The sequence below is a fragment of the Citrobacter sp. C13 genome (assembly GCF_014596815.2).
Taxonomy (GTDB): Bacteria; Pseudomonadota; Gammaproteobacteria; order Enterobacterales; family Enterobacteriaceae; genus Citrobacter; species Citrobacter portucalensis.
Window position 1 is genome coordinate 3,336,658 of the sequence record NZ_CP115024.1, and the last position, 922,746, is coordinate 4,259,403.

The window sequence follows — 922,746 nt, forward strand, 5'->3', positions numbered from 1 at the left end:
TACCACCCGTCAGATCTTCGACCGTCAACTTGCCGTCGCGACCTTTAACTGCCAGTTCTTTAATATTCTTCTCAATGTCAGCCATACCCAGCAGATCCACATCACGCAGGACCGGCGTGACCAGGCCACGCGGCGTGGAGACCGCCATGCTGACATCAAAGTAGTTGTGGTAAACCACGTCATCGCCGTCGATGGACGCGTTCACTTCCGGATAGCGTTTCAGCGCTTCAACAACCGCTTTCACGTAGAAAGACATAAAGCCCAGACGGATACCGTGGCGTTTCTCGAACGCATCACCGTATTGCTTACGCAGGTCCATGATTGGCTTCATGTTGACTTCGTTGAACGTGGTCAGCATGGCGGTAGAATTTTTCGCTTCCAGCAGACGCTCGGCTACGCGTTTGCGCAGACGAGTCATCGGAACACGTTTTTCGCCACGCGCGCCCAGTTGAGCCTGCGGTGCAGGTGCTGCAGCCGGGGCTTTTGCTTCGGCTTTCGCAGCCGGAGCTTTCGCCAGATGTTTTTCAACATCTTCACGGGTGATACGACCGCCGACACCGGTGCCGTTGATAGCGCTGGCTTCGAGGTTATGCTCACCCAGCAGGCGACGGATCGCCGGGCTCAGGGCATCGTTGTTCTGCTCAGCAAGAGACGCCTGCTGGCGCTGTGCCGGAGTAGAATCTTTCTCTTCAGACTTAGCACTGGTTTCTTTACCGGTGCTATTGCCTTCACGCAGGCGACCGAGGATCTGGCGAGAAGTGACGGTTGTCCCTTCATCTTCCAGAACCGCATCAAGAATACCGTCCGCTGATGCCGGTACTTCCAGTACCACTTTGTCAGTTTCGATTTCTACCAGTACTTCATCACGACGTACTGCATCGCCCGGTTTTTTGTGCCAGGTTGCAACCGTTGCATCCGCTACGGATTCAGGCAGGTCGGGAACAAGAATATCTACGCTACTCATTATTTATCCTTTATTTAATCGACGTTCAGCGCGTCATTTACCAGATCTTGTTGCTGCTTCTGGTGAACGGACATATACCCTACTGCCGGAGAGGCAGAGGCCGGGCGACCTGCATAACGCAGAGCTGACCCAAATGGAATTACTTCACGGAAATGATGCTGGCTGCAGTACCATGCGCCCTGGTTGAGCGGCTCTTCCTGGCACCAGACAAAATCATGTACGTGAGCAAATGGTTTCAGCGCTTCCTGCACCGCTTTATGCGGGAACGGATAGAGCTGTTCGATGCGCACAATGGCGACATCTTTTTGGTCGTTCTTGCGGCGTTGCTCCAGCAGGTCGTAATAAACCTTACCAGAACACATCACGACACGCTTCACGCCTTTAGGATCAAGTTCATCTACTTCGCCAATGGCTGGCAGGAAAGTACCATTTGCCAGTTCGTCCAGCGTAGACACCGCCAGCGGATGACGCAGCAGCGACTTCGGTGACATCACCACCAGCGGACGACGCATACCTCGCAGCGCCTGACGACGCAGCATGTGGTAAACCTGCGCCGGGGTAGACGGGACGCAAACCTGCATGTTTTGCTCAGCGCAAAGTTGCAGATAACGTTCCAGACGCGCGGAGGAGTGCTCCGGACCCTGACCTTCATAGCCGTGCGGCAGCAGCATAACCAGACCGCACATACGGCCCCATTTCTGCTCACCGGAAGAGATGAACTGGTCGATAACGACCTGCGCACCGTTGGCGAAGTCGCCGAACTGTGCTTCCCAGATGGTTAGCGTGCGCGGTTCTGCTGTGGCATAACCGTACTCGAACGCCAGCACGGCTTCTTCAGACAGTACGGAGTCCCATACGCGGAAGGTGCCTTGTCCGTTATGCACATGCTGCAGCGGAGTGTAGGTTGAACCGTTGGCCTGGTTATGAATTACCGCGTGACGGTGGAAGAAGGTTCCGCGACCGGAATCTTCACCAGACAGACGGACCGGAATGCCTTCGTCAACCAGCGTGGCGTAAGCCAGATTCTCTGCACCACCCCAGTCAAACAGCTTCTCGCCTGCGGCCATGGCCTGACGGTCGCCGTAAATCTTGGCAACACGCGACTGCATTTCAACCGCTTCAGGTACAGTGCTGATGCGTTTTGCCAGCTCCTGCAGACGCTTCATCTCAACTTTGTTCGGGTAGTTTTCATCCCACTCGTGGTTGAGGTACGGCGACCAGGTGAAGGAGTGCATGTTCATTGGACGCCACTCTTTCACTACGCATTCGCCAGCATCCAGCGCGTCACGGTACAGATTGACCATTTCAGTCGCATCTTCCAGCGTGGCGACCTTGTCCGCTTCCAGCTTATCAGCGTAGATTTTGCGCGGGGTCGGATGCTTTTTGATTTTCTGATACATCAGCGGCTGGGTTGCGCTCGGCTCGTCGGCTTCGTTGTGGCCGTGACGGCGGTAGCACACCAGATCGATGAAGACATCGCGTTTAAAGGTATTACGGAAATCCAGCGCCAGGCGGGTCACGAAAGCGACCGCTTCCGGGTCATCCGCGTTCACGTGGAAAATCGGCGCCTGAACCATCTTACCGATGTCGGTACAGTACGGTGTAGAACGCGCATCCAGCGGGTTAGACGTAGTGAAGCCCACCTGGTTGTTGATAACGATGCGAACGGTACCGCCCACTTCGTAACCACGCGCTTTCGACATGTTCAGGGTTTCCTGAACCACGCCCTGCCCGGTAACTGCCGCATCACCGTGAATGGTGATTGGCAGGACTTTATTGCTGCTCGGCTCGTCCAGACGATCCAGACGTGCACGTACGGAACCGATAACTACCGGGCTAACGATTTCCAGGTGCGACGGGTTAAACGCCAGCGCCAGGTGTACCAGGCCGCCTTCGGTTTCGATATCAGACGAGAAGCCCATATGGTACTTCACGTCACCGGTGCCGAGGTGTTCTTTATGTTTGCCCGCAAATTCGTCGAACAGTTCCTGCGGGCGTTTGCCCAGTACGTTAACCAGAACGTTCAGACGACCACGGTGCGCCATGCCCAGTACCACTTCACGGGTACCGCTGTTACCGGCGTGGCGGATCATCTCTTTGAGCATTGGGATTAACGCATCACCGCCTTCCAGCGAGAAGCGTTTTGCACCCGGGAACTTAGCGCCCAGGTAGCGTTCCAGACCTTCCGCTGCGGTCAGTTCGCTGAGGAAGCGTTTCTTCTCTTCACTACTGAACGCGGCACGTCCAGACTCGATACGCTGTTGAAGCCAGCGTTTTTCTTCGGTGCTGGTGATGTGCATATACTCGGCGCCAATTGGGCCGCAGTAGGTTTGTTTCAGCGCGACAACCAGGTCGCTCAGCTTCATGGTGTCTTTGCCGCCGGCAAAAGAACCTACGTTAAAGCTTTCCTGGAAATCCGCATCGGTCAGATCGTGGAAAGACGGGTCCAGATCGGCCACATTTTCTTGTTGCCACAGTCCCAGCGGATCGAGATTCGCATGCTGATGACCGCGGAAACGATAGGCGTTAATGAGCTGCAGGACTTTAACCTGCTTCACATTGGCATCAGGGTCGGAAATAGAAGAAGAGTAACGTGGGGTAATCAACGCCTGTCGACGGAAATAATCACGTGTTTTTGAGTGGAGTTGATCCGGTTTGACTCCGGTACCAGGTAACTGCTGGAACGTCGAACGCCAGTTAGCATCTACCGAGTCAGGGTCGGTTAAGAAGTCTTCATAGAGCTGTTCTATCCAGCTCTGGTTTGAACCAGAGAGGTAAGAAGAGTCCAACCAGGCTTTCAAAGCGCTGTTCTGCATCGTGATCCCTTAAGCATTTGTATGCTTACTTCGCCGTGGATACTACCACGCACACCGATGTGCGTGCCGGGGTTCACTTGTTGCGGACTGTCGTGTTTTCTGCGTCCGCTAAGGAACCTTTAAAAACTGTCTAATAATGTGGCAGTTTTTAGAGGTTTCCTGCACTTATATTGCCTGATGGCGCTTCACTTATCAGGCCTACAAGGTACATAACCCGTAGGCCGGATAAGACGCTACGTCGCCATCCGGCAACCACTACAACAACTTACGCACTACGTTTGAGCAGCATCGACTTAATATGGCCGATGGCACGCGTCGGGTTCAGTCCTTTCGGACATACGCTGACGCAGTTCATGATGCTATGGCAGCGGAATACGCTGAAAGCGTCACTTAAACCTTCCAGGCGGCTGTCGGTCTCGGTATCGCGGCTATCAATTAAGAAGCGATACGCTGCCAGCAGGCCTGCCGGGCCAATAAACTTGTCCGGGTTCCACCAGAATGATGGGCAGGACGTTGAGCAGCATGCACACAAAATACATTCATACAGCCCATCGAGCTTCTCACGCTGCTCTGGCATTTGTAAATGCTCACGAGCTGGCGGATTTTTCCCATTATTCAACAAGTAAGGCTTAATCTTCTCATACTGTGCGTAGAATTGCCCCATGTCTACCACCAAATCGCGCACAACCGGTAAGCCCGGCAGCGGGCGAATGACAATTTTTTTGCCCGGCTGATTCAGCGCAGAAATAGGAGTGATACAGGCCAGTCCATTTTTGCCGTTCATATTCAGACCGTCGGAGCCACAAACCCCTTCACGGCAGGAGCGACGAAACGACAGCGACGGATCTTTTTCTTTCAGCTGCATCAAGGCATCCAGCAGCATCATGTCACGCCCTTCTTCCGCCTCCAGGGTGTAATCCTGCATGCGCGGAGCGTCGTCAACATCCGGGTTATAGCGATAAACTGAAAACTCGAGTTTCATTGTCCTGTCTCCGCATTAATAAGTACGAATCTTCGGCGGGAATGCCGGGCGCAGCTTCGGTTCCATATTGACTTGACGTCGCGTCATGGATTCCGATTCTGGCAGGTACAGGGAATGGCACAGCCAGTTTTCATCATCACGTTCCGGGAAGTCGAAGCGGCTATGCGCGCCACGGCTTTCGGTACGGAAGTTTGCAGATACTGCAGTGGCGTACGCGGTCTCCATCAGGTTATCCAACTCCAGACACTCAACGCGCTGGGTGTTGAACTCGCTGGAGGTATCGTCCAGACGGGCATTTTTCAGGCGTTCGCGGATCGCTTTCAGCTCTTCCAGACCTTTCGCCATCGCATCGCCTTCGCGGAATACCGAGAAGTTATGCTGCATACATTCTTGCAGCGCTTTGCGAATCGCCACCGGGTCTTCACCGTTACGGTTACCGTTCCAGCGGTTCAGACGCGCCAGAGAAGCGTCGATTTCATCTTCGGTCGCATCCAGCAGGTCACCCTGCTCAGCGATAGATTCCTGCAGGTGCAGACCAACCGCACGACCAAATACGACCAGGTCCAGCAGCGAGTTGCCGCCAAGACGGTTGGCGCCGTGAACCGATACGCAGGCGATTTCGCCGACGGCAAACAGCCCAGGGATCACCACATCTTCACCCTGCTCATTCACGGTCAGCGCCTGGCCAGTGACTTTGGTCGGAATACCGCCCATCATATAGTGGCAGGTTGGGATAACCGGAATCGGCTCTTTGACCGGGTCAACGTGAGCAAAGGTACGGGACAGTTCGAGAATGCCCGGCAGACGGGATTCCAGCACTTCTTTACCCAGGTGGTCGAGTTTCAGTTTGGCGTGTGGACCCCACGGGCCGTCGCAGCCGCGACCTTCGCGAATTTCGATCATGATGGAACGCGCCACCACGTCACGACCCGCCAGGTCTTTCGCATTCGGGGCATAACGCTCCATGAAGCGCTCACCGTGTTTGTTCAGCAGGTAGCCACCTTCACCACGGCAGCCTTCTGTTACCAGAACGCCAGCACCGGCGATACCGGTTGGGTGAAACTGCCACATCTCCATATCCTGCACCGGCACGCCAGCGCGGATAGCCATACCAACACCGTCACCGGTATTGATGTGGGCATTAGTAGTGGACTGATAAATACGGCCAGCACCGCCGGTGGCCAGCACGGTCGCACGGGCTTTGAAGTAAACCACTTCACCGGTTTCGATACACAGCGCGGTACAACCGACAACTGCGCCATCGGCGTTTTTTACCAGGTCCAGCGCATACCACTCGGAGAAGATGGTGGTATGGTTTTTCAGGTTCTGCTGATACAGCGTGTGCAATAGTGCATGACCGGTACGGTCGGCCGCTGCCGCTGTACGAGCCGCCTGCTCGCCGCCGAAGTTCTTCGACTGGCCGCCAAACGGACGTTGATAAATTGTGCCATTGTCGAGGCGAGAGAACGGCAGCCCCATGTGGTCCAGCTCCAGAATCGCTTCCGGACCGGTTTTACACATATATTCAATAGCGTCCTGGTCACCAATGTAGTCCGACCCTTTAACGGTGTCGTACATGTGCCATTCCCAGTTATCTTCATGGGTATTACCGAGCGCAACGGTGATGCCACCCTGCGCGGATACGGTATGGGAACGGGTTGGGAACACTTTGGAGAGCAGCGCACAGGTCTGACCGCTCTGGGAAATTTGCAGCGCCGCGCGCATACCTGCGCCGCCGGCACCAATCACAACAGCATCAAATTCTCTGACTGGCAGTTTCATTACACACCCCACACCACAACAAATCCATAAATGACGTAAACCACCAGCGCAACGACGATAGCCAGTTGCAGAATCAGGCGCACAGCCAGAGGTTTAACGTAGTCGGTCAACACCTGCCACATGCCGATCCAGGCATGAATCAAGATGGAGAAAAGTGCCAGCAGGGTGAAGACTTTGGTGAATGCCGATGAGAAGAAACCGGTCCAGACTTCATACGTCAGCTCGCCGCTGGTGGCGAAGAAACCGACCATATAGATGATGTATAACGTCAGAACGATAGCGGTAGCACGGACCAGAATGAAGTCATGTACGCCGTTGCGTCCTAATGCGGAGGCGTTGCTTACCATACGAGGACTCCTGCGAGAAGTGAAAGCACGACAATGATAACGAAACAAATTTTGGCGGAGCGTGTCCCTGCTTCGAGGGTTTCTTCGATATAGCCAAAATCCATCAACAGATGGCGAATGCCCATTACGACGTGATATGCCAGCGCAATCAGGATCCCCCACAGAATTAACTCTACAAAGAAGTTATTCATAATGGATGACGCGGTGAGGAAACCTTCAGGGGAGGAAAGGCTGGTACCCAATAACCACAACAGAATCCCGACCGCCACGAAGGTGATCACTCCGGATACGCGATGGAGAATGGACGCTATCGCCGTGATTGGGAACCGGATCGTTTGCAGATCCAGATTGACAGGTCTTTGTTTTTTCACATTTCTTATCATGAATAACGCCCACATGCTGTTCTTATTATTCCCTTTAGACTTCGGGTACAGAAGATGAAGACACCTGTAGCCTGAAAGACGACGGGATTTCCTTCCTCCGGTCTGCGTGCGGGTCAGACAGCGTCCTTACTATAACTACGCGTCATATAAAACACTGCTTCCAGATGCTAAAACGACACGTTACAACGCTGGTTGGCTCGGGATTGCAGGGTATTCCGGAGACCTGGCGGCAGTATAGGACGTTCACAAAATCATTACAATTAACCTACATATAGTTTGTCGGGTTTTATCCCGAACAGTGACATAGGTCACGATAACAACATTATTTTAATTTTTAATCATCTGATTTGACAATCATTAAACAAAGTTGTTACAAACGACACCAGAAAAAGCATATAATGCGTAAAAGTTATGGGGTCACTCTTTCACCGGAGATTTAGTTATGTAACAGTGTGGAAGTATTGACCAATACCTTCAGGACAGTTATTAGTGATAGACAGGTTAAATAATTCGGATTGCTAAGTTCTTGATTTGCAGTTTATTCGCCATGAAAAGACCGTTTTACCTGCAAGCGCCCATAGCTCTGTACCCAGGTCATCCCCTCTTTCGCAGAGCGGCGAGCCAAATAACAAACTGGTAACGGTTTATTGATGCACGAAGGCAAATTTAAGTTCCGGCAGTCTTAAGCAATAAGGCGCTAAGGAGACCGTAAATGGCTGATACTAAAGCAAAACTCACTCTAAATGGTGACGCTGCTATTGAACTGGATGTGCTGAAAGGTACGCTCGGTCAAGATGTTATTGATATTCGTAGCCTTGGCTCAAAAGGGATGTTTACTTTTGACCCAGGTTTCACCTCTACCGCATCCTGCGAATCCAAAATTACTTTCATCGACGGTGACGAAGGTGTTTTGCTGCATCGCGGCTTCCCGATTGACCAGTTGGCGACCGAGTCCAACTATCTGGAAGTGTGTTATATCCTGCTGTACGGCGAAAAACCGACGCAGGAAGAGTACGACGAGTTCAAAACCACAGTCACTCGCCATACCATGATCCACGAGCAGATCACCCGTCTGTTCCACGGTTTCCGCCGCGACTCTCACCCGATGGCCGTTATGTGCGGTGTAACCGGAGCGCTGGCAGCGTTCTATCATGACTCGCTGGATGTAAACAACGCGCGTCACCGTGAAATCGCCGCCTTCCGCCTGCTGTCCAAAATGCCAACCATGGCAGCGATGTGCTACAAATATTCCATCGGGCAGCCGTTCGTGTACCCACGTAACGATCTCTCCTACGCCGGTAACTTCCTGAACATGATGTTCTCTACGCCGTGCGAAAAATACGAAGTGAATCCTATCCTGGAACGCGCAATGGACCGTATCTTAATCCTGCACGCTGACCACGAACAGAACGCCTCAACCTCTACCGTACGTACCGCGGGCTCTTCTGGCGCTAACCCGTTTGCCTGCATCGCAGCCGGTATTGCTTCCCTGTGGGGACCGGCTCACGGTGGCGCAAACGAAGCTGCGCTGAAAATGCTGGAAGAAATCAGCTCTGTTAAACACATTCCGGAATTTGTTCGCCGCGCGAAAGACAAGAATGATTCCTTCCGCCTGATGGGCTTTGGTCACCGTGTTTATAAAAACTATGACCCGCGCGCTACCGTCATGCGTGAAACCTGCCACGAAGTGCTGAAAGAACTGGGTACCAAAGATGATCTGCTGGAAGTGGCGATGGAACTTGAGCACATTGCGCTCAATGACCCGTACTTCATCGAGAAGAAACTCTACCCGAACGTAGACTTCTACTCCGGCATCATCCTGAAAGCGATGGGTATTCCGTCCTCCATGTTCACCGTGATCTTCGCCATGGCACGTACCGTTGGCTGGATTGCACACTGGAACGAAATGCACACCGACGGCATGAAAATCGCGCGTCCGCGTCAGCTGTACACCGGCTACGACAAGCGCGATTTTAAGTCTGATATTAAGCGTTAATTGTCTGCCGGATGGCGCTAGCGCTTGTCCGGCTTAAAGTTATAAACGCTCCCAGGCCGGATAAAGCAGTGATGCCTATGTCCGGCCTGTTTTTATTTGATCCACATTATTTTATTCTTATCGTGCTTTCTCTATGATTTACTGAGATTTCTCACATTTTACTCAGGAGCATGGGATGCCTGTTTTGCAGTGGAGCCTGTTGTTTGTGCTATCGCTCCTTCTTTCCCTGCTCTTTCTGTTTATCCATCTTCCAGGACCACTGCTGCTCGGTTCGATGATCGTCGGCATCATTTTCAGTATGCGCGGCATTTCGCTGCATCCTCCCCGCTGCACATTTCTTGGCGCGCAGGCGATTCTCGGCTGCATGATTGCCCAAAATTTGACCGGTTCAATCTTCACAACCCTTGCGGCCCACTGGGCGATGGTGATTGCTATCCTGCTGGCAACCCTTATCAGCAGCGCGGTAATCGGCTGGCTGCTGGTTCGCTACAGTAATCTACCGGGGAATACCGGTGCGTGGGGCTCGTCACCTGGCGGCGCAGCGGCAATGGTCGCGATGGCCCAGGATTATGGCGCCGACATCCGGCTGGTGGCGTTTATGCAGTATCTGCGCGTACTGTTGGTAGTCGGCGCGGCAGCGCTGGTCACCCGGCTGGTGATGGGCGACCAGGCCCAAACGGTCAGTGAACAAATCATCTGGTTTCCGCCGCTAAGCGGCAATCTTTTCAGCACTCTGATGCTGGCCGCCGTTGCCGGCACGGCTGGACGCCTACTGCGTATTCCCTCTGGCGTCATGCTATTGCCAATGCTGGTGGGTGCCTTACTGAATGCAAGCGGAGTAATGGTAATTGAACTGCCGGAATGGCTACTGGCGATAGCCTACATGTCAATTGGCTGGCAAATCGGCCTTGGCTTTGACAAGCAGATCTTTCTAATGGCATTACGACCACTGCCACAGATCCTGTTGTCCATTTTTTCACTGATGGCGATCTGCGCCGCCATGGCCTGGGGACTGGCGCATTACATGCAGATCGACTTTCTCACTGCCTATCTGGCAACCAGTCCTGGAGGAGTGGATTCTGTTGCGGTAATCGCAGCAGGAAGCCACGCTGATATGGCGCTCATCATGGCGATGCAAACCCTGCGACTGTTCAGCATTTTGTTAACTGGCCCCGCAGTCGCGCGCTTTATTTCAGTGCACGCTCCAAAACAGCCCGCTTAGTGCTGACATCCCGGACACCAGTAAAAGGGGCGCGAAGAGAGCATCGTTTTTTCGATGATTCCACCACAGCGCTCACAGGCTTCACCGTCCCGATGAAAGACCTTGAAGCGAAACAACGCACCGTGATGTTTGTTTTCATCGACCAGGCCGCGGGTAGTATAAGACAGCCGCGGAATATCAAGCAGCGCATGTGCCAGTTGATCCAGTTGCTCATCACTAAGCTGCGACGCTTTATGCTGCCCGGTCAACCCAACCTGCCAAAGGATCTCTACCCGCAGGTAGTTACCTAATCCCGCCAGAAACGCCTGGTCCAGTAGCAGACCAGAAAACTGGCGATTGCGAAAACGCGGAGATAACAGACGCGCTTTAACCTCATCGGGCGTTAAACGTAAATCCAGTACATCCGGCCCTACCCGTTGCAGGAACGGATGGGTGGCGAGCTGTTCTGGCGTCAGCATTTCGATATCAGATGCGCTATAGAGCAGAATTGTTTTGTCGTGTGTTTGCAGACTGACGCGCAGTACCCGCGAAGTTTGCGGGATTTTGCCGGTATCCACCACTCGCCACACACCATAGAGCTGATTGTGACTGTACAGCGTCAGGTTATTAGAAAAATGGGTCAGTAATGCTTTCCCCCGCGTTTCAAGCTGGGTAACACGTTGCCCAATTAGTTGAGATTGATACGGTTTTAACTGCTCAAAGGCAAACCAGACATCCGTCAGGGGTTTGCCTTTGACTGCCGCCTCCAGGTTATCCGCCGCGCGGCGGATCTCCGGGCCTTCAGGCATAATACTTTCCTTTGTTAATGTGTTGCGCCGCCCGTCACTGCGATATCGCTTTCCACCTGCAAGGCGGTGGCAATCGCAATCTCCAGCGCACGGCGCACCGTTTCTGTCGCCATACTTGGCGCTCCGGGATGCTGTGCAGCCTGTTGCGGCAAATAAGGGATATGAATAAAGCCGCCCTTCACCGCCGGTACGTCGCGTAGTTTATGCAGCAGGCCATACATCACGTGGTTACACACGAAAGTACCCGCAGTCTGGGAAACCGAGGCCGGTATTCCCGCGTTGCGCATGGCGACAACCATCGCTTTAATCGGCAACGTACTAAACCATGCCGCCGGGCCATCGACTACAATCGGCACATCGACCGGCTGTTGCCCCTGGTTATCCGCAATACGCGCATCGTCAACGTTAATCGCCACGCGTTCCACGGTGATATCCGTGCGACCACCCGCCTGCCCCACCGCCAGCACCAGTGATGGCGACAACGCGTCAATCGCGGCATTGAGTACAGCGAGAGACTCGCCAAAGACACACGGTAGTTGGTGGGCAATAACGCGGCATCCGCCGATAATAGCATTGTCGAGGCTCGAGACCACTTCCCAGGAAGGGTTAACTGACTCGCCGCCAAAGGGTTCAAATCCCGTGATGAGTACTGTTTTCATCCTTCCTCCTTACAGGAACATCAGGAAATACATCAGGAACACGTTGACCAGTAGCAGCAGTACGCCTGTTGGCACCTGCGCTTTAATCACCGCATTTTTGTCCGGTAGTTCCAGCAACGCTGCAGGAACAATATTAAAGTTCGCCGCCATTGGCGTCATCAGCGTCCCGCAATAGCCGGAGAACATACCAATCGCCGCCATTACCGCTGGGTTGCCGCCGTGTTGCAGTACGAGGATTGGGATACCAATCCCAGCGGTCACGATCGGGAAAGCAGCAAACGCATTACCCATAACCATGGTCAGCAATGCCATGCCGATGGTGTACACCGCCACCGCGATAAAGCGACTATCCACCGCCAGATATTCCTGCGTCAGGTATGAAATGCCGCTACCCACACCCGCCGCTGTAAACAGCAGCCCAAGCGTAGCCAGAATCTGCGGCAGAATGAACGCCCAGCCAATGGAGTCCAGCAGACGTCGTGCCTCCTGAATCGGTTGATGCACCCGCTCATGGGTCATTTTTATCGCCATCGCCAGACCAATCAACGAGCCCGCTGTCATTGAAAAGAGCGTTACCAGCGTGGCGTGATTACCCGGCCCGAACAGCGCATCCTGTAAGCCCGGAATATGGTTGAACATCAGTACGCCAATGACCGTTACCACCGGGATCGCTAATGCCGGGAAAAACAGGCGGTTGCCCAGGCGGCTGGCGCTTTCTTCGCGCTGTTGCTGCGTGCGTTGATGGTAGCTTCCCAGCTTCACACCGCCAAAACCCGCGATCAGGGCCAGCACGACCACCGCAACGCCGACGGCAATATGCACTGCGCGTTTATCGCCAAACAGCGAGTATGTCCAGTCACCAAGCAGAAACAGTACGCCATAGATGCCCCAAAACAGGCCTGTGGTGAAACGGCGCGGGTTTGCTTTGTCCTGCCATGACATCAGCGCCACAATCAGTAATACCGCACCTGCCAGCCAGTAGAGATAGCTTTGTTGAAAATTCATTTCGCTTCCCCTTTCGCTGCGGCATTCGCTTTCGCCACCTCACGTTGCAAATAGCTATCCAGACGCCACAAACGCGTGCCGTGTATCAGGAAAGCACAAATTGCCGTTGGGATCCCCCACAAGGCGATATGCAGCGGTTCGGTCTGGATCCCACCAGACTCCAGCATAAAGTTGTGCATGAATATGATCGCGCCGAAGGCAACAAAGATATCTTCACCGAAAAACAGCCCGACGTTATCGGTCGCCGCTGACATTGCGCGCAGGCGATAGCGAACCGCGCCGGGTATCTCGCCGTGATTTTTCTCGGCGGCCCCTTCCGCCATTGGCGCCAGCAGCGGGCGCACCATCTGCGGATGCCCCCCCAGACTGGTCAACCCTAACGCAGCAGTCGCTTCGCGAATGAACAGATAGACAATAAGCAGACGGCCACTGGTGGCACTGCGGATTTTAGCAATCCACGCCTGAGCACGCTCTTTGAGTCCGTGGCGTTCCAGCAGGCCAATAACCGCCAGCGGGATCAGCAGGATAAACGGCAGGTTGCGGGTGTTAAGAAAACCTTCACCCAGCTTCTCGAGGATGGTGGCGATCGGCATATGCGCCGCCAGTCCCGTGACGATCCCGGCAATAATAACCACCAATACCGGATTAAAACGTAAAAGAAATCCGACCACGATGACGGCGATCCCCGTCAATGGCCAGAGAGATATCACCTCTCCCATAATTCATTCCCGTATATGTTGTTGTGTAATATATTGTTGTTTTGTATGGTAAATCTTATGCACCAATTTCAATATTGCATGCATTAAAGGCGCTACGCAAGCGACGGGCAAAAGCGAGTGCGTGCTCGCCATCCCCATGAATGCATACCGTCTGGGCGGTCACGCTTGCCCATGTTCCACTTTGGCTTTTTACTCTGCCGGATTGCACCATTTCTAACGTTTGCGCCAGCGCCTGCTCTTCATCCTCAATCAGTGCGCCCGGCTGGTTACGTGGCACCAGACTGCCATCGGCCTGATAACCCCGATCGGCAAAAACCTCCTGACGCGTTATCAAGCCATAGTGTTCTCCAGCGCGAATCAGTTCGCTTCCCGCCAGCCCGACCAGAACCAGCGACGGATCGCAGGCATGAACCGCTTTCGCAATCGCATCGGCCAATTGAGGATCTTTCGCCGCCTGGTTATAGAGCATGCCATGCGGTTTGACATGGCGCATCACACCACCTTCTGCCCTCGTGATGGCAGCCAGCGCGCCAATTTGATACAGCGTCTGTGCATACACCGTTTGTGCAGGCAGAGTCATGGCGCTACGACCAAAATTTTCCCGATCCGGAAAACTGGGGTGCGCGCCTATCGCCACACCATTTTTTAGCGCTTCGCGCACGCTTGAGAGCATAGTTTGCGCATCGCCTGCGTGATACCCACAGGCGATGTTGGCCGATGACACCAATTGCAGCAACGCTGCATCGTTCGCACATCCCTCACCGAGGTCTGCATTGAGATCAATTTTCATTGTTAAGTCGCCATGCTAACTGTTCCAGATAACGCTGCTGGTCGTACCGCGCCTTCAGCGCTTCCTCCAGCGAACACTGCACAAAATGAATCGGCTGACCGAGCGGGATCTGCGCCAGATGATACATATCTGCCTCGATGATACAGGCGATGCGCGGATAGCCACCCGTCGTCTGAGCATCGTTCATCAGCACGATTGGCTGGCCATTATGCGGAACCTGCACCACGCCGGGGAGCAAACCATGCGACAGCAGCTCGCGATCGGTCGTGCGCGTCAGCGGCTGCCCCTGAAGACGATACCCCATACGGTTACTTTGCGGGCTAAGCTGCCACGGCGAGCGCCAGAAAGAGGCCTGCGATACCTCATCAAACTCCTGATACTCAGGGCCGGGCAGTGCGCGAATGAGATTACCCCACATCAGTTGTTTTACACCTTGTGGCCCGCTGAATTGCCGGGTCGATACGCCAATCGCCAGTCGATCGCCATCACGCAGCAGACGCCCTTCAAACCCACCAATGCCCACTTTCAGATCGGTACTACGCGAGCCCATCACTTCGGGAACATCAATACCGCCCGCTACCGCCAGATAACTGCGCATGCCATGAAGCGGGCGTTTTAGCGTCAGGCGCTGCCCGGCTTTTACCGGTAACCGCCATCCGCTCCATACGGGAGTTCGATCCAGATGCGCTTCGCATCCGGCACCGGTCAGGGCAAACCAGCCATCGGCTTCAAACTCCACCACCAGTTGCCCCAGCGTGATTTCCAGCGCTGCGGCATTCGCATCATTACCCACCAGCAGGTTGGCGACGTTCAGCGCCGGTTTATCCAGCGCGCCACAGTGACTGATTCCGGATTGACGAAAACTATGGCGTCCCCCGTCCTGTACTGAGGTGTACATGCCAGCGCGGATGATGTTTAACATATCCCCTCCTTCTGCGGGACAAAACGCACGGTATCGCCAGCCCGTAACAGAATCGGCTCCTCCCGTTTTGGATCAAATAACGAAACGGAGGTACGCCCAATCAATTGCCATCCACCGGGAGTGGAAAGCGGGTAGATCCCCGTTTGAGATCCACCGATACCGACAGAACCTGCCGGAACAAGCAAACGCGGTTCCGCACGTCTGGGAGTATGCAGCTGTTCAGGTAAGCTCCCGAGATAGGGAAATCCCGGCTGAAAACCGATAAACCACACCACATAGTCAACTGACGCATGAAGTTCGACGACCTGCTTGTCGCTTAATCCACTGTGTCGGGCGACCTCTGCCAGATCGGGGCCAAACTCACCACCATAGGTCACAGGTATTTCAATAAAGCGTGAATCCGGCTCCAGTGCTTCACTCTCTTCCCACCAGCGCTGCAGGCGTTCAATCGCATCCAGCGCCAGTGTTTGCGGGTCGCGCAGGGTAACCGTGATATTGTTCATTCCCGGAATAGCTTCAAGCACATTCGGGGCGTCAACTAAACGCTGAGCCAGACGCCAGATGCGTTTCTGAGTCGCCAGCGTGATGGGGGGCTCCAGTTCAAGAACCACCGCCGTTTCACCTAACAGATAACAACGCGCTCGCTGCACTTTCATCCCTCTTTTATTACGCTGGATTAGGAATATCGATAAAGGTTACGTCCAGATCGGTATTTTCATTCAGCCATTCGCTTAATGCGCGAATGCCGCCGCGTTCGGTCGCATGGTGACCGGCAGCATAAAAATGCAGCCCCTGCTCGCGGGCTGAGTGAATGGTTTGCTCAGAGACTTCACCGGTAATAAAGGCGTCGACACCAAATCGGGCTGCGCTATCAATAAAACTTTGACCGCCCCCGGTACACCAGGCAACGCGCTGAACTTTCTCCGGCCCGGTATCACCGCACCATAACGGTTTACGACCTAAACGCGCTTCAATCCACGATGCCAGCTCCAGCCCCGGAACCGGCATGGAGAGTTCGCCCCATGGCACCAGCGGTTCAATTTCACCCATCACGGTGATTCCTAACAGCGCGGCCAACTGCGCGTTATTCCCCAATTCCGGGTGTGCATCCAGCGGCAAGTGCCAGCCATACAGGTTGATATCATTTTCTAACAGCGTTTTCAGACGATTGCGCTTCATGCCGCGAATAACCGGAGATTCGCCTTTCCAGAAATAACCGTGGTGAACGATAACCGCATCCACTTGCTGGCGTACCGCCTCGTCCAGCAATGCCTGGCTTGCAGTCACACCGGTCACGATTTTATGCACCGTCTCTTTGCCCTCAACCTGCAAACCATTCGGCGCATAATCGCTAATGGCGGCGCTGTTTAGTTTGTCGTTGATCAGTTGTTCCAGTTCGGTGTTTTTCATCATCGTCCTCGTAGTCATCATTTCTGCCTGCCCAATCAGCAACACAGCTTAGGTTAAAATAGCGTCCCCGCCTGCGTTCGTCGATAGCCATTTCACTGACACATAAAGAAACAATCACACCCGCTTTGAACGTGATTTGCTTACCACTACGCGATCTAATTCATGTATATTTATGCAATCAGACAGCATATTGCAAAAATAATCAGATCTGTATCAAAGTTACAACTTTAAGGAAACACACTCGCGCAGCACGTTCAGCCAGTCGCGAGGCATTTACTTCGAGAAAATAATGAATAAACAAGCATCTCAACCACGGGCGATATACTACGTTGTCGCGCTACAAATCTGGGAATACTTCAGTTTTTACGGCATGCGTGCGCTGCTGATCCTGTATCTCACTAACCAGCTTAAGTACGACGATAATCACGCATATGAACTGTTCAGCGCCTACTGCTCGCTGGTCTATGTCACCCCTATTCTCGGGGGATACCTGGCCGATAAAGTGCTCGGCAATCGAATGGCGGTGATGATCGGCGCATTTTTAATGGCGGTGGGACATCTGGTTTTGGGTGCCAGTGAAATGGCCCCGGCGTTCCTCTATTTGTCGCTGGCGATAATTGTCTGCGGTTACGGTCTGTTTAAATCAAATATCAGTTGCCTGCTTGGCGAGTTATATCAACCTGAAGACCCACGTCGCGATGGTGGATTCTCTCTGCTCTACGCCGCCGGTAACATCGGTTCGATCATCGCACCAATTGCCTGCGGATACGTGCAGGAAGAGTACAGTTGGGCGATGGGCTTTGCGCTGGCTGCCATCGGCATGCTGGCAGGGCTGGTGATATTCTTATGTGGTAATCGCCATTTCGCCCACACCACCGGCGTCAACAAGGCCGTTCTGTGTGCTAAAACCTTTATTCTGCCAAACTGGGCCTGGCTGTTAGTTTTGTTGGTTGCCGCACCGCTGCTGATTACCGTGCTGTTCTGGAAAGAGTGGTCCGTTTACGCACTGATTGTTGCCACCATTATTGGTCTGGCAGTTCTGGCGAAGATTTATCGCCAGGCACAGACGCAGAAACAACGCAAAGAGCTGGGGCTTATCGTCACGCTGACCTTCTTCAGCCTGTTGTTTTGGGCCTTTGCTCAACAGGGCGGCAGTTCGATCAGCCTGTATATCGACCGCTTCGTTAACCGCGATATTCTGGGGTATTCCGTCCCTACCGCGATGTTCCAGTCGGTTAACGCTTTTGCCGTTATGCTGTGCGGTATCGTACTGGCGTGGGTAGTCAAAGAAAGCGTGAGTGGCAATCGTACCGTACGTATCTGGGGTAAATTTGCCCTTGGCCTCGGCTTAATGAGCGCTGGGTTCTGTATTCTAACCTTGAGCGCTCGCTGGTCCGCTGCTTACGGCCACTCTTCGATGCCGCTGATGGTACTTGGGTTGGCGGTCATGGGCTTTGCCGAACTGTTTATCGATCCGGTGGCAATGTCACAAATTACGCGTATTGAGATCCCTAGTGTTACCGGCGTATTAACCGGCATTTATATGCTGCTTTCCGGTGCTATCGCCAATTACCTGGCAGGCGTTATCGCCGATCAGACCTCACAAGGCTCGTTTGATGCTGAGGGCGCTATCAACTACTCCATCAATGCCTATATTGATGTCTTTAGTGAAATTACCTGGGGCGCGCTGGCCTGTGTGGTGCTGGTGCTGATGATTTGGCTGTACCAGTCGCTTAAGTTCAGAAACCGTTCACTGGCGGTAGAATCCTGAGTGTAGGGGCCCGATGATGTAATCTGATTCGGGCTTTTTTCAGGAATTACGCATGACTGGCAGTCAACTTCTCTTCAGAAAGACCTGTAACCAGAAGCACCATGTTGCGATCTATTCCCTGCTCCAACATAGTTTGCGCTATACGTAATGCTGCTTCTCGTTTGCTTTGCTACAAACCTTCCTGTAATCCATCTAAGCGTAACCGCTCCGCAATCGTCATCAGCTTTTCCTTGTGTTGGGGGATCCGTTGCGCCATATCTTGTATAAATTCATTAAAGCGAGATTCATCGCCGGATTGCAGGATGTAATTAAACATCGCCTGTAGTTGTGTGTCCTTAGCGCACCCTGTAAGTAACAGCGTGGCAAGCTGATCTACCAGTCCCAACAAATCCCGCTGACGGATATGTTTTTGCAGATCTGCTGGAAGGTATTACGCAGAAATCCGCTGCGCGCTTATCCCTTACGCGCCGCCTCATATGCCGCCAGCGTCGCCAGCCTCGCCTGTTTATGATCCACAATCGGGCGAGGATAACTTAGTGTCACCTGCGCTTTTTCAGCCCACGACCACGGTTCATGAATGGCTTTACCCGGCACGTCGCGCAGTTCCGGCACCCACTGGCGGATAAACTCACCGTCACGGTCGAATTTTTTGCCCTGCGTCGTGGGGTTAAAGATACGGAAATACGGTGCGGCGTCGGTTCCGGTTGAGGCTGCCCATTGCCAGCCGCCGTTATTGGCCGCCAGGTCGCCATCGATCAGTTGCGACATAAAATACTGTTCGCCTTTACGCCAGTCGATCAGCAGGTCTTTCACTAAAAAACTGGCGGTAATCATGCGTAAACGATTATGCATCCAGCCCGTTGCGTTAAGCTGACGCATGGCCGCATCCACAATGGGGTAGCCCGTATTCCCTGTTTTCCAGGCCTGCAAATGCGTCGGATTATTCTGCCATTGCACGCGATCGGTCCAGCGAATAAAAGGTTGATACCGACACAGCGACGGATGGTAAGTCATTAGATGACGATAAAATTCACGCCAGATAAGCTCATTCAACCAAACGCTACCTGCCCCATCCTCAAGCGCCTGCGGCTGCTCCACGAGCAGTCGATTCAGGCACTGGCGCGGTGATAGTCCTCCTGTCGCCAGGCTTGCGGATAATCGACTGGTTCCGTCAATCGCCGGAAAGTCACGCAGTTGTTCATATTCTCCGGCGGCCTGCTGGCAAAAATGGCGTAACTGCGCGATGGCCAATTTTTCTTCTGCCGGAAATTGCTGCGTATCAAAATCCTGCTGCGGGTAGCTCAGCGAGATGGATGTTAATGGAGAGTCAAGAGCACCGCTTTCTCTCACCTTCGGCGCACTGACACATTCTGGGATCCCGTCTTTTATCCGCTTCAGCCAGGCATTTTTAAACGGCGTAAAGACTTTATACATCTCGTGATTACCGGTCATGACCGCCCCCGGAGGCAGGATCACGCTGTCGTCAAACCCTTCGCACACCACCTGAGGTAATGACTTTTCGACGGCAGCATCACGCTGGCGTTCGTTTATTTCATATTGATAGTTATAAAATATTCGACTGACGCCATGCTGTACGCAGACGTTTTTGACGGTTTCCACACTGGTCGCAAAATCAGCAACTTCATGAAACAGAAGCGGGATGCCCTTTTCTGCCAGCGCCGTTTGCAACGCGTTCAGTTGCGCATTAACCAATGCCGCCTGACGTGGGGCCATATCATGCGCCTTCCACTGTTCAGGCGTGGAAATATAGAGCGCGAGTACATGTGCAGAACGATCCCGACAAGCCGCCGCCAGCGCGAGATTGTCGTGCAGACGCAAATCACGCCGAAACCAGACCAGATGCGTGGTCATAACACTCCCTGATAAAAATTAATCATTGCCCTGTAAACGCCAAATCGCAGGCCAGAGTTCAAAATAACGTTGCCCGGACAACCAGGTGTTCGGGTGCTCAGCCATATAGTGTTTGAGGAGCATTAAGGGTGCAAGTAGCGGCTGCGCCTCGCGTCGATAGTTATCGATTATCGAGGTCAATTCCTGACGTTGACGCAGATCGAGCTGATTACGGAAATAGCCCTGTACGTGCATCAATACATTGGTATGGTTACGCCGGGTAGCAGGATTTAATAACAGATGGGTCAATCGTAGGCGATACTCGGTAAAAAAAGCATCGAGATCTTGCCATTCATGGATTGCGGCAACGAAGGGGCCAAGCTCCCGATACTCTGGCTGGGAATGCGCCAGTAGTACCAGTTTGTAGCGAGTATGATAGTCAATTAATGCGCCCCGCGTTAATTTTCGCTGACGCAGGCGGTGCAATTCATGCAAAGCGTAAACACGTATTAATGTATTTTCGTCGAACTGAGGTGCCTCACTCGCTTCTGTGGTCAGACAGGTGCGGATACCAACAGGAATTCTCGTGCTCATCGCCACTCCTTATCCGTTACTCAGATAAGTGTAGACGTCGGCGTATAAAAAAACCGCCACATTGCTGTTAGCGGTTTTCTTGAACAATAACGACAACTTAATAGAAGTCGCAGGTGGCTTTTTCAGCCTGCTCCATCCACACCGGTTTATCACTGGTTTTGGACCAGACGCGGTGCAGATAGCTGTAAAAACGGGCGCGGTCTTTCCAGAACAACATGACCGGCAGCGCCAGAACGCCCGCCACAACGGCAAAGGTACGGCGCAAGAAAACAATGTGTGCTGGATATTCTTTATAAAAGTCCATAATCCTCTCCCATATATCTGTTCGGTGAATCGCACCGGAAAAATAAACTTGGTTAACTGATGAAAATAATACCGCCTTGTGTGTAATTTTGCTACTCATCCGACCACTTATTTTTATCTATTGATGCTCCGTTTAGCTAAAAACCGTAATTAAGTTACATAAAAGTTAAATTAATACTAATCATTAGTTAAATAATGGTCTTTGCCATTTTTATACTTTTTTTACACCTCTCTAACTGATTTTTGCGAAATCTTTGCAAGCAAAATTCTACGCTCTGGTTATCACATTTATGCCACTGGAGGTGCACCGTGAGTGCAGGCGTGATAACCGGCATTGTGCTGGTCTTTTTATTATTAGGTTATCTGGTGTATGCCCTGATTAATGCGGAGGCGTTCTGATGGCGGCCCAAGGATTTTTACTCATTGCCAGTTTCTTGCTGGTACTGTTTATCATCGCCAGACCGCTGGGTTTTGGCTTGGCTCGGCTGATCAATAATACGTCCCTGCCGGGCCTGGCTGGCGTGGAACATCTGCTCTGGCGTGGAACATCTGCTCTGGCGCGGTCTGGGCATCTCGCAGCAGGAGATGAACTGGCGGCAGTATCTGTTGGCGATCCTCGCGCTCAATGTGCTGGGGTTGCTGGTCCTGTTTTCAATGCTGATGGCGCAAAACCTGCTGCCGCTAAATCCGCAACAGCTACCTGGGCTTTCGTGGGATTTGGCGCTCAACACGGCGGTAAGTTTTGTCACCAACACCAACTGGCAATCCTATGCTGGCGAAACCACCTTAAGCTACTTCAGCCAGATGGTCGGGCTGACCGTGCAGAACTTCCTGTCAGCGGCAACCGGGATTGCGGTGATTTTTGCCCTGGCCCGTGCCTTTACTCGCCAGAGTATGAACACGCTGGGCAACGCCTGGGTCGATCTGGTTCGCATTACGCTGTGGATCCTGCTCCCCATTGCATTGCTCATTGCGTTGTTCTTCATTCAGCAAGGTGTGCTGCAAAACGTGTTGCCCTATCAGCCCATTACTACCCTTGAAGGGGTGAAACAGGTGCTGCCGATGGGGCCCGTCGCCTCACAGGAAGCGATTAAGATGCTTGGCACTAACGGGGGCGGGTTCTTTAACGCTAACTCATCACATCCGTTTGAAAACCCTACCGCGTTGACCAATCTGGTACAGATGTTGGCCATTTTCTTAATTCCTACCGCGCTGTGTTTTGCCTTTGGTGATGTGGTTGGCGATCGTCGCCAGGGGCGGACCCTGCTGTGGGCCATGTCGCTGATATTTGTGGTCTGCGTAGCCGTGGTGATGTGGGCCGAAGTTCAAGGTAACCCGCACCTGATGGCATTCGGTGCAGACAGTAATATCAACATGGAAGGCAAAGAAAGCCGCTTTGGCGTGCTGGCTACGAGTCTTTTTTCCGTCGTGACGACAGCGGCATCTTGCGGCGCTGTCGATGCGATGCATGACTCCTTCACCGCGCTGGGTGGGATGGTGCCGATGTGGCTAATGCAGATTGGCGAAGTGGTCTTCGGTGGTGTCGGTTCAGGTCTGTACGGCATGCTGCTGTTCGTGTTGTTGGCGGTGTTTATCGCGGGCCTGATGATTGGTCGCACGCCGGAATATCTGGGTAAGAAAATAGACGTGCGTGAAATGAAAATGACTGCACTGGCGATTCTGGTCACCCCTGCGCTGGTACTGCTCGGTACGGCGATAGCGATGATGAGCGATGCCGGGCGCAGCGCCATGCTCAATCCTGGTCCACATGGCTTTAGCGAAGTGTTGTACGCCGTATCGTCTGCCGCGAACAACAACGGTAGCGCCTTCGCCGGATTAAGCGCCAACAGCCCGTTCTGGAACTGTCTGCTGGCCCTGTGCATGTTCTTCGGCCGTTTCGGCGTGATCATTCCCGTGATGGCAATTGCCGGATCGCTGGTCAGTAAAAAGATCCAGCCAGCAAGCCCTGGCACGCTGCCTACTCACGGTGCACTGTTTGTCGGGTTGTTAATCGGTACGGTGTTACTGGTTGGCGCCCTCACCTTTGTTCCTGCCCTGGCACTTGGCCCGGTCGCAGAATACCTGTCATTACACTGAGTGATGCGGAGCACATGACTATGAGTCGCAAGCAACTGGCGCTGTTCGAACCCTCTCTGGTCGCACAGGCGCTGATGGACGCCGTGAAAAAATTAAGCCCACATACCCAGTGGCGCAATCCGGTGATGTTTATCGTCTGGCTGGGCAGTCTGCTGACAACCCTGTTAACGCTGGCAATGGCCACAGGCCATATGCAAGGCAATCCGTGGTTTACCGGCGCGATAAGTCTGTGGCTGTGGATTACCGTTCTGTTCGCCAACTTTGCCGAAGCGCTGGCGGAAGGACGCAGTAAGGCTCAGGCTAACAGTCTGAAAGGAGTTAAAAAAACCGCTTTTGCTCGCAAACTCCGCGAACCGAAATACGGTGCCGCCATGGATCACGTTCCGGCGGAGGATTTGCGCAAAGGAGATATCGTGTTAGTAGAAGCGGGCGATATTATCCCGTGTGACGGCGAGGTCATCGAAGGTGGCGCATCGGTGGATGAAAGCGCCATTACCGGCGAATCCGCGCCGGTCATTCGTGAATCCGGTGGTGATTTCGCCTCCGTCACCGGCGGGACCCGCATCCTCTCCGACTGGCTGGTGATCGAATGTAGCGTGAACCCTGGTGAAACGTTCCTCGACCGGATGATCGCCATGGTTGAAGGCGCGAAGCGGCGTAAAACGCCGAATGAAATCGCCCTGACGATCCTGTTGATAGCCCTGACCATCGTTTTTCTGCTGGCGACCGCCACGCTGTGGCCATTTTCCGCCTGGGGCGGTAGCGCGGTCAGCGTCACGGTATTGGTTGCCCTGTTGGTGTGTCTGATCCCCACCACCATCGGTGGGTTGCTCTCTGCTATTGGCGTCGCCGGGATGAGCCGCATGTTGGGCGCGAACGTCATCGCCACCAGCGGACGTGCAGTAGAAGCGGCAGGTGACGTGGACGTACTGCTGCTGGACAAAACCGGCACCATTACGCTGGGTAACCGCCAGGCTTCGGATTTTCTGCCCGCCCTGGGCGTGGACGAAAAAACGCTGGCCGACGCCGCGCAGCTTTCATCACTGGCCGATGAAACCCCTGAAGGCCGCAGTATCGTGATTCTGGCAAAACAGCGCTTTAATCTGCGTATTCGCGACGTGCAATCGCTGCACGCCACCTTTGTACCGTTTACCGCCCAAAGCCGAATGAGCGGGATCAACATCGACAACCGCATGATCCGCAAAGGGTCGGTCGATGCTATTCGTCGTCACGTCGAAGCCAACGGCGGCCACTTCCCTGCCGACATGGAGCAGAAGGTCGAAAACGTCGCACGCCTTGGCGCTACGCCGCTGGTGGTTGCCGAAGGCTCCCACGTGCTGGGCGTGATTGCTCTGAAAGATATCGTAAAAGGCGGAATCAAAGAACGTTTTGCCCAACTACGCAAAATGGGCATCAAAACGGTGATGATCACCGGCGATAACCGCCTGACCGCCGCCGCGATTGCGGCAGAAGCCGGGGTAGATGACTTCTTAGCTGAAGCCACGCCGGAAGCCAAGCTGGCGCTGATTCGTCAGTATCAGGCGGAAGGTCGTCTGGTGGCGATGACCGGCGACGGAACCAATGACGCCCCGGCGCTGGCGCAAGCCGACGTGGCGGTCGCCATGAACTCCGGGACCCAGGCGGCGAAAGAAGCAGGCAACATGGTGGATCTCGACTCTAACCCCACCAAGCTGATTGAAGTGGTGCACATTGGTAAACAGATGCTGATGACGCGTGGTTCGCTGACCACCTTCAGTATCGCCAACGACGTGGCGAAGTATTTCGCCATTATCCCGGCCGCGTTCGCCGCCACCTACCCGCAGCTCAATGCGCTTAACGTGATGGGCTTGCATTCGCCGGACTCGGCGATCCTCAGCGCGGTTATCTTTAATGCGCTGGTTATCGTCTTACTGATCCCGCTGGCGCTTAAAGGCGTGAGCTACAAACCGTTATCCGCATCCGCAATGCTGCGCCGTAATTTGTGGATCTATGGTCTGGGTGGTCTGGTTGTGCCGTTTATCGGTATCAAAGCAATTGATTTACTGCTGACCCTACTGGGTCTGGTGTGAGGTTTCAGATGAGTGGATTACGTCCTGCATTATCAACATTGATTTTCCTGATGCTTATCACCGGCGGAGCTTACCCGTTGTTGACCACCGCGTTGGGGCAGTGGTGGTTTCCCCACCAGGCTAACGGCTCGCTTCTACGCGAAGATCAAGTCGTTCGCGGCTCTGCGCTCATTGGGCAACATTTTACCGCGGCCGGTTATTTTCAGGGACGTCCGTCAGCTACAGCAGAAATGCCCTATAATCCAATGGCTTCAGGCGGCAGTAACCTGGCAGCCAGCAATCCGGAACTGGATAAACAGCTGCAAAGCCGGATAGCCGCACTGCGTGCTGCTAACCCGCAGGCAAATCCTGTCGTTCCGGTAGAGCTGGTAACGGCTTCTGCCAGCGGGTTGGATAACAATCTGACGCCAGCCGCGGTGGCCTGGCAAATCCCCCGCGTGGCGCAGGCTCGCAACCTCAGCGTTGAAGAGATCACGCGCCTGGTTGCACAATACACGCAAAAGCCGTTGGTCAGTTTTATCGGCCAGCCGGTGGTGAACCTGGTAGAACTTAATTTAGCGCTGGATAAGCACTGAGAAAAAGGACATGCATAACGAACCCTTACGCCCCGACCCCGATCGCCTGCTGGAGCAGACCGCTGCCCCGCACCGCGGAAAACTGAAAATTTTCTTCGGCGCGTGTGCAGGCGTCGGTAAAACCTGGGCCATGCTGGCAGAGGCCCAACGGTTGCGGGCGCAGGGGTTAGATGTGCTGATTGGGGTGGTGGAAACCCACGGACGCAAAGAGACCGCCGCGTTGCTGGACGGTCTCAGCATCCTGCCGCTAAAGAGACAGGCGCGCCATGGTCGTCATATTAGCGAGTTCGATCTCGACGCGGCGCTGGCCCGCCGTCCGGCGCTCATTTTGATGGATGAACTGGCGCACAGTAATGCGCCTGGCTCACGCCACCCTAAGCGTTGGCAAGACATTGAAGAGCTGCTCGAAGCCGGTATTGACGTTTTTACTACCGTCAACGTGCAGCATCTGGAAAGCCTCAATGATGTGGTCAGCGGCGTCACCGGCATTCAGGTTCGCGAAACCGTCCCCGATCCTTTTTTCGATGCCGCCGACGATGTGGTGCTCGTCGATCTTCCCCCCGACGATTTGCGCCAACGCCTGAACGAAGGCAAGGTCTATATCGCCGGTCAGGCGGAAAGAGCCATCGAGCATTTCTTTCGCAAAGGGAACTTGATCGCGCTACGTGAGCTGGCCCTGCGCCGCACGGCCGATCGGGTTGACGATCAGATGCGTGCCTGGCGAGGGCGTCCGGGGGAAGAAAAAGTCTGGCATACCCGTGACGCCATTTTACTGTGCATTGGACACAATACCGGCAGCGAAAAGCTGGTGCGTGCTGCCGCGCGTCTGGCAGCGCGCCTCGGCAGCGTCTGGCATGCAGTGTATGTCGAAACGCCAGCGCTGCACCGACTGCCCGAAAAACAGCGCCGCGCAATTTTAAGCGCTCTGCGGTTAGCCCAGGAGCTGGGTGCAGAAACCGCCACCCTTTCCGATCCCGCTGAAGACAAGGCTGTAATCCGCTACGCCCGTGAGCATAATCTGGGAAAAATTGTCCTCGGACGTCCGGCTACACGACGCTGGTGGCGCAGTGATTCTTTTGCTGACAAACTGGCCCATCGCGCACCGGATCTCGACCTGATGATTGTTGCGCTCGATGAGCCACCTTCGCGCCCTGTGCTACAAACTGCAGATAACCGCACCTTTAAGGATAAATGGCGGGTACAAATTCAGGGTTGTGTGGTTGCCGTCGCGCTGTGCGCCATCATTACGTTGATTGCCATGCAGTGGTTGATGGCCTTTGACGCCGCCAACCTGGTGATGATCTATTTATTGGGCGTGGTGGTTATCGCCCTCTTTTACGGACGCTGGCCGTCAGTGCTGGCAACTTTTATTAACGTCGCCAGCTTCGATCTCTTCTTTATTGCTCCACGCGGCACGCTGGCCGTTTCCGACGTCCAGTACCTGCTCACCTTCGCCGTGATGCTAACGGTAGGGCTGGTAATCGGTAATCTTACCGCCGGAGTGCGTTATCAGGCGCGGGTAGCCCGTTATCGCGAACAACGTACGCGCCATTTGTATGAGATGTCGAAAGCGCTGGCCGTCGGACGGAGTCAGCAAGATATCGCCGCCACCAGCGAACAGTTTATTGCCTCAACGTTCCAGGCCCGCAGCCAGGTTTTACTGCCCGGTGAGAACGGTAAGCTGGCCCCTCTCACCCATCAACAGGGCATGACGCCGTGGGATGATGCCATTGCCCAATGGAGCTTTGATAAAGGGCAACCGGCTGGCGCAGGTACTGACACGTTGCCAGGAGTGCCGTATCAAATTTTACCGTTAAAAAGTGCCGACAAAACGCATGGGCTGCTGGTTGTGGAACCGGGAAATTTACGCCAGCTGATGATCCCCGAACAGCAACGCCTGCTGGAAACTTTCACTTTACTGGTCGCCAGTGCGCTGGAGCGTCTGACGCTAACCGCCAGCGAAGAGCAGGCCCGGTTTGCCAGCGAGCGCGAAAGCATTCGTAACGCGCTGCTCGCCGCCCTTTCCCACGATTTACGTACGCCGCTAACGGTGCTGTTTGGTCAGGCAGAGATCTTAACGTTGGATCTGGCAAGCGAAGGATCGCCGCACGCGCGCCAGGCCAGTGAGATTCGCCAGCACGTCCTGAATACCACCCGACTGGTTAATAACCTGCTGGATATGGCGCGAATTCAGTCTGGCGGCTTTAATCTTAAGAAGGAGTGGTTAACACTGGAAGAGGTGGTCGGCAGCGCCCTGCAGATGCTGGAGCCAGGACTCTCTGCTCCTATTAATTTGTCGCTACCAGCACCGTTGACGCTGATCCACGTCGATGGCCCACTCTTTGAACGGGTGCTGATTAATCTGCTGGAAAACGCCGTTAAATACGCAGGTCCAGCGGCGCAAATCGGTATTGATGCCTGCGTCGATGGCGAGCACCTGCAACTGGACGTCTGGGATAATGGCCCCGGCATTCCATCGGGTATGGAGCAGCGAGTTTTTGACAAGTTTTCCCGGGGAAACAAAGAGTCATCGGTACCGGGCGTTGGGCTGGGGCTGGCAATCTGTCAGGCCATTGTGGACGTGCACGGCGGTACGATTTCCGTCCACAATCGCGCACAGGGAGGAGCATGTTTCCGTGTTACACTGCCCCAGGAAATCCCCCCTGAACTTGAAGATTTTCATGAGGATATGTGACGAACGTACTGATTGTTGAAGATGAACAGGCTATCCGTCGCTTTCTGCGTACCGCGCTGGAAGCCGATGGTCTGCGTGTATATGAAGCAGAAACGCTGCAACGTGGTCTGCTGGAAGCCGCCACGCGAAAACCCGATCTCATCATTCTCGATCTCGGTCTGCCGGACGGTGACGGCATTGATTTTATTCGTGACCTGCGACAATGGAGCGCGATACCGGTAATTGTGCTCTCAGCTCGCAGCGAAGAAAGCGATAAAATCGCCGCTCTGGATGCCGGTGCCGATGACTATCTCAGTAAACCCTTTGGTATTGGCGAGCTACAGGCGCGATTACGCGTGGCATTGCGCCGCCACGCCAGCGGCGCGTCTCCCGAGCCGGTGGTGCATTTTTCCAACGTAAAAGTAGATATCGCCGCCCGGCTCGTACATCGTGGTGATGAAGAGATTCATCTGACGCCGATTGAGTTTCGCCTGTTAGCGGTACTGCTGAATAATGCCGGAAAGGTACTAACGCAACGCCAGTTGCTAAATCAGGTTTGGGGACCGAACGCCGTCGAACACAGTCACTATCTGCGAATTTACATGGGACACCTGCGCCAGAAGCTGGAACAGGACCCGGCGCGTCCGCGTCATTTTCTGACCGAAACCGGGATTGGTTATCGGTTTATGCCGTGAATCTAAGCCGAATAAAAAAAGCCGGATCAGCACAAAGCTATCCGGCTTTTTTATTCATACCGGATAGCGACGCTAGCGTCTTATCCGGCCTACGGTTTACGCGTTCTTCAGCACTTCGCTGACGATCTCAACCGCTTCTTTTTCGATCTGCTTGCGGTGTTCTTCACCGAGGAAGCTCTCGCAGTAGATTTTATAAGCGTCTTCGGTGCCGGACGGACGAGCGGCAAACCAGCCGTTGTCAGTCATCACTTTCAGACCGCCGATAGAAGCACCGTTGCCCGGTGCCGCCGTCAGACGAGCGGTGATCGGGTCGCCCGCCAGCGTGCTGGCACTCACCATTTCCGGAGACAGCTTAGACAGCGCCGCTTTCTGTGCGGAGGTCGCACTTGCCTGCAGGCGGTTGTAGCTCGGCGCACCAAAGCGGGCAGCCAGTTCGTTGTAGTGCTCCTGCGGATTCTTACCGGTCACTGCGGTAATTTCTGCCGCCAACAGGCACATGATGATGCCGTCTTTGTCGGTCGACCACGGTGTACCGTCGAAACGCAGGAAAGATGCCCCCGCGCTCTCTTCACCACCAAAGCCAAAGCTGCCGTCGAACAGACCGTCAACAAACCATTTAAAGCCAACCGGCACTTCGACCAGTTTACGCCCTAAATCATTCACCACGCGGTCAATCATTGCCGAGGACACCAGCGTCTTACCAACGGCAACATCTTTGCCCCACTGCGGACGATGCTGGAACAGGTAGTTGATCGCCACCGCCAGATAGTGGTTCGGGTTCATCAGCCCTGCCGGGGTGACGATACCGTGACGGTCGTAGTCTGGGTCGTTGGCAAAGGCCAGATCGAACTTGTCGCGCAGCGCCAGCAGGCCCGCCATCGCGCACTCGGAGGAGCAGTCCATGCGGATTGCGCCATCTTTGTCGAGATGCATGAAACGGAAAGTCTGATCAACGTGATCGTTAACGATAGTCAGGTTCAGGTTGTAGTGCTTAGCAATACGCTTCCAGTATTCGATACCGGAACCGCCCAGCGGATCGACACCCAGCGTCAGACCCGCTTTTTGGATCGCCGCCATGTCGACGATGTCAGCCAGTCCTTCAACAAACGGCTGAACCAGATCCTGCTCTGTTACATGGCCAGATACCAGCGCAGCGTCCAGCGACATGCGCTTCACGCCTTGCAAACCGTCAGCCAGCAGCGCGTTGGCTCTGTCTTCCACCACTTTGGTGACGTTGGTATCTGCCGGACCACCGTTTGGCGGGTTATATTTAATGCCGCCATCTTCCGGCGGATTGTGGGACGGCGTGATCACAATGCCGTCAGCCAGCGAGCCGCCTTTTTTGTTGTGGACCAGGATAGCATTCGACACAGCAGGGGTCGGCGTAAAACCGTTACTTTCCTGCACGATGACGTCAACGCCGTTCGCCGCCAGCACTTCCAGTACAGAGATAAAAGCCGGTTCAGACAGCGCGTGGGTATCCTTGCCCACATAGCACGGGCCAGTAATCCCGTTTTTCGCACGTTCTTCAGCAATCGCCTGAGCGATAGCCAGAATATGCGGCTCGTTAAAACTATGACGACCTGCACTGCCGCGATGTCCGGACGTACCGAACTTAACGGCGTGCTCAGCGTTCCCTGCTGTTGGTTTCAATACATAATACTGTGCCGTCAGTTGGGCGACGTTAATCAAATCACTCTGTTGCGCAGGTTGACCTGCACGGTTGTGGATTGCCATTGCCTGGTCCTTCTAATGCAAGGATTAAATTGTTCCGCAAACCTTTTCAATCAATTCCGCGGGGAATTGCATTGACTGCATGATGTGTTCAACCATGCTGCATTTACGGCCGGTATTGGTGTTGGTGATCACCCAGTACGGCGTGCCTGGCACGTGTTTCGGTTTGGTTTGATTACCATTTTTCAGCAGCGTCTGTTCATCTGCTGCAAAATAAACGCGCGTACGGCCATGCAACGATTCCGTTGCTTCGGCGAACGCGTTTTGATCCAGTGAATAGAGTGTAGACAGCACCAGCATAAAGCGATTTACTGCTTTCTTCTGTTCCGCGTATTCGTCGGACAGCAGCAGTTCACGCATCGCGCGCACTTTATCTTTTACGGGGTTAACCGGCTTAGCTTCCACGACAGGTTGCACAGCGCGGACTTCTTTGACTATCGGAGTGACAGGCTGTGATGCGGCGGAAAATTTCAACATACGCCGTAAAATGTCGGATGCGCTCTCGCCAATATGCTTGGTGTGGCTGGCAATATAGCTATAGAGTTCATCATCAACTTCAATCGTTTTCATCTTAATCCAGTGCAGTGTTTAGCTGAATACAAGTTGTCGGGGTAAACACACGTAGTGTAAAGGCAAATCCCAACAGCGGATAGCGTCAAGCCTGGTGGCCAGCAAAACTCAGAGTAACCGTAGTTGTTGCAGCCATGTGGCAGAATGGTCAACATGATACCCTAACCCGTGAGTGTGAAAAAAAGAACTTTGCCATGAAATTGAATATCCGAGCGCAATCTGCGCAAAACCTGCACAATAATTCTCCCATCGTCCTGGTTCACGGCCTGTTTGGCAGTCTGGATAACCTGGGGATCCTGGCGCGCGATCTGGTGGTCGATCACGATATCATCCAGGTCGATATGCGAAATCATGGCCTCTCCCCTCGTTCCCCTGAGATGAATTATCCGGCCATGGCGCAAGATTTGCTGGATACGCTGGACGCTCAGCAAATAGAAAAGGCGACCTTTGTTGGTCACTCGATGGGGGGAAAAGCCGTCATGGCATTAACCGCGCTGGCTCCTGATCGTATCGATCGACTGGTGGCCATTGATATTGCACCGGTCGACTATCATGTTCGCCGTCACGATGCGATCTTTACCGCTATTAATGCCGTAACCGATGCCCAGGTCACTTCGCGTCAGCAGGCGGCCAGCGTCATGCGTCAGCATCTGCATGAGGAAGGCGTAATCCAGTTTCTGCTGAAATCTTTCGTCGACGGCGAATGGCGTTTTAACGTTCCCGTGCTGTGGGATCAGTATCCTCATATCGTCGGTTGGGAAACCATTCCTGCGTGGGAGCACCCGGCGCTGTTTATCCCTGGCGGCAACTCACCGTATGTTACCGAAGCGTATCGCGAACAGCTGCTGGCGCAATTTCCGCAGGCTCGGGCGCATGTTATTGCTGGAGCCGGTCATTGGGTGCATGCGGAAAAACCGGAGGCGGTGCTGCGCGCCATCCGTCGTTATCTGAACGAACACGCTAACTGATTAAAAACTCAGCGTCTGCGCGCGATTACGCGCGTGGGCGTTGGCGTGTCACCCCTGCTGATGTATTATGGCGCGCTATCCATCCGGGCAGACGCCTGGCTGATTGTTTCCCCGAAGTCACCAAGATCATGGCCAAAGAACAAACGGACCGTACGACATTAGATCTGTTCGCGCAGGAGCGTCGCCCGGGACGACCCAAAACTAATCCGCTCTCGCGTGATGAACAGTTACGTATTAATAAACGTAATCAGCTTAAGCGTGACAAAGTTCGCGGGCTTAAGCGTGTCGAACTGAAACTGAACGCTGATGCCGTTGACGCTCTGAACGAGCTGGCGGAGGCGCGCAACATGAGTCGCAGTGAACTCATCGAAGAGATGCTGATGACCCAACTCAGCACATTGCGCGGTCAGGCATAGTCTGAATTTCTGCTCTAAACCCAAATAATTCGAGTTACAGGAAGGCGGCAAATGAACGAATCCCGGTGAGCTTACTGTAGTAAGTGATTCGGGTGAGTGAGCGCAGCCAACGCACCTGAAACTTGAAGTATGACGGGTATAAATCATAAATCGTGTAGCACAGAGTGCAGTCCTGCGTGTTTGCTGTTTCCGCATGCCTGACTGTTCTGCTATGATTGCCCTTATCCGTGGGCAATGCGCCACCACCATTTCAATAAGTTTCAAGAGGTTATTTAACTCATGGCAATCACTGGCATCTTTTTCGGCAGCGACACCGGTAATACCGAAAACATCGCAAAAATGATTCAAAAACAGCTTGGTAAAGACGTTGCCGATGTTCATGACATTGCAAAAAGCAGCAAAGAAGACCTCGAAGGTTATGACATTCTGCTGCTCGGCATCCCAACCTGGTACTACGGTGAAGCTCAGTGTGACTGGGACGACTTCTTCCCTACCCTCGAAGACATTGATTTTAATGGAAAACTGGTTGCATTATTCGGCTGTGGCGACCAGGAAGATTACGCAGAATATTTCTGCGATGCGTTAGGGACCATTCGCGACATCATCGAACCGCGCGGTGCAACCATCGTTGGTCACTGGCCGACGGCGGGTTATCACTTTGAAGCGTCTAAAGGCCTGGCTGACGACGACCACTTTGTCGGTCTGGCTATCGATGAAGATCGCCAGCCAGAACTGACAGCAGAACGCGTAGAAAAATGGGTTAAGCAGATCTCTGAAGAGCTGCACCTCGACGAAATCATTAATGCCTGATTTCGTGCGGCGCAGATTTCCATCTGCGCCGCATCAATAGATAAAACCAATCAAAATAATTGCTACAAATTTGTAACTTTTTCGTCTGACCCTGTACAATGGCTGGATGCCAATCGGGTGTTGCACAGTGTGTTTGTCGGCGATACCACGTTTTGATTAACAATATATGCCAGAGACTTGCAGTTTTCATTTAGCCATGGCAGTTCTATAATGATACGCATTATCTCAAGTGCAATTTCTGTCACTTCTGTTAATGAAGTGAATCGTTTAGCTACAGGACAGATTCCGCATGACTGACAACAATACCGCATTAAAGAAGGCTGGCCTGAAAGTAACGCTTCCTCGTTTAAAAATTCTGGAAGTTCTTCAGGAACCGGATAACCATCACGTCAGTGCGGAAGATTTATACAAACGCCTGATCGATATGGGTGAAGAAATTGGTCTGGCGACCGTGTATCGTGTGCTGAACCAGTTTGATGATGCCGGTATCGTGACCCGCCATAATTTTGAAGGTGGTAAATCCGTCTTCGAACTGACTCAACAGCATCATCACGATCACCTCATCTGCCTTGACTGCGGCAAAGTGGTCGAGTTCAGCGATGATTCCATCGAAGCCCGCCAACGTGAGATTGCGGCTAAACATGGTATTCGTTTAACCAACCACAGTCTCTATCTTTACGGTCACTGCGCCGAAGGCGATTGCCGCGAAGATGAGCACGCCCACGACGGCAAATAATGTAATGCTTTCTGAAAAGCCAACCCTCCGGTTGGCTTTTTTTATGGGCGTTACCTGCCCTTTTCTCCTTCCCTCTGTTCCTGTGTTGCTTTAATGTAAAAATCAATTGCCCCTTCCGGAGAATCGAAATGGAACTTCGCCAACTACGCTATTTTGTGCGCATTGTAGAAACCGGCAGCATGGGTAGCGCGGCGCTCGATCTCAATATCGGGGTTTCGGCACTCAGCCAGCAAATGTCGCGTCTGGAAAACGAACTCGCTATTCGCCTGCTGCAACGCACCTCACGAGGCGTGACACCCACCAGCGCCGGGCTGGCTTTTTACTCCCAGGCGCAGCTGGCGCTTCGTCACGCAGACGACGCGATCCTCGCCGCACGCGAGTCCCGACTTTCCGGGCACGTCAGCGTCGGCATGGCTCCCAGTACCGCTTCCGTTCTCGGAATGCCGTTTATCAACGCCATGCAGGAAAGCTACAGTGATGTCCGTCTGCATGTGGTGGAAAGCCTCTCTGGCAATCTGGAGCGGATGATTAATACCCGCCAGATTGATCTGGCTGTCGTGTTTCAGAAAGAAAAGATCCTGCGCTGGAGCGCCATACCGATTCTCGAAGAGCGGCTGTTTTTGATTGGGACTCATGCCTTACTGGCTGATATTGCCGATGACAATATTGCTCCAGCCCAGCTGGCAAGTATCCCATTGATAATGCCAAGCCCGGGCCACGGTCTGCGCGGCAGGCTGGAAGCGATTTGTCAGGAACACGCGCTGAACATTGAGATCGCCACGGAAATTGATGGTCTGGCGCTACTCATGCGTGCCGTGCGCAGTGGCATTGGTGTCACTCTCCAGCCCGGCGCGGCAATTTCCCATCTCGATAAAGAGACGCTAAGAGTGATCGGTGTCCACAATCCAATACTTAGCCGCCCCAACTTTCTGGTGAGTCTCTCAGACGATGAACTCACCCCGGCAGGCCTCGCGGCCCGCGTGGTGCTGACGAAAGTGATGCATCAACTGGTGGAAGCAGGAAGCTGGCCTGGCGCCATCCTTTACAATAACTAAAGTACCATTTAGCACTACGTCATAGCGCCCGCACAAGCTGCGCGTATACATTTCAATTACAAATTTAACAATTAGTTAAATGGTAATGGAGTATACGATGGTTGATGTTCTGGTGATTGGCGGTGGCAATGCTGCCTTATGCGCTGCCCTTACCGCCCGGGAGCAAGGCGCTTCCGTTTTACTACTCGAAGCGGCTCCCCGGGAATGGCGCGGGGGAAATTCCCAACACACGCGTAATCTGCGCTGTATGCATGATGCGCCGCAGGATGTGCTGGTAGAAAGCTATCCGGAAGAGGAGTTCTGGCAGGATCTGCGCCGCGTCACGGAAGGAAATACCAACGAAGCCCTGGCGCGTCTGGTGATCCGTACCTCATCACAGTGTCGCGACTGGATGCGCCAGCACGGCGTCAATTTTCAGCCCCCACTCTCTGGCGCTCTACACGTGGCGCGAACCAACGCTTTTTTTATGGGGGGCGGTAAAGCTCTCGTGAATGCCTATTATCGCAGCGCAGAAAAGCTGGGCGTGCAAATCCGCTATAACACACCGGTGCAGGCGCTTGAACTGCACAACGGCGAGTTCGTGGCGGCGCTGGCAGGCAAAGAGCGTATCACAGCGAAATCCTGCGTGCTTGCAGCTGGCGGATTCGAATCTAACCGGGAGTGGTTGCGCGAAGCCTGGGGGGAAAATGCCCGCGGCGAGTGGCCTGCGGATAACTTTCTAATTCGCGGCACGCGTTTTAATCAGGGCGTACTGCTCAAATTTATGATGGATGCTGGCGCAGACATTATCGGCGATCCCTCCCAGTCACACTGTGTGGCAATTGATGCCAGAGCGCCATTATATGACGGCGGGATTTGCACCCGCGTGGACTGCGTTTCGCTCGGTATTGTGGTGAACCGGGACGCTGAGCGTTTTTATGATGAAGGTGAAGATTTCTGGCCCAAACGCTACGCCATCTGGGGACGTCTGGTCGCTCAACAGCCAGGACAGATTGGCTACTCCATCATCGACAGTAAAGCTATCGGACACTTCATGCCTCCGGTCTTTCCTGGCACGCAGGCCAATACGCTGGCTGAACTGGCCTTTCAGTTAGGACTGGATGCCGAACGCTTTACCCACACCGTGACAGAGTACAACAACGCCTGCCAGCCAGGTCAGTTCGACCATACCGTTCTGGATAACTGCGCCACTAAAGATTTGCTACCCGCGAAAACGCATTGGGCGCGACCGCTGGATCAACCGCCTTACTACGGCTACGCCCTGCGGCCAGGAATCACCTTCACTTATCTTGGGTTAAAAGTGAACGAACGCGCCGCTGTGCATTTTGCAGGGCTTCCAAGCCGTAACCTGTTCGTCGCCGGAGAGATGATGGCGGGCAACGTGCTGGGCAAGGGTTACACCGCAGGCGTGGGGATGTCGATCGGCACGACCTTTGGCCGCATTGCCGGAAAAGAAGCCGCGCTGGCCGCACGTAAGGAGACACGTCATGAAGCAGCTTGAGAAACTGATCATCGAAGCGCAAATTATCACCGAACCGGAAGCGGAAGTTGAACGCGTGATGCAGGTGTGTAACGCCTGCCGCTATTGCGAAGGCTTTTGCGCCGTGTTCCCGGCCATGACTCAGCGTCTGGAATTCGGTAAAGCGGATATCAATTATCTGGCAAATTTGTGCCATAACTGCGGCGCTTGCCTGCACGCGTGTCAGTATGCCCCGCCTCATGAATTTGCCATCAACGTGCCGAAGGCGATGGCGGAAGTCCGGCTCGAAACCTATCAGCATTACGCGCAGCCCGCCGCTTTTGGAGCGCTATATCGTCGCGCAGGCGTAACCGTGACGCTGGCGCTGGTATTCGGTCTGATCCTGTTTTTACTCCTCGCTATAGGTTTGAAAGGTTCACTATTACATCCACCGCTGGCCGGGGATTTCTATCAAATTTTCCCGCATAACCTGCTGGCCTGGATGTTTGGTTCGGTCTTTGTTCTGGCGATCGGTTTACTGATGGCAGGCGTGATCCGCTTCTGGCGCGAGATTTCTCCGGGCATGCCGCGTTCCGTCGAGATTGCTGAAGCCTCACACAATGCGCTGACGCTGAAGTATCTCGATGGAGGCCATGGCAAAGGTTGTAACGAAGCGGATGATGCTTTCACCCTGATGCGTCGCCGTTTCCACCACTTCACCTTCTACGGTTTTCTGCTCTGCTTTGCCGCCACCGTGGTGGCAACAGGCTATCACTACTTTGCCGGCATAGAAGCACCCTACCCGTTCTTCAGCGTTCCGGTCATGCTGGGCACGTTGGGTGGCATTGGCCTGGTTGTCGGCCCGGCTGGCTTGCTATGGCTTAATCTCAGGCGCTCACCGCTACACGGCGACGCCCGGCAAAAACCGATGGATCGCGGTTTTATTTTGCTGCTGCTGCTGACCAGTCTGACCGGTCTGGCGCTGCTGGCAGGAAGAGATACCGCATGGATGGCTATTTTACTGGCCATTCATCTCGGCGTGGTCATGGCGCTTTTTCTGACCATTCCTTACGGAAAATTTGCCCACGGATTTTACCGCTGCGCAGCCTTACTCAAGTGGGCGATTGAGAAACGGCGCGGCAAACAGGCGGGAGTCTCAGGCGACTAACCCGCAAACTCTTACCTCTATAAATATTATGATAAGACAGTGGAGCAAACCCAATGACACAACAACCATCGCGCACCGGAACTTTCGGCGCAATACTGCGGGTAACCAGCGGTAATTTTCTCGAACAGTTCGACTTTTTTCTGTTCGGGTTTTACGCCACCTATATCGCAAAGACTTTCTTCCCCGCGGAGAGTGAGTTTGCCGGGCTCATGTTGACCTTTGCGGTTTTCGGTTCGGGTTTTTTAATGCGGCCCGTTGGCGCAATCGTGCTGGGTGCTTATATCGACAGAATTGGTCGCCGCAAAGGACTGATGGTGACGCTGGCGATCATGGGCTGTGGGACCCTGCTGATTGCCCTGGTTCCCGGTTATCAAAGTATTGGCCTGCTGGCTCCTGTGCTGGTATTAGTCGGTCGATTATTGCAGGGCTTCTCTGCGGGCGTAGAGTTGGGCGGCGTTTCGGTTTATCTTTCTGAAATCGCCACGCCTGGCAATAAAGGTTTCTACACCAGCTGGCAGTCCGCCAGCCAACAGGTTGCCATTGTGGTGGCAGCGCTGATTGGCTACGGCCTGAATGCCACGCTGGGGCACGATGAAATCTCTGAATGGGGCTGGCGCATTCCGTTCTTTATTGGTTGTATGATTATTCCGTTGATCTTCGTCCTGCGCCGCTCGCTTCAGGAAACGGACGCATTTTTACAACGTACACACCGTCCCGACACCAGGGAAATTTTCACCACTATCATCAAAAACTGGCGTCTGATCTCAGCGGGTACGCTGCTGGTGGCGATGACCACAACGACGTTTTACTTTATTACCGTCTATACCCCGACCTATGGCAGGGCTGTACTCCATCTGAGCGCTCGCGACAGCCTGGTTGTCACCATGCTGGTCGGTATTTCTAACTTTATCTGGCTGCCGATTGGCGGAGCGATTTCTGACCGAATTGGTCGCCGCCCGGTGTTGATGGGAATTACCGTACTCGCTCTGATCACTACCTGGCCGGTCATGCACTGGCTCACCGCCGCGCCAGATTTTATGCGCATGACGTTGGTCCTGCTTTGGTTCTCGTTCTTTTTTGGTATGTACAATGGGGCAATGGTCGCGGCACTCACCGAGGTGATGCCTGTCTATGTCCGTACGGTGGGTTTTTCACTGGCCTTCAGTCTGGCTACGGCAATTTTTGGCGGTCTGACACCCGTCATATCCACGGCACTGGTTCAGCTAACCGGAGATAAAAGCTCACCGGGATGGTGGCTGATGTGCGCGGCACTTTGCGGACTCGCCGCCACGGCAATGCTGTTTGTCCGGCTGAGTCGGGGTTATCATCCAGTGGAAAATAAGCTCTGAAATGCAAACGGGCGGAAAATTCTCCGCCCGTTGTCTTTTTCATTTTTTGAATTACTGTGCGGCATTCTTGCTGCGAATTTCCTGCCAGACCTTGTCACAATCAGCATTAACGGACTGACCGTTACCCGTGCGCGTGGCCTGAATACACTGCTGATAATCCAGCACACGTACGCTTTCTTCATTGGCAAACTGCTGGTGCTGTTTTTCTTTCTTCAGTACATTCAACACGCTTTGGCAGGCTTCTATTTTTTCCGGCGATCCTTGAGCGGTATTAATACACGCGCTGTAGGCTTCTTTCAGACGGCTGTCCTCTTTCGGCGCAGGAGATTGCGCACACGCCACCAGCCCTGATGCCATAACGGCAATGAGTATCAGTTTTTTCATAGCACTTTCCTCAACGAAGCGGCAGGCCCCCGGCCTGCCGCTGTTGGCATTAGAAGATGGTGAACGGAGCAATAACGATGAACTTCACGTCGCGCTCATCCTGGAACATGTTGCCGTAGCCACCGCCCCAGCTCGGAATGTCTGAATGGTTGTCGTACTGAGTGAAGTGCAGCTTAAACATGGTGCCCTTCGCACGACCATCCTGCAGGGTGTAGACCGCATCCAGGCTGTAAGAAGATTCTTCGATAGTCCGGTTTTTGTCGTAGTACGCATCCGGGTTAAGCTGCCAGGTTGATGGCTTAGCATCCCATGCGTAAACGTAGGACGCGCCTACCGCCCAGCCCGGCAGATTCCAGTTCTTCAGGTCATACATTGCGCCGAAGAAGACTGCCTTTTCACCGTTGGCGTTGAAGTCAGAACGGTTATCCCACCAGACATCCAGACGACCGTTTGAAGAGGCATAGGTTGGGGTCATACGCTGCAGGAAGTAACCCTGCTGGCCGTCCGCTTTAACCCAGGTCCCTTCCAGACGAAGGTCAACGACTTCTGCCACTTTGTAGCCAAAGGTCAACGCCTGCAACCAGGCAGTGCCATCATAAATATCGTTCACGGTACGATCATCAACCTTGTCGCGTGCACCGTAGAACTGGTAGCTGGTGGTAAATGGGTTACCGCCTAAATCGAATTTGTAGCTGGCTTTTGCGAAGTACTGATCGACGTAACCTTCAGACTGACCAAATGCCGCTTCCAGCAAGAGGTTATTTTTGAAGTCATATTTCGCGCCAATTGAGTGCAGGTAATCAACGCTGGTCTTTTTATCAGCCTGATAGAATTTATCGACTTCGGTGTGCCACGGTGCTTTATATTCGTTAGCCCACATATAGGAGAAGCTCAGCGCGCCAGCATCACCATAGTCGAAGTTGGCACCAGCTTCAGCACCCTGATAGGTACCTGGCATAAAACTCCAGTGCGGTGCCAGCAGAGTCTGCCCGGTTGGTTGAATGTAACCGGCACGCGCCCAGGTTGGGCCGTATTTAAATTTAGCTGCTGCTTTATAAAGGCTAATCCCGCTCTTATCGCCGGAATAATCCTCGTCATAGCCTTTATTTTTGGAAGAGAATGCGATTTCGTTTGGATGGCCGCTTTCGCTACTTTCGTTCATTTCAATAGCGGTAAATGCTGCGATATCAATACCAAACATATCGGCCGCATAACCGGACTGGAAGTCGAGGTTAGCGTTCCAGGTGGAGTGAGAAAGGTTGGTTTTGTATTTGTCATGATCGGTCACATCTTTACGGTCACGCTCACGCTGCCAGTAATAGATGCCGCCGGTTAAGGTTGAGTCATCAATAAATCCTTCGGCGTGTACCTGGGGAGCAACAACAAAACCCGACATTGCTGTGATACCGGCGATAGCCAGCGCCAGCGTACTACGTTTGCCACTAAACGTACGCATATGTTAATCCTCTTTGACGTATAACCCTTCGTCTTTCAAGCCGCATCTGCGTTAGCTTTCCTCGCTCATCCCAGTCACGTACTGATGTACGCTCCTGGGAATTCGCTGCGTCGCCGCCTTGATGCAACTCGAAATCCATTGGGTATAAAATGCTGCCGATAAAAGCGGTCAGCGAAAAAACAAAAAATAAAAAAGTAGCGCTAAGAAAACCTCAGTGACTACAATGAATAGACTATTTTTCGCGACGCGAATTATCAATCTCTTTCTGTAACGAGTATGTAATAGTATGAGCAACCGCACATATTTCATTGCTTTCTGTTACATTTTCACTGGGAGATAAAAAAGCGTTGAAAAAATGAATAAAGCGCTTGTTTTCCATGGAGATGAAATCGGTTTCAGCCCATTTCACATTGAGATAAGTTATTTAAACGCAAAAACATTCAGCCAAACCATTATTACAAGCATGTAATTAATTCGCTCCGCAAATGGAGCCTGTTACACGTTTTTTTTGCGAAAAAAAACGCCGCATGAAGCGGCGTTTAGACAGGATGTGTTGCGGCTTATTCGCCCGCTTTAGCCCACGTATCACGCAGACCAACGGTACGGTTAAACACCAGCTTTTCAGCCGTTGCATAACGGCTGTCCAGGCAGAAGTAACCTTCACGCTCGAACTGGAACGCTTTACCTGCAACCGCTGCCTGCAGCGACGGCTCACCGTAACCCTGCTTAATGACCAGCGATTCAGGGTTAATAACAGACAAGAAGTCTTCCGCCGCACCTGGATTTGGCACGCTAAACAGACGGTCGTACAGACGGATTTCAATCGGTAGCGCATGGGACGCGCTCACCCAGTGAATAACGCCTTTGACTTTACGACCATCGGCCGGGTCTTTGCTCAGGGTGTCGGCATCGTAGGTGCAGAAAATGGTGGTGATATTTCCTTCCGCATCTTTCTCAACACGTTCGGCTTTGATCACATAAGCATTACGCAGGCGTACTTCTTTGCCCATCACCAGACGCTTGTACTGCTTGTTCGCTTCTTCACGGAAGTCTGCGCGATCGATCCAAATTTCACCGCTAAATGGCACTTCGCGGCTGCCCATTTCCGGTTTGTTCGGATGGTTAGGCATGGTGACCAATTCGCTTTCGCCCTGCGGATAGTTTTCGATAACCAGTTTAACCGGATCGATAACCGCCATCGCGCGCGGGGCGTTTTCGTTCAGATCTTCGCGGATACAGGATTCCAGAGAAGCGATCTCAATGGTGTTGTCTTGCTTGGTCACGCCAATGCGTTTGCAGAACTCACGGATCGCGGCAGCGGTGTAACCGCGACGACGCAGGCCAGAAATCGTCGGCATACGCGGATCGTCCCAGCCTTCAACGTGCTTGTCGGTCACCAGCAGGTTCAGCTTGCGCTTGGACATCACGGTATATTCCAGATTCAGGCGCGAGAATTCGTACTGACGCGGATGAACCGGAATGGTGATGTTGTCCAGCACCCAGTCGTACAGACGACGGTTATCCTGGAACTCAAGCGTACACAGGGAATGCGTAATGCCTTCCAGCGCATCGCTGATGCAGTGGGTAAAGTCGTACATCGGGTAGATGCACCACTTGTTGCCGGTCTGGTGGTGTTCGGCGAACTTAATGCGGTACAGCACCGGATCGCGCATCACGATAAACGGCGACGCCATGTCGATTTTCGCACGCAGGCACGCTTTACCTTCTTCAAAACCACCGGCACGCATTTTTTCGAACAGCGCCAGGTTCTCTTCGACGCTACGATCGCGGTACGGGCTGTTTTTGCCTGGCTGAGTCAGTGTGCCGCGGTATTCGCGGATTTCGTCCGCTGACAGTTCGTCAACGTACGCCAGTCCTTTATTAATAAGCTCTACCGCATAGGCGTGAAGCTGATCGAAGTAATCCGAAGAGTAGCGAATATCGCCAGTCCAGTGGAAACCTAACCATTCAACGTCGTTTTTAATCGACTCAACGTACTCGATATCTTCTTTAACCGGGTTCGTATCATCAAAACGCAGGTTGCACTGGCCCTGGTAATCTTGCGCAATGCCAAAGTTCAGACAAATGGATTTCGCGTGGCCAATGTGCAGATAGCCATTTGGCTCCGGCGGAAAACGGGTATGGATAGTGGTGTGCTTACCACTGGCCAGATCTTCATCGATGATCTGACGAATAAAGTTACTCGGGCGGGCTTCAGCCTCACTCATCGTGGATTCCTCAAAGCGTAAACAACGTATAACGGAGTATGATCTTATAAGCGACGTCAGGAGACAACTATTAGTTGCACAAAAAAGGTGTTTCAACAGGATATATGAGGGCATTTGCTGCAAAAAAAAGCGGCGGAGGAATATCCCCCGCCGCTTAAGGCACTTAACTCACTTTACTCAGGAGCAGTTATTTACCTTTAATCTCATATAGTGGTGTTTGACCGGCAACCACATGACCTTCGGCTTTAATAACCAGAGCGCCGAAATCATCGCTGTTGCTGCACACAACCGGGCTTATCATGGAACGTGCGTTAGCGTTCAGGAACTCCAGATCCATTTCCAGAATCGGTTGCCCTGCAGTCACTTCCGCGCCTTCTTCAACCAGACGCTTGAAGCCTTTACCTTCCAGCGCGACGGTATCGATGCCCATATGGACCACGATTTCCGCGCCTTTAACCGTTTCCAGGCAGAACGCATGGTTAGTGTTGAAGATTTTCACGATGGTGCCCGCAGCCGGAGCAACCACGATTTTATCCGTTGGTTTCACTGCCACGCCGTCGCCTACAGCTTTACTGGCGAAGGCTTCATCAGGAACCTGTTCCAGCGCAACTACGTCACCAGTAATCGGAGAAACCAGCGCTTCAACGGTGACTGCATTCGCTACAGCCTGCGGTTTTGCTACCGGGGCCGCTGCTGCTGGCGCACTTTCACCAGATGCTGCTGCCACCGGGCCACGCGCGACAACTTTCTTCATTTCGTCGCCGATGGATTCGGCTTTCGCACCCACGATGACCTGGATAGTTTGCTTGTTCAGCTTAACTACTCCAGATGCACCTAAACGCTTACACATCGCATCGTTTACGCGACCGGAGTCGGCAACAGTCAGACGCAGACGAGTGATACAGGCATCAATCGCTTTCAGGTTATCAGTACCGCCAACCGCTGCAATGTAGTTGGTTGCCAGTTGAGCCAAACCTTCTTCAGTGTTGCTGTTGGCTTCTTCAGTAACGATATCGTCTTCTTTATCTTCGCGGCCCGGCGTTTTCAGGTTAAACATACGAATAACCGCGCTGAACAGCACAAAGTAGATAACGAAGAACACCAGCCCCATCACCACCAGCATCCAGACGTTCTGGCTTGCTGCCGGCAGGTTGTACATCAACACGTAGTCGATAGCACCTGCGGAGAAGGAGAAGCCTGCGTGGATCCCCAGCAGTGTTGCAACGAACAGGCTGATACCCGTTAACAGTGCGTGCAGGAGGTACAGCAGTGGAGCCAGGAACATGAACAGGAATTCCAGCGGCTCGGTAACACCGGTCAGGAATGCGGTGATCGCAACGGACAGCAGCATACCGCCAACCATCGGACGACGTGCTTTAGGAGCCGCGAAGTACATCGCCAGCGCCGCACCCGGCAGACCAAACATCATGATTGGGAAGAAGCCAGACATGAACATACCCGCAGTGCCGTCACCCGCGTAGAAGCGGTTGATGTCACCGTGGAATACGGTACCTGCAGCGTTAGTAAATTCGCCAATCTGGAACCATGCGATGGTGTTCAGCACCTGATGCAGACCGGTTGGGATCAGCAGACGGTTGATGAAACCAAAGATACCGGAACCCAGCGCACCAGCGCCCACGATCCACTCACCACCCGCATGGATGGCATTCTGTACCGGCGGCCATACGTAACCGAAGATAGCAGCCAGCACCAGACAGAAGAAGCCAGTGGCGATCGGCACGAAGCGTTTGCCGCCAAAGAAGCTCAGGAAGTCAGGCAGTTTGATACCAGACCAGCGGTTATACACGGCACCGCCGACCAGACCAGTGATGATACCAGCCAGCACGCCCATATTGATGGCAGGGTTAATGGTAACCATTGCTTTGGTCAATATGAAATAACCGACCGCACCTGCCAGCGCTGCCGCACCTGCGCTGTCTTTTGACCAGCTGGAAGCAACACCGATCGCAAAAATTAACGCGAGGTTATCAAAGATGGCCCCACCCGCTTGCGCGATGAAGGGTACGTTAAGTAAATCTGGTTGGCCGAATCGCAGCAGCAGTGCCGCGACTGGCAGCACAGCGATGGGGAGCTGTAACGCCCTACCCAGCCGCTGGAAAAAACCTAAAATATTCATTTTATTCCCCCTACGAGACCCCGATTAGGCTTCTTTGAAGCCATATTTTTATTGTGCGACCATTCCTGACAGCAAGATTCTGGAACAACGATATTAACCATTCATCTACATTCAGAGTGTGTGAAAAATTAATTCGTATCGCAAATTAAACGCGTGTTTTTTGTGATTCCAGTCACCAAATATCGTTATTAACCCTCCCTTTCACTGGCTAACTACGAAAACTTATTTTATCATTCAAAAAATCGAAACGGATTGATCCTTACCGATGCAAAACCAGGTTACGCTTATTACTGCACAGAGACTCAATCCGCCAATTGCTTACATTTACTTTTGAGGTGAAGAATGAGACTGATCCCCCTGAATACCGCTGAACAAGTCGGCAAATGGGCTGCTCGCCATATCGTTAACCGTATTAACGCGTTCAAACCAACGGCAGATCGTCCGTTCGTTCTGGGCCTGCCGACTGGCGGTACTCCGCTGACAGCTTATAAAGCATTGGTTGAAATGCACAAAGCGGGCCAGGTGAGCTTCAAGCATGTTGTTACTTTCAACATGGACGAATATGTTGGCCTGCCGAAAGAGCATCCGGAAAGCTACCACAGCTTTATGCACCGCAATTTCTTTGATCACGTTGATATTCCAGCAGAAAATATCAACCTCCTCAATGGTAACGCGCCGGATATTGATGCAGAATGCCGTCAGTATGAAGAAAAAATCCGTTCTTACGGTAAAATCCACCTGTTTATGGGCGGTGTAGGTAACGATGGTCACATCGCGTTCAACGAACCAGCTTCCTCTTTGGCTTCCCGTACCCGCATCAAAACGCTGACTCACGACACACGTGTTGCTAACTCACGCTTCTTTGACGGCGACGTAAGCCAGGTGCCTAAATATGCGCTGACCGTTGGCGTGGGTACCCTGCTGGATGCTGAAGAAGTGATGATCCTGGTTCTGGGCCACCAGAAAGCACAGGCGCTGCAAGCCGCCGTTGAAGGCAACGTTAACCACATGTGGACCATCAGCTGCCTGCAGTTGCATCCAAAAGCCGTTGTGGTCTGCGATGAGCCTTCCACCATGGAACTGAAAGTGAAGACGCTGAAATACTTCAACGAGTTAGAAGCGGAAAATATTAAAGGTCTGTAATTGATGTCTCCGCCCTGTCGATAAGTTGCAGGGCGGCATTTTTTTGAAATCGGGGGTCGGAATGTATGCTTTAACCCAGGGCCGGATCTTTACCGGTCACGAAATTCTTGATGACCATGCGATTGTTGTCGCCAATGGCCTGATCGACAGCGTTTGCCCACTGGCTGAATTACCGTCAGGGATTGAACAGCGCTCACTGAATGGGGCCATTGTTTCCCCCGGTTTTATTGATGTACAGCTGAACGGCTGCGGCGGCGTACAGTTTAACGATACGGCAGAAGCCGTGACCGTTGAAACGCTGGAAATCATGCAGAAAGCCAATGAAAAATCTGGCTGCACCAACTATCTGCCAACGCTTATCACCACCAGCGATGACCTGATGAAACAGGGTGTTCGCGTGATGCGTGAATACCTGGCGAAACACCCGAATCAGGCATTAGGACTTCATCTTGAAGGACCGTGGCTGAACCTGGTGAAAAAAGGTACCCATAATCCGGGATTTGTCCGTCAGCCGGACGCTGCACTGGTTGATTTCCTGTGCGATAATGCGGATGTGATCACCAAAGTCACACTGGCACCAGAAATGGTCCCGGTAGAGGTCATCACCAAACTGGTGAATGCGGGTATCGTGGTTTCTGCGGGTCACTCCAATGCAACGGTAAAAGAAGCAAAAATCGGATTCCGTGCAGGTATTACCTTTGCAACGCACCTGTTCAACGCGATGCCGTACATTACCGGCCGCGAACCCGGTCTGGCGGGCGCTATTTTGGATGAAGCCGATATCTACTGCGGTATCATCGCCGATGGCCTGCACGTTGACTACGTTAACATCCGTAATGCTAAGCGCCTGAAAGGCGACAAGCTGTGCCTGGTCACTGACGCAACCGCGCCAGCAGGTGCAAACATTGAACAGTTCATTTTCGCTGGTAAAACAATATACTACCGCAATGGACTGTGTGTTGATGAGAACGGCACGTTGAGCGGTTCATCATTAACCATGATTGAAGGCGTACGCAATCTGGTCGAGCATGCAAATATCGCCCTCGACGAAGTCTTACGCATGGCAACGCTCTACCCTGCTCGCGCCATCGGCGTCGACAAACAACTCGGCAGCATCGCGCCAGGCAAAGTAGCCAACCTGACTGCGTTCACGCACGACTTTAAAATCATCAAGACCATCGTTAATGGCAACGAGGTCGTTACTGAGTAAGAGAAAGAATGACACCAGGCGGACAAGCTCAAATAGGTAATGTTGATCTCGTAAAACAGCTTAACAGCGCGGCGGTTTATCGCCTGATTGACCAGCATGGGCCAATCTCGCGAATTCAAATTGCCGAGCAAAGCCAGCTTGCCCCCGCCAGCGTAACCAAAATTACGCGTCAGTTGATCGAACGCGGGCTGATCAAAGAAGTCGATCAGCAGGCCTCCACCGGGGGCCGCCGCGCTATCTCTATCGTCACAGAAACCCGCAATTTCCACGCCATCGGCGTACGCCTGGGTCGCCACGACACAACGCTCACGCTCTATGATATGAGCAGTAAAGTGGTTGCTGAAGAGCATTACCCTCTCCCGGAGCGCACCCAGGAAACGCTGGAATATGCTCTGCTCAACACCATTGCCATCTTTATTGAGAACTGCCAGCGGAAAATCCGTGAGCTGATCGCAATTTCTGTCATCTTGCCAGGCCTTGTCGATCCTGAAAGCGGCGTCATCCGCTATATGCCACACATTCAGGTCGAAAACTGGGGACTGGTCGAAGCGCTCGAAAAACGCTTCAAGGTTACCTGCTTTGTCGGTCACGATATCCGCAGTCTGGCGCTGGCTGAGCACTATTTCGGGGCTAGTCAGGATTGCGAAGACTCCATTTTGGTGCGAGTGCACCGCGGAACCGGCGCGGGTATCATCTCCAATGGCCGAATTTTCATCGGTCGCAATGGCAACGTCGGCGAGATTGGTCATATTCAGGTAGAGCCGCTGGGTGAGCGCTGTCACTGCGGTAACTTCGGCTGTCTGGAAACCATTGCCGCCAATGCCTCTATCGAACACCGCGTGCAGAACTTATTGAAACAGGGTTATCCAAGCCGGCTCACGCTGGATGATTGCAGCATCAAAGCTATCTGTAAGGCGGCAAATAAAGGCGATAACCTGGCAGCAGAAGTCATTGAGCACGTTGGTCGCCACCTGGGTAAAACCATCGCCATCGCCATCAACCTGTTTAACCCACAAAAAATCGTCATTGCGGGCGAAATTACCGAGGCTGATAAAGTGCTGCTGCCTGCAATAGAAAGCTGTATCAACACGCAGGCGTTGAAAGCGTTTCGCCACAATTTACCGGTGGTTCGTTCCACGCTGGATCACCGCTCTGCCATTGGCGCCTTTGCGTTGGTGAAGCGTGCGATGCTCAACGGTACACTGCTGCAACGTTTGCTGGAAAACTAATACACGTCATCCTTCGAGCTGCCTCTGCGTTAGCTGCATCTGCTCACCCCGGTCACTTACTTCAGTAAGCTCCAGGGGTTCGCAGACTTGCCGCCTTGATGCAACTCGAATGATGTAGTGTATTTTGTGTATAGTAATGCCTTCTTTTTTTAATGTCGGATTGTCCATGGCCATTAAGAATGTAATTTGTGATATCGACGGCGTGCTGATGCACGACAATGTTGCCGTACCAGGTGCGGCAGAATTTCTGACTGGGATCCTGGAAAAAGGCCTGCCGTTAGTCCTGCTGACTAACTACCCTTCGCAGACCGGGCAAGATCTGGCAAACCGCTTCGCCACCGCGGGTGTGAATGTCCCTGATAGCGTCTTTTATACTTCCGCGATGGCTACCGCTGATTTCCTTCGTCGCCAGGAAGGAAAAAAGGCCTATGTGGTGGGTGAAGGCGCGTTAATTCACGAACTGTACAAAGCTGGATTTACCATTACCGACGTGAACCCCGATTTTGTGATTGTTGGCGAGACACGTTCCTATAACTGGGACATGATGCATAAAGCAGCATATTTTGTCGCCAACGGCGCGCGTTTTATCGCCACTAACCCGGATACCCACGGTCGCGGCTTTTATCCCGCCTGTGGAGCACTCTGTGCCGGTATTGAGAAGATCTCAGGTCGTAAACCGTTTTATGTCGGCAAACCCAGCCCGTGGATTATTCGCGCGGCTCTCAACAAAATGCAGGCGCACTCGGAAGAAACCGTTATCGTTGGCGACAACCTGCGTACCGATATTCTGGCTGGTTTTCAGGCGGGTCTGGAAACTATCCTGGTACTGTCTGGCGTATCCAAGCTTGATGATATTGACAACATGCCGTTCAGACCAAGCTGGATTTACCCATCCGTTGCTGAAATAGACGTCATTTAATCTCTTTAGCCGGATAACAACATCTGTAAGTTATCCGGCCTGAAAAATACATCCATTCAATAAAATCACCACTTCACTGTTGATTCATCAATAATAGCGCTCATTACATAATCTTTTTTCACCAATCCACAATGACTATTGCGTTTTTTATTTTCTGACCCGTAATTCGCTTGCGCCCTCTCCAGCTTTGCGGCATTTTCTTTATCAAGCAAACATAAAAAGCATCACGCAACAGGTTAACGGAGAAGGTTATGTGTTCTATTTTTGGCGTATTCGATATTAAAACTGACGCAGTTGAACTGCGTAAAAAAGCCCTGGAACTGTCTCGTCTGATGCGCCACCGCGGCCCGGACTGGTCAGGTATTTACGCCTGTGATAACGCCATTCTGGCGCACGAACGTCTGTCCATCGTCGACGTCAATGCCGGTGCTCAGCCGCTGTACAACATGAAGAAGACACATATCCTGGCGGTTAACGGTGAAATTTATAACCACCAGACACTGCGTGCTGAATACGGCGATCGCTACCAGTTCCAGACCGGTTCCGACTGCGAAGTTATCCTCGCGCTGTATCAGGAAAAAGGACCCGCTTTCCTCGATGACCTGCAAGGGATGTTCGCTTTTGCCCTGTACGACAGCGAGCAGGACGCCTACCTGATCGGTCGTGATCATATCGGGATCATCCCGCTGTATATGGGTTACGACGAGCACGGTAACTTCTACGTTGCGTCTGAAATGAAAGCACTGGTTCCTGTCTGCCGCACAATCAAAGAATTCCCGGCCGGTAGCTATTTGTGGAGTAAAGACGGTGAAATTCGTCAGTACTACCAGCGCGACTGGTTTGAATACGATGCCGTCAAAGACAACGTTACCGATAAAAACGAGCTGCGCCAGGCGCTGGAAGATGCGGTGAAAAGTCACCTGATGTCAGATGTTCCTTATGGAGTTCTGTTGTCCGGTGGTCTGGATTCATCCGTCATTTCCGCGATCACTAAAAAATACGCGGCACGCCGTGTTGAAGATCAGGAACGTAGCGAAGCCTGGTGGCCACAGCTGCACTCCTTCGCCGTCGGCCTGGAAGGCGCTCCGGATCTGAAAGCTGCGCAAGAGGTGGCGAACCATCTGGGGACCGTGCACCATGAGATCCACTTCACCGTGCAAGAAGGTCTGGATGCGATCCGCGACGTGATTTACCACATCGAAACTTACGATGTCACGACGATTCGCGCCTCGACGCCAATGTACTTAATGTCGCGTAAAATTAAAGCGATGGGCATTAAAATGGTGTTGTCGGGTGAAGGTTCGGACGAGGTGTTTGGCGGCTACCTCTATTTCCACAAAGCGCCAGATGCAAAAGAACTGCACGAAGAAACTGTACGCAAGCTGCAAGCGCTGCATATGTTCGACTGCGCCCGTGCCAACAAAGCCATGTCGGCCTGGGGTGTAGAAGCTCGCGTGCCCTTCCTGGATAAGAAATTCCTTGATGTGGCGATGCGCATCAACCCGCAGGACAAAATGTGCGGCAACGGCAAAATGGAAAAACACGTTCTGCGCGAATGTTTTGAGTCCTACCTGCCGGCAAGCGTCGCATGGCGTCAGAAAGAACAGTTCTCTGACGGTGTCGGTTACAGCTGGATTGACACCCTGAAAGAGGTGGCTGCAGAACAAGTTTCTGACCAACAACTGGAAACTGCCAGCTTCCGTTTCCCGTACAACACGCCATCGTCAAAAGAAGCGTATTTGTACCGTGAGATTTTCGAAGAGTTGTTCCCGGTAGTAAGCGCTGCCGAATGTGTGCCTGGCGGGCCGTCGGTTGCCTGTTCTTCTGCCAAGGCGATCGAATGGGATGAGGCGTTTAAAACCATGAACGATCCGTCTGGCCGTGCCGTTGGCGTACACCAGTCTGCTTATAAATAAGTTAATCCTTAGATAAGAGCCCTGCGGGGCTCTTTTTTTATGTTTGTTTTCTGTGCAAAAAAACAATTAATAACTAATAATTGCCGAATATTGCGTCATGCTGTTCGCAACCTAACCAAACAGTCACATTCCAGCTATTTTCAATGAAAAAGGGGTTGACGCTTCAAGGCTCAATACGCATAATGCGCCCCGCAACGCCGATAAGGTTACGCGAAAAAAAGATGGCTACGTAGCTCAGCTGGTTAGAGCACATCACTCATAATGATGGGGTCACAGGTTCGAATCCCGTCGTAGCCACCATCTTTTTTGCGGGAGTGGCGAAATTGGTAGACGCACCAGATTTAGGTTCTGGCGCCGCAAGGTGTGCGAGTTCAAGTCTCGCCTCCCGCACCATTCACCCGTAAGCGTTGCACGGATGGGGTATCGCCAAGCGGTAAGGCACCGGTTTTTGATACCGGCATTCCCTGGTTCGAATCCAGGTACCCCAGCCATTTTTTCTTCGATATAGCGGTTCACCGCAACGGTCATTGGGGTATCGCCAAGCGGTAAGGCACCGGTTTTTGATACCGGCATTCCCTGGTTCGAATCCAGGTACCCCAGCCATCGAAGAAAATGTTAGTATTTGGCTACGTAGCTCAGCTGGTTAGAGCACATCACTCATAATGATGGGGTCACAGGTTCGAATCCCGTCGTAGCCACCATATTAAGGACGTATCGACTCGTTCGGTAAATCCAAAAAATTGTTGGGGTATCGCCAAGCGGTAAGGCTCTGGTTTCTGATACCAGCATTCCGAGGTTCGAATCCTCGTACCCCAGCCAATTTCAAAAAGTCGTCCACTCTGTGGGTGCACCCGTTGGGGTATCGCCAAGCGGTAAGGCTCTGGTTTCTGATACCAGCATTCCGAGGTTCGAATCCTCGTACCCCAGCCATATTAAAAAAGCTCGCTTCGGCGAGCTTTTTGCTTTTCTGACGCCGGATGACGGCAAGCTTTACCCGGCCTACATGAGCTGTAGGCCTGATAAACGTAGCGCCATCAGGCACCACTCGAGCTACAACCCTAACGCATACTTCAGTGCCTGACGTTTCAGTACGCCAGCGCGCTCTGCGGCCATGAGCCCGAGATTACGCATGATGCGCAGCGGCTGCAGGTTATTGCTAAATCCAGCATAGAACAGATCCATACCGCTTTGCATGATGAAATTGTCAGTCATACGGCGATTCTGATAGCGCTTGAGCACCGGCTGACTGGCCCAGGATTCACCGTAGCTGCGCGCGTTCACCAGCACATCAATCAACGCATCAACATCACGAAAGCCCAGATTGACGCCCTGCCCCGCCAGCGGATGAATGGTATGCGCGGCATCACCTACCAGCGCCAGCCCTGGTTGCACATATTGCAGCGCATGACGACGCGTAAGCGGGAACGCCCCCGCAGCCACTGGCATCACGTTACCGAGTCGCGATGGAAAATGTTTAGCAATCTCCGTCTGCAATTGCGACATATTCAGCGCTTGCAATTGGCGGATGCGAGCCGGTGAGTCGTACCACACCAGCGAGGCCCAGTTATCGAACAGCGGTAAAAACGCGCGCGGGCCGTCAGGCGTAAATTGCTGCCAGGTGCTGTCTCCCGGTGAGTTTTCGCATTGCACGGTTATCAACATACAGGACTGCGCGTACTGCCAGGCATGGATACCAATCCCGGCCATTTTTCGCACCTGAGAGTTGGCACCATCGGCGCCGATAACCAGCTTCGCGCTGATGGTTTCGCCGCCTGCCAGCTCAAGCTCATGTCGATCGTTATGTTGATGCAAAGAAATCAGGGACGCCGGTACGCGCAGCGTGACTTTAGGGTGAGCTTCCAGAGCCTGCCAGAGCGCCTGTTGCAGGACCGTGTTTTCCACCATATAGCCCAACAGAGGCAGCTTAAGCTCGGCGGCATCAAACATCACATGGGCATTTTCCCACTCCCACGTTTCCAGTCGACGATAAGGATGGCTGCGCATCCCCTGCACCGTATCCCAGACGCCCAGCCCTTTTAGCAACGACACCGATGCGGAACTTATGGCAGAAATTCTGACATCAGGCTGTCCGTCAGCCACAAACGGCGCGGGAACGGCATGCTCAATGACCGTTACCGTAAATCCATGCTGCGCCAGTCCAAGCGCCAGCGCGCCGCCGACCATCCCCCCGCCGACAATGGCAATTTCCGTTGGTTGATTTGTCATGGTCAATTATCCAGTTACATGTATTGTGTAAGTTTACAGGATTTTTTACCCCTTGAGGCTGACATCCGTCATACTGGTCACAACCGCGCCAAAGCAGTACACTATGCGCCCTGCATTTCAGCCACAATTTCGCAAGAGCAAGTCGATGACCAAAAAACTCCATATTAAAACCTGGGGCTGTCAGATGAACGAATACGATTCATCGAAGATGGCCGATCTGCTGGATGCCACTCATGGGTATCAACTGACTGACGTGGCGGAAGAAGCGGATGTGCTGCTGCTGAATACCTGCTCAATCCGTGAGAAGGCTCAGGAAAAAGTGTTCCATCAACTGGGCCGCTGGAAACTGTTAAAAGAGAAAAATCCCAAGCTCATCATTGGGGTCGGTGGCTGTGTTGCGTCTCAGGAAGGCGATCATATTCGCCAGCGCGCGCATTACGTCGATATTATTTTTGGGCCGCAAACGCTGCACCGCCTGCCTGAAATGATCAACAAAGTGCGTGGAAGCACGACCCGTAGCCCGGTGGTTGATATCAGTTTTCCGGAGATCGAAAAGTTCGACCGCCTGCCGGAACCGCGTGCTGAAGGTCCAAGCGCGTTTGTGTCCATCATGGAAGGTTGTAATAAATATTGTACTTACTGCGTGGTGCCCTACACCCGCGGTGAGGAAGTCAGCCGTCCGGCGGATGATATTCTGTTTGAAATCGCCCAGCTTGCAGCCCAAGGCGTGCGTGAAGTGAACCTGCTGGGGCAAAACGTGAACGCCTGGCGTGGTGAGAACTACGACGGCACGATCGGATCTTTTGCCGATCTGTTACGTCTGGTCGCAGCGATCGACGGTATTGACCGTATCCGCTTCACCACCAGCCATCCGATCGAATTCACCGATGATATCGTTGAAGTTTATCGCGATACGCCAGAGCTGGTGAGCTTCCTGCATCTGCCGGTACAGAGCGGTTCAGACCGCGTACTGAACCTGATGGGGCGTACCCATACCGCGCTGGAATACAAAGCGATCATCCGCAAACTGCGCGCTGCGCGTCCGGATATCCAGATTAGCTCCGACTTCATCGTTGGCTTCCCGGGTGAGACCACGCAGGATTTCGAGCAGACCATGAAGCTGATTGCTGACGTCAATTTTGACATGAGCTACAGCTTTATTTTCTCTGCGCGTCCTGGCACCCCTGCCGCCGATATGGTTGACGACGTACCGGAAGAAGAGAAGAAACAGCGTCTGTACATTCTACAGGAGCGTATCAACCAGCAAGCTATGGCCTGGAGCCGTCGTATGGTCGGCACGATCCAGCGCATTCTGGTTGAAGGCACATCGCGTAAGAGCATCATGGAACTGTCAGGCCGTACCGAAAATAACCGTGTGGTGAACTTTGAAGGCAACCCGGAAATGGTCGGTAAGTTCGTAGACGTAGAAATTACCGATGTCTGGACTAACTCCCTGCGCGGTAAAGTAGTGCGTACCGAAGATGAAATGGGTCTGCGTATCGCAGAGTCCCCTGAATCGGTCATTGCGCGTACCCGTAAAGAAAACGATCTGGGCGTCGGTATTTATCAGCCTTAATCCTGCTGAAAAACGTAAACAAGGCCCGATGGCGCTATGCTTATCGGGCCAACACTCCCAGGCTCGCTGCTCCAGCGGGCCTTGTAATCAGCCCTGTCATCCCCATATTTATTGCAATGCTTGCGCCTTTCCCCCATGGCGTGAATAATTTCCTTAGATGCCGGTAAATGTTCAGCGTCCGGCGAGACATGCATAAGAGGAACAGTTTGAACATAGACACTCGCGAAATCACCCTTGAACCCGCAGACAACGCCCGCCTGCTGAGCCTTTGCGGCCCATTTGATGACAACATCAAACAGCTGGAACGTCGCCTCGGCATCGAAATTAACCGCCGTGATAACCACTTTAAACTGACCGGTCGCCCAATTTGCGTCACCGCCGCGGCAGATATTTTACGTAGTCTGTACGTCGATACCGCCCCAATGCGCGGTCAGACGCAGGACATCGAGCCTGAACAAATTCATCTGGCGATCAAAGAAGCGCGTGTGCTTGAGCAAAGCGCAGACAGCGTGCCTGAATTTGGCAAAGCGGTGAACATCAAAACCAAGCGCGGAGTAATAAAGCCGCGTACGCCGAACCAGGCACAGTACATTGCGAATATCCTCGACCACGACATCACCTTTGGCGTTGGCCCTGCGGGTACGGGTAAAACGTATCTCGCGGTTGCCGCTGCGGTCGATGCGCTTGAGCGTCAGGAGATCCGTCGTATTCTGCTGACCCGTCCGGCAGTGGAAGCGGGCGAAAAACTGGGATTCCTGCCGGGAGATCTCAGCCAGAAAGTCGATCCGTATTTACGACCACTGTATGACGCGCTGTTCGAAATGCTCGGCTTTGAAAAGGTTGAAAAGCTGATTGAGCGTAACGTCATTGAAGTTGCGCCGCTGGCCTATATGCGCGGTCGTACATTGAACGATGCGTTCATCATTCTTGATGAAAGCCAGAACACTACCATCGAACAGATGAAAATGTTCCTGACCCGTATCGGCTTTAACTCTAAAGCGGTCATCACTGGCGATATCACGCAGATTGACCTGCCGCGTAGCACCAAATCCGGTCTGCGTCATGCCATTGAAGTACTGGCTGAAGTCGACGAAATTAGTTTTAATTTCTTCCATAGCGAAGACGTGGTTCGCCACCCGGTGGTTGCCCGTATCGTCACGGCGTATGAAGCCTGGGAAGAAGCAGAACAGAAACGCAAAGCCGAGCAGGCTGCAGAACGCAAGCGCGAAGCTCAGGAGCAGGAACAAAAATGAGTCAGGTTATCCTCGATTTACAGCTGGCATGTGAAGACGAATCCGGTCTGCCAACAGAAAGTCAGTTTCAGGGCTGGCTGGATGCGGTGATCCCGCAGTTTCAGGAAGAGTCTGAAGTGACGATTCGTCTGGTCGATGACGCGGAAAGCCACGACCTGAACCTGACCTATCGCGGGAAAGACAAATCCACCAACGTGCTCTCTTTCCCGTTTGAGGCTCCGCCGGGCATCGAGATGCCGCTGCTGGGCGATTTGATCATCTGCCGTCAGGTGGTTGAGAAAGAAGCGCAGGAGCAAGGCAAACCGCTTGAGGCCCACTGGGCGCACATGGTGGTGCACGGTAGCCTACATTTACTCGGCTACGACCATATTGAAGACGATGAAGCGGAAGAGATGGAATCCCTCGAAACAGAGATTATGCTTGCTCTGGGCTATGAGGATCCGTACATTGCCGAGAAGATTGCAGAATAGTAGCTTGCCGGATGGCGGCGCTTGCGCCTTATCCGGCCTACATTCATGCCTTTCGTAGGCCTGATAAGCGTAGCGCCATCAGGCAAAACATGCCGTCAACTGCTGAGTATACGCATGACGCGCTTTGTATTAACTAACATGAGAACCCATACGACGCCATGAGCGACGACAATTCACACAGTAGTGACACCTTAAACAGCAAAAAGGGATTTTTTTCCCTGTTACTGAGCCAACTTTTCCACGGTGAACCGAAAAACCGCGACGAACTGTTGGAGCTGATCCGTGATTCCGGGCAAAACGATCTTATCGATGAAGATACGCGCGATATGCTCGAAGGGGTAATGGATATTGCGGACCAACGTGTTCGCGACATCATGATCCCTCGCTCCCAGATGATTACCCTGAAACGCAACCAAACTCTGGACGAATGCCTCGATGTCATTATCGAGTCTGCCCACTCGCGTTTCCCGGTAATTAGCGAAGACAAGGATCACATTGAAGGGATTCTGATGGCCAAAGATCTGCTGCCGTTTATGCGTAGCGATGCCGAAGCCTTCAGCATGGAGAAAGTGTTACGCCAGGCGGTTGTCGTCCCTGAAAGCAAGCGGGTTGACCGCATGCTGAAAGAGTTCCGCTCCCAGCGTTATCATATGGCTATCGTCATCGACGAGTTTGGCGGTGTCTCAGGTCTGGTGACTATTGAGGACATCCTTGAACTGATTGTCGGTGAAATTGAAGATGAGTACGACGAAGAAGACGATATTGATTTCCGTCAGCTCAGTCGCCACACCTGGACTATTCGCGCGCTGGCGCCAATTGAAGACTTCAACGAAGCTTTCGGCACGCATTTCAGCGATGAAGAAGTGGATACCATTGGCGGGTTGGTCATGCAGGCCTTCGGTCATCTGCCCGCGCGTGGAGAGACCATCGACATTGATGGTTACCAGTTCAAAGTGGCAATGGCCGACAGCCGTCGTATTATTCAGGTTCATGTCAGAATTCCGGACGACTCACCCCAGCCCAAACTGGACGAATAAACCCGAAACTGGATCTAAGACTACATGGCATTTGCCCCTTTAATTGAACGCCAGCGCATTCGCCTGCTGCTGGCGTTATTATTCGGTGCCTGCGGGACACTGGCTTTCTCACCGTATGACATCTGGCCCGCTGCGATTGTTTCGCTGATGGGTCTGCAGGCTCTCACCTTCAACCGTCGTCCGCTCCAGTCTGCCGCTATCGGCTACTTCTGGGGACTGGGACTGTTTGGCTCAGGCATCAACTGGGTTTACGTCAGTATCGCGCAGTTTGGCGGTATGCCGGGCCCCGTTAACGTCTTCCTCGTGGTTCTGCTTGCTGCTTACCTTTCCCTCTACACCGGCCTGTTTGCCGGCGTTTTGGCGCGTCTGTGGCCGAAAACTACCTGGACACGCGTAGCGATTGCCGCGCCGGTAGTCTGGCAAATCACTGAATTTCTACGCGGCTGGGTACTGACCGGTTTTCCGTGGCTGCAGTTCGGCTACAGCCAGATCGACGGTCCGTTAAAAGGGCTGGCGCCGGTAATGGGCGTTGAGGCGATTAACTTCCTGCTGATGATGGTTAGTGGCCTGCTGGCACTTGCGCTGGTAACCCGTAACTGGAAGCCGCTGGCTGCCGCCGCAGTTCTTTTCGCTCTGCCCTTTCCGCTACGTTATATTCAGTGGTACACGCTGGAGCCGGAAAAAACCACCCAGGTCTCGATGGTGCAGGGTGACATCCCGCAGTCGCTCAAATGGGATGAAGGCCAGTTACTCAACACCCTGAAGATTTATCTCGACGCCACCCAGCCTGAGATGGGCAAATCACAGCTCATCATCTGGCCAGAATCCGCTATTCCTGACCTGGAAATTAACCAGCAGCGTTTTCTGAGTATGATGGATGACCTGCTGAAATCGAAAAACAGCACGCTGATTACCGGTATTGTAGACGCGCGTCTGAACAAGCAGAATCGTTACGACACTTACAACACCATCATCACACTGGGTAAAGACAGCCCATACAGCTACGACTCCAGCAACCGCTACAACAAAAACCATCTGGTACCGTTTGGCGAGTTTGTCCCGCTGGAATCTATCCTGCGCCCGCTAGCGCCATTCTTTGACCTGCCAATGTCTTCGTTCAGCCGCGGTCCTTATGTACAGCCACAGCTGCATGCACACGGGTTTAAGCTGACCGCTGCCATCTGCTACGAAATCATTCTTGGCGAACAGGTACGGGATAACTTCCGCCCGGATACGGACTACCTGCTGACTATCTCCAACGATGCATGGTTTGGTAAATCTATTGGCCCGTGGCAGCACTTCCAGATGGCGCGTATGCGTTCCCTGGAGCTGGCGCGACCTCTGCTGCGTAGCACCAACAACGGTATTACGGCGGTGATTGGTCCGCAGGGCGAAGTGCAGGCGATGATCCCGCAGTTTACCCGCCAGGTGCTGACCACCAGCGTGACACCAACGACGGGCTTAACCCCTTATGCCCGTACCGGAAACTGGCCGCTCTGGCTGCTAACCGCGCTGTTTGGCTTTGGCGCAGTGGTAATGAGTCTGCGCCAGCGTCGCAAATAAACCAGTACCCCATCAAATGTAGGCCGGATAAGGCGGTACGCCGCCATCCGGCAGTTGTGCCGCATCGTGCCTGATGGCGCTACGCTTATCAGGCCTACTCCCCCCTTCCTCTCTTCCAATGCCCATTCTGGCACGTCTATTGCTTTGTTCTACAAGGCAAACGCTGTTTTGGCTGAATGTGCAACCTGGTCGCACCAAAGTTGAGCGCCGGTAGCACCTGAAAAGTGCAACAAGATATTTTTGCCCCCAAATGGTGCGGCGCACTTCGCAAAAATAAACAATAACACAGCAAATTCTTTACATTCATCCAAACTAAATGTTAACAAACACACACAAGACTGCACGTTTTAGTAGCAAACAATAACAACATCACAATGGGTATCAATGCGTCCCTGGCGCAGACGATAAAGGAGTTGGATATGCAATTACGTAAGCTCGCCACTGCCATGCTGGTCATGGGAATGTCCGCCGGTCTGGCGCACGCAGAAGACGCAGCACCAGCGGCAGGCAGCACGCTGGATAAGATCGCCAAAAATGGCGTAATCGTTGTCGGCCACCGTGAATCATCAGTACCGTTTTCTTACTACGATAATCAGCAAAAAGTGGTCGGTTATTCACAGGATTACTCCAACGCGATCGTTGACGCCGTGAAGAAAAAGCTGAACAAGCCTGATCTGCAGGTGAAACTGATCCCGATTACTTCTCAAAACCGTATCCCGCTGCTGCAAAACGGCACCTTCGATTTTGAATGTGGATCCACCACCAACAACGTCGAGCGCCAAAAACAAGCGGCTTTCTCTGACACCATTTTCGTTGTCGGCACCCGTCTGCTGGCGAAAAAAGGCGGCGACGTTAAAGATTTCGCCGATCTGAAAGGTAAAGCCGTAGTCGTGACTTCGGGTACCACCTCCGAAGTTCTGCTGCACAAGCTGAATGAAGAACAAAAAATGGATATGCGCATCATCAGCGCGAAAGACCACGGTGACTCTTTCCGTACTCTGGAAAGCGGTCGCGCCGTTGCCTTTATGATGGATGACGCCCTGCTGGCTGGCGAGCGCGCGAAAGCGAAGAAACCAGACAACTGGGAGATCGTCGGCAAGCCACAGTCTCAGGAAGCCTACGGCTGTATGTTGCGCAAAGATGATCCTGAGTTCAAAAAGCTGATGGACGACACTATCGCCAAGGCGCAAACCTCAGGCGAAGCTGAGAAATGGTTTGATAAGTGGTTTAAAAATCCAATTCCACCGAAGAACCTGAACATGAATTTCGAACTGTCAGACGAGATGAAAGCTCTGTTCAAAGAACCAAATGATAAAGCGCTTAACTAACTAAAATAAATGGGAGGCTTCCCCTCCCTCTCGATTGTTACTCGGCACGGACAGACTATAAGCCTGATGGTCGTTCCCCATCAGGCCTGAAAACCGCAAAACGCCGAATAACAATCTTCGAGGGTAGCGCTGCTACCCTTTTTTTTCTGGAGTAGATTTATGTCTATAGACTGGAACTGGGGTATTTTTTTACAACAAGCCCCGTTCGGCAACACCACCTATCTCGGCTGGCTCTGGAGTGGTTTCCAGGTCACTGTCGCGTTATCCATCACCGCCTGGATTATCGCTTTCCTCATAGGCTCTTTATTCGGCATCTTACGTACCGTTCCAAATCGTTTCCTTTCTGGGATCGGCACACTGTACGTTGAGCTGTTTCGTAACGTTCCGCTCATCGTCCAGTTTTTTACCTGGTATCTGGTTATTCCGGAACTGCTGCCGGAAAACATTGGGATGTGGTTCAAGGCTGAGTTGGATCCCAACATCCAGTTCTTCCTCTCATCGATGCTTTGTCTGGGGCTGTTTACCGCCGCGCGCGTCTGCGAACAGGTTCGCGCCGCAATTCAGTCTCTGCCTCGTGGGCAGAAAAACGCCGCACTGGCGATGGGGCTAACGTTGCCGCAGGCCTACCGCTATGTTCTGTTGCCAAACGCCTACCGCGTGATTGTTCCGCCAATGACCTCAGAGATGATGAACCTGGTGAAGAACTCCGCTATCGCCTCCACCATCGGCCTGGTCGATATGGCGGCACAGGCGGGCAAACTGCTGGATTACTCCGCCCACGCATGGGAATCGTTTACCGCTATCACTCTGGCTTACGTCCTGATTAACGCCGTCATCATGCTGGTGATGAATCTCGTTGAACGTAAAATCCGCCTGCCTGGCAATTTGGGAGGCAAATAATGTACGAATTTGACTGGAGTTCTATCATCCCTTCCCTGCCGTATCTGCTGGATGGGTTAATCATCACGCTGAAAATCACCGTTACGGCGGTAGTCATTGGTATTGTCTGGGGAACCATCCTTGCAGTAATGCGTCTGTCCAGCTTCGCGCCGATTGCCTGGTTTGCGAAAGGCTACGTCAACGTATTTCGTTCTATTCCGCTGGTCATGGTGCTGCTGTGGTTCTACCTGATTGTGCCCGGCTTCCTGCAAAACGTACTGGGTCTGTCGCCAAAAACCGATATTCGCCTGATCTCAGCAATGGTCGCGTTTTCGATGTTTGAAGCCGCGTACTATTCCGAGATTATCCGTGCCGGTATCCAGAGTATTTCTCGTGGGCAATCCAGCGCCGCGCTGGCTCTGGGGATGACCCACTGGCAGTCGATGAAGCTCATTATTCTGCCGCAGGCATTCCGCGCGATGGTACCGCTGCTGCTAACCCAGGGCATCGTACTCTTCCAGGATACCTCGCTGGTCTATGTATTAAGTCTGGCAGACTTCTTCCGTACCGCCTCTACCATTGGCGAGCGTGACGGCACACAGGTTGAAATGATCCTGTTTGCTGGCGCCGTTTATTTTGTATTCAGTCTGAGCGCATCGTTGTTGGTCAGCTATTTGAAGAAAAGGACAGTTTAATGATTACCCTGAAAAATGTTTCTAAATGGTATGGTCACTTTCAGGTGCTGACCGACTGCTCCACGGAAGTGAAAAAAGGTGAAGTGGTGGTGGTCTGCGGCCCGTCAGGTTCAGGTAAATCAACGCTTATCAAAACGGTGAACGGGCTGGAGCCGGTACAACAGGGCGTCATCACCGTTGATGGTACCGTGGTGAATGATAAAAAAACCGATCTGGCCAAACTGCGCTCTCGCGTTGGTATGGTGTTCCAGCACTTTGAACTGTTCCCTCACCTGTCGATCATTGAGAACCTGACTCTGGCGCAGGTAAAAGTGCTCAAGCGCGATAAAAAGCCGGCCCGCGACAAAGCGCAAAAGTTACTGGAACGCGTTGGTCTGTCAGCACATGCCGAAAAGTTTCCAGCTCAGCTCTCAGGGGGCCAGCAACAGCGTGTCGCTATCGCCCGGGCGCTGTGCATGGATCCTATCGCCATGCTGTTTGACGAGCCGACGTCGGCGCTTGATCCTGAAATGATCAACGAAGTACTGGACGTTATGGTTGAACTGGCCAATGAAGGGATGACCATGATGGTGGTAACCCACGAAATGGGCTTTGCGCGTAAAGTGGCGAACCGGGTGATCTTCATGGATGAAGGGAAAATTGTTGAAGACTCACCGAAAGAAGAGTTCTTCGCTAATCCGAAATCGGACCGCGCCAAAGACTTCCTCGCGAAAATACTGCACTAATCTTGCTGGCGCGCACCTCCATGTGCGCGCCACCTCACGCTTTATCTCTTCGCCTCTCGAAACACATACAGCCCAGCGTTAACCTTGTCACAAAGTCCCACTTACAAGGAGCAACAATGGCACTCCCTATCCTGTTTGATTGCGATCCGGGTCATGACGACGCTATCGCAATTGTTCTCGCCCTCGCCTCACCAGAACTGGATGTGAAAGCGATAACCTCATCAGCCGGTAACCAGACACCAGACAAAACACTGCGTAACGTGTTGCGCATGTTAACGTTGCTCAACCGTACGGATATACCAGTAGCTGGTGGCGCAGTGAAACCACTAATGCGCGATCTGATTATCGCCGATAACGTTCACGGCGAGAGTGGGCTGGATGGCCCGGCGCTGCCGGAACCCGCTTTTGCGCCACAAGACTGTACCGCCGTGGAACTGATGGCGAAAACCCTGCGTGAAAGCCCGGAACCGATGACGATTGTCTCCACCGGGCCGCAAACTAACGTCGCATTGCTCCTGAATAGCCATCCTGAGCTGCACGCCAAAATCGCCCGTATCGTGATTATGGGTGGTGCGATGGGCCTCGGAAACTGGACGCCCGCCGCCGAGTTCAACATCTTCGTGGATCCCGAAGCCGCCGAAATCGTATTCCAGTCGGGTATTCCGGTGGTAATGGCAGGGCTTGACGTCACGCATAAAGCGCAAATACATCGGGAAGATACCGAACGATTCCGCGCTATCAGCAATCCTATTTCGACGATCGTGGCTGAACTACTCGACTTCTTCTTTGAGTATCACAAAGATGAAAAATGGGGATTCATCGGCGCACCGCTGCATGACCCATGCACCATTGCCTGGCTACTGAAACCTGAACTGTTTACCACCATTGAACGCTGGGTTGGCGTGGAAACTCAGGGTAAATATACCCAAGGAATGACCGTGGTGGATTACTACTTCCTGAGCGGCAATAAGCCAAACGCCACCGTAATGGTAGACGTGGATCGTCAAGGGTTTGTCGATTTGCTGGCAGAACGGCTGAAGTTTTACGCCTAATACACGCCGGATGGCGCTAACGCTTATCCGGCCTACAAAATCGTGCAATTTGTAGGCCGGATAAGACGCTTTGCGTCGCCATCCGGCAATAAGCGATCACGGCTCAAACGGTCGGCGCTGGAACTGATCGTGTCCGCATTTTGGACACAGCGGCAGCACATCCGGGGTGTAAACCGCTAAATGGAAGTGGCACTTCTCGCAGACCAGATTACCTAATCCGACCACCTCACCGCTGTGATAAACCCCGTGATGACTGAGATCCTGGAACACTTCTCGCCATTCGAGCTGCGTTTTATCGGTAATATCGGCCAGTTCCTGCCAGATACTCTCCTTGATAACCCGCATAAAGACGCTGTCTGTCTCCTCATCGAGACTTTCTTCATAGCTCAGAGCAAACTCTTCCAGGTCACGTCTGACGGCCCGGGTGAGCTCTTCCACCTCGGTTCGCGTTAACTCCCCGGTCTGCATAACTCGTTGACGCGCTTGCTCCACCAACGCATCAATATCGCGTTCGCCATTACGCAGACGTTCGCTCAGTGAAGCCACCAGTTCACGGTAATATTGAGCAACCTTGTTCATCGCTTCGCCTCCTGGGTCGTTAACTGTCTATAATAATAGACGTTATTTACGCTACGCTTTGCAAGACTGTCCACAGAGTGTGTAAATTCGTGCAAGAATTATCCTTGCGGGAATTCAACGCTGAATGCGCGAAAGGCTGTTTTGGCGCGGGCGTTTGGGCTATGCTATGCGGATCTGAAACACCACATCTAGAGCTACGTTTGTAGCTGTATTGAAAACAGGACCACTGGCTGCCATGCAAGAGCAATACCGCCCGGAAGAGATAGAATCCAAAGTACAGCTTCACTGGGATGAGAAGCGCACATTTGAAGTTACCGAAGACGAGAGCAAAGAGAAGTATTACTGCCTGTCTATGCTTCCCTATCCTTCTGGTCGACTACACATGGGCCACGTACGTAACTACACCATCGGTGACGTGATCGCCCGCTACCAGCGCATGCTGGGCAAAAACGTACTGCAGCCAATTGGCTGGGATGCGTTCGGTCTGCCTGCAGAAGGCGCTGCGGTTAAAAACAATACCGCGCCAGCACCATGGACGTACGACAACATCGCATACATGAAAAACCAGCTCAAAATGCTGGGTTTCGGTTACGACTGGAGCCGTGAGCTGGCGACCTGCACCCCAGAATACTACCGTTGGGAACAGAAATTTTTCACCGAGCTGTACAAAAAAGGCCTGGTGTATAAGAAAACGTCTGCGGTCAACTGGTGCCCGAACGACCAGACCGTACTGGCGAACGAACAGGTTATCGACGGCTGCTGCTGGCGTTGCGATACCAAAGTCGAGCGTAAAGAGATCCCACAGTGGTTCATCAAAATCACCGCTTACGCTGACGAACTGCTGCGTGACCTGGATAACCTGGATCACTGGCCTGACACCGTGAAAACGATGCAGCGCAACTGGATTGGCCGTTCTGAAGGCGTGGAAATCACCTTCGATGTGAACGGTTACGACAACACGCTAACCGTTTACACCACCCGCCCGGACACCTTTATGGGTGCGACCTATCTGGCCGTTGCCGCAGGTCACCCGCTGGCGCAGAAAGCTGCTGCAAATAATCCAGAACTGGCCGCCTTCATTGACGAATGCCGCAACACCAAGGTTGCTGAAGCCGAAATGGCAACCATGGAGAAGAAAGGCGTCGACACGGGCTTTAAAGCCGTTCACCCGCTGACTGGCGAAGAAATCCCCGTTTGGGCGGCAAACTTCGTCCTGATGGAATACGGTACGGGCGCAGTCATGGCCGTTCCGGGCCACGATCAGCGCGATTACGAGTTTGCGACAAAATATGGCCTGACCATCAAGCCAGTAATTCTGACCGCTGAAGGCGCAGAGCCGGATCTGTCCGAACAAGCTCTGACCGAAAAAGGCGTGCTGTTTAACTCCGGCGAGTTTGACGGCCTCGGCTTCGAAGCTGCCTTCAACGCCATTGCTGACAAGCTGGTAGCGAAAGGCGTGGGTGAACGTAAAGTGAACTACCGTCTGCGTGACTGGGGTGTTTCCCGTCAGCGTTACTGGGGGGCGCCAATTCCGATGGTGACGTTGGAAGACGGTACCGTACTGCCGACGCCAGAAGATCAGTTGCCGGTTATTCTGCCGGAAGACGTGGTTATGGACGGCATAACCAGCCCAATAAAAGCCGATCCGGAGTGGGCAAAAACCACCGTTAACGGCATGCCTGCGCTGCGCGAAACCGACACCTTCGATACCTTTATGGAATCCTCCTGGTACTACGCGCGCTATACCTGCCCGCAGTACAACGAAGGGATGCTGGATCCAGAAGCCGCAAACTACTGGCTGCCAGTTGATATCTACATTGGTGGTATTGAACACGCCATCATGCACCTGCTCTACTTCCGCTTCTTCCACAAGCTGATGCGCGATGCGGGCATGGTCAACTCTGACGAACCGGCCAAACAGCTGCTGTGCCAGGGTATGGTGCTGGCTGATGCGTTCTATTACGTTGGTGCAAACGGCGAGCGTAACTGGGTTTCTCCGGTTGATGCCATCGTTGAGCGCGACGAAAAAGGTCGTATCGTCAAAGCTCAGGACGCAGAAGGCCATGAACTGGTCTATACCGGCATGAGCAAAATGTCCAAGTCGAAAAATAACGGTATCGACCCGCAGGTCATGGTTGAACGTTACGGCGCTGACACGGTACGTCTGTTCATGATGTTCGCTTCTCCGGCTGATATGACGCTGGAATGGCAAGAATCCGGCGTTGAAGGGGCGAACCGCTTCCTGAAACGTGTATGGAAGCTGGTTTACGAACATACTTCCAAAGGCGATGTTGCTGCCCTGAACGTTGATGCGTTGAGCGAAGACCAAAAAGCGCTGCGTCGCGACGTACATAAAACCATTGCTAAAGTTACCGATGATATCGGTCGTCGTCAGACCTTTAACACCGCAATTGCGGCGATTATGGAGCTGATGAACAAGCTGGCGAAAGCACCGCAGGAAGACGAACAAGACAGAGCCCTGATGCAGGAAGCGTTACTGGCCGTCGTTCGCATGCTGAACCCGTTCACCCCACACGTTTGTTTCACGATGTGGGAAGCACTGAAAGGCGAAGGCGATATCGACAACGCACCGTGGCCGGTGGCGGACGAAGCCGCAATGGTTGAAGACTCGACGCTGGTTGTGGTTCAGGTGAACGGTAAGGTCCGTGGCAAAATTACCGTTCCGGTAAATGCGACAGAAGAACAGGTTCGTGAACGTGCTGGCCAGGAGCATCTGGTGGCAAAATATCTTGATGGCGTTACCGTACGTAAAGTGATTTATGTACCGGGTAAACTCCTCAATCTGGTCGTTGGCTAAGCGCGGGAGGAAGCGTGCGACTTCTGACAACATTGTTGTTATCTCTGGCGGTGCTTGTCACCGCCGGATGTGGATGGCATCTGCGTAATACTACGCAGGTCCCACCCTCAATGAAAACCATGATTCTGGACTCTGGGGATCCAAACGGCCCATTAAGCCGCGCGGTTCGTAATCAGCTGCGTCTGAACGACGTTACGCTGCTAGAGGACGGCTCAATGCGTAAAGATGTGACGTCCTTACGTCTGGGCGCGGTCAGCATATCGCAAGATACGGCGTCGGTATTCCAGAACGGTCAAACGGCTGAATACCAGATGGTGATGTTCGTGAGTGCTACTGTGCTGATTCCAGGTCATGATATTTATCCAATCAGTGCCAAAGTTTATCGTTCGTTCTTTGACAACCCACAGGCTGCACTGGCGAAGGATAACGAGCAAGAGATGATCGTTAAAGAGATGTATGACAAAGCGGCTGAACAGTTAATTCGTAAGCTGCCAAGCGTACATCTGGCCGATACTCTGTCATCCAATGCTGATGATGATGCTAAGCCAGCGGCGACAAAAGCCGCAGAGCCTGCGTCATCTCCGGCGCGTGTTTCCACCACGCTGGGTAACTGATGCTCAAGTTGTACCCTGAACAACTCCGCGCACAGCTCAATGAAGGGCTGCGCGCGGCGTATTTGCTCTTAGGTAACGATCCTCTCTTATTGCAGGAAAGCCAGGACGCTATCCGTCAGGCAGCAGCAACGCAAGGATTCGAAGAACACCACGCTTTCACCCTGGACAATAGCACCGACTGGGGAGAGATTTTTTCACTCTGCCAGGCGATGAGCCTGTTTGCCAGCCGTCAAACCCTACTTTTGCAGTTACCTGAAAATGGCCCCAATGCCGCCATTAACGAACAGCTCGCTTCACTCGTCACACTGCTACATGACGACCTGCTGCTGATTGTTCGCGGCAACAAACTGACTAAAGCGCAGGAAAACGCCGCATGGTATACCGGACTTGCCAATAATGCGGTGCAGGTAAGCTGCCAGACGCCGGAGCAAGCACAGCTTCCTCGTTGGGTCGCTGCCAGGGCGAAGCTTAACAATCTACAACTGGATGACGCAGCCAATCAGCTGTTGTGCTATTGCTATGAAGGTAATCTGTTAGCGCTGGCGCAAGCGCTGGAACGGCTAGCGTTGCTTTGGCCTGATGGCAAACTAACGCTGCCTCGCGTGGAGAAAGCCGTTAACGATGCCGCGCACTTTACCCCGTTCCATTGGGTGGATGCGCTGCTGATGGGCAAAAGCAAACGCGCGCTGCACATTCTGCAACAGTTACGTCTGGAAGGCAGTGAGCCGGTTATTTTGCTACGTACGATACAGCGCGAATTACTGCTGTTGGTCAACTTAAAACGGCAGTCAGCCCATACGCCTTTGCGCTCGTTGTTTGATAAACACCGGGTGTGGCAAAATCGCCGGGGTATGATGGGAGACGCGCTAAACCGGCTGAATCCTGCGCAGTTGCGTCAGGCGGTAACGTTGTTAACGCGTACGGAAATTACGCTTAAACAAGACTATGGTCAGTCAGTGTGGGCGGAACTTGAGGGGCTTTCCCTTTTGCTCTGCCATAAATCGCTGGCCGATGTTTTTATTGATGGTTGATATGAAATCATTGCAGGCTCTGTTCGGTGGCACCTTTGATCCGGTGCATTATGGTCATCTTAAACCAGTTGAAATTCTGGCGAATCTGATTGGCCTTTCCCGGGTCATTATCATGCCCAATAACGTGCCGCCGCATCGTGCGCAACCCGAAGCGTCCGGCGAACAACGTCAACGCATGGTTGAACTGGCCATTGCCGATAAGCCGCTGTTCTCCCTTGATGAACGCGAACTGAAACGCGATACCGCCTCCTACACCGCGCAAACGCTCAAAGAGTGGCGCGAGGAGCAAGGACCGGAAGTACCGTTAGCGTTTATTATTGGCCAGGACTCACTGCTTACCTTTCCGTCCTGGCATGACTACGACACGATTCTGGGTAACACCCACCTCATTGTCTGCCGACGTCCGGGCTATCCGCTCGAAATGGCGCAGGAAAAGCACCAGCAGTGGCTGGAGGATCATCTGACCCATTCGCCAGATGACCTGCACAACTTGCCTTGCGGGAAAATTTATCTGGCTGAAACGCCGTGGTTTAACATCTCCGCCACGCTCATCCGTGAGCGTCTGGAAAAAGGCGAGCCGTGCGACGACCTGATGCCAGCTGCAGTGCTTGACTATATCAATCAGCAAGGGTTGTACCGCTAAGCACCTTGCGTAAAGCCGCCAACAGGCGGTTATTCTCTTCCTGGCTGCGAACGGCTACCCGATAATAGCGCGCATCCAGCCCCGGATAATTAGCACAACTGCGAATCAAGACATGTTGCTCCAGCATTGCGCGTTGCAGATCAAAATCCGCCCGCTCGGAGCGCAATAAGCGATAATTTGCCCTGCCAGGATACACCGTCAGGCCGGGCAGTTCTTTCAACTGCCGATCAAACCTCGCACCCTCTTGCTCCAGCCACTTCCACGTTGCCTGCTGATATGCGCTGTCGTGTAAAATAATCTCGCCTGCCAGTGCAGCAAATGCGTTAATTGACCACGGCATTTGTCGACGGCGCATCTGTGCAACAGCCTGTTCATTACTGTTGACCAGATACCCCAACCGGAGCCCCGGTATCGCATAGAACTTGGTGAGAGAGCGCAGCACCCAAATATGCGGGTTATCACGAAGCAGCGGAATAAACCCCGGCTCCCCGGCAATAAAATCGATAAACGCTTCATCAAGGATCAGATTGATCCCAAGCAACTCACAACGCGCGGCTATTTCGCGCAGCAGGCGGTTATCTGGCAGCAAGCCAGTGGGATTGTTGGGCGTACAGAGAAACAGGCAGTCCAGCTCTGAGGTTAACGCATCGATGATTGCATCAGTAAGCTGCCAACCATCGTCTTCGCGTAGCGCAAACTCATGGATCGTACAGTCTTCCCATTGCAGCGCCCGACGATATTCAGCAAACCCGGGCGTCACGATCATCGCATGGCGTGGTTTAAGACCTTGCACCAAAGTGAAAATCGACTCAGTCTCGCCGTTTCCGGCAAGTATCCATGAGGCAGGAATCTGATGATGCTCCGCCAGCGCCGCATGCAGTTTAGCGTAATCAACATCCGGGTAATGCTCCGCGCAGTCCAGGTTGTCGACGATCGCGCGTTTTAAACTTGCCGGCATACCCAGCGGATTAATATTCGCGCTAAAATCCAACAATTGCTCAGGCGAGATGCCCAACAGTTCGGCGGCTTCTCGGGTATTGCCACCATGCGCGCTCTTCAATAAAGACATCGTGCCGCTCCACGCAAAAAAAGGTATTTTAGTGAAAAATCTCTGCGCAATCAGGGCAAACATCATGTTTTGTGCGAATAACCTCAAGAGGAAAAAATGAGACTCTGGTTAGTACGTCATGGAGAAACTGAAGCCAATGTCGCTGGTTTATACAGCGGCCACGCCCCCACACCGCTAACGGGACGGGGTATCGCTCAGGCGCAAACACTGGGTACGCTGTTACGCCATGTGCCTGTCGACAACGTTCTGTGCAGCGAGTTGGAACGTGCCCGCCATACAACGCAGTTGATCTTAGGCGATCGCGAGGTTCCTGTGCGCAACATGCCTGAGCTCAATGAGATGTTTTTTGGTGACTGGGAAATGCGCCATCATCGCGATCTGGCGCGAGAAGACGCCGAAAACTACGCCGTGTGGTGTAACGACTGGCAGAATGCGACGCCAACCAATGGTGAAGGTTTTCAGGCGTTTTCCCAGCGCGTGGAACGCTTTATTGCTCAGCTCGCTGATTACAAAACGAGCCAAAACCTGCTGGTGGTGAGTCATCAGGGTGTTCTGAGCGTGTTGATCGCCCGTCTGCTGTCCATGCCGGCTGCAGCAATGTGGCATTTTCGCGTCGAACAAGGTTGCTGGAGCGCAATTGATTTTTGCGACGATTTTGCGGTTCTTAAAGTGCTCAACAGCCGGGCAGTATGGCACGACGGGGAGTGAACGCACTGTTTTTTCTGCCGAAGGGCTTCTCTCCCATTGACACCCCATGACAGGCTGTTATTCTCCGCAACCTGACTTTTCCCGCCCTTCAGAGCTTTGCAGAAATTGTTTTACAAAAATGGCGATGCATTCTGCGGCGTGGGGTGGGATGATAGCGCACTTCAAAAGCGCTTTCGGAGACATTTGTCCCGATATCGCCTCTGGTTCAGGTATACTAACAGACGTTTTTAACTCTTTTCACCCAGGGGGAACACTTGCAGGGTAAAGCACTTCAGGATTTTGTAATCGACAAAATTGATGACCTGAAAGGTCAAGACATCATCGCCTTAGACGTTCAGGGCAAATCCAGCATCACTGATTGCATGATTATCTGCACCGGCACGTCCAGCCGTCATGTAATGTCTATCGCAGACCACGTTGTTCAGGAGTCCCGCACAGCTGGCCTGCTGCCGCTCGGCGTAGAAGGCGAGAACGTTGCAGACTGGATCGTCGTTGACCTCGGTGATGTGATTGTCCACGTGATGCAGGAAGAAAGCCGTCGCCTGTATGAACTGGAAAAACTCTGGAGTTAATGCGTGAAGCTGCAACTTGTCGCTGTGGGTACGAAAATGCCTGACTGGGTGCAAACCGGGTTTACGGAGTATCTCCGTCGGTTTCCGAAAGATATGCCCTTTGAGCTGATCGAAATCCCGGCAGGAAAACGCGGCAAGAACGCGGATATTAAACGCATTCTCGACAAAGAGGGTGAGCAGATGCTGGCTGCCGCAGGCAAAAACCGCATCGTCACCCTTGATATCCCTGGTAAACCCTGGGACACGCCGCAACTGGCGACTGAACTGGAACGCTGGAAACTGGACGGTCGTGACGTCAGTCTGTTGATTGGCGGGCCGGAAGGTCTCTCTCCTGCCTGTAAGGCGGCAGCGGAACAAAGCTGGTCACTCTCTGCGTTAACCCTTCCTCACCCTCTTGTTCGGGTTCTGGTCGCGGAGAGTCTGTACAGGGCGTGGAGCATCACCACCAACCATCCTTATCACCGTGAGTGATCATTGATTCTTGAGTAGATTAAGCAGCGGATGAAACTACAGAATTCTTTTCGCGACTATTCGGCTGAGTCCGCGCTGTTTGTGCGCCGGGCGCTGGTCGCTTTTTTGGGGATTTTGCTGCTCACCGGCGTGCTGATCGCCAACCTTTATAATCTGCAAATCGTTCGCTTTACTGATTACCAGACCCGCTCGAACGAAAACCGCATCAAACTGGTGCCTATCGCCCCCAGTCGCGGCATCATTTATGACCGTAACGGAATTCCGCTCGCCCTTAACCGCACCATTTATCAGATAGAAATGATGCCGGAAAAGGTCGACAACGTTCAGGATACCCTCGACGCGCTGCGTAACGTCGTAGACCTGACGGACGACGACATTGCCGCCTTTAAAAAAGAGCGCGCCCGTTCACACCGCTTCACCTCCATTCCGGTAAAAACTAACCTGAGTGAAGTGCAGGTGGCACGGTTCGCCGTTAATCAATATCGCTTTCCCGGCGTCGAAGTTAAAGGCTATAAACGCCGCTATTACCCCTACGGCTCTGCGCTGACCCACGTCATTGGCTACGTATCGAAGATCAACGATAAAGACGTGGACCGCCTGGACAAAGACGGCAAGCTGGCCAACTACGCGGCAACGCACGACATCGGTAAGCTGGGTATTGAACGCTATTATGAAGACGTACTTCACGGCCAGACCGGTTATGAAGAAGTTGAAGTGAACAACCGTGGCCGCGTCATTCGCCAGTTGAAAGAAGTGGCGCCGCAGGCCGGGCACGATATCTATCTAACCCTTGACCTGAAACTCCAGCAGTACATTGAAACGCTGCTGGCGGGCAGTCGTGCCGCGGTGGTAGTCACAGACCCGCGTACCGGTGGCGTTCTCGCACTGGTGTCCATGCCGAGCTACGACCCGAACCTGTTTGTCGATGGTATCTCGAGTAAAGATTACTCCGGGTTGCTCAATGACCCGAATACCCCATTGGTTAACCGCGCGACTCAGGGTGTCTACCCTCCTGCTTCGACGGTTAAACCTTACGTCGCGGTTTCTGCATTAAGTGCGGGCGTCATCACCCGCAATACTGGTCTGTTCGATCCGGGTTGGTGGCAATTACCGGGCTCTGAAAAACGTTACCGCGACTGGAAAAAATGGGGGCACGGCCATCTGAACATCACCCGTTCTCTGGAAGAGTCGGCGGATACGTTTTTCTATCAAATCGCCTATGATATGGGGATAGACCGCCTTTCAGAATGGATGAGCAAGTTTGGCTACGGCCAATATACGGGCATCGATCTTGCCGAAGAGCGCGCCGGAAACATGCCAACCCGCGAGTGGAAGCAAAAACGGTTTAAAAAGCCATGGTACCAGGGTGATACCATTCCGGTCGGCATCGGCCAGGGTTACTGGACGGCAACCCCTATCCAGATGAGTAAAGCGCTGATGATCCTTATCAACGACGGTTTGGTAAAAGTCCCGCATCTGCTGATGAGCACAGCAGAAAACGGCAAGCAAGTGCCGTGGATACAGCCACACGAACCACCTGTTGGTGACATTCATTCCGGTTATTGGGAAATCGCAAAAGACGGCATGTACGGTGTAGCCAACCGTCCTAACGGTACTGCACACAAATATTTCGCTGGCGCACCTTACAAAATTGCGGCGAAATCCGGTACTGCACAGGTCTTTGGCCTGAAAGCCAATGAAACCTATAACGCACATAAGATCGCCGAGCGCTTACGTGACCACAAGTTGATGACGGCCTTCGCACCCTATGATAAGCCCCAGGTTGCTGTCGCCATAATCCTTGAAAACGGTGGCGCGGGCCCGGCTGTGGGTACCATTATGCGCCAGATCCTTGACCACATTATGTTGGGCGACAATAACACCAATCTGCCTGCAGAAAACCCCGCGGTTGCAGCAGCGGAGGACCAATAATCGTGACGGATAATCCGAACAAAAAAACATTCTGGGACAAAATCCACATCGATCCCACGATGTTGCTTATTTTGCTGGCGCTGCTGGTTTACAGCTCGCTGGTCATCTGGAGCGCCAGCGGCCAGGATATTGGCATGATGGAGCGCAAGGTCGGTCAGATCGCGATGGGCCTGGTCATCATGGTGGTGATGGCGCAAATCCCGCCCAGGGTTTATGAGGGCTGGGCACCCTATCTCTACATCTTTTGCATCATTCTGTTGGTGGCGGTAGATGCCTTCGGCGCTATCTCCAAAGGCGCGCAGCGCTGGCTGGATTTGGGGATTGTGCGTTTTCAGCCTTCCGAAATCGCCAAGATTGCCGTGCCGCTGATGGTCGCGCGCTTCATCAACCGTGATGTTTGCCCGCCATCGCTAAAAAATACCGCCATTGCGTTAGTGCTGATATTTATGCCCACCCTGCTGGTGGCCGCCCAGCCAGACCTCGGAACTTCAATTCTGGTCGCCCTTTCCGGTCTGTTTGTTCTGTTCCTTTCTGGTTTGAGCTGGCGTTTAATCGGTGTTGCAGTGGTCCTGGTTGCGGCGTTTATCCCGATACTGTGGTTCTTCCTGATGCATGATTATCAACGTCAGCGCGTCATGATGTTACTCGATCCGGAAACTGATCCGCTGGGTGCGGGTTATCACATCATTCAGTCTAAAATTGCTATTGGCTCCGGCGGTCTACGTGGTAAGGGCTGGCTACACGGTACGCAGTCGCAGCTTGAGTTTTTACCCGAACGTCATACAGATTTTATCTTCGCGGTATTAGCGGAAGAACTGGGTCTGGTAGGGATCTTAATTCTGTTGGCGCTGTACATTTTGCTGATTATGCGCGGATTATGGATCGCTGCCCACGCGCAAACCACCTTTGGTCGCGTTATGGCGGGTGGTTTAATGTTGATATTATTCGTTTATGTCTTCGTAAATATTGGTATGGTGAGCGGTATTCTGCCCGTGGTTGGCGTTCCTCTCCCACTGGTCAGTTACGGAGGCTCGGCACTTATCGTGCTGATGGCTGGGTTCGGGATTGTTATGTCGATCCATACCCATAGAAAAATGTTGTCGAAAAGCGTGTAAGGGGTACGCAATGCGTAAGCAGTGGCTTGGTATCTGCATCGCAGCAGGAATGCTCGCGGCGTGTTCGAGTGATGATGGTCAGCAACAGGGTGCTGTCGCGCCGCAGCCTGCGGTGTGTAATGGTCCGATTGTTGAAATCAGCGGGGCCGATCCGCGCTTTGAACCCCTGAACCCAACGGCGAATCAGGACTATCAGCGTGATGGTAAGAGCTACAAAATCGTCCAGGACCCTTCCCGCTTTAGCCAGGCAGGGCTTGCCGCTATCTATGATGCGGAACCCGGAAGCAACTTAACCGCGTCTGGTGAAGCGTTCGACCCGATGCAGTTAACCGCTGCGCATCCGACGCTGCCAGTCCCAAGCTATGCCAGAATAACTAACCTGGCAAATGGCAGGATGATTGTCGTGCGCATTAACGATCGCGGCCCTTATGGCAACGATCGCGTGATTTCACTTTCACGTGCAGCAGCCGACCGTCTGAATACCTCCAACAATACCAAAGTGCGTATCGACCCGATCATCGTCGCCCAGGATGGTTCCTTGTCCGGGCCGGGAATGGCTTGTACCACGGTAGCGAAACAAACCTATGCCCTGCCCGCGCGTCCTGATTTAAGCGGCGGTGGCAATATGGGCAGCATGCCTGCGCCATCGGATGCGGGTCAGCCGCAAGGCGATATTCGTCCGATCAGCAATTCCACGTTGAAAAGCGATGATACAACCGGTGCGCCAGTGAACAGCAGTGGATTCCTCGGTGCGCCGACCACGCTCGCTGCTGGCGTGCTGGAAGGTAGCGAGCCGACTCCGGCTCCGCAACCGACCACCACCGCACCGGTAACACCAACCGCACCAGCAGCAACACCAGCCGCCGTCGCTGCACCTGCGCCAGCGGCAGTCGCCAACGGACGCTACGTGGTTCAGGTTGGCGCAGTCAGCGAGCAGTCGCGTGCGCAGCAGTATCAAAAACGTTTAAGCCAGCAATTTGGCGTCCCAGGTCGGGTGGTACAAAACGGCGCAGTCTGGCGTATCCAGATGGGGCCGTTCGCCAGCAAAGCTGAAGCCTCCACATTGCAGCAGCGTCTTCAAGCCGAGGCGCAATTACAGTCCTTCATCACCGGCGTGTAATAACGTAAATCAGGTATCTGAACTGTCAGTTTCTGTAAATGACATTAACAAAGTCACGCGGAAAGTCAGATGCCTGCCCGTTTTGCATTTGCTATAGTAGGGCACTTTTTTTAATTTCATCACGGACGTCGTAGTTCAGACCATGAAGACCACTTTTTCCGCTCGTTTCGTGCAGCGTATGGCGCTCACCGCGGCTCTCTGCGCAGCTTCTCTCTCTGCTGCCCATGCCGATGACCTGAATATTAAAACCATGATCCCGGGTGTTCCGCAGATCGATGCGGAGTCATATATCCTGATTGATTACAATTCAGGCAAAGTTCTGGCAGAACAGAACGCTGACACTCGCCGCGATCCCGCCAGTCTGACCAAAATGATGACCAGCTACGTCATCGGCCAGGCGATGAAAGCCGGGAAATTCAAAGAAACTGATCTGGTCACCGTCGGCAATGACGCCTGGGCTACAGGTAACCCGGTCTTTAAAGGTTCATCATTGATGTTCCTGAAACCTGGCATGCAGGTTCCTGTTTCTCAGCTTATCCGTGGTATCAACCTGCAATCCGGGAATGACGCGTGCGTGGCAATGGCGGACTTCGCAGCCGGTAGCCAGGATGCTTTCGTCGGTCTGATGAACAGCTATGTGAACGCGCTGGGCCTGAAAAACACCCACTTCCAGACCGTTCATGGTCTCGATGCTGACGGTCAGTACAGCTCGGCTCGCGACATGGCGATGATTGGTCAGGCGCTGATTCGCGACGTCCCTAACGAATACTCTATCTATAAAGAAAAAGAGTTCACCTTTAACGGCATCCGTCAGTTAAACCGTAACGGCCTGCTGTGGGATAACAGCCTGAATGTCGACGGTATCAAAACCGGTCATACCGACAAGGCTGGCTATAACCTCGTTGCATCCGCAACCGAAGGTCAGATGCGTCTGATCTCCGCCGTCATGGGTGGCCGCACCTATAAAGGTCGTGAAACCGAAAGTAAAAAACTGCTGACCTGGGGCTTCCGTTTCTTTGAAACCGTGAACCCACTGAAAGTCGGTAAAGAGTTTGCTTCAGAGCCCGCCTGGTTTGGTAATACCGATCGTGCATCGTTAGGCGTAGATAAAGATGTCTACCTGACTATTCCGCGCGGCCGCATGAAAGATCTGAAAGCAAGCTATGTGCTGAACACCACGGAACTGCACGCACCGCTGCAGAAAAACCAGGTTGTCGGCACCATCAACTTCCAGCTTGATGGCAAAACTATTGAGCAGCGCCCGCTGGTAGTCCTGCAGGAAATCCCTGAAGGCAACTTCTTTGGGAAAATCATTGATTACATTAAATTAATGTTCCATCACTGGTTTGGCTAAAAATCGAACACTTGAAAGTGTGATTTACGTCCCCATATACTAGGTATCCAGATAACTCCCACGCGCTGTGGGAGTTATTATTTATTGATGTAACGCCGGAGCTGACATGAAAACCAAACTTAACGAACTGCTTGAATTCCCTACTCCATTTACTTACAAAGTAATGGGGCAGGCGTTGCCTGAGCTGGTTGATCAGGTGGTTGAAGTGGTACAGCGCCATGCGCCAGGTGATTACTCTCCGACGGTAAAACCGAGCAGCAAAGGCAACTACCACTCGGTCTCAATCACTATTACTGCTACACACATTGAGCAGGTTGAAACGCTGTACGAAGAATTAGGCAATATCGATATCGTTCGCATGGTGCTGTAAAAACCTGTTGGTTACCCGCTGCATCCCCGCTCGGGTAACCCCTCCCTCCTGTGATATACTTTTTCCCCTCTTTTATATTCTCTACTCTATGTGAGTATCTACGGAGATGCCGTTTTGTATCAGGATAAAATTCTTGTCCGCCAGCTCGGTCTTCAACCTTACGAGCCAGTTTCTCTGGCCATGCACGAATTCACCGATACCCGCGATGAAAACAGTTATGACGAAATCTGGCTGGTAGAGCATTATCCTGTCTTTACCCAGGGTCAGGCAGGGAAAGCAGAACACGTACTGATGCCGGGCGATATTCCGGTGATCCAGAGCGATCGTGGCGGCCAGGTGACCTACCACGGACCGGGCCAGCAGGTCATGTATGTGCTGTTGAATCTGAAGCGTCGTAAACTTGGCGTTCGCGAACTGGTTACGCTGCTGGAGCAAACCGTTGTGAATACCCTTGCGGAAATCGGTATTGACGCCCACCCGCGAGCCGATGCGCCAGGTGTTTATGTCGGTGAGAAGAAAATCTGCTCTTTGGGGTTACGTATTCGTAAAGGATGCTCATTTCACGGCTTAGCGCTCAACGTGGATATGGACTTGTCGCCTTTCCTGCGTATCAATCCTTGTGGTTATGCCGGAATGGAGATGGCGAAGGTATCGCAGTGGGATAGCACCGCCACGACCGAGAGCGTTCGCCCCCGTCTGCTGGCTAACATTCTGACGCTGTTAGGTAACCCACCGCACGAGTACATCGCGGACTGAAAATACGCGCATACTTTGCCGCGGCATATGTTGTGGCAAATGGCACAAAACAACAACTATTTTACATTTTGCCAGCCTGTCAGGCTGCTTTCTGGCCCGTTTCAATGATATACTGCGTATCACTAATTCAAAAATAGTTGATAAATGCAACATTCCCTTGAATTGAAACGCTTTCCTTCGTAATTCGCAACTGGAACACGCAAGCTATGAGTAAACCCATTGTGATGGAACGCGGTGTTAAATACCGCGATGCCGATAAGATGGCTCTTATCCCGGTAAAAAATGTGGCAACAGAGCGTGAAGCCCTGCTGCGTAAACCGGAATGGATGAAAATAAAACTGCCAGCGGACTCCACTCGCATCCAGGGCATCAAAGCGGCAATGCGCAAAAATGGCCTGCACTCTGTCTGCGAAGAAGCTTCCTGCCCTAACCTGGCTGAATGTTTCAATCACGGAACTGCAACCTTTATGATCCTCGGCGCAATCTGTACCCGCCGTTGCCCATTCTGTGACGTTGCCCATGGCCGTCCGGTTGCTCCTGATGCTAACGAGCCGTTAAAACTTGCTCAGACGATTGCTGACATGGCGCTGCGCTATGTCGTCATTACCTCCGTTGACCGCGACGATCTGCGTGACGGCGGTGCTCAGCACTTTGCTGACTGCATCACCGCTATTCGTGAGAAAAGCCCGTCGATTAAAATCGAAACGCTGGTGCCTGACTTCCGTGGTCGTATGGATCGTGCGCTGGATATCCTCACGGCCACCCCGCCGGATGTGTTTAACCACAACCTCGAAAACGTACCACGTATTTATCGCAATGTTCGTCCAGGTGCTGACTACAACTGGTCACTGAAGCTTCTGGAACGTTTCAAGGAAGCGCACCCGGAGATTCCGACCAAATCAGGTCTGATGGTCGGTCTGGGCGAAACCAATGCGGAAATCATTGAGGTCATGCGTGACCTGCGCAGTCATGGTGTAACCATGTTGACGCTGGGGCAGTATTTACAGCCAAGCCGCCATCACCTGCCGGTTCAACGCTATGTGAGCCCGGATGAGTTCGATGAGATGAAAGCCGAAGCTATGGCAATGGGCTTTACCCATGCAGCCTGCGGTCCATTCGTTCGCTCTTCATACCATGCTGATATGCAGGCCAAAGGGCTGGAAGTGAAGTGATCGTGTAATACTCACTTACATTTCAGCAATAAAAAAACCGGCAAATTGCCGGTTTTTTTTCATGCAGAGTATGCAGTATGAGCATCATGCTCCTGACATTACTCTTTATGAGAAAGCTTCTCAGCCTGAACGCTACCATCAGCATCTTTCTTAGCATCGGCATTATCGTCGTTCATTGCTTTTTTGAAGCCCTTGATTGCCGTTCCCAGGTCTCCACCCAGTGTACGTAACTTCTTGGTACCAAACAGCAGAACAACCAGTGCGGCAACCACCAGCAGTTTGGTAATACTAATCTCACCCATAGATACCTTCTTGACTTAAACCAGGCTGCATAAAGCGCCATATTAACCTGAGAATATTAACGGCCTTTCGACGCGCGCACACAATAGCAATCTGTAACAAGGTGAATCAAGCCTTGTTTAAAAAAACGTCATAATAATTGCGGTGGCGCAAAGCGTCGGTTACTTAACACCGGGAGTTGTGCCCTAACCTGCCTCACCCGCTCGGCGGAAACCTCGGCCATAATTAGCGCAGGCGTTTCTGCCGCAGCAGCAATGGTCACACCAAAGGGGTCGATGACCCTGCTTTGGCCGATATTCTTGTTACCGCACTCTCCCGCCGCAATCAAGTAACACGTCGCATCTAACGCTCTTGCCGCCAAAAGCGTAGCCCAGTGATGTTCTTTAAGCGATCCCCGAACCCAGGCTGCGGGTAAGACAAGAATTTCCGCTCCCTGCAATGCGTGCGCCAGCGCCAGCTCAGGAAAGCGCAGATCATAACAGGTCATTAACCCTACTTTTAACCCGTCTACGTCCAGCAGCGGCGCTATGGCGTCCCCTGCATCCACATTACGTGACTCCTGAATCGAAAAGGCATCATAGAGATGTAATTTAGCGTAATGGGCCACGACCTGACCTGCCCGTAGCGCCACCAGCATGTTAAACGCCCGGCCTGGCACAGAAGGAACATGAATTGTCAGGATTGTCGTCATCTCGTTTTGCGCGCTTTCTCGCAGCAAGCGCGTCAAAAATCCGCCCTCCAGCAGTTGAGCTGATTTCACTGACAGGTCAGGGTCCAGATCGTCACGGGCCAGAAGCGCCTCCGGTAATACCAGCAGCGACGCCCCCTCTCCTGCAGCCTGTGACATCAATAAGACGCAGGTTTCTGCATTTTTTTCCCATGAAGGTCCCACGGCAAATTGCCCTGCTGCAACGAACATATTTCCTCCAGAAAACGTTGTTAGGCTCGCCAACCACGATTATTCAGCGTTACACTCATCCTATATACAATCAAATAGCAGGATTATGCAGTGTTACAACTCCTTTTAGCGGTTTTTATCGGTGGTGGTACAGGTAGTGTAGCAAGATGGATGTTGAGCATGAGGTTTAACCCGCTCCATCAGGCCATCCCATTCGGTACGCTGGCTGCAAACTTACTTGGCGCATTTATCATTGGTATGGGTCTGGCATGGTTTAATCGCATGACTAACATTGATCCAATGTGGAAGGTACTGATTACCACTGGCTTTTGCGGGGGACTAACAACGTTCTCCACTTTCTCAGCTGAGGTGGTGTTTTTGCTACAGGAAGGACGCTTTGGTTGGGCTATGGTGAATGTACTGGTTAATCTGTTGGGATCATTTGCGATGACCGCCCTGGCATTCTGGCTGGTTTCAGCCTCTCCCGCGCACTGAAGCGAAAAAAAACCCGCAATTAAGCGGGTTTTGAATGCTTGCTGTCGTATGCTTACAGAGCGATTACGTTTGCAGCAGAAGGGCCTTTGGCACCGTTAGTGATTTCGAACTCTACACGCTGACCTTCAGCCAGAGTTTTAAAACCATTGGTCTGGATTGCAGAGAAGTGTACGAACACGTCTTTGCTGCCATCTTCCGGAGTAATGAAACCGAATCCTTTGGACTCATTAAACCACTTAACGTTACCTTTAATCTTAGACATCAAAATTACCTTTACATGAAAAATAGACACAAATGCTGTGTCGGGTATCAGTACAACAATTGTGGTGGACTTTGTCCAGTCGAACTTTATCAAAAAGTGATAAATGTCGCGTTATTTTTCAGTTAAAGTTAATATCACACTGTTTTCAAAAGACTTTTTAATAATCCACCTGACAATACAGGTAGTCCATCAAAACTGGAAACGCATCCATGCAAAGTAGACGTTACCGTTGTTGTACGTTCCCGGAATGTAGGTCATCTGGAACGTTGCCGGACCATACCCTATCGATGCCAGCGGTAACAGCACGGGTACCGGAATGTAGTTCCAGTTATCGCGCGCGGTAAAACCAGCGGTAAAACCGAGACCTGTATGGAAATTTTCATCTGCCAGCGGTCGCCAGGTTTTTTCCCACCCATAACCACCAATGGGTTCCCATTTATTGTAGGAATCCTTAAAGGCCATTATATAAAGCCCGTGCCAGTTACCTTTATCATCCCAACGAGATTGACCAAAGCCCGCCCCCCATGGGCGTTCATTGTAGCGATCCGTTTTTTCTTTATCATAAGCAAAACGCGCATGCCAGGTAATAGCCGGCACGTACAGATCATAATGTTCTGGCTGCTGCCAGGTTTCACTGACATTGTCTTTAAAAGTAGCGAACCAACCTTTATCTTCAGCAGCGCCCTGGGGAATGAAAGCTAACTGAATAAAAAGAAATGAAAAAATGAGAAAATATCGTTTAGCGACAATCACAACTTAATTACCATCCTGGGATTTATTATTAATTGTAGCAAACCCAACCTTAATGTTAGCTTAACAAAAATGCGCAGCTAAAAAATCAGAATAATCCTCAGCCTATAATTTTTAAGATAAATATCCATGAATTTATTGAGTCATCTGATAGGAACTATTTTCTCTTTATTGCCATTAAATTGTTCTTTCCTGCGGGAAAAGTTAAATAACATTACAATAAATTAACAATTAAGAATCAATATCACCACAAAACACACACAGCGGCGCTGCACTTCACAGTTTTTTATTGTGAGATTCTTTTTTTAACCACGATGCTGAAAAATCGGCTTAGCCATCGCTTGAATCCGTATTTTTATTGATTTTAATCAGCAAGAGTTATCGGTTTATTAGGCACATTCTGTCACCACTTTTTACTTTTTTTAGTTTTTTTACTTTCTGGGCAGCAATGCGACAGGGGAAACGATGTTGACATTTATTGAACTCCTTATTGGGGTTGTGGTTATTGTGGGTGTAGCGCGCTACATCATTAAAGGTTATTCCGCGACAGGCGTACTGTTTGTTGGCGGTCTGGTTTTGCTGATTATCAGTGCGCTGATGGGGCATAAAGTTTTGCCGTCCAGCGCGGCATCGACAGGCTATACGGCAACAGACATTGTTGAATATATTAAAATTTTGCTGATGAGCCGTGGTGGCGATCTCGGCATGATGATCATGATGCTGTGTGGTTTTGCCGCTTATATGACCCATATTGGCGCGAACGATATGGTCGTTAAGCTGGCCTCCAAGCCTCTGCAATACATCAACTCTCCTTACCTGCTAATGATTGCCGCCTATTTTGTCGCCTGCCTGATGTCACTGGCGGTTTCGTCAGCAACCGGTCTGGGCGTATTGCTGATGGCAACACTGTTCCCGGTCATGGTTAACGTAGGGATCAGCCGTGGCGCCGCAGCGGCCATTTGCGCCTCCCCTGCTGCAATTATTCTTTCACCAACATCCGGTGATGTGGTGCTGGCGGCAAAAGCGGCGGAAATGCCGCTGATCGATTTCGCCTTTAAAACCACGCTGCCAATTTCCATTGCCGCCATCATTGCTATGGCGATTGCCCACTTTTTCTGGCAGCGTTTTCTGGATAAAAAAGAGAACATTTCTCATGAAATGTTAGATGTAGCTGAAATCACCACGACTGCCCCGTCATTTTACGCCATTCTGCCGTTTACCCCGATTGTTGGCGTCCTGATTTTTGATGGTAAATGGGGCCCGCAGCTGCATATCATTACGATTCTGGTTCTGTGCATGCTCATCGCAGCTATTCTGGAATTCGTACGTGGGTTCAACACCCAAAAGGTTTTCTCTGGTCTGGAAGTCGCTTACCGTGGCATGGCGGATGCCTTTGCTAACGTGGTGATGTTGTTAGTCGCTGCGGGTGTTTTTGCCCAGGGTCTGAGCACAATCGGCTTTATTCAGAGTCTGATTTCTATCGCCACCTCGTTTGGTTCGGCGAGCATTATTCTGATGATGGTGCTGGTGATCCTGACTATGCTGGCGGCAATGACTACGGGTTCCGGTAACGCTCCGTTCTATGCCTTCGTTGAGATGATCCCTAAGCTGGCGCATTCCTCCGGCATTAACCCAGCTTACCTTGTTATCCCGATGCTGCAGGCGTCAAACCTTGGACGCACAATCTCCCCGGTCTCCGGCGTGGTGGTTGCTGTTGCAGGTATGGCGAAGATTTCTCCGTTCGAAGTGGTGAAACGTACTTCGGTTCCGGTTCTGGTTGGGCTGTTGGTTGTGATTATCGCAACTGAAGTGATGGTACCAGGCTCTTCTTCAGCCGTCGTTGGCGGCTGATACTCAGTGAAATGTAGGCCGGATAAGGCATTCACGCCGCATCCGGCATTTCGACTGCAACGTTGCCGGATGTCGATGCTAAAGCATCTTATCCGGCCTACGTCAGAAATTAGCATTTAGCCGCCGTGATAGATACGCTGCGGCCTACCCACCTTACCGTGAATAATCTCCGCAATAATCAAATGACGGCTGGCACAGTACTCCAGGTAGCGTCTGGAAGTCGTTCGGCTGATGGTGAGCGCCTGGGCGATCGTTTCTGCTGTATGGTGTACCGTCGGATCGGCGAATAATTTCAACACTGCATTCAGCGTTAACGCATCAATCCCGGTCGGTAAATCCCCTTTCGGCTCGCCCCGCGCGTAGGCATTAAACATCTCATCTATCTGCTTTTGACTGGCGCTATCATTACCGGCCAACATGCGTCGACGCTGTTGATAACGCGTCAGGGTCTGCCCCAGCCGCTCGTAGGCAATGGGTTTGACCAGGTAATCAAACGCGCCGCTGCGCACAGCTTCGGAGACTGTTTCCATGTCGCTGGCCGCCGTGGTAAACACCACACCGCCCGGATAACGCGCCTGGGTTAGCTCATGCAATAAGGTAATTCCCTTGCCGTCCGGCAAGTAGTTATCGAGCAGAATCAAACCGGGCTTAAAACGCTCAATCATCATCCTCGCCTGCGCAAGATTACCCGCCAGCCAAATCTGGCTGAAGCCGGGTATATGGCGGATATATTCAGCATGCATTTCCGCCAGTAGCGTTTCATCCTCAACGATCAATAGCGTTAATGGTTCCGTCATTGTTTTTTTTCACTTTCGGAAGAAATAAAGAAAATAAGGTGCCGCAGGGGGAGTTATCTTCGAGCGTAATCACCCCGTCACAGCGCCTCACATAACTTGCAATAAGATACAAACCGATGCCATGTTCACCTGGTTCATCGGTACGGGTGCTCACACCCTGTTCAAATATTTTTTCACGCAATGCTTCCGGCACACCGCATCCCTGATCGGCAACTTCGATGATCACGTCATCCCCTTCATCGCTCAAATAAAGCTCTACGACCTTGTTGCCTTGCTGGGTGCGCAAGCTCGCTTCAAATGCATTATCAAGCAGATTGCCAACAATTGCTGCAAACTCTGTGCTATCCAGCCCCTCGGGGAGTTGATGCAGTTGGCTGCCCGGAACAATAGTCATGGTGAGACCCAGTTCCCGCGCGCGCTGCACCTTGCCAAACAACAGACCGGCTACCTGACGATCGGCAAACGCGCCGCGCAGGCTGTCAATCAGTTGCTGTTGCGCCTGGGATTCTCCCTGCACCATGGCCAGAACCTTGTCATACTCTTTCATTTGCAGCAGACCATTGATGGTCGACATCCAGTTCAGGTGCTCATGACGCAGCGTTCTCAGGCTCTCTACATACTGTTTGATCTGCGTTAACTGCGCATTAAGAGTAGCAATTTCATCTTTACTACGAAAACTGATGATTGCCCCAAGCAGTTCGTCACCGGAGCGAATCGCCTCACGGTTGGCGATAACGCTCAGTCCATTAAAGTTGACCATCGCATCCTGTCGTTTTTCCGCAATCTGTTGGGTGAAAAAGTCCGCTGGCTGAACCACCTCACTCACCGGTTTTCCAAGCCACTTTCTCCCAGGTGAAGACAGCCCCAGCATTTTCCTCGCACTGCGATTTATTGCGGTGATATATCCATCAGGATCCACGGCAATCAATCCTTCATATACCGAGCTAAACAACGCTTCCTGCTGACGTACCACCCGCGCAATTTGTTTCGGTTCCATACCCAACATCTGCCGACGAATATGGGCAGCGAAAAACCAGGAGAGCAGCATAAGTACCAGCAACAGCAGGATAAACACGCCGGCCATCGGAAGTAAGAAGTCCGATCGCCAGCTATCGATTTTGCTGATCAGATAACCAATTGAGACTACGCCAATGATTTTGCCATCGTCATCAAAGATGGGCGTTTTAGCGCGCATTGCCATCCCGATGGACCCTTTACCGGTAATAAAGTAGCTCTCCCCTTTTTCCAGCGCGCCGGGTTTGGTGAACTGCATCGGATAGCCAATCTTTTCCGGGTTCGGATGATATAGACGAATGGAGTTGGTATCCCCGATAACCACATAGTCGAAGTCAGTTCCGCTCTGCAGTTTGTCGGCAATCGTCGCCAGCCGCTTGTAATCACGATGCTTAACCGCCGTGATGATACTGTCGTTAGAGGCGATGATTTTGGCCTGATTCATTGCCATATCGCGGACATGCGTTGCCAGATAATCTTCAAAGCTGGCGGTAAAGTATTGTGCCAGGGCGGCAATGATAAAAACAGAAACGACCAGAATAAGCAGAAAGATACGTAAAGGAAACGCCAGACTGCGGAAAAAAGGAAACCGTGTTTTATTTTTCTGTTCTGTCATCACATTTTTCCTCACCGACGTTAACTAAAACTAATTTCTCATTGTAGTTGTAATTAAAATGTTCTATTTACACGTTATGGTATAAAACATGATCGTTGCAGATTCCCCACCTTAAATCAATTAAACAAATTAAAACCACACCTTATTTTAGGGTTAAATTAATTAAAAAACTTAAAACCATAAAACACATTAAAACCTTCTAACTTATTGTGAAATAAATCAAAAATTACCTCCAAAATACCCCTTACGATGTATGCAGCAGGGAAAAAAAGAAATACTCCGTAATAAAAAACCATTCCCTTCAATTGCAAACAAAACGTTATCAGGTTGCTAAACAGAGCAACAAAAACAGAAACCCAGTAACAAATATAGCATCGGGGCTCTATTCACTATGTTCGGTAATAATATATTCACGCAAGTTAAACGCTCAGAAAATAAAAAGATGGCGGCTATCGCGCAATTTCTGAAAGAGAATGATTTGAGCGTAGATACGACCGTCGAAGTATTTATCACCGTCACCCGTGACGACCGTCTGATTGCCTGCGGTGGTATCGCTGGGAATATTATTAAGTGTGTCGCAATCTGTGAATCTGTCCGCGGCGAGGGTTTAGCGCTAACGCTGGCGACCGAGTTAATCAACCTTGCCTATGAACGCCATTGTACGCACCTCTTCATCTATACCAAAACCGAGTACGAATCGCTGTTTAAACAGTGCGGTTTTTCTACGCTCACCAGCGTTCCCGGCATTATGGTATTGATGGAAAACAGCACCACACGTCTGAAACGCTACGCCGAATCACTGGCAAAACAGCGTCATGATGGGAAAAAAATTGGCTGTATCGTCATGAACGCCAACCCCTTCACCAACGGACACCGTTTTCTGATCCAACAGGCAGCCGCGCAATGTGACTGGCTGCATCTGTTTTTGGTGAAAGAAGATACCTCACGTTTTCCGTATGAAGACCGCCTGGATCTGGTGCTTAAAGGAACAAAAGACATTCCACGTTTAACCGTGCATCGCGGTTCGGAGTACATCATTTCCCGCGCCACGTTCCCGTGTTACTTCATCAAAGAGCAGAGCGTTATTAACCACTGCTACACCGAAATAGACCTGAAAATCTTCCGCCAGTATCTGGCTCCGGCTCTCGGCGTCACGCACCGCTTCGTCGGTACTGAGCCGTATTGCACTGTCACCTCCCAGTATAACAACGATATGCGTTACTGGCTGGAGACCCCAACGCTTCCCGCCCCGCCGATTGAACTGGTGGAAATTGAGCGGCTGTGTTTCCAGGAGATGCCGATTTCCGCCTCCTGGGTGCGCAAGCTGCTGGTTAAAAAAGATCTCACGGCTATCGCATCCCTGGTCCCTGACGCCACGCTGCAGTATCTGCAAAGCATGGTTGAACGAGCCTCATCGGGTGCGGCAGTCCGCCAAAATACCCCCGCATTAGCAACAGGTGAAAAATGAAAATAAACCAGGCAGCCGTCGCAGGCACACTCGAGTCCGGTGATGTGATGATTCGCATCGCCCCACTCGATTCGCAGGATATTGACCTGCAGGTTAACAGTAGCGTCGAAAAGCAGTTCGGTGATGCCATACGGGCCACCATTCTGGACGTTCTGTCCCGCTACAACGTACGCGGCGTGCAATTGAATGTTGATGATAAAGGCGCACTGGACTGCATTTTACGTGCGCGACTGGAAGCACTTCTGGCCCGCGCTGGCGGTATTCCGGCACTGCCATGGGAGGATTGCCAGTGATTTCCGAATCTTTGCAGCAACGTAAAACCCGTACTCGCCGCAGCATGTTGTTCGTACCGGGCGCCAATGCCGCCATGGTCAGCAACTCGTTCATCTACCCGGCAGATGCGCTGATGTTCGACCTGGAAGACTCCGTCGCGTTGCGTGAAAAAGATACCGCTCGCCGCATGGTGTACCACGCGCTGCAGCATCCGCTGTATCACGACGTTGAAACCATCGTGCGTGTAAACGCCCTCGACTCCGAATGGGGAATCAACGACCTTGAAGCTGTGGTACGCGGCGGTGCTGACATCGTACGTTTACCGAAGACCGATACCGCGCAGGATGTCATCGACATCGAAAGCGAAATTCTGCGTATCGAAAATGCCTGTGGCCGTGAGCCAGGCAGCACCGGTCTGTTGGCTGCCATCGAATCGCCGTTAGGCATTACCCGCGCGGTAGAAATTGCCCATGCTTCCGAACGTCTGATCGGTATTGCCCTGGGTGCGGAAGACTATGTACGTAACCTGCGCACTGAGCGCTCACCGGAAGGTACTGAACTGCTGTTTGCCCGCTGCTCTATTTTGCAGGCTGCACGTTCTGCCGGTATTCAGGCGTTCGACACCGTGTATTCCGATGCCAACAACGAAGCGGGTTTCCTGCACGAAGCCGCACACATCAAGCAACTGGGTTTTGACGGCAAATCGCTCATCAACCCGCGCCAGATCGAACTCCTGCATAACCTGTACGCCCCAACGCGCAAAGAGCTGGCTCACGCCCGTCTGGTTGTGGAAGCCGCTGAAGCCGCTGCTCGCGAAGGTCGTGGTGTAGTTTCCCTGAACGGCAAAATGGTCGACAGCCCGGTTATCGAGCGCGCCCTTCTGGTTATCTCCCGTGCAGAACTTTCCGGCATTCGCGAAGAATAAGGCAAAAAAATGACGCAGAAAATCGAACAGTCTCAACGCCAGGATCGCGTGGCGACCTGGAGCCGTCATGCAGAAAGTGAGCTTTCCGCTTATCAGAGCACCGCAAAAGTAGAATTGCAGGCGCAAAAACCGCGCGACAAAAAGCTGTGCGCTAACCTGGAAGACGCTATTCGTCGTTCAGGTTTACAGGATGGTATGACCATCTCTTTCCACCACGCTTTTCGTGGTGGCGATCTGACGATTAACCTGGTGATGGACGCCATCGCCAATATGGGCTTTAAAAATCTGACGCTGGCCTCCAGCTCTCTGAGCGACTGTCATGCTCCACTGGTTGAGCACATCCGTCAGGGCGTGGTTAGCCGCATTTATACCTCCGGTCTGCGTGGTCCGCTGGCGGAAGAAATCTCACTTGGCCTGTTGGCCGAACCGGTACAAATTCACTCCCACGGTGGCCGCGTGCACCTGGTGCAAAGTGGCGAACTCAGCATTGATGTGGCGTTCCTCGGCGTGCCGTCCTGCGACCAGTTTGGCAACGCCAACGGTTATACCGGTAAAGCGTGCTGCGGCTCACTGGGCTATGCCCGCGTAGACGCCGAAAACGCGAAACAGGTTGTCCTGCTGACTGAACAGCTGCTGACCTATCCGCATAACCCGGCCAGCATTACGCAGGATCAGGTAGATCTGATCGTGCAGATCGATCAGGTTGGCGATGCTGACAAAATTGGTGCCGATGCGACCCGCATGACCACCAACCCACGTGAACTGTTAATCGCCCGTAGCGCGGCTGAGGTCATTGCTAATTCCGGCTACTTCAACGAAGGCTTCTCACTGCAGACAGGAACCGGCGGCGCCTCTCTGGCCGTTACGCGTTTCCTGGAAGACAAAATGCGCAGCCGCGATATCCGTGCCGACTTCGCGCTGGGCGGCATTACCGCTACCATCGTTGACCTGCACGAAAAAGGCCTGATTCGCAAACTGCTGGACGTTCAGAGCTTTGACCGTAACGCCGCGGAATCGCTGGCCCGCAATCCAAACCATATCGAAATCAGTGCCAACCAGTATGCCAACTGGAGCTCAAAAGGCGCATCCGTCGATCGTCTGGACGTCGTGGTGCTCAGCGCGCTGGAAGTTGATACCAGCTTCAACGTGAACGTACTGACCGGTTCTGACGGCGTACTGCGCGGCGCATCCGGTGGTCACTGTGATACTGCGGTTGCCGCTGCGCTGTCTATCATCGTCGCGCCGCTGGTTCGCGGACGCATCCCGACCCTGGTTGATAACGTGCTGACCTGTGTAACCCCAGGCTCCAGCGTTGACATTCTGGTCACCGACCACGGTATCGCCGTCAACCCTGCACGTCCGGAACTGGCAGAACGTCTGAAAGAAGCCGGTATGAAAGTGGTGTCCATTGAATGGCTGCGCGAACGTGCACAGCAGCTCACCGGTCAGCCACGCGCTATCGAATTCACTGACCGCGTGATTGCCGTTGTGCGTTACCGCGATGGTTCAGTGATTGACGTTGTGCATCAGGTGAAGGAATAAGCCATGCACCTGCTCCCTGAACACGCCACCCGACACGCGGTTTCCATTCCCGAGCTGCTCGCCAGCCGCGATGAGAGACAGGCAAGGCAACAGGAGTGGCTGACACGCCACTCTGCGCCGCTGGTCTCGTTTACCGTCGTCGCACCGGGACCGATTAAAGACAGCGAATTAACCCGTCGTATCTTTAATCACGGCGTAACCGCCTTGCTCGCGTTGGCGGAACAATCCACCTGGATTGTCAGGGAGCAAACAGCGCTGGTTTCTGCCAGCGGTCCAGAAGGTCTTTTGTCTATTGAGGCTCCGGCCCACGACCTCAAGCTCGCCACAATTGAACTTGAGCATTCACACCCGCTGGGACGGCTATGGGACATCGATGTCCTGACCCCTGAAGGGGAAATTCTGTCCCGGCGTCATTTCGCACTCCCTGCCCGCCGCTGTCTGCTGTGCGAGCAAAGTGCTGCCGACTGTGCGCGGGGTAAAACCCACGCGCTTTCCGACTTACTCACTCAGATGGAGGCACTGCTGCATGATGCCGATTCCCGCAACATCAACCAATAACGCAGTCCTCCCTCTGGATCTGCCTGATGCTTACGCAACGCTTGCGTGGCGCGCCATGTTGACTGAAGTCAACCTGTCGCCCAAACCCGGTCTGGTAGATCGTATTAACAACGGCGCGCATAAAGATATGGCGCTGGAAGATTTTCATCGCAGCGCTGAAGCGATTCAGTCATGGCTGCCACGTTTTATTGAATATGGGGCGTTTAGCGCACAGCTGTCGCCTGAGGATGTATTGAAAGGACTGCGCCCGCTGGGCATGGCCTGCGAAGCCGATATGTTCCGCGCCACCGCCGGGGTGAACACCCATAAAGGGAGCATCTTTTCACTGGGACTGCTGTGCGCCGCCATTGGCCGCCTGCACCAGCTCCAACTCACTGTTACCGCTGAAACCATTTGCTCTACGGCAGCAACATTTTGCCGTGGCCTGACCGAGCGCGAACTGCGCCAGAACAATCAACAACTCACGGCTGGCCAACGTCTTTATCAGCAACTGGGATTAACCGGCGCACGGGGCGAAGCCGAAGCGGGATATCCGCTAGTCATCCAGCATGCCCTGCCGCACTACCGCGCACTGCTGACTCAGGGCCGCGACCCTGAACTGGCGTTACTCGACACATTATTGCTGCTGATGTCTATCAACGGCGACACCAACGTGGCTTCACGTGGCGGCGCAGAAGGTCTGCGTTGGCTACAGCAGCAGGCCACCGCCCTGATGCAGCAAGGGGGGATTCGTACCCCTGCCGATCTCGAATATCTACACCAGTTCGACCAACAGTGCATTGAACGCAACCTCAGTCCCGGAGGCTGCGCCGATCTGCTGATCGTCACCTGGTTCTTAGCTCAGATTTCACAAGTTCATCATTATCACAATTAAAGATCCTTTCCGGAGAATCACACACATGTCTTTAGCAAAAGATAAAATATGGAAGTTACTGGCTCCATTGGTCGTAATGGGTGTCATGTTTCTTATCCCCGTCCCTGATGGAATGCCTCCACAGGCCTGGCACTACTTTGCCGTATTCGTGGCAATGATTGTCGGTATGATCCTTGAGCCAATCCCGGCAACAGCGATCAGCTTTATCGCCGTAACGATCTGCGTTATCGGCAGCAACTATCTGCTGTTTGATGCTTCAGAACTGGCCGACCCGGCGTTTAAAGCGGGCAAGCAAGCGCTGAAATGGGGTCTGGCTGGCTTCTCCAGCACCACCGTGTGGTTGGTGTTTGGTGCGTTTATCTTCGCACTGGGTTATGAAGTCACCGGTCTGGGCCGTCGTATCGCGCTGTTCCTGGTGAAATTCATGGGTAAACGTACCCTGACGCTTGGCTATGCGATTGTTATCATCGACATTCTGCTGGCACCGTTTACTCCATCTAACACCGCGCGTACCGGTGGCACCGTATTCCCGGTAATCAAAAACCTGCCGCCGTTGTTTAAATCATTCCCGAACGATCCTTCCGCGCGCCGTATCGGTGGATATTTGATGTGGATGATGGTCATCAGTACCAGCCTGAGCTCCTCGATGTTCGTGACCGGCGCTGCACCTAACGTACTGGGTCTGGAATTCGTCAACAAAATTGCCGGTATTCAAATCAGCTGGTTGCAGTGGTTCCTTAGCTTCCTGCCGGTCGGTATTATTTTGCTGATCGTTGCTCCGTGGCTGTCATACGTTCTGTACAAACCAGAAGTTACTCACAGTGCTGAAGTTGCCGCTTGGGCCGGTGATGAACTGAAAGGCATGGGTAAACTGACCCGTAAAGAGATAACGCTGATCGGTCTGGTATTGCTCAGTCTGGGTCTGTGGGTCTTCGGTGGTAAACTGATTGATGCAACCGCAGTGGGCCTGCTGGCTGTTTCCCTGATGCTGGCGCTGCACGTTGTACCGTGGAAAGACATTACCCGTTATAACAGCGCATGGAACACTCTGGTTAACCTCGCCACGCTGGTCGTTATGGCGAATGGTTTAACCCGTTCAGGCTTCATCGACTGGTTCGCCAACACTATGAGCACGCACCTGGAAGGCTTCTCGCCTAACGCGACCGTGATCGTTCTGGTACTGGTGTTCTACTTTGCTCACTACCTGTTTGCCAGCCTTTCCGCTCACACCGCCACCATGCTGCCGGTTATTCTGGCCGTCGGTAAAGGTATCCCGGGCGTCCCGATGGAACACCTGTGTATCCTGCTGGTACTGTCCATCGGTATCATGGGCTGTCTGACTCCATATGCAACAGGCCCTGGCGTTATCATCTACGGCTGTGGTTATGTGAAGTCCAAAGACTACTGGCGTCTGGGTGCTATCTTCGGCGTTATCTACATCGCTATGCTTCTGCTGGTCGGCTGGCCGATTCTGGCAATGTGGAGCTAATCATCCCGGTTCACGCCTGATGAAAATGATGCCAGTCAGCTAAACCTGACTGGCATTTTTTATGATTAAATAGATGATATTCAGAATTTATATAAGTGTCCGAAATCATCATGACATCAACATGGCGTTATTCTTCGTTGCTGGCAGCACTCCTGCTGCCAGTTTCTGCAGCTCAAGCCGATGAACTTCAGGCAAAACAGTACGCTGATTTTGACAGCTACGTGCTGGCTCTCTCCTGGCAAACCGGATTTTGTCAGAGCCAACACGAGCGTAATCGTCAGGAGCCTGACGAATGTCGTTTGCAAAAAGAGAGCGCAGACAAAGCGGATTTCCTGACCGTTCACGGTTTATGGCCCAGCCTGCCTAAATCCATCGCCGCCCGCGGAGTGGATAACCGCCGCTGGATGCGTTTTGGCTGCGCGACTCGCCCCATTCCCAACCTGCCTGAAGCCCGCGCAAGCCGTAAATGCGCGGCCCCCGAAACCGGACTGTCGCTGGAAAGCGCGGCAAAACTCAGCGCTGTAATGCCCGGTGCTGGAGGGAGATCCTGTCTGGAACGTTACGAATATGCCAAACATGGCGCGTGTTTCGGTTTTGATCCCGACACATACTTCGGCACTATGGTACGGCTGAATAATGAGGTTAAGAACAGCGAGGTGGGCAAATTCCTGGCGGAAAACTACGGCAAAACCGTCAGCCGTAACGCATTTGACGCCGCCGTTGCCAAAAGCTGGGGCAAAGAGAACGTCAAAGCTGTGAAGCTAAGCTGCCACGGTAATCCAGCGTATCTCACTGAGATCCAGTTATCCCTGAAAGCCGACAACATCAACCAGACGTTATCTGCCCAGTCATTCTTACCGCAACCGCATCCGGGTAACTGCGGTAAACAGTTTATTATCGACAAAGTCGGATACTGAAACTTGCGACCGACGCTGCGAGCTGGCGTCGGTCCGTAAACTTAGCGTTTTGCACGGGCGTCCGGGCGAACTAAATCAAAACGGTGTGTTTCACTGATCGAATAATACGCCGTTGGCCCACCTGCACGCAGCACCGGCTTCGCTTTCGCCGTCTGATAGATGCCGTCTTCCAGGAGCGTTTCATCTATGTGAATGCCTACCACTTCCCCCAACACCAGCCAGGTATCAACCGGTGAGCCATCAGCAGTAGTTAGTTGCAGAGTTTGCGATAAACGACACTCAAAATTGACCGGGCTTTGCGCCACGCGCGGCACGTTGACTATCCGGCTATCTGCCTTGCTAAGCCCGGCGGCAAAAAACTCGTCCTCACCGTGCGGCAAGCTGGCTGACGTTTCGTTCATCGCAGTGGCCAGCTCAAGAGTCGTCAGGTTCCAGACAAATTCACCGGTTTCGATAATATTCTGCACGCTGTCTTTCCAGCCGCTGCTGGCGAAACCGATAATCGGCGGGTGATAGTTGAAACAGTTAAAGAAACTGTATGGTGCCAGATTGTGCCGACCGTTGCTGTCACGCGACGCAATCCAGCCAATCGGGCGCGGTCCAATGATGGCATTTAGCGGATCATGCGGTAAGCCGTGTCCCTGTGACGGTTGATAGAAATACATAGCGTTCCCTGTTGAAGTTAACGTCAGCGCAGCACAAATTATGCTTCGCTCATCCCCCTGGAAAAAGAAGATCAGCGTAGAACAATCTGCCAACGATTACGACTGAATAAAGTTGAGCAGGTCACCGTTGATCTGTTGCTTATGGGTGGTGCAAATGCCATGCGAGCCGCCGACATATACCTTCAATTGCGAGTCCGGCAGTATTTCCGCCGCGACCTTTCCGCAGGTTTCAAACGGGACAATCTGATCGTCATCACCGTGGATCACCAGCGTCGGGATGGTCATCTTTTTGAGGTCTTCACGCAGATCTGTTTCCGAAAACGCGTGTATACAGTCGTACAATGCTTTGATGGAACCTTGTAAACCTTGTTCAACAAAGCTTTCGCGAACGGCTTTCGACTCTTTTGCGCCAGGACGATTGTAGCCATAGAATGCAGCGGTCAGCTCATAGAAAAAGGCGGCGCGATCGTTCACAACCCCCTCACGGATGCCATCGAATACCTCTTTCGGCACGCCATTTGGGTTAAAGTCAGTCTTGATCATGATGGGCGTCACTGCGCCAATTAACACCGCTTTTGCCACCCGCTGCGTCCCATGCCGGCCAATATAACGAGCCACTTCCCCACCGCCGGTAGAGTGTCCAACATGTACGGCATCTTTAAGATTGAGATGCGCGGTAAGTTCAGCCAGGTCATCAGCATACTGATCCATATGATGACCATCCCAGGGTTGGGCCGAACGCCCATGTCCACGCCTGTCATGGGCGATCACACGAAATCCTTTCGATCCAAGGAACAGCATCTGATCTTCAAACGCGTCTGCCGTCAGCGGCCAACCGTGACTGAACACAATAGGTTGTCCACTTCCCCAGTCTTTAAAATGCAAATAGCTGCCGTCTTTCAAGGTAAGTTTGTCGTACTGGCTCATGAGATCTCCTGTCGCGGAACACTGAGTTGTTTGACGCGCCCGCAGCGAGCGCTTAAAAAGCATAATGCAAATTGGAGAACGATCACGTTTTTCGGCTAAAATCACACCATATGCGACAATATTGATGATTTACCTGAATGTGAACTAAATCACTTCAAACATGGGGTAAGTCTCAGTATCATCATAAAAGCTAAACCCTTGCCGCCTGACGGTGAGGGTTTTCTTTTGGGATTATTTACCTGCGCACCCGCAGTATCGACGACATGGAGTAATAAATGTCCAGACCAACTATCATCATTAACGACCTCGATGCAGAACGCATTGACCGCCTGTTGGAGCAACCTGCGTTTGCTGGTTTACCGATTGCCGACGCCCTTAACGCCGAGCTGGATCGTGCCCAAATGTGTTCTCCAGAAACCATGCCGCACGACGTCGTGACCATGAACAGCCGCGTGAAATTCCGCAATCTGAGTGATGGCGAAGTCCGTGTGCGTACCCTGGTGTATCCGGCCACTATGACTGACAGCAACACACAGCTTTCGGTAATGGCACCTGTCGGCGCTGCACTTCTGGGGCTGCGCGTTGGTGATACCATTCACTGGGAACTGCCAGGCGGGACCTCAACGCACCTCGAAGTTATCGAGCTTGAGTACCAGCCTGAAGCTGCAGGCGACTACCTGCGCTAACTCTGTCTTATCAAAGCCACTCGCTTTATCTTACAGGGGATGCATCCGCATCCTCTTTCCGGTTAGATCTCCCTGCTCCTCGCTTTCTTTCCTGTTCGCAAAACATAAATCTGTGTCGTGACTGACAGAATCGTTTTTAATACTATGCTGTTATGTGTTCATGTAATGACAAGGAGAATGTTTATGTACAACACAATCATAATGCCTGTTGATGTATTCGAAATGGAACTGAGCGACAAGGCTATTCGCCATGCAGAATTTCTGGCCCAGGATAAAGGGGTTATCCATCTGCTGCATGTGCTGCCAGGCTCAGCGAGCTTAAGCCTGCACCGCTTTGCAGCCGATGTCCGTCGTTTTGAAGAACATCTGCAACACGAAGCGGAAACCCGTCTGCAAACGATGGTCGGTCACTTCAGCATCGATCCTTCCCGTATTAAACAACATGTCCGCTTTGGCAGCGTACGTGACGTGGTCAACGAGTTGGGTGAAGAGTTGAATGCGGATGTCGTTGTCATTGGGTCGCGTAACCCATCAATCAGCACCCATCTGCTCGGCTCAAACGCTTCCAGCGTTGTCCGTCACGCGACTTTGCCAGTGCTGGTTGTTCGTTAACAGCCACTGATTTGATAAAGAAAACCCCTGCCAGGTTAACGCCTGACAGGGGTTTTTATAGTGCAGGTGAGTCTTACTTTTTTTATGCTACTGTCGTGCGAATCAGATAATCAAACGAACTTAACGAGGCCTTCGCACCTTCACCTGTCGCGATGATAATCTGCTTATACGGTACGGTGGTGCAGTCGCCGGCAGCGAAAACGCCTTTCACGCTGGTTTCGCACTTGGCATCGATGATGATTTCACCCATACGGTTACGTTCAACGGCACCTTCCAGCCAGTTGGTGTTCGGCAGCAGACCAATCTGAACAAAGATACCTGCCAGTTCCACATTGTGAACATCGCCGCTCACACGGTCACGATACTCCAGGCCAGTAACTTTGCTGCCATCGCCTTTCACTTCTGTCGTTTGCGCATTCAGAATGATGTCGACGTTTTTCAGACTGCGAAGCTTATTTTGCAGCACCTGGTCGGCCTTCATTTCAGGAGCAAATTCCAGCAGCGTCACATGTTCAACAATACCTGCCAGGTCGATAGCCGCTTCAACGCCGGAGTTACCGCCGCCAATCACCGCAACACGCTTGCCTTTAAACAGCGGACCATCACAGTGCGGGCAGTAGGTTACGCCTTTGGTGCGATACTGATCTTCGCCCGGAACGTTCATGTTGCGCCATTTCGCGCCGGTGGCGATGATAATGCTGCGTGCTTTCAGCACCGCGCCGGAGGCCGTTTCAATCTGATGTAGACCGCCTTCCTGCGCTGCCGGGACCAGTTTGCTTGCGCTCTGGCTGTCGATCACATCAACATCATAATCATCAACGTGTGCTTTCAGCGCGCCTGCCAGTTTCTGACCTTCGGTTTTCGGCACCGAGATGTAGTTTTCAATATCTACAGTATCAAGAACCTGACCGCCAAAACGCTCGCCCATCAGACCGGTGCGAATGCCTTTACGTGCAGAGTACACCGCTGCCGCCGCACCTGCAGGACCAGAGCCGACAATCAACACGTCATAAGCATCGCGCTTATTCAGCTCTTCAGCCGCACGTTTTTCTGCGCCAGTATCCACTTTCGCCACGATCTCAGTCAGCGTCATACGTCCCTGACCGAACTCTTTGCCGTTCATAAATACCGCCGGAACACCCATCACGTTACGATCGGTGATTTCGTTCTGGAATGTACCGCCGTCAATCGCCGTATGCTTGATACGTGGGTTCAGCACCGCCATCAGGTTCAGCGCCTGCACCACATCCGGGCAGTTATGGCAGGAAAGCGAATAATAGGTTTCAAATTCAAAATCACCGTCGAGATCGCGGATCTGCTCCAGCAACGTCTGCGCCTCTTTTGAGGGATGGCCGCCAGTCCACAACAGCGCCAGCACCAGAGAGGTAAACTCATGTCCCAGCGGAGAACCGGCAAAACGCGGTCCCTGCTGAGAACCAGGATTAGTAATCAGGAACGATGGCTTACGCACCGCCAGAGTATTGTCTTCTTTGAAGGTGACTTTGTCTGACAGTTCAGCAATTTCAGTCAGCAGTTCCTTGATTTCTGCCGATTTAGCGCTGTCATCCAGCGTCGCAATCAGCTCAACAGGTTTGGTCAGTTTCTCAAGGTAAGCCCTGAGCTGGGTTTTCATATTTGTGTCGAGCATTCTTCTTCCCTCTCTGAAAACATCATCATGCAAGCCGATTTTGCGGGACTGCATTAATGCAACTTGCGTCATGGTGCTGGAATGAAACAGGCGCAAATTTGCGCCTGTGGAATGCCGGATGCACTACGTTTATCCGGCCTACAAACTACGCGACTTAGATTTTACCAACCAGGTCCAGAGATGGCGCTAAGGTTGCTTCACCTTCTTTCCATTTCGCCGGGCAAACTTCACCTGGGTGGGAAGCGACGTACTGTGCGGCTTTGATTTTACGCAGCAGGTCAGACGCATCACGGCCGATACCTTCAGCAGTAACTTCGATTGCCTGGATGATACCCTGCGGGTCAACAACGAAGGTTGCGCGGTCAGCCAGACCTTCATCTTCACGCATGTTGTCGAAGTTACGGGTCAGGGCGCCAGTCGGGTCGCCGATCATCGCGTATTTGATTTTCGCGATGGTTTCAGAGCTGCTGTGCCATGCTTTGTGGGTGAAGTGGGTGTCGGTAGACACGGAATACACATCTACGCCCAGTTTCTGCAGTTCTTCATAGTGGTCAGCCACATCGCCCAGCTCGGTCGGGCATACGAAAGTAAAGTCAGCCGGGTAGAAGAAGAAGACGCTCCAGCGACCTTCGGTATCTTTCTCGGTTACTTCGATGAACTCACCGTTTTTGAACGCCTGGTTTTTGAAAGGTTTAATTTTGGTATTAATCAAAGACATCTGTACTTCCTCCGTGTTTTCGTTGAGAGATAAGTTAACGAAAATCTCTTCGCAGGGCTAATGCGTTTCCTTTATCAAATCAATAAGCGTTAACTAACAACCCACTCAAACTCATGTTGTGAACCTAAAGATAAAAGTAAAAAAGGCCCCCTTTGCAGGGAGCCTCATTACCCGAGCTACCCGCAGGTAACGTCAGTGCCAGCAGGGCTGGCTATGTGTTGCGCTCTACATTACCTTAACAAAGGTCGTAACAGCGATGGGGATTACATCACCCAACTAAAGAAAGGGCAATCGACAGACCGTCGATCTTACCTATGGCTGTGATAGGTTTTGCAATCAAGCCCCCTTTCCTGCTGATTTTATAAGGAAAATCAATGTTTAAACGCACCTTACTCTTAACTCTTCTCCCCGCTATCGTGCACGCAGAGGAGCTCCCTGCCCCAGTTAAAGCCATTGAGAAACAGGGAATTACCATCCTGAAGCCCTTCGACGCGCCGGGAGGAATGAAAGGCTATCTGGGAAAATACCAGGACATGGGGGTCACTATCTATGTCACACCTGACGGTAAACATGCCATCTCCGGCTACATGTATAATGAAAAAGGCGAAAACCTCAGTAATGCGCTCATAGAAAAAGAGATCTATGCCCCTGCCGGACGTGAGATGTGGCAGCGAATGGAAAAAGCGTCGTGGATTCTGGACGGGGAAAAAGAGGCCCCGGTCATTGTCTACGTGTTTGCCGATCCTTTCTGCCCCTATTGCAAACAGTTCTGGCAGCAGGCGCGTCCGTGGGTAGATTCCGGGAAAGTTCAGCTACGTACACTGCTGGTTGGCGTGATCAAACCCGAAAGTCCAGCAACTGCTGCAGCGATCCTCGCAACTAAAGATCCGGCTAAAACCTGGCATGACTATGAAGCCTCCGGCGGGAAAATGAAGCTGGAAATCCCGACTTCGGTCCATCCTGAACAGATGAAGGTACTGAATATCAACCAAAAACTCATGGATGATTTAGGTGCTAATGTGACGCCTGCTATCTACTACATGAGTAAAGACGATACGTTACAACAGGAAGTGGGATTACCCGATAAAGATAAATTAAATATTATTATGGGAAATAAATAAAGGTAACAGAATGAGTGATTGTTATGGTTCTCATTTCAATCACTCTTTTAAATGTATTTTTATCGTAACCATCACGCAATCTGTGTTATTTTAGTTTAAGTTAATTATTCATTAAGTACACAAGCATAAATTTTAAGAATGATTAGAATTTAAATTATTCAATAATTGAATTATTCAACATATTACCATCACGGGAAGGTATGCATGGCTAACCTCTATGACCTCAAAAAATTCGATCTTAACCTGTTGGTAATTTTTGAATGTATTTATCAACATTTGAGCATCAGTAAAGCTGCGGCCACACTGTATATCACCCCTTCAGCCGTCAGCCAGTCATTACAGCGACTGCGGACACAGTTTAACGACCCCTTGTTTATTCGCTCCGGCAAAGGCATTACGCCCACGGTCACAGGGGTAAATCTTCATCTTCACCTTGAAAAGAATCTTAATAATCTGGAACAAACCATTAATATTATGCACGGTTCCAGCCTGAAAAATAAATTTGTAATCTACAGTCCGCAAATTACAACCAATCTGAATGTGACATCTTTAATTAATAACCTCAGAGAAAACTCAGATATTGAAATTGAGCATCATGATATATTGATGTCAGCAGAATCGGCTGAAAATATCCTTGCCTATCGTAAAGCCGATCTGGTTATTTCAATAACACCGATCCACAATCGGTCTATTGTATGCACTCAGTTCAAGACCATTGAGTGTGTTTTAGTATGCAGCGGCAACCACCCCAGAATAAATGAAGCGAGTACGCTCAAACAAATTCAGCAAGAGCAATTTACATATTTTTCCTCTGAAGATCAGGGGATTAAAGACTATCGTTCCCGTGCCAGTGAATCGATGGCATTCCATAAAGTGGGGTTTAGTAGCGACTCCTTACTCTCAATTGCTAACGTTATCGCCACTACGGATATTATTGGTGTAATCCCCAAACAAATTTATGAACTCTATCAACCAGCATTGAAATTTAAAGAAATTAGAACCGATTTTGAATTGCCAAAAATCAAATTATTCATCATGTATAACCGCGCATCACTGAATAATAAAGCCTTTGCAGATTACATAAACAAACTGTCTTTAGATAGTTAATGATAACGCATTTAAATTCACATGAATTATACAACAGCACAATAGCATACAAATAATTAATACATTTAAATATTGCATGCCGCAAGAAAAAGCCTATTTTATTACGGACATTTATTATGGTTGCAAATAATAAAAATTCGATATAGGTTTTGTATGTCTGTTTATAAAATACCGCTGGATAAAAATGTTCTGCAAGCTGCGCAGGAACGTATCGCATGGACACTTGAAACCTTGCCGCGTGTCTGCGTTTCTTTCTCTGGGGGTAAAGATTCAGGGCTAATGTTGCATCTGACCAGCGCCATTGCCCGTCAGTTACAGAAAAAAATAAACGTCTTATTTATCGACTGGGAGGTTCAGTTTTCCTGCACTATCGATTATGTCCAGGCGCTACGCGAGAGTTATTCCGATGTCATCGAAGAATTTTATTGGGTCGCTTTGCCGCTGACGACGCAAAATTCACTGTCACAGTTTCAGCCTGAATGGCAATGCTGGGAACCGGGCACTCAATGGGTGCGCCAACCGCCTGCAGATGCCATTACCGATCCCGAATATTTCTCTTTCTACCAACCCGGTATGACTTTCGAGCAATTTGTTCGCGAGTTTGCTGAGTGGTTTTCGCAGAAACGACCGGCCGCCATGATGGTCGGGATCCGCGCCGATGAGTCATATAATCGCTTCGTCGCCATTGCGAACTCGAATAAACAGCGTTTTGCCGATGATAAACCCTGGACCACCAGCGCCCCCGGCGGGCATACCTGGTATATTTATCCGATTTATGACTGGAAAACCGCCGACATCTGGACGTGGTTTGCGAAATCAAGACTCCCTTGTAATCCCCTGTACAACCTGATGTATCAGGCGGGTGTTCCCACGCGATACATGCGCATCTGCGAACCCTTTGGGCCAGAGCAACGCCAGGGACTGTGGCTTTACCATGTTATTGAGCCTGAACGCTGGGCAATGATGTGCTCCCGCGTCAGCGGTGTAAAAAGCGGCGGGATATATGCTGGTCAGGACAACCATTTTTACGGTCACCGCAAAATATTAAAACCCGAACATTTAAGCTGGCAGGAATACGCCATGCTGTTATTGAAGAGTATGCCGGAAACGACCGCTGAACATTACCGCAATAAAATCGCCGTCTATTTACAGTGGTATAAGAAAAAAGGCATGGAGAATATCCCACAAACCCAGGAAAGAGATATTGGTTCAGTGGATATTCCGTCGTGGCGGCGTATCTGCAAGGTCCTGCTGAATAACGACTATTGGTGCCGGGCTCTCTCATTTAGTCCAACGAAACCCAAAAACTATCAACGTTACAATGAGCGCATGAAAACAAAACGCCAGGAATGGGGACTCTTATGCAACAACGATTAACTCAGGAACTCCTCGGCTTTCTTTCTGGTTTATCAGAACCAGAGAGAATTGAAGCCATAAATGAATTCAGAAAGGCAATACACAGCGTCAGTCCCTTCCGCGAGGAGCCCGTAGATTGCGTACTTTGGGTTAAAAATGATCATATTTCACCCAATGACTACAACCCCAATAACGTTGCGCCACCGGAGAAAAAGCTGCTGCTGAAGTCCCTCGAGGCTGACGGGTTTACGCAGCCCATTGTAGTGGTTCACTCAACGGCTGAAGAATACGAAATTGTCGACGGTTTCCACCGCCACGAGTTAGGTAAAGCCAAAGCCTCACTGAGGCCCAGGCTGAAAGGATATCTGCCGGTTGCCTGTTTAGAACGCGAACGCCATGAGCGAATGGCGGCAACCATTCGCCACAACCGCGCTCGCGGGCGTCATCAAATCCACGCCATGTCCGAGATTGTCCGCGAGCTATCGCAACTGGGATGGAGTGAAGAAAAAATTGGCAAGGATCTCGGTATGGACAACGACGAGGTGTTACGCCTGAAGCAAATCAACGGCCTGCAAGCGTTGTTTGCCGACCGTCGATTCTCCAAAGCCTGGACCGTGAAATAGCTACAGCGAAACCAGACGCTCGGCTGCCGCTAACAGCGTCGATTCTTGCTTGGCAAAACAGAGGCGAATCAGTTTATGCGGGAAAGGATCGGCGCAGAACACCGACAGCGGGATTGCCGCAACGCCCACTTCAGTGGTCAGCCACTGGCAAAACTCCACGTCGTTAAGCGAGGAAACGGCGCTGTAATCGACCAGTAAAAAGTACGTGCCTTCACACGGCAGAATTTCCAGTCGGCTGTCACGCAACGCGTTCACCAACACGTCGCGTTTTTTCTGATAAAACGCGGGCAGTTCGCGATAGTGTGCCGGATCGTCTCGTAGCATATCCGCCAGTGCGAGCTGAGCCGGCGTGTTAACGGAAAACGTCAGATACTGGTGCACTTTTCGTAGCTCAGCGCTAATGGCGGCTGGCGCAACGCAGTATCCGACCTTCCAGCCGGTCATGTGGTAGGTCTTACCAAACGATGAAACAGCAATAGCGCGTTCCCGCAGCTCTGAATGTGCCAGCACGCTGGCATGCCCCTGTTTGGCGAAACAGATATGCTCATAAACTTCGTCGCTGATGACAAAGATCTCGCGTTCTTTAATCGCCTGCCATAGCGCGTCGAAATCGGCGTGATGCCACACAGTGGCAGAAGGGTTATGCGGCGTGTTCAGGATAACCAGTCGGGTACGGTCGCTGAGTAAGGCACTAAACGCCTGCCAGTCGACGCGAAAAGCCGGCGGTTGCAGCGCGATACGTTTAACCACCCCGCCGGATAATTCTACCGCGGGCGCATAGCTATCGTAGCTCGGGTCGAAACAAATCACCTCATCACCAGGACGCACCAGCGCAGTGATGGCTGCGTACAATGCCTCCGTTGCCCCCGCCGTGACGGTCACTTCACTATTCGCATCGGGTTTATAGCCGTACAGGTCTGCCGTTTTATCCGCGATGGCTTCGCGCAGCGGCTGCACGCCCGTCATCGGCGCATACTGGTTTGCACCTTGCGCGACGTGATACGCCAGACGTTCCTGCAAAAAGAGCGGACCGTCAAAATCAGGAAATCCCTGCGAGAGGTTAATGGCCTGATGCTGCTGCGCCAGCGCACTCATTTGCGTGAAGATAGTAGTGCCCAGATTAGGCAGTTTGCTTTGCGGAATCAGCGGGTTATTACTCATTATTGTTATCCCAGCGTGTGATGTTGTGGTTGAAGCCACTATAACACGATGCTAGTATTTGGCAATCAAGACGTTCAGACGTCTATATAAAAATAACCTGCCTGGACAGGACAGCCAAAGGACAACACAACATGAGTAATACCGAGATTCGCGTCGTTACCGGCCCGGCCAACTATTTTTCCCATCCCGGCAGCCTGGTAAGACTCAACGATTTTTTCACTGCCGACCAACTCGCACATGCCGTCTGGGTTTATGGTGAGCGCGCCATCGATGCGGCCCGCCCTTATCTGCCAGAGGCTTTTCATCTCGCCGAGGCTAAACGTCTGCTGTTTACGGGACATTGCAGCGAAACCGATGTTGCTCAACTGGCAAAAGAGTCGGGAGAGGATCGTAGTGTGGTGATTGGCGTGGGTGGCGGAACATTGCTCGACACCACTAAAGCGCTGGCCCGTCGCCTGGGTTTGCCGTTTGTCGGTATTCCTACGATTGCGGCGACCTGCGCTGCCTGGACGCCGCTCTCCGTCTGGTATAACGATGTGGGCCAGGCGCTGCATTTTGAAATTTTCCCTGACGCCAATTTCCTCGTGCTGGTCGAGCCAGAGATCGTTCTCAATGCGCCAGAAGAATACTTACTGGCGGGGATCGGCGATACGCTGGCGAAATGGTACGAGGCCGTCGTTCTTGCGCCTCAGCCGGAAAACCTGCCATTGACTGTTCGTCTGGGTATCGATGCCGCGCAGGCGATCCGCGACGTCCTGCTGGAAAGCAGCGAGCAGGCGCTGACAGACAAACAACAAGGCACGTTAAGCCGCACGTTTTGCGATGTAGTAGATGCAATTATTGCCGGAGGCGGCATGGTTGGTGGTCTGGGCGAGCGCTACACCCGCGTGGCGGCGGCGCATTCTGTTCACAATGGCCTGACCGTCCTCCCACAAACTGAGAAGTTTTTACACGGCACTAAAGTGGCGTACGGCATCCTGGTGCAGAGTGCGTTGTTGGGACAAGATGACGTGCTGGCGCAGTTAATTACCGCCTATCAGCGCTTCAACCTGCCAACCCGATTAGCTCAACTGGAAGTGGACATCAATAACCGCGCCGAAATCGACAAAGTGATTGCGCACACCCTGCGCCCGGTGGAGTCCATTCACGCCCTGCCGGTAGCGTTAACGCCGGAGACACTGCGCGCAGCATTCGAAAAGGTAGAGTCGTTTACGGTGTGATTAGGGTGCGGGTTGCCTGATGGCGGCCTCGCCTTATCAGGCCTACGGTCAAAGCATTGTTGTAGGCCGGATAAGCGTCTGCACCATCCGGCAAAAAATCAACAGCACTTCGCGCCGCCTTTCCCCCCATAGCGCGCATCCTGGCGCTCGCGGAAAAATTCTTCATAGGTCATTGGCGTCTGATCCGGATGCGTGACGCGCATATGTTCAACATAGTTGTCGTAATCCGGCACACCTATCATTAATCGGGCGGTTTGACCTAAATACTTCCCGGCTTTGGCGAGTGTTTCAAACATAGTGATTCCCTGTCGTACAAACGCCCTCCCCGCTGCGAAGAGGGCTCATTGGTTAAGAGAATATTAGTGCGCACCTTTCGCCTGCGCCACGATCTCTTCGACATTCTCAGGCATCGGCTCGTACGGTGTCTCTTTCGAAGTTGGTTTGTCCTCTTTCAATGCTGCCAGCGCAGTTTTGATGGAGAACAGACCCAACACCACAACGACGACCATGAAGAAGATGGTGAGACCCGCATCCAGACGGTTGTTAAACACCAGCTGCGTCAGCTGCGACTGGGTGTACTGCGCCGGAATGTTACCGCTGTCGATCATCGCCTGGAACTTGTTGGCGATAGCCAGGAAGCCGATTTTCGCATCCGGGCTAAACGCTTTCTGCCAGCCAGCGGTCAGGGTGCAAATCAGCAGCCAGGCCGTTGGCACCAGCGCCACCCATGCGTAGCGCTGACGTTTCATCTTGAACAGCACCACAGCACAGAGCATCAACGCCATACCCGCCAGCATCTGGTTAGCGATACCAAACAGCGGCCACAGGGTATTAATACCCCCCAGAGGATCCACCACGCCCTGGTGTAAGAAGTAACCCCAGGCCAGCACACACAGCGCTGTAGCCAGCAGGTTTGCAGGCAGCGAATCGGTACGTTTCAGGCTCGGTGATACCACGCCCAGCAAGTCCTGCAGCATAAAGCGCGCGGCGCGTGTACCGGCATCTACCGCCGTCAGAATAAACAACGCTTCAAACAGAATGGCGAAGTGATACCAGAACGCCACATCCATCATGCCGCCCAGCGCGCCGTGCAGAATGTACGCCATCCCGACGGCCAGCGTCGGCGCACCACCTGCGCGGGAGATGATGGATTGCTCACCCACTTCATTGGCGATTTGATGCAGGGTGTCTGGCGTAATGGCAAAGCCCCAACTGCTGACTACCTGTGCCGCAGAAGCCACTACGTCCACCGTCCCCGCAGGAGCCAGCACCGCCATCGGGCTGTTCATCGCAAAGTACACGCCCGGATCGATGATGCACGCGGAAACCAGCGCCATAATGGCGACAAAGGATTCCATCAGCATTCCGCCGTAGCCGATAAAGCAGGCCTGCCCTTCATTCGCCAGCATCTTCGGCGTGGTTCCGGAGGAGATCAGCGCATGGAAGCCAGATACCGCACCACAGGCAATGGTAATAAACAGGAACGGGAACAAGTTACCGGTCCAGACCGGGCCAGTACCGTCAACAAACTTGGTCAGCGCAGGCATGGTCAGCGTCGGACGCATGATCAAAATCCCTACTGCCAGACCAACAATGGTGCCGATTTTCAGAAAGGTAGAGAGGTAATCACGCGGGGCCAGCAGCAGCCACACCGGCAGGACGGCGGCAACAAAACCGTAGCCCACCAGCATCCACGTCAGCTGTACGCCGGTAAAGTCAAAGTACGGTGCCCAGGTCGGGCTTTCAGCCACCCAGCCGCCGGAAATAATGGCAAACACCAGGAACACCAGACCGATGACCGACACTTCGCCAATGCGGCCCGGGCGCAGATAGCGCAGATAAATCCCCATGAAGATCGCCAGCGGGATGGTGAACGCCACGGTGTAGGTTCCCCACGGACTGTGGGTCAGCGCTTTCACGACGATCATCGCCAGTACCGCGAGAATAATCACCATGATCATAAAACAGGCCACCAGCGCAATAACGCCCGCCGTTGGGCCCATCTCTTCTTTCACCAGTTCGCCAAGGGAACGACCATCGCGACGGGTAGAAACAAACAGCACCATGAAGTCCTGCACTGCACCCGCCAGTACCACCCCGGCGAGCAGCCAGATCATCCCCGGCAGATAGCCCATTTGCGCCGCCAGCACCGGTCCAACTAACGGACCCGCTCCGGCAATTGCCGCAAAATGGTGACCAAACAGCACTTTTTTATCGGTGGGAACATAATCCAGACCGTCGTTATGGCGCACGGCTGGCGTCATACGCGTCGGGTCAAGCGCCAGTACATTTTTCGCGATGTACAGGCCGTAGAAACGATAAGCGATAAGGTAGACACAGACCGACGCCACGACTATCCACAACGCGTTGATCTGTTCACCACGATTTAATGCGATATAGCCGAGGGCAAATGCTCCCATAACGGAGAGCACTGTCCAGACGAGGTACTTCCCTGATTTGTTCATAGTTGTTATCCGTTGTCCGATCCAGAGAGATGTTACATTTTGTTTCTATAACATCTTTTCTGAATTTAACAACCTGACAACCATGCAAACCCGAAGTATCACTGAGTATTTACATTGCATTGTTAACTAGATCACTTCATTCACCTGTTAACTCTGCAATTTCATTTTACTTTGCCGGGTGACCTCACCCCATCACCGCAGTGCCTAAACGGCAGGTGCAACAGCGTCGTCCCTGCTCATCAAAGATAACAATTTCCCAGCTTTGATTTTGACGCCCAAGGTGCAACGGCTGACAAACGCCGCGCACTTTCCCCTGCGATACCGCCCGATGATGCGTGGCGTTGAGTTCCGTCCCCACCACGCACTGCCCGTCGCGGGTCATCAGATAACCCGCCATCGAACCCAGCGTTTCCGCCAGGGCCGCGGATGCGCCGCCGTGCAGCAGGCCAAATGGCTGATGCGTGCGGCTATCCACCGGCATTTCGGCTTCCAGCACATCATCCCCCAGCCGGGTGTAGACCATGCCTAAATGCGCCACCATCGTGTTCTGACTGGTGGCATTGAGTTCATCCAGCGTTAAATGACGCTTCCAGATCATCGTCATGCCCCCAGCGTGGAACCGCCGTCCACCACGATATCCTGTAACGTAATGTGGCTGGCCAGATCGGAGGCGAGGAATAAAATAGTGTTGGTGATCTCTTGCGGCCGGGCGATTTTCCCCAGCGGAATCCCGAGCTTAAACTGCTCGCCAAATCCACGAATGCGCTGTTGCTCTGCGTCATCGCTGACCCACAGCGTACGCTGCATGTCGGTATCGGTCGAACCCGGAGAAACCACGTTACAACGCACACCGCTGCCTGCCAGTTCAAGTCCGACCGTAAGCGCCAGGCTTTTCAGCGCGGCCTTTGACGCACCGTAAGCGCTCATGCCGATACGCGGCGTGTGCGCAGCATCCGACGCGACGGTCACGATCGCCCCGCCCTGCTGGCGACGAAACTGCGCCATCGTCTGCTGAAACAGATTGAACGCCCCACCAACGTTAACCGCAAACGTCTGCTGCCACTCCTCAACGCTCAACGCATCGGTGGCCCCCATACGCAAAATACCTGCGGCATTGACCAACACATCCAAACGCTCGCGCGCTTTGAGGACGCGCTGGCACACTTCAGCTACCTGTCCGGCATTCGCCACATCCAGCACTTCGGTCGCAAACGGGTAGTTATCCTGAGGAAATTTGCGATCGAATCCTGTCACCTCAGCGCCAGCATTCGCAAACGCCAGCGCCGTGGTGTAGCCAATCCCTTTACCCGCGCCGGTTACCCAGACGGTTTTCCCGGCAAAATCAAATCCAGCCATTACTTCACCTCGCGGGAGAGCAGCGCCCACCATGCGTCAATGGTCGGTTTTTTCGCCAGCATCACGAAATCAATGTCACCATGAACCTTACGCCAGCGCGCCGCCAGCGCCATCATGCGCACGGAATCCAGCCCGTAGTCGATCAGGTTTTCGTCATCCATCGGCTCTTCAGACTCATCCAGCAACGGCAGAATAACGCTGCGCAACGCATCTTTACTGGTCGGGACCGGTGTCGGCAATAATTCCTGGGTCATTACCACACGTCCGGAACGTCCCGCCACGTATTTCAGCGACATCAGGTGTTCGTCACGGCTAAAGTCCGCCAGCGCATCGGCAACCATAAACGGCTTGATGTCACGCATGAAGGCGTCCGTTGCGGTGGTCATACAGCCGATATGCGCATACACCCCAGTAATGATCAGTTGATTACGCCCGGTTTCCTTGAGCATCTGTTCCAGCGGGGAACGATGAAATGCGCTATAACGCCATTTCACCAGAATAGTATCCGCTTCATCCGGCGCCAGCGCCTCAACGATCTTTTGTTGTTCCGGGGAACGCGTCAGGCCCGGTCCCCACATATCATTGAGCAGAGCGCGGTCTTCATCACTCTGTTCTTTCGGCTGAGCGGTGTAATACACCGGAATGTTATGCTCTTTGCAGTACTGGCGCAGCGCGGCGATGTTCGCGACGACCTGCGCCATCATCGGGCAGTTATCGCCCCAAAAGCCGATAAAATAATCCTGCATGTCGTGGATCAGCAGCGCGGCGCGTTCAGGGTCAAATGCCCAGTCGACTTTGTTCACCGGAACATCGAGCGCCGTTGGTAGCGCATAAGCCTGCAGTTTAGGAATTGCCATTTCTATTTCTCCTTCAGGCCAGTGAACGTGATGCCAGCCACTGACGTAATTGTTTTTTATCTACCTTCCCCACTGGAGTCAGCGGTAATGACTCAACGCACTCAACACGATCGGGTAATTTGAATTCCGCTATGCCCTGTTCGCGTAGAAAACGGCGCACCTGCACCGCGCGCAGCGGCTCTTTCACCACCAGCCAGGCACAGCTTTTCTCGCCCATCAGTTCATCATCCATACTGACCAGCGCGGCATGGATCACCATTGGATGGCGCAGTAGCAGGTTTTCAATCTCTTCAGCGGCGATCTTCTCCCCGCCGCGATTGATCTGATCCTTTTCACGCCCCTGAACGGTGATGTAACCATCCGGATCGATAGCGATCAGATCGCCGGAACAGTAAAAGCCGTTGGCGTCAAAGGCGCTGGCATTATGCTCAGGACTTTTGAAATAACCGCGGAAGGTGTACGGACCACGCGTCATCAGGCGTCCGGTCTCTCCCTGGGCTAAGGGGTTGCCGTCAGCGTCTGCTACCCAGACTTCATCATCGGGACACATCGGGCGACCCTGGGTATTGATGATGCGCTCAGGACTGTCGTCCAGACGGGTGTAGTTCACCAGCCCTTCCGCCATGCCGAAGACCTGCTGCAACTGGCAGCCAATCTCGGCTGGAATACGTGCCGCAAGCGTGGCGGAAAGTCTCGCGCCACCGACCTGAAGCAATTTCAGCGAAGCCAGTTGCGCATTGCTGCCCCACTCCGCAATCGCCTGCAACCACAGGCTCACCGCAGGTGGCACCAGCGCCGTGACGTTAACCTGATGCTGTTCAATCAGCGGGAAACACAGAGTGGCACTCGGGTCAGCCGCCAGCACTACAGTGCCACCGGCCAGGAATACGCCCAGCGCGCCTGGCGAACTCATGGCGTAGTTATGCGCCGCCGGGATTGCGCATAAATAACGCGTTTCCCCGGTGAAGCGGCAAATCTCATTGCTGCGACGCACGCTGTAGTAGTAATCGTTATGAGTGCGAGGAATCAGCTTTGGCGTCCCGGTCGTCCCCCCAGAAAGCTGGAAGTACGCCACCTCATCAGCGGGCGAAGGTGTAGCAGTAAAATCAGTCGCAGGCTGGCTTATCGCCGTTTGCAGATTGTGTTCACCTTCATCATTGCGCAGTTGCACCACGCGCACTGAATTGTGTTCAGCCACAAAAGCGTTAAGAAAATCGTCCCCGCTAAACAGCGCATGCTGGCGATCGGCAATCAGCAGCGCCGGCTCAATCTGTTTGGCATAGGCGTTGAGTTCGTTACGCTGATGGCTGAATAACGCCAGTACCGGGGCTACGCCCAGCTTGAGCAGCGCAAAAAAAGTGATATACAGCTCAGCCACATTGCCCAGTTGTACCAGCGCGGTTTCGCCGGGTTTGATCCCCTGGCGACGCAAGCTGCAGGCAAGATTGTCAGCGGCCTGATTCAGTTGGCGATAGCTCAGATGGCGTTCACCATCAATTACCGCCGTATGCTCGCTGTCGGCGTGACGGGTCAGAATGTCGGTCAGCGGCAAATCCTGCCAGTAACCTTTTTCACGATAGCGGCGGGCAAACTCTTCCGGCCAGCGGGTGAAAGGAATACTCATTATTGCTCCTTAAAACCAGTCAACAAGGCTCTTAGTGCAGTCCAAAAACATTCAACATCGTGGAGAGCTTAGCCCCCGTTTCGCGCCATTCCGCAACCGGGGAAGAGGCTGGAACAATTCCTGCTCCGGCAAAGAAACGTACCTGATTGCGCAGCAGCTTCGCACAGCGGATCGTCACTACCCACTCACCGTTACCTTCGGCATCACACCAGCCAACAATGCCACCGAACAATTCGCGATCGAACGGCTCCAGCTCGGCGATAAGCTTGCGCGCAACCTGATGTGGGAAGCCGCTCAGCGCAGGCGTCGGATGCAGCAGGCACGCCAGCGTCAGGGCGTTTTCCTGCGGGTTAGCTTTACCTTCAAACGGCGTGCCGAGGTGCCAGAGCGTCGGCGTGGTAACCAGCTGCGGAGAAGAAGGCAGTTGTAGTTCACGGCTGCGATCGCGCAATACCGTTTTCATCGCTTGCGTCACCAGTTCGTGCTCATGGCGGTCCTTCTCAGATGCCAGCAGGCGGATCCCTGCTTCGCGATCCAGCACATCATCAGGCTGACGACGTGCAGAGCCCGCCAGCGGCAGAGAACTGAAACGATCGCCTTCTTTGCGCAGTAACAGTTCCGGGCTGGCACCAATCAATACGCCGCCGTCTTCAATCGGTACATGGAAGTTGTAGCTCGCCGGGTTTTGCGCCACCAGACGCTCCAGCAGCGCACCACTGTCAATGTTGGCATCGGCGGTGATATCGATCAGGCGTGACAACACCACTTTGTCGACTTCCGGAGTGGACGTCAGCGCAACCGCCCGGGCGACCATATCTTCAAAAAAGTCCTGTTCCGGGATCGATTTACGTTCAACGACGTTCAGCGACTGATGCGCGGTAAAGTAACGTGATGATTGCTGCTTCGACGTACGAGAGAAGCTCTGCCATGATTGGGGAATAAACAGCGATGATGGCTGGCGGGTATCAAAGGGAATCGCCCCGACCATGACAGGGTTCGCGATGCCTTGCAATTTGGCATCAGCAAACAGTGCGTTCATTTTTTGTTGGAAAGGGCTGTCTGGCGAATCGCCATCAATTGCCGGTTCCGCATAGCGGGCGAAGCATCCTGACGTCGTAAAACTACGGTACGGCGACATAAAGAAAAAACTGTCGGGAGCGAGCGTCGGCATAGTCTGCGTTTTTTCCTCGGCCAGTGACGTATCCATATCATCCTCCAAAAATGATAAAGGCTCTAATAATGATTATCATTTATATTTTCGGTCGCTAACCTAAAAGTAAAGCGACGGTATGTCAACTCTTGTGGTAGCACAATGTGCGACTTTGGCTTGCATCCTTGCTCGCTAACAATGAAAATGAGAAGCATTACTTATACTGATAACAGGAAGCCGATTCGTGAGTCTCCCCTCTTTTTGCCGCACCGTGCTCTTACTGGCAGGTTTATCTCTTTCAGGAATTTCTTCAGGTCACGCCGCCGACTGGCCGCGTCAGGTTACTGACAGTCGCGGCACGCATACGCTTGAGCATAAGCCGCAGCGAATTGTCTCCACCAGCGTGACCCTCACCGGCTCGCTGCTGGCGATTGATGCCCCGGTCATTGCCAGCGGTGCCACTACGCCGAACAATCGCATCGGCGATGCGCAGGGCTTTTTACGCCAGTGGAGCGAAGTGGCAAAAGAACGCAAACTGAGCCGCCTGTATATCGGCGAACCGAGCGCCGAGGCTGTCGCAGCTCAAATGCCGGATCTGATTCTCGTAAGCGCCACTGGGGGAGATTCTGCCCTCGCGCTATACGATCAGCTGTCCACCATTGCGCCAACGCTCATCATTAATTACGACGATAAAAGCTGGCAGTCGCTGCTGACCCAGTTAGGTGAAATTACCGGTCAGGAGCAACAGGCAGTTGCGCGAATTGCCGAGTTTGATAAGCAACTTCAGGCGGTTAAGCAACATATTACCCTGCCACCACAGCCGGTCAGCGCGCTGGTATATACCGCAGCGGCGCACAGCGCCAACCTGTGGACGCCTGAGTCAGCGCAAGGCAAGCTGATGGAGCAGTTAGGGTTCACGCTGGCAACGCTGCCTGCCAACTTGCACACCAGCCAGAGTCAGGGCAAACGCCACGATATCATCCAGCTTGGCGGTGAGAACCTGGCGGCAGGCCTGAACGGTGAAGCGCTGTTCCTGTTTGCTGGCGACAGCAAAGATGCCGACGCTATTTACGCCAATCCGCTTCTGGCGCATCTGCCTGCCGTGCAGAATAAACGCGTTTACGCCCTGGGTACGGAAACCTTCCGTCTCGACTACTACAGCGCCACGCTGCTGCTGCAACGTCTGTCAGCTCTCTTTTAATGGTCAGCGCCGGATGCGGCTAACGCCTTATCCGGCCTACAACCTTAGAGCACAACGCGATCAGACATTCACGGGGACCTGCCGGAATCGGCGTACTTCTCCCAACAACAGCAGCAGTAGCAGACCGACAATCACCAGCCCGAATCCACTCACGCTTGCCGAAGCAACCGGCGTCATCATCGCGCCCAGACCACCTAACAACGCCGCGCCAATCGCATCGCCGGTGACGTTTTGCGCCGTCCACAAACCGTTAATTCGTCCGAGCATCGCTTCCGGCGTCTGCGTCTGTAACAGGGTGTACTGCAACAAAGAGCTGACCGCGCTCAACCAGCCAAACAGCGCCAGACAAACCACACCAAGCTGCCAGACGGGCATCAAGCCAAACAGGCCGATAGCCAGAAATGAAGCCACGGTCGATGCCAGCATAATCAGTCCCGGGCGAACGCTGTGCGCCAGTTGTCCGCTAGTCAATGCGCCCACGGCTGCCCCTAGCGGAATAGCCGCATACAACAGGCCAATTTGCGCACTCGACATGTGCCAGTTAATCGCCAACGCCGGATACAGCACACGCACGGCGCTCGCCATGGTTAACAGACCACCGAGCAGCGCAATGCCGCCAATCAGCGGGCTGGCAAGCAGAAAGCGGAATGCCGCCAGCAGCGATTTCAGCGGATGCTCGCGCGGCTGCGGCGGAGGCGGCAACGCAGGAAGGCTCAGCAACGGTAGTAAGGTAATGAAGGTTCCCGCCGCCGCCAGTCCGTAGTTCCAGGCCACGCCGCCAGTCGCGAGCAGCACCCCGCCAAGCATCGGTGAAATTACCGATCCCAGACGCACCGTCAGCATGGTAATCGCCCCAGCCTGCATCAAATTCTCGCGCCCAACCAGCGCTGGCGTCGCAGCCAGCAATGCGGTCACGCCCAGAGAGGCAAAGAAACCGTCCCATAAGCCAAGCAGATAAATCGCCAGCAACGACGGTTCGGGCAGCAGCGCATTCAGACACAGGCCAATAAAGCCAATACCACAGGTTCCACGCGCCAGCAGGATCACTTTTTTACGCTCATAGCGGTCGGCCAGCACTCCGCCCACCATCAGGCCAATAAACATTGCGCTACCGGTCAACGTCACCGACAACCCCACCTGCCAGGTCGACTGGGTCATCATCTGGATCTGTACCAGAACCGCCACGCCGAGTAGCCCCAGAGAGACAATGGAAATAAAACGGGCGAGGAAGACAGCGCGAAATGCTGGGTGGGTCTTTAACAGGCTGAGATTGAGCAGCCAGGATTGTCGATTCATTACAGAGCCTTACCAGGTACTTTTTCAATATCCATTCGATGGCTGCACATGCTAACATATCCAAATAAGATCGATAACGATAATTACTATCATTATCAGGGAAGTTGATATGTCATGCTCTGTTTCCGCGACACGTACCTTCGCCGTGCCCGGACTATTGTTATTACTTGTTCTCACCACGGTATTAAGTCTGGGTATTGGCGCCAAGTCGCTACCTGCCTCCGTGGTGCTGGATGCGCTCACCGGCAGTTGTCAAAGTGCTGATTGCACCATCGTGCTGGACGCGCGCCTGCCGCGCACGCTGGCGGGGCTGCTCGCCGGTGGCGCGCTGGGCCTGGCTGGCGCACTTATGCAAACGCTCACGCGTAACCCTCTCGCCGATCCCGGCATTCTGGGTGTCAACTCCGGCGCCAGCTTCGCTATTGTGCTGGGGGCCGCGCTGTTCGGCTTTTCCTCTGCGCAAGAGCAGCTGCTGATGGCCTTTTGCGGTGCGCTGGCTGCGTCGCTGATCGTAGCTTTTACCGGCAGTCAGGGCGGCGGGCAGTTAAGCCCGGTGCGTCTGACGCTGGCGGGCGTTGCGCTGGGCGCGGTGCTGGAAGGATTATCCACCGGCATCGCCTTGCTCAACCCGGACGTTTACGATCAGCTGCGTTTCTGGCAGGCCGGCTCACTGGATATCCGCAGCCTGCAAACGCTGAAGGTTGTGCTGGTACCGGTACTGATTGCCGCGGCTGTCGCACTGTTCCTCAGTCGCGCCCTGAATAGCCTGAGCCTCGGCAGCGACACCGCTACCGCGCTTGGCAGTAAAGTCGCTCGCACGCAGTTTATTGGCCTACTGGTTATTACCGTACTGTGCGGCAGTGCGACCGCGATTGTCGGTCCTATCGCCTTTATCGGCCTGATGATGCCGCACATGGCACGCTGGCTGGTGGGGGCGGATCACCGCTGGTCACTGCCCGTAACCCTACTGGCAACGCCTTCTCTGTTACTGATTGCCGATATAATCGGTCGCCTGATTGTCCCCGGCGAGCTGCGCGTGTCGGTAGTCAGTGCGTTTATCGGTGCACCGGTGCTTATCTTTCTGGTACGCCGTAAATCGCGCGGAGGTGGCGCATGATGCACCTCTCCCGCCGCCTGATAATCAGCAGCCTGCTGCTGATTGCAGGTTGTCTCGTCATGGGTTTGTGGAGCCTGCGTAGCGGCGTTGTTACGCTGGAAACCCAGCAAATTATTGCCGCCCTGCTCGGCGATGCGCCGCGCAGTATTACGCTGGTGGTGACCGAATGGCGTTTGCCACGCGTGCTCATGGCGCTATTGATTGGCGCAGCGCTCGGCGTGAGCGGCGCAATATTCCAGTCGCTGATGCGCAACCCGCTGGGCAGCCCGGATGTGATGGGTTTCAACACCGGGGCCTGGAGCGGTGTGCTGGTGGCAATGGTGCTGTTCGGACAGCATCTCACCGCTATCGCGCTGGCAGCCATGCTGGGTGGGATCCTGACTTCTCTGGTGGTCTGGGCGCTCGCCTGGCGCAATGGTATCGACACCTTCCGGCTGATTATTATCGGTATCGGCATTCGCGCCATGCTGGTGGCGTTCAACACCTGGCTGCTGCTGAAAGCATCATTAGAAACCGCGCTGACGGCTGGGCTGTGGAACGCCGGATCGCTCAATGGCCTGACCTGGGCCAAAACCTGGCCTTCTGCCCCGCTGATTATCATCATGCTGGTGTGCGCCGCGCTGCTGGTACGCCGGATGCGTTTACTGGAAATGGGTGATGACAGCGCCTGTGCGCTTGGCGTCAGCGTTGAGCGTTCACGTCTGATGATGATGCTGGTTGCGGTGGTACTGACCGCTGCCGCCACCGCGCTGGCCGGTCCTATCTCGTTTATTGCTCTTGTCGCGCCGCATATCGCGCGACGTATAAGCGGTACATCGCGCTGGGGATTAACCCTGTCGGCGCTGTGCGGCGCGTTGCTGTTGCTGATGGCGGATTTATGCGCCCAACAGCTGTTTATGCCTTATCAGCTTCCGGTGGGCGTTGTCACCGTAAGCCTCGGCGGTATTTATCTTATCGTCTTGTTAATTCAGGAGTCCCGCAAAAAATGATCGAATCAGTAGCCCGTTTGCGTGGCGACCAGTTAACGCTGGGTTATGGCAAGTTTACCGTGGCGGAAAACCTCAATGTATCGATTCCCGACGGCCATTTCACCGCGATTATCGGGCCAAACGGCTGCGGGAAATCAACGCTACTGCGCACGCTGAGTCGTCTGATGACGCCCGCGCACGGCAAGGTCTGGCTCGATGGCGAGCATATTCAGCACTATGCCAGCAAAGAAGTCGCCCGCAGAATAGGTTTGCTGGCGCAAAACGCCACCACGCCGGGAGATATTACGGTACAGGAGCTGGTTGCCCGCGGACGCTACCCGCACCAGCCGCTGTTTACCCGCTGGCGGCAAGAGGATGAAACTGCGGTCTCAAACGCCATGCAGGCGACGGGTATCACCCATCTGGCATCACAAAGTGTGGATACCCTTTCCGGCGGACAACGTCAGCGTGCATGGATTGCGATGGTGTTGGCGCAGGAAACGTCGATTATGCTGCTCGATGAACCCACCACCTGGCTGGATATCAGTCATCAGATCGATCTGCTGGAACTGTTGAGTGAGCTAAATCGGGAAAAAGGTTATACGCTGGCCGCCGTTTTGCACGACCTGAATCAGGCCTGTCGCTATGCAACACATCTGATCGCGCTGCGTGACGGAAAAATAATTGCCGAGGGTGCACCGAAGGAGATCGTCACCGCGCAGCTTATTGAAAAAATCTATGGACTGCGCTGTATGATTATCGACGATCCGGTTGCCGGAACGCCGTTAGTGGTGCCGCTTGGACGCAACAAATAACACGCGTTACAGTATGGCGGCCAGCTTGCCGCCATACGACAATTCATCACACCAGTTGCTGATCAATAAACGTCATTTTTTGCTTACGCGACACCATGGCATAGTTCAGCAGAACGCCACCACACGCCACTATTCCCCCCAGTAATGCGGCCAGAATAACGATCATTGATTTAGCCGGACCGTCTTTTTTAACCGGCAGCGAAGGTGAAAGTTGATATTTAAACGGCGTAAATGTTACGTCACCCACATTCATCGCTAACAGTTGCTCAACGTGATACTGGCGATTACGTAATTCACCGTTAATTTCAGCAACATCCGTTACTGATTTTTCTATTTCTAATTTACGTTCGATGCCGTCAGCACCCAGTGAAATAGAAAAATCGGGGTCATCCTTCACGGCCTGGCCATTACTGTAGACCGGCTTTTTAATCCCGGCGGCATTGGCGATCTCCAGCGAGTAGTTCAGTCGCTGGATATTTGCTTCCAGCTGGTTTTTGAGCCTGACGCGATCCATCTCCAGTCTCTCTTTTTCATAACTGGTTTTGATGGACAATTTATTGCGAATATCTTCCAGCGTTTCTTTCACCACAAGGGCAGAAATATACTGGATATATCCCTTCAGCCTGACTGGGCTTCTTCGGCCTGAGGTGCGGTAAAACTCAACGTCCATGCGGTATACAGCGAAGTTTCGTTCTTCTTACCCAGGTTAGTATCAACCGCTTTCATTTTCTCACTGAGCCTGACAATTGCCTGATGCAACTCCATTTCGTCGATATCAGCACCTTTCAATTGATCCATTACGTAAGGCGAAGAGCGCAGATATTCTTCTAACAATGAAGGCGACTGGAATTTTTTGATAAACAGGTTAAACACATCACCACGGCTAACGCTAATATCCATATCCAGCACGCGCAATTTGGTCAGCGTATTCTCTAATCCCTGCCATTGAACCGCTTCCGCCGGCGTCACGATGGCCTGACTGGTCCATTTTTGTGGCAGCAGAAAAGAGACCAGAATACCCACACAAGCAAAGGCGAAAACGGTCGCTATAATTTTCGTTCTTGCACGCCATAAGATTTCGATTAGATTCACTAAATCGATTTCATTTGCGTTTGCCGTTGGCTGAGGATACCCAGTAAATTCCGAAACGTTATCTTGCTTTATATTTAATGATGACATGTTGCGTGACCTGAAAACTTTCCTAAAAGAAAAACATTCCTGTGGGAGAAGTCTACCAGCTAGTCAGAATTATCCGAAACAATCTTTGTGCTTGTCGCCCTACCAAAAATTATATTCGGAATTTATTCACCCCTTTCATCACCTTGCACCGCACAAAAAAGAACAATTCCATAACATATTTTTTACATTATGGAATTGTTCGATCACCGCGATAGCAATATTCGTCTTGTTACACAGATTTATTAATCAGTGTATTTATTACAGGTCCTATCGCCTCAAATGAGGCAGGGGAAATAATATCAACATGCGCGCAATCCTGGCGGTAAACATCCAGACTGGATATCCACGGCGACCAACTGCGCTCAGGACTCACACCCGGTACTAACGTGCGCTCAGCGACGAAAAGCGTGGCGTGACCTGCAAACGGCACGCTGTGCGCCGTGGTAAGCAGGCGAACCGCATCGGCGTAGTTGCCTTCGATTGCGTTAAATAAAGCCTCTGACGCATTCCCCTGCTGCGCCGCCAGAAACGCTTCGCGTTCACGCTCGATCTCCGCCAGTACCGCTGGATCCAACCCATTAGCCTCTTTTTCTTGCCAGTTTTGCGTTTCCGGCGGCCAGGTATCCAACAGCCCGAGGAATGCAACCGTCTCTCCTCTGGCATGTAAGCGCGCGGCGATCCCCTGTGCCAGCGTGCCGCCCAGCGAATAACCTAATAAATAGTAAGGTCCGTGAGGCTGTTGACTGAGCAACGTTGCCAGATGATGTTCGCATACCGCGTCGAGGTTTTCCGCCGTCTGCATAGGCCCATCCGGTCGTGGCGACTGAATACCTATAATCGACCACTGCGGGCTGAGATATCGCGACAGCACGCTAAACTGCCAGGCAAAACCCGACGCCGGATGAAAACAGAACAGCGTTGGGCCGTGACTTTCACGCAGCGGCAGCAGTGCCTCAAATCCCAGACGCTGCGACTGTTCATCATCAGTGCTCTCCAACAGAGCGCTCAGTTGTTCAACGGTAGAGGCCACCATAATCTGCCCCGGCGTCACCTGACGCTCAAAAACCCGGCTCAACTGTGCTGCCAACTTCATCGCCAGCAACGAATGTCCGCCAAGCGCAAAGAAGTCTGCCGCCACGTCATTCACCTCGCAATTCAGCAAAGCCGCAAAAGACTGCGCGATGGTGGTTTCAGTCCCTGCTCGCGGTGCGCGCCCGGAAACACGCGACGTCAACTGTGGCATCGGCAGCGCTTTACGATCCAGTTTACCGTTCGCGCTAAGCGGCAGCTCCGCCAGTTGCAACAATACTGTCGGTACCATATGCGCAGGCAGTTTTTCACGCAGCTTTTCCCGCAACGCGGACGTATCCAGCGGTAAACCCGATTGTGACACCAGATACCCCACCAGTTGACGCGCATCGCCGCCTGTCGCCGCCGCCTGGTTGAATACGCAGGCGTGGGCAACGGCATGCTCGACATCTGGCAATTGCTGCATCACCCGGTCAATCTCGCCGAGCTCAATGCGTTGTCCGCGAATTTTAAGTTGGTCATCGCTGCGCCCAAGGTATTCCACCGCGCCATTTTCCAGCCAGCGAGCCACATCCCCGGTACGGTACATGCGTTCGCCAGCGTTAAACGGATCGGCGATAAAGCGGCTTGCGGTCAGATCCGGACGGCCCAGATAACCTTGCGCCAGTTGGATCCCCGTCAGATATAAGTCACCAGCCACGCCGAAAGGCACCGGGCGCATCATGGCATCCAGAATACGTAAACCGGTATTCCATACCGGATAGCCAATCGGCACGCTGTTGCCGGTTACATCAGCAAGGTCTTCCCCCCAGGCCGGATACCAGCTCACATCAACCGCCGCTTCCGTTGGTCCGTACAAATTGTGCAGTGGCGCATGAGTTAACTGTTCCCACTCACGGCATAAATCTGCAGGCAAGGCTTCGCCGCTGCAAAATACCCGTTTCAGCGAGGCACAACTCTCCCGCGCGGTTTCCGGCGTCAGTGAAGCGACAAAAGCGGCCAACATAGAGGGAACAAAGTGCGTGGTCGTCACCCCATATTGGGCAAAGAACTGCTGCATCGCCAGCGGGTCGCGGTGCGCCTCAGGCTCTGCCATTACCAGCTTTGCCCCGGCAATAAACGGCCAGAAAAACTCCCATACCGAGACGTCAAAACTGCACGGTGTTTTTTGCGCCACCACATCATCCGCGGTCAGCGGATAGTGATTTTGCATCCACAGCAGACGGTTAACGATGGCGGTTTGCCCAACCATCACCCCTTTTGGTCTACCGGTAGAACCGGAAGTAAAAATGATATAGGCAGTATGAATGGGCTGAGATAGTGCCAGCGGAGCAGCATCTTCTGCTGGCAGGGGGGAGTCATAGCACAGACTTTCCAGCCCAGGAATATCGCTAAAGCGCGCCAGTTGCTCATTGGTCGCGATCAACAATTTTGGCTTCGCGTCTTCGAGCATCATCCGCAGGCGATCGTCCGGGTATCCGGTATCCAACGGCAGCCAGGCTGCACCGGCTTCAACAATACCGTGCAGCGCCAGCGTCAGGAACACGGAACGCGGTAATGCCACGGCGACGCTGTCGCCAGGCTTGACGCCGCGTGCACGCAAAAGCCTCGCCAGCGCCACGACCTGCTGGCGCATTTCGCGATAGCTAAACTGATAGCGGGCATCGGCCAACGCCGGGGCATCCGGCGTTTTATCGGCCTGCTGTGCCACCAGCGCGCTTAGCGTAGTGGACGGGATCTCGACGATCGTGTCGTTAATCTTCGTCAGCCGCTCATTTTCTGTTGGCAACAGCATCCCGGCGTCGCCGCAGCATAGCGCCGGATTGTCGGCAAACTGCTCGATAAGCCCGATTAAACGCGAGGCATGCTGCGCCAGCATTTCTGCATCGTAGCGCTGTTTATTGGCCAGAATTTCAATACTCAGCCCACCGTTTTCATCCGGGAATAACGCCAGCTCAAGATCGTTCACCGGCCCTGTCGCCAGCGTGTGGGTTTGTGCCTGAACGCCGGGAATATTCAGCTGATAGTCGAATATTTTCACGTTCAGCACCGGGCCAAACAGCGGCTCGGCACCGGCTGCACGCCCGCTGTCGCGAACGATTTGTTCGGCATCATAACGTTGATGCCGACGCATTTTCTTCAACTGTCCGGCCAGTCGTTGTGCAAGTGCAGACAAGCTTTCTGCCGCATCCAGCCTCACACCAAATGGCAGTACGTTTAAAACCGGTCCAGTGGAGGTCAACGCCGCCGACCCCATACGCCGCATAAAGATAAACCCGGCGGCATAATCCATTCGGCTGCATAAACGTCCCAGCCACAATGCCACCAGCGCGAGGGCCAGATCCGCACGCTGAACGTCAGGCATACGTGCCGCAAGCCGACGAAACGCCCCTTCAGGCGCGGTTAACTTCATACGAATAATATCCGCGCTGGCCGATCGTCCCGGCAACGGATTGTTCGACAGCGAGACAGGAGGCGGGAGTTGCTTTCGCTGCTCGCGCCAGAAAGCGCCGTCGCGTTGCCAGGCATCGCTTTGACGGTACTGTTGATACTCTTCCACCACCTCGGCGAACGGCGTAAAAGGCGAGTCAGGCGTAGGCTCGCCGTGTAGCCATGCGCGATAAATTGCGGCTATCTGGCGGGTAATGGCTGGAAAACTGAAGCCATCGACCAGCAAATGATGGTAACGCTGATACCAATACCAACGCTTTTCTCCCACCTGTATAAGCAGGTGAAAAACCAGCGGCTTATTGCCATCAGCACGTATGTCCTGCTGCAGGTCTGCCTGCATCAACGCACGCGCCGCCTCATGTGGATTGGCTTTTTCGCGCAGGTCGATAATTTCAGGTTGCGCAAAGGCGAGCGCAGAATCCACCCATTGCCAGATCTCACCGTTATCTTCGCTAAACCGCATCCGCAGAGTATCGGCCTGCTCCAGGCCCGCCACAACGGCTTTCGCCAGCAACGACGCGTCCAGTTCGCCAGTTAATTCTACGTAGTGCGCCACGCTCCACGCCGAGGGCAATGTGGAGAGTTTTTCCGCCATCCAGATCCCCGGCTGAGCCGCCACTAACGGTAAACGCTGAGTCATGGAGCCTCCTGCACATCGACGTAGTTCGTTGGCGTCAGCGTGGTCCAGTTTGCATCCAGCCATTGCTGGCAGGCTTCCTGGGATTGAGGTTCGCAAGCAATTTGCCAGCCAGCAGGAAGCGAGCACTGCTGCGGCCAAAGGCTAAACTGACGTTGGGGATTTTGCAGAATGTAAAACTGGCCCTGCGGATTATCGAAGGGGTTACTGAATTCCATACTCAACTCCTGTCGTGGAACATCGTCCGGTTAAATCGTGTCGGTAAGCGGTTGCCAGAGCGTCATTAGCCCTTGCATCAGACCGCCGCGCCAGCAAAGCGCATCGTGTCCGCCATCAACCTGACGCCAGAAAATAGACTGTGGTGCAGAAGGTAACTGGGCATATAACGCCTGATTAGCGCGATAAATAATGGGCTCGCGGATCCCCGCTTCCAGGACAATACGCAGCCCCTGAGCGCTGACGGTCCCGGTCTTCAGTTGCTCGACGATCGCTCCGTCCTGATGACCACCACGATGCGGCCACCAGTAAGAGCCCGACTGGCTGAGCACACAGCCAAAGCGCGCAGGCCAGTTCAGCCCGGCATACAGCGATGACAACCCGCCAAAACTTTGCCCAGCCACCACAGTGCGCTGCGGATCGTCACTAAACGCTGTCGTTGTCTTCACCAGTGGTAATAGCTCCTCCTGCACCGCCAACCAAAAATCCGCATTACACGGTAGCTCATGGCTGCGGTGAGCCGTATCAATGGCATCAATCAGGAGATAAACGGCAGAAGGAAGGTGTCCGCGATGCGTGAGTGAAGTCAACGCAGGCCAGACCGGCATACTCTGTGCCCAAAACTGTCCGTCCAGCAGGATAGCCAACGGACGCGTTTCGGGTTGAGCATCACCGGTGGTAAACACCCATACGCGACGCGTATTGCCGAGCCTGGCGCTATGCCATTGCAAGCAAACTGCGGGTGAATCTGGGTTTTCAGGTCGCTCCCATCCAGGCTGTACGGGTGCCTCCGGCATTTCCAGCGCAGACACCGCGTGGCCACGACCGCCCCGCCAGCTCTGCGGATTAAGGGGATCGGCAATGGCCTGCGGCAGCAATTGCCGCCAGCCTTCACGCAGGATGCTTCGGTCAGGCGCAGCGTCCGCCGCCAGCGAGGAGAAGATATCGTTTCGTGCTGTTGGGATAAAACAGTAGCTGCCACGCCAGTTGGCGCTGAGGGAAACACTCCAGCACCAAACATTTGTTCCATCAATGCGTCGCATCGACTGAGGGATGGCATTTTGATGGTGGTCGGTGACGCCGGTGATATAAACCCAAACGCGATGAATGGCTGACTCTTTTTCCGTTCCCCGTGGGTCACGCCACCAGAAGGTTACCCGATAATTTCCGTTGTCTTCACGCTCCCACTCCGGGCCTTTTTTCGACTGCCACCACGCCTCGCTTCCCATCTTTAACGTCGTCACAGCCATAACCCCATGTTTATTGTGAAATTTTATGATCTAGCGTGAAATATATTGATAATATTATTGATAACTATTTGCATTTGCAATAGCGTATTGTCGCGCTGTGGGAAGCGCGTACAGTTTTTCACCACTTATAAACCGACCTGGCGCTGCGTACTTTTTCTGGAATGGATAGTTTACGCAGATGCGGGCGACATCAGGCCAAATGCCGCACCACGGCACATTGGTACTCGTGGCTAAAAGAACAGCAGGACATACAATGAACAACAAGATTCATTCACTGGCCTTATTGGTCAATTTAGGGATTTACGGGGTAGCCCTGCCAGCAATGGCAGAAGATCAAACCGATAGCGTCGCTGTCTCTCATGAAGACACCATCGTCGTTACCGCCGCCCAGCAGAACCTGCAGGCGCCGGGTGTTTCAACCATTACCGCTGATGAAATTCGTAAGAACCCTCCCGCTCGCGATGTGTCGGAAATCATCCGTACCATGCCTGGCGTTAACCTGACCGGCAACTCAACCAGCGGTCAGCGCGGCAACAACCGCCAGATCGATATTCGCGGCATGGGGCCAGAAAACACCCTGATTTTGATCGACGGTAAACCGGTTACCAGCCGTAACTCCGTACGCCAGGGCTGGCGCGGCGAGCGTGATACCCGCGGCGATACCGCCTGGGTTGCTCCGGAAATGATTGAACGTATTGAAGTGCTGCGCGGTCCTGCCGCAGCACGCTATGGCAATGGCGCAGCTGGCGGTGTGGTGAATATCATCACCAAGAAAGGCGGCGATGAGTGGCATGGTTCCTGGAATACCTATTTCAACACCCCGGAACACAAAGAGGAAGGTTCAACCAAGCGTACCAACTTTAGTCTGAATGGACCGCTGGGCGGAGATTTCAGCTTCCGCCTGAACGGTAACCTCGACAAAACCCAGGCCGATGCCTGGGACATTAACGACGGTCACCAGTCAACACGTACGGGCGATTACGCAGATACGATGCCTGCGGGTCGTGAAGGGGTAAAAAACAAAGATATCAACGGCCTGCTGCGTTGGGATTTTGCCCCAATGCAATCGCTGGAGTTTGAAGCTGGCTACAGCCGTCAGGGCAACCTGTATGCGGGTGACACCCAAAACACCAACAACGATAACAAAACCAACGGACTGGTGAAAAAATACTACGGTAAAGAAACCAACCGTATGTACCGCCAGAACTATGCGCTGACGTGGAACGGCGGCTGGGACAACGGCATTACCACCAGCAACTGGGCGCAATACGAACACACCCGTAACTCCCGTTTGGGTGAAGGTCTGGCAGGTGGCCTTGAAGGGTTATTTAACAGTAATCAATTTACCGACACTGACCTGGCGGATGTCACCCTGCACAGCGAAATTAGCATTCCATTCGACCTGTTAGTTAACCAGAACCTGACGCTCGGTACCGAATGGAACCAGCAGCGTATGAAAGACATGAGTTCCAATACCCAGACCTTTATGGGCGGGAACATACCTGGTGCCAGCAGCACCGATCGTAGCCCGTATTCGCAAGCTGAAATTTTCTCCCTGTTTGCTGAAAATAACATGGAGCTGACCGACAGCACCATGTTGACGCCGGGTCTGCGCTTCGACCACCACAGCGTCGTTGGCGACAACTGGAGCCCGTCCCTGAACCTGTCCCAAGGTCTGGGCGACGACTTTACGCTGAAAATGGGTATCGCACGGGCCTATAAAGCACCTAGCCTGTACCAGACTAACCCGAACTATATTCTGTACAGCAAAGGCCAGGGCTGCTATGCCACCGGATCTGCGACGGGCATTGGTTGCTACATGATGGGCAACGATGACCTGAAGGCCGAAACCAGTATCAACAAAGAGATTGGTCTGGAGTTCAAACGTGACGGTTGGCTGGCCGGCGTCACCTGGTTCCGCAACGATTACCGTAACAAGATCGAAGCGGGGACTGTACCGCTAAGCAGAACGTCAATTACCCAGAAAAACCCGACTACGGGTAAAGAAACAACAACCTACACCGATATCTATCAGTGGGAAAACGTACCTAAAGCGGTGGTGGAAGGCCTGGAAGGGACGTTAAACGTACCGGTTAGCGAAACCGTTACCTGGACCAACAACATCACTTACATGCTGCAAAGTAAGAATAAAGAGACCGGCGAACGCTTGTCGATTATTCCTGAATACACGCTGAACTCAACGCTGAGCTGGCAGGCGCGTGAGGATTTGTCACTGCAATCCACCTTTACCTGGTACGGCAAACAGCAGCCGAAGAAATATGATTACCAGGGTAAACCAGTGACCGGCAGTTCAGCCCAGGAAGTGAGTCCGTACAGCATCGTCGGCCTGAGCGCGACCTGGGATGTGACGAAAAACGTCAGCCTGACCGGCGGCGTGGATAACGTCTTCGACAAACGTCTGTGGCGTGAAGGTAATGCCCAGACCACCAGCGACAACAAGACTGGCTATTATATGGCGGGTGCTGGCGCGTACACCTATAACGAACCGGGTCGGACGTGGTTCATGAGCGTTAACACACACTTCTGATAACGCTTTCCCTCTCCTCGCTGCGGGGAGAGGGAAATCATAACTATGATGCACACCACGCACACACCGCTCACTTTCGCAGACCACACGCTGCACATTGTCGAGTTCGATCCCGACAGCTTCCATGAGCACGACCTGCTCTGGCTCCCCCACCACTCTCAGCTTCAATCCTGTGGACGTAAGCGTAAAGCTGAGCACTTAGCAGGGCGTATTGCCGCAGTACACGCTTTGCGCGAATTTGGCCTTAAAACGGTACCCGGCATCGGTACACAACGCCAACCGGTATGGCCGCAGGGGCTGTTTGGCAGTATCAGCCATAGCGCATCAACTGCGCTGGCGGTGGTATCAAGACAGCCGGTGGGTATTGACATAGAAGCCATTTTTACGCCACAAACGGCAACCGAACTGGCAAGTAGCATTGTCACTCATGCTGAGAAAGAATTGTTGGCAAACAGCGGCTTGTCTATTGAACAGGCGCTCACCCTGGCGTTTTCCGCCAAAGAGAGCGCTTTTAAAGCAACCCGGACATCAAGACAAGCAGACGCCGGGTTTACGCAATATCAAATCGTGGTGTTACAGCGTAACCAGATGATCCTCCGCGCGCACCACCAAACGTATCGTGTGCAATGGCGTTTTTCGGACAACGCTGTAATCACACTGGCAACAGTATAGAATTCAAAGCAGTTCGCGGGCCAGAGCCGCGATGGCTGCGGCGTCAAAGCCATGGTGCTGGCGTAACCAGCCTCGATCCGCCGCCGCCGCGTACTCCCCATCCGGGATGCCTAAACGCTTCAAAATTGCCCCCATTCCGGCCTCTGCCAGCACTTCGGCCACCAGGCTTCCCAACCCGCCATTAATATTATGCTCTTCCACGGTAATCACCGCTTTACAGCCTTGTAACGCAGATAACAGGGCTTTGGTATCGCAGGGGCGAATTGAAGGCACACTGACCACCTTCGCCTGAATTCCCGCGTCAGCTAACAGCGCGGCGGCATCAACAATTTCATGAACTGTCGAGCCCGTTGCCACCAGCGCCACATGCTCCCCCTCACGCAGCGTCAACACCGCCCCCGGAACAAAACGGTAACTCTCGTCATGAACTTCCGGCAGAGCTTTTCCATCAAGACGAATATATACCGGTCCCTGATAGCCAATCGCATAATCGATAATCTGTCGGCACTCTCGTGGCGAAGATGGGGCGAAAATCTGGATATTGCCGAAGCCTCGCATAATGGCAATATCATCGATCGAATGGTGAGTGCTCGCCAGCGGGCCATAGCTGGCACCAGCATTAAGACCGAATAGCTTCACATTGGTATTGTTGTAGCAAACATCAACTTTAATTTGCTCATTGGCACGGGAGATAAGAAATGGCGCAGCGTTACAGGTGACGGCGACCTTACCGCCAAGTGCAAGTCCTGCCGCCGTTCCAACCATGCTTTGTTCAGCAATACCTACGTTGACCAGGCGACCGGGAAACTGCTTTATAAAAGGAGCAATTTTCGCGGTTGATGTCGAGTCCGCTACGACCGGCACCAGGTCAACACCTTGTTCCACTGCATCAATGAACGCCTGAACCATGACGTTCGCGAGGTGTTCTGCATTACTCATCTTTTAATTCCTCCAGAGCCAGTTCGATCTCTTCACCTTTTGGCACCCGATGGTGCCATTCAGGGCGCCCCTGGATAAAAGATATACCCGCGCCTTTCGTGGTATTGGCAATGATGACGTTAGGTTTGCCATCCTGCTTAAGTCCTTCCAGCGTGGCGACAACCGACGCCATATCATTCCCCTGACACTCAGTCACCGTCATACCAAATGCCTGCCATTTTGCGGCAAGCGGATCGGTATTCATGATTTCGCGAGTCGGTCCGGCTAATTGAAGATTGTTCTTGTCATTAATAATGATCAGGTTATCGAGGCCATAATGAGCAGCAGCCAGCGCCGCTTCCCAGTTACTTCCTTCGGCCAGTTCGCCATCGCCTGTGATTAAAAAGATGCGGCGTGAACTGTTACTTTTCTTCGCAGCCAGAGCCAGTCCCACCGCAACAGGTAAACCGTGGCCCAGAGCACCGGTATTCAGCTCAATACCCGGCGTTTTCTGGCGCACCGGGTGTCCGGGAAGATGGGAATTGGCATGTTGATAGGTTTCCAGCCAGTCAACGGGAAAAAAACCCGCCTCCGCCAGAACGCAGTAGTAACAGCCTACCGCGTGACCTTTAGACTGGATGTAGATATCCCGAGCCTCATCAGCGATACGCTCCGGAGCGACATTGAGTATACGAAAATAGAGTGCCGTCAACAGCTCAACTTGAGACAAGTCCGCACCAGTATGCCCACCCGCAGGGCTGTTAGCATTTAATCTAACAATGTGACGGCGAACCGCCCGCGCTTTGCGCTCAAGAGTCTGGATATCATAGTTCCAGGGATTCATTTAGCACCTCTGAATTTATTTTCGATATGGAATATTTATTCCGCATGGGACTAAAAAAACCAGAATTTCCCATACGTCACATCTTCAGGCTTACGCCGTTGTATCATACTCAGGAACATTCTGCCTCCTTACCGCGACCACACTGACGCTGGTAATAATAAGTTGACCTGTAACCACCATGAATATATATTCACAAATGATTCTTTATTCAATTATGCAACCTAATTTTCGTATTTGTCCATAGCTGTTTTGGAGGATTGGTTAAAGTTAGAGCTTTATCACACTTACCTGTCTTCAATTTTCGCGTATGATAAAACGCATTAAGATAATGGCGGTACGTAAATGATTTTCGAGGAAATATATGGCTAAGCAGGACGAACAACGGCTATTGGTTAAAATCGCTACCCTTTACTATCTTGAAGGACGCAAACAGTCCGATATTGCTCAACTTCTCTCGCTTTCTCAGTCGTTTATCTCCCGCGCCATCACCCGCTGTCAGAAAGAAGGGGTGGTGAAAATCAGCGTTGTCCAGCCCTCAAATATCTTCCTGAATCTTGAAAAAGGGATCGAGGAACGTTACGGCATTAAGCAGGCCATTGTGGTTGATACCGAAGAGGATGCCAGCGACCACACCATCAAACGCGCCATTGGTTCTGCCGCAGCCCACTATCTGGAAACCAGGCTGCGCCCCAAAGATCTGGTGGGCGTTTCCTCATGGAGTTCGACTATCCGAGCGATGGTGGATGAAGTCCATACGCAGAACCTGAAGGCCGGCGGCGTAATTCAATTGTTGGGCGGCGTGGGTCCCAACGGCAACGTACAGGCCACAATTCTGACGCAGACGCTGGCACAACATCTGAATTGTGAAGCCTGGCTGCTTCCTTCGCAGAGTATCGAAGGCTCGGTTGAAGAGAAAAACCGTCTCGTTGCCAGCAAAGATGTCGCCGATGTGATTTCACGCTTTGATAATGTAGACATCGCCATTGTTGGCGTCGGGATCCTCGAACCGTCCCAATTGCTGAAAACATCAGGCAACTACTACCACGAAGATATGTTGCAGGTACTGGCAGATCGCGGCGCGGTCGGAGACATTTGCCTGCATTACTACGACAACAAGGGCCAGCCGGTATTGCAAGATGACGAAGATCCAGTGATTGGCATGGCCCTGGACAAGGTAAAAAAATGCCCGAATGTCGTGGCGCTTGCTGGCGGTACAGACAAAGTCGCGGCAATTAAAGGGGCGTTGAACGGAGGTTATATCGACGTGCTCATTACCGACTATCCTACGGCCCGCATGCTGGTCACCTCCTGATCCTCAATTCGCTGATAGCCTTTGCACGAAAGATAAAAAGCAAAGGCTGTGACTAAAATCCATATATTTCAATAGACTGAATGGTTTCACCTCGCCTTAATTTACTCTTTTTTCTGTTATTGTCCCGTCTGTGTAAGTGTGATTCTCAGCACAATTGATGATTTTTTCTGTAGCCCAACGGAAAGATTGTGGCTAAGGTATTAAATAAATAATCACTATCGAATATATATTCAATGATTGAAAAACGATGTCACAGCCAGGCCTGATGTAGTAATGACGCGACAATGAGGGGGCTTTATCCTCCAAACCGGGACGCAATGTGACTCAGGAGATAATCTATGTGTGCAGCGAAGAAAGAGTTCATCATTGCGCTGGATGAAGGCACAACTAACGCCAAAGCGGTTGCGCTTGATGCACAGGGCAATGTGGTGGCAAAGTTTTCTCAGCCACTGGCGATTCAGACCCCTCGGGATGGCTGGGTTGAACAATCTGGCGAGGTGTTGATTGATGCTTCTATTGGTGTCATTGCCAAAGCTGTGAATCATGTTGGTGCTGAAAACGTCGCAGCACTGGCTATCAGTAATCAGCGTGAAACCGCCATAGGCTGGTATCGCCAGACTGGCAGACCGCTAAATTCCGCAATCACCTGGCAATGTACGCGCAGTGCGGCTTACTGCGAGGAACTGCGGCATGAAAATAAAGAACAACTAATAAAATCAACCACTGGTCTGCCAATCGCACCACTTTTCTCCGCATCAAAAATGCGCTGGCTACTGGAATCCGTGACCGATGGCCCACAGCTGGCTGCGCAGGGACAAATTTGCCTGGGAACGATCGACAGTTGGTTGCTATGGAATTTAACCGCTGGTGAAGCCTTCTGCTGTGACTATTCCAATGCCGCCCGCACACAGTTGCTAAACCTGCACTCTGGAGAGTGGGATGAAGCCATGCTGGCACTCTTCCACATTCCGCGCGCCGCCTTACCGGAAATAAAACCCTCCAGTGGATTATTTGGTCATACTCGCGGACTCAATGGCATCCCAGACGGCATTCCTGTGATGTCGATGGTGGGTGACTCACATGCCGCTCTGTTTGGCCATGCTCTTGGCGAAATGGGATGCGTTAAAGCAACTTACGGTACCGGGTCATCGGTGATGGCGCCGGTCAAATCAGCCCAATGCGATATTGACGCACTGGCTACAACCATCGCCTGGCACGATGGAAATAGCATCATATACGGTCTGGAAGGCAATATCCCGCACACGGGTGATGCGGTGGCATGGATGGCGGACAGTACTGGTCTGAGCGAACTTTCGGATGCCGAACTGGCCTACGAACTCAACACCCTTCCCGCCTCCGTTGATTCGACCCTCGGCGTTTATTTTGTGCCAGCACTGACCGGGCTTGGCGCACCGTGGTGGGATGACAGTGCCCGTGGAGTCATCTGCGGACTCAGTCGGGGAGTTAAACGAGCACATCTCATTCGTGCCGCACTTGAGTCGATTACCTATCAAATCGCCGATGTTGTAGTTGCCATGCAGCAGCACGATGATTTCAAGTTAACTGCATTAATGGTTGACGGTGGCCCCACCAAAAACGACTGGCTAATGCAATATCAGGCAGATCTGCTTGGTTATCCGGTTATGCGTAGCGATGTGCCAGAACTTTCCGCCATTGGCGCGGCATTACTGGCGCGTAAAGCGCTTTACCCTGGCTCACTGACTGATTTAAAAGCTTTTTTAACCGTACATAGCACATTTCAACCCGACATGGATCGCCACCATCGGTTGCAAAAAAGATGGCAGGAATGGCGCCATGCGGTAAACAGAACATTATGGAAACCGGCCCCGTCCGCCTGATGCCTCACCTGGGAAAACGCGCGACGTTATTTACCACATATACAGGAGGACACCGGACCATAAGAAATTCAAGCTTTACGTTGTTTCACCGTACCCGACAATAACAACACAGAGAGAACATTGTCATGAAATTACGTTTAACGCTGTTAACTGCTGCAACCCTGACTGCTTTGTCTTTTACTGCTCATGCAGCGGAAAAAGGGACAATCATGATTATGGTGAATTCACTGGATAACCCGTATTACGCCTCAGAAGCAAAAGGTGCCAGTGAAAAAGCCAAGGAACTGGGCTACAAAACCACAATTTTGTCGCACAGTGAAGATGTGAAAAAACAGAATGAATTGATTGATACGGCAATCGGCAAAAAAGTCCAGGGTATCGTTCTGGATAATGCAGATTCAACGGCCAGCGTCGCGGCAATTGAAAAAGCGAAAAAAGCTGGAATTCCCGTCATATTAATCAACCGTGAAATTCCCGTTGATGATGTTGCACTGGTGCAAATTACCCACAATAACTTCCAGGCGGGTTCCGAAGTTGCAAATATTTTCGTCGAGAAGATGGGCGAAAAAGGTAAATATGCTGAACTGACGTGTAACCTTGCGGATAATAATTGTGTTACGCGCTCCAAATCCTTCCACCAGGTTATTGATCAGTTCCCGGATATGGTTAGTGTCGCCAGACAGGATGCCAAAGGTACGCTTATCGACGGTAAACGTATTATGGACAGCATCCTACAGGCCCACCCGGACGTGAAAGGTATCATCTGCGGTAACGGTCCTGTTGCACTGGGCGCTATTGCTGCATTAAAAGCGGCGAACCGCAGCGACGTGGTAGTGGTCGGTATCGACGGCAGCAACGACGAACGTGATGCGGTGAAAGCAGGCACTCTACAGGCAACCGTCATGCTCCAGGCTCAGGCTATCGCAGCACAAGGGGTTACCGATCTGGATAACTACCTGCAAAAAGGCATAAAACCCGAAAAGCAACGCGTCATGTTCCGCGGAATTCTTATCACTAAAGAAAACGCAGATAAAGTGCAGGATTTCAATATCAAGTCCTGATCCCGGGTTGTTGCGCCTCTCAGGAGGCGCAGAGGAGAACATTATGTCTAAAAAAGCCTGGCTTGCGCTGGCCTTGTTGACCGTGGGCGGATGCCGCATCGTCTCGCAGCAGGAACTTGCGGACCTCAAGTCGCCACCGAATCCACACATGGCCAATATTGATCAAACGTGGCAAAACAAAATTGTTCCGCAAATTGTCGGGCAGGCTCGTCCGGTGGCCGATTTATTAATGGCCTTGCATGCTGAAAAAGATTTTGATAGCGCCTGTAAAAATCTCGGCTACCGTTCTCAGGAAGAGAATCCCTGCATCTTTTACGTACAAGTAGAAGGAAAAATTAGCAATCTTGATACCGCCTCTCGTAGTGGAAAAATGACTATCGCCGATAAAAGCGGCAACAGCATTATTGTGCAGATTGGTCCGACGCTGCGCGGCACACAATTACGCGATGCCTTTAAAGGCACAAGTTATAGTGATTTCAATGACCAGGTATTATTTGGTGAATATGGTCGAGGAATTAACGAACAAGCAATAAAGATGATCCAATCTGCGCAGCTTAAAACCGGAGAATCAGTACACGTTTATGGTGTTTTTTCTGAGTGGGAGATACCAAAATCCATCCCGGTTATTACACCAGCGAAAATTGAATCTGTAGGAGGACAATAACATGCAGCAGCAAGATATCGTCACTCCTCATTCCGTCGAATCTGAAGTTATTATCGAAACACACGATTTATCGCGTGTTTACCCTGGGGTAGTGGCATTAGATAGCGTCAACTACCGGGTATATCGGAATAAAGTAAACGTGCTGATCGGAGAAAATGGTGCGGGTAAGTCCACCATGATGAAAATGCTTGCTGGTGTCGAAAGTCCCTCTTCCGGACAAATTATTATGGATGGCATACCCGTCACATTAAATTCGACCCATCAGGCCGAAAAACTGGGTATCAGCATTATTTTTCAGGAGTTGAATTTATTCCCAAACATGAATGTCATGGATAATATTTTCATGGCTAACGAGTTCTTTCAAAAAGGGAAAATCAACGAAAAATACCAATACGCACTAGCAAAATCCTTACTGGAAAGACTCGAGCTGGATGTTGATCCGTATACACCTCTGGAGGAACTAGGGATCGGTCATCAGCAACTGGTCGAAATTGCTCGTGCGCTCTCCAAAGATACCCGCGTTTTAATCATGGATGAACCAACCTCCGCACTCAGCCAGTCTGAGGTGAAAGTGTTGTTTAACGTCATTGAGCAACTTAAACGGCGCGGTGTCACCATCATCTATATATCTCACCGTCTGGAAGAGTTGATGGAAATTGGTGATTACATCACGATTTTCCGCGACGGTCGTTTTATCAGCGAACGCCCAGTCAATGATGCCAGTATTCCGTGGATCATTGAACAAATGGTGGGTGACAAGAAAAAACATTTTGATTATCAACCCGCACCAAAAGGTGAAACGGTTCTATCCGTACAGGGTCTCACAGCCCTTCATCCGAGCGGCGGCTATAAGCTTAATGACGTGACGTTTAGCCTCAGTAAAGGCGAAGTCATCGGAATCTATGGTCTGCTGGGCGCTGGACGCACGGAACTGTTCAAAGGTCTGGTGGGACTTATGCCCTGCCAGAGTGGGAGCGTGCAGCTTAACGGCGAATGCATTGATAAAGCCCATTTTCAGTCACGTCTTAAAAAGGGGCTGGCGTTGGTGCCTGAAGACCGTCAGGGCGAAGGCGTTGTTCAGATGATGTCGATTCAGTCCAACATGACGCTGTCTGACTTCAGCCTGCAAGGCTTTCGCCGTGCCTGGAAATGGCTGAACCCGCACAAAGAGCAGTCCAGTGTGAAGGCAATGATCCAGCAACTGGCTATCAAAGTGAGCGATCCCGAACTGCCTATCACCTCATTAAGCGGCGGTAATCAGCAAAAAGTGGTGCTGGGTAAGGCATTGATGACGCAACCGCAGGTGGTTTTCCTTGATGAGCCCACCCGAGGCATTGATGTGGGTGCGAAAACCGACGTGTATCACCTTATTGGCAAAATGGCGCAGCAAGGGCTGGCGGTGATGTTCTCTTCATCAGAGCTGGACGAAGTGATGGCGCTGGCGGACCGCATTCTGGTGATGGCCGATGGCCGAATCACCGCTGATGTCCCCCGTCATGCGGTTACCCGCGAGACATTAATCGCGGCTTCTACACCTCAAGATTAATCAGGCTGGAATCCATCATGAACCAGAAATATATGATTTATATGTACCTCCTGAAGGCCAGAACGTTTATCGCACTGCTGCTGGTTATCGCATTCTTTAGCGTGATGGTACCTAATTTCCTGACCACCTCTAACCTGTTGATCATGACCCAGCACGTCGCCATCACGGGCTTACTGGCAATTGGTATGACGCTGGTGATACTCACTGGCGGTATCGATCTGTCCGTCGGGGCGGTAGCGGGTATTTGCGGCATGGTTGCAGGCGCCTTGCTTACCAACGGTCTGCCCATCTGGGGTGGCAACATCATCTTCTTCAACGTACCAGAGGTCATAATCTGTGTTGCCCTCTTCGGCGTTGTCGTTGGTTTTGTCAACGGTGCCGTCATCACGCGTTTCGGCGTTGCGCCGTTTATCTGTACGCTCGGCATGATGTACGTTGCCAGAGGATCTGCTCTTCTGTTTAACGACGGCAGCACTTACCCAAATCTTAACGGCATGGACGCGCTGGGCAATACCGGTTTTGCCACGCTGGGTTCAGGTACTTTGTTGGGGATTTATCTCCCTATCTGGCTGATGATTGCCTTCCTGCTGCTGGGCTACTGGGTAACCACCAAAACTCCACTAGGCCGCTATATCTACGCGATTGGAGGGAACGAGTCCGCCGCACGTCTGGCGGGTGTCCCTATCGTAAAAGCGAAGATCTTTGTGTACGCCTTTTCCGGCCTGTGCGCCGCTTTTGTTGGGCTGATTGTGGCTTCACAACTGCAAACAGCACATCCGATGACCGGTAACATGTTTGAGATGGATGCCATTGGCGCAACTGTGCTGGGCGGAACTGCGCTCGCGGGAGGACGCGGACGCGTCTCCGGCTCCATTATCGGTGCCTTCGTAATTGTCTTCCTCGCCGATGGCATGGTGATGATGGGCGTCAGCGACTTCTGGCAGATGGTCATCAAAGGTGTGGTTATCGTCACCGCCGTTGTTGTCGATCAGTTCCAGCAAAAGCTGCAGAACAAAGTCATTCTGATGCGTCGCCATGAAGAAAAGCTGGCGGCAGCACCTTCAGTAAATACCGTATCCAGTTAAGCAGCAACATTCCGCCGGGCATCTTTTGCCCGGCCTATACAGGGGATAAAAATATGCAACGTGATTTTCATGGTAAGACAATTGTCATCACTGGTGCTTGTCGAGGGATTGGCGCAGGTATCGCCGAACGTTTTGCCCGCGACGGCGCAAACCTGGTGATGGTATCTAATGCAGAGCGCGTCCACGAAACAGCGGAACAGCTTCGTCAGCGCTATCAGGCAGATATTTTATCTTTGCAGGTGGATGTCACCAATGAGGCGCAGGTGCAATCTCTGTACGAGCAGGCCGCAGCGCGCTTCGGCACCATTGATGTCTCGATTCAAAACGCGGGTGTTATCACCATCGACTATTTCGACCGCATGCCGAAAGCCGATTTCGAAAAAGTCCTCGCCGTAAATACCACTGGCGTATGGCTCTGCTGTCGGGAAGCAGCAAAATATATGGTTAAGCAAAACCAGGGCTGTCTGATTAATACCTCTTCCGGTCAGGGACGCCAGGGTTTCATCTATACCCCACACTACGCCGCCAGCAAGATGGGCGTAATTGGTATTACGCAAAGCCTGGCGCATGAGTTGGCACCGTGGAATATCACCGTCAACGCCTTTTGCCCAGGGATAATCGAAAGCGAAATGTGGGATTACAACGATCGTGTCTGGGGCGAAATTCTCAGCACAGATGAAAAACGCTATGGCAAAGGTGAACTGATGGCGGAATGGGTTAAAGGCATCCCCATGAAACGCGCGGGCAAACCTGAGGATGTCGCCGGACTGGTCGCTTTTCTCGCCTCTGACGATGCGCGTTATCTCACCGGACAAACCATCAACATCGATGGCGGCCTGATTATGTCTTAATGCCCACCAGGGTATCTGTTAAGAGAGTCATCACTATGATTACAAAAGATTTTGCTCAACAACTGTTTAATCTTGAGGGGCGCGTCGCTTTCGTTACTGGCGCAGGTAGCGGCATCGGTCAGACTATCGCCTGCGCACTTGCCAGCGCGGGCGCGCACGTGATCTGTTTTGATTTGCGCGAAGACGGCGGGCTGAACGCGACCGTTGATGCTATCACCGCTATTGGCGCCCAGGCTGCGCTCTATACGGGCGATGTCCGCCAGCTTAGCGACCTTCGCGCCGCGGTAGCCCTGGCGAAGGAACGCTTTGGTCGTCTGGATATTGCGGTCAATGCCGCAGGCATTGCCAACGCCAACCCTGCGCTGGAAATGGAAAGCGAGCAGTGGCAGCGCGTTATCGACATTAACCTCACTGGCGTGTGGAATTCCTGTAAAGCCGAAGCCGAGCTGATGCTGGAATCCGGTGGTGGCTCGATTATTAACATCGCATCCATGTCCGGGATTATTGTTAACCGAGGCCTTGAACAAGCCCATTACAATAGCGCTAAGGCGGGGGTGATTCATCTGTCGAAAAGCCTGGCGATGGAGTGGATTGGAAAAGGAATACGCGTGAACTCCATCAGCCCGGGATATACCGCCACGCCGATGAATACTCGACCGGAAATGGTTCATCAGACGCGGGAGTTTGAAAGCCAGACGCCAATTCAGCGCATGGCAAAGGTGGAAGAGATGGCGGGCCCGGCACTCTTTCTGGCCAGCGATGCCGCTTCATTTTGCACCGGTGTAGACCTGGTTGTAGATGGCGGATTTATCTGTTGGTAAACAGCAATACGCCCGCAGCCATTGTTAGCTGCGGGCGTTAATTTATTCGCGGCTACAGGCAGCCAGCGTTTTTCGTTGCCGCCCGTGTTCATCAAAGTTCTCTGCGGCCAGCCAGCGCTGTAAAACGGCATCACACTGGGGCCATTCGCTATCAATCATTGATAACCAGTCGCTGTCGCGATTACGCCCCTTGCGCACAATCTTCTGGCGAAAGCGACCTTCGAAGATAAACCCAAGGCGTTCCGCTGCCCGTCGAGAAGCGGTGTTCAGAGAATCGCATTTCCACTCCACGCGACGATAGCCCAACGCAAATGCCTGGCGCAGCAGCAGCCAGATGCTTTCGGTGCCAAGAACCGTATTTTTCATACGCGGTGACCAGGTCACATGACCAATTTCGACCGAACCGTGCTCTCGTTCAATCGCCATAAAGCACACCAGTCCGACAGCTCGTCCTGAACGCTGTTCAATGACGGCATAGGGAACCAGAGATGCATCAGTAACTTTCCCCTGCACCCAGCAAGCTGCGGCCTCAACGCTTGTGGGGCGAGAGCTTGCAAGCCAGGTCCAGTCGCGATCGTCCAGCGCCTGCGCGTAGGCATCAAACAGATCGGCGGCATGGCTGTCGGCATCCAGGGGAACCAGTCGACAATATTGCCCTATCAGCGTTTCCCGTGGCAGTACGGCAGCGCCATTCCAGTCCGGCACGACATCGCCGACGGTCTGCCCATAAAGATTTATTTCCGGCACGATTCAACCCCAGTAGCGAAGTAAAAAATAGTTATAACACCGGCCATTACACCTTCAAAGCGTCGCAAGGGTGATTTTGACGACGAACAGAAAATCAGCAGTCCTTCTATACTGATTAAAAATCAACGCGGAAGAGAGCCTTATGCCACTACCCGATTTTCATGTTTCCGACCCTTTTACGTTAGGCATTGAACTGGAAATGCAGGTGGTCAATCCGCCAGGTTACGACCTGAGTCAGGACTCCTCCCGGCTGATTGATGCCGTCACACCGCAGCTCTCCGCCGGAGAAGTGAAGCACGATATCACCGAAAGTATGCTGGAGATGGCGACCGGAATTTGCCGAAATATCGACCATGCTGATGCTGAATTGTCCGCTATGCAGCAGATAATTATGCGAGTTGCTGCAGAGCATCACCTCGCCATTTGTGGCGGTGGCACACATCCATTTCAAAAATGGCAACGTCAGGAAGTCTGCGATGACGAACGCTATCGGCGCAACCTGGAAAATTTTGGCTATCTTATCCAGCAAGCGACGGTATTCGGCCAACATGTGCATATCGGCTGCGCAAACGGCGATGATGCCATTTACCTGCTACACGGCCTGTCGCGATTTGTTCCCCATTTTATTGCGCTCTCGGCCGCCTCACCTTATATGCAGACCTCCGACACGCGGTTTGCCTGCGCGCGACTGAATATATTCTCCGGATTTCCCGATAATGGCCCGATGCCATGGGTGAATAACTGGCAGGAATTCGAGGGGCTATTCCGTCGACTGGCTTACACCAGCATGATTGATAGCATTAAAGATTTACACTGGGATATCCGCCCCAGCCCGCACTTTGGCACGGTAGAGGTTCGGGTCATGGATACGCCGCTGACCCTTGATCATGCGGTCAATATGGCAGGACTTATTCAGGCTACCGCCCACTGGTTACTCACCAAACGTCCATTCAAGCACCAGGAGCGTGATTACCTGTTGTATAAATTCAATCGTTTTCAGGCCTGTCGCTTTGGTATGGCGGGAATCGTCACCGACGTCAATACCGGCGACGGCTGCCGCCTGTCAGAAGACACATTGCGACTCCTGGAGAATATCGCTACCTCTGCAGATAAAGTAGGCGCAACCAGCGCGATTGAAGCTATACATCTGCAGGTTAAAAATGGTCATGATGAAGCACAAAACATGCGTGACTTTGTCGCCGAAGGCGGGTCACTGAGTGGCCTGGTGAAAAAGCATTGTGAGATTTGGGCGGGGTTGTAAGCGTGGGTATTTGCGTTGCCCGCTGAGATCCCGGACAATAGCTTTTTAACTCAAGTTTAACAATGTCATGAAACACCCGCTTGAATCACTGATGACTGTCGCAGGGATCCTGCTACTGGCTTTTTTGTCTTGCCTGCTGCTGCCCGCCCCCTCGCTTGGCCTGGTGCTGGCGCAAAAACTCGTCGCCATTTTTCATCTGATGGATCTCAATCAGTTTTATACTTTGCTGTTTTGCCTGTGGTTTTTACTGCTAGGCGTGATTGAATATTTGGTGCTGCGCTTCATCTGGCGGCGCTGGTTCTCGCTGGTGGATTAGGCCCGCGAGAACCCCTCTGCTGTTAATGCGTTCGGCTATGATTTTCTTTGCGATAAGCTCCCGGCGGCTGGCTGAACGTACGGGTGAAAATACGCGTAAAGGTCTGCTGCGAATCGAATCCGTATTTCAAACAGATGTCGTACACTTTCTGGTCGGTATCGCGTAGATCGCGCGCCGCCAGCAGCAGCTTGCGCTCGCGGATGTAACGCCCAAGACTTTCGCCTTTGTACTGCATAAAAAGACGCTGCAGGTGCCATTTGGAATATCCCGCATGGCGTGCAATATCATCAATGCGCAATGGCTGATTCAAATTATCATCAATCCATTCAACAATCGTATCAATTACCTGAGCAGAAATCGTCATCATGCTCTCCCCTGTATTCATTGAGTCACCTGTTGCCACCAGGCCGTAAACGGTTGGTCCGGTTCGGACAGTATTACCGGTTCACCCAGCATTGGCGTCAGCAGTCGGTAATCCTGATGACGGCTGGCAAGCGCCAGTCGTTTGTATGGATCATCCCAGGTATGTTTCGCCAGAACGAAACGGCCGGCATGCCCTGGCAACACAGCCTTCGCATGTAGATCTGCCGCAGCCTGCGCCGTCTCTTCCGGCATCATGTGAATAAACTTCCAGTCCTGGTCATACTGACCGTTCTCCATAATCGCCAAATCGACAGAGCCAAACTGCTCGCCGATGGCTTTAAAATGCGGTCCATAGCCGGAATCGCCGCTGTAATAAACGTTCTGCTCCGGCGTTTCGAACATGAAGCTCGCCCATAGCGTTTGGTTGCGTTTGATACCGCGTCCCGAGAAATGACGAGCAGGCAGCACATGAACGATCAGCGAATCCGTCACTCTGACGGACTGATTCCAGTCCCGTTCTTCGATTATCTCGCTGCGCATTCCCCAGTAACGCAGATGCGACCCGACGCCAAGCGGTGTAATCACCCGCTTAATTTTTGGCATTAGCGCCTTGATAGTGGCGAGATCCAGATGGTCATAGTGATCGTGGGAGATGATGAGCAAATCAATCTCCGGCATCGTCTGCGCAGTCCATGGATAATCACCGGCAAAGGCCTTGTTCAGGAACGAGAACGGTGCGGCATAATTGCTGAACACCGGATCAATCAGGATACGTTGACCCGCCAGCTGTAAATACCACGAAGAGTGGCCCAGCCAGACCAGGGTATCCTGCTGCGGCGAAAGCCCGGCGAGATCGGTCGCGACCATAGGTAACGGCTGCGCTGGACGTGCATTTTCACGCTTAGCGACCAGAAACTCCCACCAGGCCGCCAGCATACCTTTGTTGCCGGTATAGCCCGGTGTCGGCACCTGGTTATGAAACTGTCCATCACGATAGTGCGGTGACTGTTCAACCTGACTCAGCTGTGCCCCTTGCGGTGCCTGACCAAACCCGGCATTGAGTACAAACGGTAAACTTGCAGCTGCGGCAATAAGCATAATAACAACCACACAAACTGTGAGACGCTTCATATCCTGACCTTAAACGCGCCCCCTTTCCGCTGGTTTGCGCGACTGACTCTTGATTATGAGTGAGTAAGCACTCATTATAGAAATCGAAAGTTCTCCGTCAAGATGATTTTCAATCTTTGACATTCGCCGTTGCGGCGCAGCAATCGCCGTGATTCAATCATGTTTTTTACAGACTTAAGGGTAAAGTGTAGTGGCTCGTCCGAAGAGTGAAGACAAAAAACTGGCATTACTGGAAGCTGCAACCACAGCATTTGCACAATCAGGTATTGCGGCGTCTACCGCCGTGATAGCCCGCAATGCAGGGGTTGCGGAGGGAACGTTGTTTCGCTATTTCGCAACCAAAGATGATTTGATCAACGAGCTTTACCTCTTTTTAAAGCAAGACCTTTGTCAGTCGATGATGGCAAATCTGGATCGCTCAGTGACCGATGCCAAATCCATGACTCACTACATCTGGAACAGCTACATTAGCTGGGGCCTGAACCACACCTGCGGGCATCGCACGATTCGCCAGTTAGCCGTTAGCGAGAAAATCAGCAAAGAAACAGAACAGCAGGCTGACGATATGTTCCCGGAACTGCGCGATCTTTGTCATCGTTCCGTACGACCCGAGTTTATGTCTGACGAATATCGCGCCTTTGGTGACGCGCTGTTTCTTTCTCTGGCGGAAACCACCATGGAGTTCGCCGCCCGCGATACTGCCCGCGCAAATGACTATATTTCGATGGGATTTGAAGCCATGTGGCGAGCACTGACCCGCGAGGAACAATAATGGACGGCCAGACCCTACCTGCCTGTGCGAAACGCCTTGCGCTTGAACTGCCTTTTACCGAACACTGCTGGCCATTTGGCCCGGAATACGATGTCTTCAAGGTTGGCGGTAAAATTTTTATGCTGGTCACGGAGCTTCGCGGACGGCCGCTTATTAACCTGAAATCCGATCCGCAAAAATCACTGTTAAACCAGCAGATCTACCCCAGCATTAAGCCCGGCTATCACATGAATAAAAAGCACTGGATCTCGGTCTATCCTGGTGACGATATTACCGAGTCATTACTGGCAGAGCTGGTGAATGATTCCTGGCACCGCGTCGTCGACGGCTTGCCGAAGCGGGATCAAAAACGCCTGCGTCCAGGTTGATTTATCGCTAACCCCGATAAGTGTTTTTGCATTTTCCTGTCTTATCTTTTTCCTGCTAACCCTGTACCCTGCTGAAACAAAACGCACCCGCAGGGTATGGAAAATCACCAGGAGTAGTTATGGATATTGTTTCTGTCGCCTTAAAACGTTACTCCACTAAGGCATTCGATCCGAATAAAAAACTGACCGCCGAGCAGGCCGAAAAATTAAAAACGCTGCTGCAGTTTAGCCCGTCCAGCACCAACTCTCAGCCGTGGCACTTTATTGTTGCCAGCACTGACGAAGGTAAGGCGCGTGTGGCCAAATCCGCAGCCGGCGGCTTTGTATTCAACGAACGTAAAATGCTGGATGCTTCCCACGTCGTGGTGTTCTGCGCCAAAACGGCGATGGACGATGCGTGGCTGGAACGTGTAGTGGATCAAGAAGAAGTTGATGGTCGTTTCGCCACACCGGAAGCTAAAGCCGCAAACCACAAAGGCCGCACCTTCTTTGCCGACATGCATCGCAAAGAACTGAAAGATGATAACCACTGGATGGCAAAACAGGTGTACCTGAACGTCGGTAACTTCCTGCTGGGCGTTGCGGCGATGGGACTGGATGCTGTGCCGATCGAAGGCTTTGATTCAGCAGTCATGGATGCAGAATTTGGCCTGAAAGAGAAAGGTTTCACCAGCGTAGTGGTGGTTCCGGTGGGTCATCACAGCGTAGAAGATTTCAACGCCGCGCTGCCGAAATCTCGTCTGCCGCTGGAAACGACGCTGACGGAAGTCTAATCCTCCGCATTTGCATAAGCTCCGCACAGCGGTCATCATAGACCGCTGTTTATTAAGGAGACATTATGCAGGAATTGATATCTCAGGTAGAAGAACTCGGCATTGAAATAAATCACACCACCTCGCTGGTGATGATTTTTGGCATTATTTTTATCACCGCCATTATTGTTCACGTTATTTTGCACTGGGTGGTACTACGCGCATTTGAAAAGCGCGCCAACGCCAGCTCCCGCCTGTGGCTACAAATCATCACGCAGAACAAGTTATTTCACCGGCTGGCATTCACCCTGCAGGGTATCATTGTCAATATACAGGCTGCACTCTGGCTACAGAAAGGCAGCGAAGCCGCAGAAATATTAGTAACCTGCGCACAGCTGTGGATCATGATGTACGCCCTGCTGTCACTGTTTTCTCTGCTGGACGTTATTCTCAATCTGTCACAAAAACTCCCTGCTGCGTCGCAACTGCCGCTAAAAGGCATATTCCAGGGCATCAAGCTAATCAGCGCAATCCTCGTCGGAATATTGATGATTTCCCTGCTGATTGGCCAGTCACCGGCAATACTGATAAGCGGTTTGGGTGCAATGGCCGCCGTGTTAATGCTGGTATTTAAAGATCCAATTCTCGGACTGGTGGCCGGAATACAGCTCTCCGCCAACGATATGTTAAAGCTTGGCGACTGGCTGGAAATGCCGAAATACGGCGCAGACGGTGCTGTTATCGATATTGGCTTAACCACCGTCAAAGTGCGCAACTGGGATAACACCATCACCACGATCCCAACCTGGTCACTGGTATCAGACTCTTTTAAAAACTGGAGCGGAATGTCGGCTTCGGGTGGTCGGCGAATTAAACGCAGCATCAGCATTGATGCCACCAGTATCCATTTTCTTGATGAGGATGAGCGTCAGCGGTTGCATAAAGCCCACCTGCTGAAACCGTATTTAACCACACGTCACCAGGAAATCAGCGAGTGGAATCAGCAATTAGATGCGCCTGAATCGGTATTGAATCACCGCCGGATGACGAACATTGGCACCTTTCGCGCTTATCTGAACGAGTATTTGCGTCATCATCCGCGTATTCGCAAAGATATGACATTAATGGTGCGCCAGCTTGCGCCAGACGATCATGGTTTACCGATTGAAATTTATGCCTTTACCAATACGGTGGTCTGGCTGGAATATGAAAGTATTCAGGCTGATATCTTCGACCATATATTTGCCGTAGTCGAAGAGTTTGGCTTGCGCATTCATCAGTCGCCTACCGGAAACGATATTCGTGCGCTGTCTGGCGCGTTTCTGCGATAAAGCTCAGGTACTGGCGCGTGAAATATAGCGCCAGTCCATCATCACCCTTTCCGTCTGCGCGTCAGGATTTTCTATTTTATTCAGCAACAATCCTACCGCTTTGCGGCCTATATCCCGTGAGGGCTGCTCAATGGTCGAAAGCTGTGGAGAAACCATTTCTGCCAGTTCCGTACCGTCGAAACCAACAACGGCGATATCCTGCGGGATCTGTAATCCGGCATCGAAAATAGCGCGCATCGCACCCGCGGCTAGCGTGTCCGATACGGCAAACACCGCGTCGGGTTTCACCTCTGCGGCAAGTAGTGTTTTCATCGCCGCAATTCCTGCACTGGAACTTAATTCACTGGCATATTCCACAGCCTGATATTCAAGCGACAATGCATGCAGCGCCGCTTTATAGCCGCGTTCGCGCAAACGAGCATATTTATAACTCAGGTCATGATTGATTAAGGCTATTCGTCGGTAGCCCTTATCCACCAGGTGAGATATCACCGACTGTGCGGCGTCAACATCGTTAATCCCCACGCAGGAAACCGCGCCTTTGTCAGCATATTCCGCGCACTGAACCCAGGGCGCATCGCCAATCAGCGTAGTCAGTTCCGGTAATTTTGAGAATGCATCCATGGTGATAATGCCATCGACGATTTTCCCCGACAGGAGCTTCAACGCCGATTTTGAGCGGGCTGTATCCGAGCCGGAATTACACAGCAAAATGCGATAGCCATTCTTCTCCGCCTCCTCTTCAATACCTTTAACAACCTCTGCACAAAAAGGGTTGGCAATGTTGGAAACCATCACCAAAATCATCGAACTACGTGCCGTACGCAGCTGACGCGCCAGCAGGTTGGGCTGATAATTGCTTTCTTTAATAGCCTGTAGCACACGCTCGCGATTTTTGGCTTTGACGGTATCACTGTGATTCAGCACACGCGATACCGTCGCCACCGACACACCGGCAAGCTGGGCGATTTTTTGAATAGACATAACGACGACACATCCTGCGGTTTACGCTTTGCGTTGAGGCTACCATAAAATCGCCGACTGGCGAACCGGATGCGTGTTTAGCGCTGTACTGATATCCAACGCTGCTGCTGATGGCTTTTTATAATTGCATCAATGATATACATCACATCCGCACCATCAGAAAAAGACGCAAATCGACGCTCTGCCGTCGCGGGCATTTTGCCTGCCAACACAGCCTGATAAAACTGCTGCATCATATTCTTGAACGCATCCGGCCAGCCCTCAATATGCCCGCCCGGAAAGTGCGCACTGGCAGCTACATCAGCATTCATCAATCCAGGGTCGTCCGTCAGGATCTGGTTCGCCTGCTGACGGTGCCCGACCCAAAGCTGTTGCGGCGTTTCCTGATCCCAGTGCAGTGAACAGTGGCTACCGTTAATTTCAAAGCTCAGGTGATTCTTGCGCCCTGCACTCACCTGCGAAACGCTAAAGCAGCCTTTGCTGCCATCATCAAAACGTACTAGCACCGATCCACGATCTTCCGTCGTAACCGCTTTATCCTCAAATTGCACATCAGCCGTTTGCTGGCCAAACGTAGCGTTACTGGCAATGCTGGCTTTACGTACCGGCCAGACGATAGCCAAATCGGCCATCACCTCGACAATACGTTTTCCAGTCACGAATTGCACCGTATCACACCAGTGCGAACCGATATCCGCTACCGCCCGCGAATCCCCACCCTGTGCGGCATCGACCCGCCAGTTGTAGTCAGTCTCCAGCAGCATCCAGTCCTGCAAATAGCTCCCCTGAGCGGCAAACAGACGGCCCACGCTGCCGCTTCTGACCATACTGGCCGCCTGCTGCACCATTGCAAACTGGCGATAGACAAAGCTCACGCCGTGCACCACTCCCGCCTGCTGTGCCAGCGTTTCCAGTTCACGAGCCTCATCCGGCGTCATACACAGCGGCTTTTCTGAAAACACGTGCAGGCCCGCGCGTAAAATCTGCCGATTGATGTCGGCATGCAGATGATTCGGCGTACAGTTATGCACTACCCGCAGTCCGGGATGCGCCAGCAGCGCCTCAACGCTGCCGTACGCATGAGGAATATGAAGAGCATCTGCGCGTTCCTGGGCAACCGCCAGCGAGCTATCACAGAGCGCCACCACGTTCACACCGCCGAGTCGACGCAATGCCTCAATATGTGCAGGCCCAATAAATCCGCTGCCAATAATGCCAACCTGTATCATTTGCGTACCTCATCGCCAGCGGCGAAATCATCAAATGCGCGTGCAGAAACCGGAATAATATGGCGGCGTATAAAATCGCTCCCTTCACTCGCCCCGGTTTGCGCGTCTTTCAGGCAACACTCCCATTCCAGCACCGCCCAGCCAGGGAAATCATATTGTGTGAGCTTGCTGAAAATCGTTTTGAAATCAACCTGCCCGTCCCCCAGGGAACGGAAACGCCCGGCGCGATCGAGCCACGGCTGATAACCGCCATAGACACCGCTGCGGCTACTGGCGTGGTACTCAGCGTCCTTGACGTGGAAAGCTTTAATACGCGAGTGGTAGACATCGATAAACCCAAGGTAATCCATCTGCTGCAATAACAGATGGCTCGGGTCATAGAGAATGTTGCAGCGAGGATGATTATCAACCAGTGCCAGAAAACGCTCGAACGTCACGCCATCATGCAGATCTTCGCCGGGATGGATCTCAAAGCAAACATCCACCCCATGATGATCAAAGCGATCGAGAATCGGTCTCCAGCGACGTGCCAGCTCCAGAAAAGCCTCTTCAAAGCGCTGACGATTATGCGGTGGCCACGGGTAAAAGAAAGGCCATGCGAGCGAACCTGAAAACGTGGCATGTGCCGTCAGCCCCAGTCTTTGTGAAGCCGCAGCGGCCTGGTGTAAGGTTTCGATGGCCCACGCCTGTCTGGCCTGCGGATTAGCGCGTACAGACGGCGGAGCAAATCCGTCAAAAGCGTCATCATAAGCCGGATGGACGGCAACCAGTTGACCTTCAAGATGGGTAGATAATTCGCTAATCACTAACCCATGCCCGGCCAGCATTCCGCGAATATCATCACAATAGGCCTGACTTACAGCAGCTTGTTCGACATCAAACAGCGACTTGTGATTACACGGGATTTGTAATGCCTTATAGCCCAGCTCCGCCGCCCATTTTGCCACGCCCTCCAGGGTGTTAAATGGCGAGCGATCCCCGATAAATTGCGCCAGAAAAATGCCAGGTCCCTTGATGGTTTTCATAACCCCTCCTGAAAATTACGCCTGCTCTTTGTCGTCATATTTGAAAGAGAAAAGGAAAATCACGGCAATCACTGCGGCAGCGACTGCCGGGATCCACCAGAATGTAGTCCACGCCTGAGGCACGGTTTGCCCCGCCACCAGCCGGTTGTAAAGTGCGCCTGAAATTTGCGAGCCCAGCAGCATACCGATCCCATAGGTAAACATGACGATCATGCTTTGCGCCTGACCTTTTACTTTTTCCCCGGCGATACGATCGGTGTAAATAAAGCCGACCACGAAGAAGAAGTCGTAGCACACGCCGTGCAGCAGAATGCCGAGATACAGCAGGAATCGGCCCTCTTCGCTGATGCCGAGGGCAAAGAAGGCATAACGCACGAACCAGGCGCACATCCCGATTAACAGCATGTATTTCACGCCCAACCGTCTGAACAGGAACGGGATCACCAGCATGAAGAATATTTCAGACATCTGACCAAACGACATCGCCGTACTGACGTCGCCGACACCCGCATCAGCAAGAAACGACGCGGTATACGCGTAATAGGTTCCCAACGGTACAGAGATAAGCGTCGCGCAGAGCGAGAAGACAAAAAAGTGACGGACCTTGAGTAAGGCAAAAGCATCCGCACAAAACAGATCACGAACTTTCACCGGCAGTCCTTTCGCCGGTGCAGGCGTGTTGGGCAGCGTCAGGCTGTAGAGCGCCAGAATCACAGAGATAATCGCCGCCAGCGTAAAGATGCCGGTGGTGTCCGAAATTCCGGTTACACCGATAAAGATCCCCGCGACAATCCAGCCAATGGTGCCAAACACCCGTACCACAGGGAAGGTTTTGTCCTTATCCGACAGGCTATGAAAAGCAATATTGTTGGTAAGCGCCAGCGTTGGCATGTAGCACAACGTGTAGCCAAACAGCAGACCAATCAACAGTGCACCGTTTTGCGCCATCAATGCCTGCGGAACAAACCACAGGATTGCCGCGCCAGCAAGGTGCATCACCGCCATCACCTTTTGCGAGGCAAAAAAGCGGTCTACCAGCATCCCTAAGACGAATGGCGACAGAATAGAGGCAATGGGCCCGGCTGAAAACGCATCGCCAATCAACAGCGACATGTTGTGCTGGCTCATCACCAGCCCCAGCGTGACGGACCAACTTCCCCAGATAAAGAACTGTAAGAACATCATTAGCGACAGCCGGGGCACCAGCAGCCGGTACTGTACGCTCTGTTTTCCACTACTTTCGGTTGTTGACACCATTTTTTGCCCCATCCTTAAAAAGTAATCGATTACAAAATAGATTCAATAGAAAAGTAATCGATTACAAAATAAAGATCCTGTCAGCAGCAACAAAATTGCGAGAACGGTCACGATAAACGTTGAGTGAGGATCCGATCCCATCCTGACGATGGGATCGGTAATAACAAGATCGGTAGAAACTTAACGGGACTTACGACGCAGCAGTTTGAAGGCAACAAACAGGAACAGGATCCACACTGGCAGCAGGATAGCTGACAGGCGCATCTCATCCATCGTACACATCAGCACCAGAATCATGCCAAGGAAAGCAATACACAGGTAGTTCCCTGCCGGATATAGCAGCGCTTTAAACTGCGTGTCACGTCCCTTACGACGCATCGCCGCCCGGAATCGCAGATGTGCCAGGCAGATCATAATCCAGTTCAGCAGCAGCGTCGCCACCACCAGCGCCATCAGTAGGCTAAAGGCCTTTTGCGGCAGCACATAGTTGATGAGTACCACCAGCGACGTAATAGCACCGGAAAGGATCAGTGAGTTCACCGGTACGCCGCGACGGCTGACGCGGGTTAAGAACTTCGGCGCGTTCCCTTGAACCGAGAGACCAAATAGCATACGGCTGTTAGAGTAGACGCCACTGTTATACACCGACAGCGAAGCCACCAGGATGACAAAGTTCAGCGCAGAAGCCACCACGTTGCTGTCAAGATTATGGAAAATCATCACGAACGGGCTGCTATTGGATTTCACTTCCACCCACGGGTACAGCGCCAACAGCACCACCAGAGAACCGATGTAAAACAGCAGAATACGGTACACCACCTGGTTTACCGCTTTCGGAATGCTTTTTTGCGGATCCTGCGCTTCTGCGGCAGTAATTCCGATAAGCTCCAGCCCGCCAAAGGAGAACATAATCACCGCCAGCGACAGAATTAATCCGTTCCAGCCGGTAGCAAAAAAGCCGTTGTAACGCCACAGGTTATCGATGCTTGCATGTTCCCCGCCGTTACCGGAAAACAGTATCCACACACCAAAACCAATCATGCCGATAATAGCCAGCACTTTAATCAGCGCGAACCAGAATTCCGTTTCGCCATACAGGCGTACGTTGACCAGATTGACGGCGTTGATGATCACGAAGAATGCCGCGGCCCAAATCCAGGTCGGGACATCGGGCAGCCAGTACTGCATATAGATCCCGGCCGCTGTCAGTTCCGCCATGCCGACCAGCACAAACATCACCCAGTAGTTCCAGCCGGAGAGAAAACCCGCGAACGGTCCCCAGTATTTATAGGCAAAATGGGCAAAGGATCCGGAAACGGGTTCTTCCACTACCATTTCGCCCAGTTGACGCATAATCAAAAAAGCGATGATCCCGGCAACACCGTAACCCAGTAACACCGCAGGTCCCGCCATCTGAATCGCCGGGCCAATGCCCAAAAACAGGCCGGTACCAATTGCACCGCCCAGTGCAATTAACTGAATATGGCGGTTTTGCAACCCCCGCTGAAGCGTCGGCTCATTCGTTGACGCGGCATCAGACACGCTGGTGTCAGATGCAGTTGACGCGTTTTTCACGCCCTTCCCCTGTGTCGTTTTTATTGAAGGGGCTTCTTTTAACATTTCAACCTGGTTGTCGCAAGGCGCAATAATCGATTGGATGCGCCGGGCTTCCTTGCCCAACGCACCGAGGCTCGGGAGAAAAATCAGAAGTCGTAACTGACGGAAACCTTCAGCGTGCGCGGCTCACCCTGGAACAGATAAGTCCCGGTATCATCAATACCTGACCAATAATTCTCGTTGGTGACGTTATCAACCCCTGCACGCAAAATCATCTGATTCTGGTTTTGATTGAGTGACATACGGTAACGCACACCTAAATCCAGTGTGGTAAAACTGTCGAGTTTCTTGGTATTTGCCGCGTTGGCATATTGAGCACCAGAATGGTTCAGCCGCGCCGTCGCGGTGAGTCCTTCTACAGGTTTAATATCATATTCAGCACCCAGCACCGCATAGAAGTCCGGTACGCCGATTGCTGTCTTACCGTCGTTGACACCGTTTTGATTTTTACTGAGCGTCGCATCCAGCCACGTTGCACTGGCGTTCAGCCGCAGTCCTAACATCGGCTCACCAAAAACATTCAGCTCCACACCACGGTTACGCTGCTCGCCGTTGATTGCGTAATACCGGGTCTGGCTATCCAACTGGGCGACCGGCATTTTGATTTCAAACAGCGCCAGTGAACCGCCTACACGTCCAAAGTCTGTTTTGACCCCAACCTCATTCTGTTTTGCATGGATGATTCCGGTGCTTTGACCGTAGTTCACTGCACTGCTTGGCGCGGTGCTGCCTGGCTGTAACGATTCGGTATGGTTCGCGTATAGGGAGAGTTCCTGCCACGGCTTGTATACAACACCGTACGTCGGCATCCAGCGGCTGTCGTCAAAACTGTTCTTAACGTTTTCAGCGCCAGTTTCTTTGTTGTAATCACGCACCACGACCTTTTGGTGGCGCGCGCCGACGGTAAACAGAAGCTGATCATCAAGCACACCCAACGTATCGCTGAGTAACCACCCCTGACTACGCGTACGTCCACTGGTTAGTGGATCGCTATAGTTGCCTCCCGTCGCCGTCACCGCCGGTTTTGGTACATTCTGTGTATCGTAGATATTGACGTCCGGGCGCGCGGCACGTGACCCCATGCGCCAGGCGATTTTGTCTTCTTTAGTGACGGCGGAATAACCTACATTAACCTTATGCGACACAAAACCCGTATCAAAATTCCCGCGCAGTCCTGCCATCCCGCTGAACGCATCAATAATACGATTGGTATCAAGGCGTCCGGCTTTCGCATCACCGGCCTGGTTGTATATTTCCGGAGCACTGTACAAGCCAATCTCATGCGCGTGCTGCGCACCTAAACCGGCATAAGCGGTCCAGTTCTCGGTCAGATCATATTCCGTGCGCGCCATCCCGAACTCATTCTCAATATCGCTATAACCCCATCTCTGGCTATAGTTGTGCGTATTTTTCGGCAGATCGGGGACAAATGGCACATAGTAAATATTGATCCCCATGTTGCCACCGTGAAACGTCTTTTTCTGATACCCAACGTCTAATGAACTGCGGAAACGGTCGCCACGGTAATCCAGTCCCAGTGATGCCAGCGTGGTACGACGTTTATCGTCGTCAACCGCCCCCTCCCCTTCACGATGCAACAGATTCACACGAGCACCGAACTGGTTATTGTCACCAAAACGGCGTCCAGCATCGAGCGACGTTCCCACCTGTGAGTCACTGGTGTAATCCATACCGAGGCGAGTGATCGGCGTATCGTCTGCATGCTTGGGTTCAAGATTAATCATTCCGCCAACGCCGCTACCGGCAGCGCCATTGAGTAATCCATTCGCGCCTTTAAAGATTTCAACACGATCGATCATCTGCGTATCCACCACCTGACGCGGCAGCACACCAGATAATCCACCAAAGGTCATATCATCGCCGTCAAGTTTCAGACCGCGAATACGGTATGTCTCTGCATAGTTACCGTAGCCTTGTACCGCCTGCACGCTCGCGTCATTGGCGACAACATCGGCAACGGTCTTAGCTTGCTGATCTTCGACCAGTTTTGAGGTGTAGCTTATAACGTTAAATGGTACATCCATGGCATTTTGCTGACCAAGCATCCCCAGCCTGCCGCCATTAGCAACCTGACCGTCGAGAAAAGCGGGCAGTAACGTATCTCCACCGGGTTTAAAATCACTTCTCTCTGCGGCCTGCACCACAATGGTCTCTTCCGCTTCCGTGGGGGTCTCAGCAGCATTCACCGTGCCGGAAAGCGCGCCAATAGTTGCGGCCAGCACAGTTTTTCTCATTAAGAGTGTGTATGTTTTAGTGTTGTCCATAGCCATGCCATTAAAAGTCTGACGACGTTGCCGGAGAGCCCCCGGCAACATGTTGTTATTATTTATTCAGATCGATACGCACCACGTTATCTGGCGCAGAGGTGGAGTGGTCTTTATTAAATTTCTGTTTCACGGTAACAAACAGGGTTTGCCCATCCGCCGAGAGCAGCAGGCTGTTAGGGTTAGGCGGTAAGTCCCAGCTTTTCTTCACGCTGTAATCGGTCGCATTCAGGCTGAGTAATTTCCCTGAATCACGCTGGGTAATATAGATTTCGTTGCGTTTTGCGTTGAATTTCACCGCCAGCGAATCGCCTACATCCAGTTTTTTCAGCAGCTTACCGGTATGGATATCCAGCACCAAGGTGGTCTTCGCTTTCGAGTTGTCGGTGACAAACAGGCGACCCGTTTGCGCGTCCTCTGCCATATTCAGCAGCAGCGCAGGTTGTTCACCCAGCGGCTGCCAGCGTTTTTCAACACGCTGGTTACGCGGGTTGATGACGAGGATTTCACCGCCGCCGTTAGCTGCATAAATTCGCTGCGTCACGTCGGAATAATGCAGTCCGGTCATCCATTTACCCGTATTTTTAATGCGGGTTTTCAGCTTCAGGGTTTCAGCGTCAACCACCCAAATCACCGCCGGATCCGCCACGGCACCAATATAGAGCAAACCGTTATGCAGCAGCACCTGGCGCGCACCATACGGGAAACCTTCTGGGTTACGTTCCGGGAACAGTACGCGATTTTTCACTTTGCCGTCAGCGGTATTCAGCGCGCTCAGGCCACCATCCAGTGAGTTGGTGACATACACTGTTTTACCGTCCGGCGAGATAGCCATACCAAAGTTTTTCATATCGGTATGACTCAAGCCGAGCGTTTTAAGCGTTTTTGGATCCAGCTTGTAAACCACGCCGCCCTGCACATCTTTAAATCCTTCGGCGCTGGCAACGTACAACGCATCTCCTGCCGGGCTAAGCGCCATTTCATATAACCCATCCGCCAGCGCGCGTTGTTGCACATCACTGACGGCAGGTTGCGCTGTTTTTTCCGTAACGCTGGCGTTGCTGGCTGGCGTGGTATGCGCCGCACAACCGCTTAACGCCGCAGCAATCAGCAATGCCAGCGCGGATGTTGTTTTTTTCATTGTCGGGATCCTTACCAGAAGTAATACAGGGAGTTAATAACAAAAGAGAATGAGAACTATACGCATTATCTTTACTGAATCAAGAATAATTACCCGAGAGTAAAAAACATGAAACAGAGGTTTGAAGATGCAGACAGGTGCGCGCGACTTCCGGTTTTTCATAATTACAGTGAATTATTCTGGACGAAAAGGCATCGCAGGCCACAGAATGCGCTTTACTGTTTTTCTAACATTTTCAAACGGGTGAACCTGTTGTACTTCAGCCACTCGTTTTTTAGCCAGGCCAGGCAACGACTGTCATGAATAAGATCATCAAACGACTGGAAATCGTCAAAAGCGCTATTGAACTGGAAGATGAGGAGATTATTTTCCAGCAGGTGGCGCATCTTAAAAATGAGCCTTTGTCAGTCGTACCTGGCACCATTGTGCAGGCGATCGAAGAACGACGCTTTAGTGATGCCCTGCGTGAAATATCGGCCTGGCTGCAATCTCAACGAGCAGTCTCTACGTGGCAGGATCCAGCCATTGCCGCCAGTAAGCTGGAACTCAAAGCGCTCGAAACACAGCTGCGTGACCTGATCGATAAGCGCAACACGCGCATTCAAATCCTCGATGATTTCAACGATCTGTATCACCTTCGTCTTGGACCGCTGATGAGCCGCATCCTCGAACTGCGTAAACAGCTCGCCGCCAGCGCCCAGCGCAAACAGGAAGCAGAGCGAAAACGCCGGGAAAAAGACTATCAATCCTGTCAGCACTATATTTCCCAGGCTGTTGATCAACTGGCCAGGCTCAAGCAGCACTGGATGAACCAGAATTCAGATTCGCGCGAATCGGTGGAAACACGCCAACGTATTCAGCAGCAAACTGAACTGATTACCGCCCTGCTGGCGGAGATTCGTGAGCTGGAAAACGACTTTTCTCGCCAGGACGACAGCGCAACCCGTCGGGCACAGGAAGAGGCCAGCCATGAATATGATGAATATCAGGAGCAGCAGCAGGATGCACAGCATCGTTTTAGCCGTGACCAGCGGCTTTCCTCTGATGAACGTAATGAGTTAAAACGCCTGTGGCGTCAGGCCAGCCGTCTTTGCCACCCGGACGTGGTAGCCGATGATCTGAAAGAGAAGGCGCATCAGATGATGGTGCAGCTTAACCAGGCGCGCCAAAATGCCGATCTTGCCACCGTCCGGGCGCTACTGACTCAATTGCAAAGCGGCCTCGAACCGATGATGGCGAGTGACCGATTGAACGATTTGCAGCATTTACGCAGCAAAATACAGCAGCTCAGAGAACAAATTAACGCGCTGCTCAAAGAGATTACCGAACTGGAAGCCGAGAACGCCTGGCGGCTTGCCACCTCCGTGACAGATAAAGAAGCCTACTTCTCCGATCAACAACGGGCGCTTACGGAAATCCGCAATACGCTGGAACAGCAGGTGCATCAGGTAGAACAGGAACTGTTGGCGGGCTAAGCCCTATCAGCAATAGCAATCAGAAAAAATAACCTCTTCAAGTGAGCTTTTAAAATTAAGCACAAAAAGACAAAAATAGGATAATTCCCTAAAAAAATCACAACACTAAGAATTATCAACCTGAATACTCGAATTTCAGGTCGATAACTGCAAATATAGCGATACTTCTCTCTTCCCCTCGACGCCCCTTCTCTTTGTCCTGGTCTTGATTAAGAATTCTCCTACTCACCAGTCATCTCATTAAGAAAAACGGGTATCCATCTGAAATATAATGTTTTTCATGTAAATCCCCTCCCAAATGGATAGGAATACCCTGTCTTTATAGTAATCACTCAATCATTATTCACGTGATCCATAAGCGAAATCTATCAATCATTTACGCAGAGCTGAAATAAACGATTTATCTTAAATTTTAACAAAGTGTAATATCTACTTTAAGAATAGTTAATGATTCTAATAAATACAGAGAATATCTGTTTAATCTGGAATTAATAAGGATACGTTCACAGCACAGAACGTTATACGAGATTTAATTAACATTTCACGCGTCGCAAGAAACTCTTTTTTGACCTAAAAAAAAGAGGCGGCCGCTTGCACCAAAATTTCAAGGAGATCGTTATGTCAAAGGCTATTTTTTTGGGTGACTCAATTTACCCTTGGCTAGGCATGTGAGAAATCCTACGTGGCTCATCATTATATATTGATATCGCGTATTACTCCTCCCAGACGCTTTCTGCTGTCAAAATGCTTCCTTATGAAACGGATTGCATCATCATTAATCCTGACAAATCAGATTTTTTAAAATATGCCAGGGTTATCCGCAACATGGCTTTACGACCTGTCACCAAAATTATTGTTTTGGCAGATGAAGCTACTTTTACTCTTTTTCAAACCGTTTGTGGGAAGAACATGCTGTTTCTTGATCAAGATGCCAGTCTTGATCGGCTACACCATACCGTTACACGTATCACAAAGAACAATAACCAACATAATATCAAAGCATTACAAAATAAGATCACAGCAAACGAATTCAACGTAATGATGATGCTTGCCCGAGGATGGTCACTGACACAAATCGCCGGGGCATCACAAAAAAGTGAAAAAACCATCGGGGCGTACAAAAGCAATATTGCCAGAAAACTCGGCAAAAATAACACCCGGCTCAAGTACACCATTTCCCACTATAGCCAGCCGTAACTGACTTATTTAAGGACAATTATCACGGTTATTATTTAAAAAGGTTTTCTTTCGACTCGCTTTTTAATTCCGCATCGCACGGAAGGAAACCCTATTCCCAAAAATCTATTACCGGGTAGCACATCCGCGTGCCAACCATAGCCAACAACTCAATGTATTAACACATGCATAACAGGAATGTAGACGAGGGTTATATATGAACAAAGTTTACAGCATTATTTGGAACGCGGCGCTCGGTATCTGGGTAGTCGTTTCTGAATTAACAAAAGGAAAGAAAAAAAGCAGCTCGCGTAAAACGGTTGCAGTATTGGCAGCAACGGCATTACTCAGCACCTCTCCGCTTGTTATGGCGGATGAAACTGGCGATCATGATATTTCCGTTGATTATAACAATATTGTTATTAAACCGGGCACGAACGACGACATCCACAATGATGGCTTCCTCTACAAGAACGCCACTAACGGTGCAGTGTTAAACGTCACTGGCGCATTGCCGAAAATTGAACAAGGCCAAACCGGGCTGGTCGAATCAGCCACTATTGAGCAGTTGCTAGAGCAAAAGAAGATTACGCTCACGGCGAACATTGGGGGCGTTAGCACCCCGATTACCGAAGTTGAAGATCTGAAAAAGTATTACTTCAACCAGCCATCAACGACACCTTCGCAAGATAAAGAAATTCCTATCATCGATCCTGCATTAGAAACCCCTGCGGCTATGCAGGTCTACAACACCGATGAACTGGTTCGCTATCTGACCGAAACTCCGTTAGATGGCATAACGTTAAATACCTATGACTCAACCCTTTCTAAAATCTACAACAACTTTGGCATTGCGCAGGCCAGCGACGGTTCGACGGCCAATCTGAACATTGGTAACGATCAGAAAAATGCCCGCGATGCAGAAAACACCATCAAACTCCTTGCCAAAAATAGCGCCTTGCTTGAAGCCAGCGGTACAGGCAGCAAGGTTAACTGGATTTCCGATAACTACATCTCTTTTGGCGCCGCCCCCGTCGTCCCGAACGAAACCTTTAACGGTTCTCAGACAATGGACCAGTTCGGCAAAGTATTGACTATCGATACCTACGGATACGATAGCAACGGTGATGCAGTGAAAACCGGCACTCAGGAGTTTGATATCACCAATACTCAGGAACTGGGCGATCTTAACGACTGGCTGCTGGGCGAAAGTGATGCAACGGTTTTAAATTCGCAGGGGCAAAAGGTCAGTCAACTTCAGCTGATGCTGGATGCCAATCGCGGCACGATGTCGCTCAAAGACGTTGAAGATTGGTATGCGGATCTGATTAGCAACGTTTTGCAATCCGATACCGTAACCGGCTCGGTTGATTGGCAATACCAGGTCTGGAAGGATGGTAAAAGCCATACCAATAACGCCACGATCGGTAATACCGAGCTGCACGCCGTATACGCGCATGGCGCGGGTGCGACCGGCACTGTGACCAAAGATTCTGTGCTGGCGGTAGATGGCAGCATTAATGGCGTGATGAAAGGCGCAGATGGGGCTGTCATTACGAACCAGGGTTCCCTCAACGCACTGCGTACTTCCACAGGCCACAGTCTGGCGATTGGTATGCTGGCGGAAAATGCTACGGCAACCAACACCGGCACCATCAACTCCGGTTTGTTCATCGATAAAGATAGACGACAGGCTGTTAATAGCTACGGCGCTATCGGTATGCAGGGCAAAGGGACCAGTACTGTCACCAACGATGGCATCATAAACCAGGCTGTCACAACAGGTAACTATGGTACCGCCTCTGCAGCCAACCCGTGGGATACCAATACCACGGTAACAACGCCAATTACGCTGGCCATTGGGATGCTGTTGTCAGGAGACTCAACCGGGGTTAACAACAAAACGATCAATGTGGTGGACGGTAACGCCAACGGCGCCTCCTTCGGGAAAGGTACCGCTTATGGCGTTGAAGTGGCTGAAAATGCCAATTTCACTAACAGTACTGACGCCACGATTTATCTCGGTCGTGATGGTTCTAACACCGCACAGGATGTCGAATTGACTGGCGGCGCTAACCTCAGCGCAGGTATCCATGTGCGCGGCGCAGGGACTGTGACTAACGAAGGGAAAATTACCCTCGGAACCGGCGTACGTAACGCAGCCGGCTTACTGGTCGCTGGTGCGAGCGGGAATGTTATCAACTCCGGCGAAATCTCAGTTAATGGTGCGACATCCGGACTGTCAAACTACGGGATGTCGGTGCATAACAGCGGCGCAAATGCTGGTCAAACTATTCGTAATGACGGCCAAATTAATGTTAACGGCAAAAGTAATATTGGCATTCATGTTCGTGCAGACAGCTCGGATGCCAAAGTCACCACCAGCCAGGCCGGTCAAATTACAGTGAACGGTGAAGGTAGTACCAACGAGCGTAACTACGCTATTTGGGTTGAAGGCTCCGCTGGAAAGCAGGCGATTGCGGATATCTCTTCCGGTATTACGCTGAAGGGCACCGGGGACATCGGGGTGCACGTTCGTGGTAGTGCGACGGCGAATATCAATAACGACAGTAGCCCTGTATTTAACAGCACCGACCAGATAGGCTACTTTTTATACGGCTCCAATGCGGTCGCTAACATTGGCAAGACGGAGATGAATGATAATGGTCAGGTTAATACCACTATCTTCCGTGTTGCTGAGGGCGCCAAATTTGCCGGTAACAGTAAGGACCCCGTGAGCGGAGCTTACTCCGATCTTAAACTATCACTCAGCGGTAACAACTCTGTTGGTGTACTGGGTACAGGGAAAGGTACTGACGTTGTCACCGGTGAAGCGACATTCAACATTGGGGGGATGGGCGCAACTGCCATTGTGATTGAAGGCGGCGCAAGCGGTAATATTAGCGATAAAACCATCATCAATTTGACCGGTGTAGGAACCACTGCCGGGATTGTTGACGGCAAGGGGCATAATTTAAACGGCTCCGAACAGGGTAAAACGGTGGAGACAACCCTCACCTCTGATGCCAGCATTACCTCTGAAACCAGCGGCAACAAGGTTATCGCCTATGTGGCGAGGAATCTGGGTAACCTGATCCTCAACACCAAATCGATTATCGATCTGGACAGCGTAAACAGCATCGGCGTTGATGTGCAAGAAGGCGGGAGCTTAACTAACAACTCTTCCAGCGCCCTGCATGTCAGCAACGGTATTGGCGTACTGGCTTCAGGTGACAGCGCCCAGATAAAAAGACTGGGCCAGGTAGCCGTTGATGATGGAACCGCAGGGGTTCTGCTGACCAATCGTGCAAGCCTGAGTATTACCGGTGATGCGGGCGATGCCATCACGACCAATGGTACGGCCGATGGTATTCGTCGGGATGCGGGCGCAGGCTCTTTGACCGCCAGAGGAGTTTCCATCAGCGCATTGGGTTCGGGTGCAGGTATTCAGAACGATGCCAACAACACCGATATCACGCTCAACGACGTGACCATCAATGCTAACAATGGTCCGGGGATTCGGACTAGCGTGGCGCTGAACATGAATGACGGGCTGAACAATATCCTCAACGTCAACGGGAAAGGTACCGGCTTTGCCTTTGAACAACGCAATGGCGGTTCGGTGACGGGCGATCTGACCATCGGCAAAGGCTATACCATTGAGGTACTAAGCAGTGAGGGCAGCGGGATTCGCGCTAATACGGATGGTCGAGTTACCACCAATGCCGACATCAACGTGCATGACAGCACAGGCGGTTCGGCGATCATCGCGAAAAACGTCAATGCTGTCACCAACAGCGGCAAGATTATCTCTGCCAGCACCACCTCACCGGTGATTGACGCCAGCGGCGACAGTAATAAAACCATTACCAACACGGGAACCCTGCAGGCCATCAACGACACGGCCGTGGCCATTCAGTCCGGCAAAGGCAATGACACCATTGATATCAGCGGCGGTGTAACCAGCGGCGTAATCAATACCGGCGAAGGTGCGGACATCTTTAACTGGCGTAGCGGCACCTATGCTGGCGAAGTGAATTTCGCCGGTACTGGCGGTAACAATAAAGCCAACATCGGCAATGTGACGCTGGATAAAACACGCCACATCACTACTGAAGCAGGTAGCGGCAACGCCCTCACCTTCACAGATACGAAAGGTGCGAAGATTGGTACGCTGGCAAGCGACAACCTGACCACTGGCACCAACATCGGCACCGGCTGGGATTCGCTGACCATCAGCGGCTCAAACGCAGATGTCCGCGTCGTAGAAAACCTGACGCTGGCAAGCAAAACCATTGCCGTAAACAATGGCGCAACCCTGAGCACCGGCGACCACGTCGAGCCGACCAGTACTGCCGCAAGCATTGGCGATTACAATGTTACGACCCAGGGCGCAGGCAGCCGGGTTATCTTCGATACCCAGGGTGATGCTTCAGCGGCGCAAATTTATCGCGGTATCATCAGCGGCAACGGAAAATTTGAACGTGCAGCGGGCGGCACCACGGTCTTTACCGCCAACAATACCTATACCGGCTCTACCACTATCGCTCAAACCGGTACGCTGCAGTTGGGTGACGGTGGAAATACAGGCGAAGTCAGCGCCGTGTCAGACATTATCGACAACGGCATATTGGCGATTAATCGCGCCAACACCGTGCTGCTCAACGGCGTGATCTCCGGTATTGGCGCGCTGCAGCAAATCGGCGGCGGCATTACCCGTCTGAACGGTAACAACATCTACACCGGCGACACCACCGTTACCAACGGCACGCTGCTGGTGAATGGCGATCAAAGCGCGGCGCGCGGTGCCACCACCGTTAGCGGCACGTCCACACTTGGCGGTAATGGCACTATCGGCGGCAACGTGCTGATGAACGATGCCACGACCCTCAGCGCCGGTGACAGCGGTGCGGGTACGTTATCCATTAACGGTAATCTGCAGCTTGGCAGCAAAACGACCTCCGCTTTCGAACTGGGTCAGGCCTATACGCCAGGCGGCGCGCTAAACGATCTGATTAACGTCGCAGGCGATCTGCAACTGGACGGGACTCTGGATGTCACCACTTCACAGGACGGTAACTTCGGACCGGGTGTGTACCGTATCTATAACTACGGCGGCACGCTGGATAACCAGACGCTGGAATTAGGCGCAATACCGGACAGCCAGGATAAGAGCAATATTTTTGTCCAGACCTCTATCGACAAACAGGTCAACCTGGTGAACGCCAACGGCGTTACCCTGCAGTTCTGGGACGGCGCAACCGTCAATCAGAGCCACGGCGCGTCGGGCATTGAAGGCGACAACAAAATTGACGGTGGCGATGGCAAATGGATGGCAATCGGCAGCCAGGGTGATAACAACTGGACCACCGCAACCGGTGAAGGTAACGCCCCTTGGGCACAGAAGTCCTTCGCCGTCTTCACCACCAAAGGCGGTACCGTTACCGTGGACAACGCCGCGGGAGAAGTTAACTTCTCCGGGGCACAGTTTGATGCCGATGGCTATGTCGTTAAAGGCGATGCGCTTAACGCGTATGCCACCACGGAAAACGCGACCCACGCAGGCCAGACGCCGGGAACTGGCGAACTGCTGCTGCGCGTTGGCGCCGGTGGCGCGGGGCAAAACTATACCGCGACCATTGAGTCTGTTATCCGCGAAGCCAGTACTGCTGACAAGCTGACGCTGGTGAAAACCGACCTTGGCCGTCTGATCCTCAGCGGCGATAACGAGTATCGCGGCGGCACGCGCATTGATGGCGGCACGTTGCAGATCTCCTCCGACAGCAATCTCGGCCAGAGCGGAACTGACCTGGCAATCAATAACGGTTCAACGCTGCAACTGGGCGCGGACCTGACCAGCAATCGCACCATTGAGCTGGGAGCGAATGAGAATGCTGCGGTGTTCGATCTCAATTCGCACCACTTCACGCCAACCGGCGAGATTACCGGCGACGGTAAACTGAAAGTCACCAGCAGCTCTAGCGATGCGGGCAGCACCTTGTCGCTCGACCGCGCAAACAGCTACAAAGGCGATACAGAAATTGCCGGTACCGGAAACGCCAACAATGTGACGGTCAACGTCAGCAAAACCGGAGCCTTTGGCAGTAATGAAAGCAGCACCGTGAACGTCAATAAGGGCGCGACGCTCAATGTCAGCGGGACAGATACCAGCCTGAAATCACTGACCATGAACATCGCCGACAGCCTGTTAACGCTGGCAGATAACGTCACCGCCGCCAGTGCAATGCTGAACCTGACGGGCACGGCGAAAGCGGTGTTAACCAACAACGCCACCGCGGGCAACGCGACGGTTAACGTGTCAAAAGACAGTACTCTGGCGCTGGAAGAAAATGCCAGCGGCGGCAATGCCACCGTGAACAACAGCGGACTGATGACCTTTGCTGACCAGGCGATGGCAGAGAACACCGTCGTTAAAAACCTGGCGGGCGGTAAGGTCGATATCAGCGCAGTCGACAGCGCAACATCGATCGGCTCCTTGTCCGGCGCAGGTAATGTCGAACTGGGCAATAAAGAGCTGTCGCTGGGTAATCTGCATCTTGATGACACCATCAGCGGCATTATCAGCGGCAACGACGGTAGTCTGGTGAAAATCGGTGACGGTACGTTAACGTTGACCGGCGACAATACTTACACCGGCACCACGGACGTCAATGAAGGCATACTGCTGGTCAACGGTAATCAGTCTGCGGCTACCGGCCAGGTGACAGTGAAATCCGGGGCAACGCTCGGCGGTAACGGGATTATTGGCGGCGCGGTTGATGTGCTGGACGACGCTCATATTACCGCAGGTGCGGCCATCAACAGCGTGGGTAAACTGACTACCGGTTCGCTGACGCTCAATGATAACGCACAGCTGGATTATCAGTTTGGTCAGGCTTACACCCCGGGCGGTGCCTTCAACGACTTGATTGACGTAAACGGCGATCTGACGCTTGACGGTAAGCTCAACATTGAAACCTCACCGGGCGGCAGCTTTGATGTCGGCGTCTATCGCGTCATCAACTACACCGGCACATTGACCAACAATGTGATGGATATTGCTAACGCGCCGGAAGCGGCTGACAGCCTGTACGTGCAGACATCGGTGAAAAATCAGGTCAACCTGGTCAACCACGCCGGACTGACGCTGCGCTTCTGGGACGGCACCGGTGATGAGAATGGCGAGCTGAAAAACAACGGCGTCATCAACGGCGGCGACGGTATCTGGCAATCCAGCCAGGGTAACGACAACTGGACTACCGATGAATCAACGCCGGAAGGCGCGCTGAACGCACCGTTTACCGATGCCGCGTTTGCCGTCTTTCAGGGTGAAGCAGGCAACGTGACCGTCGATAACAGCAAAGGCGACGTCATCATTAGCGGCGCGCAGTTCGCCACCGATGGTTATCGCGTGGGCGGCGAAGCCATTACCACCGATACGGCCAACACCCTGATTCGCGTTGGCGATGGCACAGTAGACGGCGCCAACTACACCGCGACTATCGACAGCGTTATCCGTGGTACCGGTGGCCTGAATAAAGGCGATCTCGGTACCCTCATCCTCACGGGCGACAACACCTACAGCGGCGGAACGACCATCACCTCCGGGACGCTGCAGGTAGCGGGCGATACCAACCTGGGTGCGGCAGATACGGGAATTACCTTTAATGGCGGTACGCTGAAGTATGGCGAAGCGTTTGATACTGCCCGTCAGGTGACGCTGGAATCCGGAGGCGGGACATTCGACACCAACGGGCATGACGTTTCTCTGCTGACGGAAGTCGAGGGTAACGGTCAACTGACCAAAACCGGTAAAGGCTCCCTCACCCTGACGCTGGATAACACCTACACCGGTGGCACCACCATCGAACAAGGTGTTTTACAGCTGGGTAACGGCGGTGATATCGGCAGCATTCAGGGGGATGTCGTTGATAACGGCGTACTCAACGTCAATCGTGGCGATACCCTGGCGCTGACCGGCAATATCAGTGGTAAAGGCCAGTTGCATCAGACCGGTAGCGGCATTACCGAGCTGCAAGGTGAAAACAGCTACAGCGGCGCGACGTTGATCGCCAACGGCGTGTTGCAAGCGGGTAATACCAACACCCTGAGTAGCGCATCTCACCACTATGTGGTCGCAGACACCACGTTGAACACTCAGGGTTACAACCAAACGGTAGCAGGCCTGAGCAACGGTGGCGATGTCTCGCTCATCGGTCAGCAGACTGGCACAACCTTAACCGTCAAAGGGGATTACACCGGCGAAAAAGGGACTATCAACATGGCGGCTATCCAGAATGGTAGCGGCGCAGGCATTGCCGACCGTCTGATTATCGATGGCGGTAAAGCCAGCGGTAGCACGCTGCTGGATGTCGATGGTTCTGGTCTCGGCGCGCCGACCATTGGGGATGGTATCGAAGTGGTGACAGCGCTCAATGGCGCAACCACCACCGCACAAACGTCGCGGGATGCCTTCCATCTTGCCGCCGATCGTATGGCTGCAGGTGCGTTTGAGTACCAACTGCATGCGGGTAATGCTCAGGGCCAGGGTGAGAACTGGTATCTGAGAAGTGAATACCGTCCAGAAACCATGCTGTATTCTGGCCTCGCCAGCGTCGTACGTCAGGGTGATATTAGCCTGTTGGGTAACATGCACCAACGTATGGGTGACGAGGTTAAACCGGGCATTGATGAAGACAATCGCGCGTGGGCAAGAATGATTGGCTACTCCGGCAAAACCAAACTGGATGACGCGGCCGGTACGCAAACCAGCTCCCATACCATGGGCATTCAGGTCGGCGTTGATATGTATGCTAACGAAAGCTGGAAAGCCGGGATGTATACCAGCATCCTTGATATCGACAGCAACGTAAAAGGCACGAAGACAGGCAGCGATGGCAAAGGCGGTAACATCGACGACAACGCATTTTACGTCGGCGGCTATGCTACCTGGTTCTCGGGTGACGGTATGTATGTTGATAACGTCCTGCAGTACGGTAACCATAAATCCCGCCTGGAGGCGACCGGTAACAACGGCTCGTATACGGTCAGAGGCAACACGCTGACGGCGTCGACAGAGGTAGGTAAATCGTTCCGTTTAGGTGCCAGCGCATGGAGTCTGGAACCTCAGGCTCAGTTGATCTACCAGTACAGCGACTTTGATAACAGCACGCTGGATGGTGTGACCCCAACGAAAGTGAAAATGGATACCGCGGATTCCTTTACCGCGCGTCTGGGCGTGCGTCTGGTCGCTGACTATGACACCAACCATGGCAAATTCCAGCCGTACGGCAGGGTTAACGTCTGGCAGGGTCTGGGTTCAAAAGACAAAACGCACTTTAGCAATGCGGTAGCCACCACTACGCTGGAATCTTCACAGCAGTACTCCAGCACTGAAGTTGCAGCCGGCCTGTCATGGTCTATCGACAGAAACCTGCAGGTCTACGGTGAGCTGGGTACGCAATTCAGCAACGGCGGCAGTAAGTCGCAGGTAGAAGCCCCGGTCAATGCCTCTATCGGCTTTAAGAAATCGTTCTAAGCAGACATAACTCGCCAGCCCCCTGTTCTGCAGGGGGCTTTTTTTGCCGTTCAGGGCCGCCTGATGCGCTACGCTTATCGGGCCAACAGACTTACCAGCAACGCGGAACAATTAAGGTATTGGGAAACGTAAATAAGGAGGGATTAACGATTATATTGTGCTAAGAGTGAAGGGATCTCTTCTGCCAGCACCGGGGGAGAAATGAAAAAGCCTTGAATTTTGTCACAACCAATCTGCATCAACCGTTCCAGTTGGGACTGGGTTTCCACCCCTTCGGCAAGAACTTCAATACCAAAATTATGCGCCAGGGAAATAATACCCTCAACAATCTTTGTTGATCGGGTGTCGGGCTCAATACCGGTGACAAATTCCTTATCAATTTTTAAGGTATCAAAAGGATATTTCAACAGGTAATTAAGATTAGCATGACCGGTTCCAAAATCATCAAGCGCAAGCTTGACCCCTATCGCCTTTAATTCCGTCATATTTTTAGCCGCAATCTGGCTGTCACACAGCGGTGACGTTTCCGTGACCTCTATTTGGCATCGATGGACCGGCAATCCGGAAGTGGCAAGATTTTGTCTGACGCGTTGGGGTAACAGAGGATCGCAGAATTCAAGCGCGGAAATATTGACGGATAATACAATGGGGTCAGGCCAGGAAGTTGCAACATCCCACGGAGAGTGAGTAACCATATCTTCAATGGAAATAATATTGCCGCTATCTTCCAGTAAGGTAATAAAAACATCGGGAGAGATCATACCCATCTGAGGACTATTCCAACGCATTAATGCTTCAAATCCGCTTATACGCTGAGCATGCAAATTGAAAATAGGCTGATAAACCATATAAAGTTGACTGGTATTCAAAGCCTTTTCAAGCGCAGTTAGCACCTCATTGGAATTAAACATTCCCCTCTCCCTCTACAAATCATAAAATTAAAAACCAGTCAAAATCACTCCCGAATTGTATCTACTATTAGGTGTATTACATCAGAAAAGAATGGTCAGGTTAGGGTAAAAAAGACATACGATGGGTAAATCTGACAATTAACTTATTTAAATCAGAGGTATTGATCAGGCCAAGCTTGGCGACGACTCTCATCTTATGTGCCTGAATCGTTTTATAGTTCAGGCTAACTAACTCAGAAATTTCTTTGGCTGTATAACCACTTACCAGTAAGTTCAGGATCTGCTGTTCTCTTTCGGTTAATCTCTTCTGCGAACGATACAGTCGGGGGTTCCATTTCCCGACTGATAATGTCGCCAATTGACCAAAATCACGCAGTGAAGATTTTTCAGTCAAAACTATTGTTTTTTCGACATATAATAACTCTACGCATAATTTCGCCACCAAACTATCAGCAACAATCACCACGACGTTATTATAAAATTTGAATCGGTTTTTATTCAAAAACTGAACAATGTCTGAACACGCTTGTTCATTATCAATGATATTAAAAACCATGGTTTGATGCTGGCATAATGATGACTGATGCAACATATCCTCAAACTGGAATGTTTGTATCGGTACATGTTTGCTGGTCAGGTAGGCAAACATACCATTGCCCACAAAATTATCACTGCCACACATCAACATCCTGTTCACCGTTCCTTATAAGCTTCTAATCTTGTTACTCATTAAAAATTTAATAATGATTTTCTCGACTTCAGTCTCTTCACGACGATTTTTAAAGTCGAACTCACATGAAATCTGATGACAGGAATACAACTGATTATCCTCATCAAATTCATTGATCGGGACGACATCAATCACTTTTAAGTCCAGTTGTAAACTGCCAAAGGTATCGAAATCCAGAGATGCATTTTTAATCACCGCATCTTTATAAAGAAAACGGGCGTTTACATCTTTAACGATTAACGCACAACCCCCCTGCGAGATATTTTTAATCTTGAGAGAGTAGTTTTCTCCATTTTTGTAACGACCAAAACAGAAAAAGTCATAACCCTTCAGGAATGAAAAACGCTGATTTTGTCTCTGCTGGGCAAAGAAAATCATATCCGGGATGAAGTAGGATAATCCTGCTTCCGCACCTGCTGACGAGGTTTGTTCGAACCTGGCACTAAATTTTACAATCCCGCTTTCGCTGTGCAGGATAAAGTATTGGACCTTTTCAGGAACAATATCTCCGTGTCCGGAGATGACAAACCGTTCGAAATCAACCTTCTCTAACTGCGTGATAACGCTACTGTCTCCACACAGGATTTCCAGTTTCGTTTTCTTATGAAGCTCTTCACGAAGGATAGCGATGATTTCAAACTTGTCTTCCTTTGCTAAGCCAAAGCTCATTCTAAAACCCTTATTTCCATATTTAAGATATGTCCCGCCTTTGGTTACTCACAAAACGCGAGATCAGCATCCACCCCTGGTGCTTAATTACCATAGTGGATTCCATGTCAAACAGTTGGTTAAAAATTAAGTTTTTAACTATCTTTAGTCAGTTATTGATACGTAAAAACATTTAATCAGGATTAATTCTAGCTTAAGACATGCCTAAAACCACGCGAACTTGTTGATTAACTATAACAAAAATGAATAACTAGCTTTTTTGAGATATGATTTTGAGATAACAAATAGCAAGAATTGTACAGAAAAAAATAGAGAAAAATGGAGCTTTCATGGCCGGAAGACTACGCAGTATGCGGGTTGCCGCGCTTTCACAGGAAGGAGGAAAAATGCTTACAGCACTATATCATTAATCAGGGAAATAGAACTGATTAGTTATTCTTATAAACTGAATAATCTTATATTTACAATAAATTTCCCTTAAGGCAGAAAAAAGCCAGCATCCTGCTGGCCCGGTAAGTACCGAATCGAACTATAGTGGCTTACTATCTTACAGAGGGCACAACGTTAAAAATTCAATACTGCTGCTTAATTATTGATCGGGATGAATCTGCGATGATCATCACTGCTCCCGCCAACATTAACGTGTCTTTCAACACCAACCGTCCGGCGCCTGACAAGTACGGAAATCCGTAGTGTAAATCACCCAGTGGCATTACCCATGCCTCTGGTGTGGTTATTAAAAATGATAAGGTAACAATTGGTGTGGCAAATGCCAGAACGCCGCCAATTAATCCCAACCAACGGCTAACAGGATTAGCCAGCACCAGCAAAGCGATAAGAACTTCGACTACGCCCAGGCCATTTGAGAACGTATACGTGTTATTCGCCGTCTGCCATTCACGAGCCTGCGGTTTGAATTCACCTTCGTGGGTTAAATGTTGTTTGTATTCTTCTGGATGCTCATAAAAAAATGACATTACCGGACTATTGGCGACAAACGGCGTAATGCTGTCGGCTTCGTAAGGTACAAATTTTAATAAACCAATCCAGATAAAAACAATCGCGATACTCAAGCGAATCAAGGTTAATCCAACCCTATCGCCTTTGCCCAATATACGAAGATACTTTTCCATCCCGGCTCTCCTCACATGTACAAAATTGCCGTTGCGTGAGTGCTGCTATCAATGCGCATTGAGGTAATTTTCCAGGAAGTCGCATTCTTTTCCTGCGCCAGTTTCGCAATGGCATCTTCCACCACGGAAGGAGAGCCAGACACGGCTGATACGCTAATGTGGGCAACCTCTGTTTGCGCTAACGCGGAAAATGTCACCGGAGAAGTCAGTAACGCAGTCATTAGTAACGTAGATTTAAACATGTTCATTTCTATTTCCATTAACGAGTTATTTCAGTGGGAATATAATAAAACATGTCACTTTATTTTATTCCATCCGTAACGCCAGAATAACTGTCAATTAGTATCAGGAATATAAAAAACAAATAAAAAACAGCCCCACACGGGTGGGGCAAATATGCAGACTACGCTATTATCATTTAATGAGAGAAAAGAGATCGTTTAGTGATTCGCTCATGCTTGGATGGGTAAATATTTGGTCACGCAATGTGGTATAAGGTAATCCTGCATCCATAACCGTCTTGATGATATTAATCATTTCATGAGAATCCACACACAACAGCGATACGCCTAATATTTGTTTCGTTTCACTATCCACCACCGCTTTAAGAACACCACGCGTATCATTCATCACCCGCGCTCGCGGGATAGCCGCTACCGGCAACGTCACGACTTGCACCGCCGCACCGCTGGCGCGAACCTGTTCTTCAGTCATTCCGACGCGGGAAAGCGGCGGCGTCATAAAGACGGAATACGGTACGTTTTGACGATCGCCCGTGTTACGTAACCCCTCGCCTAGCAGGTTGTCACGCACAATACGGAAGTCATCCAGCGAGATATAGGTAAATTGTAATCCACCAGTGACATCGCCCATTGCCCAAATGTTATCTGCCGATGTACGCAAATATTTATTCACAACAATGGCACCACGATCGTTTACATCCACACCCGCTTTCTGCAATTGCAGGTTTTCTGTCGCCGGTTTGCGACCTGATGCTACCAACAGCGCATCCACCGTCTGGGCCCCCTCCGGCATGTGCAGCTGTACTGCACCATCATGAGAGGAGACCGACTGCACGTTGGCATTGAGGATCAGCTCGACGCCTTTGTCGCGTAAAATGTTGGCGATAGCGTCAGCAATATCCCGGTCTTCACGAGGCAAAAACTGCGGAGCTGCTTCATAAATAGTGACTTTGCTACCAAAGTTGGCAAACATTGATGCGAATTCAACGCCGATATATCCACCGCCCAAAATGCCCAGACGCTCTGGACGTTGCGTCAAATTCAACAGCCCGGTGCTGTCAAATACGCCAGGTGTCGTGGTTAATCCCTCAACGTTTGGAATCGTTGACTGGGCGCCAGTATTAATAAAGATTTTCTCGCCGCTCAGCTCAATCTCGCCTGTTGACTGCACGACTCGCACAGTATGGTTATCAACGAATTCAGCACGACCTTCAATCACATCCACGTTTTCCAGATCGGCAAGATTATGGAAATTTTTATCGCGCAGAAAACTGACAACAGAGGCCTTGCGTTGCATTGCTTCGGTAAAGTCATGCTGAAGTTCAGCATCATGTACCAGGGTTTTGGTTGGGATACAGCCGATATTGATGCATGTCCCGCCATACATGGTGTTTGACTGTTCAATAATCGCTACCCGCCAACCCGTTTTGGCCAGTGTTGCCGCCAGCGTTTTACCCGCTTTGCCAAATCCAATAATAATCGCCTGATACTGATTCATGCTGTCTCTCCGCCAAGTCACTGTTCGTTTGATGAACTGAAATATAGCTCTAACTCTGCCTGAACAATGTATCCACAACTCGCCGATAACTGTCAGATCGTCTAAATTAGCCTTAAAGATGACTAACATTTCGAGAATGAATCATTACACTAACACTTTGAAGGTATTAATATAATAATGAAATAAAGAGATAATAGCGTTTCAATAAACGACAACAAAAAAAATGTTCAGGAGTCTCCATGGATGCCCTTAGCCGATTACTGATGCTTAACGACCCACAAGGCTCAATTGACCAAAACTGCCTACTGAGCAGGGACTGGCAACTGCCGCACGCAGCAGGTGAATTGTCCATTATCCGCTGGCATACGGTCACACAAGGTGCAGCCCAACTGGACATGCCCGATGGGACATCTTTTACTCTGCGGCCCGGTACTATCGTGATCCTGCCGCAAAACTCCGCACATCGGCTCTGCCAGTCTGGCGATGAACAAACACACATTGTTTGTGGCAGCCTTCGATTGCACGCTTCCTCACGCTATTTTTTAACTGCGTTACCGGAAGTATTGGTTCTGGCACCTGATGAAAATAGCCCTGTCAGCCATTGGCTCAAGGCCATGATTGCTTTGATGCAACAGGAATCCATGAGTACTCTGCCAGGTTCCAGTGTAGTCTGCAGTCAACAATGCGCCACACTGTTCGCCTTAGCCGTTCGCGAATGGTTAACCAAGGCGACCCCCGTTCAAAACGTGTTGAATCTACTGCTTCATCCCAAACTAGGGGCTGTCGTCTTCATGATGCTGGAGTCCCCGGCGTTTGCCTGGACCGTCGAAGAACTGGCGAAACGTGCGCATATGTCGCGGGCCAGCTTCGCGCAGCTATTTCGTGAAGTCTCAAACTCCACGCCGCTCGCAGTATTAACCACTTTACGCCTGCAATTCGCTGCCCAGATGCTGTCACGTGGGTCGCAGCCATTGGTTGTGGTGGCCGAGTCGGTGGGCTACGCCAGCGAATCGTCATTCCATAAAGTCTTTTTACGAGAATTTGGCTGTACGCCGGGCGAGTACCGCAAACGCGTGAAGGCACTGGAGGTATAACGCAGCGCCTGCTTCGGCGACCAAACCGACGCAGGCGAGCGTTTCAAAGCATTACTTTTGGCTACGGTGTCTGTGCAGCCACATCAGCTTATACGCAGCCGGAATAATGAATAGCGACAGCAATGGCGCGGTGATCATGCCGCCAATCATCGGCGCGGCGATGCGGCTCATGACTTCTGAGCCTGCTCCCGTCCCCCACAAGATAGGTAACAGACCCGCGATAATCACCGCCACGGTCATCGCTTTTGGCCGCACGCGCAGCACGGCACCGTGATATAACGCTTCATCCAGCTTATCCGCCGTAAAGGTTTGCGGATTTTCCAGCGCGGGTTCGGCTTCAATAGCGTGGCGCAAGTACATCAGCATCACCACGCCAAACTCCGCAGCAACACCTGCCAGGGCGATAAATCCGGTCCCTGTTGCGACCGACATATGGAAACCCATCCAGTAAAGGAACCAGATGCCGCCCACCAGCGCAAAAGGCACACTGGTGATAATCAGCAGCGCTTCGCCAAAGCGACGGAAGGCCAGATAAAGCAAGACGAAGATAATCATCAGCGTCATTGGCACCATCAACTTGAGCTTATGGCTGGCGCGCTCAAGCAGCTCGAATTGCCCCGAAAACGCCACGCTGGTCCCCGGCTTTAACTGGACCTTTTCAGCAATAGCTTTTTTCAGATCGTTCACCACTGAGACCATGTCACGATCTCGGGCGTCGATGTAAATCCAACTGGTTGGTCGCGCATCTTCGGTTTTCAGCATCGAAGGCCCCGAAACCACCGTCACATCGGCGACATCCGCCAGCGTAATTTGCTGTTTCATGGGCGTCAGAATCGGCAGATTACGCAATGCTTCCGGGCTATCACGATAGCTCTGCGCATAGCGCAGGTTGATAGGATAGCGTGCAATCCCTTCCACCGTTTCGCCCACCATTGCCCCTCCTACCGCTGAAGTGACAAACAGCTGCACTGCACCTACGGTCATGCCGTACCGGGCCGCTTTTTCACGATTGATATCTACGTTGAGATAGCGTCCGCCCACCAGACGCTCGGCCAGCGCCGAAGAGACACCCGGCACGGTTCTGGCCACCTCTTCAATTTGCTCCGCCGTGGCGTCGATATCTGCCAGAACATTACCCGACACCTTAATGCCAATTGGGCTTTTGATCCCCGTAGAGAGCATGTCGATACGGTTACGAATCGGCGGAACCCACAGATTCGCCAACCCCGGCAAGCGTACGGTTTTGTCCAGCTCGGCGATGATTTTGTCCATCGTCATCCCCGGACGCCACTGGTCCTGCGGCTTCAGTTGGATCGTCGTTTCAACCATTTCCAGCGGCGCGGAGTCTGTTGCGGTTTCTGCCTTACCGGTTTTACCAAACACGCGTGCCACTTCAGGAACGGTCATGATCAGCTTGTCGGTTTTTTGCAGCATGTCCGCTGCCTGCGCCGCTGAGATCCCCGGCAATGTCGAAGGCATATACAGCAGATCACCTTCGTTAATCTGCGGCAGGAATTCACCACCGACTTTATTCAGCGGGTAGACAACCGTCAGTATTGAAAGCACCGCCACCAGAATGGTGGTCTTGGGCCAGTGCAACACCTTCAGCAACAACGGATGGTAAATACGGATCAGAAAACGGTTAAGCGGGTTGCTGCTTTCGGCCGGTATTTTTCCACGGATCCAGAATCCCATCAGGATCGGAATAACCACAATCGCCAGAAATGCCGCGCCTGCCATGGCATACGTTTTGGTGAACGCCAGCGGGCCAAACAGTCGCCCTTCTTGCCCCTCAAGCGTGAAAATGGGGATAAACGACAGGGTGATAATCAGCAGGCTGATGAACAATGCCGGGCCGACTTCTACCGAGGCATCAGTAATAACCTTCCAGCGCGTTGCGTTATCCAGCTTTTCATTCGGATGATGATGCCCCCACTCTTCCAGCCGCTTATGGGCGTTTTCAATCATCACGATTGCGGCATCAACCATCGCCCCGACGGCAATGGCAATTCCCCCAAGCGACATGATATTGGCGTTCAGCCCCTGGAAATGCATCACGATAAACGCGATACACAACCCCAGCGGCAGAGAAATAATCGCCACCAGCGCCGAACGCAAATGCCACAGGAACAGCGCACACACCAGCGCCACAACGATAAACTCTTCCAGCAGCTTATAGCTGAGGTTATCAATGGCGCGATCGATGAGCTGACTGCGATCGTATGTTGTAACTACCTCTACGCCTTCCGGCAGGCTGCTTTTCAGCGTATCGAGTTTGGCTTTAACGGCGGAGATCACCTCACGCGCATTTTTACCGGAACGCAGGATAACCACCCCTCCCGCGACTTCGCCTTCGCCATTCAGTTCGGCGATCCCACGGCGCATTTCCGGCCCAATCTGTACGCGCGCCACATCGCGCAGGTAAACAGGTACACCGTCGGCCCCTGTTTTCAGGACGATGTTATTGAAATCATCAAGCGTTTGCAGATATCCACTGGCACGGACCATATATTCCGCTTCGGCCATCTCAACAGATGAGCCGCCCGCTTCCTGATTCGACGTATCCAGCGCCGATTTCACGTCCGCCAGGCTGATGCCATATTGCGTCAGCTTCATCGGATCGATAACGACCTGATACTGTTTAACCACGCCGCCTACCGAGGCGACTTCCGCCACGTTAGGAATCGTTTTTAACTCATACTTTAAAAACCAGTCCTGAAGAGAACGTAATTCCGCCAGATCATGTTTCCCGCTGCGATCCACCAGCGCATACTCAAATATCCAGCCGACGCCCGTGGCGTCCGGTCCCATTTCCGCGCTAACGCCAGCCGGTAATTTTCCCTGAACCTGGTTGAGATACTCCAGTACGCGCGAGCGCGCCCAGTAAGGATCGGTACCATCTTCGAAAATGACGTACACGTAGGAATCACCAAACTGCGAGAAACCGCGCACGGTTTTCGCGCCGGGTACCGACAGCATGGTGGTGGTCAGCGGGTAGGTCACCTGATTTTCAACAAGTTGCGGCGCCTGACCCGGATAGCTGGTTTTGACGATCACCTGAACATCAGAAAGATCGGGCAGCGCATCAACCGGCGTATTGATGATGGTCCAGGTTCCCCAGACGCTAAGAAACAGCGCCCCCATCATCACCAGAAAACGGTTTGCCACCGAACGACGGATAATCCATTCAATCATTTATCATGTCCTCAGTGTGAATGGGTCGCCTGGGCTGGCATGGCGGCTGCGTCTTGCGTCTTACTGTTCTGGGCGCGCATACGGTCCAGTGCGCCAGAGATATTCGCTTCGGAATCAATCAGGAACAGGCCACTGGACACCACTTTTTCGCCTTCGGTCAGGCCGGAGCGGATAGCCGTCAGCCCCTGAGATTCATGGAATACCGCAACCTGTTTCGGTACAAATCGGCCTTCGTTATCAACGGTGATTACCCGCTGCTCGGTACCCGTATCAATCAGCGCTTTAGACGGGATCAGCAGCATTGGCTCGCTTTGTGTTTTCAGTTGCAGGTAAGCATTCATCCCAGGCTTGAGCGCCTCATCGGGGTTATCAACCTGCAAACGGAGCTGCAACGTCCGCGTGGTCGCATCAACGCTTGGTAAGATACTCCACTTGCTGATGGTAAAAGGCTTATCCGGCCAGGCGGGCACGGTGATGGTAAATTGCGAGGCATCTTTAATCAGCCAGGCGATTGATTCCGGAACCGACGCGCTGACCCATACCGGGTCCATACCCTGAATTTTCGCGACCACATTGTCTTTAGAAATGTTCATACCGGTACGCAAATCGAATGCGGTGATCACCCCATCGATAGGGGCTTTCAGGGTAAAGCGGGTCTGAATTTTACGCGTCGATTTTAAGCGCTGAATATCCGCTTCAGGCATTCCAGCCAGACGTAATCTCTCCAGAATCCCTTCCACCTGCGTCGCGCTACCTCCCGTTTCCCGCAGCAATAAATATTCACTCTGCGCCTCAACCCAATCAGGAATAGTCAGGTCGATCAGCGGCGAACCCTGCTTAATTTTGTCCCCCACTGTCAGCGGGTAAACCTTCTCGATAAAGCCCGCAGAACGTGCCTGAACAATAACAAACTGGTATTCGTTATAACTAACGTTGGCCGGGAAAGTTTGCGCGTAGTGCAGTGGTCCACGACGCACTGGCTCTGTTTTCAGCCCCAGGTTCTGGGTCTGTGTAGGATCGATGCGCACGCCTGGTGATGACGCGTTCGCGGTCTCTTCATCGGCATATTTCGGGATCAGATCCATATCCATAAACGGCGATTTACCCGGTTTATCAAAGCGCGTGTTCGGATACATGGGGTCATACCAGAACAACACTTTTCTGGCTTCTTTTTGCTGAACTGGCCCGGCTACAGACAATATCTTTGCCGATGAATAATAAGTATAAACACCGACAGAAATAATCCCGCCGGCAATCATGCTACCGAGAATAAGCGCGGTATTTTTAATATTTAAAGACGCCATAGTGATTTCCATTGCGCGATAGTCTCGCCCGCGTTCGCAAAAACCCGGGCAAGAATAAAAGAGACCAGCGAGAACGTTATTTACTGATGTGAATATCGCGTAACACAGAGAGATTTCCCTGCTGAACAAACGTAAACGCGACCTTATCGCCAGGCTTAATATCATCAGCCTTCGTATCAGCAACCAGCGTAAAGCGCATCGTCATGGCCGGCCAGTTCACCGCTGGAATAGGGTCATGTTTGATCGTGATTTTTTTACTCTCCATATCAACAGCTTCAATCACCCCGGTAGCACTAATGAGTTGTTCCTGTTGAGCCGCTGGCTGCATATTCATCATCTCGCCATGCTGATTTTCATTGGCCTGGGCGTTAAACATAACCATAGAGAAAAGGCTAAACAGCACGGCTTTGGCGGTAGTATTCATACATCATGCTCCTGAAAAGTTAATATTAAGGATTACTCCACCCAACCGCCGCCTAAGGCAGCAAACAGCTTAATTTCATTAACCTGTTGGGCGTAATTAAGATCGAGCAGCGATTGCTGCGTAGCGAATAAAGAACGTTCTGCATCTAATACTTCGATATAGCTAACTGCACCATTCTGATAAAGCGCTCTGGCGCGCTGTAGTGTGATTTGCAATGAATCCAGGTAACGCTGCTGCCCGCTAATTTGATCGGCAATGCTTTGGCGCAACACCAGTGCATCCGCCACTTCTTTAAACGCGTTCTGAATTTTTTGTTCGTAATTCACTACCGACTGTTGCTGGCGAATTTCTGCCAGGTCGAGATTGGACTGATTACGTCCGGCGTTGAAGATTGGAAGATCTATTTTGGGGACAAAATTCCACATGCCGCTGGAGGCATTAAATAAATTGGAAAGATCGCTACTGCTACTGGACACGGAACTGGTCAACGTTATCGACGGAAAAAATGCCGCCCGCGCAGCACCGATATTGGCATTTGCCGCCAATAATCCGTGCTCAGCTTCCATAATATCCGGGCGCTGCAACAGTATTTGCGACGAAAGCGATGGCGGCAGCGTTACCGGTTTAAGATCCCCACGGCTGCGCGCCTGGTCATCGGGTAATTTCCCGTATGTACCCAGCAACAGTTGCAGCGCGTTATTGGCCTGTGCCAACTCACCTTTACGCTTGGCAATTTCGCTACGCGTACTTTCAATCACACCGCGTGCTTGTTCCAACGCCAGTACGTTGGTGCTACCGGTTATCAGTTGCTTCTCTACAAAAGCGTAAGAGCGCTGATAGTTTTGCAGCGTTTCTTCGGCAACTTGCAACTGCGCGTAAGCCAGGCGCTGGTTGAAATAACTTTGTGACACGTTGGAAATTAATAAGATATGCACCGCCCGACGCGCCTCTTCGCTGGCGAAGAAGTTCTGCCGTTCGGCTTCACTCATATTTTTAAGCCGCCCAAAGAAATCCAGGTCGAAACTGAGATTGAGTCCAGCTTCGAATTCACGATCGGTGCTGCTATCACCTTTTAATTTACCGCTGTAGGTACCACTGGAGCCTGCCGTGATTTGCGGATAACGGTCAGCGTCCGTGACGCCATACTGCGCTCGCGCTTCCTGAACCTTCAGCGTCGCCATGCGTAAATCGCGGTTATTGATCAGCGCCTCACCAATCAACGCCTTCACCTGGTTGTCAACAAAAAAGGTTCGCCACCCCGTGTCCTGGTATTCGCCAGGAGCCGACACCAGGGAATTCTGGCTTAAAGAAAATTGCTGTGGCACCGGCAAAGCCGGGCGCTGATAGTCCGGCGCCAATGAACAACCAGCGAGCACGAATATAGCGCTGAGAGTAAGAAGCTTAAATTTGCTCATAGTTCTTCTCGTCCTGACCGGACTGATGTCCCTAAAATAAGTAGGAATTTATAGTCTTGTACTTTAACGAATTGACTCTGTTTAACCGGTGACAGGAAAATGACAAAACTGTCATTTTCCCAATAACCGATTGCTATCCGATCCCGCTTCCCTAGAATTGAAAGTCCGCACAACCAGTGCGAGAAGGAGAATGCGATGAAGGTTTTGATAGTCGAAGATGAGAAAAAAACCGGTGAATACCTGACAAAAGGCCTGACGGAAGCGGGTTTTGTCGTGGATTTAGCGGATAACGGCCTGAACGGGTATCACCTGGCGATGACCGGCGATTACGACCTGCTCATACTCGACATCATGCTGCCGGATGTAAACGGCTGGGATATCGTGCGGATGCTGCGTTCCGCCAACAAAGGAATGCCCATTCTTCTCCTCACCGCACTGGGTACCATTGAGCATCGGGTTAAAGGTCTGGAATTGGGTGCTGATGATTACCTGGTTAAACCGTTTGCCTTCGCCGAACTGCTGGCTCGGGTCAGAACGCTGCTGCGCCGGGGCGCTGCGGTGATTGTCGAAAGCCAATTTCAGGTCGCGGATTTAATGGTCGATCTGGTCAGCAGGAAAGTCACCCGCAGCGGTACGCGCATCACCCTGACCAGCAAAGAGTTTACGCTGCTTGAGTTTTTCCTGCGCCATCAGGGGGAAGTTTTACCCCGCTCACTGATCGCCTCCCAGGTCTGGGATATGAATTTTGACAGCGATACTAATGCTATCGACGTCGCTGTTAAGCGTCTGCGCGCCAAAATTGATAACGATTTTGAGCCGAAACTGATTCAGACCGTGCGCGGTGTGGGATATATGCTTGAGGTTCCTGATGACCAGTAAACGATGGCGGCGCCCTTTTTCACTGGCGACACGACTGACCTTTTTTATCAGCCTGGCGACAATTGCTTCATTTTTCGCCTTTGCATGGATAATGATCCACTCCGTGAAAGTCCACTTCGCCGAGCAGGACATCAACGATTTACAAGAGATTAGCGCCACGCTGGAGAGGATTATTAACCAACCCAACGAGCCAGAATCACGCCGCCTGGAAACGCTAAAAAATGTGGTGGCGGGTTATTCGAACGTCATTATTTCTCTGGAAGATAGCAACCAGAAGGCCATTTTTCATTCGCCCAATGCGCCGGATCTCCGGCAATTTATCGCCAGCGCAAGGCCGGATAAAAATGCCCATGCCAGTGACGTTTTTATTATCTCAGGCCCCACGCTGCAAACCTCCAAACATATTCACGGACAGAAAACATCGTCTAACTGGCGAATGATTCGCCTGCCGGTAGGACAGCTTGCCGATGGAAAACCAGCGTATACCTTGTATCTGGCATTATCGATCGACTTTCATCTGCACTATATTAACGATCTGAAAAACAAGCTGATTATGACGGCATCGCTGATTAGCATGATGATTGTTTTTATCGTGCTTTTCGCCGTATACAAAGGCCATGAACCGATCCGTAATGTCAGTCGTCGCATCCAAAATATCACCTCGAAAGATCTCGATGTACGCCTCGATCCGCAAGCGGTTCCTATTGAACTGGAACAGCTGGTGAGTTCGTTTAATCACATGATCGAACGCATCGAGGACGTATTTAAACGCCAGTCGAACTTCTCGGCGGATATTGCCCATGAGATCCGCACGCCAATAACTAATCTCGTCACCCAAACGGAAATTGCGCTCAGCCAGACCCGCAGCCAAAAAGAACTCGAAGATGTGCTGTATTCTAATCTCGAAGAGTTTGGCCGTATGTCGAAGATGGTGAGTGATATGCTGTTTCTGGCGCAGGCGGATAACAATCAGCTGATCCCAGAAAAAAAAGCGCTCAATCTGGCTGATGAGGTCGGTAAAGTATTCGACTTTTTCGAAGCCTGGGCTGAAGAGCGTGAGGTTGGTTTACGTTTTGAAGGACGTGCATGCTGGGTTTCTGGCGACCCATTAATGTTACGCCGGGCAATGAGTAATCTGCTGTCAAATGCCATGCGCTATACGCCAAAAGGCGAGTCGGTAACCGTGCGGGTGAAAGAGGCGGATGGCCAGGTGCAGATAGTCGTTGAGAATCCCGGAAACCCCATTCCCCCGCAACATCTTCCGCGACTCTTTGACCGCTTTTATCGAGTGGACCCTTCACGACAACGTAAGGGCGAAGGCAGCGGCATTGGTCTGGCGATTGTGAAATCGATTGTGACTGCCCATCAAGGAAAAGTCTCGGTGACTTCCGACCCTCATGCCACTCGCTTTATTCTGACGCTGCCCAAGCACGCGATGTAATTTATGGTGATGACGCTTATACCCGTCATCACCTGTTGTCTGACACAACCGTCATAATCCTGTCACGCCACTGACAGCCCCTATTAATTATACTTTCTTCCATAAACCCAAACAGGAGAAATATGATGAATAAGATGTCCTCTTTTTTAGCTATCGCGTTTTTTATTTCAGCTGGCGTTAATGCGGCAGAAACACCCAAAATGCATCAGCAGGCCGCAATGGCTCATGAAATGATGAATAACAGCGATGCCCCTGCACATCAACAAATGGCACAAGCACATGCCGCGCAGGCAAATAATTCATCGTCAACATCAACCAATGCGAAATCATTTTCACAAATGAATGAACATGAAAAAGCGATGGTTGTTCACCAATCGGTAAACAACGGCCATTCATTTGCTCATGAGGTGCAGGCCGAGCAGCACCGCGCGCAGATTTCCACTCAGGGGTAAAGACGAACTATATTGACAACGACATCCATAAATACGCGAAGTTTGAATATTGTGGACTATTCTCCCCACGCGGGCCTGTTTATATACAAGCCCGCGACCTACTTCATCGTTAATGTCAATATTAATAATTCATTAAATCCTTCTTCTAAAAGTAAATACATCTTAGTTCTCTACCCGGATTGTATAAAATAAGTAAATAAACAGCTTATTATGTTGCGTATTACAGCATTGATCACCCCACCCTAATTATAAATTAGGATTCCCCCTGGTATGCTTCATTAATATTTAATGGGAGACTGCCGTCGTCGTAAACATGACAGTCAAAAAGTTCGCATTCCTATAAATAAATTTAATGATGATAGTGAGTAAAAAATGAATAAACGTCTGCTAACCCTCCTGGTCCTTGGCCTGACAACTGCCACAACAGCATGTGCAATTACCCCGGCAATGCAGAAAAAGTATGAACGTTCAGGTTGTACGCAGATGAGTGAACTCAATGGCTGCGATGTGAATAAATCCTATCAGTGGAACCGCGATCATGGCTTTATTGAGAACAGCAACGGCCAGCAGAATCGTCATCATCATGGTGAAAAACAGCAAAATACCACTAACACGGATAACCACGATAATGCCGGTATTGATGGCAAATTCAGCGGAAATTACGTAGCCAAATTTGCCAATGGTCAACGCAGCGTTGATATTCACGTGGAAGATTCCGGCGTTTACGTCAATGGTAATGAAGTGCGTGACGTAAATACCTATAAGGATACGATGACCTTCCGTGTCGGCTATGCCACCTATACGATTAAAACAAATGGTCACGGTAGCTGGAATGACAGCGATGCAGGAAACGCAGGCAAAATTGTGCGTGAATGACGGATAACGTTAAAGAGCGCTGAGATCACAGCGCTCTCAAAACCGATGCATTACAATATGCCGTTTTAATACGGGAGTCAGGCATGGCTTTAACCCTCACGGTGCTGCTTGAAAACCGACGCGCTGCTGGCGCTGGAAAATCATTACTGGCCAAGCCTGGATTAAGTCTGTTAGTTCAGGATGAAACAACCACAATATTGTTTGATACCGGGCCGGATGGCAGCTTCATGCACAACGCTACGCAAATGGGCGTAGACCTGACCCAATTAACCGCCGTAGTACTTTCGCACGGTCATTATGATCACTGCGGCGGCGTGCCGTGGCTTGCGGATAACAGCCGTATCATTTGCCATCCTCAACTGGCCTGCGAGCGTTACGCATCGATAACGGTTGCGGGAATACCACGAAAAATTAAAAAACTCTCGCTAGATAACAACTACTCTCGATTCATAATGGAATACACCCGCGAGCCGCTGGCTATCAGCGATCGCTTTTTGTGGTCCGGAGAAATTAGCGTCCCCACGCCACAGTCCTATGGCGTGATTAGCGAGAAAAAACTCCAGCCAGATTACATCAGTGACGAAGGCGTATTGATCTATAAATCTGCACGCGGGTTAGTCATCATTACCGGTTGCGGGCATCGGGGAATAGAAAACATCGTACGCCATTGCCAGAAAATCACCGGGGTTAACAAAATTTATGCCCTCGTCGGTGGGTTTCATTTACGTGCAGCCTCCCCCGCTAAGCTATGGCGGACCCGACAATTTATTCAGCAACAACACCCCGAAAAACTGCTTGGCTGTCATTGCACCGGTTCGTGGGGGCGATTGTGGCTACCGGGAACTGACGCCCCGGCAACGGGAGATGTAATTGTGCTGGCAGAGTAACGACAGTCAACGTTGCCAATACAGCAATAAAAAACGGGAACCTTGCGGCTCCCGTTTATCAGCCTTTATTACATAGTGACAATGGCTGGCTCATCAAAGACGGTGAGTTTTGGCGCTTCACCGGTGTATTTTTCTGCGTATACCAGGCTGGTATTCCCGGCACAACCATTCGCCAGCCGTGAGGTTGGGATATCCGCCGTCAGCACGTTCGCACCGCCATTTTTACAGATACCGTTTTCAATATCCGGCCAGGCGCCTTCATGAATACAGATGATGCCCGGTTTGATGCCGTCGCTGACGTGCGCTCCTACCAAAACCTGTCCGCGAGCATTCCATACGCGGACCAGATCGCCCTCGGCAATCCCTCTGGCTTTTGCGTCATCCGGATGAATCGTCACCGGTTCACGATTGGCAATCGCGTATTCTTTACGCAGCGACGCGTAGTTCAGCTGGCTATGCAGACGATGTGCCGGGTGCGCCGTCAGTAGCTGCAGCTGATCTTTATCCGCAGTTCCTTTCCATTCATCCGGTTCAATCCAGGACGCATGCGGCGGACAGTCTTTATACTGATAGCCTTCAATCGTTTTCGAGTAGATTTCTATCTTGCCGCTCGGCGTTCCGAGTGCGTTCATCACCGGATCGCTGCGGAAATCCGCGTAGCGCACATATTTGTTATTCTTTTCATTCTCACGCATTTCGATCAGTTTATTCTGCTGCCAGAATGCGTTGAATTGCGGCATGGCGACACGCTGGGCGCGGGCGGCTTTTTGGGCGACGTCATAGAACTGCTTCAGCCACGCCATTTCGTCTTTGCCTTCGGTGTAGACAGCTTTCCCCCCCGGCTTGATCATCTCGGCCAGATCGGCAAATACATCAAAGTCACTACGCGCTTCAAACTGCGGCTCAATGACCTGCTTCATCGGCACCAAATGCTGGTTACTGTAATCACCGGTCATGGTCAGATCGTTACGCTCAAACGAGGTGGTGATTGGCAGAACGATATCGGCGTGTTTGGCCGCTGCGGTCCAGTAGCACTCAGAGATGACAACCAGCTCAGGCTTCTGCCAGGCTTTGATTAAGCGGTTGGTATCCTGATGATGGGTAAAGTTAGCGCCGCCCGCCCACCAGATCATTTTGATATCCGGGAAGGTTTGCTCTTTACCGTTATGTTGATATTTGCCGCCTGGGTTTTCCAGCGCCTCGACAATTCGCGCTACCGGCAGGCTGGTCACCGCATCGGAAACCGCCCAGTCATTACCTGCCGATGACCCACCCTCAATTTTGGCGGAGATCGCCGGTAAGACCCCACCGGTGCGCGTTGGGTTACCGCCGTTGGAATAGTGATAAGAGAACCCGAAGCCGCCGCCTTCGGTACCAATTTGCCCCAGCATCGCCGCCAGAGTCACCAGCATCCAGTGTTTTTGCTCACCGTATTGCTGGCGCTGAATCCCCCAACCTGCCATGAGCATGGTTTTGTTGCTGGAGAAAATTTCCGCCAGCTTTTCCAGTTGCTCAGCAGGCACGCCACACACGCCAGATGCCCACTCGGCGGTTTTCTCTACTTTATCGCTCTTGCCGAGCAGGTACTCTTCAAACTGCGGATATCCGGTGGTGTATTTTTCCAGGAAGGCTTTGTCGTGAAGGTTTTTCTTCACCAGCGTATGGGCTATCCCTAACATCATTGCCACATCGGTCCCCATATGTGGCGCAATCCAGGTCGCGTTATCACCAAAGAACTCGATAGTTTCAGAACGCATCGGATCGATGGCGATGACGCTTTTCCCTGATTTCTTCAGCAGATTAAAGTATTCAATCCCTTGTTCATCCGTGCTGCTCCAGGCAATCTTAAGGGTGTTGAGCGGATTCATCCCCCACAGCACCACGACCTGACTGTGCTCAAGCACCATCGGCCAGGTGGTTTGCTGCTCATAAACCTCAACCGATCCCACAACGTATGGCATGATCACCTGCGCGGCACCGGTTGAATAATCTCCGGTATGCCCGGCGTAGCCACCGGCCATGCTCATATAGCGTTGCAGTAAGGTTTGCGCCTTATGCAGAACGCCGCTGGATCGCCAGCCATAAGAACCGGCAAATATCGAAGCGGGACCATAGCTGCTGCGGATCCGGCTGTGCTGTTCATGAATGAGCTTCAGCGCTTGCTCCCAGCTAACCCGCACGAAAGGATCGTTACCGCGTTTGCCATCCGCTTTACCCGGGTTTTCCAGATAGCTTTTGCGCACCATCGGATACTTAACGCGGATATTGGTATGAACCTGATCTGGCGCGGTTTGCTGTAATGAGTTCGGCACCGTTTTCGGCAACGCACCTTTTGAGGAAACCACTTTTCCGTCTTTTACTTCCACGTATACCGCACCCCAACGTGCTGCCGTCAGGATTGCCCCGCCATTCTGGCCTTCGGCCCAGGCTGGCATTGGGATCACCGAAGAAATCGCCATTGTCCCGGTTGCCGCGCCAGCCGTCTTAATAAAGTCACGTCTTGTGAGTTTCATGATTTCTCCTGATTGATCGCTTATTTATTCATGTCTTTAGCGTTGTACTGGAAGTAACGGCTCAGGATATCCAGTTCGGTTTCACTGATATTGGTGCGAGCCCCCATCCCTTTGGCTACTGAAGGCCAGGCGTTGAGCGTGAAATGATTCGCCGGAATTGGCGCATGACAGCCTGCGCAGTACACATTGTCGAGTTTGCGCGCGTAATCCCACATCGGCTCGCGGCTGGCGAGAGCGGAACCGCTCCATTCGCCCTGCAGCACGACATCTCGCCACGTATTGCCGTAATCATCTTTTTTCCAGTCGGAGAGGATCTTCAGCGACTGCTGACCTTTTTCACTCAGGCTGGCAAGAATCAAACGCTGCCCTGCTGCGTAGTAAATAACCTGTTCACTTCCCTGCATCTGGCTACCGCGAATCTCGACCAGTCGCGCGTTGTCCGTTGTTTTCAGAACCTGCATTTTTGTTGCCGGGTAAACGGTTCCCAGATCGCCCAACGCGGTATTGCTTACGGCATAAAGTTCAGTTGCCGAGGCTGGAGTGGAGGCTGACTGCGCTTCAAGCCCTTTGAGCGCGCTGTCATCCATTTTTATTTCAGGTGGGAAATGGGCGACGCCCTTGTGGCAATCAATACAGGTTTGCTTTTCTGCGATGCCCATTTTGTGCATCTTCTGGGCATCCGCGCTTTGTGCGGCAAGATCCATGGCGTCCATACTGTGGCAGCTACGGCAGGTCGCAGAATCATTAGCCTTGAGCTGTGCCCAAACGGTTTGCGCCATCTCCAGACGGTGTTCTTCAAATTTTTCCGGGGTATCGATTTTTTTGGTTATGAACTGATGATAAACATCTTTTGAGGCCCGCAGCTTAGCCACCAGAAAATCCAGACCGCCCTCCGGGATATGACAGTCCGCGCATTCTGCGCGAATGCCTTTCTGATTCTGGAAGTGAACCGAGCCGGTATATTCCTCATAAGGTGCCTGCATCGTATGGCACGACAAACAAAATTCCGTGCTCGAGGTTTTGTGCAATGTCCATTGCCCAGCCAACACAATAATAGCCCCAAGAGCAATGCACAGCAGCATCGTCCATAGGATAGTTTTATTTATTTTTCTCATCTTTTATCTCCATCAGACGAATACCCTTTTAGGGGTAGACAATAAATATACTAAAGCAGCTACTTATTGATATTCATCAAGCGAAGAGAGAAATAAGAATCAGCTAACGGGTAAGTTTGAAGGGGCTCGCATAATTAATGAGAACGAAATGTAAATATCAAATTCCGTTTAAAATCAGAATTTTAATCTCAATCTACGGTTTAATTAACTATTAATTATGGAAATATAAGAATAAAAATCCAATGATTACTGAGGTGCGTTAAAATTCATCCCTTAGCGACACTCGTTATATAATAAAATATACAATGAAAAGACATGAAAATGAATCCTTTTCTATTTCGAGATGACAAGCATTTACGAAGAGACTTCCCTTTTAGTTTTTGCTCAGATATATATTCACGATAAGACTTGCGGCGCACACCTTTCATTGACGTACATTTTATGCATGCAATCTTGATCTGGTCACTTATTATACAGAGACGACTTTCGCTACACTCAGAGTAGAGGTAAACAAACAGGAGGTAGTGAATATGTATCGCTCAATTCTGGTGCCCATTGATATCTCTGAAACCGATTTAACTCGTCATGTTGTTCCGCAGGTCCAGGCGCATGCCAAAACCGCGAAGGTTCACTTTTTAGCCGTTATTCCTACCGTTCCGTTCTATGCCTCGCTGGGGCTGGCCTACTCTACCGAATTTCCGGACAGAAGTGGTTTGCAGGCCAAGGCCAGCGAAAAACTCGAAGAGATTATTAAGCAGTTCAATATTCCTGCGGGCAGGAGTCAGACTCACGTCGTTTACGGCCCACCAAAAGATCAGATCCTCAAGGTGGCGGAAGCGGTGGACGCCGAGCTTATTGTCATTGCCTCACATAAGCCCGGTTTTAGCACGTATTTGCTGGGGTCAACGGCGGCAGCCGTAGTCCGCCACGCGAAATGCCCGGTGCTGGTTGTGCGGTGATAGGGTTAAAACGGGAGCGAATGTGCTCCCGTTTTTCTGTGGCTCAGGCCATCACTCAGTTCTGATGATCCAGCCTGACAAATGCCAGCAGCAGCTGGCTCAACGCGCCGTAGAAACCAAAGTCATCATATCTGCGGCATTTAGTGGTGAACTCCGGTAACCAGCGTAACAGCCCCGCCAGCGTTTCTCTGCGCAACGCATCAATACGCTGACGGCTAACCCCTGGCTCACCAAGAGAAAAATGCAGATGACTCAGCAGTTCGATAAAAATCGCCAGATGATCGGCTGATTCGCTAAACGTATCGCTTACCTGCATGCCCGCATCAGATAACAGTTGTTTAATGACCCCGTAGTTTGGCCCTTCTTCAAGATGAGCCGATGCGTAGGGTAACGCTGCGTGTTTATCCGACATCAGGAACAGGCTGCAAAAATCAGCCGCCAGTTCCAGAGTAGCGTCTTCACGGACCTTGAGCGCGGCAATTTTCGCTTCCAGTTGAAGAACCTGCGCCTCAAGCAGCGGCTCGCCTTTGAGCACCGCGAACCACTCAGCCATTTCGCTGGACTGCAATTGCGCTAATCCTTCACCGTCACGCTCCTGGGAAAACATTTGCGCCAGCCAGGCATAAACGCAGGCCATCTGTTCTGTTGTCAGGGAGGTGTCTTTTATCATGACTTCACCTGCTCAGCCGGGACATATTCACACTGCGCCACCATTTTTATCGGGCCGCTGAACGCCGTCACGTTATCCACTTTGCCGGTATACTTCTCAATTTCCACCAGCGTAGTATGGGCGCTGGTCGCCTGCGCCAGTTGAGATGTGCCGATATCTATCGTTAACACGTTCGGATTGCCGTATTTACACAGCGCTCCGGTTTCGCCACCGTTATCAGGATCGTACCAGGCCCCTTCATGGATGCGCGCCACGCCCGGCGAGTAGAGATCGGAGACAACCGCGCCGGCCAGAACTTGTCCACGCGCGTTAAATACACGAACTATATCGCCGTTGCGGATCCCCCTGGCGCTGGCATCCTGCGGGTTAATAAACACCGGCTCTTTGCCACCTACCGCGTAATGCTTACGCAGCGCTTCGGACTCGCAGAGCTGTGAATGCAGACGGAAATCCGGGTGGACGGATTGCAGATGCAGCGGCCAACGTTGCGATCCAGGCCCACCGTGTGAACGTTCGATTTTCTCAAACCACATTGGATGCCCCTGGCAATCGTCATATTGCATATCGGCAATAGTTTTCGAATAGATCTCGATCAAACCGCTCGGCGTCCCCAGAGGTTCAAGGTCAGGATCTTCGCGGAAGGCCTGATGGCGGACAAACATCTGCGGATGTTCGAATTCAACGTACTCTTGCTGATTCCAGAAAACGTCGAAAGCCGGAAGATGAACACCGCGTCCCTTCCCTTGCTGGCTTCCTTCCTGCCAGATGCGCTTCAACCAGCCCATCTCATCCAGCCCTTCTGTGAACGCTTCTTCACGGTTAAAGCGGCGGCAAAGATCGCGGAAAATATCGAAATCATTACGCGCTTCAAACTGCGGCTGCACCAGCTGCTTCATAGCGATAATGCCGCGGTTGGAGTGGTTGCCATACTGGTCAAGATCGTTACGTTCAAACTGGGTCGTCGCCGGCAATACGATATCGGCGAATCGACAGGTCGACGTCCACTGATTGTCGATGGCGATAACGGTTTCCAGCTTACGCCAGCCCTCAATAATACGGTTGATCTGCTGGTGACGATGGAACGGGTTGGTCCCGGCAAAAACGCACATCTTCAACGGTGGCAGTTTGACGGTTTTACCGTTCCAGTTAATGCTCTTGCCCGGCTCCAGAATCGCATCGATAAAACGCGCGATCGGGATGGTACTGCTGTAGCCCTTATAATCGGTACTGTCATGTACCGGTGGAACGGTGGTGGAACCAGAAAATCCGCTCAGGATAACGCCTTTACGCCCTGGGGTGCCCGCGCCGTTGTAGTGCCAGCCAAAGCCAAATCCCCCCCCGGGTAAGCCAATTTGCCCGAGCATTGAGGCCAGCACCACGATCATCCACGCCCACTGTTCCCCGTGCTGCATACGCTGCACGCACCAGCCGGCAATAATTTGCGTTCTGCCGCCCGCCATCTGCCGTGCCAGTTCACGGATTGTCTCAGCATCAATCCCGCAGATTTTTTCCGCCCACTGGGCATCTTTAGGCTGTCCGTCACTTTCTCCCAGCAGATAAGGCAGAAATTGCTCAAACCCAACGCAGTAGTTCTCGAGGAAATGCTTATCGTAGAGCTTCTCGGTATACAGCGTGTGTGCCAGCGCCAGCTGTAGCGGTACATCAGCCTGCGGATTCACGGCGATGTGCTTAACCTTGTCGCGGCCCAGGTAGTCATGAGTCGAGGTGACGACCGGGTCAACGCTGATGACCGAAATCTCGCCCCGTGCCACTTTTTCCTTCAGTTGCTCGTAGTATTCGTAGACATCATGATCCGGACACCACCAGTTCGCCTGCTGGTTTTTGATGAGATCAGAACCCCACAGCACAATGGTTTTGCTGTTTTCGAGTACCAGTGGCCAGGAGGTTTGCTGCTCATAGACCTCCATTGATCCCACCACACGTGGCAGAATGACCTGAGCGGCACCGGTGGAATAGTCGCCCCCCGTACTCACGCTGTTGCCATGCAGCGCAATGGCACGCGCCAGCATCCCGGAAGCATTGTGGAACATCCCGGTCGATTGCCAGCCGCTGGCCGTTAGCAGCGCGCTCGGACCATAAGTCTTCTGAATGCGCTCCAGTTCCTGATAGAAGAAATCCAGCACTTCATCCCACGAAACGCGCACAAAGCGGTTATCTCCACGTTGCGAGGTATCGCTCTGATGGCGTTTACGCAACCAGTCCACGCGGACCATCGGGTAGCGAATACGCGCTCCACCATGTACGTGATCCGGGAGTCCGGCGATCATTTTTGACGGGTATTTATCGCGCTCGAACGGCCTGGCCTCAATGAAACGACCGTCAACCACGGTGGCACGAATGGCCCCCCAGTGAGAACCGGTCAGAATCCCCTCTTTGACGCCTGCCCCCTGCACCTCTGCGGCATTAGCGCTACGCGGCGTGAGCAGCGAAGGCCCTAACATACCTGCTACGGTCAAGCCGCCCAGTTGCAGCAAAAAACGTCGGCGCGATGCCTGAAAGAGATCGTTATTTTTCATTGCTTTCTCCCTTATCGCCATGCGGCTTATCCGTAGTGTCAGAGGCATTCATTTGCAGATATTTCAGCAAGGTACGTTCTTCACGTTTATCCAGACTGGTAAATCCAATCATGCCGTTCAACGTGCCAATCCAACCGTTAGCATCAAAGTGTTCTTTCTCTGGTGCGCCGTGGCATTGGTTACAGGTTCCGTTATAGAGTGAGTCGGCATAAGCCCAGATCGGTTTGATGTCGTTGACCATATCGCCCTTCTGCATCCAGGCAGTGGCCTGCAATTTACTCCATGGCGTATTCGTTTCCGCAACGGTGGTTTGCTCCAGCGTCTTCACGTGCTGCTGGATATCGCCACGAATGGAAGCCACAAAAATGCGCTTGCCCGGCAGTTGCGCCAACACGCGCTGACGCCCATTACTCTCGGTCCAGCCGACAATTTCAATTTGCAGCCAGTCACCATCACGCTTTAACACTTTCACTTCAGAAGCGGGCAGCAGTGAGCCTGCAGGTTCTTTATCACCTTTGGCGGCATAAATAGGTTTGATGTCCAGAGAGTAGAGCGTCTCGCCATCATCGTTCGCCCTGGCGCGTAACTCATCAAACTGCTTGCGGAAACCGCTGCTCATATCGGGAAGCTGGTGTGCAATACCTTTATGGCAGTCGATACAGGATTGGTTGTCCTTGGCCGCAATCTTCATCTGGCGCGCAGCTTCAGGATGTTGTTTAGCGTGGTCCATCGCATCATAGTCATGACAAGAACGACAGGTCGCGGAATTGTTCTCCTTCATTCGCGCCCATTCGCGTTCCGCCAGCTCAGCGCGTTTGGCTTCGAATTTCTCTGGAGTATCAATAGAGTGGGCAACAAAGGTTTGGTAAATATCGTTGCTGGCCTCCAGCTTACGTTTCACCATGCCTGGAATATCGGATGGAATGTGGCAGTCATGACATTCTGCGCGTACCCCGGAGGCATTCTGAAAATGTGCAGACTGTTTATATTCTTCGTAAACCGGCTGCATACTGTGGCAGCTCACGCAAAACTCGGTAGAACTGGTTAATTTAATACCAACGTGCGGCAAGACGATCAGCGCAATACCGACCACAATCCCGATAACGACCAGCGCCAACACTGACCAACGTGCGCTCGGTCTGAGCAGCGCCCTCCATAGTTTCCGCATAATAGCCCCTGTAATCTTATGGTTTAGTTACAGAGGATCTTATTTCTCAAATGTGAACAGTAACACTGGTCAGGATGAATGGCTTACGGCACAATGTGAACAGATATGAACAGAAAGAGAACGCCATCAGGATGCCGCATCACATTGTCATTGTTGAAGATGAACCGGTCACCCAGGCACGGTTACAGGCTTATTTTGAACAGGAAGGTTATCATGTCTCTGTCACCGCCAGCGGAGCTGGTCTGCGTGAAATCATGTCACAACATCCTGTCGATCTCATTCTGTTGGATATCAACCTCCCGGACGAAAATGGCTTAATGCTGACCCGCGCCCTGCGCGAACGCTCAACGGTGGGGATAATTCTGGTGACAGGTCGTAGCGATCAAATTGACCGGATCGTTGGCCTGGAAATGGGCGCTGATGATTATGTCACCAAGCCGCTGGAGCTACGTGAACTGGTGGTTCGGGTTAAAAATTTGCTCTGGCGTATCGATCTTGCCCGCCAGGCACAGCCGGAGACCAAAGATAACTGCTATCAGTTTGCCGGATACTGTCTGAATGTCTCCCGGCATACCCTGGAGCTGGGCGATGAGACGATCAAACTCACCCGCGCCGAGTATGAAATGCTGGTCGCCTTTGTCACCAATCCGGGGGAAATTCTCAGCCGCGAACGTTTACTGCGTATGCTTTCGGCACGACGGGTAGACAATCCAGACTTACGCACCGTGGATGTATTAATCCGCCGTTTGCGCCACAAGCTACGGGCTGATTTACTGGTGACACAGCACGGCGAAGGTTATTTTTTAGCGGCCGACGTGTACTGATACAGATAAACCGGACGGAACCCGCCGGGAGACAGCGAGCGCTGAACATGCTCGCTGTCGGCATTTTTCGGGGTGAGCACCAGGATAGGCGGGCTGATATTTTCCGGTGCCGGTTGCCCTTGTAATACTCTGATAGCCTGTTGAATCGCCAGTTCACCTTGCCAGACCATTTGATCGCTGGCAGCCATAATGATTCTTTCGCGTTTGAGTCCACGATATACCTGATGCGACAGGTAAAAAGAGACCACGGTTAGCGGCGTCCCCGGATTCCGCTTCTCTCCCATCGCCGCTTCCGCAGCAATTGCCGTACCGGCAACCACATCGACATCCGGGTGACGTTCAAGCATCTCCTGTAACAGGTTGCGCTGAACTTCAATATCATTATCCCCCAACGCCACATCCACGATGTGCACCTGACTACCGGCAATCGCCTGACGGAATCCTGCCACCATTTCGCGGCTGCCTCCGGCGTCATCAGGTCCTGGCAATAGCAGAACCTTTAACGGTTTGCCACTGCTCCACTTGACCAGATAGCGACCCGGCTGATACCCCATCTGGAACCACGGAACGCCGACCCGTGCTTTCACCGTCGGATCGTGTATCGCATTCACTACCTCAATGACCGGCAACGCGCCTACCTGCGCGGAAAGATCCGGGAAGGTCGTCGTGCTACTACCCAGCAATATGGCATCTGCTCCCCATTGCTGGCACTGGGCGATTTGTGTTTTTTGCGTGGAGAACTGACGATACCCTCCCGCCTCTAACACCTTCAGGCTTACTCCATATTTTCTCGCCGCCTCAAGCATGCCGTAATTCACGGAAAGCCAATAGGAGTCTTTCAGGCTGGGATACAGCGCGCACAGTTTCCAGACTTTGTTTGCAGTAACGTCCGTTTGCCGTTCCGGGACTGCCTGCTGCGTATCCTGCCAGCGCAGCAATGCGGACCCGGTCGCGTGACCCAGGCCGGGAATAAGCGTTATAAGCAGGAAAAGCAATACGCGCATGATAGCCTCAACATTGATAAGGCTTTATCCTAGTTGCTTTCCTCTTTTGGACTCAACCTTTTTAATCTGTGGCGACCAGACAGTGAATTTATCTCTGACCAAACGACTGTGGATAGGCTTTGCCCTGATGGCGGCACTGACTCTTATCAGTACGCTGACAGGCTGGTATAACCTGCGTTTTGTCAGCCAGGTTGAGCAGGCCAATACCCAGGCGCTAATTCCAACCATGGATATGGCGCGCCAGCTCAGCGAGGCCAGTGCCTGGGAACTGTTTTCCGCACAAAATCTGACCACCGCAGACAATGAAAACATGTGGCTGGCTCAGGGGAGAATGCTAACTGCCCAGAGTCTGAAAATTACCACATTACTCAAAACCCTTCGTGAACAGGACTTTGATACTTCTGCCATTGAACAGCAGGAGAAAGAAATCGCCCGGTCGTTAAGCCATCAGGGGGAGATGGTTGGCGAACGCCTGAAATTACGCATTCAACAGCAACAACTCAGCCAGCAAATTATTGAGGCCACCGCTGACGTTGCCGAAATGGCACGTGGTCAGGCCAGTAATGCCGCCACGTCGGCGGGTGCGACACAGGCCAGCATTTACGATTTGATTGAGAGCCATCAAGGGCAGGCCGCTGAACACGCGCTGGACAGGCTCATCGATATCGATCTGGAATATTATAACCAGATGAATGAACTGCGCCTGAGTGCGCTACGCGTGCAGCAAATGGTCATGAACCTGGGGAATAACCAGGCGCAAAATAACCTCGCGGCGCTGGAAAGCCAGCTAAACGCCGCCGTCAGAGTACTTCACCGCCGACAAATACGTATCGAAGATCCGGTGGTGTGTACTCAGGTTGCCGACGCCGTCAATACGATTAGCCGTTATATTGAGCTGCTGTCCCTGTATCGCCAGGATAATGACATCACCACCCAATTGCAGATCTTATCGCAGAATAATATCGAGCAATTTACCCGTTTCAGTAGCGAAGTCAGCCAGTTGGTGGAAATCATCGGCCAACGCAATCAAAGCGGACTGGCGCATCTCAAACAGGCCAGCCAGCGTGGGCAACACTTGCTGCTGCTGTTAGGTGGCGTGTCATTATGTTTGCTGATTCTTATACTTTGGCGTGTGGTTTATCGCTCAGTCACTCGACCACTGGCACAGCAAACCCAGGCGTTACAGCGTCTGCTTGAGGGAGATATTGACTCCCCATTCCCGGAAACCGCAGGCGTTCGTGAACTGGATACAATCGGGCGGTTGATGGATGCCTTTCGCGGCAGCGTTCACGCCCTCAATAGCCATCGTGAACATCTGGCCGCACAGGTTAAAGCTCGCACCGCCGAGCTGCGTTCTATGGTATCTGAACACCGACAGGCCCGTGCAGAAGCTGAAAAAGCTAACCAGGCAAAATCGGCGTTTCTTGCCGCCATGAGCCATGAAATACGCACCCCGCTGTATGGTATCCTCGGCACTGCGCAGTTGCTCTCAGACAATCCCATCCTGGCACAGCATCGGGAAAATCTACGCGCAATCACCGACTCGGGCGAGTCTCTGCTGACCATCCTCAACGATATCCTCGACTATTCCGCTATCGAAGCCGGTGGAAAAAATGTTGCGATAGGCGATGAGCCTTTTGAACCCAAACCCTTGCTGGAAAGTACGCTTCAACTCATGAACAGCCGCGTTGCCGGTCGCCCGGTCGTGCTGGTTGCGGATTTTGCCGATGACGTTCCCGCTTCCCTCCGTGGCGATCCGCGCCGCATCCGGCAAATCATTACTAATTTATTAAACAACGCACTACGCTTTACCGATCGGGGACACATCATCCTGCATAGCCGATGTGAGGGCAAAAACTGGTACATCGAGGTTGAAGATACGGGATGTGGAATTGACCCTGCCCGCCAGCACGATATTTTTCAGCCGTTTGTTCAGGTAAGCAGTAAACGAGGTGGAACCGGACTCGGACTAACCATCAGCGCCAGTCTCGCCCAGGCAATGCAGGGAGAGCTGAGCGTCACCAGCACGCCCGGCGTCGGGAGCTGTTTCCAGCTGCGTCTGCCATTGCGGGCAACCACGATGCCCATCATGAAACCCGCACAACGTTCCATATCGTTACAGGGCTTACGCTTATTGCTTATCGAGGATAATCCCCTTACACAACGTATCAGTACTGAAATGCTCATCCTCAATGGCGCACAGGTTACTGCTGCCAGCAGTGCCGCTGAGGCGCTAAAAATATTGCAGGAAAATACACGCTACGATGCTGCTCTGGTTGATTTCGATCTTCCTGATATCGACGGGATCACGCTGGCACAGCAGTTAGCCCACGACTATCCGGCACTTAGCCTGATCGGCTTTAGCGCGCACGTCATCGACGAAACGCTAAGCCAAAGAACCAGCACCCTGTTCCTTGGCATTATTCAAAAACCAGTCCCCCGGGATGAACTCAGTCGACTTATTACGCATTATCTGCACGGTAGTGCGACTCTCCCGCTTGCATCAGAAAATGACAACAAACGGTTAGATTTTCAGCAGTTGTCTGGAGATATCCAGGTTATGGGATGGCAAAAGGTGCACGAATGGTTAGCGCTCTTTAAGCAACACACTCTTCCTGTATTAGATGAGATTGACGCTGCCCGCGCAGCACATGACGATGAGCGGATAAAACGTCTGACGCATCAGCTAAAAAGCAGCTGCGCCAGCATGGGAATGCGCTCAGCCAGCACGATGTGTGCAGCACTTGAACAGCAGCCGTTGGGTGATTTTTCACTCAGAGAGGAGGTACAACTCAGTCTTAAGGAAGTGGAAACGTGGTTGGAAAAGGAAAATTCATCGCAATTCGCTGAAGCTGGACATCTGAAGTGATGTTGAGATGGTACGCCCTGTAGGATTCGAACCTACGACCTACGGCTTAGAAGGCCGTTGCTCTATCCAACTGAGCTAAGGGCGCATTGCGAAGTGATTACTTCATGCAGATGAAACGCGTGAATTATACGGTCAGCGCCTGCTGAGTCAATGCCTTTTGTTTCAGTTGCTGGCGAAGTGTACGAATGTTGATTTTTTCTGCTTGTTCAAGGGTATCCAGGAAATCACCTGGTAACAACTCAGCCCACGAAACGCCAGATTTAGGGATACATGTATTTAGAATATTTATGATTTTGCTTAACATTCCCCTACCCCTCCAGCGGTTCAGGAACTCTTTAATGTTAAGTATCGCCATCAAGGAAGAAAACAGTCACTTCGAACATGGACTAAAAATTATCATCTCCTATTTGGCAAATCAGTGGCATCAGGAGATTTGCTTTTTGCCTGTCGAGGATATCGATCGCGCTGACATCGCGTTTATTTCCCTGGATGAAGATTGGCTCAGCGCCGATTGCTATCAGATTCCGGTCCATACCCGCCGCCAACACCGGGTTGTCATCTGCAACAGAAACGATAAAGATAAGCTGATGTTCCGGCCCTGCCTGTACATGTTGCCACTGATCTATCGGGAAGATGACGTTGAGGAAATGACTAAAAAATTAGTCCTCATCCTGCAAAAACGTGCGCTGCGCAACAACGTGCCCGCAACTATCTGCCATTACTGCACCACTCGCAACTTTTCTATCGAAGAACGTCAGTTCTTAATGTTTCTCGCCAGCGGCTATACCTTAGCCGAAACGGCTCACCTGCTCTCGGTAAGCGAAATTCAGGCCAAAGCCACCCGTCGCAGCATTATGAAAAAGCTGCATGTGAAAAACGATCAGCAATTCTTAAGATACATCCGGGCGCATCTGAACTTTCTACAAAATTAGGTGGCATCTCTCTGCCTGATTTTTTATTGAGAAAAATCTCATCACCAATTAAGTATCGACACCTACTGTACCTGGCTTCAGGCTGCCAGAATAATCCTGGCTTACTATTTCCGGGGTAACAGAAAGACACACCCGGTAATATTTTATCTAATCCCATAGAGAGGTTGAACTGGATAAAACGACTTTTTGGGCATTGAGTAAGACATCAGAAAACTTCCGGCAGATTATTCTGATGGGATACGCAATTGCCAGTCTGATGATTGCTGAAGCATTGAAACCCAACAGCACAAGGAAACTCGCCTTTACGCTGGAGAAAATTTGGGTCAGGGATGTTTATAGTCGGCAATTTATCCAGACCTGCCGCAACAGAAATGGAATGGAAAAGGATGCACAGCGCAAAACGCCGGGATCGACATCGCCGTATACGAAACACTAACTGTACCTGGCAATATCCTCACTACACATCACAGGTATTCGACCAACTTGAGTATCTGACGCAAAAACTCGAATACGCATTACCGAGTGACACTATATCTCAGGCGATTATTACGACAGATTACTATCTGGCCTATGCGCTGGGTCGACATTTATTTTCAGGAGCACGTACCGCGATCTTCCAGACCATTGAATCGGCCAAAGTCAGCCTGCGAGAGTCGGTAATTAGTCAGTTAGTGGTTGATATGGAAGGTTTAACAATCTCTTATTTTGATGTTCTGGAGTATCTGCGCCAGCTAATTAAACCGCGGAATAACATCCAAATCTTCATATTGCTTTCCCGCCACGATGAAGACCTAATCCCTTTTATTTCTCTGTCCGGTCCATTTTATATCTTGTCACGTAGCCTGCGCCTCCCGGAGATGCGCCGCGCTTTCTTGTCGCCAGTCCTTAACTATATTCACTCCAGGCACATAAACCAGCTCGATTGGGAGATGGTGGAATTACTTTTACAAGGTAACTCCTTAAAAGAGATTGCTTTGTTACAAGCTCGCCCCTACCACCGTATCATCTATCGCCTGAACCAGCTGATTGCGCGTCTGGGCTTAGCAAACCGGCAGCGTTTTTTGCACCTGATACATCGCCTCAGCGTTACCTCTGCTCATTTAATTTAACACCCTAACCCTATGTGCCATAAGATTTTTTAGGAAATTACTTATTTTTATATGAGATAAAAGATCTAAATTTCACAACTATTTAATATTTACAACTATTCCTGGTATTATGCTAACTTCCACCACCCCAGTAAACCATACTGATTCTGTGCATATCAGCACAAATAGCGTCATTCCCACCTTAACAAATCCTAAACAATTAGTTTATTGTACTGTTTTTACCATTTAAAAATTTTTTTTCAGTCTGCCATAATTCAAACAGCAGTAAAATAATGCCAATAGTCATTAACACATCTGGATCTTTTAGAACATCCTAACTGACATTAACAACCTGAATGTTGTAAGCCTTTTCCGAAAGAACAGAGCAGGTATAATCCCCATAGTTTTCTGATTAATTGTTAGTTTTCCCAGTGTGAAATGGATTTTCCACAAATTCATTGTTCTGTAGAAGAGCAACCGAATAAACAAGGATGAAATAATATTTATTCGACTCTCCCTCAGAACAACCCTTGGCTATTTGACAATATTATAACGCCTGATGTTTTATAAAATTATCAAGATACGCATACAGTTTGAGGCATACAACAATGAAACCAGCATCCGTTATCATTATGGACGAACACCCTATTGTCAGAATGTCGATAGAAGTACTACTTGAAAAAAACAGTAATATCCAGGTTGTGTTGAAGACCGATGACAGCCGTACGGCAATAGAGCACCTGCGCACTTACCCTGTCGATCTTGTCATTCTGGATATTGAACTACCTGGTTCAGATGGATTTACATTACTCAAGAGAATAAAGTCTCTGCAGGAGAATACTCGGGTGCTGTTTCTCTCCTCCAAATCGGAGTCCTTTTATGCCGGGCGTGCTATCCGGGCCGGTGCAAATGGTTTTGTCAGTAAACGAAAGGATTTGAATGATATCTACAATGCGGTAAAAATGATTTTATCGGGATATTCTTTTTTCCCTTCAGACACCCTAAACTTCATTAACAATATAAATATGAAAAAAGGTGTATTGAATGACATGCCGCTCTCTAATCGCGAAGTTACGGTTTTGCGTTATCTGGCAAATGGCCTCTCTAATAAGGAAATTGCTGAGCAGCTGTTACTCAGCAATAAAACGATTAGTGCTCACAAAGCTAACATCTACGCCAAACTCGGCTTACATACTATCGTTGAGCTGATCGATTACGCAAAAATGCATGAATTAATGTAATAGCACTCCCGGCGAGACTTCGTTCGGGAGCATTTTATCCGCGCATTGATTAGTTATAGTTAATCATAAATGTGGCATCGGCCCTGGCGAGGCCTGGCTGAACCCCGTCTGCTAACGCGATATAGTTGGCGAAAAAGGTCAGCGTGGCATTGCCGTTCTCATCAATCCCCACGGTTTGGCTGGCCTGCTCGAGCGGTAATCGCGTACGGTCGCTGTCATGCAGTTCGATCGCCACCTTTTGCGCCATCACTGCGTCATCAAGCGCCAACAACGTCGTACCGGGGGCCGGAGTACCAGAAAACGTTATTGACGCGGATCCCGGCGGGCAGCCTTCCAGCTTCAGCGTAAACGCGACTGGTTGGGTAGTATCCCCGCTGGTCTGTAACTGCTTTGTTGGCCAGGTGCCCAATTCAACCGACTTATTGCTGTCACTGGCAATCACCGCACAGGTAAAGTCCACCACGTTTCCGCGCAGTTCAATATTGATTTCGCCCAGCGATGAGGCCGCATGGCACAACGAGCTGAATATCAGTATGGGCAGCATCACCAAAAGCGCCCATGAAGTTGGCGTTTGCTTGTTAGTCATAATCTACTCGCAGATAGCCACGGGCAGTAAAAGGCCCTTCGGTAGGTTTATTCCCTGTCACGCTGACCGGCCATGTCCGAATACTCACGTTTGCCACGGCGTTATCATCCAGTTGAAATGGGATCGTGCTGGACAGATTATTGGGCGTCAGCGGTCTACCGGTTTTGTCGGCGACAATGAACCCTAAGTCAGGATTGTCCGATACCATCATTTGCCCGGAGGCTTTCTCGGCCTCTACCCGCATGGTTAAGTAGGCTTGTGCAGCGACGTTGGTGCATTTTATCGCCACCGTTTTGGTCTGCGGATTAATGCCTTCGGGACGGTTTCCTGCCCCCGCCTTGCTGAACAACGATGCGCCAATATCGCCAAAATCAAACTCGACAATCTGCCCTGCATTCACCTCACAGTTTTGTGGAACCTCCACCTTACCGCTGTAGCTGATGGTATAAACCGGCGTGCTTAGCGCATCTCCAGTACTGGTCGTGACATAGACTCTGAACATGGTCTGGCGCGGGATCGGCACCATGTTAATAAACGAGCGAATCACTTTGAGTTTAAACACCAGCTTTGAATCCATTACGCCAAAAGGCTGCTGCTTAGGTACGTTGGGGTGAGTTCCCATACGGATATAATTACGCGGGGGATAAAACAACCCAGCAGAGCTATCGGTGATGCTCATAGCCCCCAGCAGGTAGTCATTGAGTTTCAGGTACTGAAAACCATTTTCTGTACTTTGCACAGGGAGTTCCGTAACGTAGCTTCGATAGGTGTAATTCACCGTCGTCCCGGCCGGACAGGTAGCATTAACGCCAATCCAGCCCGATTTTTCCGGTAACGTCACCACCTGTCCCGGCCGGTTATTGCTGCTGTTAAAGACGTTCGACAGATCGTAAAAAACATCCGTTGGTGTGCCATTCGAGTTTTGGCAGACTGTCGCCCATGACGAATGGGCCATCAGCAGTAAAGCGCATCCCAGTAACAAACCCGTTTGTCGTTTCATCGTATTATTCCTGTCGTGCCGTTGGAGATTCGCACGTCACATTCGTGAGCGTCACCGCCTGTTTCAGACTCTCCTCAGGCAAGGCATAGTGCGCCACGCAGCGAGCGTTAGCGCTTTCCCCCCATTGGATCAGTAATTCACCTTTTAGCGGCAAGCCGCTCAGGTAGATTTGCCCGTCTTCGCCCACCATACTGGTCACGCCGCTGGTGTTTTCACGCACAACGGAGCCAAATGGCACAGGTTTACCTGCATATTTCGCGGTTATCAGCGCCCGCACACCGATACGCGTATCAAACGCCGCTCGCACCAATGCCCCTTGTGTTGGCACGACGCTGCTAACGTTATTTTCCACATCGGTATTGTTGTTCATTGAATTGGTATCTAACGCGACGCGGTTATAGCGATAAACGGTGGCATACGGCATCACCGCGTATCCACGCCAGTCGGTTTGCACGCCGGTCTGGTTTTCTATCCGTACGCCCTGCGCGCCAGGCGCTTTAACCAGCACGTTGGTGTCCCCCAGCGGCTGACTGAGCGTAATACCGTCCGCATGCCCCACCACGCCGCCGGAAAGCTGCCAGTTGTAGTCATGCTGATCGCGATCGTAGTTGTATCCCACGCCCAGCGTGCCATAGGCCGCCTGCCAGTTGGCGCTGGCGTTTCCGCTGTAGCCGTTGGTGCTGCTGTGCCCCTGATTCACGCTGTAGCTCAGGTTGCGCCCATCCAGTAACGTCCCGCCGATCCCGCTCTGCCAGCTGTTTTGTCCGTTGCTGTTGCGGTTGGCATTAAAGGTGGCGTAGGTGCGATCGAGCGCGTTATCACGCGAGTAGCGCCGTCCGCTTAGCAGGCTGAACGGCACTGACATATTGAATGCCAGAATACGGTCGGTGTCGGAGATGCCTACCGATTCATTCCACGACCAGGAGAGTGAATAGCTAATCCCCTGCCAGCCGCTGGCATAGCCCACCTGATACCAGGTATTGGTGTCTGAGGTATTCCAGTACGTTTGCTGACTCCCCGAAACATACAGCGAGCCGTAGTCTCCCAGGTTCTGCGAAATGTTAATCTGAAAGCGGCCCTTTTTGCTGTAACTCAGATTGTGATAGCTCTTCACATCGGGCACGTCGTGGCGATTACCTTCGCTGTCGTATTCATACTCATAGCCTTCCATGCTGCGATACGCGACGTCATCAAGGGTATAGAAGCCGCGCGTTGAGTAGCGATATCCCAACAGCTGGAAGTTTGTGCCAAAGTTGTTCAGCGATTTTGCATACAGAAAACGCAAAGACTGCCCCTGATGCGTACTGTCATCCGCCAGCTGACTGCGCGCATGGGTTAAATCCACAGAAACCGCCCCCCAGTCCCCCAGGTTTCGGCCAGTGCCTAAAACTACCGCGGTGTAACGTGAGGCCAGCTGCGTACCGCCATAAGCGGTGTAGCCTTCTGGTAACCCGGCAATTAATGTTCCCTGGAAAAAGAACGGTGAAGATTGCTGGCTATTGCCGCTGCGAAAATCCCCGGCAACCACGTCGTATTTGAAACGCCCTTCTCGTTGTAACAAGGGAACCGTGGAGTACGGCACCGTATAGCGCTGCTGGCTGCCGTCCTTTTCGTCCACTGTCACCTCAAGGTCACCGCTGGATGACGTCGGGTTGAGATCGGTTATCGAAAAAGCGCCCGGTGAAACATAGCTTTGATAAATCACATAGCCATTCTGACGAATGGTCAGTTTCGCTGCGGTACGCGCAATGCCGCGAACGGTAGGCGCGTAGCCTTGTAAGCTGTCGGGATACATACTGTCTGAGGAATAGAGCCGCGCCCCGCGAAACCCGACGCTGTCAAAAACGTCGTTGCCGGTGTTGCTGTCGCCCATCACCAGTTCACCCTTCAGCGGGATAATCGCGCGCTGAAGCCATGTACCGATATTTTTCCAGCTTTGTGAGTGGTATCCGTCACCTTTGGAATAGCTCCATGCGCCGTTATTTCTCAAGCGCCAGGGGCCATAGTTCAGGCCACTGAGCATACTTAAGAAATAGCTGTCAGTGTCACTGCCGCGGCTGCCGGTAAAGCTGTAGTTGACCAGCGCAGCCGGGATCCCTTCATCCCACTCTTCCGGCGGAATATAGCCACGCGCGCTGTTTAACATTGACGCCTGAGGCAGGCTGACGTTTAAGCGCAGGGTAGAAAAATCAAATGCAATCTCGCTGCCTGGAATCGCCTCAGGTAGATTGATACAGGTATCGTTCGCATCCTTACTGAGTGCCGGAAATGCGGTGATATTGACACCAAGGCGCTTCACCCAGTCGAGTCCAAAACATGGCATCAGCCCACCGGACTTCTCCCCGGCTTTTCCCGCGCTGGTCGTAAAACGTATATCCTGAGTGGCAACAAACTCATCGTTGCGCCAGATATCCACACGATAAACGCCTTCAGGCTGGTGATTGCCTTTTTCAAAACGTGATAAATCCGCCACGGTTGCCGTATCCGCGGATAAAAAGGCCGGATTAAAATAGCTTTCCCCATGGCTTAAAGAGGGAAAGAGCGCCGCCAGCGTGGACAACGCCACCCCCGCCAGCGGTGGCGTAACCCCCGGTAACAGGCCAGGAAAATACGTTGTCTTATTCATCGTTATCTCAACGCACGCTAACCGTTTGGGCCGGAGTCACAGCGCCATAATCATTGACCGTCTGGAACGTGACGTTGCCCTGAACGCCCGTTGGTAGCAGGACCTGCGCATCACTTTTCGGCGCGACCATCACGTTATCAACCTTCGTTTTCCCCACGTTGAGATTGACCAAGGTGACGTAATACGCTGACGGATTGTTGATTTTCAGGTGGTTGCCGGTACGGGAGAATTTCAGCATCCCGGGCGCATCTTCCGGAATTTGCTGCAGATTATTCGGACGGACAAAAAGCTTGATGCGGGACAAAATCGCCAGTTGCAGAACGTTTTTACCCTCGAGGCTGTTTTTATTGACTGACGGAATGGCTTTCACGTTCATCCAGAACAGCGACTCACGATCTTTAGGCAGCGGAACACCTGCATAGATGATACGCAGCGTGTTTTCGCTTTTGGGCTCGCTGACAAACAACGGAGGCGTAACCACAAACGATTTTTCTTTAACACCTGCGCTATTCTCGATCCATGAATTTACCAGGTAACGTTCTTTGGTATCACTATTGCTAATAGACAGGGACGTTTGTTTGGCATCGGCTGGATAAATAACGCGAGTAGCGCCTAATGCAATACCGCCTGCAGCCTGAACACTGGCAGCAGAAAATAAGGCCAGTAAAAGGATAAAACCTGATTTTAGATAATTAAACATAGCTACAAATACCTTTGATGCGATTATCGTTGGAAAATAAATCAGGGATAAACCAACGTAAACCACACGTCTGAACGAAGCGCTCCCGGCGTTATATTTTCCGAGACAGCCCGATAACGAGCAGTGAAATGAAACGTCATCTCTTGCGTTATAATCGGCGCATAATGAAGCGGCAGCGCATTCGGAATAATTTGCCGTTGGCGCTCATCAAATAACGCCAGACCGATCCCTGAAGCCGCAGACGCATCGCCACTGGCAAGAAAAACCTGCGGATCTTCCGCTGGCGTCACACCTGCAAACGCAATCCCAACATGGTCATAAACATCGGAGCTGCATGACGTTAAGCGCAGTGAAAACGGCACGCTGGTAGAGGCAAAGCTTCCCGTCCCGGAGAAAGCATTGGTGCGATACTGCCCCATTTGCACCCGCAAATTTTGGCTGTCGGTAGCGACCGTACAGGCACCATTGACGAGCTGCCCTCGTAAGTGAAGGCGGCCACTTTCCAGTATTACCGTATGTGCAAACACAGGCAGTACGCACAGCATTCCCGCCAGCGCCACGCCTTTCCCTATCATCTGCCGCATCCTTCATCATCCCCGGAAATTGCCTCATCCAGTGAGGCGAACGTCATCCTTGCGCAAATCAGAACGGCTTATTCGTACTTCATGATGAACGTCGCGTCGGCATTTGCCTGACCCGGCGTAGCGCTGGTGGCTGTGGCTTTGTAACGCGCAGCGAAACGCAGGGTGTTGGTCCCTTCTACCAGTGCCTGAGCGGTAGAGAAGGTGGCTCCATCCGGCTTCAGCGCGGTGGACGTATTGTCCAGAATTTCAATCCCGACACCGCTGGCAGTGGTACCGTTGTCTGCAGAAGTGACGGCCAGCAGGTTGTTGTTGGTGATATCGGATTGACCAGAGAAAGCCACAGCTGCGGTTGCGGCAACTTTCGGATCACAGTCGTTCAGCACGATTGAGAACGGAATTTGCGCCGTTGTATCGCCAACTGCGGTAAAACTGGCGGTACGATACTGGCCTAAGGTGACAACCTGATCGGATGACTGAGTACTGACTGCACAGGCTGCATTGACCAGTTCACCTTCAAAATGCACAGTACCGCCGCTAACGCTTACCGGATCGGCTGCAACCGCTGCACCTGCAACTAACATCAGGCTGGCAATAACAGAAGAGGTCATTAATTTACGTTTCATGGATTTCCCTTGAATTACACACATCCGGCTCCGGCGTCCTGCGGGATCCGTTTGAATCATTATCGACATTAAATGTCAGGCTAATTATCTCTGCATCCTGTAAAGATATATATCGCAAGAGAATTAGCTAACCTTTTACCCCAACTCTCCTGAGTATTTGATTCACTAATTAATCTTCGCGAATATGACTATTCGTCACAGGGTTAAATTAAACATTTCAATTAATGAAAAATACCTGCAAATCCTTTTATTGACCCTGGCCAATTCTTATTGGGACCTAAGAAAAATCTGGGTGAATATTACTTAAATCCTTCCATAAAGGTACGTAACAGACTGGTTTATGGCGCATTACCCCTGAAAACACCAGGGTGATGAATTGTTTCATTCACGTTAATTTTAATTCGCATGCTCATTAATTATCCGGGGGACTTCAGCCTCTGAACTGACCCCGTACGCGGACCGCGGTGATCCCTATCGCACGTAAAAACGCAAACGAAAACTGACAGCACGCCCCGCTTCTGACAAAATAGTGGCATCCCCTTCGGTTTAACGTAACAGACGGAATTCTCTCTCTGATGGCAGCAAAGATTATTGACGGTAAAACGATTGCGCAGCAGGTGCGCTCTGAGGTTGCTCAAAAAGTTCAGGCGCGTTTAGCGGCTGGATTACGCGCCCCAGGCCTGGCTGTTGTGCTGGTAGGTAGCAACCCGGCTTCGCAGATTTATGTTGCGAGTAAACGCAAAGCCTGTGACGAAGTGGGGTTTGTCTCCCGCTCCTATGACCTGCCTGAAACCACCAGCGAGGCGGAGCTTCTTGAGCTGATCGATACGCTCAATGCAGATACCACCATCGACGGTATCCTGGTACAGCTGCCGTTGCCGGCGGGTATCGACAACGTGAAAGTGCTGGAACGTATTGCACCAGATAAAGACGTTGACGGTTTCCACCCGTATAACGTCGGTCGTCTGTGCCAGCGCGCGCCGCGCCTGCGCCCATGTACTCCGCGCGGTATTGTTACCCTGCTTGAGCGTTACAACATCGATACCTACGGTCTGAATGCCGTGGTCATTGGCGCCTCGAATATTGTCGGTCGCCCAATGAGTATGGAGCTACTGCTGGCTGGCTGCACCACCACCGTCACCCACCGATTCACCAAAGATCTGCGCCGCCACGTAGAAAATGCTGACCTGCTGATTGTTGCCGTCGGTAAACCGGGCTTTATTCCTGGTGAGTGGATCAAAGAAGGTGCGATTGTGATTGATGTCGGCATCAACCGTCTGGAGAATGGTAAGGTTGTTGGCGATGTGGTCTTTGACGATGCGGCCGCACGAGCGTCATATATCACGCCGGTCCCCGGCGGCGTAGGCCCAATGACGGTCGCCACACTTATCGAAAACACGCTGCAGGCGTGTGTTGAATATCATGATGTAAAGGACGTTTAAGATGGCCACATTTTCACTGGGTAAACACCCACATGTTGAACTCTGCGATTTGCTGAAGCTGGAAGGCTGGAGCGAAAGCGGCGCCCAGGCAAAAATTGCTATTGGCGAAGGGTTAGTGAAGGTCGATGGCGTTGTTGAAACGCGTAAACGCTGCAAAATCGTTGCCGGACAGACAGTCAGCTTTGAAGGCCACAGCATTAACGTCGTGGCGTGACCCTAAGTGCCGGATGAGGTTAACACCGTATCCGGCCACTTCCCCCTCTCGTTTTCAGATAATGACTTCATCCCCACTTCACAGTGAACTGATAGCATGTTGTTTTTCAACACGAAGCGATCATCATGCCCACTATCGTTACCCACGCGGCCGTTCCGCTCTGTTTAGGGTTAGGTCTCGGACTTAAAGTCATCCCCCCACGATTACTGTTTGCTGGCGTCGTTCTGGCCATGCTGCCAGATGCCGACGTGTTGTCATTTAAGTTCGGCGTCGCCTACGGCAATGTGTTTGGCCACCGGGGATTTACCCACTCACTGCTGTTCGCCTTCGTGGTACCGCTGCTCTGCGTCTTGATTGGCCGACGATGGTTTAAGGCGGGATTGATTCGCTGCTGGCTATTCCTGACGGTTTCACTGCTGTCGCACAGTCTGCTGGATTCTGTCACCACCGGCGGTAAAGGCGTCGGCTGGCTGTGGCCGTGGTCGGATGAGCGCTTCTTCGCGCCATGGCAGGTGATTAAAGTCGCCCCGTTTGCGTTATCACGCTACGCCACGCCGTACGGGCACCAGGTGATCATGTCGGAGTTAATGTGGGTATGGCTGCCGGGAATCGTAATGATGGGTGTGCTGTGGTGGTATCGGAAACATTAATCTGCCGGATGCGACGCGATGCGTCTTATCCGGCCTACACGGCCCGGTAAGCGTAAGCGCCACCGGGCATTACAGAGTTACTTACGACGCCAGGTGGTACCCTGCGGGCCGTCTTCCAGCACGATGCCCATCTCGTTGAGACGGTCACGCGCGGCGTCAGCTGCCGCCCAGTCTTTCGCCTTACGTGCATCCAAACGCTGTTGGATTAGCGCTTCAATTTCAGCAACTTCACCGTCATCCGCCTGCGCACCGCTTTGCAGGAACGCTTCTGGATCCTGTTCCAGCAGGCCCAGTACGCTGGAAAGCTTACGCAGATGCGCAGCCATGCCGTTAGCCGCCGCCATATCTTCACCCTTCAGACGGTTAACCTCACGCGCCATATCAAACAGCACGGAGTAGGCTTCCGGGGTGTTGAAGTCATCGTCCATCGCTTCAATAAAGCGCGCTTCAAAGGCTTCGCCACCGGCTGGCGCAACGGATTTGTCGGTGCCACGCAGCGCGGTATACAGACGCTCCAGCGCAGAACGCGCCTGCTTGAGGTTCTCTTCGCTGTAGTTTAATTGACTACGGTAATGACCGGACATCAGGAAGTAACGGATGGTTTCGGCATCGTAGTATTTCAGCACATCGCGAACGGTAAAGAAGTTGCCCAGCGATTTGGACATTTTCTCGCGGTCAACCATCACCATCCCTGAGTGCATCCAGTAATTAACGTACTCACCGTCATGTGCACAGGTGGACTGAGCGATTTCGTTTTCATGGTGCGGGAACATCAGGTCCGAACCGCCGCCGTGAATATCGAAATGGTTGCCCAACTGTTTGCAGTTCATCGCCGAACATTCGATGTGCCAGCCCGGACGGCCCGCTCCCCACGGAGACGGCCAGCTCGGCTCGCCTTCTTTGGACATTTTCCACAGCACGAAGTCCATCGGGTTGCGCTTCACATCTACCACGTCAACGCGCGCGCCTGCCTGCAGCTGATCCAGATCCTGGCGCGACAGCTGGCCGTAGTTCGGGTCAGTCGGCACGTCGAACATCACGTCACCGTTATCAGCAACGTAAGCGTGACCTTTAGCAATCAGCTGCTCAGTGATTTCGATAATTTCAGCAATATGGTGCGTAGCACGCGGCTCCAGATCCGGGCGCAGAATATTCAGCGCATCGAAATCGCTGTGCATTTCCGCGATCATTCTGTCGACCAACGCCACAAAGCTTTCGCCGTTTTCATTCGCGCGCTTGATGATTTTGTCATCGATATCGGTAATGTTGCGCACATACTTCAGCTTATAGCCGAGGAAGCGCAGATAACGCGCAACGACGTCGAAAGAAACGAAGGTACGTCCGTGGCCAATATGACAGAGATCGTAAACGGTAATACCACACACGTACATGCCGACTTCCCCGGCATGAATAGGTTTGAATTCCTCTTTTTGGCGCGTCAGTGTATTAAAGATTTTTAACATCGAAGATTCCGTGTAGACGTGTGTGGATAGTAAAGTCTGTATAATACCCATAATTTAGACCGGAAGCAGCACACTTTGCGAGGTGATCGCAGCTTGCGGTTATGCTATAACACACCCCTAACTCTGACCCTTGACGGGGTCGAAGCACCAATCTATCGGAACAGGATGCAAAAATGGTTACTTTCCACACTAATCACGGCGATATCGTAATCAAAACGTTTGATGATAAAGCGCCTGAAACAGTTAAAAACTTCCTGGACTACTGCCGCGAAGGTTTTTACAACAACACCATTTTCCACCGTGTTATTAACGGTTTCATGATCCAGGGCGGCGGTTTCGAGCCAGGCATGAAGCAAAAAGCCACGAAAGAAGCGATCAAAAACGAAGCGAACAACGGTCTGAAAAACACCCGTGGTACGCTGGCGATGGCGCGTACTCAGGCTCCGCACTCCGCAACCGCACAGTTCTTCATCAACGTTGCAGACAACGACTTCCTGAACTTCTCCGGCGAAAGCATGCAGGGTTGGGGTTACTGCGTGTTCGCTGAAGTTGTTGAAGGCATGGACGTGGTTGATAAAATCAAAGGCGTTTCCACTGGTCGCAGCGGTATGCATCAGGATGTGCCAAAAGAAGACGTTATCATCGAAAACGTGACCGTCAGCGAGTAATCGTGGCGACACTGTTTATTGCAGATCTTCACCTCTGCACAGAAGAACCGGCGATCACCGCCGGTTTTCTGCGTTTTTTAGCCGGTGATGCGCGAAAGGCCGATGCGCTATACATTCTTGGCGACCTGTTTGAAGCCTGGATTGGCGACGACGATCCTAATCCGCTGCATCGTGAAATGGCCGCGGCGATAAAATCACTGACTGATTCCGGCGTTCCCTGCTTTTTTATTCACGGCAACCGTGATTTTCTGCTCGGTAAACGTTTTGCCCGTGCGAGCGGCATGACCTTGCTTCCCGAAGAAAAAGTGCTCGACCTGTATGGCCGCAAGGTGCTGATCATGCATGGCGACACCTTGTGCACCGACGACGCAGGCTATCAGGCATTTCGCGCCAAAGTGCATCAACCCTGGTTACAGAAGCTGTTCCTCGCTCTGCCGCTGTTCGTTCGCCAGCGAATCGCTGCGAAAATGCGTGCCAACAGCAAAGCAGCCAACGACACCAAATCGCTGGAAATCATGGATGTGAATCAGCAGGCCGTGATTAGCGAGATGGAAAAACATCAGGTTCAGTGGTTAATTCACGGCCATACCCACCGCCCTGCCGTCCACGAGCTTACGGCCAATGAGCAACCCGCTTTCCGCGTGGTTTTAGGCGCATGGCACACCGAAGGTTCGATGATCAAAGTCACCCCTGACGACGTTGAACTGATCGCATTTCCGTTTTAATTCTGCAGATACCCAGTTCCTCTTTACACAAAACTATTCGAGTTGCATCGAGGCGGCAAATCTGTGAGTCCCCTGAAGCTTACAAAAGTAAGTGACTGGGGTGAGCAGATGTAGCCAACAAAGAGGCCGCTTGAAGAGTGAAGTGCAAAGCGCGCAATCGTTTTCCTTGGCGGTGAATTATGCTATTCTCTGTGGCCTCAAAAGTCGAGTGTAGTGCACCACAGGAGTTTTCAGACGCATGTCTTCCCGCAATAATCCGGCGCGTGTCGCCATCGTGATGGGGTCCAAAAGCGACTGGGCTACCATGCAGTTCGCCGCCGAAATCTTCGAAATCCTGGACGTTCCGCATCATGTTGAAGTCGTCTCCGCCCACCGCACCCCAGACAAACTGTTTAGCTTCGCCGAAAGCGCTGAAGAGAACGGTTATCAGGTGATTATTGCCGGGGCCGGTGGCGCAGCGCATTTGCCTGGCATGATTGCGGCGAAAACGCTGGTGCCTGTTCTCGGTGTTCCGGTGCAAAGCGCAGCGCTGAGCGGCGTAGATAGCCTCTACTCCATCGTTCAAATGCCGCGCGGTATTCCGGTCGGCACGCTGGCTATCGGCAAAGCGGGCGCGGCAAATGCGGCCCTGCTGGCAGCACAAATTCTGGCTACACACGATAAAGAACTGCATCAGCGTCTGCATGACTGGCGCAAAGCGCAAACCGATGAGGTGCTGGAAAACCCGGACCCGCGAGGTGGCGCATGAAGCAGGTCTGCGTACTCGGCAACGGACAGCTAGGGCGCATGCTGCGTCAGGCCGGTGAGCCGCTGGGCATTGCGGTCTGGCCCGTCGGGCTGGACGCTGAACCGGCTGCGGTCCCTTTTCAGCAAAGCGTGATCACCGCTGAGATTGAGCGTTGGCCGGAAACGGCACTCACCCGCGAACTGGCACGCCACCCGGCGTTTGTTAACCGCGACGTCTTCCCGATTATTGCCGACCGTCTGACGCAAAAGCAGCTTTTTGACAAGCTCGGTCTGGCGACCGCGCCGTGGCAGCTGCTGGCAGATAAAAGCGAATGGTCTGCTGTATTCGACAAACTTGGCGAGCTGGCGATCGTGAAACGTCGCGTCGGCGGCTACGACGGACGTGGACAGTGGCGCTTGCGCGCAAATGAAACCGAGCAACTGCCGGACGACTGCTACGGCGAGTGCATCGTCGAGCGGGGAATCAACTTCTCCGGTGAAGTCTCACTGGTTGGCGCTCGCGCGCACGACGGCAGCACCGTTTTCTATCCACTGACCCATAACCTGCATCAGGACGGCATTCTGCGCACCAGCGTGGTATTCCCGCAGGCTAACGCCAGACAGCAGGAACAGGCTGAAGCAATGCTCTCTGCCATCATGCAGGAGCTGGGCTATGTCGGCGTGATGGCGATGGAGTGTTTCATCACCCCGGAAGGTCTGCTGATTAACGAACTGGCTCCGCGCGTGCACAACAGCGGGCACTGGACACAAAACGGCGCCAGCATCAGCCAGTTTGAGCTGCATCTACGTGCCATTACCGACCTGCCGTTACCGACGCCGGTGGTGAACCACCCTTCGGTGATGGTAAACCTGATTGGTAGCGACCTGAACTACGACTGGCTGAAGCTGCCGCTGGTGCATCTGCACTGGTATGACAAAGAGGTGCGTGAAGGGCGTAAAGTGGGTCACCTGAACCTGAGCGACAGCGATACCGCACGCCTTAGCGCGACGCTGGAAGCGCTTATCCCCCTGCTGCCTCCGGAATATGCCAGCGGTATTATCTGGGCGCAGTCAAAACTGAAATAAGCCAATAATGCCGGGGAGTTGATTTTATCCTTCCCCGGCCCCTCCTCTGGCGCGTAAAATCCCCTCCATTGCCGTTTTGTATTTTCAGGATCAAACATGAACGATGGAACGGACTACCGCGCAATTTTGCTCGCCGGTACGCCTTTAATCGATGTACGCGCCCCCGTGGAATTTCAGCAGGGCGCAATGCCGGGCGCAATCAACCTTCCCTTGATGAACGATGACGAACGTGCCGCCGTTGGGACCTGTTATAAACGTCAGGGACCCGAAGCCGCCCTCGCGCTCGGCCATCAACTGGTCTCGGGTGAAACCCGCCAACAGCGCATGCATGCCTGGCTGGATGCCTGTCGTCAAAATCCTGCGGGCTATTTATGCTGCGCGCGTGGCGGTCAGCGTTCGCATATTGTGCAGCAGTGGCTGCACGAGTCCGGCATTGACTATCCGCTGATTAAAGGCGGTTACAAAGCCCTGCGCCAGGCAGTGATACAGCTGACTGAAGAATTAGTGCAAAAGCCGATCGTCTTAATTGGCGGCTGTACCGGGAACGGCAAAACCCAACTGGTGCAACAGCAGCCAAACGGTGTGGATCTCGAAGGTCTGGCGCACCATCGCGGCTCCTCGTTTGGTCGCACCGTTGAACCTCAATTGAGTCAGGCGAGTTTTGAAAACCTGCTGGCGGTTGAAATGCTCAAAACCGATAGCCGTCAGGATTTACGTCTGTGGGTACTGGAAGATGAAGGCCGCATGATCGGGGCTAATCATCTGCCCGAATGCCTGCGCGAGCGCATGACCCAGGCATCAATTGCGGTGGTGAACGATCCTTTTGAGCGTCGTCTGGAGCGACTGCGCGAAGAGTATTTCGTGAAGATGCACCACGATTTTACCCACGCTTATGGCGAGAGCCAGGGCTGGCAGGAGTACAGCGAGTACCTGCACCACGGCCTGTTTGCTATCCGCCGCCGTCTGGGTTTACAACGTTTTGCCGAGCTGACCACCCTGCTCGACGTCGCTCTGCGCGAACAGCAGGCGACGGGCAGCACCGACGCCCATATGGGCTGGCTGGTGCCGTTGCTCAACGAGTATTACGACCCGATGTATCGTTATCAGCTGGAAAAGAAAGCCGCGAAAATCGTTTTTCGCGGCACATGGCAGGACGTTGCCGAGTGGCTTAACGCACAGTGATCAGTGTCTGTCGCGCTTATCTGCGCGTTTTGCCAGCCAGTCACCCAGCACCTGAACGACCTGCACCAGAATAATCAGCGCCACCACGGTGACGATCATGACCTGGGTTTCGTAGCGGTAATAACCAAAGCGAATCGCCAGGTCGCCGACTCCACCGCCGCCAACGATCCCGGCCATCGCGGAGTAACCGATCAGACTCACCAGCGTTATCGTCAACCCACGCAGCAGACCCGCGCTCGCTTCAGGTAACAGAACGGTGCAGATGATGCGCATCGGGCTGGCACCAAACGCTTCCGCCGCTTCAATAATCCCTTTATCGACTTCACGTAGCGCGCTATCAACCAGACGGGCATAGAAGGCGATTGCCGCTACTGAGAGCGGGACCGACGCCGCAATCGGGCCAATGGTATTCCCGAGCAAAAACTGGGTTAGCGGCAACAGCAGAACCAGCAGGATCACAAACGGTACCGAACGAATGATATTCACCAGCACGGAGCTGAGCAGATACACAAAACGGTTTTGCCAGAATAAATGCCGATCGGTGACGAAAATAAGAAAACCGAGCGGCAGTCCGCCAATAATTGCCAGCACCGTAGAGATGCTCAGCATCTGGAAAGTTTCATTAAACGCCAGCGTCAAATCCGGCAATAAATCATCCACGAATCACCTCCACCTGTGCAGTACGTTGACGAATATGTTCCACGGCGACATCCACCGCAGAAGGGTTATGCGGCGCGGTCAGTTGCACCACCAGAATCCCCAGCGCACGTTCACCGATATACTCAATTTTGCCGTGCAGAATGTTCACCGCCACGCCAAATTTAACCGCCACTTCTGACAACACCGGCTGTTCCGCCGAATCGCCGATGAACAGAATTTTTAGCAACTGGCCAGGCAGATGCTGGCGCAGACGCTCGGGCAGCGTCAAATTGAGGGTATGTGACACCAGCTGCTGTGTGAACGCATGCTGCGGGTGAGCAAAAACGTCAAACACCTCACCGGATTCCACCACCTTGCCGCCGGACATCACCGCCACGCGATCGCAAATCGATTTGATCACGTTCATCTCGTGAGTGATCAGCACGATCGTGATCCCCAACTGTTGGTTGATCTGCTTAAGCAACGCCAGAATCGTGGCTGAGGTTTCGAGGTCCAGCGCCGAGGTAGGTTCATCACACAACAGCACATCCGGGTGATTGGCAATCGCGCGGGCAATACCCACACGCTGCTTTTGTCCGCCGCTGAGCTGAACCGGAAAGCGGTTCGCCTTGTCTGACAGCCCCACCAGCGCCAGGATTTCGCTCACGCGCGGGCCAATTTTACTGCGCTCCCATCCGGCAGCCTTCAGGCTAAAGGCGACATTTTGCGCCACGGTACGGGTATGCATCAGGTTAAAATGTTGAAAAATCATCCCGATACGCTGACGGGCTTTACGGAGATGCGCGCCTTCCAGCGCAGAGATTTCTACGCCGTTCACCTTCACGCTTCCCTGGCTCGGACGCGTTAAGGCGTTCAGGGTACGCAGCAGCGTACTTTTCCCCGCGCCGCTGGTCCCGACAATGCCAAATATCTCACCTGCGCCGATGCGCAAGCTGACGTCATCAACCGCCCGGGTTGATGGTCCACGGCCTGCGCTAAAATCCACGCAAACTTTCTCTATCTCAATCATAGCCACCTCAGAAATGCGAAAAGGGCAGTCGTCGCTGCCCCTGTTAACCCTTGTGCGCAGCGATTATTGGGCTGCCGACATCCATTCCGGTTTCTGGAAGGCGCTGTAGATATTTTGCGGATCGTCGATCACCGCACGATACGCCGGAGATTTCACCGCCTCGACAATATCTTTGGCGAACGGTTTATCCGCATCTTCACTGCGTACCGCGATGATATTTTTCAGATTTTCGTCCAGATGTTCCTGCTTGATGGCGCTGGCGAGATCCAGTTTTGCCGCTACGGCAAAGTTGCCGTTGACCAGCGCACCGGTCACACCGTCCAGCGTACGTGGCAGCTGTGCCGCCTCCAGCGGTTTAAACACCAGCCCTTTCGGGTTGCTGGCGATATCGCGCTCGGAGGCTTTAGTTGGATCAATATTGTCTTTGATGGTGATAAGGCCAATAGACTGCAGGAAACGCAGACCGCGAGCCAGGTTGGTGGGATCGTTGGAGAGCGTGATCACATCTCCTTTTTTCAACTCATCCAGGCTTTTGATTTTATGTGAGTAAAACCCCATCCCTGCCGTCGGGACCACAATCAGCTTGCTCAGCTTCAGGCCTTTATCTGCGGTGAATTTGTCAAAATAGAGCGAATGCTGGAACAGGTTAGCATCAATGCTGCCGTTGGAGAGCGCCATGTTTGGCTGCACGTAATCGCTGAATTCGCGCACCACTACCTTATAGCCTTTCTCTTTCAGCGTGGGGGCAATGGCCTGTTTCACCATATCACCGTATGGCCCAGGCGCGACGCCAAACACGATTGTGTGCGGGTCACTGTTCGCATGAGCAAACTGTAATCCACAGGCCAGTAACAGCGCCCCGGTCGCGACGCGTAAACTCTGACGCAATCCCATATTCTCTCCATTTTAACGTTGTGGTGTCATGTCTCACGCCGTTCTTGCGGCGTTGTTCTTGTTGGCCTGTTAACAGGCTGATTGTTAACATGACACAGATCACAACCTGCTGTCCTTGAAATTATTTCATGATGTTGCAGAGTATGTTTTTAAATGAAAGAAGGTATGAAAAAGCCGGATGTCGGCACAAGTGCCTTATCCGGCCTACAACAGCTTTCTTAGGCCCGATAAGCGCAAGCGCATCGGGCGGCAGGCGTCGATTAGAAATCGTAACGCAGACGCACCAGGTTCATATCGCCCAGATTGTCGGTGCTGGAGGTAAAGACGTGTTCGTAGTCAACACGGAAACCGTAATCCAGCTGGAAGCTGATCCCCACGCCGTTGTCGGTACGCAGGTAGTTACGGCCATTCACGTACTCAATACGGTCGCCCATAAAGTAAGGCTGAACGGATTTCAGCGCATACTGGCCAACCGGGAAGGTGTATCCCGCGAAGTATTCCAGACCCCAGGCATCACCGGCAAAGTAGTCGTTAACAGAGACTTTTTTGGTGGTCATGAAGTTTTGATACCAACCGCCGCCCAGCGAGAAGGTCCAGTTGTCCGGTTTCCAGCTCAGCGCAGTACCGACGATGTTTTGATCGTAGGTTTTGCTGGTGTTACCACGCATTTCCGCGCGGGTGTAGTTCCACGCCGTACCCCAGGTCAGGTCATCGGTGATGTGATAATCCGCACCCAGCGAGCCACCGCCTTTACGCTTGTAGCGCAGGCCGTTGTTCGGGTTGTAATCATCGCTAAACAGGTAAGACGCGTAGAGATCAACATCGCCAACCGTTTTCTTATACTTCAACGATTTACGCGTACGGTAGGAACCGTCATAGTCGCCATTGATACCGTTACCTGGTGCCTGACCGATCATGTCGTAGTCCCAGATATCGGTTTTCGCACCGACTACATCATAGTAAATGCTGTTCTGTTGACCGAAGGTCAGCGTACCCCAGGTTGCGCTCTTCAGACCGGTGTACAACATACGACGCGTGGTATCGTTGGCACCGTCAGCGTAGTGGTTATCCCAGTTGAACATCGCCGGGAAGTTAACGCCCAGCTCGTAGTAGCTCACCCAACTGATGTCATCAAACAGATAATAATCAGCGGCGAAGCGGAAACGTGTACCGCCATCGAAGCCATTACGTTTGTAGCCATTCTTACCATCGTCACCGGTCATATTCTGGAACTGCGGACGAATACTCCCGCCGACGGTGAAGTTAAGACGACTCAGCGGGTTGCCCGCCTGCGGATCTTGTTTCAGGACCGTGATTTCCGCCTGGGAGGCGAAAGTCGTTAATGCCACTGCTGCGCCGATCGATACCGCCAGCGCCGTTTTTTTTATAGTCATTATTTGTACCTTGATAGATAGCCTGCCAATTATTCAGCGTACAAATATTAACGTTTATTAATACACTCGTGTTGTCGGGTTTTTATTGTTCTGTGCTGTTAAATATCAACGAGTTATCAATTTGTGCTGCATAGATAAAAAAACGCACCGATTTAAAAAACCGGTGCGTAATCATCACGGATATGAATTAGCTACTGAACTGACGGAACAGCGCTTTGCCTTTTAGCAAACGTGAACCGAGCCATCCGCCGCATAAAGAGAGCAACAATGCCCCACAAAGCGGCAACACGGCCCACAGTCGCCAGTCTGGCTCCCACGGGAAATCAAACACTTTGGTTTGCAGTACCGCCAATGCGGTTTCCGCGCCGATGGCCGCCACCAGTCCGGCAACCATTCCGAGCATGGCAAACTCGCACCACAGCGTGGTACGCAGCAGCTTCTTACCCGCGCCCAGCGTGCGCCAGACCACCAGTTCCTGATGACGCTGACGCATCCCGACCTGGACCTGCGCCAATAGCAGCAGCATGCCACAGGCGGTGACCAGTACCACCATCACCTCCAGTGCGCGGCTCACCTGATCCAGCACCTGGCTCACCTGTTTGAGGATGGCGCCAATATCCAGCAGGCTGATGGTCGGGAATTCGCGGTTAAGCTGCGTTAGCATGCCGTTGCTGTTCTCCCAGCGAAAGCTGGTTAACCAGCTTTGCGGCTGAGCATCCAGCGCGCCGGAGGGGAAGATAAAGAAGAAGTTGGGCCGCAGGCTTTCCCAGTCCACTTTGCGCAGACTGCTGACCGTGGCGCTGAAATCCTGGGTGTCGCCCATAAAGGTCACTCGATCGCCGAGTTTGACGTTCAGCCGTTTCGCTAACCCCTCTTCCATCGACACTTCGCCCGCTTTTGGCGGCCAGCTTCCGGCGGTTATCGGGTTATGATCCGGTCGGGTATCCTGCCAGGTAAGATTAAGCTCGCGGTTCAGCGCCTCATCCTGATTGCCTTCGGTCGGCTTCTCATTGATCGCCGTCAGACGCGCCCGCACAATCGGATAGAACGATTCCGGGATCACCTGATGCTCGGACAGGAAAGCCTTCAGCGGAACCACCTGCTCGGTGGCAATGTTGATCAGAAAATAGTTCGGACTTTCCGGCGGCATTTGCTGCTGCCAGCGGTCGAGCAGATCGCCGCGCAGCACCAGTAACAACGCCAGCAGCATAAAGGAAAGCGAAAATGCCGATAGCTGGCTGAGCGTTGACCACGGCTGGCGTAACAGTCGACTGACCGCCAAACGCAGCGGCAGTGAGGAGAGCGTCAGACCACGCAGAACGTTGAGCAGCATCCAGCCGAGCACCCCGCACAACAGCGCCAGTACCACCGCACCAGCCAGTACCGCCCACAGCAGCGGACTTCCGCCCATCAGTCCAGCAAGCAGTGCAATCACGACTATCACGACCACCGGCAAATAAAACTTCAGCGGCCAGACGTTTGCCACCACGTCACGGCGTAGCACCCGCAGCGGCTGCGTCGCCAGCAGTAGGCGGTAAGGGCGTAACCCCACCAAGAGCGAAATCACCGTCATGGTGCCTAGTGCCCATAGCCACGGCCAGGGGCTGGCAGGCGGTAGTTCTCCGGGCAGAACCGGCTTGAGCAGCAGCACCAGCACGCGCTCAAATAACAGCCCGAATAGTCCGCCGGTCACGCCAGACAGCGCCAGCACCATCAGCCATTGACCAACAATCAGCCTACGCAGTTGCGCTCTGCCCGCACCGAGCGTTTTCAGAATAGCCACCAGATCGTAACGGCTGCGGCAATAATGGCTCATCGCCACGGCAACCGCGGCGACCGCCAGTAACAGCGTTAACAGCGCCGACAGCAGCAAGAACTGTTGCGAACGCTCAAGTGATTTCCCCAGCGCCCCTTCATCCTGCTCCAGCCCATACCAGCGCTGTTCAGGCTTTAACTGTGGCAGCAGCCACTTTTCATAGGCTTCCAGTTGCGACGGCGTCCCGCCAAATTTATAGCGCCAGGTCACGCGACTTCCCGGCTGGACCGCCGCCGTTTTTTCGACATCCGCCATGTTCATCATCAGACGCGGTGCTATCTGGAACGGATTAAAACCAGAGTCCGGCTCCTGCACCACCTCCCCGGCAATACGCAGCGTGGCATCGCCAACGTCGATGGAATCACCGACTTTTAAGTTGAGCAGCGCCATCAGTCGCGGGGCCAGCAGCACCGAGCCCGGCTGTGGTTTCAGCCCCGGCGGATTGGTCTGCAACGTGCCGTACATCGGATACACATCATCCACCGCTTTGACGTTCGCCAGTTGCGGCGTATCCCGGGCAAAAGTCATGGTGGCAAAGGTGAGTTGTTCACCCACCTTCAGGCCACGCTGTCGCGCCTCGTCAATCCACGCTTTCGGCACAGTACGCGAACTTTGTAGCGACCGATCGCCCGCCATAAACTCCCGGCTTTGCTGGCTCAGCCCTTTTTCCATACGATCGCTGATATTGCCCAGCGCCAGCACACAAGCTACCGCCAGGCTCAGCGCCAGCCAGACAATCAGTAATGAAGGCGAGCGCCATTCGCGCCAGAACCAGCGTGCAATCATGCCTCCTCCTGCAACTGTCCGTTCACCAGGCGTAAACGCCGATCGCAACGCGCCGCCAACTGCGGGTCATGGGTCACCAGAATCAGGGTGGTACCGTGTTCCCGATTCAGAGAAAACAGCAGGTCGGCGATTTTGTCTCCGGTCTGGCGGTCCAGATTGCCCGTTGGTTCATCGGCAAACAGCACGTCAGGGCGACCGTTAAAGGCCCGCGCCAACGCCACGCGCTGCTGCTCCCCGCCGGAAAGCTGGGCCGGAAGATGATCAAGACGTTTTCCCAACCCCAGTTGCTCCAGCAGCGTTTTTGCCCCGTCACGACTTTTTCCGCTGTTTTCGCCGCGTAGCAGCGCGGGTAGTTCGACGTTTTCCAGCGCGTTGAGGGTCGGAATTAACATGAATGACTGGAAGACAAAACCCACGTGCCGCGCCCGCAGCTGCGCCCGGGCTTCTTCGTCCATGGTGTGCAGCGCCTGCCCCACCAGACTGACTTCACCGCTGGTGCCATCGTCCAGCCCGGCGAGAATCGCCAGCAGCGTGGATTTCCCCGATCCCGACTCGCCAATCAACGCAATGGTCTCGGCGCGTTTGACAACCAGTTCAACTCCGGTAAGGATGGATAGCTCATGATCACCCTGACCGACGGATTTCTTAAGATGATGAACTTCAACAATGTTTTCCGCTGGCATTGGCCTTTCCTGTTCCTGGTCCTGTTAACTTTCCGCGCCGCCGCTGCGGACACGTTATTAATTCTGGGTGACAGCCTGAGCGCCGGATACCGTATGTCCGCCAGCGCCGCGTGGCCTGCGCTACTTAATGATAAATGGCAAACCAGAACGCCGGTGGTGAATGCCAGTATTAGCGGCGACACCTCGCAGCAAGGTCTGGCCCGTCTGCCTGCATTGCTCAAGCAGCACCAGCCGCGCTGGGTGCTGGTCGAACTTGGCGGCAACGACGGCCTGCGCGGCTTTGCGCCTGCGCAAACCGAACAAACCCTGCGAACAATTTTGCAGGACGTGAAAGCGGCAAATGCCGAACCACTGCTGATGCAAATTCGTCTGCCGGCAAACTACGGTCGCCGTTATAATGAAACCTTTAGCGCGATTTATCCAAAGCTCGCCAAAGAGTTTGATGTTCCTCTGCTGCCATTTTTCATGGAAGAGGTTTATCTGAAACCCCAGTGGATGCAGGATGACGGTATTCATCCTAACCGTGATGCCCAGCCGTTTATCGCCGACTGGATGGCGCAACATCTCACACCTTTTCTATCCTAAATAATTCGAGTTGTATGAAGGCGGCAAGTGAGAGAGTTCCCAGGAGCATAGATAACTATGTGACTGGGGGGAGCGAGCGTAGCCAACGCACAGACAACTTGAAGTATGACGGATATAGTAAATCACGACTCATAAAACAACGGAGATCCTGACAGGTAAAGTTATGCAAAAATCGGTCTTAATAACAGGATGTTCCAGCGGAATCGGCCTGGAAAGTGCGCTTGAGCTAAAGCGCCAGGGTTTTCAAATTCTGGCAGGCTGTCGCAAACCTGACGATGTCGCGCGTATGAACAGCATGGGATTCACGGGCGTGTTGCTGGATCTGGATTCACCCGAAAGCGTGGATCGTGCCGCCGATGAAGTGATCGCCCTGACCGATAATCGTTTATATGGGATCTTTAACAACGCCGGATACGGTGTCTATGGTCCACTGCCCACCATCAGCCGTGAACAGATGGAACAGCAGTTCTCCGCCAACTTTTTTGGCGCACATCAGCTTACCATGCGCCTGTTACCTGCCATGTTACCCCACGGCGAAGGGCGCATTGTGATGACCTCATCGGTGATGGGATTGATCTCAACGCCGGGACGCGGCGCCTATGCCGCCAGCAAATATGCACTGGAAGCCTGGTCCGACGCACTGCGTATGGAACTGCGCCATAGCGGGATTAAGGTCAGTCTGATTGAACCCGGCCCCATCCGTACCCGCTTTACCGAAAACGTCAACCAGACCCAGAGCGATGCTCCCGTTGAAAATCCCGGCATTGCCGCGCGTTTTACGCTGGGACCAGAAGCGGTTGTCGCCAAAGTGCGTCATGCGTTTGAGAGCGATAAACCAAAGCTACGTTATCCGGTTACGCTGGTGACCTGGGCAGTGATGCTGCTTAAACGCCTGTTACCAGGTCGCATAATGGACAAAATTTTACAGGGTTGAGTTGAAGCACGCGCGTCAGCCCCCATGTAACAAGAAATCGACAAAAGAGAGTAACTCCATGTCCACACAGAATATTGTTAACATTAACGAATCGAACCTACAGCAGACCCTTGAACAGTCGATGACCACGCCGGTCCTGTTCTATTTTTGGTCTGAGCGCAGCCAGCATTGTCTGCAATTAACGCCGGTACTGGAGAGCCTTGCCGCCCAGTATAACGGTCAGTTTATTCTCGCTAAGCTGGACTGCGATGCCGAGCAGATGATCGCCTCCCAGTTTGGTCTGCGCGCGATCCCTACGGTTTATCTGTTCCAGAACGGCCAGCCGGTAGATGGATTCCAGGGCCCGCAGCCGGAAGAGGTTATTCGCGCGCTGCTGGAGAAAGTGCTGCCGAGCGAAGAAGAGCTGAAAGCACGCCAGGCTATCGAATTCATCGAAGCCGGTAATCACGCGGATGCACTGCCGTTGCTGAAAGAAGCCTGGCAGATCTCCAACCAGAGCAGCGAAATTGGTCTGCTACTGGCGGAAACACAAATCGCCCTGAACCGTTCTGATGAAGCCGAAGCGGTACTGAAAACCATTCCGTTGCAGGATCAGGACACCCGCTATCAGGGGCTGATCGCGCAGATTGAACTGCTGAAACAGGCAGCTGATACGCCGGAAATCCAACAGTTGCAGCAGCAGGTCGCCAACAATCCGCAGGATGCGGCACTGGCAACGCAGTTGGCTATTCAGTTACACCAGGTCGGACGTAACGAAGAATCACTGGAATTACTGTTCAGCCACCTGAAGAAAGATCTTACGGCTGCCGATGGTCAGGCACGTAAGACCTTCCAGGAGATCCTTGCCGCACTGGGTACGGGCGATGCGCTGGCCTCGAAGTACCGCCGCCAGCTGTACGCGCTGCTGTACTAATCCATTTGATTTTGCCCGATAGCGCCTGCGCGCTTATCGGGCCTGTAAATTCGACAAATACCGATCCCTCCGGCATCACATCACGTCTTTTTCAAATGCGTTACAACTAATTGGTGGCGCGAATTATAGAATTTTCGATAAGTTAAGTAGCAGGCAATAATGGTCGACAGGCTGGCGGTTGATAGCAGCATAAACGTCACCATAATCTGATACTTAATTGCTTTTACCGGGTCAATACCTGCAAAGATCAATCCTGACATCATCCCCGGTAAACTCACCAGCCCCACGGTTTTCGCTGAATCGATCGTCGGGATCAGCGAGGCGCGAATGCTGTCGCGAATAAGCGGCGCAGAGGCTACTTTCGGCGTTGCGCCGAGGCTGAGTTTTTCCTGAATTTGCTGCTGCTCGCTGTTAAATCGCTGCCCCAAATTGTTGTAACACAGCCCCACGGCCACCATCGCATTGCCTGCAATCATGCCGGAGATCGGGATGACCTGCATCGGCGTGAACTCGATAGAGCCTGAAAGAACCAGCACCGAAAGCGTTAGCCCCGCTCCCACCGTAATAGCAATAAACGACGAGAGAAAAGCGTTATCTATATATTTACTGCGTTTTTGCGCGTTATAGGCCGCGTTAAAGCAGATAAACAGCACCATCAATAAGGTCAGAATGCTATGGTTGACGCCGAAAATATATTTCAGCACGTAGCCTACGATAATAAGCTGAACCACTGCCCGGCACACGCTCCAGAGAATATCTTTTTCCAGCGCCAGCTTTTCTTTGTTGCTAATCAGTATCGCGACCACCACCAGCATCATCGCTAATGCCAGGGATTCATTGGTAATATTATGCTCGTTCATTGCTTACTTCCTGCATTTCACCGGCGTGCGGTTGAAGGGTTATGACGTTATCCGCATGTTCAATTTCATCTTTGTCATGCGTCACCCACAGCACAGCAATATTCTTATCGCGAACATAGTGGTGAATTAATTCGTTCACATTACGCTTGTTGGCTTCATCCAGCGCGCTGGTGATTTCATCAAGCAGCAGAATTTTCGGCAGAAACTGCAAATTACGAATTAACGAGACCCGCTGCTTTTCGCCGCCGGATAGCTCATTGATATTTTTTTTGAGGATCGTCTCGGGTAACTCAAAGCGGGCCAGATCGGCCAGAAACACATCTGGATCCGGACTTTTGTTGCGGATTTGCCAGGGGAAAATGAGATTGTCGTAAACGGTGTCACCAAACAAAGCGGGCGTTTGCGCGCAATAAGAGACCTGCTGGCGATACGTTTCCGGCTTGAGGGTATTTATCTCTTTGCCCTCAAAGAGAATCTCACCACCAGTCGGACTTATTAACGACGCCACAATCTTGAGTAACGTACTTTTACCACAGCCGGACTGGCCGGTAATCAGCTTAAATTCTCCGGCGCGGAGATCAAAACAGATGTTATTAAGAACCTGCGTCGCCCCTGCCTGCCACGCGACATTTTTTAACTGAAGCAGAATGCTGCTTTCTTCCATTACCAATCCCTTTTTACATCTTTCGTGCAGACAGTGTATACCCAAAATAATTCGAGTTGCATGACGGCGGCAAGTGAGTGAACCTCCGGGAGCATAGTTAACTATGTGACTGGGGTGAGCGACAAATCTGCCGGGAGCAAATTTGAGCGCTGCTTACAGCGGCCCCGCAGGGGCGAGGCCCAGGGATGGGCCGAGTAACGCAGCTAACGCACATGCAACTTGAAGTATGACGGGTATATCCCTGTAATTTATTATAGGGGAGCTCACCTTGATAAATCGGGTATAATTTGACTAATGAGGCAGTAAAGGACAGCACAACAGGAGGTTTCATCAATGCTCATTTTTATTCCTATTCTTATTTTTGTCGCGCTGGTGATCGTCGGCGCAGGCGTCAAAATCGTCCCGCAGGGATATCAGTGGACGGTAGAGCGTTTTGGCCGTTACACCAAAACCCTGCAACCGGGTTTAAGCCTTGTTGTACCGTTCATGGACCGCATTGGTCGTAAGATCAATATGATGGAACAGGTGCTTGATATCCCCTCTCAGGAAGTCATCTCCAAAGATAACGCCAACGTCTCGATTGATGCTGTGTGCTTTATTCAGGTGATCGACGCGCCGAAAGCCGCGTATGAAGTCAGCAACCTGGAACTGGCGATCATCAACCTGACCATGACCAACATTCGTACTGTTCTCGGCTCGATGGAGCTCGATGAAATGCTCTCCCAGCGCGACAACATCAACACGCGCCTGCTGCATATCGTTGATGAGGCCACCAATCCCTGGGGAATAAAAATCACCCGTATTGAGATTCGCGACGTGCGTCCTCCTGCAGAACTTATCGACGCCATGAACGCGCAAATGAAAGCCGAACGTACCAAGCGCGCCTACATTCTTGAAGCCGAAGGGATCCGTCAGGCAGAAATCGTTAAGGCCGAAGGTGAGAAGCAATCGAAAATCCTCATTGCGGAAGGTGAACGTCAGTCCGCATTTTTACAGGCTGAAGCGCGTGAACGTTCCGCAGAAGCAGAAGCCCGCGCCACGCAGATGGTGTCTGAGGCCATTGCCGCCGGGGATATTCAGGCCGTGAACTACTTCGTGGCACAGAAATACACCGAAGCGCTGCAGCATATCGGCTCGTCGAATAACAGCAAAGTGGTGATGATGCCACTGGATGCCAGTAGCCTGATGGGCTCCATTGCCGGGATCGCCGAACTGGTTAAGGACAGCGCCAGCGAGCGGAAAAAATCATGATAGCGATGATTCTGGTGCACCCGCACATCTTCTGGCTCAGCCTCGGCGGTTTGCTACTCGCCGCCGAGATGCTGGGCGGCAACGGCTATCTGCTGTGGAGCGGCGTGGCTGCGGTGATTACCGGTCTTGTCGTCTGGCTCGTTCCGCTAGACTGGGCGTGGCAGGGGGCGATGTTCGCCGCCCTCACCCTGCTGGCGGCCTGGCTGTGGTGGAAGTGGCTGGCAAGGCGCGTTCAGGAGCAAAAGCCAGCCGACAGCCATCTTAACCAGCGCGGACAACAGCTGGTTGGCCGTCGATTTATTCTGGAAACCCCCCTGGTCAATGGTCGCGGACATATGCGCGTCGGCGACAGTTCCTGGCCCGTTAGCGCCCGTGACGATTTGAGCGCCGGAACGCAGGTTGAAGTCATTGCCGTTGAGGGAATCACCCTGATTATAAAAGCGGTATCACACTAAAGAGACAGGAAATAAGACTATGGTCAGGAAGACACCCCTTGCCTTTGCCCTTTGCACATTGCTGACCGCCGCCCCGCAGGCATTCGCTTCGTTCGATATGGAAGACTGCAAATGGAGCGACGACAGCTGTCTACTAAAGGGAACGCCGACCTTTAACCCTGAAAACGACAGCCGTGACAACCTGCTGCGGCTGCTGAGCCAGGAAAAATCATTTGCTCTGCCGGTGCAATCAATGCCCGCAGACATCACCCGCTCCCGTGATTTCTATTTTGCCTATCACCCGCAGTGGGATGAGGCTGCCCCGCAGCCAGCCGCTGCTCCGGCATCCGCCGCAGACAGCCCTCTCTCCCAACAGATGGCCGAGCTGAACATTAGCGCCGACGAAATAAACATCAACGACGCTGAGCTTGAGAACCGCCATGTTTCGAATAACACCGAGAGCGTCAGCGCGTTTTTTGCCGCGCTGTTGGCCGATTCCACGTTAACGGCGGAACAGCGTCAGGCCTTAGCCCAGGCGCGTACAGGACTGCTTTCCGGAGCAACCCGCGAGCAAATTGAGTCTTCTCTTGCTACCTTCCCGGCAGATTCTCCTGCTCTGCCCTATAAAAGCTATCTGGCAGCAGCCGCCAGTTTCTATGCCGGTGATTATGCCAGTGCCGAACGGGATTTCGCTCAGCTTGCCAAAAGCGATCGTCCGTGGCTGGCAGAGACCGCGCAATACATGCTGATGCGCACTGCGTTGAACAAGAGCAGTCAGAACAGCGTGGGCGAGTACGGCGATTTTGATATCGCGAAAATTAACCACGAGGACGCTACTCAGGCTCAGACGCTGGCGCAGGCCTATTTGCAGCGTTTTCCTCAAGGACTCTACGCCGACTCAGCGCGCAGCATGTTGCGCCGGATTAACTGGTATTTACAGGCGTGGCCGCAGTTAGCCGGGTTGTATGAACAGACGCTTCAGCAGTCGGCTGACGCACATCAACTGCGCGAAAATGTCATCGAATACGATAATGTCTATGGCATGGCGTTCTACGACCAGTCCGTCGTTGAGGCCTTCCCCGACGCGCCGCGAGTCAGCTATATCGAACTACTACGCGCGTTGCGCCTGGATAACAACAGCAAACCGACGCTGACGCAGGCACAGCTCGATGCCAGCAAACCGGTGTTTGAACAGAGCCAAAAACTGGCGCTGTGGCGCGATCTGCAACTGAATCTGTGGCTGGCGACGGGCAACTACGCCGCGATTATTCAGGCAGTTACGCCAGCGCAGAAGCTTGCCGCTCACGATACTCTCGCCTTCAGCGAACAGGTACTTTACGGCGAAGCACTAATGGGTCAGAAGAAATGGGCCGAGGCGCGCGATTTCTGGCAGCAGTTGCTAAAACTTAGTCAGGACAACGAACAGCAGCAGTATGTACAGGCCAAACTGGCCGCCACGCTGGTGTATAGCGGCGACGTGGAGGCAATTTTTGCCCCAGAAAGCGCTGTGACCAACCTGCGCTTTCGCTCGCAGGTGCTGAAAACACAGGCCACGCCAGAACTGCTGCGCCAGCAGGCCGCCCACGGTCCTAATAACGAAGAGCGTACCATTGCGCTGCATACGCTGCTGGTGCGGGATCTTACTGAAAACCGCTTTAGCGACTGGCTGAATGACAGAAAACTGGCCAGCGCAATTACGCCTCCGGTCATTAGCGAAGCGTTTGCTGACGTTAACCTGAGCATATTCGACTGGAATGGCGACACGGCGCAGGCGGGCTATACGTGTCGCAGCCTCAATGAAACGGTAACGGTATTGAGCAAAAAAGCGGATGATGCTCACGCGCTGAACTGCCTGGGCGAATTCTTCCGCACCACGCAAACACATGTTGATCTGTGGAAAAACAGCGCTGGCAACGACGTGCTTGAATCAGCTATCTCGCGCAAGAAACCGTTGGGCCAGTTCGACAGACAGAGTTACTACCAGCAGGTAATCACCTCGCCCACCGCGGAAGTCGAAGATAGGAGCTTCGCGCTGTATCGCGCCATCATGTGTTATGCGCCGTCAGGCGCTAACGAATGTGGCGGTGAAGACGTGGATAAACTGCAGCGTAAGGGCTGGTTCACCCAACTGAAAACGCAGTATCCGGGAAGTCCGTGGGCGCAAAAACTCAAATATTACTGGTAACCGCACTGCTGCTGGGCCAGGCACAGGCGGCGGATATCGTCGCCGCCCGTGAACATTCAGCCTTCTGGCTGTGGTCCGGAGTGAAGGCCAGTGACGAGCTGAAAAACGCGCAAACGGTCTATCTGCATCAGGGAGAAGTTCTGATTCGTTCCGGTAACGTGGTTTTCCAGCGTCTCGGTTTGCCGGTCAGTCGTCTGTCTTTTCCCTCAATCTGGCTGACCGTACGCTTTACAACCCTCGACGTGCCGGAAGAGATCCCGGCGCGTATCATCCGGTTGATGCAGCGCTGGCAGACCGCCGGGAATCACGTCATCGGCCTGCAGGTTGATTTTGACGCGGCGACCCATCAGCTTGCCGACTACGCCCGCTTTCTGCAGCAACTACGCCAACAGCTCCCGACCGAGTTTGCGCTAGGCGTAACCGGACTACTGGATTGGGCAAAAACGGGCGATGTCGCCACACTGAACGCGTTGGCGGTCGATGAACTGGTGGTGCAAAGCTATCAGGGGCGTCACACGGTGACGAATTATCAGGCGTATTTGCCCGCGCTCAGCCACCTGCGCATTCCATTCAAGCTGGGACTGGTGCAAAACGGTAACCGTGATCCACAGGCTGAAGCGCAGCTTGAGAAATCCCCGTGGTATCGCGGCACGGTGGTGTTTATGCTCAATCCCTCTCGCCGTTAAGCCTTGGCTTTGTGATGGCAGCAGCCTGAGAGATTATCAATGATTGGGCATTCGGCACTGTCATCGCCGGGGCAACTGTCTGCCAGCGCCAGCAAATGCAAGCGCATGGCCTGCAATTCTCTGATATGCCGCTCAATATCCGCCACCTTTTCCAGGGTGCGCTTTTTCACATCCGCGCTATGACGCGCCGGATCGTTAAACAGGTTTACCAGCTCGCCGCACTCTTCCAGGTTAAACCCAACCTGCCGCGCCTGACGCAGCAACGTCAGTTCATTCAGATGCTGTTGGTTGTAAGTGCGATAGCCATTGTCACTACGCAGCGGCGGCGTCACCAGTCCTTTCTCTTCATAAAAGCGAATGGCTTTGCTGGTTAAACCGGTTTTTTTCGCAACATCGCTAATATTCACATTTCCCCCGCGGTGCTTGTTGGTGCTGAGCCACATTATAGCCCAGATTGCCGTAATCATTTACCCGAGAAATCTGCACATTTTAAGTCAATAAAGAGATGAATAAATCCTTTCTATTCACATTGTTATACCCGATACAGATCACATTTCAGTATTTATTGACCGTACAAAATTGACTCAAATCAAAAGATATATTGGTTATACATCTTTCATATTGAACAAAGGGAAACATTTTTATATACAAATGCGAATGATAATGATGATCATTTACATTCAATAAAGGTTCTCTTATGTTGCCACGGATTAACCAAAGGCCATTTATTCTTTCAGCCCTGACATTATGCATGTCCGGCGCTGCTTCTGCAGCTACCTCTACAACACACGCTTCAACGCCCGATGATGATACGGTGATCGTCACGGCTAACCGCTCTGAAAGTAGTCTCTGGGATAGCCCGGCAACTATTCAGGTTATCGATCGCCAGACGCTGCAAAACTCCACCAGCGTTTCTATAGCTGATGATTTACAAGATATTCCCGGCGTCGAAGTCACCGATAACGCCCTCGCTGGCCGGAAACAAATTCGTATCCGTGGCGAAGCCTCTTCGCGGGTGCTGATTTTGATCGACGGCCAGGTCGTCAGCTACCAACGTGCCGGGCAAAACTACGGGGCCGGTTTGCTGATTGACGAATCCGCGCTGGAGCGTATTGAAGTGGTCAAAGGCCCCTACTCTGTCCTCTACGGTTCGCAGGCGATTGGCGGCGTCGTGAATTTTATTACGAAAAAAGGCGGCGATAAGCCTCTCGGCGGCAGCATTAAGGCCGTTTATAACTCCGCAACGGCAGGATGGGAAGAATCAGCGGCAGCCTGGGGCAGCATCGGAAACTTTGACTACCGCATCAATGGCAGCTACTCCGACCAGGGGGACCGCGATACGCCTGACGGAAGATTGCCTGACACCAACTTCCGTAATAACGGCCAGGGCGTGTGGCTGGGCTACAACTTCGATCGCCATAAAATCGGACTCTCGCTCGATCGTTACAAACTGTCTACTCAAACCTGGTTTGACGATCCAGAGGGCCAGTTCGACGACTTTAGCGTCAAAATACCTAAGCTGGAACGAGAGAAAATCGGTCTTTTCTACGACTATGCGGCTGACGGGGATTACCTGAAGAAAATCCATGTTGACGCATACAGCCAGACAATAGAGCGCAAATTTGAAAACCGGGTCAAAACCACCCAGGTAATTCCCAGCCCGGCGATTAAAGCGCTGACGATAAACAATCAAACCAATACCAACGACAAACAGTATACCCAGGGGGTAACGCTGCAGGGCAATTTCTCCCTTCCCGCGAACAACGAGCTGGTGATTGGCACTCAATATCAGCATGACAAAATCAAACAGGACACGGACGGCAGTACACGCCAGACCGCGGCTACCGGCTTCTTCGATACGCAAACCCGCACCCTGTCATACAACGAAGCGGAGCAAAGCAACACCTCATTATTCGCGCAAAACGACTGGCGCTTTGCCGATGACTGGACCTGGACCGTAGGCGCACGCCAGTACTGGCTGTCTTCGAAGCTCAATCGCAACGATACGCAAACCCTGCAAAGCAGCGGCAATACCTGGCAATCCACCGGAGGAAATTCAGTACACGATGATGAACTAGTGACCTCAACCAGCCTGCGTTATTCCGGTTTTAAAGATCTTGAACTCCGGGCAGCGTATGCCCAGGGCTATGTTTTCCCCACGCTGACTCAGTTGTTTATGCAGACGTCCGCAGGCGGAAGCGTGACCTACGGCAACCCAAACCTGAAGGCGGAACACTCGAATAACTATGAGCTGGGCGCACGGTATAAAGGGAATATGTGGCTGATTGACGGCGCCATTTATTACTCCGAAGCCAAAGACTATATCGCCAGCCTGGCCTGTTCAGGCCAACCCGTTTGCAGCGGTAATACCACCTCTTCACGGGGTGGCTATTACTACTACGAAAACATCGATCGGGCCAAAACCTGGGGCATGGAACTCACCGCAGAATACAACGGCTGGGCGGTTTCACCTTACCTGAGCGGTAATCTCATTCGCCGTCAGTACGAAGGCAATACCCTAAAAACCTGGGATACCGGCGAGCCCACGCTGACCGGGCGCGTCGGCCTGAAACATACCTGGTTGATGAATGTCGCTAACGTGACGTCCGATGCCTTTATCCGCGCGGCGTCCAGCGCTAAAGATAATACCGGCTCCACGGAAATCAACTACCCTGGCTGGGCCACACTTAACCTCGCATTCAACACCGAGTTCGGTCCGCAGGACCAGTATCAGGTCAACCTCGCGCTCAACAACCTGACCGATAAGCGTTACAGAACCGCACATGAATCTATTCCAGATGCTGGTTTCAATGCCGCCGTTGGCTTTGCGTGGAATTTCTGACGATGAAAAAACTCATGATTGGCTTACTGAGCCTCGCCTGCGTTTTCAGTGCCCAGTCCGCCGACCGCCTGGTGGTGGCGGGCGGCTCGCTTAGCGAACTGGTATACGCCATGGGCGTCGGCAACCGGGTGGTTGGCGTTGATGAAACCACCTCATATCCGCCCGAAACTGCCGCACTCCCGCATATCGGCTACTGGAAGCAGCTAAGCAGCGAGGGCATTTTGTCGCTCCATCCGGACAGCTTTATCACCTGGCAGGATGCAGGTCCCCAAATCGTGTTGGATCAGTTGCGGGCGCAAAAGGTTAACGTCGTGACGTTGCCGCGCGTACCGGCCACCGTAGAACAGATGTACGCCAACATTCGAGAACTGGCTACAACACTGCACATTCCTGACCAAGGTGAGGCGTTAGTCAATCGCCTACAGCAACGTCTGGAGCGTATTAAGCGCAGCGTGGCGGCGAAAAACGCGCCGGTCAAAGCGATGTTCATTCTCTCTGCTGGCGGCAGCGCACCTCAGATCGCCGGAAAAGGCAGCGTTGCCGATGCCATTATGACCCTCGCAGGCGCACAAAATGTCGCCACCCATGCGCAGTATAAAAGCTACAGCGCGGAGTCACTGATCGCCGCCAACCCGGAGGTGATCGTGGTGACGTCGCAAATGGTCGATGGCGGTCTGGCTCGCCTGAGCGCGATTGCCGGTATTACCCACACTGCGGCCTGGAAAAATCAGCGCATTGTGGCAGTAGACCAGGCGCTGATTCTGGGGATGGGACCTCGCGTCACCGATGCGGTTGAAGCCCTGCACCAGCAATTCTGGCCTCACTAACTGGATTTATTAAGAAGAATGAAAACTGAACACTCGCTGGATCTCACCGCGTATTTTGCGCTCGAGGGAAGTCAGCCATTTAAGGATCGCCGCGCCACGATGCCCTGGCGTGGGGCGATCCCGGTTGCCAAAGAGCTTTTGTCACAAACCTGGCAGGAGGTCATCAGCCAGCCAACCCCGCCACGTAAACGGCTGGTGTACTTGCATATCCCTTTTTGTGCAACACATTGTACTTTCTGCGGTTTTTATCAAAACCGGTTTGAAGAAGACAACTGCGCCCGCTACACCAACGCGCTGTTGCGCGAAATAGAGATGGAAGCTGATAGCGCATTACACCAGTCAGCCCCCATTCACGCCGTCTATTTTGGCGGCGGTACGCCTTCTGCGTTGTCTGCACAGGACCTGGCCAGAATCATCACCGTGCTGCGTGACAAGCTACCGCTGGCGTCGGACTGCGAAATCACCATTGAGGGGCGAGTGCTCAATTTTGACGATGCGCGAATCGATGCCTGCCTTGACGCTGGCGCCAATCGATTTTCGATCGGTATTCAGTCTTTTAACAGCCGGATCCGCAAGAAAATGGCGCGTACTTCGGACGGCCCGACCGCAACGGCCTTTATGCAGGGACTGGTAAAACGGGATCGTGCCGCCGTGGTGTGCGATCTGCTATTTGGTCTGCCAGGACAAGACGCAAAACTGTGGGGCGAGGATCTGGCGATTGCTCGCGACATCGGCCTCGACGGCGTAGATCTTTATGCGCTGAATCTGATCCCTAATACACCGCTTGGCAAAGCAGTTGAAACCGGGCGCACAACCGTTCCCTCTCCCGCCGAACGCCGCGATCTCTATCTTCAGGGCTGCGATTTCATGGACAGCGCGGGCTGGCACTGCATCAGCAACAGCCACTGGGCGCGTACCACACGGGAACGCAATCTGTACAACCTGCTGATTAAACAGGGTGCAGACTGTCTGGCATTCGGCTCTGGCGCAGGAGGGTCAGTCAATGGCTATTCCTGGATGGTCGAGCGCAACCTGAATACATGGCATGAATCTATCGCCGCCGGAAAAAAACCGCTAATGATGATAATGCGCACAGCCGAGCGTGGTTTCCAGTGGCGACACACCCTCCAGGCCGGTATTGAGACGGCCCGCGTTCCGCTGGATGAACTGACGCCTCATGCACAAAAACTGGCCCCGCTACTGACCCAATGGCATCACGCAGGACTGACGCGAGATGCCAGCACCTGTGTACGCCTGACCAATGAAGGGCGTTTTTGGGCGAGCAATATTTTGCAGTCTCTTGATGAACTGATTCAGGCACTTAACGCGCCGCGCATTGCGGTAGAGCAACCATAAAAGGAGTGAATAATGAGCCATGTCTCTTTACAGGATTTTTTGAAAACTGAGCCGGACGGTACGCTGGAAGCTATCGCAGCCCAGTACAACACTACATTGCTGGAGGTGGTGAAAAACCTCCCTTCCCCAACGCTGGTTTCCGGCAGTCAATTTGATACCGTCTGGGAAACCGTCTGCGAATGGGGCAAAGTCACCACCCTGGTCCATACTGCTGATGTCATTCTGGAATTCACCGGTGAATTACCTTCCGGATTCCACCGCCACGGTTACTTCAACCTGCGCGGCAAAAAAGGCATGACCGGGCATATCAAGGCAGAAAACTGCACGCATATTGCTCTGATTGAACGCAAATTTATGGGAATGGACACCGCGTCAATTCTCTTCTTCAACCAGGCGGGTAGCGCTATGTTCAAAATTTTCCTCGGTCGCGATGAGCATCGACAGCTACTGGCCGAACAGGTCAGCGCCTTTCACGCGTTGTCTTCATCTTTAAAGGAACATGCCTGATGGCTCCATGGCTTATTTTTGGTGCAGGTGGAAGCGGCGTCGGCGCGAAAACGCTGGAGCTCGCACTGGCGGAGCATCGTCCGGTGATTGCTGTCGTTCGCAATCCCCAGGTTGCTGCCGGGCTGCAGGAAAAAGGTGTGCAGGTTTTTATTGGCGACGCCTGCGACAGCCAGGTCACCGCCTGCGCCTGTCGCGCAGCGGGTCAGCATGCCACGGTGATCTCCTCCATGGGCGGTGCCCAGGATTATCTGGCGCACAGAACCGTCATTGATGAAGCAGAAAAAGCTGAGATCAAACGCATGATTCTGGTTACCTCTCTGGGCTGTGGCGACAGTTGGCCCTTTTTGTCCCCACGCGCCAGGGCCGCATTTGGCCAGGCCGTACGGGAAAAATCATTGGCTGAAAGCTGGCTACAAACCAGTCAACTGGACTACGCCATTCTCCGCCCCGGCGGTTTGCTGAACGGTGAAGCCACAGGCCTGGCGCAACGCATACAGGCCGAGGAGTGTCATGGCTTTGTGATGCGCGCAGATGTTGCCAGGCACATTCACGAACTGGCCACGGCACCGGCACTCAAAAACCAGATTTACAGTTTGGTTGAGCCGGGACTGAAACCCGCGTAAACCCCTCGCGGCGCGGAAACTTCGCGCCGCAAAGACGTTATGGAGCGTTGCGTGCTTAAGGACTCGCTTTCTTCCGTCAGCATTCTGACGGGCCTTTCTCTCTTGCTGGTCGCTCTGATGCTGTTCGGTGCCAGTCAGGGGGCGTTGAACATTAGCTTCAGCGCCCTGTTCAACGACGAATACCGTGATATCTGGTTGAACATTCGCCTGCCCCGCGTGCTGCTGGCCGTTCTGGTCGGTGCTGCACTGGCTACGGCGGGTGTCATCATGCAGGGACTTTTTCGCAATCCGATGGCCGATCCCGGCCTGCTCGGCGTCAGCAGCGGCTCCGCGCTGATGGTTGGCATCGCGATAGTTATCCCCTTTTCATTCCCCGTAGTGCTGGTGCTGTATGAGCAGATGATTTTTGCCATCGCGGGCAGCATGGTGGTCTGCACGATTATTTTCCTGATAAGCCAGCGTCATAACCACGGTGGAATGATGCAACTGCTGTTAGCAGGTATCGCTATCAATGCTCTGTGCGGTTCGGCTATTGGCGTGCTGAGCTATGTGGGCGACGAACAGCAGCTACGCCAACTTACGCTGTGGATGATGGGGAATCTCGGCCAGGCCCAGTGGCCAACGCTGCTGGTTGCCAGCACGTTTGTTCTTCCAGCCATTGCAGTCACCGTCTGTATGGCGGGAACGCTTAATTTGCTGCAGTTGGGTGATGAAGAGGCGCATTACCTCGGCGTAAACGTCAAACGTAAGCGCCAGCAGTTACTGTTGCTCAGCTCACTCCTGGTTGGCGCAGCCGTTTCCGTCAGCGGCGTGATTGGCTTTATTGGCCTTGTGATCCCGCATCTGATCAGAATGACTACCGGCGCCGATCATCGCTGGTTGATTCCCTGCTCTGCGCTGGCCGGCGCCTGTTTACTGCTGATTGCCGACACGCTGGCCCGCACACTTGTTCAGCCTGCCGAAATGCCCGTTGGCCTGTTAACCAGCCTGATCGGTGGACCGTATTTTCTGTGGTTAATACTGCGTAGCCGGAGGATGTCATGATCGTCGCTGAAAATCTGGTCTACCACATTCAGGGCAGACGACTGACCGATGACGTTTCCCTGACGCTACCTGATGGAGAAATCATCGCGATTCTTGGCCCGAATGGGGCAGGAAAATCGACGCTTCTCCGCCAGCTTACGGGCTATCTGCAACCCCACAGCGGGCGTTGTAGCTTGTTTGGCAAGCCGCTGAACGAGTGGTCAATCACCGAACTGGCAAAAACCCGTGCCGTGATGCGCCAGAACAGTCATATGGCCTTCCCGTTTAGCGTGCAGGAGGTCATCCGCATGGGCAGGCATCCGTATCGTACGCGCAACACGGGCGATGAAACGGAGCACATCATGACGTTGTGTGACTGCCAGGCGCTGGCCGCGCGCGATTACCGGCATCTGTCGGGAGGAGAACAACAGCGGGTACAACTGGCGCGCCTGCTGGTGCAACTTTGGGAGCCAGAACCCCGGCCAAAATGGTTGTTTCTCGATGAGCCTACCTCCGCCCTGGATATTCACCACCAGCAGCATCTTTTTCGTCTGCTGCGTCGTCTGGTGCGTGAACGGCAGTTTAGCGTCTGCTGCGTCCTGCACGATCTCAACCTTGCGGCGCGCTATGCTGACCGCGTGGTATTGATGGAACACGGCAGGATAGTTGATAACGGTCGTCCGCAGGATGTTCTGCAGCAATCGTCGCTAAATGCACTGTACGGCGCCGATCTCACGGTGATGAATGAACCGGAGCATCGAACGCCGCTTATTGTTCTCAATCAATAACAGACCGGGAACGTCCTGACATGGCGTTCCCGTTTTTCTTTCTTTACACCCATTTTGCACCTTTTCTAAAAACTCCCTTGACCTTCCCCTAGATGGAAGGTTTAACCTTTATCACAGTCAGTTAAACCTGCAATAAAGGAGTTGGTTATGTCTCAAACAATTGATCTAACCCTGGACGGCTTGTCCTGTGGTCACTGCGTAAAACGCGTTAAAGAAAGTCTGGAACAACGTCCGGACGTTGAGCAAGCGGATGTCACCGTGACTGAAGCGCACATCACCGGGAGCGCCAGTGCTGAAGCGCTGATTGAAACCATCAAACAAGCCGGTTACGGCGCGGAGTTAAGCCACCCAAAGGCTAAACCGCTGACGGAGTCATCAATCCCGTCGGAAGCACTGGCAGCGGTCCCTTCCGAGCTTCCGGCAGCTACGGCTGATGATGACAGCCAACAGTTGCTGTTAAACGGCATGAGCTGCGCCAGCTGTGTTATCCGCGTACAAGATGCTCTGCAAAGCGTACCGGGTGTCACGCAGGCACGGGTAAACCTGGCGGAACGTACTGCGCTGGTAATGGGCAGTGCGTCCGCCGACCAATTAGTGAAAGCGGTGGAAAAAGCGGGCTACGGCGCAGAAGCCATTGAAGATGATGTTAAGCGCCGCGAGCGTCAGCAAGAAACCGCCGTGGCAACCATGAAACGTTTTCGCTGGCAGGCGGCCGTCGCGCTGCTGTTGGGTATCCCTGTCATGGTATGGGGAATGATTGGCGAAAACATGATGGTCACTGCCGACAACCGTAGCCTGTGGCTGACGATTGGTCTGGCAACGCTTGCCGTGATGGTTTTCGCGGGCGGTCATTTTTACCGCAACGCGTGGAAAAGCCTGATGAACGGCACCGCGACCATGGATACGCTGGTGGCGCTGGGTACGGGGGTGGCATGGCTTTATTCCATGAGCGTCAACCTCTGGCCGCAATGGTTCCCGATGGAAGCACGACACCTCTATTATGAAGCCAGTGCGATGATTATCGGTCTGATTAACCTCGGGCACATGCTGGAAGCGCGGGCTCGTCAGCGCTCGTCCAAAGCACTGGAAAAATTACTCGATCTGACACCGCCGACCGCGCGTGTTGTTACCGACGAAGGTGAAAAGAACGTGCCGCTGGCAGACGTTCAGGCGGGAATGTTACTGCGCCTGACCACCGGTGACCGCGTTCCGGTAGATGGCGAAATCACTCAGGGCGAAGCCTGGCTGGATGAAGCCATGCTGACCGGAGAGCCTATTCCGCAACAAAAAGGCGAAGGTGATAGCGTCCACGCCGGTACGGTCGTACAAGACGGCAGCGTGCTGTTCCGCGCCAGTGCCGTTGGCAGCCACACCACGCTGTCACGTATTATTCGTATGGTGCGCCAGGCGCAAAGCAGTAAACCGGAGATTGGCAAACTGGCTGACCGTATCTCCTCAGTGTTCGTTCCGGTCGTCGTAGTCATTGCGCTGGTAAGTGCAGCAATCTGGTATTTCTTCGGGCCGGCACCACAAATTGTTTATACGCTGGTGATTGCCACTACCGTACTGATTATTGCCTGCCCTTGTGCGCTGGGCCTGGCAACACCAATGTCGATTATTTCCGGTGTGGGTCGTGCCGCTGAGTTTGGGGTTCTGGTACGTGATGCCGATGCGCTGCAGCGCGCCAGTACGCTTGATACCGTCGTATTTGATAAAACCGGGACATTGACTGAAGGTAAACCGCAGGTTGTCGCCATCAAAACGTTTGGCAACACCGATGAAGCACTGGCAATTCGTCTGGCAGCAGCCCTTGAACAGGGGTCCAGCCACCCGCTGGCCAGAGCGATACTGGACAAAGCCGGTGATGTTACGCTGCCACAGGTCAATGGTTTCCGTACGCTGCGCGGTTTAGGCGTCAGTGGTGAAACGGAAGGTCATACGCTGCTGCTGGGCAACCAGGCGCTGCTTAATGAACAGCAGGTAGATACCACTGAAATGGAAGCTGAAATCACTGCTCAGGCATCCCAGGGTTCAACCCCGGTCCTGTTGGCGATTGATGGTAAAGCGGCGGCGCTGTTAGCGGTGCGTGATCCACTGCGTAGCGACAGCGTGGCAGCACTTCAGCGTCTGCACCGCAACGGGTATCGTCTGGTGATGCTTACCGGTGACAACCCGACCACGGCTAACGCTATTGCCAAAGAAGCCGGTATTGATGAGGTGATTGCCGGTGTTCTGCCGGACGGTAAAGCCGAGGCGATTAAACGTCTGCAAAGCCAGGGGCGTCAGGTTGCCATGGTGGGTGACGGTATCAACGATGCACCTGCGCTGGCTCAGGCCGATGTAGGAATTGCCATGGGTGGCGGCAGCGATGTGGCGATTGAAACCGCCGCGATTACGCTGATGCGTCATAGCTTGATGGGCGTTGCGGATGCACTGTCTATCTCCCGGGCAACGTTGCGTAATATGAAGCAGAACCTGGTCGGCGCGTTTATTTATAACAGCATCGGTATTCCCGTTGCCGCGGGGATCCTGTGGCCGTTCACCGGAACACTGCTGAATCCGGTCGTTGCCGGGGCGGCGATGGCGCTCTCCTCCATTACTGTGGTGAGCAACGCTAACCGACTGCTACGCTTCAAACCGAAAGAGTAACCTTCTGCCACATGGCGCTCATGCTTATCCAGCCTACAAATTGCAGGTAGCATTGTAGGCTGGATAAGACGATTTCGCGTCGCCATCCGGCGATTCTCGCATTGCACCTTCCTGGACCACGCGCTAGCATGAAAGTCTACTTAGGGAGGTCGTATGGATCTGTTATACCGGGTAAAAACATTTTTCACCGCGCTACGCGGCAACCACTATACCTGGCCTGCCATCGACATTTCATTGCCCGGCAACCGCCATTTTCATCTGATTGGCAGTATTCACATGGGCAGTCGCGATATGGCACCTCTGCCTGCCAAATTACTCAAAAAACTCAACCATGCCGATGCGCTGATTGTCGAAGCGGATGTTTCCGGTGACGACGCGCCGTTTGCTAACCTTCCTACATTTGCCGCACTCGAAGAACGAATCAGCCCGGAGCAGTTAGAAAACCTGCGTAAAGTCACCAACGAACTGGGCATTTCCCCATCGCTGTTATCTACTCAGCCGTTGTGGCAAATCGCCATGGTATTACAGGCGACACAGGCACAGCAGTTGGGGCTACGGGCAGAATACGGAATTGATTACCAATTGCTGAAAGCGGCAAAGCAAGCGCATAAACCCGTTATCGAGCTGGAAGGCGCATCCAGTCAAATCGAGCTGTTATGTCAGTTGCCTGATAACGGACTGGCCCTGTTGGACGATACTCTGACGCACTGGCATACCAATGCCAGATTGTTGCAACAAATGATGGGCTGGTGGCTTAAAACACCGCCACGCAATAGCGAACTGACGCTTCCCAATACCTTTAGCCAGTCGTTGTATGACGTATTGATGCATCAACGCAACACAGCCTGGCGCGATCGGCTCAGAGCGATGCCTGCTGGTCATTACGTCGTGGCCGTTGGCGCACTGCATCTGTACGGAGAAGGAAATTTGCCGGAGATGTTACGGTAAAAAAATGGCCAATATTTCTATTGGCCCGTCAAAGAGGAATTTCATCATTATTATGATCCCAATGCTTAAAGCATCGGTGTAGTTCGATTGTCGCTCAAAGTCATCATCCTGCCAATACTATTGCGCAAGATGGTACTATTTTTTAGACAGACATCAGGCGTATGCTTGAGTCGTATTTTGTCTGGTCCAGGAAAATTGCTATGACACCCGCCGTTAAATTACTCGAAAAAAACAAAATTTCTTTCCAGATCCACACCTACGATCACGATCCGTCCGAGACGAACTTTGGTGATGAAGTGGTGCGCAAGTTAGGTCTGAATGCGGACCAGGTCTACAAGACACTGCTGGTTGCCGTGAATGGCGACATGAAGCATCTGGCGGTTGCGGTCACGCCTGTAGCCGGTCAACTGGATCTCAAAAAGGTCGCTAAGGCGCTGGGGGCTAAAAAGGTCGATATGGCCGATCCAATGGTTGCGCAACGAACCACCGGTTATCTGGTGGGAGGGATCAGCCCATTAGGACAGAAAAAAAGATTGCCAACGCTCATTGACGCCCCTGCCCAGACGTTTGACACCATTTATGTTTCCGGCGGCAAACGCGGGCTGGATATCGAACTGGCAGCGGGCGATCTGGCGAAAATTCTGGATGCGAAATTCGCCGACATCGCACGCCGTGATTAAGCGATTTTAGAATGAATGCCTGATGGCGCACAGCTTTAAGGCCTACAAATCACACTGACTTGTAGGCCGGATAAGGTGCAAGCACCGCCATCCGGCGCTCCGCCCTGTTACTGCCAGGTAACTTCACCCTTCGGCTCATACATACTGGCATCCAGCGGTGAGTTCTTCTGCACGTACTCTTTCAGCACTTCAGCATCAATAAACCCGGTATTCACATAGCCTGGTTTGTTATCAATTCGCGGATAGCCATCGCCGCCGGTCGCATTGAAGCTCAGGGTAGCCATGCGATAGGTTTTGGCTGAGTCAACGGGTTCGCCTTTGATTTTCAAATCGTTAAGCTTGCCATCTTTCGCCACAAAGCTGACATTAGCAAACTGCGGATAGGCCCCGGAGTCCGGCTTCATTTGTGCTACAGCGGTCAGATAGTCAATCACTTCTTTCCCACTTATGTCAGCGTATACCACGATATTGCCAAACGGCTGTACCTTCAGCACGCTCTTATAGGTGATATCGCCGCCTTCGATGGAATCACGGATGCCGCCGCCGCTCATCACGCCAAAATCAGCGCTGGTTCGCGCCATTTGCGCAGCCAGCAGCAAATGTCCCATGTTGGTCTGTACGAAACGGACTTTGCTTCGGTCGCCTTCGAGGCGCGCATTGACGCTACCGATTTTCACGTCGAGCTGCGCTTTACCTTTATTCTGGAACGGCGTCAGCAGCGAAAGCATTTGCTGATTTTCAGCTATTTCCGGGGTGTAGAGTACGCGCTCACTTTTACCGTTGTCCCAGGTCACTTTTTTCTTCAGGTTGACGGGGATGAGCTGGTAGTTAACCATTTTCATTTCGCCGTTACGGAACTCAAAGTCAGCCCGGCCCACATATTTCCCCCACTCGTGCGCCTGCACAATCCAGATCCCATTTTGCTTGTCTGGCGCACACGGCGTACCCGGTACGTAATCAACCTGCTTCTTGTTCTCTGAAGCCATACACACCGGATCCTGCGAGTGACCACCGACAATCATCGCCAACGATCCCGCCGGCAGGCTACGCGCCATTTCGACATCGCCAGGGGCGTTCGAGCCGTGGTTGCCGTTGTCATAATGTCCCATATGGGTGGTTGCGATAATGATGTCTGGCTTTTCACCCATATTCAGTTCCTGAATAACCAGTTTGGCTTCATCAGCCGGTTTACGGAACTCAATATCGGTAAAGAACTCGGGGTTGCCTATTTTTGCCGTATCGTCAGTGGTTAAACCGAGTACGGCAATTTTTAAATCCTGGCGCTTAAAGATGGCCCACGGTTTAAATAAACGCTCGCCGGTGCTTTTCTGATAGATATTGGCCGAGAGAAACGGGAATTTGGACCATTTTTCCTGCTGGCGCAGTACGGTCATAGGATTATCAAACTCGTGGTTTCCGACCGCCATCGCATCATAGCCAATCAGGTTCATCCCACGAAAATCAGGTTCCGCATCCTGCAGATCGGACTCCGGTACGCCGGTATTAATGTCGCCACCGGAAAGCAACAGTACGCTGCCCCCTTCCTCAGCTACCTCTTTACGAATACCGTCCACCAGCGTTTTTTGTGCCGCCAGTCCGTATTCTCCGTATTCGCTGCGCCAGAAGTGACCGTGATGATCGTTGGTATGCAAAATGGTAATTTTGTAGGTTTTATCTTTTTCGTACGCTTGTGCAGGCTGACCTGCCAGCGTAAATGCGGCTAATAACGCCAGCGCCACGCCCCGTTTTAAAAACTTCATATTTCTCTCCCTGAGCCAAAATCAACGACTGAAATTACAATGATATGAAATAATAGTCGAAAATGTTTTCAGAAATGAGACTTCCTTCAAACACCTTCCGCAGGTATGTTAGTCAGGTAATAATAACAAAATAGATTACCCTCATAATCGCAACCCAAAGAGAAGTGACTTTCTATGGCAATAAGTGAACCAACCCAGCCTGTGGCTGGCGCGTCAGCGTCGGTTGCTAAAGCACGCACCTCATTTGGCATTTTAGGAGCGATCAGCCTCTCCCATTTGCTAAACGATATGATTCAGTCGCTGATTCTGGCGATTTATCCGCTATTGCAGTCAGAGTTCTCGCTAACGTTCATGCAGATCGGGATGATCACCCTAACCTTCCAGCTTGCTTCTTCGCTGCTGCAACCGGTGGTGGGTTACTGGACGGACAAATACCCGATGCCGTGGTCGCTGCCCATTGGGATGTGCTTCACGCTGAGCGGACTTGTTTTGCTAGCCATGGCCGGCAGCTTCCATATGGTGCTGCTCGCCGCGGCACTGGTTGGCACCGGCTCTTCGGTATTTCATCCGGAATCGTCCCGCGTGGCACGCATGGCCTCCGGCGGTCGTCACGGCCTGGCACAGTCAATTTTCCAGGTTGGCGGCAACTTCGGCAGCTCTCTGGGACCCTTGCTGGCAGCTGTCATCATCGCGCCATATGGTAAGGGTAATGTGGCCTGGTTTGTTCTGGCTGCGTTATTAGCGATTGTCGTCCTGGCACAAATCAGCCGTTGGTACGCTGCGCAGCATCGGATGAGTAAAGGAAAACCGAAAGTCGCCATCGTAAATCCGTTACCGCGCAATAAAGTTGTGCTGGCGGTAAGCATCCTGCTGGTGCTGATTTTCTCCAAATACTTCTATATGGCGAGCATCAGCAGCTATTACACCTTTTATCTGATGCAAAAATTCGGATTATCGGTACAAAACGCCCAGTTTCACCTGTTTGCCTTCCTGTTTGCCGTCGCGGCCGGGACGGTGATTGGCGGACCATTGGGCGATAAAATTGGCAGAAAATATGTTATTTGGGGGTCTATCCTCGGCGTTGCGCCATTTACCCTCGTTTTACCCTACGCAACGCTGGAATGGACCGGGATTTTAACCGTGATCATTGGTTTTATCCTCGCATCGGCGTTTTCTGCTATTTTGGTCTACGCACAGGAACTGCTTCCTGGGCGTATCGGCATGGTTTCTGGGCTATTTTTCGGTTTTGCCTTCGGCATGGGCGGCTTGGGAGCCGCGGTGTTAGGGCTGATAGCCGACCATACCAGCATCGATTTGGTCTACAAAATATGTGCTTTCCTGCCACTTCTGGGGATACTGACCATATTCTTACCTGATAACCGACACAAAGCCTGATTTTCTGACGGCCAAAAGTAAATTTTGGCCGTCATTACTTGCAGTAGCCATCAGCCTTTACCTCTCACATATCACCGTACTTTTCCGATCCGTGCTTTTTTGCGCGTAAAATCCCGTTTTCTTCAAAATTCAATAATTATTCATAAACATAAACATTAAAATTGTCATAAACTATTACTCGTAGTTTGGGTTTTCAGGATCACCACAGCAACCAAAGGAGACGGAATGCATCACGCCACCCCGCTTATCACCACCATTGTCGGCGGCCTTGTGCTCGCTTTTATATTAGGCATGATTGCCAATAAACTGCGTATTTCTCCTCTGGTGGGATATCTGTTAGCGGGCGTTCTGGCCGGTCCATTTACACCTGGTTTTGTTGCTGATACTAAGCTCGCGCCTGAGCTGGCCGAGCTTGGCGTTATTCTGCTGATGTTCGGCGTGGGGCTGCACTTTTCGTTGAAGGATTTGATGGCGGTAAAGTCTATTGCCATTCCCGGCGCGATTGCCCAGATAGCAGTGGCAACGCTGCTGGGTATGGCGCTTTCAGCTGTATTAGGCTGGTCGCTGATGGTGGGGATCGTGTTTGGTCTGTGTCTTTCAACCGCCAGTACCGTGGTACTACTGCGCGCGCTTGAAGAACGACAGCTCATTGACAGCCAGCGCGGGCAAATTGCCATTGGCTGGCTGATTGTCGAAGATCTGATGATGGTGCTGACGCTGGTTCTCCTGCCAGCCGTCGCCGGGATGCTGGAAAAAGAAGATGTCGGCTTCGCTTCGCTGGCCGTCGATATGGGCATTACCATCGGTAAGGTGGTGGCGTTTATCGCGATTATGATGCTGGTGGGTCGTCGCCTGGTACCGTGGATTATGGCCCGCAGCGCCGCAACCGGTTCACGCGAACTGTTTACCCTCTCAGTCCTCGCCCTCGCCTTAGGCATTGCCTTTGGCGCAGTAGAGCTGTTCGATGTCTCCTTTGCGCTGGGCGCGTTCTTCGCTGGTATGGTGCTGAATGAATCTGAACTAAGCCACCGTGCGGCGCATGATACTCTGCCGCTGCGCGATGCGTTCGCCGTGCTGTTCTTCGTCTCCGTCGGGATGCTGTTCGATCCGTTAGTTCTGATCCAGCAGCCGTTGGCGGTACTGGGCACGCTGGCGATTATCATCTTTGGTAAATCCCTTGCCGCCTATTTCCTGGTGCGCCTGTTTGGTCACTCCCAACGCACGGCGCTCACTATTGCCACCAGCCTGGCGCAGATTGGTGAATTTGCCTTTATCCTGGCGGGTCTGGGAATGGCGTTAAACCTGCTGCCGCAGGCCGGACAGAATCTGGTACTGGCGGGGGCAATCCTGTCCATCATGCTCAACCCGGTGCTGTTCGCGGTGTTAGAAAAATATCTCGCCAAAACAGAAACGCTGGAAGAGCAGACGCTGGAAGAGGCTATCGAAGAAGAGAAGCAAATTCCGGTGGATATCTGCAATCATGCCTTGCTGGTTGGCTTTGGTCGCGTCGGCAGCCTGCTGGGTGAGAAATTGATGGCTGCAGGGATCCCGCTGGTGGTGATCGAAACCTCACGTACCCGGGTGGATGAACTGCGCGAGCGTGGGATCCGCGCGGTACTGGGAAATGCCGCCAACGAAGAGATTATGAATCTGGCGCATCTGGATTGCGCGCGCTGGCTGCTGCTGACCATTCCCAATGGTTATGAAGCGGGTGAAATTGTCGCTTCCGCGCGTGAGAAATGCCCGTCGATTGAGATTATCGCCCGCGCGCATTATGACGATGAGGTGGAATATATTACCGAACGCGGCGCCAACCAGGTCGTCATGGGTGAGCGTGAAATCGCCCGCACCATGCTGGAGCTGATTGAAACGCCGCCTGCAGGTGAAGTTGCTACGGCCAGTTAATGTCCGTGCCGGATAGCGTTATCGCTTATCCGGCCTATGTAAGATTTAACGGTCCCAGTACGACTCTTCCAGACTGTCTTCACGTTCCGGCAAACCGCGCGTCAGGCGCGGTGAATGCTGGTTCAGCACCTGATAACTCACGCGATTAGCATATTTACACACCTGGGCTAACGACGAATAGGTCAGCCAGGTGAACTTGTGCTTGCTGGAGTTAGGCACGTTGCTGCGGTGATAGCTGTTGGCGGTAATATCATGCAGCAATGCCGCCAGCGCGCCATCACCTGCGCCGTTGGTGTTCATTATCTTTTCAGGTCCGCCCATATACGGTGCGATGTGCGAATACACGCGCAGCGGATTGGTACAGTCTTTATGGCGCATGGCGCGGCTGAATTCGTACTGGTTAAATTCGGCAATAGCACCGGGCAGCAGCGGATGCTGGGTTTTACGTTTGACTTCTTCTTCCGTAAAGCCCGCCATATACAGACCCGCCGGACCCGCCGTGCACAGCACCAGATCCACCCAATCCAGCGCCTTGTCAGATGCCAGCAGCGGATCGTTCTCGCCAGTCAGCGCTTCAGCCTCTTCTTCATTCATCGCCAGAATAGAGACATGCTCTTTCAGGAATGCCTGCCACCACTGCGGGTTATCGGCAATGACGAATTTGGTGCCCAGGGTCAGAACCACCGGCACATTGTGTTTTTTGGCATATTCAATCGCCTTCATGGTCGCTTCCGGCATCGGCTCACCCGGCTCGCAGCGCACCAGATAAGACGTCAGCACCAGCGCGGATGCACCAGCAATCACCGATTCAGGGATGCTCTCCGCCCGTAGTTTATTCATATGCCCAGGGCTGATTGCGAAGGTACGCTCACCTGACTCGCCAATCAGCGTAAAGCAGCGGCCAATCGGTCCGTTAACGCCTTGCAGGTAGTTCAGGTCGGTACGGCTGGAGGTATTGCATAAATAGCGGTACGCATAGCTGCCAATCTCGATATTGCTGCACATCACGCCCAGCAGCACCGAGCGATCATCCGCCAGCACAGAGTAGTTGTGCATCGTGTTACCGATAGTACCGCCCGCAAACTGATGGGTGATCAAATTTTCACGCACCAGTTCCTGGTAGAGCGCTTCTGCGACATCATCGGCAATCACCAGAGAATGCCCGGCGCTTAATCCATAACGTTTTACAAAGTCATCATCCACTTTGGCTTCAATATCCACCAGCGTCTGGTCGATGCCCACCACCCAGGCTGCGCTGGTTTCATTTTCTGGCTGAATTTGTTGCAGCAACGGATCGCGCGCGCTGACGGGAAAATAGTGTTTGGATTTGCGTTTACCGGGAAATTTCATGGTCGATTTTACGGGTGGTTAACTGAGCGATGCATGGTAGCACATTCCCTGCCACGCATGCGATGCGGCGCTAAGTTTCAATATCAGACGGTGAGATCGCAGTTTAAACGGGATTAATTTCTACAATAACTCACCTTCACAAGGAGCGTTTTATGAAGCCGGAAAACAAGATCCCCGTACTCGACAGAATTTCGGATGAAATGAAAAGCGTGGTGAATTTTCATCGCGACGATCTGCCGCCGTGGCCCGCTGCAGATGACTTCGTGGCCCAGCGCCAGCACTACATTCATGAACGGCAGCTGTGGAATGCCGATGCCCCAGAGATGAATACCCGCGAATGCGTTATTTCTACCGCATGCGGCCCCGTGGCCACACGTATTTACTCACCGCAGCCCCATAGCCTGGCAACGTTGTATTATCTGCACGGCGGCGGTTTTATTCTCGGTAATCTGGATACCCACGACCGTATTATGCGCTTGCTGGCGCGCTATACGCAGTGCACGGTAATTGGTATCGACTATTCGCTTGCGCCAGAAGCCCGTTTCCCGCAAGCCATCGAAGAGATTGCCGCCGTCTGCCAGTATTTTCATCAGCACTCTGGCGACTATTCTCTTAATGTGAATCATATCGGTTTTGCGGGCGATTCCGCCGGAGCCATGCTGGCGCTTGCCAGCGCGCTGTGGCTACGGGATAAACGCATTGTCTGCGGCAAGGTGGCTGGGGTGCTGTTGTGGTATGGGCTTTACGGCCTGCAGGATTCACTGAGCCGACGGCTGATGGGCGGAGCGTGGGATGGGTTAACCCGCGAGGACTTGCAGATGTACGAAAACGCGTACCTGCGTAGCGCTGACGATCGCGAGTCACCGTATTATTGCCTGTTTAATAACGATCTGACGCGTGACGTGCCGCCGTGTTTTATCGCCGGCGCTGAGTTTGATCCGCTGATTGACGATAGCCGCTTACTATTCCAGACGTTGCAGGCGCATCAGCAGCCCTGCCAGTACAAAATGTACCCCGGCACGCTACACGCCTTCCTGCACTATTCGCGAATGATGAAAACCGCCGACGATGCGTTGCGGGAAGGCGCTCGTTACTTCAGAGCCCAGCTTTAACGGTAAGCGTCGGTCAGTTTAACCATCATTTCGATATGTTCCGGTGCGGCATTAAGCGCCGGAATATACTCATATTGCTTACCGCCAGCCTCAAGGAAAATTTCCCGGTTTTGTACCGCTATCTCTTCCAGCGTTTCGAGGCAATCTGCCGAGAAGCCCGGACACATAACCTGGATATGTTGTGTCCCTTTCTCCGCCAGCATTTTTAACGTTTCGTCGGTATATGGCGTCAGCCATGGTTCGCGACCAAAGCGAGACTGGAAGGTCATCATTACTTTTTCTGGCGGCAGGCCAAGCGCTGAAACCAACTCTCGGGTGGTATCACGACAGCGCTGCGGGTAGTCATCTCCTTCATCGGCGTACCGCTGCGGAATGCCGTGGTAGGAGAGCAGCAGCAAATCAGGTTCACCGTGTTGAGCAAATGAATCCCGGGCACTCTTCGCCAGCGCATCGATGTAGCTGCTGTCATCGGCGTAATCACGAATAAATGAAACGCCAGGAATACCGCGTTTACGCGCTAAGATACGCGCCAGTTCGTCCCAGACGGCCGCCACCGTCGAACAGGAATATTGCGGGTACAGCGGTAACACCACCATGTGTTCAACCCCGCTTGCCAACAGTTCATCGACCGCGCTTTCAAGCGACGGCGAACCGTAGCTCATTCCCAGCGCGACAGGGGTATTTGGTAGGCGTTCTGCCAGGGCCCGCTGTTGTGCCTTGCTATAAACCATCAGCGGGGAACCGTCTTCCATCCAGATTGACTGGTACAGCTTGGCTACGCGTGGCGCACGCAACGGTAAAATCACCCCACGCAGCAGCGGCCACCACAGTGCAGGTGACGTATCAACTACGCGTGGATCGCTTAAAAACTGGCGCAGGTAGCGCTTAACGGCTTCGGGGGTTGGGGCATCGGGAGTGCCGAGGTTTGCCAGCAGGATACCGGTTTTCGTCTGACGCATTACCGCCTCTTATCGATTCAAATTGTTGATAATTGTAGCGGAAAAGCGATAAAGAAGAACTAATTGCTGTGAGAGGTAAGACGAGAATTTGCCTGATGGCGCTACGCTTATCAGGCCTACGCGATAATGGCAGGCCTGATAAGAGGTTTATTACGCGAAAAATTAGCCGAGGATTTTTTCCAGCGCTGCGCGCACGTCAGCAACGGCCTGAGTACCATCAACTTTCGCGTATTTGGTGTTACCCGCCTGCGCTTCTTTAGAGTAGTAGCCGATCAGCGGAGCGGTCATCTGATGGTATTCCACCAGGCGCTTACGTACGGTCTCTTCCTGATCGTCTTTACGGGTGGTCAGTTCTTCGCCGGTCACGTCGTCTTTACCTTCAACCTTAGGCGGGTTGAATTTGATGTGGTAAACGCGGCCAGAAGCAGCGTGTACGCGACGACCCACGATACGGTCAACGATCAGTTCGTCAGGTACGTCAAACTCCAGAACGTAGTCCACGTTGATGCCCGCTTCTTTCATGGCGTCTGCCTGCGGAATAGTACGCGGGAAGCCATCAAGCAGGAAACCATTACGGCAGTCTTCCTGAGCAATACGCTCTTTTACCAGCGCGATCACCAGTTCATCAGTCACCAGCTTACCGGCGTCCATGATGTCTTTCGCTTGTTTGCCCAGCTCGGAGCCAGATTTCACGGCGGCACGCAGCATATCACCGGTGGAGATTTGCGGAATACCATACTTCTCCATGATGAACTGAGCCTGAGTTCCTTTACCCGCGCCCGGAGCGCCAAGCAGAATGATACGCATTACGAAAATCCCCTTAAAGGTTGTCGATATTTTTTAAAAAGCGCTAAACGATACCACCATCACGCAATTGGCTCAAGAAAGACGCCCGACGCTGAAACGGTTAACGGTGGGAAAATTAAAAATAAGGCGAGAAAATGCCGGATGGCGGTGGAAACACCGTATCCGGCATACTATTACGAGATGCTGTAGGCCGGATAAGCGTTAGCGCCATCCGGCATTACATTACGGGTATCAGGACACCAGCAACTGGTTCATACGACGGATAAACTGGTTAGGGTCTTCCAGCGTGCCGCGCTCAGCAAACAGCGCCTGATCCAGCAGCAGTTCGACCCACTCTTTAAACTGCGCTTCATCCTGGGTATCCGCCGTGCGTTTTACCAGCACGTGGTCCGGGTTGAGTTCAAAGATATATTTCACTTCCGGTACGGCCTGGCCCGCAGCGGCAAACAGTTTCGCCATCTGGGTGCTCATTTCATCCGCATCGGTGGTGACGATGGCTGGCGTGTCGGTCAGACGGTGAGTCAGACGCACTTCTTTCACGCGGTCGCCCAGCAGGGTTTTCACGCGCTCAACGAACGGCGTCAGCGCTTTTTCCGCTTCTTTTGCCGATTCATCAACTTCATCCGCCAGCTTGTCGATGGACTCGTCAGCTTTAGCAACAGACTGGAATGCCTTACCGTCGAACTCGGTCAGGTAGTTCATCATCCACTCATCGATGCGGTCAGAAAGCAGCAGGACTTCAATGCCTTTCTTACGCAGCAGTTCCAGGTGCGGGCTGCTCTTCGCTGCCGCATAGCTGTCTGCGGTGATGTAGTAGATTTTCTCCTGCCCTTCTTTCATACGCGACACGTAGTCTTCCAGCGACACGGTCTGTGCGGAGGAGTCAGTGTGCGTAGACGCGAAGCGCATCAGCTTAGCGATCGTTTCCTGGTTGGCGTGATCTTCCGCCGGGCCTTCTTTCAGTACCAGGCCGAACTGTTTCCAGAAGGTCTGGTATTTTTCCGCGTCGTCTTTCGCCAGTTTTTCCAGCATCTGCAGTACGCGTTTGGTCAGCGCGCTGCGCAGGTTACGGGTGACTGTGCTGTCCTGCAGGATCTCACGGGAAACGTTCAGCGGCAGATCGTTGGAATCTATCAGACCGCGCACAAAGCGCAGGTAGTTCGGCATGAACTGCTCGGCGTCGTCCATGATGAACACACGCTGGACGTACAGTTTCAGGCCATGCTTGTGATCGCGGTTCCACATATCCCACGGAGCCTGGGACGGGATGTACAGCAGGCTGGTGTACTCCTGCTTACCTTCCACACGGTTGTGGCTCCAGGTCAGCGGGTCAGTGAAGTCGTGGGCGATGTGCTTGTAGAATTCGTTGTACTCGTCGTCTTTGATTTCCGACTTGTTACGGGTCCACAGCGCCTGCGCCTTGTTGATCTTTTCCCAGGAAACCACGGTCTCGCCGTCTTTCTCTTCGGATTTTTCGATCTCTACCGGCAACGCGATATGGTCGGAATATTTGCTGATGATGGAACGTACGCGCCAGTCATCAAGGAACTCATCTTCGCCTTCACGCAGATGCAGGGTGATTTCGGTGCCGCGCTCGTCTTTGGTGATGTCGGCAACGGTGTACTCACCTTCGCCCGCAGATTCCCAGAACACGCCGTTTTCCGGCTTATCGCCCGCAGCACGGGTACGCACGGTGACTTTGTCCGCCACGATGAACGCAGAGTAGAAGCCCACCCCGAACTGGCCGATCAACTGGCTGTCTTTCGCCTGATCGGAACCCATGGATTCGAGGAAAGATTTAGTACCGGATTTCGCAATGGTCCCCAGATGATCGATAACGTCATCACGGTTCATCCCCACGCCGTTATCGGCAATGGTCAACGTACGCTTATCTTTATCGAAGGAAACACGTACACGCAGCTCACCGTCGCCTTCATACAGGTCCGGGTTAGACAGGGCGCGGAAACGCAGCTTGTCTGCCGCATCCGAGGCGTTAGAGATAAGCTCACGCAGGAAGATTTCTTTATTGGAATACAGAGAATGGATCATCAGGTGCAGAAGCTGTTTGACTTCTGACTGAAAACCACGAGTTTCTTGTCCTTTCATGTAGATCTACCTCAACAATGCCATTTTCAATGGTAAAAACACGTTGAGGGTGAAATGGGGACAAGCGGGAAGGATTTCAAGCGGAAGCCGCCGTCGCGGCCTCCGTTTGTTCAGAATTTAATCTTGTGTCGTCCTGCCAGAGAGTGCGACAGCGTAGTGCCATCGACCATTTCCAGCTCGCCGCCTACCGGAACGCCATGGGCGATACGGCTGGCTTCAACGCCATATTGCATGCAAAGCTCAGCAATATAGTTGGCGGTCGCCTCTCCTTCGACCGTGGGATTGGTCGCCAGGATCAGTTCGTTGATTTGCTCAGACTCCAGTCGCTGTTCGAGACGATCCAGCCCGATATCATCAGGGCCAATACCGTCCAGCGGCGACAGGTGTCCCATCAGCACGAAGTAACGTCCGGAAAACTGCCCGGTTTGCTCAATGGCGTAGATGTCCGCCGGACTCTCCACCACACAAATCTGACCGTTTTCCTGGCGACGCGGGTTCGAACAAATGTTGCAGACGTCTTGTTCTGTGAAGGTGCGGCAATCGGCACAGTGGCCGATTTCCGACATTGCCTTCGTTAACGCCTGTGCCAGACGCATCCCGCCGCTGCGATCGCGCTGAAGTAGCGTGAACGCCATGCGCTGCGCCGACTTCGGGCCAACGCCGGGCAGACAGCGCAGTGCTTCCATAAGCTGAGTTAACAGCGGGCTGGTTTGCATCAGAACGGCATCTTAAAGCCTGGCGGCAGCTGCATTCCGGAGGAAACAGAGGCCATCTTCTCTTTCTGCGTCTCTTCAATGCGACGCGCCGCGTCGTTGAATGCCGCAGCAACCAGATCTTCCAGCATCTCTTTGTCGTCTTCCAGCAGGCTTGGATCGATCTCCACGCGACGGCAGTTGTGCGCGCCGTTAATGGTCACTTTTACCAGACCCGCGCCAGATTCGCCGGTCACTTCCAGCTTGGCGACTTCTTCCTGCATCTGCTGCATTTTTTCTTGCATCTGCTGGGCCTGTTTCATCAGGTTACCCAGACCGCCTTTACCAAACATAGGTTTCTCTCTCAATCACGTTAAGGGATGACGACCGTCAAACCATTAGGCTGACGATCAAATGGGGCGAATACTCTCTTCGTCCAGCTCCGCATCGAAAAAACGACGCAGCGTCTGGATGTTATTATCCGCAATAATCGACTCACGCGCCTGCGCGAGCTTCTCTTCATAAATGGCCTGACGCCACTCCAGCGGCGTACGCACCGCTGGATTATCATCTTCAACGATGGTCAATTCAACCGTTGACCCCGTTAAGGAACTCAGAGCTTCGGCCAGTTTTTGCTGCGCACCGCTGGAATTTAGGTGTCGCTGCGTGGAACGCAGATGCAGGCAAACTACGTTGCCATTCTCTTCTTTCCAGGCATTAAGCGCCACCTGCTCCACCAGTTTAGGCAGCGAGAGCTGACTCACCTGGGCGGCCCACGGGTCGCGTTCAATGGCTTCAGCCGCAAGCTTTGCCGCCAGTTCCGGCGTTTTTTCATGCTCAAGCGCTTTTTTCAGCGCTTTCGGCGTGGCAACGACTTCTTTAACTTCTGCAACAGGATTGGTCGCTTTCCAGCGATACGCTTCTTTCTTCGCCGGTGCTTTTTCCAGCGCAGAGACCGCCGGACGCGCCTGAACACGTTCCGACACCGAAGCCAGTCTTTCCAGCGCAGCATTATTCACCGGCCGCGCGCGGGAAGCGGCTGCCGGTTCACTCTTTTTTGCTTTGGTTGCTCCCTGAGCGCGTTGCAACTGGCTACGCGCCGCTAACACCTGACTGGTGGCATCGGAGAGCGGCACATTCTGTTGCTGTTGTGCAGGCGCAGGCTGCTGCTGCACCTGCGTCGGGGTCATCACCGCAGTGGGTGCGACCGGGGCAAACGACTGTCGTGGAACTTCAGGTTCCGGGAGCGGCATGCGCGGATGAAAAGCCAGCGCACGCAGCAGCGTCATTTCGACGCCCATTCGCCTGTCCGGCGCATATGGCAGTTCCTTGCGCCCGATTAACAAAGTTTGGTAGTAAAGCTGCACATCGGTTGGCGGAACAATTCGCGCCAGTTCACGCATACGCTGTTCAATGGCGGCCATATCGCTGCCGAGCGCGGCAGGCGAAAGCTGAACCATGGCAATACGATGCAGCAAAGCCGACATCTCAACCAGCAGCGCTTCCCATTCGATACCGCGCGCGGCGGCGTCGTTTACCAGCGCCATCACGCGTTCGCCGTCCGCAGCAACAACCGCTTCAACGAGCGAGAGCGCCTGGTCGTCGTCCAGCGTGCCGAGCATAGTGCTGACCGCTTCGGTCGAGACCTGGCCATCGCCGCTGGCGATCGCCTGATCGGTCAGGCTCAGCGCATCACGCAGGCTGCCGTCCGCGGCGCGAGCCAGCAGTTGCAGTGCACGTGGTTCATGGGCGATATGCTCTTCTTTGAGGATATGCTCAAGCTGATGGCGAATCTGTTCGACATCCAACGCTTTAAGATGGAATTGCAGACAGCGCGACAGGATAGTCACCGGCAGCTTCTGCGGATCGGTAGTCGCCAGCAGGAACTTAACGTGCGCGGGCGGCTCTTCGAGCGTTTTCAGCAAGGCATTAAAACTGTGGCGAGACAGCATGTGCACTTCGTCGATCAAGTAGACCTTAAAGCGACCGCGCGCAGGCGCATACTGGACGTTATCCAGCAGGTCACGGGTGTCTTCGACTTTGGTGCGTGAGGCGGCGTCGATTTCAATCAGATCGACAAAACGCCCCTGCTCGATTTCCCGGCAATTATCGCACACGCCACACGGCGTGGCGGTGATGCCGGTTTCACAGTTTAATCCCTTCGCCAGCAAACGGGCGATAGAGGTTTTCCCGACGCCACGGGTGCCGGAAAACAAATAAGCATGATGAATACGCCCTAACGACAAGCCGTTCGCCAGTGCCGTCAGCACATGTTCCTGGCCGACGACGTCAGCAAAGGTTTGTGGGCGCCATTTTCGGGCTAAGACCTGATAACTCATTGGCAGGCTCTGAAAGGCTGGAGGGTGGATTCACAGGGGGATAATGCTAACACAACCTCGCAGCGACGGCGAGGTTGTGTGTCTCGGTATTCGTCTACCGAGATAAGATAGCCCGACTTAGTGGCCCGGGAATGGAACCAGGCTATAACAGGTCAGCCCCTGTTTTTCCAGACGCTGTTCGCCGCCCAGATCAAACAGGTTAATGATAAAAGCAGCATCGGTAACTTCACCACCCAGACGGCGGATCAGCTTCACAGTCGCTTCAATCGTGCCGCCAGTTGCCAGCAGGTCGTCCACAACCAGCACTTTATCGCCAGGTTTGATGGCATCAACGTGGATTTCCAGCTGATCGGTGCCGTATTCCAGCTCATAGGTCTCAGCAATAACTTCACGCGGAAGCTTACGGGGTTTGCGTACCGGAACAAAGCCGACGCCCAGACCCAACGCTACCGGCGCGCCAAACAGGAAGCCACGCGCTTCGGTGCCAACCACTTTAGTGATACCCGCATTTTTGTAGCGTTCAACCAGCAATTCAATGCTGAGGGCGTAGGATTTCGGGTCTTCCAGTAAACTGGTGACATCACGAAAGAGAATGCCCGGTTTTGGGTAGTCGTGGATGCTTTTGATGCTATTTTTGAGAAACTCAAGCTGCTGTGCTGTCGCGGTCATAAGTTTGTGCCTGATTAATACAGTATTACTTCACGGCGCACTAAACACTTCATCCTCGACGTATCTTGAATGATTTTGTGTCTATATAAGAGCCAAGGTTACACTTGCTTAACCTTTGACCACCTGCGCCTGTGCTCGAAAACGGTCGAATTTACTGGCTGTGAGAGACAATTGCAACAGCGATTATTGCGCTTTACTGCTTTTGTTGTTTTTCATCAATCACCGGGATCCGCCACATAAAAATCAGTAAACAGGCAAGAATAACCAGCAGCAGGCCGCGCACCCACATCATATTGACCAGCCACAGTGAAATACCAAACGTCACCAGGATCAACAAAACAGCGCGCGGTTTTGCTCCCGGCGGCATCGCACGGTGTTTTTGCCAGTGGCGCAAATACCCGCCGAACCACGAACGGTAAAGCAACCAGTCGTGAAAACGCGGCGATGAGCGGGCAAAACACCAGGCTGCCAGCAGTATAAACGGCGTCGTCGGCAACAGAGGCAATACAACGCCCAGCGTACCTAGCACTACCGCTATCCAGCCAATGATGATTAGAATAATGCGTTGCATAATATGAGTACTTAACACAGAGAATCGCTACTTTAGCATAACGGTTCTCATTTTCATCGGAGTGTTGTTGTGAAAACCGCCATGCTGTTACAGACGCTCGAAAACCAGCTTAACCGCCTGCGACAGCGTTGTGCTCCGCTGGCGCATCACACAACGCTTAGCGCCCGCTTTGACAGGCATCTGTTTCACACGCGCAGCACGTTGCTGCAGGCTTGTCTGGATGAGGCTGACGATAATCTTACTGCCCTGCGTCGTGCCGTTGAGCAGCAGCAACTCCCGCAAATCACCTGGCTTGCGGAACACCTTGCCTCACAGTTAGAGGCGATTTCACGTGAAACCGCCAGTTGGTCCCTTCGAATGTGGGACAGCGCTTCTCCAGGTCTGGCGCGCTGGCAGCGCAAGCGGGTCCAACATCAGGAATTTGAACGCCGTCTGGTTGAAATGACGCGTGAACGCAAAGAGCGTCTGGCTCAGGCTACCGGCTTTGAAGAACAGCAAAAACTGCATCGTGAAGTAGAAGCATTCGAGGCGCGACTGGCGCGCTGTCGCCATGCTCTGGCAAGAATAGAAAACGTGCTGGCGCGTTTAACCCGTTAATCCCCGGAGAATTTATGTCATTAGAGAACGCCCCGGACGAGGTCAAACTGGCCGTCGATTTGATTGTTTTACTTGAGGAAAATCAGCTACCAGCACGAACAGTGCTACGCGCGCTGGAGATCGTCATGCGTGATTATGAAAACAAACTTAAAACTGCGGAAGGCACCTCGCAAACTGATTAATTGCCCTCTGGTCTGCCATTGGCTTCGGTGTCAGAGTCGTCGCAACATCACGACGATAACGGACAGATCATGGAACGACTCCCCACCACACCCCACGACGCGGTCTTTCGGCAAATGCTGACGCAAAAGGAGGTTGCCCGAGATTTTTTGCAGATCCGTTTGCCTGAAGCATTTCTCAATATATGCGATATGGATACATTAACACTGGAATCAGGCAGCTTTATTGAGGACGATTTACATACCAGCTATTCAGATATCCTCTATTCCCTGCAAACAACACATGGACCCAGCTACGTTTACGCACTGATTGAACATCAGAGTAAGCCCGATAAATTCATGGCCTTTCGCCTGATGCGCTACGCAATTGCCGCCATGCAACACCATCTTAACGCCGGGCATAAGACATTACCTCTGGTCGTTCCTATCCTGTTTTACCATGGTATGGAAAGTCCGTGGCCTTATACCCTTAACTGGCATCACCTGTTTAGCGAACCAAAGCTTGCGAAAGCGCTTTACGGCAATGAATTTACACTGGTAGACCTGACCGTAATGCCAGATAATCAGATCTTGCAGCATCAACGGGTAGCGATGCTGGAACTCCTGCAAAAACATATTCGTCGACGGGATCTGAGTGAGCTATTGGATCAACTGGTCACACTCTTAACACAAGAGCATCTGACAGAATATCAAATCGACGTTTTGATTAATTACATGCTTAAAGCAGGAAATACCACGGAACCCGGCGTACTTGTCCGCCATCTGGCGCAGAGTGCGCCACAGTACAAGGAACAGCTGATGACGATTGCCGAATGGTTGGAAGAAAAAGGCAGAGTGGAAGGCATACAACAAGGGCTGGAAAAAGGGTTAGAAGAAGGTCGGCAGGTTGAAGCGCGTAATATCGCACAAAAAATGCTCGCCCGCGGCCTGGAACTGGAGCTGATTACGCACCTTACAGGCCTGACGCAGGAAGAACTGGTCGCGCTGGCGCACTAAATGCAATCAGGGCGGCAAATATGCCGCCCTGATTGCAACTTAACCTACCGAAGGCGTCGGATCATCACCTTTAATGATGTCACGCTTAACCTCGGTCACGGTATCACCTTTCGCGTTATGCAGGTGCACTTCGAGCTGGTTAAAGGCGATATCAATGTCGTTTTCACGGCACAAACGATCGACCGCACGGTTCAGTTCATCAACCGTGTGGCTACGATCGCGCAGTTCACGCACGTATAAACGCAGTTCATGATCCAACGTGCTGGCGCCGAAGGCGGTAAAGAACACTGCAGGCTCTGGATCGTGCATCACTTTCGGGTGTTCCATCGCCGCCTGCAGCAGCACTTTCTTCACTTTATCCAGATCCGAACCGTAGGCCACGCCGATGCGGATCACCAGACGCGTGGTGGTATCGGAAAGCGACCAGTTGATCAAACGCTCCGTCACAAATGCTTTGTTCGGGATGATCACCTCTTTGCGATCGAAGTCGGTAATAGTGGTGGCACGGATACGGATCTTGCTGACCGTTCCTGAGAACGTACCGATAGTCACGGTATCGCCGATGCGGACCGGGCGTTCAAACAGAATAATCAGACCCGAAACAAAGTTACCGAAGATTTCCTGCAAGCCAAAACCAAGACCAACCGACAGGGCTGCTGCCAGCCACTGTAGCTTATCCCATGAAACACCGAGCGATCCGAAGACCGTCATCGCACCGATGGCGATGATCGCGTAGTTAAGGATCGTGGTGATCGCATACGAAGCACCCTGACGCATCTTCAGTCGCGACAGCACCAGCACTTCCAGCAGGCCGGGTAAGTTACGGATCAGCGCCCACGCGACCATTGAGGCAATAATCGCAAACAGCAGACTGCCCATGGTGACGTCTTTCACCACCGCAGCTCCCGCTTCGGTGCCGTTGTAATGCCAGAGCGTAATGCTATCGAGATAACTGAACACGGTGATTAGATCGGACCAAATTGCCCAGAACAGAATACCAAACAGGGCAACCATCACCAGCATTGTTATACGCAGCGTTTGCTGGTTAACCTGCTCAAGCGCAATGGTCGGTTCTTCCTGCGGCTCGGCTCCTTCCGCCCCTTCTTTCACCAGGTTCTGACGACGCGCTAAGGCACGGCGCCAGGCGATACGACGTGCCGCCACACTCAATCCACGCAGTACCGTCTGATACAGCAGGTTCCAAAGGATAACCAGATAGACCGTTTCAATCCAACGGCCGGCCAGGCGCAACGTGGTGTAGAAATACCCTGTCGCCGTCAGCACCATTAATGCAATCGGGATAATTGAGAGGACGGTAATAGTGACCAGACGCAGGCCATGTGACTCTTTGTCACGCCAGCTTTCGCGGCACATTGGCCATACCAGGAAGGCGATCAGCAGCAGGTTGAGGAAAATAACTACCTGACCCAGCACATCGTCCATCAAATTAAGCGGCGACAGTTCAGCAATGACCGACCAGAAGTTAAGCGGCAACAGCGCCAGGCTAATACGCACGATCTGGCGGCGCCAGTGGCTGGTCTGCTGTGCTGGCATGCCAAAATGACGTATCGCCACGCCATCTTTTTCCAGCACCTTCCAGCACAGACCAAACACCAGCCAGAAGACTGTCATCTTCTTACTGAACGCCCACAGCAGGTCGCTGATATTCAACTGCATGGTAAGCAGAATCAGGCCCACGGCGAGGATAATCAGGCACGCCGGCAACGCTCTGATCAGATCGATCAGTATCGCTTTTGGCGTATTGAGCTGACTGTCATTACGCAGATTCCCTACTGCGGCGGCTAATTTCGCCTGATACTCTTTCAGCCATTTCAAACGCCAGCGGATTAACCCGGCAATAAGCAGCAGCGGCAGGCCCGCCAGGAACGCAATAAAGACCGCTGGCCAGGCTTTTTCCCAGTTCACTGTGATTTTCATCGACTTAAACTGGTCTTTGAGCGTTTGCGGGAAGGCTTTGATCCAGTCCCAGTCCATCGGACGGTTACTATTAACCCAGAAGATTTGCTGCGTGAGGATCCCTTTCAGGTTCTTCGACACGCTCATTAGCTGCTGTTGATTGATTTGCAGGTTAATCGCCATCATCAACTGGTTGCCCAGCTGCTTGTTCAGCTGATCCAACAGTTCACGGCGCATATCCACAACCTGCAGCAGGGCATCATGGACTTCACCATTCACTTCGTTGCTGTGCCCTTCTTCCAGTTTGGCGACAAACGCATCGTTCTGGAATAGCGCATCGCGCTGCTGGTTAATCTCAAACTGTTCCAGACGCAAATCAGCGATCCGGTTAGTCATATCGGCAAGTTCATCCGCCGACGGCAGTGTTTGTTGTTGCTGATACAGAATACGCGACAGCAGCAGACTGCCTTTCAGGACAGCGATCTGTTCTTTAATATTGCGTTCGGATTGCAGCGCGCGGTCAAGCCAGTTTTTGACTTTGATATTCTGCTGCATTAGGTTGTTGCCGTTTTCGGTCGCGGCAATCAGGCGCTGACTTAGCTGATGGTTAACATCCAGTTCCTGCTTCACTAACGGATTTGACTGAATACGCTCGGCTTCATCCGGCGTTACCGCTTCCTGAGCCGTCTTTTCGGTTAACGTCAGTCGTTTGCTGTTCACCGCTTCTTGCAGGAGCTGGAGCTGATGTTCAAGCCGGTTACTGTTAGCTGTTACGTAGTCACGTTGTTTTTGCAAGGTATCCTGCAAAACAGTATTGCCTTCCAGGCTCTTACGCTGTTGGTCGATCTGCGCATTCAGCAGCGCCTGCTGCGCCTGCAGCAACACCTGCTGGCTGGGGCGTAACGCCGCCTCTCCCACATTGGTGCCATCGAGTCGATTGCGGATTTGCTGCATTTGCTGCGACGCGGTGTACATCGCATTCTGCACACGCTCTGGCTGCGTCTGGAGCGACACCAGTTGGCTGTTGTAAACGGCAAGATCGTTTTGCGCACTTTGCAGGTCATCCAAAACCTGTGCCACGCGCGACTCAAGCTGTCGCAAGGAGAGTGTACTCAGCGTCTTTCGCGTTTCATCGTCGTTATCGACATCGCTGAGCGAATTTAACGCATCCGTCGCCTGACGCATTTTCTCCGGTGCCTGGGCAACTTTCTGGCGAAGCTGTACGGTCTCATCTTTCACGCGATCGATTTTATCCAACGTGGCGATGGTATCGATGAGATCCTGTTGGACCAGCTTATCCTGCGCGGAGAGATCTTTTTGTTTACTCAGCGCGTCCAGTTGGCTCTGAATATCCGCTTTCGTCGGCAGTTCACCACTCTGTTGCGCCCGCGCAAAAGCAGACGACTGGCAAGATAGCAAGAGAATGAAGAAAAGAATGGTAATAGCAATAAGATGCTGTGAACGTTTATAGAGCTGCAACATAGTCATGAGAATGAACGTTTCTGAACCGGAAAAGTGACCGAAAATAGTCAAGCGGCAAGAATATCACGGCTGTGACCGGCAGAATAGCAGCAGGCAAAACGACCAGGAGAATTCCTGGTACAGGCCCAAAACGTTTAGTGGATTTCCGCCACGCCAAGCCGCAGAGTTGGGCACATAAGGCACATCTCCAGCAGCACAGCCACGTATTCCCGAGCTTCTTTTTTCAGATCAAACGATTCGGGGGCAAATAACCAGTTTTCTATGATTCCGGTAATGTAGCTACGCAACAGGACCGCCACGCGACGGGTGTTCAGGTTTTCCGGCAGCATATTGGCATCCATACAGTGCCGCAATGTTTGTTCGATACGATCGTAATTTTCAATACAAAGATGGCGTTGAGCTAACTGAACAGAGGCCATTTCCCCGACAAATTCGCATTTGTGGAATATAATTTCCAGCAACAAACGTCGGCGTTCTTCTGTCACGGTAGCTTCAAGAACGTAAATTAAAATTTCTCTTAATACTGATAGTGGATCGTCGGGGAATTTTGCCTGATACTCAGTCTCTAACTCATCAATGTTAGGTTTTGCTAGCTCCCAGATTTCACTGAATAAATCCGACTTGTTTTTGAAATGCCAATAAATCGCGCCGCGCGTGACACCAGCGGCTTTTGCGATCTCCGCAAGCGAGGTGGATGATACCCCTTGTTGCGAAAACAAATGCAGAGCAACATCGAGAATATGCTGTCGTGTTTCCTGTGCTTGTTGTTTGGTTTTTCGTGCCATATGTCAGTGAATTTACAGGCGTTAGATTTACATACATTTGTGAATGTATGTACCATAGCACGACGATAATATAAACGCAGCAATGGGTTTATGGGCTTTAAGCCATTGATCAATTTGAAATCGGACACTCGAGGTTTACATATGAACAAAAACAGAGGGTTAACGCCTCTGGCAGTCGTTCTGATGCTCTCAGGCAGCTTAGCGCTAACAGGATGTGACGACAAACAGGCCCAACAAGGGGGCCAGCAGATGCCAGAGGTTGGAGTTGTTACACTCAAAACTGAACCTCTACAGATAACAACCGAGCTTCCGGGTCGCACCAGTGCGTTTCGCATCGCAGAAGTTCGCCCTCAGGTTAGCGGTATTATCCTGAAGCGTAATTTCACCGAAGGTGGTGACATCGAAGCGGGTGTATCTCTCTATCAGATTGATCCTGCGACTTACCAGGCCGCTTACGAAAGCGCAAAAGGCGATCTGGCCAAAGCACAAGCCGCAGCAAATATCGCTCAACTGACGGTTAAACGTTATCAGAAACTGTTGGGTACTAAGTACATCAGTCAACAGGATTACGATAGCGCGCTGGCAGACGCACAGCAGGCAAACGCCGCCGTTGTTGCCGCAAAAGCCGCGGTAGAAACAGCACGCATCAATCTGGCCTATACCAAAGTGACGTCGCCGATCAGCGGCCGCATTGGTAAATCATCCGTTACGGAAGGGGCTCTGGTGCAAAACGGTCAAGCGAACGCACTGGCGACAGTTCAACAGCTGGACCCGATCTACGTGGACGTGACGCAGTCAAGCAACGACTTCCTGCGCCTGAAACAAGAGCTGGCCAACGGCACGCTGAAGCAAGAGAACGGCAAAGCGAAAGTCGAACTGGTAACCAATGACGGCATTAAATTCCCGCAGTCCGGTACGCTGGAGTTTTCTGATGTGACGGTTGATCAAACCACCGGGTCGATTACGTTACGCGCAATCTTCCCTAACCCGGATCACACCTTACTGCCGGGTATGTTCGTCCGTGCACGTCTGGAAGAAGGGATTAACCCAACTGCATTACTGGTTCCACAGCAAGGCGTTACCCGTACACCGCGTGGCGATGCCAGTGCATTGGTTATCGGTGCAGACAACAAAGTTGAAACTCGTCAAATTGTCGCCGCACAAGCGATTGGCGACAAATGGTTAGTCACTGATGGACTTAAGCCGGGCGACCGCGTGATTGTTACTGGGCTGCAGAAAGTACGTCCTGGCGCGCAGGTAAAAGCGCAGGAAATCACCGCTGATAACAACCAGCAAGGCCAAAGCGGTAGCCAGCCTGAACAGTCCAAGTCTTAACTTAAACAGGAGCCGTTAAGACATGCCTAATTTCTTTATCGATCGCCCAATATTTGCGTGGGTGATCGCCATTATCATCATGTTGGCAGGGGGGCTCGCGATCCTCAAATTGCCGGTAGCGCAATATCCGACTATTGCACCGCCAGCAGTGACGATCTCCGCGACCTACCCTGGCGCTGATGCCAAAACAGTACAGGATACTGTTACGCAGGTTATCGAACAGAACATGAACGGTATCGATAACCTGATGTACATGTCCTCTAACAGTGACTCCACGGGTACCGTGCAGATCACCCTAACCTTCCAGTCTGGTACTGATGCGGATATCGCGCAGGTTCAGGTGCAGAACAAACTGCAGCTGGCCATGCCGTTGCTGCCGCAGGAAGTACAGCAGCAAGGGGTTAGCGTTGAGAAGTCATCCAGTAGCTTCCTGATGGTTGTCGGTGTTATCAACACCAACGGCACCATGACGCAGGAGGATATTTCCGACTACGTTGGCGCCAACATGAAGGACGCTATTAGCCGTACTTCAGGCGTGGGTGATGTTCAGCTGTTTGGTTCTCAGTACGCGATGCGTATCTGGATGGATCCGAACAAACTGAACAACTTCCAGCTGACGCCGGTTGATGTAATCAGCGCCATCAAGGCGCAGAACGCCCAGGTTGCAGCCGGTCAGTTAGGTGGTACGCCACCGGTTAAAGGCCAGCAGCTTAACGCGTCAATCATCGCGCAAACCCGTCTGACCTCCGCTGATGAGTTCAGCAAAATTCTGCTGAAAGTGAATCAGGATGGTTCCCAGGTTCGTCTGCGTGACGTGGCGAAAGTGGAACTGGGCGGTGAGAACTACGACATCATTGCGAAGTTCAACGGTAAACCGGCATCCGGTCTGGGTATCAAGCTGGCGACAGGTGCTAACGCCCTGGATACAGCAAACGCTATCCGCGAAGAACTGAAGAAGATGGAGCCGTTCTTCCCGTCAGGTCTGAAGATCGTTTACCCATATGACACCACGCCGTTCGTGAAAATCTCTATTCACGAAGTAGTAAAAACGCTGGCGGAAGCAATCATCCTCGTGTTCCTGGTAATGTATCTGTTCCTGCAGAACTTCCGCGCGACGCTGATTCCGACTATCGCCGTGCCGGTGGTGCTCTTGGGTACGTTTGCCGTCCTTGCGATTTTCGGCTTCTCGATAAACACCCTGACGATGTTCGGGATGGTACTCGCCATCGGCCTGCTGGTGGATGACGCCATCGTTGTGGTCGAGAACGTTGAACGTGTAATGGCTGAGGAAGGACTACCGCCGAAGGAAGCAACGCGTAAATCGATGGGCCAGATTCAGGGCGCACTGGTCGGTATCGCGATGGTACTGTCAGCGGTATTTATCCCAATGGCGTTCTTCGGTGGTTCTACCGGTGCAATTTACCGTCAGTTCTCCATCACCATTGTTTCTGCGATGGCGTTGTCTGTACTGGTGGCATTGATTCTGACCCCTGCCCTGTGTGCGACCATGCTCAAACCGATTGCTAAAGGCGATCACGGAGAAGGCAAAAAAGGCTTCTTCGGCTGGTTTAACCGCATGTTCGATAAGAGCACGCATCATTACACCGATAGCGTGGGCGGTATTCTGCGCAGCACCGGTCGTTATCTGGCGCTGTATCTGATCATCGTCGTGGGCATGGCCTATCTGTTCGTTCGTCTGCCAAGTTCGTTCCTGCCAGATGAAGACCAGGGGGTATTCCTGTCTATGGCTCAGCTGCCAGCGGGTGCAACGCAAGAGCGTACCCAGAAGGTGCTGGACGAAATGACGGATTACTACCTGACCAAGGAAAAAGCGAACGTTGAATCGGTGTTTGCCGTTAACGGTTTCGGTTTTGCTGGTCGTGGTCAGAACACCGGTATCGCGTTCGTTTCTCTGAAAGACTGGAGTGAACGTCCAGGTGAAGAGAACAAGGTTGAGGCGATTACTCAACGTGCGATGGGCGCATTCTCACAGATTAAAGACGCGATGGTCTTTGCCTTTAACCTGCCAGCGATTGTGGAGTTAGGGACCGCGACCGGTTTCGACTTCCAGTTGATTGACCAGGCAGGCTTAGGTCATGAGAAGCTGACTCAGGCGCGTAACCAGCTGTTTGGTGAAGTCGCGAAGCATCCTGATCTGTTGGTCGGTGTTCGTCCTAACGGTCTGGAAGATACGCCGCAGTTCAAGATCGATATCGATCAGGAAAAAGCGCAGGCTCTGGGCGTTTCCATAAGTGATATTAATACAACGCTGGGTGCAGCGTGGGGCGGAAGCTACGTGAATGACTTCATCGACCGTGGTCGTGTGAAGAAAGTTTACGTCATGTCTGAAGCGAAATACCGTATGTTGCCGGAAGATATTGGAAACTGGTACGTCCGTGGTAGCGATGGGCAGATGGTACCGTTCTCCGCCTTCTCTACCTCACGTTGGGAATACGGTTCGCCGCGTCTGGAACGCTATAACGGTTTGCCTTCCATGGAAATCTTAGGCCAGGCCGCTCCGGGTAAAAGTACCGGTGAAGCCATGGCAATGATGGAGCAACTGGCCAGCAAACTGCCTTCCGGTATCGGTTATGACTGGACCGGTATGTCCTACCAGGAACGACTGTCCGGCAACCAGGCCCCTGCCCTGTATGCCATTTCACTGATCGTCGTGTTCTTGTGTCTGGCAGCGTTGTACGAGAGCTGGTCAATTCCGTTCTCCGTAATGCTGGTGGTACCGCTGGGTGTTATCGGTGCATTGCTGGCAGCAACGTTCCGCGGCCTGACCAACGACGTTTACTTCCAGGTAGGCCTGCTCACAACCATTGGGTTATCGGCGAAGAACGCGATACTTATCGTCGAATTCGCCAAAGACTTGATGGATAAAGAGGGTAAAGGTCTGATAGAGGCGACGCTGGACGCAGTACGCATGCGTTTACGTCCAATCCTGATGACGTCACTGGCCTTTATTCTGGGCGTAATGCCGCTGGTCATCAGCTCCGGCGCAGGTTCCGGTGCACAGAACGCCGTTGGTACTGGCGTAATGGGCGGGATGGTGACGGCAACCGTGTTGGCGATCTTCTTTGTTCCGGTGTTCTTTGTGGTGGTACGCCGCCGCTTTAGCCGCAAAAATGAAGATATTGAGCATAGCCACTCAGTAGACCATCATTGATACATCTCTAAAGATAAGGCCGCGCAAGCGGCCTTTTTTCTGGAAAAATCATAAAAATCACTTATTGCCATTCCGTTTATTTTCTATCGGGTAAATAAGCGATATAATCCTTGCAGCCTTAAAGGCTATTCTTAAAAAAACAGCGAGAGTTCTTATTTACTTTAATAAATATTAAGATTATTCCTACCCACTGGTTCACATTGTCGGTTGTTGCCTTTCGTTGCTAAACCTAAACAAGATAACCCGATGATTGCCCGAAGAATAAAGAAATTGTCCCATTTCGAATAGCGGCATTTATCTGTTAAAATGTAAAAATGACGTAGCATCATAATTTTACATAATTGTAATTTTTCGTGATATGACGATGAAATCTTTTTTAGAGTAGATTATAGTTAAATCATCAGGAGTCGCGGGCAAGTTCCAGGTAGTTGTTGTATCCATCCCGAAAGGTGTTCGGTTAGTTTAAGCCACTAAGAAGGGGATGCGTTATGGATGAATACTCACCCAAAAGACATGATATCGCGCAGCTTAAATTTCTCTGCGAAACCCTGTATCATGACTGTCTTGCAAACCTTGAACAAAGTAACCATGGCTGGGTTAATGACCCTACCTCTGCCACCAGCTTGCAGCTCAATGAACTGATAGAGCATATTGCAACCTTCGCACTTAATTATAAAATTAAGTACAATGAGGACAATAAGCTGATTGCGCAGATAGATGAATACCTGGATGACACTTTTATGTTGTTCAGCAGTTATGGTATTAATACGCAGGATCTGCAGAAATGGCGGAAGTCAGGTAATCGACTGTTTCGCTGTTTTGTCAATGCCACCAGGGCTAATCCTGTTAGTTTGTCTTGTTAAAAATTATTACAATCATAGGTAAGAGTTATGTCCGATAAACCATTAACTAAAACAGATTATTTGATGCGCCTGCGACGTTGCCAGACAATTGATACGCTAGAGCGCGTTATTGAAAAAAATAAATATGAATTGTCCGACAACGAACTGGCTGTATTTTACTCAGCAGCAGATCATCGCCTTGCTGAATTGACCATGAATAAGCTTTACGACAAGATTCCAACTTCTGTTTGGAAATTCATTCGCTAATTGCACTCAAGGTTAAGTCAGGTATAGCGGTACAGTTGTCTGGCTGACCATTTTCGTATTTACAATGGTTATTTAATTCAAATCACGTGACTATGATCACAGCAAAGAAGCGGGAACGTTCCCCTTTCTTGCATTACGTTTTACTGTGCTGAAATAACCTTCAGTACACAGGGAATTCGTAATGCGTAATGAAAAGCAAAAAATGATCGCCGGCGAATACTATCGCCCGGCAGATGAAACGCTGCGCAGTGACCGCCTACGCGCTCGTCAGTTGATCCATCGCTACAATCTCACCGCTCCCGATGAAAAAAATGAGCGTCAGGCAATCCTGCATGATCTGTTAGGTCAGAGTGAGGGGGCCTATATTGAACCCTCTTTCCGTTGTGATTACGGTTATAACATCTATCTTGGTAAAGACTTTTACGCTAATTTCGACTGCGTTATGCTCGACGTCTGTCCAATTCATATTGGCGACAACTGCATGCTGGCACCTGGCGTTCATATCTATTCCGCGACCCATCCGCTGGATGCTACCGAGCGCAACAGTGGCCTGGAGTTCGGAAAGCCCGTGACAATCGGCAATAACGTCTGGATAGGTGGACGTGCAGTAATAAATCCTGGCGTCACGCTGGGTGATAACGTGGTTGTGGCATCAGGCGCAGTGGTCACCAAAAGCGTTCCGGCCAACACCGTGGTTGGAGGCAATCCCGCAAGGATCATCAAAACGCTGTGATGTTAAATGTAACTGTTATGCTAAATTGTGGTTAATCTGTTACTTTCTTCAGAACGTATCCCCTTTTAAAATAGGGCGATCGCACCTGAATTTTGCAGACACCACGAAGGCAAGAGATGACAGAAATACAGCGCCTGCTTACTGAAACAATCGACGACTTAAATATTCGCGAGAAGCGCGACAACAAACCGCGCTTTAGCATCAGCTTTATTCGCAAACATCCAGGGCTGTTTATCGGCATGTATGTTGCGTGGTTTGCCACGCTGGCGGTGATGCTACAGTCAGAAACGTTAGTCGATTCAGTATGGCTGCTGGTGGTACTGTTCGTTGTACTCAACGGCTTTTTCTTTTTCGACGTTGCGCCACGATACCGCTTTGAAGATATCGACGTTCTGGATTTTAGAGTTTGCTATAACGGAGAATGGTACAACACGCGCTTTGTCCCCTCCTCACTCATAGATACTATCCTGCACTCGCCGTCCGTGGACAGCGAACATAAAGCACAGCTGCAAAAGATGATATCGCGCAAAGGCGAACTCTCGTTTTACGATGTCTTTACGCTTACCCGCGCCCAGACCAGCCAGTAACGGCATCTCAGCACAGATAAAAAAAGTGCGTTGCTGCGAAGGCAACGCACTTTACTCCCTGAAATGCTGGCAAAGAAACTAACGTCTTTTTTTACGACCCTGTACTGCTTTAAAGCGCGGATTCGTTTTGCAGATAACGTACAAACGCCCTTTGCGTTTTACTATCTGGCAGTCAGGATGGCGCTGTTTTGCGCTGCGAAGTGAATTGAGTACCTGCATTTTAACCCCGCTTAACGCCAATAAAATGACCAAAACGTTTTTGGAAACGTGCTGCACTACCTTCATTATCAAAGGTTTTTTGTTTCCCGGTATAGTACGGATGCGATTTGGAAGAGATATCGAGGGTCACGTACGGGTACATTTCCCCCTCAAACTCAATCTCACGCTCAGTCTTGATGGTCGAACCGACCTTAAAGAATTCATTGGCACTGGTATCGTGAAACACCACGGTACGGTAAAAAGGATGAATATCCGGTTTCATGGCAACCTCAATTTGTTACGTTATAACATAACCAACAAAATACACCACTCTTGTACAAATCACAACCTGATTTACGCGACAGGGAGTCAAACGGGATGATAAGTGGCCGTAAATATATGATGCCAATCGAATAGCTTTTTGGGGTTTCGGATATACTTTCCCTACGCTGTGTAAATAAGGATATCACTGTGACAACACGACATCTGATAAGCCTGGTGACTGGGGTACTGTTCCTTTCCATCCTCGCGCCTGTAGGTTTAAGCCTGTGGCTGGCACATCGTCAGGTCGAAACGAAATTTATCGATGAGCTCGACATGTTCTCAACGCGAGTCGCATTACGTACGGAACGCGTAGGCGAGCAGGCGAAAAAAGCATTGCGCCATATTGAAGCATTTCAGGGGGTGCCTTGTAGTGAAGAGCATCTGCTGGAAATGCGTCGTTTGTCATATAGCTATCGCTATATTCAGGAAGTGCTGTACCTCAAAGATAACGTTCCGCAATGCTCATCTCTGGAAAAAAGAAGCCAGGCTGACGCATTTCCACCCGCAATGAAAGTCACGCCTGATGGATATCGCGCATGGCTTACCACGCAAAATGATTTGGGCATCAAGCGTTTTATGGCAGCATTAGGGAGCGAACATTATGTTGTGATGGTCGATCCGGGTTCTTTCATTGACGTCATCCCGTTTGGCTCATGGCCGATTGAAGTGACTATCATTGGCACCGTGCGCAACGTCGTGGTTGCCAGTAGCGCCGATCTGCCATCGGACGTTTTGCAGCATGTACAGCAAGAACGATCGATTACTCATTTTAAAAAAGATGGCAGCATTTATAACGCCCGCCCCTTTCCTGAGTTGGGTATCACGATCGTAACCTGGGCTTCCACCCTGCCATTGCAAAAAACCTGGCACCGGCAAGCACTGATCTGGCTCCCGGCAGGCATTCTTATCGGCTTACTCACCGCCGCCTTTGTTTTGCGTATTTTGCGCCGCTTACAGTCGCCCCATCACCAGTTGCAGGACGCTATCCAGCATCGGGACATCAAAGTCCACTATCAACCAATTATCTCGCTCAAAACGGGGAAAGTGGTTGGGGCAGAGGCGCTGGCTCGCTGGCAGCAGGCCGACGGAAGCTATCTGTCGCCGGAAATCTTCGTCGCGCTGGCGCATGAAACCGGGCTGACAGAGTCCCTCACCCGGTTGATCATTGAAAGCGTATTTGAAGATTTAGGCAAATGGCTGCGTCAGCATCCGGAGCAGCATATATCCATCAACCTAGAGTCAGCCGATCTGTCCTCCGAAACGCTTCCTGCCCTGTTAAGCCAGAAGGTGAACCGCTGGCAGCTTAAGCCTGCGCAAATCGCGCTGGAGCTAACTGAACGCGAATTTGCCGACCCGAAAAACAGCGCGCCGTTTATTGCTAAATACCGTCAGGCAGGCCACTCGATCTATATCGATGATTTTGGCACCGGCTATTCCAGCCTGAGCTATTTACAGGATCTGGATGTCGATATCCTGAAGATAGACAAATCTTTCGTCGATGCATTGGAGTACAATAACGTCACGCCGCATATCATCGAGATAGCAAAAACGCTGAAACTTGAGATGGTGGCGGAAGGTATCGAAACCGAGAATCAGGAAACCTGGCTACGCCAGCACGGCGTGCAGTACGGTCAGGGTTGGCTTTACAGCAAAGCGCTGCCGAAAGCGGAATTTATTCTGTGGGCAGAAAAACGGCTTTAACATGGCTGTTGATGTTGAGATGGCTGGCGGCACGCCGCACAGCCAGTCACATCACTCTTCCATAATGGGCGCAAATCCACCGTAGATCATTCGCTTGCCATCAAATGGCATAGATTCACCGAATTCCTTCATACGGGGATCGGACATCATCTTCTGATTCGCCGCATCGCGGACCTCTTTGGATGGATATTCAATCCAGCTGAATACCACTTCTTCATGATCCTGCGCTTTCACAGCCATGCGAAAATCGGTCAACTTGCCGTCGGGGACATCATCTGCCCAGCACTCCACCACGCGCAATGCACCGAACTCCTTGAAAAGCGGAGCTGCTTTTGCCGCCATCGCAATGTACGCCTCCTTGTTTTCAGCGGGTACGGCAACCACAAAGCCATCAACATACTTCATGAGAAAAACCTCCGAAGTGTACTGCGCGGCAAGCCGATTCCGGCCGCGTCAGTCGAGGTTAAGTTTAGTCGCCAGCAGACGATCGCGCCCCAGGCGTATTCTTGATGCGAATACGTGCCTGCGGCTGATGCCGAAACCACGGCAGGCAAAGCTGAATGAGCGGCCCGATTGCCAAGGCATACAGCACCGTACCAACCCCCACGGTTCCTCCCAGCAACCAGCCGATAAGCAGCACCGACACTTCGATTGCGGTTCGAATTCGTCGTACTGGCCAGCCGGTACGCGCGTGAATACCGGTCATCAGGCCGTCACGCGGACCGGCGCCAAAACCGGCACCAATGTACAGACTGGTTGCTAACGCATTCAGGAAAACTGCTGATACCAACAGCCCGCTGCGCGCCAGCAGGGATTCAAATCCCGGAATCACCAGCAGCACGGCATCTGCCGCCAGTCCGATCATAATCACGTTACTCAACGTGCCAAAGCCAGGACGCTGGCGCAACGGTATCCACGCCAGCAGCACCAACACGCCCACGGCAATAATCACCACGCCGATATTCATTGACAATAAATTGGCTACACCCAGGTGAAACACGTTCCACGGATCGGCCCCTAAATCAGCACGGACAAACATCGCCGTCGACACACCGTACAGCGTCAGCCCGATAAACAGCTGAAGTAAACGACGCAGCATGCTTTTCCCCTCTCACTCTCAGATAACTTTCATCTTCACCGCAATTGGCACTATGATTAATGTCCAGTTTTCAAAAAGTGGACTGCTATGTCATCTCGCCGTTACGGAAGCCAGTCTTTGCAGCGCCTGCTCGGACACTGGCAGGAAAGCCCCTCGCGAACGCCCATCTGGCGACAGCTGGCAGAAGCGTTACGTCTGCTTATTCTCGATGGTCGACTGGCGCTGGATAGCCGTTTACCGGGTGAACGCGAGCTCGCCGTCGTCCTGCAAGTAAGTCGAACTACCGTCGCCAGCGCTATGGCGCAACTGCGTGAAGAGGGATATCTGGAAAGCCGTCATGGTAGCGGATCACGGGTGATCCTGCCGGAACATATTCGCCATGTGCCAACCCGGACCAGTACCGGCACAGCACTTGATTTGTCCACGGCGGCGCTAAGTGCCGGACCCGAAATTCATCAGGCTTACCAACAGGCGCTGTTCGCCATGCCACAGCATCTGTTGAGTTCCGGGTATCTGCCACAGGGACTGTCGGTATTGCGTGAATCCATCGCTCAGCATTATTGCGATCGCGGGCTCCCGACGCAGCCCGATGAAATCATGGTCGTGAATGGTGCTGTCAGCGGCCTGGCGCTGATCCTACGTTTGCTCACCGGCCCCGGCGATCGCGTAGTGGTAGATCACCCTACTTATCCGCTGGCGATTGCCGCGATTCAAGGCGCATCCTGTCGCCCCGTCGGCGTGTCGCTACCCGAGCACGGTTGGGATACCGCGGGTCTGGTCGCCACCCTCGCGCAAACCGCACCGAGAATGGCCTACCTGATGCCGGACTTTCACAACCCGACCGGGCGTTGCATGGACGCTGCAACTCGCCAGGTCGTGGCGGATATTGCCGAACGAACCCGCACTACCCTGGTGGTCGATGAGACGATGGTGAACCTGTGGTATGACGCCCCGCCGCCGCCGCCACTTGCCGCATTCAATCGCGACGCGCCGATCATTCTATTGGGTTCGGCCGGGAAAAGCTTTTGGGGGGGATTACGTCTGGGCTGGATCCGGGCGTCGGCACGAACCATTGCGGCGCTGGTACAAACCCGCGACACCTTCGATTTAGGCTCCCCGGTGCTTGAACAACTCGCCACCAGTTGGCTGCTGGATAACGCCCCTAACTTTCTTCCTGACAGAAGACGCCTGCTCACATCGCGGCGAGATCTGTGCTCGGACCTGATGAACTCACATTTCCCGGAATGGCAGTTTACCCAGCCACAGGGAGGACTCTCTTTCTGGGTTGAACTGCCCGATACGCTGGCGACGCTCTTTGCCACACGCGCCGAAAGTGCAGGCATTCAGCTGGGTACCGGTACGCGGTTTGGCCTTGATGGCGCATTCGATCGCTTTTTGCGTATGCCCTTCACGTTACCGGATGACACAGCGCGTGCTGCTTTCAGAGTGTTGCAACCCATTTGGGATAACCTGCGATTGCAGGCCAGCAGCGGAAAAATGCGTAAAATAATCTAAGCGACGAGTCAAAAGACCCGCCATTGAATACCGTGATGGACAAGGAAGTCCCAGCAATATTACTGTTGAGGAGGAACCGGGAATCCCTTCAGGGAAATTACGAAATTCTCACCGTCTTTCTTAATTTTTGCCCCGGCATCACACCAGTCGGAGGCAATACGGAAGAACTCATCGCTGCCGACATTCCAGCTCAGACGAACATGTTTCACATAACCGGAACGCAGCATTTCACAAGCTTCGCCGTAATTACAGGCGGTTGAGAGCGGTTGTTGTTTCATTTTTTCTTCTTCAGTAGTCTGCGCAACGCTTTGATTTCTTTAGGAGTCAGTGCTTCAACTACGGACTCTTCCGTATGCTGGCTATCGATATCCTCAGCGGAGACTCCCGCCTCTTCAACGGCGGTAAACGCAATCAGCAGCAGTTTTTCCGTCGCAACACTTAAATTTTCGTTATGCACTTCAGCGTAATGGCGAAGCTTTTCTTTTAGCGCCTCATCAATTTTGACATTCAATACAGCGGTCGACATCGTAGAAAATCCTTGTGGTCAGCCAAAACACACCGAATGTAAGACTCTGTCGTTACAGCGCGATGGCGGCGGCAAAAGCATCAAATAACATCCCCGAAACACATTGACAGCATTTGATGACAATAAAATGACAATACGATGACAAAGAAAAGAAGATAAGCAGAAGGGAAATTGCCGGACGGCAGAATTGGGTGGGGGCTCTGCCAGCTACATCCCGGCACACACGTCATCTGCCTTGGCTGCTTCCTTCCGGACCTGACCTGGTAAACAGAGTAGTGTTGCGGGAGAACCAACAGAGCCCCCATTGAGAGCGTTGTTAACCAACGCGCAGGCGCATTATCACTGCTGCACCCTGTAATTGCAACCCATCCAGCATCGGATGCTGTTTTCTTGTGCAATGCAGCTTCACTCCTTCGCCATTCAGCATTATGCTGGAGGATTAGCGCAGGAATAAATAATGGATATACAAGACTCTTTCCCCCAACGCGTCTGGCAAATCGTCGCGTCAATCCCCGAAGGTTTCGTCACCACGTATGGCGATGTTGCCAGGCTTGCCGGTTCGCCGCGTGCTGCGCGCCAGGTAGGCGGCGTGCTTAAGCGTCTCCCCGAAGGCAGCACTCTGCCCTGGCATCGGGTGGTCAATCGCCATGGTACCATTTCGCTGACCGGCCCCGACCTGCAACGGCAGCGTCAGGCGTTACTGGCAGAGGGAATTGTGGTTTCTGGAAGCGGACAGATCGATTTACAGCGTTATCGCTGGGTGTACTAACCCTCTCCAGGCGGAGAGGGTTACGACTACCTTAGTACTGCGTGGGGGCAGGAACGGCAGAAGACGGATTCACCTGGGTTGGTGACGTTGACGGCACCGTGGTGGCAGCCCCACCGCTCGCCTGAACCGGTACTGCCGTTTGCTGTACAGGGACCAGCGTCAGGTCAGCTTTTGTACCACCCTGATTAATGACCGTCTGAACGGTATCAGTAATAAAGACCAGTTTGTCATTAACCGTAATTGCCGCACTCAGCAGAATACGAGCGTTAGGCTGAATATCTGCTGGATTAAACGGTAATACGAAGCTGAATGGCGCCTGCTTGCCTTCAGTACGGACCGCTTTTTGCGACAGCACTTTTGACGGCGCATCGGCCAGCGACGCATCTGACAGCGTGACGGTCAGCACCGCATCGGGTGGCAAGGCCACTTTCTGGCGGATCCATACCGTACCAGAAACATTTGGCTGTTGAATTTTAGACTGTGTGTCAGCAATTGACGTATTAGGGCTTGGCGCAGGTGTCTGAATATCTGCACTTTTATCAGCACAGGCCGCCAGAGCGACCGCAACCGCTAAACCACTTACCATGTGCACGAGTTTCATTAAATTCTCCTTATCATCTATGCACCAGCGAGAACTTTCCTCGCCAGAAGAGTGGTTAACAAAAACATAACGTGACTAAGTGTGGCACAAGACAGCTGTTTTTGCCTGTAATAGGCCTTTAATTCAGACAATTGCACCCATCGGACCACTTTCAAAATTGCGTTATACTCTGCCTACCTCGCTGCGAGAATGATATAACCTGGAGAGCACGTATGAGTCTGGCGCTGAAAAATTTGCTGACATTGTTAAATCTGGAAAAAATTGAAGAAGGACTCTTTCGGGGCCAAAGTGAAGACTTAGGGTTGCGTCAGGTTTTTGGGGGACAGGTTGTCGGTCAGGCGCTGTATGCCGCCAAAGAAACCGTACCGGAAGAGCGTCTGGTCCACTCTTTTCACAGCTATTTTTTACGCCCCGGCGATAGCCAAAAGCCCATCATCTATGATGTTGAAGTCTTGCGTGATGGTAACAGCTTCAGCGCGCGCCGCGTTGCCGCAATTCAGAATGGTAAACCCATTTTTTACATGACCGCCTCTTTCCAGGCACCGGAAGACGGATTTGAACATCAGAAAACCATGCCGGATGCGCCGGGTCCCGATGAGCTGAAATCAGAAACGGAAATTGCCCGTTCAGTGGCGCATTTACTGCCGCCGCTGTTGAAAGAAAAATTTATCAACGATCGTCCGTTGGAAGTGCGCCCGGTTGAGTTTCACAACCCCTTAAAAGGTCACGTCGCACCTCCGGCGCGCCAGGTATGGATCCGCGCAAACGGCGAGCTGCAGGACGATCTACGCGTCCATCAATATCTGCTTGGCTATGCCTCAGACCTGAACTTCCTGCCTGTTGCACTGCAGCCATACGGGATTGGTTTTCTGGAAAAAGGGATTCAGATCGCCACCATTGACCACTCCATGTGGTTCCACCGTCCGTTCAATATTAATGAGTGGCTGTTGTATAACGTCGAGAGCACTTCGGCCTCCGGTGCCCGGGGTTTTGTACGCGGGGAGTTTTATACCCAGGACGGCGTACTGGTCGCCTCTACCGTGCAGGAAGGGGTAATGCGTAATCGCAATTGAGAATTACCGGATGGTGACGCAAAAGCGTTGCCATCCGGCAGATTGAAACATCAAGCGTTGTAGGCGTTTTCGCCGTGACTGTTCACATCCAGACCTTCGCGTTCCTGCTCTTCCGGTACGCGCAGACCCACCGTCATATCTGCCAGCTTATAGCCAATGAAGGCCACCACGCCGGACCAGACGATGGTGATCGCCACGCTTTCCAGTTGCACCAGCAGCTGATGCCCCATGGTCACGCCCTCGGCAAAGCCCACGCCGCCCAGAGAGCTCGCAGCGAAAACGCCGGTCAGGATGCAGCCAACAATACCGCACACGCCGTGCACGCCAAACACATCACACGGATCGTCCACGCGCAGAAAACGCTTCAGCATGGTCACACCCCACAGGCCAGCCAGCCCCGCAACGACACCGATAATCAGCGCTCCTCCGACACCAATGTAGCCACATGCAGGTGTTACGCCCACCAGACCTGCAATAGCACCAGAACAAGCGCCCAGCAGAGACGGTTTGCCACGCAGCGCCCATTCACCGAAGATCCATCCGAGGATGGCGGCAGCGGTGGCGACCACGGTATTGACGAAGGCCAGTGCGGCAATTTCATTCGCCGTTCCCGCTGAACCGGCGTTAAAGCCAAACCAACCAATGTACAGAATAGCGGTACCAGTGAAGACCATCGGCAGGTTATGCGGTTTAAAAGCCTCTTTGCCAAAGCCAACGCGTTTGCCAATCAGATACGCACCAACCAGACCGGCAATCGCTGCGTTGATGTGCACGACCGTCCCGCCGGCAAAATCCAGTGCGCCGTGAGAAGCCAGCAAACCACCGCCCCAGACCATATGAGCAATGGGGATGTACGACAGCGTTAACCATACCACCACAAAAATCAGCACCGCAGAGAAGCGAATACGTTCAGCCAGCGCCCCGACAATCAGCCCAACGGTGATGCAGGCAAAAGAGCCCTGAAAAGCAACGTGAATGTACTGGTAGAAGCTCCCCGTGACCGCCGTCAGCGCGATGTTCTTCAGCAATACCCAGTTGAAGTTACCGAAGAAATTATTCCCTTCGCCAAAGGCCAGTGAGTAGCCATAAACCACCCATAGAATACAAACCAGAGCGAATGTCACCGTCACCTGAGTCAGCATCGACAGCACGTTCTTACCGCGAATCAAACCGCCGTAGAACAGCGCAATGCCAGGGATAGTCATAAACAGCACCAGCGCGGTACAGATCATCATAAAAGCATTATCTGCTTTATCCGCAACCGCCGGTGCCGCCATCGCCAGTCCTGGCAGCAGCGCCAGTGAGGCAATACCCGTTTTCATCGTTGCTATCTTCATTTTTTGGTTTCCTATCACTGTGTGCCAGAAGTTACAGTGCGGCTTCGTCGGCTTCGCCGGTACGAATACGAATCACACGTTGCAGCTCGGCGACGAAGATTTTGCCGTCGCCAATTTTTCCGGTGTATGCCGCCTTACTGATGACATCAATCACGCCATCCAGTTGGTCGTCGGCAATCGCCACATCAATCTTCACCTTTGGCAGAAAATTGACGCTATATTCAGCCCCACGGTACAGCTCAGCATGACCTTTCTGTCGGCCAAACCCCTTCACTTCGGTGACGGTCAGCCCCTGAATACCAATAGACGACAGTGCTTCACGGACGTCTTCCAGTTTGAACGGTTTGATTACCACGGTAACCAGCTTCATAGATCCCCTCCAGTCAGAATTCAGTAGTGGCTGCAGATACACGAGAGGAATATTGCAAGGGATGTGCCAGGAATGAAAAACGCGGAATGATTCAGGTTTGCAGGGTGCTGCCGGGAGAGAAACAGAAAAAACGCACTATTACGGTGCATAGTGCGTTACATTTTTGCACCAGATTGTTGATTACCAGATGGCGGCATAAACGCCTTACCCGGCCTACGATACCGCGTGGCCGGATAAGCGCTGCGCCGTCAGGCGATAACAGAATCCTCTTGCGTGCTGGCGGCTAACTCTTCCCCCGCCAGCTGCAACTGATACATCTGCCAGTAACGGCCTTGCGACGCCAGTAATTGCTGGTGCGTACCACGCTCAACCGCCTGACCGCGATGCAGCACCAGAATGGTATCCGCATCGACAATCGTCGATAACCGATGCGCTATCACCACAAGCGTTGTGTGTTCGCGTACCGCCGCCAGCGCGTGCTGAATAGCTTGTTCAGTCCCGGAGTCAATGCTGGCCGTGGCTTCATCGAGGATCAGTACCTGCGGCGTTTCAACTAATACCCGCGCCAGTGCCAGCAGCTGTTTCTGCCCAACGGAGAGATTATTGCCCTGCTCACCCAGCCGGGTATGAATCCCCTCGCTCAAGCCCCGAGCCAGTTCTGCCAGTTGCACGGTCTCCAGCGCCCGCCATACCCGCTCTTCTGAGATATCGCGGCCCAGCGTGACGTTTGCCAGGAAAGTATCCGCCATCACCACCGGATCCTGCTGCACCATCGCGATGCCCTGACGTAACGCACTGTGGCTCAGTGAAGACAGTGGCCGTCCGTCAAGGCGGATTTCCCCCTGCGTCAACGGGTAGTAACCCATCAGCAGGCTGGCCAGCGTACTTTTGCCGCTGCCGGTATGTCCGACCAAAGCTACAAAGCTGCGCGAAGGCACGGACAGACTGATGTTTTGCAGCACCAGATTGTCATCGCGATAGGCAAATGAAACGTTATCCACCTCAATGTCTCCGCTTTTGAGCGGGCGATCGTCTTCACCATAGCGCTGACGAGGCCCGTCCATCAGTTCGAACACTCGCTCACCGGCGACAACCGCCTGCTGCAGCATTGATTGCTGGGTGGTCAGCTCGATCAGCGGTTCGTTCAAACGGCCGAGGTAGCTGATGAACGCGTACAGCACGCCAACCTCGATGGAGGTGCCAGAGGTAAAACTGAACAGCATCAGCAAACCGCAGAGGATCAGCGCCGAAAAAAGACTCAGCAGCGGACGCAGCAAAAAGCCATCCAGTCGCAGGGTTTGCATACGCGCCATATAGTGCGAGCGGCTGGCCTCCCCCATTCTCTCGCCAAACCTTGCCTGCTGGCGGAACTGCTGGATAACGCTCATGCCGTTGATGACCTCGTTAAAGCCATCGTTAATATCCGCCAGATAAGCGCGCACCCGACGCACAATCGGGGTGCTGTAGCGTTGGTAAATCACCATCACCACCAGCACCGCCGGGAAAATGGCCATCGCCACCAGCGCCATACGCCACTCGAGGCTGAACATCGCGACCAGCATGGCGCCGATTAAGGCCGCGCTGCGCAGAACCGTTGCGACCACCGTCACGTACAGGTCACGAATAACTTCAGTGTCATTGGTCACGCGGGAGATAAGCTGCCCGACGGGCTGAGTATCAAAGGCGCTGAGCGGCTGGCGTAGCGCAGCGTCCATTACGTCGGTACGTAACTGTTGTACTACGCCAACCGCCGCCTGGTTAAACAGTAACGACTGCGCGTAATGCAGCCCTGCCGCCAGCAGTTGCAGACCGACATAGGCGGCAACCAGCCCGGCAACCATCGCCAGCGGCAGATTGTTCTTCGCCACCATGTTATCGATAAAATAGCTAATCAGCAGCGGGCCGCTGACTTCCGCCGCCGCAGCCACCCACAGCATGACGACCGCAATCGCCAGCTGTTTTCGCCATGGTGAACCGTATGCCAGTAACCTTTTCAGAGTTGGCCATAATTGCCCAAAACTACGCATTAGCCACCTCCTCGTTTATCTCTGGCGCATCAGACAGTGCCGCTTCCAGTTGCTGATAGCGGTACATATCACGATACCAGCCGGGCTGCTGCACTAAAGATTCATGCTCACCGCGCTGGGCAATATGCCCATGCTGCATCACGATAATTTCGCTGGCTTCCGTCAGGGCCGATAAACGGTGAGCGCTAATAATTACGGTTCGGCCTTCGCCCCACTGGCGCAGGTTATGCAGGATCTGATGTTCGGTACGACCATCTACCGCCGACAACGCATCATCCAGAATCAGGATTTCAGCGTTCAGCAGAAGCGCTCGAGCGATAGAAATACGCTGTTTTTGCCCACCAGACAGCATCACCCCGCGTTCGCCCACTTCGGTGTCGTAGCCCTGAGGAAGACGTAAAATATCCTCATGAACGCTGGCAAGGCGCGCCACATGCTCGATCTCTTCCTGCGTGGCCTGCGGACGTCCTAAGGCGATGTTATTACCGACGGTATCGGAAAACAGGAATGGCGTCTGGCTGACAACCGCCAGTCGGCTGCGCCAGCTATCCAGCTGTAAGCGCGTTAATGGGATATCATGAAAGCGCACATCGCCCTGGGTGATATCAAAATGACGCTGGATCAGCGACAGCACCGTACTTTTTCCCGAGCCGGTCGGACCACAGATGCCCAGCATCTGTCCAGGTTTGAGCTGGAAATTCACATTTTCCAGCGCCGGGTGGGTGGTTTGCGGGTAACAAAATTCGCGAATCGCCACCGCCAGCTCGCCGCGTCCTTCCGGCACCGGTTCAGTACCGTCATCCACTACCGGCGCTTCTGCCAGCATGGCGCGAATTCGGCTATACGCGGCGCTGCCGCGTTCGACGATGTTAAACATCCAGGCCAGCGCCAGCATCGGCCAAATCATCAGACCGAGATACATCATAAAGCTGGTGAGCTGCCCGAGCGTCAGCGAGCCGTGTACCACCATCCAGCTTCCCCCGGCAATCGCCAGCAGGTTAGCCATACCAATGGCGATATAAATCGTGGGATCAAAGCGGGCGTCAATGCGCGCCACGCGCAGGTTTTTCTTACCGGTATCTTCAGCATCAGCGGCAAATAATGCCGACTGTCGATCCTCCAGACCAAAGGCCTTGATCATACGAATACTGGTCAGGCTTTCCTGAGTACGATCGTTGAGACTGGAAAACGCCGCCTGCGCCAGCTTAAAACGGTTATGGAGTCGATCGCCGTAACGTTTGATCATCAACGCCATCACCGGCATCGGCAGCAGCGCAATCAACGTCAGTTGCCAGCTTATCTGCGTTGACATCACGATCAGCACCGCACACCCCATGACCAGCGAATCCACCAGCGTCAGCACCCCTTCTCCGGCGGCAAATACGACGCGATCGACATCGTTGGTTGCCCGCGCCATCAGATCGCCCGTACGGTGCCGCAGATAAAATTCTGGATGCTGGCGACTCAACTGACGGTAATAATCTTCCCGCAGCTCAACCGCCAGTTGGTAGGATGCGCCAAACAGCAGCACGCGCCAGACATAGCGCAGCAAATAAACCACCACGGCAATCAGGGCAATTGTCCCCACCCACATCAGCAGCCGCTCGGTGGTGAAACGTTGAGTCGTCACGCCATCCACAATGATCCCGACCACTTTCGGCGGAATAAGCTGAAGGATAGCGATGATGATAAGCAAGGCCACTGCCCCGAGGTAGCGACGCCACTCCCGGCGGAAGTACCAGCTTAATTGAGCAAATAATCGCACGCGTTATGTCCTGACAAGATTTCCGGCAATAAGCGCCGGGAGAATTATTCAATAGGTAGAGCAGTTGTGTATTTAATCTGTTCCATGGCAAAGCTGGAGGTGACGTCAGACAGGCCCGGTACGCTATTCACCAGGCGCTTATAGAATTCATCATAGCTTTTCATATCAGCAACCTGCACTCGCATCAGGTAGTCATACTCCCCTGCCATACGCCAGAACCCCAGAACCTCGGGCATTCCGGTCACTTCAGTGACAAAGCGGCAATACCATTCGCTGCTGTGATGCTGAGTTTTGATCAGCACAAACGCGGTGAGTCCCAGCCCCAGTTTTTCTGGATCCAACAGGGCGACTCTGCCCAGCAGGATACCGTCATCCTCAAGTCGTTTGAGACGTTTCCAGCAGGGGGTGGTAGTCAGATTAACGGCATCTGCTAATGCCTGCAAAGAAAGGGTGCAGTCCTGTTGCAGCAAGCCGAGTAGCTTGCGGTCAATTTTGTCTAACATATCCACTCCACAGAGAAGAATTTTCTCCTTACATTCTATTTTAAAGGCTAAATGGCAACAATTTTTTCCGTGCTTTTCGCTATTCTGGGCACAAAATGACAAATGGATATCTATTAATGATGAATAGCTCATGGGTTAAAAACGCCATCAATGAAATCAACGCGGATTATCAGCGTTCTGCGGATACGCATCTCATTCGCCTGTCGCTACCGGCGTTCCCGGGCATTCAGCTCTATTTAAAAGATGAGAGCACGCATCCGACCGGGAGTCTGAAGCATCGTCTGGCGCGCTCACTGTTTCTGTACGGATTGTGCAATGGCTGGATCAAAGAAGGCACCACCATCATTGAATCATCGTCCGGTTCAACGGCGGTCTCTGAGGCTTATTTCGCTCGACTGTTAGGGTTGCCATTTATTGCCGTCATGCCTTCCTGTACGGCAAAACGTAAGGTTGAACAGATTGAATTTTACGGCGGTCGCTGTCATTTCGTGGAAAGCGCCTGCGAAATCTATGCGGCCTCTGAGCAACTGGCGCGTGAGCTGAACGGTCATTACATGGACCAGTTCACTTACGCTGAGCGCGCCACCGACTGGCGCGGCAATAATAATATCGCCGACAGCATCTTTCGTCAGATGCAGTGCGAGCCCAACCCCGTTCCCCGCCATATTGTGATGAGCGCCGGAACCGGTGGCACCTCAGCAACCATTGGCCGCTATATCCGCTGTCAGGGCTACGACACTCAACTGATGGTAGTGGACCCGGAAAACTCGGTCTTTCTGCCCTTCTGGCAGGATCGCGATGCCACGTTACGCAGTCCGGTAGGAAGTAAAATTGAAGGCATTGGCCGCCCGCGTGTCGAACCGTCTTTCATTCCTGACGTGGTCGATGAAATGCTGCGCGTGCCGGATGCCGCAAGCGTGGCCACCGCACACTGGCTGGGAACGCAGTTGGGCCGTAAAGTCGGCGCCTCTACGGGTACCAATATGTGGGGAACGCTGCAACTTGCCGCCCGTATGCGCGATGCCGGAGAAAGCGGCTCACTGGTGACGCTGTTGTGTGACAGCGGCGAACGCTATCTGGAAACCTACTACAACCCACAGTGGGTCGACGCGCACATCGGTGATTTAACGCCGTGGAAAGCGGAGCTCGCCCGACTACTGAACACCCATTAATGGGATAAAAAAAAGCCAGACGCGAAGTCTGGCTTGCTGGAAGGGATCTCTCATTCGGGGGAATAAGGTAGATGTGGATTGTCCAGCCAATGCGTCAAAAAGTGTGACACTGCCTGATTACGGCAATGCCCAATCACCGATAAATGAGGCAGTTCAGCAATCAGTTGCGGCATCGCGTTACCCATAATCAGGCCGCGCCCAACGCTGCCTAACATTTCGCGATCGTTCATGGCATCGCCAAACGCCATACACTCGGCCATTGAATAACCTAAATGGTCGCTCAACACCGCCAATGCCGATCCTTTATTACAGCCCAGCGGCAGCACCTCAAGGCAATCAAACGCGGAAAAACAGAGATTCGCCTGTTCACCCAGCGCTTCATTCAGTTGAATTCGCAATTGGATCAAAGAGTCATGATCGCCGCAGAAACAGACTTTCGTGACCTGATGCGCCGGAATACGTTTCACATCGACGATCTGGTAGCGAAATCCGCTATACACATGCGCCTGCAGCAGCGAGGGGATCTCTTGTCCGGTGAACCAACCGTTGTCATTAAAGACATGCATGCTGGCGGTAGTGTCCCACTTCTGATGCAACACAATATCCGCGACATTCGGATCCAAATCCTGACGGTGTAACACATCGCCCTCAAGAGAGTGAATACGCGTGCCATTACCCGTGATCAAAAAGGCGTCCAGTGAGATCGAGCCTAAAATATGGCGCATCTCAAGCACATGTCGGCCGGTAGCAAATGTCAGAGTAATATCGCGTTCACGCAGGCGCGACAGCGTTGAAAGCGTTTCGTCACCTAAATGGTGATTCGGCATCAAAAGGGTGCCATCCATATCAAATGCAGCCAGACGAGCCATTTCTTTCTCCACACTGTGACGCGGTTAACTTGTGATCCAGTATCACCTGAGATATACGGAAGTAATAGTGAATAGATAAAATGAATTGTTCCGGGTTTCTCTACGCATAAACCATTAACGGACATCCTGAAGGAAAAAGTATCAATGCGTCTGCTTAATCGCCTGAACCAGTACCAACGCCTGTGGCTGCCCTCGAACGGCGAACCGCAGTCAGTGACCGTCGGGGAACTGGCCGAACGCTGTTTTTGTAGCGAACGCCATGTGCGTACCCTGCTAAAGCAAGCGCAGGATGCGGGCTGGCTGGAGTGGCATGCCCAGTCGGGGCGCGGGAAACGCGGGCAACTGCGGTTTTTAGTGACGCCAGATTCACTGCGCAACACCATGATGGAACAGGCGCTGCAAAAGGGAGAGCAGCTTAGCGTACTGGAACTGGCTCAGTTGGCTCCGGGCGAATTAAGAACACTGCTACAACCGTTTATGGGCGGTCAGTGGCAAAACGACACGCCAACCCTACGTATCCCCTATTACCGCCCGCTCGACCCCTTGCACCCCGGTTTTCTCCCTGGTCGCGCGGAGCAACACCTCGCCGGACAAGTTTTCTCTGGCCTGACCCGGTTTGACAGCACTACGCAACGTCCTTGTGGAGACTTAGCCCACCACTGGAATATTTCCGCTGACGGCCTGCGCTGGGATTTCTATATTCGTTCCACCCTGCATTGGCATAACGGTGATACGGTAAACAGCTCACAGCTACATCAGCAGTTGCTGAAGCTGTTAGAACTCCCCGCGCTGAATAAGCTGTTTATCAGCGTAAAGCGCATTGAGGTGACGCATCCCCAGTGTCTGACCTTTATTCTGCATCGTCCCGACTTCTGGCTGGCGCACCGTCTGGCAAGCTACAGCAGTCACCTGGCGCATCCTGAGTACCCGTTTGTGGGTACCGGCCCGTTCCGGTTGACGCTGTTTACTCCTGAGCTGGTGCGTATCGAGAGCCACGATCACTACCATCTGAGTCATCCGCTGCTAAAAGCCATTGAATACTGGATAACCCCACAGCTCTTCTCCCAGGATCTGGGCACCAGTTGTCGCCATCCGGTGCAAATTGCGATTGGTAAACCCGAAGAGTTGCCTATGCTAAGCCAGGTAAGCAGCGGGATCAGTCTTGGTTTTTGCTATCTCACGCTCAGAAAAAGCGCGCACCTGAATACGCAGCAGGCCCGTAGACTGATCAATATCATCCACCGTTCTTCCCTGCTACAAACGCTTGAAGTGGATGAAAATCTGATCACGCCAAGCAATGCACTGCTCCCCGGATGGACTATCCCACAATGGGATGAACTCGATGAGGTGGCATTACCGGAAAAGCTGACGCTGGCTTATCACCTGCCGGTAGAACTTCACGCTATGGCTGAACAGCTTCGCCAGGCGCTGGCGCTGCTCGGCTGTGAATTAACGCTTATTTTTCATAATGCTAAAAACTGGGATGGCGATCATCCCTTAGCCCAGGCCGACCTGATGATGGGCGACAGGCTGATTGGTGAGGCACCTGAATATACTCTCGAACAGTGGTTGCGCTGCGATCAGCTCTGGTCACATGTATTGAATGCGCCAGCATACACACATTTGCAAACGACCCTGGATGCCCTTCAAATCCAGGCCGATGAGGACGATCGCCACGCTGCTTTACAACAAGTTTTCGCCACGCTAATGCATGACGCTACCCTGACCCCACTGTTCAATTATCACTATCGCATCAGCGCGCCACCGGGCGTGAACGGCGTACGCCTGAATCCTCGTGGCTGGTTCGAGTTTACCGAAGCCTGGCTGCCACCTCCTTCAGCGTGAAGAAGCTGGTCGACGGCACGTCCAGGCGCTACCATAAGGGCTTCGTTATTTTGTCAGGAAAAGCCATGAAACGTGCCGTTGTTGTATTCAGTGGAGGTCAGGACTCCACGACTTGTCTGGCGCAAGCGCTGCATCAGTATGATGAAGTGCACTGCGTGACCTTTGATTATGGTCAGCGCCATCGCGCTGAGATTGATGTCGCACGTGACCTGGCCTTAAAACTTGGCGCGCGCGCGCACAAAGTACTTGATGTCACATTGCTCAGTGAACTGGCTGTCAGCAGCCTGACCCGCGATAACATTCCGGTACCCAATTACGAACCGGATGCGAACGGCATTCCCAATACCTTTGTGCCAGGACGCAATATTTTGTTCTTAACGCTGGCAGCAATTTACGCGTACCAGGTGCAGGCAGAGGCAGTCATTACCGGCGTTTGCGAAACGGATTTCTCCGGATACCCAGACTGTCGCGATGAGTTCGTCAAAGCCCTGAACCATGCCGTAAGCCTGGGGATGGCGAAAGATATTCGCTTTGAAACCCCACTGATGTGGATCGATAAAGCCGAAACCTGGGCACTGGCTGATTACTGGGGCAAGCTGGACCTGGTACGCGAAGAAACGCTAACCTGCTATAACGGCATCAAAGGTGACGGTTGCGGTCACTGTGCTGCGTGTAATCTGCGTGCCAACGGCCTGAACCATTATCTGGCGGATAAACCGGCAGTGATGGCGGCAATGAAGCAGAAAACCGGGTTAAAGTGATTGTATTGCCGGATGGCGCTTTGCTTATCCGGCCTACAGGCAGTCGCAGCAACTCATGTAGGCCGGATAAGACGCTTGAGCGTCACCTTCCGGCAGTCGCAGCCACTACTGCACCATCTGCTCCAGTTTTTCGCGCAACTCCCCTTCCAACAGCAACGCTTTTTGCGTTTTCAAATCAATACAGACGAACGTAATCAGCGCGTCTGCCACCACCTGCCCTTCCGGCTCCAGGGTAATGGTCTGGTTTAACACGCCACTTTTGCCATTTAACTGTTGAACCTGACTGGTGATGGTCAGCAGATCGCTCAGCACCGCAGGTCGCCGGTAGTTGATATTAATATTCACGACCACAAAAGCGATGTTGTGTGCGGTCATCCACTGAAAGCTGTCGCTGTTTTCCAGACCATCCCAGCGGGCCTCTTCCAGAAACTCCAGATAGCGGGCATTGTTAACGTGCTGATAGACATCAAGATGAAAACCACGGACTTTGATTTGTGTTTGCATAGCGCAGGAGCCTTACGTTGTTTTTATAGGAACAGACTTTTGAGTAAAGAGGTCATAACTGGTATGACCTCTACAGTCTGGCAAACTTTCAGCGCTCTGCAAGTTATTAAAGTGTTAAAACTGCCAGGTTACGCTCAACCAGTGAACTGCCCATGCCCGGCACCTGTTTTAAATCATCCACCGTTTTAAACGGCCCGTACTCCTCACGATAGCTCACAATCGCCTGCGCTTTCTTTAGACCCACGCCATTCATAACTCGCGCTAAATCCTCCGCAGAAGCGCTGTTGATGCTTACCCTGGTGCCCTCATCGTCGCTTGCTTTAGCGGGCAGTGTGGCTTTGCTTTGTGCCGCCCCTGGGTTTTCCGCTTTGGTTTGAGTCGCCTGGCTTTTGGCGACAGGCTCAGCCGCCAATGCGGTTTGGGCCATACCAGCGCAGGTCAATGAAAGAGTGATAAGCAGAGCTTTGATTCCATGTTTCATACTGTTTTCTCCTTGTTTGTTAACAGTGGAATCACGATAGCGAGGTGCAGAACGGCAGACAAACGGCAAATATCAGAAATGGAAAAGGCCGCGAAAGCGGCCTTTGGTAGATACAACTTTTTGCAATTTTTTGCGAACTGCCTCGGTTATTGCTGCTGTTCCAGCGCATCACCGATTTTAATTTTTGCGGCTTTACGCAGGTTGCTCATCAGCGCTTCGAAGACAATCTGCGCGTTGTTCTGAGTGATCCCCTGAACCATCGCTTTCTTCTGCGCTTCAGGCATAGAACCAGCTTTCACCTCGTCCAACGCCAACAGAACAACGTTACCCTGCATGTCGTTCGCGACGCCGTAGCTCGGTTTGTCTTTCGCCGGCAGGCTCAGACCAAAGGCAGCCTGGCTCAGCGGATCCTGACCCGTACGGCTCAGCGTTTTCGCCTCGCCAAAGCTCAGACCCGCCGCTTTCATCGCTTCATCGCCTTTACCGGCTTTCAGATCCGCCAGCAGTTTATCGGCATCAAGCTTCGCCTGCTGCTCTGCTTTATTGTGCTTAACAAGCGCAGTTACCTGATCTTTCACTTCAGCCAGTGGCTTCACGGCTTCGGCTTTGTGCTCTGCAATACGCAGTACAAACGCGCGATCGCCATCCACGGTGATGATGTCGGAGTTACTGCCAGGCGTACCGTTTTCGCCAACCAGACCACCATTGAAAATAATGTCAGCGACTGGTTTGAAATTCAGTTCTTCCGGCAGGCTGTCACGGCTAAACCAGCCCGTTTCAACCGCTTTCATACCCGCAGCCTGCTCTGCACCCGCCAGAGATTCGTTATCGTTGCTGGCCGCGTCGCTGACTTTCTGCTGCAGCGCATAGTAGGCATCCAGCGCTTTTTCCTGCTTCACTTTTGCCGCAATCTCGTCACGGGCTTCGCTCAGCGGTTTAACTTGCGCAGGCTGTACGTCGTCAAGACGCGCAACGAGGAAACCAACGGAAGACTTAATTACGCCAGACAGTTGGCCTTTTTCTTTCAGACCCGCATTTTTCAGCTCATCCGGGGTAGTGGAATCTTCCAGCCATCCCATATCACCGCCTTTACGAGCAGAGATGATATCGGCAGATTTTTCTTTCGCCAGCGCAGCGAAGTCACCGCCTTTGTTCAGCTCATCCAGTACCGCTTTGGCTTCATCTTCCGTTTTGGTCTGAATGATGCTGTAGCGGTTACGCTGCGGCTGAGTGAACTGATCCTGATGCTGGTCATAGTAAGACTGAATATCAGCATCGCTGGCCGTCTCCTGCATAGCAGCAGCGTCCAGCTTGATGTAGCTCACGCGGAACTGTTCCGGCGTCATAAAGTTGTTTTTATTCTGCTCGTAGTAGCTGGCAACTTCCTGCTCGGTAACAGACTGCTTCGCGGCCAGTGCGTTAACGTCAATCGTCGCCTCGCGCACGATACGCTGCTGTGCGACCAGCGCCGCCAGTTCATCCGTTTCGCCTTTCAGCATGAAGTCCGTACCGGCAACACCGTTAATCAGCTGCTGTGTCGTGAGCTGATTACGTAATGCCTGTGCGTACTGGTCTGCAGTCATTCCCATTTGATTGACAATCGCGTTGTAGCGGTTGTTATCAAACTTGCCGTCCACCTGGAACGCAGGCGTGGCGAAAATGGCCTGTTTAACCTGATCGTCGCTGATGTTGAGCTTAAGCTCGCGGGAATACTGATCCAGCAGCGCTTCGTCAACAAGACGATTCAGCACCTGCTGACGCAGCGTTTTCATATAACCTTCGTTCGCGGCCAGCTCGGAGTATTGATCGCCCAGCTGTTGCTGCATGCGGTTACGTTCGCTGTTGAACGCATTCTCGAACTGCCCGCGGCTGATCTCCTGGCCATTCACTTTGGCGGCGAAGTTATTGCCCCCGCCAATCAGGTAACCACTCACGCCGGTCAAAATGAACGACACGATAATGATACCGAAAATAATCTTGAGCACGAGACTGTTAGCAGCCGTGCGTAAGCTGTCCATCATGGTGTAACCACACTCCGCTGTAGATGACTATACGCGTTATCCTCTCTGCTGCCCCCGCGTTGATGACAACAACGGCAACAAGGATTTTGAGTATATATGCTTCACGCAGCATAGCGTTTCCTGAACGCTGCGCACAAAGGTCTATTGTGACAAGAAACAGGGGCAATTGTCAGCCCACAACGCGTAGAAAGTACCGGAATTACAAATAAAAAAGGCACATCAGTCGATGCGCCCTTGTACTTCGTCACATCCCCAAAGGGGAAATCACTTAGTTTACCGCGTCTTTCAGTGCTTTACCTGCACGGAAGCCCGGTACTTTAGCCGCGGCGATGGTGATCTCTTTACCTGTTTGCGGGTTGCGACCAGTACGGGCAGCACGCTCTTTAACGGCAAAAGTACCAAAACCTACCAGCGCTACGTCATCACCTTCTTTCAGAGATTCGGTAACAGAAGCAATAATTGCATCTAACGCACGTCCAGCCGCAGCTTTAGAGATATCAGCCCCTGCAGCAATTTTGTCGATCAGTTGAGATTTATTCACTCTTCTCTTCCTCTTTATAATTTATATCGCACCTGAATCCTTCAAAGTGCGACCGCGCAGCAGTTATATCAGGCCTGCCATGCCCTTACAACACCCGTTAATGATGGCAAGCCTAATCCGTTATCTAAATTAGCTATACAAAAAAAGGCTGGCAAGCCCGAAATGGCCTGCCAGCCCTGTTTTTATTAATGCTCTTTGCGCGAGGTCACTATTTTGCCGTCACAACCTGCATTCCAGAGGGTTCATTTTGCAACGCAAGAGTCAGAACTTCCTCAATACGTTTCACCGGGTGAATATTAAGATCGGCAATTACGTTGTCCGGAATCTCTTCCAGGTCACGTTTGTTCTCATCGGGAATTAAGACCGTCTTAATGCCGCCACGGTGTGCCGCCAGCAGTTTTTCTTTCAAACCACCGATAGGCAGAACCTGACCACGCAGGGTGATCTCACCCGTCATCGCTACGTCGGCGCGAACTGGGTTACCGGTAAGACAAGACACCAGCGCAGTACACATAGCAATACCCGCACTTGGACCGTCTTTCGGCGTCGCCCCTTCAGGTACGTGAACGTGGATGTCGCGTTTTTCGTAAAAGTCCGGGTTAATACCCAGTTTTTCCGCACGCGCGCGCACCACGGTCAGCGCAGCCTGAATCGACTCCTGCATGACTTCACCCAGAGAACCGGTGTAGGTCAACTTACCTTTACCCGGTACGCAGGCGGTTTCGATAGTCAGCAGATCGCCGCCAACTTCCGTCCACGCCAGACCCGTCACCTGACCAACGCGGTTTTCGTTGTCCGCGCGGCCATAGTCAAAGCGCTGTACACCCAGATAGTCGTGCAGGTTATCGCCATTGATCTCAATATGTTTCAGCGATTTATCCAGCAGCAGCTGTTTCACCGCTTTACGGCACAGTTTAGAGATTTCACGTTCCAGACTACGCACGCCTGCTTCACGAGTGTAGTAACGAATAATGCCCACAATGGCGCTATCGTCGACCGTCAGCTCACCTTTTTTCAGCGCATTACGCTCAATCTGTTTCGGCAACAGGTGACGTTTGGCAATGTTCAGCTTTTCGTCTTCGGTATAACCGGACAGACGGATCACTTCCATACGATCCAGCAACGGTGCCGGAATATTCATGGAGTTAGAGGTCGCAACAAACATCACATCGCTGAGATCGTAGTCCACTTCCAGGTAGTGATCGCTGAACGCCACGTTCTGCTCTGGATCCAGCACTTCGAGCAGTGCGGAAGCCGGATCGCCACGCATGTCGGAAGACATTTTGTCGATCTCATCAAGCAGGAACAGCGGGTTTTTAACGCCCACTTTGGCCATTTTCTGGATCAGTTTACCCGGCATAGAACCGATATAGGTCCGGCGGTGACCGCGAATTTCGGCTTCATCACGCACGCCGCCCAGCGCCATACGGATGTATTTACGCCCAGTTGCCTTAGCGATGGACTGCCCCAGAGAGGTTTTACCTACCCCCGGCGGTCCAACCAGACACAGGATCGGCCCCTTGATTTTATTTACACGGCTTTGAACCGCGAGATACTCAAGAATACGGTCTTTGACGCGCTCCAGACCATAATGGTCGGTATCGAGGATTTCCTGCGCCTGACGTAGGTCTTTTTTGACCTTGCTACGCGCATTCCACGGCACCTGTACCATCCAGTCGATGTAGCCACGCACCACGGTCGCTTCCGCCGACATAGGAGACATCATTTTCAGCTTCTGCAGTTCTGCTTCCGCTTTCTCTTTTGCCTCTTTCGGCATTTTCGCCGCGTCGATTTTACGCTTCAACGCTTCGTTTTCGTCCGGTGCATCGTCCATCTCACCGAGTTCTTTCTGAATAGCTTTCATCTGCTCGTTCAGATAGTACTCGCGCTGAGATTTTTCCATCTGCTTTTTCACGCGGTTGCGAATGCGTTTCTCAACCTGCAGCAGATCGATTTCAGACTCCATCATCGCCATCAGATATTCCAGACGTTCGTTAACGTCGGACATCTCCAGCACGGACTGCTTGTCAGCCAGCTTCAGCGGCATGTGTGCAGCGATGGTATCCGCCAGACGTGCAGGATCGTCAATGCTGTTCAGCGACGTCAGCACTTCTGGTGGAATTTTCTTGTTCAGCTTGATATAGCCTTCGAACTGGCTGATAGCGGTACGCACCAGCACTTCCTGTTCGCGCTCATCAATAGCAGGCGAGTCAAGGTACTCTGCTTTCGCAGAGAAATGCTCGCCGTTGTCAGACAGCGCAGAAATACGCGCACGCTGTAACCCCTCGACCAGCACTTTTACGGTGCCGTCAGGCAGTTTCAGCATCTGCAAAATAGAGGCCACGGTCCCGACGGTGAAAAGATCGTTTACACCCGGCTCATCCGTTGACGCTTCTTTCTGTGCGACCAGCATGATTTTTTTATCATGGTCCATAGCCGCTTCCAGACAACGGATAGATTTTTCCCGCCCTACAAATAAGGGTATGACCATGTGCGGATAAACCACCACATCGCGCAACGGCAATACGGGGATTTCAATGCGTTCAGAACGCTCAGGATTCATAGAGCTCTCTCTTAGTTTAGTTTCCGCCAGGTAATCAGGTGGTACGACTGTGCTTCACACCACCTTTAACATGTATGTCAGTATATGGGGATGTTTCCCACACATTCAACGCCATGTTTACGGAAAAATAAAAGGGGAGATAAAATCCCCCCTTTTTAATTAAATGTCTGTATGAATTGATGAATTATTCGCCAGATGCCTGCTGCGCTTCCGGCTTACCGTAAATCAGCAATGGCTTGCTCTGACCGCCAATCACCGACTCATCGATCACCACTTTTTCGACGTCTTCCATAGAAGGCAGATCGTACATGGTGTCGAGCAGCGCGGCTTCGACGATAGAACGCAGACCACGAGCACCGGTTTTACGCGCCATCGCTTTCTTAGCGATCGCATCCAGCGCTTCCTCACGGAATTCCAGATCGACACCTTCAAGATTGAACAGCGCCTGGTACTGCTTGGTCAGGGCGTTTTTCGGCTCTTTGAGGATCTGGATCAACGCTTCTTCGCTCAGCTCGCTCAGCGTTGCCACAACCGGCAGACGACCGATGAACTCAGGGATCAGACCAAACTTGATCAGATCTTCCGGTTCAACCTGCGACAGCAGTTCACCTTCGCTGGCTTTATCAGACTGTGCTTTTACCGTTGCGCCAAAACCAATGCCGGAGCTGGTTTCAACACGGTTAGCAATTACTTTATCCAGACCGGCAAAGGCACCACCGCAGATAAACAGGATCTTGGAGGTATCAACCTGCAGGAATTCCTGCTGAGGATGTTTACGACCACCCTGCGGCGGAACGGCAGCAACCGTCCCTTCGATCAGTTTCAACAGCGCCTGCTGTACGCCTTCGCCGGAAACGTCACGGGTAATAGATGGGTTATCAGACTTACGAGAAATCTTGTCGATCTCATCGATATAGACGATCCCACGCTGTGCTTTCTGCACGTCGTAATCGCACTTCTGCAACAGCTTCTGAATAATATTTTCAACATCTTCACCCACATAACCGGCTTCGGTCAGCGTGGTGGCATCAGCCATGGTGAACGGAACGTCCAGCAGGCGCGCCAGCGTTTCAGCCAGCAGCGTTTTACCGGAACCCGTCGGGCCAATCAGCAGGATGTTACTTTTGCCCAACTCGACGCCATTGCTGGTGTCGCCGTTGCGCAGACGTTTGTAATGGTTGTATACCGCGACCGCCAGCACTTTCTTCGCCTGCTCCTGACCGATAACGTAATCGTCCAGGTGGTTGCGAATTTCATGTGGCGTCGGCAGCGCACTGCGTTCACGGTGCGGTGCTACTTCCTTAATCTCTTCGCGAATGATGTCGTTGCATAAATCAACACATTCGTCGCAGATATACACGGATGGACCGGCAATCAGCTTACGCACTTCATGCTGGCTTTTGCCGCAAAAAGAGCAGTACAACAATTTGCCCGAGCCATCTTTGCGTTTATCTGTCATGGGTCAAAACCTCTTCTTTGTTCTTTGTGCCGCACACGACGACGCAAATGCCATTCTCAGGCGCAAGACGCTAGTCAGCGTTGTGCCGCTCCAGGTAATTATAGCGGCACACCTGCGCACTGGGCATTAATTACGATGGGTCAAAATCGAGTCGACCAGACCGTACTCTACCGCTTCAGAAGCGGAGAGGAAGCGATCGCGCTCGGTATCACGTTCAATCTGCTCAAGAGATTGACCCGTATGATGCGCCATAAGTTCGTTCATGCGCCCTTTTACCTTCAGGATTTCACGGGCATGAATTTCAATATCCGTTGCCTGGCCCTGGTAACCGCCCAGAGGCTGGTGGATCATGACGCGAGAGTTAGGCAGGCAAAAACGTTTGCCTTTCGCCCCGGCGGTCAGCAGGAACGCACCCATTGAGGCCGCCTGGCCCATACAAATGGTGCTGACGTCCGGCTTAATAAACTGCATGGTGTCATAGATAGACATCCCGGCAGTGATCACTCCACCAGGGGAGTTGATGTACAGGTAGATATCTTTTTCTGGGTTTTCTGCTTCCAGGAACAGCATCTGCGCCACGATCAGGTTAGCCATATGGTCTTCGACCTGGCCGGTCAGAAAAATGACGCGTTCCTTAAGTAGACGAGAATAGATATCAAAAGAGCGCTCACCACGTGAGGTCTGTTCAATGACCATCGGCACCAGCGCCATATGGGGTGCAAAGTTATCTCGTTCGCCGCTGTATGACATTTCCGTCTCCTGGATAAAATTTGAAAAAACCTGCTGTGCTGATTGTAACCTTATGGACGGATTATCAGCTAGTCCCTCAGTAATGGGTACGACATCGCCATAATTCAAGCATAACAATCTTTTGTTGTAACGCTAACACTGAAACGCTGTTTTCGCACTCTTCCCATGCAAAATGCGTGACAAAAAAAAACCCGCCACCAAAAGGTGACGGGCTTGCGTACGAAATTCGAGCTAAAAAAGCGACGAATTACGCCTGCTGGTTCATCAGTTCGTTGAAGGAAGTGGCTTTTTCAGTCACTTTCGCTTTCGCCAGAACGGCTTCAACAGCCTGCTCTTCCAGAGCGACGTTACGCATGTTGTCCATCAGCTCTTTGTTTTTGCTGTAGAACTCAACAACTTCTTTCGGATCTTCGTAAGCAGAAGCCATCTCTTCGATCAGGCCTTTAACGCGATCTTCGTCAGCTTTCAGTTCGTTGGTACGAATCACTTCGCCCAGCAGCAGACCAACAACTACGCGACGCTTAGCCTGTTCTTCGAACAATTCACGCGGCAGTTCCAGAGCTTGTTTCTCGTTGCCACCGAAACGCTGTGCAGCCTGACGACGCAGAACGTCGATTTCGCTGTCGATCAGCGCAGCCGGAACGTCGATGTCGTTAGCTTTTACCAGACCTTCGATCGCCTGAGACTTAACGCGGTTACGCACAGCGCCTTTCAGCTCGCGTTCCATGTTTTTACGGACTTCAGCGCGCAGACCTGCTACGGAACCATCTTCAACGCCGAAACGTTTGATGAATTCTTCAGTCAGTTCCGGCAGTTCGCGTTCTTCAACTTTCTTCAGGTTGATAACGAACTTCGCAGCTTTACCTTTCAGGTTTTCAGCGTGGTACTCTTCCGGGAAGGTCACGTCGATAGTGAACTCTTCGCCAGCTTTGTGGCCTTTAACGCCTTCTTCAAAGCCCGGGATCATACGACCCTGGCCCATCGCCAGTACGAAGTCAGACGCTTTGCCGCCTTCGAACTCTTCGCCGTCTACAGAACCGGTGAAGTCGATGGTTACACGGTCTTCTGCATCAGCAGCGCCGTCTTTGTCTTTCCAGGTAGCCTGCTGCTTGCGCAGGGTGTCCAGCATTACGTCAACGTCAGCGTCGGTAACTTCAACAACCGGTTTTTCAACTTCGATTGCTTCCAGGCCAGTCAGCTCAACTTCCGGGTAAACTTCGAACTCTACCGCGTAAGTAAAATCTTCACCCAGTTTGTATTCGCCCGGAACGTAGTTCGGTGCGCCAGCTGGATTGATTTTTTCTTTGATGATCGCGTCAACGAAGTTGCGGCTCATCAGGTCACCCAGAACGTCCTGGCGAACAGACGCGCCATAACGCTGAGCAACAACATTCATCGGTACTTTTCCTTTGCGGAAACCGTCAATACGCACTTTCTTCGCTACGTTGACCAGCTCGCTTTTCACAGCGGTCTCGATGCTGTCAGCAGCGATAGTAATCGTTACACGGCGGCCAAGGCCTTGAGTGGTTTCAACTGAAACTTGCATCTTGTTACCTCAAAAAATCACAGTGCTCGGTCAACTCTTCTCCGCAAGCACAGGTTGTTGGCTTCGCGGAACTGGGATGTTCTCATAAGCAATCACATTCCCTGTCGTCAGAATCATCCCGAAGACATTCCGAAAAATAAGACGCGCATTATAGCGGCATCACTTTTATGAGTCGAGAACGGTTATCGCGCGTTGCTGCGGCTTTTTTCACAATTCCCGGCTAATTTTTGTCTGAATACTGTACGACTGCCCCAGAATTCAGACAAAACAAAACGGCCCGCAGGCCGTTTTCACATAATCTGTAGCAACATACTGGAAAAGCGTCGGTTGTTGCAAATCCGTTTTTACGCGATGCTTCCCGCTCCACGACACGGAGGCGATGCAAAAATCGTATCCTGCAACGCTTCCCACTCCTTAATAGTGTAGGTATGCAGGGCAAGCGCATGAACGGTTGTGGAAAGTTCCGCCGTTAATGTGCTGTAAATCATCCGATGACGATTAAGAAAACGTTCACCTGTAAAGCGATCGCTAACCAGTACAACCTTAAAGTGGCTTTCAGAACCAGCCGGGACATTGTGACGATAGCTTTCATCCACAACTTCGAGGAACACGGGTTCGAACGCTGCCCTTAATTTTTCTTCTATTTGCTCACGAATCATCATGAAATTTTTCCTCCGACAACGCTGAGATGTCACCCATCCCTTTAAATACTAGCCGCTTTTACCGTTTTCATTACACCTTAGCAACAAAAAATTAGCGCTTGTCTGATTTTCTCATTCAAACGGATGAAGTTCACTGATTCCTCACTCCAATTTATTGCAAAAAGTCCGTTTATAGTCTCTACAAAGTCATAAAACGGACAACACAATGAATTTACATGCGTTACCCACTTCCCCTCATCGTTGGCGATGTTATGATGGCGGGAATTTTCTCTAACCATACAATTTAGATTCGCTGAGAGCCCTGGCATGTTTAAAAAAATCCTCGTCCCGTTTGTCGCACTGTTTATGTTAGCTGGATGCGCAACGCCGCCGACCACTATTGAAGTCTCCCCGAAAATTACCCTGCCACAGCAGGACCCGAGCCTGATGGGCGTGACCGTTAGCATCAACGGTGCCGACCAGCGTCAGGATCAAGCGCTGGCAAAAGTCACCCGTGACAACCAACTGGTTACCCTGACCGCATCCCGCGATCTGCGTTTCCTGCTGCAAGAAGTGCTGGAAAAACAGATGACCGCACGCGGTTATATGATTGGACCGAACGGTGCAGTCAACCTGCAAATCATTGTTAGCCAGCTGTATGCTGACGTGTCTCAGGGTAGCGTGCGCTATAACATCGCTACCAAAGCAGACATCGCCATCATTGCAACTGCCGCCAACGGTAACAAGATGACCAAAAACTACCGTGCAAGCTATTCTGTTGAAGGTGCTCTGCAGGCCTCTAACAAAAATATCGCTAACGCCGTTAACAGCGTACTGACCGACACCATCGCTGATATGTCTCAGGACACCAGCGTTCACGATTTCATCAAGCAGAACGCTCGTTAATTTCTGCCCATATGGCCCGGCGTTCGTCGGGCCTATAGAAGCCCATGTCCAGTCATTACTTACGTATTTTTCAGCAGCCACGCTCAGCTATCCTGCTCATTCTGGGGTTCGCCTCCGGTTTACCGCTCGCGCTCACCTCCGGTACGCTCCAGGCGTGGATGACAGTCGAGAATATCGATCTTAAAACCATCGGTTTCTTTTCCCTGGTCGGTCAGGCCTACGTTTTTAAGTTTCTCTGGTCCCCGTTGATGGACCGTTACACGCCACCGTTTTTAGGTCGACGTCGCGGCTGGCTGCTGGCGACCCAGGTGCTGTTGTTAATTTCTATCGCCGCGATGGGCTTTCTGGAGCCTGGCACACAGTTACGCTGGATGGCTGCACTCGCAGTAGTGATCGCATTTTGCTCTGCATCGCAGGATATTGTCTTTGATGCCTGGAAAACCGACGTATTGCCCGCAGAAGACCGCGGCACCGGCGCGGCTATCAGCGTACTGGGCTATCGATTAGGGATGCTGGTTTCAGGCGGACTGGCCCTGTGGATGGCCGATCGCTGGCTGGGCTGGCAAGGGATGTACTGGCTGATGGCTGCGCTGTTGATTCCTTGTATCATCGCCACCCTGTTAGCACCCGAACCGACTGACACCATTCCGGTGCCTAAAACGCTGGAACAGGCGGTTGCGGCTCCGCTGCGCGACTTCTTTGGTCGTAATAACGCCTGGCTGATCCTGCTGCTTATTGTGCTGTATAAGCTCGGGGATGCCTTCGCCATGAGCCTGACCACCACCTTTTTAATCCGTGGCGTTGGGTTTGATGCGGGTGAAGTTGGCGTGGTGAATAAGACACTGGGGCTACTGGCCACCATTGTTGGCGCGCTGTACGGTGGGATCCTGATGCAGCGCCTTTCTCTGTTCCGCGCATTGCTTATTTTCGGCATCCTGCAAGGGGCGTCGAATGCGGGCTACTGGCTACTGTCCATCACTGACAAACACATGTTCAGCATGGCGGCCGCCGTCTTCTTTGAAAACCTGTGCGGTGGAATGGGCACGGCGGCGTTTGTCGCCTTATTAATGACGCTATGCAATAAGTCCTTCTCAGCGACCCAGTTCGCTCTGCTCTCCGCGCTTTCAGCCGTTGGTCGCGTTTACGTTGGCCCGGTAGCGGGTTGGTTTGTCGAAGCACACGGCTGGCCGACATTTTATCTGTTCTCCGTGTTTGCCGCGATCCCCGGCCTGATACTGCTGCTGGTATGTCGCCAGACCCTGGAACATAGCTGGCAAAATGAAAGCTTTATTCCACGCACGGAATTTCGTGGAGCGTACAGTCTGGCATTAATGACATTGGTAGTGGGCTGCTGCCTGTTGCTGGTTTGGCTGCTGCTGTTAACCATGAACGCGTTGGATTACACCAATTTCTCCTTCCTGCCGGAACTGCTTGAAGTCTCAGTGGTGGTCGCGGTCTGCGGGGTCGTTTTTGGTGGATTGCTGGATTATCTGGCACTGCGTAAAACGCGTCTGGCGTGATGTTGCATATTTATGCTCTAAATAATTCGAGTTACGGGAAGGCGGCGACGCAGCAAATCCCCAGGAGCTTACATAAGTAAGTGACTGGGGTGAGCGAGGAAAGCCAACACACCCGTAGCTTGAAGTATGACGAGCATATTTGGTCGTTGTAATCACCCTGCGTAATTATAACGGCGAAATAAGCAACAACTGCTAAAAATAATATTTGTTATTTTGTGCGCCAAAGAATTTGGAAATTATTGACGCCTTTTATATATACTATTTTCCTTACTCGATTCAGCCAAGAAAGATTTATTTTTTGTTCCTCAATTGTCCGTTTATTGATAATCAATTGTTAAGCAATTGTTTTATTTTCGTATTGGTTATACCAATTGCCCTCAGTACGCCCCCCACCTGCCCGCTTTCGTTATAACGTGATGTTGCAACAGGTTCTTAAAGCTAAAGCGACATATATTGCAACATATGTGACATGCACGGCAGAACCCAGTAACACAGATCTAGAGATGTTTACAGTAATGTAACCTTCCCGTAAAATGCCCTCACACTTTAAACGCCACCCGGTCCCGTGGAATTGAGGTCGTTAAATGAGACTCAGGAAATACAATAAAAGTTTGGGATGGTTGTCATTAATTGCAGGCACTGCATTACTCAGTGGCTGTAATTCTGCGCTGCTTGACCCTAAAGGACAGATTGGACTGGAACAACGGTCATTGATACTGACGGCATTTGGCCTGATGTTGATTGTCGTTATTCCCGCCATCTTGATGGCTGTTGGTTTTGCCTGGAAGTATCGTGCAAGCAATAAAGATGCGAAGTACAGCCCGAACTGGTCACACTCCAATAAAGTGGAAGCTGTGGTCTGGACGGTGCCGATCTTAATCATCATTTTCCTTGCCGTTCTGACCTGGAAAACCACTCACGCTCTTGAGCCAAGCAAACCGCTGGCGCATGACGAGAAGCCCATTACCATCGAAGTGGTTTCCATGGACTGGAAATGGTTCTTCATCTATCCGGAACAGGGTATCGCTACCGTGAATGAAATCGCCTTCCCGGCGAATACTCCGGTTGAATTCAAAGTGACTTCCAACTCCGTGATGAACTCCTTCTTTATCCCGCGTCTGGGTAGCCAGATTTATGCCATGGCCGGTATGCAGACTCGACTGCATCTGATCGCCAACGAAGTCGGTACTTATGATGGTATCTCCGCAAGTTATAGCGGACCAGGCTTCTCCGGTATGAAGTTCAAGGCTATCGCAACAAAGGACCGCGCCGAATTCGACCAATGGGTTGCTAAAGCTAAACAGTCCACGAACACCATGAGCGACATGGCAGCGTTCGAGAAAGTGGCTGCGCCAAGCGAATACAACCAGGTGGAATACTTCTCCAACGTGAAACCGGATTTGTTTAAAGACGTTATTAACAAATTTATGGCTCACGGTAAGAGCATGGACATGTCCCAACCCGAAGGTGAGCACAGCGCACACGAAGGAATGGAAGGCATGGACATGAGCCACGCGGAATCCGCTCACTAAGGGGCCGAGGAAGAATACGATGTTCGGAAAATTGACGCTGGATGCAGTTCCGTTCCATGAACCTATTGTCATGGTTACGATTGCTGCCATTATCATCGGTGGTGCGGCCTTACTGGGCCTTATCACTTACTTCGGTAAGTGGACCTACCTGTGGAAAGAGTGGCTAACCTCGGTTGACCACAAACGCCTTGGCATCATGTATGTCATCGTCGCAATCGTCATGTTGATTCGTGGCTTTGCCGACGCCATCATGATGCGTAGTCAGCAAGCGCTGGCTTCTGCAGGTGAAGCGGGCTTCCTGCCTCCTCACCACTACGACCAGATCTTCACGGCTCACGGCGTGATTATGATCTTCTTCGTGGCAATGCCATTTGTTATCGGTCTGATGAACCTGGTGGTTCCGCTGCAGATCGGCGCACGTGACGTTGCCTTCCCGTTCCTGAACAACCTGAGCTTCTGGTTCACCGTTGTCGGCGTAATCCTGGTTAACTTGTCTCTGGGCGTGGGTGAATTCGCGCAGACCGGTTGGCTGGCGTATCCGCCACTTTCGGGAATAGAGTACAGTCCAAGCGTCGGGGTCGACTATTGGATATGGGCAGTCCAGTTGTCCGGTATTGGTACAACCCTGACCGGTATCAACTTCTTTGTGACCATCATTAAGATGCGTGCACCAGGAATGACCATGTTCAAGATGCCGGTGTTTAGCTGGGCATCTCTGTGCGCGAACATCCTGATTATCGCCTCTTTCCCAATCCTGACGGTTACCGTCGCGTTGCTAACCCTGGATCGCTATCTGGGCACCCATTTCTTTACCAACGATATGGGCGGCAACATGATGATGTACATCAACCTGATTTGGGCCTGGGGCCATCCGGAAGTGTACATTCTGGTTCTGCCAGTCTTCGGTGTGTTCTCCGAAATCGCGGCAACCTTCTCGCGTAAGCGTCTGTTTGGTTACACCTCGCTGGTGTGGGCAACCGTGTGTATCACCGTTCTGTCGTTCGTTGTTTGGCTGCACCACTTCTTCACCATGGGTGCAGGCGCTAACGTAAACGCCTTCTTCGGTATCACCACCATGATTATCGCCATCCCGACCGGGGTGAAGATCTTCAACTGGCTGTTCACCATGTATCAGGGCCGTATCGTATTCCACTCAGCAATGCTGTGGACGATTGGCTTTATCGTCACCTTCTCAGTCGGCGGCATGACCGGTGTACTGCTGGCGGTGCCGGGTGCGGACTTCGTTCTGCACAACAGTCTGTTCCTGATCGCGCACTTCCATAACGTTATCATCGGCGGTGTCGTATTTGGATGCTTCGCTGGTATGACCTACTGGTGGCCAAAAGCGTTTGGCTTCACGCTGAACGAAACCTGGGGTAAACGCGCATTCTGGTTCTGGATCATCGGCTTCTTCGTAGCATTTATGCCACTGTACGTGCTGGGCTTCATGGGTATGACCCGTCGCCTCAGCCAGCAGATTGATCCACAGTTCCATCCGATGCTGGTCGTTGCCGCCTGCGGCGCCGCGCTGATTGCACTGGGTATCCTGTGCCAGCTGATTCAGATCTTCGTTTCTATTCGCGACCGCGAGCAGAACCGTGACCTGACCGGTGACCCATGGGGTGGTCGTACGCTGGAGTGGGCAACCTCTTCCCCGCCTCCGTTCTATAACTTTGCCGTTGTGCCGCACGTTCACGAGCGTGATGCCTTCTGGGAAATGAAAGAAAAAGGTGAAGCGTACAAGCAGCATGCGCACTATGAAGAAATTCATATGCCGAAGAACAGCGGTGCCGGTATCGTCATTACCGCCTTCGCAACACTGTTTGGTTTCGCCATGATCTGGCATATCTGGTGGCTGGCGATTGCAAGCTTCGCAGGCATGATCATCAGCTGGATTGTGAAAAGCTTTGATGAAGACGTGGATTACTACGTGCCGGTCCCGGAAGTCGAAAAACTGGAAAACCAGCATTTCGATGAGATTACTAAGGCAGGGCTGAAAAATGGCAACTGATACTTTAACGCACGCGACTGCCCACGCGCACGAACACGGGCACCACGATGCAGGCCAGACCAAGATCTTCGGATTCTGGGTCTACCTGATGAGCGACTGCATTCTGTTCTCTATTCTGTTTGCAACCTATGCCGTTCTGGTGAACGGCACCGCAGGTGGCCCGACAGGTAAGGACATTTTTGAGCTGCCGTTCGTTCTGGTTGAAACATTCCTGCTGTTATTCAGCTCCATTACTTACGGCATGGCAGCGATTGCCATGTACAAGAACAACAAGAGCCAGGTTATCTCCTGGCTGGCGTTGACCTTCTTGTTCGGTGCCGGATTCATCGGGATGGAACTCTATGAATTCCATCACCTGATTGTTAACGGTATGGGCCCGGATCGCAGTGGCTTCCTGTCTGCGTTCTTCGCGCTGGTCGGCACGCACGGTCTGCACGTCACCTCCGGTCTTATCTGGATGGCAGTGTTGATGGTGCAAGTTGCTCGTCGCGGCCTGACCAGTACTAACCGTACCCGCATCATGTGCCTGAGCCTGTTCTGGCACTTCCTGGATGTGGTGTGGATCTGTGTGTTCACTGTTGTTTATCTGATGGGGGCGATGTAATGAGTCATTCTAACGAGAGCGGCGGCGCATCCCATGGCAGCGTAAAAACCTACATGACAGGTTTTATCCTGTCGATCATCCTGACGGTCATTCCGTTCTGGATGGTGATGACAGGTTCTGCCTCACCGGCCGTCATTCTGGGAACTATTCTGGCAATGGCAGTGGTACAGATTCTGGTGCACCTGGTGTGCTTCCTGCACATGAATAGCAAATCTGATGAAGGTTGGAACATGACGGCCTTTGTCTTTACTGTGCTAATCATCGCCATCCTGGTTGTGGGCTCCATCTGGATTATGTGGAACCTTAACTACAACATGATGATGCACTAAGAGCGGCGATTATGATGTTTAAGCAATACCTGCAAGTAACGAAACCAGGCATCATCTTTGGCAACCTGATCTCGGTGATTGGGGGATTCCTGCTGGCCTCGAAAGGCAGCATTGATTATCCCCTGTTTATCTACACGCTGGTTGGGGTGTCACTGGTTGTGGCGTCGGGTTGTGTATTTAACAACTACATCGACAGGGATATCGACAGGAAGATGGAGAGGACCAAAAACCGCGTGTTGGTTAAAGGTCTGATTTCCCCTGCGGTCTCGCTGGTATACGCCACCCTGCTGGGTATTGCTGGCTTTATGCTGCTGTGGTTTGGCGCGAACCCTCTGGCCTGCTGGCTGGGGGTAATGGGCTTCGTGGTCTATGTGGGCGTTTATAGCCTGTACATGAAGCGCCATTCCGTTTACGGCACGCTGATTGGCTCACTCTCCGGCGCTGCGCCGCCGGTGATTGGCTACTGTGCCGTAACCGGTGAGTTCGATAGCGGTGCGCTGATTCTGCTGGCTATTTTCAGCCTGTGGCAGATGCCGCACTCTTACGCGATTGCGATTTTCCGCTTCAAGGATTATCAGGCTGCCAACATCCCGGTGCTGCCGGTGGTGAAAGGTATTTCGGTCGCGAAGAACCATATCACGCTGTACATCGTGGCGTTTGCTATCGCCACGCTGATGCTAACCCTGGGCGGCTATGCAGGTTATAAATACCTGATTGTTGCCGCGGCGGTGAGCGTCTGGTGGTTGGGCATGGCGCTGCGCGGTTATAAAGTGGAAGATGACAGAGTCTGGGCGCGCAAGCTGTTCGGTTTCTCCATCATCGCCATTACCGCGCTTTCCGTGATGATGTCCGTCGACTTTATGGTGCCAAACTCGCAGAACCTGCTGACTTACGTCTGGTAAGTTAATCGTCACACCTTCTATGCCGGATGGCGGCTGACGCCTTATCCGGCCTACAAAAAAGCACATAGCTTGTAGGCCGGATAAGTTACGTTCAGATCGCTATCCGGCATTTTCGTCTCCAGCCGACGCCCCTCACAACCCCAACATTTGTTAATAAAGCGCATATTTACCCAGCCTGCTTAGCGCTTTACACTAGGCGCGAAATTAATACAGAGGTGGGAATGAACGATTACAAAATGACGCCCGGTGAGTTGCGCGCCACCTGGGGTTTAGGGACCGTATTCTCGTTGCGCATGCTTGGCATGTTTATGGTCCTGCCGGTTCTGACCACATACGGTATGGCGCTACAGGGTGCCAGCGAAGCGCTGATAGGCCTTGCTATCGGCATTTACGGTCTGGCCCAGGCCGTCTTCCAGATCCCCTTTGGCCTGCTCTCTGACCGCATCGGTCGTAAGCCGCTTATTGTCGGCGGGCTGGCGGTATTCGTTCTCGGCAGCATAATTGCTGCTCTCTCCGATTCAATCTGGGGCATTATTCTTGGTCGGGCTTTACAAGGCTCTGGCGCGATTGCTGCTGCCGTAATGGCGCTGCTTTCCGACTTAACCCGTGAGCAAAACCGTACCAAAGCGATGGCGTTTATCGGCGTCAGCTTTGGTATCACCTTCGCCATTGCGATGGTGCTGGGACCAATCGTTACCCATGCGCTGGGGCTACACGCGCTGTTCTGGATGATTGCAGCCCTTGCTACCACGGGTATCGTGCTGACCATTTGGGTCGTTCCCAATAGCACTACCCACGTGCTGAACCGCGAGTCGGGGATGGTAAAAGGCAGCTTCAGTAAAGTGCTGGCAGAGCCCAAACTGCTGAAGCTCAACTTTGGCATCATGTGTCTGCACATATTGCTGATGTCCACCTTCGTTGCCTTACCAGGCCAACTGGCGAAAGCAGGCTTCCCCGCCGCAGAGCACTGGAAAATTTATCTGGTGACGATGTTGCTGTCTTTTGTTTCCGTGGTGCCGTTCATCATTTACGCCGAAGTGAAGCGCCGCATGAAACGCGTGTTCCTCGCCTGCGTGTTACTGATACTTATTGCAGAGATTGTATTGTGGAGCGCTAACGTGCGTTTCTGGGGGTTGATTGCGGGCGTGCAGATATTCTTCCTCGCCTTCAACCTGATGGAAGCCCTCCTCCCCTCACTTATCAGTAAAGAGTCTCCGGCTGGCTATAAAGGCACGGCGATGGGCGTTTACTCCACCAGCCAGTTTCTTGGCGTGGCGATTGGCGGTTCGCTCGGCGGTTGGGTGGTTGAAATGTTTGATGGTCAGGCCGTATTCCTGGCCGGCGCGCTTCTGGCAGCAGTTTGGTTAGTTGTGGCAAGTACAATGAAAGAGCCGCCGTATGTCAGCAGCCTGCGTGTGGAAATTCCACCGGAGATTGCCGCCGATGACACGTTAAAGCAGCGCCTGCTGGCAAAAGAAGGAATAAGCGAAGTGTTAATTGTGGCAAAAGAGCATTCGGCCTACGTGAAAATCGACAGCAAAGTCACCAATCGATTTGAGGTTGAGCAGGCCATCAGCCAGGCGTAAAGATGAGATTTGTCAGATGGCGGCTTACGCCATCTGACATAACGACTTAATCGCGGAAGTTCTTGAACTGGAACGGTTGACCGAGGTCGCCGCCGCGAACCAGCGCCATAACGGATTGCAGGTCGTCACGCGCCTTGCCGGTTACACGGATTTCTTCGCCCTGAATCTGCGCCTGCACCTTCAGTTTGCTGTCTTTGATCAGCTTAACGATTTTCTTTTGTACCGCGCTTTCAATGCCTTGTTTCAGCTTAGCTTCAACAAACCAGGTTTTACCGCTGTGCACGAAGGTTTCTGGTACGTCCAGCGACGTGCCTTCAATGCCGCGTTTCAGCAGCTTGGCACGCAGAATATCCAGCAACTGATTGACCTGAAAATCAGACTCGCTCAGCACCTTAATCGTCTTATTTGACTCATTCAGCTCAAAAGTCGCTTCAACGCCACGAAAATCAAAGCGTGACTCCACTTCGCGGCTGGCGTTATCTACCGCGTTACGGGCTTCCTGAAGATCAACTTCAGAGACAATATCGAAAGATGGCATCTTTTCCTCTCCCTTCATTTTTGATGCGAAGCATAATACCTGCAAAGTTACCCAACAGACAGCGCTATACTAGGCTGTATCCTTTAATTGTACGTGGTACTGATACCTGCGAACAATAATGGGGTACGGCCGATATGGATTAACACCTGGTGCTGTTGCAGGTGAGGAGGAAGAATGAAAATTACCGTACTGGGATGTGGAGCGCTAGGACAGCTTTGGCTTACCGCGCTATGCAAACATGGACATGAGGTGCAAGGGTGGCTACGCGTACCGCAACCCTATTGCAGCGTAAACCTGATCGACACGGATGGGTCAGTTTTTAATGAATCCCTGACGGCAAACGACCCCGACTTTTTGGCAAAAAGCGACCTGCTGCTGGTCACCCTGAAAGCCTGGCAGGTTTCTGATGCGGTAAAAGGCCTGGCCGCAATTCTGCCTGAAACCACCCCGATTCTGCTGATTCACAACGGTATGGGGACGATTGAAGAGCTGCATAGCATTAAGCAACCTCTGCTGATGGGCACCACCACCCACGCGGCACGCCGTGACGGGAACGTCATCATTCATGTCGCTCAGGGAACAACGCGCATTGGTCCGGCGCGTGAACAAGACGGTGATTTCAGTTATCTGGCTGAAGTCCTGCAAGAGGTGCTACCGGACGTCGCCTGGCACGACACTATTCGCGCCGAGCTGTGGCGCAAACTGGCCGTCAACTGTGTCATTAACCCGCTGACCGCATTATGGGATTGCCCAAACGGCGAGTTACGCCATCATCCTGAAAAAATAGCACTCATCTGCGAGGAAGTGGCCGCGGTCATTGAACGCGAAGGCCACCACACATCTGTGGATGATTTACGCTATTATGTCGAGCAAGTGATTGACAGTACGGCGGAAAATATCTCATCGATGCTGCAAGACATACGTGCCCTGCGCCATACTGAGATCGACTACATTACCGGTTATTTGTTAAAACGCGCCCGCGCGCACGGCATCGCCGTTCCGGAAAATGCCCACCTGTTTGAAATGGTTAAGAGAAAGGAAAGTGAGTATGAGCGCTCAAGCACTGGTATGTCTCGCCCCTGGTAGTGAAGAGACCGAAGCGGTCACCACTATCGATCTGCTGGTTCGCGGCGGAATTAAGGTCACAACCGCCAGCGTCGCCAGCGATGGCGGCCTGACTATTGTGTGCTCACGCGGAGTAAAGCTGCTGGCGGATGCACCATTAGTCGAAGTTGCTGACGGCGATTTCGACATTATCGTGCTACCGGGCGGTATTAAAGGCGCCGAGTGTTTTCGCGACAGCCCGCTGCTTATCGAAACCGTGAAACAGTTTCATCGTTCCGGGCGCATTGTCGCGGCAATTTGCGCCGCGGCCGCCACCGTACTCGTCCCACACGATATTTTCCCCATCGGTAACATGACCGGTTTTCCGGCGCTGAAAGACCAAATTCCCGCTGACCAGTGGCAGGACAAGCGCGTCGTATGGGATCCGCGCGTCAATCTGTTAACCAGCCAGGGACCGGGAACCTCAATCGATTTCGGTTTAAAAATCATTGATCTGCTGGTGAGTCGCGAAAAAGCTCACGAGGTGGCGTCACAACTGGTGATGGCCGCGGGAATCTATAACTACTACGAGTAAATCTTCGAGCCACTCCCTTATAAGGAATCATAATGAAAGGATATCTGAGTGGAGTGGCTTTACTGCTCCTTTCCGGTTATGCCACAGCGACGCAACTCGAAATAAAGAGTATTGAGTATCGCTATCCCGGAAGCACTGAAATGCAGTATCGCGTGCCATGGTTTTCCTCGACGGATAACCCCAAAGTTGCAAAACGCATTAACGATTATATTTTCGCAAGCTTTATCAATCAGCTACCGGGCAATACTCCACAGGCCACAGTAAATCAGTTTGCGAAATCAGCCATGAATCCCACCGCAAACCTTGACTACACGGTTGAGTATCGCGACGCAAAAATCCTGACGCTCAACATGTTTATCGAAGGTTGCGGGGCGTATTGCGAGTCGTACAATGTGCCGATCAGCTTCGATTTAGCCGGCGGTGCGGCAATTACCCTTAACGATCTCTTTTCCCGGGCTACAATCGCCGAATTAAACACCCGCATCAGAAAAAAAATCCGCGGCCAAATTGATACCTTTGTTACGGCACATAATTCGCAAACACCAGAACAAATAAAAGAAGAGAAAGGTGAAGATTTTAACTATGCCGAATTCTACGCATCGTGCGCAACCTACACCGACGGTTTGTACTACATCGACAAATTCTCCCTGCAAAAAGACCATCTGGCTTTCCTGAACGGACGCTGTAGCAACCACGCCATCCGTGCGCTCGACGAGTTGGGTGATTTCACAACGAAAATCCCAACCGCGGAACTGCAAAATCGACTCACACCGTACGGCCAATATCTGACTACCGCAAAGAGTACAACACCAGTTTCGCCAGCGCCCGGCATTGACGGCAAAGTCATGTACGGCACGCTGGGAAAAAGCATGCGTATTGTGTTGAAGGTGGACTGCAAATACGGTGATTTTTTTGAAGGGGCTTACTTTTACCAAAAATTTGGCGCACCGATTGAATTGACCGGCAAATGCGACACAGCCGACAATCAACATTATGAACTGAAGACATCTGCGGCTGAACAAACGCAAGAGAAGATAACGCTAGAGTTAAAAGACGGTGTCTATCAGGGGCTCTGGGAGTCGAACGGGAAGACGCTTCCCGTGCGGTTTGAATAATATCGTTATATTGCCGGATGGCGGCGTAACCGCCTTATCCGGCCTACAACACGGTGTTTACTCAATTACGGGCGATACACCTTCACGTTCTCAAAGCCCTGCTCGCGCAGATAAAGCGCCTGCAGACGGCTCATCACTCCGCGTTCACACCACAGCAGCCAGGTTTTACTCTGGTCCAGATCGCCGAATTTAGTGCTCAGCTTGTAGAATGGCAGAGAAACGACGCCCACACCTTCAATCTTCAGCGGTTTATCATCCTGTTCATCCACAGAACGGATATCAAGGATTACGTCATTCGGGCCGAAACCGCTCACGGTTTCCACTTCTACCACGGTCTGCTGCGTCTGCTGGGCGATATCGCGAATATCGATATTGTTCGCTTCTTCAACCACTTTATCGAGGATAGAGAAATCGAAGTTTTCTTCTTCGGCCTCAATCTTCGCTTTGATCGCTTTCACCGTCGGGCTTTTTGAAATCACACCGCAGTATTCCGGCATGGTACGGGCAAAGTCCTCGGTACCAATTTCACGCGCCAGATTGATGATGTGCTCTTTATCATGGGAGATAAGCGGGCGCAGGATCAGGGTGTCGGATACGTTATCGATCAGACGCAGGTTGGTCAGCGTCTGGCTGGACACCTGGCCCAGTGCTTCACCGGTTACCAGCGCCTGTACGCCGTAGCGCTCAGCGACTTTCGACGCCGCGCGAACCATCATACGTTTGAGAACCACGCCCATCTGGCCGTCATCAACTTTCTCCAGGATCTCACCGACCACCGGTTCAAAGTTGATAGCAACAAAACGCACGCGATGCGAACTACCGAAGCGATTCCACAGGTAATGCGCCACCTGGCGAACGCCGATTTCATGCGCTGCGCCGCCAAGGTTAAAGAAGCAATAGTGCACACGGCAGCCGCGACGCATCAGCATATAGCTGGACACACCGGAGTCGAAACCGCCGGAAATCAGCGACAGTACGTCTTCCTGCGTCCCAATCGGGAAACCACCAATACCTTCATAGCGGCCTTTAACCAGCAGCAGACGGTCGTTTTCGATTTCAAGATTAACGGTCACATCCGGCTTCGTCAGCTTCACGCGTGCAGATTCAATATGTTGGTTCAGTCCACCGCCAACATAACGTTCCACCTCAATGGAGCTAAACTCATGCTTCCCGCGACGCTTCACGCGTACACAGAAGGTTTTACCTTCCAGTTGATCGCGATACTGCACCAGTGCCTTCTCAAAAATATCGTGCATATCGGTAAACGGCACGTCTTCTACTTCGAGAATGTGGTGGATACCCGGAATACGGGTCAGCGCGTCGCGAATATCCAGGCGCTGGCTTTCATCTTTAGCGCGAACCTCAACGTGATCCCAGTGACGGACAACGGCAAGGTCTTCATCATAGTGCTTTAAAACGTTACGAATGTTCCCTGTCAGAATTTTTATAAAGCGCAAACGCACAGATTGGCTTTTGATGGTGATTTCTGGGAACAATTTAATGATAAACTTCATGGCGGCAATGGTTCTTAGGCAAGTCTGAATGACTTGTAATGGAAAAAAATACAGCAGCCCATACCCGCGACTGCATCCAGGCGCGCAAGTATATCACCATCACGCGGCTACTGTGCACATTGCGCGTTATTTGCTTATCAGTGCGAGTCCGTTACCATAGTCTTGTGCTGCCAATACAGAGAGTCAGACATTCATTATGCCGAAGAAAAATGAAGCGCCCGCCAGTTTTGAAACCGCGCTGAGCGAGCTGGAACAAATTGTTACCCGTCTGGAAGGCGGCGACCTGCCGTTAGAAGAAGCGTTGAACGAATTCGAACGTGGCGTACAGTTGGCGCGTCAGGGACAGGTCAAATTACAACAGGCTGAACAGCGCGTACAAATCCTGCTGTCAGATACTGAAGACGCCGCCCTTACGCCTTTTACACCGGATAATGAGTAAATGGATTTTACGCAGCAGCTACAGGCTTGCGTTGAGCAGGCAAACCAGGCACTGAGCCGTTTTATCGCGCCACTGCCCTTTCAGAACACTCCCGTGGTAGAAACCATGCAATATGGCGCATTATTAGGCGGTAAACGTCTGCGCCCGTTCCTGGTGTATGCGACCGGTCAGATGTTTGGTGTCAGCCTGAGTACGCTTGATGCTCCCGCTGCCGCCGTCGAATGCATTCATGCCTATTCGCTGATGCACGATGATTTGCCCGCGATGGATGACGATGACCTGCGACGCGGTCTGCCGACTTGCCACGTAAAATTTGGCGAGGCAAATGCGATCCTGGCCGGAGATGCGCTACAAACGCTGGCATTCTCCATTATCAGCGACGCCCCAATGCCGGAAGTCACTGACCGTGACCGCATCGCGATGATCTCTGAACTGGCTCAGGCCAGCGGCATCGCCGGTATGTGCGGCGGCCAGGCACTGGATCTGGAAGCTGAAGGTCATCAGGTTGAGCTGGATGCACTGGAGCGGATTCACCGCCATAAAACCGGAGCATTGATTCGCGCCGCCGTGCGTTTGGGGGCGTTAAGTGCTGGCGATAAAGGGCGAGAATGCCTGCCAATACTCGACAAATACGCAGAAAGCATCGGTCTGGCTTTCCAGGTTCAGGATGACATCCTGGATGTGGTAGGCGATACTGCAACATTGGGTAAACGTCAGGGTGCTGACCAGCAGCTTGGCAAAAGTACCTATCCTGCACTTCTGGGTCTTGAGCAAGCCCAGAATAAAGCCCGGGATTTAATCGAGGACGCCCGCCAGTCGCTAAGTCTGCTGGCCGCACAGTCACTCGATACCTCGGCACTGGAAGCGCTAGCGGACTACATAATCCAGCGTGATAAATAAACCAACATATCCCATGAGCTTGCGATGAGTTTTGATATAGCCAAATACCCGACCCTGGCGCTGGTCGACTCCACCCAGGAGTTACGTCTGCTGCCAAAAGAGAGCCTGCCAAAGCTTTGCGACGAACTGCGCCGCTATTTGCTCGACAGCGTAAGCCGTTCCAGCGGGCACTTCGCCTCTGGTCTGGGCACGGTGGAACTCACCGTCGCGCTGCACTATGTCTACAACACCCCGTTTGACCAGTTAATCTGGGATGTGGGACATCAGGCTTATCCGCACAAAATTCTGACTGGTCGCCGCGATAAAATCGGTACCATTCGTCAGAAAGGCGGCCTGCATCCGTTCCCATGGCGCGGTGAAAGCGAGTATGACGTACTGAGCGTTGGGCACTCTTCAACCTCCATCAGCGCAGGTATCGGTATTGCGGTTGCCGCCGAGAAAGAAGGTAAAGAGCGCCGTACCGTGTGTGTGATTGGTGATGGAGCCATCACCGCAGGGATGGCGTTTGAAGCGATGAACCACGCGGGCGATATTAGGCCCGACATGCTGGTTATCCTCAACGACAACGAAATGTCGATTTCAGAGAACGTTGGCGCGCTGAACAATCATCTGGCACAGCTGCTCTCTGGCAAACTCTACTCCTCGCTGCGCGAAGGCGGGAAGAAAGTCTTCTCCGGCGTGCCGCCGATTAAAGAACTGCTCAAACGTACTGAAGAACACATTAAAGGTATGGTTGTGCCGGGGACTCTGTTTGAAGAACTGGGCTTTAACTATATCGGTCCGGTGGACGGTCACGACGTGCTGGGGCTTATTACTACGCTCAAAAACATGCGCGATCTGAAAGGCCCGCAGTTCCTGCACATCATGACCAAAAAGGGTCGTGGCTACGAGCCTGCGGAAAAAGATCCGATAACCTTCCACGCGGTACCCAAATTCGATCCGTCCAGCGGATGCCTGCCGAAAAGCAGTGGCGGCCTGCCGAGCTATTCAAAAATTTTCGGTGACTGGCTGTGCGAGACCGCAGCGAAAGACAATAAGCTGATGGCAATCACCCCGGCGATGCGCGAAGGTTCCGGAATGGTGGAGTTTTCACGTAAGTTCCCGGACCGCTATTTCGATGTGGCGATTGCCGAGCAGCACGCGGTGACGTTTGCTGCCGGTCTGGCGATTGGCGGCTACAAGCCGGTGGTAGCCATTTACTCGACCTTCCTGCAACGCGCCTACGATCAGGTGCTGCACGATGTAGCCATCCAGAAACTGCCGGTCCTGTTCGCCGTTGACCGGGCAGGGATTGTTGGCGCAGATGGACAAACCCATCAGGGGGCTTTCGATCTCTCCTTCCTGCGCTGCATCCCGGAAATGGTCATCATGACCCCGAGTGATGAAAACGAATGCCGCCAGATGCTGTTCACCGGCTATCACTACAATGACGGTCCAACGGTCGTGCGCTACCCACGCGGCAACGCGGTAGGCGTTGAGCTGACCCCGCTGGAACAACTGCCAATTGGTAAAGGCATCGTGAAACGTCGCGGGGAAAAAGTGGCGATTCTCAACTTCGGCACCCTGATGCCGGAAGCCGCTCAGGTAGCAGAGTCGCTGAACGCCACTCTGGTCGATATGCGTTTTGTGAAACCACTGGATGAAACGTTGATCCTTGAAATGGCTGCCCAACACGAGGTGCTGGTTACCATTGAAGAGAACGCCATTATGGGTGGTGCTGGCAGCGGCGTAAACGAAGTGCTGATGGCCCATCGTAAGCCCGTCCCGGTGCTGAACATTGGCCTGCCTGACTTTTTCATCCCGCAGGGAACTCAGGATGAAGCTCGTGCCGATCTGGGTCTGAATGCCGCCGGAATTGAGGCCAAAATCAAGGCCTGGCTGGCATAATCCCCTCCCCGCTCCTGCTATGCTTAATTCATCACGAGCTAAGCAGGAGTGGATTGATGAAATACAACATCTTAGGAAAAACCGACCTACGGGTCTCCCGCCTTTGCCTGGGTTGCATGACGTTTGGCGAACCCAATCGCGGCAATCACGCCTGGACGCTACCTGAAGAAAGCAGTCGCCCGATAATCAAACACGCCCTTGAGGGCGGCATTAACTTTTTCGATACCGCCAACAGCTACTCCGCTGGCAGTAGCGAAGAGATTGTCGGCCGTGCGCTGCGTAATTTCGCCCGCCGCGAAGATGTCGTGGTCGCTACCAAGGTTTTTCACCAGGTGGATGATTTAGCGGAAGGTTTATCCCGCGCACAAATCCTGCGCTCAATCGACGACAGCCTCAGACGCCTGGGTATGGACTATGTGGACATCCTGCAAATTCACCGCTGGGATTACAACACGCCAATCGAAGAAACGCTGGAGGCTCTAAACGACGTCGTGAAAGCCGGTAAAGCTCGCTATATTGGCGCCTCATCCATGCACGCTTCACAGTTTGCCCAGGCTCTGGCCTTACAGAAGCAACACGGCTGGGCGCAGTTCGTCAGCATGCAGGATCACTACAACCTAATCTACCGCGAAGAAGAACGCGAAATGCTGCCGCTTTGCTATCAGGAAGGCGTGGCCGTCATCCCATGGAGCCCGCTGGCGCGCGGTCGCCTGACGCGTCCCTGGGGAGAAACGACCGCACGTCTGGTTTCCGATGAAGTCGGTAAAAATTTGTACAACGAGAGCGATGAAAATGACGCGCAAATCGCCGCACGACTGACCGGTGTCAGTGAGGAGTTGGGTGTAACGCGGGCACAGGTTGCGCTGGCCTGGCTGCTGAGCAAACCCGGCGTGGCAGCGCCAATTATTGGCTCTTCGCGTGAGGAACAGCTGGATGAGTTGCTCAACGCGGTAGATTTAACGTTGAAGCCGGAGCAAATTGCCGAGCTGGAAACGCCGTACAAACAGCATCCGGTGGTGGGATTTAAATAAGCGCGGTTGAAGATTGTAGGCCGGATAAGCATAGCGCATCCGGCACTGATCGCCCGATGTCTCGGCGTTTATCGGGCCTACAATAGCCCCTGAAAAGGGTTAAATGATACCTACCGGCCAGTGATGACCGATAAAATACAAAATTCCGGCAGAGAGTATTCCAGCCACAATATCGTCGATCATGATTCCCGTCCCGCCATGCACGTTGCGATCGAACCAACGAATCGGCCACGGCTTCCACATATCCAGAATACGGAAAATCACAAATCCGGCGGCAACCCACTGCCAGTCGTTTGTCGGCAGCGCCATCAGGGTAATCCACATCCCGACAAACTCGTCCCAGACAATACTACCGTGATCGTGCACGCCCATATCTTTCGCCGTTTGATGGCACAGATAAACGCCGATACAGATAGATAACATCACCACCAGCGAATACAGCTGCCACGGCAGAAAGGTCATTAAATACCAAAAAGGGATCGCCGCCAGCGATCCCATCGTGCCAGGAACAATTGGGCTCAGCCCGCTGCCAAAACCGGTGGCTAACAGGTGCCACGGATTGCGCATACTCAGGCGGCTTTTGGCGACATCTTTTTTAAGGCGCGGCAAAATGGTCATATCCTTTCCAGTCAAACGTGACGGGTTTTCCATCGCGCGTAAAGTGAATGCCTTCCACGTCCGCGCTCATCTGCCCAATGCAGGTAAACGCTGCGCCGAGATTTCCCAGCGCCACGTCCAGCGCACCACGATTAATTTCCGGTACGGTAAAGCATAACTCATAATCTTCACCGCCCGAGAGCGCCCAGCGCAGGGCCTGTTCCGGCTCAACGTGCTGTGACAATGCCGTGGAGTACGGCAGCACATCAACGTTAACCCGTGCGCCACAGCCGCTGGCATTAACGATGTGCCCCAAATCGGAAATCAAACCGTCGGAAATATCGATAGCCGCACTGGCCAGATCGCGCAGGGCTTGTCCCTGCAAAATACGCGGCGTGGGACGCAGATGGCGTTTCAGCAGATAGTCCGCGTCTGTTGCATCTGCAACCTGCAATCGGTTCTGCAAAATCGCCAGCCCGGCCGCACTGTCACCCGGCGTGCCGGTAACATAAATCCAGTCACCCGGTTTCGCGCCAGAGCGTTTTAAGGCCCGCCCAACGGGGACGTAGCCATGGATACCCAGCGTCATCGACAGCGGCCCACGCGTGGTGTCACCGCCAATCAGCTGCATATCATAGTAATTGAGGAGTTCAAACAGGCCATCGCTGAAGGCTTCCAGCCAGGCTTCATCGACGTCAGGTAACGTGAGCGCCAGCGTCAACCACGCAGGATCTGCCCCCATCGCCGCCAGATCGCTCAAATTCACCGCCAGCGCTTTCCACGCGAGATCGGTCGGATCAATGTCGGGGAGGAAGTGGTTACCTGCCACCAGCGTATCGGTACTGATCGCCAGCGTTTGTTTTTCAGGGATGTTCAGAAGTGCGCAGTCGTCACCAATACCGGTTTCGACATCAAGACGGGACGTTCTTACGCGGTCAAAATAACGGGCAATCAGGGAAAACTCGCCGCATGCCATACGTTATGCCTCAGCAGAAAAAAAAGAAAAAGCCGGGGACAGCGGAAACAGGTTCCACCATCCAGCCGGCCTCGGGATTACTTTTTGTTGGGGCGAATCACAGGTGCTGCTTTATCCAGTACGCCGTTCACGAATTTGTGGCTATCTTCAGCGCCGAAGGTTTTTGCCAGTTCAATCGCTTCGTTGATGGCCACTTTGTACGGCACATCACTACGTTTAGACAATTCAAACAGCGCAATACGCAGTACAGCTTTTTCTACCTGACCCAGCTCTTCCAACAGACGAGACAGATAAGGCTTCATTAATCCATCCAGGTACGCGCTGTTAGTCGCCACCCCGGACAGCAGTTCACGGAAATACAGAACGTCGACATCTTTAACGTCCTGTTCCGCCAGGAACTGGTATTCAACATCAGCGATGTCGTTCTGGGACAACTGCCAGGAGTAGAGCGCCTGGACGGCACACTCACGGGCGCGGCGACGAGCAGCAGGTTTCACGGATTTCCCCTTACAAAAATCAGGCCTTGATGGCTTTCAATACATTAATCATTTCAAGCGCAGTCAGTGCAGCTTCTGCGCCTTTGTTACCGGCTTTAGTGCCAGCACGTTCGATGGCTTGTTCAATACTTTCGGTGGTCAGAACACCGAAGGCTACCGGAATGCCACTGTCCTGAGCGACATGCGCCAGGCCATTGCTTGCACCGCCAGCCACATATTCGAAGTGCGCGGTACCGCCACGGATCACCGTACCGAGCGCAATCACCGCGTCGTATTTACCGGTTTTTGCCAGTGCGTCGGCCGCCAGTGGCAGCTCATATGCACCTGGAACCCAAACAACGGTAATGTTTTCATCTTTAACCTGGCCAATACGTTTCAGGGCGTCGATAGCACCTTCCAGCAGGCTGTCATTGATAAAGTTGTTGAAACGCGCAATGGTGATGGCGACGCGAGCGTCCGGGGTAGCAACGTTAGCTTCAATAATGTTCATATTCTTCCTTCGGGTTCGATTTATGGCCCCGTAAGGGGGGCGGATTTTATCATAATATTCTGTGCGCTGCTTCCTCTAAATCAGAAAGCCTCACGCAGTCGTTAAATGCAGGCAAACGTCCGGGCCCACCTGGCGTATCTCATTGAATTTGAAATGGGGTGCGTCAGCCAGTTTCTCAAGGCCTGGAAGCACACATAATCCTCTCGCATCGCTGCCTAACAGTTTAGGCGCAACATAAACGATTAGCTCATCGACCAAACCGGCCTGTAATAATGCCCCTGCGAGCGTTGGGCCTGCTTCAACCCAAATGCTGTTAATTTGCTGTTTGCCCAGTTGCATCATTAGCACCACCAGATCCAGATGCCCGTTATGTTCCGGCACCTTCAGGCTGCGCACCGTCTCCGGCCAGCTACGAGGGTCGTCTTCAGTCCGGACAATCCAGGTTTCTCCTGGCTGTTGCACAATTTGGTGCTCCGGTGTGACCTGATTCTGGCTATCAAGAACAATGCGGATTGGCTGGCGCAGCTCTTCCTGCGGGTAACTCGCCTGAGTTGACTCCCCTAGCTCCGACCAACGCACGGTTAGCTGAGGGTCGTCTGCCAGCACCGTAGAACTGCTGGTTAAAATGGCATGGCTTTGCGCGCGCAAGCGTTGCACATCGCGGCGCGCCTGTGGCGAGGTAATCCACTGGCTTTCACCGCTGGCCATCGCCGTACGGCCATCAAGCGACGCGCCAAGCTTAAGCTGAAGATACGGGAATCCCGTACGCATGCGCTTGAGGAAGCCTTTATTCAGTTGCTCAACTTCGCTCATCATCAGCCCGTGGCTGACGTCGATGCCCGCCTGCTGTAAACGGTAGAGCCCACGTCCTGCGACCTGCGGATTGGGATCCTGCATCGCCGCAACCACACGCGACACCCCCGCCGCAATCAGCGCATCGCAACACGGCGGCGTGCGACCATGATGACTGCAGGGTTCGAGCGTCACGTAGGCAGTTGCCCCCTGCGCTTTTTCTCCGGCCATCCGCAGAGCATGAACTTCGGCATGCGGTTCGCCCGCACGGTGATGATATCCTTCACCGACGATCTCCCCATCTTTCACAATCACGCAGCCCACGTTGGGGTTGGGGTGAGTGGTAAAACGTCCGCGCGCAGCAAGCTTCAGCGCGCGCGCCATGTACAATTCATCCTGCATGGCTTAGTCCTGTAGGCGAGCAATCTCTTCGCCAAATTCTTTGATATCTTCGAAACTCCGGTAGACAGAGGCAAAGCGGATGTAGGCGACTTTATCGAGCTTTTTCAACTGCTCCATCACCAGGTTGCCAATCATCTTACTCGGCACCTCACGCTCGCCCGTCGCACGCAGCTGTGATTTGATATGGTTTAACGCCATTTCGACGTCATCTGCGCTGACAGGCCGTTTCTCAAGCGCTCTGAGCATGCCGCTGCGCAGCTTTTCTTCATTAAAGGGTTCACGCACATCGTTGCTTTTCACAACGCGCGGCATGACAAGTTCAGCCACTTCAAAAGTGGTGAAACGTTCGTTACAAACCAGACACTGCCGACGGCGGCGTACCGAGGAGCCCTCGCCTACAAGACGAGAGTCAATTACCTTAGTGTCTACGGCGAAACAGAATGGGCAATGCATACGGCGTCCTGTACCTCAGTGGTTAACAGAATCTATTTTACCCTGAACTGCCGTGACAACAAAGGCGCTGCGCTTTTGAGACAAAGGATCGATGCCTTCGTGCTCAGTGCACACTACCATTATGCTATCGCGACAATGAAGGAAGTAATCACAATGACAAGACGTTACCTAAGAATTCTCCTGGTGGGAAGTCTCTTTAGTCTTAGTGCCTGCGCACAGCAAAGCGAAGTACGCCAGATGCATCAAAGCGTTAGCACGTTGAATAAAGAGATGACGCAGCTTAATCAAGAAACGGTAAAAATTACGCAACAAAATATGTTGAATGCAAAATCAACCAGCGGCGTCTATCTGCTACCGGGTTCCAAAACCCCGGCACGACTGGACAGCCAGATTGGCACCTTACGCATGTCGCTGGTGAACATTGCACTGAACGCCGATGGTACGCGCCTGACGCTACGGATTCAGGGTGAATCCAACACGCCTTTACCCGCTTTTAGCGCCACCGTCGAGTACGGGCAAATTCAGGGCACCACGGACAACTATCAGGAAGTGAACGTTCATAACCAGTTGGTCAACGCTCCGGCGAGTATTCTTGCTCCCAGCGACGTAGACATTCCGTTACAGATAAATGGCCTCACTCCAGATCAGTTAGGATTTGTGCGCATCCACGACGTCCAGCCTGTTAGCCAATAAACTTTTTTGCGGAACGTTTTGTGCGTTCCGCAACATCACTCTGCTCCATTTTGTTACTCCCCTGACATAACCGATATTTCTGGTAAAACTTGGCAACATTCATGGGAGCCAGTACAATTCGTCGCCTAAAGTACGCAAACGTGAACGCAATCGATTACGTAAATGATAGAACTGTGAAACAAGACATATTTTTGTGAACAATGATTTTTATAATAGGCTCCGAAGAATTACGAAATATTTAGAAACGCAAATTGCGCATTTTTCACTCCCGAAAGGGATTTCAAACAGTGGCATACATATGAAAAAAACATTACTTGCAGCCGGTGCAGTGCTGGCGCTCTCCTCGTCTTTTACTGCCAACGCAGCAGAAAATGACAAACCGCAATATCTGTCCGACTGGTGGCACCAGAGCGTTAACGTGGTGGGTAGCTATCACACCCGTTTCTCCCCGAAACTGAACAACGACGTGTATCTGGAATACGAAGCGTTTGCTAAAAAAGACTGGTTTGACTTCTATGGCTACATCGATATTCCGAAAACCTTCGACTGGGGTAACGGCAACGATAAAGGTATCTGGTCTGACGGTTCCCCGCTGTTTATGGAAATCGAACCGCGTTTCTCCATCGACAAACTGACCGGTGCTGACCTGAGCTTTGGTCCGTTCAAAGAATGGTATTTCGCCAACAACTACATCTACGATATGGGTGATAACAAAGCCAGCCGCCAGAGCACCTGGTATATGGGTCTGGGTACCGATATCGATACCGGTCTGCCGATGGGTCTGTCTTTGAACGTGTATGCTAAATACCAGTGGCAGAACTATGGCGCATCCAACGAAAACGAGTGGGATGGCTACCGTTTCAAAGTGAAATACTTTGTGCCGATCACCCAGGTTTGGGGCGGCCAGTTGACCTACATCGGCTTCACCAACTTCGACTGGGGCTCAGATTTGGGTGATGATCCGAACCGCACCAGCAACTCTATCGCGTCCAGCCACGTCCTGGCGCTGAACTACGATCACTGGCATTACTCCGTCGTAGCGCGTTACTTCCATAACGGCGGCCAGTGGAAAGGTGGAGATACCCTGAACTGGGGCGAAGGCGATTTCAGCGCGAAATCTACCGGTTGGGGTGGTTACCTGGTCGTAGGTTACAACTTCTAATCCAGACAATGTTTCGCAGACAAGCCAGCTTAACCGCTGGCTTTTTTATGGCTGGTCTTCACAGCGTACTTTACGCAAAAAGTCACTTAGCGAGCGATCTGCCGATTCGCGAAAATGCCTGTCGAGTGGCGTAATCTTCAGACATCGATCAACGCGAAAGCAACGATAATCGTCACGCTTCTCGCACCAGCCAACCAGCAGCCAGTGCTCGCCCCAGAAAAATAATCCCAGCGGCTGAACGTCGCGCCAGGAGAGGTTCCCGGACTCATCGCGATAATGCAGCGCCAGCACCTGCTGTGCTGAAACCGCGCGATGTATGAGATCGAAGGCACTACGTGAATGCGGCTGATTACCAAAATCTGGCGCGAAAATCCGCGTTTGCTCGGCTCTTCGCCGACTCTCTGGCGGCAATATCGCCAACACTTTTTCCTGCGCGGATTCCAACGCCTGTGAGAGTGAATCCCCACCCCATGTTTTCAGCAACCGAATCGCTACCATCAATGCTTCTGATTCGTGATGCGTTAACATCAACGGCGGTAGATCAAACCCGGCCATTAAGCGGTATCCGCTGCCCACTTCGCCTTCAATAGGCACGCCGGATAAAGAGAGATCGCGGATATCGCGATAAATCGTCCGTTCAGAAACCTCAAGACGCTCTGCCAGCAGCGCCGCCGTTGTCACTCGCCTGCCACGCAGGATTTGCACAATCTGAAACAAGCGGTCGGCGCGTCTGCTCATTTTAATCCTCAGTGCTGAAAATATTACGCGGGTTGATGTAAACCAACACGATTGCCTTCGCTGTCAGTAAATAGCGCAATCGTACCAATGTCCTGCCCCAGTTCGAGTGGGCCAAACGCACACTGACCGCCAGCAGTGGCGACGCGTTCAAGCGTTGCAGCCAAATCGTCCGTATGCAGATAAATAATAGCGCCCTGCGCTGAAGGCGTAATACCATCAAATTTAGCCAGCGCCCCGCCGGGAGCGGGATCCTGATGCGGAAATACGGCGAGCTCAGCGCAGTCCATGTTCTCCCTACGCAAAGAAACCTGCATCACTGGCTCATAAAAAGCGATGGCGCGATCCATTTGTGCCACGGGGATTTCAAACCAATTAATTACGTTGCTCATACTTCCTCCTGCCTGTGTGGGTAATCTCAGGAGGACTATAAGACAGGGCTACTGACAGCATACTGTCAGTAGTGTGGCGACAGGAAAAGATAATTACCTGTCGCTAATTCACAGGCAAAAAAAATCCCGACCTTGCGATCGGGATTCCAGTATCTTCACTCCTGGATGGGTTAAGGCAGAATCGACGGTTGATCCGCCCCTTCTTTCTCGACCTTCTGCTGCAGCATGTGCTCACGCTTCATACCCAGCTTCAGCGCCAGCGCCGATGCCACGTAGATAGAAGACGCAGTACCGATAGAAACACCGATCAGCATCGTCAGCGAGAAGCCTTCCAGTACCGGACCACCGAACAGGAACAGCATCAGAATAACCATCAACGTTGTACCGGACGTAATCAACGTACGGTGCAGCGTTTGAGTCAGTGACACGTTAAAGATTTCGTAAGGCGTACCGCGACGAATTTTGCGGAAGTTTTCACGAATACGGTCAGATACAACGATACTGTCGTTCAGCGAGTAACCGATTACCGACATCAGTGATGCGACGATAGTCAGGTCAATCTCGATATGGAACAACGACAGGATCCCAAGTGTGATAATCACGTCGTGCGCCAGCGCGATAACTACCCCTGCCGCCAGTCGCCACTCAAAACGGAAACCGACGTACACCAGGATGGAGATCAACGCCGCCATCAGCGCCATCGCACCGGTTTGCGCCAGGTCTGCACCCACGCTCGGACCCACGAATTCAATTCGCTTCACCGCGGCGTTTTGGTTGGTGGATTCGTTAATCACACTCAACACTTTACTACCCAGCACCTGACCGCCGTCTGCACCTTCAGTTGGCGGCATACGTACCATAATGTCGTGGCTGCTGCCGAAGTTCTGCAGAAGCGGATCAACGAAGCCCGCTTTCTCCAGCGCATCGCGCATCACGTCCATATCGGCCGGTTTTTCCAGCGTGATTTCAATAACCGTACCACCGGTGAAATCGAGACCCCAGTTAAACCCGCGTACGCCCATCACCACGATGGCCGCAATCAGCAGGAAACCTGAAATGCCGAAAGCCCAGTAGTCCCAGCGCATAAAGTCCCAGACTTTACGGCCGTGGTTCAATTGTTCAACAGTATATTCCTGTGCCACTTCGCACTCCTCAGATTGACAGCTTTTTGACGCGCTTGCCGCCATACAGCAGGTTTACGATGGCACGTGTACCGACAATCGCGGTAAACATCGACGTCGCCACACCAATACCGGTAGTAATCGCGAACCCTTTAATTGCCCCGGTGCCCACTGCGTACAGGATGATGACCTTGATCAGCGTCGTAATGTTCGCATCAAAGATGGAGCTAAATGCGCCCGCATAACCTTCATTGATGGCCTGCTGCACCGAACGCCCGTTACTCAACTCTTCTTTGATACGTTCGTTGATCAGTACGTTCGCATCGACCGCGACAGCAAGGGTTAAGACGATCCCCGCAATCCCCGGCATACTCAGCGTAGCACCCGGCAGCAACGACATAATACCGACAATCAGCACCAGGTTAGCAATCAGCGCACTGGTCGCAATCAGACCGAACTTCTTATAGAAGAAGATCATGAACAGGATAGACACCACCAGACCGGCCAGACATGCTTCCAGACCCTGTTTAATGTTCTGCATACCCAGGGTTGGGCCGATGGTACGTTCTTCAACAATCTGAATTGGCGCAATCAACGCACCGGCACGTAACAGCAGGGAAAGCTGGCGTGCTTCGTTCGGGTTGTTGATACCGGTGATACGGAAGCTGTTACCCAGACGAGACTGGATATTGGCGATGTTAATCACCTCTTCCTGTTTCACCAGTACTGCACGACCGTTAGCATCTTTCTTACCGCTGTCTTTGTACTCCACAAACAGGGTCGCCATCGGCTTACCGATGTTGTCCTTGGTGAAGTTGGACATGATGTTACCACCTGCGCTATCCAGCGAGATGTTAACCTGCGGCTGATTGTATTCGTCCTGGCTGGAAGTAGAGTCGGTGATATGGTCACCGGTCAGGATCACGCGCTTGTACAGCACAACCGGCTGACCTTCACGAGACTGTTTCACTTCCGAGTCACCCGGTACACGCCCGGATGCCGCAGCGGACTGGTCAACGTTGGTATTTACCAGACGGAATTCCAGCGTCGCGGTTGCGCCCAGAATTTCTTTCGCACGCGCGGTATCCTGAATACCCGGCAGTTCGACCACAATGCGGTCAGCACCCTGACGTTGTACCACCGGCTCAGCAACACCCAGTTGGTTAACACGATTACGCAGAATGTTGATGTTCTGCTGTACCGCGTATTCACGGGCTTCGCTCAGGCGCGCATCGGTCATTACCGCACGCAGAGCATTGCTGCCCTGGCTGGAAATAACCAGATCCTGGTGACGTTTGCTCAGGTAAGAGATAGCTTCATCACGGGCGCTGCTATCACGGAAAGTGATGCTCAGACCGTAGTTATCTTCTTTGCGAACAGTAGTATAAGGAATGCCTTTTTCACGCAGATCGCTGCGCAGGCTATCGATATTTTGTTCCTGCAACTTACTCAGCGCGGTGTCCATATCCACTTCCATCAGGAAGTGAACGCCGCCACGCAAGTCAAGACCGAGTTTCATCGGTTCTGCGTGAATGGCAGCCAGCCAGCGTGGGGTTGCCGGAGCAAGGTTAAGCGCCACGACGTACTGATCGCCCAGTACGCCCATTAATACTTCACGTGCGCGCAGTTGGGTATCAGTGGAGTCGAAGCGCGCGAGAATAGCACCCTCTTCCAGAGCCACAGACTTAGGTGTGATTTTATCTTCTTGTAACGTTTTCTGGACCTGGATCAGCGTTTGCTCACTGGCGGCGGCACCGCGCACGCCAGTGATTTGAACAGCCGGATCCTCACCATACAGGTTGGGAAGCGCATAGAGCAGACCGACGACAATAACGACGATCAGCATGACATACTTCCACAAAGGATAACGGTTTAACACGGCAGTTCCCTTTGGGAAAACAATAAATTACAGCGCCTTCATGGTGCCTTTCGGCAGAACGGCAGCTACGAAATCACGTTTGATAACCACTTCAGTGGTGTCGTTCAGCGCGATAGCGATGTAGCCAGATTCTGCTACTTTAGTCACGCGACCCACCAGACCACCGTTAGTCAGTACTTCATCGCCTTTCGCAATGGAGTTCATCAGGTTCTTGTGTTCTTTGGTACGCTTTTGCTGTGGGCGCAGGATCATAAAATAGAAAATCAGACCAAACACCACCAGCATCAGAATCAGAGACATCGGGCTGCCCTGCGCCGGAGCACCTGTTGCCGCTACCGCATCAGAAATAAAAAAGCTCATTCAAATTCCCTCATTATTAAAATTAATCAACGTTCACAGGTGGAACTGGTCTACCCTGACGTTGGTAAAAATCGGTCACGAAGCTCTCTAATTTACCCTCTTCAATAGCCTTGCGTAAACCCGCCATCAAACGCTGGTAGTAGCGAAGGTTATGAATCGTGTTGAGTCGCGCGCCCAATATTTCGTTGCAACGGTCGAGATGATGCAAGTAAGCGCGCGAATAATTGCGACAGGTGTAACAATCACACTCAGCATCGAGCGGACTGGTGTCGCTTTTATGTTTCGCGTTACGAATTTTTACCACGCCGTCAGTCACAAACAAATGACCATTACGGGCATTTCGCGTTGGCATCACGCAGTCAAACATATCGATACCGCGACGCACGCCTTCAACCAGATCTTCTGGTTTGCCGACGCCCATCAGGTAACGCGGTTTATCTGCCGGAATCTGCGGGCAAACATGTTCCAGAATGCGGTGCATATCTTCCTTCGGCTCACCGACAGCCAAACCGCCGACAGCGTAGCCATCAAAGCCGATATCTACCAGACCTTTGACGGAGATATCACGTAAATCTTCGTAAACACTGCCCTGAATGATGCCAAAAAGCGCATTTTTGTTGCCGAGACTATCAAAACGGTCACGGCTGCGCTTCGCCCAACGCAAAGACATCTCCATTGAGCGTTTAGCATAGTCCCAGTCGGCCGGATACGGTGTACATTCGTCGAAGATCATCACGACATCGGAACCGAGATCATATTGAATCTCCATCGACTTCTCGGGATCGAGGAAAATCGGATCGCCGTTGATCGGGTTACGGAAATGCACGCCCTGCTCGGTTATCTTACGGATATCGCCCAGGCTGAACACCTGGAAGCCGCCGGAGTCGGTGAGGATCGGCCCTTTCCACTGCATGAAATCGTGCAGATCGCCGTGCAGTTTCATGATTTCCTGACCCGGGCGCAGCCACAGGTGGAAGGTGTTGCCGAGGATGATCTGTGCGCCGGTTGCTTCAACTTCTTCCGGCGTCATGCCTTTCACGGTGCCGTAAGTACCGACCGGCATAAAAGCAGGCGTTTCTACTACGCCACGTTCAAAAACCAGGCGGCCGCGGCGAGCGCGACCGTCTGTGGTATCCAGTTCAAATTTCATTTTTTCTCCTGCATCAGAGAGACAGTCTGATGATTAAACTTTCCCCACGGAATTACTCCACGGAGTAAAAATATATTAACCCACTGGCGAAGGCGCAATCGGCGCAGCCAGTTTGGGGGGCGACCAGCGCACAGCCACCGGAGCGTACACGCAGTACGAGAGGATGGCGAGCACTGCCCGACATCAAAATGGCAAGTGAGATAGCCTTCTCACGGTCGCTCAGAAATAGCCTGCGGATTGTACGTGATAAACATGGCATCCCCGTAACTAAAAAAGCGATATTCCGCTTTTACCGCTTCATGATAGGCGTGCATGGTGTTTTTATAACCAGCAAATGCGGAAACCAGCATAATCAGCGTCGATTCCGGCAGGTGGAAGTTAGTGACCAGAGCATCAATCACCTGATATTTATAGCCTGGATAAATAAAGATTTGTGTATCGCCGAAGAACGGCTCGATGAGATCGTTTTTGGCCGCCTGCGCCGCACTTTCCAGCGAACGCACGGAGGTGGTACCTACCGCAATCACGCGATTACCGCGCGCTTTCGCCGCCAGCACCGCGTCCACCACATCCTGCGGCACTTCCGCATATTCGGAATGCATAATGTGGTCTTCGATGGTGTCTACGCGCACCGGCTGGAAAGTACCCGCGCCAACGTGCAGGGTGACGAACGCCATTTCAATGCCTTTATCGCGCAGTTTAGCCAGCAGCGGATCGTCAAAATGCAGACCCGCGGTCGGTGCAGCGACGGCACCCGGTTTTTCGCTGTATACGGTCTGGTACAGCTCGCGGTCGGCGTCTTCATCCGGACGGTCGATATATGGCGGCAACGGCATATGGCCGATGGCGTTGAGGATATCCAGCACGCTGCGTTCGTCGTTAAACTCAACTTCAAACAGCGCGTCATGGCGGGCAACCATCGTCGCTTTAATACTTTCGTCGTCGCCCAGCAGCAGCTCGGCACCCGGTTTCGGCGCTTTCGAGGCACGAATATGCGCCAGAATATGTTTGTCATCCAGCATACGCTCGACCAACACTTCAATCTTGCCGCCGCTGGCTTTACGACCAAACAGACGCGCAGGAATGACGCGGGTGTTGTTAAAGACCAGCAAATCTCCAGGGTTGAGCTTATCGAGCAAATCGGTGAAAGTACCGTGCGTCAGCGCGCCCGTCGGCCCGTCCAAAGACAGCAAGCGGCAGCTACTGCGCTCAGCTTGCGGATAGTGGGCAATCAGGGATTCGGGTAATTCAAAGGTGAAATCGGTAACGCGCATGACACTGACTCAGACTAAAATAAGAGGCGGGTAGTCTAGTGCCGGGGCGTTCTCCCTGCAACCTTTACCCCTCTGGATAAACGTTTAACTATGAATTTTCTTGCACATTTGCATCTCGCTCACCTTGCCGATAGCTCGCTTTCCGGCAATCTGCTGGCCGATTTTGTCCGGGGTAATCCGGAAACGCACTACTCGCCTGATGTGGTAGCAGGCATCTTTATGCATCGTCGTATCGATGTGATGACCGATAACTTACCGCAGGTGCGTGAAGCCAAAGAGTGGTTTCGTAGCGAAACGCGCCGCGTCGCGCCGATTACGCTGGACGTTATGTGGGATCATTTTCTGTCGCGCCATTGGTCGGAAATCTCACCTGACTTCCCGCTGACGGACTTTGTGCGCTATGCCCGTACCCAGGTAACCACTATTTTGCCGGAATCGCCGCCGCGCTTTATCAATCTGAACAACTATATATGGTCAGAGAAATGGCTTGAGCGCTACCGGGACATGGATTTTATCCAGAACGTCCTGAACGGCATGGCCAGCCGCCGTCCACGGCTCGATGCCCTACGCGACTCATGGTATGACCTCGATACGCATTACGATGCGTTAGAAGAACGATTCTGGCAGTTTTATCCGCAAATGATGGAACAGGCGCGGCGTAAAACCCTTTGATCGCAGCCCGCATTGCCCGCCGGATAAGCTGTAGCCGCCATCCGGCAAAAGATTGATAGACAAAACCTGTCTCATTGATTGCCAGCGCCTCTTTGTCTTATTCCCGAACACTCTCTATACTGGCCCGCGTTGCGTTCCAAAAACCCCTTAACTTTGCAGGAGAATTATATGGTACTGGTAACTCGTCAGGCTCCGGATTTCACAGCAGCTGCGGTACTGGGTAGCGGTGAGATCGTTGAAAACTTCAACTTCAAACAGCATACCAACGGTAAAACTACCGTTCTGTTCTTCTGGCCGATGGACTTCACCTTCGTTTGCCCGTCTGAACTGATCGCATTCGACAAACGTTACGAAGAATTCCAAAAGCGCGGCGTTGAAGTCGTTGGCGTTTCCTTCGACTCTGAATTTGTCCACAACGCATGGCGTAACACCCCTGTCGACAAAGGCGGCATCGGTGCAGTGAAATACGCAATGGTTGCTGACATCAAACGCGAAATCCAGAAAGCCTACGGCATCGAGCACCCGGAAGCGGGCGTTGCTCTGCGCGGTTCTTTCCTGATCGACGCTAACGGCGTTGTTCGCCACCAGGTGGTTAACGATCTGCCGCTGGGTCGTAACATCGACGAAATGCTGCGCATGGTTGACGCGCTGCAGTTCCACGAAGAACACGGCGACGTTTGCCCGGCACAGTGGGAAAAAGGTAAAGAAGGTATGAACGCGTCTCCGGACGGCGTGGCAAAATACCTGACCGAGAACGTTTCCAGCCTGTAATTGGCATGAATCGACGAAAGGCCCGCAAATGCGGGCCTTTTTTATTGTTCGCAGATCAGATAAGCGATTGCGTCACTTTCCGTTAGTATCGCCAGTGACGATACGCTTATCCAAACCACAATTAAAACGCGAAGCAGGAGCAGCCAAGCGCGCCCCAGAAAGCCCGGTCATCTGACACCGGAATCCCCGATTTCCGCGCAATATCATGCTGGTGACCGTGTACACCGCAGCTACCGCAGCACTGGTGCATCTGCACCATTGCGCCAATTTTCGCCGCAGCAGGTGGCGCTGAGCGATAGTGCCCCGGCACCTTCACTACCGGCGACCAGTCCGGCACAACCGGAATGGCTGGCGGTGCCAGCGGAGTGAAATGCCCGGCGGCGTACACCACTTTGCCATCGACAATGGTCATCACCGACTCGATGCCTTTGATCTCTTCTTCCGGCACGCTGAAGTAATCTTTAGACAGCACCACCAGATCGGCCAGTTGATCTTTCTCAATGCGCCCTTTCTTACCCTGTTCGCTGGAGAACCAGGCGCTACCGGCCGTCCACAGTTCCAGTGCCACATCGCGTGGCAGGCGATTGTTATCATCGTACATCGCCATACCACCAACGGTACGGCCCGAAACCAGCCAGTAGAGCGCGGTCCACGGGTTGTAGCTGGCCACGCGTGTGGCGTCAGTCCCCAGTCCGACCGGAACGTCAGCCGCCAGCATTTTCGCCACCGGCGGTGTATGTTTGACCACATCTTTACCGTAGCGATCGACAAAATATTCGCCCTGGAACGCCATGCGGTGCTGAACCGCTATCCCGCCCCCCAGCGCTTTTACACGCTCGATATTCCGTTCGGTAATCGTTTCGGCGTGATCGAAGAACCAGTGCAGACCATTGAACGGGATATCACGATTTACCTTCTCAAACACGTCCAGCATTCGGCTGATGGATTCATCGTAGGTAGCATGCAAGCGGAACGGCCAGCGGTGCTCAACCAGGTGTCGCACCACGCGCTCCAGCTCATCTTCCATACCTTCCGGCAGATCCGGGCGTGGCTGGAGGAAGTCTTCAAAATCCGCGGCCGAGAAAACCAGCATTTCCCCTGCCCCATTGGCACGATAGAAGTCGGTTCCCTGCCCTGGCTTGAGCATATCAGTCCAGCGTTCAAAGTCTTCCAGTTCCTGCTTCGGACGCTGGGTAAACAGGTTGTAGGCAATACGCACCGTCATCTGTTTGTTGGCGTGTAACTGCTCAATGATCTCGTAATCTTCCGGGTAGTTCTGGAACCCGCCGCCCGCATCGATGGCGCTGGTCAGTCCCAGACGGTTCAGCTCGCGCATAAACTGACGGGTCGAGTTAACCTGCATTTCCAGCGGCAGTTTTGGTCCCTTTGCCAGCGTCGAGTAAAGGATCATCGCGTTCGGTTTAGCGATCAGCATTCCGGTCGGGTTGCCGTTGCTATCACGCACAATCTCACCGCCCGCCGGATCCGGCGTCGCTTTGGTATAGCCAACCGCTTTCAGCGCGGCGCGGTTGAGCAAAGCCCGGTCGTAGAGATGCAGAACAAAAACCGGAGTATCAGGAGCGGCTTCATTCAGTTCTTCGAGGGTTGGCATGCGACGTTCGGCAAACTGGAATTCACTCCAGCCGCCCACCACGCGTACCCATTGTGGCGACGGCGTTCTGTCAGCCTGGTCTTTGAGCATGCGTAGCGCGTCCGCCAGTGACGGCACGCCCTCCCAACGCAATTCCAGGTTGTAATTCAGTCCACCACGAATAAGGTGCAGGTGCGAATCGTTCAGGCCAGGGATCACCGTATGCCCTTGCAGATCGACAACCTGCGTCCCTTCAGCGGTAAAGCTCATTACCCGTTCGTGGCTACCGGTCGCCAGAATCTTTCCGTTGGCGATCGCCACCGCCTCGACCTGAGGACTTTGTCTGTCGAGAGTATGAATTTTTCCGTGAGTCAGAATCAGTGTGGCAGTTTGAGACATAACAATCTCCTGAGATACCGGTCAGGCTTTTTTCAGCCATCCGGCAAACAGACGGGTTACGATGGGCATCCAGAACCAGACCACCAGCGCAACCACAAAGGCATCATTGATGAGATGCAGGAGTAACGAGCCCTTCATTGCAGGCAGCACAATGCCGGTCAACCACGGCACCAGATTGGTGCTTGGAAATATCACCAGCAGGGTTATCAGAAACTGTTTCCAGCGTTTGGGCTGTCGTACATGGGGCGCGGGCGGCGTAAACCAGAATGCTGCTTCGGTGCGAATTTCGGTTTTGTCACCTTCAGCCAGCAGTGGAGCAATCTCTTCGACCAACACGCGGCGCGTATCGGACTGGGTCCAGCTATACAGATGCTCAAGCGTGTCGAAGCGGATAATGATGTTCCACAGGTTGTTGCCATCTGCCGGGCGAATCACGTTCGCCCCGAGATGACCGGGAAATTCAGCCGCTACAGGCATGATTTTCCCCAGCCACTGCTCATACCGCTGCGCCTGCTCAGGTAGCAGAGTGTGAGTAATTACCAACGTCACATGTTTGTTCTGCGCCATGAAGGGTTCCTTGTTGACAGGAAACAGGCCGCTTAGGCCCGGAAAGTAATACACAAAATCATTCATGGTGCATCGAGGCGGCAAGGTTGTGGATCCCCGGGAGCTTACATAAGTAAGTGACCGGGGGACGCAAGCGAAGCCAACAAAGATGCAACATGAAGGATGACGTGTATTTAAGCTTTACGTTCCGGCGCGCCATGCACCATGGTATAGGCATAATCCACGCCCATACCGTAGGCACCGCTGTGCTCGCGTACCAGATCCATTACGGCGTCGTAGGTTTCTTTGCGGGACCAGTCGCGCTGGTACTCGAGAAGAACCTGTTGCCAGGTTACGGGTACGGCACCAGCCTGTACCATGCGGTCGATAGAACGCTCATGAGCATCTACGGACGTGCCGCCGGAGGTATCCGTTACCACATAAACTTCATAGCCTGCCTCCAGTGCCATCAGCGCTGGAAAAGTCAGGCATACTTCGGTCCACAGCGCGGAGATAATCAGTTTTTTACGCCCGGTCGCTTCCACCGCTTTCACAAACGCCGTATCTTCCCAGGAGTTCATTGAGGTGCGTTCAATGGGTTTGACATCAGGATGAACCGCTAACAATTCCGGCCAGATATATCCGCTAAAACTTTTAGTTTCTACAGAAGTATAAATCACCGGAACATTGAATATTTTCCCGGCTTTCGCTAATGCTACGGTATTATTTTTTAAAGTCTGGCGATCAATATTCGCCACACCGAATGACATTTGCGGCTGATGATCAATAAAAATAAGCGTAGAGTTTTGAGGGTCAATCAGTTCCCGAATAGACATAGCACACCTTCTTAATCAATAAGTTAAAAGGCAACGGTCTGTATCTGCCGTCAGCAGCAGGATCCTGAATCAGAAAGCTTGTTGAGTATAGCGGGAAATTTCTAACGAGTTATTAAAGAAAACTTACCATCCTGTGAAACTATTAATTTTGTGTTGCGATATATCCTAAACAACATCAAAAAAATGCGCATGACTCATCTAATTTATTCACTGGCATTGTTTTTCTTCATTCGGTACAACAGAAGGGTTTAATTTTCAGGATATTTTCTGCTTATGCGCATTAATCTGGATGTTTTGCTTATTCTCGACGCTCTCGACAAACAGGGTTCATTTGCCGCAGCGGCCGAGTCGCTGTTTAAAACCCCTGCCGCACTCAGCTATATGATTCAGAAGCTGGAAAGCGATTTGAATATCGAGCTGCTTGACCGTTCCGGGCACCGGGCAAAATTTACCGATACCGGACAGATGATGCTGGAAAAAGGGCGTTTGCTGCTGAATGCGGCAAAAGATCTCGAAAAACAGGCGGTACAGCTGAGTTCAGGCTGGGAAAAAGAGCTGGCAATTGCGCTGGACGACTCCTTCCCTTTCGCTGCGCTGTTGCCCATTATCGATGAATTTCATGCGCTGAATAAGCAAACTCGCCTCAGTTTTACCCACCATACGCTGGCGGGCTCCTGGGAGGAACTGACCCATAACGGAGCAGATATCATCCTGGGAGCGATCAATGAACCGCCAACGTCAGCGGCCTGGTCCTACAAAATGCTCGGCACGTTGGACAATGTATTTGTCGTGGCACCTCAGCATCCGCTGGCCGCAGCAGCAGACGGCCTGACCAACGAACAGTTATGCCTGCATCGCGCGATTGTTATCAGCGACAGCGCCCGCTTCTGCCATCCGTTACAAACCAATCTGATGGAGGAACAGGCGCAAATCCGCGTCGATGACTTCCACAGTAAGGTGATGCTACTGCGGGCCGGTATGGGCTGCGGATTTCTCCCCCGCCATATTGCCAGCCCGTGGCTTACCACGGGCGAGCTGGTGGAAAAAACGGTTATCTCATTTCGCCAAAAAGACGTGGCTTATATGGCATGGCGCAATAACCGCGATGGGCTGGCACAGCGCTGGTGGCGGGAAACGCTGCTGGCAAGCCCGGAGATTGCGCGCTTATATCAATGACCTATCCATACCGAGGCAGAAATCGCCGGCAGCGTCAGGATATCGTCGGTAAGCATACCGTTGCCCTCTTTATGCTGCCATTGACTCACGCTCAGTAATGGCGAGGCTGGCAGGACCACTTCACAAGCGTGGCCACGGTTAATCGCCACCAGTACGCGCTGTCGGTTTAGCACGCGAACAAACACCACCACGTTATCCTCGGCGTAAATCACCTGGCAACCACCGTGGCGAAGCGCCTGATTCTGGTGGCGTAATTTTGCCAGCCGCTGATACAACGCCAGCAGAGTAGCGTCCTGCTTTTCAGGTTGCCACGGGAACGGTTTGCGACAAAACGGATCGTTGTTCCCGTCCAGCCCCACTTCGTCACCGTAGTAAATACAGGGCACGCCAGGCCAGGTAAACAGCCACACCACCGCTAGCGGTAACCGTGCGACGTCTTTACCGAGCAGAGATTTAAAGCGGGCAGTATCGTGGCTGTCGAGCTGATTAAACATCCGCAGCTGTTGCTGATGCGACAACCCCGCGCGGTAGTTATCCATCCACGCCATACAGGTCTGGGCATCAATGGATTGCGGGTCGTATGAGATATCGGTATTGGCGAGGAATCCCCAGAGGGGGAAAGTAAAGCCGCGATAGTTCATGGCGGCATCTTCTGCATCAGCCTGCAACCACTGGCGCGCATCGCCAAAATGCTCACCCACCACATACGCCTCTGGCTGGGTTTCTTTTGCCGCCTGCGTAATTCCGGCCACATGTTGTAGGTTGTTACGTGCGCCTCCGGCCTCTCCCAGCATGTGCACCACATCAAGACGCCAGCCGTCCATACTCCACGGCGCTTTCAGCCAGTGGCGGACGATACTGTCTTCACCGCGATAAATTTCATTCACCAGGCTTTCCGAAGAAAAGTCCAGCTTGGGCAGGCTGGAATATCCCAGCCAGTCGAGCGCAACGCCGTCGGCTGAGAAATGATACCAGTCGCGCCAGGGGGATTCTGGATTATGGCACGCCCCGTCCGTCCCCCGATTATGTCGGTCAAACCAGGCGTGCGAATCGCCGCTATGGTTAAAGACGCCGTCGAGAATCAGACGCACGCCCTGCTGTTGGGTGTTGTGCCGCAGACGCAGTAGCGCCCTGTCGCCGCCAAATTGCGGATCAACATGACGGTAATCTTCGGTATCGTATTTATGCACGCTCGGGGCGGTAAATACAGGATTCAGGTACAGCGCCGTGACCCCTAACGTTTTCAGGTACGGTAGCTTTTCGCTGATGCCGTCCAAATCACCGCCATAGAACGTGGAGCCACCGGCCAGAGCCGTAAGCGGTTCGTCCCATTCGCGCCGTAAGATGTCGTGTCCGGCGGCGTGGTGGTAATCGACGTTATCCTGGCCCGCTTCACGCGACTGACTGCGGGCAAAACGGTCCGGGAAAATTTGATAGAAAATCTGATCGGCAACCCACTGCGGACCGTTATCCGGCACATCAACCGCAAACTGCTCCAGACGCGCAGGCGGAAAACGGCCGAATCCCTGCGGGGTGAACCACAGCTGACGATCGGGCCAAAGTAATTTAAAACTATAGCGTCGACGAGACTGCCCGCTGGAGAGATCGATCGCCGCTCGCCACGCGGTCACGCCCGGCTGCGGCTGGCTGCGCTGCTTGTGCATAGCCAGCGAAATCTCTTCGTTATCATTTTCTGCGCGTAGCGTCACCCGCTGGGGTGGATTTTCCCCCGCCAACCATAATGTAATCGTCAGTTGATCTTTGTTTTGCTTAACAAATGGGGCAACCGGAAGGTGCCAGGCGTTCAACATCACGTATCCCCTTTGATGATAATGACGTCACCTTGCCATAGCGAAGTGCAGGATCACTCATCATCTTAACGTTTATTGGGGGAGGAGTTCGGGGGAGGAGAAAATTGCCGGGTAACGCAAAGCTACCCGGCAAAAATATTACTGTGCTTCAGCCAGTTGGCGCTCGCGACGGCGCTTGAATCCCCAGCCGACCAGCAGCAGAACAATCCACGCAAAGCCGACGTACAGCGAAATGCGGGTATCCGGATGATAGCCGATGAGCGCGATGATAAAGACCAGGAAAATCAGGCCAACAACGGTCGTCGTTACCCCACCCGGTACTTTAAATTTCAGCGCTTTGACCTCTTCCGGCGGCAGACGACGACGGAAAGCAATCTGCGACAACAGGATCATAATCCACACCCATACCGTGGCGAAAGTCGCCAAAGAGGCGATCACCAGGAAGACGTTTTCCGGCATGATGTAGTTAAGATACACCGCAAACAGCAGCGCGATAGTCATCACCATTACCGTCACCCACGGCACGCCACGACGCGACGTCTTGGCGAACATTTTCGGGGCACTGCCCTGCTCCGCCATGCCGTGCAGCATACGCCCCACACCGAAGACGTCAGAGTTAATAGCCGACAGCGACGCAGTCAGAACCACAAAGTTGAGGATCCCGGCAGCAAAGGTAATACCCATATGCTGGAACGTCATAACGAACGGGCTACCGTCGGTACCCACCTGGTTCCACGGGTAGATAGACATAATGACGAACAGCGTCCCCACATAAAACACCAGGATACGCATTGGTACGGAATTGATGGCGCGCGGAATAGATTTTTCCGGATCTTTGGCTTCGCCTGCGGTAATCCCGATAATCTCAATCCCGCCATAGGCAAACATCACCATTTGCAGCGACATCACCATGCCGAGCCAGCCGTTGCTGAAGAAGCCACCGTTGCTCCATAAGTTATGGATACCGGTTGGTTGTCCGCCGTTGCCAATCCCCCAAATGATGATACCGAAACCGGCAACAATCATGATGATAATGGTGGCGACTTTGAAGAACGAGAACCAGAACTCCAGCTCACCAAACACCTTCACGCTCATCAGGTTGATGGCGCAGATAATCAGCACCACGCTGAGTACCCAAATCCAGTGCGGTACCGCCGGGAACCAGACGCCCATGTATATGCCGAAGGCTGTCACGTCGGCAATGGCGACAATCAGGATTTCAAAACAGTAGGTCCAGCCGGTAATGTAGCCTGCCAGCGGTCCGAGGTTTTCCTGCGCATAGCGCGAGAAGGAGCTGGCTGCCGGGTTATGAACAGACATTTCGCCCAGCGCACGCATAATAATGTACGCTGCGACACCGCCGATAATATAGGCCAGCAACACGCTTGGCCCCGCCATTTTGATGGCGTCGGCCGAGCCGTAAAACAGCCCGGTACCAATTGCTGAACCTAATGCCATAAAGCGGATGTGCCGGGTGCTCAGCCCACGCTTTAGCTTGTTATTACTTTCCATCGATTCCTAACCTGTTAACACAATAAAAAAACCACGGGGCCATGTTAATAGCCCCGTGGTTAAAACTTATTGTCAGTGATATTAGTGTGCGCTGGAGGTCACTTGTCGACCCGCGGCGCGATCCCAGATAACTGCCAGGACCACCATCACGACTGTTGGCATCAACCACGCCAGCCCCTGCTCCGCCAGCGGTAAACGCTGGGTCCAGGCCGGTAACACGTCGCCAATTGCAGAAGCTTTAATGCCATCAAGGATACCAAAAATCAGGCTGATAAACATCGCAGGTGCAATGACGCGGGAAGAATTATGCCACCATGAGCGGGTAAAACTTAATACAACCAGTGCGATACATGGCGGATAGATAGCCGTCAGCACCGGAATAGAGATCTGAATCAGATGGCTCAGACCCAGGTTAGAAACCACCATCGAGAAGCCGCCGAGGATAAATACCAGCGTACGATAAGACAGTGGAACGTACTGGGCAAAGAACTCTGCGCAGGCGCAGGTCAGGCCAACCGCGGTGACCAGACAGGCGATGAAAATCAGCGCCGCCAGCAGGAAGCTTCCTGCACCGCCAAAGGTGTGCTGAACATACGCATGCAGAATCGCCGCGCCGTTAGCAGACTGATCGACCAGAATCGCGCTATCTGAACCCAGACGGAACAGCGCGAGATACAGCAGCGTTAAGCCCACACCCGCCATTAAACCCGCCCAAACGGTGTAACGGGTCAGCAGACGCGCTTCAGTAACACCACGCGAGCGAGCGGCGTTAACGATAACAATACCAAACACCATCGCGCCCAGCGTATCCATGGTCAGATACCCGTTCACGAAGCCATTAGAAAACGCCGCAGTTTGATAGGCTTCCATCGCATTACTGATCGGGCCTGCAGGCCAGACGATTGCAGCGACAGACAGGACCACCAGCGCCAGGATTTTCAGCGGTGCCAGGAAATTACCCACCGTATCCAGCAGTTTGCCTGGATAAAGCGAAACCAGAATGACAATCGCGAAATAGATAACACTATAGATAAACAGCGGCAGCGCAGAGTCACCAGTCAGCGGTGCAATCCCGACTTCGAAAGAGACCGTCGCGGTACGCGGGGTAGCAAATAACGGCCCAACGGCCAGATAGCAAACGGTCGCCAGCAGCAGACCAGCAACTTTACCGATAGGCGTGCTCAGTCGGTCCACACCACCGCCGACTTTCGCCAGCGCGACAACGGTAAGTACCGGCAGACCAACGGCGGTAATCAAAAAGCCAAAAGCCGCAGTCCAGACGTGTTCACCTGCCTGCAAACCAACCATTGGGGGGAAGATGATGTTACCTGCACCAACGAACAGTGCAAATGTCATAAATCCCAAAGCGATAATATCGCGCGATTTTAACTGATGGGTCATAAAGTCTTACTGCCTGTGGATGTGGTGTTGAAAATAGTAAATTTTTGCCTTTCCCTGGGGGACAATACAGCGGCATTTTTGCTCAATTCCAGCGGGAAACACTCCCGACCTGGCGCGGCGAAGAATAGTTTTTCGATTTACCGCGTAAATGCAGTCGGTATGACAGCACCTGGAGCGCAATTTAAACGCTTATAACGTTTTAAAGCAAGGTGGGATCCAAAAACCAGAACAATATAGCGATATGAAAAATAGGGTTAGCACAAAAAACCATTTCATGGAAAAAGGTATGGGTAATAATTCGAACAAAAAACAATCAAACATCGTAAAATTCAGGAGGCATCTATTGACCACATAAAAAAAACCAGCTTGCGCTGGCTTTTGGAAAGATTATCTTACGAATACGTCTTAGCCGTTACTTTTGGCAATGAAACGTTCCGGGATCACGAAACTAAATCGCGTCCCTTTGCCTGGTTCGCTTTCGATATTCAAACGGCTGTCGTGATGATGCAGCGCATGTTTCACGATAGCCAGACCCAGCCCGCTACCGCCCGTTTGCCGCGATCGCGCCTTATCCACACGATAGAAACGTTCGGTCAGACGTGGAATATGCTCGGGGGCAATGCCCGGACCGTTGTCTTCCACGCAAAACTCCGCCCCCGACGCCACATGCTGCCAGCGTACGGTAATGTGCGTTCCCGCTGGTGTGTGGTTCACCGCGTTGTACACGAGATTCGAGATAGCGCTACGCAACTGCTCCTCGTTGCCTCGCACGTTCAGGCTGTTATCGACATCAAAGGTAAACGTATGTTTATGCTGGCTCAGGGTTTGCGCTTCGTGCTCGATCACACGCAGCATCATGGGCACATCGACTTTCTCATTCAGTTGCAACGTCGGCGCAGCTTCAATTTTTGACAGCGTCAGCAGCTGTTTCACCAGGCCTTCCATACGGTACGTTTGTTCGCGCATGGTATGCAGCGCTTTTTCGCGCGTTGTCCCTTCCAGCGGATGCTCCTGCATCATTTCCAGGTAACCTTGCAGCACCGTCAGCGGTGTGCGCAGCTCATGGCTGGCGTTGGCGAAAAAGTTACGCCGTGAACCTTCCAGTTGGTGCATCTGGGTAACGTCGCGCGCCACCATCAACAATTGCTTATCGGTATAGGGCATCACGCGAATTTCCAGATGCCGTCCGGTATTGAGCACCAGATTGATTGGCCGGCTAAAATCGCGCGTTTTCAGATATTGTGTGAATTCCGGGTAGCGCAGCAGGTTAAGAATATTTTGCCCGCTATCGTCCGGCCAGCGCAGTCCCAGAACCTGCTGAGCCAGTCCGTTACACCAGAAGATACCGCCTTCTTCGGTGGTCAACACCACCGCGTCGGGTAGCGATTCCGCCCCGCTGCGAAAACGTTTAATCAGGTTACCCAGTTCTCGACGGCGCTTTTTGTTGCGAAGCTGCATTTGATGCAGCCCATATAACAGCGGCTCCCAACTGCCTCGCCCCGGCGGCGGCGTCATGCTTCTGTCGACCCATAGCCACCAGGACAAACGTAATAGATTCCAGAAATGCCAGATAAGCAGGCCCGTTACCGACGCCAGTAAAAACCAGGGCAGGTAACCGAAAAAAGCGCTAAGGATAAATGCCGGTATGCAGCACAGGATCAGCTCCAGTACCAACCTTTTCCATGACAATCGTTCTAGCAAACGTCTTACTCCATAAACGGCCTAATCCATCAGGCCCTGATTCTTGTCAGTCAGAAGCGGGTCGAAAAACGATATCCCGTCCCGCGAACCGTCTGCACCATACGATCGTGTCCGCTGTGCTCCAGCGCTTTACGTAAGCGGCGGATATGCACATCCACTGTCCGGTCTTCCACGTAGACATTGGTTCCCCAGACATGATTGAGGAGTTGTTCACGGCTGTAGACACGCTCAGGGTGAGTCATAAAGAAGTGCAACAGTTTGAATTCGGTCGGCCCCATATCCAGCGGATCCTCGCCGGTCATCACGCGATGCGAAGTGGGATCAAGACTCAGCCCCTGCATCTCAATAACCTCTTCCACCGCCATGGGGGAAATTCGACGCAGCACAGCTTTAATACGCGCCACCAGCTCCTTGGGAGAAAACGGCTTGGTAATATAGTCATCCGCACCGGTTTCCAGACCCCGGACGCGATCTTCCTCTTCTCCCCTCGCCGTCAGCATCATCACGGGTATGTCCCGTGTCATGGCTTCGCGCTTGAGATGCTTAATAAACTGTAGACCCGAGCCGCCGGGAAGCATCCAGTCAAGCAGGACGAGATCCGGCCAGGGTTCATTGAGTTGGTTCACAGCACTGTCATAGTCTTCGGCTTCTACGGGTTGAAAACCGTTTTGCTCGAGCACGAAGCAGACCATTTCACGAATTGGAGCTTCATCTTCTACGACCAGAATACGTCTCGCCATGATTTGCCCTGTTTATAATTAAATCGTTTGCCATCAATACGGTGCCATTATGCGTCAGTTTTATGACAGATTTATGAAAAGATAGCCCAGGTTTAACGCAGCCCGACGAATTATGACAGCCCGGAGACAAGATATTACCGTCCTTGAAAGGTTATAATCCCCGCCACTGTTTTATCGTCATGGAACTCTTATGCGCATCCTTCACACGTCTGACTGGCATCTGGGCCAAAATTTCTACAGCAAGAGCCGCGCCGCTGAACATCAGGCCTTTCTCGACTGGCTGCTGGAGACGGCACAATCCCAGCAGGTGGATGCCATTATTGTGGCGGGTGATATTTTTGATACCGGCTCTCCGCCAAGCTACGCCCGTGAGCTGTATAACCGTTTTGTCGTTAATTTACAGCAAACCGGCTGTCATCTGGTGGTGCTGGCAGGCAACCACGACTCCGTCGCCACGCTCAATGAATCCCGCGATATTCTGGCGTTTCTCAACACCACGGTCGTTGCCAGCGCCGGCCATGCGCCGCAGGTACTGCCGCAACGTGATGGCACGCCGGGGGCGATCCTGTGCCCGGTTCCTTTCTTACGACCACGTGACATCATTACCAGCCAAGCCGGGCTAACCGGACAAGAAAAACAGCAGCATTTGCTGGGGGCGATCACCGACTATTACCAGCAGCAGTATCAGGACGCCTGCACGCTGCGTGGCGATCGAAACCTGCCCATCATTGCGACCGGGCATTTGACCACCGTTGGCGCCAGTAAAAGTGACGCCGTACGTGACATTTATATCGGTACGCTGGACGCCTTTCCGGCGCAAAACTTTCCACCGGCGGACTACATCGCGCTGGGTCATATTCACCGGGCGCAGATTATCGGCGGCACGGAACATATTCGCTACTGCGGTTCGCCGATCGCACTCAGTTTTGACGAATGCGGCAAAAGCAAATGTGTACATCTGGTGAGCTTTGAAGCGGGGAAACTCAGCGCCGTTGAAAATCTCACCGTACCGGTCACCCAGCCGCTTGCAGTACTGAAAGGCGATTTAGCTGCCATTACCACCCAGCTTGAACAGTGGCGTAACGTACCACAAGAGCCGCCGATATGGCTGGATATTGAAATCACCACCGACGACTATCTGCATGACATGCAACGTAAGATCCAGGCCTTAACCGAAGATTTACCGGTAGAGGTGTTACTGGTGCGCCGCAGTCGGGAACAACGTGAACGTATTATGGCCAGTGAACGACGCGAAACATTAAGCGAGCTGAGCGTAACGGAAGTTTTTGACCGCCGCCTGGCGCTGGAAGAGCTCGAGGAGCCTCAGCGCGAGCGGTTGAATCAGCTGTTTAGCGCAACCTTACACTCGCTTGCCGGGGAGAGTGAAGCATGAAAATTCTCAGCCTGCGCCTGAAGAACCTCAACTCCCTGAAGGGAGAATGGAAAGTCGATTTCACGGCAGAACCTTTTGCCAGCAACGGGTTATTCGCCATCACCGGGCCAACGGGCGCGGGGAAAACCACCCTGCTGGACGCGATTTGCCTTGCGCTTTACCACGAAACGCCACGCCTGAATACCGTGTCACAGTCACAAAACGACCTGATGACCCGCGACACCGCGGAGTGTCTGGCCGAAGTTGAGTTTGAGGTGCGCGGCGAAGCCTACCGCGCATTCTGGAGCCAGAACCGGGCACGCAACCAGCCTGAGGGCAACCTGCAGGTCCCGCGCGTAGAGCTGGCCCGCTGCGCCGACGGTAAAATCCTCGCCGATAAAGTCAAAGACAAGCTGGAGATGACCGCCGAGCTTACCGGGCTGGATTACGGTCGTTTTACCCGTTCGATGCTGCTCTCTCAGGGCCAGTTTGCCGCCTTTCTTAATGCCAAACCGAAAGAGCGTGCAGAGTTGCTGGAAGAGTTAACCGGTACTGAGATCTACGGCCAAATCTCCGCCATGGTGTTTGAAAAGCACAAGTCAGCGCGTACAGAGCTGGAAAAACTGCAGGCCCAGGCCAGCGGCGTGGCGCTGTTAGCACCAGAGCAGGTGCAATCCCTGACAGAAAGTTTGCAGGTACTTACTGACGAAGAAAAACAATACCTTACCAGCCAACAAACCCAGCAACAGCACCTCAACTGGCTTATTCGGCAAAATGAGCTTCAAACGGACATAAACCGCCACCAGCAGGCATTACAGGCGGCACTTCAGGCGCAAGAAGACGCGCAGCCGCAGCTGGCAGCGCTGAGCCTGGCGCAACCAGCCAGAGCATTACGTCCACACTGGGAGCGAATCCAGGAACAAACGGCTACTATCGCGCGCACGCGCCAGAAGATTCAGGAAGTGAATGCTCGCTTACAAAGCAGCTTAGCGCTGCGCGGGCGTATTCGTCAGCAGGCGTACACGCAGTCAGCCGCTATGCTGGCCGAACAACAGACGTTAACCGACTGGCTGAACGAACATGACCGCTTCCGCTTATGGAGTAGCGAACTGGCGGGATGGAAAGCGCTGCTGGCGCAACAGTCCGACGCCAGCGCCCAGCTACGCCAGTGGCAGCAGCTGCGGGAGAACGACACACGTAAGCTCGATGCACTGGCGCTTCCTGCGCTGACCCTTTCGCCGCAGGAGGTAACGGATGCGTTGGCACAACATGTGCAGCTTCGTCCGCTACGCCAGCGGCTGAGCAATCTGCACGGGCAAATCGCCCCGAAGCAAAAGCAACTGGCACAGTTACGCGCCACGCTTGTACAGCGTCAGCAAGAGCTAACTCAGCGCAACGCGGTGCTTGCCGAAAAACGTCAGCACTATAAAGATAAAAATCAGCAACTTACCGATGTAAAAGTCATTTGCGAGCAGGAAGCCCGCATCAAAGATCTGGAAAGCCAACGGGTATTATTGCAATCCGGCATGCCTTGCCCGCTATGCGGCTCCACCGCACATCCGGCGATTGAACGCTATCAAACGCTCGAACTGAGCGTGAATCAGACGCGGCGTGAAGCGCTGGAAAAAGAGGTCAAAACACTGGCCGATGAAGGTTCCACGTTACGCGGCCAGCTTGAGGCGATCACGCAGCAACTTCAGCGGGATGAACGCGAAGCACAGACGCTTTCTCAGGAGGAGCAAGCACTTACTCAAGAGTGGCTGACCGTCACCGCCAGCCTCAACGTCACGCTACAACCGCAGGATGACATTGCCCCGTGGCTGGCCGCTCAGGAAGAGCACGAACAACAGCTTCACCAGTTGAGCCTGCGTCATACCCTGCAGGCGCAAATCGCAGCCCATACCGAGCAGATTACCCAGCTCCAGCAGCATATTGACCAGCGCCAGGCGATGCTAACCGTCGAGCTGGCCCGTCATGGTCTGGCCCTTCCGCCCGAGGATAACGTTGCCTCATGGCTAAGCGAACGGGCGAACGAAGCGCAAATGTGGCAACAGCGCCAGAATGAACTGACCGAGTTACAGACCCGGATTGCCCAGCTTGCGCCGCTGCTGGAAACGCTGCCAGAAACCGAGGCGCTTTCTGAAGACATTGAGGATTTGTCGCTGGAAAACTGGCGGCAGGTGCACGACGATTGCCTCTCTTTACAGGGACAGTGGCAAACCTTGCAACAGCAGGAGGCGCAGGACGTTCAGCGCGCCGCAGACATTCAGGCGCAGTTTGATTCCGCATTGCAGGCCAGCATCTTTGACAATCGTGACGCCTTTATTGCCGCCCTGCTGGATGAAGAGACTTTCAACCGTCTTGAGCAGTTGAAGCAATCGCTGGAAAGCCAGCAACAACAGGCGCAAACGCTGCTTAATCAGGCCCAGCAGGCGCTGACGACTCATCAACAGCAGCAACCAACCGGGGTAGATCTCTCGCTTACCGCACAACATCTACACGACGCGCTGGCGCAGCTCACCCAGCTGCTACGCGATAACACGACTCGTCAGGGCGAAATTCGCCAGCAGCTTAAGCAAGATGCTGAAAACCGCCAGCAGCAGCAGGCGCTGATGCAGGAGATTGAAAAAGTCACGCAGCAGGTCGAAGACTGGGGGTATCTGAATGCGCTGATCGGCTCGAAAGAGGGAGATAAGTTCCGCAAATTTGCCCAGGGGCTGACGCTGGATAACCTCGTCTGGCTTGCCAACAACCAGTTAACCCGTCTGCACGGTCGCTATTTGTTGCAGCGCAAGGCCAGCGAAGCGTTAGAGCTGGAAGTGGTTGATACCTGGCAGGCCGATGCGGTGCGTGACACGCGTACGCTTTCCGGCGGCGAGAGCTTCCTGGTGAGTCTGGCGCTGGCGCTGGCATTATCCGATCTGGTCAGCCACAAAACACGAATTGACTCCCTGTTCCTCGACGAAGGCTTCGGCACGCTGGACAGTGAAACGCTGGATACCGCTCTGGACGCGCTGGATGCGCTCAACGCTACCGGTAAAACCATTGGCGTCATCAGCCACGTCGAAGCAATGAAAGAACGCATTCCGGTGCAGATCAAGGTGAAAAAAATCAACGGTCTGGGCTACAGCAAACTCGACAAGATGTTTGCGGTGGAGTAATCGACCAGCGGATGTGGTGTCACAGGCCGGATAAGCGCTAGCGCCATCCGGCACTCTATGTAGCACAATATTGCATACTCAGGGACGGATATGAAATGGCATTCCACTTCGCTTATCCGCAAGCTATCGCTATTGGCGGCGAACGTTCGCCGCTATGACGCATATCCTGCGTCTTTCTTGTTGGCAGGTGGTATGAAAAAAGTCATTTTCTCTTTAGCGCTGGGAACATTTGGGCTGGGCATGGCCGAGTTTGGCATCATGGGTGTACTCACCGAACTGGCGCGGGACGTGGGAATTTCTATTCCTGCCGCTGGCCATATGATTTCGTTTTACGCCTTTGGCGTGGTGCTGGGCGCACCCATTATTGCGCTCTTTTCCAGCCGTTTTTCACTCAAGCATATTCTGCTGTTTCTGGTCACACTGTGTGTGATTGGCAACGCCATCTTCACCCTCTCCTCCTCCTATTTTATGCTGGCGGTAGGCAGGCTGGTCTCCGGCTTCCCGCATGGTGCGTTTTTTGGCGTTGGCGCAATAATCCTGTCGAAGCTCGCCCGTCCGGGAAAAGTCACCGCCGCCGTCGCGGGTATGATTTCGGGGATGACCGTTGCCAATCTGGTTGGCATTCCTTTCGGCACCTGGCTGAGTCAGGAATTTAGCTGGCGCTATACGTTCCTGCTGATTGCCGTCTTTAATATCGCCGTGATGGTCTCGGTCGCTTTTTGGGTACCCAACATCAGCGATGAAGCAAAAGGAAAACTGCGCGAACAATTTCACTTTTTGAAAAGCCCCGCCCCGTGGCTCATTTTCTCCGCCACCATGTTCGGTAACGCCGGGGTTTTCGCCTGGTTCAGCTACGTCAAACCGTACATGATGTATATCTCCGGCTTCTCCGAATCGCTGATGACCTTCATCATGATGCTGGTAGGATTAGGAATGGTGTTGGGAAATCTGCTGAGCGGTCGGCTGTCTGGTCGCTATACGCCGCTGCGCATTGCGGTGATAACCGACTTCGTGATTGTGCTGGCTCTGCTGTTGCTCTTTGCCTTTGGCGGGATCAAAGTCGCGTCGCTGACCTTCGCCTTTATTTGCTGCGCGGGCCTGTTTGCCCTGTCGGCGCCGCTGCAAATTTTACTGCTGCAAAATGCTAAAGGAGGGGAGCTGCTGGGTGCGGCTGGCGGGCAAATTGCCTTTAACCTCGGCAGCGCGATTGGCGCTTATTGCGGTGGCATGATGCTGACGCTGGGCTTTGCCTACAACTACGTGACACTGCCGGCGGCACTGCTGTCGTTTTCTGCGATGTCGTCACTGTTGCTGTACGGTCGCCTGAAGCGCGCAGTCCCCCAGATGACACACGCTGCCGGATAGCATCTGCGCTACCCGGCTACGCGAACATTACTCCTGCGGCCACAGCCAGGCCGCACCGCGTACACCGCTGGAATCCCCGTGTAGCGCCTTGCGTAGAGGCGTTTCGCACTCGCCACCAAAGACAAACTGCTTAATCAACGTCGGAACGTTTTGATACAGTCGGTCGACATTGCTCATTCCGCCACCCAGCACAATGACGTCCGGATCGAGAATATTCACCACATGAGCCAGTGATTTCGCCAGACGACGCTCATAGCGGCTCAACGCTTGCTCCGCAAGAGCATCCTGCGCATTAACAAGGCTGATAATTTCATTACCTTTGAGCTTCTTACCGCTCAGACGCTGGTAGTCGGTGGCAAAACCGGTCCCGGAAATGAAGGTTTCAATGCAGCCTTGCTTGCCACAATAACAGGGGACTTCCTGTCGAAAACGCAGCTCATCTTCGTCCATCCACGGCAGCGGATTATGCCCCCACTCCCCTGCGGTACCGTTGCCGCCGGTGTGCGCCCGACCATTCAGTGCCACGCCTGCGCCACATCCAGTGCCGATAATCACCGCAAACACGGTTTGCGCCCCCGCCGCCGCACCATCCACCGCTTCTGAAACCGCCAGGCAGTTGGCATCGTTTGCCAGCCGCACTTCGCGATTCAGGCGCGAACTCAGGTCTTTGTCAAAAGGTTGCCCGTTAAGCCAGGTCGAGTTGGCATTCTTTACCACCCCGGTGTAGGGCGAGATTGAACCTGGAATGCCCATTCCCACGGTTCCCGTCTGCCCGGTGGCGTTTTCCGCCATCTCCACCAGCGTGGCGATGGTTTCTATCGTTTGCCGATAATCATCACGCGGCGTGGGCAGGCGATGGCGAAAAAGCTGCTCGCCCGCATCGCCAAGCGCAATAACTTCCGTTTTCGTACCGCCCAAATCGATACCTATACGCACTGTTTGCTCCTCTTCCCGATTAACAATGCAAGCATAGCGACAATTCGCTATCATGCCCGCTGGATTTAACGACAAGGCCGTGGAAATTATCATGCTGTGGTTCAAAAATTTAATGGTTTACCGTCTTAGCCGCGATGTTTCTTTGCGAGCCGAAGAGATGGAAAAACAGCTGGCATCAATGACGTTCACCCCTTGCGGTAGCCAGGATATGGCAAAAATGGGCTGGGTTCCGCCGATGGGATCGCACAGCGATGCATTAACGCATACCGCCAATGGCCAAATTATTATCTGCGCCCGCAAAGAAGAAAAAATTCTGCCGTCGCCGGTTATCAAACAGGCGCTGGAAGCCAAAATATTCAAACTGGAAGCTGAGCAAGGTCGCAAACTTAAGAAGACCGAAAAAGACTCGCTGAAAGATGAAGTTCTGCACTCATTGCTGCCGCGCGCCTTTAGCCGCTTTAGCCAGACAATGATGTGGATCGATACCGTCAACGATCTGATCATGGTTGATTGTGCGAGCGCGAAAAAAGCCGAAGATACGCTGGCGCTGCTGCGTAAGAGTCTCGGTTCGCTGCCGGTCGTTCCGTTGACGATGGAAAACCCTATTGAGCTGACGCTGACCGAATGGGTTCGCTCCGGCACCACGGCGCAGGGCTTCCAACTGCTGGATGAAGCTGAACTGAAAGCGATCCTTGAAGACGGCGGTGTGATCCGCGCGAAAAAGCAGGATCTGGTCTGCGACGAAATCGCCGTGCATATCGAAGCGGGCAAACTGGTCACCAAGCTGGCCCTCGACTGGCAGCAGCGCATTCAGTTCGTTATGTGTGACGACGGCTCCATTAAGCGCCTGAAGTTCAGCGACGAGCTGCGCGATCAGAATGAAGATATCGACCGCGAAGATTATGCTCAGCGTTTTGATGCCGATTTCATCCTGATGACAGGTGAACTGGCGGCGCTGATTAAAAGTCTGGTGGAAGGATTAGGCGGCGAAGCGCAACGTTAAGCCGTGTTTAGCGAATGGCGACTCAATATCGCCATTCGTCATTTTTACGCTTACAGGTAACGGCAAAGATAGGATGTTGGCTCTGCTACCTGCAGATGAAACTCGCTGTTGCCCGGTACGTTAAACACGTCTCCTGCGGCATACACTTTCCACTCGGTTTCCCCTGGCAGCAGCACGTTCAGTGCGCCACTAACTACCGTCATCTCTTCAGGCGCCGCAGTACCAAAGGTATATTCACCTTCAGCCATCACACCTACACTGGCGCGGCCAGTACTGCTGCTGGTAAAACCGATCGATTTTACTTTGCCGGAAAAGTATTCATTACTTTGAAGCATACAACTGGCCCTATCTCGTGATTAAGTTAGGAACCAATATAGGGGGCTGACGTTCCACCTGTCACGCAAAATTACGCCAGCAATTCCGAAGCCAGTCGAGCAATCAACACATTGGACAACAGAACCGGGACATCCAGCGACTTTTGCAGTAAATCACGATGACGTTGATGAAACCCCAGGCAGTCCAGCATAAGAACATCAGCACCTTGCTCAAGGAGATATTTCCCGGCATCAATCAGCTGTTGTTCGGAACCTTCTACTGGATTCGCCACGGCGTACACTGGCGGAGTTTGTAACACCTGCCACTTTTGTGTCTGGGCTTTGAGCAATTCAGCAACAGGTACAATGACCCCAACCTGATGCCCTTCGACAATTGAAGCCACTAACGGGGGAATAATGCGTATGGGTTCCAACAAGATACTATTGCGGGCGGTCAGACGGGTGATTGAGGCGGTACTCATCAGCAGGATCACATCAAATCCCTGATTATCGAGAACCTCCACAATGCTTTGCAGCGAGCGTTCCACTTTCTGACGTGAGACATGAGCAAGTTGGTGGTCGCTAAGCAGTGTTAATAACAGCTCGTCACCGGGTGAAGCCCCGTACTCGGCCATCACATCTTCTCGCTGCATCTGCCCCAGCAGACTGTGGTGAGTAATGTGCTGTTCATCAATATATTCCGTCAGGAGCGGTAACATCTCACACATCGGCACAACGCCAATCGTGAGGATAGCCAACGACGTACTCATTTGTTGCTCCACCGTCTTCTTACTTTGCTGTGAAATCCCGGACACGTGCCGGGCGCTGACCTGTGCTACAAATGCTCAAAAGCGTAGCAGTAGATCGGCGGTGTATTGTGTAAAGATTCCAGATCATTCCAGTACTGGATTGTTATTGTTTAATTTTCAATTTTTACTGTATACGGCGAAATTTAAAAAAATGTGATGCACGCCCGGACTGGCACTTTTAAGACTCGTGCCAGGTCGGTCTTCATATCAGGTTTTATCGGGGTCTTCGTAGCGTTTTTTCGCATCCATCGCTTCCTGAGCCGAAGGATGCTCACTGATCAACGAATTCGGTTTAGGGTGATCGGCACGAAGTTGATACCAGGTTACCGTCTGGCCTGGCGTCCCTTTTTCAACCGTAACAATGGTCGCTTGACGTGGGTAAGGTGGTTGTGTCGGCATAGTTCTTCCTTTTCACTGGATGAACATTAAGTATAGACACCGCCCTGCAACCGTGGCGCTGCCTGCGCCAGTATCCCAAGAATGTCTTCCACCACCTGCGCAGGCGCATTGGTGGCATCAACGATATAGTGCGCGGCTTCGCGATACAAAACATCGCGCTGGGCGAGCACTTCCTGCACTTCTTCAGTCAACGGCTTGCCGGTTAAGGTCGGTCGTAATCCTTCTTCAGGCGTGGCCTCCAGACGATCAACCAGTACCGATACCGGTGCGCTTAAATAGATAACCACGCCGTGGCTGCGCATGTAGTGGCGATTAAATTCGGTAAGAATGATACCGCCGCCGGTCGCAACAACCGTTGCTGGAGCGGTGACGGCCTGCAGAGCGGTCGTTTCCTGGGCACGAAACCCTTCCCATCCTTCTCTTTCGACGATTTCCGCCACGGTCATTTGCACGTGCGATTGCAACCAGCGATCGGTATCAACGAACTGGAAATCAATAGCCTTTGCCAGCGCCATACCGGTTGTTGTCTTACCACACCCCCGGGGGCCAACAAGAAAAAGAGGTTGCGTCATCACAGAATTTCCCCAGAGAGCCGCCAACAAGCGGGATCTGATGCGGTTAAAAATATAATCATATCATCAAACTAGTACATCGCCAAAACCGTAAAGAAAAAATTACATAAAGAATGGCGTGATGAGTTAACCCTTACTATAACAAGAATTCACAACGAATAAAGTGTAAATAATAAATTACACACTCTATTTTCTACGCTGAACTTCCAGCCACCACTTATCCAGTTCAGCCGCAAAATGCTGTCTGTCGCGGGGCGAAAGGCTGTCCGGCCCTCCGGTCTGAATACCGCTGGCGCGTAGCGTATCCATAAAATCACGCATCATCAGACGCTCGCGGATCGTGGCTTCGGTATAACGTTCGCCACGCGGGTTAAGCGCCGCCGCACCCTTTTCAATCACTTCAGCCGCCAGCGGAATATCTGCCGTTATCACTAAATCACCGGCGCTGCACTGACGCACAATCTCGTTATCAGCCACGTCAAAGCCCGCAGGCACACGTAATGTGCTGATGAAACGCGAAGGCGGGACGCGCAGGCTTTGATTGGCCACTAAAACAAGCGGCATTTGCATGCGCTCAGAGGCGCGGTACAAAATGTCTTTAATCACATTCGGACACGCATCGGCATCCACCCATATTGTCATAACTTCTCCCCACTGGTGTGCTGTCGCACATTGTCGCGTGCTTTTACTTTCAGGCAAAGTGCTGTTTCTCCTTCTGAACATATTCATTCCGCGCTAAGCTTAGCTTTCCCAGATTTACCCTAAATAATTCGAGTTGCAGGCAGGCGGCAAAAGAGTGAGTCGCGATGAGCTTACTCTGGTAAGTGATTCGGGTGAGCGAACGCAGCCAACGCACATGCAACTTGAAGTATGACGGGTATAAAACAATGAATATCATCCATAGGGAGTGACAAGATGGACAAGAAAATTGGTTTTATCGGCTGCGGTAATATGGGCAAAGCCATTCTTGGCGGCATGATCGCCAGCGGTCAGGTTCTCCCCGGACAAATCTGGGTCTACACCCCTTCCCCCGATAAGGTCGCCGCACTACACGACCAGTACGGCATAAATGCGGCGCAGTCTGCACAAGAAGTCGCGCAGATCGCTGATATTGTTTTTGGGGCCGTAAAGCCAGGCATTATGATTAAGGTGCTGAGCGAAATTACCTCCAGCCTGAACAAAGACTCCCTTGTCGTTTCGATTGCCGCGGGCGTCACCCTCGATCAGCTCGCTCGCGCGCTGGGTCATGACCGTAAAATCATTCGCGCGATGCCAAACACGCCATCGCTGGTGAACGCCGGAATGACCTCCGTCACGCCAAACGCCTTAGTCACGCCGGAAGATACGGCCGACGTGCTCAATATCTTCCGCTGCTTTGGCGAAGCTGAAGTCATTGCGGAGGCAATGATTCATCCGGTCGTTGGCGTCAGCGGTTCAGCACCGGCCTATGTATTTATGTTTATCGAAGCGATGGCAGATGCCGCCGTTCAGGGGGGGATGCCCCGCGCGCAGGCTTATAAATTTGCAGCACAAGCGGTAATGGGTTCGGCGAAGATGGTGCTGGAAACGGGTAAACATCCAGGCGAATTAAAGGATATGGTGTGCTCGCCGGGTGGAACCACCATTGAGGCGGTACGCGTCCTGGAAGAACGCGGTTTCCGTTCATCGGTGATTGAAGCGATGATTAAGTGCATGGAGCAGTCGGAAAAACTCAGCCGCTCCTGAGTTAACACCGCCGGACGTCAGGCCGCCGCTTCAGTGCGGTTACGTCCGGAATTCTTTGCTTTGTAGAGAGCCATATCTGCTGATTTTAACCATTCTCGATAGTGTTCAGTTTCAGATGTCAGCGGCGCAACGCCCACGCTAATGCGCAGGTCAACCTGCGGCGCGCAGGATAAACGCAGTTGGGTAAGCCGTTCGTGAACACGTGACATCGCTGCAATCGCGCTGCTCGCTGACGTGCCACACATGATTACCGCAAACTCGTCACCGCCAAAGCGACCAATCACATCGCTACCACGTAAGGTCATCTGTAACTGGCGGGTCAGTGCCACAATAGCCTGATCCCCGACGTCATGACCCCAGGTATCATTGATACTCTTAAAATGGTCGATATCGATGATAAGGAGCGTGGCGTCACGCTGATGGCGGCGGCAATTATCAAATTCATTTCGCAGCAACAGCTCCCAATGACGTCGGTTATACACCCCGGTCATGCCATCTCGCGTACTCATCACCTGTAAGCGACGTTTATGTTCTGCCAGCCTGATAAGCGTCTTATAACTCACCCAGGCAAACAGCAACGGGTAAACCACTAACACCGGCAGCGACAGCAGCACGCCCAGTTGCGTACTGCTAAAAGCTACGGGGATATCCGTTAACTGTAACGTCACCAGGCAGGAAACCACCATCAACACGGCGCCCGCGATGAAGACACGCATCCCCCCTGCGCCCATCAGGTTGATACAGATAATCATCAACAGCGCCGTGGATGGCAGCAAGTTTATCCCCATAATCCCCATCCACATCCCGGCGAGGATGGCATCGGCTTTTAAGTTGGTATATTCGCTATGTAGTGGATCGATAGCTTTACTTGCCAATTGCCATGCCAGATGCGGCCAGACAAACGCCCATCCCACCAGCAAAAGCCACCAGCCTCCGGTTATTGGCTGAGAAACTAATACCGACGCGATAGGGAAAAACATTCCCCCCAGTCCCACCGCTCGCGGCAGCCTGATTCGTCGGGCAAATCGCAGACCGGAACGTTGGTGGTCATTTTGATGAAGCAATATAAATGCTTCATTCGGGACGACCTTCTTTTGATAAAAGTTTTCATCATTCATCGTATTTGGGAATATTCTGAAACAAATTTCCCAAATTATAGGAAGGGGTCTGGTGGCGGAAGTATGATATTTCGGGTGAGCGATTTTACCTGCTCACCCGGAAGTGCTAAGCAGATTTTTTCAGGCAAGCGCTCATAAACTTATTACGATCATCGCCTTTCAGCGACTGTTCCGTCGCCTTGACGTTGCATTCACGCATTTTCTGCTGCTGCGGCGTCAGACTCTTTTCCTCAGGCGCAGATTTACTGTTTTTCAGGCAATCACTCATGTAGGTCTTACGCGCATCCCCTTTTAAGGTCTGCGCCGTTGCCTGCTGATTGCAGGTGGTCATACGCTGTTGTTGCGGGGTTAACGTCTTCTCGGCAGCACCGACTGTAGTTAAAAAAATAAGGCCAAAGAGTAACGTCATTAATAATGTAATTTTCATAGCACCATCCTTTTCTGAACGACACACAGGTAAGTTTGGCTGCTAACGATAAAAATACCACCCAACGGCAAAAGTATTGCCGTCGGGTGTCAGCTTATTTCAGTCCTAACGCCGCTTTCATGGTGTAAAACAGATCGGTTTGATCGGTCAGGCCAACCACATTCGCCGCATGAGGGCCATAGGCTGCAATACGCAGTTGGCTGCCGGTGTGCTCCTGGGACTCTTCTTCAGAGTTGCCATAGCTAATGACCATCACCGCGCCATCTTTGGTGTTCAGCGCTTGCGTTAAACCGGGTGCTTTGGTATCCGGTGCGACGATCTGACTGGCATGCGCGTGGTCAGCGGTTACCACAACCAGGGTGTTGCCATCTTTCTTAGCAAAAGCAAGAGCACGCTGCACCGCTTCATCCAGATCGACCGTTTCACCAATTTGTCCACACGGGTTAGCGGCATGATCTTGTTTGTCGATTGACGCGCCTTCTACTTGCAGGAAGAAACCTTTCTCATTCTTGCTTAACAGCTCAATCGCTTTATCCGTCATCTGCGCCAGCGTTGGCACGCTGTCGTTACGTTTTGGATTTGGCGTACAGGTCACTACCGGCTTATCCAGATTCCCGTGATAAGACGCTTTCGGCCCTTCCCAACGCACTGGCATATTACCGTCTGAGAACAGACCCAACAGCGGTTTATCCTGATTCGCTTCGGTAATCGCCGCCAACGTCGCGGCATCGCTCACCATTTGATAACCGCGAGCCTGTGCTTGCTCACGCAGCGTTTTACCCTGCCACTCACCTGCCGTAGCGGTTTCAGTAAATGTTTTTGCTCCGCCGCCTAACGTAACATCCGCACGGGCATTCAATAATTGTTCGGTAATCGACCCTTTACCGCCTTTTTCCAGCGCGTTCGTCGGGCATTTTTCAGCCGTCACGCTCGGGCCATAGCATTTACGCGAAGTGACATGGGCAACCAGTGCGGCCGGGGTGGCATCCTGCAATTCAGCCGTGGAAACGTTGCCTGTCGCCAGACCTGCCGCTTTGGCCATTTCCAGAATAGTGGCGTGATCTTTTTCACGAATATCAACGCCCAGAGCACCATTGTAAGTTTTAACGCCGGTCGTCCACGCCGTCGCGGATGCTGCTGAATCTGTCACATAATCAGGTTTCCCTGTTTTCTTATCCAACGCATAATGCGTGTATTGCCCGGTCAGCGGTAAAGCATCAATACCTTTAAAAAAGCCGCCCGCGCCTTCAGCATAATTTCGCGCTGCCGTTATTTCGGAATCGCCCATCCCATCGCCAATCAGCAAAATAATATTTTTGGCTGGTTTATCGTTCAGGGATTCGCGCAGAGCCGCCGTTTGATCGGCAGACAATCGGCGAGCGCCACCCGGCGTGGTGATATCACCTTGAGCGGCACGATTATCCATAACCGCTACAGTAGATGTTTCTGCATTAATAACCGGGGTAAACAGCAAAGGTAACAGGGCAATAGCGAGTGCGCTTTGTTTCACTTTATATTCTCCATGTATAAATACGGTAAAATTAAAACAAAGCGACTATAAGTATTTGATATGACACTTTTATGATAATTTGTGGGTGTCCCGCCACAGAGGGTTCAAAACGCTTTTTGTACGCCCTCGCAAGCGCTATGTATGTTCGTCAGAAACGCGGGCATGTGGTTTACATCAGCCAGCGCCCCCTCAATTTGACGAATAAATATTTGCCGATCGTTCCACGCCATATTGCGCAGCATTTCGATGATTACCCGTTCCAACGTTTCGACCTGTGCCGCCAGATCTTGCGACTCTTCTTCTTTTTGCGCGAGCTTAAGTAACAACTCAGTGACGAGGTTTTTCATTTGCCTATTCCCTTAACAAAATATGGGCCACGTTATCATTAAGGCTCACAACTGCCTAGAGGATGAAAGTTGTATTTTTATAAGGAATAAAAAGATTTGCGAAAACAATCACAACACAAAATAAGGGTAAATGCGTCTGGATGCAGAATGATTCAATATAAAAAGGTAAGAAAATTAATAATCACACAAATATATAATACGCAATTATGGATTAACAACGCTGACAAGCAGCGTTGTTAATCAGGAACTCAACGAACCCCGCGCCGACGTCGTAACGCGATAGCCAGTTGCCAGATATTGATAAGCACAATGCTTGCTGTAGCAATGAACACCCAACGGAATCCCGCCATTGCCGAAACCGTCGCCCCCATTAATGGCCCGGCGACATTGCCGAGATACATAAATGACTGGTTATAGCCAAAGATGCGCCCGGTTATCTGGTCGCTGGAGTATTTCACCAGCAGCGTCTGCACCGCCGGCAACATCGCGCCGTCGGCAAAGCCGAGCAGAAAACGCAAAATTCCCAGTTGCAACGGCGTGGTAACCCACGACATGGCGAAAAACAGCACCACCGCGAAGATTAAGGTCGCCATTAAAATCCGCTCGGTCCCAATACGGTCGCCTAATTTACCGAGTCGGGGGGCTGAAATCAGCGCCGAGATGCCCGGAACCGACGCAATCAGTCCGCTGAGAAAGGCAATATTCGAACTGTCTGGGACCATCGATTTAATAAACAGCGCCAGAATTGGCCCAATTGAGCCGTTACACAGTTGGATCACCATCGTCGTAAAAAACAGGCTGATCACCAGCGCCGGATAAGGCAGCGAGGCAAACACGGCCTTTCCGCTCAGACGCTCGCTTTTTTTGATTGTCGGACGCACGCCCTCTTTGATTAAGAACAGCGTGACCAGGAAGCTCACGACCAGCAAGGCTGCGGTAATACAGAATACAGCCCGTAAGCCAACGTGGTCAGCAATAAATCCCCCCATCAGCGGCCCGCCAATGACGCCGCTAATTTGCGCCGTTGAGAGCGTACTCAGCGCCCAGCCGCTGCGCTCGCGTGGAACCTGTGACGCAACCAGCGCCATCGCATTAGGAATATAGCCGGAGGTTAACCCCATCACCCCGCGCAGCAGAAAAAGCTGCCAGACGTTAGTGGCAAATGCCTGGAGCAAAATCGCAATGGCCATACCCAGTGAGGCCCGCAGCAGCATCAGCTTGCGTCCTTTGCGGTCGGCTAGACTGCCCCACATCGGAGAAACAATGGCTGAAATCAGGAAGGTGACGCTGAACGTTAATCCGGACCACATTGATAGCGCTTCATGCGAGGTCACGCCCAGTTGGGAGATATAGAGTGGTAAAAAAGGCAAGATTTGGCTAATCGCCAGTCCGGTAAAAAAGCACCCGAACCAAACGGAAATAAGGTTAACTCTCCAGGATTCCATAAGGACTCATAACGATAAGTAGCTGAAAACTGCGAGCAGCTTAACAAATTACTTAGCCGAATAAGGGTCCACAGGTGCGATAAATCACAGTTTAGGATTTTATCTTCCCGCTCATCATATTTGTGATACAGCTCACATCAAACCCATAATATAAACAGGGGATTGTGCTTCACGTACGAGCCGCATGTTTGTTCTGTTCTATTCCCCTGTCGTCCGCCAAAACAATCTGCCAGAAGCCGAGGAAACCTGCGTTTTGTCGTGGTAATGTATGTGCTTTGCATTCATGGAATGGGTTTTTAAGATGGCAAAGTTGCGGGTAGGAATCGTATTTGGTGGTAAATCAGCGGAACATGAAGTGTCATTGCAATCGGCAAAAAATATTGTCGATGCCATCGACAAGACTCGCTTTGACGTTGTGCTGTTAGGTATTGATAAACAAGGGCAATGGCACGTCAGCGATGCCAGTAGCTATCTGCTCAATTCAGACGATCCGGCGCATATTGCGCTGCGGCCTTCTGAAACCAGCCTGGCGCAGGTACCCGGTAAACAAGAGCACCAGTTGATCGATGCACAAAACGGTCAACCACTGCCGACGGTCGATGTTATTTTCCCAATCGTACACGGTACTTTGGGTGAAGATGGCTCTCTGCAGGGCATGCTGCGCGTGGCGAACCTGCCGTTTGTCGGTTCTGATGTGCTGGGTTCTGCTGCCTGTATGGATAAAGACGTGACCAAACGTCTGCTGCGTGATGCCGGGTTAAACATCGCGCCATTTATTACGCTCACTCGCGCGAATCGCAACAGCATCAGCTTTGCCGAAGTAGAATCCCGCCTGGGTCTGCCGCTGTTTGTAAAACCGGCCAACCAGGGATCGTCCGTTGGCGTCAGTAAAGTAACCAGCGAAGCCCAATACGATCAGGCCGTCGCGCTGGCATTTGAATTCGATCATAAAGTCGTTGTGGAGCAAGGGATCAAAGGCCGCGAGATCGAATGTGCGGTACTGGGCAACGATCATCCGCAGGCCAGTACCTGTGGTGAGATCGTGCTGAACAGCGATTTTTACGCTTACGACACTAAATACATTGACGATAACGGTGCCAAAGTTGTCGTTCCGGCAGCAATTGCGCCAGAGATTAACGATAAGATCCGCGAAATCGCCATTCAGGCATACCAGACTCTGGGCTGTGCCGGCATGGCGCGCGTGGACGTCTTCTTAACTGCTGAAAACGACGTTGTGATCAATGAGATCAACACGCTGCCTGGCTTTACCAACATCAGTATGTATCCGAAACTGTGGCAGGCGAGCGGTTTAGGCTATACCGATTTGATCACTCGCCTGATCGAACTGGCACTGGAACGCCATGCTGCAGATAGCGCGCTGAAAACCAGTATGTAAACCCGTCAGGATGCCTGATAGAGCTATTGGGCATCCTTTGCTTCATCATCTTCAACGCGGCGACGGATGATTAATCCGGCCAGCCAAAAGCTAATCACCCAGGTCACCAGCCCCACCGCATAGGTTTGCCATCCCTGCGCTTCAAAACCTAATAACCCCACCACGCCATTCAGAATAAAGATAAGCCCAATAGCGAAAGCATAGTAGTGCCAGTCTCGGCGGATTTTTACAGGCAGGTTCATAACAGCTCCGGTGAAAATACAACACAGGGAGGCATCCTCGCACATTTCCCCGAGGGCGTCTGTGGTCTGTGCGGAATTTCTTAAATGTAACTCAGTTTCACTTAAGGTTACATAATTGTGACCATCAACAAAAAACCGAAATCCAGGAATAATCTCTACCTGAAATTACCATCATTCTGATATTGACATTGCCGATCACCTGTCAGACTCACTCTCAGTTCCAGGCATTACGTCAAAAAAAGCAGGTTATTTCCGGAGGTCTTTATGGCTGATTTTACGCTCTCAAAATCCCTGTTTAAGGGCAAGCATCGGGATCCCTCCTCCCTGCCCGGCAACATTGCGTATGCCGTATTTGTGCTGTTTTGCTTCTGGGCGGGTGCACAGATTTTAAATCTGTTGGCCCACGCGCCCGGCATCTATGAAGAACTGATGCAGCTGCAAATGCAAGAGACAGGACGCCCGCGGGTCGAAATCGGTTTAGGCGTCGGTACTCTCTTTGGACTGATCCCCTTCCTGGTAGGAAGCCTGATTCTTGGTGCCATCGCGGCGATCATGCACTGGCGTCACCGTCATCATAAAGATGACTGACTCATACACTTCGCCCGACGATCGTCCACGCGTTTAGCAAACCATGCGGTAGTCAGATTACGCGTGATCTTCGGGCTTTCCAGTTGAATGCCCGGCAGCATTTCTCGAGGAAGCGCTTTCCCGGTCTTCGCTTCCGCCAGCTTGTAGACCTTCTCGTACAGTGCGGTCTCTTCAAAGGCCTGGCTGTCACCTTTTTGCAGTTGACGGCGGATCTCACTCTCGCTCATCCCTAGCTTCCCGGCCAGTTTACGTACCGCCAGCTCCGTTTTGCCCGGCTCACTGCTGCCATAGAGAATCAAATCCCCGTCCATCGCCAGCTTCACTCCACTGGCTTTACTGACCGCATTCTGGAAAGCTGCATTGCGGCTCGCATACCATCCGGCATTAAAATCGGCGAAGCGGAAGATTGGCGCACTGTAATTCGCCGGGTAGTTGAGCAGATGATACGTACCGAACCACAACCCACCACGGCGGCTAAACACTTCCTGACGTACCGTCCCCGCCATTTTCCACGGATACCCGCTGGTGTGCTGCTCAGCAAACGCGATACTGACCTGCATTGGACCACCGGTATGTACCGGATTAAGCGATCCAAACAATGTCTGCCCCATCGGCACCATGTTGATGAAATCATCAAAGATAGCGCTAAGCTGTTTTTCCGTCTTCACCGTATCCAGACGCTCGCTGTAGCTTTTCCCCGTTGGCGAGTTAATCTTTAGCGCGGTATGCACGACAAACAGCGGGATATGCATGCGTTCTGCGCGACGATCAATCTCTTTCCAGGCTATTTTGCTTAAACCAGGAACAGCCGGATCGGCCTGGAAGTTTGACTCCTGCTGCGCTACCGCCAGCACCGAACAGATGTTTTCAACCGTCGGTGCCAGCTTCTGGCTTTCAAAGGTCTTTGCCAAATCCTGCGCCCACGCGTCCCGGTCTTTCACGCTGGCGGGCATTTTCTGGCGCACCACGCTCGCCACATCGACGGCTTTCTCCCCCTTTTTTAGCGGCTGCGCGGGTTGGCTACTACATCCCACCAGCACCAGTGCTGCCAGACCAGACAAGGGGTAAAGACGGGAAACCGTCGACATAACATCTCCTTATTATTAACTCAGCGTATGGGTAACTTCCTGAATATCCTGACCATCAAGCTCTCGTTCAAAGCTGCGCAGACGCTTATAAATAGACATCAGTTCCACTAACGTTGTCCAGGAGTTAATCAGATACTGGAACGAGCCGCGCACCTGGCCAAACACGTTGGTGATTTGCGTCATCAAACCGAGCGTAATCGTACCGGCAACAATTGACGGAAACAGCAGGAACAAACCGAAAACGTTATCAACCTGCAGGTAAAGAATACGGGCGATATTGAAGTACATATAGTGAAAATAGAGGCGGAAGTAGTTTTGCCGTACCGCATGGAACAGTTCACGCACCGTCGGTGGCGTCGCACGGTTGCCATCATCTTCGCCATACACCAATTCTTTACGATAGGCCGCTTCCACGCGCTGGTTTTTAAACTCCAGCCCGGGAAGTTTTATCCCGACCACGGCCAGTAAACCGGTTCCCATCAGCGACCAGACAATCGCGGCAATCACCAGGCCATAAGGCACATGTCCAACAATCGGCAGGTCAGGAACATGGGCAGAGAGCGTAACCAGTACAGGCAGGAAGGCAATCAGCGTCATAATCGCGTTGATAAAGCTGACGCCCATATCTTCCAGCGTAGAAGCAAAACGCATGGTGTCTTCCTGCACACGCTGCGCTGCGCCTTCGATGTGACGCAAATGCTGCCAGTGCGCCATATAGTGTTCGTTCATCGCGGTACGCCAGCGGAACACATAGTGGCTGACGAAGAAGTTGTTCATCACGCCAATGACTACGGCTATCAGCGCAATACCGAGAAAAATGCCCACTTCATGATAGAACTGCTCAATCTTCACCTTGTGTGGTGCGCTGAGCGCAGTTTGAATCAGGTCATAAAATGGCGCATACCAGGCGTTGACGGCGACGCCAACTTCAACCAGAAACCAGGTCACAAAAATAATCAGCGATGTGCCCAGAATAGACCAGTACTGCCAGCGGTGTGGGCTGTAGAGAAACCAGAACAGCGCGAACACCCCGACACAAAGAATGTAGTACGCATAAAAAATCAGGTAATCCAACGACCAGAAACGCGCTGCGCTAATAGGTACGTCTCCCGACGCGCCGGTAATATGTGCAACCCAGGCTCCCCCACCTGCTTGCCAGAATACAACGGCGACGAGTGCCCAAATAAATGCCGAAATAAAGAACGGCCCCGGCTTTGGGAAAAAAGACTTAAACATAGTGCTCTCCTGCTAACTTCTTATCGTTATGACGACTGCTGTGCATTTGCCACCGTAGAGTGCGGAGGCCAGACGGCTTACGCCCAAAAACACAAGCTGAAACCGACAATTGTGACCAAAACCGAGGCACTTAGTTCGCACCTCGGTTATGAAGAATTGTTTCTGTGGTTTTCACACTCGACAACGTTCCAGTATGTGCAGATTATCACAGCGTGAGATCACAAAAGCGAACATCCGCAATCCAGGAAACTCCTGTGTTTACTCATCGTTACGTTTTTCCCACTATCATTGGTTGATAAGCGCTTTGCAATACGCCGATGAGTAGTATAAATACGCATACGCACGACATCCTTTTTCACTTTCTCTAACTCATGGACACCACCGTTGAAACGTAGTCTGCTTTTTTCTGCCGCGCTGTGTGCGGCGTCATTGACATCTGTCCAGGCGGCACAGCCTATAACCGATCCGGTCTTCGCCTCTGATATCGTTGATCGTTATGCCGACCATATATTTTACGGCAGTGGTGCTACGGGGATGGCGCTCGTGGTGATTGATGGTAATCAGCGTGTATTTCGCAGTTTTGGTGAAACACGCCCCGGCAATAATGTTCACCCGCAACTGGATTCCGTAATCCGCATTGCCTCAATTACCAAATTAATGACCAGCGAAATGCTGGTGAAATTACTCGATCAAGGCACGGTCAAACTCAACGATCCATTGAGTAAATATGCACCACCTGGCGCACGCGTACCCACTTATCAAGGAACACCAATTACGCTGGTGAATCTGGCGACACATACCAGCGCACTACCGCGCGAACAGCCAGGCGGGGCAGCCAAACGGCCGGTGTTTGTCTGGCCAACCCGCGAGCAGCGCTGGAGCTATCTCTCAACGGCTACGCTTAAAGCCGCGCCAGGATCGCAGGCTTCTTATTCCAACCTGGCGTTTGATCTGCTGGCCGATGCGCTGGGTACCGCGTCAGGTAAGCCTTATCCGCAGCTGTTTGAAGAAAAAATCACCCGCCCGCTGGGGATGAAAGACACCACCTTTACGCCGTCCCCCGATCAGTGTCGACGCCTGATGGTCGCGGAAAAAGGTGCCAGCCCTTGTAACAATACTCTGGCAGCGATGGGTAGCGGCGGCGTTTATTCAACGCCTGGCGATATGATGCGCTGGATGCAGCAGTATCTCTCTTCTGACTTTTATCATCGTAGCCAGCAGGCCGACCGGATGCAGACGCTGATTTACCAGCGTACACAATTAACTAAAGTGGTGGGAATGGACGTTCCAGGCAGAGCCGATGCGCTTGGTTTGGGCTGGGTCTACATGGCGCCGAAGAATGGCAGACCGGGAATTATTCAAAAAACCGGTGGCGGCGGTGGCTTCATTACCTATATGGCGATGATCCCACAGCAAAACGTTGGGGCATTTGTCGTAGTGACGCGCTCTCCGCTGACCCGTTTTACCAATATGAGCGACGGTATCAACGAACTGGTTGCAGAATTGAGCGGGTACAAGCCACAGGTCATTCCTGCATCCTGATTCAATACTCAAAAGGCAAACGGTTAATGCACACCAGTTTGCCTTTATTCATTTCAATGTAACCGCCTTTGCGCAATGCCGCGAGAACCTCAGCGACAACCGAGCGTGAAATTCGTGTGCGTTGGTGAATATAGTTCATAACGCCAATGCGTGAACGAAGGGCTTCATCCCATTTCGTCATAGAGATCAATGTCGCGCGGATCTGATCGTAGGAGTTGTTGCCGATCAACTGCAGATCGCGTAATTCAAGCATGGAGTTTTGCCATGCCAACCAACAAAAAGCTTCACGCCAAAGCTGGCACTCTTCAATTATATTAATTGTTTGCGAGGCAGGTAGATGGTATCCCGTACAATCGCTTTCTGTGATTAATCTGTATTGTATATCTGTTTTTATCACACCATCTGAAAGCCCCATAATAAACGGTGCCTGCGCAATACCGACCAGCACATTCTCCCCTCGCCTCAGGGAAATTACACCATTTAAAATGATAAAGGTATCGTCACTGTTTATATCACTAGAATAAATTATTTCTTTATCGTTATCACACTCAAAGTGTTTGCCATATTTTGACAAACATTTATCAAGCTTACCAAATTCCACAAGCGGTTTATTTGCAGACAACATTTGGGCATTCCTTGCAATAAATGCCCGTCAAATCCGTGACGGGCATTTTTCTGAGTTAGATTATCTTTTCTTTAACAACAAGAGATGTCTTACCAGGTATATTTAACACCAACATTTGCAGACCAGTCTTGATCAACATCGCCACCACCGAGGTAGTTAGCATCGGTGTACGCGCTGAAGTTTTTGGTAAAGCTGAACTGAGTACCCAGTCCAACACGCACCGCAGAACCTTCTACACCGTTGTCGATAGAGTCGCCGTTTACGTCAGAATCGTTATTAGAGTCGTCGTAAACGTAGGCCAGTTTGAAGTACGGGGTCAGCGCCTGGTCGTCGCTGTAGGCGAAGGTATAACCTGCATCTACACCGAGTTCATAGCGCATGCTGTCATAAGACTGACCATCAACTTTCATGTCGTTGCTCAGCTTATAATCATCACCAGACTGGAACAGACCGGATACGCTGCCGTATGGCGTTACGTAACCTGCGTCACCCAGCTTCAGGTCATAACCCAGTTTCAGGCCAAAGCCCCAGGCGTCAGATGAGGTGCTACCATCAACATACTGACCGTTGCTCATGTTAGCAGTCAAATCGTTGTTGAAGTGAGAGTAGCTTAAGTTACCGTCAACAAAGATGTTGTTGGCAAAGTGAGCAGAAGAGTAGATGTAGGCAGTCTGGCTATCCTGATCCACCTGACCGGTACGGTCGCTCATATCACCTTTCGCGAAGCCTGCTGCAGCACCGACAATCCACTTAGCGTTGTTACCATCAATTTTGGAATCAACACCGACCATGATGCCGTTAACATCCTGATCGTAGTTAATGGTGCCATTATCTGCATCGAAGCTACCACCGAAGTAGCTAACCCATGCACCACCGTTATCAACCAGACCATGACGCGCGTTAGTCAGACGAGTACCAACGGTATCTTGTTCCAGGTTCCAGATATTGGTGTTAGCAGACGGAATGCTCAGCGCCATGTTCGCGTAGTCTGTCAGTTCCATCTGCTGCAGAACAACGGTGTTACCCTGCTGCTGTGCCTGATAGGTGTAAGCACCCAGGTCAGCTTTGTTGGCTGCAGAGAAGGTCGCGGTGCTGTTCGCGTCGTTAACGTAGACCAGCTCGTTACCTTTGTAATCCGCAACAGAACCTGCGCCAGTAGCGTTGTCGATGCGGACTTTGTAGTTACCGGTTGCCGCCGCTACATGGTCACCATAGTTATCAACTTCAGACTGATCGCCTGAGGTGTCGGAATCGCCGTTACCGTTGATAGTCAGATGACCATCAGAGTTCATCGCGATCACGCCATAACCGTAGTTAGACTGAGATTCATCGTTAGTGCGATCGTTGGTCAAGTCAGCATCCAGCACATAGTTGTTGCTGTTGATGTCGAAAACACCCGCGTTAACATGGTTATAAGCGTCGGTGTAGCTGGTCAGATTCAGGGTATCAACCTGCAGCGCATTACCGGTACTGTTACCCACATCCAGAACACCGTTGTTGGTGACGTTAATGGTGTTTGCATACAGCGCAGCACTACCTACACTCCAGCCAGCAGATACGTCGTCAGCAATCGTTACAGTACTGTTGTCGATAGACAGAGTATCTGTTGCAACATGACCATCTTCGTTGATGTTCAGTGCAGAACCACCGGTCAGGCCAATAGTGTCGGAGATCAGGATAGAATCACCCACGTTGACAACCGAACCGCTGTTGATGCTCAGGGTATCAATCAGGGAAGTTTTGGTGGTATCCCACTGTGAAGCACCGTTCAGCGTGACGTTGAACAGGCCGCTCTGGTAGACAGCGTTGCCAACTACATGACCATTTTCGTCATAAGAAGTTGTGTCGCTATCGATTCCGTAGGTTGAATCCGGCCACAGGCTGTTAGCGGTGATGTCGATCAGAGTAGCGGTGGCTTCAGTGCCTGCAGCGTAGCTGTCATACACGCCGTCTGGAGTTGTTGCATCCAGAATACCGTCACCATCTGTATCAACTGTTTTTTCGAAAACACCATCGCCATTAGCATCTGTACCAAGATCAACCTGGTGCACAGACATTGCCGCACCGACCCACTTACTGCCATTGTTCAGGGTCAGATCCAGACGGTCAGTACCGTCCCAACCATTGGTATCCAGGTCAGCATCGGTATCACGATAAGTGTCAGCACCGTTCGGGAAGAAGTTCTCATCGAAGTTGCTGGAGAACAGCACGTCACCCATCAGCGTGGAATTATCAAACGTGGCAGTGGTCTGCATCGCGTTATCCGCATCCGGATGTGCAATAACCGCTAATGCAATATCGTCAGCGTTCCAGCCATTACCGTTGTAGTCGCTTGCATTGCTGGTGTTACCAAACCAGCCGGTGGTACCTTCGTCAGACCATGAGCCAGAGGTCACGGTAGAATCGCTGACAGCGATAGTGTTGTTAAATACTTCACTGCTGTTTACGCCAGTGCTGACGGTATTATCGTCAATATCTGCCCACTCGTAACCCTGAGTCAGGGTAATGCCAGCGACGTGAGAGTTGGCGGAGATAGACAGATCAACTTCTTGATCCAGCGTGATAGCCGTACCCAGGTTATAAACGTCGACAACGTGCGTGTCAGCTGCGTCATTATACGTACCGTTGTAGGTATAATGTTCGTAGTTGTCATCGATAGTTGAGTTGATGACGTTCATCGCCAGGCGATCGTAGTAATAGTCAGTACCCGTACGGTTAGTACAATCCGTGGTCATACATTCGGATGTCACCATACCGTGAATGGTGCTGTTTTTAATGGTCAGGCTGTTGTTATTGGTGTTAGTAGACAGCCCATCATCCAGATAATAAGTAGAAATAACGCCGTTGACAGTGGCGTTATTGATTACCGGATAAATATCACCGTTATAAATACTATCGGTATCGTAATTGTTCCAACCGACATATCCATCATAATAGACGTCATCCGCATAAGATGCGTCATTATAATGAGCAAACGTTGTGTAGGTGGTCCCAGAGATATCAGTTGAAGCATTCGCCTGAGAAGTGATTGCCAAAGTGCAGGCTAATGCTAATTGTGATACTACAAGCTTCTTTTTCCAAGTGTGCATTTGTCATCCCTCCTCAGGGACGTAATATAGTTGATCCATCAATTATCAATGCAAAGAAAACATTTTATGTTTCGCGGGAAGGATTATGCGGTTTCACAAAGGAAAGGTTCAATTATTCTTTGGCTTAAGTCCGATTACGGACAATAGATATGCAAATTATTCGAAACAGCAAACAAACGTAAAAATCATTTCTATTTTAGACAGTTACATGCAAAGACACTGGCAAAACAATATATTAAATTTATGATTAACTTAAAAATAAAACGTCAGCAAATAAATACCGTTAAACCCCGCCACTTAATTAAAAATTAAATTAAACTAAATTCACCATAAAACTAATCATTATTTAAAATAGTCATAATTGCAAAAATAGAGATAATACATAATACCAAGCATTGGTAACATCACCATAACCTCGGCATAACGCCAACTTTCGTAAACCCCTCGCCCTCAGGTTCGGGTATACTACGGCCTTCGATTCCACAAACATCAGGCATACCATGACAGACCTAATCCAACGCCCTCGTCGCCTGCGCAAATCCCCTGCGCTGCGCGCTATGTTTGAAGAGACAACACTCAGCTTAAATGACCTGGTGTTGCCGATCTTTGTTGAAGAAGAACTCGACGATTACAAAGCTATCGACGCCATGCCCGGCGTGATGCGCATTCCAGAGAAACACCTGGCGCGCGAAATCGAACGTATTGCTAATGCAGGTATCCGCTCGGTCATGACCTTCGGGATTTCTCATCACACCGATGAGACCGGCAGCGATGCCTGGAAAGAAGACGGTCTGGTGGCGCGCATGTCGCGTATCTGTAAGCAGACCGTACCAGAAATGATCGTCATGTCCGACACCTGTTTCTGTGAATACACCTCGCACGGCCACTGCGGCGTATTATGCGAACACGGCGTTGATAACGACTTAACCCTTGCTAATCTCGGCAAACAGGCAGTCGTTGCCGCAGCAGCGGGCGCAGATTTCATCGCCCCTTCCGCCGCAATGGACGGCCAGGTACAGGCTATTCGCCAGGCGCTGGACGCCGCGGGCTTCACCGATACTGCGATCATGTCCTACTCCACCAAGTTTGCCTCTTCTTTCTACGGCCCGTTCCGTGAAGCCGCAGGCACCGCGCTGAAAGGCGATCGTAAAACCTATCAAATGAACCCGATGAACCGTCGGGAAGCGATCCGCGAATCGCTGCTGGATGAAGCCCAGGGAGCAGACTGCCTGATGGTGAAACCGGCAGGCGCCTACCTCGATATTCTGCGCGATATCCGCGAGCGCACCGAGCTGCCGATTGGCGCTTATCAGGTCAGCGGTGAATACGCGATGATCAAATTCGCGGCGATGGCGGGTGCTATAGATGAAGAGAAAGTGGTGCTGGAAAGCTTAGGCTCGATCAAACGCGCTGGCGCGGATCTGATCTTCAGCTACTTCGCACTGGATCTGGCTGAGAAAAAAATCCTGCGCTAATCACATTGTTGCCGGATGGCGGTTTCGCTTTATCCGGCCTACAGATCGTAGGCCCGGTAAGTCAATCGCCGCCGGCAATCATCCCGCCCGATAAAACGGCTTGTCTCCCAAAATTGTCGCCCGGTGCATAATGCGCCTCTGTGGCAGATAATCCGCATTCGCATAATGCTGCGTCACGCGATTATCCCAAATCGCCACATCGTTGGGCTGCCAACGCCAGCGCACCTGAAACTCCGGTTTAGTGATATGCGCGAATAAAAAACTCAGTAACGCCTCGCTCTCTTTTTCCGTGACATCGACAATTCGCGTGGTAAATCCTTCATTCACGAATAGCGCCTGCTTCCCGCTCACCGGATGCGTACGCACCACCGGATGCAACAGGGGCGGATGCTTCGCCACCGCTTCCAGCCAGCGCTGATGCTCCTCTGGCGTCTTGCGGTATTTATATTCCTGAAATGATTTACGAAAATCATGTTCTGCCCGCAGGCCGCTCAGCAACTGGCGAAACGGCTCAGACAAGGCATCATAAGCGGCAATCCCACTGGTCCACAGGGTGTCTCCCCCGGTCGATGGCAGCTCTTTTGCAGCCAGAATCGCCCCGGCAGGCGGCGTGTCAATAAAGGTGACATCGGTGTGCCAGTTGTCGTTATCCGGCGGATTGTCGTTATGAGTATCCAGTACGATAATTTCCTCTACCCCTTCGGAATGTGGATAGACCGGATGAATATGCAGATCGCCGAAACGCAGCGCCAGCGCCCGCTGCTGTTGCGGCGTAATCACCTGCTCACGCAGAAACACCACCTGGTGACGCAGTACCGCGTGATAAAGCTGTTCAAACTGATTATCGCTCAGCGGACGCGTTAAATCCGCACCAGTGATTTGTGCGCCAATATACGGCCCCAGCGGGGTAATGCTCAAACGTTCACTCATTGTACTTCTCCATGCCAGGGCGTCAGGCGACGCTGAATCGCGCGCAGACCCAGTTCTAAAATAAATGCGATAACGGCAATGACCGCGATCCCTGCCAGCACCACATCCGTTGCCAGAAACTCACCGGCTGACTGCACCATAAATCCTAACCCTCGCGTGGCCGCGATCAGTTCAGCCGCCACCAGCGTCGACCAACCCACGCCAAGCCCAATGCGTAACCCGGTGAGGATCTCCGGTAATGCCCCCGGCAAAATAACAAACCACAGCACCTGCGCACGGCTGGCCCCCAGCGACTGTGCGGCGCGCACTCTCACCTGCTGCGCACTTTTCACCCCCGCCAGCGCCGACATCGCCACAGGGGCGAAAATCGCCAGATAGATCAGCAGGATCTTGGAGGTTTCACCGATGCCAAACCAAATGACCATCAGCGGTAAATAGGCCAGGGGAGGAACCGGACGATACAGTTCAATGATCGGATCGAGAATGCCGCGCATCGTAGGACTCAGCCCCATCGCGATCCCAACCGGAACGCCCAGCAGCACCGCCGCCAGCAGCGCGATAACAATACGCGTCAGACTCGCCGCCAGATGCTGCCACAGCGTGGCATCCATAAACCCTTGCAGCCCGGCAATGACGAGCAGCTTTTGTAAAACCTGTCCCGGTGGCGGCAAAAACAACGGACTGATTAACTGCAGCGCCGCCACCGTCCACCACACCGCCAGAATGACGGCCAGCGTACCGAGGCTTAAGGTAATCTGTCGCGAAAACGGCCAACGCCAGTTCAGCACCCGCTGGCGACGGGGTTTATCATTAATCACCACGCTCATGAGAATGCCTCCCGTTGTTCAAAGACACGACCTAACACGTACTCGCGCATGGCGATAAACTGCGGATCGGACTTAATGCTGCGGCTCGACTCTCCAGCCACAAAGCGACGGGCGAAATTGAGCGGCAGACGTTCCAGTACCCGGCCAGGGCCTGGGGACAGCAATACCAGTTCTGTCGCCATAAACACTGCTTCTTCAATATCGTGGGTAATCAGCAGCACCTGTTTGCCGGTCTCATGCCACAGCTTCAGCAGCAGGGTTTGCATCTGCTCGCGAGTAAAGGCGTCGAGCGCGCCAAAAGGTTCATCCAGCAGCAACAGCTGCGGATTGGCCGCCAGCGCCCGCGCAATGCCGACGCGCTGACGTTGCCCACCGGAAAGTTGCCAGATAAAGCGTTTTCCCGCGCCCTCCAGCCCGACTTTCTGCAACATATCCAGGGCAATACGCTGGCGCAGCTGCTTGTCCACGCCCGCCAGTTGCAGACCAAAAGCCACGTTGTCCTGCACGTTACGCCAGGGCAGCAGACCTTCATTCTGGAAAACGACCCCGCGATCTGCCCCCGGACCGTCAACACTGTTACCCGCCAGCGTGATGCTGCCATGCTGATACGGCACAAATCCGGCAATCAGATTTAACAGCGTGGTTTTCCCGCAACCGGAAGGCCCGAGTACCACCAGCAGTTCACCACTATCGAGCGTCAGGTTGATATCCTCCAGCGCCGGTTTTCCACCGTAGCTGGCGGCAAGATGAGAGATTTGCAGCATCATCGCCTCCTTATTTATTGCACGAAGCGATCGGTAACGTACTGGCTGTAATCTGTCGCGACAGCGGGGACTTTGCCCTGCTCTTTAAGGAACTGCGCGGTGTCGATAATCGCTTTGTTCACCGGGCCGGTTAGCTCAGCGGTTTGCTGTTGCGGTGTCAGGTAAGTGTTACCTTTCACCAGCCCCGGTACATCCGCCTCCGGTACGCCGCTCAAACGCGACAGTTTGCTGATATTCTCCGGCTGCTTCAGCCATTCATCAGGATTAGCGATATAAGGCTGCTGGGCATCGATAGCGCTTTTGGCAAAGGCTTTCACCACCTCAGGATGCTTCTCGGCAAAATCTTTGCGCACCACCCACACGTCAAGCGTCGGTGCTCCCCACTCGCCAACCTGTGAGGAGTCCGTTAACACCTTACCGTCTTTTTCCAGCGCGTTGACCGCAGGCGCCCAGACATACGCACCATCAATATCTCCGCGCTGCCATGCAGCAATAATCGCCGGTGGCTGCAGGTTCACGATCTCCACCTGGCCGGGTTTAATCCCCCAGTGTTTCAACGCCGCCAGCAGGCTGTAATGGGTGGTGGAAATAAACGGCACGGCAATGCGTTTGCCAATCAAATCTTCCGGTTTACTGATGTTTTTCTTCACCACCAGCGCTTCAGAATTGCCGAGCTTTGATGCCAGTAGGAAAACCTCAATAGGCACCTGCTGGCTGGCAGCGACCGCCAGCGGGCTGGAGCCAAGATTACCGATCTGCACATCACCGGATGCCAGCGCACGAACGATGCTCGCGCCGCTGTCGAATTTGCGCCAGTCAACGGTCGCCCCGCTCTCTTTGGCAAAGGTATTGTCCGTCTGCGCCACTTTGGCAGGTTCGGCGGAGGTCTGATAAGCAACGGTGAGGTTCACCGCCTGCGCCTGAAATGCGATGAATGCCAGTGCGGCAAGAAGTGCGTTACGCGATGAAATAGCCATGATTGTCTGCTCCCCTGTCTTGTTATGGAGGCAGTATTTCGTTGCGGCACAATTTGATAAAGGAATTAAAAATTCTGGTTAATAGCGATCTGTTTTTAGAAAAAAAGCGGCAATAGTTAGCTATTTCACTCATTACAGAACGTAGGCCGGATAAGGCGCTTGCGCCGCCATCCGGCAATCAATGCCTGATGCGCTTATCAGGCCTACACTCGCTGTAAATTATTGCGATTTTGTTACATTCGTTACATATCCGCGCCACGGTGATTGCCAGCGCGGTGCTGGCAGGCATCATAGGGGCCATTGTCAGGCAAGAGAGCAATATCATGATTCATGTTGTGCTGGTGGATGACCATGTGGTGGTGCGTTCCGGCTTTGCGCAATTACTCAGTCTTGAAGACGATCTTAACGTTACCGGTCAGTACAGCAGCGCAGCGGAGGCCTGGTCTGCACTTCTGCATGATGACGTCAGCGTCGCGGTAATGGATATCGCCATGCCGGATGAAAATGGTCTGAGCCTGTTAAAACGACTGCGGGCGCTAAAGCCCGGTTTTCGCGCCATCATTCTCAGCATTTATGACTCGCCCACGTTTGTGCAAAGCGCGCTGGACGCTGGTGCCAGCGGTTACCTGACCAAACGCTGCGGCCCGGAAGAGCTGGTGCAGGCAGTACGCTCGGTAGGTATGGGCGGCCATTACCTGTGCGCCGATGCGCTGCGTGCGCTACGCGGCGGCGAACAGCCCGCGCAGGTCCTGGAAGTACTGACCCCACGCGAGCGCGAAGTGTTTGATCTGCTGGTCAAAGGCGACAGCGTGAAAGAGATCGCCTTCAAGCTCGACCTCAGCCACAAGACGGTGCACGTTCATCGGGCGAACGTGCTGGGCAAACTGCAATGCCATAGCACCATCGATCTGGTGCATTTTGCGCTCGACCACCAGCTATTGACGGGGCATTAATGTCGCGTAACCTTCGGCATTGGGTTATTTCTCTGTTTATTCTGCTGGCCTGGGGATCGGGCTGGCTGATGCTGTGGACGCTGGGGTTTTACCTGACCCACAACGGCCAGCAGGCGGCGCTATTTCTGCCGCACGGCGTCTATCTCGCGCTGTTAATTCTGCTTTCTCGCCGTTACTGGCCCGCACTGGTGCTGCCCCCCCTGCTAATGTTGTTCTGGCTGCACAGCGAGCAATTACTGAATGGCTATATCCTGCTGGCTGCGCCGTTAATTAGCCTGATTCCGGCGAGCATCGGCCAGTCATACTGGCACCGCTTTCCCCTTTACTGGCAACGCTTAACGCTGCTGCTGGCCGCCGTAACGCTCACCTCATTGCTCAATACCGCCCTGCTTTCACCGTTTATCCAGAGCCCGGCAACGTTGATTGGCCAGGCGTCGTTTACCGGCGGCGTGTTGCTGACGCCGTTTGTCTATCTGATCTATGAATTTCTGCGCCAACAGCACCGCTATCATCTGCTCGGGCTGGATACCACCAATCCCCCACTGCGCACCTCGCTTATCATCTGGTGTAGCCTGTTTTTTATTATTGGCATCGGTACTCAGATGGTGCTGTCGCCGGAGATCGAGCGCCTGTTGCTGATCGTGGTGTTCTTACCGAACGTGGTGATGGCGTGGAAATTTGGCTGGCAGGGCGGCGTGTTGTCTGGATTGCTCGGCAGTATGATGATCACCATCGCCCGGCAAATCGGCGTCGGGTTCAGTAACTTACTGGAGCTGGAGATTTTCCTCGCCACCCAGGCGCTGCTCGGCATCGGGCTGGGGATCGCCATCAGCCGCCAGCAGCATCTGGCGCAAAATTTGCACCATTATCGCCAGCGTCTGGAAACCGAACTGGCGGCGCGTCGCGCGCTGACCGAACAGCTGATCCGCACCGAAGAAAACACGCGCAAAAGCCTGGCGCGGGAACTGCACGACGAAATTGGTCAGAACATCACCGCCATTCAAATTCAGTCGCAACTGGTCAAACGCGCGCCAGGCCCTGAGCAAACGCTCGAAGCAGCAAATCAGATCAACAACCTGGCCCGGCGTATTCACCATTCGACCCGCCAGCTACTTCGTCAGCTGCGCCCACCCGCGCTCGATGAACTGTCTTTTAAAGATGCACTACATCATCTGGTGAATGAATTTGCTTTTGCTGAGCGGGGTATTCGCTGCCGCTTTGATTATCAGCTAGAGAATACGCCAGAAAACGAAACGGTGCGCTTCACGCTGTATCGCCTGTTGCAGGAGTTACTCAATAACGTATGCAAACATGCCGATGCCAGCGATGTGTCGATTACGCTGCGCCAGCGGGAACATTGCTTGTTTCTGGACGTCGCTGACAACGGCGTTGGTATTCTGCCAGAAAAAATCCCCGGTTTCGGTATCCAGGGGATGCGTGAACGGGTGAGCGCCCTTGGCGGTGAACTGACGCTCGAATCAAACAACGGCACGCGGGTAATTGTTAACCTGCCCACAAATTTGCAACAAACCAGCCGCTAACCAGGAAAAAGTCTTAGTCACTGCGGACTTTCTCTCATCCCCTTTTGCTTTCACTTTCCTATAGTCAGCACAAACGGAGACTGCCATGCATACACGCTCAGCCAGCGAAACAGACCAACAATACCGGGCGCTACGCCCCCGGCTGCTGATGTGTATGGTAATTGGTTACGCCGCGTTTTATCTGACGCGCAAAAGCGTTAACTACGTCCTCCCGGCGCTGCAAACGGATCTGGGTCTGGATAAAGGCGATATCGGCCTGCTTGGGTCACTGTTTTATCTGACCTATGGTTTGTCGAAATTTACCGCTGGGCTGTGGCACGACAGCCACGGACAGCGCGCATTTATGGGAATTGGCCTGTTTGCTACCGGCGTTTTAAACGTGCTGTTCGCCTTTGGGGAATCGCTGACGCTGCTGCTGGTGGTCTGGACGCTGAACGGATTTTTTCAGGGGTGGGGCTGGCCGCCCTGTGCCCGACTACTGACCCACTGGTACTCGCGCAACGAACGTGGCTTCTGGTGGGGCTGCTGGAATATGTCGATCAATATCGGTGGCGCCATTATCCCGCTGATTAGCGCTTTTGCCGCCCATTGGTGGGGCTGGCAGGCAGCCATGCTGGCACCGGGGATAATCAGCATGGCATTGGGAATCTGGCTCACCCTGCAATTGAAAGGCACGCCCCAGGAAGAAGGATTACCCACGGTTGGGGAATGGCGGCATGACCCGCTGGAGCTACGCCAGGAGCAGCAAAGCCCGCCGATGGGGCTGTGGCAAATGTTGCGCACCACCATGCTGAAAAACCCGATGATCTGGTTGCTCGGCGTGTCGTATGTATTGGTCTACTTGATCCGCATTGCGCTCAACGACTGGGGCAATATCTGGCTGACGGAAAGCCACGGCGTGAATCTGCTCAGCGCCAATGCCACGGTGATGCTGTTTGAAGTTGGCGGCTTGCTGGGGGCGCTGTTTGCCGGATGGGGATCGGATCTGCTGTTCAGCGGTCAACGTGCGCCGATGATTTTGCTGTTCACGCTGGGGCTGATGGTTTCCGTCGCCGCACTGTGGCTGGCACCAGTGCACCACTACGCGTTACTGGCAGTGTGTTTCTTTACCGTGGGCTTTTTTGTGTTTGGCCCACAGATGCTAATTGGCCTCGCAGCCGTTGAATGCGGACACAAAGCGGCGGCAGGTTCAATTACCGGTTTTCTCGGGCTTTTCGCCTATCTGGGGGCCGCGCTGGCGGGTTGGCCGCTGTCGTTGGTCATAGAACATTACGGCTGGTCGGGAATGTTCAGTTTGCTCTCGGTTGCCGCTGTCTTTATGGGTTTATTGCTGATGCCGTTGCTCATTGCGGGCATTACCCCTTCTCTCAGTCAAAGGATAAAACAATGAAACTGACGCTTACCTCTACCCTGATTGCTTCCGCTCTGACGCTGGCTGCCTTCAGCAACGCAGCCCAGGCGCAGGGCCGCCTGGTGGTGTATTGCAGCGCCACCAACGAGATGTGCGAAACCGAAACCAAAGCCTTCGGTGAAAAATATGATGTGAAAACCTCATTCATTCGCAACGGCTCGGGCAGTACGCTGGCGAAAGTGGATGCAGAGAAGAAAAACCCGCAGGCGGATGTGTGGTACGGCGGTACGCTGGATCCACAATCTCAGGCCGGTGAAATGGGTCTGCTACAGCCGTATAAATCACCAAACCTCGAACAGATCATGGAGAAATTCCGCGATCCCGCAAAGGTCAAAGGTAACCTCTCTTCGGCGGTTTACGTCGGTATTCTGGGCTTTGGCGTTAATACCCAGCGCCTGAAAGAGAAAAACCTGCCGGTGCCAAAATGCTGGAAGGATCTGACCAAACCGGAATACAAGGGCGAAATCCAGATTGCTGACCCGCAAAGCTCCGGTACCGCCTACACCGCGCTGGCGACCTTTGCTCAACTGTGGGGCGAAGATCAGGCCTTTGATTACCTGAAACAGCTCAACGCCAACGTCTCTCAATACACCAAATCCGGCATTGCCCCGGCGCGTAACGCTGCCCGCGGTGAAACGGCTATCGGCATCGGCTTCCTGCACGACTACTCGCTGGAAAAAGAACAGGGCGCACCGCTGGAACTGATTTCTCCATGCGAAGGCACCGGTTATGAAATCGGCGGCGTCAGCATCCTGAAAGGTGCGCGCAACGTCGACAATGCCAAACTGTTCGTTGACTGGGTGCTGTCAAAAGACGCGCAGGAGCTGGCGTGGAAGAAAGGCAAATCCTATCAGATCCTGACCAACACCACCGCCGAGACCTCCCCTAACTCGCTGAAGCTCGACGACCTGAAGCTTATCAATTACGACATGGATAAGTACGGCTCGACTGACGTACGTAAGGCGTTGATCAATAAGTGGGTTAGCGAAGTTAAGATGGGTAAATAAACCCACGTTGCGTTCATTTGCCGGGTGCGGCGTAAACGCCTTACCCGGCCTACATTACCGGAAACGCTATGTCACACACACTTGCACTCCATCCCGTAAAAAAACGGGATGCGATATTTCTTTGGGTTTTGCTCGGCTGGCTGGCGTTTGCCCTGCTGCCGAGCTGGAGCCTGGACTACGGTCTGCTGGAGTCAACGCGGGAAGAAATACTCGCCGCCTACGGCTGGTCGCAGTTCAATATCAGTTGGCTGTGGTATCTGCTGCCAAGTCTGCTGCTGGTGCGCCCATTCCATGAAGCCAGGCGCGAACAGCGCAGCCGCCATTATCTTGACGCGGGTTGGGCATTTTTCTGTATGGCCTTTATTGTCGCCAGCGCCACCCTTGAGGGTCGCGGCTTAGGCTATGCCACCATCGTGCTGTTTGTGGCGCTTGGCGCAATCATGACCCTGGCGCTCACCCGCCTCGAATGGCTGGGCGGTGACCGTTTCGTCATCGGCTCGCTTACCGCGATTGTCGCGCTGATCGGTATTTTTATCGTCTGGCCAAGCATCGCCATTTTCATTCCGATGTTCACCAACGACGCCGGGGAATTTGCCCCGCTGGCGTTTATGAATGTGCTGTCGCAGGCACATATCATTCAGGTGATCCTCAACTCGATTATGCTGTCGATTGCCGTCGGCGTCGGCTGTACCTTCTTTGGTCTGGTACTGGCTATCTACACCACCCGTATCGCCAGACGCAGCGCCATAATCGGACGTATCTTCTCGATTTTGCCGATCGTCACTCCGCCGTTTGTCGTCGGTTTAGGCGTCACGCTGATGATGGGACGCTCCGGTTACATCACCGAGTTTATGGTCGAATGGTTTGGTTTAACCAACACCAACTGGCTGTATGGCTTTACCGGCATCTGGCTGGCGCAGGTTCTGGCCTTTACGCCGATGGCGTTTATGATCCTCGACGGAGCAATCAAAACCATTCATCCGTCGCTGGAAGAAGCATCATACACCCTGCGTGCCAGCCGCTGGCAGACCTTTAACGGCGTGTTTGTCCCGCTGCTGAAACCCGCACTGGCGAACGCTTTTTTAATCGTAGTGGTGCAGTCACTGGCCGACTTTAGTAACCCGCTGGTGCTCGGCGGTAACTTCGACGTGCTGGCAACGCAAATCTACTTCTACATCACCGGTTCGCAGCTCGACTACCAGGCCGCCAGTACGTTGGGAGCCTTCCTGCTGCTGTTCTCGCTGCTGGTATTCTGCGTGCAGTATATGTGGATTGGTAAACGCTCATACGTCACCGTTTCCGGCAAATCCTACCGGGGCGACGTACAGCCGCTGCCGGTAACGCTGGTATGGAGTGTGGTCGCGCTGCTGGCAGTGTGGATTGCCTTTAACGCCCTGCTCTACGGCAGCATTTTCTACGGTAGCTTCACCGTCAACTGGGGCGTGGACTACACCCTGACGCTGGCGAACTTTACCAAACTGTTCGGTCAGGGGATGAGCGACGGCGCGTGGCCTTCACTGCTCGACACCCTGCTCTACGCCGGGATTGCCGCGCCGATCACCGCGATCTTCGGCCTGCTGATCGCATGGATCGTGGTGCGCCAGCAGTTTAAAGGCAAGAAGACCATCGAGTTCACCACCATGCTGTGCTTTGCCGTTCCGGGCACCGTCGCGGGCGTGTCGTACATTCTGGCCTTTAACAGCGCTCCGGTGTACCTCACCGGCACCGCCGCCATCGTCATTATCTCAATGGTGATGCGTAACGTCCCGGTCGGTATCCGCGCAGGCATCGCGGGCTTAGGCCAAATCGATAAATCGCTCGATGAAGCCTCGCTCAGCCTGCGCGCCGGTTCGCTGCGGACCATTACACATATCCTGCTGCCGCTGCTGCGTCCGGCGATCCTTTCGGCACTGATTTACAGCTTTGTGCGCGCCATTACCACCGTCAGCGCCATTGTGTTCCTCGTCACGCCGGATACCCGCGTAGCGACGGCCTACATCCTGAACCGCGTTGAAGATGGCGAATACGGTGTGGCGATTGCCTACGGTTCCATTCTGATCGTGGTGATGCTGGCGATTATTTTCATCTTTGACTGGCTGATCGGCGAATCACGTACCTCCCGTTCAAAAGCCAAAAACCAGGCGTAATGGAGCGCACTATGACTCAGAAAAATTTCGTTGAACTGCGCAACGTCACTAAACGATTTGGCAGTAATACGGTAATAGACAATATCAACCTCACCATCCCGCAGGGGCAAATGGTAACCCTGCTCGGCCCGTCCGGCTGCGGCAAAACCACCATTTTGCGCCTGGTTGCCGGGCTGGAAAAACCGAGCGAAGGGCAAATTTTCATTGATGGCGAAGACGTCACCCATCGCTCTATTCAGCAGCGCGATATCTGCATGGTGTTTCAGTCCTATGCCCTGTTCCCGCATATGTCGCTGGGAGAGAACGTCGGTTATGGCCTGAAAATGCTCGGCGTACCGCGCGCAGAGCTGAAAGCCCGCGTCAAAGAGGCGCTGGCGATGGTGGATCTGGAAGGATTCGAAGACCGCTTTGTCGACCAGATCTCCGGCGGTCAGCAGCAGCGCGTGGCGCTGGCCCGCGCGCTAATCCTCAAGCCGAAAGTGCTGCTGTTTGATGAGCCGTTGAGTAACCTCGACGCCAACCTGCGTCGCAGCATGCGCGACAAGATCCGCGAGCTGCAAAAGCAGTTTGATATCACCTCGCTGTACGTCACCCACGATCAGAGCGAAGCCTTTGCGGTTTCTGATACAGTGCTGGTGATGAACAAGGGACACATCATGCAGATCGGCTCACCGCAGGATCTTTACCGCCAGCCCGCCTCCCGCTTTATGGCGAGCTTTATGGGCGATGCCAACCTGTTCCCGGCTACCTTCAGCGACAGATACGTTGATATCTACGGCTATCATCTGCCGCGTCCGCTGCACTTTGGTACGCAGGGCGAAGGGATGGTCGGTGTGCGCCCGGAAGCGATCACGCTCAGCGATCGCGGCGAGGAGAGCCAGCGCTGTGTGATCCGCCATGTCGCCTATATGGGGCCGCAGTATGAAGTGACGGTGGAGTGGCACGGGCAGGAGATTTTATTGCAGGTCAACGCTACGCGTTTACAGCCGGACGTCGGCGAGCAGTATTATCTCGAAATCCATCCGTACGGCATGTTTGTTCTGGCGGATGCGGCATAACGTTTTGTGGCTTTGTAAGCCGGATAAGGCGCTTGTGCCGCCATCCGGCAATGCCTGATGCGCTGCGCTTATCAGGCCTACAATGAACGAAGTAGGCCCGATAAACTCTCAGCTTCGCGCTTTTAGCGCGGCGATATCCGCAGGCGTGGTGCGACAGCACCCGCCAATCAACCGGGCGCCAGCGGCCTGCCACTGCGGCAGATAATCCGCCAGTTGCGCGCAATGCTCACCGTGATGATGCCAGGTTTTGCTCACCGCATCGTACTGCTCGCCCGAGTTCGGATACACCACCAGCGGCAGCGCCGTTAAACCGTGTAAATGCTGCAACGCAGCGGTGGTGTTTTCCAGCGCAATGCAGTTAATGCCTAGCGCCACCACCTGCGGATAACCCGCCAGCAACGCAACCACGTCACGCAGCGGCGTACCGTCGCTCAGGTGCTCGCTGTCGCGCAGGGTAAATGAGAACCACGCCCGCGCACGCGGATATGCGGTCAACAGCTCAGCCAACGCCTCAATCTCGGCAAAATTCGGCAGGGTTTCGCAGGCCAGCAGATCGGCCCCGGCATCCAGCAAGGCTTCCACGCGCGGGCGATGAAACGCCTGGAACGCCTCAACGCTACAATGATAATCGCCACGGTATTCAGAGCCATCCGCCAAATACGCGCCGTAAGGCCCAACGGATCCCGCCACCAGCAGCGTTCCTGCCTGCGGGTTCTCTGCCAGATACGCTTCACGGGCTTTACGCGCCAGCTCCACGCTTTTGCCAATCAGCGCTTTCGACTGCGCTTCATCCAGGCCTCGCGCGGCGAAGCCCGCCGGCGTCGCCTGATAGCTGGCAGTGATCGCGCATTGCGCCCCCGCCCGGTAGTAATCAAGATGTACTTCGCGGATAAGCTCCGGGTTTTCTACCAGCACTTTGGCTGACCACAGGCTGTCGGCTAAGTTACACCCTCGCGCTTCCAGCTCCGTCGCCATCGCGCCATCCAGCAGCAGGATATCCTGTTTATCAAGGAGAGCGCGTAACGGATTATTCTGCGACATGTTCTGGCTCCTGTTTTGCGTTTCGGGGTTGAGTAAGGAAATAAGCACCATAGCACAACGCAACAAACGGTAACCCGCACCACAACGCAATTCTCTGCGCTGGATCGAATGCCAGCCCTACACAGGCCACCAGGCACAGCACAAAACCTAATACCGGCACCAGCGGATACCACGGCGCGCGATAATGTAATTCACTCAATGCCTTACCTTGTTGCAGATGACGGCGACGAAAAACAAAATGCGAGGCACAGATGCTCAGCCACACCGCCACCACCGCAAACCCGGAGATTGCCGACAGCGCAACAAATACCGTGTCCGGGGCCACCACGCTGGAAAATAGCGCCAGCACACCACCGAGCATACTGACCGACAGCGCTGTCAGCGGTACACCGTTTTTCGTTACTCGCGCAAAACAGGCAGGTAGCGTACGTTCATTCGACAGCGACCACAGCATGCGCCCAGAAGCATACAAACCGGAGTTAGCTGCAGAAAGAATAGCTGTCAGGATCACGAAGTTAAAAATATCAGCGGCGTACGGGATCCCTACTTTCTCAAATACCAGCACAAACGGGCTTTTCTCCACGCCCGCCTGCTGCATCGGGATCAGCGCCGCCAGCACAAACACGGTGCCAATGAAGAAAATAATCAGCCGCGCGATGGTAGTACGAATCGCTACCGGGATAACTTTGCGCGGGTTTTCCGTTTCACCGGCGGCAATGCCGATAAGCTCGGTACCCGAAAAAGCAAAGTTCACTGCCACCATAGTCATCAGAATCGGTAAGCCACCGTGCGGGAACCAGCCTTCCGCCGTGATATTACTCAGCCCCGGCGCGGGCGAGCCATCCTGCATCGGAATAAAGCCGAAAATCGCCGCCCCGCCGAGGATGATAAAAGCGATGATAGTGACCACCTTGACCAGGGAGAACCAGAACTCCCCTTCGGCAAAAAAGCGTGTGGAGATCACATTCAGGCCAAAAATAATCACGCAGAACACCACGCACCAGACCCATACCGGCACCTGTGGAAACCAGTACTGCATACAGAATCCAGCGGCGGTAAAGCTCGAACCCAGCGCCACGGTCCAGGTCAGCCAGTAGAGCCAGGCCACGGTATACCCAGTAGCCGGACCAAGATAGCGCGCGGCATAAACGTGAAACGCCCCGGTCTCCGGCATCGCGACCGACAGCTCGCCCAGACACTGCATGACCAGCCAGACCACCAGCGCGCCAATCAGATAGGCCAGTAGCGTTCCCGCCGCTCCGGTGGTGGAAATGATGTACCCGGTATTGAAGAATAACCCTGTGCCAATCACGCCGCCCAGGGAAAGCATAATCAGGTGACGCGTTTTCATTGTGCGCTTCAGTGGCGCATTTTGTTGTGTTGTTTGCATATAACCTTCTAAACGTATGGACATCTAAACATCCAAAGAAGGTTTGTTATACCGTGTTTGTTAACAGAATGCAAAGTCAACCCTGCACCAGACGCAGATGACCGCGCCGGGCGCTTAATAGCGGGTGGGGATTAATAATCAGATACAAAAAGGGCCGCCAGCTCATAACGCCTCCGTTGCCATGTTTTATCTAAACTTTGGCAACACAGTTGACTGACGGCGTTCACCCGGAAGTGGGAATCAAATCTCCCCACTCCCACAACCGGATGAGTGCTTAAGCACCGCTGACCGGGAACGGCATCTGCGATTTGCGGCTCATCAGAATAAATACCGCCAGGCCTGCCAGCATAATGCCCGGCGCAGAAGCCGCCATCACCCCTACCGTTCCGGTACCGAGCGCTAACATTTTCCCTGCCAGCAGCGGGCCGCTCATCGCCCCCAGACGCCCGACTGCGACGGCGGTTCCCACGCCTGTGGCGCGGATCTGCGTGCTGTAAAACAGCGGCGCCAGCGCATACAACACGCTTTGCCCGCCGGTGGCGAACATCCCCGCCACAAATCCCGCCATTAGCATGCCGCTCAATGACGACACCGTACCCAGCGCCAGCAGTGAAGCCAACATCCCAGTGTAGATCAGCAGCGACATCACCACCGGGCGCAGTTTATCCATTAACGCCCCGAGAATTAACGTGCCGCTGGCCGCGCCAATTTGCAGAGCAAACATTACGCCTGCCGCCTGCGATGGCCGAAAGCCCTGCTCCACCAGCAGCATTGGCAGCCAGTTGATCAGCATATACACCACCAGCAGGGTGAAGAAATAGCACAACCACAGCAGCAGCGTGGCACTCGCCGTCGCTGGCGCAAACAGGGCCCGCAGCGGTGCGACGGCCACTTGCGTTTGTTGGGTATAAACCTGTGATTCCGGCAGCCAGCGCATCAACAGCGGCACCAGCAGCAGCGGGATCACCCCGCCTACCCAAAACACCGTTTGCCAGGCGGAGGCAAGACCGCTAAACCCGAGCGCTGCCGCCAGCGCCGCACCAATCGGCACACCACAGTACATCAGACTCACCGCCGTACCGCGAAAACGCGGGCCCGCCGCCTCGGAGGTCAGCGCGATCAGGTTCGGCAACGCCGCGCCCAGCCCGACACCGGTCATCAGACGGGCAAATACCAGCGATGAGAAATCCCATGAAATCGCCGTCGCCAGCGAGAACAGGCCGAACAGCGCCACAGAGGCAATGAGAATACGCTTGCGGCCGTAGCGGTCAGCCAGCATGCCACCCACCATCGCGCCGGGCAGCAGCCCGAGAATGCCCGCACTGAAGATCCAGCCCATCTGCATTTTATCCAGCGCAAACGCGTGGGCGATACCGACGGCAGCGATACCAGCGGCCTGTAAATCCAGCCCTTCCATCAGGGCAACTAAAAAGCAAAGCCCAACAGTCAACGTCAGGCGGTAAGATGCGGGGGTACGGGTCGTCATAAGATGTCCCTCTGAGGTCACGATGCAGGTGAATCGCGGCTGATACGTTGCCAGCCGCGTAATCATTTTTTATTTGCGGTTGCGCAGGTCCAGCGCCACGTCGACGATCATATCTTCCTGGCCGCCCACCATCCGACGTTTGCCCAGTTCCACCAGAATATCTACTGCGCTCAGGCCATAGCGTGCTGCCGCCACTTCGCAATGACGCAGGAAGCTGGAGTACACCCCGGCATAGCCCAGCGCCAGCGTTTCACGATCCACCCGCACCGGGCGGTCTTGTAGTGGACGCACTAAATCGTCGGCGGCGTCCATCAGTGCGTAGAGATCGGTTCCATGCTGCCAGCCGAGTTTTTCCGCAGCGGCGATAAACACTTCCAATGGCGCGTTGCCCGCGCCTGCGCCCATCCCGGCCAGGCTAGCGTCGATACGGTCACACCCCTCTTCTACCGCGGCAATGGAGTTCGCCACGCCAAGACTCAGGTTGTGATGCGCATGCATTCCGGTTTCCGTCTCCGGCTTCAGCACCGCTTTCAGTGCGCGGAAGCGGGCGCGAATATCGCTCATGTTCATTGCGCCGCCGGAATCGACCACATAAATACAGGTCGCGCCGTAGTTCTCCATCAGCTTCGCCTGCTGCGCCAGGTTCTCCGGTGTGGTCATATGACTCATCATCAGAAAACCGACGGTATCCATGCCAAGCTCACGCGCATACTGAATATGCTGGGCCGACACGTCTGCTTCAGTGCAGTGGGTCGCCACGCGCACTACCCGTGCGCCGGCCTGATATGCATTTTTCAGGTCATGAATAGTGCCGATACCCGGCAGCAACAGCGTGGCAATTTTGGCATGCTTCACCACGTCCGCCGCCGCTTCAATCCACTCCAGGTCGCTGTGCGCACCAAAGCCGTAGTTAAAGCTGGAACCTTGTAAACCGTCGCCGTGGGCCACTTCAATAGAATCAACCCGTGCGTCGTCCAGCGCTTTGGCTATCTGGCGTACATTCTCCAGCGAATATTGATGACGAATAGCGTGCATACCGTCGCGCAGGGTCACGTCAGAGATATAGAGTTTTTTACCGTTCATGCTGCTTCTCCTGCCTGACGAGCGAGGGACTGTGCCATCTTCTCAGCGGTCGCCAGCGCGCTGGAGGTCATAATGTCGAGGTTGCCCGCGTAGGCTGGTAAATAGTGCGCCGCGCCTTCCACTTCCAAATACACCGCGGTTTTCAGCCCAGAGAACTGGCCGATACCCGGCAGATTCACCGGTTTATCTTCTGGGATGACTTCAAATTGGACACGCTGTTTCAGGCGATAACCCGGCACGTACGCCTGCACCGCCGCCGCCATCTCATTAATCGACGCTTCAACTTCAACCTCAGAGGCCGCTTCGCTCAGCACATACACCGTGTCACGCATCATCAGCGGCGGCTCGGCCGGGTTAAGGACAATAATGGCTTTGCCTTTTGCCGCGCCGCCGACCACTTCAATCGCCTTCGAGGTAGTTTCGGTAAACTCGTCGATATTGGCGCGGGTACCCGGCCCCGCCGATTTACTGGCGATCGAGGCGATAATCTCGGCGTAATGGACTTTTGCCACGCGAGAAACTGCCGCCACCATTGGGATGGTTGCCTGTCCGCCGCAGGTCACCATATTGACGTTCTGCTGATCAACGTTGGCTGCCAGATTCACCACCGGCACGCAGTAAGGACCGATTGCCGCGGGCGTCAGATCGATCAGGCGGATGCCTGGTTTAACGGCACGTAGCGCGGCATCGTTCTTCACATGCGCGCCTGCGCTGGTGGCGTCAAACACGATGTCGATATCGGCGAATTCCGGCATGGCGATAAGCCCTGTCACCCCTTCATGGGTGGTGGCAACGCCCATGCGTCGGGCACGCGCCAGGCCATCAGATTCTGGATCGATACCGACCATCACCGCCATTTCCAGATGCACGCCGTGACGCAGAATTTTTATCATCAAATCGGTACCGATGTTGCCGGAGCCGATAATGGCGACTTTACGCTTACTCATGACTGACTTCCTTTTGTATCCGCCGCTGAAAAGGTGGCGGCGACTGAACCAATACCGTCGATATGGGCTTCAAAACAATCGCCCGCATTCACCGCCACCATCGGGCCTAACGCTCCGGTGAGAATAATGTCTCCGGCACGCAGCGGCTCGCCGAGGCTGGCCATTTTGCGCGCCAGCCAGACGGCGGCGTTGATCGGATGTCCCAGGCATTCGCTGCCGCGCCCGCTGGAGACCTCTTCGTTGTTGCGCGTCATTTTCATCGCGCAGTTTTTCAGATCTAATCCTGCCGGACGCTGGGCCGGACCGCCGACCACATACACGCCACAGGAGGCGTTATCCGCCACGGTATCAACAAATTTGATCGACCAGTCGCGGATACGGCTGCCGACCACTTCCAGCGCGGGAAGTACCCACTCTATGGCGTTGTAAAGCTCGTCAAAAGTGGTGTCGGTATTGGGCAGATCGCGGTTCAGCACCAGCGCAATTTCGGCTTCAATACGCGGTTGCAGCACACGGGAAAACGGGATGGTTTCGTTATCGCCATAACACATATCAGCAAACAGCGTACCGAAGTCCGGTTGATCGACACCCAGCTGCTGCTGCACTTTCGGGTGCGTCAGCCCCACTTTGCGCCCGACCACGCGACGCCCGCGCGCCACGTCGTACTGCACGTTGATGCGCTGAATGGCGTAGGCCGCTTCGGCGTTATCCACACCAATCAATTCACACAGTGGGGCGATGGCTTCCCCTTTTTCTTCAGCCTGACGTAAATCGGCGGCTAGCTGCCCAAGATTACGATTCGTCATGTCCGTTCCTTAAGGGCGTGCGAGGAAGTTCAGCACCAGTTGGTTAAAGGCATCCGCATGCTCCCACTGCGCCCAGTGTCCGCAGTCGCGGTAGATATGCAGCTCAGAACCGGCAATTCCGGAGAGCAGGCGCAGACCGGCATCCATCGGTACAAAGCGGTCATTGCGTCCCCAGACAATCAGAGTCTGAGCTTTGATTTCACCCAGACGCGGGCTGAAATCCGGGAACTGTTTCGGGTTGGCCTCCAGACTCTGGACAAAGTTTTCCAGGTGATCGCGACGCGACAGCATGTTATTCAGGCGCGCTTCGAACAGCGCCTCGGTCAGGTCGCTGGTGTCGAAGACAAAGATCTCCATCATCAGCTTCAGATTCTCGATGGTCGGCTCACGATACAGCTGATTCAGGCGCTTGATACCTTCGGTCGGCATCGGGGTAAACAGGCTCATGCCGCCCGTTCCGCCGCCCATTAATACCAGTTTGCCCACGCGCTCCGGCCAGCTCAAAGTAAACGCCACGGCACTGTGACCGCCCATCGAGTTACCCAGCAGGTGGACTGTTTGAATATCCAACTGATCGACCACGCTTTTCAGGATTCGAGCGTTGAGATCGGATCGCGAACCGCGGTTAACGATCCCATCGCTTTTGCCCCAGCCAGGACAATCCAACAGGATCACCCGGTATCCGGCCTGTACCAGCGGATCGATATTTCGGCTGAAGTTTGCCCAGCCCGTTGCACCCGGACCAGAGCCATGCAGCAGCACGACGGTCTCATCGCCCTGCCCACAGTCATTAAAATGCACGCGTAGGGTTTCGCCTGCTTCCTGCACCTCCAGAAAACGACTGGTTGCGGCTTCGGTTTGCGGTTGGTAAGTCATGATGTTCTCCTGCATATTCAGTTCTGTTTTAGTTCTGTGTAGTGGCGCTCAGGGAGCCGAATCCGGCGATCCACTCCGGGATCGGGCGGTAATAACGGCCTTCGCTGCGCCAGTTGCCAAAGGCAGAAATGGCGGCAAAGGCGGCAACCCAGGTTTTAACTTCGTGCGTTGATTTGCCCGCCATCGCGGACAGCTCTTCGTTACTGACCGCGTCCAGCTCCTGCAAACGCCCCTGCTCAAGCAGCGTCATAAAACGGTTATCCCAGACGGGGTTAAGCGGGTGCAGCGTGTTTTGATCGACCACAAACTTCTCGGCGGCGCTGATCACCCGCTGCTGGCGCAGCTCACGCTCGTTTTCAGGCAACTGTTTGCCGCTACCGAGCAGGCGGTCGCGCATATGGGCATCGGCCTTCGCCAGTTCCGGTACCGGCGGCTGATGCGACAGACCACCGGAGCCTAAAAACAGCACGCGCTTATTCAGCGAGCTGGCGAAACGGCCAATCGCTTCACCAAGCATGCGGGTGCGCTGAAAGCCCGGCAGCGGCGCGGCGACGCCGTTAATAAACACTGGCAGCACCGGCACCTTATCCAGGCCGCCGAGCAAAAACTCCAGCGGCTGCGCGAAGCCATGATCGACCTGCATGTTGTAGGACACGGCGAGATCGATACCGCTTTTCATTACCGCGTGGGCGCATGCTTCAGCCAGATCTGTCGGAACCGGCAATTCCCCCGCCGCACTACCAAAATCGCCGATCGCCGTAGCGCCAACGCCTAAACAGAACGGCGGCATCACGTCGTAGAAAAATCCGTTGTAGTGATCGGGGGCAAACAGCACGACCAGTTCAGGTTCGAACGCCGCAATACGTGCCCGAGCGCTGGCGATCACGCCGTTAACCTCGTCGAGCACAGCCTGTGCCGGGTCGACATAGCCCACCAGCGGCGAATGGGAAAGACAGTGAAGATAAGCGTGCATATCAGGCAACCTTTTCAACAGGAATGTCGGCAGTAGCGCGAGTGAGCGTCATCACCGACGCCAGTTTATTCAGGGTGCTGCCCAGGGTTTGCGGAATGGCGATGGCGGCCACGAAGCGGTCCGGGCGCATGACTACCAGCGCGGCGTTGTGCTGGGCAAACCACGCGCGCAGGCGGTTTTGCGTATCGCCAATGCGGGTAACGCCATCGTGGTTATCCTGATCGGTATGTATCTGCGTCTCCGGCACGACCTGGATAAAACACGTCCCCAGCGCCTGCCACTGTTGGATCTGCGCCTCGCTCATGCCCCATAGCGGGTTACAGCCCCAGCCAATCACCGCGAAATTCGGTCCGATGACGTTGTCGAGCAACGTCACTTCGCCCGATTCCAACGTCACCTTCGGCTGGATAAACATCTTGCCGACCGGTGAAGTTTTCGCGTTGCCTTCACGCACCAGCGCCCCGGCGTGGTACTGCGGCATCGGCTTAAAGCGCATTTCAAGGAAGTAGCGTTTGACCGGCGGAATATAGTTCAGCAGCCAGGAAACCCCATCGCGCACCGCACCATGCCAGCGTTTGGGCGGTGCAAGTACGTTGCCTGCGGTCACAGAGAGGTCGATCATCGCTTTGGCGTGGTCGCGACGTTCCTGCTGGTAGGTATTCAATAGCGCATCGCCGGCTTTACCGTTAATCACCAGCGCCAGTTTCCATGCCAGGTTGAAAGCATCGCGCATGCCGCTGTTGTATCCCTGACCCTGCCAGACCGGCATAATGTGCGCCGCATCGCCCGCCAGCAGCACGCGGTCAATACGAAAACGTTCGGCCAGACGGGCGTTATGGGTATACACGCGCTGGCGGATCAGCTCGACGTTGTCCGGGTTCGGCAGCACTTTGCTCAACAGCTGACGCATATTCTGCGGTTCACTAAGCTGCGCTTCGGTTTCCCCCGGCATCACCATAAATTCAAAACGGCGCACCGCATGCGGCAGAGCGGCGGAGACGTACGGGCGCACCGGATCGCAGCACAGATACACATGCGGCGTGCTGAGCGGATCGTTGGCGATATCCACTACAATCCACTGATTCGGCGCGGTTTTACCTTCAAACGGCACGTTCAGCGAGCGTCTGACGTTGCTGCCGCCGCCATCGCAGGCCACCAGCCACTGGGCCTTCACCGTTTCACGTTGATCGTCCGGCGCTTTCAGATTTAGCGTCACTTCGCCGTTTTGCTGGCTGAAGGCCTCCAGTTCGCGGGAGAACAGGCAGCGCACGTTGGGAAAACGCGACAACCCTTCCAGCATCACCGCGTCCACCTGTGGCTGAATAAACGCATTGCGGCGCGACCAGCCAAATTCGTCGGTCATCGGCTGGATATCAGCAAAGCAGCGGCCTTTCGGGGTGAGAAAACGCATTGCGTGCCACGGCGTGGTGTGCGGCAAAACGCGCTCGACCAACCCCACAGACTGCATGGTGCGCAGCGCCTCATCGTCAATGCCGATGGCACGGGGATAGTCGATCAGCGTGTCGAGCTTCTCCACTACCAACACCTCAATGCCCATCTGGCCAAGATAGTTGGCCATCATCAGCCCTACCGGACCAGCGCCGGCAATCGCTACCTGCGCGGTATGCTGCACAGCGGGTTGGATATCCGGTTTTTTTGTTGTCATTTCAGAACCTCACGACTCGGACAAAACGCAATTGCAGACCCTGGTGAGGCGCAATCCGTTTTGTTAAAAATATGTGAATAATTTTTTTGTTGTGCGGTCAGTATAGAAGCGAGTTTTTGCGCTACAATCAAAACATGCCAGGATGTGCACTAAGTGCACAACGTTGTTTTACCTGTAGATTTGTCAATGAATATGAAAAATGACGAGAGCACTGAGTACAAAACCGTACGCGGATTAACGCGCGGATTAATGTTATTAAATATGTTAAACCGGCTCGATGGTGGGGCCAGTGTTGGCTTACTTGCTGAGTTAAGCGGCCTGCATCGCACCACGGTCAGACGGCTGCTGGAAACCCTGCAGGATGAGGGTTACGTCCGGCGCAGCCTGTCCGATGACAGCTTTCGCTTAACCATTAAAGTCCGCCAGCTCAGCGAGGGGTTTCGTGACGAGCAGTGGATTTCTGCACTCGCCGCCCCGCTGCTGGGGGATTTGCTGCGCGAGGTCATCTGGCCGACCGACGTTTCCACGCTGGATGTGGACGCGATGGTGGTACGTGAAACCACCCACCGTTTCAGCCGCCTGTCGTTTCACCGGGCGATGGTAGGGCGTCGTTTGCCACTGCTGAAAACCGCATCCGGCCTAACCTGGCTGGCATTTTGTCCGGAGAATGAACGGCAGGAACTGATTGAAATGCTGGCCTCCCGACCGGGAGAAGAGTTTCAGCTTGCGCGCGAACCGCTGAAGCTCAATGCCATTTTGTCCCGCGCGCGAAAAGACGGTTTTGGCCAGAACTTTCGCGGTTGGGATCAGGAAGAGAAAATCGCTTCTATCGCCGTCCCCATCCGCAGCGAACAGCGGGTGATCGGCTGCCTGAATCTGGTGTATATGGCCAGCGCCATGACCATCGAACAGGCTGCGGAAAAGCATCTTCCGGCCTTACAAAAGGTGGCGAAACAAATAGAGGACGGCGTCGAGTCGCAGGAGATTTTGGTTGCCGGGAGGTGAGATGGATCACAGTTATGCGGATTATCTGATTGATAGCTGGCATAACTCACTAACCGGCCGATAAAACTCTGTGACCTCTTGCCCAAAAAATATCTTCATTACATAGTGTGCATTCGTTTTCTGCCAGGAGGCTGCATGTTAAAGGTCATTGCTGAGGATTTCATCAAACCTGAGTATATTGAAACCGTTCTCCCGTTGTATCGTGAGCTAATATCGGCAACGAAGAAAGAACCGCACTGCATTTCTTACGACCTCTATATTGATGAAAAAGATCCGGGGCATTTTATTTTTATCGAAGAATGGCCAAACCACGCGGCTCTCGATGAACATTGTGCCAGTGAGCATTTCCAGCGACTTGTACCATTAATCGATCAATACACGCGCCAGGAAGCACGTTACATACTGATGGATGACGTGGTAAATCCGGCAGTCTCGTGATAATGAAGAAAGTAGTTGGAATACTGTTAATTATGTTTTTGGCAGAATGCTCAACACCAGGAAAGACAGTCTTTTACTTCCCTGGTCGCTGAGGGCTTAAAGCCTCTTCAAAAGAGGCTTTAAGCTTTGCAACAATGCATCCCACGGATTACAAAACGGAATCATCACTGTTCCAGATATTAAGCGCATTTTTACGAGGCCATTTTCATCGCGACACCAATAACTGCCATACACATACTGCTCGCAAGTAAAACAATAAACCAATATATATAATTATTAAACTTTGTAAATAACCAGATAAATCTAAGCAATGACAATGCAGCAATAGAAATAGAAGACACAAACATTGTAAATATATAAATACCAGAAATTATCCATCCTGCTTCTTCGTAAATACTCTTCATTGTAAAAATAAGGATAGATAAGTAAAATGCTGATAAAGCAAGCCCGCTCAGAAAATCATAATAATCGATGTATGTGATGTTTTTATCTTTCTGCGGAAGAGCTATAAACTTTTCAAGTTTCTCATTGTCTACTCGTGACAAAAACCGATTAATTAGCGGAGTAAACATCACTAAAATCATCACCAAATGAATGAATAGTAAAGAAAGTTTAATTCTGTCATCAACCGATTCATTCTGTGGCCAGATAGATATTATTTCATAATCCATTTTTGCAAGGAGAAAAAAGCAAATGGCCGATGGTATATATTCAGAAGATATAGCTTTCCATATTTTTTTAAAAATCACTTATATTACCCCATTAGTTATACCGGTGAATCACTATTAGTTAACCGCGCTACTAATCTGCAAATAGTTGGCGATCATATTTATTTAATACGGATAATATATACCTATTCAGAAACGGATTGCTACCTACTAATTTTATCACTACATACCTGAATCACGTAAATTACACATATCAAAAAAAAACCGAAACCCGCTCCTGAAAAGAGCAGCGTTCCGGTTTTTATTCAGTCTGAAGGGTTTCAGACTTTAAGCAGTTTCACCGTCGCGTCGATGTCAATTTCATCTTCCGAGAAGATCAGCGTCGTGCCCTGGAAGGTAGTGATGGCCAGCTTTTTCAGCGTGCGCATTTCACCAGGCTTGACATCTGATTTCGGTCGGATGCTGTTCATCAGCACGCCGACAGACAGCACAGCATTTTCTTTGTCGATACGGGTCTCTACAGGGACTTCTTCGCTGTAGACCAGGAATGACTTGATCGAGGTGAGCTTCAGACGCTCGCCTGCGATATAGATGTACTTGCTGTCTGGTATGACTTTTACCGCGTAGGCAGACAAGCCTTTGTTGTTGGTGGTGGGTTCAAAAGTCACCGCCGCGTCTTTCTTGATCAGCTCAGGATTAGCAACCTTAATCACATGAAAATAGCGGTTGTCGCCGTTTTCATCTTTGATAAATCCAAAGCCTTTATCTTTAAACCACGTTGTGATTGTTCCGTTCATTGCTGTTTCCGCCTGATTAAACCTATTACTCGTAGAGTATACCTACTCAATTTGCGCGCAGTGTAAAACACAGGCCATGTCTTTGGCTACTCGTTACCCCAACGATTGAGGAACTCCGCGATATCATCGATACGCTGAGCGTCGACACCTGCCACGGTTGCCATCTCCTGCTGTGCTTCTTCGCTGATCTCTTCGTTGTTCATCAAACGGGTGATCAACTGCTGGAAGTAGTGCGCCAGCGCGTCACGTTCTGTGTCGCTCACCGGCTTTGCGGCCTCGGTCGCGTACTCGTCGGCGATATCATAATATTTTAGCGGAATGTCGTTGTTCATCAGTTGCTCCGGGGTAAATGCGTGTGCCAGCAGTTGCCTGCCGCGTCTGATGTGAATGATAGCATTCTTATTTCATGGTTCGCGATCTGTTTTATTGGCCACTATGATTTACATATATCAATAATGTTTTCTGGCGCCACTTCGTATTTAATAAATCTTTCCGTATTTAAATAACAGCATTCTTATTCAGTTCGATATAATGGCTGCGAATTAAATAACGAGCCACAAAGGGAATATTAAATTACTTTAATTACATAATTGATATCTGTCATCTGCAGTTGGCCCAATCTCATCGCTAGTCGCCCATTTGCCCACATTCATCTTCTGGACAACACTCTACGATGACACCACTGACCCAACACGTGGAGCAAACACCATGAACATCACGCAAATCCGTAACGCCACGCAGCACATCACCTTTGGTGGCAAAACCTTTCTGATCGACCCTATGCTGGCGGCAAAAGGTACTTATCCGGGCTTTGCCGGTACGGCACGCGCCGAGATCCGCAACCCGACCGTTGATCTGCCTGTCGATATCGACACCCTGCTCAACGTTGATGCGCTGATCGTGACCCATCTGCATGAAGACCACTGGGATGAAGCCGCGGCTCGTGTCGTGCCGAAAGACAAACCGATTTATGTGCAAAACGATCGCGATGCGCAGGTACTGCGGGAACAAGGTTTCACGCAACTGACCGTACTGACGCAAAACACCACGCTCGGTGATATTACCCTGCGTAAAACAGGCGGCCAGCACGGTTCGGATCGCGCTTACGCCATCCCGCAAATGGCAGAGCGTCTGGGTGATGCCTGCGGGGTAATCTTCCAGCATCCGGCGGAAAAAACGCTGTATCTGGTCGGGGACACCATCTGGCGCGACGAGGTGGAAACCAACATGCGGACTTTCCAGCCAGACGTGGTCATTGTGAATGCAGGCTTTGCCCACGTTATCGGGTTTGGCCCAATTATCATGGGCGCGGAAGATGTGCTAAAAACCCACTTCACGCTGCCCGAAGCACAAATTGTGGCGACCCACATGGAGGCGATTAACCACTGTCTGCTGACCCGCGCGGCCTTGAAAGAGTACACCTGCGACAACCAGATTGCGCAATTTGTTAACGTGCCGGAAGATGGCGAAACCCTGACGTTTTAAAATCCACAGAGGACTCGTATGCAACCGCTTAACGTCGCCATTGTTGCCGTGGAAGATTTCAGCCCGTTCCACTTCTCGGTGCCGTGCATTATTTTCAGTGACAAAGTGGCGGCGAAAAAGCGTTTTGAGGTGCAACTGTGCGCCGAACAGCCGGGCATCGTTTCCTCGCAGGATGGCTTCTCCATCAACGCAGCCTACGGCTATGAAGCGGTGGAGGCCGCCGATATTGTGGTGATCCCCTGGTGGGGCACCACAGCACATCGGCCACCACAAAGCCTGCTTGATGCGCTCAATCGTGCGCGACAAAACGGCGCGCAGATTGTTGGATTATGCCTGGGTGCGTTTGTCCTCGGCTACGCCGGTCTGCTGGATGGCAAACGGGCGGCTACGCACTGGGAGTTCGAGCAGGATTTTCAGGCCCGCTTTCCGGCAGCTCATCTGGATATCAACGCGCTGTACGTGGATGACGACGGTATTATTACCTCGGCAGGCACCGCCGCTGCGCTGGATTGCTGCCTATACGTCATCCGCCAGCGTTTTGGCAGCACGGTGGCGAATCAGATTGCCAGACGGATGATTGTGCCGCCACATCGCGAGGGCGGCCAGGCACAGTTTATCGAGCAACCGGTGGCGAAAAATACCAAAGATCAGCGCATCAACGTCCTGCTCGACTATTTGCGCCAGCATCTCCATGAACCGCATAATCTTGACGAGCTGGCGCAACGGGTGATGATGAGCCGTCGCACCCTCACCCGTCATTTTATGAAGGCCACAGGGTCAAGCGTGGCCGAATGGTTGATTGCCGAGCGCCTGCGCCGTAGCCAGACGTTGCTGGAGTCCAGCCAGTTACCCGTTGAACGCATCGCAGAACAGGTTGGTTTTCAGTCGCCCGTCACCTGGCGCCAGCATTTTAAATCCCACTTTGGCGTTAGCCCGGCTGAATGGCGTAAAACCTTTCGCGGCGATTAGCCTCTTTTTTGCGCCAGCCAGATGGTGTGCCCGGTGCAGTGTGGATCTTCCATCACCATCTCGACCACCGCAAAACCGTATGCTGACAGCAGTGCGCGGTATTCATCCGGCGCGAGGCTGGCGTGGAACAGCGGCTCACCTTCAAATTGCCCCATCGCGATGCCGTTGTCCGTACCGCTGGTAAACATCAGCGCGCTGCCGGGATGGCTGAGGCGGTCAAAAATCGGGAACATCTTTTGCTGGTCCTGCTGAGTTAAATGGAAAAAGCTGTCCCAGGCGATCAGACCATCGAAAGTCTCATTGAGTGTCAACTCGCGCATATCCTGTTCCAGCCAGCGCTGTGCGGGAAAAGTGTTTCGGGCCCGCGCCAGCATCGCCGGGGAACCATCAACGCCGGTAAGCTGAAAACCTTGCTGGATAAAATAACCGGCGATCGGCTGACCGTTGCCGCAGCCAATATCCACAATGCTGCCCTGCCCGCCCATCACGGAAATAAATTTATCGAGCCAGCTTTTCTCGAACAAGGTGCGCGAGCGCTGGTTGGCAAAAGCATCCGCATGGCGTCGGTAGATGGACAGAATATTTTTTGCCGCAGAATCGCTCACAATATCCTCACTTTTTTCTTCTGTTAGGTATAACGGCGATAAATCCTTCAGCACGCTATCCTCAAACCCTGGAATGCGCCTCGCAGAACCCATGCGCAAATACCCCAAAACCGTCCCGCTGTGGCATCATAGCGCACAGATAACGTCATGACAGGGGTGATAAACGTGAAACCGGTAACGCTATACGATGTAGCAGACCATGCAGGTGTCTCTTACCAGACCGTCTCTCGCGTCGTGAACCAGGCCAGCCACGTTTCCGCAAAAACCCGACAGAAAGTTGAGGCCGCGATGGCGGAACTCAATTACATTCCTAACCGCGTTGCACAGCAGTTGGCTGGCAAACAGACGCCACTGATTGGCGTTGTGACAGCAAACCTTGCCCTGCATGCCCCCTCACAAATCGTTGCTGCCATAAAATCCCGCGCCGACCAGTCCGGTGCCAGCGTGGTGATCGCCATGGTCGAGCGCAGCGGCGTTGAGTCCTGTAAAGCCGCGGTCCACAATCTGCTTTCTCAACGCGTAACCGGGCTTATCATCAACTATCCGCTGGATGAAGAAGATGCCATTGCCGTGGCCGCTGCCTGCGGTACGGTGCCGGTGCTGTTTCTCGATGTCTCTGACCTGACGCCAATTAACAGCGTGATTTTCTCTCATGACGACGGCGCGCGTCTTGGCGTTGAACATCTGGTGCAGCACGGACATCAACGGATCGCCCTGCTGAGCGGGCCGCACACCTCCGTTTCTGCAAGGCTTCGGCATGCGGGCTGGCACAAGTATCTGGCACATTACCAGCTACAACCCGTAGCGGAGCTGGAAGGCGACTGGAGCGCGATGTCTGGTTTTCAGCAAACGATGCACATGCTGAATAACGGTAACCTCCCTACCGCCATGCTGGTCGCTAACGATCAAATGGCGCTGGGCGCGATGCGGGCAATCAGCGAGTTCGGTCTGCGGGTCGCCGTGGATATATCGGTAATTGGCTACGATGACACCGAAGACAGCGCCTGTTACATCCCACCGTTGACCACCATCAGGCAGGATTTTCCGTTACTGGGTGAAACCAGCGTCGACAGGCTGCTGCAACTCCCACGTGACGAATCAACCGTGGGTAACCAACTGCTGCCTGTCACCCTGGTCAAGCGCAAAACGGTTCTGCCTCCCGATACGCAAACCACCACTCCCCAGGCGCTGGCGGATTCCCTGATCCAGCTGGCACGGCAAGTTTCTCAGCTCACACCCAAATTGTGAACGCATAACAATTGTGTGAGTCAGTTCACTTATTGAACGCCCCATCCTTTACAGAAAGGAGCGCTTGTTCGTATTTTGATTGAAATTGTGAGCGAATAACAAATTCAAACAGGATACCGTTATGAACCTGAACACAGATTCACTCTCCGCTGTTCTGGCCCGCCGCGACTGGGAAAATCCCGGCGTCACGCAGTTCAACCGCCTGGAAGCGCACCCGCCGTTCTGTAGCTGGCGCTCAGCGGATGATGCACGTACCAATCAGCGTTCGAGTCAGTTACGCTCGCTGAATGGCAAATGGCAATTTGCCTGGTTTGCCGCGCCGGAGGCAGTACCGGAAAGCTGGCTGACAAGCGATCTGCCACAAGCAGACATCATCACCGTCCCTTCTAACTGGCAGATGGACGGTTACGATGCGCCAATTTATACCAACGTCACCTACCCAATCCCGGTGAATCCTCCATACGTTCCGGCGCAGAACCCGACGGGATGTTACTCGCTCACATTTAATATCGAAGACGCGTGGTTAGATGAAGGTCAGACGCGCATTGTTTTTGACGGCGTCAATTCCGCATTTCATCTGTGGTGCAACGGCCGCTGGGTCGGCTACGGTCAGGATAGCCGTCTACCGTCTGAGTTTGATCTTAGCGATTATCTGCTGCGCGGCGAAAACCGCCTGGCTGTGATGGTGCTGCGCTGGAGCGATGGCAGCTATCTGGAAGACCAGGACATGTGGCGCATGAGCGGTATTTTTCGCGATGTCTCCCTGCTGCATAAGCCCACTACGCAAATCTGCGACCTGCGCATTAATACCCGATTTAATGATGACTTCAGCCGCGCCACGCTGGAAGCGGAAGTCAGAGTGGCGGGCAGCGAGAGCAAAGATTTACGCGTCACCCTGCAATTGTGGGAAGGTGAAACGCTTACCCACGAAACGACCTCACCGCTCGGCAGCGAGATCATTGATGAACGCGGCGCTTATCATGACCGGGTGACTCTGCGTCTGAACGTCGAAAAACCGGCGCTGTGGAGTGCCGAAACGCCCAATCTGTACCGCGCCGTTGTGCAGTTACACACCGCGGGCGGAGTGCTGATTGAAGCGGAAGCCTGTGACGTTGGTTTTCGTCAGGTTTGTATCGAAAACGGCCTGTTGCTGTTAAACGGCAAGCCGCTGTTGATTCGCGGTACCAACCGTCATGAGCACCATCCGGTCAACGGCCAGGTGATGGACGAGGCGACGATGGTGCAGGATATTCTGCTGATGAAGCAGAATAACTTTAACGCCGTGCGCTGCTCACATTACCCGAACCATCCGTTGTGGTACACCCTGTGCGATCGCTACGGTCTGTATGTGGTCGACGAAGCCAACATTGAAACCCATGGCATGGTGCCGATGAACCGCCTCACCGACGATCCCGCCTGGTTGCCTGCCATGAGCCAGCGCGTCACGCGCATGGTACAACGCGATCGCAACCATCCGAGCATTATCATCTGGTCACTGGGCAATGAATCCGGCCATGGCGTCAATCACGACGCACTCTACCGCTGGATAAAATCAGAAGACCCGTCACGCCCGGTACAATATGAAGGCGGCGGCGCAAATACCGCGGCGACCGACATTATTTGCCCGATGTACGCCCGCGTAGATCAGGATCAGCCCTTCCCCGCAGTCCCCAAATGGTCGATTAAAAAGTGGCTGTCGATGCCCGGCGAGCAGCGTCCGCTGATCCTTTGTGAATACGCCCACGCCATGGGCAACAGTTTTGGCGGCTTCGCCAAATACTGGCAAGCGTTCCGCCAGTATCCGCGCCTGCAGGGCGGGTTTGTCTGGGACTGGGTGGATCAGTCGTTGATTAAATATGATGATAACGGCAAGGCATGGTCAGCCTACGGTGGCGATTTTGGCGACACGCCTAACGATCGTCAGTTTTGCATGAACGGGCTGGTGTTCGCCGATCGCACTCCGCATCCGGCGTTATATGAGGCCAAACATGAACAGCAGTTTTTCCAGTTCACGTTACTTCCGGGCGCTGAACGCCAGATTGAAGTGACCAGCGAATATCTGTTCCGCCGCAGCGATAACGAAGTTCTGCACTGGTCGATTGCTCAGGACGGCAATCCGCTGGCCGCCGGAGAAATCGTTCTGGATATCGCCCCACAGGGCCGCCAGGTGATTACCCTGCCTGATGTCCCGATGCCGGAAACCGCAGGCCAGCTGTGGTTGACAGTGCGCGTAGAACAACCTCAGGCAACCGCATGGTCAGACGCCGGGCATATCAGCGCCTGGCAGCAGTGGAAGCTGGAAGAAAAACTCAGTCTGGCACGGCAGCCAACTCACTGTTTCGCGCCACAGCTTAACGTTAGCGAAAACATCTTTACCGTTGAGAACGATAACAAGCGCTGGCAATTCGACCGTCAGTCTGGCCTGCTGACACAGTACTGGATTGGCGATAAAGCCCAACTGTTAACCCCACTGACCGACCAGTTCACCCGCGCACCGCTGGATAACGATATCGGCGTGAGCGAATCAACCCGCATCGACCCTAATGCCTGGATTGAACGCTGGAAGGCTGCCGGTCATTATCAGGTCGAAGCAACGTTACTGCACTGTGCTGCCGACACGCTGAGCAGTGCGGTACTGATCACCACCGAACATGCGTGGCAGTATCAGGGCGAAACGCTGTTCGTCAGCCGAAAAAGCTATCATATTGACGGCAATGGTGAAATGCAGATAACGGTGGATGTTGACGTTGCCAGCGGTACGCCGCATCCGGCCCGCATCGGCCTGAGCTGCCAGCTGGCGCAGGTTGCGGAGCGAGTGAACTGGTTAGGTCTCGGCCCGCATGAGAACTACCCGGACCGTCTGGGCGCCGCCTGTTTCGATCGCTGGGATCTGTCGCTTGATGAGATGTACACCCCGTATGTTTTCCCGAGCGAAAACGGTCTGCGCTGCGGCACGCGCGAACTGTACTACGGAGCGCACCAGTGGCGCGGAGACTTCCTGTTCAACATCAGCCGCTTTAGCCAGCAGCAACTGATGGAAACCAGCCACCGCCATCTGCTGCAACCTGAGGCGGGCACCTGGCTCAATATTGATGGCTTCCATATGGGCGTCGGCGGCGATGATTCGTGGAGTCCTTCCGTGTCACCGGAATTCCAGCTAAGCGCCGGGCGTTATCACTACCAGGTTATCTGGGGTTAAACATAATAATAATGGGCAGGTTATGACCTGCCCTTATTTTTCCTGAGGAAGTCTGTTATGTATTATTTAAAAAACACTAACTTTTGGATGTTCGGCTTTTTCTTCTTCTTTTACTTTTTTATTATGGGTGCGTATTTCCCCTTCTTCCCTATCTGGTTACACGATGTAAACCATATCAGTAAAGGCGACACCGGCATCATCTTCGCCTGTATCTCACTGTTTTCTTTGTTATTCCAGCCAATTTTCGGACTACTGTCCGATAAGCTTGGTCTGCGTAAACATCTGCTGTGGGTAATTACCGGCATGCTGGTCATGTTTGCCCCGTTTTTTATTTACGTATTTGGCCCATTATTGCAGGTTAATATTTTACTGGGTTCAATTGTCGGCGGGATTTACCTTGGCTTTATTTACAATGCCGGCGCTCCGGCGATTGAAGCCTATATTGAAAAAGCCAGCCGCCGAAGCAACTTTGAATTTGGTCGCGCGCGCATGTTTGGCTGCGTGGGCTGGGCGCTGTGCGCCTCGATTGCCGGAATTATGTTCACCATCAATAACCAGTTTGTCTTCTGGTTAGGTTCTGGCTGTGCGGTCATTCTGGCATTGCTGCTGCTCTTTTCAAAAACAGATGCCCCCTCTTCAGCAAAAGTCGCGGATGCGGTAGGCGCCAACAACTCGGCATTCAGCCTGAAGCTGGCGCTGGAGTTATTCAAACAACCGAAACTCTGGTTCCTCTCCCTGTACGTGGTCGGCGTTTCCTGCACTTATGACGTATTTGACCAGCAGTTCGCCAACTTCTTTACCTCGTTCTTTGCCACCGGCGAACAGGGTACCCGCGTGTTTGGCTACGTCACAACGATGGGGGAATTGCTCAACGCCTCGATCATGTTCTTTGCGCCGCTGATTGTGAACCGCATCGGCGGAAAGAACGCCCTGCTGCTGGCCGGTACGATTATGTCGGTAAGGATTATTGGCTCGTCATTCGCCACCACTGCACTGGAGGTCGTTATTCTCAAAACGCTGCATATGTTTGAGATACCGTTCCTGATCGTCGGTTGCTTCAAATACATCACCAGCCAGTTCGAAGTACGTTTCTCAGCCACGATTTATCTGGTGTGTTTCTGCTTCTTCAAACAGTTAGCCATGATTTTCATGTCAGTTCTGGCCGGAAAAATGTATGAGAGCATTGGTTTCCAGGGAGCTTATCTGGTGCTGGGGATTATTGCGCTGAGCTTCACGCTGATTTCCGTATTTACCCTTAGCGGGCCAGGGCCGTTTTCCCGCGTTTTCACCCCGGCAGGTAAACAAGTCTGAAGACAAATAACAAGAAGGAATATCTTCGATGAGCATGTCTATGAGAGACAGAATGAAAGCAGGCAAGCTGTTTACTGATATGTGCGAGGGGCTGCCGGAAGAGAGACTGCGCGGAAAGGAGTTAATGTATGAGTTTAACCACACGCGTCCATCTGAGATTAAAAAGAGGGAAAAACTGATTCGCGAAATATTTGCCTCCATAGGAGAAAATGCGTGGATTGAACCCCCCATTTATTTCTCTTACGGCAGCAATATTCACATTGGCAAAAACTTCTACGCCAATTTTAACTTTACCATTGTGGATGATTACACGGTCACCATCGGCGATAACGTTTTAATTGCACCAAACGTCACGATCACGGTAACGGGTCACCCTGTGCACCATGAATTAAGGAAATCCGGAGAGATGTTTTCCTTTCCAGTCACCATCGGCAATAACGTATGGATTGGCAGTAACGTAGTGATCAATCCCGGCATAACGATTGGCGATAATTCCGTTATCGGCGCGGGGAGTATAGTCACAAAAGACATTCCGGCAGATGTCGTGGCCGTGGGGGTTCCCTGTCGAGTTCTCAGAACCATTAATGAACGAGATAAAGAGTACTATTACCAAAATTATAAAGTGGATCCGTTACTTTAAGTCGTCATGCCGGATGCACCACTCACGTGGTTTATCCGGCCTACAATACTAAAAGGCCCGGTAAGCATTGCGCCGCCGGGCATCACACGATGTTACTCTTCAATAGCCTGACGGATTTGCTGCAACGACGCGGGATCGTCAATGGTCGTTAGATCGCCAGGATCGCGGCCTTCACAGATCGCCTGGATCGTCCGTCTGAGCATTTTGCCAGAGCGCGTTTTCGGCAACTGCGACACAAACCAGACGTGCGCCGGACGGCCAAAATTACCAATCTGACTGTCCACCAGCGCCATAATCGCCTTCTCTTCCGAATGTGCGATGTCGCGATCTTCAAGGCTGTCGCTCTGTTTCGGAATGACAAACGCGACCGCGACCTGCCCCTTCAGCGCGTCCTTCACGCCGACCACAGCCACTTCGGCAACGTTCGGATAGCTGGAAATACTCTCCTCTATCTCACGCGTCCCCAACCGATGCCCGGCCACGTTGATGACATCATCCGTACGGCCAAGGATGAAGTAATAGCCGTCCGCATCGCGAATACCCCAGTCAAAGGTGGCGTACACCTGGCGAGAAAACAGCGACCAGTAGGTATTCACAAACCGCGCGTCATCACCCCAGATAGTCTGGATACAGCCCGGCGGCAGCGGCCCTTCAATCACCAGCATGCCCTTTTCATTCGCTTCGCAGGGCTCACCGGTCACCTCATTGAGCAACTGCACGTTATATCCGTACATCGGCACGCCTGGGCTACCCAGCCGCGACGGGCGGTCGTCCAGCCCGCGAGCGATCGCCATAATCGGCCAACCGGATTCAGTCTGCCAGTAGTTGTCGATAACCGGGACGCCCAGCGTTTCCGTTACCCAACTGGCGGTCGGTTCATCCAGCGGCTCACCCGCCAGATACAGCACCTCCAGCGAGGAGAGATCGTGATTGCGGATTTGCGCGGTCGGGAATTTCTTCAGCACGCGGATGGCGGTTGGGGCAGAGAACATCCGGCTGACCTGATACTTCTCAACAATTTTCCACCATACGCCACAGTCTGGGTACGTTGGCAACCCTTCGTAAACCACCGTCGCCATCCCCGCCAGCAGTGGGGCATACACGATATACGAATGCCCAACCACCCAGCCGATATCCGATGCGCAGAAGAACACGCCGCCCGCTTTACCGCCGAAAATTGTGTCCATCGAGGTCGCCAGCGCGACCGCGTAGCCGCCAACGTCGCGCTGCACGCCTTTCGGTTTACCGGTTGTCCCGGAGGTGTAGAGAATGCAGGACGTTTCGTTCGACTCCAGCCAGGCAACCGGCACCCGCGCGCCGAGATGCTGTTGGCGCAGCGCGGCAAAGTCGAGGTCTCGCCCCTCTATCCGCACCATTTTCGCCAGACCGCGATCGACCAATACCACATGACGCGGCTGGTGCTGCGCCTGATCGATCGCATCATCGAGCAGCTTTTTATACGGCAGGATTTTGCCGCCGCGCGCCCCGGCATCCGCCGACACGATAACCACCGGTCGGGCGTCGTCGATACGCGCCGCTACGCTGTGCGAGGCGAAACCACCGAACACCACCGAGTGGATCGCCCCAATGCGCGCGCAGGCCAGCAGCGTAATGTGCGCCTCGGCGATCATCGGCATATAAACCAGTACCCGATCGCCGCGCTGTACGCCCAGCGACAACAACATCGCCGCCGCGACGTTCACTTCGTCATACAGCTGACGAAAGGTAAACGTGCGTTCTTCTTCAGTTTCTGATGACACAGCAATCAGCGCTAGCGCGTCAGGCTGTTTCTCCAGCCAGCGGTCGATGGCGTTGTGGCACAGATTGGTCGTGCCGCCGCAAAACCAGCGGGCAAACGGCGGATTACTGTGGTCCAGCACCTGCGTATACGGCTGCTGCCAGTCAATACGTTGGGCCTGCTCGGCCCAAAACGACTCCGGCTGCGTAATAGAACGTTGATAAAACTCGCTATAAGACATAATGCTCTCCTGTTGAACTTACGCCTTGCCGCACGCAGGTTTAGATTACATAAAGGTCCATATACTCATTGACCGGCATCTGTTCCAGGCGAGTTCTGTCCAGGGAGACATCCAGGATGCGCTGCTGCTGACGGGTCGGGAACTGACGCGCCAGGTTAATTTTGAACTTCTCAACCAGCTTCGGCATGCCGTCATTACGACGGCGCGCGTGGCCGATTGGGTATTCCACTACCACTTCTTCAAAGCGTGAGCCGTCGGTGAATTCAAGCGTGATGGCATTCGCGATGGCGCGTTTTTCAGGGTCGTGGTAATCGGCAGTAAAGGCCGGATCTTCGAAGCAGTTGATCTTTTCACGCAGGGCATCAATGCGTTTATCCTGCGCCACGCCGTCTTCGTAATCTGCCGCCGTTAAGCGTCCGAACAGCAGCGGGATAGCCACCATGTACTGGATGCAGTGGTCACGATCCGCCGGGTTATTCAACGGGCCTTTTTTATCGATGATGCGGATACAGGCTTCGTGCGTACGAATGGTCACTTTTTCGATATCGGCAGCGGTCTTACCTGCGGCCTGTAACTGCTCGTACAGCGTCATCGCCGCTTCTACCGCGGTTTGCGAGTGGAACTCTGCCGGGAAGGAAATTTTAAACAACACGTTTTCCATCACGTACGAACCGTACGGGCGCTGGAAGCGGAAAGATTCGCCTTTGAAAGAGACATCATAGAAGCCCCAGGTTTTTGCCGTCAGTGCGGACGGGTATCCCATTTCACCGGTTTTCGCCATCAGCGCCAGACGTACAGCACGTGAGGTGGCATCGCCAGCCGCCCAGGATTTACGCGTGCCGGTATTCGGCGCATGACGATAGGTACGCAGCGACTGACCGTCGACCCACGCCAACGAGACGGCGTTGAGAATTTCATCGCGGTTCAGGCCGAGCATCTCGGCAACCACCGCCGTGGAGGCGACTTTTACCAGCAGGACGTGATCCAGACCGACGCGGTTGAAGGAGTTTTCCAGCGCGATACAGCCCTGAATTTCATGGGCTTTAATCATTCCGGTTAACACTTTTTTCATGGTTAACGGCGCTTTACCCACCGCCACCGCATTGCGCGACAGCCAGTCAGCCGTCGCCAGAATACCGCCGAGGTTATCGGAAGGATGACCCCATTCTGCGGCCAGCCAGGTGTCGTTAAAGTCCAGCCAGCGGATCATCGCACCGATGTTAAACGCCGCCTGCACCGGATCGAGCTGGAACTGGGTACCTGGTACGCGCACACCGTTCGGGACGACGGTACCCGGTACAACCGGCCCCAGCAGTTTTTTACAGGCCGGATATTCCAGCGCTTCCAGGCCACAGCCAAGGGTATCAAGCAGGCAATAATGCGCGGTGTCATACGCCACCTTCGAGGTGATCTCGTAGTTCATGACGTAATCAACGATATCAACGATTTCACGGTCAAATTCAGGGCGGACGTTCGAAATATGTGCAGACATAGGGTACATTTCCTGTTTTTTATCTTTAGAGGTTTTGCATTAGCAACGTTTTTCAATCGGGACAAATACGCGATCTTCCGGGCCGGTATAGTTGGCGGAAGGACGGATAATTTTGTTGTCCTGGCGCTGTTCGATGATGTGCGCCGCCCAGCCAGTGACGCGGGCGATAACGAACAGCGGTGTGAACATTTCAGTGGGGACGCCCATCATGTTGTAAGAGACTGCCGAGAACCAGTCGAGGTTGGGGAACATCTTTTTCGTTTCCCACATCACCTCTTCCAGACGGTCGGCGATGTTGTACATTTTCAGCGAACCGCCTTCCTGAGAAAGCTGTTTCGCCACGCTCTTGATCACCTGGTGGCGCGGGTCGGCGATGGTGTAAACCGGGTGACCAAAGCCAATCACCACTTCTTTATTTTCAACGCGTTTACGGATATCCGCTTCGGCTTCATCCGGCGTTTCATAGCGTTGCTGGATCTCCAGCGATACTTCATTCGCTCCGCCGTGTTTCGGCCCACGCAGTGCGCCAATCGCACCGATAATCGCGGAGTACATATCAGAGCCAGTTCCCGCAATCACACGCCCCGTGAAGGTAGAAGCGTTAAACTCGTGTTCGGCGTACAGCACCAGCGAAATGTGCATCGCCTTTTCCCAGCTTTGTGATGGCTTTTCACCATGCAGCAAATGCAAGAAGTGACCGCCAATAGAATCATCATCGGTCTCCGGCTGAATGCGCTCGCCGTTATGGCTGTAGTGATACCAGTACAGGAGGATAGAACTGAGCGATGCCAGCAGTTTGTCGGCAATATCGCGTGCGCCGGAGACGGTATGTCCTTCTTTTTCTGGCAGAGTACAACCCAGCGCGGAAACACCAGTGCGCATCACGTCCATCGGATGCGAGGCGGCAGGCAGCGCTTCCAGTACGGTGCGCACGTTAGCGGGCAATCCGCGCAGCGCTTTCAGTTTGCTTTTATAGGCGGTGAGCTCATCGCGGGTGGGTAATTTCCCGTGAATCAGCAGATGCGCAACTTCTTCAAATTCGCACTGTTGTGCCAGGTCAAGAATATCGTAGCCACGATAGTGTAGATCGTTACCGCTTTTACCCACGGTACATAAGGCAGTATTTCCGGCAGCGACGCCTGACAGCGCAACCGATTTTTTGGGTTTAATGACATGGGTACTATTTTGCAGGATCGTTGTGTCGCTCATGTTGTCCTCGTCATTATTGTAATATGTAGGGTACTAATTTATTGCCGGATGGCGGCTACGCCTTATCCGGCCTACGACGGTTACTTTTTTGTGTACAACGCGTCGAGTTTCTCTTCGAACTGGTAGTAATTGATGCTTTCATACAGCTCGTTGCGCGTCTGCATAATGTCGATAACGTTCTTTTGCGTACCTTCCTGACGCAGCACGTTGTAAACCTTCTCCGCCGCGCGGTTCATGGCGCGGAAAGCTGACAGCGGGTATAGCGCCATCGCAACATTCGCGCTGCGCAGTTCATCGGTGGTAAACAGCGGTGTGGCGCCAAATTCAGTAATGTTGGCGAGAATTGGTACCTGTACCGCATCGGCAAACTGGCGGTACATCGCAAGTTCGGTAATGGCTTCCGGGAACAGCATGTCAGCGCCCGCTTCGACATACGCCTGGGCACGATCGATGGCTGCCTCTAACCCTTCCACCGCCAGTGCATCGGTTCGCGCCATAATCACAAAGTTGGGATCGGTGCGCGCATCAACGGCTGCACGGATCCTGTCGACCATCTCTTCTTTCGAGACGATCGCCTTGTTCGGGCGATGACCGCAGCGCTTGGCGCCGATCTGATCTTCAATATGCAGCGCAGCAGCACCCGCTTTGGAAATCGACTTGACGGTACGCGCCACGTTGAATGCAGACGATCCAAAACCAATATCCGCATCCACCAGCAATGGCAGCGGGCAAACATCCGTAATGCGACGAATATCAGTCAGCACATCATCAAGGGTAGAAATACCGAGATCCGGCAGCCCCAGCGAGCCCGCAGCGACGCCACCGCCGGAGAGATAAATCGCCTGATACCCGGCGCGTTGAGCCAGCAGAGCGTGGTTGGCATTGATGGTGCCAACGATTTGTAATGGGTTTTCTTTGGTAAGCGCAGCGCGAAACGCCAGCCCTGGGGAGTGTAGAGACATATCCCGTCCTCTTGTTATCAACTTGTTATCGTTCGTTGATATTTCTAAAGCAAGGGGTATGCCAGGGAGCTTATTTTCTCTTCAATTTAATTTTTTATCTTTTAAAACAATATATTAAATCCAATACTTCTATTTTTGTTGCACAAAAGCGTGTCAGCTATCGTTTCATGAAACGTTCCTTCACGTTTCATTGCAACATTTATGAAACACAACTAAACCCTACTACTCGGTTCCTTAATTTTTGGGGTTAGTTATGGCAGATACGCATCTACCGCCGCGAGTGAACGACGATAAACCGGTTATCTGGACAGTCTCGGTCACCCGCCTGTTTGAACTGTTTCGCGACATCAGTCTGGAGTTCGACCACCTGGCGACCATCACCCCCATTCAGCTTGGTTTCGAAAAAGCGGTGGCCTATATCCGTAAGAAGCTGGCTACCGAGCGTTGCGATGCCATCATTGCGGCGGGCTCCAACGGGGCATATCTGAAAAGCCGTTTATCGATTCCGGTGATCCTGATTAAACCCAGCGGATTCGACGTGCTACAGGCGCTGGCAAAAGCGGGAAAACTCACCTCGTCGATTGGCGTCATTACCTATCAGGAAACCATTCCTGCGCTTCTCGCGTTTCAAAAAACCTTCAATTTGCAGCTTGAACAGCGCAGCTATATCACCGAGGAAGATGCCCGTGGGCAAATCAACGAACTGAAGGCCGGCGGTACGCAGGCAGTGGTTGGTGCGGGATTGATTACCGATCTGGCAGAAGAAGCAGGTATGACCGGCATCTTTATCTATTCGGCGGCCACCGTGCGCCAGGCCTTTGTCGATGCGCTGGATATGACTCGCCTGACGCTGCGCAGAAACGGTCAGTACGCTTCTGGCGATACGTTACGCACCCGTTATGCGCTGGGAGATATGCGCGGTCACTCTGCGCAGATGGAACAGGTGCGGCACACCATTATGCTCTACGCCCGCTCGCGTGCGCCGGTCCTCATTCAGGGCGAAACAGGAACGGGTAAAGAGCTGGCCGCACAGGCCATTCACCGTGAGTTTTTCACCCGTCAGGAGAATCGACGCGGTAAACCCTCGCCGCCGTTTGTTGCCGTCAACTGCGGGGCAATCACCGAGTCATTGCTGGAAGCGGAGCTGTTCGGCTATGAGGACGGCGCCTTTACCGGCTCTCGCCGAGGGGGGCGCGCGGGCCTGTTTGAAATCGCCCACGGCGGAACCCTGTTTCTTGATGAGATAGGCGAGATGCCGCTGCCGTTACAAACCCGACTGCTGCGCGTGCTGGAAGAAAAAGAGGTTACCCGGGTCGGTGGACATCAGCCGATTCCGGTCGATGTCCGGGTGATTAGCGCCACACATTGTAATCTGGAGCAGGAGATGAAACAGGGGGAATTTCGTACCGATCTGTTTTATCGCCTGAGCATTTTACGCCTCAAGCTGCCGCCGCTACGCGAGCGGTTGCCCGATATCCTGCCGCTGGCGGAAAGCTTTTTAAAACAATCGCTGGCGGAACTGGACGTGCCGTTTTCTGAGCCAGTACGCAAGGGGCTGGGATTAAGTCAGCCGACGCTGCTGAATTATGGCTGGCCGGGGAATATCCGCGAACTGCGTAATATGATGGAGCGCCTGGCGCTATTTTTAAGCGTCGAGCCGCAGCCGGAGCTGAATATGGATTTTTTACAACAGCTATTACCGGAACTGGCCATTGCTGCTGACTCACCGCAAGCATCTTCATTGCTGACGCCGCAGCAGGTGTTGGCACAATTCAATGGTGATAAAACCGCGGCTGCACGCTATCTCGGAATTAGCAGAACCACGTTCTGGCGCCGATTAAAAGAAAACCCGCCGGTACAATGACCGACGGGTGTTGTATTTTTTACAGCTGCACATTATTTTTTCTTGTAAATATTGGCTGTGCCATGGATTTTGTTATCCGTTTGGCCGGAGGTTAATACCACCACGTCAGCGCCTTTCTCTTCAGCTTTCTTCAGAAGGTCTTCTTTAGCATCCGAAGTAGATACTTCATTACTCGTTGAAATGTCACCGATTTTTGTGTACTGAGACTCAACCTTTTCAAACTCAACCTTCGTCATAAATTCCGCGGCATACGCGTTGGTCACAACAAAAGCTAACGCACCAATAAGTACTTTAATTCCAGTTTTCATATAAAAGCTCCAGATTTTGTTATATATGCCATCATCGCCCCCTGAACATTCGACATGCGAGTCAAGGATGATTAATAAGTAGTTCAGGCTGACAAAAAGATCCAGAGCAGGCGGAAATATAAAGAGATTTTGCGAATCGTTAATTACGCAAAACGCAGTGGCGCTACGTTTTCAACGCGCACTGTGAGTGAATGCGCAGAATGACGTGCGCACTAAAATTATAGTGTTAGCTGTCTTTCCCGTGTTTACTAATGGAAACGTTGTCTATGGAACCTTTGCACGCCGTTGTACTCACCGTCAGCCTGTTTGTTTTAACCTTTTTTAACCCCGGCGCAAATCTGTTCGTGGTGGTACAAACTAGCCTGGCATCCGGACGACGCGCAGGTGTGATGACCGGTCTGGGTGTTGCCTTAGGTGATGCGTTTTACTCCGGCCTTGGGCTCTTTGGTATGGCAACGCTAATCACCCAGTGTGAAGAGATATTTTCATTGATTAAGATTGTCGGCGGCGCCTATCTGCTGTGGTTTGCCTGGAACAGCATCCGCCATCAGGCCACGCCGCAAATGCCCACGCTACAGCAGCCGCTTTCCGCCCCCTGGTATGTATTTTTCCGCCGTGGATTACTAACAGATTTATCGAACCCACAAACTGTACTGTTTTTTATTAGTATCTTCTCGGTCACCTTAAGCGCAGACACACCTACGTGGGCCAGACTGATGGCCTGGGCAGGCATTGTGTTGTCTTCCGTTATCTGGCGTATTTTTCTCAGCCAGGCATTTTCTTTGCCTGCCGTGCGACGGGCGTATGGTCGTATCCAACGGGTTGCCAGCCGGGTAATTGGCGCAATAATAGGTGTCTTCGCGCTAAGACTTATTTATGAAGGTATTAGCCATCGATAAGAGAGTTTAACTTGACCATCGTGAGGTAATTGTCCGTAATACCGCCTGAATTTTTAATCGCAGGTTGAGTGGCAGTGAGATGGAACAGGTTGAACCGGTAAACGACACATTACTCCTTACGGAATGGCAGGCGCTGATACGACAAACATCGCCTGACGTTCACACGCTCCTCACATCGTTAAGCGATGAAGAGATCCGCCATTTAGTGACCGTTTTTTATGACTATATGCTCTCCCATGCCCAGAGCGCATTGTTCCTTAATACGGAACAGGTCAGTACCCGCCTCAGCGGTAGTATGTTTGACTGGTTACGCAGCGTGCTCGGCAGCGCGCACGAAGATCTACCGCAGCTGCTGGCCAAACAGCGCAAAATTGGCGTGGTGCATGCCCGCATCGGTCTGCCCATCGATCTGGTGAATCGCGGCGCGCGTAAGCTCAAGGATGAGCTGTATCGGGTATTGAAAACCAAAGCTGACGACTCGTCTTCCCTGCTGAGCAATGCTATCTGTTTCAGCAGCCTGGCAATGGATACTGCGCTGGAGGCCATGACCGTCTCCTATTCCCCAAGCCACCAAAACTCCCTGCATACGCAGGAGCAGTATCGCCTGCAGACCATTTACGATGACGTTAACGTCGAGCGCGAACGGCAAATTCGCTCATTTACCGACTGGGAAAACCAGTTTATCTATAACATTGCCACCGGAATGCCTTTCGGTGAAATGGTGTTTCTGGCGAACTCTGATTTTGGTATGTGGTTCTCACATAAGGGAAAACATATTCTTGGCAACAGCAATTTGCTCAAAGAAATGGAATCGCTAATTGCAGAGATCGACACCCGTCTGACGACCACCCTGTCACCTCAGCATCAGCCGACAGAACCCGAGCGGATGAGCTTATTACAGGATGTTCGCCAGCTGTCGGCAAAAATCCATTTCCTGCTCGCTTCGATGTTTGAGGCGCTGGTTAAGCAGGAAAATGGTAAAGATTCGCTGACCCAGTTGCTTAATCGCCGCTTTATTCCGACCATCATGCGACGCGAAATCTCGCTGGCGTTACATGCGCGTAAGCCTTTTAGCCTGGCGATGCTGGATATCGACTACTTCAAGCAAATTAACGATAACTTCGGGCATAATACCGGCGATCTGACGCTCAAAAATGTCGCAGCGGTCATTTATGATCATATCCGTAGCAGCGATTACGTGTTCCGCTACGGTGGTGAAGAATTTATGATCTTGCTCGTCGAGTCAGATGAATCGCAGGCCAGTATTATTCTGGAAACGCTGCGTATGAAAATTGCCGGGATGCGCATGGCAGCCTCTGCGACAGAAACGTTTTCTATTACCGTCAGTATCGGTATTGCCGAATATGATTATCATCCCGACTACAAACAGCTGGTTGATAAAGCCGATCGCGCACTTTATCAGGCAAAAAGTAATGGTCGCGACCGCGTTGAGGTTTATCAGGAATAACCATTGCCCTGCAGAGAAATAAATACCCCATTCAGGGTATTTATCTGACTTGCGATAAATATCGAGCTGTTATTTTTATTCAGGCATATTGGCATGATGAAAATAACAGCCACGTAATAAGATGCAAATCAAATACACCAAATCTGAATAGCGCTAGCATATCCCGGTGATGACGCCTTCTGAATGCAGAAGGGGAAATATGAGGGATAGTATAAAATCATGAACGGGAAGAAAAGAACGCGCTGGCAGCGCCGTCCTGGCACGATCGGAGGCAAACTGCCGTGGAATGACTGGCGCAACGCCAGCAGCTGGCGAAAAGCCACCCAGTTTCTCCTGCTGGCTATTAATATTTATATTGGCGTAACGTTCTATTACTGGGTCCGCTATTTCGAAACCGCCGGCACCAGCGTCTATATTCCAAGGCCAGGTGGTATTGAGGGATGGCTACCAATCGCGGGTTTGATGAATATCCGCTATACGCTGGAGACTGGTTTTCTTCCGCCTATCCATGCCGCCTCCATGCTGCTGTTAGTTGCGTTTATCCTGATTAGTCTGTTGTTAAAAAAAGCCTTCTGTTCGTGGTTATGCCCGGTGGGCACGCTGTCCGAACTGCTCGGCAATCTGGGGAAAAAAGTATTTGGTCGCAACTTCACGCTGCCGCGCTGGCTGGATATTCCGCTGCTCAGTCTGAAGTATTTGTTGCTGAGTTTCTTTTTGTATATCGCCCTGTCGATGCCTGCGCAGGGGATTCAGTATTTTCTAATGTCGGCCTATGGCATGATTATCGACGTGAAGATGCTCGATTTCTTTCGCCATATTGGCTCCGCTACGCTCATCTTTGTTATCGTTATCAGCGTCCTGAGCCTGTTTATTCGCAATGCCTGGTGCCGCTATCTGTGCCCTTATGGTGCGCTGCTCGGCCTGTTCTCATTACTCTCACCGTTTAAAATCCGCCGTAACGCTGACAGCTGTATCGACTGCGGAAAATGCGCGAAAAACTGCCCGTCGAATATCCCGGTCGACAGACTGATTCAGGTGCGTACCGTGGAATGCACTGGCTGCATGACCTGCGTTGAATCCTGCCCGGTAGCCTCAACGCTGAGCTTTTCACTGCAGACTCCGCCTGGAGCACAAGGCAACGGTGGTAAATCATTATGGCGCCAGAGGACGCTGTCAGGTGTTGCCATGACGCTACTGGTGCTGGGCATTCTGTTTGCCACTATTGGTTATGCCGTTTATGCCAATGTCTGGGATACGCCAGTGCCCGATCATATGTATTTCCAGCTGATCCCGAAGGCAAAGATGATCGGCCATTAATTTTTTTATCAGTATGTTCAAAACCCTGCCAATTCTGGCAGGGTTTCCCGCGTCTTTTGCCATTTTAAGACAATTGAACTTGTGCCATCGCGCTCTCGTTTATACAACCTTAAATATCATCTGTAATAATTTTTCTATTTTGTTATGGGCGACTGGGATCAAAATAATGAACGGGATAACATCATGACTAAAATAAAACTGGCACTGCTATTACCTCTTTTTCTGGCGGGTTGTACGATGAGCGACGGGGAATTAAGAAACGCTTACGCTCAGCATTATCAGCAACCTACCGCTTATGTAGATGCTTATAAACAGAAAATAGCCAGTATGGATATTCATGCGCTGGCCCAATATGCTGCCGCAGAAGATAAGAAAAAAATGCGTGGGCAGCCAAGACTGAAAATCGACGAATTCATTACCATTGAGAACGTGCAGGCGAAAGGAAATCGGGTAGTCTATGATTACTCACTGTCCGAAAGCTGGCTGGCGCTGTCCGCAGATAAACAGCGCGAGAAGCAGACCAATATGAATAAAGACCTGATCTACCGTACCTGCTCGCTGGAAACGGTACGTCTGGCGCAGGCAAAAGGGCTGGAAGAAGAGCATAACTATTACAGCCAGTACCCAGGCAAAGTTGCCTTTACTCTGAGAACCAGCGCGCAAATTTGTATGCAAAACGGTTTTACACAATAGCCGCAATCACAACGCCTGATGCGCTGCGCTTATCAGGCCTACGATTTGCACGCTACCGTAGGCCGGATAAAGCACCAGCACGCAGATTTGTCTGCAGAACGGTTTTACACAATAACCGCAATCCACTATGCCTGTTGCGCTGCGCTTATCAGGCCTACGATTTACATGCTGCCGTAGGCCGGATAAGGCGCCAGCGCGCAGATTTGTCTGCAGAACGGTTTTACACAATAGCCGCAATCACAACGCCTGATGCGCTGCGCTTATCAGGCCTACGATTTGCACGCTGCCGTAGGCCGGATAAGGCGCCAGCGCGCAGATTTGTCTGCAAAACGGTTTTACACAATAACCGCAATCCACTATGCCTGTTGCGCTGCGCTTATCAGGCCTACGATTTACATGCTGCCGTAGGCCGGATAAGGCGCCAGCGCGCAGATTTGTCTGCAAAACGGTTTTACACAATAACCGCAATCACTATGCCTGATGCGCTGCGCTTATCAGGCCTACGATTTACATGCTGCCGTAGGCCGGATAAGGCGCCAGCGCGCAGATTTGTCTGCAAAACGGTTTTACACAATAACCGCAATCCACTATGCCTGATGCGCTGCGCTTATCAGGCCTACGATTTGCACGCTGCCGTAGGCCGGATAAAGCACCAGCGCGCAGATTTGTCTGCAGAACGGTTTTACACAATAGCCGCAATCCACAATGCCTGATGCGCTGCGCTTATCAGGCCTACGATTTACACGCTGCCGTAGGCCGGATAAGGCGCCAGCGCGCAAATTTGTATGCAAAACGGTTTTACACAATAGCCGCAATCCACAATGCCTGATGCGCTGCGCTTATCAGGCCTACGATTTGCACGCTGCCGTAGGCCGGATAAGGCGCCAGCGCCGCATCCGGCTAAAACATCAGAATTTCCACGAAACGCTGCCGACAATACTGCGCTCGGCGCCGAAGTAGCAGTATGAGAGCGAGTTACAGGCCGCAACGTAGCGCTTGTCGGTCAGGTTGTTAACGTTCAACTGCGCGCTCAACCCTTTAATGCCGATATTCGTTAAGTCGTAACCAATCACCATATCCACCAGCGTGTAGGACGGCAGGGTGTGAGTATTCAGGCGATCGCTGGTAATACCGTTAACGTAGCGCACGCCTGAACCCAACGTCAGACCGTCCAGCGGACCGCTTTTCACATCGTAGCTCAGCCAGGTACTGGCCTGATTACGCGGGGCGTACACTGCGCGCTTGCCCTGCTCTTCCGGGCTGCTTTTCTTATAGCGAATGTCGGTATAGGTATACGCCGCCTGCAAACGGAAGCTATCCGTCAGTTGGCTAATTGCCTCCAGCTCCACCCCTTCAGATTCAATTTCCCCAATCGAGCGGTACGGATCGGTCGGCTCTTCTTTGGTGGCGATATTCGTCTGATTGATACGGAATACCGATGCGCTGAACTGGCTGTTGAGTCCTTCCGGCTCATATTTCAGCCCGGCTTCCCACTGCTTGCCTTTCATCGGATCCAGCAGATTGCCGTTCTCATCGGCAAAGCTGGTTGGCGTAAAGGCAGTAGAATAACTCACGTACGGCGCAAAGCCGTTATCGAATAAATAGAGCAACGCGGCGCGGGTGCTGAAGTTGTTTTTATCCAGATCGCTGCGAGTATTCTTGATCTTATCAATGTTAGAAACGCTGACCTGATCGTAACGACCACCGAGCGTAATACGCCAGCGATCCCATGACATCTGATCCTGCAAATAGTAACCCGTCTGGCGCAGCTTGTGTTTCTCACGCGCATACATGTCGATGTAATCAGGCTTCGCGCCGTACACTGGATTAAAAGCGTCAATCGGCGGGAAAGCGCCGTAGTAACCGGTAGTATTGTTGCTGCGATCCTGATAGTCGATCCCCACCAGCAGACGGTGGTTTACCTGCCAGGTATCAAAGCTGCCGTCGAGCTGGTTATCCAGCGTAATCGCCGACATTTTTTCATCGGAGCCGGAGTAACCGCGATTAAGCTCGGTTTCATTCAGCCAGCCCGCCGCATACACCTGATTCAGCTCAACGTCGGTATGCAGATAGCGCAGCTTTTGCCGCACCGACCAACCGCTATCAAACATATGCTCAATGTTGTAGCCCACCATGTTTTCACGGCGATCGTATTTGTCGTAATCATCCTCGCCTTCGTAAAAGGTGTTGGAGATCTTTTGCCCGTAATGCGGAACCACGGTGCCGTCATACGGCAGACCGGAGTGGCTACCGCCTTCCGGGTCACGGTGCAGATAGGCCATCAGATCCAGACGCGTCTGGTCGGTGATACGCCAAGTCAGGCTGGGCATCAGCGCGTAACGTTCTTCCTTCAATGGACCAAACTGCGAGTCCGCGTAACGCGTCATCCCGCTCAGTCGCGCCGCCACGCGATCGTTATCATCCAGTGCCCCGGTAACGTCAAACGCCGCGCCGCGCTGGTTATTGTTGCCAGCAAACAGCTTCACTTCGCCGCCCGCATCAAACGACGGCTTACGTGAGGTCAGCGCCACAATACCGCCCGGAGAGGAACGACCATACAGTACGGAAGCCGGGCCACGTACGACTTCGATATCTTCGAGGAACCACGGATCGACCACCAGCGAGCTGTGTGAGTTGGTGTCGCCCATCATCTTCAGACCATCGAGATAGACGTTATCCAGGCTACCGTCAGAAAAGCCACGTAGCACGATGTAGTCAAAGCGGTTGGAGGCGCCAATCTGATTGCTGTACACCCCCGGCGTATAGCTGACGGCCTGGCGCACGCTGGTTGCGCCCTGCTCTTCAAACTGCTCACGGGTAACGATCGATACCGACTGCGGCGTTTCAATATCCGGCGTGGCAAGCTTCGTGGCCCCGCTCTGCATCTGCGAGGTGACAACCACCGTATCGTTTTTTGTTGTTTCCTGCGCCAGCAGAGGAAAAGCCACGCTGCCGGTCACCCATCCCACCAGCAGCGCCAAGCGAGTCTTCGCGAACATGAATATCTCCAAAGGCATGTCTAATTGTAAGTGAGAATTATTACCTTTTTGCTGACGGAGATAGCTATGCCGAATGCCAGGTTGCCTATGCGCAGTGCCAAATTGTCAGGAAATCACGTGCGTAAAACGCAAATATGGATTAGCAAAGTTTGAGCAAATCGCCGGGCGAAAAGCCGTAACGGCGACGAAAAGCGGTAGAAAAGTTGGTGGCGTGCTGATAACCCGACATCCAGGCCGCCTGTTGTACGCTATATCCTTCCAGTAGATAGCCGCGCGCACGTTCCAGACGGCAATCGCGCAGGTAGTCGAATACCGAACAGCCATAGGCTGCGCGAAACTTACTGCGCAGGCTGCTGGGACTCATCGCCGCGCGTTGGGCCAGTTCATTAAGGGTGTAGTCATTTTCGGGACTCTGCTCCAGCAGTCGGCGAACGACCTCCAGCCGCTGCTGCTCCCCGCTCGCCGCAAGACGTTTACCGCTCTCGACCTGACACACGCTGAGGCCATGACCGAACAGTTGTAATATCAGCCCTTCCAGCATCAGCTGACGAGAAACATGGCTAATCGTGCTCTGCTGCGCGTACTGCAGTCCGCTGAGTAAAAACCCCGGCACCTGCCAGATAAGCGTTGGCGTCTGGCATCTTTCCCACTCACGCATCAACGATTCGAGCAACCCCGTGCGACACGCACCGTCGGGATACAAACCAAGCGATAATGTCCGCAGTTTACAATCAGCATGATGACGGGCACGCATCGTCTGGTGCTCACTCAAGCGTGAGCTAAACGCCATGCCGGAGCGCACCACGTGCTCCTGTCCGTTAAGCGTCAGGATCACGCAGCCTTCCAGTACCACCAGCATATACAGAGGGCTGTCGTGACGAGAGGTGGTTTCGTAGGGTTGCAATACCTGTACGTCGGAGTGCGTCACGCACATCCCACATGGGAGAGTCATCTCCTCAATTTCACCTTGCAGAACAGGGCTGCCAGACGGTAAATCCGGCCTTTGTGCCAACTGGGGAAAGCGGTAATCGATCCCGTAGCGCTCACCAAAATCCATAAACTCGCTGACGGAGAAAGTGCGAGCGACGCGTCCGGAGGCATTCAGGGCGGTGGTATTGTTCATGCTGTCTTCTGCACAGGAAATGGGATTAACGGTTTATAACTGAAGCAACATTACCATTACCTGCGCATCACGACAATAATAATGAGAACTATTATCAATATGGATAATTAGCAGAATAAACAGATTAATCCAGCCAGTTTAGATCTGTCGATGAGATACACGGCGCAGCCTCTTTTAACCAGCGATACAGCAGCTCAATATTTCTAAGCCGTGTTGAAGTCTTTGGCCAGACAAGGTAGTAGCCCTCGCCAGTCGCTACCGCATCTTTAAACGGTAACGCCAACATCCCTGCCTGAATGGCCGCCTGGCTTAACAGCAGGTCGGCAACGGACACGCCATGACCGCTCATCGCAGCAAGACTGCCCTGCTCCAGGGTGTCGAACACTTTGCCTCGCGCAAGATTCAACGCCGGAAACTTCCCGGTGCGTTGCAGCCACCGACGCCAGTCACGGCGATCCGCTGAGGGATGAATCAGTTCACACGCAGAAAGATCGCACTGCGCCTGCACCAGCAGTGCGGTTGAGCACACCGGGATAAGCCACTCCTGAAACAGCAACCGGCTGTCGGTATCGTCACCAAAATGGCCATTCCCTAACAGGATCGCACAGTCATACGGTTCACGACCGAAGGATACCGAATCGGTATCCATCCAGACGCTGGAAATTTCGACAACCGGGGTCGGATGCGCTTCACGGAAATGACGCAGCACGTCCAGAAGCCAACGCATCGTCAACGTAGACGGCGCTTTCAGCCGTAGCTCATGACTGCTGCTGCGAAAGGCATGACACGCGTGTTCCAGACTCTGAAACCCAGCCGTCAACTGCTGCGCCAGCCCTTGGCCAGAAGGCGTTATCTCGATACGCGGGCCGCTGCGGACAAATAGCTCACAACCAAACCATGCCTCCAGCGTGCGAATATGACGGCTTACCGCGCCCGGCGTCACGTTAAGTTGAATAGCGGCTTTACTGAACGATCCCAGACGGGCTGCGGCTTCAAAAGCCCTCAGGGCATACAACGGAGGTAGCGTCATTCTCAGCTTCTATGTTGAGTTTTACTCACAGTAGAGCGCAGTTTTATTCGTTTTTCAATGCGCCACGCAGGCGGAATACTGATGGAAAATATCATCAGGATAATCAGGTATGAATTTCACTTTACTGGCTGCCTATAGCCTCAGCGTAGTAACCCTGCTGTTAACTCCGGGTCCTGTCGTGGCGCTGATTACCACCACCGCGTCGCAGCACGGCTATCGCCGGGCCTTTCTCACGCTGATTGGCACTAACGGCGCTTCTTTAGTATTGATTGCTCTGGCTGCACTGATGTTAGCTGGTGTGGTTTCAATCTCTGCGATATGGCTTGGCGTACTGGGTCTTGTGGGATCGTTGTATATCGGTGTGATGGCGATTAACGGCCTGCGGGCCAGGGACTCAAACCCCGGACTGTGTGCGCCAAAACGCGATAACAGCGGGCTTATCCATGGATTTCTGACAGGGGTCGCTAACCCAAAGGACATTTTGTTTTTCGTAGCGTTTTTTCCCCAGTTCATTGCCATTACGCAAGATTTCACCACCAGCATTCTGACGCTAACGCTGGTGTGGGTTATTTTTGATGTTACGGTGCTGTCTTTTTACATCATAGTTTTCAAACGCTGGATGCCAGAGCGGTTTGCCAGACGCAGCGTTTTTATCTCCTCCCTGTTTCTACTCGCGGTGGCGGTGTTTGGCATTATTTATAATGTACACGCGCTACAAATGCTCTCACCCGCGATGTGATCCCCAACGAATTGTTCAGCCAGACATCTCATCTTGCACCGGGAGGAATAAAATAAGAACAAATCGACATTAACATTATTAATGGATTTATAAACCAGGATTCAGAAAATATAGACGATAACATTTTCCCGGCGTTCAACTGGCACCCTCACCCATGACAATGCATCAACGGCGACAGGTGCCATTTCATTTTCTAAGCGAAGTAGAGGTGTGTTGCCATCCGGCACAACCGTGCTTTCACCGATCTCAAGAACGCCCCGAAAAGAAATGGACACATTGTCTGGCGTATCCGACAACCTTATCCATTCGGTTGTAATCACTAACTTTCGAGTAAACATTCGCTGTCCTTTGCGTGTGGTATATATCCGATAATTTCACAGGTAGATCAATACACTCTTTGAACAAACAGAAATTTGTCCCCCATATCAGTTAAGCATTACTTAACAGAAAGAAAATTGAAGTAATAAAACTCATTCGAAATATGTTTCACAAATTCAACCGGCAGGTTATGTTTGATGAACGTTAACTTTGCAAACTCAGTATCGCCGTACACTCGAATACAGAAAGGTTTGACTATCTCGCCCTGCACGCCAAAGCACTCCTGAAGCCGGGTGTCATCCATAAAAATAAAGTCACCTTTTCTGACCTTAATACTTTCATGAAGGCCTTGCCACTTCTCCGGAGTGAGCAAAAAGCTCTCCCATCCATTATTTCTCAACACTTCAATCGTGTGAGTAAATTTAAAATAGTCGTTTTGCATTGTCACATCACCACTCGATGTGGCGTACAAATATTCTATTTTAAATTTAAGTTGTGCATTGAGGCTTTTTTTCTTCCCCTCATCAATTAACCACTGAAGCTCACTGACAATGCTCTTCGAAAAGATTTTTCTTTTTTTTGCAATAGCCAGCCAATGCATAATGAATAGATGCTCTGACATTTTAGAGTAGATTTTATGATCCCTTATTGCAATACCAATTGCGACTAACGCACTCCAGGTAAAGGCTTCAAGATCATCCTGATAATGATGTCGTAACGTACTAACTCTTCCAGAATCCCTTACCACTTAAACCTGCCCAAATAAATCATCATTGTTATTCCACGTCATTCTTGTATTACTCTATTAAAAAATTACTACAACTAAAATCGCCAAAATATGATCCAGATTAACTTATCCCTATGTAATAAACGTGCAAATATAATACATCATACTTATTAATCATTAATCCGGGGTAGCTCAACAATGACTAATAAGAATAATGCGATAAAGATAAAGGTTAATAATAATCACCAGTAATCAATATCACCTTCTGTGATGAGACCTGTAAACAGAAAAAGCAAACTACCGGGCATTCAGCAAGCCGGAAGTTTGCTTATTACAGACGAAGTTAATAGAAAATACCGATGATCAGGGTATGCGTTACAAAGCCCACAATCAACGGTACGGCGGTACGTTTAACCACATCAAATGGCGTTATTTTCGCCCCACTGGAAACGGCAATCACCACGCCGGAAACCGGTGAAATTGCCCGCCCCATATGTGATGCCTGCTGCATCGGCAGGATCATGGCAACAGCGTTAGCGCCCATACTTGCCGCGATTTGCGGGATCAGCTCAACGAAAGCAAGGAATGGCGCATTACCCGATCCCATAATAATTGCTGCCGCCAGTGTCACCAGCGCAAATACCACCGCCATAGCAAATGGAGGTAATCCCACGTGCTCCGCCATCAGGATTAATTGATCAATGGCACCAATAACTTTAATCCCGTGAGCAAAAACACCTGCCGCAACCAGTAGCCCAACCACCCCGGTAAAGGCGGTGCCCATGCCTTTAAGGAAATGGCTGAATCCTTCGCATACTGACTTTAAATCACGCACCCGCAGCCACTCAATCAACATGCAGACAGCCATCGAAATGAGCACAATGGTGATAATATTCAAGTTAATACCACTGACGAACATTTCCGATGATCCCACCGCCATCAGTATCGGAAGCATCGGGAGAAGCGCATAAAAAGCCGGGGCTTTTCCTGAATCAGTCACCTCAGCGCTACCGATTTCCCGTGGAAGCGTCCCCGCTTTACGGTCGCAATGCCGCTGCCAGAAGAAATGGCAGACGCCGACGACCAGCACGGTTGCCAGCGCTGCGGGTCCCTGGTGGTAAACAACGTATTCCACCACATCCATATTGACCGCTTTAGATCCCCTGATAGCATCGATGGCCGTCGGGGTATACGCCACACCAAGCGAGGTGGCAATAACCCCAGCAGCCGAGGCCGCAGAAAGCCCTAACCCCAGCATAATGGGGAACATCGTCCCCATCAGCAATACGGCAAGCCCGGTAGCGGATGGGATAGCCAACTGCAGGAGGCTGGCGAGCAGATAGGAGAAAAATAGAAGCACATAGGGCGAACGCAGCGCGCGCAAAGGTTTCGTCACGACCCGCACAACCGCTTCATTTGCCCCGATATGATCCATGTAATGCGCAAATCCCATAAGCGCCATAATCATCAGGCCGAGATCGGCAGCACGCGTACTAAAGAGATCGCGCATCACCTCGAAAGGATCGAGAAATGAAATCCCCGTACTGGCGACGCCCTTCGGTAATACAGAACCCCATCCGGTTAACGCCGTACAAATCATCAACACCAGGCCCGCAATGAACAGCACGGGTTCAGCGCGATAACCTTTCAGTATCAGACGCGCGACCACCACGATAACCAGTAGGGCAATTAACACCTGAATCATGACTGAGCTCTCCTCTGCGCGAACTCAGCAAAGGTTTCCTCAATGACCGCTACCACCACATCGCTGGCGGCTCGCAGTGAACGCACCGGTAGATATTCATAAATTGAATGAAAGTTATGAGCACCGGTAAAAATATTCGGGCAAGGCAGTCCTTTCTGCGATAGCACTGCGCCATCATACCCACCACGCATGGCGACAGGTTGCGGGGTAATGCCACACTTCTGATACGCGCGTAACGCAATATCAATCGGGTAGTGTGCATCGCCCTGCAAGCTATTGAACACATTGGCATAGCGATCGGTTAAATGACAGACCACGCTGTTTTCTCCCCACAGCGCGCAGGTGCTGACGGCAAGCTGGCGGATATATGCCATACGCGCCTTATACCCTTCTTCGGTAAAATCCCGGATATCCAGCTTAAGTACCGTACGGGCGCTGTTACCCTGAAGCTGTTTTACCCAGTAATACCCTTCGCGTCCTTCCGTATACTCAGGCGCCTCTCCTCCGGGCAGCATCGCAATAAACTTATGCGCCATCAGCAGAGAGTTCTTCAGCTTACCTTTGGCCGACATAGGGTGCGCGGACTGGCCGGTAAAGATGATTTCCGCATCACCCGCGTTCCAGTTCTCATAGACAAACTCTCCAATGCCGCAGCAGTCCAGGGTATAGCCAAAATCAGCGCCAAACGCAGCAACATCAAACGCTTTTGCTCCCCGTAATCCCTGCTCTTCATCAGGAACAAAACCGACCTTCACCGGCCCATGCTTAATCTCCGGATGCGCGACAAGGTACTCCAGAGCATTCATAATCGCGGCGATGGCGGCTTTATCATCAGCCCCTAGCAGACTGGTACCATCCGTCACCAGCAGGTCATCGCCGACATAATTTTTCAGTTCCGGAAATTCACTTTCACGCAGATAAATATTCAGCTCTTGATTCAGACACAAATCCCCACCGCTGTAGTGAAGACGTTGCGCATTTGTGTCCGCGGTCTGTTCCGCGCTGGTATCCAGATGACCAAAAAAGGAAACGACAGGGATCGTGTCATCGGTATTTCCAGGTAAGGTCGCGGTCACAATAGCGGTATCCCTGACCTCAATGTTTTCCATTCCTAATGCTTCAAGTTCTACTGCAAGTAGTTTTGCCAGTTCCATTTGACCAGGTGAAGAAGGCATTATCCCATTAGCACCATTTTCCCTTGAGGTCGTGGTATTGATTTTCGTGTAGTTAATAAAGCGTTCAACAATATCCATTCCAGGAGATCCTTTAATGTATCATTTACGAGGTACTGCAAGAGAAGACCTGCATACAGCGTGGGTTGAATAATCTGAGAACAAAATAAAATCAGCGCTCATCCCAGAACGCTGATTTTATGGGTGTTACGACAACGATTTATATAAAGGAAGATAAAAAAGGCCAGTAATTATACCAGTGATTAAAAACTCCATTTGATTGATAAAATCATATTCCCTGTCTGTTTTTACTACATTTTCCATGGTGTTAAGCTAACAGAAGTCATAAACGGCATTCGTATGCCTAAGGGATAATAAAAATCATTTAGATTCTTGCCCCCGACACCGACACAAGACATACCATCGCTATATTTTTTTAATGAACGAATGCTGTAACAGCAACATGCAACCGTTTGCACCTCTCTACAAATAGCCACTTAACGCACTAAAATCCGTGAACAAAATCACAATTACTTCAAAAGCGAGAATTGACATAACGCTTAAAAACAGACAGTTATAAGAAAAACTATATAATACCCCTACAAATAAAGATGAAATCACACTATTCATCATGAAATAGATTCATAGCGATACTATTTCAACATTACCGTATGGTTCACAGAACAAAATCTTTCGTCATCACTAATGCAAAACAACAAGAACAATAATATTAAATTATCTATTTATGACGATTATCAAAATTATACACAGGCAAAAAAAACCTCTCCCCTGAGAAGAGATTCAGGGCAGAGGTAATACGGGTGTTAAGGACATTTTTATAGTTTTGATGATAACAGAAGAGCTTCTTGCTGGATTGAGTATACACACTTCATGACGTTAAGAAAATTCTTAAAAAAAATTAAAAGAAAACACCATTAAAAATCCTTTTTATAATAAAGATATGTTTATCAAATAAAACAAAATTAGGATAGGGGAAAATTAAACATCACTAATCTATAGTATTACGCAACTGGGACTAACAACACATCATTACGGCCAATACCACTACTGACGATGTCTGAATGTTCAATAAATTTAATATATTCATACACCGTTCAGCTAACGAGAGTTAAAAAATTATAAAATAAGCTAAACGCAATTTTTCGTCATAGATCACATTTTCCCGACAGGACGATTCCCCTACTTGCCCATACTGGTATGATTCAGCAGGTAAATACCTATCAACTCAACCCGAGGCTTTGATGCTGGAGAATGTAATCATCAGATAATCAGCTTACCGACCTTTTCAGGCCGGACTGGTTATCAATGCGCCGAAATCGAATGCGGACACCGCTGTGTGTTTGCACGTTTTGCACATGATGATTAAACAGGTTTTCCAGTATGAATTTATCCCGTCAGGAACAACGTACCTTACACGTTCTCGCCAAAGGTGGCCGTATTGCTCACGTCCGCGATGCATCTGGTCGCGTCACTTCCGTCGAATGCTATAGCCGCGAAGGGTTACTGCTCTGCGACTGCACGCTCGACGTATTCAAAAAACTCAGAACGAAAAAACTGATCAAATCCGTTAATGGTCAGCCCTACCGCATCAATACCACCGGGCTGAACAACGTTCGCGCCCAACTGGATAATCGCTAAGGAGAGAGAGATGGATATCCCGAAGATTTTTACGATCAGCGAAAGCGCACATCGCATTCATAATCCGTTCACCGCGCAAAAATATGCGACGTTAGGTCAGGTTTTACGGATGCCCCCAGGAACCCGCATCCTGGATCTCGGCAGCGGCTCGGGCGAGATGTTGTGCACCTGGGCACGCGATCATGGAATTTCCGGCGTTGGTATCGATATGAGCCAGTTATTCAGTGAGCAAGCCACCCTGCGGGCAAGTGAATTGGGCGTCACTGAGCACGTGCGTTTTATTCATGCCGATGCAACAGGTTATATCGCCGAAGAAAAATTCGATATTGCCGCCTGCGTTGGTGCAACCTGGATTGCCGGCGGCGTTGCCGGAACGATCAAACAGCTGGAACAAAGTCTCAAACCAGGCGGGATCCTACTCATCGGCGAACCGTACTGGCGTCAGATGCCCGCAACGGAGGAGATCGCTATGGCTTGCGGCGCGACTTCAGTGGCTGATTTTCTTTCTCTGCCAGAACTTGTTTCGTCTTTCGACCTGCTCGGTTATGACGTGGTTGAAATGGTACTGGCTGACCAGGAGGGTTGGGACAGATACGAAGCGGCAAAATGGTTGACAATGCGCCGGTGGCTGGAGGCAAATCCGGACGATGAGTTTGCCGCCAAAGTCAGAGAGCAACTGAGAAGTTCACCAGTACGCCACGTTGCATTCACCCGGGAATATATCGGGTGGGGCGTGTTCGCACTCATGCAGAGGTAATAAATGCAGTCGGTATAGCCTGGCAGGTTATACCGACTTTTTCATCGCATCATCGCTTACTTCATTAATACTTCAACAAATTTAGCTAACCATTGCGGATGCGCGGGCCATGCTGGTGCCGTCACCAGATTGCCATCAACGTGGGCCTGATCAATGCCAATATCGGCATAATGTCCACCGCTCAGACGAACCTCGGGCGCACAGGCCGGATAAGCGCTACAGGTCCGGTTTTCTAACACCCCCGCCGCCGCTAACAGTTGGGGCCCATGACAAACTGCGGCGATAGGTTTACCGGCAGTGTTGAAATCTTGCACCAGCTTTATGACATCCGGATTCAGTCGAAGATATTCCGGAGCACGCCCGCCGGGGATCAACAGTGCGTCGTAATCCGCAGCCCGCGCCTCGGCAAAATTCGCATTTAACGTAAAACGATGCCCCGGCTTTTCACTGTATGTCTGCGCCCCATCAAAATCGTGAATGGCGGTTTGAACGTAGTCACCCTGACTTTTATCCGGACAGACGGCATCCACACGATGCCCAAGCATTTGCAAAGCCTGAAAAGGCACCATCGTTTCATAATCTTCGACATAATCTCCGACCAGCATCAGTATCTTCTTCATTCACTTCCCCCACTCACGTTTATTAATGATGAGAAATAACGGCCATCTTTACTATAGCCCACACGGTTCATGGCATTAATAAATACAACAGAACAATCGGCCAGATCACAATCCACGGCAAGGCCCGTCAGACGAGGCCTCAGAGCCAACGGCGTGACATATGTTCATGCAGATAAATATAAATTATATATAAATATATAGTTGAGAAATTTTAATAGTAGCCAGTTTCACTCATTATATAAAACTAAGAGATTGCAACGTATATCTCTTATGTTATATTTCGCGTGAAATTTACCCGAGTTCACTTTATTTATTATTCAATATTTAAAATACGTAGAATATTTATTATCTATTATTATTTTAATCACCTGATATCAGGTAAAAATACGCAAAGGTTAATCCTATGATGACAAGACGTTCATTCGTCAGACAAGGCCTGGTGACTTCAACGAGTATGCTACTCGCTGGTATGACGGGCTTCAGCTTTAGCCAATTTGCCCGCGCGACAGAGAACCGCCGCTGGCAAATGCCTGATGAAGGCGCACCGCATGCGGCAACCTGGATGGCGTTTGGTGCCAGTGCGGAGATCTGGGAGCCTCATCTGCTACCGGTGGTGCAGGAAAACCTGGCGTTAGTTGCCAAAACCATCGCCGCATTTGAACCCGTGAATATGTTAGTACGCGAAGAAGACAGCGAGCTCGCCGCGCGTCTGTGCGGGCCGTCAGTCAATCTTCTGGTTCACCCAATAGACGATCTGTGGATCCGCGACACCGGGCCGGTGTTTGTGAAAAGCGCCAGCGGCGCGCTCGGCGGAGTGGAATTTAATTTCAACGGCTGGGGCAATAAGCAAGAGCACGAACGAGATGCCGATGTGGCTGAATTTGTTACTGATTACATTCATGCCGAGTTTATTCGCTCGGCGCTAACACTGGAAGGTGGCGGTATTGAGGTAGATGGTGAAGGCACGGCGATTATTACCGAGAGCTGCGTGCTTAACTCCAACCGTAATCCTGGCGTCAGCAAAGCCAAATGCGAAGAAGAACTTAAGCGACTGCTAGGTCTGGAGAAAATCATCTGGTTGCCAGGTATTGCCGGCAAGGATATTACCGACGGCCATACAGATTTTTATGCCCGATTTACGCATCCGGGTACGGTGGTGGCGGGTCTTGAGCAGGATCCGTCATCCTTTGATTACGCGATCACCCGACGTCATCTGGACATATTACGGGCCGCCACGGATGCCAAAGGCCGACGCCTGGAGCTAGTCACGCTGGAAGGACCTTCTACCATCCGCCAGACTTATGCGAGCGATGATTTCGCCGCGGGGTATATCAATTTTTATCTGTGTAATGATGCGGTCATTGCACCGCAATTTGGCGATAAGCGCACCGATCGTAATACCCATACTATTTTGCAGGATCTGTTTGCCGATCGTGAAATTATTCAGTTGAATATCGACGGTATCGCTGCCGGTGGCGGCGGTATTCACTGCGCGACACAGCAGCAGCCTCGTTAATGATTAACAATTGAGTGTGTTGTGGGAAGGTGGGGAAACTCACTTTCCTGGCAATAAAAAAATGATTCCCTTAGAAAGATGCCTCCGTAGGTTAAATTTTAATAAACAAAGCACCCAATTAACATTTATGAAATAAATACCATTAAAAGATAACACTTTAATAGCTTTCATCGATCTTTCATGGTATTTATGATCTGCTAAACCTATCGATAAAATCTATCAAAAGATTTATATTGATCGTTATTATCGATCGTATATTCTGTCTTAAATAATGACTTCTGACGCAACTTTTATTATCAGTACAGCCACAAAGATTGTTCTCCCCTGCGTTGTGAAACACAGTGAAATTATCGAGGGTTACATTTAAAAAATCCATATAACATATTTTAGAATAGTTTTCAATTAGCGAAAACATCCAAAAATACACATTTCAAACCTCTAGTCTAACCTGTTTTAAGTAGATGACTTAAATCGAGAACGGTGATAACTCACTGAGAATTGCGAATGATGATATTGCTAAGAAAAACGGAAAGTATAAATTTCATTAATACATTTAGAGACTATTTTTGTGTCGGCATCGCGTTTTTTGCATTACAGCTGGTCGCAGGTCATCTCAGTAAGCAAGAGGATGTTGCGGGTATAACACTGCATTTTTACGATCTCACTTTACCTCTCATTTCTGCACTGCTGGTTTTATACCGGCAAAAGGCACTGCCAATTTTGGCTACCTTTTTCTTGTATGCGCTTTACTCTTACTCTTTATCTTCGGTATTCACACTAACGGCTCAGCTACTGGCTGCTCTCATTAGCCAGACACTCTACTTTTTCTCGACAGGCAAACGAGGCGCGGTTAGCTTTGGTCGTAGCCAGCTTACAACCCTGCGTATTGTCTGGCTCGTGTGTTGCAACGCCTTACTATTCATCTCAATTGATCACTGGTTCCAATCGAACACAGCCTCTGCACCGATCGCAAACCTTTTTACACTACAAACATTAATTAACTTACAGTGGCTGATGAACTCTTGCCTGACTGGCATCCCTTTTTGTTATCTGTTGCTTAGAAGCGTTCAAAATCCTGCATGGTGCATTCTATACATTAGACAAGTAAAGGCGCTGATAAAATCCGGCCCTCCTATTCTGTATCAAGTATTATGGCTGGTGCTGTTACTCTGCATTATGTCCGCTTTGATCGTCATCAGAGAAGATATTCTTATATTTACAGACTATTCATTACTGTGGTTACTTCCAGTAATGCTATGGGGAGTGATCTGCATTGGCCATGCTTTGATATCCCCTGTATGGGTAACAATGCTCATCCTGTTGGGATATTATATAAACAGCTATATTCCGCCTGCTAACTATGATAATTATTTACATAGTCTCGTGATTTCCTCCACGATAGTGTTTGTCTTTTCTCTTACGATTGTTGTTACCGGTGTACTTGTGGTTCATAACCGAAAATATCTCCGCCGCCTCAAACAACTTTTTAGATCAGAGCCTAACACTGGACTGCCTAACTTTCAGGCCCTGCAAATGGACATCCGTAAACACGCAACAGGGTGCTTGTGTTACATCCGTTGTACAGAGTTGAATACGCTGGAACAAACTCATGGAATAGAATTCCGTTTTGAATTTGTAAAAGCGCTAAGCGCATATGTACGTAAATTGATTAAGGGTACAGGTGATATTTATTACGCACCAGGTCATGGAATAATTCTTCGCCTTAATGCTGTCCCTGACATTTCTGATCTCTACAAGGACCTAAACTCTTTTCGCTTTATCTGGAAGGACTACCAATTAGGACTATCTTGTGGTGTGGCATATACCACCGAGAAACACCTGATTAAAAATTTATCACAAGCAATTAAGCATCTTAATACCCAAAGCTACATCTCGTTAATGCAGGGGCAACCGTTGTTACTCAGCCCGCAAGTGCCAGGTGATAAAATTGTCAGTCAGGCGGTCATTCGCCATATGTTGCAAAAAGCAATTGATAGAAAGTCGTTTGAGCTTATGGCTCAACCCATAGTATCAACGATGCTGGTTGTTCAGCCGATCGTTTCAACCACGGGACTGACACGTTATCACGAGATACTTATTCGGATAAAAATGGTTGATGGTAAGTTAATCTTTCCAGATACCATCCTCCCGGTTGCTCGCGAGGCAGGATTACTTCCTGCGCTGGATATCACTGTCATAGAGCAAACATTTCGTTTTATACAGTCACGGCAGAAATCTGACCCGAACAGTCATTTCTCCATTAATCTGACACCAGACTCACTTAATAAAATTGATTTTCTTGATAATGTTTTCACATTGTTTAGAAAATACTCAATAGCACCTGAACGTATAATTTTTGAAGTCATTGAGTCAGATATCATTGACAACGCAAATGTCACTGATGTTCTGAGAGCACTACGTAAAGCCGGTTCTAAAATTGCTATTGATGATTTTGGCACAGGAGCATCAAGCTATTCACGACTACGAACGTTAGGCGCAGATATTCTGAAAATTGATGGTTCCTTCATCCGTAACATACTGACCGATGAATTTAGTCGATGCGCTGTCAGATCCTTCTGCGAAGTAGCAAAACTCAAAAACATGGAAGTAGTCGCTGAGTTTGTTGAAAATGAGGAAATTGAAAAGATGCTAATTACGATGGGTATTGGTTGGTTACAGGGATACCATATAGGGAAACCCGTTCCTATTGAGTTGGCTGAATTATAATTCAGTAATTATAATAATAATGATATTCCTACATTGATTCACTTACCGGCTCCCGTGCCGGTTTTTTTATTCCCTTAACGAAAACTGCATATTAATTAAGCAAAACACCATGCAATTTAACGTCATAACATTATGTAGTTGCTACCAATCAGTCTACAGATATTGCCATACAGCCATGAGTTGTAGAGCCTCCCCCCTCCTAAAAATAAGGGTTTTTTTCAGAGATTTTTTGAAATTCATATGGAGATTAACACTCCCCCATATGGAGATATTGTATTGTGCAAAAAAAACGGCGAGAAGGACTTTCCTGCATGATAGGCTGGTTTAGCCTTAAAAACGCGGTATTTCCCCGAAATTAACTCCTGATGAGAAACTAACCAAGAAGCTTCAAATCGGGTGGCAACCTGAAGATTTTGGCTACCTTAGTCATAGAGTTCATAATCAATATTAGTGATCCCTGCGCTAGTCTGCATTTAGCATTACGGCTAATATCATTTGCGTCAATTATCATAGTCATTTGATGATATATCACACAGCAGATTTAACGGTAAAAATGATGGCACAACAAAATAATAATCTCGCACAGAACATTAACGATGATGAATTTTCCCCCATCACACAGGTAGAATTACAAGTTGTAGAGGAGATTAATGCTCCAGAGCAGACCGCATCCATTATTAGCTCTTTTGTAACCTCCTGCCAGGCTCGCGGCGATCAGCCATTAGGGCAATGGTTGGATGATGAATTTCGTAAATATCCACAGATCTGGAAAAACGAAGAAGAGTTACTAAACACTCGTCGGCAGATAATACGGTCTACGGAAGCCTTTAACCAGTCTCGCGGCTCATTACAGCAGCATATGGATAAAGGTCGTAGCCGTGCCTCCTGGTTGGCTGGCGAGATAGAAAAAAATGCAGCAGTTTCCGGTTCGGTACACGTAGGCCAATACGCCAGCCTTATCGATAGCGCCTTGGTAGACGCTAACGAAAATGCGCGCAAAACAATCACCACGCAGGCCGGGAATATCAACCAAAACCCCAATCTAGATGGTCTTGTTGCGGAACAGCATCACGTCGATACATTTAATATTGATGCAACCACCAAAGGCAGTCCGTATCGTGCACGGGTTGTTGGTTCACAGGAGCTAAACTCCGTTGATATTGAGATTGTTGACGGCAACGGCAATGTGGTCTGCAAATATCAGTCGAAATATGGTGCTGACTCAAACGCTACAAATACACAGCTCAATCGGGGCGACTATAACGATCAACAAGCGCTAGTTCCCGAGGGGCAAGGCGCAGATGTGGCCAACAGCACAGAGGTTATTGAAGCTGACGGAGTGTCTTCTAAGCCACTTTCTAAAGAGGAAGCAAAAGAATTACAGAAAAAAGCTCAACAAGATGCCGAAGCACGTCAGTACGACTGGAATGACACTAATCGTATTGATATTGCCAAGCAAATTGGTAAACAGGCTATGCTCGGTGCCTGTATTGCGGTGGGTATGCAGGGAGCCAGAATCCTTGCAAGGCGTGCCTGGAATCGCCTGAACGGTCGTGAAAATCCATCCACCAATGAAGACCTCAACGAGTTTTTCGAAAGCTCGCTGCGTACCGGTACGCAAACAGCTATACAGGTTGCTATTTCCGGAGCGGTCGTAGTCGCTGTCAAGAACGGCTTTCTTGGCGCAGCATTACGCAGTACTCCTGCGGGCCTAATTACCAATATCGTCTGCGTGGGCATACAGAATGCAAAGGTACTTTATAAATTGGGCAAAGGTGAACTGACTGGAGAGGAAGCGCTCGATGCCATCGGTAACACCACTATAACCACGACAATGGCAATTGCTGGTGCAACGGAGGGGGCCACGTTGGGTGCAGCGATTGGTACCGTATTAGGTCCAGTTGGTACCGCCGTTGGAGGGTTTGTTGGCGGTGTCGCAGGTGGTATAGCGGGTGGGCAAATTGGTGAAATCGTCTATAGCGCGGGCAAGGTTGTTGCCAAAACAGCTGCCAAGGTCATTGCCAGTGTTACTGAAAACGCGGGTCGTGCCATTAAGTCCTTTAGCCGGGGTATCAGTAACTTTGCCTCAAACCTTTTCTCATTCTGGTAAATACGGATGAATCTGCTCGAACTTAAGACCAAGATTAAATCCCATATCCTCGCTGGATATCCAGGGCTTTACATCCACTCCGGCGAAGAAAGCCGAGTTGATACTCTATTACAAGAAATAAGTACAGAACTGACACTGTATCCAAAAGAGTGGAATCTTGGATATGGCTGGGTTGATTTCCGTAACAAACAGCCTCGGAACACGCAGAGTCAGGCCACCGAACTTGCAGAAAGTTTACCTTCGCTGCTCGATGACGATTTGGACGGAAAACTCTTCATCATTAAAGATGCCCGCAGTGCACTGGAAAACCAGCCACTCGCCGTTGCACGGTTAAAGCAATTGCTCAACCGCATTCAGCGCCACCACCGGAGCAAAACTGTTGTCGTACTTGTTTCAGAAACTTTGCACATCCCAGTACAAATCGAGTCGCAAATCACCTTGCTCCCCCTGTCACTGCCCCAGGGTGAGGAAATTAACCAGCAGCTCAGCAGTTTTTGCCAGATGCTTGATCTGTTTGTCCCGGAAAATATGCATCAGCGCCTGCATACTGCGTGTTGCGGATTGAACCAGGAAGAGATCCGATCAGTATTAGCACTAGTTCGTCAACAGCATGAACAAATTAATGACGAGGCGTTGGCTCTTATCCAGCATGGGAAAGAGCAGATTATCGCAAAAAGCGGCGTGCTTGAGATGCTGCACGTAATCGAAAATGCAACTGACATCGGCGGTCTTGAGAACCTTAAAACCTGGCTCACTCGCCGCGCCCAGATTTTCCGCCGCCTGAGTGAAGCTCGCGATTCACGCGTACAGGCGCCTAAAGGTGTACTTATCGCCGGTATGCCCGGTTGTGGGAAGTCTCTTGCGGCCAAAGCAGCCTCCGGTTTATTCCAGTTGCCACTCCTACGTCTTGATATCGGCTCATTATTGGGTAAGTACGTCGGAGAAAGTGAACATAATATGCGTCGGGCGCTAACAATGGCAGAATCAATTAGCCCCTGTATTTTGTGGATCGACGAACTGGAAAAAGCCTTTGTCGGCATGAACAGTGGCAGTGGTTCGGAGGTTTCCTCACGACTTTTCGGCTATTTTCTTACCTGGATGCAAGAAAAAACCGGTGCGGTATTTGTCATTGCCACTGCTAACAATATTACCGTGCTCCCTCCAGAGTTGCTGCGTAAAGGGCGATTCGATGAGGTGTTTTACGTCGGATTCCCCAACGGCGTAGAGCGAGCAGCTATTCTGGACATCCATCTGAAAGGTGAGTCGCTTGAACTGACCCAGAATGAACGCAATAAGCTGGTAACACAGTGCCGTGATTATGCAGGTGCAGATATTCAGAATGCTATCAACGAAGCTAGAGAAATAGCATTCCTTGAAAACCGCCAGTTGGAGCTGAAAGATCTGGAAGCAGCTATCCAGCTTACAGTTCCGTTACGTGAGACCCTGCGTGAACAGGTTGCCCAATACGAAGAGCTGTTTGAGAAACTCAAGCTCAAACCAGCTTCCACCAGCGATGGTCTTAGCGTAGCGCAGATGATTCAGATGGCGGATAGTGCAAACTCGTTGCGCCGCGCAGAGGTCGCTAATAGCGAAGATTGTCCGGATGATTTACTGGAAAAACTGGCGGCAGATGCAGACCTGAACGTACGCAAAGCAGTATATCGTAACCCGAACTGTCCTGAGCAGGTACTCACCCAACGTATTAACATTGTTAATGACCAGCCTGAGTTTGAAATCGATCTTTTACATCTGGCCTGTATGCATGCAAATGCACCGCATGATCTGATGGCAACACAATTCGAACGGCTTCAGCTCACTATTCAACATAGACTCCAGCTCGCCAGCAACAGCACAGATAGTACATTGCTTCAACATTGAATCGCCACGGGTTTAACAGACACCTCAGAGTCATTTAAGATGGCTTAAAGAGAGGTGCCCATGAGCGGTAAGCGTTATCCCGAAGAGTTTAAAACTGAAGCAGTCAAACAGGTTGTTGATCGCGGTTATTCTGTTGCCAGCGTGGCAACACGTCTCGATATCACCACCCACAGCCTTTACGCCTGGATAAAGAAGTACGGTCCGGATTCTTCCACTAATAAAGAACAGTCAGATGCTCAGGCCGAGATCCGTCGTCTCCAGAAAGAGCTGAAGCGGGTTACCGACGAACGGGACATATTAAAAAAAGCCGCGGCGTACTTCGCAAAGCTGTCCGACTGAGGTACGCCTTTATCCGTGACAACACCTGTTGCTGGCCTGTTCGCCTGCTCTGTCGGGTGCTGGATGTTCATCCCAGTGGTTTTTACGCCTGGCTTCAGCAGCCGCATTCTCAACGCCATCAGGCAGACCTGAGACTGACAGGACAGATTAAACAGTTCTGGCTGGAATCGGGATGCGTCTATGGTTATCGCAAAATCCATCTGGATCTGCGGGACAGCGGGCAACAGTGCGGAGTGAACAGAGTCTGGCGACTGATGAAACGTGTCGGGATAAAGGCTCAGGTCGGATACCGGAGCCCGCGGGCACGTAAAGGCGAGGCCAGTATCGTGTCGCCCAACAGGCTCCAGCGACAGTTCAATCCGGATGCTCCTGATGAGCGTTGGGTAACAGACATAACCTACATCAGGACCCACGAAGGCTGGCTGTATCTTGCTGTGGTTGTTGATCTGTTCTCACGCAAAATTATCGGCTGGTCCATGCAATCCCGGATGACAAAGGACATTGTCCTGAACGCACTGCTGATGGCTGTATGGCGGCGTAATCCCCAAAAACAGGTGCTGGTTCATTCGGATCAGGGCAGTCAGTACACAAGCCATGAGTGGCAGTCTTTCCTGAAATCACACGGCCTGGAGGGCAGCATGAGCCGTCGCGGTAACTGCCATGATAATGCGGTTGCAGAAAGCTTTTTCCAGTTGTTGAAACGCGAACGGATAAAGAAAAAGATCTACGGAACGCGGGAAGAAGCCCGCAGTGATATTTTTGATTACATCGAAATGTTTTATAACAGTAAGCGTCGGCATGGTTCTAGCGATCAGATGTCACCGACAGAATATGAAAACCAGTATTATCAACGGCTCGGAAGTGTCTAGATTATCTGTGGCGATTCAGACTTCGAAAATGTTCAGAACTATCTAAGATGCAATGCCCACGAACTTTGGGCGTACCGACGCTACCTTTCAGAGGAATCACCTTTTGCCACTCACCATGGTGTAAAAGGCGCACAATTCGAGCGTGTATTGGTTGTTATTGATGATGAAGAGGCTCGCTTCAGCCAATATTCGTATGGGAAATATTTTCAGTACATTCCCATATCCGACAATGATCTAGCCAATCTTGAAGAGGGTAAAGAGTCAGTACTCGACCGCACTCGTCGCCTTTTTTATGTATGTTGCTCTCGTGCACTGAAAGACTTGGCTGTTGTCATCTTTGTTCCCGATGTTGCCGTAGCTCAATCGGCAATCGTTGGGCAAAATTTATTCCCAGCGTCGGTAATTTTAGGAGCGCACGATCTGGATTAGCATAAATTTTATACGGACAGTAATTGACGAAAAGTACTACGCTCATGGTCGGTTTCAGCACTAACTTTGTTAATAAGACACCTGCATTCTAAGATTTTTCAGACATATATCATTTTCCTGAACGCAACATCATTACGGCGAATCCATAAAGGTTCGCCGTTTTTGTTTTCATTATCCCAGGAGATGTCATGAGAAATCAGGAAGGTATGCATTCGTTGCAGAGCTCACTCACAGGCTTACCAGAATGGGTATCAGAACGAGTCATGCAAAAAATTCATCAACTAACAAACTACGAACCAGTGATCGGCATTATGGGCAAAACCGGTGCCGGAAAATCGTCGCTGTGCAATGCCTTGTTCACCGGAGAAGTCTCACCGGTCAGCGACGTAGCGGCCTGCACCCGTAATCCGCTGCGTTTTCGCCTGCAGGTGGGAGAGCACTATATGACATTGGTGGACCTGCCCGGTGTGGGGGAAAGTAGTTCACGCGATGCTGAATACACTGCACTTTACCGTCAGCAACTTCCCCGACTTGACCTGGTATTGTGGCTGATCAAGGCCGATGATCGGGCGCTGGCGGTGGATGAGCATTTTTATCATCAGGTAATTGGTGAATCATACCGGCATAAGGTGCTATTTGTTATTAGCCAGTCGGACAAGGTTGAACCCACCTGCGGTGGTGAAAAGCTGTCTACAGAGCAGAAACAAAATATCGGCCGCAAAATCTGTCTGCTGCATGAGCTGTTCCAACCTGTACATCCGGTATGTGCCATTTCAATTCGGGCTAAGTGGGGACTGCGGGTGATGGCCGAGCGGATGATTAAGTGCCTGCCGCGTGAGGCCAGCAGCCCGGTGGTGTCGCAACTGAAGCCCTCCTTTCGCACACCGACAGTCCAGAAAAAAGCGCGTGACGATTTTGGTGAAACGGTCGGCACGGCGCTGGATGCGGTAAGTGCCCTGCCGTTGATACCGGCTCCGGTGCGGGCAGTCATACGCGCAGTGCGCGATACCGTGGTGTCGGTTGCCCGTACCGTCTGGAACTTCTTCTTCTGAATATTTAATCCTGCCAGTAGTTTTCCGAGCCCTGTCGCCTTCATGCGACAGGGCTCTCTTTTATTTGTTTTCCCGTTATGAGGAGTCTGCTTATGACCCGTCTGGCTTCGCGCTTTGGCGCTGCAAATCTTATCCGTCGTGACCGTCCGTTAACCCGCGAAGAGCTGTTTCGTGTGGTGCCCAGCGTATTCAGCGAGGAAAAACACGAATCCCGCAGTGAACGTTATACCTATATTCCGACTATTTCCCTGCTCGACAGTCTGCAGCGGGAGGGCTTCCAGCCGTTCTTTGCCTGTCAGACCCGTGTCCGTGACCCGGGTCGTCGGGAACACACAAAGCACATGTTGCGTCTGCGGCGTGAGGGGCAGATCACCGGTAAACAGGTCCCGGAAATCATTCTGCTTAATTCACATGACGGCACAAGTTCGTATCAGATGCTTCCGGGATTATTTCGTGCGGTTTGTCAGAACGGCCTTGTCTGCGGTGAATCGTTTGGCGAGGTGCGGGTGCCGCACAAAGGGGATGTGGTGAGTCAGGTAATAGAAGGGGCGTATGAGGTACTGGGGATTTTTGACCGTGTGGAAGAAAAGCGGGATGCCATGCAATCGCTGCTATTACCACCACCTGCGCAGCAGGCACTGGCAAAAGCCGCACTGACGTATCGCTTTGGTGAGGACCACCAGCCTGTTACTGAATCGCAGATACTTTCCCCGCGTCGCTGGCAAGATGAGAGCAATGACCTGTGGACCACTTATCAGCGTGTGCAGGAAAACCTGATTAAAGGCGGGCTTAGTGGCCGTAATGCCAAAGGCGGACGGTCGCATACCCGTGCTGTGCGTGGCATTGACGGGGACGTGAAGCTCAACCGTGCACTGTGGGTGATGGCAGAAATGCTGCTCACGCAGCTGCAGTAGCTACTTTATGTTACCGCGTTGTTAATATCGGACATCACCTGTCCGCATTGCGACGTGCTGGTGGTCTTCACTCCCCCGGGGATGGTCTGTAACCCCCGCCACAACTGACATTTGCAGAAATGAAAAATAGTTACTGTGGTGTCCATACCCTGACCGCCTCCCTCTTTAAAGTAATCACATCATTTTCAGTTAGTTAACTTCCACGGAGAACCTCTCATGACACAGGCAGAACGCCGCCATGATCGGCTGGCTGTCAGGCTGTCACTGATCATCAGTCGCCTGGTGGCGGGGGAAACACTGAGCGTGCGCAAACTGGCCGTTGAATTTGGCGTGTCGGTGCGCACGCTGCGGCGGGATTTTCGTGAGCGTCTGATGTACCTGGACCTTGAGTATCAGTCTGGCTACTGCCGCCTGCGCACTGCTGGCAGTGAGATGCAGATGGTGCCGGATGTACTTATCTTTGCCCACCGCAGCGGGCTGGCCGGGCTTTTTCCGGGTTTTGACCGCCGACTGGTGAATGCATTGTTGATGTGTGATGAAGCACCCTGCGTTATACCGCCTGCCAGTCCGGCGTTCTCACCGTCAGAGCCTCTGTCATTCTGGCGACTGGTTCAGGCAATTACTGACCGCAGAAAAGTCACGCTGCTTGCTGACGGGCAGCGCTGCGAGCGACTGGCTCCGTGCCGGTTACTCATCCACCAGCAGACCTGGTATCTGATTGCCGAGCATAACGGACATATTGCCGTATTCACGCTGGATGAAATTCATCTGGTTCAGCCCCTGCAGGAGTCTTTCCGGCGTAACGACAGTTTATGTCGTCTGGCTGAAGACCCGGTGTTCATTCAGGCCTTACCCCATTTTCGATTTATTCAGCAGTCACTGCTTGCGTTTGTTCCGGCTGATAACAGGCCGGAATAGCGCAGCTTTTTATCCACCTGGTAGCAAAGAGGAGCCCGATGCTGTTATCGCCAGTATCGTCAAAAATTGGGGTATTCAGCCGACTCCTTGCCCTGACACTGCCCACTGATGTACCGGTGGGTATTATCCGGGGCATTATGTATTCACAAAAACTATTCATCTGATTTCAGTAAGGAAAAAAATGAAACTGATTAAATTATTACCTCTGCTGGCAATGATTGCGGGCTCCAGCTTTGCTGCATCACTGGAGGGTACGGTCAAAGCATCAGGTTGTCTGGCGGTAAACGATATGCTTGAGAACCTCAATTCGCGGGAGTCCTGTGTTTCAGTCGATATCACCAGAACCTTATCTGAAGGCCGTTATCTGGCGGTTGCTAACCTGAGTAATGGCAATATCTACCCGGTCCGCATGACCCTCAGTGACGGTGTCATTACGGCACGTCCGGACACGGATGAGATTGATAAGCTCAATCAGCAGCAGGCGCAAAAGCGCCGGGAAGAGCAGTTACAGAAAAAGCTCGATTATTACAAAGCCCACCCACAGAAAGAGAGCGAGTTCGACAAAGCGAAAAAAGCACATCTGAATCTTACTCAATATCACTCAGCCGCCTGCAGGGCCATTGGTCAAAAAGTATGGGATTCCATTCATGAAGATGTGTCGTGCCTGATGATTGAGAATGCACAGCCGGTCAGTGATAACACTCAAACGGGAACAGCCATTCTGCGTGGGCCAGGTGCGGGCAAATTTAAGCTCCCGGTGAAGTTCAGCGTGATTCAGGAGGATTTTATCCGTATTGACGCCGATATAGCACCAGCTGCGCTGGCACAACTAAAGGCACAGATAGAAGCGTATACAGAAAAACTGAACCAGCGCTAATGAACTGAAAAGGATAACAGTATGAAAATTAAACCCTGTTTACCTGTCCTGCTGTCTCTTCTGGCCCCTGCCTTCACTCATGCAACAGTGACCGAACAACAGTGGGGTGAATGGTACGGCAACACGGGCGGTATGGAGTTTGCACTCAGCAGCGACAATCAGGCCGGAGAGAAGCTGACCATCAGTTGCAGCAATAAAAAGATGGTTGTGGCCTGGCAGCTCCCGAAGGAGGATTACCGCGCCACCTCTGATGAAGGAATGAGCGAAGTGTATCTTCTGATAAACGGTGAAAAATACTCGCTTGAGAATGAAACTCTGCTTTCGGGTGAGGCCGTTCCGGCTCAGGTGGCTTTTGAAGCACTGAAGCACACAGGAGCAAAAGACACTCTGGCTTTCACCGCCTTTCAGTCAGGGGAATCGAAACCGTTCAGTGCCCGTGGCTTGCACGATGTGCTGAAAGATATCACCTGGCGGGATTGTCTCGATCAACCCTGACGGCTTTTCACATAAGTCATTCGACCAGCCCTGTAGCCCATATGTAACAGGGCTTTTTGCTTTTTAAGGTGTTCATCATGCCTGAATCCCCGTTACTACCACCTGGTTCTTTTACCCGGCAGCAGGCCGAAACCATTATCTGTTGGTACCATAACGTCACTATCGAAGATTACCAGAACACGCATTTTCGTCTGGTTGTGCGCGACGATGATGGCAGCATGGTCTGGCGGGCCTGGAACTTTGAACCCGATGCCGGTGCAGGACTCAACCCATATATCCGGCGCTATGGCATCCGCAGGACGTCACTCACCGACTGACAATGTCCATTCCTGACGGCCACCTCCCGGATCACCCATTATTACCCCACACGCCAGCCATCACCGCTGGCGTTTTTTATTGACGGAGACATTTACATGACAACAGCGACACAGTGCGACCTCGTACCCGCTAACGAATCCGATTTCAAACTCACAGTAACGCAGGTTCCCGACGAACAGCGTATTCGCTTCTGGCCGCAGCACTTTGGCTTCGTCCCGCAGTGGATAACGCTGGAACCCCGTATTTTTGCCTGGATGGACCGCTTTTGTGATGAGTACAGCTGTGGTATCTGGTCCTTTTACACGCTCAGCAATGGTGGCGCATTTATGGCTCCTGATGCTGACAGTGGTGATAAATGGCATCTGTTCAACAGCATGAACGGCAATGGTGCGCAAATGAGCGCGGAAGCCGCAGGTATCGCTGTCTGCCTGATTGAATACAGCCACCATGTCTGCTGTACAGAGTGTGACGCAATGACCGCGCACTATTACCGTCTGCGGGACTACGCCCTGCAGCATCCAGAAGCCCACGCCATTTTGCGCATCATTGACTGACCAGAGGAACAACGAATGAAACAGCTTTCCTTTTTACCCGGCGAGATAACGCCACAGGACCGGCGTCTCATCCAGCGGGCACTCAGGGTTCTGGACAGACATCTGCATGAGCCCGGGGTGGCGTTCACCTCCACACATGCTGTCCGTGAATGGCTGCGACTGCATATGGCCGCGCTTGAGCGGGAAGAGTTCCGGGTGCTGTATCTGGACAACCAGAATCAGCTTATTACCCATGAGACGCTCTTTAGCGGCACGATTAACCGCACTGAAGTCCATCCCCGGGAGGTGGTTAAGCGCGCCCTGTATTTCAATGCGGCGGCGGTAATACTGGCGCATAACCATCCTTCCGGTGAGACGACGCCCAGCCAGGCTGACAAAGCCCTTACGCAGCGACTGGTTCAGGTGCTTCATCTGGTTGATATCCGCGTCCCTGACCATCTGATTGTCGGTGGCAGGCAAATCTATTCATTCGCTGAACACGGTCTGCTGTGAGGTATTACATGAAAATTATCAGTAAGCGCCGGGCAATGACGATATACCGCCAGCATCCTGAGTCCCGAATCTTTCGCTACTGCAGCGGAAAATATCAGTGGCACGGTAGCGTCTGTCATTACACCGGCAGGGACGTTCCGGATATCACAGGAGTCCTGGCGGTATACGCCGAACGCCGCCAGGACTACAGCGGACCGTATGCCTGCCTGATGAGTATTACCCTGAACTGACAATAAAGGAGGTTATCAATGAGCAACGTCACATGGGGCCTGCAGCGGGATATCACCCCGCGCCTGGATGCACGTCTGGTGCAGGAGGGCAACCGGCTGCACTTCCTGGCTGACCGGGCCAGTATCGCCGGTAAGTTTAGTGACGACGAATGTCTTAAGCTGGATATGGCATTTCCACATTTTATCAGTCAGATGGAATCGATGCTGACCACTGGTGAAATGAATCCCCGCCATGCCCACTGCGTCACCCTGTACCACACCGGTTTTACCTGCGAAGCCGATACCCTTGGCAGTTGCGGCTACGTATACCTCGTCGTTTACCCCACTCTGCGCTAACTAATTTCACGAGAGCAAACATGAAACCTCAACCTGCAGCAACTTCGAGGGCGGTAAAACCCTGCCTGTCACCTGTGGCTGTCTGGCAAATGCTACTGACACGCCTGCTGGAACAACACTATGGTCTTACCCTGAACGATACTCCTTTTAGTGATGAAACCGTTATTCAGAATCACATTAATGCCGGGATCAAGCTGGCTGATGCCGTTAACTTTCTGGTGGATAAGTACGAGCTTGTTCGTATCGACAGGAAGGGATTTAGTTGGCAGGAACAATCACCATATCTTCGGGCCGTTGATATTCTGCGAGCACGGCAGGCAACTGGCTTGTTGCGGCAAAACCGTAACAATGCAGTACGCTGAATATTGCGTACAACCTTCCCGATTTATATTTCTGATCTTTCCCCCTTGTTTACATATTGCATAATGCGCCTGCCATTACCTGGCGGGCGCATTTGCTTTTTACGGACCAAATATCATGCAAACTGAAGCTGAAGTATTAACCGATCAAAGCGAGCTGATTTGCTCGACCAGTATTGAACGCATAGTGACAGGCCGTGATGCCGCACTAAAACAGATCGAGCAACTAATCCAGCAACTTGACAGCATTTCACGGCTAACATCTGAAATTGGTGGTGGTACAGCGCAAGACTGGGCGATGAAATCAGGACACCGCTACGACAGTTGGCTGATTGAAAATACAGATAAAGCGCTACCTGCGATAACGCGTAATATCGACCGTAATATCTGGCGTGATTTGATGTTGAAGTCTGGCATGATGGCATTAATGGATGCGGAGGCTCGTGAGCAGTGGCGCCAGAATCTGGAGGAATGCGACCTTCCCACCATTAGCGAGGCGAATGTCCTCAGTACCTTTGAGCAGTTACATCTGAACAAAATGGATGTTTTTGAGCGTGGAATTATTAACGTTTTCAAAGGATTAAATTGGGACTATAAAACCAATAACCCATGTAGTTTCGGTAAGAAGATTATTATCAGCAATTTAGTTAAATACGATAAATGGGGCTATAACCTGAACTGGGGCTGGCAGCGTGACAGGCTGGCGGATCTTGAACGAATGCTCACGATCCTCGAGGGACAATCCATCCCTGACAGTCGTGCGGATGTTATCCGTCGTCTTGACGATCACATCCATGAGAACAGGCACAGTACTCATTACGAAGATAAGATGTTTTCGATCAAATATTTTCAAAAAGGAACTGCACACATCATCTTTAATCGACCAGACCTGGTCGATAAACTGAATGACATTATCGCCCGACACTATCCCGGAAAGCTGGCTGCAAGATAACGTTGATTTTTGTTGAGTAAATTCACTTACATCAGCAGTTACATTGAAAAAATCAAGGGTGTGAGCTGATGAAATTTTTCATGTAACTTATTGATTAAATTGGTGCCGATAATAGGAGTCGAACCTACGACCTTCGCATTACGAATGCGCTGCTCTACCAACTGAGCTATATCGGCCCTGATAAGGACGTGCCCATGAATGTGAACACGGGGTAGAAGGTTAAAACTAACCGGACTGTGCGTCAATGGCCTTGCGAATCAAACGCCTATTTTTGCATCATCCGCATTCAATTACGCACAAATCGTGTCGTCACAGGCTTCCTGGTACGCGGCAAGGGAATTCTATAACCAGCGGCGAACACGCTGCTCATAGCGTATCCATTCCGGCCCGAAATGTTTTCGTAGTTGTTCCTCTTCAAAATCAATATGTAATCTGGCAACCACCTGCATAAACAGCGGTGCAGCCAATATTCCAATCAAGCTACCGACGTAAAGAGCAAAAGCTAACTGAAGTCCACTCATTCCAAGATAGATTGGATTGCGGCTCAAGGCGTAACATCCGCCAGTAACAAGCGTGGTCGATTTCTCTGCATGCAGTGGGTTTAGCGTCGTACGTTTCTTCCGCATCTGCCACGCGGTATGCAGTATCATCGCCAGACTGACGCTAGCCAACAATGCACTTATCACGATAGTCACCGCGCCAAATGTGAAACGCGGTATCGCCGTCAACGCATCCGCGATGAGGAATAATAACAGGATGAGAGGTGGTGGAAGCCAGACTCTTAATTTTGTCAGGAAAGGACGCATGGCTACGGGCAAACCTCAGTACCTGTTTGATTAACGCTGGTATCACTATAAATACCCCGTTTAAGATACATAAACAAACGGTGCACACCTCACTATAGGACTTTTTACTTAATCAGACAGACAGGCAGCGATGCAAAGACGCCCATACCAGAGGCGTCTGCCCCTGGTGTTCAGGAAAAAATCATGCTGCAGGCTATGTCAGCTCAGAGCACATACTCGTTTAAAGGTTTTACCCTTCATATGTAATAACCGTGTCAAAAAGGAATTACGTAGATAAAGGTGAATCCGACGCTGATTCAAACAAATCTACTGACTGCTGGTAATACCGGATAAAATCATTAAATGTCACTGGCGGTAGAAACTGATACCCCTGCAGATAGTCAACATTATTTTTTCCCAGCCATTGTTGCTGATAGTCATTTTCAACACCCTCTGCCACCGTACGTAACCCCAGAAGTCCTGAAAGGTGAGTAATTGACTCGAGCATAGGGATATATTGATCAACCTCTTTAATTTCCTTAATGAAGCTTTTATCAATTTTGATTACATCCAGGTCTAACTCATTGAGATAGCAGAGATTAGCGTATCCAGTGACTTTGTTGAATAAATCGAACTTTTGCTGAGTTGAAGGATCAGATCACGCATCTTCCCGACAACGCAGACCGTTCCGTGGCAAAGCAAAAGTTCAAAATCACCAACTGGCCCACCTACAATAAAGCCCTCATCAACCGTGGCTCTATAACTTTCTGGCTGGATGATGAAGCTATTCAGGCCTGGTATGAGTCGGCAACGCCTTCATCACGGGGAAGACCTCAGCGCTATTCTGATCTCGCCATCACCACCGTTCTGGTCATTAAACGCGTGTTCAGGTTGACCCTGCGGGCTGCACAGGGTTTTATTGATTCCATTTTTACACTGATGAATGTTCCGTTGCGCTGCCCGGATTACACCAGTGTCAGCAAGCGCGCAAAGTCGGTTAATGTCAGTTTCAAAACGTTCACCCGGGGTGAAATCGCGCATCTGGTGATTGATTCCACCGGGCTGAAGGTCTTTGGTGAAGGCGAATGGAAAGTCAAAAAACACGGCAAAGAACGCCGTCGTATATGGCGAAAGTTGCATCTGGCAGTTGACAGCAAAACACATGAAATCATCTGTGCAGACCTGTCGCTGAACAATGTGACGGACTCAGAAGCCTTCCCGGGTCTTATCCGGCAGACTCACAGAAAAATCAGGGCAGCATCGGCAGACGGCGCTTACGACACCCGGCTCTGTCACGATGAACTGCGGCGTAAGAAAATCAGCGCGCTTATCCCTCCCCGAAAAGGTGCGGGTTACTGGCCCGGTGAATATGCAGACCGTAACCGTGCAGTGGCTAATCAGCGAATGACCGGGAGTAATGCGCGGTGGAAATGGACAACAGATTACAACCGTCGCTCGATAGCGGAAACGGCGATGTACCGGGTAAAACAGCTGTTCGGGGGGTCACTGACGCTGCGTGACTACGATGGTCAGGTTGCGGAGGCTATGGCCCTGGTACGAGCGCTGAACAAAATGACGAAAGCAGGTATGCCTGAAAGCGTGCGTATTGCCTGAAAACACAACCCGCTACGGGGGAGACTTACCCGAAATCTGATTTATTCAACAAAGCCGTATCCAGTACCAAAATCATCCAAAGCGAACAAAACACCTTTATTTCGCAACGAGCGAATAAGTTCTTTGATTGCAGGAGTAATCGTGAACGTCTGGTTCTCTGTTATCTCTACCATCAATTTTATCGGAAGACCTTGCGTTATCTCCATAAAATTAAGGCATTCCCAATAGAATACAGGATTATTTAAACCTGACGGACTGACATTAAAAGAAACGAACAGAGTTTTATTAATACTCGCGCCTCCAGAGACCAGATTGCGCGCAACAGCGGTCATTAAATAGCTAGTTAACTCATTGATTAAACCACTTTTTTCAGCCAATGGAATAAACTCTCGCTGAGAAATAGCATAGTTATGTCCCTGTGGCCAACGAGCCAAGACCTCAACACCACAGACGTCGCCCCTGATATTCACGATGGGCTGAAAATAAGGAATGATCTCCTCATTCCTTATTGCCATACTCAGTCTACTAGTATCCGAAACATCATATGCGTCAGTGTAAACTGCATCCCCATTCACATTATTATTGATTATAGAACCTTCATTTAATAAATTATTTCGGGTTAAAAAGATAACAGTTTCATTAAAATTGGAAAAGCCGAGGCGAGCAGTAATTTTATCCCGATATCGATACACTGACTTAATTGTTAGCGAATTAGCAATACAGAAATCATGCAGTTTTTCTTTTGTGAATGATGAATACAGCATTTCTTCTTCAAATTCAGTTAAGTTAAAAGTAAACATCGGTGAATCTTTATTGACTTCCACAACTTTGTTAGGTGCCAATAAACTCTCTTTTAATTGAGCGATCAACTGCTCCGACAATTCCCCCCCATTGATAAAGGAATATTCTTCATATCCCCGATTAACTGGCAGGGTTTCGCACATCCGCAGAACAATACAGTGTATGTTGATGAACTGTGTACTGTTTCTCTGAAGCCATTTTTTGACCAATAATAATGGCAACCGGTTATCGATCACCAGCAAGCAGGACGGATATTGTGACATAACTGACTGCGTGCCAGAAATAAATGTCCGTGCATCGATCAATACCAGATTTGGTAACCATGCTTTTATTCCTGAAAAAAGGAAAGTATCATAACTGAGAAGAAAAATTTTTTTCGTATTCATAGTTATCACCAACTTGAATTTATGGCATAGCAGGTCCCTCGCTCTATTCACGAGAGAATATACAACACCTTCGACCTCCAATAATCATAAGGCGATTCGTGATAAAACTTTATCCATAAGCCATATCACGTAAACTCAGAATTTATAATCACAGTTATCCATATGAGTATTCTCATCACACCGTAAGTTCCATTTAAAAATTGAAAAAGAAAAAACTCCATTTCTTAATCAGTACAAATCCCTTTACTCACTTTCACTTCATTACAAAACAAAAAGCTATAAATACAAAACTTACAAAACATATAACTACAGTGACCAACAGAATAACATATTACCGTAGTTTATGCTGACCGACAAACTAAGAGAGGATGTCGTAGATCTTGTATTCATAAACATTTCCGGCAATATGCACGACATATTGTTTCATCGACTCTAAACTTAATGCTACGTTTTATAAAGCTAGTGACAGTATAGGTCCAATATATAATCTGGGCATATTGGCTCAGACCCAACACCTCTAATGATTAATTTTTGAGCAACCCTGACCCACGGGTAAATATTTCTGTAACGCTACGATAAATTTCCGGTTTTTTGTTTTCAACTCACTACTATGCCAGGTTTCCCCCGGTAACACATAACGCATGGTGGCTTCATCATCAGTTGAGTGACACCCCTGGTGTACGATAATTTTGAAAAAAGTATTCCCTGTGTTTTTCAACGTCCCGTTTATCTCATCAATGGTGTAGGCCAGGTTCATTTTCCTCGGACGAACGACCAATATGGTATCCATAGCGATCACCGGGAGAGCCTGTCCGCCTTTCCCTAGATTACGTTCGGTAAACAGCGTTATCGGCATTTCACGAAACAGTATTCGGTAATAGCGTTCTTTATCATCCTGCGGGCCACGATAGAAAATCTTAAAAAACTCACTTGCCTGCGGTGCCAGTGAAAAACTGAGCGGAGTAAACAAAAGTTCGCCTTCGGCAATAGCACTTCTGTTTTCACCTCCCGGTCCCGGTTTATCTATTTTAACTGCGCTAATACTGTACACGTTCTGTTTCTGGCTATCGTTATAGATTCGTTTACTGATAAATGATTTATCCGATGGCATCTCATAAATAGTCGACTCCAGGTAGACGGCCTGAGCGGAGAACACCGTTAGCCCGGAAAGCAAGACCAATATCCATCTTAGCGCCAAACGACAGTGGCTCATGGCGTCACTCCCACCCAATTCGCCGTCACTTTTATCTCTCCGCTGGCACTGACAACACCTTCCCAATCCGCACCGGAAACGGTCAACATCGAACGCGAATCATTCATTGGGAAAAGCAATTTTAAATCAGTCGCAAAGTAGCTTCCATCATCTGTATTATTTGCGTCCCAGGGCGTCTGTTGCCATTGCGCATCTCTCATGCTGATCGCCGCTTCACTACAGCTATTTCGTTTCTGTACCACGCCACCCGACTGACTGTTGTACTGAAGAAAGGCGGGAATTGGGACAGCTAACCCACCTTGCGTAGAGGTGAACAGGCAATAAGGCACATTGTTTATCGTCGTACTTTCCCCAATAACTTGTGCGGTAATGCTATCAGCCTGACGAGGCCCCGAAACCGTCACGGTGTAATCCATCTCAATCGGAGCAGTCTCGCCAATTGTGCCGCTGCCGCTTGCCGAGGTGCTGTTATCCGATGAGATAATACTGATCCCATATTCCTTTGGCACAATATTGAGCTGTAGCGAAGGGGTAAACTGGTAGTGTCCTGACTCTGGTGTTAAGCCATTATAAAAACCGAAGGTAAACGGCTGACTGTTGGTAATGCTGATCCCTGAATCAACAAGCTTCTTCAAAAATGCTTTTGACAGAAAAATATAAATGTATTCTCCAGATGTCGTAAAAACGTTGTAATAAGCAGTTGAAGTACCATAGTTATACCAGTTTGAACCATTCCCAGAGTATTTCACAGTGGCCGCTCCGGGCGTAAAACCAAGCATCGCCGTGTCGACAAAAGCGCGAAACGTCAAGGAGGCGGTCAGATTGGCCGTTTGTTGCAAGTTATAGCTCACCATTTTGCAAATAACACCGTCAGTACCGCCCACCACGCCAAGTTCACAATAACCAGAGTCTTTGGTGATGCTCGGCGTACCATCGCTGGCAACCCAAAGCTCCTGAAATGCGTTAGTCGAGACAAGTGACAGATGACCGCGTTTAGTTAACGTGTAATTGACGTAATTCCATGATCCTGTCGATTGATCTTTGCACCGTTGCCCGGAAGAATAATCATAATTTACAGAAGTATAACAGCGGTTGAACACATAGGTTTCGCTGCTACCGGTTGGCACATTGCGGAAGTACTCATAAGCAGTATCGCTCAGGGAAGCGAATCCGTAGGCGCCACCAATAACGCCTGCGACAGAGCCGACCTGCGCATGATAAAAACCGTTTTTGTCAGTGCCCAATCCGGCAATAAACCCGGTTGATGGGCATTGAGTGCCACTATAACAACGGATTCCCCGGAAAGGCCCGTTAATCGGGGAGTTATCAATCCACATGTCCTGATAATAATATCCAGGCGCAGTCCAGCCGACAAAACCTAAATACCCGAGACTGACCTGAGAGGTACCGTATTTTATCCACGTATTTGACCCGCTGAAACGCGGATCAAGTGCCGATGGGGTAATAAAGTATTCACTATCAATGGCATTTTCGATAAACAAATAGTTATTACTGACTGATCCCGAAGAGATTGCATTCAACGCCAACGCAGGCACAGGTGAAAAACTCCCTACGGCACAGATTACAGTAGCTAATTTAATCAATACTTTCATTTTATTACCTCTGTGCCATCGTGGTTTGCGTTGCACATTTCACATCACCAACCCACGCTGCACCGCGTGCTTTTTCCAAATCAAGATCGGCTTCACATACCCTGCCGTTGGCAGAAATTAACGTAATAACCGGATACTTTTTATCGATATCGATAGCAAACTCACCCTTTTCATCCGTACGCGTTTTACCGATGTGGTTATGGATATCGGTATTTGCAGCCAATTGTCCATCGGGATAACGAATGCGACCGAATACGGTGACCATGCTTTTCACTTCAGGGTTGATAACACCCACGTTACCCGGATATAGCGTCAACTCCTGTTTGCGTCCTGAAACAATATCGAAGCTGTCCTCAGAATTTTTATCATTGAGGATTTCCAGCTTGTACTGAGCATAGGGCGGCAGTGCAATGAAATTTGATTTACCGCTGAGAAGATAATTGCGGTTATTAATCTTCGCAGCCAGTTTCCCCTCGCCGGTCAAATCTGTTTTTACGATAACGCCAGAACGCTGCCTCTCTTTACTCAGACCGAAGTCTTTACCAGCCCACGCCAGAGAACCTTGGGAAGAGAAGTTCATATTGGTGGAGTTGTCAGCAGAACGCGTTACCGATACGGTGCCGGCGTTATATTTCGTGTCATAACTCAAATTGCCGTTTACCGAATAATTATTGTCATAATACTGTTCGCCGCTCAGACGCGTTGATGCCGATAATCCGACCGATTTAATCGGCCCTTCAGCATACTGTTTTCGTGCACTGAGATTACCCTGGGTACTACCATAGCGATCTCGGGAGACGCCCATGCTCAACCAGGTCGCCAACGGCAACGATAAGTCCAGGCTGACATAACGTTCCTGTCGCCCATCGTCATTTCGGTTGTTGTAGTAATAACGCTGAATACCTGCACGCAACCCAACCGTGGCATACCTGCCTGAATAAAGGGTCGTGTTGTAATCCAGATTACGGTATTTATTGCCTGAGTAACGATTCTCCGTCTGACTCACGGTGAGCGAGCCGCCATGAGGAATAAACTTTCCAAGGTTAAGAGTTCCGCCAATGGAATAGTTATCACGTTCCTGCATGGGCAAGCGATCGCCAATTTTACTGTCTTCACGAGATGCCCAAAGGGAACCATATCCCTCAGGGACATTGAGATTGATGTTACTGATGTTTCGCCATGATGAATCGTTCGCTACCAACATCTGATTGCCAATACTGACGTATTCATTCACATTCAGCGTGACATCCGTTTCATTAACCGCATTGTTGTCAAAACCGTAGATCGTTGATTTCAGGCCCAGCCCCGACAATATCGCCAGCGTCACCGATGCGGCCCCCCCGACAATCCAGGTCTGCTCATTACCCAAATCCTGATAGTGGTTACGCTTATAGCTCACCCGATCATAATCCAGCGAACCACCAAAAAACTGCCACGAGAGCTGATCAACTCCAGCAGCTTGTTGGCGAGCAAAGATCTTATTAACCCGGCTGACACGACTATTAATTGTCCGCCCATTGACCACGATATCTACCGTGACGTCGTAAACACCATACGGAAAGCGACTGGTATCAATTTCATAGCTGCCCATATTAAAGTTCTGCACGCTGAGTAAACGTCCATCGCGGAAGACATGAACCTCACCAGCGGCTGGCAAAAATACGGTAATCGGCGTGAGTGAAAGCGCGGTATTCTCAACAACCGTACTTCCTTTGTTCCCGTAGCTCACACCGTAAATTTTCCCACCATTCAGCGCATTCAGGCTGGCAATAGACTGGACATTCCATGTATCAAGCATCCCCAGCGCCAGTCGATACCCTTCATAATCGCGCTCATACATCGCACGATAAAGTTTACTGGTACCATTGCTGTCACCGATGCCGTAAAACGAACCGTTAACATTAATGTGGTGCTCCCGCAGCGATGTTGTATTGTCCATCGTCAGATAGCTGCGGGTACTGCTGCCATTTCGGTAATCGTTGTAGTAGGTACCAAAGTTGTAGTTCAGGACGTTAGACAGAGTTTCAACGCTGGAAGGTCCAAGCAAGCTACTGCGCGCGACAATCGCTTCAGTTAACGCATCTTTGCTGACAATCATCTCCAGGTGAAATGATGAGACATTAAGTTGCAGTCGAGCATCATCTGACAGTTCAATATTCGTATTATCGTGAAACTTTACATCACGGATTTTTTCCACTAACGCGCGGGTTTTCTCGGATAACACAGCATTATTGGGCAATTCAGCAAGAGTCAGTGCTTTAACTGTAATATTGCCATCAACAAGCGAAATCACCGCATCGGCAATTTTTTGCTGACTTTTCTCATCAGTCTCGTTGTAACGTATATATACCGGCACCGTCATTCCCTGCTCCAGTGAACGGGCGAAAGCACTGGGAATAACGTAATTACCCACTTTTACTGGGGCTGCATGTGAAGTTCCTGGTGTCAGCGCAAGAAAAAGACAAATGCTACCGCCAACAATATATGTTGTTGTCATATGCATCCTTACAATCCGGTATTTTTATTTATCCCGTACAGATGGCTGCTATTGACCATCACTTCACTGTAATAAACTGCTTACCGTGCCAGATACCGATGCGTGAGCGGCTATTACTAATGTCGGTGAACTGCAGTTTTATTTTTGTCCCTGGCATAATGTAATAACGTTCACGACAGCCCCGTCCCTGATCGCGAGCATTATCTTTGCAAGCTCCATAGGCGATTACTCGAAATGAAACATTGCCAGTATTGCTAATAACATCACCATTACGGTTATATTCAAAACGCTCTTTTCGCGGCGCAACGACCAAAATCGTGCCAATTTCTGCTGACGCTGTCGCAACAGCCAATTTATTGGCCCGGGTTTCCGCGCTCTCGGTGACCGGCTCATCTATCCATTGCAGACGATAATAACGCTCGACATCATCAACTGGCCCTTTATAAAAGAAGCGAAAAACATCCTTTGCCTGACCAGGCAGAATTAGATTGGCAGGCGTAGAGAGTAATTCCCCGGAATTAACGGGTTTTATTTCGACTCCGCCCGCTAAAGGTGATGACAGTTGTTTTACCGATACGCTGACATAACGAGCCGAATCTGTCGTATTAGTGATTTCTTTCGATAATGAACTCTCAGTAGAAGTCATTATCGACGTGATATCACCGACGTTAATTGCCCAGCTGGAAAAAGAGATTACCAACCCTACCAACATTGCTGCCGGTAAATATTTATTCATGACACCATTCCTGATAAATTCGGGAGAATTTCTCCTCCCGAACCTTTATTTATTAGGCGGACGGAGTCGTCCAGGTTGCATTGAACTGTACTTTTACATCACCAGTCCAATAGCCGTCTGGCAGTGCAGAGTAATCCGTTACCGGCGTGCTACCATCAGAAGTCGCAGACGCAATGGTGAATTTGAAGTTAGATTGATCGCTGACGCGATCAGCACCGTTGTAAGCGCCATCAGCCATCAGGCTTTCAAGACCAGAAGTCGAGCTGGAATTTACCAGGACAGTATCTGATGAATTAGTCAACGCGGTGCCATTCCATGCCACCCCTACGTTCAGGGTAGACGCATCGCCACTGGCGTTGGTCAGAGTATTGCTAATAATCTGAGCGGTCAGTTCAAAATCAGTTGCCGTTTCCTGGCCCTGAATAGTCACATCAAACGCGCCATCCTGGGAGTTGAAGCCATTAAGACCTTCCGCATACTGGAAAGTCAAAGAGTTCAGCGGAGTGACGACCAACATGCTGGTGGTATCTTTTGTTGCCGTCGCGTCCCACGAGGCCGTTGCAGAAGCAGTGACATCTGCCATTGCATTTGCCGCAACAAATACAGACGCCAGAGAGGTCACTAATAATAATTTTTTCATTTTTATCTTCTCCTAAGAACATACTCACCACCGAGTCTTATTATTAAGTCACTCCAGCGGTTCCATTAATTGCGAGCCAGAATTGCCGCGCCCAAAAATTATCATTTGAATTAAGTAACATCTCAACAAACCCTGAAACGCAAAAATTACAAAAAGACTAAGAATTTTCCCACTAAAACGATAATCTAAGAAGTTTCCTAAGTTTAATTTACTTAAATAACACCGTGAATCAGAACTATCACCCAAATAAATAAGGCAAATCAAACAATTCATCTTTTTTATGTTTTTGATAAATATCAAAAAGATCATACAAATACCACGAGAGCAAAACCCTTACAAAACATAAAGATAATTAACACCTCCATAGTTTCTCTATAATGCTTATTATTTGTTGCAATTATGCTAAATTTTTAACGCCGCAAGAAAATTCTCATGATATATCCATTTGCGCGGGAATATTCTTATAAAAAAATCATTCATCTACAGAAACTACATTCTAATTGATAATTATTTGACAAAATTAAAACCAGGAATTTTCCATATAAAATGAATATTCCTGGCTTATCAGGAGAGATAATGATTATCGTTAAATAGAAAATTAGATAAAACGTTTTAAACCAAGATAACTATTAATTGTTACGGTACGTACCCTATGTAAGGTAATCAGATTCTGCTGTTCAAGTGATTTTAATGAGCGGCTAACGGTTTCAATTTTAAGATCGAGATAACTGGCAATTTCGTCCCGAGAAAATGGCAAGCGAAGCGTCGTTTCTGGCCTGCCGATGCGCAAATGCATCTCGTAAAATTCCACCAGGAAAGCCGCGATCCTAGCCTCAGCATGTTTATTCGCATAGCGCCGCAGTTTTTCAACAATGAATCCATTGTCCCTGCAGAGAAACTTGATGACTGCGGCAGCAACCGAAGGCTCCTTCTCTGCTACCTTGAACAACCGCGCAATATCAATGTGGCAAACCTCCGCAGCCGTTGCCGCCTTAATCGTTGTCAGGTACTTCCCCCCTTCGACAGCATCCAGCGCCATGATATCTCCCGGAACATAAAAGCGGCTGATAAAAACGTTATCGCCACATTCCACGCTGGACTTGCAGTACCCCTCATGGATAACAAAAAGCATATCCGCGGTTTCATCCTGTCGGGCGAGTATCTCCCCAGCTTTAAACCGCCTTCTTTTGTCTATTAATTTGTATTGATTATTACGATCAATCGCCGCTCCCTTTGGGCACAGCGAACAATGACGGGGAGGAAACGGGTTGCCAAGCGGCACAACAGGAATGCTAAGTTTGTGAATATCCGATTTCACGCAACAACTCCTCATAAAAATGAGATTGATTCTAATAGATCGGGCCATAGGAACAATACGTGAAACGAAGACCAGGAAAATTCATGCAGGCAGGGAAAATTCTGTGATACGCCGCCTTTCTGGCGCCAGAGAATGCATAGGTCAGAACCAGACTGGTGCGGATGATGTTAAAAACGCAGGATAAAAAATACGGCAGCGGGATGAAGGTTAGAATTAACTGGGTGATGCCTTAATAGCCTTTTAAATCAGATGGCTATTATTGCATCACCCAGTTTCAATTATGCACGAACCGTGTCGTCACCGAAGCCAATCCACTTATATGTGGTCAGTGCTTCCAGTCCCATTGGGCCACGTGCGTGCAGTTTTTGCGTGCTCACCGCCACTTCCGCACCCAGTCCGAACTGGCCGCCATCGGTAAAACGAGTAGAGGCGTTTACATACACGGCAGAAGAGTCCACTTCATTCACGAAACGGTTGGCGTTGCTGAGCGTGCGCGTCAGTATGGCGTCCGAGTGCTGGGTGCCGTGTTCGCGAATATGGGCGATAGCGCCATCCATATTTTCGACCACCACAACATTCAGATCCAGAGACAGAAACTCGTTATCCAGCTCTTCCGGTTTCAGTGACACCAGTTTGGCAGGGCCATGCAGTACCTGCATCACGATTTCATCACCGTGCAGCGTAACACCGCTATCCGCCATCTTTTGGCTTAACGCAGGCAGAAAATGCTCAGCAATATCCTGATGCACCAGCAGAGTTTCTACGGTGTTACAGGTGCTTGGACGCTGGGTTTTGGCATTAACGATAATCTTCAGGGCCGGGGCGATCTCCGCGGTATCATCAACATAAATATGGCATACGCCAATACCGCCAGTGATGACCGGGATAGTTGACTGCTCACGGCACAACTTATGCAGACCCGCGCCACCGCGAGGGATCAGCATATCGATGTACTTATCCATTCGCAGCATTTCAGCGACCAACGCGCGGTCCGGGTTATCAATTGACTGTACGGCAGCCGCGGGTAAACCGCAGGCTTCCAGCGCCTTTTGGATAACAGCCACGGTCGCCGCGTTGGTCCGGTAGGTCTCTTTCCCACCGCGCAGAATCACCGCATTGCCGGTTTTCAGGCACAGGGAGGCAACGTCAACGGTGACGTTTGGACGCGCTTCATAAATCACGCCAATCACGCCCAGCGGGACGCGACGACGCTCCAGACGCAGACCGCTATCCAGCAGGCCGCCGTCAATCACCTGCCCTACCGGGTCGGCAAGATTACAGACCTGGCGCACATCGTCAGCAATCGCTTTCAGACGCGCCGGCGTCAGCGCCAGGCGGTCGAGCATTGCTTCGCTCAGGCCGTTGGCTCGCGCCTGCTCAACATCTTGTATGTTCGCGCTGAGGATGCTTTCCGTTTGCGCTTCCAGCTCATCAGCAATGGTTTCCAGTACGCGATTTTTTTCGCGACTGGAGAGCAGCGCCAGCTTGTATGACGCGGCTTTGGCAGCAATGCCCATTTGTTCCAGCATATGCCTGTTCCTTAACGGGTGATCATGTCGTCGCGATGAACAGCAACCGGACCGTATTCGTAGCCCAGGATGGTGTCGATCTGTTGTGAGTGATGTCCGGCAATACGGCGCAGCGCGTCGCTGTTATAGCGGGTGACGCCGTGGGCAATATCGCGCCCTTCGAGATTGCAGATGCGGATCACTTCACCACGAGAAAAGTTACCTGTCACGCTTTTAATGCCTTTTGGCAGTAATGAGCTGCCGCGTTCCAGAATTGCTGCGGTCGCGCCCTCATCGACGGTAATCTCCCCGGCAGGCGGCGCGCCAAAGATCCAGCGTTTACGGTTCTCCAGCGGAGAGGCCTGAGCATGAAAACGCGTCCCAACGGAAACGCCTTCCATCACGTCGCCAATCACGCCCGGCTTGCTGCCTGCGGCAATAATGGTGTCAATCCCGGCGCGGCACGCGACATCGGCGGCCTGCAGTTTTGTGCCCATGCCGCCGGTTCCCAGACCTGAGACGCTATCCCCGGCAATGGCGCGCAACGCATCATCAATGCCGTGTACGTCTTTAATCAGCTCAGCCTGTGGGTTGGTGCGTGGATCGGCGGTGAACAGCCCCTGCTGATCGGTCAACAGCAGCAGCTTATCGGCTCCAGCCAGAATTGCCGCCAGCGCAGAGAGGTTGTCGTTATCGCCGACTTTAATCTCAGCGGTCGCTACGGCGTCATTCTCATTAATGACAGGAACAATGTTGTTATCCAGCAGCGCGCGGAGCGTATCGCGGGCATTGAGGAAGCGCTCTCTGTCTTCCATATCTGCACGCGTCAGCAGCATCTGCCCGATATGAATACCGTAGATCGAGAACAGCTGTTCCCACAGTTGAATCAGTCGGCTCTGCCCGACCGCCGCCAACAGCTGTTTCGAAGCTATCGTTGCCGGGAGCTCCGGGTAACCAAGATGCTCACGTCCGGCGGCAATCGCACCAGAGGTAACGATAACAATACGATGCCCTGCGGCATGGAGCTGCGCGCACTGGCGAACCAGTTCTACGATGTGGGCGCGGTTCAGGCGGCGGGATCCGCCCGTTAACACACTGGTGCCAAGTTTTACCACCAGCGTCTGGCTGTCACTCATGATTCTCTGCCATTCAAAATTGGGGAAAATGATATCAAACGAACGTTTTAGCAGGACTGGCCCCGGTTGCCAACAACCAGCGCACAAAGCATGAAATTTTATTGCGCAGGATCAGCAAGCGTAGCGGCAGATTTTGACGCATTTATTACAGAAACATAAAAACATCCTTTTTTAAAAATATTCTTACTTTGTCATAAAACGTTCATTGCCAGACGTTAAAAACCCTCCTGTCTTTTAACGGGGATCACACCCAGTGAATATTAGCGCGTACTTTTAATCAGGAATGAAAATGAAAAAGAGCACTCTGGCATTAGTGGTGATGGGAATTGTTGCGTCGGCATCCGTACAGGCGGCGGAAGTGTATAACAAGAATGGTAATAAGCTAGACTTGTACGGCAAAGTAAAAGCCATGCATTACATGACGGATTATGACAGCAAAGATGGTGACCAAAGCTATATCCGTTTAGGTTTTAAAGGCGAAACGCAAATTAACGATCAACTAACCGGTTATGGTCGTTGGGAAGCAGAGTTTGCCGGCAATAAAGCTGAAAGCGACTCTAACCAACAAAAAACACGTCTGGCCTTCGCCGGTGTGAAATTAAAAGATTTTGGCTCGTTTGATTATGGTCGTAACCTGGGCGCGCTGTATGACGTGGAAGCCTGGACCGATATGTTCCCGGAATTCGGTGGTGACTCCTCCGCACAGACCGATAACTTTATGACCAAACGCGCCAGCGGTCTGGCAACTTACCGTAACACCGACTTTTTCGGCGTCGTGGATGGCCTGGATCTGACCCTGCAATACCAGGGTAAAAACCAGGATCGTGATGTGAAAAAACAGAACGGCGACGGTTTTGGTACTTCCGTTACCTATGACTTTGGCGGCAGCGATTTCGCGGTGAGCGGCGCTTATACCAACTCCGATCGTACCAACCAGCAGAATCTGCAAACTCGTGGTACGGGTGATAAAGCTGAAGCCTGGGCGACCGGCTTAAAATATGATGCTAACGATATTTATATTGCGACGTTCTATTCTGAAACACGCAATATGACGCCAATTTCCGGCGGCTTCGCCAATAAAACACAGAACTTCGAAGCGGTTGTTCAGTACCAGTTTGACTTTGGTCTGCGTCCGTCACTGGGTTATGTACTTTCTAAAGGGAAAGATATTGAAGGCGTCGGCAATGAAGACCTGGTGAATTATATCGACGTGGGCGCAACATATTATTTCAACAAAAATATGTCCGCGTTTGTTGACTATAAAATCAACCAGCTGGATAGCGATAATAAACTGGGCATCAACGATGATGACATCGTTGCGGTGGGTATGGTCTACCAGTTTTGATATAGCATAAAAAAATGCCGGATGGGGTTGCGCCGCCATCCGGCATTTCACTGTTCATTATGCCGTTAACTTAACCGGTTCATCCTTAAAGCCGTCAGCAGGTTCCAGCGCCAGATTCAGCGTCGTTAACAAGCCACGTAATTTTTCATGGAATTCACGTAAGGTGTATTCCAGTCGTTCTACCACTTCAGTCTCTTTCACCGGCACCGCCGTCCAGTTACCGTCTTTATCAAACAAACCAAACTGATAGCTGTACGTGAAGCGTTTTTCCTGCGCCTCCAGTTCCATCCACCAGCCCCAGAACTCGCGTTTCTCAGGGGCGGGTTTCACGTTGACGCAAACAGCCAGACAATCGAAAAAAAATCGATTATCTTCGCACTGCCCTTCCCGGATATACGGGCCAAGCGCGGTGAATTTCTTGATCAATCTACTTTTCGGATGCCCACTCGGTAACGTCATTACGATCTCCTTAGGTGAAGCACCTGTTTTACCAAATCGATAAAATTTAGCAAACTTTTAACACAATCTGAATCGCCACAGATAATCTAGACACTTCCGAGCCGTTGATAATACTGGTTTTCATATTCTGTCGGTGACATCTGATCGCTAGAACCATGCCGACGCTTACTGTTATAAAACATTTCGATGTAATCAAAAATATCACTGCGGGCTTCTTCCCGCGTTCCGTAGATCTTTTTCTTTATCCGTTCGCGTTTCAACAACTGGAAAAAGCTTTCTGCAACCGCATTATCATGGCAGTTACCGCGACGGCTCATGCTGCCCTCCAGGCCGTGTGATTTCAGGAAAGACTGCCACTCATGGCTTGTGTACTGACTGCCCTGATCCGAATGAACCAGCACCTGTTTTTGGGGATTACGCCGCCATACAGCCATCAGCAGTGCGTTCAGGACAATGTCCTTTGTCATCCGGGATTGCATGGACCAGCCGATAATTTTGCGTGAGAACAGATCAACAACCACAGCAAGATACAGCCAGCCTTCGTGGGTCCTGATGTAGGTTATGTCTGTTACCCAACGCTCATCAGGAGCATCCGGATTGAACTGTCGCTGGAGCCTGTTGGGCGACACGATACTGGCCTCGCCTTTACGTGCCCGCGGGCTCCGGTATCCGACCTGAGCCTTTATCCCGACACGTTTCATCAGTCGCCAGACTCTGTTCACTCCGCACTGTTGCCCGCTGTCCCGCAGATCCAGATGGATTTTGCGATAACCATAGACGCATCCCGATTCCAGCCAGAACTGTTTAATCTGTCCTGTCAGTCTCAGGTCTGCCTGATGGCGTTGAGAATGCGGCTGCTGAAGCCAGGCGTAAAAACCACTGGGATGAACATCCAGCACCCGACAGAGCAGGCGAACAGGCCAGCAACAGGTGTTGTCACGGATAAAGGCGTACCTCAGTCGGACAGCTTTGCGAAGTACGCCGCGGCTTTTTTTAATATGTCCCGTTCGTCGGTAACCCGCTTCAGCTCTTTCTGGAGACGACGGATCTCGGCCTGAGCATCTGACTGTTCTTTATTAGTGGAAGAATCCGGACCGTACTTCTTTATCCAGGCGTAAAGGCTGTGGGTGGTGATATCGAGACGTGTTGCCACGCTGGCAACAGAATAACCGCGATCAACAACCTGTTTGACTGCTTCAGTTTTAAACTCTTCGGGATAACGCTTACCGCTCATGGGCACCTCTCTTTAAGCCATCTTAAATGACTCTGAGGTGTCTGTTAAACCCGTGGCGATTCAATCTCTGATTGATCCAACCGGTTATTTCCTGCAGCCCTTTGTCAAAATTGCGATACACCGGGTTGAACGGGATCTCCAGTAGCTTACCGTCTGAAGATGAAGATGTGATTAAACGTGACTCTTCTTCCGGACTAAACGGATCGTTCTTCCAGAATCCCGAAAGCATTGGCGTTGGGCAGCGTCGCCCCAGCAGGCCCTGCACTTTTAATGAATAGCGATTTAGCTCAACGCGCAGCGCTTCATCGGAGGCGTCATGCATCCCCAGGCGGCTAGCCAGTACATCAAGGTACATTTCCGGGACGCTCGCCTGACGCTGCGGGTCGCTAAGCAGCGCATGAACCACTGGCCCCAGACAGGCCACCGCCTTCAGACGCGATGATTCCAGATACGCCAGACGTACCGCTACGTTAGCGCCAAAGCGGAAACCGAAGGCCGCCACGCGGGTGTGATCCACCCAGGGAACATTAGGCAGCGCTTTTAATACATGCTGATGCAGCAGGCTGGAATCCTGAGTCAGTTTCCATTTTGACGAGAACCCGACCGACGGCATATCCAGCGTCAGCATGGCAATACCGCGCGGGGCAAAGTAGCGCTCATACAGACTGTAATAATCCGTTTGCATGGAATCGAGGCCACCGCACATCAGCACCGTCGGGAACGGACCGTCGCCTTTTGGCATATGTAAGAAGCCGGTGATCGGCGCACCGCCGGTAACAGCAAACTCCATCTCACGCAGCGTGCCCGGCAATCGCTGTGCGGCCTCTTCATAGGCGCGATTGGCTAAAGCCTGTGCCTGCTCTGCCAGCTCATCGCCTTTCAGGTGTGGGTAAGCGGCAATGTTGTACAACGTAGACGCATGCAGCCAGTGACGTCCGCTCACTTGCGGATCCTCTTCCATAGACGCTTTCTGTTGCCAGTCCATCGCCTGCTTCGCCCACTCATAGATCCAGTTCCCACCGCGATAGCCGATAACCGTATCGTAGAGTTCTTTATCTGTACGCTCGGCTTCGCTCATCACGATACGTGCCTGCACCTCAAGGATTTCACGCGGGTCGACGCCGCGCCAGATCCACATCAGGCGATTCACCATGCGATACCAGTGCGGAATGGTTTTGCCATCCAGGGCAGATTGTACGGACGGCTGCGCGCCGTGATTAAAACGACGAACCAGTGTTGACGTTTCAGGGTGTTTGAAGCGGGGTTTAAACAGGACTTCGCTGAGGTTAGCCTGTGACATGATTGCAGCCTCCATGAGTACTCACTGAGGCATAGTGTAACCTGACACAGCACAAAAAGAACAACGCCCGGCAAATGCCAGGCGTTGAAAACTGTTTAGATTAGCGACCTGAGATCGGCGGGACGAACACCACGCCCATATCCCACGGCTGCTCAATCCAGGTATCCTGAGGGATATCAACAACATAATCATTCACCAGCGGGCGACCAGCCGGCTTAGCGAAGATAGTGACGAAATGCGCTTTAGGATACATTTCGCGGATCGCAACGGCGGTCCCACCGGTGTCAACCAGGTCATCAATTACGATGAAACCTTCACCGTCGCCTTCGGCACGCTTCAGCACTTTCAGTTCGCGCTGGTTGTCGTGATCGTAGCTGGAGATGCATACGGTATCGACATGACGAATACCCAATTCACGCGCCAGCAATGCGCCCGGCACCAGACCACCACGGCTAACGGCAATAATGCCTTTCCATTGTTCAGAAGGCATCAGGCGGCTTGCCAGTTTACGTGCATGGATCTGCAACATGTCCCAGGTGACGACGTATTTTTCGCTCATGTGAAGTGTCCCAGCCTGTTTATCTACGGCTTAAAAAGTGTTCGAGGGGGAAATAGGTTGCGCGAGATTATAGAGATCTGACGCACTAAAAACCAGTGTTTCGCGGAATCCGCGCCTCTTTTTGCATGCTTTATGCTAGCCGTCAGCGGAGAAAGTGGTATTCTCAATCGCATCGCGCAAGCCTGACTTGTGGTGTTTTTAATTCTGCTAACCCCGTGGCCTGCAAGCAAGTTTTGTAGGACATCGCCAAGGAGACTCAACGTGTCTGAACTGTCTCAATTATCCCCGCAACCGCTATGGGATATTTTTGCCAAAATCTGTTCTATTCCTCATCCGTCCTATCATGAAGAGCAGCTCGCTGAACACATTCTGAGCTGGGCCCAAGAGAAAGGTTTCCACGTCGAGCGCGATCAAGTCGGTAATATCCTGATTCGCAAACCCGCTACCGCAGGCATGGAAAACCGCAAGCCGGTCGTTCTGCAGGCGCACCTGGATATGGTCCCGCAGAAAAACAACGACACCGTGCACGACTTCACTAAAGATCCTATCCAGCCTTATATTGACGGCGAATGGGTGAAAGCCCGTGGCACCACGCTGGGTGCGGATAACGGCATCGGTATGGCGTCTGCGCTGGCCGTTCTGGCTGATGACAGCGTGGTACACGGTCCGCTGGAAGTGCTGCTGACCATGACCGAAGAAGCGGGTATGGATGGCGCGTTTGGTCTGCAGGCTAACTGGCTGCAGGCAGATATCCTGATCAACACCGACTCAGAAGAAGAAGGTGAGATCTACATGGGTTGCGCAGGCGGTATCGACTTTACCTCTAACCTGCCGCTGTCCCGTGAAGCAATCCCGGCTGGATTCCAGAGCTTTAAGCTGACGTTAAAAGGCCTGAAAGGCGGTCACTCCGGCGGCGAAATCCACGTGGGTCTCGGTAACGCGAACAAACTGCTGGTACGCTTCCTGGCGGGCCACGCTGAAGAGCTGGATCTGCGTCTGGTTGATTTCAACGGCGGTACGCTGCGTAACGCGATTCCGCGTGAAGCCTTTGCCACCCTCGCCGTGGCTGCAGATAAAGTTGATGCGTTAAAAGCGCTGGTCAACACCTATCAGGAAATCCTGAAAAACGAACTGGAAGCCAAAGAGAAGAACCTGGCTCTGCTGCTGGATGCCGTAACTCAAGACAAAGCCGCACTGACCGCTCAGTCTCGCGACAGCTTTGTGCGTCTGCTGAACGCCACCCCGAACGGTGTAATCCGCAACTCTGACGTCGCCAAAGGCGTGGTAGAGACCTCTCTGAACGTCGGTGTTGTCACCATGACTGACGACAACGTTGAAATTCACTGCCTGATCCGTTCCCTGATCGACAGCGGTAAAGACTACGTAGTGAGCATGCTGGATTCACTGGGTAAACTGGCTGGCGCGAAAACCCAGGCAAAAGGCGGATACCCAGGCTGGCAGCCGGATGCTAACTCTCCGGTTATGCACCTGGTTCGTGAAACCTATCAGCGTCTGTTCAATAAAACGCCGAATATCCAGATCATCCACGCTGGTCTGGAATGTGGTCTGTTCAAGAAACCGTATCCAGATATGGACATGGTTTCCATCGGGCCAACTATCACCGGTCCACACTCCCCGGATGAGCAGGTTCATATCGAAAGCGTCGGCCATTACTGGACGCTGCTGACTGAACTGCTGAAGTCTATTCCGGCGAAGTAAGATTCTGCGCTAAATGTCGGATGACGCTACGTTTATCTGGCCTACATGCTGATTTGTAGGCCGGATAAAGTTGTTACGTAGCCATCTGGCCTGTACGCTGGTTTGTAGGCCGGATAAGGCGTTTACGTCGACATCCGGCAATTGTTCTGAGTCACAGCCCCAACAGTAGCTGTCTTTCCATTTGTGGATCCAGCAGCGTGACGTGTAATCCCACCAGCCTGACGCCTCGCCCTCCCCTACGCTCGTCCCAGGTCTTGCGCGCTGTCGTAATTAAGTCATCTTTATTTAAGCGCGGCCAGACGTGCTCCTGCGTAGTCTGCTGAAAATCATTAAACTTGAGTTTTATCCCCTGGCGAGCGATCAGCAGATCCGGTTTAACCTTTGCCAGACGCCGTTCCAGTTCGGGATAGAGCCGTTCTATTATCGCCTCACACTCCGACCACTCGTGAATATCTTCCGCCAGCGTACGCTCCACACCGACGGATTTACGCAGCCTGTCATTGTTAACGTCCCGTTCGTCAATCCCCTGACTGCGCTCCCACAGCACGCGACCAAACTTGCCGAAGCGTTTGAGCAGCATTGCCAGGTCGTATTTTTGAACATCTTCGCAGGTACGTAATCCCATTGATTCCAGCTTAGCGGCGGAGACTTTGCCAACGCCGGGAATTTTGCCTAACGGTAATGTTCTGAGAAATTCAGGAACATCGGCAGGGGTAATCACATATTGCCCATTGGGTTTGTTGAGATCGGAAGCTATTTTTGCCAGAAATTTTACCGGCGCAATTCCGGCAGAGGCGGTTAACTGTAACTCGTTAAAAATTGTCTGGCGGATTTCCTGAGCGATCAGCGTAGCTGAGCCGTGGCAGTAGGTGCTGTCGGTCACATCCAGATAGGCTTCATCCAGCGAAAGTGGTTCTATCAGCGAGGTATAGCGGGAGAAAATAGCCTGAATCTGGCGGGAGGCTTCTTTATAGGCCTCGTAACGACCAGGTAATAAAGTGAGATGCGGACACAGCTTTAATGCCATTCCAGTTGGCATTGCGCTACGCACGCCAAATTTGCGCGCCGGGTAATTGGCCGTGCTGATGACCCCCCGACGTTCTCGACTGCCGCCAATAGCAATGGGAATATCACGCAGGGCGGGGTTGTCGCGCATTTCCACCGCCGCGAAAAAGCAGTCCATATCGACATGTATGATTTTACGCATCGTTTGTCTCCCACATCACTGTTTAAGTATACAGTATTTTTATGTTGTGAGAAGTCTGGTTGTACCTAATGCTGAGCCGTTCCTGACCCATTATCCATCCAGCACGATTAAGACCCAATGAAGCGCAGTAACCAGCAAAATACGCCAGTGTCTGACTGCCTTTAAGCGCAATTTTCCGTATAAAGAAAAACTAAAGTGTAAACGCCGCACGAGAGACTTGCGAAAAACTCTCTTGGTGCTAATGTGAGCGCTCCAGATCCAGATTTATCCGATTTGGGGATTCTTTTTGCCGTCCTGGCGTGTGTGATCGTTTTATCAAGGAATAAGCAGTATGCGTAAAATCGCATTTTTTCTTGCGATGCTTTTATTGCCGTGCGTTTCATTTGCCGGTTTGCTGAGCAGCAGCAGCCCGACTACGCCTGTCAGCAAAGAATATAAGCAGCAATTAATGGGCTCCCCCGTTTATATCCAGATCTTCAAAGAAGAGCGAACCTTGGATCTGTACGTCAAGATGGGCGAACAGTATCAATTGCTCGATAGTTATAAGATCTGTAATTATTCCGGTGGCTTAGGGCCAAAACAGCGTCAGGGTGATTTCAAAAGTCCGGAAGGATTTTACAGCGTTCAGCGTGGACAGCTGAAACCAGATAGCCGCTTCTATAAAGCGATTAACATTGGTTTCCCTAATGCCTACGACCGCGCACACGGTTATGAAGGTAAGTACTTGATGATCCACGGTGCATGCGTTTCCGTCGGCTGCTACGCAATGACCGACAACGGCATTGATGAGATTTTCCAGTTTGTGACCGGTGCTCTGGTGTTCGGGCAGTCCAGCGTACAGGTTAGCATTTACCCGTTCCGCATGACCGATGCCAACATGCAGCGCCATAAGTTCTCGTATTACAAAGATTTCTGGGCCCAGTTAAAGCCGGGATACGATTACTTTGAACAAACACGTAAACCACCGACCGTCTCCGTCGTCGATGGTCGTTACGTCGTCAGCAAGCCGTTGAGTCACGAAGTGGTTCAGCCGCAACTGGCATCAAACTACACGCTCCCCGAGACAAAATAATGCCCACTCGCCTGGCATAATCTTTTGCCAGGTTTCATTGCCGGTTAACGGTTGAGTGGCAATCACGGTGACCACATCATTGGGTGTGGTCTCTGAGCTAAAATCGATTTCCACATCCTGATCCAGCAATGTCGCCACGCCAAACGGCGCACGACGCGTGATCCAAAACAGGTTGGTCGAACAGAAGGCCATCACATAGCGTCCGTCAGACAACAGCATGTTGAAGACGCCCTTCTCCCGCAGTTCTCCTGCCAGCATCGCGATATATTTAAACACTGCCGTCATATTGCCAGGCGTGCGCGGATAACGCTCCGTCAGCTTGTGGAGCAGCCAGCAGAACGCTTTTTCGCTGTCAGTTTCACCGACCGGGCGGAAATTTCCGGTTTCCAGCGATTTATAGCCACTGAGCTGTCCGTTATGAGCATAGGTCCAGTTGCGTCCCCACAGTTCGCGGGTAAAGGGATGGGTATTTTCCAGTGCCACTTCGCCACGGTTCGCCTGACGAATATGGGCAATCACGGAACAGGATTTGATGGGGTAGTCTTGTACCAGCCTGGCGATAGGCGAATTAAAGCTGGGTTGCGGATCTTTAAACGTACGGCAGCCCTTACCTTCATAAAACGTTATACCCCAGCCGTCTTTGTGCGGCCCGGTCCCTCCGCCGCGCTGAACCAGCCCGGTGAAGCTAAAGCAGATATCGGTTGGCACATTGGCGCTCATCCCGAGCAGTTCGCACATACATCACCTACCTTAAAACCGTGAACTGCCTGATGGCGCTGCGCTTATCAGGCCTACGTGGCGCTCATGTAGGCCGGATGAGGCTTCAGCCACCATCCGGCAATCGTCTTCTTATGGTTTAACCATCTCTTTTTCGATCAGCTGGATCAGGATATGGATCACTTTGATATGAATTTCCTGAATACGGTCAGCGTAGCCAAAGTGCGGCACACGAATTTCGATATCCGCGCTGCCCGCCATTTTGCCGCCATCTTTACCGGTCAGGGTGATCACTTTCATCCCTTTCTCACGCGCTGCGGCAATCGCTTTAATTACGTTACCGGAATTACCCGAAGTCGAAATGCCTAACAGGACATCACCTTCACGACCCACGGCTTCTACGTAGCGAGAGAACACATAATCGTAACCAAAATCGTTGCTGACGCAGGAGATATGGCTAACGTCAGAGATTGCGATAGCAGGGTAACCAGGACGGTTTTCACGATAGCGTCCGGTCAGCTCTTCAGCAAAGTGCATCGCGTCGCAATGGGAACCGCCGTTACCGCAAGAAAGCACCTTACCGCCCGCTTTAAAGCTGTCTGCCAACAGAACCGCCGCGCGCTGAATGGCGTGAATATTGGCGTCATCTTTAAGAAAATTAGCCAGCGTTTCCGCCGCTTCGCTCAGTTCGTTACGAATAAGATCCTGGTACATGAGGATATCCTTCAGCATGAATGTAAATGACAAGACGCAGTGTACCGGATAGCGCTACCAGCGAGAAGTACAAGCCACAGGAATGGCTGTCGCTTTTGATTTTTTGTGCCGGTTAAAACAGCAACAATGTGAGCTTTGTTGTAATTATTTTGTAAACACATTGCTAAAAGAATTTACATCCACTACAAACATATCATCACAAGTGGTCAGACCTCCTACAAGCAAGGGAGCTTTTCGTTATGATGATTTTGAGTATTATCGCTACGGTTGTTCTGCTCAGCGTTCTGTTTTATCACCGCGTGAGCTTATTCCTCAGCAGCTTAATTTTGCTCGCCTGGACGGCTGCGCTTGGCGTGGCTGGCCTGTGGTCAGTCTGGCTGCTGGTTCCTCTGGCCATTATCCTCGTACCGTTTAACTTTACGCCGATGCGTAAATCCATGATCTCTGCGCCGGTGTTCCGCGGTTTCCGTAAAGTCATGCCACCGATGTCGCGTACTGAGAAAGAAGCGATTGATGCGGGTACAACCTGGTGGGAAGGTGACCTGTTCCAGGGCAAGCCTGACTGGAAAAAACTGCATAACTATCCTCAACCGCATCTGACCGCTGAAGAACAGGCGTTTATTGATGGTCCAGTGGAAGAAGCGTGCCGCATGGCGAACGACTTCCAGATAACCCATGAACTCGCGGATCTGCCGCCGGAACTGTGGGCATATCTGAAAGAACACCGCTTCTTCGCGATGATCATTAAGAAAGAGTACGGCGGGCTGGAATTCTCAGCATATGCTCAGGCTCGCGTTCTGCAGAAACTCTCCGGTGTTTCCGGGATCCTGGCGATCACCGTTGGCGTACCTAACTCATTAGGCCCAGGCGAACTGCTGCAACATTACGGCACCGAAGAGCAGAAAAATCATTACCTGCCGCGCCTGGCTCGCGGTCAGGAGATCCCATGCTTTGCTCTGACCAGTCCGGAAGCAGGTTCCGACGCAGGGGCGATCCCTGACACCGGTGTGGTCTGTATGGGCGACTGGCAGGGCCAGCAGGTGTTGGGTATGCGCCTGACCTGGAACAAACGTTATATTACGCTGGCGCCTATCGCCACGGTACTGGGTCTGGCATTTAAACTCTCTGACCCGGAAAAACTGCTGGGTGGTGAAGAAGATCTCGGTATTACCTGTGCGCTGATCCCAACCTCAACCCCGGGCGTACAAATTGGGCGTCGTCACTTCCCGCTGAACGTGCCGTTCCAGAACGGTCCGACCCTCGGTAAAGATGTGTTTGTACCGATTGATTACATCATCGGTGGTCCGAAAATGGCCGGTCAGGGCTGGCGCATGCTGGTGGAATGTCTGTCTGTGGGACGTGGTATTACCCTGCCGTCTAACTCGACGGGCGGCGTGAAATCGGTCGCGATGGCCACCGGCGCTTATGCACACATTCGTCGCCAGTTCAAAATCTCCATCGGTAAGATGGAAGGTATTGAAGAACCGTTGGCACGTATTGCCGGTAACGCCTACGTGATGGACGCTGCGGCATCACTGATTACCTACGGCATTATGCTGGGTGAAAAACCGGCGGTGCTGTCGGCTATCGTGAAATATCACTGTACCCACCGCGGGCAGCAGTCAATCATCGATGCGATGGATATCACTGGCGGTAAAGGCATTATGCTTGGCGAAAGCAACTTCCTCGCCCGCGCTTATCAAGGTGCGCCAATCGCCATTACCGTAGAAGGTGCCAACATTCTGACCCGTAGCATGATGATCTTCGGTCAGGGTGCGATTCGCTGCCATCCGTATGTTCTGGAAGAGATGGCTGCGGCACAGAGTAACGATGTGAATGCGTTCGACAAGCTGCTGTTCAAACACATCGGTCACGTTGGCAGTAACAAAGTACGCAGCTTCTGGCTTGGTCTGACACGTGGCTTAACCAGCAGCACGCCAACCGGCGATGCGACCAAACGTTACTACCAGCACCTGAACCGCTTGAGCGCCAACCTGGCATTGCTTTCAGATGTGTCCATGGCCGTACTGGGCGGTAGTCTGAAGCGTCGTGAACGTATCTCCGCGCGTCTGGGCGATGTGTTAAGTCAGCTGTATCTGGCCTCCGCGGTACTGAAGCGCTATGACGATGAAGGCCGTAATGAATCAGACCTGCCGTTGGTTCACTGGGGCGTACAGGATGCGTTGTACAAAGCGGAACAGGCGATGGACGATCTGCTGAAAAACTTCCCGAACCGTCTGGTCGCGGGCTTGCTGAACGTGGTTATCTTCCCGACCGGTCGCCACTACGACGCTCCGTCTGACAAGCTGGACCATAAAGTCGCGAAGATTTTGCAGGTTCCGAGCGCGACTCGTTCTCGTATTGGTCGCGGTCAATATCTGACGCCAAGCGAGCATAACCCGGTTGGTTTGCTGGAAGAGGCGCTGCTGGACGTGATTGCAGCCGACCCTATCCACCAGCGGATCTGTAAAGAGTTGGGTAAAAACCTGCCATTTACCCGTCTCGACGAACTGGCGCACAATGCGCTGGCGAAAGGGCTGATTGATAAAGATGAAGCCGCGATTCTGGTGAAAGCTGAAGCGAGCCGCCTGCGCAGTATCAACGTGGATGACTTTGAACCCGAGGAGCTGGCGACTCAGCCGGTAAAGCTGCCAGAGAAAGTGCGTAAAGTCGAAGCCGCATAACGATATACGCACAACGTTTAGCCCCGCTTAATGCGGGGCTTTTTATTGCCACATTTTCATTAATGCTCATGCTACAGTGTCAAAATGTTGTTCAACGAGGAGCCTCGATCGTGCCTGGTTTGAAAATTACTCTGCTGCAACAACCCTTGATCTGGATGGATGGCCCGGCCAACCTGCGCCATTTTGACCGACAACTGGAAACCGTCGCCGGACGTGATGTCATCGTGTTGCCCGAGATGTTTACCAGCGGATTTGCCATGGAAGCGGCAAATAAATCGTTGCCGCAAAAAGAAGTCGTAAGCTGGATGCGTGCCAAAGCGCAACAGACCAACGCCCTGATCGCGGGCAGCGCTGCTACCCAGTCTGAACACGGCCCGGTAAACCGCTTTTTTCTGGTTGAGCCCGAAGGTAATGTGCATTTCTACGACAAGCGCCATCTGTTCCGCATGGCGGACGAGCATCAGCATTACCATGCGGGTGACGCGCGCGTTATTGTTGAATGGCGCGGCTGGCGCATTCTGCCGTTGGTCTGTTATGACCTGCGTTTTCCGGTATGGTCGCGCAATCGCAACGATTACGACCTGGCGTTGTATGTTGCCAATTGGCCTGCGCCGCGTTCGCTGCACTGGCAGCTTCTGCTTGCCGCACGGGCGATTGAGAACCAGGCTTATGTAGCAGGATGTAACCGCGTGGGCACAGACGGTAACGGGCATCATTATCGCGGTGACAGCCGGGTGATTAATCCGCAGGGTGAGATTATTGCCACCGCCGAGCCGCATCAGGCCACACGCATTGACGCCGAACTGTCACTCTCAGCGCTGCGCGAGTATCGCGAGAAGTTTCCCGCCTGGCAAGACGCCGACCCGTTCACGCTATAACTATCGCCTTCACTCCCGCTGCACAACGTTTTCCGTGGCGGGATTGTTTCACTCCGTAACCAACCGCAAAACAAATTCGCGTGGCGACATGCGGCGGGCATCGTATTCTGCAAAGGATAATCACTCGCAACCAGCGAGTGACTGACAATGTTAATAATTCCCTTATCAGGATCTCGACATGAAGAACTTCTTACGCATGACTTTGCTGGCGGCTACCTTAGCGGGCGCTTCTTTTAGTACGCTTGCAGCAAACGTATCCAATGTTCCTGCTCCAGCTCAGGACCCTGTCGTTCAGCATCTTAAGCTGACCAACGACCAGGTGGCGCAGATTAAAAAACTGCACCAGCAGCTTGAAACCAACGTCAGCCAGATTTCGGTGAAAGATGTTAAAGACGGCGCGTTGATTGACGTCATCAAGTCCGGGAAATGGGATGAAGCTGCCGTTCAGAAACAGCTTTCTGCGTTCAGCAACATCGAACAGCAGGCGCGTTATTATCGCGTAAAATACTATTTTGACCTGAACAAAGTGCTGACCCCAGAACAGCGCCAGCAGGTGCAAAAAGATATCGCACAGACGCTGAGCGAGTAATTTTCAGAGCCTGAGTCAGCAATGATTCAGGCTTTTCGGTAAAATTTCCTGCTCAAACAGAAAGCCCTGTACAGCATCTGCGCCGCTCATACGGCAAATGGCATAATCCTGTGGTGTTTCTACCCCCTCAATGACAACCCGTTCACCCAGCCCACGAAATTGATTGACCAGAACCCTCAACTGCCACTCCGATGTTCTGAACTGATGAAACATTCCACTTTCAATTTTGATGGCATCGAAACGGATGCCCGACAGCCGCCAGACAAAAAATAGCTCAGGCGAAACATCATCCAGCCACACGCGAAATCCGTGACGCACCAGCGTTTTTACGGCAATGCATACGGCCTGCTGCTCTGCCTTATCCAGGCGCATCATGGAGCCCGGATCCTGAATCTCAATAACAATCCTCCCCTGATGCCCCTGCTTTGTGAGACGCGTGATCCATGACAGACTGGTCAGCATCCTGACGGATAAATTCAGCGAATAGCTTCCCGAGAGGGCCAGCACCCGCTGCATTTGCCATAGAAAAAGCTGCTGTTTTGCCGTGATTGAAAGGTGCTTGAAAAACAGATCCAGTGGGAGCGGTGTGCGTACCTGGCTTAACACCTCACAAACATCCAGCGATGCGTCATCAAAAAAATGAATGCGCTGCAAACGGATCCCGGTGATCCGCAGCAATTCGGCGTTGCGGGGAAGTTCTGGCACATAACGGGCCTGTTCACTGAATCTGTTCATATCATTCCATTATTTTATTAAAAGGACGTCGTGCATCCTGCAGCCACGGGATACGGCGATCGTTTGGGTATATCAGGCAAAAGCGCGTCGCCAAACGATGCGCCTCGACCAGGTCGCGCTGGTGCAACGCCAGTAAGATTTGCGTGAAGGAGACATTAGGGTCTGGGTGAACGCGCACATAATCAGGCGCCCAGCGGCGAACCGCTTCCAGCCAACGTGCGTCCCGGGTACGCTGATACCGTTGCAGATACCCCATCTGGACATCAAACCGATAGCGACTGGTAAGAAGCCAGCCTCCGACAGGGAGCGGTTCGGCAAGATGCCACTGCGTTGACTGCCTCTCCGCCAGCGTCAATTGCTGTTGCGTGTGCAGCGTGAGAAGCAGCAATGGCGCGACGGTCAGTAACGAGATAAACCCTGCCGCGCGAATCAGCGACGTTGACGTAAGCACCAGGCGTATTCCCGTTCGCGCACTGTCTGCACATCGAAGCAACAGGATCAACAGCAGCCAGTGTGGCGTTGACTGCCTGACGGGGTATTCCGTCAACATATGAATAACCACCGGCAGTGCCGCCACCAGGCAGGCGCGACGCCAGCAATTACCGTGCAGCCAGAGCCAGAAACCACCCGCTATAAAACAGAGTACCCCCGCAAGCCCAACCAGACCGCCCTCCACCAGCCACAGCACCAGTTCGTTGTGCGGATGCGAAATGCTGCCCAGCCCCAATGGCCCCGCGCGTTCGAGAAACACGGCAGCAAAACTGCCCACGCCCCACCCCATCCACGGGCGTTCGACAAATAATGCCAGCGACGTTTTCAACACCGTCCAGCGCACTTGAGAAGTCGTCAGATGATCGACCGTGACCACAGACAAAAAATGGCGGGCCGTGGCCCCTATCACCACGCCTAACGCCATCGGCAGTAGAAGCAGCAGTAGCGTGCGCCGTTGCGCCGGGAAAACCGCCAGCAGCAGCACTTCACCGACTACCAGAGACAAGTAGCCGGTTTGCGACTGAGATTCATGCAGTACAAATCCCATCATTACCAGGCCTATTCCAATGGCAATTCGATACCCGCGGTGCAGACGTAAAAAGAGCGGCGCTGACAGCAGCACACCGCATGCCGTGAAGCTGGCCATCAGGTTGACCTGCTGAAATATCCCGTAGGGTCGCGTACCGCGCCGCCAGGCAAACTCCCAGTAATCAACGCCCGGCAAATGCCAGTACTGATAGACAAACGCCAGACATTCAATCACGCACGCTCCCCATAGCAGAGCCAGCAGTGCCGTCAGGGTGTTTGCCGTGAGCGGAATTTGTAATGTGACCAGATAGACGCTCACACCGCCCAGTAACGCCCCCGCCACCAGCAGTGCCTCGGCCTGCCAGACATCAGGCGTTAGCAGGCAAAGCAACGTCAGGATGAACACCCCGACTGTAAAACCCGCAGCGGGCACAGTGATGCGCCAGCGTTGACGAGGCACCAGCATCAATACGCTTGCAGCCAGTACAACAGCGTAGATCCAGCTCGTAATATTAAGCGGCAACGACAGACCGCTGCCGCCGTTATTCGGCCAGTAGAGATGCATGGCCCCACACCAAAAAAACAGACTAATACCGAGCAATAATTTCTGCGCAGGCAGCGGCGCAATGCGATTCAGTACGTTCATCATGCTACTGGTAGTTCAACGTCCAGGTCCCGCTGGCGCTGAACGGACCGTATTCGAGAGACTGATTTTTTATCGCCGATGGCTCCGCTGCGACCCACGCCAAGAAATTCAGCGTCATCGAACCTTCTGTTATCTCTTTGACTGACGTGCTCTCATCAAGGCGGATTGCCGTGCCGTCCTCTTCGCTCATCCCAATCCCGATCCCTGACGCGCCGCCTTGTTCACTGCTATCCAGCGCCAGATGATCGGTCAGCTCCGCATCCTCACGACCGCTGAAGGTAACCGAGATCCCACGGAAAACCTCAGGGTTGCAGTCGCGTAACTGGATGCTGAATTTTTCCGGCTTACTGCGCCCCGAGAGATAGAGATCCTGTGTCGCGATTTGCTTGAAATCGACCTCGATTTTGTCGCCTCCCGGTGCAAGGCTGCAGGCCAGCGCTCTGATGGTGCCGTGAAAATACATGTCGCCGCCGACCAGTTTGGTGTCGGCCTGCGCCATGCCACCTAGCAGTAACATACTGGTCGCGAATAACGCCGAGAATCTCATGACATCCCCCTACTGAAACTGCGCGACAACGGTAGCAGAGGCTTCAAATTCACCTTCCTTCACGCTTCCCACGCCCGGCTTTGCCACCGGCGCAGCGGTGAGATTCCAGTCGCCCTGATTCTGGTAAAACCCCTTCACGTTGTAGAATTGATTAGGCACGACGGTGCCACCACTTTCGTCTTTAATCATAATGCCGAGATCGTCGCGCTTTTGTCCGCCGCTCAGCGTGCCAAGGAGATTACCGTTAAACCCCGCCGTACCTGACGCCGTGGTCGTTTGTATACCAAGATTAATGTTCAGCGCACCCTGATCGAAACTCCCGCCTTCACAGACCACATGTATAGGGACTGACTTGCTGTAGTTAGTGCCGTTGAGCCGGGCAGCGGATCCAGGCAAATCGCCAAACTCAATGCTGATTTTGTCTCCCCGGTTGAAGGTGCATTTGTCCGGGACGGTAATCAGCCCGGATTTAATCACCACGCGAGAAATCGCCGTGGTTGGCGTAGGTCCCGCGCTTCCCATGCGCCCGGCCACCTCCACCAGCGACTGGGAAGTGATATTGATGCCATTGATAATGGGTTTAGTGACAATAAACGTCACTTTCCCTTTTGAACCACTTTCAACGTTAGTCGCTCGCGTGTAGCCCTTACGCTTTTTACAGCTGTTGTTGCTGTTGCGGTTTGAAACGTTGGTAAAAGGCGCCTGCACATATTTTTTATAGCCCCCGGCAACCCACACCTGAACTTCCACATCCAGATACTCGTTTAGCCGAAAACGGTTCGCCCCCTGATTTGAAGGCGGCATCGTGGTTGTGGTGGTGTAGTAAATTGGTGCTCGGGAGATGTCAGCCTGTTCGCAATAGAAATTCACCACATACCAGCCACCCAGATTCCATGGGAACGGCTCCGTTCTGCCACCCACGTGGTTTTTGCTGACATCCAGCGAGCTCAGTTCAATATCGTACTGATGCGGCGACCCACCTTCCGGCTCACCTTCTCCCTGTGTAAATGCCTGCCCGGCTATCGGACAGCCTGCCAGCACCACCCACAACAGCGTTTTACGTAATACGCTCATAGATACTCCAGCTTGAGTCTGACCAGACCGTTAAATTCTCCGGCGGTCACCTCTCTCCCAAAAGATTCCAGCGCGGCAAGAAAATGAATGGCGTTATCGCCCGGTTTGAGGATCCACATGCGTTGCGGTTGGTTCAGGTGGATCAACTGGTTGCGTTCGGTCAGTAGCCGAATGCCTGCACCACGCACATCGCCGCGAATGCGCCCCAAATCGCTGTTTTCCGGCGCGCCTTCAGCCATTAGGGTCATCGAAACGCCACGTTCCACCGTGCTATGCGCCAGCTCCGGCATCTCACTGGTCTGCCCGGGGAAATCCCTTAAGGTATGACCGGAGCCCTTTAAACAGCCGTTCAGATACAGCGTGACCAATACCGGATCGCTGCGATCGCCGCCCTGGCGAAAACGGCTGGCGGAAATATCACCAAGATCGATAGTCTGATCGCGGGAGGCCATATCCAGCACGCACGGCGAAACGAACACTCGCCCATGAAAGCGGACGTTGCCATACTCGCCGGACACATTGCTCATATCCTGGCGACCGCTTGTGGCCTGAACCGAGCAGGCCATGCCCGCCATCAGCAGAGCGCAAAGCATCTTTTTCATTTACGAATCCTGTTACCGGGGCTGTTGCTCCATCGGCAATGCTTTACACACATTGCCTGTGCAGCTGAATTTCAATTCGGGATGACCGCCAAAATCGTTCACATACATCATGCTGAACTGGCTAACGCTGCCGTCGGCCACGCTGAAATCGAGAGAGGACTTTGGTGAAACCATAATCCCAGGGAAGTCAGTCAGCCTGTCGCCGCCCTGCGCTTCAGGCTTGCGGCTTAAGCCGATTAAGGTAACGAAGTACGGCGTAGGGTTATCCACACTCCAGCGCTGCCCCTGCTTATGAAAGACCAGTTGGTTTTGCCACACGGCGCCCGGTGTTTCCGGCACGATGGCGGTCGGACGGTAGAACAGTTTGATGCGTGACTGCATCGCCAGTTGCAGCACGTTCGGCTTATCCGGCTTGGGCGGAATTTCACGCACATTCAGGTAGAACAGACTTTCGCGATCCTGCGGCAGAGCGTTAATACCGCTGGTTTTTGTCACACGCGCAATGCCCTTTTGCCCGCCGTTAATCCGCTGCAGCGGCGGTAAAACCATCAACGGCGAGGTAATTTTTGTTCCATTGGCGTCTTCCACCCACGACTGAGCCAGAAACGGAATGCTTGGACTGGTGTTGGTTAAGTTCGCGCTGACAGATCGCGCATCACCGGTGATGATCAGACGGGTACGGTCAAGTGCAATGCCCGCCCATGAGGCGTTGATCTCTGCAATAAAAAGCAGACCGCAGACCACGGGTTTGAGCCAACGCTGCACGGAGTAAAATGCTTGATTTTTCATGACAAAATTCATTCAGGTTATTGATATTATTCACAAGGCAACAGCACGTTACCTTCCGGGTTGATTTGTTGAGGCACCTGTAAGTGACACTGCGCGCGACCGCCCCAGGCAACAGAAAGACGCTCGGCTGGATTCACACCCGCAATCCAGGCCATGCCGTTTTCCATCACCATGGCGACGCTAACACCGTTGGCGTTAAACACTTCGGCACCAAACGGCGGTACCGAACCATCTTTCAGGCGCAGCAGCGCCATCATTTTTTGCCCCTGCGCCACGGCGAAGCGCTGATAACCAATCGCGCCTTCCGTCAGGGTGTTGGTGACAATGGCTTTGGTCGCGGAAATGTCCTCGTCCATTGCGTCCACATCGATACGGGTATCAAAGCTGTGATAGCTGACGACGTCCGGTACGACGGCAATACCGAAGCGGTTTGAGTGCGCCTGTTCGCCGTTCAGCGGTACATTCGCCACACCGTCGGTATCAACCATCACCCTGGCGGTATTCATCGACGCCTGGCTGTTGTGTAGCGCCGCGCCATGACGCGTTGCGGTAAAGCCGCCGCGCATCGTGCCACCAACGGAGAAATAGCGTGATTGCTGCCAGCTGACGTTAGATTCCAGTTCCGCCATCATGCTGCGATGCTTGTAGTAGCCATCAAACGCGGTGTGCCCTTCACCGGAAACCCCTGCGCGCAGTCGCCATGGATTGTTACGGTCGCGGTTATCGGAATACGAAACCATCTGACTGGTCTGGCTGCCGCTGTTTTGCACTTCATAATCCATTGAGCGGCCATCGCTCCATGGCACCGAAATGGACAGCGAAAGGCTGTCGTCCCGTTTGCCCTGATACTCAGAGCGGTAAGCAGCAAGGTTAGCGCTGATCCCCTGAATGCCTGCGAACGAAAAGCTGTGCCCCATCGACACCCCGTAACGATCCTGAGAGCCACGATCCCAGTAATTCTGGTGGGTATAGGTCAGGTACAGCGTGGTCGCTAATTGCGGGTCGTCGGCAAAAAAGGTCTTGTTACCGGTGATGGTGTACATCTCTTTTTCGTTACCGGCGCTGTTGTTATTTTCATACTGCTCGTCGAGAAACTGCGAGAAGGTGCGGAAGTTACGCTGTGAAAAACGGTAACCGGCAAAGGTGATGGCGCTGTTGTATTCATCAAAGGTTTTGGCATAGCTGAGCTTAAAGGACATCCCTTTTTGTTCAGCCTGATGCTTCACCCGGCTCACGGATTGCGTCGCGTCAGCCGACAGCGCGCCCAACCAGCTCAAATCCCGCCCAATCCCCATCGACCAGGCGTTATAGCGATCGCCAGTGAGCAACGCGCCACCGTACAGTGACCACGCATTGCTGACCCCCCATGAAAAATCACCGCTATAAAATGCAGGTCCCTGGACGTCGTGGTTATAACGCGATGGCTTACCGACAGCGGCGTTGTAACGAACATAGCCCGGGCGCGTCAGGTAAGGGATATCGGCCGTATTGACCTGAAAGGTTTGTACGCTGCCATCCTGCTCTTCGACGCGAACATCCAGCGTGCCGCGTACCGAGCCATGTAGATCCTGAATATTAAATGGCCCCGCTGGAACAGTGGTTTGATAGATAACACGCCCCTGCTGACTGACGGTGACCTTCGCATTACTGCGGGCGATGCCGTGCACTTCGGGCGCGTAGCCCTGCAAATTCGGTGGTAGCATGCGCTCGTCGCTGGCGAGGTTAGCCCCCGTAAATCGCACTGAATCAAACACCTGGGAATTCAGATATATTTCACCGACCGTCAGTTTTGCAGCCTGCATCGGTAACGGGCGATAGGCATAGATCTGATCCCAGTCGATACGCCCACGATTTTCATCCGAAGCATAATTGGCCTGATACTGGCCACGAAAGCGCCACGCGCCGAGGTTAAAGCCCGTCTGTCCATAACCAGACAGTGAGCGGTAATGATCGCCACCTTGTTCGTAATGTGTGGCCTGGCCCGAAACGCTGTAGTCGAAAATCAGTCCCGCGACGCCGTTATCCCAGCGCTCCGGCGGCGTCCAGTCTGGATCGGTATATTTCATCCATGCCTGTGGCACGGTAATGTCCAGTACGCCTGCGCTATTATTCAGCACCACACCCGGCAGGCGGGAAATGTCATAGCAGGTCGCGCTAATCGGATGAATATAGGTCAGCGCCTCTTCTTTGAGCGCCAGTAATTCGAGCTGTTGCGGCGTCAGGCACGCCATGGATTTATGCGCGTTGGCAGGATCAACGATATAACGGATCGACTGCTGAGGGATCTCCTGGCTGTTAATACGAACATCCAGTAGATATTCTCCGGGAGTCACAAAGTTGCCTTCGGAAAAACGCTGTAAATCGACATTTTGTCTGTCACTGGCATCCAGGACGTCAGTATTAAATTCAATAGACTCATCCGCTTCAGCCCATGAAGAGGCACAGACCAGAGCAATTAAAAGCGCCAGACGTTTTTTATCTGTTTTCAGCGTGATCATTTTCGTTCGCAAACCTTCAGATACCCGAATTGCTGTGCAGCTCAGAGATAATTCACAACAAAATGCGTGACTGCAGTAAATTCACCAGACGTCATTCTTCCGTCGCGGGAGATCAAATAAGCCGTAAAATTGAGCGTGTTTTTCCCTGGGTTAAGCGCATAATCCGGTGATGGCTCACCCAAATGAATTTGCTTACCTCTGCCGTCATATATTTCTATCGCTAAATTTTCAGTTTCCGATTGCACGCTCAGATAATCAGGATTGTCACTATCCGGTGCGCCGGAAAAGGTAATATTGGCGCGTTGGAACAGATTCCCGGGGTGTTGAGAATCCCCTAATGAACATCCCAGCAAATGAATGCTGAAATCATGCGCAGATACTTTTTCAGGTTTTCCGGAAATATCTCTGGCTGAGAGGTCATCAAATTCAACCAGCAGCGACCGGTCGTGTGGATCGACATAACAGGCAGCCTCAATAATATTTCCCCGCATGCGCATTTTGCCGGGCGTACTGACAAGACGATGGGTGTCAGCCAAAACCCATGCAGGCGATATGAAGATAAAAAGCAGTAAAATACGCCATCCAGGCATCACCGCATTTCCTTTCAGTTATTCGCAGGAAGGGTTAAGCAGGCGCATAATTGCGCCCGCAGCAGATCGTTACTGATAATCGATCTGGAAATTGACGGTAGATTCGAAGTCACCCGGGGTTACTGCTGCGGATGCGTTGTTGGCCTGCAGATAAGCAACGAAATCAATGTCGGTTTCGCCATCAGTAATGTTGACCTGAGATGCGGCTTCGCCCCATTTCACGTCCTGGTTACCACTGTCAATCATACCGATGCCCGCGCCCTTTGCTGTACCCGAGGTAAATGCAGCCAGCGCATTGTTTTCGGTATCAATCGTTGCCGGGGTGTAGGTTACTGTGGCGGTTTTCGCAACAGTTGTATCGCAGCCCTGCAGAACGATTTTGGCATGCTTAACACCAGCACGTTGGTTGTCTTTTAACTGAGAAGTTGGGATCTCACCAAAATTAACCTGCACCGGGCTGGATTCTGGGGCCAGACCGCATGCGGAATTAACCAGAGAACCAGTGAAGTGAATTTTACCGTTAGTCGGTTCAACATTTTTTGCAGCGAAAGCAGAAGATGCAGTAAAAGTCATTCCCGCCATCAGCGCACAAGCCACAGCCACGTTTTTCATTTTCATATTACTACTTAACCTTATATCTGTTTTTTGGTTATTCCGACGATCTATTTCCACAGACAATTTATGCAAGGGAAACCCTGATCTGCAGGTGGCGGAAGTGCATTTCCTTGCAAACAATCCATCTCAAGCCACCCCGTATTTTGAACTTCATTGGTATTCCATCAGAAATACCGTCCACAGTTGTTTACGCTGTTTCGGGGCTTATATTAAGTCGACGAAAAAATGACACAATGCAAAAATCCGGTATTAATCAAACTCAGGGAATCGTGTTGTAACACTGTCTGTAGAGCGATCGTTTACCTAAAAAATAGCCAAAAAACACGCCAATACCAGTGTTAATGTCTATCATTTATGGTTTTTATAGAGTTTTTATCTATCAACTATTTTTTTATTTAGCAAGAAGAACAGGCAAAATGTATTTATGAATGTTTTGTAAAAATGAAATTGGGCATCAAAATCGAGTAATGACAATAAGATAGTGAAAGAGAGGAAGGAGATTGGAGGATTCTATTAGATATATTAAGAGATTGTTATATAAATATTAATAAAGTGATCTATGGTACAATCATTTTTTATAAATGAATTATGTTATGCTATTGCTTCCCCCACTCGAATGCGAGATATCCTGCTTTAAAGGAGACATCAGTGATTTCTCATATACCAATAAACAAAATTAAATCCGTAATTATTGGTGATGGCTTAGTTTTCAGACCACATAAAAATACCCTAAAAGACCTGGCATCTGGTGAAATGGCCACATTGAATAATGTGGCAACACAATTACTGCTCTATCTGTTGCAAAATGGTAAAGAGATATCCTCGCGCGATGAAATTCTGCAAAATGTTTTCCAGCATAATGGCGCCAGAGCGACGGATGCTAATCTCAATCAGCACATTTCATTTCTGCGCAAAGCAATAACGTCTACGGGCCATCCTGCAGAACTGATCGTCACTATTCCGCGAATAGGATTTCGGATGAGCGACGCCAGTATCAATATTCAGCAACTGGAGGAATCGCAAGCGCCCACCAGAATAGTCAATGTTGCATTGACGCCCAGGGAAAAGAAACGAAACCTGTGGCCTGTCACGATAACAACGTTAATTACCGGCATCGCCGTGCTGGCGACAGCGTGGTTAACATGGATACCCAATGAAATCGCGATGACGGACGCGGCGATCCTGCGGACTATCGACTACGAGCAATGCCGTGTGCATATATTAGGAAACGCCCTCACCGACACCATAACCGAAAAAAAAGCGCTGGATATTTTCAAGTCCGTGGGTATTAACCCCAACTGTTCGTACCCAAAAGATCTGTATCTCAATACCTGGGCGAGCAACCATAATCTGGTTGAGTGGTCGTTTGCCGCTGAATGCGGGCTAAACCTCGGCTATTACCATTGCATCAGCCAGTATCGCCATCATGAGGAATGATATGAAGCAGGAAAGCGATCACTCTCCTTTACTATGGTCAGTCGTGATTGCCATTTTTGGGCTAGCGGCTATCGCTTTTTTTATTATCGCCGGGAATGCGAAAAAACAAGAAATCAGTTTTTCCTGCTCCTCGGAATTCACGTCGATACTCGACATCCAGAATACAAAAAAGGAACTCCACGGAATAATGCTGATAACCAGCTACAACTCCGGACACCTTACATTGTCAGTCCAGGGGAAACTCAAAAGTGACGACGGCGAGTTCGCTGTTAACCGAAAACTGTTCTTTCGCTATGTCCGTCCACTCGGCCATACCGCAGGCGTTTTTATGCTCACTCCCGATGGTCGGGAAAAATCCCCCGATGATGATGCAACGGACGCTGTCGACTATCTCTTCTTCGACGCTTACGAACGTGCCGACAAGCTGTATATGCTAAAGCACCTGAATGAGGAAACGGTTCTTATTGGCGATAACTTTTCACCCCGCTTCGCCTGCGTGATGAATCACTTCGCGAGTTAATCGCCTTCTGGATATGCGTCGGGTTAAGGATGACCTGATGTGTTGCCCACCCGAAAGCTCGGGCGCGGTCGATAAAGCGTGATAATGAGATTATTATTTTTTGGCGGGCTAAAACGACGAAAGCCTGAATCATTTCTGATTCAGGCTTTCTGAATAGTGGCGGAATGGACGGGACTCGAACCCGCGACCCCCTGCGTGACAGGCAGGTATTCTAACCAACTGAACTACCACTCCGCGTTGTGTTCCGCTTGGGAACGAAGCGAATATTACGGATTGCCTCGCGCCTCGTCAACGCTTTTTCTCACGTTTTTAATCGTTTGCTGCAAAAATCACCCGAATGGCCATTTTCATACGGTAAACGTACAAACTATGCCCGCCAGAGGCAACTTCCGCCTTTCTTCTGCACCAGGTCAAGGCGTGACTCATGGGCCGCTAACTCTTCATCAGTGGCGAAAACAACGCGTAGTTTACTGGACTGTCGCACAATACGCTGGATCCCCGTGTCATTCTGCTGCTGGCTGTCGCCTTCCATTGAGAACGCCATCGTGGTCTGCCCGCCGGTCATCATCAGATAAACGTCGGCCAGAATCTGGGCATCGAGCAATGCGCCGTGCAGAGTTCGTTTACTGTTGTCTATCTCATAGCGCGAGCATAACGCATCAAGGCTGTTTCGCTTGCCAGGAAACATTTTCCTCGCCAGCACCAGGCTATCGGTTATTTTGCAAAATTCATTCGTCTTTGGAATATCACGCTTGAGCTTCGCGAATTCGTAATCCATAAAGCCGATATCGAACGATGCGTTATGAATGACCAGCTCCGCGCCGCGAATGTAGTCGAGAAACTCGTCGGCTACATCGGCAAACGTAGGTTTATCGAGCAGGAATTCGTCTGCGATTCCATGTACGCCGAACGCTTCCGGGTCCACCAGCCGGTCCGGCTTCAGGTAAACATGGAAGTTATTGCCGGTCAGGCGGCGGTTCACCACTTCAACCGCACCGATCTCAATGATCTTGTGGCCTTCATAGTGGGCGCCAATCTGGTTCATACCGGTAGTTTCGGTATCGAGGACGATCTGTCGTGTAATTCCAGTGCTCATAACGGTCATTTATGTCAGACTTATCGTTTGATTTCGATTTGCTAAAACAGGAAGTCTACCAGAGATGCTTAAACAGGTAGAAATTTTCACCGATGGTTCTTGCCTGGGAAATCCAGGGCCTGGTGGTTATGGGGCGATTTTACGCTATCGTGGGCGCGAAAAAACCTTTAGCGAGGGCTACAACCTCACCACTAATAATCGCATGGAGCTGATGGCGGCAATCGTTGCGCTGGAAGCCCTGAAAGAACAGTGTGAAGTGATACTCAGCACGGACAGCCAATATGTGCGCCAGGGCATTACGCAGTGGATTCACAACTGGAAGAAGCGCGGCTGGAAAACAGCAGATAAAAAACCGGTAAAGAACGTCGATCTGTGGAAACGTCTCGATGCCGCGCTGGGGCCGCATCAAATCAAATGGGAATGGGTTAAAGGCCATGCGGGCCATCCGGAAAACGAACGCTGCGATGAGCTTGCGCGCACCGCGGCCATGAGCCCGACTCAGGATGATATTGGGTATCAGGCTGAGGCTTAAGCGTCCGGTTTACGGTATTGCCGGGTCGCGCCAACGGCATGACGGATAGGCGTTTTGCTTTTATTTTGTTTCATCGGGTTGAGCGTAAGCGGAATGGTTCGCTTGCGCGCAACCACCAGCTGTAAACAGCCCAGCGCGGGGATATGGGCGCTTAACATTTTCCCGCCCTTCTTGTTCCAGGGCAGAACATGAAAACGACTATAGTGCAGCACTTCAAAATTCAGTAATGATAGCCAGTCCAGTTGACGCATGAGGGTAAACATCCGACTGTTATAGGGCGATGTCTTGCGCAATACGGGTATCAGTTTACGCAATCCCATCAAGCTTACCGGGTTAAAGCCGCTCAGAATCAACCAGCCGTCATCAATCAACACGCGATCGGCTTCACGCAGTAGGCGATGCGGATCAGAGCACCACGGTAACGTATGGGCCAATAAACAGACATCCACGGACTTATCGGCAAAGGGAAGATGCAAAGGATCGGCCGTCACCTGCATGGGAGATCCCTGCAAAGAAACATTTACCTGATGAGAAACCGCGCACGCTTCAGAATCGATTTCTGCGCTTAAATTACCAACCTTAAGCAGATGAAAACCGTACATTTTTGCAAACCACGGGTTAAGCTGATGCTCCAGCGCCTCACGATAGTGTTCGCCCCAGGGCAAATCATCCCAGCTAACGGGCGCTACGACAGTTTGAGGGATCCTTGCCGGTTTCATCACAACCTTCCGTTACGCATTGAGAGGTAATATATGAATCTTAACAGTATTCCTGCATTTCAGGACAATTACATCTGGGTCCTGTCAAATAATGACCAGCATTGTCTGATTGTGGACCCGGGTGAGGCGGCTCCTGTTTTGAAAGCCATTGCAGAGCATAACTGGGTGCCGGAAGCCATCCTGCTAACCCACCATCATCAGGATCACGTGGGCGGTGTGAAAGAACTCCTGCAACATTACCCACAAATAGTGGTATACGGACCGGCTGAAACGCAAGATAAGGGAACGACACACATAGTCGAAGATGGCGATATTGCACTCGTTTTGGGGCATGAATTTAAGGTAATTGCTACTCCGGGTCACACTTTAGGACATATCTGTTACTTTAGCCATCCTTACTTATTTTGTGGTGACACGCTCTTTTCTGGCGGTTGTGGTCGACTTTTCGAAGGCACAGCAACTCAAATGTATCAATCACTTAAAAAAATAAACGAACTTCCTGACGATACATTAATTTGTTGTGCACATGAGTACACATTAGCAAACATGAAGTTTGCCTTAAGCATTCTCCCGCACGATTCGTTCATAAATGAATATTATCGTAAAGTTAATGAGTTACGCGTAAAAAAACAAATGACACTACCCGTAATTCTGAAAAATGAGCGGCGAAATAATCTTTTTTTGAGAACGGAAGATATTGATTTAATTAATGAAATAAACAAAGAAACAATATTGCAACAACCTGAAGAGCGTTTTGCCTGGTTAAGGTCAAAGAAAGATACGTTCTGACAATTCCGGGTTGCCTTTTGAAAACTTCGCCGTTATGATCGGTCGTCTTTTAAGCAACTATTGACACACACATGAAGGCAAAAGCGATATTACTCGCCTCTGTCCTGCTTGTTGGGTGCCAGAATACTGGTAACGTCCAACAACACGCACAGAGCCTTTCTGCAGCTGGTCAAGGGGAAGCAGGAAAGTTTACAAGTCAGGCGCGATGGATGGACGACGGAACATCTATCGCTGCTGATCAAGATTTGTGGGCTTTCATTGGTGACGAGCTAAAGATGGGAATTCCGGAAAACAACCGGATTCGCGAACAGAAACAGAAGTATTTACGTAATAAGAGCTATCTCCACGATGTAACTTTACGGGCAGAGCCGTATATGTACTGGATAGCCGGGCAGGTTAAGAAACGTAACATGCCAATGGAACTGGTACTACTACCCATAGTGGAGAGCGCTTTTGATCCTCACGCAACGTCTGGCGCCAATGCCGCAGGTATTTGGCAGATCATTCCGAGCACGGGGCGCAATTATGGTTTAAAACAGACCCGCAATTATGATGCACGTCGCGACGTTGTGGCTTCCACCACCGCCGCACTGGACATGATGCAGCGTCTGAACAAGATGTTTGATGGCGACTGGCTGCTGACCGTTGCTGCTTATAATAGCGGTGAAGGTCGTGTCATGAAGGCAATCAAAACGAACAAAGCACGTGGAAAATCCACTGACTTCTGGTCGTTACCATTGCCTCAGGAAACAAAGCAGTATGTGCCCAAAATGCTGGCATTGAGCGATATACTCAAAAACAGCAAACGCTATGGCGTGCGTCTGCCAACAACAGACGAAAGCCGCGCGTTGGCACGTGTTCGCCTGAGTAGCCCGGTTGAGATGGCTCAGGTTGCCGATATGGCGGGTATTTCCGTCAGCAAGCTGAAGACTTTCAATGCAGGTGTGAAAGGCTCCACGTTGGGTGCCAGCGGCCCGCAATATGTGATGGTGCCAAAGAAGCATGCAGAGAAGCTGCGTGAATCTCTGGCTTCAGGCGAAATTGCAGCCGTGCAGTCAACGCTGGTCGCGGATAACACGCCGCTGAACAGTCGTAGCTACAAAGTTCGCTCTGGCGATACGCTTTCTGGCGTCGCTTCACGTCTTGGCGTGAGCACCAATGACCTTAAGCAGTGGAATAATCTGCGCGGGTCATCCCTGAAAGTGGGTCAAAACCTGACGGTGGGTGCGGGTACCAGCGCGCAGCGTCTGGCGAACAACAGCGATAGCATCACCTATCGTGTGCGTAAAGGCGACTCGTTGTCGAGCATTGCCAAACGTCACGGGGTTAACATCAAAGATGTCATGCGCTGGAACAGCGATACGGACAATCTACAGCCAGGCGATCAGCTCACGTTGTTTGTGAAAAACAACGGCATGCCGGATTCCTGATAGCATTGTAGAAATGAAGGCACTGGATTCCCCCCAGTGCCTTTTTTATTTATCCCGCTTTATGTGCCTCAACCATTATCGTGTCGCTGGTAAACGAGCCATCTTCCTGTAACGCAAAGTAGGCTTTCACGTCTGCAGAAGCACTTTGTTGGTATGCACGAATCGCGTCGCTCAACGCCGCGGGCGTGCGCATCCTCGCGACCCACGAACTGAACTCCAGTGGCAGGCGATCGGTTAACAAAGTATCGGCAATCAAATTGGCATCGTTGATTAACGACAGCCACTCTCCACTGGAATAGTTACGAACGTGCGAGGTATCGCGTAACGCCTCCACGGTTTGCAACCAGATATCACGTACTGGGTGGCCTGGCGACATCACATCCATCACAATCAATACACCACCGGGCTTCAGAACGCGGTTCACTTCCCGCAGCGCGCGTCCGACATCATGCCAGTGGTGCGCAGAATAGCGGCTAATTACCACGTCAAATTCGCTATCTTCAAATGGCAGACTTTCGGCATAACCCTGGCGTGTGGCGACATTCTCCAGGCCTCTGTCTTTTGCCGCCTCAGCGACTACCTCAAGCATCTGCGACGATAAATCATAAGCCACAACCTGCTTTACGTGTTGCGCGGCTACAAAGCTGGCATGCCCCGCTCCACATCCCATATCCAACACACGGGCCTGCGGAAATGCAGACAACCTTTCCCCCAGACGCTGCAAGTCACGGCCAGAGGCGTGCACCGCACTGGTTAAATAGGCATTAGCCTGAGAGCCAAACTGTTTTTCGACGTTGTCATGGTGAGAGCGTGTTGTCATTGTGTTGTCCTTCGGTTGTTGTGAAATAGGAAGGGCAACCATCACAGGCCTGCCCTACGGCAGACCTGACACACCGTTATTGTTCAGGTTTGCCGGGACTGAATTCAACGAGTAGCGGGTTGTGATCGGATGCACGGGTGACCAGCACAGAGGCTTCACTCACGTTCAGACCACGATAGAACACAAAATCGAGAGGGCGACCAAACGCGCGTCGGCGCTGATCGTCAGTAAAACGTACCTGGCGCAGCGACATTTCACGCGCAAAGCGGTATAGCGCATTCATCCGTCGACGGCTCCAGGCATTGAAATCGCCAGCCATAATAACCGGGCCGCTGTGATGAGCAATCTGATCGCCAATGGGAAGTAACTGCTTACTATAAACATCGACGCCGAGGCTAAAGTTAACCGCGTGGATATTCACCACCATTAATAATCGAGAGTCAGGCAGCGGATACACCGTTACCAGAGCCGATTTCGCCAGCCGTAAAATAGGCTCACGCTCGCGCAATGGACAACAGTAAACAGGATGAGCAGCAGAGAGCGTCATGACGCCAGAGGGATGCTGAGGCAGCACAAAGGCAGGAACCTGATCGGCAGCAAGATAGTTAGCGGTCGCAAACTGCACCAGTTCTGGCGTGGTTTGCGCTTCCTGTAATAATACCAGATGCGCATCTTTGCCAAAATTCCTCAGCACCGACTGCCATTCTGCGCGCTGCTGTTTAAAAATATTCCATACCAGCACGCGAATGCGGTCTTCACTGCTTAACGGAACGCCTGCGGGTAATGCCTGGCCAATATGCGCAAACGACCCCGGCGGTAAAATCCGCTCGGCGGGTTGTCCGGCAACATAACGCATGGCATAGGTGTTTTTTCGCACTTTAGACTTTCAAACCTCTGTAACGTCAACCAGTCCGCAGCCGGACTGGTTCTTCTGTTATAGGGATTTTAGCACTCACTTTCAACGAACAATTGCAGTTTGTTTTGTAAGTGGGCGCTTACATCAATGATTTACCCCAGAGCAACACGCACGGGTTTATCAAGACGACCGCTGACCCCCATCAGCAGGAAAGCTACCAGAACAATGAGGGCGCCAATCCACGGCGTCTGCGCTAAACCATAATGCTCGACCGTTTGCCCGCCAATCACTGACCCCAGTGCAATCCCAATGTTAAACGCCGCAATGTTTAACCCTGACGCCACATCTACAGCATTAGGCGTAAATTGCTCAGCTTTCTGTACCACGTAGACCTGCAATCCCGGTACGTTACCAAAGGCAAAGATCCCCATCACCAGAATGGTAGCAAGCGCGGCGTATTGCGTAGAGGCCGTCAGTTGGAAGACCATCAGCAGAACAAACAGCGCGGCGAAAATGAATTTCAACGCAGGAACCGCACCATGTTTATCCGCCAGCTTACCGCCCCAGATATTACCGATAGCCACTGAAACACCGTAACCCAATAAGATCCAGCTTACTGCTGCCGGGGAGAATCCCGCCAGATCCTGCATCATCGGTGCCAGGAAGGTGAATGCCGTGAATACACCGCCGTAGCCCAGTGCCGTAACGGCGTAAATCAGCAGCAGACGGGGATGAGTCAGCACCTTCACCTGGTCGCGAATGCTGGCGGCTGCACGACCGGGAATGTTGGCGGGGATCAACAACTGGCTACTGATCAGTGCAATCACGCCTAACATTGATACCGCGAGGAAAGTCTCACGCCAGCCAAAGTGCTGACCGATAAATGTTCCCAGCGGCACGCCGGTGACCAGCGCCACCGTTAAGCCACCAAACATAATGGCAATGGCGGAAGCCGCTTTCTCTTTTGGCACCAGACTTGTCGCGATGGTAGAACCAATCGAGAAGAATACGCCATGTGCCAGCCCAGTCAGCAGACGAGCAACAATGAGTGTCATATACCCGGGTGCCTGCCATGCGAGCAAATTCCCCGCTGTAAACAGAACCATCAGCGCAACCAGTAACTGTTTACGTGGGAGGCGTCCGGTCAGAGCGGTCAGTACCGGTGCGCCAATTGCCACCCCCAGCGCATAGATTGAAACCAGCATCCCAGCGGAAGGTAACGAGATCGCCAGCTGTTGAGCGATGGTTGGCACCAGGCCAACAATCACAAACTCAGTAGTGCCTATAGCGAAGGCACTTATTGTTAGTGCAAATAAAGCGAGAGGCATAAATAACTCCGTAACATCAGTAATCAGATGACACGCAGTATGCCAGGATGTTTTAATGACAAAAATATTCAAAATCTCAATATAATTTTGCGTCAGGTGCAAAAATGAAAGCAACCTCTGAAGAACTTGCGATTTTTGTGGCGGTAGTGGAAAGCGGCAGCTTTAGCCGGGCGGCAGAACAGCTTGGACAAGCCAATTCCGCGGTCAGCCGGGCAGTAAAAAAGCTGGAGATGAAACTGGGCGTCAGTTTGCTTAATCGCACGACCCGACAGCTAAGCCTGACCGAAGAAGGAGAGCGCTACTTCAGGCGGGTGCAGCAGATACTGCAAGAGATGGCTGCAGCAGAAACGGAAATCATGGAGTCGCGTAATACTCCGCGCGGCCTGCTGCGCATCGACGCAGCAACACCGGTGATGTTGCATTTCCTGATGCCGCTAATCAAGCCGTTCCGGGAGCGGTATCCCGAGATGACGCTGTCTCTCGTCTCCTCAGAAACGTTCATCAATCTTATTGAACGAAAAGTGGATGTTGCTATACGAGCGGGTACACTGACTGACTCGAGTCTACGTGCGCGTCCGTTATTTACCAGCTATCGTAAGATTATTGCCTCACCGGACTACATTGCCCGTTTTGGCAAGCCAGAGAGCGTCGAGGAGTTAAACCAGCACCTGTGTCTGGGGTTTTCCGAACCGGTTTCACTCAATACCTGGCCGATTGCCTGTATCGACGGACAGCTGCATGAGGTCGAGTGCGGAATTTCTTCCAACAGTGGAGAAACGCTAAAACAGCTTTGCCTGAATGGCAACGGCATCGCATGTCTTTCAGATTATATGATAGATAAAGAGATCGCGCGGGGTGAACTGGTGGAGTTATTGGCAGATAAACGTCTGCCGGTAGAGATGCCTTTTAGCGCAGTTTATTACAGCGATCGTGCCGTCAGTACGCGCATTCGGGCATTTATCGACTTTTTAAGTGAATATATAAGAACAGCTCCCGAAGGAGCTGTGAAAGAGGGTTAAAGGGTACAGAGGGTCAGGCAATTAATCCCAATCAGGGGCCAGGCCTTCCGGGCTGACCAGACGATCGTTGCAGTCCAGTGCCGCGATCGCTTTTTTATCTTCGGCATCCAGATGCAGTTCCAACGCCAGCAGGTTGCTTGCCAGGTTTTCACGTTTGGTAGAAGAAGGAATTACGGAGTAACCTTCCCCCATTGCCCATGCCAGAATAACCTGCGCCGGGGTCGCGTTATGTTTAGCGGCAATGTGCGCAATCACTTCATCTTTCAGCGCTTTACCGTAAGCCAGCGTCATGTAAGAGGTGATGTGGATACCGTGTGCTTTCGCCCAGTCAACCACCTTACGGCTCTGCAGATACGGAGACAGCTCAATCTGATTGGTCGCAATGTTCTCTGCACCTACTGCGGCAATGGCTTTTTCCATCAGCGGAATGGTGAAGTTTGAGATACCAATTTCGCGAGTCAGCCCCTGCTGTTTTGCTTCGAGCAGCGCCTGCATGAATTCCTCAACAGATACCGCATCACCTGGAGATGGCCAGTGGATCAGCGTCAGATCGACATAATCTGTACGCAGCTTCTTCAGGCTTTCTTTCAGACTTGGGATCAGTTTTTCTTTGCTGAGATTTTCAATCCAAATCTTGGTGGTGATATACAGCTCGTTACGCGGTACGCCGCTTTCGGCAATCGCCTGACCAACAGCCGCTTCATTATCATAGATTTGCGCAGTGTCGACAGCACGGTAGCCTAGCTCAAGCGCCGTTTTAACAGAAGCGATAACCACGTCGTCTTTCAGGCGGAAAGTACCTAAACCGAATGCAGGGATAGTCATAGAATTCCTCTTTTTAATCACTATGTTCGTTAACTGAGAGGATTATGAGCTTCAGCTCTTTATAGAAAAAGAGTGAAAAATGCAGAGGATTTTTGCGGATTCAGCAATAATTAAATTGCAGACAAAGAAAAAGCCCTGAGCGTTAGCTCAGGGCTCTTAATAAGTGGCGGAACGGACGGGACTCGAACCCGCGACCCCCTGCGTGACAGGCAGGTATTCTAACCAACTGAACTACCGCTCCACCGAATTTCTATGTCACCACCCGGATTCTTCATCCCGGTTTACTGCAATTTGATGCCTGGCAGTTCCCTACTCTCGCATGGGGAGACCCCACACTACCATCGGCGCTACGGCGTTTCACTTCTGAGTTCGGCATGGGGTCAGGTGGGACCACCGCGCTACAGCCGCCAGGCAAATTCTGTTTATCAACACGCTTTTAGCATGTCGATGTCATCTGTAATCAGGCTGAAATCGATGTCTTTCTTTCGCCAAAACATCTTCGGCGTTGTAAGGTTAAGCCTCACGGTTCATTAGTATCGGTTAGCTCAATGTATCGCTACACTTACACACCCGACCTATCAACGTCGTCGTCTTCAACGTTCCTTCAGGACTCTCAAGGAGTCAGGGAGAACTCATCTCGGGGCAAGTTTCGTGCTTAGATGCTTTCAGCACTTATCTCTTCCGCATTTAGCTACCGGGCAATGCCATTGGCATGACAACCCGAACACCAGTGATGCGTCCACTCCGGTCCTCTCGTACTAGGAGCAGCCCCCCTCAATTCTCCAGCGCCCACGGCAGATAGGGACCGAACTGTCTCACGACGTTCTAAACCCAGCTCGCGTACCACTTTAAATGGCGAACAGCCATACCCTTGGGACCTACTTCAGCCCCAGGATGTGATGAGCCGACATCGAGGTGCCAAACACCGCCGTCGATATGAACTCTTGGGCGGTATCAGCCTGTTATCCCCGGAGTACCTTTTATCCGTTGAGCGATGGCCCTTCCATTCAGAACCACCGGATCACTAAGACCTGCTTTCGCACCTGCTCGAGCCGTCACTCTCGCAGTCAAGCTAGCTTATGCCTTTGCACTAACCTCCTGATGTCCGACCAGGATTAGCTAACCTTCGTGCTCCTCCGTTACTCTTTAGGAGGAGACCGCCCCAGTCAAACTACCCACCAGACACTGTCCGCAACCCGGATCACGGGTCTACGTTAGAACACCAGCCATTAAAGGGTGGTATTTCAAGGATGGCTCCATGCAGACTGGCGTCCACACTTCAAAGCCTCCCACCTATCCTACACATCAAGGACCAGTGTTCAGTGTCAAGCTATAGTAAAGGTTCACGGGGTCTTTCCGTCTTGCCGCGGGTACACTGCATCTTCACAGCGAGTTCAATTTCACTGAGTCTCGGGTGGAGACAGCCTGGCCATCATTACGCCATTCGTGCAGGTCGGAACTTACCCGACAAGGAATTTCGCTACCTTAGGACCGTTATAGTTACGGCCGCCGTTTACCGGGGCTTCGATCAAGAGCTTCTCCTTACGGATAACCCCATCAATTAACCTTCCGGCACCGGGCAGGCGTCACACCGTATACGTCCACTTTCGTGTTTGCACAGTGCTGTGTTTTTAATAAACAGTTGCAGCCAGCTGGTATCTTCGACTGATTTCAGCTCCATGGGTAAACCACTTCACCTACATATCAGCGTGCCTTCTCCCGAAGTTACGGCACCATTTTGCCTAGTTCCTTCACCCGAGTTCTCTCAAGCGCCTTGGTATTCTCTACCTGACCACCTGTGTCGGTTTGGGGTACGATTTCGTGTTACCTGATGCTTAGAGGCTTTTCCTGGAAGCAGGGCATTTGTTACTTCAGCACCGTAGTGCCTCGTCATCACACCTCAGCGTTAAAAGAAGTCCGGATTTACCTAAACTTCCCGCCTACATGCTTAAACCGGGACAACCGTCGCCCGGCTAACATAGCCTTCTCCGTCCCCCCTTCGCAGTAACACCAAGTACAGGAATATTAACCTGTTTCCCATCGACTACGCCTTTCGGCCTCGCCTTAGGGGTCGACTCACCCTGCCCCGATTAACGTTGGACAGGAACCCTTGGTCTTCCGGCGTGCGGGTTTTTCACCCGCATTATCGTTACTTATGTCAGCATTCGCACTTCTGATACCTCCAGCATACCTCACAGTACACCTTCAACGGCTTACAGAACGCTCCCCTACCCAACAACACATAGTGTCGCTGCCGCAGCTTCGGTGCATGGTTTAGCCCCGTTACATCTTCCGCGCAGGCCGACTCGACCAGTGAGCTATTACGCTTTCTTTAAATGATGGCTGCTTCTAAGCCAACATCCTGGCTGTCTGTGCCTTCCCACATCGTTTCCCACTTAACCATGACTTTGGGACCTTAGCTGGCGGTCTGGGTTGTTTCCCTCTTCACGACGGACGTTAGCACCCGCCGTGTGTCTCCCGTGATAACATTCTTCGGTATTCGCAGTTTGCATCGGGTTGGTAAGTCGGGATGACCCCCTAGCCGAAACAGTGCTCTACCCCCGAAGATGAATTCACGAGGCGCTACCTAAATAGCTTTCGGGGAGAACCAGCTATCTCCCGGTTTGATTGGCCTTTCACCCCCAGCCACAAGTCATCCGCTAATTTTTCAACATTAGTCGGTTCGGTCCTCCAGTTAGTGTTACCCAACCTTCAACCTGCCCATGGCTAGATCACCGGGTTTCGGGTCTATACCCTGCAACTTAACGCCCAGTTAAGACTCGGTTTCCCTTCGGCTCCCCTATTCGGTTAACCTTGCTACAGAATATAAGTCGCTGACCCATTATACAAAAGGTACGCAGTCACACCCCAAAGGGTGCTCCCACTGCTTGTACGTACACGGTTTCAGGTTCTTTTTCACTCCCCTCGCCGGGGTTCTTTTCGCCTTTCCCTCACGGTACTGGTTCACTATCGGTCAGTCAGGAGTATTTAGCCTTGGAGGATGGTCCCCCCATATTCAGACAGGATACCACGTGTCCCGCCCTACTCTTCGAGTTCACAACACATGCACTTTTGTGTACGGGACTTTCACCCTGTATCGTGCGACTTTCCAGACGCTTCCACTAACACACATGCTGATTCAGACTCTGGGCTGCTCCCCGTTCGCTCGCCGCTACTGGGGGAATCTCGGTTGATTTCTTTTCCTCGGGGTACTTAGATGTTTCAGTTCCCCCGGTTCGCTTCATTACGCTATGTATTCACGTAATGATAGTGTGACGAATCACACTGGGTTTCCCCATTCGGAAATCGCCGGTTATAACGGTTCATATCACCTTACCGACGCTTATCGCAGATTAGCACGTCCTTCATCGCCTCTGACTGCCAGGGCATCCACCGTGTACGCTTAGTCGCTTAACCTCACAACCCGAAGATGTTTCTTTCGATTCATCATCGGTTTGCAAAAATTTGAGAGACTCGAACACACCGCTTTTCATTTCTTATTACGGAGAAATGAAACAGTGTGTCGTTTCAATTTTCAGCTTGATCCAGATTTTTAAAGAGCAAATATCTCAAACGTGACTCGGAAGTCAGTTTTGAGATACTTCGGTCGGCGACTTTCACTCACACATACCAGCAAGTGGCGTCCCCTAGGGGATTCGAACCCCTGTTACCGCCGTGAAAGGGCGGTGTCCTGGGCCTCTAGACGAAGGGGACACTGAAGTCTCAATCGCAAGACGCCTTGCTATTTACTTTTCATCAGACAATCTGTGTGAGCACTACAAAGAACGTTTCTTTAAGGTAAGGAGGTGATCCAACCGCAGGTTCCCCTACGGTTACCTTGTTACGACTTCACCCCAGTCATGAATCACAAAGTGGTAAGCGCCCTCCCGAAGGTTAAGCTACCTACTTCTTTTGCAACCCACTCCCATGGTGTGACGGGCGGTGTGTACAAGGCCCGGGAACGTATTCACCGTGGCATTCTGATCCACGATTACTAGCGATTCCGACTTCATGGAGTCGAGTTGCAGACTCCAATCCGGACTACGACATACTTTATGAGGTCCGCTTGCTCTCGCGAGGTCGCTTCTCTTTGTATATGCCATTGTAGCACGTGTGTAGCCCTACTCGTAAGGGCCATGATGACTTGACGTCATCCCCACCTTCCTCCAGTTTATCACTGGCAGTCTCCTTTGAGTTCCCGGCCGAACCGCTGGCAACAAAGGATAAGGGTTGCGCTCGTTGCGGGACTTAACCCAACATTTCACAACACGAGCTGACGACAGCCATGCAGCACCTGTCTCAGAGTTCCCGAAGGCACCAAAGCATCTCTGCTAAGTTCTCTGGATGTCAAGAGTAGGTAAGGTTCTTCGCGTTGCATCGAATTAAACCACATGCTCCACCGCTTGTGCGGGCCCCCGTCAATTCATTTGAGTTTTAACCTTGCGGCCGTACTCCCCAGGCGGTCGACTTAACGCGTTAGCTCCGGAAGCCACGCCTCAAGGGCACAACCTCCAAGTCGACATCGTTTACGGCGTGGACTACCAGGGTATCTAATCCTGTTTGCTCCCCACGCTTTCGCACCTGAGCGTCAGTCTTTGTCCAGGGGGCCGCCTTCGCCACCGGTATTCCTCCAGATCTCTACGCATTTCACCGCTACACCTGGAATTCTACCCCCCTCTACAAGACTCTAGCCTGCCAGTTTCGGATGCAGTTCCCAGGTTGAGCCCGGGGATTTCACATCCGACTTGACAGACCGCCTGCGTGCGCTTTACGCCCAGTAATTCCGATTAACGCTTGCACCCTCCGTATTACCGCGGCTGCTGGCACGGAGTTAGCCGGTGCTTCTTCTGCGAGTAACGTCAATTGCTGCGGTTATTAACCACAACACCTTCCTCCTCGCTGAAAGTACTTTACAACCCGAAGGCCTTCTTCATACACGCGGCATGGCTGCATCAGGCTTGCGCCCATTGTGCAATATTCCCCACTGCTGCCTCCCGTAGGAGTCTGGACCGTGTCTCAGTTCCAGTGTGGCTGGTCATCCTCTCAGACCAGCTAGGGATCGTCGCCTAGGTGAGCCGTTACCCCACCTACTAGCTAATCCCATCTGGGCACATCCGATGGCAAGAGGCCCGAAGGTCCCCCTCTTTGGTCTTGCGACGTTATGCGGTATTAGCTACCGTTTCCAGTAGTTATCCCCCTCCATCGGGCAGTTTCCCAGACATTACTCACCCGTCCGCCACTCGTCACCCAAGGAGCAAGCTCCTCTGTGCTACCGTTCGACTTGCATGTGTTAGGCCTGCCGCCAGCGTTCAATCTGAGCCATGATCAAACTCTTCAATTTAAAAGTTTGATGCTCAATGAATTAAACTTCGTAATGAATTACGTGTTCACTCGTTGAGACTTGGTATTCATTTTTCGTCTTGCGACGTTAAGAATCCGTATCTTCGAGTGCCCACACAGATTGTCTGATAAATTGTTAAAGAGCAGTTGCGACGCGCTTTAGCGCTCTGTCGCGAGGTGGCGTATATTACGCTTTCCTCTTTCAGAGTCAACCCTCATTTTCAGATTTTTCTCTTCAACCGAACCGGCTGTTTGTGTGAAGTGATTCACATCCGCCGTGTCGATGGAGGCGCATTATAGGGAGTCGACTCAGGAAGACAAGCGGAAAAATGCAATTTTGTTTCAACCGCTCACCTTTTATCCATAACGCTTACTTTTGCTGCTTTTTTATCGCCATTGGCAGGTCTGCCAAACTATTTATGACCAAATCTGCCGCATTTTCTGCTTCCGGCGTGACGGGTTTGCCTGTGCGAACCAATACCTTCGTGCCAACATTCGCAGCTGTCGCCGCCTGCATATCTTCAATTTTGTCGCCTACCATATAAGAAGCGGCCATATCGATGTGCAAGAAGTCCCGGGCGGAGATAAACATACCAGGATGCGGTTTACGACAGTCGCAGACCTGACGATACTCTTCTACCGTACCCTGCGGGTGATGCGGGCAGTAGTAGATGCCATCCAGCTCAACGTCACGATCGGCCAGCGACCAGTCCATCCATTCGGTCAACGTTTCAAACTGCGCCTCAGTAAATTTACCACGCGCAATGCCAGACTGGTTCGTCACGATAATGAGCGCGTAACCCATCTTTTTAAGTTCACGCATGGCATCAATAACGCCGTCGATAAACTCAAACTCGTCGATCTCATGTACATAACCGTGGTCCACATTAATGGTACCGTCACGGTCGAGAAAAATTGCGGGTACAGACTTTGCCACCTTTTATAGCTCCTGAATAAGGCATGTGACTCTAGTATCGCATGTTTCAGCGGGCAAGAAAGTGCTCATCGCGCAAAGCCTGATTGATTTAGACGTCTGGATGCCTTAACATCCATCTTGTTGACGGCTTCGACCGTACCTGACAGACGAAAATGCCACGGCTAACTTAATTACGATAATAAATAACCAATGATTAAACTTTCGAATATCACCAAAGTGTTCCAGCAGGGGACTCGCACCATTCAGGCGCTAAATAATGTCAGCCTGCATGTTCCTGCCGGGCAGATTTATGGCGTTATTGGCGCCTCCGGTGCTGGTAAAAGTACGCTCATCCGCTGCGTTAACCTACTCGAACGCCCTACCGAAGGCAGCGTTCAGGTTGGCGGTCAGGAGCTGACCACGCTTTCTGAGTCGGAGTTGACTAAAGCTCGCCGCCAAATCGGCATGATTTTTCAGCACTTTAACCTGCTCTCTTCCCGTACGGTGTTCGGTAACGTCGCACTACCGCTGGAACTGGATAACACGCCAAAAGAAGAGATCAAACGCCGCGTAACAGAGCTGTTGAAGTTGGTTGGTCTTGGAGACAAGCACGATAGCTACCCGGCCAACCTTTCCGGTGGACAAAAACAGCGTGTGGCGATCGCCCGTGCGCTGGCAAGTAATCCCAAAGTGTTGCTGTGCGATGAAGCTACCAGCGCACTCGATCCGGCAACGACCCGCTCAATTCTGGAATTATTGAAAGATATTAACCGTCGTCTGGGACTCACCATTCTGCTGATTACCCACGAAATGGACGTTGTAAAACGTATTTGTGACTGCGTGGCGGTCATCAGTAATGGTGAACTGATTGAGCAGGACACCGTCAGCGAAGTTTTCTCTCATCCGAAAACGCCGCTGGCACAGAAATTTATCCAGTCCACGCTGCACCTGGATATTCCGGAAGATTATCTGGAACGTTTAAAAGCGGAGCCGGAAGCCGACAGCGTGCCGATGCTGCGTATGGAATTCACCGGCCATTCGGTCGATGCACCGCTACTTTCTGAGACGGCCCGTCGCTTTAATGTGAATAACAACATTATTAGCGCGCAGATGGATTACGCCGGCGGCGTGAAGTTCGGCATCATGCTGACTGAAATGCACGGCACACAGGAAGATACACAAGCAGCCATTAGCTGGTTGCAGGAACACCATGTAAAAGTAGAGGTACTGGGTTATGTCTGAGCCGATGATGTGGCTGCTGGTTCGCGGCGTATGGGAAACGCTGGCAATGACCTTTGTGTCCGGTTTTTTTGGCTTTGTGATTGGTCTGCCGGTCGGCGTGTTGCTGTACGTAACGCGTCCGGGGCAAATTATTGAGAACGCGAAGCTCTACCGTACGCTCTCTGCGCTGGTGAACATTTTCCGTTCCATCCCGTTCATCATCTTACTGGTATGGATGATTCCGTTCACCCGCATGATCGTAGGCACCTCTATCGGACTGCAGGCAGCTATCGTTCCGCTGACCGTCGGTGCCGCGCCGTTTATCGCCCGTATGGTGGAAAACGCGCTGCTCGAAATCCCGACCGGGCTGATAGAAGCCTCTCGTGCGATGGGCGCCACGCCGCTGCAAATTGTACGTAAGGTATTACTGCCAGAAGCGCTGCCAGGACTGGTCAATGCGGCCACCATCACCCTTATCACGCTGGTTGGTTACTCCGCGATGGGCGGTGCCGTCGGTGCCGGTGGTCTTGGACAGATTGGCTATCAGTACGGCTATATTGGTTACAACGCTACCGTAATGAATACAGTACTGGTATTGCTCGTCGTTCTGGTTTATTTAATTCAGTTATCCGGCGATCGCATCGTCCGGGCTGTCACGCACAAATAACGTTGCACACAACACTAAAAACTCATTAAGAAAAGGAAATAAGCATGGCGTTCAAATTCAAAACCTTTGCGGCAGTTGGAGCCCTGATCGGTTCTCTGGCACTTGTGGGTTGCGGTCAGGATGAAAAAGATCCTAATCACATCAAAGTGGGCGTTATTGTTGGCGCAGAGCAGCAGGTTGCAGAAGTCGCGCAGAAAGTGGCAAAAGAAAAATACGGTCTGGACGTTGAGCTGGTCACGTTTAACGATTACGTTCTGCCTAACGAAGCGCTGAGCAAAGGCGATATCGATGCTAACGCCTTCCAGCACAAACCATACCTGGACCAGCAGATCAAAGATCGTGGTTACAAGCTGGTTGCTGTAGGCAATACTTTTGTTTACCCGATTGCGGGCTACTCAAAAAAAATCAAATCACTGGATGAGCTGCAGGACGGTTCCCAGGTCGCGATTCCAAACGACCCGACTAACCTTGGTCGTTCCTTGCTGCTGCTGCAAAAAGTGGGCTTAATCAAACTGAAAGACGGTGTTGGCCTGCTGCCAACCGCGCTGGACGTGATTGAAAACCCGAAAAACCTGAAGCTGGTTGAACTGGAAGCACCGCAGCTGCCACGTTCCCTGGACGATGCACAAATCGCACTGGCGGTCATCAACACCACCTACGCCAGCCAGATCGGCCTGACTCCGGCAAAAGACGGGATCTTTGTTGAAGATAAAGATTCCCCGTACGTAAACCTGATTGTAACTCGTGAAGACAATAAAGATGCTGAGAACGTGAAGAAATTCGTTGAAGCATACCAGTCTGACGAAGTGTACGAAGCAGCAAACAAAGTCTTCAACGGCGGTGCTGTTAAGGGCTGGTAATTTTAGGCTGTTTACAGAATCTGTAATATCATCAGGACGGGCGCTTGCCCGTCTTGTCATTTATGCAAGCACCTGATTCAATATCTGACGTTTAGATCATTCATTGAGGAAATATTATGCGTGCTTTACCGATCTGTTTAGTAGCACTCTTGCTGAGCGGCTGTTCTATGTTAAGCAGATCCCCTGTTGAACCCGTTCAAAGCACCGCAACCCCGCCGAAAGCGGAGCCGGAAAAACCGAAAGCACCGCGCGCTACGCCGGTAAGAATCATTACTAACGCTGAAGATTTAGTAGGCAAACCGTTCCGCGATCTTGGCGAAGTTAGCGGTGAATCCTGCCAGGCTTCAAACCAGGATTCCCCTCCGAGCATTCCAACCGCACGCAAACGCATGCAGATAAACGCATCAAAAATGAAAGCTAATGCGGTATTGCTGCACAGTTGCGAAGTGACCAGCGGAACGCCGGGTTGCTATCGCCAGGCGGTTTGCATCGGTTCTGCACTGAACATTTCGGCGAAATGAGCCATTTTCAGTTCGAGCAAATAGGCGTTATCCGCTCACCTTATAAAGAAAAGTTCGCCGTTCCACGCCAGCCCGGTCTGGTGAAAAGCGCCAGCGGTGAACTGCATTTGCTCGCACCTTATAACCAGGCCGATGCCGTTCGCGGCCTGGAAGCCTTCAGTCATTTGTGGGTGATTTTTGTTTTTCACCAGACAATGGAAGGTGGATGGCGTCCGACCGTGCGCCCTCCCCGCCTTGGCGGCAACGCCAGAATGGGTGTCTTTGCCACGCGTTCAACGTTTCGTCCTAACCCTGTTGGCATGTCGTTGGTTGAGCTACGGGGCATCCGCTGCCATAAAGAGCACGTGATCCTCGAACTCGGTGGGCTGGATCTCGTTGATGGCACGCCAGTCGTAGATATAAAACCGTATCTACCGTTTGCCGAATCGTTACCCGATGCTCGTGCCAGCTATGCTCAGGATGCCCCCCAGGCCAGCGTAGACGTGACGTTCAGTGAAGATCTCGCGGAGCAGCTACCGAAGCTCGAACAACGTTACCCGCATCTTCGTCAGTTTATTGCCGAAGTGCTGGCGCAGGATCCGCGTCCTGCCTACCGTAAAAACGAGGAAGAAGGCAAAACCTACGCCGTCTGGCTGCTGGACTTTAACGTCCGCTGGCGCGTCACGCCGTCAGGATTTGAGGTCTTTGCTCTGGAAGCCCGCTAATTTGCGTCGCGTACTCTTTTGACATCCCTTTCTCGCTGGTAAACTAAACCACTTTTGTTTTGTGCCAGGCTCGTTTTGAGCCTGTTCGATCGTTCAACTGGAACCGTAACAACATGCGTACTAGCCAATATCTGCTCTCCACTCTGAAGGAGACACCTGCCGACGCCGAAGTCATCAGCCACCAGCTGATGCTGCGCGCCGGGATGATCCGCAAGCTGGCCTCCGGGTTATATACCTGGCTGCCGACCGGCGTGCGCGTCCTGAAAAAAGTCGAAAACATCGTGCGTGAAGAGATGAACAACGCCGGTGCGATCGAGGTGTTGATGCCGGTCGTTCAGCCTTCTGAACTGTGGGAAGAGAGCGGCCGTTGGGAACAATACGGCCCGGAACTGCTGCGTATTGCTGACCGTGGCGATCGTTCGTTCGTCCTCGGCCCAACGCATGAAGAAGTGATCACCGACCTGATCCGTAACGAGCTGAGCTCTTACAAACAACTGCCGCTGAACTTCTATCAGATCCAGACCAAATTCCGTGACGAAGTCCGTCCGCGCTTCGGCGTGATGCGCTCCCGCGAATTCCTGATGAAAGATGCATACTCTTTCCACACCTCTCAGGAATCCCTGCAGGAAACCTACGACGCGATGTACGCTGCGTATAGCAAAATCTTCAGCCGTATGGGGCTGGATTTCCGTGCAGTACAAGCGGATACCGGTTCTATTGGCGGCAGCGCCTCTCACGAATTCCAGGTGCTGGCGCAGAGCGGCGAAGACGATGTGATCTTCTCCGACTCCTCTGACTATGCGGCGAACATCGAATTTGCCGAAGCCGTTGCGCCGAAAGAGCCGCGCGCGGCAGCAACCCAGGAAATGACGCTGGTAGATACGCCGAACGCTAAAACCATCGCCGAACTGGTTGAGCAGTTCAACCTGCCTATCGAAAAAACCGTGAAAACCCTGCTGGTGAAAGCGGTTGAAGGCAGCAGCTACCCGCTGGTCGCCCTGCTGGTTCGTGGCGATCACGAGCTGAACGAAGTCAAAGCAGAAAAACTGCCGCAGGTTGCCAGCCCACTGACCTTTGCCACCGAAGAAGAAATTCGTGCGCTGGTAAAAGCAGGTCCTGGCTCGCTCGGTCCGGTGAATATGCCAATTCCGGTGGTTATCGACCGTACCGTTGCAGTAATGAGCGATTTCGCTGCCGGTGCCAACATCGACGGTAAACACTATTTCGGTATCAACTGGGATCGCGATGTGGCCACCCCGGAAGTTGCTGACATCCGTAACGTGGTCGCCGGCGACCCTAGCCCGGACGGCAAAGGTACGCTGATGATCAAACGCGGTATCGAAGTCGGCCACATCTTCCAGTTGGGTACCAAGTACTCTGAAGCGATGAAAGCAGCTGTTCAGGGCGAAGATGGCCGTAACCAGACGCTGACTATGGGCTGTTACGGTATCGGGGTCACTCGCGTGGTTGCCGCGGCTATTGAACAGAACTTTGACGATCGTGGCATCGTATGGCCAGATGCCATTGCCCCGTTCCAGGTCGCTATTCTGCCGATGAACATGCACAAATCCTACCGTGTGCAGGAGCTGGCTGAAAAGCTGTACGCTGAGCTGCGCGCGCAGGGTGTCGAAGTGCTGATGGACGATCGTAAAGAGCGTCCGGGCGTGATGTTTGCCGATATGGAACTGATCGGTATCCCACACACCATCGTACTGGGCGACCGTAACCTTGATAACGACGATATCGAATACAAATACCGTCGTAACGGCGAGAAAGAGCTGATTAAAACCGGCGACATCGTCGACTTCCTGGTCAAAGCCATTAAAGGCTAATACCAACAAAAAGGCCCTGATTATCAGGGCCTTTTTTCTATCGATTAATTACACGCTTTACCAGGGATAAATTTCGCGTCTTTATCCGCCATCAACGTTTTCACTTTCTCACCCGTATCCGGGTTTGACTCCAACGTGAAATGCGCCTCAAGCGTCAGCAGTACGGACTGTCCGTTTTCCGCACGAGCGGCTAAATAGTCGCGTTCAAGCTGAGCGTTATTCGCCACCGGCATCCGTTTACCCGTTGCGCAGTCGGTAAAGATTGCCGCGTCAGCCATATAGAAATACATGCCTCGCATCGGCATTGGCGTCACGGGTAAGCTGGCGGAAACCGGCTGGAGCGTGTAGTTAAACTGTGACTCAATCGGGTTACCTTCACGATCGAGCATTTCCAGCGCCTCGCCTTTAGCCCGGTAGTACGACTTCTCACCTTTGCTGTCGGTCAGCACCAGTTTGTCGGCTGTACGCGCCCATGTGCCATAAGAGGCAAACGAAGACGGTTCATCCCGTACGCCCTGATAGCGTTCGTTCATCACCCATGTACCGTCTTTTTCCAGAAACAGAGAGGTTTCAATCCCTTCGCAGTCCGCACAAGGTAAGATGCCACGCCAGCTTTGCTGCATCGGTTTTAATTCTGCCGCCCGCGTCGGCTGTAGTACTTCAACTTCAGTACGGTTATTACAGCCGATCAAGGAAAAAAGCGTGCAGGCAGCGACTACGGACAATATTGCTGTTTTCACTATCAATTCCTTATAAATTCTCATTCCTGCTCGTCAGTCTTGCGTTCGACGAACTCTCCCACGCAGTGCTTTCACTGTGGACTTTTGCGCCTTCGATGACAACCTGCGCTCTTTCGAGGCGCGCGTAGGGCGAGTTGCCTGTCGGCTTTTTTGCACCGCGGTTAATTCTTTTATCACCGCCACCAGTCGGGAGATTGCCGCTTCCCGATTGAGCTCCTGGCTACGGTATTCCTGCGCCTTAATGATAATAATGCCATCGCCGCTAATCAGATGATGGCTGGCAGCCAGCAGGCGTTCCTTGTAATACTCTGGCAGGCTCGAGGCCCGAATGTCAAAGCGCAAATGGATAGCCGTCGAGGTCTTGTTAACGTGCTGACCACCCGCGCCTTGTGCCCGAATCGCCGTGATTTCCAGCTCATTATCAGGGATAGAGACGTTTCGGGAGAGAACAATCATGAACGCGGCTGCCACGCGGTCAGATGAATTTCCAGATTGTTCTGAGAGTCGGACAGCCAAATAGCGCCGTCCTGAATAGTCGCCTGCAGCGCCATTGTACGACCAGCAAAATCACTCAGTTGCGCCAGCTGTTCATCATCCAGATACCACACGGTGAGATTTTTAAACTGCGCACATTTGTTCTGGTTTTGCTGCCACCAGATCTGAGCCGCACGGCTGTTGTAGGCAAACAGAGCAACCTCACCAGACTGGGTACAGGCTTTCTTGATACGGCGCTCATCCGGCAGACCCAACTCAATCCAAAGATCGATGCCCAGATGGTCGTTACGCAGCCATGCTTCAGGCTCGTCTTCCGCGCTCAGCCCACGCGTGAACTGCAGCCGCTCATCGGCATATTTAATCCAGGCAAGCAGGCGCAGCATCATGCGCTCCTGGGTTTCAGAGGGGTGACGCGCCAGCGTCAAGGCCGCGTCAAGAAACTGGTTGCGGTCAAGATCCGCTACGTTAACGACGGCTTTATAAATTGTCGCTTTAAGCGCCATGGGAGAACTCCTTTCGAATCAGGCGCACATTGTAGCGAAAACTGCGGCAAAAGGCTGCTAACTGCTCATCTATCAAGACGCTGATATTGCTTGAATGAGTATGGTATAGTCACCTTGCTAAACAGAGTTTATCTTCGTAGGCTTAGACTTGCATCCACGGTTAAGTCAGAGTGCTGACAGGAGGGCATGTGGAAAAATATTGTGAGTTAATACGCAAGCGGTACGCGGAAATCGCCAGCGGAGACTTAGGGTATATCCCGGATGCGCTGGGTTGCGTATTGAAGGTGCTTAATGAAGTGGCGGCAGACAGCGCCCTTCCAGAGTCGGTCAGGGAAAAAGCGGCCTATGCTGCCGCGAACTTACTGGTGAGCGATTATGTCAATGAATGAAACGTATCAACCCATCAACTGCGATGATTACGACAATCTTGAACTCGCCTGCCAGCACCATTTGTTACTGACGCTGGCGTTAAAAGATGGCGAAGTTTTGCAGGCGAAAGCGAACGACTTGGTTTCACGCAAAAACGTGGAGTATCTGGTCGCAGATGTCGCAGGTGAAACCCGGGAGCTTCGACTCGACAAAATTGCCAGCTTCAGCCACCCGCAGATCGGTACTGTGGTGGTCAGCGAATCCTGATTATTTTGGTGCCGGATGACGGTGCAAAGCATCTTATCCGGCCTACTTTCCACGCCAAACCAGACTCACGCCTTCTTCATCTTCCGCCGCTCCCTCACGCGTCACGAAAATACCCGCAGCCGCAATCAACGTTTCGCCGTAAAACAGCAGCGGTGTGGTATCTCGTCGCCAGGGCGGGATCCCCTGCTCCTGCCAGATTTTCTTTAATTTCCGTCCACCGTTACGCCCGACAATATGCAATAAGCCTGGTGCTTTGAAACGAATGCTGACGGTTTCATCCTCTTGCGGCATGCGCAATTCACCCGCAGAGATTAACTGAACCGAACCCAATCCGGCAGGCAGCGCCAACGGTGTTTTCCACTCTAACCATGGGATAACGGTTTCGCTTTGCCCATCGACTGACTTCACCCACCACAGCTGTGACTGATAACGACGGACCTCGTACTCCCCAAGGCGAAAACAGGGTGAGGCATCTTCCCGCGCCAGCGCCACTTCCTGCCAGATACGTTTCAGCCCATCACGGGAAGGCATCGGCGCATTTAACCCCGCCAGCCAGCGACGAAGCAGCGCGGCACGACGCACGTCGCTCACCATCATTAACGGTACCAGTAACAATGTGCCGTGGGCTGTGATGCAATCGGCTAAATCGCTGGCCAGCAGTTCATCCAGTAAACTCTCCTGCTCAGCACACAGCGCGGCGCTGCGGGCTACGGCTTGCGCGAAGTGCGGCCAGCGCTGTTGCAGCAATGGGGTAACGCGCAATCTGAGGAAATTGCGATCGTAGGTATCATCCTGATTGCTTTCATCTTCAATCCAGCATAATTCATGCTGCCGCGCCCATGCTTCTAGCGCCTCTCGCGTTTGCGCCAGCAGCGGTCGAATCAGCTGGGTTCCGGCGAACGGTGAGTTTTCGCCCATGGCGGAAAGTCCGGCAGGACCACTACCGCGCTTAAGCGCCAGCAAAAAGGTTTCACACTGGTCATCGAGATGCTGGGCGGTCATCAGCACCTCGCCCGGTAGTAAGGTCTGCGCAAATGCCTGATAGCGCGCGCGTCGTGCCTGAGCTTCGATGCCCAGACCATCATCCTCAAGGTGTACCCGCTCAACCACCAGCGGCACCTGCCACTGCATACATACTGACTCACAGTGCTGCACCCAACTGTCTGCATGTGGGCTTAATCCGTGATGAATATGGATTGCGCGTAAAGCGACCTCAGGATGCTGCGCTCGCCACTGCACCAGCTGATGCAGGAGTACGGTTGAGTCCAGCCCGCCGCTAAAGGCGACCAAAATCGATTGAAAATTCAGCAGTGAAGTGTTCAGCGTGAGTGTCGTCATGATGGTTACTTACAATGGCATTGCCCGGCACGTTACCGGGCTAACACCACAATGACAAGCCTTACATCTCGTACAGTTCGAGGGGCAATCCGTCCGGATCGTTGAAAAACGTAAAGCGTTTACCGGTAAATGGATCGATACGTATGGATTCACACTTCACGTGGTGTGCTTCCAGATGCGCGATCGACTTTTCCACATCCTCCACACTGAACGCCAGATGACGCAAACCGCAGGCTTCCGGTCGGCTCGGACGGCAAGGTGGAAACGGGAAAGAAAAAAGCTCAATCACATACTGGCCGTTCAATGCCAGATCGCCTTTCCACGAGTCTCTCTCTTCCCGATAGGCTTCGCTCATCAGTGTAAAGCCAAGCACATCGCAGTAAAATGCCTTACTCGCCGCGTAGTCCGTCGCAATAATGGCAATATGGTGAACCTGTTTTAATCCCAGCATAGCGTCATCGCCTCTTTCATTTTTCTCTCAGCACGTTACTCGTACATCTTAGGGTCAGGCAAGTCGTTATGCCATTTTTAAGACTCTCACGCGATACACACCATCCTCGCCCAGTTTAGCGCCATGGATATCGGTTTCAAATCCCGGGTAGCGCTGCCCCACTGAACACAGCATCAGAAGAAAATCGAGGACAGCCCGGCTTTTAGCAGTGATCATTTCCCCGGGCATCAAGAGCGGCACGCCGGGAGGATAAGGCAGGATCATATTGGCGGACACGCGTCCTACCAGTTGATCAAGCGCCACGGTTTCCACCTCACCTTTGATCTGCCGCTGCCAGGCCTGGTGCGGTGTCATATTCATTTCCGGCAAGGTATCAAATGCCCGCAGCATCAGTCCGGAGAGATCGTGCTGGCGGATCAGCTTATGGATCCCCTGTGCCAGATCCTGAATACGCATATTGCGATAGAAATCGGGATCTTCAGCATACAGATCCGGCAGCATATTTTTCACGCGTAAATTCAGATCGTACGAGCGCTTAAATTCCGTCAGGCCACGTAGCAGCCCCATCGCCCGGGTTTTATCAATGCCAATACTGAACAGGAACAACAGGTTATACGGTCCCGTTTTTTCGACGACGACGCCGCGTTCATCAAGGAATTTCGCCACCAGCGCCGCGGGGATCCCCTCTTCGCTCATATTTCCCTGTTCATCCATTCCCGGCGTCAGAATCGTGACCTTCACCGGGTCGAGGAACATGTGGTCGGCATCAGCATCAATAAATCCGTGCCAGTCTTCACCTGGCGCTACCGGCCAACATTCTGCTTCATCGACCTTTTCCGGCTGCCAGATATCAAAGAACCAGCCATCCGACTCTTCGCGCAGACGCTGCACTTCTTTACGGAAATGCAACGCCCGTTCCACCGAACGATTGATTAACCGCTTGCCGGAATTGCCACGCAGCATTGCCGCCGCCGTTTCTATCGACGCCACAATCGGATAGCTCGGAGACGTGGAGGTATGCATCATAAAGGCTTCGTTAAACGTGTCTTCATCATAGTCACCCTTAATGTGGATCAGCGAAGCCTGTGACAACGCCGCCAGCATCTTGTGGGTGGACTGGGTTTCAAAAATCAGCTTTCCCGGTACCCGTTCGCCGCTCATCCCGCTTTTTCCCTGATAGATCGGATGAAAATGGGTATACGGCACCCAGGCTGAATCAAAATGGATGGAGGGCACATCCAGGGTTTGCTTGATCCAGTTGGTGTTATAAAGCAGCCCGTCATAGGTGGAGTTGGTGATCACCGCGTGTATCGGCCATTGCGCCTGAGTCGTCTCTTCTACCTTGCGTTCAATACTTGCGCGGGTAAATTCCCGACGGGGTATACCGCCGAGGATCCCCAACGCGTTACGCGTAGGCTTCAGCCAGATTGGCACCACATCGCTCATCATCAGCAAATGCGCCAGCGACTTATGGCAGTTGCGGTCAATCAGTAACGTACTGCCTGCAGGCGCAGCATACATGCCGACAATCTTGTTCGATGTCGAGGTGCCGTTGGTCACCATATAGCTCTGCTCAGCACCAAAGGTGCGAGCGATGTACTCCTCCGCTTCGAGGTGTGGTCCGGTATGATCAAGCAATGAACCCAGTTCGGTTACGGAAATGGACACGTCGGCTTTCAGCGTATTGCCGCCAAAGAAATCATAGAACAGGCAGCCGACCGGGCTTTTCTGGTACGCCGTACCCGCCATGTGCCCGGGCGTACAGAAGGTATACTTTCCTTCCTTCACATAGGTAAACAGCGCCTTGGTGAACGGAGGCGTGATGTTATCGAGGTATTCGCTGGTGTACTGACGGATGCGGGTGGCAATATCTTCAGACTGACCCAGCGCATACTCAAAAAACCACAGCGCCATGCGCAAGTCGTGCGCACTGACATCCATCGTCGAATGGGTATTAATAAAGGCGTAGAGCGGGAGATACTCGTTGAGCTGGTTGATGTCACTGCACAGCTCCAGGCTATATTCATCCCAGTCAAAAATGACGCCGCAAATTCGCGGGTTGTGTTCGATAAACTTCAGCAGGTCAACGCTATTCTGCGGCCAGATAATCTGAAATCCCTGCTGTTGCAGCGCACGTTCAAGTTCCTTGATGGGCTCATCTTTATAAAAGACGCCATGCGGTCCCATGATGGCAATGATATTCATTCGTTCCTCCTGGAAAAACCTTAGTTAATCATAGCCTGGCCAAACCACAGGTAAAAAAAAGGGCCACAACGTTGTGGCCCTTTTCGGAATTAATGCAGTTTACGCGTAACCGTAGCTCATCAGACGCTGGTAACGACGGTTTTTCAGATCGTCTTTGCTTAACACGTCGAGATCGGCGAGATCGGCCAGCAGCTGTGCTTTCAGGGACGCAGCCATCACTTCCGGATTGCGGTGTGCGCCGCCTAACGGTTCCGGAATGATAGAGTCGATAAGCTTCAGCTCTTTCAGACGCGGGGCAACAATTCCCATCGCTTCTGCGGCCAGCGGTGCTTTGTCGGCGCTTTTCCACAGAATTGAAGCACAACCTTCCGGGGAGATAACGGAATAGGTGCTGTATTGCAGCATATTCACTTTATCGCCTACACCGATCGCCAGCGCGCCACCGGAACCACCTTCACCGATAACGGTACAGATTACCGGTACGCTCAGACGCGACATTTCACGCAGGTTGCGTGCGATCGCTTCTGACTGACCACGCTCTTCCGCGCCCACGCCCGGGTAAGCCCCTGGGGTGTCGATGAAGGTAATGATCGGCATGTTGAAACGCTCGGCCATTTCCATCAGACGCAGCGCTTTGCGATAGCCTTCCGGCGCTGGCATGCCGAAATTACGGCGAATCTTTTCTTTGGTCTCACGGCCTTTCTGATGACCAATGATCATCACCGGACGGCCATCAAGACGCGCGATACCGCCGACAATAGCTTTATCATCCGCATAGGCACGATCGCCCGCCAGCTCATCAAATTCATCAAACGCCAGGCGGACATAATCCAGGGTGTACGGACGCTGTGGATGGCGCGCCAGTTGGGCTACCTGCCATGCGCCAAGATCGGCGAAGATTTTACGCGTCAGTTCTACGCTTTTTTCACGCAGACGATGCACTTCTTCATCGATGTTAATATCCAGTTTCTCATCCTGACGGCTAACCGCAGTCAAAGAATCGATTTTTGCTTCCAGCTCTGCAATCGGCTGTTCAAAATCAAGGAAATTCAGACTCATAGTATTCCTGTATTAGTCAAACTCCAGTTCCACCTGCTCCGAACCAATAAGGCCACGGAGATCGTTTAGCAAACGATCGCTCGGAGAGACACGCCACGTCGCGCCAAAACGCAACCGCGCACGTGCATCCGCCCTCTGATAGTAGAGATGTACTGGAATTGTCCCCGAGCGGTGGGGTTCCAGAGACTGACGGAGTCGGTTTAAAAGCTGGTCATCAATTTGCCTGTCCGTCAGCGAGATAGCAAGCCCGCGAGCATATTTTTCCCGGGCTTCGTCAATATCCATGACTTCACGGGCCATCATTTTAAGCCCGCCGCTGAAGTCATCAAAGCTGACCTGTCCGCTGACGATAAGTATGCGGTCTTTTTCCAGCAATTGCTGGTATTTATCCAGAGCATCGGTAAACAACATAACTTCCAGACGTCCGGAACGGTCATCCAGTGTACAGATGCCGATACGATTGCCGCGCTTGGTGACCATTACCCGCGCAGCAATGACGAGCCCCGCAGCCGTGGTGACTTTACCACGTTCTGTCGGATGCATGTCTTTCAGCCTGTAGCCTCCGACATAGCGCTCAATTTCTTTTAAATACTGGTTGATGGGGTGTCCCGTCAGGTAAAGCCCCAACGTTTCACGCTCACCATCTAATACCACCTGCTCCGGCCACGGTTGGCAACTGGCATAGGATTGTTCAATTTGCTCCGGTTCTTCCGCCAGCACGCCAAACATATCGGCCTGACCGATGGCTTCGGCTTTTGCATGCTGATCGGCGGCTTTTAGCGCATCGTTGAGCGAATTCATCAACGCCGCACGATGCGGGCCAAGGCGATCAAACGCCCCAGACATGATTAGCTTTTCCAGCACCCGGCGATTAAGTTTTTTGATATCCGTGCGCGCACAGAGATCAAACAGCTCACGGAAGTAACCGCCTTCGTTACGCGCCTCAATAATAGCTTCAATTGGTCCTTCACCCACGCCTTTTATCGCGCCGATGCCATAAACAATCTCGCCATCATCATTCACGTGAAAATGGTAAAGCCCGGAGTTGATGTCCGGCGGCAGGATTTTGAGCCCCATACGCCAGCATTCATCTACCAGCCCGACCACTTTCTCAGTGTTATCCATATCGGCGGTCATTACCGCCGCCATAAACTCAGCAGGATAATGCGCCTTCAGCCACAGCGTCTGGTAAGAGACGAGCGCATAGGCTGCGGAGTGCGATTTGTTAAATCCGTAACCGGCGAATTTCTCCACCAGGTCAAAGATTTTCATCGCCAGTTCGCCGTCTACGCCGCGCTTTTTCGCCCCTTCTTCAAAGGTGCCGCGCTGCTTAGCCATCTCTTCCGGCTTTTTCTTACCCATCGCACGACGCAGCATATCCGCGCCGCCAAGAGTGTACCCGGACAACTCCTGGGCAATCTGCATAACCTGTTCCTGATACAGGATAATGCCGTAGGTCGGCTCCAGTACCGGTTTCAGACACTCATGCTGCCATTGTACGTCCGGGTAGGAAATCTCTTCGCGACCATGCTTACGGTCGATAAAGTTATCTACCATCCCCGACTGTAGCGGACCAGGGCGGAACAGAGCCACCAGTGCGATCATGTCTTCGAAGCAGTCAGGCTGCAGACGTTTGATCAGGTCTTTCATACCGCGGGATTCAAGCTGGAAGACAGCCGTGGTCTCCGAGCGTTGCAGCATATCGAAGCTTTTCTTGTCATCCAGCGGGATAGCCGCAATATCCAGCGGTGGCTCACCGTTCTTTTCACGGCGCGCGTTGATCATTTCCAGCGCCCAGTTGATGATGGTGAGCGTACGCAGGCCGAGGAAGTCGAACTTCACAAGACCGGCATATTCCACGTCGTTCTTATCAAACTGAGTAACCGGGTGCAGCCCCTGTTCATCGCAGTACAGCGGCGCAAAATCAGTAATTTTTGTCGGTGCGATAACCACACCACCGGCGTGCTTACCGGCGTTACGCGTGACGCCTTCCAGCTTACGCGCCATATCGATCAGCGCTTTAACCTCTTCATCTGCCTCATAGATTTCCGGCAGTTGCGGTTCGGCTTCAAAGGCTTTTGCCAGCGTCATGCCCGGATCGGGCGGCACCAGTTTCGAAATACGGTCAACGAAACCGTACGGATGCCCCAGCACACGGCCCACGTCGCGGATAACTGCTTTTGCAGCCATCGTACCAAAGGTAATAATCTGCGAAACCGCATCACGACCGTACATTTCCGCCACGTGCTCGATAACCTGGTCGCGTTTCTCCATACAGAAGTCAACGTCGAAGTCGGGCATTGAGACACGTTCCGGGTTAAGGAAACGTTCGAACAGCAGGTCAAATTCCAGCGGATCGAGATCGGTAATTTTCAGCGCATAGGCGACAAGTGAGCCAGCGCCGGAACCACGTCCCGGGCCTACCGGTACGCCGTTATCTTTCGACCACTGGATAAATTCCATAACGATCAGGAAGTAGCCAGGGAATCCCATCTGGTTGATAACTTTAAGTTCAACTTCCAGACGTTCATCGTAAGGCGGGCGCTTCTGCGCACGAACTTCAGGGTCAGGGAACAAAAATTCGAGACGTTCTTCCAGACCTTCGCGTGATTTCGCCACGAGGAAATCCTCGGTGGTCATATCGCCGGTCGGGAACTGCGGCAGGAAATATTCGCCCAGACGCACCGTCACGTTGCAGCGTTTGGCTATCTCGACAGTGTTTTGCAGTGCTTCCGGAATATCCGAGAACAGCTCGCACATCTCATCTTCGCTGCGCATGTATTGCTGCGGCGAATAGTTACGCGGGCGTTTCGGGTCATCAAGGGTGAACCCGTCGTGGATCGCTACGCGGATTTCATGTGCGTCGAAATCTCCGGTTTCCAGGAAGCGGACATCGTTAGTCGCCACCACCGGTAGACCACGCGTTTCGGCCAGCGCTACGGCTGCGTGCAGATAATTTTCTTCATCTTGCCTGCCGGTGCGAATCAGTTCGAGGAAATAGCAATTGGGAAAATGTTCTTCGTAAAACGCCACACACTCGTCAACCAGTGCGCTATTGCCGCGCAGCAGGCTGCGTCCGACATCGCCCATGCGACCGCCGGAGAGCAAAATCAAACCTTCTTTTAGCTCGACCAACCAGTCCCGGTCGATAACCGGTCCTTCTGCGCCATAGCCGCGCTGATAGGCTTTCGAAATCAACAACGTCAGGTTCTGATAGCCGGTATTATTTGCGGCCAGCACGGTGAGCTGCGTGAGTTCATCGCCCAACAGCTCACTGCGGACATGAAAATCTGCGCCAACTATCGGCTTGATACCCGCACCGTGGCCCGCTCCGTAAAACTTCACCAGACCACACAGGTTGGTAAAATCGGTGATCGCCAGCGCAGGCATGCCTAACGCGGCCGCCTTTTTTACCAGCGGCCCGGTTTTCGCCAGCCCATCGATCATGGAGTAGTCGCTGTGCACCCGTAGGTGGACGAAACGTGGTTCAGACATCTTCAGATTCCTTCGACACAAGAATCAGGACGAGAGTCCCAGTGCGCGTTTGACGGGGCCAAAGCTGCGGCGATGGTGCTCAGTCGCACCATGCAGTGCCAATTTTTCCAGATGAAATGCGGTTGGATAGCCTTTGTGCTGTGCAAAACCATACTGTGGAAAAACCGTATCCAGCGCCGCCATTTCAGCATCACGAGTGACTTTTGCCAGAATCGATGCGGCGCTAATCTCCGCCACGCGGCTATCGCCTTTGACCACCGCCATCGACGGTACCGGTAATGCCGGGCAACGATTGCCGTCAATCAGCACGTATTCGGGCGCAATATGCAAACCCGCAACCGCACGCTGCATAGCCAGCATGGTGGCATGCAAAATGTTCAGCTCGTCGATTTCATGCGGTTCCGCCCGACCCAGGCTCCAGCTTAACGCTTTTTCTTTAATTTCATCAAACAGCGCCAGGCGACGTTTTTCTGACAGTTTTTTGGAGTCATTAAGACCGATAATAGGGCGAGCCGGATCCAGAATGACGGCAGCAGTGACGACCGCACCGACCAAAGGGCCGCGCCCGACTTCATCCACACCCGCCACTAAATGCGTATGCGGATACACAAATTCAATCATTGCGCTAACTCCAGGACCGCATCCGCCGCCTGCTCATCAGCATTGCAACGGATCTGCTGGTGCAGTTCACGGAATGTGTCGTGCATCGCATGGCTGGTTTTACCATTTGCCAGCAACGGCAACAGCGCTTGCGACAGCGCCTGCGGTTCACACTCTTCCTGCAACAGCTCTTTAACCAGTTCTCTTCCCGCCAGCAGGTTCGGTAGCGAAACGTAATCCGTTTTCACCAGGCGCTTCGCCAGCCAAAAGGTGAAGGGTTTCATACGGTAGCCAACCACCATCGGGCATTTTGCCAGCATACATTCCAGCGCGGCGGTACCAGAAGCCAGCAGTGCGGCATCGCTGGCCACCATTGCTTCACGTCCCATCCCATTGAGCAGATGTACAGAAAGCTCCGGTGCAACTTCCGCTTTAATGCGTTCAAACTGCTCGCGACGTTTGGCATTCACCAACGGCACCACCACTTCGAGATCCGGATAATGCTGGCGTAATAGCTGCGCCGTTTTCAGAAAATCGGCGCTGAGCATTTCCACTTCTGCACCACGGCTTCCTGGCAGTAGCGCCAGGCAGTGAGCGTCATGAGGAATGCCCAGAACATCACGCGCCGCATTTTTATCCGGGTCCAACGGCATGGCATCTGCCATGGTATGACCGATAAAGCGGCACGGGACGTTAAATTTGTCATAAAACGCCTTTTCGAAAGGCAGAAAGGCCAGCACCATGTTGGTGGATCTGCCTATTTTGAAAACGCGTTTCTGTCGCCACGCCCAAACGGACGGACTGACATAATGAATGGTTTTAATGCCCTGTCTTTTCAAATTCCCTTCGAGGGTAATATTGAAATCAGGTGCATCAATGCCGACGAAAACATCCGGCTTTAAGTCGGTGAATCGGCGAGTGAGGTCGGCACGAATATGCAGTAAACGGCGCAGGCGTCCGAGCACTTCAACAATGCCCATGACCGCCAACTCTTCCATTTCGTACCAGGCTTCACAACCTTCGGCCTGCATCAGCGGACCCGCCACGCCAACAAAGCGCGCATTGGGAACGCGAGCCTTGAGTGCACGGATTAACCCTGCACCAAGAATATCGCCGGAGGTTTCTCCGGCGACGAGGGCAATCGTTAAAGGACGCTGTTCAGTCATTAACGAATCAGGCCACGCGTTGAGCGCTCAAAGAAGTCGCTGAAAGCCTGAACTTCGGGGTACTGTTTCGCCAGTTCCGCGATTTCTGGTTTCACTTCTTCCAGCGTTTTACCGCTACGGTACAACGCTTTGTAGGCGTTACGAATCGCGGTAATCGCTTCGCGGGTGAATCCACGACGCTTCAGACCTTCGATATTGACGCCAAACGGCGTCGCGTGGTTGCCCTGGGCGATAACGTACGGAGGCACGTCCTGGGCTACACCAGAACAGCCGCCAACCATCACATGCGCACCGATGATGCAGAACTGATGCACCGCAGTCATGCCGCCGATGATAACAAAATCATCAAGCGAAACATGTCCGGCAAGCGTGGCGTTATTCGCCAGAATACAGCGGTTGCCTACCGTACAATCATGCGCGACGTGCGCATTAATCATCAGTAAGTTATCGCTGCCCACCTTCGTCACTCCACCGCCCTGCACTGTGCCACGATGAATGGTGACGCTTTCGCGAATGCGGTTGCGATCGCCAATTTCCACACGGGTCGGTTCGCCAGCATATTTAAGATCCTGGTTAACTTCACCGATGGAGGCAAACTGATAGATCTCGTTATCGCGACCAATTTTTGTATGGCCATTCACGACAACGTGAGACTTCAGTACGGTACCCTCACCAATTTCAACATGGGGTCCAACAATACAAAATGGGCCAATGTGAGCATTGGCACCGATGCTGGCGCCCTCTTCTACAATGGCGGTCGGGTGAATAAAGGCGGATTTATCAATCACGTATCAGGCCTCCCGGCTACGGGCACACATCATCGTTGCTTCGCACACAACTTTACCGTCGACCAGCGCAACCCCTTTAAAACGGGTCAGGCCACGGCGCGTTTTCTCGAAAGTCACTTCCATGATCATCTGATCGCCAGGCACGACAGGACGCTTAAAGCGTGCTTCATCAATACCCGCGAAATAATACAGTTCGCCTGGTTCCAGTTTTCCTACGCTTTTAAACGCGAGGATACCGGTAGCCTGTGCCATCGCTTCCAGAATCAATACGCCAGGGAAAATAGGTTTACCCGGGAAGTGGCCCTGAAAGAAAGGCTCGTTAACGGATACATTTTTCACTGCGCGCAGAAAACGACCTTCTTCAAAATCCAGCACGCGGTCAACCAGCAGAAACGGAAAACGGTGCGGCAGAAGTTCTAAAATCTCTTCAATATGCAGAGTATGAGTGTTAGTAGTCAAAATACTCTTCCTGTCAAAATATACTAAAAGGCAATAATAACACGGCCTGTCGCAATCGTATGAATGGGACAGGCCGAAAAGTCAGACATGCAAAAACGGTGCTTTAGTCTTGTTGATTAACCTTGCGCTCAATCGCTTTGAGGCGCTTGCTCATATCATCAATATTCATCACCAGTGCAGCTGTTTTACGCCATACCTTGTTGGGTTGTAGCGGAATGCCTGAGGAGTAGACGCCAGGTTCAGTGATAGGACGCATCACCATACCCATGCCAGTTACCGTAACTTTGTCGCATATTTCCATATGCCCATTGATCACGCTGGCACCGCCAATCATGCAATAACGGCCAATCTTCAGGCTACCCGCCATAATGACGCCACCGGCTACCGCCGTATTGTCGCCAATCACAACGTTATGCGCAATCTGGCACTGGTTATCAATGATAACACCATTACCGATCACAGTATCGTCCAGAGCACCACGGTCAATGGTGGTACAAGCGCCGATCTCGACGCGATCGCCGATAATCACGCGACCAAGCTGGGGGATCTTCACCCAGTTACCACGATCGTTCGCGTAACCAAATCCATCAGATCCAACGACGGTGCTGGACTGGATCAGGCAATTTTCACCGATCTGGATGTCGTGGTAAATCGTCACATTCGCCCACAAGCGTGAACCTGCACCGATTTTGGTATTTTTTCCGACGAAACAACCTGCACCGATAACCACGTTATCGCCCAGTTCTACGCCAGACTCAATGACCGCATTTGCGCCCACAGAGACATTATTACCCAGCTTCGCCGTTGCATCGATCACTGCACTGGGTGCAATGTTCTGTGCAGGCTGAGGCGTGGTATCTAAAATTTGCGCCATACGTGCATAGGTCAGGTAGGGATTCTTCACTACCAGCGCCGCACTCTTAGCAAAAGGAAGATCGTCCTGCGTCATCACAACGGCAGACGCCTGGCATACGCCTAAGTGTTCACGGTATTTAGGATTCACCATGAACGTGATATTGCCAGTTTGCGCAGATTGCATGGACGCTACGCCGGTGATGACGATATCGCCATCACCGTGTAATTCTGCATCCAACTGCTCTGCTAAATCAGCCAGTCGAATTGAAGGCATTACTTATTTAACCTGTTTCAGTACGTCAGCGGTGATGTCTTTTACATCGCTGCTGTTGTATGCAACGGTGTTTGCGTCAACGACCAGATCAATGCTCTGGCTGCTGGCAACAGATTTCACAGCTGTCTGGATACGAGTAACCAGTTTGCCACGTTCTTCGTTGGAACGACGTGCACGATCCTGCTCGAAAGCCTGAGCTTTCTGAGAGAAAGTCTGGCGCTGAGCCATAACGTCTTTTTCCAGCTTGGTACGATCGCTACCCGCTTTCATTGATTGCAGACGCTGCATTTTAGATTGCAGATCGGATTCCATACGCTGCAGTTCGCTGGCACGGCCTTTGAACTCGTTTTCCAGCGTAGCAGAAACACCCGTCTTCTGTGCAACCTGTTGGAACAGGCTACCCATATTGACGATTGCAATTTTGTCAGCAGCCTGTGCGGACGTTGCCATCGCTAAACCGAGACCTGCAGCTAATAACCACTTTTTCACAATTAACTCCTTACCATCCCATTTGCACCCGAAGGTGCAGTTCTTTGCGTGGCCAGGCGATCCCATGCAAGATCGCCTAAAGTCATCGCTACACTACCACTACATTCCTTTGCGAAGAACAGTTACCAGGTTTTACCAATGTTAAACTGGAACTGTTCCGCTTTGTCTCCATCGTACTTCTTGAACGGCTGGGCGTAGGAGAAAACCAACGGCCCCAATGGGGACATCCATTGTAACGCGATACCCGCTGACATACGGATATTGCTCGGATCACTATAGTCCGGCACATCCGACGGCGCAGATGACGGATCCCAGTTAGTATCCCAAACGGTACCCATATCCCAGAAGAAGGAAGTACGGACCGAGTTAGCATACTTATCGCTGATAAACGGCGTCGGGGTAATAAATTCCAGGCTGGCGACAGCCATGGCGTTACCACCTACCGCATCATCTGATTTACAGCCTGAATCCTGAGTACATTCTTCGTTATCGCCGTCATTCCAGTCTGTGCTAGCACCCTTTTTATAGACCGCTTTCGGACCAATGGTGTTGGACTGGAAGCCACGCACGGTACTGGAACCACCGGCGTAGAAGTTCTCGTAGAACGGCATCTCTTTGCTGCCAATGCCATCCCCATAACCTACCTTGGTACGACCCAGAACAACCCACTTGTGGTCGTCATCGATCGGCATATAGGTCGCGGTATCCATCGACAGTTTGTAGTATTCGTTGTCAGAACCCGGAATGGTGACTTTACCGTTCAGGTTGACACGCGAACCGTCTGTCGGGAAATAACCACGGTCTAACTTGTTGTATGTCCAACCGTAGTTAAAGGTGAAATCATCAGCGGCAAAACTGCTGGTATCAGCGGATTGTCCCATCGACTCAAGATAACGATCCATTGCGATCTGCGGCTGCATATTGGACAGTTTGTTATGTACATAACCCAGGCCCGCGCGCAACGTGTTGTATTCGTTGACCGGGAAGCCCAGCGTCACGTCTGTACCATAACTTTTGTTGGTATAGTCGGACAGGTCTGCATCATCCGCTTCAAAGTCGTTATAGAAGACGCGGCCACCAAGGCTCACACCATCAACGGTGAAGTACGGGTTAGTGACAGACAACTCAGTATAGGTCTGGTAATCGTTTTTGGTGCCGTTAATCCCGACAGAATAACCGGTACCTAACCAGTTATCCTGCTGAACGCCAGCCTGGAAGCTCACGCCGCTCTCGGTACCGTAACCGACGCCGAAGTTAAAGCTACCGGTGTTACGCTCTTTAACCTTGTAGACTACATCAACCTGATCCGGGCGGCCCGGAACACGCTGAGTATCAGTATCAACGGTTTCAAAGTAACCCAGACGGTTCAGACGCTCTTTACCCTGGTCGACAAGATCGCTGCCCAACCATGCGCCTTCCATCTGACGCATTTCGCGACGCAGAACGGAGTCTTTAGAAGTGTCGTTACCTTCAAAACGGATCTTACGCACATAGAAACGGTTACCCGCATCCACGTTTACACGCAATTTAACGGTTTTGTCAGCGTCGTTGATTTCAGGCTGCGACTGAACGCGCGGATAGGCATAGCCATAGCGACCCAGAAGCTTCTTGATGTCATCTTCCATTTTGGTCACTTTGGTGCCGTTATAGAGTTCACCTGGCTCGATCTTCGTCAGGGTCTCAATTTCGGCGGAGTGCCCGGCCAGGTTACCGCTCACCTGAACCCCAGAAAGCTTGTACTGCTCGCCTTCAGTGATGTTAACGGTGATGTAGATGCCTTTTTTATCCGGCGTCAGGCTGACCTGAGTGGAATCAATATTGAAGCGAGCATAACCGCGATCCAGATAGTAGCTGCGCAGGGTTTCAAGATCGCCCGCCAGCTTCTGTTTCTGGTATTTACGATCGCCCACCACGTTCCACCACGGCACTTCGTCACGCAACTGGAAGTGAGAGATAAGTTCGTCAGTCGAGAAGGCATGGTTGCCGACGATATTGATCTGTTGGATCTTCGCCGAAACACCTTCCTGGAAGACCAGCTTGAGGTCAACACGGTTACGCGGCAACGGCGTCACCACCGCTTTCACACTGGCGCTGTACTTACCGACGCTATAGTAGAAATCTTCCAGGCCCTTTTCGATATCGGCAAGCGTTGTGCGATCCAGAGACTCGCCAACACGCACGCCAGACGCCTCGAGGTTTTGCTTCAGCATGTCATCTTTCACCGATTTGTTACCGGAGAAAGTGATGCTGGCAATCGTCGGACGTTCTTTTACCTGAACCAGAAGGGTATCACCATCGCGCAGGACGCGGACATCCTCAAAGTTACCGGTGGCGAACAGAGCACGAATGGTATTACTGATGTCTTCATCATTAACCGTGTCGCCTGTGCGCACCGGCATACTGAGGAGAGCCGCACCAACGGCGACTCGCTGTAGGCCTTCGAAATGAATGTCCTTCACTACGAACCCTTCAGCACCGTATACGGTGGCGCTGCTAAACAGCAGCGACGCTATGAGCAACTTTTTCATCGCCATCGTTATTATGCGTTCTTCCTAACACTCTCTTACAACCGAGAGAAATCATTGAAAAGTGCAAGCCCCATTAACAACACCAGCAAGATAGAGCCAATGCGATAACTAAAGTCTTGAACCCGCTCGGATACCGGACCGCCCTTCAGCTTTTCAATCGCCAGGAACAGCAGATGCCCCCCGTCAAGAACGGGCAACGGAAACAGGTTGATTATCCCTAAGTTCACGCTGATAAGCGCAAGGAACATCAGGTAATAAATAATCCCGAACTCCGCTGACATCCCAGCCCCCTGGGCGATAGAAATCGGCCCACTGAGGTTGTTCAGTTTTACATCACCGGTAATCAATTTTCCCAGCATACTGACCGTCAGCTTCATCAACTGCCACGTTTTATCCGAGGCTTCGAGGATGGCGCTGAATGGCCCATACTGGCGTACAGTCTTATACTCATCAGGCAGAGGAATAACTTTAGGCACCACGCCCGCAAACCCTTCTGCCTTCCCGTTAACCTGTTTTGAATCTGGGGTTAACGTTAAAGACAAGGAACTTCCTTGTCTTTCAATATCTAGCGCTAACGGCGTATCCGGATTATCGCGCACCAGAGTCACGAACGTCATCCATTGCGTCAGTGACTGACCATTGACTTTAACGATCCTGTCGCCAGCTTGCAAACCTGCCTTACTTGCAGCGGAATTAACCTGCACTTCTGACAGTACCGGTTCAATCTGCGGACCACGCGGACGCATGCCCAAACTAGAGACAGGATCCTCTTTGTCTGGCTCAAATGCCCAATGGCGTAAATCCAGCGTTTTGTCCTGCCGCTGGTTGCTGCCAAACTGCGCCACGCTGAGGGTTGTATGCTCATCGCCGATTTTGGATACCAGTTGCAATCGCACTGCATCCCAATCAGGGGTTTCGATGCCATCAACCGCTTTTAGTTCCGTACCCGGCTGAATTTGCGCCTGTGCAGCAATCGAGTTGGGTGTTATTTCACCAACAACAGGACGAACGCCAGGGACACCAATGATAAACACCAGCCAATAAGCAAAAATAGCAAAAAGGAAGTTTGCAATCGGACCCGCGGCGATAATAGCAGCACGTTGTCCAACCGTTTTATTGTTGAAGGCGTAATGGCGCAATTCCGGTGCGACCGGTTCAGCGCGCTCATCCAGCATTTTGACGTAACCGCCGAGGGGAATCATGGCGATGACGTATTCCGTACCTGATTTATCGGTACGCCGCCAAAGCGCTTTTCCAAAGCCAATGGAAAAGCGTTCGACGCGGACTCCGCAGCGCCGCGCAACCCAGAAATGACCAAATTCATGCACGGTGATAAGCACACCAAGTGCGATGATGAACGCAGCCAAATTCCAGAGAATACTCAGCATAAGACCATCCGTTAGAGCGTCCTGAACACCAGTAACAACAGGCAGGCAAAGACCGGTACCGCAGCCGTCAGGCTATCAATACGATCCAGAATACCACCGTGTCCTGGAATTAAGTGACCACTGTCCTTAATACCTGCTTCACGCTTAAACATACTCTCGGTCAGGTCACCCAGCACGGAGGCCAGGGCTGCAACGATGGAGCAAATGAGCAAGGTGACAGGCGCAACTTCAAGATTCGCCCACATGCCATAACCCCATGAGATCACGGCCGCAGTGGCGAGTCCGCCAATAAAACCCTGCCAGGTTTTACCAGGAGAAACCTTCGGTGCCAGCTTATGTTTGCCAAACAGCTTACCAAACATATACGCACCAGAGTCTGCTCCCCAAACGAGGATCATGACATATAGCAGCCATAGCGCGCCACTATAATGATTCTCATCATAGTGCCATGCACGTAACGCCAGCATTCCCCAAAAGAACGGGACAATGGTTAACACGCCGAAAATTATGCGTAATGTTTTGGAATTACGCCAGACCGACGCAGACCCTGGGTAAAACAATACCAGTAATAGCGCTACGACCCACCAGCCCAGCGACGCCCACAGCGATACTTCAACCAGCGGTTGATGGATATCGCGATGGTATTCTGGCAGCAAAAATAGCATCAGTGCCAGCAATAGCCCGCACAAAACCGCCAGCCAGACTCGCTGCGTACGCGTGGTAAAACCGCTTAACTGTCCCCATTCCCAGGCGGCCAACATACAGACGACCAACGTAACAATGGCGAACCCCACCGGCGGCAGCAAAAACAGCGCCGCGATGACAACGGGTATTAAAACAAAAGCAGAAATCAGGCGATACTTCAGCAAAAGCGACCCCCATCAGGCTTTTTCATCACCGGGTTCGGTGCCGCCGAAACGACGCTCACGATTAGCAAAGGCATGCAGCGCACCTTCAAAGTCTTGTTCATCGAAATCGGGCCAGAGAACATCGGTAAAGTAAAGTTCGGCGTAGGCAATTTGCCACAACAGAAAATTACTAATTCGGTGCTCTCCCCCAGTCCTTATCACTAAATCCACAGGAGCCAGCTCATGCATACAAATTTGCTGCCCAAGCATCTCTTCATCGATTTGCTCAGGATGCAGCACACCGTCCTGCACCTGTTGTGCCAGTTGCCTGACTCCCTGGACAATATCCCACCGTCCACCGTAATTCGCTGCAATATTCAGCGTCAACCCGGTATTCTGGGCGGTAATCGCTTCTGATTTGCGAATCCGTTCTTGCAAACGTGAGTTAAATCGACTGATATCCCCGATAATACGCAGGCGTACGTTATGGCGATGCAGGTTTTTCACTTCGCTATCAAGTGCCCACACAAACAGTTCCATTAACGCGCTCACTTCCTGCGCAGGTCGGTTCCAGTTCTCACTGCTAAAGGCATACAGCGTTAACGCATCAATACCGTTATTTGCAGCAAAAGAGACAGCCCGGCGGACGGATTTTGCTCCAGCCTTATGCCCAAAGGCGCGAATCTTCCCTTGCTTTTTCGCCCAGCGGCCATTGCCATCCATGATAATTGCGACATGGCGACAACCATGTGCTGGCAAATTTTCGCTTAATGGTTTAGTTGCAGACAACATAACGCGTTATTAGTCCCTGAAAGGATTTACGGTACTCAGGAATACTGAAGCCTATCCACAAAAAAGCCGTGTCAAACCACGGCTTACCCGACCGAAAAAAAGCAAATACCCGCGATCGGGTGGCGCAGACTATATCACTGAAGCCCAACGCTAACAAATAGCACGATTCTCCGTAGAGGGATTATCATCAGCTTGAGAGTCGCATCACTTCTTTTCTGGCGACTTCCCGCGCGATGGCATCGACCTTCAACACGTCGTCAACGCTCTGTGGTTCCTGCAAATCCATCTTATCCAGTACGGATAAATTGAGATCGGCAATATCGGTAAATCGGATCTGCTGCGCCAGGAATGCGGCAACGGTAATTTCATTCGCGGCATTGAGTGCGGTCGTCGCCGCCTGACCTTGCTCAAACGCATCCATCGCCAGTTTCAGGCACGGATAACGCTGGTAGTCAGGTGCGGAAAACGTCAACGCACTGAGTTTGCAAAAGTCGACAGGCTTAACACCAGACGTCACACGTTCTGGCCATGCCATCGTATGGGCAATAGGTGTACGCATATCAGGTTCACCCAACTGCGCCAGAACACTACCATCCTGATAACGGACCATCGAATGAATAACCGACTGCGGGTGGATCAGCACTTCCATCTGGCTTGCACTGGCATTAAATAACCAACGCGCTTCAATGTATTCCAGACCTTTGTTCATCATGGTGGCGGAATCGACAGAAATTTTTCGTCCCATCGACCAATTCGGATGACGACATGCCTGATCGGGGGTCATAGAGACCAGATCGCGCAATGGCGTTTCACGGAATGGGCCACCAGACCCGGTAAGCAGAACTGACATGACGCCATTTTGCTCAAGGTCAGCGTATCCCAGATTGTGTTGGATAGGTTGCGGTAAACTCTGAAAAATCGCGTTATGCTCGCTATCTACCGGCAAAAGCTGCGCTTTGTGGCGTTTCACGTCGTCCATAAACAGACGACCGCAGGTCACCAGCGATTCTTTATTCGCCAGCAAAATGCTTTTACTCGCACGAATTGCCGCCAGCGTCGGCAGCAAACCCGCTGCGCCGACAATCGCCGCCATGACCTGATCAACATCATCCAGCGCAGCCATATCACAGGCAGCCTGCTGCCCGCTCATCACCTCGGTACGGCTACCCTGTGCCAAAAGAGCAGCTTTTACCTGTGCCGCGCTTTTTTCATCATCCATTACCGCATAGCGAGGCGCAAACTCCAGGCATTGCTCTACCATACGGGCAACATTTTTACCCGCCACCAACGCAGCAACACGAAATTTTTCCGGGTTATGGCGTACTACATCCAGCGTACTGCAACCAATGGAACCGGTTGATCCCAGGATGGTTAATTGCTTCATCGGACATCCAGAAGAATTTTACTCGTCATACTTCAAGTTGCATGTACGTTGGCTTTACTCGGCCTTTGGCGTCACCGCCTTCCTGCAACTTGAATTATTTAGAGTTATGTAGACAGAAAAAAGCAAAACGCCGCCATCCAGCCTTCTCAGGCCTTCTAAGCGGCGTTTTTAGCGTACAGGCGAATCAGAACTGCATCAGTTCTGCTTCTTTCTCTGCCAGCGCCGCATCAACTTTCTTGATTGCTGCGTCAGTCAGTTTCTGTACGTCGTCCTGAGAACGGCGATCGTCATCTTCGCTGATCTCTTTTTCTTTCAACAACGCTTTCACTTTGTCGTTTGCATCACGGCGTACGTTACGTACCGCAACACGCGCGCCTTCAGCTTCACCACGTACGATCTTGGTCAGATCTTTACGACGTTCTTCGGTCAGCGGCGGCAGCGGAACGCGGATGTCAGAGCCCGCAGAGCTTGGATTCAGACCGAGGTCGGAAGCCATGATTGCTTTCTCAACGGCTGGACCCATAGAACGGTCAAATACGTTGATTTTCAGGGTACGGGAATCTTCAACCGTTACGCTTGCCAGCTGGCGCAGCGGAGTCGGCGTGCCGTAATATTCCACGACAATACCATCCAGCAGGCTAGGAGAAGCACGACCCGTGCGAATTTTGCTGATTTGGTTTTTGAACGCTTCGACGCATTTGTCCATGCGTACTTCAGCATCTTTTCTGATATCGTTGATCACGTTACGAATCCTTGAAAGCTTGTTTCAGTCAGACCATACCCGCCACGCAAGATGTGACAAGTATAGTCTTGATTAATTTTGAGGGACGTATCCCGCGACATTAAAGCGGAATATTACCTGCATTTAGCCGCAACGGGAATTATTCCGTGATTAACGTGCCTTCTTTTTCACCCATAACAACACGGCGCAGTGCACCTGGTTTGTTCATGTTAAAGACACGAATCGGTAATTTGTGGTCACGAGCCAGCGTGAACGCGGCAAGATCCATTACTTTCAGCTCTTTATCCAGTACTTCAGTGTAGGTCAACTGTTCGTACATAGTCGCCGTTGGATCTTTAGCCGGGTCGGCAGTAAATACGCCATCGACTTTGGTGGCTTTCAGAACCACATCCGCTTCAATTTCAATACCGCGCAGGCAGGCTGCAGAATCGGTGGTGAAGAACGGATTGCCGGTACCCGCAGACAAAATAACAACGCGGTTGTTACGCAGCAGGCTGATAGCTTCAGCCCAGCTGTAGTTATCACACACGCCGTTCAGAGGAATTGCGGACATCAAGCGAGCGTTCACATAGGCGCGGTGAAGCGCATCGCGCATCGCCAGACCGTTCATTACGGTGGCTAACATGCCCATGTGGTCGCCCACAACGCGGTTCATCCCCGCTTTCGCCAGACCAGCGCCACGGAACAGGTTACCACCACCAATCACTACGCCAACCTGAATACCCAGCTCAACCAGCTCTTTGATTTCCTGAGCCATGCGGTCGAGGATGCTTGCATCAATACCGAAGCCTTCTGAACCTTGCAGAGCTTCGCCACTTAACTTAAGCAGAATACGTTTGTAGACGGGTTTTGCATTGGTAGCCATGTTTCTTTCCTGAGACTGTCAACGAATGAGATGAGTTAATTCCGGCGACATTGTATGTCGCTTTTCAGCATGACCACTATAGCGGTTCGCTGAATTTACAAGCCAGACACAAAAAGAAGCCGCCCTCAGGCGGCTCCTTTAAAAATTAAGACTGCTTGGACATCGCAGCAACTTCTGCTGCAAAGTCAGTCTCAACTTTCTCGATGCCTTCACCCACTTCAAAGCGGATGAAACCCGTTACGTCAGCGTTATGCTCTTTCAGCAGCTGACCAACAGATTTGCTCGGTTCCATGACGAAAGGCTGACCGGTCAGAGAAACTTCGCCGGTGAATTTCTTCATGCGGCCTTCAACCATTTTCTCTGCGATTTCTTTCGGCTTGCCAGACTGCATAGCGATGTCCAGCTGAACCTGGTATTCTTTTTCTACCACTTCAGCGGAAACGTCTTCCGGCTTAACAAATTCTGGTTTGCTTGCAGCAACGTGCATTGCCAGCTGTTTAACCAGTTCTTCGTCAGCGCCAGTTGCAGCAACCAGAACACCGATACGAGCACCATGCTGGTAGTTACCCAGAACTTCGCCTTCCAGGGAAGCAACGCGACGGATGTTGATGTTCTCACCGATTTTAGCAACCAGAGCAACACGTTCTTCTTCGAACTGTGCTTTCAGAACTTCAACGTCAGTGATTTTGCCAGCAACGGCAGCGTCCAGTACTTTGTCAGCAAATGCCTGGAAACCAGCATCTTTAGCAACGAAGTCAGTCTGGCAGTTAACTTCCAGAATGAAAGCGATGTTGCCGTCGATTTTGGTTTTGATTACGCCGTCAGCAGCAACGTTGCCTGCTTTTTTCGCCGCTTTGATTGCACCGGACTTACGCATGTTTTCGATTGCCAGCTCGATGTCGCCATTAGCTTCAGTCAGTGCTTTTTTGCAATCCATCATGCCTGCGCCAGTACGCTCACGCAGCTCTTTTACCAGGGATGCGGTAATTTCAGCCATTCTAAAATCCTCGGAAGATTTGATCTGCCCGGCATGAAACCGCACAGATTTAAAAGTGAAAAAGGGGGCCATATACAGGCCCCCTAACCAAACGTGATACTACCTGGTCTATAAGGGCTCTAACGAGCGTGCCTTATTATTCAGCTTCTACGAAGCTTTCTTCCGCCTGGGAAGCCAGATCCTGAGAACGGCCTTCACGAACGGTAGTAGCTACAGCGCCCAGGTACAGGGTCACAGCACGGATTGCGTCGTCGTTACCCGGGATAACGAAGTCAACACCGTCCGGATCAGAGTTGGTATCAACGATAGCAAATACTGGGATACCCAGGTTGTTTGCTTCTTTGATAGCAATGTGCTCGTGGTCAGCATCGATTACGAACAGAGCGTCCGGCAGACCGCCCATGTCTTTGATACCGCCCAGGCTGTTTTCCAGTTTCTCAAGCTCACGAGTACGCATCAGCGCTTCTTTCTTGGTCAGCTTTTCGAAAGTACCGTCCTGAGACTGAGTTTCCAGATCTTTCAGACGTTTGATGGACTGACGAACGGTTTTCCAGTTAGTCAGCATACCGCCCAGCCAGCGATGGTTCACGAAGAACTGGTCGCAGCTGTTAGCAGCTTCTTTCACCGCTTCGCTTGCAGCGCGTTTAGTACCAACGAAAAGGATTTTACCTTTACGAGCAGAGATCTTGTTCAGTTCAGCCAGAGCTTCGTTGAACATCGGTACAGTTTTCTCAAGGTTGATGATATGAACTTTGTTACGCGCACCGAAGATGAACGGCTTCATTTTCGGGTTCCAGTAACGGGTCTGGTGACCGAAGTGAACACCAGCCTTGAGCATGTCGCGCATGGAAACAGTTGCCATGATTAAAACCTCTATATATAAAGTTGGGGTTAAGCCTCCACGCATCCCATATTACCGACCCCAAAGGGCACCCCGGAATATGTGCCGATACGTGTGTGTTGTTACACAAAGTGAGATTTGTCGCTCCCGTCCATCGTGTGTAGTCTTCGAATGGATCGGAAGTCCGGCGCGCTTTATACCACAAATACGCCACCGACACCAATAATTGTTGGCGGTCTGTGCTGAATGAACGATGAATTTCGTGTTACAGGAAGGCGGCAAAATTTTGAATCCCCGGGAGCTTACAACCAGTAAGTGACTGGGGTGAAAAAATGTAGCCAACGCATTTGTGGCACGAAAGGCGAAGTTCAGAATGATTCTCAATTTGGCAGGGTACACCCCAGACTGATACCATTGACAGCACTTACACAATTATTGTCGAAATAATCGACACTGATGGACAGAATTTATGGCTATCTCAATCAAGACCCCTGAAGAAATCGAAAAAATGCGCGTCGCTGGCCGCCTGGCCGCTGATGTACTGGAAATGATCGCGCCGTTTGTTAAACCGGGCGTCAGCACCGGCGAGCTGGATCGCCTCTGTAATGACTATATCGTGAATGAGCAGCAGGCCATTTCCGCCTGCCTGGGCTATCACGGCTATCCGAAATCCGTATGTATCTCTATTAATGAAGTGGTGTGCCACGGGATCCCGGACGACGCCAAACTTCTGAAAGACGGCGACATCGTCAACATCGACGTAACCGTGATTAAAGACGAGTACCACGGCGATACCTCGAAAATGTTCATCGTCGGCAAACCTACTATTCTGGGCGAGCGTCTGTGCCGCGTCACACAGGAAAGCCTGTATCTGGCGCTGCGAATGGTAAAACCGGGCATTCGCCTGCGCACGCTGGGCGCTGCTATTCAGAAATACGCGGAAGGCGAAGGTTTCTCTGTCGTTCGTGAATACTGCGGTCACGGTATCGGTCGCGGCTTCCATGAAGAGCCACAGGTTCTGCACTACGATGCAGACGACGGTGGTGTGGTACTGCAACCGGACATGACGTTCACCATAGAACCGATGCTGAATGCCGGTGATTACCGCATCCGCACCATGAAAGACGGCTGGACGGTGAAAACCAAAGACCGGAGCTTGTCTGCACAGTACGAGCATACTATTGTAGTGACGGAAAACGGCTGTGAAATTCTGACGTTACGCAAGGATGACACCATCCCGGCGATCATCACACACGGCGAATAATGTTTTGCCTGATGGCGATGCATTCGCATCTTATCAGGCCTACAAATTGTACTACTTAGTAGGCCGGATAAGGCGTTCACGCCATCATCCGGCTTTTTAATGGGTGGCGCATAATGAATACTCTTCCTGAACAGCACGCAAATACTGCCCTCCCCACCCTGCCTGGCCAACCGCAAAACCCAGGGACATGGCCACAGCAAGATCTCAACTGCTCCGGCATTAAAGCGCATATTGACACCTTCCAGAACTGGTTAGGCGAAGCGTTTGACAGTGGAATTTCCGCAGAACAGCTCATTGAGGCCCGCACCGAATTTATTGACCAACTGCTACAGCGTTTGTGGATAGAAGCTGGGTTCGGGCAAATAGCCGATCTGGCGCTGGTTGCCGTTGGCGGCTACGGGCGAGGCGAATTGCACCCGCTTTCCGATATTGACCTGCTGATCCTGAGTCGTAAAAAGCTGCCTGATGCGCAGGCCGAGAAAGTCGGTGAGCTGTTAACGCTGCTATGGGACGTGAGGCTGGAGGTTGGACATAGCGTGCGTACGCTGGAAGAGTGTCTGCTGGAAGGATTATCAGATTTAACCGTCGCCACCAACCTGATTGAAACTCGCCTGCTGATCGGCGATGTGGCGCTGTTTCTAGAGCTGCAAAAGCATATTTTTAGCGAAGGTTTCTGGCCTTCCGACAAGTTTTACGCCGCCAAAGTGGAAGAGCAGAATCAGCGCCACCAGCGCTATCACGGCACTAGCTACAACCTGGAGCCGGATATCAAAAGCAGTCCCGGCGGCCTGCGCGATATCCATACCCTGCAGTGGGTGGCCCGTCGCCATTTTGGCGCCACCTCACTGGACGAAATGGTCGGTTTCGGCTTTTTGACGCTGGCAGAACGTGCCGAGCTCAATGAATGTTTGCATATCCTGTGGCGGATTCGCTTCGCCCTGCATCTGGTCGTTAGTCGTTACGACAACCGCCTGCTGTTTGACCGCCAGCTCAGCGTGGCGCAACGGCTAAACTACGGCGGCGAAGGCAACGAACCTATCGAGCGGATGATGAAAGACTATTTCCGCGTCACCCGACGGGTCAGCGAACTGAATCACATGCTGTTGCAACTGTTCGACGAGGCGATCCTCGCCATGCCCGCCGATGAAAAACCTCGCCCGATTGATGACGACTTCCAACTGCGCGGCACGTTGATCGATCTGCGCAACGACGATCTGTTTATCCGCAAACCCGAAGCGATACTGCGGATGTTTTACATCATGGTGCGTAACAGCGCGATCAGCGGGATTTACTCCACCACGTTGCGCCATCTGCGTCATGCCCGCCGTCATTTAACCCAACCGCTGTGCTACATCCCGGAAGCACGATCGCTGTTTCTCAGTATGTTACGCCATCCGGGCGCGGTGAGCCGCGGTCTGCTGCCGATGCATCGCCACAGCGTGTTGTGGGCCTATATGCCGCAATGGTCGCATATTGTCGGCCAAATGCAGTTTGACCTGTTTCATGCCTATACGGTGGATGAACACACCATCCGCGTAATGCTCAAGCTGGAAAGTTTTGCCAACGAAGAGACCCGTCAGCGCCATCCGCTGTGTGTGGATCTATGGCCGCGTCTGCGACAGCCGGAGTTGATTCTGATTGCCGCGCTGTTCCACGATATCGCCAAAGGCCGCGGCGGCGATCACTCGGTGCTCGGCGCTCAGGACGTGCTCAAGTTCGCCGAACTGCACGGCCTGAATTCCCGCGAAACGCAGCTGATCGTGTGGCTGGTGCGCCAGCATTTGCTGATGTCGGTGACCGCTCAGCGCCGCGATATTCAGGATCCCGAAGTGATCAAGCAATTCGCCGAAGAGGTACAAACGGAACACCGTCTGCGCTTTTTGGTGTGTCTGACCGTCGCGGATATTTGCGCCACCAACGAAACACTGTGGAATAGCTGGAAGCAAAGCCTGCTACGCGAGCTGTACTTCGCAACGGAAAAACAACTGCGTCGTGGCATGCAAAATACGCCGGATATGCGTGAGCGTGTACGCCATCATCAGCTTCAGGCGCTGGCGCTACTGCGAATGGACAACATTGATGAAGAAGCGTTGCACCACATCTGGTCACGCTGTCGCGCCAACTACTTCGTGCGTCACAGCCCAAATCAGCTGGCCTGGCATGCGCGCCATCTGCTGCAACACGATCTCAGCAAGCCGCTGATCCTGCTCAGCCCACAGGCCACGCGCGGCGGGACAGAAATTTTCATCTGGAGCCCTGACCGTCCTTACCTGTTTGCCGCCGTCTGCGCTGAACTGGACAGGCGTAATCTTAGCGTCCACGATGCGCAGATTTTCACTACCCGCGATGGGATGGCGATGGATACGTTCATCGTACTGGAACCGGACGGCAGCCCGCTGTCTTCAGACCGACATGAAGCGATCCGTTTTGGACTGGAACAGGCCATCACGCAGCGCAGTTGGCAGCCACCGCAACCGCGTCGCCAGCCGGCAAAATTACGCCACTTTACCGTCGATACTGAGGTCACATTTTTGCCGACCCATACCGACCGAAAATCATTCCTGGAGCTTATCGCTCTCGACCAGCCCGGCCTGCTGGCGCGGGTCGGGCAGATTTTTGCCGATCTGGGAATTTCGCTGCATGGCGCCCGAATTACAACCATTGGCGAGCGAGTAGAAGATTTATTCATAATCGCCACCGCCGACCGGCGCGCCCTTAATAATGAGCTGCAGCAGGAAGTGCATCAACGGTTGACAGAGGCCCTCAATCCAAACGATAAAGGGTGATGTTTTTATTTATTATGGAAAGAGTTTAACAATGCAGCAGTTACAGAACGTTATTGAGTCCGCTTTCGAGCGCCGTGCCGACATTACTCCGGCAAATGTAGATACCGTAACCCGCGAAGCGGTGAATCAGGTTATTTCTTTACTGGATTCCGGTGCACTGCGCGTCGCAGAGAAGATTGAGGGTCAGTGGGTCACGCATCAGTGGCTGAAAAAGGCGGTCCTGCTCTCTTTCCGTATTAACGATAATCAGGTCATCGAAGGTGCGGAAAGCCGTTACTTCGATAAAGTACCGATGAAATTCGCCAACTATGACGTAGCGCGCTTCCAGAAGGAAGGTTTCCGTGTGGTTCCGCCTGCGGCCGTGCGTCAGGGTGCGTTTATCGCCCGTAACACCGTGCTGATGCCATCTTACGTAAACATCGGCGCTTATGTTGATGAAGGTACGATGGTTGATACCTGGGCGACAGTCGGTTCCTGCGCGCAAATCGGTAAAAACGTACACCTGTCCGGCGGCGTTGGCATCGGCGGCGTACTGGAGCCGTTACAGGCTAACCCGACCATCATCGAAGACAACTGCTTCATCGGCGCACGTTCTGAAGTGGTTGAAGGCGTAATCGTCGAAGAAGGCTCTGTTATTTCTATGGGCGTGTACATCGGTCAGAGCACCCGTATTTACGATCGTGAAACTGGCGAAGTGCATTATGGTCGCGTTCCGGCAGGCTCCGTGGTCGTCTCCGGCAACCTGCCGTCGAAAGATGGTAAATACAGCCTGTACTGCGCGGTGATTGTGAAGAAAGTCGATGCCAAAACGCGTGGCAAAGTGGGAATCAACGAGCTGTTACGCACCATCGACTAACAGCGATTTGAAAAAGCGGGCTTAGCCCGCTTTTTTTACATCTGCGAGTGGCATAAACAAGGCTTTTCGTTAATTATTCAATGGTTATAGTGAGCTTAAGGGTACCGCTATGTATGACAATCTGAAAAGTCTGGGCATTACTAATCCTGAAGAGATCGATCGTTACAGCCTGCGGCAAGAAGCCAACAACGATATCCTGAAAATCTATTTCCAGAAGGATAAAGGCGAGTTTTTTGCCAAGAGCGTGAAGTTCAAATATCCCCGTCAGCGCAAAACGGTGGTTGCCGATGGCGTCGGCCAGGGTTACAAAGAAGTGCAGGAGATCAGTCCCAACCTGCGCTATGTGATCGACGAACTGGATCAGATCTGCCAGCGCGATCGCAGCGAAGTCGATCTTAAACGCAAGATCCTTGATGATTTACGTCATCTTGAAAGCGTTGTGACCAACAAGATCAGCGAAATTGAAGCCGATCTCGAAAAACTGACGCGTAAATAAGCCGTTTGTTGCCGGATGGCGGCGTCTTACGCCTTATCAGGCCTACAGGTATATCCTCGTAGGCCTGATAAGCTAGCGCCATCAGGCAATTAATCAATGCTGTTCATCCAGTTGTAACGCCACATACAGCAGCAGTCGGTCGTCAAAGTTCCCCAGATCCAGCCCGGTCAGTTCTGAAATACGATTCAGGCGATATTCCAGCGTATTGCGATGAATAAACAGTGCCTTTGAGGTCGCCAGTGGCTGGACGTTATGACGAAACCATGCCGCCAATGTCCGACGCAGCAACCCGTTGTTATCCATCGCCTTCAGCCTCACCAACGGACGCGCCAGCTCATTGGCCTGCCAGCCGCCGCGCAGGCTGTCCAGCAGTACTGGCAGCATCAAATCCTGATAGAAATAGCTACGGCTTTCCGGCATCCGCTGTTTACCGACCATCATGGTAGTGCGCGCCGTACGATACGAACGGGCAATGCTACCGGGCCCGGTAAAATAGTTGCCCAGCGATACGCGAAACCGCAGCTGTCCGTTCTCTTTCATACGGGCAATAAGCTGCTCAACGCGCTTACGATGATCTTCAGCGTCCCAGCGGCCAAACTGATTGAGCGCCGGTTTCAGCACCACCATCTCAGTCAGAGAAACAATCGCAATCAGATTATTACGTTCGGGCGTAGTCAACGCATTCTGCAATTGCTGTAGCTCCGTCATTGCACTGTCGACGCCAAGCTGGCCACTATCGACCTCCAATACCGCCACCACGCGCGGCTGGTTCAAATCAATGCCTAAACGCTGAGCCCATTCCATCAGCGCTGGCGTATTCTCTTCCGCCTGAATCAGGTTCATCACCAGCTCTTCACGCAGACGGCTATCCTGCGCTAACAGATGCATCAAGCGCGACTGTTCCAGCATCATCTCGGCGGTCATACACACTAACTCGCCGTATTTGCGCAGATGTTCCGGCTCGCCGGTAAGGCCGATAACGCCAACGATTTCGCCTTCCAGACGCAGCGGCAGGTTTATCCCCTGTCGTACACCGTGCAAGTGACGTGCAACCGCATCGTCGATATCGACCACCCGCCCTTGCGAAAGCACCAGCAGTGCGCCTTCGTGCAATTCACCAATACGTTCGCGATCGCCGCTGCCGATTATCCGCCCACGGGCATCCATTACGTTGATATTGGTATCAATGATGCGCATGGTACGCGCCACGATATCCTGCGCCATTTTGGTATCAAGATGCCAACCAGCCATAAAACCCTCCTGTGAGCAGAGCTCAAGCATAGGGAAGATAATAAGCGGCGGCATTGTGCAAATGCACAAAGCGAAAGGGAGAAGTATGGAGTTGTGGGAAGTATCACAAAAAGAAACCCCTTCCTGTGCAGGAAGGGGTTCAGGGAGATTACTGCATCAACAGATAGATGGAGCTGTCACCGCGCTGAATGTTCAGCGCCAGCACAGCCGGTTTGCTGTCGAGGATTTTGCGCAGTTCAGCGATGTTTTTCACCGGTTGCTGGTTCGCGCCGATAATCACATCCCCTTTCTTCAGGCCAATCTGTGCAGCCGGAGAATTCGGTTTCACGTCGCTTACCACGACACCTTTGTCCTGGCCTTTGTTGCTCATATCGGCACCTTCGATGCCTTTAAAGATAGAGCTGGAGTCAACCTGAGTCTGGCTGCTCTGCTGCAATTCCAGGTTCACGGTGACCGGCTTACCGTCACGCAGCAGACCCAGGGTGATTTTGCTGCCAACCGGCATCGTACCGACCTGCGCACGCAGGGCGGCGAAGCTGCTGATCGGTTTGCCATTCAGGGAGGTAATCACATCCCCAGCTTTAATCCCCGCTTTCGCTGCGGAAGAGTTCGGCATCACCTGGCTGACGAATGCGCCACGCTGGGCGTCAACTTTCATCGCTTTCGCCAGCTCAGAGCTCAGCTCGGTACCCATAATGCCCAGCTCACCGCGTTTAACCTGGCCAAACTCAACCATCTGCGAGGTCAGGTTTTTCACCATGTTGCTTGGGATCGCAAAACCGATACCGATGTTACCGCCGTCCGGCGCGAGGATCGCGGTGTTAATACCGATCAGCTCACCGTTCAGGTTGACCAGCGCACCACCGGAGTTACCCCGGTTGATCGCAGCATCCGTCTGAATAAAGTTTTCATAGTTCTCCGCATTCAGGCCACTACGTCCCAGCGCAGAAACAATACCGGAAGTCACCGTTTCACCGAGGCCAAACGGGTTACCAATTGCCACGGTGTAATCACCCACGCGCAGCGCATCGGAATCTGCCAGCTTAATCGCCGTCAGGTTTTTCGGATCCTGAATTTGGATCAGCGCGATATCGGAGCGCGGATCTTTACCCACGATCTTCGCGTCAAATTTACGACCATCGCTTAACTGAACTTTAATCACCGTGGCGTTATCTACCACGTGGTTATTGGTCACGACATACCCTTTCGCGGCATCAATAATTACGCCGGAACCGAGTGCCATAAATTTCTGCTGCTGGCCGCCGCCGTTACCAGCGCCCGGTGCGCCGCCCTGGCAGAACGGTGAACTCTGGAACGGAGAACCGTCCTGGCAGAACGGTGAATTATCACCGAAGAACTGCTGGAAATTACGCGGCATGCGCGGCGTATTTACCGTCGTGCTCCCCTCGACGTTAATACTTACCACCGATGGCATCACTTTTTCGAGCATCGGGGCCAGGCTTGGCATCTGTTGGGCGGTCATTGCTGAAGACGACGTCTCAGCCGCTGTAGCAGACAGGGGGGACAACGCCAAACCTAAACTCAGAGCCAGTGCACTCATTGCTAATGTGGTTTTTTTCATGTGTTTCGTTCTCGATTAACAGGTAACGCAAAATTGCTGTATACGTCAGAGTCGTTTTATAACGCTAAGTTCCGGAATTGAGTTTAAGGAAAAAGTAAAATTTTATTGGCCGTCTTTACAAATGAGTATTTATTGTTCTACGGCCATCAAGCGACGATATTCATCCCAGGCATACAAATCTGTCATCCCGCTGATATAATCCTGGATCAACCGGCAGCGATAATAATATTCCAGAACCGAAGACTCGGCGCACCCCGTCGATATTTTACTAACCGCCTCAACATACGCAAGACGATGGCGGGTAGACAACTTCTGAAATAAACGGGACTCGATAGGAAAACGTTTTACTCTTTCATTGTCGACCAGTTCAGAAAAATCTGACTGAGACATTTTCAATAACGGTTGATAGATCTCCAGCAACCCGCTGATCACCCGATAGCCCTGTAATTCCAGTTGCTCAACATCCGGATGGCTAAATACATGTTTTACCGCCACATTTTTATAAACACCCAGTAACTGGCTGAAGCTACTGGCATCTTCTAGCAGCGCATGATTAAAGCTGCCTTCATAAATCTGCGGCAAATTATCAATAAACCGCTGGGCCGCATATGGCACCAGTTTATTCAGCGTATTGACGCGTAAATACATAAAGAACTGATCTTCGGTACTCCGGCTTAATGTATTTGAACGTGACTTCTCCCAGGCGTTCTCAACAACCTGGCTAAACAGGGAACCTTTATCATGCTGCCCCCACGCCTCATGCAGGTGGTGATAAAGTTGCTCGACGCTAAAGATTCTTTTCTCAACGGCATCTTCCAGATCCGCCACGCAATAAGAGATATCATCGGCAGCTTCCATAATCCAGGTTAATGGAAAGCGACTGTAAGGCGCTAATGATAATTCTTTACGCAACCGCTCAATATACGGTTCTTCAGAAAGGTAATAACCCGGTTTCTTCATTAAATAGTTGTGCGTCTCGGGTGCACTGCCGCGCCACCACGCCGGACGGGTATATTTTAAAATACCGCCGACCTGCGCCCAGGTAAGGTTCATACGCATCAACGTATGCACAAGGCGAATACCCTGTGCATTGCCTTCAAAATGGCACAGGTCCTGGCGCACCTTGCGGCGAATATCATTCAGCGACTCCTCGCCTTCACGCAATCGTAATGCCGTCACCTGGCAACGGTCATCACTTAGGGGCTGGCTTTCTGCGTCGGCGGGATACAGTCGCTGGAGAAACCAGTCATTAATTGCCGCCTCCCCGAAATGGCCAAACGGCGGATTGCCAATGTCATGCATCAGGCAGGACATTTCGACAATACTCTCAAATGGCCCTGTCAGTTCATCCAGGCCATACTGCTCCAGCAGCTTTAGTTCTTTCAGTCGGCTGAGGATCTCTTTGGCGATATAGCGCCCAACCTGCTGAACTTCCATCGAGTGCGTCAAGCGCGTGCGTACTGCCGCATTACGCTCCAGCGGAAAGACCTGCGTTTTTTGTTGCAGTCGGCGAATGGCCGGTGAATTGATAATACGTCCGCGATCGCTTTCGAAAATACGCAGGATCTCATGCTCAGTCTTCACGCCCTGCGGCGAACGGTAACGACGATGCCAGTTTATTTTTTTTCGGAAATCGATCTGTGCCATGTCCTCTCCCGCCTGAGAAATGCGCTACCCCTTAAGCGCATGATAGACTATGCCCTCAAATCTGGCTTATCGCGAGTAAATCTATGAAAATCGGCATCATTGGTGCAATGGAAGAAGAAGTTACGCTGCTGCGTGACAAAATCGAAAACCGTCAGACCATCGCGCTCGGCGGTTGTGAAATTTACACCGGCCAACTGAACGGTACAGAGGTTGCGCTGCTGAAATCGGGTATCGGTAAAGTGGCTGCGGCACTGGGCGCTACGCTGCTGCTTGAACGCTGCAAGCCGGACGCCATCATTAATACCGGTTCTGCAGGTGGCCTGGCCTCTACTCTGAAAGTCGGGGATATCGTAGTTTCTGACGAAGCGCGCTATCACGACGCCGACGTCACTGCCTTTGGCTATGAATTTGGTCAGCTACCGGGCTGCCCGGCTGGTTTTAAAGCCGATCCTGCGTTGATTGCTGCCGCAGAGTCTTGTATCGCCGAACTCAATCTGAACGCCGTTCGCGGACTTATCGTCAGCGGCGATGCCTTCATTAATGGTTCCGTGGGACTGGCTAAAATTAAGCATAACTTCCCGCAGGCGATTGCCGTTGAGATGGAAGCGACCGCAATTGCGCACGTTTGCCACAACTTTAACGTGCCATTTGTCGTGGTTCGCGCTATCTCTGACGTTGCCGATCAGCAGTCCCATCTCAGCTTTGACGAATTCCTGGTGGTTGCCGCGAAGCAGTCAAGTCTGATGGTTGAAACGCTGGTACAGAAACTGGCGCATGGCTAAATTACTTTCCAGGGCGCTGGTCGCCCTGCTTTTCACTCTCCCGGCGTTCCTTTACGCCGCGCCGCGTGTTGTGACGCTTTCTCCTGCCAATACTGAACTCGCTTTTGCCGCTGGCATTACCCCCGTTGGCGTCAGCAGCTATTCAAACTACCCGCCAGAAGCCAAAAATATTGAGGAAGTCTCAACCTGGCAAGGGATGAATCTTGAACGTATTGTGGCGCTGAAACCTGATTTGGTTGTCGCCTGGCGCGGGGGAAATGCTGAGCGGCAGGTGAATCAACTGACCTCTCTGGGTATTAAGGTCATCTGGGTGGACGCCGTTACCATTGAGCAGGTTGCCGATGCGCTACGCCAATTAGCGGCATGGAGCCCCAAGCCTGAACAAGCTAAACAGGCGGCACAAACCATGCTTGATGACTATGCTTTACTTAAATCTCAGTATGCCAACAAACCTAAAAAACGCGTGTTTCTCCAGTTTGGCGCCAATCCCCTGTTTACCAGTGGAAAAGGTTCTATTCAGCACGAAGTTCTTGAGGTATGCGGCGGAGAAAACATCTTTGCCGGTAGTCGGGTTCCCTGGCCGCAGGTTAGCCGTGAGCAGGTCCTGGCACGAGCCCCCCAGGCTATTGTTGCCACAGGCGGTCCGGGCGAAACTCTGAAAATTGAGCAATACTGGGGAAACCAGCTAAAAATACCCATTATTACACTTAATAGTGACTGGTTCGAACGCGCGAGCCCGCGTATTATCCTCGCCGCAAAACAACTCTGTAATGCGCTTTCACAGATAAATTAGCGCCTGCCCCACCAGGTCTGTTGTGAGGATTTAAAAATGCTCGTCTATTGGCTTGATATTGTCGGCACCGCGGTATTTGCAATCTCTGGCGTATTACTGGCCGGAAAATTACGTATGGATCCGTTTGGCGTCCTGGTACTCGGCGTGGTTACCGCCGTCGGTGGTGGTACGATCCGCGATATGGCGCTGGATAATGGACCGGTTTTTTGGGTTAAGGATCCGACCGATCTGGTGGTGGCGATGATCACCAGCATGCTGACGATCCTGTTGGTACGTCAACCAAGACGCATACCGAAATGGATCCTTCCGGTGCTGGATGCCGTTGGCCTGGCGGTGTTCGTGGGTATTGGCGTCAACAAGGCATTTCTCGCAGGAACAGGGCCGCTGGTGGCGATTTGTATGGGGGTGATTACCGGCGTTGGTGGTGGGATCATTCGCGATGTGTTAGCTCGTGAAGTCCCGATGATTTTGCGCACCGAGATCTACGCCACAGCCTGTATTATCGGCGGGATCGTGCATGCAACGGCGTTTTATACCTTTGATGTTTCACTGGAAAACGCCAGTATGATGGGGATGATTGTCACCCTGCTGATTCGGCTTGCCGCCATTCGCTGGCATCTGAAATTGCCGACGTTTGCGCTGGATGATAACGGGCGTTGATAGGACGATACAGAACATGTAGGCCGGATAAGGCGTTTACGCCGCCATCCGGCACATTGCCCGGTGGCGCTGCGCTTACCGGGCCTACAACATCAGACCATCAGTATTACAGACAGCAATCAGATGCTGAAAGAAGAACCACACCCGCAGGTGCTTTTCGCATTCGGGTTAGTCACAACGAAGCGGGAACCTTCCAGACCTTCGGTATAGTCAACCGCACCGCCCACCAGATATTGCAGGCTCATCGGATCAACGACCAGACCAACACCTTGTTTCTCAATGGTCATATCACCTTCATTCACCTGGTCATCAAAGGTGAAACCGTACTGGAAACCGCTGCAACCACCGCCAGTGATATACACGCGTAATTTCAGATTCGGGTTTTCTTCGTCAGCGATCAGGCTTTTTACTTTATTGGCTGCTGCTTCAGTAAATTGCAGTGGCAGCGCTACGTCATCACTCATATTTTGCTCCAAACGACATCGGCAATTGGGTAAATTTCAACCCAATATTTTGGGCCATTATCTAATACCCTGGTATTTCGTTCAAGTATTCTCGCCAGCGGCAGTCCCCTGGCTTTTCGCCGCCTGCTCCGCTTCCTGTTTTGCCAGCGTACGAGCAAGGATAGTCGAGTATAGCGGCTTTCCGCCCATAAATTGGGCTAATAGTGTTGCGCCAAGACAGGTAATAATCATTGGCAAAATGAGCTGATAGTTATCGGTCATCTCCAGCACCAGCACAATACCCGTTAGCGGCGCACGTACCGAAGCCGCCAACAATGCCCCCATTCCGGCGATGGCAAAGGTTCCGGCCTCCAGGTGATACTGCGGAAAAGAGGCCGCTGCAGCCATACCGAACGCAGTGCCAAGCAACGTGCCCAACGCCAGCATCGGGGCAAAGATCCCACCGGGCGCGCCGGATGAGAAGCACAGCAGCGTGGTGATCACCCGGGTGATAAATATAAACAGCAACAGACCGACGCTAAAATTGCCTGCTGCGGCAATCGGGATCAGGTTAAAGCCACCGCCTGCCGCTTCAGGTTGAATTAATCCGAGGATCCCGCACAGGCCACCGATCGCGCCGCCCATCAGCACCCATTTTTTAATTTCACCGCCGTGAAAGCGCTGGAACATATCCTGGGTACGCAACACCATAGTGTTGAACAACGGCCCGACACAGCCAAAAATAAGTCCGAGCACCAGATACAGCCACAGTGTATTTACTGGCGCATTAGACAACTTTCCGACTTCAATAATCGGGGCTTCGCCGTTGAAAATACGAAACACAATGCTCGACATTATAACGCCGGTAAACACGGCTTTGATCGACACGAGGTTATAGCGAAACTGCGGGCGCATCTCTTCAATAATGAACAGGATCCCCGCCAGCGGAGCGTTAAACGCCGCCGAAAGACCCGCTGCCGCACCGGTAGCCAATAAGGTATGTCGCGCTTCGGCGCTACGCATGCGGAAAATATCCAGCACCATGCGCCCGAGGTTACCACCAATCTGCACGGTCGGACCTTCCCGCCCAAGCACCATGCCGGCTCCCAGCGTGCCCATGCCGCCAATAAATTTCACCGGCAGAACGCGCCACCAGCGCACCGGTCGCAGCTCTTCAAGCGCGCCTTCAATCTCTGGGATCCCCGAACCACCGGCTTCCGGCGCAAACTTACGCACCAGGAAATAGCCGACCATCGCCAGCAACGCGGAAAGGATAAACGCCAACGGCCACAGCAGAATGGCATGGTCCGCAACCTGAGCCAGCGCGCCAATGCGCTGATTCTGCACCCAGGTCACCGCTTTCTCAAATGCCACGCCAACAAGCCCTGTCACTGTACCCACTACGGCAGCCATCAACAGGATCGCCAACGGCGTTTTGTCTCGTTCCAGGAGACGACGAATTTGATCCCTGCGGCGTAAACGCACAATTTGTTGTGCTTCAAAAGAGGGAGTGTCTGTCTTCATCAGATGATCATTAATTGGTAATACAAATACGGAATCGGCATTCTACTCGCACATTTCACGAAAATCCCCTGCAAATCGTATTGTTTCAAATGCGTAAAACTTTCATAACCTTCTCTGAATAACTAGAATAGCGGGCATTTACTTTTTCTACGAACCAGGACCCCATCCATGAGTAAGTCTGAAAATCTCTACAGCGCAGCACGCGAACTTATCCCAGGCGGCGTTAACTCCCCCGTTCGCGCCTTTACTGGCGTGGGTGGTACTCCGCTGTTTATCGAAAAAGCCGACGGCGCGTATCTGTACGATGTCGATGGTAAAGCCTATGTTGACTACGTCGGTTCCTGGGGACCGATGGTGCTGGGCCATAATCACCCGGCAATCCGTAATGCGGTGATTGAAGCAGCGGAGCGCGGTTTAAGCTTCGGCGCACCGACCGAAATGGAAGTGAAAATGGCGGAGCTGGTCACTGAACTCGTGCCGACCATGGACATGGTGCGTATGGTGAACTCCGGTACGGAAGCGACGATGAGCGCAATCCGTCTGGCGCGCGGTTTCACCGGTCGCGATAAAATCATCAAATTTGAAGGCTGCTACCACGGCCACGCCGATTGCCTGCTGGTTAAAGCCGGTTCCGGCGCGTTAACGCTGGGTCAGCCGAACTCTCCGGGCGTTCCGGCCGATTTCGCGAAACACACCCTGACCTGCACCTACAACGATCTTTCTTCAGTACGTGCGGCATTTGAACAGTATCCGCAGGAGATCGCCTGCATCATCGTTGAACCGGTTGCGGGCAACATGAACTGCATCCCGCCGCTGCCGGAATTCCTGCCGGGTCTGCGTGCCCTGTGCGATGAGTTTGGCGCACTGTTGATCATTGATGAAGTAATGACCGGTTTCCGCGTAGCGCTGGCTGGTGCGCAGGATTATTACGGTGTCGTGCCGGATCTGACCTGCCTCGGTAAAATCATCGGTGGTGGGATGCCCGTTGGCGCATTCGGTGGCCGCCGCGATGTGATGGACGCGCTGGCGCCGACCGGTCCGGTTTACCAGGCGGGTACGCTTTCCGGTAACCCAATCGCAATGGCGGCAGGTTATGCCTGTCTGACCGAAGTCGCTCAACCGGGTATTCATGAAACGCTGAACGAACTGACGACGCGTCTGGCGGAAGGTCTGCTGGAAGCTGCCGAAGAAGCGAATATTCCGCTGGTGGTTAACCATGTGGGCGGGATGTTCGGGATTTTCTTCACCGATGCAGAAACCGTAACCTGCTATCAGGATGTGATGGCATGTGACGTTGAACGCTTCAAGCGTTTCTTCCACATGATGCTGGATGAAGGAATTTATCTGGCGCCGTCCGCGTTCGAAGCAGGCTTTATGTCCGTGGCGCACAGTGAAGACGATATCAATAACACCATCGACGCCGCGCGCCGGGTGTTTGCGAAATTGTAAAAAAGAGAACGTGCAGAAATGTAGGCCGGGTAAGGCGAAGCCGCCACCCGGCTTTTTTATTGCCGGATGTCGACGCAAAACGTCTTATCCGGCCTACATGAAAGGGGTCAGCCTCAGCGGCTCTGCTTTCTCAACAGATAGATAAAGTACGGCGCGCCAATAAACGTCGACAATAACCCCGCCGGGATCTGATACGGAAACAGCACCATCCTGCCGCACCAGTCAGCAAAGACCAGCAACACGCCACCCGCCAGCGCCGAAATCAGCATATGCGGCATCGCCCGACGAAAACCCATCATACGGGCAATATGCGGCGCCATCAGCCCGACAAAGCTCAACGGTCCAATAGTCATGGTGGCTGTCGCCGTCAACCCTGCCGCCAGCAACAGTAACCCTACGCGTGATGGCGTGATAGCCATGCCGACAGCCCGCGCCGTATCGCCGCCGAGCGGTAAAATTGTCAGCCAACGGCGGCACAGCGGCGTCATCGCCAGCAGAATCACCATCACAATCCCGGTACGCAGTACCTGCTCTCCACTCGCGTTATAGGTTGAACCGGAAATCCAGGTCAACACGCCCGCCATGCGCGGATCGCCGCTGGCCTGCAGCATCATCAGCAGCATAGTAAACGCCGTACTGAGCGCCATGCCGGCCAGCAGCATACGGTGCGGTGAAAAACCACCGCGCCCGGCGGCAATCATAATGATAAGCAGAGTAGCCGCGGCCCCGAGGCTTCCGGCAGGCAGCAGCCAGCCAAAAGCATTTCCGGGGACCAAAAACAGCATGAGCACCACGCCAAATGCCGCACCGGAGCTAATGCCCAGCACTTCCGGACTGGCCATCGGATTGCCCGTCAGACGCTGAATAATACAGCCCGCTACCGCCAGCATCACCCCGGCAATCAGGGCCGCCAGAATGCGAGGCCAGCGCCAGGGCATCAGCTCATCCAGCATCGCGCCGCTGGCCCATGTCCAGCCATGTGCGTCGCGGCCAAACGACAGCGCCACCACGAGGGTTAGCAACAAGATTACGCCACCGGCCAGCGCAAACATCAGCACATTCTGACGTTCAGCGGCGATGCGATTACTGGCGTTCATATCCGGGGCGCTCATACTCCTCAAGCGCGGCAACAACCACAGCAGCAACGGTGCGCCAATCAACGCCGTCACTGAACCGGTGGAGACTTCCATCCATACGCGGGTCAACCACAGAATGATTTGGTCGGAGAGCCAGAGGATCAACGCACCAATCAGCGGGGCCAGTACCAGACGCGCCAGCAAACGTCGCGCACCGAGCATTTTCGCCAGCAGCGGTGCAAACAGACCAATAAAGCCGATAATCCCAACCGCGTTAACCAGTAAGGCGCTGATGACAATGGCCAGCGATAACGCCGCCAGACGCGCCAGCGACAACGCCAGACCGAGGTTACGCGCCACGCCGTCATCCAGTCCCATCAACGTCATTGGGCGTAATAACAACAGAGTCAGCATCACGCCGCCCAGCAGCTGCGGCCACAGACGCTGTACGCCACTCCAGTCGGTTTGCGTTAGCGTGCCACTGCTCCATAAAAACATGCTTTGCAGCTGATCGTGATGGAAGATAACCATCAACTGGTTAATCGCCCCGCAGTACAGGCTGACCACCAGCCCGGCAAGGATTAACGTCACCGGAGAAAGACGTTTGCCCCAGGCAACGCCAAACACCAGCGCCCCAACAACACATGCCCCTGCCAGCGCCGCAAATTGCATGGTCAACGCGCCAGGGATTGCCCACAGCGTGGTAACCGTAATGCCCAACTGCGCCCCGGTCGCAACGCCCAGTGTGGTTGGCTCCGCCAGAGGGTTACGCAACACCTGCTGAAACAATACGCCGACCAGCCCCAGCCCGGCGCCGACCAGCAGAGAAATCGCCAGCCTCGGCAGCAGGCTATAGTGAAAAACCATCTGCTCAATGATGTCGATATCCGGTGACCAGATAGCCTGTTGCCACTGACTGCGCGGTAGCGCAACGGAGAAGTTAACCCATGTCAGCCAGCAGGCAGCAACAAACAGCACCAACAACAGCAACGCCGGATGGCGGCTTCGCCTTATCCGGCCTACAAAGCGCCCAAACCGTAGGTCGGATAAGGCGCTTTTTGCGCCGCCATCCGGCATTTCAAGTTTCCTGCTCACGCTTTGCCTCCCAACGCATTATCCAGAATACGGGCAAAATGCATGGCCGATAGCGTTGCGCCATAAAACCAAACGGCAGGCACACGTTGAAAACGTCCGCTACGGACAAACGGCATCGCCTGCCATAATGGCGTAGACATCAGCCCAGCCATCTCTTTATCGTTGCCGTGATCAAAGCACAGCACATCGACATCCTTATAAGCAGCCAGACGGTCAATACTCACGGCAGTGCTACCCCAGAAGTTTGTTTCTCCCTGCCAGGCATTAGGGATCCCATATTCGTCCAGTACGTCCTGGAACAGGCTGTTTGAGCCAAACACCAGCATATGTCGCGAATCAAGCAAGGACGTAAGCAATACGGGGCGCGCGCCACGTTGAATGAAGCGCGGTTTCAGGCTGGCGATAAAACGATCGTACTCGGTCAGATGGCGTTCAGCAGAGGCTTGCAGATTGAACAATTGCGCCATTTCCTGCAGCGATTGTCGCGCAACGGCCAGCGGCTTTTTGCCATCGCTGAAGTTAAATCCCCGGCCAGGTGCAATCCGCGCCAGCTTTTCAGGGGAAGGACCATAGCCTGCCGACCAGAGCAGAAATGAGGGCTTCATTTCGGTCAGCAGTTCGAGATTGGGCTCCGTACGTAGCCCGACGTCAATCACCGAATCAGGCAGAGGAGGTTCACTGACCCACAGCTTGTAGTTAGGGATATCTGCGATGCCGTACGGCGTAATCCCCAGCGCCAGCAGCAGCTCTACCGGCAGCCATTCCAGCGCGACAATGCGCTGTGGATCAACCGCCGCGGCGTGCGCCGTATTCATCCGCCACAGCAGAGGCGACAGCGCCATCGCCGTAAGCAATCGCCGACGGGTAATATGATGTAATCCGATCATTAATAGACAAAACTCACGGGTGCGGCACCGGCCGGATGCGGCAAAATGCCCATCGGGATACCGTAAATTTGTTCCAGAGTTTCACTGCGCATCAGTTCAGCTGGCGTTCCTTGAGAAATCATCTCACCGCCGCGCAGCGCAACGAGGTAATCGCAGTAGCGGGCCGCCATATTGATATCATGCAGCACCGCAACCACCGTCAGCCCTCGCTGCTGGCTTAAGCGGTGCACCAGCGCCAGCACGTCAACCTGATGGGCGATATCCAGCGCGGATGTTGGTTCATCAAGCAGCAGGCAGCGGCTGTCCTGTGCCACCAGCATGGCAATCCACGCACGTTGGCGTTCCCCACCGGACAGGCTATCGACCAGACGGTGCGCCAGCGGTTTTAAACCGACCAGCGAAATCGCTTCTTCTACTTTCTCTCTATCGGCAACGCCAAAACGCCCCAGCGCCCCGTGCCATGGATAACGACCAATCGCCACCAGTTCGCGTACGGTCATCCCTTCTGCCTGCGGCAGCTGTTGCGGCAGGTAGGCGACCTTGCGGGCAAACGCTTTGCTGCTCCAGCTCTCCAGCGGCTGTTCATCGAGCAGGATTTCACCTTCTGACGGCGGCTGATGACGTCCCAGCATTTTCAATAACGTCGATTTACCGGAACCGTTGTGGCCGATAAGACCAGTCACTTTCCCCACAGGAAAAGTTAATGAGAGAGGATGCAAAAGCGTGCGGCCAGGCACACGAAAGGAGACATTACGCAACGCAAAAGTGGTGTCGGGATGGGATCTGTTTTCCTGCATAGCAGCCAACTTGTAAAACGGGCACGCAAAGCGTGCCCAAAGAGAAATTAGAAACGGAAGGTTGCAGTTGCAACGACCTGACGTTCTGCGCCCCAGAAGCAGCCATAGGTATTGAAGCAGCTGGCGACGTATTCACGGTCAAACAGGTTGTTCACATGCAGCGCCACGTTGGAGCCAGCCATACCTACACGCGCCAGATCGTAACGCACTAACGCATCTACCAGCGTGTAGCTTCCCACTTTGAAGGAGTTTGCCGGATCGCCATAACTGGAACTAGTATAACGAACACCCGTACCCAACGTCAGCCCGGAAAGCGCACCATCATAGAGGGTGTAATCCCCCCACAGTGATGCCATATGTTTTGGCACCTGGGCAGGCGTATTGCCTTTGTAGTTGGTGTCAGTGGTGTATTCCGCATCGGTATAGGTATAAGAACCAACCACGTTAACGCTGGCTGACAGCGCCGCTTTCGCTTCAATTTCTACACCACGTGAGCGAATTTCGCCGCCTTCAACTGACCAGATCGATCCATTCGGGTCGGCCATCAGGTTGTTGGTTTTGGTCAACTGGTAAACAGCACCGGTCAACACGATCGGACGATCGCTCGGTACGTACTTCACGCCCGCTTCGTACTGCTTACCTTTAGATGGCGCAAAGATATTACCGCTTTCCCCAACCTGAGAATTTGGTTCAAACGATTCGCTGTAGCTGAAATACGGGGTTACACCGTTATCGAACAGATAGTTAACACCGCCACGCCAGGTGAACTGTCGGTCATCACGGGAGTCCAGCACACCAGAAACTCGGTTCAGAGAGTCCTGCTTAGCCCAGTCGTAACGACCGCCCAGAGTGACTAGCACCTTATCCCACTGCATCTGATCCTGAGCGTACAGGCCCGTTTGTTCCTGTTTATTCAGAACGCGATAAGCTGCGCCAGGTCCAGGGTGCGAGCCAAAGTCAAAATCGCTACGGTCAAGATTATAGATATCAGACGGCGCTACCGAACCAGCCCAACCGAACCAGGAGTTGATATCGTTACGCATACGCATATAGTCAACGCCGGTCAGCAATGTGTGATCCAGGGAACCGGTGGCGAATGTGCTCTGCAACTGGGTATCAACAGAGAAATTCTGCAATTTTTCATTATCGTCAACGTACTGACGAGTCAGCGTGTGATCCCAATCAGACTGAGGGATGCTGGCGCAAGGGCTGTTAGCCGGATCTTTGGTATACAGCGGATCGGAGCACATGCCGTAGCCGTACACGCTTTTCTGCGACACTTTGTTTTGCGCGTAGCGCAGGTTCTGACGTACGGTAAAGGTGTCGTTAAATTCGTGGTCGAAGCTGTAGCCCACCATCTTCTCGTTACGAGAGTAGGTATTGTTTGTCCGCACCTTCGTTGAAATCGGTCGGCAGACGTGAACCATTTGGCAGCTTAGACACGGTCCCCTCTTTCGGCAACCAGCCGTAATAACCGGTTTCCGGCTCGTTCTGGAAGTAGGAGAGGAAGGTGAAATTCGTCTTATCATTCGGACGCCATGTGAAAGATGGCGCGATGGCATAACGTTGTTCTTCTGCGCCCTGCTGCTGCGCATTCGCGGAACGCGCCAGGCCGGTCAGACGGTATGAGTACACACCATCGTCATCCAGCGCATCGCTGAAGTCAAAACCGGTCTGGAACAGACTGTCTGTGCCCATTTTGAACTGAACTTCTTTCAGCGGCTCCGTTGTCGGGCGCTTGCTGACCATGTTCAACAACCCACCCGGGTTGCTCTTTCCGTACAGAACGGAAACCGGACCACGCATCACTTCAGCGCGTTCCAGCATATAGGGGTCGATAACCGCATCGTTGTAGAAGTTGCCCTGCATCTTCAGGCCATTCAGATAGTTATTCTGACTTTGGCCGTCGGCGGCAAATCCGCGAATAATCAGGTAGTCATAGGTATTAGAAGCACCACGCGTGCCCACGGCAACGCCCGGGGTGTAGCTGAGTGCTTCTTTAACCGATTTCGGCTGATGCAACGCCATCTCTTCGGCGGTGACCACTGAAATAGACTGCGGAACTTTCTGAATAGGAGTATCTGTTTTGGTCGCCGTAGCAGACTGTCGTGCAGCGATGGTTGCCGCTGGCCCCCATGCGCTTTCCTGCGGAGCAGGTGCAGCAGTTACGGTGATGGTTTCTTCTTTCGGGTCAACCGCCGCCTGTGCATAGACAGACATGCCGCTAACCGCTGTGGCTACCACTACTGCGATTTTACGCAGCGATGAACTTGGCTGAGCAGTTTTAAGACGCGCCATTGGTATTTCTCTGATGAAAGTGAATGATAACGTAAACGAGAATTATTATTATAACGGCAGCATAATATTCGAAACTCTGGCGAGATAGCAAGCAATACGCGTCCCTACTAAAACTGAGGGGTTAAGAAATAACCAGATGAAAAGAAAGGGTTAATAAATTAGGCTGAAATGTTTTAACGGATAACGTACCGGATGGCTGCCTTAATCCCGTAGGCTTGATAAGTGCAGCGCCGTCAGGTAAGGCAAGCTAAAACCAAATAGCGCAAAAAAGAAAAACCCGCCGAAGCGGGTTTTTAGGCAGGCGTTAGTTACCGCCAAACATCTCTTTAATCCAACCGGCCACGCCATCGCCGTCCTTCTTCTCCTGCTGCGGCGGTTGCTGCTGTTGAGGCTGCTGTTGCTGCGGCTGTTGGGAAGATTGATCGAACGGATTACCCGACTGCTGCAACATCTCACCTTGTTGGCACAGTGAATCCGGATCGGTGGTCCATACCGGAAGCGTACGCATCCCGCCGCTGCAAACGAAGTTACCGTCGTAGTCTACGCCCATATCCACCACATCCTCCGGTGGCGTCAGCACCAGCGGTGTTGGCGTCTGGTTTGCCAGATAACGCTGATAAATCGACATCGCGCCGCTGGCACCGTACAGCTTGGTTGGCTGGTTGTTATCACGGCCTACCCAGGTGATGGTCACCTGGCTGCCGTCGATCCCGGCAAACCAGGTATCCACGTTGTTGTTGGTGGTCCCGGTTTTCCCTGCCAGATGCAAGCCAGGATATTTCGCGCCAAGCTGACGACCCGTACCACGCTGAACCACCTGCTGCATGGTCCACAGCGTCATATACGCCGCCTGCGCCGGAACAGCGCGCTCAGCCTGTGGGAAGCTCTGGTACAGCACGGTACCATCTTCGGCAATCACCGAACGCAGCGCCGACAGCGGCGCACGGTTCCCGCCGCTGGCGATAGTCTGGAACGCCTGAGCCACTTCGATTGGCGTCAGGTTCAACGCCCCCAGCAGCATGGCCGGAACCGGATTAAGCTGATCTTTCGGCGCGCCCAGCTTCAACCAGGTATCGGTTACCGCAGGCAGACCCAGCGCCATCCCCAGATTTACCGTTGGCACGTTCATTGAACGCGTTAACGCATCCACCAGCATCACTTTCCCGCTTTCGCTATAGCGACGGTCATCGTTCTGCGGCGACCACACCTGGCCGTTCGGCTGACGCAGCGCAATCGGGGCGTCGGCAATCCAGGTATTCAGGCGGTACAGCTTCGGCTGGCTGAGCGCGGTCAGATAGGTCGCAGGCTTGGCCAGAGAACCAATCGAACGACGCGCCTGCATCGCACGGTTATAGCCCGCAAACTGCGGTTCGGCTCCACCGACCATAGCGCGAACTTCACCGCTAAAGCGGTCAACCACCACAATTGCCGTTTCCAGATCGCTCAGCTTACGCTGTTTCTTCAGCACCGGAATACCTTCCACCGCCGCTTTTTCTGCAGCATCCTGCGCCACGGAATCAAAGGTGGTGAAAATCTTCACGCCAGAGAGATCTTTAACTTTATCGCCCAGCTTCGCCTGTAGCTCCTGACGCACCATCTGCATAAAGGCAGGCTGCGGGGAGATAACCCCACCACGCGGCTGTACGCCTAACGGACGCGCACTCAGCATGTCGTACAGATCCTGGTCGATAATCTGCTGCTGCTGCAGCAAACGCAGAACCAGGTTACGACGCTCCAGCGCCAGTTTCGGGTTACGCCACGGGTTGTAGATCGATGCCCCTTTAACCATCCCCACCAGCAGCGCCTGCTGGTCGAGGCTCAGCTCTTCTACCGGACGGCCGAAATAATAGAGGCTCGCCAGCGGGAAGCCGCGAATCTCGTTATCACCGCTTTGTCCGAGATAGACTTCGTTCATGTACAGCTCAAGAATGCGGTCTTTGCTGTAACGCGCATCCATGATCAGCGCCATATAGGCTTCGTTGGCCTTACGCCAGTAGGAACGCTCGCTGGACAGGAACAGGTTTTTCACCAGCTGCTGAGTCAGCGTACTGGCCCCCTGAACTGTACGGCCTGCCGTCAGGTTCGCCAGCACCGCACGACCAATGGAATAAAGGCTGATACCGTCATGCTCATAGAAGTGACGGTCTTCGGTCGCCAGCAGCGTGTCCACCAGCAGATCCGGGAAGCCGCTACGCGGAACAAACAGGCGCTGCTCGCCGTTAGGTGAAGAGAGCATGGTGATCAAACGCGGATCGAGACGGAAGAAACCGAACTGGCGGTTGTTATCCATATTCTCGATGGTATCCAGATGATCGCCGTCAAAGGTCAGACGCGCACGCACCTGCCCTTCTTTACTGTCCGGGAAGTCAAACGGACGACGAATCATCTCGATGCTCTTCGCCTGCACGGTAAATTCACCCGGACGCGTCATCTTCGTCACCTGACGGTACTGCGTGGCCTCCAGCAGCTTCACCATCTCGTTCTTGCCGATAGGCATTTCTGGCTCAAGGTTAACCATACGGCCATATACTGCCGCAGGAAGCTGCCAGACTTTGCCATCAATACGGCTACGAATTTTTTGATCCAGATAAACGCCATAAATGGCGATCAGCACCAAAAAGACAATCGACAGTTTTACCAGCAGCCAGAACCAGCCGCGCTTACCACGAGGCTTACGCCCTTTGCCTTTACCCTTACGCGGCATCGGTTCTTCATCCTCATAGTCATCATCATAATCGTCGTCATACTCTTCATCTCTGAGTTGACGACGGCTCACCTTTTGTTTCACCGGACGCGAGGGTTTCCCTTTACGTCCAATTGGCTCGCGGTCATTCCCCGCCATGCTTTTTCTCCGCAACATTCAGGCGCAAGGGCCCGATTCTCTGTTCTTCCGTCCTGCGACAGAAGAAGAAATCTCTCAATTATTACCGCTCTTTCGCCGGATGCGGCATAACGCCTTATTCGGCCTACCGTTACATTACGAATACTTTTTGGTACGCCGCGTTGGCGCGGTATTCGCCGGATCGTCCGGCCAGACATGTTTGGGATAACGCCCTTTCATCTCTTTTTGCACCTCGCGGTACGATCCCTGCCAGAACGCGCTCAGATCGCTCGTCACCTGTAGAGGTCTTTGGGCCGGAGACAGCAGCTCCAGCACCAGCGGCACGCGCCCCTGGGCAATGGTTGGGGTCTTTGCTTCACCAAACATTTCCTGCATCCGAACTGCCAATACTGGAGGATTATCCTCATGATAGCGAATGGCAATCCGGCTTCCCGTCGGCACAGTGTAATGCGCCGGCAGTTCACTATCCAGACGTTGCAGCATTGACCAGTCCAGCAAACCGCGCAACGCCAGCCCCATATTGAGTGCTTTTAATGCACGTAACGAGTGTACACCGCTCATGTGCGGCAGCAGCCAGCTCTCCAGCGTCGCCAGCAGAGACTCCTCATCTACCGCGGGCCAGTCGTATTCTGGCAACCAGTTTGCCGCACATTGCAGACGCAGTCGAAACTGCTCGGCTTCCGGCGTCCAGTTGAGCACACTTAGCCCTTTATCGCGAATGCCGTTCAACATCGCCTGATGCAACTCCTCTTCCGAGGGTTTGGCCAATGGCTGTACTTTTACCGTGAGCTGACCAATGCGCGACCGACGCCATGCCTTTAACGTTCCCTGGGTTTCATCCCATTCGATGGTGTCGGACTGTTGTAGCAGTCCAGGACATGCCTGCATCAGCGACTCGATATCCAGCGGCAGAGCCAGCAAGATACGCGCGTCTGGAGAAGCACTGCCCTGCAACAAAAGCGGCGCTATCAACCATTCATGGCGTCCTGAGGCATCATCGGCATCCAGCATTGCGCCCATGCCATTCGCCAGTTGATAGCGTCCTTCCTGCCCACGTCGACGCGCGATCCGATCGGCAAACGCCCGCGCCAGCAACGGGGAGAGCAGCGTGCTGTCCGGCTGTCCGCTGCTAACATTAAGCCGTTTCAGCAACTGTTGACTGCGCTGCTGCCAGGCGGGCTGGTTTCGCGAAAATGCCACGGTTAGATCGGTACTGCCACCGCGCGGCGGCTCTTCCAGAATCGCAGCCAGTTTTGCCGCCGTAGCCGCTTCGGTATTATTTTTGGCACCGACCAGCATCGCCGCTAAACGAGGATCGTTACCCAACGTCGCCATTTTCTGCCCCGTGGCGCTAAGCCTGTCGCCCTCAAGCGCGCCCAGCATCTGCAACAGCCGTTTTGCCGCCTGCAGGTTGATGGCGGGCGGCGTATCCAGCCAGTTCAGTTGCTCAGGGTCGGTACATCCCCATTGCAGCAACTCCATCAGTAGCCCGGACAGATCGCTCTGCAATATTTCCGCTTCACCCTGCGCTGCCGCTCTTTCTGCCTGCTCTTTGGCAAGCAGATGCAGGCAAATACCGGGCTCCAGACGACCTGCACGTCCCGCGCGCTGAGTCATCGATGCCTGGCTGATGCGCTGGGTAATCAGTCGCGTCAAACCGGTACGCACGTCATAGCGCGCCACGCGCTCCTGGGCGCAGTCCACTACCAGCCGGATGCCTTCAATCGTTAAGCTGGTTTCAGCAATATTAGTCGCCAGCACCACTTTGCGTTTGCCTTGTGGCGCGGGCATAATCGCCTGACGCTGCTCGGCAAGCGTTAACGCGCCATACAGTGGACACAGCACAACATCGCTGCCCACACGCGTAGCCAACTGTTCCTGTACGCGCAGGATTTCGCCCACCCCCGGTAAAAACAGCAGCAGTGACCCGCTTTCATGGCGCAATAACTCCGCCGTCGCTATCGCCACCGCTTCATCAAAACGCAAATGCGCCGCCAACGGCTGATACCGTCGCTCAACGGGAAATGCGCGGCCTTCCGAGACGATCGTCGGCGCATCGGGCAACATCTGCTGCAAACGCCCGTTGTCGAGAGTGGCGGACATGATCAACAGTTTCAGATCGTCACGCAGCCCTTGCTGCACATCCAATAACAGCGCCAGCGCCAGGTCAGCCTGTAAACTCCGTTCGTGAAATTCGTCGAGAATCACTAACCCGACGCCCGCCAACTCAGGATCGCGTTGGATCATCCGCGTCAGGACGCCCTCTGTTACTACCTCCAGCCGGGTCTGCGACCCTACGCAACTTTGTGCGCGCATGCGATAACCCACGGTTTCACCCGGCTTTTCGTTCAGCAATTCCGCTAATCGCTGCGCCACATTACGCGCTGCCAGGCGACGCGGCTCCAGCAAAATAATCCGCCCCTGGATACCGCGATGCTCAAGAAGCCGCAACGGCAACCAGGTCGATTTCCCGGCACCGGTCGGCGCCGTCAGCAGAACCTGCGACGAGGCATCAAGGGCGGTAAGCAGTTCAGGCACTACGGCGGCAACGGGCAACGACGTCACAAATGGCTCCAGAGGGTTAACATTCTTCGCGCTGCATTGTAGCATCGCGTTAATTCATAACCGAGTATCCATCATGTCTGAGCCAAAAAGGCTGTTCTTTGCGATTGAATTGCCAGGCGAGGTTCGGGAGCAGCTAATCCACTGGCGAGCCGCGCAGTTCCCCCCTGAAGCGGGTCGTCCCGTCGCCGCCGATAATCTGCATCTGACACTGGCCTTTTTAGGCGACGTCAGCGACGAGAAGCAACAGGCGCTGTCGCAGCTCGCGGGGCGTATTCGCCAGCCGGGTTTTACGCTCAAATTCGATGATGCCGGGCAATGGCTGCGCTCCAGGGTCGTGTGGCTGGGTATGCGTCAGCCGCCGCGCGGGCTGCTGCAACTGGCGAATATGCTGCGGGCACAGGCCGCGCGCAGTGGATGCTACCAAAGCCCGCAGCCGTTTCATCCGCATATCACGCTGCTACGCGATGCCGGTCACGCGGTGCCAATCCCGCCACCGGGCTTTGGCTGGTCATTTCCGGTCACGGAGTTTGCGCTTTATTCCTCCTCATTTGCACGAGGACGCACGCGTTATACGCCGCTGCAACGCTGGACGCTGACTGAATAATCAAAGGGACTGTTTATGCAATTTTCTCCACCTTTACAACCTGCAACGCTCATTCAGCGCTATAAGCGCTTTTTAGCGGATGTGATCACACCAGCTGGCACAGAGTTAACGCTACACTGCCCAAATACCGGTGCGATGACCGGATGCGCAATGCCAGGTGACACCGTTTGGTATTCGACATCAGAAAATACTAAACGCAAATATCCACATACCTGGGAATTAACGCAAACTCAATCCGGTGAATTTATTTGTGTTAACACGCTGTGGGCCAACAGATTAACGAAAGAGGCGATTCAGCAGGCGTTAATTTCGGAAGTTTCAGGCTACAGCACTTTGAAAAGTGAAGTAAAATACGGCGCCGAAGGGAGCCGCATCGACTTTTTGTTACAGGCAGATTCCCGACCTGACTGCTATATTGAAGTGAAATCAGTCACGTTGGCGGAAAAAGAACAGGGTTATTTTCCCGATGCCATCACTGAACGAGGTCAGAAGCATCTTCGGGAATTGATGAGCGTAGCGGCTGAAGGCAAGCGGGCAGTGATATTTTTCGCCGTGCTACATTCAGCCATTACACGGTTTTCACCCGCGCGCCATATCGATGCGAAATATGCGCAATTATTAGTTGAAGCACAGCTTAAGGGGGTAGAAATTCTGGTTTATAAAGCGGAACTTTCTGCCCACGGTATGACTCTTAAAGAGCCGTTGCCCATTACCTTGTAATGGTGTAAATATCTGGTCAATTAGTATTCCGGGCGCGTGGGCAAATACGCTTTTCCTCACAGGGTTGTCAAGTGTTACGTTTAGATAATTGCTATCCGGAAAAGCATCTGCTATTTATAGCGACCTGATTTTTCCCCCGAACATGGGGATCGATAGTGCGTGTTAAGGAGAAGCAACATGCAAGAAGGGCAAAACCGTAAAACATCGTCCCTGAGTATTCTCGCCATCGCTGGGGTGGAGCCGTACCAGGAGAAACCGGGCGAAGAGTATATGAACGAAGCCCAGCTGTCGCACTTCAGGCGTATTCTTGAGGCATGGCGCAATCAACTTAGGGATGAAGTCGATCGCACCGTAACTCATATGCAAGACGAAGCGGCTAACTTCCCTGATCCGGTGGACCGCGCCGCACAGGAAGAAGAATTCAGCCTTGAGCTGCGTAACCGTGACCGTGAGCGCAAACTGATCAAAAAGATCGAGAAGACGCTGAAGAAAGTAGAAGACGAAGATTTCGGCTACTGCGAATCATGCGGCGTAGAAATTGGTATTCGCCGTCTGGAAGCGCGTCCGACAGCCGATCTGTGCATCGACTGTAAAACGCTGGCAGAAATCCGCGAAAAACAAATGGCAGGTTAATTCCGGTCATTTTTACCACGTTTACTACAGGCGGGAGCTTCTCCCGCCTTATTATTTGTTAGTCCGCAAAATGAGCGATTCACACTATATAGGCCGCTTCGCCCCTTCCCCTTCCGGCGAACTGCATTTCGGTTCACTAATTGCCGCCCTCGGGAGTTACCTGCAGGCCCGCGCACGACGCGGAATCTGGCGAGTGCGCATTGAAGATATTGACCCCCCTCGTGAAGTTCCCGGTGCTGCAGACACGATTCTGCGTCAGCTGGAACATTACGGACTGTACTGGGATGGCGACATTTTATGGCAATCCCAGCGTCATGACGCCTACCGCGAGGCGCTCACCTGGCTGCATCAGCAGGATCTAAGCTATTACTGCACCTGCACGCGGGCGCGTATTCAAAGCGTCGGCGGTATTTACGACGGTCACTGCCGTGAGTTACGCCACGGACCAGAGCAGGCGGCAGTGCGCATCAAGCAACGCCATCCGGTAATGCAGTTTACGGACCAACTGCGCGGTGAGATTCAGGCTGACCCGCAGCTTGCGAGGGAAGATTTTATCATTCACCGTCGCGACGGGCTGTTTGCCTATAACCTCGCCGTGGTGGTTGATGACCACTTTCAGGGCGTAACGGAGATTGTACGCGGTGCCGATCTTATCGAACCCACAGTGCGGCAAATCTCTTTGTATCAGCAGTTTGGCTGGCAAGCGCCTGACTATATTCATCTTCCACTGGCGCTCAACGAACAAGGCGCTAAACTTTCAAAACAAAATCATGCACCTGCGCTGCCACAAGGCGATCCGCGCCCGGTGATTATTGCCGCGCTACGCTTTCTTGGCCAGCGTGCCGATATCCCGTGGCAGGAGATGCGAGTGGACCAGATCCTGACGTTTGCCGTTGAGAACTGGCGTCTGACAACAGTGCCTGAATCGGCGATCTTAAATCCGGCATTCTCAAATGCATCATGCTGAGCTATGATTAGCCGCTATTTTTACACAGCAACACTTGTTCTGATTGAAGTTTGACACTACCGAGGTGCACTATTTTTACCCGAGTCGCTAATTTTTGCCGCAAGGTGCTAAGCCGCGAGGAGCGCGAGGCTGAGCTCGCCGTCGCCCGTCCACATATGACGGTAATTCCGCGTGAGCAGCACTCTATCTCCCGCAAAGATATCAGTGAAAATGCCCTGAAGGTAATGTACAGGCTCAATAAGGCCGGATACGAGGCATGGCTGGTTGGCGGTGGCGTGCGCGATCTTTTGCTGGGCAAAAAGCCGAAAGATTTTGATGTCACCACTAATGCAACGCCAGATCAGGTGCGCAAACTGTTTCGTAACTGCCGCCTGGTCGGTCGCCGTTTCCGTCTGGCCCATGTCATGTTTGGCCCAGAAATTATCGAAGTGGCGACGTTCCGCGGTCATCATGAAGGCAGCGAATCCGATCGCACAACATCGCAGCGCGGGCAAAACGGTATGCTGCTGCGCGACAACATCTTCGGCTCCATCGAAGAAGATGCCCAGCGTCGCGACTTCACGATTAACAGCCTGTATTACAGCGTAGCCGATTTCACCGTACGTGATTACGTCGGGGGAATGCAGGATCTCGAAGAGGGCATCATTCGCCTGATCGGTAATCCGGAAACGCGCTATCGCGAAGATCCCGTGCGCATGCTGCGCGCCGTACGCTTTGCCGCCAAGCTCGACATGCGTATCAGCCCGGAAACCGCGGAGCCTATCCCGCGTCTGGCAACGTTGCTTAACGATATTCCTCCTGCACGCCTGTTTGAAGAAGCACTCAAGCTGTTACAGGCGGGCTATGGGTACGAAACCTATAAAAAGCTGCGTGAGTACAGCCTGTTCCAGCCGCTGTTCCCCACCATTACGCGCTACTTCACCGAAGACGGTGACAGCCCAATGGAACGCATCATTGCCCAGGTATTGAAGAATACCGACAACCGCATTCACAATGATATGCGCGTTAACCCGGCCTTCTTGTTCGCTGCAATGTTCTGGTATCCGCTACTGGAAGCCGCACAGAAAATTGCGCAAGAAAGCGGTCTGGCCTACTACGACGCTTTCGCGCTGGCAATGAACGACGTGCTGGACGAAGCCTGCCGCTCGCTGGCGATCCCGAAACGTCTGACCTCGCTGACCCGCGATATCTGGCAGTTGCAGCTACGGATGTCCCGTCGCCAGGGTAAACGCGCCTGGAAGCTGATGGAACATCCAAAGTTCCGCGCTGCTTACGACCTGTTAGCGCTGCGTGCTGAAGTCGAACACAATGCGGAATTGCAGCGACTGGCGAAATGGTGGGGTGAATTCCAGGTTTCAGCGCCGCCAGAACAAAAAGGCATGCTGAACGAGCTGGATGAAGAGCCAGACGCACGTCGCCGCCATCGTCGCCCGCGTAAACGCGCGCCACGCCGTGAAGGCTCCGCATGACCTATCACGTATACCCAACAAATTTCGAGTCGCATCAAGGTGGTGACACAGATGCAGCGTGAAAAACGGCGGGTATATATCGCCCTCGGCAGTAATTTAGCCTCCCCTCTGGAGCAGGTTAATGCTGCCGTGAAAGCGATCGGTGAAATCCCTGACAGCCGAATCGTGGCTGTCTCCTCATTTTACCGTACGCCACCATTAGGCCCACAGGATCAACCCGATTACCTGAACGCCGCCGTCGCGCTGGAAACCACCCTCGCGCCGGAAGAATTGCTCAATCACACCCAACACATTGAGTTACAACAGGGTCGGGTGCGCAAAGCCGAACGCTGGGGGCCACGAACGCTGGACCTCGACATTATGCTGTTTGGCGATGAAGTGATTAACACCGAACGTCTGACCGTACCGCACTACGACATGAAAAACCGTGGTTTTATGCTGTGGCCGTTATTCGAAATTGCCCCTGAGCTTATCTTTCCGGATGGTATCAGCCTGCATCAGCACCTCACCCATCTTGGTGCTGCAAAACCTGCACACTGGTAAAGTATCTTCTCCCCTTTAGCGTTTACTGCTTTAGCGCCAAACGATTGCTTAAAACAATTGCCCCCCTGAATGTGACTGTTAGAATGCCGATAAATATGACTTTCATCATCAGGAAATGTTATGAAACCCACCACCATTTCACTGCTGCAGAAATGCAAGCAAGAGAAAAAACGCTTCGCGACAATTACCGCCTACGACTACAGCTTCGCTAAGTTATTTGCCGACGAAGGTATCAATGTGATGCTGGTTGGCGACTCGCTGGGCATGACGATTCAGGGGCATGACTCCACTCTGCCCGTGACCGTTGAAGATATCGCTTACCACACTCGTGCCGTGCGTCGTGGCGCGCCTAACTGTCTACTGCTCTCCGACCTGCCGTTTATGGCTTATGCCACTCCGGAGCAGGCGTTTGAAAACGCTGCTGTAGTCATGCGTGCGGGCGCTAATATGGTCAAAATTGAAGGCGGCGCCTGGCTGGTCGATACGGTGAAAATGCTCACTGAACGCGCCGTGCCGGTTTGTGGTCATCTGGGATTAACGCCCCAGTCGGTGAATATCTTCGGCGGCTATAAAATTCAGGGCCGCGGCGATGCCGGACAAGTGCTGCTGGATGACGCGCTGGCCTTAGAAGCCGCTGGCGCTCAGTTGCTGGTGCTGGAGTGCGTACCGGTTGAGCTGGCGAAGCGTGTCACGGAAGCGCTGTCGATTCCGGTGATTGGTATTGGTGCCGGTAACGTCACCGACGGGCAAATTCCCGTTATGCACGACGCGTTTGGCATTACCGGCGGCCACATCCCGAAATTTGCCAAGAATTTCCTCAATGAAGCAGGCGACATGCGCGCCGCCGTGCGGCAGTATATGGCTGAAGTGGAGTCCGGCGTTTATCCGGGCGAAGAACACAGTTTCCATTAAGGAGCCTTGTTGTGTTAATTATTGAAACCCTGCCGCTGCTGCGCCAGCATATTCGTCGTCTGCGTCTGGAAGGCAAACGCATCGCATTGGTTCCCACCATGGGTAATCTGCACGACGGTCATATGAAACTGGTCGATGAGGCAAAAGCCCGGGCTGATGTGGTCATCGTCAGCATTTTCGTCAACCCGATGCAATTCGACAGACCGGAAGATCTGGTACGCTATCCGCGCACGCTGCAGGAAGATTGCGAAAAGCTGAACAAACGCAAAGTCGATTATGTCTTTGCTCCAGCCGTTGAGGAAATCTACCCGCAGGGACTGGAAGGCCAGACGTACGTTGATGTTCCGGGACTCTCTACCATGCTGGAAGGTGCGAGCCGCCCAGGCCACTTCCGCGGCGTTTCCACCATCGTCAGCAAACTTTTTAACCTAATTCAGCCGGATATCGCCTGCTTCGGCGAGAAGGATTTCCAGCAACTGGCGCTGATTCGTAAAATGGTCGCCGATATGGGCTACGACATTGAGATTGTCGGCGTGCCGATTATCCGCGCCAAAGATGGTCTGGCACTCAGCTCGCGTAACGGGTACCTGACGGCAGAGCAGCGTAAAATCGCCCCTGGCTTATACAAAGTAATGAGCCGCATCGGGGAAAAATTACAGGCTGGTGAACGCGACCAGGAGGAAATTATTGCCATTGCCGAGCAGGAGCTAAACGAAAAAGGCTTTCGCGCCGACGATATTCAGATCCGTGATGCCGACACGCTGCTTGAACTCACCGAAAACAGCAAACGCGCGGTCATTCTGGTCGCCGCATGGCTGGGACAGGCTCGTCTGATCGATAATCAAAGCGTTACATTAGCCCAGTAGACAGGGGTTAAAAATCGGGCAATACTGCCTGATAATTTCCAAAGCAGGCCACAATCGCCTGCTTAGCCAAGATAAACGACAGGGTATAGAAGTTATGATTCGCACCATGCTGCAAGGCAAGCTCCACCGCGTAAAAGTCACGCAGGCGGACCTGCACTACGAAGGTTCCTGTGCCATTGACCAAGATTTCCTTGATGCCTCCGGTATTCTGGAAAACGAAGCGATTGATATCTGGAACGTGACCAATGGAAAACGCTTCTCAACCTATGCAATTGCGGCTGAACGCGGCTCTAAAATCATCTCGGTCAACGGTGCCGCGGCGCACTGCGCTGAGGTTGGCGATATTGTGATTATCGCCAGCTTCGTCACCATGTCTGATGCAGAAGCCCGGACATGGCGCCCGAAAGTGGCCTACTTTGAAGGCGACAACGAAATGAAGCGCACCGCGAAAGCCATTCCGGTCCAGGTTGCCTGATATTTTTTTTAAGAATTCACTTGGTAAATACATTTATCAAGTGAATTTCAAAAATACAAAATAAAATTCACCTTTATTTTAAATAGCGCACCCATATAAATATATTATATTTAATGCAACCCAGATACCAATGTAACCTTATGTATACTATACAGTATTAGCGACACTTAATATCTATTTTATTTTTTATAACAACACCAGTCATTTCTTTTCATAACGACATTCGATAAACTCTCTTCGAATTAATTTAATTCAAAATACAACACGATACAATATGTGTCGTTTGTTTTTATTTAGCAAAAATATGGATATTAAAATGTCTTTTAAGAAATATAGTCTGGCAGCAGCAGTCGCATTAGTTATAAGCGCAGGTTCTGCAATGGCGGCAGATGTACCATCGGATACCGGTACTGTTACTTTCCACGGACTGGTGTCTAGCAATACCTGTAAAATTTCCGTCGATAACAAAATCGACCAGAACGGTAACGACTTCGACGTTAACCTGGACACCGTGTTTGTGAAAGACTTTGCTAACGCATTGGGCGCCAAAAGCACCTTAGGTGAAAAGAACTTCACGCTGAACCTGACCGAGTGCGATCCCGCAACTGTCACCAGCGCCTCTGCACAGTTTGACTCCTGGGGCGGTTCCAGCTCCACTTCTGAAGGTATGCTGGTGCCACCGGCAAACCTGCAAGATGCTGCTGCCAACGTAAACCTGGTATTGTCTAACAACGGCAATAGCAACACAGATCAGGTAAAAGTTGACCAGACCAATAACACCCAGATCGCGACTGTCACCAACGGCATTGGCAATTTATTCTACCGCGTAGCCTATACCCAAGGTCAGGGCTGGGATACAACAAACAACCCGGTAACCGCTGGTACCGTACAGGCACAGGTAGCATTTACCGTTATCTATAATTAAGTCCTGTTTTTTTAAGTATATAAAATCAACCCCTTAACATTGTTAGGGGGTTTTTAATAACATTCCAACAGGAAGTGGAAAATGATCAGCACAACATTTTATAAGGGATTAAAAACCACCTGCTTTGCCGCAGCAATTTGCGCCTCTCTCCCGGCCAGCGCCGATATCGTCATTTCCGGGACGCGTATTATCTATCCGCAATCCTCCAAAGACGTGATTGTTAACCTCGATAACCGGGGCAATAAGCCGCTGCTGGTGCAAACCTGGCTGGATGACGGGCGTGACGGAACCAATCCACAAGAACTCAAGCTGCCGTTTGTCATTACCCCGCCGGTTTCTCGTGTTGATCCGCAAAAAGGTCAGTCGGTGCGTATTACCTATATGGGTGGCGCTTTGCCGCAGGATCGTGAATCGCTGTTCTGGTTTAACGTTCTGGAGATTCCGCCAAAATCTAAAGCTAAAGAAGGTGAAAGCCTGAACCAGCTGCAGCTCGCGTTTCGTACTCGCATCAAGCTTTTCTTCCGCCCGGACAGCTTAAAAGGCACGCCAGGCGACGCCGCAGAGCATATCAAATGGTCGCAGAAAAAAGAGGGGAATACCCTTTCTCTGGTTGCCCAAAATGACGCGCCTTACAACGTTTCTATTTCCAGCGTCTCGTTTAAAGTCGGCGGCAAGAATTACGAAGTAGAAAGTAAATCTATACTGCCTTTTAGTAATATCAATATGCCGGTTAAAGGTTTAACAAATAACACCGGCGGAACCGTTATGTATTACACCATTAACGATAACGGCGGTTCTGAGAAACGCGAAGCCAAAATTAACTAATCTGAATAATTATTATTTGCGTCGATGTCGTGGGTAAGGAACTACCCACGCTAACTATGCGGGAATGCCATGCTTTTTAAACGTTCGCTATTATGTCTTGCCGTCAGTGCCGCACTTCCATTTTCTGTTTGCGCTGTGGAATCCGTACCGGAAACAGAAGAGACTGTAGAATTTAACGATCAATTCTTATTCAACAGCGGTACAAACATTGATGTCAGCCGTTTTGCGAATGGCAACCCGGTATTAGCCGGGGTTTATCGGGTTAAAATTAACCTTAATAATAATTTAAAAATCACCTCTGAAGTTACTTTCAAAGAAAATGGTACGTATCGCGCCAGCGCCTGTATTACGCCATTATTATTAGCTCAAGCCGGCGTTGATACAAAAACAATTAGCAGTGATTACGCTGCTGACGATAATGCATCTTGTATAGATATTAAAAAATATTACCCCGGTGCATCTGCAAATTATGACACAGGTAAACAGGCGCTCGATCTGAACTTCCCCCAGATTTATATCCTGAAACGCCCTGCGGGCTATGTCGATCCCTCCCTGTGGGAAGATGGCGTCCCTGCCGCCCTCGTTTCTTATGATATGAACGCCTGGCATAGCGAAGGCAACGGCAGTACATCCGACACAGCATATATGGGCTTGCGTTATGGTCTGAATATGGGGCCGTGGCGTTTACGCTCACGCGGCAACCTGAACTGGGATAAAGACAACGGCAGCAAATACACCAGCCAGGATATCTATTTACAGCGTGATATTACGCCATTAAGCGCGCAAATGGTGCTCGGCGATTCCTACACCCGTGGCGATGCGTTTGACTCCTTCAGCCTGCGTGGCGCACGGATGTATAACGATGACCGTATGTTACCGATCGGCACCAGCAACTATGCGCCGGTCATTCGCGGTGTGGCGAACAGTAACGCCAAAGTTACCGTTACGCAAAGCGGCAATAAAATCTACGAAACTACCGTACCACCGGGTGCCTTTGAGATAAACGACCTCAGCACCACCGGCTACGGTAACGACCTGTTGGTTACCGTTGAAGAATCTGATGGCAGCAAGCGCACGTTTACCGTGCCCTTCTCCTCCGTGACTCAAATGCTGCGCCCCGGCGCTACGCGCTGGGATATCGGCGTCGGTGAGTTGAACAACGATTCTTACGCTGACAAACCGCAGGTCGGTTACGCCCAGTTTTACTACGGTCTGAATAATACCTTTACCGGCTATATCGGCGCGCAGTATACCGACATGGATTTCTATGCCGGGCTACTGGGGCTGGCCATGAACACCCGCATCGGCGCATTTGCTTTCGACATTACCCAATCTCATGCCGAAGTTGACGAGCTGGGGACGTTAAGCGGGCAAAGCTATCGCCTGACCTACAGTAAAATGGTCGAGGCGACGAATACCTCCTTTAACGTGGCGGCTTATCGTTTTTCAACCGAAGATTATCTCAGCCTGAACGACGCCGCTTCCCTTCGGGATAGCGTTAAGCGGCAGAAATATGAAAACCAGGCTTACCAGTCTAGCGCCGAACTCTATTCCGATTACCAGCGCACTAAAAATCAGGTACAGATCAGTATTAACCAGCCGCTACAGTCCAGCGACTCTACTTACGGATCGGTATACGTCAGCGGGACCTGGCAGGATTACTGGAATGGCGACAGCTCTACCTCCAATTACAGCCTCGGCTACAACAACAGTTTTGCTTACGGCAGTTACAGCCTGTCGCTACAACGCTCCTACGATCAAAACGGAGCCAAAGATGACAGCATCTATCTGAGTCTCAGCATCCCGCTGAACGTCTTCTCGAATAGCTACGATCGTTCAGGCGGGTTCAGCAATATCAATATGGGGCTGCACTCAGATATGAAGGGCGGCGCCAGCTTCAACTCAACGGCCAGTGGCAATACGAAAAATAACGATATCAGTTATTCCGTGAGTGCCTCCTCCAGCGGCGGTGGCAACTACGGCAACCTTAATCAGGTGAGCGGTTTTACCTCGCTGAACAGCAGTTATGGTCCACTGGGCGTTTCAGCATCGTATAGCGATGATAATAGTAAACAGTATTCAGCCACCTATAGCGGCGGTATGGTGCTGCACTCTGGCGGGGTAGCGTTCGCACCGGGCAGTATCGGTGATGCCGATGCGCTGGCGCTGGTGAAGGCCAGCGGCGCAGAGGGTGCTGGCATCGGCTACGGCAACAGTGAAATAGGCAAATCCGGCTACGGCATCATGCCGTATATGTCGGCTTACCGTGAGAACCGCGTATCGCTGGATATCAGCACACTGGAAACTGACGTTGAAGTGAAAAACACCAGCGCCGTGACCGTACCGCGCAGCGGTGCTGTGGTACTGGTGAATTTTGAAACCGATGAAGGCCGTTCACTGATTCTGGAATTACAGCGCAGCGATAAAGGTTTTATTCCATTGGGTGCAGATGTACTGAATGAAAAGAACGAGCCTATCGGCACCGTGGGCCAGGCGGGCCAGGCCTATGTGCGCGGCGTTGAGGATCAGGGCGTGCTGCGTGTGGTTTGGGGCAGCGGCAAAGAAAGTACCTGTACCGTTCATTATCAGGTAACAGGAAATACAACGAAAGCAGGGTTAACGCCGGTTCTGAGTGACCAGGTTTGCCAGATGTAACCTTAGGGAAATCAGTGAGAGGGAATATGAAAAAAAATATGCTCAGACTGCCTGTTATCGCTCTCATCGCGATGGCGGCCTCAGGAGCAGCGCTGGCGGAAGGGACTAACCTTGATGTCAACTTTACTGCCACCGTGAACGAAACCACCTGCAATATGAAGTTACAGGGCGGCAATGGCTCGGACACCGACCAGACGCTGCAAATCGGCAACGATATTGGCGTGCGGATTAGCGACTTTGGCACATCAGCCAACCGGGCTGGCAACGCGGCCGCACAGGGTAATTTCAAAATCATGATCGTGGAATGCCCGCCGACGCTGACGTCGTTAAAAACGAAAATAACCGGGAGTCAATCAGGTTATTTAACCACGGGCATTCTTAACGCCATTAAAAAAGAAAATGGCGGAGCCGACTATACCGCCGTGTCTATCGCACGTATGACAACGCCAAACGCACCGTTCGTGATCAACTCAACGGCCGCAGGCGAGAGTCTGATCTGGACAAACGATGAAATTAAAGCTGGCGAAGTGCCCCTGGTTGCCGTGTTACAGGCGACACAGGATGGCAGGGTAACCACTGGCACTTTTGAAGCCACCGCTACCTTTGAATTCAGCTACGAATAAATTGCGCAGAATACGGAGCACTATCATGAAATTGACCCCAGCTTTACTCGCGTTATCCGTTTCTGCCGTTCTCTTTTCGGGAGTAGCCAGCAGCGCCGTTATTTCCGGGACCACTTCGGCGAAGATGAAATTTACCTCGACCGTCGTCACCGGAACCTGCACGGCAAAAGTGGTAGACGGCAGCGGTGCCAGCACTGCCGAAATTAAATATGGCGATATTTATCGTTCGGATATCGGCAAAAGCACCGTCCCGCTTTCAATCCAGTTGAGCAACTGCTCCGGCGTGACCAGCGCGACGGTCGCCGCCAAACCGGGCTCAGGCGGTAAGTGCTCCGGTAAATCGTATGACGGCGGCCTGAAAACGGCGTTTGAAATCTGGAGCGGCGCGGTGGATACCGGCGTGCAGCTTTCCTGCACGACACCGCCAGCAGCGCAGGTGGTGACGATATCCAACGGAAGCGGGCAATACCCGATGCAGTCAAGGATTGTCGCTGCCGAGGGGCAAACTGCGGCGACTGTCGAGATGGGTAACGTTTCTGCCCCTGTCACCTTTGTTGTGACCTACCCGTAATTATCTGCCAAAGCTGGAGTGACGCTGTATTAGCAGCCATTTCATTGTGATTTTATGTTTAGGGAAAAACCATGAGAGTAAACAGAAATAAAAGCTATCTCAGCCTGCCTGTTGCCGCCTTTGTGTTAATAGCGGCCTCTGGAACCGCGTTCGCAGAAGAAAGCACCCTGGATGCCACCCTGACCGCCAACATTAGAGAAACCACCTGTGATATGAAGTTGGTGGGTGGGCTCGGCAGTGACACCAAACAAAATATAACAGTATTAATTCCTGGCCGTTCTAACGTCTTTATCCCGCTTGCTGATGGGCAAGCGGGTAAAGCCTCAGCGACATTTAAACTGGTGATTGTCGAGTGCCCGGAGTCATTGACGTCATTAAAAACCACGATTAACGGAACGGCTGACAGCCGGTTAACCACCGGCCTGGCAAATCAAATTGCGAAAGCCGAGGGTGGCGCAGAATATGCGGCCCTTGAGATTGCCCGCAGCATAGCAATAGATGCCCCTTTCACCATTGGCGATAGCTCGGAAACTGGCGGTCTGGTGTGGACTCGAGACGAAATTGCTCAAAAAGAAGTGTCGCTGACGGCCACCCTGCGAGAGACACAGTCCGGTCTTATGACCATCGGCAAGTTCACGACGATTGCTACCTTCAACTTTAGTTATGAATAAGTTGCGCAGAATACGGAGCGCTTTGATGAAAAATATTAACTTTTTAACCGTCCTGTCTCTTTCTGCCATTTTATTCTCAGCAACGACAACGGCGGCCATTACAGGAACCGATGACGTCGAAATGACGTTTAACGCTACACTTACCAGCACCACCTGTAACGCTCAAATTATTGATATGGCAGGTGCCCCGACCAGCATCATTGACTATGGTGATGTGTTTAAATCAGAGATAGCCAATAAATCGCGGGTGGTACAATTTAAAATTAACTATACCGACTGTTCTGGCGTTTCCGGTCTCGACATAAAAGCGAAGCCCGGTGCTGGCGGGAGCTGTTCCGGGGTTAATGCCGACGGTAATTCCTATGCAGCTGGTAATAATGCCGCCTTCGAACTCTGGTATGGCAACGTTGACAGAGATGTCGAAATGTTATGCTCAGGAAAATATTATATTATGTCCTGGACTCCTCTCGAAGGAGCATCTTCGATGCTCTTCAGCTCCCGTATCGTCGTCGCCAAAGGAGAAGATATTACCAAGGTGGATCCTGGTGCAGTCTCCGCCCCTATCACCTTTGTTATTACCTATAAATAAAACCCAGAGACCACACGAATGCACTCACTACCGTTTTTTCTACGCCGACGAGTCCTGACGCTGCTGGCTGGGTTGTTTTGCCTGGCAGGTTTCAGCCATGCAGGAGAGTTAGATGCGAACCTCAATGCGACAATTGTTGATACCACCTGTAAATTCAGCGTGGAAAACGGCGATGATGTGTATCTGCCAACCGTAATGCGTAACTGGTTTTATAACGCCGACGGCAGCAACCGCTACACCCCCACCGACGAAGCGGGCGGCACGCCGTTTACACTCCACGTTGATGAATGCTATGTCAGTAGCGGCATTAAACAACTGACGTTCAGCTTCAGCCCGCAGTCCGGGTTCTGGAACAACCAGAATCAGGTATTTAAAAACGACGCCACGGCAGGCGCGGCGGAAAATGTCGGCGTGGTGATATTTTCCAGCGACTATAAAACCAACGTACTGAACAGCGATGGCAGTTCAGCGGTGATGTACGATGTCTCGAACAAAAGCAGCGCACAGTATTTAACGGATTATCAGTTCTATGCGCGCTATCAGAATATCGGGGCGGTCACCGCAGGCATCGTCACCAGCAATGTCGTTGTAGACGTCAAATACGAATAAAAGGATTTATGATGAAATTGAGTCGTTTATCACTGGCACTGGTGATCCTGGGCGCATCGGGCGCAGCCCATGCGGCCTTTGAGTGTCGTTTCAATGATAACAATGCGCGACAGATTATGACGCCAGGCGTACAACCAGTGATCACACCGCTGCCGCCGGGAACCATCACTGCGCCTACGCAAATAAGCACCACAATCCTGATGGAGATGCAGCCTCCGTTAACGTCTTACTGTGTTGTCGGCAAGGACGGCGATAACGTTTACCAGAAGACAGATACCTCGCTAGTGTTGGGTTACGTGGAAAATAAAGCCATGTTCAGAACGAACATTCAGGGTATTTATTACGCCATTGCGATCTACCCTGATGATAACCGCATCGCGGCCTGGTTCCCGCCTGGTACAGGGGGATGGACTCTCACCGGTGACATCCATGAAGATGAAGGCATTGTTGACGACCAAATCTGGCGTGCGCGGATGGAGATTTACCAGTATCCCGATTTTAAAGGCGTACCGAGCGGTACGACCATGCTAACCGCCATCGGCGGCCCGCTGGGGGAAATAGCGTTGGGCAATCCGATGACGGGAACAGTCGATGATCACCCCCGCCCGCTGATCAACATCTCGGAAATGTCGTTTAATATTCCCTTAAACGAGCCAACCTGCGCGTTACGCGCGCCCACCACCGTTGACCTGGGAGACTGGTATCGTTCCGATCTGGAAAACGACAGCACCAAAGAGGTGTCGTTTCAGATTACCGGCACCTGCGTTAATACTATGGCGGTATACTCCACCATTAGCTCCTCGCACACCACGGCGGATAAAGGCTATTTTACTAATGCTATCACCAGCAATTCTGCCATTACCGCCGCGGGTGGCGTTGGGGTACAACTCAGTTCGGAAGCAAGCCATCATCTGTACGCCAATGGCTCCAGATTTACCCTGGCGATGGGTGAAATAGCCTATCAGGATCCGGTCAATATCGTCGATTACACCATGAAGGCGAAACTGGTGAAAACCGGCTCTGAACCGGTGACTGCGGGCGTTTTCGGCACCACGGTGACTTTCCAGGTCACCTACGAATAAGCTACCCCTGCGGCTGATTGCTAATCAGCCGCGACATCGTTTCCAGCGAATCCGTGCGTAAAATATACAGCCTTTTGAGCAGCATCGGATTATCTCCCGGCTTCACCTTCCCTCTCACCGTGGTCACCGCCATGTGGAATCCCGCATCGCCCGCCGCTTTTACCGCCGTGGCGTTATACCCACCAAACGGGTAAGAAAGGTACAGAACGTGGGAATTGAACTGGGACAGCGCCCGACGCGAACGGGCAAAATCGAACAGAATATTGTGATAGCTGCGACTCAGCAGGATCGGCCGATGATGAGCGTCCACCCGATGTAAAAAATGGGTATGCGACTGGAAGTCAAACACGTCGCGGATCTCGTTCAGTTCAGAGACGCTCATAAACTGCAGCGATTTCGGATCCCACTTCTGCGGGTGGCGCTTAATGCGTGAGCTAATGATAAACGCCGTGGCTTTAAAGCCATACTGCTTCAGAATCGGGTAAGCATAACGACTCACCGACTTCAGGCCATCGTCGAACGTCAGCACCACCGCCCGCGCCGGGAGGTTCATATTGTTGCGTACATAGCCTTCCAGTTGATACATCGTCAGCGTCGTGTAGCCGCGGTCCTGGAGCCAGGCCATCTGGTTACTGAAGGCACGTACGGAGGTCGTCGTGGAGGTATGGCGAAAGCGGGTATTCTCTTCATCGCGAAGAATATGGTGATACGTTAACACCGGGATGCCGTTGTCTTCCTGCGCATCCAGAGCGCTAACATAGGCCAGTCTGCCGCCAATGCGGATCTGGAACCACGTCTGGTTGAGTCGGTCTTTAAGCTTACTGATAATGGGATAGCGCAGATTATCTGCCAGCACGCCAAACGGCGCGCTACCGACATCTGGGGCATTATAAACCGGTGTATCTTTCCAGGTAATCAGGCTTTGATTGCTGAGCGGTTTATTGAGATCGCCCAGACCATCGTCAACTTTCTGCCTCCCCTGAACCGGCTCCAGATGTCCCTTATCAATAAATCCGGTGCCAAAGCCAAAGGTAAATTCGTAATAGTCTGCCGCGATGGGCTCAACGGCAAGGATCTGCCCGGCGCGAATATTCCCGACCGTCACCATCTTATTGCCAATCTGCGCCCATACGGCGGCCGCTTCGGTGGTTTGCATATAGCGAGCAGGCAAAGCCGCGGCGACGCTGCCAGAGAACAGGAGCACTACAACAAGCAGAACGCGCATAACCATATGAGATAACCGAGGCGAGAAACCTCGGTTATTGTAGCAAAAGCATCATCAATACCAATGATTAATACTCATACAAATCATGCTTCAACACGAAGGGGGGATTTTTTTGTTGTTGATGCCAGAGGCTGGAGACTTCGGGGCCGCCAAGCGCGACGATGCAATCGCGAAACGCAGAACTGCTCAGCGATTCCCGTGACGAAATCATTCGCTCAAGCAATGGATAGCTGATACCTGAAATCACTTCACACTGGGGGTGTTTGTGGCTCATTAACGAGGCCACGCGGTACGGCGCGGCCCCGGCCATATCCGTCAGGAAGATCACGCCCTCGCCTGAGTCGGTGGCATGCAGGGCATGGCACATCATGCGGCTTAACATATTCGAGCTGAGCCCACGCCAGAAACTTACCGCCTGACATTGCTCCAACGGACCGTACTTTTTCTCCAGACGATGCAGCATATCCTGTGCCTTATCGTCATGACAGGTAATTACCCAACCTAACATTGCCTACCTCCTTAGCAGGCGAGTAGTTTATCAGGGTGATAAATCGGTAATGGTGATAAGCATCAAAAGTCTTCCTCTCCCGGCCAGGAAGAGGAAGAAAGAATTAGCTACGCAGGCCGCGTCCGCGCTGAATCAGGTACCAGCACAGCAAGTAAAACGCCGCAATGAACACCACTAGCACGCCAAACGTGGTGACCAGCGGAACATCATGAATACCCAGGAAGCCGTAGCGGAAGCCGCTAATCATGTAGACAATTGGGTTCAGATGCGACAGTCCCTGCCAGAACGGCGGCAGCAGTGTTAACGAATAGAACACGCCACCCAGATAGGTCAGCGGCGTCAACACGAAGGTGGGGATCAGGCTGATATCGTCAAAGGTTTTGGCGAAAACCGCGTTCAGCAGGCCAGCCAGCGAGAACAGTACTGCCGTTAGCACCAGCGTGAGCGCCACAAAGACCCAGGAATGCACCTGGAACGGCACGAAGAACAGTGAAATAGCCGTCACCAGAATGCCTACGCACAGGCCACGCGCCACGCCGCCGCCGACGAAACCGGCAATAATCACGTGCGTCGGCACCGGGGCGACCAGCAGCTCTTCAATATTGCGTTGAAACTTGGCGCTAAAGAACGACGAGGCCACGTTGGCGTACGAGTTGGTGATCACTGCCATCATAATCAGCCCCGGCACAATAAACTGCATGTAGCTAAAGCCATGCATTTCGCCGATACGCGAGCCAATCAAATTACCAAAAATAATAAAATAGAGCGTCATGGTGATGACGGGGGGTACCAGAGTCTGGACCCAGATACGCATAAAGCGGTGGATCTCTTTCGCCCAGATGCTTTTCAGCGCAACCCAGTAAAGCTGCATCATGCGCGATCTCCTTGTTTTTCATGAACCAGAGAAACAAACAGTTCTTCCAGTCGGTTCGCTTTGTTACGCATACTCAATACCTGAATGCCCTGCGCACTCAGCTGAGAAAAGACGCTGTTGACCCCTTGTTCACGCAGAACCTCCACTTCCAGCGTGGAAGTGTCGACCAGCCGGTACTGATAACCTTCCAGTTTCGGCAGCGGGCTTTTCGGCGCCAGATCGAGGATAAAAGTCTCGGATTTCAGTTTGGAGAGCAGGCTCTTCATCGAGGTGTTTTCCACCAACTCACCATGCTGAATAATGCCGATATTGCGACACAGCATTTCCGCTTCTTCGAGATAGTGGGTGGTCAGAATAATAGTGGTGCCTTTATCGTTTAAATCCTTTAAAAAGCCCCACATTGAACGACGTAACTCAATGTCGACGCCCGCCGTTGGTTCATCCAGAATGAGTAATTTCGGCTCGTGCATCAGCGCACGGGCAATCATCAGACGGCGTTTCATTCCGCCGGAAAGCATGCGCGCACGCTCGTTACGTTTTTCCCATAAATCGAGCTGCTTTAAATATAGTTCGCTGCGTTTGACCGCTTCTTTATGCTCAACACCGTAGTAACCCGCCTGATTCACCACGATCTGCTGCACGGTTTCAAACGGGTTAAAGTTAAACTCCTGCGGTACCAGACCAAGCTGGCGTTTAGCGTTAACCGTATCTTTTTCGAGATCGTACCCGAAGACGCTCACCCGCCCGGAGGTTTTATTCACCAGTGAGCTGATAATCCCAATGGTGGTGGACTTTCCTGCGCCATTCGGTCCCAAAAGCGCATAGAAATCACCCGCTTCGACTTGCAAATCTATGCCGCGTAACGCCTGAACGCCACCGGGATAGGTTTTTTTAAGTTGTTGAAGTTCCAGAGCAATGGTCATGGTTTTTTACTTACCTTACGTTCTGACATTTTATATATAGTTTAATTAATGCTGGAGTTACCCTATATTAGCCCATCGAATTTATCTGGCTTCGGGTCGTACAACTCCATGAAAGACATAGATACACTCATCAGCAACAATGCACTATGGTCAAAGATGCTGGTAGAAGAGGATCCCGGATTTTTTGAAACGCTGACGCATGCCCAGAATCCGCGTTTTCTATGGATTGGATGTTCCGATAGCCGCGTTCCCGCTGAACGTTTAACCGGTCTTGAACCGGGTGAACTGTTTGTTCACCGTAATGTTGCTAATCTGGTTATTCACACCGATCTGAACTGTCTCTCAGTCGTTCAGTATGCGGTGGATGTGCTGGAAGTGGAACATATTATTATATGCGGCCACTATGGATGCGGCGGCGTCCAGGCGGCAATTGAAAATAAAGAACAGGGGCTGATTGATAACTGGTTACTGCACATCCGCGATATCTGGTTCAAACACAGCTCACTGCTGGGCGAAATGCCGCAGGAACGTCGCATGGACACCCTGTGCGAACTGAATGTCATGGAACAGGTCTATAACCTGGGCCACTCAACCATTATGCGTTCAGCCTGGAAGCGCGGTCAGAAAGTGACCATTCACGGCTGGGCATACGGCATTCATGACGGTCTGCTGCGCGATCTGGACGTCACCGCCACCAGCCGCGAAACGCTGGAGCAGCGCTATCGCCAGGGCTTATCTAACCTGAGTCAGAAACACAGCAACCATAAATAATGTGACATTGCCGGGAGGCGGCGACGCCTTACCCGGCCTACAAACCTACACCGTAGGTCTGATAAGCGAAGCGCCATCAGGCGCTCCAGCCAGTTACTCGTCCAGCAGCACCACTTTGCCAACATACGGCAGATGGCGATAACGCTGGGCATAGTCAATGCCGTAACCGACCACAAATTCATCTGGAATAGAGAATCCGATAAACTCGACCGGAACATTCACTTCACGGCGAGACGGTTTATCCAGCAGCGTACAGATAGCCAGGGATTTCGGCTCGCGCAGGCTCAGAATTTCACGCACTTTGGACAACGTATTGCCGGAGTCGATGATGTCTTCGACAATCAGCACGTCCTTGCCACGAATGTCTTCATCCAGGTCTTTCAGGATTTTAACATCACGCGTGGTAGACATTCCGCTACCGTAGCTGGATGCCGTCATGAAATCGACTTCGTGAGAGACATGCACTTCACGGCACAGATCCGCCATAAACATAAATGAGCCACGTAACAGACCAACCAGCACCATATCGCTGCCGCTGTCCTTGTAACGTTCGTTAATCTGGCGCCCCAGTTCAGCAATACGCGCTTTGATCTCCGCTTCCGGGATCATCACTTCAACAGTATGTTTCATAAACCCTATAACTCACTGATTTTTATCAGTTGACACATCATGCAGATCGAAAGAAAGCGCTTACGTTGATACACCGACTGACAGACGGCGACCCGCTCTAACCACAAAACTTGCGACAGCATACAAACAATTCAGTTGATGAAGTATACCAGTAAAGAGAGCGGGTTCCTCTGATAGTTCACAGGAGAACCCGTTTGCGTCGTTTTTTGTGCGCTTATTAATCAAAACCAGGTTCGCACGACAGAATGTGGCTAAAACGTTTCCCAGTGCGGGTCTTGTGTCGAACTCCCCACAGAGGTCGCTTGCGGAGCATCCTTAGGCGGTTTTCGATGCTCACTGCTGGAGGTATCGCGAGTGATGCGAAATGCTGCCACGGCCAGGCGTAGCTGTTCAGCTTGTTGTTCCAACGAAGCGGCTGCGGCGGCAGACTCCTCTACCAGCGCGGCGTTTTGTTGTGTGACACTGTCCATCTGCGAGACCGCGAGACTCACCTGCTCAATCCCCCGACTCTGCTCCTCCGAGGCGGAGGCGATTTCCCCCATGATGTCCGTCACGCGGGTAACCGCAGCGACAATCTCTTTCATCGTTTTACCCGCGTCCGACACCTGCTGAGATCCCATCCCCACGCTGTGGGTTGAGTTATCAATCAACGCCTTGATCTCTTTGGCTGCCTGAGCGCTACGGCTTGCCAGGGTACGGACTTCACCCGCCACAACAGCAAATCCGCGTCCCTGCTCTCCTGCTCTGGCTGCCTCAACCGCCGCGTTGAGCGCCAGGATATTGGTCTGGAAAGCAATACTGTCGATGACGCTGGTGATCTGCGCAATTTGCTGTGAGCTACCGGCAATTTCACTCATTGTGTGCACGACTGTATCAACAACCCGTCCACCACGCGCGGCAGTATCAGACGCATTCTTAGCCAGTTGAGTTGCCTGTTTCGCATTGTCCGTATTTTGCTTCACGGTCGCAGTAAGCTGTTCCATGCTGGCGGCAGTCTCTTCAAGTGAAGCGGCCTGCTGCTCGGTACGCGAAGACAGATCGTTGTTACCTGATGAGATTTCCGCTGCACCGCTATGAATCGTTTCTGAGCTGTTACGCACCGACGTGACTGTCGAAATCAGCGACTGTCGCATTTCATCTAAGCCCGTCGCCAAACGCCCCATTTCATTACGTCCCTGGACGTCGAGTTGATGGGTCAAATCACCACGGGTAATAATGCGAATATGCTCCATAATCTGCGCCAGGGGTTTAAGCAGCATATGCTGCAACCCGCTCCAGATCATGCCCAGAACGATGAGCACAGCGACGACAATTGCCCCTAATGTCCATTGCATGCGGGTAAAGCTGTGCTGATTCTCCGCCGCCGCGTGCTGAAGCAGCGCGTTATTTTCGTTACGCCACTGGTCATAGCTGGCTTCCATCTCATCCTGCGCCTTCTGAGCATCAAGATCGCCATAGGCTTGATAGTTATTCGCGCGCAGATACTCTATCGATAACGCCATCACGTCGTGCATCTGCCGATACTGTTTTTCCATTTCAGATGCAATTTGCGGATTCTGCCCCGACACCTGCGGCAATGACTGATAATGCGCGAAGTATCCCTCAGCCTTCTTCATTGACTCACTCGCCGTTTTTAGCAAAGTATCAATTGCCGCCAGTGAGGCCGGATCGCGTTGGTTCTTTAAGAAACGAATTGCTACACGGGTTACCGTTACCCGGGTTTTAATCAGCGTATTGACGCTATCACTCAGATTTTCCTGTTGGGCGTTCAGGGTGCCTGAGTTCTGGAAATTATGGCGATCATTGTTTACCGCAGAATAAAAAAAGCTTCCTGTCACGACCTGTAGCAAACAGAAAATGGCGAGAACCAGAAGAATGCCGGTAATAACGCGCACATTTTTAATCATAGTATTTCATCCATTGAACTCACATTGGGTACCCAATGATTATCGGCTTCAAAGGCGATTACTTTATGTGCAATAGCAGAATTTGCAGGAGGAGGGAGTCGTGCGATGAAACGCTGTAAAGAGACTGTGTTTTATCCGGCCTACGAGAGATTTCTGCAGACCGGATAAGCACAGCGCGATTTTTTTAGACAGTGAAGCCGAGCATCATCCCGGTATCTTCATGCTCTAGCAGATGACAGTGCGCCATATAGGCATGCTCTTTTGGCGCGTCGTGGTCAAACTTCACCAGCACCTCGCTCACGCCGCCTTCTACCCGCACCGTGTCCTTCCATCCCGCGCGGTGTGCGGCTGGCGCTTTGCCGTTCTCAGACAGAATGCGGAACTGCGTGCCGTGAATGTGGAACGGATGCAGCATCATGTCGCCCTGACCGGAAATTACCCAGCGTTCGTGCTGCCCTTTCGCCGCGGCAAACATCGGTTTATTCATATCAAACGCCTGACCATTAATCCGGTTGGCGTTATGGAAATCAAACGATCCGCCATGCTTCATGTTGCCCATATCACCATGCTGCATATTCCCCATCTCACCGTGGTTCATATTGCCATGATTCATATTGCCGTGGCCCATATTGTCATTATTCATATGGCCCATCATCTTCCCATGATCCATACCCGCCATGGCCTGAGCGCCGTATTTCTTCATCAGCATTTGCATGCCCATCATATCGAGCATCGGATCCATCGACAATTGCAGTTTGCGCACCGTCAGCCCTTCCAGTGACGGCAGCGATGGCATGGATATCAGAGAATCTGGCAGCGTGCCGGAAGCGCTAATCAGCAGCGGCTGAACGCGCATCACCGGGTGCGGCTTATCAAATGGCGCAACTGCCATGCCCATCTGGCTGACTGGCAGAGTGACCAGATCAAAAGCTTTGCCGTCACTGACATCCACCAGCACTTCAAAGCGCTCACCCATCAGCATAGGAAGCTCGGTCACTTTTACCGGCTCCGCCAACAGTCCACCGTCGCTGGCAATGACGTACAAAGGACGATTGTCGCTGGCTGCAATGTTCAGCGAGCGCGCGTTACAACCATTCAGCAGACGCAGACGCAGCCAGCCGTGCGGTGCGGCATGCTGAGGATAAATCGCCCCGTTGGTCAGCAGCGTATCGCCAAACCAGCCAACAGCGGCGGTCATGATGTCCAGTTGATAATCAACCTGCCCATCAGCAGAGAACTGTTTGTCCTGAATAATTACCGGCACATCATCAATACCCCACTGCTTAGGCAGCAGCAGTTTGCGAATCTCTTCATCTTCAATCAGCACCAGCCCGGCCAGTCCCATCGCCACCTGACGACCAGTCTTCCCATGCTGATGCGGGTGGAACCAGCAGGTTGCCGCGCGCTGATCCGGCGTGAAGGTCACGGAACGTTTTCCGCCCGCCGGGATTATGCCTTGCGGCCCACCGTCGACTTCACCAGGGATTTCCAGACCGTGCCAGTGCAACGTCGTCTCTTCGGCAAGCTGGTTATGGATATCCACAGTCACCGATTGCCCTTTGTTCAGCTTGACCGCAGGTCCGAGTAAATTGCCGTTATATCCCCAGGTCGTCGCTGTTTTACCAGCAAAGCTCGATTTTCCGGCTTGCACCACCAATTGCATACGGTTTGAGGCATCCGCGGTTAGCAGGTCAGGAATGGGCAATGCAGGGCGGTCTGCGGCAAATACGCTCCGGCTCCACAGAGGTAACGCTGACGCGACGCCCAGCGCCACGGAGTACTTTAAAAAGTCACGACGTTGCATAATCACTTCCTTATATTCAGCAGCTTAAGCAGGCTATCTTTTAAGCATAAGCCTTCCCCTTACGGGAAGGTCAAGTGAACGGCTAATAATAAAGGTCGTCGCTTCGCTCGCAGTATGCTAACGTTTAAATTCCGTGATGCAGTGGTAGAAGCAATGAAGACGTTTTTCAGAACAGTTTTGTTCGGCAGCCTGATGGCCGTATGCGCAAATAGCTACGCGCTCAGCGAGTCCGAAGCCGAAGATATGGCCGATTTAACGGCAGTTTTTGTTTTTCTGAAAAATGACTGTGGATACCAGAATTTGCCTAATGGGCAGATTCGTCGCGCACTGGTCTTTTTTGCCCAGCAAAACCAGTGGGACCTGAGTAATTACGACACCTTCAATATGAAAGCGCTGGGTGAAGACAGCTACCGCGATCTCAGCGGTATCGGCATCCCAACGGCAAAGAAATGCAAAGCGCTGGCACGTGACTCTCTGAGCCTGCTGGCCTACGTTAAATAGATAGTTTTGCGGAGCCCTCAGGCTCCGCATGAATTAACGCTGTTGCACAAATTCGCGGTATGCCGCCACAACCTGAAGAAAGTCCTCTACACCACAGAGCGAAAAACTTTCTTCGTCGTAGTAGCTCATCCCCTCTTCCATCTCATCGCCAGAGAACTCCAGCTGATTAGCGCGGACCATCACTTCTTCGCCATCCAGCCAGAGCGTGTATTCATGCCCTGCTCGCTGCCAGGAGCGCTCACTGCCCTTAACCGCACGCGCTGCCTGTTCCACTTCATCAAGTAAGGCCAGGTTTTCTTTCACTTCCTCATTAAACCAGTGCCCCACCACCTCGTGGCCCATGGACATACGCACTTTTACCACTCCGGTAATATCGCGCAGAAATTCGTAATCCATAATGTCTTCCTCTGCTCCCGGCAATGCGCCAATACCGCATTGCGCCTTGCTGTAATTATCGCAGTAGCGCGGCAGAAAAAAAGCGTAGCGGGTATAAGGAATAGAAATAAAAATGCCCGGAGAAGCAGACTTCTCCGGGCATTGATGTGTTTTTACACAAAACGCGTTAGCGCATTACACCGCGGTCTGGAAAATCACACCATCGGCTTTCTCGGTGTACTGAGACAGCTGGTCGAAGTTCAGATAACGGTAAGTATCTACGGCCGTTTTATCTACCTGCGCCACATAGGTCTGGTACTCTTCCGCCGTCGGCAGTTTGCCGATCAGTGCCGCAACCGCCGCCAGCTCCGCAGAAGCCAGGTAGACGTTCGCCCCGGTACCTAAACGGTTCGGGAAGTTACGGGTAGAGGTCGACACCACCGTTGCGCCGTCGGCCACACGCGCCTGGTTACCCATGCACAGAGAGCAGCCTGGAATTTCGATACGCGCACCGCTCTTACCGAATACGCTGTAGTAGCCTTCTTCAGTCAGCTGAGCGGCGTCCATACGGGTTGGCGGAGCCACCCACAGACGCGTCGGCAGCTGGCCTTTGTGCGCATCCAGAAGCTTACCAGCGGCACGGAAGTGCCCGATGTTAGTCATGCAGGAGCCGATGAACACTTCGTCAATCTTCTCGCCCTGTACGTCAGACAGCAGACGCGCATCGTCCGGATCGTTCGGTGCACACAGGATTGGCTCTTTGATATCCGCCAGATCGATGTCAATCACCGCCGCGTATTCTGCGTCAGCGTCGGCTTCCAGCAACTGCGGATCCGCCAGCCATTTTTCCATGCCCTGCACACGACGTTCCAGCGTACGACGATCGCCATAACCTTCTGCGATCATCCACTTCAGTAGAACGATGTTAGAGTTCAGATACTCAACGATCGGCTCTTTGTTCAGCTTGATGGTACAACCGGCAGCGGAACGCTCAGCGGAGGCATCGGTCAGTTCGAACGCCTGCTCCACTTTGAGATCCGGCAGACCTTCGATTTCAAGGATGCGGCCAGAGAAGATGTTTTTCTTACCTTTCTTCTCAACGGTCAGCAGACCCTGTTTGATCGCATACAGCGGAATGGCGTGAACCAGATCGCGCAGGGTGATGCCCGGCTGCATTTTGCCTTTGAAACGCACCAGAACGGATTCCGGCATATCCAGCGGCATCACGCCGGTCGCCGCAGCAAACGCCACCAGACCAGAACCTGCCGGGAAGGAGATCCCGATAGGGAAACGGGTATGGGAGTCACCACCGGTGCCTACGGTATCCGGCAGCAGCATACGGTTCAGCCAGGAGTGGATAACGCCATCGCCCGGACGCAGGGAGACACCACCACGGTTCATGATGAAGTCTGGCAGCGTATGGTGCGTATTGACGTCCACCGGCTTCGGATAGGCCGCGGTGTGGCAGAAGGACTGCATCACCAGGTCAGCAGAGAAGCCCAGGCATGCCAGGTCTTTCAGTTCGTCACGGGTCATTGGGCCGGTGGTATCCTGAGATCCCACGGAGGTCATCTTCGGTTCGCAGTACGCGCCCGGACGGATACCTTTCACGCCGCAGGCGCGGCCAACCATTTTCTGTGCCAGAGAGAAGCCACGGCTGCTTTCCGCCACGTCTTTCGCCTGACGGAAGACGTCTGAGTGCGGCAGACCCAGCGCTTCGCGCGCCTTGGTAGTCAGGCCGCGACCGATGATCAGCGGAATACGGCCACCGGCGCGTACTTCGTCGATCAGGACTTCGGTTTTCAGCTCAAAGCTTGCCAGCAGTTCGCCGGTTTCGTGGTTGCGTACTTCGCCTTTGAACGGGTAAACGTCAATCACGTCGCCCATATTCATGTTCGACACGTCCACTTCAATCGGCAGTGCGCCCGCATCTTCCATGGTATTGAAGAAAATAGGTGCAATTTTGCCGCCGAGGCACAGGCCACCGCCGCGCTTGTTCGGTACATGAGGAATGTCGTCACCCATGAACCACAGCACGGAGTTGGTCGCGGATTTACGCGAAGAACCGGTACCAACAACATCACCCACATAAGCCAGCGGGTAACCTTTTTTCTGCAATTCTTCGATCTGTTTGATCGGGCCAACAACGCCCGGTTGATCCGGTTCGATACCTTCACGGGCGTTTTTCAGCATCGCCAGCGCGTGCAGAGGGATATCCGGGCGAGACCATGCATCCGGTGCCGGAGAAAGGTCATCGGTGTTGGTTTCACCCGTCACTTTAAAGACGGTAACGGTGATTTTTTCAGCCAGGGCAGGACGGTTCAGGAACCATTCGGCATCAGCCCAGGATTGCATTACCTGCTTCGCATATTCGTTGCCCGCTTTGGCTTTTTCTTCTACGTCGTAGAAGTTATCGAACATCAGCAGTGTTGAAGAGAGCGCTTTAGCGGCAATTGGCGCCAGTTTTGCGTCGTCCAGCGCGTCGATAAGCGGATGAATGTTGTAACCACCCTGCATAGTGCCCAGCAGTTCAATGGCTTTTTCCGGGGTAACCAACGGGGAGGTGGTGTCGCCTTTCGCGACAGCGGCGAGAAAACCAGCTTTAACATAAGCGGCTTCATCTACGCCAGGAGGAACGCGGTTGATCAACAGGTCTAACAGGAATTCTTCTTCGCCCACAGGCGGGGTCTTCAGCAGCTCGACAAGTGCAGCCATTTGGGTTGCGTCTAAAGGTTTTGGCACAATCCCCTGGGCAGCACGCTCAGCTACGTGCTTACGGTATTCTTCTAGCACGACGATATCTCCTCGCTCTCATTGTCATAATGCGGCGCTTTTGTAGATGGGCGATTCTCTTCACGCTCCTGTGAGACAGTAGTTAGTAGGGTAAATGCCCGGTACCGCATAAGGCACAATAACAGGATTTTCACTAAGTGTTAATCCGTTTACAAAAAAGCAACATAAAAAATTGGCTGAATCGTTAAGAATGGTATAGCGACAAGCCGCAACGCAATTTAGGCTGCCTGAAACCTCCCTGAAACGGTTGATTTTTAAGCGCGATCGGCTGAATATTCCAGCGATTTTCCCGCCATCAGATATAATTGTGTAATAAATCTTCACACTCTTTTTCCGGACTTACCGGGCGAATCCCCAATAAAAGTCAAAACTGTCTAACACGGGTGAATAATACTCGCGGCAACAGGAACGCCTCACGGCACAGCGCTTGTCTCGTTGGAGTCATTTTATGAAGTTGCCCCTTAAGCCACATCTGCTTGTCCTTTTGTGCAGTGCCGGGCTGTTTGCCGCCTCTGGCGTGATGTTCGTTAAAAGTCGCACAACGGAACCTGCAGCTCCGGCCCCCGTTGCACAGCAACCGTCAGCACCGGCTCCAGCTCCCGTAGCGGCCCCTGCCCCGGCCGACCAAACAGCGCCCGTTGTGGCACCAACCTACTCGGCAGCACAAATCGATCAGTGGGTTGCACCTATTGCGCTCTATCCAGACTCGCTGCTGTCGCAAATTTTGATGGCCTCAACTTATCCGGCTAACGTCATCCAGGCCGCACAGTGGTCAAAAGACAATCCCAAAATGCAGGGCGATGCCGCCATTCAGGCCGTTGCCAGCCAGCCCTGGGATCCCAGCGTGAAATCGCTGGTCGCCTTTCCTCAGTTGATGTCGCTGATGGGTGAAAATCCGCCGTGGGTACAAAGCCTGGGCGATGCTTTCCTCGCACAACCGAAAGATGTCATGGATTCCGTTCAACGTCTGCGTGCGCTGGCGCAACAGACCGGTGCGTTGCAATCAACACCGCAACAGACTGTCACTACTGTGACCAAAGCAGCGCCAGCTAAAACCGCCACCAGCGAGTCGACGACCAGTTCAGCGACCACAACAGCCACGACCACCTCAACAAGCCCAACGGTTATCAAGATTGAATCCGCCGATCCGCAGGTGGTGTACGTTCCAACCTATAACCCGAATACGGTTTACGGTACCTGGCCGAATACCGCCTATCCGCCAACCTATCTGCCACCAACGCCCGGCGAGCAGTTTGGCAACAGCTTCGTTAACGGTTTAGGCTTCAGCCTCGGTGTTGCCACAACCTATGCCATCTTCAGCAACATCGACTGGGATGACGACGATCACCATCATAATGATGACTGGGATAACCATGGCGGCTATAACCGTAATGGTGATAACAACATCAACATTAACGTTGATAACTTCAATAAAATCAGTGGACAACGACTGACAGACGCCAACCGTACCTGGCAACACAACCCGGCCTATCGTGAGGGTGTGCCATACCCAAATAACCAGCTCAATAACCGCTTCCACTCCACTAACACAGCTACGGGCTTAAGTTCGACCCAGCAAAGACCGGTCAATCGTGATAGCCAGCGCCAGGCTGCGATGAGCCAAATGGAAAAATCAACGGGGAAAACATTCCCACAGACAGCGCGCTCGGGCACGAAAGACGCTCAGCGTCAGGCGTCCAGCCAACAGCTGAAGCAAATTTCACAGCGTAATAACTACCGCGGTTACGATACCAAGCCGCAAACCGCGAAACGGACAAGCACACAGCAACGTGAGAATCGTCAGGCAGTCGCCCAGCGACAGGAGAAAAGGGTCACGCAACCGGCGCAGCAACGCAATGTGCAACAGCGCAATCTTCAACAGCGAACCAGTCAGCCGCGCGCTAATGCGCTGAGCGGTAACGACAGTCGCTCCGCCAACTGGCAGGCACAGCAACAGCGAGGTGCCCAGAGCCGGCAGGTCGCCCGTAATCAGCCATCGCGCCAGCCTTCTGGCGGGCGTGCTGAGCACCGTGAATTCCGTCATCGTTAAGGGAACCAACATGAAAAATAAACTACTCAGTGGAATGGTGTTGTTCATGGTTTCGGCTACCGCGATGGCACAACAATCCTTCAGTACACCAGACCAGGCAACCGATGCGCTGGCAAACGCGATCAGTGAGCAAAATGAAAATGCAATGAGCAATCTGCTCGGGGAAAACTGGCGTGATTTTCTGCCGCCAGAAGGCGTCGATCCTGATGCGGTTGACCGCTTCCTGCGCGACTGGAAGGTTCGCCATAGCACCGTTATCGACGGCAATACGGCGCATCTTGTGGTTGGGGACAGCGACTGGCAACTGCCAATCCCGGTCGTCAAAAACGCTTCAGGCTGGCAATTTGATATCAAGGAAGCGGCCGAAGAGATCCTGACCCGTGAGATTGGACGCAACGAACTTGCTGCCATCGAGGCGTTGCACGCCTATGTGGATGCTCAGCAGAGCTATTTTGCGATGAACCAGAAATACGCGCAAAAGATTGTCAGTTCTGAAGGGAAAAAGGATGGTCTGTACTGGCCTGTTTCGCCCGGCGAAGCGCCAAGCCCGCTTGGCCCAGCCTTCAGTCCACAGGAGCCGGGCATGGGCTATCACGGCTATCGCTTCCGAATCCTTCCCGATAAAACCAGCAGTTTTGCCATGGTAGCCTGGCCCGTTAGCTACGATCACACCGGCGTGATGAGTTTTATGATTAACGGTGAAGACAAAGTCTACCAGGCCGATCTCGGTGTTGAATCGCAGCAGAAAGCACAAGCGTTAACCACATTCCATCCGGATAAAAACTGGCAACCCGTAGCACCGTAAAGCGAGGTTAAGCCGTAGGCCGGGTTAGCACTAGCGCCACCCGGCATGTTGCCCGAAATAACGGGTAGCTTCAGGCAAAAAAAACGCCTCCGAAGAGGCGTTTTCACAAAAGGGAGAAGATTACTTCTTCTTCGCTTTCGGGTTTGGCAGGTCGGTAATGCTGCCTTCAAAGATTTCTGCCGCCAGACCCACTGACTCGTGCAGAGTCGGGTGCGCGTGGATGGTCAGCGCGATATCTTCAGCGTCACAACCCATTTCGATCGCCAGACCGATTTCGCCCAGCAGCTCGCCGCCGTTGGTACCGACAATCGCACCACCGATAACACGGTGAGATTCTTTGTCGAAAATCAGTTTGGTCATACCGTCTGCACAGTCGGAAGCGATAGCACGGCCAGAAGCAGCCCACGGGAAGGTGGCGGTTTCGTAGCTAATGCCTTTTTCTTTCGCTTCTTTCTCGGTCAGACCAACCCATGCAACTTCTGGTTCAGTGTATGCAATGGATGGGATAACTTTCGGATCGAAGTAGTGTTTCTTGCCGGCGATAACTTCAGCGGCAACGTGACCTTCATGAACACCTTTGTGTGCCAGCATCGGCTGACCGACGATATCGCCGATAGCAAAGATGTGCGGCACGTTGGTGCGCAGCTGTTTGTCAACGCGGATGAAGCCACGGTCGTCAACTTCCACGCCAGCTTTGCCCGCGTCGAGGTTTTTACCGTTCGGTACACGACCGATAGCGACCAACACAGCATCGTAACGCTGAGCTTCGGCAGGGGCTTTTTTACCTTCCATGGAAACGTAGATACCGTCTTCTTTCGCTTCAACGGCGGTCACTTTGGTTTCCAGCATCAGGTTGAATTTCTTGCTGATGCGCTTGGTGAAGACTTTAACCACGTCTTTGTCGGCAGCCGGGATAACCTGGTCGAACATTTCAACCACGTCGATCTCTGAACCCAGCGCATGGTACACGGTACCCATTTCCAGACCGATGATACCGCCGCCCATTACCAGCAGGCGCTTAGGAACAGTTTTCAGTTCCAGTGCATCGGTGGAATCCCACACGCGCGGATCTTCATGCGGAATAAACGGCAGTTCGATCGGACGGGAACCCGCCGCGATGATTGCGTTGTCGAAGTTGATCACGGTTTTGCCGTTTTCGCCTTCAACTTCCAGGGTGTTTGCCCCGGTAAATTTACCCAGACCGTTAACCACTTTCACTTTACGGCCTTTGGCCATACCCGCCAGACCGCCGGTCAGCTGAGTGATAACTTTTTCTTTCCAGGTACGAATCTTGTCGATATCGGTTTTCGGCTCGCCAAAAACGATACCGTGTTCAGCCAGTGCTTTGGCTTCTTCGATAACTTTTGCTACGTGCAGCAGCGCTTTAGAAGGGATACAGCCGACGTTCAGACAAACACCGCCAAGGGTGCTGTAACGTTCTACGATGACGGTCTCCAGACCTAAATCTGCGCAACGGAAGGCAGCAGAGTAACCTGCAGGGCCTGCCCCAAGTACCACGACCTGAGTTTTGATTTCAGTGCTCATCATGACCTCTTAATTTATACCCGTCGTCCAGCGGGTCGTTCTATCCGCCCGTATTTTACAAAATTGTTAACAATTTTGAAACAACAAACGGCAACCGATTTGTCTTTCGCACAATAACCTCACTGACTTCATGAGATTACCAGAAAAAAGCCGGCCGTCGGGCCGGCTTTTTCGCTTACATCACCAGGCGGCGAATGTCAGACAGCATGTTGTTGATGATGGTGATAAAGCGCGCACCATCCGCACCGTCAATTACACGGTGGTCGAAGGAGAGCGAAATCGGCATCATCAGACGCGGCATAAACTCTTTACCGTTCCACACTGGCTCCATAGAGGACTTGGAGACACCGAGGATAGCCACTTCCGGCGCGTTCACAATCGGCGCGAAGTGGGTAGTACCCAGGCCACCGATGCTGGAGATGGTGAAGCAACCGCCCTGCATTTCGCCAGCGGTCAGCTTGCCATCACGCGCTTTCTTGGAGATCACGGTCAGTTCACGAGACAGCTCGGTAATGCTCTTCTTGTTCACGTCTTTGAAGACCGGAACAACCAGACCATTCGGAGTATCAACCGCTACACCGATGTTGATGTATTTCTTCAGGGTCAGGCGCTGACCGTCTTCAGACAGGGAGCTGTTGAAGCGCGGCATCTGTTCCAGAGCTGCGGCAACGGCTTTCATGATGAAGACTACTGGGGTGAATTTCACGTCCAGTTTACGTTTTTCAGCTTCGGCGTTCTGCTGTTTACGGAACGCTTCCAGATCGGTGATATCGGTCTTATCGAAGTGAGTAACGTGCGGGATCATCACCCAGTTACGGCTCAGGTTAGCACCAGAGATTTTCTGGATACGGCCCAGTTCCACTTCTTCGATTTCACCAAACTTGCTGAAGTCCACTTTCGGCCAAGGCAGCATGCCCGGGATACCGCCACCTGCTGCTGCAGCCGGAGCCGCTTCAGCACGCTTGATAGCGTCTTTCACGTAAGCCTGAACGTCTTCACGCAGGATACGACCTTTACGGCCAGAACCTTTCACTTTCGCCAGGTTCACACCGAATTCGCGCGCCAGGCGACGAATCAGCGGCGTTGCATGAACATAAGCGTCGTTTTCAGCAAACTCAGATTTGCTTTCCGCTTTTGCGGCCGGAGCTGCGGCTTGCGCAGGCGCTGGTGCAGCGGCCGGAGCCGGAGCAGCTGCTTGTGCAGGAGCGGCTGCAGGTGCTGCGCCTTCGACTTCGAAGACCATAATCAGAGAACCGGTTTTAACTTTGTCGCCGGTGCTGATTTTGATTTCTTTCACGGTACCTGCGAACGGTGCCGGAACTTCCATCGACGCTTTATCGCCTTCAACGGTGATCAGTGACTGCTCAGCGGCAATTTTATCGCCCACTTTAACCATCACTTCAGTGACTTCAACTTCGTCACCACCGATATCCGGTACGTTAACTTCTTTCGAGCCGGAAGCAGCCGGAGCCGCCGCAGCCGCCTGAGCCGGTGCAGCAGCAGGCGCAGCGCCCGCCACTTCGAAGACCATAATCAGGGAACCGGTAGACACTTTGTCACCCGTGTTGATTTTGATCTCTTTAACGGTACCTGCGAACGGCGCCGGAACTTCCATAGAGGCTTTGTCACCTTCAACGGTGATCAGAGACTGTTCAGCCGCAACGGTATCGCCCACTTTAACCATGATCTCGGTAACTTCTACTTCGTCACCGCCGATGTCAGGTACGTGTACGTCTTTCGCCGCAGAGGCAGCAGGTGCTGCTGCCGGAGCTGCTTCTTTCTTCTCTTCTGCCTGAGCAGGTGCAGCTGCTGCTGCACCGTCGGCGGAATCGAAAATCATGATCAGTTTGCCGGTCTCAGTTTTGTCGCCAACAGAGACTTTGATCTCTTTAACGATACCCGCCTGAGGGGACGGAACTTCCATAGAGGCTTTGTCGCCTTCTACGGTGATCAGCGACTGTTCAGCTTCAACTTTGTCGCCTACTTTGACCAGGATCTCGGTGATTTCAACTTCATCAGCCCCGATGTCCGGTACATTGATTTCGATAGCCATTATTCTTTTACCTCTTACGCCAGACGCGGGTTAACTTTATCTGCATCGATGTTGAATTTGATGATTGCATCTGCAACCACTTTCTTATCGATTTCGCCACGTTTAGCCAGTTCGCCCAGGGCCGCTACAACCACGTAGGAAGCATCAACTTCGAAGTGGTGACGCAGGTTTTCACGGCTGTCAGAGCGACCGAAACCGTCAGTACCCAGTACGCGATAATCATCAGCCGGTACATAAGTACGAACCTGTTCGGCAAACAGTTTCATATAGTCAGTAGATGCTACTGCCGGAGCGTCGTTCATCACCTGAGCGATGTACGGAACGCGCGGAGTTTCCATCGGGTGCAGCATGTTCCAGCGCTCACAATCCTGGCCATCACGCGCCAGTTCAGTGAAGGAGGTTACGCTGTAAACGTCAGAACCTACACCGTAGTCGTTCGCCAGGATCTGTGCTGCTTCACGCACGTGACGCAGGATAGAACCGGAGCCCAGCAGCTGAACTTTACCTTTCTTACCTTCGAGGGTTTCGAGTTTGTAGATACCTTTACGGATACCTTCCTCGGCACCTGCTGGCATTGCCGGCATGTGGTAGTTTTCGTTCAGCGTGGTGATGTAGTAGTAAACGTTCTCTTGTTTCTCACCGTACATACGCTCCAGACCATCGTGCATGATGACCGCAACTTCGTACGCGTAAGACGGATCGTAAGAGATACAGTTCGGGATAGTCAGAGACTGAATATGGCTGTGACCATCTTCGTGCTGCAGACCTTCACCGTTCAGCGTAGTACGACCAGAAGTACCACCAATCAGGAAGCCACGAGCCTGTTGGTCGCCTGCCTGCCAGCACAGGTCACCAATACGCTGGAACCCGAACATGGAGTAGTAGATGTAGAACGGGATCATCGGCAGATCGTTGGTGCTGTAAGAAGTCGCAGCAGCCAGCCAGGATGCGCCTGCACCCAGTTCGTTGATACCTTCCTGCAGGATCTGACCTTTCTCGTCTTCTTTATAGTAAGCAACCTGCTCACGGTCCTGCGGGGTGTACTGCTGACCGTTCGGGCTGTAGATACCAATCTGACGGAACAGACCTTCCATACCGAAAGTACGCGCTTCGTCAGCGATGATCGGAACCAGACGATCTTTGATCGACTTGTTCTTCAGCATCACGTTCAGGGCACGAACGAAAGCGATAGTGGTGGAGATTTCTTTGTTCTGCTCTTCCAGCAGCGCACCGAAGTCTTCCAGAGCTGGCAGTTCCAGCTTCTCGGTGAAGTTCGGCTGACGAGCTGGCAGGTAGCCATGCAGTTTCTGACGCTGAGCGTGCAGATAAGTGTGCTCTTCAGAACCTTCCGGGAAGGTGATGTAAGACAGGTTTTCAACCTGCTCATCGGTCACAGGAACGTTGAAACGGTCGCGGATATAACGCACGCCGTCCATGTTCATTTTCTTAACCTGGTGAGCGATGTTTTTACCTTCAGCAGTGTCACCCATGCCGTAACCTTTGATGGTATGGGCCAGGATTACAGTTGCTCTGCCTTTGGTTTCCTGCGCTTTTTTCAGTGCAGCATAGACTTTCTTCGGATCGTGACCACCACGGTTCAGAGCCCAAATCTGCTCGTCAGTCCAGTCAGCAACCAGGGCTGCGGTTTCCGGGTATTTACCGAAGAAGTGCTCACGTACGTATGCGCCATCTTTGGATTTGAAGGTCTGGTAGTCGCCGTCAACGGTTTCGTTCATCAGCTGGATCAGTTTACCGCTGGTGTCTTTACGCAGCAACTCATCCCAACGACCGCCCCACATGACTTTGATAACGTTCCAGCCAGCGCCCGCGAAGATGCCTTCCAGTTCGTTAACAATCTTGCCGTTACCGGTTACCGGGCCGTCAAGACGCTGCAGGTTACAGTTGATAACAAAGACCAGGTTGTCCAGTTTTTCACGGGTCGCGATGGTGATCGCACCTTTAGATTCTGGCTCATCCATCTCGCCGTCGCCCAGGAAGGCGTAAACGGTCTGTTTAGAGGTATCTTTCAGGCCACGGTGTTCCAGATATTTCAGGAATTTAGCCTGGTAGATAGCACCGATTGGGCCCAGACCCATAGATACGGTCGGGAACTGCCAGAATTCTGGCATCAGTTTCGGGTGCGGGTAGGAAGACAGGCCTTTGCCATGTACTTCCTGACGGAAGTTGTTCATCTGCTCTTCAGTCAGACGACCTTCCAGGAATGCGCGTGCATAGATGCCCGGAGAGATGTGACCCTGGAAGTACACCAGATCGCCGCCATCTTGCTCGTTGCGTGCACGGAAGAAGTGGTTGAAGCAAACATCATATACCGTTGCGGAGGACTGGAAGGATGCCATGTGGCCACCCAGCTCGAGGTCCTTTTTAGACGCGCGCAGTACGGTCATGATGGCGTTCCAGCGGATAGCAGAACGAATACGACGTTCCAGCTCCAGATTGCCCGGGTATTCCGGTTCATCTTCAACGGCAATAGTGTTTACATAATTGCTGGCCCCTGCACCTGCCGCTACTTTCACGCCGCCTTTGCGAGCTTCTGAAAGCAGTTGGTCGATCAGATACTGAGCACGCTCAACACCTTCTTCACGGATGACCGATTCGATCGCCTGTAGCCAGTCGCGAGTTTCGATCGGATCCACGTCATTTGGGAAACGTTCTGACATGGGGGTATTCCTTATCTATCTAATACGTTGAGTTATCTGGAACCTGTCCCATTACGTTCTCGCCAGAGAGCGTAATAAGACAGGTTCTGCGTTTAGTTGCCGCGCACTTTATATGGCGCTTGATTTACAACATCTTCTGGTTAACGTTCTACCAGAAAAATCACTAATTCTTTCGTTGCTCCAGACGGCGTAAGGCGCGTTCACGACGGCTTTCCTCACGGCTTCTGTCCAGCAGGATCTCTTCGATAAACGCCAGGTGACGGTGGGACGCTTCACGCGCCTCTTCCGGCTTCCCGGCAATAATTGCTTCAAAAATACGGGTACGGTGACTGCTAACCAGTGGCAGCATTTCACGACGCGCATACAGCAATTCGAAGTTTTGCCGAACGTTCTGGGCCAGCATCGGCTCCATACACCTTAGCAAATGGAGCAGCACCACATTGTGTGCCGCTTCGGTGACAGCAATTTGATACTGGAGTACCGCATCAGATTCGCCGTCAAGATCGCCGGACTGTTGAGCAAGCTCGATCGCATGGTGGAGTTCACGGATACGCGTTTTGTCTTCATCCGTGCTGCGCAGTGCAGCGTAATAAGCCGCAATACCTTCCAGCGCATGGCGCGTCTCAAGCAGGTCAAACTGGGATTCAGGATGGTCGGAGAGCAGCTCTACCAGTGGGTCGCTAAAGCTCTGCCACAGGCTGCTCTGAACAAAAGTGCCACCGCCCTGACGACGAAGCAGTAAGCCCTTCGCTTCAAGGCGTTGGATCGCCTCGCGTAAGGAGGGGCGGGAGACGTCGAACTGTTTTGCCAGCTCGCGTTCCGGTGGGAGTTTTTCTCCGGGGCGAAGTGTCCCCTCAAGAATTAAAAACTCCAGCTGCTGCTCAATCACATCGGAGAGTTTTGGTTGGCGGATTTTGCTGTAGGCCATGATTTCCTGTCTTAAGCCATTTGCCCGGAGTCAATTGGTCTTACCAATTTCATGTTCTTGACGCTAAAGTAACAAAGTATTCACCTTCTGTCCATACAGGTTTTGATTGAAATCAGTAAAGGAGGCATATTTTAACAACATTACAGAAATAACGTTTCAAACATGTAACTATGCACAAATGTTAAATTTACCCACCCCGGGGTAGTTTTAACGGAATTGAAACGAAAGATTATCTCATCTGAACCGATTCACCTGCTTATTTATCGATATATCAACCACTATTATTGAATAGAAATTCAAAATGGAAATTTTGTGGTAGATAAACTCGCATTTACAAATGGTTTCTTTTTATTCAACTCGTCATCTTCCCCGCATAAAGCAGGTGCATTCGCGTTCGCATATCATTATTCTGATCAAGACAAAAGTATTAAGGCAACATTTAATCAAAAGCATCTGTAAACAAATTAATACAACAAACGGAATTGCAAACTTACACACGCATTGCTGCGTAGTTCAAAAAATAAGCACTCGAAATATGAAGAGTAAAACCACACACGAGGTTTCATGATGGAAAGTCAACAGCATGGCGATCAGCTCAAGCGCGGCCTTAAGAACCGCCATATACAGCTAATCGCGCTGGGTGGCGCGATTGGTACCGGGTTATTCCTTGGTAGCGCATCCGTTATCCAGTCTGCAGGACCGGGTATTATTCTGGGTTACGCTATTGCCGGCTTTATCGCCTTTTTGATTATGCGTCAGTTAGGTGAAATGGTGGTTGAAGAGCCCGTTGCAGGCTCATTTAGTCACTTTGCTTATAAATACTGGGGCGGTTTCGCGGGGTTCTCTTCCGGCTGGAACTATTGGGTGCTGTACGTGCTGGTTGCCATGGCTGAGCTAACTGCCGTGGGTAAATACATCCAGTTCTGGTACCCGGAGATCCCAACATGGGTGTCTGCGGCTGCCTTCTTTGTGTTGATCAACGCCATCAACCTGACCAACGTGAAAGTGTTTGGTGAGATGGAGTTCTGGTTCGCCATTATTAAAGTCATTGCCGTCGTAGCGATGATCCTGTTCGGCGGCTGGTTACTGTTTAGCGGTAACGGCGGCCCGCAGGCCAGCGTCAGCAACCTGTGGGACCAGGGAGGCTTCCTGCCGCATGGCTTCACCGGTCTGGTGATGATGATGGCTATTATTATGTTCTCTTTCGGTGGGCTGGAGCTGGTCGGGATCACCGCAGCAGAAGCGGATAACCCGGAGCAAAGCATTCCCAAAGCGACCAACCAGGTTATCTACCGTATCCTGATTTTCTATGTGGGTTCGCTGGCGGTTCTGCTTTCCCTGATGCCGTGGACGCGTGTCACGGCCGATACCAGCCCGTTTGTCCTTATTTTCCACGAGCTGGGCGACACCTTTGTTGCTAATGCCCTGAACATCGTAGTGCTGACTGCCGCCCTTTCTGTCTATAACAGCTGCGTATACTGCAACAGCCGTATGCTGTTCGGTCTGGCACAACAGGGCAATGCGCCGAAAGCGCTGATGAACGTAGATAAACGCGGTGTACCGGTGAACACCATTCTGGTTTCCGCACTGGTGACGGCTCTTTGTGTGCTGATCAACTACCTGGCACCGGAATCCGCCTTTGGCCTGCTGATGGCGCTGGTGGTTTCCGCACTGGTGATCAACTGGGCAATGATTAGCCTGGCGCACATGAAGTTCCGCAAAGCCAAACAGCAGCAGGGTGTTACCACCCGCTTCCCGGCGCTGCTCTATCCGCTGGGTAACTGGGTGTGCCTGATTTTCATGGCTGCAGTACTGGTGATTATGCTGATGACGCCGGGCATGGCGATCTCGGTATACTTAATCCCTGTATGGATTGCCATTCTTGGCATCGGCTACCTGTGTAAACAGAAAACGGCCGGCGCGGTTAAAGCGCATTAATCCCCCCTCCCCCCACCTGCGTCAGGTGGGGGTTGTTACCTGTCTCACACTTTCCCACTCACGACTGTTTAGTCCATATCAGCGGCGTTATCCTGCAACGCAAAAACACCAGTGCCGGACAATAATTCTCTCCATATCTCATTAATGGAGAGCAGTTGATGGAAACCAGTAAGCTCACGGTGAAAGAAAAGATCGGCTATGGAATGGGCGACGCCGGATGCAACATCATCTTTGGCGCCATCATGTTGTTTGTTAACTATTTTTACACAGACATTTTTGGTCTGGCACCTGCACTGGTCGGCGTATTACTGCTCTCAGTACGCGTTATCGACGCCGTTACCGACCCTATAATGGGCGCGATGGCCGACCGCACCCGTAGTAAATATGGTCGATTTCGTCCATGGCTTTTATGGATGGCTTTCCCGTACGCATTATTCAGCGTACTAATGTTTACCACCCCTGAGTGGACCTATAACAGCAAAGTTATCTATGCGTTCGTTACCTACTTCCTGCTATCTATTACTTATACAGCGATCAACATTCCCTACTGCTCGCTCGGTAGCGTCATCACCAACGATCCGAAGGAACGCGTCGCCTGCCAGTCATATCGCTTTGTGTTGGTAGGCATTGCAACCCTGCTTCTGTCTCTCACCTTGCTGCCAATGGCCGACTGGTTCGGCGGGGAAGACAAAGCCAAAGGATATCAGATGGCGATGGCGGTTCTGGCTTTCATCGGCATGTGTATGTTCCTGTTTTGCTTCGCTACGGTCCGTGAACGCGTACGCCCTGCTGTCCAGACCAATGATGATTTAAAAGCCGATCTGAAAGACGTGTGGAAGAACGATCAGTGGGTAAAAATTCTGCTGTTAACACTGTGCAACGTCTGTCCGGGCTTTATTCGCATGGCTGCCACCATGTACTACGTGACCTGGGTTATGCAGCAAAGCACGCAGTTCGCAACGCTGTTTATCAGTCTTGGTGTGGTCGGCATGATGATCGGCAGTATGCTGGCGAAGGTATTAACCGATCGCTGGTGCAAACTGAAAGTCTTCTTCTGGACCAATATTATCCTGGCGATTTTCTCTGCCGCGTTTTACTTCTTCGATCCGAAAGCAACCATGATGATTATGGTGCTCTACTTCCTGCTCAACATCCTGCACCAAATTCCTTCTCCGCTGCACTGGTCGCTGATGGCGGATGTCGATGACTATGGCGAGTGGAAAACCGGTAAACGCATCACCGGAATCAGCTTCTCCGGTAACCTGTTCTTCCTGAAACTGGGCCTGGCGATTGCCGGAGCGATGGTCGGCTTCCTGCTCTCCTGGTACGGCTACGACGCTGGGGCGAAAGCGCAAAGCGACTCTGCCATTAACGGTATTATGCTGCTGTTTACCATCATACCGGGCGTAGGCTACCTGATTACCGCAGGCGTGGTTCGTCTGCTGAAAGTTGACCGCGAGTTTATGCAGCAAATCCAGACAGATTTAGAAAAGCGCCGCGCCAACTACCGTGAACTGAATGAATACCACGATATAAAAACGACTGAAACCGTAAGGAAAGCCTAATGAATCAGTGGCCAAATCCCTTTATTGAACAGCGTGCCGATCCGTTTATCTTACGTGACGGTAGCCACTATTATTTCATTGCTTCAGTACCCGAATATGACCGCCTGGAGATACGCCGGGCCGACTCGCTGGAAGGGTTGCGCACCGCCGCCCAGGTTGTCGTCTGGCGCAAACCAGAAAGCGGCCCCATGAGCCAACTCATCTGGGCACCCGAAATCCATCATCTGGCAGGCAAGTGGTACATCTATTTTGCTGCCACCCATACACAGTCGCTCGACAAGCTGGGGATGTTCCAGCATCGCATGTTTGCGCTCGAATGTGCCGACGCCGATCCGCTGACCGGCCAGTGGACTGAGAAAGGTCAGATTAAAACGCAGTTTGATACCTTTGCGCTTGATGCCACCACCTTTAACCATCAGGGAAAACAGTGGTACCTCTGGGCGCAGAAGTCTCCCGATATCGCCGGAAACTCCAATATCTATCTCGCAGAGCTGGAAAATCCATGGACGATTAAAGGCGAGCCGATCATGCTAAGCCACCCTGAGTATGACTGGGAATGCCGGGGTTTTTGGGTCAACGAAGGTCCTGCCGTCATGGTTCATGGCGATAAGCTGTTTATCAGCTATTCCGCCAGCGCCACCGATGAGAACTACTGTATGGGATTATTGTGGATTGACCTCAACGCCGATCCGCTCAACCCACAGAACTGGCACAAATCACCGCGCCCGGTCTTTACCACCAGTTATGAAAACCGCCAGTTTGGGCCAGGACACAACAGCTTTACACAAACGCCGGAAGGTGAAGATGTGCTGGTGTATCACGCGAGAAACTACACCGAAATCGAGGGCGATCCGCTGTACGACCCAAACCGCCACACTCGTCTGAAGCTCGTGCGTTGGGACGAAAACGGCATGCCAGATTTTGGCGTGCCGCCTGCTGATACGAACTAAACCGTTGCACTGCCCGGTGGCGCTAACGCTTACCGGGCCTACACGTTTTTTCATTGTAGGCCGGATAAGCGTTAGCGCCATCCGGCACAACGCTATACTAATGCCCCATAAATGGTGAGCACCGCAATAACCACCACCACCACAAACGAGGTTTTCTTCGCCAGCGAAACGGCGGCTTTTGGCGTTTCGACTTTATCGGTGTGCGGTTCACGCGCCAGCGAGAACTGCGCCAGACGCGTAAGCACCTGATATTGCGATGTGTGCAGATCCGCAAGCGAGGCAAACCAGGCCGGCAGCGCTTTCTCGCCGTGTCCCAGCAACGCATAGACCACGCCCGCCAGACGCACCGGGATCCAATCCAGCACATGCAGGATCGCATCAATACCTGATTGCAGACGCTGGTGCGGTGTCTGATAGCGCGCCAGCCAGGACTGCCAGGCACGTAAAAAAGCATAACCAACCAGCGTCACAGGTCCCCACGGACCACCGACAATCAGCCAAAATAACGGTGCCAGATAAAAGCGGAAGTTGTTCCATAACAGCGCGTTCTGCAGTTCGCGCAAGAATTCACGCTCATCGCAGTCCGGCGGAACCCCATGGATAAGCGTCAGCTCGCTGGCCATCGCATCACGGGCGTGAGCATCATCGCGAGCAGCCGCGTTCAGGTAAGCGTGATAGTGAAGGCGCGCCTTGCCAGCACCGATGCACAGCAAGCCAATTAAGATCCACGCCACCAGCAACGGAACATTAAACAACAGCCCATGAAGTGCGCGCAGTAGCAGAAATGTCACTCCCATCGCAATAAGAGTCATGCCTACCGTACGCATCATCGAGAAATGCTTAGTCCGGCGGAAAAAAGCTTCAATCCGGTGATCAAGCTGCCAATGCTCACCCAGCTTAAACAGGCGTTCAACAATCAACACCAATAATGTTGTAAACAGCGTCATGTCATCTCCTTGTGCGACGAGGGGGTGACCAGGGCGCGGAACCTTGCCCAGTCAAAGGACGGCCCGGGATCGGTCTTACGCTCGGGCGCAATATTGCAATGTCCTGTCATGTTGTTAGCAATGGCCGGATAACGCGTAATCAGAGTATTCGTCACGGCAGCCAGTTGCTGATACTGCGCATCGGTATAGGCCAGCGTATCCGTCCCTTCCAACTCAATACCAATTGAAAAATCATTACAGCGTTCTCGCCCTTGATAGCTCGACACACCCGCATGCCAGGCGCGTTTATCAAAAGGCACATATTGCACGATTTCACCGTCACGGCGAATCAAACAATGGGCCGAAACACGCAGATGGGCGATCCCGGCAAAATAAGGATGGGCGTTGGGATCAATCGTGCCCGTAAACAGCGCGTCTATCCACGGGCCGCCAAACTCGCCGGGCGGCAGGCTGATATTATGCACCACCAGCAGAGAAGGGTTTTCGTCATCCGGGCGGCAATCGTAATGCGGAGAGGGAACGCGTCGCGCCTCTGCCAGCCAGCCCTCGTCTAACAACATGCAGAATCTCCTTATTGGTGGTGCTCATATCTGGTTCAGGGTAGCATGTTTCCACCTTATGATTCGTTAGCTATTTGGAGTTTTATCATGCCGCCTCGCCGCTATAACCCTGACTACCGACGTGACGCGCTGTTGGAACGCATAAATCTGGATATCCCTGCCGCTGTAGCTCAGGCGCTGCGTGAAGATTTAGGCGGAGAAGTTGATGCCAATAACGATATCACCGCACAGCTTTTACCCGAAGACATGCGCTCCCATGCCACCGTAATCACCCGCGAAGATGGCGTTTTTTGTGGAAAACGTTGGGTGGAAGAGGTCTTTATTCAGTTGGCTGGCGATGATGTCAATATCACCTGGCATGTCGAAGATGGCGACAGCATAAAGGCCAATCAGCCGCTGTTTGAACTGGACGGCCCTTCCCGCGTTTTACTGACCGGTGAACGTACTGCGCTGAATTTTGTGCAGACGCTTTCAGGTGTAGCGAGCGAAGTGCGTAAATACGTCGACCTGTTAGCGGGAACCAAGACCCAACTACTGGATACGCGTAAAACACTGCCGGGACTGCGTACCGCGCTAAAATACGCCGTATTGTGCGGCGGCGGCGCGAATCATCGTTTGGGGCTGTCCGACGCCTTCCTGATAAAAGAAAACCACATTATTGCTTCCGGCTCGGTACGTCAGGCCGTCGAAAAAGCCTTCTGGTTGCACCCGGATGTGCCGGTTGAAGTCGAAGTAGAAAGTCTGGATGAGCTGGACGACGCGCTGAAAGCCGGGGCCGACATCATCATGCTCGATAACTTCGAAACTGACCAAATGCGCGAAGCGGTAAAACGCACCAACGGCCAGGCGCGTCTGGAAGTGTCGGGCAACGTCACCCATGAAACGCTGCGAGAATTTGCCGAAACCGGTGTCGACTTTATCTCCGTTGGCGCACTGACCAAACATGTTCGCGCACTCGATCTCTCCATGCGATTTCGCTAATTGCTGATTGTATTGCCCGATGACGCTTCGCTTATCGGGCCTACTACACAAGTTTATTCTGTAAGCCGGATACGGCATTTACACCACCATCCGGCAGTTTCTTCGAGTCTCTTCGCAAATACATTGTCTGACTCTGTAATTTCGTAAAAATCCTCTGAACCCGCTTTCCCGTTTTGTTTTTTGTCTCTCGTCGTCCTCCCGTCGGTTTGCCAAAGTAGCGCCAGCAAACTCAAGGAGCGAACGATGAACAAGCAACGAGGCTTTACACTTATCGAACTCATGGTGGTAATTGGCATTATTGCCATCCTTAGCGCCATCGGCATTCCGGCATATCAAAACTATCTGCGCAAAGCCGCGCTGACAGACATGCTGCAAACCTTTGTCCCCTATCGCACGGCGGTTGAGCTCTGTGCACTGGAGCATGGCGGAACAGATACCTGCGATGCCGGAACGAATGGTATTCCCTCTCCAACAACTACCCGTTACGTCTCAGCCATGAGCGTTGAAAAGGGAGTTGTCAGTCTTAGTGGGCAGGAAAGCCTGAACGGGCTAAGCATCACCATGACGCCAGGTTGGGACAATGCCAACGGCATTACCGGTTGGAACCGAAACTGCGTCATCCAGAACGACAGCGCATTGCAGCAGGCCTGTAAAGACGTTTTCCGCTTTGATACCCACTAAGGAACAGAGATGAACACCACCCAACTTACGGCGCTATGCCAACGTTATCAGGCAATATTACTGGATGCAGACAATGAAGTAGTGCATATCGCCGTCGTAGACGCCCCATCACACGAGCTGCTGGATGCGCTGCATTTTGCCACCACCCGGCGCATCGACATTATCTGCTGGACACGTCAGCAAATGGAAGGCCACACACATACACCGCAGACAATGCTCCCGGCAGTGGTCACGAAAAGCAGCGCCAGCGCAGCAGACTTGCTGAATCAGACGTTTCATTCCGCTCTGACGCAACGGGCTTCTGATATTCATTTTGAACCCGAGGAAAATCACTATCGAATCAGATTACGCGTAGATGGCGTGCTTCACGCTTTACCGGAAGTCACGACCGAGATGGGCATTGCCATCACCGCAAGGTTAAAAGTATTAGGCAGCCTGGATATCGCCGAGCATCGGCTTCCACAAGACGGACAATTTACCGTTGAGATTTCAGGAGAGCCGGTCTCGTTTCGCATCGCCACCCTGCCCTGTCGCTACGGCGAAAAGGTCGTGTTGCGGCTACTTCATCAGGTCGATCAGTCACTGGAGATCGCCGCGCTGGGAATGCAAGACGCGCAGCTGACCGCATTTTCGCAAGCCTTGCAGCAGCCTCAGGGGCTGATTCTGGTTACCGGGCCTACCGGAAGCGGCAAAACGGTCACGCTGTACAGTGCGCTGCAAACCCGAAACACCCCGGATGTGAATCTTTGTAGCGTGGAAGATCCGGTAGAGATCCCGATCGCAGGTCTCAACCAGACGCAAATTCACCCACGTGCCGGCCTGACTTTTCAGGGAGTCTTACGTGCTCTGCTGCGCCAGGATCCCGACATTATCATGGTGGGTGAAATCCGCGATGGCGAAACGGCCGAAATAGCCCTTAAAGCCGCGCAAACCGGCCATCTGGTTCTTTCTACGCTGCATACCAATTCCACCAGTGAAACGCTGGTGCGCCTGCAACAAATGGGTGTCGCACGCTGGATGATCGCCTCCGCGCTGACGCTCGTTATTGCACAGCGGTTGGTCAGAAAGTTGTGCCCCCATTGCCGACAACGTCAGAGTACGCCTATCACGCTCCCGAAAGCTGTCTGGCCTACACCACTACCGAATTGGCAGGCCCCTGGCTGCAAACATTGTTATCACGGATTTTATGGTCGTGCGGCATTGTTTGAAGTGCTCCCTGTTACTCCGGCATTACGTCAGAGTATTGCCAGTGGCACATCCGTAGACGAAGTGGAATCTGATGCTCAGCAATCAGGAATGAGAACGCTTTTCGAGAATGGCTGTCAGGCCGTCGAGCAAGGATTAACGACATTTGAAGAGCTGATTCGTGTACTGGGCATGCCTCATGTCCGCTAAACAGCTTTGGCGCTGGCAAGGCATTAACAACGAAGGTAAATCGCTGGAAGGAACGCTATGGGCCGATACCCGACCGTCATTGATACTGGCTCTTGAGGAACAACAGATTACGCCACTGCGCATTAAACGTATGCGTGTCAAAACCTCGCACTGGAGCCGCACAAGAAGTGCCGAAACCATACACCAGTTGGCGACATTGCTAAAAGCAGGGTTAACGCTCTCAACAGGGCTGGCTCTGCTTGCTGAACAGCATCCCAGCAGTCAATGGCAGGCGCTACTGCGTACGCTGGCTTACGATATGGAACAGGGCATTACCCTCTCCACCTCGCTATCACAATGGCAACACGTTTTTCCGCCCCTTTACCAGGCAATGATCCGCACCGGAGAGCTTACGGGTAAGCTGGACGACTGCTGTTTTGAACTCGCACACCAGCAAAAGAAACAACAGCAACTTGCTGATAAAGTTAAAAAAGCCCTGCGCTATCCGATTATCATTATCACCATGGCGGTAATGGTCGTATTTGCGATGCTGCAGTTTGTACTCCCTGAGTTTGCCGCTATTTACCAGACGTTCAACACCCCGCTACCGGCGCTCACTCAGTGGATTATTACCATCGCACACTGTAGCAGCCAATGGGGATGGCTGGCGGTAGCACTTGGCCTGGTAGCAGTTGCCACACATCATTTGATAAAGCAGAAACCGTACTGGCTCATTCTGCGCCAGAAATTGCTGCTCAGCCTCCCGGTCATAGGGCCGATGGTGAGAGGGCAAAAACTCACGCAGATATTCACTGTTCTGGCGTTAACGCAAAATGCGGGCATTCCCTTTTTGCAGGGTCTTGAGAGCGTTACCGAAACGCTGGCTAACCCTTTCTGGTCGCAACGTTTAGCACTGGTTCAGCAGGATATCAGCGCTGGAAAACCGATCTGGTTAGCGCTTAAAAATAGTGGTGAATTCAGCCCATTGTGTATACAGCTGGTCAGAACTGGTGAAGCTTCCGGCTCGCTGGATGCAATGCTGCGCAATCTTGCGCATCACCATGGCGAGAAAACCCTGGCTCAGGCTGAGAATTTGGCTGCATTACTTGAGCCTGCGTTGCTGATCATTACGGGGCTTATCATCGGTACCCTAGTCGTCGCGATGTATTTACCGATTTTCCATTTGGGAGATGCGATGAGCGGAGTAGGATAAATTCAAATGCCGGATGGCGGCGTAACGCCATCAGGCATTTCACAGAACTAGCTGTTCTTACAGGCTATTGAAAACACGGTTTTCTTGTTCCTGTACACGAATAAACGTTGTACGTTTGGTCAGCTCTTTCAGACGGGATGCGCCCACATAGGTACAAGCAGAACGCAAACCGCCGAGGATATCGCGAGCGGTATTATCAACCGGGCCGCGCAGTGGCAGCTTGACGGTCTTACCTTCTGCAGCGCGGTACTGTGCAACACCACCTACGTGACGCGTCATTGCAGATTCAGAGCTCATACCGTAGAACAGCATGAATTTCTCACCGTTCTCTTCAACAATTTTGCCGCCACTTTCTTCATGACCAGCCAGCATGCCGCCGAGCATCACGAAGTCTGCGCCGCCACCGAACGCTTTTGCCACGTCACCCGGCATTGTGCAACCGCCGTCGCTGACAATCATGCCTCCCAGACCGTGGGCTGCATCGGCGCATTCAATAACTGCAGAAAGCTGTGGATAGCCAACGCCGGTTTTTACACGTGTGGTACATACTGAACCTGGGCCAATGCCGACTTTGACAATATCAGCACCGGAGAGCACCAGCTCTTCACACATTTCACCGGTGACCACATTGCCCGCACAGATCGTTTTTGTCGGCCATGCTTCACGCGCTTTCGACACGAACTGAACAAAATGCTCTGAGTAGCCATTGGCCACATCAATGCAGATAAAGTTCAGCGCGGGGTTGAGCGCCAGAATCTGTTTAGTTTTTTCGAAATCTGCATCAGACGTACCGGTTGAAACCATTACGTGTTTGAGCACATCGGCAGAGCTCTCTGCGATGAAGGCGGCCCAGTCTTCAACAGAATAGTGTTTGTGCACAGCGGTCAGGATGTCGAAGGATGCCAGTGCCGTTGCCATGGCAAACGTCCCGACAGTGTCCATGTTCGCGGCAATAATAGGTACGCCGGACCAGGTCTGACCTGAATGCTTAAAGGTAAATTGACGTTCCAGCTCAACATCGGAACGGCTTTTGAGAGTAGAACGCTTAGGGCGGATAAGAACGTCTTTGAAACCTAACTTCAGATCTTCTTCGATACGCATGTGCGGATTCCTGGGGTTAATGGCGAAAAATCGAAACTCACAACTCCAGTGACGCTATCATACGCACTAATCAATGCCGCGCAAGACTGCGAAATTCTCTTTTTTTACGCTACAATCCCATAAATTTACCTGGCGAATAGTAGGTTAATCCTGCAGCAGCCTCGCCTTCGCACGCATAACTTTTAACTGTTTGATAATCAAACTTAAACTCCAGGATCGGCATCTATGAGGTATACGGTAGCCTTAACCGGCGGCATTGGCAGTGGTAAAAGCACCGTTGCAAATGCGTTCGCTGACCTCGGAATAAACGTCATTGATGCAGATATTATTGCGCGCCAGGTGGTTGAACCCGGCACACCTGCTCTTAAGGCGATCGAAGAACATTTTGGTTCCGACGTTATAGCCGCAGACGGATCGTTGCAGCGACGCATTTTACGCGAACGCATTTTTTCCAATCCTGAGGAGAAAAGCTGGCTGAATGCCCTGCTCCATCCGCTTATTCAGCAGGAAACGCAGCGTCAGTTTCAGCAAGCAACCTCTCCTTATCTGCTATGGGTTGTCCCTTTGCTGGTGGAAAATTCGCTGTATAAAAAAGCCGACCGCGTACTCGTGGTGGATGTCACCCCCGAAACCCAGCTCAGACGCACCATGCAGCGTGATGACGTCACGCGTGAGCATGTTGAACAAATTCTTGCTGCCCAGGCAACGCGTGAAGCGCGGCTGGCCGTGGCAGACGATGTTATTGATAATAATGGCGCACCGGAAGCCATCGCCTCGGATGTCGCCCGCCTGCACGCGCTCTATTTGCAATGCGCGTCGCAGTTTGTCTCACAGGAAAAACCGTAATGCACACCCAGGTCCTTTTTGAACACCCTCTCAATGAGAAGATGCGCACATGGCTGCGCATTGAGTTTTTAATCCAACAGCTCTCCGTTAATTTGCCCATTGCTGACCATGCCGGCGCTCTGCATTTTTTCCGCAATATCGGAGATTTACTGGATGTATTTGAACGCGGCGAAGTCCGCACCGAACTCCTCAAGGAACTGGAACGACAGCAGCGTAAACTCCAGGCCTGGGTCGAAGTTCCCGGCGTTGATCAAAGCAGAATCGACTCTTTGCGTCAGCAGTTAAAAAGTGCAGGTAGCATTCTGATTTCTGCCCCGCGTATTGGACAGACGCTGCGCGAAGATCGTCTGATTGGTCTCGTCCGTCAGCGTTTAAGTATTCCTGGCGGGTGCTGCAGTTTCGATCTGCCGACCCTGCATATCTGGTTACACCTGGCACAGTCGCATCGTGACGCGCAGGTTGAAACCTGGCTTGCCAGCCTGAATCCGCTCAATCAGGCGCTGTCGCTGGTACTGGATTTAATTCGCAACTCAGCGCCGTTTCGTAAGCAAACCAGCCTGAATGGTTTTTATCAGGACAACGGCGAAGATGCAGATCTGCTACGCTTGCAGCTGCCGCTTGATTCGCTACTTTATCCGCAAATTTCTGGTCATAAGAGCCGTTTTGCCATCCGTTTTATGCCGCTGGATAGCGAGAATGGTCAGGTGCCTGAGCGCCTCGATTTTGAACTGGCGTGCTGTTAAGGAGTCAACATGTCTGAACAAACCATCGTCAACTGCCCAACCTGCGGCAAGCCTGTAGTATGGGCTGAGGTCAGTCCGTTTCGCCCATTCTGCAGCAAGCGCTGCCAGTTAATCGATCTGGGAGAGTGGGCCGCAGAAGAGAAACGCATCCCAAGCTCTGGCGATCTGTCAGAAAGCGACGACTGGAGTGAAGAACAGAAGTAATTCTGCTAAAACGGTGGGTCGGATTAGGCAACGCCGCATCCGGCATTTTATGTTGTTTTGCCTGATGGCGCTGCGCTTATCAGGCCTACGAACTAAAACGTTGGGCGGGCATGCGTAGCGCCCCCGCCATAATTTGCCGGATGCGGCGTTGCCTTATCCGGCCTACAGCACCATTAGCCAGCTATCAGCTTTTCAATGACCGGTGCATTCGCGGGCGGGAAATCCTGCGCATTCAGAGCATCTTGCGCAATCCACTGCGCCGGTTGCCCCTCTTTTCCCCACGGCTCGCCTTCCCAGCTTTCAACCAGCCAGAACCACAGAGTGATATGCCTGTCCGGAAACTGATACTCCAGCTTTTCGAACAATGAGCTTTGAGTCGGCGTGATCCCCACTTCTTCCTGTAGCTCGCGAATCAGCGCCTGCTCCGGTGTTTCGCCCGCTTCAATTTTCCCGCCGGGGAACTCCAGCTTATTGGCCATGTGGGCATCAGCCGCACGCTGGGTGATAAAAATTTCATGTTGATGATTACGAATAATCCCGACGGCGATTTGCAGTATTTTCATCTTTATCGTCCATAAAAAAGGCGCAGAATTCTGCGCCTTTTCAGTAAGTTATTTTCTTAGCTCAGACGGCCGTGGCACTGTTTGTATTTTTTGCCAGAGCCGCAAGGACACGGATCGTTACGACCCACTTTACGATCGCCAGTTTGTGCTGCCAGCTCTTCTGCCGCGGCAGAATCGTCGCCTTTATGGCTCAATTGCTGCATCTGCGCTAAGCGCTCAGCTTCTTCACGACGCTGCTGCTCCATAGCTTCGACTTCTTCAGGCATACGCACCTGAACTTTGCTCAGGGTGCTGATCACTTCGTATTTCAGTGATTCCAGCATTGACGCAAACATAGAGAAAGATTCACGCTTGTATTCCTGCTTCGGATCTTTTTGCGCATAACCACGCAGGTGGATACCCTGGCGCAGATAGTCCATCGCAGCAAGGTGCTCTTTCCACAGGGAGTCGAGAGTTTGCAGCATCACGCCTTTTTCGAAGTGACGCATCATCTCCGCGCCCACAACTTCCTCTTTACGCTGATAAACTTCGATGGCGTTTGCCAGGATACGTTCACGCAGCGTTTCTTCGTGCAGCTCAGGCTCTTTATCCAGCCACTCTGAAATCGGCATCTCAAGATCGAAGTCGTTTTTCAGACGTTCCTGCAGACCGGGGATATCCCACATTTCCTCCAGAGACTGCGGCGGAATATAGGCATCAATAGTTGCTTTGAAGACATCTTCGCGGATGCTGTTGATGGTTTCGCTAACATCAGTTACGTCCAGCAGTTCGTTACGCTGGGTGTAGATAGCACGACGCTGGTCGTTGGCGACATCATCATATTCCAGCAACTGCTTACGAATATCGAAGTTGCGGCTTTCCACTTTACGCTGCGCGTTAGCAATTGCTTTGGTCACCCATGGGTGTTCAATGGCTTCGCCAGGCTTCATACCCAGTTTACGCATCATGCCTGACACGCGGTCAGAGGCAAAAATACGCATCAGCGCATCTTCCATCGACAGATAGAAACGGGAAGAGCCCGCATCACCCTGACGGCCCGAACGACCACGCAGCTGGTTATCGATACGGCGAGATTCGTGACGCTCGGTACCGATAATATGCAAGCCACCGGCTGCTAATACCGCGTCATGGCGAACCTGCCACTCGGCTTTAATCTGCGCGATTTGTTCCGGAGTTGGGTTTTCCAGCTCGGCAACTTCCGCCTGCCAGCTACCGCCCAGCACGATATCGGTACCACGACCTGCCATGTTCGTCGCGATAGTCACGGCTGACGGATAACCCGCCTGGGCGACGATTGCAGCTTCGTTGGCGTGGAACTTGGCGTTCAGAACGTTGTGTTTGATACCCGCTTTGCTCAGCTCGTTAGACACTACTTCCGATTTTTCAATGGAGATAGTACCTACCAGTACCGGCTGGCCATTTGCAGTACGCTCTTTAATATCTTCAATGATCGCCTGAATTTTTTCCGCTTCGGTCATGTACACCAGATCCGGTAAATCCTTACGGATCATCGGACGGTTGGTCGGCACAACCACGGTATCCAGTTTGTAGATGGAGCTAAATTCAAACGCTTCAGTGTCGGCTGTACCGGTCATACCGGCCAGTTTTTCGTACAAACGGAAGTAGTTCTGGAAGGTAATAGATGCCAGCGTCTGGTTCTCGTTCTGGATCTCTACGCCTTCTTTAGCTTCAACAGCCTGGTGCAGACCATCGGACCAGCGACGCCCCTGCATGGTACGACCGGTGTGTTCATCGACGATGATAACTTCGCCGTCTTTCACGATGTAATCTACGTCGCGGGTAAACAGCACGTGTGCACGCAGTGCGGCAGTCACGTGGTGCATCAGCATAATGTTACCAGGAGAGTACAGTGACTCGCCCTCGTCCATAATGCCTTCGTTAACCAGCAGCTCTTCAATCAGTACCAGACCACGCTCGGTCAGGTTAACCTGGCGCGCTTTCTCATCAACAGAGAAGTGGCCTTCGCCCTGGAACGTGTCGGAATCTTCCTTCTCCTGACGGATCAGGTGCGGGATGATTTTATTAACTTTTTTGTACATTTCCGAGCTGTCTTCAGCCGGGCCGGAAATGATCAGCGGCGTACGCGCTTCATCGATCAGGATGGAGTCGACTTCATCGACCAGCGCATAGTGCAGTTTACGTTGAACACGCTCTTCCGGACTAAACGCCATGTTGTCACGCAGGTAGTCAAAGCCGTATTCGTTATTGGTACCGTAAGTAATATCGGCGTTATAGGCTTCACGCTTGGCTGGCGCAGGCAGGCCAGACATGTTGATACCAACGGTCATGCCGAGGAATTCAAACAGCGGGCGGTTATTTTCGGCATCACGCTGAGCCAGATAGTCGTTCACGGTAACCACGTGTACGCCCTTCCCGCTTAATGCGTTCAGGTAGGCTGGCAGCGTCGCGGTCAGGGTTTTACCTTCACCAGTACGCATTTCCGCGATGCAGCGATCGTTAAGCACCATACCGCCCAGCAGCTGAACGTCGAAGTGACGCATACCGAACACGCGCTTACTCGCTTCACGCACTACTGCGAACGCTTCCGGGATCAGGCTCTCAACGCTGGCACCTTTTTCCAGACGAGCGCGGAATTCAGCGGTCTTCGCTTTCAGTTCATCATCGGAGAGTTTTTCCATCTCCGGTTCCATCGCGTTGATGACATTGACCACTTTACGCATACGACGCAGCGTACGCTCGTTACGGCTACCGAATACTTTCGTTAATAATTTGATTAGCATAATAAAATCTCAAACGCCCCGCGGTGCGGAGTCAAAAATTATAAGTTGGAAGGTTCTTTTTTAGCTGAGGCGTTGAGGACCAGCGCGGATACCCTGCAGCTGGCTGATCCAGACCGGAACGCTAAACGCGGCCTGAGAGGTAAAGTGTGCGTATGTCACGCGACTTACTGTCGCGGGCGGAGTGCCTTCTTGCGTCAGCATCGCGCTGAGCGTATTCAGTAACGCAAGATGGTGCGCCTGGATTGGCAATGGCTCTTCGGCAACGGGCAACGCCTGAGGTGCCATGGCAAAAGAAAGATGGCGGATAACCGTACGAATAGCATGTTGATGCCAGTAATCGACGGTAAAATTTGGGCGCCGATTGGTCGCTTCCAGCAAAGCAAGCTGGCTAAAGTTAACTTTAGCACCTTGATCGTGATTGCTGGCGGTCGCCTTCGCGGGAGTATTAGGTTCAGCAGCATTACCGAGCGCGGGCAGGCCAAAACTAGCCGCGACCATCCCCAACAGGAGATGCGGCCAGAAGTACCGTCTGCCTAACTGTCGCCAGCGCGTCAGTATTCCACTCACGTTATTGCCACCTGATATACCCTGCGTTTGGGGTTACAAATGCAAAACCATTTTTTGCGCACAAATCTTACCATTAATGCGTTCGCACCACAGCAGTAATGACAGCAAGTCGCGGGTAAATATGCTTAAGAAAGCAGCGATCGAACGGTATTTTAATCTACCTGTGGGGAAAAAGTCGCTTCAGATAAGGTGGTTTGCACTCGGAAGATAAAAAAACGACTGGCTCACCTGGCCGGAGAGAGTGCCAGATTTACCAGTCGAATTTATGCGACAGCGTATGTCGTTATGCCAGTACGGTCGATGGTGCTTTGAACGCCAACGGCAGTTCTGCATCGTCCTGGAAGGTCACATATTCCCAGGCTTCCTGTTTTGCCAGGACCGCCTGCAGCAGTTTGTTATTCAATGCATGACCGGATTTATACGCGGTAAATGCACCAATAATGTTGTGACCACACATGAACAAGTCACCGATCGCGTCGAGCATTTTGTGACGAACGAATTCATCTTCAAAACGCAGGCCGTCTTCGTTCAATACGCGATAATCGTCAACAACGATGGCACAATCGAAGCTGCCGCCCAGGCACAGGCCGCGGGACTGCAGATATTCGATATCACGCATGAAGCCAAAAGTACGCGCACGGCTGATCTGACGCATGAACGCATCCGCAGAGAAGTTCATCGCGTAGCGCTGCGTGCTGGAGTCGATCGCCGGATGGTTAAAGTCGATGGTGAAATCCAACGTAAAACCATTATACGGCTTAAACTCAGCCCACTTATCGCCATCTTCGACACGAACGGTCTCTTTGATGCGAACAAATTTTTTGGCGCTGCTCAGTTCTTCAATACCTGCATCAAGCAGCAGATAAACGAACGGAGCGGCACTGCCATCCATGATCGGGATTTCCGGTGCGTTAACTTCAATAACGATGTTATCGATACCTAAACCCGCCAGAGCAGCATTAAGGTGCTCTACGGTTGAAATCCGTACATCATGCTCATTGACCAGACACGTACAGAGCATGGTATCACGCACAGATTTGGCATCGGCCGGGAAATCTACCGGAGGATTCAAGTCGGTGCGACGATAGATGACCCCGGTGTTGGCCGGCGCAGGGCGTAATGTCAGGGTGACTTTTTTGCCGGTATGCAAACCGACGCCAGTCGCCTGAACGATACGTTTAAGAGTCCTTTGTTTGATCATCGTATAATCTCGCCAAATTACCTATCCAACCGAAGTGTACTATACATTCGGTGGGCCAGTTTAGCACAAAGAGCCACAATTCCCAAATTCCAGCTAATTCTTAATCAGCTTGCTTACGCAGGAATGCTGGGATATCCAGATAATCCGGCTCTTTGGTGGTTTGCGGCGTATTGTCGTTAACCACTTTCGCTACCGGTTTCTGCTCTTGCGTCAACGGCGCCATGCCGTGCTGCTGGTAACGATCCATTACCGGCTGCTGTACCTGCTTGTTGGTCACCAGAGTGATTTCAGGACGTTTGTCCATACCAATTCCAGTCGCAACAACGGTGACGCGCAGTTCGTCGTTCATATCCGGGTCCAGGGAGGTACCGATAACCACGGTCGCATTATCCGATGCAAAGGCACGAATCGTGTTACCGACGGTTTCGAACTCATCCAGACGCAGGTCGAAGCCCGCAGTAATGTTGACCAGCACGCCGCGCGCGCCAGACAGATCGATGTCTTCCAGCAGCGGAGAAGAGATAGCCATTTCAGCCGCTTCTTCTGCACGGTCTTCACCGCTTGCCACGCCTGAACCCATCATCGCGTAGCCCATTTCGGACATCACGGTGCGCACGTCTGCAAAGTCGACGTTCATCAGGCCCGGACGAGTAATCAGTTCAGCGATACCCTGGACTGCGCCTTTCAGCACGTCGTTCGCTGCGCCAAACGCATCCAGCAGGGAGATTCCGCGACCCAGCACTTTCAGCAGCTTGTCATTCGGAATAGTGATCAGAGAGTCCACATGTTTGGACAGCTCGGTGATACCCTGCTCCGCGAATGCCATACGCTTCTTACCTTCAAAGTTGAAAGGCTTAGTCACGACAGCAACGGTCAGAATACCTAAATCTTTTGCTACTTCAGCAACCACTGGCGCTGCACCGGTACCGGTACCGCCGCCCATGCCAGCTGCGATAAACACCATGTCTGCCCCGTCAAGCGCTGCACGCAGAGCTTCACGATCTTCGTCTGCCGCATTACGGCCGACTTCCGGGTTTGCACCCGCGCCCAGACCTTTGGTGATGCCGCTACCAATCTGAATGGTCTGTCCAACCGCCGTTTTACGCAACGCCTGAGCGTCGGTATTCACCGCGAAGAATTCAACACCTTCGATGCGCTCGCGCACCATGTGTTCAACGGCATTACCGCCGCCGCCGCCGACGCCGATGACTTTAATCACCGCGTCATTGGTTAGTTCCATAGGTTCAAACATAGTTTCTCTCTCCGTTGTGCCTGTCGCCTGAGACCGTTAATGTGCGTTGGTCTCTTTAAAAATTAAAACTCTTTTCGCAGCCAGCTATTGAGTCGTTTGATCCACGAGCCAACTGATGCCGTAACGCGTTTTTCAACTTCAGCCTCACCACTCAAATGGGATTCTTTCCCGTAGTGAAGCAGCCCCACTGCCGTTGAATAATACGGCTCCTGGGCATAATCCGTCAGACCAGTGATATTCAGCGGTGCGCCAATACGTACTTGCGTATGGAACACGCGCTGTGCGCAGGCCGCAAGACCTTCAATTTGCGCAGCGCCACCGGTTAACACAATCCCCGCCGCCAGATGATGTTTCACACCCTGCTGGCGAAGCTGTTCTTGTAATTGCAAAATTTCTTCGTTGACCAGGTTGAGCAGCTCGGTATAACGCGGCTCAATGACCTCTGCCAGGGTCTGACGTTGCAGGCTACGCGGTGGACGACCACCTACGCTTGGCACTTCAACGCTTTCGTCTTTACCCACGATGGAGCCCAGCGCGCAGCCATGGCGCACTTTGATGGCTTCAGCATCGCTCGGCGGCGTACCAAAGGCATACGCGATATCGCTGGTCACTACATTCCCTGCATAAGGGATCACTTTAGTGTGGCGCAACGCCCCGCCAGTATAAACGGCGATGTCCATTGTACCACCACCAATATCCACCACGCAGACACCCAGCTCACGTTCATCTTCCGTCAACACGGAATAACTGGCTGCCAACCCGGCAAAAATCAGTTGGTCAACTTTCAGACCACAACGTTCAACGGCTTTGACAATGTTCTTCGCCATGTCGTTGTGGCAGGTAATAAGATGGACTTTTGCCTGCATACGCACGCCGGAAAGACCGACCGGATTTTTAATGCCTTCCTGGTAGTCGATGGCGTATTCCTGCGGAATAACGTGCAGAACACGATGTTCATCGCGAACGCGTACGGATTTTGCCGTATGTACTACGTTTTCCACATCTTCCTGCGTCACTTCCTCTTCGGAAATGGGCACCATACCAATTTCATTTTGACAGCTAATATGTTTACCGGAAAGTGCCAGATACACCGAGGAAATCTGGCAATCTGCCATCAGTTCAGCCTGGTCAATGGCGCGCTGTACGCACTTCACCACTGACTCAAGGTCATTCACCCCGCCTTTATCCATACCTCGCGATGGGCAACTGCCCACGCCAATGATATTGACCATACCGTCGGGCAGAACTTCCCCTACTAAAGCGGCTACCTTCGCGGTGCCAATCTCCAGTCCAACTACCAGTTTTCTGTCCGTCGCCTTGATCATTGTTGTTCTGCCTGTGCCTGATTCTGTTGCTGATTAGATTCCTCAGGAGGCAAGGGAACCCAGCCTACTGCCGCTCCTGAGTCATAACGCAAATCAACGTAGCTAATCCGTTTGCCATCGGTTTGCGCCTGCTGCTGTAAAACCGGGTAGAGTTCCACAAAGCGAGCCAAACGTTTTATCGTATCGCCCCTGCCCAGATTCAGCTTAATATCGTTATTCAGCGTCAACTGCCAGGAACGACGAGCGGTCATCGCCGCTTCCTTCAGGGTGAATCTATCCTTAGCCAGCACCTGCCCCATATCGCGGAACCCTTGCAACACTTCACTTGCGCTGCCTTCCGGTCCATACAACATGGGTAATACCTGCTTATTGGCCCGACCGGTTGGAACACTGAACGTATTTCCTTCAGCATCCACCATATGTTGGTCATTCCAACGCGCAATGGGCACATATTCAACCAGATGAATCTTCAATTCATCGGGCCATTGCTTTCTGACGCTCGCCTGTTTAATCCAGGGGAGGCGTTCAATTTGACTCTGAATGATGTTCACATCCTGAGTCATAAAGGTTCCCGGTGCGCCCAGTGCCAGAATGGACTGACGAATATCGTCATTGCGCGTGTAATGCCGTTCGCCGGTTAACACCAGTTTCGATAAAGGCAAACGTTGCGCATCTTCCATCCATCCCAACACTACCCAGCCGCTGACAAACACGGTGCACAGCACTGTCAGCAGGAACAATATTCCTGCAAGACGCGTTCCATTATTGCGGCGTGAGGAGTTTACTTCTTCTTCATCACCGTTTCGCGTGTTCAGCGCAGCCTGCGACATATCAGTCCGCCAACTCCAGAATTCTTACCACCAACTGCGAGAAGCTCAGCCCCACCTGACGCGCCGCCATCGGCACCAGACTGTGGCTGGTCATACCCGGAGAGGTATTCGCTTCCAGCAGATAAAACTGGCCATCGCTGTCCAGCATGACGTCAATGCGACCCCAACCTTTACAGCCCAATGTGGTCCACGCTTTCAGGACTATTTCCTGTAAACGGGCCTCTTGTTCGACTTCCAGACCGGCAGGGCAGAAATATTGTGTCTCATCAGAGAGATACTTCGCCTCATAATCATAGAAGGTTCCCGCGGGTTGGATACGTATTGACGGTAAAATTTCTTCACCAAGTATCGCAACTGTAAATTCCGGGCCACTGAGCCATTTTTCGATCAGTACTTCTTCATCATGCTGAAAAGCCAATGCTAATGCACCCTGCAAAGCATTTTCTTCTTCAACTTTTGACATTCCTACGCTTGAGCCTTCACGGCTTGGCTTCACAATCAGCGGAAAACCTAGCGCAGAAATTTTTGTAACTGCTTCATCGCTAAGACCTTTTTCGAACTCAGCGCGGGTCAATGCAACCCAAGGCGCGACGGGTAAACCTGCGCCCTGCCACAGCAGCTTGCTGCGCAGTTTGTCCATCGAAATTGCTGAAGCCATGACGCCGCTGCCGGTATATGGCAGGCCAATTTGCTCCAGCATGCCCTGCAACGTGCCATCTTCACCACCACGACCGTGCAGCGCAATAAACACCTTCTGAAAACCCATAGATTTCAGAAGAGTGACATCAACCTCTTTAGGGTCAACCGGATGGGCATCGACACCACCTTCGCGTAACCCTGCCAGTACGGCCGCGCCGGAATTCAGCGAAACGTCACGCTCTGCGGAGGTTCCCCCTAACAGGACCGCGATTTTATCAGCCATGTTGTTCTTCCTCCGGGTTTTGCGGCTTCAGTTTGATTTCAGCTAAGGAACGCGCGATTTTGCCGATATTTCCAGCGCCCTGCACCAAAATCAGATCGTTGCCGGTTAATACCGGCGCCAACATGTCTGCCACCTGAGCCGGATCGGATACCAGAATCGGGTCGATCTTACCGCGACCACGGATCGTACGGCACAGCGAGCGGCTGTCAGCCCCCGGAATCGCAGCTTCACCCGCGGCGTATACATCCAGCATCAACAGCGCATCGACCTGAGTCAGCACGTTGGCAAAGTCGTCATACAAATCGCGTGTACGCGTAAAGCGGTGCGGCTGGAACAGCATTACCAGATTTTTGTCCGGCCAGCCCGCGCGAGCAGCTTTAATCGTGGCATCCACTTCCGTTGGGTGATGACCATAATCATCCACCAGCATCGCCGTCCCGGCTTTACCGTTTACCGGCTCCAGCGGGAATTCGCCGAGGAAGTCAAAACGGCGTCCGGTGCCCTGGAAACTTTCCAGCGCGCGCAGAATTGCGTCGTCTTCAATGCCTTCTTCTGTTGCCACTGCCACCGCCGCCGCCGCGTTCAGCGCATTGTGACGGCCCGGTGCGTTCAACGTCACGCGTAAATCGGCCATCCCCTGACGCAGAAGCGTGAAGTGTCCTTGTGGACCAATCTGCTGGTAATCTTCGACGCGCACATCAGCATCATCGCTGAAACCATAGGTTGTGGTTTGACGACCAACTCGCGGCAACAACTCGCGGATCACCGGGTCGTCAACGCACATAACCGCACGACCATAAAACGGCAAGTTATGCAGGAAATTAATAAACGTCTGCTTTAAATTTTCGAAGTCGCCATGGTAGGTATCCATATGATCGGCTTCGATATTGGTAACAATCGCTACCATCGGCTGCAAATGCAGGAACGACGCATCGCTCTCATCCGCCTCCGCAATTAAATAACGGCTATGACCCAGACGCGCATGGACGCCTGCGGCCTTCACCAGACCGCCGTTGACAAACGTCGGATCCAGCCCCGCTTCTGCGTAGATACTGGAGACCATCGCTGTTGTCGTGGTTTTACCGTGCGTCCCGGCAATGGCGATACCGTGACGAAAACGCATTAACTCCGCCAGCATTTCAGCACGACGGATCACCGGAATACGCGCTTCATGCGCCGCAACAATTTCCGGGTTATCCGCAGAAATCGCGCTGGATACCACCACCACGCTCGCATCACGCACATTTTCAGGGCGATGGTTGAAGAAAATCGTGGCGCCCAGATTCGTCAACTGCTGCGTCACCGGGTTCGGCGCCAGGTCAGAACCACTGATCTGATAACCTTCGTTGGCCAAAACTTCGGCAATACCGCCCATACCAGCACCACCGATGCCGACAAAGTGAATGTGCCGAACGCGACGCATTTCGGGCACGATGGAACGCAGTTTTGCCAGTTGTTGTGTATTCATTCTTTAGCCATTAACTTCTTAGTTCATGCGATGCAAAAGGCATCACCACAATTACGCCCGGGCAGCCCGGCTCACTTCATTAGCAACACGCTCTGTGGCATCCGGTATGGATGCGGCGCGCGCACGTTCTGCCATGGTTAATAAGGTTTCTCGCGACCACCCGGAAAGGGTGTTCGCGACGGCATCCACAGTAAACTGCGGCTGCTCAAGAATTTTAGCGGCGCCCGCTTTTTCAAGCGGCAGCGCATTCCAGTACTGCTGTCGGTCTTTGTGCTGGAAAGGCACAAACAGCGCAGGCAAACCCGCAGCGGCAATTTCGCTTACCGTCAGCGCGCCGGAGCGACAAACTACGACATCCGCCCACGCGTAGGCGGCTGCCATATCATCAATAAACTCAGTGACCTTGTGCTGCGTTTGTCCCGCGTCGGCATACGCCTGTTCAACGGTTTGCTGCGCGCCTTTGCCGCTCTGATGCCAGAGAGTCACCGCGTCGCCAAGCTTTGCGGCAACCTGCGGCATCGTCTGGTTCAATACGCGTGCGCCCTGAGATCCCCCGACGACCAGCACGCGAACCGGGCCTTCACGCCCCGCCAGACGCGCTTCGGGCAACGGCAGCGCCAGAACGTCGGTGCGTACCGGGTTACCCACCACTTCCGCATTCGGGAAAGCGCCAGGAAAAGCCTGCATCACCTTCGTTGCAATCTTCGCCAGCCACTTGTTGGTTAATCCCGCAATGCCGTTCTGCTCATGCAGGACAACCGGGATGCCTAATGACCAGGCAGCCAGACCACCAGGGCCGGACACATAGCCGCCCATCCCCAGCACCACATCAGGCTTAAACTGCTTCATAATGGCGCGCGCCTGACGCCAGGCATTAAAAATACGCACGGGGGCGGCAAGCAGCGCGTTGACACCTTTGCCACGCAAACCGGAGATGCGAATAAAGTCAATTTCAATGCCATGCTTCGGCACTAAGTCCGCTTCCATACGGTCGGCGGTGCCCAGCCAACGAACCTGCCAGCCCTGGGCCATTAAATGGTGCGCGACCGCCAGCCCCGGGAACACATGCCCACCGGTACCGCCTGCCATCACCATTAACCGCTTCGGTTGACCACTCATCGTGCACCTCGTGTAAACGCCTGGGCTTTTTCCAGACGCGTTTCATAATCAATACGTAACAAAAACATGATGGCCGTCGACATAATCAACAAACTGGAACCACCATAACTGATCAGCGGTAACGTCAGACCTTTTGTTGGCAGCATACCTGCTGCCGCGCCGACGTTTACCAGGGCCTGGAAGCTGAACCAAATCCCGATGGAGCAGGCTAAAAAGCCTGAAAAACGGTGGTCAATTTCCAGTGCTTTGCGACCGATCGACATCGCGCGAAAAGCGACGAAGAATACCATTAAAAGTGCCAATACCACACCGATATAACCCAGCTCTTCCCCAATGATGGCGAAGATGAAGTCGGTGTGCGCTTCCGGTAAATACTCCAGTTTTTGCACTGAATTACCTAACCCCTGACCCCAAACCTCACCGCGACCAAAAGCCATCAGCGATTGCGTTAACTGGTAGCCGCTGCCAAACGGATCTTCCCATGGGTTCCAGAAGGAGGTTACGCGGCGAATACGATACGGTTCGGCAAGGATCAGCAGCACCACCGCCGAAATCCCCATGCCGATAATGGCAATGAACTGCCACAGTTTCGCACCAGCGAGAAACAGCATCGCCAGCGTCGTGACAAACAGCACCACTACCGTACCAAGGTCAGGCTGCGCCAGCAGTAAGACTGCCAGCACCAGAATCACACCCATCGGTTTTAAGAAGCCGCGCAGGTTGTTACGCACTTCATCGACTTTACGCACCAGGTAGTTAGCGAGATAACAGAACAGCGACAGCTTGGTGAATTCCGCAGGCTGAATACGCAGCGGCCCCAGCGCGATCCAGCGCGACGCCCCGTTAACGGAGCTACCCACCACCAGCACGATCAACAACATGATGATCGAGGCGATCAGCATCGTCGTACTGTACTTTTGCCAGAACTCCATCGGCAGACGCAGCGTCACCATCGCCAGACAGAACGCGAGGAAGATGTACAGCGCGTCACGTTTAGCGAACAGGAACGGATCGCCTGCCAGGCGTTGCCCTACGGGCATCGATGCTGATGTCACCATCACAAAACCGATCGCTGCCAGACCAAAAGTCAGCCACAGCAGCATGCGGTCGTACATGATCAGGCTGTCCGCGTCTTTATCACGCGAAGCCATCACCCAGCCTTTAAGTGCCGCGAAGATCCACGCCAGGACACCCAGTCCCGGTACGCGCGGCATTTTCAGACGAGGGAGAGAGAATCGCATCAACCCAACTCCTTCGCTAAACGGGTAAAGACGTCACCGCGTTGCTCAAAGTTCTTGAACTGGTCAAGGCTGGCGCAGGCTGGCGACAGCAGCACCATATCACCCGACTTCACACGCGGTGCGAGCAGACGCATTGCCTGCTCCATGGTTTCAGTGTGTTCCGCAACCTCAGGACGCAGAGCGGCAAGCTGCGCGCCATCGCGACCAAAGCAGTACAGACGAATGTTGTCGCCAGTCAGGTAGCGTTGCAGCGGCGTAAAGTCGGCCGATTTCCCATCGCCGCCCAGCAGCAGGTGCAACGTACCGTCAACGTGCAGACCATTCAGTGCCGCTTCTGTGCTGCCAACGTTGGTCGCTTTTGAATCGTTAATCCAACGCACACCGTTATGATTCAGTACCAACTGGAAACGATGAGCCAGACCGGTAAAGGTAGTCAGCGCTTTCAGGCTGGATGCCCGCGGCAGACCCGCAGCATCCGCCAGCGCCAGCGCAGCCAGTGCGTTGGTATAGTTATGCTGGCCGGTAAGCGTCATCTCTTTCACGTTCAGGACTTTTTCGCCCTTCACCCGCAGCCAGGTTTCACCCTGCTGACGATTGAGATGATAGTCACCCATGTTGATGCCAAAGCTCACGCAGCGCTCATCCGCCCCGCGAATCGGCATGGTCAGCGCATCATCGGCATTAACCACACACACTTTCGCATTCTCATAGACGCGCAGTTTGGCCGCACGGTACTGCTGCAAGCCAAACGGATATCTGTCCATATGATCTTCGGTGACGTTCAAAATGGTGGCGGCTACAGCCTGTAAGCTGGAGGTTGTCTCCAGCTGGAAGCTCGACAGCTCCAGTACATACAGCTCACGTTCGTCATCCAGCAGCATCAGCGCGGGCAGGCCGATATTTCCGCCAACACCCACGTTCACACCAGCCGCTTTCGCCATTTCTCCCACCAACGTGGTGACGGTGCTTTTCCCGTTGGAACCGGTGATCGCGACGATCGGCGCCTGCGCTTCACGACAGAACAGCTCGATGTCACCCACAATTTCGATCCCTGCATCAGCAGCGGCGCTCAGCGAAGGATGCGCCAGGGCAATACCAGGGCTGGCGACGATGAGATCGGCGGCCAGCAGCCAATCATCATTCAGGCTGCCAACATGACGCTCAACCGCTTCCGGCAATTTATCCAGGCCAGGTGGCGTTGCGCGGGTATCCATCACACGCGGCGTCACACCACGCGCCAGAAAGAAATCCACGCAGGACAGCCCGGTCAATCCCAGACCGATAATGACGACTTTTTTACCCTGGTAATCAGCCATGATTAACGTACCTTCAGCGTTGCCAGGCCAATCAGCACCAGCATCAGCGAAATAATCCAGAAGCGCACAATTACGCGCGGTTCCGGCCAGCCTTTCAGTTCATAGTGATGGTGAATCGGCGCCATACGGAAGATGCGCTGTCCGCGCAGCTTAAAGGAGCCAACCTGCAAAATGACCGACAGCGTTTCCACAACAAATACGCCGCCCATGATTACCAGCAGGAACTCCTGACGCAGCAGCACGGCAATAATGCCCAGCGCGCCGCCCAGCGCCAGCGAACCGACGTCGCCCATAAAGACCTGCGCCGGATAGGTGTTAAACCACAGGAAGCCTAACCCCGCGCCGACAATCGCCGTACAGACGATCACCAACTCACCGGCATGGCGTAAATAGGGAATGTGCAGATAGTTGGCAAAGTTCATGTTACCGGTCGCCCATGCCACCAGCGCAAAACCCGCTGCCACGAACACGGTCGGCATAATCGCCAGACCATCCAGGCCATCGGTGAGGTTTACCGCGTTGCCAGTACCCACAATCACGAAGTACGCCAGCAGCACGTAGAACAGCCCCAACTGCGGCATGACATCTTTAAAGAACGGCACCACCAGCTCGGTAGCCGGGGTATCTTTACCGGCGAGGTACAGCGCAAAGGCTACACCCAGCGCAATCACCGACATCCAGAAGTACTTCCAGCGAGCAATCAGGCCCTTGGTATCTTTTCGCACCACTTTGCGGTAGTCATCGACAAAACCGATAATGCCGTAGCCAATCAATACCACCAGCACGCACCATACGTACGGGTTCGACGGATATGCCCACAACAGAACGGAGATAACAATCGCGGTGAGGATCATGATCCCGCCCATGGTTGGCGTACCACGTTTACTAAAGTGCGATTCAGGACCGTCGTTACGTACAACCTGTCCAAAGGACATTTTTTGCAAGCGGGCAATCATGCGCGGGCCCATCCACAAAGAGATGAACAGCGCGGTCAGCAGGCTGACGATGGCGCGAAACGTCAGATAGGAAAAGACGTTAAAGCCGGAATAATATTTGACCAAATGTTCGGCCAGCCAAACTAACATGTCCCATTCTCCTGTAATGCGCGTACTACCTCTTCCATGGCGGCACTACGTGAACCCTTCACTAAAATCGTCATGACCTGATGTTCTGCAATCAATGCTTTAAGATGCGCGGCCAGCGCGCTTTTATCCGCAAAATGTTCGCCAACGCCACTGGCGTCGCTAATTGCCTGACTCAGTTTTCCTGTACTCAGTACACGGTCGATACCTGCTGCTTTCGCAGCAACACCTACCTGTACATGGCATGCTTCACTTTCTGCGCCAAGCTCTGCCATATCGCCAACGACCAGTACGCGATAGCCCGGCATTTCAGACAGCACCTGCACCGCTGCGGTCATCGAACCGACGTTCGCGTTATAGGAGTCGTCCAGCAGCAGCTGATTTTCTGCGAGTTGAATCGGGAACAGACGTCCTGGTACCGCCTGCAGATCTTTCAAACCCGCTTTGATCGCCTCGTGCGTCGCGCCTACCGCCATAGAAAGCGCCGCCGCCGCAAGGGCGTTAGCGATATTGTGGCGACCCGGCAACGGCAGCAGGACATCAATGCTTCCGGTCGGCGTTTGCAGAGAAAATTCCGTGCCATGCGAGGTCACATGAACGTTGGTCGCAGAAAAGTCGCTGTTGGCCGCATTCGGGGAGAAGCGCCAGACTTTGCGATCGCCGATGATGCTTTGCCAGTTCAACCAGTCGTTGTTGTCGGCATTCATAATGGCGATACCGTTCGCAGACAGGCCGGTAAAAATCTCACCTTTTGCCTTCGCAACGCCCGCCAGAGAGCCGAAGCCTTCCAGGTGCGCGGCGGCCAGGTTGTTCACCAGCGCCGCTTCCGGACGCGTCAGGCCGACGGTCCAGGCGATTTCGCCCTGATGGTTGGCGCCGAGCTCAATCACGGCATAGTCGTAATCGTTGTTTAAGCGCAGCAGCGTCATCGGTACGCCGATGTCGTTATTCAGATTGCCCGCGGTATATAGGGTGTTACCACACTGGCTCAGAATGGCAGCCGTCATCTCTTTGACGGACGTTTTACCGGATGAGCCGGTCAACGCGACAACGCGCGCCGGAACCTGAGCGCGAACCCACGCCGCCAGTTCACCAAACGCCAGACGCGTATCTTTAACAATCAGCTGCGGCAGGTTGGTGTCCAACGGGCGGCTGACCAGCAGCGCACCCGCCCCGCTCTCTTGCGCTTTGTCTGCAAAATCATGGGCATCAAAGCGTTCGCCTTTCAGCGCCACAAACAGGCAGCCCGGCGTCACTTTACGCGTATCGGTTGTTACGGCATCAAGGGTCAGATCGGCCCCTTTCAGTTCGCCACGGAGGATCTCCGCCAGTTGGCTGAGCGTTACGCTAATCATGCGATAACCCCCAGCAGACGCGCTGCGGTCACGCGGTCAGAATAGTCGAGACGCTGCGAGCCAACGATCTGGTAATCTTCGTGACCTTTCCCGGCCACCAGCACCACGTCGTTTTCTTTCGCCTGCATAATGGCGTTTGTCACGGCTTCTGCGCGCCCTTCCATCACCTTCGCCTGTCCGGCATCCAGCATACCCGCCAGAATGTCGTTAATAATGGCGCGCGGCTCTTCGGTACGTGGGTTGTCATCAGTCACCACGACAACATCTGCAAACTGCTCGGCGATTGCGCCCATCAACGGACGTTTGCCTTTGTCGCGATCGCCGCCGCAGCCAAAGACGCACCACAGTTTGCCTGTACAGTGCAAACGTGCCGCCTGCAGCGCTTTTTCCAGCGCATCTGGCGTATGGGCGTAATCAACCACCACGGTGGTTTTACCCGGCGCGCTGAACACTTCCATACGTCCGCAAACCGGCTGCAATTGTGTCGCCGTTTTCAGTAAATCAGCTAACGGATAGCCCAGTGCCAACAGCGTTGCCAGCGCCAGCAGAAGATTGCTGACGTTAAACGCCCCCATCAGGCGGCTTTCAATTTCGCCGTCGCCCCATGAGGAGGTAAAACGAATCGTTGCCCCGCTGTCGTGATACTTCACGTCAACCGCTTTTAACCAACGACCATGACAGTTCGGGTTGATGTGGTCTTCCATCGAAACGGCAACCGCATCCGGGAGTTTCGCCAGCCAGCGACGACCGACGTCATCATCCGCATTGACGATGGCCTGACCGCAATGGTGCGTGGAATACAGCAGCCATTTCGCGGCTTCATAATGTTCCATGTCGCCGTGGTAGTCGAGATGGTCACGGCTTAAGTTAGTAAATACTGATGCGGCAAACTTCAGCGCCGCCACGCGATGCTGAACCAGACCGTGTGAAGAGACTTCCATCGCGCCAACCGTTGCGCCCTGCGCTGCCAGCCCCGCCAGCACATGCTGGACATCAACTGCTGAACCGGTGGTATTTTCCGTCGGGATCACTTTGCCCAGCAGGCCATTGCCTACTGTTCCCATTACCGCGCTGGTTTCGCCAAGCAGTTGGCTCCACTGTGCCAGCAATTGGGTGGTGGTAGTTTTACCGTTGGTCCCGGTCACACCGACCAGACGCATTTTCTCAGAAGGCTCATGGTAAAAACGGCCTGCCAGTGCAGATAAACGTTCGTTAAGCTGACTGAGATAGATGACCGGAACGCCGTGCATTTCACGGATTTCACCATCAGTAGCTTCATCTTTTGCTTCTGCAATAATGGCAGCCACACCTTGCGCTATCGCCTGCGGGATATACCGACGCCCGTCCGCCTGATGACCCAATACTGCGACAAAGAGATCGCCCGATGCAGCCACACGGCTGTCAAGCGTCATCTCCCGCAGTGCTCGCTCCGGTGCACCCGGCACCCATGGAGCAAGAAGGTCGCGCAAATTACGATCTGCCACCTGTTGCCTCGCCTTGATTATTCACAAATTCATTTTTATCGCCCGTTGTCAGCGCATCCGGCTCGATGTTCATGGTACGCAGTACGCCGCCCATGATGGCACCAAAGACCGGCGCGGAAACGGCGCCACCGTAGTATTTACCCGCCTGCGGATCGTTGATAACAACAACCAGCGCGAAGCGCGGCTGACTCGCAGGCGCAACACCTGCGGTATAAGCAATGTATTTGTTGATGTAGCGGCCATCTGGCCCTACTTTTTTCGCTGTACCGGTTTTAATGGCGATACGATAGCCTTTAATCGCCGCCTTCACGCCGCCGCCGCCGGGCAGCGCCACGCTTTCCATCATATGCACGACGGTACGCACGGTATCTTCCGGGAAGATACGCTCGCCCGGAACAGGAGGGTCAACTTTGGTAATCGACAGTGGACGATAAACGCCGTAGCTGCCGATCGTTGCATAGACTCGCGCTAACTGTAACGGTGTTACCATTAGCCCGTAGCCGAAAGAGAAGGTGGCCCTCTCTATGTCAGACCACCGTTGTTTTTGAGGATATAAGCCACTGCGTTCTCCGACCAACCCCAAATTGGTCGCTTTTCCCAGCCCAAAACGTGAGTAAGTATCTACTAACGCTGAGGACGGCATCGCTAACGCCAGCTTGGAAACACCGACGTTACTCGACTTCTGCAAAACCCCGGTGAGGGTTAATTCGCTATAACGCGCCACGTCTTTGATTTCGTGACCATTAATTCGGTAAGGGATAGTGTTGAGGACGGTATTTTCGCGTACCGCGCCACGCTGCAGCGCGGTCATCACCACCATCGGTTTAACGGTAGAACCCGGTTCAAACACGTCGGTGATGGTACGGTTACGCATCGCGTCTTTTGGCGTACCGGTGAGATTGTTCGGGTTGTAGGACGGACTGTTGGCCATGGCCAGCACTTCACCGGTGTTTACATCCACCAGTACCGCACTGCCTGACTCCGCCTTGTTGAACGCCACGGCGTTATTCAGTTCGCGGTAAACCAGTGCCTGTAAACGCTCATCAATGCTCAACGCGAGGTTATGCGCCGCCTGGCTGTCGGTAGAGGAGATATCTTCAATGACGCGGCCATAACGGTCTTTACGTACAATACGTTCACCCGGTTGTCCGGTGAGCCACTTATCGAAGCTCTTCTCAACGCCTTCAATCCCCTGGCTGTCAACGTTAGTAAAGCCTATGAGGTGAGCAGTCACTTCTCCGGAAGGATAGTAACGGCGGGATTCTTCGCGCAGGTGGATACCCGGCAGCTTCAGTTTCTTGATGTAGTCGGCCATGTCAGGGTTTACCTGACGCGCCAGATAGATAAAGCGCCCTTTCGGGTTAGCGTTAATGCGGGAAGCCAGTTGATCGAGCGGGAGATTCAGCGCGGTTGACAGCGCTCTCCAGCGTTCGCCAACGCTCACGCCGCCTGCATCATGTACTTCTTTCGGGTCGGCCCATATAGCTTTAACCGGAACGCTCACCGCCAGCGGGCGACCAGAGCGGTCGGTAATCATTCCGCGTGATGTAGACACTTCCTGGACGCGTAGAGAGCGCATATCACCCTGACGCACCAGCATGTCTGGCGCGATGATTTGCAGCCAGGCAACGCGACCCAGCAGAAAACCCAGTGCCAGCAAAATACAGCCGCACAGTAACGCAAAACGCCAACTGATAAAGTTGGCTTGTTCTTCCTGGCGTTTTGGTTTGTGCGTTTTTGCCGCTGCTTTCATGCGTCGCGTTTATCCTTATTTTTGTACTACGATATTTTCTTGTGAGGGATCGACATGCTGCATTTGCAGCTTTTCCGTTGCGATCCGTTCAACACGGCTATGGTCGCCGAGCGCGTTCTCCTCAAGGATCAAGTTACGCCATTCGATATCCAGCGCATCTCGCTCCAGAACCAGCTGCTCACGCTGCGCGGTCAGTAACCGCGTATGGTGGGCTGTTGTCACGACGGTAACCGCCGTCAAAATAATGCAAATGAACAGGCAGAGTGGCAGCTTCCCAAACCGCAAAAGATCGTCACCGATCACGCCAGGCAAGGCATGGCGCTCGTTGCTTCCTATCGATCCTTTAACTTTGCTTAGGGCTTCTGTCACTCTGCTGATCATGCGTTCGTCCTCTCTGCAATACGCAGAACTGAACTACGGGCACGAGGATTCTCAGCTACCTCTTCTTCACCCGGCATCATCTTGCCTAGTGCTCTTAACTCACGGCCGCCCAGCTTTTTGATCTGCGCTTCGGTCATCGGTATTCCAGCCGGTACCTGAGGACCACGGCTTTGTTCACGCATAAAGCGTTTCACAATGCGGTCTTCAAGCGAATGGAAACTGATGATCGAAAGGCGACCACCTGGAGCCAGCACGCTGAGCGAGCTTTTTAGCGCCTGCTCTATCTCCTCCAGTTCACTGTTCACCCAAATGCGCACCGCCTGGAAGGTACGGGTCGCGGGATGTTTGAATTTGTCCTTCACCGGCATTGCCGCCGCAATGACTTCCGCCAGTTCTTTGGTGCGGGTCATCGGTTCGATGCGGTTGCGCTCGACGATGGCGCGCGCAATGCGTTTGCCGAAGCGCTCTTCGCCAAAGGTTTTAATCACCCAGGCAATGTCTGCTTCATCGGCGGTTTGCAGCCATTCGGCCGCTGACTGACCGCGTGTTGGGTCCATACGCATGTCTAACGGACCGTCACGCATAAACGAGAAACCGCGCTCTGCGTCATCGAGCTGCGGTGAAGAAACGCCCAGATCGAGTAGAATCCCGTCGATCTTACCGGTCAGTCCACGCTCGGCGACATAGTCAGCCAGCGCAGAGAAAGGTCCATGTACGATGGAGAAACGGGGATCGGTAATCGTTTTTGCAACGGCAATAGCCTGCGGATCGCGATCGATTGCCAGTAAACGTCCCTCTTCGCCAAGCTGGGAGAGGATCAGACGTGAGTGGCCACCGCGACCAAATGTCCCGTCAATGTAGATGCCGTCTGGACGAATATTCAGGCCGTTTACGGCTTCATCCAGCAACACCGTTGTATGTTTATAATTTTCCGTCATTTTATAGAGACAAATCCTGCAATCGTTCCGACAACGCGCCAGTAACAGACTGCTCAGCGTCGATATCTTCCTTGACCTGTTGATACCAGGTCGTTTCATCCCACAGCTCAAACTTATTGAACTGCCCAACCAGCATCACTTCTTTCGTTAGCCCTGCGTGTTGCCGCAGAATGGGTGCTATCAGTAATCGACCAGCGTTATCCATCTGACATTCGCTGGCATGACCCAACAATAAGCGCTGTACGCGACGCTCAACTGGATTCATGCTCGACAGACGCGATAGCTTCTGCTCGATTATTTCCCATTCAGGCAGGGGGTACAGCAGCAGGCACGGGTGATGGATGTCAATGGTGCAAACCATTTGACCGGTAGCGCTCTCAAGCAGTTGATCCCGATAACGGGTAGGCACGGATAAGCGCCCTTTACTGTCGAGATTAACTAACGTTGCTCCCCGGAACATGCCAGTCTCACCCCCAATTACCACTTTATCCCACAAATTCCCACTTAAAGGAGTTTACGGAGCGGAGGAAAACCTTGTCAAGCAAGTCACGGCGCTTAGCGGAGCAAAAAACCCATTGTTTACGGCTAATATCAGCGTTGAACAAATTCCGTACAGCAAACGAAGCAAATTAACGTCATGAATATTTGTAAGAAAAAAATCCAACAACTCATCATTGTTTAAAACAACTGAATATCATCCAAAGAAAATATAAAGTGTCAGTTTGCGACGCGAGCGGCATTTTAGGACAATATGCAGCGAGTTAACAGTACCAGTTAATCGGTCTGTACGCCGCGCAGAGTCGAGGTAAGCACCAGATGGCCGCAATACGAGAGCAAAGTGTTTGTTAATTCGGCAAATCCATACAAGCATGTAACAAAATAATACAAGCGTAACGCGTCGTTACGTATCAATAACCCAAAAATGGATAGTTGCATTTTTAATTCGGGGTATTTCAAGAATGAATTTCAGATAATTCTAAAGAATATTCTTAAATATAATGCGGTTATTTCTGAGAATAGAAAAATTGATGACGTCAGAGGCTTATCCCGCCGACGTCATCAATTGAGGAAACTTAGTTACGGCTGAGAATACCACGACGGTACAGATTACGCCGTATACGCGTTAAACCTGGTTTTGGTTTACGCGGTTCGTCCAGACTTGCCAGTACAATCTCCAGCACGCGTTCTGCGACATCGCGATGGCGCTGTGCCACTGCCAGTACCGGGCACTGTAGGAAGTCGAGCAGTTCGTGATCGCCAAAAGTCGCAATCGCTAAATCAGACGGCAGTTGCCCATCACGACGCAGGGTCACATCCATCACGCCCTGCAACAGGGCAAACGACGTGGTAAACAACGCCTGAGGCATTGGGTGCGTTTCCAGCCATTTATCAAACAACTGCGCAGCTGCTTCCCGCTCATAGCTGTTGGCGTACAGGAAATGGACTTCACGCGGATCGTCCTTCCACGCGGTACGAAAACCCTGCTCGCGCAGGAAACTGACGGATAATTCAGGAAGCGCGCCCAGATAGAGGACGGTTTCAGCAGGGAATTTGCGTAACTCCTCTGCCAGCATTTCCGCATCATCCTGATCCGCACCCACAACGCTGGTAAAATGTTCGCGGTCCAGTGCACGGTCCAGCGCCACAATCGGGAATGAACTGTTTGCCCAGCGTTGGTAGAACGGATGCTCAGGCGGCAAAGAAGTCGACACAATAATGGCATCGACCTGGCGCTGTAAAAGATGCTCAATACAGCGCATTTCGTTATCCGGCTGATCTTCAGAGCAGGCAATCAACAGCTGATACCCACGCTGACGCGCCTGGCGTTCCAGATAGTTTGCGATCCGGGTATAGCTTGTGTTCTCAAGATCCGGGATCACCAGCCCGATAGAACGTGTGCGTCCAGCACGCAGCCCGGCCGCCACGGCATTCGGGTGGTAATTATGCTCACGCACCACCGCCATGACTTTTTCAACCGTTTTGTCGCTTACGCGATATTGCTTTGCTTTGCCATTAATAACGTAGCTTGCAGTCGTTCGCGAAACGCCGGCCAACCGAGCGATTTCATCCAGTTTCACAATTGCCCCTTGCGTAAAATGTACAAACCATAACCTTTTAGATGGCATGGGTTAAACTTCTTAACATCTAAGCGCAGAATAATGACTGCGGCAACCGCTTTTGTCTCTGGTTACTGCTGATTTCGCAAAAAAAAGCGCAGCAGGTAGCATCAGCGCAAACGGGTACGTTACATGTAGGCCGGATAAGACGTTTATGCCGCTATCCGGCATGACCTCCACGATGAGGTCTGATATCGCTGTGCTTACCAGGCCTACGGTTGACGATTAGCGCATAATTTTATCGCCACGGGAGAGTCCCACCACACCGGAACGAGCAACTTCCACAATTTTGGCGACTTCACGTAGGGTTGCCAGAAACGCATCCAGCTTGTCGCTGGTGCCCGCCAGTTGTACGGTGTAGATAGACGGCGTCACGTCGATGATTTGCCCGCGGAAAATCTCCGTGTTGCGTTTCACCTCCTCCCGGCCATAACCGCTGGCCTGGATTTTCACCAGCATGATTTCTCGTTCAACGTGGGCACCCTGCCCCAGCTCGCTAACGCGCAGAACATCCACCAGTTTGTGGAGCTGCTTTTCGATCTGCTCAAGGACTTTCTCATCCCCTACCGTCTGAATCGTCATCCGCGATAAGGTCGGGTCGTCGGTCGGCGCGACGGTCAGGCTTTCAATGTTGTAACCACGCTGGGCGAAGAGGCCAATCACCCGCGATAATGCACCCGACTCGTTTTCCAGCAATACTGATAATATCCGGCGCATAATCAGGTCCTCTCCGTTTTGCTTAGCCACATTTCATCCATCCCACCCCCACGAATCTGCATCGGGTAGACATGCTCACTGCCGTCGACGGTGACGTCGACAAACACCAGGCGATGGTTACGCACATGCTCCAGCGCTTCACCCAGCTTGCTCTCCAGTTCATCTGGATGATTAATCTGGATACCGATATGCCCATAAGCCTCAGCAAGGCGCACAAAATCGGGCAGCGACTGCATGTAAGACTGAGAGTGACGCCCGGAGTAGATCATATCCTGCCATTGTTTGACCATGCCGAGATAACGGTTGTTAAGGTTGAGCACCAGCACCGGCAGTTCATACTGCAGCGCCGTCGACAGCTCCTGGATATTCATCTGAATGCTGCCATCCCCGGTGACGCACACTACCGTTTCATCCGGCAACGCCATTTTCACCCCTAACGCCGCGGGTAAACCGAATCCCATCGTGCCGAGGCCGCCTGAGTTAATCCAGCGACGCGGTTTATCGAACGGATAATAAAGTGCGGCAAACATCTGATGCTGGCCAACGTCAGAGGTCACATACGCCTCCCCTTTCGTCAGACGCCAGATGGTTTCAATCACCGCCTGCGGCTTAATGCTTTCGCTTTGCGTGTCATATTTCAGACACTGACGGGCGCGCCAGTGCTCAATCTGTTGCCACCAGTCACGGTTATCATCCAGTGGCTGCTGTGATTTCTCCTGCTCCAGCAGTTCGAGCATTTGATCCAGCACCAGACGGGCATCACCCACAATCGGAATATCCGCAGTAACGGTTTTAGAAATAGAGGTCGGATCGATGTCGATATGCAGCACGGTCGCATTCGGACAATATTTTGCCAGGTTATTCGTCGTTCGATCGTCAAAGCGAACGCCGACAGCAAAGATCACATCGGAATGATGCATGGTCATATTCGCTTCGTAGGTACCGTGCATCCCTAACATACCCAGCGCCTGACGATGCGTGGCCGGAAACGCGCCCAACCCCATTAGCGAGGAGACAACCGGCAGATTCAGCGCTTCAGCAATCTGAGCTAACTGCTCATGGCAAGCAGCATTGACCGCTCCACCGCCCACATAGACAACCGGTTTCTTCGCCGCGACCAGCGTCTGTAGCGCCCGTTTGATCTGTCCCTTATGTCCCGTCGTCGTCGGATTATACGAGCGCATACTCACCGAGTCCGGCCAGCTATAAGGCAGTTTCTTCGCCGGATTCAGAATATCCTTCGGCAAATCCACCACCACCGGTCCTGGGCGACCGCTTGCTGCCAGCCAGAAGGCTTTTTTCAGCACCTGTGGGATATCTTCCGTTTGTTTGACCAGGAAGCTGTGTTTTACCACCGGGCGGGATATACCTACCATGTCGCACTCCTGGAAGGCATCGTAGCCAATCAGCGACGTTGCGACCTGTCCGGAGAGGATCACCAGCGGAATGGAATCCATGTAAGCCGTTGCGATTCCGGTAATCGCGTTGGTCGCCCCCGGTCCGGAGGTAACTAATACAACACCCACTTCTCCCGTGGCGCGCGCAAGGCCATCAGCCATATGTACCGCAGCTTGTTCATGGCGAACCAGCACATGATCAATACCGCCGACCGTATGCAGCGCATCATAAATATCGAGAACGGCCCCCCCGGGATAACCGAATACCTGCTTCACACCCTGATCGATGAGCGATCGGACGACCATCTCGGCTCCAGACAACATCTCCATGGCTTGCCTCACTCTTATAATGAATTACTGTTTAACAACACATTAACCGCTGACGATGACGCATGGCAATTGACTCCGAAGGGGTGGCACTGGAGTAAATAAGAATAAAAAGGAGGAAAGACGCGAATAAACGGAGAATTAAACCAGCATAAGCAATCAGTATGATAAAAAATCGCTTAAAAATGGGAGCTTACAGCAATTACTCTATTTTTTGACACTTTTGGACAGACGTAAAAAATAGAGTTCAGCATAAAATTTCAGTTATAAACTTAAAAGCAGAATAAACAGGATGTACCGCCCGGTTTACTCTGCCAAATGCTACTGCTTACAAACGGAGACTAACAGCTCTTCCATCCATTGATGCCCTTTATCCCGGCCTGCGGCTTCATGCCATGAAAGATAGCATGTGCGGCTGTTCAATTTTAACGGTAAAGGCAAGATCTGTAGTTCTAAAGAATCGGCAAATTCTTCTGCTAACCAACGTGGCGCAATAGAGACCAAATGCGTTTGCGACACAATATTAAGAACGCTAATTAATGCCATGCCCTGATAAGCCACGCAGGATTGTTTATCCGGTGTGTCATACCACGGTTGGCTGAATGATGCGAAGCGATCAAGTGACACCACCGCATGCTGTTCATTATAGACATCACTTTCCAGTAAAGGGCCGCTAATGCGCGGATGCTTTTTACTTGCCACTAACACCATTTCGTCATTGAATAACGGAATACTGGTAAATTCAGGACGTCGGAACTCTTCATAGCTAATAACGAATTCAGTTTCCTGGTAACGTAATTGATGCTCTGTATTTTGATTGAGTGAAGATTTAAATACGACATGAATGTTTGGTGCAACTTGCTCAACCCTATTATAAATCAATGACGTCAGGATATTATCCAATGGGCTGCACACGCAAAGATTGAATACGCGTTCGCTGCTGGCTGGTTCAAAGCCCGATCCAGGCAGTTCATTTTGCACTAATTGCAATGCCTGGCGAACAGAACCAAATAGCTGGAAGGCTCTTGCTGTCGGCTGGATACCGCGTCCATAACGAACAAAAAGCTCATCATTAAACATCACTTTCAGACGCGCGACCGCATTACTGACAGCGGGTTGCGACATCCCCAAAGTATGCGCGGCACGGGTAATGTTTTGTTCTTGCATCACCGCATCAAAGACGGTTAATAAATTAAGATCAACCATGCGAAGCTGTGGTTTCCCCATATCTATAATATTTGTTTTATCTATTATTTTTACTTCTGGCATATTTAACTCCACTGTCACTCTAAACTCCCTTTTCCCAGACGGAGTGAAGAAATAATCTCCGTTAATATGATTTACCATACATATAAGATGAGAAAAAGAAAAAACATTAAAATTAGGAAAACATAAAGGCACAAACCTAAATGAACAAAAGACCAATGCGAGCGCAGTGTGGCAGGTGTCACTGCACGGTGATTCATATGTTTAAATTTCAAAAACAATATAACCATAAGCGCGGCGAATACACAATCATACATACAGTGAATGTATATTTAAGTTTTAATTAAATGTTTATATTATTAATACATTAAAAGTTAACATTAGTTTATCAATTATGTGGTATCACACCATTCCAATCCATTCATGATCACTATAAAAACAGATAAATCATAAGGATATAAAATCCCCGAGGCGGCGTTTTCTCCAGTTCGCCGTTACAATAAATGCAAATAATTATGCTCAAATATGTCAAACCATGAAAAACATGTACAACCATCAACTGATTAATTTTATGTACCCCAAAAAATTCAGCACAATTCGCTTAAGTTTTGCCGAAACTTTCCCCCTCAGGTGAGGCATTTGCCAGGGTGAGGGTTGACATCAGTCTTCATATCCAGTACCACTAAAAGCATATCGCATTCGCCTGGAGCTTAATTGATGACTTACATTGCTCGTTTCAACGGTCTACTACTACTAAACGCATCTTCATTGCGCGGTAGACTGGTGGACGACATTCAGCATTAAGTCAGCTCCAGTTAAGACAAAAACCCGCGCCGTTGCGCGGGTTTTTTTATGCTCGAAGCAAGGCGCCCTAAGAAACCAAGGACCTAAACCATGAGCCAGCAAGTCATTATTTTCGATACCACCTTACGCGATGGTGAACAAGCGTTACAGGCAAGCCTGAGTGTGAAAGAAAAACTGCAGATTGCGCTGGCCCTTGAGCGTATGGGCGTTGACGTGATGGAAGTGGGTTTCCCCGTTTCTTCACCGGGCGACTTTGAGTCAGTTCAGACCATCGCTCGTCAGGTTAAAAACAGCCGCGTTTGCGCTTTAGCTCGCTGCGTAGAAAAAGATATCGACGTTGCCGCAGAATCTCTGAAAGTCGCTGAAGCTTTCCGTATTCATACCTTTATCGCCACCTCGCCGATGCACATCGCGACGAAATTACGCAGTACGCTGGATGAGGTCATTGAGCGCGCGGTCTACATGGTTAAGCGTGCGCGTAATTATACCGATGACGTGGAGTTCTCCTGCGAAGATGCAGGCCGTACCCCTATCGCCGATCTGGCTCGCGTTGTTGAAGCTGCTATTAACGCGGGTGCCAAAACCATTAACATCCCCGATACCGTCGGTTACACCATGCCTTTCGAATTTGGGGCAATCATTTCTGGCCTGTATGAACGCGTACCAAATATCGATAAAGCCATCATCTCCGTACACACCCATGATGATTTAGGTTTGGGCGTCGGCAACGCGCTGGCAGCCGTTCACGCCGGAGCGCGTCAGGTGGAAGGCGCGATGAACGGTATCGGCGAACGCGCCGGTAACTGCTCACTGGAAGAAGTGATCATGGCGATCAAGGTGCGTAAAGATATCCTGAATGTACAGACCCGCATCAATCACCAGGAGATCTGGCGTACCAGTCAGTTAGTCAGCCAAATCTGCAACATGCCTATTCCGGCAAACAAAGCCATTGTCGGTAGCGGCGCCTTTGCCCACTCCTCCGGCATCCATCAGGACGGCGTACTGAAAAACCGTGAAAACTACGAAATCATGACGCCTGAATCCATTGGTCTGAACCAGGTACAGCTGAACCTGACCTCCCGTTCCGGACGCGCCGCGGTGAAACACCGTATGGACGAGATGGGATATAAAGAAAATGAATACAGCCTGGACAACCTGTATGACGCATTCCTGAAACTGGCGGATAAAAAAGGTCAGGTATTTGATTACGACCTGGAAGCGCTGGCCTTCATTAATAAACAGCAGGAAGAGCCAGAGCATTTCCGTCTGGATTACTTCAGCGTGCAGTCCGGCTCAAACGACATCGCCACCGCCTCCGTCAAGCTGGCCTGCGGTGAAGAAGTTAAAGCCGAAGCGGCGAACGGTAACGGTCCAGTCGATGCTATTTATCAGGCTATCAACCGTGTAACTGAGTACAACATCGAACTGGTGAAATACAGCCTGACCGCCAAAGGGCACGGTAAAGATGCTCTGGGTCAGGTGGATATCGTTGCCAACTATAACGGTCGTCGTTTCCACGGCGTCGGTCTGGCGACAGATATCGTCGAATCTTCTGCTAAAGCGATGGTGCATGTGCTGAACAACATCTGGCGCGCCGAAGAAGTCGAAAAAGAATTGCAACGCAAAGCTCAGAACAACGAGAACAACAAGGAAACCGTGTGATGTCGAAGAATTATCATATTGCTGTTTTGCCGGGTGACGGTATTGGCCCGGAAGTGATGGCGCAAGCCCTGAAGGTACTGGACGCAATCCGCAACCGTTTTAACATGCGCATTACCACCAGCCACTACGACGTGGGTGGTGCCGCGATCGATAACCACGGTCAGCCGCTGCCACCTGCAACGGTTGAAGGCTGTGAACAAGCTGACGCCATTCTGTTTGGCTCCGTTGGCGGCCCGAAATGGGAAAACCTGCCGCCAAACCAGCAGCCAGAGCGTGGCGCGCTGCTGCCATTGCGTAAGCACTTCAAATTATTCAGCAATCTGCGCCCAGCTAAGCTCTACCAGGGGCTGGAAGCGTTTTGCCCTCTGCGCGCAGATATTGCCGCGAACGGTTTCGACATCCTGTGCGTACGCGAACTGACTGGCGGGATTTACTTCGGTCAACCAAAAGGCCGCGAAGGCAGCGGACAACATGAAAAAGCCTTTGATACCGAGGTTTATCACCGTTTCGAGATCGAACGTATTGCACGTATCGCGTTTGAATCCGCTCGCAAACGTCGCCGTAAAGTTACGTCGATTGATAAAGCTAACGTACTGCAAACGTCTATTCTGTGGCGCGAAATCGTCAATGAAATTGCTAATGAATACCCAGACGTTGAACTGGCGCATATGTACATCGACAACGCGACAATGCAGTTGATTAAAGATCCATCCCAATTCGACGTGTTGCTGTGCTCTAACCTGTTTGGTGACATTCTGTCCGATGAGTGCGCCATGATCACCGGTTCGATGGGCATGTTACCGTCCGCCAGCCTGAATGAGCAGGGTTTTGGTTTGTACGAGCCTGCTGGCGGTTCAGCTCCGGACATCGCCGGGAAAAACATTGCCAACCCTATCGCCCAGATCCTGTCGCTGGCGCTGCTGCTGCGCTACAGCCTGGATGCCAATGATGCGGCAACCGCAATTGAGAGCGCCATCAACCGCGCATTAGAAGAAGGCATTCGCACCGGTGACTTAGCCCGCGGCGCTGCCGCAGTCAGTACCGATGAAATGGGCGACATCATTGCCCGTTACGTCGCAGAAGGGGTGTAATCATGGCCAAAACGTTGTACGAAAAATTGTTTGATGCGCACGTCGTCTTTGAGGCGCAAAACGAAACCCCACTGTTGTACATCGACAGGCATCTGGTGCATGAAGTGACCTCTCCGCAGGCGTTTGATGGACTGCGCGCGCATGGCCGTCAGGTACGCCAGCCAGGTAAAACCTTTGCCACCATGGATCACAACGTCTCTACCCAGACCAAAGACATCAACGCGTCGGGTGAGATGGCGCGCATCCAGATGCAGGAGCTGATTAAGAACTGTAACGAATTTGGCGTCGAGCTGTACGACCTGAACCATCCGTATCAGGGTATCGTTCACGTGATGGGGCCAGAACAAGGCGTGACGTTGCCGGGTATGACCATCGTCTGCGGCGATTCCCACACCGCTACACACGGCGCGTTCGGCGCACTGGCGTTTGGCATTGGCACCTCTGAAGTTGAACACGTTCTGGCGACGCAGACCCTGAAACAGGGGCGCGCCAAAACCATGAAGATTGAAGTCAACGGTAAAGCAGCCCCTGGCATTACCGCCAAAGATATTGTGCTGGCTATTATCGGTAAAACCGGTAGCGCAGGCGGTACCGGACACGTGGTTGAGTTTTGTGGCGAAGCCATCCGTGCATTGAGCATGGAAGGCCGGATGACCCTGTGCAATATGGCCATTGAAATGGGCGCCAAAGCGGGTCTGGTCGCACCGGATGAAACGACATTTAACTATGTTCAGGGTCGTTTACACGCACCGAAGGGCGAGGATTTTGACCACGCGGTTACATACTGGAAAACCCTGAAAACCGACGACAACGCGACGTTTGATACCGTCGTTAACCTGCAGGCAGAAGAGATCGCTCCGCAGGTCACCTGGGGAACAAACCCGGGTCAGGTCATCTCGGTGAACGATAATATTCCCGACCCGGCGTCATTTGCCGATCCCGTTGAGCGTGCATCAGCTGAAAAAGCGCTGGCGTATATGGGGCTGAAACCGGGTATTCCGTTAACGGAAGTGACTATCGATAAAGTGTTCATCGGTTCCTGCACCAACTCGCGTATTGAAGATTTACGCGCCGCGGCAGAAATCGCCAAAGGGCGCAAAGTTGCGCCGGGTGTGCAGGCACTGGTGGTGCCGGGCTCTGGTCCAGTGAAAGCGCAGGCGGAAGCAGAAGGTCTGGATAAGATCTTTATCGAAGCCGGTTTTGAATGGCGTTTACCGGGCTGTTCCATGTGCCTGGCGATGAACAATGACCGCCTGAACCCAGGCGAACGCTGCGCATCCACCAGCAACCGTAATTTTGAAGGTCGTCAGGGCCGCGGTGGTCGCACGCATTTAGTCAGCCCGGCCATGGCCGCCGCTGCCGCCGTAACCGGTCATTTTGCCGACATTCGCAGCATCAAATAAGGAAACTACCATGGCAGAGAAATTTACCCAGCATACCGGCCTGGTTGTCCCACTGGATGCCGCCAACGTTGATACCGACGCAATTATCCCTAAACAGTTTTTGCAGAAGGTTACGCGCACCGGTTTTGGCGCCCATCTGTTTAACGACTGGCGTTTCCTGGACGAAAAGGGCCAACAGCCGAATCCTGAGTTCGTTTTAAACTTCCCGGAATATAAAGGGGCATCAATTCTGCTCGCACGGGAAAACTTTGGCTGCGGCTCTTCACGCGAACATGCGCCGTGGGCACTGACCGATTACGGCTTTAAAGTTGTTATCGCACCAAGCTTCGCCGACATCTTCTACGGCAACAGTTTCAATAACCAACTGTTGCCGGTGACCCTGAGCGACGCGCAGGTAGATGAAATGTTCGCGCTGGTGAAAGCCAATCCGGGCATTAAATTTGAAGTGGATCTGGAAGCGCAGGTGGTGAAAGCAGGCGATAAATCCTACAGTTTTAAAATTGACGACTTCCGCCGTCACTGCATGCTGAACGGTCTGGACAGCATCGGGCTGACGCTGCAGCATGAAGCGGCCATCACCGAGTACGAAGACAAGCAGCCAGCGTTTATGCAGTAATCTCTTCCGCTGGTCACCGCACTGTGGCCAGCCCTTTCTCTTCGCCTAAAGCGTATCGCCGTAATAGATTTGGTAGCCAAGATTGACGCTGCCCGGCGCAGCTTTCCCGTTCAAACGCTTAATCAGAATATCCGCCGCCGTTTTGCCAATCTCAAAGCGTGGCGTAATCACACTGGCGATTTTTTGCAGCCGCGCACGGCCAATTTCCAGCCCGTGGAAACCGGCAATCGCCATTTTTCCCGGCACATCGTACTGCTGTGCCTGACACTCCAGCAGCGCGCCAACCGCCAGGTCATCGTTGGTACAGAAAATAGCGTCAATATCCGGCTTTTCCCCCATCGCCTGCTGGAACATCTTGCGTCCCAGCGCCACCGACGAAATAGTTTTTGGCGCCAGGTGGTACGCTTCCAGTCCCTGCGCCGCCAGCGCTTTCTCGGTGCCGCGAAAACGGCTGAGGTCTCGGGGGTCATCCATCGAGCCAAAGAAAGCAATGCTGCGTTTACCGCTGTCAATAAAAGCCTGCGTCATTTCAAACGCGGCTTTTTCGTTATCAAACCCAACCTGTATATCAAGATACTGGCCGCTAATATCCATCAGTTCCGCCACTGGTACGCCGCTGGCGCGCACGTACTGGATCATCCGCTCGGTATGCAGCTTTCCCGTGAGGATCAGGCCGTCGATATTGTAAGAGAGCAGGTTCAGCACCTCACGTTCTTCACGCTCGGCATCATATTCGTAGTTGGCGATCAGCGTCTGGTACTGGCAGGCCGAGGTGACGGATTCGATCCCCGCCAGCACGTCGGCAAAGATCTGATTACGAAACGAGGGGATCAGCACACCAATGGTTTTGCTGCGTGCGTTGAGCAGAATTTCCGGGGCGCGGTTGGGGATGTAGTTGTTCTCTTCCATCACTTTCGAAATCAATTCGCGGCTGCGTTGCGACACCTGATTCGGGTCACGCAGATAGCGGCTGACCGTCATCTTATTCAGCCCGGCCAGATTAGCGATATCCTGTAATGTCATCCGATTGTTTTTCATGAGGTTCTCTACGACCAACAGCCTATTCTGCTCGCAGAGAACCTTATCACAGCCGGTTAGCGACTGCACCCTCGCTCAACCTTAACGCGTAGCCATCTCAGCCGACGGCGACGTGGTTTCATTTTGTGCACGAACGCAGTACATCAGCACCACCGACGCCAGCAGAGCAATTGCCATAAAGGTGTAGGAGACACCCGGCCCGCCGGTCACGCCGTTGAGGTAACCCACCAGCCACGCGCCGAGGAATGCCCCTAACGCGCCAAAACTGTTGATCATCCCCATCGAGACACCGGAGACGTTGCGCGGTAGCAGTTCGGGGATCAGCGCAAAGAACGGCCCGTAAGGTGCGTACATGCAGGCAGCGGCCACAACCAGCAGCGCGTAAGAGAGCCAGAAAGACTGGTTGCCCAACAGCCATGAGGCAAAGAACGCGATAGCGGCAATCAGCAGCAACGGCCAGATAAACAGCTTACGGTTCTGGAACTTATCGGACAGCCAGGAGACGGTCAGCATCAGGCAGATCGCCGCCAGATACGGCACCGCTGCCAGCCAGCCCACCGCCACGATGTCCATCTGAGCCGCGTTTTTGAGGATTGACGGCATCCACATCATGAAACCATACACCCCGATGCTCCACAGCGCATGCACCGCGCAAAGCATAATGACGCTGCGTGAACGCATCGCTTCACCGTAGTTACGCATCGGTTTGATGTCGCGCTGCTCGCGATCCATCGCCTGCTGTAATGCCTGTTTCTCCTGCTCGCTCAACCAGCCCGCATCCGCCGGTTTGTCGCGTACCAGAATCACCCAGCAGAACGCCCAGATCACCGCCGGGATACCTTCGATAATAAACATTTCGCGCCAGCCCCAGGCTTCAATCAGGTAGCCGGAGACTATCGACATCCACAGCACTGTGACCGGGTTGCCGAGAATTAAAAAGGTGTTGGCGCGCGAGCGTTCAGTTTTGGTAAACCAGTTGCTGATATAAATCAGCATCGCGGGCATCACCGCCGCTTCGACGATGCCGAGAATAAAGCGGATCGCCATCAGCGTTGGGATATTGCTGACAAAGCCGGTCGCCGCGGCACAAAGCCCCCAAAGGATCAGGCTGTAAAAAATCATTTTGCGCACGCTATGCTTAACGGCGTACATCGCGCCCGGCACCTGGAAAAAGAAGTAGCCCAGAAAGAATAACGCGCCAATTAACGATGCAGTTCCCTGAGTAATCCCCAAGTCATGTTCAATACCCGCGGCAGCGGCAAAGCCGTAATTGGCGCGGTCAAGATAAGCTAAGCTGTAGGTAATAAAAATAATCGGCATTAAATACCACCAGCGACGTGCTGGCAGTTTTGCGAGCATATTCATACTCACTCCTTGGATTATTGTTTTCGCTGGCAAGCCACGACTGCGGCCCATTATTTATCAGACCGCGGCGAGCATGCCGCCGTCCACAAACAGAAGATGCCCATTCACAAAGTCAGAAGCGGGCGCGGCAAGATAAACCGCCGCGCCGATCAGCTCCTCCGGGTTACCCCAGCGAGCGGCGGGAGTGCGCTGGAACAGCCAAGCGGAGAATGCTTCATCGTTGACCAGCGCGGTGGTCATGTCGGTGGCGAAATAGCCGGGAGCAATGCCGTTGACCTGAATATTGTATTCCGCCAGTTCCACGCACATGCCACGGGTTAACATTTTGACCGCGCCTTTTGACGCCGCGTATGGAGTAATGGTTTTACGACCTAATTCGCTTTGCATTGAGCAGATATTAATAATCTTCCCGCGGCGGCGTTGCACCATGTAGCGGGAAACCTGCTGCGACACCAGAAAGACCGATTTCTGGTTTACATCAATCACTTTGTCCCATTCAGCCTCAGGGAATTCGGTGAAGGGGTAACGACGCTGAATTCCGGCGTTGTTAATTAAAATATCAATGGCCCCAACTTCCTTTTCGATTTGCGCGATGGCGCGCGCCACCTCTTCCCCGTTGGTGACATCAAATCCATAGCCAACGGCGCGATAGCCTTCGGCCACCAGTTTGTCCGCCGCCGCCTGCGCCCGCTGCTGGGTGATGTCGTTAATCACAATCTCAGCACCGTGCGCCGCCAGACCGCTGGCCAGCAGGTTACCAATGCCCTGAGCGGAACCGGTAATCAACGCGCGTTTGCCGGTAAGGTCGAATAGGTTTTTCATAAAAAACTCCTTTTTTAATAACTGTTACGCGTAACTGTATACGCGTAACAGTAGAAAAAAGAAGATCCAGGAAGAGGAAAATGATCGTTATGTGATCAACATTACATTTACGTGCAAGATGAAAAAAGAGGGATAGACCTGATAAGCGTAACGCGATCAGGCCGTAAGGACAGGTTACCGGATGGCGGCGTAAACGCCTTATCCGGCCTACAATAACGACAAAAGCGAATACGAAATGTCGTCCGGTCGAGCACAGCGACGCCGGGATTGCACCGGACTAAACATCCTTCACCCGCCCGGTCATCCACAGCGTCACCACCGAAATCACCGCAATTACCCAATAGACGGCATAGTGACCGTAGCTTTGCGCAACAGCCCCCTGAATCACCCCAGCCAGAATGACTCCCGTTGAAATACTGTTGGTAAATAATGTGGTCGCTGATCCCGCACGTCCGGGCATCAGATCCTGAAACCACAGCATGCCTATCCCGGCGATAATACCGATAAATACCGCGTTAAACAGTTGCAGCACCAGCAGCGCCGTACGGCTGTGAAAGAAGATCAAACCAAGATAAAACAGCACACCTGCCGCTACGGCCGCGATCATCATTCGCCGTTTGCCAAAGCGCTTCACGTAATAGCCCGCAAGAATCATCGCCGGAATTTCCAGTCCAGCTGCCGTCCCCATTAGAATCCCGGCCAGCTTGTCCGGCAAGCCCAGTTCGAGGCTTATCCACAGCGGCATATCGATGATGTACATGGTGTTGCAGGTCCACATCAGCGTGGAGGCAATAAACAACATACGCACATTTTTGTCCTGCCAACCGCCGGTCTGTTCCAGCGGCACGTCTACAGGCTGCTCCACCCGGGCGACTGACGGCAATATCAGCGCAATCAGCACCAGGCTAATGGCAAAAATCCCTGCGGCAATGGAAAACATCGCCGTAAAGCCGTAATTCAGCGCCAGCATAAAAGCCAGCGGAGGGCCAATTACCCAGGCCAGTGAAAGCTGCGCACGCATCACCGAGCTAAACATCACCACTTCACGCGCGGAGTTATCAGCATATTCCCGCGCCAGCGCAAACAGCTGCGGCATGGCGGTGTTCGCCAGCGAGGCCAGCAGCACACCGCAGGTGATCAGCGTAAGATAGTGACGATTAAAGGCAAACAGCAACGCATTGCCAATTGCCATCAGGCAGCAGAACATGATCAACTTACGTCGATCGCCCTGGCTGTCAGATCGTTTCGCAAGGCCAAGGCTGACGACGATCCCGACAATCGCATTGATGGTGTAAAACAGCCCGACCCAAAATGGCTGCGCCCCGACTTCACGGCTCAGGAACAGACTCAGCGTGGGTGCCTGCAATGCCCCCGCCACGCCCATCATAAAAGCGACCAGCATAAATGCCGCGTAAACGCCGTTGAGGCGCCGTCCCATGGTCATAATCCAGAGCATATCTTTCCTTTTAAGCGCAGCTGAAACGAAAAAAGCCAGCAGATAATACCTGCTGGCGCGGCGATTAACACCAATACTCAGTCACACATGATGTCTGCAATTTCCAATTCAGGAGTCAGATGTCATCTCCCACTGCATCAGCTCTTCGAGCATCTTTAAGCGCTGCGGGGCACTCGGGCAAGCCAACCAGGACGATTTTTCTGTCGCGGTAAAGTACTTCAACCAGAACTGACGCATAGATGACCCCTTCGTTGTCTCATCGCTTCATCGGAATCTATTATTGGCTTAATATAGGGATTATAAAATTGCTGAGTTTTCCGCAGGAGTTCCCCTTTTATGTCTTCTGGTCGTTTGCAACAACAGTTCATCCGTCTGTGGCAATGCTGTGACGGTAAGACGCAAGACACGACGCTCAACGAGCTGGCGGATCTACTGAGCTGCTCGCGTCGCCATATGCGTACGCTGCTTAATACCATGCAGGATCGTGGCTGGTTGACGTGGGAAGCTGAAGTTGGACGAGGTAAACGCTCGCGACTGACATTCCTCTATACCGGGCTGGCGCTCCAGCAGCAGCGCGCGGAAGACCTACTGGAACAGGATCGTATCGATCAACTGGTGCAGCTTGTCGGTGACAAAACGGCCGTCCGGCAAATGCTGGTCTCCCACCTTGGCCGCAGCTTTCGCCAGGGTCGGCATATCATGCGCGTTCTCTATTATCGCCCGATGCACAACCTGCTCCCCGGTACGGCATTACGCCGCTCCGAAACCCATATCGCCCGCCAAATCTTCAGTGCCTTAATTCGGGTAAATGAGGAAAATGGGGAACTGGAAGCGGACATTGCCCATCACTGGCAGCAAATATCACCTTTGCATTGGCGATTCTTCCTGCGCCCGGGGATCCATTTTCATCATGGCCGCGAGCTGGAAATGGAAGATGTTATCGCCTCGCTGAGGCGCATTAACACCCTGCCACTGTACTCACACATCACGCAAATAGTTTCTCCCACGGCCTGGACGCTGGATATCCATCTGGCCCAGCCAGACCGCTGGCTTCCCTGGCTATTGGGGCAGGTCCCGGCCATGATCCTGCCGCGAGAATGGGAAACGCTAAACAACTTTTCCAGCCACCCGATTGGTACCGGTCCGTATGCGGTAATGCGCAATACCAATAACCAACTGAAAATTCATGCATTTGATGATTACTTTGGCTACCGGGCGCTGATCGACGAAGTTAACGTTTGGGTATTACCCGACATCGGAGAAGAGCCTGGCGGCGGGTTGACGCTAAAAGGTCCCACAGAGGATGAAAAGGCGATCGAAAGCCGCCTCGAAGAAGGCTGCTACTACCTGCTGTTTGATGCGCGTAGCCACCGTGGCGCTAATCAAGAGGTTCGCGAGTGGGCAAGCCGCGTTCTCTCGCCAACGAATTTAATCTGCCACGCCGATGAACAGTACCAGCGGTTGTGGTTTCCCGCCTACGGTTTGCTTCCCCGCTGGCACCACGCCAAACCTGGCCATGGTGAAAAACCCGCCGGGCTGGAAACGCTGACGATCACCTACTATCGCGATCATATCGAACACCGGATTATCGCGCAGATCATGAAAACGTTGCTGGCGCAGCATCAGGTACAGTTGAATATTCAGGAGATCGACTACGATCAATGGCATGCAGGTGAAATCGTCAGCGATATCTGGCTCAACAGCGCCAACTTTACCCTCCCGCTGGACTTCTCACTGTTCGCCCATTTGTGCGAAGTCCCTTTGCTGCAAAACTGTATCTCGCGGGACTGGGAAAACGATGCGGCTCGCTGGCGAACGGGCGAAATGAGCCTGGCAGCATGGTGCCAACAGCTGCTCGCCACAAAGGCCATTGTGCCATTAATCCACCACTGGCTGATCATTCAGGGACAGCGCAGTATGCGCGGGCTGCGCATGAATACCCTCGGCTGGTTTGATTTTAAATCGGCGTGGTTTGCGCCGCCGGATCCATAAGAGCCAGCTCTTAATTGCTGCCCGGCAACAAAATCACTACACTAACGCCGTTCTCAACGGGGTGCTATGCAATATGCTGGCTGAGAGATACCCGTCGAACCTGATCCGGATAATGCCGGCGAAGGGATTTGAGGCTTATCTCAAGTCCTTTGCCACCCAACTCTTGAGGTGCAAAGTGTTTAAAAAATGTCTTCCGCTTTTACTGCTGTGCGCAGCGCCTGCCTTCGCTAAACCTGTACTGACCGTCTATACCTACGACTCGTTCGCAGCTGACTGGGGCCCGGGCCCGACAATCAAAAAAGCCTTTGAAGCTGACTGCAACTGCGAGCTAAAACTGGTCGCGTTGGAAGATGGCGTCTCGCTGCTTAACCGCTTGCGCATGGAAGGAAAAAACAGCAAAGCCGACGTCGTGCTGGGTCTGGATAACAACCTTCTGGAAGCCGCCACACAAACCAAACTGTTTGCCAAAAGTGGTGTTGCAAACGACGCCGTTAACGTACCCGGCGGCTGGAAAAACGATACCTTCGTTCCGTTTGACTATGGCTATTTCGCCTTCGTTTATGATAAGAACAAGCTGAAGAATCCGCCCAAAAGCCTGAAAGAACTGGTAGAGAGCGGCCAAAAATGGCGCGTCATTTATCAGGATCCGCGTACCAGCACGCCTGGATTGGGTCTGCTGCTATGGATGCAGAAAGTCTATGGCGATAAAGCGCCAGAGGCGTGGCAGAAACTGGCAGCCAAAACCGTCACCGTCACCAAGGGCTGGAGCGAAGCCTACGGCCTGTTCCTGAAAGGTGAAAGCGATCTGGTGCTCAGCTACACCACCTCTCCGGCCTATCACATCATCGCCGATAAAAAAGACAACTACGCCGCAGCCGACTTTAGCGAAGGCCACTATTTGCAGGTGGAAGTCGCCGCCCGTACTGCGGCCAGCAAGCAGCCGGAACTGGCCGAGAAATTCCTGAAGTTTATGGTGTCCCCGGCATTCCAGAATGCGATTCCGACCGGCAACTGGATGTATCCCGTGACGCAAGTCGCCCTGCCGCCAGGATTCGAGCAACTGAATAAACCGGCCACCGCGCTGGAATTTACGCCGCAGCAGGTTGCGGCTCAACGTCAGGCATGGATTAGCGAATGGCAACGCGCCGTCAGCCGTTAATCCCCGGCTGGTTGGTTCCAGGGCTTACCGCAGCTACGCTGATGGTGGCCGTTGCCCTGGCCGCATTTCTGGCTCTGTGGTTTAACGCCCCGCAGGGAGAGTGGCTCTCGCTGTGGCAAGACAACTACCTGTGGCACGTAGTGCGCTTTTCTTTCTGGCAGGCTTTTTTATCCGCTGTGCTGTCGGTTGTCCCGGCGATTTTCCTTGCCAGAGCGCTCTATCGTCGTCGTTTTCCAGGACGTCTGGCGCTGCTGCGCCTGTGCGCGATGACGTTAATCCTGCCAGTGCTGGTCGCGGTATTCGGTATTCTTAGCGTCTACGGCCGCCAGGGTTGGCTGGCCTCGCTCTGGCATACATTCGGGCTGGAGTGGACGTTTTCGCCATACGGTTTGCAGGGCATTCTGCTGGCGCATGTCTTTTTCAATCTGCCGATGGCCAGCCGCCTGTTGTTACAGTCGCTGGAGAATATTCCCGGCGAACAGCGGCAGTTAGCCGCTCAGTTGGGTATGCGTGGCTGGCATTTCTTCCGTTTTGTTGAATGGCCGTGGCTGCGTCGTCAGATCCTGCCCGTCGCGGCACTCATCTTTATGCTGTGCTTCGCCAGCTTCGCCACCGTTCTGTCGCTTGGCGGCGGGCCACAGGCCACCACCATCGAGCTGGCTATCTATCAGGCGCTGAATTTTGATTACGATCCTGCCCGCGCAGCCATGCTGGCGTTGATCCAGATGGTTTGTTGTTTGGCGCTGGTGCTCCTCAGTCAACGTCTGAGCCGGGCGATTGCTCCCGGTGCTACCCTGGTACAAGGCTGGCGCGATCCCGACGATCGCCTGCACAGCCGACTGGCTGACGCAATCCTGATTATTCTTGCCCTGTTGCTGTTGCTGCCGCCGCTGCTGGCGGTAGTTGTCGATGGCTTAAACCGCCATGTTCTGGATGTACTGATGCAGCCAGTGCTGTGGCAGGCGCTGGGAACCTCGCTGCGCATCGCATTAGCAGCAGGAGCGTTATGCGTCGTACTCACCATGATGCTGTTATGGAGCAGTCGTGAACTTCGTGCCAGACAGCAGCTGCTGGCAGGTCAGATGCTGGAGTTGAGCGGCATGATGATCCTCGCCATGCCGGGCATCGTGTTAGCTACCGGCTTCTTTCTGCTGCTCAATAACACCATTGGGCTTCCCGAATCTGCCGACGGTATTGTTATTTTTACCAATGCGTTGATGGCGATCCCTTATGCACTGAAGGTGCTGGAAAACCCAATGCGTGATGTCACTGCGCGCTACAGTATGTTGTGTCAGTCGTTAGGCATTGAGGGATGGTCGCGCCTGAAAGTGGTTGAACTGCGCGCCCTGAAGCGCCCGCTGGCGCAGGCGATGGCGTTTGCCTGCGTCCTGTCGATTGGCGATTTTGGCGTAGTGGCGTTATTTGGTAATGAGGATTTCCGCACCCTGCCGTTTTATTTATATCAGCAGATTGGCTCTTATCGCAGTCAGGATGGCGCAGTTACGGCGTTATTACTGCTGATCCTGTGCTTTACGCTGTTTACCGTTATTGAGAAATTGCCGGGTCGAAATGTTAAAACTGATTGATATCACATGGCTTTATCACCATCTGCCCATGCGCTTTACGCTGTCAGTCGCGCGCGGCGAGCAGATTGCAGTGCTCGGCCCCAGCGGCGCCGGGAAAAGTACGCTTTTGAATCTGATTGCCGGCTTCCTCACGCCCGCCAGCGGTACCATGATGATTGACGGTGAAGATCACACCACCACGCCGCCCTCACGCCGTCCCGTTTCCATGTTGTTTCAGGAAAATAACCTGTTCAGCCACCTGAGCGTGCAGCAAAACATCGGCCTGGGCCTGAATCCGGGATTGAAGCTGAACGCATCGCAGCGGGAGAAAATGCACCACATCGCCCAACAAATGGGGATCGACTCACTGCTGGAGCGACTCCCCGGCGAGCTTTCCGGCGGGCAGAGACAGCGCGTGGCGCTGGCGCGTTGCCTGGTGCGGGAACAACCTATTTTACTGCTTGATGAACCATTCTCTGCGCTCGATCCTGCGCTGCGCCAGGAGATGCTAACGCTGGTCGCCGAGGTCTGTCGCGAGAAGCAGTTGACGTTACTGATGGTTTCTCACAGCGTAGAAGATGCGGCGCGAATTGCGTCCCGCTCGATTGTTGTCGCCGATGGGCGCATCGCGTGGCAGGGCAAAACGGATGATCTGTTAAGCGGCAACGCCAGCGCCTCGGCGCTATTGGGCATTAAAGCATAATGCGTTGCCGGATGACGGCGTGAACGCCTTATCCGGCCTGCAGGTCGCACATTTTGTAGGCCGGATAAGGCAAGCAAAGGTGTCGTCAGTAACCCACCACTTTGCGCAGAATATCGATATACACCGGCATCAGCGGATGGCGCAGTAACGCCACCAGCGCGACCACGCCGATCCCGAGCGTTAACGGCGCCAGATACAGCAAACGGCTGCGGGGGAAATACGCCGTTAAGCGATCAACAGCCGCTTTGCCACTGCGCCACAGCCGCCAGCAAAACCACCCGCCCACCCAGAGCAACACCGCCGTCGCCAGCAGCAACCATTTAAAATCCCCGCTCTGCATATCAGAAGGGATATCAATTGCCGCTCCCGCCAGGATCCCCGGCAGGAAGTAGAACGGTGGCCACAGCACGCAGCCAATAATATTCGGGACGATAAATTTAGCGACAGGCAGATCCAGCATGCCTGCAACCATCGGCACCAGCGGGCGCGTCGGTCCGACAAAACGCCCCACCAGAATAGTAAACATGCTGTGCTGATGCAGGGCGTGCTCGGTTTTATCCAGCAACGCCTTGTTCTTTTTCATGAACGACCAACGGTGCAATGGCTTTTTAAAGCGCCAGCCCAACCAGAAGGAGATCCAGTCCCCCAACAGACAGCCGACGATGCCCGCAAGCCAGGCATGCCAGAAGTTCAGTTCGCCACTGCCAATCAGCGCGCCCAACCCCGCCATCATCACGGTCCCGGGCAGAATCAGACCAACCAGCGCCAGCGACTCCAAAAAAGCCACCAGAAGTACGGCGATCAGAGAGTACAGGGCGGACTGGAGAATAAAGTGTTCCAGCAATGCTTGCATAATGTGTCCGTCAAATTTACGAAGCAGGGATTTTGATAACCCCTCTCAACTTCGTCAAGCCATCAATTGTCTGAATAGATTGCGAGTTATGACAACTTTCAGGATACATCATTCACTTTTTATTCACATCCAGCACGAAACTCGCTCGGACTGGCCCCGGTACATTTTTTGAAAACACGAGAGAAATAGAGCTGATCGTCAAAGCCAACATTGCGACCTACGGTGGCAATGGGCATACGTGTGGTACTCAGTAATAGCTTCGCCTGGCTGATGCGCTGATCCTCGCGCCAGCTCAAAACGCTGATACCCAGCTGCTGACGGAACAGATGCGACAAACGGGAAGGCGACAGGCAGACGTGCTGCGCGACGCTGGCGATATCAAAATTGCTGTCCGCCAGGTGATCGCTGATGTACTGACAGGCATCGCGGACGCGGTTGTCCATGGGAGGGTGTAGCGATTCATTGATGGCTTCCATACGTCGGAGCAACAACTGTTCCAGTAAATTAATCGCCAGCAGTTCGGAATAGCGGCCTTCTCCCTGCCCGGCGTTAATTATCTGCCCAAACAGCTCGTTAAAATGCGGCTGATGTGCTTCATCCGGGCGGAAAAAACCGGTCTGGCCAAAAATGGCCGGCCAGGTCAGCCACTCCTGCCAGTAGGCGCGCGGGCGAAAGTAAACCCACTGGTGATACCACTCGCTGGCATCAGGATAGCGCCCGTAGTGGTGAATTTCTCCAGGTGGAAACAACAGAATATCGCCAGGCCGGCAGACAAACTGCTTACCCTGATTATTGATAACCCCTTCGCCACGGATGGTGAGATTGAGGATATAACCCTTCATACCCAGCGGCCTGTCGATAAAAAAATCCAGGTATCCGTTCGCCTCGATGGGGGTTAATCCGGCCACCAAATGCGCGTTAAACGAATAACCTGGCAACAGGGGATCGTTTTGCGTTTCAGCCATAATTTCAATACTCCCTACGTCCTGCCAAGAAACAATTTGTCCATATTACGCCAGACATCATCGCTGTCGCCCCTGCGGGCCGCTGTATTTGCGACAATGGACCATCAACCCCGCTTGTGAAAAGCTCTTTGTAAAAAACATGTACTACGCCAACGTCAAAATCGGCTAACAAAAGTGTCTATAACTACGGCAGAAATGTCCACATTGATTATTTGCACAGCGTCACACTTTGTGATGCCACAGCATTTTAGTCCATAAGATTAGCGGATCCTGCCTGACGGTTTTTATCGCTACTCACTACTGTTTATCCATACCCGTATTTTTGGATGGAGTAAGACGATGGCGATTGCAATTGGCCTCGATTTTGGTAGTGATTCAGTACGCGCTTTGGCGGTGGAATGTGCCACCGGCGAAGAGATCGCCACCAGCGTTGAGTGGTACCCACGTTGGCAGGAAGGGCAGTATTGCGATGGCCCAAACAACCAGTTTCGCCATCATCCGCGCGACTACATTGAATCCATGGAAGCGGCGCTGAAAACCGTACTGGCCGAACTGAGTGCTGAGCAGCGCGCGGAAGTGGTCGGTATTGGCGTTGACAGTACCGGCTCAACCCCGGCCCCCATCGATGCAGACGGTAATGTACTGGCGCTGCGTCCGGAGTTCGCGGAAAACCCGAATGCAATGTTTGTCCTGTGGAAAGATCACACCTCAGTAGAAGAAGCCGAAGAAATCACCCGCCTGTGCCATACACCGGGCAAGATCGATTACTCCCGCTATATCGGCGGCATTTATTCCAGCGAATGGTTCTGGGCCAAAATCCTGCATGTAACTCGTCAGGACCACGCAGTTGCCGAAGCTGCGGTTTCGTGGATTGAGCTATGCGACTGGGTTCCGGCCCTGCTCTCCAACACCGTACGCCCACAGGATATTCGTCGCGGTCGCTGCAGCGCCGGGCATAAATCTCTGTGGCATGAAAGCTGGGGTGGTCTGCCGCCAGCCAGTTTCTTTGACGAACTCGACCCCATCCTCAACCGCCATCTGCAATACCCAATGTTTACCGATACCTTCACCGCGGATCTGCCGGTTGGCACCCTGTGCGCCGAGTGGGCACAGCGTCTTGGACTACCGGAAAGTGTGGTGATTGCAGGCGGTGCTTTTGACTGTCATATGGGCGCGGTCGGCGCAGGTGCACAGCCTAACACGCTGGTGAAAGTCATCGGCACGTCAACCTGCGACATTCTGATTGCCGATAAGCAAAGCGTTGGCGAGCGTGCGGTGAAAGGCATTTGCGGCCAGGTTGATGGCAGCGTGGTGCCGAATTTTATTGGCCTCGAAGCTGGTCAGTCTGCATTCGGTGATATCTATGCCTGGTTTAGCCGCGTGCTGAGCTGGCCGCTGGAACAGCTTGCCGTACAGCATCCGGAACTGCAGACCCAGATTAAAGCCAGTCAAAAACAGCTGCTGCCTGCACTCACCGAAGCATGGGCGAAAAATCCATCACTGGAGCATCTGCCGGTCGTGCTCGACTGGTTCAACGGTCGCCGTACGCCCAATGCCAACCAGCGTTTGAAAGGGGTGATTACCGATCTGAACCTGGCAACCGACGCGCCAGCGCTGTTCGGTGGTCTGATTGCCGCCACCGCCTTTGGCGCGCGCGCCATTATGGAATGCTTCACCGAACAAGGCATTGCGGTTAACAACGTGATGGCGCTTGGCGGTATCGCGCGCAAGAACCCGGTCATCATGCAGGCCTGCTGTGACGTGCTGAACCGTCCGCTACAGATTGTCGCTTCAGACCAGTGCTGCGCACTCGGTGCGGCTATCTTCGCCGCCGTTGCCGCGAAAGTACACGCCGATATCCCTGCCGCTCAACAGCAGATGGCAAGCGCCGTGGAAAACACGCTGCAACCTCGCCCAGAGCAGGCTCAACGTTTTGAACAGCTTTACCGCCGCTATCAGCAGTGGGCAGTAAGCGCTGAACAGCAATACCTTCCGACTGCCGCTCCGGCGCAACAAGCCCCGGTAGATCTGGCAACCCTGACACATTAAGGACACGACAATGACGATTTTTGATAACTATGAAGTGTGGTTTGTGATTGGTAGCCAGCATCTGTATGGCCCTGAAACCCTGCGTCAGGTAACCCAACATGCCGAGCACGTCGTTAACGCACTGAATACTGAAGCCAAACTGCCCTGCAAGCTGGTATTAAAACCGCTAGGCACTTCCCCTGATGAGATTACCGCTATCTGTCGTGACGCAAATTACGACGATCGCTGTGCAGGGATGGTGGTCTGGCTGCATACCTTCTCCCCGGCAAAAATGTGGATTAACGGCCTGACTATTCTCAACAAGCCGCTGATGCAGTTCCACACCCAGTTCAACGCCGCCCTGCCGTGGGACAGCATTGATATGGACTTTATGAACCTGAACCAGACTGCGCACGGCGGTCGTGAGTTCGGCTTCATCGGCGCGCGTATGCGTCAGCAGCATGCCGTGGTCACCGGTCACTGGCAGGATAAACAAGCGCACGAACGCATTGGCTCCTGGATGCGCCAGGCCGTGTCCAAACAGGATACCCGCCACCTTAAAGTCTGCCGTTTTGGCGACAACATGCGTGAAGTTGCGGTCACCGATGGCGATAAAGTCGCTGCGCAGATCAAGTTCGGCTTCTCGGTAAACACCTGGGCCGTGGGCGATCTGGTGCAGGTAGTGAACGCAATTAGCGACGGCGAAATCAACGCGCTGATCGATGAGTACGAAAGCACCTACACCATGACTGCGGCGACGCAAGTCCACGGTGAAAAACGTCAGAACGTCCTGGAAGCGGCCCGTATTGAACTGGGGATGAAGCGCTTCCTGGAACAGGGCGGATTCCACGCCTTCACTACCACATTTGAAGATTTACACGGCCTGAAACAGCTCCCTGGTCTGGCCGTACAGCGTCTGATGCAGCAAGGCTACGGTTTTGCGGGCGAAGGCGACTGGAAAACCGCCGCTCTGCTTCGCATCATGAAGGTGATGTCAACCGGTCTGCAGGGCGGCACCTCATTTATGGAGGATTACACCTACCACTTCGAGAAAGGCAACGATCTGGTGCTCGGCTCGCACATGCTGGAAGTGTGCCCGTCCATCGCGGTGGAAGAGAAACCGATCCTCGACGTACAGCACCTCGGCATTGGTGGTAAAGACGATCCTGCCCGTCTGATCTTCAACACCAAAACCGGCCCGGCAGTGGTTGCCAGCCTGATCGATCTCGGCGATCGCTATCGCCTGCTGGTTAACTGCATCGACACAGTGCAAACGCCGCACTCCCTGCCAAAACTGCCTGTCGCTAACGCGCTGTGGAAAGCTCAACCGGATCTGCCAACCGCTTCTGAAGCCTGGATCCTGGCCGGTGGCGCACACCACACCGTGTTCAGCCACGCGCTGGATCTGAACGATATGCGCCAGTTTGCTGAAATGCACGATATCGAGATCGCGGTGATCGATAACGATACCCGCCTGCCGGCCTTTAAGGACGCGCTGCGCTGGAACGAAGTGTATTACGGCTTCAAACGTTAACAACTGCCGGATGACGGCGTAAACACCTCATCCGGCCTACAAGAATGTGCGATTTGTAGGCCGGATAAGCGTAGCGCCATCCGGCAAGATTCATCGGAGAGCATCATGTTAGAAGATCTCAAACATCAGGTACTGGAAGCCAATCTGGCGTTGCCTAAGCACAATCTGGTCACCCTGACCTGGGGGAATGTCAGCGCTGTCGATCGCGAGCGCGGCGTGTTTGTGATTAAACCTTCGGGAGTCGATTACAGCGTAATGACCGCCGACGATATGGTGGTAGTCAGTATCGCCACGGGTGAAGTTGTTGAAGGTACGAAGAAACCTTCCTCAGATACCCCAACACACCGTTTGCTGTATCAGGCATTCCCGACCATTGGCGGTATTGTTCACACCCATTCGCGTCATGCAACCATCTGGGCGCAGGCGGGTCAGTCGATTCCGGCAACGGGGACCACCCATGCGGACTATTTCTACGGTTCGATTCCCTGCACACGGAAAATGATCGACGAAGAAATCAACGGCGAATATGAATGGGAAACCGGCAACGTGATCGTTGAAACCTTTGAGAAACAAGGTATTGACGCCGCGCAGATGCCTGGCGTGCTGGTGCACTCTCACGGTCCGTTTGCCTGGGGAAAAAATGCCGAAGACGCGGTGCATAACGCCATCGTGCTGGAAGAAGTCGCCTATATGGGGATCTTCTGTCGCCAGCTCGCGCCGCAGTTACCGGATATGCAGCAAACCCTGCTAGATAAACACTACCTGCGCAAACACGGTACAAAAGCGTATTACGGGCAGTAACCTCTTTTGAGCATGACAACTGTATAAAATCACAGCTAATTTATCAGAACCAGGCTATAATAATGCCTGGTTTTTTGATGGATACGCAGCGTGGCGCAAGCAGGTTTTATTTTAACCCGGCACTGGCGGGACACCCCACAGGGAACTGAGGTCTCATTCTGGCTGGCTACAGACAATGGGCCGCTGCAGGTCATGCTCGCGCCTCAGGAGTCGGTCGCGTTTATTCCCACCAGTCAGGTTCCTCGCGTAACGTCATTATTACGCACTGAAAACGGCTATCGCCTGACACCGCTGCAGTTGCAAGACTTCCACCGCCAGCCTGTTTCCGGCCTGTATTGCCGCTCACATCGCCAGCTCATGCGGTTGGAAAAACTGCTGCGCGAAAACGCAGTCACCGTCTATGAGGGCGACGTACGCCCACCTGAGCGGTATCTGATGGAGCGCTTTATCACCTCCCCTGTTTGGGTCGAAGGCGACAGACATGGCGACATGCTGGTGAATGCCCGCCTGAAGCCGAACCCTGACTATCGACCACCGCTAAAATGGGTATCGCTGGATATCGAAACAACCCGCCACGGCGAACTCTATTGCATCGGTCTGGAAGGCTGCGGGCAGCGTATTGTCTACATACTCGGCCCGGCAAACGGCGACGCCTCTACGCTGGATTTTGAACTTGAGTACGTTGCAAGCCGCCCGCAGTTGCTGGAAAAACTAAATGACTGGATTGCCCGTCACGATCCTGATGTGATAATCGGCTGGAACGTCGTGCAATTCGATTTACGCGTCCTGCAACAGCACGCCGAACGTTACCGCATTCCCCTGCGTTTTGGTCGTGATAGTAGCGAGCTTGAGTGGCGCGAGCATGGCTTCAAAAACGGCGTATTCTTCGCTCAGGCTAAAGGCCGCCTGATTATCGATGGTATTGAGGCACTCAAATCCGCATTCTGGAATTTCTCGTCATTTTCACTGGAAACAGTGTCACAGGAGCTGCTGGGCGAAGGGAAGTCGATTGATAATCCGTGGGACAGAATGGACGAAATCGACCGTCGATTTGCCCAGGATAAGCCCGCGCTTGCCACCTACAATCTCAAAGACTGTGAGTTGGTCACGCGCATTTTTCATAAAACCGAGATCATGCCATTTCTGCTGGAACGATCGACGGTCAACGGTCTGCCGGTCGACCGGCACGGTGGTTCAGTTGCCGCCTTCGGACATCTCTACCTGCCACGAATGCACCGGGCGGGTTATGTGGCGCCGAATCTGGGTGAAGTCCCCGCGCACGCCAGTCCCGGCGGCTACGTGATGGACTCACGCCCAGGCTTATACGACTCGGTACTGGTGCTGGATTACAAAAGCCTGTATCCCTCAATAATTCGTACTTTTTTAATCGATCCGGTGGGGCTTATCGAAGGGATGGCGCAGCCGAATCCGGAACACAGCACCGAAGGTTTCCTTGACGCCTGGTTTTCACGCGAAAAGCACTGCCTGCCTGAAATCGTTACTCAGATCTGGCACGGGCGCGAAGAAGCAAAACGCCGTGGCAATAAGCCACTCTCACAGGCGTTGAAAATCATCATGAACGCATTTTACGGCGTGCTGGGCACCACTGCCTGTCGCTTTTTCGACCCGAGACTGGCCTCGTCCATTACCATGCGCGGCCATGCGATCATGCGCCAGACCAAAGCGTTAATTGAGGCTCAGGGTTACGATGTCATTTATGGCGATACCGACTCGACCTTTGTCTGGCTGAAAAAGGCGCACTCAGAAGACGATGCAGCCCGAATTGGTCGGGAACTGGTGAGCTATGTCAACACCTGGTGGGTGCAATCGCTGAAGCAACAAAATCTGACCAGCGCGCTGGAACTGGAATTTGAAACCCATTTTTGTCGCTTTCTGATGCCGACCATTCGCGGTGCAGATACCGGCAGTAAAAAACGCTATGCAGGGATGATTCAGGACGGTGCTGAGCAACGTATGGTGTTTAAGGGACTGGAAACGGTACGAACCGACTGGACGCCGCTGGCCCAACAGTTTCAGCAGGAGCTATACCTGCGAATTTTTCGTAACGAACCTTATCAGGAGTTTGTTCGCGAGACTATTGACCGTCTGATGGCCGGTGAAATGGATGAACAACTGGTGTACCGCAAGCGCCTGCGTCGCCCGTTAAGTGAATACCAGCGAAATGTTCCACCACACGTTCGCGCTGCGCGGTTAGCCGATGAGCAGAATGTAAAGCTGGGGCGTCCGCCACAGTATCAGAATCGCGGAACCATAAAATATGTCTGGACGGTCAATGGCCCTGAACCTGTTGATTATCAGCTATCTGTGCTCGATTACGAGCATTATCTGACCCGCCAGATTCAACCCGTTGCCGAGGGAATTCTTCCCTTTATTGACGATAATTTTGCTACACTACTCACAGGACAACTGGGGTTATTTTGACGCGTGACGAAACCGCCGCCATCCAGTACCATAGCGCCCTTTCCATTCCTGGACCCATTTAACACCACTACCACTGATTTATTAGCCTGGTAGCGGGGTCGTATGCTCTCAATAACGGGGACTAGCCCGGAAAATGACGAGTATTGCCTGCAATTAAAGATATAGAGCCGAACATATATGCCTTTTACACTTGGTCAACGCTGGATCAGCGATACAGAAAGCGAATTGGGACTTGGTACTGTTGTCGCCATGGATGCGCGAACCGTCACTTTACTTTTCTCATCGACGGGCGAAAACCGTCTGTATGCGCGCAGTGATTCCCCCGTGACCCGCGTGATGTTCAATCCTGGCGATACGATAACAAGCCATGAAGGCTGGCAACTGCATGTCGATGAAGTAAAAGAAGAAAACGGCCTGCTTGCCTATATCGGAACCCGCCTGGATACCGAAGAAACCGGTGTCACGCTGCGTGAAGTACTGCTCGACAGCAAACTGGTATTCAGTAAACCACAAGATCGCCTGTTTGCCGGCCAGATTGACCGTATGGATCGCTTTGCTCTGCGCTATCGCGCACGTAAATTTCAGAGCGAACAATACCGTATGCCGTGGAGTGGTTTGCGTGGTCAACGTACCAGCCTGATTCCTCACCAGCTGAACATTGCCCATGATGTTGGCCGTCGTCATGCCCCTCGCGTTTTACTGGCAGATGAAGTGGGTTTAGGTAAAACCATTGAAGCCGGGATGATCCTGCATCAACAACTGCTGTCCGGCGCCGCAGAGCGCGTGCTGATCATCGTCCCAGAGACATTACAGCACCAGTGGCTGGTCGAAATGCTGCGCCGCTTCAACCTGCGTTTTGCACTGTTTGATGATGAGCGTTATGCAGAAGCGCAGCACGACGCCTACAACCCGTTTGAAACCGAACAACTGGTCATCTGCTCGCTGGACTTTGCCCGTCGTAATAAACAGCGTCTGGAGCACCTGTGTGACGCCGAGTGGGATCTGCTGATTGTCGATGAAGCCCATCACCTGGTATGGAGCGAAGACGCGCCCAGCCGCGAATATATGGCCATTGAACAACTGGCAGAACGTGTGCCGGGCATCCTGCTGCTAACCGCTACACCGGAACAGCTGGGCATGGAAAGCCACTTCGCGCGCCTGCGCCTGCTGGACCCGAGCCGTTTCCACGATTTCGCCCAGTTTGTTGAAGAGCAAAAAAATTATCGTCCGGTCGCCGACGCCGTCGCGATGCTACTGGCAGGCAACAAGCTGAGTAACAATGAGCTGAACATGTTAGGCGACATGATTGGCGAGCAGGACATTGAGCCGCTATTGCAGGCGGCAAACAGCGACAGCGAAGACGCACAGAGCGCGCGTCAGGAGCTGGTTTCGATGCTGATGGACCGCCACGGCACCAGCCGCGTCCTGTTCCGTAACACCCGTAACGGCGTGAAAGGCTTCCCGAAACGCGAACTGCATACCATCAAGCTGCCGCTGCCGACCCAATACCAGACGGCGATTAAAGTCTCCGGCATTATGGGCGCGCGTAAAAGTGCAGAAGACCGGGCGCGCGACATGCTCTACCCGGAACAGATTTATCAGGAATTCGAAGGCGACACCGGCACCTGGTGGAACTTTGACCCGCGCGTGGAATGGCTGATGGGCTACCTGACCAGCCACCGCTCGCAAAAAGTGCTGGTTATCTGCGCGAAAGCCACTACCGCGCTTCAGCTGGAGCAGGTTCTGCGCGAGCGCGAAGGTATCCGCGCCGCCGTATTCCATGAAGGGATGTCGATCATTGAGCGTGACCGCGCCGCAGCATGGTTTAGCGAAGAAGATAGCGGTGCCCAGGTAATGCTGTGCTCTGAAATCGGCTCCGAAGGGCGTAACTTCCAGTTCGCCAGCAATCTGGTGATGTTTGACCTGCCGTTCAACCCGGATCTGCTGGAACAGCGTATTGGCCGTCTGGACCGTATTGGTCAGGCGCATGATATTCAGATTCACGTTCCGTACCTGGAAAAAACCGCGCAATCTGTGCTGGTGCGCTGGTACCACGAAGGTCTGGATGCGTTCGAACACACCTGCCCGACCGGCCGTACCATCTATGACACGGTCTATAACAATCTGATCGGCTACCTGGCTGAACCAGAAAATACCGAGGGCTTTGACGATCTGATCAAAACCTGCCGCGAACAGCATGACGCGCTGAAAGCACAGCTGGAGCAAGGTCGCGATCGCCTGCTGGAGATCCACTCTAACGGCGGCGAAAAAGCGCTGGCACTGGCTGAGAGTATTGAAGAACAGGACGACGATACCAGCCTGATCGCCTTCGCCATGAACCTGTTTGATATCGTCGGTATTAATCAGGATGACCGTGGCGACAATTTGATCGTGCTGACGCCGTCCGATCATATGCTGGTGCCGGATTTCCCTGGGCTGCCGGAAGATGGCTGCACCATTACGTTCGAGCGCGATGTCGCCCTGTCGCGTGAAGATGCACAATTTATTACCTGGGAGCATCCGCTGATCCGCAATGGTCTGGATCTGATCCTCTCCGGCGACACCGGAAGCAGCACTATTTCGTTGTTGAAAAACAAAGCATTACCTGTTGGTACACTGCTGGTTGAGCTGGTCTATGTTGTTGAAGCGCAAGCACCGAAACAACTGCAGCTAAACCGCTTCCTGCCACCAACGCCGGTACGCATGCTGCTGGATAAAAACGGCAATAACCTTGCTGCACAGGTGGAGTTCGAAACCTTTAACCGTCAGCTCAGCGCCGTTAACCGCCACACCGGCAGCAAACTGGTCAACGCCGTGCAGCAGGATGTTCATGCCATTCTGCAACTCGGTGAAGCGCAGGTGGAAAAATCAGCCCGCGCGCTGATCGACGCAGCGCGTAAAGAAGCTGACGAGAAGCTGACGGCAGAACTTTCCCGTCTCGAAGCGCTGCGTGCCGTTAACCCGAACATCCGTGATGACGAACTTAGCGCAATCGAAAGCAACCGTCAGCAGGTGATGGAAAGCCTGGATCAGGCGGGCTGGCGTCTCGATGCCCTGCGCTTGATCGTCGTGACGCATCAGTAACGGAGCCATACATGGGGATGGAAAACTACAATCCGCCGCAGGAACCCTGGCTGGTCATCCTGTATCAGGATGAACACATTATGGTGGTCAACAAGCCGAGCGGCTTGTTGTCTGTGCCAGGTCGTCTGGATGAGCACAAAGACAGCGTGATGACGCGTATTCAGCGCGATTATCCGCAGGCTGAATCCGTGCATCGTCTGGATATGGCCACCAGCGGCGTGATTGTAGTCGCGCTAACCAAAGCGGCAGAGCGCGAGCTAAAACGCCAGTTTCGCGAGCGCGAACCGAAAAAGCAGTATGTTGCACGCGTCTGGGGGCATCCCGCTCCGGCCGAGGGTCTGGTTGATTTGCCGCTGATTTGTGACTGGCCAAACAGGCCAAAGCAAAAAGTGTGTTATGAGACCGGGAAATCGGCGCAGACAGAGTATGAAGTCGTGGAGTTCGCAGCGGATAACACCGCCCGGGTGGTGCTCAAACCCATTACCGGACGCTCCCACCAGCTGCGTGTGCATATGCTGGCTTTAGGGCATCCGATCCTGGGCGACCGCTTCTATGCTCCGCCGGAAGCTCTGGCGTTAGCGCCGCGCCTGTTGCTGCATGCAGAGATGTTAACCATCACGCATCCCGAATACGGCAACAGTATGACGTTTAAAGTCCCGGCGGATTTTTAAATTCTGAGCCAATTTATGCCGGGGACGCTTCGCTTGCCCGGCCTACATTCATTAACGTAGGCCGGATAAGGCGCTAGCCGCATCCGGCAATTCAATCACTTGAATCCTTTTTGATCCTTAATCAGCTCGTAAGCTTTTTGGATTTCCTGCGCTTTTTGCTTCGCCATTTCCATCATCTCTGGCGGCAGACCTTTCGCAACCAGTTTGTCCGGATGGTGCTCGCTCATCAGCTTACGGTAAGCCCGCTTTATGGTAGTCGCATCGTCGGTCGTTTTCACACCCAGCACATTGCAGGCGTCTTCCAGCGTCGGGCCACGTTGCGCCTGCTGCCAGCCACCGCTGCCAGACTGCTGCTGATATCCGCCGCCAAACTGTGCGCCGCCCTGCATCATGCGCAGGAACTGATCAAATTGGGTGCGTGAGATCCCCAACTCTTCAGCAATCACATACAGCACTTCACGTTCGTTAGGATGCAACGACCCATCGGCAAATGCCGCCTGGATCTGAATCTCCAGAAACATGCGGATCAGATCGAATCGACCAAAACAGACGCTGCGAAACTGACGCATCTTTTCACGTAATGGGTAATTATCCGATTTTCCTACCCGGAAGGCATGTTGTGCTGCCGTTCGCGAGTCACCGTGCAAATTCATCCGATCCATCAACTGGCTGGCGATATGAATATCGGCTTCCGTGACGCGACCTTTGGATTTGGTCAGATGTCCCATCACCTCAAAAGTGGTGGCAAAAAACAGCGCCTGGCGTTCACGTTGGTTGGCAAACCACGCCATTTTGCGCATGCGGGCTTTGTCGAACATGTGGCCAACTAACAGCCCCAGAACCACACCCCAGAAGCCGCCGCCCATCATTAAGGCCACGGCTACACCAATTATCTTTCCCCAATACTGCATAGACTCCCCAAATCTTTCCGCTCTCAGCCAGGCTATGTCCCACAATATAAGGTGCTTTTACCGATTTACGGCTGCGGTCAATTGTGGGACATCGCCTATAATTTGCATTATCATACCTGTCATTCAATGCCGTGCCTAACACCACAAACGCTATACCCGTTGGATTTCGAGTTGCAGCAAGGCGGCAACGTAGTGAGTCCCCTGGAGCTTACCCATGTAAGTGACTGGGGTGAACGAGGAAGACAACGAAGATGCAGCTTGAAAGGTGGCAGGTATAAAATGGGCAGGATTAATACTAGCGAAGTGAAGATGAGATAAGTTAGGCTGTGACCGTTTGTCACGCGCGACGCTACTGATGATGGAACAATAAATACAACGTATGAAAAAACGTATTCCCACTCTTCTGGCCACCATGATTGCCAGCGCCCTCTATAGCCATCAGGGCCTGGCAGCCGATCTCGCCTCACAGTGTATGCTGGGCGTGCCGAGCTATGACCGTCCTCTGGTACAGGGCGAGACTAATGAGTTACCCGTCACCATCAATGCCGACAACGCAAAAGGGAATTATCCCGATGACGCGGTGTTTACCGGCAACGTGGATATCGCACAGGGTAACAGCCGCCTGCAGGCCGACGAAGTGCAGCTTCATCAGAAGCAGGCTGAAGGCCAGCCGGAGCCAATTCGTACCGTCGATGCGCTAGGCAATGTCCATTATGACGACAATCAGGTTATTCTGAAGGGACCGAAGGGCTGGTCTAATCTGAATACCAAAGATACCAACATCTGGGAAGGTGATTACCAGATGGTCGGCCGTCAGGGGCGCGGGAAAGCTGACCTGATGAAACAGCGTGGGGAAAACCGTTATACCATTCTGGAAAACGGTAGCTTTACCTCCTGTCTGCCGGGTTCCGATACCTGGAGCGTCGTCGGTAGCGAAGTTATCCACGACCGTGAAGAACAGGTCGCAGAGATCTGGAACGCCCGTTTCAAACTGGGTCCGGTTCCGGTCTTTTACAGTCCTTATTTACAGTTACCCGTCGGCGATAAGCGCCGTTCCGGTTTCCTGATCCCGAACGCAAAATATTCCACCAATAACTATTTTGAGTTCTACCTCCCGTATTACTGGAACATTGCGCCCAATATGGACGCCACCATCACGCCGCACTATATGCACCGTCGCGGCGGGATCATGTGGGAGAACGAATTCCGCTACCTCACCCAGGCGGGGGCGGGCTTGATGGAGTTCGACTATCTGAATTCCGATAAAGTGTACGAGGACGAACATCCGAATGATGACAATTCACGTCGCTGGCTGTTCTACTGGCAGCACGCTGGTGTACTGGACCAGGTGTGGCGTTTCAACGTCGACTACACCAAGGTCAGCGACACCAGCTACTTTAACGATTTCGATAATAAATACGGTTCCAGTACCGACGGCTACGCCACGCAGAAATTCAGCGTCGGCTACGCGGTACAAAACTTTGACGCCACGGTATCGACCAAGCAGTTCCAGGTCTTCGACGCACAAAATAGTAATAGCTACTCTGCGCAGCCGCAGTTAGACGTCAACTACTACCAAAACGACGTCGGTCCGTTTGATACCCGTATTTATGGCCAGGCGGTCCATTTCGTCAATACCAATGACAACATGCCGGAAGCCACGCGTGTTCACCTTGAACCGACGATCAATCTGCCGTTGTCGAATAACTGGGGCAGTATCAATACCGAAGCGAAGCTGCTGGCGACACACTATCAGCAGACCAATCTGGATTGGTACAACAACAACCCGAGTAACGTTAACAAGCTCGACGAGTCAGCCAACCGCGTCATGCCGCAGTTTAAAGTTGACGGCAAAATGGTATTCGAGCGCGACATGCAAATGCTGGCACCGGGTTATACCCAGACGCTGGAGCCGCGCGCGCAGTACCTGTACGTCCCGTATCGCAACCAAAGTCATATCAATAACTATGACTCCTCCCTGCTGCAATCTGACTACAGCGGCCTGTTCCGTGACCGCACCTATAGTGGTCTGGACCGTATCGCTTCTGCCAACCAGGTAACGACCGGGGTCACATCTCGCGTTTATGATGACGCGGCCGTTGAACGTTTTAATATTTCTGTGGGTCAAATCTACTATTTCACCGAGTCACGCACTGGCGATGACCATACAGAATGGGAGAATGACGACAAAACAGGTTCACTGGTATGGGCGGGCGATACCTACTGGCGCATCTCCGATCGTTGGGGTTTACGCAGTGGAATCCAGTACGACACGCGTCTGGATAGCATCGCAACCAGCAATAGCAGTATCGAATACCGACGCGACGAAAACCGTATGCTGCAGTTGAACTACCGTTATGCCAGCCCAGAGTATATTAAGGCCGCTGTACCTTCACGTGATGTAACTAACGCCCAGTATGAAAACGGGATTTCGCAGGTGGGCGCAGTGGCAAGCTTCCCGATCGCCGATCGTTGGTCGATTGTTGGTGCTTACTACTTCGATACCAACGTGAACAAAGAAGCAGATTCAATGTTGGGCTTACAGTACAACTCCTGCTGTTACGCCATTCGCTTTGGCTACGAGCGTAAGCTGAACGGTTGGGATGACAAAATGCAGCACGCGATTTATGACAACACGATCGGCTTTAATATCGAACTCCGTGGCCTGAGCTCAAACTACGGTCTCGGCACGACTCAAATGTTACGTTCGAACATTTTGCCGTATCAAAGCGCTTTATGATCTGATTGATTTACAACGTAATCCGCATTGCGGTTAATTGAAATGGAAAAAGTATGAAGAACTGGAAAACGCTGCTTCTCGGTATCGCCATGATCGCGAATACCAGTTTCGCTGCCCCACAGGTAGTCGATAAAGTCGCAGCCGTCGTCAATAACGGCGTCGTTCTGGAAAGCGACGTCGATGGCTTAATGCAGTCAGTAAAACTGAATGCAGGTCAGGCAGGTCAGCAATTACCGGATGACGCCACGCTGCGTCATCAGATCCTGGAACGTTTGATCATGGATCAAATCCTCCTGCAAATGGGTCAGAAGATGGGGGTGAAAATCTCTGACGAGCAGTTGGATCAGGCTATTGCCAACATCGCCAAGCAGAACAACATGACGCTGGATCAGATGCGCAGCCGTCTGGCACAGGATGGCTTAAGCTATTCAACCTATCGTAGCCAGATCCGCAAAGAGATGACCATCTCTGAAGTGCGTAACAACGAAGTTCGCCGTCGCGTCACTATCCTGCCTCAGGAAGTGGATGCCCTGGCGCAGCAGGTAGGCAACCAAAACGATGCCAGCACCGAGCTGAACCTGAGCCACATTCTGATCCCATTACCGGAAAACCCAACGTCCGACCAGGTTAACGCAGCTGAAAGCCAGGCGCGCTCTGTTGTTGATGAAGCGCGCAACGGTAGTGATTTCGGAAAACTGGCTATTACTTATTCCGCTGACCAGCAGGCGCTGAAAGGCGGTCAGATGGGTTGGGGACGTATTCAGGAGCTGCCGGGTATCTTTGCCCAGGCGTTAAGCACTGCGAAAAAAGGCGATATCATTGGCCCAATTCGTTCCGGTGTCGGCTTCCACATCCTGAAAGTCAACGATATGCGTGGCCAAAGCCAGAGCATCTCCGTGACTGAAGTTCATGCTCGCCACATTCTGCTTAAGCCGTCGCCGATCATGACCGATCAGCAGGCGCGTCTGAAGCTGGAACAAATCGCGGCAGATATTAAGAGCGGTAAAACTACCTTCGCGGCAGCCGCTAAAGAGTTTTCTCAGGATCCAGGCTCTGCCAACCAGGGCGGCGATCTGGGCTGGGCTGCAGCGGATATTTTCGACCCTGCTTTCCGCGATGCGCTGACCAAACTTAACAAAGGGCAGATGAGCGCCCCGGTGCACTCCTCTTTCGGTTGGCATCTGATCGAACTGCTGGATACGCGTAACGTTGATAAAACTGACGCAGCGCAGAAAGACAGAGCTTACCGTATGCTGATGAACCGTAAATTCTCGGAAGAAGCAGCAACCTGGATGCAGGAACAGCGCGCCAGCGCTTACGTTAAAGTTCTGAGCAACTAATGACTCGTGCTCAACGCGTTGTTATCACTCCCGGCGAACCCGCCGGGATTGGCCCGGACCTGGTGGTTCAACTCGCCCAGCGCGAGTGGCCTGTAGAACTCGTTGTCTGTGCGGATGCAGCACTCCTCAATGACCGGGCAGCGATGCTCGGTTTACCGCTTTCACTCCTCCCATACTCTCCAGATACCCCAGCCAAACCGCAATCAGCAGGCACATTGACGCTGTTACCGATTGCGCTGCGGGCACCTGTTGTCGCGGGTCAGTTGGCGGTAGAAAACGGGCAATATGTGGTGGATACGCTGGCTCGCGCCTGCGATGGTTGTCTGCAAGGTGAGTTTGCGGCGCTGATCACCGGCCCGGTTCACAAGGGCGTTATCAATGACGCTGGCGTCCCGTTTACCGGACATACCGAGTTTTTTGAAGAGCGCTCACAGGCAAAGAAAGTTGTTATGATGCTGGCGACCGAAGAGCTGCGCGTTGCCCTGGCAACCACGCATTTGCCGCTCAGAGCCGTTGCCGACGCCATTACGCCCGCCCTGCTTCAGGAAGTGATCGGCATTTTGCATCATGATTTACGCACCAAGTTCGGCATTGCCGATCCGCATATTCTGGTGTGCGGTCTTAACCCGCATGCTGGTGAAGGCGGTCATATGGGAACGGAAGAGATAGATACCATCATTCCGGTACTCGATGAACTGCGTGCGCAGGGAATGAAATTAAACGGTCCGCTGCCCGCAGATACGCTGTTTCAGCCCAAATATCTCGACCACGCGGATGCCGTGCTGGCAATGTACCACGATCAGGGTCTCCCCGTGCTAAAATACCAGGGATTTGGTCGCGGTGTGAATATCACGCTGGGCCTGCCCTTTATTCGCACATCCGTCGATCACGGCACCGCACTTGAACTCGCGGGCCGTGGACAAGCAGATGTCGGCAGTTTTATTACGGCGCTTAATCTCGCCATCAAAATGATTGTTAATACCAATGAATAATCGAGTCCATCAGGGCCATTTAGCCCGTAAACGTTTCGGGCAGAACTTCCTCAACGATCAGTTTGTGATCGAAAGTATTGTCTCTGCTATCAACCCGCAGAAAGGTCAGGCTATGGTCGAAATCGGCCCGGGTCTGGCGGCATTGACCGAACCAGTAGGCGAACGTCTGGACAAGCTCACGGTCATTGAACTCGACCGCGATCTGGCAGCACGCCTACAGACACACCCGTTTTTAGGGCCTAAGCTGACGATTTATCAGCAAGATGCCATGACCATGAACTTCGGCGAACTGGCACAAACGATGGGACAGCCGCTGCGCGTATTCGGCAACCTGCCGTACAACATCTCCACGCCGCTCATGTTCCATCTTTTTTCCTATACTGATGCCATTGCCGACATGCATTTCATGTTGCAAAAAGAGGTGGTCAATCGTCTGGTTGCAGGGCCAAACAGTAAAGCGTATGGTCGATTAAGCGTCATGGCGCAGTATTACTGCAATGTGATCCCGGTACTTGAAGTACCGCCTTCCGCATTTACGCCAGCGCCTAAAGTTGATTCAGCCGTTGTGCGTCTGGTCCCTCATACGACGATGCCGTACCCGGTTAAAGATGTTCGTGTGCTGAGCCGTATTACCACCGAAGCGTTTAATCAGCGCCGTAAAACGGTACGTAACAGTCTCGGCAACCTGTTTAGCGTTGAAGTACTGACAGAGCTGGGCATTGATCCGGCGATGCGAGCGGAAAATATCTCTGTCGCGCAATACTGCCGGATGGCTAACTATCTGTCAGAAGACGCGCCATCGAAGGAGAGTTAAACATGATCAATTCGCCCCGAGTGTGCATTCAGGTACAAAGCGTCTACATTGAGGCGCAATCCTCACCTGATGATGAACGTTACGTTTTTGCTTACACCGTAACTATCCGCAATTTGGGGCGAGCGCCTGTGCAGCTATTGGGGCGTTATTGGTTGATCACTAATGGTCATGGCCGCGAAACCGAAGTTCAGGGTGAAGGCGTGGTTGGCGTCCAGCCCCACATCGAACCCGGCGAAGAGTACCAGTACACCAGCGGTGCGGTGATTGAAACACCGCTGGGCACCATGCAGGGTCATTACGAAATGATCGATGAACAAGGCATCGCCTTTACCATCGATATTCCCGTATTCCGACTCGCCGTTCCAACACTCATTCATTAAAACAATAACTATGGCGACATACCTTATTGGCGACGTTCACGGTTGTTACGATGAACTGGTAGCCTTGCTGCATCAGGTAGACTTTAATTCCGAAAAAGACACCCTATGGCTCACCGGCGATCTGGTCGCTCGTGGACCGGGCTCGCTGGACGTTTTGCGCTACGTGAAATCACTGGGCGACAGCGTGCGGTTAGTATTGGGTAATCACGATTTACACCTGCTGGCCGTATTCGCCGGTATCAGTCGTAATAAACCTAAAGACAGGGTCACATCGCTGCTCGAAGCACCGGATGCCGACGAATTACTTAACTGGCTCCGCCGTCAACCGCTGTTGCAGGTAGACGAAGAGAAGAAGCTGGTAATGGCGCATGCCGGTATCACCCCACAGTGGGACCTGCAGACGGCAAAAGACTGTGCTCGCGATGTTGAAGCCGTGCTGTCGAGCGACTCGTATCCCTTCTTCCTTGATGCGATGTACGGCGACATGCCCAATAACTGGACCCCGGAACTGACCGGGCTGGCGCGCCTGCGTTTTATTACCAACGCCTTTACCCGCATGCGTTACTGCTTCCCTAACGGTCAGTTGGATATGTACAGCAAAGAGTCACCAGAAGACGCACCTGCCCCGCTGAAGCCGTGGTTTGCCATTCCTGGACCTGTCAGTGAAGCGTACAGCATTGCATTCGGGCACTGGGCATCGCTGGAGGGTAAAGGCACGCCAGAAGGCATTTACGCGCTGGATACGGGGTGTTGCTGGGGAGGCGATCTCACCTGTCTGCGCTGGGAAGACAAACAGTACTTCGTGCAGCCGTCAAATCGCCATCTGAATCTGGATCCTGGCGAAGCGGTCAACGCCTGATAGGTTTATGCCTGATGGCGCTACGCTTATCAGGCCTACATCTGGCACAAAAGTAGGCCGGATAAGGCGTTTCACCGCCATCCGGCACTTACAGTATTAACGACGTTCCAGAATCTCGAAGCAGTAGCTGTGAGAGTTTTGCGCGTCGGCATCGTGGAATTCACTGAACACCGACTCCCAGTCATCCGGTTCGTAGTCCGGGAAATGCGTATCCCCTTCCACTTCCGCATCAATGTGCGTCAGATACAGTTTCTGCGCTTTTGGCAGGAACTGCTCATACACACGCCCACCGCCAATTACCATAATTTCAGGTTCATCGCCGCAGGCCGCAATTGCTTCATCCACAGACTTCACCCACTGCACGCGATCGTCGGTGCCTGGCTTACTGCTGATGACGATATTTTTACGCCCAGGTAACGGTCGCCCGATGGATTCCCAGGTGTGGCGTCCCATGACAACCGGCTTGTTTAAGGTATTACGTTTAAACCAGGCGAGATCGGCAGGGAGGTTCCACGGCATGGCGTTCTCCATACCGATGACGCGATCTACCGCTAACGCCGCAATCAGACTGATCATTGAATATTTCCCGGATACAAAAAAATTGTCGCCACTATACGGAAAGCGCAATCTTTCGTCGACTGGCGGAAAGAGGATGAACAGGAAAATTTTCCGTTCTGCTGGCGAACCGACCTATTTAAGGTGGTACGCCAGCATTACAGTAGTTCAAAAACAGTCAATTAGCAGTAAAGTTTGCAGAACATCACATTTTTTACCCTATGCTGACGGTTTCACTTCCGGCTCATCGGCGACGTCGCCCGTATGCTTACCTTCATCCGTGCCTTGCCAGCCATGGCGTTGAATTAACGATAAGTGCTGACGATCTTCCGCAATAATTTCACTCAGCATTGCGCTGGTGCGTTTATAAACGGCCGCGCGGGAAGTCGCGTCATTTTCCCCTCTCACCATCTCCTCTACCATCATGGTATTGAATCGGCGGAATACGTCAGCCCGCTCACGTGCCTCATAGCGCCCAAGCCCGAGACCTTCCAACGCCAGACGTCCGGTCTTCAATGCACCTTCAAAGGTTTCACGTTCCGGCATATCCACGCCCGCCTGGCGCAGGCGGATGTAATGATCCACGTCGCGCGCACGAGCAATAATTTGCAGATGCGGGAAATGCTCTTTAACCATTTCGGTTAATTGCAGACTGGTTTGCGGATCGTCAATGGCATTAATAATGACTTCAGCTTTCGCCGCCCCGGCAGACTCCAGCAGATCCATCCGGGTCGCGTCGCCATAGAAAACCTTCATCCCGAATTTACGCAGCGTTTCGATATGGTCCGGGTCATGATCAAGAACCACCATTTTGACCCCGCTCGACAACAGCAAACGACCGGTTATCTGGCCAAATCGCCCAAACCCGGCGATGATCACCCTAGGTTGTTCCTCATCGATTTCATCGGCTTCCCGCTCTTCCTCAGTCGCCGATTTTTCCAGACGCGTCAAAATCACCAGCAAAATCGGCGTAGCCGCCATCGACAACGCCACCGCCAGCGTCAGCGATTTCGCCCAGTCAGGATCGAGCACATTTGCCATTTGCGCCGCGCCAAACACCACAAAGGCAAACTCACTGCCCTGTCCTAATAATACGGCAAACCAGCGACGCTGCTTGTTCGGCACCTGCAACGGTTTCGCTATCAACCACAGCATGACGGTTTTGATAACCAGGAAACCGACCAGCAAAATGATAATGCGTAAGGGATTATCAATCAGCGTACCAAAGTCGATAGACATCCCCACACCGATGAAGAATAGTCCCAGCAGCAGTCCTTTAAACGGCTCAATGTCACTTTCCAGCGCGTGGCGATACTCAGAGCTCGCCAGCAGCACCCCGGCCAGGAATGCCCCCATCGCCATCGACAATCCAACCTCTTCCAACAGCAGACCGAAGCCAAACACGAGGAACAGCGCAACGGCACTGAACACTTCCCGCAGGCCCGAACGGGCGACAAAACGCAAGGCCGGACGTGTGACATAACGCCCCAACACCACCACCAACACCAGTGCGCCCGCTACCTTAAGGGCAGACAATGCAAACGCCCCAAGCGTAGTCGATGCACCGCTCGCCGCCAGTAACGGGATCATCGCCACCAGTGGAATGGCCGCGATATCCTGGAACAGCAGCACGGCAAACGCGCTGCGGCCCATTTGCGAAACCATCAGGTTACGTTCATTCATTGCCTGCATAGCGATGGCTGTAGAGGAAAGCGCCAGCGTCATGCCGATCAGTTCCGCTACCTGCCAGCGCAGGCCGAGGAACATACAGAACACACCAATCAAACCGCCGCAGACTACCATCTGTAGCGCACCGCCGCCGAACACCGAGGCTCGCAGTTTCCACAAACGTTGCGGATCCAGCTCCAGACCGATAACAAACAGCATCAGCACCACGCCAATCTCCGCAAAATGCAGGATGGATTCGGCGTCCGTCACCAGCCTCAAACCCCAGGGTCCGATAATGCACCCGGCGATGAGATACCCCAGCACCGACCCAAGCCCCAGCCGTACGGCGATGGGGACAATTAGTGCCGCCGATCCGAGATAAATCAGCGCCTGTATCAGCGTATGGCTATCCATGGTGTGCCTCCTGCCATTCCATCAGACGCTGTTTGTAGTGACGCGCCTGCGCTTGCAGGGTTTCATCATCACAGATAAACGTACAGTGCATCGCAAACGGCGGTAGCCATTTGAGACCACAATAAAGTGCCGTCGCCTGTAAGGGTTGAGAAAGCACATCAAATCCGGGATGGGAGCCAATATCGAAGTGGTTTTCACCGCCGCCGGTCGTCACCGCCCACAGCAGATGTTTACCGTGCAGCGCAGTACCGCCATGGCCATACGCCCAGCCGTGCGAAAGGACTTTATCCATCCACAGCTTGAGTAATGGAGGTGTGCTGTACCACTGCATCGGATGCTGCCAGATGATCAAATCAGCGCGTGCCAGCGCATCCTGTTCAGCGGCAATATCGATATTGAAGTCGGGGTAGAGCTGGTAGAGCGAGCGGATCTCCACGCCCTCCAGCGTCCTTGCCTGTTCAAGCATCCGCTTATTCGCATGCGAGTGCTGCGGATAGGGATGCGCATAAATGATGAGGATCATGATTAGCCTGTTTCACTGCATTATTGTAATAACAGTGAGTTTAGTCAGTTAATCCGCAGGCTAACAGTCAATATTATTGAGTGGCTGAATGGAGAAAACTGAACTAGTTATCAAGTTCACTCATATCCTTAACCTGATCGCGGTTAATCTGTTCCGTCTTACCCGTTTGCGCATTTTTATACGACACCAGGCCAGTATCATCATCGACTTGCGGTTTGCCGTCAGTGACGATTGTTTTGCCATCGGTGGTTTTAACCGCCTGGTTTGAGGAACAACCGGCTACGGTAAATAGTGCTGCTGCGGTAAAAATTGAGGTGATCAGGATATGTTTTTGCATGGTGTTCTCCCTGCTTTTCAGTTGTTTTCAGTGATATACCCAGTTAACTGTAGGCTAACTGACTGAGTTGCAGGGAAAATACAGAACACTCCTAATAACTCGCCCTGGTCACGGGCTTACTGCGAATCGTCATTTGACTGGTTTGCGCCAGCGTCAGACCTCGCGTTTCCGGGGCGAAAGCGATGGACACCAGCAGGCCAATCAGCGAAATTCCTGCGCCCATCAGCATGACATTACTGATCCCATATTTGGTAATGAACACCGGCAGTGCCCAGGTTGAAACAATGGTGCCGATGCGGCTTAAGGACATAATCACTCCGACAGCAGACGCGCGAATATCGGTAGGGAACAGTTCGTTTGGGTATAGCCACTGCAGGTTTCCCGGTCCCCCCGAGAAAAACGCGTACACGGCAAACGCCAGCACCACCAGCCACGCCCCCATATCAGGAATTAACCCCAGCACGGCCAGCGCCAGCGTCATCATAATGAAGCTGCCAATCAACAGCGGTCGGCGGCCCGCACTATTGAGCCAGAACATGGGCGGAATGCACCCCAGCATAAAGCACAGGCTTATCACCACATTGCCCAACGCAGCGCTTTTCCCGGCGCCGAGCCCCAACAGTCCAACAATCTGCGGACCAAAGGTATAAATGGCGAACATCGGGATCACCTGACAGGTCCAGATAGCGGCAACAAACAGGACAAACGGGAAATGACGGCGGTTAAAGAGCTGCAGGAAGCGAGTTTCTTGCGGCGCCTCTTCGTCGAACACCACCGGTTCGCCGAACAGTTTGATCATCATCGCTTCACACTCTTTCACCCGACCTTTACGCAGCAGCCAGCGCGGCGATTCAGGAAGATCAAAGCGCCCAATCAGGATCAAAATACAAGGGATAACCGCGCTGCCCAGCATCCAGCGCCATCCGCCCTCAACATCATACAACCAGTAACCGACCAGATCGGCACAGGTGGCGCCGACATACCACATCGCGGCGATAAAACCGATGGAGAAAGCGCGCTGGCGGGTATTGGAGAACTCGGTAATCATCGAGGTAGCAATCGGATAATCGGCACCAATCACAATGCCGATCAACACGCGCATCACCAACAGCTCAACGGGCGAGGAAACAAACATGGTTGCCGCCGATATCACGCCAATGGCGATAATATCGATGATGAACATTTTGCGCCGCCCGACCTTATCGGAAATGTAGCCAAACAGCGACGTCCCCACAAACAGACCGGCGAGCGTGCCGGCGCCCAACAGACCAATCCACTGTGCGTCCAGTTTCAATGCTGGCGTGAGCTGTTCCAGCGCCACGCCAATCATCACCAGCACATAACCATCCAGAAATGGCCCACCGCTTCCCCACAGCATTATCCGGCGGTGAATAGAGGTAAATTTGATGTCATCAAAGTTCCTGGGCTGCTGCATAGCGACTTCCTGTTTCAACACGGGCAAAGCGTCATCTGTAGGCCGGATAAGGCGTTTACGCCGCCATCCGGCATTGGCGCCACATGATTGCCGGATGGCGACGCTACCGCGTCTTATCCGACCTACGGGTGCACAACCTCGTACTTATTAGCCGTAGCGAAACTCCACGCCAAATGTCCCGCGCGGGTATTCCCATTTTTCCAACGCTGTATCAAGTCCGAGAATGCGGCACGTTCCGCACTCCAGGCATCCGGCGTAATCAAAACGAACGCTGCCGTCGTCCTGCTTTTTATACAGTCCGGCCGGACAGGCCTTAATCAGTACTTCCAGCGCCTGTTTATCAGGATCGGTTTTGAGAATGATGTGCGGGCTGTCTTCATCCACATTAAACTTATTGACGCCCAGTTTGACGTCCACATTGACGGGAGATGTCATAATACGGTCACTCCTTTCAGGCCATCTTTCATCAGGTTGATGAAGCCCACTTTCTTCGCATGACGCAGGATTTTTTTGCGCATTGGCACCGGAGCAGAGCCATCTACGGTGAACAGGTCGCGCGCGATGCTGACCGCCATTTCGGGATAGGCGGTAAACATGCGTGGGTTATCTAGGAAAGCGGGAAGCTTCTGATACATACGCATATCGCGCATTGGACCATCATCGAGATGCTGACGGTATTCGCCCAGCGACTGCTTGCTGAAGTCGTCGCGCTTCATCGCGGAAAGCACCGTTTTCGCGGCCGCTTCGCCTGCGGATATGGCGAGATCCATACCGCGGATGGTAAAGCCGAGGTTCATACACATTCCGGCAGCATCACCGGCAATCAGCACTCCGTCACCCACCAGTTCAGGCTGCATATTCATACCGGCCTCCGGTACGACGTGCGCGGCATATTCCACCAGCTTGCCACCAGCGATCAGTGGGGCAACCGCCGGATGCTGTTTGAAATCTTCCAGCATTTGTGGGACCGATTTTTTAGCATCTTTCAGATGATGAAGACTGCAGACCAGCCCCAGAGAAAGGGTCGTTTCATTAGTATAGAGGAAGCCCCCGCCCATCAACCCATCGGTTGGCGAACCGGCAAACAGGCAGGCTGCGCCTTCGTTCCCCTGTAACTGGAAACGATCTTCAATCACCGATTTTGGCAATTCGATCAGTTCTTTTACGCCAACGGCAACATGCGATGCCTCAACGCGCTTTGCCATGCCCAGTTTTTCTGCCAACAAAGAATTCACCCCGTCAGCGAGGATCACCACTTTGGCTTCCAGAATATCGCCGTCGGCTTCCACACCCACGACTTTGCCTTCGCGCTGCACAACGTTATCCACCCGAATACCGGTGATAAGCTGGGCTCCCGCCTCCTCGGCCTGCTCCATCAGCCAGGCGTCAAATTTGCTGCGTAAGACGGAATAAGAAACCTGCGACGATGCAGCCTCTTCACCATTGCAATAGTCGATGGTCATCGCCCCTTTGTCGGTCATAAAGGCGAGTTTTTCGTGGGTGATGATGCGTTCAATGGGGGCCTGCTCAGCAAAGCCGGGAATGATGCGTTCCAGGCTATGGGCATACATGCGCCCACCGGTGACATTCTTCGCGCCAGCAGAATTGCCGCGCTCGATGACCAGCACCTGTGCACCTTCCCGAGCCAGCACCAGCGCCGCAACCGAACCGGCCAGACCTGCACCCACGATGATGGCATCAAAGATATCTTCGGACATACGTACTCCTGTCAGTGGCAGGATACTTTCGCATCCTGCCCGAATGGTTTAACGCGCCAGAGCCGCCGTCAGCGCAGGCAGGATCTTCAGCGCATCGCCAACGATGCCAAAATCTGCGTACTGGAAGATCGGCGCATTTTTATCTTTGTTGATGGCGAAAATCGTCTGCGCGCCGTTGGCGCCGACCATATGTTGGATCTGCCCGGAGATCCCCACGGCCAGGTACAGTTCTGGTTTGAGCATCAGGTTGGAAATGCCGACGTAGCGTTCGTGCTCCATCCACTTCTCGTTTTCCGCCACTGGACGGGAACAGGCCAGCTCAGCGCCAATCGCCTGGCACAGCGCTTCGGCCAGCGAGATATTTTCTTTGCTACCAATACCGCGTCCCACGCTGACCACCAGACGGGCTTTGTCGAGATCAACGCTATTGCTCTGACGCGCCTGAGTGGCCGTACGGGTCACGGCGATAGCCGGAGCCTGCCACTGGACGGTGTGCACCTCGCAGCTGCGAGCGGTATCCGGTTGCTGCGCGTCAAACGTTCCACTGCTGAGTGTGATCACAGCAAACGGTGAAGCGATTGTTTCTGCTCCCATCGCCAGGCCGCCGTAGACCATATGTTTGACCGCCGCTTTTCCGTCCTGTACTTCGACTGCGCTGGCGTCGTTTGAAACCGCAGCCGACAAGCGAAAGCCCAGCTTTGCTGCTAACAGCTTGCCCCGACGCGTATTCGGCAGCAGCACCGCGCCGCCCTCGCTGTGCTGACGAATGGTTTCGGCCATCGCATCGGCGTAGTCTTCAACCATACGGTCTTCTGGTTTGCCGCTGAGCAGCCAGACATGATCCGCACCTAAATGGCATGCCGCCGCGCTGTCCTCATCGCTGAGCACAAACGTGTTAACGTTTTCACCTAAAGCCTGCGCACCATTCATCAGTTCCGGCAGACGAGAAGGGGTATCGCTGAATACCCAGACACTGGAAAATTTGTTCATAACATCCCCTGATAATTAAATGATTTTGCGAAGATTCTCGACAAACGCGGCAATCTGTTCTTCACCGTCACCTTCAATCACAACGCGCTGACGCTCGCGCTGCTTCGGTGCGGCAACCTGTTGTTCGGAATACGCTTGCGCGCCGTTCAGCCCAATGTCCGCAGACGACCAGACCTGAACCGGTTTTTTCGCCGCGCCAAGAATGGCTTTCATGGAAGGGATTTGAGGGGTGTTGATGTCAGTAGAAACCGCGATAACCGCCGGAAGCAGGATACTCAGGGTTTCAACTTCATCTTCCAGTTCACGCTCTACCGTCAGCGTGCTGTCGGTAAGAGAGAGGATTTTACTCACGCCGTTAATCGCCGGCACGTTCAGCATTTCGCCCACCAGCAGACCAACCTGCTGAGCATAAAGATCGGAAGAACCGTCGCCGCAAATAAGCAGATCAAAACCTGATTTTTGTGCGGCGGCAGCCAGCGCAGTGGCGGTTTGTTGCGGCAGCGCCTGTTCAAATTGATCGTCAATGACAACAATCAGTTCATCAGGGCCACGGGAGAGCACATCTTTGCGCCCTTTTGCATTGGTCAGCGCTTTGCCGCCGACGCTCATAGCCACAACCTGAGCCTCTCCCACCTGCTGTTTTAACTGGCAAGCCGCTTCGATCGCATTCAGATCATATTGGCTGATTTTGCCATCTGCTTTGCTGAAATCGAGTGTTCCATCAGCATTATTAATCGCAATATCCTGCTCATCAGGTACGCATTTGTAGCAAGTAATTATCTTCATTGCATCTCCAGAAATCATGAAGGAAACGTATTTATATCGGCGGTGTTAAATACAGATATCACGCTCTTTAATTCGGAAATAAAACATTAATCACCAATATTGAAAATGTCACACATTGATATTCGTAATTTTCAATAGTGTTATGCACCTCACCAATATTGAAAGAAACATGTCAATTACGAAAATTTTCAATATTGTTTGCTGGTTCAACAATATTGAACGCCAGTCACTTAAAAAAGTTAAAAAATCAACATTAACATTATGATTAATAAAAGAATTATTTGGATTTTCAGACAAAATAACTAGCATAAAAAAGTGTGACACAGATAACAGAATAGCCGGAAGTGAATACCCATTATGAGTTACTCACTGAGGCGCCCCAGAGGTTAAAAAGTTATCAACAAATCATTAATAACAAATAAACAAACAATCACATACGGGCACGCTAAATAAATTTCGTTTTCACACTGGAATTCACTTATGAAAAATGAAAAGAGAAAGTCGGGAATTGAACCGAAGGTTTTTTTTCCGCCATTAATAATTGTTGGGATACTTTGTTGGCTAACAGTAAGAGATCTTGATGCCGCTAACGTCGTTATTAATGCGGTATTCAGTTATGTCACCAACGTCTGGGGTTGGGCATTCGAATGGTATATGGTCGTCATGCTCTTCGGTTGGTTCTGGTTGGTCTTTGGCCCGTATTCGAAAAAGAAATTAGGCGACGAAAAACCTGAGTTTAGTACCGCCAGCTGGATTTTTATGATGTTCGCTTCCTGTACATCCGCCGCGGTGCTGTTCTGGGGTTCCATCGAGATCTACTACTATATCTCTACCCCGCCGTTTGCTCTCGCCCCCAACTCCGTTGGCGCAAAAGAGATAGCTCTGGCGTACAGCTTGTTCCACTGGGGACCGCTGCCGTGGGCGACCTACAGCTTCCTTTCAGTCGCGTTCGCCTACTTCTTCTTTGTACGCAAAATGGACGTTATCCGCCCCAGTTCCACACTGGTGCCGTTAGTTGGCGAGAAGCATGCTAAGGGCTTGTTCGGCACCATCGTCGATAACTTCTATCTGGTGGCGCTGATCTTCGCGATGGGCACCAGCCTCGGTCTCGCTACCCCGCTGGTAACCGAGTGTATGCAATGGCTGTTCGGTATTCCGCATACGCTGCAACTCGACGCCATCATCATTACCTGCTGGATCATATTGAACGCCATTTGCGTGGCCTGCGGCCTGCAAAAAGGGGTCAAGATCGCCAGCGACGTACGTAGTTACCTGAGCTTCCTGATGCTCGGCTGGGTGTTTATCGTCAGCGGCGCCAGCTTCATCATGAACTACTTCACCGACTCGGTCGGCATGCTGCTGATGCATCTGCCACGCATGCTGTTCTATACCGATGCCATCGGCAAAGGCGGCTTCCCGCAGGGCTGGACTGTTTTCTACTGGGCGTGGTGGGTCATTTACGCCATCCAGATGAGTATCTTCCTGGCGCGTATTTCTCGTGGTCGTACCGTACGTGAACTGTGTTTCGGGATGGTACTGGGCCTGACCGCTTCGACCTGGATCCTGTGGACCGTCCTTGGCAGCAACACGCTGCTGCTGATGGATAAAAACATTCTCAACATCCCACAGTTGATTGAACAACACGGCGTGGCGCGCGCCATTATCGAAACCTGGGCTGCTTTACCGCTTAGCACCGCCACCATGTGGGGATTCTTTATCCTCTGCTTTATTGCCACCGTCACGCTAATTAACGCCTGCTCCTACACCCTGGCGATGTCCACCTGTCGCGAAGTTCGTGATGGTGAAGAACCGCCGCTGTTGGTGCGTATCGGTTGGTCCGTTCTGGTCGGCGTCATCGGCATCGTTCTGCTGGCGCTGGGTGGGTTGAAGCCCATTCAGACCGCAATTATCGCCGGGGGATGTCCGCTGTTCTTCGTCAACATCATGGTGACGCTGTCCTTTATTAAAGACGCCAAAGTGCACTGGAAAGACAAGTAATTCTTATTAACCCAATTGATCAAGAGGCTGAAAGATGGATTTCAACTTAAATGACGAGCAGGAACTGTTTGTCGCCGGTATTCGTGAACTGATGGCCAGTGAGAACTGGGAAGCTTATTTTGCCGAGTGCGATCGCGACAGCGTCTACCCTGAGCGTTTTGTAAAAGCGCTGGCGGATATGGGCATCGATAGCCTGTTGATCCCGGAAGAACACGGCGGGCTGGAAGCCGGTTTTGTCACCGTTGCCGCCGTCTGGATGGAACTCGGACGTCTTGGCGCACCGACTTACGTGTTGTACCAATTACCAGGCGGTTTTAACACTTTTCTGCGTGAAGGTACCCAAGAGCAAATTGATAAAATCATGGCGTTCCAGGGGACCGGTAAGCAGATGTGGAACTCGGCGATCACAGAACCGGGAGCGGGATCGGATGTTGGCAGTCTGAAAACCACTTATACACGCAAAAATGGTAAGGTTTATCTTAATGGCAGTAAGTGCTTTATCACCAGTAGCGCCTATACCCCGTACATCGTAGTGATGGCGAGAGATGGTGCATCGCCGGATAAACCTGTTTATACCGAGTGGTTTGTTGACATGAGCAAGGCGGGTATCAAGGTCAACAAACTGGAGAAACTCGGTCTGCGCATGGATAGCTGCTGTGAAATCACCTTTGATGACGTTGAACTGGACGAGAAAGACATGTTCGGTCGGGAAGGTAATGGCTTCAACCGTGTGAAAGAAGAGTTTGACCATGAACGCTTCCTCGTCGCGCTGACCAACTACGGTACGGCAATGTGTGCTTTTGAAGACGCAGCGCGTTATGCCAACCAACGCGTACAGTTTGGCGAAACGATCGGCCGTTTCCAGCTGATCCAGGAGAAGTTCGCGCACATGGCGATCAAACTGAATTCCATGAAAAACATGCTGCTGGAAGCCGCATGGAAAGCGGATAACGGCACCATTACTTCGGGTGACGCGGCAATGTGTAAATACTTCTGCGCCAACGCCGCGTTCGAGGTGGTAGACACCGCCATGCAGGTACTGGGAGGTGTTGGTATCGCGGGCAACCACCGCATCACGCGTTTCTGGCGTGACCTGCGCGTTGACCGTGTTTCTGGTGGTTCTGACGAAATGCAGATCCTGACGTTGGGTCGTGCGGTACTCAAGCAATACCGATAGAACGACGCAACCTGTAGGCCTGATAAGACGCCTTAGCGTCGCCATCAGGCACTCAATGCCGGATGGCGGCGCGAGCGCCTTATCCGGCCTACATGGACACCCATAAATGCCAGGAGAAAAATGATGAATCATTTACCAATGCCAGCCTTCGGCCCGCTTTCCGGGGTACGCGTTGTCTTTTCAGGGATCGAAATTGCCGGTCCTTTCGCCGGACAGATGTTCGCCGAATGGGGCGCCGAGGTTATCTGGATTGAAAACGTCGCATGGGCCGATACCATCCGCGTGCAGCCTAACTACCCGCAGCTCTCACGCCGTAACCTGCACGCCCTGTCGCTGAATATTTTCAAAGATGAAGGCCGGGAAGCGTTTCTGAAGCTGATGGAAACCACCGATATTTTCATTGAAGCCAGTAAAGGCCCAGCCTTTGCCCGCCGCGGTATTACCGATGAAGTGCTGTGGGAACATAACCCGAAACTGGTTATCGCCCACCTTTCCGGCTTCGGCCAGTTTGGAACCGAGGAGTACACCAATCTTCCGGCGTATAACACCATCGCACAGGCGTTCAGCGGCTATCTGATCCAAAACGGCGACGTGGATCAGCCAATGCCCGCCTTCCCATACACCGCCGATTACTTCTCCGGGATGACCGCAACGACAGCAGCGCTGGCAGCCCTGCACAAAGTGCGCGAAACGGGTAAAGGTGAAAGCATCGATATCGCTATGTACGAAGTGATGCTGCGCATGGGTCAGTATTTCATGATGGATTACTTCAACGGCGGCGAAATTTGCCCACGCATGACCAAAGGCAAAGACCCATATTACGCTGGCTGCGGCCTGTATAAATGCGCCGATGGCTATATCGTCATGGAGCTGGTCGGCATCACGCAAATCAACGAATGCTTCAAGGATATTGGCCTCGCCCACATTCTTGGCACACCGGAAGTCCCGGAAGGCACCCAGCTTATCCATCGTGTGGAATGCCCTTACGGCCCGCTTGTGGAAGAGAAACTGGACGCCTGGCTGGCAACGCACACCATCGCCGAAGTCCAGACGCGCTTTGCTGAGCTGAACATCGCCTGCGCGAAGGTGCTGACTATTCCTGAACTGGAAGGCAACCCGCAGTACGTTGCCCGTGAATCTATTACTCAGTGGCAAACAATGGATGGCCGCACCTGCAAAGGGCCAAACATCATGCCGAAATTTAAAAACAACCCGGGGAAAATCTGGCGCGGCATGCCGTCACATGGCATGGATACTGCCGCCATTCTGAAAAATATTGGTTATAGCGAAGCAGACATAAATGAGCTGGTCGGCAAAGGCCTGGCCAGAGTTGAGGAATAAACGCGACGCGCTGACCCCTCGATGGTTAGCGCTCACGCCTGATTTCAGTGGATAAAGCAATATGGATATCGTTGGCGGACAAAACTTACGTCAGATGTGGGACGACCTGGCCGGGGTGTACGGAGATAAAACGGCGTTAATTTTCGAATCCTGCGAAGGAGTCGTTCGGCAGTTTAGCTATGCCTCGCTCAATGAAGAGATTAACCGCACGGCAAACCTGTTCCATTCCTTAGGGATCCGCAAGGGCGATAAGGTCGCATTGCATCTGGATAACTGTCCGGAATTCATTTTTTGCTGGTTTGGGCTGGCAAAAATTGGCGCCATCATGGTACCGATTAATGCCCGCTTGCTGGGTGAAGAAAGTGCCTGGATCCTGCAAAACAGCCAGGTAAGTCTGCTGGTCACCAGCGCCCAGTTTTATCCTATGTACCGCCAGATACGGCTGGAAAATAGCACCCCGCTTAATCATATCTGTCTGATTGGCGAACAGCTTCCGACTGACGACGGTGTGAGTCACTTTACCCAACTGCAATCCCGCCAGTCCACCACGCTGTGCTATACGCCCGCGTTATCCACTGACGATACGGCGGAAATTCTGTTTACCTCAGGCACCACCTCACGGCCTAAAGGGGTGGTAATTACCCACTACAACCTGCGGTTTGCAGGCTACTACTCTGCCTGGCAAATCGCCCTGCGCGATGATGACGTCTACATGACGGTGATGCCCGCGTTTCATATCGACTGTCAGTGTACCGCCGCAATGCCCGCATTCTCCGCTGGCAGCACCTTTGTGCTGCTAGAGAAGTACAGTGCCAGGGCGTTCTGGAATCAGGTGCATAGATATAAGGCGACGGTTACTGAATGCATTCCGATGATGATCAGAACGCTAATGGTGCAGCCCGCTGCACCAACCGACAGACAGCATCACCTGCGCGAAGTGATGTTCTATCTCAATTTATCCGAGCAGGAAAAAGACGATTTTACCGAACGCTTTGGCGTCAGGCTGCTGACCTCCTACGGTATGACTGAAACCATCGTCGGTATTATCGGCGACCGTCCCGGAGACAAACGACGCTGGCCCTCCATTGGCCGCGTGGGATTTAGCTATGAAGCCGAAATCCGTGACGATCACAACCGTCCCCTGCCCGCCGGAGAAATTGGCGAAATCTGTATTAAAGGCGTGCCGGGCAAAACCATCTTCAAAGAGTACTACGCGCAGCCGGAGGCTACCGCCAAAGCGCTGGAGCCCGGGGGCTGGTTACATACCGGTGATTCAGGCTATCAGGATGAGGATGGCTATTTTTATTTCGTCGACAGACGCTGCAACATGATTAAACGCGGCGGGGAAAATGTCTCCTGCGTCGAGCTGGAAAATATTATTTCTGCGCATCCGAAAATTCAGGACATTGTGGTTGTCGGTATTAAAGATTCAATCCGTGATGAAGCCATTAAAGCGTTTATCGTCCTTAATGAAGGTGAAACATTAAGCGAAGCCGAGTTCTTCAGCTTCTGCGAAAACAATATGGCGAAATTCAAGGTTCCCTCTTTTATGGAGATAAGAACCGACCTGCCGCGCAATTGTTCAGGAAAAATAATCAAAAAAAATCTGAAATAACCCTTCCGACAGGAACTCCTCCTGCCGGGAAATCTATTTATCTGGAGATGAACTATGAGTGAATCATTACATCTGACCCGTAACGGCCCGATCCTGGAAATTACCCTCGACCGACCTAAAGCCAATGCCATTGACGCCAAAACCAGCTTTGCCATGGGTGAAGCGTTTCTTAATTTTCGTGACGACCCGGAATTACGCGTAGCGATTATCACCGGCGGCGGTGAGAAATTCTTTTCTGCGGGCTGGGACTTAAAAGCGGCGGCTGAAGGTGAAGCGCCGGATGCCGATTTTGGCCCAGGCGGCTTTGCCGGTTTAACCGAAATCTTCGACCTCGATAAACCGGTCATCGCTGCGGTAAACGGCTATGCGTTTGGCGGTGGTTTTGAATTGGCGCTGGCAGCGGATTTTATCGTCTGCGCGGATAACGCCAGCTTCGCACTACCGGAAGCCAAGCTCGGGATCGTGCCAGACAGCGGTGGCGTACTGCGTCTGCCTAAGCTGCTGCCACCGGCAATCGTCAACGAAATGGTGATGACCGGCAGACGAATGAGCGCCGAAGAAGCGCTGCGCTGGGGCATCGTCAACCGCGTTGTCAGCCAGAGCGAACTGATGGATAGCGCGCGTGAACTGGCGCAGCAGTTGGTGAATAGCGCCCCGCTCGCGATCGCCGCACTGAAAGAGATTTACCGCACCACCAGCGAAATGCCGGTGGAAGAAGGCTACCGCTACATCCGCAGCGGCGTGCTGAAGCACTATCCATCTGTACTGCATTCGGAAGATGCGCTTGAAGGTCCGCAGGCGTTTGCAGAAAAACGCGACCCGGTGTGGAAAGGTCGTTAATGAGCCGATGCCGGATAGCGATTCGCTGATCCGGCAATAAAACCGAGATAAAACGATGAGCTACTACGCCTTTGAGGGCCTGATTCCGGTGGTACATCCGGATGCCTTTGTCCATCCCAGCGCCGTGCTGATTGGCGATGTCATAGTGGGTGCCGGAGTTTATATTGGCCCCCACGCGTCATTGCGCGGTGACTATGGTCGCTTGATCCTGGAGGCTGGTTCTAATTTGCAGGATGGCTGCATCATGCACGGCTACTGTGACACCGATACCATTGTGCATGAGAACGGACACATCGGCCATGGCGCAATCCTGCACGGTTGCGTGGTGGGCAGAGATGCGCTGATCGGCATGAACAGCGTCATTATGGACGGCGCAGTGATTGGCGAAGAGAGCATTGTCGCCGCCATGAGCTTTGTCAAAGCCGGATTTCAGGGAGAGGCAAGGCAGATGCTGGTTGGCTCACCCGCTCGCGTATTGCGTGAAGTCACGGACCAGGAACTGCACTGGAAACGGCTAAACACCAAAGAGTATCAGGATCTTGCAATCCGCTGCCACACAGGTCTACACGAAACACTGCCCTTAACGCGGGTCGAAGAAAACCGGCCACGCCTGAAAGGCACAACGGACGTAAAACCCAAATCAGCACAGTAATTGATGCCGGATGCGCTCACGCTTATCCGGCCTACGCGTCAATCACCGTTTATGCCGCCATCAGGCAAACTGATTATTAGCGACGCATACTCTTGGAGAGCATCATCTGCCATTTCTGCTCACGGTTGAGCTCTGTTGGAGGAACGGCAGACAGGCGTGGCGTTTTCGCCATGCTCACCTTTTTCTCCTGCAAATTGTGATTCAGTCGGCTGTAGAGATGAGAGTCAATACTCACGACTTTCACCAGACGCTGGCACTGACAACCCCGACCGGCAATCTGATTAGGGATCATCTTAACTTCACAAACAATTTCTCCCACTTCCGACAGAATATAAGAGAGCGTATTAATTGCTTTGCAGTGCTCGATATCAAAATGGCGGGAAATTTCCTTTGCGGTGATCCAACGATCCTCGGCCATCATCCAGTCAGCAATTAACAAATAAAGCGGTCTTTCAACATATTTTTCACACATAAGCACACCATTTTCACAAATTAAAAATCTGGCTACGGCCTGTCCAAATTAATAAAAACTAAGCCATATTAAAATTGTGGATATAAAGGATAGTATGCGACTTGAATGTTGATTAGTGTGAGCAATATCGTGCTTATTACATTGAAAATGTGGTTACGGAAACGGACTTGTCCAGGAATGACCTTACGCAAGACAAAAAAAGGGTTTCTTTACAGAAACCCTTTCAAAATTATATTACAGGTCTGGTTAGAGCAATATTCACCGGACCTTTTGTTTATTACTTTTTGATCTGCGCGTGCATTTCCTGCACCGATGTTACCTTCTCGGTGGCATCGGCATTCAACGCCATCGCTGTGGCGAAACCGCCGTTCAGCGTAGTGTCATAATGCACTTTGTACTGCAGCGCGCTGCGGCGAATCAGCTTGGAGTCTTCAATCGCCTGACGACCTTCGGTGGTGTTGATGATATAGGTGTACTCGCCATTCTTGATACGGTCCTGAATGTGCGGACGACCTTCATGCACCTTGTTCACCAGACGTGGATTGATACCCGCTTCACCCAGCACAATCGCGGTCCCGTGCGTCGCATCCAGCTCGAAGCCAAACTTCAGCAGTTTCGCTGCCAGGTCCACCACGCGCTCTTTATCGCCTTCGCGAACGGAGAGCAGCGCACGCCCCTGTTTTTTCATGGTGGAGCTGCTGCCCAACTGTGCCTTGGCGAACGCTTCTGCGAAGGTACGGCCCACGCCCATCACTTCCCCGGTAGAGCGCATTTCTGGCCCTAACAGCGGGTCAACGCCCGGGAATTTGTTGAACGGCAGCACCACTTCTTTTACCGAGTAGTACGGAGGGATTACTTCTTTGGTTACTCCCTGCTGTGCCAGCGTTTTCCCGGCCATCACGCGCGCCGCGACTTTCGCCAGCGGTACACCAGTTGCCTTGGAGACGAACGGAACGGTACGTGCCGCACGCGGGTTCACTTCAATCAGGTAAACTTCGTTATTCTTCACCGCAAACTGGACGTTCATCAGACCGCGAACCTGCAGTTCGAAGGCCAGTTTCTGCACCTGTTGGCGCATCACATCCTGAATTTCCTGGCTCAGGGTGTAAGCAGGCAGAGAACATGCGGAGTCACCGGAGTGTACGCCCGCCTGTTCGATATGCTCCATGATGCCGCCAATCAGCACCATTTCACCGTCGCAGATAGCGTCCACGTCCACTTCAACCGCGTCATCAAGGAAACGATCCAGCAGTACCGGCGCATCGTTAGAAACGCTGACTGCGGTCTGGAAGTAGCGACGCAGGTCGGCTTCGTCGTAGACGATTTCCATCGCGCGACCACCGAGAACATACGACGGACGCACTACCAGCGGGTAGCCAATCTCTTTCGCCTTCTCAACAGCCTGTTCGATAGCCGTTACGGTAGCGTTCGCCGGTTGTTTCAGCTTCAGACGGTCAACCGCCTGCTGGAAACGCTCGCGGTCTTCGGCGCGGTCGATGGCATCCGGGCTGGTACCGATAACCGGCACACCTGCCGCTTCCAGCGCACGCGCCAGCTTCAGCGGGGTCTGTCCGCCGTACTGTACGATGACGCCTTTCGGCTTCTCGATACGCACGATTTCCAGTACGTCTTCCAGCGTGACCGGCTCGAAGTACAGGCGGTCAGAGGTGTCGTAATCAGTTGAAACGGTTTCGGGGTTACAGTTGACCATGATGGTCTCGTAACCGTCTTCGCGCAGCGCCAGCGAGGCGTGTACACAGCAGTAGTCAAACTCAATGCCCTGACCGATACGGTTTGGACCACCGCCCAGCACCATGATTTTATCGCGGTCAACGGACGGGTTCGCTTCGCACTCATCTTCATAGGTGGAGTACATGTAAGCAGTGTCGGTGGCAAATTCTGCCGCACAGGTATCCACGCGTTTGTAGACCGGGTGCAGATTGTACTGGTCGCGCAGTTTGCGGATTTCCGCTTCGCGAACGCCGGCCAGTTTCGCCAGACGCGCATCGGCGAAGCCTTTACGCTTCAGTACGCGCAGGAAGTCAGCGTCGAGGCCGTTGATGCCAAGGTCGGTGACTTTTTCTTCCAGACGTACCAGCTCTTCAATCTGCACCAGGAACCAGCGGTCGATGTTGGTCAGGTTGAACACGCCATCGACGGACAGGCCAGCACGGAAGGCATCGGCGATGTACCAGATACGCTCAGCGCCAGCGTCTTTCAGCTCACGACGGATTTTAGTCAGTGCTTCCGGGTCGTCCAGGCTTACTTTCGGGTCGAAGCCGGTCGCGCCCACTTCCAGACCGCGCAGCGCTTTCTGCAACGATTCCTGCTGGGTACGGCCAATCGCCATCACTTCACCGACAGATTTCATCTGCGTGGTCAGGCGGTCGTTAGCACCAACGAATTTCTCGAAGTTGAAGCGTGGTATTTTCGTCACAACGTAGTCGATGGACGGTTCAAACGAGGCCGGAGTACGGCCACCGGTGATGTCGTTCATCAGTTCATCGAGGGTGTAACCTACGGCCAGCTTGGCGGCAACTTTCGCAATCGGGAAGCCGGTAGCTTTGGACGCCAGCGCCGAGGAGCGGGATACGCGCGGGTTCATCTCGATGACAATCAGGCGACCGTTTTTCGGGTTTACCGCAAACTGGACGTTAGAACCGCCGGTTTCTACGCCGATTTCACGCAGTACCGCCATCGAGGCGTTACGCATGATTTGATATTCTTTGTCGGTCAGCGTCTGGGCAGGTGCTACGGTGATGGAGTCACCGGTATGGATGCCCATCGCATCGAAGTTTTCGATGGAGCAGACGATGATGCAGTTGTCGTTTTTATCACGCACCACTTCCATCTCGTACTCTTTCCAGCCAATCAGTGATTCATCAATCAGCAGCTCGTTGGTTGGGGAAAGATCCAGACCGCGTTCGCAGATTTCTTCGAACTCTTCGCGGTTGTAGGCGATACCGCCACCGGTGCCGCCCATGGTGAAGCTAGGGCGGATAATGCACGGGAAGCCAACGTCAGCGGCAACCGCCAGCGCTTCTTCCATGGTGTGAGCGATGCCTGAACGTGCGGTGTCGAGACCAATCTTCTTCATCGCGATATCGAAGCGACGACGGTCTTCCGCTTTATCAATGGCATCCGCCGTTGCGCCAATCATGGTCACGCCGAACTCAGCCAGTACGCCCTGGCGTTCCAGTTCCAGCGCACAGTTCAGCGCTGTCTGACCGCCCATGGTTGGCAGCACCGCATCCGGGCGTTCTTTCTCAATAATTTTGCGTACCACTTCCCAGTGAATCGGCTCGATGTAGGTGGCATCGGCCATTTCCGGGTCGGTCATGATGGTTGCCGGGTTGGAGTTCACCAGAATAACGCGGTAACCCTCTTCACGCAGGGCTTTACACGCCTGCGCGCCGGAATAGTCAAACTCACACGCCTGACCGATAACAATCGGACCCGCGCCCAGAATCAGGATACTTTTTATGTCTGTACGTTTTGGCATGGCTCTTTTACTCCTGATTATTTCGCGGACTGACGGTATTGCTCAATTAACTCGATAAAGTGGTCGAACAACGGTGCAGCGTCGTGCGGACCCGGACTCGCTTCAGGGTGCCCCTGGAAGCTAAACGCCGGTTTATCGGTACGATGAATCCCCTGCAAGGTGCCGTCGAACAGTGACTTGTGGGTCACGCGCAGGTTGGCAGGCATGGAGGCTTCATCTACAGCAAAACCGTGGTTCTGTGCGGTGATCATCACGGTGTTGTTATCAATATCTTTTACCGGATGGTTGCCGCCGTGGTGGCCAAACTTCATCTTAATGGTCTTCGCACCGCTCGCCAGCGCCAGCAGCTGATGGCCGAGGCAGATGCCAAATACCGGAATATCGGTTTCGAGGAATTTCTGAATCGCGGTAATCGCGTAGTCGCACGGTGCCGGGTCACCAGGGCCGTTGGACAGGAAGATACCGTCCGGATTCATCTTCAGGACTTCTTCTGCAGAGGTTTTTGCCGGCACAACCGTCAGGCGGCAGCCGCGGTCCGCTAACATACGCAGAATGTTACGTTTGGCGCCGAAATCGTAAGCCACAACGTGGAACGGCAGTTCATCGGCGGATTTTGCTTCCGGCAGGTCACCGGCCAGCGTCCAGCTCCCCTGCGTCCAGCTATAAGGCTCCGCGGTGGTCACTTCTTTCGCCAGATCCATACCGTTCAGGCCCGGGAAGGCTTTCGCTTTTTCCAGTGCCAGCGCCGCATCCGGGTTATCGCCCGCGATGATGCAGCCGTTCTGTGCACCCTTTTCACGCAGCAAACGCGTCAGCTTACGGGTATCGATATCAGCAATCGCCACAATGTTATGGCGCTTCAGGTAAGAAGAGAGGTCTTCGGTATCGCGGAAGTTGCTGGCAATCAGCGGCAGGTCGCGGATGACCAGGCCTTGCGCATGTACCTGAGAAGATTCTGCATCGGCTTCATTGGTGCCGACATTACCGATATGAGGATAAGTAAGAGTGACGATTTGGCGGGAATAGGAAGGATCAGTGAGGATTTCTTGATAACCGGTCATTGAAGTATTGAAAACGACTTCCCCAACCGCCGAACCTGTTGCCCCTATGGCCCGACCGTGAAACTGGGTTCCGTCTTCCAGAACCAATAGCGCTGACTTAATCAAAACACCCTCCAGAGAATATTCACTCACTTTATTTGCATATTAATTCATTAACACCTCATGAATCAATGCAAATTTGCTTACCTATGGATTTCTGGCAAACGGCGGCATTCTAGAGATAGCCCACGTAAAAGTCTACCCAAAAGGGCAATTTTTATTATTATTTTGCGCCACTGGGATAAATCACACGATTTAACAGGCAAAAAGATCAGCTAACTCGGGGTGGAAAACGCTTGCGGCAGGCAAAGAGTGTAAAAACAGAATGCGGGAGAGAAAAAAGTGGACCATTTGGTCAAAATTTACATTGAGATAACAGGATCACCCAACAAAATACGGAAAAATAACCAATAAAAAGAAAAAACACATTCAGAAGCTAAAAATAAAAGGGCAATAAAATATTGCCCTATGTAATCAAACAATTATGATTACAATAACCACATCACGAAGGGTAATTAAAGCTATAAACTGCGTAAATCAAGCACATCTTTCATATCAAAAAGACCATTTGACTTTGATTTTAGCCAAATTGCCGAACGCACTGCGCCATTGGCAAAAGTCATGCGGCTGGACGCTTTATGCGTGATCTCAATACGCTCGCCAATATCAGCAAACATCGCGGTGTGCTCACCGACGATATCCCCCGCCCGCACCGTGGCAAAACCGATCGTGCCCGGTACGCGCTCGCCGGTGTAACCCTCACGCGAATAGACGGCACACTCTTTTAAATCTTTATCCAGCGCCCCGGCAATCGCCTCGCCCATCGCCAGCGCAGTGCCTGACGGCGCATCAACTTTATGGCGGTGGTGAGCTTCAATAATCTCAATATCGGTGTAATCGCCCATCACTTTCGCCGCCTTCTCCAGCAGCTTAAGCATAACGTTCACGCCGACGCTAAAGTTCGCGGCGAAAACGATCGCAATCTCCTGCGCGGCATCACGAATAGCCTGTTTACCGGCATCGTCAAAGCCGGTGGTGCCAATCACCATCCCTTTACCGTGCTGACGACAAAACGCCAGATGCGCCAGCGTGCCTTCCGGACGGGTAAAATCGATGAAAACATCGAAATCATCTTTCACCGCGTCAAGGCTGCTTTGCACGGTAACGCCCGTTTTTCCGGCCCCCGCTAATTCTCCGGCATCACTTCCCAGTAAGGACGAGCCTTCGCGCTCTAACGCGGCACCCAATTGAACACCTTCCATCGCCATGGCGGCCTGGATTAACTGCCGTCCCATGCGGCCACCGGCGCCGGCAATTGCGACACGGATTTGTGCTTCATGCATAGCTATTCTCTTTTATAAAAATTGCGTAAACCGTTTTCAGAGTAACCAGCGCGCCCGGAGGCCGCTAGCTGAAAACACCCATAATTAGAATTTAATGATAAACAGAGGGGAATATCAGTAAAAGACATGATTCATCCCGCAGGATGAATCATTGCTGGAGCACAGGAAAGAAGTCAAACTTACTCAGTATGGCGCAAAATGATGGGAAAACGACGGAAATACGAGCACAAACCAGCCAGTCTGCGTAGATATTTTCGCGAGTGTGGTTTTATGGCACGAGCGTGTAGTTGACGATCATTTGCCCTTTTTTCATCTTCACCTGAGTAATCGTCACCGGCCCAATCTCAGAGAGATGCGCAACATGCGTCCCTCCGCAGGGATAAGCAAGGAGATGACCAAATCCAACCTGCCGCAACCCATCGGTGAATGTCACTTGTCTGGAGAGATTGTCTGCCTGCCAGGCGTTGATTTTCTCCTGCAGCGATAGCGTATCCGGTAACGTGCCGTTTTCACCGGCGGCGAAAGTAATGCGCCCCTCATTGGGCCAATGGTGTGCTTTCACCGGGAGCCAGCCGAACGCTGTACCCGCCAGGCCGATAAGATGTCCTGCCGAGTGCAGGCGGGCGTGCAGTTGACGCAGCGCGGCATCCACACGCAGGTTCACGATGCCGGGGAGGAGCGGTTTTGCCACGATGTGCACCACATCGTCACCGCGCGCGAGGACTGTTTCAACCCGCTCATCATCAATCCAGCCCGCATCCGCAGGCTGCCCGCCTCCCTGCGGGTGAAAAAGGGTTCTATCCAGTACCACCGCGTACCGTCCATCCGGCTCAGCCGAGCAACTCAGTAAGTTAGCCTGGCCTTCAGTGTTATCGCTGGTGTAATAAAGACGTTCAGTCATGATTGCTCTCCTTTTGATGGGAAGAGTATATTCACTTTACTGACGGCGATAATCCTGCGCTGGTTCAATGCATCTTTGCCTGGTACGCACAAATGAATCCTAACCTTCTTCCCGACCTTGCCACCTTTGTGTTGATTATCGAGCAAGGGAGCTTCTCCGCCGCCGCCAAAGCCTCGGGTGCTACGCCTTCCGCTATTAGCCGCAGCGCTTCACGTCTCGAGAAGGCGTTGGGCAGTAAGCTGCTGCACCGTACGACGCGCAAGTTGGCGCTCAGCGAAACGGGCAAAATTGTGTATGCACACGCGCAGGAAATGCTGCATGCGGCACAAATGGCTGTCGACTCAGGCAGCAGTCGACAAACCATCGCGCAAGGGCAACTGACCCTCAGCGTGCCGAAAGCGGTGGGGCGATTTGTCATTCATCCGCTGATGGCCGAATTCTTTGCGCGCTACCCGCAAGTGGACGTCTGCCTTCGGCTGGAAGACCGGTATATGGATTTAATCGACGACGGCGTCGACCTTGCACTGCGCATCAGCCAGTCGCCCTCCCCGGGCCTGTACGGGAAACCGCTGATGCCGGTCAGTCATGTGATATGCGCAACCCCCGAATACTTACGCAAGCACGGTACGCCCGAGCATCCGCAGGCACTGCGCGAGCATAGCTGTATCAGTCTTGGCGAGACACCTGCGGATTCACGTTGGAAGTTTCGACGCGGTGAGCGCATGGAGACCATTCAGACTTATGGCCGTTACGCCGCCAACCACACCGGTGTGCGTCTGGACGCGGTAAAAAAGGATCTGGGAATCGGCAGCCTGCCACTGTTCACCGCCAGCGAGGCACTCGCCAATGGCGAGATTGTCCAGGTACTGCCAGAATGGGAATTTATCAGCGACTACAGCGGGGAACTGTGGCTGCTATGGACGCGCAATCAACATATGCCCGCCAGAATGCGGGCGATGATTGATTATCTCAGTGAGAAGGTGCCGTTGCACAACACCTGATTACAGCGCGCGGGCAAATACCTCTGCCACCCACTGCTGGAAACCTTCAACGTTCAGGCCCAGCGCAACCTGCGCATTTGCCGGATGCCCCAGGCGCCCTTCGATGTCCACCACCGTCGTACCCGAGGTATATTCGCCCTGGGTTTCAACCGCCACGAAACACGACTGCAGGGTAAATAGTTCCGGGCGCACCAGCCAGGCAATAGCGCACAGATCGTGCATTCGCAGCCCCGTATTCATACTGCCGCTACGGTAATGGCTAAACAGCGCATGCAGCATTTTCCCCGTCTGGTTAAGCTGGGGGAGCGTCGCCAGATAGTCCGGGGCGAGCATAGCCTGATTAGTGACATCCAGCCCACACATCACAATCTCCAGCCCACTCTGGAAGACTTTCGCGGCGGCCTCGGGATCGATAGCAATATTAAACTCGGCGTTGGGTGTGAAGTTCCCGCGCCCGGCAGAGCCGCCCATAATCACCAGACGCTGAATGTTGAATACGCATTCAGGATAATGAGTCAGCAGCAGCGCAATGTTGGTCAGCGGGCCAATCGCTACAAGCGTCACGGGCTGCGGGGCATGCATCAACGCATCGCGAATCGCCTGGAAAGCGGGTTTTGCCATCGCCTGGCGGTCGTGTTCGACAAATTCATACCCTTCCATACCGGACTCGCCGTGCACGGAAGCGGCATCACGCAGCGGCCGTACCAGCGGCATTGATGCCCCCTGCGCCAGCGGAACATCCGCATTCCAGAAGTGCAGCAACTGCAACGCATTACGGGTGGTTTTTTCCACAGACACATTGCCTGCTACCGTGGTCATCAGTTGCAGATCCAGCTCAGGGGCAAACAGCGCGGCGGCAATGGCGGCGGCATCATCAATGCCGGGATCGGTATCAAGAATGATCGGTAAGCGCATGGTTTCTCCATAAAAAAATGCCAGACGTTAAGTCTGGCATCTTCTCATAATCGTAACCGAAAAGACTTACTCTACTTCACGAACATCCACACGCAGCTCTTTCGGCACTTCGAAAACGATGTTCTCTTCGCGGCCTTCCAGTGGGATCGCTTCCCCACCGCCAAGCTCTTGCAGGCGAGCAATCACATTTTGCACCAGGATATCCGGCGCCGAGGCTCCGGCCGTCACGCCCACACACTTCGCTTCTTTCACCCACGCTTCCTGGATGTCGGTCGCATCGTCAATCAAATACGCAGCTTTCCCCATGCGCTGGGCCAGTTCAGCCAGACGGTTGGAGTTAGAGGAGTTCTTCGAGCCGACCACCAGCACAACATCAGCCTGTTCCGCCAGCGCGCGAACCGCTTCCTGACGGTTGGTGGTGGCATAACAGATATCGTCTTTGCGCGGCCCGACAATTTTCGGGAAGCGTTGACGCAGCGCATCAATAACGTCAGAAGTGTCGTCAACGGAAAGCGTTGTCTGTGTCATGAAGGATAATTTTCCTTCATTTTTCACATTGAGTTTCAGCACATCATCCGGTGATTCAACCAGATACATTCCCCCTTGCGGGTTGCTGTACTGACCCATTGTGCCTTCAACTTCCGGGTGCCCGGCGTGACCAATCAGAATGGATTCTTCGCCACGACGGCTGGCGCGGGCAACTTCCATATGCACTTTCGTTACCAACGGACAGGTTGCATCAAAAACCGTGAGGTCGCGGCCTTTGGCTTCGTTACGCACCGCCTGAGACACGCCGTGAGCGGAAAAAATCAGGATCGCGCCATCCGGCACTTCGCTGATTTGCTCAATAAAAATAGCGCCGCGCTCGCTCAGGCTATCCACCACATAGCGGTTATGCACCACCTCGTGACGGACATAAATCGGCGCGCCATAAATAGCCAGCGCGTTTTCCACAATGCTGATAGCGCGGTCTACGCCAGCGCAAAAACCGCGCGGGTTGGCCAACAGGATCTGCATTTTACGCCTCCAGTGCCGGTTCGATTTCCAGCACTTCAATATCAAAATGAACGGTATGCCCGGCCAGCGGATGGTTGAAATCAACCGTGATCGAGTCACCGTTGATTTCGCGGATCACACCAGGCATCTCACTGCCGTCCATTGCGGTAAAGAGCATGATAGCGCCAATTTCTGGCTCGCCCGCGTCCATAAATTCCCGACGCGAGAAATACTGAATTAAGTCCGGGCTTGACACGCCAAAGGCGGCATCCGGTTCCAGAGCAAAAGTGGTTTTATCACCTTCTTTTAGCCCCAGCAGGTGTTGTTCCAGTCCTTCAGACAGAGAACCGTCACCCAGGCGAAACAGTGCAGGCTTGCCGTTATTGCGGGTTGACTCTGCGGTTGAGCCATCGTCGAGCTTAAGGGTGAAGTGCACCAGCACCGCACTGTTACTCTGTACTGATTTAGACATGCAGGTTGCTCTTTAAAATTGCTGCCGCCTGTTTGCCCGGTGGCGCTACGCTTACCGGGCCAACAAGGATCGCAGTATATTGTAGGCCGGATTAGCATAGCGCCATCCGGCATTTTTTTATGCGGCTTTTTTCTCTTTCGACGGCAGGAAGCCTTCGAGCACAATCAATGCCGCGCCGATACAGATAGCAGTATCGGCCAGATTGAAGGTCGCGAAATGCCAGTCGCCGACGTAAAAGTCAATCATATCAACCACGAAGCCGTGCCACAGGCGGTCGAACAAGTTGCCCAGCGCACCGCCAATGATTAACGCATACGCGATGTTGTTCAGCTTCTGCGTCGCCTTCGAGCGATACATCATCACCATCAGGATGACGCAAATACCGATGGCGATGCCGGCAAAGAACCAACGTTGCCAGCCGCCGCTGTCAGCTAAGAAGCTAAACGCCGCACCGTAGTTACGCGCGTAGTGCAGATTAAGCGACGGAAACAGCGACACCGTATCCCCCAGAGCAAAGTTCTGGAGGATCAGGTATTTGCTGCCTAAATCGATAATCAGCACGACTACCACCAGCCACAGCCAGCGTAGTCCTGTTGAACAAAGAGGCTTACTCATCAGGCAAACTTACGTTGTTCGCCATCACCGGCGATGTTGCTGACACAGCGTCCGCAGATATCTGCATGTTCCGCCACCTGGCCGACGTCGGTAGTGTAATGCCAGCAGCGCGGGCATTTCTCACCTTCGGCTTTGCTCAGTACGATTTTCAGACCTTTGAGCAGTTCGCTCTGCTGAGCATCAGCAGGAGCCGCTGCATAATCCGCAACCGTCGCACCAGAGGTCAGCAGTACAAAACGCAACTCTTCGCCCAGCGCGGTCAGTTTCGCCGCCAGCTCAGGTTCAGCGTACAGGGTCACTGCCGCTTCCAGAGAACCACCGACTTTCTTATCCGCACGTGCCTGTTCGATGACTTTGTTCACTTCGCCACGCACTTTCAGCAGCTCGTCCCAGAAGGCATCGTTCATCGCCTCGGTTTCGCCTAAGCCAAACAGACCTTCGTACCATTCACCGGTAAAGACATACTTCTCACGATCGCCCGGCAGGTAGCCCCAGATTTCATCGGCGGTGAAGGACATGATCGGCGCCATCCAACGAACCAGCGCTTCAGCGATATGGAACAGCGCAGTCTGGCAGCTACGACGCGCCACGCTGTCCGCTTTCGCGGTGTACTGACGGTCTTTGATGATGTCGAGGTAGAACGAACCCATTTCGACGGAGCAGAAGCGCATCAGGCGCTGTACCACTTCGTGGAAGTCATAGGCTTCATAGGCTTTCAGGATTTCGTCCTGCGCCGCTTGCGCACAACCTACCGCCCACCTGTCCAGAACCACCATCTCTTCCGGTTTCACCATGTCTTTAACCGGATCAAACCCATTCAGGTTCGCCAGCAGGAAGCGCGCGGTGTTACGGATACGACGATAGCTGTCGGCAGCACGTTTCAGAATTTCGTCAGAAACGGCCATTTCACCGGTATAATCGGTTGAAGCAACCCACAGACGCAGAATATCCGCGCCCAGTTTGTTCATCACATCCTGCGGAGAAACGGTGTTACCGATAGACTTGGACATCTTACGGCCCTGACCATCAACGGTAAAACCGTGGGTCAGTACCTGGCGATAAGGTGCTTTGCCTTTCATGGCGGTGGAGATCATCAGAGATGACATGAACCAGCCACGGTGCTGGTCAGAGCCTTCCAGATACATATCTGCCGCATGGCCTGCAAACTCAGGACGCACGTCCACGACGGAAGAGTGGGTTGAACCAGAGTCGAACCACACGTCCAGCGTATCCGGGACTTTGACATACTGGTCAGCTTCGTCGCCGAGGATATCTTTCGGATCGAGATCCCACCACGCCTGGATGCCGTCAACCTCAACGCGTTTAGCCACTTCTTCCATCAGTTCGATAGCGCGCGGATGCAGCTCTTCGGTGTCTTTGTGAACAAACAGAGACATCGGCACACCCCACGTACGCTGACGAGAGATACACCAGTCAGGACGGTTAGCAACCATCGATTCAATACGCGCTTGGCCCCAGTCCGGGATCCACTGCACGCCTTTGATCTCTTTCAGCGACTGTGCGCGCAGGCCTTTTTGATCCATGCTGACGAACCACTGTGGGGTCGCGCGGAAGATGATCGGTGACTTGTGACGCCAGCAGCATGGGTAGCTGTGCTGCATCTTCTCAACGTGCAGCAGCGCACCTTTTTCGCTCAGCAGCGCAACGATTTTGTCGTTGGCTTTAAAGACGTTCACGCCGTCCAGATCCGGATAGGTACCCGCCAGGTATGCGCCGTCCGGGCCAACCGGGTTAGCGATTTCCAGACCGTATTTCTGGCTGATGACGTAGTCATCCGGACCGTGACCGCCAGCGGTATGAACCGCACCGGTACCCGCATCCAGCGTAACGTGATCGCCAAGGATAGCCGGTACATCGAAGCCCATAAACGGATGGGTAAAGCGCAGCAGTTCCAGCTCAGCGCCTTTAACGGTGCCGAGAATGGTGTATTCAGCCGCGCCAATACGCTGCATAACGCTTTCAACCAGATCTTTCGCCAGAATCACAGCCTGGCCGTCAATCTGCACCAGCGCATAGTCAAAATCAGGTGCCAGAGAGATTGCGCGGTTCGCCGGTAACGTCCACGGGGTAGTGGTCCAGATAACCAGAGAGATCGGGCCGTTGACGTCAGAAACGCCAAATTTCGCTTTCACCGCATCCTGATCGGCAGCGTGGAACGCTACGTCGATGGACGGGGAGGTTTTGTCATAATACTCAACTTCCGCTTCCGCCAGCGCGGAACGGCAGTCAACGCACCAGTGCACCGGCTTCGCACCTTTGTGCAGGTGACCGTTACCGATGATTTTACCCAGCGCACGAATGATGTTGGCTTCGGTTTTGAAGTCCATGGTCAGGTACGGATGCGACCAGTCGCCCAGTACGCCAAGACGGATAAAGTCTTTACGCTGACCGTCAACCTGGGTCGCTGCGTATTCGCGGCACTTGGCACGGAACTCTGCGGCGGTAAACTTCTCGCCCGGTTTGCCGTATTCCTGCTCTACTTTCAGCTCGATCGGCAGACCGTGGCAGTCCCAGCCCGGAACGTAAGGCGAGTCATAGCCCGTGAGTCCTTTGGACTTCACGATAATGTCTTTCAGAATCTTGTTAACCGAGTGACCAATATGAATGCTGCCATTCGCATAAGGAGGGCCATCATGCAGAATGAAGGTTTTTTTGCCTTTTTTGGCCGCACGAATGATGCCGTACAGGTCATCATCAGTCCAACGCGCCAGCATTCCCGGTTCGCGCTTGGCGAGATCGCCGCGCATCGGGAACCCTGTTTCCGGCAAATTCAGGGTTGATTTATAGTCACTCATCAGATTCTCGGTTCCGTATTTAAAACTCGTATAGGCATTAAGCCGGTTTTGTTAGCCCAAAAAATTCACGGGCAGTCAACTCATCACGCGCAATCTGCGCTTTTAGCTCATCCAGCGAGGCAAATCGCTGTTCGCTGCGTATTTTTTTACGCAGTACTACATCTATATGGCGACCATACAGGTCCATTACAACGTCCAATAGATGCACTTCCAACTGTTGGCGTACGCCTGCTACCGTCGGGCGGGTGCCGATGTTGGCGACGCCGGGTAAAGGTTTGTCACCCAGTCCCATCACTTCAACTGCATAAACCCCTTTTACCGGAGAAACCTGGCGACGCAGCGGTAAGTTTGCCGTCGGAAAACCGATGGTGCGCCCTAATTCATCACCATGAACGACACGTCCTGAGATAGTAAAAGGATGCCCAAGCAGGCTTTCGGCCAGTTGCAGGTTATCTTCTGCCAGCGCCTGACGTACCGCGGTGCTGCTAATGCGCACACCGCCTTCGCAGAAGGTTTGGGTGCTGGTGATATCAAAACCATACTCAGCGCCCGCTTCCTGTAATAACAAGAAATCGCCCGCACGGCTAGCGCCAAAGCGGAAATCATCACCAACGGCAAGAAATTGTACACCAAGGCGCTTAACCAGCAGATCGCTGATGAAGGTCTGCGCCGTTAATGCCGCAAAGCGCCTGTCAAAACGCACGCACAGCACGTAGTCCACGCCGCATTCCGCCAGATAACGCAGTTTTTCGCGCAGGCGAGTGAGGCGCGCAGGTGACTTGTCGGTCGCAAACAGCTCTAGCGGCTGCGGCTCGAAAATCATCACCATCACCGGTAAATTGCGTTTGCGCCCTTCTTCCCGTAAACCCTGCAGCAACGCACGGTGACCACGGTGCACGCCGTCGAAATTACCAATAGTCAGCACACACCCATGCGGGGCCTGACTGAGATTATGTATGCCTCGTATCAGCTTCATGTCTGGCTCAAAACAGTGAAAATCGTGAAAGTATACCCTGTACCGCGGTCAACGTTAACCGGCGATTGTTTCTACGAAACAGAAAGAGGATTGTTTTCATTGTTATGAAACAAATTGCAGACCTTCACGGGCACGCCAATGCAATTTTTCTCGTGGAAAAGCTGTATTCACGCCACGCAAGCTGGTAGAATCCTGCGCCATCACTACGCAACGAGTGCTGCAATTTAAACGGCGCTTATTTGCACAAATCCATTGACAAAAGAAGGCTAAAAGGGCATATTCCTCGGCCTTTGAATTGTCCATATAGAACACATTTGGGAGTTGGACCTTGGCTAATATCAAATCAGCTAAGAAGCGCGCCGTTCAGTCTGAAAAGGCCCGCAAGCACAACGCTAGCCGTCGCTCTATGATGCGTACTTTCATCAAGAAAGTATACGCAGCTATCGAAGCTGGCGACAAAGCTACTGCACTGAAAGCATTTAACGAAATGCAACCAATCGTGGACCGTCAGGCTGCTAAAGGTCTGATCCACAAAAACAAAGCTGCACGTCATAAAGCAAACCTGACTGCACAGATCAACAAACTGGCTTAATCGCCTGCTTGTTGTCGCTTTGTGAAAAAACCCGCGCAAGCGGGTTTTTTTATGTCTGTCATTTGTTCGTTGGCGTAAAGAGCGCCGAGTAGTCCGCATTGCAGATACGCTGCACCGCCGGATGCTGGATCATCCTTTCCGCAAATATGGCGTGATACTCTTCCATCACATTTTCTACGCGTCCAATTTCAACAATAGAATCATCGGCATAGAAATTGTGCGAATACAGCGTAGGCGCAACGAAAATGGCATTATGCGTTGCCCCAAACGCTTTCATCAGCGCAGCGTCATCAAACTCACCGAGGATTTCGACATTCAATCCTTGTGAGTTGATCCAGTTCAGCAGCTTACGTCCGAGCATCGAACGGCGCCCAGGGATCAACAATCGGCGCTCTTCCAGACAGGCCGGGAATGGTTTTTCAGGCAGCGGTTTGGTGCACCAAAAACTCACGCTGCACTCGCCTATCCGCACTGAGAACAACCCTTCCTGCTGCGTAGAATCGATCGGGCAGTCGGAGATGATCATATCCAGCTTATGTTGGCTGAGTTGATCCAACAGCATCTCATGCGTTGATTCAAAACAACGCAGATGGATTTGTTCATCTTCAACCACAGCGGCATCCAGTACGCTACTGACCAACTGCTTCGATAGCGCATCCGCCACGCCGACATCGAACAGCAAATTAGACTCTTTGCGGTAGTTCACGATATCCAGCATTTCCTGGCTTAAGGTGAACATCTTATCCGCGTAACGAAAAACCAATTCGCCTAACTCACTGGGCTCCAGCCCACGCCCCTTCCGCTTAAACAATTTTCCCTGTAAGCGTTCCTCAAGCGCTTTAATCTGCCCGGTAATGGTCTGCGGTGTCAGATAAAGCGCTTCTGCTGCACCAACCACTGACCCTTCTTTATAGACATGCCAAAAGTAGTACAGATGGTTGTAGTTTATATGAGACATACTCTCTCCCTGAAAATTGTCACAAAAGGGTTATCCCGTCAGGCTGACGCGTTCAACCGGGTGCGTAACCAGCTGTAACCAATAACCGCCGACAGTAAGGAGCCAATCAGGATCCCCAGTTTCGCCCAGTTAATCAGCTCAGGATCGACATTGCCAAACGCCAGGCTGGCAATAAAAATCGACATCGTAAAGCCAATGCCGCAAAGAATACCGACCGCCATAATCTGCTGGAAGTTCGTTCCCTCCGGCAATTGCGCCACCTTGAGGCGTAATGCCAGCCAGCAAAACAGGCTGATACCCAGCGGTTTGCCGATCAACAGGCCAGCAATGATACCCAGCGGTAATACCGAGGTCAGTCCATCAATAGTGACGCCCTGCAGTGAAACGCCCGCGTTAGCGAAGGCAAACAGTGGCAGGATCAGGTATGCCACCCATGGATGCAGAACATGCTCCAGTCGCTTCGCCGGTGAACGTCCGTGTTTTTCCTTCAATGGAATGAAGAAGCCCACGATCACGCCCGCCAGGGTTGCATGCACACCGGACTTCAGTACAGCCGTCCACAGCACTACGCCAACCAGAATATAAATACCGGTGCGTCTTACACCGCACAGATTCAATGCCGCCAGAACGAGGATCGCGCATGCGGCAACACCCAGCGACAGCAGCGAGAGATCGCTGGTATAGAACAGCGCGATGATGACGATAGCGCCGAGGTCATCAATAATCGCCAACGCCATCAGGAAGATTTTCAACGCCAGCGGCACACGGCTGCCCAACAGCGCCAGCACACCTAATGCAAAAGCGATATCCGTTGCCGCCGGGATCGCCCACCCTTCACGGGTGATGGGATCGGCATAGTTGAATGCCAGGTACAGCAGCGCCGGGACAATCATGCCCCCGATAGCGGCAATGATCGGAAACGCCGCCTGACGCAGGCTGGCCAGCGAGCCTTGCATTAACTCGCGCTTCACCTCCAGACCAATCAACAGGAAGAACACCGCCATCAACGCGTCGTTGATCCACAGCAGCATATTTTTGTTGATCTCAAGCGCGCCAACCCGCAGTTGAACGGGCGTTTCCAAAAAGGCGTGGTACCATCCACTGGTAACCCCGATATTTGCCATCAGCATAGCGACCACGGCTGCGATGATCAGAATGATGCCCCCCGAGGCGTCGCTACTAAAAAAACGATGCAGATGTTTCACTTTTATTCTCTCTATTGGGTGAATACTTCGTAAATACTATCTTACACCCTCAAAAAGCTCGTTAAAATTAGATTATTCATTATGGATAGATCGGATTTTACGAGTAAAAATTTCAGCAATCATCAAGATGTTCTGCCTGTGCCATTACCGCCAGAGAGAATGATTCCTCCTCTCAGATCTTCAAAAATTCTTGGATCAGAGTATTCTCGTATTCATTGATATATTGGGATAATAATCAAAGAGCTAAGATGGACTCGACACCTCTCCCGCAAGAAATATTGAGAACCTGGCAACGCATAGAATTTTTTCAGCCTTATACGCTTGAAAGAAAAGATAAAAGCCTGCTGATCCCACTAAAAAAACTCATTACATTAGGTGATGCTTCACTTCCGTGGCATTCAGAGAAATTACGCCAGCAATATGACATTCCGCCGAAGGCATCATTTATTGTTCACGTAGGGCTATTTGAGAAAAATATCGTCAGCCGTATTAGTCAGGAGGTTCTTGGAACAAATGAGGAAAATGACGACGAATGCGAACAGCGCTTGGATCAGGAAGGGACAACCTGTTTTGCTAAGATGCAGTTGAACGGAGAAGGTGTACCCACGAGAGATAAACTGTCGGTAAGTTCGCTACCCTGGGCGTTGGGCCATCTTAAAAAACGTCAATTCCACAAACTCGACTCATCAGTCTTCGCGGTCGATTGTATGCATCTTGCCGATACATTCAATGATTTCTGCGTTACGTTAGAGCCCGTAAGGGAAAAAGGCCCGGGAGTATTGCGCGCAAGCAATATTCTCACGCTGCTCGACACTCATTTAACATCATGGGCGGACTTTGCACCTGAATGGCAATATGCAATACAAATTGACTGGTTTAACGGCAACAATGAGAGCCAGGACACGGAACAAGAAGAAGCTAGCGAAACGGAAGACCTCATAAGCGACAATGAAAAGGCATTAGTACTTCCCATCTTAAATAGCTTCTTTTTTGAGGATATTGAAGATGCAATGTCATCATTGGAAGACACTCGATGCCGAACACTCAATACTTACCTCACTCACCTTGTTCACAGAAACCCGGATCTCTATTCTCAGAAAGGACTAACAGCCATTATCGATAAGCTGCATCCGACTAAAATGCCTCTGGGGCGTTGGCCTTCAGAGCCAGAGCACGCGATGTCATTAATGCAGCAGTTTGCAATAAATACGGCGGTAGAAGAGCTTGCTGAAGGTGGATTACTATCAGTAAATGGGCCTCCGGGAACGGGGAAAACGACGTTGCTGCGTGATTTAGTTGCGCATAATGTCGTTGAACGAGCGAGAATCCTTGCGGGCTTCAGCAATGTGGAAGATACGCTTACCCATGAAGGCTTTATCGTCCCGGAACTGACCGGTTTCGAAATGATTGTGGCCTCATCCAATAATGCAGCCGTAGAAAATATCTCTAACGAATTACCGCAAAAGAAATCGCTGGCCGAAGAATTTCGTTCTCTTGACTATTTGTCACCGACCGCAAATCAAGTTGCAGCAAAATCCCTGCCCAAATCTGCGCATAAAAGAGATAAAGATGGAAAAGGAACTGAGCGTAATTACCATCTCTTTCGTCCTCTTGCGACAGAAAAACAGTGTTGGGGATTAATTTCAGTAGCTCTTGGAAGAAAAACAAATCGTACAAAATTCGCCCAAAGATTACTGTTTGATGAGCATTTTTTACGCGACACATCAGTCGAAATGGCTAGACCGGACAACGAAAACTTTCTCAGCCTTTGGCGCTGGAAGTCTTGCCACAATAAACTCTCTTTTACCGCAGCAAAGCAGCATTTCATTCACTGCCTGAAAACAACAGAAGAGCTGCAAAAACAGTTAGCAGAATTAGCCGAACTGCTGGCAAAAAAACCTTACTGTTCATCTGATGTTTTGTCTTCGGACATGGCAAAAGCGGCAGTGCGATGTCAAGAGCGGCTTAGCGCACTTAAGGAATTTGAAGCTGAGCAGGACGTAATTGAAAAACAGATTCAGCATGCCAAGCAACAGCAAAAAATAGAAGAAGCCGATGCACCTGGCCTGCTGACTCGTTTGCTCAATCGTAAAAAGGTACAGACTTACCAGACATCATTACGTAACACACAACAGCATCTTTTAACGCTTAGCGCATCATTAATACACAAAACACAGCTCATTTCTGAACAGCGTAAACAACTGAATGAGGCAGACGCCCAAAAACGCCGCTTACAGCAAGAAATAGACAGGATTGCCCTGCAGCGCGAGGAAATAGAACAAAAATTGCGGGACCTGAAGGATAAGTTTTCAGGAATAGCTCTACCTGATAGCCATAAACCCATCGATAATGCTGGCTTACAGCGCACCGCATTCTGGCAAAACGCTCAGATCAACCGCCAACGCTCACTGTTGTTTATGGCTGCGATGGATCTTCATCAAGCCTGGCTTTACGAGGCAATGGGGAGCGTTGATCGCTTTAGAGAAATGTTCCTGCTCCGCCTGAGGAATTTTTTAAATTCCCCTCATCTTGAGCCCACGCCACTCCCCTGGTGGCAAACGTTATGCATGTTTGTCCCGGTACTCTCTACAACCTTTGCCTCAGTGGGACGTATGCTGCATGGAGTAAAAGGCGGCGAGCTTGGCTGGGTAATGATCGATGAAGCTGGCCAGGCATCACCTCAACAGGCCGTCGGCGCCATATGGCGCGCCAAACGCGTACTCGTTGTGGGCGATCCGTTACAGATTGAGCCTGTATTCACCACCTCTCCATCACTGGTTAGGCACCTTTGTCAGGACCTTCTACACGAGCATGCTGAAAAGTGGAATCCAGAAAAGCTCTCAGTCCAACAGGTTGCCGATCGCGTCAATCATTGGGGCTGCAAATTAGAGATGATGAACAATAACATCTGGATTGGGATCCCATTATGGGTACATCGCCGTTGTATCGAACCCATGTTCAGTATTGCTAATAAACTGGCATACAATAACCGGATGATTCACGGGCTTGATACAGACAAAATCTGTAGCCGTCTTGTCAATGGCGAACTTGAAAACCACTGGTTGGTTTCAAGAGGCGGTTTGGGAGACAAGCAGTACCGAGATAGTCACGGTCAAAGCCTGATTACACTGCTGGACCGTCTACTCACGGAAAATATAGATCTGGGGTCTATTTACGTTATTACTCCATTCAAGGCTGTTAAATATGCTTTGTTGGAACTGATTGAACAAAGAGAGCTGGCCAGCTGGCAACAATACTCACCGCGACTAAAACATAAAGAAATTAAAGAGTGGCAAAAAAGCTGTGTTGGTACAGTCCATACTTTTCAGGGGAAAGAAAACGACATCGTTATTTTTGTTCTTGGATGTGATGTACACAATCGCGGCGGCGCAGAATGGGCTTCGAGCAAACCTAATCTTCTGAACGTGGCCCTTACCCGTGCTAAAAAACACATTTTTGTTATTGGAGACCCATTGGTATGGAAGACATTACCCGGATTTGCAAGTGTCGCACATACCTTGCCGGAGAAAGCAGAGACAAATATCGTTGTTGAACAGGTAAGCCTGGAGTGGAAGTGAGAACAGAACCAAAAATAAAAGCCTGAGATTTTCCAATTTCAGGCTTTTTAGAATATACGGCAGTAAGCTTAGCGCGTCAGATCGTCAAAGAACTTCTTCACACCGTCGAAGAAGCTTTTGGAGCGCGGACTGTTTTGTTCTCCGGTCGGGCCGCCAAAGCTGTCCTGCAGATCTTTGAGCAGTTGCTTCTGCTTGTCGTTCAGGCCCACAGGGGTTTCAACCACCACGCGGCACAGCAGGTCGCCCTGAGCGCCACCGCGTACAGACTTGACGCCCTTTCCACGCATGCGGAAAAGTTTGCCAGTTTGCGTTTCGCCCGGAATTTTTAGCTTCACGCGACCGTCCAGCGTTGGGACTTCAATCTCGCCGCCCAGCGCTGCCATCGCAAAGTTAATCGGTACTTCGCAGTACAGGTTATTGCCTTCACGTTCGAAAATTGGGTGCTGTTTTACCTGCACCTGAACGTACAAATCACCTGCTGGTGCACCATGCTCACCGGCTTCACCTTCGCCCGCTAAACGAATACGGTCGCCGGTATCAACCCCTGCCGGGATCTTAACGGACAGCGTTTTGCTTTTCTCAACACGACCATGACCGTGGCATTTGTTGCACGGATCTTTGATCAGCGTACCGCGACCCTGGCAGTGTGGACAGGTCTGCTGTACGGCAAAAAAGCCCTGACGCATCTGTACCTGACCAGAACCATGACAGGTTGGACAGGTCTGCGGCTGAGTACCTGCCTTCGCACCGCTACCGTGGCAGACGTCACACTCTTCCAGAGTCGGAATACGGATCTCTTTGGTGACGCCACGCACGGCTTCTTCCAGAGTGAGATCCATGTTGTAACGTAAATCAGCACCACGTGAGGCGCGCTGACGACCACGACCGCCGCCAAAAATATCGCCAAACACGTCACCAAAGATATCGCTGAAGTCAGCCCCGCCGCCAAAACCGCCGCCGCCGCCCATGCCGCCTTGCTCAAACGCTGCATGACCGTACTGATCGTAAGCCGCACGTTTTTGCGCATCGGTCAGGATCTCGTACGCTTCTTTGATCTCTTTAAACTTGGCTTCGGCCTCTTTATCACCCTGGTTGCGGTCCGGGTGAAATTTCATGGCCAGGCGCTTGTAGGCCTTTTTGATTTCACGCTCTTCCGCTGATTTGGAAACGCCTAAAATCTCGTAATAGTCTTGCTTAGCCATCTCTTTTTATCTGCCCCTAACATGCGTGCACGGGCGGAGAGGAAACCTCTTCGCCCGTGCCAGTAATTACCCGTTCAAAGGGCGATTATTTTTTGTCTTTCACTTCTTCAAACTCGGCGTCGACAACGTCGTCATCTTTCGCGTTGTTTGCAGAAGCATCAGCGCCTGCTGCGCCAGCCTGCTGCTGTGCGTGCTGCTGCTGAGCGATTTCCATCAGTTTCTGGGAAACCTGTGCCAGCGCCTGCATTTTCGCTTCGATATCCGCTTTGTCTTCGCCTTTCAGAGAAGTTTCCAGCGCGGTCAGTGCAGACTCGATGGCAGTTTTGTCATCAGCTGGCAGTTTGTCGCCTGCTTCTTCAACCTGCTTACGAGTGCTGTGCAGCAGATGGTCACCCTGGTTACGAGTCTGAACCAGCTCTTCAAACTTACGGTCAGATTCTGCGTTCGCTTCTGCTTCGCGAACCATTTTCTGAATTTCTTCTTCGTTCAGACCAGAAGAAGCCTTGATGGTGATCTTCTGCTCTTTACCGCTGTTTTTGTCTTTCGCGGAAACGTGCAGGATACCGTCGGCATCGATGTCAAAAGTAACTTCGATCTGCGGCATACCGCGCGGAGCCGGGCTGATACCATCCAGATTAAACTGACCCAGATCTTTGTTATCAGCGGCGCGTTTACGTTCACCCTGCAGCACGTGGATGGTTACCGCAGACTGGTTGTCTTCAGCGGTAGAGAACACCTGGCTGTGCTTGGTCGGGATAGTGGTGTTTTTCGCGATCAGTGGAGTCATCACGCCACCCATGGTTTCGATACCCAGAGACAGCGGGGTAACGTCCAGCAGCAGCACGTCTTTCACATCACCGGTCAATACACCACCCTGAACGGCAGCACCGATTGCCACTGCTTCGTCCGGGTTAACGTCTTTACGCGGCTCTTTACCGAAGAACTCAGCAACTTTCTTCTGTACCATCGGCATACGAGTCTGACCACCGACCAGGATAACGTCCTGAACGTCGGAAACAGACAGACCAGCATCCTGCAGAGCAACTTTCAGCGGCTCGATAGAACGGTTAACCAGGTCTTCAACCAGGCTTTCCAGTTTCGCACGGGTCACTTTGATGTTCATGTGTTTCGGACCAGTCGCGTCTGCAGTAATGTACGGCAGGTTCACGTCGGTCTGCTGAGCGGAAGACAGTTCGATCTTCGCTTTCTCAGCGGCTTCTTTCAGACGCTGCATCGCCAGCGGATCATTACGCAGATCGATACCCTGATCTTTCTTAAATTCGTCAACCAGGTAGTTGATCATACGGCTGTCGAAGTCTTCACCACCCAGGTGGGTATCACCGTTGGTTGCCAGAACTTCGAAGGTTTTTTCGCCGTCAACTTCGTCGATTTCGATAATAGAGATATCGAAAGTACCACCACCGAGGTCATAAACCGCGATAGTACGGTTGCCAACTTCTTTATCCAGACCGTAAGCCAGTGCCGCTGCGGTCGGTTCGTTGATGATACGTTTTACTTCCAGACCTGCGATACGGCCAGCATCTTTGGTTGCCTGACGCTGAGCATCGTTGAAGTATGCAGGTACGGTGATAACCGCTTCAGTTACCGGTTCGCCCAGGTAATCTTCAGCCGTTTTCTTCATTTTTTTCAGCACTTCAGCAGAAATCTGCGGCGGTGCCATTTTCTGACCTTTTACATCAATCCATGCATCACCGTTGTCAGCACCGATGATTTTGTACGGCATGATGGCTTCATCACGCTGTACTTCTTCGTCCTGGAAGCGGCGGCCAATCAGGCGTTTAATCGCAAACAGGGTGTTTTGCGGGTTTGTCACTGCCTGACGTTTAGCCGGCTGACCAACCAGAGTTTCACCATCCTGGGTATAAGCAATGATAGAAGGCGTGGTGCGATCGCCCTCGGCGTTCTCCAGCACACGTGCAGTAGTGCCATCCATAATCGCTACACAAGAGTTGGTAGTACCCAGGTCGATACCAATAATTTTACCCATCTAAACGTCTCCACTAAAAATTCGGTCATCATGTGGTTGTGAATCTGTAATAAGGGCGAAACGTGCGGTTTCAACTACCCTGAATCGTTTTTTTTCAGACTCACCACTGCGGTTGTCTACAAGATGGGGTCGTAACCCACGTCATCAAGGGGGGCATGAAAATTTTTTTTAGCACAGTGGCGATAAAATTAAGGTAAAAAGGCAGAAAGGCAAAAAAACGAATAGTTTCCAATCAAAATCAATTCACAAAACAAATCAACACCAGCACGATTATTCATGTGAAAATTGTAATAAAAAGAAAAGATTACGACCATGAAACGGTTTCCCGTCGGCGGTAAGATGGTCTGATGTCACACACTTTTACAGCCGTCAAAGAGAAATTCCATGAAATCCGTGTTAACCCTTTCCACCAGCCTGCTTATGGGCCTGCTGCTGAGCAGCGCCGCACACGCTAACGATCATAAAGTTCTGGGTATGGTTGCGATGCCCCGCAACGCAACCAACGACCTCACGCTGAGAATTCCCGTTTGCCGGGTTGTGAAGCGCATTCAGCTCACCGCCGATCGCGGCGATATTAAACTTAACGGCGCATCCGTCTACTTCAAAGCAGTACGCACTTCCAGCCAAAGCCTGAACGTCCCGTCATCCATTAAAGAGGGACAAACGACCAACTGGATCACTATTAATAGCGACAACGACAATAAACGTTGCGTGTCTAAAATCACCTTCTCAGGCCAGTCAGTAAACTCCTCTGACATGGCAACGCTGAAAGTTATTGGCGACGACTAATTCCGCACATTTTGATTCAGAAGCCATAGAAAACATGCGGGGCAGACACGCGGTTGATGCGAAAGCCTTTGAACTGGAATAACCACTGCCGCGCGCATGAAGCAGCGCCATCTGGCTATGGGTATTTCTCACCAGATCGTCCACCAAATCCCTCAGTTCCCGGTGGTACTTCAAATCGTCTGTCTTAGCAAAATGATCAACCATGCGTAAGCGTGATGCCCATCACAGGGAAAATAATTCATTTTCCCTTCGTTAGATCATAGACAGTGCCCTCTCCCCTGATTATCATGCCGCGCCCCGAAGACAGTGATCGTTATTTGGGGAAACTATTTCACCATTCAATCAATGATGATTTTGAGGAATTATGGGCAACACTAAGTTGGCTAATCCGGCACCGCTGGGCCTGATGGGCTTTGGCATGACCACCATTCTGCTTAACCTGCACAACGCGGGTTTCTTCGCCTTTGACGTTATTATTCTGGCGATGGGCATTTTCTACGGCGGTATCGCGCAAATATTTGCCGGTCTGCTGGAATATAAAAAAGGCAACACCTTCGGTTTAACCGCCTTTACCTCCTACGGTTCGTTCTGGCTGACGCTGGTTGCAATCCTGATCATGCCGAAAATGGGCCTGGCGGATGCAACCAATGGTCAGTTCCTGGGCGTGTACCTGGGTCTGTGGGGCGTGTTCACACTGTTCATGTTCTTCGGCACGCTGAAAGCTAACCGCGCGTTGCAGTTTGTCTTCCTGAGCCTGACAGTGCTGTTCGCACTGCTGGCGGTTGGCAACATTGCAGGTAACGAAGCGATCATTCACGTTGCTGGTTGGATTGGCTTAGTGTGTGGCGCAAGCGCCATTTACCTGGCGATGGGTGAAGTGCTGAACGAACAGTTTGGCCGTACCATCCTGCCGATCGGTGAAGCGCACTAAACTGACGCTATCCCCCCGAACGGGGGGATATTCCTTACAAGCGCTGTAACTCTCCCTGTACACTCGTATCGCGATGATAAATATCCTGTCGCAGCCAAATCCCCAGACCTAACCCCACCAGCGATAACGCCAGCACATACCAGGCCGGAGCCATTGGCGACACGCTCATTAACATCGTCACGGCGATTGGTGTCAGACCACCAAAAATGGCGTACGACACGTTGTAAGAAAAGGAAATTCCGGTAAAGCGGACCTCCGCCGGAAACGCCCGCACCATCACATAAGGCACAGCCCCCACCACACCAACGCACAACCCTACCAGCCCGTATAACAAGAACAAGTGCTGAGGATGGCTGCCGGTCAGATGATAGAAAAACCAGCTTGAACAGGCCAGCAACAGGCTGCCGACAATAAAGGTTTTGCTGGCGCCGACCCGGTCGACAATAAACCCGGCCAGCAGACACCCGACGCACAGCATAATGGTGGCGACACTGTTGGCCTGTAACGTTAGCGCGGGTGCAAAACCATACTGCTTCTGCAACCAGACTGGCGACATCAGGATCACCACCACTATCCCGGCCGATAACAGCCAGGTCAGCAGCATGGAAATGACCACCGCTTTTTTATGTTTGCTCACCACCGACTTCACCGGTAGCTCTTGCGCCAGCGCTTTACGCTGCTGCATTTCGAGGAAGATGGGCGTTTCCTGCAACCAGCGACGCAGGTACATCGCCACCAGCCCAAACACGCCCCCCAACAGGAACGGGATACGCCAGCCGTAGTCATGCACCGCCTGCTGCGTCAGGCTGGTATTCACCAGAGTTGCGACCACCGATCCCAGCAGAATCCCCACCGTCAGCCCAGCGGTCAGTGTGCCACAGGCAATGCCGATGCGGCGCTCCGGTACGTGTTCCGCCACGAACACCCACGCGCCCGGCACTTCTCCGCCGATGGCTGCGCCTTGCAAAATGCGCATCAGCAGTAACAGCAGCGGCGCGAGGATCCCCATTGAGGCGTAGGTAGGCAAAAGACCAATCGCCAGCGTCGGTATCGCCATCAGCAAAATGCTCAGGGTGAACATTTTCTTACGCCCGACCAGATCGCCAAAGTGCGCCATGATGATGCCACCCAGCGGACGCGCCAGATATCCGGCGGCAAAAATGCCAAAGGTTTGCACCTGACGAAGCCATTCAGGAATGTCTGCCGGGAAGAAGAGTTCGCCGACAACAGCGGCAAAGAAGACGAAGATAATGAAATCATAAAACTCAAGCGCACCGCCGAGGGCAGCAAGCGTAAGAGTTTTATAATCCTGGCGATTCAGCGGTCGAGTGTGTTGTGACATAGCAAACCATGAGTCAGTGGAGTTATTGAATCTGTCTTTCGATATATGTAAAGCAAAAATTACTATATCGTAAACAATTCAATACTCCACTATCATTGGCACTTATGTCACGATCGAGCTACTTTCAGGCGTTTGTATCGCGAATTGCGCTTTTAGGACGAAAAGATGCTACTACAGCCGGCGCGGTTTCCACATACGGCCCATCCAGCAACTGTATACAATACGGTACACTTGCAAATATACCCGGCACTATAACCTTACCGTCAGCATCTTTCACGCCTTCCAGCGTTTCTTTGATCGATTTTGGCTGGCCAGGCAGATTCAGGATCAGCGCCTGTTTACGAATCACACCAACCTGGCGGGAGAGAATAGCCGTTGGCACAAAGTGCAGGCTTATCTGGCGCATCTGCTCGCCAAAGCCCGGCATCTGGCGGTCGGCTACGGCCAGCGTGGCATCAGGCGTTACATCGCGGCGGGCCGGACCCGTTCCGCCGGTAGTCAGCACCAGATGACAGCTCATTTCATCCACCAGCTCACATAAGGTCTGTTCGATGATCGCCTGTTCATCCGGGATCAGTCGCGTTTGCAGCTCAAAAGGGGTGGTAAGGGCAGATGCCAGCCACTCTTCAAGGGCCGGGATGCCTTTATCCTGGTAAACGCCGCTGGAAGCACGGTCAGAAATGGAAACCAGGCCAATGCGTAAAGTATTCATGATTATTCCGTTTAAACAGTCTCGTTAAACAGAATGATACACTGCGAAGGGAAGGACAGACAGGTTTCAGAAGAGGTAGCGTGACCCATATCCGGGCCACGCGTTAATGATTACAGCAGATCGCCGATCATTTTTTCCAGTTTACCCTGGTCTACAGCAAACTTACGGATACCGTCCGCCAGTTTGTCTACAGCCATCGGATCCTGGTTGTGCTGCCACAGGAACTCAGCTTCGGTGATGCGTGCAGGACGCGCTTTCACTTCGCCAGAGAAGGACAGTTTACGTTCGATAGTGCCTTCGCTTTCCGCCAGCTCTTTCAGCAGTGCTGGTGCAATCGTCAGACGATCGCAGCCTGCCAGCTCAATGATTTCGCCGACGTTACGGAAGCTCGCACCCATCACCACGGTTTCGTAACCGTGCTGTTTGTAGTACTCGTAGATTTCCGTTACGGAAACCACACCCGGATCTTCTGCCGGTGCATACTCTTTCTTGTCGGTGTTGGCTTTGTACCAGTCCAGAATACGACCAACAAACGGAGAAATCAGGTATACGCCAGCTTCTGCACATGCGCGCGCCTGCGCGAAGGAGAACAGCAGAGTCAGGTTACAGTTGATGCCTTCTTTTTCCAGCTGCTCAGCGGCACGGATGCCCTGCCAGGTTGAAGCCAGTTTGATCAGAATGCGATCGTTGCTAATGCCAGCATCGTTGTACATTTTGATCAGACGTTTTGCTTTCGCGATGGACGCGTCGGTGTCGTAGGACAGACGAGCGTCAACTTCAGTAGAAATACGACCCGGGACCAGTTTCAGGATCTCCAGACCGATATTTACTGCCAGTTTGTCGGTCGCGTCGACGATCTGCTGTGCGCGGTCGTTGCTCTGCTGCTTAGCCCAGGCTACAGCATCATCAATCAGCTTGCGGTATTCTGGGATCTGCGCTGCGTTAAGAATGAGAGAAGGGTTAGTTGTGGCATCCTGAGGCTGATACAGCTTCATTGCCGCGATGTCTCCGGTGTCGGCCACTACTGTGGTGAACTGACGAAGGGAGGTCAATTTGTCCGTCATGATAGCGATTCTCTTTAAACAGCTTGTTAGGGGGATGTAACCGATCTTCCCTGATGATAGCACGACGCACTCTCAGCGCAACCGCCTGGATTGTCCGACCCGCTGCTCAGCCCTGATTACGCATCTCACAGCCCGTGATGCGCAATTAAAGATATACCCATTGTTATGGTAAACTCCCGCAATCAATCACCTTATAAGGTATATACTGGTCGATAATTGGTAGCGCTTACACGGGATTATTCGCGCTTACCGGCATCAACAAGAGGGATGTTAATGCCTGATTTTTTCTCATTTATTAATGAAATACTCTGGGGATCGGTGATGATCTACCTCCTGCTTGGCGCAGGATGTTGGTTCACCTGGCGTACAGGGTTCGTGCAGTTCCGCTATATTCGCCAGTTTGGCAAAAGTCTTAAAAACAGCATCAGCCCGCAGCCGGGCGGTTTAACTTCCTTTCAGGCATTGTGCACCAGTCTTGCCGCGCGCGTCGGTAGCGGAAATCTGGCGGGTGTGGCGTTGGCGATCGCCGCCGGCGGCGCGGGAGCCATTTTCTGGATGTGGGTCTCGGCGGTCATTGGTATGGCAACCTCATTCGCTGAGTGCTCACTTGCCCAACTGTATAAAGAGCGCGACAGCAAGGGACAGTTTCGCGGCGGTCCTGCATGGTATATGGCCCGTGGGCTGGGCATGCGCTGGATGGGCGTGCTGTTTGCCATCTTTTTACTCATTGCCTATGGTCTGATTTTTAATAGCGTTCAGGCAAATTCAGTCTCTCGTGCGCTGACCTTTGCTTTTGACATCCCTCCCCTCTTATCCGGTATCGCACTGGCAATCGCGTCATTACTGGTCATCGTCGGCGGCATTAAAGGCGTCGCACGCCTGATGCAATGGTTTGTTCCGATGATGGCGCTGCTGTGGATCGGTTGTAGCCTCGTCATCTGCCTTTGGCATTTCGGACAGCTCCCCGGCATTATCATGACCATCATAAAAAGCGCCTTTGGCTGGCAGGAGGCCGCGGCCGGTGCCGCCGGGTATACGCTGAGCCAGGCCATTGCCAGCGGCTTTCAACGCGGTATGTTCTCTAATGAAGCCGGAATGGGATCAACCCCGAACGCGGCTGCCTCGGCAGCATCCTGGCCGCCACACCCTGCGGCACAAGGCATTGTGCAAATGATCGGGGTATTAGGCGATACGCTAATTCTTTGTACGGCCAGCGCAATGATCATTTTACTGGCGGGTAATGGCACCACTTATGTGCCAATGGAAGGCATCCAGTTGCTGCAAAGAGCCATGGTCTCGCTGACGGGTGAATGGGGAGCCGGATTCGTGGCTTTTATTGTGATTCTGTTTGCCTTTAGCTCTATCGTCGCCAACTACATTTATGCGGAAAACAACCTCGTTTTCCTGAAGCTGGACAACATCCGCGTCATCTGGCTATTACGTATCGCTACCGTGAGTACCGTTGTTGGGGGAACGTTAGTCAGCTTCCCACTCGTCTGGCAGTTGGCCGACATCATTATGGCTTGTATGGCCATCACTAACCTGACGGCGATTCTGCTGCTTTCTCCGGTTGTCCATACCATCGCCAGCGACTATCTGCGCCAGCGTAAACTCGGGGTGCGCCCAGAATTCGATCCGCGCCGTTATCCTGATATCAGACAACAGCTTGCGCCCGATAGCTGGGATGAAACGCCGCGCGAATAGCGCGGCAATCGCAACCATCGATCAATTCAGTCGTTTTTTTTGCTAAAGTCGCAGTAAATTTCCTGCAAGGACTGGATATGCTGATTCTGATTTCACCTGCAAAAACGCTCGACTACCAAAGCCCGCTGGCAACGACACGTCATACGCTGCCCGAGTTGCTGGATCACTCTCAGCAGCTTATTCACGTGGCACGCCAGCTCTCTGCACCGCAGATTGGCAAGCTGATGGGGATTAGCGACAAGCTGGCGGATCTGAACGCCACCCGTTTCCATGACTGGCAGCCTGACTTCACGCCGGACAATGCACGTCAGGCCATCCTGGCGTTTAAAGGCGACGTCTATACAGGGTTGCAGGCTGAAACCTTCAGCGAGGCGGATTTCGACTTCGCTCAACAGCATTTACGGATGCTGTCCGGGCTATACGGCGTTTTACGTCCGTTGGATTTGATGCAGCCTTACCGTCTGGAGATGGGCATTCGTCTGGCCAATGCGAAGGGTAAAGATCTCTACCAGTTCTGGGGAGATACCATCACCGATAAACTTAACGAAGCGCTGGAAGCGCAAGGCGACAGCGTGGTGATTAACCTCGCCTCGGATGAGTATTTTAAATCCGTGAAGCCGAAAAAACTCAACGCTGAGCTTATCAAACCGGTCTTCCTCGACGAGAAAAACGGCAAGTTCAAAGTCATCAGTTTCTATGCCAAAAAAGCGCGCGGCCTGATGAGTCGCTACATTATTGAGAACCGCTTAACGCAGCCGGAACAATTGACCGCATTTAACAGCGAAGGTTATTTCTTTGATGAAGAAGCATCAGGAAACAGCGAACTGGTATTTAAACGCCACGAGCAATAGTAAAAAGGCCGGATGACGGCTAACGCCTTATCCGGCCTACAGGTTTTGTTGGCCCGCTAAGCAAAATGCCAGCGGGCACAACCGTTATCCGCGGGTCATCATCAGCTTACGCAGCGCAGCAAAATCAGCAGGCAGGTGATGAGAAAGCAGCGGCAGATCCGCGCGTTCCGCCAGTTCTTTTGGCAACGCCAGCGTCAGGTCAAGAATCTCTTCAACGCTTTCTTTAAACTTCGCCGGATGCGCAGTACCGAGGAACAAGCCATACTCGCCAGGGTTTAGCTGGTCACGCAGCGCGCGGTAAGCCACCGCCGCATGCGGTTCTGAGGTGTAGCCCATCTCATGTAGTTCACGCATGGTGTCCTGGGTCGTCGCATCGTCGACAGCGGCATAACCCAGTTCATTCAGACGCCAGATTTTACGGCGGAACAGTTCTTCCACGCGCGGCCAGTTGTTCGGCTGGCTGACATCCATCGCATTCGATAACGTCGCCTGAGTCGCTTTCGGCGCCCACTCACCTTCTGCAAGGAAGCGCGGAACCGTATCGTTGACGTTAGTCGCCGCGATAAAACGCTTCACCGGCAAGCCCAGTGATTTCGCCAGCAGCCCGGCAGTCAGATCACCAAAGTTACCGCTGGGAACGGAAATCACCAGTTGATTACGCGCCTCTTGCGGCAGTTGGGCCACAGCCTCAAAGTAGTAACAGATTTGCGCCAGCAGACGGCTAATGTTAATTGAGTTAGCCGAGTTCAGTCCCAGAGCCACCTTCAGCTCTTCGTCATCAAACGCCTGTTTCACCAGCGCCTGGCAGGCATCAAAATCGCCATCAATAGCCACAGTTTCAATGTTACCGCCCAGCGTACAGAACAGTTTTTCCTGTAATGGGCTGATCTTGCCGTTCGGGTAGAGGATCACCACGCGCACATTTTTCAGGCCATAAAAGGCATGCGCAACGGCCGCCCCGGTATCTCCGGAGGTCGCCGTCAGAATCGTTACCGGTTTGTCGCCACTAATGTGCGTCAGCATCTGCGCCATAAAGCGCCCGCCAAAGTCTTTAAATGCAAGCGTTGGGCCGTGGAACAGTTCCAGACAGCCGACATCCGCGGCAACCTGAGCAACCGGTGCCGGAAAGGCAAATGCCGCGCGCACGCGCTCTTCCAGAATTTCCTGAGGGATCTCATCACCAATAAATGCGGACAGGATCTTCGCACTGCGGCTAACGAAGTCCTGCTTCAGCATCTCATCCACTTCTGTCAGATTGAATTCCGGTAGATCGTGCGGAAAAAACAATCCCTGATTCTTGCCCAGTCCTTGCGTAACAGCCTGTGCAAAGCTGACCTGTTCGTTGTGATCTTTCAGATTATACAGTTTCATTGATTATCCCAGTACCCGGGCGCCCGCCGTGTCCAGCCGGCAAATATGAACAAAGCCTTCCTGATTTTGCAGGTAATTTTTACCCAGCCAGTCTGCTACGCGCTGCGCCGTATCCGGCTTATCGCACAAGGCGAACAGCGTCGGCCCTGACCCAGATATACCGCTGGCCAGCGCGCCAATTTCGGCTACCGCCTGACGCGCCTGGCTAAAGCCTGGCAGCAAGCGGGTACGATACGGCTCAGCAATGACATCTTTCATCAGCTTCGCGGCCAGAAGAGGCTGACGGGAATAGCAGGCATGGATGAATCCCGCCAGATGCCGCCCGTGAGCGATACAGTCCTGACGGCGATACTGCGCTGGGAGAATCGCCCGCGCTTCAGCCGTCGACACTTTAATCCCTGGATACGCCAGTACCCACAGCCACTCATCAAAGCCTGGCACCTGCTGGCTAATAATGCCGTTTTCTTCAATCATTAACTGCATACCGCCCAAAAAGCACGGGGCGACGTTATCGTAATGAATACTGCCGGAGATACGTCCTTCAAGTTCGCCCATTATCGCTAACAGGCGCGTATCGTTGAGCGGCTTACCGCAATGTTCGTTCATAGCGACTAACGCCGCCACGACGGAACAGGCGCTGGAGCCTAACCCGGAGCCAATCGGCATATTTTTTTCCAGCGTCATCGCCACCGGAACGCTTTTACCCAGCTCCTGACAGAATCGCTCCCAGCACTGATAGACAATGTTTTCTCGCGGCTCAGGCGGCAGCTTGTTGGCAAAACGTCCGAGGTTGTTCAGGCTGAACTGGTCAGCCGCCTCAACGGACACCACATCGCCCAACAGCGAACCGTCCACCGGAGTTACCGCCGCACCGAGTACATCAAACCCGACGCTCATATTGGCACTGGAAGCCGGGGCATAAACTCTTACCATGTCAGACTCCTAACTTCCATGAAAGGGTGCGTAGCAGGTCGGCAAAGACGCCCGCCGCCGTCACGTCGTTACCCGCGCCATATCCGCGCAGAACCAACGGTAACGGCTGATAGTAGTGGCTATAGAATGCCAGCGCGTTCTCACCGTTTTTCACTTTGAACAGTGGATCGTTGCCGTCTACTGCATCAATTTTCACGCGACAAACGCCGTCCTCTTCGATATTGCCAACATAGCGCAATACCTTCCCCTCATCACGGGCTTTCGCCACGCGCGCGGCAAAGACGTCATCCAGCTGCGACAATTTCGCCATAAACGCGGAAACATCACCGGAGTCATCAAACTCTTTTGGCAGGACCGGCTCAATGACAATGTCAGAAAGCTCCAGCTCACGACCGGTTTCACGGGCCAGGATCAGCAGCTTACGCGCCACGTCCGTACCGGAAAGATCGTCACGCGGATCGGGTTCGGTATAGCCCATTTCACGCGCCAGGGTAGTGGCCTGCGAGAAGCTCATGCCTTCATCCAGCTTGCCGAAAATAAACGACAGTGAGCCAGAAAGGATGCCTGAAAAACGTTGCAGTTCATCACCTGCGCTGAGCAGATTTTGCAGGTTTTCAATAACTGGCAAGCCCGCGCCCACGTTGGTGTCGTACAGGAATTTACGACGTGACTTCGCGGCGGCAAAACGCAGCTGATGGTAGTAATCCATCGACGACGTGTTGGCCTTTTTGTTCGGCGTAACCACATGGAAGCCTTCGCGCAGGAAGTCGGCATACTGGTCTGCTACCGCCTGGCTTGACGTACAGTCGACAATCACCGGATTGAGCAGATGGTATTCTTTCACCAGACGAATTAAGCGCCCAAGGTTGAAAGGCTCTTTCGCACTCTCCAGCTCCGACTGCCAGTTTTCCAGATTCAGACCGTGGACGTTGGTCAGCAGGGCCTTCGAGTTCGCCACGCCGCACACGCGCAGATCGATATGTTTCTTTTTGAGCCAGGTTTGCTGACGTTTAAGCTGCTCCAGCAGCGCACCGCCCACGCCGCCTACGCCAATCACAAACACTTCAATCACCTGGTCGGTGTTGAACAGCATCTGATGGGTAACGCGTACGCCGGTGGTCGCGTCATCGTTATTCACCACCACCGAAATAGAACGCTCAGACGAGCCCTGGGCGATCGCTACAATATTGATATTCGCCCGAGCCAGCGCGGCAAAGAACTTCGCCGAGATGCCGCGCAGGGTGCGCATACCATCGCCAACGACCGAGATGATGGCCAGACGCTCAGTCACCGCCAGCGGCTCCAGCAGGCCTTCTTTCAGTTCGAGATAGAATTCATCCTGCATGGCGCGTTGCGCACGCGCGCAGTCGCCCTGCGGGACGCAGAAGCTGATGCTGTATTCGGAAGAGGATTGGGTGATCAGCACCACCGATATGCCCGCACGCGACATCGCGGCAAAAACGCGTGCCGCCATGCCCACCATACCTTTCATTCCAGGGCCGGAGACGCTAAACATCGCCATGTTATTGAGGTTAGAAATGCCTTTTACCGGCAAATCATCGTCATCACTGCTGGCACCGATCAGCGTACCGGGCGCTTGCGGATTGCCGGTATTTTTAATCAGGCACGGGATCTGGAACTGGGCAATAGGGGTAATGGTGCGCGGGTGCAGCACTTTAGCGCCGAAGTAAGAAAGCTCCATCGCTTCCTGATAAGACATCGACTTCAGCAGTCGGGCGTCGGGTACCTGACGCGGATCGCAAGTATATACGCCGTCGACATCGGTCCAGATTTCACAACAATCGGCACGCAAACAGGCGGCCAGTACGGCGGCAGAGTAGTCAGAGCCGTTACGCCCCAACACCACTAACTCACCTTTTTCATTTCCAGCAGTAAACCCTGCCATCAGAATCATGTGGTCCGCAGGAATACGGCTGGCGGCAATGCGGCGCGTAGATTCGGCGATATCAACGGTAGATTCGAGGTAATGGCCGACTGCCAGCAATTTCTCCACCGGGTCGATGACCGTCACGTTATGCCCGCGAGCTTCCAGCAGGCCGGCCATGATAGCAATCGACATTTTTTCACCACGGCAGATAAGCGCGGCATTGATGCTGTCCGGGCACTGTCCCAGCAGGCTGATGCCGTGCAGGACGTGCTTAATCTGGGCAAACTCTTGTTCAACAAAGGCTTTGAGCTGCGCCAGCGGGAAACCCGGCTGTGCGGCGGCAAGACCCACCAGCAGCTCAGAGAAAATGCGTTCGGCATCGCTGATATTGGCTAAAGCATCCTGACCACCGATGGTCTTCTCAATCATTGCCACCAGATGGTTGGTAATTTTTGCGGGGGCAGAGAGAACGGTCGCGACCTGCCCCTGTCTGGCATTGCTTTCCAGAATATCGGCAACCCGCAGAAAGCGCTCTGCATTTGCCACTGATGTACCGCCGAACTTCAACACTCGCATGGTTTACCTCATTGCCTTTGGTCGAAAAAAAAGCCCGCACTGTTTAGGTGCGGGCTTTTTCTTGTGTTTCCTGTACGCGTCAGCCCGCACCGTTACCTGTGGTAATGGTGATGGTTGTGGTAATAGTGATGCTGATGCGTTTCATGATGTTGTGTGCTCTGTAATTATTATCTGTCTGTCTTGTATTCTTTTAGGGTTAAAGTATCTGCTGACCTAAGTCAATAAATTTTTAAATTGATCACATTCCGAAACTTGTTCATGAGCAACTGCTTGCCCTTTTACTTTCAACCAATACAGCATGTCGAGCCCACTTGAACCAAGAACAAAACACTACACAACAAAAACTGTTCGAAATTTTATTTTGTGATGTTTTTTTCAATATCATGTAAAAAACGATGCAACATTGCCGTGTCTCGCTGCCCCAACAGACCCATTCGCTGTTGCAACCAGTCCGTGAGTTTGATGTCGTCAGAAACGTTCAGCGTGGCTAATAAACGCAAAACGCGTGCGCGCAATGCCTGGAGCTGAAGCTCATCTGTCACCTCAACGTTTTTAGCCGGTTGTTGTATTAAACCTGCTAATTGATAGCAATACACCATCACCGCCTGCCCCAAATTGAGTGAAGGATAGTCAGCGACCATCGGTACACCAGTGAGTACATCTGCCAGCGCTAATTCTTCGTTGGTCAACCCAGAATCTTCACGACCAAATACCAGCGCAGCATGATCCATCCACGTTGATTTCTCCTGTAACAGGGGAACCAGTTCGACCGGGGTGGCGTAATAATGGAACTTCGCTCGGCTACGCGCGGTGGTCGCAATAGTAAAATCAACGTCGTGAAGCGCCTCGGCCAACGTTGGAAAAACGTTAATATTATCAATAATGTCGCCCGATCCATGCGCGACCCATCGCGTGGCGGGTTCCAGATGCGCCTCGCTGTCAACGATACGTAATTGAGTGAATCCCATGGTCTTCATCGCACGGGCAGCCGCGCCAATATTTTCCGCTCTGGCAGGGGCAACCAGAATAATTGTTAAACGCATTTCGATACTCTTTTTGGTCAGTCTGCAAGTAATAATGTGACGCACATCAACATATTACGCAGCGCAAATTTACATTTTTTTAACAGAAGTCACTGAAAAAGGATTTCGCATCCGGTAAAAAATGCTAAACTATTTCCAAACTGTACTATTGCTTTTTATGTTAACAAAAGTTGTATATCCCTCTGTTTATCCATGATAATTTATTTTAAAATGGATCGCATTGGTTGGATTCATTACATTTATTAATTAGCTCGTGCAACTAGTTGTAATATTGCAATTTTGTGATGAAAGCAAACATTTGGATACGTTGATTTCATCAAACTGTTAACGTGCTACAATTGAACTTGATATATGTCAACGAAGCGTAGTTTTATTGGGTGTCCGGCATGTCTTAGCCTGTTATGTTGCTGTTAAAATGGTTAGGATGACAGCCGTTTTTGACACTGTCGGGTCCAGAGGGAAACTACCCACGACCAAGCTAATGATGTTGTTGACGTTGATGGAAAGTGCATCAAGAACGCAATTACGTACTTTAGTCATGTTACGCCGATCATGTTAATTTACGGCATGCATCAGGCAGGTCAGGGACTTTTGTACTTCCTGTTTCGATTTAGTTGGCAATTTAGGTAGCAAACATGCAGACCCCGCACATTCTTATCGTTGAAGACGAGTTAGTAACACGCAACACGTTGAAAAGCATTTTCGAAGCAGAAGGCTATGATGTATTCGAAGCGACAGATGGCGCGGAAATGCATCAGATTCTCTCTGAATATGACATCAACCTTGTGATTATGGATATCAATCTGCCTGGGAAAAATGGCCTCCTGTTAGCGCGCGAACTCCGCGAACAAGCTAACGTTGCGCTGATGTTCCTGACGGGCCGTGATAACGAAGTCGATAAAATTCTCGGCCTCGAAATCGGCGCAGACGATTACATCACCAAGCCGTTTAACCCGCGCGAACTGACTATCCGTGCTCGTAACCTGCTGTCCCGTACCATGAACCTGGGTACTGTCAGCGAAGAACGCCGTAGCGTCGAAAGCTACAAGTTCAACGGCTGGGAGCTGGACATCAACAGCCGCTCTCTGATTGGTCCTGACGGCGAGCAGTATAAACTGCCACGCAGCGAATTCCGTGCAATGCTTCACTTCTGTGAGAATCCGGGCAAAATCCAGTCTCGCGCAGAACTGCTGAAAAAAATGACCGGTCGCGAACTGAAGCCGCATGACCGTACCGTTGACGTGACTATCCGCCGCATTCGTAAACATTTCGAATCTACGCCGGATACGCCAGAAATCATCGCCACCATTCACGGTGAAGGCTACCGTTTCTGCGGCGACCTGCAGGATTAATTCAATCCTTACAGGTAAAAAAACGGCGCATTATGCGCCGTTTTTCATTTCACCACAGCCCTATTTCCATAAGCGAAACTCGTCACTCTGCGCAGGCTGAGGCTTCGGAATTTCTGTCGGCTTTGGTTTTGGCTGTGCCAGCGAGTGCCAGTCAAGATGACGCGTCAGGAACATCACGCCACACAACGCCACCAACAGTACGCCGGTTCCCAGCAGTAAAGAGCTGTCCTGTGAACGTAGCAGCACCCACATCACCCCATCCAGCCCCAGTAGCGCCACGGTGAACAAAATACTGTTCCGCCAACTCTGTAATATCGCCTGCAGATACACCCCGTTCATCAACGCCCCCACCAGGCTTGCCGTAATCCACGCCGCCGTAAAACCAATGTGCTCAGACAATGCCAGTAGCAGCAGATAAAACATCACCAGCGATAGCCCCACCAGCAGATACTGCATCGGGTGCAGACGCAGGCTGGTCATACTTTCAAGCACGAAGAAAGACATAAAGGTCAGTACAATCAGCAGAATGGCATATTTGGTGGCTCTGTCCGTTAACTGATACTGATCCGCTGGCGTGGCGACGGCAACGCTAAATGCAGGCATTCCCTTCCAGCCAATCTTTTCGCCATCAAAGCGTTCGCCGAGGTTATTCGCGAACCAGCTGCTCTGCCACTGGGCCTTAAATCCTGATTCGCTGATTTCGCGCTTCGCCGGGAGGAAATCCCCCAGAAAGTTGGGATGCGGCCAGTTGCTGGTTAAAGTCATTTCACTGTTACGGCCAACCGGAACAACGGAGAAATCTCCTGTTCCGCTCAAATTCAACGACAGCGCCATGCTCAGGTTTTGCTCCGCCCAGCTCGCGTCAGGTAGCGGAATGTGGATCCCTTGAGCCCCTCCATCCAGCCCCGTCCCTGGCTCAACAGCCAGTGATTCCCCATTGATCTGCGGCGCTTGCACCACACCGATCCCGCGCGCATCCCCCACGCCAACCACGATAAACGGTTTGCCGACGCTGACGTTGGGATGGTTTAAATCACGCAAACGTTCAGCGTTAAACTCGGCCTTCACCGAGAGTTCATTGTGCCAGACCTGGCCCTCATAAATGCCGATTTTACGCGCTTCAACGTTCTGATTCCCCTCAACCACCAACGAATCCGGCAGCCAGAAATGGATATAGCTGCGCTTACGCTGGATCTCTTTGCCATCCTCCAGCGAGGTGTAAAGCTCTGTCACCGGAATGGCTATCAACGGCCCGACCATCTTTTGCGGCCCGCTGGTGCTCTGGCGGATAGCATCTTCGACTTCATCACGATAATCCGATCGCTCAACGATTATCTGCCTGACCATCGTCAGTGGTATTAACAGCAGTATTATGGCGCCGCCTAAGGTGACGATTTTCCAAAACAGGGGTGATTTAAACATAGCGTTCTCCTTTGCAATATCAGCAAGGTAGAACAGCTATGTGCGGAGAATTTGAAGTTATGTGAAGTGACGGTGAAGCGTAAACGAGGCCTGTGCGCCGCCCTCTGGTCGGTTAGATAATGTCACCGTACCTTCATGCAGTCGTGCAACTTCACTGACAAACGCCAGCCCCAAACCGCTGCTCTTGTGTCCATTCTCGCGGGGCAGCGAGTAGAAGCGCTCAAAAATACGCGGCAATGCAAAATCAGGGATGCCGCTACCGCTGTCGGTAACCTGCAATGTGACCCGCTCCTCCTGCTGATGCGCGCTCAGCGTAATCGTCCCGTCCTGTGGCGTGAAGTCGATAGCATTGTCGAGTAAATTCCCCAACGCCTGCTCCAGTAACGCAGGATCGGCAGCGACGCTAAGCGATGAAGGCAAAATGGTCAGCGTGATGTTTTTTGCCGCCAGCTGCACGCTACGCGCCTCTTTGAGCTGAGCAAATAGCGTATCTACCTCCACCGCCGTCAACGTAACGTCCTGTCGATTCTCCAGTCGCGCCTGGCGCAGCAAAGTTTCGACCAGCGCCTGCATACGCGCATTTTGCGTCAGAATATTATCGGTAAAACGCGCTACCACGTTTGGCGGCGGGCCTTCTCGCAATATCTCTGCCGCGCCACGAATGGCCGCCAGCGGACTTTTCAGCTCATGCGTTAACGCGTAGACATACTGCTCAATGTAGTTCTTGCCTTCGAGCTTCAGACGCATACTTTCCAGCGCCTGCGCCAGTTTGCGTAACTCGCTGCTGCCTAAATCAGGCAGTGGGACGGGGCGATTCTCGGTAACGGAGTCGGCATAACGCGCCAGCCGGGCAATAGATCGGTTTATCCACCATACCATCCCGAAGCCAATCACCAGGGCAATGCCCAGCAATACGGCGCTGGCCCACAGCATTCGCCGTTCACTGCGTTTAATCACCGGTGCCATCGCCGCATTTGGTTTGCCGACACTGAGCACGCCGATAATACGCCCACCGTCTACGATCGGCGCGGCAACGTACATCACCGAGCTTTCCGGATCGTTCGGGTTTTGCGGCGTACTGCGGGCGCCATACTCACCACGCAGCGTTAACCACACGTCGTTCCAGCGGGAATAGTCCTGACCGACGGCCTGGTTGGCGGAATCAAACAACACCTTGCCCTGCGCGTCGGTCATGTAGACATGGTATTCGTTACGCACTTTGTTAATGCCACTGATGTTGGCGTTAAATGGGCGGTTATGCAGCTGCGCAAATGCCTGCGCCAGCTTGCCGTTAGCCGGTGAGTCAGAGAGCACGTCATCACGCGCCAGTGCAGCCAGCAGCGTGGCGGTATCAATTAAAGTACCTTCGGTCGCCCGACGGACGCCTGGCTTAATTTCCTGCACAAAGATAGACAGAACAAACCAGGCGGCGACCGCGACAATCAGAAAATAGCCGAGCAGCAAACGCATGCCAATGCGCATCAGCAATTCCTCAGGCTGTATCCCATACCGCGATGTGTATTGATGGGGGAAAGCTCCGGATTGATAGCCCGCAGCTTGGCGCGCAGCGTTTTGATGTGAGTATCAACCGTTCTGTCAAAGGTATCCTGCGCGTCTGCCCAGACTAAATCCATCAGTTGCTGGCGAGAGTAAATACGTCCCGGCGACATCAGCAATGTTTTCAGCAGCAGGAATTCATAACGCGTCAGGTTCAACGGCATGCTGAACCAGGTAATCTGCGCGGCCAGCTCATTAAGTTCAAAATCCCCACAGCGTGTCATCGATGAAGGCGTGGAGAATTTTTGCACCCGCCGCAGCAGCGTACGCACACGAGCGCACACCTCGCGCGGTGAGAAAGGCTTGGCAACATAGTCATCTGCGCCAATTTCCAGCCCCAACAGGCGATCCACTTCATCGCTGCGCGCGGTCAGAAAAAGGATCGGCAGCGCCGGGTGGCGTTCCAGTAAACGTCGGCACAGTTCAAAACCGCTGATATCCGGTAGCCCGACATCCAGAATGATGGCATCAGGGCATTGCTGGCGAGATTTCTCCAGCACGGGAAATCCGCGCTCAAACGCCTCTACGCTAAACCCTTCCTGTTGCAGCATGTAGATAAGCGTATCAGCGATTCCCTGCTCATCCTCAACCAACCAGATCAACGGCTGTTGCATTGTGCTTCCTTGTTATTGCCGCCACGGCATGATGGGTACCGCACTGATGGCATTTTTGGGCGATCCATCGACAACTTTATCTGAATAGGCCAGATAGGCCAGCGCATTACGTTTCGCATCGTAAAAACGCACGACCTGTAAAGATTTAAACACCAGCGAGGTACGTTTCTTAAATACCACTTCGCCCTGAGCTTTACCGTTCTTGATTCTGTCGCTCAGTTCTACCGGCCCAACCTGCTGGCAAGAGATGGCGGCATCGGAAGTATCTTCCGCCAGCCCCAGTCCACCTTTGATGCCGCCGGTCTTCGCACGACTCACGTAACAGGTCACATTGGTAACATCCGGATCGTCAAACGCTTCGACCACAATTTTATGATCCGGCCCAAACATTTTGAACACTGTATCGACAGATCCAATCTGCTCCGCATGGGCGACCTGCGCCAACATCAGCAGAATTGAGGAAATGACTAAGCTCTTATATTTCATATTGTTACCATTCTTAAAAGTTGTTCTGCGTGATTATTAAACATTTTAAGATAAAATGTATACAGATCACAGGATTACAATAATCACGCTTTCGTATGTCCGAAAAAAGCACTTATGAGCAAAAAAAACACTGAATGCTAAAACAGCAAAAAATGCTATTATCCTCATACCTGACGTCAGGTACTCGTTGTTGAAAGGATGAGGATATTTTATGGATCAGGCTGGCATTATTCGCGACCTATTAATCTGGCTGGAAGGTCATCTGGATCAGCCTTTGTCGCTTGACAATGTGGCGGCAAAAGCGGGCTATTCCAAGTGGCACCTGCAGAGAATGTTTAAGGACGTGACGGGCCATGCTATTGGCGCCTATATCCGCGCCCGTCGTTTATCGAAATCCGCAGTGGCGCTGCGCCTGACTGCGCGTCCAATTTTGGATATTGCGCTGCAATATCGCTTCGACTCTCAACAAACTTTTACTCGCGCATTCAAGAAACAATTTTCGCAGACACCAGCGCTGTATCGCCGTTCACCGGAATGGAGCGCATTCGGTATTCGCCCACCAATGCGACTGGGTGAATTTACGATGCCTGCGCACGAGTTTGTCACCCTGGAAGATACGCAACTGCTCGGCACCACGCAAAGCTATTCCTGCTCGCTGGAACAGATTTCAGATTTCCGTCATGAAATGCGTATTCAGTTCTGGCGCGACTTCCTTGCTCAGGCTCCGGCGATCCCGCCAGTGCTGTACGGGCTTAACGAAACGCGTCCGAGCATTGAAAAAGATGACGAACAGGAAGTGTTTTACACCACAGCACTGACGCCGGAACAGGCCAATGGCTATGTGCCGTCGGCGCAGCCTATCCTGTTACAGGGTGGCGAGTACGTGATGTTTACCTACGAAGGGCTGGGAACCGGTGTGCAAGAGTTTATCCTGACGGTTTACGGCACATGCATGCCAATGCTGAACCTGACGCGCCGTAAAGGACAGGATATCGAGCGATACTACCCGGCAGAAGATGCCAAAGCGGGAGATCGCCCGATCAACCTGCGCTGCGAATTCCTGATTCCGATTCGCCGCTAGCGCTGCAGTTCATCCAACGCAGGGGCGTCCAGATGTGAGATGTCCCCTGCCGTTTCAACGACCCATCCCGGCGCCAGCCATAAGCTTTCCTGGTAATCAACTCGAGAAATAGAACAGTTGCGCAGACGCAAGCGACGTTCAGCCCATGCCGGTAATCCCAGAATTGTGCTCACCAGGCAACCCAGCGCGATACCGTGACTGACCAGCAGCGGACGACTTCCCGGCGGCAATTCCAGACAGGATGCCAGCGCCGCGTTGACGCGATCGCTCAATTCCTGCATCGATTCCCCTTCCGGGATACGACCATCCACCGTGCCATTCACCAACTGGCGACGCCAGCCCTCTTCCTCTGGCGTCAGCGTATCGATGTGACGTTTTTCCAGCACTCCCATATTTAGCTCGCGCAGACGGGAGTCATAGGTGATATCACAGCCACAGGCCTGGGCGATGATTTCTGCGGTGCGTCGTGTACGACCAAGATCGCTACTGATGACATGCGTAATACCAAACGAGCGGGCGCGTTCACCCACCTGCATGGCTTGTTGTTCACCTTTAGCGGTTAGTGGGCTGTCTGACTGGCCTTGAATACGTCGCTCGGCGTTCCACTGCGTTTCGCCATGGCGAACAAGGTATACCTGTAACATGCTTTTTTTCCGTTATACTGCGATGCGATGAATTTTCAAACTGAGCTTAATTATGCACAAGGTTATCTCTGCGACCACCAATCCTGCCAAAATTCAGGCAATTCTGCGGGCATTTGAAGAGATTTTCGGGGAAGGATCCTGCCATATTGAACCCGTCGCCGTCGAGAGTGGCGTGCCGGAACAACCTTTCGGAAACCAGGAAACGCGCACTGGCGCACGAAATCGCGTTGTTAACGCTCGCCGCCTGCACCCGCAGGCTGATTTCTGGGTCGCCATTGAAGCAGGAATTGACGATGACGCCACCTTCAGTTGGGTGGTGATTGATAACGGCATTCAGCGCGGTGAAGCCCGTTCAGCCACGCTGCCATTGCCGACTGTCATTCTCGACAGAGTCCGCAAAGGTGAAGCACTCGGCCCGGTGATGTCGGACTATACGGGTATTGATGAAATTGGCCGTAAAGAAGGCGCAATCGGCGTTTTTACCGCGGGCAAGCTGACGCGCTCAAGCGTCTATCACCAGGCGGTGATTCTGGCGCTCAGCCCGTTTCATAACGCGATATACGATGAGTCATTGTAATTTGTAGGCCTGATAAGCGTAGCGCCATCAGGCAAGCAGCGCGCACCATTGCCGGATGGCGGCTTCGCCTTATCCGGCCTACGAGAGAATCAGACACTTTTTAGCAGTACCTGCTCCAGCCACTGACGCAAATCCACCGGTGCGGATTTGAGGCTGTTCGACCCCCGCGTAATAGTGGCAATTCCCGCCCCGAGCTCGTTTTTAAGCTCACGCTGGCTCATCTCGCCGCGCAGCAGCTCTTCAATGATACGCACACGCGTGCCCAACGCTTCACGCTCATCCGGCGTTAACATCAAATTGAGCAGTGGCAGGTGTAAATCTTGTTCGTAGGCGTGTTTAAGCAGATCGACAAAACGTAACCACTCCTGGTGACGTTGTTCTGCCATCTCTGCTGAATAGGGTGATTGCTGAGTCATAAGATATCGCCATCGTTGCGGGGGAAGCGTGCTTGCTTCCCCCTTTTGTACTCTTTAACGAGTACGATAGCATAACACAATCGACACGATCAGTAACGACGTTGCCATTCTGCCTCGCTCATCAACTCCGGTTTATCGCCGAGGAAATAGCGATAGTACGCATCATAAGCCAGCACATTCTTCACGTAACCACGCGTCTCTGAGAATGGAATACTTTCGACAAACGCCACAGCATCAATGCGTCCAGCGCTATTGCCAAGCCAGGTGCGAACGCGCCCCGGACCGGCGTTATAGGCTGCCGACGCAAAGATGCGGTTATTGCCGAATTGCTGATATACGTACTGCAAATAGCTGGTACCAATGTTGATGTTGGTATCAGGATCCAGTAGCTGGCCCGGACTGCTGTAACCTGGAATCGAGAACATTTTCACCGTATGCGTCGCCGTGCCCGGCATAATCTGCATCAGCCCGCTGGCGCCGACCGGTGATTTCACTTTCGGGTTCCAGGCGCTTTCCTGACGCGCTATCGCCATCGCATAGCTTGGCTGAATATCCTTGCCGCTGGTGTAACGGGTAAACAGATCTTTATAGGCCAACGGGAAACGCTCTTCCAGATGATCCCACAGCTTACCGGCGATCGTCGCCTGAACGCTAAGATCCCACCAGTGATTGTTGAACGCGTAACGCGCCAACTGAGCCTGCTCGGACTTGGTACGGCTGGTGACCAAATTTGCCCATTCACTGCGCGCGGTATTATCCATGTTCCAGTACATTAGCTCGCGTACGCGTGCCATTTCTGGCCCCTGAGTCAGCGCAGAATCAACGTTCGCTGGCGCTTTATCCACTTTCAGCTCGTACTCTTCGCCCAGAAGCTGTGCCGCCACCATCGGATAGAAACCGCGTTGCTGCATGAGCTGGTGCAGGATCTCTTTGGCTTCCGCATCACGTCCGCGCTCCAGCAGCAGATCCGCCTGCCAGTAGCGCCACTCGTCTTTTTCTTTTGCTTCCATTGGCAGACGCGCCAGCCAGGTATTCAGGCCACGACGATCGCCGGTTCCCAGCGCCATGCGCACCCGGCGCTCCACAAGCGAGGTGGAATTGGAGCGCATAATCGCATCATCACGCCATTTGGCCTGCTCGTCGGTGACATCATTGCCCATCAGACGCCAGGCAACAATATCGCGCAGCTCCTGGGTTTGCTCATCATTAAGCTGTTGCGCCTGCACCAGGGACGGGATCATCAGGCGGGCGTTTTCCACATCCTGACGCGCCACGCTGGCAAAGGCGACCGCCGCCATCTGTCGGGTGAAATCCGTGGCGCCGGTGGTACGTGCAAAAGTCATCACCGAATTCGGATCGTTGGCCAGCGAGATGATCGCAGAGGCAATGGTTTGGTATTGCGCGGGCATCTGTCCGGCTAGCGCCGTCACCAGACCGGTATTCCCGGCTTTCATCGCCAGACGAATACGCTCCAGATACGCCAGCGGATCCTGAGTGCCTGAGGCGCGCCATACGCCAAATAATTTGTCACAGGCGTTCGGCTGACTTTTCCCGGTCAACCACAGCTCTTTCGCGCCCTGCCAGGCTTCTTCGGTTTGCCCAGTACTCCATTTCGCGAAGTAATAGTTACATTGCGCTTCCGTGGTACCCGGTTTTTCCGGGCTGAACGCCAGCAGTCCACGCCAGTCTTCGCGGCGCGCCAGTTCATTCACGAAACGCGATTGCAGCGTACGCGCAGGGGGCAGTGTCGGATTGGCACGCACAAAATTGGTAACGGTAATGGTGGGCTGATTCATCAGATCGTCAGTGATCTGACGATATTCCAGATACGGGTACAGAGGATAGTTCTTCAGGCCGGGCATCATCTGCTCTACGACATCCATCTGTCGGTTGTCCCAGGCTTGCTTGATTTGCGCATAACGATTGCGCTGCTCATCCAGAGAGTCGGCTCGCGCCACCTGACTAACCGTCAGCAGACATACGCTGGCTGCCAGCAGGCGCCAGGTAAATTGATTGGCTTTGTCCACAAGCTCTTCCTCTTCTCATGTTACGTCTGTGCAGCATCATGCCGCTTAATTAATTCATGCTAACCAGACATTGCAGAATGCGCCACGTCACGGACACTTTTTTACTTTTGTTGCGAGTGGGATCTGCTGGCTGGGATTGGGCAATGAAAAAGGCTACACTTCGCCTTTGATAACTATTCATCATCACGATAAACATAGAGGCGAGTCCAACGTGGCCCAATTCGTTTATACCATGCATCGTGTCGGCAAGGTCGTTCCGCCGAAACGTCATATTCTTAAAAACATCTCACTGAGCTTCTTCCCTGGCGCCAAAATCGGTGTTCTCGGTCTGAACGGTGCGGGTAAATCTACCCTGCTGCGTATCATGGCCGGTATTGATACCGATATCGAAGGTGAAGCTCGCCCACAGCCAGGCATTAAAATCGGTTACCTGCCGCAGGAACCAAAACTAAACCCAGAGCATACCGTTCGTGAATCCGTTGAAGAAGCGGTTGCCGAAGTGGTTAGTGCGCTGAAAGGTCTGGATGAAGTGTACGCCAAGTACGCCGAGCCGGACGCCGACTTCGATAAACTGGCCGCACAACAGGGCAAGTTTGAAGAAATTATCCAGGCGCACGACGGCCATAACCTGAACGTGCAGCTTGAGCGTGCCGCTGACGCCCTGCGTCTGCCGGACTGGGACGCTAAAATTGAGAATCTCTCCGGTGGTGAACGCCGCCGCGTTGCGCTGTGCCGCCTGCTGCTGGAAAAACCAGACATGCTGCTGCTCGACGAACCGACCAACCACCTGGATGCGGAATCCGTCGCGTGGCTGGAACGCTTCCTGCACGACTTCGAAGGCACCGTAGTGGCGATTACCCACGACCGTTACTTCCTCGACAACGTTGCGGGCTGGATCCTGGAGCTGGACCGTGGTGAAGGTATTCCGTGGGAAGGTAACTACTCTTCCTGGCTGGAGCAGAAAGATCAGCGTCTGGCCCAGGAAGCCTCTCAGGAAGCGGCTCGCCGTAAATCTATTGAGAAAGAGCTGGAGTGGGTACGTCAGGGCGCTAAAGGCCGTCAGTCTAAGGGTAAAGCCCGTCTGGCACGCTTTGAAGAGCTAAACAACACCGAATACCAGAAACGTAACGAAACCAACGAACTGTTTATTCCACCTGGAGCACGTCTGGGCGATAAAGTTGTTGAAGTCACCAATCTGCGTAAATCCTACGGCGATCGCGTTCTGATCGACGATCTGAGTTTCTCCGTACCGAAAGGTGCAATTGTCGGCATCATCGGTCCGAACGGCGCGGGTAAATCTACCCTGTTCCGTATGATGTCCGGTCAGGAACAGCCTGACAGCGGCACCATCACGCTGGGTGAAACCGTCAAACTGGCCTCCGTTGACCAGTTCCGTGATGCGATGGACAACAGCAAAACCGTGTGGGAAGAAGTTTCCGGCGGGCTGGATATCATGCGTATCGGCAACACCGAGATGCCAAGCCGTGCCTACGTGGGCCGCTTCAACTTCAAAGGTGTGGATCAGGGCAAACGCGTAGGCGAGCTGTCCGGCGGTGAGCGTGGTCGTCTGCACCTGGCGAAGCTGCTGCAGGTTGGCGGCAACATGCTGCTGCTCGATGAACCAACCAACGACCTGGATATCGAAACCCTGCGCGCGCTGGAAAACGCCCTGCTGGAATTCCCGGGTTGCGCGATGGTTATCTCGCACGACCGTTGGTTCCTTGACCGTATCGCGACCCACATTCTGGATTACCAGGACGAAGGTAAGGTTGAGTTCTTCGAAGGTAACTTTACCGAATACGAAGAGTACAAGAAACGTACGCTGGGCGCGGATGCGCTGGAGCCGAAGCGTATTAAGTACAAGCGTATTTCTAAGTAATTAGCGTTAAGCGCCGGATGGCGGCGTTACGCCTTATCCGGCCTACGAGGTTAGTGCGACTTGTAGGCCGGATATGCACCGCGCCATCCTGTCTACGAGGTTAGTGCGACTTGTAGGCCGAATATGCACAGCGCCATCCTGTCTATGAGGTTAGTGCGACTTGTAGGCCGGATAAGCGCAGCGCATCCGGCATTAAAACCTACCTCTAAAACCTACCTCTGCTCACCCATCAACTCTTTCACCAACTCCACGCAGCGCAGGAAGCGGCCGTCGTAGTCAGGCTCCTGAACGTGCACAAAATTGATATTGTTTTCCTGCAGCATCTCGACCAGCAGCGTCTGAAACGCTTTTCTGTCAACTGAGCTTCCAAGGCTGCGTAAGCCATCCGCCACCCACGGGGTATTGTTTTCCAACAGGATCACAAGGTCGAAGCGATACTCGTCAATCAGCGCTTGCACAAACGGGTGTTCACGCCCTTCATACTTTTTACAGAAGGCCTGAGTGGTCACGAAATCGGTGTCGATGAACGCCACTTTATTGGCGTACTTAACAGCAAAATCAATGTATTGCGCTTGTCCCAGGGCGATTTTATCGTAGTCAGAATACTGTAACGCCATCTCATCGCCGCCCAAATGGGAGAAAACATAATCACGCCCGTATTCCCACGCACTGGTGGTGTTAAAGATATTGGCGAGCTTATTCACCAGCGTCGATTTGCCGCTCGACTCCCCGCCGAGAATCGCCACGGTGCGCACGAAAAACGGCTTCACTTCGGTCGGAATATACTCCCAGTAGCGAAACGGGTTCTCACGGATTTGCCCGCCGCTAATGCTCATAAACGTTCGCTTGGGATCCACCAGCACGGTTTCGATCCCCAAGTGCTCCAGATACTGCGGGGCATCTGATTCTTCAGAGGTGTAGATCCAGTTTGGCTGGATCCCTTTCTCCTGCATAAACGTTTTGATCCCGTTGCTCCACACGTCCCAGCCGTGCGGATACGGCTCCATGCCTTCTTCGTTGAAGGCATGAATACGGATATTTTTCTGATACTTAAAGGTTTGCAGCAGCCAGCGTAAACGATCGGGCACCGTAGGCTGTTGCGACATGGCACTGTCTTCAAACAGGCTGCGATCGCGCGTGTCGTCATAGCCCATGATGATATGCAGTTCATCGACCTGGCTACAGGCGCGCTGGATAAGATAGATATGGCCGGTGTGCAGCGGATAAAACTTGCCGAATACCACACCGATATTTTTCTGCTGGCGCGGAAACTCCAGCCCGAGAAAACGGTGCAACGCCTCCAGCTTCTGCGCGCTGGGGCTTTTGATTTTGGCATTCAGCAGTTGGCTTAGGTATCCCTTGGTCATGCCACTGGCATCCGCCACCTGTTGCAGGGTACAGCCCTTTTGCTTTATGGCGGTTTTCAGATATTCAAATGACACAAGAGCCTCCTGCTGGAAAAATCGCGTAACACTGCCTGATGGCGCTTCGCTTATCAGGCCTACAAAATCAGTACGTACGGGTATTTGATTATAGGTCGTCAAACACGCTTAACGCATCCGCAAGCTTCTTAACGCCAAAGACCTGCATCCCTTCCGGTACTTTTTTCGGTACGTTAGCGGCAGGGACAATCGCCCGGCGAAAGCCGTGCTTCGCCGCTTCCGAAATACGCTCCTGGCCGCTGGGTACCGGACGGATTTCGCCCGCCAGCCCCACTTCGCCAAAGACCACTAAATCCTGCGGCAGCGGCCTGTCGCGCAGACTGGAAACCATTGCCAGCAGCAACGCCAGGTCGGCGCTGGTTTCGGTGACTTTTACGCCGCCGACTACGTTAACGAACACGTCCTGATCCGCCATCTGCAAGCCACCGTGACGATGCAGCACCGCCAGCAGAATCGCCAGACGGTTCTGTTCCAGACCGACCGCCACGCGACGCGGGTTCGCCATCATCGAATGATCGACCAGCGCCTGAATCTCTACCAGCAGCGGGCGCGTGCCTTCCCAGACCACCATCACCGAACTGCCGGAGGTGACCTCATCGCCACGGCTTAAGAAGATAGCGGAAGGGTTGCTGACTTCACGCAGGCCCTGTTCGGTCATGGCAAAGACGCCCAGCTCATTCACCGCACCAAAGCGGTTTTTATGGCTACGCAGAGTACGGAAACGGGAATCGGCGTCACCGTCGAGCAGTACCGAACAGTCAATACAGTGCTCCAGCACCTTCGGCCCGGCCAGCGAGCCATCTTTGGTGACGTGGCCGACCATGACAATCGCCACGCCGCGCGTTTTGGCAAAGCGCGTCAGGTAAGCCGCCGTTTCGCGCACCTGCGCCACGCTGCCCGGCGAAGACTGAATATCCGCCATGTGCATTACCTGAATGGAGTCGATCACCATCAGTTTCGGCTGTTCTTCTTCGGCAATCAGGCAAATTTGTTCAATACTGGTTTCCGACAGCATGTTCAGATTCGCCGTCGGCAAGCCAAGCCGGTGCGCGCGCATCGCCACCTGTTGTAGCGACTCTTCGCCAGTAACGTACAGGGTTTTCATCTGCTCAGCGAGTTTACACAGCGTTTGTAGCAGCAGCGTTGATTTCCCCGCGCCGGGATTACCGCCAATCAGGATAGCGCTGCCGGGTACCACCCCGCCGCCCAGCACGCGGTCAAACTCTTTAAATCCAGTGGAAAAACGCGGCAGTTCTTCAAGGCTGATGTCAGACAGCTTCTGCACTTTTGCCACGCCCGCATTCCCGGCATAGCCACTGAGCCGCTCGTTACGCGCCACCGTTGGCGATGCGGCAAGGCGCACCTCGGTAATGGTATTCCAGGCCTGACAGGCGCTGCATTGCCCCTGCCAGCGCGGGTAATCGGCCCCGCATTCATTACAAACAAAGGCGCGTTTAGGAGCTTTTGCCACGTTTTACCTCTTTCGTTAACGCTTTTGCCGGATGGCGTGGGTGCTTATCCGGCCTACGGACACCTTGCCACCGGGCAATTTAATCATTTCTGGTTCATGCTGCCGGAGAGAATGCAGAACACGCCCATCAGGTCAGCGTGGCGGATAGTAATCTCCGTCTTTTCGTTCACTTTCGGTTTAGCATGATACGCAATACCCAGCCCGGCCGTTTTGATCATCGGCAGGTCGTTGGCACCGTCGCCGATCGCCACCGTCTGCGCCATCGGGATCTCATATTCTTGCGCCAGGCGGGTCAGGGTATTGGCTTTGTACTGGGCATCGACGATATCGCCGATCACGTTGCCGGTAAATTTACCGTCCATGATCTCCAGCTCGTTTGCTACCGCCGCCGTCAGACGCAGTTTATTACGCAGGTAATCGGCAAAGAAGGTAAAACCGCCAGAGGCAATAGCCACTTTCCAGCCGAGCGTTTCCAGTTTTAACACCAGTTGAGTCAGGCCGGGCATCAGCGGTAGCGTTTCGCGCACCTGGTGCAGAATATTGGCATCAGCGCCCTTCAGCGTCGCCACGCGGCTACGCAGGCTGGCGGTAAAGTCCAGTTCGCCACGCATCGCGCGTTCCGTGACTTCCGCAACCATCTCACCGGTTCCAGCCAGTTTAGCAATTTCATCAATGCATTCGATCTGGATTGCCGTTGAGTCCATGTCCATCACCAGCAAACCCGGCGTGCGCAGATGCGGAATTTTGCCTAACGGGGCAACATCCAGTTTGGCATCATGAGCCAGTTTTGCCGCGCGCGGCGTTAACGAACCCGCCAGGCGAATCACCTGATAATCCTCAACGCACCAGGCAGCAACAATCACCATCGCCGCGCCCAGTTTGCTCTGGTATTGCGTTAAACGTTGTTTATCCAGACCACGACCGTACAGCAGCCAGCCACTGCGGCCCGCGTGGTAGTCCAGCGGCATGACTTCATCGCCACTTAAAGAGAGAGGCAGACCTGGCCACAGAGAAACATCTTCAGGTAGATCGCACCAGGTTATGTTAGGCATTAAAGCTCCTGTAAAATCGTTCGGGTCGGAATCATCAGGGGAAAATAACGCATGAGGCTACCCTGTAACCAGCGCTTCTGGCAACATTAAGTCTCAAATTTTCAGCAGGTGGAATATGGCTCGCGCAAAACTGAAATTCCGACTTCATCGTGCAGTGATTGTATTGTTCTGTCTTGCGCTGCTCGTCGCCCTGATGCAGGGCGCATCCTGGTTTAGTCAAAGTCACCAGCAGCAGCGTAATCCGCAGCTCGAAGAGCTGGCCCGTACGCTGGCCCGCCAGGTGGCGCTAAATGTTGCTCCGCTAATGCGTACCGAAACGCCGGATGAAAAACGCATCAAAGCGGTACTCACACAGCTGACGGAAAGTAGCCGTATTCTGGACGCTGGCGTGTACGATGAACAGGGAGACCTGATTACGCGTACCGGCGAGAGCGTCAACGTTCGTGACCGACTGGCGCTCGACGGCAAAAAAGCCGGGGGTTATTTTAACCAGCAGATTGTCGAACCCATTCAGGGGAAAAATGGTCCGCTGGGCTATTTGCGCCTGACGCTGGATACCCACACCCTCGCCACCGAGGCGAAGCAGGTAGATAACACCACCAATATCTTACGCCTGATGCTGCTGCTGGCGCTGGCGATTGGCGTCGTGCTCACCCGTACATTATTGCAAGGCAAGCGTACCCGCTGGCAGCAATCCCCTTTCCTGCTGACCGCCAACAAACCGGTGCAGGAAGAAGACAACGAGAAAAAAGAGTAAAAGCAGTAAAAACTGTAAAACAGAAGGGAAATCAACCATGACTACACTACGCCTGCTTATCTCAGACTCTTACGATCCGTGGTTTAATCTCGCGGTCGAAGAGTGCATTTTTCGCCAGATGCCCGCCACGCAGCGCGTCCTGTTCTTGTGGCGTAACGCCGATACGGTGGTGATTGGCCGGGCGCAAAACCCGTGGAAAGAGTGTAATACCCGCCGTATGGAGGAAGACAACGTGCGGCTCGCCCGCCGTAGCAGCGGCGGCGGCGCGGTGTTCCATGACTTAGGCAATACCTGCTTTACCTTTATGGCCGGTAAACCGGAGTACGACAAAACCATTTCCACCGCGATTGTCCTCAACGCATTGAATTCTCTGGGTGTGACGGCGGACGCCTCCGGGCGTAACGACCTGGTTGTGAAAACGCCAGACGGCGATCGCAAAGTTTCAGGCTCTGCTTACCGGGAAACGAAAGATCGCGGATTCCACCACGGCACGCTGCTGCTAAATGCCGATCTCAGCCGCCTGGCAAACTATCTCAATCCCGACAAAAAGAAACTCGCAGCAAAGGGGATTACCTCTGTCCGCTCACGGGTGGCGAATTTGACGGAGCTGTTACCGGGCATCACCCATGAACAGGTCTGTCAGGCCATCACGGAAGCCTTTTTTGCTCATTATGGCGAACGCGTTGAAGCGGAAGTGATCTCACCGGATAAAACGCCGGACCTGCCAAATTTTGCCGAAACCTTTGCCCGCCAGAGCAGTTGGGAATGGAATTTTGGTCAGGCACCTGCTTTCTCGCATCTGCTGGACGAGCGTTTCACCTGGGGCGGTGTTGAGCTGCATTTCGACGTCGAAAAAGGTCATATCACGCGCACACAGGTGTTTACCGACAGTCTCAATCCCGCGCCGTTAGAAGCGCTGGCAGAGCGGCTACAGGGCTGCCAGTATCGCGCCGATGTTTTACAGCAGACTTGCGAAGCGCTGGTTACGGAATATCCGGATCAGGAAAGCGAGCTGCGTGAACTGGCGGCGTGGGTGGCGAAGGCCGTGCGTTAAGCGATTAGTGGCGAATTGCCGGATGGCGGCTGCGCCTTATCCGGCCTACAAGACCGCTCCTGTAGGCCTGATAAGCGAAGCGCCATCAGGCATTAATAGCGGCATTCCCGTAGGCCCGGCCAGCGCAACGCCACCGGGCCACAACAACCCTTACTCTTTATCGCCCAGCAGAACGGATTCCAGCGCGATTTTGATCATGTCGTTGAAGGTCGTCTGACGCTCAGCGGCAGTGGTCTGCTCGTGGGTACGGATATGGTCGGACACGGTGCAGATGGTCAGCGCTTTCGCACCGAACTCAGCCGCAACGCCATAGATACCCGCCGCTTCCATTTCCACGCCCAGCACGCCGTATTTTTCCATCACGTCGAACATTTCACCGTCCGGAGAGTAGAACAGGTCAGCGGAGAACAGGTTGCCCACGCGCGCGTCTACACCCAGTGCTTTTGCCGCATCAACCGCGTTACGCACCATGTCGAAGTCAGCGATAGCAGCGAAGTCATGATCTTTAAAACGGATACGGTTAACTTTGGAGTCGGTGCAAGCGCCCATACCGATAACCACGTCACGCAGTTTAACGTCCATACGCACAGCGCCGCAGGAGCCTACGCGAATGATTTTCTTCACGCCGAAATCGGTGATCAGCTCTTTGGTGTAGATGGAGCAGGACGGGATACCCATACCGTGACCCATAACGGAGATCTTACGGCCTTTGTAAGTACCGGTAAAACCTAACATGCCGCGAACGTTGTTCACTTCACGAACATCTTCGAGGAAAGTTTCAGCAATATGCTTTGCACGCAGCGGGTCGCCCGGCATCAATACGACGTCAGCGAAATCACCCATTTCTGCATTAATATGTGGAGTTGCCATTTTTTGTCCTTATTTCGTTGTTATTGCCTGATGGCGGCTACGCCTTATCAGGCCTACAAAACGTATGCAAAACAGTGAAATACCTTAAGGATTTCGCGTTGTAGGAAGGCGACGAATTCGTGAATCCCCGGGAGCATAGATTAACTATGTGACCGGGGTGAGCGAATGAAGTCAACGCATCTACAGCGCGAAAGACAACGGGTATTACAGCATGTTTTTACCGTAGTCCATCGGTGACGTACCAAAGTAGCTCGCCAGCGTCTGACCGATATCCGCGAAGGTTTCACGGTGGCCCAAAGAACCAGGTTTCACTTTCGGGCCGTAAACCAGTACCGGAATGTGCTCACGGGTGTGATCAGTGCCGGTCCAGCTCGGGTCACAGCCGTGGTCGGCGGTCAGGATCAGAATGTCATCTTCACCCACCAGCTCCATCAGCTCAGGCAGACGGCGGTCGAACAGTTCCAGGCCCGCTGCATAACCGGCGATATCGCGACGATGTCCCCAGGAAGAGTCGAAATCAACGAAGTTGGTGAAGACGATGGTCTTATCACCTGCTTCTTTCATCTCTTTGATGGTGGCGTCGAACAACGCATCCAGACCGGTGGCTTTCACTTTTTTGGTGATGCCGCAGTTAGCGTAGATATCCGCGATTTTACCGACGGAAACCACGTGACCGTCTTTTTCGTCGACCAGTTTCTGCAGCACGGTCGGTGCTGGCGGCTCAACGGCCAGGTCGTGACGGTTACCGGTACGCTGGAAGTTACCGGCTTTATCACCGATAAACGGACGTGCGATAACACGACCGATGTTGTAACCACCTTCGGTCAGCTCTTCACGTGCGATTTCGCACAGCTCGTAAAGTTTATCCAGGCCAAACGTCTCTTCGTGGCAGGCAATCTGGAACACGGAGTCAGCGGAGGTATAGAAAATCGGCTTGCCGGTTTTCATATGCTCTTCACCCAGTTGATCCAGGATCACGGTACCGGAAGAGTGGCAGTTGCCGAGGTAGCCTGGCAGGTTGGCACGTTTTACCAGTTTATCCAGCAGTTCCTGCGGGAAGCTGTTTTCATGATCGGAGAAATAACCCCAATCAAACAGAACCGGAACACCCGCGATTTCCCAGTGGCCAGACGGCGTGTCTTTCCCGGAAGAAAGTTCATGCGCCCATGCGTAGGCACCAATCACTTCCGCGTTACCGTCCATACCAGCAGCAATTTTACCGGTAGAACCTTCGTGAGCTTTCACCAGGCCCAGACGGGTCAGGTTAGGCAGATTCAGTGGACCTTTGCGACCATTGTCAGCTTCACCTTTCGCACAGGCTTCTGCAATGTGTCCCATAGTGTCTGAACCTACGTCGCCAAAGCGATCCGCATCTTCAGTCGCACCAATACCAAAGGAGTCCAGCACCATAATAAATGCACGTTTCATCTTGTTCTCCATACATCTGCGCCGCAAAAAAGCGATCAGATCAGTATACAGTTATTCGGTAATACGACGATAGACTGTCGGTGTAATTTCTGGCGCTTTATCGTCAAGGCTAATTGCCGCTTTGACCGCTTTCGCCGCTTCCTGCCAGCTGGCTTCGTCTTTCGCGTGGATCACCGCCAGTGGGCGTTGTCCGTCTACGCTGTCGCCCAGACGCGCCATATCGCTAAAGCCAACGCTGTAATCAATGGTGTCCGAAGCCTGACGACGACCGCCGCCCATGGAAACGACCGCCATCCCCAACGCACGGGTATCCATTGCGCTGACAAAGCCTTCGGTATCAGCATATACCGCTTTGCTGAGCATTGCCGTCGGCAGGTACTTCGCATAATTTTCGACGAAATCGGTCGGGCCTTTTTGCGCCGCAACCATGCGACCAAAAATCTCTGCCGCTTTACCGTTATCCAGCACCGCCTGCAATTTCGCACGGGCTTCAGCGTCATCTTTCGCCAGATTGCCGGAGATCAGCATTTCCACGCACAGCGCCATGGTGACGTCTAACAGACGTGGATTACGGTATTCACCGGTCAGGAACTGTACCGCTTCGCGGACTTCGACCGCGTTACCTGCGCTGGAGGCCAGCACCTGGTTCATATCGGTTAACAGCGCGGTGGTACGTACACCCGCACCGTTCGCCACGCCGACAATCGCTTCGGCAAGGGCTTCAGAAAGCTCGTAGGTCGGCATAAAGGCGCCGCTGCCCACTTTCACATCCATCACCAGCGCATCCAGCCCTTCCGCCAGTTTTTTCGCCAGAATGGAGCCGGTAATCAGCGGGATGGAATCCACGGTCGCAGTAATATCGCGGGTGGCATAAAAACGTTTATCCGCCGGTGCGAGCGAGCTGGTTTGCCCAATAATCGCCACACCCACGTCTTTAATAATTTCACGGAAACGCGCGTCGTCCGGGAAGATGTCAAATCCAGGAATCGCTTCCAGTTTATCGAGCGTACCGCCGGTATGCCCCAGGCCACGCCCGGAGATCATCGGAATATAGCCGCCGCACGCTGCGACCATCGGGCCTAACATCAGTGACGTTACGTCACCTACACCGCCGGTAGAGTGTTTATCCACAATCGGGCCGTTCAGCTGCAGGCTTTTCCAGTCCAGCACGGTTCCTGAATCACGCATTGCCATGGTCAGCGAAACTCGCTCAGGCATTGTCATATCGTGGAAGAAAATGGTCATCGCCAGGGCGGCGATTTGCCCTTCAGAGATGGTGTTGTCGCGAATACCATTGATAAAGAAACGAATTTCTTCATCGCTCAGCGCATGACCATCACGTTTTTTACGAATAATTTCTTGTGCGAGAAACACGGTAACCCCCAGGGGAAAAGAGTAGAAGGCCGTTGTAGGCCGGGTAAGCAACGCGCCACCCGGCAGTCGTCTTAATGCCGGATGGCGGCTACGCCTTATCCGGCCTACGTCGCTACAGCTCCGGCAATATAAGGCTTAGTAGCTGCTTGCGCTCTTGCCGTCGCCGTGACCCAGCGCTTTCAGCAGACTCGCCAGCAGGCTGGATGCGCCAAAACGGTAGTGACGAGAATCAGCCCAGTCAGCGCCAAACAGTTCATCGGCAATCGCCAGGAACTGCTGTGCATCTTCTGCAGTGCGTACGCCACCAGCCGGTTTGAAACCTACAGTTTTAGAAACACCCATGTCGCGGATCACTTCCATCATGATGCGTGCACTTTCCGGCGTCGCATTGACCGGCACTTTACCGGTAGAAGTTTTGATGAAATCAGCACCGGCTTTGATGGAGATTTCAGATGCTTTGCGAATCAGCGCTTCTTCTTTCAGCTCACCGGTTTCGATGATGACTTTCAGCAGCACGTTTGCTGCCGCACACGCGTCTTTGCAGGCTTTAACCAGATCGAAACCAATCTGTTCGTTACCGGCGATCAGCGCACGGTACGGGAACACCACGTCAACTTCATCTGCGCCGTAAGCAATCGCCGCGCGGGTTTCAGCCAGCGCAATCTCAACGTCGTCGTTGCCGTGCGGGAAGTTGGTTACGGTTGCAATGCGGATGTCCGGCGTGCCCTGCTCTTTCAGGGTCTTACGCGCAATAGGGATGAAACGCGGATAGATACAGATTGCGGCAGTGTTGCCAACCGGGGTCTTCGCCTGATGACACAGCGCGATCACTTTTTCATTGGTGTCGTCGTCATTCAGGGTGGTCAGGTCCATCAGTTTCAGTGCACGCAGGCTGCTTGCTGTTAAATCGGTCATAACATTCTCCAACGGCATCGCCGTATAAAATTTCACCTTGCGAGTTTGTTAGTATTCTAACATCCGCTCGCTATTACACTTCGATATACATCACAGTTAATGAAAACCACATACAGATTTGCATTACTCTAATGAGATCTACTTCAAATAAATTACCTTTCCTGAGGGGATGCGGTGGCATCAGGCGCATCCGGATCAAAGGTTGTGGCGGCGTTGCTTTCTACAATGGCGTTACACCTTCGGGATAAAAAGGAATCAACGATGCCCACCTCAAGCGAACTCGCGCTGCAACAGCGTTGCCAACAAATCGTGACCAGCCCAGTGCTCAGCCCTGAGCAGAAACGCCACTTTCTGGCACTGGAAGCTGAAAACGCGCTGCCTTACCCGCAACTGCCTGCACAGGCACGTCAGGCGCTGGATGATGGGGTAATCTGCGATATGTACGAAGGTCATGCCCCGTTCAAACCACGCTATGTTTTACCCGATTACGCGCGTTTTCTGGCCAATGGCTCATCGTGGCTGGAGCTGGAAGGCGCCAGGGATCTTGATGACGCGTTATCCTTACTCACTATTCTTTACCACCATGTTCCGTCAGTGACGTCAATGCCGGTTTATCTCGGCCAGCTCGATGCCCTGCTGCAACCGTATGTTAGAATTCTAACACAAGAAGAGATCGATATTCGAATAAAACGTTTCTGGCGTTATCTCGACAGAACCCTGCCAGACGCGTTTATGCATGCCAATATCGGCCCCGCCGATACGCCAGTCACCCGTGCAATTTTACGCGCAGACGCAGAGCTAAAGCAGGTCTCGCCTAATCTGACATTCATTTATGACCCGCAAATCACACCTGACGATCTGCTGCTCAACGTGGCGAAAAATATCTGCGAGTGCAGTAAGCCGCATATTTCCAATGGCCCTGAGAATGATAAAATTTTCACAAAAGGTCAGTACGGTGTCGTCAGCTGCTACAACTCTTTGCCGCTCGCCGGGGGTGGAAGCACGTTGGTCAGGCTTAATCTGAAAGCCATCGCAGAGCGCAGCACCTCTGTCGATGACTTCTTTACGCGCACCCTACCGCACTACTGCCAGCAGCAAATCGCCATCATTGATTCACGATGTGAATTCCTCTATGAGAAATCACATTTCTTTGAGAATAGCTTCCTCGTGCAGGAAGGGTTGATTGATCCCGAACGTTTTGTGCCTATGTTCGGGATGTACGGCCTGGCGGAGGCGGTGAACCTGCTGTGCGATAAGGCGGGACAGAATGCGCGCTATGGGAAAGATGAGTTCGCCAATCAGCTCGGCTATCGCATCAGCACCCAACTGGCGGAATTTGTCGAAAACACCCCGGTGAAATATGGCTGGAAGCAGCGCGCGATGCTGCATGCACAGTCGGGGATCAGTTCTGACATCGGCACCACGCCAGGTGCACGCCTGCCTTACGGCGATGAGCCGGACCCGATCACCCACCTGCAAACCGTCGCACCACATCACGCGTTTTATCACGCCGGGATCAGCGACATTCTCACGCTGGATGAAACTATCAAGCGTAATCCTCAGGCGCTGGTGCAGTTGTGCCTCGGGGCGTTTAAAGCTGGAATGCGCGAGTTTACCGCCAACGTGAGCGGCAACGATCTGGTTCGCGTTACGGGTTACATGGTGCGCCTGTCGGATCTGGAAAAGTATCGCGCCGAAGGGTCACGAACCAACACCACCTGGCTTGGCGAAGAAGCCGCGCGCAATACGCGCATTCTGGAACGACAACCTCGCGTGATTAGCCATGAACAGCAGATGCGCTTTAGTAAGTAGGCTGATTCCTTTCTCCTGCGTCGACGGGCCGGGCAGTCGCCTGGCTCTGTTTCTGCAAGGATGTAATCTGCGCTGTAAAAATTGCCACAATCCGTGGACGATGGGACGCTGCAACGACTGCGGGGAGTGTGTGCTGCATTGCCCGCATGAGGCGCTGAGCCTGAGCGCAGGGAAAGTGTGGTGGCAGTCCGATGTGTGTCAGCAGTGTGACACCTGCCTGCATATGTGCCCCCGGCAGGCCACGCCGATGGCGCAGAGTATGAGTGTTGATGAAGTGCTGCAACATATTCGTAAAGCGTCACTGTTTATCGAAGGGATAACCGTTAGTGGCGGTGAAGCGACTACTCAACTCCCCTTTATTGTGGCGCTATTTACCGCGATAAAAACCGATCCGCAGTTGCAACACCTGACCTGCATGGTCGACAGCAACGGCATGCTGAGCGAAACCGGCTGGCAGAAGCTGCTGCCGGTGTGCGACGGCGTAATGCTGGATTTAAAAGCCTGGGACAGCACGTGTCATCGGCAGCTTACCGGCCGCGATAACACGCTGATTAAACAAAGTATTACCTTTTTGTCCGGGCAGAGAAAACTGGCGGAACTGCGCCTGCTGGTTATTCCTGGTCAGGTGGATTATCTACAGCATATTGATGCGCTGGCGGCGTTTATCATACGTACCGGTGACGTACCTGTGCGGCTGAATGCCTTTCATGCGCACGGGGTGTATGGCGAAGCGAAGGACTGGCCGAGCGCCACGCCGGAGGATGTGGAACAGCTGGCGCAAAGATTGCGCGAACGCGGGGTGGATAATTTGATTTTCCCGGCGCTGTACCTGTGATTGCCGGATGCGACGACATCATCTGTAGGCCGGAAAAAACACAGCTGCCATCCGACGAAGTTATGCCTGATGCGCTTCGCTTATCAGGCCTACGGAGCGCACACATTTGTCGGCCGGATACGCCATCCAATCACACATTAAACAACGCCGTGGTATTACGATACAGCGCGTCAGCGATCACGTCCGCAGGTTCCGGGCGCAGTTCGCATAAGACGTCAAAGACTCTGACTACCTGCTCAGGGCGGTTGGGCTGTCCCTGAAAGCCGTTGAGCGGCATATCCGGCGCGTCGGTTTCCAGCAACAGCGATTCCAGCGGTAATTGCGCCATTACCTCGCGGGTTTTACTGGCGCGCGGATAGGTAATGGTGCCTCCCACGCCAATTTTGTATCCCAGTTGCACAAAGCGCTCTGCCTGCTGCACGCTCCCGGAAAAACCATGCACAACGCCAGTTCGCGGCAAAGCATGACGTTTCAGGTGCATCGCCAGCTTGTCATGGGTGCGCCGCGAATGCAGGATCACCGGCAATTCGTACCGCTTCGCCAGCTTTAGTTGCGCTTCCAGCACCCACTCTTGCTTATCGAATTGCGGATCGTCCCGATACAGATCCAATCCAATCTCGCCTAGCGCCACCAGTTTTCGTGGGCGCTTATCCAGCTCCTGTTGCAACTGGTCCAGGCAGTCATCGCTATGTTGTTCAATAACAATGGGATGCAGACCAAGCGCGGCAAACAATGGAGGATAATTTTCCGCTAACGCCAGTACGCGGGGAAAATTCGCCGCCTGTGTGGCCGGAACGATAATGCTCTGTACACCAACCTCCACCGCGCGCTGAATGCTGGCAGATTCATCGCCGGTAAACGGCGGGAAATCAAAGTGACAATGCGTATCGATAAAACGATAACTCACGCCAAATCCTCATTATCAAACGTCGTGTCGTTCGCCTGAGGCGCATTGGTCACCACCGGCGGATGGGCGTCGTTGGCCACTGGAGCGGGAGGAACCACCACCGGCCCCGGCACCACAATCTTCGGCGTCTGACGAGGTAGCGGCGCATTTTTCGCCAGCAGCTTGCCGACTGTCGCCAGAAAGTAACGACCGCACAGGCGTCCGGTTTTGTAATCTTCCCGCAGCGCCGGAATACGGCTGCCCAACGCCATACTATGGAGTGGTTTTGGCGGATAGATTTCAAAGATACGCAGCTTACCCGGCGGCTTCTCAATAAAACTCTGGATAGCACGATAGCTGGCTTCATGGTGCTGGACCAGATTCAATAGCGGTTGCAGGCTGCTTTCACCCAGCCAGCGCTCCATACGTTTGAACCACTGCGGGGTGTAGTACATTTGCGAGGGCACAGTGCGGATAACCACCAGCGTTTTTGCTCCGTGCTTCGCCGCCTCTTGCACCGGTATGGCGTCACTGACCCCACCATCCAGATAGTTTACGCCGTCCAACACAACCCCTGTGCGGTAGAACCCGGGAATCGCGCTGGAGGCTCGAATGAGGTCGAGCCAGTTTTGCCGGTTCGGCGAAAAATAGCCGGGCGTGTAATCATCGCCTCGACAGGCGCACATATAAAATGCTTTCCCTGCGGCAAACAGGCGCTCGGCGTTGTCCATCGCCAGCGGCATATGCGTTGCAGTCGAATCCACCAGCCAGTCGAGATCGATCAGATTTCCCCCACGCACAAAACGCACCGGGTCAAAAAATTCGCGTCGGGTGGTGTAACGCATAATAACTTTGCGGCCGTAACCGGGCTGGTTACAGAGATAGGCTGAAAGGTTTTGCGCGCCAGCCGACGTCCCATAGTAGAGATCAAAGGGATTGAACTGCGCGCGCATGAACTCATCCAGTACGCCGGCGGTGAAGATGCCTCTTTGTCCCCCGCCCTCGCACACCAGCGCCACACTGCCTGGTTGAAATGGACGTAACGATAACGGCGCAATATTACCGAGCGTGACGGGTATTCTCTGCCCCACCTCTGCCTTCCTGTTGTTTTTGTAATAGAGCAACAAAGTAACGCAAATTGCCTGACGCTAAAACCGTAAAAGCCAGTCCAATGGACTGGCTTAGTAGCAATTTTTCTTTACGGTTTACGTACTAGGGTCGTTTACGCCCGGTAAACAGGCTGACCAGGAACAAAATGATCCCCACCACAAACACAATTTTCGCTGCGCCGGCTGCAGTACCCGCCAGTCCACCAAAACCGAGTGCGGCGGCAATTAACGCGATAACCAGAAATATGATGCCCCATCGAAACATATGCTTCTCCTTTACCATAGTTAATTTCACCGCTTGATATGAGCGCTCAGGCTGCCCATCGGCGATATTTTCAGTGTGGTGCACAACACGCCTCCCGACAAACGTCAGGAGGACGAATTAAGTCTAATTACTGAGTTTTGAGATCGTTTTTGACGCTTTTCACGCCATCAATCGCTTTGGCGATGCTCTCAGCACGATCGCTTTGAGCCTGTGAGTCGACGGTGCCTGAAAGTTGCACAACGCCATCGGTGGTCTCAACTTTCACCTTGCGGGAAGGGACAATATCATCGGCCAGCAGCTTGGCTTTTACCTCACTGGTGATTGCCGTATCGCCCGCATAGCCTTTAACGGAGGTTTCTTTACTATCACGCACATGCAGTTTGTCGCTAACGGAGGTCACGCCCTCAACGCCTTTCGCCACTTTCACCGCTTCTTCGGCCTGTGCCTGGCTTTCAACAAACCCGCTTAGTGTCACCACCTTTTGATCTGTTTTGACGGAAATATCGGTGCTCTTAATGCTTTCGTGGTCCACCAGCGCGGCTTTTACTTTCGCGGTGATGGTGCTGTCATCCATGAAATTACCGACTTTGTTCATAGAGCTATCGACTTTCTGCCCCGCACTTTCGACGCCGGATTGCGCTTTATCCATCGTAGCGTTTTCTGCATAAGCAGAACCCGTTGCAACAGCGGAGGTCAGCATCACGGCCAGCAGCGTTTTAGAAATCTTAAGTCCTGTCATTGTCATCGATGTATTCCTGTATGTTTTGCTAAAAGCTATGCTCTGCCGTTACACGGCCTGAACCAGCAACTAATCTTGTAAGTGGAATAAATATCAGCAATAGACGCTGCAACAGGCAGCCTAAAAAGCATTAAACGCCGATATTTATGTCATCACATTGTTAAATATAGTTCACGATTTCGTGATCGCAGTCAGAATTGATTAAAAAACAGGCAAACAAAAGAAAAACGCGAGGTTTTAAGAACATTCCGCAAGGGATTTAAAAGACAGGAAAAGTTGCAGGACACGGCGGATACCGTGCCCTGGAAGGTCGATTAGTGTTCGCGTGTTTTACGGAACTGAACGTCCGGGTAACGTTCCTGGGTGAGATTCAGGTTAACCATGGTTGGTGCGATATAGGTGAGGTTATCGCCGCCATCCAGCGCTAGCTGAATTTCGTTCTTACGCTTAAATTCTTCGAATTTCTTCACGTCAGAACATTCTACCCAGCGCGCAGTCGCTACGTTGACAGATTCATAAATCGCTTCAACGTTGTACTCGCTCTTCAGACGTGAAACCACCACGTCAAACTGCAGCACACCCACCGCGCCCACGATCAGATCGTTATTGGCGATCGGACGGAATACCTGCACTGCGCCCTCTTCTGACAGCTGAACCAGCCCTTTCAGCAGCTGTTTCTGCTTCAATGGATCCTTCAGGCGAATACGACGGAACAGCTCCGGTGCGAAGTTCGGAATACCGGTGAACTTCATCATTTCGCCCTGGGTAAAGGTATCGCCGATCTGGATAGTGCCGTGGTTATGCAGACCGAGAATATCGCCCGGATACGCTTCTTCCACATGAGAACGGTCACCGGCCATAAAGGTGAGTGCGTCGGAGATCACCACGTCTTTACCAATGCGCACCTGGCGCATTTTCATGCCTTTCTCATACTTGCCGGATACCACACGCATGAACGCCACGCGGTCACGGTGTTTCGGGTCCATGTTGGCCTGAATTTTAAACACGAAACCGGTGAACTTCTCTTCTGAGGCTTCGACGACGCGGGTGTCGGTTTTACGCGGCATCGGCGCAGGCGCCCACTCCACCAGGCCGTCCAGCATATGGTCAACGCCGAAGTTACCCAGCGCGGTACCGAAGAAGACCGGGGTGATTTCGCCCGCGAGGAACAGCTCATGGTCGAACTCGTTGGACGCGCCCTGCACCAGCTCCAGCTCGTCACGCAGCTGCTGCGCCAGGTCTTCACCCACGGCAGCATCAAGTTCCGGGTTGTTCAGACCTTTAACAACACGCACTTCCTGAATGGTGTGGCCTTTACCGGTCTGATACAGGTAAGTTTCATCTTTATAAAGGTGATAGACACCTTTGAACAACTTACCACAGCCAATCGGCCAGGTGATTGGCGCACAGCCGATTTTCAGTTCGTTCTCGACTTCATCCAGCAGCTCCATCGGATCGCGGATGTCACGGTCGAGTTTGTTCATAAAGGTCAGGATCGGCGTATCGCGCAGACGGGTAACTTCCATCAGCTTACGGGTACGATCCTCGACGCCTTTTGCGGCATCGATAACCATCAGGCAGCAGTCCACCGCCGTCAGAGTACGATAGGTATCTTCGGAGAAATCTTCATGCCCCGGGGTGTCCAGCAGGTTCACCAGGCAGTCATGATACGGAAACTGCATCACAGAGGTGGTAATGGAGATACCACGCTGCTTTTCCATTTCCATCCAGTCAGATTTTGCATGCTGGCTGGAGCCACGGCCTTTTACCGTACCGGCGGTCTGAATGGCCTGTCCGAATAACAGTACCTTTTCAGTAATTGTCGTTTTACCGGCATCCGGGTGAGAAATAATGGCAAAAGTGCGGCGTTTGGCCACCTCTTGCAAATAAGGAGACAACGTCATAGTCAAATCTTCTTAGGTAAGCACGGCAACGGGCCGGGCAAGTTGAATACGAAAAATTGCGGCTATTTTACCCATCAACGGGGGGGAGGCAATCAGTGTTTACACAGGAGCTGCTCCAGTTCGCTTAATGACGCTACGGTCCAGTTCGGCTGAATGCCCGCTGGCTGCTCGCGGTGGTGCGTATTTAGCCAGCAGGTGGATAGCCCGGCGTTAATGCCGCCAAGAATATCGGACTCTGCGGTGTCACCCACCATCAGCACGCGAGAACGGTCAGGATTACCCGCCTGCTCCAGCGCATGGTCAAAAATACGGGGGTCGGGTTTTGCCACCCCAACCTGCTCAGAAATCACCAGCAGGTCGAAATAGTCGCGCAGCCCCGTCCGCTCAAGGCGGATTTGCTGCAACGCGGTAAAGCCGTTAGTAATGATGCCGATTTTCGTTTTATCACGAATCGCATTGAGCAGAGAAACCGCCCCCGGCAACGGTGAGCAGATCTCCGCCATCGCATTGATAAATGCGTCATTAAGCTGGCCCGGTTCAACCTTCAGGCGTTCGGCCCAGCTCTGAAAACGGGCATGCTGCAGTTGTAATGAGGTAATCGCGCCGTTTTGGTAATCCACCCACAGCGGTTTATTCACTGCCTGGTAGTCCTGAAAATCTTCAGCGGTAAAGGTAATGCTATAGTCGAGAAACATCCGCTGTAAGCCGGTAAACGAGTCAAACGTAAACAGCGTTTCGTCGGCATCAAAGAAAATCCAGTCCCACTTCTTCATCATTACACCTTATCTTACATGCTGATTGGCAACGCCATGATGATGGCGTCTTCGTGACCATCGGCCGTTGGATAGTAGTTGCGACGGATCGTCGCCTCGTTAAAGCCTAAGCTTTCGTACAGCGCGATAGCGGCCGCATTCGAGGCGCGCACTTCAAGCCACAGGGTCAAAATGCCACGCTTTTCCAGCTCATCGATCAGATGCTCCAGCAACTCACGCCCCAGGCCCCGGCGCTGAAAGTCAGGATCGACGGCGATATTGAACAACGTCGCTTCATCCAGTACGACCTGCGTAATTGCAAAGGCGGCCATCACGTCGTCAACCCTCAACTGAAAATTGAGGTAGCGATCGCCCTGGTTGCTGGCAAATGTTTTTTCACTCCACGGAAAAGCGTGGGCGCGTTTTTCAATCTGAAATGCTGCGGGTAAATCAGTCGGCTCGAGGGAAGAAATCGTGTTCATATGCGCAGATTTGTTGCCATAACGCGGCGCGTGCCGCTGGGTTTTCCCGTAATTCATTAAACGCAGGACTCTCGACCTGAGCGCCCTCCAGCAGCAGCGGCTCTTCGGTTCCCAGCCGCCAGCTATTACAGCGACTGCCTTGCGGCAGCATGGCGACACGGTCAGGCGTCAGTTGTAAAACCTGATCCGGGCTAACGGTTAATGCGCGTAAAATATCGCTGATCAACGGTTCGGTTAGCGCGGGTAACTGTGCAGCAACCATCACCAAACGGACATGCGCAGGAATGGAAATCGCGATCTCGCCCTGCAGTGCGCCAGGACGACGCAACGACCACTGCGTAATGCCCAGTTGCTGTAACTGCCAGTCTCGTCGGGATGTCATAGCGAAACACTCCTGTCTATCAGGGGCGCAAATATAGCAAATTTGTCGAATCCGTGCCATCAAACAACTATAATCCCCCGCTGTACAATTTAAGGAGCATTCCATGTCTGCGTTTACCCCGGCAAGTGAAGTCTTGCTGCGCCACAGTGATGATTTCGAACAAAGCCGTATTCTGTTTGCCGGTGATTTGCAGGATGACCTGCCTGCCCATTTTGAAAGCGCCGCCAGCCGTGCGCACACCCAGCAACTTCACCACTGGCAGGTGCTTAACCGCCAGATGGGCGACAACGTCCGCTTCAGCCTCGTCGCGCAGGCCGATGACGTTGCCGATAGCGATACGCTGATCTACTACTGGCCGAAGAATAAGCCGGAAGCCCAGTTCCAGTTGATGAACATTCTGTCGCTGTTACCGGTGGGCACCGATATTTTTGTTGTCGGTGAGAATCGCAGCGGTGTACGTAGCGCAGAGCAGATGCTGGCCGAATACGCACCGTTAAACAAAGTCGACAGCGCACGTCGCTGTGGCCTGTACCACGGTCGTCTGGAAAAACAGCCGGTCTTTGATGCAGAAAAATACTGGGATGAATACCAGACAGAAAATCTGACCATCAAAACGCTGCCGGGCGTCTTCAGCCGTGACGGCCTGGATGTTGGCAGCCAACTGCTGCTCTCCACGCTGACGCCGCACACCAAAGGCAAAGTGCTGGATGTCGGCTGTGGCGCAGGCGTTCTCTCCGTCGCCTTAGCCAGCCACTCGCCGAAAGTGCGCTTAACCCTGTGCGATGTTAGCGCCGCCGCCGTTGAAGCCAGCCGCGCAACGCTTGCAGCCAACGGCATTGAAGGTGACGTCATCGCCAGTAACGTCTTTTCTGACGTGACGGGTCGATTTGATATGATCATCTCCAACCCGCCGTTCCACGACGGTATGCAGACCAGCCTTGATGCAGCACAAACGCTGATTCGTGGCGCAGTGCGTCATCTGAACAGCGGTGGTGAACTGCGCATTGTGGCGAACGCCTTCCTGCCTTATCCGAAGGTACTGGATGAAGTGTTTGGCTTCCACGAAGTTATCGCGCAGACCGGGCGCTTCAAGGTCTATCGCACCATCATGACGCGTCAGGCGAAAAAAGCCTAACTGCTCCAGGCCAGATAAGGCGTTTACGCCGCCATCCGGCGTGACACCGAGCAACGCCGGATGGCGCTATCGCTTATCCGGCCTGCATAAAACACCAAAGCCGAAGAAACGCCTTTTTTTTCGGCAATCACGTTAAGTTCGATAATTAACAGTTGACGCCCTGCATAAAATCTCTAAAATCCGCCCCCGTGGTAACGATACTTTTTGAGTGTCGATGGTATGCGAAGGTGGCGGAATTGGTAGACGCGCTAGCTTCAGGTGTTAGTGTCCTTTCGGACGTGGGGGTTCAAGTCCCCCCCCTCGCACCATAATCCACGTTGATATTGCTCGCACTGGGCGAAGGTGGCGGAATTGGTAGACGCGCTAGCTTCAGGTGTTAGTGTCCTTAGGATGTGGGGGTTCGAGTCCCCCCCCTCGCACCAACGAGGCGATATCATAAAAATAAGATGACTGTGCGAAGGTGGCGGAATTGGTAGACGCGCTAGCTTCAGGTGTTAGTGTCCTTAGGATGTGGGGGTTCGAGTCCCCCCCCTCGCACCAATTATCTTATTTCCCTCTCGATTTCCTTTTCTGTTTGTTCATCCCTGATTCCAGTTCATCATTACCAAAACAATGCCACCAATCAGTGCCGCGCATGAAGGTAACAAAACAAAGTGCCGTAAACGTTTGTGGTACAGCATGAGCGAAGTCAGCAGTAATCCTAATACAATCATCACCTTCCATACGTAGACCGACAGGTCGCTATATGCCATCCCGGCAATCAGCATTCCCGGCAGCAGAACACCCCATCCACTGCCCAGCGTACGTTGCAACATGATTTCACCTATGACATTGATAATGATAACCAATATCATATGATAAAATTTCTCATTTGTCAGCCGTGAAGCACTATCAATTATATGAGTTTTACTTAACGATTGATGACATGAATAATCCAAGGTGATAAATTGCTCACCGGTTAGCTCTTCAACTAAAAACAATAAAAACCTCTGCGAATGATACCCCGTTCGTTATTTGTTTTATTTACCAACACACCTTCGTACATTGCAGATAACTAACAATATTTACCTATGACAGTACAATCCTGGCGAACTCTGCGCACAAAAAAATACCAACTCTCTTTACGACTGTTTCTACTGCTCAACGCAGTCTCCGCGCTGTTTACGCTTTTTTTCCCTCTGTTTGCGGTCAAAGCCTTATCAGTACCGGCGTTGCTGATGCTGGTGATGAGTACACTGCTGCTGGTATGGCATGGGAAATACGCGGATAAAAGAATTAATCTCCCTTTTATTTCAATCGTTTTTGGCTTGTTATGGGCGTTACATATATTCTTGAAATATAACGCTCTAGGTCAGAATGATTATTATTTCCTGTTAATAGCGCTGCTCAGCGTACTGTTTATTGGCTCTATCGCTTTTGCCAATAATATCATCGCGTTTACGCTCCACTCACTCCCCTCCGTCGCCGTTTGTTTATGGCTTAACGGCAGCGAACATGGTTTGCGGATTTTCTATTTTATGGCGCTGCCTATGGCCGGTATCGCCATCCAGCATGTGATACAAAAGCGCTACGATGGATTCGCTCAGCAACTGATGTACAAACTGCTGGAGGAGAGGGAAACCCTGAACGGGCTCAGCATGCTCGACCCGCTAACCGGTTTGTATAATCGCCGGGGGCTGCAACACCGGCTCGATACGCTGTTGGCTCTGAGTAATTCGAGGCACTTCGTTCTGCTGTTGGATATCGACCATTTCAAATCCTATAACGATCATTACGGACATATGATGGGCGACCAGGCGTTGATCCGTGTTTCTGCCGCCATCCGAGACTCCGTACGCTCCCGGGATGTGGTGGCGCGTTTTGGCGGTGAAGAATTTATGATTTTGCTGACCGCGGTCGATCCACAGCAGGCCCAGGCTGCCGCCGAACGTATCCGCCAGAAAGTGTACGACCTTAAAATCCCTCACATGTTTAATGAGAGCGTGGCAACCAACGTAACCGTCAGTATCGGCATTGCACCTCTGGTAGAACAGGATATTGATGCTGCTATCGCCAAAGCGGATAAAGCCCTTTACGAGGCCAAGAATCTTGGGCGTAACAATACCCTGGTCAGCGATGAGCTGCGGGTAAACTGCCCCTCTACCTGAGCTTTCTGTGCGCTGCCGCTCGGGATGGCGACAAAGATCTTGCCATCGCTCAATGTCAATTATAGGATTAGCAATCATTATCATTAAGATTAACATCCTTATATCGACATGGCTTATCGTTCCGCACCGATCGTTGAAGATGTCATCTGGCGTAGCCATCTCCCCTCAGAGATGCCCTCGCTGGCTGCTGCCGTACGCGCAACGATAGCCAAAACTCGCGAGCACCTGCTGGACTTCATTCGTCTTGACGAAACGCCTGTGCCAGGTGCAATGACGCTGCATGAATGGACACAACCGGCGATGCTTAGCTCGTTGCTGGCCGTTTATTCAGACCATATCTATCGCAACCAGCCCACGCTACCCCGCGAAAATAAGCCCCTGATTTCTCTTTGGGCGCAATGGTATATCGGCCTGATGATGCCTCCGTTAATGGTGGCTCTGCTGACGCAAAAAGAGGCTATCGACGTCTCTCCTGAACATATGCGCATAGAGTTTCACGAAACGGGCCGAGCGGCCTGCTTCTGGATCGACGTCCATCAGGATCACCAGGCTACAGCCCTGTCTCCTCAACAACGCATGGAAACGCTGATTCTCTCAGCGCTGACACCGGTTGTGCAGGCGCTTGAAGCGACTGGCGAGATCAACGCGAAGCTTATCTGGAGCAACACCGGATATTTAATTCACTGGTATCTAACGGAAATGAAGCCGTTGCTAGGTGAGGAACTGCTGACCACGCTGCGCCAGACCTGCTTTTTTGAGAAACAACTCTCCTGCGGTCAGGATAACCCTCTGTGGCGAACCGTTGTTCCGCGTGAGGGGCTGTTAGTACGCAAAACCTGCTGCCAACGCTATCGCCTGCCTGACGTTCAGCAATGCGGAGACTGCACGCTGAAGTAAGCGAGGAGCCGTAGCCCCTCGCCAGATATTTATGCAACCTGCTGGTTTTCCTCTTCCATACGCTGCGCCTCTTCTTTTTCCTGCGCCAATAGCTGCTTTTCGTAGACTTTAAAGAACGGGAAGTAGATAACGGCCGACACCAGCGCCAACAGCACCACCAGGATAGCCGCACGATAATCCCAGCCTAATGCCCATGCCGCGCCAACCGGTGCCGGTGCGGTCCAGGGAACCACTGAAATGACCCGCCCAATTAAATCCAGTTTCATCGCCGCCCAGGCCAGTACCGCATTCACCATTGGGGCCAGCAGGAAAGGGATAAAAAACACCGGGTTCATGACAATCGGCGTACCAAAAATCACCGGTTCGTTAATATTAAAAATGCTGGGGACTACGCTCAGACGCCCAATCGAGCGTAGATGAGCCGAACGACTACGCAGATAGCAAATCACCAACCCCATCGTTGCGCCTGACCCTCCGACCACAATGAAGAACGTCCAGAATGCTTCCATAAAGATATGCGGTAACGGCGCGCTCTGCGCCAGCGCTGACTGGTTCATCCCAAGATTAGTTAGCCAGAACATTTGCAGCATTCCCGACACAATTGCCGCGCCGTGAATACCCGCAAACCACAGCAGATGGCCAATTAGTACCGCCAGCAGTATCGCCGGGAGAGAATCTGCAGCCGACACCAGTGGTTTAAAGATGGCCATAATGGCCTGCGGGATCAGCATGTCAAACTGCGACTGTATCACCAGGCTCAGCGGGTACAGCGTCAGTACCACCACCAGCACCGGGATCAGCAGATCGAAGGAGTTTTTGATCATCGGCGGCACCTGATCGGGTAAACGGATGCCGATGTTGTGCGCCTTCAGGAAGCGCATCATTTCAACACAGTAAATGGCCACCAGGATGGCGGTGAAAATCCCCGTTCCTCCCAGGCTATCAACCGGCATTGTGCCTTTGGTTTTTGGCGCGGCAATCAGCAAAAAAGCCATGATTGATAGCATCGCACACATAAACGGATCTAACTGATGCGACTTCACATAGTGCTTACCCAGGTTATAAGCAATAGCCGCACATATGTAGACCGACATAATCCCCATCGTCATATCAAACGGTGTGAGGATTTGGCCCTCAAACTGTTTTGCCAGATCCAGCCACACGCGGGCGAATCCCCAGGTGGTATCCGGAGAAAAAGGCGGGTAGGCAAAAACCAGCAGAAAAGAGCCTACAATCATAAAAGGCATCGCCGAAATAAAACCGTCGCGAATGGCCATTACATGTCGTTGCGAAGAGATGCGCCCGGCGACAGGACTAACGTAATTTTCAACAAAACGGAAAATCACGTTAAACACAGCATGGTTAGTAGACATAGCCGTTCTCCCATTGTGCAAAACCCTGCAACGGTGCTGGCATCAACACCGCCACCACGTAAAGCCCATTACCACTTTTCGCAACCGTGCCGGGAGGAACACCAGCGCTACCGCTTTTCGAGTTAAGTTTCATAGATGGCTCTTATTATGTGATACAGAGGAAGTGACAACTTCAGTATTAATCGTCATTTCAGCATTCTGCAACCGGTTACTGTAACCGGTTTCTTTGATTGTGAAGAAGATCGAAAAACTGCTAATGTTGCTATGTTGTTACAATAAAATATTTACAGTGTGGTTGCCCCTATGACAAATTACATCCTGCAATTTTCTGCTGTGCAGGGCTATCTGTAAGCGTTAGGGAGAGAAGAATGAGTTTGCAATCAGTACGCCAATTCCTGGCGCAACATGCACCAGATATCGAGATCATCGAATTAAACCAGAGCACAGCAACCGTTGATCTGGCAGCAAAAGCCCATAACGTTGAACCTGGCCAGATAGCGAAAACACTTTCGCTAAAGGTGAAGAACGATATCATCCTGGTCGTAGCAAAAGGCGATGCCCGACTGGATAATAAAAAGCTAAAGAGTACGTTCGGTGCCAAAGCCCGAATGTTAAGTAGTGATGAGGTCGTGAACGCGACGGGGCACCCCGTTGGCGGCGTTTGCCCCTTCGGATTAGAAACACCGATATCAGTGTACTGTGATGTTTCTCTGAAGCACTACGCTGAAGTGCTTCCCGCCGCAGGAGCCATCCACAGCGCGGTTCGCATCACGCCTGAAAGGATGGCTGAACTGACTTCTGCCACCTGGGTTGACGTGTGTCAGTAATGTTTCACACGCTAAACCTGCGGCCAAACCCGGCAAGAAACACGTCAACGTTGCCCGTCACGAAACCGCCTGCATAAAAGGCGCTGGCTCTCCAGCACGCAGATACAGCAGGATATCGGCCGCATCCAATAACCCGGCATCCGAGCTGACCCCCAGTTTGGACATCACATTAAATTTGTGTGCCCGAATGGTTTTGATGTTCCGTTCAAGCTGAACGGCAATCTGTGGCATCGAATAACCATTCGACATAAAGCGCAGTATTTCTCGTTCTGTCGGACTGAGCATACGGCTTTGATTAATATACCAATGGTTTTTCGTGCCTTCTGTTCCCCGACCAGGGCTGCTTAACGCCGTAAATAACGCGTCCTGCAACACCGTTAACGAAGACGCTTTACTCACAACACCATCCAACGGCAAGGGGGACAGGGAACCAATTAAACGCGCTTCAGCGTCATCATCGGCAATCACCACACGGCGAATCCGCGGATAATTTATCGCCAGCTCCGTTAAATAAGCCAACCCTGCCCTGCGATCGGTTCTGATTGCAGATAGGGAAAAAATAACTGCCGAAAACGACATCTTTAACATTGCCTGACTAAAAGCGGGCTGGCTAGAAAAGAGATGAAGTTTATATTGGTCATCCGGCATGGTATTAAATAAACTCTTAATACCCACGCTGCTCATCGTGCACTTTTCTACCAGCGCAACGTTTCTTTTGATGATTCTGCTTTCCATTCCGTGGGTTCTCCATAAACTGAAGGTAAATTAAGTTCTCGCGATCCTTGAGAACTATTTATCCAGGCATACATTTCTGCATTGCTATTTATCGACAAGCGACGCATTGCGCTATTCTTTTGGGCGCTGATTGTTTTATTGCTTTTCTTCAGTAACGTCGCAATCTGATTGATTCCCCAGCCTTTCCCAAGGAGGCGCAATACTTTCCTTTCAGAGAGAGTGAGAACGATAGATCGTGCGCTATGATCTAACAATTGTGGCATAGCGGGCGGAGAGAGCAGCGCCTTGCTTATTCTCTCTGCGCGTGTATTTCCAGCGTGAATGACATTCACTAAACTTTCAATCGGCTCTGCGTCAGAGAGCAGCGAACTGACAGGACACATCAGTAGTTCAACCGCCAGAGGATAAAAGATACGAGATACGAGAAATACCCAGTGAATATCACGATATTGAGATAATAAAGAATAATATTGCTCGCAGACTGAACGAGGATAATTGCAGTCTCCGGTTAAATCAGCAATCACCAAATCAGCACATCGTAGCTGTAATAACGTCAGTTCTTCAACAGAACGACAGTAGGTAAGTTCGTAATCGGAGAACTTTCCCTGCATTATACCTTTAAGACCAGTTTGTATAATCGGTGATTTACTAATAATAATTGCGTTTTTGCAGCGTCCTGGCAACATATCCCCTCCACACTCACCAGTCCGCAATCGTACTTAATTAAATCCTCCCGGGTAGATTAATAATCTTAACTCACAGGAAAATACTCCGAACAATAAGCGGGGTGAATTGTTATCCTTGGTATTTATTTCAAAAAGTATTGACGGCACCATCCAAATAGCGCCAAATTCTAAGCTATTATTGCACAATTACGTATAAATACATTATCTGTACAATTATAATAACTACAATAGATCGTTAGCATGGCTTACGTATTTGCCATCCGGGAAAATAACGCTACATTTCAAACATATCTCCCCCTGAACCTTATCAAACGGGGGAGTTAAGATGCCATAACTGTATCACCTGTGTCTTTTTTCGACACAAAGATTGATCTTAGCCAGAGCCAGCGAGCTCATGCTTCATGATAAAAAGAAGATATTCGTCACTCAAAGAGATCCTTTTCAGTCAGAGCGAGCCATGCAAACAGAGCAGTCGTCACAGCGAACGGTTACACGGTTATGTATTCAATGCGGACTTTTTTTACTTCAGCATGGGGCAGAAAGCGCTCTGGTTGACGAGTTATCCACCCGCCTCGGGCTGGCACTTGGCATGGATAGCGTAGAAAGCGCCATCTCCTCTAACGCTATCGTCCTGACCACCATTAAAGACGGGCAATGCCTGACATCAACGCGAAAAAATCAGGATCGCGGCATTAATATGCACGTCGTGACGGAAGTGCAGCACATTGTCATTTTGGCGGAACATAAACTGCTGGATATTAAAGGAGTAGAGAAACGCTTTAGCCAGATTAAGCCGCTACGCTATCCAAGATGGTTGGTCGCCTTTATGGTCGGTTTGTCCTGCGCCTGCTTTTGTAAACTCAATAACGGCGGATGGGATGGTGCGGTGATCACCTTTTTCGCCAGCATGGTGGCGATGTATATCCGCCAGATTCTGGCGTCTCGGCATTTGCACCCACAAATCAATTTTTGCATCACCGCCTTTGTGGCGACCACCATTTCAGGTTTGCTGCTGACGTTGCCGACCTTTAGCAATACTCCGACTATCGCGATGGCCGCCAGCGTGCTGTTGCTGGTTCCGGGCTTTCCGTTGATCAACTCCGTCGCGGATATGTTTAAGGGACACATTAATACCGGCCTTGCTCGCTGGGCTATTGCCAGTCTGCTTACGTTGGCGACCTGTATTGGCGTGATCGTATCGATGACCTTATGGGGGCTGCGCGGATGGGCGTGATCGATTTCATACTGGCGCTGATGCAGGATATGATCCTGTCGGCAATCCCGGCGCTTGGCTTTGCCATGGTATTCAATGTCCCCCATCGGGCGCTCCCATGGTGCGCATTACTCGGCGCACTCGGTCACGGCTCACGAATGGTGATGATGACCGCAGGGTTTAATATTGAATGGTCAACCTTTATGGCGTCGCTGCTGGTCGGCTGCATTGGGATCCAGTGGTCGCGCTGGTATCTGGCGCATCCGAAAGTCTTCACCGTCGCAGCAGTAATCCCGATGTTCCCTGGGATCTCCGCCTACACCGCCATGATCTCAGCCGTAAAAATCGGCCATTTTGGTTACAGCGAAGTGCTGATGATTACCCTACTGACCAATTTCCTGAAAGCCTCATCGATTGTCGGTGCGCTCTCCATCGGTCTGTCCGTGCCAGGATTATGGCTGTATCGCAAACGCCCACGCGTTTGATGGTGTACTTTCTTTAATACCATGCAGAGAGGGGAATCTCCCCCTCACCTGCTGCTCTCCTTCTTCTCTGTGTTACTATAAAAGCAGTCCCCTTCTCGGTTGTTGTTCAGTATTGAGAAACATTATGCCCTGCAAAATTTTGACGCCGGACGTCACGAGCATTGACGCCTTACTACACGATCACCACGCCGTGCTGGCCAGGTCTGCGGGTGGCGCCGTAGCCGTATTCGCTAACAATGCACCAGCGTTTTACGCGGTGACGCCTGCGAGACTGGCTGAGCTGTTGGCGCTTGAGGAGAAACTGTCACGCCCGGGAAGCGATGTGACATTGGATGATCAATTTTATGAAGATCCGCAAGCCGCTCCCGTTGCCGTGCCAATGGGGAAATTTGCAATGTACGCTGCCTGGCAGCCTGATGCCGACTTTCAGCGTCAGGCCGCTTTATGGGGCGTTGCGTTGCGAGAGCCGGTCACCGCTGAAGAACTGGCCTCATTTGTTGCCTACTGGCAGGCTGAAGGCAAAGTCTTTCACCATATTCAGTGGCAGCAAAAACTGGCGCGCAGCATTCAGATTGGACGGGCCAGCAATGGCGGAATGCCAAAGCGCGATGTGAACAGCGTCAGTGAACCTGACAGCCACATTCCACCGGGTTTTAGAGGATAACGATGAAAAACGTTGGCGACCTGATGAAACGTCTGCAAAAAATGATGCCACCTAATGTCGAACCCGCCTTTAAAACGGGCGAGGAGCTGCTGGCATGGCAAAAAGAACAAGGTGAAATTCGTGCCGCAGCGCTGGCCCGCGAAAACCGGGCCATGAAAATGCAGCGCACCTTCAACCGTTCCGGTATCCGTCCGTTGCATCAGAACTGTTCGTTCGAAAACTATCGGGTAGAGTGCGAAGGTCAGATGAATGCCCTGAGCAAAGCCCGCCAGTACGTTGAAGAGTTTGACGGCAACATCGCCAGCTTTATCTTCTCCGGCAAACCAGGCACTGGCAAAAACCATCTGGCCGCCGCCATCTGCAACGAACTGCTGCTGCGCGGCAAGTCGGTATTGATCATTACCGTAGCCGATATCATGTCGGCGATGAAAGAAACGTTCAGCAGTCGTGAAACCAGCGAAGAACAGCTGCTCAACGATCTGAGCAATGTGGATCTGCTGGTGATCGACGAGATCGGCATGCAAACCGAATCGCGCTATGAAAAAGTGATCATTAATCAGATTGTCGATCGTCGTTCATCATCAAAACGCCCGACCGGTATGTTAACTAACAGCAATATGGATGAAATGAACAAGCTGCTCGGCGAGCGCGTGATGGATCGTATGCGCCTTGGCAACAGCCTGTGGGTCATTTTTAACTGGGAAAGCTACCGTAGTCGGGTCACCGGTAAAGAGTATTAACGTATTAGGACCACTCCTAAGACTGCCAGCGCTATACTGCGCTGAAAAGGCATAACACGAGTTGCATATAATGATGAAAACTACCAAACGTCTGCTGTGCTGTGCGCTTGCCGCCAGCACGCTCATCTCTACCAGCGTTTTCGCCGCCTCCTGGCAGGATTCGCTCTCCAGCGCGGCCAGTGAGCTGAGCAAACAAAGCTCCGGCTCGCAAAGCAGCTCGTCGCTCTCTTCCCTGACCAGCCTGCTGAATGGCAGCAATCAGTCGTTGACCTCCAGCAGCATGAATAACGCCGCCGGGATCCTGGAATATTGCGCGAAACAGAAGCTGGCCTCGGTCACCGACACGCAAAACGTCAAAAATCAGGTGCTGGATAAACTGGGCCTCAGCGCGCCAGAACAGAAACAAGATACCAACTATATGGACGGTATTCAGGGTCTGCTCAACGCCAAAGATGGTCAACAGCTGGATCTGAACACAATTGGCAACAGCTCGCTGGCGAAGCAGGTAAAAACCAAGGCCTGCGATCTGGTGTTAAAACAGGGTATGAACTTCATTTCCTGACGCACGACATGCCGCGTATAACCTGCGCGGCATCTACTGATTTTCGCTAATACATTCACATTCCAAATAAATAGTAATTCCCCACAAAAACGCGCATATCTAAACCAATTCTGAATAACAACGTAATTTAATGTCACTACAATTGCAGCAATGTAACAACGCTATTACATTGTGCTTTCCCCTAATGATTAGCCTGCCAGGCAATTGCCCGGTTTACTGAGGATCGACCGTTGTCAGAATTAATCTCCATCACTCTGTTTCTCGCTTCAGTGCTGATTTATGCCTGGAAAGCGGGTCGCAACACCTGGTGGTTTGCCGCCACGTTAACGGTGCTGGGGATTTTTATTGTCTTGAATATCACGCTGTACGCCAGTGACTATTTCACTGGCGACGGGATCAATGACGCGGTTCTGTACACGCTGACCAACAGCCTGACCGGTGCAGGTATCGGCAAATATATCCTGCCGGGCGTTGGGATCGCGCTGGCGCTGACGACCGTTTTTGTCGCTCTCGGCTGGGTTCTGCGCCGCCGTCGCCATCACCCGCATCACGTGGGTTACAGTCTGCTGGCCCTGCTGCTGGCGCTGGCCTCCGTTGACGCCAGCCCGGCGTTTCACCAGATAACCGAACTGGTGAAGTCGCAGTCACGCGATGGCGACCCGGATTTCCCGACGTATTATAAAGAGCCATCAAAAACCATTCCCAACCCGAAGCTGAACCTGGTTTATATCTACGGCGAAAGCCTCGAACGCACCTATTTTAATAACGACGCATTCCCGGATCTGACCCCGGAACTCGGCGCGTTGAAAAATGAAGGTCTGGATTTCAGCAACACCATGCAGCTGCCGGGTACGGATTACACCATCGCTGGCATGGTCGCCTCCCAGTGCGGTATTCCGCTGTTTGCGCCGTTTGAAGGCAACGCCTCGGCATCAGTTTCCAGCTTCTTCCCCAACAATGTCTGTCTGGGCGATATCCTGAAAAACTCCGGCTATCAAAACTACTTTGTGCAGGGTGCCAACCTGCGCTTTGCTGGCAAAGACGTGTTTCTGAAATCTCACGGCTTTGATCATCTGTACGGTGCAGAAGAGTTAAAAAGCGTAGTGGCGGACCCGGCCTATCGTAACGACTGGGGCTTCTACGACGATACCGTGCTGGACGAAGCGTGGAAAAAATTCGAAGAGCTTTCACGTTCGGGCCAGCGTTTTTCACTGTTTACCCTGACCGTGGATACCCATCATCCGGATGGTTTTATCTCCCGTAGCTGCAACCGTAAACGTTATGACATCGACGGGAAGGCCAACCAATCGTTCAGCGCGGTCAGCTGCAGCCAGGAAAACATTGCCGAATTTATCAATAAAATCAAAGCATCGCCGTGGTTTAAAGATACCGTTATCGTGGTGTCTTCCGATCATCTGGCGATGAACAACACCGCATGGAAGTATCTGAACAAGCAGGACCGCAACAACCTGTTCTTCGTACTGCGCGGCGACCAACCGCAGCAGGACACGCTGGCGGTAAAGCGTAACACGATGGATAACGGCGCAACGGTACTGGATATTCTCGGCGGTGATAACTTTATCGGCCTTGGCCGCAGCAGCTTGTCGAGCGAATCCGTGTCGGAAGTGTTTCTGAACATCAAAGAAAAAATGCTGGCGTGGAAGCCCGATATCATTCGCCTGTGGAATTTCCCGAAAGAGATGAAAGAGTTCACCGTCGACCAGGACAAAAATATGATCTCTTTCTCCGGCAGCCATTTCCGTCTGCCGCTGCTGCTGCGCGTCTCGGACAAACGCGTTGAGCCGTTGCCGGAAAGCGAATACTCGGCTCCACTGCGCTTCCAGCTGGCGGATTTCGCCCCGCGCGATAACTTCGTCTGGGTCGATCGCTGCTACAAAATGGCACAACTGTGGGCGCCAGAGCTGGCGCTCTCTACCGACTGGTGCGTATCGCAGGGGCAGCTGGGCGGACAGCAAATCGTACAGCACGTCGATAAAGCTAAGTGGAAAAGTAAAACCGTATTTAAAGACACGGTGATCGACATGGAGCGCTATAAAGGTAACGTCGATACGCTGAAAATTGTCGATAACGACATTCGCTACAAAGCCGATAGCTTCGTTTTCAACGTGGCGGGCGCGCCGGAAGAGGTCAAACAGTTTAGCGGCATTTCACGCCCCGAATCCTGGGGACGCTGGTCTAATGCGCAGCTCAGCGAAGAAGTAACGATTGAGTACAAAGCCCCGTTGCCGAAGAAATTCGATTTGGTCATTACCGCGAAAGCTTTCGGCGACAATGCTAATCGCCCTATTCCCGTGCGCGTTGGCAACGAGGAACAGACGCTGGTGTTAGGCCATGACGTCACCACCACCACCTTACATTTCGATAACCCGGCGGATGCCGATACGCTGGTAATTGTTCCACCCGATCCGGTCGCCACCAACGAGGGCAATATTCTCGGTCACTCACCGCGTAAGCTGGGGATCGGGATGGTTGAAATCAAAGTAGTGGCTCAGGGTTCGTAACATGAAAGGCCTGATAGCACTTTGCTTATCAGGCCTATCGCTTACCTCATTTAATGTCTGAAAAAAACAGCGCCCAACACCACACCGGGCGCTGCATGGCAACCTTATTCCAGACCGTTCACCGCCTGGCGCATACCCTGCACCAGAATCATCTCCAGGTTTGTCGTCACCTGCGCGGCAAGCCCAGGTAACAACGTCAAATCCTCTCCCCAGTGCGCCGTATCGCCGAGCACGGCATCCACCAGTTCATGCAGCGTTAAATCATTACCCACTCGCGGCCACAGGCTGGCATACAGGCTTATCCACTGCTCGTCATCCTGTATTGGATAGCGTTCCCCGTCGCGCTCTGCGCGATAAAACGCCAGCAGCGCAGCGAGGGCAAACGTTAACCGCACGGGCCAGCGCCCATTGTGCTGACCCGCCAGCAGCTGCGGCAAAATTCGGGTGCGGAATTTGGTCATCCCATTAAGCGCAATGGAAAGCAACTGGTGGCGAATGTAGGGGTTCTGAAAACGCCCGCTCACCGCGTCGGCAAATTCACGCAATTCGTCCGCCGGGAGATCCAACACCGGAATAATCTCCTCACTAATCGCTCGTTCGACAAAGCGGCGGACATCAGCATCCTGCATCGCCTCACCAACGGTCTCCAGCCCGCACAGCCACGCGACCGGCACCAGAGCCGTATGCGCACCATTGAGGATAGCGACCTTGCGCTCTTTGTACGGTTTGATATCGCTCACCACCCGGATATTCAGCGGACACTGCGCCAGCTTCAGCTCCTCTGCCAGCCACTGCGGCCCCTGGATCACAAACAGGTAAAAATGCTCCGCGGTATCGAGAAACGCATCGTGATAGCCTAGCGTAGCCTCCAGCGCAGCGGCTTCTTCACGCGGATAGCCGGTGACAATACGGTCGACCAGCGTGGAACAGAACGTGTTTGCCGTCTCCACCCAGTCGGCAAATGCCGGAGGAAGTTGCCACTCCTGCGCATACCGCAGCACCAGCGTTTTGAGCGCCTCACCGTTATAGTCGATAAGCTCGCACGGGATAATTACCCAGCCCTTATCCACCGCGCCCGCAAAGTGGTTAAAGCGCTCCAACAGCAGGCGTGTCAGCTTGGCCGGAAAACTCACCGGCGGCGCGTCATCCACACGGTCCGCTGCGTGATAGCTAATTCCGGCTTCGGTGGTATTCGAAAACACAAAACGGATGTCCGCATTGTGCGCCAGCGCCAGATACGCCGCGAAATCCTGATACGGGTTGATTTCGTTATTCACCGAACGGATAAGCCGTGCCTCACTCACTGCCTCACCCTGCTCGTTTAGCCCGCGAATAAGCGTGGTATACAGCCCGTCCTGGGTATTCAGCGACGGCGGAAAATCGGTATTGATCGGGCGAACGATGGTCACGCCAGCGTTCAGATCGGTTTGCTCGTTGAGGATATCCAGTTGCCAGTCAACAAACGCCCGCAGGAAGTTTCCTTCACCAAACTGGATCACGCGCGTTGGGTAGCTGGCCCCCGGAAAATCACGTCGATTCAATGTCTTCATCGTATTTCCCCTCTCAGAACGTGATCACGCCTTTAATCAGCTCACGGTTGTTAATCACATCCCGTTCGTAGATTTCTGCCAGTGTGGCAAACGCGTAACGGTGCGTGAGCATCATGTCAGCGGTAAGTTTGCCTTCCGACATCAAACGGCCCACTTTGGCGAAATCTTCCGGCGTGGCGTTGCGACTGCCCATCATGGTGGTCTCTTTCTTGTGGAACTCAGGGTCAGAGAACTGCAAATCGCCTTTGAACAGCCCAACGAAAACGATGCTGCCGCCATGACGAATCAAATTCACCGTGTTGTTCATCGCATGCTGATTCCCCGTGGCATCAATAACCTTTTGCGCCAACGAACCGCCAAACTGAGCGCGCAGCTGCGCATCAAAATCTTCAGCGGATGGGTCGATAACCGGGAGTCCCAACCGGGAAGACACGTGCTCCCGGCGTGCTGGACTGGTATCGGCGACCACCACCTGTGCGCCATCGGCTTTGGCAATCGCTGCCGCCCCCAGACCAATCGGACCCGCGCCGACCACCAGTACCTGCTCACCCGGAGCCACCGCCGCCCGGCGTACCGCATGCGCGCTGATGGCATAAGGCTCAATCAGCGCCGCCGCCTGCGGGTCAATCCCCTGCGCATCCAGCAGGTTGGTCACCGGAACGGACAGATATTCACTGAAACCGCCATCCTGGTGCACGCCAATCACTGAAATCTTCTCGCAGCAGTTGGTGCGCCCGCTCAGGCATGCCGGACACTGCTGGCAGGCCACGTAAGGAATAACCGCCACCTGCTGACCATTTTTCAGATTCTGTATATTCTTACCCAGACCGACAATTTCCCCACATATTTCATGCCCTAATACACGCGGGTAGCTGAAAAAAGGTTGATTGCCACCCCAGGCATGAATATCGGTACCACAAATTCCTACCGACTTAATTTTAATTAATGCTTCACCCTCACCCGGAATAGGTATTTCGCGCTCTTTCCAGACTAATTTTTTAGGTTCCTGGCAAATCAACGTATTCATCGTAGACATGATTCTGCTCTCCTGTTTTTTTGTTGCCTCAGATATCAACGAAAATAAAAAAGACGGAGAAAGCAGAAACACAATTTGTGAATCCCAGCGCATAAAAATGTTTTAAATCGGGTTTTAATAGATAAAAAGGAGAAGCCATGAGCCGTTCGCAGAACTTACGCCACAATGTTATTAACCAGATAATCGATGATATGGCGCGTGGTCATATCCCTTCCCCACTCCCCTCACAAAGCGCACTGGCGGAGATGTACAACATCAGCCGCACCACCGTGCGCCATATGCTGAGCCACTTAGGCGAGTGCGGCGTGCTGACCCAAGTCGGCAGCCACTACGTCATCGTGCGAAAACCCGACCATGACGATGGTTTTGCCTGCACCACCGCCTCCATGACCGAGCAAAACCGGATTTTTGAACAGGCGTTTTTCACCATGATCAACCAGCGACAGCTGCGTGCAGGCGAGAGCTTCTCCGAACTTCAGCTTGCCAGAGCTGCAGGCGTCAGCCCGGTGGTAGTGCGGGAATACCTTTTAAAATTCGAACGTTACAACCTGATTAAAAACGAAAAACGCGGTCAGTGGAGCATGAAGCAGTTCGATCAGGCCTATGCGGAACAGCTGTTTGAACTCAGAGAGATGCTGGAAACGCATTCTCTGCAGCATTTCCTCAATCTGCCTGACGATGACCCGCGTTGGTTGCAGGCTAAAACGCTGCTGGAGCGCCATCGGATCCTACGCGACAGCATTGGCAGCAGCTTTCGCATGTTCTCGCAGTTAGATCGTGAGTTCCATGCTTTGCTACTCTCTGCTGCCGATAATGTATTTTTTAATCAATCACTTGAAATCATCTCCGTGATTTTCCACTTCCACTATCAGTGGGATGAGAGCGACCTCAAGCAGCGTAACATCATTGCCATTGATGAGCATATGACCATCCTCAGCGCGCTAATATGTCGCAGCGACCTGGATGCCACCCTCGCGCTCTGTAACCATTTGAATTCAGCCAAACAATCGATGATTCGCTCCATCAACCAGGGTTGTAACGTCGCTCATTAAGTACCGATAAAAAACAGCAAATCATTACCGGGAGCACGATTTTATAAAAATAAAAACGCCTGAAAAATACCTCTTGCCTATGCTCACGCTAAGTCGACTGCATTAAAAACTTTTGTGAGCAGTGATGAGCAAATTGATTCATCACTGGTATTTTTTCAATACTGCACAGTCCTGCTGTGTGAAAAATAAATTATTGAGGTTCAGGAGTCCGGCGTGGAAAAAAATAATATTACCCTCGACCCAAGTTCTTCGTTTGGCACGTCGTCATCTGCGGATATTAATGTTCCGCCTGAGGGCATGGTGCAACGCAGTAGCCGAATTAAACGTATCCAGACCACAGCAATGATTTTATTATTTTTTGCTGCGGTGATTAATTACCTCGACCGCAGCTCACTGTCGGTCGCCAACTTAACGATTCGTGAAGAACTGGGGTTGAGTGCCACGCAAATCGGCGTGCTGCTGTCGGTATTCTCTCTTGCTTACGGTATTGCGCAACTGCCCTGCGGTCCGCTGCTGGATCGCAAAGGTCCGCGCATTATGCTGGGACTGGGGATGTTCTTCTGGTCTCTGTTTCAGGCACTATCCGGCATGGTGCACAGCTTCACCCAGTTTGTGTTGGTGCGTATCGGGATGGGGATCGGCGAAGCGCCAATGAACCCGTGCGGCGTAAAGGTCATCAACGACTGGTTTAACATCAAAGAGCGCGGCCGCCCGATGGGATTATTCAACGCCGCCTCCACCATCGGGGTTGCCATTAGCCCGCCGATTCTGGCTGCCATGATGCTGGTAATGGGCTGGCGCTGGATGTTCATCACCATTGGCGTGCTGGGTATTTTCCTCGCCATCGGCTGGTACATGCTGTATCGCAACCGCGAGCAAATTGAGCTGAGCGCCACGGAACAAGCGTACCTGAACGCTGGCAGCGTCAATGCCCGCCGCGATCCGCTGAGCTTTGCCGAATGGCGCAGCCTGTTCCGCAACCGTACCATGTGGGGCATGATGCTGGGCTTTAGCGGCATCAACTATACCGCATGGCTATACCTGGCCTGGCTGCCGGGCTACCTGCAAACCTCCTACAACCTGGATTTAAAAAGCACCGGATTAATGGCGGCGATCCCGTTCCTGTTTGGCGCAGCCGGCATGCTAATTAACGGTTTTGTCACCGACTGGCTGGTGAAAGGCGGTATGGCGCCGATTAAGAGCCGTAAGATTTGTATTATCGCCGGGATGTTCTGCTCCGCAGCCTTCACCTTCGTCGTGCCGCAGGCCACAACGTCAATGGCCGCCGTGTTACTGATCGGTATGGCGCTGTTCTGTATCCACTTCGCAGGTACCTCGTGCTGGGGTCTGATCCACGTCGCTGTCGCCTCACGTATGACCGCTTCCGTGGGCAGTATCCAGAACTTTGCCAGCTTTATCTGCGCATCGTTTGCGCCGATCGTCACCGGGTTTATTGTTGATACCACCAACTCTTTCCGCCTGGCGCTGATCATCTGCGGCTGCGTCACCATGGTGGGCGCCCTCGCCTACATCTTCCTGGTTCGCCAACCCATTAGCGATCCGCGTAAAGATTAATCCTCCAGATGCCCGATAACACCGTGCTTATCGGGCATGTTATGCTCCTCATATGAACATCACCTTGCGCGCCACTACCCTGGCAGATACTGCCGCTCTTCCCGCCATCGAACGATCTGCGGGGCAACGTTTTTTACTCATCCCCGAACTGGCGTGGATTGCTGAAGACCAGATTTTATCGGCTACTCAGCATCAGGCTTTTGCCGCCGCAGGCATGAGCTGGCTGGCGCAGGTCGATGCGCTTCCGGTCGGTTTTTTGGTTGCCGAAACGCTGGGGTCATCGCTGTTTATTGCTGAACTGTCGCTGCATCTGGAGTGGCAGGGAAAAGGAATTGGCCGCAGATTGATTGAGTATGTTGCCGAACAGGCGCGCGCGAAAGGTTACACGTCGCTCACGCTGACCACCTTCCGCGATGTGCCGTGGAATGCGCCATGGTACGCGCGACTGGGATTTGAAATACTGGCTGACGAGACGCTGCCTGCAAAGTTGCGCCAGAAAAGAGAAGAGGAAGCAGCGCATGGACTGGCATTTGAATCGCGCTGCGCCATGCACCTGATGTTGCGCTAATTGCCCGATGGCGGCTACGCCTTATCGGGCCTACGTAACATTTCCGGTAAGCCCGATAAGCGGCAGCACCATCCGGCAACCACGTATCTTTCCCCGTAGGCCGGATAAGCGACAGCGCCATCCGGCAACCACGTAACTTTCCCGTAGGCCGGATAAGCGACAGCGCCATCCGGCAACCACGTAACTTTCCCGTAGGCCGGATAAGCGACGGCGCCATCCGGCATCACAGGCTTAGAACGTTTCCCAGTTATCCCCGGCATCCGTTACCGCGGCTTTGCGCGGCTGGACCGTTGAAACCGGTTTTGCTGTCGCAACATCGCGAGCACGCTGTTGGTCATGCTGAATACGGAACACGGCAACGGCCTGAGTCAGGCGGCTGGCCTGTTCTTCCAGCGCCGCAGCGGCGGCGGCGGATTCTTCCACCAGCGAGGCGTTCTGCTGCGTTACGCGATCCATCTCGGCAACGGCCAGACCAACCTGGTCAATACCGCGGCTCTGTTCATCAGAAGCAGAGGCGATTTCACCCATGATATCGGTCACGCGGGTTACCGCATTGACGATCTCATCCATGGTTTCACCGGCGCTTTCAACAAGCGTTGAACCGACATCCACACGGCTGACCGAGTCTTCAATCAGGCTCTTAATCTCGCGCGCGGCCTGCGCACTACGCTGGGCCAGGTTACGCACTTCACCCGCAACCACCGCAAATCCACGGCCCTGCTCGCCTGCACGTGCTGCTTCTACCGCGGCGTTGAGTGCCAGAATGTTAGTCTGGAAGGCAATGCCGTCGATGACGCTGATAATGTCGGCGATTTTCTGCGAACTGGATGCGATGTCACGCATGGTTTGCACCACGTTATCCACCACTTTGCCGCCTTTCTGCGCGGTTTCAGAAGCACTCAGCGCCAGATGGCTGGCCTGACGCGCGTTTTCGGCGTTCTGCTTAACGGTCGCCGTCAGTTGTTCCATGCTGGCCGCAGTTTCTTCCAGGGAAGCCGCCTGCTGCTCGGTACGGGAGGAGAGATCGTTGTTGCCCATCGCAATCTCGCTGGCACCGCTGTAAATCGCGTTGGCACCGTTACGCACGTCACCCACGGTATTCATCAGCTCACCCTGCATGTGACGCAGGCTTTCCGCCAGTTGCCCAATCTCGTTGGACCCTTCCACTTCAATACGTTTCACCAGGTCACCGCTGGCGATATGACGAATGCTGTCGATCAGACGGTTCATTGGGGAGATAAGGGTCAGCTTGATACCAAACCACACCGCAATAATCGCCGCCAGTACGGTAATCAGCACGCAGATCAGCACCCACATCGCCTGGCTGTAAGAGCTGTTGTTATCTTCCACCGCGATGTCATACAGGCGATCATTCTGCTGCATGTAACTCATGTACTGCTTCTCAAAGCCATCCTGATAGCTCTGCGTCGGTTGATCAAAGAATGCGTTGATCTTCCCGTCACCCAGTAACTGGATCAGCTCCGCCAGCGCACCGTGATAGATGTCATAGGTGCGGTTGATCTCCTGGAAAGCGGCTTCGCTTTGGCGCGGATCGCGCGGGAGCGACTCGTAAATCGCCCAGTTTTTTTCCGTCAGCTTCAGCGCCGTACTCGCCACCTGCATCAGCTCGGCAACGGTCGCGCCGCTACCGATATTGCTCTGATCCATCATGTAGCGAATGCCTGCCCGGTTCAGGGTGTTACGCGTTTGCAGCAGCTCAACCCAGGTGGCGTTCAGCGCAGACTGTTGCTGGCGAATGGTTTGCAGAACGGTAAAGTTCTCTTTGTCATTCTTAAGTGAGTTAAAAAACAAGCCGCCCGAGGCGAGCTGTAAAAGGCCAAATAGCACCAATACCAGCAGTAAGCTGGTAACAATCTTCATTCGTTTTAACATGTTTTCTCTTTCCGCTAGACAGATACTCTGGTTTTCGGCCTGGAAAGAGAAAACTTTATGGTGCCAGCAATTGCCACAGAATTATCGTTTTCACATTAAATACCGTTCCCTATGACAAATTACGCAAAAAATTAGTCGTTCCATTACGTCTTAGGTGTAGGATTCCGGTTTTTGAAGGAAAGGATGCTTCTATGTTAAATCGCGATTTTGATCACCTATCCACCCTCGCACACCACTTTTTTGAACGTGAAGATATTCGCCAAAAGCTCAATATCATCGATCAGTACAACATCTCCGGTTGGGAAGTCTGGATGCAGATAGAATTTGCCAATCTGCTGGCTTCAACTGGTCATGAATGGTGGCGTGAACAAACTCTTGCTTGCGATCTCCGGAAAAATCCACAGCGTTTGTCAGTGCGTGCAGATTTCTTGTTGCGGAAAAAAGGCTGGACGCAAGATAGCTACATTGCGCTTGAACTCAAACAGAACCAGGATCCGACAAGCTGCGTCAGAAATATGATTGCTGATTTGGTTAAAAGCGCAAAAATCAAACGTTCGGAATTAGAGCTGCGTAGCTTCTGGACGCTGGGGGTAACGCCCCGCATAGATAAAGAGCGTCTCGATGAACTCATTGACTACTATCTGGATGAAAAATATTACCTGACTAAATCACGTAAGAAACATGTGTTGCTCAGAGACATCGAACATACGCCTTACTGTTATATCGTAATCTGAGTCTCTCAGTGAGGTGCTTTGTCAGTGGGAAAACACGGCATGTAGGCAGGCAAACGCTATAATGCCGTGATCTCAATCACATAAATTTCCCCGTTCTCCCCGCAGTTTACCGCTCACTGACACTTGGGACCGCTTAAGCTGACATACAACCGCTCACTTATTTACCTTACTTTACGCTCGTAATTCTCTGGCAAGATCCCCCCAACATAGCAGTCAATTTACCTCCTCAAACACAAGATCAAACCCACGCGGCTTCGGCCAATTATTAATTAGATACCAGGTTTTACTATGGATACGAAAAAGATATTCAAGCACATACCCTGGGTGATTCTCGGAATCATCGGTGCATTCTGCCTCTCGGTAGTGGCATTACGTCGGGGTGAACACATTAGTGCCCTGTGGATCGTGGTCGCCTCAGTTTCTGTTTATCTGGTGGCCTATCGTTACTACAGCCTGTACATCGCCCAAAAGGTGATGAAACTTGACCCAACGCGTGCCACGCCGGCGGTCATCAACAATGACGGTCTGAACTACGTTCCAACCAACCGTAACGTCTTGTTTGGTCACCACTTTGCCGCTATCGCAGGTGCAGGTCCGCTGGTTGGGCCGGTACTGGCCGCGCAGATGGGCTACCTGCCCGGTACGCTGTGGCTGCTGGCAGGCGTCGTGCTGGCCGGTGCGGTACAGGACTTCATGGTGCTGTTTATCTCTTCCCGCCGTAACGGCGCATCTCTGGGTGAGATGATCAAAGAAGAGATGGGCCCGATCCCGGGAACCATTGCGCTGTTCGGCTGCTTCTTAATCATGATCATCATCCTCGCAGTACTGGCGTTGATCGTAGTGAAAGCGCTGGCAGAAAGCCCGTGGGGTGTGTTCACCGTCTGCTCAACCGTACCTATCGCGTTGTTCATGGGGATCTACATGCGATTCCTGCGACCGGGACGCGTGGGCGAAGTGTCGGTGATTGGTATTGTGCTGCTGGTAGCTTCTATCTACTTCGGCGGCGTGATTGCGCACGACCCGTACTGGGGCCCGGCGCTGACCTTTAAAGACACCACTATTACCTTTACCCTGATCGGCTACGCATTTATCTCTGCGCTGCTGCCGGTATGGCTGATCCTCGCCCCGCGCGACTATCTGGCTACCTTCCTGAAAATCGGCGTTATCGTCGGTCTGGCGGTGGGGATTGTTATCCTCAACCCGGAACTGAAAATGCCAGCGATGACCCAGTACGTTGATGGTACCGGTCCGCTGTGGAAAGGCGCTCTGTTCCCGTTCCTGTTCATCACCATCGCGTGTGGTGCGGTATCTGGCTTCCACGCGCTGATTGCTTCCGGAACCACACCGAAGCTGCTGGCCTGTGAAACCGATGCGCGCTTTATCGGTTACGGCGCAATGCTGATGGAATCCTTCGTCGCAATTATGGCGCTGGTTGCCGCGTCTATCATCGAACCAGGTCTGTACTTCGCGATGAACACCCCGCCTGCGGGCCTTGGCATCACCATGCCGAACCTGCATGAAATGAGCGGCGAAAACGCACCGCTGATTATGGCGCAGTTGAAAGACGTCACCGCACATGCGGCAGCGACCGTCAGCTCCTGGGGCTTCGTCATTTCGCCTGAGCAGATCCTGCAAACCGCGAAAGACATCGGTGAACCGTCCGTTCTGAACCGAGCAGGTGGCGCACCGACGCTGGCCGTTGGTATCGCTCACGTATTCCACAAAGTGCTGCCGATGGCTGATATGGGCTTCTGGTACCACTTCGGTATTCTGTTTGAAGCGCTGTTCATCCTGACCGCACTGGATGCCGGTACCCGTTCTGGCCGCTTTATGCTGCAGGATTTACTGGGTAACTTCGTGCCGTTCCTGAAGAAAACCGACTCCCTGGTTGCAGGCGTTGTAGGTACTGCGGGCTGCGTAGGCCTGTGGGGTTACCTGCTGTATCAAGGCGTTGTTGACCCGCTGGGCGGCGTTAAGAGCCTGTGGCCGCTGTTCGGTATCTCTAACCAGATGCTGGCTGCCGTGGCACTGGTTCTCGGCACCGTGGTACTGGTTAAAATGCAGCGCACCAAATACATCTGGGTTACCGTTGTTCCGGCAGTATGGCTGCTTATCTGCACCACATGGGCGCTGGGTCTGAAACTGTTCAGCACCAACCCGCAGATGGAAGGCTTCTTCTTCATGGCGAATCAGTACAAAGAGAAGATTGCTAACGGCGGCGAACTGACCGCTCAGCAGATTGCCAACATGAACCACATCGTCGTCAACAACTACACCAACGCAGGTCTGAGTATTCTGTTCCTGGTGGTGGTGTACAGCATCATTTTCTACGGGTTCCGTACCTGGCAGAAAGCCCGCGCCATCAACGGTCGCTCTGATAAAGAGACGCCGTATGTACCGGTGCCGGAAGGCGGCGTGAAGACCTCTTCACACCACTAACCTGAAGCCGGGTGGCGAACTGCGCTCCCGGCCTACAAAGTAAAGTTAACGTAGGCCGGATCAGGCGCAAGCCGCCATCCGGCTTTATTCATTAACAGGGCGTTCCATGTTTGGTACTTTAGGTCAGGCAAAAAAATATCTCGGTCAGGCTGCGAAAATGCTGATTGGTATTCCGGACTACGACAACTACGTCGAGCACATGAAGACCAACCATCCCGATAAGCCGTACATGACCTACGAAGAATTCTTCCGCGAGCGCCAGGAAGCCCGCTACGGTAGCGGCGGAAGCAGTTGCTGTTAGAAGGAGAAGTGAATGACCCCGATTGCAGTTACCCTACTCACCGGTTTTCTTGGCGCGGGTAAAACCACCCTGCTGCGCCATATTCTCAACGAGCAGCACGGTTACAAGATTGCCGTTATCGAAAACGAATTCGGCGAAGTCTCGGTGGACGATCAGCTGATTGGCGATCGCGCCACGCAGATCAAAACCCTGACCAACGGCTGCATTTGCTGTACCCGCTCCAGTGAGCTGGAAGACGCACTGTTAGACCTGCTCGATAACCTCGACAAAGGCGCCATCAATTTCGACCGTCTGGTGATCGAATGCACCGGCATGGCCGATCCCGGCCCGATCATCCAGACCTTTTTCTCTCATGAAGTGATTTGCGAACGCTACCTGCTGGACGGCGTAATTGCGCTGGTTGACGCGGTACATGCCGACGAGCAGATGAACCAGTTCACCATCGCCCAGTCGCAGGTCGGCTACGCCGACCGGATCCTGCTGACCAAAACCGACGTCGCGGGTGAAAGCGAAAAACTGCGTGAGCGCCTGGCGCGCATCAACGCCCGTGCGCCGATTTACACCGTGACGCATGGCGATATCGACCTCGCGCAATTGTTCGACACCAACGGTTTTATGCTGGAAGAGAACGTGGTCAGCGCCAAACCGCGCTTCCACTTTATCGCCGACAAGCAAAACGATATCTCCTCGATCGTCGTCGAGCTGGATTACCCGGTAAACATCAGCGACGTGTCGCGAGTGATGGAAAACCTGCTGCTGGAATCCGCCGAGAAGCTGCTGCGCTATAAAGGCATGCTGTGGATTGAAGGCGAGCCGAACCGCCTGCTGTTCCAGGGCGTGCAGCGCTTGTACAGCGCCGACTGGGACCGCCCGTGGGGCGACGAGCAACCGCACAGCCAACTGGTGTTTATCGGCATTAATTTGCCGGAAGACGAGATCCGAGCCGCGTTTGCGGGATTGAAGAAGTAATCGCCTGCTGAATTGCCCGGTGGCGCTACGCTTACCGGGCCTACTAATGGCACTTTCCCGTAGGCCGGATCAGGCGCAGCCGCCATCCGGCACTCACTGCCCACTCACTCAGTAATCACAAACCGCGTCGCGGCAAAGCAGTTCAACACCCGGTGTACCAGAAACACCATGGTGAGCGTTGCCACCAGCGCGGCGGTGACGGAGGTGATGCGGTACAGATCGCTGAACACGAGGTCCTGATCCGGGTGCAGGTTCTGGCCAAACATAATGCCGATAGTAGTGATACTGGCAAAACCCACGCCCGCGCCGACTTTTTCCATTACGTGCAGGCGGGCGCTGAACGCCAGCCCGAGGCCAATCAGTGGCATCATCAGCACCATATGGTTGCTGAAATCATAGATAAGCAGCTGTACCAGCAGAATATACAGGCAGGCCAGCACCACCCCAACCACGCGCCAGATCGAGCTAATCACCGCGCCACGATAGTGCATCGGAAACAGGATCAAAATGCCGGCCATCAGCGCCGACAGCGAATCACTCAAATCGCAGATCTGGAAGACCACAAAAATCATCGTCGCCACCGTGCCGGAAAGCAGCGACTCGTGGCGAACCCGGGCGGCATCTTTTTCAATGCGCGGCGGCGGCTGGCGAGGTTCTACGTCCGGGATCAGATAATGCAGCAGCGCACTCAGCGCCACCGCCATGACGCAGGCTTCCATATTGGAGAACATCAGCGTATGCCAGTTGGTGGTGGGATAGCTCATAAAGTTGAGCATCGTGCTCTGGCACACCACGCCCATCGAGCCGAGCAGAAACAGCGGTCCTTTGCTCATAAAACGAAAACGCATCACGTACAGACCGAACACCACCAGCGTCATGATCAGCGGCCACTGCGAGAGATAACCGACAATCAGCACCATTTCAACGCAGTTCACCGCCGCGCTGAACACAAACTGTGTTGCCACATGGCGGTTGAATACTGGCACCAGCGACAGCAGCATCAGCGGATAAACCACAAAAAATACGCCGTACTGCACGTTGTAGAATGTCGAGATACTCAGCGCGATTGTCCCGGCAACGGAGATACGCAGGGTCTGGCGAAAATCATTGGCGGTATAGACAATATTCCCGTGCGGCGTAAAGACGTGGGCCAGCGTGTTAATAGACATAATGCAGCCAACTAACGAGGTGGATCTGCGCCCCGGCAAAGGTGCGGGCGAACATCCCCTCGCTGTTATACAGCTGTACCGTGGCGCGCGCCCCGGTCGGTAACGGCGTGTCGAGCGGTTCGTTCAGCGCGACGTGAATGCGCATACGCTGGGCATCGCGCACCCAGCGGGTGGACTGTTCCGGCTGCGACAGCTGGCCGTTAACCTGCTCCTGACCCGCCAGAATACCGGCATCGCTGCTGGTGACGCGGGCAGAGAAAACCTTGCCCGGCAAGGCATCGAACACCACGGCGGCATCGGTATTCACGCGAGTGTGGCGCAGACTTTTCTCGCGAAAGTCGGCCACGATATCGGTCTGATGGCTGACCAGCGCCAGCAGCGGCGTGGCCGCGGTGGCGTAAAGCCCTGGGCTAAGCTGGAGATTACTCACCGTACCGTCGGTCTGGGCATATACTTTGCTCCAGCCGAGGTTCAGCTGCGCCTCTTCCAGCGTGTTACGGTATTTTTGCAGCGTTACGTTACGTTTGTCATCGCGCTCGCCGCGCTGGATCAGCAGGTTCTGAATACTGGCATTCAGCGCCGCCACCGACTGCTCGCTGGTTTGCCAGGCGGTACGCACCTTGTCGAGATCGGATTGCGACACATTCTGCATGGCGCTCAGGCGCTGATAGCGGTCTAAGGTGGTCTTATCGTTGCGGGCGTTGAATTGCGCGGTGCGCAGGTTGGCGCGGGCAGAGACGATCTGCGCATCCAGCTGTTGGTTACTCAGCTTCGCCTGCTCAAGGGCAATTTGCGCAGCCTCGACCTTATTGATAAATGGCGTCGGATCCAGTTCGTACAGCAAATCGCCCTTCTTCACCTGGCTATTATTGTGTACATGCACCTGCGAGACGTAGCCGGAAACGCGTGAGGAAACAGGCGTTACCACGCGCATCACCGTGGAGTCCGGCGTCAGCGGGATCCAGATATCGGCAACGATAAACCAGGCGAATATTACCAGGAAAGCGGCAATACTCACCCTTACCCAACGGGCAAATTTTTGTTCTGGGGTCATCATAGTTTTTTAGTGTTGATTGTCTTCTTCGCGGATTGTCCGCAGATTGCAGGCGATTTGATTGAGCGTGGCGCTGAAGGAAGCGAGTTCCGCCTCAGGGATGGTGCAGGTGACGCGATGTTGGTATGTCTCTATCACCCGGTTGAGTTCGTCCAGCCTTGCGCGGCCTTGCGCGGTCAGCGCCAGCAGGCGGATGCGTTTGTCATAAGGCGATGTGGAACGCAGCAGATAGCCCTGCTTTTCCAGCTGCGAGAGGGTGCGCATCAGCGGCGGCAGTTCGATGCCCTGCATTTGTGCCAGTTCACTGACTGAGACGTTGTCTCCCAGTTGATACAGTTGCATCAGTACCGTCCAGCTGGACTGCGTCAGGCCTGTATCGGTGATGGCAGCATCAATAATGGCCCGCCACTGGCGCACCACCATTGCCATGCGCATCCCCATTGGTCGGCGGGCAAACAGTTCATCTTCAGTCATCTTATTTTCCCCTCATCGCTGAAAAGAAAATAATACTTATCAGGATAAGTATCAAGGAACAGGCTATCCAGAAGCATGAATTGATAAATATCGTGAATATAAAAGAGGCCGGGACGATAACCCCCCAGCCTCTGTCGATGAAAGAAAATCACTCCACCTGATCGCGTCGCAGCCCGACGTCCCGCAGCCGCTCATCGCTCATCTGTTGCAATACGCGCCGCGTTTGCGCTCGAAGCCGCCACGCCTTGTATGCCCGCCAGATCAGCACAAACCCAATAAACGGCTGTTTTGCTTTATTCTCGTGAAATTCCATACCTTGCCTCCCCGCCTTGCCAGAGGCTTTATCTTCACGGATCTGGCCTAAAACAATACAGACTCACAAAGTACTTTTATTTAACATACAGATTGGTTAAAAAGAGTTCTGCATCGCTTTTTTCACGCCAATCTGTACTGATTTTTTAATCTGTATGGTACCCATGAGGGATACAGCATGACGCGTTACCAACATCTGGCCAATCTGCTGGCCGAACGCATTGAGCAAGGGCTGTATCGCCATGGCGAAAAACTGCCCTCGGTTCGCAGCCTGAGCCAGGAGCATGGGGTCAGCATCAGCACCGTCCAGCAGGCGTATCAGACGCTGGAACAGCGCCAGCTGATCACGCCCCAACCACGTTCCGGTTATTTTGTCGCGCCACAAAAAGCGCAGCCACCCGTGCCACCGATGTCGCGTCCGGTACAGCGTCCGGTCGAAATAACACAGTGGGATCAGGTGCTGGATATGCTAAAGGGCAACGCGGACAAATCGATAATCCCGTTTAGCAGCGGCGTGCCCGATATTAATCAACCCAGCCTGAAGCCGCTGTGGCGCGAGCTCAGCCGCGTGGCACAGCATAATCTGCGCGCGATACTGGGCTACGATGAAATCTCCGGATGCCGTGAACTGCGTCAGCAGATTGCGCGGCTGATGCTGGACGGCGGTTCGGTGGTTAATGCAGATGATATTGTGATCACCAGCGGTAGTCAGAGCGGAATGTCGCTGGCGCTGCTGACGGTCTGCCAGCCCGGAGATATTGTCGCCGTTGAATCACCGGCCTACTACGGCACGATGCAGCTACTGCGCGGCTTAGGGATCAAGGTGATTGAGATCCCAACCGATCCGGATACCGGGATCAGCATTGAAGCGCTGGAGCTGGCGCTGGATCAGTGGCCGATCAAAGGTGTGCTGCTGGTTCCCAACTGCAACAACCCGCTCGGATTCATTATGCCGGATGCGCGTAAACGGGCGGTGCTCGCCCTCGCCCAGCGTCACGACATCGTCATTTTTGAAGACGATGTGTATGGCGAGCTGGCCACAGAGTACCCGCGCCCGCGCACGATCCACTCCTGGGACAGCGACGGCCGCGTAATACTCTGCAGTTCGTTTACCAAATCCGTCGCCCCCGGTCTGCGCGTGGGTTGGGTGGTGCCCGGTCGTTATTACAACAAACTGCTGCACATGAAGTACGCCGTCATTGGAACTAACGTTCCCGCTACGCAACTGGCAGCGGCTTCCTTTGTGCGCGAAGGTCATTATCATCGACATATTCGTCGTATGCGCCAGATTTATCAGCGCAATATGGAGATCTACACCTGCTGGGTACGGGAATACTTCCCCTGCGGGATCTGCGTCACCCGACCAAAAGGTGGCTTTATGCTGTGGGTCGAGCTGCCGCTCCAGGTCGATATGGTCTGTGTCGCTAAGCAGCTCTGTCGCCTCAAAATCCAGGTTGCACCGGGTTCTCTGTTCTCCGCATCGGGGAAGTATCGCAACTGTGTGCGCATCAACTGCGCATTGCCGCCAAACGATAAGCATCGGGAAGTAATGCAGAAGCTCGGAGAGGCGGTAAAAACGGCAATAGAGTAGATCGAGCTGCCCGGCGCTTCCGGGCAGGCAATTAGGCAGTTTAAGCTATATCTAATGTCTTAAACCCTGAATATCTTCAGCGGAAAGTCGGGTGATTTTTTGTACCGTGCTGATATCGATGCCATCTGCCAGCATGGTGCGGGCAATACGCAGTGCCTCATCACGTCGCCCCTCTCGAAGCCCTTCCAGCCTGCCTTTTTGTAGTCCTGCCTCATGTAATCTGTCCGCGATCGTCATCAATTGCTCCTTGTGCTGCGGTGAACGTTCGGCAACCCCGCGAATAAACTCACTGAATCGAGGTGCATCGCCAGTTCGTAAAATATAATTAAACAGCGTCTTTATCTGAGTGTCATTAGTCAGTCCGGTAAGTAGCAGGGAAACAATTTGCTCGACCAACCCCATAAGATCGCGTTGACGGATATGTTTTTGGATTAACTCCAGCAGCGCCATACGTCGATGCTGCACAATTTCGTCATCCGGAATAACCGTAATATCCACCAGCGGAAACGCCGCAGCATACAGCTGACGAGCCAGCTTCGGGTTGGCAAACTCATCCAGCCAGCACAGCGAATAAGGGTACGGGCTTTTAGCGCCGTGATAAAACAGCATCGGCACCACCAGCGGCAACTGCTGATGCCCGGCATCTAAATGTTTCTGCATGGCCGCTACCGCATAGCGCATCAGTCTGAATGCCATATGCGCATCCGGTGTGCTTTGGTGTTCAATCACTACATAAATATATCCATCCCCATCCGTCGTTTTCACCGACCACAGCACATCGGAATAGTACGCACGTAAATTCTCTTCGATAAAACTGTCTGACTCGAGTTTAAGCGTCCGAAGATCGCAAAGCTCGCGCAGCGAAGCGGGAAGATGTATTTGTAGGAAATCCCGTGCAGTCTCAGGGTGACGTAAAAATGTTTTAAAAACCGCATCATGCGGTGTTGAAGCGGAAGCTTTGTTCATGGCGATCCTTCACCTGAAAATAAGATGCCATGACTGTAGCGCCGGAAAACCACATCCTCACCTGCAACTTTCTCTCTTTGCGAGGCGATTTCCGGGATAACAACGCCCTTATGTAACGTCTACATTTGTCTGGAACACGTCACGCAGAATCGCCATCTCAATGCGCATTCCCACTTTTTCACCTCCCGGCCTGTGCTATAACAAACCATCACTTTCAGGGAGGACACGATGTGACGCATACCCGAGATATTCCACAATCGTTCTGGCGTGATGAGCAGTTGCCGTGGCTGGAACTGCGCAGCACCTGGCAGAGCCAGCAGGCCTATAAGCGGCATCACCACTCTCAGCTCTCGATTGGGGCAATTCTCGAGGGGGAAACGTGCTGTCAGTGCGATGGCGAGGAATACCATCTGCAGGTGGGCGACCTGATTGTGATACCGCCGCTGGCACCTCACAGCTGTAATCCTGTTAACGGACAGTTTCGTAGCTATCATATGCTTTATCTTGATGCCCAGTGGTGTCTTGCTAATCTCCCTGCACAGAACACCAATCAGCGGCTTTGCACGCCTGCTCCCGTTATCCGCGATGCGCAATTATTCCAGCGTTATATGCACCTTGTGACGCTCATGCCGCAACGCCAAACCGCGCAAATAACGGATGCCGCGCAAGCATTGCTTCACTCGCTGCCGTTGCAGTCGGTCGCACCAGAAAACTCAAGCGCCACCAGCCAGTATCTGCGCGAACGGTTGCAGTCCAGCCTGCTCGCGCCGCCCTCACTCGATGAGCTGGCACATGAGTGTCACATGCGTAAAGAGACGCTGATCCGTATCTTTAAGCAAGACACCGGGCTGACGCCAGGAAGTTATCTGAACATCATACGGATTGACTATGCTCGCCAGCGGCTGCGGGCCGGAGACGAAATTGCCGATGTCGGATACCAGAGCGGGTTTGCCGACCAGAGCCATTTCCATCGCACCTTTGTTCGCTACACCGCCGCCACACCGCGCCAGTACGCGTTGGGACGATCAATATCAGACAATAATTAGCGCTGCGTCAGGCGTACGGTGCTCTCAGATTCATTCTCTGAGGTCGCTATGTCGCTGCTTTCTGTACTTTTTCCTTCTGCTTTTCCCGCGCTGGCGCTGGCGCATTTCGTCGCATTGCTTAGCCCCGGGCCGGACTTCTTTTTACTGGTCGGTTACGCCGCACGATACCGGATGCGCGGCAGCGCCGGGTTGTGCGTGGGGATCGCTTTCGGCAACGGGCTGTATGTTCTGCTGGCAATTATCGGTTGGGGGATCCTGCGCCAGCTTCCCCTGTTGTTTACGGTTATTGAGCTGCTGGGCGCGCTTTATTTATTGTGGATTGGCAGCCTGCTGGTACGCAGCCGCCCGCAAACGCTGACCGGAACAGACACCCAGTCTACCTGTCCAGGATTTGGCAAACAGCTACTGCTGGGATTGGGTTCGTCACTGCTCAACCCAAAAAATGCGCTGTTCTATCTGGCGCTAATGACCGCCCTGCTCGGCCCGTCGGTGACGCTGCTGCAACAAACCATGAGCGGGATCTGGATGACCAGCGTAGTGCTGTGCTGGGATCTGCTGATCGTGATGTTCATCGGTTTACCGCAGATCCAGCGACGGTTATCCAGAGGGATATTATGGGTAGAACGTATCGCTGGGGGTGTATTGATTATCTTCGGTTGTGCCATCGCGCTGCGGTTTTTGCCGAGCATCGTAGTCTGATTTCCAGGGCGATTTTCTGCACATAAACCGGATAAACTCGTTTAATTAATATCCAATCCGCATTACACTGCGGATGGTTATTACCCGTTCAACTTACTCTTCCTGAGGTGCGATGTGCTGATTGTTACCTGTAATCGTTACGTTTTCTGACCCCGCGTCAGTGAGCGTATCTTCTGTTTGCGCTTCGCGCAGACAGCGTTTTTGATTACATGAAATTCAGTACATTTGCAGTCTGCTTTTTTCTGTCATCGGTCTGACGTCTCAAAGACGGTATTGAATTTCGCTATTCCCGTTGAGGGTTTTCTCCCGACAAGGAGCTGTTTTATGCAACGGATTCTCGCGTTTTTCTCCCAACGCGCCACAACGCTATTTTTTCCTGTCGCGTTGATTTTATATGACTTCGCCGCCTATCTGTCGACGGACCTGATCCAGCCTGGCATCATCAATGTGGTACGTGATTTCAACGCCGATGTTAGCCTGGCACCCGCTGCGGTGAGCCTCTATCTGGCGGGCGGCATGGCGCTGCAATGGCTGCTGGGGCCGATTTCCGACCGAATTGGCCGTCGACCCGTGCTGATTGCGGGGGCGTTAATCTTTACCCTCGCCTGCGCTGCCACGCTGTTCACCACCTCAATGACGCAATTTCTGGTAGCCCGATTTGTGCAGGGCACCAGCATCTGCTTTATCGCGACCGTTGGCTATGTCACGGTGCAGGAGGCGTTTGGGCAAACGAAGGCCATTAAGTTAATGGCGATAATCACTTCCATTGTGTTGGTTGCACCGGTTATCGGCCCGCTCTCCGGGGCCGCGCTGATGCACTTTGTACACTGGAAGATCCTGTTTGCCATCATTGCCGTCATGGGGCTTATCGCCCTGATTGGGTTAATGTTAGCCATGCCGGAAACCGTCCAGCGCGGCGCGGTGCCGTTCAGTGCCCGCGGCGTAGTGCGTGATTTCCGCGACGTTTTCCGCAACCGGGTGTTCCTGTTTGGCGCAGCCACGCTGTCGTTAAGCTATATCCCGATGATGAGCTGGGTGGCGGTCTCACCGGTTATTCTGATCGATGCTGGCGGCATGACCACATCGGAGTTTGCCTGGGCACAGGCCCCGGTGTTCGGCGCAGTGATCGTCGCCAATATGGTGGTGGTTCGTTTCGTGAAAGATCCGACCCAACCACGCTTCATCTGGCGGGCCGCACCTATACAGCTGAGCGGGCTGGCAGTGCTGATTGTCGGCAATTTACTGTGGCCGCACGTCTGGCTGTGGTCGGTGCTGGGGACCAGCCTGTATGCGTTTGGTATTGGGATGATCTTCCCGACGCTGTTCCGCTTTACACTGTTTTCCAACAACTTACCGAAGGGTACGGTTTCCGCATCGTTGAATATGGTGATCCTGACGGTGATGGCGGTTTCTGTCGAAATTGGGCGCTGGCTATGGTTTAACGGCGGCAGGATTTCGTTTCATCTGCTGGCGGTTGCGGCAGGGCTCGCTGTCGTGTTCACGCTGGCAGGTTTACTCAAACGGGTACGCCAGCATGAGGCAACGACGTTAGCCACTGAAAACTAACCTGCCCGCTTATCCGGCCTACGACAACTATGTAGGCCGGATAAGCGCTTGCGCCGCATCCGGCTACGCTCACCTCACCTTACGCAATGCGTGCAAATCCCGCTTCCAGATCGGCAATCAGGTCGTCGATATCCTCAAGGCCGATATGCACCCTGACCAGCGTACCGCTGAAATCCACCTCTCCAGCCGGGCGAATGCTGTTCAGCTCTTCCGGCTGGTTCGCCAGAATGAGCGATTCAAATCCGCCCCACGAATAGGCCATATGGAACAGCGAGAAGTTATCGAGGAAATTCGCCATCTGTTCGTCGGTCAATCTCTTTTTCAGCACAAACGAGAACAGGCCTGAGCTTCCGATAAAATCACGCTGAAAATACTCATGGCCCGGACATTCCGGTAATGCCGGATGATTCACCCGTGCCACTTCCGGCCTTGCCGACAGCCAGCGGGCAATATGGATGCTGCTCTCCTGATGCTGCTTAAGGCGTACCGCCAGGGTGCGCAATCCACGACTGCCATTGTAGGCCGTATCGGCGTCCAGCGTTTGCCCCATCAGATAGGAGTTCTCGCGCAGACGATCCCAACAACGGGCGTTCGACACCGCCGTGCCCAGCATGCCGTCCGAATGACCGATGGTGTACTTCGTTCCCGCCTGAATGGAAATATCCACGCCATAATCCAGCGCTTTGAACAGCACGCCCGCCGCCCAGGTGTTGTCGATCATAATAACAATCTCCGGATTCACCGCGCGGATAGCCTTCACCATCCCCGGCACGTCCTGGACTTCCATGGTGATAGAACTTGGTGACTCAAGGAATACCACCTTCGTTTCCGGACGCAGAAGATCGACGATACCTGCACCAATCAGCGGATCGTAATACGTTGTTTCCACTTTGAATTTACTCAGGATCTTATTGCAAAAATCCTGGGTTGGTTCATAGGCCGCGCCCGTCATCAGAATATGATCACCACCCTGAACAAACGCCAGAATCGCGTTAGTCACCGCCGCAGCGCCGCACGGGTACAGCGCGCAGCCAACGCCGCCTTCCAGCTCGCTCATTGCCTTCTGAAAGGCAAAGTGGGTGTAGGTTCCGCGACGACCGTAAAACAGCTCGCCGTTCGCGCGATTGGCGGTGGCAAATTTCTTGTCCTTCACGGTATCAAATACCAGTGAAGAGGCGCGTTGGATAACCGGATTCACCGCTCCCTGGGTGTAGCGTTTGTCACGACCAGCAACAACCAGGTGCGTCTCAAGCTTCATTGCGTCTTTCATAACATCTCCTGTTCTTAATCCGTGTGAGACCTATACCACCGCAGCAGTAGAGTTTATTTCAGTGTTGGTCTGCTTTTTTCCAGCGAACCGTTCGACAATCTGCGCCGCATTCAAATCATGGATAACGTTGATCAGTGTGGCCGGCGCATCGGTAATCGTGCCCAGCACCACCAGCATCGGGATCGCTTCCATCGGCAGGCCGAGCGTGGTGACGATAAAGATTTCACCGAGGAATGCCCCGCCCGGTACGCCGCCGACAATAATGGCGGAGAGCACCGCGATCAGCATCGTCAGGAAGAAGGTCTCGGTGGTGAACTCCATGCCCAGCACAGAATAGATAAAGACAATTTTTAGCGCGGCAATCATCGCCACGCCGCCTTTATTCAGGTTCACCAGCAGCGGAATGGAGACATCAACGATTTCCGGGTTAATCCCCATCGCCTTACCGGCACGCAGCGTTACCGGCAGCGTCCCCAGCGAAGAGCAGGTCCCCAGCGCAGTGGCAGACGGCTCAATCGCATTACGCCAGAAGGCTCTGACCGCCGGAATACCGCCGCCAATATACGAATAAAGAATTGAGCCAAAAACAAAATAGACCAGCGTGGCGACCATAAACAGGCCGATAGCACGGGCAAAGGTTAACAGCAGCGCCGAGTCCTGACTGGCCATGGTGGCGGCGAAGTAGCAGCCCAGACCAATTGGCGCAACCTTCATAATGATCGACACGATCTTCATGATCACGGTATTGGCGTCTTCCAGCAGCGACGCAATGCGTTTACCGGCCTGATCCGACTGGCCAATTGCGACACCGGCGATGATCGCCATTACGATCAGCGCCAGAATATTGGACTTAGAAAACAGTCCGATAAAGTCGCTGGTGGTGATCATACTGACAAAATCCATCTTACCGCTGCCCGTCTGCACCGACTGCGAGAGATCGATAGTGACGCCCTGCGCCGGGTTATACCATAGCGCCAGCGCAACGATCCCGGCGGCTGGAATAAAGGCCATGGCGATCGAAACAATAAAGATTATCGCCATAATACGCCCCAGCCTTTTCAGGTCGGTCATACTGGCGATCGAAGACATAACGCTGATCCCCACCAGCGGCACAATAATCATAAATAGCAGGTTTAAGAATATCTGACCTATTGGCTGGAGTTTACTTGCAAACGATGGGGCATAAATACCTAATAAGCCGCCAATCACCAGAGCAACTAATAAAATAATCGACGATTTGTAGGGTTCGAGTCGTGACCACATAATCGGTACCTTTAGAATAATAATTAATGAGATTAAATTCACAATGTGATGAGTTTCCGTTTCGCCTCCTTTTATTTTGTGACGTAACTCACCTAAGTTGTTATTTTTTCATTTTGCCAGCAAGTTGTTTCCTGTGATTCAATAGTTGCATGTTTAAAACGCGAATGTAACGGCCTATTCGTACCGTTTTTGCAAATCACTTGTGAATTAAAGGAAACTATGAGTACGCCGATTTCACTCAAGCATCTGGAGTTTTTTACTAAAATCGTCGACTGCGGAGGATTGTCAGAAGCCGCGGCGCAGCTCAACGTATCGCCGTCTGCGGTCAGCAAAAGTCTGGCTGCGATGGAAGACACGCTGGGCACGACTTTAATTAAACGCACCACCCGCAGTATTACCCTGACCGACGCAGGGCAATATCTCTTCAACCGCGCTAATAAGCTTTTGAAAGAATTCGATGAAACGCTGAATACCACTTCCGGTTATTACCACAGCCCGCAGGGTGAATTACGCATAACCTGCTCAATTGCGTTTGGTTATTCCCGGCTGGTGAACCTGGTGGATAAATATCGCTCCCAGTTCCCGGATGTGAATCTGTATATCGATCTCAACGATAACTTTGTGAATCTGAACGAAACAGATTTCGACATCGCCCTGCGCATCTCCACCGCACCGCCGCAAAACTATGCGATGCGCAAGCTGGTGCCTGTTCGCTGGGCGTACTGTGCCTCACCCGGCTACCTCGCCAAAAAAGGCATGCCCCAGCGTCGAAGCGATCTGGTGGATCATGATTGTCTGGTTTATCCAGGCCTCACACCGGTGCTGAAGGTGGCGGATGAACAGGATCGCCTGCACCCGTTAAAACTGCATATGCCAATCCAGGCCAACAGCAGCCTGGTATTACTGAAGTCGGTGTTAGAAGATCAGGGAGTGGCGTATTTGCCCACCTATCTGATTGGCGATCATATTCAAAAAGAAGAGATAACGCCGCTGATGCTCGACGGCACTATCACCTGTGAAACTCACGCCCTGTATGCGCTGTACTTTCCCAGCAAGTACAGCAATCCTAAGGTGCGATCGTTTATCGATTTTCTGGTGGCGGAACTCGGCCCCTTACCCGCCTGGGACAACTGGATCCCGGAGTAAGCCCAGCCCACCTGAAAATGGGAGGCGCTCCACATTTTTTGCGCGATCCCCCCGTCTGGCTCTATCCTTAAGCCTATGAATAAAATTGCTGAACTCAAACGCGCCAAGCGACTGGCGCTCTCATTGCTGCTGATTGCCGCTGCCACTTTCGTCATCACGCTGTTTCTGCCGCCTAACTTTTGGGTACTGGGGATCAAAGCGATCGCCGAAGCGGCGATGGTGGGCGCGCTGGCGGACTGGTTTGCCGTGGTGGCGCTTTTTCGCCGGGTGCCGATCCCGTTTATCTCGCAGCACACGGCGATTATCCCGCGCAATAAGGATCGGATCGGCGAAAATCTCGGGCAATTTGTGCAGGAAAAATTTCTCGATACCCAGTCGCTGGTCGCGCTGATCCGCCGCCATGAACCGGCGCTGTTGATCGGCAACTGGTTCAGCCAGCCGGAAAACGCCCAGCGCATCGGCCAGCATCTGCTGCAAATTATGAGCGGTTTTCTCGAACTGACCGACGACTCGCGCATTCAGCGGCTGATCAAGCGGGCGGTGCACAAGGCCATCGACAAGGTCGATCTCTCAGGTACCAGTGCGCTGATGCTGGAAAGCATGACCAAAAACAATCGCCATCAGGTGCTGCTCGACACGCTGATCGCCCAACTGATCGCCCTGCTCCAGCGCGACAGCTCGCGAGCGTTTATCGCCAGACAGGTCGTGCACTGGCTGGAAACCGAACATCCGCTGAAAGCGAAGATCCTGCCGACCGAATGGTTGGGCGAGCACAGTGCCGAGCTGGTGTCTGATGCCGTTAACTCCTTGCTGGATGACATCAGCCACGATCGAGCACATCAGATCCGCCATGCCTTCGATCGCGCCACGTTTAAGCTCATCGATAAGCTCAAACACGATCCGGAGATGGCCGTGCGGGCCGAAAGCCTGAAAAGCTATCTGAAGGAAGATGAAGCCTTCAACCGTTATCTTGGCGAGCTGTGGGCAGACCTGCGTCAGTGGGTGAAAACCGACATTAACGCCGATGATTCCCGCGTGAAGCAGCGCATCGCCAGCGCCGGGCAGTGGTTCGGCGAAACGCTGGTAGCCGACAGCGCCCTGCGCGCCTCACTGAATGGGCATCTGGAGCAGGCCGCGCATAAAGTAGCGCCAGAGTTCGCCACCTTCCTGACGCGCCATATCAGCGACACGGTGAAAAGCTGGGATGCACGCGATATGTCGCAGCAAATTGAACTGAACATCGGTAAAGATTTGCAGTTTATCCGCGTCAACGGCACGCTGGTTGGCGGTTCTATTGGGCTGGTTTTATATCTGTTGTCGCAAATTCCGTCCCTGCTGACGCTGGCGAATTTTTAAGGAGAAAAATTCAATGACGATGAACATCCGCATTTTTTCCCTGCGCGAAACACCGGAAAAACTGCACGAGGTCACCGCTTACTTTCAGCAACAATGGGCCTCAGAAGACTCCGTGAAGGTATACGAAGATGCGCTGCATCGTTGCATTGGCGCAAAGAACCCGCTACCGCAGTGGTACTGGCTGCAGGACGGCGACAGCATTGTTGGCTGCGCCGGATTGATCACTAATGATTTTATCAGTCGCGGCGAACTGTGGCCGTGGCTATGCGCACTCTATATCGATCCTCGCTATCGTGGTCACGGTCTGGCATTTCGCCTGATTGAACATATTGCGCAGCAGGCCAGACAGCTAGGCTTTATGCAGCTCCATTTGTGTACTGACCTGGAAGGCTTATACGAGAAAGCGGGATTTTACTTTGACGGGCCGGGCTATCATCCGTGGGGGGAAGTCTCACGGGTCTACAGTCGTAATCTGTAAGCGCACAATTGTTGTACATCAATAAAGCCAGATAAATTGCATGGTTATAATGCGACGTCTTTTTACTGTCTCCCGTGTTACGGGGAAGGAAAATCATGTCGCTAATCACCGATTTACCCGCCATTTTTAATCAATTCTCCGACGCCCGTCAGAAAGGTTTTCTCACCGTAATGGATCTTAAAGAGCAGGGTATCCCGCTCGTTGGGACCTATTGCACCTTTATGCCGCAGGAGATAGCGATGGCGGCAGGCGCGGTCGTCGTTTCGCTATGCTCAACCTCTGATGAAACGATTGAAGAGGCCGAAAAAGATCTGCCACGAAACCTGTGTCCACTGATCAAAAGCAGCTACGGGTTTGGTAAAACGGATAAATGTCCGTACTTCTACTTCTCTGACCTGGTGGTGGGCGAAACGACCTGCGATGGTAAAAAGAAGATGTACGAGTACATGGCTGAATTTAAAGCGGTACATGTGATGCAACTGCCCAACAGCGCCAGTGATGCGGCTTCGCGGGCGCTGTGGAAAGCCGAGATCCTGCGTTTGCAGCAGGTAATCGAAGCCCGTTTTGGCACCCCGATAACCGAAGCCGCGCTACGTGAAGCCGTCATTCTAAAAAACCAGGAACGTCGTGCACTGGCAAACTTCTACCGCGTTGGTCAGCTCAACCCACCCGCACTCAGCGGCAGTGACATTCTGAAAGTCGTCTACGGTGCAACCTTCCGCTTTGATAAAGCAGCGCTGATCGACGAGCTTAATAGCATGGCCGAGCGGGTACATCAGGAATGGCAGGCCGGGAAACGTCTGGCATCGCGTCCACGCATACTGATAACCGGCTGCCCCATCGGCGGCGCGGCAGAAAAAGTGGTTCGTGCCATTGAAGAAAACGGCGGTTGGGTGGTGGGCTATGAAAACTGCACCGGGGCGAAAGCCACTGAACAGTGCGTGGAGGAAACTGGCGACGTCTACGACGCGCTGACCGATAAATACCTCGCCATCGGCTGCTCATGTATTTCCCCTAACGATCAACGTCTGAAAATGCTCAGCCAAATGGTTGAAGAGTACCAGGCTGACGGCGTCGTCGATGTCATTTTACAGGCTTGCCACACTTACGCCGTTGAATCACTGGCCATTAAACGCCACGTCCGCCAGCAGCACAACATTCCCTATATCGCTATTGAAACCGACTACTCCAGCGCGGATATCGGCCAACTTAGCACTCGTGTCGCCGCGTTCATTGAAATGTTGTGAGGAACAGGGATGACATACTCAATAGGGATCGATTCCGGCTCCACGGCGACTAAAGGTATTTTGTTGGAAAGGAACGTCATCAGACGTCGCTTCCTCTGCCCAACACCTTTTCGCCCTGCCGAAGCGATCGCTCAGGCATGGGAAACGCTGCAAGCGGGGCTGAACGATAGACCATTTTTAACCCTCACTGGCTACGGACGGCAGCTCGTGGATTATGCCGACAAACAGGTCACTGAAATTTCCTGCCACGGGCTGGGGGCGCGCTTGCTGGCTCCCGGCACCCGCACAGTGATTGATATCGGCGGTCAGGACAGTAAAGTCATCCAGTTAGATGATGATGGCAACCTCAGCGATTTCTTGATGAACGACAAATGTGCGGCAGGGACCGGACGATTTCTGGAAGTCATCTCACGCACGCTCGGCGCCAGCGTAGAGCAGCTAGATGCGATTACCGCTGGCGTCGAACCACATGCCATCACCAGCATGTGTACGGTTTTTGCCGAGTCAGAGGTTATCAGCCTGCGCTCTGCGGGTGTCGCGCCGGAGGCCATTTTAGCAGGTGTGATCAACGCGATGGCCCGACGCAGCGCGAATTTCATCGGACGGCTTTCAGGGCAGGCTCCACTGTTATTTACCGGGGGAGTAAGCCACTGTCACGCCTTTGCTCGTATGCTTGAAGGCCACATTGGCATTCCCGTACACACGCATCCCGACGCGCAGTTTGCTGGGGCGATTGGGGCCGCGTTAATTGGTCAGCGTCAGGGGAAACGTGAGTGAAGGAAACACTGTTCTTGTTTCATACTACCCTCGGCGTCATCAAAACGCGTAAAGCGCTACAGGCTGCGGGTATGTGCTTTCGGGTGGCAGATATTCCCCGCGAGCTACGCGGTGGCTGCGGGCTGTGCATTTACATCGACTGTGTTGCTGGCAAGGAGGATGAGTGGATAATTCCGGGTCATACCGAATCTATCTACCGTCTTGAAAACGGAGACTGGCGCTGCCTTGCCACTTTTCCTCCTTCCTGAACGTGCCAGGGGACTTAGTTTTATTTTACTTTTCATTATCATTTACGCATGTAATATAACAATTATCAGCTAACAGCGCGAAATGAGAGTCCGTATGTCCCAGGGAAGCCCAGATTCAAATCGTCATGCCATCAGCGTCGCGCTTTTTGGCATGCTGGTCTTAACACTGGGTATGGGAATTGGGCGCTTTCTGTATACACCAATGCTGCCGGTGCTGCTATCGGAAGGTCAATTTACGTTTGACCAACTCTCCTGGATTGCCAGCGCCAACTACGCCGGGTATCTGGCAGGAAGCCTGCTCTTCTCCTTCGGGCTCTTCCATCTTCCCTCACGCTTACGCCCGATGCTGCTAACGTCCGCGCTCGCTACCGCAGGACTGATTCTGGCGATGGCCAGCTTTACGCAGCCCGCGCTGGTGATGCTGATCCGCTTTCTGGCAGGCGTCGCCAGTGCCGGTATGATGATCTTTGGCTCAATGATCGTCCTGCATCATACCCGGCATCCCTTCGTGATCGCGGCGTTGTTCTCCGGCGTTGGTGCAGGCATTTTGCTGGGCAATGAATATGTCATTAGCGGTCTGCATTTTGCGCTGTCCTTACATACGCTCTGGCTGGGCGCGGCGGCAGCCTCGGCTCTGTTCTTTGTGCTACTGGTTATACTCCTGCCATCTCGCGACCACGTGCTCCCCGCCGCGGCCCCGGTAAAAACAGAGCATCAGCCTATGTCCTGGTGGCTGCTGGCGCTGCTGTACGGGCTGGCCGGATTTGGCTACATCATTGTCGCCACCTACCTGCCGCTGATGGCGAAAAGTGCCGGTTCGCCGCTGTTGACTGCCCATCTGTGGTCGCTGGTCGGAATATCAATAATTCCGGGGTGTTTCGCCTGGCTGTGGGCCGCCCGACGCTGGGGTGTATTGCAATGCCTGACGGCGAATTTGCTGATTCAAAGCGCCTGCGTGGTCATGACGCTCGCCAGCGGCTCCTTGCCGCTGCTGGTGATAAGCAGCATGGGGTTTGGCGCAACGTTTATGGGAACCACTTCACTGGTGATGCCGCTTGCCCGACAACTTAGCGTACCGCGCAATATTAATCTGCTGGGCCTGGTCACTCTGACTTACGGCATTGGGCAAATACTTGGTCCGCTATTAACCAGCCTGCTGGGAAGCGGCGCACAGGCGATCGTTAACGCCACGGTGTGCGGCGCGGTCGCGTTGTTTATTGCGGCAATTATCAGCCTCACGCAATTATACAAACAGCGTTTCGCCTCGCCCAAAAGGGTATAACCGGCTAACGTCTAAAGAAGATATATTCGGATTAGTCCGCAATTAAATGTCAGCATTTAATAAACCGCAAATAATCGGCAATTACCCGTCAGACAATTTATAATTCCCGGCAGTTCATTTATAAACTCAATTTAAAATGCGTAAAAATGGACATATTAATTCAACATCAACACCATCTTCGGGAAAGGCACATGTCGTGGTTTAAAAAAATACTACTGGGGTTAATTATTTTGGCGGGTTTAATTGGCACGCTAAAGGATTATAAAGACTTTGGCCTGTTTGGCGCACTGGGATTGTTTATTATCTTCCTGTTATCAACAACATTCTTATGGCAATGGGCCTCTGGCAAGTTACCGGAGATAACAAAGTTACATGCCATACTTATTTTACTGGCCAGCGCGGTGGCCTCTATTTTTGTTATCAATATGGCAATTGCCGGAAATTTGCATGTGGATTTAATGGAAGTCATGCGCGTTACCATTACCCATAATCCGCTTTTTTATCTGATCCTCTGCGTGGTCGCATGGGTAAAAGTGGGCATCTGGCAATGGCTGTTTAACGGTGTACAGATGAAAGAGAGTCAGCCGGTTTAAACTCCAGCAGATGTAAAAAAGGCGTCTTAACCAAGACGCCTTTTTCGTACTAGTATAACTACTTAGAACTGATAGGTCAGACCCGCAACAACCTGATTGTCGCCGTCTTTGCCATCGAGCAGGTTAATTTTGTAACCCACATCAGCAACCATGTTTTTGTTGAAGTAGTAGTCTGTGCCCAGCGCAACGTATTCGGTCAGATCGTTATTGTTGTTGTCACGCGTATGGACGTAGCCCACGTTCGGACGCAGACCAAAATCAAACACATAGGCCGCCATCGCTTCAAAGTGCTGCGCTTTGTCCGCATCCTGAATCAGGTTGTGAGACTCACCGTACATGGTTGCAACGTAGATAGCGTTTGCATCATACTTAAGGCCTGCGCCCCAGAACTCTGCGTTTTCACCATCCCAACCATTTTGTTTCTGCTGAGCAGTCACAGAACTGTTGGTATAGGCTGCAATAGCAGATACGCCGGAATCCGCGATATTGTCATAACCCAGGGAGAAGCCGTAGCCGTTGCCGTGCTGTTTGGTCGGATCCGTATTGGTATCGTCCTGCCCCTGATATTGCGCACCAACGTTCAGACCATCAACGGCACCAAACAGATTTTTGGTACGGAGTGTTGCAACGCCAGAAGTGCGTGTAGTAAGGAAGCGGTCAGTATTTTCAAAGGAGTCACCGCCGAACTCTGAGAGAGTGTCAGTGTAAGCTCCCACGTCGTAAGCGATACCGTAGTTACGACCGTAGTCAAAGCTAACGTCATGGCCGTAATCCAGGCCAGCAAACGCCAGACGTGTGTTAACGCCATTCTGAGAACCTTCTGCTTTAGAGGCATCAAACTGACTCTCAAATTGGCCATAACCGGTCAGTTGATCGTTGATTTGTGTCTCACCGCGAAAACCCAGACGCGCGTAGGTCTCATCGGCGTTATTGCCGTCAGTCCAGGAATGGACCGCTTTTACTTTGCCGTACAGATCCAGTTTGTTGCCATCTTTATTATAAATTTCCGCTGCATGAACGGAGGTTACCCCTAATGCCATTACAGCTAATGCCACTACTGACTTTTTCATGTTATTACTCACTTTTAATTGTGAATTTTGCTATCAACTTTGTTATGAAGGCGGGATGCCCACATAAAAAAGTCCCCTCCAGATAAGGGGAAACACCAATAACACACCGAAAAAATATACCAATAAAGGCAATAATGAAGTGGCAAGACCTTTTTCAATTTTTGGTTTTAAAGAAAACCCGAACAGAGAGTAATTACTTAGATTCTTCGCTTGTGCTCTCATTAATAGAGCGATGCAACATTAATGCCTCGGCAATAATGTCTTGTTTACTTTTACGAGTTTCAAATGCCAGCGTCCGAACATATTCCCATAGAGAAGTATCGACACGGGCACTTAATAGAACCATATCTTTTGATCGGGTTCCCCTGGCTTTTCGGATATCAGGGTAATCTCGAGAGGGCATAGTCATCTCCTGAACGCAAACACGCTTATGGCGATGAAATATGCAGTCAGTGTAAAAACATGTCAACGGCAAAATACAGTCACAATAGTAATGAAACTGTTAATAAAGAACAAAAAACTGGAACGTTATTTCAAATGAAAGATAACTTGATTATAGAATAATGTGTAATGTTAGCTTTACATACATCCGTTTTTATTCATATGATTAAAAAGCCACGAATCATTCACATTAATAATAATACTCAATCAAAACATCACTACAAACAATGAGTTACATGCCATTATTAATGTCTACTTTTACGCAAACCACCAGTTTTTATGCGCTGTTATGCCAGGCGGCCCTGCACTATCTGCAGCGGAAATCACTTTGATTCTCACTTAATACAGACCTGTATTGTCTAAAAATAAGCACAAAAAGGTAAAAATAAGGTAAATAGAGCATTTTTTCGCAAGCAAAAATAAGTTGTTTTTAATTGATGAAAATCAATTTACATCACACAGGGGCGGCGAAAAAAATGATCATTGAAGACTATGGAAACCATTTTTTACATGAGGTTTAAGACGTGAAAAGAAAGGTTGTTATGCAATGCCGAGCGGGCCGCAACAGCCCGCGTGAGAGGTGGTAAAATCAAGCGTTAACTTTATCCAGCGGCCAGGAGTCAAACAGATAGCCATCGAAGTCGATGTCATCAACATTTGAAAACTCCAGCAGGCGCTGTTTGACGTTTTCCAGATGCTGCCACATCGCCAGCTTGGCCGCTCGGGCATCCTTTTTGATTAACGCCGCCAGGATCTGCTTGTGGTCGCCCATCCACTCTTTACGATAGTGGGTATCATCGAGATGGCTATGAAGCTGGATCCACATCGGGTTGTTCTCGCGCCACTGCCATGACTGGCGGAACAGCTCCACCAGCATGCTGTTATGCGTGGCCTCGGCGATAGCGAGATGGAACTGCATGTCACCGCTTTCAGAACCGTTCGGTTCGCTGGAAGCCAGCTCCCGCTCTTCCAGTTGCAACGCCTGGCGCATTTTGACGATATCTTCGCGGGTGGCCTGCAGTGCGGCAAATTCGGCGATGTTGCTTTCCAGCAGCTGTCGCGCCTGCAGCAGCTCAAACGGGCCAGCATCATTGCAATGATTCACATCCGAACTGTCGATAGTCTGAGCTTCTGCATTGTCGAGTACGTAGATCCCGGCACCACGACGCACATCTACCAGGCCTTTAATTTCCAGCATGATTAGCGCTTCGCGCACCACCGTGCGAGTGACATTGAGCCTCTCGGCGATTTCACGCTCCGGCGGTAAGCGCTCACCAGGCAGGTACGGCGTCTGGACAATCAGATCGCGGATCATTGCACCCACTTCCTGGTAGGGTCTTTGCTGAGAAGTGTTCGATTTCATCGTGTTATGTCCGTCAGATGCGTCAATTCAGAATCCGTAGGCCGGATAAGGCGCGCGCAGCCACCCGGCCTACCAATAACGTTTTTTCGCCTGAACTATAGCATTTGCGGGAAGCCAAAAACAGAAAACGGGTCAACCAAATTAGTATTTTGATTGACCCGTCATACCTGGGAGGTTATGCGTCAGCGCTTAACGCTGCAACGCACTCGCGTGCGCCGTGTTCACACAACTGTTGATACTCCGCGATAATCGTTTCCACAAAATCGGCGTTTTCCGCCAGATCGTGACCAAAAATGCCGCTTAACCCCAGCAGCGCCGTCACCCGTTCGGCTCCCTGGAACTGTTGGTTAATGCGCTGGAATTCGGCCTGCATTGGGTCGACAACATCAATGACTTGCCCCTGTTCATCCACACCGTGGGTGTAGCGCATCCAGCCCGCGATGCCCAGTGCCAGATGACGCCAGCCGCTGCCGTTTTGCAGATGCAGACGCACCGGATCCAGCAGACGCTGTGGCAGTTTCTGGCTGCCGTCCATCGCAATCTGCCAGGTACGGTGGCGCAGAGACGGGTTGCTGAAACGCTCGATCAGCAGCGTCGCGTAGGCGTTGAGATCGGTGCCTTCCGGCATCGACAGCGTTGGCGCTTGCTCCTGCATCATCAGTGCAAACGCCGCTTTGCGGTACGCTGGATTGGTCATGGTGTCAGCGATGGTTTCATAACCGCCAAGATAGCCCAGATAAGCGAGGAAAGAGTGGCTACCGTTGAGCATGCGCAGTTTCATCATTTCAAACGGTACTACGTCGGCAACAAACTGTGCGCCGACTTTGTCCCAGTCAGGACGACCGTTAACAAAGTTGTCTTCAATCACCCACTGGCGGAACGGTTCGCAGGCGATAGCGCACGGATCGTAAACGCCCAACTGGTCGGCAATCTCCTGCAACGTTTCAGGCGTTGCCGCCGGAACAATGCGGTCTACCATGGTACACGGGAAAGTGGCGTTTGCTTCAATCCACTGCGCCAGCTGCGGGTCACGCGCCTGCGCCAGGCCCAGCACCGCGACTTTCGCCACATGCCCATTTTCACGCACGTTATCGCAGGACATCACGGTAAAGGCCGCCAGTCCCTGCTCACGACGCAGATGCAGCGCCTGTACGATGTAACCAATCGCCGACTTCGGCGCGGCCGGATTTGCCAGATCGTGTTTAATCAGTGGGTTATTGAGATCTAACTGACCGCTGGCGGCATCGGTGCAGTAGCCTTTTTCCGTGACCGTCAGCGAGACAATTGCCGTCTGCGGGCGCGCCATGGCCTGTAAAATACCATCACAGCCATCAAGCTCCGGGTGCAGGGCTTCTTTCATTGAGCCAATCACTTTCAGCACGGTATTGTCCGCGCCTTTTTCCGCCACGGTATACAGCAATTGTTGCTTGCGCAGGTTTTCAATCAGTATGCAGTCATTACCCGGCATCAGGTTAACTTCACAGATACCCCAGTCGCTGTCGGTGGTTTCCAGCAGGTGGTGGGTGTACAGCGCCTGATGCGCGCGGTGAAAAGCGCCGCATCCCAGGTGAACAATGCGGGATTGCAGACGAGAGCTGTCCCATGCAGGGCGTGCAACCGGCAGGTTGCTATTGGCAATTGTCGTTGTCATCGTGAACTCCAGATCCCGTCGGAAAGACCAACGGAGAGAAAAGAAAAAAGCCGGCCAGACAGGCGACCGGCAACACTGCTTTAGCGGCTAAAGAAAGCGCGCTGGATAGCCATCTCAACGCCACGTACTTCCGCCAGGCCTTTCAGGCGACCAATCGCGGAGTAACCTGGGTTGGTTTTCTTTTTCAGGTCGTCAAGCATCTGGTGACCGTGGTCCGGGCGCATAGGAATCAGATCCTCTTTGCCCTCGGCTTTACGGCGCTGTTCTTCCTCAACGATCGCTTTCACCACTTCGTACATGTCGACGTCGCCGTTAAGATGCGCCGCTTCATGGAAAGTTTTCGGGTTATCTTCACGCAGCGTGGAGCGCAAATGGGTGAAGTAAATGCGCGGGCCAAACTGTTTGATCATGTCGACCAGGTCGTTATCCGCACGAACGCCGTAGGAGCCGGTACACATGGTGAAACCGTTCGCCATGCTGTTGACCGTATCGACCATCCACTGCATGTCTTCCACGGTGGAAACAATGCGTGGCAGGCCAAGGATTGGGCGCGGCGGATCGTCCGGGTGTACCGCCATGCGCACACCGACCTCTTCTGCTACAGGAATAATCGCCTTCAGGAAGACGGCAAAATTCTCACGCAGCGCAGCTTTATCGATATCCTTATAGCGTTCAAGATGCTGGCGGAACTGGTCGAGCGTGTAGCCCTCTTCCGCGCCCGGCAAACCGGCTATGATATTGCGGGTCAGACGTGCTTTGTCTTCTTCGCTCATGGTGGTGAAGCGTTCATGCGCCTGCGCAATCTCTTCGGCGGTGTAGTCCGCTTCCGCGCCCGGGCGTTTGAGGATATGCAGCTCAAAGGCGGCAAATTCAATTTGATCGAAACGCAGCGCTTTGGAGCCGTCCGGCAGGACGTATTCCAGGTCGGTACGGGTCCAGTCGAGAACCGGCATAAAGTTGTAGCACACGGTACGAATGCCGCACTCGGCCAGGTTACGCAGGCTTTGCTGGTAGTTGGCAATCCACTGCTGATAGTTGCCGGAACGGGTTTTAATGTCTTCGTGGATCGGTACGCTTTCGACGACCGACCATACCAAGCCCGCCTGCTCAATAATGGCTTTGCGTTTTAGGATCTCATCAACCGTCCACACTTCCCCGTTCGGGATATGGTGCAAGGCGGTAACAACGCCCGTAGCACCCGCCTGACGTACATCCGCTAAGGTGACCGGATCGTTAGGACCATACCAGCGCCATGTCTGTTCCATGTTTTATTCCTCATTTACGTTATGGACTCGACGATATGGCACATAAATTCCTCCTTTTGGTATTACATGTCAACCTGAAGCGCTAAATTGGTTAACCAAATCACGATACCTGCTGATTAGATCGCCTTTTTACGTCCAGACAACCCAGTATTAATGTAAACATGTAACGCAATGTGACATCTATCGCATCATAGGTTGACCAATATATGTAACATCTCAACCAAAATCATAATAGTTCAACCAAAGTAAGGTAGACGTTATATGCACGTTCTCAATATTCTGTGGGTTGTATTCGGCATCGGCCTGATGCTGGTGCTCAATTTAAGATTCAAAATAAACTCGATGGTCGCCCTGCTGCTGGCGGCACTCTCGGTCGGTATGCTGGCGGGAATGGATTTAATGGAACTGCTGCATACCATGAAATCCGGCTTTGGCAGCACGCTGGGTGAGCTGGCGATTATCGTGGTATTCGGGGCAGTCATCGGTAAGCTGATGGTTGACTCCGGGGCGGCGCATCAGATTGCCCATACGCTGCTGGCGCGACTCGGTCTACGTTACGTGCAGCTGTCGGTGATCATTATTGGTCTGATCTTCGGCCTGGCGATGTTCTATGAAGTGGCGTTTATTATGCTGGCACCGCTGGTGATCGTCATTGCCGCGGAAGCGAAGATCCCGTTCCTCAAGCTGGCGATTCCTGCGGTTGCCGCCGCCACCACCGCTCACTCACTGTTCCCACCGCAGCCGGGTCCGGTCGCGCTGGTTAACGCCTACGGCGCTGACATGGGCATGGTCTACATCTACGGTATCCTGGTGACCATTCCGAGCGTGATCTGCGCCGGGCTTATTCTGCCGAAATTCCTCGGCAACCTCGATCGTCCAACGCCGTCATTCATGAAGGCCGACGTACCGGTTGACCAGAACAACCTGCCGTCCTTCGGAGTTTCTATCCTGGTGCCGCTGATCCCGGCGATCATCATGATCTCCACCACCATCGCCAACATCTGGCTGGTGAAAGGGACGCAGGCGTGGGAAGTGGTCAACTTCTTAGGCTCCTCGCCGATTGCAATGTTTATCGCCATGGTTGTCGCCTTCGTGCTGTTTGGTACCGCGCGCGGTCATGACATGCAGTGGGTAATGAACGCCTTTGAAAACGCGGTGAAAAGCATCGCCATGGTGATCCTGATCATCGGCGCGGGCGGCGTACTGAAGCAAACCATTATCGATACCGGCATCGGCGATACCATCGGCATGCTGATGTCACACGGTAATATTTCTCCCTATATCATGGCGTGATTGATAACCGTGCTGATTCGTCTGGCAACGGGTCAGGGCGTAGTCTCAGCCATGACGGCCGCGGGGATTATTAGCGCAGCAATCCTCGACCCGGCAACCGGTCAACTGGTGGGCGTCGACCCGGCGTTGCTGGTACTGGCAACAGCGGCGGGTTCCAACACACTGACCCATATCAACGATGCTTCGTTCTGGCTGTTCAAAGGCTACTTTGACCTGTCGGTGAAGGATACGCTGAAAACCTGGGGTCTGCTGGAGCTGGTAAACTCCGTGGTTGGCCTGATTATCGTGTTGATCATCAGCATGATTGCATAACGTCGATACCGCTCTGGCCTATAGCGCCAGAGCGGTTTTCCATCCTGCCTCAACAATCCTCAATAATCAGATACACCGCCTTCACCGGGCCATGTACCCCAACCACCTTGATAAGCTCAATATCCGCCGTCGAGCTGGGTCCACTGATGATATTAATGCACGATGGCATACGCTCACCGGCCTGTGCTTTCTGATGCAGTTTTTCTGCCAGCTGCGCCACGCGCGGCAGGATGGTGCTTTTACGCAGCACGAAAATCGAGGACTCCGGCAACAGGCTCAGGGAACGCCCGCGCTCCGGTGCGGAAAACAGCACCACGCCGCCGGACTCGGTCAGGCCATATTCGGCATACACTACGCCGACTTTCGCCTGCTCGGCCTGGGTAATATTTTCGCTACCACGCGCCGGATCCCAGACCACGGCGTTGCATTCCTGCTGCAAGCGTTCGGTGATACCCAGCTCCACCAGCCGGCTGTCGCCGCTCAGCACCACCGGCTGCTGACCCAATTCTTCGCACAGGCGTAACGCCGCGTCTGCGGCCAGGTCCTCGCGAGTCAGCTCGCAGCGAGCCAGCATCACTTCGCTGGCGAACTGGATGAACGCATCGCAGCGCTGCTGCGGGCTAAGTTCGGTCAGGCGCTCGTTGGCATAGTTGTTAACCGGCGCGGCATCCGCTTGCGGTTCGAAACGCAGCGGGCGACCCAGCGCCTGGGCGATGGTGTTTAAAAACGCGGTACGGTTATCCATTCTTTTTCTCCTGCGCCTGATGTTTTTTAAACCAGCTACGGAAGCTCTCGCCGTCAGCATCAGGCAGGTCGCGCGCCTCCATCCAGTCACCAATCGCGCCAACCTTGAGCGGGGTTTTGCCGCCATTGATAAACCAGCTCGCCGCATGCGCGCCCGCCATCATCCCCACTTTCCACAGCCCCGGATGGCTATTGGCATAAGCGAACATTTTGATCGCCCGTCGCTCAGCTTTCGGCGTAATGCCCTCCTCGGCCATCACCCGGCGATGACGCAGAATCAGTTTTGACAGAGGAATGCGCACCGGGCAGACGCTGTCACAGGCCGTGCATAAAGAACAGGCGTACGGCAGGTCTTTAAAATCTTTATAGCCGCCGAGCAGCGGAGAAATCACCGCGCCGATAGGTCCTGGATAGATAGAGCCATAGCCGTGTCCGCCGATGTGGCGGTATGCCGGACAGGTGTTCATACAGGCTCCGCAGCGGATGCAGCGCAGCACATCGCGAAACTCTGAGCCCAGCACCTGCGAGCGACCGTTATCGACAATCACCAGATGGAACTCTTCCGGTCCGTCAACGTTATCCGCCTCGCGCGGGCCGGTCAGCCAGGTGTTGTAGCCCGTCAGACGTGCACCCACGGCGCTGCGCGCCAGCATGGTGATCAGCACATCCACCTCGGCAAAGGTCGGCGCGATACGCTCCATGCCCATCACCGCAATATGCGTTTTCGGCAGTGTGGTGCACATGCGCGCGTTGCCTTCGTTGGTCACCAGGCACACCGAGCCGGTTTCCGCCACGGCAAAGTTACAGCCCGTAATACCGATTTCGGCACTGAGGAAATCCTCACGGATCTTCTGACGAATGAACAAGGTCATGGCTTCCGGGGTTTCCGGGCCGTCGTACCCCAAGCGCTCATTCAGCACGCGTCGGATCTGATAGCGATCTTTATGAATCGCCGGGACCACGACGTGCGAAGGCGGATCCTGATCCAGTTGCAGGATATATTCCCCGAGATCGGTTTCGATCACCTGGATTCCGGCGTCCTGCAGCACATGGTTGACGCCGATCTCTTCGGTCACCATCGACTTGGACTTCACCACCTTCTGCGCATTTTTACTTTGCGCAACCTGCAAAATGTAGCGAGTGGCATCTTCTTTGGTTTTGGCGAAATAGACGTGCCCGCCGTTTTCCGTCACTTTCTCGGAGAGTTGATACAGGTAAGCGTCGAGGTTGCTCAGAACGTGATCGCGGATCTGGCTGGCACGATCGCGCCAGTCTTCCCAGTGGCCTAACTCATCGACCATTTTTTGCCGATTTGCGCCGATACGCTCCTGCGCATTAGCCACGGCTTTGCGCATGATCGGATCTTCTATCTGCTGACGAATGCGCAGTTTAAATTCTACATCGCTGGTTTTTATCGACATCTCTTTCCCCTCAGCGGCTCATCAGCACTTCAGCAATATGCATCACTTTGACCGGCTGGCCTTCCCGTTGCAGTCGGCCGCCAATGTTCAGCAGGCAGCTGACGTCTGCGCCAATCAAATATTCCGGCTTTGCATCCATCAGATGTAAGACTTTCTCTTTCACCATCTCACCGGATATTTCGGCCATCTTGACCGAGAACGTTCCGCCAAAGCCGCAGCAGGTGTCCTGATCGGCAAACGTCAGCAGCTCCAGTCCGCGCACGTTTTTCAGCAGCGTGAGCGGCTCTTCCTTCACCCCCAGTTTGCGGGTCAGGCTACAGGAAGGATGATACACAGCGCGCCCCTGCAGGCTGGCGCCAACGTCCACCACGCCCAGTTTGTTGACGATAAAGGAGGTGAGATCCTGCATACGCGCGGAAACTTTCTCAGCACGTAGCGCCCATTCCGGTTCATCGGCCAGATACGTCGGGTAGCTTTTTACCGCGTAGGTGCAGGAGCCCGCAGGGGAGATAATCGGATCGTCGTTGTCTTCCAGCGCGGCGATCAGGTTTTTCATCCCAGGGATCGCCTCTTTGATGTAACCGCTGTTGATGGCTGGCTGACCGCAACACCCTTGCTTCTCGGGGAAATTCACGCGACAACCCAGTTTTTCCAGCAGCAATACGGAGTCTCGTGCCATCCGTGATTTCAGTGCGTCACCAATGCAGGTAACAAAGAAATTTACATTCACAATAACTACTCCATTGCTTCATTTCTGTTTATTGCGCTTGATATCGCGATATCAAACAAATGTTCATTCATATTTCATGCCCAGTTTTTCTGTTTACTGGTTTTACCAATGCCTGGGTTCATAGTGTTGGTCGGATCATTCTCCTGATAAAAACGCGCCAAATTTTCCGGCGCTTTATACAGATGACCGACATTGTGTTCCGCCGGATATTGCGCTCCGCGTTGGCGCAGTAATTCCAGCATCTGTTCTTTTAACGCGTGGGCATCTACGCCTTTTTTAACGATATAATCCTGATGGAAGACATAGCACATAAAATGACCGTAATAGAGTTTATGCACCAACTGACTATCAATTTCTGCCGGTAAATGCTCATACCATTCGGTATCATTACGGCGTAATGCAATATCCAGCGCGAGAATATCCTCAACCTCATCGGAATGAACGGCCTGATAACGAATGGCAGCGCCCGCAGCGGCAAAACGATGCAGAAACGCCTTACTGCCCTCTTCCGCGGTACAGGTAAAGAACGCGCCCTCGGCCGATTTAAAATAGTCCGTTAACCATGCCTGGGCTTCGGCCACACCATCGCCTGACATTTTCAGCATTAGATGGTGTTCATAGTTATCGCGCCAGGTCTTCATCCGCGCCGGGAGATGGCTCGGGAACAGATGGCTAAAAGCCTGCATAGCGCGGTCGGTAAAGTGCGGACGAAAAATCTTCACCTTCTCAAGTATGGCCTCGGTACGCCCCTTCAGGTTGAAGAAGAACGGCATTTTGTCCGTACCAAGTTTGTCGATCATCAGGAAGGTATCTTTGCTGTATTTCTCTGCAATATCATAGATATCGCGGTGCATATACTCCCCAGCTACCGGCAGGTTTGTAAAATTCGCCAGGATGTGGCGGCGAATCTCGGTCAGGACATCAGTCTGATTGGTACCGATATAAAAGACCTGCTGGTTCTTCTCGGCTTCAAAGGTATCCAGACGTACGGCAAACACCGCTAACTTGCCCGCGCAGCCAGAGGATTCAAACAAGCGATCCGGGTCAGCGTTGTAACGTGCTGGCGTGTCGGCATTGATGTCCCGCACGCGGCTAACATAGTCGTGATCGTGCGCGTGACGCCCGTCATGGTTGACGAGCGCGGCTTCAATCGCATTGTTATCCAGCCGGGCAAGGATTTGCTCTGGCGTCTGACCTAGCTCAATGCCAAGGTGATTGACCAGCTGCAAGCGTCCCTGTTCATCAATGCGGGCAAACAGCGACATCTCGGTGTAAGCCGGGCCTCGCTGGACCAGAGAACCGCCCGAGTTATTACAGATACCGCCGATAACCGACGCGCCGATGCACGAAGAGCCGATCACCGAATGCGGCTCACGGCCAAACGGCTTCAGCGCCTTTTCCAGCGAGTACAGCGTGGTGCCCGGATAAGCCAGCACCTGCTTGCCCTCATCCAGCACATGCAGACTGTCCAGCCGCAGCGTGCTGATAATGACGATCTCGCGGTCGTAGTCATTACCATTTGGCGTCGAACCCTCGGTCAGGCCTGTGTTCGACGCCTGCATCAGGATTATTTTATCGGCCTCAACGCAGGCGCTGAGGACTTTCCAGAGTTCAAGCAAAGAGCCGGGGATAACCACCGCCAGAGCATCACCCTGACCCGAGCGGAATCCCTTACGGTAACGCGCAGTTTTTGACGGTTCGGTGAGGATATGAGCAGGGCCAACCAATTGGGTAAGAGTCGTCAAAAAGGTCTTATTATCAGTATGTTTCATGGAGGGCGGCTCTCCGCTCCTTATATCAGGGCCAGTGAAAATGGCTATAAGTTCATTTGTATGACAAAACAGAATATTCCCTCAATCAATATCCACATGCAATACCCCATTTTATTTCTTTCGGTACCGCTCACATTTTTTTAATGAAATTATCACCGCCATATAATTCATACCTCGCCCTTTGAGGGGATGCCAAAACACTTATTTCATTTATTGCAAAGATCATCCCATACCTATTAATGATTAACTCTAATGGGTGTTGTAATATTTAGTGGTTATTCATATTTAATAAAAAAATAACATTATTTATACAATTATTAACCTTTATAACTTTATTTCACTGAAGCGATTCAGTTTGCATTTTTTATTTTATTATTCAGGTAGCTTCCTTCCCCCTAAATATAGTTCAGTCTAAAAAAGTAAATCGGGAATTGTAATGCACGAATATTTAATGTTTGCTCTGGCACTCTCTCCTTTGCTGCTGATGGTATTTTTAATACTGAAATTAAAAATGCCCATCCATTATTCCGTACTGATCTCTTTGGTATTCACCGCTGCACTATCGGCAATATTCTGGGAAATGCCCGTACAAAATCTGAAAGCCGCGATAGGGTATGGCGCACTGAAGGGACTATGGCCGATCGTGATTGTGATCCTCGGCGCTATTTTCAGTTATAACGTCATGCAGGCGACCAAAGCGCTGGATATTTTGCGCGATATTCTCGCCAGCATTAGCGAAGATAAGCGTATTCAGGTGCTGCTGATTTCATGGTGTTTTGGTGGATTTCTTGAAGCCGCAGCGGGCTATGGCACGGCGGTCGCTATTCCGATCGGCATTCTCATTGCGCTGGGATTCAACCCGTTGAAGGCGGCGATTGCCTCTCTCGTGGCAAATACAGTTCCTACCGCATTCGGCGCGGTCGGGATCCCGGTTTCTATTCTGGCTGAACAGGTTAATCTGCCGGTTTATACCTTAGGCGGAACCATTATTTTGCAGCTCGCGTTGTTTAATATCCTGCTGCCGTTTGTGATTGTCTGCATTATTGGCGGTGGCCTGAAAGCCATTCGCGGCGTATTTCTGATCACGTTGATTTGCGGCATTTCCACGCTGATTCCGCAATATTTTGTCGCCATCCATCTTGGCGCGGAATTACCCGCTTTTGCCGGTAGCCTGGTCAGCCTGTTTGCCGTGGCGATGGTCAGTCGCCTGCGCAAAGGGAAAACCGATCCAGAGTGGCGCATTGAGGTCAGCCATACCCGCGAAACCACGCCGCGCTCGGCAAAAGTGCTGTTCCGCGTGGGCTCTATCTATCTGTTTATTTTTGTGTTTATCCTGCTGTGTTCGCCGCTGTTCCCGACAATAAAAGGTGCGGCGTCCCAACTGGCTTCTGTGCTGCATTTCACGTTGGCTGACGGCAAAACGATGGCACTGAAAGTTGAATGGGTGACCACACCAGGGATGCTGATTATCTTTGCGACCATTATCGGCGGTTTTATTCAGGGAGCGTCCGCACGCGGGATGCTGGAAGTATTTATCAAAACGATTTTCCAGCTTAAAAACTCTATCGTGGCAATTATGGCGATCGTCGCGCTGGCCACGGTGATGGATCTCAGCGGGATTATCTCCACGCTGGCGCAGTCGATTGTCGATCTGACCGGCAGCTCGTACGTCTTCCTCGCCCCGGTGATTGGCGCGCTGGGCACGTTCGTTACCGGCAGCGATACCAACTCGAACATTCTGTTCGGCAAGCTGCAAACCATAGCTGCCAGCAAGTTACATATCGATCCCAACTGGCTGGCGGCGGCCAATACCTCTGGCGCTACGGGGGGCAAAATGATTTCGCCGCAAAGCATCGCCATCGCGGTTTCTGCCACCAAAATGGACGGTCAGGCCAATCAGATCATGTCTGGCACCATGAAATACTGCTGTGCCTACATTGTGATCCTCGGCCTGAAAGTCGGTCTCTTTTATTACTGGTTTATGGCGTAAGCCATTGTCAACCCCGTCAAATTCGCGGCAATCGTATTTGACGACACAGTGACCAAAAAGGTTTACACCACCCCAGAAACGGAACAAGGCGACAGGCTTTACGATTTGTCGGCGCTGACTAAAATAGCGCCGATGTTTCAAATCGAGGATTGTTGTTATGTTGTTCTGGAAAAAGATGGTGAAGAAGTTCGACGCCTTTTCCGCGTTGATTCCACCACGCTACTTCCGCGTGTAATACCTGGCACTTATGCCTGATGGCGCTTCGCTTATCAGGCCTATATTTCACACTCATTTGTAGGCCTGCGTTTCACGCTCATTTGTAGGCCGGATAAGGCGCGAGCCGCATCCGGCAGCAACAGCAGCGTAAAATACTCACCCCTTCCTCTTACGCAGACCGCATGCTCTTAACACCGCCACCCACAGACGAAGCCACGCGAAACGGTAGACCAGCGGATGCTGAAGCCGCAGCAATGTCAGAAACATAAAGCCTCCCTGCGGCGCTACAGTACCGCTGCCCGATAGCGAATTTGCGGATCCATTATCTGGTGACGCGCATCTATCAGCCGCAGTTCATACGAATCATGCTCTTTTGTCAGTCGCATCACCGCATCGACGACACTGGTGGTCCGCTCCAGCGCCTGCTTATCCTCATAACCATTGAGCAGTGAGGCCAGCATCACGCTGCAAATCAGATCCCCAACGCCCACCGGCATTTTGGCAAAGGTATACAGCGGCCGGGCAATGTGTAACATCTGTTCCGGCGTCACCAGCAGCATTTCAAACGACTGTTTGTCCCGTGAGCAGTCGCCGAGATGCTTCACCAGCACCTTTTTCACCCCCCATGCCACCAGCTGTTGCGCAGCTTCCACCACCTCGTCAAAACCACGCAGTTGTCTGCCCGTCAGCACGCCCAGCTCATAGAGATTCGGTCCCATTATGTCGGCCAGTTGAATGGCATCATCGACAAAAAAGGACTCTACGCCCTGCGCGACAATGCAGCCTTTTTGCGGATCGCCCATCACCGGATCGCAAAAATAGAGCGCCTGCGGATTACGCTGACGAATGGTGGTGACCGCGTGCTTCACCTCTTCACAATGACGTTTATCTCCAAGATACCCGGACAGCACGGCATCGCATTGCGCCAGCTTTTGCAGGTCATCCAGCCCGCTGATGATGGCACTCAGCTCGCCGTGCGGCATCGCCATGCCCTGCCACATCCCGTACTGGGTGTGGTTGGAAAACTGTACGGTGTAAAACGGCCAGACATCGATCCCCGAAAGCTGCATCGGCAGCACAGCGGCTTTATTTCCGGCATAGCCATAAACGACTGACGACTGAACAGACAACACGTTTTTCATTTTGACTCCGTCTAACGAAACGTTGGCAGCAGACCAAATACGTCCAGAACAACCGTCAGATAGACAACCGCCCCACAGACAATCACCAGGTTAAGCACGGTGTTATTACAGGGCGCGGTATAGCTGGCGGTCGGAAAACGTTTCCGCGCGGCTTTCACCAGGAACGGCGGCAGGATCACGCTCCAGATGGTAAAGGCCAGACCGGCGTAGCCAATCGCGTGCACAAAACCGTTCGGGAAGAAGAAGCACACGGCGGCTGGCGGAAAGTAGGTCACCAGCGCGGTTTTCAGGCGGCCCATGCCGTCATCCGGGAAGTGAAACAGGTCGGCGATATAGTCGAACAAGCCAAGCGTCGCCGCCAGCAGAGAACTGGCTACTGCGAAGTTGCCGAAGAAGGTCAGGATCAGATCCATATACCGGCTGGTGAACAGCTCGCTGATGGCCTCGACAAACACATCGATATTGCCGCCTTTGGCGATAATTGGCGGGAACGCGGAACGGCTGATGTTACCCATCGTGACGCCCAGCCAGAAGATATACAGCAGCAGGGCAAACAGCGTACCGATGATAATCGAACGCGTGATATTCGGGACCCCACTCTTGCCATACAGCTTGACCAGGCTCGGCACGTTACCGTGAAAACCAAACGAGATAATACAGAACGGCAGCGTCATCAGAATGTAAGGCAGGTACTGTGAGTTGGGCAGCGCCACCGCCACACTGTCGACAAGTTTCGCCACTTCAATATGACCAACCAGCCCGGAGAAAGTAGCAAAGAACGCGATAAACTTACCGATAATCAACACGGTAGTGATGCGTCCGACCAGCAATGAGCTGTACCAGGCAATTGCGCCGACCAGCATACTGACGATCACCACCGAGATATTCGCCGGAAAGCGCACGCCGCTGTATTTGAACACGGTTTGCGCCATCACCGCTGACGATCCGGAAATATAGGCATAGGTCAGAATATACAGCACAAAGCCGAAAGCGATACCGACAACGATATTCCACTTACGGCCTAATAAATCCTGAGTAAAAGTATTAAAACTGGCACCAGCACCATAATGCAGGTTGACTTCAACCAGCATCAGACCGGTTAATAACATCATGATGGCGATAAACAGAAGAATAACAGACGCACCGGGGAACCATACGCCGGCCATCGCAATCGGCAGGGAGAACATCCCGCCACCTACTACGGTCGCGATAACCAACATGGTTCCGCTAATCAGTCCGGGGGTACTACTCTGTCGCTCAATGGCATTAATATCCATGATAAATGTTCCTGTAGACTATTCGTTATAATTACAGCTGTCATTTGTACATCATGCGGATAATAAAAATGTCGGAGTCAGGGTTTACTTTTTTTAGTTATGTCACGGTAACGGGCACCGCAAAGGCTTCCTGTTCATGGAAAAGGAATACAAAAAAGCCCCATCACGTGATGGGGCCATAACTATTTTTTAGATGTAATCAAAGCGTGCAGTAAAGAAACGCAACTGCTTCGGCTCGTAAATAAACTTCAGCCCGCGAATATCTTCTTTGTGCTGGTAAAGTTTAATAATACCGTCAGCCACGACATCCATATGTGCGTAGGTATAAACACGGCGTGGAATAGTCAGACGCACGGTTTCCAGTTTCGGTCTGTGGTGTTCACCGGTCACGTTATTACGGCCCGCAGAGATAATTCCGCGTTCCATACTACGTACGCCGGTTTCCACATAGATGCTGGCGGCCAGACTTTGTGCCGGGAACTCATCTTGCGTGAGGTGCTCGCAGAAGCGACGCGCATCGAGGAATACCGCGTGACCACCCACCGGTTCAACAATCGGTACGCCAGCGGCTTTCAGCTTATCGCCCAGGTAGCGAACCTGCTTCACGCGGTGCTCGATGTACTCGTACTGCATGGCTTCACGCAGGCCAATCGCCATGGCTTCCATGTCGCGTCCGGCCAGACCGCCGTAAGATGGCATCCCTTCGTACACCACGACTAACTCTTTGGCAGAAGAGAACATTTCGTCATCGTTCATGCACAGGAAGCCGCCGATGTTCACCAGACAGTCTTTTTTACCACTCATGGTACAACCGTCGGCGTAGCTGAACATCTCATGCACGATCTCGGCGATGCTCTTGTTCTCAAAACCCTGCTCTTGCTCTTTGATAAAGTAGGCGTTTTCCACGCAGCGGGTAGCGTCGTAGAACACTTTAATGCCGTGTGCTGCCGTCAGTTCACGCACCGCACGCATGTTCGCCATCGAGACCGGCTGGCCGCCCGCGAGGTTAACCGTCACTGCCAGGCAAATATACGCAATATTCTCTGCGCCTTTTTCATCAATCAGCTTTTGTAATTTTTTAAGATCGATATCACCTTTAAACGCAATATTCAGACCGGCATCGTGCGCTTCGTCACGAACGATATCGACAAACACCGCACCATTTTTTTCCTGGTGATAACGGGTGGTAGTGAAATACATATTACCAGCAACATATTGCCCTGGTTTAATAGCCAGTTGTGATAATAAGTTTTCTGCGCCGCGGCCCTGGTGAGTCGGAACAATATGTTTAAAGCCGAACAATTCCTGCACGGTTCTTTCCAGATGATAGAAGTTTTCGCTGCCCGCGTACGCTTCATCACCCATCATCATTCCGGCCCACTGCTTGTCGCTCATTGCGTTGGTGCCACTGTCGGTCAGCAGGTCAATATAAATATCTTTCGAATTTAACAGGAAAGTATTGTAACCCGCTTCCTGCATTTTCTTAAGGCGCTCATCACGCGGGATCATAGATACAGTTTCAACGCTTTTAATACGGAAGGGTTCTGCCGGATAATTCATTTTGTTTCTCCAGTAACAGTGGTCATGTACGTATTAATGTGAAGTAAATCATACCTGGTTCATCAATAAAGCCTGATGAAATATTACTATTCGCCTCCTGAGCCAGGGGGAGAAATAATGTGGAGGCACTATGCAAGATTTGATTGATTATGGAAATAGCCCGGTCAACATTAATCACTGGCAATAATTTAAAAAGCTGTAAATGTGAGTGATGCAAATCACACGTCATTTTTTTACCCGTTCATATTCAACGAGTTTTTTTTGCGTGTTGATTTGCCCTTCACCGTTGCATGTCACTGGAGAGGGAAAATACTGAAAACTTAACTTTCCAGGCTGTTCTCATAATGTATTGCTCAATGAGTACACCCCAATTTGTGAGAGTCGGATCACTTCGCGGGTTTATATTTGTGATTCACATCACTAAAAGTGTAAAGCAAAGTGTACAATTAAGCGTTGTTTCAGAGTTTGCGATTTGCTTCAGTGAGTTAGATCGCATTTTTGGTCTGATGCCGACAGGCGTTGTTTTCTGGAGCGTGGGGATATTCAGGCGCGAGAAAGATAATGAATAAATACGATGAATAATACCGGATTTATTGGGATGAAGGCGTTTTCTATTTATTCCAAAAGCATGCTATTCGCGCTTATTTCATCTTATTTACATCTGGGCTTACCGAAGATCACTGGGGGAATTTACAGGGGTTTTATTAGCGCGATACGAAGGTGCGCCAACACCTGCGCATCGCTAATCACAGTAACTATTCATATAAACGTATAACAGGAGGGACATCATCCCTCCTGTTCTCGCGATAATTATTTCACTAACGCGGATATATCCTTGAACAGCGAATGGGTTATTTCTACACCGTCACGAGTTGTACGCATACGGGAATGATAGCGACGCTCGCCCGGCAAACGCGCTCCTTGCCGCTGCATATCGGCAAAGAGTCTCTCGGCACGTGCCAGATGCTGCGGAGCCTCCCGTCCCAGAAAACGGGCCGGGTCCAGGGCCAGAATCAGCTCGCCACCATAGGGCAACCCGCCAGCCCCCTTATCCCACGCCAGCGATTCCGCGCTGGTCATATCGCCGATGAGCGGTCCGGCAAGCAGTTCCACCATTGCCGCCAGTGCCGACCCTTTATGCCCGCCAAACGTCAACATCGCACCGTCGAGGATCGCCTGCGCGTCGGTGGTGGCCTGACCGTCACCGTCAATCCCCCACCCTTCCGGCACCGCTTTTCCCGCCCGTTGATGGAGTTGGATCTCTCCCCGTGCCGCCGCACTGGTGGCCATGTCGAAGATAAACGGGGATTTTTCTTCACGCGGCCAGCCAAATGCTATCGGGTTAGTGCCAAAAAGCGGCTGCGTCCCGCCTGCGGGAGCAACCCACGCATGGCTGGGCGTCGTCGCCAGCGCCACCAGCCCCGCCTCCGTGAGCGGCTCAACGTCGGCAAACAGCGCCGAAAAGTGCACACAGCGGTTAATCGCCAGGGCTGCAATACCGCTGTGGCGCGCCTTTTCTATCAGCAGTGGAAGCGCGCGCTCGAATGCCAGCAGGGAAAATGCCCCACCGGCGTCCACCTTCACAATGGCCGGCGCGGTATCGGTGATAACCGGCTCAGCGTCAGGTGACACCTTTCCTTTACGTCGCGTCTCCACAATCCCCAGCAACCGCCACAAACCATGCGAGGCACAGCCATCACGCTCACCGTGGGTCACGTTTGTCGCGACCACCACGGCATGCGCTTCACTGAATCCGTTCCCGCGCAGCACCTTATATGCCAGCGCATAAGCCTCTGTTAACGAGAGGTTTACCATCTCCATGACCGACTCCTTTACTCTTCTTCATCACCAGTAAAGTTAGCCTGCGGCAGACAGGTTCGCTCACCCCAGTAGTAAATTCCCAGCGACATCACCGCTACCACCACCGTATCCCACGGATGACCAATCACCCCTGAGCCCCCAAAACTACCCAGCCAGGAGAAGAGCATAATCAGCGCGTAGAAGGCGATAAGCCACAGAGACGACTTCACCTGCTGTGCCAGACTCACGGTGTGCACCGGCACTTTTGATTTGCAAAGCACATAGACGACAAACATCACAATCTGCAGCCCCAGCAGCCATGACAGCGTCCCCCAGCCAGACCAGAATACAATCAGCGCCGAAATCACAAACGACACCGGACCGATAATCCCGAAGGCACGCACGCGGAATGGGCGCGGCAAATCCGGTGCATTACGCCGTAGCCCCGCCGCCGTGACCGGGGCAATGGCGTAGCTCAGTACCAGCGCCGCCGACACCACGCTTATCAGCTGCTCCCATGACGGGAACGGCAATGTCCAAAAGATAGACAATGCAAAGGTCAGCCACAGCGCCGGACGGGGAATGCCAGACTCTTTATCGATGTGGGTAAACGTCTTAAAGAAGGTGCCTGCTTTCGCCCAGCCATAAATCACGCGCGGCGTGGCGTTCATGTAGATATTGCCGGTACCACTTGGGGAGACAATCGCGTCGCACACTACCATAAACGCCAGCCAGCCCATACCGAGCGTAATGGCGATATCCCGGTACGGCAGCGAAAATTGCTTGCTGATCTCTGCCCAGCCGCCACCCAGCATATCGGTCGGAATACTGCCAAGAAATGCCAACTGCAACAGCACATAAATAATCGTCGACAGCACCACGGATAAAATCAGCGCCACCGGGATGGTACGCTGTGGATTCTTTACTTCACTCGCCACAGAAATAATTGGCGTCAACCCCAGGTAGGCGAAGATGATCCCACCGGCGCTAATCGCAGCCTCAACGCCCGACATACCAAAGGGTGCAATCCCCTGAACGTGCAGGTTCTCAGGTTTGAAAAAGGTAAATAGCGTCACAACGACCGCTAACGGCACCAAAAATTTCAGAATACTGATGATGTTATTGGAACGGGCAAACGTTTTAACGCTGTAGTAATTCAGCCCGAAGAACAAACACAGCAGCAAAAACTGCACTACCCATCCCAGCAACGTTGGGTCGCTTGAACCAGTTTGAGTCAGCATCGGGAACCATGCTGCCGCATACTGCCGTGCAGCAACAATCTCTATGGAGATGAGGCTTGAAAACGCAATCAGCGTAATAAATCCAAGCAGATACCCCATCAACTCACCGTGGGAAAAGACCGGATAACGGATAATCCCCCCGGCACGAGGCAGTGCCGCGCCCAGCTCACAATAGACAATCCCCAACAGCAAAACGGCAATTCCGCCGATGACCCACGAGGCAATGCCCGCAGGTCCGGCAATCGATGCCACATGGCTTGCGGCAAACAGCCAGCCGGAACCGAAGATAGCCCCAAGCCCAATAAACGTCAGGTCGGTTAGCGTTAGCTGCTTTTTAAATTTACCCACCTCAGCAACGCGGGCCTGTGTTTGGTGCGTAGAGTGAATCGTCATGGTCATGCCCTTCAGTCAACAGAGGGGGAAATGGCTTCCCGGGTCCACTGCCCGTTAATCAGGCGCAGCAGGTTCAGAGGGTTGTCATCCTGGACAGCAGGCGGAAGCAGCGCGGCAGGCACATTTTGCAGGCATACCGGGCGTAAAAAACGGTCGATGGATTGCGTCCCTACCGAGGTACCGCGAGCATCGGTGGTGGCAGGCCACGGACCACCGTGCACCATGGCATCACAGACCTCAACGCCGGTCGGATAACCGTTAAACAAAACGCGTCCCGCTTTTTCAGTGAGGGCTGGCAGTAGGCGCTGTGCCAGCGGCCCATCATCAGATTCGGCGTGCACAGTAGCCGTCAGTTGGCCCGGAATCACGCGCAAAATGGACTGCAACTCCGCCTCATCGGCCACCTCGACCAACACCGCCAGCGGGCCAAACACTTCCTGCTGTAGCAGTGGATCCTGTGCCAGCAGCAGCGAAGCCGGAGCCCGATACAACCGGGCCTGCGCACGGCCGATGACCGATTCATCAGACCCTGCCAAACGCTGAATATGCGGATGTGCCTCAAGCGCGCTGACACCCTCTTCATAATGGGCAAGCGTCGGGGCATTCAGCATGATCTGTGCCGGTGCCAGGTCAACCGCGACCTTCAGTGCCTGCGTGAAGCGGGACATACCCTCGCCGCGTAAGACAAGGATCAGCCCCGGCTTGGTACAAAACTGTCCACATCCCAGAGTGAAAGAGGACACCAGCTCATTGGCCAGCATTTCTGCCCGCGTGGCGACGGCCTGCGGCAGAATAATCAGCGGGTTAATGGCCGACATTTCCGCAAAGACGGGGATCGGCTGCGGACGCTGCTGCGCCAGCTGCCAGAGCGCCTTACCGCCGCGCAGCGAACCGGTAAAACCCACCGCCTGAATCGCCGGATGGCGAACCAGATCCGCGCCAATATCGGTGCCGAAAATCATGTTAAAAACGCCCGCAGGCAGGCCAGATGCCGCGACCGCACGCACAATCGCCTGGGCAGTCAATTCCGCCGTCGCCATATGTCCGGGATGGGCTTTCACCACCACCGGACAACCCGCCGCCAGCGCGGATGCGGTATCGCCTCCTGCCGTAGAAAAGGCCAGCGGAAAATTGCTGGCCCCGAACACCGCCACCGGGCCAAGCGCGGTCAGATACTGACGCAGATCCGGACGCGGCAGGGGCTGGCGGTCAGGGAGTGCGGTATCAATACGTACGCCAAAGGCATCGCCCCGACGCAGCACCCCGGCAAACATGCGCAGCTGATTACTGGTACGGGTGCGCTCTCCCTGTAACCGCGCCAGCGGTAGTGCCGTTTCCTGGTGGGCTATGGCGAAAAAATCCTCGCCGAGCAAATCCAGCTCGTCGGCAAGGGTGTCGAGAAAGCGGGCACGCACGTCCGGCGCAGTCTGTGAATAGACAGGAAACGCCTGGTCAGCCGCCTCCGCCGCGGCGGCGGCCTCCTCACGAGAGGCCGGGTAAAAATGGTATCCGGTCAGCTTGCCGTCAGCGGCACGCAGGCTTGGCAGCGTCGCCTCACCGCTTGCCACGCGACGTCCGGCGATAAACTGCTGACCCGAAACAGAGAGAGGTAGCGTCATCATCACTCCTTTACTTAAAGGCCGACATCCGGCAGCTGTGGACGGGTCGCCAGCGCCTTCTCAACAATCGCCACCACTTGCGCACGGGTATCCCCTTCCAGCGCCAGACGCGGTGGACGGGTAATGGCGCTGCCGCGCCCCAGCAATTCTTCACAGAGCTTGATGCACTGCACCAGATCCGGGCGCGCATCCAGATGCAGCAACGGCATAAACCAGCGGTAAAGCGCCATCGCCTCCTCATAACGCTGTTGTTTCGCCAGGCGGAACAACGTCTCCCCTTCTCGCGGGAAGGCGTTCGACATTCCGGAGATCCAGCCTTCCGCCCCAACGGCAATGCTCTCAACCACCACATCATCCAGCCCAGCGAACAGCACAAAGCGGTCGCCAACGGAGTTGCGTAAGTCGATAAAACGGCGGGTATCGCCGGAGGAGTCTTTGAAGCAGACGATGTTGTCGCAGTCGGCCAGCGTCGCCAGGATGTCCGGCGTCACGTCGTTTTTGTAAATCGGCGGGTTGTTGTACACCATGATAGGCAGGTCGGTAGCCGTAGCCACACTGCGGAAGTGGGCCGCTGTTTCATGCGGTTTTGAGGAATACACCAGCGCAGGCATCACCATAATACCGTCGACGCCCACGCGCTCTGCCTCTTTCGCCATCTTCTGTGCAAACGCGGTGGTGAATTCGGCCACCCCCGCAATGACCGGGATCTGACCGCCCGCTGCATCTTTCGCTACTTCGATAATCTGCAGCTTTTCCTGCGTGGTCAGAGAGGTGTTCTCCCCCACGCTGCCGCACACCACCAGGCCAGAAACACCATCCTTGACCAGGTTTTTCATCACCGTATGGGTGGCATCCAGATCCAGGGAATAATCGCTACGAAACTGGGTGCTGACTGCCGGGAATACACCGCTCCAGTGAATGGCTTTCTTGCTCATGTTCGGTTCCTTGTCGTCAATTTGTTAATTGAAAGTGAATGAATGGTGAATATTCACTGACAGATTGACGTTTCAGGCGACCGACTGCTTGGTGGTTTTCTTCCTCTTTGATGACGAAATTAGCACAGTGAGTGTGTCTTACCCGGCAAGCGTAATGCGAAAATCACGCGGCGTAGAGCCCGTCATCGCCTTAAACTGGCGGCTAAACGCGCTGTGATCGGTATAACCGCACTGCAACGCAATATCGGTAATCGGCGTATCGCCCGCCAGCAGTTCGGTGGCTTTTTCCAGCCGAACTTTGTGGATCATCTGGCGCGGAGTGAGATGAAAAATACGCTTACAGTAGCGCTCAATTTGCGCCACCGACATGCCGCTCAGGGAGGTTAGTTCTTCCATCGCGATGGGACGGTGATAATGGTTGCGGATATGATCGTCGACGATCGCCAGCCGCTGCCACGCCGGGTGACGCGCCTGCGCTTCCTGCAGATCGTGTGAAATCCCCGCCATACCGATGACCTGGCCCTGCGCATCACGCAGCGCCAGCTTCTGGGTCAAACACCAGCCGCGTTCACGACCGTTGTAGAGATGCATTTCCAGCTGATCGCGCAGCGTTACCCCTTCGCGCAGCACCCGCATATCCTGCTCGGTATAGCCCAGCCCAAGCGCTGAAGGGAAAACATCGGCAGAGGTTTTACCCAGCAGAGAAACCACCGTCTTAAACCCGCAGCGTCGTGCCAGGGTCATATTGACCATCAAATAGCGGGCCTGCACATCTTTGATAAAAAAAACCACATTCGGAATGGCATTGAGCAGCGGCGCAATCAATGCCATCGCATGGAGCAACGTCTGGATATTGTCCGGACGCTGACGCGCCAACCCCTCACATATCTGGCTAAGTTCAGCCACTTCCGGCACCGGCGACGGGGCCCGCACATCATTAATCACACAGGACATCATGCTTCCTCCCGATTAGTGACCTGAATATTTATTAACTTTTTGTTAACCGAGCAAGCATCCTTACTGCGTTTTGCGATCCTGCCGTAGATTTATAACTTCACCTTTTCCAGCCACTGGCGCGGTTGCCTTTTTTGGTTTACCACACCACTAACGAAATGATTAATAACAAATAAATATGATACCGACTTAACGATGACAGCGGCCATTATGCTGATTTCGTCATTTGCGGTGACGAAAGCGATCAAGCCGGGACGCAAGGCTTGCGTCAGCATTTAGCAACAAAATATTAACTTTCCGGAGATCCTATGACAGCGCAGTACAGTGAACTGAGAGTGATTGATTCTCACACCGGCGGTGAACCCACTCGCCTGGTCATCGACGGCTTTCCGGATCTGGGTACGGGGAGCATGAGCGAGCGTCGGGAGCGCTTTTCCCGCGACTACGACGACTGGCGTAAAGCCATTATTCTTGAGCCACGCGGTAACGACGTTCTGGTCGGTGCATTGCTCTGTGAACCGGTTTCGCCACAGGCCACGGCGGGAGTCATCTTCTTTAACAACTGCGGCTTTCTGAACATGTGCGGTCACGGCACCATCGGGCTGATTGCCTCGCTAGCATGGCTTGGGCGCATTCAACCCGGTAAACATCTGATTGAAACGCCGGTGGGCGATGTGACCGCCACGCTGCACGAAGACGGCAGCGTCTCGGTCGAAAACGTGCCGGCCTACCGCTGGCGTAAGCAGGTACAGGTTGAAACCGTCCACGGTACGGTAACGGGTGATATCGCCTGGGGCGGCAACTGGTTTTTCCTCGTCAACGATCATCCGTTCGCGGTCTCGCCGGAAAAGATCCCTGAATTGACGGAGTACGCATGGGCAATCCGTGAAGGGTTAGATCGTGCAGGCATCCGTGGCGAACATGACGGTATTATCGATCACATCGAACTGTTTGCAGAAGATGATCGCGCGGACAGCCGCAGCTTTGTACTCTGCCCCGGTAAAGCCTGGGATCGATCGCCCTGCGGCACCGGCACCAGCGCCAAACTGGCCTGTCTGGCAGAGGACGGAAAACTCAAATCCGGAGAATCCTGGCGGCAGGCGAGCATCATCGGCAGCGAATTTACGGCGCATTTCGTGCCGCATGGCGACAAGATCGTCCCGACGATCCGCGGAGAGGCATGGGTCTGTGGTGATAATAAGCTGATCCTCAATCCTGAAGATCCGTTCTGCTGGGGGATCTCGCTGTGATCGAAAGTGACATCATCGTTATCGGTGCCGGGATTATCGGGGCCGCCTGCGCCTGGCAACTGGCCGCTCGCGGGCAGCGAGTCACGCTGATTGATGACGGCAATGCGGGCGCGACGGCGGCGGGTATGGGCCACCTGGTGTGCATGGATGACGATCCTGCGGAGCTCGCACTCTCCGCCTGGTCTCTGGAGAGCTGGCGCAAACTGACGCCCCGGATGCCGGAAAGCTGTGCCTGGCGCGGATGCGGCACGCTGTGGCTGGCGGAAACGCCGCAAGAGCTTGCGCTGGCAGAAGAAAAGCAACAACGGATGGCACAATACCAGGTTGTCAGCGAAATGCAGACCCGCGATCGGCTTGCCGCACGCGAACCGCTGCTCACCGCCGGACTCGCTGGCGGACTGTGGGTCCCCGGCGACGGGATAATTTACGCCCCAAACGTCGCCCGCTGGTTTATTAACGATGCCGATTTAACGCACCTTCGGGATAGCGCCCTCTCTGTTGATGCCCCTTACGTTACCCTACACAGCGGTAAACGACTGCGCGCGCGCGCCATCGTCATCGCCAGCGGTCTGGGGGCCAATACGCTGCTGGGTGAAAACTGGCTCAGACCCAAAAAAGGCCAGTTGGCGATCACCGACCGCTACGGCCCCTTGCTCAGCCACCAGCTGGTAGAGTTGGGGTACGGTGCCAGCGCCCATGCAGGCGGCACCTCAGTGGCCTTTAACATTCAGCCACGCCCCACCGGACAGTTGCTGATTGGCTCCTCTCGCCAGTTTGATAACACCGACCGCGAGGTTGACCTCCCTCTGCTGGCACAGATGCTGGCGCGCGCGCGCCATTTTTTACCCTCTCTTGAGGCACTTAATATCATTCGTTGCTGGAGCGGTTTTCGCGCGGCATCGGCTGACGGCAACCCGCTGATTGGCCCACATCCTGCACGTCCGGGTATCTGGCTGGCGCTGGGGCATGAAGGACTGGGCGTCACAACCGCGCCAGCAACCGCCGAGTTACTTTGCGCCCAGATCCTTGGCGAGCGTCCGGCGGTGTCCCCGGATGCCTGGCTCCCCTCTCGCCTGCACAAGCAGGAGGCCATCGCATGACAACCCTGAAGGTAATTATCGACGGCCAGACCTGTGAGGTTCCCGTCGGAATGAGTATTGCAGCAGCACTGGCCCTGGTGGGCAACGGCGTGACCCGTCGTTCGGTGAGTGGTCAACTGCGCGCACCCTTCTGCGGAATGGGGGTGTGCCAGGAGTGCCGCGTCACGGTGAACGGACACCGGGTGCTGGCCTGCCAGACGGAATGCCAGCCCGAAATGGTGATTGAAAGGAGCCATCATGCAAAGCGTTGACGGTGAGATCCTGATCCTTGGCGCAGGGCCAGCCGGATTGTCGGCGGCACTGGCTGCCGCACGCTGTGGAAAATCAGTGATAATCCTTGATGATAACCCGCGCCCCGGCGGGCAAATCTGGCGCGACGGGCCGCAGGTCTCACTCCCCCGGGACGCCAGACGGCTTCGTCAGGCGGTAGCTGAACATCCCAACATCACACTGCTGAGCGGTGTCCGGCTAATTGCCCGCCCCACCCCACATTCCGTAGTCTTCGAAACCGCAGACGACTGCGGCGAAATCCGCTGGCAGCGGCTGATTTTATGCTGCGGCGCCAGAGAACTCTCGCTGCCTTTTCCCGGCTGGACACTACCCAATGTGACGGGGGCCGGAGGCCTGCAGGCGCAGATAAAACACGGCCTACAACTCAAGGGGGAACGCGTGGTCATTGCAGGCAGCGGTCCTCTTCTGCTGGCGGTCGCCAGTACGGTGAAACGCGCTGGCGGGAATATTGTCGCCATTATCGAACAGGCCCCGATAACCGCACTGGCCCGTTTCGCAACCGGGCTCTGGCGCTGGCCTGAAAAATTGCGTCAGTTCGGCGAGCTCTTTCCAGCCCGTTATCATCCGGCAAGCCAGGTCATCCAAGCGCAGGGTACTCCCTGTCTTCAGTCAGTGACCGTGCGCCACCAGGGACAAACCCGGGAGATCGTCTGCGACAGGCTGGCCATTGGCTATGGACTGGTACCGAATATAGAACCTGGCGCAATCTTTGGCTGCAAAACAGAAAATCAGGCTATTTGGGTCGATGCGGAGCAACGCACCAGCGTGCAGGATATCTATGCGGCAGGAGAATGCACGGGCTTTGGCGGCAGCGAGCTGGCGTTAGCCGAGGGAGAGATTGCTGGCTATGCCGCCGCAAATTGTCCGCAAAAGGCCCAAAGCGCCATCTCCGCGCGCGCCCGCTGGCAGCGTTTTGCCCAGGCGCTGCATACAACGTTTGCGCTGCCGGAGTCGCTAAAAGCCGCGACCACCGCAGATACGCTGCTCTGTCGTTGTGAGGATATTCGTTGTGGCGACGTGCAAAACGCAGAAAGCTGGCAGGCGGCAAAGCTCGCTTCACGCTGTGGAATGGGGGCTTGTCAGGGGAAAGTCTGCGCCACCAGCGCCCGCTGGCTGTACGGCTGGCCGCTGCCGCAGCCGCGCGAACCGCTCTCCCCTGCGCGTATCGACACGCTTATCCATCTAGCAAAACCTGAGGGGTGATGGTCAGGTATAAAGGCGCCCACTGGCGCCTTTATTGATGTGGTGTATCCGTAGACCATTTCGTCAAAGGGAATAATTTTATCTTCACCCATATCTATTTCACTCTGTGTTTTGGGAACCGAGCGTCCTATTTCTGCCAAACATTCAAAAATATAAAGGGAATGTAATGCATGTTTAAAATATGATAAACCCAACACTTCAAATTACCGATATTGCTTTTATTAACAAGCAGAAACCAGCATAACACCCCAGGAAATAACCTTTTCTTTCCATATGGTTAGAAAAAATAACACTTACTAAAGCAATGTTTATTTTTATAAAATACCCCCTATGAATAAGCTCGAATAACTTAAAAATAATATGGCGAAAAAAGTTTTTTAATTAATCTGCGAATTCGATAATGAATATTATTTTTAGTGTTGGCCGTAATAGGCACAGCAACGCTTGATTAAGTGATATTTTGCGAGCATCATCGCAATTATTTACCCGAAAATGAAATCAATGACTTCTAGTAAATCCCTGCAACAGGCAATTGCTGACATCACCATCTGGCGTAAAGGCGAACAACGCGCGCCGCACAAGCCCCTACTGCTGCTTCACGTGCTGGCGGGGTATCAGCAAGGCCATGACCGCCTGTTTGATTACGGTTCAGAAGTTCGCGACCCCTTGCATAGCCTGCTGGAGCGATTTGGACCACAGCGCGCGCAGTACCGCCCGGATATGCCCTTCTGGCGCTTACAGGGCGATGGATTCTGGGAGCTCCAAAACGCCGAGCATTGCTCAACATCCGGCAGCAGCAAACAGCCCCCCGCCGGAGAACTGGTGACGCATAACGTTGCAGGAGGTTTTGATGAACAGCATTTTGCCCTACTGAAAAAGAGCAAAAACCTCATTAACACCCTGGCACAGCAAATTCTCGAGGCTCACTTCACCGAAAGCATCCAGGAAGAGATCGCGGATGAACTGGGGTTTGATATCCTGCAAATCCGCAAGCAGCGGGACCCATTGTTCCGCCAGCAGGTTCTGCGTGCCTATAACTATGAATGCGCCATTTGTGGCTTCAATATGCGCCACGACAGCACTTCGGTTGCCCTGGAAGCCGCCCATATCAAATGGAAACAACACGGCGGCCCGTGTGAGATTTCAAACGGCCTGGCGCTGTGTGCAATCCACCATAAAGCATTTGATAAAGGTTCGATTGGGCTGGATGAGAGTATGCGAGTTCAGGTGTCACCCGCAGTAAATGGCAGCGGCATGGTGGGCAGACTATTCTGGGATTTCGACGGGAAGGAGATTGCTCTACCGATGATGCGCGAGAATTATCCAAAAGAAGGTTTTGTGGAGTGGCACAGGAAGGAGGTGTTTAGAGGGTGAGTGCGAAGGCCGGACTCGCACATTAAAATTAACCTCATGATTTAAATCATTTTAAAATAAACAAAAAACAGATATACCAACGTCGATACCAACACATTAATTCGTTGCTTTTGGGACTCGAATCGGGGCAAACACTCCCCTCCTCTAGCTGAATTCAGATTCCCCATAAAGAAGAGAGCACACTCCATCTGAAAGAGTAGTGCTCTATGTGATATTAAATTATGCGGGTCACAAGTGCTCATCACGCCTGAGCTCAGAGGTCCCAACGATGATGGCTCTGGGTTCACTACCGATACAAAGTGAATAGCCATTACAGTTGACGGCATCAATCAGCTCAGTGAGTACAATGCCGTCAATCTCAACGACAATTCTACCCATATTGAGGGCCATGGCACTAACGCTGTCGGCTTCAACGTTAAGAGATATTTTCATTGTTCATTCTCCTGATCGGAGCCTTTACCTTGAGTAATACGGCTTATTATTCTGTAACCGCTTCCCATACTCAGACCGGTTACCTTTCTGGCTCTTAGAATATCTACGTCGGTAATAAAGGATGAGCGCTCCTGGATGGTAAACCCCGGGCGATCAGTGCGAACTAATTCGTATTTTTCGACAATAAAATTCAGGGCATCAACTAAGGTAATTCCGGCATCGATATGTTTTTGAATCACACCATCATCGCCAAATGGCGTATCGTTCAGTTGAAGGCCATAGTGCTGCCCCAGTAACTGTTTCAGCAAAGTCTGCCAGATGGCTACGGGAGTCAGGCAGGTCTGCGCCGCCCTCAACGGGGTTATGAGTTTTGTCTGCATCGTGGGTATTCTCTTATTTCGAAAATAGGAAAGTGAATGAAGTGCCGGATTAAAGGAAGATGTTGAAATAGTTATCTGGTGTGAAGCGTTGGGTACACAGCCAGATAAACATAGCCACAAGAACCCAGTGTATCGGCATTGCAGGTCAGCCCTTTCGCATACAGGGTAACGGTGTGCTGGTGACGGGGATTAAGTTCACCGCTGGTCAGCATCAATTCCAGTTGCTTCATCAGCAGCGGAAAAGCCTGGTCCATATGACGCAAATCTACCTCGTTAAATACCCCGGTGATACTGGCCCGGTCAGCCAGGTAATGCAGGAGGTTTCCCTCCTGGACCAGACGCGCCCCGAAGTGTGGTGTGATGTCGCATTTCAGCCCCCATTGCAGCGCATCTGTGGCGTTGTTGACGGTGTCTTTTTTCATGCTGGTGTTCCTTATGCTGGCGGTTAATTGAGGGTGACACTGCGCAGGACGATATAAGGCCCGTTATGGTCCTGTCGGCGTTCGGCAAAAACGGCCAGTACGCCAGTAATATCCTGCACTTTCCGCCCGTAGTAATGGCAGACGCTGCCGGACCAGTGATATTTCCCGGTGCAGAAGCGAAACAGCCGGGACTGAGGGTGCTGGCGGTATATCGCCATTGCCTGCTGTTTACTGATGACTTTCATTCATCGCTCTCCCTTTATAGCCAGCCGCGTTCGGCAAACGAGATAACATCCATTCCGCCAACCACCAGATGGTCCAGCAGGCGGATGTCCACTAGGTCCAGTGCCTGTTTAAGGCGTACTGTGATTCGTCTGTCGGCAGCACTGGGTTCTGAATGTCCAGACGGGTGATTGTGTGCCAGTACGGCAGCTGCAGCGTTATGTTTCAGACCTGCCTTCACCACTTCACGCGGATGCACACTGATACTGTTGATGGTTCCGAGGAACAGCATGTCATCGGCGATAAGCCGGTGCTGATTGTCCAGCCACAGGACTATGAGTGCCTCGCGGCCCAGAGGGGCAAGTTGCAGGCGCAGCCAGTCGCGGACTGCATGACTGGAAGTATAAGCCGCGCCGGGTTCACGTAACTGGCTCTCCAGCAGAGCGAGTGCTTCCAGAATGGTTCGCTGTGCAGTGGCAGGCAATTCACAGGCAAACAGCGGTAGTTGCTGCTTCATGTTCATCCTCTTCAGTCGATAAGGTGCATGATGGCGCTGCATTCGGGGTGATTCAGGGCATAGTCCCGCAGGCAGTAGTAATGCGCCGTCATGGCATCACACTCTGTGCGGCAGGCATGGCGGCTGTATTCCAGCAGACAAACGGTGATACCAGCAGCCATGGGGCCTATTTCAGCGCTGTTGCCGTTCATGGTGTTGAACAGCGTCCACTGTTCATCGTTCTCATCATCCGGCTCGGGGGCCATAAAAGCCCCACCATTGCTGAGTGTGTAAAAACGCCAGATGCCGCCGCTGTAATTTTCACAAAGCCGATCCATCCAGCCGAAGATGCGTGGCTCCAGCAGTATCCACTGCGGGATACCGCTAAAGTGCAGCGGCCAGAAATGAAGCCGCTGTACATCGGGCAGTGAAGTGGCGGTGATAAGAGCCGGGTTGTCAGTATCGGCAAGCATGTGCAGGCTGGTGGTGTTACTCATGGGTTGCTCCTTATGAAAAATAATCATTGAGGTCCCGCTGAACGGGGCCTTACAGTTGAGAGGCAGACTTCGGGGGGACAGAAAGATGGGGTATTGGCAGGTTACGTCATCCGGGCAGAAGGCTGGATATCATCCAATTCAGCTCAGCGCCTGCTGCATCTCTTCTGCCATTACCCATAATGCGCGATTCAGCTTTATATCGCCGTCGATACCGTTTACTGCTCTCGTCCGACTGCGTTTCCCCTGTGCTGAACGACCGGACAGACCTCCTTTACTCAGGTTTTCCTGAAGCCGGTTAAAGACGCTCCACAGGTCATTCTGTTCATCCTGCCAGCGGCGGGCACTCAGTACCTGAGATTCAGTGACGGGTTGATACTCCTCGCCAAAACGGTACGTCAGGGCAGCTTTAGCCAGCGCCTGCTGCGCCGGAGGAGGCAGCAACAGGGACTGCATGGCATCTCGCTTTTCTTCCACCCGGTCAAATACTCCGAGCACTTCGTAAGCCCCTTCAATGACTTTCTCCACCACATCTCCTTTATGGGGCACCCGCACTTCACCCAATGATGTCCCGCAGACCAGACCATTACAGCAGACGCTGCGGAACAGGCCCGGCAGCATCTGGTAGCTGCTGGAGCCGTCATGCGAGTTGAGCAGAATAATTTCCGGAACCTGCTGACCGGTGATTTGCCCGGCACGGCGCAGGCGCAGCATATGCTTCGTGTGTTCCCTGCGGCTCTGGTCACGGACTCGTGTCTGGCAGGCAAAGAATGGCTGAAAACCTTCACGCTGCAGGCTCTCCAGCAGGGTGATGGTGGGGATATAGGCATATCGTTCACTGCGGGAAGCATGCTTTTCCTCACCGAACACGCTGGGGGTATGCTGCATCAGTTCTTCATGGGTAAGGGGGCGGTCGCGGCGGATCAGATCAACGCGCCCAAAGCGGCTGGCTAATTTCATGTGATTTACCTTTATGGATGACATAAACGAAAAAGCCCTGCTCGGATGAGCAGGGCGTCAGAAGAGGTGTATGTATTGATGATGCGGGGAAATAATAACTATTTCTGAACGGTTATGATTTGCCTTTATAAGTTTTACCGGCCACTGAATCGCCACGGGTTTAACAGACACCTCAGAGTCATTTAAGATGGCTTAAAGAGAGGTGCCCATGAGCGGTAAGCGTTATCCCGAAGAGTTTAAAACTGAAGCAGTCAAACAGGTTGTTGATCGCGGTTATTCTGTTGCCAGCGTGGCAACACGTCTCGATATCACCACCCACAGCCTTTACGCCTGGATAAAGAAGTACGGTCCGGATTCTTCCACTAATAAAGAACAGTCAGATGCTCAGGCCGAGATCCGTCGTCTCCAGAAAGAGCTGAAGCGGGTTACCGACGAACGGGACATATTAAAAAAAGCCGCGGCGTACTTCGCAAAGCTGTCCGACTGAGGTACGCCTTTATCCGTGACAACACCTGTTGCTGGCCTGTTCGCCTGCTCTGTCGGGTGCTGGATGTTCATCCCAGTGGTTTTTACGCCTGGCTTCAGCAGCCGCATTCTCAACGCCATCAGGCAGACCTGAGACTGACAGGACAGATTAAACAGTTCTGGCTGGAATCGGGATGCGTCTATGGTTATCGCAAAATCCATCTGGATCTGCGGGACAGCGGGCAACAGTGCGGAGTGAACAGAGTCTGGCGACTGATGAAACGTGTCGGGATAAAGGCTCAGGTCGGATACCGGAGCCCGCGGGCACGTAAAGGCGAGGCCAGTATCGTGTCGCCCAACAGGCTCCAGCGACAGTTCAATCCGGATGCTCCTGATGAGCGTTGGGTAACAGACATAACCTACATCAGGACCCACGAAGGCTGGCTGTATCTTGCTGTGGTTGTTGATCTGTTCTCACGCAAAATTATCGGCTGGTCCATGCAATCCCGGATGACAAAGGACATTGTCCTGAACGCACTGCTGATGGCTGTATGGCGGCGTAATCCCCAAAAACAGGTGCTGGTTCATTCGGATCAGGGCAGTCAGTACACAAGCCATGAGTGGCAGTCTTTCCTGAAATCACACGGCCTGGAGGGCAGCATGAGCCGTCGCGGTAACTGCCATGATAATGCGGTTGCAGAAAGCTTTTTCCAGTTGTTGAAACGCGAACGGATAAAGAAAAAGATCTACGGAACGCGGGAAGAAGCCCGCAGTGATATTTTTGATTACATCGAAATGTTTTATAACAGTAAGCGTCGGCATGGTTCTAGCGATCAGATGTCACCGACAGAATATGAAAACCAGTATTATCAACGGCTCGGAAGTGTCTAGATTATCTGTGGCGATTCAGCTATAGCCAAAAGTCATAGACCAACTTCTGCAATATTCAATTACAAATATCCAGTTATCGGCGGTGGTGATATTGGTGAAATATATGTTCAGGTTAATGAAAAATCGTTACCAAGCCTGGCTGAACGTCTATCTCAAGCAAAAGTTCAATCTGAAATAAAATTCAATAAAAATGGAGAGATTGTTCCTAAAGTTGGAAAACTACGAAGCGAAGTTAGTGCGATCCAAGACATTGAATTATACACAGGAAATGATAAATGCTCTATTAGTGATGTTGAGTTAGCTCAAGAATTATTGGAGAAAAAACGCGAGATAATTGTGGAGTTATTCACTGCTCGAAAAAATGAAACATTAAGCGATGATGAAATATCATCAATTTATAAAAGTTTTGTTAACGACTTGAAACTCCAATTCCCTACGATTGAGTTTGTTGCTGAATCACGTTTTTTTTCAGACAACATCATTACATTATTTCCCAAAGAAAATTCCAACACTGAAGTTGTAGCATTATTAAAAGAACTAAAAAATAATCCTATTGTTAGGAAATACTACCCATCTCCGATTCTCACAATTGCAAAAAAAGATGTAGATGCAGAAAATAAATTATCTACATTTCCTAGAAAAGAGACTAACCAGTCTTATCCAAAGGTAATTTTAATAGATAAAGGAATAAGAAGTAGTATTTTATCTACTTGGGTAAATGATAAATCCGATGCATTAGGATCAGATAACATTGAAGATTATCATGCCGATGAAATGGCTAGTATTTTAATTGGTTCAAAACATCTAAATTCTAACTATAATTATTTAGAAGACGATGGCTGTGAAATTTATGATATCTGGCTTCCTGCTGATAAATATAGCTTTGATGATCATTTTGAAACATTACCTGAATTTACAGACTGGTTATATCTTGAAGTTCAAGCAGCAAGGGAAAGTGGCTTTCGCATAATAAGCATGAGTGTTAATTTTCAACAGATTGTCTCCGATAGTGAATATAGCTTTTTAGCAGCTAGAATTGATGAAATATCAAATAGATTTAACGTTATATTTGTTATTTCAGTCGGAAATCTAGAAGATAAAAAATATAGAAGTGAGTGGCCTAAAACAGAAGACCAAGTTTTCCGTATGCTTGCACGATTCCAACAGCAAGATAAAGTACTACAACCAGCAGATTCAGTAACATCATTATCCGTAGGAGCCGTAAATCATATAGAGAATGAACTGATAACCTTCCAAGCACCAGCTAGGTATACTAGAAGAGGGCCAGCAACAGCTTATGGTATTAAACCTGACTTAGTCCATATTGGGGGTATAGGTGATCCAAAAAACTCTTGTTTTTTGACGCTAGATGGAAACAATAATTTATGTTTAAACTCCCATGGCACTAGTTTAGCAGCACCACACATAGCAAAATCACTCGCTGCTATTGATTTAAAATCAAATGAAAACCTTAATACTAATACACTTAAAGCTCTTTTAATCCACAGCGCAAAAATCCCTGACTGTCTGTCCTCAAAAAACCTTGGTAAAGAAGCCAAGGACTTTGTTGGGTTCGGATTTCCAACTTATTCTTCTGAGATAATAAATAGAGATGAAACGTCATTTACCTTTATCTTTGAAGAAATTCTTAACAAAGGACAAATAGCTGAATTCAACTTTACTTGGCCAAACTCACTGATAACAGCTGCAGGAAAATGTAAAGGAAAAGTAAAAATGTCCTTAGTATATTCGCCGACTATTGATAGGCAATATGGTCAGGAATATATCCGCGTTAACATTGATGCATCTTTGCAACAAGAGCAAATAAAAAACTCCGAAAGTAAATTTGGCAAAGTTGTTAATTCCATTTGGGATAATAGACTTGGTTCAGAACTTAATTATGAAAAAAGCCTAATTGATCACGGATTCAAATGGTGGCCGTCTAAAGTTTATGAACGATACAGTAAAAATGGATTTGGTAACTCATCAAACTGGCGTCTAAGAGTGACATCTCAAGTTAGGGATGGCGTAGCATATCCGTTGGAAGGTATTCCTTTTTCTGTCATAATTACAATCGAAGATCCAACAAAAAAAGCCACTAATATATACAACGAAATGAGTCAGAGTTTAATAGCCTTAGGGGTTGTATTTCAAGATATTACTGTCCGCGACGAGGTAAGAGTGTAATGAAGAAGTCTGAAGTAATTTACGATCTTGAACAAATTATTTGTCGTTTAGACGCCTTAAAGGCAGCATCATGCTTAAAGACATCTCAAGCAGAAGTTGAAGATATAAAAAACATCATAGACTCTGTTAAGAACAAAATAAGTTTAGCTGTAACATTTTCCATCACAGGCCGGGAAAATCCTACCCTGCCAAAATCAAAATGTCGATTCTGTGGGAAATAAATTCATGGGAAATGATAAATATTTTACAGTATCAAGATATGAAGTTGACAATGAACCAAAAGATATCTTCTTCACCGTTGAAGATGGTGTAAATGAATTTCCTGACACCATCGTCAAATTAAAAGATGACATTGAGTTGTTCATGCGTGTATTACAGAGACTTTGTGCTGATGACTTACATATGTATAATTTCTATTATGAGAGAATTTTTATTCTTGCAGACCTCGCTTTTAATGGAAATATTACACAATGCATCCTTGCTCAGAATGGGATTGATAAAATAAAGCAAGAACTTTTGTATGAAAAAGCCCCTTATTTGAGAAGTAACATTCTAATCAAATATTTAAAAATCACTTGCATCCCGCTTATTTTATGCTTCCTAATATACTTAGGCATTGCTACTACTCAGACGAATATTTATGCCATTTATATTTCGAAATTAATTTTAGTTGGTATGGGTGCCTGTACTGGTTGCTGGCTCTCACTTGCTTTCAGAACACGCAGTTTTGAGTTTAATGAAATAATACCAATTTTAAGTGATAGTATTAGTATATATTCCCGCATTATTTTCATAGTTATATTTTCAATATCCTTGGCCTTATTGATGAAGGCAGGGGTAATTATGATTCAACTTGGTAACTTCAACTCTAATAACATTGAAAGCGACCCAATATTAGCTTTCTCTGCTGGGCTGGTAATGGGGTTTGGTGAAAAAATATTCATGGATAGTTTCCAAAAAAGGATTAACGATGTAAAAATATGAGCAGCGCTTCTTGTGATAATAGCCGTATTCAAAAATAATAAATACGGCTTTATCATATTAAAACCTACACCATGTTATTTTAACATGAAATCAACATATCAAATTCACATTTAATACTGGTGCTATAGCTTATATTTAAAACACATTAGATAACTTTTCCAATTATTATATCCATTCAGTATAGGCAATAATTTATTTTTATATAGAGACAGCTGACATTCTAGCATAATAATTATTATCGCATCAGTTAATACAATTTAACAGAAATTCCATCCAAAAAATCACACATGTTTTATGGAAACACAAGCAATATTAGTTACAAATTTCCATTATCAAAAATGACTTCATATCAACATTCAATACTTTACTGTGCTTATAACCATTAATACTTGTTCTCATACTTTGAACTGCTATCTAATTCTATAAATTAGTAAATTTTGCATATTCAAAAGGAGAAATAAATCCCCCTCGATTTACATCAAGAAAATCAGCCCACCACTGCAGCATCAGCCTGCGTTCATCAAGATGTTCAGCTTTGTGAATATACGCTGCACGCACAGAATTTCGCTCCATGTGGCTCATCTGCCGCTCGACTGCATCCCTAGACCACAGACCTGACTCAATCAATGAACTACACGCCATTGTCCTGAAACCATGGCCGCAGACTTCAACCTGTGTTTCATACCCCATCACCCGTAAAGATTTGTTAACCGTATTTTCACTCATCGGTTTGCGAGGATTATGATCGCCAATAAAGACCAGTTCATGCTCACCACTGAACGTCCTTATCTTCTCCAGAATATTCAACGCCTGTTGGGAAAGTGGAACCAGATGTGGTGTCCGCATTTTTGAACCACGCTGTGAGTGCTTAACCCCATCAATAGCTTCTCGCTCGGCTGGAATCGTCCACATAGATGTTTCAAAATCGATTTCAGACCAACGAGCAAAACGCAGTTCACTAGAACGAATGAAGACAAGAAGTGTTAGCTCAACGGCAAGGCGAGTCAAAGGCCTACCGGTATAGTTATCAATGCGCTGAAGCAGTTCGGGAATACGTCTCAACTCTAATGCAGGCCTATGTTGCCGGTTACTTGAAGCAACGGCACCGGCCATCTCCTGTGCTGGGTTATAATCAAGCAAACCACTTTGTACCGCATAGCGCATAATTGCGGTGGTGCGCTGCTGTAGACGGGAAGCCACTTCAAGACGCCCAGACAACTCAACAGCTTTGATAGGCGCTAAAAGGTCGCGCGTTTTTAGTTCGGCAATATTACGCTTACCTATGGCTGGAAAGAGGTTGTCCTCCAGGCTTTTTAATACTCGTCGGCTATGTTCTTCCGACCATTTTTTATTTGTGGCATGCCATTCAACAGCTAGCTGTTCGAAAGTACGTGCTTCTTTCTGCTCAACCTTATCATTTTTCTTTTTGTCTCCCGGATCGACGCCATTCGCTAGCAGCTTACGCGCTTCGTCACGACGTGCTCTGGCATCCGCCAGTGTGATTTCAGGGTAAACCCCAAGTGCCAGCATCTTTTGCTTGCCGTCAAAACGGTACTGCAAACGCCAGTACTTAGAACCATTAGGGTGGACAAGAAGATGCATACCACTGCCATCAGTCAGCTTGTATTGCTTATCCGTTGGCTTGGCTGTTCTGACTTTGATATCTGTTAGAGCCATGCTTTATCCCCTCCCTGTTGGTACAAGCATTATCGAACCGGAAATACCATCATCTGTACCAACATCTGTTGGTAGATGTACGTTGATGTCGGTTGACCTTGAGAGAGTTAATATAGCGGGAAAGGTAGATAAATACTGGATTTTAGGCATAAAAAAAGACCTCAGTTGAGGTCCATTTACATACTTATGGTGCCGAAGGCCGGACTCGAACCGGCACGTATTTCTACGGTTGATTTTGAATCAACTGCGTCTACCGATTTCGCCACTCCGGCACGGAAGGGATGCGGAAAACGTTGTGGATTATACCTGTCATGCGCCACCATGCAAGCGCCAGCGTGTGTCTGGCTCGCTAAGTGTTGAAAATTTCAGCATTACCTTTCTTAGCTGTAACCATCATCACAGTTTGCCCCCGCCTTAATCCCCCCTTCTGCGAAGCGTCCCGTTTCCCCATGCTCTACACTTCCAGTTCAACACCACACTGAGGGAAACACGATGTCGATGATAAAAAGCTACGCTGCAAAAGCGGCGGGCAGCGAACTCGAACTCTATGAATATGATGCGGGCGAGCTTAAGCCGGAAGATGTCGAAGTCCAGGTCGATTACTGCGGTATCTGCCATTCTGATTTGTCGATGATCGACAACGAATGGGGATTCTCTCAGTATCCGCTGGTTGCCGGGCATGAGGTGATTGGTCGCGTGGCGGCGCTCGGCAGCGCGGCGCAGGATAAGGGGCTGAAAGTTGGTCAGCGCGTCGGCGTTGGCTGGACGGCACGCAGCTGCGGGCACTGCGATGCCTGTATCAGCGGTAATCAGATTAACTGCCTGGAAGGTTCCGTGCCCACGATTCTTAATCGCGGTGGCTTTGCCGAGAAGCTGCGGGCCGACTGGCAGTGGGTGATCCCGTTGCCGGAGAGTATCGATCTTGCGGCCGCTGGCCCATTACTGTGCGGCGGCATCACGGTGTTCAAACCACTGCTGATGCACCATATCACCGCCACCAGCCGCGTCGGGGTGATCGGCATCGGCGGCCTGGGGCATATCGCCATTAAGCTGTTACATGCGATGGGTTGCGAAGTGACCGCGTTCAGCTCCAATCCGGCGAAAGAGCAGGAAGTGCTGGCAATGGGGGCGGATAAAGTGGTCAACAGCCGCGATCCGGATGCGCTAAAAGCGCTGGCGGGCCAGTTCGATCTCATTATTAACACGGTTAACGTCGATCTCGACTGGCAGCCCTATTTTGAAGCGCTGGCCTACGGCGGTAACTTCCATACCGTCGGTGCGGTGCTGAAGCCGCTGCCGGTTCCGGCGTTCACCTTAATAGCCGGCGATCGCAGCATCTCCGGTTCGGCAACCGGTACGCCGTTCGAACTGCGCAAACTGATGAAGTTTGCCGGGCGCAGCAAGGTGTCGCCCACCACCGAACTGTACCCGATGTCGCAAATTAACGAAGCAATCCAGCACGTGCGTGATGGCAAAGCCCGCTACCGCGTGGTGCTTAAAGCCGACTTCTGATCGTCTTTGCCGGGTAGCGTAAGCTTCCCGGTTATTCTCCCCGCTATTCCAGACAGGTTAAATTCTCCTCACAATCTCCGCAATTTAGCGGTGAAGAGTGCGTCACGGTTGCCTATACTCCAGGCAGGATAAATGGAGGAAATCTCAATGAGCGCACCCCTGCTAATTGCCCGCACGCCGGACACCGAACTGTTTTTACTGCCAGGCATGGCCAACCGTCACGGGCTGATTACCGGCGCGACCGGGACCGGTAAAACCGTCACGCTACAGAAGCTGGCCGAATCGTTGTCCGAGATTGGCGTGCCGGTATTTATGGCCGATGTGAAAGGTGACTTAACCGGTGTAGCCGAGGAAGGACAAGCCTCTGAAAAGCTGCTCACCCGCCTGAAAAACATCGGCATTACCGACTGGCAACCGCATGCTAACCCGGTCACGGTGTGGGATATCTTCGGCGAAAAAGGTCATCCCGTGCGAGCTACTGTATCTGACCTCGGACCGCTGCTGCTGGCCCGTCTGCTGAACCTCAACGACGTGCAGTCCGGCGTGCTGGATATTATCTTCCGTATTGCCGATGACCAGGGTCTGTTGCTGCTCGATTTCAAAGACCTGCGGGCTATCACCCAATACATTGGCGATAACGCTAAATCCTTCCAGAATCAGTACGGCAATATCAGTAGCGCCTCGGTCGGGGCTATCCAGCGCGGGCTGCTGTCGCTGGAGCAACAGGGCGCGGCACACTTCTTTGGCGAACCGATGCTGGACATCAAAGACTGGATGCGTACCGACGCCAGCGGCAAAGGGATGATTAATATCCTCAGCGCCGAGAAGCTCTACCAGATGCCCAAGCTGTACGCTGCCAGCCTGCTGTGGATGCTCTCCGAACTGTACGAACAATTGCCGGAAGCGGGCGATCTGGAGAAACCAAAACTGGTGTTCTTCTTCGATGAAGCGCACCTGCTGTTCAACGATGCCCCGCAGGTGCTGCTGGATAAAATCGAGCAGGTGATCCGCCTGATCCGCTCGAAAGGGGTCGGCGTGTGGTTCGTCTCGCAAAACCCGTCGGATATTCCGGACAACGTGCTTGGCCAGTTGGGGAACCGCGTGCAGCACGCCCTGCGCGCGTTCACCCCGAAAGACCAGAAAGCGGTGAAAAGCGCGGCGCAAACCATGCGCGCCAACCCGGCATTTGATACCGAAAAAGCCATTCAGGAGCTGGGAACTGGTGAGGCGCTGGTGTCGTTTCTGGACGCCAAAGGCAGCCCTTCTGTGGTTGAACGGGCGATGGTGATTGCGCCATGCTCACGGATGGGACCGGTGACGGACGACGAGCGCAACGGGCTGATTAATCACTCTTCGCTGTACGGCAAATATGAAGAAGATATCGACCGCGAGTCCGCCTATGAACGTTTGCAGCAAGGCGTGCAGGCCAGTACCGAGCAGCAAAATACGCCTCCCGCCAACGGTAAAGCTGTCGATGTGGATGGCGGTATTCTCGGTGGGTTGAAGGATATTCTGTTTGGCAGCACCGGACCGCGTGGCGGTAAGCGCGATGGCGTGGTGCAGAGCGTGGCGAAAAGCGCGGCGCGACAGGTTACCAATCAGATAATCCGCGGTATGCTGGGGAGCTTGATAGGCGGGAGAAAACGCTAGCCCGTGTTACGTTGCCGGATGGCGGCGTAAACGCCTTATCCGGCCTACGGGTCCGGAGTAGGCCTGAAAAGCGCAACGCCATCAGGCCTACGATTACTGTGATTACGACTTACGCAGCATCAGCCACAGGCTAATCAGGAAGAAGCTGGCGCTTGGCAGCAGTGCGCCGATAATCGGCGGAATGCCGTACACCAGCGTCAGCGGGCCAAAGATTTGGTCCAGCACATAGAACACAAAGCCAAAGCTAATCCCTGTCACCACGCGTACGCCCATCGGGACGCTACGCAGCGGACCAAAGATAAACGACAACGCCATCAGCATCATGACCGCTACGGACAGCGGCTGGAAGACTTTGCTCCACATATTGAGCTGGTAGCGTCCGGCATCCTGGCCGCTCGACTTCAGGTACTTCACGTAGTTGTGCAGACCGCTAATCGACAGCGCGTCAGGATCCAACGCCACGACGCCGAGCTTGTCGGGCGTCAGGTTGGTTTTCCAGGTGCCGCTCACCGTTTGCGAGCCGGTGATTTGCTTCGGATCGGTCAGGTTGGATTCATCCACCTGCGACAAACGCCAGACCTTCTGCTCCGGGTCAAATGTCGCGCTTGCGGCATAGCGAACGGACTGCAGACGGCGCTTGTCGTTAAACGAGTAGATGCTAATCCCGCCCAGCTCGGCCTCGCCTTTCACTCGCTCGATGTAGACAAAACTGTCACCGTCTTTCGCCCACAAACCCTGCTGAGTAGAGAGCAGCGAGCCGCCGTACATCTGCTGCGCACGGTAGTTACGCGCCATCTGTTCGCCTTGTGGCGCGACCCATTCGCCGATAGCCATCGTCAGCAGCACCAGCGGAATCGCGGTTTTCATCACCGACAACGCCACCTGCATACGGGTAAAGCCAGAAGCCTGCATCACCACCAGTTCACTACGCTGGGCCAGCATGCCCAACCCCAGCAATGCCCCCAGCAGCGCCGCCATCGGGAAGAAGATCTGGATATCTTTCGGCGCACTGAGCAGGGTATACAGCCCGGCGCCCATCGCATCGTAGCTCCCCTGCCCGGCTTTTTTCAGCTGGTCGACAAACTTGATGATCCCGGAGAGCGACACCAGCATGAACAACGTCATCATGATGGTGGTGAAAATGGTTTTACCGATATAGCGGTCAAGTACACCAAAAGGCTGCATTATACCGCTCCTTTACGCATAAAACGGGCACGCAAGCGGCGCATCGGCACCGTATCCCAGAGGTTAAGCACAATCGCCAGCGCCAGATACGCCAGGTTAACCGTCCACATCCAGAACACTGGATCCAGCTTACCTTTACCACCGTTCGACTTCAGCGACGTTTGAACCAGGAAGAACAGCAAATAGAGCAGCATTGCTGGCAGCATCGACAGCACGCGACCCTGACGCGGGTTCACCACGCTCAGCGGTACGACCATCAGCGCCATCATAAATACGGTGAAAACTAACGTGATACGCCAGGTCAGCTCCGCGCGGGCACGATCGGTGTCGGTCGTCCACAGCGTACGCATGTTCATCTGGTCGGTATCGTTTGGATCCAGCGCCACGGCCTGATGACCGATAATCGCCTGATAATCCTGGAAGTCGGTAATGCGGAAATCGCGCAGCAGCGCGGTACCTTCAAAGCGCGTGCCCTGGTTCAGCGTCACAACCTGAGAGCCATCGCGTAATTGGGTAAGATGTCCGGAATCCGCTACCACCACCGAAGGACGAGCGTTGCCTTTCGGGCGGATTTGCGCGAGGAACACGTCTTTGAAGTTGCTGCCGTCAACGCTTTCAATAAACAGCACCGAACTGCCGTTGGTCGCCTGCTGGAATTGCCCCTGAGCAAGCGCCGCCATACCGGGGTTCGCTTTCGCCTCCGCCAGGACTTCGTCCTGATGTCTGGAGGACCACGGTCCAGCCCACATCACGTTGATCGCCGCAATAATACTGGTAAACAGCGCCAGCACCATCGCCGCTTTCACGAGCACTGCCTTGCTCAGCCCGCAGGCGTGCATGACCGTAATTTCACTTTCGGTATACAGTTTGCCCAGCGTCATCAACAGCCCGAGGAACAGGCTTAAGGGCAAGATAAGTTGCGCCATTTCTGGCACGCCCAGCCCCAGCAGCGAGAGCACCAGATTTGCCGGGATATCACCGTCAACCGCCGCACCAAGGATCCTGACCAACTTTTGACAAAAGAAGATCAAAAGCAGGATGAATAGGATCGCAAGTTGGCTTTTGAGCGTTTCCCGAACCAGATATCTTATGATTATCACTTTAAATACGCCCGTAAAAACCCGTCTTTTGCCGGAATTTAGCTTGTTTCATGGCTTAAACGTCATTTATTCTCTTGAGTCGTCGAAATCGTCGCTAAGATCATTATACTCAACGGATCCACCTCTCAGAAATTGTTCTGACGTGCCAATGCCGTAATAACGTTAAGATTAACACGAAGTCACCGCAACAGCGGGTATGAGTTACGAAAGCTTGCAATTCTATCCGTAGCCACCGCCGTTGTCTTTAAGATTCAGGAGCGTAGTGCATGGAGTTCAGTGTAAAAAGCGGTAGCCCGGAGAAACAGCGGAGTGCGTGCATCGTCGTGGGTGTCTTTGAACCACGCCGCCTCTCTCCGATTGCAGAGCAGCTCGACAAGATCAGCGACGGGTACATCAGCGCACTGCTGCGTCGCGGCGAACTGGAAGGCAAACCGGGTCAAACCCTGTTGCTGCACCATGTTCCTAACGTTCTGTCTGAGCGAATTCTCCTCATTGGGTGTGGCAAAGAGCGCGAACTTGATGAGCGCCAGTACAAGCAGGTCATTCAGAAAACTATCAATACGCTGAATGATACAGGCTCAATGGAGGCCGTCTGCTTTCTGACTGAGCTGCACGTCAAAGGGCGCAATAATTACTGGAAAGTGCGCCAGGCCGTTGAGACGGCACAGGAAACGCTGTACAGCTTTGACCAACTGAAGACTAACAAAAGCGAGCCACGTCGCCCGCTGCGTAAAATGGTCTTCAACGTGCCGACCCGCCGCGAGCTGACCAGCGGTGAGCGTGCTATCCAGCACGGTCTGGCGATCGCCGCCGGCATTAAAGCGGCAAAAGATCTTGGCAACATGCCGCCGAACATCTGTAACGCCGCCTACCTGGCCTCTCAGGCGCGCCAGCTGGCAGACAGCTACAGCAAAAATGTTGTGACCCGCGTGATCGGCGAGCAGCAAATGAAAGAACTGGGCATGCACTCTTATCTGGCCGTCGGTCACGGCTCGCAGAACGAGTCGCTGATGTCGGTCATCGAGTACAAAGGTAATCCGTCCGAAGACGCGCGTCCGATTGTGCTGGTCGGTAAAGGGTTAACCTTTGACTCCGGCGGTATCTCCATCAAACCTGCCGAAGGCATGGATGAGATGAAATACGACATGTGCGGCGCGGCAGCGGTATACGGCGTGATGCGCATGGTGGCCGAGCTTCAGTTGCCTATCAACGTCGTCGGCGTGCTGGCGGGCTGTGAAAACATGCCGGGTGGCCGCGCGTATCGCCCAGGCGACGTGCTGACCACCATGTCTGGACAGACCGTTGAAGTGCTCAATACGGATGCCGAAGGCCGTCTGGTGCTGTGCGACGTGTTAACCTACGTCGAGCGTTTTGAGCCAGAAGCAGTGATTGACGTCGCGACCCTGACCGGCGCGTGCGTGATTGCGCTGGGCCATCACATCACCGGCCTGATGTCGAACCACAACCCGCTGGCGCATGAGCTGATCGGTGCGTCCGAGCAGGCTGGTGACCGCGCATGGCGTTTGCCGTTGGGTGATGAATACCAGGAGCAGTTAGAGTCCAACTTTGCGGATATGGCGAACATCGGCGGACGTCCTGGCGGTGCCATTACCGCGGGCTGCTTCCTGTCACGCTTTACCCGTAAGTACAACTGGGCGCACCTGGATATCGCCGGTACCGCATGGCGTTCAGGGAAAGCCAAAGGCGCAACCGGTCGTCCGGTCGCGTTGCTGTCGCAGTTCTTGCTCAATCGTGCCGGTTTTAACGGCGAAGAGTGATGTAAAACGCCGGGTGGCGGCTTCGCCTTACCCGGCCGACTACATCACTCAACCGTAGGCCGGGTAAGCATAGCGCCACCCGGCTTTGCATTTAAATCCACAACAAGAAGCCCCATATCATGAGAAACGCAACGTTCTATATTCTGGACAATGACAACACCGTCGATGGCTTAAGCGCCGTTGAACAACTGGTGTGTGAAATTGCCGCAGAACGTTGGCGTGCTGGCAAGCGCGTGCTGATCGCCTGTGAAAACGAAAAGCAGGCTCTTCGACTGGATGAAGCTCTGTGGGCGAGACCGGCAGAAAGTTTTGTTCCGCATAATCTGGCGGGAGAAGGCCCCAGAGGCGGCGCGCCGGTAGAGATTGCCTGGCCGGAGAAACGCAATAGCAGCCCGCGCGACCTGCTCATCAGTTTGCGCGTTGGCTTTGCAGATTTTGCCACCGCTTTCACAGAAGTGATAGACTTCGTTCCTTACGAAGATTCTTTGAAACAATCGGCACGCGATCGCTACAAAGCTTACCGCGTGGCTGGTTTTAACCTGAATACGGCAACCTGGAAATAATGGAAAAGACATACAACCCACAAGATATCGAACAGCCGCTTTACGAGCACTGGGAAAAGCAGGGCTATTTCAAACCTAACGGCGATGAAAGCAAAGAGTCCTTCTGCATCATGATCCCGCCGCCGAACGTCACCGGCAGTTTGCATATGGGTCATGCTTTCCAGCAAACCATCATGGATACCATGATTCGCTACCAGCGCATGCAGGGTAAAAACACCCTGTGGCAGGCCGGTACCGACCACGCGGGTATCGCTACCCAGATGGTGGTTGAGCGTAAGATTGCCGCTGAAGAAGGTAAAACCCGTCACGACTACGGTCGCGAAGCGTTTATCGACAAAATCTGGCAGTGGAAAGCGGAATCCGGCGGCACCATTACCCGTCAGATGCGCCGTCTCGGCAACTCCGTTGACTGGGAGCGCGAGCGCTTCACTATGGACGAAGGTCTTTCCAATGCCGTGAAAGAAGTCTTTGTTCGCCTGTACAAAGAAGATCTGATCTACCGTGGCAAGCGTCTGGTCAACTGGGACCCGAAACTGCGCACCGCTATTTCTGATCTGGAAGTGGAAAACCGCGAGTCTAAAGGCTCCATGTGGCACATCCGCTATCCGCTGGCTGACGGCGCGAAAACCGCAGACGGTAAAGATTACCTGGTCGTCGCCACCACCCGTCCGGAAACCGTACTGGGTGATACCGGCGTGGCTGTGAACCCGGAAGATCCGCGCTATAAAGATCTGATTGGCAAATTCGTTGTTCTGCCGCTGGTTAACCGCCGCATTCCGATCGTCGGTGATGAACACGCCGACATGGAAAAAGGCACCGGCTGCGTGAAGATCACCCCGGCGCACGACTTTAACGACTACGAAGTCGGGAAACGTCACGGCCTGCCGATGATCAACATTCTGACCTTTGACGGCGACATCCGCGAAACTGCGGAAGTGTACGACACCAAAGGCGAAGAGTCCGACGTTTACTCCAATGAAATCCCGGCTGAGTTCCAGAAGCTGGAACGTTTTGCTGCGCGTAAAGCGGTGGTTGCCGCCGTTGATGCCCTGGGCCTGCTGGAAGAAATTAAACCGCACGACCTGACCGTACCTTACGGCGACCGTGGCGGCGTGGTTATCGAACCGATGCTGACCGACCAGTGGTACGTCCGTGCCGACGTGCTGGCGAAACCGGCGGTTGAAGCGGTTGAAAACGGCGACATCCAGTTTGTACCGAAGCAGTACGAAAACATGTACTTCTCCTGGATGCGTGATATTCAGGACTGGTGTATTTCCCGTCAGCTGTGGTGGGGTCACCGTATCCCGGCATGGTATGACAACGACGGCAACGTCTACGTTGGCCGTACCGAAGACGAAGTGCGTCAGGAAAACAACCTCGGCGCCGACGTTGCGCTGCGTCAGGACGAAGACGTTCTCGATACCTGGTTCTCTTCTGCACTGTGGACCTTCTCTACGCTGGGCTGGCCGGAAAACACCGACGCGCTGCGTCAGTTCCACCCAACCAGCGTGATGGTTTCCGGCTTCGACATCATCTTCTTCTGGATTGCCCGCATGATCATGATGACCATGCACTTCATCAAAGATGAAAACGGCAAGCCGCAGGTTCCGTTCAAGACCGTCTACATGACCGGTCTTATCCGTGACGACGAAGGCCAGAAGATGTCCAAATCCAAGGGTAACGTGATTGACCCGCTGGATATGGTCGACGGTATCTCTCTGGCAGAACTGCTGGAGAAACGTACCGGCAACATGATGCAGCCGCAGCTGGCTGAGAAAATTGCCAAGCGTACCGAGAAGCAGTTCCCGGATGGCATCGAGCCGCACGGCACCGACGCCCTGCGTTTCACCCTGGCAGCGCTGGCCTCTACCGGTCGCGATATCAACTGGGACATGAAGCGTCTGGAAGGTTACCGTAACTTCTGTAACAAGCTGTGGAACGCCAGCCGCTTCGTGCTGATGAACACCGAAGATCAGGATTGCGGCTTCAACGGCGGCGAAATGACCCTGTCTCTGGCGGATCGCTGGATCCTCGCTGAATTCAACCAGACCATCAAAGCGTACCGCGAAGCGCTGGATAACTTCCGCTTCGATATCGCCGCGGGCATTCTGTACGAGTTCACCTGGAACCAGTTCTGCGACTGGTATCTGGAGCTGACCAAGCCGGTCATGAACGGCGGTTCCGAGTCTGAACTGCGCGGCACCCGCAATACGCTGGTTACCGTGCTGGAAGGTCTGCTGCGCCTGGCGCACCCAATCATTCCGTTCATCACCGAGACCATCTGGCAGCGCGTGAAAGTGATTTGTGGCAACACTGCAGATACCATCATGCTGCAGCCGTTCCCGGAATATAACGCCGCACAGGTTGATGAAGCCGCGCTGGCCGATACCGAATGGCTGAAGCAGGCGATCGTTGCCGTACGTAACATCCGTGCGGAAATGAACATCGCCCCGGGCAAACCGCTGGAGCTGCTGCTGCGTGGTTGCAGCGCTGACGCAATGCGTCGTGTGAACGACAACCGTAGCTTCCTGCTGAACCTGGCACGTCTGGAAAGCATTACCGTGCTACCAGCCGATGACAAAGGCCCGGTCTCCGTGACCAAAATCATCGACGGTGCCGAACTGCTGATCCCGATGGCTGGTCTCATCAACAAAGAAGATGAGCTGGCACGTCTGGCGAAAGAAGTGGCGAAAATCGAAGGCGAGATTGCCCGTATCGAAGGCAAACTTTCCAACGAAGGTTTCGTTGCCCGCGCACCGGAAGCAGTTATCGCCAAAGAGCGTGAGAAGCTGGATGGTTACGCAGAAGCCAAAGCGAAGCTGATTGAACAGCAGGCGGTCATCGCTGCGCTGTAATTGCCTATGCCGGATAGCGCTGCGCTTATCCGGCAAACGGGCAGCGTCATCGTAGGTCGGATAAGCGTAGCGCATCCGACACCACAGACGATAAAGCCTCTGACGCATAGGCTCAGAGGCTTTTTATTGAATTATCCTCGCTTGCGCTTCCCCTCGCCGCAGTGGTATTAACTGCATATGTCTCACTTTTATGTCATGAGTTCGCTATGAGTGCCATTACCTCCGTCGCGGCAACGCTGCGCCGAATTTCTGCCGATGATAATGCCGCCATTGCCCGCGTTATCCGCAAAGTTTCCGCTGAATACGGGCTTACCGCCGATAAGGGCTATACCGTTGCCGACCCTAATCTGGACGAACTGTTCCAGGTTTACAGCCAGCCTGGCGCAGCCTACTGGGTGGTTGAGCAAAACGGTGAAGTCGTGGGCGGCGGCGGTGTTGCACCGTTAGGATGTAGTGAACCAGACATTTGCGAGCTGCAAAAGATGTACTTCCTGTCGAGCGCGCGCGGTCAGGGGCTGGCGAAAAAACTGGCGCTGATGGCGCTCGAACATGCCCGCGAGCAGGGTTTTAAGCAGTGCTATCTGGAGACTACAGCGTTTCTGACTGAGGCAATCCGCCTGTATGAGCATTTAGGCTTTGAGCATATCAGCGAAGCGCTGGGCTGTACCGGGCACGTAGATTGTGAAGTGCGGATGTTAAAGCCCCTCTGACCTTACGCCGAGAGGCTTTAGCCGCGTTACTGCATCTCGGCTGAGAGCATCAGTCGAATAACGCCAGCCGCGCGGGCGGTTGGCAGCTTCAGCACCTGAGACCAGAGATCCTGCACTATCTCACAGGCAATCTTCTCTTTGCCGATCGCTTTAGTCGGATCGGCCATGATCTGAATATCCGGCCCATAGCGCTGTACTAACCCAGGGCTTATTGCTTGCAGATCCTGCAACGCCAGCTGTTTCTCTTCTGCCGTGACCGTATGTTTGTTCGGACCATAGGCAGCACGCATCATACTCATATCACTCGCCATACGACGGTTCATGATCTCATGCGGAACCAGACGTGCCGGGTTAATCCCCCCTTTCACTGCCGGAAACAGAAAGCGGAAGCATTCGTCATCACCGATTTTGGCCACAGCAGCGATCTGCTCAAGGTTAATTTTCATATATTCAATGACATTGGCATCTGGCGCCTGCTGCAATCTTGCCATTTGCAACTGAAGAATTTGCGGCTGTATCGCGTCGATAACCTGCTGTTCGCTACTCCCTGCTTTCTTCATCTGCGCTGCCTGGCTGATAATTTTTTGTGTCAGCTCAGGTTCCTGCTCCTTAATCACCTGAAACGCCGGATTGGAGAGCATCGCCTTTTCAAACTGCTGCTCTTCGGTCAGACCATAATCCGGGCTTTCGCGTGGGATCAGGTAGTGCACATCAAACAGATTCCACGCGATAATCGCCACCACAAAAACCACCGCGCCGGAGATCTTGCCCAGCCAGCCTTTTTTGCGAAACATGCCGACGACGATAGCAATCACCGCCCCGATATAACCTGCCAACAAAACGTGTGCCCAGTTCATTAACCATCCTTATGCCAAATCATCTCTGTTACGGGGATATATTTCCCCTTCGTGTGTTTTGATTATTACGGCAGCAGCGAGCGATTTCCAGCCACCAGATTTTGCTAACAGAAACAGGAAGGATTAAACCGCGCGGCGATGAGCACCGCGCGTCAAAGAAAGGAATTAAGCTGGCACACCGCTGTGGAAGCGGAATTCATCGTCGGGAGAGGTAATCAACGCGGCTTCTACTTCGCCAAAAAACCGCACCCGGCTACTGATATCATCGGCTGAAACCTGCTGCGCCAGCGCCAGGTAATCCTGATAGTGTCGGGCCTCGGATCGCAATAGCGACAGATAAAACGCCTGCAGATCATCATCCAGATACGGCGCCAGCGCGGCGAACCGTTCGCAGGAACGCGCCTCAATGTAAGCCCCGCAAATCAGTTTATCGATTAGCGTTAAAGGCTCATGGGTGCGTACCTCTTTGAGCATGCCTTTGGCGTAACGGCTGGCGGTAATCTTGATATAGGGAATGTTGCGGCTCATCATCGCCTCACGCACCTGCCAGAAATGATGCAGCTCTTCTTTGATCAGCAAAACCATGCTGTCGATAAGCTTGCGTCCCCACGGGTCGTCGGTTTGCGGCATCACGCTTTTGCTTATCTGTTTATTCAGCGCGATAAAATCCGGCTCATCCCCTTCTCTGAAAGCAAACGCTTCATAGGGCTTCAGCCAGTCCAGCAGCGCCTGCGATCCCTGTTTATCCGCGACATACTTACGCACCAGCAGCATCGCCGTTTGCGCCGCTTTCAGCTCACAGACGAGGTGATCGGTCAATAACAGAGGCAGATTCGCTGGGTCTCGCGCTTTATCAAGCCAGGCCTGGGGCGTTTTACAGTGCAGGAAGTTGTAGATCGGGGAAAGTATTTGCAGGTAATCCATACGTTGTCCTTGGCCTGCGGCAGCCTGGGCTACCGCAGGTCAGTAGATGACTTAGTGACGCACGCCGTCATCATCTTCGTCGACGAGGTCTTCATCGTCGCCGTCTTCACCTTCTTCGCCGTTCGGGTCTTCAAAATAGGTACCCCAACCGTCGTATTCCACATCATATTTTTCAGCCAGGTTCATCAGTTGCTCAACCTGAGCATCAATCAACTCCGCATTCAGTGCACATTCGCTCAGAATGTCACAGCAAATAACCGTGTCGCCTTCTTCCACTTCCAGCTCTTCCGGCTCGGTCACTTCATAACCCAGCTTGAAGGCTTCTACTGCCGCTTTTTCCAGGGTTTCGAAGTCATCCGCGGAAAGGTGATGCTCGATGGTGTACAGCGCGTCTGGATCGCTGCCATCTTCGAGTAGCTCTTCAATAATCAAGCGCGTTTCTTCACGCTGTTCTTCCAGTAGTTCCGGGTTTGCCATGGCTCGTTCCTCATAATGTCCTGCCGATACTCTTATTGTCACATACCGCTGTCATTGCCTCCACCTTTCCAGGAAAGATTTGTTAAACAAGGTTGCAAATGAATAAACATCCATATAAATTGAATTTTAATTCAATAAATGGCCTAAGCCATGTGAGGGAACCATGTCTGCGTTTTATCAGAAACATTTTTTGAAACTGCTTGATTTCACCTCTGCTGAACTCACGTCACTGCTCCAGCTCGCCGCACAGCTGAAGGCAGATAAGAAAAACGGCACTGAAGTCGCTAAGCTCACCGGTAAAAATATCGCGCTCATCTTCGAAAAAGACTCAACCCGTACCCGTTGCTCTTTCGAAGTTGCCGCATACGATCAGGGCGCGCGCGTGACGTATCTCGGACCGAGCGGCAGCCAGATTGGTCATAAAGAGTCGATCAAAGATACTGCCCGCGTGCTCGGCCGCATGTACGACGGTATTCAGTATCGGGGTCACGGTCAGGAGATTGTCGAGACGCTGGCGGAATATGCCGGAGTTCCGGTGTGGAACGGATTAACCAACGAGTTTCACCCCACTCAACTGCTGGCGGATCTGTTAACTATGCAGGAACACCTGCCGGGTAAAGCGTTTAATGAGATGACGCTGGTCTACACCGGTGATGCCCGCAACAATATGGGCAATTCCATGCTGGAAGCCGCCGCGTTAACCGGGCTGGATCTGCGCCTGGTCGCTCCGCAGGCCTGCTGGCCGGAAGAAAGTCTGGTTGCGGAGTGCAAAGCGCTGGCGCAGAAAAACGGCGGCAATATTACGCTGACTGAAGATGTCGCCACTGGCGTGAAAGACGCGGACTTCATCTATACCGACGTCTGGGTATCAATGGGCGAAGCAAAAGAGAAGTGGGCCGAACGTATTGCGCTGCTGCGTAAGTACCAGGTTAATAGCGCGATGATGGCGTTGACCGGCAATCCGCAGGTGAAATTCCTGCACTGCCTGCCCGCGTTTCATGACGATCAAACCACGCTTGGCAAACAAATGGCACAGGAATATGGTCTGCACGGCGGAATGGAAGTGACCGATGAGGTCTTTGAATCCCCCGCCAGTATCGTATTTGATCAGGCGGAAAACCGGATGCACACCATCAAAGCGGTGATGGTGGCGACATTAGCGAAGTAAGGGCATGGAATAAAAGAATGCCGGATGGCGATGCTAAGCATCTTATCCGGCCTACAACCGCGCTCCCGTAGGCCGGGTAAGGCGAAGCCGCCCCCGGCAAATACGCTTATGCCACCCGCATTTTCACCACGGCTTTGCGTACCAGCGCTGGAGCACCGACCGCGCACAGCGGTTTATGCACTTCGCCCGGATAAAACACCACGAAATCACCTTCGTTCAGCACCACCGTTTTCTCCTGTACCCCTTCCGGCAGGAAGGCGATATCTTTATCCGCCAGCCAGTCAGTTTCCGGCGCGCCCGCAGGCTGCGTGCTGAAGGTCATGCCTTCCTGACCTTTGAGCAGGATCTGAATATCCAGATAGCGCGCGTGATACTCGGCGCGGCGCTGTGCAAACGGCTCCGTCATATCTTCAGCAATCAGATAAAACAGACGATCGCCGTCGATGTCGTGCTTACCTTTTTCCGTCTCATCCGTCACATGCGCTTTAATGTGTTCAATCGCCTGACGCAGCTCTTCCGGCAGCCAGGCATCCAGGTTGTGAATATTGCCGACAATCATCTCAAACCCCTTAATTAAAACATCGTTTCATTTTAGTTGTTATACGAAAAAATGGTCTGCCATACTACTGCTATTTGCCGATATTTTGCGTCAACGCATGTTTATCTCATTGTTACTGTTTGGCATTCAGGGTGAATGAATATTCATGAGAATCGTTTGCGATGAATAATTTGTGCATTTTTCGCTTGATCCCATAACGGAGCTGAGTATAATCGCGGACAATTTGCCGGGAGGATGTATGGTTCAGTGTGTACGACATTTTGTCTTACCGCGTCTGAAAAAGGACGCTGGCCTGCCGTTTTTCTTTCCGTTGATCACCCATTCCGAGCCCCTCAATTGAGGGGCTTTTTTTTTGCCCAGGCGTCAGGAGATAAACATGGCTAATCCGCTCTATCAAAAACACATCATTTCCATAAACGACCTCAGCCGCGATGACCTCAATCTGGTCCTCGCAACGGCGGCGAAATTAAAAGCTAACCCACAGCCGGAGCTGTTAAAGCATAAGGTTATCGCCAGCTGCTTCTTTGAAGCCTCAACCCGCACCCGTTTATCCTTTGAAACCTCCATGCACCGCCTGGGCGCCAGCGTGGTGGGTTTCTCTGACAGCAGCAACACCTCTCTGGGCAAAAAAGGTGAAACACTGGCCGATACCATTTCCGTCATCAGCACCTATGTCGACGCCATCGTAATGCGCCATCCGCAGGAAGGCGCCGCGCGTCTGGCTACGGAGTTCTCCGGTAACGTTCCGGTACTGAACGCAGGCGACGGCTCCAACCAACATCCCACCCAAACGCTGCTGGATCTGTTCACCATTCAGGAAACTCAGGGTCGCCTGGACAATCTTCACATCGCCATGGTGGGTGACCTGAAATATGGCCGCACCGTCCATTCCCTGACCCAGGCGCTGGCGAAGTTTGAAGGTAACCGTTTCTACTTCATCGCCCCGGACGCGTTGGCCATGCCGCAATATATTCTGGATATGTTGAATGAAAAAGGTATCGCCTGGAGCCTGCACGGCACTATTGAAGAGGTGATGGCGGAGGTCGATATCCTCTACATGACCCGCGTACAAAAAGAGCGTCTGGACCCGTCCGAATACGCCAACGTGAAAGCGCAGTTTGTTCTGCGCGCCAGCGATCTGAACGGCGCCAGAGCAAACATGAAGGTACTGCATCCGCTGCCGCGTATCGATGAGATCACCACCGACGTCGACAAGACGCCACACGCCTGGTATTTCCAGCAGGCTGGCAACGGCATCTTCGCCCGCCAGGCGTTACTGGCACTGGTACTGAATAGCGAACTGGCACTGTAAGGGAGAAAAAGAGATGACACACGATAACAAACTGCAGGTTGAAGCCATCAAACGTGGCACCGTGATTGACCATATTCCCGCACAGGTTGGTTTTAAGCTGCTGACGCTGTTCAAACTGACGGAAACCGACCAACGTATCACCATCGGTCTGAACCTGCCGTCAGGCGAGATGGGCCGTAAGGACCTGATTAAAATTGAAAACACGTTCCTGACCGATGAGCAGGTAAACCAGCTCTCCCTGTACGCCCCGCAGGCAACGGTAAACCGCATTGACGATTACGACGTGGTGGGTAAATCACGTCCGAGCCTGCCTGAGCGTATCGACAACGTACTGGTTTGCCCGAACAGCAACTGTATCAGCCATGCTGAACCAGTATCTTCCAGTTTTGCAGTGAAAAAGCGCGCTGATGACATCGCACTCAAATGCAAATACTGTGAAAAAGAGTTTTCGCATTATGTGGTGCTGGCCAACTAATTGGGGTTGGTTATGAGATCCCGGCTCCCTATAATGAGCGGGAACATTCTACTACCGCTGTAATTCAGGAGAAATCATGAGCAAGACTATCGCGACGGAAAATGCACCAGCAGCAATCGGCCCATACGTTCAGGGCGTTGACCTGGGTAGCATGGTAATCACTTCCGGTCAGATCCCGGTCGATCCGAAAACCGGTGCCGTAGCGGAAGACGTGTCCGCTCAGGCACGTCAGTCGCTGGAAAACGTAAAAGCTATCGTTGAAGCAGCAGGCCTGAAAGTGGGCGACATCGTAAAAACGACCGTTTTCGTTAAAGACCTGAACGATTTCGCAACTGTAAACGCGACCTACGAAGCATTCTTCACCGAACACAACGCGACCTTCCCTGCGCGTTCTTGCGTAGAAGTTGCCCGTCTGCCGAAAGACGTGAAAATCGAGATTGAAGCGATCGCCGTTCGTCGCTAAGTCTTATTAGAGAGCCCTGCTCTGGCAGGGTTCCTTAAGTATTGCAGCCTATAACTGAAAAAATCAATTCTCTTCCATTATTCTTTAAGGTGATGGTTTCATTTTCGATTATCCCCACACCCCAATTATATAATTCCATTTCCCCTTTTTGCTGTGATTCTATATTCTCTGAGAAACAGGTTTGTCCTAAAACCCAGTTCAACCTTGAACTATAAATATTAATTTTAAGATCATCATCACTATCATTCTTCATCTTTTCCAATGTATAAACTATCTTATTGTGAATTTTAAAACTAACAATATTGTTATATCTTTCAACTGAGTTAATAGAAAAAATACAGATAAACATTATAATTAGTAAAAAAAATATTTTTATAGTAGCTCGTCTTATAAAAGTGTTCATTGGCCATGTCTCCATAAAAAAGAATAACCAGATGAACCAATGAGCGCTTTATTTTTTTCCTGACACTTAATTACCCCCCATTTCTCTGCGACCAAGGATATATCATTTTCATGTGCAATTTTACGGTAAACGTACCGATAAGGCTGAAATGGATCGTGTAGAGGAGTGTTCATTTCCCTTACAATAATATTCCCAGACGATTTCTCCAAATAAACATATAAACCATGCCAGGATAAATTCTTTGCATAGTGGGTATTTGAATCATCGTTACGGCACCATTGTACAACCAGAAGATAATGACTTTCATGTACGGGTAACCAGCAAACCGAAATAATATACAGCATATAACAAAAGGCACAAACTAAAGCGAAAGTAAGTATTTTTTCCATGTAAAATAAAGTGCCATGCTCAGTCATGCCATTTTACCTCTGACTCAATGGCACCAAAAATATTGTACTCTCTGGCCAGATACTCCTGATGAAACCTCCCCATAAAAGTATCATTCACAGGAACGATACTACCTAAACGAACTCCAGAATTTGCGACACTAACATTCCAGTTATACCTGTCAAAAAACTTAAACTGAAATGTCAAATTATAACTACATAGTCTACTACCATTGCTCATTGTATTTTTATACTTATCTTCGGTAATTTGCACTCGACCTTTGCCCCAGTATTGATAACCTCCTATAGCATAAAACAAGTCTGGATCGCTAGAAATAAAATCATCAGTATTAACATGCGCAGAAGTAAACTCATGCTGACCTGGCGGCAATGTTTTACAAAAACTCTTTGCTGCATCCAATAATTGCACATAATTATCCCTTAACTGGGCTGATTTCCCCATCATATCAGTTAAGTTAATATGTATGTCTTCACCCGTATTTTGCAAATAGTGCAGTAAATTTTCTCGTGCAAAAGGATATCGATACTTTAAATATAAGCTCCCATCAATCAACCGCTCCAGGTAATATTTATAATAATAAAATTGATCTGAAAAATGCCCCGCGCTGCACCATTCACCACTTCCAACATCAATACTATATTCAGGTTCCTCTCTCCCCAATATATAAGCGTTCATAATGCCTCCTGAGAATGATTAACATGACAAGATTTTAACATTTATAATCTAGCGTATTCTGTTGGAAGACACTGGCAATGCCATAATTCAGAAAATATTTATCTGTATTGGGTGAAACACAAAAAAACGGGCATGGAAGCCCGGAATGAATTTAGGTAGGCCCGGTAAGCGCGAGCGCCACCGGGCATTTATCACATCACACCAAATAGTTTCGGCAGGAACAGCGAAATCGCCGGAATGTACGTCACGAGCATCAGCACCAGGAATAGCACGAGGTAGAACGGCAGCATCGCTTTCACCACCTGCTCTATTTTCTGTTTACTCACCGCACTGGCCACAAACAGCACCGACCCTACCGGCGGCGTAATCAGGCCGATCCCTAAGTTCACCAGCATGATCATGCCAAAATGAACCGGATCAATGCCGAGCGCGTTGGTCACCGGCAGCAGAACCGGCGTCAGAATGAGGATCAGCGGTGCCATATCCATCAGCGTACCGATCAGCAGCAGCATGATGTTAATACACATCAGGATGACGTATTTGTTGTCCGAGATGCTGGTGAAAGCTTCAGTGATACGCATCGGCAACTGCATATAGGTCATGACGGCACCGAACGCAGCGGCAAAGCCTATCAGGATCATGACGATAGTGACCGTTTTCACCGTGCGGAACATCAACTTCGGCAGCTCAGACCATTTATAGTCACGATAGATAAACATGGTGACAAAGAAGGCCCACAGGCAGGCAATTGCCGCAGACTCCGTTGCAGTAAAGATACCTGACAGGATACCGCCCATGATGATCACAACGGTCATCAGGCCCCACAGCGTATCGACGAAAATCTTCAGCGCCTGGCGAAACGGTACACGTTCTCCTTTTGGATAACCGCGCTTGTGCGCGAACGCCACACACATCACCATCAGGCTGAGGCTTAACAGCAGCCCCGGCAGGATCCCGGCGATGAACAGCGCGGCAATCGACACCGTGCCACCGGTTGCCAGCGAGTAGATAACCGAGTTATGGCTGGGCGGCGTAAGAATCGCCTGCACCGAACCGCTGGCCGTTACCGCTGCGGCAAAGTCACGCGGATAACCTTTTTTATCCATCTCCGGGATCATTACCGAACCGATGGACGCGGTATCCGCCACGGACGATCCGGAAATAGCGCCAAAAAAGGTTGATGCCACAATATTTACCAGCGACAGTCCGCCGCGGATAAAACCAACAAAAATATAGGCAAAGTTCACCAGTCGCCGCGCAATTCCCCCTTCGGCCATAATAGCCCCGGCCAGAATAAAGAATGGGATCGCCAGCAGCGAAAACTTATTCACCCCACTGGTCAGTTGGATCATTACCGCTTCCAGCGGAATATCTATGTACCAGGCCCCAATGATGGCGCTAATGCCAACTGCGTACGCTACCGGTACCCCAATCGCCAGCATAATGCCGAGCGTAAAGACGAGAATAAATGCATCCATCTGCTTTCCTTTCTGAAATGGGGGCGGTAACTAGCTGGTCGATCCCAGCATAACAACGGGACGTTGGTACTGCGGTCCACGGAAAATCTTTTCTGCGATAAACAGCAGCGTTATGGCAGAGCCAATTGGCAACGGAAGATAGTTTTGCCCGGCGCTTAAAAGCGGGAATTCCGCCACGGGCTGGTCCCACAGTTCAAGACAGAGATTGGTTCCGTACCAAAGGATAAACAGGCTTATCGCCACCAACATAACGTCTGCAATTACCGAGCAATAACGGCGGGAAGCATCCCCCAGACGGTCAGTCACCATGCTCACCGCGATATGCGAGCCTGCACGATAGCTCACCGCCGCGCCAATAAAGGTGAATGTCACCATACAGAGAATAGCGACGGGTTCAGGCCATGACAGGGCGTTATTCAGAACATAACGCGCGAATATGCCAATGGGGATAATGGCGACCATGACCAATAATGCGATACCGGCAATCCACATTGACACCCGATAAAGAAAATCCATTACCGATGAATAGCATTCACCCATAATTATCACCTCGAATTAATCAAAAGATTCAGGCGGAGGGTTGATATCCTCCACCTGATGAATTACTTCACATCCTGAATACGTTTGATCAAATCCTGGTGGTCTTTACCGTAATTATCCCGCACTGACTGCGTGGCTTTATAGAAATAGTCCGTATCAATATCGTGGAACTGAACGCCGTTGGCTTTCATGGTCTCCAGTGATTTCGCATTATAATCATGCCAAAGTTTTCGTTGCTCTATCTGTGCTTCCTTGGCGAGTTTAATAATGAGATCCTGATCTTCTTTTTTCAACTTATCCCATTTAGCTTTCGAGAACAGAAAAAGCTCAGGAATAATAAAGTGTTTGCTCCAGGTATAGTTTTTCACGACCGGCAAATAGTTATGCGCAACAAACGTTGGCGGGTTATTTTCCGTGCCATCAATAACGCCGGTCTGCATGCCGCTAAATACTTCACTGACGCCCATGACAACGGAGTTAGCGCCCATCGCTTTCAGGGTATCCAGCGCTATCGGACTTCCTTGAACGCGGATTTTCATACCGTGTAAATCTTCCGGTTTCACCACCGGATTTTTGGTGATCAGGTTACGCGTGCCGGCATCCATCCAACCGAGAAACACCAGCCGCGATTTGGTATTGGCCGTCAGACGGTCGCCAATTTCCTGACCGATCATGCCATCGAGAACCTTATGCAGATGGTCCTCATCGCGGAAAATATATGGCAGGGTAAACACGTTAATTTCAGGGAGAATGGCGGCAACAGGCGTCATTGAGACACGAATAATATCGATAGCGCCTAATTGCGCCTGTTCAATCATCTGTTTTTCATCGCCTAACACGCCACCTGGAAAGGTTTTAATCTCCAGACGGCCGTCGGTCGCAGCGCTAAGTTTTTCCCCCATATGTTTGACAGCAACAACGTTCGGGTAATCAACCGGATGCACATCTGCGGCGCGAAAAGTTTGTGCCAGCGTTGCATGACTCGCCAGGAATACAGACGCGCCAATACACAGACTTAACAGGTTTTTTGTCAGTTTCATTTGTCCTTCTCCAGAAGTTCATAATATCCATTAACAGGAATAGCTTGCAGAGCAAATGACTGCCGGAATTAAAAACGGGCAGCGAGAAACTTTCTTAACGACGTTACCTGCGCAGACTAACTGGTGTAACAATTTATTTCGATGACTGTGTTCACAAAAAATCGCAGATGCTTAAAATTTTTAGCACACTGTTTCATTTTTGCAATGCAGATCGTTTTATTGATACAAAAACAACGCAAAGAAGGCGATTTGATACTAATAACACCCGTTAGCATTTCAATAAAAATAAAACACTAATATTTTGGGAGAATATCTTTCGAATGAAAAAGAGAAATGCAGGATGGTATTAACACCATCCTGCAGAGACGTTGAGGATTACTGCCAGCCGTAGCGACGGCTATAAAAACCTTTCACAAGCTGGGTTAATGTCATGTAACCCGCCAGAATCGCAATCAGCCATGGGAAGTAGCTCAGCGGCAGCGCCTGCAATTGCAGGTAGCTGGCCAGCGGCGAGAACGGTAATGCAATGCCCACCACCATTACCACCAGCGTCATCAGCATCAGCGGCCATGCGGCGCGGCTCTGGATGAACGGCACGCGACGGGTACGGATCATATGCACAATCAACGTTTGCGACAGCAGGCCCACCACGAACCAGCCAGACTGGAACAACGTCTGATGTTCAGGCGTATTGGCATGGAAGACGAACCACATCAGGCAAAAGGTCAGAATATCGAAGATCGAGCTGATCGGTCCAAAGAAGATCATAAAGCGGCCCAATTCGCTGGGATTCCAGCGCTGCGGCTTTTTGATCTGCTCTTCGTCGACGTTATCAAACGGAATCGCCACCTGGGATACATCGTACAGCAGGTTCTGAATCAGTAAGTGCAGCGGCAACATCGGCAGGAACGGTAAGAAGGCGCTCGCCACCAGCACGCTAAACACGTTACCGAAGTTAGAACTGGCCGTCATTTTGATGTACTTCAGCATGTTAGAGAAGGTACGGCGTCCTTCAATTACCCCTTCTTCCAGCACCATCAGGCTCTTTTCCAGCAGGATGATATCTGCCGCTTCACGCGCAATATCAACCGCGCCGTCAACGGAGATACCAATGTCCGCCGCGCGCAGCGCCGGGGCGTCGTTAATACCATCGCCCATAAAGCCGACCACATGGCCTTCGCGTTTGAGCAGCGTGACAATGCGCTCTTTGTGCATTGGCGTCAGGCGGGCAAACAGCGTGGTGCGCTGAGCAAGCCGAGCCAGCTCATCATCGCTTAACCCTTCAATGCTGCTGCCGATAACCACATCGCCCGCATCCAGCCCCACTTCATGACACACTTTCGCCGCCACCAATTCGCTATCGCCAGTGAGGATTTTCACCGTAATACCGCTGGCTTTCAGCGCTTTAAGCGCAGGTGCGGTGGTCTCTTTCGGCGGATCGAGGAACGCAATATAGCCTTCGAGGATCAGATCTGATTCATCAATACGCTGATAATCACCTTCACGCGCTGGCAGGTATTTCGTCGCCACCGCCACCACGCGCAGCCCCTGGCGGTTCAGCGTGTCCGTGACGCGTTTCACCCGACGCAGCATGTTGTCATCTAACGGGACTATCTCACCGTTGTGACGCACCTGGGTACAGACGTTGAGGATCTCCTGTAGCGCCCCTTTACAGACCAGTTGGTGTACATCGGTTTCTTCTGCCACCACTACCGACATGCGGCGACGTTCAAAATCAAACGGGATCTCATCGATTTTCTGCCAGCGAGTCGAGAGCTGGCGGGCTGATTCTTCGTCCACGCCTTCCAGCACCGCCGTATCCAGCAGATTCTTCAGCCCGGTCTGATAATGGCTGTTCAGCCACGCAGAATGCAGGACATGTTCGCTGGGCTTTCCAGAGATATCCGTATGATTCTCAAGTACAATTTTATCCTGAGTCAGGGTGCCGGTTTTATCGGTGCACAGGATATCCATTGCGCCAAAGTTCTGGATAGCGTCGAGGTGTTTAACGATAACCTTTTGTTTTGACAGCTTCACCGCCCCACGCGCCAGCGTTGAGGTGACGATCATCGGCAGCATTTCCGGTGTCAGTCCCACCGCCACAGACAGGGCAAACAGCGCCGCTTCCCACCAGTCGCCTTTAGTGTAGCCGTTGATGATAAGCACGATGGGCGCCATCACCAGCATAAAGCGGATCAGCAGCATGCTGACGCGGCTGATCCCTTTCTGGAAGGCATTCTGCTCGCTTTCCTGCTCGCTGACGCGGCCTGCCAGTTGCCCGAACCAGGTATTGGCGCCGGTTGAAATCACAATGGCCTGCGCCGTGCCGCTCACTACGTTGGTGCCCATAAAGCACAGGGTATCGCATTCCAGCGGGTTGCTTTGCTGCGGATCGCGACTGGTTGCCACTTTCTCCACCGGCAGCGATTCACCGGTCAGCGAAGCCTGGGCCACGAACAGGTCACGAGCCTGCACCACGCGCAAATCGGCTGGGATCATATCCCCTGCCGCCAGCTTGATGACATCGCCGGGAACCAACTGGTCGATCGGCAGTTCAACCCAGCCGTTCTCCCCTTTCTCGTTGATAACGCGCAGCACCGTGGCGGTGTTGCTGACCATCGCTTTCAGCGCATCAGCCGCTTTGGTGGAACGCGCCTCTTGCACAAAATTCAGCAGCGTAGAGATGACGACCATCAGGGCGATGACCCCAGCGGCAAACAGATCTTCGGTGGCATAGGAAATCGCCCCGAGAATGGTCAGCAGTATATTAAACGGGTTGCGATAGCAGACCCACAGATGCACCCACCAGGGCGACGGCTTCTGCGCCGGCAACTGGTTCTCGCCATGTATTTCGCGGGCGTTTTCGACTTCTGCGGCGTTTAAGCCTTCCGGATGAGCGCCGAACGTTTTCCACAGCGCTTCTTCGTCCATCAGCGCCATTTTCAGGCAATGTTCGCTCAGCGATGGCGGGATCGGCGTGCTGGCAACGGTCTGAGCATTCGGCAATGGATCACGATGCACCAGACGATGCGGTAAATGGCGGTTTAGCCGGGCAAACAGCTGGCGGGTTATATTTTTGAACATAGGCAGTCCCTCTGCACCAGTATAAACAGGCGCAGTAAATCCTTCAGGCGTGGCAAAGCCTTGCCTGGTGGCAATATTAAAATCACAACAGGGACGTCAGAACGTCACTGTCTTACAGTTCCGGTAAGACAGTGAAAGACAAGCTTACCGGAAAGGGTTGTTTCTCCATCTCGGGAGAGGGGTGGGATCGGGATCCATATAGCCTCCGGTAAGTGAATGATTTGCGCTGCGGATTATACGCAGAAAACCATAAGGTTTGTGGCAATTATGGCGGTATGATAAACCATGGAAACTAAACCAAACATATACCAGACTTTGCCCATTGCACTGTGCTTGAGTAAAGTTATTCTCTATTTGGCATAACTTCACACGCAACATGGGAAAACAGGATGCAAAATCGGCTGACCATTAAAGACATCGCCCGCTTAAGCGGTGTGGGAAAATCAACCGTTTCCCGTGTGCTCAACAATGAAAGCGGCGTGAGTGAACGTACCCGCGAACGCGTTGAGGCGGTGATGAATCAGCACGGTTTTTCCCCTTCCCGCTCCGCACGCGCCATGCGCGGACAAAGCGACAAGGTGGTGGCGATTATCGTCACGCGTCTGGACTCGCTTTCGGAAAATCTCGCCGTGCAGACCATGTTGCCCGCCTTTTATGAACAGGGCTACGATCCGATCATGATGGAAAGCCAGTTCTCGCCCGAGCTGGTTGAAGAACATCTCGGCATGCTCAGACGCCGTAACATTGATGGCGTGGTACTGTTCGGTTTTACCGGCATTACTGAAACCATGCTCGCCTCCTGGCAGGATTCTCTGGTGCTGCTGGCAAGAGATGCAAAAGGCTTTGCCTCCGTCTGCTATGACGATGAGGGTGCCATTCGTACCCTGATGCAGCGTTTATACGAACGCGAGCATCGCCATATTAGCTTTCTTGGTGTTCCGCATAGCGATGTGACCACTGGTAAACGCCGCCATGAGGCCTACCTGGCATTCTGTAAAAAACATAAACTGCATCCTGTGGCCGCGCTACCTGGTCTGGCCATGAAGCAGGGCTATGAACAGGCCGCCAACGTCATCACCCCGGAAACCACCGCCTTAGTCTGTGCGACGGATACCCTTGCCCTTGGCGTCAGCAAATACTTGCAGGAGCAGCGAATAGAGAACCTGCAGTTGGCAAGCGTGGGCAGCACGCCGCTGATGAAATTCCTCCATCCGGAAATTATCACCGTCGATCCAGGATACGCCGAAGCCGGGCGACAAGCGGCCTCGCAGCTGATCGAACAGATCAACGGCCGTAGCGAACCACGACAAATCGTTATTCCTTCCACCCTCTCCTGATCGCTTTCTGAGCATTAATTTGTGATCTTCGCTGCGTTTAGGGAACGTTCCCATTTTTAAAAATTCATCGAAGATATACTCTGGCGTCAACAACGAGAGAGTTGCCGAATGACGACGCAACAGCGTCTTTTCCGGTCTACGGGGAACACACACCATCATGAGCAAAATAAAACAAGCAGACATCGACCGGCTGATTGAGCTGGTTGGCGGGCGCGACAATATCGCTACGGTGAGTCACTGCATTACTCGCCTGCGTTTTGTGCTGAATCAGCCTGCAAACGCCAGACCGAAAGAGATCGAATTGTTGCCAATGGTCAAAGGCTGCTTCACCAACGCCGGGCAATTTCAGGTGGTAATTGGCACCGAGGTGGGCGATTACTACAAAGCGCTGTTGGCGACCACCGGACAAGCCAGTGCCGACAAAGAGCAGGCAAAGAAAGCGGCGCGGCAGAACATGAAGTGGCACGAGCAGCTGATTTCTCACTTCGCGGAGATCTTCTTCCCGCTGCTGCCAGCGCTGATTAGCGGCGGCCTGATCTTAGGTTTCCGTAACGTGATCGGCGATCTGCCCATGAGTAACGGGCAGACGCTGGCGCAGATGCATCCTTCGCTGAAAACCCTCTATGACTTCCTGTGGCTGATTGGCGAAGCGATCTTCTTCTATTTGCCGGTCGGGATTTGTTGGTCGGCGGTGAAGAAAATGGGCGGTACGCCGATCCTCGGTATTGTGCTGGGCGTGACCCTGGTTTCTCCGCAACTGATGAACGCCTATTTGCTCGGTCAGCAGGTGCCGGACGTGTGGAACTTCGGCCTGTTCAGCATTGAGAAAGTGGGCTACCAGGCGCAGGTCATTCCGGCACTGTTGGCCGGGCTGGCGCTCGGGTTTATTGAAACACGCATGAAGCGCATCGTCCCGGATTACCTGTATCTGGTGATCGTCCCGGTGTGCTCGCTGATCCTTGCGGTATTCCTTGCGCATGCCTTTATCGGTCCATTTGGCCGCATGATTGGCGACGGTGTCGCGTTTGCGGTCCGTCATCTGCTGACCGGCAGTTTTGCTCCGATTGGCGCGGCGCTGTTCGGCTTCCTGTACGCCCCGCTGGTGATCACCGGTGTGCATCAGACCACGCTGGCTATCGACATGCAGATGATTCAGAGCATGGGCGGCACGCCGGTATGGCCACTAATCGCCCTGTCGAATATCGCTCAGGCCTCTGCGGTGGTCGGGATCATTATCTCCAGTCGCAAACACAACGAACGTGAAATCTCCGTTCCTGCCGCGATCTCCGCTTATCTCGGGGTAACCGAACCAGCGATGTATGGGATCAACCTGAAATACCGCTTCCCGATGCTGTGCGCGATGATCGGTTCCGGTCTCGCCGGACTGCTGTGCGGCCTGAACGGTGTGCTGGCGAACGGGATTGGCGTCGGCGGTTTGCCGGGCATCCTCTCCATCCAGCCGACTTACTGGCAGGTCTTTGGCATGGCGATGGTCATTGCGATTGTCATCCCAATGGTACTGACCTCATTCGTTTACCAGCGTAAACACCGTCTGGGCACATTACAGATTGTCTAACTTTTCTTCGGGGCGCAGTTGCGCCCCAGCGTATTTCCAGGAAACAACCATGAATATTCCCCACTGGTGGCAAAACGGCGTTATCTATCAGGTTTACCCCAAGAGTTTTCAGGACACCACCGGCAGCGGCACCGGAGATTTACGCGGCGTGACGCAGCGCCTCGACTATCTGCAAAAGCTGGGCGTTGATGCCATCTGGCTGACGCCGTTCTATATTTCGCCGCAGGTTGATAACGGTTACGACGTCGCAGACTACACGTCTGTCGATCCGGCCTACGGCACGCTGGAAGACTTTGACGAACTGGTGGTACAGGCGAAAGCACGCGGCATCCGTATTATTCTCGACATGGTGTTTAACCACACCTCAACCCAGCACGCCTGGTTTCGTGAAGCGCTGGATAAAGACAGCCCGTATCGTCAGTTTTATCTCTGGCGCGACGGCACGCCAGACTGCCCGCCGAATAACTGGCGTTCCAAGTTTGGCGGCAACGCCTGGGACTGGCACGCCGAAAGCGAGCAGTACTATTTGCACCTCTTTGCTCCGGAGCAAGCCGACCTGAATTGGGAAAACCCGGCGGTCCGCGCCGAGCTAAAAAAAGTCTGCGAGTTCTGGGCCGATCGCGGCGTGGACGGACTGCGCCTCGACGTGGTGAATCTTATCTCTAAAGACCAGGACTTCCCGAACGATCCCGACGGCGATGGACGGCGTTTTTATACCGACGGCCCACGCGCGCATGAATTTTTGCGTGAGATGAACCGCGATGTTTTTACCCCACGCAACCTGATGACGGTCGGCGAAATGTCATCCACCACGTTGGAACATTGCCAGCAGTACGCCGCACAAGATGGTAGCGAACTGTCGATGACCTTTAACTTCCACCACCTGAAAGTGGATTACCCCAACGGCGAGAAGTGGACGTTAGCAAAACCCGACTATATGGCGCTGAAAACCCTGTTCCGCCACTGGCAGCAGGGCATGCACAATCAGGCATGGAACGCGCTGTTCTGGTGTAACCACGATCAGCCGCGCATCGTGTCGCGTTTTGGCGATGAAGGTAAATACCGCGTTCCGTCGGCCAAAATGCTGGCGATGGTGCTGCATGGCATGCAGGGCACCCCCTATATCTACCAGGGTGAAGAGATCGGTATGACCAACCCGCACTTCCGCCAGATTACCGATTATCGCGATGTGGAAAGCCATAACATGTTTGCCGCCCTGAACGGCCAGGGACGCGATGCGCAAGAGCTGCTGGCGATCCTCGCCAGTAAATCACGCGATAACAGCCGCACGCCGATGCAATGGGATGCCAGCAAACACGCGGGCTTCACCTGCGGCGAGCCGTGGATCAATCTGTGTGACAACGCAGCAGACATTAACGTGGCGGCTGCACTGAACGATACTGACTCGGTGTTCTACACCTATCAGAAGCTGATCGCATTGCGCAAAGCGGAGCCGGTTATCACCTGGGGCGACTACCAGGATCTGCTACCGGACAGCCCGCATCTGTGGTGCTATCAACGAGAGTGGCAAGGGCAGCGGCTGCTGGTCATTGCCAATCTGAGCGATACCTTCCAGAGCTGGCAGCCAGCCCAGACCGACGGAAACTGGCAGGTGCTGATGCACAACTATGCCGAGGTTGCCAGCCAACCTGGGGACATGACACTGCGTCCTTTTGAGGCCGTCTGGTGGTTGCAAAAATAGCTTGCAATTATGTTCAGGCCCGGTACGCATAGCGCTACCGGGCGTTGCTATATACACTTAGCTTAGCTTCCTGTTTTTGTTGAATAATTAATCAGAATTTTCTGCCCACAATTTACAATCGCTGTACTGCCCGTCATCTGTACGCTCCGATTTTTACTTTGCGCTACATCAAATAAATCGTAAACATCCTTGATGCAAATCACTACATATAGAACTTAAAATGCACGCCGACCCAATATGTTGTATTAATCGACTACAATTGCTACAACTACAGTGCACCGTTTAACGGTGGAATTGTGGATAAAGTGGGTCAGGATTGCGGGAAGTCATTGGCCAGATAGATGAATAAAGCCATGGCCGCTTCTCCAACCTCTGTGGATAACCTGTTCTTATAAATATGGAGTGATCATGACACCGCATGTGATGAAACGAGATGGCTGTAAAGTGCCGTTTAAATCAGAGCGCATCAAAGAAGCCATTCTGCGTGCAGCTAAAGCAGCGGGAGTCGATGACGCAGATTACTGTGCCACCGTCGCAGAAGTCGTTAGTAGCCAGATGAATGAGCGCAGCCAGGTCGATATCAACGAGATCCAGACAGCGGTAGAAAACCAGCTGATGTCTGGTCCGTACAAACAACTCGCCCGTGCGTACATCGAATATCGCCACGACCGTGATATACAGCGTGAAAAACGTGGCCGTCTGAACCAGGAAATTCGTGGTCTGGTTGAGCAAACCAACTCTGCTCTGCTGAACGAAAACGCCAACAAAGACAGCAAAGTGATCCCGACCCAGCGCGACCTGCTGGCCGGTATCGTCGCCAAACACTATGCGCGTCAACACCTGCTGCCGCGTGATGTCGTCCAGGCGCACGAGCGTGGTGATATTCACTATCACGATCTCGACTACTCTCCGTTCTTCCCAATGTTTAACTGCATGCTGATCGACCTGAAAGGTATGCTGACGCAGGGCTTTAAGATGGGTAACGCGGAAATTGAGCCGCCAAAATCCATCTCCACCGCGACGGCCGTCACCGCGCAAATTATCGCGCAGGTTGCCAGCCATATTTATGGCGGTACCACCATTAACCGTATTGACGAAGTTCTCGCACCGTTCGTGACCGAGAGCTTTAATAAGCATCGCAAAACCGCTGAAGAGTGGCAGATCCCAGATGCCGACGGTTATGCGCATTCCCGTACCGAGAAAGAGTGCTACGACGCATTCCAGTCCCTTGAGTATGAAGTGAATACCCTGCATACCGCCAACGGTCAGACGCCGTTCGTTACCTTCGGTTTCGGCCTGGGAACCAGCTGGGAATCGCGTTTGATCCAGCAGTCCATTCTGCGTAACCGCATTGCCGGCCTGGGTAAAAATCGTAAAACCGCCGTGTTCCCGAAACTGGTGTTTGCGATTCGTGACGGTCTGAACCACAAGTTTGGCGATCCGAACTATGACATCAAGCAGCTGGCGCTGGAGTGCGCGAGCAAGCGTATGTATCCGGACATCCTGAACTACGATCAGGTGGTTAAAGTGACCGGCTCGTTCAAAACGCCGATGGGCTGCCGCAGTTTCCTGGGCGTATGGGAAAACGAGAACGGCGAACAGGTCCACGATGGCCGTAACAACCTCGGCGTTATCAGCCTTAACCTGCCGCGTATCGCGCTGGAAGCTCATGGCGATGAAGCCACCTTCTGGAAACTGCTCGACGACCGTCTGATCCTGGCGCGTAAAGCGCTGATGACCCGCATTGCGCGTCTGGAAGGCGTGAAGGCCCGCGTTGCACCGATCCTGTATATGGAAGGGGCCTGCGGCGTGCGTCTGAAAGCAGACGATGACGTGTCTGAAATCTTTAAAAACGGCCGCGCGTCGATTTCTCTGGGTTACATCGGCATTCACGAAACCATCAACGCGCTGTTTGGCGACAAACACTTGTACGACAGCGAGCAGCTTCGCGCTAAAGCTATCGCCATTGTGGAACGTCTGCGTCAGGCGGTCGATCAGTGGAAAGACGAGACCGGCTACGGCTTCAGCCTGTACAGCACACCAAGTGAAAACCTGTGCAATCGTTTCTGCCGTCTGGATACCGCCGAGTTTGGCGTGGTGCCGGGTGTTACCGACAAAGGTTACTACACCAACAGCTTCCACCTCGACGTGGAGAAAAAGGTTAACCCGTACGACAAGATCGATTTTGAAGCGCCGTACCCGCCGCTGGCGAACGGAGGCTTCATTTGCTACGGCGAGTACCCGAACATTCAGCACAACCTGAAAGCACTGGAAGACGTCTGGGATTACAGCTATCAGCACGTGCCGTATTACGGGACCAACACGCCAATCGATGAATGCTACGAGTGCGGCTTTACCGGTGAGTTCGAGTGCACCAGCAAAGGCTTTACCTGCCCGAAATGTGGTAACCACGACGCCGCACGCGTGTCGGTCACCCGCCGCGTATGCGGTTATTTAGGCAGCCCGGACGCTCGTCCGTTTAACGCCGGTAAGCAGGAAGAAGTGAAGCGCCGCGTTAAGCATTTAGGTAATGGGCAGATAGGTTAATTTCCGTTTGCAAAGGCCGTAGGCCTGATAAGACGCAGTCGCGTCGTCATCAGGCATCACAATGTTGCCGGATGCGGTGCAAGCACCTTATCCGGCCTACATGCTTTCTGGACACCCGCTATGCGCTACCATCAATACTATCCCGTCGATATCGTTAACGGCCCCGGCACTCGCTGCACCCTGTTTGTGTCGGGATGCGTGCATGAATGCCCTGGCTGCTATAACAAAAGCACCTGGCGACTCAATTCCGGCCAGCCGTTTACCAAAGAGATGGAAGACAAGATCATTGCCGATCTGAACGACACGCGAATCCCTCACCAGGGTATTTCGCTGTCCGGCGGCGATCCGCTGCATCCGCAAAACGTGCCGGATATCCTGCAACTGGTACAGCGTATTCACGCTGAGTGTCCGGGGAAAGATATCTGGGTGTGGACCGGCTACAAGCTTGATGAACTCAACGCCGCACAAATGCAGGTGGTGGATCTCATCAACGTGCTGGTCGATGGTAAATTTGTGCAGGATCTTAAAGACCCGGCACTGATCTGGCGCGGCAGCAGCAACCAGGTTGTACATCATTTGCGTTAATTTCCAGGCGGTAAATATTCTGTTTTCCGCCTCTCAAAAACGGCTCACACACTCCATGGCAACCGCTTTGAACTCGGTGAAATTACGGCACGCGCAGAGCCGCGTCATCGCGCGTTCGCGCAGGAAGGTGACGAAGATATCGTAGATAGCCATCGCCTCTTCATATTCACTCTTGCTGATGGCGAGCAAGAAGATCACGTGGGCCGTTTCATCGCCCCAGGCGATACCCTGCGGGGCGAGGATGGTGTAGACCACCGTTTTCTTGGCCAGCAGACCGAGGGCGTGCGGCAAGGCAATGCTGTCACCCAGCATGGTGCTGACGATGGCCTCACGTTCCACCACCGAATCAAGAAACTCCGCGTCGACAAAACCTTCATCCTGCAACTGACGGCATAAGGTTTTGAACAACGTTTGTTGATCCATTGGCTCGTCAATCACACGAAAATGGGCGGCATCGAAGAATTTGTTCAACATCCACGGACGGGTTCTGTCGACCAGCACCAGTTTACCAATCTGCTCCAGCTGATAATCGGTAGGGAACGGCGCAATCATCACCACCGGTTTATCTTTTTCACCAATCCGCGCGGTAGAGATGACAAAATCTTCGCTGATGCTTTCCCGCTGTTCGTAGTCGCGAAGCGTTACGGTATCGACGATCTCTATCTGCGGATACTTACGCGCCAGCACCGCTTCAATCATCCGCGCCATCGCATTTCCGGCATCGCATACCAGCAGAACCTTCGGCTGTCTCTGGTAACCGATGTTGTAACTACGCTCCAGCCCTACGCCAATATGCAGCACGAGGAAGCCAATCTCATTTTCACTGATGGTGTACGGCGTATATTTTCCCCATCCCGAGACGGCGGCCAGCGTCATGTCCCACGCCATGGGGTAGTGCTGTTTAATATTTTCCAGCAGCGGATTGGGGATCATTATCTGGTAACGCACCCGGGTTATCATCGTCTTAATATGCGTCAGCAGGTCAGCATGTAACTGTTTGTCATTCAACAGGTTGTAGTTGTACTGGCTGTTGATAAAACGCAGGATGTAATTGACCAGCGCTTCATCATCATCCGCATTGATAGCACTGGGCGCGATCTCTTGTACCTGGCGGGCAGCAATATGCACCTGTAGCCAGTTCTCTTCGGAAACGGAAAGCGGTTTGTCTGCCAGGCGGTGCAATACCGCCGCGATTTCCCGCGTGGCCAGGCACACCGATTGATCGGCCTCTTCTGCGGCAAAATCCGGGAGTGGATACCCTTCGCTAATCCGCCGTACCGCCACCGCGCAGTACAAGCGTAAAAACAGCTCGCCCTCATCGGTCAGACGAATATGGAAACGGGCAAAAATGTCCTGCAAAACGGGTTGCAACTGTTCAGGGAGCCCCGCATTCAGCGCTTCTTGCGTCACTAACGGATGCTGCGGATCCTGCTGCGCCAGCGTCCACAGCAAATCGGTCAAACAGGCGCGGATCGCCATTTCGCTGCCGAACAGCTTCATGCCGTGGCGGGGACGCGTTTCCAGCGTCAGATGATAACGTTGCAGATGCTCGCGCACCTCAGCCATATCGTTTTGCAGCGTCGCGCGACTGATAAACCATTCATCAGCCAAATCTTCAAGCTTCAGCGAGAAAGCCGACGTCAGAAAACGCACCACCAGCCAGTGTATCCGTTCCTGGCTGGTCCGCGGGATGCGCAGCAACGTATTGGGCTGCTGCGTTTGCAGGGTGTGAAAGCTTGCCGGGTCGTCAATTTTGAGCTGATAACCATTACCCCGACTGAGGACAAACTGTGCGCCGTACTGGGTGAGCAGCGCGTTTAGCGCGGTGATATCCGCCCGTACGGTGCGTGTGGAAACCGACAACCGCTGCGCCAGCTCGTCCTGTGGAAGCGCTTCGTTTTGCAACATGTCAAACAGCTGTGCTAAACGTTGGTTGGGGAATCGCACGTCAGTTTCCTCATCAGTCAGTTAGCCTACGCAGGCCCGGGTCATCGCCATCAGCTGGCGTACGTCGTCCGGACGAGTGTTACCACTCACCTTATCAATAATCGAACTATAGATGTGAGGAATGATTTTACCCACTCCGGCATCGAGGGCAATTTGCAGGATTTCAGTGAAATTATCCAGATCGATACCGCCGGTTGGCTCCAGCCAGAAGTCATGACGGGCGCAGGCCTGCGCGACCGCAATGTACTCATCACGGCATTGCAGGCCGCCCATCGGGAAGTATTTAATTGAGCTACCGCCCATGTCTTTGAGCAGCGCAATCGCGGTTTCTACCGGCACAATACCGTCCGGCGTCTGGCTGCTTAGCGGACCAGTGGAGATTTTCACCCTGCCCGGCGTGCCGGTTGGCGAGACCAGTCCGTTGACCACTGTCTCCTGCTGGCCCAGCAGCGCGCGACTGGTAGCCACGCCGGTGAAGACCTGATTGACATGTTGTGGCTGCACCTGACGGGAGATTTCACTGACCATCGCCGACTGGTTAGGATCGCCCGCTCCCAGCCCCACGGAGAGCGCATTGTCGATAAGGGCCGCGTATTCACGCATATCCGCTACCGCGCTTGCGACATCCGGGTAATTTTTTGACAATACGCCAACCAGCACGTGTCCTTCCGCTGCCGCATAAATATCTCGGGCATTTTCTTTGGAGCCTGCCAGCACGTTCAGGCAGACGCGGTCGCGATAAAAGTTAGGGGTCAGTTTCATGCATTTTTCTCCTGCGAAATCACTTCACCAATTCGACGGGCCACAATCTCCAGCTGCGCGCGATCGACACTGCGCACATCGGCTTCGATAATGCCTTCATTGGCTTTGTAACCACGGAAGTAAATCGCGTACTCCCCCTGTTTCAGCGCGTCGACCAGTTCCCCCGTGGCGATCCCGGTTACCGCTTCATCAAACTTAATTTCCGTGCGTGCGATGTCGCGCCCTGCACTATCCCACACCACGCGGGCGCTCACGCCGTTAAGCTGGTTCAAGGCATTAATGAACGGCGTCATTTTCTCGACCATCTCCGCGCCGCTCTCTTTCTGCGCGTTCAGATACAGTTCGATGGCGCAGGTCAGTCCAAGAATTCCCTCTTTGCCCACCTTCATCGCCCGGCCAATTCCCGCCGTCTGGCGCTTCACCCACTCAACGTACTGGGTTTTACCTATCACCAGACCGCTGGTTGGTCCTTCTATCGCCTTGGCGCCACTATAAATCACCAGATCTGCACCAACCCGGTAGTAGCACTGCAAATCCTCTTCCGCCGCCGCGTCCACGATCAACGGCAGATTATGCGTACGCGCCACCACCGCGGCCTGCTCCACGCTGAGCATACTTTTCTGGACGCAATGGTGAGATTTGATATACAGAATGGCCGCCGTACGCGGTGTAATGGCCGCCGCCAGCTGCGCCGCGGAACATTCGTTGGCATAACCGGCTTCCACTAACTTGCCGCCGCCAAGCGCCACCATGGTGCCTACCGGAGCGCCAAAGTTGACGTTGTGACCTCTGGGCAGCACGATTTCGTTGTTTTCAATGGGCGTGACGTGCAGGTTCTCCAGCAGCCAGTCGCTATCTTTAACCAATACGCCAGCCACCGACAGGGCGATCCCGGCCGAGGCGCAAGAGACAACCGTTGCCCCTTCCACTTCCAGTAATTTCGCGATGTAGTCGCCTGTTTTATTGACCAGGTCTTTCATCTCGAAATAGTGGTTCATCCCCGCCATCGCCGCTTCAACCACTTCTGGTCGCGGCGTGGAGACGCCAAGCGCCGTCATGCGGCCGGAGGTATTAATCACCTGTTTTAAATCGTATTTCTCAAAAATCGAAGGCATGTTCCGCGCTCCCTTGTTCGGTCATATAGCCCTTGCCCGCACGTATTGCGGCAAGCGGCACCAGCAGTTGTTCAGCCTGCAGGCTGTCGTTTTCTGCATCTACCAGCACGGTTGGCTGGCGCTTAAGCGTAAAGAGGGTTAAATCGGCATCCAGACCGACCTGCAGCCGCCCCTTCTGTTTCAGGCGCAGACCATCGGCGGCATTGGCGGTAACGCATTCAATGACCTGCGGAAGCGACATCCCAATGGCGAGGAATTTCGACATCACATTCGCCAGGGAATGTACCGGGCCGCTGATACGGTTGCGGCAATAAATATCGGAGCTGATGGTGTGCGGCAAAATGCCCAGGCCGATCGCGCGTTTTGCCACCGCAAAGCTCAGGCTGGCGGTGCCATGCCCAACGTCCAGACGCACGCCACGTGAAATCGCCCGCGTCACTGACGCCCGCAGCTCGCCTTGCGGCGTCAGAATGCGATTCGGCTTACCGTTGTAGCAGTGGGTAATAATGTCGCCCGCGCTCAGGCGCTCGGCGATATCATCGAGATTCGGCGGGTTGTTGCCGATATGCACCATCAGCGGCAGGTCGCCGTTCTGTGCTTGCATCGCTTTGGCGCGATCCAGCGGCGTGATGCCATTTTCACCGACTACACTGCTGCTCATGCGCGCCTTCAAACCGACGATAAAATCAGGGTGGCGTTTCACCGCCTCTCGCACCGCATCAGCGTCAATATTGGCCATGTTGGCCAGCTCGTTCTGGGCGATAAGCCCCACGCGGGAGATATTCAGCAACGCGTACACTTCGGTCGCAGCTTCCCGGGTCAGGGTGTAAAAATCGTCGATGTCATCCGCCCCGGTGCTGCCCGCATCCACCACGGTAGTGACGCCGGTCGCAATACCGACGCTATCCGGCTGGTCGTGATAAATCGGGGATTTCGGGTAGCAATGAACGTGGGAGTCAATCCAGCCTGCGCTGACGTAGCACTCACCGCCCAGCTCGATGGTTTTCAGCGCCGGACCATCAACGTCACCCAACGCCGCGATCTTGCCGTCTTTGAGCGCAATATCGCTCACCGTATCGTCAACGAGGCGCGCACGGCGCAGGAGTAAATCAAACATGTCTCTCTCCTGTTGAAATGGGGGCGGTCGTGTAGGCCTGATAAGGCGCAGCGCCATCAGGCGTCATTGCCGGATGGCGGCTGCCCTTATCCGGCCTACAACGACACACCATCAGCTAATAGCAATCGGGAAGATGGACCCGAGGATCATTGCGCCGAGGATCGCCCCGCCGGTAATCGGTTTTTGCCACAGATAAAACAGCAGCGCGCCCGCCAGAGAACCGATTCCGATAGGAATAGAAGCCGTCATCGCGCTAAGGATAATCAACGGTCCGAGGAAGCGGCCGGAGGCGTTACCGGCCCCCATCATGACGTCCGCACCGTAGGTTGAGTCGCTCTGGTTGATGGTGAACTTACGCGCCAGAATGATGATGTAGCCAATCGCCAGACCAATCACCAGACCGGTGACCAGCGAGGCGGCGAAGTTGGCGACCGGGAAGATAATGCCCGCGCCCAGCAGCAGCGCCGGAACACCTAACCCAACCCCGGTTTGAATCGCCCCGCCGATATCCAAAATCCCCACCAGCGAACCTTCAATGATGCGGGCAAACAGGAAGCTTGCGCCAAATGCCGCCACCGCTCCGTAGGAGCCGGTATCCATTCCCGCCTTCAGCATCGCCACAAAAGCCACTTCGTTAAATGCGCCAATACCGTACAGGTAGTACATGTGTGTTCCGGCAAATACGCCAGAGGAGAGCAGGCCCACGAAGATCGGGAACGACCAGTCAGCGAACCAAAAACCTTTATTCTGTTCCATGATGACCTCCGTTATTTGCCGCTGAGCGAGTTGTGGATAAGTTCGAGCCAGTTAGGCACGGTCAGATGGAAGGATTCGATCATCTTCATGTCGAAACCGCGGAAGAAGCCGCTCAGGACAAACAGCGCGACGATAGCTACCATCATCACTTTCGTGACGTGGTTCCAGCCGCTCTCTTCAACACCTTTGCCGATCAGAATGCCGAGCACCAGACCCGGAACGGCGTTGCCCATAATCAGCTGCGCCGCGCCGCCAAAAACGGTGGCCCAGAAGCCGGATTTCTTACCAGCGTCGATCGCCGCCAGCCAGAAGATCACTGGCATCACGGTGTTAACCAGCAGGTTAGCCGCGGGCACCAGCACCTTGACGGCGGTAACTTGCAACGCTTCCGGTACGGATGATGCGGTGAGGTTCAGGAAGGTCACTACGATCATCCCGATAACGCCGCAGGCAATTGCCATGCGTTTGGGGTCGTGCAGCGTTTCACCGACGTTGCGATTTTTAATCATCAGCGCGGCGGCGCCCCAGTTAGGGATGATGCGATGGTCGACGTCCTGAGTGAACGCCCCCGCCGCAACGGAGGAAGCCCAGGCGTTAAAGAAGAAGCCCAGGCCGAACGAGAAGTGAGAAGCCGGATCCCCTTCGCAGGAATTCAGTTCTCCAAGAGTACGAAACGCGCCCATCCCTTGAGTGGTAGGCGCATGAAACATGCGTGCAGCCCCAGCGCCGACACCGACGCCAACGAGGCCGCCGATGATGAGCGATTTTATTAATATTATCAGGAACATAATTATGCCTTTTAATAGAAAAATCAGCGTTGCGTAACGAAATCCACCTTGTCGAGATTGATGGCAGTCACGTTGACGGTCACGTCCAGCTCCACGCTGAAAGTGCGTCTTTCCCGGCGCAAAAAGAGGAATAAAAACGCCTCTTTACGCACCGATTCACGCGCTTGAACAACCTGCACATCCTGTGGCTCAATACGCAGTAAGATATGCGGCGACGCTTTCATCACCGCAGCCTGAACGTGGTTCAGGGCATCGGCAAAGGCGCGAGCTTTAGTCTCGCCCTTACCCGTGACTCTCACCGTGGTGGTGAATTGCTCTTTCATGCTTAAGCGCCGTGTTTCTTTTGCCACGCCTGCACCAGGCGCTCGCCGAGCTCTTCTTTATCCATAAAGCCGAATCCCAGTACGTTGCACCCTTCGTTGATGGCGGTTACCCCTTCATCGACCGAGCGCATGCCGTATTTCGCCTTGTAGCCGTATTTGGTCTGCGCGGTAATCGCACCCGCACCACCACTGCCACAAAACGAGATACCAAAGGTGGCGTTTTCCGCTTTCATCACGTCACCCAGCTTCATATCTGCTGCAACGCCCGGCACCACAACGGCACGGCCACCCGCTTTCTCTACGCCTGCCGCCACTTTCTGGCCTTTACCCAGACGATCGCCAATCACTACGGTAATCTGTTCCATCTTTTGCTCCTTAAAGGTTGTCTTTCGCGACTTCGAAGTGCACCGACAGCAGCCAGGCCTCTTCCTCAGGAAGATTGCCAAACTCGGCGACCACGTCGCGGGCAAGCGCCATTGATTCGGCAGAAATTTCATCAAACAAGCTGGCATCGACTTCTGGTAAGGGTTCACCCGTTACCGAGCGGTGCGCCATGGCGCGAACATGCGACGTCAGCATCTGTTTCTGTACGGCGTTGGGAATAATGTTGCGTTCACGCAGCAAGGCATACACCTGCGCCAGCATGCGGTCGGCCAGTTCCACCGATTCCCCCATGTCATTCATTACAGCTCCGTTATTCACTCGTCTTACCCCGTTAATGTCTCTGAGGGTAAATTAGCGACGGAGGTTAAAAGTTTGTAGCGAGTTGTTTTCCACTTCGAAGTGGAAAGGCGTGCAGCGATAGTGATCTGTGCCGCAAAAAGGGCTGGAACCACGATTTATCACTGGAAGAATGTGATTGAGATCGCAAGAGCGAGCAGCAAAATGGAAGGAAGTGCGAACAATGAATGGACGATAAAAATGAAAAAATGTGATGGGGATAGCGTTTACTTATGGGGCGTGCAGTAACGGGGTATTTTATCCGGCCTGCGGGTATGCAGGCCGGATAGCGTAGATTAACGGAACTTCTTGTGGTTTTCGTTGCGCGTGGTTTTCAACTCTTCCGCAACGGCTTTCGCCTCTTTAACTTTACCTTCGTTCGCCAGCTTCAACGCACCGTCGATCTGACCGATCAGCGTGTCAAAGCCGTGGCGAAAATCCTTCATCTCCGGGCTGTCCGGGGATTTGTTTTCCAGCTTCGGCGGCGTTCCCTTTTGCGCGTCCAGCGCGGCTGCACGCATTTTGGTTAACGCATCTTTCAGTTCAGTCGCATTATCCGTTTTTTCGACGATTTTCAGGTTGTCGTTGAGGATCCCCATATCGTCTTCAAGATCGGCTGCAAACGCAGAAGAACCAAGAACCAGCGTTGAAGCTGCGACGATCGCTAACAGGTGTTTACGCATTGCTCACTTCCTTTTTTATTATTCAAAAATAAACAAACGCCAGATACCCTCAATAATTCACGCCACAGCTTGAAGTATGACGGATATTATTGCCCGGCGATCTTCATCTCCGGCAACAGGACCGAACCACACTGAATATTACTGCGCGTTTCAATATCGTTGCCGACGGTGACGATATTACGCCACATCTCTTTTAAGTTACCGGCGATGGTAATTTCACTCACCGGGTACTGAATTTCGCCGTTTTCGACCCAGAAGCCCGCCGCGCCGCGCGAGTAATCGCCGGTAATGCCGCTTACGCCCTGTCCCATCAGCTCGGTAACCACAAGACCTGTGCCCATCTCCTTAAGCAACTGCTCGAAGCTTAGACCCTGTCCCGGAATTCGCCAGTTGTGGATCCCGCCTGCATGACCGGTGCTCTTCAGCCCCAGCTTACGTGCGGAATAGTTGGTCAGCAGCCACTGAGTCAGCACGCCGTCTTTAATAATGTCGCGGCGTTCGGTCCGTACGCCTTCGCTGTCGAACGGCGACGACGCCAGCCCTTTCAGCAGGTGCGGATGTTCTTCAATGGTCAGCCATTCCGGCAGAATTTGCTTGCCCAGCGAGTCGAGCAGGAAGGTGGATTTGCGGTACACCGAGCCACCAGCAATCGCGCCGACCAGGTGTCCGAACAGTCCGGTCGCCACTTCATTGGCGAAAATCACTGGTGCTTTCATGGTGGAAAGTTTACGCGGAGACAGGCGAGATAAGGTACGGCGAGCACAGTCAGCCCCCACCCACTCCGGCGTTTGCAGATCGCCCATCGCCCGGCCAATGGTGTAGGCGTAATCACGCTCCATATCGCCATTTTCTTCTGCGATTACGCAGCTGGAAAGGGAATGGCGCGTGGAGCAGTAGCCCTGCAGCATGCCGTGGCTGTTGCCAAACACTTTGATGCCATAGTGGCTGTTAAAGCTGCCGCCCTCGGTGTTGGTGATACGCTTATCGGCCTGCAACGCCGCCTGTTCAGCGCGGGCAGCCAGTTCGATAGCTTCGTCAGGGGAAACTTCCGCCGGGTGGAACAGGTCCAGATCGGGCGCATCAAAGGCCAGCAGTTCTTTATCTGCCACACCCGCACACGGGTCCGGCGAAGTGTAACGTGCAATGTCCAGCGCGGCCTGCACGGTGCGTGCAATCGCCTGCGGGCTTAAATCGGTGGACGATGCGCTGCCTTTACGGTTTTGATGGTAAACCGTAATCCCCAGTGCACCATCGCTATTGAATTCGACGTTCTCCACTTCACCATAACGGGTGCTGACGCTAATACCCGTGGTCTTGCTCACAGCGACTTCCGCGCCATCCGACTTACCTGACGCTAATTCCAGTGCCGTCGAGACTGCTTCTTCCAGAATCTTACGCTGCGCTTCAACTTGTGAGATTACTTTCATCGCAAATGCCATAATGTAGAGAGAGTTTCTCTGAAGTCTAACAGAGAACCGTTTTTCAGTGCGCATCTTAACTGGTAACATTAGCCTCTTTTTTTAAGGAGCCTGACATGACTAAGCAGCCCGAAGACTGGCTCGACGACGTTCCCGGTGATGACATCGAAGACGAAGACGATGAAATTATCTGGGTCAGTAAAAGTGAAATAAAACGTGACGCCGAGGAGTTAAAACACCTTGGTGTGGAACTGGTTAAACTGGGGAAAAACGCGCTGGACAAAATCCCGCTCGATGCGGATTTACGTGCCGCGATTGAGCTGGCCCAGCGTATTAAGATGGAAGGTCGCCGTCGTCAGCTGCAGCTGATTGGCAAAATGTTGCGCCAGCGCGATGTTGATCCTATCCGTCAGGCGTTGGACAAGCTAAAAAACCGTCATAACCAACAGGTCGTTGTCTTCCATAAGCTGGAGCAACTGCGTGACCGTATGGTTGACGGTAGCGATGAAGCTATCGAAGAAGTGATGAACCTGTGGCCTGACGCCGACCGTCAGCAACTGCGTTCGCTGGTGCGTAACGCCAGGAAAGAAAAAGCGGGCAACAAGCCGCCAAAATCTTCCCGCCAGATCTTCCAGTATCTGCGTGAACTGGCGGAAAACGAGGCCTAACCTCTTCGTCCGCCGAAAGTGCCGGATGGCGGTGCAAATACCTTATCCGGCCTACGATCCGTTGTAGGCCCGGTAAGCGTAGCGCCACCGGGCATTTTTTACTCTTCTTCCGCCTGAGCTTTCTTCGCCAGACCATCCAGCAGTTTTTGATGAATGCCGCCAAACCCGCCGTTGCTCATCACCAGAATGTGATCGCCAGGCTGCGCGGTTTTCACCACCATATCTGCCAGTGCATCCACATCGCCGCTCCAGTGTGCCGGCTGAACGCAGGCTTCAGCGACTTCTGCTACCTGCCACGGAATGTGCGGGGGTTGCAGCAGGAACACTTCGTCTGCACGCCCTAACGACGGCGCCAGGTCATCTTTGCACAGGCCCATTTTCATGGTGTTCGAGCGAGGTTCCAGCACCGCGATGATGCGCGCCGTGCCGCCCACTTTACCGCGCAGTGCCGCAAGCGTTGCCAGAATGGCCGTCGGGTGATGGGCAAAATCGTCATACACCGTCACGCCATTGGCTTCACCGCGCAGCTCAAGACGACGACGGGCGTTGATGAACGAGCCCAATGCATTGGCCGCATCCGCAGGCACGACGCCAACATGACGCGCGGCTGCAATCGCCATCAGGCCGTTGTGCATGTTGTGCTCGCCCACCAGGCCCCACTTCACTTCACCGACTTTTTCACCGTCCAGCCACACTTCCCACTCGGAGGCATCGGTGGTCAGCTTTTTCGCCTGCCAGTGACCTTGTTCGCCCACCAGCTCTTGTTCGCTCCAGCAGCCCATCGCCATCGTCTGTTTCAGATTGATGTCGTTTTCCGGGTAGATGATGCGTCCCTGGCCCGGCACGATACGCACCAGATGGTGGAACTGTTTCTGGATCGCTTTCAGATCGTCAAAGATGTCCGCGTGATCGAACTCAAGGTTGTTGAGGATCAGCGTGCGCGGGCAGTAATGCACGAATTTAGAACGCTTGTCGAAGAACGCGCAGTCGTACTCATCCGCTTCAATCACGAAGAAGTCGCTCTCGCCGAGGCGCGCGGAAACCTCAAAGTTGCCCGGAACGCCGCCGATGACAAAGCCAGGTTTATAGCCGCAGGCTTCGAGGATCCAGGTCGCCATTCCGGCGGTAGTGGTTTTACCGTGCGTACCCGCAACCGCCAGTACCCAGCGATCGCGCAAGACAAAGTCATGCAGCCACTGCGGGCCAGACATGTACGGAATGTTCTTTTCCAGCACCGCTTCCACGCACGGATTACCACGGGTCATGGCATTGCCGATGATCACCAGGTCCGGCTGTGGGTCGAGCTGGCTGGCATCGTAACCCTGAATCAGATCAATGCCTTGCTTCTCAAGTAAGGTACTCATCGGCGGATACACATTGGCGTCCGAACCGGTTACTTCATGACCGAGCGAGCGCGCCAGCATCGCCAGACCGCCCATGAAAGTGCCACAAATTCCCAAAATATGAATGCGCATACGTCACTATCCTTTTTTAATCTGGGGGCCATTTTACGCACATGTCCGGCAAGTGAGAAACGCATTTCAGGATATTCCGCAGTTTGCTGGCGCGATTCACCTAAGCGCAACAATGGAAATATTTGTTAATATTGTTGCGGTCGCTTTACTCCACATAAATTGCAGGGAAAGTGTTATGAAAACGTTAGGTGAATTTATTGTCGAAAAGCAGCACGAGTTTTCTCATGCTACCGGTGAACTCACTGCTTTGTTGTCGGCAATAAAGCTGGGCGCCAAGATCATCCACCGCGATATCAATAAGGCCGGTCTGGTCGATATCCTGGGTGCCAGCGGTGCTGAGAACGTACAGGGAGAGGTTCAGCAAAAACTCGATCTGTTCGCAAACGAAAAACTGAAAGCAGCACTGAAGGCGCGCGACATTGTGGCGGGCATTGCCTCAGAAGAAGAAGATGAAATCGTCGTCTTTGAAGGCTGTGAACACGCTAAATACGTTGTGCTAATGGATCCGCTGGATGGCTCATCCAACATCGATGTTAACGTCTCTGTCGGTACGATTTTCTCTATTTACCGCCGCGTAACCCCAGTCGGCACACCGGTCACGGAAGAGGATTTCCTGCAACCGGGCAACAAGCAGGTTGCTGCAGGTTACGTTGTTTATGGTTCTTCCACCATGCTGGTGTATACCACTGGCTGTGGCGTACATGCCTTCACCTACGATCCTTCTCTGGGCGTATTCTGCCTCAGCCAGGAACGTATGCGCTTCCCGGCGAAAGGCAGCACGTACTCCATTAACGAAGGCAACTACATCAAATTCCCGAACGGCGTGAAGAAGTACATTAAATTCTGCCAGGAAGAAGATAAGCCAACCCAGCGCCCGTATACCTCGCGCTACATTGGCTCTCTGGTTGCGGATTTCCATCGCAATCTGCTGAAAGGCGGGATCTACCTGTACCCAAGCACCGCCAGCCACCCGCAAGGGAAACTGCGTCTGCTGTATGAATGCAACCCGATGGCCTTCCTGGCCGAGCAGGCGGGCGGCAAAGCCAGCGATGGTAAAGAACGCATTCTGGATATCACCCCAGAAAGTCTGCACCAGCGCCGCTCCTTCTTCGTGGGTAACGACCATATGGTTGAAGATGTAGAACGCTTTATCCGCGAGTTCCCGGACGCGTAAGTATTATTCATCGCACGGACGTAGGCCGGATAAAGGCGTTTACGCCGCCATCCGGCCTACAAAATCCATCGTCCGGTTACGCTTTCTGTAGCTTAAATACGGCCATGGCTTCGATTAGCGCTGAAGACTGCTCTTCCAGCGAGCGGGTAGCCGCTGAAGACTGCTGTACCAGCGCCGCGTTTTGCTGCGCCGTTTCATCCATCTGAATCACCGCGATATTCACCTGCTCTATGCCGCGACTCTGTTCCTGGGACGCACTGGCAATTTCACGCATCAGTTTGGTCATACGCATAACCTCGGTCGCGATTTCATCCATGGTTTCGCCCGCCTGCTGCGCCAGTTCACTGCCTTCCCCCACATGGGTGTGCGAATCGCTGATTAGCGTACGGATCTCTTTGGCCGCCTCGGCGCTGCGGCTGGCCAGATTACGCACTTCACCGGCGACAACCGCAAAGCCCCGCCCCTGCTCACCAGCTCGCGCCGCTTCAACGGAAGCATTGAGCGCCAGAATATTGGTCTGGAAAGCAATACCGTCGATTACGCTGAGAATGTCGGCGATTCGGCTGGAACTGCCGGAAATATCGCGCATTTTCTCGATCACATAGCACACCATTTCGCTGCCGCGATCGGCGGTATCCGACACCGATTTTGCCAGCTGGTGCGCCTGTTCCGCGTTCTGCGCATTCTGTTTCACCGTCGCCGTGAGTTCTTCCATGCTGGCGGCGGTCTGCTCCAGCGAAGTGGCCGTTGATTCAGTGCGTTGCGCCAGATGCTGGTTCCCGGCCGTCAGTTCACGACTGCCAATATCAATTTGCGAACTGGCATCGCGTACGCGCTGTACCGAGTCGCCCAGCGCATGGCGCATGTCATCCATTGCCGCGTTCAGGCGGTTGAATTCGGCGCTGGCCGACAACGCGGCAACCGGCGATAAGTCCCCCGTTGCGAGGCGTTCCAGTTGCTCAACCATGTTATCCAACGGTTTGAGAAACTTATTTCGCAGCATAAACCAAATGACCGCCAGCAATGCGATAGCAGCCAACATCGCAGCGCTCATAATACCGTGATAAATCAACGATGTAATGACACGGGTAGAAGCATATAGCCCCATACCACCGGTCAGTAACAGAAGGAACGTCAGCAAAGACAATAACACCAACAAACTTGATCGAATTGAAAGGGATTTTGGCATCGTTATATTTCCGGTTGTAGGGTTAAAACAGACCTGTACAGAACCTATCGACTACAACCGGAAAAAGTTTAGGTATTTAAATGTTTTGTTCAAAATCAGGATGTTACTTTGGTGTTGCTGCCGTACCCACTCGGGTCACCGGCGAGCTTTGACGATTTTCCCAAAGCACCGTCAGACCGCGTTGTAACGCTATAAAAATAAACAATAAAATACCAATCGCGATCTTCGTCCACCAGGAACTTAATGTGCCATCAAAATTAATGTAGGTCTGGATCAGCCCCTGAATGGCGACGCCAAACAACGTCCCTAACACTGTACCGACCCCACCGCTGAGCAGCGTTCCGCCAATCACCACTGAGGCTATCGCATCCAGTTCGACGCCAACGCCCGCCAGCGCATAGCCCGCCTGGGTGTAAATGGAAAAGACAATGCCGGCAAGCGTCGCAAGCCCGGTAGACAGCATATAAATGCGGATGGTGGTGCTGCGAGTTGAGATGCCCATCAGGTTGGCAGAGGTGGCGTTGCCGCCAATCGCGTAAACCTGATTACCAAAGCGCGTACGGTGCGCCAGGAATATGCCGATGACGACAACCGCCAGCATCAGCAATCCCATCGCGCTCAGGCGACCACCGCCGGGAATTTTCCATGCCAGGCTTGAGAGCGTGTCATAAACCGGATGATTAATTGGGATAGATTCTTCAGAGACCAGATAGCTGACGCCGCGCAGGAAGAACATTCCCGCCAGGGTGATAATAAATGCCGGGATCTTCAGCGCATCAATCAGTAACCCCATAAACGCACCAAACGCGCAGCCCATCAGCAAAACCAATGGGAACGCCAGCAGCGGGGAAATGCCCCAAAAACCAATGGCCTTTGCCAGAAATACGCCGGTAAAGGCGATCACCGAGCCAACGGAAAGGTCGATCCCGCCAGAGAGGATCACGAAGGTCATGCCTACGGCAATGATGCCCAGAAAGGCGTTATCGGTCAGGATATTGCAAATGACCCGGGTGGAAGCAAAAGCGGGAAACTGCGTCAGGCAGTAGAGATAACCCAGCACAAACACGCCGAGGGTGATCATCAGCGGTAAATTACGTTTTATCATGACCACGCACTCCTTTTATCAGGCTGATAAAGCGTTGCGACTGCACGACCAGCACACACAACACCACCACGGCTTTGACCACCTGATTCAGTTCCGGCTGGAAGCCCGACAGCAAAATCCCGGTGTTCATGCCCTGAATAATCAACGCGCCTACCACCGACAGCAGCAGGTTAAAGCGCCCGCCCATCAGCGAGCCGCCGCCGATAACCACCGCCAGGATGGCATCCAGCTCCAGCCATAATCCGGCGTTATTGGCATCTGCCCCCCGGATATCCGCCGTGACAATAATGCCAGCGATAGCCGCGCACAGGCCGCTCAGCACATAGGTGAGCATCACGATAATGCGGGTGTTCACCCCGGCGTTTTTTGCCGCACGAATGTTGATACCCACCGCTTCGATAAACATACCCAGCGCCGTTTTCCGCGTCAGCAGCCAGAACACCACCAGCGTGAGCAGTGCAATAATTACCGGCGTGGGGAATAGTAAAAGCGAGCCGCTGCCAAACCATGACAGTTCGGGCGAGTTAAAGGTGACGATCTGCCCGGAAGTGATAAGCTGCGCCACCCCGCGCCCGGCCACCATCAGGATTAGCGTGGCGACGAACGGTTGAATCTTGAGGATGGCCACCAGAATCCCGTTCCACAGCCCAGCCAGAATGCCGGAGCCTAAGGCGGCAAGCAGAACCACCGGCAGACTGTGCCCGGCCACCGTCATCGCCGCAGTAGTGGCGCCAGCAATAGCCATGACGGCCCCCACGGAAAGGTCGATGCCGCCGGTAGCAATTACCAGCGTCATTCCAATCGCCAACAGCGCCACGGGAGCGGCGCGGTTGAGAATATCAATCGGGCTACCGAACAGCCGACCATCCTGCAAAATCACCTGGTAGAAATGCGGGGCGACCAGGCTATCCACCAGCAGCACCAGCAGTAACGCCACCAGCTGTGGCATCCCCTTTGGCCAACGGAACCGCCGTTTAGACGGATTGGATTGAGGGAGAGATTGAGGCATCACCATAGTCTCCTTAGGCCGCAATGGCGTTCATGATTGCCGGTACGGACAGTTCAGCCAGTGGGATCTCTGCCACCTGTTTGCGATCGCGCATAATAATGACCCGATCGGCATAGCCCACTAACTCTTCCAGTTCGGATGAAATGACCAGCAGCGCCAGACCATCCGCGCACAGCGTTTCGATCAGGCGGATGATCTCCGCATGCGCGCCAACGTCGATTCCACGCGTGGGTTCATCGAGGATCAGGAACTGCGGTTTGGTCAGTAACCAGCGCGAGAGCAATACTTTTTGCTGATTGCCGCCGGAGAGAAATTCGATCGGTTGCTCCGCGTTTGGAGTACGAATACCAAGCTGGCGGATAAACCGATCGGCAATCTCGTTTTGCTCTTTACGGGGAATAGGCCGCAGCCAGCCGCGCTGTGCCTGCAATGCCAGAATGATGTTTTCCCGCACCGAAGCGGCAGCAATAATGCCATCCGTTTTGCGATCCTCCGGACAGAAACCGATCCCCAGACACGAAGCCTGATGTGGCGATCGCAAGGTCTGCGGTTTGCCTTTGATCAGCGCACTTCCGCTGTCGGCGGGTTTAATACCGAAGATCACCTCCGCCGTTTCCGTTCGCCCGGATCCCAATAGTCCGGCGAGACCGACGATCTCACCGGGACGCACCTGTAGATCAAATGGCGCGATGGTGCCTTTTTTGCCAAAGCCGCTGAATGCCGCCACCGGTTTATCACTCAGCAACGTGCGGCCCGCACGCTGTAGTGCATGGGTATCCAGTTCACGGCCCAGCATCATTTTGACCAGTTCGATCTGAGGCAGTTCTCGGGTTTCACGGCAGCCAACGAAGCCGCCGTTACGCAGAACGGTAATGCGATCGCTGACCTGATAAACCTGATCGAGAAAGTGGGTGACGAAGATCAGACTGACGCCCCGATCGCGTAGATGTCGCATCAGGCCAAACAGCATTTCAACTTCCTGGGTATCAAGGCTGGCGGTCGGCTCATCGAGGATCAGCACTTTCGCGGAGAGATCGATCGCCCGACAGATGGCGACGATTTGTTGCATCGCCACGGAAAAGCGGTTCAGCGGCTCGCGCACGTCGAGGGAAAAACCGTATGACGCCATCAGCTCCGTCGCGCGTTTTTCCATCTGTTTGCGCTGGAGCAGGCCAAAGCGCCGCGGTTCACGACCAATAAATAAGTTATCGGCAACCGACATATTGGGCAGCAGGTTCACTTCCTGGTACACGGTGCCAATCCCCAGTTGTTGGGCATGGGCGGTGTTTTTGGGGGAGATCGGTTGGCCTTCGAGCCAGATTGTGCCGCGATCGGCATGGTAAACGCCGGTCAGCGCTTTGATGAGCGTCGATTTGCCGGCTCCGTTTTCTCCCAGCAGCGCCATAATTTCACCGCGACGCAAACTGAAATCCACGTTATCCAACGCTTTGACGCCGGGAAAGAATTTGCTTAATCCTTCGGTGCGGAGGATTTCCTGATGTTGGTCGGTGGTCATGGCATTCCTCCGGTACGAGGTCACGGCGTTTCGTAGGCCTGATAAGCGCAGCGCCATCAGGCAACAAATGCCGGATGGCGGCGTAACGCCTTATCCGGCCTACGGAAGACCGACAGAAAAACTAGTAGCCCATGTTTTTCTTCTTCTCTAACTCTTCTTTCGCCGTATCCGGCAGATAGAGGATCGACTTGGTAATGGTCAGCTTCTCAGGCATCGTGCCGTCTTTTTTGAATTTCTCCAGCGCGTCGAATGCCGGGCCGGCCATATTCGGCGTCAGTTCGACGCTAGCGTTGGCTTCGCCGTCAATCATCGCTTTGTAGATATCCGGTACGCCATCGATAGAACCGGTGAGAATATCTTTGCCAGGTTTCAGGCCCGCTTCTTTGATCGCCTGAATCGCACCGATCACCATGTCATCGTTGTGGGCGTAAACCATACAGATGTTCTTGCCGTTGTTTTCCGCTTTGATAAAGCTCTCCATCACTTCTTTCCCTTTACTGCGGGTGAAGTCACCGGACTGAGAGCGAATAATTTTGATGTTTGGCGCACTGGCAATGGCTTCAGCAAAGCCTTTCTTACGATCGATCGCCACGCTGGCCCCAACGGTCCCTTGCAGCTCAACGACGTTACACGGCTTGCCGTCCACTTGTTTAATCAGCCAGTCGCCGATCAATTTACCTTCCAACACGTTGTCGGCGGTGACGGTGGTCATATAGAGAGATTTGTCTTTTACATCGATGGAACGATCGAGCAAAAAGACCGGAATGTCGGCATCTTTAGCTTCTTTTAAAACCGGCTCCCAACCCGTTGCCACGACCGGCGCAATAAAGATGGCGTCGACGCCCTGCGCAACAAATGAGCGGACTGCTTTAATCTGGTTTTCCTGCTTTTGCTGGCCATCAGCGATTTTCAGCGTAATTCCCCGCTTTTCGGCCTCGCTTTTCGCGACGTTGGTTTCTGCGGCGCGCCAGCCGGATTCAGAGCCAACCTGCGAAAATCCTACGGTTAAAGGGGCTGCCATTGCCATAGACGACATGGCTGCCGAAACTGCTGTGACTAAAAGTAAGCGCTTCCACATAAGTGCGTCCTCGTAGGGTGATTATTGTTGGTTAATTAACCGTTGCGAAAAAACTATAGACAATTGAGCATGTAACGGATTGCGTTACATCACACTTCAAAAAAGTAAATAAAACGTTAATCACAACTTTGTAATCGCTTTCATCTCACTATGAAAAATGCGGCTGAAGATATGGATTTTTCTGTCACGAGAGAGAGGTAAAAAGAAGAAAATGCACGCAGAGAAAGCGAAAACAAGCGGAGACATTCCGCGCGAGTTGGCTATAATACCCGCCACTTGTTTGCCATAGCTTATTTAAAGGAAACAGACATGAGCTTACTCAACGTCCCTGCCGGTAAAGACCTGCCGGAAGATATCTACGTTGTTATCGAGATCCCTGCGAACGCAGATCCGATCAAATACGAAGTTGACAAAGAGAGCGGCGCCCTGTTCGTTGACCGCTTCATGTCCACCGCGATGTTCTATCCGTGCAACTACGGTTACATCAACCACACCCTGTCTCTGGACGGTGACCCGGTAGACGTTCTGGTCCCGACTCCGTACCCGCTGGAGCCAGGTTCAGTTATCCGCTGCCGTCCGGTTGGCGTACTGAAAATGACTGACGAATCCGGTGAAGATGCGAAACTGGTTGCAGTACCGCACACCAAGCTGAGCAAAGAATACGATCACATCAAAGACGTGAACGACCTGCCGGAACTGCTGAAAGCGCAGATCACCCACTTCTTCGAACACTACAAAGATCTCGAAGCGGGCAAATGGGTAAAAGTTGACGGTTGGGACAACGCTGAAGCTGCTAAAGCTGAAATCGTTGCTTCCTTCGAGCGCGCGAAGAAGTAAGTTCGCTTTCTAAAGTCAGCATAATTGATTGAAGCCCCTCGTTTTATGAGGGGCTTTTTTTGATACTACGCTAAAAGATTAGTTTCAGTTCAGGCTTCGTTTCAAAGAAACGTTCTTGTTCTTGAAAATCTATTAATTTTGTAACTCCTTGAGGTACTTTGGTTCTCGAAATCTTCACTCCTGATTGACAGGCTTCGCACCAAATAACCTTCCATCCAACATCACCATTACCGAAACCAAAGTATTGATAAGAAAGTCCTTTTTCACCACATGCTGGGCATTCACATGAGCTGTAACTACCATCATCTTTTGGTAAGTGCTTCATCCATTCAAGATAGGTCAAAGAGTTCATCTATTTGTACTCCTCTAGCTTTCCAGTCTTATTATTCAGGTAAAATTGCCAAAAGCTATCTTCAATACTATGGGCGGCTTTTTCATTCAATATCAATTCTTTATTCATCTTGATTGCATCATCAGCATATGTATTTGGATGCTTAAAGAGATAGATTTGCATAGTATGTGTTCTTTCATGCCCTAACGTTTTTATTAATTGCTCAATATCCGTAAAAGCATCCGGGTATAAATCAATATCACCATTAGGGTGAGTATAACCATAGATATTCTTACCTTTCAGGTCAGAATCCCTGATAATTCTCACTTTAACTCCCCCCAAGCCTATCCCACCTTCACGTGCAGCCTGTTCAACATAGCGCATCTGCATAGGCACTTTTAGATCTGAAAACACTTCAGTATTGCTAGTCCGACGATATAAATTATCAGTGGTGTTACTACGCCCTAATGATACGCCCTTGGTTTCAATCCGCCTCAGCTTTTCAAGACGTCTTATCGTCGAACTTAACTCCATCCTCCCAAGCCCATAACCAGCGACAATAGAGGCAGCCGTAATGGCGACGCCGACCGTTTTCTCATTAAGAATCTGATCGTAGCCTTTGATGGCATCACCCCCCAGTTTTTCTGCAGTGTCCCTGAACCCCTCGATGTTGCCGTTATAAATCCCCCCAGCCGCCAGCAGTCGGCCCACACCTGCACTGTTAAGGGTATGAGTCTGGGGTTTCGACGCAGGAACAAACAGCTTATTGTATTCCGCAGGCAGAGCAAGATAGCTAAACTCCGTATTACTTATCAGGTGTTTACTGAGAATATAATCATAATCAACAGATATTGTTTCTGTATCTATCTCGTCATTTATAACTCTCATCTGAATGCTTGATATTGAAGCACCTCTGAGCTGAATATAATAATATCTCTCCCATTGACCATATCTATTTATTCGATAAAACCAAAATTCCAAAAACAGGTTTTCATTGTTATTAATTGCACTCACTAACAGCGGTGAGCTTTTATCTATTTGTTTGCTGAATGTTAATCTTTGTAGATTTGCACCTTTTCCTGAATTCGTCACCCCCGAACACAAAGAAAAAACAAATATTTCATTCACATGGTTTCGTTGCCAACGATTACCGACTGAATCAGTTGTACCACATCTACAAGAAATATCACCTTGCTGTTCACCAATAAGTTTAAGATAAACAATATTGCTCATCCATTACTATCCTCCATGTTAGTAAATTTATACCCTGAGTAATATTGCCTATGGAGTTAAATTATTTATGTCAGGTAGATCAAATTAAATAATTTCTTTATAACTATAAATACCGAGAATATTAATTCAAGAATAATTAGATATATTGATTAACATAACCTCATTGCAGTAACGTCAACTGAGCTATCGTGATTTTTGCTGTAAATACACACACATAAAACATACCTATAAACACCTACCAGATTGGGTAGTCACATTTCATTTATGTTAATTGCGAATGAGATTAGATCTCATTATCATTCTCAGCATGTAAATAAATGTGAATAAAAGTCAATGAACCTCCACAATGTAAAGTCCCTGAAACGCTATTCCTGCGTGGCTCTCGCCATAGCACTGTTATTTACCAGCCTGTCCAGCGGGGCGCAGACGCTACCTGAGCAAGATTTTCTGACCCGCGACGTTGGCAACGGCGTGTATGAACTGGCGGTTGATAGCCAGCAGAATGCGCTTTTTGCTGCCTCGTCGCCGTCGTTTGATAAAGATAAAACCAGCGGGCTTATCTATAAACTCGATCTGGAGAAACTCACCACGACTGAAGTTATCGAAACCAGCCGTCGTGCCTTTGCCACTGCCCTGGATGAAGAAAATCAGGTGCTGTACGTGGGTAACACGCTGGAGGGTTCCGTCACACTCATTGATACCCGCAGCGGTAAAGAGCTGGCGATACTGCAACTGAGCGAAGCCAAAAACCCGAAAGAAATTGTCCATACCCGCGAAATGGTGCTCGATAAACAGCATCACCGCCTGTACGTTTCCGGCGTGGCTGAAAAAGGCATTGTCTGGGTGGTGGATACGCAAAAGCGCGAGAAAATCGCTACCCTTGAAAACATGGGCCAGTATCCGACCGGCATGGCCGTCGATGCAAATAAGAACCGCCTGTATGTCGTAAATGGCCGCAACGAACTTATTACACTGGATACCACCAACCATCAAATTATTAGCCGCTTTAGCATTGAGCCAGGCAAAAAACATTTTTTCCTGAATATTGCTTTGGATGCAAAAAATAATCGCGCATTCCTGACCGATCCTGATTTAGCGGATGTACTGGTTGTTGATATTAATACCGGTAAGGTTATTGCCCCCATTAAGGTTATCAACTCGCTGGCGGTGATATATAACGAAAAACGCCAGGAAGTGTATATCACCCACCGAAATGCGAAACGCATCAGCATTGTGGACAGCAAGACTTATCAGGTAAAACAAAGCATTGAAACCAATGCGTTACCTAACAGCCTGGCGCTCTCGTCTGATGCCAACACCCTGTATGTCAGCGTCAAACAGCCGGAAAAAATGGCAGGTGTGAAGCCCGACTACGTGCTGAAAATCGACCTCTCCAAATATTAATAATTAAAAACGCTTCTGACACCTTGCAGCTTTTCTGGGCTGCAAGGTGATGCTTTTATTTTTTACTTTTCAGGTGTCTATATTATGAAAACGCGTCAACTTATTACGCTGACAGGGATCGTTGCATTCTCAGGCGGTGTTATTTTCCCCACTCAGGCAGAAGAACTCACCGAAACCTCACGCAATAGCGAAGATGAAATGGTGATCACCGCATCCGGGTTCTCGCAGCAAAAGCGCGAAGCGCCAGCCACCATTTCCGTTATCGATCGTAAAACGCTGGATATTCAGCCGGACCGTAGCATTGGTGAAGCGATTAAAAACCTTCCTGGCGTCTCGGTCACTAACAGCAGCGGCATGAACGCTGGCAGCATTATGATCCGCGGCATGGACCCGTCCTATACCGCGTTTATGGTCAACAGCGTCAAACAAAATACCGGTGAATCTCGCCCTTACGGGCATGACATCGGTACTGAAGCCAACTTCTTACCGCCGATGGAGGCCATTGAGCGTATCGAAGTTATCCGCGGGCCCATGTCCTCGCTGTACGGCTCAGATGCCATCGGCGGTGTGGTCAACGTGATTACCAAAAAACCGTACGGCGCAAAAGAGTGGACGACGGCAATTGCCGCCAATACCTGGCTTCAGGAGCACCAGTATTTGGGTAATACCAGCCAGATGAATCTGTTTACCATGGGACCGATTGTGCCCGATGTTCTCGGCCTTAGCGTAGCGGCCGACTGGCTCGACCGTCGCGATGACGATCGCAATAACTATTTCGGCAAACACAACCGTAAATCCGTTGATATGACGCTGGGCCTGGCCGCTAGCGAAAATAACCTGTTCGACCTCAATGTGGTCACCGGTGAGCAGGAGAAAAACCGTACCCAGAAGCGCGGCGCGCCGTGGTCATGGCTGTTCGATCGTAACGCCGCCACCCTAACGCATACCGGCTGGTATGCCGACGACACCATCGCAACGACCAACTACATAAACTATGAAAAAGGCCGTTCGAAGTACGTTTATGACAGCCAGTCGCCGCAGTATGTGCAGATGGAGAACTACGTCGCCAATTCGCAAACCACCTTCACGCTCGACAACCATAAACTGACCGTTGGGGCGAATTTCACCCGCGAAGAGCTGAATGACCGCTTTGATGTGGCCAACAAAACGCTGCCCGGATCTGAGCCAGTGACAAAAATCAGCCGTAACGGTTGGGCATTGTTTGCTGAAGACGGCTGGAGCATTGACGACTTCATCCTGACCACATCAGCGCGTATGGACCAGGATGATAACTTTGGCACACATATTACGCCGAAAATGTACGGTAACTGGGCCTTCAGCAATGACTGGGCGCTGAAGGGCGGCGTTTCCGCAGGTTATAAAAAACCTGAGCTGCGTGCGACTTCCAGCGACTTTGTCACCCCATACGGCTCGACTGTACCTTATCCCTTCCTGACCGTCGGTAACGACGATCTGAAACCAGAACAAAGCGTTAACTCTGAGCTGGGCCTCTACTGGACGGGGAATGCGCTGTCACTGGATAGCACCGTCTTCTATACGCAGTTCAAAGACAAAATTGCTGAACAAACCATTTGCGAAACCACATCGACGAATCAGTGCTCCGTGAATGGCTACAAGGCGGACTCCGTCAGTAAATACTTCAACGTCAGCAAGGCGGACGTGTACGGTATAGAACTGAATGCCGACTGGCAGATTAGCGCCGATGTGAAAGCCAACGCTAACTACACCTGGAACCACAGCGAACAGAAAAGCGGCGTAAACAAAGGCTACGCGCTCAACGATTATCCGCGCCATATGGCGAACCTGTCGCTGAACTGGGCGGCAACGCAGAGTCTGGACGTATGGAGTACGGTGAATTACCGCAGCAGTAACCGCAACAGCGGCAATAACTATAAGTATGATGACTACACGATGGTCGACGTAGGCGTACGTTATAAGCTCAATAAGCACACGCAGCTGATGGCAGGAGTCTACAACGTGCTGGATGAGGATCCGAAACTGACGACTGCATGGAATGAATCCGCGCAGGTGGAAGGCCGCCGCTATAACCTCGGCGCGCGCGTGGAGTTTTAAGCCTTTAATAAACAACGCCACCCGAAGGCGGCGTTGTTTATTCTGGTAGGCGATATATCAGTACTGGTCTCTGTCTAACCAGTTACCGCTTTCAATCAGCGTTAAGCCATCAACCGGACGTTGGTACACGTACATCCATGCACTTCCGTACGGCGTTTGAATTAACTGGCGTGCGTATTCACCGCCGCGGGTACGCAGAGCGTCAAGCTCTGCCAGCGTGGCGTTATCAATACGATAAACTTCCCCGTGTACTGTTCCATTTCCCGGAACCGCGCCTGGATAGTGGCCCAGGCTGTACAACTGGTAGTTATCGATACTGAAATTTCCCAGCAACAGGGCATTGGTCATCCAGTGGCTGTTGCCTTGTTTGGTTCGTAAACTGCCGTAGACAAATATTCGCATTGCTAAAACTCGAACTGATAGAGCAAATCAAGTGCCTGATCTACGCCAGACACTGCTTCCAGATATAGCTTAGGCATCAGACGATAACGTAGCGTGAGTGTCGCTAAGGAGTCAAATATACCCACACCATATTTCACCTGCAGACCTGGCAGTACGTATCCGCTGACAACCACCTGAGATGAGTCGCCCACCCCTTGCGTGTCCAGTGCCAGATTGCTTACGCCAAATGTCTCCCCGATTTTACCCACAACCTGACCACTTTGTGCAACCCCCAGACCAATAAGCATTGAAGTCATCGCTGCGCTATCGCTTTGTTCGCTATCCAGCCCTTGTCCACGTAGCAGGTAGGAAAGCGCCATTTGCTGCGACATTGCCGGGTCGGAGAAGATCTCCGCCTTCGGTTCATCGGCGGTACCGGTGACGCGAACGCCAGCGATCACATCGTCTTCGGTGGCATCTGGGTTACGAATCGCTTCGATGTTGAGCAACGGCTGATCCGGCGGACCGGAGAACAACAGCTCGCCCTTACGCACAATCAGATCCTGACCATAGGCGTGGAAGCGACCGCTCGGGATATTAATTTGCCCGTTAAGCCCCAGACCTTGCTTATCCTGCACCACTTTCAGATCGCCCGTCAGACGCGCTTTCAGACCAAAGGCGTCAAGACGCACGTTGTTACCAACGTGGATGTTCAGGTTGCTGTTGATCGGAATACCGGCGGTCTGCGGTTTCTCGGGCTGCAGATTGTTGTTAAGCATGACCATATCGCTGGAAACCCCAACCGCGCTTTCCGGCAGGTCATGTACCACGATACGCGCCCACGGCACATCCACGTTGCCATCGAGAGTAAACAGGCTTGGTGTAGCTTCAAAGACCACGTCCGGCGATACGTCCAGGCGGACCATCGGCGGTACGGTAATACGTACCCTGCTGCCTTTAGCCGCAACGCGCGCCCGCCAGTTGTCTATCTGACTCCAGTCGGCATCGCCGCTCAGGTTAATTTCGCCCTGCTGCGTACGCACCACGCCCGCCAGCGTTGAGCGTGTTCCGGCGAAGTTAACAGCTAACTGGCTTGGCTGCATGTCAAATGGCATGAAGTTACCGTCAATATCCAGACCGCTCAGTTGCAGCTGTCCGAGCAACTGCGGGCTTTGCACATCGCCGCCCAGCCGCAGGTTGGCGTTGATCATCCCTGCCGCTTTTTCACCGCGCGAGAAGATGGGGTTCACCATCGCCAGATTGAAGTTGCGAATATTGACGTTACCGCCCAGATTACGGCGCCCTTGCGGGTCCGTCACCTGCACCTGACCGTCAAACTGCCCGTTGTTGGTCAGACGAATCAGCCAGCCCAGCTCGGCACGGTTATTGTGCAGGTCGGCGGTCAGATTCAGCGTTTCAAACGCTACGGGGAGCGGGGCATCATTCACGCTTTGCGTGACCTTGACGTTACGTCCGCTCAGGGTGACCTGCCCCTGTGGCAGCCCCTCTTTGGTGGTGTCCCAGCTCACATCAGCTTTGCCGGTGAACACACCGCTGGCCTGGGTTGTCTCCGGCATAAACGGTTTTAGCATAGCCAGGTCGAAGCGGTTAAGGTTCACCACCGCGCGACCTTCTGCACCGGCATCAATGGTTTGTGGTACGCACAGCTCCGCATTCGGGTTGTTCCAGCAGTGCGGCCCGATACTAATTTTCTGTTCCTGATTACGATAATCCAGCGCGATAGCCCGGTTGAGCGACCACGGACCGACCGGCGTCTGGAAACGGGTATTGCTTAACTCTCCTTTCCAGCGCTGTTCTTTGCGATCAAAGCTCCCGGCAAGATCCAGTTGCCCGGAAACCGGCTCACCCTGAATGCGTAACTGCAGCTCATGCTGCTTTTCACTGCCTTTGGCGTTGAGCGTCACCAGACCAATATTCACGTCAGGTTGTACAATCCGCTCTACGCGAACGTTGAGATTACCGGCGATTTGCTCGGCTGATTTCACGTCCCCTTCGACGCGCACCTGAGCAACGGAAAGTTCCTGCCAGCGCAGACCACGGGCGGTAATATCCGCCAGCAGCTGTGGTGCTTCAACCGTACCGCGAACTTTTACCAGCCCTTTCGCCGTACCGCCCAGCCCCGGCAGCGCGTTATCCAGGCTTGGGGCATCAATCGTCGCGTCGAGGTTAAGGTCTTTAACCCCCAGTTCGCCTTTTACGTCCGCACTGTTACGTCCCAGCTCCAGATGCAGGCCCGGGATCGTCCACTGCAGGTAGCTATTCCCCTTCAGCGAACCGTTCACATTGACCTTGTTCTGTTTCACGTTGCCGGTCAGCTTCAGCTCCGGAACCTCCATCTGCCAGCTTCCGCCGTACAGACTGCCGCGCGTTTTCACCAGGCCATTCAGTTTTGACGGCCAGTCCGGGATCGCTTTCACGGTATTGATACCATCCAGCGTTAGCTCCCCGCGCCAGCTGATCGCCTGCTGCCAGTCCACCAGCGCTTTCAGCTCGGTTTTCCCTTCCAGCGCCGCAACGCTGAGTTTGTCGAGATTGATCTGTTGCTCGTTGCCTTTGGCGTCCAGCGTGATAGTAGCCGGAGGAATATCCTGACCTTTCACGGCGGTACGCATCGACAGCGTATAGTCGGTCATCTTGCCGGTCAGTTTGAGCTTGATGTCATCGGCCTGGAACTGTTTCTCACCGGTAAACGGCCAGTAAACCTGCTTACTCACCACCTCAATGTTGAGCGGCAATCCGGCTTCTGCCAGGCGCGTCTGCGCACGCAGGTCCATATCCACCGGACCAGACAGATTGACGCCGACTTCCAGCTGTTCGCGCAGCGCGCCGCCAACCTTCAGCTTCACCTTTTCGCTTTTTAACGGGTCGATGTTTAGCGTGCTGTTTAACGTAATATCAACCGGCCACGTGTCGGTCAGTTGCGCCGTGCCGCTGGCTTTTACCGTTCCCTGATTCGAGTCGATATCCAGCGCGTCGAGCTTCATGTTGCCGTCTATGCTGCTCACTTTCAGCAGCATGCTATGTACCGTTAAATCCGTATCCCCAGTCACGCGCAGCTGCTCGCCGCGAAACTCTTCAATATTGAGATTGAGCGGCAGATGGACATCGGTCATTTCCGGCAGTACCGGCTTTGAGAACAGATCTTTTAGCGTTTCGCCGAGCGGCTTTTCATCCGGCTGCGGGTTTTGAATCTTCGGTTCGACAACCTCTTCCTGTGCCACTTCCGCCACTTTAGGCAGAGCAATCAGCAGCCCCTGTAATGACGTTGGCTTCAACGTCAGCGTTTTTTCCTGCCAGTTCAGGCCGGAAGTAAAATCCAGCACTGAAACCGTGGTGTCATCGATTTTGATATTGATGTTGTTCAGCGCCACGCGCGAAAGCGTGATGGGGTAAGGCGTGGAAAGATTAAGCGGACCGCTCTCTTCTTCCTCTACCGGCGCGGATGGCGGCATCTTTTTGCTGTCGATCGCCACGTTGATGTTTTTCAGCGCCAGATCGTTAACGCACAGGCTGCTGTCCCACAGACAGTTAAGCCCCACGGCCAAATGCACTTCACCAGCATTCACCGCCACGCCTGGCTGGTCGTAGCGAATATTTTTCAGTGATAGATCCCGCCAGCCGCCGGTGACCTGACCAATTTCCAGACCCGGAACCCACCGATTAGCTGCTTTGAAGATCAGATGCAGGCCCGAGGTGGTACCGACGAGGAACGCCACCGTGCCTAACAACAGCAGGATAAAAATCAGCACGCCGAGGCTTATCTTCTTCCATAAACTCATAATTCAGGCCCCAGACCGATGTAAAACTGTAAACCATGTTCATCTTTGTCGCCGACCGGGACGGCAAAGTCGAGCTTGATAGGTCCCACTGGTGATTGCCAGCGTACGCCGACCCCGGCACCGGTTTTGAAATCGCTTCGGCGAATATCGCTGACCGCTTCACCGCTATCGACAAACATCGCGCCCCACCATTTACCGGTCACGTTGTACTGGTATTCCAGCGAGCCAGTTGCCAGCTTAGAGGCCCCTTTCAGCTTGCCGTCGCTGCCTTCCGGCGAAATAGATTTGTATTTGTAGCCGCGAATACTGCGATCGCCCCCGGCAAAGAAACGCAGGTCCGGCGGTACTTTGTCGAAGTCTCCGGTTTCAATCCAGCCGAGGTTGCCGCGCATCACAAAGCGATGCCTGTCGTACAGCGTGCGGATCCAAACGTTTTGCGCCTGGAAGACGGAGAAATCAACGTCTGAACCCCAGGCCGTGTTGGAGTAATCAATGGAATAACGCTGAGAGTCGCCCCAGACAGGCATCAGGCCGCCGCGTGAGCGCGTCCGGCTGATCATCACGCCCGGATAGAGCAGCATAGTGGTGTTGGTGACGTTACCCTGGGTAAAGTGGTCGAGGCTCCAGCGCAGGTTAATCGCGCGCTGCCAGCCGCTGGAGAGGTCCCAGTAGCGGGAAACCGCAAGCGTTGTGGAATCCTGCTCGGTGTCGTTTAAATCGGTACGCTTAAAGCCGCCCTGTACCAGGTAATACTGTTCCAGCGGGTTCTTTAACAGCGGCATTTTATAGCTGAAATCAAGCACCTGCTCTGGCGCCGAGATACTGGCGCTGGTCGTCAGGCTATGGCCGTAGGAGTTCATCCACGGCTTTTTCCACGAGGTCTTCACCCGTGGCCCGACGTCAGTTGAATAGCCGACCCCGGTTTCGATGGTGTTTTCGGTTCGCGGTGAGACCACGCCTTTCAGCGGCAGCACTTTGGTTTTGCGGGCTTTATCAAACTCCGGTGCGACGACCACGGAATTAAACCATCCGGTCGCCGACAGACGACGGTTCAGTTCGCCCAGATCTTTCGACTCGTACTCTTCACCTTCTTTAAAGGGCACCAGATTTTGCAGATACTCATCGCGAATTTGCGAGCCTTCAAAAGTGACATGCCCAAAGCGATAGCGTTCGCCGCTGTTGTAATCGATATCCCAGAACGCCTGGCGACGCTCAAGCGCTATTCCAAGCTGGCTTTTATTAAATTCACTGTCGAAATAACCTTTACGCAGCGCCACGCTGGTGAGTGACTTTTTGAAGTTGTCATAGTCCCCCTGATTCAGCACGGTGCCGATTGCCGGGCGCGTTTTCAGCAGATCCAGATAATCTTTATCCGTACGCGCGCCACCGCGCAAAATCACCTCAGTGCCACCAATCAGCACCGGCTCGCCGGGGGTCACTTTGGCAATAAGCACCTGGCGGCCTTTCGCCGGCGGTGGACGCAGTTCAAAATCAATGGTCGGCTCAAAGTAGCCCAGCGCTTTTAGCCCTTCGCGGATGGCATCATCAACGCGCGCACGAAAGCGTCGGTCTGGAGTGACTTCATCACTTTGAATCGTGGACAGCTGCGCACGGACGTTTTTCTCCAGCGGACCTGATAATCCTTCGACCTGTAAGCGTACATTCGCGGCGGCGGCGGAGCCACTTAAGCACAGTAATCCCACCCAACATAACTGACGGATATGTGGCACATTTTCTCCTGAATATCCTTTTTTCCCACCCCTGGAAAAAAATACTATGCCGTTCCTCGGCTTAACAAAAAATCAACAATAAGAGTTGAAAAACAGACGACAACCCAAATATTTCTTATGTTTAACTCTAGACGTATTCACGCCGTTTATTGTGGGCAAAGACGCGTCTCGTTACAACCTTAACCCAAATGACTGATTTCGGGAGAACGGCCATGAGTTTATTTGATAGAAAGCATCTTGTTACTCAAGCAGATGCGCTACCTGGACGCAACACCCCGATGCCAGTGGCAACGCTGCATGCGGTTAACCAACATTCGATGACCAATGTGCCCGACGGTATGGAGATAGCTTATTTCGCCATGGGATGCTTCTGGGGCGTTGAGCGTTTATTTTGGTCATTGCCAGGGGTCTACAGCACGGCGGCCGGGTACACCGGCGGCTACACCCCAAACCCAACCTATCGGGAAGTGTGTTCTGGCGATACCGGGCATGCCGAAGCGGTACGCATCGTCTATGACCCGCATGTTATCAGCTACGAACAACTGCTGCAGGTGTTCTGGGAAAATCACGACCCGGCTCAAGGCATGCGTCAGGGTAATGACCAGGGTACGCAGTATCGCTCCGCCATTTACCCGTTAACGCCGGAGCAAACCGCCGCCGCACAGGCCAGCCTTGAGCGTTTTCAGGCAGCAATGACCGCCGCAGGCGACGAGCGCACCATTACCACGGAAATCACTACGGCAACGCCGTTCTATTATGCCGAGGACGATCACCAGCAGTATCTGCACAAAAATCCTTACGGATATTGTGGCATTGGTGGTATTGGTGTTTGCCTGCCGCCACAAGGATAATTTCCCCCTCTGGCGACTTTACAGTGCCTTACGCTATACTAGCTTCTGAATTTACCGGCTCACTTCCACGAGCCGGTTTTCAATGTGTATTTCACACGGATTTATCAACTTCTCCCTTCCGAGGATCTGACCTGAACGGTCGGATAAGATATGTTAAACAGTATTTTAGTCATTCTCTGCCTGATCGCCGTGAGTGCGTTTTTCTCGATATCTGAGATCTCGCTTGCTGCATCACGCAAAATAAAACTTAAACTGCTTGCCGATGAAGGCAACGTAAACGCACAACGTGTTTTGAAGATGCAGGAAAACCCCGGCATGTTTTTTACCGTCGTGCAAATTGGCCTTAACGCGGTCGCCATTCTCGGCGGTATCGTCGGTGATGCAGCATTCTCCCCGGCGTTTTACAGCCTTTTCTCGAAGTACTTCACTCCAGAGCTGTCCGAACAGTTAAGCTTTATTCTGTCGTTCTCGCTGGTTACTGGCCTGTTCATCCTGTTCGCGGATTTAACCCCGAAACGCATCGGTATGATTGCGCCAGAAGCTGTGGCTTTGCGTATCATCAACCCGATGCGCTTCTGCCTGCTGGTCTTCCGCCCGCTGGTATGGTTCTTTAACGGTCTGGCAAACAACATTTTCCGTCTGTTTAAGATCCCAATGGTGCGTAAAGATGACATCACCTCGGACGACATTTACGCCGTGGTCGAAGCGGGTGCGCTGGCGGGTGTTCTGCGCAAGCAGGAGCATGAGCTGATTGAAAATGTATTCGAACTGGAATCCCGTACCGTCCCGTCTTCAATGACCTCGCGCGAGAATATTATCTGGTTCGATCTCCATGAAGATGAGCAAAGCCTGAAAAACAAGGTGGCGGAACATCCGCACTCCAAATTCCTGGTGTGTAACGAAGATATCGACCACATCATTGGTTATGTTGATTCAAAGGATCTCCTCAACCGCGTACTGGCGAACCAAAGCATGGCGCTGAACAGCGGCGTACAGATCCGCAATACGCTGATCGTCCCGGACACGCTGACGCTCTCTGAAGCGCTGGAAAGCTTCAAAACCGCAGGCGAAGACTTTGCCGTCATCATGAACGAGTACGCGCTGGTGGTGGGGATTATCACCCTCAACGACGTTATGACGACGCTGATGGGCGATCTGGTAGGTCAGGGTCTGGAAGAGCAGATTGTGGCACGTGATGAAAACTCATGGTTAGTCGACGGCGGTACACCGATTGATGACGTGATGCGCGTGCTGGATATCGACGAATTCCCGCAGTCTGGCAACTATGAAACCATTGGTGGTTTTATGATGTTCATGCTGCGTAAAATCCCGAAACGCACCGACTCGGTGAAGTATTCAGGCTACAAATTTGAAGTGGTGGATATCGATAACTACAAGATCGATCAGCTGCTGGTGACGCGTCTGGACAGCAAACCTACTGTTCTGGTACCAAAACTGCCAGATGCAAAAGAAGAGGCAAAGGCGTCTTAACGCCCTACAGAAACATCAACGGCTCCCATCAGGAGCCGTTTTTTTAACTACTGCATAGCACTTTGATCAAGCCATCTCAGTTTGCAGACGCAAGACCTGACGGTTAACTTCGGACATCACGGAAAAATGCAGTTTGTCCTTCACTTTTGGGATAAGAATCTTACCCTTATCAAATTCAAAAGCGCCTACATCCTTGATATATAACCGTCCACGAAACAGGATCTTCACGTACTTCGCCACCTGCAGCGGGTTGTATCGTTGGAAAATTTTCATTGTTGTCTCCTGCTGAGCATTACGCCTTTGCGGTACCACAATCGGTCCGACAATCCTCAGGCGCAAATTTTAATGCCCTATGACTATAGACTATCTCGTTGATGTTTCCAGCGTGTATAAGTTTATTTACCTTCAAGTTACAATTATTCAGAATTATCTTTTCAACGCTTCGCTGTCTTCAGTATAAGCCTTCATTTTTCGCAGGATTTGTGCGCCCGTCCGCAAACTGGCATCGCGCTTGCGGGAAAAAGCATCATTCGCACATATGATTAAATTCCAGACCCAAGTGGTCGGATCACCTGCAAAATAAAAGAGAGAAGGAAAAACTATGACCTTACGAAAACTGCTGGCGCTGTCGTGCCTGCTACTGCCGATGATTGCCTCCGCACATAAGTTTGAGACTGACCAGCGCGTACCGCCGGTGGGGATCGCCGATCGCGGCGAACTGATTCTCGATAACGATAAGTTTAGCTACAAAAGCTGGAATAGCGCGCAGTTGCCAGGCAAAGTGCGAATTGTGCAACACATTGCCGGACGCACCTCCGCCAAAGAGAAAAATGCGACGCTGATCGAGGCAATCAAAGCCGCCAACCTGCCGCACGACAAATACCAGACCACCACTATCGTCAACACGGATGACGCCATTCCCGGCTCAGGTATGTTTGTGCGCAGCAGTCTGGAAAGCAATAAGAAGCTCTACCCGTGGTCGCAATTCATTGTCGACAGTAATGGCATTGCGCGTAAAGCCTGGCAACTGGATGAAGAGAGCTCCGCTATCGTCGTACTCGACAAGGACGGACGCGTGCAGTGGGCAAAAGATGGCGCATTAACGCAGGAAGAGGTGCAGCAGGTAATTGCCCTGCTGCACAAATTACTCAGTAAATAGAGACGCGGAAGCCGGGGTTGAGGAACGATTCACGTGGGGTGTAATCCAGAGGTTTCCCCTGCCAGTCGTGAACGTGCGCTCCGGCTGCGGCGGCAACGGCATGGCCAGCGGCGGTGTCCCACACGTTGGTTGGCCCAAAACGCGGATACAGCTGTGCGTGCCCTTCCGCCACCAGGCAGAACTTCAGCGATGAGCCAATCGAGGTGGTCTGATGCTCACCCAGCTGTTGCAGATACTCTTTTAACTCATTGTCGGCATGCGAGCGGCTAATGACCACCAGCGGCGGACGCGCGTCACGAACCTGAATTTGTTTGCGTACGCCGCACTCTTCTTTCCACGCTTTACCTTCTGCTGCGCAGTACATCACTTTCATTACCGGCGCGTAAACCACGCCCAGAACCGGCTTTCCTTTCTCGATTAGCGCAATATTGACGGTAAATTCACCGTTACGCTTAATGAACTCTTTGGTCCCGTCCAGCGGGTCCACCAGCCAGTAGCGCTGCCAATGCTGGCGAACATCCCAGCCAGGAGGCGCCTCTTCAGACAGAACCGGAATATCCGGCGTCAGCGCCAGTAATCCTTCGAGGATCACCGTATGTGCGGCGATATCTGCCGCCGTGACCGGAGAATCATCCTGCTTGCTGGTAATCTCCATCGGTTTGATTCCATCGTAGACCTGCATAATGGCATCGCCCGCGTTCCGTGCAAGCTGGCATACATGTTCTAGCATTCTCCACCTCGTTTCTGTCAGTGGTGTTAACTCGTTGTTTTACTTATACCCGATCGTCAGGGGATCCGCCAACTGTGATAGCGTCTGCGGTTTTAAACGCTATATTCATGTCATGATTCACAGTTCTGTAAGCAAGAAGATTTATATACATTTTCTTTTGTGGCTTAGATCTTAAAAGGATGCCCCTGATGATTAAGTTTAGTGCAACGCTTCTGGCAACGCTGATTGCAGCCAGCGTCAATGCCGCGACCGTCGATCTGCGTATAATGGAAACCACTGATTTACATAGCAATATGATGGATTTCGATTATTACAAAGATACACCGACAGAAAAATTCGGTCTGGTACGTACGGCAAGTCTGATCAACGCTGCGCGTGGTGAAGTCAAAAACAGCGTGCTGGTTGATAATGGCGATCTGATTCAGGGCAGCCCGCTCGGGGATTACATGGCGGCTAAAGGGCTGAAAGCGGGCGAAACTCACCCGGTATATAAAGCGCTGAATACCCTGGATTACGCGGTGGGTAACCTCGGCAACCATGAATTCAACTACGGTCTGGAGTATCTGCACAACGCGCTGGCCGGGGCGAAATTCCCTTACGTTAACGCCAATATCATCGACGTTAAGACCAAGAAGCCGCTATTTACGCCTTACTTGATCAAAGACACTGAGGTGGTCGACAAGGAAGGGAACAAGCAAACGCTGAAGATTGGCTATATCGGCTTTGTGCCACCGCAGATTATGACCTGGGATAAAGCCAACCTCAGCGGTAAAGTGACGGTGAACGACATTACGGAAACCGCACGCAAATACGTTCCGGAAATGAGAGAAAAAGGCGCCGATGTCGTGGTGGTGGTTGCTCACTCCGGGCTTTCTGCCGACCCATATCAAACGATGGCGGAAAACTCCGTTTATTACCTCAGTGAAGTACCGGGCGTGGATGCCATTATGTTTGGTCACGCTCACGCCGTCTTCCCGGGTAAAGACTTTGCCAATATTAAAGGCGCAGATATCACAAAAGGTACGCTGAATGGGGTTCCTGCGGTGATGCCGGGTATGTGGGGCGATCACCTGGGCGTGGTGGATCTGGTGCTGAATAACGACAGCGGTAAATGGCAGGTCACTCAGGCGAAAGCCGAGGCGCGCCCGATCTATGACGCCGTAGCAAAAAAATCACTGGCAGCAGAAGACAAAAAAATCGTTGAGATCCTGAAAGCCGATCACGACGCCACGCGTGAGTTTGTCAGCAAACCGATCGGTAAATCCGCCGACAACATGTACAGCTATCTGGCGCTGGTACAGGATGACCCGACCGTACAGGTGGTGAACAACGCGCAGAAAGCCTATGTGGAACACTTTATTCAGGGCGATCCGGATCTGGCAAAACTGCCGGTACTTTCCGCCGCCGCGCCGTTTAAGGTCGGTGGACGCAAGAACGATCCGGCAAGCTTCGTAGAAGTCGAAAAAGGTCAGTTAACCTTCCGTAACGCCGCTGATTTGTATCTCTATCCCAACACTCTGGTGGTGGTGAAAGCCAGCGGTAAAGAGGTGAAAGAATGGCTGGAATGTTCCGCCGGGCAGTTCAATCAGATTGATATCCACAGCAGCAAACCACAGTCGTTGATTAACTGGGATGGCTTCCGTACCTATAACTTCGACGTGATTGACGGCGTGAATTATCAGATTGATGTTTCACAACCCGCCCGCTACGACGGTGAATGTCAGACCATTAACCCGAAAGCGGAACGTATTAAAAATCTGACCTTTAACGGCAAACCAATCGATCCGAATGCCACCTTCCTCGTCGCGACCAACAACTACCGCGCCTACGGCGGTAAGTTTGCCGGAACCGGCGACAGCCACATCGCGTTTGCCTCTCCGGATGAAAACCGCTCGGTGCTGGCGGCGTGGATTGGTGCAGAGACGAAGCGTACCGGTGAAATTCACCCGGCGGCAGATAACAACTGGCGTCTGGCGCCAATTCATAGCGACACACCACTGGATATTCGCTTTGAAACATCACCGTCTGATAAAGCCGCGGCATTTATTAAAGAGAAAGGCCAGTATCCGCTGAAGAAAGTCGCG

At 52.5% G+C, this 922,746-nt stretch carries 820 protein-coding genes, 16 tRNA genes, 3 rRNA genes, 1 other RNA gene, 9 pseudogenes, 1 riboswitch and 2 other annotated features (2 of these 852 cut by a window edge); of the genes and pseudogenes, 391 read left to right on the forward strand and 458 right to left on the reverse strand.

What is annotated here, in order from left to right:
* From odhB to sdhC, 6 genes are all read right to left on the reverse strand, one after another.
* Nucleotides 1-964, reverse strand: the 5' portion of a protein-coding gene (odhB, locus tag IB222_RS16095) for a 2-oxoglutarate dehydrogenase complex dihydrolipoyllysine-residue succinyltransferase (RefSeq protein ID WP_003022925.1). The gene continues 260 nt to the left of window position 1, outside the view; only the first 964 of its 1,224 coding nucleotides appear in the window; its start codon is at nucleotides 962-964; its stop codon lies off the left edge, out of view.
* A 14-nt stretch (nucleotides 965-978) separates the two neighbouring features.
* The gene (sucA, locus tag IB222_RS16100) at nucleotides 979-3,780 is read right to left on the reverse strand and encodes a 2-oxoglutarate dehydrogenase E1 component (protein ID WP_003831411.1); all 2,802 of its coding nucleotides are present in this window, start codon (nucleotides 3,778-3,780) and stop codon (nucleotides 979-981) included.
* Nucleotides 3,781-4,045: 265 nt separating this feature from the next.
* Complete coding sequence (gene sdhB / locus IB222_RS16105) at nucleotides 4,046-4,762, reverse strand: succinate dehydrogenase iron-sulfur subunit SdhB (protein ID WP_003022921.1); 717 nt, start codon at nucleotides 4,760-4,762, stop codon at nucleotides 4,046-4,048.
* Between the two features lie 15 nt (nucleotides 4,763-4,777).
* Nucleotides 4,778-6,544, reverse strand: a complete 1,767-nt coding sequence (sdhA, locus tag IB222_RS16110) for a succinate dehydrogenase flavoprotein subunit (RefSeq protein ID WP_003831409.1) — start codon at nucleotides 6,542-6,544, stop codon at nucleotides 4,778-4,780.
* Nucleotides 6,544-6,891: a succinate dehydrogenase membrane anchor subunit gene (gene sdhD, locus IB222_RS16115; RefSeq protein WP_003831408.1), complete on the reverse strand. Its 348-nt coding sequence runs from the start codon at nucleotides 6,889-6,891 to the stop codon at nucleotides 6,544-6,546. The genes sdhA and sdhD overlap by 1 nt, the downstream gene beginning before the upstream one ends.
* Nucleotides 6,885-7,289: a succinate dehydrogenase cytochrome b556 subunit gene (gene sdhC / locus IB222_RS16120; RefSeq protein WP_188055285.1), complete on the reverse strand. Its 405-nt coding sequence runs from the start codon at nucleotides 7,287-7,289 to the stop codon at nucleotides 6,885-6,887. Before sdhC ends, sdhD begins: the two co-directional genes overlap by 7 nt.
* A 383-nt stretch (nucleotides 7,290-7,672) precedes the next feature.
* Between sdhC and IB222_RS16125 the strand changes: the two are divergent.
* The 3 genes and pseudogenes from IB222_RS16125 to IB222_RS16135 all read left to right on the forward strand — a co-directional run bounded on the left by IB222_RS16125 (nucleotide 7,673) and on the right by IB222_RS16135 (nucleotide 10,492).
* Nucleotides 7,673-7,783 (forward strand): annotated as a pseudogene (locus tag IB222_RS16125) (hypothetical protein).
* Nucleotides 7,784-7,986: 203 nt separating this feature from the next.
* Nucleotides 7,987-9,270, forward strand: coding sequence for a citrate synthase (locus IB222_RS16130; RefSeq protein ID WP_003831404.1), 1,284 nt, complete (start codon nucleotides 7,987-7,989; stop codon nucleotides 9,268-9,270).
* A gap of 175 nt (nucleotides 9,271-9,445) precedes the next feature.
* Nucleotides 9,446-10,492, forward strand: a complete 1,047-nt coding sequence (locus IB222_RS16135; RefSeq protein ID WP_149384141.1) for an AbrB family transcriptional regulator — start codon at nucleotides 9,446-9,448, stop codon at nucleotides 10,490-10,492.
* Here IB222_RS16135 and nei read toward each other — a convergent pair.
* The 8 genes from nei to ybgI are packed head-to-tail and all read right to left on the reverse strand — an operon-like array spanning nucleotide 10,489 to nucleotide 16,785.
* Nucleotides 10,489-11,280, reverse strand: coding sequence for an endonuclease VIII (gene nei / locus IB222_RS16140; protein ID WP_149384140.1), 792 nt, complete (start codon nucleotides 11,278-11,280; stop codon nucleotides 10,489-10,491). The two genes, IB222_RS16135 and nei, sit on opposite strands and share 4 nt — an antisense overlap.
* A 14-nt stretch (nucleotides 11,281-11,294) precedes the next feature.
* Complete coding sequence (gene pcp / locus IB222_RS16145; protein ID WP_149384139.1) at nucleotides 11,295-11,939, reverse strand: pyroglutamyl-peptidase I; 645 nt, start codon at nucleotides 11,937-11,939, stop codon at nucleotides 11,295-11,297.
* A 9-nt stretch (nucleotides 11,940-11,948) separates the two neighbouring features.
* Nucleotides 11,949-12,944, reverse strand: a complete 996-nt coding sequence (locus IB222_RS16150; protein WP_008784131.1) for a DUF979 domain-containing protein — start codon at nucleotides 12,942-12,944, stop codon at nucleotides 11,949-11,951.
* The gene (locus IB222_RS16155) at nucleotides 12,941-13,663 is read right to left on the reverse strand and encodes a DUF969 domain-containing protein (RefSeq protein WP_003831395.1); all 723 of its coding nucleotides are present in this window, start codon (nucleotides 13,661-13,663) and stop codon (nucleotides 12,941-12,943) included. Before IB222_RS16155 ends, IB222_RS16150 begins: the two co-directional genes overlap by 4 nt.
* Before the next feature lie 55 nt (nucleotides 13,664-13,718).
* A complete protein-coding gene (gene pxpA / locus IB222_RS16160) occupies nucleotides 13,719-14,453 on the reverse strand; it encodes a 5-oxoprolinase subunit PxpA (RefSeq protein WP_149384138.1) in 735 nt (244 codons plus the stop codon).
* Entirely contained in the window at nucleotides 14,443-15,375 is a 933-nt protein-coding gene (gene pxpC, locus IB222_RS16165; RefSeq protein ID WP_048214672.1) for a 5-oxoprolinase subunit PxpC, read from the reverse strand. The genes pxpA and pxpC overlap by 11 nt, the downstream gene beginning before the upstream one ends.
* Nucleotides 15,369-16,025: a 5-oxoprolinase subunit PxpB gene (gene pxpB, locus IB222_RS16170; protein ID WP_123268521.1), complete on the reverse strand. Its 657-nt coding sequence runs from the start codon at nucleotides 16,023-16,025 to the stop codon at nucleotides 15,369-15,371. The genes pxpC and pxpB overlap by 7 nt, the downstream gene beginning before the upstream one ends.
* A 16-nt stretch (nucleotides 16,026-16,041) precedes the next feature.
* Nucleotides 16,042-16,785: a radiation resistance protein YbgI gene (ybgI, locus tag IB222_RS16175; protein WP_149384186.1), complete on the reverse strand. Its 744-nt coding sequence runs from the start codon at nucleotides 16,783-16,785 to the stop codon at nucleotides 16,042-16,044.
* Nucleotides 16,786-17,074: 289 nt separating this feature from the next.
* Here ybgI and dtpD point away from each other — a divergent pair, with 289 nt between their 5' ends.
* Nucleotides 17,075-18,556 carry a dipeptide permease DtpD gene (gene dtpD / locus IB222_RS16180; protein ID WP_149384137.1) on the forward strand — a complete coding sequence of 494 codons (1,482 nt, stop codon included), beginning with the start codon at nucleotides 17,075-17,077 and terminating at the stop codon, nucleotides 18,554-18,556.
* A gap of 46 nt (nucleotides 18,557-18,602) precedes the next feature.
* Here the strand turns inward: dtpD and IB222_RS16185 are convergent.
* The 4 genes and pseudogenes from IB222_RS16185 to IB222_RS16200 all read right to left on the reverse strand — a co-directional run.
* Nucleotides 18,603-18,971: pseudogene (locus tag IB222_RS16185) on the reverse strand (Rpn family recombination-promoting nuclease/putative transposase); the annotation flags it as partial.
* 38 nt (nucleotides 18,972-19,009) lie between these two features.
* Nucleotides 19,010-20,428, reverse strand: a complete 1,419-nt coding sequence (gene phrB, locus IB222_RS16190) for a deoxyribodipyrimidine photo-lyase (protein WP_149384136.1) — start codon at nucleotides 20,426-20,428, stop codon at nucleotides 19,010-19,012.
* 18 nt (nucleotides 20,429-20,446) lie between these two features.
* Nucleotides 20,447-21,001 carry a DUF1722 domain-containing protein gene (locus tag IB222_RS16195; protein ID WP_003831377.1) on the reverse strand — a complete coding sequence of 185 codons (555 nt, stop codon included), beginning with the start codon at nucleotides 20,999-21,001 and terminating at the stop codon, nucleotides 20,447-20,449.
* 97 nt (nucleotides 21,002-21,098) lie between these two features.
* The gene (locus IB222_RS16200; protein WP_003022870.1) at nucleotides 21,099-21,305 is read right to left on the reverse strand and encodes a YbfA family protein; all 207 of its coding nucleotides are present in this window, start codon (nucleotides 21,303-21,305) and stop codon (nucleotides 21,099-21,101) included.
* 308 nt (nucleotides 21,306-21,613) lie between these two features.
* On the opposite strand from IB222_RS16200, the gene kdpF reads away from it, so the two are divergent.
* The 6 genes and pseudogenes from kdpF to kdpE all read left to right on the forward strand — a co-directional run bounded on the left by kdpF (nucleotide 21,614) and on the right by kdpE (nucleotide 29,414).
* The gene (kdpF, locus tag IB222_RS16205; protein WP_001670793.1) at nucleotides 21,614-21,703 is read left to right on the forward strand and encodes a K(+)-transporting ATPase subunit F; all 90 of its coding nucleotides are present in this window, start codon (nucleotides 21,614-21,616) and stop codon (nucleotides 21,701-21,703) included.
* Nucleotides 21,703-23,401 (forward strand): annotated as a pseudogene (gene kdpA, locus IB222_RS16210) (potassium-transporting ATPase subunit KdpA). Before kdpF ends, kdpA begins: the two are co-directional and overlap by 1 nt.
* Nucleotides 23,402-23,421: 20 nt before the next feature.
* Complete coding sequence (gene kdpB / locus IB222_RS16215; protein ID WP_149384135.1) at nucleotides 23,422-25,470, forward strand: potassium-transporting ATPase subunit KdpB; 2,049 nt, start codon at nucleotides 23,422-23,424, stop codon at nucleotides 25,468-25,470.
* 8 nt (nucleotides 25,471-25,478) lie between these two features.
* Nucleotides 25,479-26,045 carry a potassium-transporting ATPase subunit KdpC gene (gene kdpC / locus IB222_RS16220; RefSeq protein ID WP_149384134.1) on the forward strand — a complete coding sequence of 189 codons (567 nt, stop codon included), beginning with the start codon at nucleotides 25,479-25,481 and terminating at the stop codon, nucleotides 26,043-26,045.
* Nucleotides 26,046-26,055: 10 nt separating this feature from the next.
* Nucleotides 26,056-28,740, forward strand: a complete 2,685-nt coding sequence (gene kdpD / locus IB222_RS16225; RefSeq protein ID WP_149384133.1) for a two-component system sensor histidine kinase KdpD — start codon at nucleotides 26,056-26,058, stop codon at nucleotides 28,738-28,740.
* The gene (gene kdpE / locus IB222_RS16230; protein ID WP_048226088.1) at nucleotides 28,737-29,414 is read left to right on the forward strand and encodes a two-component system response regulator KdpE; all 678 of its coding nucleotides are present in this window, start codon (nucleotides 28,737-28,739) and stop codon (nucleotides 29,412-29,414) included. The genes kdpD and kdpE overlap by 4 nt, the downstream gene beginning before the upstream one ends.
* Nucleotides 29,415-29,510: 96 nt before the next feature.
* Here kdpE and pgm read toward each other — a convergent pair whose 3' ends face one another.
* Together pgm and seqA are read right to left on the reverse strand one after the other, a co-directional pair.
* Nucleotides 29,511-31,151 (reverse strand): phosphoglucomutase (alpha-D-glucose-1,6-bisphosphate-dependent), encoded by a 1,641-nt coding sequence (gene pgm, locus IB222_RS16235; protein ID WP_149384132.1) that lies wholly within the window; start codon nucleotides 31,149-31,151, stop codon nucleotides 29,511-29,513.
* A 24-nt stretch (nucleotides 31,152-31,175) separates the two neighbouring features.
* Nucleotides 31,176-31,718, reverse strand: a complete 543-nt coding sequence (gene seqA, locus IB222_RS16240; protein ID WP_003022848.1) for a replication initiation negative regulator SeqA — start codon at nucleotides 31,716-31,718, stop codon at nucleotides 31,176-31,178.
* A 194-nt stretch (nucleotides 31,719-31,912) separates the two neighbouring features.
* Between seqA and ybfF the strand changes: the two genes are divergently transcribed.
* The 9 genes from ybfF to IB222_RS16285 all read left to right on the forward strand — a co-directional run bounded on the left by ybfF (nucleotide 31,913) and on the right by IB222_RS16285 (nucleotide 39,679).
* Nucleotides 31,913-32,686, forward strand: a complete 774-nt coding sequence (ybfF, locus tag IB222_RS16245) for an esterase (RefSeq protein ID WP_149384131.1) — start codon at nucleotides 31,913-31,915, stop codon at nucleotides 32,684-32,686.
* Nucleotides 32,687-32,814: 128 nt separating this feature from the next.
* Complete coding sequence (gene ybfE / locus IB222_RS16250; protein WP_003831362.1) at nucleotides 32,815-33,102, forward strand: LexA regulated protein; 288 nt, start codon at nucleotides 32,815-32,817, stop codon at nucleotides 33,100-33,102.
* Nucleotides 33,103-33,381: 279 nt separating this feature from the next.
* Entirely contained in the window at nucleotides 33,382-33,912 is a 531-nt protein-coding gene (fldA, locus tag IB222_RS16255) for a flavodoxin FldA (protein WP_003022839.1), read from the forward strand.
* Nucleotides 33,913-34,122: 210 nt separating this feature from the next.
* Complete coding sequence (locus tag IB222_RS16260; protein WP_100247215.1) at nucleotides 34,123-34,209, forward strand: ryhB-regulated fur leader peptide; 87 nt, start codon at nucleotides 34,123-34,125, stop codon at nucleotides 34,207-34,209.
* Nucleotides 34,202-34,648 carry a ferric iron uptake transcriptional regulator gene (fur, locus tag IB222_RS16265; RefSeq protein WP_003022836.1) on the forward strand — a complete coding sequence of 149 codons (447 nt, stop codon included), beginning with the start codon at nucleotides 34,202-34,204 and terminating at the stop codon, nucleotides 34,646-34,648. The genes IB222_RS16260 and fur overlap by 8 nt, the downstream gene beginning before the upstream one ends.
* Nucleotides 34,649-34,776: 128 nt before the next feature.
* Nucleotides 34,777-35,703 carry a tricarballylate utilization LysR family transcriptional regulator TcuR gene (gene tcuR / locus IB222_RS16270; RefSeq protein WP_148362260.1) on the forward strand — a complete coding sequence of 309 codons (927 nt, stop codon included), beginning with the start codon at nucleotides 34,777-34,779 and terminating at the stop codon, nucleotides 35,701-35,703.
* 97 nt (nucleotides 35,704-35,800) lie between these two features.
* Nucleotides 35,801-37,204: an FAD-dependent tricarballylate dehydrogenase TcuA gene (tcuA, locus tag IB222_RS16275; RefSeq protein WP_149384130.1), complete on the forward strand. Its 1,404-nt coding sequence runs from the start codon at nucleotides 35,801-35,803 to the stop codon at nucleotides 37,202-37,204.
* Nucleotides 37,191-38,330 carry a tricarballylate utilization 4Fe-4S protein TcuB gene (gene tcuB, locus IB222_RS16280; protein ID WP_126318829.1) on the forward strand — a complete coding sequence of 380 codons (1,140 nt, stop codon included), beginning with the start codon at nucleotides 37,191-37,193 and terminating at the stop codon, nucleotides 38,328-38,330. Before tcuA ends, tcuB begins: the two co-directional genes overlap by 14 nt.
* Before the next feature lie 53 nt (nucleotides 38,331-38,383).
* Nucleotides 38,384-39,679 carry an MFS transporter gene (locus IB222_RS16285; protein ID WP_149384129.1) on the forward strand — a complete coding sequence of 432 codons (1,296 nt, stop codon included), beginning with the start codon at nucleotides 38,384-38,386 and terminating at the stop codon, nucleotides 39,677-39,679.
* 51 nt (nucleotides 39,680-39,730) lie between these two features.
* On the opposite strand, the gene chiQ is transcribed toward IB222_RS16285, so the two are convergent.
* The 4 genes from chiQ to nagE all read right to left on the reverse strand — a co-directional run bounded on the left by chiQ (nucleotide 39,731) and on the right by nagE (nucleotide 45,884).
* Nucleotides 39,731-40,063 carry a ChiQ/YbfN family lipoprotein gene (gene chiQ, locus IB222_RS16290; RefSeq protein WP_063940703.1) on the reverse strand — a complete coding sequence of 111 codons (333 nt, stop codon included), beginning with the start codon at nucleotides 40,061-40,063 and terminating at the stop codon, nucleotides 39,731-39,733.
* 49 nt (nucleotides 40,064-40,112) lie between these two features.
* Nucleotides 40,113-41,519, reverse strand: coding sequence for a chitoporin (gene chiP, locus IB222_RS16295; protein WP_003831346.1), 1,407 nt, complete (start codon nucleotides 41,517-41,519; stop codon nucleotides 40,113-40,115).
* Nucleotides 41,520-42,079: 560 nt separating this feature from the next.
* Nucleotides 42,080-43,747 carry a glutamine--tRNA ligase gene (gene glnS, locus IB222_RS16300; protein WP_063940704.1) on the reverse strand — a complete coding sequence of 556 codons (1,668 nt, stop codon included), beginning with the start codon at nucleotides 43,745-43,747 and terminating at the stop codon, nucleotides 42,080-42,082.
* 187 nt (nucleotides 43,748-43,934) lie between these two features.
* The gene (gene nagE, locus IB222_RS16305) at nucleotides 43,935-45,884 is read right to left on the reverse strand and encodes a PTS N-acetyl glucosamine transporter subunit IIABC (RefSeq protein ID WP_003831342.1); all 1,950 of its coding nucleotides are present in this window, start codon (nucleotides 45,882-45,884) and stop codon (nucleotides 43,935-43,937) included.
* 342 nt (nucleotides 45,885-46,226) lie between these two features.
* Between nagE and nagB the strand changes: the two genes are divergently transcribed.
* The 12 genes from nagB to IB222_RS16365 all read left to right on the forward strand — a co-directional run bounded on the left by nagB (nucleotide 46,227) and on the right by IB222_RS16365 (nucleotide 53,231).
* Entirely contained in the window at nucleotides 46,227-47,027 is an 801-nt protein-coding gene (gene nagB / locus IB222_RS16310) for a glucosamine-6-phosphate deaminase (protein WP_003022803.1), read from the forward strand.
* A gap of 61 nt (nucleotides 47,028-47,088) precedes the next feature.
* Nucleotides 47,089-48,237, forward strand: coding sequence for an N-acetylglucosamine-6-phosphate deacetylase (gene nagA / locus IB222_RS16315; RefSeq protein WP_003831339.1), 1,149 nt, complete (start codon nucleotides 47,089-47,091; stop codon nucleotides 48,235-48,237).
* Nucleotides 48,238-48,245: 8 nt separating this feature from the next.
* Nucleotides 48,246-49,466: an N-acetylglucosamine repressor gene (locus tag IB222_RS16320; RefSeq protein WP_003831335.1), complete on the forward strand. Its 1,221-nt coding sequence runs from the start codon at nucleotides 48,246-48,248 to the stop codon at nucleotides 49,464-49,466.
* Between the two features lie 166 nt (nucleotides 49,467-49,632).
* A complete protein-coding gene (gene nagD, locus IB222_RS16325) occupies nucleotides 49,633-50,385 on the forward strand; it encodes a ribonucleotide monophosphatase NagD (RefSeq protein WP_003022792.1) in 753 nt (250 codons plus the stop codon).
* Between the two features lie 251 nt (nucleotides 50,386-50,636).
* Entirely contained in the window at nucleotides 50,637-52,301 is a 1,665-nt protein-coding gene (gene asnB / locus IB222_RS16330) for an asparagine synthase B (protein ID WP_149384128.1), read from the forward strand.
* A 223-nt stretch (nucleotides 52,302-52,524) separates the two neighbouring features.
* A tRNA-Met gene (locus IB222_RS16335) sits at nucleotides 52,525-52,601 on the forward strand.
* A gap of 8 nt (nucleotides 52,602-52,609) precedes the next feature.
* Nucleotides 52,610-52,694: transfer RNA gene (locus IB222_RS16340), tRNA-Leu, on the forward strand.
* 23 nt (nucleotides 52,695-52,717) lie between these two features.
* Nucleotides 52,718-52,792: transfer RNA gene (locus IB222_RS16345), tRNA-Gln, on the forward strand.
* Between the two features lie 37 nt (nucleotides 52,793-52,829).
* Nucleotides 52,830-52,904 (forward strand) — tRNA-Gln (locus IB222_RS16350).
* 21 nt (nucleotides 52,905-52,925) lie between these two features.
* Nucleotides 52,926-53,002: transfer RNA gene (locus IB222_RS16355), tRNA-Met, on the forward strand.
* Between the two features lie 43 nt (nucleotides 53,003-53,045).
* Nucleotides 53,046-53,120 (forward strand) — tRNA-Gln (locus IB222_RS16360).
* 36 nt (nucleotides 53,121-53,156) lie between these two features.
* Nucleotides 53,157-53,231, forward strand: a tRNA-Gln gene (locus IB222_RS16365).
* Nucleotides 53,232-53,351: 120 nt separating this feature from the next.
* On the opposite strand, the gene ubiF is transcribed toward IB222_RS16365, so the two are convergent.
* The gene (gene ubiF / locus IB222_RS16370; protein WP_149384127.1) at nucleotides 53,352-54,527 is read right to left on the reverse strand and encodes a 3-demethoxyubiquinol 3-hydroxylase; all 1,176 of its coding nucleotides are present in this window, start codon (nucleotides 54,525-54,527) and stop codon (nucleotides 53,352-53,354) included.
* A 145-nt stretch (nucleotides 54,528-54,672) separates the two neighbouring features.
* On the opposite strand from ubiF, the gene miaB reads away from it, so the two are divergent.
* The 10 genes from miaB to rihA all read left to right on the forward strand — a co-directional run bounded on the left by miaB (nucleotide 54,673) and on the right by rihA (nucleotide 65,105).
* A complete protein-coding gene (miaB, locus tag IB222_RS16375) occupies nucleotides 54,673-56,103 on the forward strand; it encodes a tRNA (N6-isopentenyl adenosine(37)-C2)-methylthiotransferase MiaB (RefSeq protein ID WP_123268358.1) in 1,431 nt (476 codons plus the stop codon).
* 206 nt (nucleotides 56,104-56,309) lie between these two features.
* Nucleotides 56,310-57,356 (forward strand): PhoH family protein, encoded by a 1,047-nt coding sequence (locus IB222_RS16380; RefSeq protein ID WP_003022776.1) that lies wholly within the window; start codon nucleotides 56,310-56,312, stop codon nucleotides 57,354-57,356.
* The gene (gene ybeY, locus IB222_RS16385; RefSeq protein WP_048214688.1) at nucleotides 57,353-57,826 is read left to right on the forward strand and encodes an rRNA maturation RNase YbeY; all 474 of its coding nucleotides are present in this window, start codon (nucleotides 57,353-57,355) and stop codon (nucleotides 57,824-57,826) included. Before IB222_RS16380 ends, ybeY begins: the two co-directional genes overlap by 4 nt.
* A 158-nt stretch (nucleotides 57,827-57,984) precedes the next feature.
* A complete protein-coding gene (gene corC, locus IB222_RS16390; RefSeq protein ID WP_003022770.1) occupies nucleotides 57,985-58,863 on the forward strand; it encodes a CNNM family magnesium/cobalt transport protein CorC in 879 nt (292 codons plus the stop codon).
* 24 nt (nucleotides 58,864-58,887) lie between these two features.
* Entirely contained in the window at nucleotides 58,888-60,426 is a 1,539-nt protein-coding gene (gene lnt / locus IB222_RS16395) for an apolipoprotein N-acyltransferase (protein WP_063940705.1), read from the forward strand.
* A gap of 419 nt (nucleotides 60,427-60,845) precedes the next feature.
* Nucleotides 60,846-61,754, forward strand: coding sequence for a glutamate/aspartate ABC transporter substrate-binding protein GltI (gene gltI, locus IB222_RS16400; RefSeq protein WP_003831318.1), 909 nt, complete (start codon nucleotides 60,846-60,848; stop codon nucleotides 61,752-61,754).
* Between the two features lie 159 nt (nucleotides 61,755-61,913).
* Nucleotides 61,914-62,654, forward strand: coding sequence for a glutamate/aspartate ABC transporter permease GltJ (gene gltJ / locus IB222_RS16405; RefSeq protein ID WP_003831316.1), 741 nt, complete (start codon nucleotides 61,914-61,916; stop codon nucleotides 62,652-62,654).
* Nucleotides 62,654-63,328, forward strand: coding sequence for a glutamate/aspartate ABC transporter permease GltK (gltK, locus tag IB222_RS16410; protein ID WP_003831315.1), 675 nt, complete (start codon nucleotides 62,654-62,656; stop codon nucleotides 63,326-63,328). Before gltJ ends, gltK begins: the two co-directional genes overlap by 1 nt.
* Nucleotides 63,328-64,053 carry a glutamate/aspartate ABC transporter ATP-binding protein GltL gene (gene gltL / locus IB222_RS16415; protein ID WP_003022754.1) on the forward strand — a complete coding sequence of 242 codons (726 nt, stop codon included), beginning with the start codon at nucleotides 63,328-63,330 and terminating at the stop codon, nucleotides 64,051-64,053. Before gltK ends, gltL begins: the two co-directional genes overlap by 1 nt.
* 116 nt (nucleotides 64,054-64,169) lie before the next feature.
* Nucleotides 64,170-65,105: a pyrimidine-specific ribonucleoside hydrolase RihA gene (gene rihA / locus IB222_RS16420; RefSeq protein ID WP_149384126.1), complete on the forward strand. Its 936-nt coding sequence runs from the start codon at nucleotides 64,170-64,172 to the stop codon at nucleotides 65,103-65,105.
* A gap of 96 nt (nucleotides 65,106-65,201) precedes the next feature.
* On the opposite strand, the gene IB222_RS16425 is transcribed toward rihA, so the two are convergent.
* Nucleotides 65,202-65,684, reverse strand: coding sequence for a zinc ribbon-containing protein (locus tag IB222_RS16425; RefSeq protein ID WP_003022748.1), 483 nt, complete (start codon nucleotides 65,682-65,684; stop codon nucleotides 65,202-65,204).
* A gap of 235 nt (nucleotides 65,685-65,919) precedes the next feature.
* On the opposite strand from IB222_RS16425, the gene leuS reads away from it, so the two are divergent.
* The 4 genes from leuS to nadD are packed head-to-tail and all read left to right on the forward strand — an operon-like array spanning nucleotide 65,920 to nucleotide 70,790.
* Entirely contained in the window at nucleotides 65,920-68,502 is a 2,583-nt protein-coding gene (gene leuS, locus IB222_RS16430; protein WP_003831305.1) for a leucine--tRNA ligase, read from the forward strand.
* A gap of 14 nt (nucleotides 68,503-68,516) precedes the next feature.
* A complete protein-coding gene (gene lptE, locus IB222_RS16435) occupies nucleotides 68,517-69,116 on the forward strand; it encodes an LPS assembly lipoprotein LptE (protein WP_149384125.1) in 600 nt (199 codons plus the stop codon).
* On the forward strand, nucleotides 69,116-70,147 hold the full coding sequence (holA, locus tag IB222_RS16440; protein ID WP_126318843.1) for a DNA polymerase III subunit delta: 1,032 nt from the start codon (nucleotides 69,116-69,118) through the stop codon (nucleotides 70,145-70,147). Before lptE ends, holA begins: the two co-directional genes overlap by 1 nt.
* A 1-nt stretch (nucleotide 70,148) precedes the next feature.
* Nucleotides 70,149-70,790: a nicotinate-nucleotide adenylyltransferase gene (gene nadD, locus IB222_RS16445; protein WP_122973951.1), complete on the forward strand. Its 642-nt coding sequence runs from the start codon at nucleotides 70,149-70,151 to the stop codon at nucleotides 70,788-70,790.
* Here nadD and cobD read toward each other — a convergent pair.
* The gene (cobD, locus tag IB222_RS16450) at nucleotides 70,765-71,859 is read right to left on the reverse strand and encodes a threonine-phosphate decarboxylase CobD (protein ID WP_149384124.1); all 1,095 of its coding nucleotides are present in this window, start codon (nucleotides 71,857-71,859) and stop codon (nucleotides 70,765-70,767) included. The genes nadD and cobD overlap by 26 nt on opposite strands.
* A 96-nt stretch (nucleotides 71,860-71,955) precedes the next feature.
* Between cobD and IB222_RS16455 the strand changes: the two genes are divergently transcribed.
* From IB222_RS16455 to lipA, 10 genes are all read left to right on the forward strand, one after another.
* Nucleotides 71,956-72,567, forward strand: a complete 612-nt coding sequence (locus IB222_RS16455) for an adenosylcobalamin/alpha-ribazole phosphatase (RefSeq protein ID WP_063940710.1) — start codon at nucleotides 71,956-71,958, stop codon at nucleotides 72,565-72,567.
* A gap of 254 nt (nucleotides 72,568-72,821) precedes the next feature.
* Nucleotides 72,822-73,139, forward strand: coding sequence for a ribosome silencing factor (gene rsfS, locus IB222_RS16460; protein WP_003022728.1), 318 nt, complete (start codon nucleotides 72,822-72,824; stop codon nucleotides 73,137-73,139).
* A 3-nt stretch (nucleotides 73,140-73,142) separates the two neighbouring features.
* Nucleotides 73,143-73,610, forward strand: a complete 468-nt coding sequence (rlmH, locus tag IB222_RS16465) for a 23S rRNA (pseudouridine(1915)-N(3))-methyltransferase RlmH (protein ID WP_003022725.1) — start codon at nucleotides 73,143-73,145, stop codon at nucleotides 73,608-73,610.
* A 30-nt stretch (nucleotides 73,611-73,640) separates the two neighbouring features.
* Nucleotides 73,641-75,542: a peptidoglycan DD-transpeptidase MrdA gene (gene mrdA / locus IB222_RS16470; RefSeq protein WP_003831292.1), complete on the forward strand. Its 1,902-nt coding sequence runs from the start codon at nucleotides 73,641-73,643 to the stop codon at nucleotides 75,540-75,542.
* Nucleotides 75,543-75,544: 2 nt separating this feature from the next.
* Nucleotides 75,545-76,657 carry a peptidoglycan glycosyltransferase MrdB gene (gene mrdB / locus IB222_RS16475; protein ID WP_003022718.1) on the forward strand — a complete coding sequence of 371 codons (1,113 nt, stop codon included), beginning with the start codon at nucleotides 75,545-75,547 and terminating at the stop codon, nucleotides 76,655-76,657.
* Nucleotides 76,658-76,667: 10 nt separating this feature from the next.
* Nucleotides 76,668-77,777 (forward strand): endolytic peptidoglycan transglycosylase RlpA, encoded by a 1,110-nt coding sequence (rlpA, locus tag IB222_RS16480; RefSeq protein WP_032942683.1) that lies wholly within the window; start codon nucleotides 76,668-76,670, stop codon nucleotides 77,775-77,777.
* Nucleotides 77,778-77,919: 142 nt separating this feature from the next.
* Nucleotides 77,920-79,131 carry a D-alanyl-D-alanine carboxypeptidase DacA gene (dacA, locus tag IB222_RS16485; protein WP_003022711.1) on the forward strand — a complete coding sequence of 404 codons (1,212 nt, stop codon included), beginning with the start codon at nucleotides 77,920-77,922 and terminating at the stop codon, nucleotides 79,129-79,131.
* 106 nt (nucleotides 79,132-79,237) lie between these two features.
* Nucleotides 79,238-79,501 carry a DUF493 family protein YbeD gene (gene ybeD, locus IB222_RS16490; protein ID WP_003022706.1) on the forward strand — a complete coding sequence of 88 codons (264 nt, stop codon included), beginning with the start codon at nucleotides 79,238-79,240 and terminating at the stop codon, nucleotides 79,499-79,501.
* A 114-nt stretch (nucleotides 79,502-79,615) separates the two neighbouring features.
* Nucleotides 79,616-80,257, forward strand: coding sequence for a lipoyl(octanoyl) transferase LipB (lipB, locus tag IB222_RS16495; RefSeq protein ID WP_149384123.1), 642 nt, complete (start codon nucleotides 79,616-79,618; stop codon nucleotides 80,255-80,257).
* Nucleotides 80,258-80,463: 206 nt separating this feature from the next.
* The gene (gene lipA, locus IB222_RS16500) at nucleotides 80,464-81,429 is read left to right on the forward strand and encodes a lipoyl synthase (RefSeq protein ID WP_003022702.1); all 966 of its coding nucleotides are present in this window, start codon (nucleotides 80,464-80,466) and stop codon (nucleotides 81,427-81,429) included.
* Between the two features lie 98 nt (nucleotides 81,430-81,527).
* Here lipA and tatE read toward each other — a convergent pair whose 3' ends face one another.
* Both tatE and IB222_RS16510 read right to left on the reverse strand, forming a co-directional pair.
* On the reverse strand, nucleotides 81,528-81,731 hold the full coding sequence (gene tatE / locus IB222_RS16505; RefSeq protein ID WP_003022699.1) for a twin-arginine translocase subunit TatE: 204 nt from the start codon (nucleotides 81,729-81,731) through the stop codon (nucleotides 81,528-81,530).
* Between the two features lie 128 nt (nucleotides 81,732-81,859).
* Entirely contained in the window at nucleotides 81,860-82,648 is a 789-nt protein-coding gene (locus tag IB222_RS16510) for a deaminated glutathione amidase (protein ID WP_103015082.1), read from the reverse strand.
* A 90-nt stretch (nucleotides 82,649-82,738) separates the two neighbouring features.
* On the opposite strand from IB222_RS16510, the gene crcB reads away from it, so the two are divergent.
* Nucleotides 82,739-83,122, forward strand: coding sequence for a fluoride efflux transporter CrcB (crcB, locus tag IB222_RS16515; RefSeq protein ID WP_003831281.1), 384 nt, complete (start codon nucleotides 82,739-82,741; stop codon nucleotides 83,120-83,122).
* Nucleotides 83,123-83,174: 52 nt separating this feature from the next.
* On the opposite strand, the gene cspE is transcribed toward crcB, so the two are convergent.
* A complete protein-coding gene (cspE, locus tag IB222_RS16520; RefSeq protein WP_000034825.1) occupies nucleotides 83,175-83,384 on the reverse strand; it encodes a transcription antiterminator/RNA stability regulator CspE in 210 nt (69 codons plus the stop codon).
* Between the two features lie 189 nt (nucleotides 83,385-83,573).
* Nucleotides 83,574-84,137, reverse strand: coding sequence for a lipid IV(A) palmitoyltransferase PagP (gene pagP, locus IB222_RS16525; protein WP_003831280.1), 564 nt, complete (start codon nucleotides 84,135-84,137; stop codon nucleotides 83,574-83,576).
* A gap of 462 nt (nucleotides 84,138-84,599) precedes the next feature.
* Between pagP and dcuC (IB222_RS16530) the strand changes: the two genes are divergently transcribed.
* Entirely contained in the window at nucleotides 84,600-85,985 is a 1,386-nt protein-coding gene (gene dcuC / locus IB222_RS16530; RefSeq protein ID WP_003022136.1) for an anaerobic C4-dicarboxylate transporter DcuC, read from the forward strand.
* A 116-nt stretch (nucleotides 85,986-86,101) separates the two neighbouring features.
* Here the strand turns inward: dcuC (IB222_RS16530) and dpiA are convergent, their stop codons facing one another.
* Together dpiA and dpiB are read right to left on the reverse strand one after the other, a co-directional pair.
* Nucleotides 86,102-86,782, reverse strand: a complete 681-nt coding sequence (gene dpiA / locus IB222_RS16535; protein ID WP_003831279.1) for a two-component response regulator DpiA — start codon at nucleotides 86,780-86,782, stop codon at nucleotides 86,102-86,104.
* Entirely contained in the window at nucleotides 86,751-88,412 is a 1,662-nt protein-coding gene (gene dpiB / locus IB222_RS16540; protein WP_126318852.1) for a sensor histidine kinase DpiB, read from the reverse strand. Before dpiB ends, dpiA begins: the two co-directional genes overlap by 32 nt.
* Before the next feature lie 391 nt (nucleotides 88,413-88,803).
* Here dpiB and citC point away from each other — a divergent pair, with 391 nt between their 5' ends.
* The 8 genes from citC to rna all read left to right on the forward strand — a co-directional run bounded on the left by citC (nucleotide 88,804) and on the right by rna (nucleotide 96,458).
* Nucleotides 88,804-89,880 (forward strand): [citrate (pro-3S)-lyase] ligase, encoded by a 1,077-nt coding sequence (gene citC, locus IB222_RS16545; protein WP_003831277.1) that lies wholly within the window; start codon nucleotides 88,804-88,806, stop codon nucleotides 89,878-89,880.
* Nucleotides 89,877-90,173 (forward strand): citrate lyase acyl carrier protein, encoded by a 297-nt coding sequence (gene citD / locus IB222_RS16550; RefSeq protein ID WP_003831276.1) that lies wholly within the window; start codon nucleotides 89,877-89,879, stop codon nucleotides 90,171-90,173. The genes citC and citD overlap by 4 nt, the downstream gene beginning before the upstream one ends.
* The gene (locus IB222_RS16555) at nucleotides 90,170-91,078 is read left to right on the forward strand and encodes an aldolase/citrate lyase family protein (RefSeq protein WP_003831275.1); all 909 of its coding nucleotides are present in this window, start codon (nucleotides 90,170-90,172) and stop codon (nucleotides 91,076-91,078) included. Before citD ends, IB222_RS16555 begins: the two co-directional genes overlap by 4 nt.
* Before the next feature lie 9 nt (nucleotides 91,079-91,087).
* On the forward strand, nucleotides 91,088-92,620 hold the full coding sequence (gene citF, locus IB222_RS16560) for a citrate lyase subunit alpha (protein ID WP_149384122.1): 1,533 nt from the start codon (nucleotides 91,088-91,090) through the stop codon (nucleotides 92,618-92,620).
* A 3-nt stretch (nucleotides 92,621-92,623) separates the two neighbouring features.
* Nucleotides 92,624-93,178, forward strand: a complete 555-nt coding sequence (citX, locus tag IB222_RS16565) for a citrate lyase holo-[acyl-carrier protein] synthase (RefSeq protein WP_149384121.1) — start codon at nucleotides 92,624-92,626, stop codon at nucleotides 93,176-93,178.
* Entirely contained in the window at nucleotides 93,147-94,052 is a 906-nt protein-coding gene (citG, locus tag IB222_RS16570; RefSeq protein ID WP_003831272.1) for a triphosphoribosyl-dephospho-CoA synthase CitG, read from the forward strand. Before citX ends, citG begins: the two co-directional genes overlap by 32 nt.
* A 25-nt stretch (nucleotides 94,053-94,077) precedes the next feature.
* Nucleotides 94,078-95,541: a citrate/succinate antiporter CitT gene (gene citT, locus IB222_RS16575; RefSeq protein ID WP_003831271.1), complete on the forward strand. Its 1,464-nt coding sequence runs from the start codon at nucleotides 94,078-94,080 to the stop codon at nucleotides 95,539-95,541.
* Nucleotides 95,542-95,651: 110 nt separating this feature from the next.
* Nucleotides 95,652-96,458, forward strand: a complete 807-nt coding sequence (rna, locus tag IB222_RS16580; protein ID WP_126318859.1) for a ribonuclease I — start codon at nucleotides 95,652-95,654, stop codon at nucleotides 96,456-96,458.
* A 41-nt stretch (nucleotides 96,459-96,499) separates the two neighbouring features.
* Here the strand turns inward: rna and IB222_RS16585 are convergent, their stop codons facing one another.
* The gene (locus tag IB222_RS16585) at nucleotides 96,500-97,123 is read right to left on the reverse strand and encodes a flavin reductase family protein (protein WP_063940716.1); all 624 of its coding nucleotides are present in this window, start codon (nucleotides 97,121-97,123) and stop codon (nucleotides 96,500-96,502) included.
* A 96-nt stretch (nucleotides 97,124-97,219) separates the two neighbouring features.
* Nucleotides 97,220-98,050 carry an alpha/beta hydrolase gene (locus IB222_RS16590; RefSeq protein ID WP_003831266.1) on the reverse strand — a complete coding sequence of 277 codons (831 nt, stop codon included), beginning with the start codon at nucleotides 98,048-98,050 and terminating at the stop codon, nucleotides 97,220-97,222.
* A gap of 275 nt (nucleotides 98,051-98,325) precedes the next feature.
* Here IB222_RS16590 and rnk point away from each other — a divergent pair, with 275 nt between their 5' ends.
* Both rnk and uspG read left to right on the forward strand, forming a co-directional pair.
* Nucleotides 98,326-98,736, forward strand: coding sequence for a nucleoside diphosphate kinase regulator (gene rnk, locus IB222_RS16595; RefSeq protein WP_003831264.1), 411 nt, complete (start codon nucleotides 98,326-98,328; stop codon nucleotides 98,734-98,736).
* A 183-nt stretch (nucleotides 98,737-98,919) separates the two neighbouring features.
* Nucleotides 98,920-99,348: a universal stress protein UspG gene (uspG, locus tag IB222_RS16600; RefSeq protein ID WP_003022101.1), complete on the forward strand. Its 429-nt coding sequence runs from the start codon at nucleotides 98,920-98,922 to the stop codon at nucleotides 99,346-99,348.
* 82 nt (nucleotides 99,349-99,430) lie between these two features.
* On the opposite strand, the gene ahpF is transcribed toward uspG, so the two are convergent.
* Together ahpF and ahpC are read right to left on the reverse strand one after the other, a co-directional pair.
* On the reverse strand, nucleotides 99,431-100,996 hold the full coding sequence (gene ahpF / locus IB222_RS16605) for an alkyl hydroperoxide reductase subunit F (RefSeq protein ID WP_149384120.1): 1,566 nt from the start codon (nucleotides 100,994-100,996) through the stop codon (nucleotides 99,431-99,433).
* Between the two features lie 154 nt (nucleotides 100,997-101,150).
* On the reverse strand, nucleotides 101,151-101,714 hold the full coding sequence (gene ahpC, locus IB222_RS16610; RefSeq protein ID WP_002894394.1) for an alkyl hydroperoxide reductase subunit C: 564 nt from the start codon (nucleotides 101,712-101,714) through the stop codon (nucleotides 101,151-101,153).
* A 374-nt stretch (nucleotides 101,715-102,088) separates the two neighbouring features.
* Between ahpC and dsbG the strand changes: the two genes are divergently transcribed.
* The 4 genes from dsbG to IB222_RS16630 all read left to right on the forward strand — a co-directional run bounded on the left by dsbG (nucleotide 102,089) and on the right by IB222_RS16630 (nucleotide 105,921).
* On the forward strand, nucleotides 102,089-102,835 hold the full coding sequence (gene dsbG / locus IB222_RS16615; RefSeq protein ID WP_149384119.1) for a thiol:disulfide interchange protein DsbG: 747 nt from the start codon (nucleotides 102,089-102,091) through the stop codon (nucleotides 102,833-102,835).
* A gap of 204 nt (nucleotides 102,836-103,039) precedes the next feature.
* A complete protein-coding gene (locus IB222_RS16620; protein WP_149384118.1) occupies nucleotides 103,040-103,942 on the forward strand; it encodes a LysR family transcriptional regulator in 903 nt (300 codons plus the stop codon).
* Between the two features lie 153 nt (nucleotides 103,943-104,095).
* Nucleotides 104,096-105,319 carry a phosphoadenosine phosphosulfate reductase gene (locus IB222_RS16625; protein ID WP_149384117.1) on the forward strand — a complete coding sequence of 408 codons (1,224 nt, stop codon included), beginning with the start codon at nucleotides 104,096-104,098 and terminating at the stop codon, nucleotides 105,317-105,319.
* Nucleotides 105,304-105,921, forward strand: coding sequence for a ParB/RepB/Spo0J family partition protein (locus IB222_RS16630; RefSeq protein WP_149384116.1), 618 nt, complete (start codon nucleotides 105,304-105,306; stop codon nucleotides 105,919-105,921). Before IB222_RS16625 ends, IB222_RS16630 begins: the two co-directional genes overlap by 16 nt.
* Here the strand turns inward: IB222_RS16630 and IB222_RS16635 are convergent, their stop codons facing one another.
* A complete protein-coding gene (locus tag IB222_RS16635; protein ID WP_149384115.1) occupies nucleotides 105,922-107,082 on the reverse strand; it encodes a pyridoxal phosphate-dependent aminotransferase in 1,161 nt (386 codons plus the stop codon).
* 131 nt (nucleotides 107,083-107,213) lie between these two features.
* Here IB222_RS16635 and IB222_RS16640 point away from each other — a divergent pair, with 131 nt between their 5' ends.
* Nucleotides 107,214-108,302, forward strand: coding sequence for an oxidoreductase (locus IB222_RS16640; protein ID WP_149384114.1), 1,089 nt, complete (start codon nucleotides 107,214-107,216; stop codon nucleotides 108,300-108,302).
* Nucleotides 108,303-108,400: 98 nt separating this feature from the next.
* Here the strand turns inward: IB222_RS16640 and IB222_RS16645 are convergent, their stop codons facing one another.
* From IB222_RS16645 to entC, 7 genes are all read right to left on the reverse strand, one after another.
* Entirely contained in the window at nucleotides 108,401-108,598 is a 198-nt protein-coding gene (locus tag IB222_RS16645) for a YbdD/YjiX family protein (protein ID WP_003022064.1), read from the reverse strand.
* A 63-nt stretch (nucleotides 108,599-108,661) separates the two neighbouring features.
* The gene (cstA, locus tag IB222_RS16650; RefSeq protein ID WP_008784063.1) at nucleotides 108,662-110,767 is read right to left on the reverse strand and encodes a pyruvate/proton symporter CstA; all 2,106 of its coding nucleotides are present in this window, start codon (nucleotides 110,765-110,767) and stop codon (nucleotides 108,662-108,664) included.
* Between the two features lie 184 nt (nucleotides 110,768-110,951).
* The gene (gene entH, locus IB222_RS16655; RefSeq protein ID WP_003022055.1) at nucleotides 110,952-111,365 is read right to left on the reverse strand and encodes a proofreading thioesterase EntH; all 414 of its coding nucleotides are present in this window, start codon (nucleotides 111,363-111,365) and stop codon (nucleotides 110,952-110,954) included.
* A gap of 2 nt (nucleotides 111,366-111,367) precedes the next feature.
* On the reverse strand, nucleotides 111,368-112,123 hold the full coding sequence (entA, locus tag IB222_RS16660; protein ID WP_149384113.1) for a 2,3-dihydro-2,3-dihydroxybenzoate dehydrogenase EntA: 756 nt from the start codon (nucleotides 112,121-112,123) through the stop codon (nucleotides 111,368-111,370).
* Nucleotides 112,123-112,980, reverse strand: a complete 858-nt coding sequence (locus IB222_RS16665; RefSeq protein WP_149384112.1) for an isochorismatase — start codon at nucleotides 112,978-112,980, stop codon at nucleotides 112,123-112,125. The genes entA and IB222_RS16665 overlap by 1 nt, the downstream gene beginning before the upstream one ends.
* Nucleotides 112,981-112,993: 13 nt before the next feature.
* Nucleotides 112,994-114,604 carry a (2,3-dihydroxybenzoyl)adenylate synthase EntE gene (gene entE, locus IB222_RS16670; protein WP_126318879.1) on the reverse strand — a complete coding sequence of 537 codons (1,611 nt, stop codon included), beginning with the start codon at nucleotides 114,602-114,604 and terminating at the stop codon, nucleotides 112,994-112,996.
* Between the two features lie 31 nt (nucleotides 114,605-114,635).
* Nucleotides 114,636-115,811, reverse strand: a complete 1,176-nt coding sequence (entC, locus tag IB222_RS16675) for an isochorismate synthase EntC (protein ID WP_149384111.1) — start codon at nucleotides 115,809-115,811, stop codon at nucleotides 114,636-114,638.
* A 187-nt stretch (nucleotides 115,812-115,998) separates the two neighbouring features.
* On the opposite strand from entC, the gene fepB reads away from it, so the two are divergent.
* A complete protein-coding gene (gene fepB / locus IB222_RS16680; RefSeq protein ID WP_003831194.1) occupies nucleotides 115,999-116,955 on the forward strand; it encodes a Fe2+-enterobactin ABC transporter substrate-binding protein in 957 nt (318 codons plus the stop codon).
* Nucleotides 116,956-117,015: 60 nt separating this feature from the next.
* Here the strand turns inward: fepB and entS are convergent, their stop codons facing one another.
* The gene (entS, locus tag IB222_RS16685) at nucleotides 117,016-118,251 is read right to left on the reverse strand and encodes an enterobactin transporter EntS (protein WP_149384110.1); all 1,236 of its coding nucleotides are present in this window, start codon (nucleotides 118,249-118,251) and stop codon (nucleotides 117,016-117,018) included.
* Between the two features lie 109 nt (nucleotides 118,252-118,360).
* Between entS and fepD the strand changes: the two genes are divergently transcribed.
* Genes fepD through fepC form a run of 3 tightly spaced genes read left to right on the forward strand, consistent with a single transcriptional unit; the run spans nucleotide 118,361 to nucleotide 121,151 of the window.
* Nucleotides 118,361-119,368, forward strand: coding sequence for a Fe(3+)-siderophore ABC transporter permease (fepD, locus tag IB222_RS16690; RefSeq protein ID WP_149384109.1), 1,008 nt, complete (start codon nucleotides 118,361-118,363; stop codon nucleotides 119,366-119,368).
* Nucleotides 119,365-120,357, forward strand: a complete 993-nt coding sequence (gene fepG / locus IB222_RS16695; protein WP_003831191.1) for an iron-enterobactin ABC transporter permease — start codon at nucleotides 119,365-119,367, stop codon at nucleotides 120,355-120,357. Before fepD ends, fepG begins: the two co-directional genes overlap by 4 nt.
* The gene (gene fepC / locus IB222_RS16700) at nucleotides 120,354-121,151 is read left to right on the forward strand and encodes an iron-enterobactin ABC transporter ATP-binding protein (protein ID WP_148362281.1); all 798 of its coding nucleotides are present in this window, start codon (nucleotides 120,354-120,356) and stop codon (nucleotides 121,149-121,151) included. Before fepG ends, fepC begins: the two co-directional genes overlap by 4 nt.
* A gap of 46 nt (nucleotides 121,152-121,197) precedes the next feature.
* Here fepC and wzz(fepE) read toward each other — a convergent pair.
* The 4 genes and pseudogenes from wzz(fepE) to fes all read right to left on the reverse strand — a co-directional run bounded on the left by wzz(fepE) (nucleotide 121,198) and on the right by fes (nucleotide 127,913).
* Nucleotides 121,198-122,330, reverse strand: a pseudogene (gene wzz(fepE) / locus IB222_RS16705) (LPS O-antigen length regulator Wzz(fepE)).
* A gap of 229 nt (nucleotides 122,331-122,559) precedes the next feature.
* Nucleotides 122,560-126,450, reverse strand: coding sequence for an enterobactin non-ribosomal peptide synthetase EntF (gene entF, locus IB222_RS16710; protein WP_148362282.1), 3,891 nt, complete (start codon nucleotides 126,448-126,450; stop codon nucleotides 122,560-122,562).
* Nucleotides 126,447-126,665 (reverse strand): MbtH family protein, encoded by a 219-nt coding sequence (locus IB222_RS16715; protein WP_003831185.1) that lies wholly within the window; start codon nucleotides 126,663-126,665, stop codon nucleotides 126,447-126,449. Before IB222_RS16715 ends, entF begins: the two co-directional genes overlap by 4 nt.
* A 30-nt stretch (nucleotides 126,666-126,695) precedes the next feature.
* On the reverse strand, nucleotides 126,696-127,913 hold the full coding sequence (gene fes, locus IB222_RS16720; RefSeq protein WP_126318891.1) for an enterochelin esterase: 1,218 nt from the start codon (nucleotides 127,911-127,913) through the stop codon (nucleotides 126,696-126,698).
* Between the two features lie 253 nt (nucleotides 127,914-128,166).
* Here fes and IB222_RS16725 point away from each other — a divergent pair, with 253 nt between their 5' ends.
* A complete protein-coding gene (locus tag IB222_RS16725) occupies nucleotides 128,167-130,461 on the forward strand; it encodes a TonB-dependent siderophore receptor (protein WP_149384108.1) in 2,295 nt (764 codons plus the stop codon).
* Nucleotides 130,462-130,509: 48 nt separating this feature from the next.
* Complete coding sequence (gene entD / locus IB222_RS16730; RefSeq protein WP_149384185.1) at nucleotides 130,510-131,133, forward strand: enterobactin synthase subunit EntD; 624 nt, start codon at nucleotides 130,510-130,512, stop codon at nucleotides 131,131-131,133.
* Nucleotides 131,134-131,136: 3 nt separating this feature from the next.
* Here the strand turns inward: entD and IB222_RS16735 are convergent, their stop codons facing one another.
* Both IB222_RS16735 and IB222_RS16740 read right to left on the reverse strand, forming a co-directional pair.
* Complete coding sequence (locus IB222_RS16735; protein ID WP_149281871.1) at nucleotides 131,137-132,072, reverse strand: transketolase C-terminal domain-containing protein; 936 nt, start codon at nucleotides 132,070-132,072, stop codon at nucleotides 131,137-131,139.
* A complete protein-coding gene (locus IB222_RS16740) occupies nucleotides 132,065-132,895 on the reverse strand; it encodes a transketolase (RefSeq protein ID WP_003831177.1) in 831 nt (276 codons plus the stop codon). The genes IB222_RS16735 and IB222_RS16740 overlap by 8 nt, the downstream gene beginning before the upstream one ends.
* Nucleotides 132,896-133,256: 361 nt before the next feature.
* Here IB222_RS16740 and IB222_RS16745 point away from each other — a divergent pair, with 361 nt between their 5' ends.
* From IB222_RS16745 to IB222_RS16780, 8 genes are all read left to right on the forward strand, one after another.
* Nucleotides 133,257-134,207: a sugar-binding transcriptional regulator gene (locus tag IB222_RS16745; protein ID WP_003831176.1), complete on the forward strand. Its 951-nt coding sequence runs from the start codon at nucleotides 133,257-133,259 to the stop codon at nucleotides 134,205-134,207.
* Between the two features lie 338 nt (nucleotides 134,208-134,545).
* Nucleotides 134,546-136,066: an FGGY-family carbohydrate kinase gene (locus tag IB222_RS16750; RefSeq protein WP_148362283.1), complete on the forward strand. Its 1,521-nt coding sequence runs from the start codon at nucleotides 134,546-134,548 to the stop codon at nucleotides 136,064-136,066.
* Between the two features lie 125 nt (nucleotides 136,067-136,191).
* Entirely contained in the window at nucleotides 136,192-137,127 is a 936-nt protein-coding gene (locus tag IB222_RS16755; RefSeq protein WP_003831174.1) for a D-ribose ABC transporter substrate-binding protein, read from the forward strand.
* Between the two features lie 43 nt (nucleotides 137,128-137,170).
* Complete coding sequence (locus IB222_RS16760) at nucleotides 137,171-137,791, forward strand: DUF2291 domain-containing protein (RefSeq protein WP_100272793.1); 621 nt, start codon at nucleotides 137,171-137,173, stop codon at nucleotides 137,789-137,791.
* A 1-nt stretch (nucleotide 137,792) separates the two neighbouring features.
* A complete protein-coding gene (locus tag IB222_RS16765) occupies nucleotides 137,793-139,337 on the forward strand; it encodes a sugar ABC transporter ATP-binding protein (protein WP_057066476.1) in 1,545 nt (514 codons plus the stop codon).
* Nucleotides 139,338-139,354: 17 nt separating this feature from the next.
* The gene (locus IB222_RS16770) at nucleotides 139,355-140,422 is read left to right on the forward strand and encodes an ABC transporter permease (protein WP_003831171.1); all 1,068 of its coding nucleotides are present in this window, start codon (nucleotides 139,355-139,357) and stop codon (nucleotides 140,420-140,422) included.
* Nucleotides 140,423-140,475: 53 nt separating this feature from the next.
* On the forward strand, nucleotides 140,476-141,273 hold the full coding sequence (locus IB222_RS16775; protein WP_003831170.1) for an SDR family oxidoreductase: 798 nt from the start codon (nucleotides 140,476-140,478) through the stop codon (nucleotides 141,271-141,273).
* A 35-nt stretch (nucleotides 141,274-141,308) separates the two neighbouring features.
* Nucleotides 141,309-142,094: an SDR family oxidoreductase gene (locus IB222_RS16780; protein ID WP_003831169.1), complete on the forward strand. Its 786-nt coding sequence runs from the start codon at nucleotides 141,309-141,311 to the stop codon at nucleotides 142,092-142,094.
* 42 nt (nucleotides 142,095-142,136) lie between these two features.
* On the opposite strand, the gene IB222_RS16785 is transcribed toward IB222_RS16780, so the two are convergent.
* Nucleotides 142,137-142,841: a GNAT family protein gene (locus IB222_RS16785; protein ID WP_003831168.1), complete on the reverse strand. Its 705-nt coding sequence runs from the start codon at nucleotides 142,839-142,841 to the stop codon at nucleotides 142,137-142,139.
* Nucleotides 142,842-142,983: 142 nt separating this feature from the next.
* Here IB222_RS16785 and IB222_RS16790 point away from each other — a divergent pair, with 142 nt between their 5' ends.
* The gene (locus IB222_RS16790; protein WP_148362284.1) at nucleotides 142,984-144,102 is read left to right on the forward strand and encodes a YbdK family carboxylate-amine ligase; all 1,119 of its coding nucleotides are present in this window, start codon (nucleotides 142,984-142,986) and stop codon (nucleotides 144,100-144,102) included.
* Between the two features lie 67 nt (nucleotides 144,103-144,169).
* Nucleotides 144,170-144,418: a DUF1158 domain-containing protein gene (locus IB222_RS16795; protein WP_148362285.1), complete on the forward strand. Its 249-nt coding sequence runs from the start codon at nucleotides 144,170-144,172 to the stop codon at nucleotides 144,416-144,418.
* 22 nt (nucleotides 144,419-144,440) lie between these two features.
* Here the strand turns inward: IB222_RS16795 and IB222_RS16800 are convergent, their stop codons facing one another.
* Nucleotides 144,441-144,782 carry a RamA family antibiotic efflux transcriptional regulator gene (locus IB222_RS16800; protein WP_003021996.1) on the reverse strand — a complete coding sequence of 114 codons (342 nt, stop codon included), beginning with the start codon at nucleotides 144,780-144,782 and terminating at the stop codon, nucleotides 144,441-144,443.
* A gap of 17 nt (nucleotides 144,783-144,799) precedes the next feature.
* Nucleotides 144,800-145,912, reverse strand: a complete 1,113-nt coding sequence (locus tag IB222_RS16805) for an MBL fold metallo-hydrolase (protein ID WP_008784042.1) — start codon at nucleotides 145,910-145,912, stop codon at nucleotides 144,800-144,802.
* 190 nt (nucleotides 145,913-146,102) lie between these two features.
* Here IB222_RS16805 and IB222_RS16810 point away from each other — a divergent pair, with 190 nt between their 5' ends.
* The 4 genes from IB222_RS16810 (at nucleotide 146,103) to IB222_RS16825 (ending at nucleotide 149,135) form a co-directional block, all read left to right on the forward strand.
* Nucleotides 146,103-146,684: a TetR/AcrR family transcriptional regulator gene (locus tag IB222_RS16810; protein WP_126318898.1), complete on the forward strand. Its 582-nt coding sequence runs from the start codon at nucleotides 146,103-146,105 to the stop codon at nucleotides 146,682-146,684.
* Nucleotides 146,684-147,052 (forward strand): MmcQ/YjbR family DNA-binding protein, encoded by a 369-nt coding sequence (locus tag IB222_RS16815; RefSeq protein WP_008784040.1) that lies wholly within the window; start codon nucleotides 146,684-146,686, stop codon nucleotides 147,050-147,052. Before IB222_RS16810 ends, IB222_RS16815 begins: the two co-directional genes overlap by 1 nt.
* Before the next feature lie 119 nt (nucleotides 147,053-147,171).
* A complete protein-coding gene (nfsB, locus tag IB222_RS16820) occupies nucleotides 147,172-147,825 on the forward strand; it encodes an oxygen-insensitive NAD(P)H nitroreductase (RefSeq protein ID WP_148362286.1) in 654 nt (217 codons plus the stop codon).
* Nucleotides 147,826-147,890: 65 nt separating this feature from the next.
* Complete coding sequence (locus IB222_RS16825) at nucleotides 147,891-149,135, forward strand: mechanosensitive ion channel family protein (RefSeq protein ID WP_148362287.1); 1,245 nt, start codon at nucleotides 147,891-147,893, stop codon at nucleotides 149,133-149,135.
* A 3-nt stretch (nucleotides 149,136-149,138) separates the two neighbouring features.
* On the opposite strand, the gene IB222_RS16830 is transcribed toward IB222_RS16825, so the two are convergent.
* The 7 genes from IB222_RS16830 to IB222_RS16860 all read right to left on the reverse strand — a co-directional run bounded on the left by IB222_RS16830 (nucleotide 149,139) and on the right by IB222_RS16860 (nucleotide 158,673).
* Entirely contained in the window at nucleotides 149,139-150,119 is a 981-nt protein-coding gene (locus IB222_RS16830; RefSeq protein WP_003831159.1) for a LacI family DNA-binding transcriptional regulator, read from the reverse strand.
* Nucleotides 150,120-150,196: 77 nt separating this feature from the next.
* The gene (locus IB222_RS16835) at nucleotides 150,197-151,348 is read right to left on the reverse strand and encodes a Gfo/Idh/MocA family oxidoreductase (protein ID WP_126318902.1); all 1,152 of its coding nucleotides are present in this window, start codon (nucleotides 151,346-151,348) and stop codon (nucleotides 150,197-150,199) included.
* Entirely contained in the window at nucleotides 151,345-152,373 is a 1,029-nt protein-coding gene (locus tag IB222_RS16840; RefSeq protein WP_063940739.1) for a sugar phosphate isomerase/epimerase family protein, read from the reverse strand. The genes IB222_RS16835 and IB222_RS16840 overlap by 4 nt, the downstream gene beginning before the upstream one ends.
* 15 nt (nucleotides 152,374-152,388) lie before the next feature.
* Nucleotides 152,389-153,630: an MFS transporter gene (locus IB222_RS16845; RefSeq protein ID WP_126318905.1), complete on the reverse strand. Its 1,242-nt coding sequence runs from the start codon at nucleotides 153,628-153,630 to the stop codon at nucleotides 152,389-152,391.
* A gap of 180 nt (nucleotides 153,631-153,810) precedes the next feature.
* Nucleotides 153,811-155,205 (reverse strand): phenylalanine transporter, encoded by a 1,395-nt coding sequence (gene pheP / locus IB222_RS16850; RefSeq protein WP_149384107.1) that lies wholly within the window; start codon nucleotides 155,203-155,205, stop codon nucleotides 153,811-153,813.
* 128 nt (nucleotides 155,206-155,333) lie between these two features.
* Nucleotides 155,334-157,532 carry a TonB-dependent siderophore receptor gene (locus tag IB222_RS16855; RefSeq protein WP_032934362.1) on the reverse strand — a complete coding sequence of 733 codons (2,199 nt, stop codon included), beginning with the start codon at nucleotides 157,530-157,532 and terminating at the stop codon, nucleotides 155,334-155,336.
* 58 nt (nucleotides 157,533-157,590) lie between these two features.
* Nucleotides 157,591-158,673 (reverse strand): YncE family protein, encoded by a 1,083-nt coding sequence (locus IB222_RS16860; RefSeq protein ID WP_149384106.1) that lies wholly within the window; start codon nucleotides 158,671-158,673, stop codon nucleotides 157,591-157,593.
* 299 nt (nucleotides 158,674-158,972) lie between these two features.
* On the opposite strand from IB222_RS16860, the gene IB222_RS16865 reads away from it, so the two are divergent.
* The 3 genes from IB222_RS16865 to IB222_RS16875 all read left to right on the forward strand — a co-directional run bounded on the left by IB222_RS16865 (nucleotide 158,973) and on the right by IB222_RS16875 (nucleotide 170,862).
* Nucleotides 158,973-160,148: a DnaJ family molecular chaperone gene (locus IB222_RS16865; RefSeq protein WP_149384105.1), complete on the forward strand. Its 1,176-nt coding sequence runs from the start codon at nucleotides 158,973-158,975 to the stop codon at nucleotides 160,146-160,148.
* Between the two features lie 675 nt (nucleotides 160,149-160,823).
* On the forward strand, nucleotides 160,824-161,345 hold the full coding sequence (locus IB222_RS16870) for a LuxR C-terminal-related transcriptional regulator (RefSeq protein WP_348925951.1): 522 nt from the start codon (nucleotides 160,824-160,826) through the stop codon (nucleotides 161,343-161,345).
* 196 nt (nucleotides 161,346-161,541) lie between these two features.
* Entirely contained in the window at nucleotides 161,542-170,862 is a 9,321-nt protein-coding gene (locus tag IB222_RS16875) for an autotransporter outer membrane beta-barrel domain-containing protein (protein WP_149384104.1), read from the forward strand.
* A gap of 143 nt (nucleotides 170,863-171,005) precedes the next feature.
* Here the strand turns inward: IB222_RS16875 and IB222_RS16880 are convergent, their stop codons facing one another.
* The 6 genes from IB222_RS16880 to rclA all read right to left on the reverse strand — a co-directional run bounded on the left by IB222_RS16880 (nucleotide 171,006) and on the right by rclA (nucleotide 176,045).
* Nucleotides 171,006-171,773 carry an EAL domain-containing protein gene (locus tag IB222_RS16880; protein ID WP_003831149.1) on the reverse strand — a complete coding sequence of 256 codons (768 nt, stop codon included), beginning with the start codon at nucleotides 171,771-171,773 and terminating at the stop codon, nucleotides 171,006-171,008.
* A 100-nt stretch (nucleotides 171,774-171,873) separates the two neighbouring features.
* Nucleotides 171,874-172,455, reverse strand: a complete 582-nt coding sequence (locus IB222_RS16885; RefSeq protein WP_174785022.1) for a LuxR family transcriptional regulator — start codon at nucleotides 172,453-172,455, stop codon at nucleotides 171,874-171,876.
* 21 nt (nucleotides 172,456-172,476) lie between these two features.
* Nucleotides 172,477-173,172, reverse strand: coding sequence for a pilus assembly protein PilZ (locus IB222_RS16890; RefSeq protein WP_148362295.1), 696 nt, complete (start codon nucleotides 173,170-173,172; stop codon nucleotides 172,477-172,479).
* 572 nt (nucleotides 173,173-173,744) lie between these two features.
* On the reverse strand, nucleotides 173,745-174,305 hold the full coding sequence (rclC, locus tag IB222_RS16895; RefSeq protein ID WP_126318916.1) for a reactive chlorine resistance membrane protein RclC: 561 nt from the start codon (nucleotides 174,303-174,305) through the stop codon (nucleotides 173,745-173,747).
* An 11-nt stretch (nucleotides 174,306-174,316) separates the two neighbouring features.
* Complete coding sequence (gene rclB / locus IB222_RS16900; RefSeq protein ID WP_188055295.1) at nucleotides 174,317-174,547, reverse strand: reactive chlorine resistance periplasmic protein RclB; 231 nt, start codon at nucleotides 174,545-174,547, stop codon at nucleotides 174,317-174,319.
* A gap of 172 nt (nucleotides 174,548-174,719) precedes the next feature.
* Nucleotides 174,720-176,045, reverse strand: a complete 1,326-nt coding sequence (rclA, locus tag IB222_RS16905) for a reactive chlorine resistance oxidoreductase RclA (RefSeq protein ID WP_149384102.1) — start codon at nucleotides 176,043-176,045, stop codon at nucleotides 174,720-174,722.
* A 239-nt stretch (nucleotides 176,046-176,284) separates the two neighbouring features.
* Between rclA and rclR the strand changes: the two genes are divergently transcribed.
* The gene (rclR, locus tag IB222_RS16910; protein WP_048214745.1) at nucleotides 176,285-177,139 is read left to right on the forward strand and encodes a reactive chlorine-specific transcriptional regulator RclR; all 855 of its coding nucleotides are present in this window, start codon (nucleotides 176,285-176,287) and stop codon (nucleotides 177,137-177,139) included.
* 51 nt (nucleotides 177,140-177,190) lie between these two features.
* On the opposite strand, the gene IB222_RS16915 is transcribed toward rclR, so the two are convergent.
* From IB222_RS16915 to IB222_RS16930, 4 genes are all read right to left on the reverse strand, one after another.
* The gene (locus IB222_RS16915) at nucleotides 177,191-180,334 is read right to left on the reverse strand and encodes a CusA/CzcA family heavy metal efflux RND transporter (protein WP_126318922.1); all 3,144 of its coding nucleotides are present in this window, start codon (nucleotides 180,332-180,334) and stop codon (nucleotides 177,191-177,193) included.
* Nucleotides 180,335-180,345: 11 nt separating this feature from the next.
* Nucleotides 180,346-181,638 (reverse strand): efflux RND transporter periplasmic adaptor subunit, encoded by a 1,293-nt coding sequence (locus tag IB222_RS16920; RefSeq protein ID WP_149384101.1) that lies wholly within the window; start codon nucleotides 181,636-181,638, stop codon nucleotides 180,346-180,348.
* Between the two features lie 76 nt (nucleotides 181,639-181,714).
* The gene (gene cusF, locus IB222_RS16925; RefSeq protein ID WP_003831139.1) at nucleotides 181,715-182,062 is read right to left on the reverse strand and encodes a cation efflux system protein CusF; all 348 of its coding nucleotides are present in this window, start codon (nucleotides 182,060-182,062) and stop codon (nucleotides 181,715-181,717) included.
* A 32-nt stretch (nucleotides 182,063-182,094) separates the two neighbouring features.
* Nucleotides 182,095-183,477 (reverse strand): efflux transporter outer membrane subunit, encoded by a 1,383-nt coding sequence (locus IB222_RS16930; RefSeq protein ID WP_149384100.1) that lies wholly within the window; start codon nucleotides 183,475-183,477, stop codon nucleotides 182,095-182,097.
* Between the two features lie 195 nt (nucleotides 183,478-183,672).
* Between IB222_RS16930 and cusR the strand changes: the two genes are divergently transcribed.
* From cusR to IB222_RS16955, 5 genes are all read left to right on the forward strand, one after another.
* Nucleotides 183,673-184,356 (forward strand): copper response regulator transcription factor CusR, encoded by a 684-nt coding sequence (cusR, locus tag IB222_RS16935; RefSeq protein ID WP_003831137.1) that lies wholly within the window; start codon nucleotides 183,673-183,675, stop codon nucleotides 184,354-184,356.
* A complete protein-coding gene (locus tag IB222_RS16940; RefSeq protein ID WP_063941362.1) occupies nucleotides 184,346-185,797 on the forward strand; it encodes a Cu(+)/Ag(+) sensor histidine kinase in 1,452 nt (483 codons plus the stop codon). The genes cusR and IB222_RS16940 overlap by 11 nt, the downstream gene beginning before the upstream one ends.
* Nucleotides 185,798-185,922: 125 nt before the next feature.
* Nucleotides 185,923-186,249 carry a hypothetical protein gene (locus IB222_RS16945; protein ID WP_063941361.1) on the forward strand — a complete coding sequence of 109 codons (327 nt, stop codon included), beginning with the start codon at nucleotides 185,923-185,925 and terminating at the stop codon, nucleotides 186,247-186,249.
* Between the two features lie 372 nt (nucleotides 186,250-186,621).
* Entirely contained in the window at nucleotides 186,622-187,125 is a 504-nt protein-coding gene (locus IB222_RS16950; RefSeq protein ID WP_008784020.1) for a hypothetical protein, read from the forward strand.
* An 83-nt stretch (nucleotides 187,126-187,208) separates the two neighbouring features.
* Nucleotides 187,209-188,012 carry an MBL fold metallo-hydrolase gene (locus IB222_RS16955; RefSeq protein WP_149384099.1) on the forward strand — a complete coding sequence of 268 codons (804 nt, stop codon included), beginning with the start codon at nucleotides 187,209-187,211 and terminating at the stop codon, nucleotides 188,010-188,012.
* Nucleotides 188,013-188,080: 68 nt separating this feature from the next.
* Here IB222_RS16955 and IB222_RS16960 read toward each other — a convergent pair whose 3' ends face one another.
* Nucleotides 188,081-190,525, reverse strand: a complete 2,445-nt coding sequence (locus IB222_RS16960; RefSeq protein ID WP_149384098.1) for a trimethylamine-N-oxide reductase 2 — start codon at nucleotides 190,523-190,525, stop codon at nucleotides 188,081-188,083.
* Nucleotides 190,526-190,545: 20 nt separating this feature from the next.
* Nucleotides 190,546-191,607, reverse strand: a complete 1,062-nt coding sequence (locus tag IB222_RS16965) for a NapC/NirT family cytochrome c (protein ID WP_232794612.1) — start codon at nucleotides 191,605-191,607, stop codon at nucleotides 190,546-190,548.
* A gap of 563 nt (nucleotides 191,608-192,170) precedes the next feature.
* Between IB222_RS16965 and uspF the strand changes: the two genes are divergently transcribed.
* Nucleotides 192,171-192,599 carry a universal stress protein UspF gene (uspF, locus tag IB222_RS16970; protein WP_079938314.1) on the forward strand — a complete coding sequence of 143 codons (429 nt, stop codon included), beginning with the start codon at nucleotides 192,171-192,173 and terminating at the stop codon, nucleotides 192,597-192,599.
* 55 nt (nucleotides 192,600-192,654) lie between these two features.
* Here the strand turns inward: uspF and torD are convergent, their stop codons facing one another.
* From torD to torC, 3 genes are read right to left on the reverse strand one after another with little or no spacing between them, the layout of a single operon-like run.
* Complete coding sequence (gene torD, locus IB222_RS16975; RefSeq protein ID WP_149384097.1) at nucleotides 192,655-193,269, reverse strand: molecular chaperone TorD; 615 nt, start codon at nucleotides 193,267-193,269, stop codon at nucleotides 192,655-192,657.
* Nucleotides 193,266-195,806, reverse strand: coding sequence for a trimethylamine-N-oxide reductase TorA (torA, locus tag IB222_RS16980; RefSeq protein WP_149384096.1), 2,541 nt, complete (start codon nucleotides 195,804-195,806; stop codon nucleotides 193,266-193,268). The genes torD and torA overlap by 4 nt, the downstream gene beginning before the upstream one ends.
* The gene (gene torC / locus IB222_RS16985) at nucleotides 195,796-196,974 is read right to left on the reverse strand and encodes a pentaheme c-type cytochrome TorC (protein WP_003831126.1); all 1,179 of its coding nucleotides are present in this window, start codon (nucleotides 196,972-196,974) and stop codon (nucleotides 195,796-195,798) included. The genes torA and torC overlap by 11 nt, the downstream gene beginning before the upstream one ends.
* Before the next feature lie 131 nt (nucleotides 196,975-197,105).
* Here torC and torR point away from each other — a divergent pair, with 131 nt between their 5' ends.
* Nucleotides 197,106-197,798 (forward strand): two-component system response regulator TorR, encoded by a 693-nt coding sequence (gene torR, locus IB222_RS16990; protein ID WP_020996565.1) that lies wholly within the window; start codon nucleotides 197,106-197,108, stop codon nucleotides 197,796-197,798.
* On the opposite strand, the gene torT is transcribed toward torR, so the two are convergent.
* Nucleotides 197,771-198,802: a TMAO reductase system periplasmic protein TorT gene (torT, locus tag IB222_RS16995; protein WP_149384095.1), complete on the reverse strand. Its 1,032-nt coding sequence runs from the start codon at nucleotides 198,800-198,802 to the stop codon at nucleotides 197,771-197,773. The two genes, torR and torT, sit on opposite strands and share 28 nt — an antisense overlap.
* 82 nt (nucleotides 198,803-198,884) lie before the next feature.
* Between torT and torS the strand changes: the two genes are divergently transcribed.
* On the forward strand, nucleotides 198,885-201,671 hold the full coding sequence (gene torS, locus IB222_RS17000; RefSeq protein WP_149384094.1) for a TMAO reductase system sensor histidine kinase/response regulator TorS: 2,787 nt from the start codon (nucleotides 198,885-198,887) through the stop codon (nucleotides 201,669-201,671).
* An 8-nt stretch (nucleotides 201,672-201,679) separates the two neighbouring features.
* On the opposite strand, the gene IB222_RS17005 is transcribed toward torS, so the two are convergent.
* Both IB222_RS17005 and IB222_RS17010 read right to left on the reverse strand, forming a co-directional pair.
* Nucleotides 201,680-201,756 (reverse strand) — tRNA-Arg (locus IB222_RS17005).
* A gap of 39 nt (nucleotides 201,757-201,795) precedes the next feature.
* The gene (locus IB222_RS17010) at nucleotides 201,796-201,975 is read right to left on the reverse strand and encodes a hypothetical protein (RefSeq protein WP_149384093.1); all 180 of its coding nucleotides are present in this window, start codon (nucleotides 201,973-201,975) and stop codon (nucleotides 201,796-201,798) included.
* Nucleotides 201,976-202,009: 34 nt separating this feature from the next.
* Here IB222_RS17010 and fimW point away from each other — a divergent pair, with 34 nt between their 5' ends.
* The 3 genes from fimW (at nucleotide 202,010) to fimZ (ending at nucleotide 204,932) form a co-directional block, all read left to right on the forward strand.
* On the forward strand, nucleotides 202,010-202,603 hold the full coding sequence (gene fimW / locus IB222_RS17015) for a fimbria biosynthesis transcriptional regulator FimW (protein ID WP_149384092.1): 594 nt from the start codon (nucleotides 202,010-202,012) through the stop codon (nucleotides 202,601-202,603).
* Between the two features lie 386 nt (nucleotides 202,604-202,989).
* On the forward strand, nucleotides 202,990-203,712 hold the full coding sequence (locus IB222_RS17020; RefSeq protein WP_126955890.1) for a fimbriae Y protein: 723 nt from the start codon (nucleotides 202,990-202,992) through the stop codon (nucleotides 203,710-203,712).
* 587 nt (nucleotides 203,713-204,299) lie between these two features.
* A complete protein-coding gene (gene fimZ, locus IB222_RS17025; RefSeq protein ID WP_003831119.1) occupies nucleotides 204,300-204,932 on the forward strand; it encodes a fimbria biosynthesis transcriptional regulator FimZ in 633 nt (210 codons plus the stop codon).
* A gap of 49 nt (nucleotides 204,933-204,981) precedes the next feature.
* Here fimZ and sfmF read toward each other — a convergent pair whose 3' ends face one another.
* The 6 genes from sfmF to fimA form a co-directional block, all read right to left on the reverse strand.
* Nucleotides 204,982-205,476: a fimbria assembly protein gene (sfmF, locus tag IB222_RS17030; RefSeq protein WP_174785122.1), complete on the reverse strand. Its 495-nt coding sequence runs from the start codon at nucleotides 205,474-205,476 to the stop codon at nucleotides 204,982-204,984.
* A 34-nt stretch (nucleotides 205,477-205,510) separates the two neighbouring features.
* Nucleotides 205,511-206,473: a type 1 fimbria D-mannose specific adhesin FimH gene (gene fimH / locus IB222_RS17035; RefSeq protein ID WP_231133700.1), complete on the reverse strand. Its 963-nt coding sequence runs from the start codon at nucleotides 206,471-206,473 to the stop codon at nucleotides 205,511-205,513.
* Nucleotides 206,474-206,522: 49 nt separating this feature from the next.
* A complete protein-coding gene (locus IB222_RS17040) occupies nucleotides 206,523-209,144 on the reverse strand; it encodes a fimbrial biogenesis usher protein (RefSeq protein WP_149384091.1) in 2,622 nt (873 codons plus the stop codon).
* A 7-nt stretch (nucleotides 209,145-209,151) separates the two neighbouring features.
* A complete protein-coding gene (gene fimC, locus IB222_RS17045; RefSeq protein WP_003831115.1) occupies nucleotides 209,152-209,844 on the reverse strand; it encodes a type 1 fimbria chaperone FimC in 693 nt (230 codons plus the stop codon).
* Between the two features lie 41 nt (nucleotides 209,845-209,885).
* Nucleotides 209,886-210,419, reverse strand: coding sequence for a type 1 fimbrial protein subunit FimI (gene fimI / locus IB222_RS17050; RefSeq protein WP_003831114.1), 534 nt, complete (start codon nucleotides 210,417-210,419; stop codon nucleotides 209,886-209,888).
* Between the two features lie 77 nt (nucleotides 210,420-210,496).
* Nucleotides 210,497-211,051 (reverse strand): type 1 fimbrial major subunit FimA, encoded by a 555-nt coding sequence (gene fimA, locus IB222_RS17055; RefSeq protein ID WP_126318952.1) that lies wholly within the window; start codon nucleotides 211,049-211,051, stop codon nucleotides 210,497-210,499.
* A 575-nt stretch (nucleotides 211,052-211,626) separates the two neighbouring features.
* On the opposite strand from fimA, the gene folD reads away from it, so the two are divergent.
* The 3 genes from folD (at nucleotide 211,627) to IB222_RS17070 (ending at nucleotide 213,357) form a co-directional block, all read left to right on the forward strand.
* On the forward strand, nucleotides 211,627-212,493 hold the full coding sequence (folD, locus tag IB222_RS17060) for a bifunctional methylenetetrahydrofolate dehydrogenase/methenyltetrahydrofolate cyclohydrolase FolD (RefSeq protein ID WP_003831112.1): 867 nt from the start codon (nucleotides 211,627-211,629) through the stop codon (nucleotides 212,491-212,493).
* Nucleotide 212,494: 1 nt separating this feature from the next.
* Complete coding sequence (gene ybcJ / locus IB222_RS17065) at nucleotides 212,495-212,707, forward strand: ribosome-associated protein YbcJ (protein ID WP_003831111.1); 213 nt, start codon at nucleotides 212,495-212,497, stop codon at nucleotides 212,705-212,707.
* Nucleotides 212,708-212,832: 125 nt separating this feature from the next.
* Nucleotides 212,833-213,357, forward strand: coding sequence for a metal-dependent hydrolase (locus IB222_RS17070; RefSeq protein WP_003831110.1), 525 nt, complete (start codon nucleotides 212,833-212,835; stop codon nucleotides 213,355-213,357).
* Between the two features lie 77 nt (nucleotides 213,358-213,434).
* Here the strand turns inward: IB222_RS17070 and cysS are convergent, their stop codons facing one another.
* Nucleotides 213,435-214,820, reverse strand: coding sequence for a cysteine--tRNA ligase (cysS, locus tag IB222_RS17075; RefSeq protein WP_003831109.1), 1,386 nt, complete (start codon nucleotides 214,818-214,820; stop codon nucleotides 213,435-213,437).
* Between the two features lie 173 nt (nucleotides 214,821-214,993).
* Here cysS and ppiB point away from each other — a divergent pair, with 173 nt between their 5' ends.
* From ppiB to mnmH, 5 genes are all read left to right on the forward strand, one after another.
* The gene (gene ppiB / locus IB222_RS17080; RefSeq protein ID WP_003021875.1) at nucleotides 214,994-215,488 is read left to right on the forward strand and encodes a peptidylprolyl isomerase B; all 495 of its coding nucleotides are present in this window, start codon (nucleotides 214,994-214,996) and stop codon (nucleotides 215,486-215,488) included.
* 2 nt (nucleotides 215,489-215,490) lie between these two features.
* Nucleotides 215,491-216,213 (forward strand): UDP-2,3-diacylglucosamine diphosphatase, encoded by a 723-nt coding sequence (lpxH, locus tag IB222_RS17085; protein ID WP_003831108.1) that lies wholly within the window; start codon nucleotides 215,491-215,493, stop codon nucleotides 216,211-216,213.
* 238 nt (nucleotides 216,214-216,451) lie between these two features.
* Nucleotides 216,452-216,961 (forward strand): 5-(carboxyamino)imidazole ribonucleotide mutase, encoded by a 510-nt coding sequence (gene purE, locus IB222_RS17090; protein WP_148362314.1) that lies wholly within the window; start codon nucleotides 216,452-216,454, stop codon nucleotides 216,959-216,961.
* A complete protein-coding gene (gene purK / locus IB222_RS17095) occupies nucleotides 216,958-218,025 on the forward strand; it encodes a 5-(carboxyamino)imidazole ribonucleotide synthase (protein WP_003831106.1) in 1,068 nt (355 codons plus the stop codon). The genes purE and purK overlap by 4 nt, the downstream gene beginning before the upstream one ends.
* 96 nt (nucleotides 218,026-218,121) lie before the next feature.
* Nucleotides 218,122-219,207, forward strand: coding sequence for a tRNA 2-selenouridine(34) synthase MnmH (mnmH, locus tag IB222_RS17100; RefSeq protein ID WP_148362315.1), 1,086 nt, complete (start codon nucleotides 218,122-218,124; stop codon nucleotides 219,205-219,207).
* Here the strand turns inward: mnmH and IB222_RS17105 are convergent, their stop codons facing one another.
* The 6 genes from IB222_RS17105 to ybbA form a co-directional block, all read right to left on the reverse strand.
* The gene (locus IB222_RS17105) at nucleotides 219,208-219,867 is read right to left on the reverse strand and encodes a methionine ABC transporter permease (RefSeq protein WP_003831085.1); all 660 of its coding nucleotides are present in this window, start codon (nucleotides 219,865-219,867) and stop codon (nucleotides 219,208-219,210) included. It abuts the gene before it with no gap.
* Complete coding sequence (gene sfbB, locus IB222_RS17110; RefSeq protein WP_148362316.1) at nucleotides 219,860-220,876, reverse strand: virulence-associated ABC transporter ATP-binding protein SfbB; 1,017 nt, start codon at nucleotides 220,874-220,876, stop codon at nucleotides 219,860-219,862. Before sfbB ends, IB222_RS17105 begins: the two co-directional genes overlap by 8 nt.
* A 63-nt stretch (nucleotides 220,877-220,939) precedes the next feature.
* Complete coding sequence (locus IB222_RS17115) at nucleotides 220,940-221,770, reverse strand: MetQ/NlpA family ABC transporter substrate-binding protein (protein ID WP_003021862.1); 831 nt, start codon at nucleotides 221,768-221,770, stop codon at nucleotides 220,940-220,942.
* 260 nt (nucleotides 221,771-222,030) lie between these two features.
* Entirely contained in the window at nucleotides 222,031-223,164 is a 1,134-nt protein-coding gene (locus IB222_RS17120) for a porin (RefSeq protein ID WP_148362317.1), read from the reverse strand.
* A 187-nt stretch (nucleotides 223,165-223,351) separates the two neighbouring features.
* Nucleotides 223,352-225,766, reverse strand: coding sequence for a putative ABC transporter permease subunit YbbP (gene ybbP / locus IB222_RS17125; protein WP_148362318.1), 2,415 nt, complete (start codon nucleotides 225,764-225,766; stop codon nucleotides 223,352-223,354).
* Entirely contained in the window at nucleotides 225,763-226,449 is a 687-nt protein-coding gene (gene ybbA / locus IB222_RS17130; protein ID WP_008783992.1) for a putative ABC transporter ATP-binding protein YbbA, read from the reverse strand. Before ybbA ends, ybbP begins: the two co-directional genes overlap by 4 nt.
* On the opposite strand from ybbA, the gene tesA reads away from it, so the two are divergent.
* The 3 genes from tesA to IB222_RS17145 all read left to right on the forward strand — a co-directional run bounded on the left by tesA (nucleotide 226,417) and on the right by IB222_RS17145 (nucleotide 228,881).
* Nucleotides 226,417-227,034, forward strand: coding sequence for a multifunctional acyl-CoA thioesterase I/protease I/lysophospholipase L1 (gene tesA / locus IB222_RS17135; RefSeq protein WP_197718048.1), 618 nt, complete (start codon nucleotides 226,417-226,419; stop codon nucleotides 227,032-227,034). The two genes, ybbA and tesA, sit on opposite strands and share 33 nt — an antisense overlap.
* A gap of 163 nt (nucleotides 227,035-227,197) precedes the next feature.
* Nucleotides 227,198-227,968, forward strand: a complete 771-nt coding sequence (locus IB222_RS17140; RefSeq protein ID WP_003835790.1) for an SDR family oxidoreductase — start codon at nucleotides 227,198-227,200, stop codon at nucleotides 227,966-227,968.
* A gap of 58 nt (nucleotides 227,969-228,026) precedes the next feature.
* Nucleotides 228,027-228,881, forward strand: coding sequence for a co-chaperone YbbN (locus tag IB222_RS17145; RefSeq protein ID WP_003831076.1), 855 nt, complete (start codon nucleotides 228,027-228,029; stop codon nucleotides 228,879-228,881).
* A gap of 80 nt (nucleotides 228,882-228,961) precedes the next feature.
* On the opposite strand, the gene fetB is transcribed toward IB222_RS17145, so the two are convergent.
* Together fetB and fetA are read right to left on the reverse strand one after the other, a co-directional pair.
* Nucleotides 228,962-229,741: an iron export ABC transporter permease subunit FetB gene (gene fetB / locus IB222_RS17150; protein ID WP_038638405.1), complete on the reverse strand. Its 780-nt coding sequence runs from the start codon at nucleotides 229,739-229,741 to the stop codon at nucleotides 228,962-228,964.
* Nucleotides 229,728-230,405, reverse strand: coding sequence for an iron ABC transporter ATP-binding protein FetA (gene fetA / locus IB222_RS17155; protein WP_003831074.1), 678 nt, complete (start codon nucleotides 230,403-230,405; stop codon nucleotides 229,728-229,730). Before fetA ends, fetB begins: the two co-directional genes overlap by 14 nt.
* 333 nt (nucleotides 230,406-230,738) lie before the next feature.
* On the opposite strand from fetA, the gene IB222_RS17160 reads away from it, so the two are divergent.
* The 4 genes from IB222_RS17160 to IB222_RS17175 are packed head-to-tail and all read left to right on the forward strand — an operon-like array spanning nucleotide 230,739 to nucleotide 234,961.
* Complete coding sequence (locus IB222_RS17160; protein ID WP_003831073.1) at nucleotides 230,739-231,656, forward strand: SPFH domain-containing protein; 918 nt, start codon at nucleotides 230,739-230,741, stop codon at nucleotides 231,654-231,656.
* A complete protein-coding gene (locus IB222_RS17165; RefSeq protein ID WP_149384090.1) occupies nucleotides 231,653-232,111 on the forward strand; it encodes an NfeD family protein in 459 nt (152 codons plus the stop codon). The genes IB222_RS17160 and IB222_RS17165 overlap by 4 nt, the downstream gene beginning before the upstream one ends.
* 19 nt (nucleotides 232,112-232,130) lie before the next feature.
* Nucleotides 232,131-234,275, forward strand: coding sequence for a hypothetical protein (locus IB222_RS17170; RefSeq protein ID WP_149384089.1), 2,145 nt, complete (start codon nucleotides 232,131-232,133; stop codon nucleotides 234,273-234,275).
* A complete protein-coding gene (locus IB222_RS17175) occupies nucleotides 234,245-234,961 on the forward strand; it encodes a DUF3142 domain-containing protein (RefSeq protein ID WP_149384088.1) in 717 nt (238 codons plus the stop codon). Before IB222_RS17170 ends, IB222_RS17175 begins: the two co-directional genes overlap by 31 nt.
* Here IB222_RS17175 and cueR read toward each other — a convergent pair.
* On the reverse strand, nucleotides 234,958-235,368 hold the full coding sequence (cueR, locus tag IB222_RS17180) for a Cu(I)-responsive transcriptional regulator (RefSeq protein ID WP_079938421.1): 411 nt from the start codon (nucleotides 235,366-235,368) through the stop codon (nucleotides 234,958-234,960). The genes IB222_RS17175 and cueR overlap by 4 nt on opposite strands.
* A gap of 290 nt (nucleotides 235,369-235,658) precedes the next feature.
* Here cueR and IB222_RS17185 point away from each other — a divergent pair, with 290 nt between their 5' ends.
* The 10 genes from IB222_RS17185 (at nucleotide 235,659) to ybaK (ending at nucleotide 247,204) form a co-directional block, all read left to right on the forward strand.
* Nucleotides 235,659-237,803, forward strand: a complete 2,145-nt coding sequence (locus tag IB222_RS17185; RefSeq protein ID WP_149384087.1) for a TonB-dependent receptor — start codon at nucleotides 235,659-235,661, stop codon at nucleotides 237,801-237,803.
* Nucleotides 237,804-237,805: 2 nt separating this feature from the next.
* A complete protein-coding gene (locus IB222_RS17190; RefSeq protein WP_149384086.1) occupies nucleotides 237,806-238,630 on the forward strand; it encodes an ABC transporter substrate-binding protein in 825 nt (274 codons plus the stop codon).
* Between the two features lie 18 nt (nucleotides 238,631-238,648).
* On the forward strand, nucleotides 238,649-239,986 hold the full coding sequence (gene hutW / locus IB222_RS17195; RefSeq protein WP_149384085.1) for a heme anaerobic degradation radical SAM methyltransferase ChuW/HutW: 1,338 nt from the start codon (nucleotides 238,649-238,651) through the stop codon (nucleotides 239,984-239,986).
* 12 nt (nucleotides 239,987-239,998) lie between these two features.
* A complete protein-coding gene (gene hutX, locus IB222_RS17200; RefSeq protein ID WP_079938344.1) occupies nucleotides 239,999-240,493 on the forward strand; it encodes a heme utilization cystosolic carrier protein HutX in 495 nt (164 codons plus the stop codon).
* Nucleotides 240,493-241,116, forward strand: coding sequence for an anaerobilin reductase (gene chuY / locus IB222_RS17205; protein WP_149384084.1), 624 nt, complete (start codon nucleotides 240,493-240,495; stop codon nucleotides 241,114-241,116). Before hutX ends, chuY begins: the two co-directional genes overlap by 1 nt.
* Before the next feature lie 51 nt (nucleotides 241,117-241,167).
* Nucleotides 241,168-242,160 carry an iron ABC transporter permease gene (locus IB222_RS17210; protein WP_223145825.1) on the forward strand — a complete coding sequence of 331 codons (993 nt, stop codon included), beginning with the start codon at nucleotides 241,168-241,170 and terminating at the stop codon, nucleotides 242,158-242,160.
* On the forward strand, nucleotides 242,157-242,927 hold the full coding sequence (locus IB222_RS17215; RefSeq protein ID WP_149384082.1) for a heme ABC transporter ATP-binding protein: 771 nt from the start codon (nucleotides 242,157-242,159) through the stop codon (nucleotides 242,925-242,927). The genes IB222_RS17210 and IB222_RS17215 overlap by 4 nt, the downstream gene beginning before the upstream one ends.
* A 147-nt stretch (nucleotides 242,928-243,074) precedes the next feature.
* Nucleotides 243,075-245,576, forward strand: coding sequence for a copper-exporting P-type ATPase CopA (gene copA, locus IB222_RS17220; protein WP_032942557.1), 2,502 nt, complete (start codon nucleotides 243,075-243,077; stop codon nucleotides 245,574-245,576).
* A gap of 153 nt (nucleotides 245,577-245,729) precedes the next feature.
* Nucleotides 245,730-246,524, forward strand: a complete 795-nt coding sequence (locus IB222_RS17225) for a TraB/GumN family protein (protein WP_003831057.1) — start codon at nucleotides 245,730-245,732, stop codon at nucleotides 246,522-246,524.
* A 200-nt stretch (nucleotides 246,525-246,724) separates the two neighbouring features.
* A complete protein-coding gene (gene ybaK, locus IB222_RS17230; RefSeq protein ID WP_003831056.1) occupies nucleotides 246,725-247,204 on the forward strand; it encodes a Cys-tRNA(Pro)/Cys-tRNA(Cys) deacylase YbaK in 480 nt (159 codons plus the stop codon).
* 107 nt (nucleotides 247,205-247,311) lie between these two features.
* Here ybaK and ushA read toward each other — a convergent pair whose 3' ends face one another.
* Entirely contained in the window at nucleotides 247,312-248,964 is a 1,653-nt protein-coding gene (ushA, locus tag IB222_RS17235; protein ID WP_149384081.1) for a bifunctional UDP-sugar hydrolase/5'-nucleotidase UshA, read from the reverse strand.
* Nucleotides 248,965-249,138: 174 nt separating this feature from the next.
* Between ushA and fsr the strand changes: the two genes are divergently transcribed.
* The gene (gene fsr / locus IB222_RS17240; RefSeq protein ID WP_003021788.1) at nucleotides 249,139-250,359 is read left to right on the forward strand and encodes a fosmidomycin MFS transporter; all 1,221 of its coding nucleotides are present in this window, start codon (nucleotides 249,139-249,141) and stop codon (nucleotides 250,357-250,359) included.
* Nucleotides 250,360-250,584: 225 nt separating this feature from the next.
* Nucleotides 250,585-252,264, forward strand: coding sequence for a YbaL family putative K(+) efflux transporter (gene ybaL, locus IB222_RS17245; protein WP_003021783.1), 1,680 nt, complete (start codon nucleotides 250,585-250,587; stop codon nucleotides 252,262-252,264).
* Between the two features lie 45 nt (nucleotides 252,265-252,309).
* Here ybaL and gsk read toward each other — a convergent pair whose 3' ends face one another.
* Complete coding sequence (gene gsk / locus IB222_RS17250) at nucleotides 252,310-253,614, reverse strand: inosine/guanosine kinase (RefSeq protein WP_003831054.1); 1,305 nt, start codon at nucleotides 253,612-253,614, stop codon at nucleotides 252,310-252,312.
* Between the two features lie 152 nt (nucleotides 253,615-253,766).
* On the opposite strand from gsk, the gene aes reads away from it, so the two are divergent.
* Nucleotides 253,767-254,726, forward strand: a complete 960-nt coding sequence (gene aes, locus IB222_RS17255; protein ID WP_126318996.1) for an acetyl esterase — start codon at nucleotides 253,767-253,769, stop codon at nucleotides 254,724-254,726.
* Here aes and hemH read toward each other — a convergent pair.
* The 8 genes from hemH to IB222_RS17295 form a co-directional block, all read right to left on the reverse strand.
* Nucleotides 254,723-255,685 (reverse strand): ferrochelatase, encoded by a 963-nt coding sequence (gene hemH / locus IB222_RS17260; protein ID WP_003831052.1) that lies wholly within the window; start codon nucleotides 255,683-255,685, stop codon nucleotides 254,723-254,725. The two genes, aes and hemH, sit on opposite strands and share 4 nt — an antisense overlap.
* Nucleotides 255,686-255,847: 162 nt before the next feature.
* Entirely contained in the window at nucleotides 255,848-256,492 is a 645-nt protein-coding gene (gene adk / locus IB222_RS17265; protein WP_003021773.1) for an adenylate kinase, read from the reverse strand.
* Between the two features lie 231 nt (nucleotides 256,493-256,723).
* Nucleotides 256,724-258,598 (reverse strand): molecular chaperone HtpG, encoded by a 1,875-nt coding sequence (gene htpG, locus IB222_RS17270; protein ID WP_149384080.1) that lies wholly within the window; start codon nucleotides 258,596-258,598, stop codon nucleotides 256,724-256,726.
* A gap of 110 nt (nucleotides 258,599-258,708) precedes the next feature.
* Nucleotides 258,709-259,314 carry a recombination mediator RecR gene (gene recR, locus IB222_RS17275; RefSeq protein ID WP_003831050.1) on the reverse strand — a complete coding sequence of 202 codons (606 nt, stop codon included), beginning with the start codon at nucleotides 259,312-259,314 and terminating at the stop codon, nucleotides 258,709-258,711.
* Nucleotides 259,314-259,643 carry a YbaB/EbfC family nucleoid-associated protein gene (locus IB222_RS17280; protein WP_003021764.1) on the reverse strand — a complete coding sequence of 110 codons (330 nt, stop codon included), beginning with the start codon at nucleotides 259,641-259,643 and terminating at the stop codon, nucleotides 259,314-259,316. The genes recR and IB222_RS17280 overlap by 1 nt, the downstream gene beginning before the upstream one ends.
* 57 nt (nucleotides 259,644-259,700) lie before the next feature.
* Nucleotides 259,701-261,629 (reverse strand): DNA polymerase III subunit gamma/tau, encoded by a 1,929-nt coding sequence (gene dnaX, locus IB222_RS17285; RefSeq protein WP_003831049.1) that lies wholly within the window; start codon nucleotides 261,627-261,629, stop codon nucleotides 259,701-259,703.
* Nucleotides 260,304-260,368, reverse strand: a sequence feature (DnaX frameshifting element). Its footprint overlaps the gene before it by 65 nt.
* Nucleotides 261,630-261,746: 117 nt before the next feature.
* Nucleotides 261,747-262,298 carry an adenine phosphoribosyltransferase gene (gene apt, locus IB222_RS17290; protein ID WP_149384079.1) on the reverse strand — a complete coding sequence of 184 codons (552 nt, stop codon included), beginning with the start codon at nucleotides 262,296-262,298 and terminating at the stop codon, nucleotides 261,747-261,749.
* A 193-nt stretch (nucleotides 262,299-262,491) separates the two neighbouring features.
* A complete protein-coding gene (locus IB222_RS17295; RefSeq protein ID WP_032934350.1) occupies nucleotides 262,492-262,869 on the reverse strand; it encodes a DUF454 family protein in 378 nt (125 codons plus the stop codon).
* A 69-nt stretch (nucleotides 262,870-262,938) separates the two neighbouring features.
* Here IB222_RS17295 and priC point away from each other — a divergent pair, with 69 nt between their 5' ends.
* The 3 genes from priC (at nucleotide 262,939) to IB222_RS17310 (ending at nucleotide 264,641) form a co-directional block, all read left to right on the forward strand.
* Nucleotides 262,939-263,466, forward strand: a complete 528-nt coding sequence (gene priC / locus IB222_RS17300) for a primosomal replication protein N'' (protein WP_188055281.1) — start codon at nucleotides 262,939-262,941, stop codon at nucleotides 263,464-263,466.
* 14 nt (nucleotides 263,467-263,480) lie between these two features.
* A complete protein-coding gene (rsmS, locus tag IB222_RS17305) occupies nucleotides 263,481-263,648 on the forward strand; it encodes a pleiotropic regulatory protein RsmS (protein ID WP_065772037.1) in 168 nt (55 codons plus the stop codon).
* A gap of 69 nt (nucleotides 263,649-263,717) precedes the next feature.
* Nucleotides 263,718-264,641: an Rpn family recombination-promoting nuclease/putative transposase gene (locus IB222_RS17310; protein WP_149384078.1), complete on the forward strand. Its 924-nt coding sequence runs from the start codon at nucleotides 263,718-263,720 to the stop codon at nucleotides 264,639-264,641.
* Nucleotides 264,642-264,680: 39 nt separating this feature from the next.
* Here the strand turns inward: IB222_RS17310 and mscK are convergent, their stop codons facing one another.
* Together mscK and acrR are read right to left on the reverse strand one after the other, a co-directional pair.
* Nucleotides 264,681-268,046, reverse strand: coding sequence for a mechanosensitive channel MscK (gene mscK, locus IB222_RS17315; RefSeq protein ID WP_149384077.1), 3,366 nt, complete (start codon nucleotides 268,044-268,046; stop codon nucleotides 264,681-264,683).
* A gap of 128 nt (nucleotides 268,047-268,174) precedes the next feature.
* Nucleotides 268,175-268,825, reverse strand: a complete 651-nt coding sequence (gene acrR / locus IB222_RS17320; protein WP_003831045.1) for a multidrug efflux transporter transcriptional repressor AcrR — start codon at nucleotides 268,823-268,825, stop codon at nucleotides 268,175-268,177.
* A 141-nt stretch (nucleotides 268,826-268,966) separates the two neighbouring features.
* Here acrR and acrA point away from each other — a divergent pair, with 141 nt between their 5' ends.
* The 6 genes from acrA (at nucleotide 268,967) to IB222_RS17350 (ending at nucleotide 275,761) form a co-directional block, all read left to right on the forward strand.
* On the forward strand, nucleotides 268,967-270,160 hold the full coding sequence (gene acrA / locus IB222_RS17325) for a multidrug efflux RND transporter periplasmic adaptor subunit AcrA (RefSeq protein ID WP_149384076.1): 1,194 nt from the start codon (nucleotides 268,967-268,969) through the stop codon (nucleotides 270,158-270,160).
* A 22-nt stretch (nucleotides 270,161-270,182) separates the two neighbouring features.
* Nucleotides 270,183-273,332, forward strand: a complete 3,150-nt coding sequence (gene acrB / locus IB222_RS17330) for an efflux RND transporter permease AcrB (protein ID WP_126319003.1) — start codon at nucleotides 270,183-270,185, stop codon at nucleotides 273,330-273,332.
* Nucleotides 273,333-273,820: 488 nt separating this feature from the next.
* The gene (tomB, locus tag IB222_RS17335) at nucleotides 273,821-274,195 is read left to right on the forward strand and encodes an Hha toxicity modulator TomB (protein ID WP_003021733.1); all 375 of its coding nucleotides are present in this window, start codon (nucleotides 273,821-273,823) and stop codon (nucleotides 274,193-274,195) included.
* 27 nt (nucleotides 274,196-274,222) lie between these two features.
* Nucleotides 274,223-274,441: an HHA domain-containing protein gene (locus tag IB222_RS17340; RefSeq protein ID WP_002892050.1), complete on the forward strand. Its 219-nt coding sequence runs from the start codon at nucleotides 274,223-274,225 to the stop codon at nucleotides 274,439-274,441.
* Nucleotides 274,442-274,622: 181 nt separating this feature from the next.
* Entirely contained in the window at nucleotides 274,623-275,174 is a 552-nt protein-coding gene (gene maa / locus IB222_RS17345; RefSeq protein ID WP_149384075.1) for a maltose O-acetyltransferase, read from the forward strand.
* A gap of 116 nt (nucleotides 275,175-275,290) precedes the next feature.
* A complete protein-coding gene (locus IB222_RS17350) occupies nucleotides 275,291-275,761 on the forward strand; it encodes a YlaC family protein (protein ID WP_020996574.1) in 471 nt (156 codons plus the stop codon).
* A gap of 78 nt (nucleotides 275,762-275,839) precedes the next feature.
* Here IB222_RS17350 and ykgO read toward each other — a convergent pair whose 3' ends face one another.
* Together ykgO and IB222_RS17360 are read right to left on the reverse strand one after the other, a co-directional pair.
* On the reverse strand, nucleotides 275,840-275,980 hold the full coding sequence (gene ykgO, locus IB222_RS17355) for a type B 50S ribosomal protein L36 (RefSeq protein ID WP_005125190.1): 141 nt from the start codon (nucleotides 275,978-275,980) through the stop codon (nucleotides 275,840-275,842).
* A gap of 1 nt (nucleotide 275,981) precedes the next feature.
* A complete protein-coding gene (locus IB222_RS17360) occupies nucleotides 275,982-276,242 on the reverse strand; it encodes a type B 50S ribosomal protein L31 (RefSeq protein ID WP_003021719.1) in 261 nt (86 codons plus the stop codon).
* A 188-nt stretch (nucleotides 276,243-276,430) separates the two neighbouring features.
* Between IB222_RS17360 and IB222_RS17365 the strand changes: the two genes are divergently transcribed.
* Nucleotides 276,431-277,984: an EAL domain-containing protein gene (locus IB222_RS17365; RefSeq protein ID WP_148362336.1), complete on the forward strand. Its 1,554-nt coding sequence runs from the start codon at nucleotides 276,431-276,433 to the stop codon at nucleotides 277,982-277,984.
* 51 nt (nucleotides 277,985-278,035) lie between these two features.
* Here IB222_RS17365 and IB222_RS17370 read toward each other — a convergent pair whose 3' ends face one another.
* Both IB222_RS17370 and IB222_RS17375 read right to left on the reverse strand, forming a co-directional pair.
* On the reverse strand, nucleotides 278,036-278,389 hold the full coding sequence (locus IB222_RS17370; protein ID WP_003831033.1) for a DUF1428 family protein: 354 nt from the start codon (nucleotides 278,387-278,389) through the stop codon (nucleotides 278,036-278,038).
* Between the two features lie 64 nt (nucleotides 278,390-278,453).
* Nucleotides 278,454-279,083 (reverse strand): hypothetical protein, encoded by a 630-nt coding sequence (locus tag IB222_RS17375; RefSeq protein ID WP_149384074.1) that lies wholly within the window; start codon nucleotides 279,081-279,083, stop codon nucleotides 278,454-278,456.
* Between the two features lie 87 nt (nucleotides 279,084-279,170).
* Between IB222_RS17375 and IB222_RS17380 the strand changes: the two genes are divergently transcribed.
* Nucleotides 279,171-280,598 (forward strand): PLP-dependent aminotransferase family protein, encoded by a 1,428-nt coding sequence (locus tag IB222_RS17380; RefSeq protein ID WP_149384073.1) that lies wholly within the window; start codon nucleotides 279,171-279,173, stop codon nucleotides 280,596-280,598.
* Between the two features lie 59 nt (nucleotides 280,599-280,657).
* On the opposite strand, the gene IB222_RS17385 is transcribed toward IB222_RS17380, so the two are convergent.
* From IB222_RS17385 to ffs, 3 genes are all read right to left on the reverse strand, one after another.
* Nucleotides 280,658-280,876: a hypothetical protein gene (locus IB222_RS17385; RefSeq protein WP_003831030.1), complete on the reverse strand. Its 219-nt coding sequence runs from the start codon at nucleotides 280,874-280,876 to the stop codon at nucleotides 280,658-280,660.
* Entirely contained in the window at nucleotides 280,873-281,124 is a 252-nt protein-coding gene (locus IB222_RS17390) for a hypothetical protein (RefSeq protein ID WP_003831029.1), read from the reverse strand. Before IB222_RS17390 ends, IB222_RS17385 begins: the two co-directional genes overlap by 4 nt.
* A 198-nt stretch (nucleotides 281,125-281,322) precedes the next feature.
* An RNA gene (gene ffs / locus IB222_RS17395) (signal recognition particle sRNA small type) lies at nucleotides 281,323-281,419 on the reverse strand.
* A 162-nt stretch (nucleotides 281,420-281,581) separates the two neighbouring features.
* Between ffs and IB222_RS17400 the strand changes: the two genes are divergently transcribed.
* Nucleotides 281,582-281,893: an MGMT family protein gene (locus tag IB222_RS17400; RefSeq protein ID WP_003831028.1), complete on the forward strand. Its 312-nt coding sequence runs from the start codon at nucleotides 281,582-281,584 to the stop codon at nucleotides 281,891-281,893.
* Between the two features lie 31 nt (nucleotides 281,894-281,924).
* Here IB222_RS17400 and IB222_RS17405 read toward each other — a convergent pair whose 3' ends face one another.
* A complete protein-coding gene (locus IB222_RS17405) occupies nucleotides 281,925-282,494 on the reverse strand; it encodes a YbaY family lipoprotein (RefSeq protein ID WP_003021666.1) in 570 nt (189 codons plus the stop codon).
* A gap of 212 nt (nucleotides 282,495-282,706) precedes the next feature.
* On the opposite strand from IB222_RS17405, the gene tesB reads away from it, so the two are divergent.
* Nucleotides 282,707-283,567 (forward strand): acyl-CoA thioesterase II, encoded by an 861-nt coding sequence (gene tesB, locus IB222_RS17410; protein ID WP_003831027.1) that lies wholly within the window; start codon nucleotides 282,707-282,709, stop codon nucleotides 283,565-283,567.
* 50 nt (nucleotides 283,568-283,617) lie between these two features.
* Here the strand turns inward: tesB and amtB are convergent, their stop codons facing one another.
* The 5 genes from amtB to decR form a co-directional block, all read right to left on the reverse strand.
* On the reverse strand, nucleotides 283,618-284,904 hold the full coding sequence (gene amtB, locus IB222_RS17415; RefSeq protein WP_008783954.1) for an ammonium transporter AmtB: 1,287 nt from the start codon (nucleotides 284,902-284,904) through the stop codon (nucleotides 283,618-283,620).
* Nucleotides 284,905-284,935: 31 nt separating this feature from the next.
* A complete protein-coding gene (gene glnK / locus IB222_RS17420) occupies nucleotides 284,936-285,274 on the reverse strand; it encodes a P-II family nitrogen regulator (protein ID WP_003021657.1) in 339 nt (112 codons plus the stop codon).
* Nucleotides 285,275-285,522: 248 nt separating this feature from the next.
* Nucleotides 285,523-287,301, reverse strand: coding sequence for a SmdB family multidrug efflux ABC transporter permease/ATP-binding protein (locus IB222_RS17425; protein ID WP_149384071.1), 1,779 nt, complete (start codon nucleotides 287,299-287,301; stop codon nucleotides 285,523-285,525).
* Nucleotides 287,294-289,066 (reverse strand): SmdA family multidrug ABC transporter permease/ATP-binding protein, encoded by a 1,773-nt coding sequence (locus IB222_RS17430; RefSeq protein WP_149384070.1) that lies wholly within the window; start codon nucleotides 289,064-289,066, stop codon nucleotides 287,294-287,296. The genes IB222_RS17425 and IB222_RS17430 overlap by 8 nt, the downstream gene beginning before the upstream one ends.
* Nucleotides 289,067-289,110: 44 nt before the next feature.
* Nucleotides 289,111-289,569, reverse strand: a complete 459-nt coding sequence (decR, locus tag IB222_RS17435; RefSeq protein WP_003831023.1) for a DNA-binding transcriptional regulator DecR — start codon at nucleotides 289,567-289,569, stop codon at nucleotides 289,111-289,113.
* A gap of 116 nt (nucleotides 289,570-289,685) precedes the next feature.
* Here decR and IB222_RS17440 point away from each other — a divergent pair, with 116 nt between their 5' ends.
* The gene (locus tag IB222_RS17440) at nucleotides 289,686-290,741 is read left to right on the forward strand and encodes a PLP-dependent cysteine synthase family protein (protein ID WP_149384068.1); all 1,056 of its coding nucleotides are present in this window, start codon (nucleotides 289,686-289,688) and stop codon (nucleotides 290,739-290,741) included.
* 50 nt (nucleotides 290,742-290,791) lie between these two features.
* On the opposite strand, the gene cof is transcribed toward IB222_RS17440, so the two are convergent.
* On the reverse strand, nucleotides 290,792-291,610 hold the full coding sequence (gene cof, locus IB222_RS17445) for an HMP-PP phosphatase (protein WP_048235970.1): 819 nt from the start codon (nucleotides 291,608-291,610) through the stop codon (nucleotides 290,792-290,794).
* Nucleotides 291,611-291,754: 144 nt separating this feature from the next.
* On the opposite strand from cof, the gene IB222_RS17450 reads away from it, so the two are divergent.
* Together IB222_RS17450 and queC are read left to right on the forward strand one after the other, a co-directional pair.
* Nucleotides 291,755-293,455 (forward strand): SgrR family transcriptional regulator, encoded by a 1,701-nt coding sequence (locus IB222_RS17450; protein WP_149384067.1) that lies wholly within the window; start codon nucleotides 291,755-291,757, stop codon nucleotides 293,453-293,455.
* A gap of 65 nt (nucleotides 293,456-293,520) precedes the next feature.
* Nucleotides 293,521-294,216, forward strand: a complete 696-nt coding sequence (gene queC, locus IB222_RS17455) for a 7-cyano-7-deazaguanine synthase QueC (protein ID WP_149384066.1) — start codon at nucleotides 293,521-293,523, stop codon at nucleotides 294,214-294,216.
* 105 nt (nucleotides 294,217-294,321) lie between these two features.
* Here the strand turns inward: queC and fadM are convergent, their stop codons facing one another.
* The 9 genes from fadM to bolA form a co-directional block, all read right to left on the reverse strand.
* Entirely contained in the window at nucleotides 294,322-294,720 is a 399-nt protein-coding gene (gene fadM / locus IB222_RS17460) for a long-chain acyl-CoA thioesterase FadM (RefSeq protein ID WP_149384065.1), read from the reverse strand.
* Nucleotides 294,721-294,826: 106 nt separating this feature from the next.
* Nucleotides 294,827-295,201, reverse strand: coding sequence for a helix-hairpin-helix domain-containing protein (locus tag IB222_RS17465; protein WP_003831017.1), 375 nt, complete (start codon nucleotides 295,199-295,201; stop codon nucleotides 294,827-294,829).
* Between the two features lie 146 nt (nucleotides 295,202-295,347).
* On the reverse strand, nucleotides 295,348-297,222 hold the full coding sequence (gene ppiD / locus IB222_RS17470) for a peptidylprolyl isomerase (protein WP_149384064.1): 1,875 nt from the start codon (nucleotides 297,220-297,222) through the stop codon (nucleotides 295,348-295,350).
* Nucleotides 297,223-297,490: 268 nt separating this feature from the next.
* Nucleotides 297,491-297,763 carry a nucleoid-associated protein HU-beta gene (gene hupB, locus IB222_RS17475; protein WP_003021629.1) on the reverse strand — a complete coding sequence of 91 codons (273 nt, stop codon included), beginning with the start codon at nucleotides 297,761-297,763 and terminating at the stop codon, nucleotides 297,491-297,493.
* A gap of 208 nt (nucleotides 297,764-297,971) precedes the next feature.
* Nucleotides 297,972-300,326, reverse strand: a complete 2,355-nt coding sequence (gene lon / locus IB222_RS17480) for an endopeptidase La (RefSeq protein ID WP_003831014.1) — start codon at nucleotides 300,324-300,326, stop codon at nucleotides 297,972-297,974.
* Between the two features lie 184 nt (nucleotides 300,327-300,510).
* Nucleotides 300,511-301,785: an ATP-dependent protease ATP-binding subunit ClpX gene (gene clpX, locus IB222_RS17485; protein ID WP_149384063.1), complete on the reverse strand. Its 1,275-nt coding sequence runs from the start codon at nucleotides 301,783-301,785 to the stop codon at nucleotides 300,511-300,513.
* Nucleotides 301,786-301,911: 126 nt separating this feature from the next.
* Nucleotides 301,912-302,535, reverse strand: coding sequence for an ATP-dependent Clp endopeptidase proteolytic subunit ClpP (gene clpP / locus IB222_RS17490; RefSeq protein ID WP_003021624.1), 624 nt, complete (start codon nucleotides 302,533-302,535; stop codon nucleotides 301,912-301,914).
* A gap of 247 nt (nucleotides 302,536-302,782) precedes the next feature.
* Nucleotides 302,783-304,081, reverse strand: a complete 1,299-nt coding sequence (gene tig, locus IB222_RS17495; protein ID WP_003021622.1) for a trigger factor — start codon at nucleotides 304,079-304,081, stop codon at nucleotides 302,783-302,785.
* Between the two features lie 344 nt (nucleotides 304,082-304,425).
* On the reverse strand, nucleotides 304,426-304,743 hold the full coding sequence (gene bolA, locus IB222_RS17500; protein WP_003021619.1) for a transcriptional regulator BolA: 318 nt from the start codon (nucleotides 304,741-304,743) through the stop codon (nucleotides 304,426-304,428).
* 306 nt (nucleotides 304,744-305,049) lie between these two features.
* Between bolA and IB222_RS17505 the strand changes: the two genes are divergently transcribed.
* The 8 genes from IB222_RS17505 to IB222_RS17540 all read left to right on the forward strand — a co-directional run bounded on the left by IB222_RS17505 (nucleotide 305,050) and on the right by IB222_RS17540 (nucleotide 314,112).
* Nucleotides 305,050-305,628 (forward strand): lipoprotein, encoded by a 579-nt coding sequence (locus tag IB222_RS17505; protein ID WP_003831011.1) that lies wholly within the window; start codon nucleotides 305,050-305,052, stop codon nucleotides 305,626-305,628.
* A gap of 44 nt (nucleotides 305,629-305,672) precedes the next feature.
* A complete protein-coding gene (ampG, locus tag IB222_RS17510; protein ID WP_149384062.1) occupies nucleotides 305,673-307,148 on the forward strand; it encodes a muropeptide MFS transporter AmpG in 1,476 nt (491 codons plus the stop codon).
* A 584-nt stretch (nucleotides 307,149-307,732) separates the two neighbouring features.
* The gene (gene cyoA, locus IB222_RS17515) at nucleotides 307,733-308,680 is read left to right on the forward strand and encodes a cytochrome o ubiquinol oxidase subunit II (RefSeq protein WP_003831009.1); all 948 of its coding nucleotides are present in this window, start codon (nucleotides 307,733-307,735) and stop codon (nucleotides 308,678-308,680) included.
* A 19-nt stretch (nucleotides 308,681-308,699) separates the two neighbouring features.
* Nucleotides 308,700-310,691, forward strand: a complete 1,992-nt coding sequence (gene cyoB / locus IB222_RS17520; RefSeq protein WP_149384061.1) for a cytochrome o ubiquinol oxidase subunit I — start codon at nucleotides 308,700-308,702, stop codon at nucleotides 310,689-310,691.
* Entirely contained in the window at nucleotides 310,681-311,295 is a 615-nt protein-coding gene (locus IB222_RS17525) for a cytochrome o ubiquinol oxidase subunit III (RefSeq protein ID WP_003831007.1), read from the forward strand. The genes cyoB and IB222_RS17525 overlap by 11 nt, the downstream gene beginning before the upstream one ends.
* Nucleotides 311,295-311,624: a cytochrome o ubiquinol oxidase subunit IV gene (locus IB222_RS17530; protein ID WP_003831006.1), complete on the forward strand. Its 330-nt coding sequence runs from the start codon at nucleotides 311,295-311,297 to the stop codon at nucleotides 311,622-311,624. The genes IB222_RS17525 and IB222_RS17530 overlap by 1 nt, the downstream gene beginning before the upstream one ends.
* Nucleotides 311,625-311,635: 11 nt before the next feature.
* Nucleotides 311,636-312,526: a heme o synthase gene (gene cyoE, locus IB222_RS17535; protein WP_003831005.1), complete on the forward strand. Its 891-nt coding sequence runs from the start codon at nucleotides 311,636-311,638 to the stop codon at nucleotides 312,524-312,526.
* Nucleotides 312,527-312,747: 221 nt separating this feature from the next.
* Nucleotides 312,748-314,112: an MFS transporter gene (locus tag IB222_RS17540; protein WP_149384060.1), complete on the forward strand. Its 1,365-nt coding sequence runs from the start codon at nucleotides 312,748-312,750 to the stop codon at nucleotides 314,110-314,112.
* A 46-nt stretch (nucleotides 314,113-314,158) separates the two neighbouring features.
* Here the strand turns inward: IB222_RS17540 and IB222_RS17545 are convergent, their stop codons facing one another.
* Nucleotides 314,159-314,650, reverse strand: a complete 492-nt coding sequence (locus IB222_RS17545) for a YajQ family cyclic di-GMP-binding protein (protein WP_003831002.1) — start codon at nucleotides 314,648-314,650, stop codon at nucleotides 314,159-314,161.
* A 174-nt stretch (nucleotides 314,651-314,824) separates the two neighbouring features.
* Here IB222_RS17545 and panE point away from each other — a divergent pair, with 174 nt between their 5' ends.
* From panE to IB222_RS17560, 3 genes are read left to right on the forward strand one after another with little or no spacing between them, the layout of a single operon-like run.
* The gene (panE, locus tag IB222_RS17550) at nucleotides 314,825-315,736 is read left to right on the forward strand and encodes a 2-dehydropantoate 2-reductase (protein ID WP_149281124.1); all 912 of its coding nucleotides are present in this window, start codon (nucleotides 314,825-314,827) and stop codon (nucleotides 315,734-315,736) included.
* A complete protein-coding gene (gene yajL / locus IB222_RS17555) occupies nucleotides 315,699-316,289 on the forward strand; it encodes a protein deglycase YajL (RefSeq protein ID WP_149334988.1) in 591 nt (196 codons plus the stop codon). The genes panE and yajL overlap by 38 nt, the downstream gene beginning before the upstream one ends.
* Before the next feature lie 32 nt (nucleotides 316,290-316,321).
* Nucleotides 316,322-317,404 carry a hypothetical protein gene (locus IB222_RS17560; RefSeq protein ID WP_149384059.1) on the forward strand — a complete coding sequence of 361 codons (1,083 nt, stop codon included), beginning with the start codon at nucleotides 316,322-316,324 and terminating at the stop codon, nucleotides 317,402-317,404.
* A gap of 65 nt (nucleotides 317,405-317,469) precedes the next feature.
* Here the strand turns inward: IB222_RS17560 and thiI are convergent, their stop codons facing one another.
* A complete protein-coding gene (gene thiI / locus IB222_RS17565; protein ID WP_126319040.1) occupies nucleotides 317,470-318,918 on the reverse strand; it encodes a tRNA uracil 4-sulfurtransferase ThiI in 1,449 nt (482 codons plus the stop codon).
* 196 nt (nucleotides 318,919-319,114) lie between these two features.
* Here thiI and xseB point away from each other — a divergent pair, with 196 nt between their 5' ends.
* From xseB to yajO, 4 genes are read left to right on the forward strand one after another with little or no spacing between them, the layout of a single operon-like run.
* A complete protein-coding gene (gene xseB / locus IB222_RS17570) occupies nucleotides 319,115-319,357 on the forward strand; it encodes an exodeoxyribonuclease VII small subunit (protein ID WP_003021586.1) in 243 nt (80 codons plus the stop codon).
* Nucleotides 319,358-320,257, forward strand: coding sequence for a (2E,6E)-farnesyl diphosphate synthase (ispA, locus tag IB222_RS17575; protein WP_008783932.1), 900 nt, complete (start codon nucleotides 319,358-319,360; stop codon nucleotides 320,255-320,257).
* Nucleotides 320,258-320,281: 24 nt separating this feature from the next.
* Nucleotides 320,282-322,144: a 1-deoxy-D-xylulose-5-phosphate synthase gene (gene dxs / locus IB222_RS17580; RefSeq protein ID WP_079938385.1), complete on the forward strand. Its 1,863-nt coding sequence runs from the start codon at nucleotides 320,282-320,284 to the stop codon at nucleotides 322,142-322,144.
* 56 nt (nucleotides 322,145-322,200) lie between these two features.
* Complete coding sequence (gene yajO, locus IB222_RS17585) at nucleotides 322,201-323,175, forward strand: 1-deoxyxylulose-5-phosphate synthase YajO (protein ID WP_149384058.1); 975 nt, start codon at nucleotides 322,201-322,203, stop codon at nucleotides 323,173-323,175.
* Between the two features lie 99 nt (nucleotides 323,176-323,274).
* Here the strand turns inward: yajO and pgpA are convergent, their stop codons facing one another.
* The 6 genes from pgpA to nrdR form a co-directional block, all read right to left on the reverse strand.
* Nucleotides 323,275-323,793, reverse strand: coding sequence for a phosphatidylglycerophosphatase A (pgpA, locus tag IB222_RS17590; protein WP_003021578.1), 519 nt, complete (start codon nucleotides 323,791-323,793; stop codon nucleotides 323,275-323,277).
* The gene (thiL, locus tag IB222_RS17595; protein ID WP_126319044.1) at nucleotides 323,771-324,748 is read right to left on the reverse strand and encodes a thiamine-phosphate kinase; all 978 of its coding nucleotides are present in this window, start codon (nucleotides 324,746-324,748) and stop codon (nucleotides 323,771-323,773) included. Before thiL ends, pgpA begins: the two co-directional genes overlap by 23 nt.
* 77 nt (nucleotides 324,749-324,825) lie before the next feature.
* The gene (gene nusB / locus IB222_RS17600; protein ID WP_000801129.1) at nucleotides 324,826-325,245 is read right to left on the reverse strand and encodes a transcription antitermination factor NusB; all 420 of its coding nucleotides are present in this window, start codon (nucleotides 325,243-325,245) and stop codon (nucleotides 324,826-324,828) included.
* 19 nt (nucleotides 325,246-325,264) lie between these two features.
* The gene (gene ribE / locus IB222_RS17605; protein WP_003021575.1) at nucleotides 325,265-325,735 is read right to left on the reverse strand and encodes a 6,7-dimethyl-8-ribityllumazine synthase; all 471 of its coding nucleotides are present in this window, start codon (nucleotides 325,733-325,735) and stop codon (nucleotides 325,265-325,267) included.
* 90 nt (nucleotides 325,736-325,825) lie between these two features.
* The gene (ribD, locus tag IB222_RS17610) at nucleotides 325,826-326,929 is read right to left on the reverse strand and encodes a bifunctional diaminohydroxyphosphoribosylaminopyrimidine deaminase/5-amino-6-(5-phosphoribosylamino)uracil reductase RibD (RefSeq protein ID WP_063941301.1); all 1,104 of its coding nucleotides are present in this window, start codon (nucleotides 326,927-326,929) and stop codon (nucleotides 325,826-325,828) included.
* 3 nt (nucleotides 326,930-326,932) lie between these two features.
* Nucleotides 326,933-327,382 (reverse strand): transcriptional regulator NrdR, encoded by a 450-nt coding sequence (gene nrdR / locus IB222_RS17615; RefSeq protein WP_003021571.1) that lies wholly within the window; start codon nucleotides 327,380-327,382, stop codon nucleotides 326,933-326,935.
* Nucleotides 327,383-327,535: 153 nt separating this feature from the next.
* Between nrdR and IB222_RS17620 the strand changes: the two genes are divergently transcribed.
* Together IB222_RS17620 and IB222_RS17625 are read left to right on the forward strand one after the other, a co-directional pair.
* Nucleotides 327,536-328,075: a DUF3251 domain-containing protein gene (locus IB222_RS17620; RefSeq protein WP_149384057.1), complete on the forward strand. Its 540-nt coding sequence runs from the start codon at nucleotides 327,536-327,538 to the stop codon at nucleotides 328,073-328,075.
* A gap of 298 nt (nucleotides 328,076-328,373) precedes the next feature.
* A complete protein-coding gene (locus IB222_RS17625; RefSeq protein WP_003021561.1) occupies nucleotides 328,374-329,237 on the forward strand; it encodes a nucleoside-specific channel-forming protein Tsx in 864 nt (287 codons plus the stop codon).
* Nucleotides 329,238-329,282: 45 nt separating this feature from the next.
* Here IB222_RS17625 and IB222_RS17630 read toward each other — a convergent pair whose 3' ends face one another.
* The 7 genes from IB222_RS17630 to queA form a co-directional block, all read right to left on the reverse strand.
* Entirely contained in the window at nucleotides 329,283-329,975 is a 693-nt protein-coding gene (locus IB222_RS17630) for a YafY family protein (protein ID WP_032942528.1), read from the reverse strand.
* 23 nt (nucleotides 329,976-329,998) lie between these two features.
* Nucleotides 329,999-330,364: a VOC family protein gene (locus IB222_RS17635; protein WP_149384056.1), complete on the reverse strand. Its 366-nt coding sequence runs from the start codon at nucleotides 330,362-330,364 to the stop codon at nucleotides 329,999-330,001.
* Nucleotides 330,365-330,534: 170 nt separating this feature from the next.
* Nucleotides 330,535-331,506 carry a protein translocase subunit SecF gene (gene secF / locus IB222_RS17640; protein ID WP_003021550.1) on the reverse strand — a complete coding sequence of 324 codons (972 nt, stop codon included), beginning with the start codon at nucleotides 331,504-331,506 and terminating at the stop codon, nucleotides 330,535-330,537.
* Between the two features lie 10 nt (nucleotides 331,507-331,516).
* Complete coding sequence (secD, locus tag IB222_RS17645; protein WP_003021547.1) at nucleotides 331,517-333,364, reverse strand: protein translocase subunit SecD; 1,848 nt, start codon at nucleotides 333,362-333,364, stop codon at nucleotides 331,517-331,519.
* Nucleotides 333,365-333,391: 27 nt separating this feature from the next.
* Nucleotides 333,392-333,724 (reverse strand): preprotein translocase subunit YajC, encoded by a 333-nt coding sequence (gene yajC / locus IB222_RS17650; RefSeq protein ID WP_003021544.1) that lies wholly within the window; start codon nucleotides 333,722-333,724, stop codon nucleotides 333,392-333,394.
* Between the two features lie 22 nt (nucleotides 333,725-333,746).
* Entirely contained in the window at nucleotides 333,747-334,874 is a 1,128-nt protein-coding gene (gene tgt / locus IB222_RS17655; RefSeq protein WP_063941300.1) for a tRNA guanosine(34) transglycosylase Tgt, read from the reverse strand.
* Between the two features lie 209 nt (nucleotides 334,875-335,083).
* Nucleotides 335,084-336,148, reverse strand: a complete 1,065-nt coding sequence (gene queA / locus IB222_RS17660) for a tRNA preQ1(34) S-adenosylmethionine ribosyltransferase-isomerase QueA (protein WP_149384055.1) — start codon at nucleotides 336,146-336,148, stop codon at nucleotides 335,084-335,086.
* Between the two features lie 90 nt (nucleotides 336,149-336,238).
* Here queA and acpH point away from each other — a divergent pair, with 90 nt between their 5' ends.
* Both acpH and IB222_RS17670 read left to right on the forward strand, forming a co-directional pair.
* Nucleotides 336,239-336,820 carry an ACP phosphodiesterase gene (gene acpH, locus IB222_RS17665; protein WP_032942524.1) on the forward strand — a complete coding sequence of 194 codons (582 nt, stop codon included), beginning with the start codon at nucleotides 336,239-336,241 and terminating at the stop codon, nucleotides 336,818-336,820.
* Between the two features lie 168 nt (nucleotides 336,821-336,988).
* Complete coding sequence (locus tag IB222_RS17670; RefSeq protein ID WP_003021524.1) at nucleotides 336,989-337,591, forward strand: peroxiredoxin; 603 nt, start codon at nucleotides 336,989-336,991, stop codon at nucleotides 337,589-337,591.
* Between the two features lie 121 nt (nucleotides 337,592-337,712).
* Here IB222_RS17670 and IB222_RS17675 read toward each other — a convergent pair whose 3' ends face one another.
* The 3 genes from IB222_RS17675 to IB222_RS17685 all read right to left on the reverse strand — a co-directional run bounded on the left by IB222_RS17675 (nucleotide 337,713) and on the right by IB222_RS17685 (nucleotide 340,963).
* Entirely contained in the window at nucleotides 337,713-339,581 is a 1,869-nt protein-coding gene (locus tag IB222_RS17675) for an amidohydrolase (RefSeq protein ID WP_149384054.1), read from the reverse strand.
* Nucleotides 339,582-339,602: 21 nt separating this feature from the next.
* Complete coding sequence (locus tag IB222_RS17680) at nucleotides 339,603-340,148, reverse strand: antibiotic biosynthesis monooxygenase (RefSeq protein ID WP_003830975.1); 546 nt, start codon at nucleotides 340,146-340,148, stop codon at nucleotides 339,603-339,605.
* Nucleotides 340,149-340,321: 173 nt separating this feature from the next.
* Nucleotides 340,322-340,963 carry a hydrolase gene (locus IB222_RS17685; protein ID WP_149384053.1) on the reverse strand — a complete coding sequence of 214 codons (642 nt, stop codon included), beginning with the start codon at nucleotides 340,961-340,963 and terminating at the stop codon, nucleotides 340,322-340,324.
* A 273-nt stretch (nucleotides 340,964-341,236) separates the two neighbouring features.
* On the opposite strand from IB222_RS17685, the gene IB222_RS17690 reads away from it, so the two are divergent.
* On the forward strand, nucleotides 341,237-342,139 hold the full coding sequence (locus IB222_RS17690; RefSeq protein ID WP_149384052.1) for a LysR family transcriptional regulator: 903 nt from the start codon (nucleotides 341,237-341,239) through the stop codon (nucleotides 342,137-342,139).
* Here IB222_RS17690 and malZ read toward each other — a convergent pair.
* The 5 genes from malZ to phoB form a co-directional block, all read right to left on the reverse strand.
* On the reverse strand, nucleotides 342,133-343,950 hold the full coding sequence (malZ, locus tag IB222_RS17695) for a maltodextrin glucosidase (RefSeq protein ID WP_149384051.1): 1,818 nt from the start codon (nucleotides 343,948-343,950) through the stop codon (nucleotides 342,133-342,135). The two genes, IB222_RS17690 and malZ, sit on opposite strands and share 7 nt — an antisense overlap.
* 138 nt (nucleotides 343,951-344,088) lie before the next feature.
* Nucleotides 344,089-345,462: a proline-specific permease ProY gene (gene proY / locus IB222_RS17700; RefSeq protein WP_003021504.1), complete on the reverse strand. Its 1,374-nt coding sequence runs from the start codon at nucleotides 345,460-345,462 to the stop codon at nucleotides 344,089-344,091.
* Between the two features lie 81 nt (nucleotides 345,463-345,543).
* Nucleotides 345,544-346,863 carry a branched-chain amino acid transporter carrier protein BrnQ gene (brnQ, locus tag IB222_RS17705; RefSeq protein ID WP_003021501.1) on the reverse strand — a complete coding sequence of 440 codons (1,320 nt, stop codon included), beginning with the start codon at nucleotides 346,861-346,863 and terminating at the stop codon, nucleotides 345,544-345,546.
* Nucleotides 346,864-347,268: 405 nt separating this feature from the next.
* On the reverse strand, nucleotides 347,269-348,564 hold the full coding sequence (phoR, locus tag IB222_RS17710; protein ID WP_149384050.1) for a phosphate regulon sensor histidine kinase PhoR: 1,296 nt from the start codon (nucleotides 348,562-348,564) through the stop codon (nucleotides 347,269-347,271).
* 50 nt (nucleotides 348,565-348,614) lie between these two features.
* Complete coding sequence (gene phoB, locus IB222_RS17715) at nucleotides 348,615-349,304, reverse strand: phosphate response regulator transcription factor PhoB (RefSeq protein WP_003021496.1); 690 nt, start codon at nucleotides 349,302-349,304, stop codon at nucleotides 348,615-348,617.
* Between the two features lie 190 nt (nucleotides 349,305-349,494).
* On the opposite strand from phoB, the gene sbcD reads away from it, so the two are divergent.
* From sbcD to araJ, 3 genes are all read left to right on the forward strand, one after another.
* Entirely contained in the window at nucleotides 349,495-350,697 is a 1,203-nt protein-coding gene (gene sbcD, locus IB222_RS17720; protein WP_148362353.1) for an exonuclease subunit SbcD, read from the forward strand.
* Nucleotides 350,694-353,837, forward strand: coding sequence for an exonuclease subunit SbcC (gene sbcC, locus IB222_RS17725; protein ID WP_149384049.1), 3,144 nt, complete (start codon nucleotides 350,694-350,696; stop codon nucleotides 353,835-353,837). The genes sbcD and sbcC overlap by 4 nt, the downstream gene beginning before the upstream one ends.
* A gap of 192 nt (nucleotides 353,838-354,029) precedes the next feature.
* Entirely contained in the window at nucleotides 354,030-355,202 is a 1,173-nt protein-coding gene (gene araJ / locus IB222_RS17730) for an MFS transporter AraJ (protein ID WP_148362692.1), read from the forward strand.
* Between the two features lie 27 nt (nucleotides 355,203-355,229).
* Here araJ and mak read toward each other — a convergent pair whose 3' ends face one another.
* Nucleotides 355,230-356,138 (reverse strand): fructokinase, encoded by a 909-nt coding sequence (mak, locus tag IB222_RS17735; RefSeq protein ID WP_063941294.1) that lies wholly within the window; start codon nucleotides 356,136-356,138, stop codon nucleotides 355,230-355,232.
* Between the two features lie 91 nt (nucleotides 356,139-356,229).
* Here mak and rdgC point away from each other — a divergent pair, with 91 nt between their 5' ends.
* Nucleotides 356,230-357,141, forward strand: a complete 912-nt coding sequence (gene rdgC / locus IB222_RS17740; RefSeq protein ID WP_003021479.1) for a recombination-associated protein RdgC — start codon at nucleotides 356,230-356,232, stop codon at nucleotides 357,139-357,141.
* A 50-nt stretch (nucleotides 357,142-357,191) separates the two neighbouring features.
* Here rdgC and ppnP read toward each other — a convergent pair whose 3' ends face one another.
* From ppnP to IB222_RS17765, 5 genes are all read right to left on the reverse strand, one after another.
* Nucleotides 357,192-357,476, reverse strand: coding sequence for a pyrimidine/purine nucleoside phosphorylase (gene ppnP, locus IB222_RS17745; RefSeq protein WP_003021477.1), 285 nt, complete (start codon nucleotides 357,474-357,476; stop codon nucleotides 357,192-357,194).
* A gap of 71 nt (nucleotides 357,477-357,547) precedes the next feature.
* Nucleotides 357,548-358,225 carry an AroM family protein gene (locus tag IB222_RS17750; RefSeq protein ID WP_003830963.1) on the reverse strand — a complete coding sequence of 226 codons (678 nt, stop codon included), beginning with the start codon at nucleotides 358,223-358,225 and terminating at the stop codon, nucleotides 357,548-357,550.
* Nucleotides 358,226-358,471: 246 nt separating this feature from the next.
* Nucleotides 358,472-358,663, reverse strand: coding sequence for a protein YaiA (yaiA, locus tag IB222_RS17755; RefSeq protein WP_003021472.1), 192 nt, complete (start codon nucleotides 358,661-358,663; stop codon nucleotides 358,472-358,474).
* A 26-nt stretch (nucleotides 358,664-358,689) separates the two neighbouring features.
* On the reverse strand, nucleotides 358,690-359,235 hold the full coding sequence (gene aroL / locus IB222_RS17760) for a shikimate kinase AroL (RefSeq protein WP_003836009.1): 546 nt from the start codon (nucleotides 359,233-359,235) through the stop codon (nucleotides 358,690-358,692).
* Between the two features lie 186 nt (nucleotides 359,236-359,421).
* Nucleotides 359,422-359,877, reverse strand: a complete 456-nt coding sequence (locus tag IB222_RS17765) for a YaiI/YqxD family protein (protein ID WP_008783909.1) — start codon at nucleotides 359,875-359,877, stop codon at nucleotides 359,422-359,424.
* Nucleotides 359,878-360,150: 273 nt separating this feature from the next.
* Between IB222_RS17765 and proC the strand changes: the two genes are divergently transcribed.
* The gene (gene proC, locus IB222_RS17770) at nucleotides 360,151-360,960 is read left to right on the forward strand and encodes a pyrroline-5-carboxylate reductase (RefSeq protein ID WP_003021462.1); all 810 of its coding nucleotides are present in this window, start codon (nucleotides 360,151-360,153) and stop codon (nucleotides 360,958-360,960) included.
* Nucleotides 360,961-360,977: 17 nt separating this feature from the next.
* Here proC and adrA read toward each other — a convergent pair whose 3' ends face one another.
* The 5 genes from adrA to IB222_RS17795 form a co-directional block, all read right to left on the reverse strand.
* Nucleotides 360,978-362,093, reverse strand: a complete 1,116-nt coding sequence (adrA, locus tag IB222_RS17775; RefSeq protein WP_126319065.1) for a diguanylate cyclase AdrA — start codon at nucleotides 362,091-362,093, stop codon at nucleotides 360,978-360,980.
* A 91-nt stretch (nucleotides 362,094-362,184) separates the two neighbouring features.
* Complete coding sequence (psiF, locus tag IB222_RS17780) at nucleotides 362,185-362,505, reverse strand: phosphate starvation-inducible protein PsiF (protein WP_003830956.1); 321 nt, start codon at nucleotides 362,503-362,505, stop codon at nucleotides 362,185-362,187.
* 94 nt (nucleotides 362,506-362,599) lie between these two features.
* Nucleotides 362,600-364,015, reverse strand: coding sequence for an alkaline phosphatase (gene phoA, locus IB222_RS17785; protein ID WP_003830955.1), 1,416 nt, complete (start codon nucleotides 364,013-364,015; stop codon nucleotides 362,600-362,602).
* Nucleotides 364,016-364,119: 104 nt separating this feature from the next.
* Nucleotides 364,120-364,362, reverse strand: coding sequence for a sigma-S stabilization anti-adapter protein IraP (locus tag IB222_RS17790; protein WP_003830953.1), 243 nt, complete (start codon nucleotides 364,360-364,362; stop codon nucleotides 364,120-364,122).
* A 248-nt stretch (nucleotides 364,363-364,610) separates the two neighbouring features.
* Nucleotides 364,611-365,807 (reverse strand): multidrug efflux MFS transporter, encoded by a 1,197-nt coding sequence (locus IB222_RS17795; protein WP_149384048.1) that lies wholly within the window; start codon nucleotides 365,805-365,807, stop codon nucleotides 364,611-364,613.
* 301 nt (nucleotides 365,808-366,108) lie between these two features.
* Between IB222_RS17795 and ddlA the strand changes: the two genes are divergently transcribed.
* The gene (gene ddlA, locus IB222_RS17800; RefSeq protein ID WP_032934537.1) at nucleotides 366,109-367,203 is read left to right on the forward strand and encodes a D-alanine--D-alanine ligase; all 1,095 of its coding nucleotides are present in this window, start codon (nucleotides 366,109-366,111) and stop codon (nucleotides 367,201-367,203) included.
* 23 nt (nucleotides 367,204-367,226) lie between these two features.
* On the opposite strand, the gene IB222_RS17805 is transcribed toward ddlA, so the two are convergent.
* On the reverse strand, nucleotides 367,227-367,445 hold the full coding sequence (locus IB222_RS17805; protein ID WP_003830949.1) for a DUF2754 domain-containing protein: 219 nt from the start codon (nucleotides 367,443-367,445) through the stop codon (nucleotides 367,227-367,229).
* Nucleotides 367,446-367,709: 264 nt separating this feature from the next.
* On the opposite strand from IB222_RS17805, the gene IB222_RS17810 reads away from it, so the two are divergent.
* Nucleotides 367,710-368,033: a DUF2755 family protein gene (locus IB222_RS17810; RefSeq protein ID WP_149384047.1), complete on the forward strand. Its 324-nt coding sequence runs from the start codon at nucleotides 367,710-367,712 to the stop codon at nucleotides 368,031-368,033.
* On the opposite strand, the gene IB222_RS17815 is transcribed toward IB222_RS17810, so the two are convergent.
* Entirely contained in the window at nucleotides 368,018-369,121 is a 1,104-nt protein-coding gene (locus IB222_RS17815; protein ID WP_126319069.1) for a DUF1615 domain-containing protein, read from the reverse strand. The genes IB222_RS17810 and IB222_RS17815 overlap by 16 nt on opposite strands.
* A 15-nt stretch (nucleotides 369,122-369,136) precedes the next feature.
* Nucleotides 369,137-370,357, reverse strand: a complete 1,221-nt coding sequence (gene sbmA / locus IB222_RS17820; RefSeq protein WP_003021430.1) for a peptide antibiotic transporter SbmA — start codon at nucleotides 370,355-370,357, stop codon at nucleotides 369,137-369,139.
* Nucleotides 370,358-370,741: 384 nt separating this feature from the next.
* Here sbmA and ampH point away from each other — a divergent pair, with 384 nt between their 5' ends.
* Nucleotides 370,742-371,899, forward strand: coding sequence for a D-alanyl-D-alanine-carboxypeptidase/endopeptidase AmpH (gene ampH / locus IB222_RS17825; protein ID WP_003830945.1), 1,158 nt, complete (start codon nucleotides 370,742-370,744; stop codon nucleotides 371,897-371,899).
* A 1-nt stretch (nucleotide 371,900) separates the two neighbouring features.
* Here the strand turns inward: ampH and iprA are convergent, their stop codons facing one another.
* Together iprA and ehaB are read right to left on the reverse strand one after the other, a co-directional pair.
* Complete coding sequence (iprA, locus tag IB222_RS17830) at nucleotides 371,901-372,524, reverse strand: hydrogen peroxide resistance inhibitor IprA (RefSeq protein WP_003830944.1); 624 nt, start codon at nucleotides 372,522-372,524, stop codon at nucleotides 371,901-371,903.
* 89 nt (nucleotides 372,525-372,613) lie between these two features.
* Nucleotides 372,614-375,613: an autotransporter adhesin EhaB gene (gene ehaB, locus IB222_RS17835; RefSeq protein WP_149384046.1), complete on the reverse strand. Its 3,000-nt coding sequence runs from the start codon at nucleotides 375,611-375,613 to the stop codon at nucleotides 372,614-372,616.
* A gap of 500 nt (nucleotides 375,614-376,113) precedes the next feature.
* Between ehaB and hemB the strand changes: the two genes are divergently transcribed.
* Nucleotides 376,114-377,088 (forward strand): porphobilinogen synthase, encoded by a 975-nt coding sequence (hemB, locus tag IB222_RS17840; protein ID WP_003830941.1) that lies wholly within the window; start codon nucleotides 376,114-376,116, stop codon nucleotides 377,086-377,088.
* Nucleotides 377,089-377,166: 78 nt separating this feature from the next.
* On the opposite strand, the gene tauD is transcribed toward hemB, so the two are convergent.
* Genes tauD through tauA form a run of 4 tightly spaced genes read right to left on the reverse strand, consistent with a single transcriptional unit; the run spans nucleotide 377,167 to nucleotide 380,586 of the window.
* On the reverse strand, nucleotides 377,167-378,018 hold the full coding sequence (gene tauD / locus IB222_RS17845) for a taurine dioxygenase (protein ID WP_149384045.1): 852 nt from the start codon (nucleotides 378,016-378,018) through the stop codon (nucleotides 377,167-377,169).
* The gene (gene tauC / locus IB222_RS17850) at nucleotides 378,015-378,845 is read right to left on the reverse strand and encodes a taurine ABC transporter permease TauC (protein ID WP_149384044.1); all 831 of its coding nucleotides are present in this window, start codon (nucleotides 378,843-378,845) and stop codon (nucleotides 378,015-378,017) included. Before tauC ends, tauD begins: the two co-directional genes overlap by 4 nt.
* Nucleotides 378,842-379,609, reverse strand: coding sequence for a taurine ABC transporter ATP-binding subunit (gene tauB, locus IB222_RS17855; RefSeq protein ID WP_003830938.1), 768 nt, complete (start codon nucleotides 379,607-379,609; stop codon nucleotides 378,842-378,844). Before tauB ends, tauC begins: the two co-directional genes overlap by 4 nt.
* Before the next feature lie 14 nt (nucleotides 379,610-379,623).
* On the reverse strand, nucleotides 379,624-380,586 hold the full coding sequence (gene tauA / locus IB222_RS17860) for a taurine ABC transporter substrate-binding protein (protein WP_149384043.1): 963 nt from the start codon (nucleotides 380,584-380,586) through the stop codon (nucleotides 379,624-379,626).
* 323 nt (nucleotides 380,587-380,909) lie between these two features.
* Between tauA and IB222_RS17865 the strand changes: the two genes are divergently transcribed.
* The 6 genes from IB222_RS17865 to fbpC all read left to right on the forward strand — a co-directional run bounded on the left by IB222_RS17865 (nucleotide 380,910) and on the right by fbpC (nucleotide 388,703).
* Nucleotides 380,910-381,539, forward strand: a complete 630-nt coding sequence (locus tag IB222_RS17865) for a response regulator transcription factor (RefSeq protein ID WP_149384183.1) — start codon at nucleotides 380,910-380,912, stop codon at nucleotides 381,537-381,539.
* On the forward strand, nucleotides 381,539-383,080 hold the full coding sequence (locus IB222_RS17870; RefSeq protein WP_149384042.1) for an MASE1 domain-containing protein: 1,542 nt from the start codon (nucleotides 381,539-381,541) through the stop codon (nucleotides 383,078-383,080). Before IB222_RS17865 ends, IB222_RS17870 begins: the two co-directional genes overlap by 1 nt.
* A gap of 85 nt (nucleotides 383,081-383,165) precedes the next feature.
* On the forward strand, nucleotides 383,166-384,470 hold the full coding sequence (gene uhpC / locus IB222_RS17875) for an MFS transporter family glucose-6-phosphate receptor UhpC (RefSeq protein ID WP_003830933.1): 1,305 nt from the start codon (nucleotides 383,166-383,168) through the stop codon (nucleotides 384,468-384,470).
* On the forward strand, nucleotides 384,467-385,498 hold the full coding sequence (locus tag IB222_RS17880; protein WP_003830932.1) for an ABC transporter substrate-binding protein: 1,032 nt from the start codon (nucleotides 384,467-384,469) through the stop codon (nucleotides 385,496-385,498). Before uhpC ends, IB222_RS17880 begins: the two co-directional genes overlap by 4 nt.
* Before the next feature lie 68 nt (nucleotides 385,499-385,566).
* Entirely contained in the window at nucleotides 385,567-387,645 is a 2,079-nt protein-coding gene (locus tag IB222_RS17885; RefSeq protein WP_008783887.1) for an iron ABC transporter permease, read from the forward strand.
* Between the two features lie 11 nt (nucleotides 387,646-387,656).
* The gene (fbpC, locus tag IB222_RS17890) at nucleotides 387,657-388,703 is read left to right on the forward strand and encodes a ferric ABC transporter ATP-binding protein (protein ID WP_003830930.1); all 1,047 of its coding nucleotides are present in this window, start codon (nucleotides 387,657-387,659) and stop codon (nucleotides 388,701-388,703) included.
* Nucleotides 388,704-388,811: 108 nt separating this feature from the next.
* Here the strand turns inward: fbpC and mmuM are convergent, their stop codons facing one another.
* The 9 genes from mmuM to IB222_RS17935 form a co-directional block, all read right to left on the reverse strand.
* Nucleotides 388,812-389,744: a homocysteine S-methyltransferase gene (gene mmuM, locus IB222_RS17895; protein WP_057067128.1), complete on the reverse strand. Its 933-nt coding sequence runs from the start codon at nucleotides 389,742-389,744 to the stop codon at nucleotides 388,812-388,814.
* Entirely contained in the window at nucleotides 389,731-391,134 is a 1,404-nt protein-coding gene (gene mmuP / locus IB222_RS17900) for an S-methylmethionine permease (protein WP_149384041.1), read from the reverse strand. Before mmuP ends, mmuM begins: the two co-directional genes overlap by 14 nt.
* A 274-nt stretch (nucleotides 391,135-391,408) precedes the next feature.
* Nucleotides 391,409-392,620, reverse strand: a complete 1,212-nt coding sequence (gene mhpT, locus IB222_RS17905; protein WP_149384040.1) for a 3-(3-hydroxy-phenyl)propionate transporter MhpT — start codon at nucleotides 392,618-392,620, stop codon at nucleotides 391,409-391,411.
* Nucleotides 392,621-392,689: 69 nt separating this feature from the next.
* A complete protein-coding gene (gene mhpE / locus IB222_RS17910; protein ID WP_149281140.1) occupies nucleotides 392,690-393,703 on the reverse strand; it encodes a 4-hydroxy-2-oxovalerate aldolase in 1,014 nt (337 codons plus the stop codon).
* The gene (gene mhpF, locus IB222_RS17915; protein WP_003830924.1) at nucleotides 393,700-394,650 is read right to left on the reverse strand and encodes an acetaldehyde dehydrogenase; all 951 of its coding nucleotides are present in this window, start codon (nucleotides 394,648-394,650) and stop codon (nucleotides 393,700-393,702) included. The genes mhpE and mhpF overlap by 4 nt, the downstream gene beginning before the upstream one ends.
* Nucleotides 394,647-395,456: a 2-keto-4-pentenoate hydratase gene (mhpD, locus tag IB222_RS17920; RefSeq protein ID WP_149384039.1), complete on the reverse strand. Its 810-nt coding sequence runs from the start codon at nucleotides 395,454-395,456 to the stop codon at nucleotides 394,647-394,649. Before mhpD ends, mhpF begins: the two co-directional genes overlap by 4 nt.
* Nucleotides 395,457-395,465: 9 nt before the next feature.
* Nucleotides 395,466-396,332 carry a 2-hydroxy-6-oxonona-2,4-dienedioate hydrolase gene (mhpC, locus tag IB222_RS17925; RefSeq protein WP_149384038.1) on the reverse strand — a complete coding sequence of 289 codons (867 nt, stop codon included), beginning with the start codon at nucleotides 396,330-396,332 and terminating at the stop codon, nucleotides 395,466-395,468.
* Between the two features lie 28 nt (nucleotides 396,333-396,360).
* Nucleotides 396,361-397,305, reverse strand: coding sequence for a 2,3-dihydroxyphenylpropionate/2,3-dihydroxicinnamic acid 1,2-dioxygenase (gene mhpB, locus IB222_RS17930; protein WP_063941281.1), 945 nt, complete (start codon nucleotides 397,303-397,305; stop codon nucleotides 396,361-396,363).
* Nucleotide 397,306: 1 nt separating this feature from the next.
* On the reverse strand, nucleotides 397,307-398,971 hold the full coding sequence (locus IB222_RS17935) for a bifunctional 3-(3-hydroxy-phenyl)propionate/3-hydroxycinnamic acid hydroxylase (protein ID WP_149384037.1): 1,665 nt from the start codon (nucleotides 398,969-398,971) through the stop codon (nucleotides 397,307-397,309).
* A gap of 192 nt (nucleotides 398,972-399,163) precedes the next feature.
* Between IB222_RS17935 and IB222_RS17940 the strand changes: the two genes are divergently transcribed.
* Nucleotides 399,164-399,976 carry a DNA-binding transcriptional regulator gene (locus IB222_RS17940; RefSeq protein ID WP_050542092.1) on the forward strand — a complete coding sequence of 271 codons (813 nt, stop codon included), beginning with the start codon at nucleotides 399,164-399,166 and terminating at the stop codon, nucleotides 399,974-399,976.
* Between the two features lie 135 nt (nucleotides 399,977-400,111).
* Complete coding sequence (locus IB222_RS17945; RefSeq protein WP_149384036.1) at nucleotides 400,112-400,414, forward strand: putative quinol monooxygenase; 303 nt, start codon at nucleotides 400,112-400,114, stop codon at nucleotides 400,412-400,414.
* A 191-nt stretch (nucleotides 400,415-400,605) separates the two neighbouring features.
* Here IB222_RS17945 and IB222_RS17950 read toward each other — a convergent pair whose 3' ends face one another.
* From IB222_RS17950 to IB222_RS17960, 3 genes are all read right to left on the reverse strand, one after another.
* Nucleotides 400,606-401,163, reverse strand: a complete 558-nt coding sequence (locus IB222_RS17950) for a hypothetical protein (protein WP_348925417.1) — start codon at nucleotides 401,161-401,163, stop codon at nucleotides 400,606-400,608.
* 239 nt (nucleotides 401,164-401,402) lie between these two features.
* Nucleotides 401,403-401,879, reverse strand: a complete 477-nt coding sequence (locus IB222_RS17955; protein ID WP_003830914.1) for a cold shock domain-containing protein — start codon at nucleotides 401,877-401,879, stop codon at nucleotides 401,403-401,405.
* An 86-nt stretch (nucleotides 401,880-401,965) separates the two neighbouring features.
* Nucleotides 401,966-402,211, reverse strand: coding sequence for a YmjA family protein (locus IB222_RS17960; RefSeq protein WP_003021350.1), 246 nt, complete (start codon nucleotides 402,209-402,211; stop codon nucleotides 401,966-401,968).
* Nucleotides 402,212-402,587: 376 nt separating this feature from the next.
* Here IB222_RS17960 and IB222_RS17965 point away from each other — a divergent pair, with 376 nt between their 5' ends.
* Nucleotides 402,588-403,364 carry an MBL fold metallo-hydrolase gene (locus IB222_RS17965; protein WP_149384035.1) on the forward strand — a complete coding sequence of 259 codons (777 nt, stop codon included), beginning with the start codon at nucleotides 402,588-402,590 and terminating at the stop codon, nucleotides 403,362-403,364.
* A gap of 18 nt (nucleotides 403,365-403,382) precedes the next feature.
* Nucleotides 403,383-404,333 (forward strand): helix-turn-helix domain-containing protein, encoded by a 951-nt coding sequence (locus IB222_RS17970; protein ID WP_063941275.1) that lies wholly within the window; start codon nucleotides 403,383-403,385, stop codon nucleotides 404,331-404,333.
* On the opposite strand, the gene IB222_RS17975 is transcribed toward IB222_RS17970, so the two are convergent.
* The gene (locus IB222_RS17975) at nucleotides 404,330-404,992 is read right to left on the reverse strand and encodes a class I SAM-dependent methyltransferase (protein WP_126319866.1); all 663 of its coding nucleotides are present in this window, start codon (nucleotides 404,990-404,992) and stop codon (nucleotides 404,330-404,332) included. The two genes, IB222_RS17970 and IB222_RS17975, sit on opposite strands and share 4 nt — an antisense overlap.
* A 102-nt stretch (nucleotides 404,993-405,094) precedes the next feature.
* Here IB222_RS17975 and IB222_RS17980 point away from each other — a divergent pair, with 102 nt between their 5' ends.
* The 4 genes from IB222_RS17980 (at nucleotide 405,095) to lacA (ending at nucleotide 411,336) form a co-directional block, all read left to right on the forward strand.
* Nucleotides 405,095-406,186 carry a LacI family DNA-binding transcriptional regulator gene (locus tag IB222_RS17980; RefSeq protein ID WP_149384181.1) on the forward strand — a complete coding sequence of 364 codons (1,092 nt, stop codon included), beginning with the start codon at nucleotides 405,095-405,097 and terminating at the stop codon, nucleotides 406,184-406,186.
* A gap of 121 nt (nucleotides 406,187-406,307) precedes the next feature.
* Nucleotides 406,308-409,385, forward strand: coding sequence for a beta-galactosidase (locus tag IB222_RS17985; protein ID WP_149384034.1), 3,078 nt, complete (start codon nucleotides 406,308-406,310; stop codon nucleotides 409,383-409,385).
* A gap of 57 nt (nucleotides 409,386-409,442) precedes the next feature.
* Nucleotides 409,443-410,696, forward strand: a complete 1,254-nt coding sequence (locus IB222_RS17990; RefSeq protein WP_003830908.1) for an MFS transporter — start codon at nucleotides 409,443-409,445, stop codon at nucleotides 410,694-410,696.
* A gap of 28 nt (nucleotides 410,697-410,724) precedes the next feature.
* Complete coding sequence (gene lacA / locus IB222_RS17995; RefSeq protein ID WP_149384033.1) at nucleotides 410,725-411,336, forward strand: galactoside O-acetyltransferase; 612 nt, start codon at nucleotides 410,725-410,727, stop codon at nucleotides 411,334-411,336.
* Between the two features lie 92 nt (nucleotides 411,337-411,428).
* Here the strand turns inward: lacA and prpE are convergent, their stop codons facing one another.
* The 4 genes from prpE to prpB all read right to left on the reverse strand — a co-directional run bounded on the left by prpE (nucleotide 411,429) and on the right by prpB (nucleotide 416,978).
* Nucleotides 411,429-413,315, reverse strand: coding sequence for a propionate--CoA ligase (gene prpE / locus IB222_RS18000; protein WP_149384032.1), 1,887 nt, complete (start codon nucleotides 413,313-413,315; stop codon nucleotides 411,429-411,431).
* Between the two features lie 40 nt (nucleotides 413,316-413,355).
* Complete coding sequence (locus tag IB222_RS18005; protein ID WP_048236009.1) at nucleotides 413,356-414,807, reverse strand: bifunctional 2-methylcitrate dehydratase/aconitate hydratase; 1,452 nt, start codon at nucleotides 414,805-414,807, stop codon at nucleotides 413,356-413,358.
* 39 nt (nucleotides 414,808-414,846) lie between these two features.
* On the reverse strand, nucleotides 414,847-416,016 hold the full coding sequence (gene prpC, locus IB222_RS18010; RefSeq protein WP_003830904.1) for a 2-methylcitrate synthase: 1,170 nt from the start codon (nucleotides 416,014-416,016) through the stop codon (nucleotides 414,847-414,849).
* An 80-nt stretch (nucleotides 416,017-416,096) separates the two neighbouring features.
* Complete coding sequence (prpB, locus tag IB222_RS18015; RefSeq protein WP_003830903.1) at nucleotides 416,097-416,978, reverse strand: methylisocitrate lyase; 882 nt, start codon at nucleotides 416,976-416,978, stop codon at nucleotides 416,097-416,099.
* A 253-nt stretch (nucleotides 416,979-417,231) separates the two neighbouring features.
* Here prpB and prpR point away from each other — a divergent pair, with 253 nt between their 5' ends.
* Nucleotides 417,232-418,842, forward strand: coding sequence for a propionate catabolism operon regulatory protein PrpR (prpR, locus tag IB222_RS18020; RefSeq protein WP_126319122.1), 1,611 nt, complete (start codon nucleotides 417,232-417,234; stop codon nucleotides 418,840-418,842).
* A gap of 32 nt (nucleotides 418,843-418,874) precedes the next feature.
* On the opposite strand, the gene yahO is transcribed toward prpR, so the two are convergent.
* Nucleotides 418,875-419,150 (reverse strand): DUF1471 family periplasmic protein YahO, encoded by a 276-nt coding sequence (gene yahO / locus IB222_RS18025; protein ID WP_032942474.1) that lies wholly within the window; start codon nucleotides 419,148-419,150, stop codon nucleotides 418,875-418,877.
* Between the two features lie 266 nt (nucleotides 419,151-419,416).
* Between yahO and IB222_RS18030 the strand changes: the two genes are divergently transcribed.
* From IB222_RS18030 to IB222_RS18045, 4 genes are all read left to right on the forward strand, one after another.
* Entirely contained in the window at nucleotides 419,417-420,049 is a 633-nt protein-coding gene (locus tag IB222_RS18030) for a LysE family transporter (protein ID WP_003830900.1), read from the forward strand.
* A gap of 79 nt (nucleotides 420,050-420,128) precedes the next feature.
* The gene (locus IB222_RS18035) at nucleotides 420,129-421,517 is read left to right on the forward strand and encodes a diguanylate cyclase (RefSeq protein ID WP_126319124.1); all 1,389 of its coding nucleotides are present in this window, start codon (nucleotides 420,129-420,131) and stop codon (nucleotides 421,515-421,517) included.
* 219 nt (nucleotides 421,518-421,736) lie between these two features.
* The gene (locus tag IB222_RS18040; RefSeq protein ID WP_126319126.1) at nucleotides 421,737-422,834 is read left to right on the forward strand and encodes a 4Fe-4S binding protein; all 1,098 of its coding nucleotides are present in this window, start codon (nucleotides 421,737-421,739) and stop codon (nucleotides 422,832-422,834) included.
* Between the two features lie 144 nt (nucleotides 422,835-422,978).
* Nucleotides 422,979-423,527, forward strand: a complete 549-nt coding sequence (locus IB222_RS18045) for a hypothetical protein (RefSeq protein WP_126319128.1) — start codon at nucleotides 422,979-422,981, stop codon at nucleotides 423,525-423,527.
* Nucleotides 423,528-424,435: 908 nt separating this feature from the next.
* Here IB222_RS18045 and foxA read toward each other — a convergent pair.
* From foxA to IB222_RS18060, 3 genes are all read right to left on the reverse strand, one after another.
* Nucleotides 424,436-426,544 carry a ferrioxamine B receptor FoxA gene (foxA, locus tag IB222_RS18050; RefSeq protein WP_122973923.1) on the reverse strand — a complete coding sequence of 703 codons (2,109 nt, stop codon included), beginning with the start codon at nucleotides 426,542-426,544 and terminating at the stop codon, nucleotides 424,436-424,438.
* A 121-nt stretch (nucleotides 426,545-426,665) separates the two neighbouring features.
* Nucleotides 426,666-427,649 (reverse strand): helix-turn-helix transcriptional regulator, encoded by a 984-nt coding sequence (locus tag IB222_RS18055; RefSeq protein ID WP_071444609.1) that lies wholly within the window; start codon nucleotides 427,647-427,649, stop codon nucleotides 426,666-426,668.
* Between the two features lie 124 nt (nucleotides 427,650-427,773).
* Nucleotides 427,774-428,679, reverse strand: coding sequence for a LysR substrate-binding domain-containing protein (locus tag IB222_RS18060; RefSeq protein WP_149384031.1), 906 nt, complete (start codon nucleotides 428,677-428,679; stop codon nucleotides 427,774-427,776).
* 109 nt (nucleotides 428,680-428,788) lie between these two features.
* Here IB222_RS18060 and IB222_RS18065 point away from each other — a divergent pair, with 109 nt between their 5' ends.
* Complete coding sequence (locus IB222_RS18065; protein WP_063941265.1) at nucleotides 428,789-429,418, forward strand: LysE family translocator; 630 nt, start codon at nucleotides 428,789-428,791, stop codon at nucleotides 429,416-429,418.
* Nucleotides 429,419-429,519: 101 nt separating this feature from the next.
* On the opposite strand, the gene IB222_RS18070 is transcribed toward IB222_RS18065, so the two are convergent.
* The 4 genes from IB222_RS18070 to pepT all read right to left on the reverse strand — a co-directional run bounded on the left by IB222_RS18070 (nucleotide 429,520) and on the right by pepT (nucleotide 433,421).
* On the reverse strand, nucleotides 429,520-429,756 hold the full coding sequence (locus tag IB222_RS18070) for a hypothetical protein (protein WP_003830891.1): 237 nt from the start codon (nucleotides 429,754-429,756) through the stop codon (nucleotides 429,520-429,522).
* Between the two features lie 98 nt (nucleotides 429,757-429,854).
* A complete protein-coding gene (locus IB222_RS18075) occupies nucleotides 429,855-430,484 on the reverse strand; it encodes a DUF2913 family protein (RefSeq protein ID WP_149384030.1) in 630 nt (209 codons plus the stop codon).
* A 322-nt stretch (nucleotides 430,485-430,806) separates the two neighbouring features.
* Nucleotides 430,807-432,168, reverse strand: coding sequence for a C4-dicarboxylate transporter DcuC (gene dcuC, locus IB222_RS18080; RefSeq protein WP_003830889.1), 1,362 nt, complete (start codon nucleotides 432,166-432,168; stop codon nucleotides 430,807-430,809).
* Complete coding sequence (pepT, locus tag IB222_RS18085; RefSeq protein WP_008783847.1) at nucleotides 432,165-433,421, reverse strand: peptidase T; 1,257 nt, start codon at nucleotides 433,419-433,421, stop codon at nucleotides 432,165-432,167. The genes dcuC (IB222_RS18080) and pepT overlap by 4 nt, the downstream gene beginning before the upstream one ends.
* Before the next feature lie 1,320 nt (nucleotides 433,422-434,741).
* Here pepT and IB222_RS18090 point away from each other — a divergent pair.
* Together IB222_RS18090 and IB222_RS18095 are read left to right on the forward strand one after the other, a co-directional pair.
* The gene (locus IB222_RS18090; protein WP_003021255.1) at nucleotides 434,742-434,999 is read left to right on the forward strand and encodes a YjhX family toxin; all 258 of its coding nucleotides are present in this window, start codon (nucleotides 434,742-434,744) and stop codon (nucleotides 434,997-434,999) included.
* A gap of 10 nt (nucleotides 435,000-435,009) precedes the next feature.
* Nucleotides 435,010-435,756, forward strand: coding sequence for a class I SAM-dependent methyltransferase (locus IB222_RS18095; protein WP_149384029.1), 747 nt, complete (start codon nucleotides 435,010-435,012; stop codon nucleotides 435,754-435,756).
* A gap of 56 nt (nucleotides 435,757-435,812) precedes the next feature.
* Here IB222_RS18095 and IB222_RS18100 read toward each other — a convergent pair whose 3' ends face one another.
* Nucleotides 435,813-436,376, reverse strand: a complete 564-nt coding sequence (locus IB222_RS18100) for a DJ-1/PfpI family protein (RefSeq protein ID WP_003830885.1) — start codon at nucleotides 436,374-436,376, stop codon at nucleotides 435,813-435,815.
* A gap of 403 nt (nucleotides 436,377-436,779) precedes the next feature.
* Between IB222_RS18100 and IB222_RS18105 the strand changes: the two genes are divergently transcribed.
* The 18 genes from IB222_RS18105 to IB222_RS18190 all read left to right on the forward strand — a co-directional run bounded on the left by IB222_RS18105 (nucleotide 436,780) and on the right by IB222_RS18190 (nucleotide 453,741).
* Nucleotides 436,780-437,892, forward strand: coding sequence for an agmatine deiminase family protein (locus IB222_RS18105; protein WP_148362383.1), 1,113 nt, complete (start codon nucleotides 436,780-436,782; stop codon nucleotides 437,890-437,892).
* A 504-nt stretch (nucleotides 437,893-438,396) separates the two neighbouring features.
* Nucleotides 438,397-440,619, forward strand: coding sequence for an EAL domain-containing protein (locus IB222_RS18110; RefSeq protein WP_149384028.1), 2,223 nt, complete (start codon nucleotides 438,397-438,399; stop codon nucleotides 440,617-440,619).
* A 553-nt stretch (nucleotides 440,620-441,172) separates the two neighbouring features.
* Nucleotides 441,173-442,729, forward strand: coding sequence for a hypothetical protein (locus tag IB222_RS18115; RefSeq protein ID WP_149384027.1), 1,557 nt, complete (start codon nucleotides 441,173-441,175; stop codon nucleotides 442,727-442,729).
* 6 nt (nucleotides 442,730-442,735) lie between these two features.
* On the forward strand, nucleotides 442,736-444,607 hold the full coding sequence (locus tag IB222_RS18120; protein WP_223240934.1) for an AAA family ATPase: 1,872 nt from the start codon (nucleotides 442,736-442,738) through the stop codon (nucleotides 444,605-444,607).
* Nucleotides 444,608-444,667: 60 nt separating this feature from the next.
* Nucleotides 444,668-445,815, forward strand: a protein-coding gene (locus IB222_RS18125) for an IS3 family transposase (protein ID WP_113772681.1) whose coding sequence is annotated in 2 segments (ribosomal slippage) — nucleotides 444,668-444,905 and nucleotides 444,905-445,815 — 1,149 coding nt in all. Because the reading frame shifts where the segments join, the coding sequence is not laid out codon by codon here.
* 147 nt (nucleotides 445,816-445,962) lie between these two features.
* Nucleotides 445,963-446,244 (forward strand): hypothetical protein, encoded by a 282-nt coding sequence (locus IB222_RS18130; RefSeq protein ID WP_223240946.1) that lies wholly within the window; start codon nucleotides 445,963-445,965, stop codon nucleotides 446,242-446,244.
* Between the two features lie 188 nt (nucleotides 446,245-446,432).
* The gene (locus IB222_RS18135) at nucleotides 446,433-447,296 is read left to right on the forward strand and encodes a GTPase family protein (RefSeq protein ID WP_149385179.1); all 864 of its coding nucleotides are present in this window, start codon (nucleotides 446,433-446,435) and stop codon (nucleotides 447,294-447,296) included.
* A 92-nt stretch (nucleotides 447,297-447,388) separates the two neighbouring features.
* Nucleotides 447,389-448,210 carry a DUF932 domain-containing protein gene (locus IB222_RS18140; RefSeq protein WP_149385178.1) on the forward strand — a complete coding sequence of 274 codons (822 nt, stop codon included), beginning with the start codon at nucleotides 447,389-447,391 and terminating at the stop codon, nucleotides 448,208-448,210.
* 216 nt (nucleotides 448,211-448,426) lie between these two features.
* Nucleotides 448,427-449,128: a WYL domain-containing protein gene (locus tag IB222_RS18145; RefSeq protein WP_149385177.1), complete on the forward strand. Its 702-nt coding sequence runs from the start codon at nucleotides 448,427-448,429 to the stop codon at nucleotides 449,126-449,128.
* Between the two features lie 181 nt (nucleotides 449,129-449,309).
* Nucleotides 449,310-450,005 carry a hypothetical protein gene (locus tag IB222_RS18150; protein WP_149385176.1) on the forward strand — a complete coding sequence of 232 codons (696 nt, stop codon included), beginning with the start codon at nucleotides 449,310-449,312 and terminating at the stop codon, nucleotides 450,003-450,005.
* A 21-nt stretch (nucleotides 450,006-450,026) separates the two neighbouring features.
* The gene (locus IB222_RS18155; protein WP_149385175.1) at nucleotides 450,027-450,500 is read left to right on the forward strand and encodes a hypothetical protein; all 474 of its coding nucleotides are present in this window, start codon (nucleotides 450,027-450,029) and stop codon (nucleotides 450,498-450,500) included.
* A 77-nt stretch (nucleotides 450,501-450,577) separates the two neighbouring features.
* A complete protein-coding gene (locus IB222_RS18160) occupies nucleotides 450,578-450,817 on the forward strand; it encodes a DUF905 domain-containing protein (protein ID WP_149385174.1) in 240 nt (79 codons plus the stop codon).
* Between the two features lie 96 nt (nucleotides 450,818-450,913).
* The gene (locus IB222_RS18165) at nucleotides 450,914-451,372 is read left to right on the forward strand and encodes an antirestriction protein (RefSeq protein ID WP_149385173.1); all 459 of its coding nucleotides are present in this window, start codon (nucleotides 450,914-450,916) and stop codon (nucleotides 451,370-451,372) included.
* A gap of 15 nt (nucleotides 451,373-451,387) precedes the next feature.
* The gene (locus IB222_RS18170; RefSeq protein WP_149385172.1) at nucleotides 451,388-451,864 is read left to right on the forward strand and encodes a RadC family protein; all 477 of its coding nucleotides are present in this window, start codon (nucleotides 451,388-451,390) and stop codon (nucleotides 451,862-451,864) included.
* A gap of 8 nt (nucleotides 451,865-451,872) precedes the next feature.
* Nucleotides 451,873-452,094, forward strand: a complete 222-nt coding sequence (locus IB222_RS18175) for a DUF987 domain-containing protein (RefSeq protein WP_149385171.1) — start codon at nucleotides 451,873-451,875, stop codon at nucleotides 452,092-452,094.
* An 18-nt stretch (nucleotides 452,095-452,112) separates the two neighbouring features.
* Complete coding sequence (locus IB222_RS18180; RefSeq protein ID WP_149385170.1) at nucleotides 452,113-452,430, forward strand: type IV toxin-antitoxin system YeeU family antitoxin; 318 nt, start codon at nucleotides 452,113-452,115, stop codon at nucleotides 452,428-452,430.
* 20 nt (nucleotides 452,431-452,450) lie between these two features.
* Nucleotides 452,451-452,792: a TA system toxin CbtA family protein gene (locus IB222_RS18185; protein ID WP_149385169.1), complete on the forward strand. Its 342-nt coding sequence runs from the start codon at nucleotides 452,451-452,453 to the stop codon at nucleotides 452,790-452,792.
* Nucleotides 452,793-452,907: 115 nt separating this feature from the next.
* A complete protein-coding gene (locus IB222_RS18190) occupies nucleotides 452,908-453,741 on the forward strand; it encodes a DUF4942 domain-containing protein (RefSeq protein WP_149385168.1) in 834 nt (277 codons plus the stop codon).
* Between the two features lie 100 nt (nucleotides 453,742-453,841).
* Here IB222_RS18190 and IB222_RS18195 read toward each other — a convergent pair.
* The 3 genes and pseudogenes from IB222_RS18195 to IB222_RS18205 form a co-directional block, all read right to left on the reverse strand.
* Nucleotides 453,842-453,917, reverse strand: a tRNA-Thr gene (locus tag IB222_RS18195).
* 165 nt (nucleotides 453,918-454,082) lie between these two features.
* A complete protein-coding gene (locus IB222_RS18200; RefSeq protein WP_149385167.1) occupies nucleotides 454,083-454,547 on the reverse strand; it encodes an isoprenylcysteine carboxylmethyltransferase family protein in 465 nt (154 codons plus the stop codon).
* Nucleotides 454,548-454,812: 265 nt separating this feature from the next.
* Nucleotides 454,813-455,139, reverse strand: a pseudogene (locus IB222_RS18205) (EAL domain-containing protein); the annotation flags it as partial.
* Between the two features lie 77 nt (nucleotides 455,140-455,216).
* On the opposite strand from IB222_RS18205, the gene IB222_RS18210 reads away from it, so the two are divergent.
* Entirely contained in the window at nucleotides 455,217-456,140 is a 924-nt protein-coding gene (locus IB222_RS18210) for an IS5 family transposase (RefSeq protein ID WP_032624899.1), read from the forward strand.
* Between the two features lie 56 nt (nucleotides 456,141-456,196).
* Here IB222_RS18210 and IB222_RS18215 read toward each other — a convergent pair.
* From IB222_RS18215 to proB, 9 genes and pseudogenes are all read right to left on the reverse strand, one after another.
* Nucleotides 456,197-457,327 (reverse strand): annotated as a pseudogene (locus tag IB222_RS18215) (EAL domain-containing protein); the annotation flags it as partial.
* A gap of 517 nt (nucleotides 457,328-457,844) precedes the next feature.
* Complete coding sequence (locus IB222_RS18220; RefSeq protein ID WP_126319144.1) at nucleotides 457,845-458,540, reverse strand: fimbria/pilus periplasmic chaperone; 696 nt, start codon at nucleotides 458,538-458,540, stop codon at nucleotides 457,845-457,847.
* Nucleotides 458,537-460,153, reverse strand: coding sequence for a fimbrial protein (locus IB222_RS18225; protein WP_149385138.1), 1,617 nt, complete (start codon nucleotides 460,151-460,153; stop codon nucleotides 458,537-458,539). The genes IB222_RS18220 and IB222_RS18225 overlap by 4 nt, the downstream gene beginning before the upstream one ends.
* 4 nt (nucleotides 460,154-460,157) lie before the next feature.
* A complete protein-coding gene (locus tag IB222_RS18230; protein ID WP_149385137.1) occupies nucleotides 460,158-462,650 on the reverse strand; it encodes a CS1-pili formation C-terminal domain-containing protein in 2,493 nt (830 codons plus the stop codon).
* 58 nt (nucleotides 462,651-462,708) lie between these two features.
* Nucleotides 462,709-463,386 (reverse strand): hypothetical protein, encoded by a 678-nt coding sequence (locus IB222_RS18235; RefSeq protein ID WP_060682708.1) that lies wholly within the window; start codon nucleotides 463,384-463,386, stop codon nucleotides 462,709-462,711.
* Nucleotides 463,387-463,438: 52 nt separating this feature from the next.
* On the reverse strand, nucleotides 463,439-464,026 hold the full coding sequence (locus IB222_RS18240) for a common pilus major fimbrillin subunit EcpA (RefSeq protein ID WP_003830835.1): 588 nt from the start codon (nucleotides 464,024-464,026) through the stop codon (nucleotides 463,439-463,441).
* A 598-nt stretch (nucleotides 464,027-464,624) separates the two neighbouring features.
* Entirely contained in the window at nucleotides 464,625-465,344 is a 720-nt protein-coding gene (locus IB222_RS18245) for a Crp/Fnr family transcriptional regulator (protein ID WP_126319150.1), read from the reverse strand.
* A 278-nt stretch (nucleotides 465,345-465,622) separates the two neighbouring features.
* Nucleotides 465,623-466,873, reverse strand: coding sequence for a glutamate-5-semialdehyde dehydrogenase (gene proA, locus IB222_RS18250; protein ID WP_063941994.1), 1,251 nt, complete (start codon nucleotides 466,871-466,873; stop codon nucleotides 465,623-465,625).
* A gap of 11 nt (nucleotides 466,874-466,884) precedes the next feature.
* The gene (gene proB / locus IB222_RS18255; protein ID WP_003031373.1) at nucleotides 466,885-467,988 is read right to left on the reverse strand and encodes a glutamate 5-kinase; all 1,104 of its coding nucleotides are present in this window, start codon (nucleotides 467,986-467,988) and stop codon (nucleotides 466,885-466,887) included.
* A gap of 289 nt (nucleotides 467,989-468,277) precedes the next feature.
* Here proB and phoE point away from each other — a divergent pair, with 289 nt between their 5' ends.
* Nucleotides 468,278-469,333 (forward strand): phosphoporin PhoE, encoded by a 1,056-nt coding sequence (gene phoE, locus IB222_RS18260; protein WP_003830831.1) that lies wholly within the window; start codon nucleotides 468,278-468,280, stop codon nucleotides 469,331-469,333.
* Nucleotides 469,334-469,390: 57 nt separating this feature from the next.
* Here the strand turns inward: phoE and crl are convergent, their stop codons facing one another.
* The 4 genes from crl to gpt form a co-directional block, all read right to left on the reverse strand.
* Nucleotides 469,391-469,792 carry a sigma factor-binding protein Crl gene (crl, locus tag IB222_RS18265; RefSeq protein ID WP_003830830.1) on the reverse strand — a complete coding sequence of 134 codons (402 nt, stop codon included), beginning with the start codon at nucleotides 469,790-469,792 and terminating at the stop codon, nucleotides 469,391-469,393.
* A gap of 86 nt (nucleotides 469,793-469,878) precedes the next feature.
* A protein-coding gene (locus IB222_RS18270) for an IS3 family transposase (RefSeq protein ID WP_113772681.1) occupies nucleotides 469,879-471,026 on the reverse strand; the annotation gives its coding sequence in 2 pieces (ribosomal slippage) (nucleotides 469,879-470,789 and nucleotides 470,789-471,026; 1,149 coding nt in all).
* A gap of 22 nt (nucleotides 471,027-471,048) precedes the next feature.
* On the reverse strand, nucleotides 471,049-472,326 hold the full coding sequence (gene frsA, locus IB222_RS18275; protein WP_149385253.1) for an esterase FrsA: 1,278 nt from the start codon (nucleotides 472,324-472,326) through the stop codon (nucleotides 471,049-471,051).
* A 100-nt stretch (nucleotides 472,327-472,426) separates the two neighbouring features.
* Nucleotides 472,427-472,885, reverse strand: coding sequence for a xanthine phosphoribosyltransferase (gene gpt, locus IB222_RS18280; RefSeq protein ID WP_003031380.1), 459 nt, complete (start codon nucleotides 472,883-472,885; stop codon nucleotides 472,427-472,429).
* Between the two features lie 261 nt (nucleotides 472,886-473,146).
* Between gpt and pepD the strand changes: the two genes are divergently transcribed.
* Nucleotides 473,147-474,604: a cytosol nonspecific dipeptidase gene (pepD, locus tag IB222_RS18285; protein ID WP_008783788.1), complete on the forward strand. Its 1,458-nt coding sequence runs from the start codon at nucleotides 473,147-473,149 to the stop codon at nucleotides 474,602-474,604.
* A gap of 151 nt (nucleotides 474,605-474,755) precedes the next feature.
* Here pepD and dinB read toward each other — a convergent pair whose 3' ends face one another.
* Complete coding sequence (gene dinB / locus IB222_RS18290) at nucleotides 474,756-475,811, reverse strand: DNA polymerase IV (RefSeq protein WP_149385252.1); 1,056 nt, start codon at nucleotides 475,809-475,811, stop codon at nucleotides 474,756-474,758.
* Nucleotides 475,812-476,142: 331 nt separating this feature from the next.
* Between dinB and dpaA the strand changes: the two genes are divergently transcribed.
* Nucleotides 476,143-476,883: a peptidoglycan meso-diaminopimelic acid protein amidase gene (dpaA, locus tag IB222_RS18295; RefSeq protein WP_003830823.1), complete on the forward strand. Its 741-nt coding sequence runs from the start codon at nucleotides 476,143-476,145 to the stop codon at nucleotides 476,881-476,883.
* Here the strand turns inward: dpaA and IB222_RS18300 are convergent.
* Together IB222_RS18300 and lpcA are read right to left on the reverse strand one after the other, a co-directional pair.
* Nucleotides 476,854-477,621 carry a class II glutamine amidotransferase gene (locus IB222_RS18300; RefSeq protein ID WP_148362411.1) on the reverse strand — a complete coding sequence of 256 codons (768 nt, stop codon included), beginning with the start codon at nucleotides 477,619-477,621 and terminating at the stop codon, nucleotides 476,854-476,856. The genes dpaA and IB222_RS18300 overlap by 30 nt on opposite strands.
* A 111-nt stretch (nucleotides 477,622-477,732) precedes the next feature.
* Nucleotides 477,733-478,314 (reverse strand): D-sedoheptulose 7-phosphate isomerase, encoded by a 582-nt coding sequence (gene lpcA / locus IB222_RS18305; RefSeq protein ID WP_003031390.1) that lies wholly within the window; start codon nucleotides 478,312-478,314, stop codon nucleotides 477,733-477,735.
* Nucleotides 478,315-478,553: 239 nt separating this feature from the next.
* Here lpcA and fadE point away from each other — a divergent pair, with 239 nt between their 5' ends.
* The 3 genes from fadE to IB222_RS18320 all read left to right on the forward strand — a co-directional run bounded on the left by fadE (nucleotide 478,554) and on the right by IB222_RS18320 (nucleotide 482,465).
* Nucleotides 478,554-480,998, forward strand: coding sequence for an acyl-CoA dehydrogenase FadE (gene fadE / locus IB222_RS18310; protein WP_149385251.1), 2,445 nt, complete (start codon nucleotides 478,554-478,556; stop codon nucleotides 480,996-480,998).
* A 110-nt stretch (nucleotides 480,999-481,108) separates the two neighbouring features.
* Nucleotides 481,109-481,876, forward strand: coding sequence for an amidohydrolase (locus IB222_RS18315; protein WP_149385250.1), 768 nt, complete (start codon nucleotides 481,109-481,111; stop codon nucleotides 481,874-481,876).
* A 178-nt stretch (nucleotides 481,877-482,054) separates the two neighbouring features.
* Nucleotides 482,055-482,465, forward strand: coding sequence for a Spy/CpxP family protein refolding chaperone (locus IB222_RS18320; RefSeq protein WP_003830819.1), 411 nt, complete (start codon nucleotides 482,055-482,057; stop codon nucleotides 482,463-482,465).
* Between the two features lie 15 nt (nucleotides 482,466-482,480).
* On the opposite strand, the gene IB222_RS18325 is transcribed toward IB222_RS18320, so the two are convergent.
* The 9 genes from IB222_RS18325 to IB222_RS18365 all read right to left on the reverse strand — a co-directional run bounded on the left by IB222_RS18325 (nucleotide 482,481) and on the right by IB222_RS18365 (nucleotide 491,584).
* Nucleotides 482,481-483,200, reverse strand: coding sequence for an EAL domain-containing protein (locus IB222_RS18325; RefSeq protein ID WP_003830818.1), 720 nt, complete (start codon nucleotides 483,198-483,200; stop codon nucleotides 482,481-482,483).
* A 1-nt stretch (nucleotide 483,201) separates the two neighbouring features.
* A complete protein-coding gene (locus IB222_RS18330; RefSeq protein ID WP_149385249.1) occupies nucleotides 483,202-484,869 on the reverse strand; it encodes an O-antigen ligase family protein in 1,668 nt (555 codons plus the stop codon).
* Nucleotide 484,870: 1 nt separating this feature from the next.
* Nucleotides 484,871-485,413 (reverse strand): fimbrial protein, encoded by a 543-nt coding sequence (locus tag IB222_RS18335; protein ID WP_003830815.1) that lies wholly within the window; start codon nucleotides 485,411-485,413, stop codon nucleotides 484,871-484,873.
* 9 nt (nucleotides 485,414-485,422) lie between these two features.
* Nucleotides 485,423-486,487: a fimbrial protein gene (locus IB222_RS18340; protein ID WP_149385248.1), complete on the reverse strand. Its 1,065-nt coding sequence runs from the start codon at nucleotides 486,485-486,487 to the stop codon at nucleotides 485,423-485,425.
* The gene (locus IB222_RS18345; protein ID WP_048214874.1) at nucleotides 486,484-487,089 is read right to left on the reverse strand and encodes a fimbrial protein; all 606 of its coding nucleotides are present in this window, start codon (nucleotides 487,087-487,089) and stop codon (nucleotides 486,484-486,486) included. Before IB222_RS18345 ends, IB222_RS18340 begins: the two co-directional genes overlap by 4 nt.
* Before the next feature lie 12 nt (nucleotides 487,090-487,101).
* Nucleotides 487,102-487,890 (reverse strand): fimbria/pilus periplasmic chaperone, encoded by a 789-nt coding sequence (locus IB222_RS18350; protein ID WP_003830811.1) that lies wholly within the window; start codon nucleotides 487,888-487,890, stop codon nucleotides 487,102-487,104.
* A gap of 14 nt (nucleotides 487,891-487,904) precedes the next feature.
* Nucleotides 487,905-490,376, reverse strand: a complete 2,472-nt coding sequence (locus tag IB222_RS18355) for a fimbria/pilus outer membrane usher protein (RefSeq protein ID WP_148362415.1) — start codon at nucleotides 490,374-490,376, stop codon at nucleotides 487,905-487,907.
* Between the two features lie 41 nt (nucleotides 490,377-490,417).
* Nucleotides 490,418-490,966 carry a fimbrial protein gene (locus IB222_RS18360; RefSeq protein ID WP_003830809.1) on the reverse strand — a complete coding sequence of 183 codons (549 nt, stop codon included), beginning with the start codon at nucleotides 490,964-490,966 and terminating at the stop codon, nucleotides 490,418-490,420.
* 69 nt (nucleotides 490,967-491,035) lie between these two features.
* Entirely contained in the window at nucleotides 491,036-491,584 is a 549-nt protein-coding gene (locus tag IB222_RS18365) for a fimbrial protein (RefSeq protein WP_149385247.1), read from the reverse strand.
* 750 nt (nucleotides 491,585-492,334) lie between these two features.
* On the opposite strand from IB222_RS18365, the gene IB222_RS18370 reads away from it, so the two are divergent.
* A complete protein-coding gene (locus IB222_RS18370; protein ID WP_223240930.1) occupies nucleotides 492,335-493,018 on the forward strand; it encodes a winged helix-turn-helix domain-containing protein in 684 nt (227 codons plus the stop codon).
* Between the two features lies 1 nt (nucleotide 493,019).
* Nucleotides 493,020-493,538, forward strand: coding sequence for a hypothetical protein (locus IB222_RS18375; RefSeq protein ID WP_149385246.1), 519 nt, complete (start codon nucleotides 493,020-493,022; stop codon nucleotides 493,536-493,538).
* A 157-nt stretch (nucleotides 493,539-493,695) separates the two neighbouring features.
* Here IB222_RS18375 and IB222_RS18380 read toward each other — a convergent pair.
* Nucleotides 493,696-493,772: transfer RNA gene (locus tag IB222_RS18380), tRNA-Asp, on the reverse strand.
* Nucleotides 493,773-493,905: 133 nt separating this feature from the next.
* Complete coding sequence (dnaQ, locus tag IB222_RS18385) at nucleotides 493,906-494,634, reverse strand: DNA polymerase III subunit epsilon (protein ID WP_188055458.1); 729 nt, start codon at nucleotides 494,632-494,634, stop codon at nucleotides 493,906-493,908.
* Nucleotides 494,635-494,698: 64 nt separating this feature from the next.
* Between dnaQ and rnhA the strand changes: the two genes are divergently transcribed.
* On the forward strand, nucleotides 494,699-495,166 hold the full coding sequence (gene rnhA / locus IB222_RS18390; RefSeq protein ID WP_063941989.1) for a ribonuclease HI: 468 nt from the start codon (nucleotides 494,699-494,701) through the stop codon (nucleotides 495,164-495,166).
* Here rnhA and IB222_RS18395 read toward each other — a convergent pair.
* Complete coding sequence (locus tag IB222_RS18395) at nucleotides 495,163-495,885, reverse strand: class I SAM-dependent methyltransferase (RefSeq protein WP_126319174.1); 723 nt, start codon at nucleotides 495,883-495,885, stop codon at nucleotides 495,163-495,165. The two genes, rnhA and IB222_RS18395, sit on opposite strands and share 4 nt — an antisense overlap.
* Before the next feature lie 33 nt (nucleotides 495,886-495,918).
* Here IB222_RS18395 and gloB point away from each other — a divergent pair, with 33 nt between their 5' ends.
* The gene (gene gloB, locus IB222_RS18400) at nucleotides 495,919-496,674 is read left to right on the forward strand and encodes a hydroxyacylglutathione hydrolase (RefSeq protein WP_149385244.1); all 756 of its coding nucleotides are present in this window, start codon (nucleotides 495,919-495,921) and stop codon (nucleotides 496,672-496,674) included.
* A gap of 71 nt (nucleotides 496,675-496,745) precedes the next feature.
* On the forward strand, nucleotides 496,746-498,104 hold the full coding sequence (mltD, locus tag IB222_RS18405; protein WP_032934340.1) for a murein transglycosylase D: 1,359 nt from the start codon (nucleotides 496,746-496,748) through the stop codon (nucleotides 498,102-498,104).
* A gap of 49 nt (nucleotides 498,105-498,153) precedes the next feature.
* On the opposite strand, the gene IB222_RS18410 is transcribed toward mltD, so the two are convergent.
* The 3 genes from IB222_RS18410 to IB222_RS18420 form a co-directional block, all read right to left on the reverse strand.
* Complete coding sequence (locus IB222_RS18410; protein WP_149385243.1) at nucleotides 498,154-498,924, reverse strand: class I SAM-dependent methyltransferase; 771 nt, start codon at nucleotides 498,922-498,924, stop codon at nucleotides 498,154-498,156.
* Between the two features lie 76 nt (nucleotides 498,925-499,000).
* Nucleotides 499,001-499,801, reverse strand: a complete 801-nt coding sequence (locus IB222_RS18415; RefSeq protein ID WP_149385242.1) for an endonuclease/exonuclease/phosphatase family protein — start codon at nucleotides 499,799-499,801, stop codon at nucleotides 499,001-499,003.
* 131 nt (nucleotides 499,802-499,932) lie between these two features.
* Entirely contained in the window at nucleotides 499,933-501,108 is a 1,176-nt protein-coding gene (locus IB222_RS18420; RefSeq protein WP_003830796.1) for an MFS transporter, read from the reverse strand.
* 104 nt (nucleotides 501,109-501,212) lie between these two features.
* Here IB222_RS18420 and yafC point away from each other — a divergent pair, with 104 nt between their 5' ends.
* Nucleotides 501,213-502,127, forward strand: coding sequence for a DNA-binding transcriptional regulator YafC (gene yafC, locus IB222_RS18425; RefSeq protein ID WP_003830795.1), 915 nt, complete (start codon nucleotides 501,213-501,215; stop codon nucleotides 502,125-502,127).
* 21 nt (nucleotides 502,128-502,148) lie between these two features.
* Here yafC and dkgB read toward each other — a convergent pair whose 3' ends face one another.
* The 7 genes from dkgB to gmhB all read right to left on the reverse strand — a co-directional run bounded on the left by dkgB (nucleotide 502,149) and on the right by gmhB (nucleotide 509,229).
* Nucleotides 502,149-502,952, reverse strand: a complete 804-nt coding sequence (gene dkgB / locus IB222_RS18430; RefSeq protein WP_003830794.1) for a 2,5-didehydrogluconate reductase DkgB — start codon at nucleotides 502,950-502,952, stop codon at nucleotides 502,149-502,151.
* Nucleotides 502,953-503,116: 164 nt separating this feature from the next.
* A tRNA-Asp gene (locus tag IB222_RS18435) sits at nucleotides 503,117-503,193 on the reverse strand.
* A 55-nt stretch (nucleotides 503,194-503,248) separates the two neighbouring features.
* Nucleotides 503,249-503,364: ribosomal RNA gene (gene rrf, locus IB222_RS18440) — 5S ribosomal RNA — on the reverse strand.
* 97 nt (nucleotides 503,365-503,461) lie between these two features.
* A 23S ribosomal RNA gene (locus tag IB222_RS18445) occupies nucleotides 503,462-506,369 on the reverse strand.
* A 221-nt stretch (nucleotides 506,370-506,590) separates the two neighbouring features.
* Nucleotides 506,591-506,666: transfer RNA gene (locus tag IB222_RS18450), tRNA-Glu, on the reverse strand.
* Between the two features lie 85 nt (nucleotides 506,667-506,751).
* Nucleotides 506,752-508,293, reverse strand: a 16S ribosomal RNA gene (locus IB222_RS18455).
* Together the 16S, 23S and 5S rRNA genes with 2 tRNA genes alongside form the textbook arrangement of a ribosomal RNA operon.
* A 369-nt stretch (nucleotides 508,294-508,662) precedes the next feature.
* Complete coding sequence (gene gmhB / locus IB222_RS18460) at nucleotides 508,663-509,229, reverse strand: D-glycero-beta-D-manno-heptose 1,7-bisphosphate 7-phosphatase (protein ID WP_008786280.1); 567 nt, start codon at nucleotides 509,227-509,229, stop codon at nucleotides 508,663-508,665.
* Nucleotides 509,230-509,418: 189 nt separating this feature from the next.
* Between gmhB and metN the strand changes: the two genes are divergently transcribed.
* The 6 genes from metN (at nucleotide 509,419) to proS (ending at nucleotide 515,013) form a co-directional block, all read left to right on the forward strand.
* Nucleotides 509,419-510,450, forward strand: a complete 1,032-nt coding sequence (metN, locus tag IB222_RS18465; RefSeq protein WP_149384432.1) for a methionine ABC transporter ATP-binding protein MetN — start codon at nucleotides 509,419-509,421, stop codon at nucleotides 510,448-510,450.
* Nucleotides 510,443-511,096 carry a methionine ABC transporter permease MetI gene (locus IB222_RS18470; protein WP_003018471.1) on the forward strand — a complete coding sequence of 218 codons (654 nt, stop codon included), beginning with the start codon at nucleotides 510,443-510,445 and terminating at the stop codon, nucleotides 511,094-511,096. The genes metN and IB222_RS18470 overlap by 8 nt, the downstream gene beginning before the upstream one ends.
* 44 nt (nucleotides 511,097-511,140) lie before the next feature.
* Nucleotides 511,141-511,956, forward strand: coding sequence for a methionine ABC transporter substrate-binding lipoprotein MetQ (gene metQ, locus IB222_RS18475; protein ID WP_003829145.1), 816 nt, complete (start codon nucleotides 511,141-511,143; stop codon nucleotides 511,954-511,956).
* A 116-nt stretch (nucleotides 511,957-512,072) separates the two neighbouring features.
* A complete protein-coding gene (gene rcsF, locus IB222_RS18480) occupies nucleotides 512,073-512,477 on the forward strand; it encodes an Rcs stress response system protein RcsF (RefSeq protein WP_003018477.1) in 405 nt (134 codons plus the stop codon).
* The gene (tsaA, locus tag IB222_RS18485; protein ID WP_003829147.1) at nucleotides 512,474-513,181 is read left to right on the forward strand and encodes a tRNA (N6-threonylcarbamoyladenosine(37)-N6)-methyltransferase TrmO; all 708 of its coding nucleotides are present in this window, start codon (nucleotides 512,474-512,476) and stop codon (nucleotides 513,179-513,181) included. The genes rcsF and tsaA overlap by 4 nt, the downstream gene beginning before the upstream one ends.
* A 113-nt stretch (nucleotides 513,182-513,294) precedes the next feature.
* On the forward strand, nucleotides 513,295-515,013 hold the full coding sequence (gene proS / locus IB222_RS18490) for a proline--tRNA ligase (protein WP_149384433.1): 1,719 nt from the start codon (nucleotides 513,295-513,297) through the stop codon (nucleotides 515,011-515,013).
* A 44-nt stretch (nucleotides 515,014-515,057) separates the two neighbouring features.
* Here proS and nlpE read toward each other — a convergent pair whose 3' ends face one another.
* The 3 genes from nlpE to IB222_RS18505 are packed head-to-tail and all read right to left on the reverse strand — an operon-like array spanning nucleotide 515,058 to nucleotide 516,751.
* Nucleotides 515,058-515,753, reverse strand: a complete 696-nt coding sequence (gene nlpE / locus IB222_RS18495) for an envelope stress response activation lipoprotein NlpE (RefSeq protein ID WP_003018485.1) — start codon at nucleotides 515,751-515,753, stop codon at nucleotides 515,058-515,060.
* Nucleotides 515,754-515,786: 33 nt separating this feature from the next.
* Nucleotides 515,787-516,209, reverse strand: coding sequence for an alternative ribosome rescue aminoacyl-tRNA hydrolase ArfB (arfB, locus tag IB222_RS18500; RefSeq protein ID WP_032942412.1), 423 nt, complete (start codon nucleotides 516,207-516,209; stop codon nucleotides 515,787-515,789).
* On the reverse strand, nucleotides 516,206-516,751 hold the full coding sequence (locus tag IB222_RS18505; RefSeq protein WP_003018497.1) for a YaeQ family protein: 546 nt from the start codon (nucleotides 516,749-516,751) through the stop codon (nucleotides 516,206-516,208). The genes arfB and IB222_RS18505 overlap by 4 nt, the downstream gene beginning before the upstream one ends.
* A 188-nt stretch (nucleotides 516,752-516,939) precedes the next feature.
* Here IB222_RS18505 and IB222_RS18510 point away from each other — a divergent pair, with 188 nt between their 5' ends.
* Both IB222_RS18510 and rof read left to right on the forward strand, forming a co-directional pair.
* Complete coding sequence (locus tag IB222_RS18510; protein ID WP_003018499.1) at nucleotides 516,940-517,140, forward strand: YaeP family protein; 201 nt, start codon at nucleotides 516,940-516,942, stop codon at nucleotides 517,138-517,140.
* Nucleotides 517,127-517,387, forward strand: a complete 261-nt coding sequence (gene rof, locus IB222_RS18515) for a Rho-binding antiterminator (RefSeq protein ID WP_003018503.1) — start codon at nucleotides 517,127-517,129, stop codon at nucleotides 517,385-517,387. The genes IB222_RS18510 and rof overlap by 14 nt, the downstream gene beginning before the upstream one ends.
* A 42-nt stretch (nucleotides 517,388-517,429) precedes the next feature.
* Here the strand turns inward: rof and tilS are convergent, their stop codons facing one another.
* The 20 genes from tilS to rpsB form a co-directional block, all read right to left on the reverse strand.
* Nucleotides 517,430-518,725: a tRNA lysidine(34) synthetase TilS gene (gene tilS / locus IB222_RS18520; protein WP_149384434.1), complete on the reverse strand. Its 1,296-nt coding sequence runs from the start codon at nucleotides 518,723-518,725 to the stop codon at nucleotides 517,430-517,432.
* Between the two features lie 61 nt (nucleotides 518,726-518,786).
* Nucleotides 518,787-519,176, reverse strand: coding sequence for a VOC family protein (locus tag IB222_RS18525; RefSeq protein WP_008786273.1), 390 nt, complete (start codon nucleotides 519,174-519,176; stop codon nucleotides 518,787-518,789).
* A 66-nt stretch (nucleotides 519,177-519,242) separates the two neighbouring features.
* A complete protein-coding gene (gene ldcC, locus IB222_RS18530; RefSeq protein WP_149384435.1) occupies nucleotides 519,243-521,381 on the reverse strand; it encodes a lysine decarboxylase LdcC in 2,139 nt (712 codons plus the stop codon).
* A gap of 99 nt (nucleotides 521,382-521,480) precedes the next feature.
* A complete protein-coding gene (gene accA / locus IB222_RS18535) occupies nucleotides 521,481-522,440 on the reverse strand; it encodes an acetyl-CoA carboxylase carboxyl transferase subunit alpha (protein ID WP_003829164.1) in 960 nt (319 codons plus the stop codon).
* Nucleotides 522,441-522,452: 12 nt separating this feature from the next.
* On the reverse strand, nucleotides 522,453-525,935 hold the full coding sequence (dnaE, locus tag IB222_RS18540; RefSeq protein WP_008786271.1) for a DNA polymerase III subunit alpha: 3,483 nt from the start codon (nucleotides 525,933-525,935) through the stop codon (nucleotides 522,453-522,455).
* A gap of 24 nt (nucleotides 525,936-525,959) precedes the next feature.
* On the reverse strand, nucleotides 525,960-526,556 hold the full coding sequence (rnhB, locus tag IB222_RS18545; RefSeq protein ID WP_003018518.1) for a ribonuclease HII: 597 nt from the start codon (nucleotides 526,554-526,556) through the stop codon (nucleotides 525,960-525,962).
* Nucleotides 526,553-527,701: a lipid-A-disaccharide synthase gene (lpxB, locus tag IB222_RS18550; protein WP_063941139.1), complete on the reverse strand. Its 1,149-nt coding sequence runs from the start codon at nucleotides 527,699-527,701 to the stop codon at nucleotides 526,553-526,555. The genes rnhB and lpxB overlap by 4 nt, the downstream gene beginning before the upstream one ends.
* Nucleotides 527,701-528,489 carry an acyl-ACP--UDP-N-acetylglucosamine O-acyltransferase gene (gene lpxA / locus IB222_RS18555; RefSeq protein ID WP_003018525.1) on the reverse strand — a complete coding sequence of 263 codons (789 nt, stop codon included), beginning with the start codon at nucleotides 528,487-528,489 and terminating at the stop codon, nucleotides 527,701-527,703. The genes lpxB and lpxA overlap by 1 nt, the downstream gene beginning before the upstream one ends.
* Nucleotides 528,490-528,492: 3 nt before the next feature.
* Nucleotides 528,493-528,948 carry a 3-hydroxyacyl-ACP dehydratase FabZ gene (gene fabZ / locus IB222_RS18560; RefSeq protein ID WP_003018528.1) on the reverse strand — a complete coding sequence of 152 codons (456 nt, stop codon included), beginning with the start codon at nucleotides 528,946-528,948 and terminating at the stop codon, nucleotides 528,493-528,495.
* A gap of 103 nt (nucleotides 528,949-529,051) precedes the next feature.
* Nucleotides 529,052-530,077 (reverse strand): UDP-3-O-(3-hydroxymyristoyl)glucosamine N-acyltransferase, encoded by a 1,026-nt coding sequence (lpxD, locus tag IB222_RS18565; RefSeq protein ID WP_003018531.1) that lies wholly within the window; start codon nucleotides 530,075-530,077, stop codon nucleotides 529,052-529,054.
* Between the two features lie 3 nt (nucleotides 530,078-530,080).
* Nucleotides 530,081-530,566: a molecular chaperone Skp gene (gene skp / locus IB222_RS18570; RefSeq protein WP_003018533.1), complete on the reverse strand. Its 486-nt coding sequence runs from the start codon at nucleotides 530,564-530,566 to the stop codon at nucleotides 530,081-530,083.
* 122 nt (nucleotides 530,567-530,688) lie between these two features.
* Nucleotides 530,689-533,100 (reverse strand): outer membrane protein assembly factor BamA, encoded by a 2,412-nt coding sequence (gene bamA, locus IB222_RS18575; protein ID WP_003829172.1) that lies wholly within the window; start codon nucleotides 533,098-533,100, stop codon nucleotides 530,689-530,691.
* A 29-nt stretch (nucleotides 533,101-533,129) separates the two neighbouring features.
* Nucleotides 533,130-534,482 (reverse strand): sigma E protease regulator RseP, encoded by a 1,353-nt coding sequence (gene rseP, locus IB222_RS18580; protein WP_003829173.1) that lies wholly within the window; start codon nucleotides 534,480-534,482, stop codon nucleotides 533,130-533,132.
* 11 nt (nucleotides 534,483-534,493) lie between these two features.
* Nucleotides 534,494-535,351 (reverse strand): phosphatidate cytidylyltransferase, encoded by an 858-nt coding sequence (gene cdsA, locus IB222_RS18585; protein WP_003829174.1) that lies wholly within the window; start codon nucleotides 535,349-535,351, stop codon nucleotides 534,494-534,496.
* Nucleotides 535,352-535,363: 12 nt separating this feature from the next.
* Complete coding sequence (gene ispU / locus IB222_RS18590; RefSeq protein ID WP_008786266.1) at nucleotides 535,364-536,122, reverse strand: (2E,6E)-farnesyl-diphosphate-specific ditrans,polycis-undecaprenyl-diphosphate synthase; 759 nt, start codon at nucleotides 536,120-536,122, stop codon at nucleotides 535,364-535,366.
* Between the two features lie 187 nt (nucleotides 536,123-536,309).
* Nucleotides 536,310-537,506 (reverse strand): 1-deoxy-D-xylulose-5-phosphate reductoisomerase, encoded by a 1,197-nt coding sequence (ispC, locus tag IB222_RS18595; protein ID WP_003829176.1) that lies wholly within the window; start codon nucleotides 537,504-537,506, stop codon nucleotides 536,310-536,312.
* Between the two features lie 184 nt (nucleotides 537,507-537,690).
* On the reverse strand, nucleotides 537,691-538,248 hold the full coding sequence (frr, locus tag IB222_RS18600) for a ribosome recycling factor (RefSeq protein ID WP_003018547.1): 558 nt from the start codon (nucleotides 538,246-538,248) through the stop codon (nucleotides 537,691-537,693).
* Between the two features lie 139 nt (nucleotides 538,249-538,387).
* On the reverse strand, nucleotides 538,388-539,113 hold the full coding sequence (gene pyrH / locus IB222_RS18605; RefSeq protein ID WP_003018549.1) for a UMP kinase: 726 nt from the start codon (nucleotides 539,111-539,113) through the stop codon (nucleotides 538,388-538,390).
* Between the two features lie 145 nt (nucleotides 539,114-539,258).
* Nucleotides 539,259-540,110: a translation elongation factor Ts gene (gene tsf, locus IB222_RS18610; protein WP_003018551.1), complete on the reverse strand. Its 852-nt coding sequence runs from the start codon at nucleotides 540,108-540,110 to the stop codon at nucleotides 539,259-539,261.
* Nucleotides 540,111-540,246: 136 nt separating this feature from the next.
* A complete protein-coding gene (gene rpsB / locus IB222_RS18615) occupies nucleotides 540,247-540,972 on the reverse strand; it encodes a 30S ribosomal protein S2 (RefSeq protein ID WP_003018553.1) in 726 nt (241 codons plus the stop codon).
* Between the two features lie 448 nt (nucleotides 540,973-541,420).
* On the opposite strand from rpsB, the gene map reads away from it, so the two are divergent.
* The 4 genes from map (at nucleotide 541,421) to IB222_RS18635 (ending at nucleotide 546,353) form a co-directional block, all read left to right on the forward strand.
* Entirely contained in the window at nucleotides 541,421-542,215 is a 795-nt protein-coding gene (gene map, locus IB222_RS18620; protein ID WP_149384436.1) for a type I methionyl aminopeptidase, read from the forward strand.
* A 113-nt stretch (nucleotides 542,216-542,328) separates the two neighbouring features.
* Nucleotides 542,329-545,001, forward strand: coding sequence for a bifunctional uridylyltransferase/uridylyl-removing protein GlnD (gene glnD, locus IB222_RS18625; RefSeq protein WP_003829184.1), 2,673 nt, complete (start codon nucleotides 542,329-542,331; stop codon nucleotides 544,999-545,001).
* Nucleotides 545,002-545,032: 31 nt separating this feature from the next.
* Nucleotides 545,033-545,857 (forward strand): 2,3,4,5-tetrahydropyridine-2,6-dicarboxylate N-succinyltransferase, encoded by an 825-nt coding sequence (gene dapD, locus IB222_RS18630; protein WP_149384437.1) that lies wholly within the window; start codon nucleotides 545,033-545,035, stop codon nucleotides 545,855-545,857.
* A 109-nt stretch (nucleotides 545,858-545,966) separates the two neighbouring features.
* Nucleotides 545,967-546,353 carry a DUF3461 family protein gene (locus IB222_RS18635; protein WP_003018562.1) on the forward strand — a complete coding sequence of 129 codons (387 nt, stop codon included), beginning with the start codon at nucleotides 545,967-545,969 and terminating at the stop codon, nucleotides 546,351-546,353.
* 93 nt (nucleotides 546,354-546,446) lie between these two features.
* Here IB222_RS18635 and cdaR read toward each other — a convergent pair whose 3' ends face one another.
* The 3 genes from cdaR to dgt all read right to left on the reverse strand — a co-directional run bounded on the left by cdaR (nucleotide 546,447) and on the right by dgt (nucleotide 550,833).
* Nucleotides 546,447-547,604, reverse strand: a complete 1,158-nt coding sequence (gene cdaR, locus IB222_RS18640) for a DNA-binding transcriptional regulator CdaR (protein ID WP_149384438.1) — start codon at nucleotides 547,602-547,604, stop codon at nucleotides 546,447-546,449.
* A 148-nt stretch (nucleotides 547,605-547,752) separates the two neighbouring features.
* The gene (gene degP, locus IB222_RS18645) at nucleotides 547,753-549,186 is read right to left on the reverse strand and encodes a serine endoprotease DegP (protein WP_003018567.1); all 1,434 of its coding nucleotides are present in this window, start codon (nucleotides 549,184-549,186) and stop codon (nucleotides 547,753-547,755) included.
* 129 nt (nucleotides 549,187-549,315) lie between these two features.
* On the reverse strand, nucleotides 549,316-550,833 hold the full coding sequence (gene dgt, locus IB222_RS18650) for a dGTPase (protein ID WP_149384439.1): 1,518 nt from the start codon (nucleotides 550,831-550,833) through the stop codon (nucleotides 549,316-549,318).
* Between the two features lie 83 nt (nucleotides 550,834-550,916).
* Here dgt and mtnN point away from each other — a divergent pair, with 83 nt between their 5' ends.
* Genes mtnN through IB222_RS18665 form a run of 3 tightly spaced genes read left to right on the forward strand, consistent with a single transcriptional unit; the run spans nucleotide 550,917 to nucleotide 553,068 of the window.
* The gene (mtnN, locus tag IB222_RS18655) at nucleotides 550,917-551,615 is read left to right on the forward strand and encodes a 5'-methylthioadenosine/S-adenosylhomocysteine nucleosidase (protein WP_003829195.1); all 699 of its coding nucleotides are present in this window, start codon (nucleotides 550,917-550,919) and stop codon (nucleotides 551,613-551,615) included.
* On the forward strand, nucleotides 551,608-552,408 hold the full coding sequence (gene btuF, locus IB222_RS18660; protein ID WP_003829197.1) for a vitamin B12 ABC transporter substrate-binding protein BtuF: 801 nt from the start codon (nucleotides 551,608-551,610) through the stop codon (nucleotides 552,406-552,408). Before mtnN ends, btuF begins: the two co-directional genes overlap by 8 nt.
* Nucleotides 552,409-552,444: 36 nt before the next feature.
* Entirely contained in the window at nucleotides 552,445-553,068 is a 624-nt protein-coding gene (locus tag IB222_RS18665) for a TRIC cation channel family protein (protein WP_003829199.1), read from the forward strand.
* 119 nt (nucleotides 553,069-553,187) lie between these two features.
* On the opposite strand, the gene erpA is transcribed toward IB222_RS18665, so the two are convergent.
* The 3 genes from erpA to clcA are packed head-to-tail and all read right to left on the reverse strand — an operon-like array spanning nucleotide 553,188 to nucleotide 555,035.
* Nucleotides 553,188-553,532, reverse strand: coding sequence for an iron-sulfur cluster insertion protein ErpA (erpA, locus tag IB222_RS18670; RefSeq protein WP_003829201.1), 345 nt, complete (start codon nucleotides 553,530-553,532; stop codon nucleotides 553,188-553,190).
* On the reverse strand, nucleotides 553,525-553,590 hold the full coding sequence (gene yadW / locus IB222_RS18675; RefSeq protein WP_122973801.1) for a small protein YadW: 66 nt from the start codon (nucleotides 553,588-553,590) through the stop codon (nucleotides 553,525-553,527). Before yadW ends, erpA begins: the two co-directional genes overlap by 8 nt.
* Nucleotides 553,591-553,613: 23 nt before the next feature.
* Entirely contained in the window at nucleotides 553,614-555,035 is a 1,422-nt protein-coding gene (clcA, locus tag IB222_RS18680; protein ID WP_126319194.1) for a H(+)/Cl(-) exchange transporter ClcA, read from the reverse strand.
* Nucleotides 555,036-555,203: 168 nt separating this feature from the next.
* Between clcA and hemL the strand changes: the two genes are divergently transcribed.
* Complete coding sequence (gene hemL, locus IB222_RS18685; RefSeq protein ID WP_111466096.1) at nucleotides 555,204-556,484, forward strand: glutamate-1-semialdehyde 2,1-aminomutase; 1,281 nt, start codon at nucleotides 555,204-555,206, stop codon at nucleotides 556,482-556,484.
* A gap of 113 nt (nucleotides 556,485-556,597) precedes the next feature.
* Here hemL and fhuB read toward each other — a convergent pair whose 3' ends face one another.
* The 6 genes and pseudogenes from fhuB to hrpB form a co-directional block, all read right to left on the reverse strand.
* Entirely contained in the window at nucleotides 556,598-558,637 is a 2,040-nt protein-coding gene (gene fhuB, locus IB222_RS18690) for a Fe(3+)-hydroxamate ABC transporter permease FhuB (RefSeq protein WP_149384510.1), read from the reverse strand.
* A 14-nt stretch (nucleotides 558,638-558,651) separates the two neighbouring features.
* Nucleotides 558,652-559,542, reverse strand: a complete 891-nt coding sequence (gene fhuD / locus IB222_RS18695; RefSeq protein ID WP_148362427.1) for a Fe(3+)-hydroxamate ABC transporter substrate-binding protein FhuD — start codon at nucleotides 559,540-559,542, stop codon at nucleotides 558,652-558,654.
* A complete protein-coding gene (gene fhuC / locus IB222_RS18700; protein ID WP_003829206.1) occupies nucleotides 559,542-560,339 on the reverse strand; it encodes a Fe3+-hydroxamate ABC transporter ATP-binding protein FhuC in 798 nt (265 codons plus the stop codon). The genes fhuD and fhuC overlap by 1 nt, the downstream gene beginning before the upstream one ends.
* Nucleotides 560,340-560,386: 47 nt before the next feature.
* Nucleotides 560,387-562,637, reverse strand: a pseudogene (gene fhuA, locus IB222_RS18705) (ferrichrome porin FhuA).
* A gap of 304 nt (nucleotides 562,638-562,941) precedes the next feature.
* Nucleotides 562,942-565,479: a bifunctional glycosyl transferase/transpeptidase gene (gene mrcB / locus IB222_RS18710; RefSeq protein WP_137360278.1), complete on the reverse strand. Its 2,538-nt coding sequence runs from the start codon at nucleotides 565,477-565,479 to the stop codon at nucleotides 562,942-562,944.
* Between the two features lie 135 nt (nucleotides 565,480-565,614).
* A complete protein-coding gene (hrpB, locus tag IB222_RS18715) occupies nucleotides 565,615-568,044 on the reverse strand; it encodes an ATP-dependent helicase HrpB (RefSeq protein WP_188055346.1) in 2,430 nt (809 codons plus the stop codon).
* A 73-nt stretch (nucleotides 568,045-568,117) separates the two neighbouring features.
* Here hrpB and thpR point away from each other — a divergent pair, with 73 nt between their 5' ends.
* The 18 genes from thpR (at nucleotide 568,118) to IB222_RS18805 (ending at nucleotide 583,783) form a co-directional block, all read left to right on the forward strand.
* Nucleotides 568,118-568,648: an RNA 2',3'-cyclic phosphodiesterase gene (gene thpR, locus IB222_RS18720; protein WP_126319202.1), complete on the forward strand. Its 531-nt coding sequence runs from the start codon at nucleotides 568,118-568,120 to the stop codon at nucleotides 568,646-568,648.
* 15 nt (nucleotides 568,649-568,663) lie between these two features.
* A complete protein-coding gene (gene sfsA, locus IB222_RS18725) occupies nucleotides 568,664-569,368 on the forward strand; it encodes a DNA/RNA nuclease SfsA (RefSeq protein ID WP_003829219.1) in 705 nt (234 codons plus the stop codon).
* Between the two features lie 177 nt (nucleotides 569,369-569,545).
* A complete protein-coding gene (gene dksA, locus IB222_RS18730; RefSeq protein WP_003829221.1) occupies nucleotides 569,546-570,001 on the forward strand; it encodes an RNA polymerase-binding protein DksA in 456 nt (151 codons plus the stop codon).
* 70 nt (nucleotides 570,002-570,071) lie between these two features.
* Nucleotides 570,072-570,968 (forward strand): tRNA glutamyl-Q(34) synthetase GluQRS, encoded by an 897-nt coding sequence (gene gluQRS, locus IB222_RS18735; protein WP_126319204.1) that lies wholly within the window; start codon nucleotides 570,072-570,074, stop codon nucleotides 570,966-570,968.
* 71 nt (nucleotides 570,969-571,039) lie between these two features.
* Nucleotides 571,040-572,437 carry a polynucleotide adenylyltransferase PcnB gene (gene pcnB, locus IB222_RS18740; protein WP_204192014.1) on the forward strand — a complete coding sequence of 466 codons (1,398 nt, stop codon included), beginning with the start codon at nucleotides 571,040-571,042 and terminating at the stop codon, nucleotides 572,435-572,437.
* 51 nt (nucleotides 572,438-572,488) lie between these two features.
* The gene (folK, locus tag IB222_RS18745) at nucleotides 572,489-572,980 is read left to right on the forward strand and encodes a 2-amino-4-hydroxy-6-hydroxymethyldihydropteridine diphosphokinase (RefSeq protein WP_149384441.1); all 492 of its coding nucleotides are present in this window, start codon (nucleotides 572,489-572,491) and stop codon (nucleotides 572,978-572,980) included.
* 120 nt (nucleotides 572,981-573,100) lie between these two features.
* Nucleotides 573,101-573,892, forward strand: a complete 792-nt coding sequence (panB, locus tag IB222_RS18750; RefSeq protein ID WP_149384442.1) for a 3-methyl-2-oxobutanoate hydroxymethyltransferase — start codon at nucleotides 573,101-573,103, stop codon at nucleotides 573,890-573,892.
* Between the two features lie 11 nt (nucleotides 573,893-573,903).
* Nucleotides 573,904-574,758, forward strand: a complete 855-nt coding sequence (gene panC / locus IB222_RS18755) for a pantoate--beta-alanine ligase (RefSeq protein ID WP_126319210.1) — start codon at nucleotides 573,904-573,906, stop codon at nucleotides 574,756-574,758.
* A gap of 94 nt (nucleotides 574,759-574,852) precedes the next feature.
* Entirely contained in the window at nucleotides 574,853-575,233 is a 381-nt protein-coding gene (panD, locus tag IB222_RS18760; protein WP_126319212.1) for an aspartate 1-decarboxylase, read from the forward strand.
* A 316-nt stretch (nucleotides 575,234-575,549) separates the two neighbouring features.
* Complete coding sequence (locus IB222_RS18765; protein ID WP_149384443.1) at nucleotides 575,550-576,158, forward strand: fimbrial protein; 609 nt, start codon at nucleotides 575,550-575,552, stop codon at nucleotides 576,156-576,158.
* An 81-nt stretch (nucleotides 576,159-576,239) separates the two neighbouring features.
* The gene (locus tag IB222_RS18770; RefSeq protein WP_126319216.1) at nucleotides 576,240-576,983 is read left to right on the forward strand and encodes a fimbrial chaperone; all 744 of its coding nucleotides are present in this window, start codon (nucleotides 576,240-576,242) and stop codon (nucleotides 576,981-576,983) included.
* Between the two features lie 69 nt (nucleotides 576,984-577,052).
* On the forward strand, nucleotides 577,053-579,638 hold the full coding sequence (locus tag IB222_RS18775; protein WP_126319218.1) for an outer membrane usher protein: 2,586 nt from the start codon (nucleotides 577,053-577,055) through the stop codon (nucleotides 579,636-579,638).
* A 26-nt stretch (nucleotides 579,639-579,664) separates the two neighbouring features.
* On the forward strand, nucleotides 579,665-580,261 hold the full coding sequence (locus IB222_RS18780) for a fimbrial protein (protein ID WP_149384444.1): 597 nt from the start codon (nucleotides 579,665-579,667) through the stop codon (nucleotides 580,259-580,261).
* A 25-nt stretch (nucleotides 580,262-580,286) separates the two neighbouring features.
* Entirely contained in the window at nucleotides 580,287-580,832 is a 546-nt protein-coding gene (locus IB222_RS18785; RefSeq protein WP_126319222.1) for a fimbrial protein, read from the forward strand.
* 71 nt (nucleotides 580,833-580,903) lie between these two features.
* A complete protein-coding gene (locus IB222_RS18790; RefSeq protein ID WP_149384445.1) occupies nucleotides 580,904-581,503 on the forward strand; it encodes a fimbrial protein in 600 nt (199 codons plus the stop codon).
* Nucleotides 581,504-581,528: 25 nt separating this feature from the next.
* Nucleotides 581,529-582,092, forward strand: a complete 564-nt coding sequence (locus IB222_RS18795) for a fimbrial protein (protein ID WP_149384446.1) — start codon at nucleotides 581,529-581,531, stop codon at nucleotides 582,090-582,092.
* Between the two features lie 18 nt (nucleotides 582,093-582,110).
* Complete coding sequence (locus tag IB222_RS18800) at nucleotides 582,111-582,701, forward strand: fimbrial-like protein (RefSeq protein ID WP_149384447.1); 591 nt, start codon at nucleotides 582,111-582,113, stop codon at nucleotides 582,699-582,701.
* A gap of 8 nt (nucleotides 582,702-582,709) precedes the next feature.
* Nucleotides 582,710-583,783 carry a fimbrial protein StkG gene (locus tag IB222_RS18805; RefSeq protein WP_348925429.1) on the forward strand — a complete coding sequence of 358 codons (1,074 nt, stop codon included), beginning with the start codon at nucleotides 582,710-582,712 and terminating at the stop codon, nucleotides 583,781-583,783.
* A 1-nt stretch (nucleotide 583,784) separates the two neighbouring features.
* On the opposite strand, the gene IB222_RS18810 is transcribed toward IB222_RS18805, so the two are convergent.
* The 4 genes from IB222_RS18810 to IB222_RS18825 form a co-directional block, all read right to left on the reverse strand.
* Nucleotides 583,785-585,014 (reverse strand): polysaccharide deacetylase family protein, encoded by a 1,230-nt coding sequence (locus tag IB222_RS18810; protein WP_149384448.1) that lies wholly within the window; start codon nucleotides 585,012-585,014, stop codon nucleotides 583,785-583,787.
* 61 nt (nucleotides 585,015-585,075) lie between these two features.
* A complete protein-coding gene (locus tag IB222_RS18815) occupies nucleotides 585,076-585,516 on the reverse strand; it encodes a PTS sugar transporter subunit IIA (RefSeq protein ID WP_080210193.1) in 441 nt (146 codons plus the stop codon).
* Nucleotides 585,517-585,619: 103 nt separating this feature from the next.
* Nucleotides 585,620-586,390 (reverse strand): ABC transporter permease, encoded by a 771-nt coding sequence (locus tag IB222_RS18820; RefSeq protein ID WP_003829467.1) that lies wholly within the window; start codon nucleotides 586,388-586,390, stop codon nucleotides 585,620-585,622.
* Nucleotides 586,387-587,313, reverse strand: coding sequence for an ABC transporter ATP-binding protein (locus tag IB222_RS18825; protein WP_003829469.1), 927 nt, complete (start codon nucleotides 587,311-587,313; stop codon nucleotides 586,387-586,389). Before IB222_RS18825 ends, IB222_RS18820 begins: the two co-directional genes overlap by 4 nt.
* Nucleotides 587,314-587,421: 108 nt before the next feature.
* Here IB222_RS18825 and can point away from each other — a divergent pair, with 108 nt between their 5' ends.
* Nucleotides 587,422-588,084, forward strand: coding sequence for a carbonate dehydratase (gene can, locus IB222_RS18830; RefSeq protein WP_003018654.1), 663 nt, complete (start codon nucleotides 587,422-587,424; stop codon nucleotides 588,082-588,084).
* A 93-nt stretch (nucleotides 588,085-588,177) separates the two neighbouring features.
* On the opposite strand, the gene hpt is transcribed toward can, so the two are convergent.
* The 3 genes from hpt to cueO all read right to left on the reverse strand — a co-directional run bounded on the left by hpt (nucleotide 588,178) and on the right by cueO (nucleotide 592,425).
* Nucleotides 588,178-588,714, reverse strand: coding sequence for a hypoxanthine phosphoribosyltransferase (hpt, locus tag IB222_RS18835; RefSeq protein ID WP_003018658.1), 537 nt, complete (start codon nucleotides 588,712-588,714; stop codon nucleotides 588,178-588,180).
* 251 nt (nucleotides 588,715-588,965) lie between these two features.
* Complete coding sequence (locus IB222_RS18840) at nucleotides 588,966-590,621, reverse strand: methyl-accepting chemotaxis protein (RefSeq protein WP_149384449.1); 1,656 nt, start codon at nucleotides 590,619-590,621, stop codon at nucleotides 588,966-588,968.
* 184 nt (nucleotides 590,622-590,805) lie between these two features.
* Nucleotides 590,806-592,425 carry a multicopper oxidase CueO gene (cueO, locus tag IB222_RS18845; protein ID WP_149384450.1) on the reverse strand — a complete coding sequence of 540 codons (1,620 nt, stop codon included), beginning with the start codon at nucleotides 592,423-592,425 and terminating at the stop codon, nucleotides 590,806-590,808.
* Nucleotides 592,426-592,578: 153 nt separating this feature from the next.
* On the opposite strand from cueO, the gene IB222_RS18850 reads away from it, so the two are divergent.
* Entirely contained in the window at nucleotides 592,579-592,926 is a 348-nt protein-coding gene (locus tag IB222_RS18850) for a YacC family pilotin-like protein (protein WP_003018667.1), read from the forward strand.
* Nucleotides 592,927-592,959: 33 nt separating this feature from the next.
* On the opposite strand, the gene yacL is transcribed toward IB222_RS18850, so the two are convergent.
* Together yacL and acnB are read right to left on the reverse strand one after the other, a co-directional pair.
* Entirely contained in the window at nucleotides 592,960-593,322 is a 363-nt protein-coding gene (gene yacL / locus IB222_RS18855) for a protein YacL (RefSeq protein ID WP_003018670.1), read from the reverse strand.
* 174 nt (nucleotides 593,323-593,496) lie between these two features.
* The gene (gene acnB, locus IB222_RS18860; protein WP_003829483.1) at nucleotides 593,497-596,094 is read right to left on the reverse strand and encodes a bifunctional aconitate hydratase 2/2-methylisocitrate dehydratase; all 2,598 of its coding nucleotides are present in this window, start codon (nucleotides 596,092-596,094) and stop codon (nucleotides 593,497-593,499) included.
* A gap of 448 nt (nucleotides 596,095-596,542) precedes the next feature.
* On the opposite strand from acnB, the gene IB222_RS18865 reads away from it, so the two are divergent.
* On the forward strand, nucleotides 596,543-598,144 hold the full coding sequence (locus IB222_RS18865) for a DUF3300 domain-containing protein (protein WP_149384451.1): 1,602 nt from the start codon (nucleotides 596,543-596,545) through the stop codon (nucleotides 598,142-598,144).
* A gap of 10 nt (nucleotides 598,145-598,154) precedes the next feature.
* Nucleotides 598,155-598,949 carry a DUF2950 family protein gene (locus IB222_RS18870; protein WP_149384452.1) on the forward strand — a complete coding sequence of 265 codons (795 nt, stop codon included), beginning with the start codon at nucleotides 598,155-598,157 and terminating at the stop codon, nucleotides 598,947-598,949.
* 120 nt (nucleotides 598,950-599,069) lie between these two features.
* Here the strand turns inward: IB222_RS18870 and lpdA are convergent, their stop codons facing one another.
* From lpdA to pdhR, 4 genes are all read right to left on the reverse strand, one after another.
* Complete coding sequence (lpdA, locus tag IB222_RS18875; protein WP_003829486.1) at nucleotides 599,070-600,494, reverse strand: dihydrolipoyl dehydrogenase; 1,425 nt, start codon at nucleotides 600,492-600,494, stop codon at nucleotides 599,070-599,072.
* A gap of 175 nt (nucleotides 600,495-600,669) precedes the next feature.
* Nucleotides 600,670-602,547, reverse strand: a complete 1,878-nt coding sequence (gene aceF / locus IB222_RS18880; RefSeq protein ID WP_149384453.1) for a pyruvate dehydrogenase complex dihydrolipoyllysine-residue acetyltransferase — start codon at nucleotides 602,545-602,547, stop codon at nucleotides 600,670-600,672.
* 14 nt (nucleotides 602,548-602,561) lie between these two features.
* Nucleotides 602,562-605,225 carry a pyruvate dehydrogenase (acetyl-transferring), homodimeric type gene (gene aceE, locus IB222_RS18885; RefSeq protein ID WP_048214932.1) on the reverse strand — a complete coding sequence of 888 codons (2,664 nt, stop codon included), beginning with the start codon at nucleotides 605,223-605,225 and terminating at the stop codon, nucleotides 602,562-602,564.
* A 163-nt stretch (nucleotides 605,226-605,388) separates the two neighbouring features.
* On the reverse strand, nucleotides 605,389-606,153 hold the full coding sequence (gene pdhR, locus IB222_RS18890; protein ID WP_003018699.1) for a pyruvate dehydrogenase complex transcriptional repressor PdhR: 765 nt from the start codon (nucleotides 606,151-606,153) through the stop codon (nucleotides 605,389-605,391).
* A 564-nt stretch (nucleotides 606,154-606,717) separates the two neighbouring features.
* Between pdhR and aroP the strand changes: the two genes are divergently transcribed.
* The 3 genes from aroP to IB222_RS18905 all read left to right on the forward strand — a co-directional run bounded on the left by aroP (nucleotide 606,718) and on the right by IB222_RS18905 (nucleotide 610,606).
* Nucleotides 606,718-608,091: an aromatic amino acid transporter AroP gene (aroP, locus tag IB222_RS18895; RefSeq protein WP_008786209.1), complete on the forward strand. Its 1,374-nt coding sequence runs from the start codon at nucleotides 606,718-606,720 to the stop codon at nucleotides 608,089-608,091.
* A 158-nt stretch (nucleotides 608,092-608,249) separates the two neighbouring features.
* Complete coding sequence (locus tag IB222_RS18900) at nucleotides 608,250-609,656, forward strand: MFS transporter (RefSeq protein ID WP_003829494.1); 1,407 nt, start codon at nucleotides 608,250-608,252, stop codon at nucleotides 609,654-609,656.
* Entirely contained in the window at nucleotides 609,656-610,606 is a 951-nt protein-coding gene (locus IB222_RS18905; protein ID WP_126319236.1) for a family 43 glycosylhydrolase, read from the forward strand. The genes IB222_RS18900 and IB222_RS18905 overlap by 1 nt, the downstream gene beginning before the upstream one ends.
* A gap of 92 nt (nucleotides 610,607-610,698) precedes the next feature.
* Here the strand turns inward: IB222_RS18905 and ampE are convergent, their stop codons facing one another.
* Entirely contained in the window at nucleotides 610,699-611,553 is an 855-nt protein-coding gene (gene ampE, locus IB222_RS18910) for a beta-lactamase regulator AmpE (RefSeq protein ID WP_128611342.1), read from the reverse strand.
* Nucleotides 611,550-612,113, reverse strand: coding sequence for a 1,6-anhydro-N-acetylmuramyl-L-alanine amidase AmpD (gene ampD / locus IB222_RS18915; RefSeq protein ID WP_008786207.1), 564 nt, complete (start codon nucleotides 612,111-612,113; stop codon nucleotides 611,550-611,552). The genes ampE and ampD overlap by 4 nt, the downstream gene beginning before the upstream one ends.
* An 87-nt stretch (nucleotides 612,114-612,200) precedes the next feature.
* On the opposite strand from ampD, the gene nadC reads away from it, so the two are divergent.
* The 4 genes from nadC (at nucleotide 612,201) to hofC (ending at nucleotide 616,362) form a co-directional block, all read left to right on the forward strand.
* Nucleotides 612,201-613,094 (forward strand): carboxylating nicotinate-nucleotide diphosphorylase, encoded by an 894-nt coding sequence (nadC, locus tag IB222_RS18920; RefSeq protein ID WP_003837454.1) that lies wholly within the window; start codon nucleotides 612,201-612,203, stop codon nucleotides 613,092-613,094.
* A gap of 243 nt (nucleotides 613,095-613,337) precedes the next feature.
* Nucleotides 613,338-613,775, forward strand: coding sequence for a prepilin peptidase-dependent pilin (ppdD, locus tag IB222_RS18925; protein ID WP_149384454.1), 438 nt, complete (start codon nucleotides 613,338-613,340; stop codon nucleotides 613,773-613,775).
* A gap of 9 nt (nucleotides 613,776-613,784) precedes the next feature.
* Nucleotides 613,785-615,170 carry a type II secretion system protein GspE gene (gspE, locus tag IB222_RS18930; protein ID WP_149384455.1) on the forward strand — a complete coding sequence of 462 codons (1,386 nt, stop codon included), beginning with the start codon at nucleotides 613,785-613,787 and terminating at the stop codon, nucleotides 615,168-615,170.
* Nucleotides 615,160-616,362 carry a protein transport protein HofC gene (hofC, locus tag IB222_RS18935; RefSeq protein ID WP_149384456.1) on the forward strand — a complete coding sequence of 401 codons (1,203 nt, stop codon included), beginning with the start codon at nucleotides 615,160-615,162 and terminating at the stop codon, nucleotides 616,360-616,362. Before gspE ends, hofC begins: the two co-directional genes overlap by 11 nt.
* A 57-nt stretch (nucleotides 616,363-616,419) precedes the next feature.
* Here the strand turns inward: hofC and IB222_RS18940 are convergent, their stop codons facing one another.
* Nucleotides 616,420-617,463: a GMP reductase gene (locus tag IB222_RS18940; protein ID WP_003829510.1), complete on the reverse strand. Its 1,044-nt coding sequence runs from the start codon at nucleotides 617,461-617,463 to the stop codon at nucleotides 616,420-616,422.
* Between the two features lie 225 nt (nucleotides 617,464-617,688).
* Between IB222_RS18940 and coaE the strand changes: the two genes are divergently transcribed.
* From coaE to yacG, 3 genes are read left to right on the forward strand one after another with little or no spacing between them, the layout of a single operon-like run.
* Nucleotides 617,689-618,309 carry a dephospho-CoA kinase gene (gene coaE, locus IB222_RS18945; RefSeq protein ID WP_003829511.1) on the forward strand — a complete coding sequence of 207 codons (621 nt, stop codon included), beginning with the start codon at nucleotides 617,689-617,691 and terminating at the stop codon, nucleotides 618,307-618,309.
* Nucleotides 618,309-619,052: a cell division protein ZapD gene (zapD, locus tag IB222_RS18950; protein WP_003829513.1), complete on the forward strand. Its 744-nt coding sequence runs from the start codon at nucleotides 618,309-618,311 to the stop codon at nucleotides 619,050-619,052. Before coaE ends, zapD begins: the two co-directional genes overlap by 1 nt.
* A gap of 9 nt (nucleotides 619,053-619,061) precedes the next feature.
* Complete coding sequence (yacG, locus tag IB222_RS18955; protein ID WP_003018740.1) at nucleotides 619,062-619,256, forward strand: DNA gyrase inhibitor YacG; 195 nt, start codon at nucleotides 619,062-619,064, stop codon at nucleotides 619,254-619,256.
* Between the two features lie 173 nt (nucleotides 619,257-619,429).
* On the opposite strand, the gene mutT is transcribed toward yacG, so the two are convergent.
* The 23 genes from mutT to leuO form a co-directional block, all read right to left on the reverse strand.
* Nucleotides 619,430-619,819, reverse strand: a complete 390-nt coding sequence (mutT, locus tag IB222_RS18960) for an 8-oxo-dGTP diphosphatase MutT (RefSeq protein ID WP_063941107.1) — start codon at nucleotides 619,817-619,819, stop codon at nucleotides 619,430-619,432.
* Nucleotides 619,820-619,875: 56 nt separating this feature from the next.
* Nucleotides 619,876-622,581: a preprotein translocase subunit SecA gene (secA, locus tag IB222_RS18965; RefSeq protein WP_003829517.1), complete on the reverse strand. Its 2,706-nt coding sequence runs from the start codon at nucleotides 622,579-622,581 to the stop codon at nucleotides 619,876-619,878.
* A gap of 60 nt (nucleotides 622,582-622,641) precedes the next feature.
* On the reverse strand, nucleotides 622,642-623,148 hold the full coding sequence (gene secM, locus IB222_RS18970) for a secA translation cis-regulator SecM (RefSeq protein WP_003829520.1): 507 nt from the start codon (nucleotides 623,146-623,148) through the stop codon (nucleotides 622,642-622,644).
* Between the two features lie 283 nt (nucleotides 623,149-623,431).
* The gene (gene lpxC, locus IB222_RS18975; protein ID WP_006686706.1) at nucleotides 623,432-624,349 is read right to left on the reverse strand and encodes a UDP-3-O-acyl-N-acetylglucosamine deacetylase; all 918 of its coding nucleotides are present in this window, start codon (nucleotides 624,347-624,349) and stop codon (nucleotides 623,432-623,434) included.
* 100 nt (nucleotides 624,350-624,449) lie between these two features.
* Nucleotides 624,450-625,601 carry a cell division protein FtsZ gene (gene ftsZ / locus IB222_RS18980; RefSeq protein ID WP_003018753.1) on the reverse strand — a complete coding sequence of 384 codons (1,152 nt, stop codon included), beginning with the start codon at nucleotides 625,599-625,601 and terminating at the stop codon, nucleotides 624,450-624,452.
* A 62-nt stretch (nucleotides 625,602-625,663) separates the two neighbouring features.
* On the reverse strand, nucleotides 625,664-626,926 hold the full coding sequence (gene ftsA / locus IB222_RS18985; protein WP_003018755.1) for a cell division protein FtsA: 1,263 nt from the start codon (nucleotides 626,924-626,926) through the stop codon (nucleotides 625,664-625,666).
* Entirely contained in the window at nucleotides 626,923-627,756 is an 834-nt protein-coding gene (gene ftsQ, locus IB222_RS18990; RefSeq protein WP_003018758.1) for a cell division protein FtsQ, read from the reverse strand. The genes ftsA and ftsQ overlap by 4 nt, the downstream gene beginning before the upstream one ends.
* Nucleotide 627,757: 1 nt before the next feature.
* The gene (locus tag IB222_RS18995) at nucleotides 627,758-628,678 is read right to left on the reverse strand and encodes a D-alanine--D-alanine ligase (RefSeq protein WP_149384457.1); all 921 of its coding nucleotides are present in this window, start codon (nucleotides 628,676-628,678) and stop codon (nucleotides 627,758-627,760) included.
* Nucleotides 628,671-630,146 carry a UDP-N-acetylmuramate--L-alanine ligase gene (murC, locus tag IB222_RS19000; RefSeq protein WP_003018763.1) on the reverse strand — a complete coding sequence of 492 codons (1,476 nt, stop codon included), beginning with the start codon at nucleotides 630,144-630,146 and terminating at the stop codon, nucleotides 628,671-628,673. The genes IB222_RS18995 and murC overlap by 8 nt, the downstream gene beginning before the upstream one ends.
* A gap of 51 nt (nucleotides 630,147-630,197) precedes the next feature.
* The gene (murG, locus tag IB222_RS19005; RefSeq protein WP_149384458.1) at nucleotides 630,198-631,265 is read right to left on the reverse strand and encodes an undecaprenyldiphospho-muramoylpentapeptide beta-N-acetylglucosaminyltransferase; all 1,068 of its coding nucleotides are present in this window, start codon (nucleotides 631,263-631,265) and stop codon (nucleotides 630,198-630,200) included.
* Nucleotides 631,262-632,506 (reverse strand): cell division protein FtsW, encoded by a 1,245-nt coding sequence (ftsW, locus tag IB222_RS19010; RefSeq protein WP_003829529.1) that lies wholly within the window; start codon nucleotides 632,504-632,506, stop codon nucleotides 631,262-631,264. The genes murG and ftsW overlap by 4 nt, the downstream gene beginning before the upstream one ends.
* Nucleotides 632,506-633,822 carry a UDP-N-acetylmuramoyl-L-alanine--D-glutamate ligase gene (murD, locus tag IB222_RS19015; protein ID WP_149384459.1) on the reverse strand — a complete coding sequence of 439 codons (1,317 nt, stop codon included), beginning with the start codon at nucleotides 633,820-633,822 and terminating at the stop codon, nucleotides 632,506-632,508. Before murD ends, ftsW begins: the two co-directional genes overlap by 1 nt.
* Nucleotides 633,823-633,824: 2 nt before the next feature.
* Nucleotides 633,825-634,907: a phospho-N-acetylmuramoyl-pentapeptide-transferase gene (gene mraY, locus IB222_RS19020; RefSeq protein WP_003018774.1), complete on the reverse strand. Its 1,083-nt coding sequence runs from the start codon at nucleotides 634,905-634,907 to the stop codon at nucleotides 633,825-633,827.
* Nucleotides 634,901-636,259: a UDP-N-acetylmuramoyl-tripeptide--D-alanyl-D-alanine ligase gene (gene murF, locus IB222_RS19025; protein ID WP_003829534.1), complete on the reverse strand. Its 1,359-nt coding sequence runs from the start codon at nucleotides 636,257-636,259 to the stop codon at nucleotides 634,901-634,903. The genes mraY and murF overlap by 7 nt, the downstream gene beginning before the upstream one ends.
* On the reverse strand, nucleotides 636,256-637,743 hold the full coding sequence (gene murE / locus IB222_RS19030) for a UDP-N-acetylmuramoyl-L-alanyl-D-glutamate--2,6-diaminopimelate ligase (RefSeq protein WP_003829536.1): 1,488 nt from the start codon (nucleotides 637,741-637,743) through the stop codon (nucleotides 636,256-636,258). Before murE ends, murF begins: the two co-directional genes overlap by 4 nt.
* On the reverse strand, nucleotides 637,730-639,496 hold the full coding sequence (gene ftsI, locus IB222_RS19035) for a peptidoglycan glycosyltransferase FtsI (protein ID WP_149384460.1): 1,767 nt from the start codon (nucleotides 639,494-639,496) through the stop codon (nucleotides 637,730-637,732). The genes murE and ftsI overlap by 14 nt, the downstream gene beginning before the upstream one ends.
* Before the next feature lie 15 nt (nucleotides 639,497-639,511).
* Complete coding sequence (gene ftsL, locus IB222_RS19040) at nucleotides 639,512-639,877, reverse strand: cell division protein FtsL (RefSeq protein ID WP_000625651.1); 366 nt, start codon at nucleotides 639,875-639,877, stop codon at nucleotides 639,512-639,514.
* Nucleotides 639,874-640,815, reverse strand: a complete 942-nt coding sequence (gene rsmH / locus IB222_RS19045; RefSeq protein ID WP_003018789.1) for a 16S rRNA (cytosine(1402)-N(4))-methyltransferase RsmH — start codon at nucleotides 640,813-640,815, stop codon at nucleotides 639,874-639,876. Before rsmH ends, ftsL begins: the two co-directional genes overlap by 4 nt.
* A gap of 1 nt (nucleotide 640,816) precedes the next feature.
* Nucleotides 640,817-641,275: a division/cell wall cluster transcriptional repressor MraZ gene (mraZ, locus tag IB222_RS19050; protein WP_003018792.1), complete on the reverse strand. Its 459-nt coding sequence runs from the start codon at nucleotides 641,273-641,275 to the stop codon at nucleotides 640,817-640,819.
* Nucleotides 641,276-641,888: 613 nt separating this feature from the next.
* Nucleotides 641,889-642,893, reverse strand: coding sequence for a catabolite repressor/activator (gene cra / locus IB222_RS19055; protein WP_003018794.1), 1,005 nt, complete (start codon nucleotides 642,891-642,893; stop codon nucleotides 641,889-641,891).
* 264 nt (nucleotides 642,894-643,157) lie between these two features.
* Nucleotides 643,158-643,649 (reverse strand): acetolactate synthase small subunit, encoded by a 492-nt coding sequence (ilvN, locus tag IB222_RS19060; protein ID WP_003829566.1) that lies wholly within the window; start codon nucleotides 643,647-643,649, stop codon nucleotides 643,158-643,160.
* A 2-nt stretch (nucleotides 643,650-643,651) separates the two neighbouring features.
* On the reverse strand, nucleotides 643,652-645,376 hold the full coding sequence (gene ilvI / locus IB222_RS19065; RefSeq protein WP_020996230.1) for an acetolactate synthase 3 large subunit: 1,725 nt from the start codon (nucleotides 645,374-645,376) through the stop codon (nucleotides 643,652-643,654).
* A 318-nt stretch (nucleotides 645,377-645,694) separates the two neighbouring features.
* A complete protein-coding gene (gene leuO / locus IB222_RS19070) occupies nucleotides 645,695-646,642 on the reverse strand; it encodes a transcriptional regulator LeuO (protein ID WP_020996231.1) in 948 nt (315 codons plus the stop codon).
* 654 nt (nucleotides 646,643-647,296) lie between these two features.
* Here leuO and leuL point away from each other — a divergent pair.
* The 5 genes from leuL to leuD all read left to right on the forward strand — a co-directional run bounded on the left by leuL (nucleotide 647,297) and on the right by leuD (nucleotide 652,155).
* Nucleotides 647,297-647,383: a leu operon leader peptide gene (gene leuL, locus IB222_RS19075; protein WP_048998978.1), complete on the forward strand. Its 87-nt coding sequence runs from the start codon at nucleotides 647,297-647,299 to the stop codon at nucleotides 647,381-647,383.
* 90 nt (nucleotides 647,384-647,473) lie between these two features.
* Complete coding sequence (leuA, locus tag IB222_RS19080; RefSeq protein WP_003829569.1) at nucleotides 647,474-649,045, forward strand: 2-isopropylmalate synthase; 1,572 nt, start codon at nucleotides 647,474-647,476, stop codon at nucleotides 649,043-649,045.
* Entirely contained in the window at nucleotides 649,045-650,136 is a 1,092-nt protein-coding gene (gene leuB / locus IB222_RS19085; protein ID WP_003829570.1) for a 3-isopropylmalate dehydrogenase, read from the forward strand. Before leuA ends, leuB begins: the two co-directional genes overlap by 1 nt.
* A 2-nt stretch (nucleotides 650,137-650,138) precedes the next feature.
* Nucleotides 650,139-651,539 carry a 3-isopropylmalate dehydratase large subunit gene (leuC, locus tag IB222_RS19090; RefSeq protein ID WP_149384461.1) on the forward strand — a complete coding sequence of 467 codons (1,401 nt, stop codon included), beginning with the start codon at nucleotides 650,139-650,141 and terminating at the stop codon, nucleotides 651,537-651,539.
* A gap of 10 nt (nucleotides 651,540-651,549) precedes the next feature.
* Nucleotides 651,550-652,155: a 3-isopropylmalate dehydratase small subunit gene (gene leuD / locus IB222_RS19095; RefSeq protein WP_003829572.1), complete on the forward strand. Its 606-nt coding sequence runs from the start codon at nucleotides 651,550-651,552 to the stop codon at nucleotides 652,153-652,155.
* A 45-nt stretch (nucleotides 652,156-652,200) separates the two neighbouring features.
* On the opposite strand, the gene IB222_RS19100 is transcribed toward leuD, so the two are convergent.
* The 5 genes from IB222_RS19100 to sgrT all read right to left on the reverse strand — a co-directional run bounded on the left by IB222_RS19100 (nucleotide 652,201) and on the right by sgrT (nucleotide 657,073).
* On the reverse strand, nucleotides 652,201-653,193 hold the full coding sequence (locus tag IB222_RS19100) for a substrate-binding domain-containing protein (RefSeq protein WP_126956898.1): 993 nt from the start codon (nucleotides 653,191-653,193) through the stop codon (nucleotides 652,201-652,203).
* An 81-nt stretch (nucleotides 653,194-653,274) separates the two neighbouring features.
* The gene (locus IB222_RS19105; RefSeq protein WP_003829574.1) at nucleotides 653,275-654,558 is read right to left on the reverse strand and encodes an MFS transporter; all 1,284 of its coding nucleotides are present in this window, start codon (nucleotides 654,556-654,558) and stop codon (nucleotides 653,275-653,277) included.
* A gap of 57 nt (nucleotides 654,559-654,615) precedes the next feature.
* Nucleotides 654,616-655,380 (reverse strand): gluconate 5-dehydrogenase, encoded by a 765-nt coding sequence (gene idnO, locus IB222_RS19110; RefSeq protein WP_123268699.1) that lies wholly within the window; start codon nucleotides 655,378-655,380, stop codon nucleotides 654,616-654,618.
* 277 nt (nucleotides 655,381-655,657) lie between these two features.
* Nucleotides 655,658-656,836: a sugar efflux transporter gene (locus IB222_RS19115; RefSeq protein WP_149384462.1), complete on the reverse strand. Its 1,179-nt coding sequence runs from the start codon at nucleotides 656,834-656,836 to the stop codon at nucleotides 655,658-655,660.
* A 108-nt stretch (nucleotides 656,837-656,944) separates the two neighbouring features.
* A complete protein-coding gene (gene sgrT / locus IB222_RS19120) occupies nucleotides 656,945-657,073 on the reverse strand; it encodes a glucose uptake inhibitor SgrT (RefSeq protein WP_003829577.1) in 129 nt (42 codons plus the stop codon).
* Between the two features lie 99 nt (nucleotides 657,074-657,172).
* Here sgrT and sgrR point away from each other — a divergent pair, with 99 nt between their 5' ends.
* From sgrR to thiQ, 4 genes are all read left to right on the forward strand, one after another.
* A complete protein-coding gene (sgrR, locus tag IB222_RS19125; RefSeq protein WP_148362453.1) occupies nucleotides 657,173-658,828 on the forward strand; it encodes an HTH-type transcriptional regulator SgrR in 1,656 nt (551 codons plus the stop codon).
* A gap of 47 nt (nucleotides 658,829-658,875) precedes the next feature.
* Nucleotides 658,876-658,973, forward strand: a riboswitch (TPP riboswitch).
* A gap of 30 nt (nucleotides 658,974-659,003) precedes the next feature.
* Nucleotides 659,004-659,987 (forward strand): thiamine ABC transporter substrate binding subunit, encoded by a 984-nt coding sequence (gene thiB / locus IB222_RS19130; RefSeq protein ID WP_149384463.1) that lies wholly within the window; start codon nucleotides 659,004-659,006, stop codon nucleotides 659,985-659,987.
* Nucleotides 659,963-661,573 (forward strand): thiamine/thiamine pyrophosphate ABC transporter permease ThiP, encoded by a 1,611-nt coding sequence (gene thiP, locus IB222_RS19135; protein WP_149384464.1) that lies wholly within the window; start codon nucleotides 659,963-659,965, stop codon nucleotides 661,571-661,573. Before thiB ends, thiP begins: the two co-directional genes overlap by 25 nt.
* Nucleotides 661,557-662,255, forward strand: coding sequence for a thiamine ABC transporter ATP-binding protein ThiQ (gene thiQ / locus IB222_RS19140; protein WP_003829583.1), 699 nt, complete (start codon nucleotides 661,557-661,559; stop codon nucleotides 662,253-662,255). Before thiP ends, thiQ begins: the two co-directional genes overlap by 17 nt.
* Before the next feature lie 85 nt (nucleotides 662,256-662,340).
* Here thiQ and IB222_RS19145 read toward each other — a convergent pair whose 3' ends face one another.
* The gene (locus tag IB222_RS19145) at nucleotides 662,341-663,108 is read right to left on the reverse strand and encodes a DedA family protein (protein WP_003829584.1); all 768 of its coding nucleotides are present in this window, start codon (nucleotides 663,106-663,108) and stop codon (nucleotides 662,341-662,343) included.
* 119 nt (nucleotides 663,109-663,227) lie between these two features.
* Complete coding sequence (gene araC, locus IB222_RS19150) at nucleotides 663,228-664,073, reverse strand: arabinose operon transcriptional regulator AraC (protein WP_149384465.1); 846 nt, start codon at nucleotides 664,071-664,073, stop codon at nucleotides 663,228-663,230.
* 339 nt (nucleotides 664,074-664,412) lie between these two features.
* Here araC and araB point away from each other — a divergent pair, with 339 nt between their 5' ends.
* The 6 genes from araB (at nucleotide 664,413) to rluA (ending at nucleotide 674,633) form a co-directional block, all read left to right on the forward strand.
* Nucleotides 664,413-666,122 carry a ribulokinase gene (gene araB, locus IB222_RS19155; RefSeq protein WP_003829588.1) on the forward strand — a complete coding sequence of 570 codons (1,710 nt, stop codon included), beginning with the start codon at nucleotides 664,413-664,415 and terminating at the stop codon, nucleotides 666,120-666,122.
* 10 nt (nucleotides 666,123-666,132) lie between these two features.
* Nucleotides 666,133-667,635 (forward strand): L-arabinose isomerase, encoded by a 1,503-nt coding sequence (gene araA, locus IB222_RS19160; protein WP_003829590.1) that lies wholly within the window; start codon nucleotides 666,133-666,135, stop codon nucleotides 667,633-667,635.
* A 105-nt stretch (nucleotides 667,636-667,740) separates the two neighbouring features.
* The gene (gene araD / locus IB222_RS19165; protein WP_149384466.1) at nucleotides 667,741-668,436 is read left to right on the forward strand and encodes an L-ribulose-5-phosphate 4-epimerase; all 696 of its coding nucleotides are present in this window, start codon (nucleotides 667,741-667,743) and stop codon (nucleotides 668,434-668,436) included.
* Between the two features lie 90 nt (nucleotides 668,437-668,526).
* On the forward strand, nucleotides 668,527-670,878 hold the full coding sequence (gene polB, locus IB222_RS19170) for a DNA polymerase II (RefSeq protein WP_149384467.1): 2,352 nt from the start codon (nucleotides 668,527-668,529) through the stop codon (nucleotides 670,876-670,878).
* 177 nt (nucleotides 670,879-671,055) lie between these two features.
* Nucleotides 671,056-673,962 carry an RNA polymerase-associated protein RapA gene (gene rapA / locus IB222_RS19175; protein ID WP_063941096.1) on the forward strand — a complete coding sequence of 969 codons (2,907 nt, stop codon included), beginning with the start codon at nucleotides 671,056-671,058 and terminating at the stop codon, nucleotides 673,960-673,962.
* An 11-nt stretch (nucleotides 673,963-673,973) separates the two neighbouring features.
* Complete coding sequence (rluA, locus tag IB222_RS19180) at nucleotides 673,974-674,633, forward strand: bifunctional tRNA pseudouridine(32) synthase/23S rRNA pseudouridine(746) synthase RluA (RefSeq protein ID WP_003018849.1); 660 nt, start codon at nucleotides 673,974-673,976, stop codon at nucleotides 674,631-674,633.
* 95 nt (nucleotides 674,634-674,728) lie between these two features.
* Here rluA and djlA read toward each other — a convergent pair whose 3' ends face one another.
* Nucleotides 674,729-675,544, reverse strand: coding sequence for a co-chaperone DjlA (gene djlA, locus IB222_RS19185; RefSeq protein ID WP_003829600.1), 816 nt, complete (start codon nucleotides 675,542-675,544; stop codon nucleotides 674,729-674,731).
* A 379-nt stretch (nucleotides 675,545-675,923) separates the two neighbouring features.
* Here djlA and lptD point away from each other — a divergent pair, with 379 nt between their 5' ends.
* The 6 genes from lptD to apaH are packed head-to-tail and all read left to right on the forward strand — an operon-like array spanning nucleotide 675,924 to nucleotide 682,669.
* The gene (gene lptD / locus IB222_RS19190; protein ID WP_148362459.1) at nucleotides 675,924-678,284 is read left to right on the forward strand and encodes an LPS assembly protein LptD; all 2,361 of its coding nucleotides are present in this window, start codon (nucleotides 675,924-675,926) and stop codon (nucleotides 678,282-678,284) included.
* A gap of 53 nt (nucleotides 678,285-678,337) precedes the next feature.
* Nucleotides 678,338-679,624 (forward strand): peptidylprolyl isomerase SurA, encoded by a 1,287-nt coding sequence (gene surA, locus IB222_RS19195; RefSeq protein ID WP_003829603.1) that lies wholly within the window; start codon nucleotides 678,338-678,340, stop codon nucleotides 679,622-679,624.
* Entirely contained in the window at nucleotides 679,624-680,616 is a 993-nt protein-coding gene (gene pdxA, locus IB222_RS19200; protein ID WP_126319277.1) for a 4-hydroxythreonine-4-phosphate dehydrogenase PdxA, read from the forward strand. The genes surA and pdxA overlap by 1 nt, the downstream gene beginning before the upstream one ends.
* Nucleotides 680,609-681,430: a 16S rRNA (adenine(1518)-N(6)/adenine(1519)-N(6))-dimethyltransferase RsmA gene (gene rsmA, locus IB222_RS19205; RefSeq protein WP_149384468.1), complete on the forward strand. Its 822-nt coding sequence runs from the start codon at nucleotides 680,609-680,611 to the stop codon at nucleotides 681,428-681,430. The genes pdxA and rsmA overlap by 8 nt, the downstream gene beginning before the upstream one ends.
* Nucleotides 681,431-681,432: 2 nt before the next feature.
* Nucleotides 681,433-681,810 carry a Co2+/Mg2+ efflux protein ApaG gene (apaG, locus tag IB222_RS19210; protein WP_003018867.1) on the forward strand — a complete coding sequence of 126 codons (378 nt, stop codon included), beginning with the start codon at nucleotides 681,433-681,435 and terminating at the stop codon, nucleotides 681,808-681,810.
* 10 nt (nucleotides 681,811-681,820) lie between these two features.
* Nucleotides 681,821-682,669 (forward strand): bis(5'-nucleosyl)-tetraphosphatase (symmetrical) ApaH, encoded by an 849-nt coding sequence (apaH, locus tag IB222_RS19215; RefSeq protein ID WP_003829612.1) that lies wholly within the window; start codon nucleotides 681,821-681,823, stop codon nucleotides 682,667-682,669.
* 96 nt (nucleotides 682,670-682,765) lie between these two features.
* Here the strand turns inward: apaH and folA are convergent, their stop codons facing one another.
* From folA to IB222_RS19260, 9 genes are all read right to left on the reverse strand, one after another.
* The gene (folA, locus tag IB222_RS19220; RefSeq protein WP_003018873.1) at nucleotides 682,766-683,245 is read right to left on the reverse strand and encodes a type 3 dihydrofolate reductase; all 480 of its coding nucleotides are present in this window, start codon (nucleotides 683,243-683,245) and stop codon (nucleotides 682,766-682,768) included.
* A 198-nt stretch (nucleotides 683,246-683,443) separates the two neighbouring features.
* Complete coding sequence (gene kefC, locus IB222_RS19225) at nucleotides 683,444-685,306, reverse strand: glutathione-regulated potassium-efflux system protein KefC (protein WP_149384469.1); 1,863 nt, start codon at nucleotides 685,304-685,306, stop codon at nucleotides 683,444-683,446.
* Nucleotides 685,299-685,829: a glutathione-regulated potassium-efflux system oxidoreductase KefF gene (gene kefF / locus IB222_RS19230; protein ID WP_003829618.1), complete on the reverse strand. Its 531-nt coding sequence runs from the start codon at nucleotides 685,827-685,829 to the stop codon at nucleotides 685,299-685,301. The genes kefC and kefF overlap by 8 nt, the downstream gene beginning before the upstream one ends.
* A gap of 103 nt (nucleotides 685,830-685,932) precedes the next feature.
* Entirely contained in the window at nucleotides 685,933-686,166 is a 234-nt protein-coding gene (locus tag IB222_RS19235; protein WP_003018880.1) for a YgdI/YgdR family lipoprotein, read from the reverse strand.
* Between the two features lie 91 nt (nucleotides 686,167-686,257).
* The gene (locus tag IB222_RS19240; RefSeq protein ID WP_003829621.1) at nucleotides 686,258-687,601 is read right to left on the reverse strand and encodes an MFS transporter; all 1,344 of its coding nucleotides are present in this window, start codon (nucleotides 687,599-687,601) and stop codon (nucleotides 686,258-686,260) included.
* A 147-nt stretch (nucleotides 687,602-687,748) separates the two neighbouring features.
* Complete coding sequence (gene fixX / locus IB222_RS19245; protein WP_000203736.1) at nucleotides 687,749-688,036, reverse strand: ferredoxin-like protein FixX; 288 nt, start codon at nucleotides 688,034-688,036, stop codon at nucleotides 687,749-687,751.
* A complete protein-coding gene (locus IB222_RS19250; RefSeq protein ID WP_149384470.1) occupies nucleotides 688,033-689,319 on the reverse strand; it encodes an FAD-dependent oxidoreductase in 1,287 nt (428 codons plus the stop codon). The genes fixX and IB222_RS19250 overlap by 4 nt, the downstream gene beginning before the upstream one ends.
* 48 nt (nucleotides 689,320-689,367) lie before the next feature.
* Nucleotides 689,368-690,309, reverse strand: coding sequence for an electron transfer flavoprotein subunit alpha/FixB family protein (locus IB222_RS19255; RefSeq protein ID WP_149384471.1), 942 nt, complete (start codon nucleotides 690,307-690,309; stop codon nucleotides 689,368-689,370).
* A gap of 15 nt (nucleotides 690,310-690,324) precedes the next feature.
* Nucleotides 690,325-691,095: an electron transfer flavoprotein FixA gene (locus IB222_RS19260; protein WP_149281227.1), complete on the reverse strand. Its 771-nt coding sequence runs from the start codon at nucleotides 691,093-691,095 to the stop codon at nucleotides 690,325-690,327.
* Nucleotides 691,096-691,575: 480 nt separating this feature from the next.
* Between IB222_RS19260 and caiT the strand changes: the two genes are divergently transcribed.
* The 6 genes from caiT (at nucleotide 691,576) to caiE (ending at nucleotide 698,718) form a co-directional block, all read left to right on the forward strand.
* Complete coding sequence (caiT, locus tag IB222_RS19265) at nucleotides 691,576-693,093, forward strand: L-carnitine/gamma-butyrobetaine antiporter (protein ID WP_003829695.1); 1,518 nt, start codon at nucleotides 691,576-691,578, stop codon at nucleotides 693,091-693,093.
* Between the two features lie 34 nt (nucleotides 693,094-693,127).
* Nucleotides 693,128-694,270, forward strand: coding sequence for a crotonobetainyl-CoA dehydrogenase (gene caiA, locus IB222_RS19270; RefSeq protein ID WP_003018898.1), 1,143 nt, complete (start codon nucleotides 693,128-693,130; stop codon nucleotides 694,268-694,270).
* Nucleotides 694,271-694,393: 123 nt separating this feature from the next.
* Complete coding sequence (gene caiB, locus IB222_RS19275; protein WP_126319874.1) at nucleotides 694,394-695,611, forward strand: L-carnitine CoA-transferase; 1,218 nt, start codon at nucleotides 694,394-694,396, stop codon at nucleotides 695,609-695,611.
* A gap of 61 nt (nucleotides 695,612-695,672) precedes the next feature.
* Nucleotides 695,673-697,226 carry a crotonobetaine/carnitine-CoA ligase gene (gene caiC / locus IB222_RS19280; RefSeq protein WP_149384472.1) on the forward strand — a complete coding sequence of 518 codons (1,554 nt, stop codon included), beginning with the start codon at nucleotides 695,673-695,675 and terminating at the stop codon, nucleotides 697,224-697,226.
* A gap of 54 nt (nucleotides 697,227-697,280) precedes the next feature.
* Nucleotides 697,281-698,066 (forward strand): crotonobetainyl-CoA hydratase, encoded by a 786-nt coding sequence (gene caiD / locus IB222_RS19285; RefSeq protein ID WP_063941087.1) that lies wholly within the window; start codon nucleotides 697,281-697,283, stop codon nucleotides 698,064-698,066.
* A 55-nt stretch (nucleotides 698,067-698,121) separates the two neighbouring features.
* A complete protein-coding gene (gene caiE / locus IB222_RS19290) occupies nucleotides 698,122-698,718 on the forward strand; it encodes a carnitine operon protein CaiE (RefSeq protein ID WP_149335412.1) in 597 nt (198 codons plus the stop codon).
* Nucleotides 698,719-698,794: 76 nt separating this feature from the next.
* Here caiE and caiF read toward each other — a convergent pair whose 3' ends face one another.
* From caiF to IB222_RS19315, 5 genes are all read right to left on the reverse strand, one after another.
* Complete coding sequence (gene caiF, locus IB222_RS19295; RefSeq protein WP_003829705.1) at nucleotides 698,795-699,190, reverse strand: carnitine metabolism transcriptional regulator CaiF; 396 nt, start codon at nucleotides 699,188-699,190, stop codon at nucleotides 698,795-698,797.
* A 277-nt stretch (nucleotides 699,191-699,467) separates the two neighbouring features.
* The gene (carB, locus tag IB222_RS19300; RefSeq protein ID WP_003829707.1) at nucleotides 699,468-702,692 is read right to left on the reverse strand and encodes a carbamoyl-phosphate synthase large subunit; all 3,225 of its coding nucleotides are present in this window, start codon (nucleotides 702,690-702,692) and stop codon (nucleotides 699,468-699,470) included.
* A gap of 17 nt (nucleotides 702,693-702,709) precedes the next feature.
* Nucleotides 702,710-703,858: a glutamine-hydrolyzing carbamoyl-phosphate synthase small subunit gene (gene carA / locus IB222_RS19305; protein ID WP_079937123.1), complete on the reverse strand. Its 1,149-nt coding sequence runs from the start codon at nucleotides 703,856-703,858 to the stop codon at nucleotides 702,710-702,712.
* A 455-nt stretch (nucleotides 703,859-704,313) separates the two neighbouring features.
* Nucleotides 704,314-705,135, reverse strand: a complete 822-nt coding sequence (gene dapB, locus IB222_RS19310; RefSeq protein ID WP_008786159.1) for a 4-hydroxy-tetrahydrodipicolinate reductase — start codon at nucleotides 705,133-705,135, stop codon at nucleotides 704,314-704,316.
* 268 nt (nucleotides 705,136-705,403) lie between these two features.
* Entirely contained in the window at nucleotides 705,404-706,036 is a 633-nt protein-coding gene (locus IB222_RS19315; protein ID WP_003829712.1) for a hypothetical protein, read from the reverse strand.
* Nucleotides 706,037-706,128: 92 nt separating this feature from the next.
* Here IB222_RS19315 and IB222_RS19320 point away from each other — a divergent pair, with 92 nt between their 5' ends.
* On the forward strand, nucleotides 706,129-707,037 hold the full coding sequence (locus IB222_RS19320; protein ID WP_126319296.1) for a LysR family transcriptional regulator: 909 nt from the start codon (nucleotides 706,129-706,131) through the stop codon (nucleotides 707,035-707,037).
* Here the strand turns inward: IB222_RS19320 and rihC are convergent, their stop codons facing one another.
* The 7 genes and pseudogenes from rihC to IB222_RS19355 form a co-directional block, all read right to left on the reverse strand.
* On the reverse strand, nucleotides 707,038-707,952 hold the full coding sequence (gene rihC / locus IB222_RS19325) for a ribonucleoside hydrolase RihC (protein ID WP_126319298.1): 915 nt from the start codon (nucleotides 707,950-707,952) through the stop codon (nucleotides 707,038-707,040). It lies immediately after the preceding gene.
* Nucleotides 707,953-708,018: 66 nt separating this feature from the next.
* Nucleotides 708,019-708,969 (reverse strand): 4-hydroxy-3-methylbut-2-enyl diphosphate reductase, encoded by a 951-nt coding sequence (gene ispH / locus IB222_RS19330; RefSeq protein WP_149384473.1) that lies wholly within the window; start codon nucleotides 708,967-708,969, stop codon nucleotides 708,019-708,021.
* A gap of 1 nt (nucleotide 708,970) precedes the next feature.
* Nucleotides 708,971-709,420, reverse strand: coding sequence for an FKBP-type peptidyl-prolyl cis-trans isomerase (fkpB, locus tag IB222_RS19335; protein WP_003829721.1), 450 nt, complete (start codon nucleotides 709,418-709,420; stop codon nucleotides 708,971-708,973).
* A 117-nt stretch (nucleotides 709,421-709,537) separates the two neighbouring features.
* Nucleotides 709,538-710,035, reverse strand: a complete 498-nt coding sequence (gene lspA, locus IB222_RS19340; protein WP_003018932.1) for a signal peptidase II — start codon at nucleotides 710,033-710,035, stop codon at nucleotides 709,538-709,540.
* Nucleotides 710,035-712,851 (reverse strand): isoleucine--tRNA ligase, encoded by a 2,817-nt coding sequence (gene ileS / locus IB222_RS19345; protein ID WP_003829724.1) that lies wholly within the window; start codon nucleotides 712,849-712,851, stop codon nucleotides 710,035-710,037. The genes lspA and ileS overlap by 1 nt, the downstream gene beginning before the upstream one ends.
* 37 nt (nucleotides 712,852-712,888) lie before the next feature.
* On the reverse strand, nucleotides 712,889-713,827 hold the full coding sequence (gene ribF / locus IB222_RS19350; protein WP_003829725.1) for a bifunctional riboflavin kinase/FAD synthetase: 939 nt from the start codon (nucleotides 713,825-713,827) through the stop codon (nucleotides 712,889-712,891).
* Nucleotides 713,828-713,834: 7 nt separating this feature from the next.
* Nucleotides 713,835-714,050 (reverse strand): annotated as a pseudogene (locus IB222_RS19355) (DUF2575 domain-containing protein).
* A 105-nt stretch (nucleotides 714,051-714,155) separates the two neighbouring features.
* On the opposite strand from IB222_RS19355, the gene rpsT reads away from it, so the two are divergent.
* Nucleotides 714,156-714,419: a 30S ribosomal protein S20 gene (gene rpsT / locus IB222_RS19360; RefSeq protein ID WP_003018940.1), complete on the forward strand. Its 264-nt coding sequence runs from the start codon at nucleotides 714,156-714,158 to the stop codon at nucleotides 714,417-714,419.
* A gap of 58 nt (nucleotides 714,420-714,477) precedes the next feature.
* On the opposite strand, the gene nhaR is transcribed toward rpsT, so the two are convergent.
* Entirely contained in the window at nucleotides 714,478-715,377 is a 900-nt protein-coding gene (gene nhaR / locus IB222_RS19365) for a transcriptional activator NhaR (protein WP_003829732.1), read from the reverse strand.
* 38 nt (nucleotides 715,378-715,415) lie between these two features.
* Nucleotides 715,416-716,582, reverse strand: coding sequence for a Na+/H+ antiporter NhaA (gene nhaA, locus IB222_RS19370; RefSeq protein ID WP_126319304.1), 1,167 nt, complete (start codon nucleotides 716,580-716,582; stop codon nucleotides 715,416-715,418).
* A 248-nt stretch (nucleotides 716,583-716,830) separates the two neighbouring features.
* On the opposite strand from nhaA, the gene IB222_RS19375 reads away from it, so the two are divergent.
* On the forward strand, nucleotides 716,831-720,160 hold the full coding sequence (locus tag IB222_RS19375) for an ATP-binding protein (protein WP_149384474.1): 3,330 nt from the start codon (nucleotides 716,831-716,833) through the stop codon (nucleotides 720,158-720,160).
* Nucleotides 720,161-720,228: 68 nt separating this feature from the next.
* Here IB222_RS19375 and dnaJ read toward each other — a convergent pair whose 3' ends face one another.
* Nucleotides 720,229-721,362: a molecular chaperone DnaJ gene (gene dnaJ, locus IB222_RS19380; RefSeq protein WP_003829737.1), complete on the reverse strand. Its 1,134-nt coding sequence runs from the start codon at nucleotides 721,360-721,362 to the stop codon at nucleotides 720,229-720,231.
* Between the two features lie 85 nt (nucleotides 721,363-721,447).
* Nucleotides 721,448-723,370 (reverse strand): molecular chaperone DnaK, encoded by a 1,923-nt coding sequence (gene dnaK / locus IB222_RS19385; RefSeq protein WP_003829739.1) that lies wholly within the window; start codon nucleotides 723,368-723,370, stop codon nucleotides 721,448-721,450.
* Between the two features lie 384 nt (nucleotides 723,371-723,754).
* Here dnaK and IB222_RS19390 point away from each other — a divergent pair, with 384 nt between their 5' ends.
* Nucleotides 723,755-724,159, forward strand: coding sequence for a DUF2541 family protein (locus IB222_RS19390; protein ID WP_003829741.1), 405 nt, complete (start codon nucleotides 723,755-723,757; stop codon nucleotides 724,157-724,159).
* A 364-nt stretch (nucleotides 724,160-724,523) separates the two neighbouring features.
* On the forward strand, nucleotides 724,524-725,090 hold the full coding sequence (gene satP / locus IB222_RS19395) for an acetate uptake transporter (RefSeq protein ID WP_003829744.1): 567 nt from the start codon (nucleotides 724,524-724,526) through the stop codon (nucleotides 725,088-725,090).
* 34 nt (nucleotides 725,091-725,124) lie between these two features.
* Here satP and IB222_RS19400 read toward each other — a convergent pair whose 3' ends face one another.
* The 3 genes from IB222_RS19400 to tal all read right to left on the reverse strand — a co-directional run bounded on the left by IB222_RS19400 (nucleotide 725,125) and on the right by tal (nucleotide 728,208).
* Nucleotides 725,125-726,432 carry an MFS transporter gene (locus IB222_RS19400; protein WP_003829746.1) on the reverse strand — a complete coding sequence of 436 codons (1,308 nt, stop codon included), beginning with the start codon at nucleotides 726,430-726,432 and terminating at the stop codon, nucleotides 725,125-725,127.
* A gap of 124 nt (nucleotides 726,433-726,556) precedes the next feature.
* Nucleotides 726,557-727,144, reverse strand: coding sequence for a molybdopterin adenylyltransferase (gene mog, locus IB222_RS19405; RefSeq protein WP_003018973.1), 588 nt, complete (start codon nucleotides 727,142-727,144; stop codon nucleotides 726,557-726,559).
* 110 nt (nucleotides 727,145-727,254) lie between these two features.
* Nucleotides 727,255-728,208 carry a transaldolase gene (gene tal / locus IB222_RS19410; RefSeq protein WP_003829752.1) on the reverse strand — a complete coding sequence of 318 codons (954 nt, stop codon included), beginning with the start codon at nucleotides 728,206-728,208 and terminating at the stop codon, nucleotides 727,255-727,257.
* A 273-nt stretch (nucleotides 728,209-728,481) separates the two neighbouring features.
* Between tal and IB222_RS19415 the strand changes: the two genes are divergently transcribed.
* Together IB222_RS19415 and yaaA are read left to right on the forward strand one after the other, a co-directional pair.
* Complete coding sequence (locus tag IB222_RS19415; protein ID WP_149384475.1) at nucleotides 728,482-729,912, forward strand: sodium:alanine symporter family protein; 1,431 nt, start codon at nucleotides 728,482-728,484, stop codon at nucleotides 729,910-729,912.
* A 77-nt stretch (nucleotides 729,913-729,989) separates the two neighbouring features.
* Nucleotides 729,990-730,763, forward strand: a complete 774-nt coding sequence (yaaA, locus tag IB222_RS19420) for a peroxide stress protein YaaA (RefSeq protein ID WP_003829755.1) — start codon at nucleotides 729,990-729,992, stop codon at nucleotides 730,761-730,763.
* An 84-nt stretch (nucleotides 730,764-730,847) separates the two neighbouring features.
* Here the strand turns inward: yaaA and thrC are convergent, their stop codons facing one another.
* The 6 genes from thrC to yjjY form a co-directional block, all read right to left on the reverse strand.
* Entirely contained in the window at nucleotides 730,848-732,134 is a 1,287-nt protein-coding gene (gene thrC, locus IB222_RS19425) for a threonine synthase (protein ID WP_003829757.1), read from the reverse strand.
* 3 nt (nucleotides 732,135-732,137) lie between these two features.
* Nucleotides 732,138-733,067 carry a homoserine kinase gene (thrB, locus tag IB222_RS19430; protein WP_128611311.1) on the reverse strand — a complete coding sequence of 310 codons (930 nt, stop codon included), beginning with the start codon at nucleotides 733,065-733,067 and terminating at the stop codon, nucleotides 732,138-732,140.
* 1 nt (nucleotide 733,068) lies between these two features.
* On the reverse strand, nucleotides 733,069-735,531 hold the full coding sequence (gene thrA, locus IB222_RS19435) for a bifunctional aspartate kinase/homoserine dehydrogenase I (RefSeq protein WP_149384476.1): 2,463 nt from the start codon (nucleotides 735,529-735,531) through the stop codon (nucleotides 733,069-733,071).
* Between the two features lie 23 nt (nucleotides 735,532-735,554).
* Nucleotides 735,555-735,681: a sequence feature (Thr leader region), on the reverse strand.
* Nucleotides 735,611-735,676, reverse strand: a complete 66-nt coding sequence (gene thrL, locus IB222_RS19440; RefSeq protein WP_032337689.1) for a thr operon leader peptide — start codon at nucleotides 735,674-735,676, stop codon at nucleotides 735,611-735,613. It overlaps the preceding feature by 66 nt.
* 206 nt (nucleotides 735,682-735,887) lie before the next feature.
* On the reverse strand, nucleotides 735,888-736,574 hold the full coding sequence (locus IB222_RS19445; RefSeq protein WP_148362470.1) for a tRNA/rRNA methyltransferase: 687 nt from the start codon (nucleotides 736,572-736,574) through the stop codon (nucleotides 735,888-735,890).
* Between the two features lie 399 nt (nucleotides 736,575-736,973).
* Nucleotides 736,974-737,114: a protein YjjY gene (gene yjjY / locus IB222_RS19450; RefSeq protein ID WP_042998021.1), complete on the reverse strand. Its 141-nt coding sequence runs from the start codon at nucleotides 737,112-737,114 to the stop codon at nucleotides 736,974-736,976.
* Nucleotides 737,115-737,209: 95 nt separating this feature from the next.
* On the opposite strand from yjjY, the gene arcA reads away from it, so the two are divergent.
* The gene (gene arcA, locus IB222_RS19455) at nucleotides 737,210-737,926 is read left to right on the forward strand and encodes a two-component system response regulator ArcA (RefSeq protein ID WP_001194359.1); all 717 of its coding nucleotides are present in this window, start codon (nucleotides 737,210-737,212) and stop codon (nucleotides 737,924-737,926) included.
* 60 nt (nucleotides 737,927-737,986) lie between these two features.
* On the opposite strand, the gene creD is transcribed toward arcA, so the two are convergent.
* Genes creD through creA form a run of 4 tightly spaced genes read right to left on the reverse strand, consistent with a single transcriptional unit; the run spans nucleotide 737,987 to nucleotide 742,005 of the window.
* Complete coding sequence (gene creD, locus IB222_RS19460; RefSeq protein WP_003829924.1) at nucleotides 737,987-739,348, reverse strand: cell envelope integrity protein CreD; 1,362 nt, start codon at nucleotides 739,346-739,348, stop codon at nucleotides 737,987-737,989.
* A 57-nt stretch (nucleotides 739,349-739,405) separates the two neighbouring features.
* The gene (gene creC / locus IB222_RS19465; protein WP_003829926.1) at nucleotides 739,406-740,830 is read right to left on the reverse strand and encodes a two-component system sensor histidine kinase CreC; all 1,425 of its coding nucleotides are present in this window, start codon (nucleotides 740,828-740,830) and stop codon (nucleotides 739,406-739,408) included.
* A complete protein-coding gene (gene creB, locus IB222_RS19470) occupies nucleotides 740,830-741,519 on the reverse strand; it encodes a two-component system response regulator CreB (RefSeq protein ID WP_003829928.1) in 690 nt (229 codons plus the stop codon). The genes creC and creB overlap by 1 nt, the downstream gene beginning before the upstream one ends.
* A 12-nt stretch (nucleotides 741,520-741,531) precedes the next feature.
* Nucleotides 741,532-742,005: a protein CreA gene (gene creA / locus IB222_RS19475; protein ID WP_003018998.1), complete on the reverse strand. Its 474-nt coding sequence runs from the start codon at nucleotides 742,003-742,005 to the stop codon at nucleotides 741,532-741,534.
* 211 nt (nucleotides 742,006-742,216) lie between these two features.
* Between creA and robA the strand changes: the two genes are divergently transcribed.
* Nucleotides 742,217-743,086: an MDR efflux pump AcrAB transcriptional activator RobA gene (robA, locus tag IB222_RS19480; protein WP_003829933.1), complete on the forward strand. Its 870-nt coding sequence runs from the start codon at nucleotides 742,217-742,219 to the stop codon at nucleotides 743,084-743,086.
* On the opposite strand, the gene gpmB is transcribed toward robA, so the two are convergent.
* Nucleotides 743,083-743,730, reverse strand: coding sequence for a 2,3-diphosphoglycerate-dependent phosphoglycerate mutase GpmB (gpmB, locus tag IB222_RS19485; protein ID WP_003019006.1), 648 nt, complete (start codon nucleotides 743,728-743,730; stop codon nucleotides 743,083-743,085). The genes robA and gpmB overlap by 4 nt on opposite strands.
* Nucleotides 743,731-743,782: 52 nt before the next feature.
* Between gpmB and yjjX the strand changes: the two genes are divergently transcribed.
* Entirely contained in the window at nucleotides 743,783-744,307 is a 525-nt protein-coding gene (gene yjjX / locus IB222_RS19490) for an inosine/xanthosine triphosphatase (protein ID WP_003829935.1), read from the forward strand.
* An 89-nt stretch (nucleotides 744,308-744,396) separates the two neighbouring features.
* Here the strand turns inward: yjjX and trpR are convergent, their stop codons facing one another.
* Together trpR and sltY are read right to left on the reverse strand one after the other, a co-directional pair.
* Nucleotides 744,397-744,723 carry a trp operon repressor gene (gene trpR / locus IB222_RS19495; RefSeq protein WP_032934222.1) on the reverse strand — a complete coding sequence of 109 codons (327 nt, stop codon included), beginning with the start codon at nucleotides 744,721-744,723 and terminating at the stop codon, nucleotides 744,397-744,399.
* An 89-nt stretch (nucleotides 744,724-744,812) separates the two neighbouring features.
* Nucleotides 744,813-746,750: a murein transglycosylase gene (sltY, locus tag IB222_RS19500; protein ID WP_149384477.1), complete on the reverse strand. Its 1,938-nt coding sequence runs from the start codon at nucleotides 746,748-746,750 to the stop codon at nucleotides 744,813-744,815.
* A 211-nt stretch (nucleotides 746,751-746,961) separates the two neighbouring features.
* On the opposite strand from sltY, the gene ettA reads away from it, so the two are divergent.
* Nucleotides 746,962-748,629 (forward strand): energy-dependent translational throttle protein EttA, encoded by a 1,668-nt coding sequence (gene ettA, locus IB222_RS19505; RefSeq protein WP_003829940.1) that lies wholly within the window; start codon nucleotides 746,962-746,964, stop codon nucleotides 748,627-748,629.
* Between the two features lie 212 nt (nucleotides 748,630-748,841).
* On the opposite strand, the gene nadR is transcribed toward ettA, so the two are convergent.
* The 3 genes from nadR to serB all read right to left on the reverse strand — a co-directional run bounded on the left by nadR (nucleotide 748,842) and on the right by serB (nucleotide 752,594).
* Nucleotides 748,842-750,125 carry a multifunctional transcriptional regulator/nicotinamide-nucleotide adenylyltransferase/ribosylnicotinamide kinase NadR gene (nadR, locus tag IB222_RS19510; RefSeq protein WP_170974255.1) on the reverse strand — a complete coding sequence of 428 codons (1,284 nt, stop codon included), beginning with the start codon at nucleotides 750,123-750,125 and terminating at the stop codon, nucleotides 748,842-748,844.
* A 34-nt stretch (nucleotides 750,126-750,159) separates the two neighbouring features.
* Entirely contained in the window at nucleotides 750,160-751,542 is a 1,383-nt protein-coding gene (radA, locus tag IB222_RS19515) for a DNA repair protein RadA (protein WP_003829944.1), read from the reverse strand.
* A gap of 83 nt (nucleotides 751,543-751,625) precedes the next feature.
* Nucleotides 751,626-752,594, reverse strand: a complete 969-nt coding sequence (gene serB, locus IB222_RS19520; RefSeq protein WP_003829946.1) for a phosphoserine phosphatase — start codon at nucleotides 752,592-752,594, stop codon at nucleotides 751,626-751,628.
* Nucleotides 752,595-752,709: 115 nt separating this feature from the next.
* On the opposite strand from serB, the gene IB222_RS19525 reads away from it, so the two are divergent.
* Nucleotides 752,710-753,351, forward strand: coding sequence for a YtjB family periplasmic protein (locus IB222_RS19525; protein ID WP_003829948.1), 642 nt, complete (start codon nucleotides 752,710-752,712; stop codon nucleotides 753,349-753,351).
* A 37-nt stretch (nucleotides 753,352-753,388) separates the two neighbouring features.
* Nucleotides 753,389-754,405 carry a lipoate--protein ligase LplA gene (lplA, locus tag IB222_RS19530; protein ID WP_003829951.1) on the forward strand — a complete coding sequence of 339 codons (1,017 nt, stop codon included), beginning with the start codon at nucleotides 753,389-753,391 and terminating at the stop codon, nucleotides 754,403-754,405.
* Nucleotides 754,406-754,555: 150 nt separating this feature from the next.
* On the opposite strand, the gene deoD is transcribed toward lplA, so the two are convergent.
* The 4 genes from deoD to deoC form a co-directional block, all read right to left on the reverse strand.
* Entirely contained in the window at nucleotides 754,556-755,275 is a 720-nt protein-coding gene (deoD, locus tag IB222_RS19535) for a purine-nucleoside phosphorylase (RefSeq protein WP_000224864.1), read from the reverse strand.
* 204 nt (nucleotides 755,276-755,479) lie between these two features.
* On the reverse strand, nucleotides 755,480-756,703 hold the full coding sequence (deoB, locus tag IB222_RS19540; protein WP_003019037.1) for a phosphopentomutase: 1,224 nt from the start codon (nucleotides 756,701-756,703) through the stop codon (nucleotides 755,480-755,482).
* Between the two features lie 51 nt (nucleotides 756,704-756,754).
* Entirely contained in the window at nucleotides 756,755-758,077 is a 1,323-nt protein-coding gene (gene deoA, locus IB222_RS19545) for a thymidine phosphorylase (RefSeq protein WP_016151609.1), read from the reverse strand.
* Nucleotides 758,078-758,212: 135 nt separating this feature from the next.
* The gene (gene deoC, locus IB222_RS19550) at nucleotides 758,213-758,992 is read right to left on the reverse strand and encodes a deoxyribose-phosphate aldolase (RefSeq protein WP_197718049.1); all 780 of its coding nucleotides are present in this window, start codon (nucleotides 758,990-758,992) and stop codon (nucleotides 758,213-758,215) included.
* 261 nt (nucleotides 758,993-759,253) lie between these two features.
* Here deoC and IB222_RS19555 point away from each other — a divergent pair, with 261 nt between their 5' ends.
* The gene (locus tag IB222_RS19555) at nucleotides 759,254-760,804 is read left to right on the forward strand and encodes a YjjI family glycine radical enzyme (RefSeq protein ID WP_149384479.1); all 1,551 of its coding nucleotides are present in this window, start codon (nucleotides 759,254-759,256) and stop codon (nucleotides 760,802-760,804) included.
* Nucleotides 760,776-761,639 (forward strand): YjjW family glycine radical enzyme activase, encoded by an 864-nt coding sequence (locus tag IB222_RS19560; protein ID WP_149384480.1) that lies wholly within the window; start codon nucleotides 760,776-760,778, stop codon nucleotides 761,637-761,639. The genes IB222_RS19555 and IB222_RS19560 overlap by 29 nt, the downstream gene beginning before the upstream one ends.
* Nucleotides 761,640-761,769: 130 nt before the next feature.
* Here the strand turns inward: IB222_RS19560 and IB222_RS19565 are convergent, their stop codons facing one another.
* The 8 genes from IB222_RS19565 to holD form a co-directional block, all read right to left on the reverse strand.
* Entirely contained in the window at nucleotides 761,770-762,546 is a 777-nt protein-coding gene (locus IB222_RS19565; RefSeq protein WP_126319342.1) for a metal-dependent hydrolase, read from the reverse strand.
* Entirely contained in the window at nucleotides 762,543-763,616 is a 1,074-nt protein-coding gene (locus IB222_RS19570) for a patatin family protein (protein ID WP_149384481.1), read from the reverse strand. The genes IB222_RS19565 and IB222_RS19570 overlap by 4 nt, the downstream gene beginning before the upstream one ends.
* A 121-nt stretch (nucleotides 763,617-763,737) precedes the next feature.
* Nucleotides 763,738-763,899, reverse strand: coding sequence for a DUF1328 family protein (locus IB222_RS19575; protein WP_003019081.1), 162 nt, complete (start codon nucleotides 763,897-763,899; stop codon nucleotides 763,738-763,740).
* Nucleotides 763,900-764,026: 127 nt separating this feature from the next.
* Complete coding sequence (gene osmY, locus IB222_RS19580; protein WP_003829980.1) at nucleotides 764,027-764,644, reverse strand: molecular chaperone OsmY; 618 nt, start codon at nucleotides 764,642-764,644, stop codon at nucleotides 764,027-764,029.
* A 308-nt stretch (nucleotides 764,645-764,952) separates the two neighbouring features.
* On the reverse strand, nucleotides 764,953-766,542 hold the full coding sequence (gene prfC, locus IB222_RS19585; RefSeq protein WP_003829982.1) for a peptide chain release factor 3: 1,590 nt from the start codon (nucleotides 766,540-766,542) through the stop codon (nucleotides 764,953-764,955).
* A gap of 92 nt (nucleotides 766,543-766,634) precedes the next feature.
* A complete protein-coding gene (yjjG, locus tag IB222_RS19590) occupies nucleotides 766,635-767,315 on the reverse strand; it encodes a pyrimidine 5'-nucleotidase (protein WP_126319877.1) in 681 nt (226 codons plus the stop codon).
* A 14-nt stretch (nucleotides 767,316-767,329) separates the two neighbouring features.
* Nucleotides 767,330-767,776, reverse strand: coding sequence for a ribosomal protein S18-alanine N-acetyltransferase (rimI, locus tag IB222_RS19595; RefSeq protein WP_003829985.1), 447 nt, complete (start codon nucleotides 767,774-767,776; stop codon nucleotides 767,330-767,332).
* Nucleotides 767,745-768,158, reverse strand: coding sequence for a DNA polymerase III subunit psi (holD, locus tag IB222_RS19600; protein WP_003829988.1), 414 nt, complete (start codon nucleotides 768,156-768,158; stop codon nucleotides 767,745-767,747). The genes rimI and holD overlap by 32 nt, the downstream gene beginning before the upstream one ends.
* A 103-nt stretch (nucleotides 768,159-768,261) precedes the next feature.
* Here holD and rsmC point away from each other — a divergent pair, with 103 nt between their 5' ends.
* The 4 genes from rsmC to IB222_RS19620 all read left to right on the forward strand — a co-directional run bounded on the left by rsmC (nucleotide 768,262) and on the right by IB222_RS19620 (nucleotide 769,833).
* Nucleotides 768,262-769,293 (forward strand): 16S rRNA (guanine(1207)-N(2))-methyltransferase RsmC, encoded by a 1,032-nt coding sequence (gene rsmC / locus IB222_RS19605; protein WP_003829990.1) that lies wholly within the window; start codon nucleotides 768,262-768,264, stop codon nucleotides 769,291-769,293.
* A 221-nt stretch (nucleotides 769,294-769,514) separates the two neighbouring features.
* Nucleotides 769,515-769,601 (forward strand) — tRNA-Leu (locus IB222_RS19610).
* A 28-nt stretch (nucleotides 769,602-769,629) separates the two neighbouring features.
* Nucleotides 769,630-769,715: transfer RNA gene (locus IB222_RS19615), tRNA-Leu, on the forward strand.
* A 32-nt stretch (nucleotides 769,716-769,747) separates the two neighbouring features.
* A tRNA-Leu gene (locus IB222_RS19620) sits at nucleotides 769,748-769,833 on the forward strand.
* Nucleotides 769,834-769,871: 38 nt separating this feature from the next.
* On the opposite strand, the gene IB222_RS19625 is transcribed toward IB222_RS19620, so the two are convergent.
* A complete protein-coding gene (locus tag IB222_RS19625; protein WP_003019100.1) occupies nucleotides 769,872-770,108 on the reverse strand; it encodes a DUF1435 domain-containing protein in 237 nt (78 codons plus the stop codon).
* 255 nt (nucleotides 770,109-770,363) lie between these two features.
* Here IB222_RS19625 and IB222_RS19630 point away from each other — a divergent pair, with 255 nt between their 5' ends.
* Complete coding sequence (locus IB222_RS19630; protein ID WP_003829994.1) at nucleotides 770,364-771,440, forward strand: diguanylate cyclase; 1,077 nt, start codon at nucleotides 770,364-770,366, stop codon at nucleotides 771,438-771,440.
* 108 nt (nucleotides 771,441-771,548) lie between these two features.
* The gene (gene fhuF / locus IB222_RS19635) at nucleotides 771,549-772,337 is read left to right on the forward strand and encodes a siderophore-iron reductase FhuF (protein ID WP_149384482.1); all 789 of its coding nucleotides are present in this window, start codon (nucleotides 771,549-771,551) and stop codon (nucleotides 772,335-772,337) included.
* 29 nt (nucleotides 772,338-772,366) lie between these two features.
* On the opposite strand, the gene IB222_RS19640 is transcribed toward fhuF, so the two are convergent.
* On the reverse strand, nucleotides 772,367-773,710 hold the full coding sequence (locus tag IB222_RS19640) for a PTS sugar transporter subunit IIC (protein WP_149384483.1): 1,344 nt from the start codon (nucleotides 773,708-773,710) through the stop codon (nucleotides 772,367-772,369).
* On the reverse strand, nucleotides 773,700-773,843 hold the full coding sequence (locus IB222_RS19645) for a hypothetical protein (RefSeq protein WP_188055350.1): 144 nt from the start codon (nucleotides 773,841-773,843) through the stop codon (nucleotides 773,700-773,702). Before IB222_RS19645 ends, IB222_RS19640 begins: the two co-directional genes overlap by 11 nt.
* Nucleotides 773,844-774,078: 235 nt before the next feature.
* Between IB222_RS19645 and IB222_RS19650 the strand changes: the two genes are divergently transcribed.
* Nucleotides 774,079-774,537 (forward strand): YbaK/EbsC family protein, encoded by a 459-nt coding sequence (locus IB222_RS19650; protein ID WP_003830001.1) that lies wholly within the window; start codon nucleotides 774,079-774,081, stop codon nucleotides 774,535-774,537.
* A 57-nt stretch (nucleotides 774,538-774,594) separates the two neighbouring features.
* Here the strand turns inward: IB222_RS19650 and bglJ are convergent, their stop codons facing one another.
* Together bglJ and IB222_RS19660 are read right to left on the reverse strand one after the other, a co-directional pair.
* Nucleotides 774,595-775,272, reverse strand: coding sequence for a DNA-binding transcriptional activator BglJ (gene bglJ / locus IB222_RS19655; protein ID WP_123268651.1), 678 nt, complete (start codon nucleotides 775,270-775,272; stop codon nucleotides 774,595-774,597).
* On the reverse strand, nucleotides 775,233-775,958 hold the full coding sequence (locus tag IB222_RS19660; protein ID WP_149384484.1) for a response regulator transcription factor: 726 nt from the start codon (nucleotides 775,956-775,958) through the stop codon (nucleotides 775,233-775,235). The genes bglJ and IB222_RS19660 overlap by 40 nt, the downstream gene beginning before the upstream one ends.
* Nucleotides 775,959-776,415: 457 nt before the next feature.
* Between IB222_RS19660 and IB222_RS19665 the strand changes: the two genes are divergently transcribed.
* The 6 genes from IB222_RS19665 (at nucleotide 776,416) to opgB (ending at nucleotide 782,144) form a co-directional block, all read left to right on the forward strand.
* Nucleotides 776,416-777,192 carry a threonine/serine exporter ThrE family protein gene (locus tag IB222_RS19665; protein ID WP_048227138.1) on the forward strand — a complete coding sequence of 259 codons (777 nt, stop codon included), beginning with the start codon at nucleotides 776,416-776,418 and terminating at the stop codon, nucleotides 777,190-777,192.
* Entirely contained in the window at nucleotides 777,183-777,656 is a 474-nt protein-coding gene (locus IB222_RS19670) for a threonine/serine exporter (RefSeq protein WP_003019127.1), read from the forward strand. The genes IB222_RS19665 and IB222_RS19670 overlap by 10 nt, the downstream gene beginning before the upstream one ends.
* A gap of 124 nt (nucleotides 777,657-777,780) precedes the next feature.
* Nucleotides 777,781-778,320: a primosomal protein DnaT gene (gene dnaT, locus IB222_RS19675; RefSeq protein WP_149281667.1), complete on the forward strand. Its 540-nt coding sequence runs from the start codon at nucleotides 777,781-777,783 to the stop codon at nucleotides 778,318-778,320.
* Between the two features lie 2 nt (nucleotides 778,321-778,322).
* Nucleotides 778,323-779,060 carry a DNA replication protein DnaC gene (gene dnaC / locus IB222_RS19680; protein ID WP_149281668.1) on the forward strand — a complete coding sequence of 246 codons (738 nt, stop codon included), beginning with the start codon at nucleotides 778,323-778,325 and terminating at the stop codon, nucleotides 779,058-779,060.
* 70 nt (nucleotides 779,061-779,130) lie between these two features.
* The gene (locus tag IB222_RS19685; RefSeq protein ID WP_003830016.1) at nucleotides 779,131-779,622 is read left to right on the forward strand and encodes a DUF2501 domain-containing protein; all 492 of its coding nucleotides are present in this window, start codon (nucleotides 779,131-779,133) and stop codon (nucleotides 779,620-779,622) included.
* 230 nt (nucleotides 779,623-779,852) lie between these two features.
* Complete coding sequence (gene opgB / locus IB222_RS19690; RefSeq protein WP_149384485.1) at nucleotides 779,853-782,144, forward strand: phosphatidylglycerol--membrane-oligosaccharide glycerophosphotransferase; 2,292 nt, start codon at nucleotides 779,853-779,855, stop codon at nucleotides 782,142-782,144.
* Between the two features lie 104 nt (nucleotides 782,145-782,248).
* Here the strand turns inward: opgB and IB222_RS19695 are convergent, their stop codons facing one another.
* Together IB222_RS19695 and IB222_RS19700 are read right to left on the reverse strand one after the other, a co-directional pair.
* Complete coding sequence (locus IB222_RS19695) at nucleotides 782,249-783,694, reverse strand: tagaturonate reductase (protein ID WP_149384486.1); 1,446 nt, start codon at nucleotides 783,692-783,694, stop codon at nucleotides 782,249-782,251.
* 13 nt (nucleotides 783,695-783,707) lie between these two features.
* On the reverse strand, nucleotides 783,708-784,730 hold the full coding sequence (locus tag IB222_RS19700) for a zinc-binding alcohol dehydrogenase family protein (RefSeq protein WP_032942306.1): 1,023 nt from the start codon (nucleotides 784,728-784,730) through the stop codon (nucleotides 783,708-783,710).
* A 137-nt stretch (nucleotides 784,731-784,867) separates the two neighbouring features.
* Here IB222_RS19700 and IB222_RS19705 point away from each other — a divergent pair, with 137 nt between their 5' ends.
* From IB222_RS19705 to IB222_RS19715, 3 genes are all read left to right on the forward strand, one after another.
* Nucleotides 784,868-785,782 (forward strand): GntR family transcriptional regulator, encoded by a 915-nt coding sequence (locus tag IB222_RS19705; protein WP_003830023.1) that lies wholly within the window; start codon nucleotides 784,868-784,870, stop codon nucleotides 785,780-785,782.
* A gap of 213 nt (nucleotides 785,783-785,995) precedes the next feature.
* Entirely contained in the window at nucleotides 785,996-787,357 is a 1,362-nt protein-coding gene (locus tag IB222_RS19710) for an MFS transporter (protein ID WP_003830025.1), read from the forward strand.
* A gap of 52 nt (nucleotides 787,358-787,409) precedes the next feature.
* The gene (locus tag IB222_RS19715; RefSeq protein ID WP_149384487.1) at nucleotides 787,410-787,925 is read left to right on the forward strand and encodes a GNAT family N-acetyltransferase; all 516 of its coding nucleotides are present in this window, start codon (nucleotides 787,410-787,412) and stop codon (nucleotides 787,923-787,925) included.
* Nucleotides 787,926-788,156: 231 nt separating this feature from the next.
* Here the strand turns inward: IB222_RS19715 and tsr are convergent, their stop codons facing one another.
* Entirely contained in the window at nucleotides 788,157-789,818 is a 1,662-nt protein-coding gene (gene tsr / locus IB222_RS19720; protein ID WP_149384489.1) for a methyl-accepting chemotaxis protein, read from the reverse strand.
* A gap of 191 nt (nucleotides 789,819-790,009) precedes the next feature.
* Between tsr and IB222_RS19725 the strand changes: the two genes are divergently transcribed.
* From IB222_RS19725 to yjiA, 4 genes are all read left to right on the forward strand, one after another.
* On the forward strand, nucleotides 790,010-790,552 hold the full coding sequence (locus tag IB222_RS19725; RefSeq protein WP_003830032.1) for a hypothetical protein: 543 nt from the start codon (nucleotides 790,010-790,012) through the stop codon (nucleotides 790,550-790,552).
* A 288-nt stretch (nucleotides 790,553-790,840) separates the two neighbouring features.
* A complete protein-coding gene (btsT, locus tag IB222_RS19730; protein WP_103768491.1) occupies nucleotides 790,841-792,991 on the forward strand; it encodes a pyruvate/proton symporter BtsT in 2,151 nt (716 codons plus the stop codon).
* Nucleotides 792,992-793,097: 106 nt separating this feature from the next.
* Complete coding sequence (locus IB222_RS19735) at nucleotides 793,098-793,292, forward strand: YbdD/YjiX family protein (RefSeq protein ID WP_003830038.1); 195 nt, start codon at nucleotides 793,098-793,100, stop codon at nucleotides 793,290-793,292.
* A 12-nt stretch (nucleotides 793,293-793,304) separates the two neighbouring features.
* The gene (gene yjiA, locus IB222_RS19740) at nucleotides 793,305-794,261 is read left to right on the forward strand and encodes a GTPase (protein ID WP_148362486.1); all 957 of its coding nucleotides are present in this window, start codon (nucleotides 793,305-793,307) and stop codon (nucleotides 794,259-794,261) included.
* 104 nt (nucleotides 794,262-794,365) lie between these two features.
* Here the strand turns inward: yjiA and IB222_RS19745 are convergent, their stop codons facing one another.
* From IB222_RS19745 to IB222_RS19760, 4 genes are all read right to left on the reverse strand, one after another.
* Entirely contained in the window at nucleotides 794,366-795,430 is a 1,065-nt protein-coding gene (locus IB222_RS19745) for a DUF2955 domain-containing protein (protein WP_148362487.1), read from the reverse strand.
* Nucleotides 795,420-796,487: an HlyD family secretion protein gene (locus tag IB222_RS19750; RefSeq protein WP_148362488.1), complete on the reverse strand. Its 1,068-nt coding sequence runs from the start codon at nucleotides 796,485-796,487 to the stop codon at nucleotides 795,420-795,422. The genes IB222_RS19745 and IB222_RS19750 overlap by 11 nt, the downstream gene beginning before the upstream one ends.
* 6 nt (nucleotides 796,488-796,493) lie before the next feature.
* Entirely contained in the window at nucleotides 796,494-796,958 is a 465-nt protein-coding gene (locus tag IB222_RS19755) for a MarR family transcriptional regulator (RefSeq protein ID WP_111466167.1), read from the reverse strand.
* A 148-nt stretch (nucleotides 796,959-797,106) separates the two neighbouring features.
* Nucleotides 797,107-797,271, reverse strand: coding sequence for a DUF1127 domain-containing protein (locus IB222_RS19760; RefSeq protein WP_008786105.1), 165 nt, complete (start codon nucleotides 797,269-797,271; stop codon nucleotides 797,107-797,109).
* A gap of 177 nt (nucleotides 797,272-797,448) precedes the next feature.
* On the opposite strand from IB222_RS19760, the gene IB222_RS19765 reads away from it, so the two are divergent.
* Complete coding sequence (locus tag IB222_RS19765) at nucleotides 797,449-798,861, forward strand: PLP-dependent aminotransferase family protein (protein ID WP_103285806.1); 1,413 nt, start codon at nucleotides 797,449-797,451, stop codon at nucleotides 798,859-798,861.
* Nucleotides 798,862-798,912: 51 nt separating this feature from the next.
* On the opposite strand, the gene IB222_RS19770 is transcribed toward IB222_RS19765, so the two are convergent.
* A complete protein-coding gene (locus IB222_RS19770; RefSeq protein WP_149384490.1) occupies nucleotides 798,913-799,827 on the reverse strand; it encodes an Rpn family recombination-promoting nuclease/putative transposase in 915 nt (304 codons plus the stop codon).
* Between the two features lie 230 nt (nucleotides 799,828-800,057).
* On the opposite strand from IB222_RS19770, the gene IB222_RS19775 reads away from it, so the two are divergent.
* The 3 genes from IB222_RS19775 (at nucleotide 800,058) to mdtM (ending at nucleotide 803,138) form a co-directional block, all read left to right on the forward strand.
* Nucleotides 800,058-800,873 carry an AraC family transcriptional regulator gene (locus tag IB222_RS19775; protein ID WP_149384491.1) on the forward strand — a complete coding sequence of 272 codons (816 nt, stop codon included), beginning with the start codon at nucleotides 800,058-800,060 and terminating at the stop codon, nucleotides 800,871-800,873.
* A gap of 48 nt (nucleotides 800,874-800,921) precedes the next feature.
* A complete protein-coding gene (locus tag IB222_RS19780) occupies nucleotides 800,922-801,572 on the forward strand; it encodes a LysE family translocator (protein WP_063941056.1) in 651 nt (216 codons plus the stop codon).
* Nucleotides 801,573-801,896: 324 nt separating this feature from the next.
* Entirely contained in the window at nucleotides 801,897-803,138 is a 1,242-nt protein-coding gene (gene mdtM / locus IB222_RS19785; protein ID WP_149384492.1) for a multidrug efflux MFS transporter MdtM, read from the forward strand.
* 79 nt (nucleotides 803,139-803,217) lie between these two features.
* On the opposite strand, the gene metC is transcribed toward mdtM, so the two are convergent.
* Together metC and IB222_RS19795 are read right to left on the reverse strand one after the other, a co-directional pair.
* Nucleotides 803,218-804,408 carry a cystathionine beta-lyase gene (metC, locus tag IB222_RS19790; RefSeq protein WP_149384493.1) on the reverse strand — a complete coding sequence of 397 codons (1,191 nt, stop codon included), beginning with the start codon at nucleotides 804,406-804,408 and terminating at the stop codon, nucleotides 803,218-803,220.
* Between the two features lie 30 nt (nucleotides 804,409-804,438).
* Entirely contained in the window at nucleotides 804,439-805,671 is a 1,233-nt protein-coding gene (locus IB222_RS19795) for a dicarboxylate/amino acid:cation symporter (protein WP_149384494.1), read from the reverse strand.
* A 219-nt stretch (nucleotides 805,672-805,890) separates the two neighbouring features.
* Here IB222_RS19795 and IB222_RS19800 point away from each other — a divergent pair, with 219 nt between their 5' ends.
* The 8 genes from IB222_RS19800 (at nucleotide 805,891) to IB222_RS19835 (ending at nucleotide 812,798) form a co-directional block, all read left to right on the forward strand.
* A complete protein-coding gene (locus IB222_RS19800) occupies nucleotides 805,891-806,817 on the forward strand; it encodes a LysR family transcriptional regulator (RefSeq protein ID WP_149384495.1) in 927 nt (308 codons plus the stop codon).
* Between the two features lie 75 nt (nucleotides 806,818-806,892).
* Nucleotides 806,893-808,173 (forward strand): DUF445 domain-containing protein, encoded by a 1,281-nt coding sequence (locus IB222_RS19805; protein ID WP_003830070.1) that lies wholly within the window; start codon nucleotides 806,893-806,895, stop codon nucleotides 808,171-808,173.
* A 13-nt stretch (nucleotides 808,174-808,186) separates the two neighbouring features.
* Nucleotides 808,187-808,651: a GNAT family N-acetyltransferase gene (locus IB222_RS19810; RefSeq protein ID WP_149384496.1), complete on the forward strand. Its 465-nt coding sequence runs from the start codon at nucleotides 808,187-808,189 to the stop codon at nucleotides 808,649-808,651.
* A 95-nt stretch (nucleotides 808,652-808,746) separates the two neighbouring features.
* On the forward strand, nucleotides 808,747-809,898 hold the full coding sequence (locus tag IB222_RS19815) for a double-cubane-cluster-containing anaerobic reductase (protein ID WP_003830073.1): 1,152 nt from the start codon (nucleotides 808,747-808,749) through the stop codon (nucleotides 809,896-809,898).
* Nucleotides 809,899-809,907: 9 nt separating this feature from the next.
* Nucleotides 809,908-810,675, forward strand: a complete 768-nt coding sequence (gene yjiL / locus IB222_RS19820; RefSeq protein ID WP_003830076.1) for a putative 2-hydroxyacyl-CoA dehydratase activator YjiL — start codon at nucleotides 809,908-809,910, stop codon at nucleotides 810,673-810,675.
* Entirely contained in the window at nucleotides 810,672-810,923 is a 252-nt protein-coding gene (locus IB222_RS19825; protein ID WP_003830079.1) for a DUF3343 domain-containing protein, read from the forward strand. The genes yjiL and IB222_RS19825 overlap by 4 nt, the downstream gene beginning before the upstream one ends.
* Before the next feature lie 94 nt (nucleotides 810,924-811,017).
* Nucleotides 811,018-812,205 carry an MFS transporter gene (locus IB222_RS19830; RefSeq protein WP_149384497.1) on the forward strand — a complete coding sequence of 396 codons (1,188 nt, stop codon included), beginning with the start codon at nucleotides 811,018-811,020 and terminating at the stop codon, nucleotides 812,203-812,205.
* Between the two features lie 191 nt (nucleotides 812,206-812,396).
* A complete protein-coding gene (locus IB222_RS19835; RefSeq protein ID WP_003830083.1) occupies nucleotides 812,397-812,798 on the forward strand; it encodes a hypothetical protein in 402 nt (133 codons plus the stop codon).
* Nucleotides 812,799-812,860: 62 nt separating this feature from the next.
* Here the strand turns inward: IB222_RS19835 and IB222_RS19840 are convergent, their stop codons facing one another.
* The 5 genes from IB222_RS19840 to uxuA form a co-directional block, all read right to left on the reverse strand.
* The gene (locus tag IB222_RS19840) at nucleotides 812,861-813,868 is read right to left on the reverse strand and encodes a porin (protein WP_149384498.1); all 1,008 of its coding nucleotides are present in this window, start codon (nucleotides 813,866-813,868) and stop codon (nucleotides 812,861-812,863) included.
* Between the two features lie 193 nt (nucleotides 813,869-814,061).
* Complete coding sequence (locus IB222_RS19845; protein ID WP_003830087.1) at nucleotides 814,062-814,271, reverse strand: hypothetical protein; 210 nt, start codon at nucleotides 814,269-814,271, stop codon at nucleotides 814,062-814,064.
* Between the two features lie 627 nt (nucleotides 814,272-814,898).
* A complete protein-coding gene (gene uxuR, locus IB222_RS19850) occupies nucleotides 814,899-815,672 on the reverse strand; it encodes a Uxu operon transcriptional regulator (protein WP_032934226.1) in 774 nt (257 codons plus the stop codon).
* A gap of 175 nt (nucleotides 815,673-815,847) precedes the next feature.
* Nucleotides 815,848-817,323: a fructuronate reductase gene (locus IB222_RS19855; RefSeq protein WP_149384499.1), complete on the reverse strand. Its 1,476-nt coding sequence runs from the start codon at nucleotides 817,321-817,323 to the stop codon at nucleotides 815,848-815,850.
* 80 nt (nucleotides 817,324-817,403) lie between these two features.
* On the reverse strand, nucleotides 817,404-818,588 hold the full coding sequence (gene uxuA / locus IB222_RS19860) for a mannonate dehydratase (RefSeq protein WP_003830090.1): 1,185 nt from the start codon (nucleotides 818,586-818,588) through the stop codon (nucleotides 817,404-817,406).
* 261 nt (nucleotides 818,589-818,849) lie between these two features.
* On the opposite strand from uxuA, the pseudogene gntP reads away from it, so the two are divergent.
* Nucleotides 818,850-820,193: pseudogene (gntP, locus tag IB222_RS19865) on the forward strand (gluconate permease GntP).
* 49 nt (nucleotides 820,194-820,242) lie between these two features.
* Here gntP and IB222_RS19870 read toward each other — a convergent pair.
* The 4 genes from IB222_RS19870 to dld all read right to left on the reverse strand — a co-directional run bounded on the left by IB222_RS19870 (nucleotide 820,243) and on the right by dld (nucleotide 824,860).
* A complete protein-coding gene (locus IB222_RS19870) occupies nucleotides 820,243-820,938 on the reverse strand; it encodes a lactate utilization protein C (RefSeq protein ID WP_003830091.1) in 696 nt (231 codons plus the stop codon).
* The gene (locus tag IB222_RS19875) at nucleotides 820,931-822,358 is read right to left on the reverse strand and encodes a LutB/LldF family L-lactate oxidation iron-sulfur protein (RefSeq protein ID WP_003830092.1); all 1,428 of its coding nucleotides are present in this window, start codon (nucleotides 822,356-822,358) and stop codon (nucleotides 820,931-820,933) included. Before IB222_RS19875 ends, IB222_RS19870 begins: the two co-directional genes overlap by 8 nt.
* 10 nt (nucleotides 822,359-822,368) lie before the next feature.
* Entirely contained in the window at nucleotides 822,369-823,088 is a 720-nt protein-coding gene (locus IB222_RS19880; protein ID WP_001102107.1) for a (Fe-S)-binding protein, read from the reverse strand.
* 74 nt (nucleotides 823,089-823,162) lie between these two features.
* Nucleotides 823,163-824,860 carry a D-lactate dehydrogenase gene (gene dld / locus IB222_RS19885; protein WP_126319389.1) on the reverse strand — a complete coding sequence of 566 codons (1,698 nt, stop codon included), beginning with the start codon at nucleotides 824,858-824,860 and terminating at the stop codon, nucleotides 823,163-823,165.
* A 436-nt stretch (nucleotides 824,861-825,296) separates the two neighbouring features.
* Here dld and IB222_RS19890 point away from each other — a divergent pair, with 436 nt between their 5' ends.
* A complete protein-coding gene (locus IB222_RS19890) occupies nucleotides 825,297-826,850 on the forward strand; it encodes an L-lactate permease (RefSeq protein WP_000545263.1) in 1,554 nt (517 codons plus the stop codon).
* Between the two features lie 500 nt (nucleotides 826,851-827,350).
* On the opposite strand, the gene pdxY is transcribed toward IB222_RS19890, so the two are convergent.
* The 8 genes from pdxY to IB222_RS19930 all read right to left on the reverse strand — a co-directional run bounded on the left by pdxY (nucleotide 827,351) and on the right by IB222_RS19930 (nucleotide 837,987).
* Nucleotides 827,351-828,208, reverse strand: coding sequence for a pyridoxal kinase PdxY (gene pdxY, locus IB222_RS19895; protein ID WP_003830096.1), 858 nt, complete (start codon nucleotides 828,206-828,208; stop codon nucleotides 827,351-827,353).
* Between the two features lie 11 nt (nucleotides 828,209-828,219).
* Nucleotides 828,220-829,485, reverse strand: coding sequence for an aromatic amino acid transporter (locus IB222_RS19900; RefSeq protein ID WP_003830097.1), 1,266 nt, complete (start codon nucleotides 829,483-829,485; stop codon nucleotides 828,220-828,222).
* A gap of 189 nt (nucleotides 829,486-829,674) precedes the next feature.
* Nucleotides 829,675-831,045 carry a tyrosine phenol-lyase gene (locus IB222_RS19905; RefSeq protein WP_016155590.1) on the reverse strand — a complete coding sequence of 457 codons (1,371 nt, stop codon included), beginning with the start codon at nucleotides 831,043-831,045 and terminating at the stop codon, nucleotides 829,675-829,677.
* 810 nt (nucleotides 831,046-831,855) lie between these two features.
* Nucleotides 831,856-832,866, reverse strand: a complete 1,011-nt coding sequence (locus IB222_RS19910) for an Ldh family oxidoreductase (protein WP_149384500.1) — start codon at nucleotides 832,864-832,866, stop codon at nucleotides 831,856-831,858.
* An 11-nt stretch (nucleotides 832,867-832,877) separates the two neighbouring features.
* Nucleotides 832,878-834,479 carry an APC family permease gene (locus IB222_RS19915; RefSeq protein WP_148362502.1) on the reverse strand — a complete coding sequence of 534 codons (1,602 nt, stop codon included), beginning with the start codon at nucleotides 834,477-834,479 and terminating at the stop codon, nucleotides 832,878-832,880.
* A gap of 11 nt (nucleotides 834,480-834,490) precedes the next feature.
* Nucleotides 834,491-836,098 carry an aldehyde dehydrogenase (NADP(+)) gene (locus IB222_RS19920; RefSeq protein WP_149384512.1) on the reverse strand — a complete coding sequence of 536 codons (1,608 nt, stop codon included), beginning with the start codon at nucleotides 836,096-836,098 and terminating at the stop codon, nucleotides 834,491-834,493.
* 14 nt (nucleotides 836,099-836,112) lie between these two features.
* Nucleotides 836,113-837,033 carry a dihydrodipicolinate synthase family protein gene (locus tag IB222_RS19925; RefSeq protein ID WP_003830108.1) on the reverse strand — a complete coding sequence of 307 codons (921 nt, stop codon included), beginning with the start codon at nucleotides 837,031-837,033 and terminating at the stop codon, nucleotides 836,113-836,115.
* Between the two features lie 138 nt (nucleotides 837,034-837,171).
* A complete protein-coding gene (locus IB222_RS19930; protein WP_149384513.1) occupies nucleotides 837,172-837,987 on the reverse strand; it encodes an AraC family transcriptional regulator in 816 nt (271 codons plus the stop codon).
* 308 nt (nucleotides 837,988-838,295) lie between these two features.
* Here IB222_RS19930 and IB222_RS19935 point away from each other — a divergent pair, with 308 nt between their 5' ends.
* The 5 genes from IB222_RS19935 (at nucleotide 838,296) to IB222_RS19955 (ending at nucleotide 843,205) form a co-directional block, all read left to right on the forward strand.
* A complete protein-coding gene (locus IB222_RS19935; protein WP_079937204.1) occupies nucleotides 838,296-839,237 on the forward strand; it encodes a 4-hydroxyproline epimerase in 942 nt (313 codons plus the stop codon).
* On the forward strand, nucleotides 839,234-840,337 hold the full coding sequence (locus IB222_RS19940) for an FAD-binding oxidoreductase (RefSeq protein ID WP_149384501.1): 1,104 nt from the start codon (nucleotides 839,234-839,236) through the stop codon (nucleotides 840,335-840,337). Before IB222_RS19935 ends, IB222_RS19940 begins: the two co-directional genes overlap by 4 nt.
* Nucleotides 840,334-840,588 (forward strand): (2Fe-2S)-binding protein, encoded by a 255-nt coding sequence (locus IB222_RS19945; RefSeq protein WP_003830118.1) that lies wholly within the window; start codon nucleotides 840,334-840,336, stop codon nucleotides 840,586-840,588. The genes IB222_RS19940 and IB222_RS19945 overlap by 4 nt, the downstream gene beginning before the upstream one ends.
* Nucleotides 840,575-841,831: an FAD/NAD(P)-binding oxidoreductase gene (locus IB222_RS19950; RefSeq protein ID WP_149384502.1), complete on the forward strand. Its 1,257-nt coding sequence runs from the start codon at nucleotides 840,575-840,577 to the stop codon at nucleotides 841,829-841,831. The genes IB222_RS19945 and IB222_RS19950 overlap by 14 nt, the downstream gene beginning before the upstream one ends.
* 501 nt (nucleotides 841,832-842,332) lie before the next feature.
* On the forward strand, nucleotides 842,333-843,205 hold the full coding sequence (locus IB222_RS19955) for a phosphorothioated DNA-binding restriction endonuclease (RefSeq protein WP_148362507.1): 873 nt from the start codon (nucleotides 842,333-842,335) through the stop codon (nucleotides 843,203-843,205).
* A 228-nt stretch (nucleotides 843,206-843,433) separates the two neighbouring features.
* Here IB222_RS19955 and IB222_RS19960 read toward each other — a convergent pair whose 3' ends face one another.
* From IB222_RS19960 to IB222_RS19990, 7 genes are all read right to left on the reverse strand, one after another.
* Nucleotides 843,434-843,637, reverse strand: a complete 204-nt coding sequence (locus IB222_RS19960; RefSeq protein ID WP_149384503.1) for a DUF5983 family protein — start codon at nucleotides 843,635-843,637, stop codon at nucleotides 843,434-843,436.
* Entirely contained in the window at nucleotides 843,634-844,017 is a 384-nt protein-coding gene (locus tag IB222_RS19965) for a TA system toxin CbtA family protein (protein WP_149384504.1), read from the reverse strand. Before IB222_RS19965 ends, IB222_RS19960 begins: the two co-directional genes overlap by 4 nt.
* Nucleotides 844,018-844,088: 71 nt before the next feature.
* Nucleotides 844,089-844,439 carry a type IV toxin-antitoxin system YeeU family antitoxin gene (locus IB222_RS19970; protein ID WP_149384505.1) on the reverse strand — a complete coding sequence of 117 codons (351 nt, stop codon included), beginning with the start codon at nucleotides 844,437-844,439 and terminating at the stop codon, nucleotides 844,089-844,091.
* Nucleotides 844,440-844,462: 23 nt separating this feature from the next.
* Nucleotides 844,463-844,684, reverse strand: a complete 222-nt coding sequence (locus IB222_RS19975; RefSeq protein ID WP_149384506.1) for a DUF987 domain-containing protein — start codon at nucleotides 844,682-844,684, stop codon at nucleotides 844,463-844,465.
* 14 nt (nucleotides 844,685-844,698) lie between these two features.
* Complete coding sequence (radC, locus tag IB222_RS19980) at nucleotides 844,699-845,178, reverse strand: DNA repair protein RadC (RefSeq protein ID WP_149384507.1); 480 nt, start codon at nucleotides 845,176-845,178, stop codon at nucleotides 844,699-844,701.
* Nucleotides 845,179-845,189: 11 nt separating this feature from the next.
* Entirely contained in the window at nucleotides 845,190-845,654 is a 465-nt protein-coding gene (locus tag IB222_RS19985) for an antirestriction protein (protein WP_149384508.1), read from the reverse strand.
* A gap of 138 nt (nucleotides 845,655-845,792) precedes the next feature.
* Complete coding sequence (locus IB222_RS19990) at nucleotides 845,793-846,611, reverse strand: DUF932 domain-containing protein (protein WP_149384509.1); 819 nt, start codon at nucleotides 846,609-846,611, stop codon at nucleotides 845,793-845,795.
* Between the two features lie 208 nt (nucleotides 846,612-846,819).
* Between IB222_RS19990 and IB222_RS19995 the strand changes: the two genes are divergently transcribed.
* From IB222_RS19995 to IB222_RS20010, 4 genes are all read left to right on the forward strand, one after another.
* A protein-coding gene (locus IB222_RS19995) for an IS3 family transposase (RefSeq protein ID WP_113772681.1) occupies nucleotides 846,820-847,967 on the forward strand; the annotation gives its coding sequence in 2 pieces (ribosomal slippage) (nucleotides 846,820-847,057 and nucleotides 847,057-847,967; 1,149 coding nt in all).
* A gap of 336 nt (nucleotides 847,968-848,303) precedes the next feature.
* Nucleotides 848,304-850,154, forward strand: a complete 1,851-nt coding sequence (locus tag IB222_RS20000) for a S8 family serine peptidase (protein WP_223145830.1) — start codon at nucleotides 848,304-848,306, stop codon at nucleotides 850,152-850,154.
* Complete coding sequence (locus IB222_RS20005; RefSeq protein ID WP_149384870.1) at nucleotides 850,154-850,375, forward strand: hypothetical protein; 222 nt, start codon at nucleotides 850,154-850,156, stop codon at nucleotides 850,373-850,375. The genes IB222_RS20000 and IB222_RS20005 overlap by 1 nt, the downstream gene beginning before the upstream one ends.
* Nucleotides 850,376-850,379: 4 nt before the next feature.
* The gene (locus tag IB222_RS20010; protein WP_149384869.1) at nucleotides 850,380-851,138 is read left to right on the forward strand and encodes a hypothetical protein; all 759 of its coding nucleotides are present in this window, start codon (nucleotides 850,380-850,382) and stop codon (nucleotides 851,136-851,138) included.
* A gap of 420 nt (nucleotides 851,139-851,558) precedes the next feature.
* Here the strand turns inward: IB222_RS20010 and IB222_RS20015 are convergent, their stop codons facing one another.
* Together IB222_RS20015 and IB222_RS20020 are read right to left on the reverse strand one after the other, a co-directional pair.
* Complete coding sequence (locus IB222_RS20015; protein WP_149384868.1) at nucleotides 851,559-852,815, reverse strand: integrase arm-type DNA-binding domain-containing protein; 1,257 nt, start codon at nucleotides 852,813-852,815, stop codon at nucleotides 851,559-851,561.
* 187 nt (nucleotides 852,816-853,002) lie between these two features.
* Nucleotides 853,003-853,087 (reverse strand) — tRNA-Leu (locus IB222_RS20020).
* Nucleotides 853,088-853,307: 220 nt separating this feature from the next.
* On the opposite strand from IB222_RS20020, the gene IB222_RS20025 reads away from it, so the two are divergent.
* Both IB222_RS20025 and IB222_RS20030 read left to right on the forward strand, forming a co-directional pair.
* Entirely contained in the window at nucleotides 853,308-854,327 is a 1,020-nt protein-coding gene (locus IB222_RS20025; protein ID WP_048236253.1) for an NAD(P)-dependent alcohol dehydrogenase, read from the forward strand.
* Nucleotides 854,328-854,474: 147 nt separating this feature from the next.
* Nucleotides 854,475-855,977, forward strand: coding sequence for a helicase HerA-like C-terminal domain-containing protein (locus IB222_RS20030; RefSeq protein WP_149384867.1), 1,503 nt, complete (start codon nucleotides 854,475-854,477; stop codon nucleotides 855,975-855,977).
* Nucleotides 855,978-856,079: 102 nt separating this feature from the next.
* Here the strand turns inward: IB222_RS20030 and lptG are convergent, their stop codons facing one another.
* From lptG to IB222_RS20045, 3 genes are all read right to left on the reverse strand, one after another.
* On the reverse strand, nucleotides 856,080-857,162 hold the full coding sequence (gene lptG, locus IB222_RS20035; RefSeq protein ID WP_003025875.1) for an LPS export ABC transporter permease LptG: 1,083 nt from the start codon (nucleotides 857,160-857,162) through the stop codon (nucleotides 856,080-856,082).
* Nucleotides 857,162-858,262: an LPS export ABC transporter permease LptF gene (gene lptF / locus IB222_RS20040; RefSeq protein ID WP_149384866.1), complete on the reverse strand. Its 1,101-nt coding sequence runs from the start codon at nucleotides 858,260-858,262 to the stop codon at nucleotides 857,162-857,164. The genes lptG and lptF overlap by 1 nt, the downstream gene beginning before the upstream one ends.
* A gap of 62 nt (nucleotides 858,263-858,324) precedes the next feature.
* Complete coding sequence (locus IB222_RS20045; protein ID WP_212723231.1) at nucleotides 858,325-858,375, reverse strand: hypothetical protein; 51 nt, start codon at nucleotides 858,373-858,375, stop codon at nucleotides 858,325-858,327.
* Between the two features lie 153 nt (nucleotides 858,376-858,528).
* Here IB222_RS20045 and pepA point away from each other — a divergent pair, with 153 nt between their 5' ends.
* From pepA to IB222_RS20065, 4 genes are all read left to right on the forward strand, one after another.
* The gene (pepA, locus tag IB222_RS20050; protein WP_003025870.1) at nucleotides 858,529-860,040 is read left to right on the forward strand and encodes a leucyl aminopeptidase; all 1,512 of its coding nucleotides are present in this window, start codon (nucleotides 858,529-858,531) and stop codon (nucleotides 860,038-860,040) included.
* Between the two features lie 119 nt (nucleotides 860,041-860,159).
* Nucleotides 860,160-860,603, forward strand: a complete 444-nt coding sequence (holC, locus tag IB222_RS20055; protein ID WP_003830256.1) for a DNA polymerase III subunit chi — start codon at nucleotides 860,160-860,162, stop codon at nucleotides 860,601-860,603.
* Nucleotides 860,603-863,458: a valine--tRNA ligase gene (locus IB222_RS20060; RefSeq protein ID WP_008786064.1), complete on the forward strand. Its 2,856-nt coding sequence runs from the start codon at nucleotides 860,603-860,605 to the stop codon at nucleotides 863,456-863,458. Before holC ends, IB222_RS20060 begins: the two co-directional genes overlap by 1 nt.
* Nucleotides 863,459-863,664: 206 nt before the next feature.
* Entirely contained in the window at nucleotides 863,665-864,168 is a 504-nt protein-coding gene (locus IB222_RS20065; RefSeq protein ID WP_003025856.1) for a GNAT family N-acetyltransferase, read from the forward strand.
* A gap of 26 nt (nucleotides 864,169-864,194) precedes the next feature.
* On the opposite strand, the gene IB222_RS20070 is transcribed toward IB222_RS20065, so the two are convergent.
* The 3 genes from IB222_RS20070 to rraB all read right to left on the reverse strand — a co-directional run bounded on the left by IB222_RS20070 (nucleotide 864,195) and on the right by rraB (nucleotide 866,426).
* On the reverse strand, nucleotides 864,195-865,025 hold the full coding sequence (locus tag IB222_RS20070; protein ID WP_032942198.1) for a hypothetical protein: 831 nt from the start codon (nucleotides 865,023-865,025) through the stop codon (nucleotides 864,195-864,197).
* Nucleotides 865,026-865,190: 165 nt separating this feature from the next.
* A complete protein-coding gene (gene miaE, locus IB222_RS20075) occupies nucleotides 865,191-865,949 on the reverse strand; it encodes a tRNA isopentenyl-2-thiomethyl-A-37 hydroxylase MiaE (RefSeq protein WP_148362521.1) in 759 nt (252 codons plus the stop codon).
* A gap of 51 nt (nucleotides 865,950-866,000) precedes the next feature.
* The gene (rraB, locus tag IB222_RS20080; protein WP_003025845.1) at nucleotides 866,001-866,426 is read right to left on the reverse strand and encodes a ribonuclease E inhibitor RraB; all 426 of its coding nucleotides are present in this window, start codon (nucleotides 866,424-866,426) and stop codon (nucleotides 866,001-866,003) included.
* Between the two features lie 163 nt (nucleotides 866,427-866,589).
* Here rraB and argF point away from each other — a divergent pair, with 163 nt between their 5' ends.
* Nucleotides 866,590-867,594 carry an ornithine carbamoyltransferase gene (gene argF / locus IB222_RS20085; RefSeq protein WP_003830265.1) on the forward strand — a complete coding sequence of 335 codons (1,005 nt, stop codon included), beginning with the start codon at nucleotides 866,590-866,592 and terminating at the stop codon, nucleotides 867,592-867,594.
* 106 nt (nucleotides 867,595-867,700) lie between these two features.
* Here argF and IB222_RS20090 read toward each other — a convergent pair whose 3' ends face one another.
* Nucleotides 867,701-868,153: a YhcH/YjgK/YiaL family protein gene (locus tag IB222_RS20090; protein WP_048215052.1), complete on the reverse strand. Its 453-nt coding sequence runs from the start codon at nucleotides 868,151-868,153 to the stop codon at nucleotides 867,701-867,703.
* Nucleotides 868,154-868,391: 238 nt separating this feature from the next.
* On the opposite strand from IB222_RS20090, the gene pyrL reads away from it, so the two are divergent.
* The 4 genes from pyrL to ridA all read left to right on the forward strand — a co-directional run bounded on the left by pyrL (nucleotide 868,392) and on the right by ridA (nucleotide 870,403).
* The gene (gene pyrL, locus IB222_RS20095) at nucleotides 868,392-868,493 is read left to right on the forward strand and encodes a pyr operon leader peptide (protein ID WP_003025819.1); all 102 of its coding nucleotides are present in this window, start codon (nucleotides 868,392-868,394) and stop codon (nucleotides 868,491-868,493) included.
* A 36-nt stretch (nucleotides 868,494-868,529) separates the two neighbouring features.
* Complete coding sequence (gene pyrB, locus IB222_RS20100; RefSeq protein ID WP_003025818.1) at nucleotides 868,530-869,465, forward strand: aspartate carbamoyltransferase; 936 nt, start codon at nucleotides 868,530-868,532, stop codon at nucleotides 869,463-869,465.
* 13 nt (nucleotides 869,466-869,478) lie between these two features.
* Entirely contained in the window at nucleotides 869,479-869,940 is a 462-nt protein-coding gene (gene pyrI / locus IB222_RS20105) for an aspartate carbamoyltransferase regulatory subunit (RefSeq protein WP_003025816.1), read from the forward strand.
* Between the two features lie 76 nt (nucleotides 869,941-870,016).
* On the forward strand, nucleotides 870,017-870,403 hold the full coding sequence (ridA, locus tag IB222_RS20110) for a 2-iminobutanoate/2-iminopropanoate deaminase (RefSeq protein ID WP_000047544.1): 387 nt from the start codon (nucleotides 870,017-870,019) through the stop codon (nucleotides 870,401-870,403).
* 34 nt (nucleotides 870,404-870,437) lie between these two features.
* Here ridA and IB222_RS20115 read toward each other — a convergent pair whose 3' ends face one another.
* The 7 genes from IB222_RS20115 to mgtA form a co-directional block, all read right to left on the reverse strand.
* The gene (locus IB222_RS20115; RefSeq protein ID WP_149281805.1) at nucleotides 870,438-870,806 is read right to left on the reverse strand and encodes a hypothetical protein; all 369 of its coding nucleotides are present in this window, start codon (nucleotides 870,804-870,806) and stop codon (nucleotides 870,438-870,440) included.
* The gene (locus IB222_RS20120; protein ID WP_149384865.1) at nucleotides 870,803-871,222 is read right to left on the reverse strand and encodes a hypothetical protein; all 420 of its coding nucleotides are present in this window, start codon (nucleotides 871,220-871,222) and stop codon (nucleotides 870,803-870,805) included. The genes IB222_RS20115 and IB222_RS20120 overlap by 4 nt, the downstream gene beginning before the upstream one ends.
* A complete protein-coding gene (locus IB222_RS20125; RefSeq protein ID WP_223240843.1) occupies nucleotides 871,215-871,889 on the reverse strand; it encodes a hypothetical protein in 675 nt (224 codons plus the stop codon). The genes IB222_RS20120 and IB222_RS20125 overlap by 8 nt, the downstream gene beginning before the upstream one ends.
* A 191-nt stretch (nucleotides 871,890-872,080) precedes the next feature.
* Nucleotides 872,081-873,367 (reverse strand): TRAP transporter large permease, encoded by a 1,287-nt coding sequence (locus tag IB222_RS20130; RefSeq protein ID WP_003830349.1) that lies wholly within the window; start codon nucleotides 873,365-873,367, stop codon nucleotides 872,081-872,083.
* 30 nt (nucleotides 873,368-873,397) lie between these two features.
* Nucleotides 873,398-873,907 carry a TRAP transporter small permease gene (locus IB222_RS20135; protein WP_043018240.1) on the reverse strand — a complete coding sequence of 170 codons (510 nt, stop codon included), beginning with the start codon at nucleotides 873,905-873,907 and terminating at the stop codon, nucleotides 873,398-873,400.
* A gap of 62 nt (nucleotides 873,908-873,969) precedes the next feature.
* The gene (locus IB222_RS20140; protein WP_149384864.1) at nucleotides 873,970-874,947 is read right to left on the reverse strand and encodes a TRAP transporter substrate-binding protein; all 978 of its coding nucleotides are present in this window, start codon (nucleotides 874,945-874,947) and stop codon (nucleotides 873,970-873,972) included.
* 375 nt (nucleotides 874,948-875,322) lie between these two features.
* Nucleotides 875,323-878,031, reverse strand: coding sequence for a magnesium-translocating P-type ATPase (gene mgtA, locus IB222_RS20145; protein ID WP_063941632.1), 2,709 nt, complete (start codon nucleotides 878,029-878,031; stop codon nucleotides 875,323-875,325).
* 389 nt (nucleotides 878,032-878,420) lie between these two features.
* Between mgtA and treR the strand changes: the two genes are divergently transcribed.
* The 5 genes from treR to nrdG all read left to right on the forward strand — a co-directional run bounded on the left by treR (nucleotide 878,421) and on the right by nrdG (nucleotide 885,778).
* Nucleotides 878,421-879,368, forward strand: coding sequence for a trehalose operon repressor TreR (gene treR / locus IB222_RS20150; protein ID WP_003830358.1), 948 nt, complete (start codon nucleotides 878,421-878,423; stop codon nucleotides 879,366-879,368).
* A gap of 157 nt (nucleotides 879,369-879,525) precedes the next feature.
* On the forward strand, nucleotides 879,526-880,944 hold the full coding sequence (gene treB / locus IB222_RS20155) for a PTS trehalose transporter subunit IIBC (RefSeq protein ID WP_048215055.1): 1,419 nt from the start codon (nucleotides 879,526-879,528) through the stop codon (nucleotides 880,942-880,944).
* 49 nt (nucleotides 880,945-880,993) lie between these two features.
* Nucleotides 880,994-882,646 (forward strand): alpha,alpha-phosphotrehalase, encoded by a 1,653-nt coding sequence (treC, locus tag IB222_RS20160; RefSeq protein ID WP_003830361.1) that lies wholly within the window; start codon nucleotides 880,994-880,996, stop codon nucleotides 882,644-882,646.
* A gap of 408 nt (nucleotides 882,647-883,054) precedes the next feature.
* Nucleotides 883,055-885,193 carry an anaerobic ribonucleoside-triphosphate reductase gene (gene nrdD / locus IB222_RS20165; protein ID WP_149384863.1) on the forward strand — a complete coding sequence of 713 codons (2,139 nt, stop codon included), beginning with the start codon at nucleotides 883,055-883,057 and terminating at the stop codon, nucleotides 885,191-885,193.
* Between the two features lie 120 nt (nucleotides 885,194-885,313).
* Entirely contained in the window at nucleotides 885,314-885,778 is a 465-nt protein-coding gene (gene nrdG / locus IB222_RS20170; RefSeq protein ID WP_003830365.1) for an anaerobic ribonucleoside-triphosphate reductase-activating protein, read from the forward strand.
* 33 nt (nucleotides 885,779-885,811) lie between these two features.
* Here the strand turns inward: nrdG and IB222_RS20175 are convergent, their stop codons facing one another.
* The 11 genes from IB222_RS20175 to pmbA form a co-directional block, all read right to left on the reverse strand.
* Entirely contained in the window at nucleotides 885,812-887,725 is a 1,914-nt protein-coding gene (locus IB222_RS20175) for a BglG family transcription antiterminator (protein ID WP_003830372.1), read from the reverse strand.
* 21 nt (nucleotides 887,726-887,746) lie between these two features.
* A complete protein-coding gene (locus tag IB222_RS20180; protein ID WP_149384862.1) occupies nucleotides 887,747-888,487 on the reverse strand; it encodes a KDGP aldolase family protein in 741 nt (246 codons plus the stop codon).
* Nucleotides 888,484-889,602 carry a DgaE family pyridoxal phosphate-dependent ammonia lyase gene (locus IB222_RS20185; RefSeq protein ID WP_148362528.1) on the reverse strand — a complete coding sequence of 373 codons (1,119 nt, stop codon included), beginning with the start codon at nucleotides 889,600-889,602 and terminating at the stop codon, nucleotides 888,484-888,486. The genes IB222_RS20180 and IB222_RS20185 overlap by 4 nt, the downstream gene beginning before the upstream one ends.
* On the reverse strand, nucleotides 889,586-890,719 hold the full coding sequence (locus IB222_RS20190; protein WP_003830377.1) for an amidohydrolase/deacetylase family metallohydrolase: 1,134 nt from the start codon (nucleotides 890,717-890,719) through the stop codon (nucleotides 889,586-889,588). Before IB222_RS20190 ends, IB222_RS20185 begins: the two co-directional genes overlap by 17 nt.
* A gap of 111 nt (nucleotides 890,720-890,830) precedes the next feature.
* On the reverse strand, nucleotides 890,831-891,475 hold the full coding sequence (locus IB222_RS20195; RefSeq protein ID WP_003830379.1) for a DUF4310 family protein: 645 nt from the start codon (nucleotides 891,473-891,475) through the stop codon (nucleotides 890,831-890,833).
* 11 nt (nucleotides 891,476-891,486) lie between these two features.
* Complete coding sequence (locus tag IB222_RS20200) at nucleotides 891,487-892,263, reverse strand: DUF4311 domain-containing protein (RefSeq protein ID WP_043018215.1); 777 nt, start codon at nucleotides 892,261-892,263, stop codon at nucleotides 891,487-891,489.
* A 23-nt stretch (nucleotides 892,264-892,286) separates the two neighbouring features.
* On the reverse strand, nucleotides 892,287-892,586 hold the full coding sequence (locus IB222_RS20205) for a DUF4312 family protein (protein WP_003025762.1): 300 nt from the start codon (nucleotides 892,584-892,586) through the stop codon (nucleotides 892,287-892,289).
* A 2-nt stretch (nucleotides 892,587-892,588) separates the two neighbouring features.
* Nucleotides 892,589-892,951, reverse strand: coding sequence for an SFCGS family glycine-rich protein (locus IB222_RS20210; RefSeq protein WP_003830384.1), 363 nt, complete (start codon nucleotides 892,949-892,951; stop codon nucleotides 892,589-892,591).
* 10 nt (nucleotides 892,952-892,961) lie between these two features.
* Complete coding sequence (locus IB222_RS20215) at nucleotides 892,962-893,270, reverse strand: glycine dehydrogenase (RefSeq protein ID WP_149384861.1); 309 nt, start codon at nucleotides 893,268-893,270, stop codon at nucleotides 892,962-892,964.
* A gap of 332 nt (nucleotides 893,271-893,602) precedes the next feature.
* Complete coding sequence (gene cybC, locus IB222_RS20220; RefSeq protein WP_003025756.1) at nucleotides 893,603-893,989, reverse strand: cytochrome b562; 387 nt, start codon at nucleotides 893,987-893,989, stop codon at nucleotides 893,603-893,605.
* An 86-nt stretch (nucleotides 893,990-894,075) separates the two neighbouring features.
* Nucleotides 894,076-895,428, reverse strand: coding sequence for a metalloprotease PmbA (gene pmbA / locus IB222_RS20225; protein WP_003830385.1), 1,353 nt, complete (start codon nucleotides 895,426-895,428; stop codon nucleotides 894,076-894,078).
* 95 nt (nucleotides 895,429-895,523) lie between these two features.
* On the opposite strand from pmbA, the gene yjgA reads away from it, so the two are divergent.
* On the forward strand, nucleotides 895,524-896,075 hold the full coding sequence (gene yjgA, locus IB222_RS20230; protein ID WP_008786039.1) for a ribosome biogenesis factor YjgA: 552 nt from the start codon (nucleotides 895,524-895,526) through the stop codon (nucleotides 896,073-896,075).
* A gap of 98 nt (nucleotides 896,076-896,173) precedes the next feature.
* Here yjgA and mpl read toward each other — a convergent pair whose 3' ends face one another.
* Entirely contained in the window at nucleotides 896,174-897,550 is a 1,377-nt protein-coding gene (gene mpl / locus IB222_RS20235) for a UDP-N-acetylmuramate:L-alanyl-gamma-D-glutamyl-meso-diaminopimelate ligase (RefSeq protein WP_003830388.1), read from the reverse strand.
* A gap of 175 nt (nucleotides 897,551-897,725) precedes the next feature.
* Between mpl and fbp the strand changes: the two genes are divergently transcribed.
* Entirely contained in the window at nucleotides 897,726-898,724 is a 999-nt protein-coding gene (gene fbp, locus IB222_RS20240) for a class 1 fructose-bisphosphatase (RefSeq protein WP_003830390.1), read from the forward strand.
* A 76-nt stretch (nucleotides 898,725-898,800) separates the two neighbouring features.
* Here the strand turns inward: fbp and IB222_RS20245 are convergent, their stop codons facing one another.
* The 5 genes from IB222_RS20245 to ytfQ all read right to left on the reverse strand — a co-directional run bounded on the left by IB222_RS20245 (nucleotide 898,801) and on the right by ytfQ (nucleotide 904,621).
* Nucleotides 898,801-899,913, reverse strand: coding sequence for a methyl-accepting chemotaxis protein (locus IB222_RS20245; RefSeq protein ID WP_148362530.1), 1,113 nt, complete (start codon nucleotides 899,911-899,913; stop codon nucleotides 898,801-898,803).
* 103 nt (nucleotides 899,914-900,016) lie between these two features.
* Nucleotides 900,017-901,018 carry a galactofuranose ABC transporter, permease protein YjfF gene (yjfF, locus tag IB222_RS20250; protein WP_063941641.1) on the reverse strand — a complete coding sequence of 334 codons (1,002 nt, stop codon included), beginning with the start codon at nucleotides 901,016-901,018 and terminating at the stop codon, nucleotides 900,017-900,019.
* Nucleotides 901,005-902,027 (reverse strand): galactofuranose ABC transporter, ATP-binding protein YtfT, encoded by a 1,023-nt coding sequence (gene ytfT, locus IB222_RS20255; protein WP_003830397.1) that lies wholly within the window; start codon nucleotides 902,025-902,027, stop codon nucleotides 901,005-901,007. Before ytfT ends, yjfF begins: the two co-directional genes overlap by 14 nt.
* 13 nt (nucleotides 902,028-902,040) lie before the next feature.
* Nucleotides 902,041-903,543 carry a galactofuranose ABC transporter, ATP-binding protein YtfR gene (gene ytfR / locus IB222_RS20260; RefSeq protein WP_003830398.1) on the reverse strand — a complete coding sequence of 501 codons (1,503 nt, stop codon included), beginning with the start codon at nucleotides 903,541-903,543 and terminating at the stop codon, nucleotides 902,041-902,043.
* 121 nt (nucleotides 903,544-903,664) lie between these two features.
* Nucleotides 903,665-904,621 carry a galactofuranose ABC transporter substrate-binding protein YtfQ gene (gene ytfQ / locus IB222_RS20265; protein ID WP_003025728.1) on the reverse strand — a complete coding sequence of 319 codons (957 nt, stop codon included), beginning with the start codon at nucleotides 904,619-904,621 and terminating at the stop codon, nucleotides 903,665-903,667.
* A 309-nt stretch (nucleotides 904,622-904,930) separates the two neighbouring features.
* Between ytfQ and ppa the strand changes: the two genes are divergently transcribed.
* Entirely contained in the window at nucleotides 904,931-905,458 is a 528-nt protein-coding gene (gene ppa, locus IB222_RS20270) for an inorganic diphosphatase (RefSeq protein ID WP_004098041.1), read from the forward strand.
* A 70-nt stretch (nucleotides 905,459-905,528) separates the two neighbouring features.
* Here the strand turns inward: ppa and IB222_RS20275 are convergent, their stop codons facing one another.
* Nucleotides 905,529-905,810 (reverse strand): hypothetical protein, encoded by a 282-nt coding sequence (locus tag IB222_RS20275; RefSeq protein ID WP_148362532.1) that lies wholly within the window; start codon nucleotides 905,808-905,810, stop codon nucleotides 905,529-905,531.
* Nucleotides 905,811-907,022, reverse strand: a complete 1,212-nt coding sequence (tssD, locus tag IB222_RS20280) for a type VI secretion system tube protein TssD (protein WP_148362533.1) — start codon at nucleotides 907,020-907,022, stop codon at nucleotides 905,811-905,813. It abuts the gene before it with no gap.
* Nucleotides 907,023-907,355: 333 nt separating this feature from the next.
* On the opposite strand from tssD, the gene IB222_RS20285 reads away from it, so the two are divergent.
* On the forward strand, nucleotides 907,356-908,426 hold the full coding sequence (locus IB222_RS20285; protein WP_126319433.1) for a YncE family protein: 1,071 nt from the start codon (nucleotides 907,356-907,358) through the stop codon (nucleotides 908,424-908,426).
* An 84-nt stretch (nucleotides 908,427-908,510) separates the two neighbouring features.
* The gene (locus IB222_RS20290) at nucleotides 908,511-910,520 is read left to right on the forward strand and encodes a TonB-dependent receptor (RefSeq protein ID WP_148362535.1); all 2,010 of its coding nucleotides are present in this window, start codon (nucleotides 908,511-908,513) and stop codon (nucleotides 910,518-910,520) included.
* 57 nt (nucleotides 910,521-910,577) lie between these two features.
* On the opposite strand, the gene IB222_RS20295 is transcribed toward IB222_RS20290, so the two are convergent.
* Genes IB222_RS20295 through tamA form a run of 3 tightly spaced genes read right to left on the reverse strand, consistent with a single transcriptional unit; the run spans nucleotide 910,578 to nucleotide 916,431 of the window.
* Entirely contained in the window at nucleotides 910,578-910,922 is a 345-nt protein-coding gene (locus IB222_RS20295) for a gamma-glutamylcyclotransferase (RefSeq protein WP_003025723.1), read from the reverse strand.
* Nucleotides 910,923-910,924: 2 nt separating this feature from the next.
* Nucleotides 910,925-914,701 carry an autotransporter assembly complex protein TamB gene (gene tamB / locus IB222_RS20300; protein WP_149384860.1) on the reverse strand — a complete coding sequence of 1,259 codons (3,777 nt, stop codon included), beginning with the start codon at nucleotides 914,699-914,701 and terminating at the stop codon, nucleotides 910,925-910,927.
* Nucleotides 914,698-916,431, reverse strand: a complete 1,734-nt coding sequence (gene tamA, locus IB222_RS20305; RefSeq protein WP_003025718.1) for an autotransporter assembly complex protein TamA — start codon at nucleotides 916,429-916,431, stop codon at nucleotides 914,698-914,700. The genes tamB and tamA overlap by 4 nt, the downstream gene beginning before the upstream one ends.
* A gap of 212 nt (nucleotides 916,432-916,643) precedes the next feature.
* Here tamA and msrA point away from each other — a divergent pair, with 212 nt between their 5' ends.
* Nucleotides 916,644-917,282, forward strand: a complete 639-nt coding sequence (msrA, locus tag IB222_RS20310) for a peptide-methionine (S)-S-oxide reductase MsrA (RefSeq protein WP_003830412.1) — start codon at nucleotides 916,644-916,646, stop codon at nucleotides 917,280-917,282.
* 150 nt (nucleotides 917,283-917,432) lie between these two features.
* Complete coding sequence (locus IB222_RS20315) at nucleotides 917,433-918,773, forward strand: hemolysin family protein (protein WP_003830418.1); 1,341 nt, start codon at nucleotides 917,433-917,435, stop codon at nucleotides 918,771-918,773.
* A 66-nt stretch (nucleotides 918,774-918,839) separates the two neighbouring features.
* Here IB222_RS20315 and IB222_RS20320 read toward each other — a convergent pair whose 3' ends face one another.
* Nucleotides 918,840-919,046: a DUF1107 domain-containing protein gene (locus IB222_RS20320; protein ID WP_003025710.1), complete on the reverse strand. Its 207-nt coding sequence runs from the start codon at nucleotides 919,044-919,046 to the stop codon at nucleotides 918,840-918,842.
* Nucleotides 919,047-919,374: 328 nt separating this feature from the next.
* On the opposite strand from IB222_RS20320, the gene IB222_RS20325 reads away from it, so the two are divergent.
* Complete coding sequence (locus IB222_RS20325; RefSeq protein ID WP_003830421.1) at nucleotides 919,375-919,932, forward strand: YtfJ family protein; 558 nt, start codon at nucleotides 919,375-919,377, stop codon at nucleotides 919,930-919,932.
* On the opposite strand, the gene cysQ is transcribed toward IB222_RS20325, so the two are convergent.
* Complete coding sequence (gene cysQ / locus IB222_RS20330; protein WP_003830423.1) at nucleotides 919,922-920,662, reverse strand: 3'(2'),5'-bisphosphate nucleotidase CysQ; 741 nt, start codon at nucleotides 920,660-920,662, stop codon at nucleotides 919,922-919,924. The two genes, IB222_RS20325 and cysQ, sit on opposite strands and share 11 nt — an antisense overlap.
* 188 nt (nucleotides 920,663-920,850) lie before the next feature.
* On the opposite strand from cysQ, the gene cpdB reads away from it, so the two are divergent.
* Nucleotides 920,851-922,746 carry the 5' portion of a 2',3'-cyclic-nucleotide 2'-phosphodiesterase gene (gene cpdB / locus IB222_RS20335; protein ID WP_149384859.1) on the forward strand. It continues 48 nt past the right edge of the window, so only the first 1,896 of its 1,944 coding nucleotides appear in the window; the start codon lies at nucleotides 920,851-920,853; its stop codon lies off the right edge, out of view.

Bases quoted from the DNA above. Each gene is read 5' to 3' on its own strand.
- IB222_RS19665 (WP_048227138.1), top strand. From the start codon at position 776,416: ATGCAAACAGAGCAGTCGTCACAGCGAACGGTTACACGGTTATGTATT.
- glnD (WP_003829184.1), top strand. From the start codon at position 542,329: ATGAATACTCTTCCTGAACAGCACGCAAATACTGCCCTCCCCACCCTG.
- IB222_RS20285 (WP_126319433.1), top strand. From the start codon at position 907,356: ATGAACCTCCACAATGTAAAGTCCCTGAAACGCTATTCCTGCGTGGCT.
- cueO (WP_149384450.1), bottom strand. From the start codon at position 592,425: ATGCAACGTCGTGACTTTTTAAAGTACTCCGTGGCGCTGGGCGTCGCG.
- IB222_RS19920 (WP_149384512.1), bottom strand. From the start codon at position 836,098: ATGACGCTACCTCTCTCTGTTTCGGGTCAGCAGTTTATCGCCGGACGT.
- ampG (WP_149384062.1), top strand. From the start codon at position 305,673: ATGTCCAGTCATTACTTACGTATTTTTCAGCAGCCACGCTCAGCTATC.
- IB222_RS20005 (WP_149384870.1), top strand. From the start codon at position 850,154: ATGAAGAAGTCTGAAGTAATTTACGATCTTGAACAAATTATTTGTCGT.
- IB222_RS16915 (WP_126318922.1), bottom strand. From the start codon at position 180,334: ATGATTGAATGGATTATCCGTCGTTCGGTGGCAAACCGTTTTCTGGTG.
- mnmH (WP_148362315.1), top strand. From the start codon at position 218,122: ATGAACGATGGAACGGACTACCGCGCAATTTTGCTCGCCGGTACGCCT.
- tgt (WP_063941300.1), bottom strand. From the start codon at position 334,874: ATGAAATTTGAACTGGATACCACAGACGGTCGCGCTCGCCGCGGCCGC.
- IB222_RS17295 (WP_032934350.1), bottom strand. From the start codon at position 262,869: ATGCAACGCATTATTCTAATCATCATTGGCTGGATAGCGGTAGTGCTA.
- IB222_RS17795 (WP_149384048.1), bottom strand. From the start codon at position 365,807: ATGGAATCCTGGAGAGTTAACCTTATTTCCGTTTGGTTCGGGTGCTTT.
- IB222_RS18185 (WP_149385169.1), top strand. From the start codon at position 452,451: ATGAAACCTCAACCTGCAGCAACTTCGAGGGCGGTAAAACCCTGCCTG.
- IB222_RS19105 (WP_003829574.1), bottom strand. From the start codon at position 654,558: ATGAATATGCTCGCAAAACTGCCAGCACGTCGCTGGTGGTATTTAATG.
- IB222_RS16965 (WP_232794612.1), bottom strand. From the start codon at position 191,607: ATGCTGCTGTGCATTGCTCTTGGGGCTATTATTGTGTTGGCTGGGCAA.
- idnO (WP_123268699.1), bottom strand. From the start codon at position 655,380: ATGAAAAACCTATTCGACCTTACCGGCAAACGCGCGTTGATTACCGGT.
- map (WP_149384436.1), top strand. From the start codon at position 541,421: ATGGCTATCTCAATCAAGACCCCTGAAGAAATCGAAAAAATGCGCGTC.
- ribE (WP_003021575.1), bottom strand. From the start codon at position 325,735: ATGAACATTATTGAAGCTAACGTTGCTACCCCGGACGCTCGCGTCGCC.
- IB222_RS17625 (WP_003021561.1), top strand. From the start codon at position 328,374: ATGAAAAAAACATTACTTGCAGCCGGTGCAGTGCTGGCGCTCTCCTCG.
- btsT (WP_103768491.1), top strand. From the start codon at position 790,841: ATGGATACGAAAAAGATATTCAAGCACATACCCTGGGTGATTCTCGGA.
- IB222_RS18360 (WP_003830809.1), bottom strand. From the start codon at position 490,966: ATGCCTGGATGGCGTATTTTACTGCTTTTTATCTTCATATCGCCTGCA.
- prpR (WP_126319122.1), top strand. From the start codon at position 417,232: ATGGCAGATACGCATCTACCGCCGCGAGTGAACGACGATAAACCGGTT.
- IB222_RS19990 (WP_149384509.1), bottom strand. From the start codon at position 846,611: ATGAAATTAGCCAGCCGCTTTGGGCGCGTTGATCTGATCCGCCGCGAC.
- bolA (WP_003021619.1), bottom strand. From the start codon at position 304,743: ATGATGATTCGTGAGCAAATAGAAGAAAAATTAAGGGCAGCGTTCGAA.
- htpG (WP_149384080.1), bottom strand. From the start codon at position 258,598: ATGAAAGGACAAGAAACTCGTGGTTTTCAGTCAGAAGTCAAACAGCTT.
- IB222_RS17940 (WP_050542092.1), top strand. From the start codon at position 399,164: ATGAAAAATGACGAGAGCACTGAGTACAAAACCGTACGCGGATTAACG.
- frsA (WP_149385253.1), bottom strand. From the start codon at position 472,326: ATGTCACAGGCTAACCTCAGCGAAGTCCTGTTTAAACCCCGCTTCAAA.
- ahpF (WP_149384120.1), bottom strand. From the start codon at position 100,996: ATGCTCGACACAAATATGAAAACCCAGCTCAGGGCTTACCTTGAGAAA.
- asnB (WP_149384128.1), top strand. From the start codon at position 50,637: ATGTGTTCTATTTTTGGCGTATTCGATATTAAAACTGACGCAGTTGAA.
- IB222_RS16135 (WP_149384141.1), top strand. From the start codon at position 9,446: ATGCCTGTTTTGCAGTGGAGCCTGTTGTTTGTGCTATCGCTCCTTCTT.
- caiC (WP_149384472.1), top strand. From the start codon at position 695,673: ATGGATATCGTTGGCGGACAAAACTTACGTCAGATGTGGGACGACCTG.
- metC (WP_149384493.1), bottom strand. From the start codon at position 804,408: ATGAAAGACGCAATGAAGCTTGAGACGCACCTGGTTGTTGCTGGTCGT.
- IB222_RS16775 (WP_003831170.1), top strand. From the start codon at position 140,476: ATGCAACGTGATTTTCATGGTAAGACAATTGTCATCACTGGTGCTTGT.
- IB222_RS17010 (WP_149384093.1), bottom strand. From the start codon at position 201,975: ATGTTAAGCAAAATCATAAATATTCTAAATACATGTATCCCTAAATCT.
- IB222_RS19960 (WP_149384503.1), bottom strand. From the start codon at position 843,637: ATGAAAATATCTCTTAACGTTGAAGCCGACAGCGTTAGTGCCATGGCC.
- IB222_RS18785 (WP_126319222.1), top strand. From the start codon at position 580,287: ATGAAATTGACCCCAGCTTTACTCGCGTTATCCGTTTCTGCCGTTCTC.
- fimC (WP_003831115.1), bottom strand. From the start codon at position 209,844: ATGTTTAATTATCTAAAATCAGGTTTTATCCTTTTACTGGCCTTATTT.
- mltD (WP_032934340.1), top strand. From the start codon at position 496,746: ATGAAGGCAAAAGCGATATTACTCGCCTCTGTCCTGCTTGTTGGGTGC.
- IB222_RS20295 (WP_003025723.1), bottom strand. From the start codon at position 910,922: ATGCGAATATTTGTCTACGGCAGTTTACGAACCAAACAAGGCAACAGC.
- IB222_RS19235 (WP_003018880.1), bottom strand. From the start codon at position 686,166: ATGCAAAAACATATCCTGATCACCTCAATTTTTACCGCAGCAGCACTA.
- rihC (WP_126319298.1), bottom strand. From the start codon at position 707,952: ATGCGCTTACCGATCATTCTTGATACCGATCCCGGCATTGATGATGCC.
- IB222_RS16920 (WP_149384101.1), bottom strand. From the start codon at position 181,638: ATGGCGTCTTTAAATATTAAAAATACCGCGCTTATTCTCGGTAGCATG.
- creA (WP_003018998.1), bottom strand. From the start codon at position 742,005: ATGAAATATAAGAGCTTAGTCATTTCCTCAATTCTGCTGATGTTGGCG.
- ileS (WP_003829724.1), bottom strand. From the start codon at position 712,851: ATGAGTGACTATAAATCAACCCTGAATTTGCCGGAAACAGGGTTCCCG.
- IB222_RS19755 (WP_111466167.1), bottom strand. From the start codon at position 796,958: ATGACTGAAGATGAACTGTTTGCCCGCCGACCAATGGGGATGCGCATG.
- nrdR (WP_003021571.1), bottom strand. From the start codon at position 327,382: ATGCATTGCCCATTCTGTTTCGCCGTAGACACTAAGGTAATTGACTCT.
- pgm (WP_149384132.1), bottom strand. From the start codon at position 31,151: ATGGCAATCCACAACCGTGCAGGTCAACCTGCGCAACAGAGTGATTTG.
- sbmA (WP_003021430.1), bottom strand. From the start codon at position 370,357: ATGTTTAAGTCTTTTTTCCCAAAGCCGGGGCCGTTCTTTATTTCGGCA.
- IB222_RS18780 (WP_149384444.1), top strand. From the start codon at position 579,665: ATGAAAAAAAATATGCTCAGACTGCCTGTTATCGCTCTCATCGCGATG.
- fbp (WP_003830390.1), top strand. From the start codon at position 897,726: ATGAAAACGTTAGGTGAATTTATTGTCGAAAAGCAGCACGAGTTTTCT.
- IB222_RS19445 (WP_148362470.1), bottom strand. From the start codon at position 736,574: ATGCGTTTAACAATTATTCTGGTTGCCCCTGCCAGAGCGGAAAATATT.
- IB222_RS17380 (WP_149384073.1), top strand. From the start codon at position 279,171: ATGTCATCTCGCCGTTACGGAAGCCAGTCTTTGCAGCGCCTGCTCGGA.
- IB222_RS20185 (WP_148362528.1), bottom strand. From the start codon at position 889,602: ATGCCTTCGATTTTTGAGAAATACGATTTAAAACAGGTGATTAATACC.
- brnQ (WP_003021501.1), bottom strand. From the start codon at position 346,863: ATGACCCATCAGTTAAAATCGCGCGATATTATCGCTTTGGGATTTATG.
- IB222_RS20275 (WP_148362532.1), bottom strand. From the start codon at position 905,810: ATGAACTCTTTGACCTATCTTGAATGGATGAAGCACTTACCAAAAGAT.
- IB222_RS18035 (WP_126319124.1), top strand. From the start codon at position 420,129: ATGGAACAGGTTGAACCGGTAAACGACACATTACTCCTTACGGAATGG.
- IB222_RS18175 (WP_149385171.1), top strand. From the start codon at position 451,873: ATGAAAATTATCAGTAAGCGCCGGGCAATGACGATATACCGCCAGCAT.
- holC (WP_003830256.1), top strand. From the start codon at position 860,160: ATGAGAAACGCAACGTTCTATATTCTGGACAATGACAACACCGTCGAT.
- holD (WP_003829988.1), bottom strand. From the start codon at position 768,158: ATGACATCCCGACGAGACTGGCAGTTACAGCAACTGGGCATTACGCAG.
- torD (WP_149384097.1), bottom strand. From the start codon at position 193,269: ATGATAAAAGACACCTCCCTGACAACAGAACAGATGGCCTGCGTTTAT.
- nei (WP_149384140.1), bottom strand. From the start codon at position 11,280: ATGCCTGAAGGCCCGGAGATCCGCCGCGCGGCGGATAACCTGGAGGCG.
- ppnP (WP_003021477.1), bottom strand. From the start codon at position 357,476: ATGCTTCAAAGTAATGAATACTTTTCCGGCAAAGTAAAATCGATCGGT.
- ushA (WP_149384081.1), bottom strand. From the start codon at position 248,964: ATGAAGTTTTTAAAACGGGGCGTGGCGCTGGCGTTATTAGCCGCATTT.
- araA (WP_003829590.1), top strand. From the start codon at position 666,133: ATGACGATTTTTGATAACTATGAAGTGTGGTTTGTGATTGGTAGCCAG.
- accA (WP_003829164.1), bottom strand. From the start codon at position 522,440: ATGAGTCTGAATTTCCTTGATTTTGAACAGCCGATTGCAGAGCTGGAA.
- sucA (WP_003831411.1), bottom strand. From the start codon at position 3,780: ATGCAGAACAGCGCTTTGAAAGCCTGGTTGGACTCTTCTTACCTCTCT.
- IB222_RS17145 (WP_003831076.1), top strand. From the start codon at position 228,027: ATGTCCACACAGAATATTGTTAACATTAACGAATCGAACCTACAGCAG.
- IB222_RS16735 (WP_149281871.1), bottom strand. From the start codon at position 132,072: ATGAGTAATGCAGAACACCTCGCGAACGTCATGGTTCAGGCGTTCATT.
- cysS (WP_003831109.1), bottom strand. From the start codon at position 214,820: ATGTTAAAAATCTTTAATACACTGACGCGCCAAAAAGAGGAATTCAAA.
- IB222_RS19315 (WP_003829712.1), bottom strand. From the start codon at position 706,036: ATGACTGAACGTCTTTATTACACCAGCGATAACACTGAAGGCCAGGCT.
- hofC (WP_149384456.1), top strand. From the start codon at position 615,160: ATGTCCGCTAAACAGCTTTGGCGCTGGCAAGGCATTAACAACGAAGGT.
- torC (WP_003831126.1), bottom strand. From the start codon at position 196,974: ATGCGGAAACTATGGAGGGCGCTGCTCAGACCGAGCGCACGTTGGTCA.
- rpsB (WP_003018553.1), bottom strand. From the start codon at position 540,972: ATGGCAACTGTTTCCATGCGCGACATGCTCAAGGCTGGTGTTCACTTC.
- IB222_RS19390 (WP_003829741.1), top strand. From the start codon at position 723,755: ATGAAATCCGTGTTAACCCTTTCCACCAGCCTGCTTATGGGCCTGCTG.
- mrcB (WP_137360278.1), bottom strand. From the start codon at position 565,479: ATGGCGGGGAATGACCGCGAGCCAATTGGACGTAAAGGGAAACCCTCG.
- IB222_RS19320 (WP_126319296.1), top strand. From the start codon at position 706,129: ATGAATCCTAACCTTCTTCCCGACCTTGCCACCTTTGTGTTGATTATC.
- leuO (WP_020996231.1), bottom strand. From the start codon at position 646,642: ATGCCAGAAGTAAAAATAATAGATAAAACAAATATTATAGATATGGGG.
- murG (WP_149384458.1), bottom strand. From the start codon at position 631,265: ATGAGTGGTCAACCGAAGCGGTTAATGGTGATGGCAGGCGGTACCGGT.
- IB222_RS19845 (WP_003830087.1), bottom strand. From the start codon at position 814,271: ATGCCCTCTCGAGATTACCCTGATATCCGAAAAGCCAGGGGAACCCGA.
- ddlA (WP_032934537.1), top strand. From the start codon at position 366,109: ATGGCAAAGTTGCGGGTAGGAATCGTATTTGGTGGTAAATCAGCGGAA.
- pdhR (WP_003018699.1), bottom strand. From the start codon at position 606,153: ATGGCCTACAGCAAAATCCGCCAACCAAAACTCTCCGATGTGATTGAG.
- creD (WP_003829924.1), bottom strand. From the start codon at position 739,348: ATGTTTAAATCACCCCTGTTTTGGAAAATCGTCACCTTAGGCGGCGCC.
- IB222_RS18940 (WP_003829510.1), bottom strand. From the start codon at position 617,463: ATGCGTATCGAAGAAGATCTGAAGTTAGGTTTCAAAGACGTTCTTATC.
- osmY (WP_003829980.1), bottom strand. From the start codon at position 764,644: ATGACAATGACAGGACTTAAGATTTCTAAAACGCTGCTGGCCGTGATG.
- IB222_RS16955 (WP_149384099.1), top strand. From the start codon at position 187,209: ATGGCTTTAACCCTCACGGTGCTGCTTGAAAACCGACGCGCTGCTGGC.
- dsbG (WP_149384119.1), top strand. From the start codon at position 102,089: ATGTTTAAACGCACCTTACTCTTAACTCTTCTCCCCGCTATCGTGCAC.
- IB222_RS18900 (WP_003829494.1), top strand. From the start codon at position 608,250: ATGGAAACCAGTAAGCTCACGGTGAAAGAAAAGATCGGCTATGGAATG.
- IB222_RS17505 (WP_003831011.1), top strand. From the start codon at position 305,050: ATGTTTAAAAAAATCCTCGTCCCGTTTGTCGCACTGTTTATGTTAGCT.
- fbpC (WP_003830930.1), top strand. From the start codon at position 387,657: ATGACTCAGAAAAATTTCGTTGAACTGCGCAACGTCACTAAACGATTT.
- IB222_RS19685 (WP_003830016.1), top strand. From the start codon at position 779,131: ATGATGAAAACTACCAAACGTCTGCTGTGCTGTGCGCTTGCCGCCAGC.
- IB222_RS18160 (WP_149385174.1), top strand. From the start codon at position 450,578: ATGCCTGAATCCCCGTTACTACCACCTGGTTCTTTTACCCGGCAGCAG.
- treR (WP_003830358.1), top strand. From the start codon at position 878,421: ATGCAAAATCGGCTGACCATTAAAGACATCGCCCGCTTAAGCGGTGTG.
- ybaL (WP_003021783.1), top strand. From the start codon at position 250,585: ATGCATCACGCCACCCCGCTTATCACCACCATTGTCGGCGGCCTTGTG.
- IB222_RS18525 (WP_008786273.1), bottom strand. From the start codon at position 519,176: ATGCTGGGATTAAAACAGGTTCACCATATTGCCATTATTGCGACGGAC.
- IB222_RS16630 (WP_149384116.1), top strand. From the start codon at position 105,304: ATGCAACAACGATTAACTCAGGAACTCCTCGGCTTTCTTTCTGGTTTA.
- IB222_RS18005 (WP_048236009.1), bottom strand. From the start codon at position 414,807: ATGTCTGCACATATTTCGAACGTCCGCCCTGAATTTGACCGTGAAATC.
- IB222_RS20125 (WP_223240843.1), bottom strand. From the start codon at position 871,889: ATGAACGCTTATATATTGGGGAGAGAGGAACCTGAATATAGTATTGAT.
- folD (WP_003831112.1), top strand. From the start codon at position 211,627: ATGGCAGCAAAGATTATTGACGGTAAAACGATTGCGCAGCAGGTGCGC.
- deoB (WP_003019037.1), bottom strand. From the start codon at position 756,703: ATGAAACGTGCATTTATTATGGTGCTGGACTCCTTTGGTATTGGTGCG.
- mtnN (WP_003829195.1), top strand. From the start codon at position 550,917: ATGAAAATCGGCATCATTGGTGCAATGGAAGAAGAAGTTACGCTGCTG.
- IB222_RS17370 (WP_003831033.1), bottom strand. From the start codon at position 278,389: ATGAAGTATGTTGATGGCTTTGTGGTTGCCGTACCCGCTGAAAACAAG.
- IB222_RS18120 (WP_223240934.1), top strand. From the start codon at position 442,736: ATGAATCTGCTCGAACTTAAGACCAAGATTAAATCCCATATCCTCGCT.
- IB222_RS16840 (WP_063940739.1), bottom strand. From the start codon at position 152,373: ATGAAAACCATCAAGGGACCTGGCATTTTTCTGGCGCAATTTATCGGG.
- fadE (WP_149385251.1), top strand. From the start codon at position 478,554: ATGATGATTTTGAGTATTATCGCTACGGTTGTTCTGCTCAGCGTTCTG.
- dnaT (WP_149281667.1), top strand. From the start codon at position 777,781: ATGCCCTGCAAAATTTTGACGCCGGACGTCACGAGCATTGACGCCTTA.
- treB (WP_048215055.1), top strand. From the start codon at position 879,526: ATGAGCAAAATAAAACAAGCAGACATCGACCGGCTGATTGAGCTGGTT.
- IB222_RS18810 (WP_149384448.1), bottom strand. From the start codon at position 585,014: ATGGTTATGCGCGTTCTGCTTGTTGTAGTGCTCCTGTTCTCTGGCAGC.
- IB222_RS20205 (WP_003025762.1), bottom strand. From the start codon at position 892,586: ATGAAAGAGCAATTCACCACCACGGTGAGAGTCACGGGTAAGGGCGAG.
- IB222_RS20060 (WP_008786064.1), top strand. From the start codon at position 860,603: ATGGAAAAGACATACAACCCACAAGATATCGAACAGCCGCTTTACGAG.
- IB222_RS19965 (WP_149384504.1), bottom strand. From the start codon at position 844,017: ATGCAGACAAAACTCATAACCCCGTTGAGGGCGGCGCAGACCTGCCTG.
- IB222_RS17465 (WP_003831017.1), bottom strand. From the start codon at position 295,201: ATGAAACATGGAATCAAAGCTCTGCTTATCACTCTTTCATTGACCTGC.
- dld (WP_126319389.1), bottom strand. From the start codon at position 824,860: ATGAAACATACTGATAATAAGACCTTTTTGACGACTCTTACCCAATTG.
- thrB (WP_128611311.1), bottom strand. From the start codon at position 733,067: ATGGTAAGAGTTTATGCCCCGGCTTCCAGTGCCAATATGAGCGTCGGG.
- IB222_RS18190 (WP_149385168.1), top strand. From the start codon at position 452,908: ATGCAAACTGAAGCTGAAGTATTAACCGATCAAAGCGAGCTGATTTGC.
- glnK (WP_003021657.1), bottom strand. From the start codon at position 285,274: ATGAAGCTGGTTACCGTGGTAATCAAACCGTTCAAACTGGAAGACGTC.
- IB222_RS18225 (WP_149385138.1), bottom strand. From the start codon at position 460,153: ATGAAAGTATTGATTAAATTAGCTACTGTAATCTGTGCCGTAGGGAGT.
- entH (WP_003022055.1), bottom strand. From the start codon at position 111,365: ATGATCTGGAAGCGTCATTTAACGCTGGATGAACTCAATGCCACCAGT.
- IB222_RS16425 (WP_003022748.1), bottom strand. From the start codon at position 65,684: ATGAACAAGGTTGCTCAATATTACCGTGAACTGGTGGCTTCACTGAGC.
- thiL (WP_126319044.1), bottom strand. From the start codon at position 324,748: ATGGCATGCGGCGAGTTTTCCCTGATTGCCCGTTATTTTGACCGCGTA.
- prpE (WP_149384032.1), bottom strand. From the start codon at position 413,315: ATGTCTTATAGCGAGTTTTATCAACGTTCTATTACGCAGCCGGAGTCG.
- pmbA (WP_003830385.1), bottom strand. From the start codon at position 895,428: ATGGCATTTGCGATGAAAGTAATCTCACAAGTTGAAGCGCAGCGTAAG.
- IB222_RS18365 (WP_149385247.1), bottom strand. From the start codon at position 491,584: ATGAAAATGAAAAACGTGGCTGTGGCTTGTGCGCTGATGGCGGGAATG.
- IB222_RS19955 (WP_148362507.1), top strand. From the start codon at position 842,333: ATGACTTCTAGTAAATCCCTGCAACAGGCAATTGCTGACATCACCATC.
- IB222_RS17635 (WP_149384056.1), bottom strand. From the start codon at position 330,364: ATGAGCAACGTAATTAATTGGTTTGAAATCCCCGTGGCACAAATGGAT.
- IB222_RS18090 (WP_003021255.1), top strand. From the start codon at position 434,742: ATGAATTTATCCCGTCAGGAACAACGTACCTTACACGTTCTCGCCAAA.
- IB222_RS19560 (WP_149384480.1), top strand. From the start codon at position 760,776: ATGAACAGCAGATGCGCTTTAGTAAGTAGGCTGATTCCTTTCTCCTGC.
- msrA (WP_003830412.1), top strand. From the start codon at position 916,644: ATGAGTTTATTTGATAGAAAGCATCTTGTTACTCAAGCAGATGCGCTA.
- kefC (WP_149384469.1), bottom strand. From the start codon at position 685,306: ATGGATAGCCATACGCTGATACAGGCGCTGATTTATCTCGGATCGGCG.
- citC (WP_003831277.1), top strand. From the start codon at position 88,804: ATGTTCGGTAATAATATATTCACGCAAGTTAAACGCTCAGAAAATAAA.
- ispH (WP_149384473.1), bottom strand. From the start codon at position 708,969: ATGCAGATCCTGTTGGCCAACCCGCGCGGTTTTTGCGCTGGCGTAGAC.
- IB222_RS16510 (WP_103015082.1), bottom strand. From the start codon at position 82,648: ATGTTCGTTGCAGCAGGGCAATTTGCCGTGGGACCTTCATGGGAAAAA.
- leuB (WP_003829570.1), top strand. From the start codon at position 649,045: ATGTCGAAGAATTATCATATTGCTGTTTTGCCGGGTGACGGTATTGGC.
- gloB (WP_149385244.1), top strand. From the start codon at position 495,919: ATGAATCTTAACAGTATTCCTGCATTTCAGGACAATTACATCTGGGTC.
- IB222_RS20245 (WP_148362530.1), bottom strand. From the start codon at position 899,913: ATGCCAAAATCCCTTTCAATTCGATCAAGTTTGTTGGTGTTATTGTCT.
- rnhA (WP_063941989.1), top strand. From the start codon at position 494,699: ATGCTTAAACAGGTAGAAATTTTCACCGATGGTTCTTGCCTGGGAAAT.
- IB222_RS16770 (WP_003831171.1), top strand. From the start codon at position 139,355: ATGAACCAGAAATATATGATTTATATGTACCTCCTGAAGGCCAGAACG.
- thiI (WP_126319040.1), bottom strand. From the start codon at position 318,918: ATGAAGTTTATCATTAAATTGTTCCCAGAAATCACCATCAAAAGCCAA.
- rimI (WP_003829985.1), bottom strand. From the start codon at position 767,776: ATGAACACGATTTCTTCCCTCGAGCCGACTGATTTACCCGCAGCATTT.
- sgrR (WP_148362453.1), top strand. From the start codon at position 657,173: ATGTCTTCTGGTCGTTTGCAACAACAGTTCATCCGTCTGTGGCAATGC.
- bamA (WP_003829172.1), bottom strand. From the start codon at position 533,100: ATGGCGATGAAAAAGTTGCTCATAGCGTCGCTGCTGTTTAGCAGCGCC.
- ybbP (WP_148362318.1), bottom strand. From the start codon at position 225,766: ATGATTGCACGCTGGTTCTGGCGCGAATGGCGCTCGCCTTCATTACTG.
- dapD (WP_149384437.1), top strand. From the start codon at position 545,033: ATGCAGCAGTTACAGAACGTTATTGAGTCCGCTTTCGAGCGCCGTGCC.
- ubiF (WP_149384127.1), bottom strand. From the start codon at position 54,527: ATGACAAATCAACCAACGGAAATTGCCATTGTCGGCGGGGGGATGGTC.
- djlA (WP_003829600.1), bottom strand. From the start codon at position 675,544: ATGCAGTATTGGGGAAAGATAATTGGTGTAGCCGTGGCCTTAATGATG.
- IB222_RS18870 (WP_149384452.1), top strand. From the start codon at position 598,155: ATGAAAAATAAACTACTCAGTGGAATGGTGTTGTTCATGGTTTCGGCT.
- IB222_RS19810 (WP_149384496.1), top strand. From the start codon at position 808,187: ATGACGATGAACATCCGCATTTTTTCCCTGCGCGAAACACCGGAAAAA.
- IB222_RS19695 (WP_149384486.1), bottom strand. From the start codon at position 783,694: ATGAAGACATTGAATCGACGTGATTTTCCGGGGGCCAGCTACCCAACG.
- foxA (WP_122973923.1), bottom strand. From the start codon at position 426,544: ATGCCTTTGGAGATATTCATGTTCGCGAAGACTCGCTTGGCGCTGCTG.
- IB222_RS18370 (WP_223240930.1), top strand. From the start codon at position 492,335: ATGGCCACATTGAATAATGTGGCAACACAATTACTGCTCTATCTGTTG.
- IB222_RS20325 (WP_003830421.1), top strand. From the start codon at position 919,375: ATGACCTTACGAAAACTGCTGGCGCTGTCGTGCCTGCTACTGCCGATG.
- IB222_RS19240 (WP_003829621.1), bottom strand. From the start codon at position 687,601: ATGCAGCAGCCCAGGAACTTTGATGACATCAAATTTACCTCTATTCAC.
- IB222_RS17425 (WP_149384071.1), bottom strand. From the start codon at position 287,301: ATGCGTAGTTTTGGGCAATTATGGCCAACTCTGAAAAGGTTACTGGCA.
- IB222_RS16835 (WP_126318902.1), bottom strand. From the start codon at position 151,348: ATGATACAGGTTGGCATTATTGGCAGCGGATTTATTGGGCCTGCACAT.
- mpl (WP_003830388.1), bottom strand. From the start codon at position 897,550: ATGCGCATTCATATTTTGGGAATTTGTGGCACTTTCATGGGCGGTCTG.
- IB222_RS18100 (WP_003830885.1), bottom strand. From the start codon at position 436,376: ATGAAGAAGATACTGATGCTGGTCGGAGATTATGTCGAAGATTATGAA.
- IB222_RS16200 (WP_003022870.1), bottom strand. From the start codon at position 21,305: ATGGACTTTTATAAAGAATATCCAGCACACATTGTTTTCTTGCGCCGT.
- IB222_RS16665 (WP_149384112.1), bottom strand. From the start codon at position 112,980: ATGGCAATTCCTAAACTGCAGGCTTATGCGCTACCAACGGCGCTCGAT.
- IB222_RS18110 (WP_149384028.1), top strand. From the start codon at position 438,397: ATGATGATATTGCTAAGAAAAACGGAAAGTATAAATTTCATTAATACA.
- copA (WP_032942557.1), top strand. From the start codon at position 243,075: ATGTCTCAAACAATTGATCTAACCCTGGACGGCTTGTCCTGTGGTCAC.
- leuA (WP_003829569.1), top strand. From the start codon at position 647,474: ATGAGCCAGCAAGTCATTATTTTCGATACCACCTTACGCGATGGTGAA.
- IB222_RS19630 (WP_003829994.1), top strand. From the start codon at position 770,364: ATGACAGTACAATCCTGGCGAACTCTGCGCACAAAAAAATACCAACTC.
- prfC (WP_003829982.1), bottom strand. From the start codon at position 766,542: ATGACGTTGTCTCCTTATTTGCAAGAGGTGGCCAAACGCCGCACTTTT.
- panD (WP_126319212.1), top strand. From the start codon at position 574,853: ATGATTCGCACCATGCTGCAAGGCAAGCTCCACCGCGTAAAAGTCACG.
- nagD (WP_003022792.1), top strand. From the start codon at position 49,633: ATGGCCATTAAGAATGTAATTTGTGATATCGACGGCGTGCTGATGCAC.
- IB222_RS17620 (WP_149384057.1), top strand. From the start codon at position 327,536: ATGACAAGACGTTACCTAAGAATTCTCCTGGTGGGAAGTCTCTTTAGT.
- prpC (WP_003830904.1), bottom strand. From the start codon at position 416,016: ATGAGCGACACAACGATCCTGCAAAATAGTACCCATGTCATTAAACCC.
- prpB (WP_003830903.1), bottom strand. From the start codon at position 416,978: ATGTCTCTACACTCCCCAGGGCTGGCGTTTCGCGCTGCGCTTACCAAA.
- IB222_RS17670 (WP_003021524.1), top strand. From the start codon at position 336,989: ATGGTACTGGTAACTCGTCAGGCTCCGGATTTCACAGCAGCTGCGGTA.
- entS (WP_149384110.1), bottom strand. From the start codon at position 118,251: ATGAATCGACAATCCTGGCTGCTCAATCTCAGCCTGTTAAAGACCCAC.
- rclB (WP_188055295.1), bottom strand. From the start codon at position 174,547: ATGTTTAAATCTACGTTACTAATGACTGCGTTACTGACTTCTCCGGTG.
- zapD (WP_003829513.1), top strand. From the start codon at position 618,309: ATGCACACCCAGGTCCTTTTTGAACACCCTCTCAATGAGAAGATGCGC.
- IB222_RS16285 (WP_149384129.1), top strand. From the start codon at position 38,384: ATGACACAACAACCATCGCGCACCGGAACTTTCGGCGCAATACTGCGG.
- IB222_RS17690 (WP_149384052.1), top strand. From the start codon at position 341,237: ATGCGCATTAATCTGGATGTTTTGCTTATTCTCGACGCTCTCGACAAA.
- hemL (WP_111466096.1), top strand. From the start codon at position 555,204: ATGAGTAAGTCTGAAAATCTCTACAGCGCAGCACGCGAACTTATCCCA.
- murF (WP_003829534.1), bottom strand. From the start codon at position 636,259: ATGATTAGCGTAACGCTCAGCCAACTGGCGGAGATCCTCCGTGGCGAA.
- fixX (WP_000203736.1), bottom strand. From the start codon at position 688,036: ATGACATCTCCCGTCAATGTGGACGTCAAACTGGGCGTCAATAAGTTT.
- radC (WP_149384507.1), bottom strand. From the start codon at position 845,178: ATGAAGCAGCAACTACCGCTGTTTGCCTGTGAATTGCCTGCCACTGCA.
- tamB (WP_149384860.1), bottom strand. From the start codon at position 914,701: ATGAGTTTATGGAAGAAGATAAGCCTCGGCGTGCTGATTTTTATCCTG.
- mhpT (WP_149384040.1), bottom strand. From the start codon at position 392,620: ATGACGACCCGTACCCCCGCATCTTACCGCCTGACGTTGACTGTTGGG.
- ribD (WP_063941301.1), bottom strand. From the start codon at position 326,929: ATGCAGGATGAATTGTACATGGCGCGCGCGCTGAAGCTTGCTGCGCGC.
- rapA (WP_063941096.1), top strand. From the start codon at position 671,056: ATGCCTTTTACACTTGGTCAACGCTGGATCAGCGATACAGAAAGCGAA.
- btuF (WP_003829197.1), top strand. From the start codon at position 551,608: ATGGCTAAATTACTTTCCAGGGCGCTGGTCGCCCTGCTTTTCACTCTC.
- erpA (WP_003829201.1), bottom strand. From the start codon at position 553,532: ATGAGTGATGACGTAGCGCTGCCACTGCAATTTACTGAAGCAGCAGCC.
- IB222_RS19815 (WP_003830073.1), top strand. From the start codon at position 808,747: ATGTCGCTAATCACCGATTTACCCGCCATTTTTAATCAATTCTCCGAC.
- nrdD (WP_149384863.1), top strand. From the start codon at position 883,055: ATGACACCGCATGTGATGAAACGAGATGGCTGTAAAGTGCCGTTTAAA.
- IB222_RS16455 (WP_063940710.1), top strand. From the start codon at position 71,956: ATGAGACTCTGGTTAGTACGTCATGGAGAAACTGAAGCCAATGTCGCT.
- IB222_RS19950 (WP_149384502.1), top strand. From the start codon at position 840,575: ATGCAAAGCGTTGACGGTGAGATCCTGATCCTTGGCGCAGGGCCAGCC.
- mhpC (WP_149384038.1), bottom strand. From the start codon at position 396,332: ATGACTTACCAACCGCAAACCGAAGCCGCAACCAGTCGTTTTCTGGAG.
- fepC (WP_148362281.1), top strand. From the start codon at position 120,354: ATGATCGAATCAGTAGCCCGTTTGCGTGGCGACCAGTTAACGCTGGGT.
- hutX (WP_079938344.1), top strand. From the start codon at position 239,999: ATGAGCCATGTCTCTTTACAGGATTTTTTGAAAACTGAGCCGGACGGT.
- IB222_RS18105 (WP_148362383.1), top strand. From the start codon at position 436,780: ATGATGACAAGACGTTCATTCGTCAGACAAGGCCTGGTGACTTCAACG.
- IB222_RS16725 (WP_149384108.1), top strand. From the start codon at position 128,167: ATGAACAACAAGATTCATTCACTGGCCTTATTGGTCAATTTAGGGATT.
- ybeD (WP_003022706.1), top strand. From the start codon at position 79,238: ATGAAAACCAAACTTAACGAACTGCTTGAATTCCCTACTCCATTTACT.
- leuD (WP_003829572.1), top strand. From the start codon at position 651,550: ATGGCAGAGAAATTTACCCAGCATACCGGCCTGGTTGTCCCACTGGAT.
- yjiL (WP_003830076.1), top strand. From the start codon at position 809,908: ATGACATACTCAATAGGGATCGATTCCGGCTCCACGGCGACTAAAGGT.
- IB222_RS17880 (WP_003830932.1), top strand. From the start codon at position 384,467: ATGAAACTGACGCTTACCTCTACCCTGATTGCTTCCGCTCTGACGCTG.
- proY (WP_003021504.1), bottom strand. From the start codon at position 345,462: ATGGAAAGTAATAACAAGCTAAAGCGTGGGCTGAGCACCCGGCACATC.
- proB (WP_003031373.1), bottom strand. From the start codon at position 467,988: ATGAGTGACAGCCAGACGCTGGTGGTAAAACTTGGCACCAGTGTGTTA.
- yajL (WP_149334988.1), top strand. From the start codon at position 315,699: ATGAGCGCTCAAGCACTGGTATGTCTCGCCCCTGGTAGTGAAGAGACC.
- IB222_RS18395 (WP_126319174.1), bottom strand. From the start codon at position 495,885: ATGAAACCGGCAAGGATCCCTCAAACTGTCGTAGCGCCCGTTAGCTGG.
- IB222_RS19260 (WP_149281227.1), bottom strand. From the start codon at position 691,095: ATGAAGATAATTACTTGCTACAAATGCGTACCTGATGAGCAGGATATT.
- IB222_RS17805 (WP_003830949.1), bottom strand. From the start codon at position 367,445: ATGAACCTGCCTGTAAAAATCCGCCGAGACTGGCACTACTATGCTTTC.
- iprA (WP_003830944.1), bottom strand. From the start codon at position 372,524: ATGTTGTCTGCAAATAAACCGCTTGTGGAATTTGGTAAGCTTGATAAA.
- IB222_RS20200 (WP_043018215.1), bottom strand. From the start codon at position 892,263: ATGTTCCTGATAATATTAATAAAATCGCTCATCATCGGCGGCCTCGTT.
- IB222_RS18040 (WP_126319126.1), top strand. From the start codon at position 421,737: ATGAACGGGAAGAAAAGAACGCGCTGGCAGCGCCGTCCTGGCACGATC.
- carB (WP_003829707.1), bottom strand. From the start codon at position 702,692: ATGCCAAAACGTACAGACATAAAAAGTATCCTGATTCTGGGCGCGGGT.
- IB222_RS19805 (WP_003830070.1), top strand. From the start codon at position 806,893: ATGAATAAAATTGCTGAACTCAAACGCGCCAAGCGACTGGCGCTCTCA.
- caiE (WP_149335412.1), top strand. From the start codon at position 698,122: ATGAGCTACTACGCCTTTGAGGGCCTGATTCCGGTGGTACATCCGGAT.
- cyoE (WP_003831005.1), top strand. From the start codon at position 311,636: ATGATGTTTAAGCAATACCTGCAAGTAACGAAACCAGGCATCATCTTT.
- IB222_RS18060 (WP_149384031.1), bottom strand. From the start codon at position 428,679: ATGACGCTACCTCCGTTGTATGCCCTGAGGGCTTTTGAAGCCGCAGCC.
- dnaK (WP_003829739.1), bottom strand. From the start codon at position 723,370: ATGGGTAAAATTATTGGTATCGACCTGGGTACTACCAACTCTTGTGTA.
- IB222_RS16780 (WP_003831169.1), top strand. From the start codon at position 141,309: ATGATTACAAAAGATTTTGCTCAACAACTGTTTAATCTTGAGGGGCGC.
- IB222_RS18300 (WP_148362411.1), bottom strand. From the start codon at position 477,621: ATGTGCGAACTGCTCGGGATGAGCGCCAATGTGCCAACCGATATCTGC.
- cusF (WP_003831139.1), bottom strand. From the start codon at position 182,062: ATGAATACTACCGCCAAAGCCGTGCTGTTTAGCCTTTTCTCTATGGTT.
- ybaK (WP_003831056.1), top strand. From the start codon at position 246,725: ATGACACCCGCCGTTAAATTACTCGAAAAAAACAAAATTTCTTTCCAG.
- IB222_RS17765 (WP_008783909.1), bottom strand. From the start codon at position 359,877: ATGACAATATGGGTGGATGCCGATGCGTGTCCGAATGTGATTAAAGAC.
- queC (WP_149384066.1), top strand. From the start codon at position 293,521: ATGAAACGTGCCGTTGTTGTATTCAGTGGAGGTCAGGACTCCACGACT.
- IB222_RS20190 (WP_003830377.1), bottom strand. From the start codon at position 890,719: ATGTTTGATTTACTCCTGCGCCGTGCGCGCCTCGTTGACGATACGGTG.
- IB222_RS17935 (WP_149384037.1), bottom strand. From the start codon at position 398,971: ATGACAACAAAAAAACCGGATATCCAACCCGCTGTGCAGCATACCGCG.
- IB222_RS17215 (WP_149384082.1), top strand. From the start codon at position 242,157: ATGATCGTCGCTGAAAATCTGGTCTACCACATTCAGGGCAGACGACTG.
- tauB (WP_003830938.1), bottom strand. From the start codon at position 379,609: ATGCTGCAAATCTCTCATCTTGCCGCCAGCTACGGTGGAAAACCGGCG.
- dinB (WP_149385252.1), bottom strand. From the start codon at position 475,811: ATGCGTAAAATCATACATGTCGATATGGACTGCTTTTTCGCGGCGGTG.
- acpH (WP_032942524.1), top strand. From the start codon at position 336,239: ATGAATTTTCTTGCACATTTGCATCTCGCTCACCTTGCCGATAGCTCG.
- IB222_RS18325 (WP_003830818.1), bottom strand. From the start codon at position 483,200: ATGAACAGATTCAGTGAACAGGCCCGTTATGTGCCAGAACTTCCCCGC.
- aceF (WP_149384453.1), bottom strand. From the start codon at position 602,547: ATGGCTATCGAAATCAATGTACCGGACATCGGGGCTGATGAAGTTGAA.
- sbcD (WP_148362353.1), top strand. From the start codon at position 349,495: ATGCGCATCCTTCACACGTCTGACTGGCATCTGGGCCAAAATTTCTAC.
- ridA (WP_000047544.1), top strand. From the start codon at position 870,017: ATGAGCAAGACTATCGCGACGGAAAATGCACCAGCAGCAATCGGCCCA.
- rseP (WP_003829173.1), bottom strand. From the start codon at position 534,482: ATGCTGAGTATTCTCTGGAATTTGGCTGCGTTCATCATCGCACTTGGT.
- rsmA (WP_149384468.1), top strand. From the start codon at position 680,609: ATGAATAATCGAGTCCATCAGGGCCATTTAGCCCGTAAACGTTTCGGG.
- IB222_RS19970 (WP_149384505.1), bottom strand. From the start codon at position 844,439: ATGAAAAAAGACACCGTCAACAACGCCACAGATGCGCTGCAATGGGGG.
- tesA (WP_197718048.1), top strand. From the start codon at position 226,417: ATGATGAACTTCAACAATGTTTTCCGCTGGCATTGGCCTTTCCTGTTC.
- IB222_RS19660 (WP_149384484.1), bottom strand. From the start codon at position 775,958: ATGTTGCCAGGACGCTGCAAAAACGCAATTATTATTAGTAAATCACCG.
- IB222_RS19800 (WP_149384495.1), top strand. From the start codon at position 805,891: ATGAGTACGCCGATTTCACTCAAGCATCTGGAGTTTTTTACTAAAATC.
- nrdG (WP_003830365.1), top strand. From the start codon at position 885,314: ATGCGCTACCATCAATACTATCCCGTCGATATCGTTAACGGCCCCGGC.
- IB222_RS18790 (WP_149384445.1), top strand. From the start codon at position 580,904: ATGAGAGTAAACAGAAATAAAAGCTATCTCAGCCTGCCTGTTGCCGCC.
- IB222_RS20195 (WP_003830379.1), bottom strand. From the start codon at position 891,475: ATGGAACAGAATAAAGGTTTTTGGTTCGCTGACTGGTCGTTCCCGATC.
- citG (WP_003831272.1), top strand. From the start codon at position 93,147: ATGATGCCGATTCCCGCAACATCAACCAATAACGCAGTCCTCCCTCTG.
- phoE (WP_003830831.1), top strand. From the start codon at position 468,278: ATGAAAAAGAGCACTCTGGCATTAGTGGTGATGGGAATTGTTGCGTCG.
- IB222_RS16865 (WP_149384105.1), top strand. From the start codon at position 158,973: ATGAATAAGATCATCAAACGACTGGAAATCGTCAAAAGCGCTATTGAA.
- lpxD (WP_003018531.1), bottom strand. From the start codon at position 530,077: ATGCCTTCAATTCGACTGGCTGATTTAGCAGAGCAGTTGGATGCAGAA.
- IB222_RS19840 (WP_149384498.1), bottom strand. From the start codon at position 813,868: ATGAAAAAGTCAGTAGTGGCATTAGCTGTAATGGCATTAGGGGTAACC.
- IB222_RS17985 (WP_149384034.1), top strand. From the start codon at position 406,308: ATGAACCTGAACACAGATTCACTCTCCGCTGTTCTGGCCCGCCGCGAC.
- IB222_RS16855 (WP_032934362.1), bottom strand. From the start codon at position 157,532: ATGGACAACACTAAAACATACACACTCTTAATGAGAAAAACTGTGCTG.
- nadD (WP_122973951.1), top strand. From the start codon at position 70,149: ATGAAATCATTGCAGGCTCTGTTCGGTGGCACCTTTGATCCGGTGCAT.
- IB222_RS18840 (WP_149384449.1), bottom strand. From the start codon at position 590,621: ATGATTAAAAATGTGCGCGTTATTACCGGCATTCTTCTGGTTCTCGCC.
- IB222_RS19795 (WP_149384494.1), bottom strand. From the start codon at position 805,671: ATGTGGTCACGACTCGAACCCTACAAATCGTCGATTATTTTATTAGTT.
- leuC (WP_149384461.1), top strand. From the start codon at position 650,139: ATGGCCAAAACGTTGTACGAAAAATTGTTTGATGCGCACGTCGTCTTT.
- rclC (WP_126318916.1), bottom strand. From the start codon at position 174,305: ATGGAAAAGTATCTTCGTATATTGGGCAAAGGCGATAGGGTTGGATTA.
- IB222_RS18505 (WP_003018497.1), bottom strand. From the start codon at position 516,751: ATGGCGCTTAAAGCGACAATTTATAAAGCCGTCGTTAACGTAGCGGAT.
- IB222_RS16320 (WP_003831335.1), top strand. From the start codon at position 48,246: ATGACACCAGGCGGACAAGCTCAAATAGGTAATGTTGATCTCGTAAAA.
- ftsI (WP_149384460.1), bottom strand. From the start codon at position 639,496: ATGAAAGCAGCGGCAAAAACGCACAAACCAAAACGCCAGGAAGAACAA.
- IB222_RS17960 (WP_003021350.1), bottom strand. From the start codon at position 402,211: ATGAACAACGACATTCCGCTAAAATATTATGATATCGCCGACGAGTAC.
- miaB (WP_123268358.1), top strand. From the start codon at position 54,673: ATGACCAAAAAACTCCATATTAAAACCTGGGGCTGTCAGATGAACGAA.
- miaE (WP_148362521.1), bottom strand. From the start codon at position 865,949: ATGGATTACCTGCAAATACTTTCCCCGATCTACAACTTCCTGCACTGT.
- mutT (WP_063941107.1), bottom strand. From the start codon at position 619,819: ATGAAAATACTGCAAATCGCCGTCGGGATTATTCGTAATCATCAACAT.
- IB222_RS19915 (WP_148362502.1), bottom strand. From the start codon at position 834,479: ATGACGATTCACTCTACGCACCAAACACAGGCCCGCGTTGCTGAGGTG.
- IB222_RS18230 (WP_149385137.1), bottom strand. From the start codon at position 462,650: ATGACAACAACATATATTGTTGGCGGTAGCATTTGTCTTTTTCTTGCG.
- IB222_RS16960 (WP_149384098.1), bottom strand. From the start codon at position 190,525: ATGAAACTCACAAGACGTGACTTTATTAAGACGGCTGGCGCGGCAACC.
- apaG (WP_003018867.1), top strand. From the start codon at position 681,433: ATGATCAATTCGCCCCGAGTGTGCATTCAGGTACAAAGCGTCTACATT.
- uxuA (WP_003830090.1), bottom strand. From the start codon at position 818,588: ATGGAACAGACATGGCGCTGGTATGGTCCTAACGATCCGGTCACCTTA.
- argF (WP_003830265.1), top strand. From the start codon at position 866,590: ATGTCTGCGTTTTATCAGAAACATTTTTTGAAACTGCTTGATTTCACC.
- thiP (WP_149384464.1), top strand. From the start codon at position 659,963: ATGGCAACGCGCCGTCAGCCGTTAATCCCCGGCTGGTTGGTTCCAGGG.
- IB222_RS20140 (WP_149384864.1), bottom strand. From the start codon at position 874,947: ATGAAACTGACAAAAAACCTGTTAAGTCTGTGTATTGGCGCGTCTGTA.
- sgrT (WP_003829577.1), bottom strand. From the start codon at position 657,073: ATGCGTCAGTTCTGGTTGAAGTACTTTACCGCGACAGAAAAATCGTCC.
- cobD (WP_149384124.1), bottom strand. From the start codon at position 71,859: ATGTCTTTATTGAAGAGCGCGCATGGTGGCAATACCCGAGAAGCCGCC.
- torR (WP_020996565.1), top strand. From the start codon at position 197,106: ATGCCGCATCACATTGTCATTGTTGAAGATGAACCGGTCACCCAGGCA.
- IB222_RS17280 (WP_003021764.1), bottom strand. From the start codon at position 259,643: ATGTTTGGTAAAGGCGGTCTGGGTAACCTGATGAAACAGGCCCAGCAG.
- yacG (WP_003018740.1), top strand. From the start codon at position 619,062: ATGTCTGAACAAACCATCGTCAACTGCCCAACCTGCGGCAAGCCTGTA.
- IB222_RS19145 (WP_003829584.1), bottom strand. From the start codon at position 663,108: ATGCAAGCATTGCTGGAACACTTTATTCTCCAGTCCGCCCTGTACTCT.
- mhpB (WP_063941281.1), bottom strand. From the start codon at position 397,305: ATGCACGCTTATCTTCACTGTCTTTCCCATTCGCCGCTGGTGGGCTAT.
- IB222_RS16625 (WP_149384117.1), top strand. From the start codon at position 104,096: ATGTCTGTTTATAAAATACCGCTGGATAAAAATGTTCTGCAAGCTGCG.
- IB222_RS16800 (WP_003021996.1), bottom strand. From the start codon at position 144,782: ATGACGATTTCTGCTCAGGTAATTGATACGATTGTTGAATGGATTGAT.
- fkpB (WP_003829721.1), bottom strand. From the start codon at position 709,420: ATGTCTAAATCAGTACAGAGTAACAGTGCGGTGCTGGTGCACTTCACC.
- ispU (WP_008786266.1), bottom strand. From the start codon at position 536,122: ATGTTGTCTGCAACTAAACCATTAAGCGAAAATTTGCCAGCACATGGT.
- creC (WP_003829926.1), bottom strand. From the start codon at position 740,830: ATGCGCATTGGCATGCGTTTGCTGCTCGGCTATTTTCTGATTGTCGCG.
- dapB (WP_008786159.1), bottom strand. From the start codon at position 705,135: ATGCATGAAGCACAAATCCGTGTCGCAATTGCCGGCGCCGGTGGCCGC.
- torT (WP_149384095.1), bottom strand. From the start codon at position 198,802: ATGCGCGTATTGCTTTTCCTGCTTATAACGCTTATTCCCGGCCTGGGT.
- rclR (WP_048214745.1), top strand. From the start codon at position 176,285: ATGGATGCCCTTAGCCGATTACTGATGCTTAACGACCCACAAGGCTCA.
- IB222_RS19705 (WP_003830023.1), top strand. From the start codon at position 784,868: ATGAGCCGTTCGCAGAACTTACGCCACAATGTTATTAACCAGATAATC.
- IB222_RS19700 (WP_032942306.1), bottom strand. From the start codon at position 784,730: ATGTCTACGATGAATACGTTGATTTGCCAGGAACCTAAAAAATTAGTC.
- IB222_RS19375 (WP_149384474.1), top strand. From the start codon at position 716,831: ATGGACTCGACACCTCTCCCGCAAGAAATATTGAGAACCTGGCAACGC.
- degP (WP_003018567.1), bottom strand. From the start codon at position 549,186: ATGAAAAAAACCACATTAGCAATGAGTGCACTGGCTCTGAGTTTAGGT.
- dnaJ (WP_003829737.1), bottom strand. From the start codon at position 721,362: ATGGCTAAGCAAGACTATTACGAGATTTTAGGCGTTTCCAAATCAGCG.
- IB222_RS18055 (WP_071444609.1), bottom strand. From the start codon at position 427,649: ATGAACAATACCACCGCCCTGAATGCCTCCGGACGCGTCGCTCGCACT.
- chuY (WP_149384084.1), top strand. From the start codon at position 240,493: ATGGCTCCATGGCTTATTTTTGGTGCAGGTGGAAGCGGCGTCGGCGCG.
- sfbB (WP_148362316.1), bottom strand. From the start codon at position 220,876: ATGATTGAGATAGAGAAAGTTTGCGTGGATTTTAGCGCAGGCCGTGGA.
- ahpC (WP_002894394.1), bottom strand. From the start codon at position 101,714: ATGTCTTTGATTAATACCAAAATTAAACCTTTCAAAAACCAGGCGTTC.
- IB222_RS20070 (WP_032942198.1), bottom strand. From the start codon at position 865,025: ATGAACTGGGCACACGTTTTGTTGGCAGGTTATATCGGGGCGGTGATT.
- IB222_RS19650 (WP_003830001.1), top strand. From the start codon at position 774,079: ATGAGTTTGCAATCAGTACGCCAATTCCTGGCGCAACATGCACCAGAT.
- fepD (WP_149384109.1), top strand. From the start codon at position 118,361: ATGTCATGCTCTGTTTCCGCGACACGTACCTTCGCCGTGCCCGGACTA.
- deoD (WP_000224864.1), bottom strand. From the start codon at position 755,275: ATGGCAACTCCACATATTAATGCAGAAATGGGTGATTTCGCTGACGTC.
- cstA (WP_008784063.1), bottom strand. From the start codon at position 110,767: ATGAACAAATCAGGGAAGTACCTCGTCTGGACAGTGCTCTCCGTTATG.
- pxpC (WP_048214672.1), bottom strand. From the start codon at position 15,375: ATGTTAAACATCATCCGCGCTGGCATGTACACCTCAGTACAGGACGGG.
- IB222_RS18180 (WP_149385170.1), top strand. From the start codon at position 452,113: ATGAGCAACGTCACATGGGGCCTGCAGCGGGATATCACCCCGCGCCTG.
- thpR (WP_126319202.1), top strand. From the start codon at position 568,118: ATGTCTGAGCCAAAAAGGCTGTTCTTTGCGATTGAATTGCCAGGCGAG.
- ppiD (WP_149384064.1), bottom strand. From the start codon at position 297,222: ATGATGGACAGCTTACGCACGGCTGCTAACAGTCTCGTGCTCAAGATT.
- IB222_RS18770 (WP_126319216.1), top strand. From the start codon at position 576,240: ATGATCAGCACAACATTTTATAAGGGATTAAAAACCACCTGCTTTGCC.
- sbcC (WP_149384049.1), top strand. From the start codon at position 350,694: ATGAAAATTCTCAGCCTGCGCCTGAAGAACCTCAACTCCCTGAAGGGA.
- kefF (WP_003829618.1), bottom strand. From the start codon at position 685,829: ATGATCCTCATCATTTATGCGCATCCCTATCCGCAGCACTCGCATGCG.
- ampE (WP_128611342.1), bottom strand. From the start codon at position 611,553: ATGACGCTGTTTACAACATTATTGGTGTTGATTGTTGAACGCCTGTTT.
- hemB (WP_003830941.1), top strand. From the start codon at position 376,114: ATGACAGACCTAATCCAACGCCCTCGTCGCCTGCGCAAATCCCCTGCG.
- dacA (WP_003022711.1), top strand. From the start codon at position 77,920: ATGAAGACCACTTTTTCCGCTCGTTTCGTGCAGCGTATGGCGCTCACC.
- pyrI (WP_003025816.1), top strand. From the start codon at position 869,479: ATGACACACGATAACAAACTGCAGGTTGAAGCCATCAAACGTGGCACC.
- gpt (WP_003031380.1), bottom strand. From the start codon at position 472,885: ATGAGCGAAAAATACGTCGTCACCTGGGACATGTTGCAGATCCATGCA.
- adk (WP_003021773.1), bottom strand. From the start codon at position 256,492: ATGCGTATCATTCTGCTTGGCGCTCCGGGCGCGGGTAAAGGAACTCAG.
- citD (WP_003831276.1), top strand. From the start codon at position 89,877: ATGAAAATAAACCAGGCAGCCGTCGCAGGCACACTCGAGTCCGGTGAT.
- IB222_RS16645 (WP_003022064.1), bottom strand. From the start codon at position 108,598: ATGTTTGAAACACTCGCCAAAGCCGGGAAGTATTTAGGTCAAACCGCC.
- IB222_RS19830 (WP_149384497.1), top strand. From the start codon at position 811,018: ATGTCCCAGGGAAGCCCAGATTCAAATCGTCATGCCATCAGCGTCGCG.
- malZ (WP_149384051.1), bottom strand. From the start codon at position 343,950: ATGTTGAACGCCTGGCACCTTCCGGTTGCCCCATTTGTTAAGCAAAAC.
- gltK (WP_003831315.1), top strand. From the start codon at position 62,654: ATGTACGAATTTGACTGGAGTTCTATCATCCCTTCCCTGCCGTATCTG.
- nfsB (WP_148362286.1), top strand. From the start codon at position 147,172: ATGGATATTGTTTCTGTCGCCTTAAAACGTTACTCCACTAAGGCATTC.
- lnt (WP_063940705.1), top strand. From the start codon at position 58,888: ATGGCATTTGCCCCTTTAATTGAACGCCAGCGCATTCGCCTGCTGCTG.
- mog (WP_003018973.1), bottom strand. From the start codon at position 727,144: ATGAATACTTTACGCATTGGCCTGGTTTCCATTTCTGACCGTGCTTCC.
- IB222_RS17865 (WP_149384183.1), top strand. From the start codon at position 380,910: ATGATTCATGTTGTGCTGGTGGATGACCATGTGGTGGTGCGTTCCGGC.
- IB222_RS17440 (WP_149384068.1), top strand. From the start codon at position 289,686: ATGATGAATAGCTCATGGGTTAAAAACGCCATCAATGAAATCAACGCG.
- IB222_RS19770 (WP_149384490.1), bottom strand. From the start codon at position 799,827: ATGAACAAAGCTTCCGCTTCAACACCGCATGATGCGGTTTTTAAAACA.
- sdhC (WP_188055285.1), bottom strand. From the start codon at position 7,289: ATGTGGGCGTTATTCATGATAAGAAATGTGAAAAAACAAAGACCTGTC.
- IB222_RS18410 (WP_149385243.1), bottom strand. From the start codon at position 498,924: ATGACAACACGCTCTCACCATGACAACGTCGAAAAACAGTTTGGCTCT.
- IB222_RS18340 (WP_149385248.1), bottom strand. From the start codon at position 486,487: ATGAGCGTATTACGTAAAACGCTGTTGTGGGTGGTGCTGGCAGGCTGT.
- lptG (WP_003025875.1), bottom strand. From the start codon at position 857,162: ATGCAGCCTTTTGGTGTACTTGACCGCTATATCGGTAAAACCATTTTC.
- IB222_RS17310 (WP_149384078.1), top strand. From the start codon at position 263,718: ATGGAACGACTCCCCACCACACCCCACGACGCGGTCTTTCGGCAAATG.
- caiD (WP_063941087.1), top strand. From the start codon at position 697,281: ATGAGTGAATCATTACATCTGACCCGTAACGGCCCGATCCTGGAAATT.
- IB222_RS19945 (WP_003830118.1), top strand. From the start codon at position 840,334: ATGACAACCCTGAAGGTAATTATCGACGGCCAGACCTGTGAGGTTCCC.
- clcA (WP_126319194.1), bottom strand. From the start codon at position 555,035: ATGAAGACAGACACTCCCTCTTTTGAAGCACAACAAATTGTGCGTTTA.
- fhuD (WP_148362427.1), bottom strand. From the start codon at position 559,542: ATGATCGGATTACATCATATTACCCGTCGGCGATTGCTTACGGCGATG.
- IB222_RS17870 (WP_149384042.1), top strand. From the start codon at position 381,539: ATGTCGCGTAACCTTCGGCATTGGGTTATTTCTCTGTTTATTCTGCTG.
- psiF (WP_003830956.1), bottom strand. From the start codon at position 362,505: ATGAAAATTACATTATTAATGACGTTACTCTTTGGCCTTATTTTTTTA.
- dxs (WP_079938385.1), top strand. From the start codon at position 320,282: ATGAGTTTTGATATAGCCAAATACCCGACCCTGGCGCTGGTCGACTCC.
- rraB (WP_003025845.1), bottom strand. From the start codon at position 866,426: ATGGCAAACCCGGAACTACTGGAAGAACAGCGTGAAGAAACGCGCTTG.
- rluA (WP_003018849.1), top strand. From the start codon at position 673,974: ATGGGGATGGAAAACTACAATCCGCCGCAGGAACCCTGGCTGGTCATC.
- bglJ (WP_123268651.1), bottom strand. From the start codon at position 775,272: ATGGAAAGCAGAATCATCAAAAGAAACGTTGCGCTGGTAGAAAAGTGC.
- caiB (WP_126319874.1), top strand. From the start codon at position 694,394: ATGAATCATTTACCAATGCCAGCCTTCGGCCCGCTTTCCGGGGTACGC.
- IB222_RS20135 (WP_043018240.1), bottom strand. From the start codon at position 873,907: ATGGGTGAATGCTATTCATCGGTAATGGATTTTCTTTATCGGGTGTCA.
- IB222_RS20025 (WP_048236253.1), top strand. From the start codon at position 853,308: ATGTCGATGATAAAAAGCTACGCTGCAAAAGCGGCGGGCAGCGAACTC.
- IB222_RS19645 (WP_188055350.1), bottom strand. From the start codon at position 773,843: ATGAAACTTAACTCGAAAAGCGGTAGCGCTGGTGTTCCTCCCGGCACG.
- IB222_RS19910 (WP_149384500.1), bottom strand. From the start codon at position 832,866: ATGGAGATGGTAAACCTCTCGTTAACAGAGGCTTATGCGCTGGCATAT.
- tcuR (WP_148362260.1), top strand. From the start codon at position 34,777: ATGGAACTTCGCCAACTACGCTATTTTGTGCGCATTGTAGAAACCGGC.
- ybfE (WP_003831362.1), top strand. From the start codon at position 32,815: ATGGCCAAAGAACAAACGGACCGTACGACATTAGATCTGTTCGCGCAG.
- IB222_RS19715 (WP_149384487.1), top strand. From the start codon at position 787,410: ATGAACATCACCTTGCGCGCCACTACCCTGGCAGATACTGCCGCTCTT.
- IB222_RS17160 (WP_003831073.1), top strand. From the start codon at position 230,739: ATGCTCATTTTTATTCCTATTCTTATTTTTGTCGCGCTGGTGATCGTC.
- IB222_RS17965 (WP_149384035.1), top strand. From the start codon at position 402,588: ATGAACATCACGCAAATCCGTAACGCCACGCAGCACATCACCTTTGGT.
- IB222_RS20065 (WP_003025856.1), top strand. From the start codon at position 863,665: ATGAGTGCCATTACCTCCGTCGCGGCAACGCTGCGCCGAATTTCTGCC.
- dksA (WP_003829221.1), top strand. From the start codon at position 569,546: ATGCAAGAAGGGCAAAACCGTAAAACATCGTCCCTGAGTATTCTCGCC.
- IB222_RS18775 (WP_126319218.1), top strand. From the start codon at position 577,053: ATGCTTTTTAAACGTTCGCTATTATGTCTTGCCGTCAGTGCCGCACTT.
- yaiA (WP_003021472.1), bottom strand. From the start codon at position 358,663: ATGCCGACACAACCACCTTACCCACGTCAAGCGACCATTGTTACGGTT.
- IB222_RS17070 (WP_003831110.1), top strand. From the start codon at position 212,833: ATGCCCACTATCGTTACCCACGCGGCCGTTCCGCTCTGTTTAGGGTTA.
- purK (WP_003831106.1), top strand. From the start codon at position 216,958: ATGAAGCAGGTCTGCGTACTCGGCAACGGACAGCTAGGGCGCATGCTG.
- IB222_RS18665 (WP_003829199.1), top strand. From the start codon at position 552,445: ATGCTCGTCTATTGGCTTGATATTGTCGGCACCGCGGTATTTGCAATC.
- pepT (WP_008783847.1), bottom strand. From the start codon at position 433,421: ATGGATATTGTTGAACGCTTTATTAACTACACGAAAATCAATACCACG.
- IB222_RS17170 (WP_149384089.1), top strand. From the start codon at position 232,131: ATGGTCAGGAAGACACCCCTTGCCTTTGCCCTTTGCACATTGCTGACC.
- fes (WP_126318891.1), bottom strand. From the start codon at position 127,913: ATGGCTGTGACGACGTTAAAGATGGGAAGCGAGGCGTGGTGGCAGTCG.
- yajO (WP_149384058.1), top strand. From the start codon at position 322,201: ATGAAATACAACATCTTAGGAAAAACCGACCTACGGGTCTCCCGCCTT.
- IB222_RS20315 (WP_003830418.1), top strand. From the start codon at position 917,433: ATGTTAAACAGTATTTTAGTCATTCTCTGCCTGATCGCCGTGAGTGCG.
- ppiB (WP_003021875.1), top strand. From the start codon at position 214,994: ATGGTTACTTTCCACACTAATCACGGCGATATCGTAATCAAAACGTTT.
- IB222_RS18065 (WP_063941265.1), top strand. From the start codon at position 428,789: ATGAATTTCACTTTACTGGCTGCCTATAGCCTCAGCGTAGTAACCCTG.
- tcuB (WP_126318829.1), top strand. From the start codon at position 37,191: ATGAAGCAGCTTGAGAAACTGATCATCGAAGCGCAAATTATCACCGAA.
- mdtM (WP_149384492.1), top strand. From the start codon at position 801,897: ATGCAACGGATTCTCGCGTTTTTCTCCCAACGCGCCACAACGCTATTT.
- IB222_RS20290 (WP_148362535.1), top strand. From the start codon at position 908,511: ATGAAAACGCGTCAACTTATTACGCTGACAGGGATCGTTGCATTCTCA.
- IB222_RS16945 (WP_063941361.1), top strand. From the start codon at position 185,923: ATGAATAAGATGTCCTCTTTTTTAGCTATCGCGTTTTTTATTTCAGCT.
- cdaR (WP_149384438.1), bottom strand. From the start codon at position 547,604: ATGGCTGGTTGGCATCTTGATACCAAAATGGCGCAGGATATCGTGGCG.
- aes (WP_126318996.1), top strand. From the start codon at position 253,767: ATGAAGCCGGAAAACAAGATCCCCGTACTCGACAGAATTTCGGATGAA.
- gltI (WP_003831318.1), top strand. From the start codon at position 60,846: ATGCAATTACGTAAGCTCGCCACTGCCATGCTGGTCATGGGAATGTCC.
- ftsL (WP_000625651.1), bottom strand. From the start codon at position 639,877: ATGATCAGCAGAGTGACAGAAGCCCTAAGCAAAGTTAAAGGATCGATA.
- gluQRS (WP_126319204.1), top strand. From the start codon at position 570,072: ATGAGCGATTCACACTATATAGGCCGCTTCGCCCCTTCCCCTTCCGGC.
- IB222_RS18800 (WP_149384447.1), top strand. From the start codon at position 582,111: ATGCACTCACTACCGTTTTTTCTACGCCGACGAGTCCTGACGCTGCTG.
- IB222_RS17185 (WP_149384087.1), top strand. From the start codon at position 235,659: ATGTTGCCACGGATTAACCAAAGGCCATTTATTCTTTCAGCCCTGACA.
- lspA (WP_003018932.1), bottom strand. From the start codon at position 710,035: ATGAGTAAGCCTCTTTGTTCAACAGGACTACGCTGGCTGTGGCTGGTG.
- gpmB (WP_003019006.1), bottom strand. From the start codon at position 743,730: ATGTTACAGGTATACCTTGTTCGCCATGGCGAAACGCAGTGGAACGCC.
- lpdA (WP_003829486.1), bottom strand. From the start codon at position 600,494: ATGAGCACTGAAATCAAAACTCAGGTCGTGGTACTTGGGGCAGGCCCT.
- IB222_RS17115 (WP_003021862.1), bottom strand. From the start codon at position 221,770: ATGGGATTGCGTCAGAGTTTACGCGTCGCGACCGGGGCGCTGTTACTG.
- IB222_RS16620 (WP_149384118.1), top strand. From the start codon at position 103,040: ATGGCTAACCTCTATGACCTCAAAAAATTCGATCTTAACCTGTTGGTA.
- kdpC (WP_149384134.1), top strand. From the start codon at position 25,479: ATGAGTGGATTACGTCCTGCATTATCAACATTGATTTTCCTGATGCTT.
- IB222_RS20010 (WP_149384869.1), top strand. From the start codon at position 850,380: ATGGGAAATGATAAATATTTTACAGTATCAAGATATGAAGTTGACAAT.
- IB222_RS16885 (WP_174785022.1), bottom strand. From the start codon at position 172,455: ATGTGTGGCAGTGATAATTTTGTGGGCAATGGTATGTTTGCCTACCTG.
- murC (WP_003018763.1), bottom strand. From the start codon at position 630,146: ATGAATACACAACAACTGGCAAAACTGCGTTCCATCGTGCCCGAAATG.
- IB222_RS19750 (WP_148362488.1), bottom strand. From the start codon at position 796,487: ATGATGACCCCAGAACAAAAATTTGCCCGTTGGGTAAGGGTGAGTATT.
- pxpA (WP_149384138.1), bottom strand. From the start codon at position 14,453: ATGAAAATTGATCTCAATGCAGACCTCGGTGAGGGATGTGCGAACGAT.
- glnS (WP_063940704.1), bottom strand. From the start codon at position 43,747: ATGAGTGAGGCTGAAGCCCGCCCGAGTAACTTTATTCGTCAGATCATC.
- ybeY (WP_048214688.1), top strand. From the start codon at position 57,353: ATGAGTCAGGTTATCCTCGATTTACAGCTGGCATGTGAAGACGAATCC.
- tauD (WP_149384045.1), bottom strand. From the start codon at position 378,018: ATGAGTGAACGTTTGAGCATTACCCCGCTGGGGCCGTATATTGGCGCA.
- yahO (WP_032942474.1), bottom strand. From the start codon at position 419,150: ATGAAAACTGGAATTAAAGTACTTATTGGTGCGTTAGCTTTTGTTGTG.
- rlpA (WP_032942683.1), top strand. From the start codon at position 76,668: ATGCGTAAGCAGTGGCTTGGTATCTGCATCGCAGCAGGAATGCTCGCG.
- araJ (WP_148362692.1), top strand. From the start codon at position 354,030: ATGAAAAAAGTCATTTTCTCTTTAGCGCTGGGAACATTTGGGCTGGGC.
- tal (WP_003829752.1), bottom strand. From the start codon at position 728,208: ATGACGGACAAATTGACCTCCCTTCGTCAGTTCACCACAGTAGTGGCC.
- IB222_RS17530 (WP_003831006.1), top strand. From the start codon at position 311,295: ATGAGTCATTCTAACGAGAGCGGCGGCGCATCCCATGGCAGCGTAAAA.
- tomB (WP_003021733.1), top strand. From the start codon at position 273,821: ATGGATGAATACTCACCCAAAAGACATGATATCGCGCAGCTTAAATTT.
- gltL (WP_003022754.1), top strand. From the start codon at position 63,328: ATGATTACCCTGAAAAATGTTTCTAAATGGTATGGTCACTTTCAGGTG.
- IB222_RS17885 (WP_008783887.1), top strand. From the start codon at position 385,567: ATGTCACACACACTTGCACTCCATCCCGTAAAAAAACGGGATGCGATA.
- IB222_RS20090 (WP_048215052.1), bottom strand. From the start codon at position 868,153: ATGATTGTCGGCAATATTCACAACCTGGATGCCTGGCTGCCGGAAGAG.
- IB222_RS17140 (WP_003835790.1), top strand. From the start codon at position 227,198: ATGCAAAAATCGGTCTTAATAACAGGATGTTCCAGCGGAATCGGCCTG.
- ppa (WP_004098041.1), top strand. From the start codon at position 904,931: ATGAGCTTACTCAACGTCCCTGCCGGTAAAGACCTGCCGGAAGATATC.
- lacA (WP_149384033.1), top strand. From the start codon at position 410,725: ATGAGCATGTCTATGAGAGACAGAATGAAAGCAGGCAAGCTGTTTACT.
- rnk (WP_003831264.1), top strand. From the start codon at position 98,326: ATGTCCAGACCAACTATCATCATTAACGACCTCGATGCAGAACGCATT.
- IB222_RS17540 (WP_149384060.1), top strand. From the start codon at position 312,748: ATGAACGATTACAAAATGACGCCCGGTGAGTTGCGCGCCACCTGGGGT.
- IB222_RS17970 (WP_063941275.1), top strand. From the start codon at position 403,383: ATGCAACCGCTTAACGTCGCCATTGTTGCCGTGGAAGATTTCAGCCCG.
- IB222_RS20210 (WP_003830384.1), bottom strand. From the start codon at position 892,951: ATGGAACAGATTACCGTAGTGATTGGCGATCGTCTGGGTAAAGGCCAG.
- apt (WP_149384079.1), bottom strand. From the start codon at position 262,298: ATGACCGCGACAGCACAGCAGCTTGAGTTTCTCAAAAATAGCATCAAA.
- fetA (WP_003831074.1), bottom strand. From the start codon at position 230,405: ATGGAAGAAAGCAGCATTCTGCTTCAGTTAAAAAATGTCGCGTGGCAG.
- IB222_RS17040 (WP_149384091.1), bottom strand. From the start codon at position 209,144: ATGAATAAGACAACGTATTTTCCTGGCCTGTTACCGGGGGTTACGCCA.
- fimA (WP_126318952.1), bottom strand. From the start codon at position 211,051: ATGAAACGTAAATTAATGACCTCTTCTGTTATTGCCAGCCTGATGTTA.
- IB222_RS19890 (WP_000545263.1), top strand. From the start codon at position 825,297: ATGCACGAATATTTAATGTTTGCTCTGGCACTCTCTCCTTTGCTGCTG.
- entA (WP_149384113.1), bottom strand. From the start codon at position 112,123: ATGGCTGGATTTGATTTTGCCGGGAAAACCGTCTGGGTAACCGGCGCG.
- IB222_RS16755 (WP_003831174.1), top strand. From the start codon at position 136,192: ATGAAATTACGTTTAACGCTGTTAACTGCTGCAACCCTGACTGCTTTG.
- IB222_RS18135 (WP_149385179.1), top strand. From the start codon at position 446,433: ATGAGAAATCAGGAAGGTATGCATTCGTTGCAGAGCTCACTCACAGGC.
- pcp (WP_149384139.1), bottom strand. From the start codon at position 11,939: ATGAAAACAGTACTCATCACGGGATTTGAACCCTTTGGCGGCGAGTCA.
- IB222_RS18235 (WP_060682708.1), bottom strand. From the start codon at position 463,386: ATGAATAAATATTTACCGGCAGCAATGTTGGTAGGGTTGGTAATCTCT.
- rihA (WP_149384126.1), top strand. From the start codon at position 64,170: ATGGCACTCCCTATCCTGTTTGATTGCGATCCGGGTCATGACGACGCT.
- IB222_RS18850 (WP_003018667.1), top strand. From the start codon at position 592,579: ATGAAGACGTTTTTCAGAACAGTTTTGTTCGGCAGCCTGATGGCCGTA.
- IB222_RS16155 (WP_003831395.1), bottom strand. From the start codon at position 13,663: ATGGGAGAGGTGATATCTCTCTGGCCATTGACGGGGATCGCCGTCATC.
- araB (WP_003829588.1), top strand. From the start codon at position 664,413: ATGGCGATTGCAATTGGCCTCGATTTTGGTAGTGATTCAGTACGCGCT.
- uspF (WP_079938314.1), top strand. From the start codon at position 192,171: ATGTATCGCTCAATTCTGGTGCCCATTGATATCTCTGAAACCGATTTA.
- mmuP (WP_149384041.1), bottom strand. From the start codon at position 391,134: ATGCAAACAACACAACAAAATGCGCCACTGAAGCGCACAATGAAAACG.
- citT (WP_003831271.1), top strand. From the start codon at position 94,078: ATGTCTTTAGCAAAAGATAAAATATGGAAGTTACTGGCTCCATTGGTC.
- ftsQ (WP_003018758.1), bottom strand. From the start codon at position 627,756: ATGTCGCAGGCTGCGCTGAACACGCGAAACGGTGATGAAGAAGAAGTA.
- IB222_RS18335 (WP_003830815.1), bottom strand. From the start codon at position 485,413: ATGAGATTCTCGGCGTTATTCGCGACCAGTATGTTACTGCTAGGTGGC.
- IB222_RS17810 (WP_149384047.1), top strand. From the start codon at position 367,710: ATGGCTGATTTTACGCTCTCAAAATCCCTGTTTAAGGGCAAGCATCGG.
- treC (WP_003830361.1), top strand. From the start codon at position 880,994: ATGAATATTCCCCACTGGTGGCAAAACGGCGTTATCTATCAGGTTTAC.
- clpX (WP_149384063.1), bottom strand. From the start codon at position 301,785: ATGACAGATAAACGCAAAGATGGCTCGGGCAAATTGTTGTACTGCTCT.
- IB222_RS18470 (WP_003018471.1), top strand. From the start codon at position 510,443: ATGTCTGAGCCGATGATGTGGCTGCTGGTTCGCGGCGTATGGGAAACG.
- mscK (WP_149384077.1), bottom strand. From the start codon at position 268,046: ATGACTATGTTGCAGCTCTATAAACGTTCACAGCATCTTATTGCTATT.
- IB222_RS17405 (WP_003021666.1), bottom strand. From the start codon at position 282,494: ATGAAACTCGTGCACATGGTAAGTGGTTTAGCGGTTGCGGTCGCTCTG.
- pepA (WP_003025870.1), top strand. From the start codon at position 858,529: ATGGAGTTCAGTGTAAAAAGCGGTAGCCCGGAGAAACAGCGGAGTGCG.
- IB222_RS17750 (WP_003830963.1), bottom strand. From the start codon at position 358,225: ATGAGTACGTCGTTGGCTATCCTCACGATTGGCGTTGTGCCGATGTGT.
- yjgA (WP_008786039.1), top strand. From the start codon at position 895,524: ATGACTAAGCAGCCCGAAGACTGGCTCGACGACGTTCCCGGTGATGAC.
- dnaX (WP_003831049.1), bottom strand. From the start codon at position 261,629: ATGAGTTATCAGGTCTTAGCCCGAAAATGGCGCCCACAAACCTTTGCT.
- IB222_RS19855 (WP_149384499.1), bottom strand. From the start codon at position 817,323: ATGACAACGACAATTGCCAATAGCAACCTGCCGGTTGCACGCCCTGCA.
- gspE (WP_149384455.1), top strand. From the start codon at position 613,785: ATGAACACCACCCAACTTACGGCGCTATGCCAACGTTATCAGGCAATA.
- chiP (WP_003831346.1), bottom strand. From the start codon at position 41,519: ATGCGTACGTTTAGTGGCAAACGTAGTACGCTGGCGCTGGCTATCGCC.
- sfmF (WP_174785122.1), bottom strand. From the start codon at position 205,476: ATGCTGCCCATACTGATATTCAGCTCGTTGTGCCATGCGGCCTCATCG.
- IB222_RS18805 (WP_348925429.1), top strand. From the start codon at position 582,710: ATGATGAAATTGAGTCGTTTATCACTGGCACTGGTGATCCTGGGCGCA.
- pdxA (WP_126319277.1), top strand. From the start codon at position 679,624: ATGACTCGTGCTCAACGCGTTGTTATCACTCCCGGCGAACCCGCCGGG.
- IB222_RS19905 (WP_016155590.1), bottom strand. From the start codon at position 831,045: ATGAATTATCCGGCAGAACCCTTCCGTATTAAAAGCGTTGAAACTGTA.
- IB222_RS20130 (WP_003830349.1), bottom strand. From the start codon at position 873,367: ATGGATGCATTTATTCTCGTCTTTACGCTCGGCATTATGCTGGCGATT.
- IB222_RS16195 (WP_003831377.1), bottom strand. From the start codon at position 21,001: ATGAGCACGAGAATTCCTGTTGGTATCCGCACCTGTCTGACCACAGAA.
- ispA (WP_008783932.1), top strand. From the start codon at position 319,358: ATGGATTTTACGCAGCAGCTACAGGCTTGCGTTGAGCAGGCAAACCAG.
- acrR (WP_003831045.1), bottom strand. From the start codon at position 268,825: ATGGCACGAAAAACCAAACAACAAGCACAGGAAACACGACAGCATATT.
- recR (WP_003831050.1), bottom strand. From the start codon at position 259,314: ATGCAAACCAGCCCGCTGTTAACTCAGCTTATGGAAGCACTGCGCTGT.
- deoC (WP_197718049.1), bottom strand. From the start codon at position 758,992: ATGACCGATTTAACAGCAAGCAGCCTGCGTGCACTGAAACTGATGGAC.
- ehaB (WP_149384046.1), bottom strand. From the start codon at position 375,613: ATGCACACTTGGAAAAAGAAGCTTGTAGTATCACAATTAGCATTAGCC.
- ldcC (WP_149384435.1), bottom strand. From the start codon at position 521,381: ATGAATATCATTGCCATCATGGGACCGCATGGCGTCTTTTATAAAGAT.
- IB222_RS18345 (WP_048214874.1), bottom strand. From the start codon at position 487,089: ATGAAAAAGATGCTTTGCGCTCTGCTGATGGCGGGCATGGCCTGCTCG.
- IB222_RS17630 (WP_032942528.1), bottom strand. From the start codon at position 329,975: ATGAGCAGACGCGCCGACCGCTTGTTTCAGATTGTGCAAATCCTGCGT.
- IB222_RS19925 (WP_003830108.1), bottom strand. From the start codon at position 837,033: ATGAGCAAGAAAGCCATTCACTGGAGCGGTGTATTCCCGGCAGTCAGC.
- arcA (WP_001194359.1), top strand. From the start codon at position 737,210: ATGCAGACCCCGCACATTCTTATCGTTGAAGACGAGTTAGTAACACGC.
- IB222_RS19250 (WP_149384470.1), bottom strand. From the start codon at position 689,319: ATGTCCGAAGATATCTTTGATGCCATCATCGTGGGTGCAGGTCTGGCC.
- murD (WP_149384459.1), bottom strand. From the start codon at position 633,822: ATGGCTGATTACCAGGGTAAAAAAGTCGTCATTATCGGTCTGGGATTG.
- hemH (WP_003831052.1), bottom strand. From the start codon at position 255,685: ATGCGTCAGACGAAAACCGGTATCCTGCTGGCAAACCTCGGCACTCCC.
- tauA (WP_149384043.1), bottom strand. From the start codon at position 380,586: ATGGCTATTTCATCGCGTAACGCACTTCTTGCCGCACTGGCATTCATC.
- corC (WP_003022770.1), top strand. From the start codon at position 57,985: ATGAGCGACGACAATTCACACAGTAGTGACACCTTAAACAGCAAAAAG.
- acrA (WP_149384076.1), top strand. From the start codon at position 268,967: ATGAACAAAAACAGAGGGTTAACGCCTCTGGCAGTCGTTCTGATGCTC.
- uxuR (WP_032934226.1), bottom strand. From the start codon at position 815,672: ATGAAATCGAACACTTCTCAGCAAAGACCCTACCAGGAAGTGGGTGCA.
- lplA (WP_003829951.1), top strand. From the start codon at position 753,389: ATGACTACACTACGCCTGCTTATCTCAGACTCTTACGATCCGTGGTTT.
- fur (WP_003022836.1), top strand. From the start codon at position 34,202: ATGACTGACAACAATACCGCATTAAAGAAGGCTGGCCTGAAAGTAACG.
- IB222_RS17225 (WP_003831057.1), top strand. From the start codon at position 245,730: ATGGATCTGTTATACCGGGTAAAAACATTTTTCACCGCGCTACGCGGC.
- IB222_RS16260 (WP_100247215.1), top strand. From the start codon at position 34,123: ATGATACGCATTATCTCAAGTGCAATTTCTGTCACTTCTGTTAATGAA.
- IB222_RS17350 (WP_020996574.1), top strand. From the start codon at position 275,291: ATGACAGAAATACAGCGCCTGCTTACTGAAACAATCGACGACTTAAAT.
- IB222_RS18905 (WP_126319236.1), top strand. From the start codon at position 609,656: ATGAATCAGTGGCCAAATCCCTTTATTGAACAGCGTGCCGATCCGTTT.
- IB222_RS17165 (WP_149384090.1), top strand. From the start codon at position 231,653: ATGATAGCGATGATTCTGGTGCACCCGCACATCTTCTGGCTCAGCCTC.
- surA (WP_003829603.1), top strand. From the start codon at position 678,338: ATGAAGAACTGGAAAACGCTGCTTCTCGGTATCGCCATGATCGCGAAT.
- IB222_RS16805 (WP_008784042.1), bottom strand. From the start codon at position 145,912: ATGAAGCGTCTCACAGTTTGTGTGGTTGTTATTATGCTTATTGCCGCA.
- mhpD (WP_149384039.1), bottom strand. From the start codon at position 395,456: ATGACGAATCGTAATCTTGGGCAGCTAGCCGCCGATTTACGTCAGGCT.
- apaH (WP_003829612.1), top strand. From the start codon at position 681,821: ATGGCGACATACCTTATTGGCGACGTTCACGGTTGTTACGATGAACTG.
- IB222_RS19100 (WP_126956898.1), bottom strand. From the start codon at position 653,193: ATGAAAAACAATCGGATGACATTACAGGATATCGCTAATCTGGCCGGG.
- serB (WP_003829946.1), bottom strand. From the start codon at position 752,594: ATGCCTAACATAACCTGGTGCGATCTACCTGAAGATGTTTCTCTGTGG.
- IB222_RS19555 (WP_149384479.1), top strand. From the start codon at position 759,254: ATGCCCACCTCAAGCGAACTCGCGCTGCAACAGCGTTGCCAACAAATC.
- dnaE (WP_008786271.1), bottom strand. From the start codon at position 525,935: ATGTCTGAACCACGTTTCGTCCACCTACGGGTGCACAGCGACTACTCC.
- IB222_RS16880 (WP_003831149.1), bottom strand. From the start codon at position 171,773: ATGTTTAATTCCAATGAGGTGCTAACTGCGCTTGAAAAGGCTTTGAAT.
- fsr (WP_003021788.1), top strand. From the start codon at position 249,139: ATGGCAATAAGTGAACCAACCCAGCCTGTGGCTGGCGCGTCAGCGTCG.
- proA (WP_063941994.1), bottom strand. From the start codon at position 466,873: ATGCTGGAACAAATGGGCATTGCTGCCAAAGCCGCGTCATACAAGCTG.
- tsf (WP_003018551.1), bottom strand. From the start codon at position 540,110: ATGGCTGAAATTACCGCATCCCTGGTAAAAGAGCTGCGTGAGCGTACT.
- ytfT (WP_003830397.1), bottom strand. From the start codon at position 902,027: ATGCCTCAATCTCTCCCTCAATCCAATCCGTCTAAACGGCGGTTCCGT.
- dnaC (WP_149281668.1), top strand. From the start codon at position 778,323: ATGAAAAACGTTGGCGACCTGATGAAACGTCTGCAAAAAATGATGCCA.
- folA (WP_003018873.1), bottom strand. From the start codon at position 683,245: ATGATCAGTCTGATTGCGGCGTTAGCGGTAGATCGCGTCATCGGTATG.
- tig (WP_003021622.1), bottom strand. From the start codon at position 304,081: ATGCAAGTTTCAGTTGAAACCACTCAAGGCCTTGGCCGCCGTGTAACG.
- IB222_RS18355 (WP_148362415.1), bottom strand. From the start codon at position 490,376: ATGATCACGCTGAAAACAGATAAAAAACGTCTGGCGCTTTTAATTGCT.
- leuS (WP_003831305.1), top strand. From the start codon at position 65,920: ATGCAAGAGCAATACCGCCCGGAAGAGATAGAATCCAAAGTACAGCTT.
- cysQ (WP_003830423.1), bottom strand. From the start codon at position 920,662: ATGCTAGAACATGTATGCCAGCTTGCACGGAACGCGGGCGATGCCATT.
- IB222_RS18170 (WP_149385172.1), top strand. From the start codon at position 451,388: ATGAAACAGCTTTCCTTTTTACCCGGCGAGATAACGCCACAGGACCGG.
- arfB (WP_032942412.1), bottom strand. From the start codon at position 516,209: ATGATTGTTCTCTCCCGAAACGTCTCTATCCCTGATAATGAGCTGGAA.
- lpcA (WP_003031390.1), bottom strand. From the start codon at position 478,314: ATGTACCAGGATCTTATTCGTAACGAACTGAGCGAAGCGGCGGAAACG.
- IB222_RS20320 (WP_003025710.1), bottom strand. From the start codon at position 919,046: ATGAAAATTTTCCAACGATACAACCCGCTGCAGGTGGCGAAGTACGTG.
- mraY (WP_003018774.1), bottom strand. From the start codon at position 634,907: ATGTTAGTTTGGCTGGCCGAACATTTGGTCAAATATTATTCCGGCTTT.
- IB222_RS17945 (WP_149384036.1), top strand. From the start codon at position 400,112: ATGTTAAAGGTCATTGCTGAGGATTTCATCAAACCTGAGTATATTGAA.
- fepG (WP_003831191.1), top strand. From the start codon at position 119,365: ATGATGCACCTCTCCCGCCGCCTGATAATCAGCAGCCTGCTGCTGATT.
- yjjG (WP_126319877.1), bottom strand. From the start codon at position 767,315: ATGAAGAAGTGGGACTGGATTTTCTTTGATGCCGACGAAACGCTGTTT.
- IB222_RS16860 (WP_149384106.1), bottom strand. From the start codon at position 158,673: ATGAAAAAAACAACATCCGCGCTGGCATTGCTGATTGCTGCGGCGTTA.
- queA (WP_149384055.1), bottom strand. From the start codon at position 336,148: ATGCGCGTTACCGATTTCACCTTTGAATTACCCGAATCCCTGATTGCC.
- ilvI (WP_020996230.1), bottom strand. From the start codon at position 645,376: ATGGAGATGTTGTCTGGAGCCGAGATGGTCGTCCGATCGCTCATCGAT.
- hpt (WP_003018658.1), bottom strand. From the start codon at position 588,714: ATGAAACATACTGTTGAAGTGATGATCCCGGAAGCGGAGATCAAAGCG.
- IB222_RS18765 (WP_149384443.1), top strand. From the start codon at position 575,550: ATGTCTTTTAAGAAATATAGTCTGGCAGCAGCAGTCGCATTAGTTATA.
- IB222_RS19735 (WP_003830038.1), top strand. From the start codon at position 793,098: ATGTTTGGTACTTTAGGTCAGGCAAAAAAATATCTCGGTCAGGCTGCG.
- fldA (WP_003022839.1), top strand. From the start codon at position 33,382: ATGGCAATCACTGGCATCTTTTTCGGCAGCGACACCGGTAATACCGAA.
- ftsA (WP_003018755.1), bottom strand. From the start codon at position 626,926: ATGATCAAGGCGACGGACAGAAAACTGGTAGTTGGACTGGAGATTGGC.
- mrdA (WP_003831292.1), top strand. From the start codon at position 73,641: ATGAAACTACAGAATTCTTTTCGCGACTATTCGGCTGAGTCCGCGCTG.
- ispC (WP_003829176.1), bottom strand. From the start codon at position 537,506: ATGAAGCAATTAACCATCCTGGGATCAACCGGTTCCATTGGTTGCAGT.
- IB222_RS19400 (WP_003829746.1), bottom strand. From the start codon at position 726,432: ATGTCACAACACACTCGACCGCTGAATCGCCAGGATTATAAAACTCTT.
- ybcJ (WP_003831111.1), top strand. From the start codon at position 212,495: ATGGCCACATTTTCACTGGGTAAACACCCACATGTTGAACTCTGCGAT.
- ytfR (WP_003830398.1), bottom strand. From the start codon at position 903,543: ATGACCACCGACCAACATCAGGAAATCCTCCGCACCGAAGGATTAAGC.
- IB222_RS18995 (WP_149384457.1), bottom strand. From the start codon at position 628,678: ATGGCTGATAAAATCGCGGTCCTGTTAGGGGGAACCTCCGCAGAGCGT.
- dpaA (WP_003830823.1), top strand. From the start codon at position 476,143: ATGCGTAAAATCGCATTTTTTCTTGCGATGCTTTTATTGCCGTGCGTT.
- lon (WP_003831014.1), bottom strand. From the start codon at position 300,326: ATGAATCCTGAGCGTTCTGAACGCATTGAAATCCCCGTATTGCCGTTG.
- araC (WP_149384465.1), bottom strand. From the start codon at position 664,073: ATGGCTGAAACGCAAAACGATCCCCTGTTGCCAGGTTATTCGTTTAAC.
- lpxB (WP_063941139.1), bottom strand. From the start codon at position 527,701: ATGACTGAACAGCGTCCTTTAACGATTGCCCTCGTCGCCGGAGAAACC.
- robA (WP_003829933.1), top strand. From the start codon at position 742,217: ATGGATCAGGCTGGCATTATTCGCGACCTATTAATCTGGCTGGAAGGT.
- IB222_RS19870 (WP_003830091.1), bottom strand. From the start codon at position 820,938: ATGGATAACCGTACCGCGTTTTTAAACACCATCGCCCAGGCGCTGGGT.
- leuL (WP_048998978.1), top strand. From the start codon at position 647,297: ATGACTTACATTGCTCGTTTCAACGGTCTACTACTACTAAACGCATCT.
- IB222_RS16715 (WP_003831185.1), bottom strand. From the start codon at position 126,665: ATGGAATTCAGTAACCCCTTCGATAATCCGCAGGGCCAGTTTTACATT.
- IB222_RS19760 (WP_008786105.1), bottom strand. From the start codon at position 797,271: ATGGAATTTCACGAGAATAAAGCAAAACAGCCGTTTATTGGGTTTGTG.
- IB222_RS16940 (WP_063941362.1), top strand. From the start codon at position 184,346: ATGACCAGTAAACGATGGCGGCGCCCTTTTTCACTGGCGACACGACTG.
- IB222_RS16150 (WP_008784131.1), bottom strand. From the start codon at position 12,944: ATGAATTTTCAACAAAGCTATCTCTACTGGCTGGCAGGTGCGGTATTA.
- IB222_RS17450 (WP_149384067.1), top strand. From the start codon at position 291,755: ATGCGTCTGCTTAATCGCCTGAACCAGTACCAACGCCTGTGGCTGCCC.
- crl (WP_003830830.1), bottom strand. From the start codon at position 469,792: ATGACGTTACCGAGTGGGCATCCGAAAAGTAGATTGATCAAGAAATTC.
- IB222_RS18865 (WP_149384451.1), top strand. From the start codon at position 596,543: ATGAAGTTGCCCCTTAAGCCACATCTGCTTGTCCTTTTGTGCAGTGCC.
- nagA (WP_003831339.1), top strand. From the start codon at position 47,089: ATGTATGCTTTAACCCAGGGCCGGATCTTTACCGGTCACGAAATTCTT.
- IB222_RS18165 (WP_149385173.1), top strand. From the start codon at position 450,914: ATGACAACAGCGACACAGTGCGACCTCGTACCCGCTAACGAATCCGAT.
- IB222_RS16750 (WP_148362283.1), top strand. From the start codon at position 134,546: ATGTGTGCAGCGAAGAAAGAGTTCATCATTGCGCTGGATGAAGGCACA.
- IB222_RS17680 (WP_003830975.1), bottom strand. From the start codon at position 340,148: ATGGCGCAGAACAAACATGTGACGTTGGTAATTACTCACACTCTGCTA.
- IB222_RS16875 (WP_149384104.1), top strand. From the start codon at position 161,542: ATGAACAAAGTTTACAGCATTATTTGGAACGCGGCGCTCGGTATCTGG.
- IB222_RS19255 (WP_149384471.1), bottom strand. From the start codon at position 690,309: ATGAACAAATTTTCCAGTGTCTGGGTATTCAGCGATACCCCTTCTCGT.
- yajC (WP_003021544.1), bottom strand. From the start codon at position 333,724: ATGAGCTTTTTTATTTCTGATGCGGTAGCGGCAACAGGTGCTCCGGCG.
- IB222_RS17955 (WP_003830914.1), bottom strand. From the start codon at position 401,879: ATGAACGGAACAATCACAACGTGGTTTAAAGATAAAGGCTTTGGATTT.
- trpR (WP_032934222.1), bottom strand. From the start codon at position 744,723: ATGACTCAGCAATCACCCTATTCAGCAGAGATGGCAGAACAACGTCAC.
- fimI (WP_003831114.1), bottom strand. From the start codon at position 210,419: ATGATAGGGAAAGGCGTGGCGCTGGCGGGAATGCTGTGCGTACTGCCT.
- ribF (WP_003829725.1), bottom strand. From the start codon at position 713,827: ATGAAGCTGATACGAGGCATACATAATCTCAGTCAGGCCCCGCATGGG.
- cspE (WP_000034825.1), bottom strand. From the start codon at position 83,384: ATGTCTAAGATTAAAGGTAACGTTAAGTGGTTTAATGAGTCCAAAGGA.
- thrA (WP_149384476.1), bottom strand. From the start codon at position 735,531: ATGCGAGTGTTGAAGTTCGGCGGTACATCAGTGGCAAATGCAGAGCGC.
- IB222_RS16640 (WP_149384114.1), top strand. From the start codon at position 107,214: ATGAGTAATACCGAGATTCGCGTCGTTACCGGCCCGGCCAACTATTTT.
- IB222_RS19415 (WP_149384475.1), top strand. From the start codon at position 728,482: ATGCCTGATTTTTTCTCATTTATTAATGAAATACTCTGGGGATCGGTG.
- cusR (WP_003831137.1), top strand. From the start codon at position 183,673: ATGAAGGTTTTGATAGTCGAAGATGAGAAAAAAACCGGTGAATACCTG.
- lptD (WP_148362459.1), top strand. From the start codon at position 675,924: ATGAAAAAACGTATTCCCACTCTTCTGGCCACCATGATTGCCAGCGCC.
- IB222_RS19115 (WP_149384462.1), bottom strand. From the start codon at position 656,836: ATGCTCTGGATTATGACCATGGGACGGCGCCTCAACGGCGTTTACGCG.
- IB222_RS18825 (WP_003829469.1), bottom strand. From the start codon at position 587,313: ATGACCATTGCTCTGGAACTTCAACAACTTAAAAAAACCTATCCCGGT.
- metN (WP_149384432.1), top strand. From the start codon at position 509,419: ATGATTAAACTTTCGAATATCACCAAAGTGTTCCAGCAGGGGACTCGC.
- IB222_RS18070 (WP_003830891.1), bottom strand. From the start codon at position 429,756: ATGTTTACTCGAAAGTTAGTGATTACAACCGAATGGATAAGGTTGTCG.
- pyrH (WP_003018549.1), bottom strand. From the start codon at position 539,113: ATGGCTACCAATGCAAAACCCGTCTACAAACGTATTCTGCTTAAGTTA.
- IB222_RS20115 (WP_149281805.1), bottom strand. From the start codon at position 870,806: ATGAACACTTTTATAAGACGAGCTACTATAAAAATATTTTTTTTACTA.
- IB222_RS18155 (WP_149385175.1), top strand. From the start codon at position 450,027: ATGAAAATTAAACCCTGTTTACCTGTCCTGCTGTCTCTTCTGGCCCCT.
- araD (WP_149384466.1), top strand. From the start codon at position 667,741: ATGTTAGAAGATCTCAAACATCAGGTACTGGAAGCCAATCTGGCGTTG.
- cof (WP_048235970.1), bottom strand. From the start codon at position 291,610: ATGGCTCGTCTGGCTGCATTTGATATGGATGGCACCCTTTTGATGCCG.
- cyoA (WP_003831009.1), top strand. From the start codon at position 307,733: ATGAGACTCAGGAAATACAATAAAAGTTTGGGATGGTTGTCATTAATT.
- sdhA (WP_003831409.1), bottom strand. From the start codon at position 6,544: ATGAAACTGCCAGTCAGAGAATTTGATGCTGTTGTGATTGGTGCCGGC.
- dcuC (WP_003022136.1), top strand. From the start codon at position 84,600: ATGTTGACATTTATTGAACTCCTTATTGGGGTTGTGGTTATTGTGGGT.
- pdxY (WP_003830096.1), bottom strand. From the start codon at position 828,208: ATGAAAAACGTGTTGTCTGTTCAGTCGTCAGTCGTTTATGGCTATGCC.
- fadM (WP_149384065.1), bottom strand. From the start codon at position 294,720: ATGCAAACACAAATCAAAGTCCGTGGTTTTCATCTTGATGTCTATCAG.
- ftsZ (WP_003018753.1), bottom strand. From the start codon at position 625,601: ATGTTTGAACCTATGGAACTAACCAATGACGCGGTGATTAAAGTCATC.
- IB222_RS19640 (WP_149384483.1), bottom strand. From the start codon at position 773,710: ATGTCTACTAACCATGCTGTGTTTAACGTGATTTTCCGTTTTGTTGAA.
- aceE (WP_048214932.1), bottom strand. From the start codon at position 605,225: ATGTCAGAACGTTTCCCAAATGACGTGGATCCGATCGAAACTCGCGAC.
- xseB (WP_003021586.1), top strand. From the start codon at position 319,115: ATGCCGAAGAAAAATGAAGCGCCCGCCAGTTTTGAAACCGCGCTGAGC.
- fimW (WP_149384092.1), top strand. From the start codon at position 202,010: ATGTTAAGTATCGCCATCAAGGAAGAAAACAGTCACTTCGAACATGGA.
- rsmC (WP_003829990.1), top strand. From the start codon at position 768,262: ATGTCTGCGTTTACCCCGGCAAGTGAAGTCTTGCTGCGCCACAGTGAT.
- tsaA (WP_003829147.1), top strand. From the start codon at position 512,474: ATGAGCCATTTTCAGTTCGAGCAAATAGGCGTTATCCGCTCACCTTAT.
- IB222_RS17525 (WP_003831007.1), top strand. From the start codon at position 310,681: ATGGCAACTGATACTTTAACGCACGCGACTGCCCACGCGCACGAACAC.
- gsk (WP_003831054.1), bottom strand. From the start codon at position 253,614: ATGAAATTTCCCGGTAAACGCAAATCCAAACACTATTTTCCCGTCAGC.
- entE (WP_126318879.1), bottom strand. From the start codon at position 114,604: ATGAGTATTCCTTTCACCCGCTGGCCGGAAGAGTTTGCCCGCCGCTAT.
- kdpD (WP_149384133.1), top strand. From the start codon at position 26,056: ATGCATAACGAACCCTTACGCCCCGACCCCGATCGCCTGCTGGAGCAG.
- pyrB (WP_003025818.1), top strand. From the start codon at position 868,530: ATGGCTAATCCGCTCTATCAAAAACACATCATTTCCATAAACGACCTC.
- lpxC (WP_006686706.1), bottom strand. From the start codon at position 624,349: ATGATCAAACAAAGGACTCTTAAACGTATCGTTCAGGCGACTGGCGTC.
- IB222_RS18795 (WP_149384446.1), top strand. From the start codon at position 581,529: ATGAAAAATATTAACTTTTTAACCGTCCTGTCTCTTTCTGCCATTTTA.
- can (WP_003018654.1), top strand. From the start codon at position 587,422: ATGAAAGACATAGATACACTCATCAGCAACAATGCACTATGGTCAAAG.
- IB222_RS18140 (WP_149385178.1), top strand. From the start codon at position 447,389: ATGACCCGTCTGGCTTCGCGCTTTGGCGCTGCAAATCTTATCCGTCGT.
- coaE (WP_003829511.1), top strand. From the start codon at position 617,689: ATGAGGTATACGGTAGCCTTAACCGGCGGCATTGGCAGTGGTAAAAGC.
- tcuA (WP_149384130.1), top strand. From the start codon at position 35,801: ATGGTTGATGTTCTGGTGATTGGCGGTGGCAATGCTGCCTTATGCGCT.
- torA (WP_149384096.1), bottom strand. From the start codon at position 195,806: ATGAAAAATAACGATCTCTTTCAGGCATCGCGCCGACGTTTTTTGCTG.
- sdhB (WP_003022921.1), bottom strand. From the start codon at position 4,762: ATGAAACTCGAGTTTTCAGTTTATCGCTATAACCCGGATGTTGACGAC.
- IB222_RS16950 (WP_008784020.1), top strand. From the start codon at position 186,622: ATGAATAAACGTCTGCTAACCCTCCTGGTCCTTGGCCTGACAACTGCC.
- IB222_RS17385 (WP_003831030.1), bottom strand. From the start codon at position 280,876: ATGAAACAACAACCGCTCTCAACCGCCTGTAATTACGGCGAAGCTTGT.
- IB222_RS18815 (WP_080210193.1), bottom strand. From the start codon at position 585,516: ATGTTAGGTTGGGTAATTACCTGTCATGACGATAAGGCACAGGATATG.
- mhpE (WP_149281140.1), bottom strand. From the start codon at position 393,703: ATGAACGGTAAAAAACTCTATATCTCTGACGTGACCCTGCGCGACGGT.
- fimZ (WP_003831119.1), top strand. From the start codon at position 204,300: ATGAAACCAGCATCCGTTATCATTATGGACGAACACCCTATTGTCAGA.
- caiA (WP_003018898.1), top strand. From the start codon at position 693,128: ATGGATTTCAACTTAAATGACGAGCAGGAACTGTTTGTCGCCGGTATT.
- phrB (WP_149384136.1), bottom strand. From the start codon at position 20,428: ATGACCACGCATCTGGTCTGGTTTCGGCGTGATTTGCGTCTGCACGAC.
- IB222_RS19975 (WP_149384506.1), bottom strand. From the start codon at position 844,684: ATGAAAGTCATCAGTAAACAGCAGGCAATGGCGATATACCGCCAGCAC.
- IB222_RS19670 (WP_003019127.1), top strand. From the start codon at position 777,183: ATGGGCGTGATCGATTTCATACTGGCGCTGATGCAGGATATGATCCTG.
- uspG (WP_003022101.1), top strand. From the start codon at position 98,920: ATGTACAACACAATCATAATGCCTGTTGATGTATTCGAAATGGAACTG.
- rna (WP_126318859.1), top strand. From the start codon at position 95,652: ATGACATCAACATGGCGTTATTCTTCGTTGCTGGCAGCACTCCTGCTG.
- IB222_RS18635 (WP_003018562.1), top strand. From the start codon at position 545,967: ATGTATGACAATCTGAAAAGTCTGGGCATTACTAATCCTGAAGAGATC.
- IB222_RS17990 (WP_003830908.1), top strand. From the start codon at position 409,443: ATGTATTATTTAAAAAACACTAACTTTTGGATGTTCGGCTTTTTCTTC.
- IB222_RS19985 (WP_149384508.1), bottom strand. From the start codon at position 845,654: ATGAGTAACACCACCAGCCTGCACATGCTTGCCGATACTGACAACCCG.
- IB222_RS17685 (WP_149384053.1), bottom strand. From the start codon at position 340,963: ATGTCTATTCGGGAACTGATTGACCCTCAAAACTCTACGCTTATTTTT.
- fhuF (WP_149384482.1), top strand. From the start codon at position 771,549: ATGGCTTATCGTTCCGCACCGATCGTTGAAGATGTCATCTGGCGTAGC.
- secA (WP_003829517.1), bottom strand. From the start codon at position 622,581: ATGCTAATCAAATTATTAACGAAAGTATTCGGTAGCCGTAACGAGCGT.
- citF (WP_149384122.1), top strand. From the start codon at position 91,088: ATGACGCAGAAAATCGAACAGTCTCAACGCCAGGATCGCGTGGCGACC.
- thiQ (WP_003829583.1), top strand. From the start codon at position 661,557: ATGTTAAAACTGATTGATATCACATGGCTTTATCACCATCTGCCCATG.
- ybfF (WP_149384131.1), top strand. From the start codon at position 31,913: ATGAAATTGAATATCCGAGCGCAATCTGCGCAAAACCTGCACAATAAT.
- folK (WP_149384441.1), top strand. From the start codon at position 572,489: ATGCAGCGTGAAAAACGGCGGGTATATATCGCCCTCGGCAGTAATTTA.
- mhpF (WP_003830924.1), bottom strand. From the start codon at position 394,650: ATGAGTAAGCGTAAAGTCGCCATTATCGGCTCCGGCAACATCGGTACC.
- IB222_RS19935 (WP_079937204.1), top strand. From the start codon at position 838,296: ATGACAGCGCAGTACAGTGAACTGAGAGTGATTGATTCTCACACCGGC.
- yjiA (WP_148362486.1), top strand. From the start codon at position 793,305: ATGACCCCGATTGCAGTTACCCTACTCACCGGTTTTCTTGGCGCGGGT.
- cyoB (WP_149384061.1), top strand. From the start codon at position 308,700: ATGTTCGGAAAATTGACGCTGGATGCAGTTCCGTTCCATGAACCTATT.
- IB222_RS19875 (WP_003830092.1), bottom strand. From the start codon at position 822,358: ATGTCGATAAAAACCAGCGATGTAGAATTTAAACTGCGCATTCGTCAG.
- IB222_RS16890 (WP_148362295.1), bottom strand. From the start codon at position 173,172: ATGAGCTTTGGCTTAGCAAAGGAAGACAAGTTTGAAATCATCGCTATC.
- decR (WP_003831023.1), bottom strand. From the start codon at position 289,569: ATGTTAGACAAAATTGACCGCAAGCTACTCGGCTTGCTGCAACAGGAC.
- IB222_RS17360 (WP_003021719.1), bottom strand. From the start codon at position 276,242: ATGAAACCGGATATTCATCCTTTTTACCGTACCGTGGTGTTTCACGAT.
- uhpC (WP_003830933.1), top strand. From the start codon at position 383,166: ATGCATACACGCTCAGCCAGCGAAACAGACCAACAATACCGGGCGCTA.
- IB222_RS18115 (WP_149384027.1), top strand. From the start codon at position 441,173: ATGATGGCACAACAAAATAATAATCTCGCACAGAACATTAACGATGAT.
- IB222_RS18820 (WP_003829467.1), bottom strand. From the start codon at position 586,390: ATGATGCAGCTTTACTGGGTTGCGCTGAAAAGCATCTGGGCGAAAGAG.
- panB (WP_149384442.1), top strand. From the start codon at position 573,101: ATGAAACCCACCACCATTTCACTGCTGCAGAAATGCAAGCAAGAGAAA.
- dnaQ (WP_188055458.1), bottom strand. From the start codon at position 494,634: ATGAGCACTGGAATTACACGACAGATCGTCCTCGATACCGAAACTACC.
- IB222_RS17375 (WP_149384074.1), bottom strand. From the start codon at position 279,083: ATGCTGCGTCGTTTACTTCAGCTGTTTATCGGGCTGACGCTGTACGGT.
- nagE (WP_003831342.1), bottom strand. From the start codon at position 45,884: ATGAATATTTTAGGTTTTTTCCAGCGGCTGGGTAGGGCGTTACAGCTC.
- tssD (WP_148362533.1), bottom strand. From the start codon at position 907,022: ATGAGCAATATTGTTTATCTTAAACTTATTGGTGAACAGCAAGGTGAT.
- IB222_RS17815 (WP_126319069.1), bottom strand. From the start codon at position 369,121: ATGTCGACGGTTTCCCGTCTTTACCCCTTGTCTGGTCTGGCAGCACTG.
- maa (WP_149384075.1), top strand. From the start codon at position 274,623: ATGCGTAATGAAAAGCAAAAAATGATCGCCGGCGAATACTATCGCCCG.
- fhuB (WP_149384510.1), bottom strand. From the start codon at position 558,637: ATGCCGGATGGCGGCGCAAAAAGCGCCTTATCCGACCTACGGTTTGGG.
- IB222_RS16635 (WP_149384115.1), bottom strand. From the start codon at position 107,082: ATGAGTAATAACCCGCTGATTCCGCAAAGCAAACTGCCTAATCTGGGC.
- kdpB (WP_149384135.1), top strand. From the start codon at position 23,422: ATGAGTCGCAAGCAACTGGCGCTGTTCGAACCCTCTCTGGTCGCACAG.
- ilvN (WP_003829566.1), bottom strand. From the start codon at position 643,649: ATGCGCCGGATATTATCAGTATTGCTGGAAAACGAGTCGGGTGCATTA.
- IB222_RS19765 (WP_103285806.1), top strand. From the start codon at position 797,449: ATGACGCGTTACCAACATCTGGCCAATCTGCTGGCCGAACGCATTGAG.
- dpiA (WP_003831279.1), bottom strand. From the start codon at position 86,782: ATGACGGAACCATTAACGCTATTGATCGTTGAGGATGAAACGCTACTG.
- IB222_RS16830 (WP_003831159.1), bottom strand. From the start codon at position 150,119: ATGTCTATTCAAAAAATCGCCCAGCTTGCCGGTGTGTCGGTGGCGACG.
- mmuM (WP_057067128.1), bottom strand. From the start codon at position 389,744: ATGTCGCAGAATAATCCGTTACGCGCTCTCCTTGATAAACAGGATATC.
- IB222_RS20215 (WP_149384861.1), bottom strand. From the start codon at position 893,270: ATGAATGACATGGGGGAATCGGTGGAACTGGCCGACCGCATGCTGGCG.
- IB222_RS20015 (WP_149384868.1), bottom strand. From the start codon at position 852,815: ATGGCTCTAACAGATATCAAAGTCAGAACAGCCAAGCCAACGGATAAG.
- IB222_RS18240 (WP_003830835.1), bottom strand. From the start codon at position 464,026: ATGAAAAAATTATTATTAGTGACCTCTCTGGCGTCTGTATTTGTTGCG.
- caiF (WP_003829705.1), bottom strand. From the start codon at position 699,190: ATGTGTGAAAAATATGTTGAAAGACCGCTTTATTTGTTAATTGCTGAC.
- pyrL (WP_003025819.1), top strand. From the start codon at position 868,392: ATGGTTCAGTGTGTACGACATTTTGTCTTACCGCGTCTGAAAAAGGAC.
- rclA (WP_149384102.1), bottom strand. From the start codon at position 176,045: ATGAATCAGTATCAGGCGATTATTATTGGATTTGGCAAAGCGGGTAAA.
- gltJ (WP_003831316.1), top strand. From the start codon at position 61,914: ATGTCTATAGACTGGAACTGGGGTATTTTTTTACAACAAGCCCCGTTC.
- aroP (WP_008786209.1), top strand. From the start codon at position 606,718: ATGATGGAAAGTCAACAGCATGGCGATCAGCTCAAGCGCGGCCTTAAG.
- aroL (WP_003836009.1), bottom strand. From the start codon at position 359,235: ATGACGCAACCTCTTTTTCTTGTTGGCCCCCGGGGGTGTGGTAAGACA.
- IB222_RS17400 (WP_003831028.1), top strand. From the start codon at position 281,582: ATGGATATACAAGACTCTTTCCCCCAACGCGTCTGGCAAATCGTCGCG.
- nagB (WP_003022803.1), top strand. From the start codon at position 46,227: ATGAGACTGATCCCCCTGAATACCGCTGAACAAGTCGGCAAATGGGCT.
- tauC (WP_149384044.1), bottom strand. From the start codon at position 378,845: ATGAGCGTGGTGATTAATGATAAACCCCGTCGCCAGCGGGTGCTGAAC.
- rof (WP_003018503.1), top strand. From the start codon at position 517,127: ATGTCAATGAATGAAACGTATCAACCCATCAACTGCGATGATTACGAC.
- IB222_RS16845 (WP_126318905.1), bottom strand. From the start codon at position 153,630: ATGGTGTCAACAACCGAAAGTAGTGGAAAACAGAGCGTACAGTACCGG.
- phoB (WP_003021496.1), bottom strand. From the start codon at position 349,304: ATGGCGAGACGTATTCTGGTCGTAGAAGATGAAGCTCCAATTCGTGAA.
- IB222_RS17190 (WP_149384086.1), top strand. From the start codon at position 237,806: ATGAAAAAACTCATGATTGGCTTACTGAGCCTCGCCTGCGTTTTCAGT.
- IB222_RS16930 (WP_149384100.1), bottom strand. From the start codon at position 183,477: ATGAGCAAATTTAAGCTTCTTACTCTCAGCGCTATATTCGTGCTCGCT.
- yjjY (WP_042998021.1), bottom strand. From the start codon at position 737,114: ATGACTAAAGTACGTAATTGCGTTCTTGATGCACTTTCCATCAACGTC.
- IB222_RS16760 (WP_100272793.1), top strand. From the start codon at position 137,171: ATGTCTAAAAAAGCCTGGCTTGCGCTGGCCTTGTTGACCGTGGGCGGA.
- IB222_RS16765 (WP_057066476.1), top strand. From the start codon at position 137,793: ATGCAGCAGCAAGATATCGTCACTCCTCATTCCGTCGAATCTGAAGTT.
- rdgC (WP_003021479.1), top strand. From the start codon at position 356,230: ATGCTGTGGTTCAAAAATTTAATGGTTTACCGTCTTAGCCGCGATGTT.
- acrB (WP_126319003.1), top strand. From the start codon at position 270,183: ATGCCTAATTTCTTTATCGATCGCCCAATATTTGCGTGGGTGATCGCC.
- IB222_RS16795 (WP_148362285.1), top strand. From the start codon at position 144,170: ATGAAACACCCGCTTGAATCACTGATGACTGTCGCAGGGATCCTGCTA.
- IB222_RS19725 (WP_003830032.1), top strand. From the start codon at position 790,010: ATGTTAAATCGCGATTTTGATCACCTATCCACCCTCGCACACCACTTT.
- amtB (WP_008783954.1), bottom strand. From the start codon at position 284,904: ATGAAGATAGCAACGATGAAAACGGGTATTGCCTCACTGGCGCTGCTG.
- creB (WP_003829928.1), bottom strand. From the start codon at position 741,519: ATGCAACAGCCGTTGATCTGGTTGGTTGAGGATGAGCAGGGAATCGCT.
- sdhD (WP_003831408.1), bottom strand. From the start codon at position 6,891: ATGGTAAGCAACGCCTCCGCATTAGGACGCAACGGCGTACATGACTTC.
- holA (WP_126318843.1), top strand. From the start codon at position 69,116: ATGCTCAAGTTGTACCCTGAACAACTCCGCGCACAGCTCAATGAAGGG.
- IB222_RS19835 (WP_003830083.1), top strand. From the start codon at position 812,397: ATGTCGTGGTTTAAAAAAATACTACTGGGGTTAATTATTTTGGCGGGT.
- IB222_RS20030 (WP_149384867.1), top strand. From the start codon at position 854,475: ATGAGCGCACCCCTGCTAATTGCCCGCACGCCGGACACCGAACTGTTT.
- IB222_RS19745 (WP_148362487.1), bottom strand. From the start codon at position 795,430: ATGTCTATTAACACGCTGGCCCACGTCTTTACGCCGCACGGGAATATT.
- IB222_RS17560 (WP_149384059.1), top strand. From the start codon at position 316,322: ATGAAAGGATATCTGAGTGGAGTGGCTTTACTGCTCCTTTCCGGTTAT.
- sfsA (WP_003829219.1), top strand. From the start codon at position 568,664: ATGCAATTTTCTCCACCTTTACAACCTGCAACGCTCATTCAGCGCTAT.
- rsmH (WP_003018789.1), bottom strand. From the start codon at position 640,815: ATGACGGAAAATTATAAACATACAACGGTGTTGCTGGATGAAGCCGTA.
- IB222_RS18320 (WP_003830819.1), top strand. From the start codon at position 482,055: ATGAAGAACTTCTTACGCATGACTTTGCTGGCGGCTACCTTAGCGGGC.
- caiT (WP_003829695.1), top strand. From the start codon at position 691,576: ATGAAAAATGAAAAGAGAAAGTCGGGAATTGAACCGAAGGTTTTTTTT.
- yjfF (WP_063941641.1), bottom strand. From the start codon at position 901,018: ATGATAAAACGTAATTTACCGCTGATGATCACCCTCGGCGTGTTTGTG.
- lipA (WP_003022702.1), top strand. From the start codon at position 80,464: ATGAGTAAACCCATTGTGATGGAACGCGGTGTTAAATACCGCGATGCC.
- ytfQ (WP_003025728.1), bottom strand. From the start codon at position 904,621: ATGTGGAAGCGCTTACTTTTAGTCACAGCAGTTTCGGCAGCCATGTCG.
- IB222_RS18150 (WP_149385176.1), top strand. From the start codon at position 449,310: ATGAAACTGATTAAATTATTACCTCTGCTGGCAATGATTGCGGGCTCC.
- IB222_RS18030 (WP_003830900.1), top strand. From the start codon at position 419,417: ATGGAACCTTTGCACGCCGTTGTACTCACCGTCAGCCTGTTTGTTTTA.
- IB222_RS19625 (WP_003019100.1), bottom strand. From the start codon at position 770,108: ATGTTGCAACGTACGCTGGGCAGTGGATGGGGTGTTCTGCTGCCGGGA.
- mraZ (WP_003018792.1), bottom strand. From the start codon at position 641,275: ATGTTCCGGGGAGCAACGTTAGTTAATCTCGACAGTAAAGGGCGCTTA.
- dtpD (WP_149384137.1), top strand. From the start codon at position 17,075: ATGAATAAACAAGCATCTCAACCACGGGCGATATACTACGTTGTCGCG.
- chiQ (WP_063940703.1), bottom strand. From the start codon at position 40,063: ATGAAAAAACTGATACTCATTGCCGTTATGGCATCAGGGCTGGTGGCG.
- tatE (WP_003022699.1), bottom strand. From the start codon at position 81,731: ATGGGTGAGATTAGTATTACCAAACTGCTGGTGGTTGCCGCACTGGTT.
- yjjX (WP_003829935.1), top strand. From the start codon at position 743,783: ATGCACAAGGTTATCTCTGCGACCACCAATCCTGCCAAAATTCAGGCA.
- entC (WP_149384111.1), bottom strand. From the start codon at position 115,811: ATGGATACGTCACTGGCCGAGGAAAAAACGCAGACTATGCCGACGCTC.
- ppdD (WP_149384454.1), top strand. From the start codon at position 613,338: ATGAACAAGCAACGAGGCTTTACACTTATCGAACTCATGGTGGTAATT.
- IB222_RS16585 (WP_063940716.1), bottom strand. From the start codon at position 97,123: ATGTATTTCTATCAACCGTCACAGGGACACGGCTTACCGCATGATCCG.
- IB222_RS18045 (WP_126319128.1), top strand. From the start codon at position 422,979: ATGGGCGACTGGGATCAAAATAATGAACGGGATAACATCATGACTAAA.
- nadC (WP_003837454.1), top strand. From the start codon at position 612,201: ATGCCGCCTCGCCGCTATAACCCTGACTACCGACGTGACGCGCTGTTG.
- IB222_RS19900 (WP_003830097.1), bottom strand. From the start codon at position 829,485: ATGGATATTAATGCCATTGAGCGACAGAGTAGTACCCCCGGACTGATT.
- ftsW (WP_003829529.1), bottom strand. From the start codon at position 632,506: ATGCGATTCTCTCTCCCTCGTCTGAAAATGCCGCGCGTACCGGGACTG.
- IB222_RS18095 (WP_149384029.1), top strand. From the start codon at position 435,010: ATGGATATCCCGAAGATTTTTACGATCAGCGAAAGCGCACATCGCATT.
- rnhB (WP_003018518.1), bottom strand. From the start codon at position 526,556: ATGATTGAATTTGTGTATCCGCATACGCATTTAGTGGCGGGTGTGGAT.
- tilS (WP_149384434.1), bottom strand. From the start codon at position 518,725: ATGACGACACTCACGCTGAACACTTCACTGCTGAATTTTCAATCGATT.
- citX (WP_149384121.1), top strand. From the start codon at position 92,624: ATGCACCTGCTCCCTGAACACGCCACCCGACACGCGGTTTCCATTCCC.
- satP (WP_003829744.1), top strand. From the start codon at position 724,524: ATGGGCAACACTAAGTTGGCTAATCCGGCACCGCTGGGCCTGATGGGC.
- dkgB (WP_003830794.1), bottom strand. From the start codon at position 502,952: ATGACTATCCCTGCATTCGGTTTAGGTACTTTCCGCCTGAAAGACGAC.
- IB222_RS17120 (WP_148362317.1), bottom strand. From the start codon at position 223,164: ATGACTATAAAAAAAACGGCGCTGGCGGTATCGATCGGCGCAGCAGTG.
- yafC (WP_003830795.1), top strand. From the start codon at position 501,213: ATGAAAGCAACCTCTGAAGAACTTGCGATTTTTGTGGCGGTAGTGGAA.
- IB222_RS18420 (WP_003830796.1), bottom strand. From the start codon at position 501,108: ATGCCTCTCGCTTTATTTGCACTAACAATAAGTGCCTTCGCTATAGGC.
- dgt (WP_149384439.1), bottom strand. From the start codon at position 550,833: ATGGCACAGATCGATTTCCGAAAAAAAATAAACTGGCATCGTCGTTAC.
- tsr (WP_149384489.1), bottom strand. From the start codon at position 789,818: ATGTTAAAACGAATGAAGATTGTTACCAGCTTACTGCTGGTATTGGTG.
- ykgO (WP_005125190.1), bottom strand. From the start codon at position 275,980: ATGCAGGTACTCAATTCACTTCGCAGCGCAAAACAGCGCCATCCTGAC.
- fetB (WP_038638405.1), bottom strand. From the start codon at position 229,741: ATGAACGAGCATAATATTACCAATGAATCCCTGGCATTAGCGATGATG.
- yaaA (WP_003829755.1), top strand. From the start codon at position 729,990: ATGCTGATTCTGATTTCACCTGCAAAAACGCTCGACTACCAAAGCCCG.
- rcsF (WP_003018477.1), top strand. From the start codon at position 512,073: ATGCGTGCTTTACCGATCTGTTTAGTAGCACTCTTGCTGAGCGGCTGT.
- clpP (WP_003021624.1), bottom strand. From the start codon at position 302,535: ATGTCATACAGCGGCGAACGAGATAACTTTGCACCCCATATGGCGCTG.
- fimH (WP_231133700.1), bottom strand. From the start codon at position 206,473: ATGGCCCATTCGTCATGGGCGACAGTCTGCCAAAACTCGAATGGCACA.
- rsmS (WP_065772037.1), top strand. From the start codon at position 263,481: ATGTCATTAGAGAACGCCCCGGACGAGGTCAAACTGGCCGTCGATTTG.
- proC (WP_003021462.1), top strand. From the start codon at position 360,151: ATGGACAAGAAAATTGGTTTTATCGGCTGCGGTAATATGGGCAAAGCC.
- IB222_RS19575 (WP_003019081.1), bottom strand. From the start codon at position 763,899: ATGTTTCGATGGGGCATCATATTTCTGGTTATCGCGTTAATTGCCGCC.
- tesB (WP_003831027.1), top strand. From the start codon at position 282,707: ATGAGTCTGGCGCTGAAAAATTTGCTGACATTGTTAAATCTGGAAAAA.
- IB222_RS20180 (WP_149384862.1), bottom strand. From the start codon at position 888,487: ATGAAACTGACCCCTAACTTTTATCGCGACCGCGTCTGCCTGAACGTG.
- IB222_RS18200 (WP_149385167.1), bottom strand. From the start codon at position 454,547: ATGCGTCCTTTCCTGACAAAATTAAGAGTCTGGCTTCCACCACCTCTC.
- IB222_RS20120 (WP_149384865.1), bottom strand. From the start codon at position 871,222: ATGACTGAGCATGGCACTTTATTTTACATGGAAAAAATACTTACTTTC.
- IB222_RS18330 (WP_149385249.1), bottom strand. From the start codon at position 484,869: ATGATGAACGTACTGAATCGCATTGCGCCGCTGCCTGCGCAGAAATTA.
- seqA (WP_003022848.1), bottom strand. From the start codon at position 31,718: ATGAAAACGATTGAAGTTGATGATGAACTCTATAGCTATATTGCCAGC.
- dpiB (WP_126318852.1), bottom strand. From the start codon at position 88,412: ATGACAGAACAGAAAAATAAAACACGGTTTCCTTTTTTCCGCAGTCTG.
- IB222_RS19780 (WP_063941056.1), top strand. From the start codon at position 800,922: ATGTCGCTGCTTTCTGTACTTTTTCCTTCTGCTTTTCCCGCGCTGGCG.
- IB222_RS19930 (WP_149384513.1), bottom strand. From the start codon at position 837,987: ATGTCCTGTGTGATTAATGATGTGCGGGCCCCGTCGCCGGTGCCGGAA.
- IB222_RS16130 (WP_003831404.1), top strand. From the start codon at position 7,987: ATGGCTGATACTAAAGCAAAACTCACTCTAAATGGTGACGCTGCTATT.
- IB222_RS18375 (WP_149385246.1), top strand. From the start codon at position 493,020: ATGAAGCAGGAAAGCGATCACTCTCCTTTACTATGGTCAGTCGTGATT.
- IB222_RS17675 (WP_149384054.1), bottom strand. From the start codon at position 339,581: ATGTCTCAAACTGCCACACTGATTCTGACTCACGGAAAAATTCATACT.
- proS (WP_149384433.1), top strand. From the start codon at position 513,295: ATGCGTACTAGCCAATATCTGCTCTCCACTCTGAAGGAGACACCTGCC.
- metQ (WP_003829145.1), top strand. From the start codon at position 511,141: ATGGCGTTCAAATTCAAAACCTTTGCGGCAGTTGGAGCCCTGATCGGT.
- yacL (WP_003018670.1), bottom strand. From the start codon at position 593,322: ATGGATTACGAATTTCTGCGCGATATTACCGGAGTGGTAAAAGTGCGT.
- IB222_RS18350 (WP_003830811.1), bottom strand. From the start codon at position 487,890: ATGAATTTTGTCATGAAAAATCAAGCATTTTACTCCGTGCAGCGTTGG.
- entD (WP_149384185.1), top strand. From the start codon at position 130,510: ATGCACACCACGCACACACCGCTCACTTTCGCAGACCACACGCTGCAC.
- dcuC (WP_003830889.1), bottom strand. From the start codon at position 432,168: ATGATTCAGGTGTTAATTGCCCTACTGGTTATCGTGGTGGTCGCGCGT.
- purE (WP_148362314.1), top strand. From the start codon at position 216,452: ATGTCTTCCCGCAATAATCCGGCGCGTGTCGCCATCGTGATGGGGTCC.
- mgtA (WP_063941632.1), bottom strand. From the start codon at position 878,031: ATGTTCAAAAATATAACCCGCCAGCTGTTTGCCCGGCTAAACCGCCAT.
- IB222_RS16815 (WP_008784040.1), top strand. From the start codon at position 146,684: ATGGACGGCCAGACCCTACCTGCCTGTGCGAAACGCCTTGCGCTTGAA.
- panE (WP_149281124.1), top strand. From the start codon at position 314,825: ATGAAAATTACCGTACTGGGATGTGGAGCGCTAGGACAGCTTTGGCTT.
- IB222_RS17340 (WP_002892050.1), top strand. From the start codon at position 274,223: ATGTCCGATAAACCATTAACTAAAACAGATTATTTGATGCGCCTGCGA.
- IB222_RS19525 (WP_003829948.1), top strand. From the start codon at position 752,710: ATGGCTCGCGCAAAACTGAAATTCCGACTTCATCGTGCAGTGATTGTA.
- IB222_RS16590 (WP_003831266.1), bottom strand. From the start codon at position 98,050: ATGAGCCAGTACGACAAACTTACCTTGAAAGACGGCAGCTATTTGCAT.
- IB222_RS16745 (WP_003831176.1), top strand. From the start codon at position 133,257: ATGGCTAAGCAGGACGAACAACGGCTATTGGTTAAAATCGCTACCCTT.
- IB222_RS17790 (WP_003830953.1), bottom strand. From the start codon at position 364,362: ATGAAAAACCTCGTCACTGAGTTGTTACTTAAGCTCGCGCAAAAAGAA.
- pgpA (WP_003021578.1), bottom strand. From the start codon at position 323,793: ATGACCATTTTGCCGCGCCTTAAAAAAGATGTCGCCAAAAGCCGCCTG.
- ampD (WP_008786207.1), bottom strand. From the start codon at position 612,113: ATGTTGTTAGACGAGGGCTGGCTGGCAGAGGCGCGACGCGTTCCCTCT.
- ybbA (WP_008783992.1), bottom strand. From the start codon at position 226,449: ATGCCAGCGGAAAACATTGTTGAAGTTCATCATCTTAAGAAATCCGTC.
- nhaR (WP_003829732.1), bottom strand. From the start codon at position 715,377: ATGTCTCATATAAACTACAACCATCTGTACTACTTTTGGCATGTCTAT.
- thrC (WP_003829757.1), bottom strand. From the start codon at position 732,134: ATGAAACTGTATAATCTGAAAGATCACAACGAACAGGTCAGCTTTGCA.
- IB222_RS18220 (WP_126319144.1), bottom strand. From the start codon at position 458,540: ATGAGCCACTGTCGTTTGGCGCTAAGATGGATATTGGTCTTGCTTTCC.
- IB222_RS18145 (WP_149385177.1), top strand. From the start codon at position 448,427: ATGACACAGGCAGAACGCCGCCATGATCGGCTGGCTGTCAGGCTGTCA.
- hutW (WP_149384085.1), top strand. From the start codon at position 238,649: ATGAAAACTGAACACTCGCTGGATCTCACCGCGTATTTTGCGCTCGAG.
- entF (WP_148362282.1), bottom strand. From the start codon at position 126,450: ATGACTCAGCGTTTACCGTTAGTGGCGGCTCAGCCGGGGATCTGGATG.
- IB222_RS16740 (WP_003831177.1), bottom strand. From the start codon at position 132,895: ATGAATCCCTGGAACTATGATATCCAGACTCTTGAGCGCAAAGCGCGG.
- IB222_RS17545 (WP_003831002.1), bottom strand. From the start codon at position 314,650: ATGCCATCTTTCGATATTGTCTCTGAAGTTGATCTTCAGGAAGCCCGT.
- IB222_RS16825 (WP_148362287.1), top strand. From the start codon at position 147,891: ATGCAGGAATTGATATCTCAGGTAGAAGAACTCGGCATTGAAATAAAT.
- IB222_RS16790 (WP_148362284.1), top strand. From the start codon at position 142,984: ATGCCACTACCCGATTTTCATGTTTCCGACCCTTTTACGTTAGGCATT.
- ybgI (WP_149384186.1), bottom strand. From the start codon at position 16,785: ATGAAAAACACCGAACTGGAACAACTGATCAACGACAAACTAAACAGC.
- IB222_RS17020 (WP_126955890.1), top strand. From the start codon at position 202,990: ATGCACAGCGCAAAACGCCGGGATCGACATCGCCGTATACGAAACACT.
- cybC (WP_003025756.1), bottom strand. From the start codon at position 893,989: ATGCGTAAACACCTGTTAGCGATCGTCGCAGCTTCAACGCTGGTTCTT.
- fhuC (WP_003829206.1), bottom strand. From the start codon at position 560,339: ATGCAGGAAAACAGATCCCATCCCGACACCACTTTTGCGTTGCGTAAT.
- IB222_RS17390 (WP_003831029.1), bottom strand. From the start codon at position 281,124: ATGTCGACCGCTGTATTGAATGTCAAAATTGATGAGGCGCTAAAAGAA.